Below are 823953 nucleotides of genomic sequence, written 5' to 3'. Positions count from 1 at the left end.
ATGTTGTCTGCAGAATTGCCTTGCGGCACGCGCCCTCGATGAACGCTATCTGCAGCCGGACATTGACTAGAAAGACCAGCTTGCTTCGTAAGATCGTTCCGATAGCGAGGCGGTCAAGCTTCGCTAAAAGGATCATTTTACAACTCACAGCCAACCTTGCGGTCGGACGCGAGCGCCGAAAATGATCCGGAGATAATGAAGGCTCGCGCAACAATTTGCTGCACGACCCAACTCGGATCGATCTCCTCTTTACGATGTCAGAAAACACGCACGTTACTGTCTATCCAGACTAGTAGGTGCGAAGTGATGTTTCGCGGACGATTCAGGTGCACGATCAGTCGATGATCAAACCATCTGGTGGAGCCAGACGGGATCGAACCGACGACCTCATGCTTGCAAAGCACGCGCTCTCCCAGCTGAGCTATGGCCCCGTAACCAGAAGACGAATGCTCACTCGATGAAAGTGGTGGGCCTGGGAAGACTTGAACTTCCGACCTCACGCTTATCAAGCGCGCGCTCTAACCAACTGAGCTACAAGCCCCTAACGCATATCCCGTCAAGGACCATGGGATTCTGCTCATGCAGACCCAGCGCGTGTTCGTCCGCGAAGAAAGAGAAACGAAGACGGCGAAATCCCGCCAATGCAGCTCAACGATCTGGCGATCTGTTGGCCACTGATGTTTCTAAAACGGTTCGATAGAAGCAAGCTTCTGAAGAACCATCCTTAGAAAGGAGGTGATCCAGCCGCAGGTTCCCCTACGGCTACCTTGTTACGACTTCACCCCAGTCGCTGACCCTACCGTGGCCGGCTGCCTCCCTTGCGGGTTAGCGCACCGTCTTCAGGTAAAACCAACTCCCATGGTGTGACGGGCGGTGTGTACAAGGCCCGGGAACGTATTCACCGTGGCGTGCTGATCCACGATTACTAGCGATTCCAACTTCATGGGCTCGAGTTGCAGAGCCCAATCCGAACTGAGACGGCTTTTTGAGATTTGCGAAGGGTCACCCCTTAGCATCCCATTGTCACCGCCATTGTAGCACGTGTGTAGCCCAGCCCGTAAGGGCCATGAGGACTTGACGTCATCCCCACCTTCCTCGCGGCTTATCACCGGCAGTCTCCTTAGAGTGCTCAACTAAATGGTAGCAACTAAGGACGGGGGTTGCGCTCGTTGCGGGACTTAACCCAACATCTCACGACACGAGCTGACGACAGCCATGCAGCACCTGTGTTCCAGGCTCCGAAGAGAGGGTCACATCTCTGCGACCGGTCCTGGACATGTCAAGGGCTGGTAAGGTTCTGCGCGTTGCGTCGAATTAAACCACATGCTCCACCGCTTGTGCGGGCCCCCGTCAATTCCTTTGAGTTTTAATCTTGCGACCGTACTCCCCAGGCGGAATGCTTAAAGCGTTAGCTGCGCCACTAGTGAGTAAACCCACTAACGGCTGGCATTCATCGTTTACGGCGTGGACTACCAGGGTATCTAATCCTGTTTGCTCCCCACGCTTTCGTGCCTCAGCGTCAGTATCGGGCCAGTGAGCCGCCTTCGCCACTGGTGTTCTTGCGAATATCTACGAATTTCACCTCTACACTCGCAGTTCCACTCACCTCTCCCGAACTCAAGATCTTCAGTATCAAAGGCAGTTCTGGAGTTGAGCTCCAGGATTTCACCCCTGACTTAAAGACCCGCCTACGCACCCTTTACGCCCAGTGATTCCGAGCAACGCTAGCCCCCTTCGTATTACCGCGGCTGCTGGCACGAAGTTAGCCGGGGCTTATTCTTGCGGTACCGTCATTATCTTCCCGCACAAAAGAGCTTTACAACCCTAGGGCCTTCATCACTCACGCGGCATGGCTGGATCAGGGTTGCCCCCATTGTCCAATATTCCCCACTGCTGCCTCCCGTAGGAGTTTGGGCCGTGTCTCAGTCCCAATGTGGCTGATCATCCTCTCAGACCAGCTACTGATCGTCGCCTTGGTGAGCCATTACCTCACCAACTAGCTAATCAGACGCGGGCCGATCTTTCGGCGATAAATCTTTCCCCGTAAGGGCTTATCCGGTATTAGCACAAGTTTCCCTGTGTTGTTCCGAACCAAAAGGTACGTTCCCACGCGTTACTCACCCGTCTGCCGCTGACGTATTGCTACGCCCGCTCGACTTGCATGTGTTAAGCCTGCCGCCAGCGTTCGCTCTGAGCCAGGATCAAACTCTCAAGTTGGACTTGAACTTTGAACCGGCTGATCACAACGTTTGACGAGGTCCCACCATTTTTCATCGACCGAAGTCGACGAGCTGCCCGCGATTCACATCGCTGGCAACGATGGTGTAACCTTTAAAACGTGTACCGCCGAAGTCTTTCGTCCGGTCTCGATCAGAAAAGCCGAAGCTTCTCAGAAGCGAGACCCGCAAGGACTCCGCCGTCCACGTTTCTCTTTCTTCATCTTCACTTGTCAAACAGCCCGGGACCGTGGAGGCCCCAACCTTCCTGAGAGGAAGGGTTCCGACACCCTTACCGACGATGGATGAACTCCAACCGACTTGTGTCGGCTGTTGTGTCACTCAACAAGGTGAGGAGCATCAGTGGCGCGTTCGCTCGCCTCGGTCAGTGACCCGGCGGCGCCGCGCTCAGTGGTTGGGGTTATAGGCCCCGCCTTCCGGGCTGTCAACGCCAATCGTCAACAAATCGTCGCACAGTGGATCGTCGCAAAAATTCACGCGATTCCAGTCGGTTAGGGAGGCGCAGGGCGCGCGATCGGAGGCTGGGCGGAGAAAAAGCTCAAAAAAAGTTTGCGCCCCGGCGGGCTCCGGAGTGGACTTGGGAGGGAGCCTGGAAGAGGGGACCTGGGAGGGCGCCTGGGCGGAGGCTTTGGAGCTGGCTTGGGATTGCCCCTTCCGGTGCGGCTTTGGGATTGCCCCTTCCGGTGCGACTTGGGGATACCCTCAGGGCAGCCTAGCGTGCCCCCTCCTCCGGGAGCAGCTCGGGGTGTCCCTCAGGGGGAGCCTCCTGCGCCTGCCCGTTCAGGAAACTTTTCCATATTAGGCGCCGTACTTGAGCCACAATCCCGCGGCGTTCTGATAAGAGACAAGCTTGAATCGCGGGATGCCAGTGGGGGCTGCCAGCGATTTTCATGAGGTCAGAGGAAGGCGATCTTGCAGATGACGCGGCCTTCTTCCGACAATCGAGAGACATCGAGAGACCTTCACCCGCCTTGCTGTTCGTAATTTCGGTCGGCCCCAACCTGGGGCTCTCTGAGCGCGATTGCCTGTGCGGCTTGCCTTTTCCGGCGATCCCCGTTCAAGAGGGCGACCGGAGACGGGTTCGAAAATGGGCATCTTGGGTCGTTGAATTGGGGGACTTGGGTTGAGCCACAGGACGTCACGCGGCGCTTACGGGCGTGAGACCGGGATCATCGATCTCGGCCACGAGCCGCCGCTGTCCGTCGATGGTTCTGAGGCCGCCGTCATCGATCGCCGCCGCGTCTCGGTGCAATGGTTCAGCGGCACCATTCTGACCGGACTCTGCGGCGCAGCTCTGATCGGCGGCGCCGTTTTTGCGTCGCTCGACGGCGAGATGACCTTCGCCAAGGTGCCTGAGCGGGTCGAAGGTGCGCTGCGCGGTGCCTTCGGCGGCGCCGATCGCGTCGCCACGCTGCACAAGAGCGACCGCCTGCCGCCGCCGAGTGAGTCCACGGCTTCGCGCAACATCATGCGCGTCTCGACGGTGGCCCGCGTCGGCAACCGCGACGTGATGCGGGTGCGGCCCTTCGTCCGCATCGCCGGCAATCTGTCGATGACGACGAGCGATCTGTCGGCAAAAATCCCGCCGTTCAACGCCCAGCGCCTGCTCACCGATGTCGGCTCCGATCCGAAGACCGCGTCGGAAGACCCGAACAATCCCGAGGCCGTCGAGCCCGACGCCGAAGTTTCCTTCGTCACCAAGGACCTGTCGCAGGTGCTGCCGAAGGCCAAGATTACCGCCGTGGTGGCGCTCGACGACATCCTGATGCGGGTGCGCGATGCCGCCAATTGGCGCGGCAATGGCGGGGTGCGGTATGCCTCGCTCTCCAATGCCACCGCCGACGTTTCCGGCGCCACCGGCCCCTCCGACATCAAGATGGCCTACGCCACCGAAGCGTCATCGTCCGATCCCTATGCCGGCTTCGAGACGCGCGTGGTGCCGGAAAACGTCACGCTGCTGCCCAAGACCAAGGAGCAGATCACCGGGGGCAATCCCAACGGCGAACGCGTCCACATGGTGAAGAAAGGCGACAGCGTCGCCTCCGTGCTGCGCGATCTCGGCGCCAACCCCGACGAGATCAAGGCGATCACCGCGACGCTCGGTCCGCGCGGCCGCGACGGCGGCCTGAAGGAAGGCGAAAAACTCCGCATCCTGATGGCGCCCGCAAGCCCCGGCGCCCGCCTGCAGCCCTACCGCGTCGTCGTCGCCAACGACACCATGGTCGAGGCGATCGCGGCGCTGTCCGACCTCGGCAAATATGTCGCGGTCGACGTCTCCAGCATGAATACCGTCGCGGACGCTGCGGCCAACGCCAGCAGCGACGAGGATGACGACGATGACGGCTCCGGCGTGCGGCTCTATCAGAGCATCTACGAGACCGCGATGCGCAACAAGGTGCCGATGCCGGTCATCGAGGACATGATCAAGATCTATTCCTACGACGTCGATTTCCAGCGCAAGGTGCAGCCGGGCGATTCATTCGACGTGTTCTATGCCGGCGAAGAAGAGGGTACGACGTCGAGCGAAAAGAAGGACGTGCTGTTCGCTTCGCTCACGGTCGGCGGCGAGACCAAGAAATACTACCGCTACCAGAGCCCCGACGACGGCGTCGTCGACTACTACGACGAGACCGGCAAGAGCGCGAAGAAGTTCCTGGTCAGGAAGCCCGTCAACAACGCGATCATGCGCTCCGGCTTCGGCGGTCGCCGCCACCCGATCCTGGGCTATGTGAAGATGCATACCGGTGTCGACTGGGCTACCACCTACGGCACGCCGATCTTTTCCGCCGGCAATGGCGTGATCGAGAAAGCCCAACTCGAGGGCGGTTACGGAAAATATATCCGTATCAAGCACAACAACGGCTACGAGACCGCCTACGGCCACATGTCGGCGTTCGCCAAGGGCATGGAGCCGGGCAAGAAGGTGCGCCAGGGTCAGGTCATCGGCTTCGTCGGCTCGACCGGCCAGTCGACGGGCCCGCACGTCCACTACGAGATCCTGGTCAACGGCCGCTTCGTCGATCCGCTGCGGGTGAAACTGCCGCGCGGCCGTTCACTGGAAGGCCCGATGCTCGCCAGCTTCGAGAAAGAGCGCGACCGGCTCGACGGCATGATGAGCGGCCGCGGCGGCGCCATCGCCCGCATGTCGGACGCAACCGGCGGTCCGTTGCAGGTCAGCAACCGCTAATTGCAGCCGTCCGACATCGGTCGGACATTTTCAAACACGAAACGCTACGTAGCGACGCAGCCTTGCGGCGTCACAACGTCAAGTTTCGTTTGCCAAAGCCGATTGACGGGCGAATACTTTCCGAAAAATGGGAGGTCTCGCCATGAAGAACAGGCTCGCCTGCGCAGCCCTGGTTGCTGCGGTTTTCTCCATCACCAGTGCATCCGCCGAGACCTCGCCGGCAACCTGGCAGGTCACCAAGCTCGTCCCGGGCTCGGCATTCCATGGCGTGCACGGGCTCGCCGTCGACAAGGCGGGCCACCTGTTTGCCGGCAGTGTCGCGGGCGCCGCGCTCTACGAGGTCGACATCGCAGGCGGTACCGCCAAGGTTGCAGTCCCCGCTCCGGTCGGAATGGCCGACGATATCGCATTCGCGCCCGACGGCACCATGGCATGGACCGGCTTCCTCGCCGGCGATCTCTATGCGCGCAAGGGCGACGGCCCGATCAAGAAGCTCGCTAGCGGCCTTCCCGGCATCAACTCGCTCGCCTTCCGCAAGGACGGCAGGCTCTACGCCACCACCGTCTTCCTCGGCGACGCGCTGTTTGAGATCGACGTCGAAGGCGTCAAACCGCCGCGCCAGATCATGGAGAAGATGGGCGGCCTCAACGGCTTCGAGTTCGGTCCCGACGACAAGCTCTACGGTCCGCTCTGGTTCAAGGGACAGGCCGCAAAGGTCGACGTCGACAAGGCCGAGCTGACCGTCGTCGCCGACGGCTTCAAGGTCCCGGCAGCGGTGAACTTCGATTCCAAGGGCAACCTCTTTGTGGTCGACACTGCGCTCGGCCAGCTCGTCCGGGTCGACACCAAGTCGGGCACCAAGACCATGGTCGCGCAGCTAAAGCCGTCGCTGGACAATCTCGCGATCGACGACAAGGACCGCATCTACGTCTCCAACATGGCCGACAACGGCATCCAGGAGGTCGACCCGGCGACCGGCCAGGCGAAGCAGATCATCAGCGGCAAGCTCGCGCTGCCCGGCGGCATCGGCGTCACCTCGGACAACGGCAAGGACACGATCCACGTCGCCGACGTGTTCGCTTATCGCACCGTGGACGGGGTGACCGGCGAGGTCACCGAGAAGGCGCGCATGCACGCCGCCGGCGTCACGCTCGAATATCCGATGAGTGCGACGGCACGGGGCAACGACGTGATCCTGTCGAGCTGGTTCACCGGCACGGTCCAGGTGATCGACGGCAAGACCGGCGCAACGCGCGACATGCTGCACGGCTTCAAGGCGCCGCATGACGCGATCATGCTCGCGGACGGCAGCATTCTGGTGGCCGAGCTCGGCACCAAGTCGCTGGTCAAGGTCAGCGGTGAGCACGGCAAGGATCGCACCACGTTGGTCGGTGGCCTCGAAGGCCCAGTGGGCCTCGTCCGTGGCGCAGGCGACGAGGTCTACGTCACCGAAGCCTTTGCCGGCACCGTCTCCCGGATCGACGGCAATGGCGAGAGGTCCGTGCTCGCCAAGGAGCTGAACATGCCGGAAGGCATCGCGCGCACGAGCGACGGGCGGCTGGTCGTGGCCGAGGTTGGCGCCAAGCGGCTCATCGAAATCGACTCGAAGAGCGGCAAGGTGACCGAGATCGCAGCCAATCTCCCGATCGGCCTGACGGGTGCGCCGGGCGGTCTGCCGACGCATATCCCGACCGGCGTGGGTGTCGGTGCGACGGATGCGGTCTACTTCACGTCGGATGTGGAGAACGCGATCTACAAGGTGGCGAAGAAGTAGCTGGCTCTCTCACCTGTCCCGTTTGCGCGATGGGCCACCGCGTTTGATCATTTGGAAGAGGTCGTCATGCCCGGGCTTGTCCCGGGCATCCACGTTCTTGGCACTGCGGGGAGAGGCGTGGATGGCCGGGACGAGCCCGGCCATGACGCTGCGGAAGCTGCACGCGCCTAAGACAATTCGCCCCGGAGAGACAAATCTCTCCGGGGCGATTTGTTGTGTCAGACGTCCGTGGCAATCAGTTCAACTTCCGCTTCGACACCGGCGCCTCGAACTGGGCGATCTCCGCGGTCTGCGGCGCCTTGCCGTTGAAGGTGAGCACGTTGCCTTCGGACGAGATCGCGACGCTGTCGCCATCCCTGATGTCGCCGGCGAGGATCATCTCGGCGAGCGGGTCCTGGAGGTAGCGCTGGATCACCCGTTTCAGCGGCCTTGCGCCATAGGCGGGGTCCCAGCCCTTGGCAGCGAGCCAATCGCGGCCTGCGGCATCGAGCGTCAGCACAATCTTGCGATCGGTCAGGAGCTTCTGGAGCCGCGCGAACTGGATCTCGACGATCCGGCCCATCTCGCTCCTCTGCAGGCGGTGGAACAGGATGATCTCGTCGACGCGGTTGAGGAATTCGGGGCGGAAATGCGCCCGCACCATTCCCATCACCTGCTCACGCACGGCAGACGTGTCTTCGCCCTCGGGTTGATTCACCAGATACTCCGAACCTAGGTTCGAGGTCATGATGATCAGCGTATTGCGGAAATCGACGGTACGTCCCTGGCCATCGGTCAGGCGGCCGTCGTCGAGCACCTGCAACAGGACGTTGAAGACGTCAGGATGCGCCTTCTCGATCTCGTCGAACAGCACGACCTGATACGGCCGGCGCCGCACCGCTTCGGTGAGCGCGCCGCCCTCGTCATAGCCGACATAGCCGGGGGGCGCGCCGATCAGGCGCGAGACCGAGTGCTTCTCCATGTATTCGGACATGTCGAGGCGGACCATCGCGGTCTCGTCGTTGAAGAGATACTCGGCGAGCGCCTTGGTCAGCTCGGTCTTGCCGACGCCGGTGGGCCCCAGGAACATGAACGAGCCGGTCGGCCGGTTCGGGTCCTGCAGGCCTGCGCGCGAGCGGCGCACGGCGGTCGCGACCGCACGCACGGCCTCGGCCTGGCCGACGACGCGCCTGCTGAGCTGCTCCTCCATCTTCAGGAGCTTCTCCTTCTCGCCTTCCAGCATCTTGTCGACGGGCACGCCGGTCCAGCGCGAGACCACCTGTGCGATGTGGTTGGCGGTAACAGCCTCCTCCATCATCTCGCCGGAGTTCTCTTTGGCCTCGATGTCCGCGAGCTTCTTCTCCAGCTCCGGGATCCGGCCATAGGCCAGCTCGCCGGCCTTCTGGAATTCGCCGCGCCGCTGGGCGTTGGCCAGTTCGACACGCAGGCCGTCGAGCTCGGCCTTCAGCTTCTGGGCGTCGGAGAGTTTGTTCTTCTCCGCGCTCCAGCGCGAGGTCAGTGCCGCAGACTTCTCCTCGAGCTCGGCCAGGTCCTTCTCCAGCGTCTGGAGCCGGGACTTGGAGCCGACATCGCTTTCTTTCTTGAGCGCCTCCTGCTCGATCTTGAGCCGGATGATCTCGCGGTCGAGGGAGTCCAGCTCTTCCGGCTTGGAATCGACCTGCATCTTCAGCCGCGCCGCGGCCTCGTCCATGAGGTCGATCGCCTTGTCGGGCAGGAAGCGGTCGGTGATGTAGCGGTTGGACAGCGTCGTCGCGGCCACGAGCGCGGAATCGGTGATCCGCACGCCATGGTGCTGCTCGTACTTGTCCTTCAGCCCGCGCAGGATCGAGATGGTGTCCTCGACCGAGGGCTCGCTGACAAAGATCGGCTGAAAGCGCCGCGCCAGCGCGGCGTCCTTCTCGACGTGCTTCTGATACTCGTCGAGCGTGGTCGCGCCGATACAGTGCAGCTCGCCGCGGGCAAGCGCAGGCTTGAGCAGGTTGGACGCATCCATCGCGCCGTCGCCCTTGCCGGCGCCGATCAGCGTGTGCATCTCGTCGATGAACAGGATGTAGGCGCCTTCGCTCGCGGTGACCTCCTGGAGCACGGCCTTCAGCCGCTCCTCGAACTCACCGCGGTATTTCGCGCCGGCGATCAGCGCGCCCAAATCGAGCGACAGCAGCTTCTTGTCCTTGAGGCTCTCCGGCACGTCGCCATTGACGATGCGCAGCGCCAACCCTTCCGCGATGGCGGTCTTGCCGACACCGGGCTCGCCGATCAGCACGGGATTGTTCTTGGTCCGGCGCGAGAGCACCTGAATGGTGCGGCGGATCTCCTCGTCGCGGCCGATGACCGGATCGAGCTTGCCGTCGCGCGCCGCCTGGGTCAGGTCGCGGGCATATTTCTTCAGCGCGTCGTACGCGTTCTCGGCGGTGGCCGAGTCCGCAGTGCGGCCCTTGCGCAGGGCTTCGATCGCCGCATTGAGATTTTGCGCGGTGACGCCACCCTTGGCGAGGATGGTGCCGGCCTCGCTGGTCTTCTCCAGCGTCAGCCCGAGCAGCAACCGCTCGACGGTGACGAAGCTGTCGCCGGCCTTCTCGCCGGCCTTTTCGGCGGCGTCGAAGGTGCGGGCGAGCTCGGGTGCCAGATAGATCTGCCCGGCGCCGCCGCCGGAGACCTTCGGCACCTTGTTGAGGGCGTCCTCGGTCGCCTTGAGAATTGCACGGGAATTGCCGCCGGCGCGGTCGATCAGACCGGAAGCCAGCCCCTCATTGTCGTCCAGCAGCACTTTCAGGACGTGCAGGGTGGAAAACTGCTGGTGCCCCTCGCGCATCGCAAGCGATTGCGCGGACTGGACGAAGCCCCTGGAGCGTTCGGTATATTTGTCGATATTCATGTCTTTTCTGTCCCTCGGCCTGCCCCTGGGGCCCTCTAAGGCACCCCAAACGGCATCTTCATTGGGTTTCCGGTGCCTGCGTTGACGTTCCTCAACCGGGCATCGGTCGTTATTAGCCAGCGCTGGCGCCGACCTGACCCAGATGTGGGAAGCGTGCCCTCGGATCGGTAGAGGCGAGTTCACAATTTCGTGCGCGCATTGGCCCGCTTGGCGCGAGCAGGTCGAATCCCCTAAGTAGCGGCATGACAGCCAGCCAGACTGCCGAGATCACCGGCCTTTACCGCTACCCGATCAAGGGCCTGACGCCCGAGAGCTTGCCCCGGGTCCCCCTGCGAACCGGCCAAACGCTGCCCGCCGACCGCCGCTACGCCATCGAGAACGGCCCAAGCGGGTTCGATCCCGAAGCGCCGTCATGGAAGCCGAAAATCCAGTTTCTGATGCTTGCGCGCAATGAGAGGCTGGCGTCTCTCGACAGCCGGTTCGACGACGCGACCAACCATCTGACCATCCGCAAGGACGGCCAGATCGTCGCCAGCGGCGATCTCGAGACCCCGGCCGGGCGCGCCGCCATCGAGCGCTATTTCAGCGAGAACTTTCAACCGGAGCTGAAGGGACCGCCCAAGCTCCTGTCCGGCCGCGACCACAGCTTCTCCGACGTCGCCCGCAAGGTCGTCTCGATCATCAATCTCGACAGCGTCCGCGCCATCGAGGCGATGCTGGGCGGCGTCGCGGTGCATCCCCTGCGCTTTCGCGCCAATCTCTACGTGAAGGGCTGGCCAGCCTGGTCGGAGCTCGACCTCCTCGGCCAGACGCTTGCGATCGGGCAAGCCCGACTGAAAGTGGTCAAGCGCATCGTCCGTTGCCCGGCTACCAATGTCGACCCTGTCACCGCGAAGCGCGATCTCGAAATACCGCCGACGCTCTCGCGCCATCTCGGCCATATGGACTGCGGTATCTATGCCGAGGTCATCGCCGACGGCGACATCGGCGTCGGCGATGCGGTCGCGGTCGAAGAGCCGAAGCTGGTGTGAGCTTCGTAGGGTGGGTTAGCCGCAGGCGTAACCCACCACTGTCTGTCTCCGCAGAAACCAAAGAGGTGGGTTACGCCAGCGGACCGCGCTTCGCGCGACCGCTAGCTAACCCACCCTACGCACCTCTCCGTCAATTCGGCATCACATAGGCATAGATGTGACCGCGCGAGACGGGCGCTTCGCGGACGCGGCTGCCGTTGTTGCCGGAGATCATGATCGGATTCCCCTTCGCATCGATGCCGGTGATGATGCCGACATGACCGCCCCGGCGGCCGCGCGACATCACCGCGATGGCGCCGACCTGCGGCCCGGAGACACGCGTGCCGTAGCGCGCGAACGAGCTCGCCATGTCGGAGCCGGTGCCCTGATGCCCGGTGTGCTGCAGCACCATGTTCATGAAGCGCGCGCACCACAGGCTGCCGCGCCCGGTCGGATTGCCGCCGATGTAGCGGCGCGCCTCGGACACGAGGCCCGATCCGCCGCCGAAACCGCCGCTGCTCATCGCGTTATTGGCCACTCCGTTGTTGGCCGCGCCGCCGGCATTGGCGTTCGGATCATAGCTCGCCTGGGTGTTGGCGAATCCGCTCGCCTGCAACTGCGCCGCGCTGCGCTCGAAGCGCGAGCTGCGGGCATGGTGCCGATAGTGACGGTGGTGATGATGTCTGGCGTGGTGCACGTAACCGTGCCGCTCTGCGCTATGACGATGATGCGGCCGCGCTGAGGCCGGAGAAACGAATACGGCGACCGCCGCGAAGAAGATCGCCATCGCGATAAGACAACGCGACAGGCGAGACGCAAACAACTCCAACATTCTTCATCCTTCGTTGACACCCCCACTTTCCCCAATCGGCCCGTGTGGTGGCCGACGTCCGTCAGGGCGTAAAGCCGTCCCATGTGGCGAGAAAAAGACGCCACGCGTTGGCGAATGGCTGCGATGATTTTGCGCCGGTGCTGGTTTGATGCTGCCGCATTGCGGACAACAGCGTTAACTGCAATCCTCGAAATGCGGCTTGAAGAGAGGGAAACAGTTAATGCCCCACGCCACGACCAGGGACGACGTCCGCATCTATTTCGAGGAGGCGGGCCAGGGATCGCCGATCATTTTTCTGCACGAGTTCGCGGCCGACCACACCAATTGGGAGCCGCAGATGCGCTACTTCTCGCGCGGCCACCGCTGCATCACCTATTCGGCGCGCGGCTATTCACCGTCGGACGTACCCGATGGCGAGGTCTACACCTACACGCATTTCTACACCGATGCGCTTGCCGTGCTCGATCACCTCAAGATCGAGCGCGCGCATCTCGTCGGGCTCTCGATGGGCGCCTATTCGTCGCTCCAGATCGGGCTCAACGCGCCGCAGCGCGCATTGTCGATGACGCTGGCCGGCGTCGGCTCGGGCTCGGAGATCGAGCATCTCGATGCCTGGCGCCAGCAGTGCCGCGCCAATGCCGAGCAATTCGAGACGCTGGGCTCCGTCGAAGTCGCGAAGGTCACGCGCGAGGCACCGAGCCGGATTCCCTTTCTGGTGAAGGACCCGCGCGGCCACGCCGATTTCTACGCTGCCCTTGCGCGCCATGACGCCAAGGGATCGGCACGCACGATGCGTGGCTTCCAGGGCGGGCGCCCCTCGATCTACACGATGACGGATTCGATCAAAGGCGTTGCAACGCCGGCGCTGATCATCTGCGGCGACGAGGACGATCCGTGCGTCGGGCCGAGCCTGTTCCTGAAGAAGCATCTTCCAGCGGCCGGGCTCGCGATGTTTCCGAAGTCGGGCCACGTGCTCAACCTCGAAGAGCCCGCGCTGTTCAACGAGAGCGTCGAGCGGTTCGTGACGCTGGTGGAAGCGGGACGATGGCCGGTGCGCGATCGAAGGTCGCTGGCGGCACATTAGGGCAAGGGCGGCACCGCACACTCCGTAGCCGTAGCCCGGATGGCGCGAAGCGAAATCCGGGATTCGCAATCGCGGCACGAGCTGCCCCGGATTGCGCTGCGAGGCTGGGCAAGTATTTGTTTGGGCGCGGCTTACGCGGCATATCGGAAAATTGGACGGATTTGGGCTCGGATTGGCGCTGGAGCGGGCCGTATCCGGGTGATGATGTCGGTGATGTCGGTGATGGCGTTGAGCAGCAAGAGTGCCAAATGCGGAAGCCGGCTTGCCAGATAGGCCATGAAGGCGTCGAGGCCGAGAATGCTGAGGACTCGGGAGAAATTGTAGCAAAGCGCCATCAGGCTCCATTCGCCACAGACTTTGTCGAAGCCGCGGACGAGGAAGTGGCGGTAGCCGGCCCGGCATTTGATGGTGCCGAAGGGGTGTTCGGCGAGTTCGGCGCGGCGGCGCATCTGGGCCTCGGCGCCCTGCATCCGCGCGCGATGCCGATCCAGCACCGCTTCATGCTCCCAGCGCTGGACGGTGCGCGTCGGGATCTTGACGGTGACACAGCGCGCGCGCAGCGGGCAGGCGTCGCAATCTGACTTGCGGCTGACATACCTGATCTCGATCCGGTTGCCGTTGGTCTTGCGACCGTCCGTGGGACGCAGCTGCTTGCCGGCGGGACAGCGATAGACATCCGCTTCGGCGTCGTAGGCGAACGCCTCATGGCTGATGCGATCCTGCGCTTCGAGCCGCGTGGTTCGCTTGGCCAGCGGAACGTAGGCGGCAATGCCGTTCTCCTCGCAGTCCTTGAGCGTATGGCCGTTGTAGTAGCCGGTATCGGCGAGAACCGTCAGCGTCTCGACGCCAAGCTCGTCCTTTGCGGCCTTGGCCATGTCGTAAAGCTGGCCGCTATCGTTGCCGTCGTTGACGACCTCGCTCGCCGCGATCAGAGCGTGCTTGTCGTCGACGCCGATCTGAACGTTATAGCCTGCCACCACCTGGCCGTTCTTCGACAACAGGCGGGCATCCGGATCGGTTCGCGACAGCTGCGTCTGCCCGCTCTCCTCCAGTCGTGCCAGATCGGCCTGCAAGCTGGCGCGCTTGGCCATCAACGCCGCCACCTCTTGTGCGAGGTCTCCGCCGCGACTGCCATCGCCTCCGCCATCCCGCCCCGCGGGTGGACGTTCCACCTCGGCGCTGTCGTTGGCCTCGAGCGTGGCACCATAGGCTTCAATATCCTGCTCGATCTCCGCCAGCCGCTTGGCGAGCTTGCGCTGCGTTTTGATGCTCGCCTTGCTGGCGTTGCCATCAAAAAACGCACCGTCGATCGCCACAACCTCTCCGCCAATCAGACCGAGTTCGCGCAGCATCAGCACAAACTCCCGGTTCACCGCCTTGAGCGTCTTCCAGTTCTCCTGGCGGAACTTGGCGATGGTGCGATAGCCCGGCACCAGGCGCTTCATCAGCCAGATCAGTTCCAGATTGCGCCGGGCTTCGCGCTCCAGGTTGCGCGACGACCGGATCCGGTTCAGGTAGCCATAAAGATAAAGCTTCAGCAGGTCGGCCGGGTCATAAGGTGGCTGTCCAGCCCCGCCGCTCGATCCGGCATGGCGGAAGCCAAGCTTCCCGAGGTCAAGCGCTGCAACAAAAGCCTCGATCACCCGAACCGGATTGTCGCCGGCCACATAATCTTCCACCCGCGCCGGCAGAAGGCTCGGCTGATCCCGCCTGACGCCGGTTTTGAAGGTACGATTCGTCATGCCGAATCCTACCTTCACTCGATGTTAGAATCTTGCCCAGTCTCTGCGCTCCATCCGGGCTACAAGGGCATTAGAGCGACGACGACGCCACGTACTCCTCATTGCGAGCCAACGGGTCCGCGCGAAGCGCGGCCCGATGACAGGCTCCGCGAAGCAATCCAGAATCCCTCCGCGGAGACAGCCTGGATTGCTTCGTCGCAAGAGCTCCTCGCAATGACGAGGAACTACTTTCCGCCGCCCCTGCTCAGCAGAAACACCCCCTGCTCACCGAACATATTCCACACCCACCAGGGCAGGTTCAGCGGCACCGGGCGGCCGTAGAGGTCGAGCGCCACCGAACGCTCCATCTTGACATTGATCTCGTCGCAGAGCTCGACGAAATCCTTGATGGTGCAGAAATGGATGTTCGCGGTGTCGTACCAGGTCGCCGGCAAATTCTCGGTGCGCGGCATGTGGCCGCCGATCAGGAGCTGGAGCCGCATCTTCCAGAAGCCGAAATTCGGGAAGGAGACGATGGCGCGGCGGCCGATGCGCAGGAGATTTTCCAGCACCACACGCGGCTGCCGCGTCGCTTGCAGCGTCTGCGACAAGATCACGTAGTCGAAGGCGTCATCGGGATAGTTCACGAGGTCGGTGTCAGCATCGCCCTGCACCACCGCAAGCCCCTTGGCGACGCAGCGGTTGACGCCCTCGCGCGACAATTCGATGCCGCGGCCGTCGATGCCGCGGGTCTCCAGCAGCTGGAGCAGATCGCCCTCGCCGCAGCCGACATCGAGCACCTTCGATCCCGGCTTCACCATTTCGGCCACCAGCCGATGATCGGCGCGAAAATCGCCGGGCTGCCCGGTGGCGACGCCGCCAAGCGGCAAGACTTCCTGCACGGACATCTTAGCTATCCTTCAGTCCGCGGGCCTTGCCTGCCGATTGCAGGAAGGCGCGGGAGATGTCGAAGAATTCGGGCACGTCGAGCAGGAAGGCGTCGTGGCCGCGATCGGTCTCGATCTCGGCGAACGACACCCGCGCGCTCGAGGCGTTCAGTGCGTGCACCAGTGCGCGCGATTCCGAGGTCGGAAACAGCCAGTCGCTGGTGAAGGAGACCACGCAGAAGCGCGTCTTGATTCCGGCGAACGCCTTCGCCAGCACGCCGCCATGATCGGCGGCGATGTCGAAATAGTCCATCGCGCGTGTCAAATAGAGATAGGAATTGGCGTCGAAGCGCTCGACGAAGGACGAACCCTGGTAGCGCAGATAGGACTCGACCTGGAAGTCGGCGTCGAACGAGAAGGTCGGCAGCTCACGGTCCTGCATGCGGCGGCCGAACTTGCGATGCAGCGCGGCGTCCGAGAGATAGGTGATGTGCGCGGCCATGCGTGCCACGGCGAGGCCGCGATGCGGATGAATGCCGTGATCGGCATAGCCGCCACCGTGCCAGTCGGGATCGGCCATCACGGCCTGGCGGCCGAGCTCATGGAAGGCGATATTCTGCGCCGAGTGGCGTGTCGAACAGGCGATGGCCAGCGCGGAGTACACGCGGGTCGGATAGGCCGCGGTCCATTGCAGCACCTGCATGCCACCCATCGAGCCGCCGACCACCGCAAACAGCGTGTCGATGCCGAGCCGGTCAATCAGCATCGCCTGCGCACGCACCATGTCGGGAATGGTGATGACGGGGAAATCCAGGCCCCACACCTTGCCGGTGGCGGGATTGATCGAAGCCGGTCCGGTCGACCCCATGCAGCCGCCGATTACGTTGGAGCAGATGATGAAGTAGTGCTTGGGATCGAGGGGTCGGCCGGGACCGACCAGCGTGTCCCACCAGCCGGACTTGCCGGTGACGGGGTGCACGTTGGCGACGTGCTGATCGCCGGTCAGCGCATGGCAGATCAGGACCGCGTTGGAACGATCGGCGTTGAGCTCGCCATAGGTCTGGTAGGCGATCTGGAACGGGGAGAGATCGACGCCGCAATCGAGCCGCAGCGGCTGCTCAGTACCGAAACGCGCGACCTGCGAGCTCGGATGATCCACCTCGTGCGACCGTTCGTCGGCATTGATCGCGGGACTTGGAATCGACTTGACGCCAACCATCTCTGACCATCGACCTCGTTTGCGATCAGACGTGAGACCGCATTGATATCAGGCCATGAAAAACCCGGCCTGAACGATAGGTTCGGCCGGGATCGGAAGCGTCCCCGGCCTGTTTAGCGAGTTTTTTAACGTGGCTGCAAGCCGGCCGGCTCAAATGACCACGGAACGGGCAAAAAGTACTGGCTTAGGCGGTTTTCGTCAAGTCGCGACCCGGGTTAACCAGATTCGCCTCCATGCCGCAGGCGGAAAAGGCCTAATTTCCCTTTGCATTTCTCTTTGCTTTCGCCGCCCTGACTGCCTAATCAGGACATCGACCGCAGCGGCGACGGCCTTGCCAATCGACTTGGCCGACCCGCATTGGAACGCCCTCAACAGCCCCAGTCAGACATGTCCCAACGTCCGCCCGCGCCACCATCGCTTCAGGAATTGCGCAAGGAGATCGACGCGATCGACGAGGGCATGCATCGCCTGTTGATGCAGCGCGGCGACATCATCGACCGGCTGATCCAGGTCAAGCAGACCCAGGAGGTCGGCTCGGCGTTCCGCCCGGCACGCGAGGCTTCCATGATGCGCGAGATTGTCCAGCGTCATCGTGGCATCCTGCCGCTCGACACGGTCGAGAGCATCTGGCGCGTCATCATCTCGACCTTCACCTATGTCCAGGCGCCGTTCTCCGTGCATGCCGACATCTCGGTGAGCGAGCCGGCGATGCGCGATTCCGTGCGCTTCCATTTTGGTTTCACGGTGCCTTACGTCGCGCATTTCAGCGCGCAGGCCGCGGTCGAGGCGGTGGCGAAATCCAAGGGTGATCTGGCGCTGGTCTCGGCCACCTCGAGCCGCACGCCCTGGTGGCTGGAGCTGGAAGCGGACGGCGCGCCGAAGATCATCGCGCGGATGCCCTTCGTCGAGCGCGCCGACCATCCGGCGGCGCTGCCCGTGTTCGCGGTCTCGCGTGTCGCCGACAGCGCCGTGGTGACGGAGGTCGAGACCTTCAGCGTGCGCGTGTCGGGGTGGAACGCCGAGGTCGCGCGAGCGCTGTCGCCGCTCGCCGAGATCGTGGCGGTGCCCGATACCGCCTTCGACGGCGCAGCGCTGCTGGTCTCGGTCACCAGCGCCACCAGCATCGACAAAATCAGGGCTGCCTTGATCGAAGCGGGGGCCTCGGTACGCTCCACAGCCCTCGTCGGCAGCCACGCAACGCGCTATACGGTGCCCCCGACCGGGGCGAAATCGTAAATCGCGAGCCGTCCCGCCAATCCGGAGTTCAAGATGTCCCGCCCCGTGCCGAATCCCGGCATTCTCGATATTGCGCCCTACACGCCCGGCAAAAGCCCGGTCGCAGAGCCGGGCCGCAAGGTGTTCAAGCTCTCGGCCAACGAGACGCCGTTCGGGCCCTCGCCGAAGGCGATCGAGGCGTTCAAGCATGTGGCGGATCATCTGGAGGACTATCCGGAAGGCACCTCGCGCGTGCTCCGCGAAGCGATCGGCCGTTCCTTCGGTCTCGACCCCAACCGCATCATCTGCGGCGCCGGCTCGGACGAGATCCTCAACCTGCTCGCGCACACCTATCTCGGCCAGGGTGACGAGGCGATCTCGACCACCCACGGCTTCCTGGTCTACCCGATCGCGACCATGGCGGTCGGCGCCAAGAACGTGGTCGCGCGGGAGGCCAACCTCACCTGCGATGTCGACGCCATCCTCAAGGCGGTGACGCCGCGCACGAAACTGGTCTGGCTCGCCAATCCCAACAATCCGACCGGGACCTATGTGCCGTTCGACGAGGTCAAGCGGCTGCGCGCCGGCCTGCCTTCGCACGTGCTGCTGGTGCTGGATGCCGCCTATTGCGACTACGTCTCGCGCAACGATTACGAGATGGGGATCGAGCTGGTCGCCACCACCGAGAACACCGTGGTGACGCACACCTTCTCCAAGATCCATGGCCTTGCCGCGCTGCGCATCGGCTGGATGTTCGGGCCCGAGCACATCATCGACGCGGTCAATCGCATCCGCGGGCCCTTCAATGTGTCGACGCCGGCGATGTATGCCGCGGTCGCCGCGATCGAGGACACCGCGCACCAGGCGATGTCCAAGCAGTTCACCGAGACCTGGCGCAACTGGCTCACCGAGGAGATCGGCAAGCTCGGGCTGAAGGTGACGCCCAGCGTCGCCAATTTCGTGCTGATCCACTTCCCGACCGAGGGCAAGACCGCGGATGCGGCCGACGCTTACCTGACCAAGCGCGGCCTCGTGCTGCGCGCGCTGAAGAACTACGGCCTGCCGCATTCGCTGCGCATGACCATCGGCACCGAGGAGGCCAACCGCCTCGTGGTCGAGGCCTTGCGCGACTTCATGGCCGGCAAATGAGCGCGCAGGCGCACTTCCAGCGCGTCGCGCTGATCGGCTTCGGCCTGATCGGCGGCTCGATCGCGCGCGCTGCGAAGCTCCAAGGCCTGGCCGGCGAGATCGTCACCACCGCGCGCTCGGAAAAGACGCGTGCGCGCGTCGCCGAGCTCGGCATCGTCGACCATGTCGTGGCGACCAATGCGGAAGCGGTGAAGGATGCCGATCTCGTCATCCTCTGCATTCCCGTCGGCGCTTGCGGCGAGGTCGCGCAGGAGATCGCCGCCCATCTCAAGCCGGGCGCGATCATCTCCGACGTCGGCTCGGTCAAGGGCGCGGTGGTCCGGGACATGGCCCCGCATCTGCCGCAGGGCGTCCATTTCGTGCCGGCGCATCCGGTCGCGGGCACCGAGCATTCGGGCCCGGATTCGGGCTTCGCCGAGCTCTTCATCAACCGCTGGTGCATCCTCACGCCGCCTGACGGCACCGATGCCGCGGCCACGGAGCATTTGCGCGCCTTCTGGGCGGCGATGGGCGCCAAGGTCGAGGTCATGACGCCGGATCATCATGATCTCGTGCTCGCGATCACCAGCCATCTGCCGCATCTGATCGCCTACACCATCGTCGGCACCGCCGACGAGCTGGCGCAGGTGACGGAATCCGAGGTGATCAAATTCTCCGCCGGCGGTTTTCGCGATTTCACCCGTATCGCGGCCTCCGATCCGACGATGTGGCGCGACGTCTTCCTCGCCAACAAGGAGGCGGTGCTGGAAATGCTCGGCACCTTCACCGAGGACCTCGCCAAGCTCACCCGCGCGATCCGCCGCGGCGACGGCGATGCGCTGTTCGACCACTTCACCCGCACCCGCGCCATCCGCCGCGGCATCGTCGAGATCGGCCAGGATTCGGCGGCGGCGGATTTCGGCCGGCCGCATGCCGCGCTGAAGAAGCCTTAGACCACCCGTCTCCCCTCCGTCATTGCGAGGAGCGAAGCGACGAAGCAATCCAGACCGTTTCCTCGGAGAAAGTCTGGATTGCTTCGCTTCGCTCGCAATGACGGCGGATCAATACAGCGGCGGGATCTGACCGACCTTGACCGGGCCGAGCAGGACGGCACCGTCGACGAATTTCAGCGGGAAGCTTCTTGCCTTCTTGCCTTCCAGCGTGCTCTCGGTGCCGATCGAATTGATGCCGGCGGCAACGCCGGCATTGGCGTTCTGCTTGATGACCTTGCCGAGGCCCGGAACGGCGCGGTCGAGCGCGCCGAAGAGATTGTTGAGATCCTGCGATTTCACGCCGGGCGCGACGCGATCGAGCGTTGCCTGCGGCACTCCCTCCTCCAGCATCTTCTCGATGCCGAGCGCCGGGATCACGCGCTCGAGGCCGGTGACCGTCATCTGCAACTCGCCGTCGAGCCGGCCATTGGCGGAGAGGCCGAGGGTGCCGGCCGCAACCGCGATCATCTCGCCCTGCTGAATCCGCGACTGCACGATCTCGATATGGCCGCCGGCGGCCTGGATCTCGCGGAAACGCTGCGGCCAGGGCTTTGGCGTGAGGTCGGAAAGGCCGGTAATCTTCGCGCGCGTGTCCGCCTCGAACGGCTCGGCGAGCAGGGGATGCACACCCTGGATGCTGCCCTGCGCGACCTGAAGCACGGTCTCGATCACCGGGTGATCGGACGGCGATCCGTCCGCGAGGCGGCCGTGCAGCTCGACCTGCTTGGCGCGCGCGAGCGGCACCTGCACGCTGCCGTCGAGACGGTTGAGGCTGGGATCGTCGAACACGATGGAGGCGCGGTCCGGTACGGCCGGCAGGCCGGCTACGCTGGCGCGGCCTTTGCTCCAGTTCACCACGAAGGTGTTTTGCGTGACGCCGTCGGTCAGCGTCGCCGGCGCGGAGAACTCGGCGATGACGCGCTTGGGGTCATAGACCTGGGCGACGACCAGGATGTTGTCGAGCTTCGCCGTGAACGGCGTCTTGCTCGCGTTCTGCGAGACCAGGGCGACGCTGGCGCCGGAGCACTGGACCTCGAAACGGAACGGGAAGCCCGCGATCGAGCGCTTGGCGCAATCATAGATGCGGCCGGCCTTGGCCTCCTGCGCGCGCCAGGCGTCGGCGGCGATTTCGGCCTGCGACGCCGCATAGAACCAGAAGCAGCTCCACGCCACGGCGAGGACGAGGACGAAAACGGGTGCGATGAAAAGGCCCCAACGGGAGCGGCGGCGGCCTGCGGCAACGGTCATATTGGACATGCGGCGACCCTTTGATCCCAGATTCAGGCAAATGTAAGCGAGGCCCGCCTGCGACGAAAGGCGGAGAAATCGCTTCGCTTGGGGGCGCGGTTCTGGTAGCCGTGCCCGAAATGTCGGAAATAACCCTCCCCTCCGTCACCACAGCCAAGGGCGACCTCTGGGTGTTCGGCTACGGCTCGCTGATGTGGCGGCCGGGCTTCGCATTTAGGGAACGCGTCCCGGCGCGGCTGGTCGGCGAGCACCGCGCGCTCTGCGTCTATTCCTTCGTGCACCGCGGCACGCCGGAGAAGCCGGGCCTGGTGCTCGGGCTCGACCGCGGCGGCGCCTGCCGCGGCATCGCCTTCCGCGTCGCCGAGAAGGACCGCGCCGACGTGGTCGCGAATTTGCGGGCGCGCGAGCAGGTGACATCGGTCTATCGCGAAGTGATGCGCTCGGTGTGGCTGGAGAACGATGCACGGCAGCGCGTCTCGGCGCTCGCCTATGTCGTCGACCGCGGCCATGTCCAATATGCCGGCCGGCTGTCGCTCACCGAGCAGCACCGCCATGTCGTCCAGGGCCACGGCCAGTCCGGCGCCAATCGCGACTACGTGACCGCGACGGTGAAGGCAATCGAGGCCGAAGGTTTTCGCGACACGCAGCTGCACCAGCTTGCGACGATGCTGCATGGTGATGCGCATTCCCTGCACGCGCCGGCGCCCGCCGAAGACCGCGAAAGCCGCTAGCCGCCAGTCGGCGCATAGCTCGGCGCGGAGCCGATCAACTGTTCCTGCTCTTTCCGGCCTGCTTCGACGAGGCGGCCGGTCGCGTCCTCGATGGCGGTCTGCACACGGGAGAGAAACTCATCCTTCGGCAGACCCGGCGGCAGCGGATCGAGGAATTCCACCACCAGCGTGCCGGGATAACGCATGAAGGTGCGGCGCGGCCAGAACAGGCCGGAATTAAGCGCGATCGGCAGGCACTGCACGCCGCAGGACGAATAGATCTGCGCAAAGCCGGTCTTGTAGTCCGGCGGCGCGCCCGGCGCGCGGCGCGTGCCTTCCGGAAAGATCACGAGCTGCCTTCCGCTGCGTACCGCTTCTCGCGCCCGCCGCGTCATGTCGAGCAGCGCCTTCACACCGGCGTTGCGGTCGATCGCAATCATGCCGGTCTTGACCAGGAACTGACCGAACACCGGGATCTGCATCAGCTGACGCTTGAGGATGAAGATCGGCCGGTTGAAGAAACCCGGCAGCACGAACGTCTCCCAGAACGACTGGTGCTTTGCGACGATCAGCAAAGGCCCCTGCGGGATGTTCTCGACACCGCGGAATTCCACCTTGATGTTGCAGACCAGGCGCATCAGGATCAGCGTCGCCTTCGCCCACCATTGCGCAACCGTCAGCATGGCGCGCGGCGGCAACGCGAAGGTCGGCAGCGCCACTATCGCCAGGCACACCAGCACGGCGTAGAACAGCACGTTGAACACGAGCGAGCGCAGGAAAATCAGGAACATCGACGATCCGATCAATTGCCGGTCAATTGGCCTGGGCGGTGGCGGGCCGTTTCGGCTGCACGCCCGAAGGCTGCTCCGACACTTCCGGGGAAAGGTCAATCCCGAAATTCTCCAGCCGCACCCTGACCTCGGCCGCGACGTACTTGACATATTCCGACAGCAGCAGCCGCAAGGTCGACGCCGACGTCCACCACGGCTCCTCGCGCCATTTGTCGCCGACCACCGCGAACGGGATCAGCGTCGTCTGCGGCATCGCATGCGAGAACTCCACCAGCGCGCGCGGCATGTGATAGTTCGAAGTGACCACGATCAGCGATCTGAACCGGCGCCCCTCGGCCCAGCGCCGCGCCTCCGCCGCATTGCCGCGGGTCGAGAGCGCGGTGCGGTCGAGATCGACGCAACAGGTCATGAAGGACTGGTTCTCCGGCAGGGTCCGGGAGATGTCGTTCGCCGTCGAGGTCGGATGCACACCCGAGATCAGAAGCCGCCTGCCGTAGCCGGCAGCCAACAACTCCATCGCGTCCGACACCCGCGAGGAGCCGCCGGTCAGCACCACGATGCCGTCGGCCTTGCGGTCCGGCACCATCTCGGCGCCGCGCAATTGCGCCAGGAAAGCAACGAAACCTGCTGCCGCGCCGACGAAGGCGAGCGCGATCGTCGACACGATTGTCGCGCGCAGCCAGCCGCGCGGCAGTTTCGGCGATCGATCGTCGGTCGGCGAGGTCATGCGATGTCGGTGATCCCTTCCCTGAAGTGAGTTTAAGAGGTTTTTAGGCGAAGTGGAGTCTGGTTTGTTGGGCTCTGCGAACGGAAGGGACAACTACTCTCGCCGCGTCGGCAGTGCGCTCCCTCGCCCCGCTTGCGGGGAGAGGGTTGGGGTGAGGGGGAGTCTCCGCAAGAACGGTGACAGATGGACTCGCGGAGAGTCCCCTCACCCGGAATCCGCGCTTCGAGCGCGAATTCCGGCCTCTCCCCGCAAACGGGGAGAGGCGAAGAAGCGGCAATCACACAACACTCAATCAACATCGTTCAGCGTCGCGAACAAGGTTTGGCGCGAGGCGACGGCGGTGATGGCGCCGATCAGCACGGCCTGGATCGCGAGCACGATGTAGCCGGACGCCCGCAGCGAGAAGGTGCCGAGCAAAGCAGCGAACTGGTCGCCGACGGGAGTGCCGGAAAACCAGCCGGCGATCGACTCGGAGAAGCCGAACACCAGCATGGCGATGCCGCCGCCGATGACGCCGCCCTCCAGGCCCAGCCTGAGGAAATGGCGCAGGAAACGGTTGGCTATGTAGCGGTCGCCGGCGCCGACGAAATGCAGGACCTCGACGATCGGCCGGTTCGCCGCCATGGCGCCGCGGGTCGCAAACGACACCGAGATGATGGTGGCGATGATGACCAGCGCGAGGATGCCGAGCCCCGCAAGGACGGTGGCGTTGGTCATCGAGCGCATGCGCTCGATCCAGGCACGGTGATCATCGACACTTGCGCTCGGCGCCACCTGGGTGACACGCGCACGCAAGGCGCCGAGATCGAGCGACGTGCCCGGTTGCACGCGGGCGATGATCATGCGCGGCACCGGCAAATCGTCCAACGACAACCCGGTGCCGAGCCAGGGCTCGAGCAGCTTGCCACTCTCGTCCTTGCTGAACGGCTTGACTTCGACGATGCCGGCCTGCGCGCGCATGGCCTCCGTCACCGCTGCGGTGTCGCGCTCGAGATCGCGACCGGCCTGCGGGCGGACCTGGATGGTGATCTCGCTCGCAACGTCCGACTGCCATTCGGCGGCGGAGGCGCTGACCAGCAGCACCGTGCCCGTGGTCATCGAAGCGAGGAAGGTCATGATGGCGACGACGGCGACCAGCGCGCGGCCGTGGATCGAGGCACGCGGCACGATCGGCGACATGTTGCGGGCCTTGGCCGGAAGCTGCGGACGCTCCTGACCGAGGTCGACCAGAACGCCGCGCTCGTCGGTCCTACTCATAGACGTGCAGCCGTCCCTGATGCAGCACCAGGCGCCGCGCCTCGTACTGGTCCATCAGGCCGATGTCGTGGGTCGCGATGATGACGGCCGTGCCCGATTTGTTGAGCTCGATGAAGAGCCGCAGCAGGCGGCGGCCTAGCGTCGGGTCGACGCTGCCGGTCGGCTCGTCCGCAAGCAGCAGCTGCGGGCGCGAGATCACGGCGCGTGCGATCGCGGCGCGCTGCTTCTCGCCGCCGGACAGGATCGGCGGCAGCGCATCCATGCGATCGCCGAGGCCGACCCAGCGCAGGAGATCGATCACCTCCTTGCGATAGCTCGACTCGCTGCGGCCCATGACACGGAACGGCAACGCGACGTTCTCATAGGTCGTCATGTGGTCGAGCAGGCGGAAATCCTGGAGCACGATACCGATGCGTTTGCGCAAATCGGCGATCTCGTCCTTGCCGAGCTGCGAGATGTCGTGGCCGAACAGATTGACCAGGCCGCGCGTCGGCCGATGCGACAGGAACAACAGGCGCAACAGCGAGGTCTTGCCGGCGCCGGAGGGTCCGGTGAGAAACTGAAAGGAATGCGCCGGGATCTGGAAACTGAGGTCGCGCAGAATCTCCGGCCCCAGACCGTAACGCAATCCGACATTTTCGAACCGAACCAAGCTCAGCTCCGTTCGAGAGGGGGCGCGGGCTGCACGGCTGCGTCCCGCCATACGCGATGAACCGGTTTTGCGGCCGTTATGGTTTCCGGTTCGTTAACGCTCGCCGGGTAGCATAAGGGCCGCCCGGTTCTCCGCGACCGTGGCATCGTCAAGACCAGTCCAAGTCCTCGTTCATGCCTCAAGGCTCGTCCATGCATATCGTCTGCCCCCATTGTACGACATCCTACGCCATCAAGCTTGCGAGCCTTGGCGCGAATGGCCGGACGGTGCGCTGCTCCCGTTGCAAGGAGACCTGGGTCGCCCATGCCGAGGATGCCATCGAAGAGGCGTCCGTCCCGGCCATGGCCGCGGCCAGCCAGGCCGAGGACCAGTCCGACCTCGCCGAGCAGTGGAACTCCTACGCCAGGGACGACGGCGCCGCCGACACGCCGGTTGTCGAAAGCCCCTCGATCGCCAGCGACTGGCCGACCGAGGAGGCCAAGGAGATCGAGGACGAGTGGTCAGCGGCGGCCCGGGCCGCCGAGGAGGACGTCGCCGGCGCCCAGCACCAGTCCTGGTTCCGCGACCTGTTCCGCCGCCGCGGCGCGCGGGTCAGCCGCCCCGCCGCCGCCGCGGCGCCGCGAAAATCTCATTTCGGCCTGCCGACCGCCTGCGCGGCCATGGGCGCGCTGGTCCTGGCGCTGGTGATCTGGCGCGGCGACATGGTGCGGCTGCTGCCGCAAACGGCGGCGTTCTACAAGATGGTCGGGCTCGAGGTTAATCTGAGGGGACTGGCTTTCAAGGACGTCAAGCTGTCCAGCGAGACCGTGGACGGTAAGCAGGTGCTGGTGATCGAGGGCGTGATCGTCGGCGGGGGCAAGAAGCCGCTCGACATCCCCCGCCTGCGCTTCGCCGTGCGCGACGCGCAGGGCGCCGAAATCTACGCCTGGAACACGGTGCTGGAGCAGACCGTGCTGCGGCCCGGCGAGCGCGCTTTCTTCCGCTCGCGCCTGGCCTCGCCGCCGCTGGAGGGCCGCAATATCGACGTTCGCTTCTTCAACCGGCGCGACATTGCCGGCGGCAGCGTATAATCAGCCTCGCAAAGGTCCGCGCAGGAGTTGATCCCAAGGTTTGTCTCATGCCGAAGATCCTGATCGCCGACGACGAGGATTCGATGCGCACGCTGGTTGCGCGCGCCATCGCCATGGACGGCCACGAGACCGTCACTGCGCAGGACGGCGCCGAGGCGCTGGAGATCCTGACCCGCGAGAACGGCGCGTTCGATCTCTTGCTCACCGATATCCAGATGCCTGTCATGGACGGCATCGCGCTGGCCCTCTCCGCCGCGCGCGATTTCCCCGACCTGACCATCCTGTTGATGACCGGCTTTGCCGACCAGCGCGAGCGCGCCTCGAACCTCAATGCACTGGTGCATGACGTCGTGACAAAACCATTCTCGGTCGCCGACATCCGCACGGCGGTGGCGGATGCGCTGGCGGCGAAGAAGGGCTAGCGGGCTGCAGTTACGCTGCCGCTGCGATTCACCGCTCGCCCCACACCCACGGTGTCGTCCTGGCGAAGGCCAGGACCCACCGCGAGGTCTATCGGTCAAGAAACGCTGGCAGTACCGAGCGACGAGTCTTCGCCAAACTCCTCCCTGGGGTAATGGGTCCTGGCCTTCGCCAGGACGACATCCGGAGAAAGTCGCCTCAAAAATCCTTCAGCAGGCGCTCGATATAGTCGAGCTCGATCTGCGGGCGCGAGCTATCGCCTAAGCGGCGGCGGAGCTCTTCGAGGATGCGACGGACGCGCTGGGCATCGATCTCGCCGGGAATCTTGACGGTGTAGTCGTCGCTCAGATCGCGGCCGTGAAGCGGGCGACCGAGCGGATCGGTCTGATTGCCGCCGCTCTGCTGACGGCCGGCCCGATTGCCGGGACCGTCGCCCTGCCCGTCACCATCGCCCTGCTGCATGGCCTCGGCCATCTTCTGCGCGCCCTTGCGCAAAGCATCGAGGGCCTTGCCCTGCGAATCCACGGCGCCGTCGGCGTTGCCCTCGCCGAGCTTCGATCCGGCATCGCCCATGGCACCGTCGGCGTCATCAAGACTGCCGTCGTCATCGCCCTGGTCGCCGTCCTGATCGCCATTCTGGCCGGACTGGCCCTGCTCGCCCTGCTGCCCCTTCTGTCCCTGTTGCCCCTGCTGCCCTTTCTGGCCCTTTTGTCCCTTCTGCGCGAGGCCGCGCTTGGCGAGCTGGTCCTGCAGCTTCTTCAAGCGGTCGCGCAGCGCCTCCTGGTCCTGCTGCAGGTCGGACATCGACTGGTCGCCCTGCTGCTTGCCGCGCGAGCGGTCGCGCCGGGAGTCCTGGCCCTGCTTGAAGGTCTTGTCGCGCAATTGCTGCTGCTTGCGGATCATGTCGCTGAGCTCGTTGAGCGCCTGCTCCATGTCGCTCTCGCCGGATTGCCCGCGCTGCGCCATCTGGAGATTTTCCATGATCTGCGCCAGCTGCTCGAGCATGCGCTGGGCCGCCTCGCGATTGCCTTCGCGCGCCGCCTTCTCGATCTGCTTCAGCAGATCGTCGAGATCGCGCTGCGTGATGACATTGCGATCACGGCTGGAGGACTGGCTGCGCTCCGTCGCGCGTTTGTATTCCTCGAGCTTCTGAATGGCGTCCGTTTGGTTGTTCAGGCTCTTCCCGGACTCCTTCTGCCGAAGGCTGTCGCCGGAATCCTGCATCGCCTTTTCCGCGCTGTCGAGCAGCGCATCAGGATCCTGATCCTGCTGCGCAGCCACGGGCGACAAGCCCCCCAACAGGAAGGCGAGGCAGGCGATCGAGATCGCCTTCAAGACTGGCACGCGTGCTAGCTTCCGCATTTCCGGTCCCGCGTAAACTGGTTGGCCCCGTCATTCCCCGCCTTCGCCCGGCTGTTCGCCGATTGCCGATAGGCCTGAAGCTGCTGACGCAAGGCATCCTGCTGCTGCGCCAGCTCCTCGAGCTGCTCGGGCGTCGCACGCTGGGTCTTCTGTCGAAGCTCGACGGCCTTGTCGAGGATGAGCTGGACCTCCGCGGGGAACGGCTGCCGGGGTCCGAGCGGATTTTGCTCGGCGCGCCGGGCGAGGTCGCGCACCTTGCCGGCCATGGCCTCGCGGAGCTTTTGCGTCAGGACCCTGATCTCGTCCTCACTGGCACCACGCTCCAGCGCCGCCTTGAGTGCGTCCTGGGCCGAGCGCAGCGCCGCGTTGACGCTGCCGGCGACGCCGTCATCCTCGATGGTCACCGCGAACGCCCACATGCTCGCCACCACCTCGCGCAATGCGTCGTCGTTGCGGGCCGCCTCGAGCTGGGACGCCAGGCTGCGGAGGCCGAGATAGCAGCCTGCGTCCGGCGTGAACAATTCGGGCGCGATCATCAGCGCGTCGAGCGCGGTGTAGACGTCGGAATTCCTGTTGGCGTCGAGCGCGAGGATGCGGCGCTGCTCGATCAGCGCGCGCGCGAGCGAGTTGGTGAAGAGCCGCTCGGGCAGGCGCATGTTGAAGGGCTCGCTTCGCGCCTCATTGCCGGCCTCGTCCTTGGCGGTGAGCGTCAGCGTGACGTCGGCGCCGGCATAGGGATCCTCACTGAGGTCCTTCACCGTCTGGCCGACGCCATTACGGGTGCGCGCGTTCGGCAGCACGAGCGGGAATTTTGGCGGCTGGAACAGCGGCCGCGCCGCGCCCTTGGCGTCGGCATCCTTGCTGTTGTCCTTCGCGTTATCCTTGCCGGCGTCCTTGCCTTCGGCGGGGCGCAGGGCAATTTGCGCTTCGGCGCCGGTGACGCCGTAATCGTCCTCGATCTTGTAGGAGAGCTGGAGTGCGCCGCGCGCCTGGCGCTCGGGATCCTTGGCGAGCGTGATCGTCGGCGCATGGTCCGGCGTTGCCGCAAACGCCCATTGCGGCTGGCCGGAGGGCGCGCGGACATGCGCGGTGCCGTCGGCGGCGATGGCAAAGTGCTTCTCGTTGGTGCCCTTGGGCGCGGCTTCAGTGGGGGCGACCTCCTTGAGGCCGCCGGAGACCGCGACATCCAGGGTGCCGCCGGAGGAGCGCACGATCAAGGTCGAGCCGGCGGGAACGGCGAGCGGGCCGCTGGCGGGCAATGCCGCGGCCTCCTTGTTGGCGGCCGACAGGATGATCGGCGGCTTGCCGGTGTAGAGCGGCGGCGTCACCCAGGCGTCGACGCGGACATTGGTCGGGGCCAGCACGCCGTTCCAGTCGAAGGCTGCCCCGAGCCGCATCGCACGCTCGTCACCGGCGGCGAAGAAGGTCGCAACCAGCATCACCATGACGAGGGCACGCAGAGCCCAGGGATCGTGGAGAGCGAGCCGCGGGCGGGGCAGGCCGGCGCGGATACGCTTGATCGAGGCCAACGTACGCTCGCGCTGCGCCTGCCATAGCACCTTGGCAACCGGGTCCTGCGAGGTCAGCGTGTCCGTGAGGGTCGTGGCCGGACGGTGACGAATGCCGGAGCCACGATCGAGCCGGCTCAGAGCCTCCTCGCGGCTCGGCCAGCGAAAGCGGATCAACGGGAACAGGGCGGCAATCGCGATACCGGCGAAAATGACGAGACCGATGGCGCGAACGACAAACGGCAAAGCCAGCCACAGGCCGGCCCAGGACACCACCAGGAACAGGCCGACGACGGTCAGAAGCCGCGCCAGATTCGGCCAGGCACGCTCCCACGCGATGGCATAAGTGGCCCGGTCGAGGGCCTGCGCCAGCTTCAGCCGCGACAGAGCGTCATCATCGCGGATCGGATCTGACGGGTCGGGGGTGACGCCGTTCAATCAGCTCTCCAGGTTGCCCGGTAGAGAGAAGCCTATCACAACGGCAGCACTGAGGCATCCGTTCCTGCACGGGAGAGGCCCCTTTTCCCGCATAACACGAGGACGTGACTGGCCCGCCCAGACCCCGTAATTTCCGCGACGCCATCCTAAGGGAAGCGAAGGAAACGTCATGGACAAGAAGATGCACGACAAGGGCCTGGAAGTCCGCAAAGCGGTGCTGGGCGAGGCCTATGTCAACAATGCCCTGAAGAACGTCGACGACTTCAACCGTCCGTTCCAGGAGATGCTCAACGAATATTGCTGGGGCACGGTGTGGGGCCGCGAGGAGCTGCCGCGCAAGACCCGCAGCATGCTCAACATCGCGATGATTGCGATCCTCAACCGCCAGCACGAATTCCGCGCGCACCTGAAGGGCGCGCTCACCAACGGCGTCACCCGCGAAGAAATCCGCGAGATCCTGATGCAGGTCGCGATCTATGGCGGCATGCCGGCCGCCGTCGACAGTTTTCGCATCGCGCGCGAGGTGTTCGCGGAGATCGATGGGAAGGCGTGAGGGCTTCTTCCCTCCACCGTCGTCCCGGCGAAGGCCGGGACCCATAACCCCGGGGAGGAGTCGCTGCGCGAAAGCGGCAACTCCGAATCCCCATAACCACAGCTGCCTGTGGTTATGGGTCCCGGCCTTCGCCGGGACGACAACGGAATGTGCGGCGCGCGTCTGCGCTCCCAACAACGAATAAGCAAGACAAAGGAAACACCATGGATATCGGATTCATCGGGCTCGGAAACATGGGTTTCCCGATGGCGCGGCGGCTGATCGAGGCTGGGCACAAGCTCGTCGTGTTCGACACGCGCAAGGAGGTCGTCGACAGGCTGGTGGCGCGCGGTGCCACCGCGGCGACATCGCCGAAGGATGTCGCCGACCGGGTCGAGACGGTGATGGCCAGCCTGCCCTCGCTCCAGGCCTCGCTCGCGGTCGCGACCGGGGCGAACGGCGTGATCGAGGGGAGCCGCGTCAAACGCTTCGTCGATCTGTCGACGGTCGGCTCGACGATGGCTTCGAAGATTCACGGGCTGCTCGCCAAACGAACCATCGTGCAGATCGACTGCCCCGTGTCCGGCGGGGTCGGCGGCGCCGAGAAAGGCACGCTGGCGGTGATGGTGTCGGGCCCGAAGGCAGAGTTCGAGCTTCTCAAGCCTGCGCTCGACGTGATCGGAAAAGTGTTCTTCATCGGCGAGAAGCCGGGCGCAGCACAGACCATGAAGCTCGCCAACAATTTCCTCTCGGCCACCGCGATCGTGGCGACGTCGGAAGCGGTGGTGATGGGCGTGAAAGCCGGGCTCGATCCCGCCGTGATGATCGACGTCATCAATGCGGGCTCCGGCATGAACACCGCGAGCCGCGACAAGTTTCCGCGCTCCGTGCTGCCGCGCACGTTCGATTTCGGCTTCGCCACGGGATTGATGGTGAAGGACGTGCGGCTGGCACTGGAGGAGATGAAGCAGCTCGGCCTGTCGATGGAGGTCGCGGACGCGGTGGGGCGGCTGTGGGAGACCGTGATCAGCGCGGAAGGCGCCGAGTCGGATTTCACGGCGGCGATCAAGCCGATCGAGAAGAAGGCGGGTGTTGTAGTGGGCGGGAAGGCGGGCGGATTGGCGGGGAAATAGCGGCCCATCCTCCGATGTCGTCCTGGACAAGCGAAGCGCAGATCCAGGACCCATTACCACCGCGCGAAGTTTGGCGAAGATCGGGGCGAGCAGCTTCACGCCACACGGCCCCCGGGGGTAATGGGTCCTGGCTGTCGCCAGGACGACACTGAATGTGTGGCGCCGCCGTCACGCCTCTCACAACCACGGCGCCGGCGTATCCATCGCGATCAGCTGCTCGACCTCGATGCGCGGGCGCACCACGGCGTATTGGTCGCCCTTCACCAGCACCTCCGCTACCAGCGGCCGCGTGTTGTAGGTGCCGGCCTGCACCGCGCCGTAGGCGCCTGCGGTCATGATAGCGAGCAAATCGCCCGCCTTCGGTGTTGGAAGCGTGCGATCGAGCGCGAGATAGTCGCCGGTCTCGCAGACCGGGCCGACGACGTCGGCGATGATGGTGGCCGCGCCCTTGGCAGGCTGGTTCACCGGCAGGATGTCGTGATGGGCCTCGTACAGCGTCGGGCGGATCAGATCGTTCATGGCGGCGTCGATGATGACGAAATTCTTGCCGTCGCCGTGCTTCACGTAAATGACCTTGGCGACGAGAATGCCGGCATTGCCGACGATCATGCGGCCCGGCTCGAACATCAGCGTGCAGCCGAGATTGTGGCTGACGCGCTTGACCATGGCGGCGTAGGCGTCGGGTGCCGGCGGTGCCTCGCGGTCCATGTAATAGGGAATACCGAGGCCGCCGCCGAAATCGACATGCGAGATGTTGTGACCGTCGGCGCGCAGCGTCTGCACGAATTCGGAGAGGATGCGGAACGCGGTCTCCATCTTGGAGAGATCGGTGATCTGGCTGCCGATATGCACGTCGGTGCCGGTCACCTCGATGCCCGGCAGCTTCGCGGCGCGAGCATAGACCTCGCGGGCATAGGCGATAGGAATGCCGAACTTGTTCTCGGACTTGCCGGTCGAGATCTTGGCGTGCGTGCCGGCATCGACGTCGGGATTGACGCGCACGGAGATGCGCGCGGTCTTGCCCATCTCGGTCGCGAGCCGCGACAGCAGCTCGAGCTCGGGCTCGGATTCGACGTTGAGGCAGAGGATGTCCGCGGCGAGCGCGGCGCGCAGCTCGGCTTCCGTCTTGCCGACGCCGGAGAACAGGATCTTGCTGGCGGGAATGCCGGCGGCGAGCGCCCGCTTCAACTCGCCGCCCGAGACGACGTCCGCGCCGGCCCCAAGCTTGGCGAGCGTGCGCAGCACCGACTGGTTGGAGTTCGCCTTCATGGCGTAGCAGACCAGCACCTTCTCGCCGGCGAAGGCCTCCGCGAAGACGCGGTAGTGCCGCTCCAGCGTCGCGGTCGAATAGCAATAGAACGGCGTGCCGACGGTCGCGGCCAGCTCGGACAGGTTCACCGCCTCGGCGTGCAGCACGCCGTTGCGATAGTCGAAATGGTTCATGGCGCAGGCTCGGTTGCCCCGGCTCAGTTCCTGCCGGGAGGTTCGTCCAGGAGCGGGTCGAGAATAAACGGTTTCTTCCGGCCCCTGGCCGCCGCGGGCGCGGCATCCGCACCACCGTAGGTGGGATTGAACGCGCTCGGCGTCCTCTGGGTCTCGGTGTCGGCCGGCGCGGCACCGTTGGTCGCGGGCGCGTTGGAGGCGGTCGGCGGCAAATCCAGCGGGCCCTTGCGGCCGCAACCGGCGAGCGCCAGCGCCGTCAGGCTAAGGACAATGATGGCCCACCCCGAGCCGGCCGGGCGAAACTTTGACGTCACGACGAAATCCCCACTACGCGGCGCGCACCATACAGAGATTGGCGCGCTCTGGCGAGAGCCGGATGACCATGGAAAAACAAGCGAAATTCTGCCCTCAGCCCGATTTTCGCTCTTTTTCCAGCCGCTTCGCCCAGCTCTTTGCCTGCGACGCCACGTTCTTCGGCGCAGTTCCGCCAAAGCTGGTCCGGCTCTTCACCGACGATTCGACCGAGAGCACGCCGAGCACGTCTTTCGTGATCTTCGGCTCGATCGCCTGCATCTCCTTCAGCGGCAGCTCGTGCAGTGCCACGCCGCCCTCGGCGGCCTTGGCGACGATGCGGCCGGTGACGTGGTGGGCCTCGCGGAACGGCATCTTCAGCGTCCGCACCAGCCAGTCGGCGAGATCGGTCGCGGTCGCGTAGCCCTCGCCCGCGGCCGCCTTCATCTTCGCCTCATCGGGCACGAGGTCGCGGACCATGCCGGTCATGGCGCGGATCGCCAGCGACAGCGCGGCAAAGCCCTCCATCGCGCCCTGCTTGTCCTCCTGCATGTCCTTCTGGTAGGCGAGCGGCAGGCCCTTCATGACGATCAGGAGACCGTTGAGCGCGCCGATGACGCGGCCGGTCTTGGCGCGCACCAGCTCGGCGGCGTCAGGATTGCGCTTCTGCGGCATGATCGAGGATCCCGTGGTGAACTTGTCGCTGAGCCTGACAAGGCCAACCAGCGGCGAGGTCCAGATCACGATCTCTTCGGCGAAGCGCGACATGTGCACGGCGCAGATCGCGGCCGCCGACAGCGTCTCCAGCACGAAGTCGCGGTCGGACACCGCATCGAGCGAGTTCGCCATCGGGCGGTCGAACAGCAGCGCCTTGGCGGTGGCATGACGGTCGATCGGGAACGAGGTGCCGGCGAGCGCAGCCGCGCCCAGCGGGGATTCGTTCAGCCGCTTGCGCGCGTCCTGGAAGCGGCCGCGGTCGCGCGCGGCCATCTCGACATAGGCGAGCAGGTGATGGCCGAAGGTGACGGGCTGCGCAGTCTGCAGATGCGTGAAGCCGGGCATGACGGTTGCGGCATGCTCCAGCGCGCGCTCCACCAGCGCCTGCTGGAACGAGCCAAGCGCCGCATCGGTCTCGTCGATGACGTCGCGGACGAACAGGCGGAAATCGGTCGCGACCTGGTCGTTGCGCGAGCGCGCCGTGTGCAGCCTTCCGGCGGCGGGGCCGATCAGCTCGGACAGGCGGCTCTCGACGTTCATATGGATATCCTCGAGAGCGCGCTTGAACGTGAAGCCGCCCTTGCCGATCTCTGACAAAATCGTGTCTAGACCCTTGCCGATATTTTTCGCATCAGAGGCCGTGATGATGCCTTGGCTGGCCAGCATCGCGGCGTGGGCCTTGGACGCCGCAATGTCCTGGGCGAAGAGATGACGATCTACGTCGATGGAGACGTTGATCTCTTCCATGATCTCATCGGGACGCTCCGAGAACCGGCCGCCCCACATCTTGTTGCTCATAGTCCCCTGCTCACGCCTTGCCTGTCGCTGGCCTGTTTGCTGGCCGACGCCAGCCGTATTAAGAGGCCCCTGATAGCCATATCTGCGACCGGATGACAAACGATATGCTCGACAAGACGTCCTCCCCCACGCGCCGCATCCCCCTCGTCATCGCCACCGTGGCGGTCGTGGGCCTGGCCGGCTTCGCCGCGCTGTACGGGCTGGGCCTGAGCCGGTCGCCTAGCGGCGATCCGGTCTGCCGGTCGGCAGTGGCGACGGCGCAAAAAATCGCCCCGCTCGCCCATGGCGAGGTGGCGGCGCTGACCATGGCAAGCGCCCCGTTGAAGCTGCCGGACCTCGCCTTCGAGGATGCCGACGGCAAGCCGAAAAGACTGTCCGATTTCCGCGGCAAGACGCTGCTGGTGAACCTCTGGGCCACCTGGTGCGTGCCCTGCCGCAAGGAGATGCCGGCGCTGGACGAGCTCCAGGGCAAGCTCTCGGGCCCGAATTTCGAGGTGGTGGCGATCAACATCGACACCCGCGACCCCGAGAAGCCCAAGACCTTCCTGAAGGACGCCAATCTTGTCAGGCTCGGCTATTTTAGCGATCAGAAAGCCAAGATTTTCCAGGATCTTAAGGCGATAGGCCGAGCGCTGGGCATGCCGACTTCGGTGCTGGTCGACCCACAGGGCTGCGAGATCGCGACAATCGCGGGGCCGGCGGAATGGGCGAGCGAGGACGCGCTCAAGCTGATCCGGGCGGCGACGGGCAAGGCCGCCGCGTCGCTTTAGATATGTTCAGGCGGTGACGTTGAGATTGCCGCCGACGCCGGGGCCGACATTGGCGAGGGAGGGCTGACCGGCGCCCATCAGTGTCAGGACGGTGGATTTCTCCATGTCCATGTTCTGCTTGGTCAGTGTCGCCGCGATGTTCGATTGCAGCGCGCCTTGCTGAGCGGCCAGCATGGTGCTGACCATCGCCATCATGTCCATTACGCGAACCCTCTTACCGGCCGTAACCTAGGCGCGAGGGGTTAACGCGACATGAATTGTCACAGATGCCGTAGGGTGGGCAAAGCGAAGCGTGCCCACCAAATCCATCGCATCATCGGAGAGATGGTGGCACGGCGCTTTGCGCCTTTTGCCCACCCTACGGCACCGGGAAATGGGTCAGCGCGTCGGAACCGGCTTGGCGCCGCGGTAGTCGTAGAAGCCACGCTGGGTCTTGCGGCCGAGCCAGCCGGCCTCGACGTATTTCACCAGCAGCGGGCACGGACGGTACTTGGAGTCGGCCAGCCCCTCATGCAGCACCTGCATGATCGAGAGGCAGGTGTCGAGGCCGATGAAATCGGCGAGTTCCAGCGGGCCCATCGGATGGTGCGCCCCGAGCTTCATCGCGGCGTCGATCGCCTCGACATTGCCGACGCCTTCGTACAGCGTGTAGATCGCCTCGTTGATCATCGGCAGCAGGATGCGGTTGACGATGAAGGCCGGGAAATCCTCGGAGACAGCGACCTGCTTGCCGAGCTTGGCGACGAATTCCTTGGATGCCTCGAAGGTCGCATCGTCGGTGGCGATGCCGCGGATCAGCTCCACCAGCTCCATCAGCGGCACCGGATTCATGAAGTGGATGCCGATGAAGCGCTCAGGCCGGTCGGTGGCGGCGGCAAGGCGCGTGATCGAGATCGAGGACGTATCGGAGGCGACGATCGCCTCCGGCTTCAACACGGCGCAGAGCTCGTGGAAGATCTTGCGCTTGACCTCTTCCTTCTCGACCGCGGTCTCGATCACGAGGTCGCAGTCGGCGAGGTCGTCCAGCCTCTCGCCAAGCTTGATACGCGCCATCGCCTTGGCCTTGTCGTCCTCGGTGACGGCCTTCTTGGAGACCTGGCGCGCCAGATTGCCGTTGATGGTGGCCATGCCCGATTTGAGTCGGTCGGCCGAGACGTCGTTGAGCACCACGTCGAAGCCGGCCAGCGCCGCAACATGAGCGATGCCATTGCCCATCTGACCCGCGCCGATCACGCCGACCTTCTTGATCACTGCCGCCATAATGTCATCCACCGGAACGGCGCGCATGTCGCGCCTGCCTATCCCCAAGCCGGGAGGTCCGATTTAATCAGAACCTTGGCTCGAAACCTAGATTGGATCGCTTCGAAGGCGTGCCCCACGCCAAAGAAAACGCCTCAAAAAGCAACACCGGCCGGAGTTTATACCTCCGGCCGGTGTTTTTAGCTCGTTTTACTTGCCGAGCTTGCCGAGTTCGGCCGTCAGCTCCGGAACCGCCTGGTAGAGGTCGGCGACCAGACCGTAATCGGCGACCTGGAAGATCGGCGCGTCCTCGTCCTTGTTGATCGCGACGATCACCTTGGAGTCCTTCATACCGGCCAGATGCTGGATCGCGCCGGAAATGCCGACGGCGACGTAGAGCTCGGGCGCCACGACCTTACCGGTCTGGCCGACCTGCCAGTCGTTCGGCGCATAGCCGGCGTCGACCGCCGCGCGCGAGGCACCGACGCCGGCGCCCAGCTTGTCGGCGAGCGGCTCGATGTACTTGGCAAAATTCTCGCGGCTCTGCATGGCGCGGCCACCGGAGACGATGATCTTCGCCGAGGTCAGCTCGGGACGATCACTCTTGGCGACTTCCTCACCGACGAACGTCGACAGACCCGGATCGGCCGCCGCCGCGACGTTCTCCACCGCGGCGCTGCCGCCTTCGCCCGCTGCGGCGAAGGTTGAGGTCCGCACCGTGATGACCTTCTTGGCATCCTTCGACTTCACCGTCTGGATGGCGTTGCCGGCATAGATCGGACGCTCGAAAGTATCGGGGGCGACCACCTTGATGATCTCCGAGACCTGCATGACGTCGAGCAGGGCGGCGACACGCGGCATCACGTTCTTGAAGCGCGAGGTCGCCGGCGCGACGATCGCGTCATAGCCGGAAGCCAGCGACACGACCAGCGCGGCCAGCGGCTCGGCGAGATCGTGCGCGTAGAGGTCGCCATCGGCGAGCAGCACCTTCTTGACGCCGGCAAGCTTGGCGGCGGCATCCGCCGCGGTCTTGGCGTTCTGGCCGGCCACCAGCACCTCGACGTCCGCGCCGAGCGCGGCAGCCGCGGTGAGGGCCTTGTTGGTCGCATCCTTCAACGACGCATTGTCGTGTTCGGCAATCAGAAGCGTCGTCATCAGAGCACCCCGGCTTCGTTCTTGAGTTTGGACACCAGCTCGGCGACGTCCTTGACCTTGACGCCCGCCTTGCGGCCCGCCGGCTCCGTCGTCTTGAGAACCTCGAGGCGCGCGGCGACGTCGACGCCGTAATCGGCGACGGTCTTCTCCGCGATCGGCTTCTTCTTGGCCTTCATGATGTTGGGCAGCGAGGCATAGCGCGGCTCGTTGAGACGCAGATCGGTGGTGACGATCGCCGGTCCTTTCAGCTTCACGGTCTGCAGACCGCCGTCGACTTCGCGGGTGACCTTGAAGTCAGAACCTTCGACCTCGAGCTTCGAGGCGAACGTCGCCTGCGACCAGCCGAGCAGCGCGGCAAGCATCTGGCCGGTCTGGTTCGAGTCGTCGTCGATCGCCTGCTTGCCGAGGATGATCAGGCCCGGCTGCTCTTCTTCCGCGACCTTCTTCAGGATCTTGGCGACCGCGAGCGGCTCGACATTCCCCTCGGCCTTCACCAGGATGCCGCGGTCGGCGCCCATGGCGAGGCCAGTGCGGATCGTCTCCGATGCCTGCGCCGGTCCGATCGAGACCACCACGACCTCGGTGGCCTTGCCACCTTCCTTCAGGCGAAGCGCTTCCTCGACCGCGATCTCGTCGAACGGGTTCATGGACATTTTGACGTTGGCGAGTTCAACGCCCGATCCATCGCTCTTGACGCGAACCTTGACGTTGTAATCGACCACCCGCTTTACCGGCACCAAGACCTTCATCGATCCTCTTTCACTCAATTTGGGAGGGGGGTTATCAACTGGCGCGGAACCTAAAGGCCTGATCAGGCCCGGTCAACGCGCGAAGCAGCCAAATTTTAGACCTTAGAAATGTCCCGCCCAAACGGGTCAGCGGTTCTGGCCGGGAACCCAGAGCACGTCGCCCGCGCCATTGCCGTTCGCGGCTCGGCTCGCCACGAACAGGAAGTCCGACAGGCGGTTCATATATTGGATGCCAGCCGCGCCGACCGGCTCGCCGGGCCGAGCCGCCAGTTCCACGATCACCCGTTCCGCCCTGCGGCATATTGTGCGCGCGACGTGCAGATGAGCCGCGGCCGGCGTGCCGCCCGGCAGCACGAAGGAGGTTAGCGGCGCGAGCTTGTCGTTGAGCGCGTCGATGTCGCGCTCGAGCCGCTCGACCTGGCTCGCCACCACCCGCAGCCGCTCCGCTTTGCCTTCACGCTCGGGCACCGCGAGATCAGCGCCGAGATCGAACAGATCGTTCTGGATGCGACCAAGCATCGCGTCGAACTCGGGCAGGTCATGCGTGTAGAGCCTGACCACGCCGATCGCGGCATTGGTCTCGTCGACGGTGCCATAGGCCTCGATGCGCAGGTCGTATTTCGGACGGCGCTCGCCCGAGCCAAGCGCCGTCGTGCCGTCGTCACCGGTCTTCGTATAGATGCGGTTGAGCACGACCATATTCAACGCCCCATCGCCCAGACCGCGAGCATCGCGATGATGATCGCCAGGAACTGAAGCAGCACACGCCAGCGCATCAGCTTCTGCGAGGTGTTGGGCGAGCCGCCGCGCATCATGTTGACGAGACCGAGCAGCAACACCAGCGCCACGGCGCCGGCCGCCACCGGCAGGATGAAAGTACTCAGGACAGATGCCATTTGGGGTAGATAACACCGTGTGCGCCGGTCCGCTACGGCGTTCCCAATCTGGCTTTTAAGCCAATAATATCCGAAGCTCTTAAGATGATTTCCGATCTGCGACCATCGCCGGCCTTCTTCGCCTCTCCCCGCTTGCGGGGAGAGGCCGATGTGCGGAACGCACGGCGGGTGAGGGGGGCCCTCCGCGAGGATGGTGACAGTGGGATTCGCGGAGGCTCACCCGGAATCCGCGCTACGCGCGCATTCCGGCCTCTCCCCGCAAGCGGGGAGAGGCGAAGCTGGGGCAAGCCGTGAAAGCGATCCGTTACATCTACATGGTCGTGGAGGACGCGTTCTACACGTTCCTCGCCGACGACGGCTGGGCGATCGCGAGCCACATCGCGCTGTCGACCCTGATGGCGCTGTTCCCGTTCCTGATCGTGCTGACCTCGCTTGCCGGCGTCTTCGGCTCCAAGGAGCTCGCCGACCAGGCCGCCAGCCTGATGCTCCAGATCTGGCCCAAGCAGGTCGCCGATTCGATCTCCGGCGAGGTCCACGACGTGCTGACCACCACCCGAACCGGCATTCTGACCATCGGCGCGGCGCTGTCGGTCTATTTCGCCTCCAACGGCGTCGAGGCGCTCAGGGTTGCGCTCAACCGCGCCTATGCGGTGGTGGAGATGCGGCGCTGGTATTGGCTCCGGCTGGAATCGATTGCCTACACGCTGATTGCAGCGTTCACGGCGCTCGCCATGGCGTTTTTGATCGTGCTCGGTCCGCTCTTCATCGAGGCGGCGCGGCGCCATATCCCGCTATTCGTCGAATCCAACGAAAGCATCCTGACCTGGCTACGCTACGGCATCACCGTTGGCGCGCTGGTGGTGGCGCTGCTCATCCTACACGCCTGGCTGCCGGCGGGACGGCGCGGCTTCCTCCAGATCCTGCCCGGCATCGTCTTCACGATCGTGGCGTCGCTGATCTCCGGCATCGTGTTCGGGCAGTATTTGGCGCGCTTCGCCAACAATTACGTGACGATGTATGCGGGGCTCGCCTCGGTAATCATCGCACTGGTGTTTCTGTATTTCATCGCCGCGATCTTCGTTTACGGCGGCGAGCTCAACGCCGCGATCATCAAGTCGCGGCTGCCTCACGGCGTGTCGCTTCAAGCAGCGCAGTCGCTAGCGCCCGCGGAGACACAGGCTTGACCAGGAAGGCGTCGGCACCGGCCTCGCGCGAGGCCGCCTCGTCTTCGCCGCGGCCGGAGACACCGATGATGGGGATCTGAGCCAGCGGCGTCGGCAGGCTACGGATCAGCCTGATCGCCTCGACGCCGTCAATGCCCGGCAGCACCATGTCCATCAGCACCGCGTCGAACGCCCCCTGGGCGAGACGATCGACGGCGTCCTCGCCGCGCCCGATGAACTCGGCATGATGGCCGAGCTCGGTCAGGATGGTGTTGAGCACGACGCGACCGAACGGATTGTCCTCGACGCTGAGCACGCGGAGGGCCGCCGCCGCCTCGGGCTCGCTACCGTTCCTCGCCTTGCGCGATTTGCCCGAACCGGTTGCGTCGAGCGACACCGTCAGCGTGAAAGTGGCGCCGCCGCAACGGCGCGGAGCGACCGTGATATCGCCGCCCATCGCACGCGCCAATTGCTTCACCGAGGATAGCCCCAGGCCGGCGCCGCCGAAGCGCGACGCGATGGTGACATTGGCCTGCGTAAACGGGCGGAACAGCCGCTTGATTTCGGCCATGGTGAGGCCGATGCCGCTGTCGGACACCGCGAACGCGATGCCGACCCTGCCTTTGCCCTTTGCTTTGCCTTTGCCCGCACGCCAGGGCGCCACGGCAAGCGCCACGCCGCCCTGGTCGGTGAATTTCACGGCATTGTCGATCAGGTTCTCGAGCGCGGCGCGCAGGCGGACGGGATCGCCGACCACCAGCCCCGGCAGCTTCTCGGAGATGTCGATCTCGGCCTGGAGACCCTTGGCCGCGGCACGCCCGGCGAGCGAATCGCCGGCGCTGCGGGCAAGCGCGCGCAGGTCGAACAGGTCCTGCCGGAGCGTACCTCCTCCCTTCCCGGCCCCCTTTCCCGTCCTGGCAGCGTCCACGAACAGCGTGGCAAGGCTCGCCAGATGCTCGGCACCGGCCTTGATGGTGTCGGCCCAGCGCCGCTCCCGCTCGCCGAGATCGGAGGTCGCGAGCAGGTCGCTGATCGCCAGAATGCCGGTCAGGGGGGTGCGGACCTCATGCGCAAAGGCCGCGAGCGCGGCCTGGACCACGTCCGGCGCAGCCGCCTTGGCGCTGTTCTTGCGCAACCGGCCGGCCGTCCCGGATCGTTTCCGACCCACTCGTTTGGACGTCCGCATGGTGCGCGCTGGGCGCTTTTTCGCCGCCATAGCTCCCCTTCGAAGTATCCTCTTCGAACCCCGGGCTGTTCACTGAGCATGGCACGGCGGAACACCTGGAGTCACGGCGGCGTTTGGCTAACCCCCAGAGAAACTTAACCTAATCCCACCAGCTGGCGGATCGCGGCCGGCGTGACGCCGGCCGCGCGCAATTCGCGCAGACCTGTCGACTGGCTCGATTTGGACAGCTTCCGCCCCTCACCGTCGCGAATCAGGGGGTGGTGGCGATAGGCGGGTTCCAGCAGGCCGAGCAGAACCTGCAGCAGGCGATGCACCGCGGTGGCGTGAAACAGGTCCTGCCCCCGCACGATCTCGCCGATGCCCTGGAGTGCATCGTCGACCACCACGGACAGGTGGTAGCTGGTCGGCGTCTCCTTACGGGCCAGGATGACGTCGCCCCAGGCCTCCGGCTCTGCGGGGACGGTGCCATGCTCACCATCGGGCCCCTCGCCCAGTTCGTTCCAGGTCAGGCCGGCGGCGCGGCGGCAGGCTGCTGCCATGTCGAGCCTCAGCGCGTAAGGTGCGCCTGATGCGATCAGCCGCGACCGCGCGTCAGCCGACAGTGATTTGGCATCGCCGGGATAGAGCGGCGCACCGTCGGGATCGCGCGGCCACGACCCGCCGACCTCACGCGCTGCGACGAGCCTTGCTATCTCGGCGCGGCTTTCGAAGGCGGGATAGACGAGGCCGAGTGCAGAGAGATTTTCCAGCGCGGCGCAATAATCGGCCAGATGCTCCGACTGCCGCCGCACCGGCATCTCCCAGGAGATCCCGAGCCAGGCGAGATCCTCGTAGATCGCCGTCTCATAGTCCGGCCGGCAACGCGCCGCGTCGATGTCCTCGATCCGCAGCAGCAGCCGCCCGCCGGTCTCGCGTGCACGCTCGAAGTTGAGCAGCGCCGAATAGGCGTGGCCGAGATGCAGGAAGCCATTTGGGCTGGGGGCAAATCGGAAAACGGGTGGCATGGATTCTCACGAGACTTGTCATTGCCGGGCTTGACCCGGCAATCCATCTTCCAGGACTCTGTTACGATAGGAGATGGATGCGCGGGTCAAGCCCGCGCATGACGAGCAGGGCCACAATGACCATCCACCTCGAAACCCAATCTGATCTCGAAGAGGCCGTCCAGGCGCTGATCAAACGCGATCCGCGCCTCAAGCCCGTGCTGGAGATCGCCGGTATGCCCGCCTTGCGACGGCGTGAGCCGGGCTTTGCCGGGCTCGCGCACATCGTCTGCGGGCAACAGCTTTCCACCGCGAGCGCCGCAGCGATCTGGGGACGGCTGTCCGCCGCCTTCGATCCGTTCGACCATGACGCGGTGGGCCGCGCGCGCGCCGACCGGCTGGGACGGCTCGGCCTGTCCGCCGCCAAGATCAAGACGCTGAAACATCTCTCGCGCGAGATCACCGCGCAGCGGCTGAACCTCGACGTGCTCGCGGAGGAGGACGCCGACGCGGCGCATCACACGTTGATCTCGCTGCCCGGCATCGGCCCTTGGACCGCCGACGTCTACCTGCTGTTCTGCCTCGGCCATGGCGATGCCTGGCCGGCCGGCGACCTCGCCGTGCAGGAAGGCATCCGCATCGGGCTCGGCCTGAAGGCGCGGCCGACGGAGAAGCAGATGGCGCCGCTCGCCGAACCCTGGCGTCCCCTGCGCGGTGCAGCGGCACATCTGTGGTGGAGCTATTATCGCGCAGTCAAGAAACGCGAAGGCGTCATCGCCGGCGAGGCGAACACCGTTTTAAACAATGTTGCTGTTGCAAAGCGCGCAGTGGTGAAAGACAAGATGCCGGCACGGAAAAAGCCGGGACCCTCACCATGACATCGACCGATTTCGTCGTCGCGCGCGACGATCTCGAGCAGTGCAAACTGATCGAGACCGCAATTCCAGACGCCGCCGCGCTGCCGGCGGATGCGCTTCTGGTGAAGGTCGAGCGCTTCGCCTTCACCGCCAACAACGTCACCTATGCGGTGATGGGCGAGGCGCTGAAATACTGGCAGATCTTTCCGGCACCACAGGGCTTCGGCAACATCCCGGTGTGGGGTTTTGGCGACGTGATTGCCTCCAGACATCCCGGCGTCGCCGTCGGCGAGCGGCTGTTCGGCTATTTCCCGATGGCGACGCATCTCGTCATCGAGGCCACCGACGTCAGCAAGCGCGCGCTTCGCGACGGCGCCGCGCATCGTCACCAAGTCTCGCCGGTCTACAATCTCTATTCCCGCGTCACCGGCGACCCCGCTTTCGCCGGACATCAGGGTGATCTTCAGGCGTTGCTGCGTCCGCTGTTCATGCTGTCGTTCCTGGTCGACGACTTCCTCGCCGAGAACGACGATTTTGGCGCGCGCAGCGTGCTGCTATCGAGCGCCTCGAGCAAGACTGCGTTCGGGCTCGCCCATCTCCTGCACACGCGTGGCCGCAAGGTGATCGGGCTGACCTCGGCGGGCAACAGCGGCTTCGTCGCGTCGCTCGGCTGCTATGACGAGGTCGTCAGCTATGATCGGGTGACGTCGCTGCCCTCCGACGCGCCGGTCGCGTTCGTCGATATGGCCGGCAACAGCGCGTTGCGGGCCGAGCTGCATCACCATTTTCGCGACCAGATGACCTGCTCGGTGCGTGTCGGATTGACGCATCGTGCCACCGACGCCGACGAAGGCGTATTGCCCGGCGCGAAGCCGCGCTGGTTCTTCGCGCCCGACCATATCCGCAAGCGCGCCAAGGAGTGGGGCCCGGGCGGCATCGAGCAGCGCTTTGGCGCGGCATGGACCGGCTTTGCGCCGCTGCTGGAAAGATGCCTGACGGTGGTCGAGAGCCGCGGGCCGGAAGCGGTGCAGCGCATTTATCTCGATACGCTGAAGGGGCGTATTCCGCCTGAGCAGGGCCACATGCTCTCGCTGCTCGGGTAAAGCGCTTTCGACGAGTGCTCATCCAGTATAGCGTTCGATCTCTACATTGGGGCATGACGGGTTCGGAGAACCGCTACGCGCTTTGCGCTACACGGCCCTCCGGGTCCGGATCATGCTCGTGAGGAAACACCGCGAAGACGGCCACGAGGTCGCGCATGCTGGATCGTACGACGGATATTGCTGCCTCCGCGCAAGCCTGGCTCGATGAATTCGAGCGCGCACTGGGCAAACCCGAGCCGGCTGCGCTCGATCGCCTCTTCCTTGCCGACAGCTTTTGGCGCGATGTGCTGGCGCTGAGCTGGAACCTGCAGACGCTTGCGGGACGCGATACGGTCGCGCGGGCACTGACCGCGCTCGCGCCCAAGGCGGCGCCGACCAGCTTCAAGATCGCGCCGAACCGCGCAGCACCGCGCCGGGTGACGCGCGCCGGGACCAACAACATCGAGGCGATCTTCACCTTCGAGACCGCGCTCGGGCGCGGCAGCGGTATCGTGCGGCTGGTGCCCGATACCACCGACGGCGACCGGTTGAAGGCGTGGACGCTGCTCACCACGCTCGACGAGCTCAAGGGGTTCGAGGAGCAGCTCGGCACATCGCGGCCGCGCGGTCAGGCCTATTCGCGCGATTTCCGTGGGCCGAACTGGCTCGACCTGCGCAATGTTTCACGCGACTACAGCGATCGCGACCCCGCCGTGCTGGTGGTCGGCGGCGGTCAGGCCGGACTTGCGATCGCGGCGCGGCTGAAGCAATTGCAGATCGACACGCTGATCGTCGATCGCGAGTCCCGGATCGGCGACAATTGGCGCAGGCGCTACCACGCGCTGACCCTGCACAACCAGGTGCAGGTCAATCACATGCCCTACATGCCGTTCCCGCCGAACTGGCCGACCTACATCCCCAAGGACAAGCTCGCCAACTGGTTCGAAGCCTATGTCGACGCCATGGAGCTGAACTTCTGGACCGGCACCGAGTTCGAGGGCGGCGCATACGACGAGGCGAAGGGGCAGTGGACGGTGACGCTGCGGCGCGCCGACGGCAGCACGCGGACCATGCACCCGCGCCACGTTGTGATGGGGACCGGCGTCAGCGGCATCGCGAATGTGCCTGATATTCCGACGCTCGGCAATTTCAGCGGCACGCTGGTCCATTCCAGCCGCTACGAGGACGGCGAGAACTGGACAGGCAAGCGCGCGATCGTGATCGGCACCGGCAACAGCGGTCACGACATCGCGCAGGACCTCCATTCCAGCGGCGCCGAGGTGACGCTGGTCCAGCGCTCGCCGACGCTCGTCACCAACATCGAACCATCGGCCCAGCTCGCCTATGCGACCTACAATGAAGGCACGCTCGAGGACAACGACCTGATCGCCGCCTCGATGCCGACGCCGCTTGCGAGGAAGACGCATGTGATGCTGACCGAGCAGTCGAAGCAGCTCGACAAGGAACTGCTCGACGGGCTCTCTCGCGTCGGCTTCAAGCTCGATTTCGGCGAAGCCGGCACTGGCTGGCAGTTCAAATATCTGACCCGCGGCGGCGGCTATTATTTCAACGTCGGCTGCTCGAATTTCATCGTCGAAGGCGCGATCAAGCTCAGGCAGTTCTCCGACATCGAGAGCTTCACGACCGAGGGCGCGCAGATGAAGGACGGCACGACGATCACCGCCGATCTCATCGTGCTCTCCACCGGCTACAAGCCGCAGGAATATCTTGTTCGGAAGTTGTTCGGCGATGCCATGGCCGACCGCGTCGGCCCGGTCTGGGGTTTCGGCGACGGTTTTGAGCTGCGCAACATGTATGCGCGCACCAAGCAACCCGGACTCTGGTTCATCGCCGGCAGCCTCGCGCAATGCCGGATCAACTCGAAATACCTCGCCCTGCAGATCAAGGCCATCGAGGAAGGGATCCTGGGACGGACGTAAACACACAATCGTCATTCCGGGGCGCGCGCAGCGCGAGCCCGGAATCCATGGAAACTCCGGGACACGCGGCCCAATGGATTCCGGGCTCGCGACTACGTCGCGCCCCGGAATGACAAGAGGAGAGACTGATGCCAGCCATTCTCGGCACCGGCGAACACCGCTACCGCGTCGTCGAAAACTTCGCCAAGCTGCCGGACGGCTGGCAACTCACCGACGTCGCCTCCGTCGCGGTCGACAGCAAGGACCAGGTCTACGTCTTCAACCGCGGTGCCCATCCGATGGTGGTGCTCGACCGCCACGGCAATTTCCTGCGGAGTTTTGGCGAAGGCCTGTTCTCGCGCGCGCATGGCCTGCACATCGACGCGGACGACAATCTCTACTGCACCGATGACGGCGACCACACCGTGCGCAAATGCACCACCGACGGCAAGGTGCTGCTGACGATCGGCATTCCCGAGAAGCCGTCCCCGTTCATGAGCGGTGATCCCTTTCACCGCTGCACCCATACCGCGCTGTCGCCGAAGGACGAGATCTACGTGTCCGACGGCTATGGCAATGCGCGCGTGCACAAGTTCACGCCCGACGGCAAGCTGCTCAAGAGCTGGGGCGAGCCCGGCACCGATCCCGGTCAGTTCAACATCGTGCACAATATTGCCACCGATGCCGATGGCTGGGTCTACGTTGCCGACCGCGAGAACCACCGCGTGCAGGTGTTCAATGGCGAGGGCAAATATGAGACGCAGTGGAACAACCTTCACCGCCCCTGCGCGCTGTGCTGCTGCGGTGGGGCTAAGAGCCCGACCTTCGTGATCGGCGAGCTCGGCCCCGGCATGGCCGTCAACCGCAAGGTGCCTAATCTCGGACCGCGGCTGTCCATCGTCGACGCGAAGGGCAAACGCATCGCGCGGCTTGGCGGCGAGGAAGGGCCCGGCGTTTCCAGCGGAAAGTTCCTGGCGCCGCACGGCATCGCCCTGGATTCGAAGGGCGACATCTATGTCGGCGAGGTCGGTGTCACCGACTGGAAGACGAGCTTTCCCGACGAGGAGATGCCGGCCGCGGTGCGCGCGACGCGGTGCTTGCAGAAGCTGGAGCGGGTGCGGGAGTAGCCAAGGCAGAGGCGCAACGCACCGCGGAAGGCGGTTCCGGCCAGCTGCATGGCCCTGCCCGGAATCGCGGCTTTTTGAGTGCCTTTGCCACCTCGCCGCCGCATTGCTTGCACCTGAATAAGTCGCTCAACGGGCTTCACAATCCCGTCACGCTGCATGTAGTATGTCAGTACATGCTGCTTCGCAGCGTATATTGGAGGCCGGGAGCGTTACTTGAACGCACATGTCTCGCAAGGCAGTTGGCCGGTGTTGGTGCTGAATGCGGACTTCCGGCCGCTGAGTTACTACCCACTGTCTCTGTGGTCGTGGCAGGACGCGATCAAGGCGGTGTTTCTCGACCGCGTCAACATCGTCGCGCATTACGACCAGGCCGTTCGAAGTCCGACGTTAGAGATGCAATTGCCGAGCGTCGTCTCGCTCAAATCCTTCGTCAAGCCGACCACCCATCCCGCCTTCACCCGTTTCAACGTCTTCCTCCGCGACCGCTTCAATTGCCAATATTGCGGCTCGCCCGAAGACCTCACCTTCGATCACATCATCCCGCGCAGCAAAGGCGGCCAGACCACTTGGGAGAACGTGGTCGCGGCGTGCTCGCCGTGTAATTTGCGCAAGGGCAATCTCACGCCGGCGCAAGCCAAGATGTTTCCGCGCCAGCACGCCTTCGCCCCAACCGTGCACCAGCTCCACCGCAACGGCCGCCTGTTTCCGCCGAACTATCTCCACGACAGCTGGCTGGACTATCTGTACTGGGATACGGAACTCGATCCGTAGGGGCATTTCGAGGGGCGCCTGTGCGTTCCCTCCGGCTCGTCCAATGGGCCAGCGCAACTGGGCCGTTTTGAGGGCCCTGAGCGGCGCATCGCGGGCCTCAGGAGACCGCGCGTCCTTTGCCCCAAATCCTGCCGCAGCCGTTACCCTCCCTTAAGCCTCTGGTGGCAGTTTGGCCGGACTCCGCGGACCTGCCGCACCAGGCCGTGGACTATCGGGTTCGGGGTCGTCGCTGATGTTTGCCGAAACGCTGGAAGCGGTCCAATTCTCGCCGTCGAGGCGGACGATCTACGTCCGCTTCGTGCTCGCGGCGCTCGCAGTGATGGTCCTGTTAAAAACCTTCAGGTTCGGCCGCTGGAGTGCCTGGCAAGTCCACGAACTCTCGGATTTCGATGCCTTCTACATCGTCGCGCGGCAGATCTGGCACGGTCAGCTTGATTTCGTCTACCGGTTCGAGACACTGGTCAAGCTTCAGCAGGCATTCACCGGTTCGACCAGCTTCATGCCTTGGACCTATCCTCCGCAATACGACCTGCTGGTGGCCCCGCTTGCGCTCGTGCCCGTTGGCGTCGCCTATCTGCTGTTCATAACCACAACGCTGGCTGCCTATCTTCTGACGCTTCGGGCCATCGCCGGCCAGAATTTCGCGCTAGTCCTGGTCGTGCTGTTTCCCGCACTCGCGATCACGGTCGGCTGCGGCCAGAACGGTTTCCTGACCGCCACCCTGATCGGCATCGTCTGCCTCAACGTGCAGCGGCGTCAGATCATCGCTGGTCTTGCGCTGGGCGCAATGGTGATCAAGCCGCATCTGGCCATCGCCGTCGGAGTCTACATGCTGGTGACGCGCCGTTGGACGGCGCTCGCGACCGCCGCGGCAGTCGTGCTCGCAAGCTCGCTTGTCTGCACGCTCCTGTTCGGCTGGCAGATCTGGACAGCCTGGCTTGGCGCGATCAGGGAATCGGCGATATTCCTGGAGCGTGGCTTCTATCCACTGTTCCGCATGGTCTCGACTTACGCTGCGCTCGGCCGGGCTGGCCTACCCTCGAGCGTTGCCTTCTGGATGCAGGCGGCTGCCGCGAGCCTCGCCTTGTTCGCGGTCGCGCTTGCGGTCTGGCTCGGAACCACGCGCAGGGTGTCGCCCGCATTCGCGCTCGGCGTCGCCTCCATGGTCTCGGTGATGATCAGCCCTTACGCCTATGATTACGACCTGCCGATCATCGGGATCGGCCTTGCGTTGATGCTTCCTGACCTCGCACAAGTGGCGAACTTGCGCGAGCGCAGTTTCGTCTACGGACTGATCCTGCTTGCCGGCGCCTACGGAATGCTACAATCGGCGCGGCTCGCAGCGCAGTTCGGCGATGAAGCGGATCTGACCGGGATGGACGACAAGTTCGCACCTTCCATCGGCGGCTTCGCGATGATGGCGCTGCTGGCTCTGTTGCTGCGGCTGCTGTGGCGAACAACGCAGCCTGCGCCCATCGTGCGGCAGGCCGCGGAATAACCTACGCCCGCTGCAACGCCAGCGTGACGCCACCGAGCGTGAGCGCCATCGCCGCCCATTCGCGATAGCCCAGCGGCTCACCCAGGATGATCGCGGCGGAGACCACGCCGATCACGGGGACGATCAGCATGCCGGTCGAAGCCGAGGTCGGCGGCAGGCGGCGCAGCGTCTCGAACCAGGTGACATAGCAGAGGCCCATCGGCACCAGCGTCATGTAGATGAAGCAGCCGAGCCCCAATGGCGTGATCGCCGTGTAGTGCGGATGCTCGAACAGCACGCCGAGGATCAGCATCGTGGCGCAGCCGAGCCCGACCTGCCATGCCATGCCACGACGACCAGCGGCGGCATCGGCAGCGGCTTGCGGTTGAGCACGTTGCCCAGCGCGAACAGGATCGCGCAAAGCAGCGCCAGGACAACGCCGAGCAGCTTGTCCGCGCCGAAAGCAAGACCGTTTCCGCTCAGGAGCAGCGCGACACCGGCGACGCCGAGGACGAGCCCGAAGACATCCCGCAGGGTCGGCCGCGTCTGCAGCACGGGCCAGGCGAACAACATGGCCCAGATCGGCATGGTGTAGGCAAGCAAGGCCCCCTCGCTCACGGTCACGTATTTCATCGCGACCGTGCCGAGGCCCATCCAGGCCAGGACGTTGGTGAGGGTCGCAAACAGCAGCCGCGGGATCGCCTCACGTGGAACGGCGAACGATTCTCCCCGACTCAACGCCAGCGCGCCGAGAATGAGCGAGGCGCAGACGCCGGCAAGCCCGCGCGCGAACAGAGGCGGCCATTGCTGGAGCAACAGCTTCATCAGCGGCCAGTTCAGCGCCCAGCCGAACGCCGTCACGCAGAGGCACAGAGAGCCGATCGTCCTGTCGCGCCGCGCGGAATCCATGGACAGCGCTTAGCAGGCTGGTGCTGCGCGCTCCACCTCCGCTGGCGCATGCAGGCCATCGCGCAGAACGGAACCGGAGCGGCCGGCGCTCGTTCAGATGGGGGCACAGGCAGCGACGCGTGCCGCAGCGCAACCGAGGGAGGCTCTTCATGCCCACAACCGAGACGGATCACGTCTACAAGATCCTGGAACTGGTCGGATCATCCGAGACCTCGATCGAGGATGCGATCAAGAACGCGGTCAGCCGTGCCGCCAAAACCGTTCGCGAGATGAAATGGTTCGAGGTGGTTCAGACGCGCGGCCACATCGAGAACGGCACCGTCCGTCACTATCAGGTGACGCTGCGCGTCGGCTTCACGCTGGAGGGATGACGCAGCGGACGCCGGGTGAAGTTGCCCCCTACGCCGGCGTGTTAACAACTACCCGGGAAAGTTGATCAAGATAGCGTCAACTTCCTCCGGTCGAATATGGACGCAAAAAATCGTCACAGAAGTTGCAACAGGCCGTTAAGGCCAAGGTGAGAGGTTTGCACCGATTTGGAGCAAACCCATGGTGACGAGCCGCGAACTCGGCAAGACGCGCCTTCCGCTCTGGGCGGCGGGTTTCGTCGTGCTGATTTGCGTCGCGATCCTCGGCTTGAGCGCCTGGCGCGAATGGGAAGCGCGCAACGCCGATCTCAGAAACGCCGAGGTCGACGTTGCAAACCTGGCGCATTCGCTGGTCCAGCACGCGGATGATACGTTCGAGCTCGCCGATACGATCCTGGTCGGGCTGGTCCATCGGCTCGAAATCGACGGAACGGGGCCGGACACGATTGCAAGGCTCCAGGTCTATCTGCCGACGCGCAAATCATCGGACCGCATCCGCGGCATCTTCGTCTATGACGCGACCGGCCGGTGGCTTGCGACGACCGAGCGTCTCGACTTCTCCAAGCTCAACAACAGCGACCGCGGCTATTTCCAGCGCCATCGCGACTCGCCGGAAACGGGCACGCTGATCGGACCGCCGGTCAAGAGCCGTGCCGGGGGCCAATGGATCATCACCGCGTCCCGCCGGATCAACGATCCCGACGGCGGCTTCGCGGGGGTTGCCCTGCTCACGATCGACGTCAGCTATTTCGTCAAGTTCTACGAACGGTTCGACATCGGACCGAACGGCTCGACATCGCTGCTCAGCGATAGCGGCATCATGCTGGCCCGCAGCCGCGACGAGAGCGGCGCCTTCGTCGGACGCGACCTGTCCAATGCGCCGTTGTTCAAGGGGTGGGAAAGCCGTCCCGCCGCGGCGGTCTACTATTTCAAATCGCCGCTCGATGGCGTGCAGCGGCTGAGCTACTACCAGCGCAGCAGCCGATATCCCCTGATGGTGCTGGCGAGCAAGTCGCAGGACGACGTTCTCGCGCCCTGGCGACGCGCGGCGGCCACGCGCATGATTTTCGTCCTCGGCCTCGTCCTGCTGATCGCGGTGATCGGCTTCTACCTCGTTCGCCAGTTGCTGCAGCGGCAACGCACGGCACAGGCCCTCGTCGCCAAGGAAGCCAATTTCCGTCTGCTGGCCGAGCAATCCAGCGACATGGTGACCCGCATCGGGCTGGATGACACCCTGCTCTACGTCTCTCCCGCCTGCGCGCGCATCACCGGCTGGTCCGCCGCGGAGCTGCTGGGCACGTCGGCCCTGGCCGGCATTCACCCCGACGACATGGAACGGGTCGGGCAGGCCATCGTCGCGTTGAAGCAGGGCGAAGCCGAGGAGGCACGGTTCGTCTATCGCCAACGTCATCGCGACAAGGGCGAGATCTGGGCCGAGGTGGCGCTGCACGTGACCGTGGCGCCGGATAGCGGTGCGATCGACGGCGTCGTCGCGGTCGTGCGCGACATGACCGAGCAGAAGGATCTTCAGGACAAGCTCGCTTCGCTGGCGACCACCGACGGCCTCACCGGCCTTGCCAACCGGCGCGCCTTCGACGAGCGCCTTGCCGACGAATGGGCGCGTGCTCGGCGCGACGGCACGCAACTCTCGCTGCTGCTGATCGATGTTGATCATTTCAAGAAATTCAACGACCACTACGGACATCTGGCGGGCGACGCCTGCCTGCGCGCGCTGGGCCGGATTCTATCCGCTCAGGCCAAGCGCCCGGCCGACCTCGCCGCGCGCTATGGCGGCGAGGAATTCGCCGTATTGTTGCCGAACACCGACGCGGATGGCTGCGCCGACGTCGGCGAGGGAATTCGCCAGGCGCTGCACGATCTCGCCATGCTGCATACGCAAAATCCGCCTTCCCGGCTGGTGACTGCGAGCGTCGGCGGCGCGGCGGCTCTTCCGTCCGAGACCACGATGGACTGTAGCACGCTGGTTGCCGCCGCCGATCGCGCGCTCTATGCCGCGAAGGACGGCGGCCGTGACCGGCTGGTGATGTCGGGACAGGTCATATCATGGCCCGCGAAGAGCGCGTGACGAGATCGACCGTTCATCAAGCGTCGCGCACGCTGCCTTAGCGGACATGATTGCAAGCGACATTCCAAATTCGCGCCCTTGCGGAGCACGGCCTGCTTCGCGGGTAAGTCGGCACTCCGCCGTCCTCGAGGTCAGGCGAGATGGCATGCCACGAAGTGCCCGCCCGCCCCTTCCCGCAACTCGGGCGCGCTCTCCGCGCAGCGCGGCTGGGCGATCGGGCAGCGGGTATGGAAGTGGCAGCCGGATGGCGGCTTCATCGGGCTCGGCACGTCGCCCTTGAGGCGGATGCGTTCGCGCTTGAGCTTGGGATCTGGCACCGGCACCGCCGACAGCAGCGCCCTGGTGTAGGGATGCTGCGGGTTGCGGTAGAGATCGCTCGCTTTCGCCAGCTCGACGATGCGGCCGAGATACATCACCGCAACGCGGTCGGAGATGTGCTCGACGACCGAGAGGTCGTGCGCGACGAACAGATAGGTGAGATTCAGCTCGGCCTGGAGATCTTCCAACAGGTTGATCACCTGCGCCTGGATCGACACGTCGAGCGCGGAGACCGGCTCGTCGCAGACGATCAGTTTCGGCTCGACCGCAAGCGCGCGCGCGATCACGATACGCTGACGCTGGCCGCCGGAGAATTCGTGCGGATAGCGCCGCATATGCTCGGCCTTGAGTCCGACCTTGACCAGGAGGCCCGCGACGCGCTCCTCGCGCTCCTTCGCGGAGGAGGCGAGATTGTGGATGGTGAAGGCCTCGCCGAGGATCGCACCGACCGTCATGCGCGGATTGAGCGAAGCGAACGGATCCTGGAACACCAGCTGCATGTTCCGCCGCATCGCCCGCAGATCGTTGCCGCCGAGCTTGCGCACGTCCTGGCCGTCAAAGCTGACCTCGCCGTCGGTCGGCTCGATCAGCCGCAGCACGCAGCGTCCCGTCGTCGACTTGCCGCAGCCGGATTCACCGACGAGGCCGAGGGTCTCGCCGCGATTGACCGAGAACGACACGCCGTCGACCGCATAGACGGTCCCGACCTGGCGCGACAGCAGGCCGCCGAGCACGGGGAAATGTTTCTTCAGGCCGCTGACGCGCAGCAACGGTTCACTCATGCCACGCCTCCCAGACTAGCATCTCCCAAGTGACAGGCCATGCGATGGCCGGGTGCGATCTCGCGCAGCAGTGGCTCCTTCTCGGCGCAGACGTTCATGGCAAACTTGCAGCGCGGCGCAAAGCGGCAGCCGACCGGCGGATTGATCAGGATCGGGACCGAGCCACCGATCGCCTCGAGCCGCGTCTTGTGCTCGCTGTCGAGGTCGATGCGCGGGATCGACCGGATCAACCCTTGCGTATAGGGATGGCGGGGATCGCCAAAGAGGTCGTCGACGAGCGCCTCCTCCACCACCTTGCCGGCATACATCACGACGACGCGTTGCGCGGTCTCGGCGACGACGCCCATCGCATGGGTGATCAGCATCACCGCCATGCCGAAGCGGTCCTTCATGTCCTGCAAGAGGTCGAGGATCTGCGCCTGGATGGTGACGTCGAGCGCGGTTGTCGGCTCGTCGGCGATGATCAGCTTGGGCTTGCAGGCGAGCGCCATCGCGATCATCACGCGCTGACGCATGCCGCCGGAGAACTGGTGCGGGTAGTTGTGCACGCGGCCTTCCGCATTCGGGATCTGCACCAGCTTCAGCATCTCGATGGTGCGATCGAGCGCCTGCTTCCTGGTCAAACCCTCGTGCCGGCGCAAGCTCTCGGCGATCTGCTCGCCGATGGTGAGCACCGGATTGAGCGAGGTCATCGGCTCCTGGAAGATGAAGCCGATCTCCTTGGCACGGATCTCGTCGAGCTGATTGCTCGCCAGCGGCACGAGATCGCGTCCCTCGAAGAAGATCTGGCCCGCCGCGATCCGGCCCGGCGGCATCGCGATCAGCTTCAGGATCGACATTGCGGTGACGGTCTTGCCGCAGCCGGACTCGCCGACGACGCAGAGTGTCTCGCCCTTGTTGATGGAGATGTCGACGCCGTCGACGGCCTGGAGGATGCCGTCGTCGGTGGAGAAGTGGGTTTTCAGGCCCTTGATCTCGAGCAGCGGCGCCATCAGATCACCCGTCGCGCATCGAGCGCGTCACGCAGACCATCGCCGATGAAGTTGATGGCGACCACCGCGATGAAGATCGCGCCGCCCGGAAACAGCGCCCAGTGCGGGCCGATGTCGAGAAAGTCCTTGGCGTCATAGAGCAGCCGGCCCCAGGTCGGGGTATCCGGCGGGAAGCCGAGGCCGAGGAAGGACAGCGTCGATTCCGCGATGATGGCCGCGGCGACGTCGATGGTGCCGGCAATGATCACCGGACCGACCGCATTGGGCAGAATGTGCCGCACCACCTGCCGCACCGGGCTCGCGCCGAGCGCGCGCGCGGCTTCGACGAACTCCTTTTCACGGATCGACAGGAACTGCGCACGCACAAGGCGCGCGACCGGCATCCAGCGCAGGCCCCCGATCACGAGCACGATCAGGATGAAGATGCCGCCCTCGGGTCCGAACATCTGCTTCAGCCCGTCGCGGAAGAGATAGATGAGCAGCAGCAGCAGCGGCAGTTGCGGCAGCGACAGGAAGAGGTCGGTGAGCCACATCAGGCCGTGGCCGAGCGCGCCGCGCGACATGCCGGCGAGCGCGCCGATCAGCGTTCCGATGAAGACCGAAACCAGCATGGCGGCGAGCCCGACCGCCAGCGAGATCCGTCCGCCGTAGATCATGCGCGCCAGGATGTCCTGGCCGAGATCGTCGGTGCCGAAGGGATGGTCGAGCGAGGGACCCTGCATGCCTGCGACGATGTCGATGTCATTGATCTTGATGCGCCAGACGAAGGGGCCGATCACCACCGCCAGCACCAGGATAAGCAGCAGGAAGGCGCTGACAACGGCGAGCTTGTGGCGGCTGTAGCGCCGCCACGTCTCGCGCCAGGGCGAGTAGACGCCCCGCTCAGCGGAGGGAGATGCGAGGGTCAAGCCAGCCATAAAGCACGTCCGCGATGAGATTGAACAGCACGACGAGGCACGCGAAGACGAAGGTGACGGCCATCACCACCGGCGTGTCGTTGGAAAGGATGGAGGAGATCAGCAGCGAGCCGATGCCGGGAATGCGGAAGATCTGCTCGGTGACGATGGCGCCGCCGAACACCGCGGGCATCTGCAACGCAATCAGCGTCACGACCGGGATCATGGCGTTGCGCATCACGTGCTTGATGATGACCTTGGCCTGGCCGAGGCCCTTGGCACGCGCCGTCGTGACGTAGTCGAGCCGGATCACGTCGAGCATCGCCGAGCGCACGAAGCGCGTCATCGACGCCGCCTGGAACAGGCCGAGCACCGCCACCGGCATGATGGCCTGCCTGATCATCTCCAGCACCCAGCGGATGCCGGTCGCCTTGATGTCGGTGGTATAGACGAAAGGCAGCCAGTCCAGCGTGACCGAGAAGATCAGGATGAACAGGATGCCGGTGAAGAAGGTCGGCAGCGAGAAACCGACGAAGGCAAGCGTATTCGCGATCTGGTCGAACAACGAATAGGGCTTGGTCGCGGCATAGACGCCGACGGGGATCGCGATCAGGAGCGCCAGGATCTGCGCCGAGCCGATCACGTAGAGCGTGGCCGGCAGGCGCTGGAGGATGAGCGTGTCGACGTCCATCCGGCTGACGAAGGAGAAGCCCCAGTCCCCGTGCAGCATGGCGTTGAGCCAGTGCAGGTAGCGGAGATAGATCGGATCGTCGAGGCCGAACTTGGCCCGAAGCGCGAGTGCGACTTCGGGCGGCACGTTCGGATTGGTCGCCAGTTCGCCAAACGGATCGCCGGGCGCGAGCGCGAGCACGACGAACAGCACCAGAGAGATTCCGAGCAGGCTCGGAATCGCGATCAGCAGGCGACGCAGGACGTATTGGCTCATGAGGGAAGGCCCCGTCTAGAGTTGGGGGATCATTCCTCGCGGTACCAGTCGAACAGATTGTCGGTTTCGTTGGCCCAGCCGGAAACGACCGGGCGCAGATTGTTGGCGGCCGCCTCGACCTTCAGACGATGCTGTACCGGAATGAATACCGTGTCCTGGTACATGAGATCGTTGGCCTTGATGTAGAGCGCAGCGCGCTTGACCGGATCCATCTCGCCGTCCGCGGCCTGGATGGTCGCGTCGTACTCCTTGTTGACCCAGCGCGGGAAGTTGGTCCCCTGCCACTTGTTCTCCTTGGTGGCCACGAGGGTCGAGAGATAGCGGCGCATATGCTGCGACGGATCGGGCTGGCTCAGCGGGATCTGGAACATCTCCATGTCGGCGTAGAACTTCGAATAGGTGTCGGGATTGCCGACGTCGGAGGAAAAGAACACGGAGGCGACGACCGATTTCAGTTCGACGTCGATGCCCGCCTTCTGGCAGGCCTGCTTGACGATCGCCTGCGTCTTCTGGCGCGGGCCGTTGATGGCGGTCTGGTAGAGCAGCTTCAGCTTCTTGCCGTCCTTCTCGCGGATGCCGTCCGCGCCCGGCTTCCAGCCGGCATCGTCGAGGATCTTCGAGGCCTTCTCGATGCTGAACTCCCACGAGGTGTTCTTGGAGACGAACTTTTCGGGGCCGTTGAGGAAGTTTGCGGTGGTGCGGCCGGCGCGGCCATAGATCGCCTTCTTGACCGACTCGCGATCGATCAGCAGCGAGAGCGCCTTGCGTACCGCCGGATCTGAAAACAGCGGGTGCTTGGTCTTCATCGAAGAACGTTCACCATCGACCTCAGTGTTGGGATCGGTGAAGTTCAGCGCGATGAACTCGGTGTCTCCACCGACGGCATAGACGGTCTTGCCCTTGCCGCCCTTCTCCAGACGCAACAGCACGTCGTCCTCGACCTGAATGTTCCAGCCGAAATCGTACTCGCCGGTCTGGATCACCGCGCGCGCGGCCGAGACCGCGTCGCCGCCGCCCTTCATCTCGACGGAGTCGAAATAGGGACGGTTCGGCATGTGATAATCGGGGTTGAGCACACCGCGGACGAGATCGCCCGGCTTGAACTCGACGAACTTGTAGGGGCCGGTGCCGACCGGAGAGAGGTTGGTCGGCGCCTCCCGCGATTTGGACCCTTTGTAGTCCTGAAACAGATGTTTCGGGATGATGGTGTTGGGCGCACCGACGAAGGCATCGGCCCAGAATGGCGTCGGCTTGTTGAAGAGGATGCGGACCGTGAGGTCATCCACTTTCTCGACCGTGATTTCGCGCAGCGTCGCGATCGTCAGTGCGGAGGTCGCCGGATCCTTTGAGTATTCCCAGTTGAACACGACGTCGTCAGCTGTGAACGGCGTGCCATCATGCCATTTGACGCCGGGCTTGAGCTTCCAAGTCACCGACTTGCCGTCGGCGGCCAAGCCGCCGTTCTGGATCGAGGGAATTTCTGCGGCGAGAACCAGCTTCATGTTGCCGTCAGGATCCCAGCAGGCAAGCGGCTCGTAGAACAGGCGCGCACCGTCCTGGTCCTTGGTGCCGGTGGCGAAATGCGGATTGAGCAAGGTCGGGCCCTGCCACCACAACAGCTTCAGCGCACCACCGCCGCCACGCTTGGTCGGCTTATAGGTCGAGGCGCCCTGGGCCATGGCGACGCCTCCCAGCGCGAGGATCTGGTTGGCCAGCGGCGCGGTCAGGCCCACGGCAGCCATGCGCTGGATGAAGGCGCGGCGATCCATACGCCCGTCCTTCACCTGGCCGATCATCGAACGCAGTTCTTTATCCAGCATGGTTGTCCCCCGTCTGGTTTCCCATAGTGATGAAGGCGGCAGTCAAATGCGGCCGCCCATTTTGGCTGGCGGTAGATGGCACACCGAATGGGGTGCACGTCAACTGGGACCGTGTGTGTGCAAACGGTCTTCTGGCTGTCCGATGGACAGAACCGCGTTCCGTTAGCCCATCCGCTCGGCAATCCAGCATCAAACATGCTGGATTGCGCGCTGCACTGCGGAAAATTTGTTCGCCGGATCAGACGAAGTATCGAGGCGAAATTCTACGCCACGGACATATCGAGCGGCGGCGCCACGTGGTCCGGCAACGGACAAACGTAAGGCGTCTTGGCCGTCCGCTTCTGAAGATCGGCCTTGGCAGACTTGATCAGCTCCGGTTCCGTGAGCGCCTTGATGCCTAGCCCGGCCATGGCCTTGGCCGCCTGCACCATGGCCTTGTGGGCATGGGCGCTCTTGCCCTGCGCCACCACCTGCCAGGTGTGGAAGGGCGTGCCGATTGCAACCGTCGGTGCGTGGACCTGCGCGGTCGGCACCACCCAGCTCACGTCGCCAACATCGGTGGAGCCCACCAGCGGGTTGCGCTTGGCATCCAGCGGCACCAGGAAGTCGGCCAACGGCCGATCGGTCGGCTCCATGCCGATTGCGTAGTAGACTGAGGCGATATCCTTGTCGCTCAGCGTGGCGCGGATCTGGCTGGCAAAGCTCTTGTCAGCGTCGTCGAAATGCGGCGGTCCGAGTTCTTCCATCACCCGGTGCAGCGCCTGTTCCAGCGGCGCGTTCGGCAGGATGTTGGAAACCGCGGAGATGATCTTCATCTCCACCTTGGTCTCGGTCATCAGCGCTGCGCCCTGCGCAATCTTGGACACACGCTCGACCAGCTCGTTCATGCCGGGAAGATCGCGCGCGCGGATCGAATAGCGCACGCGCGCATGGGCCTGCACCACATTGGGAGCGATGCCGCCGGTGTCGAGCAAAGCGTAGTGCACGCGCGCATCGCTCGGCATGTGCTCGCGCATGTAGTTCACGCCCACGTTCATCAGCTCGACCGCATCGAGCGCGGAACGGCCGAGATGCGGCGAGGCCGCCGCATGCGAGGTGCGGCCGGTGAAGATGAAATCAGCGCGCGTATTGGCGAGCGAGGGCGTCACCGCGACTTCCCAGAAGCTGTGCGGATGCCAGGTGATGGCGATGTCGGCATCTTCGAATGCGCCGGAGCGCACCATGAAGGCCTTTGCCGCGCCGCCTTCTTCCGCAGGGCAGCCGTAATAGCGCACGCGACCGGGCACCTTGGTCTCGGCAAGCCAGTCCTTCACTGCAGTCGCGGCGAGCAGCGCGGCGGAACCGAGCAGATTATGACCGCAGCCATGACCATGGCCGCCGGTCTCGATCGGACGGTGTTCGGCGATGCCCGCCTCCTGGCTCAATCCCGGCAGCGCGTCATATTCACCCATGAAGGCGATGACCGGACCGCCCTCGCCCCACTCGCCCATCAGCGCGGTCGGGATGCCGGCGACGTTCTCGGTGATGCGGAAGCCTTGATGGCGCAGTTCGGCGAGATGCTCGGCGGCGGACCGCGCCTCGGTGTAGCACACCTCGGGAATGCCCCAGACCTTGTCGCTGAGGTCGATGAAACGCGCCTTGATGGTGTCGATGCCACGCCAGATGTCGCTGCGGTTATCCATGCTTCGGTCCGTGATCCCAAGGTCAAACGAAGCGGCAATGGTTAGCAGCTTCATGGCACGGCGCCTAGCACCTCGCCGGACACCAGCCATGCGGCGGCTGCCGGAGCGGCGGCTGCCACCCGCGCACGAACCGCCGCGATGCCTTTCGAAGATTTCACGCGGCGTTCTCTCGAATAGTTGGGAACGAGGCTTTCAAGACGGCGTCCCCCAGCCTAAATTATGCGTGCTTCGCGCGTCGTTCCGCCGGCCACGGCGGAGCGATGCTCTCAGCCAGGAGAACTCCATGCCCGCACTGACCGAATGGAGAGTGCCACCGGCCAATCAGCCGCGTGCGAGCGATTATGGTTTCGATCTCGACCGCGCGCTCGCCTCCGTCGTCGGCCTGCACGCCATCATTCCGCCGGACGCCTTCAGCGCCGAGACGCTGGGCACCGAACGTGCCGGCAACGGCGTCGTGATCGACCACGGGCTGGTGCTCACCATCGGCTACCTCATCACCGAGGCTGAATCGGTATGGCTGCACCTCGCCGACGGGCGTGTGGTCGAAGGGCATGCGCTCGGTTTCGATTCCGTCACCGGCTTCGGTCTCGTGCAGGCGCTTGGCGAGCTCGACGTCGAACCCCTGACGCTTGGGACATCGGCGGAAACGCGGATCGGCGACCGCGTCGTGGTCGGCGGCGCCGGCGGCCGCACGCGATCGGTTGCGAGCCAGATCGTGGCCAAGCAGGAATTCGCCGGCTACTGGGAATATCTGCTGGATGAGGCCGTCTTCACCTATCCCGCACATCCGAACTGGGGCGGCACGGCGCTCCTCAACGAACGCGGCGAGTTGATCGGGATCGGCTCGCTCCAGCTCGAGCGCGAACGCGACGGCAACGCCGAGCACGTCAACATGATCGTGCCGATCGACCTCTTGAAGCCGATCCTGGAGGACTTGCGCAAATTCGGCCGCGTCAACAAGCCGGCACGGCCCTGGCTCGGGCTTTTCTCGACCGAGATCGACAACCGCGTGGTGGTGATCGGGATCTCCGCCAACGGCCCAGCCGCCCGCGCCGAGCTCAAGACCGGCGATGTCATCCTCGCCGTGAACGGCGACAAGGTTACGAGTCAGACCGCCTTCTACAAGAAGATGTGGGCGCTCGGCGCCGCCGGCGTCGACGTGCCGCTCACCGTACATCACGAAGGCGTCACATTCGACGTCACGGTGACCTCGACCGACCGCTTCAAGCTTCTGAAGGCGCCGAAGCTGCACTGACCCGGGCTAGAGGAAGCGGCGATGACCGAGGCCGTCGTGGACGACATCGTGGCCGTGTTGCCGCCGCTACTCGATGCGCTGGAAGCGCTCGGCTTCTTCCAGCGGCACCTGCACCCGCCGGCCTTCGCTTCCATGATGAACGCGATCGGCGCGCCGGACGAGGCGCTGCAAACGGCCCGCGCGGCGATCGGCGACTGGCCGGAGCAGTTCGCCGGGCTGCGCGGCCGGCTCGATCAAGCCTGCAACGAGACGCTCACCGCCTTTGCCGGCATTCGCGAGGTCGAGCGCGGCAATGGCGATCTCGTCGCGTTGTTCCGCGCGCTGCGCCACGTGCCACGCGCGCAGGAGGCACTCTATCCGCTGGCGGTGCAGTTTCCCCCGGTGAGCAGCTTCTTCCTCAACGCCGCCAATCGCGAGAATGTCGACCTGTTATCGCGACTCGAAGCCGGCGCAAGCGAGCACACCGGTATCTCCCACGATCACAATGAGCCCGGCAGCCGCGGCGGCTTCTCGGTCTATGTGCCCGAATATTACACGCCCGAGCGGGCCATGCCGCTGGTGATGGCGCTGCATGGCGGCAGCGGCAACGGACGCGGTTTCCTGTGGAGCTGGCTGCGCGACGCGCGCAGCCTCGGCGCGATCCTGGTCGCACCGACCGCGACCGGCCCGACCTGGGCGCTGATGGGCGACGACAGCGACACGCCGAACCTCCTGCGCATCCTCGAGACCGTGCGCAGCCGCTGGAGCATCGACGCCTCGCGCCTGCTGCTGACCGGCATGAGCGACGGCGGCACCTTCTGCTACGTCACCGGCCTCGGCGGCGCCTCGCCGTTCACCCATCTTGCGCCGGTGTCGGCAACCTTCCATCCCTTGATGGCGGAAATGGCGGACGCCGCGCGCATGCAGGGCCTGCCTGTCTTCATCACCCACGGCAAGCTCGACTGGATGTTTCCGGTGCAGACTGCGCGACAGACCCAGGCGGCGCTGTCAGCCGCCGGCGCCGACGTCACCTATCGGGAGATCGACGACCTCAGCCACACCTATCCGCGCGAGATCAATGCGGAGCTGCTGGAGTGGCTGAATGAGACATGAACGATCCGTCCTTACCTGCGCCTTACTGCCGCGGAACCATCACTCCGGGCCGACGTTATCCGCCCGTCACCGGAGGTTTCGCAAATGCAGACTTTTTTCGGAATGATCCTGGGCGCGCTGCTGCTTGCGGGCGGCGTCTACGTCTATGATTCCATGCAGACGTCGTCGGTCGCCAATGGCGAGGTCGCGACCACCAACCGCACAATCGTGAACTGGGATGTCGCCAAGGCCGATTGGGACGCGCTGCGCGACCGCGCGCACAAGGACTGGGTCCGGATCTCGTCGAAGTAACAACGCCACATGATGAAAAAGGCGCCGTCGCGAGTCCGCGGCGGCGCCTTTGCGTTGCGCGATGAATATCGCTCGGCTCAGTTCATCTTGGCCTTGCGTGCGTCGGCAATGACCTGCTCGAACTCGGTCATGCTGAGCACGCCCGGGACGCGGTACTTGCCGACGATGAAGGACGGCGTGCCGCGGAAGCCAAAGGCTTCGGCCTGATCATTGTTGCGCTTGAGGAGGGCATCAATGTCCGAGCCACGGTCGGTGAGATCACGCTTCAGCCGATCCATGTCGACACCGGCTGCCGCCAGCAGCTCGTTGATGCGCGGTTCGGTCAGGCGCGAGCTGACACCCATCATGGCGTCATGGGCCTTGTGATACTTGTCCTGGTATTTCGCCGCGAGCGCGATCCGCGCCGCCGTGACCGAGACCGGCCCGAGGATCGGCCAGTCCTTCATCACCAGCCTCACCTTGCCGTCGTCCTGGACGACCTGGCGCAGCTCGGGCTCGAGCTTGCGGCAATAGGGACAATTGTAGTCGGACCATTCAACGATGGTGATGTTGCCGTCGGGGTTGCCGGCAACCGGCGTGTCGGGATCGCGCAGCACCTTGGTTTCGGTCAGCACCTCGTCATCATCGGCGGCCGCGCGCACGGAAGTGATCCCCCCCGCCGCCAAGGCGCCAGCCCCGATCAGCGTCAGCGCGGTACGCCGGGTCGGCACGAGGTCCTTATTTCTGAATCCAGCCATATCTCGTCCCGTTTCGGTCCCATCTGCGCAAATACGGCTCAGGACCGGAAATGTTACGCGTCATATAGAGCGTTGCGGGTGCGATGTCATCGCCATGCTATGCCCGGGTCGCGGCCGGCGCTTGCGAAGCCGCGGCGCGCGGCAGCATCGCCATCAGCGTCCCCGTCATGGTCGCAACTAACGTCGTCTTGCCCTCGTGCTCGGCAAAGGCCCTGGCCTCGCAGAAGGTCAGCGTGCGGCCGGGTTTGACCACCTCGGCCTTGAAGACCAAGCGCTCGCCGCGGGCGGGCGCAAGCAGCGTGGTCTTGAACTCGACCGTGAGGATGTCGGCCTCGCGTGGCATCAGGGTGAAGGCGGCGACCCCGCAGGCATTGTCGAGGCCTGCCGTGATGATACCGGCATGAACAAAGCCGTTCTGCTGCGTGAAGGCCGGCGAATGCAGCATGGCCAATTCGACCTCGCCCGGTGCAAGGCGGACGATCACAATGCCCAGCGTGTGCATCGCCGGCTGGCCGTCGAACATGGCAATGGCAGCCGCGCGATAGCCGGGGTTTTTGGGCTCGAATGCAGCCATGGCTTAGACCTCGACCGGCTCGGCAAGATGCCGCAACGCAGTCTCGCGGATAGCGTCGGCGAACGGCGTTGACTTGCGCTGGCTGCGATCCATGTGCACGCCCGTGATCTCGCACGTCGCGGCAATCTCGCCGGTCTCGGCGTTCCTCATCTCGTGCCGGAACCGAATCGACTTGTCGCTGATCTCGAGCAGGTGACTGCGGATCTCGACGATGTCGCCGGCGAGCAGCTCGCGCTTGTAGGCGATGTTCTGCTGCACCGCGGCCATGCCGCGGCCGGAGCTGCGCAGATAACTCGGCGTCAGCCCGAGCCGGGCGAACAGATTCCAGTTGGCTTCGTCGAACTTGCCGACGTACCACATGATGTTCATGTGGCCGACGTGATCGCATTGCCACGGATAAACCGTCCCGCGATAGGTCGCCTCCTGCTCCATCGCAATTTCTCCCTGTCGTCTTGGGCCTTTGATCGTTGATACGGTAGCGTATCAGAGGTCCGGCGCGCTAGCAATACGGCACCGTATCAAGAATCGGCGAGGCTTCCTTCATGAGCGACGGCAAGGGCGATGTCTGGGTCGAGGCAGGGTTTACCGAGCTCGCTCGCTCGGGGGTCGAGGGCGTGCGGGTCGAGGTGCTCGCCAAGAACCTCGGGGTCACCAAGGGCGGTTTCTATCGTCGCTTCGCCGACCGGGCCGCACTGCTCGAAGCCATTCTGCAGCGCTGGCGGCAGGGACGCGCCGCGGCGATCGCGCAGCAGACGAGTCTCGAGGGACAAGAGCCCCGCGAGCGGTTGAAGGCGCTGATCCAGCTCTATTCCGAGCGGCTTAACCCGGAGGGCATGGCGATCGAGCTTGCGATCCGGCAATGGGCTCGCTCGGATGAGGGCGCGGCGGCAGCGGTGGCGAGCGTGGACGCAGCGCGGCTGAAGCACGTTGCCGAGCTCTATCGCGCGACCGGCCTTGCGGCCGAGGAGGCCGAGGCGCAAGCCTTCCTGTTCTACTGCTTCATTTTCGGCCAGAGCCTGTTGTTCGTCGAGCGCGGCCCGCGCAAGCGGTCGCAGCTCGTGGCGAAATCGGCCGAGAAGTTGTTGAATTAGATGACTGGACCAAGCGAAATGGCCGGAGCTTGACTCCGGCCATCGCGTTGTCGCGTCATGTCGAAGCTCAGGCGGCGCCCTTCAGCTTCTTGGTGCATTCGCTGTAATAGCCGCCGCCCTTCTGGATCCACTTCAAACCGCCATTGCCATTGCTCGTCTTGTTGGCATTGTACTGGTCGACACAGGTATGCAGACGTGCCTTGCCGGGGGTCTCCTTGGCATATTTCGGATCGACCGCGTTCGGATAGATCGCCGGTCCGGCCGGCAGCGTCGGCAAAGCGGCCGGCGCGGCCTCCTTCTTTGCCTGCTTCGGCTCGGCAGGGGCGGCGGGTGCGGCCGGCGCAGCCGCGGAGGGCGCAGCGGCAGGCGTTGCGTCCGCACCGCACTGGGCCTTGCGGAAGTCATTCCACTTCATGGTGCCGAGCGAGCCGTCCTTCTTGGCCGCCTGATATTTTGCGCTGCACTCCTGCGACGTCAGTGCCTGCGCCGGCGCGCTCACCACCAATGCCGCGACACCCGACGCTGCAATCGCACACAACAATTTTGTCTGAATGGTCATCCCTGGGTCTCCTCTTGGTCTTCCCTGACGGAAGTGAAACGAGGATTGCTATCCTAGCGTGCCGGCCGCTTGCGACAAGGATGCGATGAGTTGCGCCGGCAAAATATAGTGATCCCGCCGCTCGACTCATTCATGTCGCGTTCAGCAACGCAGGCCGACGGTCGCAGCCCTTCGCAATTCTCGCAAGAGTGCAACACATGACCTTCACGTCCCGCCTCGCCGCCATCGCGCTCGCCTCCGTGCTCGTCACCGGCACCGCCTTCGCACAGACCGCCGCGCCGGCAGCCAAGACCGATGCAAAGACCGACGCTGCCGCCGCCACCGCCGACAAGAAGGCGTCGAAGGAGCGTTCGGCGGAATCGCTCGAATGCTCCAAGCAGGCGGACGCCAAGGGATTGAAGGGCAAGGAGCGCAAGAAATTCCGCCGCGAGTGCAAGAAGGAAGCGAAGGCCGGCACCGCCGCCCCCGCCGCCGACAAGAAGTAAATCCGTCACGATCCTCCGCGAGCATTAGTGAAAGGCGTGCGCATTGCGGCATGACGAGCCTGCAATTGTGCGCCTTTGGCTGATTTGCGATAAGGTGGCGTGAAACAAATCGTCGCCTCCCTGCCGTTCGAATGGCCGAGCCGTGCCAACGTCTTGAGCACGATGGAGACGCTTGTCATCGGCACCGTCGGCGGCCTCGCGTTTCTGCTCGCCGGCCTTCCCGGCGGGCTGATCTCGGGCTCGATGATCGCGGTCGGGATCGCCGCAATCGCCGGCCGCCAGCTGGCGCTGCCGCCGATCCTGACCCAGACCGTGCTGGTGCTGCTCGGCATTTCGCTGGGCTCGGTCGTCTCGCGTCATTTGATCCAGCAGGTCAGCGCCTATCCCGTCACCATCGGACTGCTTGCGCTCGCGACCTTCTGCTCGACCTTCGGCTCGAGCTATTACCTCCAGCGCGTCCATGGCTGGGACCGCACCTCGGCCTTCCTTGCCGGCAGCCCCGGCGCGCTGTCGCAGATCACGATCCTGGCGGTCGAGCGCGGCGCCGACCTGCCGGGCATCGCGGTGGTGCAGACCATGCGCGTCATCATCCTCACCGCGGCGCTGCCGATGGTGCTGGCGATTGCAGGCGTCGCGCCCTCTGCCGCACCGTCGCTGACGACGACCATCGCCTCGCCGCTCGACCTCGTGGTGCTGGTCGCGGCTTCGCTCGCTGCGGCGCTCTTCCTGCGGCTGATCAAGTTTCCGGCCAGCTGGATGTTCGGCGCGATGATCGCCTCCAGCGCGCTGCATGGCGCCGACTGGGTCGAGGGCGGTCTGCCGAACTGGGTACGCGGCGTCGCGCTGGTCGGGATCGGCGCCCTGATCGGCAGCCGTTTTGCGCGGATGCGGATCAAGACGCTTGCAGGTCACATCAATGCGGCGCTGGGGTCGTTCACTGTGGCCATCGCGGTCTCCGCCATCTTCGTCGGCATCGTCGCGCTCACCACGCAAGTGAAGTTTTCCGACGTCGTCGTCGCCTTCGCGCCGGGCGCGATGGATGCGATGCTGGCGCTGGCCCTGACGCTGCACATCGATCCGATCTTCGTCGGCGCCCATCACCTGTCGCGCTTCGTCTTCGTGACGATCGCAACCCCCGGTATCGTACACCTGTTCGGGCGCACGCAGGATGACGTGGATGATTGACGGGGGCCCAGCTCCCGTAGGGTGGGCAAAGCGAAGCGTGCCCACCAGCGACTGGCGCGAATGTTGATGAGTGGTGGGCACGGCGCGAAGAGCGCGCCTTTGCCCACCCTACGGCAGCATACCTAGCGCTTCGCCGTCCGCACGAATCCCCACGCGGCGATCGCGGCCATCAACAGCGAGATCAGCACGTTATAGCCGGCCAGCGAGAGGCCGAGGAAGCGCCACTGCACCTCGTCGCAGCGGACCACCTTCACCGTGTCGAGCCGCGAGAAAAGGTCGCCAGCGTTGCCGAGATTGACGACGGGACCGGAGCAGTCGGTCGGCCCCTGCCAAAATCCCCATTCGACACCGGAGTGGTAGGCGCCGAGACCGGCATTGGCGAGCGTCGCCAGGATGAGGATCGCAAGGCCCGCGAGCAGCAGCGGCCGCGGCGCGCCGCTCCTGGCCGCAAGCGCCGTGAGGGCGCCGAGCGGGATCGCGAGATAATAGGCGTAACGCTGCTCCAGGCAGAGCGGACAGGGCAGGATCTCCAGCACCAGTTGGAAGAACCAGGCGCCCGCGATGGTTGCTGCGGCAATCAGCGTGACGAGCAGCGACGCCGTCAGCGCGGGACCGGCGCTGTCCGGCTTGAACGCTGGTATTGCGGCACTCTGGGTCGTCACGGCAGCCTCTTTTCGATCGGTCGCGCGTCTAAGCCTCTAACTCCGGCCCATGCGGCTGTCGAGAACGGCGGGGATCACTTTGGCGCGGGTTGACCCCGCTTTGTCCATGGCTATAGTCCGCCGGCTTCGCGACGCCCGCTTTGAGGGCTGACCGAGGGCCCCTGTGGCGGAACTGGTAGACGCGCTCGACTCAAAATCGAGTTCCGCAAGGAGTGCTGGTTCGATTCCGGCCAGGGGCACCAGCCTTCGCTGCTTCGCAGCTACGGCTTGGCAAGCCAGGCGCAATTCTATCGATGCGAAGCAGCGAAGGCTGTCCCGCCGAAGCCTTGGCGCAGGCGGACTGGCTCAACGAAGTTTGATCCTCCCCTCTTCTAGCAATCGTCATATCCCCCCTGTATAAACCGGTAGCTTCTTCTGTAACTCGAAGGAGCTCATATGAACGACCTGCACACGTGGCTTTCCCAACAGCACCACGGCCTGCGGACCTTCCGGACATTCCAGCAAAAGCTCGAGACGCTCGGCCGGGACGATCCCGCCCAGCTCGGTCTTTGCCGCCTGCTCAGCGGCCTCGTCGGCGACTATGTCGAAGCCTTTGACGAGGCCCCGCTGCCAGTCGAGATCGCCGACGGCGCCTATCGGCGCTTGCTGACGCTGGTTGAGAGCATCGACCTCAACGCCGACGCCGACCGTCGGCTCTCCGACATCAACCGCGTGGCGGAGAGCGAGCTCTGGCAGTGACGGCCATTGCGGCCGCTCGGCGCCGGCTCTCGCGGCAAGCTTCCCTAATCACCGCAAGCCGTTCGACTTCGCTCAGGCATTCCCTATATCGTGCGGCAAGGATTGCTGAAGCAGCGAGCAGCTTTGATGGCGAGGAGACGCACGACGGGGGCTGATGCCGACGACCTGCCCCGCTATTTCGTCTGGGTCCGGGGCCTCGATGGTCCCGAACCGCAGAAATGGGGGACGATGGATTTCGGCGTCGGCGACTGGAAGCGGCCGCTCGTGCTGGCCTATCTGGAGCTGCCGGACGACGAGCGGCCACTGTCGCTGTCGGCGCTGGCGCGGCGCTATCCGCCACCGCGCGTCGATCTTTCGTAGACCGCTAGAGCATTGGCGGCGAAGCGGCGCGATCTCCCTTGCTACCTCAACGGGATTATGTACAGAATGCACCTGCATTTTCATGACGCGAGCATTGATTGAATCCGGGGAGTGCTGCCCGGCCCGGGCCTAAAGCGTCCCTGTCGAATTGTCGGAGGGGGCCATGCCGCACCTTGATGGCGCATCGAACGGCGATTCTGCCGGACCGGAGCGCGTGCCCAGCGATACGAATGCCGGCGGGACCGCGGCCACAGCTCCATCGCGACGCAAACTGGTGCTGTTCGCCGACGGCACGGGCAACGCCTTCACCACCCAGGAATCCAGCGTCTGGCGACTCTATGAGGCGCTCGACCATACCCGGCCGGACCAGATCGCCTACTACATCAAGGGCGTCGGCACCGCCGGCTGGGCCCCGCTCGCCGCGCTCGACGGCGCCACCGGCATCGGCGTGCCCTCCAACGTCCGAAAGCTCTACCGCTTCCTGTGCTGGAATTGGCGGGAGGGCGACGAGATCTACATCTTCGGCTTCAGCCGCGGCGCATTCACGGCGCGCACGCTGGCGGCGCTGATCGCGAGCCAGGGCCTCGTGCCTGCGGTGATTGACAAGGTTGCGGTGTCGCATGCGGAAATGCAGCGCAACACGATGTCTGCTTGGCGTGAGTACCGCAAGGCGTCGGTGGGCTATCGCAGCCTGCCGACAATCTGGATCGTCCGCTGGATCCGCGACGTCCTGATCTATCTCTATCACCTCATCCTTGGACATCGCTCCTATGCCAAGGTCCGCGAGGCGATGGACGGCCGCAAGCAGATCGAGATTGAATTCCTCGGATTGTTCGACACGGTCGAAGCGTTCGGCGTACCGATCGAGGAGCTCCGCCTGGCGATCGACTGGGCAATCTGGCCGGTTTCCTTCCGCAATCACCGGCTGTCACGAGCGGCCAAGCACGCCTGCCATGCGCTCGCGCTCGACGACGAGCGCACCACCTTCCATCCACTGCGGATCGACCAGAGCCGCCTTCCGGACGGCCAGGTCGTCAAGGAGGTGTGGTTCGCAGGCGTTCATTCCGACATCGGCGGCGGCTATCCGGAATCCACGCTGTCCTTCGTGCCTCTGGTCTGGATGACCGAGCAGATCGGCAACCGGCTTCGCTTCCAGGCCGGCACGATCGAGCATTTCCGCGCGTACCAGTCGGCGATCGGCCCGATGCATGATTCACGCAGCGGCGCTGCGGTGCTGTATCGCTACGGCCCGCGGCCGATCTCGGACCGCAAGGAGGATGGCGGATCGCCCGTGGTGCATTTCGCCGTCGTCGAACGCATGCTGCACGGATGCGACAATTACGCACCGCTGATGCTTCCGGCCAATGCCAGGGTGCTGCTGCCGGATGGGGAGGTGTTGCCGCTCACCAAAGACGAGACCCGCAAGGCCATGAGGTCGGCCTATGGGGCGAGAACGGGGAATGCGCAGAAGGCGGCAGAGGCCGATGCCTTCCTGGCGATGAGCCCACCGGACGCCGAGATGGCCAGGCAGGTGCTCGACACCGTGTGGTGGCGCCGCGTGGCCTATTTCTCGCTGGTCATTGCGCTTGCCATATTGGCCGCATGGCCCTGGATCGCACGCGCGGTGGTAGGATCGTCCAAAGAGCACGTTCTCGAAGACACTGTCCTGCTGAAATGGATTACGGCGTTCGACAATGGCACGGGCACGGTCGTCAAACCATTCGCCAATCTCCTCGCCAGCGTCCTGCCATCCTATGCGGGGCCTTGGCTTGCCATCGCACTCTACTATCCCTTCCTCACCACGGTCCTTGTCGCCATCATATTTGTCGCCTGGAACAGGAACGCGGCGCTGCGCGACAGCATTCAAGAGCGCGCGCGACTGGCCTGGTACAGGCCCGACCGGAAGGCCTCCAGAGGCCGAGTGAGCAAATCGGGCTGGCTGCTCGCGATCGGCCGCTGGATGCGTCTGCACGCGTGGCCGGTGCGCATGGCATTCACCAACGTCCTGCTGCCGGGCATTTTCCTCGTCGCCATTTTTGGCTCCGGACTGCTGCTGATCTCTCGCGGCTATCTCGACTGGCTCGACGGCGTCGGCGGCATTTGCGTCAGCAGCGCATCTACGCGCGCGGTCGGCGACGTGCCGACAACGGCCCGTGACGGCGAGTTGTTCAGCGTCGGCGACTTTTGCTGGCCGAGCCGCCTCGCAGTCGAGAAGGGCCGCAAATACCGCGTCTGGATTCAAATGGCCGACCCGTGGTTCGACCGCACCATCATGACTGGCCCGAACGGCTTCAAGACCCCGCCGGATCCGACCCATCGCTCGGCCGTGCCGATCCTGCGGCTCTACGGCGCCGACTGGTTTCAGCCGATCGTGCGTATCGGCGCCAGAGGATCGAACAATCTGCCGCTGCTGGCCGTCAACAATGTCCCGGCCGACGAGTTGCCGCGGCGGGTCAATGCGACGGTGCCGGCATATGAGGACGACACGGGGGACAAATACCCCATCCGGGTCGAGGACTCCGCGGAGTTCAAGCAGCCGGACAGCGAACTGAGACGTGTCTGGCGTCCGTTCGGAGATTTCGAACCGATCCCGCCCAAGGCGCTGCCGGCGGCACGCGCGCTATGGCGCCGCCAGGGATTGTCCGATCTGCTCGTCGCGGAGTTCGTGGCTCCCGAGTCCGGCGAGTTGTTCTTCTATGTCAATGACGCGGTCCAGCTCTTCCCACGGATCATTCCCTTGCGGTTTGCGCCGCGATGGCTCGTCCCACTCCAGGGCCCCCGCGCCCAGTTCTATGCCAACAACAGCGGCACCGCGACGATCCGGGTCCAGCGGCTTCCGGCTCCGCCACCGGCCAACTAGCGACGTCATGGGCGCAGGTTGGAGCGCATCGCCACCCCCATGATCATGGGCGTCACGGCGTCCGCGCTACGGCTAAGCTTGTTTCGCGCCACAGGGGACGATCATGAATGCCTGCCTGCGCCAGAACAATGCCAAGCTCTCCGACTCCTGCCGCAAGGTTGTGGAGTCTCACGGAGGGTGAGCCGGCCTTCAGTCCGGGGCCACTCCCGCGGAGCGAACCCGGACTCCGCTTCGCCGATGGCGTCGGGGTTAGTCGTCGTCAGGCCCAAACAGCCTGATCTGCGGGAAACCGCTGCGCGGACGGCTTGCGACATCGTGAGCGTCGGAATCTTCGCGAATATTGCGCGCGACGTCGTCCCAATCGGTGCGGTCGCGCATACCACGCGGCTCACGAGACTCGTAGTAATGACGGCGCTCGGCCCAGCGCTCGCGGCGTTCGATCCGGCGCCGTTCTGACGCGGCGCGCTTCACGTCGGCATCCCTGGCCTTGGCATAGGCGTTGTCAGCCGAAGCGGCCGGGTCGGCCGATGCCTGCTGCTCGGCAGGATTTGCGACTTTCGGCGACGATGCGATGGTCGGCCTGGACTGTTCCTTCAACTGTTCTTTGGCCGGCTCGACCGCTGCCGCCTGCGAAGGCGGCGGTGCCGGCGGCGCAGCGTTCGCCTGAGCCGGTTGAGGGTCAGGCTTTGCTTCGGCCTGCGCCGGCGTGGCAATCGTCGCGCCAAAAGCCTGCGAACCGGTGAGATAATTCACGCGCTCGGACGGTGCGTTCGTAGCCGACACGCCGGCGGTTTCGGCGTGTTGCGCGACCTTGCTGGTATCCGGCCCCTGCTTGGTCGGATTCATTATGTTGCCGGCAACGATGCCGCCGCCGAGTCCAATGGCGATGGCCGCGATAATGGTTCCAGCACCAACGAAATAGGCTGTCGAGGCGCGCATTGATCCACTCCCTCTTTGGGGCGAGCAACGCACGTTGATTGCCGGATGTTCCTGGTGTGGGGAGCAGTTCCCGAAGGAACTTCCACGTCAGATCTGCTGCGCGACCTTCTCCAGCCCGATGATGCGGGCGAGCTTGCGCACTTCCTCTTTCTGGTCGTCACGCAGCTGGAACAGCAGCGGCATCGCCGCCGACTTCAACTGTTGGACTTCGTCGCAATTCGGATCGATCGGCACGCCCTGCGCGTTCGGATTGGAGAGCTTGTTGGCAGAGATCTTGCGGACGACATTGCGGAGCGCCGTCTCGACCGACGGCCAGTAATATTCCTGCGACGACGAGAGTTTCAGGCGATCCCTGATGCCCGCGATCTGTGCGTCGGATAGCAGCGTATAGTGCTTCTGCGGCTGCGGCTTGGCCACGACCTTCGGCTTGGCCGGGACTTCGACGGCGGGAACCTCCGCCGCGGCGGGCGCGTCGTGCCCGCTTGCCTTAGGCATCGGGAAATCGGAAGGCGTGGCGGCGGCGAAGGCCTGGCGCAGCGGCTCGGTCAGCAAGGGGGCTTGGGCGAGCCTGTCGGCGGGCACCTGGACCGGCTCGATCGCGGCCGAGGCCAGCGCCAGCGTCGGAATCAGACGGTCGGCCTTGGCGGCGCGGTTGGTGGCGAGAGGCTTGGCCGGAGGCGCCTGCGTGATCATCTCCGCGCTCACGCTGGGCACGCTGTCACGGCCGAGGATGGCGGTCGTCGCGGCACCGAGGACGAGAAAGCAGGTCAGCACGATGATGGTGATGGCTTTGGACAAACGTCCCTCCGCGCCCAGCTTCAAGTCCACGTGATCAGTGCCCGAGAACTGGGCGATAAATAAGGCTTAACCGTGCCGTTGCGGCGGCAATCGCTCGGACTGCGGCGACATCGCCTGGAAAATCAGGCAGCTGCCGCCAGGTCGTAGGCGTCCTGGATGTCGGCGACGATCTCGGAGGCTTCCCAGACCGCGCGCGGCTCGACCGATTGCAGCGTCACCGTCCAGTTGCCGCCCCGGCGGGTGCGGGGGACGCTGACGATGTCGAAACGGACGTTGCGGCACAGCGGGTGGCGGGCCAGCGCGTGGGCCACGCGGACGCGGATTTCATCCAGCGTCGCGGCTGTCTTGCTGTTGAGAAAATCAAAATCCATCGCCTGTCCCTCTCGGCCCTGCTTGGCGGCCTTGAGGGGGATTCTTGGCGGGCGATGGTTAATCTGCCGTTAAGTACGGGCCTGCGGAAGTGCGCTCGATTAACTGTGATCGGGTGCGATCCCTGCCCTCTGCCTCCGCATATTTACGGGAAGAGCGAGGGCTTCCGGAGCCTAGCGCCCGCCTGCTTCGCGATATTCCGCGATCGTCCGCGCAACGAGATCGTTGACGGCGGGCACGTCCGTGACACCCGAGGTCGAATGCCCGCCACTCCAGATATCGCGCCAGCGCTTCGGCCGCTTTTCGCGCGCCGCGACGTCGATGTCCTCTGCGATGTCGATCGCCCCATGCGCCGGCAGGTCGTCAGGATCGAGACCTGCGGCCTCGATCGACGGCCGCAGCATGCTGGTCTGAAGCCCCGTGAACGCGGTCGTGAGCAGGACATCGTCGGCGCTGCTCTCGACCAGCATCCGCTTGTAGCGGTCATCCGCCATGCTTTCCCGCGTCGCGATGAACTTCGTGCCCATATAGGCGAGATCGCAGCCGAGCACCTCTGCGGCATGCAGCGCGCGGCCGTCGCTGATGCCGCCGGCGAGCACGATGATGCCGTCGTAGAATGCCCGGATTGCGCGGACGAACGCGAATGGGTTGATCCAGCCGGTCTGGCCGCCGGCGCCAGCGGTCAGCAGCACCAACCCGTCGGCACCTGCTTCCGCCGCGCGTTCAGCGTGGCGGATCGAAGCGACATCCGCCAGCACCAAGGCGCCGGTGTCTTGCAACGGCTTCAGTACGGGCGCGGGCGAGCCGACCGACGTGATGACGATCTCCGGCCGGTGCCGCAGCAGCACTGCGAGATCCTGCTCAAGCCGGGCATTGGAGCTGTGCACGATCAGGTTCGGGCAGAGCGGAGCGGCCCTGCGCCCGGTTTGCTCCTCGTGCTGCCGGAGCCGCGCTTCGATCGCAGTGAGCCATTTGCCCAGCTGTTCGGCGCTACGGCAATTCGCGCTGGGAAAGCTGCCGATCACGCCGTTGCGGCAGGCTCCGACCATCAGCTCGACGCCCGACACCAGGAACATCGGCGCCGCGATCAGCGGCAGACTGAGGCGATCGCGGAAGCGTTGCAGTCGATCCGATGGCACGCAAATCTCCTTGTCACTCTTTACATCCCTGCGCGGGCTTCGTCGTTCCATCTCGCCTTCGCTGTGCTAGCGTCATCAGCAACATTGGCACGCCAGAAGCCGGTGACAAAGCAACGAGGAAACATATGCCCGATCCGCTCCACGCATCGTCTCCAGCTTGCGCCCAGACGCTACAGGCGCTGTCGCGCTATCCCGACCGCACCGCTTTCGCCTGGCCTGAGGGATCGCTGAGCTATCGGGGCACCATCGACCTGATCGGACGCATCCAGGGCGTATTCATGCGGCTTGGATTGCAGCCCGGCGCGCGCGTCGCCCTGCTCACCGCGAACCGCGCCGACAGCTGGTGCGCCGGTGTCGCGGCGCAATTGGCCCGGCTCTGCATCACCTGGCTGCATCCGCTGGGATCGCAGACAGACCAGCTGTTCCAGCTCGAGGATTCCGAAGCGGAAATGTTGGTCGTCGATGCCGCCGCCTTCCACGACCGCGGCGGCGAACTCGCCGCGAAGGCAACCCGGCTGAAGGCGGTCTTCACCATGGGGCCGGCCGGCTACGGGGTCGATCTGCTGGCGGCGACCGAGGGTGCGGGACACGCCAGCGCGCAGTGCCTCGCCGGCCCCAACGATCTCGCCACGCTGAACTACACCGGCGGCACGACCGGCAAATCCAAGGGAGCGCTGCGCCATCACCGCGAAAACAGCGGCGCCGCCGGCGCGATTCTCGCCGATTTCGAGATCCCCGAGGCCGCGCGCTATCTCGCGGTCGCGCCGATGAGCCACGTCGCAGGGACGAAGGTGCTGCCGACCTTGATGCGCGGCGGCACCGTGCACATGCTGAAGGGTTTCGACCCCGAAGCCGTGCTGGCCACGATCGCGCGCGAGCGCATCAACTTCACGCTGCTCGTGCCGACCATGATCTATGTGCTGCTCGATCAGCCCGCGCTCGGCAGGACCGACTTGTCCTCGCTCGAGCTCGTGCTCTATGGCGCTTCCGCGATGTCGCCGAGCCGGCTGGTCGAAGGCATCGAACGCATCGGGCCGGTGTTCTCGCAGCTTTACGGGCAGACCGAATGCTATCCTGTCTCGGTGCTGCGCAAGAAAGATCACGATCCCAGGACACCGGAGCTATTCCTGTCCTGCGGCTTTCCGATCTCGGCCTGCGAGGTGAAGATCCTCGACGACGACGATCAGGAGGTGAAGACGGGCGAAGCCGGCGAGATCTGCGTACGCGCTCCGCACGTGATGGCGGAGTACTGGAAACGGCCCGACGTCACCGCCGAGACGCTGAAGAACGGCTGGGTCCACACCGGCGATATCGCGCGCAAGGACGAGCGCGGCTACCTGTTCATCCTCGACCGTAAGAAGGACATGATCGTCTCCGGCGGCTTCAACATCTTCCCGCGCGAGGTCGAGGACGTGCTGTCGCAGCACGCCGACGTCGCAATGGTGGCTGTCGTCGGCATTCCCGACGAGAAATGGGGCGAGGCCGTCACCGCCATCGTCGTGCCGCGCGAGGGCGCAAGGCCCGATCCGGAGGAGCTGATCAATTTGGTGAAGACTCGGAAGGGCTCGGCGCATGCCCCCAAGCAGATCCAGTTCGTCAGGCAGCTGCCGATGACCGGCGTCGGCAAGGTCGACAAGAAGGTATTGCGTGCGGGCTTCTGGAGCGGGCGGGACCGGATGGTGGGGTAGCTACCCCGGAATTCTACGGTGTCGTTGTGGCCGCGGCACCACAGCGAGCAACGGAGTGTACGTCGGTGGTGCCGGCCCGATTGCGGGCGAATCAGGGAATCAACTAGACCCGCTGATGGGGCTGGGAAGCGGAGAGTAAGATGAGAGTCGCTTCCCTGGAAAGTGCAGTCGCCGCGGTCACGTTGATCACGGCTATCATCGTGGTGCTGTGGGAGATCAAGATCTTCTACGGAATGTGAACTGGCAGGATGCCGGCGTCCAGCACGACCAAGCATCCCTTCCGCGGCGGCGGAAGCCTGCCGTTCAATCGGCCCATGGAGCGATCACGGCACCAGCCGTCACGCTCACCGCTTCTCGATCACCAGACTCTGCACCGCGCGGCCGAAATAGCCCTGCCTGTCCGCAAGCCGCGACATCGCAAGGCCCGCGCCGTCGGGGCCGATCCAGGAGTCGCCATCGAGCAGGATCCACTCGCCGACCGGCTGGCGCGCGAAGCTCACGGTGAGGTCGGCGTTGATGTAGGTCCAGGCGCGAAAGTCGAGCGTGGAGGCGGTGCCGTTGGAGAAGTCGGCGGCGACCACGGCGCGCATCGCCTGCGAAACCTCTTCGCCTGCGATCAGCGGATGGTCGACGCGAAACCAGATCGCGCCGGCGCCGGCCTGGCCGAAGCGGCCGCGCGCGGCGCGCATCGAGACCGATCGCACGAACGGGCTGGAGGCGGCGTGGCCGTCCTCGACCAGCGAGTCCTCGGGCCACGGCAGCGTGACCGGCAGCTCCTTGACGTCGTCGGGCAGCGTCAGCGCCTGGCGCCTGATCTTGAGCACGGTGGCGCCGACCACCTGCACACCGTCGGCCAGCAGCTTGATGGCGCAGAGCTGGATCTTGCGGCCCTCACGCAATACCTCGGTCGCGATCGTGAGCGGCGCGACCGGCACCGGGCGCATCAGATCGATCGTGACCCGTGCGATGTCCATCGCAACAGGCGTCGGAATGCGTTCGGCCGCCCACGTCACCAGCGAAGCGGGCGCTGAGCCGTGCTGCATGCGCCGGTCCCAGGGACCGGCGGCGTCCGGGCTGGTGACGACATTGTTGCCATCGACGCGGTAGATGGGGGGCATACTTTCACCGTGGCGAACGTTCGCAGTTCAGAAGCCGGTGTCGTCCCGGCAAAGGCCGGGCGACGTTAGTCACAGCGGCGGATCGATCGCTTCGTCGTATTCCTTCTTGAACCGCGCGATCAGCTCGGCGGCGGGCACGACGCCATCGACACTGCCGATGCCCTGACCCGAGCCCCAGATCTCCTTCCAGGCCTTCGGCTTGGCGCGTTCGCCGGAGGCGTCGGTGCCGAAGTTCATCTTGGAGGGATCGGAGGTCGGCAGGTTTTCCGGATCCATGCCGGCGGCTTGGATCGAAGGCTTCAGGTAGTTGCCGTGCACGCCGGTGAAGAGGTTGGAATAGACGATGTCGTCGGCGCTCGAGCCGGCGATCATCTCCTTGTAGCGCTCGACCGCGTTGGCTTCCTTGGTCGCGATGAAGGCCGAGCCGATATAGGCGAAGTCTGCACCGAGGACGCGCGCGGCGCGGATTGCCTTGCCGTTGCCGATCGCGCCCGACAGCGCGATCGGGCCGTCGAACCACTTTCGCGTCTCGGCCACGAAAGCGAGTGGCGAGATGGTGCCGGCATGACCGCCGGCGCCGGCCGCAACCAGGATCAGGCCGTCGGCGCCTTTCTCGATCGCCTTGTGCGCGAATTTCTGGTTGATCACATCGTGGAAGACGATGCCGCCCCAGCCGTGCACGGCCTGGTTCAGCTCCTCGCGTGCACCGAGCGAGGAGATGATCATCGGCACCTTGTACTTGGCGCAGAGCTGCATGTCGTGGTCGAGACGGTTGTTCGACTTGTGCACGATCTGGTTGACCGCGAACGGCGCCGACGGCTTGTCCGGATGCGCGCGGTCATAGGCCGCGAGCTCCTCGGTGGTCCGCGCCAGCCATTCGTCGAGCAACTCCGGCGGCCGCGCGTTCAGCGCCGGAAACGAGCCGACCACACCCGCCTTGCACTGCGCGATCACGAGATCGGGCACCGAGATGATGAAGAGCGGCGAACCGATCACAGGGATCGACAGTCGTCCCTTGAACAAGGCAGGCATGGACATTGCGGAACGATCCTCTCTAGGCGGTCAAAGCGAAGGCTGGGGTGATACCAACAAGGCAATCTTTCCACTGTCAAGTATTGCGTTGTGACGCCGTGGCGGATGCCGCTACCGCAATTCCAACCCACGGAATTCCGACGGCGGACCAACCCACTCCGTCTTCTCCGTCATTGCGAGCGAAGCGAAGCAATCCAGACTGTCTCCGCGGAGGGACACTGGATTGCTTCGTCGCATCAGCGCAAAATTGCTACGCAATTTTGTCGCGAGCTCCTCGCAATGACGAGGCGAGAGTGGAGGATAGCCAACATCTACCCAACCAAATCCGGATTGATCAGCCGCTCGAACGAGAACATCTCGTCCCACTTGTCCTGCGTCAACAGCTTGCGCTCGACCACCACGATCTGGTGCAACGACTTGCCGCTCTTGTAACCCTCGCGCGCGATCTCCGCGCACTGCTTGTAGCCGAGCAGCGGCTTCAGCACGGTGACGATACCGAGAGAGTTCAGCACCATGTTGCGGGTGTGCTCCTCGTTGGCGGTGATGCCGACGACGCAATTCTCGCGCAGGCTGTTGACCGCACGCTCCATGGTGCGGATCGAGAAGAACAGCGCGAACGAGATCACCGGCTCCATCACGTTGAGCTGGAGCTGGCCGGCTGAGGCCGCCAGCGTCACCGTGGTGTCGAGGCCGATGACCAGGAAGCTGGTCTGGTTGACCACCTCGGGGATGACAGGGTTGACCTTGCCGGGCATGATCGAAGAGCCCGGCTGAAGCTGCGGCAGGTTGATCTCGTTGAAGCCGGCGCGCGGGCCGGAGGCGAGCAAGCGGATGTCGTTGCAGATCTTCGTCAGCTTGCTCGCCGTGCGCTTGAGGACACCCGAGAGCTGCACATAGGCGCCGGTGTCCGAGGTCGCCTCGACGAGATCGCCGGCGAGGATGAAGTCGACGCCGGTCAGCGCGCTCAGATGCCGGACCGCGAGCTTGGGATAGCCGACGGCCGCGGTCACGGAGGTGCCGATCGCGGTGGCGCCGAGATTGATCTCGCGCAGCAGTGCGCGCGCCTCGGAGATGCGATCGACCTCCTCGCCGATCGTGGTGCCCCATCCCCGGAATTCCGCGCCGAGCGACATCGGCACGGCGTCCTGGAGATGCGTGCGTCCCATCTTCAGCACGCGGTCGAACTCGCGACCCTTGGCGAAGAAGGCCTCCTGAAGCTGGCGCAGCGCCGTCATGTAGCTCTCGAGCCGCAGGATCAGCGCCAGACGAAAGGCCGTCGGATAGGTGTCGTTGGTGGACTGGCCGTAATTGACGTGATCGTTGGGGCTGACATGCTGGTAGTCGCCCTTGCCAAAACCGAGCGATTCCAGCGCGAGGTTGGCGATCACCTCGTTGGCGTTCATGTTGGTCGACGTGCCGGCGCCGCCCTGGATGAAGTCGGTGACGAACTGGTCCATCATGTCGCCGGCGATGACGCGGTCGCAGCCCAGGATGATCGCATCCGCGACCTTGGCGTCGATCGCGCCGAGATCGCGATTGGCCATGGCGGCGGCCTTCTTGACGTAACCAAGCGCCTTCACGAAGTAAGGCTCCTGGTTCATCGGAATGCCGGTGATGTGGAAGTTCTCCTTCCCGCGGATGGTCTGGACGCCGTAATAGATGTCGTCGGCGATCTCACGCTGTCCGAGGAAATCCTGCTCCGTACGGCTCATGGGCGCTCCCTGTTGCATGCGCGCGAGGCCATTGCGTCAGTTTTGGCACAGCGCGCTGGTCACGAAAGTATCGGTGCGGCAGTCGTCCGGCTTGCGTTGCCGGCCCGGAATCAGGACCTTGGCCGAGCATTTCTCGGCGGAGTCTGCATTCAGGCTCTTGCCTTCGCGATAGCCCTTGCTCTGGCAGAGCTGGTCGGCGGCCTGCTTGCAGTCGGGCGCGCCGTTCGACGAGGCCGGACAGGCCACACGTCCCGAGACCATGGTGGACGGCCTCGTCAGTCGCGACAAATCGTTCATGGTCTCGCTCGGGCTTTTGATCGGCGGCAGGATCGAGGGCAGCTTGTCGAACAGCTTGCCCATTTCGTTGATCAGCCCGGGATTTTCCTCATGCGCCGGCGGCGTCGATGGAGCGGGTGTCGACGGCGGCGGCGCTGCCTGCGTCCCCTGCTCCTGGAGACCGAGCGTCGGCGGCGCAGATTGCGCCCACCCGATCCCGCCGCCACTGAGCAGGAGCAACAGCACTGCTGACATCAGCGTCCCGAGCCGCATGGCCAGATTGCCGGATCGAACCATCATGCAGCAACCGTAGCCGAAGCGGGCGCGGCGGCAAAGCCGCCGCGGCCCTAATGGGTGGACATGATCTTTTCGGAAAACCGCTTCACACTTTTCCTGATCATGCCCTAGATCAACTTCACCGCCACCACGAAGCCGAGCACCAGCACGACGGCACCGAGCGTGACCCACAGGCCGAGATGCTCCTCGAGCTTGTGCCGAATCCAGTCGCCATAGCGGTTGAGCAGGATCGCGACGACGAAGAAGCGACCGCCGCGCGCAACGATCGAGCACAGGATGAACAACAGGATGTTGTAGCCGGCAAAGCCCGAGGTGATGGTGACGAGCTTGTAGGGGATCGGCGTCAGCCCCTTGAGCAGGATGATGACCGCCCCCCATTCCGCATAGGAGGCGCGGAAGGCATCGACCTTGTCGCCGAGGCCGTAGACCTGGATCAGCCAGTGGCCGACCGAGTCGAACAGCAGCGCGCCGATGGCATAGCCAACGATGCCGCCCAGCACCGAGGTCGCGGTGCAGACCGCCGCATAGACCCAGGCGCGCTGGGGGCGCGCCAGTGACATCGGAATCAGCATCACATCCGGCGGGACCGGAAAGAAGGAGCTTTCGGCGAAAGACACGGCTCCCATGATCCAGAGCGCGTAGGGCTTGTGGGCGGCGTCGATGCACCAATCGTAGATACGTTTCAGCATGGCGCCGCGATGAAGCACCATGGGACGGATTTGTCCATCGTGAGTTTTGTGACGTCTCCGGCGTGTTCCGGAACAGGGTGCGGCGGTTTTCGGAAAGGATGACGCTCAAACAACGAGCTAAAGCGCGATGACGCTTCGTTCCGATTTCATCGCGCTTTAGTGGCGCTTGCGCGCGGCGCGGCCCTCGAGCGCGACAATTGGCCGCCTGACGGCAACGCGCGGTGACGCGACTTTGGGCAGTTTCATCGGTGATTTCGGCAGCTTCTCGGCAATACCGAGCATGTCTTCACGTCGCGCCATCTCCCGCCAGACGTCCTCGGGACGTACCCCGGCCGATGCCCATAGCACGGTGAGATTGTAGAGCAGGTCGGCGCTTTCCCGGATCACGGCCTCGCTGTCGCCATTGACCGCATCGATCACGACTTCGATGGCCTCTTCGGCCAGCTTCTTCGCCATTTTGGAGGGGCCGCGCTGAAACAGCCGGGCCGTGCGCGATGTTGCCGGATCAAGATCTCTGGCCGCGAGCACAGCCAGGTATAGCCGCTCAAGCGAATCACTCATGTACGCAAAACTACTCTAAAGAAATGGCGAGCGCGTTAACGTTCGACAATATAAGCGAAAAACGAGCCGCCGCGGCAAGCGCGACGGCCTGTTCGTCGAAGACGATTGCCGATCGGTTAATAGCAGCCGTAACCGGACCAGCCGTGGGAGCAGACCCTGGTGTAGCCGCCATAGCGCTCTTGGTGGCCCGAGCCGTAATAATAGGGACCATAGCCGGGGCCGCTGTAGTAGACCGGGCCGCTCTCGTAATAGTAACCCGGGCCCGGACCATAGGCGTAGGCATCGCGGGTGGCTGCGATCGCGAGGCCGGTCGCGGCCAGACCGAACATCGCGGCGGCAGCGGCGCCACCGCCACCACCATGCCAGTGACGACCGCCTGCGTAAGAGGCGGTAGGTGCAACGGCAGTCAGCGCCAGCACCGCGGCGGTGGCAAGAACGGCCTTGCGGCCGGCAAATTTCGAAAAGCTGTCGAACATGTCCTGGACCCTCCTTGGGACCTCGAATGGTGCCTGTAGACAGGCTCATGTCTCTCAAACACGCGCATCCCATGTTGGGTTCCCCAACCCGAACACAAGCTGAACGGGGTTGCGTGATCATGACGCAACTGCCGCTCATCCTCTGTTCATGTTGGCGCGGACAGACTTCCGGCAGCCGGCGCTGCGAGCGTCACGAAACCACAACAATGCGGGACCGGCGCACCTGATGTCGGGATTCAAGACGATCGCGCTTCGTTGCCTGCTGGCCCTCTCGATCTCGCTTGCGATCCCGATTGCACGCGATGTCGGCGCGGCCGAAACCGCCGCGCCCCCGGTTGCCATTCACTTCACCTTCGACCGCCCGTTGGACGCGAGCATGGCGCCGTTCTTCCTCGCCGCAAAGGACGGCAGGTTCGGCGCCGAACATCTCGGCGTGACCTTCAACACCGCAGCCGGATCGCCAGAAGCGCTCACGCGCCTCGCCAGGGGCGACAGCGAGCTTGCGCTCGTCGACATCAACGAGCTGATCCGCTTTCGCGACAAGGACAACGCGGCGCCGATCAAGGCGGTGTTCGTGCTGTTCAACCGCGCGCCCTACGCGATCGTCGCGCGCAGGAGCCGCGGCATCCATTTGTTGCCCGATCTCGACGGCAAGACCGTCGGCGTTGCCGACAGCGATCTGTCGATGCGGCTATGGCCGGCACTGGCGCAGCAGAACGGCATCAATGCATCGCGCGTCAAATTCCACAGGATCAGCGCGGCGGTGCGCGAGCCGATCCTCTCCGCGGGCCAGGTCGATGCGGTCGCCGGCTTCAGCTATCTCTCGGCGGTGAACCTGCGTGACCGCGGCGTGCCCGAAGCCGATCTCGTCGTGTTGCGCTATGCGGATTACGGCTGCGAAGCCTATGGCTTTGCCGTGGTGGCCAATCCCGCCTTCGCCGCCGCAAAGCCGGACGCCGTGAAGGGCTTCGTCCGCGCCTTGATCGCGGGCATCAACGCGACGGTCAGCGAGCCCGAGCGTGCGGCGGAGGAGGCCGCGAGCCGCATCGACGACGGCGACCGCAATTTGGAGCTGGAGCGCCTGCGCACCGCCCTCGCCGACAACATCCTGACCGACGAGGTCAGGCGCAACGGCCTCGGCGGCGTTGATCCGGCGCGCCTCGATCGCTCGATCGGCCAGATCGCGCAGGAGTTCAAATTCCGGAAACAACCGACGGCGGGCGATATCTTCGACGACCGCTTCCTGCCGCCGGTGACGGGGCGGCTGATCAACTGAGCAAAACCGAAAGCTTCCGCTGTATCTAGCGGGCGATCCCTGCTTAGAATACGGGCTCCGTCGTCGCCGAGTTCCCAAGCCCGCATGTCCATCCTCCGTCTCTACACCCGCGTTCTCGAGCTGCTTGGCAGGGAGGCGCGGCTCGGCTGGCTGCTCGCGGTCGCCAATCTCCTGCTCGCAGCCTCGCAGTTTGCGGAACCCGTGCTGTTCGGCCGGATCGTCGACGTGCTCTCGGGCAAGACCGTGGCCGGCTCGAATTCGGCCTGGCCATTCCTGGCTGCCTGGGTCGCGTTCGGGCTGTTCACCATCGTCTGCAGCGCGCTGGTGGCCTTGCAGGCCGACCGGCTCTCGCACCGCCAGCGCCAGGCGGTTCTGACGGACTATTTCGAGCACATTTTGCAACTGCCGCTGACCTTCCACTCCGGCACCCATTCCGGCCGGCTGATGAAGGTGATGCTCAACGGCACCGACGCGCTGTGGCGGCTGTGGCTTGGCTTCTTCCGCGAGCATTTTGCCGCGATCCTCTCGGTCGTGGTTCTGCTGCCGCTGTCGCTCTATCTGAACTGGCGGCTCGCGATCCTGCTATTCGTGCTCTGCATCGTCTTCACCGCGCTGACGACTTTCGTGGTGCGCAAGACCTTCGGCATGCAGATGGAGGTCGAAGAGCACTACAGCGAGCTCTCCGCGCGCGCCTCGGATGCACTCGGCAATGTCGCGCTGGTGCAGAGCTTCGTCCGCGTCGAATCCGAGGTGAAGGGTCTGCGCTCCGTCGCCGACGAACTGCTGGCCGCGCAGATGCCGGTGCTGTCGTGGTGGGCGCTCGTCACCGTCATCACGCGTGCCTCCACCACCATCACGGTACTCGCGATCTTCACCCTGGGTATCGCGCTGCACGACCAAGGACTGACATCCGTCGGCGAGATCGTGATGTTCGTGAGCTTCGCGACGATGCTGATCCAGAAGCTCGAGCAGGTCGTGGGCTTCATCAACAATGTGTTCATGGAAGCCCCGCGCCTGCGCGAGTTCTTCAACGTGCTCGATGCCGTGCCCGCGGTGCACGACAGGCCCGACGCGATCGATGCGGGGCGGCTCTCCGGCCTCGTCGAGTTCAACGACGTCACCTTCTCCTATGACGGCAAACGACCGGCGATCGAGGACCTCACCTTCACGGCGTTGCCCGGCCAGACCATCGCGCTGGTCGGCCCGACCGGCGCCGGCAAGTCAACCGCGATCGCGCTGCTGCATCGCGCCTTCGACCCGCAATCCGGCTTCATCAAGATCGACGGCATGGACGTGCGCGGCGTCACGCTGACCTCGCTGCGGCGGAACATCGGCGTGGTGTTCCAGGAGGCGCTGCTGTTCAACCGCTCGATCGCGGAGAACTTGCGCGTCGGCAAGCCGGATGCGACCGAGGCCGAGATGCGCAAGGCGGCCGAGCGCGCGCAGGCGCTCGAATTCATCGAGCGCAGTGGCGGCTTCGAGACCAATGCCGGCGAACGCGGCCGCATGCTCTCCGGTGGCGAGCGGCAGCGGCTGTCGATCGCCCGCGCGCTGCTGAAGGATCCTCCGATCCTGATCCTGGACGAGGCGACCAGCGCGCTCGACGCCGTCACCGAGGCCAAGGTGAATGCCGCTCTCGACGAAGTGATGAAGGGCCGCACCACCTTCGTGATCGCCCACCGCCTCTCCACCATCCGCAACGCCACGCGGATCCTGGTGTTCGAGAACGGCCGGGTGAGCGAAAGCGGAACTTTCGATGAACTCGTGGCCAAAGGCGGCCATTTCGCCGAACTCGCCAGGGCCCAGTTCATGGTTCAGGACAGCGCACGGGCCAGCGTGACGGCGGCCGAGACTGCTGCGACTGCGGTCAAATCGCCCTAAAGCGCGATGAGATCAGGATGAACCGTCATCGCGCTTTAGGTTATTGTTTGAGCATGATCTTTTCGGAAAACCGCAGCACACTTTTCCGGATCATGCTCGCGCAAGTCCCCAGAGCACCGTCGAAATTCGGCCTATTTCATCGCGGAATACCGCACCGGTCCCCCTATTCTCGACGCATCAGCCGGTATAGGTTTGCGACGCCGCAAGCGGCGGCGCTGGATTTCAAAACCGACCATCAGATCACGAGAACCGTCTGGAACCGGCGGGTCTCCAAGGACCGGAATCGGATAGTGCACGCCCTTCGCCCGCTGCTTCGCAAATCCCTGTTCAATCTGTTCGCTGCGAGCCTCGCATGCGCCGCATTGCTTGCGCCGCGCGCGGCGAGCGCCGAAGCGCTGCTTCTGATCGAAGCCGACAGCGGCAAGGTGTTGCAGGCGGATAACGCGACCATTCCCTGGTATCCGGCCTCCGTCACCAAGATCATGACCGCCTATGTGACGCTGAAGGCGGTCAAGGACGGCAGGCTCACACTCGACTCGCTGCTTACGGTATCTCCGACGGCAGCCTCGCAATCGCCATCGAAGATGGGTTTCCGCCCGGGAACACAGCTCACCGTCGACAACGCCCTGAAGATGATGATGGTCAAGTCGGCGAACGACATGGCCGTGGTGCTCGCCGAAGGCGTCGGCGGTTCGATCGACGGCTTCTCCGCGATGATGAACGACACCGCGAAGAAGCTCGGCATGACGCAGACGAGCTACGTCAATCCGAACGGCCTGCCCGCCGACGGCCAGATCACGTCGGCGCGTGATCTCGGAATCCTGGCGCGCGCGTTCCTGCGTGACCTGCCGGAATACGAGTCCTTCGTGCACATTCCGGCGATCCGCTTCGGCAAGCGCATCACCGGCAATTTCAACAAGCTGATCGGCCGCTATCCCGGCGCCGATGGCTTCAAGACCGGCTTCATCTGCGCCTCCGGCTACAACCTCGTCGCATCGGCCACGCGCAACGGCCGCCGGCTGATCGCGGTGGTGCTGGGCGCCAATTCCGGAACCGCGCGCGCGGTGAAGGCGGCGCAGCTGCTCGAGCGCGGCTTCGCTCAAGACACTCTCACCTGGCTGCGTCCCTCGCTCGGCACCGTCGACAACCTCGTGCCGGTCGACGCCTCGCCGCCGAACCTGCGCGACGAGATGTGCGGGCCCCACCGCAAGCGGCCGGCCAGCGACGACGACGATGCGCTGATCGCGACCAATGGCGGCACGCCTGGATCCGCCACCGGCGGCGAAGCTCAGGTCACCTTCTTCACGGCCGGCCTCCAGCCGCCCATGATGAAGGCCTCCGAGCTGATGGCCGCCGCTCCGGCCGCCGCCGAGCCTGTGCTTGTCTACACCGGCCCAACCCGCACCGGCACCGCCTTGATCGCCGCGGTCGCGGCCGATGCCGACCAACAGACGGTGGCAAAGCCGCGTGGCAAGAAGTCGCGCGTCGCCAAGAGGCACGACGCGGCCGACAAGCCCAAGGACGCCAACAAGGACGGCATTAAGGACGCAGGCACCAAGACGGCGGCGGCGAAGCCGGACACCAAGCAGGGTGCTGCCAAGAGCGACGGCAAGACTGCGACCAAGCCAGCCGCAGCCAAGCATGCCACGGCCAAGTCCGATGCGTCGGCAAAATCCGCGGCTACCGGCGATCAAGCTCCCAAGCCCGCCAAGCCGAAGGCCGCAACTAACCCCGCCGCGACCAAGCCCGCCGCCACCAAGCCGGCCAACAACAGTTAGCAGCCCCTCGGAGCTGGACCGCGCCCGCACTTCGCACCTGCGGCAGCGGTCTACGAGGATTCCAGTAGCTACTCCCCGACCTTTGCCCTAAGCCTCGACGGCTTGCCACCCGGTGCGGCAGGCTCGATACTGGCGGCAATGAGGCAAACCCGCGACACAACGGGCTCAGTTACATGAGGGGAGTTTCCATGGAGCGCATCTGGCTCAAGCAATATCCGCCCGGCGTGCCCGCCGATATCGAGCCGACGCAATACGCATCGCTGGTCGACCTGTTGGAGGAGAGCTTCACCAAGTTCGCCGACCGCAAGGCGTTCATTTGCATGGACAAGTCGATCAGCTATCGCGACCTCGATCAGATGTCGGTCGCGCTCGCCGCCTATTTGCAGGGGCGCGGCCTGCAGCGCGGCGCCCGCGTCGCCATCATGATGCCGAACGTGCTGCAATATCCGGTCGCGACCGCCGCCGTGCTGCGCGCCGGCTTCGCGGTGGTCAACGTCAATCCGCTGTATACCCCGCGCGAGCTCGAGCACCAGCTCAAGGATTCCGGCGCCGAAGCCATCATCGTGCTGGAGAACTTTGCCCACACCGTTGAACAGGTGATCGCGAAGACCGCGGTGAAGCATGTCATCGTCGCCAGCATGGGCGACCTGCTCGGCTTCAAGGGCGTGATCGTCAATCTCGTCGTCCGCCGCGTCAAGAAGATGGTACCGGCCTGGTCGCTGCCGGGTGCGGTGTCTTTCAACGACGCGCTGTCGGCCGGCCGCGGCATGACCTTCAACAAGCCAAAACTATCGCCCGGCGACGTCGCCTTCCTGCAATATACCGGTGGCACCACCGGCGTCTCCAAGGGCGCCGCCCTGCTCCACCGCAACATCGTCGCCAACGTCCTGCAGAACGACGCCTGGCTCCAGCCGGCGCTCGCCGCGCCGCCGCATGTCGATCAGCTCATGATCGTCTGCGCGCTGCCGCTCTATCATATCTTCGCGCTGACGGCCTGCTACCTGCTCGCGGTGCGCGCCGGCGGCTGCAATCTCCTGATCCCCAATCCGCGCGACATCGCCGGCTTCGTCAAGGAGCTGGCGAAGTACCAGGTCAACAGCTTCCCGGCCGTGAACACGCTCTATAACGGGCTGATGCATCATCCTGATTTCAAGAAGCTCGACTTCTCCAAGCTGAAGATCTCCAACGGCGGCGGGATGGCGGTGCAGCGCCCCGTGGCCGAGCAGTGGAAGGCAGTGACCGGCTGCTTCATCGCCGAAGGCTACGGTCTGTCGGAGACTTCGCCGACACTGACCTGCAATCCCGCGACCACGACCGAGTTCTCGGGATCGATCGGCATTCCCGTGCCCTCGACCTGGATTTCGATCCGCGACGACGACGGCAACGAAGTGCCGCTTGGCCAGCCCGGCGAGATCTGCGCCAAGGGCCCGCAGGTGATGTCGGGCTACTGGAATAGGCCGGAAGAGACCGCGAAGGTGATGACCGCTGACGGATATTTCCGCACCGGCGACATCGGCGTGATGGACGAGAAGGGCTACACCAAGATCGTCGACCGCAAGAAGGACATGATCCTAGTCTCCGGCTTCAACGTCTATCCCAACGAGATCGAGGAAGTGATCGCGAGCCATCCGGGCGTGCTCGAATGCGCCGTGATCGGCATCCCCGATTCCAAATCGGGCGAGGCGGTGAAGGCCTTCGTGGTCAAGAAGGATCCGAACCTCACGGCGGAAGCCGTGATCAAGTTCTGCCAGGAGCAGCTCACCGGCTACAAGGTGCCCAAGCACATCGAATTCCGCAACGATTTGCCGAAGACCAATGTCGGCAAGATCCTGCGCCGGCAGCTTCGCGACGAGAAGGCGGAGGCGGCGTAAGCCGCCCCATGGTTCATGACTGACATCGGCGACATCACGCCATCAGGCATTCTCGCCTTCTGGCGCGAGGCCGGCGGCGAGCGCTGGTACAAGCGCGACGACGCTTTCGATGCAGAGGTCAGGCGCCGCTTTCTCGCCGTGTGGCAGAAGGCGGCCGCCGGCGAGTTCGCATCATGGGAGGCGAGCGACGACGGCGCGCTCGCGCTCGTCATCGTGCTCGACCAGTTTCCCCGCAACATGTTCCGCGGTACGCCGCAGGCTTTTGCCAGCGACGCGCAGGCGCGCGACGTCGCCCGCCGCGCCATCGTGCGGGGCGTCGATCGCAGGGTCGATCCCATCCTGCTCGAATTCCTCTATCTGCCCTTCATGCATTCCGAGCACCTTGCCGACCAGCTGCGTTGCGTTGCGCTGTTTCAAAACACCGACAATGCCGAGAACCTGAAATACGCGCGCGAGCATGCCGACATCATCCAGCGGTTCGGCCGCTTCCCCCACCGCAACCGTCTGCTCGGCCGCGACACCACCGAGGAGGAGCAGGCCTTCCTCGACGGCGGCGGGTTTGCCGGCTGATGACATCACGGTGAACGGCGGCAGCCCCCTCCGCTTCCGCTCCCGGCAATATTGTGCAGGCCCGCGCCACGGTCTAAAAAGCGGGACCGAAATTCAGGGAGACTGACGATGGCGATCCAGACTGGCGACAAGCTGCCCGAGGCGAAATTCCGCGTGATGACAGCGGAAGGCCCGCAGGTGAAGACCACCGACGATATTTTCAAGGGCAAGAAGGTGGCGCTGTTCGCGGTGCCCGGCGCCTACACCGGCACCTGCCACAAGATGCACCTGCCGAGCATCTTCCTCAACGCCTATGCCATGAAGGACAAGGGCGTCGACACCATCGCCATCGTCTCCGTCAACGACGCTTTCGTCATGAACGCCTGGAAGCGCGACACCGACCAGCGCGACGAGGCCATCTTCCTCGCCGACGGCAACGCCGAGTTCGCCAAGGCGATCGGCATGGAGCTGGACGCCTCCGCCAACGGCCTCGGCATCCGCTCCAAGCGCTATTCGATGCTGGTCGAGGACGGCGTGGTGAAGAAGCTGAACCTCGAGGCGATGCCCGGCAAGGTCGAGGTCTCCGGCGGCGACACGCTGCTCGGGCAGCTGTAAGTTTTACGCGCTGCTCTATCCAAGGATGACGTCATGCCCGGGCTTGACCCGGGCATCCACGTTCTTGGCTCCGTGCGGGAAGACGTGGATGGCCGGGTCAAGCCCGGCCATGACGAACGGAAAGAGCGAGCAATTGCCCTACTCCCTCACCCGCTGCTGCAACCTCGCCTTCACGATCCCGTCCCGTGCCAATTGATCGGCACGCTCGTTCTCGGGGTGCCCGGCGTGGCCCTTGACCCAGTGCCAGCGGACCTCGTGCTGCTTCAGCGCGGCATCGAGGCGCTGCCACAGCTCGACATTCTTCACCGGCTTCTTGTCGGCGGTGCGCCAGCCGTTGCGTTTCCAGCCGAAGATCCATCCGGTGATGCCCTGCCGGACATACTGACTGTCGGTGTAGAGATCGACCGTGCACGGCTTCTTCAGCGCTTCGAGTGCCGAGATCGCCGCCATCAGCTCCATCTGGTTGTTGGTGGTGTGCGGCTGGCCGCCGTTCAGCTCCTTCTCCTTGTCGCCGAACTTCAGGATCGCGCCCCAGCCGCCGGGCCCGGGATTTCCCGAGCAGGCGCCGTCGGTATAGATCGTGACATTGGGAAGCTCGCTCACGCGACCAGTCCTGACGGCATCAGCCCGTAATCGCGTACGCTCGACACGCTCTGGTGGAAACGCAGCTTGCGGAAATATTCCAGGGGATCCTTCGGCTTCACCAGCGCGCCCTCCGGCACGTTGAGCCAGTCGACCAGCCGCGTCAGCAGGAAACGGATCGCGGCGCCGCGCGCGAGCAGCGGGAGCGCGGCCTCTTCCGCTGTGGTGAGCTTTCGCACCCGGCCATAGGCATTGAGGAAGGCGCGCGCCTTGGTGACGTTGAAGGAATGGTCCGGCTCGAAGCACCAGGCGTTGAGGCAGATCGCGACGTCATAGGCCAGCATGTCGTTGCAGGCGAAGGTGAAGTCGATGATCCCCGAGAGCCGGTCGCCGAGAAAGAAGACGTTGTCGTTGAAGAGATCGGCGTGGATCACGCCCTCCGGCAGGCTGGTGGGCCAGACCCCGCTCGAGAGATGATCAAGCTCGGCGGAAAGAAAACCGCGCAGGCCCGGCTGCACCTCGTCGGCACGGCTTGAGGCTGCATCGAACAGCGGCCGCCAGCCGGAGACGGAGAGCGCGTTGGCGCGCCGAACCGCGAAATTGGCGCCGGCCAGATGCATCCTCGCCAGCCCCTCGCCGACGCCGGCGCAATGGGCTGCGTTCGGCTTGCGCGGCCAGACGCCTTCGAGAAAGGTGATGATCGCGGCCGGCCGGCCCGACAGCTCGCGCAGCGCCTCGCCGTCTCTTCCCTTCACCGGCAACGGGCAGGTGACGCCATGCTCGGCGAGATGCGTCATCAGCGCGAGGAAGAACGGCAGATCGTTCTTCGCCACGCGCTTCTCATAGAGCGTGAGGATGAACGATCCCTGGCTGGTGTGCAGCAGGAAGTTGGTATTTTCGACGCCCTCGGCGATGCCCTTGTAGGAGAGCAATTCGCCGAGATCGTATTGCTTCAGGAAATCCGCAAGCTCGTCGGCGGCGACGTCGGTGTAGACCGCCATGCAGATTTACTCGGCGGCGGCTTCGGGGCGCACCTGACGCGGCAGCGGGAAGAACTCGTTCTCTTCCGCGGCCGAGACCGTCTCCACGTGCAGCGTGTAGCGCTCGGCGAAGGCGTCCATGATCTCCTCGACGATCACTTCCGGCGCGGATGCGCCCGCAGTGATGCCGAGGCTCTTGATGTTGCCGAACTTGTCCCAGTCGATGTCGGTGGCGCGCTGCGCCAGCACCGCGATCCCACAGCCCTCGCGCTCGGCAACCTCGCGCAGGCGCTGCGAGTTCGACGAATTGGGAGCACCGACAACGATGAGCGCGTCCACCACCGGTGCCACCTTCTTCACCGCGAGCTGACGGTTGGTGGTGGCGTAGCAGATGTCTTCCTTGTGCGGACCGTTGATGTTCGGGAAGCGCTCCTTGAGCAGCGCCACGATTTCCGCGGTGTCGTCGATCGACAGCGTGGTCTGGGTCACGAAGGCCAGGTTGTCAGGGTTCTTCGGTGTGATGGTCTTGGCGTCCTCGGCGGTCTCGATCAGGGTCACGGCGCCGACCGGAAGCTGGCCGAGGGTGCCGACCACTTCGGGATGATGCGAATGGCCGATCAGGAAAATCTCGCGGCCCCGCTTGAAGTGGATCGCGGCCTCGCGGTGCACCTTGGTGACCAGCGGGCAGGTCGCATCCAGCGAGAACAGGTTGCGCGACGTGGCATCGGCCGGAACCGATTTCGGCACGCCATGGGCCGAGAACACCACCGGCGCGGTGGTGTTTTCCGGGATCTCGGCGAGCTCCTCGACGAAGATGGCGCCCTTTTTCTTCAACCCGTCGACGACATATTTGTTGTGCACAATCTCGTGGCGAACATAGACGGGGGCGCCGTACTTATCGAGCGCCCGTTCCACGGTGTCGATCGCCCGGACCACCCCGGCACAAAAACCACGGGGAGAACAAAGCACGATCTTGAGGTCTGGTTTGGCTGACATTGAGCGATCTCGGGACCGAATCACCCGTTTCGCCTTCTGGCGGGGGCGGTCGATGGATGGAATAGGTTTTAAAGGGTCGGCTTGAACCTTACGGCGGTTCAAGGGAATTGGGGCCCCCTTTCGGGCGCTGTCAAGGCACTATCTATAGCAGAACCATTGCGTGTCCACCCCCTCCGGGCTTATATAGCGCGAATTCCCTGTCATCGCTGATGACCACCGGTTTCGCCTCCAGAGGGGTGGGCGAAGCACAAAGGAGATTTGCCATGAGCAACGCACCTCTGATGCCCAAGGCGACCGCCGTTTGGCTGCTCGACAACACCGCGCTGACCTTCGATCAGGTCGCCGATTTCACCAAGATGCATCCCCTCGAGGTGCGCGCGATCGCCGACGGCGACGCCGCCCAGGGCATCAAGGGCATGGACCCCCTCTCCAACGGCCAGTTGACCCGCGAGGAGATCGAGAAGGGCGAGAAGAACCCGGATTACCGGCTCCGCCTCCAGGAGAGCAAGGTGGTGCTGCCGCCCCAGCCCAAGCGCAAGGGCCCGCGCTACACCCCGGTCTCGCGCCGCCACGAGCGCCCGAGCGCCATCCTCTGGCTGCTGCGCAACCATGCCGAGCTCAAGGATGCGCAGATCATGCGGCTGGTCGGCACGACCAAGAGCACGATCGCGAGCGTGCGCGACCGCACCCACTGGAACACGTCGTCCCTGACCCCGATCGACCCCGTCACCCTCGGCCTCTGCTCGCAGATCGAGCTGGATTTCGAGGTGCAGCGCGCAGCGAAGGAAAAGCCGATCGATGCAGCCTATGGCGGCGCCACCCTGCTGCCGGCCTCCGAGACCACCCGCAAGGACGAGTACGAGCCCGCGGAGAAATCCAGCGACGACCTCAATGTCGATGCCGTGTTCGCCAAGCTGAAGACGCTCGGCGGCAAGAAGCAGGAGGAAGAGGAAGAGTAGGCTTCCTTTTCTGCAGCGTCTCCGGTTCGAACGCGGCGGAGCGATCCGCCGCGTTTTCGTTTGCGAGCAGGAACTTTCGCGACGCCGCTGCCGGGAACGATGCGGCCGACCTCGCATTGTTTCCAGCGCGGAGGATCAGCGATGCGGGACGACGAAGACCATCTTGCGTTGATGTTGGGACGCGCTGTCCTGGCAACGTGGGGCGACATGCCCCGGGATATCCAGGAAGCCTTGTTCGAACTCGCCGTCAGCGACCGTCCTGGCGAACGCGACGCCCTGGCGAAGCTGTTGCATGAGCGGCACCCGCGGACGGTGCACGCGGGATAGCCGCCTTCGAGCTAGCGGCGAGGCATGGTCATTCCGCGCCGGCGTTCACGGTCGTTCGGGATGGTTCAGCATGTATTCGCCGAGATCGCGCTGACGGCGGTCGGCGCGGGCGGTGGCCGCATTGCGCTGGACATCGCGATCCTTGCGGCAGGACACATATTCCGGCGAGCCCTGCGCATAGCCGCGGCTCTGGCATACCGCGTCGTCATCGTCGCCGCCCATCGCCACCGGCGTCTGGTAGCGCGCGGAGCAGGCGGAGAGAACGATGGCGAGCAGAACCGCCGTGAGCAGGCGCGACGCGGTGGCGAGTGGCATACGGGGTCCCCTGTTGGCCGACCCTGTTTAGCGCGGAATGCGGAGATTGTAAGTCGGCAACACCGTCATTCCGGGATGGTGCGTAAGCACCAGGAACCTCGAGATTCTTCGATGCTTCGCATCGCCCCGGAATGACAGGCCCAGACCTCACACCCTCCCCTTCAGCGCCTCGCCGATCTCGTCGAGCACCTTCGGATCCTCGATCGTCGCCGGCATGATCCAGGCCTCGCCGTCGGCGATCTTCTTGATGGTGCCGCGCAGGATCTTTCCGGAGCGCGTCTTGGGCAGGCGGCCGACGGTGATCGCAAGCTTGAAGGCGGCGACCGGGCCGAGCCGGTCGCGCACCAGCGCGACGATCTCCTTCTCGATCTCGGCGGGGTCGCGCTTCACGCCCGCTTTCAGCACCAGGAAGCCGCAGGGCACCTCGCCCTTGATCGCATCCTTGACACCGAGCACGGCGCATTCGGCGACGTCAGGGTGCGAGGCCAGAATCTCCTCCATGCCGCCGGTGGAGAGGCGATGGCCAGCGACGTTGATGATGTCGTCGGTTCGGCCCATGACGAAGACATAGCCGTCGTCGTCCTTGTAGCCGGCGTCCGACGTTTTGTAGTAGCCAGGAAATTCGCTCAAATATGCTTCCTTGAAGCGCGCGTCCTGATTCCACAGCGTCGGCAGGCAGCCCGGCGGCATCGGCAGCTTGATGACGATCGAGCCCATGGTGTTGGGGCCGACCGGCTTTGCGGCTTCGTCGACGACGTCGACCTGGTAACCCGGCATCGGCACCGTCGGCGAGCCGTGCTTCACCGGCAGCATGCCGAGCCCGACCGGATTGCCGGCGATGCACCAGCCGGTCTCGGTCTGCCACCAATGGTCGATCACCGGCACCTTGAGCTGCTGCTCCGCCCATTCCACCGTCGGCGGATCGGCGCGCTCGCCGGCGAGGAACAGTGTGCGGAACGTGGCGAGGTCGTATTGCCGGATGAATTTTCCCTCCGGATCCTCCTTGCGGATCGCGCGGAACGCGGTCGGGGCGGTGAAGAAGGCGACCGCCTTGTGCTCGGAGATCACGCGCCAGAACGCACCGGCATCGGGCGTGCCGACCGGCTTGCCCTCGTACATGATCGAGGTCGCGCCGTGCAGCAGCGGGCCGTAGACGATGTAGCTGTGACCAACCACCCAGCCGATGTCCGAGCCGCACCACCAGACCTCGCCCGGCTTGACGCCATAGAGGTTGAACATCGACCATTTCACCGCGACGAGGTGCCCGCCATTGTCGCGCACCACGCCCTTGGGAATGCCTGTGGTGCCCGACGTATAGAGGATATAGAGCGGATCGGTGGCGGCGACAGGCACGCAGGGCGCCTTCTTGCCGTCATTCAGCGCCTTGCGGCGCAGGCTCGCCCAATCGTAGTCGCGCCCCGGGGTCAGGTCGCAGGTGTGCTGCGGACGTTGCAACACGATGCAGGCCTTCGGCTTCGTGCTCGCGAGCTTGATCGCCTCGTCGAGCAGCGGCTTGTACTGCACGATGCGGCCGGGCTCGATGCCGCAGCTCGCGGAGAGAATGAGCTTCGGCTGGGCGTCGTCGATGCGGGTGGCGAGCTCTTTCGCGGCAAAGCCGCCGAACACCACGGAATGCACCGCGCCGATGCGCGCGCAGGCGAGCATCGCGACCACGGCCTCGGGCACCATCGGCATATAGAGGATGACGCGTTCGCCCTTGGCAACGCCAAAATCCTGCATGATGGCGGCGAGCGCCTGCACCTCCTTCAAGAGTTCGGCGTAAGTGAACTTCGTGACGCTGCTCGTCAGCGGGGAATCGTGGATCAGCGCGACCTGGTCGGCGCGACCGCGTTCGACATGGCGGTCGAGCGCATTGTAGCAGGTGTTGACCACACCGCCGACGAACCAGCGGCCGTAGGCTCCTTGCCTGGCATCGAAGATGGTTTTCGGCGTCTCGATCCAGTCGATCTCAGTAGCCGCCTCGGCCCAGAACCCTTGCGGATCCGCCAGCGAGCGCGCGTGGACGTCGTGATAGCTGCTTTTGCCCTGGATGCTCATTCCCGCGCTCCCGTTCCCTTTGTTCGCCCGGCCTGACCTGGCGACATGACGAGCGTCCCGCCATGACCAGGATCAATTGCCGGCCGTGTTTGAAGGGTATTTTCCCGGGAACGGGCCGCGGTTCAAGCTGAAAAGAATGGGCCTTTTGGAGGAGGGCGCCCTCTCGCCGCAGGCGGGGAGAGGTGAAGATCCGACTCTCAGCTTTCCATCGCGTTCAGCCGCAGCAAGCGGTCCTGCATGACCTTCTTCAGATCGTAGCCGGGGCGACGGAAGCTCGCATCGCGCGTGACGAGGAAATCGCGCTGGGACTTGCGCAGGTCGCCCGCGAAACGTCCTTTCGAAGCCCTCAGCACGCGCTCGTAGGCCTCGGCGATCTGGCGGTCGAGCACGCCGAGCTGCGGATCGGCACAGATCACCTTCTCGACCTCGCGCTTGGCGGAGGCGCAGTCGAACGACGGGTCGCTGGCAGCGGCGTTCAGCACTCGGGCCGGCTCGCCGCCAAATTTTGCGATCTCGGCGATCATCGCGCGGCGGCCGTTGAGCGCGTTCTCATTGGCGGGATCGAGCCGCAACGTCGCCTCGTAGTCGGCCAGCGCCTTCTTGCGCTCGCCCATCTTCTTGTAGAGCACGGCACGGTTGTTGTAGGTCTTGGCAAAATTCGGATCGAGTTTCAGCGCGTCATTGTAGTCCGACAGCGCAGCACCGAGTTCGCCCTTGAACTGGTAGGAGTCGCCGCGGTTGGTCAGGAAGTTCACCCGCTGCTCGAGACGGATCGCCTGATCGTAATCGGCGATCGCCTTGTCGTACTCCTTCATGGCGGCATAGGTGAGACCGCGGTTGTCGAAATACTCCGGCACCTTTGGATCGAGCCGGATCGCGTCGCTGTCGTCTGCGATCGCCTTGTCGAGCTCGCCGAGCTTCTTGTAGGCGGCGCCGCGGTTGGTGTAACTGCGTGCCCGGTTCGGATCGAGCCGCAGCGCCTCGCTGAGGTCAGCGACGGCCTTGTCGTAGTCGCCGCGCAGATAGAAGGTCGCGCCGCGGTCGGACCAGGCCTGGGCGAAATCCGCCTTCAGCTTGATGGCCTGGTCGTAGTCTGCAATGGCACGGTCTAGCCGGCGCTGATTGGTGTAGACGACACCGCGCAGCTCGTAAGACTCTGCATCCTGTGGATCGAGCTCGATCGCCTTGGTCAGATCGGCCGCGGCACGATTGAGATCACCGCCGGCCTCGCGCAAGAGGTCGCCGCGCACGCGCCAGGCCTTTGCATTCTTGCCGTCGAGCGAGATGGCGCGGTCGAGATCGCGCAGCGCCTGCGACAGGCCGCCGGAGGTCCGCGCATTGGCTTCGGCGCGAGCGACGAGCGCCGCGGAGCGGTCAGACCCCGGATTTGCGCTCTGGTCGATGATGGCGCTGCACGCCGAGATCAGTTCCGCGGGAGCAGCCTTGCTGCCCAGCACGCAATCGGCGCCGGCCGAGGCGGAGGCGACGAGGGCAAGGCTCATTGCCGCGCCGAGCAGGAAGGCGCGAGGCGAGATCTTCGCAAACGAGGGCATCTGCGCGGAAGAATGCGTGCCGCACATGGCATAGGGCTCCGTGACATCGGGTTCTCACCGTTGTCGCCGCGGCCAAGGGATGGGTTCAATTCGGTGGCTGTCGGCGCCGTCATGGCCGGGCTTGTCCCGGCCATCCACGCCTTGGCCGCGGACCAAAGAACGTGGATGCCCGGGACAAGCCCGGGCATGACGACCTCTCACGAGGCGAAGACCGCCTCAATTCCCATCCACCCCGTTAATCCTCTGCAGGCGCTCCTGCATCGCCTTCTTTAGATCGTATCCCGGCCGGCCGTAACCGGCATTGCGGCGGGCGATGAACTCGTCCTGCTCGCGCTGGAGCGCTTTCGCCTCGGCAGGATTGCGCGCCTCCCGGATCGCGCGCGCGTTCGACCCAAAAATCTCCCGGTCGAGATCGGCGAGCTCGCGATTGCCGCAGATCACCCTTTCCACCGCACGGCGCGCTCGCACGCAATTGAAGCTGGGCTTGCCGGCGACCGCCATCTGCGCGCCGATCCGCTCAAGCTCGCGCGCCATCGCCTTGTGATTGGCCTTGGCTTTCGCGTGGTTCGGATCGATTCTGAGCGCCGCGCCGAAATCCTGCACCGCCTTGGGCTTGTCGCCCTTCTTCAGCCAGAGTTCGCCGCGCGCGTTGAAGAGGTCCGCGAGGCCGGGATCGAGCAGAAGCGCGCGGCTGTCGTCGGCGATCGCTCGGTCGATTTGGTCACGCCGCGCATAAAGTGCGCCGCGGGCGATCAGCGCCTTGATCAGATCTTCCTTCGCCGTCTTCTCGTTGTCGATCACGTCCGCGCAGGCTGCGACGGCCTTGTCCATGTCGTCGGCCGCGGCCGCCGCAAGGCATGGCGCGACGTCGACCTGCGCCACCGAGACCGGCTCGGTGCCCGTCGCGGCATGGGCCGCGGCGAGCAAGAGCACGCAAAGCAGTCCGCCGCCTGACAGTTGAATGAGAAAAGAACGCATGCTCGTGTCGGGAAGTCTTGCCTTCAGCCTTATCGTCAGCCTTGTCCTCAGCCTTGCCTTCAATCTTGCCTTGTCGCCGCAGGATCGATCATTTACGGCCGGATTGGTGCTACGTTGTGGCGTCGCTCAAATCGGTTTTCGGGGATCATCGTGTCGACATTCGAATGGATCATCGCCCTCCTGCTCGGCGCCGTTGCATTATCGGCGCTGGCGCGGCGGATCAAGGTCCCCTACCCGACCTTTCTCGCCATCGGCGGTGCCCTGATCGCCTTCGTGCCCAACAGCCCGTCCTGGACGCTCGAACCCGACCTGGCATTGGCGCTTTTTGTCGCACCGGTGCTGATGGATGCCGCTTTCGACACCTCGCTGCGCGACTTGCGCAACAACTGGGTTCCGGTGTCAACCCTGGTGGTGGCCGCGGTCGGCCTGACCACGGTGGGCGTGGCCTTCGTCGCGCACCGGCTGATGCCTGACATGCCCTGGGCCGCCGCGATTGCGCTCGGCGCCATCGTGGCGCCGCCCGATGCTGCGGCAGCTGTCGCCATCCTGAGCCAGGTCAAGCTGCCCTACCGCATGGTCAAGGTGCTGGAGGGCGAAAGCCTGCTCAACGACGCCAGCGCGCTGCTGATCTATCGCATCGCGGTCGGCGCGGTCGTGATGGAGCACCTGAAATGGAGCGAGGTCGCGCCGACGATTGCGCTCGGGCTGGTCGGCAGCGTCCTCGCCGGTCTTCTCGCCGGGCGCATCATCCCGCTGTTCCTGGAGCGCGTGAAGGAAGCGCCAAGCGCGATCATCGTGCAGTTCGCCACCACCTTCATGGTCTGGATTGCCGCCGAGCATCTCGGTCTCTCCGGCATCCTCACCATCGTCGTCTACGCCATCACCGTCGCGCGCACGGCCGGGGCGCGCATGCCGGCACGGCTGCGGGTGCCCTCCTATGCGGTGTGGGAGACGATCGTATTCGTCCTCAATGTGCTTGCCTTCATGCTGATCGGCATGCAGATGCGCCCGATCTGGACGCGCCTCGATGCGGAAGTGCGCTGGGAATATTGCGTGGCCGCGGCCTGGATCCTGCTCACGGTCGTGCTGGTGCGGCTGCTCTGGATCACGTTCTATCGCACCACGCTGCGCGTGCTGATCGCGCGCGGAATCTATCACCCGAAAGACCCGAAAGCCGTCGCCTCGCCGAAAGGCGGCCTCATCATCTCCTGGTGCGGCATGCGCGGCCTCGTCACGCTCGCCACCGCCTTTGCACTGCCGGAGAACTTTCCCTATCGCGACTTCATCGTCTTCATCGCCTTTGCGGTGGTGCTGGGATCGCTGATCATCCAGGGCCTGACCTTGCGGCCGCTGATCCTGGCCTTCGGCCTTAGGGACGACGATCCGGTCGGTATCGAGGTCGCCCGGGCACGCGCGGTGGCCTATCGCGCCGCGCTCGATACGATCGAGGACGATCCGTCGGAGGAAGCGGAAATCCTGCGGCTCGAATATCGCGCCATCCTGATGCAGGCGGACGACGATCCGAACGGCGGCATCGCCCATGGCCGCTTGCCCGCCGATGCGCTGCGCCTGCGCGCAATCGAGGCCGCGCGCAAATCGATCCTCGGCCTGCGCGACACCGAAGTGATCGGCGACGACGCGTTTCACAGAGTCGAGGAGGAACTCGATCGCGCAGAATTGAGCGCGGGGGGATAATCAACCCGGTGTTACAAACCAGATGTCGTCCCGGACAAGCGCGCAAAAAGCGCGCGCTGATCCGGGACCCGTAGCCACGAAATCGTGTTTGGCGAAGACTCGGAGTTGCGAGCTTCGCGCTACGACCCCTTCCTGTGGCTATGGGTCCCGGATCTCCGCTCCGCTTCGCTGCGCTTGTCCGGGACGACAGTGGGGGCTTGAACCAAACCCTTCGTCCCCAGACTCATTCCAGATGACGACTCTGATCGACGACCGTCGTGTCCGCGCGCGAGATGCGTCGCCTGCACGATATTTTTATCTCCACATGTCACTGGCCTGCGCCGCCACTGCGTTTCTCGGCTTCGCACCGACTTATTGGATCCCGCTTGCGCAGCGGACGTTCTCCGCAAGTCCCGTGATCCATTTTCACGGACTCTTGTTCTTCACCTGGTCGCTCTATTTCGTGCTGCAGACCTGGCTCGCCGCCTCCGGGCGCGTGGTCAACCATCGTTCGCTCGGCATCGCCGGCGTGTCGCTGGCGACCGCGATGCCGATCTTCGGCTTCCTCGCCTCCGTCCATGTGATGCAGCACGCCGCCGCGCTCGGGCAGAAGGAGGCCGGCATCGGCTTCTCGATCGTGCCGATGAGCGGGATCGCGTTCTTCGCCGTGGTGTTCCTGCTCGCAATCATGAACACGCGCAAACCGGAGATTCACAAGCGCCTGATGCTGCTCGCTGCAGTGTCGATCCTCGACGCCGCGATCGCGCGCTGGTTCCTCACCTTCCTCGCGCCTCCTGGACCACCGGGCCCGCCGCCGGTGCCGGTCACCATCGCGCCGGCTGTGGTCGCATCTCTTTTGCTCGTCGTCGCCATGGTGCGCGACTGGCGCACCGAAGGCCGCGTGCATCCCGTCTACATCTACGGCACGCTCGCGCTGCTGGCGGTAAAGGTGCTGAACTGGCCGATCAGCGAGACGGCGGCCTGGCACGCGTTCGCCGGTGGGATATTGGCGCTGGCGCAGTGAACAATCTGCAGCCGAAACACAAATGCAAAATCCGTCACCCTGAGGTGGCCGCTTCTTCAGCGGCCCTCGAAGGGCGGCGGCCCGGCTGTAGCGGGCCGTTCATCCTTCGAGGATCGCAGCGCAGTGCATGAGCACTGCGCTACTCGCACCTCAGGATGACGGTTCTTGCAGTATTGCCTCAAGCCCCAGCCTTGCACGTGATCCCGCCGTCGACGACGAGCTCGATCCCCGTGACATATTTCGACTCGTCCGACGCCAAAAACAGCGCGGCGTTGGCGACGTCGAAGGCATCGCCCATGTGACCCATCGGCACCTGGGCATCGCGCGCGCGCCACATCGCCTCAACGTCGCCCTTGGCGTAGCTGGCGGCAAGGCCGGCAGAATGTTCGACCATCGGCGTCTTCATCAGGCCGGGCAGGATCGCGTTGACACGGACATGGTGCTTGGCGAACTCGATCGCGGTGGAGCGCGTCAGCTGGTTCATCGCCGCCTTGCTGGCGTTGTAGCTGACATAGGAAATCCCGACATGGCGGATCGAGGCAATCGACGAGATGTTGATGATCGAGCCGCCGCCCTGCTTCACCATCACGGGGATGACATGCTTCATGGCGAGGTAGGCGCTCTTGAGATTGACGGTGAAGACGCGATCCCAGCTCTCCTCATCGACCTCGACTACGCTGCCCATCTCGGCAATGCCGACGTTGTTGTCGAGTACGTCGATGCGGCCATAGGCCTTGAGGCACGCCGCCACCATCGCCTCAATCTCGGCATGTCGCGCGACGTCGGCCGTGAACGCGGTCGCCTTGCCACCTTCGCCAGTGATGATCTTCGCGGTCTCCTCGGCCGCCGCGCCGTTGCGATCGACGCAAAACACCTGCGCGCCCTCGCGCGCAAAGGTCACCGCGGTCGCCTTGCCGTTGCCCCAGCCGGGACCGATCGAGCCGGCCCCCACCACCATCGCAACCTTGCCCTTGAGCCGATCCATCGCGTGTCTCCCCTATTTCTGCTGTTGGTCGCAGATGCTCATCGTGGTGACGTTAGCACCGACTTGATGGCCGACAATCTCCGAAAGCGTCTGGCAGCTTCCCTCATGGCACAGCCGCCATTCTCCGGCCGCGCCCGAATTGCCGAGCACCACCTCCGACATCGGCGCGCGGTTCGGCTGCCATTGAAACCAGCCGTCGACCAGCCGCGCCTCGGGCGGCGGCTCCATGCCGGGGCCGGTACCTTTGACGCGGGCCTGCACCAGTTCGAGCCCGGCGGGCGTGACGCGCCAATCCTCCTGCCATTCGACCTTCGCGATCGAATGCGTCCAGGCCAGCGTGAAGGCGGACAGCGTAAGCGCCTTCACGCCGCCCATTGTTGCGAAGCAGAGGCTCACGCCGCCTCGACCGTTACAGGCGGACGCTGCCGCCATTGCCACAGCACGAGCGCTGCGGCGAGCACGAAGCCCGCAGTGTCGCTGAACTGGAATTCGCCGAGCAGGCAGAGCGCGGCGCCGAGCGCGACCAGACGCTCGATCAGCGTCAGCCGCGTGAACAGGAAGCCGATCGCGACCATGCCGAACAGCGCGATCGCCACCAGCGCCTTGAAGCTCGCCAGCGCCACCGCGCCATAAAAGCCGAGCTTGGCCGCCATGGGATCGCCGGCCTGCAGCATCAGGGCGGGCGAATAGACGAAGATGAAGGGAATGACGTAACCGGCGAGCGCGATGCGCATCGCTTCCCAGCCGATCTTGTCCGGGTTCTCCTTGGCGATCGGCGCGGCCGCGAGCGCGGCCAGCGCCACCGGCGGCGAGAGGTCGGCCATGATGCCGTAATAGAATGCGAACATGTGGCTCGCGATCAAGGGCACGCCGAGCTTCGCCAGCGCTGGCGCGGCGAGCGCAGCGGTGATGATGTAGGTCGGGATGGTCGGAATGCCGGTGCCGAGCAGGATCGACAGCAGCATGGTCATGATCAGCGCCAGGAACAGGCTCTTCTCGCCGAGCCCGATCACCCAGCCGCCGAAGATGGTGCCGACGCCGGTCTGCGACATCATGCCGATGATGACGCCGACGATAGCGCAGGCCATGCCGACGGTGATGGCGGATTTCGCGCTTTCAGCGAGCGCATCGCGGCAGGCGCGCAACGCCGCAAAGCCGCCGCGCACGAACGCCGTGATCACGATCAGACCGACCACAACGGTCGTCACCGGCACGATCTGCAGGCCGTCACGCGACAGCGCCGCGACGACGAGCGCAAGTCCGATCCAGAAAATGTAACGGATCACGTTCGAGGAGGCGCCGGTCGTGATGGCGGTGCCGAGGATCAGCGTCACCGTCAGCGCAAGGCCCATGCTGCCGGCATAGAGCGGCGTAAAGCCTTCGAACAACATGTAGACGAGGGCTGCGAGCGGCAGCACGAGGTACCAACGCGTCACCAGCGCCTTCCAGGCGCTCGGGATCTCGGAGCGCTTCATGCCGACGAGACCGTGCTTGCCGGCTTCCAGGTGCACCATCCAGAACGCGGAGGCGAAATAGAGGATCGCAGGGATCGCAGCCGCCTTGACGATCTCCGAATACTGGACGCCGAGCGTCTCCGCCATGATGAAGGCGACCGCGCCCATCACCGGCGGCATGATCTGGCCGCCCATCGAGGCCGTCGCCTCGACGCCCGCGGCGAACGCGCGGCGGTAGCCGAACCTGATCATCAGGGGAATGGTGAACTGGCCGACGGTGACGACGTTGGCAACGCCGGAGCCCGAGATCGTGCCCATCATGCCCGAGGCGAACACCGCGACCTTGGCGGGTCCCCCGCGGGTGCGGCCGAACAGGCCGAGCGAGACGTCGGTGAAGAGCTGGATCATGCCGGCGCGCTCCAGGAACGAGCCGAACAGGATGAACAGGAAGATGTAGGTCGCCGAGACATAGATCGGCACGCCGTAAAAGCCTTCGGTGCCGAACGACAGATGGGTGACGATCTGGTCGAAGTCATAGCCGCGATGGTTGAGCGGCGACGGCAGGTACTGCCCGAAGAACCAGTAGACGAGGCACGCGCCGCACATCAGCGGCAGCGCGGCGCCCATCAGTCGCCGCGTGCCCTCGAAGATCAGCACCGCGAGCAGCGTGCCGACCACGAGATCAAGCCGCGTCGGATCGCCGTCGCGGGCGATCAGGTCCGCGTAGAAAATCCACTGATAGAGACCGCAGAAGAAGCCGGCACCGCCGATCACCCAGCCCAGCGCGCGGCCGACATCGCTCTTCGCCGTGAAGTTCGCGATCAGGCCGAAGGTGAGAAGGACGAGGAAGCCGACATGGACGCCGCGCACCACCTGGCTCGGCAGATAGTTGAAGGCGGCGACATAGAGCTGGAAGGTCGCAAAGGCGATGCCGATCCAGTAGGCGAGCGTACCCCACCAGCCCGGACCGAAGCCTTCCGGAAAGCCGTGCTCGAAATTGTCAAACTCGACCTTGACGGGCGCCGCAGTACCCTCTGCCTTTTCCAGCATTATTCGTCCTCAACCATCCAGCGCTTGTAGCTTGGCACGGTCCCCCCGCGCCGTCATGCCCGGGCTTGTCCCGGGCATCCACGGTCTTTCTCGCCTACCCATAGAACGTGGATGGCCGGGACAAGCCCGGCCATGACGCTCTACTGCGAGAGCCGACCTTACTTGATCAGCCCTTTTTCCTTGTAATAGCGGATCGCGCCGGGGTGCAGCGGAACCGGGCTGCCATTGGCCGCCGTCTCGAGCTTGATCTCCTTGCCGGCCGCATGCGCATTGGCGAGTTCCGGCAGCGATTCGTAGACCAGCTTCGTCATCTGGTAGGCGAGATCGTCCGACACGGCCGAGCTGGTCACGAGGTAGTTCACGACGGCAGCCGTCGGCACGTCCTTGTCCTGACCCGTATAGGTGTTGGCCGGAATGATCGCGGAGATGAAGGGCGGGCCGATCTTGTCGACGGTCTCCTTCGGCACCGACACCACCGTGATCGGACTCGAGGTCGACAGGTCCTTCAGCGAGGCGACGCCGAGGCCGGCCGATTGCAGGGTCGCGGCGAGCTGCCGGTTCTTCATGAGATCGACGGATTCGGCGAACGGCAAATATTCGACCTTGCCGAGGTCCTTATAGCTCATGCCGGCGGCGCTCAGGATCGCGCGGGAATTCAGCTCGGTGCCCGATTTCGGCGCGCCGACCGACAGGCTCTTGCCCTTGAGGTCGGCCAGCGTCTTGATGCCGGATTCCGCAGTCGCGACGATCTGGATGTAGTTCGGATAGATCGCGCCGATCGTGCGCAGCTTGTCGAGCTTGCTCTTGAAGCCTGCCTCCTCCTCGCCGTCCCAGGCCGCCTTCAGCGAGTCACCCAGCGTGAACGCCAGCTCGCCGCGGCCCTGTTGCAGCAGGATGAGGTTCTCGACCGACGCCTTGGTGGCCTGCACCTGCGTCTTCACGTTCGGAATCTTGTCGCCGTAGATTTTCCCGATCGCGACCCCGAGCGGATAGTAGACGCCGGAGGTGCCGCCGGTCAGCACGTTGATGAAGGATTGCGCATGTGCGCAAGGCGCCGTCGCCGCCAGAGCAAGAGCCGCGGCCACGCCGAAGAACGTCCGTTTCATGGTTGTTGTACTCCCCAAACCGGCGGGGAAATTGGCCGGATGAGGGGAGCGGGTCAACCCATCCAAAAGGCAAAACAGGACTGCGGTAAATGGCCGTTCCGGCTCGGCTTTTGGGGAACCCGCGGGTGCGGCGAGGTGGCGCAGCCGAGCGGGCTCACGTGAGGGACTGTTGCTCGTGCCACGGACTCGGTACAGCCTCTCCCGCTTGCGGGAGAGGTCGGCGCGTAGCGCCGGGTGAGGGTTCTCTCCTCCACGGGATTGTCCCATTGCGGAGAGACCCTCTCCCCAGCTCTCCCCCGCAAGCGGGGGAGGGAGCGCACGGTCTATGTGGCGGCGATCGAGCGCTCAATCACCGGCGCATCCTCACTGGAAGGTCATGTCCAGGCATTTGGAGATGTCGGAGCCGAGGCCCGAGGAGATGGTGATGCAGCCGCGCACCTTCTGCGCGCCGACATCGGCGGCCCAGATCGAATAGCCGCCGGGGCCGAAGAACGAGTTGGTGTTCGGCGGCTCGGTCTCGGTGGCGTCGAAATCGTACTTGCCGTCGGTCTCGAAGATGCGCGGTTTCTTGGTGCAGCCGCCATCGGTCTGGACGTTGATGACCTCCTTGTTGTCGCGGGTCAGCGCCAGCGAGACCTGGCAGCGGAAATATTCCGAGGTCTTGGTGTTGAAGAGGTAGGTGTAGGACTTGCAGGTCGCGGTGTTCAACTTGCCGGGGGCAAGGCCGCGGCTGCACGAAATGCGTTGGTTGTGGGTGAGCTGGTAATCATCGGCCCGGGCGGCCGGCGCCATCGCCGTCAGCGACAAGGCAGCAACCCCGCAAAGTTTAATGACATGGCGCATTCGAATCATCCCCACCAATAATTTTGTCGAGTTGCGTTCTAGACGGAAAGCGGAACATAGTCGCGAAGGGACGAAGGGAAAATCACAAACTGCTGGGCGAGACGTGATGCGCTGCGGCGCTTTCGCGAATTGACCCTGAAATACCGTTCGTGATTTGTTCAAACCCGGAATGTCCCGACCGTGGGAGGATGGGAATGACGGCATTTTCAATCAAGCCATTTGCAATCACAGTCGCGCTCGGCGCCTTTGCCGCTCCGGCACTGGGCCAGACTGCAGCGACGCCGTGGGAGCTCAAGTCCGACATGGGCTACGCCTATGACAAGGAGGGCAAGACCTATTCCTACAAGATGGGCACCAGCAATGCCGGCGAGCTGCTCAAGGGCGCCAAGAAAGTGCCGAAGGGCACGCTGTTCTTCATCGGCCACAACGGCCAGCTCTACATGCGCACCGGCCCGTACCTCGAGGGCGACGGCAAGTTCAAGTTCGGGTCGGATCAGTAGATGCCGCAGTGACGGTGCGCTCCCTCGCCCCGTTCTTACGGGGAGAGGGTTGGGGTGAGGGGCCTCTCTCCGCGCATGAGATTGTCGAGGGACCTGTACCCCCTCACCCGGATTGCATCTTCGATGCAATCCGACCTCTCCCCGCAAGCGGGGCGAGGTGAAGCAAGCAGTGTCTCAAAACGCTCCCGCCAGCTCCCTTGCGCCGGGCTTGCTGCTGTTCGAGTCCATGCGCTCATCTGTCACGGCGAGCAACTTCGCCACCGTGTTGTGGCGGATCGCGACCGGGTTGCGCTCGTAGCCGCCACGCTGGAAGAAATTGGAGGTCGGCACCTGCCCGCGCATCGCCTGCGGCATCGTCACCATGTCGAGGCCGGTGCCGTCGCCGGTGAGGTTCATCATCTCGAGCTCGGCCGCGCTGAGCGGACGGGCGTAGCCCTTGGCGCGCGCGAACAGCACCGAGGTCAGGAGCTTGTGGGTCTGGAGCATCGGGCCGACGTCGACGTCGAGCACCATGGCGTGCATGGCCCAGCCCTGCGCGGTGTTGCCGATCTTCTCGTGCTCCGACCAGGTGTCGGGCACCGACTTCGCATGCCCCACCATCTTCTTGAGCACAACGAGCTTGTGCTCGAGTGCCTGGCGCGGCGGGCCTGAGGTCCGCGCCACCTTCTCCGAAAGCGCACGGATCAATTCATGCCCCTGCTCGGCGAGCAGCTCGACGCTGTTGGTGGTCAGGAGCTGATTGTAGCCCATCGCGGTCGAGATCGCGCGCCTGCCGCCATGCTCGATCCCCGCCTGCACGTCGTAACTGCCGGTGCCGCCGGTCTCGAACGAATAGACCCGCACCGCCTGCTCGCGCGTCAGCCCGGAGGCGAGCGCGTAGCGGGCATAGGCACGCTTGAACTCGACCTCGCTGGTCGGGCGCTGCGGCGTGAACTGGTAGAGCTCCTGCGCCGCGCGCAGGAAATCGGCGACGACAGGGATGGGCTTTCGGGGCGGACGCTCCGGCGTTTCCTCCGGCTCCGGGTTCACCGGCCGTTTCGGCCCGTTATAGAGCGGCGGATGCTCCAGCACGTAATCCTCTAAGGTGACCTGTTGTCCGCTGCGCCGCTTGGCGTTGCGGCCGCGCCGCTTCTCCGAGATCTGGCTCCAATAGGCGCCGGCCTCGGCGTCAAAGGCGGCGCGGGCGGCCTGATATTCCGCGAGCTTGCGGCGATATTCGAGCACGGCCGCCGACGCCCCACCTTGCGCAAAAAACTGCGACAGCAGCTGGGCCTTAGCATCGCGAACGGCGGGCGGCAGCGCATCGGCCTCGCCGCCGCGCGCAGCGGGCGCGAGCAGGAGAAGCGCAAATGGAACCAGCGTCAGGGCACGTCGAATCGGTGTGTGGTGCATGCTGCCCTCTTAGCAGGCATCCGGTAACCGTCACGTTAACGCGGCGTTTACCATGTCATTTCCAGGCGAAAACCGGCTGTTCCAGCTCGGTCACGCGGGTGTGTCGGCCCGCCAGCACTTCGCGGAACTGGTAGATCAGCGCCGCCGTCGGCGCGTGGATCAGGCTCATCTGATGATGGAAGCGGATCACGCGTCGCGCACTCTCGGGAATCGCGACGAAGTCGAAAGCGTCCTCGCGCTCGATCGTGGTGAGCGCGATGCGATGGACGGAGGCGACCTCGTCCGGGTTCAGTCTGATCGCTGCACTATCGGAGGCCCAGAGCACGACCGGCGTGATCAGGTAGCCGGAGCGGGTCGGATAGTCGTCGAGCGTGCCGAGCACATCCGCGCGCGTGAGGCGAAGACCAAGCTCCTCGTCGAGTTCGCGCAGCGCCGCCTCGACCGGCGTCTCGCCGGCGTCGCAGCGTCCGCCCGGCAAGGCCCATTGGCCGCGATGCGCGCGTAAGTGAGATGCGCGCAGCGTGAGCAGCAGCGCAGTCTCGTCACCCGCGCCTGCGGCCGTCAGCGCAACCGCCACCGCAGCGCGCTTCAATGCCGCCGGCGTGTCTTCGTCCGGCAGGCGCGCGAAGGCGGCGCAGGCAGCCGCGATATTCCGCCGTGTGGCATCGTCGAACGGTCTCATCATGCTTGACTACACCACGTCCGGCCTCGATGAAATGAGAACGCAAGCACGGGAATGGACGACGACATGACGAGCAAGGCCGCCGCAAGGCTCAAATCAGAAGGCTGGAGCATCCTGGAGACCACGGGCTTCATGCACCTGATCGGCCCGCTGTGGGAGCGCAAGGTCGACGGTCATTACGAGTTCGCGCTCGCGACCGAAGACAAGCACCACAACCGCCGCGGCATGGTCCAGGGCGGCGTGATGATGACCTTCGCCGACCGCACCTGCGGCATGACCGCCCGCTACGTCTCCGGCAAGGAGTTCATGGCGACGGTGCAGCTCGACACCCATTTCGTCGAGGCCGGCCAGATCGGCGACATCCTGATCTCCCGCCCGCGCGTGGTCCGCTCGACGCGCAGCCTGATCTTCATGAGCACCGAGGTGACGGTGGATGATCGCTGCATCGTGATGGCGAATGGCGTGTTCAAGATCTTGAAGGGGCCGGGGTAGGCGCACTCACCACTGTCATTCCCCGCGAAGGCGGGGAATCCGGTACGCCGCGGCCTCTCGGCTCAATCACTGACGTCTCGGCGTACCGGATCGCTCGGTCAAGCCGCGCGTTGACACCGAATGTGTGGGGCACAGCGTGCGCTCCACCCTCGTCATTGCGAGCGCAGCGAAGCAATCCAGAACCTCTCCGCGGACGCATCTCTGGATTGCTTCGCTGCGCTCGCAATGACGGAGTGAGGCGGCTATGCTGCTGCTCACCAAATCGCTTGAGGAAACAGCCCATGCAATACCGCCAGCTCGGCCGCAGCGGCCTGAAAGTGTCGCCGATCTGTCTGGGCACGATGATGTTCGGCGGGCCGACCGATGAAGCCACGTCAAAACGGATCATCGCCAAGGCGCTTGATGCCGGGATCAACTTCATCGACACGGCGGACGCCTATTCGAAGGGCGGCTCCGAAGAGGTCGTGGGACGCGCCATCGCCGGTAACCGCCACGCCTGGGTGCTCGCGACGAAACTCGCAAACCCCATGAACAACGGAACGCACGATGATCCCAATCGCGGCGGGCTGTCGCGGCGCTGGGTGTTGCAGGCCGCCGACGAGAGCCTGAAGCGGCTCGGCACCGACCACATCGATATCTACTATCTGCACAAGGAAGACCATGCGACGCCGCTGGAGGAGACGGTGCGCGCGATGGGCGACCTGATCCGCGCCGGCAAGGTGCGCTATTTCGGCATCTCCAACTACCGTGCCTGGCGCGTCGCGGAGATCTGTAACATCTGCGACCGGCTCGGCATCGACCGGCCCGCAGTGAGCCAGCCCTATTACAACGCCATGAACCGCATGCCGGAGGTCGAGCACTTCCCGGCTTGCTCTTACTACGGCCTCGGCATCGTGCCCTACAGCCCGCTCGCGCGCGGCGTCCTCACCGGCAAGTACAAGCCCGATGCCGCGCCGGACAAGGAGACGCGCGCGGGCCGCAACGACACCCGCATGATGCAGACCGAATGGCGGCCGGAATCGCTCCAGCTGGCGCAGGAGATCAAGTCCCACGCCGAGAAGAAAGGCATCACCGCTGGCCAGTTCGCGGTCGCCTGGGTGCTGAACTCCGCATTCGTGACCTCCATCATCGCCGGCCCCCGCACGGAAGAGCAATGGGACGACTACCTCAGCGCGCTCGACTATCGCTTCACTGCGGATGACGAAGCCCTGATCGATCGCCTGGTGACGCCGGGCCATCCCTCGACGCCGGGCTACAACGACCCCGCCTATCCGATCGAGGGACGCCGCGCACGGACGGCTTGAGAACGGGGAGACGGCCATGACGCCCGAAGATCGTTACGGACTTCCGCTCTCCACCTCTTCGCACGAAGCAGCATCCGCCTATCGCGAGGGCGTCGACCTCATGCTCGCGGGATGGACCGGCACGGCGGAAGCGCTGGAGCGCGCGATCGCGACCGATCCGGAATTCGCGCTAGCCCATATCGCCCGTGCCCGCGTGCACGCCTTCTATCAGCAGGGCGACCTCGCACGCAGCAAAGCGGCGATCGCGCGCGAGCTCGTCGCCAAGGGCGGCACGGAGCGCGAGCGCTCCCATGTCGAGGCGCTGGCGCTCGCGATCGAGGGACGACTGCCCGAGGCGATTGCGGCGATGCGCCAGCACGTCGAGACATGGCCGCGCGATGCATTGGTGCTGTCGCTGCCGCTCGGTGCGTTCGGCCTGTTCGCCTTCTCCGGCATGGCCGATCACGATCGCGCGCGACATGAGCTGTGCGAGCGCGTCGCGCAGCACTATGGCGAGGACTGGTGGTTCCTCACCATGTCTGGCTGGGCGATGACGGAGAACGGCGATGTCGCGCGCGGCCGCGGCGTCACCGAGCGCGGCTTCAATTTGCGCCGCGCCAACGCTCACGCCGCGCATGCCGTGCTGCATGCGATGTTCGAGGACGGCTCGATCGAGGAGGCCGATCGTCTCGTCGACGACTGGATCCCCTCTTACGACCGCGCCGGGATTCTGCATGGCCACATCCGCTGGCACCAGGCGCTCGGCGCACTCGAGCACGGCGATGCGGCGCGGGCGCTGTCGATCTATGCCGACGTGCTCCAGCCGTCCGTCACGCAGGCGCCGCCGCTCAACGTCGTCACCGACAGCGCCTCGCTGCTCTGGCGCCTGTCGGCCTACGGCCACACCGTGCCCGAGGCGCTCTGGCGTGATGCCGACGCCGCCGCGCAAAAACTCTTCCCGAAATCCGGCCTGCCGTTCGCCGATGTCCACATGGCGCTGTTCGCCGCCGCAACGCAGAATCACGAGGCACTTGCCGCGCGTCTGGCCATGATCGAGCAGCGGCTCGCAGACGGCAAGCTGACGGCCGGCCCGGTGGTGCCCGCGATCTGCCGCGCGCTTCTGGCCTTTTCGGACGAGGATTACGCAGCCTGCGTGCAAACGCTCGCGCCGGTTCTTGCCGACGTCGTGCGCATCGGCGGCAGCCACGCCCAGCGCGAATTGATCGAGGACACCTACATCGTCGCGCTCATGCGCAACGGCGAACTGCCCCGCGCCCGCGCCCTGCTCGAGGCCCGCCTGCATCGCCGCCCGTCCCTGCGCGATACGCGCTGGCAGGCGGCGGCGGGCTAGATCTGCCACGAAAAAAACACCAGCCTGACGCCAAGTGCCGGGTGGGATAGGCTGGCGATCTCGATGAATCGCCGTTGAGGTGGCGCGGTGGTATTCCAGTCGGGTTCGACAAGACAAACGGGATCGCAACCAATTTGCGGTTCGATGGTTATCGAACGGAACTTTTCCATGGTTCCCTGGCATGTGAGCCTTCCGATGCGCCTCCGCCGACCGGTCCTCGGTGTCGCCCTCATCGCCTTGGCAAGCCCTTGTTTTGCCGAGCCTTCTGCTCCCATCCCCGTCAACAATCCGCCGGCGCAGCAGAACGACTTTATTGACTTGCTGGCGCTGATGTCCGGCCGTTGCAAGACGCTGAAGATCGCCGGTCGCACCTTGGCGTGTAAGACGGTGGCCTATGCCCATGGCGACAAGGGCCGGGTCAATTTTGCGGTCGCGGTCGACGATCCCGCCGACGAAAATCACGTCGTGTCGTTCTCCGGCGAGAACGGCAAGCGCGCCGACGACAATTCCTACGAGCTGCCGATCGACCGCATGCTGCTCAACTCCAAGGACCGGCCGAAGGTCGACGGCCTGCCGGTGCCGGCGGCGCAAACCTCCACCGGTGTCTGCCGCCAGACCGGCAATTTCGCCGCCAAGAGGGTGAACGACGTCACCTGTTCGGCCACCGACAGCGAGGGCCGCAAGTACGAGCTTTTGTTCGTCTCCGACGGCACGCCGGTCAGTGTGCGCCGCATCCGGCAGTCGGCGCCGTCGATCCAGGATCCGTTCAAGTAGCCGCCCTCCGGGCGCCCCGTCCTCAGCGGAGCGACCCCGCATCCTTCCGTTGAAACCCCAGGTCAGCCCTGTATGCTCTCCCGTGCGTCCTCCTTGAGGAGCCCGATTGCAAGCGGAGGCGGGGTCCGGAAGCAATGCGTATCCTCAGCGGCCTCGCGCGCATCCTGATCGTCTGCCTCTTCACCAACCTGTCGCATGAATGCATAGCGGCCGACGGCCCGCAGCAGCGCTCTATTCTCGTTCTCGAAGAAGCCGATTTTCGCTCGCCCTTCTATCTGGAGATCTTTACCGGCATCCGCGCTGCAGCGAAGCAGAACGGCAAGATCCAGCCCGTGATCTACGGCGAGAGCCTCGATCTCGCCCGCTTCCCTGGGCCGGACTACGAGGAGAGCCTCGTCGGTCACCTCAAGTCCAAATATGCGCAGCGCTCGATCGACGTCATCGTTTCGATCGGCGTCGCATCGGCGAAATTCCTTCAGACGCGGAAGCAGGAGATCTGGCCCGCCGCACCTGTCGTATACGGCTTCGTGCCCGATCTGCCCGAGACGCGCGCGCTGTTCCTGCCGGACACGACGGCGGTCTTCGCCCACGTGAGGCCGGCACATCTCCTGACTGCAGCGCGCGCAATCGTTCCCGACTTGACCCGCGTCGTCCTCGTCGGCGGCGCTTGGAAGAATCCGCTGGTGTACGGCCAATGGAAACAGGATTTTGCGGCCGCAATGCCCGATCTCGAGGTCACCGATCTGTCCGACACAACGTTGCGTGAGGTCCGCAAGCAAGTCGCCGCCCAGCCCGCCCGCTCTGCGATCCTGACCTCGGCAATGTATTCCGACGGTGAAGGCACCTATTATTCCCCCGCTGCAGCGCTCGCACGCGTCGCGGAGAGCGCGAACCGCCCGATCGTCATCACATCCGATACGTTCCTCGGACGGTCGGGAGTGGGCGGCTTCTTGCTACTATCCGACAGCATCGGACGGGAAGCCGGCGAAGTGGCGATGCGGATACTCGACGGCGAAGCGCCGTCGAGTATCCCGCCCTTCAGCGGGGATAACGTGAAGCCGATCTTCGACTGGCGGGAGCTGAAACGCTGGAACGTCGACGAAGCCAATCTGCCCACAGGCAGCGAGGTGCGGTTCCGCGAGCCCAGCTTCTGGGAGCGGTATTACTGGCACTCCACGATCGTCGCGAGCGTGGTGCTGGTGCAGGCGTTGATGATCGCCACTCTGTTACGCGAGCGCAGGCTGCGCTTCCTGGCCGAGGTCGAGGCGCGCCAGCGCATGTCGGAGCTCGCCCACTTGAACCGCCGTGCGACCGTCGGAGAGATGTCCGCCTCGATCGCCCACGAGCTGAACCAGCCGCTCGCCGCGATTCTGATCAACGCCGAGGCGGCCCAGCAGGTGTTGCGGCATCCGGCTCCCGACCTCGGCGAGATCAGCGAGATATTGGACCACATCCGCCGCGACGATCAGCGGGCAGCCGAAGTCATCCACCGGCTGCGCTCGTTTCTGAAGCGAGACCCGGCCGAACGGCGCGAGCTCGACCTCAATGCGACAGTCGGCGAGGTGTTTCGATTCCTCTCCGTGCAGGCCCTGACCCATGATATCGAACTCGCGACGGAGCCGTCGTCCGCGAACATTCGCGTGAAGGCCGACAAGATTCAATTGCAGCAAGCCATCCTGAATCTGGTCGTGAACGCCATGGATGCGGTGGCGCATCTTCCGGACGATCGGCGCCGTGTCGTCGGTCGAACCAGTCTCGCCGACGGCAATCAGGCCCTGGTCTCCATCGCCGATACAGGCGACGGCGTCCTCGTCGAAAAGGTGACCGAGATCTTCAAGCCGTTTTTCACGACCAAGGCGCAAGGCATGGGCATCGGCCTCTCGATCGCGCATACCATCGTCGAGGCACATGGCGGGCGCATCTGGGCCGAAAACGCACCGTCTGGCGGCGCCGTCTTTCACGTCAGCCTGCCGCTGGCAACGTCGCAATAGCTGCATCGCTTATCCCGGCTACAGGTCGTGAAACGAGGGAAGATTGACATTGCGCGTTGTCCTCTTCGCCTCGCATAGTTGGCGCAGCAAGCAAGTTAGAAAGTCGCGCTCCATGACCAGCCCCCTCTCCGCCCTCATCGTGGTCGACGTCCAGCGCGCGTTCGACGAATGGGAGGCGGCGGGCAAGCGGCGCAACAATCCGGATGCGGTGGCGCGCATCGCCGATCTCCTGAAGACGTTCAGGGCCAGCCGCGCGCCGATCTTCCACATCCGACATGAAGGCACCAAGCCGAATTCATCGTTTCTTCCGTCCCGTCCCGGCTACACCGTCAAGGACGAGGCGCAGGAGCAGCCGGGCGAACCCGTGATCGTCAAGCGCGTCAACAGCGCCTTCATCGGCACCGACCTCGAGACGCGCCTGCGCGCGGCTGGCATCGGCACGCTCGTCATCTGCGGCGCCACGACCAACCATTGCGTGGAGACGACGACACGGATGGCCGGCAATCTCGGTTTCGACGCGCAGCTCGTGCGCGATGCGACATGGACATTCGAGCGTATCGGGCCCGACGGTGATGCGCACTCGGCCGAGGAGATCCATGCGATGACGCTGTCGAATCTCGACGGCGAATTCGCGCGCATCGTCACCACTGCCGACGTGGTCGCCTCATTCGCGGCGGAGTGATGGCAGCAATGCGAATCGCGCCGGTGATGCGGCATTAAGACTCACGACGCACACGCATCCGTGCAAATCGGGCGTCGCACACTGCGTCGTTTCGACGCCCGTACTAGCCGGAACGCGCCGGATGCTCATCTGTTGTCACACGACATTCAACTGGAGTGATGACATGAAATATCTCTTTGTCGCGATGGCCCTCGGCGCTGCGGCGATTGCCGGCGGATCGACGGCAAACGCGGCCAATGATTCAAGCGCGAAGCAGAACGCGCAAGGAAGCGGATCGACCGACATCAGCGCGCAGCACAGGCACCGCCATCACGGTCATCGGCACCATCACCACTGGCGCCATCACCACCACGGCCATTATCGCCCCTATTACCGCAGCTACGGCTATTACCCGCGGCACCACGGCTATTATGGCGGCGGACCGTATGGGTATTACGGCGGTGGTCCCGGCGTGACCTTCAGCTTCGGCGGCGGACGCTGGTGAGACAAGAGGCCCGCAGAGATGCGGGCCTTCTTCCTTATCGCCGCAGGATCATCCTCGCCGTCTCCAGCCCGCTCGCCAGCGCCGCCTCGACCGTACCCATGTCGCGGCCGCGATAGAGCGCTTCGCCGGAAAACAGCACGACGCCGTCGGAGCGCGCGAGAATCGCCTGCGCCGCGCGCGTCCGTGGCGTCGCCCAGGAATAGGCGCCGCGGGCGAAAGAATCGTGCGCCCAATTGATCGCAGCCGACGCCACGAGATCGCGCGCGATATCTTCGCGTGACCGCTTGAAGATGCCAGCGAGCGAGTCGAGCCCGGCCTCGATCAGCCCTTGCGGTTCGAGATGCGACAACTCCGCCGTCCGCGGGCCGCCGAACCAACCGGTGAGCAGGGGATGCTGGTCCGGGTATCGCGTCCACCACACCGGTATCGCCTCGTCCGACAGCAGGAAGGTCATATCCCCCAGATCTTCGCCGTGGTCGCGCCACCATGGCCGCGCAAAGCGGAGCAGGACCTTGATGACGTTGCCGAAGCCGATGTCGTCGGCGGCAGCGGCCCTCGCGCTTGCGCTCGCCGGCAGCGCAATCTCGCGCAGCAGCGGCAGCGGCACGGTGAGGATGACGCGGTCGCAGGCAAGCCCATCGCCACCGGCGCAACGCACCGCCACGGCGCCGCCTTCTTGCTCGATCGCCGACACGGCGCAACCGAGCCGGATCGCAACGCCGTAACCGCGGCACTCGGTCACCAGAAAGTCGATCAGCGCGCCATAGCCACCATTGATCCGCGCCTGCAGAGCGTGACCGCCATCCATCCACTCCTCCCGCAGCGCCAGCGTCGAGGCACGCTCGGGGTCTGCCGCATCATAGCCCTCGACCATCCGCTCGATCGAATGGCGCAGCCGCTCATATTCCACCCCAGCAAAATGACGGCGTAGGAAATCGGCCGCAGTGAGATCGTCCTTCAAGTCCCGGAGCACAGCTTGCAGCTCCGCCTCATGCGGATCATGGCGGCCCTCACGCGAGAGGCCTGCGCCGTCAAAGCTCCACTGCGTGCCCTCAATCTCCTGAAGGGACAGCCCCGCCTCGCGCAGCAAGGCCCGCGTGACCGGCGCCTCGCCATGGACGAACTCGGCACCACCATCGGCGGAGTAGCCGAACTGCGACGCCGGCAGCGGACGGATGCGCCCGCCGCAGCGTTCGCGCGCCTCCAGGATGGTCACGCGTCTGCCCGCACGGGCCAGCTCCCGCGCCGCCATCAGGCCGGCGGCGCCGGCACCGACGATGACGATGTGCTCGGATGGTTCGGACATAGCCGTGCTTTACTTGGTCACGGCCTGCGGATCGTTCTGGATCAGATACCGCAGCAGCAGGACGCCGCCGCCAAGCTCCCGCGTGCTCTCCAGCGTCATCGCGGTCAGTGGTGCGCGCTTGTCGCCGTCCGCCTCCGTTGAATCGAACACGAAGGGTGCGCCCTTCGCGCCGTCGATCGCGGGGCTGAGGATCAGATCGAATTCGTCGATGAGGCCAGCGCGCAGGAACGCGCCATTGGCAACGCCGCCGCCCTCCACCAGCAGACGCTTCACGCCGAGCTCGCGATTGAGGATGTCGACCGTCAGCGCCAGGTCGATCTCGGTCTTGCCGGCAAAGATATAGGATACGCCCTCGCTGCGGAGCCCGGCCAGATGCGCATCTGAGACGCTCTCGGTCAGCACTACGACAATCGGATCCCCGCCGATGTCGGAGCGGCCCCAGCCGATCTTGCCCTGCGCGTCGAGCACGACGCCATAGGTTTTCGCATCGCGCCGTGCGAACCAGCTTTCGCGCGGAAATGTCTCGCGCGTCTCGGCCGGGTACGGCTTGCCTTTGGCGAATTCCGAGCCGGTGACGCGGCCGATCACCCAGGCATCGCCGCCGAGCTCGTCATGGATCCTCTCGAACCAGTCCGTGCCCGCACCCTTCGGGCGCCAGCGGCTGGCATGCGTGCGGCCATCCAGGCTGGAGTGCATGAGACAGACGACATAAGGCTTCATGTGCTTCTCCGCATCTCAGGCCGCCGATCCGCCGGCCTTGGCGCGATCGTTCACGATCGCCGCAAGCGGATTGAGCTTTGGCGGCGCGATGAGCTTGAGCGTGTTGGTGTCGTGGTGATTGAACGGCGCGCCGCGCACAAACAACTCGGTCTGGATCAGATATGTCCAGCTGCCGTCGTCGTTGAAGCTGATGTCGCAGCGATAGGAGTCGGTGCGGAAGGCCTGCTCCAGGAAGTCGGTCGAGCAGATCCCGTAGGCGGTGTCGCCGCGCTTCGCGGTGACGGAGATCTTCCTGTCGTCCGGCCCGGCCTTACCCGCGGCGAGCAGCACCTGCCCACGCGGGATCGCCAGCGTCTGCATGATCAGCCCGGTCGCCGGCTCCCACAGCCAATAGCCGACCTGGTCGTGGAAGGTGATGTCCTCCTCGGGCGTGTTGATGTGGATGTGATAGCGCAGCCCGTAGAACAGCTGTGGCCCGTTGGCCTGCGGATCGATCGGGTCCATGCGGATGCGCTCGATGAAGGTGCGCCGCTCCGGTCCCTCCGCCTTCGGATTGATGTCGATGCCCTTGTCGGCCTGCCAGCTGCCGGCGAGACGGCGGAGCGGACCGAGATTGGCAAGGCCGTCGGGCGAGACGTCCTCGGGCTCGGTGAAGATGTCGGCAGGAAAGGGAAGCATGGATGTCCTCGCGCGGATTGCGAGGAGCAGCAATAGCACGGCGGCGGGACCGCGACTCGTGCTCAAGTCTCACAATTGCGAATGGGCGCCGGAAGCAGGAACGATCATCCCACGCCTTGCTTCAGCGAAGTCAGCGGAGGACGTTCAGACGATCGTATACGAAGAATTTTGCCGATGGTTTGCCCCGGTCAACGATCCCCCTTTCTCTTGTGGGCTACGTCCAATCATCCAAGCGTATCGCTACCAAGCGATCGGGCTAAATTTCACCCCTCGGCGAAGAAGTTCTTCGCTCAGGCGTTCAGCTCGCTCCTTGGCAGCAAGCCCCACCAGACGATATTTATCGCCGAGTGCTTTGTCGGCATCGACTTGGCGACGAATGCTTTCGTAGAGGCGGAGAACGCTTTCGTCAGTCAAGTGCTCAAATTTCCCAGAGGGATGCACTTCGGGTGAGCTTCCTCCAACCGTCCGCAAGCTGGACAGGATGTTCTCGATAGCTTTCTTGTTGGGCATATTCCGACTTAGCTTACCTGGCCGCCCCGAGCGAAGCTCGGACAGGACCCGGTCATTGGCAATCTGAGATTGGACCGCAAGACGGCGAGAAGATTGCATTTTTTTCCCGGTCCGGCAGCGCTAGATTTAGCCACCGTGCCATGCGCAGCCGCGTGGCTGAACGTGCTGTTTTGGACTGTCCGCGCTCGAAAATGACGACATAATTCATCGATGCGGGCCGCACCGCAGGCGTTCGCGGTTCTCTATCTGGAACCTTCTCATCACAGCCGCTATTGTACTGTCGATCGTTGAAGGCTCAGCTGGAGGTCGCATAGATGGACCAGCATCGGACAGCCTTGGTCTTGTTTGCAATCGCGTTGGCTGCCGTCATCGTGGTTGCGTCTACAATCACGATGGAACGCGTCAACACTCGTACAGTGAGCAATGACGCACCACCCGGTACGACGGGGCTCGCGAAGCCGCACCCACCGCTGGACCGTGCGCCCGCCGAACCGCTACCGAGACGGTAGGCGCCTGCGTGACGCGCCGCTCTAGATCCGCATTGGCAAAGTTCGGCTCAACAGAAGCGCCGGAATAGCCCAGCGGACGGCGGGTGTTTTTGTGACTTGCGTCGTGTGGCGAGGCGCACCGAGGCTTTGATCGCGAGGTTCATTAGCCCCAATTGGCCCCCTGAGGGACAACGCTCCCTTAGATGCAACCATGGCACATCTCCCTATATGAGCAGGGACGCGGAAGCTGTCTGACTCAGCCGCGGCCGGGCGTGCATAGCAAATGCATGCGGCGGAGCCGCCGGCTGTTGGGGTCGTCCGAGGTCAGGGGAATGGTGCCCAGGGGCGGAATCGAACCACCGACACTGCGATTTTCAGTCGCATGCTCTACCAACTGAGCTACCTGGGCGTGCTCCAAGAGAGGGGCCAAAGCCCATCGAGCGGGCGGTTTATAGTGGGCTGGAAGCGGCCTGTCCACCCACGCTTCGCCTTTGGCTTCGCGGGGCGCGTCCCTTCTGTGCACAAGGTCGGGCAGGGTCGTCGCGGCTGGCCGGCTTCCCAATCAAGTATTTGATAATATTTATTTATTCGACGTCGTCGGTCCCGTCGTCGCGGCCGGGGATGACGTAGGAGCCTTTCAGCCAGCGGTTCAGGTCGATGTCGCGGCAGCGCGAGGAGCAGAACGGGCGGGTCGCCTGCGACTGCGGCTTGCCGCAGATCGGGCAGGTTTTGAGTGGGGTGGCGGGCGTTTTGACGTGGTCGTTCATGATCGGGGCAGCTTTACACGAGGTGAGGCAGTTCAAGCGCCTGTCGGCAAACGGGTTCCTCGGACGGCGGCGTAGGTGTCCCCACCGGGATGCGGCGGGGCCATTCTACTGTGCATGGGGGTGTTTTCGCGATTTTTGCAGGAGCCGCTGTTCGGCTCACACCGCGGTGGCGTTGAGCCAGCCGAAGCGGATCGGAAAGCCCTCGCCGCCGAGCAGCGTGGTGGTCTCGTAGAGCGGCAGGCCGACCACGTTGGTGTAGGACCCCACCATCTTGACCACGAAGGACCCGGCGATGCCCTGCACGGCATAGCCGCCGGCTTTGCCGCGCCATTCGCCGGAGCCGATATAGGCCTGGATGTCGTCCTCGGAGAGGCGCTTGAAGCGGACGCGGGTCTCGACCAGCCGCTGGCGGAAGGCCTCGCGCGGCGTGACGAGGCAGATCGCGGTGTAGACGCGGTGGTTGCGGCCCGAGAGCAGGCGCAGGCACTGTGCGGCCTCGTCGACCAGATTGGCCTTGGGCAGGATGCGGCGGCCGACCGCCACAACCGTATCGGCGGAGAGGATGAAGGCGCCGCGCAGCTCGTCGTCCAGCTGCACCGATTTGAGCGCCGCATCGGCCTTGCCCCGGGCGAGGCGGTTGGCGCAGGCGCGCGGCAGCTCGCCCCGCCTCGGCGTCTCGTCGACGTCGGCGGGCCGGAGCGCGTCCGGCTCGATGCCGGCCTGGTTGAGCAGCGACAGGCGCCGCGGCGAACCGGAGGCAAGTACGAATTTGGGGCGGCCGAGCATCAGGTGATTTGGGGGATGAAGCGGAGTGAATTGCGCGCGGAACCTATCGGAAGGGGGCTGATTTCACAACCCGGGAACCGGAGGTTTGGTGATTCGAGGTTGCCAACACGCGTGTGCCTGCGCTCTGTGACGCAGGTGTTACGGACGCCGCTTGCTACCCGCTCGCCGCGCCCACCTTCGCGAACCGCCGGCGGATGCGCATCAACAGCTGGTCGCAGACCTCGCGATAGGCGGCCAGCTTCTGGTCGCGGCTGCCCTCGATGGTGGTGGGGTCCTGCGTCGGCCAGTATTCGACGTCGGCTGCGAGCGTGCGGGTCAGCTCCAGCGCCTTGTGGTGCGCCTCAGGCGACAACGTGATGATGAGGTCGAAGTTCAGCCCCTCCCAGTCCTCCAGCTCCTCGAAGGTCTGCGGCTTGTGGGCGGAGATATTCTGGCCGAGCTCGGCCATCACGGACACCGCAAACGGATCGAGCTCGCCCTTCCTGGCGCCGGCCGACTTCACGTAGAGGCCTTGCGGAAACATGTGCTGCAACAGGCTCTCGGCCATCGGCGAGCGCACACTATTCATCGCGCAGGCGAACAGCACCGATTGCGGATCGCGTGCGCGTGGGGGCGCAGCCATCCGCGTTTAACCCTTCCAATGAAGGACAGTAATGAGCGTGAACAGCCGGCGCGAGGTCTCGAAATCGACCCGCACCTTGCCCTTCAGCCGCTCCTGGAGCGTGCGTGAGCCCTCGTCATGGATGCCGCGGCGGCCCATGTCGATGGCCTCGATCTTGTCCGGCGTCGCGGTCCGGATCGCCTGGTAGTAGCTGTCGCAGATCATGAAATAGTCCTTCACGATCCGCCGGAACGGCGTCAGCGACAACAGATGCGCGACCACAGGCGTGCCGTCCTCGCGGCGGATGTCGAACATCAGCCGGCTGCCGGTGATGCCGATATGCAGCGTGAACGGCCCCTTCCCGTCGGCACCGTCAGGCGCGAAAAGGTTCTGCTCGATCAGGTCGTAGATCGCGATTGCGCGCTCATGCTCGATGTCGGGCCCGGAACGACCGATCGAGTCCTCGTCGAGCGTGACGCCGACGATGCGATTGGTCGAGTCGTCCTGTTCGGGCGGCTTTGTCATGACAGATTGAGGCGCAATCCAATCGAGCGCGAATGAGCGTCCAGCCCCTCCGCTTGTCCAAGCGTCATCGCGGCCGGGCCCAGCGCACGCAGCTGGTCCGGGCCGCATTTCAGGATCGAGGTACGCTTCATGAAGTCGTGCACCGACAGCCCCGAGGAGAATCGCGCCGAGCGCGCGGTCGGCAGCACGTGGTTGGAGCCCCCGACATAGTCGCCGATCGCCTCCGGCGTGTGGGACCCAAGGAACACCGCGCCGGCGTTGCGGATCTTTGCGGCGAGCGCATCGGGATCACTAGTCATGATCTCGAGATGCTCGGCGGCGATCGCGTCCGCGAGCGGGATGGCATCGGTGAGATATCTCACCATGATGACGGCGCCGAAATCATTCCACGACGCGCCCGCGATCGCGGCGCGCGGCAACGTTTTCAGCTGCGTTGCGACCGCCTTTTCGACATCGGCGGCAAGGCGCGCGGAATCGGTGATCAGGATCGATTGCGCGCTGGCATCGTGCTCGGCCTGCGCGAGCAGGTCCGCGGCGATCCAGTCGGCATTGCCGGTGTCGTCGGCAATCACCAGCACCTCGGAGGGGCCGGCGATCATGTCGATGCCGACCTTGCCGAACACCAGCCGTTTTGCCGCGGCGACATAGGCGTTGCCGGGGCCGACGATTTTTGCGACCGGCGCGATCGTCGCCGTGCCATGCGCGAGCGCGGCCACGGCCTGGGCACCGCCGACGCGGTAGATCTCGGTGACGCCGCCGAGATGGGCTGCCGCCAGCACCAGCGGATTGAGCTTGCCGTCCGGCGAGGGCACCACCATGACGAGGCGCGCGACGCCGGCGACCTTGGCCGGCACCGCGTTCATCAGCACCGAGGACGGATAGGCGGCGGTGCCGCCGGGCACGTAGAGGCCCGCGGATTCGATCGCGGTGTAGCGCCAGCCGAGCTCGACGCCGAGGGAATCGGTGAAGCGTTCGTCCGTCGGGAGCTGACGGCGATGATAGGTCTCGATGCGGTCGCGCGCGAGCTTGAGCGCGTCCAGCGTCGCGACATCGCAGACCTTTGCCGCGGCTTCGATCTCGGCGGCGGTGACGCGCAAGGAGGCGGCATCCAGCGCCAGCCGGTCGAATTTCTGCGTGGCCTCGAGCAGGGCGGCATCGCCCCGCCTGGCGACGTCGTCGACGATCGCGCGCGCGGCGGCCTCGACGTCGGCCGAGACCTCGCGCTTGGCGGCGAGGAAGGCCGCGAATCGCTGGTCAAAATCGGCGCTGCTGCGGTCGAGACGAAGGGGCATTTTGCGATGGTCTTTAGGCTGGTCTTTTGGGGCGGATTGGCTCACCCGACCCCCTGCTCAATGGCGCGGCGGGGAAGCGGCGTCAACCCTTGGGAGTTGTGGTCATCTTCCGTCGTCATCCTGCTTCGGTGTCGTCCTGGCGAAAGCCAGGACCCATTACCCCAACTTGTTGTAATTGAAGCAGGATGTGGCCCCCATCCCCTCTATCACGACCACCGGTGGTAATGGGTCCTGGCCCTCGCCAGGACAACGGCAAGGAAGGGGTACGAATTTCCGTCCCTCACCCCTCCCCCTCGATCCCCAGTCCCGTTCCCAGCGCGTCCGCCCCGAGGTCGGTCAGCTCGCATTCCAGGCATTCGACATCGAGGCGGATGGCGCCGCCCTCGGCGAACAACAGCAGGGCACTGCCGCCAGGCTCCTCGTTGCGGCCGTCCTGGGGGTGAAACTCGATGCCGACCAGGTCCAGAACCTTGTCCAGAGCGCCGAGGTCGATGTTGCGCGACTTGCAGGCGAGCACGCGGTCGAAGCGGAGCGCGGCGACCAGCCGGCGCGGCTCGGCCTCGCCTTCCAGCGTCTGCTCCCAGTCCAGCCGGCTCATGCCGACGACAAGCCGCTTCTCGTTCTGCCGCCAGATGATGTCGGAGGGCTGGACACGGGCGTCCTGGACATGGGTCGAGATGACAGCGAGATCATCGGCGTCGAGTGCAATCAATTTGAGCTGGGGAGACATCGCCGACGCTTCTCCTTCAGGGCGGACGGGGCTCAACGCGCGCGGGCCCCGAAATTTCCGCGGCAAGCTAACGGGCCAGCGAACTAGGGTCTGTACTCAATAGAGATTCCTCTTGAGGCGGGATTGTGATTCAAGCTTTCCAACGGAGGGAGGCTTGGATGGCAAAGCAAGTCTATTGGTTGAGCGATGCAGAGTGGCAGCGAATAGAGCCGTTGTTGCCGCGAGGCCGCCGCGGAGCGCACCGGGTGGATGATCGCCGGGTGATCAGCGGGATCGTCCATATGCTGCGATGTGGGGCGCGTTGGCGCGACTGCCCGGAGGTCTACGGCCCGTATACGACGGTTTACAATCGCTTCAATCGCTGGAGCCGTCAGGGGATTTGGACCGATATTTTCTATGCCCTGACGGGGTCGACTGGCATGTACGGGGCGGCATCTGTTGATTCCACCTACATCAAAGCCCACCGCTCGGCAGCCGGCGCAAAAGGGGGGCCTTCAACAATGCCATCGGCCGCTCGCGTGGCGGGCAAACGACCAAAATCCACGCGCTGACCGATGAGATCGGGCGTCCATATGCCTTGTTGATCACGGCTGGAAACGTCCACGACCTCGACGGAGCCCGCCGTCTGCTCACTTTGGGGCATCGACCGAAGAGTGTCATTGCCGACCGAGCCTATGACGCCAGAAGCTTGCGCGAGGAACTCGCACAGCGGCGGATCAAGGCGGTCATCCCCCCAAATCCGACCCGTAAGCACCCGCATCGCTACGACAAACGCGCCTACAAAGGCCGCAACGTCATCGAGCGCATGTTTTGTCGCCTGAAGGACTTCCGCCGCATCGCCACCCGATATGACAAGCGCGCAGATATCTTCCTCTCAGCAATCCTTCTGACCGCCGCCTTGCTCTGGTGGCTCAATTGAGTCCAGACCCTAGAGGCTATTGATATCCTCCATCTCCAGCACCTTCCGCGGATACCCTTCCCGGGCGACCCGGATCATGGCCCGCCCGATCTGCTCGGTCGAGGTGACGAGCGACGGTGAGATCCGGCGCAGCACCGACCAGAGCGGCCAGGTTGCGGTATACACGGCCTGCACCCAGGCGGTCTTGGAGCGGGCGCCGTGCAGGGGTTGGATCGCACCGGGCCGGAACATGTAGGCGGCCTTGAACGGCAGCTTGAAGAGATCGTTCTCGGTCTTGCCCTTGATCCGTGCCCACATCCGCGAACCCTGCTCGCTGGAATCGGTGCCGGCGCCGGTGACGTAGATGAATATCATCTGCGGGTTGATTTTCGCCAGCGTCGTCGCCGCGGCGAGCGTGAGGTCGTAAGTCAGATGACGGTAGCGCTCTTCGTTCATGCCGATCGAGGAGACCCCGAGGCAGAAAAGGCAGGCATCGAAGCCCGTGAGCTGCGCCTCGATCGCCGAATAATCCATGAAATCGTCGTGGATGATCTCGACGAGCTTGGCGTTGCGCACGCCGGTTGGGCTGCGTCCGACCACGAGCACGCGGTCGATGCCGGGATCGATCAGGCATTCGCGCAAAGCACCCTGCCCGACCATGCCGGTCGCACCGAAGACGATGACTTTCATCGGAACGTCCCCAACGGGCTCGCAGCTCTCACTGCGAACCCCATCTTTTTCGAAGCTCTACGCCTTGAAGAACGCCAGCAAGTCCGCGTTGATGGTCTCGGCATGGGTGGTCGGCATGCCGTGCGGAAAGCCCTTGTAGGTCTTCAGCGTGCCGTTCTTCAGCAGCTTGGCCGACAGCGGCCCGGAATCGGCATAAGGCACGATCTGGTCGTCGTCGCCGTGCATCACCAGCACGGGCACGTTGATCTTCTTCAGATCCTCGGTGAAATCGGTCTGCGAGAACGCGACGATACCGTCGTAATGCGCCTTCGCGCCGCCCATCATGCCCTGGCGCCACCAGTTCTGGATCACGGCTTCCGACGGCTTTGCGCTGGGACGGTTGTAGCCGTAGAACGGGCCCGAAGCGAGGTCGCGATAGAATTGCGTGCGGCTCGCCGCAAGCTGCTTCTGGAGATCGTCGAACACGCTCTTCGGCAGGCCGCCGGGATTGGCAGCCGTCTGCACCATCAGCGGTGGCACCGCGGAGAGGATCGCCGCCTTCGCCACCCGGCTCTCGCCATGACGCGCGATGTAGTGCACGACCTCGCCGCCGCCGGTGGAGTGACCGACATGGATGGCGTTCTTGAGATCGAGATGCGCCGTCACCGCCGCGAGGTCGTCGGCATAATGGTCCATGTCGTGGCCGTCCGCGACCTGCGACGAGCGGCCGTGGCCGCGGCGGTCATGGGCGACGACGCGGTAGCCCTTGGCGACGAAGAAAAGCATCTGCGTGTCCCAGTCGTCCGACGACAGTGGCCAGCCATGGCTGAACACGATCGGCTGGCCCGAACCCCAATCCTTGTAAAAAATCTCGACGCCGTCTTTGGTGGTGATGGTGGGCATGGACTGCATCCTTTCGGTGAAAATCATTGCGTGATGGCCCGCGCGCAGGCGCGAGCCGATGATCCGCAAGATGGGTGTGCGATATCCGGTGTGCGATGCCCTGCATCAGCTCGGAATGACGACAATCGTGTGATCAGGCAAACGTCATCGGCCTGAAGCGGCGCCACGCGCCGATGGTGAGCACCACGAAGAACACCAGCACGATGCCCTGCACCACCGCGAACACCGGCCCCGACGGCGGCGCCGGCGGCACCGCGGGCGCGAGCGCGGCGAGCGCCGGCACCTTCAGGAACGACTGGATCACCAGCACGAAGACATTGAAATAGAGCGAGACCATCGCGGTCACGATGTAAACCGGGCGCCAGGCGCCGGCGAGCTTCATGCCGTAGAGCGCGAAGCAGGCGATCGCGAGCAGCACCAGCGAGATGATGCCGATGATGTGCGAGGGCAGCAGCTCCTTGAACGGAAACAGGAAGCCGGTGGCACTGGTGAGGATCGTGAACAGCAGGAAGACCGCGGTGAGGCCCGGCATCGGCTTAGAGGCGAGCAGGCCGAACATCACGATGATGCCGGCGGCGATAGCGATCAGGCTGATGATGACATGGATCAGCGTAAGGGCGGGCAGGGTCAACCCAAGCACCATGGCATCTCTCCTACTCGTCCAGCATTGAGATCGGAAAGATTAGTATTACGGTCCTCATCGGATTGCCACATGCGTTGGCGCCGCACATCCGCGCGCAGCCATGCCGGTCGTGCGAATTGACAAATGCATGGCTGAATTTTTTGCAGCGCTGCTGCAAACGACAGCGGGCTTTCGACGAAAGTTGAACCGATCGTCGCAACATCGGCCCGCGAGCGGCGGGCCGATGTGACGAAGACTTAGACGTCCTTGGTGTCGAAGATCAGCAGGTCGGCGCCGCCGCTGGCGAATTTCGGCACGTCAGCGCCGGTCGCCTTGCCCTCGGGGCTTCCGAATGCCGCCTGGATGTCGGCAACGCTGTCGAAGGTGAGAATGGCGACGAGGTGGATTCCGGAGGGCCCGGCGGGGGAGGCGACCGGCCCCTTGCTGACGGCGTATTTCTTCAGACCGGGAAGTTTCTTGGCGAGCGGAATGTGCGTCTCGGCGTAGTACTTGTCGAAGGCCTCCGCATCCTTGGGCGTTTTGTAGAGTACGACGATTTCGGCCATTTAGTCCTCCCATGTGAATCTTTGTTCTTCGACGCGCAATCGGCCTCGCGACGAGGCGATAGTCCGAGGGACGCAGCAAGATGGCAAGTGGCATTCCACTTGCCATCTGCTTGTCTTCTCCTTGGCTAAAGCGCCGGTTTTGCGGCGTCACCGAGATAGCCGTGCAGGGAGGCCACGACCTGCGCGCCTTCGCCGATGGCGCCGCCGACGCGCTTGACCGAGCCGGCGCGGACATCGCCGACGGCGTAGACGCCGGGTACGGAGGTTTCCAGCGGCGCCACCAGCCGCCCCTGGTTCTGCTCGGATTGCGCGCCTGTCACGACGAAGCCGCCGCGATCGAGCGTGACACCGCAGCCGTCGAGCCAGCCGGTGGCGGGATCGGCGCCGACGAACAGAAAGAGATTGCGAATGTCGGCAGAATCCTCATCGCTCGACAAGCGGCTTCTCCAGCGGATCCGTCGCAGCAGAGCGGCCTCGTCGCCTTCGAGCGCGGTGATCTCGGTGTTGAACATCAATTCGATGTTCGGCGTCGCTTCGATGCGCTCGATGAGATAGCGCGACATGCTGACCCCCAGGCCGCCGCCGCGGATGATCATCAGCACTTTCTTCGCGTGGCCCGACAGGAACACGGCGGCCTGGCCGGCGGAATTGCCTGCGCCGACCAGCGCCACTTCCTCGCCGGCGCAGAGTCGCGCCTCCACAGGCGAGGCCCAGTACCAGACGCCGCGGCCCTCGAACTTGTCGAGATTCTCGATCTCCGGTCGGCGATAACGCGCGCCACTCGCGACCACCACCGCGCGCGAGCGCAAGGTGTCGCCGCAATCCAGCGCCAACGCGAAGCTGCCGTTGGCCCGCGAGCAATCCAGCGAGCTCACCGACATCGGAATCATGACGTCGGCGCCGAACTTCTGCGCCTGGGTGAAGGCGCGGCCGGCGAGCGCCTGGCCGGAAATGCCGGTCGGGAAACCCAGATAATTCTCGATGCGCGCGCTGGCGCCGGCCTGGCCGCCAAAGGCTCGGGTGTCGAGCACGGCGACCGAGAGGCCTTCGGAGGCCGCATAGACCGCGGTCGCAAGCCCTGCCGGCCCGCAGCCGACGATCGCGACGTCGTAGATGCGGTTGTCTTTGGCGCCGCCGATCATGCCGATGGCGCGGCCGAGCTCGGTCTCGCTGGGATTGCGCAGCACCGTGCCGCCAGCCGTGACGACGAGCGGCCAATCCTCCGGCTTCGGCGAATAGCGCGCGATCAGTTCGGCAGCGTCATGCTCGCTGTTGGGATCGAGCAGATGATGCGGCTGGCCGTTGCGGGTGAGAAAGCCCTGCAGGCGCACCACACCGGCGGAGTTCGACGGCCCGATCAGCACGGGGCCACCGATGCCGCCCTGGATCAGATTGACCCGGCGCAGGATCAGCGCGCGCATGATGCGCTCGCCAAGCTCGGCTTCGGCCACCAGCAGCGCGCGCAGCCGGTCCGGCGGGACGAGCAGGACCTCGACATCGCCCTCGGCGCGGCCGTCGACCAGCGCCGGCCGGCCCGAGAGCTGGCCGAGCTCGGCCAGAAACTGCCCCGGCCCCTGATCGATCACAGGGGTGACGTGACCGAGGCCGTCGCGCTGGGTGATGTCGACCTGGCCCGCCAGCACCACGAACATGCCGGGCCCGGGCTTGCCGGTCTCGAACAGGAACTCGCCGTCCTTGTATTGCCTGAGCTCGCCGAAATGGCGCAGGCGCTCGATCTCGGCGGGTGTCAGCGTCGGAAAGGTCTGCTCGGGACGGGTGAACTGCGTCATCAGCGCCTCCCTGTCGGTTCGTCGCACCTCGTCCTGCGCCATCGTCATTCCCGCTCATTCCAAAAATCTAGCTGCCGGTCTTGCCGGCGGTCCCCTCATTTAGGGAACCATCGTCGTTCTGCGAGGGCTCAACGATTGCGGCGCGCTCGCGCGCCTGCACCTTCCGCCGCTTCAGGTTTTCGCGCAGCGCCGATTTCAGCCGGTCCTGCCGCCCGTCCTGGCCGCGTCCCGCGGCTTTATCGGTCTCGTCGGTCATCGTTCGGGCTCGTCAGGAAAGGGGGTGCCAGCATGCCCAAGGAATACGACATCTCAAGAGGCCTCGCGCGATCCGATCGTGCGAACTTCAAAATGGGCCGAATCCGGCAGCACGGCCAACTGGCCAGATGGTCGGGGACACAACTGGCACCAAAATCGTCCGAAATCGGTCATTTCGGGGCACGAAGACCATCTCTGCCGGGTGACGGAGGCCGATTTTCTCGATTTGGCGGAGCCGGCAAGCTTGCACATGAGGGGGGCTTGTGGCATCCATCGCCCGCTTGGCGGGCCCAGTGGCGGCCCGATTCTGTGCCAGCATTTGCTGCCGTAGCTCAGTGGTAGAGCACTCCCTTGGTAAGGGAGAGGTCGACAGTTCAATCCTGTCCGGCAGCACCAGTGTCCCACACATGACTCAGTGTTCTCGCGGCTCGATGCACCCGAGTTTTGCTTGTTTCCGTGCCCCTCTTCCGTGAAGAGGGCGCAGGGAAGGCCGGGTGCCGGCTGGCACCCATGGTCCGCTGCGCCAAGAATTTGCACACGCAAATGCACAGGCGGACAACAGGTGGGCCGGAAAACACCCGGCCTTCCCTGCGCGATGGGTTGACGGCTTATGCGCGCTCTCCCCGGAGCCGAGTTCCTTCTGGCCTCCGTCGCCTCGCGAATTGACGATGCCTAAAGACCCGGTCGAGCCAAAAGCATCTCCGCGAGGCTTGACCGTAGCAACGACGGTCAGGACCACACGTTTTCGCCGTACGCAGCTCATCCGGCTTCGCTTGAGTAGCTCCACCGGACTTCGGAGTCGTCCGTCTGCACACTGGCCACGACCTCACGAGGTTCATCTCGCCCTGGTCCACCACGCCTGCCCGACGCTGCCGCGTCCACCGCCCCCCGACCCACGTTTCGTTACGACGTACGATCGTCCCTCTCCCCGGGGCCAGGATGCGGGAAGAATGCCGCAATTCCGAATTTCGGTAAAGTGGAATATTTTTGCGATAAGGGATTGACGGGATTTTGCGGGAGGTGGGTGTTTTGCCCGACGGGTCAAATCGGCGCAGAGATGACGGCACTTGACCCAACACGGACCTTTGAACCCAGGCACTCGACGTGTCGCGTATGGTCCCTCGATGTGAGGTGCTCGATGAGCCGCCGTCCGACAGCATGGATCATCTTTTTGGGGTTCCTCGCTCTGATTGGAGTGGCCGCCGCTTTAGGAGTTGGAAACCGCGCACTCCAATACGGCGTCTGGGGTTTTTGGCTGGTCTTATCGGCGATCTTCATCTGGGTATACGCGCGCACTGGATCACCTGCCGACCGGTCACGCCTCATCGATACGCGTGGCATCTATCTCCTCCCGCGGCCTGTGCGGCGTTGGCTGTTCGATGAGTAACAACAACTAAGCGTTCTCATCCGACTTCATCTATTGGCGCGCAGTGGCGTAGCCCGGATGGAGCGCAAGCATAATCCGGGATCGTTCGCCGCGGAGACAACCGGCCCGGATTGCGCTTCGCTCCATCACAAGCGCATCAGCTTTTGTCCCTTGGTCGACATCACACGCGCCGCTCACGCCGGGTTCCATCGGGTCATGCTGCTGACGCAATCTCTGTCTTAGTCGGTGAGAACACAAAACACTGTGTGAGGACCACTCCGGTTCCCACCACGGTTCCGTAGCCAGGGGTTGGCTCGAATCCGCAAAAAGATTGGCGCAAGTTCATGAACGCTTCTGCGTTCGCTTGACCACGTTTGCGGTTCGGGAATCGGACAATCTAAAAAATCACAGGACTTATGATGCTATTCCGCTCGAGCGCCGCAATTTGCGGCGCCCTGGTTACGCTTGCCGTTTCTGTTACCGTTGCTCGAAGTGAAACGCGTGGGGATCACTCAAGTGCCATCGTCGATGCCGCCTCTGGCGATGCGATCGTTGGCAAGGCGTCCACGTACAATCCGTTCAAGCCCGGCAAGGAGGAGGGCGGTCCGAAGACAGCCTCCGGCGAGCGTTATGATCCCTCTGCCTGGACGGCTGCCATCAAGACGAGCTTGCGTCGGAAATTTGGTGGGGTCCAATTTGGCGCGAGGCCGAAATACGCCCTCGTCGAGGCCGTAGGCAAGAAGGTCATCGTCAAGATAAATGACGTGGGGCCACTAAGGCCTGGCCGCATCATTGACCTCAATGAGCGGACGATGCGCCATTTCGATCCAAGCATGGACCTTGGAGTCATTCCTGATGTGAGAGTTAGTCCGCTTGCAGGGGACAATTGGACCCCGGGACCGGTGGGCTGAACATCCCACGCGAAAGAGGCGAAGCACGAGCCATCGAGGCCTTACGAAGACGAAGCAGGATGGGTTTCGCAAGTGCTCTACCCATCCTGCGCGCGATCAATTGTCGTCACCTACCTGATGTCCGGCAAAGCGATCGTCGGCGCGTCGCAGCCGTCGACAGAGTTCGCGATTGATGTTCTGCAGGACGATCACATAGGCGTGGATGTCGGCCTTGAAGCAGGCGTAGAGATTTCCGGCCGTCAGCTCGAACAGCACGGTCGGCGCCTCCGCGACAACAGTGGCGGAGCGATTTTGCATTTCGATCAGCGTCATTTCGCCGAAGAAATCGCCGGGCTCCAGACGGGAAATTGGGACGACGCTCCCCGAACTCGCCCGTTTGCTCACCGCCAGCCGGCCGGATTTGACGATGAACATCGAGCGCCCCGGCTCGCCTTCGACCACAACGGTTGCGCCGGCATCAAAGCGGCACTCGACCAGCATCGAAATCAGGAGATCGAGACTGGGATCCGAAAGGCCGCCGAAGAACGGCGTCGCAAGCAGGAAGGCTTTCAGGTCAGGGGCACTGACAACCATCGCGCGAGAATACGCCTCGTTCCCATCTGCGGCAAGCAGAGCACTGGCGACGCCCAGCCTCCGCGCCGCAAGCTATTTGGGCCGACGCCCCCTTATCGCGTGTGCGCGCGCACTGTAGGTGATGCGACCATCGGCATCCGCCGGCAGGCGCGCGCGGACCTGCGCGATGAGCATCTCGACGTCTCCAGGCTTCATCGCTGCGACGGCAGGCCGAAGCGCGGGAGACTTCAGACTGGTTGCCCAGAAGTCGTCGAAACTCGAAAAAGTCCGTTGCACTGTAATCTCTCGCGTTTGCACGTCCTCGAGACCTGCCCCAAGCCACAGCTCTCGCAACGCTTCCATGCGAGACGCGTCCATTCGTGGTGGGCGGGTTGCCGGAATGCCCATTGCCTTGATCTCGTCGTAGATCGGATCAAGCGGAAAGCCGCCCCCCAACATGTCCCACATGTAGGTCGCGACTGCACCGCCGGGGACAACGACTCGCACCATTTCGCTGATGCCCTTGGCGGGGTCCGGAACGAACACGAGAACCAGTGCCATCACAGCCGCATCGAAGCTGCCGTCGGCGAAAGGGAGCGCCATGGCGTCGCCTTGCCGAAACTGTGCGACGCGCGCCGCGGGTCGTGTCCTCGCAAAAGCGAGCTGCTCTGCCGAGGGATCGATGCCCTGGACCTCGACGGGGCTGCATCGCTCGACCAACAGTTCAGTGAACGCACCGTTGCCGCAACCGATGTCGATCCACCGCAAGCCTGCGGGAGGTGCCAGCCAATCGAGGAATATCTCGCCGGCGAAGCGGCTCCAAACTCCCATCATCTGCTCGTAGGCGGCGCCGTCGTCGAAGTGAATTGTCTGCTCTGCCATTTCGAGAGCCTCCCGGCCCGATGACGATCCTTCGCGCTCGTCATTCTGCCCACAAAGGATGGGATCGGGAAAGGCTCGGATGTGACCCGGTCTCTCAGGCTCACTGCCGCGCGACGTCTTCGCCGCGCAGCGCCCTTCGCTTGCGCCACACCTGCAGGTCGATCATGGCCTTCACGGTTGCCGCGAGGACGAGTGCGCACAATGCCGCCTTCGAGATTGTCTCCATCGTCCCCTCGATCAGGAGGCAATGGGCCACGCTGCCTGCGACGATGACGATCGCGAGGGGAATATGGACGATGCGCCAGGTTCGCAGGCGCAGCCCCAACCGCCGACGCAGCAGAGCCAAAAGCGCAACGATGAAGATGGCCCACATGGCGGTTACGCCGAAGGGGGAGAACGGCGTCGGCGACGAGAAGGTCAGGGCATCGATCATATCGGGCGGACTGGTGATCCAGAGGCCGGCGACGTGAATCACCACCGCGAAGACCAGCGTGCCGCCGATCCAGTGATGGGCCCGCCGGCCGCGATAGGCCGACAGGCCCGGCAAATATCCGCCGATCAGCAGGGGCTGAACGAGCACGAGACCGAGGGCAATGATTCCGGCGAAGCCGGCGAGGATGTAGACCGGGCCCCGCCATGCGAGCTGCTCGCTTGCCGCAGCGGCGGCGACCGGCACGCCAATGGCCAGCGCAAGGGCGCCCCAGATCAGCAACGCCCGGGCCGATCTCCACCCCGTCATCCCTAGGCCCGGTCAGACCGGCTGAAGCACGAAGTGCGCCTCGAGGCTGGTTTCCTTTGCACTCCGCATCACCGGCCGCAGGAAGACGGTCTTGAATTCACCGCTGTCATAAGCGAGGTGGCCATGCGGCTGGCCGAAGATCGGAATGATCTGCGGCATCTCGAGCCGGAACTTGCCGTCCTTGTCGGTGAGCGTGGCGCCATGACTCTGGGGCTCGTGCTCCTGGCCTTCGACCGTGTGCGCCCAGATCTGGATGCGCTGTCCGGCGAGCGGAGCTCCGTCGCCGGCGCGGCGCACGGTGCCGCTCATCCAGAAGCCGCCCTTGCCGATCCGATCCATGATCGCCGCGCCCTTGCGGTAATTATTCGCCCCGCCCGACATCGACTCGGTCGGTGCGAGGCCGCTGGCGCGGGCGGGCAACAGCAGCCCGGACACTCCTGTTGCCAAAACCCCAGTTGCGAGGACGGAGCCGCCAGCGGCGAGCAGGCTCCTGCGGTTGAAGACGACCGTGGTCATGTCAGTTCCTCCTGGCAGCCGTGCAGCTGTTTCGCCAAGGGTACAACAACAGGCGCAAAACGCCCAGTTCAGACGAAGGGTGCCATAGGCCGCAATAACACTGTTGTGAACGGAGGGTGCAGGCCGCTCAAACAGCGTCGTTGCCTTTCGGAGCGGCGCAATCATCCAACAAAGCCGGCAGATCCGTCATTCGATGAAAGACGTCGTCGCAAATGGCTGCGAGCTCCGGCTCAACTCCCGGATCACCCCCGGTAAAGCCAAAGACTCTCATTCCTGCGGCCTTTGCCGCGCGAACTCCGGACAACGAATCCTCGACAACGACGCAACGTGAGGGGTGCGCGCCCAACGTTTGAGCGGCATGCAGAAACAGGCCGGGGTCCGGCTTCCACGAGCCAACCTCGTATGCGCTAAAGATGCGTCCTTCGAAACGCTCCAGCAGTTTCGTCAACCCGAGTGCATGCGTGAGCTTCGACATGGGTCCGTTGGACGCCACGCAAACCGGAGCGGTAATCTCAGCCAACGCTGCATGAATTCCTTCGACGGGCTTCAGTTCGGCATCAAAAGCCCGAGCGGTTGCTCGTCGTACGTCGGCGACGAAAGTGTCGCGGACGCCGCGGCCTAATCGACGCTCGATTTCGCGTACGCAATCCGCCATCTTTACCCCTCGGAAAGAGCATATGGCCTCCTCCACGCTGATCGCCGCACCTTCCTCCGCTGCAATTCGGGAAAGGACGGTCAGCGCAATGACCTCGCTATCAACCAGAACCCCATCCGAGTCAAAGATAATGAGCTCGGGACTTGCACACGTCATCCTTGCGATGCTCCAAGCGGGCAGGTGATCAGAACGTCCCGCTATATCCGGGACTGCGGATGGAATCCATACTCGGCTGCCTGGCGTTTCCAGCGCTGGCATTTTTGACAGCAGGCACTACGTATCGGTCTGAATCTCCCGCGCCTCCAGCCGGTATACCCACATGATCCCCTTCTCCGTGCTCGACCTTGCTCCCATCCGAAGGGGTGGCGACGCGTCGCAGGCATTCCGCAATTCGCTCGATCTCGCCCAGCATGTCGAACGCTGGGGCTACAAACGGTTCTGGCTGGCCGAGCATCACAACATGACGGGGATCGCGAGCGCCGCGACATCGGTGGTGATCGGGCATGTCGCGGGCGGGACGAAGACGATCCGCGTCGGCTCCGGCGGGATCATGCTGCCGAACCATTCGCCGCTGGTCATCGCCGAGCAGTTCGGCACGCTGGAGTCGCTCTATCCCGGGCGGATCGATCTCGGGCTCGGCCGCGCGCCGGGCACCGACCAGTTCACCGCACGGGCGCTGCGGCGCGATCTCGCCACGACTTCCGAAAACTTTCCGCATGACGTGCTGGAATTGCAGGCGCTGCTCGGCGACGTGCAGCCCAATCAGGCGATCCGCGCAGTGCCCGGCATGGGGACGAAGGTGCCGCTGTGGATCCTGGGATCGAGCACCTTTGGCGCGCAGCTCGCCGCGATGCTCGGCCTGCCCTTCGCGTTCGCCTCGCATTTCGCGCCGCAGATGATGATGCCGGCGCTGCGCGAATATCGCGCGCGGTTCGAGCCCTCGGCACAGCTCGACAAGCCCTATGCGATGGTCGGCGTCAACGTGTTCGCGGCGGACAGCGACGCGGAGGCGCAGCGGATGTTCTCATCGCTGCAGCAGCAGTTCATCAATCTGCGCCGCGGCACGCCCGGCCCGCTGCCGCCACCAGTCGAGGACGTGGACGCGCTGTGGTCGCCGGCCGAGAAGGCCATGGTCGGCCAGTCCCTGTCGTGCTCCGCGGTCGGCTCGCCTGAGGTGGTTGAAGCGAAGCTGAAGACGCTGATCCTTGAGACCGGCGCGGACGAGCTGATGACGACGGGGCAGATCTACGACCATTCCGCGCGGCTGCGCTCGTTCGAGATCGCGGCGGCGGTGCGGGATCGGCTGGCGGCGCAGCCGGCGGCGTGATCATTGCGCATCGTGAATGTCACGTTGGCGGACGTTCATGGGGCCGCGCAGGTGAAGCTCTCGGCCTTCTCGATGCTGCCCTGCCCGAGATAGCGAGCCTGGCGCGGATAAGGACACAGGGGCCGGCTGCGCCCGGGCCAGGGCGTCTTCGCACCCGCGCTAGCTTCGATGCGCTCCGGCGCGCGGCCCTGCTCGACCCAAGCGACCAGCGGGGTCAGCACGTCAAAGCTGTCAGTGGAAGGACCTCCCGAACAGTGATTCATGCCGGGCACGAAGAAGAGCCGCGCAAATTCGGCCGTCTCCTTCTCTCCGCCCGCCGCGTCCGTGAGCCGTTTGTACCAGTCCAGCGTATCGAGCGCCGAAAACGTGGGATCGCTGACGCCGTGATAGAGCAGCAGCTTGCCCCGCCGCTGACGGAAACCGGACAGATCGACTGAGTTCGCGGAGATCGTCTGCACGGACGATTCCGGCATCGCCGCGCTCGTGCCGAAGATTCGCGCGTGGGCGGCCGTCACATCCACAGTGCGGTAGAAGTCGTAAACGGCTTCCGCCTCATTCGCTAACGGCGCCTGCGGAGGGGTCATATAGAGATATGCCAGCGTCGCGCCAAAGGACACGTTGAACGCGTTGACTCGGCTGTCAGGCGCCGTCCCGAGAATCCAGCGCCGCCATCCGTCCGTGGCAATTCCGGAATCATAGGGATATGGCGCATAGATCCGGCGACCCTCTAACCCGGTTGGCCCCTCGAAATAGTTTTCGAGAGCGGCAATCTGAGCAGTAGAGAGGCAGTTGGCCGTCTTCTCGGCGGTACACTGCAGCACGCGCGGCGAAAAACGACAGGCGGGCACATTGTCGATGATGCCGTCAGCAAGGCCATCGGCTTCATCGCAGGACCGAACGATCGCCCTGGACAGTAATTCCATATCCGCCTGAGACAAGGCCTGCGCCAGGATAGGGCGGCCGTCCGAGGCTTTCGGTGCGATCGCCGCAAAGCCTTGCGTCGAGGCGGCCCCTGCAAGACCCTTCTCGGGCATTCGAAAGGCCGGTGCGCCGGCCGCCACCCCATCGAAGTGCTCCGGGAAGCGCTGTGTGATCGCCATGCCGTGCCGCCCACCGTTGGAGCAGCCCAGGAAATACGAGTATCTGGGCAAGCGGCCGTAATAGGCCTGGATAAACTGCTTGGCCTGCCGTGTCACGACGTCGTCGGCGCGATAGCCGAAGTCGATGCGCGCTTGCGGATCGAGACCGAAGCTGGCGCCGCCGAGGAGACCCGGCGCGTTGCTGTGCCCGGCATCCGTCGTGACGGTCGCGTATCCCTGATTGAGCGCGCTTGGCTGTCCGCCGCCGGGCTGCGCATCGCCGCTGCCGAGGACGCCGTCAGTACCCCCCTGCCCCTGGAATACGAAGCGACCATTCCACGCGTCCGGCAATCTGAGATGCAGGCCGATCGCGAACTTCTGACCGTCGGGGCCGGTTCGCTCGTCCAGATAAGCGATCACTTCGCAATGAGCGGCCAGACCTCCGGCCGCCGGACGCGGCTGGGCCTCGCTCACGCGCATCGTCGGAGCGGCCTCCTGGTGGAGCCGATCGCATGCGGTCACGGGCGAGACGGTGTCGCTGCCCGCGGCCTCGGTTGCGATGGACACGGCGCACCCCACGAATGCAAGCGCCGCACTCAGCCAAAACGGGCGATGCAGCCTTCGCCTTGCCGAGACAATCAACATGCGACACCCCCGATCGTGAAAGCCCCGGCTAGTCCACAAACCCGAACAGCTTCGCCGGATTGTGCACCAGGATCTTTTCAAGCTCCGCCTGGTCCGGCGCGTAGCGGTACATCAGTTCGAGCAGATCGGCATCGTTCGGCGGCTGCTTCACCGAGACCGGATGCGGCCAGTCGCTGGCCCAAACGCAGCGGTCGACCGCTGCCTCGATGTAGGCGCGCGCGATCGGGATCACGTCGTCGTAGGGCGGGCCAGCCTTCGAGGTCTTCTCGCCGAGCGACAGCATCACCCAGAAATTGCCCCTGCCGAGGAGCTCCAGCATCTTGCGCAGGTTCGGATCGTTCTTGCCGCCTTCGGGGGCCGGGCGCGCCATGTGGTCGATCAGCACGGGCACGTCGAGATTCTCGTACTTGGCAACGCTGGAGACGATGCCATCTTTCTCCGGCTGGATCTTGACGTACCAGCCGAGCTCGCGGATGCGCGCAATCGCGCGGGCAAAATCGGCATCCGACAGCACCGCGCCGAGCTCCTGGCGGAAACTGAAGCGCGCGCCGCGCACGCCAGCGTCATGCAGCCTGGCAAGATAGGAATCGCTCGCCTCCGCGAACACCAGCGCGTTGGCGCAGCCGCGATAGTTCGGGCCCATCGCGGCGAGACCGTCGAGCACCACGGCATGGTCCGCGCCATAGGTCGTGGTCTGCACGATGATGCCGCGCTCGATGCCGAGCGCCTTGTGCATGCGCAGCGCGGCTTCCCAGGTCGCGGTCGGCATCCGATAGGCGGCGCCGGGACGCTCCGGATATTTGTCCACGGGCCCGAGCACGTGAAACTGGCTGTCGACCGTGTTCGGCGGCGCCGCCTTGATCGGTCGGCGCGGATTGGGATCGAACGGCAGATAGGTCGGCATGCGCAAAACTCCTTCAGTCGATCACGGCGGTGAAGTCGCACTGCACCAGCGCGCCGCCGTCCATGTTGTCCATCGGCAGCGCGTGGCGCGCCGGGCGCGAATGCTCGTCCGGAAACATTTTCAGCCACTCGACATTGACGGGACCGCGCTGCGTGCGGTCCTTCAGCCATACCGTCATCTTGATGATGTCGTCGGTGATGCCGCCGGCGGCCTCCACCGTCGCCTTCATGTGCGCGAACATGTTGGCGCATTGCGCGTCGAGGCTCTCGGGCATCGCATTGGTCGCGGGATCGCGGCCGAGGATCACGCCCGACATCACGAGATTGCCGATGCGGCAGGCGTTCGGAATGGGATTGGCGTGCTTGAAGCCGCCGATGTGAATGCTCTTGCGCCGCGTATGACCCGCCATGGTGCGCTCCCTCTCTGTTGTTGATTCAGACGAACTGGCACGACACCGAGCCAAACGCGCCATAGTCGGCATGGAACGTGTCCCCGCGGCGGATGTCGACCGGGCGCGTGAACGATCCCGCCAGCACCACCTCGCCGGCCGCGAGATGTTCGTCGTGCGGCGCCAGGCGATTGGCGAGCCAGGCGATGCCGTTCGCGGGGTGATTGAGCACGCCGGCGGCAAGCCCGGTCTCCTCGACCTCGCCATTGCGGAACAAGAGCGCGCCGATCCAGCGCAGGTCCGCGTCCATCGGGCGGAACGGGCGGCCGCCAAGCACCAGCGCGGCATTCGCCGCATTGTCAGAGATCGTGTCCACGACCTTCCGCGCCTTGCCGGTCTCGGGATCGACGCGATGCATGCGCGTCTCCAGGATTTCCAGCGCGGGCGTCACGTAGTCGGTGGCGTTGAGCACGTCGAAGATGGTGCAGTCGGGTCCACGCAGCGGCGCCTTCAGCACGAAGGCGAGCTCGACCTCGATGCGAGGCGCGTGGAAGCGGTCGAATGGGATCGGCGTGGCGTCGGCATAGAACATGTCGGCGAACAGCACGCCATAATCGGGCTCGGAGATGCCGACTGCGTTCTGCATCGCCTTCGAGGTCAGGCCGATCTTGTGGCCCTTGATGACGCGGCCGCGACCAAGCTGGAGCCTGGTCCAGGCGCGCTGGACGGCGTAGGCATCCTCGATGCTGAAGTCCGGATACTCCTTCGAGAACATCGGGATCAGCGTCTTGGTGCGCTCGGCTTCATCGAGGCGCGCGGCGAGGCGTTCGATCGTGGCGGCATCCAGCATGATCTACTGCTCCGCGGCGACAGTGTTGCGCAGCACGCCGATGCGGCTGGATTCGACCTCGACAACGTCGCCCACCTTGAGCCAGCGCGGCGGGTCGAAGCGGGCACCTGCCCCGGTCGGCGTGCCCGTCACGATCATGTCGCCGGGCTTGAGCGTCGCGAAGGTGGAGAGATAGGAGATCAGGAAATCGAACGGGAACATCAGTCGCTCGGTCGTGTCCTGCTGCCGCACCTCGCCGTTCACGCGCGTGATGATGTCATGGGGGCCCCGCGGGTCGAGCTCGTCTGCGGTGACGATCCACGGGCCGATGCTGCCGGAACGGTCGAAATTCTTGCCCTGCGTGACGTTGAACTTGCCGTGGCGCAGCCAGTCGCGGATCGTGCCTTCGTTGCACAGCGTCATGCCGAAAATATGCGCGAAGGCCCTCTCGCGCGGGATGTGGCGGCCGCCTTGGCCGATCACGATGACGAGCTCGCCTTCATAATCGAGCTGGTCCGAGACCCTGGGCTTCTCGAGCGGCTGGCCCGAGCCCGTCATCGAGGACATGCTGCGCACGAACAGGCTCGGATACTTTGGCAGGTCCGAATTGTCCTTATACTCGGCATTGCGCTCGGCGTAGTTGACGCCGATGCACCAGAGCTTTTCGGGCGCGAGCACCGGGGGCAGCAGAACGAGCTTTTCCAGCGCGTAGTCTGGCTGCTGCCCAGCAATCGCCTCCTGCGCGTCGGCAAGCGCATTGGCCGCGATCAGCGCCTTCACATCCGAATAGTCGCGACCGATGCGCCGGGTCAGATCGACGACACCGCCTTCGATTGCCGCGCCGTAACGCGGCTCTCCGTCCAAGAGATAACTGACCAGTCGCATCGTCGGTCTCCAATGGTGTCGCGGCGCGTCCGGGGGCGCGCGCTCAGTCTTTCGATTTGGGAGTCTGGAACACGGTGTTCAGCGTCACGATCTCGCCGAGGCGGGCGTAGCGGGGACCGCCGATGCGCGCGATCGGGTCGAGCGCGGAGGTCTCGACCTTGCCGTCATTCACGAGCCCGTCGCGGATGTGGAACATCACGACCTCGCCGACGATGAGCCGGCTCCTGGCCTCGCCGAATTCGAGGCACTGCCGGAAACGGCATTCCATCGCGACGGGTGCCGCGGCCAGCCGCGGCACCTTGATGCGTTCGCCGGCAATCGTCTCAAGGCCGAGCTCCGCGACCTCGCTGATCTCGGGCGGATGCTCGATCGAGCTGTCGTGCACCGCCGACATCAGCGGGGTGTCGGCGATGTGGATCACATACTCCTCGGTATCGAGGATGTTGTGCGCGGTGTCCTTGTAGTCGGCACCCTTGCGGCCGACGCTGATGGCGAGCATTGGCGGCTTCTGCGAGACAAAGGTGAAGGCGCTGAACGGCGCGAGGTTGAGTACGCCGGAACGTGACAGGCTGGTGACCCACGCGATGGGGCGCGGCACCACGATGCCGGTCATCAGGCGATAGATACGCTCCGCGCCGAGCTCGGTGGGATCGATCCGCATCGATCAATCAGCCCTGATGTTGGCCTTGCGCACGACCGGAATCCATTTGGCATCCTCGCGCGCGAGATAGGCCTTGAACTCGTCAGGCGTCATCGCCGTCGCTTCCCCGCCTAGCTTCTCGAACTTGTCGATCACGGCGGGGTCCTTCAGGATCGCCACCAGCGTCTCGTGCAGCTTGTCGACGATGGGCGCCGGTGTGCCCGCGGGCGCGAACAGGCCGGTAAAAGTCTGGCCGTCGAAATCCTTGTAGCCGAGTTCAGTGAAAGTCGGCACGTCAGGCAGCGACTTCAGGCGGTGGGGGCTCGTGACCGCGAGCGCGCGGAACAGGCCGGCCTTGATGTGCTGGAGGCTGACCGTGAGCTGGTCGAACGCGAACTGCACCTGGCCGCCGAGCAGGTCGTTGATCGCAGGCGCGTTGCCGCGGTAATGCGCGGTGACCCATTGCAGGTCGAGGTTCGACTGCATCAGTTCGCTGAGGAGGTGGTTGGTGGTGCCGGGACCGGGCGAGGCCATCGTCAGCTTGCCGGGCTCGCGCTTGGCGAGATCGATGAATTCCTTGAAATTCGTCGCCTGCACCGAGGGATGCACCTCGAGCACCAGCGGCGTCATCGAGATCGTCGAGATCGGCAGAAAGTCCTTCTTCCAGCTATAGGCGTCGCGCTTGTTGATCTCGGTCGCGAACAGGACCGGGCCGTTCGCGCCAACGAACAGCGTGTAGCCGTCGGACGCCGATTTCGCGAAGGCTTCGCCCGCGATCATGCCGCCGGCGCCGGCCTTGTTCTCGATGATGAAGGGCTGGCCGAGCTTTTCCTGGAGCTTGTCGGCAATGATGCGCGCGGCGCTGTCGACGTTGCCGCCGGCCGGATAGGGCACGATCAGCTTGACGTTGCGCGCCGGCCATTGCTGGCCGGATGCAGGCCCCGCCAGCATCGCCGTGACGGCTGCGATGGCAATCCAGATTAATCTCATATCAACCTCCCGGCGGCGCTTCCAATTCATTTCGAATGCCCTGGCGTGCGCCTGGCATCTCGAATTGGTCGCAATCTCCAAATGCCCGCTTGTCCTGTCGAGTGAATTGTGGCGTTGTTGTCCATATTATGGACAAGCCGGAGCTCGCTCGCAACGCAACGGGACCGCGCCAGGGCGCGCAGGCGATCCGGCGCGCGCTTGCGGTGCTGCGCATTCTTGCCGCAGGGCGTGAAGACGGCGTGCCGCTGGCCGAGGTGGTGCGGACCACCGGCCTCACCCGACCGACCGTGCATCGCATCGTCCACGTGCTGATCGAGGAAGGCATCGTCGAGCGGCACGAGCGGACCGGGCGCTATGCGATCGGCAACCAGGTGCCGGAGCTCGCGCTCGCACGGCCACGGCCGTCGCGGCTGCTGGTCGCCGCCAATCCGTCGCTACGGCGCGCCTCCACCGAGATCGGCGACACGCTGTTCCTCACGGTGCGCACCGGTAACGATACGCTGTGCGTCGATCGCAGGATCGGCGTTTATCCGATCCAGGTGCTGTCGATCGAGGTCGGCGCGCGGCGACCGCTCGGCGTCTCCAGCGCCGGCGTCGCCATCCTCGCCGCGATGCCGGCGCAGGACGCGCGAAAAATCGTCGCGGCCAACGAGAAGAGGTTCGAGGCTTACCGGACCGACGTCGCAACCGTGATGGGCGAGATCACTGCGGCGAGGCGGTTGGGATACGGCATGAGGGAGATCGGCCTCGTCCAGGGCACGAAATCGATCTCGACCTGGATCAAGACCCCGGACGGGCGGCCGGCGGCGGCGATGACGGTCTCCGCCGTTCGGACGAGGCTCGGCCCGCGCCGCGAGCAGGAGGTCGTGGAGATTTTGCTGCAGGAGGCCCGGATCATCGAGCAGGCCATTCGCGGTTAAGCGCGGACGGCGCGTTCCTTCGCCGCTCCCCGCCTGCGGGCCCCGTGAGAACGGGGCGAGGGAGCGCACCACCGATGCGGCTAGAGCTCACTCTCCTCATCACCGCTCAGCGCTGCACGCCGTCGCGCGGCCCTGTCAATGGGCTGACGCCGCATGCCATTTTATGGCACAAGAACCGCCCTACGACCGACCAACGAGGCCACGCATGCCCGCGCCCAAACCGCCCGCCTTCGAGACCCTGAGCCTGCATGCGGGCCAGCACCCGGATCCCGCGACCGGCGCCCGCGCGGTGCCGATCTACCAGACCACGTCCTACGTGTTCCAGGATTCCGACCACGCCGCTGCGCTGTTCAACCTGGAGCGCGCCGGCCACATCTATACGCGCATCTCCAATCCGACCACAGGTGTGCTGGAGGAGCGGCTTGCGGCGCTGGAGGGCGGCGTCGGCGCAATCTGCACCGCCAGCGGCATGGCCGCGCTGCATCTGGCCATCGCGACGCTGCTCAACGCCGGCGACCACATCGTGGCATCGAGCTCGCTCTATGGCGGCACCATCAATTTGCTGGCGCATACGCTGCCGCGCTTCGGCATCACCACCACCTTCGTCAAGCCGCGCGATCTCGACGCCTTCCGCGCGGCGATCAAGCCGAACACGAAGCTCGTGATCGGCGAGACCATCGGCAATCCCGGGCTGGAGGTGCTTGATATTCCCAAGGTTGCGGCGATCGCGCATGAGGCAAAAATTCCGCTGCTGATCGACAACACCTTTGCCACGCCCTATCTTAGCCGGCCGATCGAGCTTGGCGCCGACATCGTGATGCATTCGGCAACCAAATGGATCGGCGGCCATGGCATCGCGATCGGCGGCGCCATCGTCGACGGCGGCCGCTTCGACTGGCGCGCATCGGAAAAATTCGCCGTGCTGACCGAGCCCTATGGCGGCTATCACGGCATCGTCTTCGACGAGCAGTTCGGCACGGCCGCCTTCATCATGCGCGCGCGCACCGAAGGGCTGCGCGATTTCGGCGCCTGCCTGTCCCCGACCAATGCGTTCCAGCTGCTCCAGGGCGTCGAAACGCTCGGCGTACGCATGGACCGGCACATGCAGAACACGCATCTCGTGCTGGAAGCCTTGAAGGCGAACAAGGCCGTCGACTGGGTGCTGCATCCCTCGCTGGAGGATCACACCGACTATCAGCTCGCCAAGCAATTGCTGCCGCGCGGCGCGGGCTCGATCGTCTCGTTCGGCATCAAGGGCGGGCGGCCCGCGGGAAAAAAATTCATCGAATCGCTGCGCATGATCAGCCATCTCGCCAATGTCGGCGACGCCAAGACGCTGGTGATCCATCCCGCCTCGACCACGCATCAGCAGATGGATGCCGAACAGCTCAGGACCGCCGGCATCGGCGAGGAGCTGGTGCGGCTGTCGGTCGGCATCGAGACGGCAAGCGACATCATCGACGATCTCGCCCAAGCGCTGCGCATCTCGCAAAAGGTCTGACACCATGAAGCTCTCCGTCAACGGCACCGAGGTGTTCGTCGCAACCGGCGGCCGCGAATTCGACAAGTCGCTACCCGCGGTCGTCTTCATCCACGGCGCCGGCTTCGATCATTCGACCTGGGCGCTGCACACGCGCTGGTTCGCTCATCACGGCTTTGGCGTGCTGGCGCCGGATATGCCCGGCCATGGCCGCTCGGCGGGACCATCGCTCTCTGGTATCGCAGAGATGGCCGACTGGACCGCGGCGCTGCTCGACGCCGCAGGAGCTGCGAAGGCGCATCTGATCGGCCATTCCATGGGATCGCTGATCTCGCTGGAGACGGCGGCACGGCACCCCGACAAGGTCTCCGCGCTGAGCCTGATCGGCACCGCTGCGACCATGTCGGTTGGCCCGGATTTGCTCAAGGCCGCCGAGGCCAACTCGCAGGATGCAAACGACATGGTCTCGATCTGGGGCCTCGGCTTCAACGCCGAGCTCGGCGGCAGCCTCGCGCCGGGCCTGTGGATGCATGGCGGCGCACAGGCCGTGCTTCGGGCCTGCGAGCCGGGTGTCCTGTTCAGGGATTTGTCGGCCTGCAATTCCTATGCGAATGCGCTTCAAGCCGCCGCGAGCGTGAAGGTGCCGACGACGTTGATTCTCGGCGAACGCGATATGATGACGCCGGCGAAAGCGGGCAAGGCACTCGCGGCCGCAATTCCGCATGCCAAGACCGTGGTCGTGCGAGGCGCAGGTCACATGATCATGGCTGAGCGCCCGGACGAGCTGCTGGCGGCGTTGAAGGGTTGATAGGATCAATCTTCGCGCCAGCGCGTTGCGGTCGGACATCCCTGCGACTCCAAAGGGGAACTCGACCCATGCCAAGATAGGAAATCATTCGTAAAGCCAAGCAGGACAAGCGCGCCGGAAAATCCGCGAGCACGCAGGCCGGCGAGTTCGTCAAGGACGAGATCGACAAGATCCGGAAAGGCAAACACGGCGCGCGCTCGACGAAGCAGGCGATTGCCATCGGCCTTTCCGAGGCGCGCCGCGCCGGTGTCGACCTGCCGCCTCCGCGCAAAGGCCGAACCAAGAAGTCGACGCGCCGCAGCGCCAAATATGCCTATGAAGTCGGCCAGGGCAAACGCACACCCAATCGGCGGCCGCGCGTGTCACGTGCCGTGGAGAGCGTCCTGAAGAAGGAGCCGCGCTCGACGGCGTCCCGCAGCGCGCTGTCGAAGCAAGGTAAGCGCGCCGCGAGCCGCCGAACCGCGGCGTCCCGGTCTGCCGCCGCGCGGAAAGCCAGCCACACCAAGGGCGCCAAGGCCCGCTCCACCGCCGCGAAGAAGGCTGCACGTACCAGGGCGCGCCGACGCTGATCAGCTCAGACGCCGGCTCCGCTCGGAGAGCACTGCGCGTGCCGCGCGCTCGGCTTCGCGCGCCGAACGGAACTGGCGGCCTTCGAGGCTGTCGAACAGGCGCTCGGAGGAGAAGAAGCGAAAGCCACGCTGCTCTCGCGTGACGATGCCGGCGGCACGATCGTGGATCTCGATGATGTAGGCGTTCGATTGAATTTGAGACATGGCTGCTCGTTCGCCGAACTCTCGGCGTTCCTGTCGTGGGATTTGCGGAGTGGGATGCTGCTAGAAGGCGATCAGCAACAACAACAGGCGCCGGTTGCCGCCGAGAAACAGCGCCGCGTCATGCACGCATGCATGTCGTTCTGATTGCGCTGGTGATCGGTTCTCATATCGCGGCATCAAGCTCGAGGAGCAGTTTCGTAGCTTGCGACTATCGAGCGATTGGCGCGGTTGGTCAATGAAATGGCTATCCATATTTGCCGTGAGCGCGCTGGAGCACTTCTCCCGCAGGAAGCACTGACAGGCGGATTCATCTCGCGATGAGTTCAACACGCTCGCACGGCCGGCATGGTACGCTTTGGCGGCCAATCGCGCTGAGCGGCGGGATGGCGTTCAATTGAGTACCTTCTTCACCTCGCCCCGCTTGCGCGGAGAGGTCGGATTGCATCGAAGATGCAATCCGGGTGAGGGGGTACAGATCTACCGACGACCCCATACGTGGAGAGAGCCCCTCACCCCGCCCTCTCCCCGCAAGAGCGGGGCGAGGGAGACGAGAGAGCGCGGACGTTCACCACATCGTCGCCGCGGCGCGCTCGGGCCAGATGCGATCGTACTCCTCGCCGCCGACCTTGTTCTCGCTCATCTCGGCGAGGATCTGGCCGGGTGTCGGCAGCGTCTTCGGATCGACGCGCTTGTCGGGATTCCAGAGGTCGGAGCGGACGATGGCGCGGGCGCACTGGAAGTAGATTTCATCCACGTGCATCACCATGACGCTGCGCGGCGCCTTGCCCTCGACCTTGAACGAGGCCAGCAACTCGGGATCGATCGAGAGATGCGCCCGGCCGTTGACGCGCGTCGCATTGCCGGAGCCGGGAATCAGGAACATCAGCGCAACCCTGGGATCGCGGACGATGTTGCGCAGGGAATCGACCCGGTTGTTGCCGCGGCGATCCGGCAGCATCAGCGTCTTGGGATCGTGGATGCGGACGAAGCCGGGGAGATCGCCGCGCGGCGAGCAATCGATCCCCTCCGGTCCGATGGTCGCGAGCGCGGCAAATGGCGCCTTCTCGATGAAGATCCGGTAGAGCGGCGTGACGTGGTCGGCGACTTTCACGGTCGAGGCGTCACCAACGGCACCGTAGATGGCCTCTAATTGTTCGACCGTATTGATCACCGTCATTCCACTCTCTCCGTGTTGCGCCGGCCGTTACTCGTGCCAGCTTTCGTTCCTGATCACGCGCAGAAGGTGGCGGCCGTGATACTCCGCGCTGCCCGCGTTGAGAATGGTGACATCGGCAATGGCCGATGCGTCGTCGACGCTGCGCGCGAGGCGATCGACGATATTGCCGTCGCTGTGCCGGGCACGGGCGGCAAGCCGCTGCGCCAGCACATCCGGCGGCGCGGTGATCGCGACCACCACGACGTTTGCATAAGCCTGGCGCAGCGTGCCAATCACCGTGCGCGAGACATTGACGACGACCGTACGCCCGGCGCGGATGTCATCGTTGATCTCGAGCGGCAGCGCGTAGGAATGCCCGTGCGCCTCCCAATGCACGGCGAAGTCGCCATGCTCACGCGCGCGGCGGAAGTCGTCCTGGCTCACCGCGATGTTGTCCTCGTCGGCGGTGGAGGCACGCGTCACGACACGGCGCGGAAAGACAACCTCGTGATCGTCGGCGCAGGCCGCCTGCGCGAGGCGCAGCAGCGTGTCCTTGCCGGCGCCGCTGGGACCGACCACGAGCACGAGCCGGCCGGGCCCGATCGCCCCCGCCTCGCCCTCGGCCATGGTCGCGGTCTCGCTCATGCGACGCGGTTTCCTTCGCGCCAGACGCTGCGGACGACGGGAACGTGGCCGGCGACGTGCACGCGGATCAGGTCGGCGCGCTTGCCGGCCGCGATCTCGCCGCGATCGGTGAGCCCGACGGCATCGGCAGGCGCCTTGGTCACGGTGCGGATCGCCGCGGGCAGGCTGATCGCGGGCACATGCTCGGGCAGCTGCAATGCCCCCATCAGCAGGCTCGACGGGATGTAATCGGACGAGAGGATATCGAGCAGGCCTTCGCGGGCGAGATCGACTGCGGCGATGTTGCCGGAGTGCGAGCCGCCGCGCACGACGTTGGGCGCGCCCATCAGGATGTCGATGCCGGCCTGATGCAGACCGCGCGCGGCTTCCAGCGTGGTGGGGAATTCCGCGACGGCGACACCGTCGCGCACGGCGTCCGCGACGTTCTCCTCGGTGGTGTCGTCGTGGCTGGCGAGCGGGATCTTGTACGCTTGCGCCAGCGCCACGATCTCGCGCATGTTGGTCGCGGCATATTGCTTCTGGTACTCGAAGCGCTTTGCAAACAGCTCGTCGAGCTCGGCATCGGTCTTGCCGCCGCCCTTGCCGCGGTAATAGTCGCGCAGCTTGACCTCGTCGCGGAACTGGCGCTGGCCCGGGGTGTGATCCATCAGCGACATCAGCTTGACGTCGGGACGGTCGATCAGCTCCTTGGCCTCCTCGACCACGCTCGGCATCGGGATCTCGCAGCGCAGATGCAGGAAATGGTCGGCGCGCAGCAGGCTGGCATCGCGCGCGGTCGTGATTGCGGCAGCAAGCACGCCGGAACGGCCATCGACCTCCTCGGCGCCGTCCTCGCGCCAGACCCGGAGCGAGTCGAACACGGTGGTGATGCCTGAGGTCGCGAGCTGGCCGTCATAGGAGATGACGGCCGCGACCGGGTTCCAGAACACTTTTGGCCTCGGCACGTAATGCGCCTCGAGATGATCGGTGTGGAGCTCGATCAGGCCGGGCATGACCAGGTCGCCGCCGGCATCCTCCGCGCCCGCGGGCGCCCTGCCCTCGCCGATCTCGGCAATGCGTCCATCGGCAAGAGCGAGCCAGCCCTGCTCGATCACCCGGTCGGCCAGCACGATTCTGGCGTTGGCGATCACGGATTCCTTCGGCTTGGCGTTCATGTCCCTCTTCCTTTAGGCCGCGGCGGCAAAGCTGGTGACGTCGACGATGCGGTCGGCAATCAGATGCCGGATTTCGTCGTCATGGACAATGGCGACCATGGCGACGCCGCGGCGCTTTTTCTCGGCGATCAGCTCGACCACGACGGCGCGGTTGGCGGCATCGAGCGAAGCGGTCGGCTCGTCCAGCAGCAGGATGGGCAGGTCCGAGATGAAGCCGCGCGCGATGTTGACGCGCTGCTGCTCGCCGCCGGAGAAGGTCGCGGGCGGCAGCTGCCAGAGCCGCTCGGGGATATTGAGGCGATGCAGCAATTCGCCGGCGCGCGTCTGTGCCTCCGTGCGGGCGATGCCGTTCACGATCAGCGGCTCGGCCACGACGTCGATGGTCGCGACCCGCGGCACCGCACGCAGGAACTGGCTGACATAGCCGATGGTGGAGCGGCGGACGTTGAGGATTTGGCGCGGCTCGGCGCTGGCGAGATCGATCAGCGCGCCGCGATGGCGAATGCCGATACGGCCGGAATCGCAGCGGTAGTTGCCGAAGATCATCTTCAGGATCGACGATTTCCCGGCGCCCGATGGCCCCGACAGCACGACGCACTCGCCGGGATCGACGTGGAAGGTCACGCCGCTGACGACGGGCAGTTCGATGCCGCCTTGCAGGTGCATCGTAAAGGTCTTCCTGGCGTCGGTGATGTCGATCATGGCGGTCATCGGCTGGCTCATCTTGGAAGGTTCATGGCGGCAGGATCGAGGAGACGAGGAGTTGCGTATAGGGCTCGCGGGGATCGTCGAGCACCTGGTCGGTGAGGCCGGTCTCGATGACGCGGCCGCCCTTCATCACCATCACACGGTGCGACAGCAGCCGCGCGACCGCGAGATCGTGGGTGACGATGATGACCGCGAGATGCAGCTCGGCGACCAGGCTGCGCAGGAGATCGAGCAGGCGCGCCTGCACCGAGACGTCAAGGCCGCCGGTCGGCTCGTCCATGAACACCAGCCGCGGCTCGGTCACGAGATTGCGGGCAATCTGGAGGCGCTGGCGCATGCCGCCGGAATAGGTGCGCGGCGCGTCGTCGATGCGCGCGATGTCGATCTCGACGCGGGTCAGCCAGTCGGACGCGGTATCGCGAATGCGGCCGTAGTGGTTCCACCCCACCGCCATCAGCCGCTCGCCGACATTGGCGCCGGCCGAGACCGCCATGCGCAGGCCCTGCGCGGGATCCTGATGCACATAGCCCCAATCGGTGCGGAACAGGAAACGCCGCTCGGCTTCGCCCAGCGTCGTGAGATCGCGGGTGATTCCGTCGCGCATGCGATACGACACATGACCGGCGCTCGGCGCGAGCTGGCCCGACAGCATCTGCAGCAGCGTCGACTTGCCAGAGCCGGATTCGCCGACGATCGCCAGCACCTCGCCGGAATAGAGCGAGAACGACACGTCGCGGCACGCCGCGATGCGACCGAAGGACTTGCTGAGCGACTCCGCGATCAGCAGTGGCTGGTCGTTTTCGAGCATGTCGAGATCAACCAAGTCTTGATCAACCATGTGAGCCCGCCTTCTCCTTGTACGGCGCGGCGCTGAGGCTGCCGTGATGGCCGGCGGCCTGGCGGCCCTCGCAATAATCGGTATCGGAGCACACGAACATGCGGCCGCCCTTGTCGTCGGTGACGATTTCGTCGAGATAGGAATTTTCGGCACCGCACAGCGCGCAGGGCGCGTTGAAGCGATAGGGCTCGAACGGATGATCCTCGAAATCGAGCGACACCACCTGCGTGTAGGGCGGGATCGCATAGATGCGCTTCTCGCGGCCGGCGCCGAACAATTGCAGCGCCGGACAATCGTCCATCTTTGGATTGTCGAATTTCGGCGTCGGAGAAGGATCCATCACATAGCGCGCATTGACCTTCACCGGATAAGCGTAGGCGGTCGCGATATGGCCGAAGCGCGCGATATCCTCATAGAGCTTGACGTGCATCAGGCCGTATTCGGCGAGCGCGTGCATGCGCCGCGTCTCGGTCTCGCGCGGCTCGAGGAAACGCAGCGGCTCGGGGATCGGCACCTGATAGACCAGCACCTGATTCTCGTGCAGCGACGTTTCAGGAATGCGGTGACGGGTCTGGATCACGGTCGCCTCAATGGTCGACGTCGTCGTGGCAACGCCGGCGGTCTTGGCGAAGAATTTTCGGATCGAGATCGCGTTGGTGGTGTCGTCGGACCCCTGGTCGATCACCTTCAGCACGTCCTGGGGACCGAGGATCGCCGCCGTGACCTGCACGCCGCCGGTGCCCCAGCCATAGGGCATCGGCATCTCGCGGCTGGCGAACGGCACCTGATAGCCGGGGATCGCGATCGCCTTGAGGATCGCGCGGCGGATCATCCGCTTGGTCTGCTCGTCGAGATAGGCGAAATTGTAGGCGGGCGCGTTCATTCCGCGGCCTCCTTCATGGCGTCGGGCGCATTGGCGTCGGCAAATTCCTGACGCAATTTGCGCAGCAGACCGAGCTCGGACTGGAAGTCGACATAGTGCGGCAGCTTCAGATGCTCGACAAAGCCGGTGGCCTGGACGTTGTCCGAATGGGACATCACGAACTCTTCATCTTGCGCGGGAGCGAGCGCCTCTTCGCCGAGCTCGCGCGCGCGCAGCGCGCGGTCGACCAGTGCCATCGACATGGTCTTACGCTCGCTCTGGCCGAAGGCGAGGCCATAGCCGCGGGTGAAGCACGGCGCTTCCGTCGCCGATCCCTTGAACTGGTTCACCATCTGGCACTCGGTCAGCTCGATGGAGCCGAGCGGCACGGCGAAGCCGACATCTTCCGCGAAGAATTCAACCTCGACCTCGCCGAAGCGGATCTCGCCGGCAAAGGGATGGTTGCGGCCATAGCCGCGCTGGGTGGAATAGCCCATCGCCAGCAGGAAGCCCTCGTCACCGCGCGCAAGATTCTGCAGCCGCAGATCGCGATCCGCCGGGAAGTTCAGGGGTTCGCGGGTGAGGTCGCCGACGCTGGCGCCCTCCTCGGCCTGCGGCGAGGATTCGATCAGCCCGTCGCGACCGAGAATATCAGTCACGCGTGGCGTGGCCGCGGTCGAGGCTTCGGCTGTCGCCGGCGCCCCCGGCACAAAACCTTCCGCGAGCGAGGGATCGAGCAGCCGGTGGGTATAGTCGAAGGTCGGACCGAGGATCTGGCCGCCCGGAATATCCTTGAAGGTCGAGGACACCCGCCGCTGCACCCGCATCGCGCCGGTGTCGACCGGCTCGCTGGCGCCGAAGCGCGGCAGCGTGGCGCGGAAGGCGCGGACCAGGAAGATCGCCTCGATCAGGTCGCCCCGCGCCTGCTTGATCGCGAGCGCCGCGAGCTCGCGATCATAGAGCGAGCCCTCGCTCATGACGCGGTCGACGGCCAGCCCAAGCTGCTCCGAGATCTGGTCGAGCGTGACTTCCGGAACACCGGGGTCACCGCGCCGCGCGTTTGCGAGCAGGCGATGGGCGTTCTCGATGGCGCGTTCGCCGCCTTTGACTGCGACATACATGCTTCAGCTTCCCTTGTTCGCGACACGCGTGGTGCGGGGGATCGCGACCACGGCATCATCGGCGACCAGCACTACATCGATGCCGCGCGGAAACAGCGGCTCGTTCATGCGCAGGCGCTCGAACAGATCGAACGGCTTGATCGACGCGTGGAGCGTCGCGGCGCCGTCGATGCCGGGACCGCGCAGCTCGAAGCTGCGTCCCGAGCCCAGACCATCGACCTGGAGGATCAGCGTGGTCGAGCGATCCGGATATTCGTTGGTGCCGAGTGCGAAACGCTCGAGCGGCGGAAGCGCGGAGCCGTCGCTGATCAGCGCGAAGCTTGCAATCGACGTGTCCTGCACCACCGGCGCACCGGTGTGGAACTTGAGCCATTTCACCACATCGGAGCTTTCCGACATGCGCGCGTCGAGCCAGAGCGGCGTGTCGTGATCGAACAGCGTCAGCGCGATCGCGGCGGTGCCTCGCATCACCGTATCAGGCGTTCCCGCCATCGGCACGATGCGCTGGACCGATCCCGGCCGCGCCATCGCATCCATCACCGAGCGAAAGGTCGATTGCGCCGACAACACCTTGTCGGCGAATCCCGGCGGCAGTTCCGCAATCGTGGTCATGATCTCACCCCTCACCGCGCACCATGGTGTAGAAATCAACCTTCGTCGCGGCGGTCTCGGCCGCCGCCTGCTGCCTGCGAATCATAAGCTGCTCGCGCAACGGCGCGATAACGTTGCGCTCGACGGCCGCACCGAAATCGCCGGACTGCACCAGCGCGTCGCACAGCGCGATCAGCCGCGCCTTCTCACCGTCGCGCCCGAGCGTGTAACCGAAACCGACCTCGCCACTCGCAAGCTTGACCGCGGCGCGCGACACCGTGGCCTCGCCGAGGTTGAACGGCGCACCATCGCCGCCGACCCGGCCGCGCAGCATGACGAGCCCGTTTTCGCCTTCGCGCAGGTCCTGGTGACTGGGCAGGGGAATTGTGCGGAGGCGAGCGGCGATCTCGCCCGCCTCCGCGTGCGCCAGCACGGCCATCGCGGCCTTGCGCTGGGCTTGCTGGTTGTCGTGCTGCGTCACCTGATCCACCGAACTTTTCTACAGAACTTGCCGAATCCAAGTTGTCTATGATACTAGACAACTTCATACGGACGCGCCATGACTGTTTCGTGACAAAGATGTGATTTTCGGGCTAGGCTGACCGCGACATGAGCATGCAGGACACAGCCTCTTCGGGCGTCGCTTTGTGGCGCCTCGTTGCCGACGGCATCGAGCGTGGCATTGCCGACGGCCGCTTTGCCGCGGGCGACAAGCTGCCGGGCGAGATGGAGATCGCCGAAACCTATCGCGTGAACCGCCACACCGTGCGGCGCGCGCTGGCCGCCCTTGCCGAGCGCGGCCTCGTGCGCGCCGAACGCGGCAGCGGAACCTACGTCGAGGCGCAGAAGCTCGCCTATCCGCTGCGCTCGCGCACGCGTTTCTCCGAGATCGTCGGCGCCGGCGGCCGCGAGCCGCGCGGCCAGTTGATCGAGGCGTCCGAGGACGTTGCGACCCGCGAGCTGGCGCGCGAGCTGGGCTTGAAGGCCGGCGCGCCGCTGGTGCGAATCGAAGCGATCCGCCTCGCCGATCACACGCCGATCTGCGTCTCCACGACCTGGCTGTCAGCGGAATTGTTTCCGGGCGCGGGCGAGGTCTTTGCCGCGACGCGCTCGATGACGAAGCTGCTGGAGCATTACGGCATTCGCGACTACCGCCGCGGTGCGACCCGGATCACGGCAGGCATCGTCGACGCGACCGACGCCGCACGGCTCGATCTCGCATTGGGGCGTCCGATCCTGGTGGTCGATGCGACCGACCAAGATCTCGACGGCAAGCCGCTGGTGACCAAGCACTCGCGGTTCGCGGCGGAGCGGGTGGAGTTTCTGGTGGAGTCGTGACGGTCGGCTGCTTCCGCCACCCTCCCTCCACGAATCCGGAATCGTAGGGTGGGCAAAGGCGCACTTGCGCCGTGCCCACGATCATTCCAAGATTTCGGCAAAAATGGTGGGCACGCTTCGCTTTGCCCACCCTACGGCAGCCGGGACTAGGCCACTGCCCTTTGTCCGATGATCGCAAACCGCAGCTTGCCCGAGATGAAATCGATCGCGGCCACCGCGACCAGGATCATCAGGATCAGGAACGATACCCTCTGCCATTCCAGCACACGGATCTGCTCGGCGAGCTGGAGGCCGATGCCGCCGGCACCGACGATACCGATGATGGTGGCCGAGCGCGTGTTGGATTCGATGAAGTAGAGCACCTGGCCGGCGATGACAGGCAGGACCTGCGGCAACAGGCCGAACCGGATTTCGTGCAGCGAGTTGCCGCCGGCGGCGCGGATGCCTTCGACCTGCTTCTGGTCGGCGCCCTCGATCGCCTCCGAGAACAGCTTTCCGAAGGCGCCGAAATCCGACACCGCGATGGCGAGCACGCCGGCGAACGGGCCGAGCCCGACCACGTTGATCCACACCAGCGCCCAGATCAGCGTGTCGACGCCGCGGATCGAATCCAGGAATCGGCGCACCGGGAAGCGCAGGATGCTCGACGGCACGATGTTGCGCGCGGCCAGCAGACTGATCGGGAGCGCGAACACGGCGGCGAGCGTGGTGCCGAGCAGCGCGATCGACAGCGTCTCGCCCAGCGCCTTCAGATAGACCGGCAGCGAGGAGCCGGGATCTGGCGGGATCATCATCAGGCTGATCCAGCCGAGCTGGCTGAGGCCGGCGAAGAACCGCGACGGCGAGAAGTCGAGATCGACCAGGCCATAGGCCAGGATCGCGAGCGCCGCGACGATCATCGCCGGCATGGCGAGCCGCGCCGAAGCCGGCCGGTCGAACACATCAGGGTAGCGCGCGCGAAGCGCGGCGGTGTCGACCTCCTGCGGCGTCACGACCGCGCCTCCTTGCCGAACAGGCGGCCGCGCAGCCAGCCGGTGGTGATGTCGATGATGAAGACCGTGACGATGATGGTGATCAGGATGGCGCTGACGTCCGAATAATAGAACTTGCGGATGGCGACGACCAGCTCCTGGCCGATGCCGCCGGCACCGACAAAGCCCATCACGGAGGCCTCGCGCACGTTGATCTCGAAGCGCAGCAGCGCGTAGCTGGCATAGCCCGCGGTCACCTGCGGCACGATCGCAAAGCGCATGCAGGAGAGCCAGCTCGCACCGGTCGAGCGGATGCCTTCGACCGGCTTCATGTCGGCGTTCTCGACAATCTCCGAGAACAGTTTTCCGAGCGCACCGGTGGAATGGATCGCGATCGCGAGCACGCCGGCCATCGGCCCTAACCCAAAGGCGATGACGAAGACCAGCGCGAACACGATGCCGGGAACGGTGCGGGCAAATTCGAGCAGGCGCCGCACCACGAAGCGCAGCCAGGGCGCGGGCGAGGTGTTTTCGGCCGCGAGGAAGTTGAGGGCGAAGGCGAAGGTCGCGCCGATCAACGTGCCGACATAAGAGATCAGCAGCGTCTCGCCGAGCATCTTCAGCCATTTGCGCCAGCCCCAAAACCACTCGCCGAGATCGGTCCAGACGCGCTGGCCGCTGTCGAGCGTGAAGATGCGATCGAAATAGCTGATGAAATTGCCGAAGTAGGTGAACAGCGTGCGCAGATTCACTTCGGCGCCGACCGCGGCCAGAAGCAGCGCCGCGGCGAAGACCACGGCTCCCAACAGGAGACGCCACCGGCGGCGCGCGACCGCCTGGCGATAGGCGGCGTCGAGCACGGCAAGCTGTTGCTCGGGAAGGATCGAAACCGCGACTGTCATCTTGTCAGGGAACGTGGCCGATCAAAGAGAAGGAGCCGGGCCCATCGACCCGGCTCCAGTTGCGTCGCCCTGGGATCAGGACGCCTTCTTCTTACGCAGCGCGTCGACGAACTTGATCAGCTCGATCGTGCCATCCCAGTCCTTGGTGGTGGCGTGATGAAAACCCTTCTTCTGGCCGTCCTGGAGGCGATCGAACGCCGCCTTGTCCTTCGCCGGCGCGTCGAAGAAGGCCTTCTCGATGGCCGCCTTGGCGTCATCAGGCAGGTCGGAGTTGTAGGCGTAGGGACCGTTGATGATCGGTGCCGACTTGTGGATGATGCGGAAGTCGTCTTTCTTCATCGCCGAGCCGTCGGCATTCTTCAGCATGCCCTTGGTCAGCATCTGCGCCAGCGTCGAATCGTCGTCGGTGGTCCACTGGTTGGCCGCGACGTCGACCGTGCCCTGCGCCAGCGCCAGCATCGCGTTCTCGTGGCTGCCGGTGAAGACGACCTTGCTGAAATAGGTGTCGGCATCCGGGATGCCCATCTTGTCGAGCTCGAAGCGCGGCACGTTGTTGCCCGACGTCGAGTTCGGATCGACGAGGCCGAGGTTCTTGCCCTTGAGGTCGTCGACCTTCTTGTAGGCACTGCTCGCCTTGACGAAGAACACCGAATAGTAGCCGGTCGAGCCGTCGGCGTTGATGTCGTTGGCGAAAGCGTCGGTCTTGACGCCGGTCAGGCGGGCGCGGGCGAACGAAGCCGAGCCGTAGCTGGCGATATGGATGTTGCCGGCGCGCTGGCCTTCGATCACGGCGGCGTAGTCGTTGGCAATGCGCAGCGTGACCTTCACGCCCAATTCCTTGGAGAGATAGCTCATGAACGGCGCCCAGCGCTCGGTGACGCCCGAGGCGTTCTCGGCCGGGACGACCGCGAAGGTCAGCTCGGGATATTTGGCTTTCCAGTCTTCGGCAGAAGCGGAAGCGGTGAACGCGAGCGCGGCGGCGCCGGCAAGAACGAGTCTGCGAGTGATCATAATACCCTCTTCGTCGGTTGGGGTCGGTTGACGCAAAACTGGCAGTTAAACGTGCGGCTCAGGCCGCCGCGGCGGTTCCGAGCGCCGGAACGCCCTCGGGCGCCGGGACTGGCACACCGCCCATGACGTCGGCGGCTTCGAGATCATAGAGCTCGCGCGCAACGTGGTCGGTCAGCTCGGACGGCACGCCGTCGAACACCACGCGGCCGGCGGCCATGCCGATCAGGCGGTCGCAATAGGTGCGGGCGAGATCGAGCGAATGCAGGTTGCAGAGCACCGTGATGCCGAAATGCTTGTTGATGCGCAGCAGCGCGTCCATGACGATCTTGGTGTTGCGCGGGTCGAGCGAAGCGATCGGCTCGTCGGCGAGGATGATGTCGGGCTGCTGCACCAGGGCGCGGGCGATCGCGACGCGCTGCTGCTGGCCGCCGGAGAGCTGGTCGGCACGCTGCGCGGCGAGCGCGGCAATGTCGAACTGCTCGAGGGCCGACATCGCCAGCGCCTTGTCCTGCTCCGGCCAGATTTGCGACAGCGAGCGCCAGGCGGGCATCGTTGCCAGACGGCCCATCAGGACGTTGGTGAGGACATCGAGCCGGCCGACCAGGTTGAACTGCTGAAAGATCATCGCAGAGCGCGCCCGCCACTGCCGCAGTTCCTTGCCGCGCAGCGCGGTGACGTCGATACCGTCGAACTGGATGCGCCCCTCAGTCGGCGTCACCAGGCGGTTGATGGTCCGCAGCAGCGTCGACTTGCCGGCGCCGGATCGTCCGATCACGCCGACGAAGCCGCCGGGTGAAATTTGAAACGAGGCGTCGTCCACCGCGGCTTTCGCGCCGAAGCGACACGTCAGACCTTCCACCACCAGCATGCAGGACTCCAGAGTAGCTGGAGCCCACCGCTAACGCCGGCGCTTAACACTTGTGTGACATCCGCATTGCGGTGCGGCGATCCAACACACGTCATCCCCTGTCATCGCCACGTCATGACATCGTCATCAAGCCACTTGAAGAGGAACGCCCGCCCCCCGTGCTTCGGATGCAACATGGCCGCCAAAGCTCTTTCGGTGCAACCGACGATCGACCCTTCCGCCAAGCTGCACGACACCAGGCTCGGTGCCTACACCGAGGTCGGGGCACGCACGATCCTGCATGAAGTGACGATGGGCGACTATTCTTATGTCGTGAACGACGCCCAGATCACCTACACGACCGTCGGAAAGTTCTGCTCGATCGCCGCGATGACGCGCATCAATCCCGGCAATCATCCGATGCATCGCGCGACCCAGGCGCATTTCACCTACCGCTCCAGCGCCTATTTCGAAGGCGAGAGCGACGACGTTGAGTTCTTCGACTGGCGGCGCCAGCATCACATCCATATCGGCCATGACGTCTGGATCGGCCATGGGGCCATTGTGCTGCCGGGACGCAGCATCGGCACCGGCGCGGTGATCGCGGCCGGCGCCATCGTCACCAAGGACGTGCCGGCCTACACCATCGTCGCCGGCAATCCGGCGCGCATCGTGAGGCGGCGATTCTCCGAGGAGATCGCCGGACGGCTCGCCAGGCTCGCCTGGTGGGACTGGGATCACGACAAATTGCGTGAAGCGCTGCCCAATTTCCGCAAGCTCGGGATTGAAGATTTCCTCTCGGCATACGAAGCACGGGCAAGCTCCACAACCAGCAAACGAAGCGCGGTCGCGTGACAGACATATTCCTTGAAGGCGGCCGGGCCCTGATCGGCGCCGAGCTCGTCGAAACTTCGCTAGGCGTGTCCGGAACGGACATTGCGCATGTCGATGCCTCGCGCGGCCGTGCCCGGCTGGCGATCGATGCACGAGGCCTTCTGGTGCTGCCCGGCATCGTCGACCTGCATGGCGATGCCTTCGAGCGGCAGATGATGCCGCGCGCCGGCGTCGATTTTCCGATCGACGTCGCGCTTGCCGACAGTGATCGTCAGGCGATCAGCAACGGCATCACCACCGTCTTTCACGCCACGACCTGTTCATGGGAGCCGGGCCTGCGCAGCGCCGACAATGCGCGCGGCCTGATGGAGGCGATCGAGCGGCAGCGCCCGCAATTCGCCGCCGATACCCGCGTTCATCTGCGCCACGAGACCTACAATCTCGATGCCGAGCCTGAAATCAGCCAGTGGCTCGCCGAGGGCCGCGTCGACCTGTTCGCCTTCAACGACCACATGGACGGCACCGTGGCCGACATGGCCAAGCCCCGCAAGCGCAACCGCATGGTCGAGCGCACCGGCCTTTCGAGCGAGGATTTTGATCGGCTGGTCGAACGCATCGTCGCGCGCGCCGCCGACGTGCCGGCCTCAGTGTCGCGGCTCGCCGCGATGGCCCGCGGCGCTGAGGTGAGGATGCTCTCGCACGACGATGCGACGCCGGTGATGCGTCAGGAGTTTCGCGAGCTCGGCGCCACGATCGCCGAGTTTCCGATCAACGAGGAGACGGCGCGGGCGGCGGCAAGCCATGGCGATGCCATCGTCTACGGCGCGCCGAACGTCGTTCGCGGCGGCAGCCACACCGGCTGGACCAGGGCGTCGGACATGATCGCCAAGGGTCTCTGCTCGGTGCTGGCGTCCGATTATTACTATCCCGCACAGCTGCTCGCCGCATTTCGGCTTGCCGCCGACGGCGTGCTGCCGCTGACGGAAGCCTGGAACCTGGTCTCCGCCGGGCCTGCGCACGCAACCGGCCTTACCGATCGCGGCGTGCTCGCGGAAGGACGCCGTGCCGACATCCTTCTGGTCGATGACAGCGTGAAGCTGCGGCCGCGGCTCATCGCGGTGATATCAGGCGGCAAGCTCGTGCACCTCACCGATGCGACGCGGCTGCTCGCAGCAATGACGACACCGCGCGAGGCTGTCGTCGCGGCCTAAATTGGTTATGCTTAGGCGATGACAGGTTTTCCCCGCTACGCGATCTATTTTGCCGCAGGCAGCGACAGCGCCCTCTCCCGATTCGGCGCCGAGCTGCTCGGCTACGATGCCTATACCGGTGACGAGCTGCCGTTTCCGCGCGAGACAGTGGATGTGGCGCCGGACTGGCGCGATATCAGCGCGGATCCCCGCAAATACGGCTTTCACGGCACGCTGAAGGCGCCGATGGCGCTCGCGCCCGGCAGGACGGAAGCCGAGCTCGCGGCGGCCTGCGTGGCTTTCGCCTGCAAGGCTCGATCGATCCCGATGATCCGTCCGGTCGTCGATTCCATCAGCGGTTTCATTGCCGTCATTCCGGCCGAGCCGGTCGATGCGCTCGAAGAGCTCGCCGCCGATTGCGTCCGCGATTTCGATTCTTTTCGTGCTGCACTGACGGCGGAAGACCGTGCACGGCGCAGACCTGAGAAGCTGAGCGAGCGGCAGCGGGATTATCTCGACCGCTGGGGCTATCCCTATGTGATGGAAGAATTCCGCTTCCACATGACCCTCACCGGCCGGCTGGATTCAGAGCGCCGCGGACCGATCCTTCAGATGCTGCGGACCCGGTTTGCGCCGCTTCGTCTCGACACGCTGGCGATCGACCGCCTCACGCTATTCAAGCAGGACGACGCGAAGGCTCGCTTCCGCATCATCGGTGAGTGGGCGTTAGCAAGTTAGTCCACTTCCACCGTCATTGCGAGGAGCGAAGCGACGAAGCAATCCAGACTGTTTCCAGAGGGAAAGTCTGGATTGCTTCGCTTCGCTCGCAATGACGTTGGGGAGACATTCTCAGCCCCGCGTCAGCTCGCAAGATTGAAGGCGAGCGCCACCGCGCCAACCAGAACGAGGCTGGTCGCCCAGACTGCATCCAGATTGAACCAGCTTCGCGAGACGAACTTCAATCCCAGATAGCGGTAGACCAGCCACGCCAGACATCCGCCGGCGCCGACCATGGCGACAACGTGCACCAGGGACACCAGCGCCGCCATCCCGAGATTTGCCTTCATCAGCGCGCCCGCCGCCTCATGGCCGGGATCGAGCTCGAAGGCCCGGCAGAGCCCGAGATAGATCGGCACGAGCATCAAGGCAGCGCCGTGGGCAATGGCGACGGCAAACGACCAGAGCGCCAATTGCGTCGGCGGAATTCGCGCCAGCGCGCGGGGGTGGCGCCGCGCGATCAACCGATAGACGCCGAAGCCGATGACGAGAAGGCTTGCACTGATCTGGATTGGACGCTGCCACTCGGCCAGCACGAACAGAAATGCGAAGGGCAGCAGCACGAGAAGCGTTGCCAGGAGATGCCCCGCCGACAGCGCCCACAACGCGCGGAAGAGCGCGCGTGGGCTCTTGTCCATGAGCCCGGCCGAAACGGCGAGCGGCCATCCCATCCCCGGATTGATCCCGTGGTAGAGACCGCTCGCAACAAGAGCGAGCCAGAGCCACCCCATCGCCGGGCTCGCGTGCCCCCAATCTAGGCTGACGGATAGCAAAAAGAGTCCGTCGAACAATCGCCGCCCTCGAGCCTGATCTGGTGCGCACGATATCCGTCGGGGAAGCTCACGAAATAATCCTTGTCGAGCTCGAGACCGCCGTCGCGACCGGCATTGGCCATGACCTCCACGCCCGGAACCCCGTCGGGATAGAACTGATCGTCCCAGGTGGAATAGAGCGAATTGGTCCAGTACACGCGTCTGCCGTCGCGGCTGATCTCGACCATCTGCGGCCCTGCCGCAAAGGCCTTGCCATTTGGATGCGGGGTGCGGCGCGCGATGCCGCCGATGTGGACCGAACCCGCAAGCTTCGGCTTTCTGGGATCGCTGACGTCGTACTGGCGCATTTCACCCGTACCCCAGCACGAGACATAGAGAAACCGGTCATCCATCGACAGGTCGATGTCGGTCACCAGGGGCGGCACCGCGCCAAACCCCTGCAGCAGCGGCGGGAGCTTCTCCTTTGGCGCGGGCTCGGGCGGGATCGTCGCCGTCTTCTCGGCATGGAATTTTCCGCCTTCGCGCCACCAGGTCCAGATCGATGCTTCGAGGTTCGTGGTGTCGACCACGACGCCGACGAAGCCGTATTCGCGAACCGGATCGTGCGCCGGTCGTACCTCCAGCGCCATTTGATGATTGGCGCCGAGGTCGATGGTTTGCACATTGCGCCGGGCGCGGAGATCCCAGAAGTGGAGAGAATGGCCATATTTGTTCGACAGCAGATCTTCCGGAACGATCCCGTTCTCGAACTGCGGCGGCAGCGCCCATTCGCTCGTCACCATGTAGTCGCGCGGCAAGTTCCACCAGAAATCATAGTGCCGCGTCTGCGGGCCACGATCGATCTCCCAGCGTCCGAGGACCTCGAACGTCTCGCAATCCATGATGAAAACGCCCGGAGGTCCGTTGGTGCCGTCCTTGCCGCCGCCGCCCAACGTGCTCACATAAATGCCGTCCGGCCCGCAATGGATCGTGTGCGGCCGCGAGTAGCCGGTCTTCTTGAAGACTTCCTCGGGTTCGATGATCTTGTGGATCTTGGCTTTGGTCGGATCGGGCTTGGTATCGATGATGTAGATGCGCGACGAGCGCAGCCCGGGGATGATGAGATAGCGCCGCTCGATGAAGGCGTGGCCGGCGAGCGGCGACAGAGCGGAGGAGCAGGCATTCCAGCCGAAGTGATGAAACTCGTCACCCTTGTTGGGCATCGTCACGGTGTGGACGATCTGGCTATAGGTCGGCGATCCGGGCTTGACGTCGATGACCGCAAGAGCATCCGGCTTTGAGAAATCCGGACTGAGCAGCAACGTGTAGGCGAAGTTCTCCGCAGGTGCTTCCATCGCAAGCCTGGGCGATGCGTGAAAGGTGGGATCCGGCCTCATCGTCATGGCACTGCCTCCCTGTTCTGTCGGTTCGCGCCAACCTGGCTCGGGATAACGGCATAATGAAGAGGTGTTAGGCGGTGTCTTGAGACTGCTCCGCAGGGTCTGGTTGGCCGGGATACGATACTTGATCGCCGGCTCGGGGGAAACTGGCGGAAACGCGCCAATTCGACGCCTTCAGCCGAAAATGGGCTTTTGCGATGAGGCCAGCGCGCCGCCTCTTCTCCGATGTCGTCCTGGCGAAAGCCAGGACCCATTACCCCAGGGAGTAGTTGGCGCGAACTGCTAACGGCGAATCTTCGTCAAACCACCAGCTGGGGGAATGGGTCCTGGATCGGCGCTCACGACGTTCGCTTGTCCAGGACGACAGCTGAGATAATTCAGGCAACCCAGCAAGTGGCTCCGCTACTTCCCCCAGCGCAGCGCGAGCGCGTCGCGCTCCTGTGCGAGCTCGAGCAACCCTGCCCGCGTTGCCGGATGCAACGGCTGAAGCGGATGGCGAACAGCGTCCGATTTGATCACGCCGCCGGCCTGCATCATCACCTTGCAGGCGCTCAAGCCGCACTGACGGTTCTCGTAGTTGATCAGCGGCAGCCAGCGCTCATAGGCGGCCTTCGCTTCCTCGCGCTTGCCGGCGAAATAGGGATCGATGATCTGGCGGATGCCGTCGGGATAGCCGCCGCCGGTCATCGCGCCGGTGGCGCCGGCATCGAGATCGGCCAACAGCGTGATCGCCTCCTCGCCGTCCCAGGGTCCCTCGATGTCTTTGCCGCCCGCCTCGATCAGGCTGCGCAGCTTGGCGGCGGCGAAGGGCACCTCGATCTTGAAATAGCGGATGTTGGAGAAGTCGCGCGCCAGTCGCGCGAGCAGCTCGACCGAGAGCGGCGTGCCGGCAACCGGCGCATCCTGGATCATGATCGGGATGTTGATTTCGCCCGACAGCACCTTGAAGAACTCGACGATGCCCTTTTCGGGCACGCGGAAGGTCGCGCCGTGATAGGGCGGCATCACCATCACCATGGCGGCACCTGCCGCCTCGGCCTGCTGGCTTCGCGCGGCGCACACGGCCGAGCTGAAATGCGTGGTGGTGACGATCACGGGAACCCGGCCGGCCACATGGTCCAGCACCGCATGCATCACGGTCTCGCGCTCGGCGTCGGTGAGCACGAACTGCTCGGAGAAATTGGCGAGAATGCAGAGACCGTTCGAGCCGGCATCGATCATGAAATCGATGCAGCGGCGCTGACCCTCGAGGTCGAGCTCGCCGCGCTCGTCGAAGATGGTGGGCGCAACCGGGAACACGCCGCGATAGGGGCGCTGGGCGTTGTATTGTGGTGTGACCGGCATCGAACTCTCCATCCCTGATGCATCTTACGTCTGTCTCGGCGCTCGCGGAGCGAGGCGCCACAGATGTACCCGCCGCACGGACCGGCGGCAATGCCCGCGCGACGTGGGATGAAGAACTGAGGGAGACGACGCGGGGCTATCGCATATGAAGCAAAGACGTGGCGCGAAGCTCGCCTGCGGCCATCCTTCGAGACGCCTGCCTGCGGCGGGCCCTCAGGATGAGGTCTCGTTTCGTGGCAAAATAGAGGACCCTCATGGTGAGGAGCCCGCCAAAGCGGGCGTCTCGAACCATGCAGGCCAAGCTCGTCCGGCAACTTCTCAGCTGCCATATGCGATGACCCTTGGAGACTAAGCGGTCTTCACCGCTCCCAAGAAGCCCTCGACCGCGACGCGGAGACGATCGGCGTCGGTCGACATCTTCTTGACGGAGTCCGACAGCACCGTACCGGCGTTGCCGGTCTCCTGGTTGAGCCTGGCGACGCTGCCGATGGTGTCGGTGACCTCGCGGGTGCCCTGCGCGGCCTGCTGGAAGTTGCGCGAGATCTCGGTGGTGGCCGCGCGCTGCTCCTCGACGGCGGCGGCAATCGCGGTCATCTTCTCGTCGATGCCGCTGATGGCGCCACCGATCGCGCGGATGGCGGTAACGGCCTGGCCGGTGGCACCCTGGATTTCCGCGACCTGGCGCGAGATCTCTTCCGTCGCCGTCGCCGTCTGTGCCGCGAGACTCTTGACCTCGCCGGCGACCACGGCAAAGCCGCGGCCGGCCTCGCCCGCGCGTGCGGCCTCGATCGTGGCGTTCAATGCCAAGAGGTTGGTCTGGCCGGCGATGGCGTTGATCATCTTGACGACCTCGCCGATCCGACTTGCGGTCTGGTCAAGGATCTCCACAGTCGCGTTGGTCTGCTCGGCCTGCGCTACGGCCTCGCGGGCCTCGCGCGCGCTCGACTGCACCTGCGCGGAGATCTCGCCGACGGATGCGGAGAGCTCCTCGGTCGCCGCCGCAATGGTCTCGAGATTGTTGGTGGCCTGCTCGGCCGCGGAGGACACCGCCGCGGTCTGGCTGCTCGATTCCGAAACCAGCGAGCGCACGTCGGTCGCGGTGGCATCGAGCTCCCTCGTCGAGGTCGCCACGCTGTGAATGACGGCCTGCACGGCATCGTCGAAGCTGCGGCAGGCGGCATCGACGGTGCCGGAGCGGGCGAGCTGAAGCGCCTGCTGCGATTCGCGCTCCTGGCCCAGCCGTTCCGCGGTCGCCGCGCTCTCGCGCAGGCTTTCGAGCGCGGCGGCCATGGTGCCGAACTCGTCGGGATGGCGCGATTGCGGAACCGGCGTCGCATAGTCGCGCGCGCCGATGCGGGCGATGGCGTCGAGAATGGCACGCACCGGGCGCATGAGGCGATTGCGCACCACGAACACACCGGCCAGGGTCACGGCCAGCGCGAGCAGGAACGCGAGCGACTGCACGATGAGATTGGTGAGGGCTTTCTCCTGAACCGTCTCCGCGCGCGCGATCGACTGGTCGAGGGCCTTGTTCGCGACGGCGACGATGGACGCGAACGGCGACTGGCACAGTGCGTTCCATTCCGAGGCGGGCATCGCCGGACGGCCGCTGCCGTCGAAGTTCTTGGTGAGATCGCCGATCTGCTTGAGGACGCCGTCGGTCTTGGCGCGCGCCTCCTTGGCCGTGTTGACGAGGTCTGCCGTCACATCAGGCGCAGCCAGCAACTCCTCCATGCCGGTCCAGCCGGCGGTGACGATGCCGTTCCAGCCGGCCACGGTCTGCTTCTGGGCCTCGTCGAGCGGCTTGGAGCTGTTGACGTTCGGGCGCAGGGTCGAGCACTGGATGCCGTAGCGGTCGCGCACCTGCCAGGCGAGGCGGCGGGTCTGAATCATGCGGGCGATGAAGGGATCGTTCATCCAGGCACGGTTCGACACCGCGGTGGACGCGAGATTGGCGCTTTCGATCACCTTGGTGACGGCATCGTACCAGGGCGCAGTGCGCTCCATCTTGCGTTCGGCACGCGGGTGCTTGGCTTCGTCGTAGAACAGCTGGAACTTCGGCGCGGCCTCGCTCCAGCGCTGCTTCAGCGTGCTTGCGAGCTCGTCGCGCCGGGCGAATTCGACGGTGGCGAGTGCTGCGATGATGGCGTCAAAGCCGGCCTGCTCTGCCTTCTCGGCGACGCCGAGCTTGGCGCGCGGATCGTCCTCGCCGAGCAGCGCGCTCTGGGCATCGCCGCGATTGTTGCGCAGCGCGAGCACGCCCTGGAAGATCGCCTTGTCGGCATTCGCGAGCCGTTCGGTCTCCAGACTGTCGCTGTAGCGGCCGAAGGCCCCGAACATCTGGATCGCCGTGCTGGTCAACGCCCCCACCGCCAACAGGGCCATCAAGGCCAGGAGAAGCGTGCTTACCGATTTCTTAAAAATGGACATGGGTCGGAAGGCCTACTCGTCACAAGGTGGCCACCTTGCCTCGCCACATGCCAATGTTTGGTTAAAACTTTAATCAAACACCTGCGGTTGTGCCCGCGGCGCTGCGGGCGGCCGCGTCTCCTCACGCGACCTTGGTGAAATCCGGCGGCCGACGCTCGGCAAAGGCGGTGAACGCCTCGCGCGCCTCGGCGGTGCGCAGGCGCTGCGCGAACTGCTCGCCTTCGGCCTGCATCTGCTGAACCAGCGCCTCGCCATTGCGCATCAGCTTCTTGGTGGCCGTGAGCGCCCCGGCTGGCTGGCGGGCGAGACGCTGGGCGAGCGCGAGCGCCTCGGCGTCGAGCTTGTCGAGCGACACGACGCGGTTGGCAAGGCCCCATTGCAGCGCGGCCTGCGCCGGCACGGTCTCGCCGAGCGCGAACATCTCGTAGGCGCGGGCGTAACCGATACGCGCCGGCATCAACAGGCTGGAGGCGGCTTCCGGTACCAGCGCGAGGCTGACGAAGGGCGTCGACAGTTGCGCGTCGTCGGCGAGCACGACGAGATCGCAATGCAGCAGCATCGTGGTGCCGACGCCGACGGCGCGGCCCTGCACGGCCGCGACCAGCGGCCGGGTGCAGCGCGCCAGCGACTGGATGAAGCGCACGACGTTGCGGCTGCCCTCCGACTTGCCCGCGGCGACGGCGGCGAATTCGCCGACGTCGTTACCGGCGGTGAACATGTCGCCCTCGCCTCGGATCAGGATCACGCGGGTCGACGGATCGAACTCGGCGGATTCGATTGCGTCGGCGAGCTTGCCGTACATCGCATCCGTGAGCGCGTTCTTCTTGTCGGGGCGCGCCAGTGTCAGCGTGAGAATTCCGCCGTTGCTCTCGATCCGGACGTGCTCGGTCATTCGTCTGCTCCTCTTGGAAACTTGTCCTGTATGCTCATCAGCCAGCGCGCGACGATGTCGATCTCCGCACTGGTGAAACCTTCCGTCAGCGCCGCGTTGACGTCCGCAGCATTGGCTTTCGCCTGCGCCAGCGCGGTGCGTCCCTTCGACGTCAGCCAGATCCGCCAGACGCGTCCGTCGTCACGGTCGGCCCGCCGCTCGATCAGTTTTGCGGCTGCGGTGCGGTCGACGAGGCCGGAAATGCCGGCCGGGCCCAGATCGAGCGCCGCGCCCGCCTCGCCCATCAGCACGCCGTCCTTTCGGCCGAGGATGAACAATAGCCCGGCCTGCGCCGGCGTCACCTCGCTCTCGGGCCGGGCCGCCATCCAGCGCTGCAACCGGCGCTGCGCAACGCTCAGCAGATAGACCAGCCGGTGGTGCCGCGCTGCGGCGTCGTTATTTCGCATGCGAAGTATTTAGTTGGGGCGAGGAACATTGTCAACAAGGCCGCTACTCCCGTGCTACGCGGCAGCCGTGCAGGAACAGGGCCGCGCAGGTATGCACGCGGCGCTCGATCTGCTTGCCCGACGGCAGCGGCATTCCGCCATAGATCGCGGCCCGCTGCGGCGCCGACGCGACCATGCCGATCAGCATGCCGGCGGCCTCGTCCGCGTCCTCGATTGCGATAAGGCTCTTCTTCACCTGGACGCGGAGCCAGCGCGCGAGCGTGGTGGCGGTGCGCGAGATGCCGTTCTTGTAGAAGTTTGCAGCAAGATAGGGGAACGCGGCCGATTCCTGGAGCACCATGCGCTGCAACGCCACGACCTCCGGATCGAGCGCGAGCTCGGCACAGGCGAGCAGCGCGGCACGGAGGCCCGTCTCGATATCGACATCGCCGCTTGCCTGAAGATCGACGGCAGAGAGCAACCGTTCGAGCCTGTCGACGCACATTGCCTCGAACAGCGCCGCTTTGCCCGGAAACAGACGATACAGCGTCTTGGTCGAGATTCCGGCGCTGCGCGCCAGCGCTTCCGTGCTGGTCGCGGCATAACCCTCGACTGCGAAGGCGTGGCGCGCGGCGTCGAAGACTAGTCTCTTCGTCTCCTCGTCGCTGCGGACCGGTGGCCGGCCGCGCGGACGGGTTTCACCTGATGGTTTTGCCTGAGCCATGTCTTTAAATGATGCCTGTCATTCCATTGACAATTCCAAAGCTAATCTCATTTTGGAAATCGTCAAGTTTCCTAATTCAGGGAGCCGGCCATGACCGTGCACACCGACCCGTCCAAGACCGAAGCCATCGCGGTTCCTTCCCATGCGTTGGAGGGCGCTCTGCCCGCCCCGCCGGCTCTGGCCCGCACCAAAAAGCTCAACTTCCGCAAGCTGCTGCTGGTAGGCGTCGCGGCCGCCGCGCTAGCCGGTGCGAGCTGGTACGGCTACGACTACTGGACCGTGGGCCGCTTCCTCGTCTCCACCGATGACGCCTATGTGAAGGCCGACAACACCACCATCGCGCCAAAGGTCAGCGGCTACCTCGACCGGGTCCTGGTCGGCGATAACGAGCATGTGAAGGCCGGCCAGATCCTCGCCAGGATCGACGATCGCGACTTCCGCGTCGCGCTGGACCAGACCAGAGCTGATGTCGCCGCCGCGAACGCGACGGTGACGAGCAAGGAAGCACAGCTCGACGTTCAGGAAGCCGTGATCGCCGCGGCGAGAGCGACCATCGATGTCGACAATGCCGCGAAGGTCTTCGCCCAGCAGGAGAACAAGCGCTACACCGACCTCGCCAAGACCGGCTATGGCAGCGTCCAGAACGCACAACAGGCGCAGGCGCGCGACGCCGGTGCGGACGCGGCGATCCAGCGCGACACCGCCAATCTCGCCTCCGCCCTGAAGCAGGTCGAACTGCTGAAGGCCGAGATATTGCAAGCCAAAGCCGCCGCCGCGCGCGCGGCCGCGCTCCAGCGTCAGGCCGAGCTCAATCTCGGCTACACCACGATCGTCTCGCCGATCGACGGCGTGGTCGGCAACCGCACGCTGCGCATCGGCCAGTACGTGCAGGCGGGCACGCAGCTGATGTCGATCGTGCCGACCGATGGCGCCTATGTCGTCGCCAATTTCAAGGAGACGCAGCTCACCCATGTGCGCGCCGGGCAAGAGGTCGAGCTCGAGGTTGACACCTTCCCGGGCCAAATCGTGCACGGCCACGTCGATTCCATCGCGCCGGCCAGCGGCCAGGAGTTCGCCCTGCTGCCTCCGGACAATGCCACCGGCAACTTTACCAAGATCGTGCAGCGCATCCCCGTGAAGATCGCGCTGGACGCCGAGACCGCGCCCGCGATCGCGCTGCGGCCCGGCATGTCCGTGATCCCGACGATCGCAACCCGTTCAGCGCCGGCCGCGCATGCGGCAACGACGCCCCGAGCAACTTCAAGGGCAAAGCTGGTTTACGGAGGGTCGTGCCATGTCAAACAGCCTCTCACTTTCGACGTCCGCGACATCGGCCGCGACGCCTGAGCGCACCGCAGCCGATCCCAACCGCGCCAGCGCCACGATCTGGATCGCCGTGTTTGCGGCGATGATCGGCGCCTTCATGGCCATCCTGAACATCCAGATCACCAACGCCTCGCTGCTCAACATCGAGGGCGGCATCGGCACCGGCGCCGACAACGGATCCTGGATCTCGACCTCCTACCTGATCGGCGAGATCATCGTGATCCCGCTGACGGACTATTTGTCGCGCGTATTTTCGTTCCGCAACATCATGCTGAGCTTCGCGACGCTGTTTGCGGCATTTTCCGTCGCCTGCGCCTTCACGCATGATCTGCCCTCGATGATCGCGATGCGTGGCTTCCAGGGCTTCTTCGGCGGCGTGCTGATCCCGATGGCTTTCACGCTGGTCTTCACCAAGCTGCCCAGGGGCCAGCAACCGATCGGCCTTGCGATGTTCTCGCTTGCCGTGACGGTCGCGCCGGCGATCGGGCCGACCATCGGCGGCTATCTCACCGAGAACTACGGCTGGCAGACCATCTTCTTCGTCAACGTCCTGCCCACGGCGATCATGGTGGCCATCCTGTTCCTCACCCTGGAGCGCGCCCCGATGAACCTCGGGCTGCTGCGCGAAGGGGATTGGTTCGGCATCGCAACCATGGCGGTGGGCCTTGCCTCGCTCCAGGCCGTGCTCGAGGAGGGCAACAAGGACGACTGGCTCGGCTCGCCCTTCATCGTACGGCTCGCCATTATCGCGGCCGTCAGCCTGTCGCTGTTCATCTATAACGAGCTCACAGTCGAGAAGCCGCTGCTGCGCCTGCGACTGCTGACGCAGTGGAACTTCGGCGTCGGCACGATCGCCGCGGTTTTTCTCGGCTTCGCACTGTTCGGCTCGGTCTATCTGCTGCCCGCCTATCTCGGCCAGGTGCAGGGCTACAACGCCGAGCAGATCGGCAATGTGCTGGCCTGGACCGGCCTGCCGCAGCTTCTGCTGATCCCGCTGGTGCCGAAGCTGATGCAGCGGTTCGATGCCCGCTACATCGCGACGATCGGCCTGCTGCTGTTCGCCGCCAGCTCGTTCATGAACATCCAAATGTCGCTCGACTATTCCGGCGACCAGTTCTTCGTCCCGAACGTTGTGCGCGCGATCGGCCAGGCACTGACGCTGGCGCCGCTGTCAGCGCTCAGCCTCGGCAGCGTCGCGCCGCAGGATGCGCCGGCCGCCTCCGGCATCTCCAACATGATGCGCAACCTCGGCGGTGCCATAGGCACTGCGGTGCTCGCAACCATCGTGACCAAGCGCGAGCAATTCCACTCCAACATCATCGGCCATTCGGTCACGCTCGGCCGCGAGGAGGTCCGCGCCCGCATTGCGCAGATGACCGATTACTTCATGGCCCACGGCGTGCCCGATCCCAACGCCGCACGCGAGCAAGCCATCATCGCGCTCGGCAAGACAGTCAAGCGCCAGGCGCTGGTGATGGGCTATTCCGACACCTTTGCCGTGATCGGCGTGGTGTTGGTGCTCGCAGCGATCGCGGTGCTGCTGACGCGAAGGGTGAAGGCAGCGGGCGGCGGGGGTGGTGCGCATTAGGCTATTCTCCCTCTCCCCGTTCTTACGGGGAGAGGGCTGGGGTGAGGGGCCTCTCTCCGCGGGTGAGATGCATCGAAAGACCTGTACCCCCTCACCCGGATTGCATCTTCGATGCAATCCGGCCTCTCCCCGCAAGCGGGGAGAGGCAAAGGGTCACGGTGCGCAGGTAAAGCTCGACGCCTCCGTCACCGCACCCGCCTTGTAGTGCGGCCAGGCCGGCCAGCGGCACAGCGGCAGCGCGCGCAGCGTCGCGAACGAGGGCGCCTCGACCTTCTGCTCGGTGACTTCGAGATCTCCGGGCGCCTTGCTCTTCTCGACCCAGTCGACCAGCACGCTCAGCATGTCGACATTGGCCGGCGCGCCGGAGCCGACATGGTCGACACCGGGCGCGGTGTAGAGCCGTGCGAACTCGGCGGTCTCGGCCTTGCCGAGCTTGCGCTCGACGCTCTCGAAATAACGGATGCCGGCATAGGGGCTCTGCGCGTAATCCGCCATGTGCTCGAGCATGATCAGCCGGCCTCCACGGCCGCGGAAGCGGCTGAGATCGGGATCGGTCGAATCCATCAGCTTCGAGACCTCGAGCAGCCGCGCCTTGTGCTCCTCCACCTTGTAGGTGGTGACGTCGAGCTTTGGATCGCGCGCAAACACGTATTGAATGCCGCCGGCGCCGTAGATCCAGGCGATGCCGTTGTTGGGCGCGGGCGGCTGCGCCGGCGGCGCGGTGCCGAGCCACCAGGCAACCCAGCCGCCGGTCGGCCCGATCGCCGGCGTGTCCTCGCCGGAGATGCCCCAACCCGGATAGTCGTCGAGACCATTGGCGAGCGCGAACGGGAATTTGTAGGTCCCGTGCAGCGTGTTGATTGCCTTGATCTGCGCGTCGGTGAGGCATCGATCGCCGCTCTGGCCCGCCGCGCAGCGCAGCGTCTCGACCTTGAACGCCGCCTTGCAGGCCACAGGATCCTGCACCAGCGCATCATCGGAGCCGTCGGCCTTGTCGCATGCCGCGCGCACCGCGTCGCCCACGAGCTTGACCTGCGCCGGATTGATCCAGCCCTCGCCCATGGTCACGAGCCCCGAGCGCGTACCGGCATGCTGCAGGCCGACCCAGTTGATCACGGGCACGCGGGCGAAGATGCCGTCGAAATCGTCGGGATAGCGCTGCGCCATGGTGAGACCTTCACGGCCGCCCTCGGACGAGCCCATGAAGTACATCTTGTCCGGCTTCTTGCCGTAGGCGCGCTCCATCAGCGCGACGGCGGCGTCGCGTACCTTCTTGTAGGCGCGATGAGCAAAGTTCTCGAACGCCTCGTCGTTGAGCGCGAACACCTGCGGCGGTTCGCCCTGCTTGGTCTCGTGACCGGAATCGGTGCCATAGGTCACGAAGCCGCGCGCCAGCGGCGACGGCTTGTCGAAGGGATAGGCCGGCGGCAGCGCAAGGCCGGTGATCAGCACGCCGTTGAAACCGCCGCCGCCATATTGCAGCGAGCGGCCGTTCCATTCGACGGGGAGATTGACCTGAAATTTGATCGGCGGCGCCTTGGGATCGGCGGCGTCGATGTGTCCGAGCACCTTGCAGAACGCGGGATTGGCCGGCGTGACGCGCCCTGATGGCGTCGGCCCGCGCTCCGCAACGGCAAGCTGCGACGGCGCCTGCAAGGTCGCGGAATCAATCTTCACGGCGTCAGTGCCGCCAACCAGCCCCTTGCAGACGGTGTCCGCATCCTCCGCCAGCGTCGCCGCGGAGGCGGCGCTCACGCCCGTGGCTGTCATTGCACCCACGAGCCATCCACAGACTTTCGCTCTCATTCGCGTCATCGTTTCCCCCCGGTGTCCGCAGCTTTGTTGGATTTGGTCAGTTGGCCGCATTGAACGCAACCTTCGCCACCCCGTCAATCGCTTACGATCGTATTCGGCCTAGAACGAGCCGAACGCGCTGCCCAATGCGATCACGGCCACCAGCGCAAGGAGCGAGGTCACGATGCCCACCATCACGATGTCGAGATAGCTGTCGCGATGCGTCAGGCCGCAGATCGCGAGCAGGCTGACCACCGCACCATTGTGCGGCAGGATGTCCAGCGTTCCCGATCCGATCACCGCCACGCGATGCATCAGCGCAAGGTCGGTGCCGGTGCGCGTTGCAAGCTCGACATAGGTCTGGCCGAGCGCATCGAGGGCGATGGTCAGGCCGCCTGACGCCGACCCGGTCAGCGCAGCCAGGATGTTGGTCGCAACCGCGAGCGAGACCAGCGGGCCGCCTTCGATGGCGAGAACCCAATCGCGCACGATGGTGAATGCCGGCAGCGAGGCGACGACCGCGCCGAACCCGACCAGGCTGGCGACGCTGAACGCCGGCAGGACCGACGCATTGGCCCCGGCATCCATGGTCTGCCGCAACGCCGGCAGGCGCCTCCAGTTCAACACGATGGTCGTGGCGATAGCCGCTGCCAGCGCGACCGCAACCGACCACACGCCCGCGACTGCGGCAAGCGAGGTGCCGCCAAAACGTTGCTCGGCAAGATAGGAGACATCGAGCCTCGGCAGCACCGCGAGCGACATCACGAGATTGACGACGACGACGACGAGCAGCGGCAGGATCGCGCTCGCCACCGGCGACGGTGCGCTGCTACGGTGTCCGCGTCCCAATTCCGCCGGATCGAACTCTCGCGCCGTCGTCGCGCGCTCGCGCACGAACTCGTCGGCCGCCGCACGCTCGGTCGCATCCTCGACGTCATCGCCATAGCCCTCCCCGACGCGCCTGGCTGCAGCTTCGGCGCGACGCAGCCACCACAATCCTGCGCCGAGCATGATGAGCGAGGCGATGATGCCCAGACCCGGCGCGGCAAACGGCGTCGTGCCGAAGAACGGCATCGGGATCGCATTCTGGATCGACGGCGTGCCCGGCAGCGCCGACATGGTGAAGGTCGACGTCCCCAGCACGATGGCCGCCGGGATCAGCCGGCGCGGAATCGCAGCCGCACGAAACAGCGAACGCGCCATGGGGACGATGACGAAGAAGGCGACGAACAGGCTGACGCCGCCATAGGTGACCATTGCGCCGGCGAGCACGACCGCCAGGATCACGCGGCGCTCGCCAAGGCGCTCCGCCATGAAGGCGGCAACCGACGTAACCGCGCCGCTGTCGTCCATCAGCTTTCCGAACACGGCGCCAAGCAGGAAGATCGGGAAGAACTGCGCCAGAAACCCGGCGGCATTCACCATGAAGACCTGCGTGAGGTTGGCAAGCAGCGGCTCGCCACCGAACAGCGCGGCCACCAGCGCGGCAAACGGCGCGAGCAGGAGCACGCTCCAGCCGCGAAAGGCGAACAGGACGAGCAGACCGAGCCCGACGAGGAGGCCGAGAAGACCCATTCTCAGCACTCCGACAGGAGCACGTCGAGATCGGCGGTCGATTGCCTGCCGATATCGGCACCATGCTCGCCGAGAAACGCCTCGGCCGCCATGCGTCCCTCCGCGCGCAGCATCGAAACGAACTCCCACTCCGCGTTGAGCTTGGACGAGGCGCCGAACTTCGCCAACATGTCGCTCTTGACCCGGTGCGTCCGCATCTTCGCCCAGCGCGCCCCTTCGCCGCTGCCGGGATCGGCGGCCTGCCGCAGCAACGCGATCATGCGCAGCTCTTTCATCAGGGGCGAGTTGAAGGAGATCTCATTGAGGCGGTTGAGGATCTCCGCAGCCGTCCGCGGTTCCTCCGGTCGCTCGGTCGGATTGATCTGGACGAGAATGGTGTCGTGCGCGTCGCTCTCGCGGACCAGCGGCGTGATCGTCGGGTTGCCGGCGAAGCCGCCGTCCCAATAAGGCTCGCCGTCGATCTCGATTGCGCGGAACATGGTCGGCAGGCAAGCCGATGCCAGCAACACATCCGCCGTAATCTCGGCGTTACGGAAAATGCGGCCTCGGCCGGTGCGGACTCGCGTCGCAGTGATGAACAACTGGATCGGCGAGCGCGCCAGCCGTTCGAAATCGATGCTCTCGGCCAGCACTGCGCGCAGCGGATTATAGCCCATCGGATTGAGATCGTAAGGCGACAGCACGCGCGACATCAAATCGGTGAGGATGTAGAAGGGCGACGTATCGAGCGTCCAGCGTCCCATCAGCCGGTCGAGCGGCGAGCGCTGGAGCGGGCTGAAGGCCGCGGCCTTCGAGACGCGGCGCCAGTATTGTTCAAGCGCATCGCGCGCACCCTCGGCGCCGCCACCCGTCCAGCCATCGGCCAGCACCGCCGCATTCATCGCGCCTGCCGACGTTCCGGAGATCGCGGCGATCGTGAGCCATTTCTCTTCGAGCAGGCGATCGAGCACGCCCCAGGAAAAGGCGCCGTGCGAACCGCCGCCCTGAAGCGCGAGATCGATGAGTACGGCGTCTCGTTCCATGGCGCCACCCACGCAACTGAAACTCAAATTCGACGCGATTTGTAGCACGCCGAGTATGACAGCAGTGTAGAGAGCCGCGGCCGCGGATTGCAACCGGAACGTGGAGCGGGCTAGTGCTCGAATACCAGCCTTGCGCCAACGGTACCTTCGAGGGTGCGGATCTGCTCAAGCAGCGCGCCTGAATCCTGGCCTGCGAGATCGGCATCGAGCACGACATAGCCGAGGTCGCCCGCGGTCTCCAGATATTGCGCGGCGATGTTGATGTCGCGCTGGAGGAAGACCTCGTTTAGGCGCCGCAGCATGCCGGGCACATTGCGATGGACATGACTGAAGCGCGCGCCGGAGGGGCGAAGATGCAGCTGCACCTCCGGAAAATTCACCGCGCCCATGGTCGATCCCGTGATGAAGTAGTCGACCAGCTTGCGCGCCACCTCGCCGCCGATGCGCTCCTGCGCCTCCTCGGTCGAGCCGCCGATATGCGGGGTGAGGATGACGTTCTCGAGGCCCTGCACCGGGCTGTTGAAGCGATCCGCGTTCGAGGACGGCTCGACCGGGAACACGTCGACGGCCGCGCCGGCGAGATGGCCGTCGCGCAAGGCACGCGCGAGCGCATCGAGATCGACCACGGTGCCGCGGCTGTTGTTGATCAGGAACGAGCCCGGCTTCATCGCCCGCAGCTCCTTCTCACCGATCATGCCTGATGTCTCCGGCGTCTCCGGCACGTGCAGGCTGACGACGTCGCTCTGCGCCAGCAGCTCCTCCAGTTTCTCGACTGGCTCGGTGTTTCCGTGGCGAAGCTTGTCGGTGCGGTCGAAATAGATCACGCGCATGCCCATGGCTTCGGCGAGCGTCGAGAGCTGCGAGCCGATATTGCCGTAGCCGACGATGCCGAGCGTGCGGCCGCGCACCTCGCGGCTGCCGGTCGCCGACTTGTCCCAGCCGCCCTCATGCGCCGACACCGAGCGCGGAAAGATCCGCCGCAGCAGCATCACGATCTCGCCGATCACGAGCTCGGCAACGCTGCGGGTGTTGGAGAACGGCGCGTTGAACACGGGAACGCCGCGCTTGCGCGCCGCCAACAGATCGACCTGGTTGGTACCGACGCTGAAGCACCCGACCGCAAGAAGCTGATCGGCGGCTCCAAGCACCTCATCGGTAATCTGGGTGCGCGAGCGGATGCCGAGTAGGGAGACGCCCTTGAGCGCCCGCCGCAGCGCCTCGCCGTCCAGCGCCTTGGTCAACCGCTCGACATTGGTGAAGCCCGCGCTTTTGAACAGGTCGACAGCGCTGTCATTGACGCCTTCGAGCAGCAGTGCCTTCGCATTGCGCTCGGGGCTTTGGCCTGGGGCTGGCATAGTGTCTCCGTAAATAGCAGCTTTGCCCGAGCACATAGACCGCGGACGGTACGCGGCACAATAGGGCCTGGATACGGGGAGAAGATGGCGAGATAAGACAGGGACGCACCCTGCTCGATGTCGTCCTGGCGAAGGCCAGGACCCATTACCCCAGGGAGTGGTTGTGGTGCGAGCTGGTGGTTGCCAGTCTTCGCTAAGCTTCTCCCTGGGGTAATGGGTCCTGGATCAGCGCTCGCTACGCTCGCTTGTCCAGGACGACGGGCTGAGGGGTGACCTCAAATCACGTAGAACCCGTGCGTGCCGTCGCGGCGGAGCTGGTCGACCAGACCATACTCCCAGTCGAGATAGGCCTGCATCGCGCCTTCAGTGACGTCGGTGCCTTCATAGGGCCGGCGGTAGCGGTGTGCCGGGTCGGGCTTCGGCAAGGCGCGCGGCGGGCCGATTTCGAGCGGGCCGTCATAGCCGCCTTCGAGCACATAGACCTCCCAGCCCATCTGGGCGAGCCATGATGCGGTCATGTCGGCCCGCACGCCTTTGTCGTCCGTCAGAAGGATGCGTGCCCCGCGCACCGGCGCGGCCATGTCGGTTTCCTGAACGAGCTGGCCGCCGGGATAATGGCGGAAGCCTGAGAGATGGACGGCCGCGTATTCCTCGGGCTCGCGCACGTCGAAGCGATAGAGCGTGCGATCGGTCTGCGCGGCGAGCGCCGCCATCTCGCTCGCGCCGATATGACGAACACCGGCGCGATAGGCGACGTCGCGGGCATTGGCCGGGCCGCCCTCGAACGGCCCGATTGCGCCGCGCCGGTCCGCGCCATGGCTGAGCGTGTGCCGCGCCAGCGTCCAGCCGATGGTACCGTTGCGTAGCGCGCGCACCTTGTTGGGCACGCCGGCATTGATCAGAGACTGGGTGCCGATGATCGAACGGGTGCGGCCGGCGCAGTTGACGATGATGGTGGTGTCGGGATCGGGCGCGGCATCCCCGGCCCGCAGCACCAGTTCCGCACCGGGCACGCTGACCGAGCCCGGAATGTTCATGGTCGTGTATTCGTCGAAGCGGCGGACGTCGAGGATGGCGATGTTGGCCTTGTCCGCGATCAGTTTTGCCACTTCGTCGGCACTGAACGAGGGCGTGTGCCGCCGTGCCTCGACCAGTTCGCCGAAGGCCTTGGAATAGGAATTGACGTCCTCGAACACCTGATAGCCCGCCGTACGCCAGGCCTTCAGCCCGCCTTCGAGCACGCTGATATTGGTGTAGCCGAGCGCAGACAGCCGTTCGGCACCGGTCGAGACCAGCCCGTCACCCCCATCGTAGAGCACGATCGGCACATTTTTGCGCGGCAGCCTCACTTCCGCTTCGACCGCGATCCGGTCGGCCGCCATGTTGGCGGCGAACAGCGGATGTCCGGTCGCGAACGCCGCCTCGTATCTGAGATCGAGCAGCGCAATCTCCTCGCGCAGCAGCAGGGCGCGGCGGATCTCGGCGGGCGTGACGGAAGAAAGCTTCATGGCGCGGACCTTGAGAGGAGGGCCAGAAGCTTTTGAACCATTGCGGCGGTATTGGCTAGCCATATCGAAGAACAGGACAACCGCAAGTTCAGCGCGCAGTGATCGGGCTAGTCGCATTCGTATGTGGCGACGGCTTGCGAAAAGTCTCGCCGGGCAAGAGCGTCCCGATTGATCCAAAAATGCAGCACACCGCCGACATTGGAGTGCCAATCGAAAAACGCAAGATCACCTTGCATCTGGAGCAACAACATGTCCTCCAAATGCACCTCGGTCGCATCTTGCGGGCCGCTGCCATATCCCAGCATCTGATGAAGCGCCGTGCGGAAACGGCGACGCTTCCCATCTTCCGCCGCCGGCGTCTTCCAGTGATTCTGCCGCACGAGATTCGCAACGTAGCCGGCAGGGGCGTCGTCGCAAGCATCAGCATGTTGGGCCGCCATGCAACGGATCGTGTGGTTGATGGCATTGCCAAGGTCCGCTGCCAGTTCGCCCGTGTATGTGCGTACCTGCCCGTCCATCTTCTTATAGGCCTGCACGACGTCGACCCACCAGGATCTGAAGCTCGCCTTCGTGTCCGAATCGACGTCATCCATCGGGGTCAGCGCCCGACACCGCTCCAGCCATCCGACGGCACCAGCGCGAAGGCGCTTCAATTCCACAGTTGCTTCGTCGGTGAGCGGCTTGCCGTAGTATCCCCGCGTCAGATCGCGTTGGACGTGCCACAATACCGACCGAACCACGTAAGTGATCAGGAGCCAGTTGAAGGGCCAATCCTCGTCCTTCTCGTATTTGGCCGCGCCTCGAAATTGAAGCAGGTCATTGTCCTGCGGCTCCCCCGGACCCAGAGCCTTGCGCAATTCCTCGATCATGCGCTCCCCTCCGACGGCATCGTCGCGGAAATAAAAGTCGCGGAACAGCCGGAAAGAAAGCGGATACTTGAACTCGACCTTGGAATGAAAATCGAGCGCCGGATCGAGCCACTTGACCTGGGCATCGCCGTCGGTGCCTGCCAACGGCATCAAATTTGACGGCGGCGCACGCTCAGGATAGGCGCCGCCCTCGGTCGGACTATAGAGCACACGGCAAGGTGGATGCCCTTCGCCGACGAACACCGAACTGCAAAAGAAATAGAGCGTGCCTCGTTTTGGAAACGGCGACCAACCTGAACCAGGCAATTCGGCCAGGTCAATTTGAGCCACGAACGTAAGCGCAACCGTCTCTAATGTGTCGTTTGCCCTGACTTCCGCCGTCGGCCATTCGAATTGCGGGGGTAGCTTGGGAAGACCGCCGAAAAAGCTTCGCGCCGGGTGAGTAAGGGGCACGGGCAGATCGCTACGTCGGACGAGCACCGCAGGCAGCGCCGTTTCTTCAAGCTCGTCTCGTTCGGACCGCGCCATCAAGCTCCCCCACGACCTTCGCGTGTATCGAACCATTTCGCGAAACCGCAGACAAGTGCCTCTTGTTCACCGCGCGACACGCGGTCGTTGTGCCCCTGCAGTGGACTATTCGGGAGCCGCCGATGGTCGGCTCGGCGCGTCCGCTCACTCGCCCGGAACGAGCCGCCCGAGCGGTGGCTGCGCCGGGCGCCGCAGCTTGCGGCGCGACAGATAGAGCAGGATGCCGGTGACCGAGAACAACGGCATCAGCGCCGCCGCGATCATGAACGCGAGCTTGCCCGGCCAGCCCAGGACGGCGCCGCGGTGAATGTCGAGCACGCTTGCAATGATCTTCTCGCCAAGACTCTTGTCGGCATATCGTTCCGCGGAGACCACCTGCCCGGTGACCGCATCGATGCGGAATTCGTCGCGCGTGGTGTCGAGCGTCGTCTCCTTCCCCCACGACCGGATCCGGATCACCGTGCCGGGGCTCGCCGGCAGCGTCAGCAAGGCCTTCGCGAAGCGGCCGCCCTCCTCGCGCTGGAACGTCGTCCACGCCTGATCGAATCCGATCGGCTGGTCCGGTTCGGGGCGGCCGGCCGCGCGCGCCGGCTTTGCGGACGTCTTGGACTGCATCTTCGCCGCGGCGACATGCGGGCGCGACAGCAGCCAGACGACGCCATCCTTGTACCAGTCGAACGAGTACCAGAGCCCCGTGAGCGTCATCACCAGATAGATCGGCAGGACCCATGTGCCGATGACGGCGTGCAGCGACCGATGCAGGCCGCGGCCGCTGAGCGAAAGATTCGGCTTCAGCCACATCTTCGCGCTGCCGGCGCGACGCGGCCAGCGCAGCACGAGGCCGGAGACCAGCATGACGATCAGGCCGAGCGCGATGACTCCAGTGACCTGACGACCCCAGCCCTTGGCATCACCGGGGATGAGCAGCCAGCGATGCAGCCTGCGCACGGTCGCGAAGAACTCTTCGCCCCGCGGCGAGCCCAGCACGCGCGCGTCATAGGGATCGACATAGAGCGAGGTCGGCCGCGCCCCCTGCTCGTCGCGGCCGAAGCGGACACGCACCGCAGCGCTCGGATCACTCGACAACATGACGGCCGAGACCTTGCCGACATCCTGCGCCGCCTTGAGCCGGGCGACTAGTTCGTCCGGCATCAGCGCCGGTGCGGACCGCGGCGCGACGCGCATGATGCCGGCGTTGAGACGGTCGACGATCTCGTCCTCGAAACTCATGATCGCACCGGTCAGTGCGATCAGGGCAAGCAGCAGCGCGAGCACGAGCCCCGCAATGGAATGGACCTGAAGCAGGGCCGCCTTGATCGCGCGTCGCCCCTCACGCATCGGCGCCGGTCCTTCCGATCCGCGCGCCATGTTCATCGCTAGAACTTCACCGTGGCCGACATCGACACGCGCCGCGCATCGCCGATGGCGACGTTCAGATTGTTGACGGCGGAGGGGTAGTAGACGGTGTCGAACAGGTTCTTGACGTTCAACTGGTAGATCACCGGCGTGTTCTGGTGTTTCGTCTCGTAGGTCGCGAAGATATCGGCGACGATATAGGACGGCAAGAAGAAGGTGTTTATCGAGTCGCCGGGCCGGTCGCCGACATAGCGTGCGCCGCCGCCGAGGCGGAGCCGGCCCGGCAGAGTCGTTCCGAAATCATAGACCAGATAGAGCGAGGCCGTGTTCAGGGCGACGTTTTGCAGCTTCTTGCCGAGCAGCGTCAGATCCTCGGACGCCGTCACCCGCGCATCGGTGTAGCCGTAGCTTCCGATCAGGGCCCAATTGTCGGTGAGCCTGCCTGTGACATCCACTTCGACGCCGCGCGAACGTGCACGGCCGACGGTGTGGAGCTCGACGATGCCCGCGCTGTTGGTCTTCGTCGTCTGCACGTTCTTCTTGTCGAGGTCGTACAGCGCCACGGTGCCGGAAATGCGCTGGTTGACATCGAACTTGAGGCCGGTCTCGTACGACACGCCTTCTTCCGGCGCGACGTTGGAATCGATCACGACGCCGATCGGCGCGATGGTCGAGTTCGGCTTCAGCGATTCGGTGTAACTCGCATAGAGCGAGATCTGGTCGGTGAGCTTCAAGATGGCGCCGCCGAGCGGGAGCACCTTGTCCTGGGATACGTTGGTGTTGGTGACGAAGGGCTTGCCGCGTCCGGCGATCTGATCGTAGTCCATGTAGCGCACGCCGCCGACCAGCGCGAACCGCTCGGTCAGATGCAGCGTGTCCTGGAAGAACAGCGACCACTGGCCGAGCTTGTCGGTCTGCGCGCTGTCGCTGTTCGAGACGGTGGTGCCTGGACCGATCAAGCCGTAGACGGGATTGTAGATATTGATGGCAGGCGTTGCCTGCCGGATCAGATTGTCGCGGTAGATGGTGCGATACTGGCCGTCACCGCCGAACAGCACCTCGTTGCGCATCTCGCCGAGCCAGAAGCCGCCGGAAACGTAGGACGTTCCGTAGCTGGCATTGCTGAGCGAGCCCTGCGTACCGTCATTGCTGCGCGTCTCCGCGCCGGTCGTGAAGTTGATGCCGGTGATGCGGAGCTGGTTCGCGCTGAAGGTTTCGGTGTTGTAGCTGTAGCCAGCGTAGAGCTTCCAATCCTGGTTGAGGCGGTGCTCGACCGAAGCCTGGATCAGGTCGGACGTACCCCAGGTGTTGTTGAAGGGCTCATCCAGCCGCCGCGTGGCGGGCACGGCCAGCGGCGCCTTCGTCACCGGGTTGAACGCAGTGCCGCGGTCGAACGGATAGATGAATTCGCGATGCTCGTAGTTGAGCTGGACCGTGGTGTCCTGGCCGTACCAGGCCAGTGACGGCGCGACCAGCATCTCGCGGTGCCGGCCGAAATTGCGCCAATAGTCCTCGCTGACGCCGTAGCCGATGAAGCGATAGGCAAGCCCCTGATCGCCGATCGGGCCGGTGACGTCGAGCAGGCCGTCGGCGCCGGTTTTCGAGGCACTGAAGGCCGAGCCGAGCAGCGTGACGGAGCCGTGCTGGTAGAGCTCGGGACGTTTGCTGATGGTGTTGACGATGCCGCCTGGGTCCATGATGCCGTAGAGCAGCGATGCCGGTCCCTTCAGCACCTCGACGCTTTCGACGGCGGGATTGAGGCTGCGGCCCTGCACCAGCGGCATGCCGTTGCGCATGATCGAGCCGTCGCGATTGTCGCCGAAGCCGCGGCGGATCACGGCGTCCTGGCTGCCCGCCAGCGTGTTGGTCTGGGTGATGCCGGAGACGTTGATGAGCGCATCGTCGATGTTGCGCGGCAGCTGGTCCTTCAACACCTGCTCGGGCACGACGTTGACCGCCTGCGAGGTGTCGAGCGGCGAAGCCCCGCTGCGCAGCGTGGTCGCGCTCGGCATCGCGCGATAGCCAAGCTTCGCGGCCTGTTGCGCGGCAGCTTCCGCGGCGGCGCGCTCCGAGAGCGTCGGCGCAGCGGGCGCTGGATTGCGATTGCGCTGGCGCGCGGCGATTTGCGCGCGGCGTGGCGACTGGTCGGATGCGCGCGCCGGCCTCGGCCGCTGCACGGGGGCTTCCACCGTCACCGGCGGCAGTGCCGATTGCGCCTGCGCGGTCGTCGTGTTGGAGGGAGATTCGGCGAGCAGCACGGCCGCTCCGATGAGAAGACCTGCACGGCTCTTGCCGGCACGAGTTCGACGGCCGCTGACGCGTTGGCCGTCCAGATGGGCACGCACTTTCGATTCACTTTCAAGTCAGACGCAGCATTGAAGCCGGTGCGTCTAACAGCCACCGCGCGTGAAGAGAACCGCGGGCGGACTTGAATCGCTCCAGTGTTGAATCATTCTAGTCGTTGGTGGGCGCCAATCGGCAATCATCGATTGATTTTGTACCGAGCGCGACACGCAGCGCGCGAATTCACGGCAACGTGTCGCGATTTGGCGCAGCCTCACGCGATGGCGGGGGCCATCAGCTCGTCGAGCTTCCGCTTGAACGCGGCGCCGTCGGACAACGCACGGAGCGGCGGACGCACGCGCAGCCAGCCGGCATCGCCGGTCTGTGCCGCGAGAATCGCCTTCAGCGTCGCGAGGAACGACGGCGTCTTCAGCACAACGTCGACCGCGGCTTGCATGCGCGCCTCGACATCCCTGCCGTCGAGCATGCCCTTGACCAGCTCGGGCACGACATTGGCCATGCCGCAGATGGTGCCGGCGCCGCCGGCGGCGATCGCGCGGGCAATGTCGGCCTCGTTGCCGACGGTGATGGCGAGCTCGGGCGCGGCCTCGCGGAACGCCTGGAACTGCTTGAAGTCGCCGCTGGAGTCCTTGAGGCCCGCAACCAGCTTGCCGTAGCGCCTGCGCAGATTCGCGGCAGCGCTGGTCGGGATCGCAACGCCCGAGACCTGCGGGATGTGATAGAGCGAGGCGCGCAGGCGATCGTCGGCGACGCCATCGATGATCGCGGCAAAGGCATCCTCGATGCCTTCAGGCGTGACGCTGCGGTCGAAGTAGGGCGGCAGCAACAGGACGTGACGCAGGCCGAGGCCGAGAACGGCGCGCGAGAGCGCGATGCTGTCGGTGATGGCGGGGAAGCCGCCGCCGATGCCAATGCGCTCTGCGGGGACGCCGGCCTTGAGCACGGCTTCGATGGTCGCAATGCGCTCGGCGACATTGAACGAAGTGCCCTCGCCGGTGGTGCCGAACAGCACGACGCCGTCGACGCCCTTGCCGAAGAGGTGCTTGGCATGCGCTGCAAGCTTGGCGGAGTCCACACTGCCGCCCGCCGCCAGCGGTGTCGCTGACGCCACCCAGAACCCGCGAACTGCCTCCGTCATCACACCACCCTTTGCTGCGGCTTCGGACTAAGCCTCTGATCCCGAACGATCTTCGGGCCGCCTAGCGAAGCCTTGTTTTTGCTTTACTTTTCATCTTGTACCTTACATACAAGAGAGGCGCAAATCCTTTACACCGTCACGGCGCGCATGAGACGTAGCCGAATCCAGAGGAGGTCTCGCATGAACATGGTGACCCCCGTTGAGCATTCCGACCAGTTGCTCGACGCACTTCGCGACAGGCTCGGTGCGGCCGCCGTGCTGACAGGCAGCGAGGTGCCTGCACGCAATTGCAACGATTGGAGCGCGAGCCTGCCGCAGACGCCGCTGGCGGTGATCCGTCCGCTCGACGCTCAAGGCGTTGCCGATGCGATTACGACCTGCCGGCAGGCACATTTGCCGTTCGTGCCGCAGGGCGGATTGACCGGGCTGTGCCGCGGTGCCTCGCCCGAAGCAGGCTGGGTCGCGATCTCGCTGGAGCGCATGACCGGGATCGAGGAGATCGATCCCGCGTCGGCGACGATGACGGTGAAATCAGGCACGCCGCTGGAGACCATCCAGAAGGCCGCGGACGAAGCCGGCTTCTTCTTCCCGCTCGATCTCGGCTCGCGCGGCTCCTGTGCCATCGGCGGCAATCTCTCGACCAATGCCGGCGGCAATCGCGTGATCCGCTACGGCATGACGCGCGAGCTGGTGCTCGGCTTGGAGGTAGTCCTGCCGGACGGCACCATCATCACCAGCCTCAACAAGCTGATGAAGAACAATGCCGGCTATGATTTGAAGCATCTGTTCATCGGCTCGGAAGGCACGCTCGGCATCATCACCCGCGTGGTGCTGCGGCTGTTCCCGAAGCCGCGCTCGACCATGGCCGCGCTCTGCGCGCTGAAGGATTATGCCGCGGTAGTCGCGCTGCTCGGCGCGTCGCGCAGCGGGCTCGGCCCGCTGCTGTCGGCCTTCGAGGTGATGTGGCCGGACTATTGGGACGTGATCACGACGCGCGCCGGCGTGAAGCCGCCAGTCGCAGCGGGCCATGGCCTCTACGTGCTGGTCGAGGCGCAAGGCACCGACGAGAGCGTCGACGCGCCGCGCTTCCAGAACTGGCTCGAAGAGCTGATGGAGCGCGGGCTGCTGGCGGACGCCGCCGTGGCGCAATCGCTGGCGCAGACGCAGGCGTTCTGGCGCGTGCGCGACATCTGCGCCGAATTCGGCCAGGTGCTGGGGCCGCACATCTCCTACGACATCGGGCTTGCGGTCAAGCGCATGGACGAGTTCGCGACGCGCTGCAAGGCCGCGCTCGCAGGCGGCATCAAGGACTGCGAGAGCGTCTATTACGGCCATATCGGCGACGGCAATCTGCATCTCGTCTCCTGGGTCAGCGGCCTTCCCGTCGAGCAGCAGCCGAAGGAGGAGATGGACGCGATCATCTACGGGCTCGTGCGTGAGCTCGGCGGCAGCGTCTCCGCCGAGCACGGTATCGGCACGCTGAAGAAGAAGTGGCTTGGACACGCGCGCAGCGAACCCGAAATCGCGCTGATGCGGACGCTGAAGGCCGCACTCGATCCCGATCATCTGCTCAACCCCGGCAAGGTGATCTGAGCGCACCGATGCGATCGCTGAAGCTCGATACGCCGAAATCGCTGTCGCAGCGGGTGATGCAGCGGCTGCGGCAGGCGATCATCGACGGTGAGTTCGCGCTCGGCGCTGCCATTTCTGAGGAGATGGTGGCGAACTCCTTCGGCGTCAGCCGCACGCCGGTGCGCGAGGCGATGGGCCAGTTGCAGGCGCAAGGCCTCGTCGTGATCCGGCCGCAGGTCGGCAGCTTCGTGTTCACGCCAAGCGCCGAGGACATCCATGCGCTCTGCACGTTCAGGATCGCGCTGGAGCCCAAGGCCGCCGAACTCGCATTTCATCATGATCGCGACGGCGCGGTCGCGACGATGAGCGAGGCGATCGCAGCAATGGAACCGGCGATCGCGGACAGGGACAACATCGCCTATGGGCGCGCGGATGCCGCCTTTCACGAGGGGCTGTTCTCCCATTGCGGCAACCGCTACCTCGCCGAATCCTATCAGCTCGTCTCGGGCCGCGTCGCCGCGCTCCGTACCAATTTGACCTCGCCGATCGACGTGCGCACCCGTACGTCCTTCGACGAGCATCGCAAGCTGCTCGATTTGTTCGCGCGCGGCGAGCACGCGGCCTTCGAATCGCTGATGACCACGCACATCACCAATTCGGGCGTGGTCTATGCCAAAGCCTTGAAGGTGGAAACACTGGACGTGGAGTAAGGGCGCTTACCGCGCGTCCTTCGATCCCGGCCTATCCAGAAAATCCAGCGCGGTGTTGATCTGTTCGAGCTGGTGCTCGAGCTTGTCGCGGTCTTCGACCGACGGCGCCGTCTCGAGCTGTTCCACGAGCCTCTGCTTCCGCAACAGCAAGTTCTCTATGACCGTGCTCACAATTCCCCCAGCGCCAGAGGCGAAGTTTAAGGCCATGTCGGATCCGGACGCGAGCGCGCGCGACCTGGACCGCATCGACCCTTCATCAGAATGTTCGCGGTAGCCGATGGTTCCTAACGGTGAACCACCGCGCGTTCAGATGGAACTATCGGCGCAGGCTGGCCCAGACGCCCCCCAGGATCAGCAGGCCGCCGAAGAGATGGATCGGCTTCGGCGGCTCACTGAGGATCGCAAAGGACAACAGCGCACTTGCGATCGGCCCGAGATAGAGTACGAGCGAGGTCCGCACCGAACCGAACTTGCCGCCCAGCCAGGCAAAGCCGGCATAGGCGAGCAGGCCGGGAACGATCCCGGCGAAGACGTAGGCCGATAGCGCCTTGGTGCTGAAGACCTGGGCGGGCATCGTCCACATCTCCCAGGCCGCCAGCGGCAGCGAGAACAAGGCACCGGCGGCCGAGAACAGGCTGATGCGTGCAAGCAGCGACGCCTTCGGTGCGGCGCGCGATTGCAGCAGGGTATAGCCGGACCAGCCCAGCATCGCGATCACGACCAGGCCATCGCCCGACGCCGTCTCCAGTTCGAGCAACGTCGCCGGATGGCCACCGGAAATGATAAGCAACGCACCCGATAGCGCGAGTGCCGTACCGAGCCATTGCAGCGTGCCGACATGCTCGATTTCGAGCGCCGCAGAGATCATCAGCACCGTGATCGGCGAGAGCGCCATGATCAGCGCGATGTGGATTGCCGTCGTCGACACGCCCGCGGCATAGACCGGGCCGCCGCACAGGAACATTCCCATGAAGCCGGCGGCGAGGATCGGCCAGATGTTTTTGCCGAGCGGCACGCGGCCTTCCCAGATCTCTTTGAGCGCGATCGGCGCGAGCCCGATGGCGACAATGCTCCAACGGAAGAAGGCGAGCGCAAAGGACGGGACCGAGCCCGCAAGCCCGCGCGCGAGAATCTGATTGGAGGCCTGCGCGGTCGCCACCAGAATGAATCCGATCAGCGCGATCGCGCCGAGCCAGGCGCCTGCGGATGACGCTGTGCCCGCGACCGCACCGCTGCCGCCCTCTGATGTTCCCATGCCCATGGAGTGACCGAATACTCCATGGCCGCTGCGGTGAGAACCCGGATCGCCGCATGCGACGATTGCAGCGCTCAACGGGTCGAAACGAGACCTGCAATCTGCACCGGCCCGACATGGGTGGTTGTGACGGAGACCGAGAACGCCGCAAGCAGCGCGCAGAGCATGCAGAGCCGCATCCGCACCGTCCTGCGATCGGTGATCGGCAGGAGCAGGAAGAACAACATCGCCAGGATCAGCAGCACATCGACCAGAAGCATGGATCTCTCCCTCGAAACTGGCGGAAGCATGTCGCGACAGAGCTAGCTGGTATGTGGACAGCGTCACACACCTGATGACGCTGTCCTCATGCTGAGTGGGTGATATGGTCATGCGAAACAAGTGCCGCAGGTCGCGGCGGATGAGGAAGGCGCGCCATGCACAAGGTCTGGATCGAGGCAGCGTTGAATGGCCCCTGGAGCCGCGCGCTTCAACCCGGCATCCCTGACACGGTCGACGCGATCATCGCCGAAGGCATTGCCTGCGCCCGTGCCGGTGCTGCGATCGTTCACACCCATGCCTATGACGGCAGCGGACCGCAGACGTTTGACTGGCAGGTCTATGCCCGCATCATCGAGGGTATTCGCGCCAAGGCCGACGTCCCCGTTTATCCCTCGATCCCGGGCCTCGATGCGCGCGGCAATGTCGCCGACCCCAAAGCGCGCTTCGCCCATATCGAGGCGCTGGCCGAACGCGGTCTGCTCGAATTCGCAGTGGTCGATCCCGGCAGTGTCAACTTCACGCTGACCGCCACCGCCGCAGAGGCCAAGCCGGCGGAGACCTATCTCAATCCGGAGACCCATATCCGGCACGGGCTTGGCGTCGCCAAGCGCCACGGCATCCACCCTGCCTTCGCCATCTACGAACCGGGCTTCATCCGCGCCGGCGCAGCACTGGCGCGCGCACGCGGCGTGAAGACGCCGGTCTACCGCTTCATGTTCTCGCAGCAATTCGCGTTCTGCTTTCCGCCGAAGCCGTACGGCCTTGCCGCGCTCGTCACGCTGGCGGAGGAGGAAGCGCGTGGCGCGCCCTGGATGGTCTCCGGCCTCGGCGTCGACGTCACGCCGCTGATCGGCGAGGCGGTCGCCCGCGGCGGCCATATCCGCGTCGGCCTCGAGGACGCACTGCTGGGCTCGGCGGCGACCAATCTGCGCCTGGTCGAGGACGCCGTACGGATGGTGCGCGAGCATGGTGGCGAGCCTGCGACGGCTGTTGAGGTCCGGCAGGCGCTCGCGCGCGGTTAACGCGCGCACGACCTGAGATCAGGCGGAACCGCTATTTTCACGCGTCTGTCGGTTGTATTCGCGGGCCCGGAGTCCTATGGCTGTGCCCCATGGACACCCAGATCATCACCGCCGAAAAACCCCTGATGGCGCAGGCCCGCCCGCGCAAGCCGGCGCCGTTCCTGCCGATGAGCCGCGCCGAGATGGATGCGCTCGGCTGGGACGCCTGCGACATCGTGCTGGTGACCGGGGACGCCTATGTCGATCATCCCAGCTTCGGCATGGCCATCATCGGCCGGCTGCTGGAGGCGCAAGGCTTTCGCGTCGGCATCATCGCCCAGCCGGACTGGCATTCAGCCGAGCCGTTCAAGGCACTCGGCAAACCAAAGGTGTTCTTCGGCGTCACCGGCGGCAACATGGACTCCATGGTGAACCGCTACACCGCGGACCGCCGCCTGCGCCATGACGACGCCTACACGGCCGGCGGCGAAGGTGGCAAGCGGCCGGACCGCTGCACCATCGTTTATGCCCAGCGCTGCCGCGAGGCGTTCAAGGATGTGCCGATCGTGCTCGGCGGCATCGAGGCTTCGCTGCGCCGGATCGCGCATTACGACTACTGGTCCGACAAGGTGCGCCGCTCGGTGCTGGCCGACGCCAAGGCCGACTTGCTGCTCTACGGCAATGCCGAGCGCGCCGTCGTCGAGGTGGCGCAGCGGCTCGCTGCCGGCGAAGCGCCGCGCCAACTCGACGACATCAGGGGCGTCGCGCTGTTCCGCCGCGTGCCGGAGGACTATGCGGAGCTGCACGCCGACGATCTCGATTCCGCCGACGAGGGCGCCACGCGTCAAAAAGGCGCGACCGTGATCCGCCTGCCCGCGCTGGAGCAGGTCGAGCAGGACAAGGAAGCTTATGCCCGCGCGTCACGCGTGCTGCACCGGGAGAGCAATCCCGGCAATGCGCGGCCGCTGGTGCAGCGCCATGGCGACCGCGATCTCTGGCTCAACCCGCCGCCGATCCCGCTCACCAGCGACGAGATGGACGCGGTCTACGACCTCCCCTACGCGCGCGCGCCGCATCCGTCTTATGGCGAAGCAAAAATCCCCGCCTGGGACATGATCAAGTTCTCGGTGACGATCATGCGCGGCTGCTTCGGCGGCTGCACCTTCTGCTCGATCACCGAGCATGAAGGCCGCATCATCCAGAACCGTTCCGAGGGATCTATCCTGCGCGAGATCGAAAAAATCCGCGACAAGACGCCCGGCTTCACCGGCGTGATCTCCGACATCGGCGGCCCCACCGCCAACATGTACCGGATGGCGTGCAAGGACCCGAAGGTCGAGGCCGCGTGCCGACGGCCGTCCTGCGTGTTTCCCGAGATCTGCCCGAACCTCAACACCTCGCATGACGATTTGATCCGGCTCTATCGCAAGGTGCGCGAGACCAAGGGCATCAAGAAGGTGATGGTTGCCTCCGGCGTGCGCTACGACCTCGCGGTGGAGAGCCCCGAATACATCAAGGAGCTCGTTACCCATCACGTCGGCGGTTATCTGAAGATCGCCCCCGAGCATACCGAGCGCGGCCCGCTCGACAAGATGATGAAGCCTGGCATCGGCGCCTATGACCGCTTCAAGCGGATGTTCGATGCCGCCGCCGAGCAGGCCGGCAAGAAATACTATCTGATCCCCTATTTCATCGCGGCGCATCCGGGCACGACCGACGAGGACATGATGAACCTCGCGCTCTGGCTCAAGAAGAACCGCTACCGCGCCGACCAGGTGCAGACCTTCCTGCCCTCGCCGATGGCGACCGCGACCGCAATGTATCACACCGGCGTCAATCCCTTGCGCGGCGTACGCCACGGCGGCAGCGACAAGGTCGAGGCGATCAAGGGCCTGCGCCAGCGCCGCCTGCACAAGGCGTTTTTGCGCTATCACGACCCCGACAACTGGCCGGTGCTGCGCGAGGCCTTGATCGAGATGGGGCGCCGCGACCTGATCGGCTCGCGTCCCGACCAACTCGTCCCCGCGCACCAGCCACCCGGCACCGGCAAGGCCGCCGGCACGAGGCGACCGTTGCGCCCCGGCGGCAAGACGCAGCGGTTCACGACCAAGGGTCTGCGGGTGATGAAGTAGCGCGACGCTACTCGCGCTCTAGAGATCGAGCACGACCGCGCCTGACACGGCATCCGTCACGCCGCGTCCGTTGCCGTGGTCCTCGAGCACGGATCTGAAACTGTCGAGGGTCTTGATCATCGCGGGTCGCGCCGCGACCATCGCGTCCTGGCTGGACCAGGTGCCGATCAGGCAGAAGGTCTGCTCGCCGGTCTTGATGATGACGCCGTGCTCCAGACCCGGCCATTTGGCCTTGCCGTTCCGATGCGCATCGAGGAAGGCGGCATCCTCACCCGGCTTCACCCTGAACTTGACCACATTATAAACCTGCATGATGCGCCTCCAAGAAATGGACTGAAGAAAAAACGAGCGCCGCTCAACGTCTCCCACGACATTTCCCAACGGCCGGCCGATTGTTGCCCTCCCGCGCAGTGCCGTCACCGTGACAAATCATCATGGCAACGAGAACGGCGCACCGGCAAAACGCAGCGCTTCATGGCCGGGGCTTTCGGGTCACGGGGTCTCAGGACCCCACTCGTCCCGAGCTTCCCTGATCGCAATAATAAATATCGAAACAACCCCATGCACAGTAGCCGGCCCTAGCGAGATCAATGACTTAGGCGCATGGCCGAGACCTTGACCCGTCGGGCAGACAGACGTTGCACCGTCGGGCAACACAGGCGCATGATGGCATGCTCGAACGTGCTTGCCGTATTGCTGACATTCAAACTGAAGCAGTCTAACGGACTTCTCACGTTCTTCGGCTGCGCGGCGTTGCCGCCTTGGAATAAGCCGTGATGCGGTCGAGCAAGGTCCCGGCTTTGATCAGGTCCGAGCGCTCGCTCGCTGTGAGGCATGCATCCATGGCTTCTGTGAGCCAGCGCTCGCCACGGGCGCGGCTGTCATCGAGAAAACGCTGCCCTGCTGAACTCAGCCGGAGCCTGACCTTGCGCCGGTCCTTGGTGTCCGGCGAACGCACGATCAGCTTGCGCGCTTCGAGGAAGCGCAGCGCCGCAGCAAGATTTGAAGAGCGCATGCCTTCGTCGGCCGCGAGCACCGAAGGTGTGGCCGATCCGCCGTGGCGGTCGATCGCACCCAGCACCAGCAACCGTGCCCAGGATCGATCGTCCGCGGTGGCTTCATGGCGCAGCCGGCGGGAAGCGTCCATCAACTGCCGTCGCAATTGCGTGATGTCACGTTTCCGGCGTTGAATTCTCATATTGCTATTATCAGATAGCTATTGACGGATAGCAATAGAGGCCATGAGCAATCTGTTGAATGCTTCCGTGCAGAAGGACTGCTGCGCTGGCCACCTCCGGGCAATCGTGACGATCGCAGCCACCTCATCATCCAAAGTCAGTTGAGGAGATCACGATGACATCCAAAACCCTGAGAAAGTTGATCGAGGAAAAGCCGTTTGTAACGTGTCCCGGTGTCTTCGACCTGGTCTCCGCCAAGCTCGCCGATCGCACCAAGGCCGACGCGCTTTACATGACCGGCTATGGCGTCGCGGCGTCCTACCTCGGGCTGCCTGATGCCGGTCTAGCGACCTATTCGCAGATGCTGGATCGCGTGCAGATTATCGCCCAAACCGTGCGCAAGCCGCTGATCGCCGATGGCGATACCGGTTACGGCGGTCTGCTGAATGTCCATCATACGGTCCGCGGCTACGAGAAGGCTGGAGCCGCAGCGATCCAGCTTGAAGATCAGCAGAGCCCCAAGAAATGCGGGCACACGCCGAACCGGCACGTGATCTCTGTCAAGGAGATGGTCAACAAGTTGACCGTCGCGAACGATGCGCGCTCGTCGAAAGATTTCCTGATCATCGCGCGCACGGACGCTCGCACGCAACTCGGTCTCGATGAAGCGATCCGCCGTGGCGAAGCCTATGCCAAAGCCGGGGCCGACATCATCTTCATCGAGAGTCCGGAATCGGAAGCGGAGATGCGAAAGATCGGAACGGCCCTGGACGTGCCGCTGGTCTCGAACCAACTACACGGGGGCCGGACCCCCATTCTCAGCCAGGATAAACTTAGGGAAATCGGCTACCGGATGGCTATTTATCCGACGGCGGGCCTGCTCGCTACCGCTTATGCTCTGAACAACGTCTATAGCGCGCTGGCCGAAGACAAGCCGGTGCGGGAGCCGCTCTATGACTTCAACGAGTTCAGCTCGTTGATTGGGTTTCAGGAGGTGTGGGCTTTCGAGAAGAAGTACGCCTCCCTGGAAGCGGATTGAACCGCGGCGTGATCGACACATCTGGAAGTCAGCCGGAAGTCTATGACCGCACGACGATCACGCTGCACTGGGCCACCGCAATTCTGGTTGCGATCCAGTTTCTGATCGGCAAGACAACCAACCTTCTGCAGCGTGGCCCGCTTCGGGTCGATATCTGGTCCGTGCATGTCCTGCTTGGCTTTGCCTTCACGGGCGTTGTGATCTTGGGACTGTTTTGGCGCGCCGCGCGCGGCCGTAGATTGCCACCGATCAACCGCGGCGTCCTCAACGTGGCGGCAGTGGCAATGCACCGGCTACTCGACCTCCTGCTCGTGATCATGGTCGCACTGGGCATCACCAATGTGTTTGCGCATGGTTTCCCACTGTTCAACGTTCTGCACTTTCCTAAATTCGGCAGTGACGAATTCATGCGCAGCGTCAATGCGTGGCACGGATCGTTCGCAAATATCATCGTCGCTGTGGCACTGGTTCATTCCGTGGCCGCGCTTTTCCATCGCTATGTGATCAAGGACGGGGTTTTGCGCAGGATGTGGCCAAATCTGACCGAGCGGTGAGCGGCGCGGCAATGATGACCAAGCATCGAAGGTGAAAAACGCCGAGGCCCGGGGGCGGGGCTGGACAAAGTGTAACTTCAGGGTGGCAGAGATTGCGAACGTCGGACGGCACGGCTGTGTCTCGCGGCAAGCACACGTTCCGGCCATCAGTCTTCAGCGTGTTTCCATGACGACCGCTTGACCGGAAGGGCAAGGATGAGACGCACACGGTAGAACTTGGTCCGGCGTACAAATTTCAGCGCCGTCTCGCGCAGCGCCGATCTACTCAATGATCTCGTCGGCGACGATTGTCAGGGACGGAGGGATCGTCAAGCCAAGCGCCTTGGCAACCTTTTGATTGATCACCAGCTTGAAACGGGTCGGCTGTTCAACCGGCAGATCGCTCGGCTTGGCACCCTTTAGTATCCTATCGATCAATCCCACTGCCCGACGAAAGAAATCAGGAAAGTCCTGCCCGTAGGACAGCAGAAGACCGTGCGGGACCATTTCACCGATGAGCGACACAGTTGGCAACTTGTGCGCCAGGGCGGCAGCCCCGATCCGTCGCCGTTCATTGAACAACAGCGGTGCGGCCAGAGCGACGCCGTCAAATCCGCTTTGCGAAATCGCGGCGAATGCCGGCTCGATTTCGTCGGGCGTCGTTATTCCGAAGGGTTTGGTCGAAACCGACAGGGCTTGCGCCGCTCTCTCATAGCCGCCTTGAATACGCGGAGCCGCAGGGTCTCGCGGATCCACCATGATGGCCATCCGGGATAAGTTCGGCACCAGTTCCCTGAACAGTGCAACGCGCTTGCCAGATACGTCGTTGGACATCAGCGAAAGACCAGTCACGTTACCACCAGGGCGCGCCAAACTTTCGACGAGACCATGACCCACGGGATCGGCATCCAGAACGAACACAACAGGAATCGTATTCGTGGCTTGCTTCGCTTCCTTGGCGCCGAGCGAAGTCACTGCAAGGATTGCGTCCACTCTGCGTTCGGCCATGTCCCTCGCAAACGCACGAAATCGGTCGGGCTGTTCGGCCGGAAAATGGTGCTCAAGTTGAATAGATTTGCCGTCGACATATCCATGGTCACTGAATGCTTTCGTGACCACACTCAGATAGACATCTTCCTCCTCGGCGTTCGCCGCATGCCAAAGGACTCCGATGCGAGGTACTTTCTTCGCCTGTTGCGCCCAAGCGGCCAGCGGCCAAACGGTCACTGTGCTGCTGAGAAGCGCAATGAACTCGCGCCGTCTCATGTCAGCCTCGATCCAAGAACAGGATTTACTCAGACTAGCACGTTGGCGACTACCGGGATCAGCCGCTTCCGCGACCAAATGTCCGATTTGGGTCTTGGTTGCGTGGAAACGGATAGCTCAGAAGTGGTCGTGGTCGACAATCGTTGCAGGCGGCCGATGTTTTCGCGTCGGATCGTCCAAGTAGCCGGCTAAGGTGGTTATAGCGACGCGCGGTGTGGACGCACTTCCCCGCCTTCAAGTGGCGTACATGTAAAGCTTCAGAACGACTGCCGGATGATAGGAAGGCCGGCCCGTCTCCTTGGCGATCACACGCTCAAACCCCATTCCATGCAGGTCGAGCGCTTCGACGAACACATCGATCACATGGACCGCGTTGTCCTCGCTTACCCAATCCTCCAGGCATTCCGGCAAGAGCGTTAGCTGGGATCTGTCCGCACCTTCAACGAAGCGTCCCATCCGTATCCCCCATCAGGAAACGGAGGAACCGTAGCCGACTCGCGACTTTTCACACGCCAGGATCAAAAGCTGAAGGTCGGCAGGCTGGGCGCCAAGGTCAGCTAAGCGCCCAACAGGGGATATTGAGCCGTTCCCGACAATTCAAGCTGCTGCTATAATTCCCGCCGACCGGAAAGTCCCGGCAAGCGTGGGGGTCGTCAATGCAGCCAGACACCCGTTACGCCAAGAGCGGCGACGTTCACATCGCTTATCAAGTGTTCGGCGAGGGTCCGCTCAATGTTGTCTTCGCTCCGCCGGCATTTACCAATGTCGAGCACTGGTGGGACGAACCGGAGGTGAGTCGTTGGCTCATGCGCCTGGCGCGCTACGCCCGGGTGGTGATGTTCGACAAGCGCGGCACGGGCCTGTCGGATCGCGTCGCTGACTTGCCGGGCCTTGACCAGCGCATGGATGATCTGCGAGCGGTCATGGATGCTGCCGGCATGGAACAGGCAGCGCTTCTCGGCATTTCTGAAGGTGGCACGATGTCGGCGCTGTTCGCGGCGACGTATCCCAGTCGTTGCTGCGCGCTGGTGCTCTGCAACGCCTATCCGGCCTCGAAATTTACTCGGAGGACGCTGGAGCAAACTCTCGATTACATCGAACGTGACTGGGGCAGCGGCGATAGCGTGGCAAAGTTTGCGCCGTCCCGGGTGAACGACTCGGCGTTCAAACGCTGGTGGGGCAAGAACGAGCGAGTGTCCAATAGCCCGGCTGGTGCCGCCGTGTACGCGCGCATGAACCGTTTGAATGATATCAGCGGCATTGTTTCAACGATTCGGGTCCCAACCCTCGTCATCCACCGGACGGGCGACAGGAACGTCAGCATCGAGGGCGGCCGGTTTCTCGCAAAGCATATTCCAAGCTCTCGTTATCTCGAGCTCCCAGGGATCGACCACCTTCCCTTCGTCGGCGACAATGCCGATGATATAGCCGACGCTATCGAGGAATTTCTGACCGGCTCGCGTGCGCCCGTCACGGTCGACCGCGTGCTTGCCACGGTGCTCTTCACCGACATCGTCGGCTCGACCGAGAAGGCCGTCGCGCTCGGCGACCATCGCTGGCACGACCTCCTTGACATTCATCATACGGCGATACGGCGCACCCTCTCACGCTTCCGTGGCCACGAAATCAAGACCACCGGAGACGGCGTTCTTGCCACCTTCGACGGTCCTGCGCGCGGCGTGCGCTGCGCCTGTGCCATTGCAGACGAAATCAGGTCGCTGGGCATTGAAGTCCGCGCCGGGCTTCATACCGGCGAGTGCGAATTGATCGGCGATGATATTGGTGGCATTGCCGTTCACATCGGAGCGCGTGTTGCCGCGCTAGCCGGCGCGAACGAGGTGTTGGTGTCGAGCACGGTCAAGGACCTGGTGGCAGGTTCCGGCTTGCGTTTTGGTGACCGCGGCAATCATGCGCTTAAAGGTGTGCCCGGAGATTGGCGTATCTTTGCAGTCGAACGGTGAATGCGCCGCTTTAACGAGTTCGAGTTGACGCTCCTCGGCTTTCCTCTCTCTCGCCAAATGTCCCTCGCGGATCAAAGGGCTGCATTCGGCCTCTGCATGACGCCATTCTGCTCCCCTCTCGGAAGCGGACAGTGCGAGGCTCGGAGCGGAGGTCGGCTTCGGGTCCCAGAGCAGACATGCTCTGCCGCCCCTTCCGGGCGGCTTCGGGTCAAAAGTGGAATGCCGCTCAAGTTACTTGCGTACGGTTAAGTGCGCTCGCTAAAGTTGATCGCTATTTTTTGCATGGACGGGAGATGGGCTGGGAGTGGATGTCAAGGGTCAAGCTCTTGCCGAGGGCCACGCTAATTTTCGGACTACTTCTCCTTCTGCTCTCCGGAGGGGCGGCTTATTATAAATTCAAACTATTCTTGACGTACGGAAATGTGGGCAACTCCCCCAACTGGGTGCCGACCGTTCAACCAACAGGTCTAGACGCTCTTATTTGGCGAACGCCAATTTATGTATTTGCTCTTGCAGCAATTGTGCTGATCGCCGTTGGCGTAGCAAAGAGCCGTAACAAGACGTCAGACTGCGACGTTGCGTAGTGTATGCTTTCGCTATGTGAGGCGATTTTTCGGTCGGCTTGCCGTGTCGGATAGTCCGCAATGGGGTCAAAAGCGGCGCTCGGGGCCAGCACGCCCACGCGTCCGGTCCACCATCGATAGCCGACATCAAAATGCTTGGTCTTGTTCGGCTAAGGGCCCAGAAGATGACATGAGGGCTACTTGATTGCCCCTGTTGCAATTGGACCTTATCCAGCCGCTACATCCGAAAGCCCCAACCCGTACGAGTATGACATTCTAATTGAAACGTCATACTCTCACTGCTAGGTAGGAAAGCGGGATTGGGTAGCAGTCGCTTGCGGCTGTAGCAGGTGTCGGGGGTATGGCGGTGCGTAGGGTCCTGTTGCGACTTTTTTCCGCCACGGCTTCGTCTGTCGTCCTGATGCTGCCTGCAGAGGCGCAGGAACGCACGGCGCCTTCGACTGACCAGCTTCCTCCGGTCGCCGTCACCGCGCCCGAAGCCAAGCCACCCAAGCGCGCGCTCCGGCCAAAACCGACGCAGAATCGCGGTGAACGGAATAGGACCGTCGTTCGCCCTGATCAACTTCAACCGGCCCTTGCAGGCGACAGCGGCGCTAAGCCCGCGGCTTCATCCGACGTGGCGGGCGCCCTGCAACCAACCGCCGCCAGCGCGATCCGCTTCACAGGCGCCGAGGTCAATGCGGTGCCCTTCACGCGGCCGGGCGAGGCGTTGGAAATCGTGCCCGGTTTGATCGTCACCCAGCACTCAGGAGAGGGCAAAGCTAACCAGTATTTCCTCCGCGGCTTCAATCTCGACCACGGCACGGATCTCTCCATCAAAGTAGACGGCATGCCTGTCAACATGCCCACTCATGGCCACGGCCAAGGTTATGCCGACATCAATTTCCTCATTCCCGAATTGATCCGGTCGGTGGATGTCCGCAAGGGTCCGTACTACGCCGACGTTGGCGACTTCGGCTCGGCCGGTGCCGTCGGGATCGATTACATGACCAAGTTGCCGAAGAACATCGCGGAAACGACTTTCGGTAGTTTCGGATATCGCCGTGGCCTTGCAGCCGGATCGACCGCCGTCGGCGACGGCACGCTGCTCGCAGCGATCGAGGGCACCAAATATGACGGCCCGTGGGACGTGCCTGACGACGTCCGGAAGATAAACGGCGTGATGCGCTATAGCCAGGGTACTGCGACCGATGGCTTCACGCTCACCGGCATGGCTTATTCCAACGCCTGGAATTCGACCGACCAAGTCGCTCAGCGCGCGATCGATCAGGGAATTATCGGCCGCCTTGGTTCGCTTGATCCAACCGACGGTGGTGTCTCCAGCCGCTTCAGCGTGTCCGGCAATTTTGCGCATTCCAGCGAGTATGGCCAGACCAAGGTTAGTGCCTACGTCATTCGCTCCGACCTGCAGCTTTACAACAATTTCACCTACTTTCTGGACAACCCCGTCAATGGCGATCAGTTCAACCAGCTTGATCGCCGTACCATTGGTGGCTTCGACGCGCGACACACCTTCGATTGGCGATTTGCGGGGCTAGAAACGCAAACCCGCGTCGGCGTTCAGAGCCGATATGACGACATTCAGGTTGGACTGTTCAAGACCGAGCAACGCAACTGGCTTTCGACGGTGCGCGAGGACCGTGTGCAGGAAGGTAATGTCGGGATCTGGACCGACACGACCACCCGTTGGACCGACTGGCTGCGAACCACCCTTGGTATCCGCGAAGACTTCTTCAGCGGCCGTGTGCTGAGCGACACGCCGGAGAATTCCGGCAATGCGCAGGCGTCTATGGCGAGTCCGAAGGGCGGTATCGTGCTTGGGCCATGGTTCGAAACAGAATTTTACGGCAACGTTGGCTACGGTCTGCACAGCAACGACATCCGCGGCGCTACCATTAGCGTCGATCCCAATGACAAGGTGACCCCGCTCGATCGCGTGCCGCTGCTGGTGCGCTCGCGTGGTGCGGAAGTCGGTGTCCGCACCAGAGCGATCAGGGGGCTCACTAGCTCGGTTGCCGTTTTTGTCCTCGATTTCGATTCTGAGCTCTTGTTTGTCGGCGATGCCGGCACAACCGAGCCGAGCCGACCGAGCCGGCGTGTCGGCGTCGAATGGGTCAACCAGTACAAACCGGTGCCCTGGTTGTCGTTTGATCTCGACGTCGCCTACACGAAGGCGCGTTTTACCGATTTCGATCTCGTGGGCAACCGCATACCTGGCGCACCGGCTTGGGTGGGAAGCGCCTCCATTGTCGTCGGCAACGAAACCGGGTGGTTCGGCGCTCTGAAGGCGCGCTATTTCGGCCCGCGGCCTCTCATCGAGGACGACAGCGTTCGCTCGCTTTCCTCGCTTATTTTCAACGCACGCGCTGGCTATCGCTTCGACAACGGGTTGAGACTTCAGCTTGATGTGCTCAACCTCTTCAACGCTCAGACCAACCAGATCGAATACTACTATGTTTCGCGGTTGCCGGGGGAACCGATCGACGGGGTCGCCGACCGCCACGTGCACCCTGCCGAACCGCTCGCAGTGCGGTTGACGATCGCGGGGCGGTTCTGACTCGAGACCAGTAGATGTAGCAATCGTGCTTTCACCGAGAGCGTGCATGTCCGATATGGGTCCAGACTCGGACGTGTCTGGCCGCCCGAACTCTCGTCTGCTTCTCCTCAAGGAGCTGACCTAGCCGCCGCTTCGCAGATGGGCGGCTTCGGGCCAATTGCGGCTGTGAGCAGTCGCAGCAGACCCAGCCCTATTCGATCACCTCGTCGGCGCGCATCAGTACGAAGAATGTTCGGTCGACATTCGCAAGACACCGGTTAGCCTCCGTCGGAGATGCTACTAGTCTTGATCCAAAGGCCAAGCGAAGGTCGTCAGACACAGCATGGCGGAGCCGATCGCGATGCCAACCAAACGCTCTAGCCCAGGAGTAATATCTGTGATCGGAGCTGGTCCCTGAACAAGAGTGATGAGAAGCCCGAGCGTGAACTGCGTTCCGAGATAGTTGATCTCCCGTCCTGTCTGGATTTGGTAGCCGATCCAGACGCCGGCAGCGAGGGTGAGCACGGTTACCGGCAATCCCGTGCCGAACAGGCCAATAGAGACAAGAGCGGCCGCGCTACCAAGCAGGCATCCGACCGCCCTGTGGGCTATCCTCTCGTAGATCGTAGCATATCGGCGGTTCCCCATCGCGGCCGATGGGACGATCATGATGACGTACGATGTGACCGCAGTTTGTGAGAACTCCTCAATGCCGAACCACCGCCAGATGAGGGGAAGCAAGGCGACGGCCAGCGCAGCGCGCGTACAGTGCTCGAGCAGCGGCCAATTCTCCCGCAGCCAGCTCTCATTCAACACATCACGCAGGCGTCCACACCAGAGCATGTCGTAAGCATGTTGTTCCCTGCGGCTCGGCGTATCCGGGAACAGGCTTGCAACAACAAGGCATGCGCACGTTCCGACCGTAATCTCCGCCACACGCGTGGCGGCGAAATGCACGACAGAGTCCGGCGAGGCGAGCGCCTCGGTAGTTACCATCCCGGCCGTAAGGCCAAAGAATAGCCATGCGTAGCTGTAGTTGGTCGCCAGCGACTGAAAGGTGCCGATCCATGACACAAGGAAGAGGAAAACGATCAACAGCAAAGGGTCGTCCGCTGCGCCGGGCGCAAGCAGAAGTCCCAGCAGTGCCCCACCGGCAGTGCCCACGATTCGCATGAGTCCCCGCTGGAATGTCTCGGCGAGGCTGCCACGTATCACCATGTAGCCGCTGAACGCTGCCCAGGAGAGATCATCAAGGTTGAGAATGGTTGCCGCCGCGACGGCGACCAGCACCGAGATCACGAGTTTTGCTGCGTCTCTGGCGCGCGGGCCGCGAAGCTCGAGCGATTTGAGCTCACGCACCAGGGCTGCCGGTATGGGTCGCAGGGCCGATATCAGAAGCGGCATCGTCAAGATTCTCCCAATCAGTAGATGACCAGGACGCGGGCGTCGACGCCCATGAAGAGTTGGTCGCTCCCAGGAGATTCGAGCAGCGTGAACCGAACTGGAATCCGTCGTTGCAGGCGAATCCAGTTCACCGTTGGAGATACGTAAGGGACCAGTGTCTCGCTTCCTTGCTGGCGACTGATGCCGTGCGCCAGACCTTGGATGCGCGCGCGATAAAGATGCCAGGGATGGCTATCGAGCCAGATCCAGGCGAGGCCGCCGGGATGGAGGTGTCGTAGATAATATTCCTTGTAGTTGGCAACGACGCGCCAGGCGTTTCCATCGACGATCGCAACCGCTGCCTGGCTCGTGGAAACCATGTCGCCGGTTTGAATGGCAAGATGCGTCACGAAACCATCAACGGGCGCCACGACCTTGGTGCGGCCCAAGCGCCATTCGGCGAGAAGACGGGCAGCGTGAGCCGATGAGACGGCGGCCTTGTCCAGGCTGAGAGTCTCGTTCTCCTTCTGCAAGGCAGCTTCGGCAGCATGTTGCTGGGCCGCGCTTTGCTCCTCGGTGGTACGAGTCGTGTCGAGGGCCTGCGCGGAGATCGTACCGGACTGGGCGAGCGGCGTATCACGGCGCAGGTTTGCCGCGGCGAGCCTCTCGGCAGCACCCGCCGCTTCCTTCTGCGCCTGCAGAACCTGCATCTGCGCCCGGTCGACCGGCAGCTGAGCCTCGGTTCGCGCCTCCTCCGCGCGCGCTTGCTCTACGGCCAATCTGAACGGAACCGGATCGATGGTAAAGAGCAGCGTTCCCCGCTTCACCCATTCGTTGTCTTTCACGTGAACCGCTTCGATCGGACCCGTTACCTCCGGCGTGATCGACAGCACATCGGACGTGACGTATGCGTCGTCGGTGTAGGCGAACAGATAGCCCGATAGCCACCAAGCGAGAAAAGCTGCCGCAACGGCGAGGAGGAACAGCAAGGCGCGCCGGCGGTGCGAAAAGCCCCGTGATCGATCGAGTTCAGGTGTCGCGGACAGCGAAGGTGCAGCAACCGGCAGACGGAGTTCCTTGTTCCCAATCGCCGGCTCGGGGATGGACTTGCCTTTCAGCCTGACATTCAGATTCTGGTCCAATTTCGATCGTCCAAGTCAATCGTCGCCCCCGATAGGAGATATTTGATTTCGAGTATCGCGCAGTCAAATATATAGGAAGCACGATCTCGATAGCTTTTGGCACTGACATGGAACTGCGCCACATCCGCTATTTCCTCGCGGTTGCCGAGGAGAAAAACTTCACACGCGCCGCTGCGCGCGTTGGAATCGGGCAGCCGCCGCTGAGCCAACAGATCAAGGATCTTGAGGCCGAAGTCGGGGCTGCGCTCTTCCATCGCATTCCCCAGGGTGCCGAACTGACCGAGGCAGGGCGCGCGTTTCTAGAGAACGTGCGGGTCATTCCTGTGCAGGCGGAGCGCTCCATCCGCGCCGCGCAAAGGGCTGCGCGGGGTCAAATCGGTTCGCTGCGCGTGGGCTTTACCAACTCGGCACCATTTAATCCGGTTGTTACCTCGACAATCCGATCGTTTCGCCGAGCTTATCCCGATGTGGATCTGACGCTGGAGGAAGCAAGCACATCCCGCCTGCTTGCGGGCCTTCGGGAAGGAGAGCTGGACGCGGTGTTCCTGCGCCCCGATGAGGGCGAGGACGATCTGCAGTTTCGGCGTCTCTCCAACGAGCCGATGCTCGTCGTATTGCCCGCAAGCCATCCGGTGGCGAAGTCGACTGAAATCGATCTCATCAGGCTGAAGGGGGACCCGCTCATTCTGACGCCGCGCGGATCGGCCTGGGTTGACACCGTCATCGCGGCCTGTCGGCGGGCGGGCTTCGAGCCGACCCTCGGGCAGTCCGCGCCGCAGATCAGCTCTGTCGTCAGCCTGGTGGCAGCCGAGCTTGGCTTTTCGCTCGTGCCGGCGTCAATGCGCCAGCTTCATGTAACCGGCGTCACCTATCGTGAGGTCAAAGGGGACGCTCCAATCGTGCGCTTGGCTCTGGCGTTCCGGCGTGGCGAGACCTCGAAGATCGTCCGCAACTTCATTGCCCAGGCGGTGGCGTGACAAGAGGAGCTGAAAAGCCTGCTTCGGGTCAAAGGCTCCCTCGGCAGCCGGCGTGACCTTGTCGCCTCATCCTCTGGAAACAGACGTCACTGCCCTGTGCTCAGGTCAGCCCGGGGCCAGGAAGCAGTCATTATTCAATTACCTTGTCGGCTCGGCCGATGACCTCGGCCGGAATTCTCAATCCAAGTGCCGCGGCCGTCTTGAGGTTCAGGGCAAGTTCGAAGGCGACCGGTTGCTCGACCGGAAGCTCCGCTGGTTTGGCTCCCTGAAATATCCTGGCTGTATACTTTGCCGTCTGCTTGCCCATCACTGCGAGGCTTGCCCCATAGCTTGCGAGGCCACCCAAATCCACGAAGGCGCTGATTTGGTAAACCGCTGGAATCTTCTTGCGGGCAGCCAGTAAAACAATTTCCGGCTCTATCGGAGCAGCAAGTACGAAAAGTGCATCGCACTTTTCCTGCACCATTCTTTCGAAAGCCTGGCCGAGATCATCCCGGGAGGAAGCAAAGATGGGGATCGTCACCAGACCCAATATCTTTGCAGCGGCCTCCGTCTCCTCGAATTGTCGCTTGCGGGTCGGAATGGGCGAACCCAGCACGGCCACTCGCGTTGCTGCGGGCAGGATACTGTGCAGTAGTTCGAGAGACTTACCGGTTGTGTCGGAGAACATCGTGGCTACACCGGTAAGATTTCCCCCCGGATGCGCCAAGCTCTTGATAAGGCCCAAAGCCACCGCATCGCCGGCTCCCCACATCACAATAGGAATGGTTGTGGTTGCCCGTTGCGCGGCGGCTATGGCAGGTGTCGCAACTGCGACCATTACGTCTGGCTTTACGGCGATCAACTCGTTCGCAAGCTGATCGAGGCGCTCGATATTCCCCTCCGCCGCTCTACGCTCGATGACAAGGTTTTTGCCATCCGCATAGCCGAGCTTCTGCAGTTCGTTCCTGAAAACATCGAACAAGGCACGCTGGACTTCACTTTCCCATGAGTCGGTGTTCAGGAAAGCCAGACGCCAGATTTTACGAGAGGACTGCTGCGCACGTGCATTTGGCAGTCCCGCCAAAATCGCGCCGATCGCCAGCGTGATCACGTCCCGCCGTCTCATTGCCCGACCTCTCCTGACGCGCATAAGAGGACAAAGGATACCACATTGGGCAATGTCCGTCGGGGGTCCAAAAGCAGCGATCAAGGATGAGCGCTCAGGACGGAGGACTGAGTTACTGGGCCTCGGCGATCTTCGGTCCAGATGAAAGCATCTGCGCGTTGGCTGCCGAGGGCCGGTTCGACGGCGATGCCGGGTCCTGCGATCGGAAAGCGGCGTCGGGCGGCGTTCCCTGGGATGGTCGACGGGCAGCACTTGCCGGAAGCACGATCACCTTCGCTCCGACTTTCACCCGCTCATAGAGGTCCACGACGTCCTCATTGGTCAGCCGGATACAGCCGGACGAAACCCGCTTCCCGATCGTATCTGGCTTGTTGGTGCCGTGAATTCGATATTCGGTCTCGCCGAGATACATCGCCCGAGCGCCGAGAGGATTGCCGGGGCCGCCTGCCATAAACCGCGGCAGATAGGGCTGACGCGAAACCATCTCCGCAGGCGGATGCCAATCCGGCCATTCTGCTTTACGGGCCACAGTCTGCTCACCGGACCATGTGAAACCTTCGCGGCCGACACCGATGCCGTAGCGCATCGCTTGCCTGTCGTTCAGAACGTAATAAAGGAACGTGTTTCCGGTATCGATGATCACGGTGCCCGGCGTCTGGCGGCTGGCGTAGTCGACCACCTGCCGGACAAATGCTCCGGGACCGTCAGCGGCTTTTGGTGGTTCGACCAGAGGCGCCGGGGCCGGAATCGGAGCTGCAGCCGGGGCCGGAGCTGGCGCTGATGCATGAACCGGAGTTGCCACGTAAACCGGAGTTGACGATGCCATGGCTTGGTGCGCGGACGGCTTCCCTGTCGGCTGAACGCTCGCCGGACGGGACAGCAAGCCGTACCCCACGACGGCGACGGCCACGGCACCAATTGCAACTCTCGCGACCATGGGTAGCGCGAGCGTCTCTGCCTTTCTACGTTTGGCCCGCTTACTCATGTCTTCTCCCAGGTCACCATGCCCGGAAGAGGTACCCAGCAAAATTTAAGAAACTTCGAAGCGATGTCGCCCAGACTGGAACCGTTGGCGGTGGTTAACGCCGGCTCTTGAGTGAGCACCTTCCCGAGCGGCGGCATCTCGGTACGTGTGGGAACATCACCGGCGTTAACCCTGTGGGCAAATGATTCCTCGTCGGTCGGCCGCCCGCCGACAAGTTGCCTTATTGAAACGGAGAATTCTCAGCGGCACTAACTTCAAGGTTAGAGGCGCATATGCTGAGGATGGCGTTGTTGGGCCTCCTTATCCTGTTGAGCGTAGGAATGCTGTCAGCAATGGAGCTGAGAGCTCCACCGCGTCGCGCAGTCGCGACCGTCCAGCCGCCTGCCGAGGCAAACGAAGGCAATTCTGCTTCACAGGGCGCGCTGGCGAAGGCCGATCGCCTCGAAGTTGTCGCTGTGCGCAGCGAGATGCCGACACAGGCTGCTTTGGTCGAAGACCGCGTTGCTCCGCCGGAAGACATTCAGACTGGTTCGTCCGAGCCGAAGCCGATCGCCCGTCATCGGCACAGTTCGAAGAAGATCGCGACCGCTGAACGTCCCAAGCCGAAGCCAAGGGCAACCGTTGTCAAGCGGACTGCCAAAGTCCAGCGTTCAAAGGCCGCCAGCACTACCGAGCCCTGTCGGCTCGACGCGTTTGGTGGCTTGCGCAAGGCATTGAATTTGACCGGTTGCGACATCTGAGGACGGCTGCAGTTGTCGTTGCTATTCGATCACCTCGTCGGCGCGGACCAGTAACGAGGACGGCACGGTGAGGCCGAGCGCCTTGGCTGTCTTCATGTTGATGAGCAGCTCGAATTTGGTTGGCCTCTCTACCGGCAACTCGGAAGGCTTGGTGCCTTTGAGTATCTTGTCCACGTAGCCGCCCGCGCGGCGCATCAGATCGCCCGCGTCGGCCCCGTAGACCGACAATCCGCCATTGGCGTAATGTCGGAACAAGTAGATTGCCGGCAGATGATATTTCGCCGCCAGCGCGATGATTCGAGGAGCTTCGACATAGGTGAGAGGATCACCAAAATCGATTATCGCATCGGCGTGCTGATCGGCGGCCGAGGCAAAGGCGGCGTCGAGTTCTTCGGCCCTGGTCGCCTCAACTATCAGCAGAACTATACCAAGCCTACGAGCCATGCTGGGTACCTCTCCCGCCAAGTAATGCCTTTGCATTGGGTTGTTGGGATTGACCAAAAGCGCGATCTTCGAGGCGCCGGGTACGAGTTCCCGAAGGATTTCGAGACGTTTAGCGAGGAAGTCATCTGGTACCATGGTCGAAAGACCCGTTATGTTGCCACCGGGGCGTGATAGGCCTTGGACGAGGCCGAGCTGCACGGGATCGGCTACCCCCACGAATACAATCGGAATGGTGGCAGTCGCCGATTTCAGGGCCATGGCTGCTTGTGGTCCCGGAGCAACGAGGACATCCGGATTGAGTGCAACTAGGTCGGCGACGGAGGCTGGCAGTCGATCCGGGGGTTGGGAAAAGCGATACTCGATCACCAGATTTTTCCCCTCCACCCAGCCGAGACTTCGCAGCGTATCAACGAACACACGCTCGACTTGGTTTAAGGCCTGTCCGCTCCCGTCACCAATCGCAAGAAAGCCAAGTCGACGGCGAACGCCCTGAGCCCCCGCATGCCTCGGCTGAACGAGCAGCGCCGCAGTAGCCGCTATGAACTCCCGCCGCTTCATTCGATCCTCATCGCATTTTGAGGACGAGGAGCGCAGAGTATCACGTCTCGATAGTTGTTGCACCCGCAGCGGGTATATAGGGCGTATGGGACCGCTATGGGTCCAACAGCGGATGCCGCGTGGCGGCGCGCAATCTCAATTTCCGTTCGCCGTCTCAATGCGTTCCCGGATCGCCGAGAAAATCTGCACAGCCAACGGAGCCCTTTTGGCAAAATCGAGTTGGACGCTAAGGACAGCCTTCGCGCTTGGTACAGCCAAAATTTGCAATCTTGGTCCTGTTTTCATGACCACGCGCAACGCATCTAGTCGCTAGTACCACGACCGGAGCGATCCCGATGGTCAGTCTCGGTGGGATCCCCGGTCAATGCAGACAACGCAGATAGCAGACACTTCCACACCGTCTGGCAGTTGGTGGACAGCCGGCGCGTTCACGCTCCCTGCGACGGTTGCACCAAAGAGACAAAGACCGAGGAGATAATCCCATGAAGGCGATCATTGTAACGGAACAGACCGCGGGAACGGCCGGGATGAAGCTGGTGGATCGGCCCGAGCCGCAGGCATCGATCAACGACGTCGTTGTTCAGGTTCATGCTTCGGGATTTGTCCCGACCGAGCTGGCGTGGCCCTCGACATGGACCGATCGCCTCGAGCGTGACCGAACACCGTCGATCCCTGGGCACGAGCTGGCTGGAGTGGTCACCTCTCTCGGATATGGCACTACGGGGGTGTCGGTGGGACAGCGGGTGTTCGGCCTCGCGGACTGGTATCGCGACGGCACGCTGGCCGAGTATGTGGCAATCGAGGCACGCAACCTCGCGCCGCTGCCGGGTGACGTCGACTTCACGGTGGGTGCGAGCCTGCCGGTCTCGGGCCTGACCGCATGGCAAGGGCTGTTCCTGCACGGCCGTCTTCAGGCGGGGCAGAGCGTCCTCGCGCACGGCGCGGCCGGCGCAGTCGGTTCGATGGTGACGCAACTCGCACGAGAAGCCGGCGCCCACGTGATCGGCTCCGGACGCGCTGCCGACCGTCAGCGGGTGCTCGACTTCGGCGCGAAGGAGTTCGTCGACCTCGACAACGACGCCCTGGAAGACGTCGGCAAAGTCGACCTGGTGTTCGATGTCATCGGCGGTGACATCCAGAAGCGGTCCGCGGGACTGATTCGAGCCGGAGGAACACTGGTCACCATCGTCGGGCCGCCCGAGGCGCGACCCTCAGACGGCTTGGCGCTCGACTTTGTCGTCGAGGCCGATCGTGCCCAACTGAATGAGATCGTCCAGCGGGTGCGGGACGGACGACTGCGGACGAACATCGGCAATGTCTCGACCTTCGACAAGGCGGTCGCCGCCTTGAATCCGACCGGGCGACGCAAGGGGAATACGATCATCCGCGTTCGTCCCTGAGCATTGCATGCCCATTGATGCACGCGGCCGCACGGTTTCTCACAGCACCTTCGTCGCGCCCGGGATCTGCCGCAACGCTCGCGTCAGCGCCCAGCTCGCCGCGACTGTCAGTACAAACCCGATCGTGGCCTTGACGATCGCCGGCAGGTCATAGTCGAACAGCCAGTATTGCAGCCACAATGCGAACAGATAGTGCACCAGGAACATGCCGTATGCGTCGCTTTGCATTGGATCGAGCAGCCTGGCTGAGCCTGATTGCCTGAACCTCTGGAAAAAGGCCAGGATCAGAAACATGATGGCCACGCTGAAGACAGTGAAGCAGATGGCATAGAGCGCTTCATACCAGTCCGGCAACGGCGACGGGTTACCCAGTATTTCGCGCTTGATGTAAATCAGCACCCACAAGAGGCAATACGGAACGATCGCCAGCACCATCCAGTCCCAGCTGACCTTTGCCATGCGGCCGTCTGCGGCGAGCAGCCCGCGATCCATTTGCGCAACGCCGATGCCGGCACCGAAAAAGAAGTAGGTCGCGTAGAGCATCACGCGCCCCTTCTGGACACAGAACGGCCCGAACTCGAACCAGCTGGTATGCCCGTAGTGAACCAGCCCGGGAACGTAGAACGCAGCGGTGACGGCAAGCATGACCGCGAAGAACACCGCGGGCCGGCGGCGGCCGTGAAGCGAGAGGCGATTGATCGGATCGAGCAGATTGGGCGACAGCCGGTACAGCAGGCAGGCAATCAGGTCGAAGCCAAGCAAGACCCAGAGAAACCAGATCGGCCCGCTCGGCCACGGGCCCTTCGTGATCATATTCCAATAGTATTCCGAAAAGCCGACCTCGGGGTGGTGCCGCAGTGAGATGGCGTAATAAGCGAGCGGAATGACCGTGAAGGCGCAGATCACAAATGGCAGCCCGAGCCGAATTAGGCGATCCTGCAAATAGTTCAGTGGTCCCTTCCGGGCGATACCAGACCAGGCGAACAATCCCGACAGGAAGAAGAACATCGCCATGAAGAAACTGTCGGTGGCGAGCACGATCATGTCGAAGCCGAAGAAGGACGTCGGATCGGTATGACCGAAGTAAGTATAGGGGATCACCGCATGATGCAGCAGCACCACAAGCGTCAGGAAGGTGCGGGCGCGATCAAGTGAAAGGTTTCGCGTTTTGACCTTGGGCACCGCCCGCGTGTCCACGATTCCTGAATGAGAAATGGATGTCATCTATGCCCGCCCCGGGTTGCAAGCAGTCGGAGCAAACGTTCTGCGTACTTCTCGATAATTTGCGTCGAGTCTCCGTTGAGCGCGGCGGTCTTGTGCCAGCGGCGTCTTTGCCCGAGTTCGGCTTCTCATCGGAGATCTCATGGTCTGACGGTGGGGGTGAATTAAAAGGGACCCTTGATCCAAATCAACAGACGCCCCCTCATCACGTGGGGTGGAAAGCGCCCCCGGCCGGACATTTTGGGAAAACCTCGTGACTTATTAGGGGCGGACGGAGGTCCGTTCTGGTCAAGTCCTGCTTCCCCAGGGAGCGCACTTACGGGTGCACGCCTTCCATGTTGCCATCTTTCCCCCCGCCGACGTATCGCAAACTCTTCCGATCATCCCTATGTTGCCCTCATGAAAAAAATCGGATTCCTCTCCTTCGGACACTGGACTCCCTCGCCGCAATCGCAGACGCGCTCGGCGGCGGACACGCTGCTGCAATCGATCGAGCTTGCCGTCGCGGCGGAACAGCTCGGCGCCGACGGCGCCTATTTCCGCGTGCATCATTTCGCGCGGCAGCTCGCCTCGCCCTTTCCGCTGCTCGCGACCGTCGGCGCCAAGACCAGCGCGATCGAGATCGGCACGGCCGTGATCGACATGCGCTATGAGAACCCGCTCTACATGGTGGAGGACGCCGGCGCCGCCGATCTCATCGCCGGCGGGCGGCTGCAGCTCGGCATCAGCCGCGGCTCGCCCGAGCAGGTGATCGACGGCTGGCGCTATTTTGGTTATCGCCCGGCCGACGGCCAGAGCGACGCCGACATGGGCCGGCGCCATGCGGAAGTTTTCCTGGACCTGCTGCGCGGCGAAGGCTTTGCCGAACCCAATCCGCAGCCGATGTTTCCGAATCCGCCCGGGCTGCTGCGCCTCGAGCCCCATTCCGCAGGCCTGCGCGAACGGATCTGGTGGGGCGCCGGCTCGAACGCCACCGCGGTGTGGGCGGCCAAGCTCGGCATGAACCTGCAGAGCTCGACGCTCAAGAACGACGAGACCGGTGAGGCCTTTCACGTGCAACAGGCCGCGCAAATCCGTAGCTATCGCGCGGCATGGAAGGACGCCGGCCACACCCGTGCACCCCGTGTCTCCGTCAGCCGCAGCATTTTCGCGCTGATGAACGATCGCGACCGCGCCTATTTCGGCGGGGAGCGCGGCGGCGAGGACCAGATCGGCTTCATCGACCCGCGCACCCGCGCGATCTTCGGTCGGAGCTATGCGGCTGAGCCGGATGTGCTCGTCGAGCAGCTTCGGCAGGACGAGGCGATTGCCGAGGCCGATACCTTGCTGCTGACCATCCCGAACCAGCTGGGTGTCGACTATTGTGCGCATGCGATCGAGGCGATCCTGACGCATGTTGCGCCGGCGCTGGGGTGGCGGTGAGGCAAACGCGGGGCCGCTTCCGTTCGTACGATTCTCAATCGCGGCCAGGGTCTCGTCGCCCTGCTCGCCGACGAGCCGCGAGGAATGCACCGGCTCCGGCAGTGTGGCGACCGCAGCTTCCAGCGCGGCGGTCATCAGTTCGATCACCTCGGGAGAAAATTCGGCGTTGGAAAAGTTCTTCATCATGCGGACCCGCTCCTTGTGCGAGCCACCTGCTCAACGTCGGGAAAAATGGCAGTTCCTGACAGGCGCGCCTCCTGCAGCTTCGAGGCTGCGGCGAAACACGGCATGCGCGGAACTGATCCTGGCTGGGTCAATTCCCTTGTTGAGGACGTGCGTGCGCAAGGAACCATGTCATGCCGACCAAACCGACCATCGCCCGCATCTGGCGCGGCCGTACCCGCCGCGATGTCGCCGATATCTACCAGGCCTATCTGCAAGCCGAGGGCATTCCGCCGCTATTGAAGACCGCGCTCGGTGTGCAGCAATTGCGCGAGGACCGTGATGAGGAGACGTGGTTCACGACCATTTCCTACTGGGCGGACATCGAGGCCATGACGGCTTTCACTAAGGGCGAGCCGACCAAGGTCCATCATCTCACGCGCGACGCGGAATTCCTGATCGAGTTGCCGGAGCGCATCGAGATCCACCGCATTCTGGTCGACGAACAGGGCCTGCGGTGAAGGCCTGAGCCACAGAATTGAAGCTCACATCGCCGTCGGGCGACCACGGGCAGCAACCTCGCGCAAAGCAGAAGAGCGTGCCGCAGCGGTCACGATGATGTCGCCGTCCTTCCGCCGGCGGGACGGCGAGGACGCATAGCCGCGGGCGCCTCTTGGTATGGAAATCCCGCGTGCTACCGCGACGTTCAGCGTGCGGTGGTTCGGCTACTATCCTTACGAATAGTTCATTTTCTGCGACCCTCTGACGCTCGCCCGACGTTGACGGAACCCAGCGGGGCAACCCGCCGTTGCTCCGACATCCTCAATGGCATGGAGCCCGACATGACACTGCGTAGAACTTTCGTCGTCCTCACCGCTGGAGCGATGCTCTCAGCGGCCGCTTCACCCGTGCTCGCGGCTCCTCTGCCGATAGCGAACCCCGGTCCTGACCAAGGCGTGCAACAGGTGCAGTACCGACATTGGCACGGACATGGGCCTGGTCATTACCATTACAGGCATCATCACGGTCACTACGGTAACGGCGCAGCCGTACTTGGTGGCTTAGCAGCGGGCGCAATCATCGGAGGCGCGATCGCCAGTAGCCAGGCTCGCGCCAACGCCGAGTCCTACTGCGTGCAGCGTTATCGATCCTACGACCCCGGCTCAGGGACCTATTTGGGCAACGATGGTCTACGTCACCAATGCCCGTGACGCGCGCATGAGCTTGCGGCAGCCTCGTCGCGCTACGAGAGAGGCTGCCGAGCCGCGCAAATCCGGGCCTATCGCGCGGCATGGAAGAACGCCGGCCACATCCGTGCGCCCCGTGTCTCCGTCAGCCGCAGCATTTTCGCGCTGATGAACGATCGCGACCGCGCCTATTTCGGCGGGGAGCGCGGCGGCGAGGACCAGATCGGCTTCATCGACCCGCGCACCCGCGCGATCTTCGGTCGGAGCTATGCGGCTGAGCCGGATGTGCTCGTCGAGCAGCTTCGGCAGGACGAGGCGATTGCCGAGGCCGATACCTTGCTGCTGACCATCCCGAACCAGCTGGGTGTCGACTATTGTGCGCATGCGATCGAGGCGATCCTGACGCATGTTGCGCCGGCGCTGGGGTGGCGGTGAGAACGATCGACAGCTGCGCTCGTACGACCGGCTGTCCGAACTGCGCGGGCAGTTCTTTGTCTCGTGACCTGGTCAGCCGCCACTCAGGCTGTGGCTGATCCGCGTCACCACGTGGTCCCATTGCCGCTTCTCGGCGGTGGGATAGTTGATCAGCACGCAATGCACGTAGCGCCGTGAGAAATTGCAGCGGTCATACCAGATCTTGTCGCGCTTGATGCTGGAGACCACGAAGAAGCTGGGCGCAATCCGCTGATAGATGATCCCGGCCGGAGGATTCTTCCGGCTAAGGAATTCAGCCGGCGAGAGATCTTCTTGGTTCGCAACGGCCTGGACGGTGAGATCGGCGCTGCCGTCGGACGTGCGAAATTGCTGGCCGTATCCGTCGGGCTTCCCGGCAAGCTCCGTAAAGATCGATGTGGGAATCTCGACCGATGTTCCGGACTCGGGAATTCGATAGGTCGTCCAGCTGTCGGCCCGGGCAATGGACAAGGTCGCAGACAGCGCAATGACGACGGCAGCTGTGGTCTTCATGTCGGCCTCATCAGTTGCGCGGCGCCAGTTGCAGCTCCATCAGAGCGATCCTCTGCAAGTTCGCCACATCGCGCTCGCCCGCACTGGCGGTACGCAGGATGGATTCGGCGAGCGCGTTGACATGCGAGGACTGCACGGGCTCCGGCAGGGTTGCAACCGCAGCTTCGAGGGCGGCGGTCATGAGTTCGATCACCTCGGGGGAGAATTCGACGTTGGAAAAGTTCTTCATCGCGCGGACCGGCCGCCTTGTGCGAGCCGCGGATTCAACGCCGGGAAAAAGTGGAAGTTCCTGTAGGGACGGACCGGGCGATACGCGCGGACCGAGCGCATGCGTAAGACGATAAATTCGTCGTCGGCATTCCATTGAGGCATCGACGCCACCCCACCAAGAGGCCGGACGTGGAAGATGGTGGTCGACGGCGTCGAGCTGACCCGCGTTCCGTAGCGGGACAGCTCCGATCCGATCGAGGCAACGGCGGCGCCATTCAGAACAAAGCCACATACATAATTGAAACTACTTGCGATTTCTCAGGACGGCCCGATGGCACGATGGTTGTTGTCTCCGGTTTGTCCCCCAGGCTTCGCCTTACAACTCCGCGCGCCATGACGGCTCCGGAATGCTAATATGATCGCAGCCGCACGACTGCAGATTTCACCTACGCAATTGAAATCTCGGTCAGGGAACAATGCGCACAAAGAGGCGCACGCCAAGAGCAACGCCCGACCGTAACTGCGGCTCGTCGGCTGGGACATGGAGGACGCTATGGCATGGCGTGACGACAAGGCCCGGGCAACTCTGATCCGCGAGGCAGCAGGAAGCGTGCAGCCGGGCAAGGCCCCCCGAAGCTTTGCCGAGCTTCTGTTCGCCTTCACCAATGTCGAGGATCTCTCCAGTCACGATGCTTCCTCGCTTGCCTTCCTGGCGGAGCAAGCCTGGGAGCATGTGCAGCGGCGCACGGCGGAGCGTGCCGATATCCGCGTCGTCAATCCGCTGATGCCGGATGGGCGCGAGATCTCCGTGCTCGAAATCCTCAACGACAACATGCCCTTCCTGTTCGATTCCACCATGGCGGAGCTCACCGAGCAGGGCATCGAAGTCACCCTCGTCGCTCACCCCATCATCGCGGTGGAGCGCGATGACCAGGGCAAGCTCCTGCGCTTCTACGGCGAGGCACTGCCGGAAGGGGCAAAGGGCGTGCGAGAGAGCCTGATTCACCTCCACATTACTCGCCTGGACGCCGACGCGGACCGCGAGAGGCTGATTGACGGCCTCACCAGGGCGTTGAGCGACGTGCGCGCCTGCGTCGCGGACTGGCGCGCCATGCGCGACCGCGTCGAGGATGCGGTCAAGACGTTCTCGTCCAATCCGCCGCCGCTGCCGATCGACGAGGTCGCCGAGGCCAACCAGTTCCTGCAATGGCTGTGCGCGGACAATTTCACCTTTCTCGGCGTGCGCGAATATCGCTTCTCGCCCAGCCGCGATGCGTCGGACGACATCACGACCGCCGAGGGCCTCGGTATCCTCCGCGATCCCGATGTGAAGGTCCTGCGCCGCGGCAGCGAAATGGTGGTGATGACGTCGGAGATTCGCGAGTTCATGCGCGAGCCGACCCTGCTCATCGTCATCAAGGCCAATGTGAGCAGCCGCGTTCATCGTCGCATCCGGATCGATTATGTCGGCATCAAGCTCTATACGCCCGACGGCCGGCTCGAGGGTGAATTGCGAGTCGTCGGCCTGTTCACCTCGGGTGCCTATACGCGCTCGGCACGACAGATCCCCTATGTTCGCCTCAAGGTATCGCGGGTGCTCCAGCGGGCCGGCTTCGACCCGAATAGCCATTCAGGCAAGGCTCTCCAGCATATTCTCGAGGAATATCCGCGCGACGAACTATTCCAGATCGACGTCGATACCCTCTTCGATTTCGTCATGGAGATCCTGATCCTCTATGAGCGCCCCCGCGTCCGGGCGCTGGCGCGGGTCGACAAGTTCGATCGCTTCGTTTCCATCCTCGTTTTCATTCCGCGCGACAAATACGACACCGACGTGCGCACGCGCGTCGGCGCCTTCCTGTCGCAGACCTACAAGGGGACACTGTCGGCCTCCTACGTGTCCTTCCCCGAAGGGGCATTGGCGCGCGTCCACTACATCGTCGGACGCTATGAAGGTAAGACTCCCGCCGTCGAGCGCGCCACGCTGGAAGCCGGGATCAGCGCCATTGCCGCGACCTGGGCCGACAAGCTGAAGGCCGCGCTGGCTACGTCGACCGACGGCATGCGGGCGCGCATGCTCGCAAATCGTTACGCTCAGGCCTTCAGCGGCGGCTATACCGAGGCTTCCACGGCAGAACAGGCCATCGTCGATATCGCCACCGTCGAGAAGCTCACGCCAGCCCGCCCTGTGATGATCTCGGTTCACCGCTTCGAGGAGGATGATCCCAGGCGTTTCGGCCTGAAGGTGTTTTCGGATGCCGCGCCGCTGTCGCTGTCCTACCGCGTGCCGGTGATCGAAAATCACGGCCTGCGCGTGGTCAACGAACGCACCTATCAGATCGTGCCCGGCAACAGGCCTGAGCCGGTCTGGCTGCACGACATGACGATCGAGACCAGCGACGGCCAGCCGATCGAGATCAGCCGGGACTTCAGCCATCGCCTGGAGGCCTCGATCATGGCGGTGGTCACCGATCGCGCCGAATCCGACGGGTACAATGCCTTGATCCTGCGCACGGCCCTGGGCTGGCGGGAAGTCTCGACCATCCGGGCGCTGTCGCGCTATCTGCACCAGATCCGCGCACCGTTCACCCAGGACTATATGTGGGAGACCTTGCGCAAGAACGCCGCGATCACAGCCAGCCTCGTCGCGCTGTTCCAGGCCCGCCGCGATCCGCGCCTCGTCCTGACCGATCGCGAGCGTTCGGCGCGCGAGATAGCTCTCCTTGCCGAGATCGAGGAGCAGCTCAAATCCGTCGCCTCGCTCGATGAAGACCGCATCCTGCGCCGCTTCACCAATCTGGTGCAGTCGACCATCCGCACCAATTTGTGGCAGGTCGGCCCGGACGGACATCCGCGCCCGGTGATCTCCTTCAAGTTCGACGCGCGCCAGATCGAGGATCTGCCCCCTCCCCGACCGCTCTACGAGATTTTCGTCTATTCACCACGTATCGAAGGCATTCACCTGCGCTTCGGCAAGGTTGCGCGCGGTGGCTTGCGCTGGTCCGACCGGCCGCAGGATTTCCGCACCGAGATCCTCGGCCTCGTGAAAGCGCAGCAAGTCAAGAACGCGGTGATCGTGCCGGTCGGCGCCAAGGGCGGCTTCGTGCCCAAGCGCCTGCCGCCGCCCTCCGATCGCGAGGCGTGGCTCGCGGAGGGCACCGAAGCCTATCGCATCTTCGTGCGCTCGCTGCTCGAACTCACCGACAATCTCGACGGCGACATCGTGGTGCCGCCCGACTTGACCGTGCGGCATGACGGCGACGATCCCTATCTGGTCGTTGCCGCCGACAAGGGCACCGCCACCTTCTCCGACGTCGCCAACGCGATCTCGGCCGAGAAGAACCATTGGCTCGGCGATGCCTTCGCCTCCGGCGGCAGCCAGGGCTACGACCACAAGAAGATGGGGATCACGGCGCGCGGTGCCTGGGAGGCGGTCAAGCGCCACTTCCGCGAGCTCGGCACCGACATTCAGACCATGCCTTTCACCGTGGTCGGCGTCGGCGACATGTCCGGCGACGTCTTCGGCAACGGCATGCTGCTCTCGCCGGCGACGAAGCTCGTTGCGGCGTTCGATCACCGCGACATCTTCATCGATCCCTCTCCCGACCCGGCGATCAGCTTCACTGAGCGCAAGCGCCTGTTCGACCTGCCGCGATCGAGCTGGCAGGACTACAACAAATCGCTGATCTCGCAGGGCGGCGGCGTGTTCTCGCGCTCGCTCAAGGCGATCCCGCTCGCGCCGGAAGTGCGCACCCTGCTCGATCTCGACAAGCCGCAGGCAACACCCTTCGAGGTGATGACGGCGATCCTGAAGGCGCGCGCGGACCTCTTGTGGTTCGGCGGCATCGGTACCTATGTCCGATCGTCGGCGGAGAGCGACGATCAGGCCGGCGATCGCGCCAATGATCCGATCCGCATCGCGGGTGGCGACGTACGCGCCAGGGTGATCGGCGAAGGCGCCAATCTCGGCGTCACCCAACGCGGCCGCATCGAAGCGGCGCAGAAGGGCGTCAAGCTCAACACCGACGCCATCGACAATTCGGCCGGCGTGAATACTTCCGACGTCGAGGTCAACATCAAGATCGCATTGGCGCGCCCCGAGCGCGAGGGACGCCTCAGCCCGGCTGACCGCAACACCCTGCTTGCCGCGATGACCGACGAAGTCGGTGCGCTGGTCCTGCGCAACAACTATCTGCAGACGCTGGCGCTCTCGCTCGCCGAACGCAAGGGCATGGCCGAGACCGGCTTCCTCATGCGCCTGATGCAGTCGCTCGAGCAGCGCAGCCTGCTCAGCCGCGCCGTCGAATTCCTGCCTGACGACGCCGCGATCGCCGAACGGACCAGGCGCGGGCAGACCCTGACACGGCCCGAGCTTGCCGTGCTGCTCGCCTACGCCAAGCTGACGCTCTACGCCGATCTGCTCGAAACCGGCATGCCGGACGATCCCTATCTTGCCCGAGAACTGTCCCAGTATTTTCCGAGCGACGTTCGGGAGAAATTCCCGATGGCAGTCGAATTTCATCGCCTCCGACGCGAGATCATCGCGACCAGCCTCGTCAATGCGGTCATCAACCGCGGCGGCCCGGCGTGTATCGTGCGCCTGATCGACGAGACCGATGCCGATATCCCCACCATCGTCATGGCCTATGTGGCGGTGGATGAATCCTACGGGCTCAAGCTGCTGAACGATGCGATCGATGCGCTCGACGCCTGCATCGACGGGCAGCTGCAGTTGTCCCTCTACGCGGCGGTCCAAGTCCTTCTACTGTCCCGCATGGTCTGGTACGTGCGCAATATTGATTTCAAGGACGGCCTCGAGGCGGTGATCGCACGTTTCGGCCCGGGTATCCGCGAGATCAGGGCCTCTCTCGACAACGCCCTGCCAGCGGACTTGCAGGCCGCGCGCAGCAAGCGCCGGCAGGACCTGACCGATGCCGGCGTCCCGTCCGGCCTCGCCGGCGAACTGGCCGATCTCGACGCCCTCGTCTCGGCGCCCGACATCGTGACGGTCGCCGAGCGCACCAGCCGCAGCATCGGTGATGCCGCCGCGACGTTCTTTGCCGCCGAGGCCAGTTTCCGTCTCGACCGCATCACCGCCGCCGCGCGCAGCGTGCCGGCCAGCGATCGTTTCGAACGCCTCGCCATCGACCGCGCCATCGACCTGATCGCGGCTGCCGAAAGACGCCTGGCCGCAGATATGCTGACGATCGGCCAATCCGGTCAGCAAGCTGCGGAGACCTGGCTTGCTGCTCATCCCGAGGCGACGCGCATCCGCCGTGCGGTCGAGGAGATTGCCGCCGGCGGCCTGACGCTCGCCAAGCTGATGGTGGCGGCGAACCTGCTGGGGGACCTGGTCAAAACCTGAGGGCATGCGAGGCAGCGATGCGAGACGTGCAATGCTAGCGCAGGACGGAGGAATCCAATGATCCACGCCACTTGCCATACCGCCGATAATGTCCGCTGCATCGAGTTCGATGCCACGCCGTGGTTCAGCGAGGCTGATGCTCCGAGCATCATCGATTTGGCCCAACGAGGATGGACCAGCACGGCGATTGCAGAGTCCCTCGAGCACCGACGAGGATACGAAGGCTTGCACGACCTCGTCGAATATGCGGCGAAGCGGCTGCAATCGGAATCCCTGGAGGACCCGGCCTGGGAAACCTTCGAGTGCGTCGTCGATGGACCTGAGGCCGTCGCCTGGCTCAAGCAGAACCGGCCCAACGTCGTGGCGAGAATCTCTTAAGACGCGGGAAGCGCAGCAAAGACCACAATCGACCCCAAAGCGGACATGGCAACTACGGCACTGACGGCCTTCAACGGGTGTCGTCCGCTACAGACCGATGGGCGGAAAGTTGGCAAGTCGAGCCTTTCACGGATCAGTTTGGTCGAAACGGCCGCGCTTAATCATGCGCCGCTCGCTTTTCCTACCCCTTTGCGTGAAGTTCGCCACCGTCCAATCTCGCTTTGGCTCTCACTAGATCGGGCGTGCCAAAGCCTTCGACGAAAAACCGATAGATCTCGTTGAGCCGTGAGCGACACTTGTCGGCCTCTGATCTCAACTCGTACAGGTCACACAAGCTCAGACAAGTTCTGAGCTCAAAGGATTTGGCCTTCTGAGCGCGCGCGATTTCAAGACTTTTGCAAAGATAATGCTCCGACTGATTCAGGTCCTGGCCCGATCGAAGATACGTTTCGCCAAGCAGACGATATATTTCCGCTGCATAGAATTGCTCGCAGTTCTCTTCATCGAGCCTCGATTGCACCTGTCTCAAAGCGTCGAACGCTTGCCCGTAACGTTTGTTCTTGATGCATGAATCCGCCATCAATCCCAAGGAATACGACTCCAACAATATGGCCCCGGTATGCCGCTTTTTTTCCAGGCCTTCTTGAATCTCGGCGATACCTTTCTCAAACTCGCCTTGATCGGCACTTGCCCACCCGCGCAAAATCAATGCCATGGCCAGGTAGTGCGCAAATTCATGCTGCTCACAGAATGCGATAGCAGCATCAGCCTCACTCGCAACAACGGCAGAATCGCCGCGAAGCTGATGAACGCGAAGACCTATCGTTCGTGCAATTGCCTCGCTGAACGGATGTTGAGACGCATCGGCGTATCGGCGAGCCTCATCACAAAGTCGCAACGCTTGATCTGGATAACCAAGGACCCAATGTGCCATGCCGTCGTATGACCTCACATGAACTCGAGGATCTTGCCCGGAAAATTCAAGATATGCAGCGACCTTGCAGTCCTCGCAGCTGCTCATGCAGCGTTCCAGCTCCGCGCGGGCAGCGGTGAACCTCCCTTGCGCAAACAAGGTAAAGCCGAAAGCCTGGTGGGCAAGAACATCGTAAACCGGGTCGACTACGTTCTCGGCGTACTTCAGCAGATGTTCGGCAAGGGCTTGAGCTTCGCCCAGCGACGCACGAACGAAATTCCAGGTCCACAGACCAAAGACGGCAGAAAAGACGTGTTCGTCAAGCCCGCTTTCTTTGCACAAGTGGAATGCTCGCGTGTACGCATGCTTCACACTGTCGATGCTCCAGCCGTTAATCGCCCGGAGGGAGTTGCCGAGCAAAATTTGGAGCAGCAACTCCAATCTATTGCGCTGCATCGGCCCGTCGATATTGGCAATCAATTTCAATCCTTGTTTCAGATGGCCGATCGCTTCGTTGTGCGCCGAGCGAGCCGCGGACTGTTTACCTGCTTCGTACCAGTAGTGTATGGCCCGATCGTAATCTCGCGCTTGCGTACAGTGATAGGCAATAATCTCTGGTTGAGCTTGCACGACCTCGGGGAATTTCTGCTCAAGCCCCTTCGCCATCGCGGCATGCAGATGCGCGCGGCGACTCTTTAGGAGCCCGGCATATGCCGCATCCCGCACCAACGCGTGCTTGAAGGTGTATACCGCGTTTGGAATTTCTCCGCGGCAGAACACCAGTTCCGAGCGCACCAACTTGTCGAGCGCCTCATCCAAACTGTCCTTCGGCAGCCCGGCGACAGCATTTACAAGTTCGTAATGAAACTCGCGACCTGCGACGGCACCTATCTGGGCCACATCCCGCACTGTTGACAGGCGATCAAGGCGTGCCATCAGCGAAGCCTGCAGGGTGGTTGGGATCGCGAATGAAGGCAAGGGACCGTCAAGAACGTATTGGCCGCTCCCCTCTCGTAACAACCCGCCCTCTATCACCATCTTCGTTAGTTCCTCGATGAAAAGAGGCACCCCATCGGTGTGTGCGAGAATGTGCTTCATGACCTCTTTGGGAAGTGTCCTACCGCCTGTCACGCGCAGGACCAATGCCGTGCCGTCGCGCCGGCCAAGGCGCGTGAGGGAGATGGTTGTGGTGTGCGCATAACTCGGCCATGGGGGCGTGAATTCGGGCCGAGCCGTAATCAGCATCAGTACCCTGAGCCGCGGGACTTGCTCCACGGCTCTTGCAAGGAGCTCGAGCGAGGTTGGGTCGATCCAGTGCACGTCCTCGAAAACTAGAAAGATCGGCTGCTGTACCGCTAATCCATCGAGCTGAGCGAGCAACGCCGCGAAGATTTTCTCCTTGCGTTTTTGTGGGGTGACGTCTCGCAGTCGGTAGTGATCCTCGACCTGCAACGACAATAAATCGGCCAGAACTGCAAGGTCCTCGGGATTGTGATGGGTGGATTGTGCGAGCAGCGCGTCGAGCTTGGATCGCCTCTCCTGAGATGAGTCGCCGCGCTCGAACCCGGAAACACGTTCGAGCTGACTTATGAATGGAAACAATGCGCTGTGGGTATGATGCTCAGAGCAAGAATACCGCAACGTGATGTGTGATTCACTCGAGAGCCGCTCGTTAAGCGCCAGCGCGATGTGTGACTTGCCGATACCCGGCTCTCCTGTAAGGGTGACCACTCGTCCCCCCTCCAGGGTAGCTTGTCGCCAGCGGCGTAACAGCAGCTCTATTTCCTCCTCACGCCCGAACAGAGGCGGCAGCTTGGCAGCGTGCATTGCCTCGATGCGGCTCTCTATGCCACTCGTTCCTAGCACCTGATAAATCCGGAACGGTCTTTCCCAGCCTTTCAGCAAAACGGGGTCCAGATCACGGTAATAAAATGTTCCCCCAGTGAGCCGGCGGGTACTCGCGCAGATCAACACGGTCCCCGGCTCCGCCATCGCTTGCAGGCGCGAGGCGAGGTTAGGTGTCTCACCGACAACTTCCTGCTCTGCCAACGTCTTCTCAATCAGAAGCTCGGCGACAACCATGGTGCCGGTCGCAATGCCGATGCGAATCTGCAGCGTCTCGGCGACGTCCCGGATACTCGCGATGTTGTCAATGAGCGCGAGTGCGGCGCGTACAGCCAGTTCGGCGTCATCCTCGTGCGCTCGTGGGAAACCGAAATAGATTAATGCACCGTCGCTTGTATAGCGGGCAACCGTTCCGTTGTAGTGACCTATGACTTCCGCAATGCGGCCGTGATACACGCCAATCAGATGTCGCAGGTCCTCGGGGTCCAACCGTGCTGCGACGGCTGTGGAGTGAACCAACTCGCAAAACATCACTGTAAGGTGGCGGCGCTCGCCTTCGCTCGCTTGCTGCGATCCGGTAGCCGTTCTCGCGGGCTCAGGTCCAGCTGCGTTCTCGAGCTCCGCAATGGCGCGCCGCAGCTTACGTCGATGACCTAAAAGGACGCCCAGGTCCTTGAGGTCGTCCTCCGACAGATCGCGGAGAACTGAGAGATCAATGCCGTTTTCGCCGAAGCGTTGGGCGTACTCCGACAAACCGATTGACTTGAGCCACTCGGTGACGCCTTTCATGGCGTTCCCCGCTCAGTTCTCGGTCCCCGCAGAGTTTGATGCTACACAACGTATCACACACGGAGAAGAAGTGAATGCAGCAAGACGCATTGAAAGCGCCGCGCGAGCGCGGTCGGCAACCAAAGCTTGATCTCCTGTAGCTTTGAAGATTGGACGCGCTTTGACAACGTGACCAATTCTTCGCCCAGCACTTCTGAGTCCCGGTCTTCGCTACTCGGGTACCCATTGATTTCAGTTCGACCAGCCGACGTCAGCGCGGTAAGCGAGCTCCTCGCTGCGAATGCATGAACAGCGAGTCGAACATGCGACTTCCGCTGGTGTTTGGCACACCCGGAGCGATCCGAACCCCGACCCGATTGCAGCATCCGAGCGCAAGGCCTATGCTGAAGCCCGGCAATCACGCGGCCGCCCATCGTGGGGCGGGGGCAGCCTCACGGTGGATGGCTCGCATATCCATCCGGAGGCCACGCCATGTCCATTGCCCCCACGCTGCACCGCTATCTGGCTGCCGAGAACATCCAGTATGCCGAGATCCCGCACGATCTCACCATGTCGTCCACGCGCACAGCACAGGCCTGCCACGTCTCGGGCGATCGTCTCGCCAAGGCCGTCGTGCTCAGGCATGACGGCGGCTATATGCTCGCGGTCGTCCCGGCATCGCACCATCTCAACCTGCCGGACTTGAAGGAGAGGCTTGGCGAGGATCTCGCCATGGCCAACGAATCCGAGATCAACCGGCTGTTCGCGGATTGCGTGCACGGAGCGGTTCCGGCGGTCGGCCGATGCTATGGGCTCGATCTCATCGTCGACGACAGCATCCGGGCACAGCCCGAGATCTACATCGAAGCCGGCGACCACGAAACGCTGCTCCAACTGACGCATGCGCAGTTCGAGCGGTTGACGGCCAATGCGCCGCATGGACGCTTCAGCATGCACGACTGACGCAACATGGCGGCGGGATGATCCCCGTACGCCTTCATCGCGGCGCGCCTGCGGTCGCGCCCGGTTCGTAGTATAATCGCGTGACGGGGGCTGCGTTCGCAACGGAGGTCCTCCATGAAGGTCAAGGACGTGATGCACAAGGGTGTTGATTGGGTCAGCCCCGACACCCCAATCACCGAAATCGCGAAGCTGATGCAAGGGCACGACGTCGGCTGCATTCCGATCGGCGAAGACGATCATCTGATCGGAATGGTGACCGATCGCGACATCGTCTGCAAAGGCCTTGCGAGCAAGAGCTTCAACGCCGCACGCATGACGGCGCGGGACGTGATGACGGAAGGCATCCATTGCTGCCGGGAAGACGACGATCTGGCGAAAGCCGTGCATCACATGGAGACGCTGAAAATCCGCAGGCTGCCCGTGATCAACAAGAGCAAGCGGATGGTCGGCATGATCAGCCTGGGTGACATCGGCCAATTCGCCACCATTGATCTGTTGACCCAATGCGTCAGGGGCGTGACGGCCCATCATTGATGGCAACCGCCACCCCGGCGCCGGAACTTCGTCGGATCGCTCGCACACCCCGCTGCCAACGACGCGGACACCATGACCACGCGACCTGCCACTGGCCGTCATCGCGCGGCTCGGTGTGCCGTGATCGATGCCGCCCGGGAAGGCTGGGCATCATCAACCACGATCTGTTTCCTTCGAATGCGGAAGTGCAGCGGGTGATCCGCCGCTCGATCGACGGCACGAGCGCGTGCGCACTCGAGCGACTAAAGCGCGACGAGATCAGGATGAATCGTCATCGCGCTTTAGGTTATTGTTTGAGCATGATCTTTTCGGAAAACCGCCTCACACTTTTCCGGATCATGCTCTAATTCTTGGCGTTCCGGATCTTGCTCGCTCCCCTGAGCGGGGTCGCCGGTGCGGGATTCGGATTCGCCCAGCCTGTCATCTGCAGACAGGTGAGCAGATCGACATAGCTTTGTATTCCCGCTGCCGCAGCCTCGCCTTCGCAACTTTCGCGCGCGGGACCCGGCACGGTCAGCCAAGCCGAGCTCAGCTGTTGCCGCGCAAGTCCCTCGTCACGCTCGCATTCGCTGGCGTCCTGCGCCAAAGCGAGCCCTGACGCCTTGTCGTCAGCGGAAACGTCCCTGCACATGGCTTCCACGTTGAAGACGGGCACACGATCTGAAACCGGTATCGCGGGCTGGCCAAGAAGCGACAGGACAAAAAGCGCTGCTTTCATGAGATCCTCCCTTAAAATCGGGTTGGACGGGAAAGCTTAGGAGACGTTAGGCCTGATTTGTTTCCGGCCGGCTTCGCCCGGCCTGCAAAGGGTTTCGTCCTGGCCCGATTGTTGGCCTCCCGAAGCTTACCCGGGTCTTCGCACGTAGAGCGAGATAAAGCGGTCGATCATCGGGTTGATCTGCTCCGGCACTTCCAGCGACAGGAAATGCCCGGAGCCGACGGCCTTGGCCGTGACCAGTTGCGGGCACAGCTCCGCCAAACGATCGAGATCCGCGAGCCGATGGGCCGCTTCGATGTAGAGCACCGGGACCCGGCACGCCTGGGCGCACTCACGCGCCCGATGCACATCCCAGGGAAATAGACTTGTAAACGTGGACACCAGCACGTGCTGTGGCGTCGCCAGAAAGGTCTGTTCGACATGGGCGCGGCATCTGTCGGTCGGCAGACAGGAGTCCGCCACGATTTTCCGCGCCTCGTCCGCAAAATTCGCGCCCTTTAGGCCCTCCAGATAACCGGCGAACACCGTCCCTGCCGAGGCAGGGAAGAGCACCCCTGAATCGAGCAGCACCAGGCCCGCTGGAAAGTCCGGATAGCGGGCGGCGATTTCGAGCGCCATGTTGCCACCCATGCTTTGACCCACGATAACAGGCTTTGTGATCTGCTGTTGGTTGCACAGAAAGACGAGATCATCGGCGAAGCCTTCGATCGAATACGCCTGTTGCGGCTTGTCGCTCTCACCGTGCCCCCGCAGCTCGGCGTTCAACGCTCGACCTTGACGGGCGAAATACTCCATCTGCGGCGCAAAATGCGTGCGATCCCCGCCGAGGCCATGGACGAACAGGAATTGCAGCGGTCCCGCCCCGGCGATGTCGAAGGACAGCTGGATTCCGTCATGCGCGAGCTTCATGGGTCATCTCCATATCCACCGACATGTCGAGGCGTCTTTGGCGAGTTTTCAATCTAACTGGCGCGCCACGGCTGATAAAGATGAACACGACTGAAATGCCCTGCGAGTTTTCGCTACGCCTCGTGGACGAAGTGGCGTGTGCCGAGACTCGCCAGGAAGGCGTCCGTTACCGGCTCTCGGCTTACGCGGTGACGAGTAGCGAGCAGCCGTGCGACGATGTCGTCCGACGCAAAAACGGCAGGTTTTGGAGTGCCCAGTCTTGTACCGAAATGGCGCGCCCGGAACGATTCGAACGTCCGACCCTCAGATTCGTAGTCTGATGCTCTATCCAGCTGAGCTACGGGCGCGTTTTTCGCGAACAGTGCGGGCGAGGCCCGCAGGCAGCCTCCGACAGCGCCGGAGGGGTGCGAAAGAGCGCTCTGACTAACCGCTCTTGTCCCGATTGGCAAGGTCCGGGTTGGGGAGATTTTGCAGGGAGATGACGCTTCAATCGGTCATTCCGGGGCTCGCGAAGCGAGAAGCGCTCAATCTCGCGCCCAAAATCTCTGGATTCCGGGTTCGGTGCTTCGCACCGCCCCGGAATGACGAAGTATAGTGTGCAAGGCCCTCGGAAATGACGGGCTTTACTCGGCCTCCGGCCGACTACGCCCGCGCCCGCTCGTTGCGGATGGAGAGGAGTTCCACGGGGCGATCGGGGATGACGATGCGGAAGGTGGCCCCGATGGTGCCTTCGACCAGGTGGATGTCGCCGCCATGGGCGCGGACGAGCTCGGCGGCGATGGCAAGGCCCAGCCCGCTGCCACCGGGGCGGCCGGAAGTCTGGAACGCCTCGAACAGGTGCTCCCGGGTCTTTTGGGGCACGCCGGGCCCGGTGTCGGAGACCTCCAGGATGGCGACCGCGCCCTCGCGTTTTCCGGTGATCCGGATCTGCTGCACGCCGCCATCGCCGGACGAGGCATGGGTTTCCAGTGCCTGGGCGGCGTTGCGGACGAGGTTGAGCAGCACACGGAACAGCTGGTCGGGATCGGCATCGATGGCGAGCCCGCGCTCGATCGCGGCGACCCAGGCGATCGAGGCGTCGCTGGCGAGGCCCGCGGTCTCGCGCACCTCCAGCACCACAGGCTCGATCAGGATCATGCGGCGGTCCGGCGCGGCCTCCTGGGCGCGGCCATAGGACAGCGTCGACTGGCAGAAGGCGATGGCGCGCTCGAGCGAGCGCACCAGCTTCGGCGCGAAGCGCTGCACGCGCGGATCCGGCACGCTGGCGAGCTGGTCCGACAGAAGCTGGGCTGAAGCGAGCAGATTGCGCAAATCGTGGTTGATCTTGGACACCGCGAGGCCGAGGGCGGCGAGCCGGCTCTTCTGGTTCAGCATCGACATCAGATCGCGCTGCATGTCCGATAATTCGCGCTCGGCCACCCCGATCTCGTCGCTGCGCTGGCTTGGCACGATGATGCCGGCCGAGCTCTCGGGATTCTCGTGGAAGCCGACCAGGCTCGCGGTCAGCCGCCGCATCGGGCGCACGAAGAGATAATGGAGCGCGAGATAGACCAGGCCCGCGGTCAGCGCCGCGATGATCAGCGCGACCACCACGACGTTGCGGGAGAAACGGTACATCTGCTGCCGCAGCGGCAGCTCGTCGGTCACGATCTCGATGAACTGGGCATTGCCGACGCCGGGCCCGACGATGCGGATCGCCTGGTTGCCGGTCTCCAGCATCATCCGGAACGAGCCGGTGATCGCCTCCCAGGCAGTCATGTCGCGCAGGTCGATGTCGTGCTCGATGGCGGCCGGAAGATTGTCGCTGGCAAGCAGCCGGCGCTGCTGGCCCATCTTGATGGCGACGGCGCGGGCATTGATGCTCTTCAGGATCTGCCGCGACAGCGAATCGGGGACCATGCCGAGCGGCGCCGCATCCAGCACCAGCGCCGCCGTGTTGGCCGCGGCCACCCGGTCGTTCAGCCGGTTGACCCAGAAATTGGCGATGGCGGGCACGTAGAGCAGGCTGGCCGCGATCATCACCAGGGGAATCGTGAGCAGCAGCAGCTTGCCGGACAGCCCGAGCCCGCGCGACCCGCGCGGCCGCGTCGCCGGCTGATCCGGCTGATCCGTCGTCTGGATCGGCTGGAGGTCTGTCGCTGCCACGAAATTCGCCCTTACTGCCCTTTGCGAAGGATCGGCGGATGCAAGGATGCGGTCCGCCTCCCGCCCGGTCAAATTACGGTTCGCTAATCTGCCAAGGTGGGATGTAAGCGCTGATTGGGCGAGTCGCTACCTCAAGGGTTAAAAACCCCACACAAACAGCGATATTGACCGTCATCGCGCGCTTGTGCGGCGTTGACGAAAACAAGGCGCTCCCTTATAAGCCGCGCAAATTGTCCGCGATGACCCGGTGCGACACCGGGAGCGGCTCTCTTGGGGCCGGAAAGGGCCCATTTTGGGCCGCATCTTCCGGACTTTACCATCAATTCTACAGGCAAATTGCCCGGTCAGCGGAGAAAAACCCGTGAAGCGGACTTATCAACCCAGCAAACTGGTGCGCAAGCGCCGTCACGGCTTCCGTGCCCGTCTCGCCACTGCCGGCGGCCGCAAGGTTCTCGCCGCCCGCCGTGCCCGCGGCCGCAAGCGTCTGAGCGCCTGAGCCGGACCCCCTTTTCCGGGATTTCATCATGGATCGGCTGAGGCAGCGGGCGGATTTCCTCGCCGTTGCCAATGGCGCGCGGATGAATAGTCCCGCGTTCGTCCTGCAAAGCCGCCGCCGGGACGACGGCGGTCCGATCCGGATCGGCTTCACCGTTACCAAAAAGAACGGCAACGCCCCCGAGCGCAATCGTATCCGGCGCCGGCTTCGCGAATTGGTGAAGCGGCTCGATCCGGTGTCGATGCAACCCCATCATGATTATGTGCTGGTCGGTCGAAGGGACGCGCTCTCGCGCGACTTCGCGACCATGCTCGACGATCTGCGCATAGCGTTCACGAGGCCGGCGCGGCATACGGCCAAAGCGCGCGGCCAAAGGGCAGGTCACGCCACAGCGACCAGCCGCAAACCGGATTGATGACGAGACAATAGTGATGACCGACAATCGCAATACCATCCTCGCCGTCATTCTGTCGGGCCTGGTGCTGATCGCCTGGCAGTATTTCTACAACGTGCCGCAGATGGAGAAGCAGCGCGCCCAGCAGCAGGCGCAGGCCGAGCTCCAGAAATCCACGCCGCAGCCGACCGCGTCGGCGACGCCGGGCACCGCGCCGCAAGCCGGCGGCCCCGCTCAGCCGTCGACGCCGGCCGCGACCCAGCAGGCCCAGCCGGTCGTTACCCGCGACGCCGCGATCGCAGCCAGCCCACGCGTGAAGATCGAGACGCCGCGGATTGCCGGCAGCATCTCGCTGAAGGGCGGCCGAATCGACGACATCGCACTGGTGCAATTCCGCGAAACGGTCGACCCGAAGTCGCCGCCGATCATCCTCTATTCGCCCTCGGGCACCGCAGAGCCCTATTACGCCGAATTCGGCTGGGTGGCGGCGACGGGCGTGACGGCGAAGATGCCGGATGCCCAGACCGTCTGGCAGCAGGACGGCAGCGGCAGCCTGACGCCGACCACGCCGGTGGTGCTGAAATGGGACAATGGCGAGGGCCTCACCTTCCGCCGCACCATTGCGGTCGACGACCACTATCTCTTCACCATCAAGGACGAGGTGAGCAATGTCGGCAACGCGCCGGTCACGCTCTATCCGTTCGCGCTGATCTCGCGCCACGGCACGCCGCAGGTCTCCGGCTACTATATCCTGCATGAAGGCCTGATCGGTTATCTCGATGGCTTGCAGGAATACGCCTACAAGAAGATCGACGAAGCCAAGGCGGTGAACTTCAAGACCACCAATGGCTGGCTCGGCATCACCGACAAGTACTGGGCCTCGGCGCTGCTGCCCGACACCAACGCCCAGCTTCAGGCGCGCTTCTCGTCGAACCCGGTCGGCAACGTCCACACCTACCAGACCGACTATCTGCTCGACCCCGTGACCGTCGCGATCGGCGGCACCGCCACCGCGAATGCGCGGCTGTTCGCAGGCGCCAAGGAAGCCGGCGTCGTCGGCGTGTTCCCGTTCGCCGGCCTCGGCGGCTACAACAAGGAGCTCGGCCTCAACCATTTCGACCTCTTGATCGACTGGGGCTGGTTCTACTTCATCACCAAGCCGATGTTCCTCGGCCTCGACTTCTTCTACCGCTTCTTCGGCAATTTCGGCATCTCGATCCTGCTCGTCACCGTGATCGTGAAGCTGCTGTTCTTCCCGCTGGCGAACAAGTCCTACGCCTCGATGGCGAAGATGAAGTCGATCCAGCCACAGCTTCAGGCGCTGAAGGAGCGCTTTCCCGACGACAAGGTGAAGCAGCAGCAGGAGATGATGGAGATCTACCGCAAGGAGAAGATCAATCCGGTCGCCGGCTGTCTTCCCGTGGTGATCCAGATCCCCGTGTTCTTCTCGCTCTACAAGGTGCTGTTCGTCACCATCGAGATGCGGCACGCGCCGTTCTACGGCTGGATCAAGGACCTCTCCGCGCACGATCCGACCAACCTGTTCAACCTGTTCGGATTGATCCCGTTCGATCCGACCACGATTCCCGTGTTCGGCCACTATCTCGCGCTCGGCATCTGGCCGATCATCATGGGCATCACGATGTGGTTCCAGATGAAGCTGAATCCGACGCCGCCGGATCCGACGCAGCAGCTCATCTTCAACTGGATGCCGCTGATCTTCACCTTCATGCTGGCGGGCTTCCCGGCGGGCCTCGTGATCTACTGGGCCTGGAACAACCTGCTCTCGGTGCTCCAGCAGAGCTTCATCATGCGCCGCAACGGCGTGAAGGTGGAGCTGTTCGACAATCTCAAGGCAACGTTCGCGAAGAAGGCGACGTAGCCGTCATTGCGAGGAGCGAAGCGACGAAGCAATCCAGGAAGCCTCCGCGGATGCATTTCTGGATTGCTTCGCTTCGCTCGCAATGACGCGGGGAAACAGCGAGCCTTCGCATGACCGACGACAAAGATGCGAAGCTGATCGAGGCCGGGCGAAAGCTGTTCGCCCGTGACTGGCAGTTCATCTGGGCCTCGCCCTCGATTGCCACGCTGCCGCCGATGGCAGGGCTGGAGATCGCCTTTGCCGGCCGCTCCAATGTCGGCAAGTCGAGCCTGATCAACGCGCTGACGGGGCGCAACGCGCTCGCGCGCACCTCGCATACGCCGGGCCGCACCCAGGAGCTGATCTTCTTCGAGGTCCCCGGAAAAGGTGACCTGCGCCTCGTCGACATGCCCGGCTACGGCTACGCCAAGGCGCCGAAGAGCCAGGTCGCGTCCTGGACCGAGCTGATTCACAAATTCCTGCTGGGACGCGCCTCACTCGCGCGCGTCTATGTGCTGATCGACGCGCGGCATGGGATCAAGGACGTCGATCTCGAAGTCCTGAAGACGCTCGATCGCTCCGCCGTCAGCTATCAGATCGTGCTGACCAAGGCCGACCAGGTGAAGGCCTCCGAGCTGCAGACGCGCATCGCCGAGACCGAGGCTGCGCTCGCCAAGCATCCCGCCGCGTTCCCGAACGTGCTCGCGACCTCGTCGCGCAGCACGACCGGCATGGCCGAGCTTCGCGCCGCCATGGCGAAGCTCCTGGAAGAGAGGGCCTCGTGATGGCGGCGCAACGCCTGCTGATCGGGCTTGCCGGCTTGATGGGCGCCGCCGGCGTCGCGCTGGCGGCCGCCTCCGCGCATGGCGGCGATGCGAGCCGGCTGGCTTCGGCCAGCGTCATGCTGCTGTTTCATGCAACTGCCATACTTGCGACCGTCGCCCTGCTCGCGCGCGGCCTTCTGCATGGCGGAATTGGACTTGCCGCCGCGCTCGGCTTCGTGATCGGCGCCGCGCTGTTCGCGGGCGACCTCACCTTGCGGCAATATGCCGGGCACTCGCTGTTTCCATACGCGGCGCCGTCGGGCGGAACGGTGATGATTGCGAGCTGGTTGGCGGTGACGCTGGCAGCGGTGGTGGCGAAGTGATGCTTTTTCTTACCCTTCCCTGGGAGGGGGAGGGTCGCTACGCATGCAGCGAAGCGAAATGCGTAGCGGGGTGGGGTGACAGTCTCTCGACAGAAGCGGTGCCCGTGTGGAGAGATCACCCCACCCCGCTCGCGCTGCGCGCGATCGACCCTCCCCCTCCAGGGGAGGGTAAGAGAGCGAACACCGCACTTTGCGCCCCGCCCGCCAATCGGATAGAACGCAGGCCGCGTTAGTCCCGCCAGCGAGATCCGCCTCATGACCGAAATCTCCCCGCTCGACCAGGCCCGCATCCTGTCCGAAGCGCTGCCGCACATGCAGCAGTATGACGAAGAGACCATCGTCATCAAATATGGCGGCCATGCCATGGGCGACGAGGAGACCGCCAAGAACTTTGCCCGCGACATCGTGCTGCTCGAGCAGACCGCGATCAATCCTGTCGTCGTGCATGGCGGCGGACCGCAGATCGCGACCATGCTCAAGCGCCTCGGCATCGTCTCGGAATTCGCGGCAGGCCTGCGCATCACCGATGCCGCGACCATCGAGATCGTCGAGATGGTGCTGGCCGGCTCCGTCAACAAGCAGATCGTCGGCTACATCAACGAAGCCGGCGGCAAGGCCGTGGGCCTGTCGGGCAAGGACGGCAACATGGTGAAGGCGTCGAAGACGACGCGGACCATCATCGATCCGGACTCGCATATCGAGAAGGCGGTGGATCTCGGCTTCGTCGGCGATCCCGAGAAGGTCGACCTCACGCTGCTCAACCAGCTGATCGGCTATGAGCTGATCCCGGTACTGGCGCCGCTCGCAACCTCCAAGGAAGGCCAGACGCTGAACGTCAACGCCGACACCTTTGCCGGTGCGGTGGCCGGCGCGCTGAAGGCCAAGCGCCTCCTGCTGCTCACCGACGTGCCGGGTGTGCTCGACAAGTCGAAGAAGCTGATTCCGCAATTGTCCGTCAAGGACGCGCGCAAGCTGATCGCCGACGGCACCATTTCCGGCGGCATGATCCCGAAGGTCGAGACCTGCATCTACGCGCTCGAACAGGGCGTCGAGGGCGTCGTCATCATCGACGGCAAGATGCAGCACGCGGTGCTGCTGGAGCTCTTCACCAACCAGGGCACGGGCACGCTGATCCACAAGTGAGGGACGAGCGGCGAAGAAAAGAGGGCGTCATGCCCGGGCTTGACCCGGGCATCCACGTACTTTCCTTGCCGAAACAAGGCGTGGATGGCCGGGTCAAGCCCGGCCATGACGAGCGGAGAGAGCCGAGGCACGGCCGCTCTCCCCTGACACGTTTCCTGATGACGCTGCCGGCAGCCGTCGTCTCGCTCTTCTTCTCCTCTGCGCCTGCGCACGCCGACCTCAAGATCTGCAACCGCATGTCCTATGTCGTCGAGGCCGCGATCGGCATCGATGACAAGGCGGCGACCGCGACGCGGGGCTGGTTCAGGATTGATCCTGCCACCTGCCGCGTGGTGGTGCAGGGCACGCTGACGGCCGACCGCATCCTGCTCAACGCCCGCGCCCTCGGCGTCTATGGCGCTTCCCCGATCCCGCAGAACGGCCGCGACATGCTGTGCGTGGCGCAGGAAAATTTCGTCATCGCGGCAGCACGGCAGTGCCGCAGCGGCCAGACCCAGGCCGCCTTCACGCAGGTGACGCCGACTCAAGGCGCGGACGGCAACCTCATTGCCTATCTCGCCGAGGATTCCGAATATGACGACGAGCAGGCGCGCCTCGCCGGCATCCAGCGGCTGCTGGTGATCGCGGGTTACGACGTCGGCGCGATCGACGGCGTCGACGGGCCGAAGACGCAAGGCGCGTTGGCCGCCTTTCTGAAGAGCCGCGGATTGTCGTCCGACGCCGCGTCGTCGCAGACCTTCTTCAAGACCATGGTCGATGCGGTGCAGACGCCGTCCGCGACCGGCCTCACCTGGTGCAACGACACCCCGCACAAGGTGATGGCGGCGGTCGCGACCGACGACGGCAAGTCGGTGACGAGCCGCGGCTGGTATCGCATCGATCCGAAGACTTGCCTGCATCCTGACGTGAGCGGCCAGCCCCGGCAGATCTTCAGCTTCGCGGAAGCGGTCGATGCCGACAATCGCGTGATCAAGCTGAAGGACCGACCGCTGAACTGGGGCGGCGACAGGCAGCTCTGCACGCGCGAGACCAAGTTTGAGACCAATGAGCAGGCCGATTGCGGCGCGCGCGGATTTGCCGCGACGGGGTTTGGCGCGGTGGATATGTCGAGCGGCGGCAAGACGCTGCGGTTTGCGATGCCGTGATGGTGACGGTGGCGGCGCTCCACACACCGCCGTCGTCCTGGCGAAAGCCAGGACCCATTACCCCAGGGTTGGGTTGGCGAAGAACGACGACCAGAGTTCCCCATTGATCGGCCACGGAGTATGGGTCCTGGCTTTCGCCAGGACGACGATTGAAGGCAGCGCCACAGCCAAGCTCAACGGATAGAGAATCCTGATGCCCCCACACCGCACCTTCGCCCATGTCGACACCTGGGTGTTCGATCTCGACAACACGCTCTATCCGCATCACGTCAATCTTTGGCAGCAGGTCGATGCGCGGATCGGGGAGTTCGTCTGCAACTGGCTGAACGTCACGCCCGAGGAAGCGCGCAAGATCCAGAAGGATTATTACCAGCGCTTCGGCACCACCATGCGCGGCATGATGACCCTGCACGGCGTCTCCGCCGACGACTACCTCGCCTACGTCCACAAGATCGACCATTCGCCGCTGGAGCCGAACCCGGCGCTCGGCGCAGCCATCGCCAGGCTGCCGGGACGCAAGCTGATCCTGACCAATGGCTCGGTCGATCATGTCGATGCGGTGCTGGCGCGGCTCGGCCTCGTCTCGCATTTCGACGGCGTGTTCGACATCATCGCCGCCGGGTTCGAGCCCAAGCCGGCACCGCAGACCTACCGGAAATTCCTGGGCGACCATGCGGTCGATCCGACCCGGGCCGCCATGTTCGAGGATCTCGCCCGCAACCTCACCGTCCCGCACGAGCTCGGCATGACCACAGTGCTGGTGGTGCCTGATGGCACGAAAGAGGTGGTGCGGGAGGATTGGGAACTCGAGGGCCGCGACGCCGTCCATGTCGACCACGTCACGGACGATCTGACCGGGTTTTTGGCGGGGCTCAGCACGCTCTCTCCACGTCGTCCCGGCGAAGGCCGGGACCCATAACCACGGAACGTGGTTGGGGCGAGGTGGCAACGCCGAGTTTCGCCAAACGCCTCCCTGTGGGTATAGGTCCCGGCCTTCGCCGGGACGACGCCGGAGTCTTGACTCCGTCCGCCCAAATCCCGAAAAAGCGCTCCAATTCTCCACAAATTCCTGTCTGTCCCTGAGGAAATCCCGATGTCCCTTGCAGCCCTCGAATCCACCATCAACAGCGCCTTCGACGCGCGTGACGGCATCTCGACGTCGACCAAGGGCGAGGTGCGCGAGGCCGTGGACCAAGCGCTGGAGACCTTGGACAAGGGCGAGGCGCGCGTCGCCGAGCGCGGCGCTGACGGCAAGTGGAAGGTCAATCAATGGCTGAAGAAGGCGGTGCTGCTGTCCTTCCGCCTCAACGACATGGACGTCATTCCCGGCGGCCCCGGCAAGGCGAGCTGGTGGGACAAGGTGCCGTCGAAGTTCGAAGGCTGGGGCCCGAACCGCTTTCGCGATGCCGGTTTTCGCGCCGTGCCGGGCGCGGTGGTGCGCCGCTCGGCCTTCATCGCCAAGAACGTCGTGCTGATGCCGTCCTTCGTCAATCTCGGCGCTTACGTCGATGAGAGCACCATGGTCGATACCTGGGCCACCGTCGGCTCCTGTGCCCAGATCGGCAAGCGCGTGCACATCTCCGGCGGTGCCGGCATCGGCGGCGTGCTGGAGCCGCTCCAGGCCGAGCCCGTCATCATCGAGGATGATTGCTTCATCGGCGCGCGCAGCGAAGTCGCCGAAGGCGTGATCGTGCGCAAGGGCGCGGTGCTGTCGATGGGCGTGTTCCTGGGCGCCTCGACCAAGATCGTCGACCGCGAGACCGGCGAGATCTTCATGGGCGAAGTGCCCGAATATTCGGTGGTGGTGCCCGGCGCGCTGCCCGGCAAGCCGATGAAGAACGGTCAGATCGGCCCGAGCACGGCCTGCGCCGTGATCGTCAAGCGCGTCGACGAGCGCACCCGGTCCAAGACCAGCATCAACGAGCTGCTGCGGGATTGATGCGCGCCGAGAGCGCCACTCCCTCACCGTCACCCTGAGGTGGCCGCCCTTTGGGCGGCCCTCGAAGGGCGACAGCACGGCTTTCTCCACGCGGCACTAGCGTGGCCGTTCACCCTTCGAGGCTCCCCCTGCGGTGCTTTGCACCGCAGGCCTCGCACCTCAGGATGACGGGTATCGAACCCAGCCTCCCTCCATCGCGACCAATTTCCGGGCGGTCCTTCCGCCCGGAGCCCTTCGCATGGACTGGACCTGGTACCTCTTCCGCTTCGACGGCCGCATCAACCGCGCTCTGCTGTGGCAGGCGCTGCTGATCGTCGCGCTGGCGGCGGGCTTGCTGGAGATCGCAGCTCAGTTCATCGGGATCCTCGCAGGGACCAGATCCACCCTGAAGCTCGGCATCGAGCTCAATTTCGACTTCGGTCTTGACGATCTCTTCAAACTGGTTGACCCTCGCACCTCCCACTCGCTGGCCGCCGATCTCGCGACCTCGATCCTCAAGGCGTCCGGCATGGCGTTGTTCTTCTGGATCTATCTCGCGACTGCGATCAAACGACTGCACGATCGCGACAGCAGCGGCTGGTGGATCGTTCCGTTCTTCTTCGTCCCCGGCCTCTACAGCCAGTTTTCAGACTTGCTGCCCAACTCCACCTGGATGCTTCCGTTCAGCCTCACCGTATTGGTCCTGTGGCTGTGGGGCCTCGTCGAAATGTTCTGCCGGCCCGGCACCTCGGGCCACAACCGGTTCGGTCCTGATCCGCTCCTCGACATCGAGGACAGTTCGGCATCCGCCACGTCCCCTGCGCAGAGCTGGGACCAGCAGCGCGAGATCGAATTTGTCCCGCCCAGTGCTAGCCCACCCGGCGGCATGCATGTTAAGCGGGGCGCATGACCGATGCTCTCTCGATTGCCCGCGATCTCATCCGCTGCCCCTCGGTAACCCCGGCCGACGCCGGTGCGCTCGGGGTGCTCGAAAAGATCCTCACCGCTGCCGGCTTCGTTTGCCATCGCGTGACGTTCGGCGAGGAAGGCACCGCCGACGTCGACAATCTCTATGCACGGATCGGCAGCGAGGGGCCGCACATCACCTTTGCCGGCCATACCGACGTGGTGCCGCCCGGTGACGAGAGCGCCTGGAGCGTCGGCGCGTTCTCCGGCGAGGTGAAGGACGGTGTCCTGCACGGCCGCGGCGCGGTCGACATGAAGGGCGGCATCGCCTGCTCGGTGGCAGCAGTGCTCGAGCATCTCGCCGCCAACGACGGCAAGCCCCGCGCGGACGGCAGCGGCTCGATTTCGTTCCTGATCACCGGGGACGAGGAAGACGTCTCCATCAACGGCACCATCAAGCTTCTGAAATGGGCCGCCGAGCGCGGCGAAAAGTTCGATCACTGCGTGCTCGGCGAGCCCTCCAACGTCGAGACGCTCGGCGACACCATCAAGGTCGGCCGCCGCGGCTCGCAATCCGGCACGCTGTATGTCGACGGCGTGCAGGGCCATGTCGCCTATCCGCATCGCGCCTCCAACCCGGTGCCGGATATTTCGCGGCTGATCGTGGCGATCAGCGACGAGCCGCTCGATCATGGCAGCGCGCAATTCCAGGCCTCCAATCTCGAATTCACCTCGGTCGACGTCGGCAACAAGGCCAGCAACGTCATCCCCGGCGAGGCCCGCGCAAAGTTCAACATCCGCTACAACGACAACCACACGCAAGCGTCCTTGCGCGAGCTGGTGGAGGCGCGCCTGGCAAAAGCCTGCGGCAATCGCATCAAGGCCCGCATCGTCTGGGAGCCCTCGAACTCGAACGTGTTCGTGACCAAGCCCGGCCCGTTCACCGATCTCGCGGTGTCCGCGATCGAGGAGGTGACGGGCCGCAAGCCGGAGCTGTCGACATCGGGCGGCACCTCGGATGCGCGCTTCATCTCCAGCTATTGCCCGGTGATCGAGTTCGGCCTGGTCGGCCAGACCATGCACCAGGTCGACGAGCGCGTGCCGGTGACGGATATGGAGAAGCTGACCAAGGTGTATCGCGGGATTTTAGCGCGGTATTTCGCTTGAGCCACTACTGCCGCTTTATTCTCCGCCGTCATGCCCGGGCTTGTCCCGGGCATCCACGTTCTTCGGCGCGTCTGGCAGATCGTGGATGGCCGGGACAAGCCCGGCCATGACGATGTGGCGAAAACTCGGCACGTCTTACTGGACGATCGTGTCATAGAGATCCTTCCATTCGGGATTGTCCCTGAGGATCAGCCTGACCTTCCATGTCCGTGACCAGTGCTTGATGTTGTGCTCGCGCTGGATCGCGGTTTGGATGTCTTCATAGCGCTCGAAATAGACGAGCAGCTTGACGCCGTACTTCTTGGTGAAGCCGGGCACGAGCCCATTTCGATGCTCGTAGATGCGGCGAATAATGTCACTCGTCACACCGACATACAAAATGCCGTTGGGCGCACTCGCAAGGATGTAGACCCATCCACCATGCATGATCGCATGTTGGCGCACGTGGATGGCCGGGACAAGCCCGGCCATGACGCCAGGGAGCGGCATCAGTTTCTAATAATTCACCTTCACCAGATAGAGCCCCTCCGGCGGGGCGACGATACCGCAGGCGGCGCGGTTGCGCGCGGCGAGTGCCGCGGAGAGATCGTCGGCGCTCCAGCGTCCCTCGCCGACCCAGACCAGCGAGCCCACCATCGAGCGCACCTGGCTGTGCAGGAACGAGCGCGCCGAGGTGAGGATCGTGATCTCGCGGCCGTCGCGCACGACGTCGAGCTGGTCGAGCGTCTTCTCCGGCGATTTGGCCTGGCACTCGGTATCGCGGAACGTCGTGAAATCGTGCTTGCCGAGCAGGCGTTGTGCCGCCGCATGCATCGCGTCGCTATCGAGCCGGCGCGGCACGCGCCAGGCGTGGCCGACGTCGAGGGCGAGATTGGCGCGGGTGTTGACGATGCGGTAGCGGTAATGGCGCTTGATGGCCGAGAAACGCGCCTCGAAGGTGTCAGGGACGATCTCGGCCTCGAGCACCGCGACCGGATGCGGCCGCAAATGCGCGTTCAGCCCGTCGCGAAAACGGTCCGGCGCAAACTGCTTGCCGATGTCGACATGCGCGACCTGGCCGAGCGCGTGCACGCCTGCGTCGGTGCGGCCGGCGCCATGCACCCGCGCATCCGCGCCGGTCATCGCCTTCACGGCCGTCTCCAGCGCGCCCTGCACCGAGGGCAGCGTCTCCTGCACCTGCCAGCCGCAGAAGGGCGCGCCGTCATATTCGATGGTGAGCTTGTAGCGGGGCATCGCTTCCGATTTTGTCCGGTGTCATTGCCGGGCTTGCCCCGGCAATCCATCGCCTGGGAAAGAGTTTTGTTTGAAGATGGATACGCGGGTCAAGCCCGTGCATGACGAGTTGGCTAGTTGAACCTCGCGCCCGCCTTCAGCGGCACGCCGCGCAGGAAGTCCGCAACCTGCATCCTGGCTTTGCCTTCGCGCTGGAGCTCCAGGATGCGGATCGCGCCGTCGCCGCAGGCGATGGTGAGGAGATCGTCGAGCACCTCGCCCGGCGCGCCGGTGCCCTTCGCCAGCTCGCAGCGCAGGATTTTCACACGCGCATTCTCGCTGACGCTTGCAAGCTCCGCCCAGGCGCCGGGGAACGGCGACAGGCCGTGGACGTGACGCAGCACCGCACGCGCGGGCTTGCTCCAATCGATCCGCGCCTCGGCCTTGTCGATCTTGGCCGCGTAAGTGACGCCGTCCTCGCCCTGCTTCCTGAGCTGGAGCCCGCCGCGATCGAGCGCGGCCATGGCGCGGACCATGAGATCGGCACCCAACCGGGAGAGACGGTCGTGCAGGTCGAGCGCGGTCATGCTGTCAGTGATCGCCAGACGTTCGGCCACGGCGACGTCGCCGGTGTCGAGGCCGACATCCATCTTCATCACCATCACGCCGCTCTCGGCATCACCGGCCATGATGGCGCGGTTGATCGGCGCGGCGCCGCGCCAGCGCGGCAACAGCGAAGCATGCAGATTGTAGCAACCGAGCCTGGGCGCATCGAGGATCGCCTGCGGCAGGATCATGCCATAGGCGACGACGACGGCGGCATCGGCATCGAAGGCGCGAAATTCGTCGAGCGCGTCCTGCGTCTTCAACGTCTTCGGCGTCAGCACGGGAACGCCGAGTTTTCGCGCCGCTTCCTCGACCGGGGTCGGCTGCAACTGCAGCCCGCGCCGCCCACCCGGCTTCGGCGCGCGGGTGTAGACGGCCACGATCTCGTGGCCGTGCGCGACCAGTTCGAGCAGCGTCGGCACGGAGAAATCGGGCGTGCCCATGAAGATCAGGCGGAGGGGCATGTGGCTGCGTTCGGTGAGAGTTCTGGTTCTCCGTCATGCCCGGGCTTGTCCCGGGCATCCACGGTCTTGGCGACAAAGCAAGCAAGGCGTGGATGGCCGGGTCAAGCCCGGCCATGACGACGTGAGAGAGCCGGGCCCTACTCGCCCGCGCGCTTGGCGGCCTTCTCGAACTTCTTCAACACGCGGTCGCGCTTGAGTTTTGACAGATAGTCGACGAACAGGACGCCGTTGAGATGGTCGATTTCGTGCTGGATGCAGGTGGCGTAGAGGCCTTCGGCGTCCTCCTCGTGCACCTTGCCGTCGAGGTCGGTGAAGCGCACGCGCACCTTCGCGGGACGCTCGACCTCCTCGTAATATTCGGGGATCGACAGGCAGCCCTCCTCGTAAACCGACAGTTCCTCGGACGAGGCGATGATCTCCGGGTTGATGAAGACGCGCGGAAGCGGCTTGGTCTCGCCGTCCTCGTCGCGTTTGGCGAGATCCATGGTGATCAGCCGCAGCGGCTGCGCGATCTGGATCGCAGCGAGGCCAATGCCGGGCGCGTCGTACATGGTCTCGAACATGTCGTCGGCAAGCTTGCGGATCTCCGGCGTGACCTTCTCGATCGGCTTGGAGACCAGACGCAGCTGCTTGTCGGGCAGGATGATGATTTCTCGTAGGGCCATGGCGGCGATTTAAGCCGCGCGCCGGATGCGGTCAATGCGGCCGGGAACCCCGTTAACCATTCGCTAACCATAAAACTTAGGGTTTCGTTAACCATAAAAATTAACGGGGCATTTACCATAAATGTTCGCTATTCGTTCGTGCGGCATGGCGAATCGGCTAGAAGGACAGGCATGAACGAGATCATCTTCATGGCTGGCGACTGGCCGGTGCGCACCATCGACGCGCTGATCGGCTTCGGCGCCCTCGTCCTCATCCTGCTGGTGGTGATCGCCGTCGTCATCGCCCGATCGGGACGGCGCGGCGCGGAACTCGCGATGGCGAATGCCATCCGCGCCGACGAGCTCGAGGAGCGGCTGAGCCAGGTGCTGCACGCCCAGAGCGAGGCCTCGGGCCGCGCCGATGCCATGACCCAGGCGCTGGCGGGACGCCAGGCCGAGATGGCGCGGGCGGTCAACGAGCGGCTGGATTCGGTGACGCACCGCGTCGGCCAGTCCATGGAACACTCGACCCGCAACACCATGGAGAGCCTGCGCGCGCTGCACGAGCGTCTCGGCATCATCGACAGCGCGCACAAGAACCTCACCGACCTCACCACGCAGGTCACCACCTTGCGCGACGTGCTCGCCAACAAGCAGTCGCGCGGCGCCTTCGGCCAGGCGCGGATGGAGGCGATCGTCCAGGACGGACTACCGAAAGGCTCGTACGAGTTCCAGTTCACGCTCTCGACTGGAAAACGGCCGGACTGCGTCGTGTTCCTACCCGACCAGCGCCCGCTCTGCATCGACGCGAAATTTCCACTCGAAGCGATGACCGCGCTGCACGACGCCCGCACCGACGAGGAGCGGCGCGTGGCCACCCAGCGGCTGCGCGGCGACGTGATGAAGCATGTCAGTGACATCGCCGAAAAATATCTCGTTACCGGCGAGACCCAGGAGATGGCGCTGATGTTCGTGCCGTCGGAATCGGTCTATGCCGAGATCCATGACGGTTTCGACGACGTGATCCAGAAGGCCTATCGCGCGCGCGTCGTGCTGGTGTCGCCCTCGCTGCTGATGCTCGCGATCCAGGTGATGCAGCAGATCATGAAGGACGCGCGCATGCGCGATGCCGCCGACCAGATCCAGACTGAAGTGATCAAGCTCGGCGACGACCTCGGCCGCCTGCGCGACCGCGTGTTGAAATTGCAGAAGCACTTTGCCGACGCGAACGAGGACGTCCGCCAGATCCTGATCTCCGCCGACAAGATCGAGAAGCGCGCGGGGCGGATCGAGGAGCTCGATTTCAGCAAGAGCGATGCGGCGGAAGCCCCACGGCTGGTGGCGACTGCAGCGCCGGAGCTGTTCCCAAGGAAGCTCCAGGCGGGGGAGTGACTTGCTTACCTCTCCCCGCTTGCGGGGAGAGGTCGGATCGCTCTTGCGATCCGGGTGAGGGGGCACAAGTCTCACGACCACCTCCCGTGTGGAGAGAGGCCCCTCACCCCACCCTCTCCCCGTAAGAACGGGGAGAGGGAGACGAGGCATCACGGCCAGAATCTGCTAACACCTCCCCATGACCGCACCCGACGCGACCTCCTCCGCCGCGACTTCCTCTCCTGCGCCCTCCTGGCGCGACAGCCTTGCCGTTTACCTGCAACCGCGGGTGCTGATCGTGCTGTTCCTCGGCTTCTCTTCCGGGCTGCCGCTGGCGCTGTCGGGCTCGACGCTGCTGGTGTGGATGCGGGAGGCCGGGGTCGACCTCAAGACCATCGGACTGTTTGCGCTGGTGGGTACGCCCTACACGCTGAAATTCCTGTGGGCGCCGCTGGTGGATGCGATGCATGTGCCGCTGTTCACCCGCGCCTTCGGGCGGCGGCGCGGCTGGCTGTTGTTCTCCCAGCTGTTGCTGATCATCGCGATCCTGCTGCTGGCCCTTACCGACCCCGCGCGCTCGCCGTTCTATGTCGCGCTCGGCGCGCTCCTGGTCGCCACGACGTCCTCGACCCAGGACATCGTGGTCGATGCCTTCCGCGTCGAGAGCCTGCCCGAGAGCGAGCAGGCCGCCGGCATGGCGGCTTACGTCGCGGCCTATCGCATCGGCATGCTGGTCTCGACCGCGGGCGCGCTGTTCATCGTCTCGGGTTTCGAGGACACCGGCATTGCGCGCCAATCGGCGTGGATGTGGGGCTATGTCGTGATGGCGGCGATGGTGCTGATCGGGACGATCACGGCACTCGTCGCAACCGAGCCCGAGCAATCGGTGCGGGCGGAAGCCGCGACGCAAACCGAGACCGCGTTCACGCGCGTGCTGCATGCGGCGATCGGCGCCTTCTCGGAATTCCTGTCGCGCAAGGATGCGCTGGCGGCGCTTGCCTTCGTGGTGCTGTTCAAGTTCACCGATGCTTTCTCCGGCACGATGACGGCGCCGTTCGTGATCGACCTCGGCTTCTCCCGCAACGACTATGCGGCGATCGTGAAGGGCGTCGGCCTCGCCGCGACGCTGATCGGCGGATTTGCCGGTGGCTTCGTCGCTCGGCGCTATCCGCTCGCGACCAGCCTCTGGATCGGCGGCGTGGTGCAGGCTCTCGCCAACCTGTCGTTCTCGTGGCTGGCGTTCGTCGGCACCAGCCAATGGGCGCTCGCCTTCGCCATCACGGCCGAGAACTTCACCAGCGCCATCGGCACCGTGATCTTCGTCGCCTATCTCTCCGCCCTGTGCCAGAATCCGCTGCACACGGCGACGCAATACGCGCTGCTCACCGCGCTTGCGGCGGTGGGGCGGACATATCTCTCGTCGGGTGCGGGCTTCGTGGCAGATACGACCGGCTGGGCGCTGTTCTTCGTGATATGTGTGCTGGTGGCGATCCCGAGCCTGATGCTGCTGGCCTGGTTGCAGAAGCGCGGGCACTTCGAGGCGCTGGGGCCGGTGCGGGTTTAGTCGACGCTCTCTCCTTCGTCATTGCGAGGAGCTCTTGCGACGAAGCAATCCAGATTGTTTCCGCGGCGACAGTCTGGATTGCTTCGCTTCGCTCGCAATGACGGCCGAGAGAGCGTCGCCCCCTACTGCTTCTTGATCAAGCTCCACTTGGTGATCACGGCCTCGCTCATCTGGCCGGCATCGCTGGCGCAGGCGATCTCGTCGACCTTGACCGAGATCTCCTTGCCGACGAACGATTTCAGCTGCGTGGCCTGCGCGTCGCTGGAGGTGACGAGCTGGAAGGTTTCGGGGCCGGTCTCGAGATTGCACAGCCCGTTCGGCGGCGGCAGGCGGCGCGGCTCGGACGTGATCTGGTAGGTCGCGACGCGCTTGCCGTTCTTGACGTCGCGCACCTTCATCGCGTTCAACTCGCCCGACAGCACGTCGCCGGTGTTGATCGGCTTGCCGGGCTTGGACGGCGGCGGCGTCTCGTCGCCCTGCTGCGCGGAGATGGCCGGTGTCCCCAGCAGCAGCAGCATGGTCGCGACCAAAGCCAAGCGTGTGGCGAAAAGTTTCGTCATGTCGTCCGTTCCGTAAAGTCTGGATGGCTAGAACAGGGTGCGCTGCCGCATCGCAGCCGATAGCGTACCTTCATCGAGATAATCAAGCTCGCCGCCGACGGGAACCCCATGGGCAAGCCGCGTCACTTTCACATTGGCGTCCTGAAGCAGGTCAGTGATGTAATGTGCCGTGGTCTGGCCGTCCACCGTCGCATTGAGCGCCAGGATGATCTCGTGCACCTGCGCATCATGCGCGCGCGCCACCAGCGCGTCGATGGTGAGGTCCTGCGGGCCGACGCCGTCGAGCGGCGACAATGTCGCGCCCAGCACATGATAACGCCCCTGGGTGGCATTGGCCCGCTCCAACGCCCAGAGGTCGGCGACGTCGGCGACGACGACGATGATGGACGGATCGCGCTTCGGATCGGTGCAGACGGTGCAGGGATTTTGCGTGTCGATGTTGCCGCAGGTCTTGCAGACCTCGACCTTGTCGAGCGCGACCTGGAGCGCCGAAGATAGCGGCATCATCAGCGCTTCGCGCTTCTTGATCAGATGCAGCGCCGCGCGTCGCGCCGAACGCGGACCGAGGCCCGGCAGCCGCGCGAGAAGCTGGACCAGCCGCTCGATCTCAGGACCTGCAACGGCGCCCATATTACTGGCCGAACAGCCCCGGCGGCAGGCCGAGCCCGCCCGTGAGCGACTGCATCTTCTCCTGCATCGCCGCTTCCGCCTTGCGCCGGGCGTCACCGAGTGCGGTGACGAGCAGGTCCTCGAGCACCTCACGCTCCTCCGCCTTCATCAGCGAGGGATCGATCTTGATGCCTTTGACGTCCATCTTCGCGGTCATGCGCACGGCGACGAGGCCGCCGCCGGCGATGCCCTCGACCTCCACATTGCCGAGCGCGTCCTGCATCTCCTGCATCTTGGATTGCAGCTGCGCCGCCTGCTTCATCATGCCGAGAAAATCAGCCATGGGTTGCGTGTCCTTGGATAGAATGGCTAGGACGCCATGAACCATCATCGCGCCCTAGCATTTTGTTTGCGCATGATCTCATCGGAAAACCGCTTCGCACTTTTCCGGATCATGCTCTAGAGATCGTCGTCGCCGTCGGAACCGTCGGGCGGATCGTCACTGCCATAGTCGCCATTAATATTGGTTTCCGGCGTCTCGGGGGCAAGCCTGCGGACCTCGACGACCTTGGCGCCGGGGAAACGCGACAGCACCTCCTGCACGCGCGGATCGGCCTCGGCGGTGCGCGCATGTTCCTGCTTCGCCGCATGGTTCACCGAACGCAGCGTCGGCTGGCCCTGTTCGTTCGATACGATCACGGTCCAGCGGCGGCCGGTCCACAGCTCGAACTTCTTCGCGAGCTCGGAGATCATGGTCTTGGAGGCGTTGGGCTCGAGCGCGACTTCGAGCCGGCCCTCCTCGAAACGGACGAGGCGCATGTCGCCTTCGAGCGCGGCCTTGGTCATGAGATCGCGCCTCTGGCCCGCGAGCGCGACGAGCTGGGTGAAGCTCGTGATGCGTAGCTGGGGCGCGGCGCCTTGCGGGGCTGGCGCGGGGGCGGCCATCTGCGGCCGCGCGCCGCCACCGAACGAAGACGGCGATGATGTCGGCATGCGAACTGGCGCTGCGGAAGCAACGGGCGCAGCAGAAGCAACCGGCGCACCCGGCACACTGCGCGCGGCACTGCCGCCGCTTGCGACCGGCGAGCCGCCGCCGTTCTGCTCCAGCATCCTGATCGCTTCGTCCGGCGTCGGAAGGTCGGCGACATAGGCGATGCGCACCAGCACCATTTCGGCCGCCGCAGCGGGACGAGTCGCGGCCTGCACTTCGGTGATGCCCTTGAGCAGCATCTGCCACATCCGCGACAGCACGCGCATGGAAATCTTGGACGCGAAGTCCCGTGCGCGAACCCGCTCGGTCTCGCCATAGGCGACATTGTCGGCGGTCGCCGGCACGATCTTCACGCGCGTGACGAAATTGACGAACTCGGCGAGGTCCGAGAGCACGACGATGGGATCGGCGCCGACGTCGTACTGGTCGCGGAACTCCCTGAAGGCGGCAGCGATGTCGCCGCGCACCAGCGAATCGAAGAGGTCGATGACGCGGGTGCGGTCGGCGAGCCCCAGCATCTGCCTGACCGCATCGGCCTTCACCTGGCCTGCCGCATGCGCGATCGCCTGGTCGAGCAGCGACAGAGAGTCGCGCACCGAGCCCTCCGCGGCGCGCGCGATGATGCCGAGCGCCTCCGGCTCGATCTCGACGCTTTCCTTCGCGGCGATGTTGGCGAGGTGCTTCATCAGCACGTCGGCCTCGACGCGGCGCAGGTCGAAGCGCTGGCAGCGCGACAGCACCGTCACCGGAACCTTGCGGATCTCGGTGGTCGCGAACACGAACTTGGCGTGCTCCGGCGGCTCCTCCAGCGTCTTCAGGAAGGCGTTGAACGCCGCCGTCGACAGCATGTGGACTTCGTCGATGATGTAGACTTTGTAGCGCGCGCTGGCGGGGGCATAGCGCACGCTGTCATTGATCTGGCGGACGTCGTCGACGCCGGTATGCGAGGCCGCATCCATCTCCAGCACGTCCATGTGCCGGCTTTCCATGATCGCCTGGCAATGCACGCCGAGTGTCGGCATGTGGATGGTCGGACCCTTCACCGAGCCGTCCGGCATCTCGTAGTTGAGCGCACGGGCCAGGATGCGCGCAGTGGTGGTCTTGCCGACCCCGCGGACGCCGGTGAGGATCCAGGCCTGCGGGATGCGCCCGGTCTCGAACGCATTGGAGACGGTGCGGACGACGGCCTCCTGGCCGATCAGATCGTCGAAAGAGGAAGGGCGGTATTTGCGCGCCAGCACCCGATAGGGCGTTCCCGGCTCGGCGCCGAGCGCGAAGCCAGCCTGGCTGGCGCTGTCGGGATTGGGAGGGGCGCCGGCGTCGGTCATCGGTCGATCCGCAATGAAATCTCTCTCGGCCGGCTTTTGCGGAAAGGAGCGCGCTGGCGGGAGACCCGCCGGCGCAATTCGCTCGGAAAAACAGGTAGGAGACTGACGAGCGACCCGATCCGGACCTCGTTAGGGCTGCTTCCTTCCGGACCTGACCCGGTTGGCGAGTGGCTCGTCCACCGCCAATCTCCCGGTCCCTATTTGGGGCCAAAGGGAACGGAAAGCAAGCGGGTATCCTGAGGTCCCGGACACCCGGCGGGTGGCCCGCCAGCCCGCTCGGACCTCAGCGTCGGCGGTCTGGAACCTCCGTGATTCGCGCAAACCGCTTGCGGTATTCGGCGGGCGTCACGCCGACGTGACGATGGAAGGCGCGGCGCAGCGTATCGGCATCGGCGAACCCACAATGCAGCGCCACCTGCTTCGGTGGCTCGTTGCCGAACTCGAGCAGCCTCCTTGCCGCATTGACCCGGGCTTCTTCGACCCAGGTCGCAGGCGTGACCCCGACCTCGGCACGGAACAGCCGGGCAAAGTGCCTCGGGCTGATCTCCATGCGCTCCGCGAGGTTTGCAACGCTGTGATCGAACGAGGGGTTGGCGGCGACCCAGCGCTGCAGCTCCTGCAGCGCGGCGCGGCCGGCGGGAACGACCTCGCCCTTGCGGGAGAACTGCATCTGCCCGCCCGGACGCTTGAAGAACATCACGAGCTGGCTTGCGACCTTCATGGCCGTATCGCGCCCGAGATCTTCCTCAACCAGCGCCAGTGCCAGATCCAGCCCGGCGGTGACGCCGGCGGCCGTGCGGAGCTTGCCGTCGGTGACGTAGATGGCATCCTTGTCCACCGTGACCGACGGGAATTTCCTGGCCAGCATGTCCGCGACCGCCCAATGCGTCGTGACCCGCCTGCCATCGAGCAGACCGGCGGCGGCAAGGAAGAACGCCCCGCTGCACACCGAGCCGAACCTGCGGGTCCGCGAAGCCCGCCGCCGCAGCCAGTCGACGACACCTCCATCCGCCGGGACTTCCGCTGCGTTCGGGCATCCCGCGACCAGCAGGGTGTCGATCGGTTCCTGGAAGTCGCGGTCGACGATCCGGTCGGGCATCAGCCGGACGCCCGAGGAGCTGCGGATCGGCCCCGGCTCCGCACCCGCCACGAACAAGGCATAGGCGGAATAGCCGGCCTGCACGTTGGCCTCGGCAAACACGTCGAGCGGTCCGGCAACGTCGAGCAGCTGCACGCCCGGCAGCGCCACGATCACAACTGTCCTCGGTTTCGGCTTCGCGCCCATGGCCGCCTCGATCCGGATTTGTCCGTTTTAGACGTATTACGTCGATTCAAGACAATCTAGCCCGGAACTACTATGCAAGCGACCTAAATTTCAAGGAGCTGACCATGTCAGACATCACCAAGGCCGCTGTCATTCCCGACAGCAAGCTCGCTCGCGCCATCACCGAATATATCCGCGATACCGAAACCGACCTGCTCTTCAATCATTCCAGCCGCGTCTACCAGTTCGGCACGATGGCCGGAGTTCGCCGCGGGCTGACATTCGACCGCGAACTGCTCTACGCCGGCGCCATGTTTCACGACATCGGCCTGATGCCGGGCCACGGCAGCAAGCACGAGCGGTTCGAGGTCGACGGCGCGCATGCCGCGCGCGACTTCCTGCGCAGCCACGGAATATCCGAGGCGGACGCCTACACGGTCTGGACCGCGATCGCCCTGCACACGACGCCGGGCATCCCTCAGCACATGCACCCGGTCGTCGCGCTGGTGACCGCGGGCGTCGAGATGGATGTTCTCGGACTGAGCTACGAAGAATATTCCGACACGGAGCGCGAAGCGGTCGTGAAGGCGTTTCCGCGCACGCCGCATTTCAAGGAAGACATCATCCAGGCCTTCTATGACGGCATCAAGCATCGGCCGGACACGACGTTCGGCAACGTCAAGGCCGATGTCATCGCCGACAAGGAACCGCATTTCCATCGCGGCAATTTCTGCAGCGTCATCCGCAATTCCCATTGGCACGGCTGACCGCGCGGCGCCGATAGCCACCTCAATCATCGACCAGGACTTACGCCATGAGCGACAAACGCCCCCATCTCACGCACGCCACGGGAGCCCCCGTCAGCGACAATCTCAACATCATGACCGCCGGCCGCCGCGGCCCCGCATTGCTGCAGGACGTCTGGCTGATCGAGAAGCTCGCCCATTTCGATCGCGAGGTGATTCCCGAGCGGCGCATGCACGCCAAGGGATCCGGCGCCTTCGGAACCTTCACGGTCACCCATGACATCTCAGGCTACACCAAGGCGAAGATCTTCTCGGAGATCGGCAAGGTGACGCCGATGTTCGCGCGCTTCTCGACGGTGGCCGGCGAGCACGGCGCAGCCGACGCCGAACGCGACATTCGCGGCTTTGCACTGAAGTTCTACACCGAGGAAGGCAATTGGGACATGGTGGGCAACAATACGCCCGTGTTCTTCTTCCGCGATCCCTTACGCTTTCCCGACCTCAATCATGCGATCAAGCGCGATCCCCGCACCGGAATGCGCAGCGCCAACAACAATTGGGACTTCTGGACACTGTTGCCGGAGGCGCTGCACCAGGTCACCATCGTGATGAGCGAACGTGGCATTCCCAAGAGCTTCCGGCACATGCACGGGTTCGGCAGCCACACCTACAGCTTCATCAACGCCGCCAATGAGCGCACCTGGGTGAAGTTTCACTTCCGGACCCAGCAGGGCATCGAAAACCTGACGGACGCCGAGGCTGAAGCCCTCATCGGCAAGGACCGCGAGACTCACCAGCGCGACCTGTTCGAGAGCATCGAACGCGGCGATTTCCCGCGCTGGACGATGTTCGTGCAGGTCATGACCGACGATCAGGCCAAAGCGTTCGCCTTCAACCCGTTCGACCTGACCAAGATCTGGCCGAAGGCGGACTTCCCGCTTATCGAGGTCGGCTATTTCGAGCTGAACCGCAACCCGGAAAACGTCTTCGCCGAAGTCGAGCAGGCCTCCTTCTCGCCGGCCCATGTCGTCCCCGGCATCGGTTTCTCACCCGACAAGATGCTGCAGGCACGGCTGTTCTCCTATGGTGACGCGGCGCGCTATCGCCTCGGCGTCAACCATCATCTGATCCCGGTCAACGCGCCGAAATGCCCGTATCACAGCTACCATCGCGATGGCGCGATGCGAACCGACGGCAATCTCGGGCGCACGCCGACCTATTTCCCGAACAGCCGCGGCGAGTGGACGGACCAGCCCGACCTCAACGAACCGCCGCTCGAGATCGACGGCGCCGCCGCGCACTGGGATCACCGCATCGACGACGATCACTACCGGCAACCCGGCGACCTCTTCCGCAAGATGAACGCTGCCCAGCGGCAAGTCTTGTTCGACAACACGGCGCGTGCCGTCGGGGCGGCGGCCGTGCCGATCCAGGAGCGGCACATCGCCAACTGCACCAAGGCCGATCCCGCCTACGGTGCAGGCGTCCGCGACGCACTGGCGCGGCTCGTGACTGTTCGCACCGAGGCCGCCGAATAGGATCAGTCGATCCATACCAACCTCTCGCCGTCTTCGGCGAACGGCACCGACAGGGTGCTGTTCGCCTGACGCGCCGGCGTCAGCCGCTTCCCTCGGACAAGCGCCCGCATTCTTAAAGCGAGCCACTGGATATTCTCAATTTATTCGCGAAAATGCCGCGCGTCGCCGCCCTCCGAGCCTCGTCCGGCGACGCGCCTGCCGCAACACGCGGACGCGCTTACGCGCCTCTGAAAGCATCATGGCCGATAGGCGCCATGTCTATCTTCGAGGCCGCGCACATCCCTGAGGCAATCCAGTCTTGACAGGGCCCGCCCGCCAGCGCCTTTCTATGAAATCCTGCCTGAACCAAAACAAAGGGTGCGCGAGAATTCCATCCGGAGCATTTTTCAGCCGGCTGACGCCGATTGAGGGGTGAATTTTTCGCGCGAGAGCCATCACACCTTCATCCAACCAGAAAAGCGATTCCTCAAAATGGTTACACGTCGTGATGTTGCATCGATTGTCGGACTTGGTGTCGGACTTGGCGCGGTGACCGCGGCCGCGCTGGCCGCTCCGGCGGTGGCGCAGACGGCCGATCCGAACGAATCGACCTTCGCCCGCATCCGCCGCACCAAGAAGATGCGGATCGGCGCGGTCGGCGGCGGCGCGCCCTACTACATGAAGGACCTCGCCTCCGGCCAGTGGAAGGGCTTTTACATCGATATCGCCAAGGGGCTTGCCGACGACATGGAGGCCGAGCTCGATATCACCGAGACCACTTGGGGCAATTCGGTGCTCGATCTGCAGGCCAACAAGATCGACATCTTCTTTGGCCTCAACCCGACCCCGAAGCGCGCGCTGGTGGTCGACTTCTCGGTGCCGGTCTTCAACAACGCCTTCGCCATCCTCTGCAAGAAGGATTTCAAGCCGAAGAGCTGGGCCGAGCTGAACTCGCCCGACATCAAGATCGCGGTCGACCAGGGCTCCTCGCACGACCAGGTCGTCAGCCGCCTGACGCCGAAGGCGCAGATCACGCGGCTGAAGACCGCCGACGACGCCACCGCCGCGCTGCAGACCGGCCGCGTCGACGCCCAGTGCCTGATCACCATGCTGTCGCTGACCGTGCTGAAGAAGAACCCCTCGCTCGGCCAGCTCGTGGTGCCGACGCCGATCTTCGCCACCACGTCGAATGCCGGCTTCCGCCGCGAGGCCGACAAGACCTGGCGCGACTACGTCAATACCTGGATCGACTTCAACAAGGGCCTCGGCTTCATCCGCAACGCGATCATCACCAACATGGAGCTGGTGGGCGTGACGGAGGCGGACATTCCGCCCGGCGTTTCGTTGTAAAGTATCGTAAACGTGGGGCAGTCTCGATCCGCGCGCGCCGCTCCACTCCCTCTCCCGCTTGCGGGAGAGGGTCGGGGTGAGGGTGTCTCCGCTGAAGAGACTTCCCGAGAGGAAAGAGCCCTCACCCGTATCGCATCTTCGATGCGATACGACCTCTCCCGCAAGCGGGAGAGGTGAAGCAAGAAAGCACGCATGTATCAGTGGGACTTCGGCATTCTCTGGAGCTATCGCTGGCTCTTTCTCAACGGGCTCGGCGTCACCGTCGGCTTCACCGTGGTCATCGTGGTGTGCGGGCTGCTGTTCGGCCTGCTTGGCGCGTTCGGCAGCCTGTCGCGCTTTCGGGCGCTGCGCCTCGCAGCACTCGCCTTCATCGAGGCGTTCCGCTGCACGCCGATCCTGGTGCAGCTGATCTGGTTCTATTACGCGCTGCCGATCCTCGCCGGCGTCGAGATGACGCCGATCACGGCCTCGGCGCTCGCGCTCTCGCTCTATGGCGGCTCGTTCTATTCGGAGATCATCCGCGGCGGCATCGTCTCGATCGACCGCGGCCAGTCCGAAGCCGGCGCCGCGCTCGGCATGACCCCTGGCCAGACCATGCGCCGCATCGTGCTGCCGCAGGCGATCAAGCGCATGATCCCGGCGCTGATGAACCAGTCGATCATCCAGTTCAAGAATACCTCGCTGGTCTCGGTGCTGGCGGTGCCCGACCTCGTCTACCAGAGCCAGGTCGCCGCCCATGACAGCTACCGGCCGCTGGAGACCTACACCGCCGTCGCGGTCGCCTATGCGGCGATCCTGATTCCGCTCACCATCCTCGTCCGCCGCGGCGAGAAACGAATGGCGGTCAGCGAATGAGCGAGACGTCCAACAACACCTCGAAGATCGAGATCCATGGGCTGCGCAAGAGCTTTGGCAGCAACGAGGTCCTCAAGAACATCAATCTCGACGTCGCCAAGGGCGGTGTCGTGGCGCTGATCGGGCCGTCAGGCTCGGGCAAGTCGACGCTGCTCCGCTGCATCAATCTCCTTGTCGTGCCCGACGGCGGCAGTGTCCGCGTCGGCGACACCCGCTTTTCGTTCGGCGACGGTTCGAAGCTGCCCGATGTGAAGTCGCTGGCCAGATTCCGCGCCACCACCGGCATGGTGTTCCAGCACTTCAATCTGTTCCCGCACATGACGACGCTCCAAAACGTCATGGAAGGACCGGTCACGGTGCGGCGCATGGCGAAGGCGGATGCGGAGAAACTCGCGCGCGCGCAGCTTGCCAAGGTGGGGCTGGCGGAGAAGGCCGACCAATATCCGGCGACGCTGTCCGGCGGGCAGAAGCAGCGCGTCGCGATCGCGCGTGCGCTCGCGATGGAGCCTGATGTCATGCTGTTCGACGAGGCGACCTCGGCGCTCGATCCGGAGCTCGTCGGCGAGGTCTTGAACGTGATACAGCGGCTGGCCTCCGAGGGCATGACCATGGTCATCGTGACCCATGAGATCGCTTTTGCCCGCGAGGTCGCCGACCGTCTCATCTTCATGCGCGACGGTGTCGTGGTCGAGGAAGGCCCGGCGCGGCAGGTCATCGACAGTCCTAAGGAGGCCGCAACGCGCGCCTTCCTCAGCCATTTCCATCGCACCGGCGCGCTCCCGCCGGCCACACCAGCACCGTGATGCCTGATATCGAACGCGTCTATCTCGTCACCGGTGCCGCCAGTGGCATCGGCCGGGCCACCGCAAGACTGCTCGCCGCGCCCGGCGTCGGGCTGCTGCTCCACACGCGCGCGAACGCAGAAGGTCTCGACGCCACCGCAGCGGACGCCGCAGCGAAAGGCGCCGTGGTGACAAATTGCCTTGGCGATCTTGCCGAGGAGACCGCGGCCGCCGACGCCATCGCCGCGGCGAAAGCCGCCTTCGGCCGGCTCGACGGATTGATCCTGGTCGGCGGCCACGCCCGCCGCGGCAGCGCGATTGGTACGTCGGCGGATCAGTTCCGGCAGGCGATGGACGAATCCGCGCTTGCCTTCACGCGAATGGTCGAGGCCGCCCTGCCGCTGCTGCGCGCCGGACGCGATGGCCGGATCGTCGCCGTGTCGTCCTTCGTGGCACACGCGATCCGGCCCGACTTCGCGCCCTTCGCGGCGACGGCGGCGAGCCGTTCCGCGCTGGAAACGCTGGTGCGGCTGACCGCGGTCGAGCTCGCCAAGAATAGCATCACCGTCAATGCGGTGGCGCCGGGCCTCATCATCAAGGACAAGCCGAGCGAGAGCCGGCTGTCGCCGGAGCAGATCGCGGCGACCGAAGCGCTGATCCCGATGCGCCGCCGCGGGCGGCCGGAGGAGGTCGCCGAGATCATCACCTTCCTGGCATCGCCGAAGGCGTCCTACGTCACCGGCCAGATCTGGCACGTCAATGGAGGCCTGACATGACCGAAGCGACCATCGAACGCCTCAGGCTGTTCCTGATCGAGAGCCCGATCAAGATGGCGCGCCTGCAAGGCGTCGGCAACGTCAAGGGCACCGTCAAGCGCGTGCTGCTCGAGCTGACATCGAGCGACGGCATGATCGGCTGGGGCGAGGCGGCGCCGTGGGAGGTCTTTACGGGGACGCCGGAGGCCGCATTCTCCGCACTCGACATCTATTTGCGTCCCATCGTGCTCGGCAAGCCGGTGCGCCGCATTCGCGCGCTGATGGCGGAGCTCGACCGCGCGCTCGTCGGCCACGCTGAAGCAAAAGTCGCGATCGAGATGGCGCTGCTTGACATCGTCGGCAGGTCGTCCGGGCTTTCGGTCGCCGACCTCCTCGGCGGCCGTGTGCGCGACACCATCCCCCTCTCCTTCTCGATCGCCGATCCCGATTTCGCCGCCGATCTCGACCGCATGCGCAAGATGGTTCCGGACGGCAACGTCATCTACAAGGTCAAGACCGGCGTGAAGCCGCATCGCGAGGACCTCGAGCATCTCGAAGCGATCCGCAAGGAGTTCGGCGACAAGGTCGATCTGCGCGTCGACTACAACCAGGCCTTGGCGCCGTTCGGCGCCATCAAGATTTTGCGCGACGTCGAAGAGTTCGCGCCGACCTTCATCGAGCAGCCGGTGCCGCGCAAGTTCCTCGACGTGATGGCGCAGCTCACGGCGGCGCTGGAGACACCCGTGCTCGCCGACGAAAGCTGCTTCGATCGCCGCGACATGATGGAGGTGGTGCGCCGCGAGGCGGCCGACGCGGTCTCGATCAAGCTGATGAAGGCCGGTGGCCTGTTCGAGGCGCAGGCGATCATGGCGATTGCTGATATCGCCGGCCTGCCCGGTTATGGCGGCACGCTCTGGGAGGGCGGCATTGGCCTCGCCGCCGGCACGCAGCTGATCGCGGCCACGCCGGGCATCTCGCTCGGCTGCGAATTCTACATGCCGCATCATGTGCTCACCGAGGACGTGCTGGAGGAGCGTGTTGCGAACCGCGCGGGTCACGTTGTCGTGCCCGATGGTCCCGGCCTCGGCATCCGCGTTAGCGAAGCCTCGGTCCGCGCCAATGCGCGGGTGATTGGGGAGGGGTAGTTTCGCTCCGGAGGTGAAGCCACACTCCCGCCGTCGTCCTGGCGAAAGCCAGGACCCATTACCCCAGGGAGCAGTTGTGGCGCGAAGCTGGTCACCACGAGTCTTCGCCCAACTACTCCCTGGGGTAATGGGTCCTGGATCTGCGCTTCGCTTGTCCAGGACGACGAGCGCGTATGCGGTCCCCATGCTTCCCCAATCAGACTCCCTATCGTATTGTTCGCCCCAACGCGCCCGCCCCCATCGGGCCATCCGGAAACATCTATGCCCGAACCCGCCTGGTCGCTGCATTCCCGCCTGAAAGAGGACACCATCGACATCGGCGATCTGCCGCTGTCGAAAGTGCTGGTCATCAAGGACGCGCATTATCCGTGGCTGCTGCTGGTGCCGCGGCGGCCGGATGCGGTCGAGATCATCGATCTCGACGAGGTGCAGCAGGCGCAGCTGATGACCGAGATCTCCCGCGTCTCGCGCGCGCTTAAGGAGATCACCAAATGCGACAAGCTCAACGTCGCCGCGCTCGGCAATCTCGTGCCGCAGCTTCATGTTCACATCATCGCGCGCCGAACCAGCGACGCGGCCTGGCCGCGGCCGGTGTGGGGCGTGATGCCGCCGCTGGCGCATGACGCCACTGAGGTTCAGAATTTCATCAGCGCGCTTCGCTGCAAGATCTGGTTGGGTTGAAGGAATAGCAATGTCAGCATTCGACGCGTTTCCGCTGGGGCAACCGGCCTTCGTCACCAACGTCCTCGACCGCGCCGCGCATCTGCGCCGCGAGGACGAAAAGCTGTTCGCGATGGAGCAGAAGCAGTCATCGCGCGCCTATGTGGTCTATCGCGACTCGCTCCTGGTGAAGCGCGAGGGCGAGCAGGTACGCGCGCTGCTCTCGATCGACGAGGCGCTGAAATGCGGCGCCAATCCCGGCACGGTGTTCCTCGGGCTTCGTGATGGCGCGGCGGTGTTCGGCATGGGCCTGTCGCAGGCGGCCGCCGAGAAGCTGGTCGGCGGCGGCGACTACACCGTGACCGAGTTGCGCGGCATGGCGATGCAGGGCGCGGTGCCCCCGCAGGAGCTGTCGGCGATCGCGATGGCGAAGTCGATGGTGGGCTGGCATCAGCGCCACGGTTATTGCGCCAATTGCGGCACACGCACCGCGATGAAGGAAGGCGGCTGGAAGCGCGACTGCCCGGCCTGCAAGGCAGAGCACTTTCCGCGCACCGATCCGGTCGTGATCATGCTGGTCGCCTCCGGCGACAAATGCCTGCTCGGCCGCCAGAAGCATTTTCCGCCGGGCATGTATTCCTGCCTCGCAGGCTTCGTCGAGGCCGCCGAGACCATCGAGGACGCGGTGCGCCGCGAGATCCTCGAAGAGTCCGGGATCCGCTGCACCGACGTGAACTATTACATGACCCAGCCCTGGCCCTATCCGTCGTCGCTGATGATCGGCTGCAGCGCGCGGGCGCTGAACGAGGACGTCGTGGTCGATCACACCGAGCTGGAGGATGCGCGCTGGTTCACGCGCGAGGAGGCGGCGCAGATGCTGACGCGGACCCATCCCGACGGGCTCGCCGGCCCGCATCCCTTCGCCATCGCCCATCATCTGCTCGGCCGCTGGGTGCACGACGAGAGCGGCGCTTGAGCTGAGGCCACCGATGGCCGGGATCGCGCCGCGCATCGTCTGCATCGGCATTCCCGTGCGCGACCTCACCTTTCGTGTCGCGGCCATGCCCGAACGCGGCAGCAAGGCGAACGCGAGTCATCTTGCGGAGATCTGCGGCGGCAACGCGCTCAATGCGGCGATCGCCATCGCTCGGCTCGGCGGCCGCGTCACGTTCGCGGGACCGATGGGCGATGCGCGGGAGACGTCGAGCGGCTTCATTCTCGAACGGATGGTGCAGGAGGGCATCGACACCACGCACATCGTGCGCATGCCTGATGTGACCACGCCGGTCTCGGCCATCATGATCGAGGCCTCCGGCGAGCGGACGCTCACCATCTATCGCGATCCCGGCCTGTGGCGCGTGAATCTGCCCGATGCTGACGAATTGCTCGCCGATTGCGGCGCGGTCCTCGTCGAAAGCCGCTGCGGCGCGTTCGCGATCTCTCTCTGCACCGAAGCGCGCCGGCGCGGCATTCCCGTCATCGTCGGCGTCGACCGCGCGATGGCTTTGCAGGACGGCCTGCTCACGACGGCCTCGCATCTGCTGTTCGCCAGCGAACAGGTGCAGGAGACCGCGGGCATCGCCGACGACGGCGAAGCCTTGAAGCGCTTGGCCGGGCTGACGCCGGCCTTCCTTGCCGCCACCCGCGGCCCGCGCGGCACGATCTGGCTGAACGAGAGCGGCAAGCTGGAAGAGATCCGGGCGTTCCCGGTTCAGGCGGTCGATACGCTCGGCGCCGGCGACGTCTTCCATGGCGCCTTCACGCTTCGGCTCGCCGAGGGCGAGGACGTGCGGGAGGCGCTGCGATTCGCCGCGGCGGCCGCAGCGCTGAAATGCACCCGCCATGGCGGCGGTCTGGCTGCGCCGCAACGCGTTGAAATTGAAGAGCTTTTGCGAAACAATCCCTAGAGACATTCCATTGTGGCGCCGAGATTATGGGCTTGATGGGGAATGATTTTCTCTATATCAGGGAAATCAGCCCCTGAAATGGAACAAAGTTCTTCAAATGACCGACCTTGCCGTCCAGATCCCCGAGACCAGCCGCCGCCTCGATGCCATCGACCGCAAGATTCTGATGGTGCTCCAGGAAGATGCCTCCCTCTCCGTCGCCGAGATCGGCGACCGCGTCGGCCTGTCCTCCACCCCCTGCTGGAAGCGCATCCAGCGGCTGGAGGCCGATGGCGTGATCATCAAGCGCGTGGCTCTCGTCGACCAGAACAAGATCGGACTCGGCATCTCCGTGTTCGTCTCGGTCGAAAGCTCCGACCATTCCGACGCCTGGCTGAAGCGGTTCGCCGAAGCTGTCAGCGCCATGCCCGAGGTGATGGAATTCTACCGCATGGCCGGCGACGTCGACTACATGCTGCGCGTCGTGGTCGCGGACATGCAGGCCTATGACGTGTTCTACAAGAAGCTGATCAGCGCCGTGCCGCTGAAGAACGTCACCTCGCGCTTCGCGATGGAGAAGATCAAGTCGGTCACCGCACTGCCGATCCCGGCGGTGGTGGCAGCTTAGCTTTCACCTCTCCCCGCCTGCGGGGAGAGGTCGGATTGCATCGGCAGATGCAATCCGGGTGAGGGGGTACAGATCTCGCGACGATCTCACGTGCGAAGAGAGGCCCCTCACCCCAACCCTCTCCCCGTAAGAACGGGGCGAGGGAGTGCACCGCCGTCGCGGCAGGCAGTCATCAATCAAATCGTCTGGTTATACTCGCCGACTTCCGGATGCGTGCGCAGCACGCTGTTCACCATCTCGAACATGTCGTGCATGCGCTGTTCGGAGACCGGGCTCTCGACCACGACGACGAGCTCGGGCTTGTTGGAGGAGGCGCGGACCAGGCCCCAGCTGCCGTCCTCGACCGTGACGCGTACGCCGTTGACGGTGACGAGATCACGGATCGCCTGGTCGCCAATCTTCGCGCCCTTCGCCTGCAAGCCTTCGAAGTGCTTCACCACGGCGTCGATGACGCCGTATTTGGTTTCGTCGGCGCAGTGCGGCGACATGGTCGGCGACGACCAGGTCTTTGGCAGCGCGTTCTTCAGGTCGGCCATCGACTTGCCCGGAGCGCGGTCGAGCATGTCGCAGATCGCGATCGCCGAGACCAGGCCGTCGTCATAGCCGCGGCCATAGGGCTTGTTGAAGAAGAAGTGGCCGGACTTCTCGAAGCCCGCCAGCGCGCCCGTCTCGTTGGTGCGGCGCTTCATGTAGGAATGTCCGGTCTTCCAATAGGCGGTCTTGGCGCCCTGCTTTTGCAGCACGGGATCGGTGACGAACAGGCCGGTCGACTTCACGTCGACGACGAAATGCGCATCCTTGTGGATCGCCGACATGTCGCGCGCCAGCATCACGCCGACCTTGTCGGCAAAGATCTCCTCGCCGGTGTTGTCGACGACGCCGCAGCGATCGCCGTCGCCGTCGAAACCGAGGCCGACGTCGGCCTTGTGATGCAGCACCGCATCGCGGATCGCGTGCAGCATCTCCATGTCCTCGGGGTTCGGATTGTATTTCGGGAAGGTGTGGTCGAGCTCGGTGTCGAGCGGAATCACCTCACAGCCGATCGCCTCCAGCACCTGCGGCGCGAACGCGCCGGCGGTGCCGTTGCCGCAGGCGGCGACCACCTTGAGCTTGCGCGTCAGCTTCGGACGAGAGGTGAGGTCGGAGATGTAGCGCGCCGGATAATTCTCGTGGAATTGATAGGAGCCGCCGACCTTGTTCTTGAACTCCGCGTTCAGAACGATCTCTTTCAGCCGCGTCATCTCATCGGGGCCGAAGGTCAGCGGGCGGTTGGCGCCCATCTTCACGCCGGTCCAGCCATTGTCGTTGTGCGAGGCCGTGACCATGGCGACGCAGGGCACGTCGAGATCGAACTGCGCGAAATAGGCCATCGGCGTCACCGCGAGCCCGATGTCGTGCACCTTGCATCCCGCCGCCATCAGGCCGGAGATCAGCGCGTATTTGATCGAGGCGGAATAGCCGCGGAAATCGTGGCCGGTGACGATTTCTTGCTTGACGCCGAGCTCGGCGATCAGCGCGCCCAGCCCCATGCCGAGCGCCTGCACACCCATCAGGTTGATTTCCTTCTGGAACAACCAGCGCGCGTCGTATTCGCGAAAGCCCGTCGGCTTCACCATCGGCTCGGATTCGAAGGCATAGGTGTTGGGCAACAATACGGATTTCGGCTTCGGGAACATTGAGACGATCTCGTGAAAAGGGGGGCAGGATTTGATGCAGCCTTAGCGAATGCCGGGCCGCAACGAAAGGCGGGAATGAAGGCTTATGGCCGATAATTGCGGCAGTTTGGTAACGAAGAAACGTTACCGCGAGGGCGGTGAAAGCAAAGATATCTACTTGAAAAGGACGGCCGCGCGATCGCGCGGATTAACGCCTACTGCTCGAGCACCATCTGGCCGTTGGCGTATTCGAAGCGCTTGAGGCGAGACAGGAAGGAGAGGCCGAGCAGGTTCTCCGACAGCGCTTCGTCCGGCAGCACCATGGCGTCGACGTCGCGCACGACGAGGCCGCCGACATCGAGCATGGCGATGCGGGTGCGCGCCGCCTTGATGGTGCCGTTGGCGGTGGAGACGGTCGCCGTGTACTCGCTGCGCGAGGGACGCAGGCCAAACCGTGCGGCCGAGGTCTCGTTCAGCGCAACGACGGACGCGCCGGTATCGACCATGAAGCCGATGCGCTGCCCGTCGATCCGGCCCTCGGCCTGGAAATGACCGCGGCCATCGCGGGAAATGGCCAGGCTGCGGCTGCCGGCCGGCGCGGTGGAGGCGACGGCCACCGTCGTGCGCGGCACCGAGGTCGCGGATGCGGAGCTCATCTTGTCCGCCATCTCAGCCATGAAGGTGCCGAGGCCGATCATCACGGCCGCGAAGATCACTATGTTACGCATCAAACCACTTCCGAGCCGAAAGCTCGATTTCACCACGCGGCGCACCCTTCCGCGAGTGAAGCTACGGCTGGGCCATTGCCATTTTGACGAAAAGGATGAGCGGACGGTTAATGTCGATCGCGACTTGTCACGTGCCCCGCGGCTTCGCCCGCCGGGTTGGCAGCGCATTGGCCGGATCGTCCGGCCAGGGATGGCGCGGATAGCGGCCGCGCAGGTCGGAGCGGACGGCCGCGTAGCTGCCGCGCCAGAAGCCGGGGAGATCGCGCGTCACCTGCACCGGGCGCTGGGCCGGCGACAGCAATTCCAGCACCAGCGGCACCTTGCCGGCGGCGATCGAGGGATGGGTGTTGAGACCGAACAATTCCTGGAGCCGCACCGCGATGGTCGGCCCCTGCTCGGCCTCGTAATCGATCGCGAGCACGCTTCCGGTCGGCGCCTCGAAATGCGTCGGCGCCTCGCGGTCGAGCCGCGCGCGCATCTCCCACGGCAGCAGCGCCATCAGCGCATCGGAGAGATCGCCGGCGGAGACGTCCTTGAGCGCGATCTTGTCGTAGAGCGCAGGCACCAGCCAGTCGTCGCGGCGTGCGATCAACCCGTCGTCCGACAGATCGGGCCAGCTGTCGCCCTCGGCCTTGCGCAGGAACATCACGCGGTCGCGCCATTGTTTTGCGGCCTTCGACCAGGGCAGCCGGTCGAGGCCGGCTGCGATCAGCCCATCTGCGAAGACGCGCGCGGTGTCCTCCGAGGGCGACACGGCAAGTGTCGCCTCGGAGAGCGTGATGGCGTGCAGCACGCGCTTGCGCCGCGCCCGCAGCGCCATCGCACCGCGATCGAACGAGATCTCGTCGGCGCTCTCGATATGTTCGGCGAAATGCCGCTCGATCTCGTCCTGCGTGATCTGCGCGGCGAGCAGGATGCGTCCGCTCGCCGCCGTTCCCGTCATCTCGCCGATCGCGATGTAAGGCGCGCGGGCGAGCGAGGAGGCCTGCTCGACGGACGCGCCGCGGCCGTTGGCGAGCACGAAGCTGCCATTGCCACGGTTGCGCGCGACGCGGTCCGGGAAGGCATAGGCGAGCATCAGGCCGGTCGAGAGATCCTCCTGCGGCCCCGCCTTCTCGGATGCCGCCACCTGCGAAGCCCAGCGTCGCGCCAGATCGCGCGCGCTCGACGCACGCGGCGAGCGATCGCGGCGGAACTGGTCGCGGCGGTGCTCGAGATCGACGCTGTCACCGCCAAGCCCGCGCTCGGTGATGATGGCCGCAATCTCGGCGGCGGCCTCGCCCTCGCCGGCACGATGCGAATCCACGATCATGCGCGCCAGCCGCGGCGGCAGCGCCAGCGCGCGCAGGCTCTTGCCCTCCGCGGTGATGCGGCCGTCGCCATCGAGCGCGTTGAGTTCGGAGAGTAGGCTTTTTGCTTCCTTCCAGGCCGGCTGCGGCGGCGGATCGAGAAACGACAGCGCTGCGGGGTCAGTGACGCCCCATTGCGCGAGATCGAGCACCAGCGACGACAGGTCGGCGCTGAGGATTTCCGGCTGGGTGTAAGGCGCAAGCGAAGCGGTCTGCGGCTCGTCCCAGAGCCGATAGCAGACGCCAGGCTCGGTGCGCCCGGCGCGGCCGCGGCGCTGGTCCACCGCCGCGCGCGCGGCGCGCACGGTCTCGAGCCGGGTCAGCCCGATGTCGGGCTCATAACGCGGCACACGGGCGAGACCGGAATCGACCACGATGCGCACGCCTTCGATGGTGAGCGAGGTCTCGGCGATCGAGGTCGCCAGAACCACCTTGCGCGTGCCCTTTGGCGCCGGGGCGATGGCGCGGTCCTGCACGGCGGCATCGAGCGCGCCGAACAGCGGCACGATCTCGATGGAGGCATCCTGCACGCGCTCGGTCAGAAAATTCTGGGTACGGCGTATCTCGGCGGCGCCCGGCAGAAACGCCAGCACCGAGCCGCTGTCGGCGCGAAGCGCGGATGCGATCGCATCGGCCATCTGCCGCTCCACCGGCGCATCGGCCTTGCGGCCGAGATAACGCGTCTCGACCGGAAAGGCGCGGCCCTCGCTTTCGACGACGGGCGCCTCGCCGAGCAGTCTTGCCACGCGCGCGCCGTCGAGCGTCGCCGACATCACGAGGATGCGTAAGTCTTCGCGCAGGCCGGTTTGCGCGTCACGTGCCAGTGCCAGACCCATGTCGGCATCGAGCGAGCGCTCGTGGAATTCGTCGAACAGGATGGCGGCGACGCCCGAAAGCTCGGGATCGTCGAGGATCTGGCGGGTGAAGATCCCCTCTGTCACCACTTCAATGCGCGTGGCGCGCGAGATCTTGGAGCCGAAGCGGACGCGATAGCCGACGGTGTCTCCAGCGCGCTCCCCAAGCGATTTGGCCATGCGATCGGCGCTGGCGCGCGCGGCGATGCGGCGCGGCTCCAGCACGATGATCTTCTTGCCCTTGGCCCAGGGCGCATCGAGGAGCGCCAGCGGCACGCGCGTGGTCTTGCCGGCGCCGGGAGGGGCCACCAGCACGGCCGCGTTGTGCGCCTCCAGCGTGCGCGAGAGATCGTCGAGCACGGCATCGATCGGAAGGGGCGTGTCGAAGCTGCGGGGCAAGGCCTATCCATTCGTCATGCTCGGCCTTGTGCCGGGCATCCACGTCTTGGACTAGAAAACAGACGTGGATGGCCGGGACAAGCCCGGCCATGACGGTTTTCGGTCGAGAATAATAGTGTAGCGATCAGCCCTGCACCGGCGGCCGACCGACGCTCTCATAGACGAAGCCGGCGGCTTCCATGTCCTCCGGGCGGTAGATGTTGCGGAGATCCACGACGACGGGCTTTGCCATGGCCGCCTTCAGCCGGCCGAGATCGAGCGCGCGGAACTGTACCCATTCGGTGACGATGACCAGTGCATCGGCATCTTGTGCGCAGGCATAGGCATCCTCGCAATAGGTAATGGTCGGCAGCTCGCTCTTGGCCTGCTCCATACCGACGGGATCGAACGCCTTGACCTTTGCACCCATGTCGATCAGCCCCGTCACCAGCGGGATCGACGGCGCATCGCGCATGTCGTCGGTGTCGGGCTTGAAGGTGAGGCCGAGCACGGCAATGGTCTTGCCGCGCAGCGAGCCGCCGAGCGCCTGGCTCACTTTCCGCGCCATCGCGCGCTTGCGGTTCTCGTTGACTGCCAGCACGGATTCGACGATGCGCAGAGACACGTCGTAGTCCTGCGCGATCTTGATCAGCGCCTTGGTGTCCTTCGGAAAGCACGAGCCGCCGAAGCCCGGACCCGCATGCAGGAATTTGGTGCCGATGCGGTTGTCGAGGCCGATGCCGCGCGCGACCTCCTGGACATTGGCGCCGACCTTTTCGGAGAGGTCCGCGATCTCGTTGATGAAGGTGATCTTGGTCGCCAGGAACGCGTTCGCGGCGTATTTGATCATTTCGGCGGTGCGACGCTCCGTGAACATCAGGGGTGCCTGGTTCAGCGACAGCGGGCGATAGATGTCGCCCATCACCTTGCGGCCACGCTCGTCGGAGGTGCCGACCACGACGCGGTCGGGGAATTTGAAGTCGCGGATCGCGGCGCCCTCGCGCAGGAACTCGGGGTTGGACGCGACGACGACATCGGCCTTGGGATTGGTCTCGCGGATGATGCGCTCGACCTCGTCGCCGGTGCCCACCGGCACGGTCGACTTCGTCACGACGACGGTGAAGCCGGACAACGACTGCGCGATCTCGCGCGCGGCGGCATAGACATAGGTGAGATCGGCGTGGCCATCGCCGCGACGCGACGGCGTGCCGACCGCGATGAACACGGCATCGGCATCGGCAACCGGCCCGGACAGGTCGGTGGTGAAGTCGAGCCGCTTGGCCTTCACATTGGTCGCAACGAGGTCCTCGAGCCCGGGCTCGTAGATCGGGATCTCGCCGCGATGGAGCGCCGCGATCTTCTTCTCGTCCTTGTCGACGCAGGTGACGTCGTGACCGAAATCCGCAAAGCAGGCCCCGGACACCAGCCCGACATAGCCCGTGCCGATCATCGCAATTCGCATGAAAAATCCCGTTCCAGCTTGGTTAACGAAAGCCCAATTCGGGGCGGTTTAGCATTTTCCCGAGGTCAGGGAACAGTCCGCATGCAAAAACCGGCCCGTTATTTGAACCGGTAAAGAAGTCGGAAACCACTGGGCTCCAAACTGCCCCGCACCCAGACAGGGGACGGGCGGAAGGCGCCTCGAAGAGGGACACCATGGCACGATCAGGCACAGCTGCGGGCGGACTTTCCAGGGCCCCTTCTGCCGCGCGTGTCGACTGGGTCGACTACGCCAAGGGCATCTGCATCGTCATGGTGGTGATGATGCATTCGGTGCTGGGGGTCGAGCTCGCCGCCGGGCAGACCGGTTTCATGCATGTTGCCGTGGCCTTCGCAAAGCCGTTCCGGATGCCGGATTTCTTCCTGATTTCGGGCCTGTTCTTGTCACTGGTGATCGATCGGGACTGGCGAACCTATCTCGACCGCAAGGTGGTGCATTTCGCCTATTTCTATGTCGTCTGGGTGACAATCCAATTCGGCTTCAAGGCGCCGGCCTTCGCGGCGGAGACGAGCTGGAGCCACGTTGGTCTCTTGTATCTCGAATCCTTCATCGAGCCGTTCGGCACGCTGTGGTTCATCTATCTGCTGCCGATCTTCTTCGTCGTCACAAAACTGACACGCAACGCCCCGCCGCTCGCGATCTGGCTCGTCGCCGCTGCGCTGGAGACCGCACGCATCACGACCGGCTGGACCGTCATCGACGAGTTCTGCGCGCGCTTCGTCTATTTCTACTCGGGCTACCTGTTCGCACCTTACGTGTTCGCGCTGTCGGATCGCGCCCGCAGCCGTCCGGCCCTGGCGCTTGCAGCGCTCGCGACCTGGGCGCTGGTCAATACCGGCCTCGTCGCATGGGGTGCCAGCGAATGGGGAATCGTCTCGCTGGTGCTCGGCTTCGCCGGCGCCTGTGCCATCATCACGATCGGCACGCTGCTCGCGCGCGCACAGTGGCTGAATTTCCTCCGCTTCTGCGGCGAGCATTCGATCGTGATCTATCTCGCCTTCTTCTTGCCTATGGCGGCGACGCGGACGCTGCTGCTGCGCACGGGCGTCATTGCCGACATCGGCACGGTGTCGCTGGTCGTCACAATCGTCGGCGTGCTCGGAGCGTTGGCGATCTGGCAGATGGCGTTGCGTCTCAATGCGCGCTTCCTGTTCGAGCGGCCTGATGCATTCTGGATCGCGCCGAAGAAGCCGGGCGCCGTGTTGCAGGCGGCGGAGTAGCGCCATTCTCAGTGTCGTCGCCCGGCTTGACCGGGCGACCCAGTACGCCGAGGCGCCAGTGATTGAACCGAGAAGCCGCGACCTACTGGATTCCCCGCTTTCGCGGGGAATGACAGTGGGGATAGTGGCTCCGCCGACCCAAAAATCCGCCTCCCAAGGCTGTCAAAGCCCGCAAAAATTCATACATTGCGGCCATGCCCAAGACATCCCCGAAGACCTCCGCCAAAGCTGACACCAAGTCCGCGCCAAAGGCTGCCGCCGACACCAAGCCCGCTGCTGCCAAGTCCGCTGCTGCCAAGTCCGCTGCTGCGACAGCTGCTGCCAAACCGGTCGCGGCGAAGGCGGCCGGCAAGGGCGACCACGTCTTCCTGGTAGACGGTTCCGGCTACATCTTCCGCGCCTATCACGCGCTGCCGCCACTGAACCGCAAGTCCGACGGTCTTCAGGTCAACGCCGTGCTCGGCTTCTGCAACATGCTGTGGAAGCTCTTGCGTGACATGCCCGAGGACAACCGGCCGACGCATCTGGCGATCATCTTCGACAAGTCGGAGATCACCTTCCGCAACAAGATCTATCCCGACTACAAGGCGCACCGGCCGCCGGCGCCTGACGATCTCATTCCGCAGTTCGCGCTGATCCGCGAGGCCGTGCGCGCCTTCGACCTGCCCTGCCTGGAACAAGTCGGCTTCGAAGCCGACGATCTGATCGCGACCTATGTGCGGCAGGCCTGCGAGCGCGGCGCAAGCGCGACCATCGTGTCCTCCGACAAGGATCTGATGCAGCTCGTGACCGATTGCGTCACGATGTACGACACCATGAAGGATCGCCGCATCGGCATTGCCGAGGTGATCGAGAAGTTCGGCGTGCCGCCGGAGAAGGTGGTCGAGGTGCAGGCGCTGGCCGGCGATTCCACCGATAACGTGCCCGGCGTGCCCGGGATCGGCATCAAGACCGCGGCACAGCTGATCGTCGAATATGGCGATCTCGAGCAATTGCTGTTCCGCGCCGGCGAAATCAAGCAGCCGAAGCGGCGCGAGGCGCTGCTGGAGAATGCGGAAAAGGCGCGGATCTCGCGGCAGCTTGTGCTGCTCGACGACAAGGTCGACCTCGAGGTCCCGCTGGACGACCTCGCCGTCCACGAGCCCAACGCGCGCAAGCTGATCGCCTTCCTGAAGGCAATGGAGTTCACGACGCTGACGCGGCGCGTCGCCGATTATTCGCAAATCGATCCCGCCAACGTCGATGCCGACCCCGGCTATGCCAGCGGCGCCAGCGTGTTCTCGCCGCTGCCGCCGTCGGACGTGGTGCCCGCGCCGGGCGCCGGCGCGCCGGCGCAAGCTCGGCCGAACGAGCCCAACAAGTCCGCAAGCAAGGAAGACAAGGCGGCGAGCCCGAAGGGCGCGCCGATCTCGCTGGCCGCAGCGCGCGAAGAGGCGCTGCGCAAGCTTCCGGTCGATCGCAGCAAATACCAGGCGATCAAGACGCTCAAAGAGCTCGACGCCTTCATCGCGCGCATCCATGACGTCGGCCATGTCGCGATCGAGACAAGAGCGAACTCGATCGATCCGATGCAGGCCGACCTTTGCGGCATCGCACTGGCGCTGGCGCCGAACGAGGCCTGCTATGTGCCGCTGGCGCACAAGCAGTCCGGCGGCGGTGCCGGCCTGTTCGACGAGGGCCTTGCCCCCGACCAGGTCAAGCACGAAGACGCGCTTCAGGCGCTTCGGCCGGTGCTGGAATCATCAGGCATCCTCAAGATCGGCTTCGACGTCAAATTCACCGCCGTGATGCTGGCGCAGCACGGCATCACCTTGCGCAACACCGACGATGCGCTGCTGATCTCCTACGTGCTCGACGCCGGTCGGGGCTCGCATGGGCTCGAATCGCTCGCCGAGCGCTGGTTCGGCCACGCCATGCTGAAGGAAGGCGAGCTGCTCGGCAGCGGCAAGGGCAAGATCACCTTCGACCAGGTGCCGATCGAGAAGGCCGCGCCGTTGTCGGCGGAAGGCACCGACATGGCCCTGCGCGTGTGGCGCGTGCTGAAGCCTCGCCTCGTCGCCGAGCACATGACCGCGGTGTACGAGACGCTGGAGCGGCCGCTGGTCGCGGTGCTCGCGCGGATGGAACGACGCGGCATCTCGATCGACCGTCAGGTGCTGTCGCGGCTCTCCGGCGACTTTGCCCAGACCGCGGCGCGCGTCGAGGCCGAGATCCAGCAGATCGCGGGCGAGCCCGTCAATGTCGGCAGCCCCAAGCAGATCGGCGACATCCTGTTCGGCAAGATGGGACTGCCAGGGGGCTCCAAGACCAAAACCGGCGCATGGTCGACCACCGCCCAGGTGCTCGATGATCTCGCCGAGCAAGGCCACGACTTCCCGAAGAAAATCCTGGAGTGGCGGCAAGTCTCGAAACTGAAATCGACCTACACCGACGCCTTGCCGACCTACGTCAATCCGCAGACGCATCGCGTCCACACCACCTACGCGCTGGCCGCAACCACCACCGGCCGGCTGTCGTCGAACGAGCCGAATTTGCAGAACATCCCGGTGCGCACCGAGGATGGCCGCAAGATCCGGCGCGCCTTCATCGCCACGCCCGGGCACAGGCTGGTGTCAGCCGACTATTCTCAGATCGAGCTGCGTCTGCTCGCGGAGATCGCCGACATTCCGGTGTTGAAGCAGGCGTTCCGCGACGGGCTCGACATTCACGCCATGACGGCATCGGAAATGTTTGGCGTGCCGATCGAGGGCATGCCGAGCGAAATCCGCCGCCGCGCGAAGGCGATCAATTTCGGCATCATCTATGGCATCTCCGCGTTCGGCCTCGCCAACCAGCTCGGCATCGCGCGTGAGGAAGCCTCCGCCTACATCAAGAAGTATTTCGAGCGCTTCCCCGGCATCCGCGCCTACATGGACGAGACGCGCGACTTCTGCCGCAGCCACGGCTACGTCACCACGCTGTTCGGCCGCAAATGCCACTATCCCGATATCAAGGCGTCCAACGCCTCGGTGCGCGCCTTCAACGAGCGCGCCGCGATCAATGCCCGGCTCCAGGGCACCGCCGCCGACATCATCCGTCGCGCCATGACCCGCGTCGAGGATGCGCTCGCTGAAAAGAAGCTGTCGGCGCAGATGCTGCTCCAGGTGCACGACGAGCTGATCTTCGAGGTGCCCGACGCCGAGGTCGAGGCAACGCTCCCCGTCGTGCAGCACGTGATGCAGGACGCGCCGTTCCCGGCCGTGCTGCTGTCAGTGCCGCTGCATGTGGACGCGCGTGCGGCGAACAATTGGGACGAGGCGCACTGATTTCTTCTTTACCTCTCCCCGCAAGCGGGGAGAGGTCGGAATTCGCGCGTAGCGCGGATTCCGGGGTGAGGGGATACAGGTCTCACAGCGATCTCACCTGCGGAGAGAGGCCCCTCACCCCAACCCTCTCCCCGTAAGAACGGGGCGAGGGAGCGCGCCTGCGCAAGACCGCACCACCGCGTACGCAACATGCGAACTCAATTGTCCTCCGTGCAATTGCGCGATGGCCCTGCAAGGCCCCGCAGATTAGAACTGTAGCGTCTCCCGCACCGGTTCATCCATGCCCCACACCTCCGCCCTGCTCGGCTTCGCTCTCGTCTGCCTTGGTCTTGTGCTGACGCCCGGGCCGAACATGATCTACCTGATCTCGCGCTCGATCACGCAGGGGCCCGCGGCGGGTATCGTCTCGCTCGGCGGCGTGGCGCTCGGCTTCGTGTTCTACATGCTGTGCGCCGCGTTCGGCATCACAGCGCTGCTGCTCGCCATTCCCTTTGCCTATGACGCGCTGCGCTTTGCCGGCGCGTTCTATCTGCTCTGACTCGCCTGGCAGGCGGTGAAGCCGGGCGGGCGCTCGCCGTTCCAGGTGAGAAAGCTCGCGGTCGACAGCCCGCGCAAATTGTTCGCCATGGGCTTCGTCACCAATCTGCTCAACCCGAAGATCGCGATGCTGTATCTGGCGCTGCTGCCGCAGTTCATCGATCCCACGGCCGGCAGCGTGCTGACGCAGTCGGTGGTGCTGGGGGGGATCCAGATCGCGATCAGCGTCAGCGTCAATGCGATGATCGCGCTCGCCGCAGGCTCGATCGCGCTGTTCCTGACGCGCCGGCCAAGCTGGATGCTGGTGCAGCGCTGGCTGATGGGCACGGTGCTGGCCGGGCTCGCGGTCAGGATGGCGGTCGAGGCGAAGAAGGTGTGAGGGTCTTTCTTACCCTCCCCTGGAGGGGGAGGGTCGGCGCGCGATCGAGCAAAGCGAGATTGCGTGACGGGGTGGGGTGACGGTCCCTCCGCGAAGAGCGCTGCCTGCGTGGAGAGATCACCCCATCCCGCTCGCGCTTTGCGCGATCGACCCTCCCCCTCCAGGGAAGGGTAAGAGCGAAGATCAATCCAGCTTGGCCTCCATGCCCCGTTTCACCGCCGGACGCGCCATCAGCGCCTCGTACCAACGCTTGACGTTGGGAAAATCAGCCAGCTCAACCTTGTGGCGGGGGTGGCGCCAGGCCCAGCCCAGGATGGCAAAATCGGCAACCGAGAGGTCGCCGGCGACGAAGTCGCGCCCCTCGAGCCGGCGGTCGAGCACGCCGTAGAGCCGGCGCGTCTCGGCCATGTAGCGCTTCAGGCCATAGGCGCGGTCCTGCTCGTTTTCGAGCGCGATGAAATGGTGCACCTGGCCGGGCATCGGGCCGAAGCCGCCCATCTGCCACATCAGCCATTCGTAGGCGGGGATGCGCCCGGAAAGCGATTTCGGCAGGAATTTACCGGTCTTTTCACCGAGATAGAGCAGGATCGCGCCTGACTCGAAGATGCTGACCGGCTTGCCATCGGGTCCCTCGGGGTCGACGATCGCGGGGATCTTGTTGTTGGGGGAGAGCTTGAGGAACCCGGGGGCCATCTGCTCCCCCTTGCTGATGTTCACCGGGATCACCCTGTAGGGCAGCCCCATCTCCTCCAGCGCGACCGAGATCTTGCGGCCATTCGGCGTGTTCCAGGTATGCAGTTCGATGGTCATGCCTTGCTTTCCTTCCCCCTGACAGGTTCGGCCTTCACCTACTCCAGAAAGTTGCACCCCCACAACCGGCGGACCGGGATGGCCGATCCCTGTTGACGGGAGATGCACCCTCTGGAATGTCGCCGCCGTCGCGGATAAATTCCGCCTCCTCCAAGAACGCTCCCGAGGGACCGCCGTGTCGAAATCTGCTTCCCGCGCCCGCCTGTTCGAAATCATCCGCCGGCGCTCTTTCGGCCGCGGCGAGGTGACGCTCGCGTCGGGCCGCAAGAGCGATTTCTACTTCAACCTCAAGCCGACCATGCTCGACCCCGAGGGCGCGACCCTGCTCGCCGAGCTCACTTACGAAGCGCTGAAGGACGACCAGCTCGATTTCATCGGCGGGCTCGAGATGGGCGCGGTGCCGCTGGCCGGCGCGCTGGCGCAGATCTCCTGGATCAAGGGCCATCCGATCGCGGCCTTCTTCGTCCGCAAGAAGCCGAAGGAGCACGGTGCCAAGCTCGCGATCGAAGGCCTGCCCAAGGGCGAGACGCTCGAAGGCAAGCGCGTCGTGATCGTCGAGGATGTCACCACCACCGGCGGCTCGGCGATGAAGGCGGTGGAATCCGTCCGCGAGACCGGCGCCGAAGTCGTGCTGGTGCTGACCATGGTCGACCGCGAGGAAGGCGCCACCGACACGTTCGGTGCGGCCGGCCTGCCATTCCGCTCGCTGTACAAGGCGTCGGAATTCCTGAAGGCTTGAGGTGGCGAAACCCTCTCCGCCGTCCTGCCCGGGTGTAGCCCGAATGCAACCATCCGTCGGAAGCTGTGCCCGGCCTTAATGAGGTCACCGCCTCGACTTGAAACCGCCTCCGCTCAACGGCTCATTTACCATCCCGCTTTATGGTGAATCATGTGCTGAGACCTGAGCGTCCCAGCCGGTTCAGTAGCGTCGGGTGGAGTTGAGCGTTGCGTACAATCTCGTCCCATGCGCGGCGGCGTCGCGCGATGCTTGTGGCCGCCTCCCTTGCAGCTCCGCTGCTTGCGGCGCCGGCCCCGGTTTCGGCTGAAGGCCTGTTCGACTTCTTCTTCGGCGGGCTGCAGCAACAGCGCCCACAGCGCGAGGTGCCGCAGCAGGGCAACTCCTACGTCGATCCCTTCACCGGCCAGCAGAGTGCCGCACCTCCGCCGAGCCGTTCGGCCGGCGGCTCCGGCCCGGCCTTCTGCGTGCGCAGCTGCGACGGCAAATATTTTCCGCTGATGCGCGGGCTCGTCTCACCGGCGCAGATGTGTCAGGCGTTCTGTCCTGCCACCGCAACGAAGGTTTATTTCGGCTCCTCGATCGATGGCGCTGCGTCGCAGACCGGCGAGCGCTACGCCGACAGCGAGAACGCGTTCGCCTATCGCAAGGCGCTGCGCGCCGACTGCACCTGCAACGGCCGCGACCCGGTTGGCCTCGCCCCGGTCGACCTGGCGCTGGATGCCTCACTGAAGGCCGGCGACGTGATCGCCACCAGCGACGGCCTCGTCGCCTACACCGGCATCCGCGTCGGCAACGACCAGGCTGCGGACTTCACCCCGGTCGCCTCCTATCCCGGCCTCACCGCACAGGTCCGCGCACGGCTCGGTGAGATGAAGGTGGCTCCGGTGCGCGCCGAGACGGTGGCTACCGATGCGCCGGCATCGGCCGAGATCGTCCGCGAGGCGCTGCCTGACGTGACGGTGCCGAAGACGCAGAAGCCGGCCAAGCGCGCGGGGCTGAATTAGCCTCCACCTGCATCCAAGTCGTCATTGCGAGCGAAGCGAAGCAATCCAGCCTGTCGCCGCGGAGGCACTCTGGATTGCTTCGTCGCTTCGCTCCTCGCAATGACGGAGGTTGCTACGCTACCGCCCGATGATCACCCCGATCACGTTCGGTGCAGCCAGATATTTCTCCTCGATCGCCGCGCGCGCAGCGGTGCGGTTTTCCGGCGTCAGGAGGCCGCGCTTCTCGGCCAAGATCATCCAGCAGAAGCCCCACCAGTCGGTCAGCATGCCCTGATCGTCGACGAGGTCATAGCCCTGCTCGGCCGCGAAGATGCGCGCATGCGCTTCGTCCAGCGTGTCGAGGAATTGATGGTCGTCGGTCGAAAACAGCCCGTCGCTGATGTCGTCGATGGTGTAGCCCCAGATCGACTGGCACACCGCATTGAACTCGCGGTCGAACTGGTCGTCATCGATCCTCTGACGCCGCGCCGCCCGATGCAGCCGCGACAGCGACCGCGCGAAATCGGCGATCCGGGTGAGGGCAAACTGATCGAAGGCAATGGTGGACATGTAGTCCTCGCAAAGTCTGACGGACGCTAGATATTGTGCCGGCAACGCGCCGAATCACAATGATATATCAAAGACTTGCTAAAGTGTTCTTAATTCGTTCTGATGTCTAATGGCCGATTATGAGATCGTCGTCCTGGCGAAAGCCAGGACCCATTACCCCGGTCGGCGTTACTTTGCGAGCTGATGCCATGAGCGCGAGCAGCTACTTCGTCTACATCCTGGCGAGCCGCCATCATGGGACGATCTATATCGGCGTCACCAATGATCTCCGCATGCGGCTTGCATTGCATCGCTCGGGTCGCGGTTCGAAGTTCGTCGCGAAATACAGCGTGACGCGACTTGTCTACGTTGAGACCTACACCTCGCCGTCCGAAGCGATCGCACGGGAGAAAGCGCTCAAGGAATGGCGCCGCGACTGGAAGATTCGCTTGATCGAGCAGGAAAATCCGGACTGGCGCGATCTATCGCATCTCATCTGACAGCGGTGGTTATGGGTCCCGGCCTTCGCCGGGACGACACCGTGGGAGCTGCTTGCCCTCCCCTCACCGCACCGCCGACATCAACTTATCCCCGCACGCGCTCGCGTAGAACTTGCCGCCGCATTGGCGCTTGATGGCGGCGCAGCGGGTGGCGGGTGAGGCATTTTGCGGGACCGCAAAGCCGCAGCTGAGGCCATCGGCGCTGCGGCCGGTCTTGCCCGCGGCCAGAGCGGCGGTGGAGGCGCCGATGCAGACGACGAGCAGGGTCGCAGCGGCGATTTCGATCAGCAGTCGCCTCAGAGGTCTCATGGGTCTCCTCCACAGTGATGGCTGAATTGGCCGCCAATCTAGCAGCAAATCCGCGTTTCTCCGTGCTCGTCCGGGTTCCCAAACCGGCCCGTTCCTTGCATAAATTTACGCCAGCGCAGTGCACGGCCGCACCAGTGGCGGTTCCGGTGCAGGAGCAAGACGCGTAGGGTGAGTGTTCAGTCGACCAGGAAGTGACGGCCTTGCAAGATCAATCGTTCCAGCCAAATTTTCCCGCCACCGACCAGCCCGTCGACGAACTCGCGCTGGCTGAGATCAAGGGCGCGATCCTGGCGAAGCTGCGCCTTGCCATCGGCAAGGACGCGGGCATGGCAACCAGGCACGACTGGTATCAGGCCGCGGCGCTCGCGCTGCGCGACCGCATCGTGCACCGCTGGCTCAGCGCAGAGAAGCGCAGCTACGACGCCGGGTGCAAGCGCGTCTATTATCTCTCGCTCGAATTCCTGATCGGCCGCCTCTTCACCGACGCGCTCAACAACATGGGGCTGCTGAAGATCTTCGAGGTCGCACTCGGCGATCTCGGCGTCTCCCTGCCCGAGCTGCGCAAATGCGAGCCGGACGCCGCGCTCGGCAATGGCGGCCTCGGCCGGCTCGCCGCCTGCTTCATGGAGAGCATGGCGACGCTGTCGATCCCCGCGATCGGCTACGGCATCCGCTACGATTACGGCCTGTTCCGCCAGATCATCAATCAGGGCTGGCAGCAGGAATATCCCGACGAATGGCTCAGCTTCGGCAATCCCTGGGAATTACAGCGGCCGGAGGTGATCTATCACGTCCATTTCGGCGGCGGCGTCGAGCATGTCGACGACAAGGGCCGCGACCGCGCCATCTGGCATCCGGGCGAGACCGTGCAGGCGATCGCCTACGATACGCCGATCGTCGGCTGGCGCGGCCAGCACGTCAATGCGCTCCGCCTGTGGTCGGCGCGCTCGCCCGATCCGCTCAGGCTCGATGCCTTCAACAAGGGCGACTATGTCAGCGCCAGTGCCGAGCAGGCGCGCGCGGAAGCGATCTGCAAATTCCTCTATCCGAACGACGAGAGCCCGGCGGGCCGCGAGCTGCGGCTGCGCCAGGAATATTTCTTCGTCTCCGCCTCGCTCCAGGATCTCGTCAATCGCCACCTCACCTCCGACGGGCAGCTCCGCAGCCTTGCGATGAAGGTCGCGGTGCAGCTCAACGACACCCATCCGAGCCTTGCCGTCACCGAGCTGATGCGCATCCTCGTCGACCTCCACAATTTCCGCTGGGACGAGGCCTGGAAGATCACGGTCGCCACGCTCTCCTACACCAACCATACGCTGCTGCCCGAGGCGCTGGAGACCTGGCCGGTCGAACTGTTCGAGCGGCTGTTGCCGCGGCACCTCGAAATCATCTACCGCATCAACGTGCAGCATCTGGCGCTCGCGGAGGCGCGTTGCCCCGGCGACATCGACTTCCGCGCCTCGGTCTCGCTGATCGACGAGAAGAGCGGCCGCCGCGTGCGCATGGGCCAGCTCGCCTTCGTCGGCTCGCACCGTATCAACGGCGTCTCGGCAATGCATTCCGACCTGATGCGCGAGACCGTCTTCCACGATCTCAACCATCTCTATCCCGGCCGCATCACCAACAAGACCAACGGCATCACCTTCCGCCGCTGGCTGATGCTGGCGAACCCGAAGCTGACCGATCTGCTGCGCGAGACCTGCGGCGAGGCCGTGCTCGACGATCCTTCGCAGCTCAGCCTGATCGAAGCCCGCGCCAGCGACGTCGAATTCCAGAAGAAATTCCGTGCCGTCAAGCACGCCAACAAGGCAGCGCTGGCGCGGCTGATCGGCGAGCGGCTCGGCATCAAGGTCGATCCGGGTGCGCTGTTCGACGTCCAGATCAAGCGCATCCACGAGTACAAGCGCCAGCTCCTCAACGTCATCGAGACCGTCGCGCTGTATCAGGCGATCAAGGACGATCCCAACGGCAATTGGGTGCCGCGGGTGAAGATTTTTGCGGGCAAAGCGGCGGCGAGCTATCGCTACGCCAAGCTGATCATCAAGCTGATCAACGACGTCGCGGAAGTCGTCAACAACGATCCCACGATCGGCGGCAAGCTGAAGGTCGCCTTCCTGCCCGACTACAATGTCAGCCTCGCCGAAGTGATCATCCCTGCGGCCGACCTGTCCGAGCAGATCTCGACCGCCGGCATGGAAGCGTCCGGCACCGGCAACATGAAGCTGGCGCTGAACGGCGCCATCACCATCGGCACGCTCGACGGCGCCAATATCGAGATCCGCGACCATGTCGGCGCTGAGAACATCGCGATCTTCGGCCTCGAGGCCGGCGACGTGATGATCCGGCGCAAGCAGGGGCTGGATGCCTCCGACATCATCCGCAATTCGCCAAAGCTCCAGCGCGCCATCAATGCGATGGCGACCGGCGAGTTCTCGCCCGGCGACCCCGGCCGCTTCGAATCCATCGCGCATGCGCTGCGCCATCTCGACCATTACATGGTCAGCGCCGATTTCGATTCCTATTACGAGGCGCAGCGCGCGGTCGATGCCCGCTGGCAGGTGGCGCCGGCCTGGACGCGCGCCTCCATCCTCAACGTCGCGCGCATGGCGTGGTTCTCCTCCGACCGCACCATCCGCGAATACGCCGAGGAAATCTGGAACGTGCCGGTGAATCCGACCACGCCGCTGCTGCCGAATCTGCGCGACGTCGCAGGTTGATTTTCCGCAGCGTGAAATAGGCGTTACCTGCGAGGTCATTGCATCTCGCGAACTGGATGATGATATGATCGTCATCATCCCCAAGGCGGCGCCCGAGGTGTGGACGCCGTAACCTCAAACACCGTCATTGCGAGCGCAGCGAAGCAATCCAGAGTCCCTCCGCAGAGACAGTCTGGATTGCTCCGCTGCGCTCGCAATGACGGCCGGGAAGGCATCGAGGACCAACAATGCACGCCAAGCTCCCGCATCCCTTCGACGACGCAACCCGTGTCACCGCCGGTGACAGCAGTTGGCAGGGGCATACCAGCGACGATTACTGGGCCTTTGTCGGCCCATTCGGCGGCGCCACCGCCGCGACCATTTTGCGTGCGCTGATCGACCATCCCGAGCGCGCCGGCGATCCGCTGGCCCTCACCGTCAATTACTGCGCGCCGATCGCGAAGGGTCTGTTCGATCTCGACGTGCGGCTGGTGAAGGCCAACCGCTCCAGCCAGCATTGGAGCGTCGAGCTGTCACAGGGCGGCGGCGAGGTCGCAACGCTCGCCACCGCCGTGTTCGCCGAGCGCCGGCCGTCCTGGGAGCACAGGGTGGCGACGTGCCCGGACGCCAAGCCGTTCGAGGAGACGCTGCCGTTCCCGAAGATTTCTGCATCCTGGGCCAACCAGTATGAATTCCGCTTCGTCGAGGGCGAGATGCGGATCGGCCCGCCGCAGGCCGAGCTCGCCAGCACCTTTTCCAAGATCTGGATCAGCGACCGCACGCCGCGCAAGCTCGACATGCTGTCGCTGATGTCGATGTCGGATGCCTTCTTCGGCCGCATCTTCCATGCAAGGCGCGAGCTGGTGCCGTTCGGCACGGTGTCGCTGACGACGTATTTCCACACCGGCAGCGACGAACTCGCAGCCGAGGACATCACGCGCGTGCTCGCGACAGCGGACTCGAAGATCATGCACAAGAGCTACGCCGACCAGAACGGCGAGCTCTGGTCCCCGAACGGACGGCTGCTCGCGACGACGACGCAGATTGCGTATTTCAAGGCGTAGCTGCTTCCGCGTCATTGCGAGGAGCCCTTGCGACGAAGCAATCCAGACTGCCTCTGCAGAGGGATTCTGGATTGCTTCGCTGCGCTCGCAATGACGAGTGGAGAGAGCTCGCGAGAAACAAAAAGGGCGGCCTTTCGGCCGCCCTTTTGCATTTCAAGCGAAGCGCGAAGATTACTCCGCCGCGAGTTTCACGTCCGGCGCGGCTGCGCGCACCTCAGCGTCGACCTGGGCTTCGAACTTGGCAAAATTCTTCTGGAACATGCCGACGAGCGCGCGGGCGGTCTTGTCGAACTCGTCCTTGTCCTTCCAGGTGTTGACCGGGTTGAGGATCTCGGCCGGCACGCCCGGCAGCGCGGTCGGGACCGCGAAGCCGAAATATTTGTCGGTGCGGAATTCGACGTTGCGAAGCGATCCGTCGAGCGCAGCGGTGAGCAGCGCGCGCGTCACCTTGATCGGCATGCGCGAGCCGACACCGTACTTGCCGCCGGTCCATCCCGTATTGACCAGCCAGCAATCGACATTGTGCTGGGCGATCAGGTCGCGCAGCATGTTGCCATAGACGCTGGGGTCGAGCGGCAGGAAGGGCGAGCCGAAGCAGGTCGAGAACTCCGGCTGCGGCTCGTTGCCGAGGCCGCGCTCGGTGCCGGCAACCTTGGCGGTGTAGCCGGACAGGAAGTGGTACATCGCCTGCGCTGGCGAGAGCTTGGCGATCGGCGGCAGCACGCCGAAGGCGTCGGCGGCGAGCATCACCACGTTCTTCGGCTGCGGCGCGCGGCCGGTGCGCGAGGCGTTCGGGATGAAGTCGAGCGGGTATGCCGAACGCGTGTTCTCGGTCTTGGAGCCATCGTCGAAATCCACCACGCGGGTGTCTTCGTCGAGCACGCAGTTCTCGAGGACCGCGCCGAAGCGCGTCGAGGCCGCGTAGATCTCGGGCTCGGCTTCCTTCGACAGCTTAATGCACTTGGCGTAGCAACCGCCTTCGAAATTGAAGATGCCGTTCGGGCCCCAGCCGTGCTCGTCGTCGCCGATCAGCGTGCGGTTGGGATCGGCCGACAGCGTGGTCTTGCCGGTACCCGACAGGCCGAAGAAGATCGCGGCATCGCCCTTGGCGCCGACATTGGCCGAGCAGTGCATCGGCATCACGCCGCGCTCGGGCAGATAGTAGTTCAGCGTGGTGAAGACCGACTTCTTCATCTCGCCGGCATAATAAGACCCGCCGATCAGGACGATCTTGCGGGCGAAGTCGATGGCGACGACGTTCTCCGAGCGGCAGCCGTGACGTTTGGGATCAGCCCGGAAGCTCGGCATGTCGATGATGGTGAGCTCTGGCGTGAAGGCCGACAGCTCGATCGCCTCGGGGCGGATCAGCAGCGTACGGATGAACAGCGAGTGCCAGGCGAGCTCAGTGAAGACGCGCGTCTTGATCCGGTAGGCCGGGTCGGCACCGCCATAGAGGTCCTGCGCGAACAGTGTCTTGCCTTCGGCGTGCTTGAGGAAATCCTGATAGAGCGTCTCGAACTGCTCCGCGGTGATCGACTGATTGCCGGCCCACCACATCGTCTTGTCGGTGGTGGCATCACGCACCGTGAACTTGTCCTTCGGGCTGCGACCGGTGAACTCGCCCGTGTCGGCGCAGAGTGCACCGTCGGCGGACAGCACCGCCTCACCTGCCGAGAGCGAGTATTGATAGAGTTGCGGCGCACCGAGGTTCCAGTGAACCTGCTTGAGATTCTTTAAGCCGAATTTATCGGCGCCGAAGGCACCGTTGCGCACGCCCGTCTCTTGCACGAAAACATCCTCCTAGAACCCGCGACACTCAGCGCGACCAAGCTTTGGCACCATCGCGGTCACCGTGAATAATAGGCCATCCGGCCTCGGTTTGGCGACCTAATACTGATGAACGCTGGCGTTGCCAAGCCGATCCCGCAGGATTTGGTTTATTCAAGGACCGCGCCAATCGTCGCGCATGTCAGCTCTGAGGAGCGGCATCAAAAAACTACGAATGATCGCGCAACCAAATGCATGTTTGCGCGTTACTCGGGGTTATTGCGACGCACAATCCTTGAGGCGGCTTCCTATCGTACCTCACCTTCGCCGATGAGCGCGAACGGTCCCCACATCGCGGGATAGGCATTGCGCGGTGACGAGGCGTCGTCGAGATAAGTTAGCATCGCGCGGCGCAAGGCTTCGGCGCGACCGATCTTCGGTTCGTTCTTGAGCAGCTCGAACGTCGACGTGGTCAAGCGCGTGGCAGCTTCCGAATCCACCGCCCAATGCGAGACCAGGAGCGCGCGGGCGCCGGCATAGAAGAACGAACGCGCCAATCCCGACAGGGCTTCGGCGCCGGGCTTGTCGCCCGCGATGGTGTTGCAGGCCGACAGGACCACCCAATCCGCATTGAGCTTGAGCTGGGCGACTTCGCTCGCAGTGAGCAGGCCGTCGTCGAGCTCCGATGGCTGATCGGGAATGGAGAGCGCAAGCGAGGGCTCCCCCAGTCCCTTGATGTCGCCTGCGACAAGGCCGTGGGTGGCAAAGTAGATGATGCCGTATTGAGCAAGCGCTGCACGCTTGAGCGTCGTTTCGCTGGCATCGCGGCCGAGATGGATATCGGCCGCAGTCGCACCGACATCCCTCGCCACCGCGTTCAGCTCGTCGGCGGTATCCGGCAGTTGCGGCAACGCCTGCGCCAGGCGCGCGCGATCGACACCGGCGCCGCGCCAGAAGTCGGTATAGGCGATGGTCGCGATGCTGCGCGCCGCGACCTTGCCGCTTGCAGCGCGACGGTCGGCAGGCCCTTCCAGCGCAGGATTGAAGACGGGATCGCCAAAGCCGGTCATCGGCTTTGCGCCTTGATCCCTGCGCGCAAAGGCGCGCAGGGATTTCAGGCTGACCACCGACGGCAGCACCGAGACGGCCTGACGCCGCAACAGCCAGGCGGCGCTGCGGTAGCCTTCGAGCCTGTCCGGAATCGCCGCTTGCGGCTTCTCCGTGACCAGCAAATGAAACGGCAACGCGGTCAGCGCCGCCGACGGCACCACCAGCAGGTTTCGCTTGTCTTTCGTCAATGCCTCGACCGGGCCGAGCAACGCGACATAGAGCTCGTTGGCGAGCGCAAGGTCGAACAACCCGGATTTGCCGGAGGCATCGTGCGCCTTGCCGACGTCCAATCCCTTACGGAAAGCGGACACTTTCTGCGCCAGCGCATCGGCGCCGAGCGGGATCTCCTTCCAGTCGACGCCCTCGCGCGTGATCGCGATGACGTAGCTCTGCTTGTCGACGACGGAGTAGAGCACCATCGCCTCGTCGGCCGACAGCAATGCCTTGATGTCCTTGACCGCCAGCGGCATCGGATTGGACAGCGAGGAATAGTCGGGAAACTCGACGGCGAAGGTCTTCTGCAATCCACCGCGTTCGCTTGCGATCGCCGCGATCCGCACGCGGCTGCGCTGCTCGGCCGCGACGTCGCGCTGGGCGGATGGCTTCGACACCGCGGCGATGATCGCCTTGTCGAGTGCTTCGGACTCGGCCGCGAGATCCTGATCCCTGCGCACGAGCTCGGCGAGCCGGTCGCTGCCGGCGGCGAGCCGCACCGCGAGCTTGTTCACGGCGGAGGCAGCGGAGGATTGCGTGCCGCGCTGAATCGCCGCAAGCGCCTCGTCCAATGCCTTGTCATCCGGCAGGAGATGCTGCTGCCGCGCGGAAAACAGGATCGGCAGCACGACGCGCAATTGCCCACGATTGTTGGCAAGCGTCCTTTCCGCCAGCGGCAAGGCATCGGCGGTCCGCCCGGACAGCTGGAGGAAGGAGGCAAAATTGCTGGTCGAGATCGCGACGTCGGGATGATCGGAGCCGAATGCGCGCTCGCGGATCGCCAGCGCGCGGCGATACAACGGCTCGGCCTCGGCATAGCGCTGTTGGTTCTGATAGAGCCCCGCAAGGTTGTTCAGCGAGCGGGCCACGTCCGGATGATCCGGCCCCAGCACCTTCTCGCGGATCGCGAGCGAGCGCTTGATCGGTGCCTCGGCCTCGGCATCGCGATTGAGGTCGCGATCGACCTGACCGATGTTGTTCAGGACGGTCGCAACCGCGGGATGCTCCGGCCCGGCGGCTTTCTGATAGATCGCAAGCGCCCGCTGAAACAGCGGCTTGGCGTCGGCAAAATGCTCCTGCTTGACGTAGAGCGTGGCCAGATTGTTGAGGGCCTGGCCGACATCGGGATGCTCACGCGGCAGGCTCTTTTCGCGTACGGCGAGCGCGCGCTTGAACAGCGGCTCGGCCTCGGCGAAACGGTCCTGCCGCTGATACAGCGCGGCGAGATTGGTCAGTTCGGCCGCGACCAAAGGAGTTTCGAGGCCGAGCGCCTTTTCCATCAGTGCGATCGAGCGCTTGTAGAGCGGCTCGGCCAGATCGTCGCGGCCCTGGCCGGCGTAGACCTGACCGAGATTGTTCAAGGCGGCAGCGAGTTCGCGACCGTTGTCGCTCTTCTCGAGGCTTGCGACCATCGCCTGCGCCAAAGGCAACGCTTCGGAATATCTGCCGGCCTTGCTGAGTTCGTTGATCCTGGCGCTCTGCGCCGCGAGATTGCCCTTCTGGGCAAGGGCAGCCGTAGGCAGGGAGGCACCCGCCGCGAGCGCGAGACCCGCGATCAGCGCCAGTCGATTCCATCTTGCCATGAACACCCTCGCTGCCCCCGCCAGACCGATTACGGTCTTGGGTCGCGGCGATGGGCGGCAGCGTTCAAAGTGTTGCGCTCGGGTCCACCTTCTTGCGCGCCTCACCAGCAAGGCGGACCAGCATCTTGCGCAGCGCCGTGCCGTCCGTCACCCGCTCCGGGAAGTCCAGACGCAGCGCGGTTTGATCCAGCTGCATGTCGAGGCCTTCCGGATCGCAGCCCGTGCAGCGCCAGTCACCCTCGGCCGCGCCAAGGAGCTTTGTCGCATAGAGGCCCATCGCGTCGCGATGGTCGGCGTTCATGTGCTCGACCGCCCCCTCCTCCGCCGCCAGCAGATCTTCGGCGCCGGTGAGGTCCGTGAGGAACTGCTCGGGCTTGAGGTCGACGATCTGGCCGAAACCGGCCACCAGATGGGTTCCCGTGGGCCGGATCCGGAAGAAGGAGAAATCCTTAAACGAAACAAAGCCCTCTGCCGACGGATGGGCATAGAGATACCGTCGCTGAAGCAGCTCCTTGTCGGCGTCGGCCTGTTCGGCCCGGCCGGACAGCATGATCCGGGCCCCTTCCAGGGGATCGCCGGGCGCGCGCTCGTCCAGCATCAGGGAGACCCGGCTGTCCGCCAGGATGTTCTTGGTATGCACGGCGAGGCGCGAAATCAGCAGGATCGGCGAGCCATCGGGGTGGCTCGCCAGATTGACCAGGGAACAATAGGGATCGCCGCTCCCGGCCATCAGGGTCGCCAGCGCCCCCTGCCGCGACCGTCGCAGCAGCGATTTGGCGAGTTTTCCGGGGTCGAAATCGGGGGTCGGCTGCATCGGGTTTCTCGGGTCAGGAGGTTGCAAGGGGGGCCTTTTTTCGGGTAAACGGGGGTCTGGTTATGGGTCGAGATGCGGCGAATCTGCCGTGTTTCGTGGAACTTGGTCACACTTCAGCCCAGCTTGCATTGCTCGGTGACAAGGTTCGAACGCCAAATTCGGCACCCATGTATGCGGCGCATCAGTGGATTGCTCGCCGTTTTAAGCCCCGACCCAAACGGAAAGCAGAAAGCAGAGGCTCATGCCCACAATCGCTTTGGTCGACGACGACCGCAACATTCTCACATCCGTCTCGATCGCGCTGGAAGCCGAAGGCTACCGCATCATGACCTATACCGACGGCGCCTCCGCACTTGACGGTTTCCGCACCACCCAGCCCGACCTCGCGATCCTCGACATCAAGATGCCGCGCATGGACGGCATGGAGACGCTGCGCCGTCTCAGGCAGAAATCCGACCTGCCGGTGATCTTCCTGACCTCCAAGGACGAAGAGATCGACGAACTGTTCGGCCTCAAGATGGGCGCCGACGACTTCATCCGCAAACCGTTCTCGCAGCGTCTCTTGGTCGAACGCGTCAAGGCGGTATTGCGCCGCTCGGCGCCGAAGGACCCGACCGTCGCGCCGAAGGAGAACGACGCCAAGGCGCTGGACCGCGGCCTTTTGCGCATGGACCCCGAACGGCATACCTGCACCTGGAAGAACGAGCCAGTGACGCTGACCGTCACCGAATTCCTGATCCTCCAGGCGCTCGCAACCCGGCCCGGCGTGGTGAAGAGCCGCAACGCGCTGATGGACGCCGCCTATGACGACCAGGTCTATGTCGACGACCGTACCATCGACAGCCACATCAAGCGGCTGCGCAAGAAGTTCAAGGTGGTCGACAATGAGTTCGAGATGATCGAGACGCTCTACGGCGTCGGCTACCGTTTCAAGGAAGCCTGAGGCTCACGCAGCTTCATGAAGGACAAGAGCATTGCCGGTTCTGATTTCCATCGGGACCGGGATCAATCTAGGATGCGGGGACCTTCTCAACGAGCTGTCCTAACGCGGGCGTAAGCATTGCTTGACCGAACGCAGCCTGATCCAAACCAGAGCGCCGGGGATGTCGCGTCCGACGGCGTTCAGGAGCACGTTGCGGAAGACAAGCCGAAGGGTTGGCGACCGCTGAACTGGCTGAAGCGCGCCGGGCAGTTCTTCTTCGCGCTGTCCTTCTCGAGCCTGACCCGCCGCATCGTCTCGCTCAACCTCGCCGGCCTCGTCGCGCTGGTCGCCAGCATCCTGTACCTGTCGCAATTCCGCGCCGGCCTGATCGACGCGCGGGCGCAGAGCCTGCTGGTGCAGGCCGAGATCATCGCTGGCGCGATCGCGGCTTCCGCAACGGTCCAGACCAACGCCATCACCATCGACCCCGACCGGCTGCTCGACCTCAAGCCGGGCGAGACCTATGGCGGCCCGGACGAATATTCGCCGCTGGACTTCCCGATCAATCCGGAGCGCGTGGCACCGGTGCTGCGCACGCTGATCTCGCCGACCAAGACGCGCGCGCGCATCTACGATCCGAACGGCAGCCTGCTGGTCGACAGCCGCAACCTCGAAAACGTGCTGCGCTACAACCTGCCGCCACCGGCCGAGAAGCCGGGCATCGTCGAGCGCGGCATGGTCGCGGTGCGGACCTGGCTGAACCGCGGCGACCTGCCGCTCTATCGCGAGCTCGGGCCCGAGAACGGCAATGGCTATGCGGAGGTGGCCGACGCGCTCCAGGGCCAGAAGCGCTCGATGGTACGGGTCAATTCGCGCGGCGAGGTGATCGTCTCGGTCGCGGTCCCCGTGCTGCGCTCACGCGCCATCCACGGCGCCTTGATGCTGTCGACCCAGGGCGACGACATCGACCAGATGGTCACCGCCGAGCGCCTCGCCATCTTGAAGGTCGGCGGCGTCGCGGCCGCCGTCATGATCATGCTGTCGCTGCTGCTTGCGAGCACGATCGCAGGTCCCGTGCGCCGGCTCGCCGACAGTGCCGAGCGCGTCCGCCGCCGCATCAAGGCCCGCATCGAGATCCCCGATTTCACCCGCCGCCGCGACGAGATCGGGCACCTCTCGGGCGCGCTGCGCGACATGACCAGCGCCCTCTATAGCCGCATCGAGGCGATCGAGATGTTCGCCGCCGACGTCGCCCATGAACTGAAGAACCCGCTGACCTCGCTGCGCTCCGCGGTCGAGACGCTGCCGCTGGCGCGCAACGAGAACAGCCGCGCACGCCTGCTCGAGGTGATCGAGCACGACGTCAAGCGGCTCGATCGTCTCATCTCCGATATCTCCGATGCCAGCCGTCTCGATGCCGAATTGCAGCGCCAGGATGCTATTCCGGTCGATGTGCGCCGCCTGCTGACGACGCTGGTGTCCGTTGCCAATGAGACCAAGCTCGGCCACGACGTCGCGGTCGAGACGCGCTTCGAGGGCCGCAGCCCGGCCGACACCTTCGCCGTGACCGGCCACGATTCACGGCTCGGACAAGTCGTCTCCAACCTGCTCTCCAACGCGCAATCCTTCTCGGAAGCCGGCAGCAAGGTGCGCCTCACCTGCCGCCGCGTGCGCGGCGAGATCGAGATCGTGGTCGACGACGACGGCCCCGGCATCCGCGACGACGCGCTGGAGCGCATCTTCGAGCGCTTCTACACCGACCGTCCGCATCAGGGCTTTGGCCAGAACTCCGGCCTCGGGCTGTCGATCTCCAAGCAGATCGTCGACGCCCATGGCGGACGCATCTGGGCCGAGAACCGCGCGGGCCCGCCGGACGCCGACGGTGCGCCGACGGCCGCGGGCGCGCGCTTCGTGGTGAGGCTGCCGGCGCTATGAGCGACGGCGGCCCCAGCGTGCACGCCTCCGCCGTCAAGGTCGGGACTTTTGCGGTGTTGATCCGCGGTCCCTCGGGCTCCGGCAAGTCGCGCCTTGCCTTCGATTTGATCATGGCGGGACGCGCCGGCGTGGTCGAACGAGCCGTTCTGGTCGGTGACGACCGTGTCCATCTGGCGACAGTCGGCGATGAAATTGAGGTCCGGCCCGCTCCTGTGCTGGCCGGACTGATCGAGATCCGGGGCCTCGGAATCCGCCGCTGCGACTTCGTGGAGCATGCGACGGTCGGTCTCGTGGTTGATCTGGACGCGGCGGATGCCGAGCGCCTGCCTGCGGCAGATTCGCTGAAAACCAGCATTTCTGGTGTCGAAATACCGCGAATCCCGGTCGGGCCCGGCTATTCGCCCCTCCCCTTGGTTGTTGCGGCCTTGACCACTACCAAGAGTTCATCTTCCGTTAACCCCTCAGGCGATTGTTTGAAGGGAAATGGTAACCATATGAACCCCACTATCGCGACCGAATAGACCGGCGAAGCTCCCCTCATCCATCCGTCTAGATTCAGGGAGATGCGCAACATCCCCTCTTGCGCGGGGGCTCTGGATGGTCAAAGTGGCGCGTTCGTGCGGCGCACCAAAAGCGCCCGCGAGGAGTTTTCCGATGATTGGTCTAGTACTTGTGACCCACGGGCGCCTTGCCGACGAATTCAAGGCGGCGCTTGAGCATGTCATGGGCCCACAAAAGCAAATCGAAGCGATCACGATCGGCGCCGAAGATGATTCCGATCTTTGCCGAAGCGACATCATCGAAGCGGTTAACCGCGTCGATTCCGGCGACGGCGTTGCTATCCTCACCGACATGTTCGGCGGCACGCCGTCGAACCTCGCAATATCCTGCATGAGCCGGCCCAAGGTCGAAGTGCTCGCGGGCATCAACCTGCCCATGCTGGTGAAGCTCGCCAAGGTGCGCGAGGAGCGTCCGCTGCCCGACGCAATCGCGATGGCGCAGGAAGCGGGCCGCAAATACGTCACCATCGCCAGCCGCGTGCTCGCCGGCAAATGAGCGACGACGCGCCGCAAGCCGGAACGGGCGTGCCCGCGGGTGCGATCTCCAAGGAGCTCCTGATCATCAACAAGCGCGGCCTGCACGCCCGCGCCTCGGCGAAATTCGTCCAGGCGGTCGAGCGCTTCAACGCGCAGGTGTGGGTGACGCGCGGCGGCGAGACCGTCGGCGGCACCTCGATCATGGGCCTGATGATGCTCGCCGCCGGTCCCGGCACGACGATCACGGTGGCGGCGGCCGGTGCTGACGCCGAAGCCGCGCTCGCGGCGATCACCGAGCTCGTCGAAAGCAAGTTCAACGAGGAAGGGGTTTAACCCCCTCTCGCAGCGCGCTCAGCTGCGCTCCCTCGCCCCGTTCTTACGGGGAGAGGGTTGGGGTGAGGGGCCTCTCTCCACACGCGAGACCCCGGCGGTACCTGTACCCCCTCACCCGGATCGCAAGCGCGATCCGACCTCTCCCAGCAAGCGGGGAGAGGTGAAACAGGAAGCGTCACTGCGCCGGCGGCGCGATGTAGATGTTCCAGCTCATCGCCGGGCCGGCCTTGCCGTGGGTGAAGCGGCGCGTCGTCATCACCATGCGCTCGGCGTTCGGCGCGACCTCCGACACCCATTTCTCGAACGCGGGCAGGCGGCCGTCGTTCGGATCGAACACGCCGATGAAGCCGTATTTCTTGACGTCGTCGAGTGACGTCAGACCCGAGCTCCACGGCTCGTTCGGCGTGAACGCGGCGGGATGATCCGGGCTGTAGAACACCATCGGCTGGATCGACTCCATGGTGCCGGCGACCACCGCCCAGCGCGAGGCAAAGCGCGTGTGCCACGCCTGGGTCAGTTCGCGCGCCAGCTCCGAGCGCCCGCCATAGGTCGCGGTGTTGCCGGCATTGGCCGCCATCTCGCGTGCGGCGATCCAGGGCGAGGCGGCAAGCGTCGCAACGCTGAGCATGAGCCAGATCGCGGCGACGTTGAACAGCGCCGAGCTCTGTACCCGTAGCGCCGGGATTGCGACCACCGCCAAGGGCACCAGGAAGAACAGCGAGATGCCCCAATCGGTCTTCATGTAGACGCTGAACGCCAGCGCGCCGAGCGGCGGACCGAACGCGACGATGATCTGGACGATCCAGACGTTCAGCGCCTGCGAGAGGTTGACACCCGGATTGGTCCCGCGCGCCCAGGCCCGCGTGACGACGCGCGAGGGCGCGCGCACCAGCAGCGTGAGCCACGGCGGCACCAGCGCCATGGCGAGCGCGGCCAGCGCCACCGGCAGCGCCAGCAGCGCGACATTGTGCAAGACGTAGCCGGCGACGAGCTGGTGCAGCAGGCTGGCGTTCTCGATGCTGTAGGTGTCGCCAGCATAGGTCAGCGGCACGAAATGCGCATCCGCCAGCCAGACGAGGTGCGGGATCATCGCCACCACCATCGTCGCGATCGCGACCCATGGCGCCGGCGACGACAGGAATGCCAACCGCTCGGGATGGATCAGCGCCGCAAGGCCGATGGCGCCGATCATGGTCAGCACCCAATATTTGGTCATCAGCGCCAGCGCACCGGCAAGCCCAAGCAGAACTCCGGATTGCCAGCTCCGCTTCTCGAACGCGTTGAGATAAGCGAGCACCAGCAGCGGCAAGGTGACGAGCTGGAGCAGATCCGGATTGTACTTGAAGCCCTTGAAATTGAAGATCGGGTAGAGCGCGATCATCACCACGACCAGGAACGCGCGTCGCGCGTCGACGACGCGCAAGCTCACCAGCCAGCAGATCACCATGCCGACGCTCACCGTCGCCATCGCCAGCGCATAGGTCGCCCAATCCGCGGCCGGGAACGCCTTGAACCAGAGGCCGGCGACCCAGCCCGACAGCGGCGGGTGCTTGCCGTAGCCCCACAGGAATTTCTGGCCCCAGCCATAGGCTTCTGCGACGTCCATGTGAACGTCCTGCGCTGCCTTGAGATTGATCAGGATGAAGGTCCAGAGCACCCCATGCAGGATGGCGAGCTGGATCACCAGCCAGAGGCGCGCCTCGGGGCGGGTCGCGCAGGCAACCAGCCAGGCCCGGAAGCGGTTGTAACTGAGCCGGGTCTTGGTGCGCGCCCTGGCGGCGGGAAGAGAGGTGGTCGACATGGCCGTTGCGTAGCGCGTTTTGACCCGCCATGGAATCAGCTTGGCGTGAACAAAGACCCTGAAATTACAGCAATATGGTTGCCGCACGGGGATGTGAGTGGTATCCCGCGCCCATGACGACCGTCCCCATTTCCAACATCCGCAATTTCTCCATCGTCGCCCATATCGACCATGGCAAATCGACGCTGGCCGACCGTCTGATCCAGATGACCGGCGGCCTCTCCGACCGCGAGATGGCGGGCAAGGAGCAGGTGCTCGATTCCATGGACATCGAGCGCGAGCGCGGCATCACCATCAAGGCGCAGACGGTGCGCCTCGCCTACCGCGCCAAGGACGGCAAGGACTACATCTTCAACCTGATGGACACGCCCGGCCATGTCGACTTCGCCTACGAGGTCTCGCGGTCGCTGGCGGCCTGCGAGGGTTCCCTGCTGGTGGTCGACGCCAGCCAGGGCGTCGAAGCGCAGACGCTCGCCAACGTCTACCAGGCGCTCGACAACAATCACGAGATCGTCCCGGTCCTGAACAAGGTCGACCTTCCCGCCGCCGAGCCCGAGAAGATCAAGCAGCAGATCGAGGACGTCATCGGCATCGACGCCTCGGACGCGGTGATGATCTCGGCAAAGACCGGCCTTGGCGTACCCGACGTGCTGGAAGCCATCGTCACCCGCCTGCCGCCGCCGAAGGGCGATCGCGAGGCGACGCTGAAGGCGCTGCTGGTCGACAGCTGGTACGACGTCTATCTCGGCGTCGTCGTCCTCATTCGCGTCGTCGACGGCGTCATGAAGAAGGGCAGCCGCGTGCGCATGATGGGCACGGGCGCGGCCTATGACGTCGAGCGCGTCGGCTTCTTCACGCCGAAGATGCAGCAGGTCGACGAGCTCGGCCCCGGCGAGATCGGCTTCATCACCGCCGCAATCAAGGAAGTCGCCGACACCCGCGTCGGCGACACCATCACCGACGACAGGAAGCCGGTCGCCGACATGCTGCCGGGCTTCAAGCCGGCGATCCCCGTGGTGTTCTGCGGCCTATTCCCGGTCGATGCCGACGATTTCGAGACGCTGCGCGGCGCGATGGGCAAGCTGCGCCTGAACGACGCCAGCTTCTCCTTCGAGATGGAGACCTCCGCGGCACTCGGCTTCGGCTTCCGCTGCGGCTTCCTCGGCCTGCTCCACCTCGAGATCATCCAGGAACGGCTGTCGCGCGAATTCGATCTCAACCTGATCGCGACCGCGCCGAGCGTCATCTACAAGATGAAGCTCACCGACGGCACCGAGCTCGAGATACACAACCCCGTCGACATGCCCGACGTGGTCAAGATCGCCGAGATCGACGAGCCCTGGATCGAGGCGACGATCCTCACCCCCGACGAATATCTCGGCAGCGTGCTGAAGCTGTGCCAGGATCGTCGCGGCTCGCAGAAGGAGCTCACCTACGTCGGCTCCCGCGCCATGGTGAAATACGACCTGCCGCTCAACGAGGTCGTGTTCGATTTCTACGACCGCCTGAAGTCGGTCTCCAAGGGCTACGCCTCGTTCGACTATCACCTCACCGACTACAAGGCGGCCGATCTCGTCAAGATGCAGATCCTGGTCAATGCCGAGCCGGTCGACGCGCTCTCGATGCTGGTCCATCGCACCCGCGCGGAGGGGCGCGGCCGCGCCATGGTCGAGAAGATGAAGGAGCTGATCCCGCCACACATGTTCCAGATCCCGATCCAGGCGGCGATCGGCGGCAAGGTGATTGCGCGCGAGACGGTGCGCGCGCTGCGCAAGGACGTCACCGCAAAGTGCTACGGCGGCGACATCACCCGTAAGCGCAAGCTTCTGGAGAAGCAGAAGGAAGGCAAGAAGAAGATGCGGCAGTTCGGCAAGGTCGACATTCCGCAGGAAGCCTTTATTGCCGCGCTGAAGGTGGATAGCTGAGCGCGTCCGCGACCGGGCAACCGGAACCGACAAAAGACGTAAAAACAACCCCATGCACAGTAGCCAACTGCCTGTCAACGCTGCATTTTCTGATTTATCGAAATCCGTTTGACCCGTCGGGCAAAACAGGGGCATAATGCCATCATGGCAGCGGGTGCGATCGAATTTGACGACAGCCTGCCCGGGTTTCGCTTCGCTCATTCCTCCCTACGAACTGTGTCTCCGACGAGTGACTCGATTGGATCGGAGGCGAGGACGTGGAATCTCGCCATGAGCGCGCGTTGACGAAGCTGCGCTCGCACCGCTAAATGGTCATGTCGGAAAAGGCAGACTTGGTCTGGTAAGCCCAAGTCCTTTCGGTAACGAAAGCTCTGGTCTTTGGCCTCGTGCCGGGGATCCCCGCGACGAACAACGGCCGCCATTCAGGCGGGCCGTGGTTCGTCCGTGAGGTCCTCAGGTTCGAGAAACGCTCCGGTCGAACATCGACAGTCGAAGATCGACAACGGAGTGCTTCATGCAAAGTCCCGACACTATCCTCTATGACGTCATCATTGCCGGCGCCGGTCCAGTGGGCTTGTTCCTGTCCTGCGAGCTCAGGCTTGCGGGCTGTTCGGTGCTGGTGCTGGAAAAGGCGACCGATCCGCATTCGCCGCTCAAGGACCTGCCTTTCGGGCTTCGCGGACTTTCAGTGCCGACCATCGAGAGCCTGGATCGCCGCGACTTGCTGAACGAACTCACGCGCCTTGCGGCCGGCCGCGACACACCGGCGGCCGCCCATTGGCTGCAGCAGCGCCGCCCGGGCGGTCATTTCGCCGGCATCCAGTTCTTCCAGGATCGGATCGACAGTACGCAATGGCCCTACCGCCTGCCCGAGCCGATTGGCAGCGTTGCGGCCGACATGGCGAGCATCGAAGCCGTCCTTGCCAACCGCGCCGGGACGCTGGGCGTCGAGATCCAGCGCGGCTGTGGCGTCGAGGCTCTCACGCAATCAGACGACAGTGTCACCGTTGAAACAGCCGGCGGACCGGCCCGCGGGCGCTGGCTGGTCGGCTGCGACGGCGGACGCAGCACTGTGCGAAAGGCGGCCGGCATCGGTTTCGCCGGCACCGATCCGGAATTCACGGGCTATTCGGTGCAAGTCGAGTTGGCCGATCCAGCCACGCTCACGCCGGGGCGCCATTACACGGCCTCAGGCATGTACACCTACGCAGCGCCCGGCACCATCGCGATGGTCGATTTCGACGGCGGCATGGCTCATCGCAGCGAGCCGAACCGCGATCAGATCGAGGTGGTGCTTCGCAAAGTCTCGGGCCTGGATGTGACATTGACGAGGCTTGCACTCGCCACCACCTGGACCGACCGCGCCTGTCAGTCGACCAGCTATCGCAAGGGTCGTGTGCTGTTGGCGGGCGATGCCGCGCACATCCATTCACCGCTGGGAGGCCAGGGCCTGAACCTCGGGCTGGGCGATGCGATGAACCTCGGTTGGAAGCTCGCGGCGTCCATTCACGGCAACGCGCCCACCGGCCTAATCGATACTTATTCCGCCGAGCGGCATCCTGTGGGAGCACAGATCCTCGACTGGTCACGCGCCCAGGTTGGGCTCATGCGTCCCAGCAGGAGCTCGCGCGCGCTCGAGGCGATTATCCGCGATCTCATCGACACGCGCGACGGCGCGACCTATTTCGCCGAGCGCGCTTGGGGCCTCTCGCTCCGCTACGATCTCGACGATCCACATCCGCTTGTCGGCCGCAGCGTACCCGATTTCGCGTTCGCCGACGGACGACGTCCCGCCGAGTTGCTCAGGTCAGGACGAGGGCTGTTGCTCGACTTTGACAACCGGGCATCGCTCAAGGCGCTTGCGCACCGCTGGACAAGCCGGATCAATCATGTCGCAAGCGATGCGAGGGATCGATCAGGCCTGACCGCCTTGCTCGTGCGGCCGGACGGCATCGTGGCGTGGGTCAGCGAGGAGGCACCTCACCATGAGGGAGCGGCTCGAGCCGCGATGCGGTGGTTCGGTGATCCCGATGCGAGCGCGTAGGATGGTGGCGGCCCAGACCTACCTGAGCATCGCTGCGGCTTCTGGAGGTGTCGATGTATCGGGTCGCACGAACACGAAACGGGATGTCGCGGATATCTGCGCGTCCTCACGGCCATCCTGGCCGATCAGGATAAGGCCTGCTCCGCCATTCGCCACCGTTAGGACGACCGGCTCGCCCGCCCACGTCACGATAGGTTCCATCCCAATGATGAGAAACTCACCGATCGGCTGGTTGACGCAGATCGGCGCGAACTGCATCGCGGGACTGATGTCGTTTCGATGAGACTGTTTTTGGCTCGCAAGTGTTGAAGCGTGTTATGGTCCGGCCATCGCACGGCAGCTTCGAGCGAGGTCAGATGAGACGGCGCGCATTCATCGGGCTGATGACAGGAGCAATCGGCTGGCCACTCATCGCACGCGCTCAGCCGTCCTCTGCAACGCCGCGCGTCGTTCACCTGGGACCCGTCGAAATTCCCGCACAGATCGCTGCAACCAGAAGGCTGCTTGCCGAGCTTGGTTACGTCGAAGGGCGGATTAGACTCGAGTTTCGTCACGCGGCGGGAGATGCGGACGCGCTGCCGGCACTCGCACAAGAGATCGTACGGGATGGCCGGGTGGACGTGATCATCGCAATCAGCACACCTGCCGCTCTCGCGGCCTACAAGGCAACACGAACAATTCCGATCGTGACCCTTGCTGCCGTTGACCCAGTCGCCTCCGGACTGGCCGACAGCCTCGCCCGTCCCGGCCGCAACGTGACCGGCATCGCGGTCTTTTCGGAAGAGACCACCGTGAAGCGGGTCGAGCTCATGCGCGAGATTCTGCCCCAGGCCGTCCGCCTCGGGACTGTCACGACAAAGGTGACGAGCGGTGCACAGAGTCTCACGCCCGTCCTGGAGAGCGGTCGCAAGCTCGGCTTCGAGGTTGAAGCAATCAACATCGATGATCCCGCCAATATCGGCAAAATCCTGAGCCCGGACAACCTCGCCCGATTTGACGGACTTGTTTTCGTTCCGGACGTCGTGCTCAGCGCCCACGTGGCCGAAGTCGTAAGGCTGGTGAATCTGAGCAAGAAACCTGCGATCTTTGCTTCACCAGACTGGGTCGCCAACGGCGCCTTAATGTCATTTGGCCCCGACTTTGCTGATGCAGCGCGTCGCTTGATTGCACAGGTGGATCGCGTCCTGCGGGGCGCAAAGCCAGGCGACCTGCCTTTCGAACGACCGACCAAGTTCGACCTCAGGATCAATCTCCGCCTCGCCAAGGGCTTAGGTCTCGACTTGCCTGCAACCGTCGTCGCCCGCGCCGACGAAGTGATTGAATAGTCCCGAGGATTTTACGCGTGTAACACCCAGCCTTGCCCTCTCCCGGCAGATAGGCCACCATCCGCAGCGCGCACCATCAACAAGAGCAAAAGCGCGAGGAAACGCATGAGCAAGCCGTCAAGCTTCGACTATGGCTGGGTCGTGGTTGCCGCGGGTGCGCTGATGACCTGCGTCGGGTTCGGCACGATGCTGTCGCTGGCGGTGTTCCTGCAGCCGATCTCGGAAGCAATGGGCTGGTCGCGCGCCGGCGTGTCTGCGGCGGCGACGCTGGACTTCCTCTGCATGGGCGTTGCCGCGTTCCTCTGGGGTGCCCTGTCGGACCGGTTCGGCACCCGCATCGTGGTGCTCTCAGGAAGCCTGCTGCTGGGGCTCGGCCTCGTCACCGCGAGTCAGGCGGCAAGCCTGTGGCAGTTCCAGCTTTGCTTCGGCGTGCTGATCGGCATTGCCGCCGGCAGCTTCTACGCGCCGATGATGGCGCTCGCGAGCGCCTGGATCGAGAAGAACCGTAGCCTCGCGGTGGCGCTGGTCTCCGCCGGCATGGGCGTGGCGCCGGTGACGATCGCGCCGACCGCGAGCTGGCTGATCACGGCCTATGACTGGCGCACCGCGATGCTGGTGATCGGTATCGCGGCCTGGGCGCTACTGATCCCCGCCTGCTTCCTGGTACGCCCGGCGCCGGCAGCTCCTGGCCCCGCAACGGCGGACGCTGTGCCGGACGTCGAGCTGACCGCGACCCAGGCGCTGCGCACGCCGCAATTCATCGCGCTCGCAGCGGCGCATTTCGCCTGCTGCGCCGCGCATTCCGGCCCGATCTTCCACATGGTGTCCTATGCGATGGTCTGCGGCATCGCCCCGCTCACGGCGGTGACGGTCTACAGCGTCGCCGGCGTCTCAGGCCTCGGCGGCCGCCTGCTGCTGGGCGCGCTCGCCGATCGCATCGGCGCAAAACCCGTGCTGGTCGGCGGCCTCCTCGTGCAGGCGATGTGCATCGCGACCTATCTCGCGGTGGCGCAGCTCGGCGAGTTCTACGCGCTCTCGGTCGTGTTCGGCCTCGCCTATGGCGGGGTTATGCCGCTCTATGCGGTGCTGGTCCGCGAATTCTTCGGCGCGCGCATCATGGGCACGGTGTTCGGCGCGGTATCGGCCTTTGCCAGCCTCGGCATGGCGCTCGGGCCGTGGGCCGGCGGCCTCGTCTTCGACAATTTCCAGCGCTACACATGGCTGCACGTCGGCTCCTTCGCGATCGGGCTTGCGGCGGTCGCGGTGGCGCTGAGTTTTCCGACGAGACGCAGGCAAGCGCTCGACCTTGGTCGCGCCGCGGCCTGACGAGGCAGAGCCCTGCGTCAGCGCGCTTCGCGATGCGACGCAAAGCCTCAGCCGTGGAGACCAGACTGATGCTAGGATCGGCCGGGTTGCGACCGATGAATTTTTCTAAGCCGCGATGAGATTGAACTGAATCATCACCATCTTCAGGTTTTCGATTTCGCACGATTTTTTTCGAAAGCCCGCTTCGCACTTTTCCGGATCATGCCTTAGCTTCTCTTTTTGCGCGTCATCAAGACGCCAGCACATTGCCGGCACGCTTTAACGCGAGGCAACGCGTTCGCCCGAGTGCCGCAAGTGGAAAGTGAGGGGGATCATGCATGGTGGGCAGACAACAGGGGCCATCAACCCTCCGAAGATGCAAGGCGGGACGAAGCAAGTCCCGATGCGCGCGCCGCTTGCGCTTCTCCTGATATCGCTGAGCGTCATCGCCTCGGTATGGATCTGGCTGGGAACGCCTGTCCATCTGGTGCGCGCGCCGATCGATCTCAATGACAAGCTGCAATGCATTTCGTACGCCCCATTCCGCAGCCATCAGACGTCGCTTTCATCGACGACGCAAGTGACACGGGAACAGATCGCGGAAGACCTCGCCCAGCTCGCGAAAGTTTCCGATTGCATCCGGACCTATGCGACCGATCTCGGTCTGGACCAGATCCCCGGCCTTGCGGCCGAGGCGGGACTGAAGGTCATCCAGGGCATCTTTCTCGACAAGGACCAGGAGAAGAACCGGACGCAGATCGCGACCGCGATTCGCCTCTCCCGGGAATATCCCAAAACCATCATCGCGCTCGTGGTCGGCAACGAGACGCTGCTGCGGAAAGACATCACGGTCCCCGACCTCATCGCCACGCTTCGCGCGGTCAAGGCGCAGACCGCCGTCCCCGTCACCTATGCCGATGTCTGGGAGTTCTGGCTGAGCAACCGCGAGCTTCGTGACGCCGTCGATTTCGTCACGATCCACATCCTGCCCTATTGGGAGAATGAGCCGGTCCGGGCGGAGCTTGCCGCCGCCCACGTCGGCGAGATTCGCCGCCGGGTGGCGGCGGTCTTTCCGGGCAAGGAAATCCTGATCGGGGAAATCGGCTGGCCGAGCGAGGGGCGGATGCGCGAGGCGGCTCTTCCCTCCCGCGTCAACCAGGCCCGCGTGGTCTCGGAGATCCTCGACCTTGCGCGGCGCGAGAAATTCCGCGTCAACGTGTTCGAAGCCTATGATGAATCGTGGAAGCGTGAAGTCGAGGGTACCGTCGGCGGATCATGGGGCCTGTTCGATTCCGTTCAGCGCACCCTGAAATATCCGGCCGGCATCCCGATCAGTAATTTCCCCTCGTGGAAGTTGCAGATGGTCTGCGGACTAGCGTTGGCGATCCTGGTCTTCGGCGCGGCCTGCCTCACCCTGCGCCGCAGGCCCAACGAGGCCGGGCTCGTCGCATGGATTGCGGTCGGACTCTCGGCCACCACGGCCGGGCTCCTGTTCGGGGTGACGGCCCAGAGAATGGTCGAGCAAAGTTACGGCGTGGGCCTCTGGCTTGTGTGGGGCTCATTGCTCGCGGCGGCGACGGCTTCGCCGGTCCTTGGCGCGATCGCCCTGATGTCGGGTCGTCCCTTGCCCAGTTTCCTGGAAGTGCTGGGTCCGGAGGGTTACCGGACCGTATCCCCGCTGACGACCCTGCACGGGCTGGTGTGGATCGTGATCGTCGTGATCGGCACGGCGACCGCGATTGGCCTCGTGTTCGACCCCCGCTTCATCGACTTTCCTTTCGCGCCTCTCACCATGGCGACGGTCCCCTTTGCAGCAACGGCGCTGCTCAATCCCACCAGCAAGGACATACACCCGCTCGCGGAATCGATATTTGCCGGCGTGTTTTCCGTGGCGGCCATTTACGTCGGAATCAACGAAGGCCCGGATAACTGGCAATCGCTGTGGACCTGTGCCGCCTATCTCCTGCTCGCACTCACATTGTGGCGCGTGCGCGTTTGAGACCGAGCCGAGCGGCAGTCGTCTTGCTCTCGATCGGGGGATGGACCACCATCGCGTCTCTCACCCCTCACGCTGGAGTGAACGAGGGACCGCAGATGACCGAGCCTCCCGGATTTGATCTCGCCGAACGCGCCCTGCTACTGTCCACTACGTTGGACTACGCGACTCTGAGCGAGTGGAACGACCATGGAATACACGATCCGATCCGCGCTTGAGAATGACGCCGACGAAATAAGTGCGGTCATTTTGCGTGCACTGCGCGAGACCAACGCGAAAGACTATACCGACGAGATCATCGAAAGGGTCGAACGCAGCTTCAGTCCGGACGCCGTGCGGGAGCTGATCGGGAAACGCACCGTTTTCGTCGCCACCGTGGGCGGCCGCGTCGTCGGAACGGCAAGCCTCGACGGAGGCGTGGTCCGTACCGTCTTCGTGGCTCCCGATGTTCAGACCCGAGGTATCGGCAAGCTGCTGATGGCAGAGATCGAGCGCACGGCGCGCGAGCGAAGCGTTCCCTCGCTGACCGTTCCTTCTTCGGTCACCGCTGAAGCCTTCTACGCGCGACTCGGATTCAATCTCGTGCGTGACAGCTATTACGGTGACGAACGCACGATCATCATGGAGCGAGTGTTCGATGACCCCAGCCGGTCCGCGCCCTAGTACCTAGATTGCGAGATTTTAGATTGATGTCGGCGGGCCGAGTGGCGTGATCTTGATCTTCCCGGCCATATGGACGACCATCACACTCCTTAACCGCTCACGGCAGAATGGGCGAGGACGCGCGCATGAACGCAGCTCCCAGGGTTGGTCTGGTCGAACTTGCCCGGGCGATCGCGCCGCTGATTGCGCGCGAGGCCGATGCGATCGAGCGGACGCGGCGGCTGACGCCTGATGTCGTCAATGCGTTGATCGAGAACGGGCTCTATCGGGCGCTATTGCCGCACGGCCTGGGCGGCGCAGAAGCCCCCATTGAAGTCTTCATGCAGATGCTGGAGGAGATCGCGAAGGCGGATGCCTCCACCGCCTGGTGCCTCGGCCAATGCAGCGTCTGCGCGATGATCGCGGCCTCGCTCGACCATGATACGGCGGACGAAATCTTCAACACGCCGCCCGGCATCCTCGCCTGGGGCGCGATCGCGCATGAGGCACGCGCCGTGGAAGGCGGCTATCGGGTCACGGCGCGCTGGGATTTCGCCTCGGGCTCGCGGCAGGCGAGCTGGCTCGGGGCACACGTGCGCATCGTCAATGGTGACGGCACGCCGCGGAAAAATGCCGACGGATCGCCGGAGGTACGTACCATACTGTTTCCGGCCGCGAGCGCCGTGCTGCACGACGTCTGGCAGGCGATCGGGCTCGCCGGCACCGGCACGGACTCTTATGAAGTGAGCGACATCTTCGTCCCCGAGCGCTTCACGGCGTTCCGCGACGTGCCGGCTGCGCTGCGCGAGACGGGACCGCTCTACAGGATCGGCACCGGCTCGACCTTCAGCCTCGGCTTTGCCGCGGTCTCGCTTGGCATCGCGCGCGCCACGCTCGATGCCGCCATCGCCTTGGCGCGCGGCAAGCACCAGTCGCTCGCCGCCAGCGCAATGCGCGACAACGGGGCGGTCCAGGGCCTGATCGGCCGCACCGAGGGCGACCTTCGCGCTGCACGCGCCTATCTCTATGCGACCGCGCATGCGATGTGGGACGATCTCTCCGTCACCGGCGCGTTCAGTGCGGCGCATCGCAGCGCGGTTCGCCTGGCCGCGACCTGGACCATTCATCAATCGGCCAAGGTGGTCGACGCCGCCTATCACATGGCGGGCGCGACCGCGGTGTTCCGCAGCAACCCGTTCGAGCGCCGATTTCGCGACATGCATGCGATCGCGCAGCAGATCCAGGCGCGCGACACGCATTACCAGGACGTGGGGAAGGCGATCCTGTCGACGCCCGAGCCGTAATCCGCTTGTCCGCTCAAGCCCAGCGCCGGCGCCTCGCGGCTGTAAAGACGCCGTGAGGCGGCACCCTCATAACAAGCCTCATTCTTAACCCTGACGCAGTGTTGGGTTATAACGAATCAGCATGAGTCCCCGCCGCCTCACCCCTCTCCTGCTTCTAGCGACATTCCTGACTGCCGGCGTCGCGCTGGCTCAGGACAAGGGCAGCGTCACGCCGAAGCCGCTGCCGCCGCTCGCCAATCCCGGCGATCCCGCGCTCGGCGCCAAGGAGCTGTTCGCGCGCAAGCTGCTGCCGTCGAAGGGGCCGGCGCATGTCATCGGCTCCTACGCCAAGGGCTGCATCGGAGGCGCCGCGCAGATGCCGGTGAACGGCGACAATTGGCAGGTGATGCGGCTGTCGCGCAACCGCAGCTACGGCCATCCCGACATGATCGCGCTGATCAAGCGGCTCGCGGCCAAGGCGCACAAGGACGCCGGCTGGCCCGGCATCCTGGTCGGCGACATCGGTCAGCCGCGCGGCGGACCGGCGCTGTCAGGCCATGCCAGCCATCAGATCGGTCTCGATGCCGACATCTGGTTGACGCCGATGCCGGACCGTCGCCTCTCGCGCGAGGAGCGCGAGGAGATGTCGGCGGTGATGATGGTGCGCCCCGACCGGCTCGACGTCGATCCGAAGGTGTTCACGCCAGGCCACGTGCTGGTGCTGCGCGATGCGGCGCGGGAGCCAGCCGTGCAGCGCATCTTCGTCAATGCCGCGATCAAGAAGGCGCTGTGCCGCGAGGCCAAGGGCGACCGCGCCTGGCTGTCGAAGATCCGCCCGTGGTGGGGCCACGACTACCACTTCCACATTCGCATGCGCTGCCCCGCGGGCGCGGGCGAATGCGAAGGCCAGCCGTCGCAATCCGACGACGAAGGCTGCAAGCCCGCCGATCTCGCCTACTGGTTCTCGGACGCCGTGCTGCACCCGAAGCCTCCGCCGGAGCCGCCGAAACCAAAGCCGCCGATGACGCTGGCGCAGATGCCAGCGGCGTGCAAGGCGGTGCTCCATGCAGGCGACGCGAAGCCGTAGCCTTAGGCTGCAGCCGCACCTTCAGCCGTCGTCCTGGCGAAAGCCAGGACCCATTACCCCAGCGAAAAATTGTTGGCGAGCTGGTAACCGCGAATCCTCGCCAAACTGCTCCCTGGGGTAATGGGTCCTGGATCGGCGCTCCGCTTGTCCAGGACGACGAGTGGAGAGATTGCGCCGTTTCGCTCATCCGGGATGACGGAGTCCTGACTGGTCCGCTTCCCCCCAAATGCGCTAGGATCGTCTCGCCGTGTGGCCGTAAGCCCGCGGCATCCCGGGATGCGCATCCCGTTCTCTGGCGAAGCCTGACTTCAAGCCCGCATCCCTCGCGTGGCCAACGATGAGATTTGACATGCGCGTCTTCACCTTCCTTGCCGCACTCTCGCTTGGTGCAACCTCCGCCCTGGCCGCCGAGGAGCCCTCAGGCTGCGATAAGTTCAAATGGCCAATAGAGCGCGAGCGCGCCGCGCTCACCGCGCCGGACCGGGCCAAGCTCGCATCGGGCAGCGAACAGGCGGCATTGCCGTCAGCGGCCATCACGCTGGGGCTGGTTGCTCCCGCGGACGCAAAACTCCCCTCGCCACCGGAGCGGGCGCCGAAGGATGGCACCTTTGCCGGCTTCACCAGCATCAAGGCGCCGAAGGCGGGGCTCTATACGGTCAGCCTGTCAGCCGGGGCCTGGATTGACGTGGTCCAGGACGGCCATTTCCTCAAGCCGGTGGCCTTCAGCGGCGCGACCGATTGCGAGGGCATCCGCAAGACCGTGAAATACGAGCTGTCGGCACAGCCTTTCGTGGTCCAGATCAGCGGTGCCAAGGACAATTCGCTGTCGATCGCGATCTTGCCAGCGCAATAGACCAAACGGTCGCCTTTGACCTGAGGCCCCAGCCTGCTATCTTCGCACGTGCGATATCCCTGCCGGCCGTAAGCCGCTGCGGGGCCCCGTGGAACAGCGCTTCCACCCGTCGCATCCGACCCACACAACGCCAGAATTGCGCACGCATTTGCGCGCGAGCTCGGACGGAGCGCTATCCCATGATTCGTATTGCCGGACTATTCACCGCCTTCGTGATCCTCGCGGGCGCGAGCCTTTCGCCTGCTGCCGCCGAGGACAAGACCCTCACCGTGTTCGCCGCGGCGTCGATGAAGAACGCGCTCGATGAGGTCGACGCCGCCTACACCGCCAAGACCGGTGTCAAGATCACCGCGAGCTACGCCGCGAGCTCAGCCCTCGCAAAGCAGATCGAGCAGGGCGCGCCGGCCGACGTGTTCGTCTCCGCCGACACCGACTGGATGGACTATGCGGTCTCCAAGAAGACCATCAACGAGTCGACCCGGGTCAACCTGCTCGGCAACAGCATCGTGCTGATCGCGCCGAAGGATTCCAAGATCGACAACGTCACCATCGCGCAGGGGTTTGACCTCGCAAAACTTGCCGGCGACGGCAGGATCGCGACGGGGGACGTCAAGTCCGTTCCGGTCGGCAAATACGCCAAGGCGGCGCTGGAGAAGCTCGGCGCTTGGCAGGTCGCCGAGCCGAAATTCGCCATGGCCGAGAGCGTGCGCGCGGCGCTGACGCTGGTGGCCCGCGGCGAGGCCAACCTCGGCATCGTCTATTCCACCGACGCCAAGGTCGAGCCCGGCGTCAAGGTCGTCGGCACCTTCCCGGCGGATTCGCATCCCGCGATCATCTATCCTGTTGCTGCGACCACGACCGCAAAGGGCGAGACAAAAGACTATCTCGCTTTCCTACGCTCCACGACGGCCAAGACCATTCTGGAGAAATACGGTTTCAAGTTTCTGGTGAGCCCGACCACCTGATACCACCGCGTTGATGTTCGACATCTCTCCCGCCGAATGGACGGCGATCCTGCTCTCGCTCAGGGTCGCCGTCGTTGCGACGCTGGTGGCAACCCCGTTCGGCATTGCGCTGGCGTGGCTGCTCGCCCGCAAGGATTTCTGGGGCAAGTCCGTTCTCGATGCCGTCGTGCATCTGCCGTTGGTCTTGCCGCCGGTTGTGACCGGTTATCTCTTGCTTCTGACTTTCGGCCGCCGCGGCCTCGTCGGCGGCTTCCTCGCCGATTATCTCGGCATCGTCTTCGCCTTCCGCTGGACCGGCGCGGCGCTCGCCTGCGGCCTGATGTCGTTTCCGCTGCTGGTGCGGCCGATGCGGCTGTCGATCGAGGCGATCGACCGCCGGCTCGAGCAGGCGGCGGAGACACTCGGCGCAGCGCCGTGGAAGGTGTTCTTCACGGTGACACTGCCGCTGGCGCTGCCCGGCGTGCTCGCCGGTATGGTGCTGGGCTTTGCCAAGGCGATCGGCGAGTTCGGCGCCACCATCACCTTCGTCTCCAACATTCCCGGCGAGACCCAGACGATTTCCTCCGCGATCTATTCGCTGATCCAGACGCCGGACGGCGACGCGGCCGCCGGACGGCTGGTCATCGTCTCGATCGTACTCGCGATCGGCGCGCTGATCGCCGCCGAATGGTTCGCGCGCCGCGCCACGCAACGCCTGCACGGAAACTGACGATGCTGCGCGTCGACATCGAAAAACAGCTCGGCGAATTCTCGCTCCAGGCAGCCTTCACCGGCGAAGGCCGCGTCATCGGCCTGTTCGGCGCGTCGGGCGCCGGCAAGAGCTCGCTGGTCAACATGATCGCGGGCCTCTTGCGGCCCGACCGCGGCACCATCGTGATCGATGGCGAGACCGTGGACGACACTGCGGCCGGCATCCACGTGCCGACCTGGCGCCGCCGCATCGGCTATGTGTTCCAGGATGCGCGGCTGTTTCCGCATCTCAACGTCGCGCAGAATCTCGACTACGGCCGGCGGATGAACCGCTTGGCCGCCGACCCTGCCCAGCACAAGCGCATCATCGACCTGCTCGACATCGGCGCGCTGCTTGATCGTCGTCCCGGAAAGCTCTCCGGCGGCGAACGCCAACGCGTCGCGCTCGGCCGCGCGCTGCTGTCAAAGCCGCGCCTGCTGCTGCTCGACGAGCCGCTCGGCGCGCTCGACGAGGGCCGCAAGCTCGAGATCCTGCCCTATCTGGTACGGCTGCGGGATGAGGCTAACGTGCCGATGGTCTATGTCAGCCACGACGTCGCCGAACTGCGCCAGCTCGCCACGCAGATCGTGATGCTGAAGCAGGGAAGGGTGACGAGTTTTGGCGGGGTGAAGGTGCTGACGTAGAACGAGGCGGATCGCGTCTCCGACCTGCCTCGCTCTAACTTGCGACCGTGAGCTACCAGCCGCGATCGACGTTGCGCACTTCGCCGGTTCGGGCGTCGACGTCGACCTCCATCCAGCGGCCGGTGCGATCGCGGCCTTCGATCTGCCATTCGTCGCCGGCGAACTCGGTGTGCGAAATGGTCATGACGCCGATATCGGTCGCGACGTCGAGCGCGGCCTGCATCGAGATCTGATCGCCGGTGTCATACGCCATGGCCGGCGCCGCCGATCCCAAGCTGATTCCCAAGCCAATTGCGACGATGGCCGGAATGATGAATTTTTGCATGGACTGCTCCTGTCAGGTGCATTGACCGTTACGCGGAGAACGAGCGGCGTCGCAGAGCGTTCCGCATGCAGAGGTCACGAAGCCGCGCAAATCTTCGGCGGTTGCGGCGATTTGGTGGCGGCTATCGGGCGACCGATGTTCCCGCGGGCTGCGATGTCGCGGTTGAGGCAGGGCCCTTCAACAAACACCGTCATTGCGAGCGCAGCGAAGCAATCCAGATTCTCTCCGCGGGACAGATCCTGGATTGCTTCGTCGCAAGAGCTCCTCGCAATGACGCGTTCTTGGTTGGCTTCGTCCAACCAAACTACAGTCGGTGGCTATGGCTTTCGCCAGGACAACGGCCGAGCCTAAACCCCCGCAACCGAGCTCCACACGTCGGCCAGCTTACGCCGCAGCGCCTGCGCGCGGGTCAGCGGCAGGGGTGTTTCGTCGTCTTCCGGCAGGCGCAAGCCGACGACGTTGATGCGGCCGCCGGAGATCGAGCGTGCGACGAGCACGATCGTGTCCAGCGCGAGCTCGGCGCCCTCTTTCGGCGCGTGGTCGAGATGGACGTCGAAATAATCGGCCAAGGTCAGCTTGCCGTCGTCCTCGCCGACCTTCACGCCGTAGATCTCCGCGAGCTCGGCGAGCGTGTGCTCGCCGGAGACCATGAAGTCGCCGAGCAGATGCGGATCCGGCGCCGAGCTCGGCTGCATGTCGACGAAGAAGCGGTCGAGCGCCTCGGCCTTCTCCGGCGGCGCCAGCAGGTAGATATAATCGCCGGGCGCGATCGGATCGGCCTCCACCGGCGTCAAAATGTTCTCGTTGCGGATCACCAGCGTCGGCTTGGACCAGGACGGGATCAGGCCGCGGCGGAAATACAGGCTCTTCGGCCGCACCGGATAGCCGACCAGCTGCTGCTCGAGCTGGCCGGGCAGGTCGAGCTCGACGCGGCGCGGGCCGCGCTCGGCGCGCGGCAGCGCCACGTGCAGCTTGCGCGCAGCCGGCGCCAGCGTCCAGCCCTGCAGCAGCAGCGAGATGATGACGACGACGAAAGCGACGTCGAAGTAGAGATAGGCCTTCGACAGCCCTACTAGCATCGGGATCGATGCCAGGAAGATCGCGACCGCGCCGCGCAGGCCGGTCCAGGCGATGAATACCTTCTCGCGCCAGTTGAAGCGGAATGGCGCCAGGCACGCGAACACCGCGATCGGCCGCGCGACAAGCATCAGGACGAGCGCGACGCCGACCGCCGGCAGCACGCTGGCCCCTAACCGGCTCGGGGAGACCAGCAGGCCGAGCAGCACGAACATCACGATCTGCGCCAGCCAGGTCGCGGCGTCCAGGAAGGCCACCACGGAATTATGCGCGCGCGTCGGCCGGTTACCGATGATGATGCCGGCGAGATAGACGGCGAGGAAGCCCGAAGCGTGCATGATCTGCGAACCGCCGAAGATCACGAGGGCGCCCGTCGTCACGAACGGCGCATGCAGGCCCTGCGGCAGCGCCACCTGGTTGAGCGCGATGACGACGAGGCGTCCGCCGATGACGCCGACGATGGCGCCCAGCACCGCCTCCTGGACGAACTCCATCAGCACATGGCCGGGCGAGCTCGATCCCAGCGAGATGTATTCGACCAGCATGAGCGTCAGGAAGATCGCGAACGGGTCGTTGGTGCCGGATTCCGCCTCCAGCGTCGCGCCGACGCGCGGACGCAGGCGCAGGCCCTGGGTGTGCACCAGCAGGAACACGGCGGCCGCGTCGGTCGAGGCGACCACGGCCCCGACCAGCAGCGATTCCGACCAGTTGAGATCGAGCGCATATTTTGCAAACGGCGCCGTGATCAGTGCGGTCAGGAGCACGCCGACCGTCGCCAGCACCACGGAGGGCGCGAGCACGGTGCGGATGCTGGCAAAGCGTGTCCTGAGGCCGCCGTCGAACAGGATCAGCGCGAGCGCGACCGAGCCCACCAGATAGGTGGTGCGGACGTCGTCGAACTGGAGCTGGCCGGGGCCGGAATCGCCGGCGAGCATGCCGATGACAAGGAAGACGAGCAGCAGGGGCGCGCCGAAGCGCAGCGCAAGCAAGCTGGACAAGATGCCGGCCATGACGAGGACGGCGCCGAGCAATATGGCGAGGCTGACAGAGTCGAGGGAAGCCATCCACCTTCCGGGTATAATTCGCTGGAATTGCATCCTTATCGTCGGCACTCTCCCGCGCCAACCCATTTTCTCCCGCTCGCGGCAATCTGCCCGCATTTTGCGGCCTTAACGCGCTTCACTTGGCGGTGTATCGATGGTCCGGCCGCGCCCTTTGTGGGATTCTGCGGCTCCCTCGAATCAAATCCTCCCGCCCGCTTCCCGACGAGACCGACGGACATGGACCTCAAAGACTTCGTGGAGTTCGTGCAGACCACCGCGCGCAGCGTCGGGGCGGAAATCTCCTCACCCTGGTTCTACCTGCAATTCGGTCTCATCCTGGCTGCGGCCGGCATCGCCTATGCCGCGGAGGCCGCGATTCGCAGCCGCGTCGACATGACGTCGCTCGCCATGCGCTGGCCGCTGCCGCTCCGGCACTCCGCCCGGGTGATGGTCTCCAGCGCCTCGACGGCGGTATTCACCCTGCTCGTAATCATCGAGCGCGTGGTGATGTATCATGCGACCTGGCCGAGCCGCAGCTATCTGCTGATGGTCGCCGCCAAGCTGGGCCTCGCCTGGCTCGTGATCCGGCTGGTAACGTCGGTCTTGCAAAACGCCTTCATCGTCAAGCTGGTGTCGATCACGGCGTGGTTCGTCGCGGCGCTCTCCATCATCGGCCAGCTCGATGCGACGATCGAGCTGCTCGATTCCTTCGCCATCGTGCTCGGCGGCCTGCGGCTGACCCCGCTCCTGGTGATCAAGGCCGGCGCGCTGCTGCTGATTGCGCTCTGGCTGACCAATATCGCGAGCAATTTCGCCGAGAGCCGGATCAATTCGGCGACCGATTTGACGCCGTCGGTGCAGGTGCTGCTGGTCAAGATCATCCGCATCGGGCTTCTTGCCATCGCAATTGTCATTGCGCTCGGCGCGGTCGGCATCGACCTGTCGGCGCTCGCGGTATTCTCCGGCGCGGTCGGCGTCGGCATCGGTATCGGCCTGCAGAAGATCGTCGCCAATTTCATCTCCGGCATCATCCTGCTGGCCGACAAATCGGTGAAGCCCGGCGACCTCGTCACCATCGGCGACAATACCGGGCGGATCAGCGCAATGAAGACGCGCTATATTTCCGTCGCCGCCGGCGACGGCCGCGAGTTTCTGGTGCCGAACGAGGATCTGGTGACGCAGAAGGTCGTCAACTGGACCTACACCGACAAGAACACGCTGGTGAAGATCGCCTTCGGCACCAATTACGACGCCGATCCGAAGCTGGTCTGCAAGCTCGCCGCCGAGACCGCCGCCGCCCATCCCCGCGCGCAGAAAGGCAAGCCGCCGAACTGCATTCTGACCGAGTTTGCGGAAGCCGGGATGAAATTCTCGCTGACCCTGTGGCTCGCCGATCCCGACGGCATGGACACCGTCAAGAGCGACGTCATGCTGGCGCTGTGGGACGCCTTCAAGCGCGAGGGCATCCGGGTTCCCTACCCCGTCCGCGAAATCCGCGTGCGTGGCGGCGCCCTGCCGGTGGAAACCACCGTCGAAGTCCCGAATTAGGCCCACTTTCGGGCGCAGGGAGCAGGCTTGGCTTGCATGAAGGCCCGCAATCATTAAATTGGGGTGTGAAATCAAGCCTTTCCGCCCACATCGAAATCAGACCGAGCCCGGAAGACAGTTCCCGCATGAGCTACGTCGAAGCCACCGATACCTCCCTGCGCAAGACCGGACAGATCAAGCTGCATGGACCGGCCGCCTTCGCCGGCATGCGCAAGGCGGGCGCGCTGGTGGCGAAGTGCCTCGACGAGCTCACCGACATCGTCGGGCCGGGCGTGCCGACCTCGCACATCGACGAATTCGTCCGCGACTTCGCCTTCAGCAACGGCGCCTATCCGGCAACGCTGATGTATCGCGGCTACCGCTACTCGACCTGCACCTCGCTCAACCACGTCGTCTGCCACGGCATGCCCGGCGACCGCCCGCTGAAGGAAGGCGACATCGTCAACATCGATGTCACCTTCATCGTCGACGGCTGGTATGGCGATTCCAGCCGGATGTATGCAGTCGGCCCGATCGCCCGCAAGGCCGAGCGGCTGATCGAAGTCACCTATGAGGCGATGATGCGCGGCATCGCGGCCGTCAAACCCGGCGCCACCACGGGCGACATCGGCCACGCCATCCAGAGCTTCGTCGAGCCGCAGGGCATGAGCGTGGTGCGCGATTTCTGCGGCCATGGCCTGGGTCGCATGTTCCACGACGAGCCGAACATCATCCATATCGGCCGGCCCGGCGAGGGCGTGCAGCTCAAGCCCGGCATGTTCTTCACCATCGAGCCGATGATCAATCTCGGCAAGCCGCACGTAAAGATCCTCTCCGACGGCTGGACCGCCGTCACCCGCGACCGCTCGCTGTCGGCGCAGTTCGAGCACTCCGTCGGCGTCACAGCTGATGGCGTCGAGATTTTCACGCTGTCGGAGCGGCACCGCGAGAAGCCGCTCGGCTGATCACCGCACGGGCTCCGCCGCACCCTGTCGCGGGCGCCGGAATGACGAGGGCGGCCGTTTGTAGGTCGCAGCGAATGCGTCGTTGAAACGGCGGACGCTGCCGAAGCCTGCCGCGAAGGCAATCTCCGCGAAATTCATGCTGGTCTGGTCGATCAGTCGCTTGGCTTCCTGCACGCGCCGGGTCGCCGCGATCTCGCTCGGGCTCGCGCCGGCGTGGCGCATGAACAGGCGGAGCAGATGGCGCGGGCCGACCCCCAGGGCCTCCGCAAGCTCCGCCATCGATGCGCGATCCAGGAATCCGTCATTGATCAGCCGCATCCCGCGGGCGACGGTGGTCGCCGTTCCCATCCAGGCCGGAGACCCCGGCGCGGCCTCCGGCCGGCAGCGCAGACACGGGCGGAAGCCGGCCCGCTCGGCGGCGGCCGCGGTCGCATAGAAGGTGACGTTCTCGGAGCGAGCGGGACGAACGGGACAGACCGGCCGGCAATAGATCCGCGTCGAGCGAACGCCGGAGAAGAACAGACCGTCGAAAGCACGGGCACGCGCGAGGCGCGCCCGATCGCACGTCTCCCAATCGAGATGCGGTGGCAGCATCTGCCGATGCGTCGAGCCTGTCGCCATGGCCCGACAATAAGTCCGGCGCGGCCTCGCAGATAGCTGGAATCGGACTCGGTCGGGTGATGAGGTCCGAATTCGGCCAGCCTTCGCTGCTGGCAGGGACCATGGTGCCGGTCGATCCCCGGAGCAGATCATCGCATGAGCATGCAGGCACCACAGGCAAGATCAGGGCATACCTCCCTCGCATCCGAGATCACGCTGTTGCTGCTGCTCTCATTGATCTGGGGCGGCTCGTTCACGCTGATCAAGATCGCCGTCCCGACAATTCCGCCATTCACGATGGTTGCCGTACGGGTCGCGATCGCGGCAATTCTCCTGACATCGATCGCGGCTGCGCAAGGACACTCCCAGCCCCGGCAGCGCTCGGTCTGGGCGGCCTTTTTCGTGCAAGGGCTGCTGCAAAGTGCGCTGCCCTTCACCCTGATCAGTTGGGGCGAGATGCATATTTCGAGCGGGCTCGCCGGTGTCCTCAACGCAACGCCGCCGATGTTCGTGCTTGCGATCGCGATGATGAGCGGCCGTGGGCGGCGGACGATCAGCGGTCAGAAGATCGCCGGTATCGGACTTGGGCTTGCCGGGGTCGCCCTGACGATGGGCATCGATGCGCTCTCCGGCTTCGCCACGGCGGCGCCGTTGGCGCAGGTGGCCGTGCTCGGCGCGAGCCTGTGCTATGCGCTCGCGCCGATATGGGGGCAGCGGTTCGCCAAATTTCCCGCGATCGTGACGGCAGCGGGGGCGATGAGTTGCGCTGCAATTCTGATGCTCCCCGCGGCCGCAATCGTCGAGCGCCCCTGGACGCTGGCGCCGACGGCGCAGGCGATCGCGGCGGTCCTTGGCCTTGCGGTCATCTGCACGGCGCTCGCAATGGTGATCTATTTCCGCCTGATCCGCACGCTCGGCCCGCTCGGGACGACAAGCGGGAGCTACCTGCGCGCGGGCTTTGCGGTGGCGCTCGGCACCGGACTGCTCGGCGAGCGCTTGACCTGGTCGATCCTTGCCGGGATGGCGCTCATCGTCGCCGGAGTAATCGCGGTCACGGTTCCCTCAGGCGCCGGAAACGGCAAGACACGTCCGGGCTGATTGCCGCCATCATCGCAGCCCGATCTTGCCATCGTCCCTGCCGATCACGATCTCCCGGAAGACGGACAGGAGAAATGAAGTGGGTACGTCGACGCGTCGCGGATTCCTCGGTTTCGTATCGGCCAGTGCCGCCGGCCTGTTGCCGGGCCGCGCAGAAGCTGCGCCCGGCGCTGCGGATGGCGAGCCCGCCTGCATCCTGACGCCGCAGGCCGAGGAAGGGCCGTTCTATTCCGCCCCTGAACTCGTCAGGTCCGACATCGCCGAAGGCAAGCCCGGCGTGCCCCTGACCTTGCGGCTGCGCGTGATCGAGGCGGGGCCCTGCACCGCCATCCCCGGTGCGCGGGTCGACATCTGGCATTGCGACGCCAAGGGGCTTTATTCGGCGTTTCCCGGCCAGGGCGACGCGCACAACATCGATGCGACCAGCAAGACCTTTTTGCGCGGCACGCAAAGGACAGACGAGGCCGGCTGGGTCAACTTCAACACCATCTATCCCGGCTGGTATGACGGCCGCACCACGCACATCCATTTCAAGGTGTTTCTCGACGAGCGCACGGTGCTGACCGGGCAAACCTTCCTGCCCGACGCGCTCAACGAGTTCATCTACACCAACGTGCCCGATTATCGCGACCGTGCGCGGCAGCGCGTGGTGATCAACGCCAACGATCACGTCATCGAAAGGTCCGATCCCGAGCATCGCGCCTTCTGCGCGGTGAAGGAGGAGCGTGACCGCTATGTCGCGACACTGACACTCGGCGCCGACCGCCGGGCGCAGGCGACAGTGGGGCGCGCTGGCCCTCCACCACCCGGCATGCGCGGTGGACCGCCGCCGGGCCCGCCGCCCGCGGACATGGGCGCGCCGATGTTCGGCCGTCCGATCAGGGATCGGCTGGCTGCGCTGGTGCCCGGATTGAAGCCGAGCCGCTAGCATGCCGCCGCAATTGACGGTTGCAAAAGCGCAGGTCCCCGGCAATGCTGGCGGTTGATGCCCGCCAAACCAGACCACGACAAGAGCAAGCCTGAGGAAACGCCGCACTATCACGGCCATCGCGAGCGGCTGCGCGAGCGCTTCTATAGCGCGGGTGCGGACGCGCTCAGCGACTACGAGCTTTTGGAGATGGCGCTGTTTCCGGCGCTGCCGCGGCGCGACACCAAGCCGCTGGCGAAGACGCTGATCAAGATTTTCGGCTCGTTCGCCGAGGTCGTGCATGCGCCGGTCGCGCGCCTGCGCGAGGTCGACGGCATCGGCGAATCCGCGGTCCACCAGCTCAAGCTGATTGCCGCCGCGGCGCACCGCGTCGCCAAGGGCGAGGTCAACAGCCGCAATGCGCTGTCGTCGTGGAACGAGGTGATCGCCTATTGCCGCACCAGCATGGCCTTCGCGGACAAGGAGCAGTTTCGCCTGCTCTTCCTCGACAAGCGCAACCAGCTCATCGCCGACGAGGTGCAGCAGACCGGCACGGTCGACCACACGCCGGTCTATCCGCGCGAGGTGATCAAGCGCGCGCTGGAGCTGTCCGCGACCGCGCTGATCCTGGTGCACAACCATCCCTCGGGCGATCCCTCGCCCTCGCAGGCCGACATCCAGATGACCAAAGCCATCATCGAGATCGCGAAGCCGCTGGGAATTGCAGTGCATGACCACATCATCGTCGGCAAGAGCGGCCACGCCAGCCTGCGCGGGATGCGGTTGATCTAGAGCCTCAAATCAGATGACAAGGAAGCGATGAACAACTGGCTGCACAATCTGCCGGTGCCCTTGATGGCGCTGGTGATCTTCGGATTCACCTATCTTCTGGCCGCAGCGATCTTCGCAGGCATCGCGCTTGTCGCGACAGGAGAGCGCGCAAAATCGCTCAAAGCGATCTCGCCGGGCATGCTGCCCGTGCTCGGCATCATCTTCGGCCTGTTCGTCGCCTTCACCGCGGCGCAGGTCTGGGGCGACAGCGACCGCGCCAGCGCCGCGGTGAGCCGCGAGGCCAGCTCACTGCGGAGCGCCGTGCTGCTGGCCGCCGGCCTGCCGGCTGAGCAAGAGACAAAACTGCGCGCCCTTGTGCGCGACTATGTCGGGCAGGCCGTCAAGGTGGAATGGCCGATGATGGCGCATCGGGAGGTGTCCCTGAGGGCCACGCCGCCTGCGCTTGCCGAAGCCCTGCAATTCGTCGTCGCGATGACGCCACAAGGTCCGGGTCCGGCGACGGTGCAGCGCGAACTCATCGCCACGCTGGAGCAGGCGCTGGACGCGCGGCGGCAGCGGATCATCGTCAGCCTCGCCGCGGTCAATCCAGTCAAATGGTGGTGCCTCTACCTCCAGGCCACCTGCGCATTGCTGGTGATCGGCCTCGTTCATTGCGACAATCGGCTGGGATCGGCGATCGCGATGGGCCTGTTCGCAACGGGGGTGGCCACCTCGGTCCTGCTGATCGCCGCGCACGACCGGCCGTTCGCCGGTCAGATCTCGATCCAGCCAGAGCCGCTGCTCCAGATCATGCCGGAAGCAGCGGCGAAGACCTAGAGCGCGATGAGATCGGGATAAATCGCCATCGCGCTTTAGGTTGTTGTTTGAGCATGTTCTCCGCGCAAACGCGTTCCGCGCTTGTCGCGAGGGAAAACCGCTGCACCCTTTTCCGGATCATGCTCTGGAGCGCGGCCGCTCGCGTCAGCTCAGTAGCAATATCTGTGATCGACCCGGACATAGTAGCCGTCGGGGCGCTGCATGTAGCAGCCGCGCTGATAGGCGTAATAGCCGGAGCGGCGGCGCTCGCCCTCGGAGGCGATCGCGGCGCCCGTGCCGGCGCCGACCACGGCGCCGATTGCAGCTCCACGGCCTCCGCCGAGCGCGCCACCGAGGATCGCCCCACCGACGCCGCCAATGATCGCGCCGCCAAGAGCATCCTGGGCCGCAGCTTCACGGACCGGCATCGCCATCGCAACCGTCAGGCACGCCGCTACTCCCAAACTTCCAATGCGCAGACCTCGAAGCATGCTCGCCCTCCCTGTGGTGAGGCGAGTTCTAGCGCCGGAAGCGGATTCGGGCCAGATCAAATCGCCTTCCGTCCGTCCCAAAGCGGTGGGATGTCGCCGTGGTCCCCGCCCCGCGTGGGATGCCGGTCGCGTCGGCCTCACTTGGCGACCGCGAAGGCGAGCACGATCCTTTCGGGTGTCTGCTTGAAATCCTTGGTGACAGCGTCGCGAACGAGTCCCGCGAGTTCGTTCAGCGGCCTGTCTTCATAGGGACGCGGGAATTGAACCGTCACCGACACCAGCCTCCCATTGTGCCAATTGAAGCCGACCGCCGGCTTGACCCCGGTCGATTGTTCAAGGTCAGCCTCCACCGCCTTCGCCTGCTTGAATCCATCCGTCACCGTGCTTATGGCATCGCAGCCCGCAAGCGTCGCCACGCAGACGAGCAGCAAAACAAGTCTGAACATGAAGATTCCCACCCCTGATAACGCGTGCATGATTGCGCCACAAAACCGAAGGCGTCAACGGTTGGTTGCGCTGACGAACTGATGCACGCGATCTCGCGACAAGCGCGAGCGCGTCCTCTCAGGGATCGATCCAGCGCTGCACGGCCTCGGCGGTGTCGGCGGGCGTGGTGTTGAAGCAGATCGCGGCCTCCGGCGCGAGGCGGTGGACGAGGTTGAGCACCTTCTCGAACAGCAGCAGACGTTCCTTCGGCTCGCGCAGCCCTGCGCCGATCACGATGCAGTCGAAGCGCTCGTCGCGCAACGCCGCCGTCACGGCGGCCTCGGCGGCTGCATCGAGATCGATCAGGCAGCTCGTGACCTCAAAGCCGAGACCGCGCAGGCGCAGGAGCTGGGCCTCGATGTAGCTGCGGACATGATCGGGCGTGAGCTGCGGGAATGCGCTGTAATCCGCATTGCCGGGTTCGATGCCGATCGCGAGGACGCGCTTGGCCATGCCGGATCTCCCAACGGGATTGCCCCTTCCGTCAACGGGATGCCCTGTCGGCAGGTTCCGCATTCGCTTGCCGTCAACCGGCAGCGGTGGGCTGCCTACTGACGCAGCATGATCAGGGGATCGGCGGTGTCGGGGACACGCCGCCACTGCGCGTTGTCGTCGGCCTCGAACTGCCAGGCATCTCCTGATTTCGACATCAGGATGATCTGGCCGCGCTCGAGCCGCCATTGCGTCGGGTTGAACTGGGCGATTGCCGCGTCGCATCTCGGCTTGAGGAAGACCTGGAAATTGTCGGGACCCGCCTCGGTGTTGGTCAGCGTCAGCCCGCACACCGGCTGGCCATTGCCGCGCACCATCGACCAATCGCCGATCATCTGGTCCATCGACTTGGCCATCGAGCGGGCGGCGGCGAGATCCTGCAGGATGTAGACGCCCTCGCCCTGGCGCAGGCCCTCGAAGATGCCGGCCTCGACCTCGGTGAAGTCGATCACGGCTTCACCGGTTGCGTCCTGCAAGCGGACGATGTCGAGCCCCCTGACGCTCCAGGCGACGATGTCCTTGGTGAAGGGTAGCGCGGTCTTGCAGGCGGGTTCGAGCTCCAGCTTGAAGCCCTGGCCTGTGGCGTCGCCCTTGAGGGTGACGACGCAGGTCTTGCTGCGCTCGGTGGTCGAGAGCTCCCATTGCCCGGGCATCGACTTCTTCAGGGTCGTCGCATCCTGCGCATGCGCGATGCCGATCGCAGCCAAGCAGGCCGCGACGGCGAATGCAACGCCCCGAAGAGCTCTCATCAGCGCCCCCTGAACGGCGTTTCCACAACCGGCGTCAGCGGCGCCTTGCCTGAGAACCATGACTTGAGATTGTCGACCACGAGCTGGTCCATCGCGTTGCGCGTCACCACCGAGGCCGAGCCGATATGCGGCAGCAGCACGACGTTCTGCATGGTCTTGAGCTCGTCCGGCACGGTCGGTTCGGCCGCGAACACGTCGAGGCCGGCAGCGAGGATGGTGCCCGACTTCAGCGCCTGGATCAGCGCCGGCTCGTCCACCACCGAGCCGCGCGCCACGTTGACCAGCACGCCGCGCGGACCAAGCGCCTTGAGCACCTCGGCATTGATCATCTTGTTCGTGCTGGCGCCGCCGGGCACGATCACCATCAGCGTGTCCACCGCCTTCGCCATCTCGATCAGGTCGGGATAGTGCTTGTAGGAGACGTCCTTGGACGGATTACGCGAGTGATAGACCACCGGCACCAGCGAGGCATCGAGCCGGCGCGCGATGGCCTGGCCGATCCGGCCCATGCCGACGATGCCGACCTTGCGGTCGCGCAGCGAGCCGACGCTGAGCGGATAGTTCTGCGTCTGCCAGAGCCCGGAGCGGACGTAGCGGTCGGCCTTGATGAACTCGCGCAAGGTGGAGATCAACAGGCCCATGGCGACGTCGGCGACCTCCTCGGTCAGCACGTCGGGCGTGTTGGTGACGATGATGTTGTGCTCGGCCGCGTATTTGGCGTCGATGTGGTCGTAGCCGACGCCGAAGCTCGCCACCATCTCGATCTTGGGCAGCTGCGACAGCGAATCCTTGTCGGCCCGCACGGTGTGATAGGTCACCGCGACGCCGCGGATCCTCTCGCGGATCGCCGGCGTCAACCGCTCGAGGTCACCAAGCGTCTCGGCCTTGTGCACGACGAAATGATCGGAAAACCCGTTGTCGAGGATCGGCCGGACCGGTCCATAAATCAGAAGATCGATCTTTTCGGACGAAATCGAACCGGTAGACATCAGCTTTCCTTTCCAAGCGCGCTCTCATGCCAGCGCCGTAAAACGAGGTGGGAAACTAGCGCCAGCACCCCATAGATGACAATCCCGGCGAGCGACAACAAAAGCAGCGCCGCGAACATGCGGGGTATGTTCAATCGGTAGCCGGATTCGGCGATCCGATAGGCAAGCCCGGAGCCGGCGCCCGCCGTTCCCGCCGCAATCTCGGCCACGACCGCGCCGATCAGCGACAGGCCGCCGGCGATGCGCAGGCCGCCGAGGATGTAGGGCAGCGCCGCGGGCAGCTTCAGGAAACGCAGGGTTTGCGGCGGCGACGCACCATAGAGCTGGAACAGGCCTGAGAGGTTGCGGTCGACCGAATTGAGCCCGAGCGTGGTGTTGGAGAGCACCGGGAAGAAGGCGACGATGAAGGCGCAGACCACGACCGCGGTCTGCTGCTCCAGATAGATCAGCAGCAGCGGTGCAATCGCGATCACAGGCGTCACCTGGAGCACGACGGCATAGGGGAACAGCGAATATTCCACCCATTTCGACTGGTTGAACAGGAGCGCCAGCGCAATGCCGCCGATGCTGGCAGCGACGAAACCTTCCAGCGTGGTCAGCAGCGTGGTGGCCAGCGATTGTGACAGCACCGCCCAGTCCTTGATCAATGTCAGAAAGATGACGGAGGGCGCCGGCAGCACGTAAGGCGGGATGTCCTTGATGCGGACCACCAGCTCCCAGGCCAGGAGGCCGGCCGCGAACACGATGACGGGAAGCACGAAGCGCATCGCACGTTGCACACCTTGCGGTTTTGCGGGGACGGCGGCTTGCGCGTTCATAGCGTCGACTGCCCCGAATAGGACGGCGCCAGCGCGGCCGACACTCTTCGGCAATAATCGGAATAGGCGGCGGAGGTACGAAACTCCTCTCCGCGCGGCTCGACCGTCTCGATGCGGAGGTCGGCCTGGATGCGGCCGGGCCGCGCCGTCATCACCACCACGCGCTGCGACAGATAGACGGATTCGAACACCGAATGGGTGACGAAGATGACGGTCTTGCCAAGGCTGCGCCACAGCGTGAGCAGATCGTTGTTGAGGCGGAAGCGCGTGATCTCGTCGAGCGCCGCGAACGGCTCGTCCATCAGCAGGATATCGGGATCGGTGACGAGCGCGCGAGCCAGCGACACCCGCATCTTCATGCCGCCGGACAGCTCGCGCGGAAAGGCGTCGGCGAAATCGGCAAGGCCGACACTGGCCAGCGCCTCATCGGTACGCGCGCGCCCTTCCACCTTCGCGACGCCGCCAAGCTTGAGCGGCAGCCGCACGTTCTCGCGCACGCTGGTCCAGGGCATCAGGGTCGGCTCCTGGAACACGAAGCCGATGCCGTGGCCCGGCTGCGGAACGCCCTCGGGGCGCGCCACCCGCACGATTCCGGACGAGGGCGTGCTGAGCCCCGCGATCAGCCGCAGCGCGGTCGACTTGCCGCAACCGGACGGGCCCAGCAGCGAGATGAATTCGCCCTTGCGCACCGCGAGGTCGAGCGGGCCGAGTGCCATGACGCCGTTGTCATACACTTTCGTCACGTCGCGCAGGCTGACGGCGAGATGCGTCAGCCCGGCCTCGACCCCGGACGAGGTTTTGACAGCGGACATGGACCTTGCGTTACGGCTTGCTCGGGCGCAGCTCGACGCCGACGCCCTTGTTGACGAAGCGCAGCGTATAGGATTTGCGGAAGTCGAGATCGGGCTTGACCACGCCGGCCTTGACCATCTTGTTGAAGAAGGAGGCGTAGCGCTCGTCGCTCATCGCGCCGATGCCGTTCTTGAGGGAATCGCCGGAATCGACGATGCCGTGTTCCTTCATCTTGGCGACGGAATAGGCGAGCAGGTCGTCGGTCATTTCAGGATTGAGCTTCTTGATCATGGCATTGCCGGCGGAATTGTCGCGGTAGATGTAATTGTACCAGCCGACCATGGAGGCATCGACGAAGCGCTGGACGAGATCGGGCTTCTTCTCGACCACGTCGCGGCGGGTCTCGATCAGCGTCGAATAGGTGTTGAAGCCGTAGTCGGCGAGCAGCAGCACGTTGGGCTTGAAGCCGGCCGCCTTCTCGACCGCGAAGGGCTCCGACGTCACGTAGCCCTGCATCGCGCTCTTGGGGTTTGCGATGAAGGGCTGCGGATTGAAATTATAGGGGCGGACGTTCTTCTCGCTGAAGCCGTATTCGGATTTCAGCCACTGGAAGTAGCTGGTCATGCCCTCCTTGGAGACGAACAGGGTCAGCGGCTTGAGATCCTCGATCTTGGCGACCTTGGCGTCGGGATGCGTCAGCATCACCTGCGGATCCTTCTGGAAGATCGCGGCGATCGTGATCACGGGGACGTTGCTCGCGACCGCATCAAACGACATCAGCGTGTTGGCGGCCATGAAGAAATCGATCTTGCCGGCGATCAGGAGCATCCGGTTGTTCTCGTTGGGACCGCCGGGGACGATGGTGACGTCGAGGCCGTATTTCTTGTAGGTGCCATCGGCGACGGCCTGGAAGAAGCCGCCATGCTCGGCCTCGGCGACCCAGTTGGTGCCGAAGGTGACCTTGTCGAGCGTCTCGGCGCTTACAGCGGCGCTTCCGGCCAAAGCGGCCATCAAGCCCGCAATGAACGCTCGCCGCAGATGAGAGGGGGTCATGATGGCACTCCGTCGATCGCTTCCAGCCCAATCGCGTCTAGCTCATGTCGAACCAACGCGATAGAACCGCATGAAGTTCGGGGACGCGAGCCGGCCAGGCCCGCATCCCCTCAGGGACCCAAATTACGTGACAAATTCGGGCAAAGAAACCTCCAAAGAAAACTCAATGATGCCGTCCCGCGACTGGACCGAGATCCGCTGGGCCGATGCGGCCTCCGCAGACGTGTCGCGCTGGATTGCGGTGCTGCCGCTGGCGGCGACCGAGCAGCACGGGCCGCATCTGCCTGTTGCAACCGACGTGCTGATCGCGGACGCTTATCTGGCCCGTGCGCGCGAGCTGTTGTCCGGGAGCGTTCCGGCCAGCTTTCTGCCAGTTGAACCGGTCGGGATTTCCACCGAGCATATCGACTATCCGGGCACGCAGACGCTGCCGACCGAGGTCGCGCTGAAGAAATGGACCGCAATCGGCGAGGAGGTCGCGCGTCGCGGCGTGAAGAAGCTCGTCATCATCACCAGCCATGGCGGCAACAGCGCGGCCATGATGCTGGTGGCGCAGGATCTTCGCGCGCATCACAAGCTGTTCGTGGTGACGACGTCGTGGTCGCGGCTATCAGGCGCGGACACATTGTTCCCGGCCGATGAGGTGCGCCACGGTATTCATGGCGGTGCTGTCGAGACCTCGATCATGCTGGCGCGCTATCCGGATCAGGTGCGCAAGGATGCGATCGCAAATTTTCCGGCGAGCAGCATCGCGCTGGAGCAGCAATATCGCTGGCTGTCGACGCAGCGGCCCGCGCCGTTCGCCTGGCAGGCGCAGGATCTCAACGCCAGCGGCGCGGTCGGCAACGCGACATTGGCGCTCCCTGGGAAGGGCGAGCAGCTGCTCGATCAGGGCGCGGCGGCCTTCTGCGAGCTGCTGGCTGAGGTCGATAACTTCGACGTGAACAGGCTCGCCAAGGGCCCCCTCGGCTAGCTTGCATCCTACTGGAATTATTCAGGAAAAAGCTGAGCTCCCGTACCGGATCTGCCGCCTTCGAACCGGACGCGAAGAGCCTCCGTCCAATTGGGCACGCGGGCCACAACGGACCGCCTCAACCCGGATGGAGTTTCACATGTCGATCAAGACCAAGATTGCCGCCGCAGCTCTCGCTGCTCTCGCCGTCACCGGCACCATGGTGTCCACCACCTCGCAGGCCCAAGCCAAGCCGCCCGGCTGGGTCTGGGGTGTGGGTGCCGGCATCGCCACCGCCGCCGTCGTCGGCTCCGCGATCGCCGCCAGCAACGACCCCTATTATCACGGCTATCACCGCTGCGGCTGGGTCGCCCAGTACAACGCCTTCGGCCAGTACGTCGGCCGCGTTCGTACCTGCTACTGATTTGACTACCTGAGGCCGATCTTAAGTGGATCCCGCGTCCGACACGGGCGCCTCATCCACCCCGTGTCGTGCCCCCGACCCCGCCCGGCTGTCCCCCCGGGCGGGGTCATCTGTTTTGGGCCCCTGCGGATTTGTTGCAGTCCCGTCACACAGCGGTGCGAACTATCCTGGGCGGCAACGCGCGTCAGTTGCTACTGCGAATTACTCGCAATAAGGTTCGCAGCGGGCCCAGGCACTTGGGACGACATCGCATCGGATCGAGATCATCTCGCCCGACCGCGTGCCAACCAAGAACTGATGACAGGAGCGCTGCGAATCGGCAGGGATGCGAGTCGCGGCGGGTGGGACATAGTCGCGTTTGGGGGCGTGCGTTTTGACGTTGAGAGGTCACAGACACCGGTGCTTGCGAACGGCTGCGGCGATCGCCACGGGCGTACTTGCTTTTCCCGCCGCCGGCCTCGCGGCTGATCTGTCGCTGAAGGCGCCGTTGCTGAGGTCCGTCTACGACTGGACCGGCTTCTATGTCGGCGGTCATTTCGGCTATGGCGATGCCAGCTTCGGTCCCGGCACCAATTCACTGCCGCTGCAAGGTGTGATCCTGCCGCCCAGCGCCACCGGGTTCAACGGCGGCTATCAGCTCGGCTATAATCGCCAGCTCGCGAACCGTGTCGTGCTCGGGATCGAGGCGGACGCCACATTCACAGGCGCGCGCGACATCGTCGCGCATGAACGGTCACCGGTGCCGTTCAACACCACGCTCGACTATGTCGGCACCGTGCGCGGCCGCATCGGCTATGCTTTCGACCGCTTCATGCCTTTCGTCACAGGCGGTTTCGCCTGGGGCCACACCCATATCAACGTCAACGATGCCGACGGCGTCTCCGAGCTGTTTCCGGTCGGAAAATATCAGACCGGGTGGACCGCGGGACTCGGCCTGGAATTCGCCGTCAGCGGGAATTGGACCGCGAAGGCCGAATATGACTACGTCGCGCTGTCGCGGCGAACCTACGACCTCAGCGGGTTTGGCCTTGCCAATGTCGATGTCGAGCCGCGCGTTCACCTGTTCAAGCTCGGCCTCAACTACCAGTTCGGCGACACGCCCTGGATGGCGCCGATCAACGGCAAGACCAAGCTGCCGGAGTCCAGCGACTGGAACGTTCACGCGCAGACGACAGTGCTGCCACAGGGCTACGGGCCGATCCACTCGCCCTATGCCAGTCCGCAAAGCCTGCCCGGCAGCGGCCAGTTTCAGGCGACATGGACCACGACGGCTTTCCTGGGAGCGCGCCTGTGGGACGGCGGCGAGTTCTATTTCAATCCCGAGCTGGCGCAGGGTTTTGGCCTCAACGGCACGCTCGGACTGGCCGGCTTCTCCAACGGCGAGGCGCAGAAGGCCGGCGCGCCGTTCCCGAAAATCCGTGCGCAGCGCTACTACATCAAGCAGACTTTTGGTCTCGGCGGCGAACAGGAAGAGGTGCCCGACGCACCGAACCAGCTCACCGGCAAGCGCGATATCGACCGTGTCACCTTGATCGTCGGCCGCTTCGCCGTCGGCGACTTCTTCGACGGCAATTCCTACGCCAAGGATCCGCGCGCCGACTTCATGAACTGGGCGATGTGGGCCTCGGGCGCCTATGATTTCCCCGCCGACCTGCCCGGCTATACGCGCGGCGCCGTGGTCGAGCTCAATCGCAAGGACTGGGCCGTGCGCGGCGGACTGTTCCAGGTCCCCGATGCGCCCAACAGCGACACATTGGTCTACAAGACCGGCGGCGCCGTCGTCGAGTTCGAGGAGCGTCATTCGATCTTCGAGCAACCCGGCAAGCTGCGCGTCGGCGTCTTCGCCAACGAAGGCAATACCGCGAACTATCGCCAAGTCGTGGCACTGGCGGCCGCAAACCCCGGGGTCGACATCAACGACATCGCGATCGCGAACCAGCGCCAACGCTCCAAATACGGCTTCTACGTCAACCTCGAGCAGCAGCTCGTCACCGACGTCGGACTGTTCGCCCGGGCCAGCTGGAATGACGGCCAGAACCAGATCCTCTCCTTCACCGACATCGACCGCAGCATCTCCGGCGGCCTGTCGATCAAGGGCAGCCGCTGGGGACGCCCGGACGACACGATCGGCATCGGCGGCGCGATCAACGGCCTGTCGGCCGCGCACCGCGATTTCCTTGCCGCCGGCGGCATCGGCCTCCTGATCGGCGATGGCCGGCTCAACTACAACAACGAACGCATCCTCGAGGCCTACTACGCCTATTCGGTGCTCAAGGGCGTCACGCTGACCGCGGACTATCAATTGATCGCAAACCCGGCCTATAACGCCGACCGCGGGCCGGTCTCGATCTTCTCGGGCCGCCTGCACGCCGAGTTCTAAAGCGCGAGGACGAATCGTCATCGCGCTTTAGGTTATTGTTTGAGCATGATCTCGTCGGAAAACCGCTGCACACTTTTCCGGATCATGCTCTAGCCCCGAGGACGGGCCGCATGAAGCTGAGAGAAATCCGCACGGCCGCGATCGGCCGGGCGTTGCGACCCAATGTCTGGGATGTCGTGGCTCTGATCCTCGTGATCGGAACCATGGTGCTGATCGTCTACGGTGGCGAGCAGACCGTAGCACCACTGTCCGATCTGGAGCACACGCCAGTCTCGCTCGATCCGGCAAATCTGCCGCTCTACGCGCTCCGCACCGTCCTGCGGATGCTGCTGGCGATCGTTTGCTCGACGGTCTTCACTTTCATCTACGCGGCGATTGCCGCCAAGAGCCGGCGCGCGGAGATGGTGATGATCCCGATGCTGGACATCCTCCAGTCGGTGCCGATCCTCGGCTTTCTCACCTTCACCGTCGTCTTCTTCATGAACCTGTTTCCGGGGAAGGTGCTGGGCGCCGAGCTCGCCTCCGTGTTTGCGATCTTCACCAGCCAGGCCTGGAACATGACGTTCAGCATGTACCAGTCGATGCGCAATGTGCCGAAGGACCTGGAGGAGGCCACGCAGAGCTTCCATTTGTCCGGCTGGCAGCGCTTCTGGCGCCTCGACGTGCCGTTCGCGATGCCGGGACTGATCTGGAACGCGATGATGTCCATGTCGGGCGGCTGGTTCTTCGTGGTCGCCTCGGAAGCGATCACGGTCGGCAACACCACGGTGACCCTGCCGGGTGTCGGCTCCTATGTCGCGCTCGCTATCCAGCAGCAGGACTTGCCGGCGATCTTCTACGCCATGCTGGCCATGCTGCTCGTCATCATCGCCTATGATCAGTTGCTGTTCCGACCCATCATCGCCTGGGCCGACAAATTTCGCTTCGAACAGACGGCGTCCGGCGAAGTACCCACGTCGTGGATGCTCGATCTGTTTCGTCGAACCCGGGCTCTGCGTGCCATTACGCTTCCGTTCTCTGCCGTCAATCGGGCGATCTCGAATTTGCGCATCTCGCTGCCGAAATTACTCCCGCCAACGAAGAGCAAGAGCCAGCCGTCGCGACTGATCGACGGGGGGTGGGTTGCCTTCGTCCTTGCCGGCACAATCTATGCCGCCTGGCTAACGTATCGCTATTTGTCGGCCAGTCTCGGTCTGCCCGATGTCCTCATCGTGATGCGCGACGGGTTGATCACGCTACTGCGCGTCGCAGTTCTGATCAGCCTCGCCACCCTGATCTGGGTGCCAATCGGCGTGTGGATCGGGCTGCGGCCGAAGCTGGCCGAGCGCATCCAGCCGCTGGCACAGTTTCTCGCCGCCTTTCCCGCAAATCTTGCCTTTCCGGTCTTCGTCGTCGCTATCGTCAGCTTCAGGCTCGATCCGGATGTCTGGCTGAGCCCGCTGATGATCCTCGGCACTCAATGGTACATCCTGTTCAATGTCATCGCCGGCGCCAGCGCCTTTCCCAGCGATCTGCGCGAGGCGGCAAGCAGCTTCCATCTCAGCGGATGGCGATGGTGGTTCAAGGTCATCCTACCCGGCATCTTCCCCTACTACGTCACCGGCGCGATCACGGCATCCGGCGGCTCCTGGAACGCGTCGATCGTCGCCGAGGTCGCAAGCTGGGGCGACACACATTTGAACGCCACCGGGCTCGGCGCCTATATCGCGTCGGCGACGGAAGCCGGTGATTTCCCACGCGTCGTTCTCGGGATCGCCGCGATGTGCATTCTGGTAACGCTTTTCAATCGTCTGGTCTGGCGGCCACTCTATGCGTTTGGCGAACGTCGCTTGCGGCTCGGCTGACGAGGAGACAATGATGCTCGATCACCCCTCTGCGCTCATCGATATTCGCGGCGTCTGCCGGTCGTTTCCGAAGGGCAGCGGCGAGGAACTATTGGTTCTCGATAAGGTCGATCTGACGATCCGCTCGGGCGAAATCGTCGGCCTGCTCGGCCGCTCCGGTTCCGGAAAGTCGACGCTCTTGCGGATCATTGCCGGCCTTGTGACGCCTTCGTCGGGAAGCGCAACCTGCCGCGGCGAAACCATCGTCGGACCGCCGAACGGTGTTGCCATGGTGTTTCAATCATTCGCCCTGTTTCCCTGGCTGACGGTGCTGCAAAACGTCGAACTCGGCCTGGAAGCGCTAGGCGTCGATGCCGCCAAGCGCCGCAAGCGTGCGCTCGCGGCAATCGACCTGATCGGCCTCGACGGGTTCGAGTCAGCCTTTCCCAAGGAATTGTCGGGCGGCATGCGCCAGCGCGTCGGCTTTGCCCGCGCGCTGGTGGTGCATCCCGACCTCCTGCTGATGGACGAGCCGTTCTCGGCGCTCGACGTGCTTACCGCCGAAACGCTGCGCACCGATCTGATCGATCTCTGGATGGAGGGCCGGCTGCCGATCAAGTCCGTGCTGATGGTCACGCACAATATCGAGGAAGCGGTGCTGATGTGCGATCGCATCCTCGTGTTCTCGTCGAACCCGGGGCGTGTCGCCGCCGAAATTAAGGTCGAGCTGCCCCATCCACGCAACCGCCTCGATCCGCATTTCCGTCAGCTCGTCGACAACATCTATGCTCGCATGACCCAGCGCGCCGAGCCAAGAGCGCCTTCGATCGAGGGCATTTCCGGCACTGGCATCGGCATGACGCTGCATCATGTGTCCTCCAATGTGCTGTCGGGCCTGATCGAGACGCTGGCCGCGCCGCCCTATTACGGACATGCCGACCTGCCGGTGCTCGCAAGCCAGCTCCAGCTCGAGGCCGACGAGATCCTTCATCTCGGCGAGTCGCTTCAACTGTTGCGCTTCGCCCAGCTCAGCGAAGGCGATCTGATGCTCGCCGACGCCGGCAAGCGATTTGCCCATCTCGAAACCGACGCACGCAAGAAACTGTTCGCCGAACATCTCGTGACCTACGTGCCGGTGATGGGACTGATCCGTCGCGTGCTGGACGAGCGTCCCTCGCATACTGCGCCTGCGGCCAGGTTCCGCAACGAGCTCGAGGACTATATGTCCGAGGATTATGCCGACGAGACACTGAAGACGGTGGTGTCTTGGGGCCGCTATGCCGAGCTGTTCGCCTATGACGAGCAGTCCGAGACGTTCAGCCTGGAGAATCCCGGCGAGGGCGGCTGATGCTGGTCTGTGACTAGCCTAAGCGCGGATGCGCGCCTCGTCCTTCGAGACGCCCGCGGAGCCTGTCATCGGGCCGCGCTTTTCCTACGCGGCCCGGATCGCGTCCAGGAACTTTCCGACCTCGACCTTGAGACGGCTGCTCTCGCCCGACAGCGACCTCGCCGAGGCGAGCACGTTGGCAGAGGCCGATCCGGTCTGGCTGGCGCCGCGCTGCACGTCGACGATGCTGGCGGAGACCTGCTGGGTGCCGCGGGCCGCCTGCTGCACGTTGCGCGAAATCTCCCGCGTCGCGGCGCCCTGCTCCTCGACCGCCGCGGCGATCGCTGACGCAATCTCCGACATGCGGGAGATGGTATCGCCGATCGCCTTGATGGCACCGACCGAATCCTCCGTCGCGGTCTGGATCCCCGTGATCTGCTGACTGATCTCGCCGGTGGCCTTGGCGGTCTGCTCGGCCAGCGCCTTGACCTCGGAGGCAACGACGGCGAAGCCGCGGCCGGCCTCGCCGGCGCGGGCCGCCTCGATGGTGGCGTTGAGGGCCAGAAGGTTGGTCTGGCCCGCGATCTGGCTGATGAGCTCGACCACGTCCCCGATCCGCCCCGCCGCCTTGGCGAGCTCGCCGACATAGTCGTTGGTGCGCCCCGCCTGCTGCACCGCTTCACCGGCGATGCGCGCGGAATCTTGGACCTGCCGGCTGATCTCGTCGACCGACGAGGCCATCTCCTCCGCGGCCGCCGCAACAGTCTGCACGTTGGTCGAGGCCTGTTCGGAGGCGGCCGCAACGGTCGCGGTGACCTTTTCCGATTGATCGGCCGTGTTCGTCAGCGTTCCCGCCGATACTTCCAGCTCCGAGGATGCCGACGACACGGTGTTGATCACGTCGCCGATCATGGCTTCGAACTCGCGCGCGATCTGGTCCATGCGCTGGCTGCGCCGAAGCTTCGCCTCGGCTTCGACCGCGGCGGACTCGTCGGCGGTCTTCTTGGCGGCGAGCGAATCCTTGAAATGCCGGAGCGAGGCTGCGACCTGGCCGATCTCGTCGTTGCGGCCGGTCGCGGGGATCTCGACCTCATGCTGTCCGGCCGCGAGCATTCCGATCACGTCCGCGAGCTTCGCAAGCGGCGTCACCACGCGCCTGCGCAGCATGATGGTCACGCCGGCGAGCGTCCCGAGCAATGCCAGCACCGCAACGCCCGCAAGGGCGAGCATGGCCAGCGCGGCGTCACGCGCGGCCGAAGCGCGCTCGGCCGCTTCCGCCAGCGCGGCGTCGCGCACGCCATAGAACATCTGGATCGCGGGCACGATGACCTTCGCCAGCTCGTCGGCGTTGATACCGTACTTGCCGTCACCCCGGGCCGCGGGCATCTCCTTGTCTACTGCGGCCGCTGCCTTTCCGAAATACGATTCGGTTGCCGCCTTCAGCGCGGTGGCGATACGAGGAGGGTTTCCGAGCTGGTCGATGCCGGCCTCGATGCGCTCGCGGTCGGCCTCGACACGACCTTGCATGCGATCCATCAGCGCGAATTCGGCCGTCGTGAGCGGGCGGCGTGCGCTCAGTGCCGGTGACAGCGTGGCGGCACGGTTACCCGCGGAGACGCGCAGATCCTGCGCCGTTCGCGCCAGGCTCAGCAGCGCCGCAAGCGAGGAATCGGCACTGATGCCCTTCGCCTCGAGCCAGTTCATGACCGGTTCGATGTTGCCGATGACCTCGGCGACACCGGGCAGAAAGCCCTTGATCACAGCACTGTCGCGTGCCGCCAGGGGAACGCCCATCGCGCGATCGGCCGCCGTGTAGATTTCCTTCAGCCGCCGCGCCGCGCGATCGAGGTTCTCGGCCATCGCTGCGCCGTCATCGAGCACCATGATGGCGCGCCTTGCGCCTTCAAATGCGGCATCGGCGGCTTTCGCGGCCTTGGTGGCAGCGTCGATCTGTGCCTGTGTGGCAGCGGCTTCCTGGAAGATCGGTCCGATATAGGGAGCGCGAAGGCCTGCGACCTGCTGGCTGACCATCAGGGTCGCACCGAAGGCGTCGACCGTCTTGATCGCGTCGGAACGGTTCGTGAAGATGCGCGTCTGCGGTATGAGCACCTCGGCGCCGAGAATGACTGCAAAAACCGTCACCGTCAGCATCGACAGCGCGAAAAGCTTTCCGATCCGCATTCTGGTCCCCGAATACATTCTGCAAATGTCAGGAACCTAGCTCGCGGCCACTAAGAGCCCGTTAAGCAACAATCCGTAGTTCCGCGGGGCCACCTCGTCGCCGGCCTCGCCGAACCTCGTCCACTGCCAGCTTCCCCCGCGGCAGCGGAACGCGACACAATGACCGGCATTTTCTCACCGGGATACCTATATCAAGCCCCGTGCCGCGCCCGGCCACACTCGCTTATTCTCGGAACATCAATGCTCTCCGTCGAACTGATTATCGTCGTCGTCCTGATCGTCATCAACGGCTTGCTGTCCATGTCCGAGCTGGCCGTGGTGTCGTCTCGCCCGGCGCGGCTGTCGCTGCTCGCCGCCAAGGGCGTCCGCGGCGCCGATCGGGCGCTGACGCTGGCGGCCGATCCAGGCAAGTTCCTCTCGACGGTGCAGATCGGCATCACGCTGGTCGGCGTGCTCTCCGGCGCATTCTCGGGCGCGACGCTCGGGCAGCGGCTGACGCAATGGCTGCTCGAGCTTGGCATGTCCAAGGGCATTGCCGACATCGTCGGCGTCGGCATCGTCGTCACGCTCATCACCTACGCCACGCTGATCGTCGGCGAGCTGGTGCCGAAACAGGTGGCGTTGCGCGACCCCGAGAGCATCGCGGTGAGAGTCGCGCCAGCGATGCATCTGCTGGCGCGAATCTCGCTGCCGCTCGTGTTCCTGCTCGATCTCTCGGGCAGGCTGATCCTCACGCTGCTCGGCCGCGGCGGCAGGGCCGAGGAGAAGGTCTCGGAGGACGAGATCCATCACCTCGTCAGCGAGGCCGAGAACGCAGGCGTGCTCGAACCCGGCGAGAGGGAGATGATCGCCGGCGTGATGCGGCTCGGCGACCGGCCGGTCGGCGCGGTCATGACGCCGCGCACCGAGGTCGACGAGATCGACCTGAACGACGATTCGCGGACCATTCAGGAGATCATCGCGAAGAGCCCGCATTCGCGCTTTCCCGTCTCGGACGGCGACCGCGACAAGCCGATCGGCGTGCTCCAGGCCAAGGACCTGCTGGTCGCCTATATGAACGAGCGCACACCGGATCTGCGCGCGCTCGTGCGCGAGGCGCCCGGCATTCCGGCGTCGGCAGATGCCCGCGACGTGCTGGCCATCCTGAAGGCCGCCCCCGTTCACGTCGGTTTGGTCTACGACGAATACGGCGCCTTCGAAGGCATGGTGACCGCCGCTGACATCCTCGAGTCCATCGTCGGCGCCTTCCATTCCGAGGAAGGGCCTCCCGAGCCGGCCTATATCAGGCGCGACGACGACTCGCTCCTGATCTCCGGCTGGATGCCGGTCGACGAATTCGGCGAACTGCTCGGCGTCGAGCTGCCGCCGCATCGCTACAACACGGTGGCGGGCCTCGTGCTGCAACAGTTCAGCGTACTGCCCAACGTCGGCGACGCCTTCGTTTTCGCCGGCTGGCGCATCGAGGTGGTCGATCTGGATGGACGGAGGATCGACAAGATTTTGGCGAGCAGGCAGGGCGAGCAGGCGGCGGCGTGAGTGGCGACTTCGATCTCTCGACTCGTCGTCCCGGCGAAGGCCGGGACCCATAGCCACAGCATTGGGTTTGGCGAAGACTGGTAGTTGCCCGCTACTGCTACCTACGCTTGACCGATAAATCACGCGGTATGGATCCCGGCCCCCGTGCGCAATTGCGCACTAGGCCGGGACGACAGTTGAGTTTGCGGCGCGAACTCGCATCACACGCAGGGCAACCTCACCCGAACCTCACCCCGATCCGCTTATCCTTGCGCCAGACCACGGTGCAGGACAGATGCTTTCCGTCGGCCTGGACGAGCAGGGTGAAATGGTCGGGGATGCCGATCGGGCTGGTGACGTCGAGGGCGGCGCCGGTGTCGGACAGGTTGCGGACGGTGCAGTCGTCGCGCCGCCGCCGAACTCGATCGTTCCGGCCTTCAGCACGCGATGTCTGGCTTTGTCGCGTCGTTCGTCCATGGGCACAATCTATACCCAAAGTTGAACTAAACCTTAAGCACCAACCTCGCTCGCGATGAATTTACGCTGGACGCCGACCGCTGTCGCCACGGTCGGCGCCGCGTCTACAGCGCGGGCTGGAACGTCTCGGCGCGCGCCATCCGCCAGGCGTCGCGGAAGCGCGGATCTTCCGTACCCTCGAGCAGCTCGCCCGGGCGCAGCGCCGGATAGAGCTGCGCGAAGGATCTCACATCGGTGGTCGAGGTACGCTGGGTGAAATGAATCGGGCGCAGCTGCTGCGGATGTTCGAGGCCGGCGGCGGCGATCAGCTCGGTCAGCGAGTGCAGCGTCGCATGGTGGTAATTGTGCACGCGGTCGATCTTGAGCGGCACGTAGAGCGCGCGCGCACGCGTCGGGTCCTGCGTCGCGACGCCGGTCGGGCAACGGTCGGTGTGGCAGCTCAGCGACTGGATGCAGCCGAGCGAGAACATGAAGCCGCGCGCCGAGTTGCAATAGTCGGCGCCGATCGCCATCGCCCGCGCCATGTCGAAAGCGGTGGCGATCTTGCCGGAGGCGCCGATCTTGATGCGATCGCGCGCGTTGATGCCGACCAGCGCGTTGTGGACGAAGTTGACGCCCTCGCGCATCGGCACGCCCAGATGGTCCATGAATTCCAGGGGCGCGGCCCCGGTGCCGCCCTCATTGCCGTCGACGACGATGAAATCGGGATAGATGCCGGTCTCCAGCATGGCCTTGCAGATCGCCAGGAATTCCCAGGGATGGCCGATGCACAGCTTGAAACCGGCGGGCTTGCCGCCGGACAGGCGGCGCATCTCGGCGATGAACTGCATCATGCCTGTTGGCGTCGAGAAGGCGCGGTGCGATGCCGGCGAGATGCAATCCTCGCCCATCGAGACGCCGCGGATCTTGGAAATCTCTTCCGAGACCTTTGCGGCCGGCAGCACGCCGCCATGGCCCGGCTTGGCGCCCTGGCTGACCTTGAGCTCGACCATCTTGATCTGCTCTTCGCCGGCGACGCGTGCAAACGCCTCCGGATCGAAGGTGCCGTCGAGATGACGGCAGCCGAAATAGCCAGAACCGATCTCCCAGATGATGTCGCCGCCCATCTCGCGGTGATAGGGGCTGACGCCGCCCTCGCCGGTGTCGTGGGCGAACCCGCCCTTCTTCGCGCCGGCATTGAGCGCCCGCACGGCGTTGGGGCTGAGCGCGCCAAAGCTCATCGCGGAGATGTTGAACACGGAGGCCGAATAGGGTTTTGCGCAATCCGGCCCACCGATGACGACACGGAATTTTTCCGTGGCATGCGCCTTCGGCGAGACCGAGTGATGCATCCACTCGTAGCCTTCGCGATAGACATCCTCCTGGGTGCCGAACGGGCGCTTGTCGAGCTCCATCTTGGCGCGCTGATAGACCAACGAGCGGGTGTCGCGCGAAAACGGCATGCCGTCCTTCTCGCTCTCGAAGAAATATTGCCGCATCTCGGGGCGGATCTCTTCGAGCAGGAAGCGGATATGCGCCGAGATCGGATAGTTGCGCAGCACCGCGTGGCTCTTCTGGAGGAGATCGCGGACGCCGAGCAGCGTCAGCGCGCCGAAGATCAGGATCGGGATCAGCAGGATGTCGAAGATCTTGCGATCCGCGAGGCCGATGCCGATGAGGAGCGCAGTGACGACCGCGCAGATCGTCAGCACAATGAAGCGCGGCGAGAACGGAAGCAGCAGGGTTTCCATGATCCCCTCTTCCGCCAGCGGCAGGCGTTTGGGCGATTCCTGTGTTTTGTTGTTGTCGGCCACGATCCCATCCTCCCGCCAGCATGAGGCGGCACGATACGCCCTCGCCTGTCATACGGATATGACGCGGCGCTTGTTTCAGGCTAGCGAATTCGGGCGAGGCAAATCAATCAGCCCGGTAGACGGGTTTTGCGGTGCAGCAGAAGGGTGGGGAGGAAGGGACGGCGGGCCAGACCGCAACAGGCTGCCCACCAGTGGGGCGCCACGTCGGATTCCACGAGATTAGCTGTCATCCCGGGCAAGCGTAAGCGCAGACCCGGGATCCATAACCACGAAATTTTCTGGCTTGGAGGAGCTGTCACTCCGAGTCGTCGCGTAACCACGGACTGTGGCTATGGGTCCCGGATCTGCGCGCGCTTGTCCAGGACGACAGCTGAATTGGTGGCGGCGAGCGGCGCTTACCGCTCGACGAACGCCTTCTCGATCACGAAATGGCCGGGCTTGTTGCCGCTGCCCTCGACGAAGTCACGGCCTTCGAACATCAGCTTCAGCTCTTCGAGCATCGCCGGGCTGCCGCACATCATGATGCGGTCGGTGGCAATGTCGAGCGGGCCCTGACCGATGTCGTTGAAGATCTGCTCGGAGCTGATGAGGTCGGTGATGCGGCCGCGGTTCTTGAACGGCTCGCGGGTCACGGTCGGATAGTAGATGAGCTTGTCCGCGAGCAGCTCTCCGAACAGCTCGTCCTCGCGCAGGTTCGCGACGAGCTTCTCGCCATAGGCGAGCTCGGAGACTTGGCGGCAGCCATGCACCAGCACGATCGACTCGAACTGGTCGTAGACCTCGGGGTCCTTGATCAGGCTCGCGAACGGCGCAAGACCGGTGCCGGTCGAGAGCAGCATCAGCCGCTTGCCGGGGATGAGATTGTCGGTGATCAGCGTGCCGGTCGCCTTGCGGCCGACCAGGATGATGTCGCCTTCCTTGATCTTCTGGAGGCGCGAGGTCAGCGGACCGTCCTGAACCTTGATCGAGAAGAACTCGAGCTGTTCCTCGTGATTGGCGCTCGCCATGCTGTAGGCGCGCAGCAGGGGACGGCCGTCGACCTCGAGGCCGATCATGGCGAACTGGCCGTTCTGGAAGCGGAAGCCGGTGTCGCGCGTGGCGCGGAAGCTGAACAGCGTGTCGGTCCAGTGGTGGACGGAAAGAACCTTCTCTCGGTAAAACGCGCTCATGATTTTCGATATTCCGAATATTTGCGGTTTTCGGGCAAAAGCGTTACCCGGCCCCTGACGGTGGGGCGGACACCATTTGCCATGGCGGAGGATTTCGCGTGTGTGATCTACGCCATTGAGGCCAATAATCAACCTCGTTTCGGATGCAATTGACGCGGAGCAAACCTGCATTCGGACGGAATTGGGCGCATCATTAATGAATTTACTGCCGGGCGCGCGCGGCGGGCAATTTCTTTTCCCTTGAGGCCTCGATAGCAGCACTTAATTTCCGCCGCGCTCGCGAGAATTTCATTAAGAATAGTTCTGATCTTCACCCCGGTTTGGCGCGATTTCCCGCATTTTTGCGGCTTTTGGCGACAGGAACGACGGCAATCACATGGCAGGCGGCGAGCGGATCTTCGTCCAGGCGATCAGGCGCTATTGCGCGGACCATGGCATCACGGTCGATGTCCGCCCCGGCGGTTGGCTGATCGCGATGCACCGGGGCGAGAGGCGCCGCTTCGCCTTCGGCTACGACATCGGTCTCAACAGCGCCATCGCCCACCGCCTCGCCAACGATAAATCGGCGACCGCCGAGGCACTGGCGATGTCGGACGTGCCCTGCATTGCCCATCACCTCTTCCTCAACCCGAAGCTTGGCGCGAATGTCGTTGGCGCCGCCTGGCGAGAGGCGATGCGCGTGCTGCTTCACGACCATCCGCAAGGCCTGGTTGTGAAGCCGAACGAGGGGACATCGGGGCGATCTGTGTTCAGGGTGACCACGGAGGCGCAACTCGACCATGCGGTTGGCGAGGTCTTTTCGATGAGCACAGGGCTCGTGCTCTCGCCCTATGTCGCGATCGAGGAGGAGGTCCGCGTGGTGCTGCTCGATGATATGCCCCTCGTTGTCTACAGCAAGCAGCGTGGCTCGGATTGGCGGCACAATCTCGATGCCGGCGCAAAGCCGGTTTTGCTGGAGGATGGCGAGGACCGTGCGGCCTGCGTGCAGCTGTCCATCGATGCCGCGAATGCGATCGGCATCGTCTTCGCGTCGATCGACGTTGTGCGTGTGGACGGCGCGTGGCGCGTGCTCGAAATCAATTCCGGCGTGATGATGGAGGCGCTGGCGAAACTGCATCCGGAGCTGGTGCAGACAACGTATGACGCCGCGCTGGATCGGGTGTTCGACGAAGTTCGCCACGAGCGATGACCTATCGCCGTCATCCTGAGGTGGCCGCTTCTTCAGCGGCCCTCGAAGGACGACGGCCCGCCTGGCAGCTCGGCCGTTCATCCTTCGAGGCTTGCTCGGCGGTGCGCTTGCACCGCCGAGCGCGCACCTCAGGATGACGGGGAAAGAGGCGACCGCCGCTAATTATTCGCGCTCGCGGAATCGTCCATCGACTTGAACGCTTCCTCCAACTGCAGGGAGATCGGCACGTTCAGGCGTTCACCAGTCGGAAGCCGTGCGATGAACCATTTGTTGTAGAGTGGGATGAGATCCTGATTGGAGCCGAGCTTGCGGAAGGTGCGGTCGACCACGGCCGTCAGCTGCGGCTCGCCCTTGCGGAACATGATGCCGTAGGGATCGTAGGACAGGTAATCGCCGGTGACGCGGAACTTGTCCTGCGACTTGTGGCGCGCGATCAGGCCGGAGAGCAGGATGTCGTCGGTCGCGAACGCGTCAGCCTTGCCGTCGGCGAGCATCTGGTACGACTGCTCGTGGTCCGGAGACGTCACGATGTTCAAGCCGAGCGAGAACTTCTTGTCGGCCGCATGCATCGCCTGCTCGTTGGTGGTGCCCTTTGTCACCACCACGGTCTTGCCCTTGAGATCGGTGACCGCCCTGACGTTCGAGGCCTTCGGCACCATCAGCTTGGTACCGGCGACGAACATCAGCGGCGAGAACGCGACGCGCTTGCCGCGCTCGGCATTGGCCGTGGTCGAGCCGCATTCGAGATCGATCTTGTTCTGGAGCACGGCGTCGATGCGGTCGTCCGAGGTGACCTTGACGTAGTCGATCTTCAGATTGGGATCGTCGACCTCGATGCCGATCTCCTCGACGATGGCCTCGCAGAGCTCGAGGCTGTAGCCGATAGGGCGCCCCGACTGGTCGAGGAAGGAGAACGGCGGCGAGCTCTCGCGGTAGCCGAGCCGCACATTGTGCCTGCTCTTGATGGCCGATAGCGTCGGGCTAAGCCCTTCGCTGGCGGTCTGAGCGGAAGCGCCGGTTGCCAGCAGACACGCTGCCAGCAACAGGCCGCCCGATATCGCCGCAGAAAGGCGCATGATGCACCTCCGTCAATGGCCGGCCATCGCGGGCATCTCGCCCGGCACCATGTCCGGCGTCGGCGCTTCGCCGGGTCCGAGTTCGTGCTCGGGCCCAAGCTCGCCCTCCCACTTCGCAACCACGGCGGTCGCGAGCGAGTTGCCGATCACGTTGGTGGCGCTGCGTCCCATGTCGAGGAAGGTGTCGATGCCCATAATCATCAGCAGGCCCGCCTCGGGGATGCCGAACTGCGACAGCGTCGAGGCGATCACGACGAGAGAGGCGCGCGGCACGCCGGCGACGCCCTTGGAGGTGATCATCAGGGTCGCGAGCATCGCGAGCTGCGTCGCGAGCGACATCTCGATGTGATAGGTCTGCGCGATGAAGATGCTGGCGAAGGTGCAATACATCATCGTGCCGTCGAGGTTGAAGGAGTAGCCGAGCGGCAGCACGAAGCTCGAGATCCGCGACGAGGCGCCAAACTTCGTCAGCCCCTCCAGCGTCTTCGGATAGGCCGCCTCCGAGCTCGCCGTCGAGAACGCGATCATCAGCGGCTCCCGGATGAGCCGCAGGAGATGGCTGTAGCGCGGCCCGATCACGATGAAGCCGACGACCACCAGAATAACCCACAGGATCGCGAGCGCGAGGTAGAAGCCGCCCATGAAGACGACGAGCTTCCAGAGCACGCCGAGACCGTTCTTGGCGACGGTGGCGGTGATGGCAGCCCACACCGCGAGCGGCGCGAACAGCATCACATAGCTCGTCACCTTGAGCATGATGTGGGCGACGTCGTCGATCATGGCCAGGATCGGCTTGGAGCGCTCAGGCATCGAGCCCATCGCCACCGAGAAGAACACGGCGAAGATCACGATCTGCAGGATCTCGTTCTGCGCCATCGCGTCCGCGATCGAGGTCGGGATCAGATGGGTGAGGAATTTCTCGATCGAGAAGGCCGAGACCGGCAGGCCGGTCGATTGCCCCGCCGTGGGCAGCGTGCCCGGGAAGTTCGCGCCGGGCTGGAGCAGATTGACCATCACGAGCCCGAGCAGCAGCGACACGAAGGAGGCGCTGACGAACCAGCCCATGGTCTTGGCGAAGATGCGCCCGAGCCGCGAGCCGCTGCCCATATGCGCGATGCCGCCGACCAGGGTCGCGAACACCAGCGGCGCGATGATCATCTTGATCAGGCGCAGGAACATCATCGCGATCAGGTTGATGGACGAGGCCCACTCAGCGCGCGTGTCGGGCAGGAAGCTGTAGATCGCTGCCCCCATGACGATGCCCAGCACCATCGCGGCCAGAATGTATTGCGTGAACCTGTTGGACATCGCGAACCCCCACGTACACCGGCGCTTCATGATGTCGCAGATATCACAGCGACGCAACACGCTTTGCGTGTGATCGCGTTGGCCGGATGTTCCCGTTGTGAAATGGAGCGCGGCGATCTAGCCTTCATGCAGCGCACAACAAAGGCGGCCTGCACGTTTTCCTGGCTGCGGCTGCATCAATAATTGCCAAACAATCGAAGAGGGGAATGCCATGAGCGGCAGCATCAATCGCCAGATTCTTCTGGTGGAAAAGCCCAGCGGCAAGCTCGGCCCCGAGCATTTCAAGATGATGGAGAGCGCACTACCGGAGCCGAAGGACGGCGAAGCCTTGCTGCGCGTGCGATACATCTCGCTCGACGCCGCCAACCGCGCCTGGATGCATGGCGCGACCTATCGCTCGGCCGTCGAAGCCAACAGCGTGATGGCCGGCGGCGCCATCGCCGAGGTCGTCAGCTCGAAGGCGCCGGGCCTTGCGCCTGGTGACATCGTGTTTGGCGACACCGGCTGGCAGGAGTTTGCGGCGGTGCCGGCCAAGCATCTCACCAAAATGCCGAAGCTCGAGCCGATGACGCACCTGCTCAGCGTGTTCGGCATCGCCGGCCTCACCGCCTATTTCGGCCTGCTGGAGATCGGCAAGCCCAGAGAGGGCGAGACCGTCGTGGTCTCCGCGGCCGCAGGCTCGGTCGGCTCGATCGTCGGCCAGATCGCCAAGATCAAAGGATGCCGCGTGATCGGCATCGCCGGCGGCACTGATAAGTGCAACTGGCTGACCTCCGAGCTCGGCTTCGATGCGGCCGTGGACTACAAGGACGGCGCCGTGTTCAAGGCGTTGCGCGCGGCGGCCCCGAAGGGCATCGACGTCTATTTCGACAATGTCGGCGGCGACATTCTGGAAGCATGCCTGCCGCAAATGAACAATTACGGCCGTATCGCCTGCTGCGGCGCGATCTCGCAATATGACGGCGCGCCGTCAGCGCACGGCCCGCGCGGCGTGCCCGGCCTGATCGTGGTGAAGCGGCTCGTCATGCAGGGCTTCATCGTGATGGACTACATGAAAGAGAGCCCGCGCGCGCTCGCCGACCTCCAGGGCTGGGTCAAATCCGGCAAGTTGAAGGTGCAGGAGGACATCATTGATGGGCTCGAGAATACGCCGAAGGCACTGATCGGACTGCTCGCGGGCGAGAACCGCGGCAAGCGCATGGTCAAGCTCTGACGACGCAGTTGCGGCGCCGGCATAATTGACTTGCGGGTGACGTCAAAGCGGCGAATGATGCTGCCTGCGAGGCGTCACTCGCCACGATTGCGATTGCATCACATTTTAAGAATCGGCGCGTTGCCGATAGGGCAGGAAATCACTCAGATGTTCAACACGTTGAAACATGCTTCAACGCGCAAGGCGTTGCTCGCGGCAGCGTTATTCGCAACTGCAACAGGGGCGGTCGCGCAAGCGCCGACGGAGGCGCAGAAGAGCGCCATCCGCTCCGCATGCCGCTCAGATTTCATAGCACACTGCTCGAGCGTGACGCCAGGCGGCGTGGAAGCGGTTCAATGCCTGGCAAAGAACATGTCCAGCCTGTCACCGGGATGCCAGACCGCGGTTCGCGCCGTCGAACCCGCGAAGACCGAAGCGGCGCCCGCCGCGCCGAAGTCCGAGGCCGCCCCCAAGACTGAGGCAGCGCCTGCCGCGCCAAAGGCTGACTCCGCCCCCGCTGCAAAGCCGGCCGCCGCACCGGCGCCGAAGGCTGCTGCCGCCAAGCAACCGAGCAGCGCACAGGTTGCGGCCGTCAAGAGCGCGTGCCGCGCCGATTATCCAAAGGTGTGCGCCAGCGTGCCGCCGGGCGGCGCCCCCGCACTCGAATGCCTTGAGAAGAACAAGGCCAGGGTCTCGCCCGCTTGCGAGAAAGCCGTGACCGCCGCGGCCGGTGGTGGCGGCGCAGCGGCAACGGCAGCGCCCGCGGGCTCGGCTCCCGCGGCGGCCACGCCGGCGGCGGCACCAGCCGCAATCGTCTTGCGCCCACTGCGGCCGCGCGAAGAGCTGTTCATCGTGAGGTCGGCGTGCGGCGCCGACGTCCGCACGCTCTGCGCCGGCGTCGCACCCGGCGGCGGCCGCATCGTGCAGTGCATCTCCAGCAATGCCGCCTCGCTGTCGCCGGCGTGCAAGGAAGTGCTTGCCCCGTTCGCGGCGCGATGAAGTAGCGCGCGATCGGGCGCAAAGACGCGCAACAAGGCGCAGCGAGGCGAGACGATGATTGGCGGCGTGCCGGAATGAATTCCCACACGTCTGCGACGACAAATATTTGCAAAGATCCGATTTCGATCATGACAAGCCGGGAGAACTACATGCGTTCATTGCTGCTCGTCGCTTCTGCACTCCTCGCCTTTGCGGCGACCATGACCGTCGAGGCGACCGACGCCAATGCGGTGGTGTGCGCGCGCGGCGTGTATCGCGCCGGCTGCGCCGGGCCGAACGCCGCCGTCGTGGTCCGCAAGCCGGTTCCCGCCGTCCGCTGCACCAGGGTGCTGGTAAACGGGGTCTACGTGAAGCGCTGCGTCTGACGCGCGAATAGCCAAGCCGGCGCGGTTTGGCTATGATTCGGACCTGACGGTTTCGGATGCACGCAAAACGTGCGTCCGAAGATGAGCTTCGGCGCGCCCGCGCTTTGCCAATAATTCCGCTGGCGCCGGACGTCGGAGCACATTAGTCTAGCCCTAGATAGTAAGTATACTGTCAATTAGGGAGGCAGACGTTGCGGATCGCCGTGATTGGCGGGGGGCCCGGTGGGCTCTACTTCGCCTATCTCTGGAAGAAGCGCCACCCCGAGGATCAGGTCGACCTGTTCGAACAGAACCCGGCCGACGCGACCTGGGGCTTTGGCGTCGTGTTCTCGGACCAAGCCCTGGAATTCCTGCGCGCCGACGACCCTGAGACGGTCGACGCGATCGCGCCGCATATGGAGAGCTGGGAGAACATCACGCTGAACCTCGGCGGCGACAGCGTCGCCATCGACGGGGTCGGCTTCTCCTCGATCGGACGGCTCGAGCTCCTCAAGTTCCTGCAGCAGCGTGCGCTCGATGCCGGCGTCACCCCGCGCTTCGACACCCAGATCCACGCGATCGACCAGCTCAACGGCCACGATCTGATCGTCGCCGCCGACGGGCTGAACTCGCTGGTGCGACGCGCCTTCGAAGGCGATTTCGGCACCTCGCTGTCCTACTCCTCCAACAAGTTCGTCTGGTACGGCACCTCGAAGCGCTTCGACACGCTGTCGCAGACCTTCGTAAGAACCGACCGCGGCGCTTTCAACGCCCATCACTACCGCTACTCGCCGGCCATGAGCACCTTCCTGGTCGAATGCGATCACGCGACATGGCAGGCCTACGGCTTCGCCTACAAGGACGTCGAGCAGTCCAAAGGTGTCTGCGAGGAGGTCTTTGCGGACACACTCGGCGGCCACTGCCTTGTCTCCAACAAATCGGTCTGGCGCAACTTTCCCTGGGTCTGGAACGAGCACTGGTCGTTCAAGAACATGGTGCTGATCGGTGACGCCCTGCATTCGGCGCATTTCTCGATCGGCTCGGGCACGCGGCTCGCGATCGAGGACGCCATCGCGCTGGTCAGGGCGCTGGAGTCGGACGCACATCTTTCGACCGCGCTGCATCGCTACCAGGCCGCGCGCAAGCCGATCGTGCAAAAGCTCGTCAACGCCGCGCGCACCAGTGCGTTCTGGTACGAGCACTTCGCCGAGCACATGCAGCTTCCCGTGCTGGATTTCGCCTACAGCTACATCACCCGGTCCGGCCGCATCGACGATTCCCGGCTGCGGGCAATGTCCCCGGCCTTCATGACGCGCTACGAGGCCGCCAAGAACGGCGGAGATGCGGCATGAGCGAGGCGATTCGCGACCAGGTGCCGGCAGACAGCCCGGGCGCTCGCGAGATCGGCTTTGCCGTTCCGCAAACCTATAACGCCAGCCGCGTGCTGTTCGACAATCTCGACAAGGGCGGCGGCGACAAGGTCGCCCTCATCGGTCCGGCGGGGACGCGCAGTTATGCCGAGCTCTGCGCGGAGGCTTGCCGCTGGGGCAACGGTTTTGCCTCGCTCGGCCTCGAGCGCGGCGACCGCGTGCTGTTGTTCCTCGACGACACCCCGACCTACCCCGCCGCGTTCTTCGGCGCGGTGCGCGCCGGCTTCGTGCCGCTCCTGATCAACACGCTGACGCCGCCGGATCTCCTGCAATTCTATCTCGCCGATTCCGGCGCCAATGTTGCGGTCGCGGATGCCGAGTTCTGCACACGCTTCAATGCGGAGGCGTGCAAGGCGACCTGCCTGCGCGCGCTGATCGTCGTCAATGGCGAGGTCGGCGATCATGCCGCGCCTGCGGCATTCGCAGCGGCAAGCTGGCTTCAACAATTTCCAACGGAATTGGCGGAGACCCCGACGCATCGCGACGAGATGGCGTTCTGGATGTATTCCTCCGGCTCCACCGGCCGGCCCAAGGGCATCGTGCATCTCCAGCACGACATGGCCTATAGCGAGGCCGCCTTTGCGCAGAGCGTGTTGAAGCTGACGCCTGACGACATCTGCTTCTCGGTGCCGAAAATCTTCTTCGCCTACGGTTTCGGCAACTCCATCACCTTCCCGTTCTCGGCGGGCGCGGCAACGCTGCTGCTGCCGGGCCAGCCGAAGCCCGCAGCGATCTTTGCGGCGATCGAGCAGTACAAGCCGACGGTCTTCTTCGGCCTGCCGACGCTCTACACCTCGCTGACCAAGGCCGAGGGCGCGGAGAAGACGAACTTCTCGTCACTGCGCATGTCGCTCTCCGCGGCCGAGGTGCTCTCGGCTGAGGTCTTCAACGGCTGGAAGACCCTCACGGGCCTCGAAATCGTCGAAGGCCTCGGCTCGACCGAGGTGCTGCACATCTATCTCTCCAACCGCCCCGAGCAGAAGAAGCTCGGCGCCGCCGGCCTGCGCGTGCCCGGCTACGAGGTCGCACTGCGCGACAAGGACGGCCGCGACGTCGCCGATGGCGAGGAAGGCATTCTGTGGGTGCGGGGCGATTCCAACACGCCGCTGTACTGGAACCGGCCTGACAAGTCCGCCGAGACCATCCGCGAGGGCGGCTGGATCTACACCGGCGACCGCTTCGTGCGCGATGTCGATGGCTTCCACTTCTTCCGCGGCCGCGCCGACGATCTCATCAAAATCTCCGGCCAATGGGTCTATCCGCTCGAGGTCGAGCTATGCCTCGCCGATCACCCCGACATCCGCGAATGCGCCGTGTTCGCCGCCGAGCTGCCGGACCGGCGCATGACGCTGAAAGCGGTGGTGGTGATGAACAATCGCGCCGCCGACCAGAGCGAGACGACGCGGCGGCTCCAGGACTACGTCAAGGGCAAGCTGCTGCCGTACAAATATCCGCGCGAGGTGATTTTCATCGACGAGCTGCCGAAGACGGGAACGGGGAAGATCGACCGGCAGGCGTTGCTGCGGATGTGAGGCGCTACATATTAGGTGTCGTCCCGGCCTAGTGCGCAATTGCGCACGGGGGCTGGGACCCATACGCCGCAGCAGGTCTTGTTGTGCGAGGTGGTCATTGCCTGTCTTCGCCAAATTGCTGCTGCGGCGTATGGGTCCCGGATCGGCGCTTCGCTTGTCCGGGACGACGGCGGAGAATGAGGCGGCCGCATCGCCCCACACACCCCTGCCCTCACCCGCCCTTCCCCAGATGCTCCAGCGCGTCCTCAGCCCGCAGCGGCACGCGTGAAGCCTCGTTGTTGAGATCGACGAGCTGCACCAGCAGTCCCAGCAGCGCCTTGCGGTCAGCCGGCTTGAGCGGCTCCAGCATGCGCGACTGGGCCCGCTCGACGGCGGGGATGATCTCGCGCAGGATCGCGGCGCCGGATTTGGTCAAATGGAGCAGCTTGATCCGCTTGTCCTCGCGCGCCGGCTTGCGCTCGATATAGTCCTTGGCCTGGAGCCGTTCGATCACGCTACCGAGCGTGGAGCGATCGAAGGCGATCACGGCCGAGAGCCGCGTCGCGTCGATGCCGGGATGGGTGTGGATCGCGATCAGCGCCGCATATTGCACCGGCGTCAGATCGAACGCCTTGCACTCCTCCATGAAGATCGAGACAGCGATCTGCTGCATGCGCCGGAACAGATAGCCCGGCGCGGCATAGACCACGTCCATCGTGATCGGAGGCAGCGGCTTACTCGGCATCGGGCTGCTTCTCCGGCGCGGCATCGGCGAAAGCGGGCAGCGCCTTGGCGGCGGCCTCCGCCTGCAGGAGGCGCGGATAGGCCGAGACATCGACGCCGAAGCGGCGCGCGTTGGCGAGCTGCGGCACCAGACAGAGATCGGCGAGCGTCGGCGCATCGCCGAAGCAGAACGGCCCCGGCTCGTCCCTGATCAGCGTCTCGCAGGCTGACAGTCCCTCCCGGTTGACCCACGCCGCCCAGTCCTGGACCTTCTCTTCGGCAAGGCCGAGCTCGCGCAGCCGCGCCAGCACCTTCAGGTTCTGCACCGGATGGGTGTCACACGCGATCGCCAGCGCGAAGGCGCGCACCTTGGCGCGGCGCAGAGGGTCCTTCGGCAACAGCGGCGGATGGGGGTGGGTTTCGTCGAGCCATTCGATGATGGCGACCGATTGGGTCAGTACTATACCCCCATCGTTCTCCAGCGCCGGCACCAAGCCTTGCGGATTGATGGCGAGATAGGCGGGGGCGCATTGCTCACCCTTGCGTAGATGATGCGGCAAATGCTCGGCCCCGAGGCCCTTGAGATTCAGCGCGATCCGCACGCGATAGGCGGCACTGGAACGGAAATAGCCGTGCAGCTTCATCGAGACCTCCCTCTCGGTTTTTCCCGTCATGCCGGGCGATGCGTCAGCATCGAACCCGGAATCTCGAAATTCTCAGGTGCGCAAGTGCGCACCATAGTTCGGCTCTTCGAGCCGCCCCGGAATGACGTTCCCTCTGCGTTGACGCTACCTAGATCGTCAGTATACTGTCAATCTACAAAACGATCGGGAGCAGCAACCATGGAAGCCGTGACCAAGACGCCGGAACGCGAGGCGTTCTACCGGAAGATCGACGGTGAAAATCTCACCGCGCTGTGGACGGTGATGAGCGATCTGATCACGCCGGAGCCGAGAAGCGCCTGCCGCCCGCATTTGTGGAGGTTCGACGTCATCCGCGACTACATGACGGAAGCCGGCAAGCTGATTACTGCCAAGGAAGCCGAGCGGCGCGTGCTGGTGCTGGAGAATCCCGGCCTGCGCGGCCAGTCCAAGATCACGACCTCGCTCTATGCCGGCGTGCAGATGGTGGTGCCCGGCGACGTCGCGCCTGCGCACCGCCACAGCCAGTCGGCGCTGCGTTTCGTGCTCGAAGGCAAGGGCGCCCACACCGCCGTCGACGGCGAGCGCACCGCGATGGAGCCCGGCGACTTCATCATCACGCCGTCGATGACCTGGCACGACCATTCCAATGAGACCGATGAGCCGATGTTCTGGCTCGACGGCCTCGATATCCCACTGGTGCAGTTCTTCGACTGCTCCTTTGCGGAAGGCTCGAAAGAGGACCAGCAGAAGATCACCAAACCCGCCGGCGACAGCTTTGCCCGCTACGGCCACAATCTGCTCCCGGTCGATGTGAAGCGATCGTCGAAGACCTCGCCGATCTTCAGCTATCCCTATGCCTACACCCGCGAAGCCCTGGAGAAGGCCCGCACGAGCCAGGAGTGGGACGCCTGCCATGGCCTGAAGCTGAAGTTCAGCAACCCCGAGACCGGCGATTTCGCAATGCCGACCATCGGCACGTTCATCCAGCTGCTGCCGAAGGGATTTAAGACCGCGCGTTATCGCGCGACGGACGCGACGGTGTTTTGTCCGATCGAAGGCAAAGGGCGCAGCCGCATCGGCGACACCGTGTTCGAATGGGGCCCGCGCGATTTGTTCGTGGTGCCGAGCTGGCACTGGGTGACCCACGAGGCGGACGATGACGCGGTGCTGTTCAGCTTCTCGGATCGCCCGGTGCAGCAGAAGCTGGATTTGTTTCGCGAGGATCGCGGCAACGTGTGACGGTCTCGTAGGGTGGATTAGCCGAAGGCGTAATCCACCAACTTCGTTCGGCACACGCGGAAAAAGAAGAGGTGGGTTACGCCGAGCAGATGCGCTTCGCGCATCTGCAGGGCTAACCCACCCTACGGCAGCGGAGAAATGCCTCACCGCCAGTGCAGCAACCTCGTCTCCAGCCAGCCGATCACCTTCCCGACCGCCAGCCCGAACACCGACAGGATCACCACGCCTGCGAGCAGTTGATCCGTCTGCATCAGATTGCCGGCCTGGAGCACGAAGGCGCCGATGCCGTATTGTGCGCCGATCATCTCGGCGCTGACGACGAGGAGCAGCGCAACTGAGGCGGTGATGCGGAAGCCGGCGAGGATGGCGGGCAGCGCGCCCGGCCAGATCACTTTGCGCACGATGGTGGCAAAGGGAACGTTGAAACTCTGCGCCATCCGGATCAGGTTGCGCGGCACCGCATCGACGCCGCTATAGACCGAGATCGCGGTCGAGAAGAACACGCCTAACGCAATCGTCGCGATCTTCGGCTCTTCGCCGATGCCGAGCCAGAGGATGAGCAGCGGCAACAGCGCGATCTTCGGGATCGGGAACAGCGCCGAGATGAAGGTGATGCCGACGCTGCGCGCGAGCCTGGACAGGCCGATGGCGAAGCCGACGGCGATACCAGCGGCGGTGCCGAGCAACCAGCCGACGCCGATGCGCAGCAGCGACGCCGACAGATGCTGCCAGAGCGCACCTGAGATCGCCAGCTGGTAGATCGCGCGCGCGATCGCCGACGGTGCCGGCAGGAAAAGGGGATTGACGAGGCCGGCACTGCCGGCGGCCTGCCAGATCGCGATGACGAGGGCGAGCGCGATCCAGCCGCCGAACCGGCTGCTCGCGGGAACGAAGCCGGCGCCGCGGAAGCGGACCCGCCGCGTCGCCCGGTCCTTCGAGGTCATTTCCGCCGGCGCACGATCAAGCATGCTGGACCTCGCGCTCGGCATCGATCGCCTCGTTGCGGATCAGCGACCAGATCTGGTTCTGGAGCGCCAGCAGCTTTTCACGCGCCACCGCTTCGCCGCGCGCGGCGCGCGTCATCGGCACCGTCACGACCTCGCGGATGCGGCCGGGCCGCCGCGACAGCACCACGATGCGATCGGCCAGCCGTGCCGCCTCTTCGAGATTGTGGGTGACATAGACCGCGCCCATGCCGCCATCGGCGAGCAGGCGGACGAAATCCTCCATCAGGAGTTCGCGGGTCTGCGAATCCAACGCCGAGAGCGGCTCGTCCATCAGCAGGATGGCAGGCCTCACGGCCAACGCACGCGAAATGCCGACGCGCTGGCGCATGCCGCCGGAGAGCTGCTTTGGATAGGTCTTGGGAAAATCGGTCAGGCCGGTGCGGCGCAGGGCGTCTTCCACCAGCGCGCGCCGCTGCGTGGCTGACAGCTGGGTGTGCAGTAGCGGGAATTCGACGTTCTCTTCCACGGTGGCCCAGGGCAGCAGCGCAAAATCCTGGAACACGAAGGTCAGCGGGTTGAGACTGTCCGCCGGCGGCGCGCCGCGCAGCTCGGGCGCGCCGGAGGTCGGTTGCAGCAGCCCGCCCAGGATCGACAGCAGCGTGCTCTTGCCGCAGCCCGAGGGCCCCACGATCGCCACCACCTCGCCGGCGCCGACCGTGAACGAGACGTCGTCGAGCACGGCGAGGTCGCCGAAGCGATGAGTGATGTGGCTGGCGATCAGGTCCATGCGCTTCGCCTTACTCTCAATCCGTCATCCTGAGGTGCGAGCATTGCGATGCGAAGGCATCGCGATGGGAGTCTCGAAGGATGTACGGCCGAGCTGCATCCGGGCCGTGCACCCTTCGAGGCCCACCTTGCGGCACGCCGCAAGGTGGGCACCTCAGGATGACGGGTCTGGAATGGCACGCGCAGCATCAATCCGCCTTCACGTAATCCTTCGCGATGATCGCGTCGGCATCTAAGCCCTTGTCGGCAAAACCCTGCTCCTGCAGCCATTTGATCTGGTTGTCGACGTTCTTCACGTCGAGCTTGCCGTCGGGATCGATATAGGCGCAGTTGCCGACCACCTGCTCGACCGACAGGTTGGTGTACTTTGCGATGATCTCCAAGAGCGGCTTCGTCTTGTCGTTGATTGGCGCGACGCCGTCCTTCATGGCGGAGAGGATGACGTCGTGATACTCGCGATCCGCCTTGGCGAGCGCGCCGAGCAGTTTTGTCACCAGCACCTTGTTGGTCAGCGTCTTCGGCGAGGCGAACACCGCGCCCAATTGCCAGGGTGTCTCGTCCCCGACCCAGCCCAGGAACTTTGCGCCGCCCTCGTCCATCAGCTTTCGTGCGGTGGAGATGGGAAGCAGCGCCGCATCGACGGTCTCGCCCTTCAGCGCAGCCGCCGCATTCGACAGCGATTGCAGCGGCACGATCTTCACGTCGGCGAGCTTGAAGCCGTATTTGTCGGCAAGCAGGCCGAGCGAATAGTGAAAGCTCGAGCCGACCTGCGTCATCGCCACGCGTTTGCCCGCAAGGTCCTTCGGCGTCTTCAGACCGCTCGCATAGGCATTGTTGCTGGCGAAATAGCCGATCAGGGGATAGCCCGCCTTCTCGCGGCTCATGCCGCCGATCACCTTCAGCGTGCCCTTGCCGGCGAGGTTATAGAGACCGGCGGTGAAAGCGGTGATGCCGAAATCGACGTCGCCCGACGTGGTTGCTACCGCGATCGGCTGCGCCGCGTCGAAGAATTTCAGCTCGACCTCCAGACCGGCCTCGCGAAAATAGCCCTTGTCCTGCGCGATGAAGACGGGCGCGGATGACGACAGACGAAGCACGCCGATCTTGGCCTTCAGCGCGTCTTCGGCCTGCGCCGTGCTCGTCGCCATGATCGCCAAAAGGCCAGCTACCGCAAGGCGCGCAATTCCGATCATTCCGTTTTCTCCCTCGTCGTTCTCTCGTCGTTCTCTTGGCAGTCCGTTACAGGCCCTCCGGGACGGGTTGATCCCGCCCGATGAAGGCGCCCTGTTGTTTCAACGTTTCCTGCAACTTTTCAACGGGGATGTCACGCGGGATCCGGTTTCCGGACAGCGCCAAGGCGGCGGCGGAACCGGCGGCCTCGCCCATCACGAAACAGGCACCGGACACTCGTGCTGCCGACTGGCCTTCATGGGTCATCGAGGCGCAGCGGCCGGCGACCAGGAGATTGTCGACGCCTTCGGGCACCAGCATCCGGTAGGGCAGCTCGTTATAGCCGCGCGATTCCGGGATCGGCGGGAAGGTGAAGACGACGTCGCCGGGAACATGGGCCTCGATCGGCCAACCATTGACGCCGATGGAATCCGCGAACGACGCGCAGCCGAGCACGTCCTCGCCGCTGAGCTGGTAGCCGCCCCTGATGCGGCGGGTCTCGCGGATGCCAAGTTGTGGCGGAAGGTCGACGATGTAGGACTTTTCGAAGCCCGGCACGGTGCTGCGCAGGAATTCGTATGCGGCGAGCGCCTGCCTGCGGCCCTCGATCTCGCCGCGGGTGAGATCGTCGGGCTCGATGCCGTTGATGGCATGGCCGTCCTCGCGCGCGACCTGCGTAAAGTTCACCCGCCATTCGATGCCGGACTTTTGCGGCCGCACGATCGCGCTTTTCCGCGGAAACTTATGCGTACCGGCAGCGATGGCTTTCTCCATCAATTGTGGAATGGTACGCCAGGCATCGCCGGCCTTCGCGGGATCGATGCCATTGAGACGCAGCATCATCGAGGGGTACAGCGGATGGCCGTGCTCGTCGCCGATCTCGAACGGCGCGCCGGCCCAGACCGCGAGGTCGCCGTCGCCCGAGCAATCGATGAAGATCTCCGCGCGCACGGCCTGCCGCCCGGCCTTGGTCTCGACCATCAGCGCCTCGATGCGGCTGTCATCGCCCATCACGACGCCGGCGCCGAGGGCGTGGAAGAGGATGTTCACCTTGTGGCTTGCAAGCAGCTCGTCAGCCGCGATCTTGTAGGCGGCGGTGTCATACGCCTGCGCGAAGACCTTGCCGAGGATCAGATGCGGTGTGTTCAGGCCGTTCAAGCGATCGATCCGCGCCAGCAGCTCGGAGGCCATGCCCTGCACCAGCCGGTGCGCCTTGCCGTAGACATTGCCGTGCAGGCCGCAGAAATTGGTGACGCCGGCCGCCGTCCCCATGCCGCCGAGAAAACCGTAGCGCTCGATCAGCAGCGTCTTCCGCCCGGCGCGCGCGGCTGAGGCCGCAGCGACAATGCCGGCGGGGCCGCCGCCAAGCACGACGACTTCATAATCGCCGTAGAGCGGCACCTGACGCGCCGGTTCTTCGATCATCGTGGCCCGCATGGCGCGTCCCTTCCCAAGATTCCCTGCTTACAGGCGACTATGAATTAACGCGCAGCAAGCTACAATCTACCAAAATATGAGATCAGCTTTCGCGAATCGAGAAAGGTCGACATGGACATCCTGGTGAACCTTCAGGCCTTCCTCGCCACTGCCGATGCCGCGGGCTTCTCGGCTGCTGCGCGAAAACTCGACGTCTCGACCTCGGTCGTCGCCAAGCGCGTCACGCAGCTGGAGGCGCGGATCGGCACGCCGCTGTTTCACCGCTCGACCCGGCAGCTGCGGCTCACGGAAGCGGGGCAGCGCTATGTGCATCGCGCGCGCGGCGTCGTTGCTGATGCCACCGACCTGCTCTCGCGCATGGGCGAGAAGGGCCACGATCTCGTCGATCACTTGCGCATCAAGGCGCCGACCTCGCTGACGGTGGCGAGGCTCGCCGACGCCTTCAGCGCCTTCCAGACGCAAAATCCGCGACTGAAGCTGGAGATCGTGCTGATCGACCGCCCGGTCGATCCCGTCAGCGAGGGGTTTGACATCGCAATCGGCGCTTTCCCGCATTCCTTCGGCGGCGTGGTCGACGAGCCGCTGGTCCCGTTGAAGCGATTGCTCTGTGCCTCGCCGGCTTATTTGAAGAAGCACGGCACGCCAAAACATCCGCGTGACCTAGTCGAGCACCGCTGCCTCAGCTTCATGCCGACCGGCCCCGAATGGCTCTTTGACGGACCACGCGGCCGCATCAGCATCCAGGTCAGCCCGCTGCTCTCCTCCAACGAGGGACACGTGCTGGCGCGCAGCGCGATCGCCGGCAACGGCATCGTGCTGATGTCGCATTATCTCGTCGCCGACGCCTTGCGCGACGGCAGGCTCAAGCCGGTGCTGCGCGACTATCCGATTCCGGAACTATGGGTGAAGGCCGCCATCCCCGAGCGCCGGCGCAATGCGGCTGCGGTGCAGGCGCTGCTGACACTGCTAAAAACGTCACTTGCGCCCTCGCTGTGAAGGGCCGTAGCCCGCATGGAGCGAAGCGGAATGCGGGAACGCCGGCCCCGGATTGCGCTTCGCTCCATCCGGGCTACGCGCCTGGCACAAGACGGTTGCCCGGGAATGACGGACCTGACAGAACTGCCCGCATGGATTCGACACTTTTGAAATTCACTCTGCCCGCCCTGATCGGTCTCGCGATCTCCGCCACTCCCGCCGCAGCCGTGGAGCAGAACTGCCGCTTCATCCAGGCCAAGGCCGAGCGGGAAGCCTGCTACAAGCGGCAGGAGGAAGAGCTCGCGGCCAAGCGCAAGCCTGCACCTGTGACCGGCGAGAACAAGACGCTCGAATCGATGCGCCAGATGCGGCAGGACGACGACGCCGTCTACCGCAGCATCAACAACATCTGCCGCGGCTGCTGAGCACCAACACTCAGCCCTTACCACCGCCCCAATTCGCCGATCGCTTCTCCGCAAACGAGGCCAGCCCTTCCGCCGCCTCTGCACTCTGGCGCTTGAGCGAGTGCAGGTGCACGAGCCGCTTGTACGCGGCATCGTCCACGGCCATGCCGCCGAACGAGCTCTCCAGCGCCAGGCGCTTGGTCTCGGCCATCGCGTCCGGTCCGTTGGCAAGCAGTTGCTCGACCACCTTGCTACCTGCGGCTTCGAGATCGGCGAGCGGCACGACCTCGTGCACGAGGCCGATGCGGCGGGCGTCCTCGGCGCCAAAACGCTCGCCGGTGAGCGCGTAGCGACGGACCTGCCGTACACCGATGGCGTCACAGAGCTGCGGGATGATGATGGCCGCGGTCAGGCCCCAGCGCACCTCGGTGATCGAGAACAGCGCATTGTCCGCCGCGATCACGACATCGCAGGCCGCGATCACGCCGGTGCCGCCGCCAAAACAGCCGCCCTGCACCAGCGCGACGGTCGGGATTGGCAGCGTGTTGAGCCGCTGCACCGCCTCGAAGGTCGCGCGCGATGCCGCTTCGTTCGCCTCAGCCGATTGCGGCCGCACGCCATTGATCCATTTGAGGTCGGCGCCGGCCTGAAAATGCTTGCCGTTGCCCTTGAGCACGACGACGCGAAGGTTCGGCTTCTTAGCCAGCTCGTCCATGGCCGCGAGCACGCCCGCGATCAAGGCGCCGTCATAGGCATTGTTGACCTCCGGCCGGTTCAGCGTGACGGTCGCAACCCCACGTTCATCGAGGGTCCACAGGACGGGGCTGGCAGTCATCGGCGATCCTCCGATCGTTTGCTTGGCGCGCACTATGGCCGAGGCAACGCGTCCCGATCCATATCTTTCCGGCGTAGGGCGGCCGCGTCCATCGCATGGCGGCTTGTGTCATGCTGCCGCCGGGCGGCACCAAGCTATCAGGGACAGGACATCACATGCGCATCTGCATTTTCGGCGCGGGCGCCGTCGGCAGCCATCTTGCGGTTCGGCTGGCGCGCGCCGGCCATGAGGTCAGTTGCGTGATGCGGGGCCCGCATCTCGAGGCCGTCCGGGCCAATGGCCTCAAGCTGCGCGTCGGCGATTCCGAGGTCAGCGCCAAGGTGAACGCGTCGGGCGATCCGGCCCAGCTCGGCCCGCAGGACGTCGTGATCTCGACGCTGAAGGCCACCGCGCTCCAGGGACTGGTCTCCAGCATCAAGCCGCTGCTCCAGGACGACACCGCGATCGTGTTCGCGCAGAACGGCATTCCCTGGTGGTACGGGATCGGCCTGCCGCCGCGGCATCCGACGCCGCCGGACATTTCGTTCCTCGATCCCGGCGGACGCCTGCGCGCCTGCATCCCGAAGGAGCGGATCATCGGCGGCGTCGTCTTCTCCTCCAACGAAGTGACCGCGCCCGGCGTGGTGCAGAATCTGACGCCGGACCGCAACCGCCTCTTGATCGGCGAATGCGACGACCGCAATTGCGACCGCATCACCAAGCTCCGAGGCGTCTTCAACGATGCCCGGCTGGAGTCACCGCCTGTCGCCGAGATCCGCGAGGCGATCTGGTCAAAGTTGCTGACCAACATGTCGCTGTCGGTGCTGTGCCTGCTCACCGGCCAGACCGCGCGCGGCGTGCGCGACGACCCCGCCTTCACTGAAGTCATTCCGCGCATGCTGAACGAGGCCAACGATATCGCCCAGCACTTCATTCCCGAGGTCAAGCGCGTGACGCGGAGCGGCCCTGCCCCCAACCACAAGCCGTCGCTGCTGCAGGACTATGAGCTCGGTCGCGCCATGGAGATCGACGTGCTGGTGAGGGCGCCCGCCGCCTTCGCGCGCACCGCCGGCCTGTTGACGCCGACGCTCGACCTGATCGCCGCGCTGGCGATCCAGAAGGCGCGCGACAAGGGGCTCTATTCGGCGTGAACTTCAGGCAAGCTCGTCGATCCAGGCCGCGAGCGCATCGAGCACTTCTACAAGCGCCTCGTCATTGCTGCGGCCGGACTTCTTCAGCACCGCAAAGGAGTGGTCGCCGCCTTCGACCTCATGGAGCGTCGCCTTCGCCCCGAGCCGCGCGACGACGGGCTTGAGATGGCCGAGATCGGCAAGACCGTCGCGCGTGCCTTGCAGGAACAACATGGGGATGGCGATGCCGGCGAGATGCTCGGCCCGCTCGGTCGAAGGCTTCTTGTCGGCATGTAGGGGAAAGCCGAGGAAGGCGAGCCCTTTGACACCAGGCAGCGCCGCCTTGGATTGCGCCTGCGAGGTCATGCGTCCGCCGAAGGACTTTCCGCCGGCGACGAGCTTCAATCCGGGGCATAGCCGCGCCGCCTCCTCGACCGCCGCGCGGATGGCGGCGTGCGCGACCGCCGGCTGATCGGGCCGCCCGTGTTTCTTTTCCATGTAGAGAAAATTGAAGCGGAAAGTCGCGATACCGCGTGACGCGAGGCCCGCGGCGACCTCATTCATGAACGAATGCCGCATGTCGGCGCCCGCACCATGCGCCAGGACGTAGCAGGCGTGCGCGTTGTCCGGCTGCGTCAGGATGGCCGAGACCGTGCCGACGCGCTCGATGTCGAGCTTGAGCTCCTGCGTTTTGACAGCCAAAATCAGATATCCCGACAGACGCGTTTCCGGTCGCCTTGGTAGCGCCACCGGCGCAGCCTGAAAACACAATAATTGCCGCGGCCGACTAGCCTACCAAGCCGGAACGCCGCATCAACCGAGGTAACCATGTCCTACCGCTCCTCCTGGATGACCGAAGAGCTCGAAATCTTCCGCGACCAGTTCCGGAAGTATCTTGCCAAGGACCTGGCGCCGCATGCCGAAAAATGGCGCGAGCAGAAGATGGTCGACCGCTTCGCCTGGCGCGGGCTCGGCGAGATGGGCGCGCTGCTGGCGAGCGTGCCGGAGGAATATGGCGGGCTGGGCGCGACCTTCGCCTATGAAGCCGCCGTGCTCGACGACCTCGAAAGCACGGTGCCGGAACTGACGACCGGCGTTTCCGTGCACAGCTCCATCGTCGCGCACTACATCCTCAATTACGGCTCGGAGGAGCAGAAGAAGCGCTGGCTGCCGAAGATGGCGAGCGGCGAAATGGTCGGCGCCATCGCCATGACCGAGCCCGGCACCGGCTCGGACCTGCAGGCCGTGAAGACCACGGCGAAGAAGCAGGGCAATTCCTACGTCATCAACGGCCAGAAGACGTTCATCACCAACGGCCAGGCCGCCGATCTCGTCATCGTGGTCGCGCGCACCGGCGATGCTGGCGCCAAGGGCATCTCGCTGATCGTGGTCGAGACATCAGGCGCGGACGGCTATCGGCGCGGGCGCAACCTCGACAAGATCGGCCTGCATGCCTCCGACACGTCCGAATTGTTCTTCGACAATGTCACGGTCCCGCCGGAAAACCTGCTCGGCAAGGAGGAAGGCCAGGGCTTTGTCCAGCTGATGCAGCAATTGCCGCAGGAGCGCCTCGCGCTCGCGGTCGGCGCCGTCGCCTCGATGGAGCGCGCGGTCAAGCTCACCACCGAGTACACCAAGGAGCGGAAAGCGTTCGGCAAGCCGCTGATGGATTTCCAGAACACCGCCTTTACGCTCGCCGAGCGCAAGACCGAGGCGATGATCGCGCGCGTCTTCGTCGACTGGTGCATCGAACGCCTGATCACCGGGGATCTCGACACCGTCACGGCATCGATGGCGAAGTACTGGTGCTCGGACAAGCAGGTGCAGACCGCCGACGAATGCCTCCAGCTGTTCGGCGGCTACGGTTATATGCAGGAATATCCGATCTCGCGCATCTTCATCGATTCCCGCATCCAGAAGATCTATGGCGGCACCAACGAGATCATGAAGCTGCTGATCGCCAGGTCGCTGTAACTCCGCTCATCGCGCACGCCAGTCGCGTGGCCGGCAGCCGAAGCGCTGCTTGAAACGGCGGGTGAAGTGAGAGAGATCGCAGAAGCCCCAGTCGAAGGCGATTGAGCCGATCGCCTGGTCCACTTTCGCGGGATCGCTCAGATCCCGCGCCGCGCCGTCCAATCTGCGGTCCATGACGTAGTCCGAGAATGTGGTGCCCGCGCGCTCGAACAGCTTGTGCACGTAGCGCTCGCTGATGCCGATCGCGCTTGCAACATCCGCGACGGTGAGGCCCTGCTCGGAGAGCCGCTCATGCACGGCACGGCGGAGCGCGAGAGCGGTCGCATCGGCAAAGCTGGCCGCTTCCGCCGTCTGCGCGCGCGAGCGGCGAGACAAGCTCAGGGCGACGAGATCCAGGAGCACTCCGAAAAGCCTGACGGCTTCACTTTCCGTCATCCGCAGCGCGCCGGCATTCAGCGATCGCGCCGTTTCGACGATGAGGTGTCCGACAAAGGGATCGTCGGACACGCGCTCGATCCGAAAATCGAAGGAAGGCGGCAGCCGGTCGCGCAGTTCGCGCGAAGGTACCCAGAAGGATGCGACCTCAAGCCTCGGCCCACGATCATGCAACAGCGTCACTTCACGGTCGCTGTCGCAGATGCCGACCTGGCCGCGCGACAGGCTGACGTCGCGACCGCCTTGGAGCATGCGACAACGGCCGGCGAGCTTGATGTTCAGATAGAAGCAGCTTTCGGTCGAGGCTGCGATATCGGCGCGCGAGCGGTGCACGGTGTGTTCGGGAAAGACGACGCGGTTGATAGCGCCGTTGCCGATCTTGATCGCCTCGACCTTGGCCGGAAAGCGCGAGGTCGTCGCCGATTCCGGCGTCAGGTTCATGAATGCCTGGCAGATCGCCTCGCGATAGTAGGAGAACTGCTCCTCCGGCCGCGCTCCCCCGGTGTCCCAGACCAGATGCCGAGGCCGGCTTTCGGAATTGAGCTGCTCCATCAGTTCGCTCCGAGACCAATCCGGTTCAGCGTCAGGCAAGCGCGCGGCGCGGCCAGCGGTTCAATATGACGGCAACAGTACAAAGACCGGCGCCCAGTCGGCCAATCCCGGCAAGGCCGTCGCCGCGCCGATCTAAGCAGTCTTCCGAGGGAGCCACAACATGTCGACCTACGTTCTCGTTCACGGCGCCTGGCACACCGGTGCCGAATTCGAGCCCGTCGCCGCACCGATCCGCGCGGCTGGTCATCGAGTCTATACCCCCACCATCAAGGGCAACCGTCCGGGCGACGCCAAGACGACCGGGCTGAAGGAAGCAATCCAGTCGATCGCCGACTACCTTGCCGAGAACAATCTCACGGATGTCGTCCTGCTGGGCCATTCCTATGGCGGCATGGTCATCACCGGCGTTGCCGATCTCGCTCCCGAGCGCATCCGCCGCCTCGTCTACTGGAATGCCTTCGTGCCCAACAACGGCGAGTGCCTCAACGACATGGTGCCGCCGCACTATATCGGGCTGTTCGACGCGATCGCGGCCGAGCGCGGGGACGGCTCGGTGGTCTTGCCCTTCCCGGTCTGGCGCGAAGCCTTCATCAACGATGCCGACCTGGAGACCGCACAGCGCGCCTATGACGTCCTCAATCCGCATCCGCTGGCGACCTTCACCGACAAGATCACGCTCAAGACCAACCCGGCCGGGATGCCGCTGTCCAAATCCTACATCAACTGCACCGAAGACATCGCGCTGCCGCACAGCCATGGCTGGCATCCGCGTCTGTCGGAGAAGCTCGGCCTGTTCCGCCTGGTGCAGGTGCCGGGAAGCCATGAGCTGTGCTTCTCCGATCCGGCGCGGCTCGCCAAGGCGATCATGCACGCGGGACGCGACTGATCGTATCCCCGCTGTCGATCTCGCGGTCGCTGTAGCCGGTCACCTCATTCGCTTGTCGGCGACGATGAAGTCGATGAAGGTCCGCACCTTCGCGGAGAGGTATTTGCGGCTCGGATAGACCGCGAACAGCTTTCCCTCGAAGATGACCTGCCCCGGCATGAGGTGTTCGAGACGTCCGCTGGCGATGTCCTCGGCGACCAGCCATTTCGGCAGGAAGGCGAGCCCCATGCCTTCCAGCGCGGCCATGTGCAGCAGCGTTTCGTTGCCGCTGCGCAGCACCGGATCGAGCTTCACGGTCTCAGGTCCGTGCTCGCCCTGGAAGGAGAAGGTCTCGCCGGGATAAAGCGCATAGTGCAGCAACGCCTGGCCGGAGAGATCGGCGAAGGTCGCCGGGCGGCCCGCACGTTTGAGGTAGGCGGGAGCGGCAACAAGGTAGAACGGGACGTTGGTGATGGCCCGCGCGATCAACGCCTCGTCAGGCGCGCCGGTCGCGCGCAGAGCGAGATCAAAACCCTCCTCGACCAGATTGACGAGGCGCCCGCTGAGATCGACGTCGAGGCGCACTTCCGGATAGCGGGCCTGGTAGTCCGCCAGCACGCCCGCGAAGATCGTATTCGCCATCCACACCGGCGCGGTCAGCCGCAAACTGCCGCGCGGCACGACCGTCGCCTTGCTGACGGCGGCCTCGACCTCGTCGAGCGAGTCCAGCATCTGCCGCGCCTGCTCGAAATAGAGCGCGCCGCTTTCGCTGAGGCTGACGCGCCGGCTGGTGCGGTTGAGCAGTCGCGTGCCGAGCCGCTTCTCGAGTTGCATCACGTGCTTGCTCGCCATGGCGGGCGAGATGCGCAGGCGCTGCGCCGCGGCCGCAAAGCTCTTCAGCTCGGCGACCAGGCAAAACACCCGCATGCTGACCAAGGAATCCATGAGATCATCAACACCAAGGAAATGAATCTATCCCAGAACACATAATGATCAAAAATGGAGAAACCATCAAATGGTGACAACCTCAAGCGTTTGGAGAACCACCATGACAATGACCGCCCTCGAGACCGTCACGCCCGGCCGCGCTCTTCGCATTGGCCTCTGGACCGCTCAGGTCGTCCTCGCCTTCGTCTTCATCTCGGCGGGGCTGGTCAAGCTGACCACGCCCATTCCCGAGCTCGCCGCGATGATGCCCTGGGCCGGCCAGTATTCCGAAACCTTCGTTCGCTCCATCGCGCTGGTCGATCTCGCCGGCGGTATCGGTATTCTCTTGCCGGCCCTGACACGGATCTTGCCGCGGCTGACGGTGCTGGCCGCGCTCGGCTGCACGGTGCTGCAGCTGTTTGCGCTCGTCTTCCACCTCTCGCGCGGCGAGGCCGCGGTGACACCGCTCAACGTCGTCCTGCTCGCGCTCAGCCTGTTCGTGCTGTGGGGACGCAACAGCAAGGCGCCGATCGCGCCGCGTCAGTTCTGACCGGCCGGGCCACCACAGCCATGATCTCGGCCAGCGGATGGTCCCGCAGAAGCCTGCTCGCAGGCACCGCAATCCTCACGGCCGGCGGCGCCGCCGCGGCCAAGGACGATCGTCTCACCGAGGGCGTCGTGATCCTGATCGACAGCAACGAGCCCTATGTCATGGGCCACGCGATCAGCTATTCGGCCAACCTCTCCAAGCATTTTGCCGAGCGGGGCGCGCGATTGCTGATCGAGGTCGTCGCCAACGGCAAGGGCATCGACGTCTTCAGGGCCGACAAGACCCCGCTGGTCGAGCCGCTCGCGACGCTGCGGCAATCGCTACCGAACCTCACCTACAGCATGTGCGCCTCGTCCAAGGCGATCGCCGAAGCCAAGGAGCAGGTCTCGATTCCGCTGATATCAGGCGCGAGCCTCGTCCCCTTCGGCATCGGGCGCGTCGTCGATCTGCAACTCAAGGGCTGGGCCTATATCCATGCGTGATGTGAGGCTCGAAAGCGTTGCGGTGTTGTCGCGGCGATCGATCCTGATCGCCGCGCCGATGTTGGTCGCTTCTCTGCGCACAAGTCGCGCGCAGGAGAGCTGGCCGCCGGCCTTCGAGGCCGGCCGCAGCCAGTTCACAATGGTGCGGCCGCACGCGGCGATGCCGCAGCTCAGGCTTCAGGACATCGGCGGCAGGGACATCATCGTCACCGCGAAGCCGGGCCGCATCACGTTGGTGAATTTCTGGGCGACGTGGTGTGCGGCCTGCCGGCTCGACCTGCCTGCACTCGCAAGCCTTGCGGGATCGCGGCCCGACCGGCTCGACATCGTCGCGATCTGCACGGACACCAAGGACCTGCGCAAGATCCGCACCTATCTTGGCGGCCTCGCGGTGCACAGCCTCGCCTGCTACGTCGATTCCTACGGCGCGGCGGCGGCGGCTTCCAGCGCGATGTTCCCGCTCGTCGGCATGCCCATCACCTATCTGGTCGGAGCGGGGGCACGCGTCGAGGGCTACATCACCGGCGCCCCCGACTGGCTTTCCCCCGCGGGCGCGCGCCTGCTGCAATTCTATCGCGAGCAGGGCTAGCGACCATCAATTCGGATGCCACCAGCGGCCGCCGATGACGACGCCTTCGGAGACGATCTTGCGGTCACCGGTCAGGTGCTCGCCGACGACGTCTTCATAATCGAACTGACCTTGCTTCACCGAGATCAGCGTGGCGTCGCCGACGCTGCCGGGTTTGAGGCTGCCAAGCTCGGGGCGCCGCAGCGCCATCGCAGCGTTCACCGTCGATGCCGCGACCACGTCTGGGAGCTCCATGCCCATGCACAGGAATTTCGACATGGTCGTGACCTGGTCATAGGCGGGGCCGTCGATGCAGAGCTGATGGATGTCGGACGAGATCGTATCCGGATAGAAGCCGTTGGCGAGCATGGCGCGCGCGGTCTTGAAGGCGAACGAGCCCTTGCCGTGGCCGATGTCGAACAGCACGCCGCGCTCGCGCGCGTCCAGCACCGCCTTCTTCACCGTGCCCTGCGCAGTCGCCGGCGTGTTCGGGAAGGGGCGGAACGCATGGGTGAGCACGTCGCCGGGACGCAGGCGCGCCAGCACGTCCTCGTAACTCGGCGGCGGATGGTCGATATGCGCCATCAAGGGCATGCCGACCTCGTTCGCGACCTCGAGCGCAATGTCGAGCGGCACCGCCCCTGACGTACCCGAGGAATGCAGGCCGACGCGCACCTTGATGCCGACGATGAGATCGCGGTTGGCATCGGCCACCTTGGCCGCCTCGATCGGATTCATCAGCCGCAACTCCTCGCTCTCGCCGACCATGATCCGGTGCGAGAAGCCGAAAATGCCGGCATGCGAGACGTGCAGATAGGCGAGGATGCGGACCTGGCTCGGCTCGATCACGTGCTTGCGGAAGCCGGCAAAGTTGCCGGGACCGGCGCTGCCGGTGTCCACGGCCGTGGTGACGCCGGAGAGGCGGCAGAATTCCTCGGCGTCGATGCCGAGCGAGGTGCCGCCCCAATAGACATGGGTGTGGAGATCGATCAGCCCCGGCGTGACGATGTAGCGTGACACGTCGCGCACATCCGTGCCCGGATCGGCCTTGAGGGCGCTGCCGACCGCAGCGACCTTGCCGCCCGCAAAGGCGACATCCGTCACGGCGTCGAGCTTCTGGGACGGGTCGACCACACGGCCGCCGCGCAGGATCAAGTCGAAAGGCATCATCGTCTCCGGATTTGGCAGGGTGTGGCATGGCGGGCGCGGCCTGAGCCGCTTCCTGCCTCGATCAGATTGCCTATAGCAAATCTTGCACCAACCAAGCAAAGCACGGGGACAATGGAGATGGAGGCCGCTCGCGGATCAACCGTGCCTGCGCCACTGCTTGAAATCGTCTTCGACGAATGCGGCGGCGGCCTTCGCAGCGGCATGGAGCCAGTCGCTGTCGCGCTGGTCCAGATCTTCGATGATCTTCTTTGACGCGCCCGTCGCCGCGTGAATGGCGCCGATGTCGAAGCCCATGACGTTGAGCAGATTGAGCTCCAGGCGCATATTCGCGTGATCCCCGAGATTGATCTTGCGGGAATCGGGCGCAAGGCGCCGAATCACGAAGCCACTTTGAGATTCGAGCGCGAGGTGGGGATCGGGAGCTCGGTATGGACCTTTTGCGAGCTCAAGAAAGCGCAGCTTGCCCCTCTGGTCATGCGCCCAATCCCAGGCCGACGGCACCAGCGCCTTGGCCTCTCTGACGACCTTACCACCGCACCATTCGGCAACGGCGAGGAAGCGCGGCCGGCCCAGGCTGCCGACACCTGCCACGCGCGTCGCGAAGCGATCAAATGAGGCATCGGGCGGCAGCTTCTTGCGGAGCGTTACGGCGACGGGAGACGGAGGCTTCGCTCGCGTATATTTCTCCACCTCATCCCAGAACTCGTCGCGCTCGTCGTCGGTGCATGTCACGTAAGCGCGCATCCAGCTCGCCTGCTCATCCAGGAGCGAGGGCTGTGGACGTTTGAGGCCCTTCTTGTAACCATCGAGAATCGCCTTTGCGGCGTCGCCATTGCCGACGTGGGTCATGGCCCTCGCCTTCTTTTTCTTGGCCTTTGGCGCGAGCCTCGCACTTGTCGCAAGGCGCACGAGGTCGAACGGATAGGCGATGCTCGCGGCCTCGTCGAAATCGTTGACGCCCCAGACGAGCCGTCCCTCCGCGTCGCGCCAGGTCCCGAAATTTTCGGTATGAGTGTCGCCCACGGATAGCACGCGCGGTGCGTCCTTCAGTTCCGGGCAGAGCGCTTCGATACATGTCGCCCAGCGGAAGAAAGTTGCGCGTAGGAAGACGAACGGGTCGTCTTTCATCTTCTTGTGCTTTTCGTCGAGGTCTTCCTCGACGACCTTGCATTGGGCGCGCAGCCAGCGCTCGAAATCTGTGTTGTCGTCCAGGAATGAACGCGGCTCGGTCTCGTGGCGGCTCTTTGATTTTTGCTTGATCATGGCCAGAACTTCCTGAAAAAATGATGCCGGACGAGGCCCGCGGAAATGATTGCGGCGGGCCGCTTAGCGGCGAAAAAGGCGTCAAGACATTCAACCACAGAGCGAGCACAATACCCCTGGCGCTACTCTTCCGCTAGCCGGATGACAGGCGTTGTCATTGCCGCTCGCGCGACCGCGGCTGGCGTACACGAGGACGAAGGACTGGGACGATACTCCCGCGCCCGGCTGGGACCGGCGAGCAATAGGTGAAGTGTCTGAGAAAATGGCGATCCCGGGAAGACTCGAACTTCCGACCTACGGTTTAGGAAACCGTCGCTCTATCCGGCTGAGCTACGGGACCGCGGAACCCGCCGCTAAAGGCGGGTTGCCTGACGTGTACATATCAAAGCGGTGGCGGGATCGGAAGCCCTCGCCGCGACCAATACGTAAGGCTGCCGGCGGCCTTACGCCTTGATATTGTTGTCCTTCACCACCTTGCCCCAATAGGCGACCTGCTTGTCGAAGAAGGACTTGAAGGCGGCACCGTCCTCGAGCAGCAAGGTCATCTGCTGCGTCTCCTTGAGCTGGGCGGCGGTTGCGGGCTCGCTCAGGATCTCCTTGGACGCCGTCGCCATGGCGGCCATGACGTCGGGCGGCGTGCCCGTGGGCGCGAAGATGCCCCACCATGCCAGCGTCTCGAAGTCCGGAAAGCCGGCCTCGATCGCGGTCTGCGTCTCCGGCAGGGCCGGCAGCCGCGTGCGGCCGAGTTGCAGGATCGGCCGCAGCATGTTGGTGCCGAGCTGGGCGGCGACCAGCGCCGCCGATCCCGCGATGAGATCGACATGGCCGCCGAGCACGTCGTTCATGGCCGGGCCACCGCCGCGATAGGGCACATGCATGATTTCGACGCCGGCCTTGCTGCCGAGCACGGTCATGGCGAGATGGCCCAGCGTGCCGATGCCGACGGAGGCGTATTTCACCGCGCCGGGGGTCGCCTTGCAGGCCGCCACTACGTCCGCGAAGCTCTTGTAGGGGCGGCCGGCGCCCGCGGCGATCACGTAAGGCGCGGTACCAATCAGCAGGACCGGCATCAGCTCGCGCTCGACATCGACCGGCGGCTTGTCGAGGATGGACGGGATCACCGCATGGGAATCGAACGTCACCAGGAAGGTCGAGCCGTCCGCCGGGCTCTTGGCGACCTGTGCCGCACCGAGCGCGCCGGCGGCGCCTGATTTGTTCTCGACCACCACGATGCGGTTCAGCTTGGTTTGCAGATTGCTCTGGAGCAGCCGCGCCATGGCATCGGTCGATCCGCCCGGCGGAAACGGCACCACCAGCGTGATCTTGCCGGCCTGCGCCGTAGCCGGTGCCATCGCGAGGATGGCCGGCGCGGCCAGCAGCGTGCGTCGTGTGATCGTCATGGTCCCCTCCCTGATTTATTTTGCGCTTAGCTTTTTGCTTTCTAGCGCTAGGTCGTCCCGAAGCCCGACCCCGCTTTCTTATATTCCGGCCGCGGTGGACTGAAGATGTCCAGCACCCGTGCGCCATCGGGGCCGGCGCGCATAGTGTGCGGCACATTGCCGGGTGTGCGCCAGAAGTCGCCCTTCTTCACCGGGATTTCCTCGTCGCCCTGGACGCGGATGGCGGAGCCGTCGAGCAGCACGCCCCATTGCTCCTCGGGATGATGATGCAGCGTGCCCTGCGCATGCGGCGCCAGCGTCACCACCGACAGCATCGCCTGCTCGCCGGAGAAGATGCGCGTGGTCACCCCCGCCGCGAGCTCGCGAAACAGCCCGTCGCTGGCATCGTCGATGTTGTGAAATTCGTCCTTCTGGCTCACACCATTCTCCCTTCGTTTCTCTCGGATCAGGACTTGCCGTAGGCGCCCTGATAGCGACCCTCGCGGATCGCCTTCATGGTCTCCTCCTCGCGCGCGACCTGGGCGCGCACGGCGTCCAGCAGCGCCGCCCCGCCCGCGGCGGGGAACGACACCACGCCGTCCTCGTCGCCGACGACGATGTCGCCGGGCGAGATCACGCTGCCGCCGACAGAGACGGGCACGTTGATCTCGCCGGGGCCGTTCTTGTAGGGGCCGCGATGGATCACGGCGCGGGCATAGCAGGGAAAGTCGTCAGCCGCGAACGCCGCGACGTCGCGGATCGCGCCGTCGATCACGTAGCCTTCCGCTTTGCGCCATTGGGCGATGTTCTTCATGATCTCGCCGACCAGCGCCCGCGTCTCGTCGCCGCCACCGTCGACCACGATGACGTCGCCGGGACCGACCAGCTCCAGCGCGCGGTGAATGGCGAGATTGTCGCCGGGCCGCGTGCGCACCGTGAAAGCCGTCCCCACCAGCTTGCCGCCGCGATGATAGGGCTTCAGCCCCACCGCGCCGGGCAGGCGGGCGAGATTGTCGGAGATGACCGAGGTCGGCGCACCGCGAAAGCCTTGGATAATCTCAGCCGGCGGTTTCGGCACGCTGTTCGCTGCGATGGTGATGGTCATGTCAAAGAGTCCTTTCGAGCATTTTCTTATTCGGCGTGCGCCCGCGCCTTCGACGGCATGATCCGGAAAGCGCGCCCCTCCTTCATCCATGCTGCGCGCTCGTCGCGCAACAGGGTGCGGCGCACTTTTCCGGAATCATCGCGCGGCGGGGCGCCGACGATCTCGAAACTCTCGGGGTGCTTGTAGCGGCTGAGCCGGTCCTTCAAGAGGTCTGCCATGCCGTCGGCGATGGCCTGGCCATCCGCATCGGGCTCCGGCTCGATGATGGCGTGCACGCGCTGGCCCAATTCCGGATCGGGCAATCCGACCACGACGCAGGAGCGAACGCCGGGACAGGCGGAAACGGCGGCCTCGACTTCGGCCGGGTAGATGTTGGCGCCGCCGCGCAGCACCATGTCGGCGAGGCGGTCGCCGAGATAGAGATAGCCCTCGGCATCCAGCCGGCCGATATCGCCGAGCGATTCCCAGCCGTCGCCGCGGCGCTTCGGCTCGGCGCCGAGATAGTGGTAGGTCGCGTCCTTGCCGTCATTGTTGAGGAAATAGATCTCGCCGGTCTCGCCCGGTGCAACGTCGTTGCCGTCCTCGCCGATGATGCGCAGCTTGGCCATCTCGCCGATCTTGCCGACCGAGCCCTTGTGCGTCAGCCATTCCGTGCCTGATATGATGCAGGAGCCCTGCCGCTCGGTGCCGCCGTAAAGCTCCCAGATTCGCTCGGGTCCGAGCCAGGCGATCCAGTTCTCTTTGAGCCAGGGTGGCATCGGGGCCGCCATATGGAAGACCGTCTGAAGGCTCGACAAATCGTAGGCGTTGCGCACGTTCTCTGGCAGCGCCCAGATCCGGTGCATCATGGTCGGCACGAAATTGACCCATTGCACGCGCTCGCGTTCGATCTGCCGCAATGTCTCCTCGGCGTCGAACTTGATGAGGCCGGTGAGCTGGCCGCCGGTGAACAGCGCGTAATGCGATACGATGAACGGCGCATTGTGGTAGAGTGGACCGGGATTGAGCAGCGAGACGCCAAAGGGGATATTGAGCGGCGGCACGACGACCGTGTCGGTCACCGCCGGCTGGTGATCGAGGATCACCTTGGGACGACCGGTCGAGCCGCCTGAGGTCATGGCCTTCCAGTAGCGCGCCACCGGCGGATTGAGCGGCTCGTCCGAGAATCCGTCCGGCACGAAATCAGCCGGGAGACGGTTCGGCGCATTCCAGTCGGCCTCGCCGCCGACCACCAGCGCCGGCTTGAGAATGTCGAGCACGGCGGCGGCCTCGCCGCGCGGCAACCGCCATGACAGCGAGGTCGGCGTCGCCCCGCACTTCCACACTGCAAAGGATGTCTCGAAGAACGCATTGCCGTTGGGCAATCCGATCGCGACGAAGTCGCCGGGCTTGACGCCCTTGGCCATGAATGCCCGCGCCCGCCGGTTGGCGCCACGCTCGAGTTCGTCCCATGTCAGCTTATTCTGTCCATGCTGGATGGCGATCGTACCGTGCGGTTTGCGTTCAGCGTACCAGCGCGGCACGTCGGACAAGGGCAGCAGCATCAGGCGTTTCCACTTTTCTTGACGATCGTCCCGTCGTGGTGCGGGACCTTCACAAAGAGAACTGTAGCAGTGATACCCGCGCCTTCAAGACTTCGAAACCCCTATCTCCTGCGCGAGCAATGCTTGCATTGCGGATATTGATTGCGATATCAACCTGTAGCAGTATGTGACTTCACGGACGCGCGAATGGTGAGCTGTCATGTTGTTGACTGACTTGCTTCCGACGCTCTTCGATGGTGTCGTTCTGCGGTTGACGCGCCGGCCCCTCCTGCCGCTCGAACGCGACGGCATCCTCACGGCACTCGTGAACAGCGTTGGCGAATCTGTCATGCGCCGGGTGCGATCTAAATCGACGCGGGGCATCGTTTATTCGGGCGAGATCGGGGAAATCACCACAGAGGACCGATTTAGCGATGACTGGGTCTCGCGAACGGAAATCATCGAAGCGATGGCAAGGTCGAGCGGCCTCGACCGTGAGCTATCCGAGTTCGCTCTGTTTCTGATCGAGAACCGCGTGGAAAGACTTGGGCCCAACGGCGGCTCGATTGTCGAGATCGGAAAGATTCATCCTGCCGAAGCGCGATCTGAGCCGGAGGGCGATCCTTTTGCAAGGCTCCTGTATCAACTTTCTGACTGGGACGAGCGATCCTTTGAACTTGGCCGGGGTTGGTTCTCTTGGCGCGCTCCTCGGCACCGCCACCGGAACGTGGTCGAGATTTCCCAGATAGCCGCGGGCTTCCGCGTCCCACGTTCCTACAGCATCAAACTCTGCGACGGACTTGCGTTCAGGAAGAAAGTCCTTTCACGAACGGTCGTCATATTGAAACCGCCGGCGGCTAACGAAGAAGCATCTCCGTCCGTTTAGTATTTTGATCAACGCATTTGAGGGCCTCGCAATGCCCATCGGCAGGATCGCTCAACTGTCTGATTTTCACTTCGTCCCCCAGCTGACCCACGAAAAGCGGGCCTTCTACCAAGCGGGCCGCGCAAAGGGTCATTGCTTCAGCCGGCTGGTTGCGTTGGCTCGCCAGATGGATCGACTTGAGCGCCAGGATGGTCGCTTTGACGCCGTTCTGTGTACGGGCGATCTCGCGACCGACGGCTCGACCGCGGCGCTTGCCACCTGCCTGTCCTACGTCGAGAACGAAGAAGTTCGCGCCGGCGAGCCGTCGCAGGTCTACACCCTCGGCCTGAATGCGAGCGCGCAGCGACGATTGCTGCTGCCTGGCAATCACGATCGATGGACGCGCAAATATGCTGGCTTTCAGGTCCAGGGCGCGGCCTTCGAAAGGGCTCTCGGACTGCCGACCGAATATCCCTATGTCGTGGGCCTCCGCGAACAAGGTACAGCGAACGATCCGGACGAACACGCCATCCTTTTCTTCGTGTTCGACTCCACACCTGGCGTCTTCGTCAATTTCTGGTGGTGGGACCGGCTTGCGCGCGGCAGGCTGGAGCACGGCACGCTCGATTCGTTCATGCGCAAGGCACGCGCGATCCAGGGCGACGGAATTGTTCGCAATCTGGGGGGCGGCGCCGACCTTCGTGTCCGCTACTCCAATTGCGTAAGGGTGGTTCTCCTGCATCATCATCCGTTCGACCGCCGCGGTACCACGCTGATGGAGAACAGCGCCGAATTCAAGGAGTTCTGCATCAAGGCCGGAATCCATGTCGTCCTGTTCGGACACGAGCACAGGGAATATCGAGCTCATGATTTCGGCGCGTCCGAGCTGGCACCGGACCCTAACCATCAAACCGTCTACTTCTGCTGCCCGAGCGCATCTGAATATTCATCAGCGCACGGCTTCTATGAGTTCACGTTCGACAGCGACGGCTTCGATTTCACCTTTCACAAGTGGCGTAACATGCAATTCGAACCCGGCGGCATCGACGAAAATTCGTTCCTGCCCGGCGCGCCGCAACGCTATCTCTTTAGCCGCACGCTCCAGTAGCGATCGCCGAACGCACGAATGCCAGCGCCATCAGCGCTCCGCGCCGCAGCCCGGACTGTCGAACAGCGCAGCCAGCCCGCATGGCGAAGTCAGCATCTTGTCGCCGTCATGGCCGACACCTGAGACGTCCCAGACCCTGTGATTGGGCGTGCCATGGTCGCGCTTGGCCATCGCGTCCGCATAGGCGTGGCCGCGGGCGTAGCGCGTGGGGCCCTGCGCCCTGGCCATGCAGCTCTTGTCCAGCGCGGAATGCTCCGGATTGGTGTCGAGAGTGCCGAGCAGATAGACCACCTCGCGCTCGACATAGCGCTGCTCCAGCGCGGCCGGCGTGACGTTCGCAAGATAGGGCGGCCGCTCGTCCATGCCGTATTTCCAATTGTTGTAGCCCGGGCAGGCAGCGGCGATGGCGGGCACCGGCCGCTTGGCATTGAAATAGGCATAGGACGAAGGATTGGCGACGACATAGCGGACATCGATGTGCTGGCGCGACAGCGCCGCCTCGCCCTTGCCGGCGATGGCGTAGCGCTGCGCGACCTGGCCGCCGCCGGAATGGCCGGCGACCACGACCTGTTTCAGGTTCGGGAAGATCCGCCGGTCGGAGAGCTTTGCCAGGATCGCATCGAGCGCCTCGAACGATGAGACCGGATTGGGCGCCAGCGCGGCGTCGCCGCCCTCCCAGCCCTCCAGCGACCAGCGCAGCATATCTGCCGGCAGCTTGTGCGCCTCGACATCGATCTCCGCCAGGAACTGCGGCACGATCATGAGTGCGCGCTTGCCGTCGTCGCCCGCCGCCACCTGTGCGGTGTGGGCCGACAGATAATATTGGTCGGCATTGCGCAACCTTCCATGGAGCACGATGATCGCGCGCGAGATCGCCGGCAGCGGCATCGACCAGTCGCTGGAGAGGTACAGCGGCAGCATGCCCTGGCCGCCGACCGAAAGCCGCGCGTCGGCAATCGCCCTCACCGGCTTGTGGTTGGGTGCGACTTCGTCCGCCGCGAAGGAATGGTCGCAAATCAGCACCAGTGCGATGACGACGAGACTGGCCAGCGCTTTCATGACGGACATTCCCCTTCGAATTCAAATCGATAAAAGTGTACGCGCATCGCCTGCCGCGCGGCTGTGACTCCCGCGCCACGTCAAGCAAAAAATGTCAGCATCCCAGCCATGAAATTCCCAAGTTCCATGGGTGACAAGCCGGCGATAAACAGGCAAAAATCCGGCTCGACTCAGGGCGGGTTGAGTTGAGTTTTGCAAGGAATGCTCTCGTAGAATGTCGGTCGTAGTTGCATCGCGTCGCGCGGCGCCGTTTCTCGTTGCCGCAGCAGGATTTTTTCTGCTGACGCCGCCGCATGCCCAGGCGCAATGGTGGAAGCGTGCGCCTGTTGACTTCGAGGAGTGCGCCGACGCTGCCGAGAAGGCCGCGAGCAAGGCCGAGAAGACGGCCGCGCTTGCCGATTGCAACGCCAAGTTCGCCGGCCGCCGCAAGGCTGGTGGCGGCTATTCCTATTATGACTTCCTCCAGGATCGCACCTTCGACATCGCCGGGCCGAACCCAACCCCGGAGGAGCAGAAGAAGATCGACGAAGCCTACACCGCCTACCTCGCCAAGCAGCGCCGCAGCAACGAAGCCGCCCAAGCCACCGCGCGACAGCAGCGCGAGCAGCAGGAACAACAGGTCCAGCAGCTTCAGCAGATCGCATTGCGAACCGACGTCGAACGCGTGCCAGTCCCGGTCGAGCGGCCGAAGGTGCAGCAGGCTGCCGGCCCGCGGCCGAAGGGCGCGCCCTGCACCAAGGGCTCGTTCTCCTGCGAATGGCCGCGCCTGTCGGAAAGCCTGAACGATTTGAAGAAGCTGTTCAACCCGACGCCGAGCAAGCCGGCGAAGAAGGGCTGAGCTAGCCATCGCAAACTCCGCTGTCGTCCCGGACAAGCGTAAGCACTGATCCGGGACGACAGCGGAGAGTGGGCTTCAGTTCGGCTGCTTCTTCTTGCCACGCTTCGGTTTGACCACCGGCGCAGTCGCTGGCGCTGTTGGAGTGCCCAACTGCGACCTGCTCTCTTGCAAGCGCCTGTCATAGCCCGGAGAGCTCACGACCGTCGGCGGCCTTGCATACGCGAGCGTAGATGCGCCGCAGAGCGCGGCCAGCGCAAGCCCTATCATTAGACAACGCCTCATCGCGCGCCTCCTCGCACTCAGGCCGTCCCACGAATCTGCTGCGGCATCAGGCCGGGCGGACCGTTGCCCGCGACTTCGGCTTCCCTGATCAGCGCAACAATGCGGCGCATCAGCGGCACATCCACATTGTTTTGCTCGGCCAGCGCGATGACGGCGCCCTGGAGATAGTCGATCTCGGTCTTGCGGCCCTGCTTCAGATCCTGCCACATCGAGGAGCGCGCCTCGGGATCGATCTTCATCGTGCGCCCCAGGATCGCGTTGAAGATCATGTCCGGCAGCCTCAGCAGGGTCGGCGTCCACCCCATTGGAATCGGCGTTGCCGAGACCGGCGTGATGCCGGCAGCCTTCAGGGCGGCCAGCCCCTCCGCCATCTGGTCCGCGAACAGCCTTCGCCAGTCGCGGTTCGCCAGTTGCGCAGCAAGCGGCATGTCGGACAGCGCGCTGAGCGCATTGTTCAAATTGATGATCAGCTTGCCCCATTGCACGCCGGTGATGTCACGGCTCGCGCGCATCGCGAGGCCTGGCACCGACAGCGCGGGCGCCGTGTTCGCGTCGTCCTCGCCGATATGGATGTCGCCGGAGGTCGAGCGGTGGAAGCGGCCCTCACCCATCGCGATCACGTTGAACGGTACCATCCCGGCCAGCACGCGCCGCTCGCCGAGACGCTCGCGCAGCACCGCGACATTGCCGATGCCGTTTTGCAGGGACACGATGACGGCGTCCTCAGGCGCATGCTGTGCGATCTGATCGGCGACATCGGCGGTGTCCGCGCTCTTCACCGTCACCAGCACGATGCCGGCGCTGTGGAAGATCGAAGGATCCTCCGACAGCGCGAGCTGGCCCGCGCCGAGCCTCTTCTCGGAGCCATCGAAATCGGTCAGGCGCAGGCCGAACCGCTCGATCTCGGTCTTTACCCGCGGCCGCACCAGCAGCGCGACGCGGCGGCCTGCGGCCGCCAGCATGCCGCCGACGAAACAGCCGATGGCGCCGGCGCCGGCCACCACGATCGGTCGATCCGTAACCACTGACCTCGCTCCCTGAATGCGGGCCTTCGATAGCAGAGACGAGGCCGGCTGCCCATCGGTTGCGATGCATCCGCCTTGTAACCGTCATGAGAGCCCCATATGTTTTCGCCCGGGGGCTGTCACCGGCGAGCGCTCGCCGAACGAGACGCCAAAGGAGAGCACCATGGGTCTACTCGACGTCCTCAACGGCATGCAGAACGGCCCGCGCGGCCCCAGCACACCCAGCTCTGAGCAATCCTCCGGCGGCATGTCGCCGATGACCATGGCGCTGCTCGGCCTGCTCGCCTGGAAAGCCTTCAAGCACATGACCGCCGGCCAGCCCGGCGCGGCGCCTGCTCCGCAGCAGCGCTCGCCCCTGCCGCCTCCGACGCCGGTGAATACAGGCAGCAGCGCGCTTCCCGGTGGACCCGGCGGCAGCGGCGGTCTCAGCGATTTGCTCAAGGGTGGCCTCGGCGGCCTGCTCGCGGGCGGCGCGGCTGGCACCGTGCTCAGCGGCGGGCTGGGCGATCTCCTCAACCAGCTCCAGCAGGGTGGGCAAGGCGAGGCCGCGAATTCCTGGGTTGGCAAGGGCGAGAACAAGCAGGTCGCACCGGGCGATCTCGCCAGCGCGCTCGGCGCCGACCAGATCGAGAGCCTGTCCGCCCAGAGCGGCCTGTCGCGCGACGAGTTGCTGTCCGGCCTCAGCCAGTATCTGCCGCAGGTGATCGATCACCTGACGCCGGACGGACGGCTGCCGACCGAGAACGAGCTCTCGGATCGAATCTGATCGTCGTCAAAGGGAGGGGAACACTGTCATGAGCATGGGCGGCCTGTTGTGGATCATCGTCGTCGGCTTCATTGCCGGCCTCATCGCGCGCTGGCTCGCGCCGGGGCCGAACAATCCGAGCGGATTCATCCTCACCACCATCCTCGGGATCGCCGGCGCGTTTCTGGCGACCTTCGTCGGCCAGGCCATCGGCCATTACAGCCCCGACCAGGGCGCCGGCTTCATCATGGCCACCATCGGTGCGGTGGTGGTGCTGTTCATCTGGCACCGCCTGGTGGCGAGCGGTGTGATAAAAGGCTAGTGCCTAAAGCGCTAACGGATTGAGGCATACTGCCTCCTCGTCGTCATGCCCGGGCTTGACCCGGGCATCCACGTCTTTAAATCCCCGCGGCGACACGTGGATGGCCGGGTCAAGCCCGGCCATGACGTGGAGCGATCGCGGTATCAATCACGTAATCAAATGCATCCCCGCATCCATGCGCACGACCTCGCCGGTCATGTTGCTGGAGGCCGGCATCGCGAGGAAGCAGACGAGCTGCGCGATGTCTTCCGCGCTCGAGGCGACCTTGAGCGGCACCTTCGCCACCACGCTGTCGCGGACCTGCTTGGCGCCGGCCTCGCCACGGCCCTTGGTGAACCAGGGCGTGTCGATATAGCCGGGGCACACCGTGTTGACGCGGATCAGCGGCGCCAGCGCGCGTGACAGCGACAGCGTCATGGTGTTGAGCGCGCCCTTGCTTGCGGCGTAGGCGATCGACGAGCCGACGCCGCTGATGCCGGCGACCGAGGACACGTTGACCACGGCGGACGGCCGCTCCGACGCCTTGGCGCCGGCTTCGAGCAGGCTGCGCGCCGCGCGCACCATCTGGAACGGGCCGATGGTGTTGACGCCGTAGAGGCGCTGGAAATCTTCCGCCGACAATCCGTCGAGATCGGCATGGGCGACATGCTTGGTGGTGCCGGCATTGTTGACGAGTACGTCGAGCCGGCCCCATCCGCTGGCTGCCGCGACGATCTTGCGGCAATCGTCATCCTTTGAGACGTCGCCTTGCGCGACCAGGACTTCCGCAGCGCCGGCCTTGCGGCAGAGTTCTGCCGTCGCCTCGGCCTCCTTCTGGCTCGAGGAATAGTTGATGACGAGCCGGGCCCCGCTCCGCGCGAGAATTTCCGCGGTTGCAGCACCGAGGCCGGAAGCCGATCCCGTCACGATTGCGCACAGACTGTCCTTGGCCATCTCGTTTTCCTTCCCCTGTCTCTGATGCAAGCCTCAGCTCATTGGCCCTGTTTAGCGAGTTTGCTGCGCCCTGCAAATCAAGCAAACTCCGCTAAGCGGAATTAGCCTTCTATTGGCCCTTGCGCCCATGCCCGCGCCGCAGGTTGACCTGCGATCAACGCTTGTCAGGGCCATGGCTTTTTCCGATCATCGGGCGCAAGAAGACCTTGCGCGCCGTCCTACCGGGACGGACGCGCCAATGGCAAAACACGGGGAACGCTGTGGCGGAGAGTGACAATATCGTCGTCGAGACCGCGGAAAAAATCTTCGCCGATCTCGCCGACCCGCAGACCATCAACAACGACAAGAAGAATTCGTGGCAAGCGCCGCTGTGGCAGGCGCTGAGCGAAGCCGGCCTGCCGCTGTCCTGGGTGCCTGACGATCTCGGCGGCTCCGGCGCCAGCCTTGCCGACGGTTTTGCCCTGCTGAACGCTGCGGGCCGCTTTGCCGTCGCGGTTCCCCTGGCCGAGACCATGCTGGCAGGCTGGCTGCTGGCGCAGGCGAAGATCGCATCGCCCGAAGGCGAGATGACGGTGCTGCCGGCGTCCCCGAAGGATCGCATCCTGCTCGATGCCGACGGCGCGCTCTCCGGCCGCGCGCGCGGCGTGCCCTTTGCCAAGGCGGCGAAGCATTTTGCGGTGCTGGCGCACGGCAAGGATGGGGTTTCCGTCGCGCTGGTCGATGCAACCAAAGCGCGGATCGAGACCGGGCTCAATGTCGGCTACGACCACAGCGACACCGTCACGCTGAACAAGGTCCAGCCTACCGCGATCAAACCGGCGTCGAAGGGCTTTGACCAGACCACAATGATGCTGATGGGCGGCGTCGTCCGCAGCCTTCAGATCGCTGGCGCGCTGGAATCCATGCTCGACATCTCCGTGCGCTATTCCAACGAGCGTGTCGCCTTCGAGAAGAAGATCTCGAAATTCCAGGCCGTGCAGCACAATCTCGCGCGCCTTGCCGGCGAATCCGCCGCGGCGCTCGCGGCCGCCACGTCCGCGGCCGACGCTATCGCGAACGCAAAGTCGTTCGACGACGCGGTCTATCTCGAAGCCGCCGCGGCAAAGATCCGTTGCGCGGAAGCTGCGGAAAAAGGTGGCGCCATCGCGCATCAGGTGCACGGCGCGATCGGCTTCACCATGGAGCACATCCTGCACCGCTATTCGATGCGAGCGCTGGCCTGGCGCGACGATTTCGGTTCGGAGAGCCATTGGGCCGTCGAGCTCGGCAAGCTCGTGGCAAATCGCGGTGCCGATGAATTGTGGCCGCTCGTGGCTTCGCGCTGATCCGGGAGAGAAACAATGACCGCTGCCCTCCGTTTCGACCCGATCCGCCTGCCCGAGAAGTGCGAGCAGCTGCGCAAGGAAGTGCGCGCCTTCCTCGCCGAGGAAATCGCCGCCGGCACCTTCGATCCGCACAAGCCTAACCGCGAAGACACCGACGCGCCGGAATTTTCCCGCCGGGTCGGCGCCAAGGGCTGGCTGGGGATGACCTGGCCGAAAAAGTATGGCGGCCAGGAGCGCTCCTTCCTCGAGCGTTACGTGGTGACCGAGGAGATGCGCGTCGCCAACGCGCCGACGCGGCGCTTCTTCGTCGCCGACCGCCAGAGCGGCCCGGTGCTTTTGAAATACGCCCCTGAACACATCAAGATGGATATCCTGCCGCGCATCTGCCGCGGCGAGATCTGCTTTGCCATCGGCATGAGCGAGCCGAACTCCGGCTCCGACCTGTTCGCGGCAAAGACGCGCGCGACCAAGACCGACGGCGGCTACCTTATCAACGGCACCAAGATCTGGACCTCGTCGGCACATATCGCCGACTACATGATCGCGATCTTCCGGACATCACAACCGACCAAGGAAAACCGCCGCCACGGCCTGACGCAATTTTTGGTCAAGATGAAGCAGCCGGGCATCAAGGTGAACCCGATCGGCCAGATCACCGGCCAGTACGAGTTCAACGAGGTCGTCTTCACCGACTTCTTCGTCCCTGATGATCACGTGCTCGGCGAGGTCGACGGCGCCTGGAAGCAGGCGACGAGCGAACTCGCTTATGAGCGCTCCGGGCCCGAGCGCTTCCTCGAGACCTATTACGTGTTGACCGAGCTGGTCCGCGCGGTCGGCCCCGACCCTGACACGCGCAGCGCCGAAGGCATCGGGCGGCTGGTCGCACAGCTTCATACCATGCGACGCATGTCGGTCTCGGTTGCCGGCATGCTGCAGGCGGGTAAGGAGCCGGTGGTGGAGGCCTCCATCGTCAAGGATATCGGCACGGTCTGGGAGCAGCAGCTGCCGCATCGCGTGCGCGATCTCGCCGCCTTCGTCGAGGAGACCGCGACCAACCGCGAGACGCTGGAGCGGCAGCTCGACTTCGCCATCAAGACCGCGCCGAAACTCACCATCCAGGGCGGCACCACCGAGGTGCTGCGCGGCATCATCGCCCGCGGACTTGGTTTGCGATAACGCTCGTGGCAACGCGCCAGCCCCGCGCTCCGATCACCTCTCCCATAGGGAGAGGTCGATTTGCGTCAGCAAATCGGGTGAGGGGTTTTGCTCTCACGAGGGACCGCAGCCCCTCACCCGGCGCTACGCGCCGACCTCTCCCTATGGGAGAGGTGGTTCTTCGCTACGGACGTATCGAGATGTTTGGAGACAATCTATGAGCACCTATAAAGATATCGGCGTCGAGAAAGTTGGGCATGTCGGCACCATCGAGATCCGCCGCCCGCCGCTGAACTTCTTCGACATCTCGCTGATCAACCAGATCGCGGATGCGCTCGACGAGTTCGATCGTGACATCGAGATCCGCGCCTCGGTTCTCTCGGCACAAGGCAAGGCGTTCTGCGCCGGCGCCAATTTCGGCGATCCCGCGCGGCAGGCGCAGGAAGCGCAGGAGGCCGAGAGGAAGGCCAAGGGCGACCCGGCTGACAGCTTAGGGGCGATCAACCATCTCTACATCCAGGCCGTGCGCATCTTCCGCGCCAGGAAGCCGATCGTTGCCGCCGTGCAGGGCGCAGCCATCGGCGGCGGCCTTGGACTCGCGGTGTCGGCCGACTTCCGCGTCACCTGCCCCGAAGCCCGCTTCTCCGCGAACTTTACAAAACTCGGCTTCCATCCCGGCTTCGGCCTGACCGTGACGCTGCCCGAGCTGATCGGCAAGAACAACGCCGAGCTGATGTTCTACACCAGCCGCCGCGTCACCGGCGAAGAGGCGGTCAAATGGGGCCTCGCCAACGAGCTGGTGCCGCAGGACCAGGTCAAGGCAGCCACGATGAAGCTCGCCGGCGAGATCGCCGAATGCTCGCCGCTCGGCCTGCTCTCCACCCGCGCCACGATGCGCGCCGGCCTCGCCGACCGCGTGATGGCCGCGACCAATCACGAGCTCGCCGAGCAGACACGCCTGCGCGCGACGGAGGATTTCAAGGAAGGCGTGAAGGCGACGGAAGAGCGGCGCGTGGCGAATTTTAAGGGAAGATAGCTCTTCGAACGAAGGCACCTCCTTCTTCCTTCTCCCCTTGTGGGAGAAGGTGGCGCGAAGCGCCGGATGAGGGGTTGCCTCCGCGAGTTATTCTCTTGCGATCGCGCGCGCGGAGAGGGACTCACCCGTCTCGCCGCTATGCGGCGAGCCACCCTCTCCCGCAAGGGGAGAGGGTTTATCTTCGTCCCACCACCAGCGCATCGACGATCGTCACCCCCTGCCCCTCCGGATGCACCAGCACCGGATTGAGCTCGATCTCCGAGATCTCCCCGGCATGACGCGCGGCAAGCACAGAGAGGTCTGCGATCAATTGCGAGAGCGCCGCAACATCCGCCTTGGCTGCTCCGCGAAATCCGTTCAGCAGCGGCGCGGCCTTCAATCCCGCGAGCATCGCGCTGGCCTCCTCCACGCCGACCGGTGCCGGGCGATAGACGACGTCGCGGAACAGTTCTGTGGTGATGCCGCCGAGCCCGACCATCACCATCGGCCCAAATGTCGCGTCCGTCATCGTCCCCACGATGATCTCGACGCCGCGCTTCGCCATGGGGCCGACCAGCACGCCTTGAATGGTCGCTTCAGGCCGGTGCTTGCGCGCATTGTCCAGCAGCGCCTCGAACGCCAGGAACACCTCGCCCTTGGTGGTGATGTTGACGCGCACACCGCCGACCTCGCTCTTGTGCGCAATGTCAGGCGACTGGATCTTCATCACCAGCGGAAAGCCCGCGCGGGCAACCGCTTCATCCAGCCGGGACTTGTCCGTCACCAGCACTTCGTCCGGCAGCGTGACGCCGGCGACGCGGAGCCATGCCTTGCTATCGGTCTCGGACAACGTTCGCGATGGCAAATGCGCCGAGAGATCGCGCGCCGGCAGACGCGTCTCGTCCGCGGGTTTCGGCAGATTGAATTTCGCGTAGTCGACGAGCCGCCGCATCGCGACGCCGACATGGGTGAGACCCGAGAGCACCACGACACCCGATTTCGCGAGTTCGCGGCGCGCGAAGTCGGAGGGCACCGTGTAGGAATAGAACGCCACGGGCTTCCTTTGCGCCGCCAGCGCCGGCGTCAATTCGGTGTCCTTGAACGGCTTGCGCACCTCGCTCGACAGCGACAACACCACCAGGATCGCATCGACCTCGTCGGAGGCCGTGAGCAGATCGACGCTCTTCTGCAAGCCGCCGGAGGTGACGCCTTGGGCGGTGACGTCGATCGGGTTGCCCGCGGTGCCGTAAGACGGCATCAGCGTCCTGATCTCCGCCTGGATCTTCTCGGAGAGCTCCGGCACCTGCAGGCCTTGCAGCGCCACGGCATCGGCGCCCCAGATGCCGGCGCCGCCGGACACCGTGACGACGGCAACGCGATCGCCCTTCGGCAGCGGGTTGCTGGCGAGCAGCGCCGCGATCGTCAAGGCTTCGTCGAGATCGTTGGAGACGATGAAACCGTATTTCGCGAACACTGCGTCATAGGCCGCCGACCACCCGGCCATGCTCGCCGTGTGCGAGGCCGCCGCGCGCTGGCCCGCGCCGGAGCGGCCGACCTTTGTCACGATGACGGGTTTCCTGATCTCCGCAGCGCGCCGCGCGGCGGCAAGGAATTTTTCGACGTCGCGGATGCCTTCGATGAACAGCAGGATCACGTCGGTCGAGGCGTCCTGCACCAGATAGTCCAGGAACTCGCCGGCACCGAGATCGGATTCGTTTCCGGCGCTGACGACGTAGCTCACGTCGATGCCGATCGCCCGCGCGCGATGATAATAGGCAAAGCCGATGCCGCCGCTCTGCGCAACGATGCCGATGCGCTTGGTCGTCGCGATCAGCGGCACCACGCCCGGCTTGACGTCCACCGCGGGACTGAACGTCGCCGCCACGCGCTGCACCGAGCTGAAAAATCCCTCGGCGTTCGGCCCGGAAATCCGCATGCCCGTGCGCTTCGCCAGCGCTGCGATCGCGTCCTGCATTGCCGCACTGTCACCGCCCTCCTCCGCGAAACCGGAAGAAATGATGACGGCGTTCTTGACACCGGCGACGGCGCATTGCTCGAGCGCAGGCAACACCGCGCGGGCCGGAATGACGATGACGGCAAGGTCGATGGGCGCACCGATCTCGGCGACCGATTTGTAACAGGCGAGCCCGTCGAGGTCGGCGTAGTTCGGGTTCACCGGATAGATCTTGCCGGGATACTCATTCTTGCGCAGCATCGACAACAGCCGCCCCGGGATCTTCTCGTGATCGCGCGAGGCGCCGATCAGCGCGATGCTGGCTGGCGCAAAAAAGCTGTCGAGCGGGTGCGGCATGTTGGACGTTTCCTTATTGCTCTTCGTCAACCCGCCGCACTCTCCGCCCCGTCATCCTGAGGTGCGAGTAATGGGGCGCAGAGCGCCCCGTCGGGAGCCTCGAAGGATGAACGGCCCCGCTAGTGGCCGTCGCCCTTCGAGGCTCGCCAAAGAGGCGAGCACCTCAGGGTGACGGATAACAATGGAGGGATCAACTCACGCGGAACGTCACCCCGCCCAGCAGGAACTCATTCCCCGCCACCGCATGCCCCTTCGCCCGCGCCGCATGCAGCACGTGCGCCACGTCAGCCACGCGAAACTCCAGCGCGCTCATGATCTCGCTCGCACCCTTCACGAAGCGCAGGCTGGCATTGGGCAGCTTCAATTCGGCGTCATTGGACGCAATGCCGAGGAGCTTTCCCCAGTGCTCGGCCAGCCCCGCCGGATCCGGGCTCTGCATCTCTACCGCCGTCAGCGCCTGCGTCACGTCCTTGCGGATGAATTTTTGCCAGTCCGGTCCCGCCGGCGGATAGGCGCCTCGAATGTCGTCGCTGCCTTGGGTGTGGTTGAACTCGATGAAGGCGGCGCGGCAATCGCGGGGGTGAAGCTGGACGCCGTGATAGGGCGCGTGATCGATGACGTTGGCGGTGCGCACACCCATTGCATTGGCGTTGCGGCCGCGCTCGTCCGGATCGTTGCAGCAGAAGATCGCCATGTAGCCGCCGCGGCCACCGGTCTTCTCGATGAAGCGGCCGGCCGTGGTGCCGCCCTTGAACGGCGCCACCACCTCCAGCAGGATCGTATCGACCGGGAGCAGCGCATTCTCCAGGCCGTATTTCGCGACATTACCGTCGCGATAGCACACAGCGAGACCCATGATCTCAGCGATGTCGGAGATGACAGGCTCGAGCTGCGGCGCGACCAGGCAGATTTGGCGCAATCGCACATAGGACGCCATCGTCAAGCGCCCTTGAATGTGGGCTTGCGCTTCTCGACGAAAGCCTTGGCGGCCTCCTTGTGGTCCTCGGTGTCGCCGCAGCGGGTGTGATGGATCGCCTCGCCGTCGAAACAATCCTCCAGCGCCAGATGTTCGGCATTGTTGATGTTGCGCTTGATGAAGCCGAGCGCGATCGACGGGCCCTGCGCCAGCGACAGCGCGAGCTCGTGGGCGGCCGCGTCGATCTCGGCGTCGGGCACGACCTTCGTCACCATGCCGATCGCATGCGCTTCCTTGGCCGTGAGCACCGGCGACATCAGATAGAGCTCGCGCGCCCGCGCGCTGCCGAGCAGCTGGGTCAGGAAATAAGTGCCGCCGTAATCGCCGGAGAAGCCGACCTTGGCGAAGGCCGTCGTGATCTTGCAGGATTCGGAGGCGATGCGCAGGTCACAGGACAGCGCCATCGACAGGCCCGCACCGGCCGCCGCGCCATCGAGCTGCGCCACCACGGGTTTTGGCATCTGGTGCAGGATGCGCGAGACCTCCATGCCGCGGCGCAGGTTCGCAAGCTTCTGCTCGAACGGCAACGGCGCGCGGCCCTCTGCCATCGACTTGACGTCGCCGCCGACGCAGAAGGAGCCGCCGGCGCCCTTGAACAGCACCGCCCGCACCTCCGGATCGTCGGCCGCGCGCCGCGCCGCCTCGACCAGCCCGCGCACCATGTCGGGGTTGAGCGCGTTCTTGCGCTCGGGGCGGTTCATGGTGATCGTGAGCAGCCCGCCTTCGAGCTTTTGCAGGACCATGTCGTTCATGGGACCTCTCCCTTGTTGATTGTCTAGCCAGGCTGCCGCCACATCGTCATTGCGAGGAGTTCTTGCGACGAAGCAATCCAGACTGTCTCTGCAGAAACATCTCTGGATTGCTTCGCTTCGCTCGCAATGACGAGGCCTATTTCTTCACCAGCGGACAGCGCGACTGCTCCAGCGACTGGAATGCCTCGCTGCCGGGCACGGTGGCGAGCAGTTTGTAATCGTCCCAGCGGCCCTTGGACTCCGACGGCTTCTTCACCTCGAACAGGTACATGTCGTGGATCATGCGGCCATCTTCGCGGATCTTGCCGTTCTTCGCGAAGAAATCGTTGATCGGCGTTTCCTTCATCACCTTCATCACGGCGGCCGCATCGGTCGTGCCGGCTGCCTTCACGGCCTTCAGGTAATGCGTCACGGATGAATAGACGCCGGCCTGCGCCGAGGTCGGCGGCCGCTTCACCCGCTCCATGAAGCGCTTGGAGAAGGCGCGCGTCTCGTCGTTCATGTCCCAATAGAACGCTTCGGCCAGCAGCAGGCCCTGCGCAGTCTCCAGGCCGATCGAGTCGATATCGGTGACGAAGGCGAGCAGCGGCGAGACCTTCTGGCCGCCCTTGGTGATGCCGAACTCGGCCGCCTGCTTGATGGCGTTGACGGTGTCGCCGCCGGCGTTCGCGAGGCCAATCACCTTCGCCTTGGAAGCCTGGGCCTGAAGCAGGAACGACGAAAAGTCCGACGTGTTGAGCGGGTGGCGCACGCTGCCGAGCACCTTGCCGCCGGTCTTGGTCACAACGGCGCTGGTGTCCTTCTCCAGGTCCTGGCCGAAGGCGTAATCGGCAGTGAGGAAGAACCAGCTGTCGAGGCCCGACTTCACGGCCGCAAGGCCGGTCACATTGGCCTGGCCGTAAGTGTCGAACACGTAGTGGATGGTGTAGGGACCACAGGCCTCGTTGGAGAGACGGATCGAGCCCGGCCCGTTGAACATGATGATCTTGTTGCGCGCTTTCGCAATCTCGCCGGCGGCAAGCGCGGTCGCGGACGCGGCGACGTCGTAGATCATCTCGACGCCCTGGTTGTCGAGCATGTCGCGGGCAATGTTGCCTGACAGATCGGCCTTGTTGAGATGGTCGGCGGCCAGCACCTGGATCTTGCGTCCCAGCACCTCGCCGCCGAAGTCCTCGACGGCCATCTTCGCCGCGGTCTCGCTGCCGGGACCGGTGATGTCGGCATAGAGGCTCGACATGTCGAGGATGCCGCCAATCTTGAGCGGCGGCTTGTCCTGCGCCTGCAAGGCGCTCGCGCTGAGAGCAAGCGCCGCGGCGAAAATGCCGGACAAAATATGCTTCATGGAAAAAGACCTCCCTTATCGTGCCGTACTCTGATGGCGGCTTGGTTATTGCTCTTGGCTATCGCGATTGCCGCGATCATGCCGCATGCGCGAGGGGGCAGCAAGCGCGAGGTGCGATGCGCGACTTGCGATCGGTTCACGTTTTCCGCAAAGCGGAATGGTGAGATGCGGAGGAGGCTTCCGCGTCGTCATTGCTGTGCAAGTTCACTAATTCGCTGATCGAATCCGTTCCCAGCGTGGAGGATCCGATGCGCGACAACAGCTTCGACCGGACGATTGAGCGGAATTATCTTCAGAAGTGGCGGTTCCTGATCGCCGAGTATGAGGAGGTGAAGGCCGGGCGGTCGGCGACGTTCCGCCGGGTGGGAGACTTCTACAAGCACCACGGCACCTGCTCGCAGACCTTCCGGAAGTACTACAACCGCTACCTGCGGAGCGGCGCGGAGGCTGACCTGTTGCCGCAACGCCGCGGACCGAAGTGGCGCGAGCGCCGCGAGCCGCAAGGCATCGAGGCGGAGATCGTTGCTTGCCGAACGCGCGGCATGAACCGGTACGAGGTCCACGCTGCCTTGCGCGAACGGCGAGATACGGTACCGTCGCTCTCGACCATCTACCGGGTCTTCAAACGCAATCAGCTCAACCGCCGCACCCCGACGATGCGCGAGGAGAAACGTCGTATTATCAAGGACAAGATCGGCGAGCTCGGCCATGTCGACCTGCACCAGCTGTCCCGCGACATGTTCCTGGCGCCCCCCTCAAGCCCCGCCTTTATCGTCAGCCTGGTCGACAGTTGCTCGCGCCTGGCCTGGGCCGAGGTGCTGACTTCAAAAAAGGCCCTGCCGGTCATGTTTAAGACCTTGAAGATGATCAACACGCTCAACGTCACCTATGGGATCCAGTTTGCCGAGATCCTGTCCGACAACGGCGCGGAGTTCGCATCCCGCAACACGCCTGAAGAGCATCCCTTCGAGGCCATGCTGATCGAGCTCGGCATCAAGCATCGCTACACCAGACCCTACCGGCCGCAGACCAACGGCAAGGTCGAACGCTTCTGGCGAACCCTGGACGACGACGTCATCGAAGGCGCAACCTTCGATAACCTAGACCACTTCGCCAACGAGCTGTTCGAGTACGTGATCTACTACAATAACTTCAGGCCCCATCAGGCCCTCGGCGGCAAGACACCGAAGGAATTTGCCGAGGCCCAGACCTAAACCATTCGATCAGCGAATTAGTGAACTTGCACAATTGCGAGGAGCTCTTGCGACGAAGCAATCCAGAATCTTTCCGCGGAAATGGTCTGGATTGCTTCGCGGAGCCTGTCATCGGGCCGCGCTTCGCGCGGACCCGTTGGCTCGCAATGACGAAGTGTGACGAAGTCTCTTCGCGCCCAACTACGCATGGGTTAAGGTGAGGGCGCAACGCAACCTCTCCGGGTCACGTGACGCAACGGCTTCACCTCATCGTCGCATTTCTTCTCGTCGCGAGTGACGCCGCGTCTGCTGCGCCATGCCAGTTCGAGTCCCAAGGCGAAGGCCGCGTCGCAGGAATCGTCGATGCGCGCAGCGTCCGTCTCGATGACAGCCGCGAGATCCGGCTCACCGGCATCGAACCGACCGCGACGACGAAGCAGGCGCTGACCTCGCTGCTGGCCGGCCGCGAGGTGATGCTGCGGAGCCCCGACGACACGCCCGATCGTTACGGCCGCCAGGGCGCGCTGGTCTTCGTCGGCGAAAGCGATACCTCGGTGCAGGCGATGCTGCTCGCCCAGGGCGACGCCATCGCCTCGGCCGAGATCACCGACAAGGACTGCGCGGCCGCCCTGATGGCGTCGGAGGCCGAGGCACGGCGCCAAAAAAAGGGCAGTTGGGCTGACCCGTCGGCCATAAAAAACGCGGAAAGTCAGGACGATATTTTGGCGGAGATCGGGCGCTTTATGGTGGTCGAGGGCAAAGTCCTGTCGGTTCGGCAAGCTGGGGCAATGACTTACCTCAACTTCGGACGGAACTGGACACGCGGCTTTGCGGTGACTATCTCAAAGCGCACGTTACCGGCGTTCGAGGCCGCCGGGATAGTCCTTAAGTCCTTGGAGAATCGGCGTATTCGAGTTCGAGGCTGGATCGAGGGGACTACGGGGCCGCGTATTGACGTGCGTCTCTTAGGACAGGTTGAATTGCTGGGTGCAAACGAGCCTACTGGGGTTAGGCCTTAACGGCCAGGCACGGGTTAAGCGACGTGAATGGGGTGCTAGAACGGCACGGACGAGGTGATGGCCGCCGCCTGCGGGCTGCGCCGGCCGTGCTATGCCTTGTCCTGGGCACGGCGCTGGCGGGCTGCGGTGACATGGCCCGGTTCCAGACCGCTGCGCCCGCTCCGGCCGTAGCGATGCCCAAGCCCAAGCCCGCGGTCGCGCAAACCCCCGCCACCGAGAAGGAGCATGAGCGCATCCTGGCGAGCTATGGCGGGACCTATGACGATCCCAGGCTCGAGGCGCTCGTCAGCAAGACCGTCGACCGGCTGGTCGCGGCCTCCGACCGGCCCGACCAGGGCTACAAGGTCACCATCCTCAATTCCGGCGCGGTGAACGCATTCGCGCTGCCGAACGGCCAGCTCTACGTCACGCGCGGGCTTCTGGCGCTTGCGAGCGATACGTCGGAATTGTCCTCCGTGCTCAGCCACGAGATGGCGCATGTGCTGTCCAAGCACGCCGCGATGCGCGAGGATCAAGCACGCCAGGCCGCGATCGTCACCCGTGTCGTCACCGACATGAGCAACGACCCCGATCTCACCGCGCTTGCGCTCGCCAAGACCAAGCTCACCATGGCGAGCTTCTCGCGCAAGCAGGAGATCGAGGCCGACGGCATCGGCGTCGGCCTCTCCGCCAAGGCGCATTTCGATCCCTATGGTGCCGCACGCTTCCTCTCGGCGATGGAGCGCAATGCCGAGCTGAAGGCCGGCAAGAGCTCGCTCGACCCGCGCGCGCAGGATTTCACCTCATCGCATCCGGCAACCCCGGAGCGCGTGCAGAACGCGCAGACCATCGCGCGGCAATATGCTGCGCCTGAAGGCGCCGAGCGCGACCGCGAGAGCTATCTCGCCGCGATCGACAACATCGTCTATGGCGAGGACCCCAGCGAGGGTTTCGTTCGCGGCCGCCGCTTCCTGCATCCGAAGCTCGGCTTCACGTTCCAGGCCCCGGATAATTTCACGCTCGACAACACCGCGCAGGCCGTGATCGGCGTGCGCGACGGCGGCTCGCAGGCGATGCGCTTCGATGTCGTGCGGGTGCCGGCCGAGCAGTCGCTCGGCGATTACTTGAATTCGGGCTGGATGGAAGGGGTCGAGAAGGCCTCGACCGAGGACATCACCATCAACGGTTTTCCGGCCGCGTCCGCCACCGCCAAGGGCGACCAGTGGCAGTTCAAGGTCTATGCACTGCGCTTCGGCAGCGATGTCTATCGCTTCATCTTCGCGGCACGGCAGAAGTCGACCGAAAGCGAGCGCAACGCGCGCGAGACCGTCAATTCATTCCGCCGCCTGACGCTGGACGAGATCCAGGCCGCACGCCCGTTGCGGATCAAGGTCATCACCGTGCAGCCCGGTGACACCGCGGAATCGCTCTCCCACCGCATGGCCGGCGTCGATCACGCCGCCGAACGCTTCCGCGTACTGAACGGCCTCGATCGCAACGCGCAGGTGAAGGTACGCGACCGCGTGAAAATCGTGGCGGATTGACGCTGCGCTTAAGCGCACGTCATGCCGGGGGAGCGAACCCCGGGGACCGCGATCTACAAACTCCGCTGTCGTCCCGGACAAGCGCAAGCGCAGATCAGGGACCCATAGCCACAGGGCGCAGCTTGGCGAAGACTCGGAGTTACCTTTTTGCTCCACAACCCCTCCCTGGGGGTTATGGGTCCCGGCCCCCCGCGCGCAATTGCGCGCTAGGCCGGGACGACACCTGTTTTGGAGCGGCTACTTGAGCCCTAGCGCCCCGCATCCATGTCGCCGGCTTCGCGCTGGCCGCTGAGCCAGAGCGCGAGCAGGGTCCAGAACGCGCCTGACAGCAAATACGCACCCGAGGCGATGACACCGAGATTGGTGGCGAGCAGAAGCGCCACCAGCGGCGCGAAGCCGGCGCCGAACAGCCAGGCCATGTCGGAGGTCAGCGCCGAAGCGGTGTAGCGGTAAGCCTGCTTGAAGTTCGATGCGATCGCGCCGGAGGACTGGCCGAAGGACAGGCCGAGCAGGATGAAGCCGATCACCATGTAGATGGTCTCGCCGAACGCACCGGCGTCGAGCAGCTGCGGGGCAAAGCCGCTGTAGATCGCAATCGCGATCGCCGATCCCATCAGCAGCGATTTGCGGCCGACGCGGTCGGCGATGATGCCGGAGAGCACGATCGCGACGACCCCGAACACGGCGGCAACCATCTCGATGATCAGGAAGCGCACCGGGCTTTCGCGGGTGAACAGGAACACCCAGGACAGCGGAAACACCGTGACCATGTGGAATAGCGCGAAGCTCGCCAGGGGCGCGAATGCGCCGAGCATGATGTTCTGGCCTTCGCGGGCAACCGTCTCGGAGATGCGCGAGGGCTGCAATTCGCGCGTCTCGAACAGCGAGGCGTATTCTTCCGTGGTCACCATGCGCAGGCGGGCGAACAGGGCCACGACGTTGATGGCGAACGCGACGAAGAACGGATAGCGCCAGCCCCAGTCGAAGAAATCATCGGCCGAGAGGTTGCCGGCGAAATAGGCGAACAGCGCGCTCGCCACGATCAGCCCGAGCGGGGCGCCGAGCTGCGGCACCATCGCGTACCAGCCGCGCTTGGAGGGCGGCGCGTTCAGTGCCAGCAGCGAAGCCATGCCGTCCCAGGCGCCACCCCAGGCCAGACCCTGGGCGATGCGCGCCAGCGCCAGCAGCCAGATCGCGGCAACGCCGATCTCGTGGTAGCCGGGCAGGAATGCCAGCCCGACGGTGGCGGTGCCGAGCAGGAACAGCGCCGAGATCAGCTTGGCCGTTTTGCCGTAGGCACGGTCCACCGTCATGAAGATGACGGTGCCGACGGGCCGGGCCATGAAAGCCAGCGCGAAGATCATGAAGGAATAGAGCGTGCCGGTCAGTTCGCTCGTGAACGGGAACACCAGGCGCGGGAATACGATCACCGAGGCGATCGCGAAGACGAAGAAGTCGAAGAATTCCGAGGTACGGCCGATGATGACGCCGATGGCGATCTCGCCGGGACTGGCCTGGTCGTGGCCATGCTCGCCCGAGGGGAGGTCTGCCATTGCGGGGGTCTGTGCCGTCGCCATGCGTGCGCCCTTAACGTCCTGAAAACCAAAGCCGACCGCCCGGCGGACGCCAGGCAACCTGGCCTTGTCTGACCCAACATCCCGCACTGCAACATTGGACAAATTGTCCAATGTGCGGATTGTTGCGCCGCAGCTACCCCTTGGCCCCGCAAAGGAAACTCATTCTCAAAGGCTCGGCCCGTGTCTCGTCTCAAGATCCTGGCGCTACTACCTCTGGCTGCCGCACTCAGCGGTTGCGACTACGTCGTGCTGGCACCAGCCGGCGATATCGCAGCGCAACAGCGCGACCTCGTCATCATCTCCACCGTTTTGATGCTCCTGATTGTCGTGCCCGTGATGGCACTGACGGTGCTGTTCGCCTGGCGCTACCGCCAGTCCAACACGTCGGCCCGCTACGAGCCGGAATGGGACCACTCGACCAAGCTCGAGCTGGTGATCTGGTCGGCGCCGCTTCTGATCATCGTCTGCCTGGGCGCGCTGACCTGGATGGGCACCCATCTGCTCGATCCCTATCGCACGCTCGGCCGCATCCATGCGGAGCGCGCCGTGGACCAATCCAAGGCGCCGCTCGAGGTCGACGTCGTCGCGCTCGACTGGAAATGGCTCTTCATCTATCCGGACTACGGCATCGCCACCGTCAATGAGCTGGCAGCTCCGGTCGATCGTCCGATCACCTTCCGCATCACGGCGTCCTCGGTGATGAACTCGTTCTACATCCCCGCGCTCGCCGGCCAGATCTATGCGATGCCGGGCATGGAGACCAAGCTCCATGCCGTCGTCAACCACGCCGGCACCTATAAGGGCTTCTCGGCAAATTACAGCGGCGCCGGCTTCTCCGGCATGCACTTCAACTTCCGAGGCCTCGACGACAAGGGCTTTGACGCCTGGATCGCCAGCGCCAAGTCGACCGGCGGCTCGCTCGGCCGCGCCGAATATCTCCAGCTCGAAAAGCCCAGCCAGAACGAGCCGGTGCGCCGCTGGGGCACGATCGATTCCGATCTCTACCGCCTGATCCTCAACATGTGCGTCGAGACCGGCAAGATGTGCCAGAGCGAGATGATGGCGATCGACGCCAAGGGCGGCGCCGGCCATCAGGGCCTGAACAACACGCTGCCGCTGGCCTACGACAAGTACGCCCGCCGCGGCACCGCGCTGGGGCCGGAGCCGAGCTTCGTCGCCGGCACCTGCACGCCGGATGCGCCGCAGGGCAAAACCACCGCCTCCATCGCGGCACCCACCGACAGCGCACCGCTGCTCGGCGCCGGCCTGAAGCGGCCGTCGTTCACGCCGCTGAAGTCCTCGTCCTTCTTCCTCGGACAGCGTCCGAAATCAGACTCCTAACGAGATCCCGCATGTCTCCTGATCTTCTCAAGCTCATCTTCGGCCGGCTCGGCTTCGAATCGCTGCCGCTGCACGAGCCGATCGTCGTCGGCACCTTCGCGGTGGTCGCGCTCGGCGGCGCCGCACTGCTCGGCGGCCTCACCTATTTCCGTCTCTGGGGTTATCTCTGGCGCGAATGGTTCACCACCGTGGACCACAAGCGCATCGGCATCATGTATATGATCCTCGGCATCGTGATGCTGCTGCGCGGCTTCGCGGACGCGCTGATGATGCGCGGCCAGCAGATGCTCGCCTTCAACGGCTCCGAAGGCTACCTCAACGCCCATCATTACGACCAGGTCTTCACCGCGCACGGTGTGATCATGATCTTCTTCGTGGCAATGCCGCTGGTCACGGGCCTGATGAACTATGTCGTGCCGCTCCAGATCGGCGCGCGCGACGTGTCGTTCCCGTTCCTGAACAATTTCAGCTTCTGGATGACGGTCGGCGGCGCGGTGCTGGTGATGGCTTCGCTGTTCATCGGCGAATTCGCCCGCACCGGATGGCTGGCTTATCCGCCGCTGTCGAACATCGGCTACAGTCCCGATGTCGGCGTCGACTATTACATATGGGCGCTACAGGTCGCCGGCGTCGGCACGACGTTATCCGGCATCAACCTGATCTGCACCATCGTCAAGCTGCGGTGCCCCGGCATGACCATGATGAAGATGCCGGTGTTTACCTGGACCTCGCTCTGCACCAACGTCCTGATCGTCGCCTCCTTCCCCGTCCTGACCGTCGTGCTCGCGCTGCTGTCGCTCGATCGTTACGTCGGCACCAACTTCTTCACGAACGATTTCGGCGGCAGCCCGATGATGTACGTGAACCTGATCTGGATCTGGGGCCATCCTGAAGTCTACATCCTGGTTCTCCCTGCCTTCGGCATCTTCTCGGAAGTCACCTCGACCTTCTCCGGCAAGCGGCTGTTCGGCTATACCTCGATGGTCTACGCCACTGTCGTCATCACCATCCTGTCGTACCTGGTCTGGCTGCATCACTTCTTCACGATGGGCTCGGGCGCCAGCGTCAACTCGTTCTTCGGCATCACCACGATGATCATCTCGATTCCGACAGGGGCGAAGATGTTCAACTGGCTGTTCACGATGTATCGCGGCCGCATCCGCTACGAACTGCCGATGCTGTGGACGATCGCCTTCATGCTGACCTTCGTGCTCGGCGGCATGACCGGCGTGCTGCTCGCGGTGCCGCCGGCCGACTTCGTGCTGCATAACAGCCTGTTCCTGATCGCGCACTTCCACAACGTGATCATCGGCGGCGTGGTGTTCGGCGCCTTCGCCGGCATCAACTACTGGTTCCCGAAGGCCTTCGGCTTCAAGCTCGATCCGTTCTGGGGCAAGATGTCGTTCTGGTTCTGGGTCACCGGCTTCTACCTCGCCTTCATGCCGCTCTATGTGCTCGGCCTGATGGGCGTGACCCGCCGCCTGCGCGTGTTCGACGATCCGTCCTTGCAGATCTGGTTCATCATCGCCGCAATCGGAGCCGTCTTCGTCTTCATCGGCATCCTCTCGATGCTGATGCAGTTCGCGGTCAGCTTCCTCAGGCGCGAGCAGCTCAAGGACGTCACCGGCGATCCCTGGGATGCGCGCACCCTGGAATGGGCGACCTCCTCGCCCCCGCCGGACTACAACTTCGCCTTCACCCCCGTCGTGCACGACAATGACGCGTGGTGGGACATGAAGAAGCGCGGTTACCAGCGTCCGCTCACCGGGTTCAGGCCGATCCACATGCCCAGCAGCACCGGCACCGGCGTCATCCTCGCCGGCCTCGCCACCGCGATGGGTTTCGGCCTGATCTGGTACATCTGGTGGCTGGCCGCCGTGAGCTTCATTGCGATGCTCGCCGTCGGTATCGGCCACACCTTCAACTATCACCGCGACTTCGACATTCCGGCTGAAGACGTCATCCGGACCGAGGACGCGCGCACCAAGCTGCTCGCCGGAGCCAAGTAAATGACTGTTTCTGTCAATCCCTCGCAAACCGGCGAGCCGATGTTCTACCTCGCCGACGAACATCCGCATCCGGAAGGCTACAGCACCTCGCTCGGCTTCTGGATCTATCTGATGAGCGACTGCCTCATCTTCGCGATCCTGTTCGCCACCTTCGGCGTGCTCGGCGGCAATTACGCCGCCGGCCCCGCACCGAAGGACCTGTTCGACCTCAACCTGGTCGCGGTGAACACCTCGATGCTGCTGCTGTCGTCGATCACGTATGGTTTTGCCATGCTGACGATGCAGCAGAACAAGATCGCGCAGACGCAGATGTGGCTGGCGATCACTGGCCTGTTCGGCCTCGCCTTCATCGGCATCGAGCTCACCGAGTTCGCCCACATGATCCATGAGGGTGCCACGCCCCAGCGCAGCGCCTTCCTGTCCGCCTTCTTCACCCTGGTCGGCACCCACGGTCTGCACGTCTCCTGCGGCCTGATCTGGCTGGTGACCCTGATGGTGCAGGTCCAAAAATTCGGCCTGATCGAGGCCAATCGCCGCCGTCTGATGTGCCTGTCGATGTTCTGGCACTTCCTCGACGTGGTCTGGATCGGCGTCTTCACTTTCGTCTATCTCCTGGGAGTTCTGCGATGAACACCGATACTCACGCCGCCCACGCGGACGATCATCACCACGGCGACGGCCACGCCCATGGCACGTTCTCGACCTATATGCTTGGCTTCGTGCTCTCGGTCGTGCTCACCGCGATCCCGTTCTGGCTGGTGATGAGCGGGACGCTGCCGAGCAAGCAGATCACCGCGCTGGTCATCATGGCCTTCGCGGTCGTGCAGATCGTCGTGCACATGATCTACTTCCTGCACATGAACACGACGTCCGAGAACGGCTGGAGCATGATGGCGCTGATCTTCACCATCGTCATGGTGGTGATCGCGCTGTCCGGTTCGCTGTGGGTGATGAACCATCTCAACAGCAACATGATGCCGATGCATCAGATGAGCGGAATGAAGTGAGCGAACCCCGGACCGCGACAGGCAAGGCAGGCGGGACGCGCGGCAGGGCTGCGCGATCCCCTTCCCTGTGGCTCGCAGTCCTCTCACTCACGGCCTTCGTGACCCTGATCGCGCTCGGCGTCTGGCAGATCGAGCGCCGCGCCTGGAAGCTGGCGCTGATCGACCGCGTCGAGCAGCGCGTTCATGCCCCGGCGGTGCCGATCCCCTCGCCCGCCTCATGGCCCACGGTCTCCGCCGCGAACGACGAATACAGGCATGTCAGCGTCACCGGCCGCTTCCTGCACGACCGCGAGACGCTGGTTCAGGCCGTCACCGAGGAAGGTCCCGGCTATTGGGTGCTGACGCCGCTCGAGCGCGACGATGGCACAGAAGTCCTGGTCAACCGCGGCTTCGTGCCGTCCGAGCGGCGCGACGCATCGACGCGCCAGAGCGGCAATCGGGAAGGCCCGGTCGAGATCACCGGCCTCCTTCGCATTACGGAGCCCAAGGGCGGATTCCTCAGGAACAACGTGCCCCAGCACAACCGCTGGTACTCGCGGGATGTCGCCGCGATCGCGGCGGCACGTGGCCTCCATGAGGTCGCGCCGTTCTTCGTGGATGCCGACGCCGGATCACAAATTGCAGGCGGTCCGATCGGCGGATTGACCGTGGTGCGCTTTCCCAATAACCACCTGATCTACGCACTGACGTGGTTTGCCCTGGCTTTCATGCTGGCCGGTAAAGTTTTCGTCACATTCGGCGGCGGGCTGTTCCGCCGCAAGCGCTTCGTCCACGAACCGGCCGGCGACGCCGCTGCCCGCAGGACGGGATCAGATGCTGGAACGATCGTCGAGCCGACCTGACGACGGGAAGTCGCTTCCCCAAACGCTTGCCCGTAGCGGCGAGCGGGCCATGACTCTGCAATCGCAGGCGGACGCGCGCGGCGAGATGACCGGCAGCGCTCCGACCGACGACGAGACCAACCGCAAGAACATGGCGCTGCTGATCCAGCTGCGCTGGACCGCCGTGGTCGGCCAGATCGTGACCATCGGCGGCGTGCATTTCGGCCTCGGCATTCCCCTGCCGTTGGAACGGATGGGCGCGGTGATCGGCGCGCTGGTGCTGCTCAATGTGTCGAGCCTGGTCTGGGTGCGCCATCGCGCTGCGATCACCAACAATGAGCTTTTGGTCGCCTTGATGCTGGACGTCGCCGCGCTGACGGCGCAGCTCTACCTCTCTGGCGGCGCCACCAACCCCTTCACCTCGCTCTTCCTGCTTCAGGTGACGCTCGGGGCCGTGCTTCTCGATGCGCGCTCGACCTGGTCACTGGTCGCGCTGACCTGCGCGAGTTTCGTCTGGCTGACGCTCGCCTACCGGCCGCTCGAGCTGCCGCCAAATCCCATCAGCGAGACCTACAGCCTCACCGTGACAGGCATGCTCCTGGGCTTCGTCCTCAACGCCGTGCTGCTGGTGGTGTTCGTCACCCGCATCAACAGGAATTTGCGCGAGCGCGACGCGCATCTGGCGGCGCTGCGTCAGCATGCGGCCGAGCAGGATCACATCGTGCGCATGGGCCTGCTCGCCTCCGGCGCCGCGCACGAGCTTGGCACACCGCTCGCCTCGCTCTCGGTGATCCTCAGCGACTGGCGCCGGATGCCTGATCTCGCCGCCGATCAGGAGCTCGCCGAGGATCTCGCGGAGATGGAAACCTCGCTGCAGCGCTGCAAGTCGATCGTGACAGGGATCCTGGTGTCGGCGGGCGAAGCGCGCGGCGAAGGCTCCTCGCCGACGACGGTGACGGCCTTCGTCACCGCGCTGGTGGAGGAGTGGCGCGACGCGCGCTCGGCGCGCACGCTCTACCTCGTCAATACGTTTGGCGAGGACGTCGCGATCGTCTCAGACATCGCACTGAAGCAGGTGATCTTCAACGTGCTCGACAACGCCTATGAGGTCTCGCGCGACTGGGTCGAACTCGTCGCCGAGCGCGAGGGCGACAATCTCGTGCTGGCGATCAGCGACCGCGGCCCGGGCTTTGCGCCGGAGATGCTGGCGCAGCTCGGAAAGCCCTATCAGTCGAGCAAGGGCCGCACCGGCGGCGGGCTCGGCCTGTTCCTGGTGGTGAACGTGGTACGCAAGCTGGGCGGCACCGTCACGGCCGAGAACCACAGGAAGCGCGGCGCCACCGTTCGCCTCACGCTGCCGCTTGCAACGCTCGCGATCGGAGGTCAATTTGACGCCTGACCGTTCGCTCATCGTCGTCGAGGACGATGCCGGTTTCGCGCGCACGCTGAAGCGCTCGTTCGAACGCCGCGGCTACGAGGTCGTGCTGGCCGCTTCGATCGAGGAGGTGCGCAAAGTGCTGGAGGAGCGATCCTTCGGCCACGCCGTGGTCGACCTCAAGCTCGGCGGCGCCTCGGGGCTCGCCTGCGTCGAGCTCCTGCACACGCACGATCCTGATATGCTGATCGTGGTGCTCACCGGCTTTGCCAGCATCTCCACCGCCGTCGAAGCCATCAAGCTGGGCGCCTGCCATTATCTGGCAAAGCCGTCGAACACCGACGACATCGAGGCTGCCTTCAACAAGGCCGAGGGCAACGCCGAAGTCGCACTCGACACCCGGCCGACCTCGATCAAGACGCTGGAATGGGAACGCATCCACCAGACCCTGATCGAGACGGATTTCAATATTTCGGAGGCGGCGCGAAGGCTCGGGATGCACCGGCGGACACTGGCGCGAAAGCTCGAGAAGCGGCCGGTGAAGTAGGACGTGCTCGCCGGCCAGCCGGCTGGCGATCCCCGGTCCAACTGCGAAAGCGGAAGCGCGCCGCGTGCCATTCCCCCACGGGAGTTCAAGCCGCGACCTACGCATCCGCACTCGCTGTTCGAGCCGAAACGCTAACGAGACGACAACGGATGATGCTGGCGCACGCTATTGCGCCACCATGTTCCCGTTGGCGTCGCGATCGTTCTTTGGATTGTAGCCGGAATCGTGGAGGTTCTGGAGGTACAGGGCGTGATCGCTGCTATTCCCAGGCACCGTCCAACCCACTGGAGGCGGCGATGCGGGAGCAGCGGCGTTTGCGTTCAGGTGGTGGTGATGATGATGCGCTGCCGAGGCGGCAGAAGCCGAGAGAGTGAGGATCGCGAGAGCGACGAGCAGTTTTCCTGTCATGGGTAGCTCCTCCTAGGTTTTGCCCCATCTAGGTTTAGCCCCTGTAGCGTTACAGGCTATAGCACAACCTGAGCGTTCGCGGTACTCGCAGCGATCTCCGTCACCACAAAGTGAAATGCTCCTCGGCGCGCAACGACGACGTGACGCAAAGGCGCTTGCACCGTAAGGCCGAGGTGCAACGCCTACACCGCCCCCCAATATTCCCGTGCCGTCTGCACCACCAGCGCCAGCTTGGCGCGCTGGTCGGCTTCGGTGATCAGATTCCCTTCGACCACGCTGGCGAAGCCGCATTGCGGGCTGAGCGCCAACAAGGAAGGATCGATCAGCTTGGCAGCCTCGTCGAGCCGGCGCTTGAGAGCATCCTTGTTCTCGAGCTGGGCATGCTTGGTCGTGACCAGGCCCAGCACCACCTGCTTACCCCTAGGCATGAAGCGCAGCGGTGCGAATGATCCGCTGCGCTCGTCGTCATATTCGAGCAGGAAGCGGTCGACATTGAGCAGCGCAAAGCAGGTGTCGGCCAACCCTTCATAGGTTCCCTCCGCGAGCCAGGTGCTCCGCGCGTTGCCGCGGCAGATATGGATGCCGATTGTCGTCGCCGGAGACCGCTCGGAAATGCAGTCGTTGATCAGGCGGATGTAGCGCCGCAGCCGTATGTCGGGATCGTCGCCGTCGGCGACGACCTCGGCGCGCAGGTTGGGATCGAGGAAGTAGCTGAGCAGGGGATCGTCGATCTGGATGTAGCGGCAGCCGGCGGCTTCCAGCGCGGCGATCTCGCGGCGGTAGACCGCCGCAACATCGAAGAAAAAGGCCTCGATATCAGGATAGACCTCCGTCGAGACCGACTTGCGCCCGCCGTGGAAATGCAGCCGCGTCGGCGACGGCAGGGCGATCTTGGCGATGGCCTTGCCGTGTTGCTGAACGAAACGGAAGTCGTCGACCAGGATCGGCCCGGCTGCGCCGACCCGCCCCGCGACTCGCACCGATTTCGGGACATATCGCGGCGCCTCATTGGTCGCAAACGCCGTCCCGCCGCCGGCGACGATCTCGACACCCTTCAGCTTGCGGACGAAATCGATCCACCAGTTCTCGCGCCGGAACTCCCCGTCGGTGACGACGGGAAGCCCGAGCCCTTCCTGATAGGCGATGACATCGGCGATCGCGCGATCCTCGATCTCGTGCAGTGCAGTCGCATCGATCTCACCGAGCTCGAAACGGCGGCGCGCAGCATGGAGAACATCCGGGCGCAGCAGGCTGCCGACAGTGTCGGCCCGGATCGGCACGCTCAAGGAGACGTTCGTCATGAGGCCTCGGTCCATCATTTGGACTCCGGCGCGCCATGCGCCGGGTCTTTCACGTTCGGAAACGTCTCGAACTCCATGTTGTAGAGTTCGCCGTCGTGGCGCTCGACCTTCCGCATGTAGATATTCTGGATGATGTCGCGCGTCGCGGGATCGATTGAAATCGGCCCGCGCGGGCTGTTCCAGCTTTGCCCCTTCATCGCGGCGATGAGGGCATCGCCATTGGTCTCGCCCTTGGTCGCCTCCACGGCGCGATAGATGAGCTCGAGCGCATCCCATGCCCCGACGGCGACGACGTTGGGGCGCATGCCGGGATTGGTCGCCTTGAACTGCGCGACAAAGGCCTTGTTCTCGGGCGAGTCGTGGCTGGCCGAATAGGGACCGCCGGTGACGGCGCCGAGCGCCGCATCTCCCATATTGTTGAGAAGATCATCGTCGGTCAGGTCGGACATCGCGACCAGCTTCATCCCGGCTTTGTCCAGGCCGCGCTCGACGAACTGTTTCATGAAATTGCCGCCCGCGCCGGTTGGAACGAACACGAACAGCGCATCCGGCTTGGCGTCGGCGGCACGCTGGAGGAACGGCGCGAAGTCCGGGTTGGCGAGGGGAACCTTCAGCTTCTCGATCACGCGACCGCCATGGGCCTCGACGGTCTTGGCGAACCACTCCTCGGCGTCCAGACCCGGACCGTATTCGGAGACGATGCTCACGAAGGTCTTCGGGCCGGATTTCGGCGCCCATTGGCCGATGACGCTGGCGATCTGCGGAATCGATTGCGACGTCCGCACGATGTAGGGCGACTTCTCGACGATCGACGATGTCGCGGCGACCATGATGACCTGCGGCACCTTCGCCTTGGCCGCGAACGCCGCGGCCGACAGCGCCGCAGGCGTGTTGCCGAACCCGGTCAGGATCGAGACGCGGTCCTGCGCGATCAGCTCCTGCGCGAACCTGTTGGCATTGTCAGGCGCGCCGCGATCGTCGCGAAGGATGAATTCGATCTTGCGGCCGGCGACCGTATCGCCCTTCGCCTTGGTGTGGGCCTTGATCGCGGCCTCGATCTGCTTGCCGTTCGATTGGAAAGGTCCCGTCATCGGAATGATCACGCCGATCTTGATGGGATCCGCGGCATGGGCCGCCGCGACCATTCCCAGAGCAGCCAGGGCGGCGATGCTCCAGGTCTTCAATTGCTTTCTCACTCTTCCCTCCCTTGCAGTGTTGCTTTTTGGGGCGACAGAACGCGCATGCGCTGCGCTCAGCGCGCCTCCCTGGCCGACAGGCGATACATGATGCGGCGGGCCATCAGGCCTGGCTTGTCGGGCGCAAAGCTCAAGTCGAACTGCGCCTCGCCGTCGCTTCGCACCACCTCGTTGATCCATTCGAGCGCTTCGACATCCTCGCGATAGGCCTGCGAATGGGCCTCGAACATGAACCTGTCGATGTCGGGATCGCCGGGGCGATAGTCGCGCGAGTTGAACCACCAATAGTGGATGGAATTGTTGGTCTCCGGCGTGAAGACATGGGTGATGTTGTAGCGGTACAGCGATGGCTGGCCCGGATCGGGCGCGGGGTCGCGCACGCTGGCAAAGGCGGTGTGAAGCGCCGGAGAGACGAAGCGCGCCTCGGAGGCGCGGTCGACCCGCTTGTGCATGATGTTGGCAGGCTTGCCGTAGACACCGGGCGGCGGCGCATCCTTCAGCTCGCGTCGGATCACGACCTGGTTATTCTCCGTAGAGACGCTGAGTTTCGAGCGCGCATATTCCGGCGTGCCGACCGTGCCTGGATGCAAGAACGGGAAATGGGTCTGGTCGATGAGATTCTCATGCATCGCCACGTAATCGGACTTGATGTGAAAGCTGCCGGTCACCGTTCCCCAAGCTGGATCGCTGAGCCATGATGTGTCGGGGATCAGCGCCTCGTCCGCGAGGTCCGGTGCTCCCATCCAGATCCAGGTGAGCGGCCCGCGGTCCAGAACCGGAAAGGTCTGGACGGTCGCGGTCGATGGCGCTTGCGTGAGTGCCGGCATATGCGCGCAGATGCCGTCGGGTCCGAACTCCATGCCGTGATAGCCGCAGACCAGCCGGTCTCCGACCAACTTGCCGCGGGCAAGCGGAAAGGACCGATGCGGGCAGCGATTGCGCATCGCGACGGGCGCGCCGGCTTCGGTCCTGAACAGTACCACCTCGATGCCGAGCAGCTTGCGGGCCAGCGGGATGCGGCCGATCTCGCTTGCACACGCGCAGGCATACCAGCAGTTGCGGATCAGCGGCGTTGCATGGTTCGCAAAGTCGCCGGGCTCGCGGGGCTCCATCGCGGCGAAGACGGCCTCATCGGTCCCTCGGGACAGGTCGATCGTATTCATCGCTTTCAACTCTTCCTGTTGGCTAGACGTTGAGCGCGAGCGCGCGGCCGGTGATCCGCGAGCAGCAGATCGCGATCTGCCCGCCGGCGCGGTGTTCCGCATTGCTGAAGTAACGGTCGCGATGATCCAGCTGGCCATCGCAACCCGCGACGTCGGCGATGCAAAGACCGCACTCGCCGCGACGACAGCTCGACAAGGTATCGACGCCGGCAAGCTCGAGCGCTTCGAGGATGGTGGTTCCGGCTCCAACCTTGACGCGGCGGCCAGTCGAGAGCCGCACCTCGAAATCTCTGTCGTCGGGCCTGTGGGCCGCGTTGAACACTTCGAAGCGAATGCGCTCGTTGCGCCAACCGAGGGCCGCTGCGGCGTCGCGTACGGCTTCGATCATTACTGCCGGCCCGCAGACGTAGGCGATCGTTTCGGCGGGTTGACCGGAGAGGAGATCCACGAGATCGGGAATGCCGTCGCGCTTGCTTTGGTGGACGGTCAGGCGATCGCCGCACAGGCTTTCGAGTTCGTCGACATAGGCCATCGCGGGTCGATCCTGGCCCGCATAGAGCATCGAGAATTCCAGATTCCGCATCCGCAGCGACCGCGCCATTGCGAGCATCGGCGTTACACCGATGCCGCCGGCAACCAGCAAGGTGTTGGCCTGATGGCGAGCCAGCCGGAAGGCATTGACCGGCCGCGAGACGGTCAGCGCCGTGCCGGTGCGAAAAGTGTCGTGAATGAATGCGGAGCCGCGGGCGCGATCCTCTCGCTGCACGGCGATGCGCCAGAACGGCTCCGGATCATCGCGAAGCGTGAGGGGACCGACGATCGAATAGTGCCGGACGAAACGATACTCGCCACCGCCGAAATGCAGCTCGATATGGCTGCCGGATTCGGCCATCGGCAGCGGACGGCCGTCTGCGCGTCCGATGCAGAACTCGGCAATGCGCCCGGTCAAGGCGCGGCGTGCGAGCACGACGGCATCAAGGCACTTGCCGGACATGAGACCTCCCGGGCAACGCCTTCATTCGGCGTCACGGTGATTATCGTCTCTAGCTAGCAGGATCGTGCCCTGGTCAATTATGCAGGTTTTGAATTGGACCTTGCAAATAGTGAATATTAAACCGAGCATCCCAGGTCCCGATCTCAGGGCGCGTGCATGAAAAGAACACCGATCCTTACGATCAAGCAGGTGCGGGTCATCAGCGCCGTCGCGAGCTGCGCGAGTCTTGCGCGCGCGAGCGAGCAGCTGAATGCGAGCCAGAGCAGCCTGTCGCGCGGCATCGCGGAGGTCGAGGGCCGGCTGCGCCAGCAGTTGTTCGCGCGCGGGTGGACCGGCATGGAGCCGACGTCGCAGGGCGAGATCGTCATCGCGCGCTGCCGCCACATGATGTCAAGCATCCAGGCCGCACAGGAGGCGCTCAAGGCCTCCGGCGCTCGCATTGCCGATCTCGGTCATCACCTCGCCTGGGAGCTGCTCAGCGCGGTCAGCGCTGTCAGGGCGACCGGCAGCGTGTCGGCGGCCGCCGAATATCTCGAACGGTCCCAGCCCGACGTCAGCCGCGCGCTTGCCAAGATCGCGGCGGCCACCGGCCGGCCGCCATTCGAACGCACGCGCTCGGGCATGAAGGCAACCGGCGATGCCGTCATCATTGCCGACCTGCACACGAAGCTGCTGATGGACGTAATGACACTGCCGGAGCAGCTCGAGGCGCTGTCCGGCAAGGTGACGGGACGTGTCGCCGTCGGACTGCTGCCGTTCTCCGAGCAGGACGTCGTCGTAAAGGTGTTCGGCGAGATGCTGAGCCGGCACCGGCACGTGCGCCTCCAGGCCGTCACCGGCAGCTATTCCGCCCTGATCGACGGGCTGCGTCAGGGCGAGCTGGATTTTGTCATCGGCCCGCTGCGCGAACCGCCGCCCTACGACGTCCTCGAAGAGCGGCATCTCTACGACGAATTCTTCGCCGTGATTGCGCGTGCGGATCATCGATTGGCCAAGGGACGGCGCAAGCTCAGGGATCTCGTCGGCGAGAACTGGGTGGTCGCGCCGCACGGCACGCCGACGCGCCGCTATTTCGAGGAGCTCCTGATCGGACAGGGCCTCGTGCCGCCCGCGCAGACTTGCGAGATTGTCACCTTCGCGCTCGCCGAGCAGATGGTCATGAACAGCGACGTTGTCGCTCTGCTGACCTATTCGCCCGCAAGGCTGAAGACCATTGCGAAGGGACTCAAGGCACTCGCGGTCGAGCTGCCCGCCAATTCACGCGCGATCGGGCTGACCTATCGCAGGGACCAGCCGCTGACAGCGGCGCAACGGACTTTTCTGGAGATCCTTGGCCAGAGAGCGGCGAAGCTTGCGCGCACCAGGTGATATCGCTCAAAAACTCGCGCGCGACGCCGCATCCACCAAACAAAAAAGCCCGGCCGAACGGCCGGGCTTTTTGATCTGTTGCGATCGACGCGCGAGAGGCTTACGCGGCCTCGTCGGCGACGGTGGTGTCATCGCCATCGGTATCGTCGGTATCGCCCTCGGCATCCGTGTCGCCCTCGCCCTCGGCGGCTTCCGCCTTGGCGTTGCGGCGCGGGCTCTTGGCGAGCTGGGCCTCGATCTCCTTGACCGCTTCGGTCTCGGTCGAGTGCTGCACCACTGCGATCTCGCGGGAGAGACGATCGAGCGCCGCTTCATAGAGCTGGCGTTCAGAGTAAGATTGCTCCGGCTGCGACTCCGAGCGGTAGAGGTCGCGCACGACTTCCGCGATCGCGACGATGTCGCCCGAATTGATCTTCGCTTCGTATTCCTGGGCGCGGCGCGACCACATGGTGCGCTTGACGCGGGCGCGGCCCTTGAGCGTCTCCAGCGCCTTCTTGACCAGCGCCGGATCGGACAGCTTGCGCATGCCGACATTGGCGACCTTGGCGGTCGGAACGCGCAGCGTCATCTTGTCCTTGATGAAGTTGATGACGAACAGCTCGAGCTTGGCACCGGCGATCTCCTGCTCCTCGATGGCCAGGATCTGGCCGACACCGTGAGCGGGATAAACGACGAATTCGTTGGCCTTGAAGCCCTGACGCTGGGTCACGACCTTCTTTTCCTCGACCTTCGGCGCAGCAGCGGGCTTGGCGGCTGGCTTGGCAGCGACAGGAGCCTTGGCAGGAGCAGCAGCAACGGGAGCCTTCGGCGCGGCCGGCTTGACAGCGTGAGCCTTCGCAGAGTGAGCCTTGGCAGCAGCAGGCTTGGCAACGGTCGCTTTCGCGGCCGGTTTGGCAGTCTTGTTAGGCATTGCGCTTCTTTTGTTCTTCGAGGACTTTGCAGCCGGCGCCTTCGTCGCGGTCCGACCCTTGGATGCGCTACGGCTGGCCGCGGCGACTTTTTTGGCCTCCTTATGGGAAGCCCTCGCTGAAGTACTCTTTTTACGCGTTTTCTGTGACACAGCCTGCGCGCGGAAACTGCCACGCCCCTGTTCGACATTTGGTTTCACGGGAACCCAGCGGGGCCAACGGGCTGACGGGGTTCAGCTCAATGTGCTCAATATAGCACATTTCCCGCAAAAATCAATGATTTAGGGGTCTTGAGGGCTGGTTTTCGGCGCTGACGAAGGTATTAGGGTTAAGTTTGCGCCGGAATTTAGTCTCCGGAGCCGGGGTTCGGAGAAAAATATTTCTCGAACTTGCCGTCCATGCCGTCGAACTCCTTGGCGTCGGCTGGTGATTCTTTCTTCTGGGTGATGTTCGGCCAGCTCTTGGCGTAGTCGGCGTTGACCTGCAGCCACTTCTCCAGGCCCGGTTCCGTGTCCGGCTTGATGGCGTCGGCGGGGCATTCCGGCTCGCACACGCCGCAGTCGATGCACTCGTCGGGATGGATGACGAGCATGTTGTCACCCTCGTAGAAACAGTCGACCGGGCAGACCTCGACGCAGTCGGTGTACTTGCACTTGATGCAGTTTTCAGTGACGACGTAAGTCATCCAACGCTCCGAAAAGCTCTTTTAGAAGTCGCGGCCTGCGTAGCGCGGATGGCCCGGCGCCGCAAGGTCGGCAACACCCGATCATGACACTTGTGTGCGTATGATCGGCCAAGAAATGAATACAAAGCGCAATTAATTGCGCATCCCGAGCTCCTCATAGAGCACACGGGCCGAGGCGGCATCGCCGCGGCGTTCTTTGAAGGCGGTGACTTTCAGCACGCGCACAGTGCGATCGAGCGCGATGGTGAGGACGTCGCCGACCTTGATCGCGTGCCCCGGCGATGTCTCGCGCACGCCGTTGACGCGAACATGGCCGGTGACAACCAGCTCAGCGGCGGAGGTGCGCGCCTTCACCACCCGCGCGTGCCACAGCCATTTGTCGATGCGCTGCCGCTCGGTCGCCGTGGGATCACTCCTTCCGGCCGGACAGCTGCTCTTTCAGCGCGGCGAGCTTGGCGAAGGGCGAGTTCGGATCGATCGGACGATCGCGCTCGCGCGGATTCGCGGTCGAGGCGTAGGGGCGATGCGAGGGACCGGATTCGCGGTCGCGGCGGTCGCGGCCCTTGTCGCGGTCGCGGCCACGGTTGTCGCGACCCTTGTCGCGATCGCCGCCGAACTTGCCCTTGTCGCGATCCCGTCCCTTGTTGTCGCGGTCCTTGCCTTCGAAGCGACGATTCTTGTCGTCGCGCCCTTCGGGACGCGGCGCGCCTTCACCACCGCCTTCGCGCGGCTTGCGGAAGTCTCGGCCGCCATCGCGACGATGACCGCCGCCGTGGCGATGGCGCTCACCGCGCTTCTCGCCGTCGGCGGACTGCGCGGCCTCGCCCTCAGCGGGCGCGGCGCCAGCCTCAGCACCGGCCTGCGGACGCTGATTGTGGTGACGCTGGTGGCGATGGCGCTCGTGGCGCGGTTTGCGATCCTCATGGCGGCCGCCGGGACGCCAGACCTCGACGAGCTCGGGCTCTGCGGGCGCGGCCGCAGCCTCGGAGGCGGCAGCCTCGGGCGCGGCAGCGTCGGGTGATGCAGCGGCTTCCGTTGCCGCGGTCTCGGCGGCAGCGGCTTCGAGGCCCGCGGGCTCCGTGGGCGCGGCGGTCTCTTCCGCCGGCGGCGCGATGCCGGGGGCGTCTTCGGGCGTGACGGGGGCTTCGGGCGAGGCTTCCAGCGCCGGCTCGGCCTGCGCTGGCTCGTCCTGCTGCTCCAGGCCGGGGGCGTCTTCGACGGTGACCGGTTCAGCGGCGGCCTCCGCGGATGTTTCCTCCGGCAGGCCGGCGACGGCCTCGGCAGCCGTCTCGGTCGAGATCTCCGCACTGCCCTCAACGGGCGGCGTCTCTGTCGCGACGGTCTCGGTCACGACCGTCTCGGTCACGACAGGCTTCTGCGGCAGCGGCGGACGCTTCTCCATGCGATAGCCGAGCGCGCGCAGCACCGACGCAAAGTCTTCGCCGGCGGAACCGGTGAGCGAGGTCATCGCCTGTGTCACCACGAAGCTGCGACCGTCGAACGCGCCGGCGGGCTTTTCGCCGGGCGAGTTCTCGCGCCAGGCCAGCGCCGGGCGGATCAGATCGGCAAGCCGCTCCAAAATGTCGACGCGCACGGCGCGCTCGCCGGCCTGCTTGTAGCCGAGCACGCGATAGGCATCGCGCGGCAGCTGCTTGTCGACCGGGAACGAGGTGCGGCCCGACGATGCCAGATGCTGCGCGCCCGAAAGCGAGGAGAGATCGACATTGTCCTGCTTCAGCGCCCAGAGCAGCGCGGCGAGCGCGCGCGCGGCGGGCTTGAGCAGGCCGGGGAAATAGATGTGATAGGCGCCGAAGCGGACGCCGTACTTGCGCAAGACTGCGCGCGAGGGCTGGTCGAGATCCTTCAGCTCGTTCGCGATCTTGGGACGCTCGAGCACGCCGAGCGCCTCGACCAGCTGATAGGCGATGCCGCGGGCGATGCCGGTGACATCCTCGGCCTTGCTGAGCTCGAACATCGGCCCGAGCAGCTTTTCGATATGCGTCTTGAGCCAGAGGTCGAGCCGCGCCTGCACTTTTTCACGCGGCGCTCCGGTCAGCCTCTCATCCGAGATGATGCGGATGCGCGGATGCAGCGCCTCCTCTGCGGCGGACAGCCGCGCCACGGCATCGCCGGTCCAGCGGATGGTGCCTTCCGAGGTCAGCACGAACTGATCGTCCGGCGCATTGCCGAGCTTTTCGGCGCGCGCGTTGATCTCGCCGGCGAGCACCGCTTGCGCTGCAGCCTGCAAGGCTTTCGCATCGGAGCCGGCTTCCGCCGCGTCCGGTGCAAAGGTGAAGCCGTCGAGGCGGCCGATGACATGGCCTTCGACGATGACTTCGCCGGTCTTGCCGATTTCAGTATTCAAGCTCGTGTTCTCCCGCAGGCGGCGCATCAATACACTGGTACGGCGATCAACGAAACGCTCAGTCAAGCGTTCATGGAGCGCATCTGATAATTTATTTTCGACCTCCCGCGCGATCCCCTGCCAGCGTTCGGGGTCTTTCAGCCAGTCCGGGCGGTTGGCGACGAAGGTCCAGGTGCGAATCTGCGCGATCCGGGCCGACAGCGTGTCGATATCGCCGTCGATGCGGTCGGCCTGGTCGACCTGGGCGGCAAACCAGGAATCGGGAATGCATCCCTTCTGCATCAGGAAGCCGTAGAGCGTGGTGACGAGCTCGGCATGGGCGGCCGGCGACAGTTTTCGGTAATCGGGGACCTGACAGGCCTCCCACAGCCGTTCCACCGCCGCCTTGCCGTGCGCGACATCGCGCACCTCGCCGTCGCGGGCGGCGTGATCGAGCACGCGCATGTCCTCGGCAACAGGCGCGCGCGTCAGCGCCTCGTGGCCCGGGGCCAGGTTCAAGGACACCTGGAGCGCGCCGAGCGAGGAGAAATCCAGCTTCGTGTTGCGCCATTGCAGCACCTTCACGGGATCGAAGGTGTGGTTCTGCAGCGCGTTGACGAGCTCAGGCTCGAACGGCGCGCAGCGGCCCGTGGTGCCGAAGGTGCCGTTGCGCGTGGCGCGGCCCGCGCGGCCCGCGATCTGCGCGAATTCGGCCGGCGTGAGCCGGCGGAACTGGTAGCCGTCGAATTTGCGGTCGGAGGCGAAGGCGACGTGGTCGACGTCGAGATTGAGGCCCATGCCGACGGCGTCGGTGGCGACGAGATAATCGACGTCGCCGTTCTGGAACATCGCCACTTGTGCGTTTCTGGTGCGCGGCGACAGCGAGCCCAGAACAACAGCAGCGCCGCCGTGCTGGCGGCGGATCAGCTCGGCGATGGCGTAGACCTCGTCGGCGGAGAAGGCGACGATGGCGGTGCGGCGCGGCTGGCGCGTGATCTTGCGGTCGCCGGCAAATTCGAGCTGCGACAGGCGCGGCCGCGTGATCATGGACACGCCCGGCAAGAGGCGCTCGATGATCGGGCGCATGGTGGCGGCACCCAGCAGCAGCGTCTCGTCGCGGCCGCGGCGGTTGAGGATGCGGTCGGTGAAGACGTGGCCGCGCTCGAGGTCGGAGGCGATCTGGACCTCGTCGACGGCGAGGAAGGAGACGTCGAGGTCACGCGGCATCGCCTCGACGGTCGAAACCCAATAGCGCGGGTTCTTCGGCTTGATCTTCTCCTCGCCGGTCACAAGCGCGACGCTCTCTGGCCCCGCGCGATCGGCGATCTTGTTGTAGACCTCGCGCGCGAGCAGGCGCAGCGGCAGACCGATCATGCCGGAGGGATGCGCCAGCATCCGCTCGATGGCGAGATGGGTCTTGCCGGTGTTGGTCGGCCCGAGCACCGCGGTGACGCCAGCGCCGGGCGCGCGCTCGGAAGCGAAGGGGGAGGGAGAGAAGGCCATGTCTGGGGGATTAGGTAGTGGCGATTTGGGCGAATGTCAGTGCCGTTTTGGGGCGATGGCGCGAAGCGCTTGGAAGTCACCTCGCCCCGCTTGCGGGGAGAGGTCGGCGCGAAGCGCCGGGTGAGGGGGCTCTCCGCGGGCACAACCATCACCGAATTCGTGGAAGCAGCCCCTCACCCCACCCTCTCCCCGTAAGAACGGGGCGAGGGAGAAGAGAGAGCCCCCCAAACTTCGCGCAACTGTCTCACTTTGCGACGCTTTTTCCGTTGGTCTTAAGCTTCGGAACGACTCTAGAACGAATCGCGGCCGAATCGCTGACTCCCCCTGGAGTCCCGTTCCGTTCACGCAACATGTCGCGGGACTCGTCTTGGTTGCGCACTAGATGGAGTTTGGCGCGGCCGTACAAGCGACGATTTGAGGACGGGTTTCTTAAAGCTGGGGATGGCTTCGAGTCGAATCAGAATCGGGGAGGAGTCAAATGGATTCAGGGATGGCCGGCCCATCACAACAAAAAGTGCCAAAACAACCCCATGCACAGTAGGTAAGTTATTGAAATAATTTGACTTTTATTCAGCCGAATCGCCACCCGTCATTCCGGCGCGCGACACAACCCTTCCGTCATCCTGAGGTGCGAGCCATGCGACGCGCACGCGTCGCGTGGGGAGCCTCGAAGGATGGACGGCCCGGATGCGGCCGCGCGCAGAAATTCCCTGCGGGGACAGCCGGGCTGTCGCCCTTCGAGGGCCGCTGAAGAAGCGGCCGCCTCAGGGTGACGGTTAGGATGGGGCGCGCGCGGCAAAAGCCTACTGCGTCTTCGCCACCCTTGGCGGCTGGGCGGAGGTGATGAAGCTGGTCGCTTCCAGCATGGCCGGCCCCAAGGGCGTCGGCACTTTCAGCCAGAACGGGACCAGGATGCGGGTGCCCGCAACAGGCGCGAAGGCGATCTCGATGTTGCGCTGGGCGGCGAGGTATTTGATCACGGGGCGATCGGGGATGTAGCCGGCGACGGGGACGAAATAGAGCGAGCAGACCACGACCGGGCCGCGATAGCCCTTCTCGGCCTTGACGGTCTCCATGCGCTTGAAATCGAGCTTGAGGTCGTAGCGCATGCGGCCGTCGAACACCGGCGCCGAGCTGTGGCAGGCGTCGGGCGACACGGGGTCGCCGGTGCCTGGCACGCGCAGCAGCGAGGCCGTCATGGGGTCCCAGACGCCGCGGCGATGCGCGTCAGTGACGACGATGCGATCGGGATCGACCGGCGGCTCCGGCACGATGCCGAACTCCTTCACATTGCCCTTGTCGAGGGTGATGTGGATCTCTTCGGTCTTCTTCGAGGTGGTGGTGGTGGCCCGGTAGCCGGTCGCAACCAGCGCGCCGTTGACGATGCGCCCCTGGCTCGCGCCGGTGCCGGACCCGCCCGTGAACGACTTGAGGATGCCCGTGGTGCCGCCGGAGGCCGCGGCCGCGAACACGTCGTCCTGGATGTCGATGTTCCAGGCGCCGCGGCCGACGGGAATGCCCGCGAGCGAGGCCTCATATTGCGCCTCGAGCTTGCCCTGCGCCGCCACGGGATCCGCGCCCCACGCCACGACGAGCCCGCACAGGGCCGCGAAGGCCAGCTGGCCGGCAGAGCGCCGCCGGGGCGAAACGAGGGACGAGATGGGCACGAAGCTTTCCAATCGGGGCGCCAACATAAGTTACTTAAGCCGAAATCGGCGGCAGGCAATGCGTCGGAGCGCGCGTGCGCGGAACTCCACCGGATTCTTCCGGGGCGATTACGCCCTTTATGTGATGGTAAGGCGTTCCGATCATTGCCGTTTTCGTGATTGGGGCGAGCCCCGGGCTCCCATACCTCTCCCGCTTGCAGGAGAGGTCGCGCAAAGCGCGGGTGAGGGCTCTCTCCCCTAGGGGACTCCCCCTGGAAGCACCGCCGGTGATAATGACTGCCCCACTGCGGAGGCACCCTCTCCCCGACCCTCTCCCGCAAGCGGGAGAGGGTGCGCACCACCGCCGCGGCGGGCACGAAACTCGCCTCAAATCCTTGACTACCCGCCCCTTCCCCCCTATACGTCCGCCCGCTCCCTGCAAGGACAGAGAATTTGCCCCCGTGGCGCCCCGAATGGCGGCCGCAAATCGTTGGGGTCCAGGATAAGGATTTTTGCCATGTCTCGCCGCTGCGAACTGACGGCCAAGGGCCCCCTCGTCGGCCACAAGGTCAGCCACTCCAACATCAAGACCAAGCGTCGCTTCCTGCCGAACCTCGTCAACGTGACGTTCATCTCGGAAGCCCTGGAGCGCAACGTGCGCCTGCGCGTCTCCACCAACGCGGTGAAGAGCGTCGACCACAATGGCGGCCTCGATGCCTTCCTGCTCAAGGCCAGCGCCGACGTCCTGTCGCCGCGCGCCCTCGAGCTGAAGCGCGCCATCCAGAAGAAGGTCGGCCCGACGACCGCGCCGGCGAAGAAGGCGAGCTAAGAATTTTTCGGAATTGGGCGGGGGCTAGGTTGCGTCGCGTGGCGTAGGCTTAGCCAGTAGAGTTGCGTTTGCGGCCGGATCGGAAGATCCGGCCGTTTTTGTTTTTGCGACATTCTTTTCGCTCGTAGACGTCGGATGTTGACATTCTACTAAATAGTGTGATGCGGTTCAGTCGCCACTTTAGCTTGTAGATACTTAGAAGATTCACATGGGAGCTCTTTCAGCTAGCGGTGTTGAATTCGTTCAACACTATGCGCCGTTGCACTATTTGCCATTCATTGCTCGCTCGCGAGCGATTTTGAGCAAACCTTCGTTGGACGCTGCCGGCTTTAAGTCGACACATCTTCGATCCATGTCTCGCCGCCAAGACGTCGCGCGGGGCTTTGGGTCATACGTACACATGACTCTCGATCCGCAACCTCGCATTTTGAAGGCCAAGCTGGGTGCCGGATTCCCTCACATCGCGCTGCGCGTTCCAGTTGCGGCAATAGAAGCGAATGCCTTCAGCCTTTGCCGATTCAACGTCGCTATGACGAGAAATCTCAGACGCGGCAAAAAGCGAGGCGTCCTCGAATCGAAAACTAATGGGCGCTACTATTTAGGTCATCAAATCCCGGTCGCTCGAACCGATGAGGATAAGATGTCCATGCTCGCAAAGCATTTGCCGCTGTGCACAATGATAGAAGTTCTCATTCACGGCGATCTGAAACTTCCTGATAAGACAATTGCTCTGTGTTACTCGGACGATGACCTAAAGATCGCTCGTACCGTGCTCACTCAATTGCAGGTCCCCTGGACAATTGAGCGAGCGGCTCCTCCGGGAGAATACCCACGCAGCGCAATTCACGGCAGTTCAGTCGACGACTTCATCGCGAGCGCGATGCGAGACTCGCAGTGGCGCGGCAACGGACTTGAATTTGATCGATTGCGTTAGAGAGCCTTCCGCAAAGAGCAAGGATTGCAAGACAAAGAAACTATCTCTTTATCGCGCGACGCCACTTGACGCTTTGAGCGAACGTACATTGAAGCCATGAAGATCAAAGCGAACAACCAAGCCAACGTCGGCTAAGCAGATGGCGCGATAGTTTTTACGATGGCGGAAGCGCCTCTAATTCTTCCTTGCCGTGGTATCCTATCACTCGGTAGGAGACGACTTTCCCAGACGACCGCGAAATCACAACGTCCACAAAGTAAATCGCTTGGTAGGGGTTATCTTCATCTCCAATCATTTGCTTTTTAAGATGGCTCATCTCGTCGGTAAAGAAAACGGCGTGCGGCTTCTCGTCTATCTCCTCGATTAAAGCGCGATCCGGAGTCGTCTTTGCAGCAGACTTGACAGAATCCCGGTCCAGTCGCTTCCACACCATGGGGACGCGCTGCAAAACCTCCGCCTTGGGGTTCTGCAACAGAGCCTTTTCATGCGCTGCGGCTTCAAGAATCGACGAGGCCTCCTGCGCTGTGATCGTCAACAGTTGGACCGTCACCGGTCCATTGATCACATTGAAAGTCTGCGATCCGCCGTGGCTTGCGATGGGCTTAACGATGCTTGTTGCGTCGTCGCAATCTCTTACAGAGATATTATCGCCTGCCGTCGCTTCCCTTTTCTTTGAGAAGAGGTCGATCAGCGACTTTAGGTGTTTGCCGAACTTCTCGATCAGCTCAAGCTTGTCGATCAAAGGCGCCAATAGAGGGCCGGCCATCGCAACCGTGGAAACCAAATCGGGCACCAGGTTGATATCAATACTGCCCGGCTTCACGGCCGAGACCAGAAGCCGAGCCTCCGAATTCTTTGTGGCTAGCTCGTTCTCGACGGCATAGGCCTGATATTGGCGCGCAATAGCCGCCAGCGCTCCGGTAAGCTCTGAAATTTCAATTGGCTCGTCCGGCTCCAAATGGAGCTGAAGACTCGGCTCAGCAACCGCCATCTACCCACCCCCAACCCCTACGACCTCATTGAAGCGCGAGACCTGCTCTTTGGCTATCGGAAAGGTTGAATTAGCTTAATCACTCGCCGGATTTTTCTTAGCCTTCTTTGCGAGCCTCGCGGCCGGCTGATTCGGCTTCATCTTGAGATGCGCTTCAAGACATCGTCGCGGGACGCGCTGTCCTGATCTTGCTGCTTCTTGTCAAGATGCGACCAGCGCTTGGGGAAAAGCGGGATTGCCCACGGGACTCGTCGTCCCGGCGTGGACTCCGCCACCCGGGCACGCCACCATGCAGCCTGCGATTCGGCACCAATCGATTCGCAACGTGGAGGGGAGCCGGTCGACTTGGCGGAAGACCCGGCTCTCCCCACTGGCGATCCCTGACCTAGGGGACCATTTGAGCAGGGACCGTCCGGTTTCCACCCCGGGCGGTCTTTGTGCATTCAGCAGGCCCCGAATCGCGCCCGGTAGCCCTACCGAATTTCTTGTACACACTACGCACAGTAGGATTCTTCCTACAAGACACTTGAGGACACACAGTCATCAAACAACGGGGACAAAACCAACGCGCAGGCCTGTCACGCGATCCACAAGTACCGGGCAACAAATCCCGAGCCGAAGAACCCCGTCATCTGCCGTGACCGCATCCGTAAACAACCCCCCTCGCCCGTTAACCGTCCATTAACCAACGCAGCCTAGCCTGCGGTAATCGTCCAGCCATCATTAGCTCGAAATGCCGTCCCGGTTCGCTCCAGGAGAAGCGCCGATGTGCGTTGAGTTGTTGACGTATGCGGATCTCAGTGCCCGGCTAAAAATCTCGCGCGAGGCCGCGCGGGCGCTGGCGAGGCGTCGCGGTTTGCCGCGCTCGCGCTCGGCCGACGGCAAGGCCGTGGTGAGCATCGATCTCGCCGAGCTCCGCTACACGCCCCGCCCGCGACGCGCCCGCCGGGCAGACCCCATCGATGCCTCCCTGGCCAGGATCGAGGCCGTCAAGACCGACGTCTTCAAGGCGGAGATCGCGCGGCTCGAGGAAGTCGCGACCGCCTACAGGGCGGTGTTCGAGCGCGAGCGAGAGCGGGCCGATCGCCTGGCCGCCGAGCTGATGCAGGCGGCCGCCGAGGCGACGGCCGCCAATGCGTGGGCGGCACGACTGGAAGACGAAGTGACGGCGCTGCGGACCGATCGCCGCCCTGGCGGCTCGATCGCGGGACACGCCGCGCGTCGATTGGGACATCTGGCCGCTTCCATCGTGCAAGCAGACCGCGCGGCCCGCAGGTAGCACTCGAGACTTACTCCATCCCCGGCTTGCCGGACCAATCGCGAGGGAAAAATGGCAGGCAATACCGATATCCACGAAATGAAGGCCCGCATCGTCGTGTTCGGCGTCGGCGGCGCCGGCGGCAACGCGGTCAACAACATGATCACGGCCGGGCTGCAAGGGGTCGAGTTCGTCGTCGCCAACACCGACGCACAGGCGCTGGCGATGTCGAAGGCGACGCGCCTGATCCAGCTCGGCACCAAGGTGACCGCAGGCCTCGGCGCCGGCTCGCAGCCTGAACTCGGACGCGCCGCGGCCGAGGAAGCCATCGATACGATCCGCGAACATCTGACCGGCGCGCACATGGTGTTCGTGACGGCGGGCATGGGCGGCGGCACCGGCACCGGGGCGGCCCCCGTCGTCGCCCGGGCCGCGCGCGAGCTCGGCATCCTCACCATCGGCGTCGTCACCAAGCCGTTCTACTTCGAGGGCCAGCGCCGCATGCGCTTTGCCGAAGCCGGCATCGAGGAGCTGCTGAAGACGGTCGACACCCTCCTGATCATCCCGAACCAGAACCTGTTCCGGGTGGCCAGCGCGAAGACCACCTTTGCCGATGCCTTTGCCCTGGCCGACCAGGTGCTTTATTCGGGCGTTGCCTGCATCAGCGACCTCATCGTCAAGGAAGGCCTGATCAATCTCGATTTTGCCGACGTCCTCTCCGTCATGAAGGAGAAGGGCAAGGCCATGATGGGACGGGGCGAGGCGTCCGGCGAGAAGCGCGTGCTCGCGGCTGCCGTCGCCGCGATTTCCAATCCGTTGATCGAGAACCCCTCGATCAAGCGCGCCAGCGGCCTCATCATCTCCATCACCGGCGGCAAGGATCTCATGCTGTACGAGGTCGACGAAGCCGCGACCCGGATTCGCGACGAGGCCGATCCCGACGCCAACATCATCGTCGGCGCGTCGTTCGACGAAAGCCTCGAAGGCATCGTCCGCGTCTCCGTGGTGGCGACCGGGATCGACAATGTCGACCCGGCGCTTCAGGCCCAGCCGGTGGAAACCGCCCTCACGCAGCTCGCCGGCCGGCTGCGCAATGACAGCCGCCGCATCGCCGACCGCATCGAGCGCAGTGTGCCGCCGCCGCAAACGGAAAGCCCGCCGCTCCGCTCCGAGGCCCTCCAGCCCGCGGGGCAACCGGCAAGGCCGATCTATGCGCGGCCTGTGACCGATCGGCCGCTCGATCCCTACGGCCGCTCCGTTCCGCGCAACATGGCCGACGAAGACCTGCTCGATATCCCCGCCTTCCTGCGCCGCTCGGCGAGCTGAGCGGTCGCGAGCGTAACAACAGGTCGTCATCCCGGGGCGCGCGTGAGCGCGAACTATGATGCGCAATTGCGCATCTGAGGATCCATCGGGCCGCAGTGACTGTTGAGGAATGGATTCCGGGCTCGCGCCAAGAGGGCGCGCCCCGGAATGACGGAGCAAAAACAACAGCGTTCCAATGCCGGACATTGGACGGCCTGAGCGCGCGCCTCGTCCTTCGAGACGACCGCTTCCAGCGGTCTCCTCAGGATGAGGCTAATCGGCATCTGTGCCCGTTGAAACCAGTGCCACGCACTTCGTCCTCATCCTGAGGGCCCGCCATAGGCGGGCGTCTCGAAGGATGCGTCGCAAGGACGGCACCTGCCAGCTTCACGCGGCCGTGCTGCGCGGGCTCTCCGCTGCTTCCTTTTTCTCCGTCTCCTTGTCGCGAGACAGCCATGCGGGGAAGCGAAGCATGCGATCGTTGGCTTCTTTTGGCGGCTCGATCGGCGGTTCAAGGGCCGGGCTCGGAAGGTTCAGCACGGCGTGTCCGACCCGCACCGCATCCGCGCGCTGATCCAGTTCGCGCAACAGGGGACCGAGCACGGTATCGATCTCGGTCGCCACCGACACCAGGAAACTGTTGAGGTCGCGCGCCTCGGGCACGACGGCCGCAGCCGATTCGACCGCCTTGGAGAGACCATCGACGACAGGCGCAAACGCGCCGGCGGCTTGCCTGATTCGCGTCTTGATCGCTTCGATTTCGCTCAGGACACGATCGCGCTCCCGCCTGCTCTTCTCCTCCGAGAGGCGGGCTTCGATTTCGGCGATCTGCGCCGCCAGCGTCGTGGCTTCGGATGCGAGTGCATCGCGTCGTAGGCGTGCGCGATCGAGATCGCGGCTGAGATTGTCCACTAAATCGTCCTTCCCGAACATGGCTTTGCTCCGTAGGACAGCCGTGACGCTAACCGCCAGCCCGTTCAGCGAACGAAAGGCCGGATCGGCCGAAACAGGCATGAATTTCGGTCGCATCACATGGGCCGACATGGTGCCCCCCAGTCGTTCACATTAGGCGACGACATGGTTAACAGGTGGTTAATGTCAACAGATGATGCGCAAATGAGGCACCTTGCCGCCGAAGCCGACATCGTCTCCTCGCTGCCGTCGCGTTCCGCTATACTCGCCCCGGTAGCATCACCCGGAGGCGCACCCCGTGGAGCACGACGGCCAGCACGATCGCAAACCCGAGCCGAAAAACCTCGTCATCTGCTGTGACGGCACCGGCAACGAGATCTCGGAAAACATCTCCAACGTCCTCAAGCTGTATCGCTGCCTGCGCAAGACGGACAAGACACAGCCGCGGCAGATGGTGTTTTACGATCCCGGGGTCGGCACGGTGACGGAGCCGACGACGTGGCACCGAATCAAGGCCAATATCAACCTGGTGCTGGGGCTCGCCACCGGCTACGGGTTGGACGCCAACGTGCTCAGTGCCTATTGCTTCCTGGTCGAGCATTACGCGCCCGGCGACAAGATCTATCTGTTCGGTTTTTCGCGCGGTGCTTACACGGTTCGCGTGCTGGCGGGGCTGATCCATAAAATCGGCCTGATCTCGCCGGAGCAGGCGAACCTCGCAGGCTCGGGCCTCGTCGCCTACAAGCAATATTCCGGCACCGGGCGCGGCAACGATGTCGAGGACCTCAAGGACGTCGCCGTCGACGACCAGGGGCCACTGCCGAAGGACGAATTCGACCTTGCCGCGCAGTTCGCGCGCATCACCTCGACGCGATGGCCGACCATCCATTTCATCGGCGTGTGGGACACGGTGGCGAGCGTGATCGTGCCGCGGCGCGACAATTTCTTCTACCTGTTCAGCCTGGAGGAGCTCGCCTTCACGCTGCGCAACCCGAGCGTCAAGATTTTCCGGCAGGCGATCGCGATCGACGAGCGGCGCTGCATGTTCCGCCTCAAGCAGTACCGGGAGCCGCAGGATTATTGGAGCAACCGCTACGTGCCCGACGAGAAGAAGGTGCCGCAGGACATTTTGCAGGTGTGGTTCGCCGGCGTGCACAGCGACGTTGGCGGCGGCTATCCTGAAGCCGAGAGCGGGGAATCAAAATATCCGCTGATCTGGATGATCGCGGAGGCGGAGAAGGCCGGGCTGAACTTCAACCCGGCGACGGTGAAGCAGCTCGCCTGGGGCATCCAGCGCAAGAACTCGCCGTTTAGGTACGTCGAGCCGGCCTACACCGGCAAGACGGGCATGCTGCACGATTCCATGACGGCGGCCTGGCGCTTGCTGGAATATCTGCCGAAGCGCGCGAAGTACCGGGAGTGGCCGACGCGAAAAGTCTATTTCGGCTTCTACATTCCCGATTGCGAGCCGCGCGTCATTCCCGAAGGCGCGCATGTGCATGAGAGCGTGCTCAAGCGCATGGCGGTGGAGCCCGACTATCGGCCGGTGAACCTGCCGAAGGACTATGTGACGGTGCCGATGCCGGTAGGGCCGCAGCATGCGGAGGCGGCGGCGTGAGAGGAGCCGGGACGGCGGCTGAGGTTGCCGGCGCCTGCCGCGACAACATGTCCCGCCGAATCCCGCCGCTACCGCAGAGATTGTGAATTGGATCATGTGCATCCGCTTCACCCGCTCCTATCCTCTCTTGGGCGGGACCTCCATCAGCGAGGTCTCGATCAAGGAGATTTTTCAAATGTCTTCATTTCATGCTGCACATATTCGCGCTGCGCTGTTTGCCACCGCCGGCCTTGCGGCCGCCTCGCTGTGGCCTGCAACCGTCGAGGCCGCCAATGACAAGCACTACGGGGTGGTCTGCCTGAGGAACGACACCAGGGCCAACATCACCTACATGCGGAAGGTCGGCGAAGGCGACTGGCAAACCCGCTTCCTGGAGCCGGGCGGTGCATGGAAGATCGCGCATCGCTACGACCGTTCCAACGAGAACTCGTCGCCGAAGGTTCACGTCAAATACGACGCCGACGCCACGGGACGGAAGTTCACGCAGTTCAAGGGTCTCGAGCGCCGCGCCGCCGTCGGCGACACCTGCCGGGAGGCCAACGTCTATGCCTTCCAGTACGAGGCGAGCAATCGCAGCTTCATCTCGCTCGAACGCGTGCGATAGCGCATCGCGGGGGCAGCGAGCGTCATTGCGAGCGAAAGCGAGGCAATCCAGAAATGCATCCGGGGAGACCGTCTGGATTGCTTCGTCGCAAGAGCTCCTCGCAGTGACACGCCGCACCCCGCTACCGGCGCTTTCTTCATTCGCAGTGACTTTTCATTAAAATTCTCGGCCGCGCCTTAGCTGGATCGAATCATCTGCGTTCCATCATCGCCTTCGAGCTCACCGCGCCGTTCGCGGAATTGGAGGAGATGTGCCAATGTATCCGCGTAAATATGCCCGCGTAAAACCCGCAGGCCTGGTGTCGCGCCAGGCCAAGATCATCACCGACCCGCGCGCGCCCGTCATCAACTGCACGCTGATCGACTATTCGCCCGGCGGCGCCTGTGTCGATCTCGGCGGGCAGGTGAGCATTCCCGATCGGTTCGAGCTCCTGCACGTCAACACCAGGAAGCGCTGCCGCATCGCCTGGAAGCGCGGCACGCGAGTGGGCGTGGTGTTTTAGGGGGCTGCCGGCTCACCCCTCCAGTGGAGGGCAAGAGCCACCCTACTTCCGCATCCGCGCCTTCGCACCCGCGACGATCTGCATCGCAACGCCGGCGATCCAGCCGAGCAATGCCAGCCAGGTCCAGCCGACGTCCGGGTCGAGGCGGAGCACGATGACGGCAACCGAGGCGAGCGCGGCGAGCGTAGCGCAGAGCGTGCCGGCCGAGCTGAGGAATTCCGCGGCATCGATGTCGCTATGCGCCTCGTCGAAGGGCAGCTGCGGCGTGTCGATGCCGAGATAGAAGCCGATGCAGCCGAGCAGCATCATCGCCAGCAGGAACCCTTGCGTGGTGAGGTGCGATATCGCCGAGCCGACATAGGCGCCGACGAACAGCCCGCACGCCGCCCCCGCCATCGCAAGGCCCACGCGCTCGAACACGTGGGCGGTCTTCCGAACACCAAAACGCATGGCGGCCTCCGCGATGCCTTGAGGGACGGAGGTTAGGCCAGTTTTGCGAGGGGTGGAAGGTGAGGAGAGTTACGGATACGTGAGGGGCTGACTCCCTCTCCCCCCGCAAGCGGGGAGAGGCGACGAACTCACCGCGCGCCGAACGTGGTCTTGCCGAACAGCGCCTTCTGCGTCGAGGGCTGCGAGCGCCAATATTGCGGCGGCGCTTCGACTTCGCCGCCGAGTTCGGCGGCGGCGTGCCAGCCCCACCGGGGGTCGTAGAGCAAGCTGCGGCCGAGCGCGACCATGTCGGCCTTGCCGGATGCCACGATCTCTTCGGCGTGTTTTGCTTCGGTGATCAGGCCGACGGCGATGGTGGCAAGTCCGGTCTCGCGCTTGATGGCCTCCGCAAACTGCACCTGATAGCCGGGGCCGAGCGGAATCTTCTGCAACGGCGAGACGCCGCCGGAGGAAGCATCGATCCAGTCGACGCCGCGCGCCTTCAATGCTTTCGCGAATTCGACGGTCTGCGCGAGGTCCCAGCCGCCCTCGACCCAGTCGGTCGACGACACCCGGATGCCGACCGGCTTGTCGTGCGGGAAGACCGCGCGCACCGCGTCGTAGATCTCCAGCGGAAAGCGCATGCGGTTCTCGAGCGAACCGCCATATTCGTCGGTGCGCTTGTTGGAGATCGGCGAGAGGAACTGATGCATGAGATAACCGTGCGCGCCGTGCAGCTCGATGGCGTCGATGCCGAGGCGCGCGGCGCGCTTCGCGCTGTCGACGAAGGCCTCGCGGATGCGCTTGAGGCCAGCGGCATCGAGCGCCAGCGGCGCGGCCTCGCCCTCCTTGTGCGGCACCGCCGACGGTGCGACCGTCTGCCAGCCGCCGTGCTCGACCGGGATCAGCTGGCCACCGTCCCAGGGCCGCGCGCTCGAAGCCTTGCGCCCGGCGTGAGCAAGCTGCATCGCGATCGCGGTGGACGAATGCTTGCGCACCGAATGGAGGATCGGCTTCAAGGCGGCCTCGCAGGCATCGCTGTAGAGCCCGAGGCAGCCCGGCGTGATGCGGCCGATCGCCTCGACATGCGTCGCCTCGATGCAGAACATCGCCGCACCCGACAGGCTGAGATTGTTGATGTGGGTGAAGTGCCAGTCGGTGGCGACGCCGTCATCGGCCGAATACTGGCACATCGGCGACACGACGAGGCGGTTCTTCAATGTCAGGCCGCGCAGCTTGATCGGGGAAAACAGGGCGCTCATGCGAGGAGTTCCGGAGAATGGAGGGCGATGAAGGGAGTGTAGTGAGGGAAACGCGGATTGCTAGGCGCGCCCCGGGTATGGCGGGTAGCGGTGGTATGCATTGCGCTGCGGGTTTGGCGTCGCCCCCTACTCCACCAACGCAAATTGCAGCAGCAATGTCCGCTGCAGCATCGAGAAATTGTCGTCGGAGATGAGGGTCAGCACGGTCTCGCCCTCGGCCGTGACGTGGGCGTCGATGCCTTCCATGTTGTCGATCTCGTGGCCGAGATCGGCGGCGAACAGCGTGAGGCCATCGACCAGCGCGCCCGGCGCGATCGACTTGAGCGGAATCGCGCGGATGCGGATGTTCACGCCGGTGAACCAGGAGAATTTGCGTTCGAGGATGAGGAGATCGCCCGAGGGCAGCAGCACGGCGTCGCTGATGTCGTAGTTTTCGGAGCGGCGCACGCTGAACTGACCCGGCGTCGGGCCGCCGATCAGGAACGCAAGCAGGTTGCCGTCGGCATCGAGCCCGCGCTCGGAGAAGGCGATCAGCGTGCCCGCGAGCGCCTGAGCCTGACCCTGACCCTGGCTCTGACCTTGGCCCTGCCCCTGGCTTTTGGGCACGACCACCATCGCCTCCAGCCCCTTGTTGTAGGGCAGCTTGCGCACGGCAGGTGGGATGGCGATCACCTCGCCGCGGGCGCGGGTGCCGCCCTTGGCGAAATCATAGCGCAGGATCTGGTTGACGCGCTCGAGCCCGACATAGACGAAATTGCCGTCGCGCGCGAGCGACTCGCTGTCGTACCAGAGCCGCTTCTCCGTGATCGGCCGCCCGTCCGCGGCCAGCAGCGGCGCGGCCTCGACGTCAGCGAGCCCGGTCATCTCGCGGCCGGAATAGCGGATGGTGCCGGTGAACCAGCCGCCCTGGTCGGAGACCGCCAGGAAGCGCTCGCCCTTGCCGTCGAGAAAGCGGATGCCGGACAGGCCGCCAAAACCGCGATAGGGCGAGGTCAGCACTAGGCCGCTGCGAAAATCCAGCGAGCCGAAGCGCGTGCGCGAACGGTCGCGCGGCTCGAAGTTCGCAATCCTACGCGCGTTGACCTCGACGCTCACAGGCGCTGAGACGGCGTGCTCGAGCTGGAGCGGACGCGGCGGCGGCTCGGTCGCGGGCTGCAACTGTGCCTGCGCCTGCGCCAATCGAGGTATCGCGAGAGTAGAAAATCCCGCCGCGGCGTGGCCAAGAAAGCTGCCAACGAAGCTGCGGCGGGATTGATGCGTGCTCACGAATGCAATTTGCGTCGCGGGCGACCGGCCGGCTGGGTGGGCGCCGTGTTGGTCTCGCTGAACAACTCGGCGAGCTTCTCGGTGATGGCGCCCCCGAGTTCTTCGGCGTCCACGATCGTCACCGCGCGGCGGTAGTAGCGCGTCACGTCATGGCCGATGCCGATCGCGATCAGCTCGACCGGCGAGCGGGTCTCGATCTCCTCGATGATGTGGCGCAGGTGCCGCTCGAGATAGTTGCCGGGATTGACCGACAGCGTTGAATCGTCGACCGGCGCGCCGTCCGAGATCATCATCAGGATCTTGCGCTGCTCGGGCCGGCCGAGCAGGCGCTTGTGCGCCCAGTCCAGCGCCTCGCCGTCGATGTTCTCCTTCAGCAGACCCTCGCGCATCATCAGCCCGAGATTTTTCCGCGCACGGCGCCACGGGGCATCCGCCGATTTGTAGATGATGTGGCGGAGATCGTTGAGGCGGCCAGGATTGGCCGGCTTGCCGGCGGCAAGCCACGCCTCGCGCGATTGACCGCCCTTCCAGGCGCGCGTGGTGAAGCCGAGAATCTCGACCTTGACGCCGCAACGCTCCAGCGTGCGCGCGAGGATGTCGGCGCAGGTCGCGGCCACCGTGATCGGGCGGCCGCGCATCGAGCCGGAATTGTCGAGCAGCAGCGTCACCACGGTGTCGCGGAACGTCGCCTCCTTCTCGTGCATGAAGGACAACGGGTGATAGGGATCGGTGACGACGCGCGACAGCCGCGCGGGGTCGAGGATGCCCTCTTCGAGATCGAACTCCCAGGCGCGGTTCTGCTGCGCCATCAGGCGGCGCTGCAGCCGGTTGGCGAGGCGGGCAACGATGCCCTGCAGATGCGCGAGCTGCTTGTCGAGATAGGCCCGCAGGCGCTCCAGCTCGTCATGGTCGCAGAGATCCTCGGCGGAGATGACCTCGTCGAATTTCGGCGCAAACGCGTGGTATTCCGGACCGCGCGGCTCGTTCTTGCCGTGTGAATTCGGCCGCGTCGCCTCGCCCGGCGTCTCGTCGTCACCGAGCTCGCCGTCGTCGAAGCTGTCGGAGGTCGAGGCCTGCGCGCTTTCCATCGCGCTCTCGCTCATTTCTTCCGAGGAAGCCTGGGCCTGGTCGGCGCTCATCTCCTGGGCGGCATCGGAATCCGGCGAGCCCTCGGCGCCGGACTGATCGTTGTCGCCGTCCTGGTTCTCGTCGTTCTCGTCATTGTCCTCGGTGTCGGCGTTGCGCTCGTCACCGAGCTCGAGCGCGGTCAGGAGGTCGTGCACGGCGTCGCCAAACCTGGTCTGGTCCTCGACCACGCCGTCGAGCCGGTCGAGCCGCCGGCCGATCTTGTCTTCGAGAATGGGACGCCAGAGGTCGACCATCTTCTTCGCGGCCGCCGGCGGCGCCATGCCGGTCAGGCGCTCGCGCACCAGCATCGCCAGCGCGTCGGCCAGCGGCGCATCGGCGCGGTCGGTGATCTCGTCGAACTTGCCGCGATGGAAATGGTCGTCGAGCATCGCGGTGAGGTTCTTGGCAACGCCAGCCATGCGACGCGCGCCGATCGCCTCGACCCGCGCCTGCTCCACCGCCTCGAACACGCCGCGCGCCTGCGGATTGCCGGGCATCAGCTTGCGATGCACTTTCGGATCGTGACAGGCGAGCTTGAGCGCAATGGAATCGGCGTGGCCGCGAACGATCGCCGCGTCACGCTTGGTCATTTTTCGCGCGGGCTCGGGCAGCCGCGCCTTGCCGGGCGCAAGACCGGGTCGCTCGGCGGCGAAGGAAACCTCGAGCTCGGGTGTCTTGGCGATCGCCTTGAGACAGGAGGCCACCGAACGCTTGAACGGCTCGGTCGGCGCTTCCTTGGTGCTACGGAATTTGGAGTTGGATGATGATGTGCTCATAGCGACTTCGTAAACGAATGGCGCGTCACGCCGCCGGGATAACCCTTGAGGGTGCCGAATTCCTCGTACCCGCAGGAACGATAGAAGCCCGGCGCCTGGAAACTCATCGTGTCGACATGGACCTGGATCGCGCCCTGCCGCCTTGCCTCGTCCTCGATCGCCGCGATCAGCTTCGTGCCAAAACCCTTGCCGCGCTGCTTCTGGTCGATCCAGAAATACTGGATGAACAGAACAGTGGCCCAGAGATGCCCGACGATACCGCCGACGATCTTGCGGCCGTCCTTCAACGAGACCGCGACGCTCTTGACCCTCTGCTTCCCGAACTGCTCGTCGTTATAGGCGCCGAGCCCGGCGAGCACAGCCTTCTTGGTGGTCCCAATGGTGCGCTCGACGGTGATGGTTGGCATTGTCAGGTCATCTGGCCTAGCTGAGTGCCACGTTGACCGCCGATTCCGGCAGCTCCGCGTTGAAGCAGCGCTGATAGAACTCGGCGACCAGGGGACGCTCGAGCTCGTCGCATTTATTGAGGAAGGTGACGCGGAAAGCGAAGCCGATATCGCCGAAGATGTCGGAGTTTTCCGCCCAGGTGATCACCGTGCGCGGGCTCATCACGGTCGACAGATCGCCATTGGCGAAGGCATTGCGGGTGAGATCGGCAAGGCGCACCATCTTGTTGACGATGTCGCGGCCTTCCTGGGTGCGATAGTGCTTGGCCTTGGCCAGCACGATCTCCACTTCCTCGTCGTGGCTGAGATAGTTCAGCGTGGTGACGATCGACCAGCGGTCCATCTGGCCCTGGTTGATCTGCTGGGTGCCATGATAGAGGCCCGAGGTGTCGCCGAGGCCGACGGTGTTGGCGGTCGAGAACAGGCGGAACGCCGGGTGCGGCTTGATTACCTTGTTCTGGTCCAAGAGCGTCAGGCGTCCCGAGACTTCCAGCACGCGTTGGATCACGAACATCACGTCCGGGCGGCCGGCGTCGTATTCGTCGAACACCAGCGCGACGTTGTTCTGGAGCGCCCAGGGAAGGATGCCGTCGCGGAATTCGGTGACCTGCTTGCCGTCGCGGACCACGATCGAGTCCTTGCCGACGAGGTCGATACGGCTGATATGGCTGTCGAGGTTGACGCGCACGCAGGGCCAGTTCAGGCGCGCGGCGACCTGCTCGATATGGGTGGATTTGCCGGTGCCGTGATAGCCGGTCACCATCACGCGGCGGTTGCGGGCAAAGCCGGCGAGAATGGCGAGCGTGGTGGCGCGGTCGAAGCGGTAGTCGGAATCGACTTCGGGCACGTGAGGATCGACTTCGGAATAGGCGGGCACTTCGAGATCGCTGTCGATCCCGAACACCTGGCGCACCGACACCTTCATGTCGGGCAGACCGGAAACTTCCTCAACTTTGGACATCGCGGCGGTCGTCATCAATCCTCCGAGGTCCCGGGCGGTCCCGAAACCAGTTTATTCGCACGTTGGCTGCGGCTGGGTGCTGAAACTCAACCTATCAGAGACAAGTGGCCGGCAGAAGCCCGCGCCTCAATCAAAGTTCCCTTGTCTTTTCATTTAGATAGGCAAGGAGCGCAGTTTTTGGAGGGCTGCCTTGCGAATCACGCTCGATTTTCGGGCGAATGGCGCCTCTGCCTGCACGGATGGCACTGTTGCCGCATGTGCTTAACTATGTAGGGTCTGAACTCCAGTGCTCCAGCCCCGCCATAGAGACGACGTGACGTCTTTCCTCGATCCCCTCATCTCCTTCGTCGCGGCCCATGCGTGGCTGGCTTACCTCACCCTGTTCCTGGCGGCGCTGCTGGAAGCCGTTCCGGTGGTGGGGTCGGTGATCCCCGGCTCGACCATCATCCTGGCGCTGAGCGCGCTGGTTCCGGGCGGCGAGCTGAAGCTGCAATGGGTGCTGCTGGCGGCGGCAGCAGGCGCGGTGCTCGGTGACGGATCGGCCTATTGGATCGGGCATCGGCGGCAGCGCGAGATCCTCAACACCTGGCCACTGACCAGTTATCCGCGCGTGGTCGCCGAGAGCGAAACCTTCTTCAACCGCTTCGGCACCTGGGCCGTGTTCTTCGCCCGCTTCGTGCCGCCGATCCGCGCCTTCGTGCCTGTTACCGCCGGCGCGCTCGGCATGGCGCCACTGAAATTCTTCGCGGTGAACATCCCGGCGATCCTGGCCTGGGCGCCGGCGCATGTGTTGCCGGGCGTGCTGGCGGTGTCGGCCTTCCACCAATATTTCGGGCTGCCGCAGCATGGCCATCCGTTCAAACACATCTGGATTTTGACCGTGGTGGCTGTTGCGATCATCGGCGGCCTTGGCCTCTGGTACTATCGCCGGCGGCAGAACGGCGGCGCCGCGACGGCCAAGCCGCGGGCTTGATTAGTTCTGTCGCCTGACGCGATGGAGGTGCGCTCCCTCCCCCGCTTGCGGGGGAGGGTCGGGGAGAGGGTTCTTCCGCAATCGAGAACCCCAAGAGGAAAGAGCCCTCACCCGCGCCTTCGGCGCGACCTCTCCCGCAAGCGGGAGAGGTTAAGAACCGCCCACCCTCTTCCCCGGCGCCGGCCCGACATACCGCGCCCGCGGCCTGATCAGCTTGCCGAACTGCAATTGCTCGCTGGCATGCGCGATCCAGCCGACGCTGCGGGCCATCGCGAACAGGGCAAGCTCGCTGCCGGCGGGCAGGCGCAGGGCGTGCACGAGCACGGCCAGCGCGTAATCGATGTTGACGAACTCGCCGGTCGCCTCCGCGATCCGCTCCGGCACCTCGCGGGTGAACTTTCGCGGTGCGCCGGCACGCGACAAAGCATTCAGCAGCGATTGCGCGCGCGGATCGCCGCGCTTGTAGACGCCATGGCCGAAGCCGGCAAAACGCTCGCCGAGCGCGACGCGCTCGCGCACCATCGGCTCGACGTCGCGATCGATCAGCGTTTTCACGAGCTGCGAGGCCAGCACGCCAGCGCCGCCATGCTTGGGGCCTTTCAGCGCCGCGAGGCCGGCGATCACGGAGTCGTAGAGGTTGAGGCCGGTCGAGGCCGCGCAGCGCGCGGTGAAGGTCGACGCGTTCAGCTCATGGTCGGCGAGCAGCACCAGCGCGCGGCGGATCAGATCGGGCGCATGCTTGTTGTCCGCCGCCCACGCCCCGGCAACCTGCCGATGCAGCGGCTCGGCCGACGGCTCGGCATTGAGCATGGTCGCGACTAGCAGGCGGACGATGCGCGCGCCGACCATGGCGCGGCCATCGGGCGCGCGGGTGAAGGCACGCGGATCGGCGCTCGCGGCCAGCGCAAGCACGGCAATGGCGCGATCGATCGGTGCGGCCCGGCGCGCGGCCTCCGCAATTGTGCGCATTTCCCCGGAGAGAAGAGGCAGGTTGTCGTGATCGAACGGATCGACGCCGGACACATCCCACAACAGCGTCGCGGTGTGCTCCAGCGTGTCGTTTTCGGCGAGATCGACGCAATTGACGCCGCGATAGATCGCGCCCTCCTCGGTGATGGTCGAGATCTCCGTATCCATCACCGGCAGGTCGGCGTCGAAACTGCGCAGCCCCCGCGGCTCCGGCGACGGCACCCGCCGCTCCTTGAGCGCGCGGACGTCCTCGGCGCGGTAGCGGTTTTTCCGCGAGTCCTGCGTCGGCTCGGAGCGGATCAGGCCGCGGCTGACATAGGCGTAGAGCGTAGCCGGCGAGATCGCGAGCTCGGCAGCGGCCTCCCGGGCGGAGAGATAGAGCTCGCTGGAATTTTTCATATTGATTTATGTAATCAAGATTGATCAATCTGTCGAGAGGCCCGACCTTTCGCTGGTGCAGTACAAAGGAGATTTGGGCCATGAACATCCACCTCACCAAAAGCCAGATCGGGCTGGACGGCGTTCCCGCGGCGGAGACCGTGCTGAGCCATGTCGATGGCGAGCGCGGCGAGTTGATCATCGCCGGCGAGCATGTCGGCAGCCTCGCCGCCAAATCGAGCTTCGAGGGCGTCACCGCCCGACTCTGGAACGGCGCCAGCAAGACCGCTCTCACCGAAGCCAATGTGCGGGCGAGTCTGGGCGCGGCGCGCGAGCGCGCCTTCGCGCGGCTGCCGGAGCTTTTGCCGGCGACGCTCGGGATGGGGATCATCGACGGGTTTCGCGCGGCGGTCGCGGGCCTGCGCGCGGAGAACGGGCTGGAGCATGCGGCGACGATCGTCGGCGCGTTTCCGGTGATCGCAGGCGCACTGGTCCGGCACGCCACGGGGCTTGATCCGGTCGCGCCCGATCCGAACGTAAGCCATGCCGCCGATACGCTGCGCATGCTGCACGGGCGCTCGCCCGCATCGCGCGAGGTCACGGCGCTGGACGCCTATCTCGTCACCGCCAGCGACCACGGCATGAACGCCTCGACCTTCACCGCACGCGTGGTGGCTTCGACCCAAGCCGATCTGTTCGCGGCCGTCACCGCCGGCTATTGCGCGCTCACAGGTCCGCTGCATGGCGGCGCGCCGGAGCCGGTGCTCGAAATGCTCGACGCGATCGGCTCGCGCGAGCGCATAAAGCCCTGGGTGGATGCGGCGCTGGCGCGCGGCGAGCGGATGATGGGCTTTGGTCACCGCGTCTATCGCGTCCGCGACCCCCGCGCCGACGTGCTCAAGACCGCGGTCGAGGCGCTGGCGTCCAACGGCACCGACCTGCCCTTTGCCGGTGAGGTCGAAGCCTATATCCGCAGCGCGCTGCGCAAGAAGAACCCGGACCGGCCGCTGGAGACGAATGTCGAATTCTTCACCGCGATCCTGCTCGATGCCCTCGCGATTCCAAGGCAGGCCTTCACGCCGATCTTCGCGGTGGCCCGCGCCGCAGGCTGGACCGCGCATGCGCGCGAGCAGCAGCGGACGGGACGGCTGATTAGGCCGAGTTCGACGTATGTCGGGGCGATGCCGGAGGGGTGAAGCAGTAGCCCGGATGGAGCGGCGTGTTTTCCCTCTCCCCTTGCGGGAGAGGGTGGCTCGTCGCGCAGCGGCGAGACGGGTGAGGGGTCTCCATCCTCACTATCAGTCTAACGCGTGGAGAGAACCCCTCATCCGGCGCTTCGCGCCACCTTCTCCCGCAAGGGGAGAAGGAAGAGGAGAGCAGAAGGCCCTACGCCTCGCGCACCACTGTCTTCAGATAATTATAAGCCTTGATGATCTCGATCAGGCGGTCTTCGGTCGAGCGGTCGCCGCCATTGGCGTCGGGGTGGTGCTGCTTCACCAGCGCCTTGTACTTGCTCTTGACGTCGGCGAGCGTGGCGTCGGGGCCGAGGCCCATGACCTGGAGCGCCTTGCGCTCGGCATTCATCACCTTGCGGGTCTCGGCCTTCGGCTGGGCTTCGGGCCCGCGGCGCCAGTTGGCGCGGCCGTTGATCTCACTGAACATGCTGAACGGATCGGACGCCATATCGATCTCGGCTTCCGCGCCCTTCTTGCCGCCATTGGCGCCCATCTTCCAGGTCGGGCGGTGGCCGGTCAGCGCATCCTTCTGGTAGCGCGCGACCGCGTCGGCATTCATGCCGGAGAAGAAATTGTAGTTCTGGTTGTACTCGCGCACGTGGTCCAGGCAGAAGTGCCAGTACTCGCGCTGGTTCTCGCGACCCTTCGGCGCACGGTGCGCGCCCTTGTTCTGACACCCGGCCCACTCGCAAGCGACCACGGTATCGCGCGGCTTCACTTCCGGCTGCTTGCCCCGCGGCTTGACGCGGATGGAGTCGAAGAATTTTGATGAATCGATCGGCATGGCTGACTTTGACTACGCAATGCAAAAACCTTCAAGTCTTGACATTGCAATTAGCCGAGAACCCGGCAATTAACGGAGCTTGATCGCGCACCTTAATGGCACACACATGGCTATCAGAGACACTATCCGCAACAAGTTGCAGGAAGCTTTCACGCCGGAAAACCTGCAAGTCGTCGACGAGTCACATTTGCATGAGGGCCACGCCGGCCATCGGCCGAGCGGCGAGACGCACTTCCGTGTTTATATCGTGTCTGCCGCCTTCAAAGGGAAGAGCCGGGTCGACCGCCATCGCATGATAAATTCGGCGCTGGCCGCGGAACTCTCCGGCGGGGTGCACGCGCTCGCGATCCACGCGCAGGCGCCGGGGGAAGGTTGATCTCGCTTACCCTCCCCTGGAGGGTAAGAAAGAGATCAAAACGACGTCCCGGCCCTTCTCGGCTTCACCTCTTCCAGCTCCGCTTCGCGCGGCACCGGTGAAATACGGAGCGCGGTGATGCGATTGCGTTCGCGGCGGAGGACGCGGAAGCGGAAGCCGTGGAAGGTGAAACTCTGGCCGCGGTCGGGGATCGAGCGCGCCTCGTGAATGACGAGGCCCGCCACCGTGGTTGCCTCCTCGTCGGGCAGATGCCAGTCCAGGGCGCGGTTGAGATCGCGGATCGGCACCGAGCCGTCGACCACGACGGAGCCGTCCGGCTGGCGCCGCACGCCGGCGACCACGACGTCGTGCTCGTCGGAGATATCGCCGACGATCTCCTCCAAAATGTCTTCCAGCGTCACGAGGCCTTCGACTTCGCCATACTCATCCACGACCAGCGCGAAGTGGGTCTTGCGGCGGCGGAACGCCTTGAGCTGCTGGGATATCGGTCGCATTTCCGGCACGAACCAGGGCGGCAGCATGATGGTGGTGACGTCGATGCGCGAGGTATCGCCCTCCGAGGCGCGGATCGCCCGCAACAGATCCTTGGCGTGCAGAATGCCGATGATGTTCTCCGACTTGTCGCGCCACAGCGGAATGCGGGTGTATTCGGTGGCCAGCACCTCCCGCACCAGCTCCTCCGGCGGCAGGTCGGCGTTGATCATCACCATGGCGGTGCGGTGGACCATCACGTCAGACACGGTCAGCTCGCCGAGGCGGAAGACGTTGTGAATGTACTCGGCTTCGCCGCTCTCGATCTTGCCGTGTACAGCCGATTCCTCAACCAGGCCCTCGATCTCGGAATCCGTCAGGATGTCGTGCTGCGAGAACTCCTGCACCCCGATCAAACGCAGGATTGCGCCCGATGCCGTGTTGAGACACCAGCTCAGCGGGTAGAACACCAAATAGGAGGCGTGAAGCGGATACGCGATCCACTGCGATACCGGCATCGGCTCCCTGATCGCAAGCGTCTTCGGCACCTGCTCGCCGATGATGATGTGCAGCGAGGAGAAAACCAGAAAGCCCGCCACGAACGAGGTGAAGTGCAGCGTGGCCTCCGATAGTCCGAGCGGACGGAGGATCGGGCTGAGCAGCGCAGAAACGGTCGGCTCACCGATCCAGCCGAGACCGAGGGAGGCCATGGTGATGCCGAGCTGGCAGCAGGCGAGATAGGATTCGATGTTTCCCATCATGGTCTGCAGCAAGCGCGCGCCGAAGCGGTTCTGCTCGACCATTGCCTTGACCCGAAACCCGCGGCTCTTCACGAGCGCAAATTCCGCCGCCACGTAAAATGCATTGGCGGCGAGCAAGAGAACCGCGAGCAGCAGGTTGATCGAGATCGAACTCATATTTGCCTCGCGACCGCCTTGACCTTCCGCGCCTCTTCGCTTGCGCCACGTCCGGACAGTCCCGCCATCACTGCGATAATTTCGACTTCAGGAAGTCGCGCACCAAGGCCGGCTCGACATCCCCGGCGATCACCGCGCGCCCGACGGCCTCCAGCAGGATGAAGGTGAGCTTGCCGCGCTTGACCTTCTTGTCCTGCGCCATCAGGGCCATCAGCGCGTCGGCGTCGGCAAGGCCTTCCTGCGCAAAACCCGCAATGTCCTGCAAGCGCGTCGGAAGACCGGCCTCGACGAGGTGGCGCTCGACACGGGCCGCATCGGCCTCGGCGATCATGCCGAGCCTGGCCGAGAACTGCGCCGCCAGCGTCATGCCGATCGCAACGCCCTCGCCGTGGAACAGACGGTCGGAGAAGCCGGTCGCCGCTTCCAGCGCGTGACCGAAGGTATGGCCGAGATTGAGCAGCGCGCGCTCACCGGTCTCGCGCTCGTCGCGCGAGACGACGCCCGCCTTGGCACGGCAGGAGGTTGCGATCGCATGCTCGCGCGCCGAGCCACCCTTGAAGATGTCGGCGTGATTCTTCTCCAGCCAGGCGAAGAAAGCCTCGTCGCCGAGCACGCCATATTTGGCAACCTCGGCATAACCGGCGCGGAATTGCCGCGGCGACAGCGTGTCGAGCACGGCGGTGTCGGCGATGACCAGCACCGGCTGGTGGAAGGCGCCGAGCAGGTTCTTGCCCTGCGGCGAGTTGATGCCGGTCTTGCCGCCGACGGAGGAATCGACCTGCGCCAGCAGCGAGGTCGGCACCTGCACGAAATCGACGCCGCGGCGCAGGATCGCGGCCGCGAAGCCGGCGAGATCGCCGACCACGCCGCCGCCGAGCGCGATGACGAGATCGTTGCGCTCGATTTTTGCGGCGATCAGGGCCTCGCTGACCTTTTCGAGGCCCGCATAGGTTTTCGAGATCTCGCCTTCCTCGACGACGATGCGCGAGGTCGGGATGCCGCTGGCCGCAAGCGAAGCTTCGGTCGGCTCGAGCCAGTACTTTGCGACGGTACGGTCGGTGACGATGGCCGTGCGCACGCCGGGGCGCAAAGCCGCGACCCGTTCGCCGAGCGAGGCCAGCACGCCACGGCCGATGACGATGTCATAGGCGCGGTCGCCGAGCGCAACGTCGACCTTGACGGGATCGGAATGTTTCAACGGCGCAGTCATCGTGCGGCACTCGCAACGTCGGCAGGTGGATGGGACGCCTGCTCGCCGCAGAGATGGGCCCGCAGCGTCTCGATGCATTCCTCGACGATCTTGTCGTGCGGCACGTCGCGCGAGGCAATGGTGAGGTCGGCATGGCCATAGACCGGCTCGCGCTCGGTGAGCAGGCGCGTCACTGTTCCTTCGGGATCGGCGGTCTGGAGCAGCGGGCGATCGGCACGGCGCCGCACGCGGCGCATGATGACGTCGTGGTCGGCCTTGAGCCAGATCGAGACCGCTTTCGCGGCGATTCGCACGCGCGTCTCCTCGCGCATGAAGGCGCCGCCGCCGGTCGCAAGCACGATCGGCCCGCTGTCCAGCAGCCGCGCGATCACGCGGGCCTCGCCGTCGCGGAAATGCGGCTCGCCATGGCGCTCGAAGATCTCCGGTATGGTCATGCCGGCCGCCGCCTCGATCTCGGTGTCGGCATCGACGAAGGGCAGCTTGAGCCGCGCCGCCATGCGGCGACCGATGGTGGATTTGCCCACACCCATCATGCCGACGAGCACGATCGAGCGCGCTCCGAGCGCCGACAGGATGTCGGCCTCAGGCGAACCGGGTAGCGGCAACGCGGCGTCGGACATGGATCTCGCTCTGGATCTCGCTCGATCTGCCGCCAAAGGCGGCATGCTTTGGCCACCTATACGACCCCGCAAGGGCCCTCGCCAGAGGACTCTTGCCACGAAACGGCGAACATGTTGGATGATTTCATTGGTTAATTTGCCCGCCGACACCCTCGCCGAGACCCTTTGCAGATGCCCAGCCTGTTCCGCTTCCTGACGGTCGTCGCCGTGATCGCCGGCATGGTCTATGGCGTGCTCTTCGCACTGGCGAACTTCGTCAATCCGAAGCCGCGGGAAATGACAGTGACGATCCCGCCTGACAAGTTTCTCAAGAAATAGCAGCTAGGCTCCGGGGCATGCGCACCCAGCCCTCCGATACCAAGCTCACCGGCCTGTTCCTCGACATGCTCGCGGCGGAACAGGGCGCCGGGCCCAACACGCTCGATGCCTACCGCCGCGACCTCACCGATTTCTCCGAATTCCTGGACCGTGTCGGCCACAGTTTTGCGGATGCCGAGACGCAGACCTTGCGCGACTATCTCGCCGATCTCGACACGCGTGGTTTCAAGTCCACCAGTGTCGCGCGGCGGCTGTCGGCGATGCGACATCTGTTCCGCTTTCTTCTCAACGAGCGGATCAGAACCGAGGATCCCGCAGCGATCCTGTCGGGGCCCAAGCGCGGCCGCGGCCTGCCAAAAGTGCTGTCGATCGGAGATGTTGACCGCATGCTCCGCCGTGCCAAGGAATTGAGCGAGGCGGAGGATGCCTCGCCGTCGAAACGGCTGCGGAGCTTGCGGCTCTATTGCCTGCTCGAGGTGCTCTACGCCACGGGCCTGCGCGTCTCCGAGCTGGTGGCGCTGCCACGCTCGGCGGCCAAGCGCGATGCGCGCATGATCGTGGTGCGCGGCAAGGGCAACAAGGAACGCCTGGTGCCGCTCAACGATGCCTCGCGGCAGGCGATGGCCGACTATCTCGCCGCGACCGAGGCTGCAAAGGCCGACAAGAAGAACGGCGTGGCCACCTCGAAATGGCTGTTTCCCTCGTTCGGCGAGAGCGGACATCTGACGCGGCAGCATTTTGCCCGCGACCTGAAGGAGCTCGCGGTCGCCTCCGGCCTTCAGGCCCGCCTGGTCTCCCCGCACGTGCTGCGCCACGCCTTCGCCAGCCACCTGCTCCACAACGGCGCGGACTTACGCATCGTGCAGACCCTGCTCGGCCACACCGACATCTCGACGACCCAGATCTACACCCATGTCGTCGAGGAGCGGCTGAAGAGCCTGGTCCGCGACCTCCACCCGCTGGCGGAGAAGTAGGACCGCCGAAATAGCGGCCGTCGTCAGCGGAGGCCGAAACCGCCTTGACTTCGGCCACATCTCCGCAGAAAGAGCCGTGGCCTTACGCATGATTTGGCGGGCTCCCGGGAGCACACAAGCCAACTCATTGAAGAAGCTACACTTTTTTCCACCGAGCCAAATCTGCTTCGACGCCTTGCCCCGTCCCCCTATATTGAGTTGATGCCAGACCAGATGCGCAGCTATCTCGACTTCGAAAAGCCCGTCGCCGAGCTCGACTCCAAGGTCGACGAGTTGCGCACGCTTGCAGCCTCCGGCACCGACATCGCTGATGAGATCGGGCGGATCGAGGACAAGGCGGCGCAGGCGCTGGCCGACCTCTATCTGAATCTGACGCCGTGGCAGAAGACTCTGGTCGCGCGGCATCCGCAGCGGCCGCATTTCAACGACTTCATCAAGGGCCTGATCACCGAATTCACCCCGCTCGCGGGCGACCGCAAGTTCGGCGAAGACGAAGCGCTGGTCGCCGGCTTCGGCCGCTTCCGCGGCGAGCCGATCTGCGTGATGGGCCAGGAAAAGGGCGATTCCACCGAGAGCCGGATCCGGCACAATTTCGGCATGGCGCGGCCCGAAGGCTATCGCAAATGCGTGCGGCTGATGGAGATGGCCGAGCGGTTCGGCCTGCCGGTGCTGTCGCTCGCCGATTCCGCCGGCGCCTATCCCGGCATTGGCGCGGAAGAGCGGGGACAGGCCGAGGCGATCGCGCGCTCGACGGATGCCTGCCTGGCGCTGACCGTGCCGAACGTCGCCATCATCACCGGCGAGGGCATGTCGGGCGGCGCCATCGCCATCACCACCGCCAACAAGGTCCTGATGCTGGAGCACGCGATCTACAGCGTGATCTCGCCGGAGGCCGCCTCCTCCATCCTGTGGCGCGACGGCACCAAGGCGCAGGAAGCCGCCAACAACATGAAGATCACCGCCCAGGACATGCTCCGCTTCGGGGTGATCGATCAGATACTGAAGGAGCCGGTCGGCGGCGCCCATCGCGATCCCGCCGCCATGATCGCCACCACCGGCGATGCCATCGCCAAGGCCTTTGACGAGCTCCAGGGCCTCGACGGCGACGCCATCCGCAAGCAGCGGCGGCAGAAATTCCTCGATATCGGCCGGAAACTGGGCTGATTCGAGCGGGTTTGGCCCGCCGAACGCGTCGCCTCCGCCGTGTCCTATCGGAGGTCTCCCCCGGTAACGCCGTCTTAACCCTTTTTTTGCCCAAATCGGCGATCTCAGTGGCGGTTGGTCCGCAAGGTCCAAGTTGCGGCCAAGTTTAAGTCTCTGTTGACCACACCTTTGGGCCAACGGGCTCGTGATCCCCTCTCGGGTTGCGACCACATGACCCAGAGGTTAGAATTTTAATCAATGGCTTCAGGGCATAAGCGCTGGGGCGTGGTCTGAAAAAGCCCGTCACGACGGGTCCGGATGTCCGGTCAGGCCGTGCTCCATGGAAGTGGGGTTCGCGCTCGCTGCCCGGCACGGTGTGGGGTCCATCTTGATTTCTCGTTCGCTTGCTCGCGCGCTTTTGGCTTCGGTTGCGCTTGCCGCCAGCATCGTGCTGGCCGGCTGCGACACCGACCAGGTCTCGCTCGCGACCAACGCCAAGGCCAACCAGCCGGTGCCGCCAAAGCTTCTCGCCGCGATGGTCGAGAAGAACATGGATCTGCAATCGCCGATCCTGGTCCGCCTGTTCAAGCAGGAGGCCGAGCTCGAGGTCTGGAAGCAGACCCGCTCAGGCCAGTTCGCGTTGCTCAAGACCTATCCGATCTGCCGCTGGTCGGGTGATCTCGGCCCCAAGGTCCGCGAAGGCGATCGCCAGGCGCCGGAAGGATTCTACTCGATCAATCCGGGCCAGATGAATCCGCAATCGGCCTATTATCTCTCCTTCAACACCGGCTACCCGAACGCGTTCGACAAGGCGCTCGGCCGCTCCGGCTCGCAGCTGATGGTGCATGGCGACTGCTCCTCGCGCGGCTGCTACGCGATGACGGACGAGCAGATCGCCGAGATCTATTCGCTCGGCCGCGAGTCCTTCTTCGGCGGCCAGAAGGCGTTCCAGCTCCAAGCCTATCCGTTCAAGATGACGCCGGTGAACATGGCCAAGCACCGGAACAACCCGAACATGCCGTTCTGGAAGATGATCAAGGAAGGCTATGATCATTTCGAGGTGACGCGGCAGGAGCCGAAGGTCGATTTCTGCGAGAAGAAATACGTGTTCGATGCAGCGAAGCCGGCGGACGCCAAGCGCGACCTGGTGTTCGACGCCTCGGCCAAATGTCCGGCCTATGTGATCCCCGAGGACATCGCCAGCGCGGTGCGCGAGAAGGATGTGCGCGACCAGGCCGAGTACAACAAGCTCGTCGCCAAGGGCACGCCGGTGGCGCGGATGAACACCGGCATCGACGGTGGCATGAACAAGGTGTTCGCCGCCAAGATTCCGGAAGGCTCGACCGGCCTGTCGGAAGGCGCCGAAGGCACCACGCTGGAAATGCTGGCCATGGCGAAGGCGCCGGGCACGATCCCCGGCCACGTCAATCCGCCCAAGCCGAATCTCGATGCAGCAGCAAGCGGGCCGCCGCAAGAACCCGTTGTCGCCGTCAGCGCGCCGGCGACCAGCACCCGCGTTGCTGCAGCCGCGCCGACCGAGAAATCGCAAGAGAAATCTCAAGGCAGCGGCTTCTTCTCCAACCTCGGCCGCAAGATGGGCCTCGGCACCGCCGACACCACGGCCACCACGCCTCCGCCGCAAGCCACCGCGTCCGTGGCGCCGGCCCAGACCTCCACGACGCCGCCCACGGCTGCATCGAGGCTCAAGGCCGCAGTGACCCGCTTCGTGCCGGGGCATGACAAGTCCAAGGACGCAGCGAAGGAGGCGCCGAAGCCAGCGGTCGCCGCCAAGCCCGCCGAGCCGGCGAAACAGCCCGACACCCGCCTCGCCGCAACGCGCCCGGCGCTGAAGCCCTCGGTGTCGGACGGCGCGCATGATAGCGGCCAGATGGCCGGCGCCGCGCCGGTGGTGCAGTCGAACTCGTTCGACAGCCGGTTCGGGGCGGTGAAGTAGGGAGCGGAAGCGCTCGTCCTGATCTCTCATCATCGATAGTCTCTCACCGTCACCCTGAGGTGGCCGCTTCTTCAGCGGCCCTCGAAGGGCGACGGCCCGGCTGACTGCTGCGGCCGTTATCCTTCGAGGCTCCCGGCACGATGCTGCGCATCGCGCCACTCGCGCCTCAGGATGACGGACTGACAGGGTGCGCGTTGCGAGAGATTTGGAGGCGGCGGACGTGCTGCCCCTACGGCGCCAGATATCGCATCAGCTCCGGATTGCCCCGCACATCGCCCGCCTGCCCCTGCAGCGCGACGCGGCCGCGATCCAGCACGTAGGCGTAGTCTGCGACGCGGAGCGCGAGGTCGAGGTGCTGCTCGACGATGATGACGGCGATCGTCTTTGCAAGCTCGATCAGGCGCTCGGTGATCTCCTCGATGACGCCGATCCAGACGCCTTCGGTCGGCTCATCCAGCAGCAACAGTTTTGGATCGCCCAGCATGGCGCGGCCGATGGCGAGCATCTTGCGCTCGCCGCCGGAGAGCGTGCCGGCGGGCTGGTCGAGACGCTGGCCAAGTTTTGGGAAGATGGCCAACACGCGATCGACCGCGGAAGCATCCTTGCTCGCGAGCGAGCCGACCGCGAGATTGTCGCGCACCGACAGGCGCGCGAACACCGAATGCTCCTGCGGCACGTAACCGATGCCGGCACGCACGCGCTCCTGGGTGGCGCGGCGGCTGATGTCGCGGCCGTCGAAGGCGACCTCACCCTTCCACGCCGGCAATTCGCCGACGATGGTCTTCATCAGCGTGGTCTTGCCGGCGCCGTTGCGGCCGAGCACCGCGACGCCACCGCGCCAGGGAATGTCGAGGCTGACGTCGAACAGCACCTGGCTGCGGCCATAGCCGGCGTCGAGATGCCTAATGTTGAGAAACTCTTGCTCAGGCACGGCGCAGATAAATCTCCTGGACGGATTTGTTGGCCTGGATCTCCGACACCGTGCCTGACGCCAGCACCTTGCCCTGATCGAGCACGGTGAGGCGATCGCAGATGTCGCGGATGAAATCGAGATCGTGCTCGACGATGACGAGCGAACAGTGCTGCTTGATCGGCTGGAGCAGTTCGCCGGTGACGCGGCGCTCCTCGAGACTCATGCCGCCGGTCGGCTCGTCCAGCAGCAACAGTTTCGGCTTGCCCGCCAGCGCCATCGCGATCTCCAGCCATTGCTGCTGACCGTGCGACAGCGCTGCTGCCGCGTCGAAGGCGCGGTTCGCAAGACGGAACTGGGTCAGCATGGTCATGACCTGATCGTGCAGCGCGCCCCGCGTACGCGAGAATACGAGATCGAACAGCGAGCATTGCGCCTGCAGCGCGAGCAGGATGTTGTCATAGAGCGTCAGCGACGGCAGCACGGACGTGATCTGGAATTTCAGGCTCATGCCGGCCCGCGCGCGCTCGGTCGGGGTGAAGGCGGTGATGTCGGTGTTGACGAAGCTCACCTTGCCCTGCGTCGGCACCTCGGCGCCCGCGATGCACTTCATCAGCGTGCTCTTGCCGGAGCCGTTCGGACCGATCAGCCCGTGAAACTCGTTCTCGCCGACGGTAAGCGCTGCGCCATCGAGCGCGGTGAGCTTACCGAAGACCTTCCTGATGCCGGCGGCCTCAAGGAGCGGCATTGCGCTTCTCCTTTTCGGTCTCCCTGGGTTTGGCGCCGAAGCTGCCGACCCGCTCGCGCTCACCCAGCACGAAACTGATCAGGCCGAGCGGCCGGAACAGGATCACGAGCAATAGCAGCAGGCCCAAGATGATCGGCCAGACCTCGCGGTAATTGTCCGAGAGCCAGAAGCTGACGCCTTCGACGATGACGGCGCCGATGACGGCACCGATCAGCGTGCCGGAGCCGCCGAACAGCACGTAGAGCACCACCTGGGTCGAGACCACGACGCCGACCATGTTGGGCCAGACGAAACCCTCGTGGAAGGCATAGAGGCTGCCGGCAAGGCCAGCGATGGCCCCGCCGATGGTGAAGATGATGGCTTTGAGATGCTGGGCCTTGTAGCCGAAGAAGGCGATGCGCTGCTCGTTCTCGCGCAGGCCCGCCAGCGCGAGGCCGAATTGCGAGCGCACCAGGAAACGGCAAAGCAGGTAGACGACGACGAGGATGCCGAGCACGAGATAATAGAACGCCGGCCCTTCCGTGAACTCGTAGCCCCCGATCGACATCGGCGCGATCGAGGGAATACCGTTCTGGCCACCGAGATAATACCAGCCGCGCGCCAGGCGATCGGCGGCATAGGAGCCGGTCAGCGTGCCCAGCGAGACGAAGATCACGCTGGAGGGATGCCGCCCCAGCAGCAGGAAACCGCCGAGCAGCAGCGCGAAGGTCAGGCCGATCAGCGTGCCCGCAGGGAGCACCAGAAAGATGTTGGTGATGTCGAGGTCGCGCGCGAGCAGCGCGACGCCATAGCCGGCCGAGCCGAAGAACAGGGCTTGGCCGAAGCTCATGATGCCGGCATAGCCCCAGACGAGATCGAACGAGAGCGCGAACAGCGCGAGGATGATCACGCGTGTCGCGAACACGGTGAGGTAGTCCTGAAGCACCAGCGGCGCGAGCAGCGCCGCGACGAGCACGACGCCCTCCACGATCGGCAGGACTTTTCGCCTCGCCGCGGCTTGTCCCGCCGCTGTGCCTTCAGCCATCGCACCGTCCACGTCGTCGCCTGCGTCGGCGACGATGGCCTGTCTTACCACACTCATCGGCTTCAGCATTCCACCTCAGCATTCCACTCTAGCATTCCTTGGGATCGACCAGGCCGCTGCTGCGCGCGACAATCTCGTAGTTCCCGCCCTTGGCCACCGCCGTGTACATCTTCATCTTGCAGTGCCGCTTGCCCGGCACCATCTCGGCAGGTCCGCCCGGGCCTTCGGCGATCTTGGCGTGGTCGAGCGCAGCGGCAACGGACTCGCGGTCGATCTTGCCGGCCTCCTTGACGGCGGCCTCCCACAGCTTCAGGCCGCGATAGGTGCCGGTGGCGGCGCTGCCGGCGGCGAACAGGAAGTTGCCGGGGAAATCCTTCTCGTAAGCCGCCTGGATCTTGGCGTCGAACGGGTTCTCCTTGGTCAGCACCTTGAAATAGTCGAGGCAGCTTGCGAGCCCCTCGATCTCAGCGGCCTGATTGATGTTGAGCGTGTTCTCGTCATAGTAGACGCAAGCGAGGCGCCCGCCGTTCTTGAGGAAGCCCGCTTCATAGAGCTGCTTGAAGAACGGGCCGACGCCGGGCGGAATGACGGTGTTGAAGACGACGTCGACCTTGTTGGAGACGATGCGGTTGACGGTCGCGGAGAAGTCGACCTGGTCGAGCGGATAGTATTCCTCGAACACGACTTCGCCGCCATTCGCCTCGATCACCTTGCGGGCGTAGACGTTGAGCGTGTGCGGCCAGACGTAGTTGGCGCTCGGCAGCGCGAACTTCTTGCCGCCGTTCTTGATCAGCCAGGGGATGAACTCGTCGCATTGCTGCGCGGGCGTCGGGCCGGTGCAGAACAGATAGGGCGTGCACTCCTTGCCTTCGTAGAGCTGCGGATAGATGTAGAGCGTCTTGCCGCGCGCGACGATCGGGTCCTTGATCGCATTGCGCATCGAGGAGGTGATGCCTCCCAGCACCATGTCGACCTTGTCGCGCTGGATCAGCTTGCGCACGTTGCCGACGGCGACCGATTCGTTGGAGGCGGTGTCCTCGATATAGAGCTCGAGCGGACGGCCGAGCAGGCCGCCGGCTGCGTTGATCTCCTTGATCACCATCTTGGCGACGTTGGCATCGGCATTGCCGGCATAGGCGATCGGGCCGGTGAGGTCGGTGGCGATGCCGACCTTGATCGGGCCTTCAGCCGCATTGGCCCAGGGGGCCGGGATCACCCAGCTGCCGATGCCGGTTGCGACCGCACCGGAGGCAAAGGCGAAATTGGAGAGGAAGCGGCGCCGTGAAAGCTGTGTGCGATCGAACATGTGACTATACCCCTTTTCCAGCGATGAGGCCCTGCGGGCGGAATTTGATGAAGACAATGGCAAGGACGAAGACGAGCACGTCGGCGACGACGGGCGCCATCACCCAGGGCAACGCCGCGCTGAGCGTGCCGATGACGCCGGCGCCTGCGACCGGGCCGATGAAGGAGCCGACACCGCCGACCATGACCGCGACAAAGCCCTGGATCAGGAAGCGCAGGCCGAGATCGGCGTAGAGGCTGAACACCGGCACGATCAGCGCTCCCGCAAGGCCGGCGAGCGCGGAGCCGAATGCGAAGGTGGCGCCGTACATCAGGGGCGTTGAAATGCCCGAGGCGCGCGCCAGCGACGGGTTCTCCAGCGTGGCGCGCATGCGCAGACCAAAGCTCGTGCGCGACAGCAGCAGATAGCAGCCGCCCATTACCAGAAGCGTGATCACGATGATGGTGAAGCGCCAGGCCGAGATGTGCATGGCGCCGATGTCGATCGAGCCGCCGATCGGTTCGGGCACGGTGAGATAGAAGCCGCCGATCAGGCCGCGCACGGATTCGCGGATGATGAGGCCGAGCGCATAGGTGCCGAGCATGGCAACGATGGGCGCGGCGTAGAAGCGGCGGATGATCAGTGCCTCCAGCACGAAGCCGAGCGCGCCGACCGCGAAAGGTGCCGCGACCATGCCGGCCCAAATCGGCAGTCCCTTGGCATAGGCGAGATAGGTGATGTAGGCCCCGAGCAGGACGAACTCGCCCTGCGCGAAGTTGAAGATTCCCATCATGCTGGCGATGATCCCGAGCCCGAGCACGATCAGGACGATGATCGCACCAAAGCTCAGGATCTCGAACGTCGCGACGAACGCGTTAGCCATGCGTTGCGTTTCCGTCGGCCTGCATCGGAGCCTCGCTCACATCTTCTTCCAATCGCCGTTCTGCTCGAAGGCATGGGCAGCGCGGTAGATGGTGGATTCCTCGAACATGCGCCCCACCAGCATCAGGCCGACGGGCAGGCCATCGACCATGCCGCAGGGCAGCGACATCGCAGGATGATGGGTGATGTCGAACGGCGCGGTGTTGGAGATCATCTCGAGCGCGCGGGCAACGTAATCCTCGCGGCTGGCGTTGGACTCCGGCAGCTTCGTCGCCTTCATCGGCGTGGTCGGCATCAGCAGCAGATCGTAATCTCCGAACGCCTTGTCGTAGGCCGCGGTCAGCCGTCGCGAGATGTTGAGCGCCTTGCCGTAGAAGCGTGGGCCGAAATTGTTGTTGATGTAGGTGCCGAGCATCATGAACAATTTCGTGGTCTCGGACAGCGAGTCCGCCTGCCGGCGCCAGCCGCGATGGAAATCCATCAGCGAGGTCGAATAGAGGTCGCCGCGGCTGAGGCCGTAGCCGTCGCCGAACATCATGGTCTGGGTCAGACCTTCGGTGCCGATCGGGGTCCAGATCGCGCCGCCCATGAGATGCATCGGGATCGACACCGTTTCGACGCTGGCACCAAGGTCCTTGAAGCGTTTCGCCGCCTCGCGCACGCTTTCATTCACCGCGGCCTCTGCCGTCGGCTGCTCAAAGCCTTCCTTGACGATGCCGATCCTCATGCCCTTGACGCCCTGGCCGAGCGCCTTGGTGTATTCCTCGACCTTCGGCGCCTTGATGCGCGGATCGTAGCCGTCGTCGCCGGCGAGCACTTCGAGCAGCAGTGCGTTGTCGGCGACCGTTGCGGTCATCGGGCCGGTATGATCGACATAGATCTCGATCGGCATGATCCCGGTATAGGGCACGAGACCCCAGGTCGGCTTCATCCCGTAGATGCCGCAGAACGAGGACGGCATGCGGATCGAGCCGCCCTGATCGCCGCCGATCGCCATGTCGACCTCGCCGAGCGCGACCACGACGCCCGAGCCTGACGACGAGCCGCCGGCCGAGTAACCCATCTTGTGGGGATTATGCACCGGCCCATAGGAGCCGGTGTGGCTGCCGCCGGACAGGCAGAAGTGCTCGCAATGCACCTTGCCCTTGATCTCGGCGCCGGCATCCAGCATGCGCGTCACGATGGTGGCGTCGAAATCGGGCACATAGCCTTCCAGCGTCGACGAACCGTTGGTCATGGGAACGCCGGCCAACATGATGTTGTCCTTCAGCGCGACGGTCTTGCCCTTGAGCTTGCCGCTGGCGGCGCCCTTCACGGTCGACTTGCGATACCAGGCGTTGCGAGGGTTCTCTTCGGCTGTGGGCCGGTAGCCCGGCGTGCGCGGATACTTCACTTCCGGCAGTTCGTCCGGCATCGCGGCAACGAGATTGTAGGCCTCGATCGAGCCCTGCATCAGGCCGCGGAACGAGGCGACGTCGTCGTCGGTGAGCGAAAGGCCGCACTGCTCGGCAACACTGCGAAGTTGGGCTGGCGTGGGAAGGACAACTGTCACGGCGCTCTCCTGAAGTTTTCTTGGATCAGTCCTTGGGCGTGCGGCCGCGTTTTGCGCGACGAGCGCGTCGGCCCGGCCGAAACATTCAAAACGGAAATATTTTCCTTTTCAAGTATTATTTTGAAGCGGTGCGTGCACCGATTGCCGCGCCAAGGTCAGACCGGCTTGATCAGCCTGAAGTCGAGGCCATCGGCCTCGACGAGATACATCGGCATCCGGGCGTGACCGTTGCGAACGACGACTGGGCCGCGGGCGCCGCCATAGACGATGTTGCGGCCCGCCGCGAGCATCGGCGCGATCGACAATGAACCGGCATTGTTCACGACAGCTTCGAGGAAGCGCAGGCCTTCATAGCTGGACTGGCCGACCGAGCCGATCGGCGGAGCGTTCGGCCCGAACATCGCGCGATAGCGGATCTGGAAATCGTCGTTGGCGCGCGAGCCAATCCAGGAGAAATAGCCGGACGCGCAGAACATGTTCTCGCTGTTGTCGGCGCCGATGCCGAGCAGCACGGTCTCGTCCATGGCTCCGGCAAGCCGCAGCGTCGTGGCGCCGAGACCGCATTCGCCGAAGGCACGGTTGAAGGTGATGCTGTCGGTGCCGATCAGCGAGATCAGCACCACATCCGGCCTCGCGGCGCGGATGCGCGCCAGATGCGGCTCGTGATTGTCCTCGCCGAGCGGAACGAACTCCTCGCCGACGACGTGGCCGCCGGTCTCCTTGATGTAGTTCTTCACGGCACGGTGCGACTGCCAGGGCCAGACGTAATCGCTGCCGATCAGATACCAGCGCTGCGCCTTCTTGACGTCGGCGAGCCAGTGGATCGACGGCCGGCTCTGCCAGCGCGGCGTCTCGCCGATCGCCATCACGCCGGGCGTGCGCTCGCCACCCTCGTAGACGGGCGTGTAGATGTAGGGGATGCGATGACGCCTCGTGACGTCTCGGAGGCCAACGCGAACCGCGCTGGTGTGCAGGCCCACGATGAGATCGAGCTCGTCGAACGCGATGGCCTGCTCGGCGCGGGGCAAGACCTCATCCAGCGGCCCGCCGGCGTCGTAGATGGAAAGCTCAAGCTCGCGGCCGAGGATGCCGCCGCGCTTGTTGATCTCGGCGACGGCGAGCTTGGCACTATTGGTTGCACAGGGGCCCCAGACTCCTGGCGAGCCGGTGCAGCAGATGAAGCAGCCGATCCGCAGCTTGTTCGTGCCGCGCCGCCTGAAGACGGCGTTATCTCTGGACGACAAGACACCATCAGCCGCCGATGACGGCAGATTCCTGAACAGCAAGGACGGCGGCAACGCCGGGCCGCCGTGAGCCGGGAAGTTCACCGTCGCGTGCACGCCAACTCCTGTCTGACACCAGACTTGTAAGCACATTGATCAGGCGGCCGCGGCTTCCGCCCTTTTGTTGGGCAATGATCCTATTTTGAAAATATTGAACATTCAACAATTGAAGTGCATATAGATGCAGCATCGATTGCAAGACATTCACTCATTTGGGTCAAGACGAAGTCTTAGCCGTGGCAAAACCCTCGAAAGAAAACTCCCCGATCACCGATCACCTCGCCTACCTGCTCGCGCAAGCCAACCGCGAAATCAACCGGCAGCTCGAACTGCGGTTGAGCAAGGAGGGCGTGCCGGTCGAGCAATGGCGCATCCTAAAAGTGCTGTCGGATGGCAACGGCCATTCGATGGGCGAGCTTGCGGATGCCGTGCTGCTCAACCATCCGACGCTGACGAAGATGATCGACCGCATGGTCTCGGACACGCTGGTCTACCGCGTGCAGGACCCCAACGACCGCCGCAAGGTCTTGATGTTCATCTCCGACCGCGGCAAGGTGCTGAGCAAGAAGCTCAACTCGCTCGCAGTGGACCAGGAGGAGCACATCCTGGAGAGTTACGGCGACAAGTCAACGAGCGAATTGAAGCGGCTGTTGGAGAGTTTGATCGACAGCTCGAATTGAGAGGCGGGTTTTTCGATTCCAGCGTCGTCCTGGACAAGCGAAGCGCAGATCCAGGACCCATTGCCACCGCATTTGGTTTGGCGAAGACTCGCAGTTGGCGGCGTCGCGCCCCAACTTCTCCCTGGGGTAATGGGTCCTGGCTTTCGCCAGGACGACGATGTGGTGCGAGGCGCGCGCCACACACTCAACTGTCATCGCTCAATTCAATCGGGCGATCCAGTATTCCAGAGACTGATATGATTGAGCCGAGAGGCCTCGGCGTACCCGGTCGCCCGGTCGAGCCGGGCGACGACGGTGGAGAGTGAGGCGCTGACGTCGCGCCTCACAAACACATTCAGACCTTACGCATACCGCCCATGGCAGTGCTTGTACTTCTTGCCTGAGCCGCAGGGGCAGTCCTCGTTGCGGCCGATCTTGCCCCAGCTGGCCGGATTCTTGGGATCGCGTAGCGACGCATCCGTGGCCTGGGCGCCGAGCGAGACGCTGGCGATGGCCATTTCGTCTTCGCCGGTGTTCGGGTCGAACTTGTGCGCCTCCATCGCCGGCAGGACAGGAGCCTCCTGCTCCGGCGGAACGATCTCGACCCGCATCAGCTGCGCCGTGACGGCCTCGCGCAGATGCGCGCTCATCTCCTGGAAGAGGTTGAAGGCTTCGGTCTTGTACTCCTGCAACGGATCGCGCTGGCCGTAACCGCGCAGGCCGATGACCTGGCGCAGATGGTCGAGCATGATCAGGTGCTCGCGCCAGAGATGGTCGAGGGTCTGGAGCAGGATGGTCTTTTCGACGTAACGCATCACGTCGGGACCCCATTGCGCGACCTTGGCCGCCATGTGCTCGTCGGCCTTGGTCTCGATGCGGGTCAGCAGCTCCTCGTCGGCGATGCCTTCTTCCTTGGCCCATTCGTCGACCGGCAGGTCGAGATCGAGCACGCGCTTCAATTCGTCCTTGAGCCCGGCGACGTCCCACTGCTCGGCATAGACATGCTCGGGCACGTGCTTGGCGACGAGATCGTCGATGAAGGCGTGGCGCATGTCGGCGACGGTCTCGGCGACGCTCTCGTCCTTCATCAGATCGACGCGCTGGTCGAAGATCACCTTGCGCTGATCGTTCTGGACGTTGTCGAACTTGAGCAGGTTCTTGCGGATGTCGAAGTTGCGCGCCTCGACCTTCTGCTGCGCCTTCTCCAGCGCCTTGTTGATCCAGGGGTGAATGATGGCCTCGCCCTCTTGCAGGCCGAGACGCTGGAGCATGCTGTCGAGCCGATCCGAGCCGAAGATGCGCATCAAATCGTCTTCGAGCGACAGGAAGAATTTCGAGCGGCCGGGATCGCCCTGACGGCCGGACCGGCCGCGGAGCTGGTTGTCGATGCGGCGGGATTCATGTCGCTCGGAGCCGATGATGTAGAGGCCGCCCGGCTTCTTTACGGTCTTGGCGGCCTTGCTCCCCTTCGCCGGCTCGATCTCGACGGTCTCCTCGGCCTTCAGCACGATATCGCGGAAATGCGCGATGTCGGCCTTGATCTGCTCGATCTTCCTGGCCTTCTCGGCCTCGTCCTCGATGCCTGCCGTCTCTTGCTGGATACGCATCTCCAGCGAGCCGCCGAGCTTGATGTCGGTGCCGCGGCCGGCCATGTTGGTCGCGATCGTGATCGCGCCGGGGACGCCGGCTTCGGCGACGATATAGGCTTCCTGCTCGTGGAAGCGCGCGTTCAGCACCGCGAACAGTTTTGCCGGCTTGCCGGCGCGGGCCGCGGCATAGAGCTTGTCGAGCGCGTGCTCCTTGCCGAAGTCGATCTGCTTGTAGCCGTTCTTCTTGAGGAATTCGGCGAGCACTTCCGACTTCTCGATCGACGCCGTGCCGACCAGCACCGGCTGCAGCCGCGAATTGGCACGCTCGATCTCGGCGAGGATCGCCGAATATTTTTCCTGATGAGTGCGATAGACCTCGTCGTCCTCGTCCAGGCGGCCGACCGGCACGTTGGTCGGGATCTCGACAACTTCGAGCTTGTAGATGTCAAAGAGCTCGTCGGCTTCGGTCAACGCCGTACCGGTCATGCCGGCGAGCTTCTCGTACATGCGGAAGTAGTTCTGGAAGGTGATCGAGGCCAGCGTCTGGTTTTCCGGCTGAACCTGGACGTGCTCCTTGGCTTCCAACGCCTGATGCAGACCCTCGGAATAACGCCGACCGGCCATCATGCGGCCGGTGAACTCGTCGATGATCACGACCTCGTCGTCGCGGACGATGTAATCCTTGTCGCGGGTGAACAGCGTGTGGGCACGCAGCGCCTGGTTGATGTGATGCACGACGGAGACGTTCTCGACGTCGTAGAGCGACTCGCCCTTCAGCTGGCCGGCATCGCGCAGCAGGGTCTCGATCTTCTCCATGCCGCCTTCGGTCAGCGTCACCGTGCGCTGCTTCTCGTCGACCTCGTAGTCGGTCTTGTCGAGCTTGGGCAGGAAGCCGTCGATGGTGTTGTAGAAGTCGGAGCGGTCGTCGAGCGGGCCGGAGATGATCAGCGGCGTACGCGCTTCGTCGATCAGGATGGAGTCGACTTCGTCGACGATGGCGAAGAAGTGCGGCCGCTGGACCATGTCCTCGAGCCGGTACTTCATGTTGTCTCGGAGATAATCGAAGCCGTATTCGTTGTTGGTGCCGTAGGTGATGTCGCAGGCATAGGCCGCTTTGCGCTCGGCATCGTCGAGGCCGTGGACGATCACGCCCGTGGTCATGCCGAGGAAGCTGTAGATCTGGCCCATCCAGCCGGAGTCGCGGCGGGCGAGGTAGTCGTTGACGGTGACGACGTGGATGCCCTTGCCGGCGAGCGCGTTGAGGTAGACCGCGAGCGTTGCGACCAGCGTCTTGCCTTCGCCGGTCTTCATCTCGGCGATGTCGCCCTCGTGCAGCACCATGCCGCCGATCAGCTGGACGTCGAAATGGCGCTGGCCGAGCGTGCGCTTGGCGGCCTCGCGCACCGTGGCGAAGGCGGGGACCAGGAGGTCGTCGAGCGTCTTGCCCTCGGCAAGCTGCTTCCTGAACTCGGCGGTGCGGGCCTTGAGCGCCTCGTCGGAGAGCTTCGAGACCTCTGCCTCCAGCGCGTTGATCGCGTTGACGCGGGATTGATATCCCTTCACCCGCCGGTCGTTGGCGGAGCCGAAAAACTTGCGGGCGAGCGCGCCGATCATGCCTAATTCCTGTGTTCGCGATTCAACCGCGTTGCAGCCAAGAAGTTGTCACCCGCCTGCCTATTCAACTCACCGTGACGCAGATGGCGCCCTCGGCCCGCGCGGGTCGTCCGCCATATGGGTGGGAATTGAGCAAGTCTGGGTTCAACGGCCAAAAACGCAGCAAAATTAACGCCATCGCCATGGACGCGACCGGCCAGAGATATGGCCGGCCCCTAGCCTTGTCAACGGCGGCCGCGTTGCGGCTAATTCATCATTTTGACAGACTTTTCGCGTTGCCAAGCCCCCCTGATTGGGCGAGTGTCCGCCCCGCTCGAGCAGCCCCCTGCTTCAACATAAGGATTTTCCATGACCACCTCGTTCCCGGTAACCACCGGCCAGCGTTTCCGCCATGCGTCCGCCCTGGCTGGCTGCCTCGCTTTGGCGCTGTCCCTGGCGTTCGCCGGGCCGCTGCGGGCCGCCGACGATCCGGTGCTGGCGAAGGTCAATGGCGCGGAAATCAAGAAGAGCGACGTCACCATGGCCGAGGAAGAGCTCGGGCCGAGCCTCGCCCAGATGGATCCGGCGACCAAGGACGAGAACGTCCTGTCCTTCCTGATCGACATGAAGATCGTCAGCAAGGCTGCCGAAGACAAGAAGGTCGCCGACAGCGAGGAGTTCAAGAAGCGCCTGGCGTTTGCCCGCAACCGGCTTCTGATGGACAGCCTGCTCGCCAATGAGGGCAAGTCCGCCACCACCCCCGACGCCATGAAGAAGGTCTATGAGGAGGCCTCCAAGCAGATCACCGGCGAGCAGGAGGTGCGCGCCCGCCACATCCTGGTCGAGACCGAGGACGAGGCCAAGGCGGTGAAGGCCGAGCTCGACAAGGGTGCCGATTTCGCCGAGCTGGCCAAGAAGAAGTCCAAGGACCCGGGTTCGGCCGATGGCGGCGATCTCGGCTTCTTCACCAAGGAGCAGATGGTGCCGGAATTCTCGGCTGTGGCCTTCGCGCTCGAGCCGGGCAAGATCTCCGACCCCGTGAAGTCGCAGTTCGGCTGGCACATCATCAAGGTCGAGGAAAAGCGCAGCCGCAAGGCGCCGGACTTCGAGCAGGTCAAGGCCCAGATCGAGAACTACGTCACCCGCAAGGCCCAGGCCGACTATGTCGCCAAGCTGCGCGCGGAGGCCAAGGTCGAGCGGCTGGACCAGCCGGCGGCCGACGCGTCGAAGGACGCCAAGCCGGCCGATGCGGCCAAGCCTTCCGATGCAAAGCCGTCCGACAGCAAGATGGCGCCGCCTGCGAAGAAGTAAGAATTCGCTGTCACTTCGCTGACGCCAAGAGTATCTAAGCATCGCAATGGCCGGGCATCGCCCGGCCATCTGCATATTCAGACCCCATAAGGCGCGCCCAACGATGTCCTCAGCCGTCTCTCCTCTCGCCCCGAAAAACGTTCCCGACATGCCCACCATTGCGGGCATCCGTCTTGCGACCGCGGAGGCCGGCATCCGCTACAAGAACCGCACCGACGTGCTGCTCGCGGTGATGGACAAGGGCACCGCGGTCGCCGGCGTGTTCACGCGGTCGAAATGCCCCTCCGCACCGGTCGAATGGTGCCGTGCCAAGCTGAAGGGCGGCAAGGCGCGCGCCCTCGTCGTCAATTCCGGCAATGCTAACGCCTTCACCGGCAAGACCGGCCGGGCATCGACGGCCCTGACCGCCAAGATCGCGGCCAAGGCCGTCGGGTGCAGCGAGAGCGAGATCTTCCTCGCCTCGACCGGCGTGATCGGCGAGCCGCTGGACGCGACCAAGTTCGACGGCGTGCTCGGCCGCCTCGCCGAAACCGCCGAGCCCGGCGATTATCTCGCCGCCGCCAAGGCGATCATGACCACCGACACCTTCCCGAAGGTCGCGACCGCGACCGTCAAGCTCGGCAAGGCCAAGGTCACCATCAACGGAATGGCCAAGGGCGCCGGCATGATCGCCCCCGACATGGCGACGATGCTGTCCTTCATCTTCACCGATGCGCCGATCGCGCCCGCGGCCTTGCAGGCCCTGCTCAAGGCTGGCGTCGAGGACACGTTTAATGCGGTGACGATCGACGGCGACACCTCGACGTCGGACACGCTGCTGGCTTTTGCAACGGGCGCTGCCGCCGAGCACCGTGCGCCAAAAATCAGCCGCGCCAGCGACCCGCGCCTCAAGGCCTTCGTCAAGGCGTTCAACCAGGTGCTCGCCAATCTCGCCGAGCAGGTGGCCCGCGACGGCGAAGGTGCGCGCAAGCTGGTCGAAATCACCGTCGAGGGCGCCAAGACCAAGGCTTCCGCACGCAAGATCGCAATGTCGATCGCGAACTCGCCGCTGGTGAAGACCGCGATCGCCGGCGAGGATGCCAATTGGGGCCGCGTGGTGATGGCGGTCGGCAAGGCCGGCGAGCCGGCCGACCGCGACAAGCTCTCGATCTCCTTCAACGGCATCCGCGTCGCCAAGAGCGGCGCGCGCGATCCCGACTATGACGAAGCCCAGGTATCGGAAGCGATGAAGGCACCGGAGATCGCGATCAAGGTCTCGCTCGGCCTCGGCAAGGGCCGCGACCGCGTCATGACCTGCGACCTCACCAAGGAATATGTCGCGATCAACGGGGATTATAGGTCTTAAGCGGACGCCGATGGCCGATCTCAAACTGACCTTGGTGGTGGCCTGCGCGCTCGTCGATGCCGACAAGCGCGTCCTGATCGCGCAACGCCCGGAGGGCAAGACGCTGGCCGGGCTCTGGGAATTCCCCGGCGGCAAGCTCGAGCCTGGCGAGCGGCCGGAGCAGAGCCTGATCCGCGAGCTGCATGAAGAGCTCGGCATCACGGTGGCCGAGCCGTGCCTGGCGCCGCTGACCTTCGCGAGCTATGGCTACGAGACCTTTCACCTGTTGATGCCGCTCTACATCTGCCGGCGCTGGGAAGGGCAGGTCACGGCGCGCGAAGGCCAGGCCCTGGCCTGGGTCCGCGCCAACAAGCTGCGCGATTATCCGATGCCGCCCGCGGACATTCCGCTGATCCCGCATTTGATTGATCTGCTGATGTGAGTTGAATTGCGAGCCACTTGCTCGGCGTCATGCCCGGGCTTGTCCCGGGCATCCACGATCATTGTGCCGGGTTGAAAGGCGTGGATGGCCGGGTCAAGCCCGGCCATGACGAGGAGAGAGCTTACGTCTTCCCCGCCTTCTTCACCGCCTCCGCCAGGCTTGCCTTGGCCGACCCCGGCTTGAGCGGCTGCTGCTGGCTCGCATGCGGGGCCCAGCCGGACAGCCAGACGATGTCGAACGTCGCGCGGATGCGACCGTCGGCGTCGGCAAAGCGCTCAGTGTAGATTTCGGCCATGCGCAGCAGCGTCGTGCGACGCGTCGGCGCGCGCCGCCGCTCGATCAGCACATTCGCCGCCCCCATGCGGCGGAGATCTTGCATCAGCGCAAACGCATTGGCGTAGCGCACGACGACGCGGTCGACGTCGGTGACCGGCAATGCAAAGCCTGCTCGCTGCAACAACGCACCGATGTCGCGCAAGTCTGCGAACGGCGCGACGCGCGGCGAAGCGCCGCCCTCACATTCGGCCTCGGCCGCGGCAAAAGCCTGCCGCAACTCGGTCAGGCTGTCGCCCCCGATCATCGCGGCGAGCAGCAGCCCGTCCGGCTTCAGCGCGCGGCGGATTTGCGCGAGCACGCCCGGCAGATCGTTGACGAATTGCAGCGCCAGCGCCGAGACGACGAGATCGAGGCTTTCCGGCGCGAAAGGCAGCTTCTCCTCGCCGGCCGCGCCCGACGCGATGTGCTCGATGGAGGGAAGCCGCGTGCGCAGCCCGGCGAGCCCTTCACCCGGCGTCCAGAGATCAGCCGGTGCGTGAAACTCGCGCATCACGGCAGCCAGTCGATCGGACATGTCCTCGGCGACCCGGTGGAGCAGAAAGGTCACCGCCCCTTGCCTCTGCGCGCGCTGCTGCCGCGCATGCAGCAAGGCGCGATCGAACAAAGCGGGCGGAGTTTGCGGGGTCTGAGCCATGGCGCTGGTTACGCCGATCGTGCTGGCTATTGCAATCTCCTCTCTCGTGTCCCGGACGCGCCGCAGCGCTCTTGCGCTGCTGCGCAGAGCCGGGACCCAAAAGCAGCACAGCAGGATGCGGTGAGATGGGCCCCGGCGCTGCAGCGCACCGCAGAAGTGGCGCTGCGCTGCGTCGGGGGCACGAGAGTGCTGCTTGAGCAGATTGTCGCGGAACGCTAGCCTCCCCGCATGGAAGCCAAAACCGCTCCCACCCGCTCCATCGCCGCACCACTGCGTGCCGTGTGGACGGCTGGCCGCCAGGTGCTGACGCGCGCAGCGCGGCTCGCCCTCGACATCGCGCTGCCGACGCAGTGCGTGTCCTGCCGCGAGCCGGTCGATGGCGAGGGCGTTTGCGCCTCCTGCTGGGCGCGGCTGTCATTCATCGAGCGGCCCTATTGCCCGCGGCTCGGCATTCCCTTCGTTTATGATCCCGGCCCCGACATGCTGTCGATGGAGGCGATCGCGAGCCCGCCGGCTTACCAGCGGGCACGCGCGGCGGTGCGATATGACGACGTCGCGCGCACGCTGGTGCATGCGTTGAAATATCAGGACCGCACCGATCTAGCGCCGGCCATGGGCCGCTGGATGGCGCGCGCAGGCGACGAACTGCTGACCGGGGCCGACATGCTGGTGCCCGTTCCCCTGCATTGGCGGCGGGCCTGGCGCCGCCGCTACAACCAATCGGGTGCGCTGGCACGTGTCATCGAGCGGCAGAGCGGGGTCAAGGTGCGGGGCGAGCTGCTCCGCCGGATGCGCGCCACCGAGCAGCAGATCGGCCTGTCCAGGGCCCAGCGCGCCACCAATGTGCAGGGCGCCTTCCAGGTATCCCCCGACCGCCAGGCCGAGATTCAGGGCCGCCGCATCGTCCTGGTCGACGATGTCCTGACATCGGGGGCGACGTTGGACGCCTGTGCGCGGGCCCTGCTGCGCGCGAGGGCGGCCCAGGTCGACGTGCTGGTCTTTGCCCGGGTTGTCGAGAGCGGGCCCCGTCCCATATAATTCAATGAATTCATGATAAGAAAGCGCTGGACGCCATGACTGCTGCCGTCGAGATCTACACCAGGCCGGGCTGCGGCTATTGTTCCGCAGCGAGGTCGCTGTTGACCCGCAAGAAGGCGACCTTCACGGAGTTCGACATCGCCAAGAACCCGTCCTGGCGGCAGGAGATGTACGACCGCGCCGGCCAAGGCTCGACCTTCCCACAGATCTGGATCGGCGGAACCCACGTCGGCGGCTGCGACGAGCTCTATGCGCTCGACCGCGAAGGCAGGCTCGACGGCATGCTCGACAGCGTCAAGGCCGTGTCATGAGCGAGAATCGCACATTTACTGCCGCCATGGTGCAGATGCGCACCGGCCTGATGCCCGAGCCGAGCCTGGCGCAGGCCGCCAAGCTGATCCGGCAGGCTGCGGCGAACGGCGCCGACTACGTGCAGACCCCCGAGGTCAGCAACATGATGCAGTTGAACCGCAAGGCGCTGTTCGAGCATCTCCAGAGCGAAGAGGACGACACCTCGCTGAAGGCGTATCAGGCCCTTGCAGTGGAACTCGGAATCCACATCCATGTCGGCTCGCTGGCGCTGCGCTTCTCGGCCGAAAAGGCGGTCAACCGCTCCTTCCTGATCGGGCCCGAGGGTAACGTGCTCGCGAGCTACGACAAGATCCACATGTTCGACATCGAGCTGCCGGACGGCGAGAGCTATCGCGAATCCGCCAATTACCAGCCGGGCGAGATGGCCGTGATCTCCGACCTGCCCTGGGGCCGCGTCGGTCTGACGATCTGCTACGATGTCCGTTTCCCTGCGCTCTACCGCGCGCTGGCCGAGAGCGGCGCATACTTCATCACCGTGCCCTCGGCTTTCACCCGCAAGACCGGGGAAGCGCACTGGCATGTGCTGCTGCGTTCGCGCGCGATCGAGACCGGCTGCTTCATCTTCGCCGCGGCACAAGCCGGCCTGCACGAGAACAAGCGCGAGACCTATGGCCACTCGCTCATCATCGATCCCTGGGGCGAGATCCTCGCCGAGGGCGATGTCGAGCCCGGCATCATCATGGCCAAGATCGACCCGACCAAGGTCGAGACGGCGCGCCGCGCGATTCCCTCACTCCAGCACGGCCGCCGCTTCGGTGTCGCCGATGCCAAGGCCGGGCCGGACCATCTGCACCTCGTACGGGGATCGGCATGATCCGCTACGCACTGCACTGCGACCGGAACCACGAATTCGAAAGCTGGTTTCAGAGTTCGTCGGCCTATGATTCGCAGGTCAAGCGCAAGCTCGTCACCTGCCCGATCTGCGGTTCGGCCAAGGTCGACAAGGCGATCATGGCCCCGCGCATCGTCGGCAAGAAGGGCCGCGGCCGCGCTACGCCGCCGCCGGAGCCCACCACGACGACCGCCACGCCGGAAGCTGCTCCGTCGGGACCGACCTCGCTGATGATGGCGCAGGAGCGCGAGCTGCGCGTCAAGTTGAAGGAATTGCGCGACCACATCGTCAAGAACGCCGACAATGTCGGTGAGCGCTTCGCCAACGAAGCCCGCGCCATGCATTATGGCGACAAGGAGCACCGTCCGATCTATGGCGAGGCCTCGCCCGACGAAGCGAAGTCGCTGATTGACGAGGGCATCGACGTCTCACCGCTACCGACGTTGCCGGAAGACCGGAATTGACGCCGATCGGCCGCGAAAATGTCGGCACCTCGCTCGACTTCCAACTGACCTGAACGTTTCGCTTGCCTCACTCTTCGCGCTACAGTTGAATAGCCGCAACGGAGGGGGCTTTGCTGGTCGGTCTGAGCAGGAAATCGATCTATGCTATCGTTAGCGTCTGCGTGATTGGCGCCGCGGGCCATGCCCAGGCACCGTCGCAAGAATGGCTGTGGTGCTCCGGGAAGAAATCCACGACACTTGATCGACGCATCGAATCTTGTAACAGCCTTATAGATTCACCTGACGTAGCACCCGCGAATAAATCGCTCGCATATTGCAACCGGGCAGTTGCCTACCAGGAGCTAGGTGACATGCCTCGAGCAATATCCGATCTTGAGGAATCCGTTCGTCTAGATACAGAAAAATACCCTTCTTTGATTTGCCGCGCACACCACCACTACTTTATGGGCAATACTGAACGGGCGATCGCCGGCTATAGCGAAGCCATCGCCTCCAATCCAAGGCAGCCCGAGGCGTTCGTAGCTCGCGGCGTCGTGTACAGGTCAATCAAAGAGTTCGACAGGGCGATCGCAGACTACGATGAGGCTATCAGACTCGCGCCTGATGACGCCCTGGCCTACGCCAATCGCGCCGATGCGCATTTGCAGATACAGCGCTACGACCAATCAATGAGGGACTTCAACGACGCAATTCGGCTCGACCCGAACATGACGCCTGCCTATGCAGGTCGAGCTAAGGCGCGCGCCGCTCTGGGCAGTGAACCACCCTCCTTAGACGCCCACCAGTAGCGCCACGCCGACCACGATCAGCACGATACCAAGGATCTCGCGCGACGCGATCGGCTGCTTGAGCGAGTAGTACGCCACGCCTTGCGCGAACAGCACCTCGATCAGCGCCAATGTGCGGACATTGGCCGCGGCCGTCAGCGCGAACGCCAGGAACCAGAACTGCGAGGCAAAAGCGCCCATGAAGCCCGCGAGCAGCGACGGCTTCCACAGCCCGAGGATCGATTGCAGCACCTTTGGCGCGCGCCAGAGCAGATAGATCGTCAGCACCAGCGTCTGCACGAACAGGCCGAGCACCAGCGTGAACGATGCTGAGGTCACGAAAGATACGCCCGGCACATTGATGATGGCGCCGCGAAAACCGACCGCCGACAGCGCGAATGCCGCAGCCGCAACGAGGCCGGTGATGGTCGGCTTCAATTCCGCAAAGCTCTTCTCGCCGCCCGGCCGCAGCGCGGTGATGACGACGCCGATTGTCGCGATCACGATCGCCAGCACCCTCAGCCAGGTCAGACGATCGCCGAGGAAGACGAAGCCGAAGATCGCGGTCTGGATCGCCTCGGTCTTCAGGTACGCGGTCGTCACCACGAAGGAGCGGTCGTTCATGGCGAGCAGCATCAGTCCGGTCGCGACGATCTGGCTGAGCGCTCCAAGCAGCAGCCACGGCCAGAACGCCGACGGCGGCATGCCGAGATGATCACCGGTAGCAACCAGCACCGCGCCAAGAAACAGCAGCGAGAACGGGAAGCCGAACAGGAAGCGGATATTGGTCGCGCCCCAGGTCCCCAGCGGCTTCGTCAACGACCGCTGCATCGCATTGCGCGCGACCTGGCCCAGCGCGGCAATGACGGTGAAGGGAATCCAGAGGCTGGCGATGGTGAGCATGGGGGTGGGGATGGGTGGGACTAGCTAAGGATATTGTGGTGCAACCTGCCGAGGGTGCGGCAACAGGTCAATCCGGGCAATGTCATAGGAGCGATGCTCTCGCCACAATCTCCACTGTCGTCCCTGCGAACGCAGGGACCCATAACCCCAGGGAGGCGTTTTGCGAAAGCTGCCAACCCGCGCATCTGACACTATCCGCCTCCGATAGATTCCGCGGTATGGTCCCTGCGTTCGCAGGGACGACAGTGAGGGCTTGGTACGGACCGCCGCATCAGACCAAGAGATCACTCAGATCGCGCCATTCCAGGTTCTCGCGCTCGATCAGCTCGATCTTCCAGTCGCGCTTCCAGCGTTTGAGCTGCTTTTCGCGGGCAATCGCCTCATCCGCGCGCTCGAAAGCCTCGGTGTAGACGAGGCGTTGCACGCCATAGCGCTTGACGAATTTTGAGCCCTTGCCGCTCCGATGCTCTTCCAGGCGTTTCTGAAGCGAGTTGGTGATGCCGATATAAAGTGTTCCGTGACGACCGCTGGCGAGGATGTAAACGTAATACATGCTCGGAGTCCTTATCGCGGCTAACTACCGGACCCTGTGGTTATGGGTCCCTGCGTTCGCAGGGACGACACCGACCGAGGGGAACGAGCTCGCGCCTCACTCACGACTGCCTCACACCATCCCTTCCGCCACCACCATGTAGTTCACGTCCATGTCGGAGGAGAGCGTCCATTTGTCGGCGAAGGGTGAGTAGACGACGCCGGACTGCTCGGTGATGACGAGGCGGTTATCGAGCAGATATTTTGCGAGCTCGTCGGGGGTGACGAACTTGTTCCACTCGTGGGTGCCGCGCGGCAGCCAGCGCAGCACGTATTCGGCGCCGACGATGGCGAGTGCAAAGCTCTTCCAGTTCCGGTTCAGCGTCGACACCACCATCAGGCCGTTCGGCTTCAGCATCGAGGCGCAGCGCTTCAAGAAAACGCCGACGTCGACGACGTGCTCGACCACCTCCATCGCCAGCACGATGTCGAATCGCTCGCGCGGGTCGATCTCCTCCACCGTGGTGCAGCGGTAGTCGATCGCAAGATGGCTCCTGTCGGCATGCAGCTTCGCGGCGGCGATGTTGCTGGCCGACGGATCGACGCCGATGACCTGCGCGCCGAGACGCGACAGCGGCTCGCAGAGCAGGCCGGCGCCGCAGCCGATGTCGAGCACGCGCAGGCCGCCGAGGCAGTTGAGGCTGCGCACATTGCGCTCGAACTTGCGGCAGGCGGCGTCGCGGATGTAGCCGAGGCGCAGCGGATTGATCCGGTGCAGCGGCGCCATCTTGCCCTTGGGGTCCCACCACTCCGCCGAGAGTTTTGAGAATTTCGCGATCTCGGCGGCGTCAACGGTCGAGCCCGGCGGGACAGTGACGGAAGTGTTTTGCTGCATGCTCATGGTTAGGCGCGGTCCTACCGCGTGGTGATCGAACTACGGAAGGCGAGCGGAGAGGCGATGGTTCGAATGGTCTCGCGGCCTTCGCCGACGCCGTTGATGGTCACGTCGCCGTAGTTGAGAATACGTCCAAGAATCGTCTGATTGACATCCACACTTTCGACCTTGTCGAGCGCCATTTCAAAGGTGCGGCGCTTGATGAATCCGGTCTTGTGCACAACTCTGAGGTTGGTGACGTCGGTCTCGGTGGTGAAGCGATGGAACCAGCCCTTGAGGGTCCAATACAGGGCCGGCAGGGCCACGAGACCGGCGGCTCCAAGGCAAAGCAGGACGAGCCCGTCGGCGGTAACCTGCCGCGACAGGATGAACAGGGCCAGCGCCACGATCCAGGCCACGATGGCCGGAAAATAGAAGATCCAGTGCGCATTGGTCGAATACAGCACCCGCTCGCCCGGCTGCAGGATCTCGTCGATATAACGCGCCATGATCTCGGTTGACCCACTACCCCCGCACCCTGCCCCCGCAGGAACCCGCTTGCCCCCGGCCCCGTCGCTCTGTATACGCGCGATCGGTATCCGCGAGGCACCCGTCCGGTGCGGTCACCATACTGATCCTTATGAGGGAATGCACGCGTCGTCATGAGCCGCCTCGTGATGAAATTCGGCGGCACGTCCGTCGCCAACATCGAACGTATCCGCAACGTCGCGCGCCATGTGAAGCGTGAGGTCGACGCCGGCCATGAAGTGGCCGTGGTCGTCTCGGCGATGTCCGGCAAGACCAACGAGTTGGTGGCCTGGTGCACCGAGGCCTCGCCCATGCACGACGCGCGCGAATACGACGCCGTGGTCGCCTCCGGCGAGCAGGTGACATCAGGCCTGCTTGCGATCGTGCTCCAGGGCATGGGCATCCAGGCCCGCTCCTGGCAGGGTTGGCAGATTCCGATCAAGACCAGCGACGCCCATGCCTCGGCCCGGATCGAGGACATCGATGGCAGCGAGATCATCAAGCGCTTCAGGGAGCGCAAGGAGGTCGCGGTCATCGCTGGCTTCCAGGGCATCAATCCTGAGACAAACCGCATCACCACGCTCGGGCGTGGCGGCTCGGATACCTCGGCCGTGGCCGTCGCCGCCGCCGTCAAGGCGGACCGCTGCGACATCTACACCGATGTCGACGGTGTCTACACGACCGATCCGCGAATCGTGCCGAAGGCACGCCGGCTCGACAAGATTGCTTTCGAAGACATGCTGGAACTCGCGTCCCAGGGCGCAAAGGTGCTCCAGGTCCGCTCGGTGGAACTCGGCATGGTCCACAACATGCCTATCTTCGTCCGCTCGAGCTTCGACAAGCCCGAGGATATCGACCCGCATGCCAACCAGCCGCCCGGCACGCTGATCTGCAGCGAGGAGGAGATCATGGAAAGCCACGTCGTCACCGGTATCGCCTTCTCCAAGGACGAGGCCCAGATCTCGGTGCGCCAGATCGAGGACAAGCCGGGCGTGGCAGCCTCGATCTTCGGCCCGCTGGCGGAGGCCAACATTAACGTCGACATGATCGTTCAGAACGTTTCGGAAGACGGCAAGACCACCGACCTCACCTTCACGGTGCCCGCCGCCGACTACACCCGTGCCAAGGACACGATTACCGCCGCCAAGGCCAAGATCGGCTATATCAGGCTCGATACCGCCACCGACGTCGCCAAGATCTCGGTGATCGGTAGCGGCATGCGCAGCCATGCCGGCGTCGCCGCCCAGGCGTTCTCGGCTCTCGCCGGACGGAATATCAACATCCGGGCTATTACAACCTCCGAGATCAAATTCTCGGTTTTGATCGACACCGCCTATACCGAGCTTGCGGTGCGCACCCTGCACACGCTCTACGGCCTCGATCAGACCTGAATCGCGGCCCGTCGTCGCGCTTCAGGATTGTTGTTTGAGCATGGTCTTTCCGGAAAACCGCTTCGCACTTTTCCGGACCATGCTTGGACGAATATTCTCTTAGCGGTCGCAGCAAACACGAAGCTGTCCACACATTCGCGTTTGGCAGGCGTTTTGCTTGGCAAAACAAGCCCCAATTCGCTATAGGGCGGACAGGGTGGGCTGCCATAAACTGTGCCCCAGTTGAGGCGGTGCCGATTCGGCACAAGCGTCAAATCTGAAGAAGATTTGGGCTTGGGCCGGCGCCGGACGAGCAAGCTTGTTGTTTTTCTGGATTTCTGGGCGAGCCGCCGACGGCCCCTTTCGGGCCCGGCAGACGAAGGAGATTGACGGTTCATGCGGAGCGCGTCGGGAGGTCCCCGCGTCTTGTTGAGACGGCTCCGCGAAACCATGGCGGAGCAGGTCTCGGCCCAGGAGCGGCTGGACAAGATCGTGGTGCTGATCGCCGCCAACATGGTGGCCGAGGTGTGCTCGGTCTATGTGCTGCGCATCGACAACACGCTGGAACTCTACGCCACCGAGGGTCTCAACCGCGAGGCCGTGCACCACACCGTGCTCAGCGCCCATGAGGGCCTGGTCGGCCTCGTCGCCAGCGAGGCGACACCGCTCAATCTGAGCGACGCGCAGAGCCACCCGGCCTTCTCGTTCCGCCCCGAGACCGGCGAAGAAATCTACCACTCCTTCCTCGGCGTGCCGGTTCTGCGGGCCGGCAACACCCTCGGCGTGCTGGTGGTGCAGAACCGCGCCAAGCGCAACTATGTCGAGGAGGAGCTCGAGGCACTCCAGACCACCGCCATGGTGCTGGCGGAGCTGATCGCCTCCGGCGAACTGTCCGCGCTGGCCCAGCCGGGCCAGGAGCCTGCCGCGCGCCATTCCGCGCAGAAGGTCGGCGCCATCCTGTCGGAAGGTATCGCGCTCGGCCATGTCGTGCTGCACGAGCCGCGCGTCGTCATCAAGGACTACATCGCCGAGGACCTGCCGAAGGAAATCAAGCGGCTCGACACCGCGCTCGCCAAGCTGCGCGCCGATCTCGACCGCATGCTGGAGCGCGGCGACGTCGCCGAGGGCGGCGAACACCGCGAGGTGCTGGAAGCCTACCGCATGTTCGCCAACGACCAGGGCTGGTCGCACAAGCTGCACGAGGCTGTCGCCACCGGCCTCACGGCGGAAGCCGCCGTCGAGCGCGTGCAATCCGACACCCGCGCGCGCATGCTGCGCTCCACCGACCCCTATCTGCGCGACCGCCTGCATGACCTCGAGGACCTCGGCTACCGCCTGATGCGGCAGCTGGTCGGCCAGGACCACGCGCCCTCACGTGAACAGCTGCCCGACAACGCCATCGTCATCGCCCGCGCAATGGGCCCGGCGGCGCTGCTCGACTACGACCGCAAGCGCCTGCGCGGCATCGTGCTGGAGGAAGGCACGGCCAATTCCCACGTTTCGATCGTCGCACGCGCGCTCGGAATCCCTGCGGTGGGCGAGGTACCGAACGCGCCCGGTATCGCCGATCCCGGCGACGCCATCATCGTAGACGGCACCTCCGGCTCGATCTACGTGCGGCCCTCGCAGGAAATCGAGGCAGCCTTCGCCGAGCGCGTGCGCTTCCGCGCCCGCCGCCAGGCGCAATATCTGGCGCTGCGCGACCGCCCCTGCGTCACCAGGGACGGCCAGAAGGTCGAGCTGATGATCAACGCAGGTCTCGCCATCGACCTGCCGCATATCGAGGACACCGGCAGCGCCGGTATCGGCCTGTTCCGCACCGAGCTGCAATTCATGGTCGGCCAGAGCCTGCCGCGCACCAGTGATCAGCTCGCACTCTATCGCACCGTGCTGGACGCCGCGGGCACCAAGCCGGTCACCTTCCGCACGCTCGATATCGGCGGCGACAAGGCGCTGCCCTACATGGAAGCCGTAATCGAGGAAAATCCGGCGCTCGGCTGGCGCGCGATCCGGCTCGGGCTCGATCGTCCGGGCCTGCTGCGCGGTCAGATCCGCGCGCTGCTGCGCGCCGGCGGCGGCCGCGCGCTGCGTATCATGTTCCCGATGATCTCGGAGGTCGCCGAATTCGATTCGGCGAAGGCGCTGGTCGAGCGCGAGCTGACTTATCTGCGCCAGCACGGCCACACGCTGCCTGAAAGAATCGACATAGGCACCATGGTCGAGGTGCCGGCGCTGCTCTATCAGCTCGACGAACTCCTCAGGAAGGTCGACTTCATCTCGGTCGGCTCCAACGATCTGTTCCAGTTCCTGTTCGCGGTCGATCGCGGCAACGCGAAAGTCTCCGAGCGCTTCGACACGATGTCGGCGCCGATCCTGCGCGCGTTGCGCGACATCGCACGCAAGTCCCATACGGCGAAGAAGTCGCTCTCGCTGTGCGGCGAAATGGCCTCCAAGCCGATCGGCGCGCTGGCGCTGATCGCGCTGGGTTATCGCTCGCTGTCGCTCTCGGCGACCGCCCTCGGCCCGGTCAAGGCGATGGTGCTCGACCTCGACGCCAAGAAGGCCGAGGCGATGCTCGGCCCGTTGCTGGACGCGCCCGCGGGCAGCGTCGCGATCCGGCAGAAGCTGACGGAATTTGCCGAGGCCGAAGGCCTGGCGTTGTAGCGGGCCTGTCGCCGCTCCCGCCGCCTCGCCTCCTTCCGCCATTTGAGACTGAACCGATGTCGTCACTCCCCGAAGCCAAACTGGACGTCCTGCTCGCGCATCACGCCTCCCTCGAGGCCGAATCGCTCGGACAGCTCGCCTCCGAGCGTTACGTGCAGATCACGCGCGAGCTCGCCGAGATCACGCCGTTGATCGAGGCGGTGAAGACTTATCGTTCTGCGGTCAAAGAGCTTGCCGACACCGAGGCGCTGATCGCCGATCCCGCGACCGATGCCGAGATGCGCGGCATGGCGGAAGCCGAGCGCGACGAGCTCACGTCCAGGATCGAGGAACTGGTCCAGAAGATCCGCGTCGCGCTGCTGCCCAAGGACGCCATGGACGACCGCAACGTGATGCTGGAAATCCGCGCCGGCACCGGCGGCGACGAGGCCTCGCTGTTCGCCGGCGACCTGTTCCGGATGTATGAGCGCTTTGCGAGCCTTCAGGGCTGGAAGGTCGAGGTGATCTCGGCCAGCGAAGGCACCGTCGGCGGATACAAGGAAATCATCGCCGAGGTGCAGGGCCGCGGCGCATTCTCCAAGCTGAAGTTCGAGTCCGGCGTGCACCGCGTGCAGCGTGTGCCCGACACCGAGACGCAGGGGCGCATCCACACCTCGGCGGCCACGGTCGCCGTGCTGCCGGAGGTCGAGGACGTCGACGTCGACATCAAGAACGATGATCTGCGTATCGAGACCATGCGCGCGCAAGGAGCGGGCGGCCAGCACGTCAACAAGACGGAATCGGCGATCCGCATCACCCACATCCCGACCGGCATCGTGGTGATGATGCAGGACAGCCGCTCGCAGCACAAGAACCGCGCCTCCGCCATGAACATCCTGCGCTCGCGCATCTACGACGCCGAACGCCAGCGCGTCGATGCCGCCCGCTCGGCCGAGCGCAAGGAGAAGGTCGGCTCCGGCGACCGCAGCGAGCGCATCCGCACCTATAATTTCCCGCAAGGGCGCGTCACCGACCATCGCATCAATCTGACGCTCTACAAGCTGCCGCAGGTAATCGCAGGGGAAGCGCTCGGTGAATTGATCGACGCGCTGACCACCGAGCATCAGGCCGCACAGCTCGCCGCGCAGGGCGCGGCTGCCTAATCCGAGCGCCGCTCAGGCCCCGCCGGAGTGCCGGAACGACCTCAACAGGCGGCTCAAGGCCGGGCTTGCGGCGCGGCGGAGTTCTTCCAAATTCTTCTGCGACAGCGCACGGAGCTTCTTCTCGCCCTTCGTCGTCAGCTTCAGATGAACGCGTCTGGCATCCTCGGGGTCCGCGACCTTGATGATCAAGCCGAGCTTGGTCATGCGATTGAGCAACTCGACCGCCGAGTGATGCCGGATCAGGAGAAATCGCGCGATATCGCCCACTGTCGCCGGCTGCGGATGGACGAAGCCCTTGATGCCGAGCAGCGCCTGGTGTTGTTGCGCGGTCAATCCTTGCGCTTGCGCGGCCGCTTCGCTGAATGCCAGAAAGCTCCGGATCTGATAGCGGAATTGCGCAAGTGCCGCGTAGTCGGCCTCGCCCATCGCACCATCCCTTGCAGGCACAGCGCGCGCCGGACGCGTCGTCTTCCGCTTCGATTCAGCCATTTCCTGCCTTCGCCGTCGAACCCCGCCGGAGAAGCAGGCGAGTGCTTGCGGAGCCTAGCAAAAAAGGCCGGACGGAACCAACCGACGGCCGCCGCGGATGCACAAATATCGGCGCCTTGCGAGCGGCCTAGTCGAAGCTGGAGAGCAGGATCTTCACCAGAATGACCTGAAACGCGATCGGGATGCGGACGCTCTTGCGCCTGATCGAGCGCTGGAGCGCGCCGGCGATCTCGGCGCTGGTGAGGCTGCCGGTCGACGCGTTGGTGATCAGCTCCGCCCACATCTGCGACAGCGAGCCGCCAGGCGGGATCACCGGTTTGATGGTCACGCCGCAGCCTTGCGCCCAGTCGACGATCTCCCGCATGGTGTGCGGACCGCAATTGCGCGCGGTCGCGAGGCGCTCGGCCGTCAATACACGCAGTAGCTCGCGCGATGGCGACCAATTCCCTTTCGGCGGCTGCTCGCCGGTGAGGTCGACCGCGAGCTCCTTGAGGACATTCTGGGCGCGCACGCTGAGCCGCTTCATCGGGCCGGGGGCACGCTTCGCCTGAACGGAGCCGACGGCGGGTCCGCGCCGTCCGGCAGGCCGGGCCCGCGGATCGGGCATGCGGGTGGCTTCGCCGGACTGCGGCATGCCGCGCTGGTCGTTGCCCTCAGCCGCCGGCCGCGGCGCCTCCTGCCGCTCCGCCTCCTGCGGCCAGGATCGTCGCTTCCGGGCATCTGACACTCTCGTCCGCTGCGCCATGTCTCTTGCCGAACCCGCCAGCCTCGTACTCACAAAGACTAATATATATCGTGATGCGATATGTTTTCACGTGATAATTTTGGTCGTTCGACCAAAGGCGAAATTGACAGAAGGCGTTCACAAGCAATGCTTGCGTCCGAGAGCTACACGAGGATGTGACGTGCCCGGCGCGGGCAGGCCGCAAGGCCGGTTGCCGCCGGACAGGTCGTGCTTTGCCTGCAAGAAGAACGATGTTCGGAGGAAACGATCATGACTGACAATCTCATCCGCCGCGGCCTTTCGCGCCGTGGCCTGCTCCAGACCACCGCAGGTCTGATCGGCGGCTCGATGCTACCGGCGATGCCGGCATTCGCCGAGGACAAGCCGATCGGCTCCTATCCCGCTGGCGTCTCGGGTTCCACCGCCTTCATCGGCATCTCGGTGCCGCGCACCGGCACCTATGCTGTGCAGGGCGAAGACGAACTCAAGGGCTATCAGCTTGCGATCGAACACATCAACAGCGGCCACGACCTGATCAAGAAGATCTCGCCGAAGACCAGCAAGGGCGTGCTCGGCAAGGAGCTGAAGTTCGGCGTCGCGGATTCCGCGGCCAAACCCAACGAAGCGGTGCAGGCGCAGCAGCGCTTCATCAGCGAGAACAAGGCGATCATGATCACCGGCGGCACATCGAGCGCCGTTGCGGTCGCACTCAACAAGCTCGCCCAGCGCGAGCACGTGCTGTTCGTGTGCGGCATCTCAGGCTCGAACGACACCACCGGCAAGGATTGTGTCCGCTACGGCTTCCGCCAGAACTTCTTCGGCCAGACCGCCGCAGCTGCCATCGGACCTGTCATGGTGAAGGAGTTCGGCAAGAACAAGAAGGCCGCCTACCTCACGCCCGACTACACCTATGGCCACACCGTCACCAAGTCGATGCAGGACTTCCTGGCGACCGCGGGCTGGACCACCGTGACCAACCAGGTCGCGCCACTCGGCGCACCCGACTACTCGTCATATCTGCTCAACGTCGCCAATTCCGGCGCCGACGTGCTCATCAACGTCAACTGGGGCCACGACGCGGTGCTCTCGACCCAGCAGGCCAAGCAGTTCGGCGTGCTCGACAAGATGAAGCTGGTCGTCCCGTACCAGGTGCCTTTCATCGCGCGTGAGACCGGCGGCCTGATGCAGGGCGTCTACGCCGCCACCGATTACTGGTGGACGATCGAGGACAAGTTTCCGCTGGCCAAGATGTTCAACGAGGCGTTCGAGAAGAAGTATGGCTACAAGCCGGAATGGGGCGCGGAGAACGCCTATGTCAGCTTCGCGCACTGGGCCCGCATGTGCGAGCAGGCCGGCAGCTTCAATCCGCCCGACGTGATCAAGGCCTACGAGAAGGGGGAGACGATTCCCTCCCTGGTCGGCGACGTGCATTACCGCCCCGAGGACCATCAGTGCGTCCGCCCGGTGATCATCGTCAAGGGCAAGCAGCAGAAGGACATGAAGAACAAGGAAGACTGGTACGACGTCGTCGAGATCGTCCCGGGTGAAGGCCTGATGCAGAAGCCGGACGCGTTCGGATGCCGTCCCGGCGACTACAGCTGAGCCCGCGATAACCCCGTGACGCCGCAGGTCGCTGCCTGCTCCTGCGGCGTCACCATTTTTTGACGCGCCCGTCGCGCGTCACAACGGCGATCCTTTGCATGATTAGTTGGCCCAATCTCGTTTCGCAGCTTTTCAACGGGCTCGCGCTCGGCGCCCTGCTCGCGCTGATCAGCTCCGGCCTGACCATCATCTACGGTACGCTCGGCGTGCTCAATCTCGCGCATGGCGCGATGTTCATGATCGGCGGCTATGCCGGCTTCGTCACCTACCAGTACACGGAATCGTTCGTCCTCGCCGTGATCGCGGGCTCCCTGTTCGTGATGCTGCTCGGCGTCGCGATGGAACGCGTCATCATCCGTCATTTCTATCATCGCCCGCACGAGGATCAGCTGCTCGTGACCTTCGGGCTCGGCATCTGTTTCGTCGAGCTCGTGCGCCTGATCTTCTCGAGCCAGTCGCAGCTGGTACCGCCGCCGGCGCTGTTCCAGGGCATCACCAATCTCGGCTTCATGTTCTACCCGACCTACCGCCTCGCCGTGGTCGGCATCGTCGCGGTCGCCCTCGGTGCGCTGTTCATCATCCTCTACCGGACCCGGCTCGGCATGATCGTGCGCGCCGGCATCGAGGATTCGGTGATGGTCGATTCGCTCGGCATCAACGTCTACCGCGTCTTCATGATCGTGTTCGGCATCGGCGCAATGGCCGCGGGCTTTGCCGGCATCGTCAACGCGCCGGTGGTGTCGCTGACCCCCGGCATCGGCGACGACATCCTGGTCCAGACCTTCGTGGTGGTGGTGATCGGCGGCGTCGGCTCGTTCCCCGGCGCCATCCTGGGCGGCCTGATCGCCGGCGAGATCATCAGCGTCACCTCCATGTTCAACCCCGGCTACGCCTATGTGATGCTGTTTGCGGCAATGACGCTCGTGCTCGTGGTGCGACCGCATGGCCTGCTCGGCGTCCAGGGCCGCGAGTAAGTGATTTCCCGATGCTCAAGCAACGTCCGTTCCTGATCGAGACCCTGACCGCGATCGGCTTGATCGCTGCTCCCTTCGTGCTGCCGCATCTCGGCTTCGCGCCGAACACCGTGAACCGGATCCTGGTCTGGGGCTTGTTCGGGCTCGGCTTCGACATCCTGTTCGGCTTCACCGGCCTGTTGTCGTTCGGCCAATCCGCCTTCTACGGCACCGGTGGCTTCGTCGCCGCGTACCTCTTGACCCGTGCCGGCTTCGGCAACGTGCTGGGCGCGCTGATCATCGGCATGATCGCGGCGGCTGCGACCGGCTACCTCGTCGGCCTGATCGCGCTGCGCCGAACCGGCATCTACTTCGCCATGATCACCGTGGCGATCGCGCAGGTGTTCTTCTTCGTCGAGTTCAATCCGCTCTCGGATTTCACCGGCGGCGAGAACGGTCTGCCGGGCGTGCCGACGCCGAGCTTCAATCTCGGCTTCACCACCCTCCACTTCACCAATGGCTGGTCGCTCTATCAGTTCATCGCACTGTGCTACCTGGTCGGCGTCATCATCGCACTCAGAATCGTTCGCTCGCCGGTCGGCGCCATTTTCAGTGCGATCCGGGACAATCCGCTGCGCGCCACCGCGGTAGGCCACAACATCCACGGCTACAAGCTGACCGCCTTCGTGATCGCTGCGGCCTATGCGGGCTTCGCCGGCGGCCTGCTCGGCGTACTCCAGGCCTTCATGCCGCCCGATGCCTTCACCTTCGACACCTCCGGTCAGCTCGTGATGCAGACCGCCATCGGCGGCAGAGGCACCTTGTTCGGACCGCTGGTCGGCGCAGCGGTCTGGCTCTTCCTGCAGGACTTTCTGCAAGCCGCGCTCGGCTTGGGCGCGGCCTGGAAGCTCGTGCTCGGCATCGTATTCGTGCTGCTGGTCTGCTTCCTGCGCGGCGGCATCATCGGCGGTCTGGCGGACGTCTATCGCCTCGCCTCCGGCAAACGTCGGCGGATGGATGCGGAGACGGAGCAGGAGGCCGCAGACGCCGAGACCACGCAGCAACCCGCACCCGCGCCGATGCAGGCCAAGGAAGTCGAGCATCCCGCCTATTCCGGCCCGATCCTGAAAGCCACCGGCCTCACCAAGCGTTATGGCGGCCTCGCCGCCAACAGCGACATCGACTTCAGCGTCAATCAGGGTGAGCTGCGCGGCATCATCGGCCCCAACGGGGCCGGTAAATCGACCTTCTTCAAGATGCTGACCTGTGAGATCGCCCCGACCTCCGGCCAGATCGTGTTCGAGGGCCGCGACATCACGGGATTGAAGGTCACCGACGTCTGCCAGCTCGGGCTCACCAAGAGCTACCAGGTTAACCAACTCTTCACTGGCCTCACGGTGCGGCAGAACCTGACGATCGCGGCGCTCGCCGAGCTGCGCGGAAAGTTCCGGCTCGACCTGTTTCGCAAGCTCTCGAGCGTGAAGGGCCTCACCGAGCAGGTGGAGCATACGCTCGCTCTGGTCAACCTGACCCGCCGCGCCGACACGCCGGTCTCCGAGCTCGCCTATGGCGAGAAGCGCAGGCTGGAGATCGGGCTTGCACTGGCGACCTCGCCGCGCCTGCTGCTGCTCGACGAACCGCTCGCCGGCATGAGCCCACGCGAGCGCGTCGAGACCGTCAAGTTGCTCAAATCGATCGCGCGCGGACGCACCATGATCATCATCGACCACGACATGGATTCGCTGTTCGAGCTGGTAGAGCGCGTGACGGTGCTTCAGGAGGGCAAGGTGCTGCTCGACGGCACGCCGGAGGAAATCAGGACCAACGCCGCGGTGCAGGAAGCCTATCTCGGCGGCGTGCATGGGGAGATTGCCGCATGAGCCTGATCGAGGTCGACGGCCTGAACAGCTATTATGGCGACTCCCACATCCTGTTCGACATCGCCATGCGCGTCGAACGTCACGAGGTGGTGGCGCTGCTCGGCCGCAACGGCGCCGGCAAGAGCACGACGCTGAAGAGCCTGATGGGCGTCGTGGCGCCGCGCAGCGGCAGCGTGAAGTTCGACGGCATCGACATCGCCGGGCGCAGGAGCCACAAAATCGCGCAAGCGGGCATGCAGCTCGTGCACGAAGAGCGCCGCATCTTCGGCAGCCTGTCGGTGGAGGAGAACATCGTCCTCGCGGGCATCACCGCACCGAAGCGATGGCCGCTCGGCCGCGTCTACGAGATGTTTCCGCGGCTGAAGGAACGGCGCAACAACCGCGGCACCGAGCTCTCCGGCGGCGAGCAGCAGATGCTGGCGATCGCGCGGGCCCTGGTGCGCGATCCTAAGATCGTCCTGCTGGACGAGCCGTTCGAGGGGCTCGCGCCCGTGATCGTCCACGATCTCGTCAAGGCCTGCCGCGAGCTCGCGGCCGCAGGCCAGACCATTGTGCTGGTCGAACAGAATCTGGCGGCGACGCTGGCGCTGGCGACACGGATCTACATCATCAACAACGGCCACATCGTGCACGAGGGGCCGGCGCGGGAGCTCAAGGCCCAGCCGGAGCTGCTCCAGCGCTATCTCGGCGTCTAGTGCATCCTAGCCACCCAGCGCCGCGATCATCCGCTTGGCATGATCGGCGAGCACGGCCATGTCTTCCTTGCGCGTCTGCGCCGGCAAGAGCGCGATGCCGGCCCTGACCGGCATGACGTGCATGTGCAGGTGAAAGACCACCTGCCCGCTCGCGGGCTCGCTGAACTGCTGGAGGATGATGCCGTCCGCGTCAAACGCCTTCATGGCCGCAATTGCGATCCGCTTGGCGGTTCGGGCGACTGCGGCGAGATCGTCATCCGCGATGTCGAGAATGCCGCGCGCCGGCGCCCGGGGAATGACCAGCGTGTGCCCGGGCGAGCGCGGCATGATGTCGAGGAAGGCGAAGCTGCGGTCGTCCCTGAAAACCTCGAAACAGGGGATCTCGCCGCGCAGGATTTTTGCGAAGAGATTTTGATCGTCATAGGCCGCCATCGAGCCCTCCCTCGCTGCGAACTGCGATCAAACGCGCTCCTTTCCGTTGACGCAAGCAAGCCGGTCGATCTATCCACGATGCCAGGCAGGATGGTTCCTTTGGCGACAGATTTCGATTCCGGACATAGCATCGAAAGTGCGCGGCGTATGCTTGCGGCACTGTTGCAATCGGCCGGTATCGAGGAGCCCGGCCTCGATGCGCGCCTGCTCGTCGGGGCTGCGCTGAGGCTTGACCTGACCGGCATGATGACTCAGGCGGCGCGGCTCTTCACCCCCGAAGAGGCTGCGCGGCTCGAAGCCTATGCACAGCGCCGGCTCGCGCATGAGCCGATCGCCCGCATTCTCGGCGCGCGGGAGTTCTGGGGCCTGCCATTCCGCCTGTCCGAGGCAACGCTGGTGCCGCGTCCCGATACCGAGACCGTGGTCGAGCTTGCGCTCGAGATCCTTCGCGAACGGCAGGTCCCGCACCCGCCCCGCATCGCCGACATCGGCACGGGATCCGGCGCGATCCTGCTCGCGCTGCTGCATGAAATTCCTGATGCATTCGGCGTCGGTACCGACCTCAGCCTGACTGCGCTCGTCACCGCCAGGGACAATGCCACAGCTCTCGGCCTCGCCGGCCGCGCCGCCTTCGTCGCCTGCTCCTATGCGGCGGCGCTCTCGGGCCCTTTCGATCTCATCGTGTCGAACCCACCCTATATCCCCTCGGCCGAAATCCCGAAGCTGAGTATCGAGGTACGCGACCACGATCCGCACCTGGCGCTCGACGGCGGCAATGACGGATACGACGCCTATCGTGCCCTGATCCCGCAGGCGAGCGAGCGTCTCGCCCCCGGCGGTGCGCTGATCGTCGAGGCCGGACAGGGCCAGGCCCGAAATATTGAAACCTTGATGACGGCCGCAGCGTTATCGGTGGACAGGCCACCCAAGGCCGACCTGGCGGGTATTCCGAGGGCCGTATCGGCCCGAAAAATGCCCCCATAAAAGCCGGATTGGCCCGCAAAAAGCTCTTGGAATATCCCGTGGGAACGACTACGTTCCGGTCAACACATCGGTGCCGGCCCCGTAGACCTACGGGTGAAAGCCGGGCTCTCGGGCGAGAGCTTTACTGATTTAAAGGTTCCAAGCCGCAGGTCCTGTTGAGCGCGATGGCCAGTGGAGCTGCGCTGCTCTCCGACCGCAACGTGAACGAAAGCCAGATATTGCGCTTGAAGACTTACGCAAGAAAGCTGGGCTTGTTTCGGCAGGCGATATGAATGGGTTCGCTGGCAATGAATGCTGGCGGGTGGGGAACGCGTCTTTGTTGAACGCGACGGTCGACGAACATCGGCAGGGTTCAGGCCGCTCTTGCGCGCGGTGCGCGCGGGAGTTGTGAGCCGCTGTCATCAGGTCACTCCTAGCAATCAGTAATGCGTGTAACCTTTAGGGCTGGAATTAAAGGCAGGACATGAGAAACGGTCAGAACAAGCAGCGGATGCGCAACCGCAACAACAATAACAACAACAACAACCGGCGCGGCCAGAACCCGATGACCCGGGTCTACGAGTCCAACGGACCCGACATCAAGATCCGCGGCACGGCTTCGCACATCGCCGAAAAGTATCTCCAGCTCGCGCGCGATGCGCGGTCCTCCGGCGACCCCGTTGCAGCCGAGAATTACTACCAGCACGCCGAGCATTATTTCCGTCTGATCGCGGCGGCCCAGGAGCAGTTCCGCCAGAACCAGCAACCGCGCGGCGACGAGCCCGTCAGCAACACCAGCGGCGACGACGGCGAAGACGACGGCGAGAATTTCTCGGCCTTCGGCCAAGAGCCGGGCTTCGTTCCGCAGCCGCAGCAGCAGCCCTTCATGCGCGACCGCGACGGCCAGCGCGATCATCACCAGCGTGACCATCAGCAGCGCGACAATCAGCAGCAGCCCTATCAGCGCGAGCAGCAGCAGCCGCGCGAGCACCGCGAACGCGACCATCGTCCGCAGCCGCAATACCAGCCCCAGCCGCAACCGCAGAACCAGCCGCAGCCCGTCATCGCCGATGCCGGCAGCGTCGATCGCCTGCCCTCCTTCATCACCGGCGCGCAGCCGCAAGTGAATGTTGGCGCGAATGCCGGCCAGGCCGGATTCGAGGCCGGTGGTGGCGGCGGCGAGCGCTTTCCGCGGCGACGTCGCCGGCCGCATGGCCCGCGTCCCGAGCGTGAGGCCGCGCCGGCCGCCTCCAGCGACGAAGTCGCCCCCGGCGAGTAAGCCCCTTCTGATTTCAGACCTGAATCGTCCCGGCCTCGCCGGGACGATTTGTTTCTGACGACAATCGGTGGCCCTGTTGCACCTCTCCCGCAAGCGGGAGAAGGAACGGACCGTCTTCCCGGCAACGCTTGTGCCTCAGCTGCGCGTCACCGTCGTCGAGGACGGCACCAGCACGGGCTTCGCCAACGAGGGAATCAGCCGTGCCCGCTCGCGCTTGGCGGGGATCGCGCGGTAGACCTGCTTGGTGGCTTCAACGATATGCACGCCCGCAAAGGGCAATGACAGCGCCGCACCCGCACGCTCCCACATCTGCGCCGATCTCAGTACCCAGCCGCCGGCATAAGGCGGCATGAACAGCGCCTCGCCCCAGGCGGTCGGCGTGAACCAGGTCTGGCGCAGGAGCTCGGTGATCTGCGAGCGCGAATAGGGCCGGCCATGGCCGAACGGCGTGCTGTCGGTGCGGGTCCACACCCCACGCCGGTTTGGGATCACCGCCATGACGCGACCGGATGGCGACAGCACGCGCCATACTTCGCGCAGCAGCGCAGCCGGATCGTCCGACATCTCCAGCGCGTGGACCAGGAGAATGCGGTCGACCGCGGCGTCGGGAAGTGGCAGGGAGAATTCGTCGACCAGCGAGGCCAGCGCGGGCCGCCCCGTCGGCCATTTCAGGACGCCCTGGGCCGCCGGCATGAACGCGATGCAGCGCTCCGCGTCCTCCCGGAACAGCCCGAGATAGGGCGTGGGGTAGCCAATGCCGAGCACACGCTGGCCCTCGGCGCGCGGCCACCGCTCCCTGATGCCGCGGTTGATCATTTGTCGCGCCACGATCCCGAGGCGGCGGGAATAGAACTCGCGGAGGTCGACGACGTCGATGCTCATAACGACAGTGTAACATGCGCGAGGCCACCGCCGCGCGCGGAATATTGCATTGCCTGCGCGACGTTAACGCCATATTTGTCTGGCGGGCTGAGCGCGATGGAGATGTCATGGCCGCCGAAATTCGTACTTTCACCTGTTTAAGTGACAATTTCGGTTATCTGATCCACGATGTGGAAACCAAGGCGACGGCGTCGATCGACGCGCCGGAGGCCGGCCCCATCCTCAAGGCGCTGGACCACGAGGGCTGGCAGCTCACCGATATCCTGATCACCCATCATCATGGCGATCATGTCGGCGGGGTCGCCGAACTCAAGCAGAAATTCAATTGCCGCGTCGTCGCGCCACACGACAAGACGACGAAGATCGCCCACGTCGACTTGCGCGTCGTCAATGCCGACGTGGTCAAGATCGGTAATTTGCTGGCGCGCGTCGTGGAGACGCCCGGCCACACGCTCGATCACATCTCCTACGTGTTCGACACCGAGAAGACGGTGTTCGCCGCCGACACGCTGTTCTCGATCGGCTGCGGCCGCGTGTTCGAGGGCACCTACCCCATGATGTGGGATTCGCTTCTGAAGCTGCGCGCCCTGCCGGACGACTTCAAGCTCTATTGCGGCCACGAATATACCGCCTCCAACGTCAAGTTCGCGCTGACCGTCGATCCCGACAATGCGGCGCTGCAGGCGCGCGCGGCGGAAGTCGCCAAGCTGCGGGCCGAGAACAAGCCGACCATTCCCTCACTGCTTGGTGACGAAAAGCGAGCGAATGTGTTCCTGCGCGCCGATGACCCCTCGGTCGCGGCCAGGCTACACATGAAGGGCGCGGATGCCGCCGCGGTGTTCGGCGAACTGCGCGAACGCAAGAACAAGTCCTGAAGAGCAAGTCCTGACGGGGATCGATGCCGACCGCTGCCGAGATCATCGCGCGCCTCGAACTCCGTCCGCATCCCGAGGGCGGGCACTATCGCGAGACGTTTCGCGACCAGACCACTGATACCAACGGGCGGTCGCGCTCCACCTTGATCTATTTCCTGCTTGCGCGCGGCGAGCGCTCGCACTGGCATCGCGTCGATGCGGTCGAAACCTGGCACTACTACGCCGGCAGCCCGTTGACGCTTCGTATCGCGCACGAGGGCTGCACGCAGCACGTGGTGCGCCTCGGCACCGATCTTGCGAATGGCGACCGGCCGCAGGCGATCGTGCCGGCGCAGGCCTGGCAATCCGCCGAGACGACGGGCGAGTGGACGCTGGTCGGTTGCACCGTAGCTCCGGCGTTCGAGTTCGCAGGCTTCGAGCTCGCACCACAGGGCTGGGAGCCTTGAATCCGCGATCCGGAATCGGGTGGGTTCGATCCGCGGCACGCCTTAGGACAGCGCTTCCACTGAAGAAGAGCGCACGATGCACGGAACACTCGGTCCCGCCGCCGTCCAGATCGACCCGGCTATTTTGTATTTCGGAACACCCGTCGTCCTGATCGGATCGACCAATGACGACGGCTCTCACAATCTCGCGCCGATGTCTTCGGCATGGTGGGTGGGGTGGCGCTGCATGCTCGGGCTCGCGCGCAATTCCAAGACCACCGAGAACATGATTCGTACCGGCGAATTCGTGCTCAATCTGCCGTCGGCGGGTCTCGTCGCCACCGTCGACCGCCTCGCGCGCACCACTGGGTCGAACCCCGTGCCGCCGGGAAAACTCTATCGCGGCTACCGGCACGAGAAGGACAAGTTCGGCCTCTGCGGCTTAACCGCGCTCGGGAGCGACACGGTCAGCGCGCCGCGCGCTGCCGAATGCCCGGTGCAGATGGAAGCGAAGGTCGCCTATGTGCACGAGATGGCGCAGGACGACGCGGTCTGGCGCGGTCATCTCGCCGCGATCGAAGTCCGCATCACCCGCGTGCACGCACACCCCGACATCATGATGAGTGGGGCGCCCAACCGCATCGATCCCGACAAATGGCGGCCGCTGATCCTGAGCTTTCAGGAGTTCTACGGGCTGACGCCGCAACGCTTGCAGCGCTCCGAGCTCGGACAGATTCCGGAAGCGATGTATCGGCCACCAGGCTGGCAGCCGGCGCTTTAGTGTCGCGCTTACCGTTTCCGCAGCACCATGTCCTTTGCCGCGATCAGGCCGCCGCCGGCGATCAGGATTGCGGCGAGAGCGATGTTGGTGCTGGCTTGTGCAAAGCCGGCAGCGATGAGGAAGCCGGTCGAGAGCAGCGGCGTCGCGTAGGAGGCGGCGCCGAGCACGCGGATATCGCCGCGTTTCATGCCGATGTCCCAGGCGTAGAAGGCGGCACCGACGGGGCCGATGCCGAGCGCGATGACCGAAAGCCATTGCAGCGTCGTCTCCGGCCACACGGTGGTCTCCAGCGCGCCATGCATCAGCGCGGCCAGCAGAGAAGTGGCAAGGCAGAAGCCTGCTACCGCATCGGTCGGCACTGCCTTCAATCGGCGCGACAGCACCGAATAGGTGGCCCAGACGAAGGCGGCGATGAAGGCTGCAATCAATCCCGGAACCGCGCCCGGCTCGAAACCGCTGGTATTGCCGACGAACAGCAGGACGGTGCCGACGAGACCGAGCACGGCGCCCACGATGTGATGCAGGGCGAGCCGCTCGCCCGGCAGGAAGGACGAGAACAGCACGATCAGGAGCGGCCACATGTAGTTCAAGAGACCGGCTTCGGCCGGCGGCGCGAAGCGCAGCGCGAGGAAGTACAGCGCGTGATAGCCGAACAGGCCGCCGACGCCGACAAGCCACACGACCAGCGGCTGACGCAGGCTTTTTGCCGCATCACCGCGACCGATCCAGGTCAGCAGGCCGACGACACCGCCGATCGCGAACGTCATCGCCGCGAGCTGGAACGCCGGGATCTTTCCGGTCGCCACTGTCATCACCGACAGCAGCGACCACATCAAAATCGCGGTCAATCCGATCAGCGTCGCGGTGCGGGCGGTCATCGATCAATGGGCTCTGAGGACGTTTATGCCCGGCACGAGGCCGGGCATTTTCGTCTTCACTATCGCCTTGTCGCGCCTGAGGCTACAGGCTTTTGGCGCAAAGGCCTGCGGCCGGATCAGGCCTGATACTGGCCGCCATTGATGGTCATGGTCGATCCCGTGATGAAGCCGGCCTCGTCGGCGGCCAGGAACACGACCGCCCGCGCGATCTCCTCGGGCTCGCCGAGCCGGCTGACCGGGATCTGCGGGATCACGCTCTTCTCCAGGACGTCCTTCGGCACCGCCTGCACCATTTCGGTGTTGATGTAGCCGGGGCAAATTGCGTTCACGGTGATGCCGCCTTTGGCGTTCTCGAGCGCGAGCGCCTTGGTAAAGCCGATGTCGCCGGCCTTCGCCGCGGAGTAGTTGACCTGACCGAACTGCCCCTTCTGGCCATTGATCGACGAGATCGAGATGATGCGGCCGAACTTGCGCGAACGCATGCCCTCGATCACCTGACGCGTCATGTTGAACAGCGAGCCGAGATTGGTGTTGATGACGGCGTTCCACTGCTCGAGCGTCATCTTGTGGAAGGCAGTGTCGCGGGTGATGCCGGCATTGTTGACGAGCACCTCGACCGGACCGAGATCAGCCTCGACCTTTTTCACGCCCTCGGCGCAGGCGTCGAAATTGCTGACGTCCCATTTGTAGACGGCGATGCCGGTCTCGGCCTTGAACTTCTCCGCCGCAGCATCATTGCCGGCATAGCTCGCCGCCACCTTGTAGCCAGCCGCCTTCAGCGCCTTGCTGATCGCAGCACCGATGCCCCGCGTACCACCCGTGACCAATGCAACACGTGCCATATCGTATTCCTTCCCTTGGACTCTTCGGACGTTTCTGACGTGATCGTTTTTTAACTACGGATTATGCGGGACGTTTGACGGACATCAAGAACAAAACGCCCGGCATTGAGCCGGGCGTTTCTCTTTAGTCGAGGCGTGCGCAGTTGCGAAGAATATTTGATTTGCAACCGCCGCCTTTTTAATCGCGTGCAACGCACTCACTCATGTGTGCAGCGCACGCGCAAATGACGCGTAAGTTACGTGTCAGGTCCTTTCTCAGTCGCGCGCCAGACACATCGCGATACCCATGCCGCCGCCGATGCACAGCGTGGCAAGGCCTTTCTTGGAATCGCGCTTCTGCATCTCGTGCAGCAGCGTCACCAGCACGCGTGCACCGGATGCGCCAACCGGATGGCCGATCGCGATCGCGCCGCCATTGACGTTGACCTTGGAGGTATCCCAGCCGAGGTCCTTGTTGACGGCGCAGGCCTGCGCCGCGAAGGCTTCGTTGGCCTCGATCAGGTCGAGATCGCCGACGCTCCAGCCGGCCTTCTTCAGCGCGGCGCGCGAGGCCGGGATCGGGCCCGAGCCCATGATCTTCGGATCGACGCCGGCCTGCGCCCACGACACGATACGCGCGAGCGGCTTCTTGCCTTCCTTGGCGGCCTGCTTGGCGGTCATCAGCACCACGGCGGCAGCACCGTCATTGATGCCGGAAGCAGAGCCCGCGGTGACCGTGCCTTCCTTCTCGAAGGCGGGACGGAGCTTGGCCATCGCGTCGAGCGTGGCGCCATGGCGCGGATATTCGTCGGCGCTGACAACGACGTCGCCCTTGCGGGTCTTGATGGTGACGGGAACGATCTCGTCGTTGAACTTGCCGGCTTTCTGCGCGGCCTCCGCCTTCTGCTGCGAGGCGACCGCGAACTCGTCCTGCTGGGCGCGGGTGATCTGCCACTGCCGCGCGACGTTCTCGGCGGTGTTGCCCATGTGGTAGCCGTTGAAGGCGTCCCACAGGCCGTCCTTGATCATGGTGTCGACCAATTCGAGACCACCCATCTTGACGCCGCCGCGCAGATACTGGGCGTGCGGAGCCATGCTCATGGATTCCTGGCCGCCGGCGACCACGATCTCGGAATCGCCGTTGAGCAGCGCCTGGTAGCCAAGCGCAACCGTGCGCAGACCGGAGCCGCAAAGCTGGTTCACGCCCCAGGCCGGGCTCTCCACCGGAATGCCGGCGGCGATCGAGGCCTGCCGGGCCGGGTTCTGGCCCTGAGCGGCGGTCAGGATCTGGCCCATGATGACTTCCGAGACCCGGCCGGGCTCGATGCCACCGCGCTCCAGCGCGGCCTTGATGGCGACGGCGCCGAGATCATGGGCGGGAAGGGTCGCGAACGCTCCGTTGAAGCTTCCGACCGGGGTGCGGGCGGCGCTGACGATGACGACATCGTCTGACATGGGCATCTCCTGAGGCTTGAGGTTCTGAAGAAAGGGGCGGGCGGGCGCTTGAGAAATGGCCCGTCAGTCTCGTCCGGCATCCTGTTAACGTCATTGAACCATGTCAATGCCGCAGCGCATTCAAAATAGCGTTCTTGGCGCTTTCGCAAGCACGTTTTTGCTGTGCAATTAACCGTGGCGCACAAAACGGTAGCGTGAGCCCTTTGAAAATGCTTATTTTGTTGCGTTGCGTACTCTTCCCGCCCTGCGGCATAGCCCGCCGGGTTCCCGTTCTCAGCGTTTGCAAGTGAGAGCCCATGGCGAAATCAGACCAACCCACCACTATCAAGAAATACGCGAACCGCCGGCTCTATAACACCGGAACGAGCACTTACGTGACGCTGGAAGACCTCGCCGCCATGGTCAAGGACGGTGAAGATTTCCTGGTCTACGACGCCAAGTCCGGCGACGACATCACCCGCTCCGTGCTCGCCCAGATCATCTTCGAACAGGAGAACAAGGCCGGCCAGAATTTGCTCCCGACCACCTTCCTGCGCCAGCTCATCCGCTTCTACGGCGACAGCATGCAGATGGTGGTGCCGAAATATCTGGAACAGTCGATCGCGACCCTGACTCAGGAGCAGGAGAAGTTCCGCAAGCAGATCGCCAATACCCTGTCCGGCACTCCTTTTGCCCCGCTTGAGGAACAAGTCCGCCGCAACATGGAGTTATTCCAGCAGACCTTCTCGATGTTCAAGCCCTTTGCCCCATCGGCGCGCCCGACCACCAGCCCAGAGCCGGAGCCCAATGCGAACGCCGAGGCGCCGAAGGACAGCAACATCGACGATCTGCGCCAGCAGATGAAGGAAATGCAGGAACGCCTCGAGCGGATGTCGAAGAAAGACGAGTAGGTTCTAAGCCCCTCCTCAACATCGGCGCCCGCCTGCCGCGGGCGCACGATTGGTACCTTTTGCTCGACTGTCTCATCATCGTCATTGCGAGCGCAGCGAAGCAATCCAGAATCCCTCCGCGGAACGACTCTGGATTGCTTCGCTGCGCTCGCAATGACGGAATAAACGGCGGTACCTAAGCCGCCAGCTTCACCGCATGCGCAAAATCCCAATAGAGCTTGCGCGCCTTGGTATAGAACGGACCCGGCTTGAGCTCGCGCTCGTCGATGCGGATCACCGGTGCGACCTTTGCGAAATTGCCGGCGGAGAAGATCTCGTCTGCGGCGAGGAAGTCAGCGTAGCGCAATGTCTTCTCGACCACGGTGACGCCGTCGCCGCGAAGCAGGCTGATGATGCGCTGGCGCGTGATGCCGTTGAGGAACGTGCCGTTCGGCACCGGCGTATAGACCACGCCGTCCTTGGCCATGAACACGTTGGAATTGCCGAACTCGGCGACATTGCCGAGCATATCGAGCATCAGCGCGTTCTGGAAGCCGCGCGAGGCGGCCTCCGCCAGCGCGCGCGAATTGTTCGGATAGAGGCAGGCGGCCTTGGCCTCGACCGGCGCGCATTCGGCGGTGGGCCTGCGAAACGGCGACAACGTGATGGCGTTGCCGACGGGTTTTGGCATCGGCGCCTCGTAGATGCACAGGCACCAATTGGTGGTCTCGGGGTCGAACAGCACGCCACCGCCCGCCCCGTTCTGCGCCCAATACATCGGACGGACATAGAGCTCGGCATTGGCCGCAAAGCGCGCGATGCCCTCGCGCGCGAGCGTGAGCCAGGTGTCGGTATCGACCAACGGCTTCAGGCCGAAATTGACCGCGGATTGATTGGCTCGGGCAACGTGGCGGTCGAGATCGGGCGCCACTCCGTCGAAGGCGCGCGCGCCGTCGAACACGACCGAGCCGAGCCAGGCCCCATGCGTACGCGGGCCCATGATCGGCACATTGCCGTCGTGCCATTTGCCCTCGAAGAAGGTCCAGCTCGGTGAATATTCGATGGGCTTCTTGATCTCGGCCATGTCGGCCTCCCCTTGGCGTGATGCCGCATTATAGCGCCACTATTGGTCGCCATTTCTAAATGATTCCCTGCAGGAAGATGGTGGGTTACCTTCCCTCCCCGAGGAGAAGAAAGCAGCATGCCGCTCGATCCGCTCGCAAGGCGCTTGTTGACCATGATGACCGCGGCCGCGCCGCAGGCGCGGAGCCGGCCGAGCGTTGAGGCACGGCGGCAGTCGCTGGCGAAGCTGATGCAGTTTGCGCGCGCAGACGCCCCGGATGTAACGGCGTCCGACGGCACGCTGCCTGGTCCCGGAGGAGAGCTGGCCTATCGCCTCTATTCGCCCGCGAGCGCCGGCTCGCGCGCGCCCGGCTTCGTGTTCTTTCATGGCGGCGGCCTCGTCGCGGGCAGCATTGCCACGCACGACCGCATTGCGGCGGCGCTGGCGCATGCGACCGGCTGCCGCCTCGTCTCGATCGACTACCGCCTCGCGCCCGAACACAAATTTCCCGCCGCTGTCGACGACGCGACCGCCGCAACCGAATGGGTGGCGCGGGAGGCTGCATCGCTTGGCATCGATGCCGAACGTCTCGTGGTCGGCGGCGATTCCGCCGGTGCCACGCTGGCTGCGATCGTGTGCCAGGAGGCGGTCCAGAACGCAGGCCTCTCCATCGTCGCGCAATGCCTGATCTGCCCGGTGCTGGATTTCGAGGAGACCTCACCCTCGCGCGAGGAATTCGCCGAAGGCCATCTGATCGATCGCGCCACGATCGAAGCCGATCTCGCCGACTATCTGCCCAACGGCTTAGACGCCGCCGATCCTCGCATCTCGCCCCTGCGCGCGACGCGGCTCGCAGGCCTGCCGACGGCGATCATCCACACCGCCGAATTCGATCCGATGCGCGACGAGGGCAACGCTTATGCCCGCAAGCTGCTCGCCGCGGGGGTCGTGGTCGAGCACGTCTGCCACGACGGCATGGTCCACAATTTCCACGCCTTGGGCGCAATCCTGCCGCAAGCGCAGCTCGTGCTGTCGCAGATCGGCGAGCAGGTCAGGCGGGCGGTGGAGACATAAAAGGCGGGAGTTACGCGCGCGCGTCGAGCACGGCTCTGGCGGCCAAGACATACTCAGGCCAATGCGCGTCCGCATAGCGGCCAGCCTGGCGCGCGCAGGTGACGTCGGGCGCATGAGCGGCCGCGATCGTACGCGCGAAACGCTCTTCGGCGACCGTCACGTCGTCAGACGCAGCCGACGGTACGGCGGCGGTCACGACGGTCGGAGCGACGGCAAAGCCCGCCAGACCAGTGAGCAGGATTCGGCGTGACGTTCTCATGTCTATCGTCCTTCCAATTGTCCGGCCTGCACTCTGGCAGGCGGGTGTGTCAGCGCGATCACGGCAGGGTACCCGCACATATCTGTACAGTCCACCGCTTGCGGATTACGCTTGACCGCACATACGATCACGTTCCATCTAACAACGATCCCGTCATCAAGTTGCCACGCGCCGGATTGCCCCGTGTCTCCTCACCGCCCGTCGCATCTTCAGGCTTTGCGCGCGGCCGCGATGGGATTGCTTTGTCTCATGATGTCGGCAGGCGCAGCCTTCGCTGCCAACGATGATGAGGACGAGCCTACAAAGCCGGCTCTGCCAAACATCTACCTGGATCTCCGCACGATCTATGCGACGATTCCCTCTGGCACGCTCGGGCTCGGCTTCGGCAACACGTCCTTGTCGGCAGCGTTCGCGGCGCTCGCGGCACAACGAGGCGCAACGCTGCCGAACGGCTTGCCGGCTGCCAAATCCGTCGCCGTCGATCTGCCGCTGACCGTGGACGTCAACGATCGCGTATCGCTCTATGGCGGCGTGTCGGGCTCAACGACCGACATCGGTGGCGGCTGGTCCACCTTCGACATCACCAGCTGGAACATCGGCGTGCAGGCCGACATCTACCAGCAGAACGGCGGAAAGATACCGACCATTACGCTGCAATCGACACTCACGCAGTCGGTGCCGAACGAGCAAGGCATGACGACGTCGTTCAACCAAATCGTGGAATTCGACTATGCGCTCGACGAGGACGAGACGCGGGGCTGGCTTGCCGGCGTGCAGTACACTCACACCGACATCGCCAGCCAACTCGCCCGCATCCGGCCGAACACGATCCTCTATGCCGGCGGCTATTACCAATGGCCGAGCAACTGGAAATTCACGGGGCGCCTCGGCGTGCAGTCGTTCGGCGGCGCGCAGCTCGGTGGCCGGACGCTGGCGGAGTCCTTCACCCAGCCGGTCCTGCGGCTCGATCTCGACCGCATGGATGACAATGACAATCGCCTGTTCGGCATCACCGCCCAGATCGCCTGGACGCCGAAGCCGGCCTACCAGGTGATCTTGCGCACACCGCTTTACGCCGTGCGCAACTGACTGTGGTCGCGGGGATTTTCGATCAAGGCGCAGCCACCGTAATTGACCGGACGGAACCAGCGCCTTGTCGCATTTCGCATCAATCGCTTCGCACTGCGCGTCAACCTTTTGTTAATCCTCATCCCAAAACATCGATTGCGTTACATCGCTACAAGGAACCTTGAGCGAGACTGGGCTGGCTGTTTGTGTCGTGTCGCCTTGGAGGCTGCGAATGTCCCGCCTGGTCCCGGAACGGACGTACCTTGCTGGGAAGATCTTTTTCAATTTCGGTCAATCGTCGATCGACTGCGTCGTGCGCCGGCTCTCCGCGGAGGCCGCGACGCTCGAGATGGAGAGCGGCCTCGGCGTGCCCGAGCGTTTCCAGCTCCGGCTCGCGGGGCGCGAGATCCTGACCTGCCGCGTGGTCTGGCGGTCGGACCGCCAGGCCGGCGTCGCCTTCGAGCAGTCGGGCAGCTCCGAGCGCGCGGCCGGTGATGAGCGGGACCGTCCGTCCGACGCGCTGATGCGCGGCCAGATGCTGGCGCTGCGCGCCGCGCTCGACCATGTGCCGACCGGTATCGTGCTGCTCGACTCCGGCCTCAGGGCGCGTCTGATCAACCGGTCGTTTCGTCAGATGTGGCGCCTGCCAGACGAGGTTGCCGACAGCAATCCATCCATTCTCACGCTGCTTCATCACGGACGCGACATGGGCGCCTATGAGGTGCCGGACCCCGAGCTCGATGCCTTGGTGGCGGAACGCGTCCGCGTGATCGAGGCGGGTGACCCGACGCCGATCGATCTGCGCCGGACCAATGGCGACGTCGTGCGTGTCCAGGTCACGCCCTTGCCCGACGGCGGGCGCATGCTGACCTATACGCCCGTCACTGACATCGTGCGCGCCTCCGACGAGCTCAAGCTGCTGCGGGATGCGCTGGAGAACGTTCAGGATGGGATCCTCCTGCTCGATTCCGACATGGACGCCACCTTCATGAACCGCCGGATGCGGCGCTTTTGGGAGGTCAGCGACGACGAGGCGGCGAACCGGCCGGCCTATTCGTCGCTGGTGCGACGCTTGCATCGCGCCAGCGCGCCCAATCTTCCCGCGAACGAGCTCGCGAAGTTTCCGGCGCGGCGCGTCGAGGAGGTCAAGGCCGGTGATCATGTGCGCGACCTCCAGACGATGGACGGAAGACGCATCAGGGCTCATTGCACCACGATGTCGAACGGTGGCCGCATGTTGACCTATGTCGACATCACCGACCTGACTCAGAAAGCGGCGATGCTGGAGACGCTCGCCACCACCGATCCGCTCACCGGCCTCTACAACAGACGCCATTTCCTCGACAGCCTTGATGCGGAATGGAGCCGGTTTCAGCGTTACTATCGCTCCGTATCGGTGCTGATGCTCGACATCGACCACTTCAAGTCGGTCAACGATCGCTACGGCCACGCCCTGGGCGATGCCGCGATCAAGGCGGTTGCGGCCGCATGCCTCGACGGCAAGCGCAAGTCGGACATCGTCGGCCGCCTCGGCGGCGAGGAGTTTGCGATTCTCCTGCCCGAGACCAGTATGTCCCGGGCCAGAACCGTCGCCGATCGCATCCGCAAACGGGTGATGAGCGCGCAGATCCTCGCGGAAAGGATCCAGTTCGGCGTCACCGTGAGCATCGGCATCGCGGAAGCCACCGTCAGCATGTCCGGCATCGACGCGTTGATGGGCGCGGCCGATCATGCGCTCTACCAGGCCAAGGCCGAAGGCCGCAATCGCTGCATCGCCTTCGCGCCCCCGCCGCCTGAGAGCAAAGCGGCGGAGTGATCGAAGGACGCAGGCTTTACTCCGGCACCGGCACGTCGAACGTGTTCAGCGTGACCGAGACCATGCAGTAGACGCCGACGAGATAGGATAGCTCGGCCGCACCATGCTCGCCGAACTCCTTCACTGCGGCCCGATAGGTCAGCTCTGGCAGCACACCGCCACTCACAAGCGCCGAGGCCATGTCATAGGCGACCGCCTCCTGCTTGGTGAGATCCACCGGGCGCTGCCCGGCGACGATGGTCGCGAGCTTCTCGTCGGAGAGGCCGCGCTGCTCGGCGACCAGCACATGGGCATAGAGCTCGTAGCCGGAACGGAAATGCGAGCCGGTGACGAGGATCGCGACCTCGCGCACCGGCGCCGGCAGCAGCGGGTTCGAGGCGATCGCCTTGACCAGCTCCCACACCGGCTTGCCGAAACGCGGCTCACGAATCCAGGGATTCCAGGGCCCGAGCAGCGCGCCGTCGTCGCGCATGTTCACGAAACCCCTGAAGTGGTCCTTGATGCCCGCTCGCATGTCGTCAAAGAGCGGCTTCTGTTCGTCGGTCAGATCCTTGGGATCGAGAATGGGAAGGCGCATGGCGGGATCTCCTCGTTGAGAAGCCGCGAGGCTCGCCCGCGTAGGTGTGCAATGGCAAGTGAAGTTGCCGTGACGGCCGCTCAAAACTCCAGCGGCGCGTTGTCGACGACTTCCTTCATGACGAAGAAGGTGCGGGTCTGGCGCACGCCGGGCAGCGCGATGAGCTGCTCGCCGTGGATGCGGTTGAAATCCTCCATGTCGCCGACGCGGATTTTCAGGAAGTAGTCGAAGTCGCCGGCGACGAGGTGGCAGTCGAGCACGAATTTCAGTTTTGCGATGGCCTGCTCGAAGGTCGCAAAGCTCTCCGGCGTCGAGCGGTCGAGCACGACGCCGACCATCACCAGCGTGCCCTTTGAAACCTTCTTGGGCGCCACGATGGCGCGCACAGTGGCGATGAAACCGTCCTCGAACAGGCGCTGGGTGCGGCGGTGGCAGGTGGCGGGGCTGATCGCCACGTTTTCCGCCAGCTCGGCATTGCTGAGCCGGCCGTTATTTTGCAGCAATCTCAGCATCTTAAGGTCAGTGCGATCGAGCCGGGCGGACATGGAAAAGGCTTTCGGCATTTGTCCTATTTTCGGAAGAAAACTATCAATCTTGGCGGAAATCTGCAATACTTATGACAATGCTGCGCAATATTTGAGAGCACATTTTCCGGACGCGATGCTAGGCGCTGAAGTCAGCTCAACAGCAATCTGGATGCCTCATGATGCTGGAAAAATTCGCGCGCTATCCGCTGACCTTTGGCCCGACGCCGATCGAGAAGCTGGAGCGGCTGTCAAAGCATCTCGGCGGCCAGGTCGAGGTCTATGCCAAGCGCGAGGACTGCAATTCGGGCCTTGCCTATGGCGGCAACAAGCTGCGCAAGCTCGAATACATCATTCCCGACGCAATCGCCTCCAACGCCGACACGCTGGTGTCGATCGGCGGCGTGCAATCCAACCACACCCGCATGATCGCGGCGGTCGCCGCCAAGCTCGGCATGAAGTGCCGCCTGGTGCAGGAAGCCTGGGTGCCACACGAGGACGCGGTCTATGACCGCGTCGGCAACATCATGCTCTCGCGCATCATGGGCGCCGACGTCCGCCTGGTCGACGACGGCTTCGACATCGGCATCCGCAAGAGCTGGGAGCAGGCGATCGACGAGGTGAAGGCGGCGGGCGGCAAGCCCTATGCGATTCCTGCCGGCGCCTCCGTGCACAAATTCGGCGGCCTCGGCTATGTCGGCTTCGCCGAGGAAGTGCGCAAGCAGGAGAAAGAGCTCGGCTTCAAGTTCGACTACATCGTGGTCTGCACCGTCACCGGCTCGACCCATGCCGGCATGCTGGTCGGCTTCGCCGCCGACGGCCGCGCGCGAAAGGTGATCGGCATCGACGCCTCCTTCACGCCCGCGCAGACCAAGGCACAAGTGCTCGAGATCGCGCAAAACACGGCAAAGCTCGTCGAACTCGGCAAGGAGCTCGTCGCTGACGACGTTGTGTTGATCGAGGATTACGCCTATCCCGCCTATGGCGTGCCCTCGGAAGAGACCAAGGAAGCGATCCGCCTCACCGCGCGTCTGGAAGGCATGATCACCGACCCCGTCTACGAGGGCAAGTCGATGCAGGGCCTGATCGATCTTGCGAAGAAGGGCTATTTCGAGAAGGGTGCGAAGATCCTCTACGCCCATCTCGGCGGCGCGCCCGCGCTGAACGGGTATGCGTACGCGTTTAGGAACGGGTAGCCCACGAAGACTGTCGTCCCGGTTCGCGACGAAGTCGCGAACCCGGGAGCCATAGCCACAGGATCGTATTTGGCGAAGACTCGTGGTTGCCAGCTTGCCATAACCACATCGGTCGGTGGTTATGGATCCCGGATCCGCGCTCCGCTTGTCCGGGATGACGAGGTCGAGGGATTGGCGTGCCCTACCGCGTCCTGATGATCTGCAGCAGCTCGTCGCCGTAATGCTCGAGCTTCTTGTCCCCGATTCCCGGCACGTTGCGGAGCTCGTCGAGCGTGGTCGGCCATGCCCGGACGATGCCGTCAATCGTGGCGTCGTGAAGCACGACGTAGGCGGGCACGCCGCGTTCGCGGGCGATGTCCGAACGCCAGGAGCGCAGCCGCGCCCGCAGTTCGGGATCGACGTCGCCTTGCGGCGCGCTCGCCGCGGGCGCGAGGTCGCCGCGGCGCGATTTGGCCCGGCTCGAACGGATGCGGGTGCCGGGCGCCTCCTCGCGCAGCCACACGTCCGTTTCGCCGCGCAGAACGCCGCGCGAAGAGTCGGTCAGCTTCAGCGCGCCGAAGGCTTCGCTATCGCTCTGCAGATGCCCCATCGCCACCAATTGCCGCAGCACCGTGCGCCACTGCTTCTCGTTGAGCTCGCGGCCGATGCCGAACACCGACAGCTTGTCGTGACCGAACTGCGTGACCTTCTCGGTCAGGCGCCCGACCAGCACGTCGATCAGGTGCATGGCGCCAAAACGCTGGCCGGTGCGGTAGACGCAGGACAGGAGCTTTTGCGCCAGCACCTTTCCGTCGCGCATCTTTGGCGGCGTCAGGCAGTTGTCGCAATTGCTGCAAGTCTCGCCCATCACGATCTCGCCGAAATAGGCGAGCAGTCGCCGGCGCCGGCAGTGCGGCGTCTCGGCGAGGCCGACCAGCGCGTCGAGCTTGCCGATCGAGACCCGCTTGAAATCGTCGGAAGCAGTCGATTCGTCGATCATGCGGCGCTGCTGCACGATGTCGGAGAGGCCGTAAGCCATCCAGGCGGCCGACGGCTTGCCGTCGCGGCCGGCGCGTCCCGTTTCCTGGTAATAGGCTTCGATGCTCTTGGGCAGGTCGAGATGGGCGACGAAGCGCACATCGGGCTTGTCGATACCCATGCCGAACGCGATGGTCGCGACGATGACGATGCCGTCCTCGTTGAGGAAGCGGTCCTGGTTGCGTGAGCGCACACTGCTGTCGAGGCCGGCGTGATAGGGCAGTGCGGCGATACCGACCTCGTCGAGCGCGGCGGCGACCTCCTCGACACGGTTGCGCGAGAGGCAATAGACCACGCCGGCATCACCCATGTGGCGCTCGCGGATGAACTCCTTCAGCTGCGACACCGCATTGCGCTTGTCGACGATCTCGTAGCGGATGTTGGGCCGGTCGAAACTCGAGACGAACTGCGGCGCGCCTGTCAGCTGAAGCCGCTCGACGATCTCCTTGCGCGTCAGCTCGTCGGCGGTCGCGGTGAGCGCGATGCGCGGCACGTCGGGAAAGCGCTCGGCGACGATGGAGAGGCCGACATACTCAGGACGGAAGTCATGGCCCCATTGCGAGACGCAATGCGCTTCGTCGATCGCGAACAGCGCCACCTTCGCCTGCGCCAACATCGACAGGCAGCGCGGCGTCACCAGCCGTTCCGGCGCGACATAGAGCAGGTCGAGATCACCCGCAATCAGGCGGCGCTCCACCTCCGAGGCCTCCTGCGAAGACAGCGACGAGTTCAGCGCGGCGGCGTTGACGCCGGCCTCGATCAGGCCCGCAACCTGGTCGCGCATCAGCGCGATCAGCGGCGAGACCACGATGCCGCAGCCTTCGCGCAGCAATGAAGGAAGCTGGTAGCAGAGCGACTTGCCGCCGCCGGTCGGCATCAGCACCAGGCAATTGCCGCCATCCGTCACGTGCCTGACGATCTCACCCTGCGCGCCGCGGAACCCCGGCAGGCCGAACACCGAATGCAGCACCGACAGCGCATCGCGGCCGTTGGCCGGTGCTGGCAGTGGAGCGGTGGAGGAGGAGGACATGGGCGGGTCGAAGCGAGGCTGGGGGAATCGTCACAAGGCCAGTCGCATGGCGGGGTTGGCGTGGCAAGTCCGTTTGGGAGACAAAGCCGCACTCTTACCCTCTCCCCTTGCGGGAGAGGGTGGCTCGCCGCGTAGCGGCGAGACGGGTGAGGGGTTGTTTCCACGGGCTCGTTAGAGTTGGAGTTGACGAGCGAACCCCTCATCCGGCGCTTCGCGCCACCTTCTCCCGCAAGGGGAGAAGGGAAGAGGACCTCTTACGCTCCGATCCTTCGCAGCGCCTCTGCGACCGTCACGATCGGCATGCTGCGCTTCTCCGCCGCCTGCAGCGCATGGCGCATCAGGTGCGGCGTGCAGCCATAGGGGCTCGGCCGATCGGCAACGTCATGGCCGTAGAAGATCAGCCATCCGCCGCTCTCGACCGCCTCGTCGAAATAGCGGTCGATACCTTCCGCATCGATCTCGCAATCGATCAAAGGCGAAGCGCGCAGGAACTGGAGGTCGATGACGTCGCGATTGACGCCCGGGAGAATGCCGCGCGCCGAGCGGTAGGCCCTTGCAAGCTGCGGCTTGCGCCAGACCGAGGCGAGGCCATACGGATAGGCGAAATTCTCGAGCTCGATCGAGGAATCGATGCTGCGGAAATGGCTGCGGTTCCGTTCGATCTCGCGGGCCATGGCCGTCTCGTCGAGATCGACCGCGCACTGGTGCGAGAAGGTGTGGCAGGCAATCTCGTGGCCGGCCTGGTGCAGCCGCACGATCGCGTCATTCGACAAGCCATGCCAATGGTCCGACGGCTGATCGACCAGGCTGCCCGAGAGATAGAATGTGCCGCGACCGCCGTGTTTCTCCAGGAGTTCGGCACCCTCGCCTGCGGCGCTTTCCGGGGCATCGTCGAAGGTGAAGCTCACGATCGGCGCGCGCACAGGCAACCGGTGCGGCGCGGCACGGAAGTGCCGGGCCAGCCGATTGCTCACGCGTTTCTGGAATGCCGACCACACGCTGCGTTTCCCGTGATTCCGTATTTCTCTACTGAAACATTCGTGCGCTGGCTGAGGCAAGCCTAACGCTTGAATAATCCTAACGCGGAACCAATAACCCTCGGCTAGCGGGCAGGGACCGGCACGTCGGCGTGCGCGCCGAGATCCTGCAGCCAGTTCCGGAATAACGCCGCCGCCGCGCTCCCGGCGGCGATATCGGTGCACAAATTCAGCGCAGGCAATTCGTTGGTGAGCGCCGGATGACGCTGGTGCCTCGCCTGCTTCTCGAAGCGGGCAAGTTTCTCCTCCGTCGCTGCGTCAAAATAACTCACGGGCAGACGCGGATAAGTCTCGCGCTCACGCGCGAGATAGCGGCCGATGTCGCGCAGATATTCGCGCTGGAGCGACAGCGCGTCGTATTCCGGGTGGCCCTGGAAGAACACGAAACGGCTGGCATATTGGCGGACGAAGACATCGACGCCGGCCACTTCCGAGCGGGTCAGCACCTGGTATCCGGCTTGAACGAGATCGTTCTCGGCGATCTCGTTCAGGCGCGAATGCGAGACCTTGAGCGGCGCAGGCGCGGCACGCGTCAGGAGATCGTGTGTCACGGCTTCGCAATCGAAGATGCCGTGGCACTTGGCCGGCAGCCGCCGTCGTTCGATACGGTCGAGATGCAGCACCGCCGCATGCGCGGCGAGGCACGACCAGATCGTCGAACGGGTGTTGACCTTGGCCCAGTCGATCAGCTCGGTCAGCTCGCGCCAATAGGGCTCCTGATCGAGCTCGGGCGCGACCGGCTCGGCACCGGTCACGATCAGCCCATCGAACTTGTGGCGCCGGAGCTCGGCAAGTTCCGAATATTCACTTTCCACGTGCCATGTCGCTTCCGGCGAGCGCTTCACGCTAGGCAGCGAGAAGCAGTGGAAGCGGATGCGACGCAGGCCCGCGGCCGCCTGGAGCAGCTTCAAGAACTGCCGCTCGGTGGCCTTCAGCGCCGCATCCGGCATGTTGTTGATCAGCCCGATGGTCAGCTCGGCGCCACCATGATCGCGCGTGAGATCACACTCGGCCGGCACCAGTGCCGGGCTCGATATGACCTGATCCCTGGCGATCAAGATCGTCATCGGCGCCGCCGCCTACTCCGCGGCCTGCAGACGCGACGACGGACAGGCCTTTTCCAGCGCCTGGTCGATGTCCTCGATGATGTCTGAGGAATGCTCGATGCCGATCGACAGGCGGATCGTCTCCGGCAGCACGCCGGCAACGCGCTGCTGCTCTGGCGACATCTGCCGATGCGTGGTCGAGGCCGGATGGCAGGCAAGCGACTTGGCATCGCCGATATTGACGAGGCGCGTGATCAGCCTCAGTGCATCGTAGAACGTCTTGCCGGCTTCCATGCCGCCCTTGATACCGAAGGTGAACAGCGAGGAAGCGTTACCATCAAGATATTTCTGCACCAGCGGATAATAGGGGCTGTCCGGGAAGCCCGTGTAATTGACCCAGGCCACGCGCGGATCACCACGCAGGAATTCGGCGACCTTGCGGGCGTTCTCGACATGGCGCTCCATGCGCAGCGCCACGGTCTCGATGCCCTGCAGCAGCAGGAAGGCGTTGAACGGCGACAGCACCGAGCCCATGGTGCGCTGATAGACGCTGCGCGCGCGCTCGATATAGGCGGTGCGGCCGAAGCGCTCGGCATAGACGAGGCCGTGATAGGAGGCGTCGGGCTTGTTGTAGGCCGGGAAGCGGTCGGCATATTTGGCCCAGGGGAAGTTGCCGGAATCGACGATGGCGCCGCCGAGCGTGGTGCCATGACCGCCCAGGAACTTGGTCAGCGAATGCACGGCGATGTCGGCGCCGTAGTCGAACGGCTTGAGCAGGATCGGGGTGGCCACGGTGTTGTCGACGATCAGCGGCACGCCATGCGCATGCGCGACCTTGGCCAGCGCCTCGATATCGCAGACATTGCCGGCGGGATTGCCGATGGTCTCGGCAAACACAGCGCGGGTGTTCTCGTCGATCAGCTTTTCGATCGCATCGGGCCTGTCGCTCTCGGCGAACCGACCAGTGATGCCCTGCCGCGGCAGGATGTGGGAGAGCAGCGTGTGCGTGGTGCCGTAGAGCTGCGGCACGGAAACGATGTTGCCGCCGTGGTCGGCGACGTTGACGAAGGCGAAATGCAGTGCCGCCTGGCCGGTCGCGACCGCGAGCGCGCCGACGCCGCCTTCGAGCTGCGCGATGCGCTTCTCGAGCACCGCGCTGGTCGGATTGGCGATGCGGCTGTAGCGAAAACCTTCCGCCTCGAGATTGAAGAGCGCCGCGCCATGATCAGCGCTGTCGAACGCGTAGGCCGCGGTCTGGTAGATCGGCACGGCAACCGCGTGCGTGGTGGCTTCGGGTTCGTAGCCGGCGTGAATAGCGATCGTCTCGTTGCGCATCGTGCCACCTCCGCGTGGGGCGGGCCGCACTTATTGACCTCAGGGGCATGTGCGTTGTCCGCCGTCCCCGTGTTAGAGGCGGGTGGTAAAGCGGACAATAATTCGCTTAGAGATCGATGAAGTAACCCTAACGCTTGTTGGCGAATAGGCTAAAATTCGAGTTAAATTGCATTAATGAAGACGCTGCTCGCTGCAGCTTGCGGGTCACGACACTCATCGCGTGGCGGACGGCCGTGGATCGAGATCGCACTCCCGATACATCCCATGCAGCTCTTTGCCTTGAAGAAAAACCGTACGGGGAGTTAATCCTCCTCGACGATCGAGCCATTGCTGAATTGGCGAGGGATACATCGAATACAGCATCCGGGTCGCCCCGCGGTCGGTAAATGTGCGCCCATTCCTGCCGAAGTCCCACGCAGCATGAAAGGCAAGTCTTGCCTTTGAGGTGACGCAGATGTCGTCCGATGCAATCGTCGCAAGGACGATCGTGCAGGCGGAGGCGCAAAGGCCATCGATGACGACCGATTGACGCGCGGTGCGCAATTTCTCGTATCTCTCGATGTAGTAGGCAATCGATCCGCCCCGATCATTCGCAATGCGAACCACCGCATGGCTCGCCCCCGTGCCATTAAGTAAGAACAGTCCCGCGAGGACCCCTGCCGGAAATCTCATGCTGCTCGCCCGATCGATGTGATGCCGCAACTTGGCAAGTCTACTGCTGATGGTGGGCCACCTTGATGCTTTATGTCCTAGGAATCTGGACAAGCAGGTCGCGGCGAGGCTGAGCCGGGGAAATTCCGGCAGCCTTGACGGACGGCAGCGGAGCTGGCCGCTACCGTCCCGCCAACTTCATTATCGATACCCGTACGGATATTGTCCGGGGCAAACGTAATTGCCGTAAGCGTCATAGGTGCAGCTGTTGTAGCCACCGTAGTAGCCATAGGCGCCGGCTGCGGCGGCTCCTACTGCTGCCGCACCTAGACCATAGGCTGCGCCCCTATAAGCGCCGCGATAGGCTGCATTGCGATAGACCCCTCGCGCCACGGGGCGCCCGGCTATCGGGCGATAGCCATAACCACGGCCGGCGACGCCGTAGCGGCCTCCCGCAACCCGGTATCCGCCGCCCCGGACATTGGCGACGCGGGCGCCACCGCCATGGAAACCTCCGGCGCGCATACCACCACCATGGAAGCCGCCGCCGCCACGGCGGGCATATGCATCATCTGGAATGAGACTGACGGTGATCAGAACCATCGCCGCCAAGGCAGCGAGAAGGCATCGTAGCATGGCTTTCCTCCATTACTTGGGGTGCCGCGCACATGATAAGGCGATGCCGCTCACGGATCGGCACCCGGCGGAAACCTCTCCTCCTGCTCAGGATCGGATTTGACTTAAATCAAGGAGTCAAAGATTGAGGGACTTCTCGTGAAGAGATGCGAGCCGAACGCCGATTGTGGAACTTGGTGCAGCTTCCCTGCCCCACGAGAGCCTGACAACGGCGGCGACGCACCCTCGACATGATCGGCAACGCAGGGATATCCGCTTTCATGCCGCGATGAACCGTTGCGCAGGTTCCCCGCTGCTAACTTGGCGAATCTCGCGAGCACCAACAACAGCTGGTGCAACACCAACATCTCACCGTGGCGCTGCTTCAGAAGGCGATTGGGGCCATCTGATGAGCTGACCGCCCCGTGCGAGCTTCGCGCGGAATGCGCGAAGCCCTGAAGCGGTTGCTGGAACGGGCTCAGACCAACGTCTGCCAGAGGCGATGGGCGAGCACGCCGGCACGCTTCTCGATCGCTGCCGCCGCGTCGAGCGCGAGATCCTCGCGATAGCGCCCGGCAATGAGCTGCACCCCGATCGGCTTGCCGTCATGCAGCGCCACCGGCACCACCGCGCCAGGCAGGCCCAGCACGTTGATTGCGGAGATGAAGCGGATCTCGCCCCAGAAGATCTCGCGCACGCGCTCGGGACTGACCGTGTCCTCGCGCGGGCCCGGCGTCGGCTTCACCGTGGTCGGCGCCAGCACCACCGGATACTCCTCGAAGAACAATTGCCACGCGCGGATATGGCCGTTGCGTGCGGCCGTCGCCTGCATCCAGGCTTTGAGATCGAGCACATTGGCCTTGGTCTTCATGCCGCCCCAGGCCTTGTGGAAGTCCTCGGACGTGACCTTCAGCATGCCAGCCTCCTGCATCATCACGGTCTCGTTGGTGATGATGTCGCACCAGGTCTGCCAGACACCGTTGATGTCGGGCACATCGACCTCGCTGACGCGATAGCCGGACCGCTCGAGATGATCCGCGGCCTGGCGCAGCGCCGCTGTGACGGACGGATCGACCTCCATGTCATCGGGGATCTTGGCCAGCGCAACCTTGATCGGGCCCTTCGGCCTCTCGCCTGCCAGGGGTGCCGGCACCCACCAGGGATCGCGCGGATCGCGTTGGCTCATCACGTCCAGCGCGAGACGAACGTCGGCGACGTGGCGGGCGAGCGGCCCCTGCGCCGACATCAGATGCGCCAGCATCGGCCGCTCCGCCGTTGCGCTGGCGTTGAAGGCGGGGATGCGACCCTGCGTCGGCTTGATGGTGGCAATGCCGTTGCAATGCGCCGGCCAGCGCAACGAGCCGCCGATGTCGTTGCCGTGGGCGATGGTGCCGATGCCGGCCGCCACCGCCGAACCGGCTCCGCCCGAGGAGCCGCCGCAGGTGATATTGGGGTCCCAGGGGTTCAGCGTCAGCCCGTGCAGGGGATTGTCGGTGAAGCCCCGGAAGGAGAATTCCGGCGTGTTGGTGAGCCCGATGACGATCGCGCCAGCCTTTTTCAGATTGCGCACGACCGGCGCATCCGACGGCGCGATGAGATCCTTGTTGTCGGGAACGCCGTTGAAATTCGGCCGCCCCTCGTAGTCGACATTCTCCTTGATGGTGACAGGCACGCCATGCAGGAGGCCGAGCTCGCCGCCCTTCGCGCGCTGCCTGTCGGCCGCATGCGCCGCTTTCAACGCTTCCTCGCTGAGGTCGACGACGACCGCGTTCAGCCGCGGATTGATCGCCCGCATCCGTTCGAGATGAGCCTCGACGGTCTCGACCGCCGAGATGGCCCCATTGCGGATCGCGGCCGCGGTGTCGACCGCCGACCATTGCCAGGCCGGTCCCTTGGGGCGGCGCACCGTGGCCTTCTTGACCGATTTCTCGACTGCTTTTTTGGCTGGTTTCGCAGCAGCCCCCTTGCGGACGGCGGCCTTCTTGCTCGAGGTCTTCGCTACTGTTTTCTTTGAAGCGCTTTTCTTCTTGGTCGTCGTCTTCTTCGCCACGTCGCATCTCCTGAATTGCGGCGCGGAGGTTACGGACGGCAACGAGGCCTGTACAGCGGCGTTTCTGCATGGCGCATTGGCGGCAGCCGCCAATGCGGCGAATTGTCAGTGATCGATGGACTCACACAAGCGGCGGGTTCAGCCGCGCAAAGCCGTCCTGGATGCGATAGGGATAATAGGGATAAGGCGGCATCACTGCGCTGACTTCGTCGAGGCGCCTGATCTGATCCGCACTCAGCGACCAGCCGACCGCACCGAGATTGTCACGCAGCTGCGCTTCGTCGCGGGCACCAATGATCACGGAAGCGACGGTGGGACGCGAGAGCAGCCAGGTGATCGCGACCTGCGGCACGCTGCGGCCAGTCTCTGCGGCAATCGCGTCCAGCACGTCGACGACGGCGTACAGACGCTCCTCGTCCACGAGCGGACCGAACTGCGCGGTGGCATGCAGGCGGCTTGCTTCAGGCAGCGGTTGGCCGCGCCGGATCTTTCCGGTCAGCCGGCCCCAGCCGAGCGGGCTCCAGACCAGCGCGCCGACGCCCTGATCGCGCGCGAGCGGCATCAGCTCCCATTCATAGTCGCGCCCGAGCAGCGAGTAATAGACTTGATGCGCGACATAGCGCGGCCAGCCATGCCGGTCGGCGATGGCGAGCGACTTCATCAATTGCCAGCCCGCGAAATTCGAGACGCCGACATAGCGCAGCTTGCCGGCGCGCACGAGCGTGTCGAGTGTGGACAGCACCTCCTCGATCGGCGTGAACGCGTCGAAGGCATGAAGCTGAAGCAGGTCGATCGTGTCAGTGCCAAGCCGGCGCAGCGCCGCGTCGACCGAGACAAGCAGCCGCTGCCGCGACGATCCGGCATCGAGCGGGCCGTCGCCCGTCGGCAGGCTCATCTTGGTTGAGATCAGCACCTTGTCGCGGCGGCCCTTGATCGCAACACCGAGGATCTCCTCGGAGGCGCCATTCGAATAGACATCGGCACTATCGAACAGATTGACTCCGGCATCGAGGCAGATGTCGACCAGCCTTCGGGCCTCCTCCGTGCCGCTCCGGCCCCAAGCCGAGAACAGAGGACCCTGGCCGCCGAACGTGCCGGTGCCGAAGCTGAGGACAGAGACCTTGAGCCCGGAAGCGCCGAGATTGCGGTATTGCATGATCGCTCTCCTATTCCGCGGGGCACGCCGCGACCACCGCCTGCGTGCGGTCGAGCCAGAGGCTCCACAGCGCCAGCACCAGACCGACAGCGGTGATGCCGGCTGCAACCAGCGGCAGCGCCGAGAGGCCGAGCCCGCGATCGATGGTGACGCCGCCGGCCCAGGCACCGAGAGCGTTGCCGAGATTGAACGCGGCGATGTTGAGACTGGAAGCGAGCGTGCGCCCGCTAGGGCCAGCCGCTTCCAGCACGCGCAACTGGAGCGGGGCGACGGTCGCAAAAGCGGCGATGCCCAGCAGCAGGATCAGCCCGATCGCCGGGATCTTGACCGACAGCGCGGCGGCAAGCCCAAGAAGCACCATGGCGAGCGCGGCGAGCGTTCCGATCAAGGCGCCGGCGAGGCCACGGTCGGCAAGCTTGCCGCCGGCGACGTTACCGATCGCGAGTCCGACGCCGAATACCAGCAGGATCGGCGAGACCGCGTCTTCCGAAAAGCCGGCGAAGCGCGTCAGGATCGGCTGGATATAGGTGAAGACGACGAACAGGCCGGCAAAGCCGAACACGGTCATGGCAAGGCCGAGCAGCACCTGCGGGCGGCCGAGCACCGATATTTCCTCCGCAAGCGAGACCGGCTTGTCGCCGTTGCCGACATCGCCGGGCACGAGCGTCGCGACCACCGCAAAGGCGATCACGCCGATAACAGTCACGGCCCAAAACGCCGCGCGCCAGCCGAGCATCAGGCCGAACCAGGCGCCGAACGGCACGCCCAGCAGCGTCGCGACCGTGAGGCCGATGAACATGGTTGATATCGCGGAGGCGCGCTTGTCCTCGGCGACGAGGCTCGTCGCCACCACCGACCCGACACCGAAGAAGGTGCCGTGGGCGAGCGAAGTCAGCACGCGCGCGGCCATCAGCAACTCGTAGTTCGGTGCCAGCGCGCAGGCGGCATTACCCAATGTGAAGATCGCCATCAGCGCCAGCAGCACGGTTTTGCGCGGCATCCGCCGCGTCGCCAGCGTCAGGACCGGCGCGCCGACGAACACGCCGAGCGCATAGCCGGAGATGAGCAAGCCCGCGACCGGCACCGAGACATGCATGTCGGCGGCGACCTGGAGCAAGAGGCCCATGATGATGAATTCGGTGGTGCCGATGCCGAAGGCACCGGCGGTGAGCGCGAGGACGGCGGGAGGCATGCGTGGCTCCGATGGATGAGACGAGCCACGCAGATAGCTGCACGCGTGCAAAACCGTTAGTATGTCCCAAATCCAATGATTTGTGACATGAATTCAACATGGCCCGTTTCGACACCAACCGCTCCGCCGAGATGGAGGTCTTCGTCCGCGTCGTCGATCTCGGCGGCTTCACCCAGGCCGCGCGAAAACTGCGGCTGACGCCATCGGGCGTGAGCAAGCTGATGTCGCGGCTGGAGGCGCGGCTCGGCTCCCGCCTCGTCACCCGCACCACGCGCAAGCTGGCCCTGACCGAGGAAGGCCAGGCCTTCTACCAGCGGGCCGTGCGGATCCTCGCAGAGATGGAGGAGGCCGAGCGCGAGGCGGCCTCCGGCGCGGCGCCGCGCGGCCGCCTCACGGTGAACAGCAACATTCCCTTCGGCATGCTGCATCTGATGCCGCTGATCCCGCGCTTTCTGAAAGAGCATCCTGACGTCACGCTCGATCTCATGCTGACGGACACGACGATCGACCTGATGCAGGAGCGCGCCGACGTCGCGATCCGGGTCGGCCCATTGCGTGCGTCGCGTCTTGTCGCGCGCAAGCTCGGCACCAGCCGCATGGTGGTCGTCGGCGCGCCAGACTATCTGGCGCGCTTCGGCACGCCGAAGACGCCGGCGGATCTCGCTGCGCACCGCGGCATCGGCTGGACCTTTCCGCGCATCCGCGGCGGCTGGCCGTTCAAGCGCGGCGACCGCACCGAGGAAGCCATGCCGCCGCCGGTCGCGCGCGCCAGCGACGGTGAAGTCGCCCGCCGCCTAGCGCTGGGCGGCGTCGGCCTCGCGCGCCTCGCCCTCTTCCACATCGGCCCCGACATCGAGCAGGGTCGCCTCGTTCCGGTGCTGCAGAGCTACAATCCCGGCGACCGCGAAGACATCCACGCCGTCTATGTCGGCCACACCGCGCCGCTCCCTGCACGCGTCCGCGCGTTCATCGATTTCCTCGCCGAGCACGTGCGGGTGGGTGATTCCACGCTGAAGCGGTCGGGGGATGGGTGGAAGTTGGTCGGGTGAGGCAAATGGCGGAGAGAGCGTCAGTCAATCCAGATTGAAAGATCAAGAATTTTCCGGGAGAATCCCAGCTGCTTCAGAACTTGTCAGGGGAATTCCACACAAATGCAGTTTGATGACGTCATCCTCGGTCGCCGGAGTATCCGCGGCTACAAACCCGATCCGGTACCCAAGGAGCTGATTGCGGAAATCATCGGGTTGGCGATGCGCGCTCCGTCGTCGATGAACACCCAGCCCTGGAATTTCTATGTCGTCACCGGCGAACCGCTGGATCGGATCCGCGCCGGCAACACCGAACGGATGGTGGCGGGCGTTCCTCAGTCGCGCGAGTTCCGCACGGGCCAGGCCTTTGCAGGCAAGCACCGCGACAGGCAGGTCGGCGTCGCCAAGCAATTATTCTCCGCAATGGGAATCGAGCGCGACAACATGGAAAAACGCCAGGACTGGGTGCTGCGCGGCTTCCGCCAGTTCGACGCGCCCGTCTGCGTGATCATCACCTATGACCGCGTGCTTGACGGCAGCGACGATACGCCCTTCGACTGCGGCGCCGTGGCGACCGCCCTGGTCAATGCCGCGTGGTCCCGCGGGCTCGGCGCGGTTATCAACAGCCAGGGCATCATGCAATCCCCTGTGGTACGCGAGCACGCGGGCATAGCCGACGATCAGATCATCATGAAAAGCATCGCGCTGGGCTGGCCGGATCAAACCTTTCCGGCGAATGCGGTGGTGTCGGAGCGGAAGTCCGTCGAGGAAGCGACGGTTTTCGTCGGGTTCGAGACGTAGCGCGCGCGGTCGGCAGGGCTGGAGGCACAGCAGTGATCCGCGCCATGGTCCGAGTACTTGTGCTGGCGGCGGCTTTTGCCACGGCCTTGACGCCGGTCACGTGTCTTGGCGAAAGCAGCAAGCCGTTGCCGGCCAAGGCAACGAGGGAACTACCCGCTGAGCTGCTCTCGCTGCTCGAACAGAAGAAGATGCCGAAATATTCACCTATCGTCGTGCGTCTTTTCAAGGAGGAGGCCGAGCTCGAGGTCTGGAAACAGGACGCGACCGGCCTTTTCCAGATCCTCAAGACCTATCCGATCTGTCGGTGGTCGGGCGATCTCGGGCCGAAGTTGTACGAGGGCGACCGACAGGCTCCGGAAGGGTTCTATACAATTACACCTGAGTTGATGAATCCCAACTCCAACTTCTATCTCTCGATCAACCTCGGCTATCCCAACACGTTCGACAAGGCGCACAAGCGCAACGGCAGCTTCCTCATGATCCACGGCGACTGCTGGTCGAGTGGTTGCTATGCCATGACCGACGAACAGATAAGCGAAATCTATTCGCTGGCGCGCGACTCATTCCTCGGCGGCCGGCCGTCGTTCCAGGTCCAGGCCTATCCGTTCCGCCTGACGCCGGCCAATCTGGCGCGGCATCGAAATAGTCCCAACCTGCGCTTCTGGAACATGCTCAAGATCGGCAACGATCATTTCGAGACCACGCGGCTCGAACCGAGGGTGGATGTGTGCGATCGCCGCTATGTCTTCGATGCGCAACCTCCCCCGAGTTCGTCGTCGCCTCTAGTGTTCAACCCTGCCGAAAAATGTCCTCCCTTCGTCGTCAATCCAGAAATCGGGCGGCGGGCGCTGGAGAAGAGGCGCGCCGACGAGCTCGAATACGCGCGATTGCTTGAAGACAATTTGCCGGCTGCCCCGATATACAGCGGACTGGACGGCGGAATGAACAAGGCGTTCCTCACACGGTTTCCGGGCAGAGTGACGCTTGCGAAAGTCATGCCGTATGCATCCTACCTGCCGCAATTGCCACCGATCCCCTGGATCGACAATGATGGCTCGTTGACGAGTAGATGGTTTGGCAGCTCGTTGGACAAGCCGCCGGAGTGTAATCCGACTCGTGTCGGCTTCCCGTCAGGTCGGTGCTGAACGCTCATGCGGCGTCCGCGATGGATCTTGGCTGTGTGAAAACCCGAAGACGCTCAATCTCGATAGAAGAAGTTATTCGTCCAAGACCGTTTTAGTCGCTCAACGCGCAAGCGGATTCAACTTAGAGAACGAACTGAAAAATATCATTCTTCGTCGAGTTTCGATTCTTGAGTTTTCACACAGCCAGGATCATCAGCGGACTCGGCACCAGCCGCATGGTCGTGGTCGGCGCGCCGACTATCGCGCCCGTTGCGGTACGCCGAAGAACCCGGCCGAGCTCGCCGATCACCGCGGCATCGGCTGGACCTCTCCGCGCATCCGCGGCGGCTGGCCATTCAAGCGCGGCGACCGCACCGAGGAAGCCGTTCCGCCGCCCGTCGCGCGCGCCAGCGACGGCGAAATCGCCCGCCGCCTTGCGCTGGGCGGCGTCGGCCTCGCGCGCCTCGCCCTCTTCCACATCGGCCCCGACATCGAGGCCGGCCGCCTCGTTCCGGTGCTGCAAAGCTACAATCCCAGCGACCGTGAAGACATCCACGCCGTCTATGTCGGCCACACCGCGCCGCTCCCGGCACGCGTCCGCGCGTTCATCGATTTCCTCGCCGAGCACGTGCGGGCGGGGGATGGGTGGAAGTTGGTCGAAGACCGATAGATGGAGGAGCCGGTCGCGCGTTGGATCGCTGTTACATCCGGCCTAAAATTCTCGAAGTCCATCCGTGAGCCATCCCCACAGTTCTTCGGCGACCGGTCCATGGGGGCGGTCGATGCGCCGCATTGCCGCCAGCGTTTCCGTTCGTCCCGGAAGGTAGCGCCCCTGCAAGCTGATCAAAGCGCCGACGCGCAGCTCGTCCTCGATCATGAATTCAGGCAGGTGGCCCCAGGCCATCCGATGCAAGATCAATTCCTTCTTCATCGTGTGGTCGGGCACGGAGCAACGCGGCGCGCCGTCGATCAGAAAGTGATTTTCCGGGGTTGTATCGCGCGCCGTGTCCCGGATCACGCACTGGGTGAACGATTGCAATTGTTGAGGTGTCACCTCAGAGCCTGCTTCATGGGGCAGAAAACCCGGCGCCGCGACCGGCAGTAGCCGGATCTCGCAAAGCCTGATCTGCTCCAGATCGGTGCGCGAGGCGGCGGCACGGTGAAAGATCAGATCGGCGGAGCCATCGCGCAGACGCTCAAACGGACCGCTCACCGCCTCGTAATCGAGATGCAGCCGCGTGCGCGGCCGGTCGACGAAGAAGGTCGAGAGCGCACCGAGGATCGAGGGCCTGTTGCACAAATCGCCAAGCACGATTCGTAGTAAAGGCTCCTCCCCGATGGCCAGTTGCCGCGCGTAACTGTCGAGATTGTCGAGCTCGCGCAACGATATCCCAGCGCGGGCATGAAACATCCGACCGGCCTCGGTTAGCTCGACGCGATAGCCGCTCCGGTCGAGCAGCGTCAGGCCAAGACGTTCCTCCAGTCGGGTGACGGCCGCGAAGACGGAAGGGTGCGTGCGATGAAGCGCATTCGCCGCGGCCTGAAAGCTGCCCAAGCGCGCCACGGCATCGAAGCAGCGCAAATCGTGCAGCTTGAAGGAAGCAGGTTTGTTCATTTCTTCGACAGTCATTGCTCAAACATAGTAATTCTCCAGCGCCGACGCGAGCGCTAGATCGGATCGACACTCGCGCGCGGAGATACCGAATGAGCAACATCAGCCACTTCATCACCGGAGACGGTTGCCGGATCACCTATCGATTTGACGGCAAAGGCGACCACCCGGTGCTGGTCCTCTCGAACTCGATCGCAACCGACCACCGCATGTGGGACCGGCAGATCGCAGAGCTCTCAAAGTCCTTTCGCGTGCTCCGCTACGACACGCGCGGCCATGGCGGCTCGGACGCTCCGCCGGGCCCCTATTCGCTCGACCGCCTCGGCCGCGATATCATCGAGTTGATGGATGCGCTCAAAGTCGAGCGCGCGCACTTCTGCGGTCTTTCGCTCGGCGGCTTCATCGGCCAATGGCTGGGCCTGCGCGCTCCCGAGCGGATCGACCGGCTCATTCTCTCGAACACGTCAGCCTATCTCGGCCCCGCGCCGCAATGGGACGAGCTTATCAATCGGGTCCTGCGCGAGCGGAATATGACCGCCATGGCAGACATGTTCATCGGAAACTGGTTTCCGCCGCAAATGATCCGCGATGAACCGGAAACGGTCGAAGTCTTCCGAAGCATGATCCTTGCGACGGTGCCCGAGGGGCTCGCGGGATGCTTCGCCGTCGTGCGCGACGCCGACCTCCGGCGCACAACATTCTGGTGGCGGCACCGACGCTGGTGATCGGAGGCATCGACGACACCGTTACCCTCGCAAGCCATAGCGAGGAGATCGCCAGCGCCATTCCGGGAGCGCAGCTTGTCCTGCTGCCCGGCGTCCATATGCTCAATGTCGAGCGGCAGGCTTCCTTTCTCGAAGCCATATTGAAATTCCTGCGCGGGGATTAGGAGGTGCCTGCCCGGTGAAGTTTGCAGATCGGGCGGCGAATGGCGGAGGGAGAGAACTTAGAAAAAAACTTGCTCGACCGTTGCGCCTCAGGTGCTTTCGCTAGATCGGTTGCAGGTTAAATTGCGCCGCGGGGGGCTTCGGTCGCCTTTTGCCAAGGTCCAAACTGCACCGTTATCAACATTCAGCGACGGTGAATGGGTTGCCTCCGCTCTCATAGATTGTGCGTTGAAGGACGCTCGCGCTTGGAAGTGGCTCATCCTGGCCGCAATCCCTGGCTTACTTGCATCTGGTCTGCCGTGTGCTCTTGTCTATCCCCGGCACCCGTCAGGGTCGAACGGGCTGCCCGATTCCAAGAAGATTGCCTTCGCTGTCGCGGAACCATGCGCCTCGCTCACCGATACCCTTGCTGGCGTAATTCCCGGCTATCTCGGCGATCCCGTCAACGGTCCTAAGACCGGGCAAGTCATATTCCTCGAACTTGACGCCCCGCGCGCGAAGCTCATGCACAGTTGCCTCGATATCTTCAACCTCCCAGCCCATCTGCGTGTGCGTGCCGGATTGCACTCCGGCCGAGATGAATATCGCAAACTCACCAGCTGCGCAGATGTAGCGCAGTCCACCTTCGCGCTGTTCTACCGGGTCGAGACCGAACTTATCGGAATAGAACGCCTGCGCCCGATCCAGGTCCTTCCGGAAGACGGGTGGCCAGGCGTAGCGGGATACTCTTCCGAGGACGCCTTCCACAGTTGCTGCATGGCGCCCCATAAAAGGACTTGCAATCAACGGTACATCAAACCTAGGATTGTCTATCTAGGTCTGCGTGGGGGACGTAGGGCTATGTCAGATGTTCGCTGTCTGGGTACAGCTGTAACCGCATCTTTGCTCCTCACCAGTTGCGCGGCGCCGCCTGGCATGCCGCCCGATTTTATGTTGCCTGTTCAGCAAATTGTTTTGCACTCAGTTTGTGAACTTCGTTTCGCTCTTCGCGAACTCAGCATTTCGCATCCAAGCTTTCTAAGAACTTCCTGGGGGATATCGATCACTCTGACGCCCAAATTTGATACACAGGGAACGCTCAACGCGGGTCTCACTGGTAAGAGCACCTCGCTACCTTCGGCGAAGTTTTTCAATAATTGGACCATCGGGCCCGCACCAGGCGTGAGGTACGATACGAAGGGCCACACCGATGGTACAGCCGCGTATCTCCTTACGTCTGCGACACTGCTGGATGAGCGGAATCAATATCCGCTATTCTGTGATACTTCCTCAACGGGCTATCACGCGCTTGTACGCTATCTTGGAATACGGGACTGGTTAGCGCGCACTGCAGCGGCTGCGGAAGGCGACGTAGGGAGTTTGGCCAGACTAAACAATCCTACTTACAACAATCAAATAGTTATTACGTTTGATGGCAGTGGTACGTTCACCTACAATCAGCCTTTCGGCACAAACTTCGCAAGTGCTTCCGGCTCCTACAAGCTGGATGAGTCGGTTGCGATAGCCTTTACGGCACAAGAGGCGAAGAAGCCCGTTGTGGTTCGGACGCTCCCTAGCGGAGCACAATACTCGAGCGCCGCTCCGAGTCCGAACGCTGTAACGCCTGCAGCTGCTGCCACACTAGGAACATTAGGACTACAGCAACAGATCATCAATCTGCAGACAGCCATCCAGCAGCAGAGGTGACGGGAGGGGTTGATGCAATTCGTACTCGTGATCATGTTTTTCGTTACGCCGCCTACGCTAGGCAACAATCGCTTGTGGGCGTTGCAGTCAACGCAGTCGATCGAGTTTGAAGATCAGTCAGCCTGCGACGACGCCATAAAGAACGTCATTCTGCCTGCTGTTATGTCTACAGATACCATGGCCCTGACAGCTTGGTGTTTGCCGAAGTCGTTCCAGGGCAAGGCGAGGTTGGACTTTTTCCGTGATCAAAACGCCAAGGGAGGGATGAGGACCTTATCGGTCGAAGACCTAACTAAGAGGAAAGCCGAGTTCGGTAGCTGCTATGATTATGTACCTCCTCCCGCAGGTACGCGTAAGCAGGACCGGGTCGTCACAAGCGGAGTGCTGGGGGAGTGCCACAAGAAATGATCTCGAACGTTCATCACTCACTTGGCCATGAGTGAGTGTCGACCTCGGTGGCGGCTTAAGCCGATTAGGTTCGGACTCGGAACTTCCCGCTGCGGAGAGATCATTGGCGCGACGCAAGCAGATGATGGATTCCCGTAGCAGAAATCTCCGTCGTCGGCGCCAGGTCGGCTAGGGGTCACATGCAGGCCTCGTCGTGATCTTTGTCCTTGGTCCGCTCGAACCCCGCAAGCCGAATCCAGGGATATCCGTTTACGCCGTGACCATCCGACCGGCTAAGCTAGCCGCTCGACACGTGCCGACGGACGGACGAAATTCAGAATATATGAGATCTAGTCGATGAGCGACCCGGCTCCCCGATGATAGCCGCCAATTCGAATACCTTTCGCCTCAGGTCCTCCACCTTAGGAGCTAAAAGCAAATCCTGCCGATCCGCCATCGACAGAATGGCATTTAGTACCTGGTCTGAATGCTGAGCCAAAACCACGAGGTGTCGGCCGCAGGGCGCATATCGTCCTAAAATCCAATTTTTGACCGTACGCTCATTCGCACCCGTCCAGCCCGCCACCAACTTTGCGCGCGAGTTCCGATCCCTAAGTTCCGACGTCAATGCCGATGCGATTTTCATCGCGAATGCATGATCGTCAACGCTGAAATCCGAACCGCCGCCTCCGCCCTTTTTTGGAAAGGACTTACCGCCTTTTGGAAAGGACTTACCCTTTTTTGGAAACGACATTCCACCCTCCTTTCCCGTACGATCAGGCGGTAATTCATGAATGCCTTAGGGGAGGCCGACAGAACCGCATTGGAATTGGGTGCTGATTGACAGGGCGCATCAAAAGCATCGGCAAGGGCCAAAATCGAAGAGAAGGTCCTTCTCTAGCCGCCGCCTATGTCCGGATGTCGACAGATCTACAGAGATACTCCACTGAGAATCAACTCCACACGATACGTCGATATGCCGAGCAACGGGGCTTCACGATCGTGCGTGTCTTTGAAGATTCTGGCCGTAGCGGGTTAAGAATGGACGGTCGTGACGGATTGCAATCTCTCATGATGGAAGTGCAATCCGGCGCGGCCGGCTTTCAAGCCATATTAGTCTACGACGTCAGCCGCTGGGGACGATTTCAAGACGCGGATGAAGGTGCATATCATGAGCACGTATGCTCTCGGGCAGGGATACGTGTCCACTATTGCGGCGAACAGTTTGACAACGACGGGAGCATCGGCTCGATCCTCCTTAAGAACGTCAAACGGGTCATGGCCGGCGAATACAGCCGCGAACTATCGGTCAAGGTTTTTGCCGGGCAGTGCCGGCTCATCGAGCACGGCTTTCGCCAAGGCGGTCCGGCCGGATTTGGCTTGCGACGCCTTCTAATCGATGAGGGACGAAATCCTAAGGGGGAACTCGGACGCGGCGATCGAAAGAGCCTTCAAACCGATCGGGTTGTCCTTACGCCTGGCCCCCATGAAGAAATTGCACACGTTCACAGCATCTATTCGATGTTCGTTGAAGAGGGAAAGTCGGAACGAGAAATCGCGTTAGCGCTAAACCAACGCGGTGTCTTAAGCGATCTTGGCCGTCCGTGGACCCGTGCTTCGATCCATCAAATTCTGACTAACGAAAAATACATTGGCAACAACATCTTTAATCGCGTTTCGTACAAACTAAAGCAGCGCCGTGTGGTCAATCGGCCAGACACCTGGGTTCGAGCGGATGGCGCCTTCCCTTCGATTGTAGATCGAGCGCTTTTTGAGCGCGCGAGAGCCATCATCGACGTGCGGGGCAATCATTATTCTGACGAGGAGTTACTGTCCCTGCTCCAGACCGTCCTTGACGAAGAGGGATCGTTATCTGGTCTTATCATCGATGAGCGTGACGACATGCCTTCGTCGAGCCTATATCGACACCGCTTCGGAAGCCTTTTAAGGGCTTACAAGTTGATCGGCTACGCGCCAGACCGTGACTATCGGTACATCGAAATCAATCGGTATATACGCGAGGCCTTCCCTGGATTGTCAGCGGATATTGTTGCTGGCTTCGAAAGAGTGGGCGGAATAGTCGTCTGTGACCCGGTAACTCACCTCCTTCTGATCAACGAGGAATTTTCGCTATCCATCGTATTCGCGCGGTCCTTCGAGACGCAGGCCGGTACGCTTCGATGGCAAATTCGCTTTGACACTGGTCTTGCGCCGGACATCACGGTTGCCGTTCGCCTAGATCGCTCGAACGAACGCCCCCTCGACTATTACATTTTTCCAAGTATCGACATGAATACCGCTCAGATACGGATGGCGGAGGACAACGCACTTTCGCTCGACGCTTACCGGTTCCAATCGCTCGATTTTCTCTATTCGATGGCCGCCCGCACATCATTCCTGGAGGCAGCATGAGCAAATCCAATCCAAGAGGGTCGAAACATGTAAGTATCATCCCGATAGACCAAATTCGCTTTTTGAATCCGAGAGTCCGCGATCGTCGTAATTTTCAGGAGATCGTGCAGAGCATCGCCAAGGTTGGGCTTAAGCGTCCGGTCACGGTTAGCCCGCGAAAGAGCGATGCAGACACCGCAACCTATGATCTGGTGTGTGGCCAGGGCCGGGTGGAAGCGTTCATTCAGCTCGGTCAGACGGAAATTCCGGCCATCGTCATCGAGGCCGAGGAGAGCGATTGCCTAGTTATGAGCCTGGTCGAAAATTGCGCCAGGCGGCAGCATCGAGCTATCGACCTGTTGCAGGATATCAGCACGCTGCGCGGCCGTGGCTACAGCGACCACGAGATTGCACCCAAAATCGGCGTTAGCGTCGAATACATTCACATGATTGGCATACTGCTGGAAAAGGGGGAGGAACGGCTCGTGGCGGCCGTCGAAGCAGGCATCCTCCCCCTGAATATGGCGATCGAGATTGCAAAATCGAGTGATGAGGACGTTCAGCAGGCTCTGACGCAGGCTTACACGGAAAAGAAATTACGCGGAAAGAAGCTGGTCGCAGTGCGCAGGATTATCGAGCAGCGGCGGCGCAGTGGCAAACATATTCACGACAACCGGTCCCAACGGCGCGACAGCGTCAGGAGACCACTTACCGGCGAATCGATCATCCGCGTCTATCGCCAAGAGGCGGACCGCCAAAAGCTGCTCGTTAAGAAGGCCGAGGTCACACAAGGCCGTTTGCTGTTCATCGTCGAAGCTATGCGAGAGCTTCGAGACGATGAGAATTTCGTAAATCTGCTCAAGGCCGAGCGTCTCGATACCATGCCTGCTTTCCTCGAACAGCGGATCGCCGATGGGGTCGCGATATGAGCAAACCAGTCGATACCAGCTCCTCAAACAAGATCACCCAGGCTTTTGGCGCCGATTTCGTGATGGTGCAGATCGCTTCGATCTTGCCGGTCAAGGTGATCGAGAAAGCTACGAAATCCACTCAAAAATATCGTCAGATTGCGGCGTCTATTCGCGAGATCGGACTAGTCGAACCGCCCGTCGTCATTCAGGACAGAAGGAATCCCAACTCCTACCTGTTGCTTGATGGCCATTTGCGAATCGAAGCGCTTCGCGACCTGGGGGAGAGTGAGGTGGAATGCCTGATCTCGACTGATGATGAAGCGTTTACCTACAACAAACGCATTAGCCGGTTGTCTCCGATTCAGGAGCAGCGAATGATCGCCAAAGCGATCGAGCGCAATGTCCCTAAGGAAAAGATAGCGCGGGCCCTGGACATCAAGGTCCGCAGCATATCCCGTAAGGCGCAACTGCTTGACGGGATATGCGGGGAGGTCGTTGGCCTATTAAAGGACCGGATGTGTCCTCTAGCCGTCTTTGATGTTCTTCGTAAGATGAGCCCCCTGCGTCAGATAGAGGCCACCGAACTCCTCATCAATGCCAACAATTTTTCGGTTAGTTATGCGTCTGCTCTATTGGCCGGCACTCCCCAGGCCCAGCTGGTCACGCCACAGACGCCAAAGCGGTTGAAGGGCATGACCGCCGAAGCTATTGCCCGCATGGAACGCGAACTCTCACGATTGCAGGAAGCGATATCTTCGATCCAAGACTTGTACGGCCAAGATCACCTCCATCTGACGGTGGTCAAGGGGTATCTCCGCAAGTTGGTCACCAACGACCGCGTGGGGCGATATCTCGAGCAATATCAGCCTGAGCTATTTGTCGAGTTTCAGAAGATTGCCGAAATGACGTCGACGCTGCCGAGCGAGGCGGCTTAAGGCTTTCGGGGACCCGGACCCTTTAAGCGCGGGGACCGCAGGAGAAGCCGCACGCTGGGGCGGATCAATTGCGGCGATGGGGATGGCGGCGAACCCGTCCGGAGCCCATCAGGCCGGCCGAGCTTTCGCTGGCCGGATAGAGCGGTGACGTGTCAACGTGCGGTACCGGCGCGCGCTGACACGCTGCCGTGAGTTTGATATGATCAACGATATTGCAGAAACTCGGGGCTTCCCGCGCGACACGTGTCGCGAATTCATAAACCATCAGTTCCCGTCTGTTTTTGGTTTACCAGACCTCTTAAGCTTTCTCGTCCGCGAGCATGCAATGGTGGCTTCAGATCGGGGACAAATCCCGACAGGGACGCGTCAGGGTCAGACCGCATGGCGGCCTGGCCCGCCATCTCGGAAATGCAATGTCTGCAAAAACAACGCCACAAAGGCCAAAACGCGAGAAATCAAAAGCGAACTCGTTGCCGTCCTCCGCGGCATCGATGCTATCGGTGGCCACGCAAAACCTAATTAATATGGTCGCAGTATCCGCCGTCTCGGGCACAGTTCTGCTCGGGCTTCTTGCTGCCAAGCATTTTTGACGAGCAGCATTCGCGTATGCGTCGTTATGGAATATTGCACATGCCGCAGTGCAGTATGCGCTGACCACCTTCTTTGAAATCCCAACCACCCACTTCGACAATCCGCGTTTATGGTCTCGACGCCTCACAGCCTTGCAGCAGCCACGTCTACAGCGCGCATTGCATTGTCGTCGATCGCTTTCTAGGAGAATACCAAGCGGATCGGCAAAACGGACCTCTGGAGGCAAAATGGACTTTGAGGTGGGCGCGCAATATACACGGACGCAGATTCAGGACCTTCTTGGCGTGCCCGGAGATCGACGAGGCGGCGATTGGGCCACCGGCTATACGCGATTCGATAACGAACTCTTTGTATTCTGCAACGTCGACTCAGCTGGACGAACCGGCCACGATTACCCGAACCGCTGGGACGGCCAGCGACTCGTCTGGTCCGCCAAAAACCGCTCAAATCTCTCCCAACCCTTGATGCGCGCCATTTCGGAAGGCTCTTCGCCGACGCATATCTTCCATCGATCTGCGGACCGCTTGCCGTTTACTTATGCAGGCCGCGCGTGGGCCAGTCATATGGAAGATACCACGCCGGTCGTCGTGCACTGGTCTTTCGACCCGCCCCCCGCCCGCGCGATGGCCAATGAACTGAGCAGAGATCTGCTCTGTGAAGAGTTGATCACGGCTGGCTTCGACCTCGCTCCAACCGGCGTTAAGACGCGACGCGCAACCCGCGGCCTCACCACGCTCTACATTAAATTCGATAGCAACAGGTCCGTCCTGGTCGTCGACCCAGCTTACGAGGAAGGGGTCACGGCTCTAATGCAGATACCTGGCGTTCAACGAGAAAATCGAAGTTTATTTTATCACAACTCGACTATGCGAGCCTTCCCAAAGCGAATTTGGTCGGGCAAGGCACCGATTCCATATGGCGTCGATTTTGGCTTCGCATCCCAGCAGGCCTTCAGACGCTTCGTTGAGACACTTGAGGGCATGCCCATCACACCTTCAGTCGAGAGCGCGGATCAGATGGACATCGATCCACGGACCGAGACCGAAGCTATGCGCGCCGTGAGGTTGGGTCAGCAAAACTTTCGTCGCGACCTTTTGGACGTCTGGGGCGCCCGGTGCGCGCTGACCGGCCTAGCAATCCCGGAGCTTCTTCGCGCGTCGCATATCAAGCCTTGGTGTGAAGCGACTTCCACCGAACGTCTCGACCCCGACAATGGCCTCCTGCTTGCCGTCCACATCGATGGGCTGTTTGATCGTGGATTCATCTCGTTCGACGAGAACGGATCCATTCTGATTTCAAGCAGATTGACCGACCAAAGCCTTCGCTGTTTCGGAATAGGTCCACAGTTATCGATTGCAAAGCTGAGCTCTCGGCACCAACGCTACCTAGACCATCACCGCAAGCTTCACGGCTTTGCATCTTCTGGCAAATCATCTCACTCTTAGCCGATCGATGTGTTTGCGCGGATACTCAATTCACGGGTAACGCAAGATCGTAGGTGAGAAATTTGGTCCCGATCGGTCCAGCTCCTTAATAATACTACTCTCGGCAGGATCGTCTGTCTTTCGCTGCCGTTGAGGGACCACAACCCCATGCAACTGAGCTCGCAAATCATCCCATCGTTGCTGCAACACAGTCCAGTGATGCTCGTCATACGTCCCCTCGAAAATGACAGGCCGCACCTCGATCTGCGGCAAAGGCATGTCGCCGTCTTTCAGTGCTTGAGCAAGTTGCTTTGACCAGTGGCTACCAACGCGATCAATCCTCCCGATCTGCTGCTCGACGACTCCCGGGTTCCATTCGGCGTGCAGCAAGACAATCGATCGACAGGCCTGATGCAAATTGAGGCCTTCCCGGCCGACCATCGATTGGGCGACAAGCACGCGGCGATAGCTACTCGGCCGATTAAAAGCCAGTTGAAGCGTTCGCCTGGTTGTCAGCTTTGTTTCGCCATGCATCAAGCTTGCGAATGTCCCACTTTGAGCGCGGTACTCATCGTGGATTCTCGCTTCGATATCGCGCCACAAGGCATCGATCTCCTCCTCATCGAGAATTCCATCTCCATTGTGATCTCCCTCATCTCGGTCGCGGAGAGCCCTCAGGAATTCGATAAACGCTTCCGCGCATTGCCCTAGATCCGGCTCAGTGGATCCGTCGATAAGTTCGTCGACCGCCCTTGCGATAAGCGCCTTTGTTACATCGGGCGCGTTCTTCGCTCGCTCGAACAGCCGCGCTTCATCGTCTGTCATTGGAAAGCGGCTCTCGTCCACGGCTTGAAACAAAGAACCCCGCAGAAACTCTCGGCGTGTTTCCAGTTTTCGGTATTGAGCGTCGAGCATCATATCGACCTCGTCGACGCCGAACGCGCACGCCATCTGCGCATGCGCCACCCTTATCGCAGCCCATTCGTCACGCTCCGAGCCGCTCACCACCTTGGACTGGGGCCATAGCTTTCCAGTACTTAGACAGCGCAACATCTCTCTCGCATTCAACAGCTCGGTGAGAGCGCGCAGTGGTTTCGTGTATCGGCCAAAAACAAGCACTTTTTCGCCTGCGTCGGTGTAGGCTTCAATAGCAGAAACCGCCGCCAAAATGGCCGGATGCTGAAATAAGCCGCCTTCACCGCCTGGAGCAGCGGCTTTGAGCACATTGAGCCACCACTGCGCCCTATCTTCTGATACTCGCGTGTCTTGACCGTATTCGTTGAGGTGCTCCGTCGTGGCTTGATCTTCGGCATTCTGCGGCGAGTCAGTTTCGATTCGATGCAACGAATCCACGACGTTTCCAATGCCGTGACCAGTCCCTATCGTGAGGCGTAAGCGCTTCGAAAATGGCGTCGCGGCCCCGGTGGCAACGAAAGAAAGCGCCTCGGCTGCGCACACTACTTTCTTCCAACTGACATTGAGATCATCGACGCGCACTCTGATCTCCTTTTCGGATCGATAGAGATCAACTTCCCCCCCGGCAGCCTTCTTGAACGCCATTACTGCGGAGTCTTCTCGCTTATCCCGCCTAAGTAAGTATGGCTTCAGGGCCGTCTCAAATGTGCGAGCGGCCTTTTGGTAGGCAGCTCGCGCGTCTTCGCTCGTCTTCCAGACAAAGCGTACGCGCTTAACTGCATCTGCATATGACTTGATGCTGTTCTCAATCTGCTCCATCGCGGACGGTTCAACTGCGATTCGTTGTAATATTTGACACCATTGGCTCGTGTCGAGTTCGACTGGTGTCGCCGTCATCGCAAGAACTCTTGCTGTTCTGGACTTCTGGACGATACTGTTCAACTGCCTTGAGAGAACACTATCATCATGCCGGCTCTTATGGGCCTCATCGAGGATGACCAAATCGAACAGTCCAAGCCCAAGCCCAACCGCTTTTTCGAGAAGCGGTCTCAACGGCTCAGACCTGCCGTACCCTGCGCCTGACATGGCCTCGGGCCAAGGCATTACCGCGCATATTTCTTCAAGCAGCTGACGCGATTGGTCACTTTGAGCAGATGCGTTACTGCAAATGCTCTGCGCCGCTGCGCGAATCTGCGGACCGGGATAGTGCTCACTTTCATAATAGCCGCGCGGATATCTGCCGCGCGTTTGCTTTCTCCATTCGCAGTAAAGCGCAGGGAAAAGGGCCCACCTTTCCATTTTGCTCGTCTCGCGCAAACGCCAATTGGAGAATGCGTGAGAGATGAGCACTACGCTGCGATCGAACCAAGGTTTGACGGCAACTGGAACGTCCGAGCGCCATGCGGTCAAATAGGCATCGAAACTTCGAAGAAGCGATGGCGTGTCCTGGATCCCACCAGCGGATAGCTCATCACCCCACTGGAATCCCAGTCCTGGCGGGACGATGATGGCGACACGGCCGCCGGCCTCGGTGACAGCGCGAATGACCGCAACGGCGACACGCGTCTTTCCCATCCCGACCTCATCGGCAAGAATAAGTCCGTTCGCGGCGATGCGTTCGCTGATAGCATTGATGGTTGCCACCTGACCGTCATTAAAGCGAGCAGCGTCGCTTCTCGCGATCTCTCTCAGCTTGTGCGCGACAACATGCCAGCCCTCGAAGGTCGCATGCATTATCCCACTCCCAATCTGTCCAAGGTCGAGATCTTCCAAGCGTCTTCGATTCGACGAAGGGTGTCCTCATAGCGAGTTGCTTCTGCGCTACCCGGTCGGTTGCAGAACGTCGGCCGAAACGGTGCCGCCCATAGCGGCGAGAGAAGATTCAAACCAAGCGCTCGGCTCGCAACGACCACAGCGCTGTTGGCGGCCAATGTAAGAGATTGCTCCAGTCGATTACACCAAGCCGGCCAACTTTCGCGATCCATGGCTGTCTGCTTGCTCGCTATGTTTTCCATGAGCTCCATCAGCTGTCTGATGGGGTATTGAGCCGCTCCGACAGCTGCCGAAGAAGGCGCGTGGCCCTGCCCTGGATCCGGCTCTACAATAGGCAGATCATCGATTTCTGGCGACTCGGGGAATGACGACAGCATGGACCAGGCTTGATCGACATCAACCGGCTTGAGTTCTGCTCCGGCCAATCGGCCAAACTCATCCAAGACTGGAACATATGCCGCACCCGCCTGGTCGCCGAGTCCCCAGCGAATAAGCACTTGTGCGGGCTTAGCGCTGAGCCAAACGAAATGATTGCCGGGCTCCATGTGACACGCGACGTCGCCGTCGAAAACGGCAAACTCTTCAACGATATCGTCGGAAGTAAAGACAACACCTCCTGACTGATCCCGATTTGACCGCCAAATCAAGAATGCGACTGGTGCAGAGACGTAGGCGTCGCCACGCTCCTCCATCCCCAAGCCTTCAAGCAATGCATCAGATGTCGACTCGAACTTTTCGGACCATTGCAGCGGCAAAACGTCAGTCACGGCCAAGGATGATTTGTCGCCCTTCTTGCGCTCCCAGACTAGATTGCCTTCAGTTAACACCACGCCGACCTCAAAATTGCCGCCACGACGCGACGCTTTCTGCAGGAAGCCAGGACCCGTGAGATTTCCGGATCCGAGGTATAACCAAGCGTTGCCGCACAGGGTCGAATTGCGCCGATAGCTGGCTCCAAATATGAATTTGGCATGCAGCTCTCGGGGTTCCCTGAAGCAGCTCAGATGGGCCGGCCCTCGTATCGACCATCCTTCGGCTTCAAAGGCCGCCCCAGCATATGCCATCGCCTGGCAGCTACGTTGGTTGACATAGACATCAATTTCGGCGCGCCCGGTGAGCAGGCCGGCCTGACGCAAGATCCCGACCGCCTCCTTGATGACAGCGGGAACGCCCCCGTTGGTGCGACTGGCCGCCTCATAGAAACCGGATCCCATAGCGAGGTAATTTCGCGCAATAGGCTGATCGTTGTCGGGATGGATGAGGTGGGCCAATTGGTCGAGCAGGCCGCGCCGGCGATTGTCGAACACACGCGCCGGACCAAGCTGCCGTTTCGAAGCGACCAGAGCCATCCAAGCGTCGAGAGATTTACGTAAATCCAGCCGGTCTTCTGATCCGGCGTCGAGTGCACGCTGATCGAATTGCTGTCGTAGCCATAAGATGGCATCCCAACCCTGTTTGAAATCAGCGCATACTTGCCTTGAAGAATCACTGAGCTGGGTCGAGAGCTGATCGCTTGAAATTGTCACAGTCCAAGCGAGGTCTAAGCTTTGCTCAAGCGTTTCGCGAGTCCAGTTTCCCGTCGAAACGATGAGCCGTGCGATCCATCTGCGCGGGTCTACTTCATGGCGAAATCCAAGCACCGCGACTTTCGCGTGCAGCAGATTGAACGGCCGATCGGCAGAGCGCGTCAACGGCAGATGCAGCAACCCAGGCACGTCTGTGCAGGTAATTTGTGCATTGCCGGAGTCGAGCATCAAAGCAATCGCGATGCTCCCCTCGTAGGCTCTCTGCTGCGATACCTTTTGTGTGAACTTCTCCACGGCGTCGTTCAGGAAATGTGTATCGGCTGAAAACCCGCACAACCATCCGAACTGCGAACGAAAGCCGTCCGGTGGCTCGAATAGCTGCGTTAGCGACGGCGGCCTGTCCGCTTGACTGCTCCACATCGTCAATCACCTACGACGAAAGGACTTGATTTAGATTGCCCTTCAGATCTGCGTTCAGCAGATGAAGATTGGGCAGCCGGAAGGAAATGCCGTCGGGCCACCTGATCGACGCACCTAACGTCTCAATTGGCCCTTCGGACGTGGTCTCGTCCGTATCGTCGACCGTTCTAGCTGCGGCACGACCCACAAATGCCGGCCCCGGTACGATTTGGGTACCACGCAGGCGAAGCACACGATCATCTCGCTCGACAAGCGAAGCCACGACCGCGGCCTTCTTGACCGACCCGCTACATTGCGCGCAAAAGACGCTAGCCTGGCCTTCAGGTGAAGGATCGAAGCCTGAGCTAAGGAAAGCGTCCGCGCTGCGTTGCAACGTTTCGATAGCTGTCTCGGCTATCCGGGGTACATGATACGCAATGTCAAGCACTCGGTCGCTTAGCCCACCGATCGTCTCCTCAATTGTGTCTAGAACGGAGATTGCGTTAGTTCGCGCAACGAAGAACTCAGATCCGACCTTTAGATCGCGCCAATGCCCTTCATCGATCCATTCCGGTTTCTTATCCCATCGAATTGCGGTGCTCGGGCCACCGTCAGGGTGACTCAGCGTATTCATCCAAAGTAATAGATTTTGGCGTCGTCCGGACGAATCAGACGCAACGACGCGTTCTTTGATAATCTCTCGCGCGGCCGCATTTAGCGCTCCGTTTGAAGCCAGCGCGTTACGCGATTCAGTTGTGCTCACACAAGTTGCGTCGCCGTCGATCCATCGGAGCAAATTGCTCCGAACAGGACGTCGGTTTGGCGAAAACCCTTCAAATGCGACATCAAGCAGTCGCAGCGCCTCGTCCGTGCATTGATATGAGTTGAATCGTTCTTTGGAGGAGCGGACCAGGTCGAGCGCCAACAAGCATTGCCCGGTTGCCATCCTCATGGGTTGCGTGACGTAGGCGCCTGGACGAATGAGACTGCGAAATGAGACATCCGCCCGCCCCTGCAATTTGCGGCGACCTCGCACGCGCGGATCGACGGCCTCAGAGTTCTGCAATGCGGACCAGCATCCAAGTGCTTCAACGGCGTTGGCAACCTGAATATTACTGACCTTATGCCCTCGCGCTCTTGCTTCGGTCGCGAGATCAATGCCGAGCAGGGCGAGAACTATCTGTCTGCCGAACCAAACGCCTCCCATTCCAGGGACGGCTAGATCATTAAAGCTTCGAACGACCGAACCGAGACCTAGGGTGCGCGTCCGGCGGGTCGTCGACAACATGTCTGGCCCAAGAATGCCCCAACTTAACTCCATCCCACCTTCCGTATTTTCTGTTTATGGCATTTCCAGTCGGTTGACCGTCATTGCGCGAAACGAACGAACTCGCTCTCCGATTGATATCACGCCCATGCACCTAAGCCGCTACACTGATCGATTCACGACTAATCGGTCATGGACAATCGACCTACTCACATCTTCTCATCTTGTGAGAGCTCACCTGGCGGCTGGCTGCTATGACTCTGTCGTCGTATCTAACGCATCCTTGATGTAGCGCGACATCGCGTTCAACCACGCTTCTTCGTGAGCAGGAAGAAAGTCCATGAGCCGGGGCATTTTGCCAGCGGCTGTTCGCGCGGCCGACTCCGTCCCGTCTTTCATGTCGCGAACTAGACCGCCGATTTCTTTGGCGAGCGCCTCGTTATAACTGCGACCAAGCTTCGTACGGTCCCACCATGAAGCTGGGGAAGTTTCGACAAAGCCGTCCTTGTCGATCGTACCAAGATTTAAGGGATTCCCCTCCGGAAATGGATGCTTCAGGTTCAGAGCCCTTTGCCAGTCGGCTGTCACGCCAAGGCTCTCGGCCCTTGATAGAAACGACTTCAGGACAGCCGCGGATCCTGGATCTCTTCGATCCAAACGCTCAAAGAACTCATCTTCACCCATGCTGATCGATCGCGGCTTCTGAGTGAGCGGCGAAACCGGGCTGGGACTATTAATAATAATCTGCTGCCCTCCAGCCTGACCATCCAAGATCTGTACAACTCCCCGTTCGATGAGAGCCGTTTTGGCGAGAACGGACGGCACAACGATTCGAAGCGATTTGTCTGTTGATTCGAAGAGGCCCATTTCGACCAGCGCAAACGTAAATCTATCTCCTGCGTGCGTCTGGAGAAGCTCAGCCAATAATTCAAGATCTTCTCTGATACCATCACCAACGACAGCGATGATTGCTCGTCCCCTTCGAAGGTTTCGCGTTACTGCATCGATAAAGTCGGCCTCGCCGATCTCCCCCTTCTCGGCTTTTACTAGATCAAATAGAGAATCAACCTGGTTAGGTAAATTCTCGCGGGCCTGCATTACGGCGGCTTCAAACTCCAGGTAGTTCATCCGGAAGATCGCTGCTGCGTACTCAATTGCCTGTGCAACGACGGCCCGGCGCGCTTCGGGATTTCGCCAAAGCTTTGCCTCGACGAAAAACAGCCCACCTTCCGCAGTGACAAAGACATTGTCGAGTGCACCAGAACGATTTGGTCCGAAGGCAAGCGGAAGCTCTTGACAAATTGAAACGAGATCGCCGAAGCCCGGCTCAATTTGCTCAGTCGGGAGCAGCTTTGGATTTTGGAATAGGAGACGCTGAAGCCATGCTTCGTCATAGTCGCTCCCCGCTAGATCCATCCTGCTTAATGCAGATGCTTGGCCACTCATGACCATCAATGGCGTTCCGTCACGGCGACGCATCCCTCCCCCCTTAAGCTCGATAGGATCAATTTCACCGCATGTTAGGCGCGGATTTTATGCAAGGACTCCCGTCGGAGAGATAGCATTACTGGATCTAACCGACGCGTCGTCATTGCCAACTTCACGCGGCGACTTCAATTACTTGTCCCGTTGTCATCAAGACCACAAGCGCCCTCTTGGCTTTGGTTTGCCTGCGATAGTCTCGTATCTGTTGACGGTAATGATCGAGTGTTGCCATATCAGGTGCCACATCGCTTTTCCAATCGATCACAACGTCAATGGCGCCGGTCTTGTCGACTGCAACAGCGTCGACCAGACCTGAAATGAGCGTTTCACCGTCCCCGGTGCTCGAGCATCCAAACACCGGGAATTCTGGGACCAGCCGACCCCTCAGTTCTTTAATCTCCGACAGCGCGAGCGTCCTCATCACTGTGTTGGATAATTCGGCAGCCGAGATGCCGTCCTTAGGACCTTGCGCAGCCTCATAGCCTGCCTGCTTCAGGAGGTCGCAAGCCCGCGTTTCCAGCTGCTCAAACGTGCCGTTCGTCTCTCCCGTCAGTATTTCCTCGATAAGCTTATGCAGGATGACGCCTCGGGTTGAACTACCTACAACAACGGACGGTGGGACTTCGACAGCTTCGCTCGTCGCCGCGGCCTCAACAGCGCTGGATTCTTGGAGATCAAGCTCCGCGCGGCTTGGACGTCGCCATGTCACGGCTTTTCTGTTGGCTACAATCACCGCGGCCTCGGCGGCAAATATCTCGCGGGTTTGCAGGTTCTCCCCGGACGTCGCCGGCGCTCCACCGGGTGCTCCATAGCCAGACGCGTTCAAGGCAGGCAAATTCTCCAATCCTAAGTCAACAATGCGGATCCAGCTTTCATCCGATATTTTCGCAGAATGCCGCGGTAGGACCAGGAGATCGCGAGCTCGCGTCGTTGCGACGTACCAGAGCCGTACCCGCTCCCTCGTCGACTCGACGACGTTCTTCGATTTAATACGATCGTAATCGGGAGGATCGTTGCCTAGCACGGGGATAGAAAAAAGATTGCTCGATCTGTCGTGCGCCAAGCCACTCTCCGATTGCGGCCTGCCCGTCACGTTCAGAGAGATCACGACGGACCATTCCAGACCTTTGGCGGAATGCACCGTGATTAAGGAAACGGACTGCTCTTCAGCATCGGGCCGACCTTCAACCTGGCGAACGGTTTCCTCCCAGTTCGCCCTCATGTCCCTCGCGAAAGCACGCAGCCCGCGCACATCGTATGCTCGAGCTAATTCGAGAAACAGGTCCACGTTTGCCACTGCCCGCTCGGTACCCTCCCTGAACCGCTGACGTAGCTGGGGTCGAATGTGCAAAGCGGCGACTGCGTCGGAAAGGAGCGCATATGGGGTCGTCTTGCGCCCCTGGCTACGGAGGAACGCGAGGATGCGTATGGCGTTGCTAGCGGTCACGTTGGCTATGTGATCCGGATTGGTCCGGAGCGACAGCATCGGCAACCGCTCGGGCTGATCCGGATTGATCGGCAAGTGCTCGACGATGTCCAGAAGTTCGGTCTCAGTCAGACCGACGATCGGACCTCGTAGGAAAGCCCCCAGAGCCAAGCTGTCTCTCGGATCGGCCAAGGCGCAGGTAAGCGCGACGAGGTCTTGGATTTCCTGGCGCCCGAAGAAGCCTTTGCCTGCCTGGGTCGATACCGGGATGCCAAGATCCTCGAGAGCTTCCTCGAACCTCCACAACTCGGTGCCGACAGGTGCCAGTAGAGCGATGTCGCCGAAGCGACACTTCCTGAGTTCGTTCGTGTGGTGATCTCGCACCAGGAGATTTCCAGCCAAACGGCTGCAGAGGTTCGCCACCGCCAGCGCTTCTGCATCTCTGATCGCGTCGGCGCTCGGCTTCTCTTCATCCACCATGATGTCGAGCGCTACCACGGCTGGATCGGCGCCGGCGGGATCGACCGGAGACAATTCCGAAAAGCCGGGCTGGCCGGCGCTCTCGGACAGTACCTGTTGGAACTGCTTGTTCACGAAACCGAGGATGGGTTCGACAGAGCGGAAGTTTGCGGTGATCTTCAGAAGCGCATCCGGGGCGATCGCCGCTCGCGCGGCGATGTACGCATTCACGTCTGCTCCACGAAAGCGATAGATGGCTTGTTTCGGATCGCCGACGAGAAACAGGGCACCGGGACGCAGCGGACGAGACAGCGGCTCCCCGTCGCTGTCATCGCCGCACAGCAACCACAGTATCTCGGTCTGAAGTGGATCGGTGTCTTGAAACTCGTCGACCAGGACATGGCGGAAACGGTTGGAAAGAGCTTTTCGCACATCCGCGTTGTTGGCGAGAAGGTCTCTGGCCTTATAGAGAAGATCGTCGAAATCCAGCAACGCGGCCGCCCTCTTGTAGGCGCGCCAGTCCTCCCGCAACCGTGCAATATCGCTGCAAAGCCGCAGAAGAAGTTCTTGCGAAACCGCTCCCATTAGGGTCGAAATCGCCGCATGGCAGGCATCGTATCGAAGCACCAAAGCTTCCGATGCGATCTTCCCGGCTGTCTTCGGTCGGCCGGCCTTAGCTGCGGCCTCCTGCCACTTCGTGGAGGCGCGAAGCTGTCGTCGCTTTCCGTCCTGAGTGAAGCACGTCTCATGCCTGTGAAAACCGAGAGCAGCGACCAATGCTGCGTTGCTTGGATTCGGCACTGAGAGCCCATGCCCCTGAAGTGTCTTGACGATCTCTCCGAGCACCTTGCAGCATTCCGAAGTCTGCTGTTCCAGAAAGTCGTACCCGGCCAGATCCTGTTGAAACTGAGCCACGGCCGCCGTCAGGTCGGCCAATCCATGGTGCGACCAACCAATCTGCGCGCAAGTGGCATCACGGTTCTTCCGGAGAAATTGAGCGAGCTCGGCAACGAACTTCAATCCACGGTCTACATCGGAAAGCACGATTTGAGCGACTAGACCGTCGTCATGGTCACCCGACAGCTGCGACCGGAGCCAGGCATCGTAACGCTCCTGGAAAGCAAGCTCGGCTTCCGCGGGATCCACAATGTCGGCGCCTGGATCGATATTGGCCTCGGCGGGATAAGGTTTGATCAGCGCCTGTGCGAAACCGTGGATCGTGCCACACATCAATTGGTCAAATGCGCTAAGTGCCTTCGAGAGATTTCCCCTCTGGGCGGCATTCACACCTTCAGGAAATGCTTGAAGCAGATCCTTCGGCACTTCGCCAAGCGACAGTTCGGTGATGAACCGCTCTATACGTTGGCGAAGCTCGCTTGCGGCGAACTCTGTGAATGTAATGGCCGCGATATGCTTAGGCTCCGTGCCTCTCGACAAGAGCACCGCGACGCGTCCCGCCATCAGGGAAGTCTTACCGGAACCTGCTCCTGCCTCGACTAGCAGCGTGCGATCCACGGCGGTCAGCGCAGTTCTCCGCGCCTCAATATCGGGAAGCAAGATCATGGCTCGCTCCAGACGTTAGCGGCTTGTCCGAGGCGCACTTGGGCGAGCGGCATCTTTCGCGGCAGATATCCGGCGCTGGCAGGAAGCGCCAGAGCAAGATCGTTGTAGGCATCGTTCGCATCGGTGCCGAGCGCTGCGAAACCGGACATCACCATGTCATGCGCGAGCGCTGCGGCTGCGGCCACTTTCCTCAGAGCTGCATCGACATCATCCAGCGGGAATAGCCCCTCGCCCTCCGGCGCCTTCGGAAACAGAAGTGCCGCCTCGATGGATATGCCGCTTCCGATAAGCTCCTTCCCGGCAAAGGCGTAGAGGCACCTTTGCAACTCGCTGCCGCCTTTGATGATCGTCTCCGGCATCTTCTTGCTCGCCTTGCCGGTTTTGTAGTCGATCACGCGCGCTTTTGATCGGTCTTCGGAGAGATCGAGCCGATCTATCAGGCCCTCGATCTTGAGTTTAGTACCCGGAATTTTCACCGGCGTATCGCGCTTCCACGGGAGCTCCCGTGCGACGCCGTCATCAACATCGGATCTTCCGAACGGGATCTCTGTCCAAGTCTGCTGTCCGGGCAGTTGAGGAAGTGGGTAGGAAAGCGCCGCCAGCGAAACCGCGCGCGCTTTATCGATGGCATCCCGCCAGATCACGTTGGGGGGAATCGGCAACTCGCTTTCCCAGTCCGAGGCGGCGGCGACGAGCGCGGTATCAATCGCGGCGCTTAACGCCGCCCGGCCTGCGCCCGCCAATCCGCCAGAGGCTTCCAATTGATTGACGGCACCGCGGAGCGAAGCGTGCACGAGATTACCGAAATGAAGCGGGCTGAACGATGTAGGTTCTTCCGCATCTTCCGGAGCTTTCCAGCCAAGCGCGTACCGCCAGACGAAACGCATCGGATCGCGCAGGAGCAACTTCAAAGACGTGGCCGACAGTGGCCGTTCGAACAGTTTCCGCAACCGCTCGTGTCCTGCCGCGATCAAACCGTCATGTGGAGTGATGTCATCGCGGTACCAATCCCGCCAACAGCCGAGACCGGACACGGCGACCGGCATGGCGGCGAATTCTTGAGCCCGCGCAAGCAGACGGTCCGCCTCGCTGAAAGCATGCTCGGGGGTGCGGGCACGGTCGAGATGGAGGACTTTCGATGCGGAGATCAGCGGTGACCGTCCCAGCAATCGGCCTCCGGCGTCGCGTCGGCTGAACGACGTCATTACATTCGAGGCACTGGAGACGATCGTGTCAAAATCTCGCTTGTCACCGTCGGCGATAGGAAGCGGATCTAGTTCTTCGATCGACAGGACGTGATCGGGAATAAGCCGGTCTTCCGATATGCGGCGGGGCCAACTTCCGGCGTTCATACCCAGGAGCCAAACGTTCGGTCGTGGCGAAGACGCAAGGGCGATGGCCGAGGTCCACAGGACGCTCGATGCAGGTTCGACACCGTCGTCCACTCGCAACCGGCCCAATGTTACGGGAAGTGCTGCTGCGGGCCCATCCATAAGCGCCCTTCTCCACAGCGCACGCTGGGTGCCGGCGAGCAACGTCTCTCCTACGTCGTCGACCCGGTCCGCCCCGCCAACAAGCAGGCGCAGCGCGTCCACCAATTCCGCGGAACGATCCTGCCCATCGGGCCAGTCCGACGGATGGACGCGTTTGAATGCCCCTTCCCATCTCGCCAATGTTGTTAGCGGAGCATCGGAAGGAACGAGCCCAACCCACTTCCGAAACAGAGCGTGCAGCGCGGGCGCGCCCCCGGCCAGCGAAAGGTATCTTTTCAATCGTTCTTGGGAGATGCCCTTTAACAGAATCTCCGCGAGCGCGGCGACAGCCTGTCCATCGGACACCGTCACGGCTTTAACGCCATGTACGAAGTGAATCGGAAGAGCACTGTCGGCCGCTTGCGCGAGTACGTGATCATCGTACTCGCCCGGGCTGGAAGCTACGATGGCGATGTCCGAAGCAGGCGTTCCGCCTGCCAGCAACGAGCGTATCCACCGGAACGCCTCGATAACTTCGTGCTGCTGGTTCGCACAAGAACGCACAGCAAACGCGGTGCCCGATGCTTTGGTCGCTTCCACCACCACTTTTGTTACGACTAACCATGGCGGCGCGCGTCGCGCGCCCGCCATCCACTTCACCGAAACGACTTCAGCAAGCCGCGCAAGGAAGGGACGCCAACACGGGGACATCTCGCTATGGCCATGAATCTCCACAGGACCGATCAAGGTCTTCGCGAGCTCAAGGCGCAGCGACGCCAGTTCGACCAGCTCCGAGGGCCTCCTCATCGAGGCGGGCAGGCGGCCCACGATCTCCTCCTCCAGACGGGCCAATGCAGCTAGGCGGGGATGACCAGACTCGGCGAGCCGAACACCAGCGCGCCAGACTTTGTCGAGCGTGCCGGCGACCGCGCTCGGCATGCCCGGAAGGTCCTTGATTGGCTCGAGCTCTCCCATGTCGACCGCGGAAAGCGCCTCGCGCGCTGTCTGGACCAGGACATCCGAATCAACCGGCCGCAGCAAACCACCTGCCAAGCGGGCGACCAACTGTCCCATGGTCAGAACTTGCACGCCATTTTCGCTTCGTCGGGCGAATTGGACGCGCAACATGTGACCTGCCAAGTTCGTATGCACGACTACGCTTCGCCGCAACGCAGGCATTGTCTCGCCCCCCGACCGCAAGCCAAGACTTGCAGCATGTCCGAAGCCCACTGGCTCCGGTTAACCCCCCTTGTCTTTACAAAGGACGGCGCGAATCATCACTACCAATTCGTCTATTACCGTCGAGCGACGCTAGCTTGCTTAGATGCAGACCGAACACATCGGTCGGCCAACGCAGTGACTACGCACCGTTTCCAACCACCTTGTCCAAGCAGCGAGGCCCACGATTCGCAAATCAAACGTTATGGAAGAAATCGGCCATAGGCCGAGTTGACCTGATTCAAGCGCACATTGGAGCACAGCTGCTCCGCTCCAAGTCTGTTTATTGCCCAAGCCGGATGCGGATCTCTCGCCAGTGCCACGAGTTGCCGTGTGCCATTATGCCGGAGGCAAAGATGCAATGCGGTTACGAAAGTCACGCAGGTATTCCCTGGCGATCGCTGAATGGGGCGCAGTGGGCGCTGCAAGCGATTGCATCTGATCAAGTATTCGACGCTGGAGCCGGTCTAGACGATCCGCGGCGTCAGTGAGTTCCTGACGCGCAACTGTGACATTGACCGCCGCGAGGTCGCGCGAGACCTCGCTAACATCCAGAAGCACACTTTCGAGAAAGCGGAGCTGCTGCAGCAGCCGTGCACGCTCCTGAACGAGACGAAGCCGGTTAAGGCCATAGACCTGAATTGAAACTGCCCCGCGCACACTCACTCCGGCAGCAGAAGCATGGTTACCGATAGTCGCAGCATCTTCGACTACTGCTGGCAAAATCAAAGGTCCTGCCGCTGCGCCGCCTGATCGCGCTGGATAGACCAGCCCTGCAGCGCGGTCTCCCCCCAGCCAAAAGGAGAGATGTTCGTCGGGGTCATCGCGCGTGGGATCCAAGAGTAGCGCCCGCTCACTAGCGAGGTCATCCAGCTCTTCCGTGGCGCGCGTGCCCAGCACGGGGAAGCTGTCCTGTTTGCCAGTCAGCATCCCTGCGTGGAGTACCGATAGATCACCAGTGATGGTGGGGACAGCTTGCTTGCGTCTCCGATTGCAGTCCAGACAACTCGGAAGAAGATTGGTCCACTCGGACGCCAACCACCAGTAGCCTGGATGGGCATGTTCATCTTTGACCCGTCCTTTCGGCCGGTAGTGTTCCACATCAACTGGAGCTTGGGACGCATAGAGCGATTCGCAGTAGGCACATTTGCCGTGGAAGAGCTCTTCGAGACGCTTCTTCACACCTTCTGCTTTGTAGGCCTGGAATGGAAATGCCTTCCGCTTCATGCCCGGAGGAAGAACTTCCACCATGTGAGCGCGCACTCGCTCAAGCTCCGTGCCCTTTTTACTTCGTGCGGCGAGAGCGGCAGGCGGTGGTTTATTTCCCCTAAAGACCCCCCGCACGTCAGTACGCCTCCAGAGCTTTCACAATAAGCTCTCGTGTGTCGCCTCTGAGGGTCTCGAGCTGGAGGGCTCGTAGTCCGCGCCTTTTCTGGATGTAAGCGAACACAGCTTCCTCGATCAGACGCTGCACTTCTGAGGAACCCAGCGATAGTGCATCCACGACCTCTTTGCGAAGGTCACTGAGCGTCGTCTCTTCGGATACGTCCAGCACTTCCCCTCGAGCCTCCCGTGCGATTAGATCTCCTAGCTTTGCGAGATGGAATTCAGCTGCGGGAGAGTCCGTGCTGAACATCGAAAAGAAGTCTGATGTCAAAAGCTGTTCCACGGTCAAGTTCTCGACGTTTGGAAGCGCGAACACAGCTTCGACAAAGACGGGTAGATCGTCTTGACTTTCCTTGCCTGCCTTTATGGCGCGATTAAGTACGACGACCTCCTGGTCATGCATCCCACGCAGACAGAGCGGGTCATGGGTAGTCGCAATGATCGTGGCCTTAGGGAGCACTCTCCTCAACGCAGCCATTATTTGCATCTTCCACCGTGGGTGGAGATGGGCCTCAACTTCATCAATCAGTAGGACAGCCTCGAGTTCTCCGAAACTCTTGCGTTGCGACGCGGGCTGCAGTGCTATCAATCCCGCCAGTACGTCGCATACCATCGCCAAGACGGAACGAAAACCTGAGGAAACAACCCTAAGTGGTGTGTTAATCAACCGCTCCTCTGGTCCCTCTCCAACCTTGGTTACGATCAGGCATCGGCGATTGGCGGTGTCGCGGGTCACTACCTCAAGGTCCCCCTCGATCATCAAAATGCGCTGGAGCGCACGTACCACCATCGCGAAATGATCGTCGGGCAGTTTGAGGAGCCACTCTTCGGGGTTCGCAAGCAGCGTCTCTGACTTAAACAGCGTGGCGATGTGCCCTTTCGGCGGCCGGCTTGGTGATCGACCTGCGTATTGCCTGAACGCGCCGTAGGCGAAGACCGGCGGCAGATTGTCGGTGGCGCCTGCCTCGTCGAAACGTTCGGAGACAGTCAAGGTGAGCTCGCCACCCCCCTCAAAATTGAGACGTACGTTCGCCGCTGGTGGTGAAGGCAGATTGTCGGCTCCCATCAGAGTAGGATCGAGAACAAAACTTGCTGGCGAGCGCGCGACGATGTTCCGGGTACGCTCATCCGTGAGGGCAAGCGCTACGGCTTCTAAAATCGAGCTCTTGCCAGCGGCATTCTCGCCGAGAATAAGTAGGGCTGACGCCTCTGCTTCCCGCCCCACACGCGTGTCTGGCGATATTGCGGGCGGGAGTATCAGCTCAAGGTTCTCAAGAGCCTTGAAGTTGGTGACATGAACGCCGATCAGGCGCCGAGGCTCGCCTCGACTTTCCGGACGGGCGATAGTGGCTCGCTCCACTGGGTTGCGGACGTCCTCCAGCCCAGCCCGGATAGCTTGTTGTCCGATGGGAGTACTCCAGATACGGACGATGGTACTGGCTATTTGGTCTGCGCGGAAACGAAACGTCTGATCGAGTCGACGCCCTATTCTGTCGAGCAGCCGGCGGAGTAGAAGGCTCCAGCCTCCCCCATACTCGAGAGATTGGAAGTCGAAGACGTTCGGAGGAATCCCGCGCTCTAGTTCGCTCAAGAGCAATTGAACATGGGAATCGAATGCGGCTGCGCGGGAAGCGACAAGGTCTTGGCGATCGAGGTTGAATACGGCAATCGTTTGGGCACCTACCCTGGAAAAAGCTTGAATTCCACCAGAAAGATTAAAACTTAGGTGGCTGGCAATGCTGCGATCTTCGCAAGGATCCAGCAACTGCCGCCGGTCGCGATGGTGCCATCGCCACAAGCCATAGTTCTCGTTCGTAAACGCCTCCAGTTCCGCAGTAGTCGGCAGCGGGCCTCGGTCTAGTTTGTCCACGGGGAACTGGTTACCTGCCGCCTTCGCGCACGCGCTGCAAACCGCGTAGACGTTCCCCCAGTCTGTTCGGAGCCATGCGTAGTAGAGGTGCGCAAATTCCGATTTCGCCAACGGCTCAGCTTCCTCTGCTGGCCTGAAGAGACGGGCGTTTAGAGGCGCGCGGCTCTCGCAGAAGGCGCATTTGCCCTTGAAGAGTTTATCGAGCGCCAACAGGGTCTCGTCCTGGGCCAGCTCGAAGCGTCGGGAGGACGGCGTGGTCTGCGAGAGGCGCTCTGGGCTCTCTCGCATGTAGCGAAGGAAGTCACTTCGTTCAGCCTGCGCGGCGCTGCTCTGAAACGGCGCTGGCGGTGCGACTAATTCCCTGTTGACGTACTGCAATATCCCACCCCAACCAATAACTTCCGCGCGCAATTATCTGCGATGCCCGCTATACATGCAAGAATTTGGTGAGGGAATTTGAATGAAACGCCAGGTGGGAAAGCTGGATGCTGTACCGTCCAAGCGGCTCTTTCTTTCGATCATCGCCGACTATGATCTGAACAAGTCGATTTGCGAGCTGGTCGACAATGGTTTCGATGTCTGGACCCGAGCCGGCCGGAAAAGCGCTATCAATATCAAGCTAAGCCTCGACGAAGAGCAGGGTACAATCCGGGTAGAGGACGATGCCGGCGGTCTGGCTCGCGACGAGTTGCGCTTCATTGTTGGACCAGGTCAGTCCGGATCATCCTCGACGGACGAGACTATCGGCATCTTCGGGGTCGGAACAAAACGTGCAGTGGTGGCGCTCGCAGAAGACATCAAGATTCGAACGCGGTACGGCGACGGAGGGACGTACCAGGTAGAGTTTGATGAGACATGGCTCAACGATGACGACTGGGAGCTGCCGCTCTTTAGCGTCGACGCTATTCCACCACGCACAACCCACGTTGAGCTTCAGAAGCTGCGTGTGAAAATCTCCGATGATTCTCTTGAACTCCTTCGGAATCATCTCGGCGCGACCTACGCGAAGTATCTTACCCGCCCTGGGGTATCGCTTGAGCTTAATGGCACGCCGGTGATGCCGCGCTTCTTCGATGATTGGTCGTTCCCACCCGGTTACGAGCCGCGACACTATACGGGCAAGCTTGAAACTCCGAAGAACCGCATAGTTGAGGTCGAAGTCCTAGCTGGCCTCAGTAGCGAATCCAGCCCTACGGCCGGCGAGTACGGCGTCTATTTCTACTGCAACGACCGACTGGTGGCTCCCGCAATGAAGAGCTTCGATGTTGGGTTTACGCGCGGCCAAGCCGGCCTTCCGCACCCGAAGATTGCCCTAACAAAGGTAATTGTATCACTTCGTGGCGATGCCGGCGAAATGCCATGGAACAGCAGTAAGTCGGACGTCAGCACCAAACATCATGTCTTCGTTGCACTTCACGATTGGCTGGTTACAGTGGTGGCCGATTACGCCAGAATCTCGCGCACGTGGATGGGTGACTGGTCCGATAAGGTTTTCGCCTACAATGTTGGTAGGATCGTCGATGTGCCGATCGCCGACTTCATCACCGCGCGAAGGTCTTTCCTTCCTGATGCTCCGAAGTCGAGACCAAGGCTTGCAGAGCGCATGGCGGCCAAAAATCTTCGGTTGGTCAAGCGAAAGCCCTGGGTAAAGGGTCTCTACGAAGGGGTGGTCGCTGCAACGACGGTTGCTAAGCAGCCGCTAGAACAGGCGAACTGGTTTTCATTCAACCTGCTAGATCTGACTCTCACCTCGGCCTTGCGCGCATACTTGGTAAATGAATTAGACCCTGGCGTTGATGAGAAGGACCTAAAGTTGCTTTTGCGGCGCGCACCGCGGGTGCCGGCCGACCTAAAGACCTCTATCACTCTGCCAGACGACGTCTGGGTGCAGATCGAGAATATGGCCAGACGGCGCGAAGCTCTTACCTACGGACGTGCGGATCCTGTGATCACCGATACCGACCTCCATGAAGCTGAAGAGCTTGTCAAAGTGGTTCTGATGAAGCTCTACCATATTCATCTGGATGCGTAGCCTCTCGCCTCTGTCGTGGAGAGTCCAGCATCGGACCGCTGTGACGCTCGAAGTGCATACGACGCCCATCTTAGTTGCGGCCAATTTAGGCCGGTGGCTGCATAGCCACGTCGTTGCCGATTGCCCGGCGCTCGCTCTGGCTTTGAGACAGAAGCACCATCTCGAAAAGCATGCTTCAGTTCGTCGAATTAACACGCTTTGAATCGCCTTTTGAATTGGAGCATCCGCAATCGATGACATGGCCCGCACTATGGCGTCTTTGACGCGACCGAAAGGGTAAATGCTGGGATACAAATCCCGCCTCAAAGTCGCTGATCAAGTTCGGAGCGAAAGCGATTGAGCGCGACTACACAGCATGCGCGCCCAGGAGCGGGCGTTCGCAAATGAGATGTTATGGAAGAAGTCGGCCTACGGCCGACCGGCAACTAGTCGCACAACACTTTGCTGACGAAGGCGAGCGGCCCCTGGCGGCTGATGAGACGCTGCTGGCACGAATCGCAACAATCTGCCCTCTGCTGCCGCACTCCGCGATCCGCAAACACGAGTTCTAGGAGCCAAGTTGAAAAGCTCCTGCGTACAGCTCGCCTGGGTCCCGTGAAATATCCAACAAGAGCCTCCCGGAAGCATCCCTGGCACGTCGTTAGGCGTGCCATTCGATCGATCTGAGTGGCCTTGTGGTTTGACGCGGCTAAGGCCTCGGCAGGGGACAATTGGGCGTTCCCCACCGCCCGATCAGCCATAAACTGCAAAAGACCGATACCGCGCCGTGTATTGCTCCGATCGTGCAGCAGCACTGCAACAGAGGCTTTGCCATCTCGGCCGGCGCGTCCGAATTCTTGAAGATAGTCCTCAATGGAAGATGGATGCTGCCAATGGATGACCAAGCGAACGTTTTTGATGTCGAGGCCCATACCGAACGCGCTCGTACAGATGATTCGATCGACCTCCGGCCGACTTTCCCCGGAGAATCTCTTCAAGAGCTGCTCCCGCTTCCAGGCGTCACCGAGCTGCGAATGATAGAACGGCGTTCTTAAACCCTGTTCGCTAAGATGCTTTTGTAGCGCCTCCCCAATCTTCCGGGTTGGTACGAAAATCATCACCTTACCGCGACTTGGCATACGAACGCGACAAAGCTGCGCGATAACTCCAGGACGTTCGTCGACTGCCACGCTCCATCGACAAAGCGCAATGTTGGGTCGGTCAACTCCGCGCACGAATACTTGCGCGTCCGGGATACCGAGCGACTTCAGGATGCGTTCTTGCATGTCCTGTCCAGCCGTCGCCGTGAACGCCAAAACCGGCGGTGACCCCAGCGCTTCGCGAACCTCCTTGAGACGGCCATACTCCGGCCGAAAATCCACGCCCCACTGGTCAACGCAGTGAGCTTCGTCGATCACCAAAAACGCGGGCCGAAGTGACCGCAGCAGCTGTTGCTCATTGAGATTTCGAACAAAGAACCGTTCCGGCGCCGCATACAGCAACTTAATATGGTCGCTCGCCAACAGCCGGTAGCGAAGGCGCTTCTCATCCACGTCAATGTCACTGTTGATAAAGCTGGATGGAATCTTGCGCCTCAGCAACGCGGAGACCTGCTCGCCCATGAGCGCTTTCAAGGGAGACACGACCACGCTGACCTGCCGTCGCAAAACTGCCGGCAATTGAAAGCACAGCGTCTTGCCAAAACCCGTCGGGCTGACAACCAGAATCGATCGACCCGCAAGGGCTGCTTGGATGACCGCCAGCTGACCGTCCCGAAAGCGATCTAAGCCGAATAACCGGAGCGCCGGCCCGAAGTTCTGACCCTCCTCGGGGACCTCACCCCGGCGATCGAGCCATCGGGCCAGTCTCACGGCCCACCGTTCGATGGCGCGGCGACCTAGTCCGGCAGCAAGTTTGGGATGATGTGCCGCATGACAGCCGTCGCACAGCGTCACCAAGTTTGAAGGTTCATCGGTACCACCGGCCGATCGTGGAAGGAGATGATGAATGTCAGCGTCACCGCGGCTGCATGGCGTCTCGCATTCGACGCATTTAAATTTGTCGCGCCGAAGGATGCCCTCTCTAACCTTGCGCCAATCTCCCTCGACTGCTCCCGTCAAAGCCCGTCTCGCTTCTCGATATCAGAATGTCGAGCCCTGCCACGATGGCGTCGAGTGCTCCCGACGGACGCCTCCCGACATCAAGGCTGGATTACCGAACCGGCCCGAAAAAGGGAAGCGCTTGGCGAGGTACAGGCTTGCGGCGGCCTGGCGCACGGGTAGCGCGGCTTGGCCGGATTCGGAAAATAGAAGTTATGGAAGAAGTGAGCCGTCGACCGAGTGCCGAATGGGCTGCGCCCCGCAATCGACCAGGTAATCAGCTAGCCGGTCCATCTCCAACGGCGATCTGGTCGGGTCCGCCTCGTCTCCTAGAGGCACCCAAATCACCATTCCCTCACGTGCCCTGGTCAGAAGAACACGATACTTGTTGATCGTGTACTCACGCTCCCTCGGCCGCCTCACGTTGGTCCAGTTGGTGCCGCGGAACGTCCGCGGCAAGAGTTCACCCTCGCATAGGGTCAGGTCCCACCCCCAGCAAACGGCTACCCTGTCCAGCTCGAGGCCCTGGCACTCGAATTCCGTTGCCGCAGTCTCCAATGCGAACGACGATCGCAAATCACCTCGCGGCGCGGTGAACCATTCAGCGTAGTCCAATTCCTTCCTGAACCCCGCCGCAACTTCGACCCCATATGGTCTCAAGCGAGAACAGCCCGAACTCGCGACCAAGCCGAAACGCCTGGAGCCGAGGGTCGTCTTGCGTAGCCACGCTCTGGCATCATCGAGGCGCCTGACGAGGGCTATCGGAAAGCCGGTGTGATCTATGTGTTGGCGGGCATCTTTGGGACGTCCCGTCAGTACAGCATCCACCCAATCAGCATGCTCAGACGCACGATGACTGCGGATTGAGCTGGTCAGATGCATACTTGGCCACACCTCGGCATTCACGCCCGCGGCGTCCACACCCGCTCGCTCTATTGCAGAAGGGCTACAGATGAGCCGCCAATCGGCGTAGGACTGATTTCGAGCGGCGATCCATTCTCCAACACCAGCTTCCCCATCATGGATCTCCTGCCCGCTTCCGCAGAGGGCCACGACCATGACGCCCCCTGCATGGCGGTTCATTACTTCCAGGATCTGAGCCGGTTCCGAAGTTGCCGTAACGGGTGGAGACAATTCAGACACGGCACCAAAGCTACGCTGTCGCGCCGCCATCTTCTGCATCTTGGCTGCATCCCAGGCGCGCTGCGCTTCATCAAAAATCACAACGCTCTCTGACGGCGGCGATTCGGTCTTTTGGGCTTCGGCAAGGTACGCATGCACGCTATGGAGCAATGATTCGGCATGTCGCTGCGCGATAGCTTTGGTGCAGCCCTGATGATCCTTATAGTCTGCCGCCAAAGCAGCTTTCAGGACCTTCAACAGTGGACCGTTTCCCGACAGGAAGACGCTCCGCCAGCCGGCTTGCAGAAATTCCGGACTGTGCGCGATACGAAGTCCGGTTAGCGTCTTGCCCGCGCCGGGAACGCCCGTGAGAAGGCACAAAGTCTTTTGGCTCCGCTCGCGAGACTCTCGCGCGATACCCTCGATCGCCCTCATAGAGCGATCGATCGTATCGCGGTCGGCCAGCGCGGCGTTGATGTCGTCCGAGCCGTGCTTGTTGAACAAGCTCACCGTGGTTTCAATGACTCCAGGAATCGGTCGATAGGAACTCGCGCACCACCGCACGTGCGAAATATTATCAGAAGTCCCCTTCCTGTCGCTGTCCGCGATGCGGGTCAACAGTGCCGCGAAATCCGCCTCACCGACGCACTGCGTATCCTCGATCAACGTCGAATCGGATGTAGGCACCACCTGACTGGACTGCGCCTCCGTCGAGCACACGATGGGAACGATCTTCCTCCCTTGGCTCTCCGCGTGATAGTAGGCCAGATCGAGGCAATAGTCGGCGACTTGAGCCAAAGCATCACTCGTCGCTGTGGCGCTCCCTGCTTTAAACTCAACAACTGCGATAGTTTCGCGAAATAGGAAGGCAGCATCCAACCGCTTTTCTCGGCGGGGGATGCGGTATTCCAAAACGATGCCGACATCTGAGTATCGTACATCTGCGATGATGAGCTGTTCGCAAGCCGACTTCATCAGCCGGACGGCTTCACCCCACGACCATCCTTGTTTGTGAGAGAATTGGCTGAAGCCAGAAACTGCATCACTTCGAACCAGGCGGGCGAAAATCGCATCGTCCGACGTAGTGAGAAATTCCTGAGCCGTATAGCTCGCATATGCGACCATCTCGAAAACTTATCCCGTCTTATTTGCACAACCGTTCTAAACTACTGGCCGCGAAAAGCGCGAATGTCCACAGGGCGCTCAGATCTCTCCATCGTCCCCATCAAAGAGTGGTAGCTGATCTTGCGAAGGCAAGGATATCCGACTGCGACTTGCGGGCGTGAAACCGAACTCCGACGCGATCCGCATCATAATCTCCGCCTGTCGGTTGGCGATTGCTAGGTAGGGTGATTGTATCGGATATCCTGTCGGTGATTTGACCATCGTGCCGAACTTCTGGATTTGCTCCATCGCTTCCGCCCACATCGCATATGCGCCGCAGTAGGTAGCCAGCGCGCCGCGGTCTAGGTGAGTTATGAGACCAAGTTTGGAAAGCTCGCCGGTCAGCCGCATCCATTCGCGCTTGGCAACCGAATTGAGTTCCGGTGGGCATTCGGGTAGCGCGGGTTCGGGCCGCGGCTCGTGCAAATTGAGGGGACGCTTCCCCGGATTACCCGTCAAAGACTTGATCCTCGTTGGTTTTGGACGACGGCCCCGCATGTCCGTTCCGATCACGCCAGCCGATCACGAGCGCCGCCTGCGGACTGCGTCTCCTTCTCCAGGAGTTCAAAGCACGTGCCATCCCGTTCGCGAATTGCTTTTTCACCTGTAAAGGCTTGCCAACGGCGGATCGCGACATCGACGAAAAATGGATCGATCTCGGATGCCAAGCAGATGCGCCCACACGATTGCGCCGCGATCAGGGTCGTTCCGCTTCCAAGAAACGGTTCATATACCGCCTGTCCGGGACTGGAGTTGTTCAGCATCGGCCGGCGCATGCATTCGACCGGCTTTTGGGTCGAATGCTTGGTCTCGGCATCCTGCCCGCCGCTGCTGATATTCCAGACAGTCGTTTGCTTGCGATCGCCAGTCCAGTTACCCTTCTTCCGTACCGCATACCAGCAGGGCTCATGCTGCCAGTGATAGTCTCCCTGGCTCATGACTAAGCGCTCCTTAGCCCAGATGATCTGCGCGCGGATCGAAAAGCCGCTCTTGAGAAGGCTTTCGGCTACGATGGTCGACCGTAAAGCACCATGCCAGACATAAGCGATCTCGCCTGGGTATAAGCCCCAGGTAGGCGCCCAGTCGGCGATCTCGTCGTTGCGGATTTTGCCGGTCCGCTTGGAATTGTTGACGCCGCGACGATGACGCCATTCCGGGTCGTACTCGACGCCATAAGGCGGATCGGTGACCATCAATTGAGGCAAGACTCCAGCCAGCAGTGAACTGACGAGAGCTGCATCTCGACTGTCGCCGCACGCAACGCGATGGGGGCCGAGCTGCCAAATGTCTCCAGGTCGGGAGACTGCGGCCTCAACGACCGAGGGGGTGTCGTTCTCGTCGGTTAAGCCGCTCTCGACCCGCGAAAGCGCGGCCGCCAACTCCTTCTTGCTGAAGCCAATAGAGGCGAGATCGGCTCCCAAGCCGGATAGATCCGCCAATTCGAGGCTCAGCATCTTGCTGTCCCAACCGGAATTTAGCGCAATCCGGTTGTCGGCAAGCACCAACTGACGGCGTTGCACCTCGGTCAATCCTCGGAGGACCACGACCGGTGCCTCTGTCAGGCCAAGCTTGCGAGCAGCGGCCAGCCGGCCGTGTCCCGCGATGATATCTGCATCTTCACTGACGAGGATCGGATTCGAAAAGCCGAAGGCGCGAATGCTGCCGGCGATCTCGGCGATCTGAGCCTGACTATGAGTGCGCGCATTGCGCGCGTAGGGGATTAGCCGATCAAGCGGCCAGTATTCGATTTGAAGTCGCGCGTTCGCTTCTTCTGGGTACGTCGCGTGTGTCATGTCTTGTCTCGGCCTTTTGCACATTGCCATGTCATCGGACACCCCCCTCCCCCCTAGGGAATTTCGCGACATTTTTTCCAAACCACGGCCGTTGTTTTGATTCGTCTTTTTTTGCGCTGGTCTGCCGGTGTTCACCTTGCCGCGAAGGAAAATAATCGTCGATTTTGTTGGCTGCTTACGAAGTTGAGGCAGACAGCGAGGGAGGCATAACGAACTGCGCCGAAAAGACCCTGCACCTTCAGAGGGTTACAGTCTTTAGCTGCCCACGCAGATGGTTGGTTCGGTGATGGGCCCGAAATACATCCATCTACAGGCTCAAAAGTTTGCCTGCGCAGGAAAAAAATCCCTGAATGAGAGAGGCGCCGGTCCGTGCTTGCGCGCAGCCCTGAGATTTGACCCGCCCCCCCGGTCTGACTATTCACCACGATCTCCCATCTTCACGGGACTATCGCGGTAGCGCTGCAGGACAAGTCGCAGCCCAGCACCGCGACAGTTGAGTTCAGCTTCCGTGGCAGCACTACGAAGTGGCTCGTCAATGAAATCGACGATTGCTCCGTACACCGCTACCTTCGTCGACAGCTCACATCGGAGATTATCGCTCCATCGCCGTTCGGCAGCGATACGCGCTACGTTTGAGGAAGACATCGTCGTCACTCTAGAATTGGATGCTTTGAACTCCTTCCTCGGCAACTCCGTCGTCAAGCCTCTAGCTGGCGCTGCTCGCGCGGCCGAACCCTCAGGACGTTTGGCTGCTAAGGTTTTATATGGTGGATTCCTAGAATAGGTTTGGTGGCCATGCCCGTCACCCTCAGGATGCCGCGTCTGTCCCGTCGAAGGTGACACATCGAGCGACGCGAACTTCTGCTTCCGAAACTTGCGTCGAGCATTCCACCGATCTTCGGCTTCTCTAAACGAGGACCAGATTGGCTCGTAACTATTACGGTGGAACTTCCCACCGTGTCGCACCCTCCGAAAGAGGCTCAACCGTTCCAGACGAGCGACCGCACGCATAACCGTGCGACGGCTCATGCCAATAAGATCAGCGAGCGTATTGAGGCTCGGGTCGCACTGTCCGGTGCGACGGTTGAAATGATCAATTAGCGCCCCAGCCACCCGCTTTTCTGCTCCAGAGAGCTCGGCAGCCAGATTTATGACCTTATGAGCAAGGAGCGTCTCTAGTGGAGTGACTGACATGCGAATCCCGTCTTCATTACGGACGCAATCAGAGGCTCCTTTGTACCAGATGGAAATTGTGAAGATCGACTACTACTATGTAAAACGATTATTCTTGATCGCAGGCTCTCGAATATTATCGTGATGACGAATCATTGCGGGGGTTTCGAGCCATGGTAGTGCATCGAACGCGCTCAGCAGCTGACCCTAGACAGCGTCAGCTCGATAATTTGCAAATGGCGACTGATGCCGGCATCGAACTCGCGCCAGCAGCCGCGCTTTTCTTCTGCGATCGCCATAAGGTACCCGTTCCCGATTGGCTGGTGAGTCATGCTGCTCGCGGATACTGCCAGCAATTGGGGCCCAGTCGACCTAAGAACCGAGGCCGCTCGTCTGGCATCGTGGACCGTTGCCGTCAGGATATGATCGATCTGATGCGTTGCGACACTGTTCGAAACGCGCGCTTTCAGCAAAAAAGATTTAGCGAAACGCTCAAAACGGATGCGGACGCACCTCCTAATGTGCTCGAGCATCCAATGAAGATGTCAATCTGGTACGGACACGATTGGCTAAGGGCCTACGAATGCGCATCGATGATCCTCAAGAACACGCCTGCGTTCGGCGGACCAGATGCAATGAAGGCAAGCTACTGCCGCGTCGAGCGCAATATGGTGCACCCGAAAGAGTCTTGGCGATACTTCCTGTTCGAGCCCGAATTTCTCGAAGCCATTGGGCTCGATCATCCCAGCCGCTGGGGCCAGTCTAGTAAATGCGCGCCATTGTATCACCTGACGCTATAAGCGACGTCTGACAGCTTCCTTGGCACAAGACGAATCATAGTCGCCAAGGAGCATGAAGGTGCATCAAGAACAAAGCCGACGGCTGCGGGCCATTGAAGCAGCAAAGTACCTTCGCGTAAGCCGATCCACGCTCGCCAAGTGGCGCATGGCCAAGATCGGGCCGCCCCACCATCGCTGTGGGTCTCGCCTAGTTTACTATTTCGTGCATGAGATCGATGCCTGGTTAGCCACCTGCGACGCCGCAGTAAATGGTCAACCACGATGATTCAACAGGATCGTGCGGCTCCGAGGACAAACCTCGCAAGTGGTGATCGTTTCTCCGAAATTGCTGAGATTCTGGCGTGCGGTCTTGCACGCTTGATGAATCGAAAGTCCAGTCAAGTTTCGGAAGTGAACCGGGAAAACCCACTTTACTTCTCGTCTTTCCAGAGCGTTGGTCGACCCGTTCCGCTGAACGGAGAACGGCCGTGAAATCGTCCATGCTGGCGCAATTGGCCGCCCTTAGGGGCGCCCCCGCCCCCGTTCTAAAGGCCCGCTGGCGGGAGCTTTTCGACACCGAGCCGCCCGCCTACAACCGGCGCTTCCTGGAGAGCCGACTGGTCTACCGAATACAGGAATTAGCCTATGGCGGCCTCAGCCGGGAAACCACCGAGCGGCTCAAGGCCATGGCCAAGCAGTATTCCGACCAGAAGCCGGCCGACCGCAAGACCCGACCGCTTTTGCGCCCAGTCGCCGGGACCAAGCTGATCCGCGAATGGGAAGGCGTGGAGCACTGCGTCACCGTTCGTTATGACGATTTCGAGTATCTCGGCCGTCCCTACAAATCCCTGTCCTCGGTCGCTCGCCAGATCACGGGCACGAAGTGGAACGGCTGGATCTTCTTTGGCCTGAAAAATTCGCTCGGCAAATGACGTCCCGACAATCGCAAAAGCGCCGAGCCGTCCCATGCGCCAGTCCATTCGAGCGAGCAGCCTCGGGGCACTCCCCAATCCGCAAAGTCCGCTGTGCGGTGTATACCCGCAAGTCGAGCGAAGAAGGCCTCGACATGGACTTCAACTCTCTCGATGCCCAGAGAGAGTCATGTGAAGCTTACATCGTGAGCCAGCGAGCAGAAGGATGGATGGCGGTTTCCGACCGCTACGATGATGGTGGCTTCTCGGGCGGCACCCTCGATCGACCAGCTCTGAAGCGACTTCTTGCTGTTGTCCAGGCCGGCAAGATCGACGTCATCGTCGTCTATAAGATCGACCGGCTTTCGCGGTCGATGCTCGACTTCCTCAATCTTGTCGAGCTGTTTGAACGCCAAGGGGTGACGTTCGTGTCCGTTACTCAATCCTTCAACACCAAGGATGCCATGGGTCGGATGGCGCTGAATATCCTGGTGACGTTTGCACAGTTTGAGCGCGAGCTTATTGGGGAGCGCATCCGCGACAAGGTCGCGGCCTCTCGCAAGCGTGGCAAGTGGATGGGCGGCTGGACACCACTCGGCTATGAAGTCCGCGATCGCAAATTGCTGATTCACCAAGCTGATGCCGAACGGGTACGGTCGATCTTCCGGCGCTTCGTACAGCTCAAATCTGCAACCTTGCTGGCTCGAGAGCTTATCGCTGCTAATGAGCGCACTCGGTACGGCCATCTCATCGACAAGACGCTGCTGTATAGAATTCTTCGTAACCGTGTCTATCTCGGTGAAGCAGTTCATAAGGAACACTCTTACCCAGGCGAGCATGAGGCGATCATCGATCGCAAGCTCTGGGATCAGGCGCACGGTATTCTCAAGGAAAGCCCGCGCAAGCGCGCGAACAACAGCCGGGCTCAAACCCCCGCTTTGTTGAAAGGCTTGCTCTTCGGTCCTGACGGTGCCGCAATGTCGCCAACGCACACCCGAAAGTCGGGTCGCCTTTATCGTTACTACATCAGTCAGACTGCAATGAAGCAAGGCCGATCGGATTGCCCGGTCAAGCTGGTGCCCGCTGCCGAGCTAGAGCGCATCATCATTGATCAGGTTCGTATGCTCCTTCGGTGTCCTGAAATTATCGTCCAGACCTGGCGCGCGCTGCGCGAGCAGACCGTTGAGGTCAGCGAGAGTGACGTACGGAGCGCGTTGTTCGGCTTCGACGAGCTCTGGGACGAGCTGTTTCCAGCCGAACAGGCGCGCATCGTTCAGCTGCTCGTCGAACGCATCGACATGCATGCCGAGCGAATGGACATTACCTTGAAGATCCAGGGCCTGACCTCGCTCTCCGCGGAACTGCAGCCGCAACTCTTTCAGCAGGCCGCGGAATGAACCGACCGACCACCCTCACCCTCGGTCCCATTAGTCGACCGAAGCTCAGCCGTGACGGCCGAACGATGGTCGTGAGCATCCCAATTTCGTTCCGCCGGCAGGGTGGACGCAAGCGCGTGGTTACCCCGGCAACTGCCGAGGCCTGGCCCCCGTCCAAGCCTCAGCTCGACAACACGTTGATCAAGGCGGTGGTGCGCGCCCATCGCTGGCGCCACATGCTCGAATCGAACTTGTTTAGTTCGGTGCGAGAACTCGCCAGGGCCGAGAAGATCAACGAGTCCTATCTATGCCGGGTGCTTCGGCTCACCCTGCTCGCACCGAGGATCACGGAAGCCATCCTGAACGGACTGCAGCCGGACGGGCTTGAGCTGGCGCAGCTGTTGAAATCCATCCCAGCTGAGTGGGACCAGCAGGAGATGCTTCTCCCGCCAAAGGTGATCCGGCGAGCTTAGGTAGAGGGCAAAGAATTATTCCGAATGCGAACAATTCTTTGGACCGGCGGATTCCGCACATCGAATGTTATGGAACCTCGACCGCTCGCGTGACGGCATGGGACTGCGATTGGTACAAGGGACAGTAGCAAAATGGGTCGAAGATCGCGCGCTTTAACCTAGCCATACCGTGACGGGGTAGATGCCATGCCGAACAAGAAACTCTCACCCGAAGGCGAAGTCATCGCCGCGCAGGGCGCCGCAATGGTCGCGGCATTCCAAGTCCTTATCAACTGCTTAAAGGAAAGCGATGCGCTGTTGCCGGGGCAGTTTTCCGAAGCTCGGTGTCTACATGGAAATGGTGAAGGGCCGAACGGGTGGCGTGAACGATATGACGCTCGCAGTGCTCCACGACATTCGGGCGGCTACGTTAGACTAGACATCGATCTTTGGTCCCCCGGGCGGCTCGGGACCCTCTGGCGCCGCGCGGAAAAGATTCCGGTATTTCGGCTGCTGACGAAGGCTATTCCGTGGTTTCGCGTGGAACCTAAACGTGCTTTCTTATAGCGCTTCAATCAATAGGGGCGGCAAAATGAATTGGTCCTGGACTGTCTTCTTCATAGCGCTCGTTCTGTGCACCATCCTTTCGCAGTTTGCTCGGGGCGCCACGAATAGCTCGAACGTAGCGAAGTATGGCTCGCGCGCAGACTATCGCGCGGAGCCAAGCAAAGCGATACTCGGATCGATATTCGCCGGTGCCATTTACGCAGCAATCGCGACTGCGGTGGTTGGCTTTATCTTTTAGATCGTCGCGCCTCCTATACCGGAAGGGGAAATGATGCTCTACGGCGTCGCTATCGTCATCGCTGCAATCGGTCTCTATTGGCTGTGGGGCATGCGCAAGATGGTCCGGATGAACAATGATCCGGGGCAGTTGATGTTAGCCAACCTCCTGCTCAAGGCAGGCGCTGGAGACGACACAGCATTATTATCGTTCATTCGCGAGGAGCGATGGACTCAGGTCCAGATCGCCGACCGCATTGCGCATGCTCTCTCCTTAGCCCAAAGGATTTTCGCGCCGAGCGACTATTTCAGCGCAAAAGCCTATGCAAGTACATTGCAGGGTCGTTACGAGGCATTCCAAACGGGACAGCGTTTAAGGTCATTGGCGGCCGTTTCTCGTGAGGATGTCGCCTCAGGCACCGGCGGCCCGCCCCGACACGAAATAGAACTGCAGACGAATTCACCCGCGCCACCTCGAATCCGCGAGCGGCAGGGCTTTGAGGTCAACGAGTTTGTCGTCTACCCCGCTCACGGCGTCGGTCAAATCCTTGCAATAGAAGAGCAAGAAATCGCTGGAGCGAAACTGGAGTTGTTTGTCATCAACTTCATCAAGGATAAGATGACCCTCCGCGTTCCTACAGCAAAGGTCGCAAATGTCGGAATGCGCAAATTGTGCGATTCTGGAAGCATTCAAGACGCGTATCGCGCTTTGGATCAGCCGCCTCAGATGTCCGAAGCGACATGGGCCCAAAGGGCGCAGGAGTACGAAGCCAAGATCAATTCAGGAGCTATCGTTGCCATCGCGGAAGTGGTCCGTGATCTATACCGGCCAACCTCAGGCCGGGAACAGAGCTACAGTGAGCGTCAGTTGTATGGGGCGGCACTTGATCGCCTGTCCAGAGAAGTTGCCGTCGTCGAACAGCTGACAGAAGAGGAAGCTGTCAAGCGGTGTGAAAGCTTAGTGATTGCTAGCGCACTATTGAGGCGGCACGACTAGCAGCGCCCGATTCTTGTTTCCCCATGAGGGGCGAGATTGTTTGAGGCGTTCTGTGACTTCGGCACGCTAAGCTTTAGACAGGCTTTTCCTTCCTGCCGGCTTGAGTCCAGCGGTTATTGGCGCAACTAGAGCTTCATAAAGACCAAATAAATGCTCGACGCGCTCTCGATCTTCTGCGAAGGCCGCGGGTCGGTAGAGCCGATCAACCGCTAAATCCAACGCCTGGTGCGCTCTCCGAAGAGGCGACGGCATACTGTCTGGATCATATAAATCGGCAAGCGTTGCGCCGGCATGCGCGGCGCGCGCGTCTAAGATCGCCTGGGCTAGAGAGCGAAGCCTTAGTTTGACGTTTTCGTCAGCGATTGGCCATGGAAAGGAGTTGTATACGATACCTATCGAGTACCGATAATCGCTCTTTAAGCGGCCGCCGATGTTGCGCAGCCAAGACATATGCATTCTCGATGTGAGAATCGCAAACTCCCACAGATCTGCATTGAGAAGCGTCTGAACCAAGTTGCTCGGTATCGTTGGCGCCTGGAGAAATCCGATGGGAACATACTCTCGCCGCTCAGAACTCACCTCTGGAATGCAGAGAAAGTCCGAGGTCGGAACGGTCGTGACTTCGAAGGACGTAGGCAAGTCGGCCAGTGCCCTTGTTTTTGCTTTTTTACTCCCTGCGCGAAACCTCTTTACCGCGGCAATTCGTTTCAGGGCCTGTGGCATGCTGCGCAACGTCTGCGGACTAACCCCTTCCAGGCGAAGGATCCAGCGATTTCGCCCGTTTATGTATTCGACTGATCCGATGAAGGGCCGCATGTAAGGCGCCGCAGTCGGCTCAAGCTTCAAAAACTCGCTTCGTTGCTCGTCGTTGAAGATATAGTGGCCGCCGTCTACAATCTTTGATCCCATCCTCATCGGTCTTGGCGCAGACAGCGGAGTTCGCCGGTCGTCAACCACCAAGTGGCGGTTTCCTAACCGACTCGCATCGAACAAGTAGGGGGCTAGCGATGCATGGTGGCTCTCGACCGGATCGCCTTTCAGATCACTGTACGAAAATAGCCTCTTTTGCTGTGGCTCATCACTTCGCGGCGTAAGTCCCAGTATGACCACGTGAACGTGCGCGACGCCTCTTGCATCGGACCCCCACGCAAAAGTGCGATGTGCAAAAGCGATTTCGAGATGGTGTCGCTGAAACAAGATGGGCCATAGCTGAGCGACTTGCTCGCCTTGCGTAATCGAGTTCGTGGCGACGAAACCGATATGCGCTTTCGAGGACCTCACATATTCTCCAGCCTTGATAAACCAGCCACTCACATAATCCAGCGATCCGCCTCGCCCGCTGCCTACTAAACGTGCCATCTGTTGTCTTTGAACGGCACTTTGGAAGCTTTGGCCTATGAAGGGCGGATTGCCCAGAACGAATGAGCACTCGCTAGGCGACAATACCTGGGCCCAGTCTTTCTCTAAAGCGTCGGCGCAGTGAATATGCGGAGAGTTCTTAAGCGGGATACGCGTGAAGCCTTCACCAAATTCAAGGCTGAGCCGATTGTTCAGGATGTGATCCATCATCCAAAGCGCTGTCTCCGCAATGAGAGCCGGGAACTCACTGATCTCAATTCCATAGAACTGGTCTACGTCAATTCTAGACAATGCTTTTACATCTAGAACTCTTTGTCCTTTTGGATTGAGCAACTTTAGTAGTTCGATTTCGAGCATTCGCAGCTCGCGGTAAGCAATGACCAAGAAATTCCCGCAGCCGCAGGCGGGATCAAAGAATGTCAGTTTAGAGAGCCTGTCGTGAAATGCCCGAAGCTCGGCGTCCCGTCTCGTGCCTCGATGGATACGCAATCTCTCTAACTCAGCTCTTAAATCGTCGAGAAAGAGAGGTTGAATGACCTTCATTATGTTTTTTTCAGTAGTGTAGTGCGCTCCGCTTGCTCGGCGTTCCTTGGCATTCATAACAGATTGAAACAGCGATCCGAAGATTGCCGGCGAGACGGCCCCCCAGTTGAATTCGCAGGCTTCAATAAGAAGTGCGCGCATCTTCAGATCAAAGGCCGGAGTCGGAAGACGCTCAGCGAAAAGTTGTCCGTTTATATAGGGGAAGGCCGCTAAGTCTTCGTCCAATGTCTTCTGACGTTTTGATTCGAGCTGGTTCAGCACGTCGAACAGCTCAATCAATGTTCGTCCGGTGTCGCTGCCATCTTCCTGGGTTCGAAGCTGAATGAGGTCGAGAAAGATGCCCCGCGGCTCAAAGATGCCGGTATCGTCAGCGAAAAGGCAGAATACAAGTCGGACCAATAACCTTTCAAGATCGTGACCATCATATCCAGCCGCCTCCAAAGAATCATGCAAACGCCCCATGATTTCTGAGGCTTCGACATTGACAGGGTCCTGATCTTTAAAAGAGCGCTTTTGAACGCCGAGAATGAATCCAAATTGCTCGATGTTCGCAGGCAGATCAGAGAGGCGAAATGCAACCGCCGAATCCTCTTCGAGATCGAAAAGTTCGAACGTTTGGAAATCTGAAACTAGAATGAAACGCGGAAGCTCCGCATCTCTCAACCCAGGGAAATAGTCGAGCGCTTGGCTCTTCGCCCTGCTTAGGTCGAGCCCGGCACTTTTTTGCTCGACCAGGAGGACGCCTTTCCAGAATAAATCGATGAAGCCACGTTTAGTACCTAGTAGTTTTACAGGCTGTTCAAAGCTCGCGACCTTGCGCCGCTTGACTCCAAAGACTTCGAAGAAGTCATTATAGAAACTCTGGGTCTCGCCTTTTTCATAAGCCGCGTCGGCCCAGTCGTCAGCAAAACGAGCTGCGCGGGCTCGGATTTCATTCCAAGAAAGACGCATGCTTTAGCTAGACCCCTGTTCGTCGATGATATCGGGGGGTGGCTGGCTCGATGCGCTCCTTAGATGCGCAATCCGAGGTGCACACAAGAGCCGAGGAGGTGCGGACGGTTAAACTCTGCTCGGCGTGAGTATGACTAAGGCACGAGCGTGACGCTTGCCGTTTGATTTTCATCTGCACCATATATTGCCCCCGAATCAATTTCCCCGGCGCATTGTAACCGCAGGTAGCTTTCGGCCGAAATCGCGCAGAAGGCGCGAGCAGGGCTCAGTGCCGGCGCGACGAAGAAAATTCCGGAATTTGGGCTATTGCAGTTCTTCGCGGGCATACTTCCCAAGTGCCGACAGCAAACCCTCACGCTTTTCCATATACGGTTCGTATACCTCCGGCCACCCGTCGTTTAAGCCGGCGATGTCTTTGTTGAGCCGCTTATGCGCTCCCTTAGCAATCCAAACCTCCAACTGACTTGCGGCGACGTCCAACTCCGTGACCAACTTGGAGAAGCGCGGAAAATAGATGGAAGTAATGGATTGCACCTTGGCGAAGGGCGTCATTGCCGCCGGGATGGCTTCCCCGTACACTTTTCGATTTCGCTCGCATTCCAACCAATTGTTAAAATCATAAATGGCCGCAACCAGTTCTTCGAGCTTATCCGCGCGTCGTTTCTTCGCATCCCGCCGTTGTTGCGCGACATCGCGAATGATCGTCACCACCGAACCGGCAGTGGTGCCCGCTAGAGTCAAAAGCCCGCCGACCACCACGGGCCACAACGACGCGTCTGATGCAGCCATAGAATTGCAACCCAGCTCCGAGCGCTCGGCACCCATTATTGGGTGGTAAATCGTGGGGAACTGACTCGCAATCTCTTGAAACCGGGACCCTTCTCCCTGAGAGTCCCTAGGCGAGTCGGCAAAGCTCGATTCGCATCCGTGGCGGCAGAGCCGGTCAACTGCCAAGTACGATCCGGCTCCGCTCGCCCGTGGCGATCCGCGTCAGTAACCTGACGGGACCAGCAAACGGCTCGTTGGGGAAACCCTTCGGGCCGTTTGTTTTCGAATTAGGACGATTCGTCCCGAACATTCCCGTACACTAGGCGTACAGATCATTCTGTAAAGCACTCGTTGTAACCAACTCGGTTACATCCACTGTGCTCTCACAAACATTATCAAAATCATCACCAAAACCATCATCGCAACAATCACGCACACCGCACCAACAGGCACGAGCGTACCTTCACCGTACCTACTGACATGCGGCCGATTTGCGAGTTCGACGTAAGTACTTGAAAAGGCTGGTGCCGCAAGAGGGATTCGAACCCCCGACCCCGTCATTACAAATGAAGGGGCCTTTGGGTGAGCGAGAGGGATCCAAACCGCCGCGCAGCCAAGCCGTTGATTCTAGAGAAAATGCCGTACTAGACCGATTTTGCGGGTTCAAAGATTCGGAGAAAATTCGGTTCTCCAGATGCATTCAGGCCCTTCTTGGCGCACCCTTGGGAATTCTCCGTGCGCGGGAATGCAGGAAAACAGCCGAGTTTCTGGCCAGTCTGCGGCTCAAGGTACGAAACGCTTTTGATGGGGTGGCGGAGGGAGAGCACCTGGCTTCGAACCTTCTCCGTCTTCCAGCACATGTATACGCAATGAATCGTGCTGGGCGCAGCAAAGCGCAAATCCGGTCGACCATTCAGGTCGAGGCGTTCGACCGCCTCGCGGTCTTTGGAAGGCGTTCTCAGCTGACTAACCTAAGCCGCGGGAGCAAAAATAGTGGTCCAAGAGCCCAAAAAGTCCCGTAGTGGCTGAGAACGAGAATCACCAGGATGCGGGTGCCCCATCAACAGCCATTCTCGTTTGGAGCAAATATTCAAATTCCACATGGTTCCACCTACCATTCGAAGACGACATGCGAACGTCCCAGCCACCGGTTCTGCACGCCTTGTCGTTTTCTTCTGGAGCCGGTGCGGCCGCTGCCAGTTTGCGGCCTCAGTCGCCTGGTTTGAAATCCGCGAACTGAATGCAGGTCATTAACTTATGAAAATGCCAGGTCGTTTTCTCGCTACTTAAAGTCTGAAATCTAAAACCCAACGGTTAGGACCCGTAAGCTCCGAGGTTGTGCTATGCAGCGTCGTCGCCGATTTAAGCAAATCCTGTCACTCGAAGAACGACTTGCCCGAGAGGCCCAGCGCCTTCGCGTAGAAGCTCAATCGCTTCCACCTGGTTTCAGACGAGACCAATTGCTCCGCAAGGCCCGACAATGCGAGACCGGCTCGCACGTGAGCGAGTGGCTGCACTCGCCGGGCTTACGGCCGCCGACCTGATCCGCTTCATTCTCTGGATCGGCCTTTGCAGCCCATGGGACGCAAGCCTATTGGGCCATGCTCACGCGCGGGATAACGCTCCGCTGAGGACTTTCAGGAGAAACTCCGGCCTCCAGGATTTTCCAACGTTGACTGCATCGCGCAGTGCAGGCGCGGCTTGGACATCGGCCGCACTGTAACCGCTGGCCAGAATGAATGGCACAGACGCTGCTCGGAGGACTTCCGCCACAGGAGTGACCCATTGCCCTCCAAGGTTGACATCGAGGATGGCAGCGTCAGGCCGCTCTGCCCTCAGCATCGCCAGAGCATCATTTACGTCTCGGGCAGGACCGAGCACCTGATAGCCGGCAGCCCTTAGAACAGTGTCAAGCTCCAATGCGATGAGGTACTCATCTTCGACCACCAATATTCGGGGAGCGTCGTGCAAGATGTGTTGTCCCCGGGTTCAAGACTCCACAGGCGCAGTGATGTGAACCCTTAAACCGGTTGGCTCATACTTCAGTTCCACCGCGCCGCGTAAGCCCTGCACGGCGCTGAGGTCAATGAGCCTGGAGCCAAAGCCCGAGCGAGTTGGCGGCGTGACGGGCGGGCCGTTTTCCTCTCGCCAATCGATGTGAAGAAGGGATTTGCCCTCCTCCTCCGAAATGCGCCAGCTTAGGTGAACGAGCCCTCCGGGCTTGGAAAAAGCTCCGTATTTCCAGGCATTGGTGACGAGTTCATGCAGAATGAGGCTCATCGGCATGACCTGTCGTGACTTAAGATGGACTGCCGGCCCGGCGATCAGCCGGCATCGCTCCGGACCTGCGGCCTTCAACAATTGCTCAACAAGAGCGCTCAGGTCGGCTTCAGCGCTGCCGGCCAGCGCGAGGGTCTCGGCCTCGGCCACAGCTTGGAACCGTCCCAAGAAGGCGTCGCGGTACTCCTTGGCTGACCGGCCTTCCACAACGGTCTGGTTGGCAAGAGAGCGCACGATCCCGAGGAGGTTCTTCATCCGATGGCGCGTTTCAGCGAGGAGAATCTCCCTTTGGATCTCGCCGTGGCGTCTGTCGGTCACGTCCTCAAACAGGATCAGAATGCTCGTGCTGTTATTATCGGGGTGAACCAGGCGACGCGCGCTGACCAGCATCGTGCGCCGGCCGATGGTTGGGAACTCGGCGGCTACCTCATATCCAACGATGGCAGCAGACTTGGGAACGATCTCGCTCACGAGCTGCCTGAGTTCGGGGATGTCCCATTGACCGTCACCAAGGGCGAATAGGCTGCGTCCAACCGTGTCGTCGCGTCCCACCCTGAACGTCTCATAAAACCCGCGGTTGGCGCTAAGGACGCAACCCGTCTGGTCAAGCACCAGGAGAGGCTCCTCCAGGGTGTCAACGATCCCTTGCGCCTGAACGTGTTCGCTGCGCAGAAGCCGGTACAAGTCTTCGAGATTCATCTTGCCGCCCACCTCAGGATGTTCCCCCTAGGCTAATACGGCGCGTGATCGTCCACAAACCAAATTCGGCTACTTTGTAGGTACCTCGTGCTACTAAGGCTACCCACGTAGTTCCCTTAAGATTCGATGGATTGAAATTTCAGATGATCGCATGGGGGCGAGTGTCTTGGTTCAGGCTAGACAAGAAGTTTGGCTTCGTTGAGCTGGAGGGAGGCATCGGCGATGCGTTTCTCCATGTTTCGGTTCTGAAAGCCGGTGGCTATGTGACCATCCCTGCGGGGACAACCATCCGCGTCCGAGTGGAAACGCAAGCGGATCGACGGCGGGTTATCGAAGTGCTCTCGATAGACACCAGCACCGCGCTCGCAGGCGAGCCCGCTCCTGTGAGAAGCAAAAAGGCTGATTGAGGCCATCTCATTACCCCTGGCTGACCTCCGCTAAGCGACTCGCACTGTCGACTTCCCAGCAGGGCCTCGACGAGCGCCAGGCGCTTGATCTTGCGACGGAGCGATCTTGCCGTCCGTGCCAAAGCCGTCCTTCCCGATGTCCATGCGATCCAGGCCAGGGGCTGTGTGGTGGTGTCCATGGGCTGCTTCTCCGGTGCTGCGGGGTAGTATTTGCAGACTATCCCCCGCGGAGGAAGCAGCCGGTCCATCCCATTAGCGGACATTCAAAGCTGATGGAAAGCTGGTTTCGGTGGGCACATTCCGCAGGCCGATCGTTTTTCGGTAGTGGCGGCGTAACCCTAGGCATGTGGCTCGACTGTTTGGGAGACTTGGGGCCGCTCTGTCGTGGTTCATTCGCAACAGTTACGCCGCGGTTCGATGGAACCGAAAACGATTGATCGGCGTTTCAGTAGCTGTGTCCCAACCCACACTGGGGCTGGGATAAGATTCGAATGGAAACCTCAAACCGCTTCGAAGCCGCACAAACCACCGAGGGCCGCTACCGGCTTCTCGTCGAAGCGATCACTGATTACGCGATCTACATGTTGGATCGCGAGGGTCGCGTGACCAGTTGGAACCCCGGCGCTAGGCGCTTCAAGGGCTATGAGGCGGATGAGATTATCGGTCGACATTTCTCGACCTTTTACACCGACGTTGAGCGGTCGCAGAACGTCCCTGCCCAGGCGCTGGCAGAGGCTGAGCGCACCGGCCGCTTCGAGCGCGAAGGGTGGCGCGTCCGCAAGGACGGCACGCAGTTCTGGGCCCATGTTGTCATCGACGCGATCCGTTCCCCTCAGGGGGACCTTGTCGGCTTCGCCAAAATCACCCGCGACCTGACCGAACGAAGGGCCGCAGAAGCAAAACTGCGCGAAAGCGAAGAACAGTTCCGATTGCTGGTTCAAAGTGTTACCGACTACGCGATCTACATGCTGGATGCCGGCGGCCACGTGGCGAGTTGGAACGCAGGTGCGCAGCACATCAAAGGCTATGCCCCTGAAGAGATCATTGGTCGGCACTTCTCCGACTTCTACACGGAAGCCGATCGTGCCGCTGGGCTTCCGCGTATTGGTCTAGAGACGGCAACCCGAAACGGACGCTGGGAACACGAAGGTCAACGGGTCCGAAAGGACGGCACTGTATTCTGGGCAAACGTCGTGATCGACGCCATCCGTGACGACGCTGGCAAACTCCTCGGCTTCGCCAAGGTGACACGGGACATCACCGAACGCCGCGAGGCGGAAGCGGCACTCCAAGCCGCGCAGGCGACCATGATCCGTTCGCAGAAGCTGGAGGCGATCGGGCAACTCACCGGCGGCGTCGCTCACGACTTCAACAATTTGCTGCAGGTCATCAGTGGAAACCTGCAGCTGCTAAGCAAAGATATCGCTGGCAATGCTCGGGCCGAGATGCGGGTCCAAAGCGCCCTCGGAGGTGTGGCCCGCGGTTCGAAACTTGCCTCTCAATTGCTTGCCTTCGCGAGGCGACAGCCGCTAGAGCCCAGAGTGGTGAACGCCGGCCGTCTAATCAAGAACATGGACGAGATGCTTCGTCGCGCCCTCGGTGGGGAGATCGAAGTCGAGACGGTGGTCGCGGGTGGGCTGTGGAACAGCCTCGTCGACCCGGATCAACTGGAAAATGCGGTCTTGAACCTCGCGATCAACGCCCGCGACGCGATGAAAGGCGAAGGCCGGCTCACGATTGAAGCAAGCAATGCCTTCCTCGATGACGAATATGTCCGGCAGCATGACGAATTGTCTGCGGGACAATACGTGATGATCGCGGTGACCGATACCGGCACCGGCATTCCACCGGACATCCTGGAACGGGTCTATGAGCCATTCTTTACAACCAAGGCGGAGGACAAGGGTACGGGACTCGGCCTCGCTATGGTTTACGGCTTCCTCAAGCAGTCCGGCGGACACGTCAAGATCTACAGCGAGGTAGGCGCCGGAACCACGGTGAAGCTGTACTTCCCGCGAGAGGTTGCAAGCGAAGACACTATGGTCGGGACTCCGACTGGCGAGGTTCAAGGCGGAGAGGAAACCGTCCTTGTGGTTGAGGACGACGAAGAGGTTCGCGAGGTCGCGGTCTCGATGCTCACCGAGCTCGGTTACCGCGTGGTCAAGGCGCGAGATGCGGCGAGCGCGCTCGTCGTCATCGACAGCGGCATTCCGATAGACCTTATCTTCACCGACGTCATGATGCCTGGCAGCCTGCGTAGCCCGGACTTGGCGCGAAAAGCCAAGGAACGATTGCCGAATGTCGCCGTGCTTTTCACATCCGGCTATACTCAGAACGCCATCGTGCACGGCGGGCGGCTCGATCCCGGGGTGGAGCTCTTGGTCAAGCCTTACACGCGCGAGGCGCTCGCGCGAAAAATCAGACACGTGTTGGGCAATCAAGCTCAAAGGCGCGTCGCTCAGGGATCGCAACACTCGGCCAATGAAAAGACCTTCAAGGACGCGACCGTGTTGCTCGTCGAAGACGACGACCTCATCCGCCTTACGACGACGGAGATGCTGAGCGACATCGGATGCAAGGTAAAAGAGGCCAGCACGGCGCAAGAGGCCATGAATATCCTGGATGAGCAACCCGTGGACATTTTACTTACGGATGTCGGCCTCCCTGGAATTTCAGGTCTGCAACTCGCAAGGCACGCCAAAGCGTGCCGGCTCGATCTACGATTGATTCTCGCGACAGGTGACAGCGGAGTGAAAGCTGAAGCCGCGCGATTGGGCGCGATATTCATGGTGAAGCCTTATACCCCGGAGTCTCTTCGCCGGGGTTTGGAACACGTGATGAAGCAGCGTCGCTGAATAGATGGGATCTCGCTTAGTAGGTCGAGAAGGGTGCAGTGTGAAGAGCGGCGAAACTTGATTCCCCCGGATCACCTTCTAACATTAACGCCTGTGGCAGGCGGAAAATTGTTAGGAATGCTTCCGCGAGGTTTCCTTTTCGCCCACTTTCCGCCATGCATGGGCATGGCAAAAGTAAAAGTGAGCTTCAAACCAGTTCGTAAATCTGAGGGTAACTGGGCTATCATCGCCGAGTACCCAGGTGCAGAACTCCGAGAGATAACGGGCTTCACGAGCAAAGCCGATATTGACGATTGGATGAATGGAGAGCGTCGGATCGCTTGGCTCCGATCACAGGGCTACGCGAAGTGACTTGATAACTCCTTCCTCCGGCTATCGCGTCCGTCTGACGCTGCTGGCTCGCGCTGAAGGTCTGGCTATCACCTCTATTATTCAATCTGCCCTCAACCAAAGCCGCCATTCTCGCTGGCAGCCGGGGCTCTCTGCGGCAAGTGGGCGCTGAACGCTTTTGGCCCGTGGAGAACTCTCGCGGCCGGACGTCCGACGTGCAAGTTGGCAGCAGCTGTTAAGATGGCCATCAGAGCTATATGCGCAATGCGCTATGATCAATGGATGCAAGAATCTTACGCAAACGGCGGTACCTCGACCAGCGTTCCGATCAATCGCAACAATGCTTGCTGTTCGGGTCCCTTCCCGTCACGCAAGAACTCGCCCAACTCGACGTGAGACAGCCGGCCACCAGAGGGCGCATTGGGCTGGTGGATGATGAAAGCGTAACCGTTTGTCGGCTCGCGTGCGATGAACCAAGCATCGCCATTTGGGCTTCGATAGAGCTCCCGCCGGTCTGACATTTTTCCTCCTAGCTGCTGCCCTGGGGGAGGCCGATGACGCTTGAGGAACGGGAGATCACTGAAAATACGAAAGTTGATCTTCCGTAACGACGCGCTCGATGTTCTCGGACTTGCACTTGATACGGTACCTAACGCGTCCATCGGACTCGATGGGCATGTGCTGTACGATCGTGTAAATCATCGGCGGTTCAGTTGCGGCGCGTCCTTGTGGGCCTTGAGGATGGTGGCGAACGTCTTCATTCAGCTTATAGGCATATGACATGTCTTTTACCTCAACGTTTACGGCTCTATCTGACCCTTGTGCCGTAGGCGGAATCTAGTCCGCTAGAATGGATTTCGTAGCCTCGAATATCTGTTCCGCTGTGCCCTTGATCGTGCCCTTCGCCCAGGCTTGAAACACGGTGACGTAGGCATTCTTGTACGCCGCTTCGTCTGCAGAAAAGTAGACTTCGTCCGTGGCGACATCCAAGACAAGCGCTCCTGTATCGATGCAAATTTCCTCGATAAGTACCAGGCGTTCTTCTTGTTCGGCCAGATGACGTTTTACGATGCTCATTGAATCTCCTGCTTTGCACTGAACATACCACGTTCCGGATGCACCCACGCCTAATGAAATGCCGACCTGGTCGGCGGAGGGATACCCGTCGCCTCGAATTGGACCATCTTACCCGGGTAATCTGTAAACATCCCCCGGCCTAAGCTTTAGCTCTTCGAACAGCCTTTGCTGCTCTTGCGTCAGGGGTTGAACCACGACTTCAGCCGTCCAGCCTTCGGGGACGGCTGCGAGTACCAACGTCACCGCCTGACTTGGCTTGGCAAACGCAATCCAAAACTGCTTTACCGGCTCGTTCGCAGACAAATCGTCCGCTGTCACTTCGACGATAGTGAAGGAGTTGCCGAATGACTCTGCCATGAACGGCTAATCCAGCCATAGGCTACTGGTTCAATTTGCCAGCTGCAAATCATCCTTCAGAAGGGAATGCCGAACGCGCGCACCGACAGGATCGGTGATGAGAATCGAGCATCCCCGTTTATCCCGAAAGACAAGACAAGCCACTGCGAAATTCAATTTGGGCGATTGGGTTCCGAGCCCCGCTCGTCTGCCTTTTCAGTGTTTTTCTCTTCGCAGCTAGGTTGACCCCAGGTGGCGACTGTCGAAGTGAAGCGCCTAGGTCTACGGTCGCTTCATGGATTGAAGTAAAAAGACCGCTCCCGATGACTCAGGCGCGGGGCGTGACCACAAGCTCTGCCAGTACATCCGTGGCTAGAGCGACAGGTCTGTCGCGCTCTTAACTAAGCAGCACGAAGGTTTTCGGCAGCGGACTTGCCCGTGCGACGGTCTGCGACGACGTCATAAGACAGCGTCTGACCTTCACTGAGAGCCCCCATGCCGGCGCGCTCGACGGCGCTGATGTGAACGAAGCCGTCGTTGCTACCGTTTGATGGCTGGATAAAGCCGAAGCCCCTTTTGGCTGTTGAACCACTTCACTGTACCTGTATTCATCAGGTCTTCCTTTCGTATACGCGCAGGATTTGGCGCGCGGAGTTGCGGCCAACCGTCCAGTTAGTCGATGTTGGAGAATGTCCGAAACGTGCGCGCCGTCAGGATCTGAGGCGAAAGCGGAACAGTTGTTCGGCCAGTATCGATGCGACAGACGTTATACCAGCAGTTGAGAGACTTCAAGAAGAAAGCCAGCGGTGCGTCACATCACTGCCGGTGTGTTCGATCCTCATCAAGAGCACCTCAACCCGGCGATTGATCGCCGGCGAGGCCTTGAGTGGTGGGAGCCAGATAGGCATTTGTTGCCTGAAGTGACTTGGATCAGCATGCAGCTTCGCAGGGTTCCAAATGAAATTGCGAAAGCTTTCTCGGTAATCAACCCCAGAGATCCGCCTGGAGGCGCGACACTGTTGCTGCTCGAACCCGCTTCAACAATGCGGAGGAGGTGGCGTTACGAGAACCGGCCCATCGCCCAACGCGCGTCGGACAATGGGCCGTTCCGGGTGGATGACGCAAACCTAGAGGGGTCCAGGTATCGCGCCACAGACCAATATCTCAATCAACGGACCGGAGAGTCGTTCCTGTCAGACGCTCCAGACGCTACTCTACGCGCACGGCCAGTCTAGCGCTCTCGGCCTTGTTCGCCGCCGAGAGTTTGTCTCGGATGTAGCTGCGAACTTCACCGATCTCGGCCTGCAAGTCGGTTTCCGAGATGCCCTGCTCCTTCGCGGCCGCGACAAGGCGGCTGGTAAGCTCGGCCTCGTCCTGAGAGGCTCCAGGAGCCCGGAACTGCTCTGCGGGGTGAACGCTGTTTTCAACCCAGAAGTCGATGAATTCGCGTGCCTTGCTCACCTAGCTCTCTCCGTGCGAGTCGACTGCAGGGTAATCTCGAGAGACGTACTGAGCAAGGCGGCCTTGGATGGGCGGCTCGACTAGAGAGCACCCTCATTCCATCGGCTTCCGCACATCTCAGAGTCGTCGAAATCTCATGCTTAAAGGCTGCGACATCATTCGTGACGCATTGAAAAGGCCAACGCTGCTGCGGTGCTTTAACCTATCGCCTGAAATCAATGCCTCGCAGAACTATTCCCGGCGACGTACCTTCGAACTCTGTCGCGCGATATTTGCTCGCCGCGCAGGCTTCGATGCGATCACGCAGGCGGGTAAACTGAGCTTCCCGCTCCTCGGGACTAACTTGCGGGCCACTTTCCAGAGAGTCCATCGCAGAGGTCGATATGGCGCAAGGAATCTCCCTAGCTCCGTCATGCATAGAGAACCGAACGATCATCCGGTCGTATTCGTGGCCAATGAAACGGCCGCTGGTCAATGTCATGGCTTGCTCCGTCACGAGATCACTTCGCCACGATTGCGCTAGGCCAACGCTGCCGCTCCCAAGCAGTCCCGCAAGGCTCATGCTGGAAAGGCATGTTGGCCGCCGCTCTCAGTCCTCCCCCGACAGTCGGACGAAATCGTCGAACAACGCTGCCACCAGCGCGCGATGACGCGTGTCCGAAGGCGCAGGCGCGCCATTGCTCGAAACGCAATTGCATGGACACATGGAACGTCAGCGGCAAAAGCGTCTCTTTGAAGAGGAACCAGGCCGGTACGCAGAACTAGCAAATGGCTGCCGGAGCATGCGGTAAGGCCGCCTCTGGGATAGGACGGACGGCGTCTTCCACAAGTCATAAGCAGGCAAACTCCTTTCGAGAGAAAGGCATCCTACCGGGTCTGAAGCCAGTTGCTGCTGGCTAGTCGGCGTCGCCGGGCGCCGAACAACGCACTCCGCTAGTCCAAGTGTGAAAGATGCGCGCTCCTAGGAACACCCTTAGAAGGTGGCGATTGTTGGAGCATGGCTGATACACCACTCCCTACCCCGGCTGAGACGGCTACGGAGACCAATAAGCGGGTCTGCGACGAAATCGAGGCCGAATTGGAGACCAATCTCAAGCGTAAGGCGCCTCCACCAAGAGAGCCTAAATAGGCTTCCTCATCCAGCTCGGCATTCAGTCCTGTGACCCGTCGGCGGACTGTTGCAGCGGCGTTTGGCATTCGTTGCGCGTTGTCGCCAGCGGTGCGAAATTCGGCGCGAGCACTGCTGCGGATACCTAAGGTCGGCCGGGCTGGCCGCCTTGTACACCGCGCGCTCGAGCGTGCGACGTCCGCATTGGCCTCGGAAACAGACCTCAGCGCCGCCTATCGGAAGGTCCACGAGGGGCCATAACCGGAAGTCACCTTATTCGATTACCTCGTCGGCGCGAGCGAGCAGCGTCATTGGAATGTCGAGACCTAGCGCCTTAGCGGTTTTGAGATTGATACTCAGGGTCACATCTGTCGTCTGCTGGACGGGAAGCTCCGCCGCACGCGCTCCTTTCAGAATGCGATCAACATAGCCTGCGGCGCGTTGCCATAGTTTGAAAAGGTTGGCCGAGTACGACATCAGTCCTCCTCTCTGAGCCGAGTCGCGGAATGGAAAGATCGCCGGTAAACGCCGGTCTGCGGTGAGCGCGATCAGTCGGGGGACGAGGGGTATCAGCGATGGATCGTCGGTGACGACGAGGCCATCGAAGCTTCCCTCTCGCAGAGCGGCGAAGCTGTTATCGATTTCAGCGAGCCGCACCGAGAGGGCTGTCAACTCGAGACTGATCCCGGGTGCCGCTTTTTGCATGAGTTCGACTTGGTTGGCAGTCGTCGGATTGTCAGGATTCCACAACACGGCGATGCGACGTAATTTCGGTGCCACCTCCTTTAGTAGATCCAGCCACTTGACGCCGTAATCGCCGGAGAGCTGCGACAACCCGGTGATATTGCCGCCTGGCCGGGCAAGGCTTGCCACAAGGCCGGCTCTGACGGGATCTCCGCTCATACAGACGATCGGCACCGTGGATGTTGCACGTTGTGCAGCCTGCGAAGTGGGTGTGCCTGGAGTCACGAGAACATCGACGTTGAGCGTGAGGAGTTCAGCGATCAGCGCAGGAACGTGCTCCGGCTTTCCGTCGGCGTAGCGTTCCTCGAGTAGCAGGTTGCGCCCCACCACATATCCAAGGTCCGCAAGTCCCTGACGGAATCCGGTCTGGTAGTACACGTCCGTCCCGCGAACACCACTCCAGACGTAGCCGACTCGTGGCACCGCTGGATGCTGCGCGTAGGCTGCGAGGGGCAAGGCTACCACCGCTGCACCGACAAGAGTGACAAGATCGCGGCGTTTCATTGGGGCACCTCGCGCCACGCTATCGCTACAATATGCGCTGCAACTCGGAATTTTGAATAGGTTGAGCCGGTGAAGTAGCTGTCAGCTCGAAATGTATCCAAAGGCGGATCTCGATGACGTGTTCCTCACGTCAGGGACGGATTTCGCTGACGTGATCCTCCTGGGTAGAGGCAGTCCGCTTTGGGTCAAAAGGCGGCACCCAGTCAGCGTCATGGCTACGTCCGCTTTGCCCTCGAACTCGGCCATTGCTCGATGCGTCAGATGGCAGACGAAGGCGCCGCAGCAAACAGTACTTGTGCCGTTAGCGAGAGAAGGACGCGGTCGCCCGCCCTCACGTGATGCGGTAGACGGCGTATTCGATGCTGCCGGTCCCAAGTAAGCGGCCCTTGGCCACGAACAGCGACGTATTGAGCCAACGGTAGCGCTCGGCACCCGTATCGAAGCGCATCGTCAAACGCATATATTGGTCCTTCCAGTCCGTCGGTTGATTTGCTTCGGCTGCCTGCTTGAAAGCATCCGTTTGCTGCACGAGGCCGGTATATCGCATGAGCACGGTCTCGCCGTCGTCAGTCTGAAAAGGCACGCGCACCTCCGGCCGCCAGAAGCCATCGTCGGACACGCGCATCCAGTCACTGCCCGGTGCAGCAATGCGGGCCTTGATCCTCGTGCCTTCGATCTCGGCGTCGCTGACAATCCAATAGTTGCGCTCGCCATCCGGCGAGCCTTTCGTGGTTTTCAAGGGACCTGTCGTTTTCACGCGATAGAGCAATTCTTGGATCAGATCCGTCGGCGGACGCTCGAAAGTTTGTCGGACTAGATGACGGACTCTTTGCGGGCCATCGTCAATGGTTCAATCGGAACGCCCTTTGGAAAGTTCCGCAATTTCGCGTTGGGTCAACCGAGAAGAACTCAGTGCGAGCTTATGTTAGTCCGCTTTGCCCTCGAACTCGGACATTGCTCGATGCTTTCGGCATGTCTCAAAGGGGCCACTTCCGGACTCATGCAGCGCAGCAGAAGGGGTTCTATTCGATCACCTCGTCGGCACGCGCCAGGAGATTAGGCGGGATAGTAAGGCCGATGTTCTTTGCTGTTTTGAGATTGATCGCCAACTCGAATCTGGTTGGCTGCTCCACGGGAAGGTCAGCGGGTAGAGTGCCGGTCAAAATCTTCGCTGTATAGTTGGCAAGCTGACGCTGAACATCGGTAATGCGAGGCGAGTAACTCATCAGTCCGCCAGATTTGACAAAAAATGACCATTCATAGGTCGCGGGTATACGATACTGCTCGCACAACGCGGCGAGTTGCTCGCGGCGTGCAATGTAAAATGCATCTGGACTGACAAGAAGCGCTACATGCCTTCGGTTTCTGACTTCGTCGAAGGCAGTAGCAATTTGCTCGTCCGTGCTCGCCTTCAAGATGTGAAGTTCTCGGCCGAGCGACTTGGCCGCAGCTTCAGCATCCGACACTACAAAATTTGCGTTGGGATTCGTCGGATTTACGAGCATGGCGATTGTACCGCCTCCAGGCGTCAACTCAGCCAACAATTCAAGTCGCTTGGCGGTGAGTTGCGGAGTGTACATGCTCACGCCAGTCGCGTTACCTCCCGGCCTATTCAAACTGGACACCACGCCGAGATGCACCGGGTCCATGGCAATTGCAAACACGATTGGAATTGTCTTCGTCGCGGCCGTGGTCGCCATGACGCCGTTGGTACCGGTTGCGGCGACAATCAATCGAACGCGAGCTTGAATGAGACTTGCGATCAATTCTGGAAAGCGATCATATTTTCCATCAGCGAAACGGTATTCGATTGCGACGTTCTGGCCTTCTACAAAGCCCTTTGTGCGGAGAGCGTCGCGGAAGGCGATCAGCAAATCCTTACTTTTCTCGGCCGAGTCGAAGCCAAGATAGCCAATTACCGGTAAGGCGCGGCCCTCTGCGTAAGCCGCACAAGGCAAGAGAGTTGCCGCGACCATGAAAAGCGAAATGAACTCCCGCCGCCTCATTGGTGCCCTGGAGGTAATGAGAGGGGACGGGTCAGGATAGCAGGCGCCTTGGCTCTGGCGCTCGATGCAGATCGTCGCACCCGTCTCATCCAAGAACTGGATCGATCCACTCGACGCCGGGGCATCTCCCCATACGCAATCGCCTGTGGGAAGTTGAGGCTGCACGTCAGCCATTTGAAAGGCGCGAAAGCTCCCTCGAAATCATCCAGACGGTTCGCCTCTACCGGCGAATGTCTCAAATGGGTCACAAACTGACAATCGGCTGGCGGCCCCCAAACGTCGGCTAAGGGCCAAAACCCGACTCTCGATTATGAGACGTTAGTCCGCTACGGGCGGGTAGACCGTATAGGCAAGCTCAAGCCCGCTCCTAACCATCATTCCGAGTACTTCTAAGGAAATTGCGCCAGTTAGTTGCCCATGTTGGCTTCCGATTTGAAGCCCAATATCCGCTCTTCGATACTTTAGTCGGTCCCACGCACTCCGCGCATCGTAAGGCAGTGCTTGGATCAGTTCGGCAATAGCTTGCAAGGTGGCTTCAGCAGATGAGAACTGCTCAGCCAATTCCAGCGATGCATCCCCACCCTCGTGTCGCATAACGACAACGGATGGTGCGATGAAACTGATTACCTGTTCGATGTCAGCAGCACTTCCGTGCAAATCCAAGTCAACATTGAAAAATGTCCCTTCGATCTGGCTCATCTTGGATTTGTTCCCACCACACGCAACGCCGTTCGCAATTTACCATAGCCCAGAAGCGTTGAATTTTTCCGTTCACCTGCACGGTTAATGTCGGCTTTGGGTCACAAGCGGCGGTGGAGGCCACTGCTGCCTAGCGTCTGGTTTACCGCCCATAGCCGACATCTCGATAGCTTGGGCGCTGTTCGGCTTGGGGCCATAACCGGACCTTTGCTCGTTCACTCAATTATCTTATCGGCACCTGCGACGAGCGCGTGAGGTACGGAAAGCCCCAACTGCTTTGCTGTCTTGAGGTTAATGGACAACTCGAATCTGGTTACCTGGTAGATCGGGACGTCGCCGGGCTTAGCCCCTCGGAGAATTGCGTCGATGTTACTGGCGGCGCGCTTATGCAACTCGATCAGATCGAAGAAATAGGCCATTAAGCCCCCGGCCTCGACGGATTCGGTAAATGTGAAAATCGCCGGAAGTTTCGCGTCGCCGAGCAGCTTAGCGATCAAAGTGCTGTCTTGAAGAACCTGAGGCGAGTCAAGGACCATGACCGCATTTGCACCGCTGCGGGAGATGCTCTCGATCGCCGTCCGATAGTCTGCTTCGCTGGTACTAAATTCCAATAGAGACACCGAGAGAGGGAGGCCCGCCGCTTCGGCAGCTGCGCGGAAAGCGTCTGAGCCTGACCCATTCCATACTAATCGAAGCGCGAGACAGCCAAGTTTCGACATTGACGGAACCATCTCACGTAACAATGCAATTCGCTTTCCATGAATGGATAGACCGGCGTCGATGCTGGCTCCTGTGAAATTGCCGCCGGGGTGAGCCAGACTTTCGGCAAGCCCTTGCTTAACGGGGTCGCCAGTTATCACTACGATCGGAATGCGCGATGTTAGCTTTTTGAAAATGACTCCGCCAGGGCCGACGACGTGGATGACATCCGGGTTGCTCCGAACGATTTCCGTCGCCAGGACATCAGGGCCGGCCGCATTTTGCTCTCGGCCGTAACTTTCGACCTTGAGGTTTTGTCCTTCGATCCACCCTAACCGCCGAAGTTCCGCAAAAAAGGCTCGGTACTTCTTGCTTTCACTATGCCCTTGCAAGTCCGCGTTTGGCTCTGCTGGGCTGAAGATGGCAAGACGCTTGCGATTGGTGCTCTGCTGCGCCGCCCCAGCGAGCGGCCACGCGACCGCCACACCGCCAAGCAGACTGATGAAATGGCGCCGTCTCATGCAGCCCTCCAAGGAGGCTCAGGACCACGCTAAATCCAGGTCGAAATATATCACATCACGGCATGGGAGTCCGGGGTGGTGGCGGCGCAAGATGTCAGCGCGGCGATCCGCTATCTGCATTGCGACCATGACCGCTAAGGGTCTTGGCTGTGTGAAAACGCGAAGACGCTCAATCGCGATAGAAGAAGTTATTCGTCCAAGACCGTTTTAGTCGCTCAACGCGCAAGCGGATTCAACTTAGAGATCGAACAGAAAAATGTCATTCTTTGTCGAGTTTCGATCTTTGAGTTTTTACACAGCCAGGGTCACAAGCGGCAGTCCGAAGTGAGCGCGGCTCCGCGTCCGCTACACTGACAATACCCTACATCACAACAGGGGCAGCGTGGTTCGGCTAGGGGCCACAAGCTGACTCGGATGAGCCTCCGACTGCGTACCGGCCCCCGCTAACCTCCCGTTGGCGATGACGGCCGTCGTAGACATCAACGCGCCGCGACGATCGCCGGCGGCTTCCAGGTTCCCTCGCCCGCCGGCAGGATCGACGGTGGCTCGGTCTTTGGCCAGTACAGCCGCATCACGAGGTAGAGAGGTCCGTCCGGCGCGGGCAGCCAGTTGGATTCCTTATCCGCACCCGGCGACCTGTTCTGGATGTAGAGCGTGACCGAACCGTCGTCATTCTTCTTCATGTTCGGCAGCATCGGCGAATTGATCAGATAACGGTTGATCGGGTTCTCGATCAAAAGCTGCGTCTTGCCGTCGTACATTGTCACGGACCAGAACGAGTTCACCGGGGGTTGCTGGCCCGGCGGAAATGTCAGCGTGTAGTTGTGCTTGCTGCCGTCGAGCGATTGACCATCGCCGTCGATACGTGTTTGCGGATAGGTCGCTTCCACTGCATCGTTGCCGTAGATGCCAGCTTTGGCGGCGACAGCGCGTTTCAGCCAGTCGCCATTGTATTGTGCGTTGTCGCCGAAAGGCGCACTGACCTGCCAGCCGTTAATCCTCTTGCCGACCGTCGCGACCGCCTCCTCGACCTTCTTCTCGCCTTCCTTCATGCCGAGGCCGATTTCGAGCTTCTGCTCCAGCGGCAGGTCCTTGAAGTTGAAAGTCTTGCCGGGGCCGACGCCGATCTTCGCTAGTGCTGCGCGTATTTCCTTCTCGTTCTCTTGCGGGGGCGCAAACTGCAATACGAAGTCGAGGTATTCAAAGAAGTTGGTCTTCACGAGCTCCTTATCGATCTTGGGAAAATCGACCGCCGCCGATGCAGTCGTCGCCGGCTGTTTCAGATAGGCGGAAAGCGGCTGCATCTTGTAGCCGGCCTGGACCTTGACGACGTCGTCGAGATCCTCCGGATTGAACAATTGGGTGCGAATGATGGCGAGCGAGAACTGCGTGCCCGACTGGAACACCTTCTTGATCCCCGGCGGGGTTGCACCCTTCCAGTCCGGCCCGACCACCATGTAGTCGCCGGCATCGCTTCCCGTGGCGCGGCTCCCCAAGTAGCCGTAATTGTAGGTGTTGCCGTCCACGAGCTGGACCGAGTAGTAGCGTTTCGGGTCCACCGCCGGAACGGAAATGACGATGGGCTCCGCGCGCAGATCCATCCATCCCATTGAATAAGGCGTGTCGCTGTTCGGCGTGACAATCGCGGTGTCCTTGTAGGTGTAGACGCGGGCCTGGTTGTTGAGGTGGTTGAACGGTGCCTTGAACTGGCCGGAGTTGCGATCCACCGAGTATTCGTACATCACGCCGTAGTTCATCACGATCGGCAGACCGAAGATGAAGCCGGCTTCGGCGATATCCTTGGCTTTGAAGAAGCCCGGGCGGCCCGTCTGCGCTAGCGCAGCGACCGGACTTGCTGCAACTGCTACCGTCAGGACGGTCGAACGGAGAAGGTCACGTTTGGTCAACATGATGCGCTCCTGTCTTGCCGAGACTTGGCACAATTTACTGTCCTAGTGGGCGAAAACGCAACTCAGCATTGTTTGATCTAAATCATTGAGGCGCCGTTCGCGACCCGGGTGCGGAGGCGCTGATGCCCGTCTCGGATACGGTTGAGCTGGCTGCCGACCGACTGTCGGCGGTGATTGGCAAAAGGCGTACAGTTTGCGCTAACGGCAGAGGCTGAAGGACAACGAGGCCTCCAAGCGGCGGTGGACGCCCAGTGCGGCCCAGCGTCTCGTCTACCCCCTATACCCGACATCTCGATGGGTTAAGCGCTATTCGGCTTGGGGCCAATTCCGGACTCATGCACCGCAACAAGAGTGAGCCCTATTCAATCACCTGGTCGGCGCGGGCGAGCAACGTCGGCGGCACCGTGAGATCGAGCGCGTTGGCAGTATTCAGGTTAATCACCAACTCGAAGTGTGTCGGCTGCAAGACAGGCATTTCTGCCGGATTTGAGCCTTTCAGAATTTGGCCGACGTAGCCCCAGCTTGGCGGTACATCCAGCTGATGCTTGGACCATAGCTCAGGAGGCCGCCAGCCACGGCGATCTGTTGCACAAAGCCCATTGCCAGCACCTTATGCCTAAGCGCGAAAGAAGTAATTTGTTCGCGCCGATCTAGCAGGATCGGATCACTCGCGGTAATCAAAGCCTGTGCTTTGGCGCTCAGCAACTGCTCTAACGCGATTTCCATTTCGCTCGCGTTTCTAGCATTGACCGTGATCGTCTCGATACCCAGCTTCTTTGCCACTGTTTCCGCGTCCGCTTCTTCGATTTTGACGCTGGGATTGGTGGGATTCATCAGCAGTGCAATTCGGGAAATGTTTGGGGCCATTTCCTTAAGCAGTTCAACTCGTTTTGCGCCAAGCACATTCTGATTGAAAAGGATGCCCGTCACGTGCCCGCCGGGGCGATTAATGTTGCTGATCAGCCCATGGCGAACAGGGTCACCACCAATCGTGAACACAACTGATATCTTGTTGCTGGCGAGCTGCGCTGCCCGCGCAGAGGCAACATCTCCCGTGGCGGCAATTGCGACTACTCCCATCGCGACAAGTTCAGCCGCAAGGATAGGTAATGCACCGTAGTCCCCGCGAGCCCACCGTTCCTCAATACGAACATTGCGGCCCTCGACGAAACCGGCCTTCGCCAGGCCTTCTCGAAAAGAGTCAGCATTGAAGCGATAGGTATCGGGCGAGGCGCTGTTCAGAAAGCCAACCCGCGGCGTCTCTCGCTGCGCCAACACGGCAAGAGGCAAAGCCGCCGTAGACCTTAAGAGGAGTGGAAGACCGACTCTGACCAGAAGTTTGTTAGTCAGGCCAGCGAGGAGAGGCAGGTGACCGATCAATGCCGCGATCAGTTGCATACCTCAAGCTGACGGCCAGACATTAACCCGGTGTTGCGTCCGATTCGGTCCTCTTCCAGTCTGCATCCGCTTCTGACCGGCCGACATCCCGCCGGGCCGCAGAAAATCTGGCCGGCAGACTTGGCCTGTGAACCAGTGGGGACGGCTTCGCCCTTCTTCCTGTCACCGTCTCGCGGATTGGTATCCTCACGGGTCGCGACCGGCTTCTTGTCCTGCACCTTCTCGCACTCATTGTGATCGTTGACTCGATAGCCGGCGCGGCAGGCGATCTTCGCGCAAGTGTCGCCGTCGGCCTTGAAGCCATGATCGCACACCAGCGGGCAAACGCGGCCCGGCTTGGCCTTGATGGCGTCGAGCGCGTCGAGGCTAGCCAGCTTGCCGTCGAACTTCGTGCCCGCATATTTGTTGAATAGCGTCAGCGAGCGTTGTGATGACGCATTCCAGTCGCCATCGGCAGGGGCGGCCAGGCAGCCGACGCGGTGCAGTTCGGACTGAACCAATTTCGCAGTCTCTTGCGGCGAGAGACTGGGCGGCGATTGCGTTGGGGCGACTGCCGCGACCTTTTGCTCGCCATCTGCCGGCGTCTTGTCGGCTGGTTGTTTTGCAATCAGCTCGGCAGCCGCCTTGTCGTTCTCGACCTTGTCGACCAACGCCTTCCTGGCTACGGCGGCTTCGGCATCCTTCCTGCGCTGCTCGGCTGCGGCCGCCTTGGCCTCCTCGACCTGCTTGGCCTTCTCAGCCGCAATTCGTGCGTTCTCTGCAGCCCTGGCGGCGGCCGCCGCCTTCTCCTGTTCGGCCTTGTTCGCGCGCTCAGCCATGAGCCGCGACTTTTCGTCTTCGGCTTGGCGCGCCTTGGCGGCTGCAGCCGCTCTCGCCTCCTCAGCCGCGACGTTCTTCAATTGCGCGCGAGCCAGGCCTGCATAGAACCCGTCGGGATACGCTTGGAGGAATGCTTCCCATCCGTCCCGGTTTCCTGTCTGCAGGGCAAGCTCATAGTCCCTGCGGATCCCATCCTGCGAGTTCGCTTGCGGCCCTTGCGGCCCCGCTGCCACAGGCTTCGCAGGAATTAGCGCCAAGTCATCGCCGCCGAGCGAACCGTAGACATATGGCTCCTGCTTGTTGCCAGTTTTCTTCAGGACATCGTCGCGGACGAAGCGAAATGCCTTGCCCAGATCCAGCCCAGGCGTCGGGAGGCGCTCGACCAGGGCCGCCGCGAACGGACTGTTTTTGGAGTCGCCATCTGATGCCGTCGACCCCGCCTTCGCTGCGAACGCGATCATGGTATTTGGGCTCGTCGGCTCGATCTTGGCGAGGCCGCGCCCGATGGCGCGAGCCGCGACCGAGCGCTTCATCGTTTTGGCGAACGGATTGTCGCGGCAGGCATCGAGAATGACAAGGCGGAGCTGCTTCGCGGGTTCGACCGCAAACAGCGCGCGGTCCAGAGCAATTGTCTCGTCGAGGACGTCGCTATCCCTCTCCAGCGTTGCGTCCGTGGGGATCAGATAGTTGGTGCCATCAAGTTCGATGCCGTGACCAGCGTAATAGATCACGGCGACCTCGGCATCCCTGGTCTTGTCGCCGAAGTCACGCAGTGCCCTCCGCATCTCCGCGACATTGAGGTCAAGCTTGATGTCGACCGCGTCAAACCCGGCTTTCTTGAACATGCCGCCGACCAGGGTGGCATCGTTCGCCGGATTGGCGAGCCGGGCCACGTTCTTGTAGGCGGAATTGCCGATCACCAGCGCCACACGCCGTTCGGCGATCGCCGGCCCGCAAGCCAGCCAGACCAAACAAAAGGTCAAACCAAGCAGTCGAACCGCGCCCATTGCTGCCCCCCGATGCAATGTCATCCAAACTAGTCAGAGCATTCCGGAAGGCAAGCGGCCGATCTGTGACGTTGGTCACGCATAGGTCCGCATCGGGTCAACGGCTGTCTTGGGCGGCTCGCAGGGCTTGGTTCGGGTCACCTTCAGAAAGCAGACGTTGCGGTCTTCTGAGCTTAGGTCCGGCACGGGCCATATACCGGACTCGTGCACCTCAGCGAACGGCATCTCTATTCGATCACCTCGTCGGCACGAACAAGTAACGAGGGCGGCACGGTGAGCCCGAGCGCTTTGGCCGTCTTCATGTTGATGACTAGCTCGAATTTGGTCGGCTGCTCGACCGGCAGATCGGCAGGCTTGGTACCTTTGAGGATCTTATCGACGTAACCGCCTGCGCGGTGGAACAGATCGGCTATATCGGGGCCGTAGACGACCAATCCGCCATGGGCGAATTGTCGGAAGAAGTAAATCGCGGGCAAATGATGCTCCGCCGCGAGCCCGACAAGTCGCGGGGCGTGGCGAATGGTCAGAATGTCGCCAAAAACAATCATTGCATCGGCTCGCTGGGCGGCTGCCGAAGTAAAGGCGGTGTCGAGTTCCTCAGCCTTGGTCGCCTCGACTATAGACAGAGCCACGTTGTGCTTCCGGGCTGTGCTTGGTACCTCCTCAGCTAACAACAGCCTGTGCATTGGGTTGTCGCGATTGACTAAGAGCGCAATCCTCGCGGCACCGGGTATCAGTTCGCGCAGAATTTCGATTTGTTTTCCAAACCAGTCGCCCGGAACCCACGACGTAAGACCGGTGATGTTGCCGCCTGGGCGCGAGAGGCTTTGGACGAGGCCAAGCCCGACGGGATCAGCAACAACCACGAAGACGATCGGAATGGTGGCCGATTTCAGGGCTAAGGCTGCTTGCGGCCCGGCGGCAACTATCAGATCGGGAGCTAGAGCTACCAACTCCGCAGCGAAGATTGGCAAGCGATCCGGGGTTTCGGCATAACTACGATATTCGATGAGCAAGTTCTTGCCCTCGATCCAACCCCTTTCGCGCAAGCCAGTGCGCCACGCTTCGCGAGCAATCGGATCTAAGAAGCCGAAGAAACCGATTCGGCGAGGCATCCCTTGCGCCCGCAAACGCCCTGGCGAAACGAGCAGCGCCGCAGCAGTCGCCATGAACTCCCGCCGCTTCATTCGATCCTCATCGCAGCTCGGGGAGAAAGGTGCAGAGCATCAGGTCTCGATGGTCGTCGCACTCACTGCGGATGCAAATGCGACGTCGCAATTGCGGCGCGATGGCGCATGTCCGCTTCCGGGCCACAACCGGACGTTTGGTCGTTCACTCAATTATCTTATCGGCACTCGCGACGAGCGCTGGAGGTATGGAAAGTCCCAGCCGCTTGGCTGTCTTGAGGTTGATGGACAAATCGGATTTGGTTACTTGATAAATCGGGATGTCGCCGGGCTTTGCTCCTCGAAGAATTGCGTCGATAGTGTTGGCGGCGCGCGTATCGCCGCGATCTGCTATTTGCATTGCGACCATACCGCTAAGGTTTAACAGGCGAAGCAGAACAAGCACGTCCTGATGGCGTCCGGCGCAGCCAAGCCTGGAATGCCTCAGCGACAAGATTAGCGGAAAAGCCGCCGCCGGGTCGAGCGCGGCGACGGCTTCTCCTTTACGCGCTCAGACGGCCGCGACCAACCGCCGCGTCGCATGAAGGAAACGGGTTAGCGGGCGCTGCGACGCTATCAATTGGATGACGCTCCTGTTTGCGCAATTCATCGACTAGACGTTCTAGGTAGGGCGGCAGAGGGGAGGCTTCAAAAGATAAGTTCTGTTGCAATCTCCCACCCACCTCGTCACAGATCGACCGGGCAGTCTTATGATCGATGTGGTCCGATATTCGACTGGTCGGTTCCATATCGCGACCTTTCAGTTTTGGCCCCACGATTAACTTAAGTTACAGGGGTATGAAAATGTTTCGCGCACCTTCGAAGAATGCCGATGGTTTGATGGAACGAAGATTCAGCGCATCGACAACGCCGCCAACACCCTCGCCGAGGAAGCCGCGCTCGATCTCTCGGACGTGCTCGCGCGCCCACTGATCGTGATGCGCAACGACCATCAGGACTCGCTCGCGAACGGTCTTGCGGTCAGCGAATTCGTGCCGAACGGCAAGTCGGCGGACGAGATCCGCGGCCTCTGGCAGTGGATCAAGACCCGGCTCGAGCTCTCAGCCACGCCCCATCTGCTGATCGACCAGGTGATGGCGGCTGCCGACGGCATGCTGCATGCCGCCACCAGACTTTCGATGGACGAGACCACGACACGGGCGTCCTGAGCGGGGCATCGCTCTGACGGCAGGCGGCCCTTCACCATCCGGAAGGGCCCAGCGACGAAGCAATCCGGCCACCAGCCCGGCCGGATTGCTTCGCTTTGCGTTTTTTCGCCCCTATCCATCCGTCATGCCCGGGCTTGTCCCGGGTATCCACGCCTTGGCCGCAGAGAAGAACGTGGATGGCCGGGACAAGCCCGGCCATGACGGAGCCATCAGTCGCACTCACGTCCTGCCGCGCAGCCAGGCCTCACGCCGCACGATCCATTTCTCGGATTTCGTCTGCCCGCCGTGATGGGCAAGCTCGATGAAGCCGACGAATTCCGCGCCGGTCTTCTGCTTGACCCGGCGCGAGGCTTCGTTGGTGGCGGCGTTGCAGACGTAGAAATGATCGAGGCCGAGCGCAAGGAAGGCGAAATCGTTCACCGCGGCGATGGCTTCCGTCATCAATCCGCGCCGCCAGTAAGGCTCGGCGAGCCAGAAGCCGCGATTGCCCTTCAGACCTTCGGCACGGGGCCGCAGATGAATGTTTCCGATCGCCTCGCCGTCGCCGCCCTTCAGCACCAGCACCCAATGATGGATGTCGTCGCCGGCTGACATTTTGTCGAGCTGCATCCTCACGAACGTCGCCGCGCCGTCGGCGGGATATGGCCACGGCACGACGGTGGAGAGATGCCGGATGATGTTCCAGTTGTCGAAATGACGCTGGATCGCCGGCACGTCAGACAGCGCGAGCGGGCGCAGGATCAAACGTTCGGTTTCAAGCTGCGGCGTTTGCATGGCGAGCTATTTCTGACATTTCGGACACCAGAAGGTGGAGCGGCCGTTCTGGGTGAAGCGCTTGATCGTGCCGCCGCAGGCGGGCGTCGTGCATTTCTCGCCTTCGCGGTCATAGACCTTGAAGGAGTGCTGGAAATAGCCGAGCTCGCCCGAGGTCTGGCGATGGTCGCGCAAACTGGAGCCGCCGGCCTTGATCGCATCGTTCAGCACGGTGTGGATCGCGCCGACCAGCCGCTTGGCATGATCCGTCGGCTCGCCCTTCTTCGTTGACAGCGTTGCGGCGATCCGGCGCGGCGACAGATGCGAGCGGTGGAGGGCTTCGCAGACATAGATGTTGCCGAGCCCCGCGACCACGCGCTGGTCGAGCAGCGCCGCCTTCAGGCTCGTGGTCTTGCCGGCGCAGGACCGCGCCAGCATCGCGGCATCGAACTCGTTGCCGAGCGGCTCGGGACCGAGCCCGCGAAGCAGCGGCTCTTCATCGAGCGCATTGCGCGCGATCACTTTCATGTAACCGAAGCGGCGCGGGTCGTTGAAGACGATGTCGGCGCCGGAGGACATTCGAAACAGCACGTGGTCGTGCGCGGAATCCTTGCCCTTCGGATAGTGAAACTCGCCAGGCTGCGCGTCGTTGTCCGGCTTGATGACACGGAACGAGCCCGACATGCCCAGATGCATCAGGAGCACGTCGCCGGAGGCGAGATCGGCCATAAGATATTTTGCGCGGCGGCCGAGCCCGGTGACGACCTGCCCCTTCAGCCGCGCCACGAAGTCCGGCTGGAACGGAAAACGCAAATCCGGCCGGCGGGCCTCCGCAACCAGGATTTTCGCACCCTCCATGACGGGCTGAAGGCCGCGGCGGACGGTCTCGACTTCGGGCAATTCAGGCATGGTCGGGCATTCACCTTATGAAGGCGGTGTGATAGCGCCATTGCGGCGGGCGCGCTATGGTCCGCCTCGTGGAGTAGAGTAATGGATCGGCCGGGCGAAACCACGCATTTTGGCTTCAGGAACGTCCCCCTGGGCGACAAGCAGACGCTGGTGAACGATGTGTTTCACAGCGTAGCCTCGCGCTATGATCTGATGAACGACCTGATGTCCGGTGGCCTGCACCGGGTCTGGAAGGACATCATGATCAACGCGCTCGACCCGCCCAGGAGCGACCGGCCGTTCGCGCTGCTCGACGTCGCCGGCGGCACTGGCGACATCTCGTTCCGCGCCGCCAAGGCGGCCGGCCCCGGCTTCCATGCCACGGTCTGCGACATCAATTCCGACATGCTCGCCGTCGGCCGCGAACGCGCCGCCAAGCGCCATCTCGAGACCCAGGTCGATTTCGTCGAAGGCAATGCCGAATCGCTGGCCTTCGCCGACCGCAGCTTCGACGCCTATACGATCGCTTTCGGCATTCGCAACGTGCCGCAGATCGACCTTGCGCTGCGCGAGGCCTATCGTGTGCTGAGGCCCGGCAGCCGCTTCCTGTGCCTGGAATTCTCCACCGTCGAAATGCCCGGGCTCGACAAGCTCTATGATCTGTTCTCGTTCAAGGTGATTCCGCCGCTCGGCCGCATGGTCACGGGCGACGCCGAATCCTACCAATATCTTGTCGAATCAATCCGCAAGTTTCCAAAGCCAGTCGTCTTCGCCGACATGATCCGCGACGCCGGCTTTTCCCGCGTCAGCTGGCAAGCACTCTCCGGCGGCATCGTCGCACTGCATTCAGGCTGGCGTTTGTGATTTCTGGCATCACCCACATTACGCGCCTGATCCGCGCCGCGTTCGTCTTTGCGCGCGAAGGCGTGTTCGGCTCGGTCGATCCGAGCCTGGTGCCGCCGCCGGGACAACTCGCGCTGAAGCTGGCGCGCATCATTGAGCGCCGCGGTGTCAAGCACGGTCCACGGATATCGCGTGCGTTGACGCGGATGGGCCCGGCCTATCTCAAGCTCGGGCAATTCCTGGCGACGCGCCCCGACGTGGTCGGCGTCATCATGGCGCGCGACCTCGAAAGCCTCCAGGATCGCCTGCCGCCGTTTTCGCAAGCCGAAGCGGAAGCTGCGATCACGACCTCGCTGGAACGGCCGCTGACGGATGTGTTTGCGAGCTTCGGCCCGCCGGTCGCCGCCGCTTCGATCGCGCAGGTGCATCGCGGCGAGGTGTTCCGTGACGGCATCCGCAGGCCGGTCGCGATCAAGGTGCTCCGGCCCAACGTCGCCGCGCGCTTCCGGCGCGACCTCTCCGACTTCTTCTTCGTCGCGCACAAGGCCGAGGCTTACTCCTCCGAGGCGCGGCGCCTGCGCCTGATCGAGGTCATCAACACCATGTCGCGCTCGGTCGCGATGGAGATGGACCTGCGGCTGGAGGCTGCGGCGCTGTCGGAGATGGCGGAGAACACGCAGGGCGATCCTGATTTCCGCGTGCCTGCAGTCGACTGGGACCGCACCACGCACAACGTGCTGACGATGGAGTGGATCGACGGCATCGCGCTCAACGATCACAAGCGCCTGGAGGAGGCGCAGGTCGACCTGCCCGATCTCGGCCGCAAGGTGATCCAAAGTTTCCTGCGGCATGCACTGCGCGACGGCTTCTTCCACGCCGACATGCATCCGGGCAATCTGTTCCTGGACGACGCCGGCCGCCTGGTCGCGGTCGATTTCGGCATCATGGGCCGGCTCGGGATGAAGGAGCGGCGCTTCCTCGCCGAGATCCTGCTCGGCTTCATCACCCGCGACTATCGGCGTGTCGCCGAGGTGCATTTCGAGGCGGGCTATGTGCCCGCGCACCATTCGGTCGAGAATTTCGCGCAAGCGATCCGCGCCATCGGCGAGCCGATCCACAACCGCACCGCCGAGGAGATCTCGATGGCGCGGCTGCTGACGCTGCTGCTCGAGGTCACTGGCCTGTTCGACATGACGACGCGGCCCGAGTTGATCCTGCTGCAGAAGACCATGGTCGTGGTCGAAGGCGTTGCGCGCGCCTTCGATCCGAAGCTCGACATCTGGAAGGTCGCCGACCCCGTGGTGCGCGAATGGATCGAGCGCAATCTCGGCCCGATCGGCCGGGTACAGGGCGCGCTTGCCGGGACCGGGGACATCGCGCGGGTGCTGATGCGCCTGCCGGAGATCGCCGAGCGATCGGTGAATGTGCTCGAGCAGCTCGAGACCATGACCCGGGAGGGGATCAGACTGTCGCCGGAGAGCATCGCGGCGATGGGGCGCAGCGAGGGCCGCAAGAACCGCTGGCGCACCGTGGCGCTCTGGATCATCGCCGCGACCTTCATCGGCATCCTGATCGCCGTCCGGAATCTATGATTGCACTGCAATCATCGGGATGATAGCATCGCTATCATTCCGTGCTGGAGGGGCGTCATGGCAAGCCTGACCATCCGCAAGCTCGACGACGCCGTCAAAACCTATTTGCGGCTGCGCTCGGCCAAGAATCACAGGTCGGTCGAGGAAGAGGTCCGGGTCATCTTGCGGGAGCTGATCGAGGGCCGGGAGGAGCCGCTGACGCCGTTTGCAGTGCCAGCGGCAGCGTCCACCACGGCGACGCCCCAGCGCACCGGCGCCCTCCCCGAGGCCAGCGTCACCCTGATCATCGGCGGCGGGATCGCGGCCTATAAATCACTCGACCTGATCCGCCGGCTGAAGGAGCGGCGCGTCGAGGTCCGCTGCGTGCTGACCAAGGCGGCGCAGCAATTCGTCACGCCGCTGGCCGTGAGCGCGCTGTCGCATGAGCGCGTCTACACCGACCTGTTCGACCCCCAGAGCGAGTTCGACGCCGGCCACATCCGCCTCGCGCGCGACTGCGACCTGATCGTGGTGGCGCCGGCCACCGCCGACCTGATGGCCAAGATGGCCAACGGCCATGCCGACGATCTCGCCAGCGCCATCCTGCTCGCGACCAACCGCAAGGTGCTGCTGGCGCCGGCGATGAACCCCCTGATGTGGAACAACGCGGCGACGCGACGCAATGTCGGCGTGCTCCAGCGCGACGGCGTGGTGTTGATCGGCCCGAATTCCGGCGAGATGGCGGAGGCGGGTGAAGCCGGGACCGGCCGCATGTCCGAAGCCATCGAGATCGCCAATGCCGCCGAGCGGCTGCTGCGGCCACCGGTGCCGCGTCCACTCGCCGGCAAGCGTGTGCTGATTACCGCAGGTCCCACGCACGAACCGATCGATCCGGTGCGCTACATCGCCAACCGTTCCTCCGGCAAGCAGGGCTTTGCCATCGCCGCCGCTGCGCAGGCCGCGGGCGCCGAGGTGATTTTGGTCAGCGGTCCGGTCGACCTTAGCGATCCCCAGGGCGTGACCGTGAAGCATGTCGAATCGGCAAGGCAGATGCTGGAGCAGGTGCAGGCCGCACTTCCCGCCGACATCGCGATCTTCGCCGCCGCGGTCGCCGACTGGCGCGTCGCCAATGAAGGCGAACAGAAGTTGAAGAAGACGTCGGCCGGCATGCCGCCGCTACAGCTGGTCGAAAACCCCGACATCCTCGCCACGATCTCGAAGCTGACCGACAAGCGGCCGCCGCTGGTGATCGGCTTCGCCGCCGAGACCGAGCACCTCATCGACAACGCCAAGTCAAAACTCGCACGCAAGGGCTGCGACTGGATCGTCGCCAACGACGTTTCGCCGGCCACCGGCGTGATGGGCGGCGACCGCAACACCGTCCATCTCATCAGCCGCAAGAATGACGTGAAGGACGGCGAGATCGCAGTTGATTCCTGGCCGGTGATGACCAAGGAACAGGTCGCCATCGAACTGGTCGCGCATGTCGCCAAGAGCGTGACCGCCAAATCCCGGGAGCCGGCATCTTGAGCACGAAAGTCACGGTCGAACTGCAACCCCTCGCGCATGCCGAAGGTCTGCCGCTCCCGGCCTATCAGACCGCCGAGGCCGCCGGCCTCGACCTGATGGCCGCAGTGCCGGACAGCGACCCGATGACGCTCGCGCCCGGCCAATACGCGCTGGTGCCGACCGGCCTCGCGATCGCGCTGCCGCCCGGGCACGAGGCGCAGGTGCGGCCGCGTTCGGGGCTTGCGGCCAAGCACGGTGTCACCGTGCTGAACTCGCCGGGCACGATCGACGCGGACTATCGCGGCGAGATCAAGGTGATCCTGATCAACCACGGCGCGGCGCCGTTCGTGATCAAGCGCGGCGAGCGCATCGCCCAGATGGTGATTGCGCCTGTGGTGCAGGCCGCGCTGGTTCCCGTGGCCACCTTATCGGCAACCGATCGCGGCGCCGGCGGCTTCGGCTCGACCGGCCGCTAGCTGAGCTGCGAGTTGGCTTCACCTCTCCCGCTTGCGGGCGAGGTCGCGGAGCGAAGCGACGCGGGTGAGGGTTCTTTCCTCTGGGGGAATGTTCCGTTGCGGCGACACCCTCTCCCCCAACCCTCCCCCCAAGCGGGGGAGGGAGCGCACCGACATCGTGGCAAGCGATACGCATCACACGTTAAATCGCGGCAATTCCAGTCGAATCACCCGCAGAATTACGTGAGCCGGGAACAGCACCCCGCATTTTTGGGGGGCCGCCTTTGCGTTCACGATCTGGACTCTTACCGCCGGAGTCGCGGTGAGGGTATTGTCGTTTGATTCGCGCGCGACGGGGGTCGCCGCGCGCAAATCTGTGCGATCTTGGGGCAACTATGTCAGGCGTGATCGTGTCGATGCGTCGGACGCTGCTGTCGTGCACATCGTTGGCGCGCAACGGCTTGTTGGGAGGCGCTTTCGCGGCGCTGCTGCCGGCTGCGCCGGCCGAGGCCGCCGATCTCTTCGACACTCTCTCCATCATGCTGGATTTCAACCGGCAGGAACTCGCGGTGCTCGCCACCGCGCTGGCCCTGCTCGGCTTCTCGGTCGTGGCCGCGATCCTGTTGATGCGCACGCGCGTGCGCACGGCCAAGAACGAGGCACGGCTGCGTGCGCGAATCGGGGAACTGCAGCTCCAGGCCGATCGCTTCGGCGCGCTGCTGTTCGCCGAACCGCAGGTCCTGATCTCCTGGCCGGCCGGCGACAATCGCGCGCAGATTTCCGGCGACATCTCCATGGTGCTGCCGCGCGATTCCTCGCCGCAACGCGTGCTCGCGTTCGGAACCTGGCTGCCTCCGGAACCCGCGCTGCAGATGGACCACGCCGTCGATGCGCTGCGCGAGCATGGCGACGGGTTCCAGCTCACGCTGACCACCGCGCATGGCCACACGCTCGAGGCCATCGGCCGCGCCATCGGCGGCCAGGCCATTGTCAGGATTCGCGAGCTCTCCGGGCTCCGGCGCGATCTGGCCGAGACCCATCTGCGTTACAAGGCGCTCTCCGACGAGACCGAGATGCTACGTGGCTTCGCCGCCGCCGCACCCTGGCCGATCTGGGCCAAGGGGGAGAACGGCGCACTGACCTACGCCAACCCGGCCTATGTCCGTGCGACCGAGGCGGCCAGCATCACCGACGCCCAGCAGCGCAAGCTCGAGCTGCTCGACAGCGCCGACCGCACCGCGATGGAGCGGGGACTGAAGGACAGCGCCAACTTCAACTCGCGGCTGCCGATCGTGATCGACGGCGAGCGGCGCATCTACGACGTACGCGCCGTCAATGTCGGCAGCGGCAGCGTTGGCGTCGCCATCGATGCCAGCGAAGCGGCTGCGCTCAGCTCGGCCCTCATACGCATGGCGGAGGCGCATCGCCGCACGCTGGACCAGCTCTCCTCCGGCGTTGCCGTGTTCGACGGCCAGCGCCGCCTCGCCTTCTACAACGATTCCTATCGCCGGCTGTGGGACCTCGACCGCACCTTCCTCGACGCCAACCCCGATGATTCCAGCGTGCTCGACCAGCTTCGCGCCGCGCGCAAGCTGCCGGAGCAGCCGGACTTCCGCGCCTGGAAGGCCAAGCTTCACGAAGCCTATCGCGCGGTCGAGACCGCCAAGGACACCTGGTACCTGCCCGACGGCCGCGCGCTCTCCGTGGTCACCACGCCGAACCCGGAAGGCGGCGTCACCTATCTGTTCGACGACGTCACCGAGAGCCTCGAGCTGGCCCGCCGCTTCGACGGCATGATCCGGGTGCAGCGCGAGACGCTGGACAGTCTCGCCGAGGGCGTTGCGGTGTTCGGCAGCAACGGCAAGGCGCAGCTGTTCAACCCGGCCTTTGTCCGGATGTGGAAGCTGTCGAGCGATGCCATGCGCGACGAGCCGCACATCCAGACCGTCGAAGGCTGGTGCCATCAGCTGTTCGACGACCCCATGGTCTGGCGCCAGATCCGCGAGGCCATCACCTCGATCGAGAATCGCGCCGACGTGCCGCTGAAGCTGGAGCGCAAGGACGGCAGCGTGCTCGACGGCATGATCCGGCCGCTGCATGACGGCGCCACCATGCTGACGTTCCAGGACATCACCGACACCGAGAATGTCGAGCGCGCGCTGCGCGAGCGCAACGAGGCGCTGGAGGCCGCCGACCAGATGAAGGTGGATTTCGTCCACCACGTCTCCTACGAGCTGCGCTCGCCGCTCACCACCATCATCGGCTTCGCGCATTTCCTCAGCGATCCCTCGACCGGGCCGCTGACGCCGAAGCAGGCCGAGTATCTCGACTACGTCACCAAATCGACCAACGCGCTGTTGGCGCTGACCAACAACATCCTCGATCTCGCCACCATCGACGCCGGCGCGATGAAGCTGGAACTCGGGCCCGTCGACGTCAGCAAGACCATCGAGCTGGCCGCCGAGGGCATCCAGGACCGCCTTGCCACCGACCGTATCCGCCTCAAGGTCGAGATCGCGCCCGATGTCGGCAGCTTCGTCGGCGACGAGAAGCGCGTGGTGCAGGTGCTCTATAACCTCCTCGCCAACGCCGTCGGGTTTTCTCCACAGGATTCCACCGTCGGCATCAGCGCGCGCCGCACCGAACGCAGCGTGGTCTTCACTGTGACAGATTCCGGGCCTGGAATACCTGCCGACATGAAGGACAAGGTGTTCAACTGGTTCGAAAGCCGCTCGCAAGGCTCGCGTCACCGCGGTGCCGGGCTCGGACTGTCGCTGGTGCGCTCCTTCGTCGAGCTGCATGGCGGCAAGGTGCGGGTGGATTCGATCGTCGGCCGGGGCACGGTCGTGATCTGCGATTTCCCGACCGACCAGGCGGCGCATCGCGACGCCGCCGAATGACTGAACCCATCACATTCTCCGTCGCGCTCCGCAACGAGACGGCCACTGCGCAACTGATGGCCGATCTCGCGCTGCTGGTCGGTCCCGGCGACGTCATCACGCTCACCGGCGATCTCGGTGCCGGCAAGACCGCGGCGGCGCGCAGCCTGATCCGCTATCTCGCCGACGACGAGACGCTGGAGGTGCCGAGCCCGACCTTCACGCTGGTGCAGGGCTATGAGCTGCCGCCCTTCCCTGTGATGCACGCCGACCTCTACCGCGTCGAGAACGAGAGCGAGCTCGAGGAGATCGGGCTTTCGCCGCTGCCCGATGCCACGCTCGTGCTGATCGAGTGGCCGGAGCGCGCGCCGTCGGCGATGCCTGGGGATCGCATCGACATCGCACTGACGCACCGGCCCGCGCTGGGCTCGAATGCGCGCGCCGCTGACATCACCGGATACGGCAAGGCCGCCGCGATCGTCGCCCGGCTGAAGGCGCAGCGCGAATTCCTGGATGCGGCCGGCTACATGGATTCAACGCGCAGGCGCATGGCGGGCGATGCCTCGACGCGCTCCTATGCGCGGCTGCTGCGCGACGACGAGATCGTCATCCTCATGAACTTTCCGCAGCGGCCCGACGGCGCGGCGATGTACGATGGAAAATCCTACAGCGCCGCGGTGCATCTCGCCGAAAACGTCAAACCTTTCGTCGCCATCGATGAAGGCCTGCGCGCCCAGGGGATTTCGGCGCCCGCGATCCACCATTCCGATCTCGACCATGGCTTCCTGATCACCGAAGATTTCGGCAGCGAGGGCGTGATCGAAGGCGATCCGCCGCGCCCGATTCCCGAGCGCTACGAGGCCGCGACCGACGTGCTGGCCACACTGCACGGCAAGTCGCTGCCGGAAACGCTGCCACTGGGCGGGCAGAGCTACGACATTCCGGTCTTCGACGACGAGGCGCTGCTGATCGAGATCGGCCTGATGCCGGAATGGTATCTGCCCGATCGCAACGCGCCGCTGAGCGCGGAGGCACGCTCGGTGTTTTTCGCGATGTGGCGCGAGTTGCTCAGGAAGCCGTTGGCGGCGCCGCGGTCATGGATCATCCGCGACTATCACTCGCCCAACCTGATCTGGCTTGGGAAGCGCAGCGGCATCGAACGCGTCGGCGTGATCGATTTCCAAGATACCGTGCTGGGGCCGCGATCCTACGATGTCGTCTCGCTGCTTCAAGATGCCCGCATCGACGTGCCCGAGGCGCTCGAACTGACGCTGCTGTCGCGCTACATCAAGGCGCGCCGTGCGAACGATGCAGGCTTCGACGCGGCCGGTTTCGCCGAGCTCTACGCCATCATGTCGGCGCAGCGGAACACGCGCCTGCTCGGCACCTTCGCCCGACTCAATCGCCGCGACGGCAAGCCGCATTATCTGCGTCACCAGCCGCGGATCTGGACCTATCTCCAGCGCTCGCTGGCGCATCCCGCGCTGAACTCTTTGCGCGACTGGTATCTCGCTAACGTCCCGCCGCCGCAACCCTGATCCTGATACGATTTACCGGCCGTTAGCCAAGATGTCGCTATTCTGGCGGCGAGGGCGCCGGATGATTACGGGGCTGGAGCAAGGGCAGATGGCGGCGAAAGCGGATCAGCGCGGGAATAGCCGGGTTATTTTCGAGCGCGGGGTTCCGGCCCAGATGATGGGCATCGACGGCACCTGGCGGCGCGACTGCACCATGGAGGACGTCTCCGAGACCGGCGCCAAGCTGACCATCGACGGCTCGGTGGAAGGGCTCCATCTGAAGGAATTTTTTCTCCTGCTGTCTTCCACCGGACTTGCGTACCGGCGTTGCGAGCTGGCCTGGGTCAATGGCGACCAGATCGGAGTCAATTTCCTCAAGGTCGGCGACAAGAAGAAAAAGGCGCGCTCCACAGCCGTCGGGGCGTGACGGCAACACTCGTCGTACAACCGTCACGGCGGGCGATTAAGGCGGTTGGGATGCGGTGCGGCTGGACAAGGCTCATGCTAGGATTGCCGCGAAAGCGAAATCAAGGGATCTGAGAAAGCGACGAATGTCCGTCAAGCCGACCAAAGCCATGGTGCTCGCCGCAGGGTTCGGCCTACGCATGCGTCCGTTGACGGACAAGATGCCGAAGCCGATGGTGCCGGTGGCCGGCCAGCCGCTGCTCGACCACGTGCTCGACAAGCTCGGCCAGGCCGGCGTGACCGAGGCCGTGGTCAACGTGCATTACCTGCCGGACCAGATCATCAATCACACTGCATCACGCCAGCATCCGCGGGTGATCATCTCGGACGAACGCGACCAGGTGCTCGGCACCGGCGGCGGCGTGGTCAAGGCTCTGCCGCTGCTCGGCGATGCGCCGTTCTTCCACGTCAATTCCGACACGTTGTGGATCGATGGCGTGCGCTCCAATCTGACGCGGCTTGCGGAGAACTTCGACCCCGCGCGCATGGACATCCTGCTGCTGATGGCGCCGACCGCGACCAGCATCGGCTATGGCGGTCGCGGCGATTACGGCATGCTGCCCGACGGCGCCTTGCGCAAGCGCAAGGAGAAGGAAGTCGTTCCATTCGTCTATGCCGGCGCGGCGATCATGTCGCCTGCGATCTTCGCAGACGCGCCCAAGGGCGAGTTCTCACTGACCAAGATGTTCGACCGCGCCAACGAGCAGGAGCGGCTGTTCGGCCTGCGCCTCGACGGGGTCTGGATGCATGTCGGGACCCCCGACGCCGTGCATGCGGCAGAAGAGGCGTTTCTGGAGAGCGTGGCGTAGGGCCGCTCCAGACACGGTGCCGTAGGGTGGGCAAAGGCGCCCTCGCGCCGTGCCCACCATCTCTCTCGATCGCAAAAATGCGTGGGCACGCTTCGCTTTGCCCACCCTACGGCTGGGGCACGAGAGCCGTGAATGGCGAACAGCGGGGAAGACCGCACTGCTGCCCATGACCATTTGACCCTGTCTCCCTATATTGGCGCCTGATCCTCCGAATCAGGCAGCCCATGCGCGTTTTCAGCGTCCCCCTCTCAGTTCCGTTTCTGCGCACGGTCGTCACGGCCCTGCTCGACGGCCGGCTGGTCGATGGGTTCGAGGCGCGCAAGGAACCGGCGCGGCTCGCGGACGCGACGCTGTACCTGCCGACCCGGCGCGCGATGCGCGTCGTCCGCGAGATCTTCCTCGACGAGATGAAGGCGGATGCGGTCGTGCTGCCGCGCATCGTCGCGCTCGGCGACATCGACGAGGACGAGCTCGCTTTCGCCGATGAAGGCGAACAGTTTTCCGGCGCAACGCCGCTCGACATTCCGCCGCGGCTTGGCGAGCTCGAACGCCGCCTGACGCTGGCGCAGCTCGTCACCGCCTGGGCCAAGGGCCCGGTGCTGTCGCCACTGGTGGTCGGCGGTCCCGCCTCGACGCTGGCGCTTGCTTCCGACCTCGCCCGGTTGATCGACGACATGGTCACGCGCGGCGTCGACTGGAGCTCGCTCGACGGTCTCGTGCCTGATAATCTCGACCGCTACTGGCAGCACTCGCTCGAATTCTTGCGCATCGCACGCATCGCCTGGCCCGGCCATCTCGCCGAGATCAACCGGATCGAGCCGGCGGCACGGCGCGATCTCCTGATCGCCGCGGAAGCGAGGCGCCTGACCGCGCATCCCCATGGTCCCGTGATCGCGGCAGGTTCGACCGGCTCGATGCCGGCCACCGCAAAATTCCTCCATGCAGTCGCATCGCTACCGCACGGCGCGGTGGTGCTGCCGGGGCTCGACACCGATCTCGACGAGGAGGCCTGGCGCAGCATCGGCGGCGTGCGCGACTCGCTCGGCAAGTTCGCGGAGCATCCGGCCTCGAACCATCCGCAATATGCCATGCACGCGCTGCTGGATCGCTTCGGCATCAAGCGCAGCGACGTCGACATCCTGCAGCCGCCGGCCGCAGGCGGCCGCGATTTGCTGGCGTCCGAATCGATGCGGCCGTCCGCCAAGACGGAAGTCTGGCACGACCGTCTGAGGCAGCCTGATGTCGCCGCGAAGATCACCGGCAGCATGACGAACCTCGCGGTCGTCGAAGCCCCCAACCCCGAGATGGAAGCCCTCGCCATCGCAATCGCAATGCGCGAGGCGCGGCATCTCGACAAATCGGCGGCGCTGGTGACGCCAGATCGTGCGCTGGCGCGGCGGGTGATGGCTGCGCTGACCCGATGGGATCTCGCCTTCGACGATTCCGGCGGCGACGTGCTGATGGAAACGTCGGCCGGCGTTTTTGCCCGGCTCACCGCAGAAGCTGCGACCAAAGGCCTGGAGCCGCCAACGCTCTTGGCGATGCTGAAACATCCGCTCTGCCGGCTCGGCCGGCTGCCCGGCGCATGGAAGGCGGCGATCGAGGGCCTCGAGCTTGCGGTCTTGCGCGGCACGCGCCCACCCGCTGGCACGGCCGGCCTGTTGCGCGAATTCAACCGCTTTCGCGACGAGCTGGCAAAGCTGTGGCGCAACGAGGTGTCCGCGCTGCACCGCGCCGAGCCCCGTGCGCGTTTGAAGGCGGAGGAGCTCGATCGCATCCAGTTGCTGATCGATGCCTTGCAAAAGGCATTGGCGCCGATCGAGAGCCTCGCGACATCAAAGCCATTTGACTTCGCCGAGCTCGCGCACCGGCATCGCGAGATCATGATTGAGCTGTCGCGCGACGAGCAGGGGGGCCTTTCGCTCGCCTTCGAGGAGCGCGAAGGCCTGGCGCTCGCCGGCGCCTTCGACGATCTCCTGCGCGGCGGGACGACCAGCGGATTGATGGTAACGCTGCCCGACTACGCGGATGTCTTCCAGACCGCGTTCAGCGATCGCGCGGTGCGGCGTCGGGACAGACCGGGCGCGCGGCTGCAGATCTACGGCCCGCTGGAATCGCGCCTGATGCAGGCCGACCGCATCATTGTCGGCGGCCTGATCGAGGGCGTCTGGCCGCCGACGCCGCGGATCGATCCCTGGCTGAGCCGGCCGATGCGGCACGAGCTTGGTCTCGACCTGCCGGAGCGCCGCATTGGCCTCTCCGCCCACGACTTCGCGCAGCTGCTCGGCGGCGACGAGGTCATCCTCACCCATTCCGCCAAGGCCGGCGGCGCGCCGGCGGTCGCCTCGCGCTTCCTGCACCGGCTCGAGGCGGTTGCGGGCGACGATCTCTGGAAGGCGGCGATTCGCGCCGGCGAGAAATACGTGCAGTTCGCCGGCGCGCTGGACCAGCCCGCCGAAGTCAAACCGATCAAGCAGCCCGAGCCGCGCCCGCCGCGCGCGACGCGGCCGCTGAAAATGTCGGTCACCGCGATCGAGGACTGGCTGCGTGATCCCTACACGATCTACGCAAGACACATTTTGCGGCTGGATGCGCTCGATCCCGTCGATATGCCATTGTCCGCCGCCGACCGCGGCTCGGCGATCCACGATGCGCTCGGCGAATTCACCGAAACCTACGCCACTCGTCTGCCCGACGATCCCGCGCGCGTGCTGCGCGCGATCGGCGAAAAGTATTTCGCCCCGCTGATGGAGCGTCCCGAGGCGCGGGCGCTGTGGTGGCCGCGCTTCCAGCGCATCGCACGCTGGTTCGGCGAATGGGAGACGGCGCGTCGCGAGGCGATCGAGGCCATCACGGCAGAGACCCAAGGCGAGATCTCGATCACGCTCGATCCTCAGCGCAGCTTCCGCCTCTCCGCGCGCGCCGACCGCATCGAGCGGCGCCAGGGCGGCGGCTATGCTATCCTCGACTACAAGACCGGGCAGCCGCCGACCGGCAAACAGGTCCGCATGGGCCTGTCGCCGCAGCTGACGCTGGAAGCCGCGATCCTGCGCGAGGGCGGCTTTCCCGATATCGACGCCGGGGCGTCCGTGAGCCAGCTCGTCTATGTTCGCCTCAGCGGCAACAATCCGCCGGGCGAGGAGCGCATTCTCGAGCTCAAGTTCAAGCCGGGCGACGAGCCGCAGCTGCCGGATACCGCAGCCGCAGAAGCGCGGGCAAAATTGGAGGCGCTGATCCGCGCCTTCGAGGACGAGAATCAGCCCTATACCTCGTTGAACCTGCCGATGTGGACGAACCGCTACGGCACCTATGACGACCTCGCCCGCATCAAGGAATGGTCCGCGGCCGGCGGATTGGGGATCGAGGAATGGTGAAGGCGCCCCGCCCCATCCCCGACGAGGTACGCGCGCGGCAGGCGCGTGCGTCCGATCCGAGCGCCTCGGCTTTCGTGTCGGCCAATGCCGGCTCGGGCAAGACGCATGTGCTGGTGCAGCGCGTGATCCGCCTCTTGCTGTCGGGCGTGCCGCCGGAAAAGATCCTCTGTATCACCTTCACCAAGGCCGCCGCCGCCAACATGGCCGAGCGCGTGTTCACCACGCTCGGTCATTGGGTGACGCTTGACGATACCGGGCTTGACGCAGCCATCCGCGCCGTCGGCATTCCCCATCCGGACCGAAAACTGCGACGCGACGCACGAAAACTTTTCGCCTGTGCGCTGGAGACGCCGGGCGGCTTGAAGGTGCAGACGATCCACGCGCTATGCACCCGCCTGCTCCAGCAGTTTCCGTTCGAAGCCAACGTGCCGGCGCGCTTCGCTGTCATCGACGAGCGCGACCAGACCGACATGATGGAGCGCGCCAATCTGAAGGTGCTGCTGGAGGCCGCGCGTGATCCGGAAAGCGTCACCGGCCGTGCGTTGCTGACCGCGATGGCGAGCGCCGCCGACGTCACGTTCAAGGAGGTCGTGCGCGAAGCCTGTCTCAGCCGCGACCACTTCATGGCCTGGACCGACGAGGCCGGCAACGCCGGGGCGGCGGCCGAGCAGATGGGCGCAGTGCTGGGCGTCGATGCAAGCGACCGTATCGAGGATGTCGAGACGGAGATCCTCGACGGCCCGTTCCTGCCGCGATCGCGCTGGGACGACATCGCCTTTGCGCTGGAGGACGGCAGCAAGTCCGACAACGACCAGGCTGGCCGGCTCCGCGAGGCAAAGGTTTTTTCCGGCAGCGCGCAGGTTGATGCCTATCTCGGCGTCTTCCTCACCGACGAGAAGCTGCCGCGCAAGGCGGTGCTGACCAAGAAGTTTTGCGATCACAATCCATCCGTCGCCCGTCTGTTCGAGAACGAGGCGCAGCGTCTCAGTGGACTGATCGAGAAGCGCCGCGCGGTGACCATGCGCGACCGCACCGCGGCCCTGCTGCATATCGCGACCGCCGCCGCCGCAAACTATCGCCGCGAGAAGCAGGAGCGCGGGCTGCTCGATTATGACGATCTGATCGACAAGACGCTGGCGATGCTCGACCGCGTCTCCTCGGGCTGGGTGCACTACAAGCTCGACCGCGGCGTCGACCACGTCCTGATCGACGAGGCCCAGGACACCAGCCCGCGGCAATGGGACATCGTCGCGCACATCATCTCGGAATTCACGGCCGGAGAAGGCGCGCGCGAAGGGCTGAACCGCACCGTCTTCGCCGTCGGCGACGAGAAGCAGTCGATCTTCTCGTTCCAGGGCGCTGACCCGCACGAATTCGATACGCGTAAGCGGGAGCTGGGCCGCAAGTTCACCGCCGCTGGGCTGAAATTCGATCCGGTCGCCTTCACCTATTCGTTCCGCTCAGGCGCCGCGATCCTGCACTCGGTTGACCATGTCTTTCGCGAACCCGCGATCTACAAGAGTATCCATTCTGTCGACATCGGCCAACCCCTGCACAATGCGCTCGCCGATGCAGGCCCCAGCGTTATCGAGCTGTGGGACCTTGCGGAAGCCGACGACAGACAGGACATCGAAGGCTGGCGCGCCCCCTTCGACGGCGTTGCCGCGACCAGCCCCGAAGTGAAGCTCGCCCACCGGATCCAGGCCGAGATCAAGCGCCTGGTCGAGAGCGGCACGCTGACGGGACACGACGGCGAGCGTCGTCCCCTACGCTACGGCGACATGCTGATCCTGGTGCGCCGGCGTGGCAACGCATTCGACGCCGTGATCCAGGCGCTGAAGCACGCGGGCGTCCCGGTCGCCGGCGCCGACCGGCTGAAGCTGACCGAGCACATCGCCATCATCGACCTGATGAACCTTGCGGACGCGCTGCTGCTGCCGCAGGACGATCTCGCGCTCGCGGTCGCACTGAAAAGCCCGCTGTTCGGCCTCGATGACGACGATCTGTTTCAGCTGGCCCATGGCCGCAAGGGCTCGCTGCGCCGCGCGCTCGGCGAGCATGCGGGCACAAGCGAGAAGTTCACCACGGCATTGCGGCGCCTGGAAGCCTGCGAGACGCGGGCGCGCGAGGAGACGCCGTTCGCGTTCTACGCCTGGCTGCTCGGCGGCGACGGCGGTCGCGCACGCATGCTGCGCCGGCTCGGCTTTGAAGCCAACGACGCGCTCGACGAATTTCTGGAGCTGGCGCTGAACTACGAGCGCAAGGCTCCGGCCTCGCTGCAAGGCTTCATGGCCTGGCTCCGTTCGGCCGACACCGAGGTGAAGCGCGACATGGAGATCTCGCGCGACGAGGTGCGAGTGATGACCGTGCACGGCGCCAAGGGCCTGGAGGCCTCCGTCGTGTTCATGGTCGACACCACATCGTCGCCTGCGGATTCGCAGCGCCTGCGGCTGATCCACGTGCCGCGCGGCAATGGCGGCGAGGTCGTGGTCTGGGCCGGCCGCAAGGCGGACGATCCCAAGCCTGTTATCGAGGCGCGCAAGGCGATGCTCGAGGAGACCGAGGACGAATACCGCCGCCTGCTCTATGTCGCGATGACGCGCGCGGCCGACCGGCTGATCGTCGGCGGCTGCATGCCCGGCAACATGAAGACGGTCCGCAAGCTGAGCTGGTACGATCTGGTCGACACCGGGCTTGCCGGCTCGGGCCTCGACAAGCAGACGATCGAGACGCCCCTCGGCAAGGTGACCCGATTCGCCCGCCCTGGGGATGTCGCAGCGCTCGGCACGCCCGCAACCTCCGCGGACCAGACCGTCGCGTTGCCGGATTGGCTGCGCGCACCGGCACTGCGCGAGACCGTCGACGACGATCTGGTGCGTCCCTCCGGCCAGCCTGCCGAGGGGGGGCGCGCGGTACGATCAGGCGAATCGGTCCAGTCCCGCGCCCTCGCATTGCAACGCGGCACGCTGGTGCATCGGCTGCTGCAATCCCTGCCCGATCTCGCCATTGAGCGCCGTCGCGAGGCCGCGCTCGGCTTCATGGCACGCAACGCCTCCGACTGGCCGGAGGCCGACCGTACCGCGCTGGCCGACAAGGTGCTCGGTCTGATCGCTGAACCGCGTTTCGCCCCGGTGTTTGGCGCCGGCAGCCGGGCGGAGGTCGCCATCGTCGGCAAATTGGAGCGGCCGGGCCGCCAGCCAGCGCTGGTGTCGGGGCAGATCGACCGGCTGGTGGTTCGTCCCGACGAGGTCCTGATCGTCGACTTCAAGACCAACCAGGCCGCGCCCAGGAGTGCCAGCGAAGCACCCGCCGCCTATGTCCGGCAGCTCGCACTGTACCGGGCGGTGCTCTCGCGGCTTTATCCCCAAAAGCCGGTCAGGGCTGTCCTGCTCTGGACCGAGGCCCTTGAATATATGGAGATTTCAGCCCCCGCGCTGGACGCGGCGCTGGCATCCCTTGTTCGCGGCGTGAGCATCCTTGACCCGGCAAGGAGCCGTTCATAGGTTCACTTCATGATCCCGGGCGCGATTCCAGGTCGCGCCGATTCTTTCAACCGAGTGAGGTACTCCAATGGCCGTTAGCAAGGTTTCCGACGCCGATTTCGAAGCCGAAGTGCTCAAGGCGAACGGCCCCGTGGTCGTCGATTTCTGGGCGGAGTGGTGCGGCCCCTGCCGCATGATCGCGCCCGCCCTCGACGAGATCGCCGGCGCGATGGGCGACAAGGTCAAGATCGTGAAGCTCAACGTCGACGAGAGCCCGAAGACCGCGTCCAAGTACGGCGTGATGTCGATCCCGACGCTGATGATCTTCAAGGGCGGCGAGATGGCCTCCCGCCAGGTCGGCGCGGCGCCGAAGGCGAAGCTGCAGCAATGGATCACCTCCGCGGTCTGATTCGCGTCGCTCTCAATTTTTTCCGACAACGGCCGGCGAAATGCCGGCCGTTTGCGTTGATGGGACATGTCCTGCGTATGACGAGTCCCGCCCTTGCCAGCCCCACCCGCGAAGCGCGCCCGAAGATCGACCTCGCTCGTAGCGATGGAGGCGCGCTCGGTCGACGAGATCCCGCGCGGCAAGGAGTGGCAATATGAACCCAAGTGGGATGGCTTCCGCTGCCTGCTGTCGCGTGATGGCAGCCGCATCGACCTGCGCTCGAAATCCGGCGAGGACCTCGCGCGCTATTTCCCCGAGATCGTCGCCGCGGCGCTGAAGCTGAAGGCGGATCGCTTCACGCTCGACGGCGAGATCGTCGTGCCGCACGGCAAGAGTTTTTCCTTCGATGCACTCTTGCAGCGCATTCATCCGGCCGCGAGCCGCGTGAAGAAACTCTCGCAGGACACCCCGGCGCTCTACCTCGTCTTCGATCTGCTCGCGACGGCCAAGCAGAAAAATCTGACCGAGAAGACGCTGAGCGAGCGCCGGCCGGCGCTGGAAGCTTTTGCGAAGACCAATCTGAAAGGCAGCATCTTCCGCCTCTCGCCGTTCACGACGAGCTACGCCACGGCCAGAAAATGGCTGGCGCAATCCGGCGGCGGCTCGGACGGCGTCATCGCCAAGCGCGTCGACCTGCCCTATCAGGTAGGCAATCGCGACGGCATGCAGAAGATCAAGAAATTCCGCAGCGCCGATTGCGTCATTGGCGGCTTCCGCTACGCCACCAACAAGATCGCGGGCCGGAACGTCGTCGGCTCGCTGCTGCTCGGGCTCTATGACGACGAGGGCCTGCTGCACCATGTTGGCTTCACCTCGGCCATCAAGGCGGAGGAGAAGCCTGATCTGACCGACCGGCTCGAAGCATTGATTGCCGAGCCCGGCTTCACCGGCAATGCGCCGGGCGGGCCGAGCCGCTGGTCGACCGAACGTTCGGCGAAATGGTGTCCGCTGAAGCCAAGGCTGGTGATCGAAATCTGCTACGACCATTTCAGCGGCGAACGATTTCGCCACGGCACCTCGATCCTGCGCTGGCGCCCCGACAAGGCACCGCGGCAATGCAGCTTCGAGCAGCTGAAGCAGAAGGCGGCAGACCCGATGAAGCTGTTGACGCGCCCGTAGCCCAGGTGGCGAGCGGCGCACGAGACGCCTATTTGATCCATCCCGTCGCGAGCGCGTTCGCCAGTTCCGGCTGACCGTTGCGCCGCGCCAGCGCCGCCATGGCCTCATGATCGTACGCGACATGGCGGAACGTCACCTGCCACGCACCATCGAAGAGTTCGAGGATCGCATAGCGCGCGTGCGGCGTGCCGGCCTCGACCACATGCGGGAATGGATGCACGTCGCGATAGCCGGGGCTGCCGACACTGCCGGGATTGACGATTAGGCGGCCGTCGCGCAGCCGCACGGCGCGCGCGAGATGGGTGTGGGCGCAGAGGATCAGCGACTGTGTGATGCCTTGCGCGAACTGCTCGATGCGATCGAGCGGCGACAGCGCCACGGTGCCATCAGGGTGCACGGTATCGAGCCAATAGACCTCATCGTTGTCAGGCGTCGCGTGGCAGAGGAAAACCTGGTCGCTGAAGACGCGCGTCATCGGCTGTGCGCGCAGCCAGTCGAGGTGTGCGGCATCGAGCTGCGCATGCGCGGGACGATCCCACGAGCCCATCTTCTCCGGCGGACGGTCGAGCAGATAGCGGTCGTGATTGCCGAGCACGTGCACGGCGTCGAGCCTCATCAAGATCTCGATGGTGCGGCGCGCATCAAGCGGACCGCTCAGCATGTCGCCGAGATTGACGATGTCGGCGATCCCCAGCGCGCGGATGTCGGCGAGCACCGCTTCCAGGGCGAGGTAATTTCCGTGGACGTCGGCAATCGCGGCAAAACGCATTGGTATTCACTCCTGCCCCGGACGTAGCGCAGCGTGAAACAGTGCGCTGCTCAGCCGAGGCCCATGTTGCGACATTCTGGGTCCCGGCTCTGCGGCTCATCGTTTTACGCGATGCGCCTTGTCCGGGACACGAGACCGTCTATGCAGGAGGCGTGCCGTTGATCGCCAGCACGTGGCCAGCCAGGTACAGCGAGCCGGTGATCAGAATGCGCGGTGGCACCTCATAGGCAAGCTTCGCCAAGGCGCGCAGCGCGGCTTCGATGCCGGGCGCGGGCTCGACGCGCATGCCGAGGCTGCGCGCGGCGTCCGCGAGACGGTCGGCCGGCATCGCGTTCTCGGTATCGGGAATCGGCACCGCGATGATGTGGCGGGTGAGGCCGGCGAAATTGGCGAGAAAACCCTGCGCGTCCTTGTTGGCCATCATGCCGGCGATGACGACCAGCGGCCGCGATACCCGCTCTTCGAGATCGCCCAGCGCCGCCGCCGCGACGCGGCCGCCCTCGGCATTGTGGCCGCCGTCGAGCCAGATTTCCGAGCCCCGCGGCCCGAGAGCGAGCAGCTCGCCCGAGGTGATGCGCTGCATCCGTGCCGGCCATTCCGCACCGACGATGCCGGCCTCGAACGCGGCGTGACTGACCTTGAAGGCGGGGACCGCGCGCAGCGTCGCGATCGCGAGGCCGGCATTGTCGAACTGGTGGCGGCCGAACAGGCGCGGCGCGGCGAGATCCATCAGGCCGCGATCATCGGAATAGACCAGGCGCCCGCGCTCGACATTGACGTGCCAGCTTTCGTTCGCGGCAAACAGCGGCGCGCGCATGCGCTTGGCCTGCGCCTCGATCACGGCCATCGCTTCCGGCATCTGCTCGGCGCAAATCACGGGCACGCCGCGCTTGATGATCGCTGCCTTCTCGCCGGCAATCGAGGTCAGCGTGTCCCCAAGGAAATCCATGTGGTCCATGCTGACAGGCGTGATCACACAGGCCGCGGGCGTGTCGACCACATTGGTCGAATCGAGCCGGCCGCCGAGGCCGACTTCGAGCAGCACCACATCGGCCGGATTCTGCGCGAACAGGTGCAAGGCGGCGGCGGTCTTCAGCTCGAATACGGTCGCGGCCTCGCCGGCATTGACGCGCTCGACCTTTTCCAGAGCCGCGCGCAACTCGTCGTCGCCGACCAGCACCCCGCCGCCGACGCGGCCGAGCCGGAAGCATTCGTTGATGCGGACGAGATAAGGCGAGGTGTAGGCGTGGACGCGCAGGCCGGCGGCTTCCAGCGTCGCGCGCAGATAGGCCAGCGTCGAGCCCTTGCCGTTGGTGCCGGCGATGTGGATCACCGGCGGCAGCTTGCTTTCAGGGTGGTCGAGCCGCGCGAGCAGGCGGTGCATCCGCTCGAGCCCGAGATCGATGCGTTTCTGATGCAGGGCCGACAGCCGCTCGATCACTTCGCCGAGCGGCGTCTTTGTGCTGTCAGGGGACGCGTTCACGCGTGCGGCGCGGCCGGCGCCGTCTCGGCGGCCGATACGATCTGCGCCGGGCTCGCGACCGGCTGCACGGACTTCGATGCGCCTTCCTGAGCCGGCGCCTTGGTCAGCAGGCGGCAGAGCCGCGCCAAGGTCGGACGCAATTCGTGACGATGCACGACCATGTCGACCATGCCGTGCTCCTTCAGATACTCGGCGCGCTGAAAACCCTCGGGAAGCTTTTCGCGGATCGTCTGCTCGATCACGCGCGCGCCGGCGAAGCCGATCAGCGCGCCGGGCTCGGCGATCTGCACGTCGCCGAGCATCGCATAGGATGCGGTGACGCCGCCGGTGGTCGGGTTGGTCAGCACGACGATATAGGGCAGCTTGGCCTCGCGCAGCATCTGCACCGCAACGGTGGTGCGCGGCATCTGCATCAGCGACAGGATGCCTTCCTGCATGCGCGCACCGCCAGATGCGGCGAACACGATGAACGGCGAATTCTTCTCGACCGCAAGCTCGAGCCCGCGCACGATGGCCTCACCCGCGGCCATGCCGAGCGAGCCGCCCATGAAGTCGAAATCCTGTACGGCGACGACGACCGCAGCGCCCTCGAGCTTGCCGTAGCCGACCTTGATCGCGTCGTTGAGGTTGGTCCGTGCACGGGCATCCTTGACGCGATCGACGTATTTCTTCTCGTCGCGAAACTTGAGCGGGTCGGCCGTGACCTCGGGCAGCGCGACGTCGTACCAGGTCTCATTGTCGAAGATCGACTTCAACCGGGCCACCGCGCCCATGCGCATGTGGTAGTTCGAGCCAGGGATGACGAACTGGTTGGCCTCGACGTCCTTGTAGAACACGAGCTGTCCGGAATCCGGACACTTGATCCACAGATTCTCCGGCGTCTCTCGCCGCAGCATGTTGCGGATCTTCGGCCGGACCACATTGGTAAGCCAGTTCATGGTTTGCTCCGATGTGCGAACCCGCCCCCGGGAATCGCCTGAAGAGATATATGGCGGCCGGGCCGTTGCCCGGCAAGCCGCCGTGTCGACCGCCGCGGAAGCGGAATTATGGCCTATTCCGCCGCCTGTTGCGCGCCCTTGACGCCCTGGGCGAGGGCCGCCGTCAGCTCAGCCACGGCGTTAACAGTTTTGGCGGTCGCCCGTCCCTCGGCATCGAGGCTGTTCTTGAGCGCGTCGACCAGCGCGGTGCCGACCACCGAACCATCGGCCTTCTCGGCAATGGCGCGCGCCGCCTCCGGCGTGCGGATGCCAAAACCAACGCAGATTGGCAGCTTGGTATGCCGCTTGATGCGCGCGACAGCTTCACCAACGGCATTGGCGTCAGCCGCCGCTGCACCCGTGATGCCGGCGATAGAGACGTAATAGACAAAGCCTGATGTGTTCGCGAGCACCGCGGGCAGGCGCTTGTCGTCGGTGGTCGGGGTCGCGAGGCGAATGAAGTTCAGGCCCGCCTTCAGCGCGGGAATGCAGAGCTCGTCGTCTTCCTCCGGCGGTAAATCGACGATGATCAGGCCGTCAACGCCTGATGTCTTGGCATCAGCCAAAAACTTGTCGACGCCGTAAATGTAGATCGGATTGTAATAGCCCATCAGCACCAGCGGCGTGACGTTGTCGTCCTTGCGGAAGTCGCGCACCAGTTCCAGCGTCTTCTTCAAGGTCATGCCATTCTTGAGCGCGCGCAGACCTGCCGCCTGAATCGAGGGACCATCCGCCATCGGATCGGTGAAGGGAATGCCGAGTTCGATGACGTCGGCACCTGCCTTGGGCAGCGCCTTGACGATATTGAGTGACGTCGTGAGATCGGGATCGCCGGCCATCACATAGGTGACAAAAGCCGAGCGGCCTTGCTTCTTCAGCTCGGTAAAACGGGTGTCGATACGCGTGGTCACTTGCTCTTGCCCCTCAGGATGTCGCCGACCTGCGGGACGTCCTTGTCGCCGCGGCCGGAGAGGTTGACGACCATCAGGTGATCCCGAGGCCGCTTCGGCGCGAGCTCCATCACCTTGGCGATGGCGTGCGCCGGCTCCAGCGCCGGAATGATGCCTTCGAGCCGCGACAACAGCTGGAACGCGGCGAGTGCTTCGTCGTCGGTTGCGGAGAGATAGTTCACGCGGCCGATCTCGTGCAGCCAGGAATGCTCGGGGCCGATCCCGGGATAATCGAGGCCGGCCGAGATCGAATGCGCGTCCTGGATCTGGCCGTCGGCGTCCATCAGGAGATAGGTGCGGTTGCCATGGAGCACGCCGGGCCGCCCGCCCGCGATCGACGCCGCATGCAGCTGCGTGAGCCCATGGCCGGCGGCCTCGACGCCGAAGATCTCGACCGAGGGATCGTCGAGGAACGGATGGAACAGGCCCATCGCGTTGGAGCCACCGCCGATGCAGGCGACTAGCGAATCCGGCAGGCGTCCCTCGACCTCCTGCATCTGCGTCCTGGTCTCGTTGCCGATGATCGACTGGAAGTCGCGCACCAGCGTCGGATAGGGATGCGGACCCGCCACCGTGCCGATGCAATAGAAGGTGTTGTGCACGTTGGTGACCCAGTCGCGCAGTGCCTCGTTCATCGCGTCCTTCAGCGTGCGCGTGCCCGACTGCACCGGGACCACCTTGGCGCCCAGCATCTCCATGCGGATGACGTTGGGCTGCTGCCGCTCGACGTCGACGGCGCCCATATAGACCACGCATTCGAGGCCGAAGCGCGCGCACAGCGTCGCGGTGGCGACGCCATGCTGGCCGGCGCCGGTCTCGGCGATGATGCGCTTCTTGCCCATGCGCCGCGCCAGCATGATCTGGCCGAGCACGTTGTTCACCTTGTGCGAGCCGGTGTGGTTGAGCTCTTCGCGCTTGAGGTAGATCTTGGCGCCGCCGAGATGCTCGGTCAGGCGCTCGGCGAAATAGAGCGGCGAGGGCCGGCCGACATAGTTCTTGAGGTAGCCGTTCATCTCGGCCTGGAACGCCGGATCGGCCTTGGCCGCGGTGTAGGCCTTCTCCAGATCGAGGATCAGCGGCATCAGGGTTTCGGCGACGAAGCGGCCGCCGAAAATGCCGAAATGTCCGCGCTCGTCGGGGCCGCTGCGGTAGGAGTTTGGTTTGGCGACGTTCATCGAACACTCAACTCTTGGCTTGTATCTTGGCTGGCGCGCGCGGCGCGAATGAAGGCCTTGATCATCTCAGGATCTTTCACGCCGGGAGCGTTCTCGATTCCGGAGGAGACGTCGACACCACCGGCGCGGGTGACGCGAACGGCTTCCGCGACGTTGTCGGCGTCAAGCCCGCCCGAGACCATGTAGGGCAGTTTCAGATCGAGATTTTCGAGCAGATGCCAGTCGAAGGGGGCGCCGAGACCGCCGGGGCGGGTTGCTTCTTTCGGTGCGCGCGCGTCGAACAGGATGCGATCGGCGATCGCGGCGTAGCCGGGCAACACGGCGAGGTCGGCCGCGGTTGCGACCGGCACCGCCTTCATCACCGGACGGCCAAGCCGCTGCTTGATGTCGCGGAGCCGCGCGACGCTCTCCTGGCCATGGAGCTGGAGAATGTCCGGCGATAGCGCGTCCATGATGTTGTCGAGCGTGGCATCGTCGGCATCGACGGTGAGCGCGACCTTGAGCGCGCGCCGCTTCACCTGGCGGCCGAGTGCGCGTCCCGCATCCAGCGACAGGTGCCGGGGCGACGGCGGAAAGAACACGAACCCCACCATGTCGGCACCCGCCTCGAGCGCCGTTTCGAGCGTTTCGGGCGTGGACAGGCCGCAGATCTTGACGAGCAGGGACATGGTCTCAAAGCAAATGGAGGCCGCGGGCCTGCGGCCGGAAAACAGGGCTTTCGGTTGCGGCCGCTTCTACAACGTCGCGCGCTGCTTGTCTCGCCCGACGGACCCGTAAAGGCCGAGCCCCGAGGGGACGGGGAGGCGCTGGGACTCGGGCCGTGTGGCGGTCATTCGGGCCCGCAGATCGGCCAGTTCGCCCCTGGCCGCCCGTGCATCCGCATCATTCCGTCGCGCGGCGCGCCGCCAACGCCGCTGGCCGAACCAGACGGCGCATCCACCCGCAAGGACGCCAAGGGCGGCGACCAGGATCAAGAGCAGGAACAGCGGCAAGGTGACCGACAGCGAGGGGTCGGCCGACATGAAGGGATCGAAGGAGACGGTGACGAGGTGCCGGTTGGCGACGGCGAAGACCACCAGGATCAGGCCCAGCGGAAGCACGATCAGCGCGGTCAGGAACTTTCGCATCTCGCTTCGCTCGCCTTGAATCAAGCTTCCGGCCGCATCACGGGCGACCGCGGCAAATCCTGACGTCGGCCTTAGTCCGGCGCGCCGGGATCCGGATGGTCACGGTTCAACCGCTCGCGCATTTCCTTGCCGGTCTTGAAGAACGGAACGCTCTTCTGATCGACGGGCACATGGGCGCCGGTGCGTGGATTGCGCCCGGCACGTGCCGGGCGATGCTTGACCGAGAAGGCACCGAAGCCGCGCAGCTCGACGCGATCACCGCGTGCGAGGGCCGCTACGATCTCTTCGAGAATCGCATTCACAATGTTCTCGACATCCCGCTGGTACAGATGCGGGTTGTGCTCGGCGATACGCTGAACAAGTTCGGATTTGATCATCGAGAGATAGGACCCGGAAGCGTGCGGATGACCATTTCCGTGAAAATACCGTGATCTGTCAAGACGCTAAATCAAGGGTGGGCGTCGTGAAAATGCGTGACAAATGCCGAAAAAGCAGGCTGCCCCGGCACCCGCCACACGGGAAAACCCTCTAGCGCTCGCCCATATCCGTCAATTTGACGCGGCCGGCTGCCACAGGGCCAGCATTCCATCCATTCCGAACCGATCGACCGCCTGTGCGACGCCGGTCTGTCCGATTTGGTGCGCAATCGAGCCCAAACCAAGCACTTCCAGCGTCACGGCGGCGGCCGTCTTGAGGAACGTCAGGTCGCCAAACCGCGGCTGGAGCTTGTAATCGCGCACGCTGAGGCCCTTCTTGACGCCCTTCTGCTCGACCAGCCAGGTCACCGCCGTCTTCTCGTCGCCGATCTGGTCGATCAGCTTGAGATCGATCGCCTGGCGGCCGGTGAAGACGCGGCCGTCGGCCACTTTCTCGAGCTGCGTGTCATCCATGCCACGCCTCTCCTTCACCAGACCCTTGAACCAGGCGTAGGAATCCTTGACCAGCGCATCGAGCGCCGCGCGCGCCTCGGGGCTGGTGGGCTCGTAACCGTTGGGTGCGGCCTTCAGCGGCGACGACTTCACCTCCTCGACCTTGACGCCGATGGTCTTCAACAGCTCGGTGACGTTCGGATACTGGAACAGCACGCCGATCGAGCCGACCAGCGAGCTCTGCTGGGCGACGATATGGTCGCTGGCGATCGCGGTGATATAGCCGCCGGAAGCAGCAAGGCCCTCGACCACGACGACCAGCGGCTTCTTCGCCTTCAGCCGGGTGAGCGAGTCATAGAGCTGTTCGGAGCCGGCGGTGGTGCCGCCCGGCGAGTTGATGTGAACGATGACGGCGGCGGCCTGCGAATTCTCCAGCCGCTCCAGCGCCTGCGTGCGATCGGCGTCGCTGCGGATCAGGCCCTCGATCTGGACCCGGGCGATCGAGCCGGCAGATGCGAACGTGCCGCGCGCACCAGGTGTCGCGATCAGCGCAAAGCTCGCAATCGCCGCGATCGCGATCAGTGCGGCCGTCACGCGCCAGAACGTCAGCTTGCGGCGAATCCTGCGGCGATCGACGATGATGTCCGAATCGAGCGACATCGGAATATCTCCAAAATGAATGGCTGGGCGCGTTGTGCCGTCACGGCGTGACCAACAGCTTATCTGGATACATCAATTGCGGCGCATTTTGAAGAAAACAAGGCTGTGACCGGGTAGCAGCGTAGTCCGGATGGAGCGAAGAGGCTGGGCAAGTATTTGTTTGGGCGCGGCTTACGCGGCATATCGGAAAATTGGACGGATTTGGGCTCGGATTGGCGCTGGAGCGGGCCGTATCCGGGTGATGATGTCGGTGATGTCGGTGATGGCGTTGAGCAGCAAGAGTGCCAAATGCGGAAGCCGGCTTGCCAGATAGGCCATGAAGGCGTCGAGGCCGAGAATGCTGAGGACTCGGGAGAAATTGTAGCAAAGCGCCATCAGGCTCCATTCGCCACAGACTTTGTCGAAGCCGCGGACGAGGAAGTGGCGGTAGCCGGCCCGGCATTTGATGGTGCCGAAGGGGTGTTCGGCGAGTTCGGCGCGGCGGCGCATCTGGGCCTCGGCGCCCTGCATCCGCGCGCGATGCCGATCCAGCACCGCTTCATGCTCCCAGCGCTGGACGGTGCGCGTCGGGATCTTGACGGTGACACAGCGCGCGCGCAGCGGGCAGGCGTCGCAATCTGACTTGCGGCTGACATACCTGATCTCGATCCGGTTGCCGTTGGTCTTGCGACCGTCCGTGGGACGCAGCTGCTTGCCGGCGGGACAGCGATAGACATCCGCTTCGGCGTCGTAGGCGAACGCCTCATGGCTGATGCGATCCTGCGCTTCGAGCCGCGTGGTTCGCTTGGCCAGCGGAACGTAGGCGGCAATGCCGTTCTCCTCGCAGTCCTTGAGCGTATGGCCGTTGTAGTAGCCGGTATCGGCGAGAACCGTCAGCGTCTCGACGCCAAGCTCGTCCTTTGCGGCCTTGGCCATGTCGTAAAGCTGGCCGCTATCGTTGCCGTCGTTGACGACCTCGCTCGCCGCGATCAGAGCGTGCTTGTCGTCGACGCCGATCTGAACGTTATAGCCTGCCACCACCTGGCCGTTCTTCGACAACAGGCGGGCATCCGGATCGGTTCGCGACAGCTGCGTCTGCCCGCTCTCCTCCAGTCGTGCCAGATCGGCCTGCAAGCTGGCGCGCTTGGCCATCAACGCCGCCACCTCTTGTGCGAGGTCTCCGCCGCGACTGCCATCGCCTCCGCCATCCCGCCCCGCGGGTGGACGTTCCACCTCGGCGCTGTCGTTGGCCTCGAGCGTGGCACCATAGGCTTCAATATCCTGCTCGATCTCCGCCAGCCGCTTGGCGAGCTTGCGCTGCGTTTTGATGCTCGCCTTGCTGGCGTTGCCATCAAAAAACGCACCGTCGATCGCCACAACCTCTCCGCCAATCAGACCGAGTTCGCGCAGCATCAGCACAAACTCCCGGTTCACCGCCTTGAGCGTCTTCCAGTTCTCCTGGCGGAACTTGGCGATGGTGCGATAGCCCGGCACCAGGCGCTTCATCAGCCAGATCAGTTCCAGATTGCGCCGGGCTTCGCGCTCCAGGTTGCGCGACGACCGGATCCGGTTCAGGTAGCCATAAAGATAAAGCTTCAGCAGGTCGGCCGGGTCATAAGGTGGCTGTCCAGCCCCGCCGCTCGATCCGGCATGGCGGAAGCCAAGCTTCCCGAGGTCAAGCGCTGCAACAAAAGCCTCGATCACCCGAACCGGATTGTCGCCGGCCACATAATCTTCCACCCGCGCCGGCAGAAGGCTCGGCTGATCCCGCCTGACGCCGGTTTTGAAGGTACGATTCGTCATGCCGAATCCTACCTTCACTCGATGTTAGAATCTTGCCCAGTCTCGAAGCGCAATCCGGGAAAAGTCCCTCCGTTGCACGAATCCCGGATTTCGCTTCGCTCCATCCGGGCTACGGACGCAACAAAAAAGCCCCGGCTCGCGCCGGGGCTTCGATGCAGCGGAACAGACGTTTCGCTTACTTGCTGTCGCGGTTCTTGAGCGCGGTGCCCAGGATGTCGCCGAGCGTCGCACCCGAATCGGAGGAGCCGTACTGCGCGATGGCTTCCTTCTCTTCGGCGACTTCGAGCGCCTTGATCGACACCTGGACCTTGCGGGCCTTCTTGTCGAACTGGATCACGCGGGCATCGACCTTCTCGCCGACGGCGAAGCGTTCGGCGCGCTGGTCGTTGCGGTCACGCGCGAGCTCCGAGCGCTTGATGAAGGTGGAGAAGTCGGTACCGGCGATCTTCACCTCGATACCGCTCTCCTTCACTTCGAGCACTTCGCAGGTCACGACCGCGCCCTTCTTGACATCGCCCGGCTCGGCGAAGGGGTCGCCTTCGAGCTGCTTGATGCCGAGCGAGATACGCTCCTTCTCGACGTCCACATCGAGCACCACGGCTTTCACCACGTCGCCCTTCTTGTAGTTGTCGATCACCTGCTCGCCCGGAAGCTTCCAGTCGAGGTCGGAGAGATGGACCATGCCGTCGACGTCGCCCTCGAGACCCAGGAACAGGCCGAACTCGGTCTTGTTCTTGACCTCGCCCTCGACCACCGAACCGGTCGGATGGCCTTCGACGAAGACCTCCCAGGGGTTGCGCATGGTCTGCTTGAGGCCGAGCGAGATGCGGCGCTTGACGGAATCGACTTCCAGCACCTGCACATCGACTTCCTGCGAGGTCGATACGATCTTGCCGGGGTGCATGTTCTTCTTGGTCCACGACATCTCGGAGACGTGGATCAGGCCTTCGATGCCCGGCTCGAGCTCGACGAACGCGCCGTAGTCGGTGATGTTGGTGACGCGACCGGTGAAGCGAGCACCCAGCGGGTACTTGGCTTCGATGCCCTGCCAGGGATCGTCCAGCAGCTGCTTCATGCCCAGCGAGATGCGGTGCGTCTCGTGGTTGATCTTGATGATCTTGACCTTCACGGTCTGGCCGATCGAGAGCACCTCGGTCGGATGGTTGACGCGGCGCCACGCGATGTCGGTGACGTGCAGCAGGCCGTCGATGCCGCCGAGATCAACGAACGCACCGTAATCGGTGATGTTCTTGACCACGCCGTCGATGACCTGGCCCTCTTCGAGGTTCTGCACCAGCTCCTGACGCTGCTCGGCGCGGGTCTCTTCGAGAACCGTGCGGCGGGACACCACGATGTTGCCGCGGCGACGGTCCATCTTGAGGATCTGGAACGGCTGCGAGTTGTTCATCAGCGGCGCAACGTCGCGGATCGGACGAATGTCGACCTGCGAGCGCGGCAGGAAGGCCACGGCACCGTCGAGATCGACGGTGAAGCCGCCCTTGACCTGGTTGAAGATGACGCCGTTGACCTTTTCGTTGTTCTGGAACGCCTTCTCGAGCTTGCCCCAGCTCTCCTCGCGGCGCGCCTTGTCGCGCGACAGCACGGCTTCGCCGAGGGCATTCTCGATGCGATCGAGGAACACTTCCACCTCGTCGCCGACCTTCAGTTCACTGTCACGGCCGGGGCCGGAAAATTCGCGCAGGGCGACGCGGCCCTCGGTCTTCAGGCCGACGTCGATGACGGCCATGTCCTTTTCGATTGCAACCACCTTGCCCTTGACGACGGAGCTTTCCTGCAGGTTGCCGCCTGCGAAGGACTCGTCGAGCATCGCGGCGAAATCGTCGCGCGAGGGGCTATAGGTATCAGCAGAAGTCGAAGCCATTTGTTCTCCAGTTGCGGATGTCTTGCCGGCCGTTGGGTTCATGGGCGCATCGCACGCGCAGTGTCGGAAGGTCCGCAAGACCTTCGAGCGACCGCTCGCTGCTCCGGCTCGGCGCCGGAACAGCGGAGGCGGGCCGGCTGAGGCCCGCGCGTTCGATACGTGGAAATCGTTGTCCGGAGACTGGATCGCGCCGGCCCCAAAGGGGGACCTGACGTATCGACCTCAAAGAGCGGGAGCGGGCGCTTCCTCCAATGACGGCTGCGGCTTAACCCCGCGACCGGCCCGCTCGGACGGCCTCGATAATGTCGATGGCAGCCCGGACGCCGCCTTCTATATCCAGTTGGGAGTTATCTAGCAAGTAAGCATCTGCGGCCGGAATTAAAGGCGCAATCGGGCGGTTCTTGTCGCGCTCGTCACGCCGGATGATGTCGGCAAGCACCGCCGCCTCGTCGGCCTGCTCGCCCCTTGCCTTTGCTTCCATGGTTCGGCGGCGCGCGCGGACCCTGGGGTCGGCCACGACGAAGATCTTCACGTCGGCATGGGGGCAGATCACGGTTCCAATATCCCGGCCATCAAGCACGGCGCCAGGCGGATCGGCGGCGAATTGCCGCTGGAAATTGACCAGGACCTCGCGAACCCTGGGGATCGCCGAGACGATGGAAGCACCCTCGCCGGCCTCCTGGGTCTTCAGGGCGGGGTTGCCGAACTTTTCGGGATCGAGCTCCAGTGCAGCCTGCACCGCAGCCGCCTCGTCCCGGAGATCATGGCCCGACTGCATCAGTGCGTAGGCGACCGCGCGATAGATCACGCCGGTATCGAGGTGACGATAGCCGTAATGATGGGCGAGACGCTTGCCGAGCGTCCCCTTGCCCGAGGCCGCGGGCCCGTCGATGGCGATGATCATGAAAACTCGGCCCCCAGCGAACGCATCATCGGAATGAAATCCGGGAAACTGGTGGCGATGAAGGCGGTATCGTCGACCGTCACGGGCTGATCGGAGGCACAGCCCATCACCAGTGCCGACATCGCGATGCGGTGGTCCATGTGGGTGGCGACAGTGCCGCCGCCGGGGACGTGGCCGCGGCCTTCGACGATCAGATCGTCGCCGGAAATCTCAACCTTGACGCCGTTGACGCGCAGCATGTCGGCGGTGGCTTCCAGGCGGTCGGATTCCTTCACGCGCAGCTCCTGCAGGCCGCGCATGATGGTGGTGCCTTCGGCGAAGGACGCCGCCACTGCCAGCACCAGATATTCGTCGATCATCGAGGGCGCGCGCTCCGGCGGCACCTCGACGCCCCGCAGTTTCGATGCGCGCACGCGCAGCTGCGCCATCGGCTCGCCGGCATCGCGACGCACCTCGTTCTCCTCGATCGAGGCGCCCATTTCGCGCAGCGTGGTGAACAGTCCGGCGCGCAGCGGATTGGTCATCACGTCGGACAGAACGACGTCGGACCCCTCGGCGATCAGCGCAGCAACGACCGGGAAGGCCGCCGAGGAGGGATCGGCGGGCACGACGACCGTGGCGCCGTGCAGCTCGGGCTGGCCCACCAGCGTGATGCGGCGGCCATGCTGGCCTTCCCTCACCGACGTGATGTCGGCGCCGAAGTGCGTCAGCATCAGCTCGGTGTGATCGCGGCTGGCCTCGCTCTCGATCACCGTGGTGGTGCCAGGTGCAGCAAGGCCCGCCAGCAGCACGGCCGATTTGATCTGGGCCGAGGCGACCGGGGTCTTGTAGGTGATCGGCAGCGGATCGCGCGCGCCCTCGAGCGTCAGCGGCAGCCGGCCGCTCTCGCCGCCCGACACGATCCTGGCACCCATCTTTTCGAGCGGATCGAGGATCCGGCGCATCGGGCGGCTGCGCAGCGAGGCGTCGCCATCGAACACCGCCGAGATCGGGCAGCCCGCGACGGCGCCCATGACCAGCCGGCAGCCGGTGCCGGAGTTGCCGAAATCCAGCGCCGACCTGGGCTGGGCGAAGCCGCCGACCCCGACGCCATGCACCTTCCAGGCGAAATCACCGGTGCGCTCGACCTTGGCACCGAGCGCCTGCATCGATTTGGCGGTATTGAGGACGTCCTCGCCCTCCAGCAGGCCCGAAATCTTGGTCTCGCCGACCGCGAGTGCGCCGAGGATGAGGGCCCGATGGGAGATCGACTTGTCCCCGGGTACCCGTACTTTCCCGGTCAGTGGACCGCTGGCGCGAGACTGAAGCGGCCTCGGTTGGTCGGAATGAGTCAAGATTGTGTCCTTGGATGAGCCTTTGGGGCTGGGCGCAGGTACCACATGGTCTGCGCCCCGTCACGGGCATGTCGTTCTCCCGTAATGCGCTATTGACAGCGGGCCGCCAACTAGCCAAGTGAAGCACCGCTTTTCAGACATTCCCAGGATTCCTGCCGTGGCCAAGTCAGAACTCGGAACCAAACGTATTTGCCCGACCACGGGCAAGAAGTTCTACGACCTCAACAAGAATCCGGTGATCTCGCCCTATACCGGCGAAGTGGTGCCGATCGCCCCGGTGGCGCCCGCTCGCGCGCCCCGCGGTGCCGAAGCCCGGCACGCGGCGACAGCGGATGCCACGCCGGAGCCGGCAGAGGTCGAAGAGGTCTCGCTCGAGGAGGCCGACGCCGAGGAGAACACCGGCAAGGTCAAGGCCGCGGTGCCCGAATCCGAGGACGACATCGAAGTCGACGAGACCCTCGACGACGACGATGACGATGATTCGACCTTCATCGCCGACGAGGAAGAGGGCGATGAGGACGTGACCGACATCATTGGTGATGTCGGAGGTGATGAAGAGACTTGAGATCAGCCCTGATCTGTGAAAAAGGGTGCACCGCGCGAGTCGCCTAGGGCTCGCCGGCCGGGACGGATCCCCCAGGATTCTCCCAACTGGAAGACTTACGGGGCCATAGCTCAGCTGGGAGAGCGCTTGCATGGCATGCAAGAGGTCGGCGGTTCGATCCCGCCTGGCTCCACCAGCCTTCGCTCGCTTCGCGAGCTTCGGCTGGGCAAGCCCGGGAAGTCCCTCGTAGCGAAGTAAGCGAAGGCTGTCCCGCCATAGCCCGAAGGGCGGCGGCGGACTCCACCCGCGATCACGATAATGGCTCCAAGCTGCTATCCTTCCTTCCGGGGAGGAAGCAGGATGAAGTACGTCTATATCCTCGAAAGTCTCGATTCCGAGCATTTCTACGTCGGCATCACGGACGATCTACGCGCACGTCTGGCAAAGCATAACGCCGGCGAGGTGCCTCACACGTCGAAATATGGGCCTTGGCGAATAAGAACCTATTTCGCGTTCGATGACGCCGCACGCACTCTCGCGTTCGAGCGATACCTGAAATCCGGCTCGGGGCGCGCATTCGCGAAGAGGCACTTTTAACCTCCTGAGCTTCCCCTACTCCCCGATCACCGCATTGAGCCTATCGCGCAGCGCGACAATCTCGTCCTTCATCGCCACCAGTTCCGACACCGAGCAATCCGACGCCGCCAGGATCGATGGCGGCACGCTGCGCGCCTTGTCCTTCAGCGCGTGGCCCTGTGACGTCAGTGCGATCAGCACCTGACGCTCGTCTTCGCTCGAGCGGGTGCGCTTGACGAGATGGGCGGCCTCGAGCCGCTTGAGCAGCGGCGTCAGCGTGCCCGAATCCAGGAACAGTCTTTCGCCGATGTCCTTGACCGGCACGTTGTCGCGCTCCCACAGCACCAGCATCGCCAGATATTGCGGATAGGTCAGGCCGAGCCGGTCGAGCAGCGGCTTGTAGACGCGGTTGAAGGCATGCGCGGCCGAATAGACCGCGAAGCAGATCTGGTTGTCGAGCCGCAGCGGAGCGTCCGCTGCCGATAGTTTCCGGGCCATGGAGAATCTCACGGGATTTCCCGGTATTGTGGCCCCGGGCGGCTGCAGATTCAATTGCGAACAATTAAATGTGAGGCATCGTAATTTCAATTGTGCGCAATCTAATTGTCTGCGATACAGATCCCGCCCACCCGAACCCCAGGGAGATCAAAATGTCCGTGAACGTCCTCTACAAGACCAGTGCCAAGGCAACCGGCGGCCGCGACGGCCATGCTGCAACGCTCGACGGCGCGCTCGACGTCAAGCTGACCACGCCGAAGGAACTCGGCGGCGGCGGCGGCGCCGGCAACAATCCCGAGCAGCTGTTCGCGGCCGGCTACGCCGCCTGCTTCATCGGTGCGATGAAGTTCGTGTCCTCGCAGGGCGGCCCGAAGGTTCCGGCCGACGCCTCCGTGACCTCGACCGTCGGCATCGGCCCGCGCGCGGCGGGCGGCTTCGGTCTCGACATCGATCTCGCCGTCTCGCTGCCGGGCCTTGCCCGCGCCGAGGCCGAGGCGCTGGTCGAGAAGGCACACCAGGTGTGCCCGTACTCCAACGCCACGCGCGGCAATGTCGACGTTCGCCTGACGGTCGTCTGATCGAACGGCGGATTGGCTGGCCCGGGATCCCCCTCGGGCCGGCCGCTTCGATCTGATTTTCCCACTTCGCGGGGTTGCGCCGCATCGGCGCATACGCCCCTACGCGCGGCGCCATTGCTGGCGTGCACGAACCTCGCTAGGCCTGTGATCAAACGTCGACACAGGGGAAGCGAAGGCATGAGTTCCGAAGCCGCCACAGGTGCCATGAGCGGACTGCGCGTCATCGATCTCACGCGCGTGCTCGGCGGTCCCTATTGTACCCAGATCCTCGCCGACCACGGCGCCGACGTGATCAAGGTCGAGCCGCCCGCGGGCGACGAGGTGCGCGAATGGGGTCCTCCCTTCCACGAGGAGGACGCGGCGTATTTCATCGGCATCAACCGCAACAAGCGCTCGATCGGCCTCGACCTGGCGTCCGAGGGCGGCCGCGCCGTGCTGCTCAAGATGCTGGAGACGGCCGACGTCCTGATCGAGAATTTCAAGCCGGGCACGCTGGAGAAATGGGGCATCGGCAACGAGGTGCTGCGCGCCAAATTTCCGCGCCTCGTGCATTGCCGGATCTGCGGCTTCGGCGCCGACGGTCCGCGCGGCGGCAATCCCGGCTATGACGCCATCATCCAGGCCATGACCGGCATGATCGCGGCGACCGGCTCGCCCGAGAGCGGGCCGATGCGGATCGGCGTACCGCTGGTCGACATTACCACCGGCCTCTACGCGGCGATCGGCATCCTGATGGCGCTGTCGGAGCGGCAGCGCTCGGGCCAGGGCCAGTTCCTGGAGACGACGCTGTACGAGACCGGCCTTGCCATCATGCATCCGCACACCGCGAATTACTTCATGCATGGCAAGCCACCGTCGCTTACCGGCAACGAGCACCCCAACCTCGTGCCCTACGCGATCTTCCCGACCAAGACCGACAACATCTTCATCGGCGTCGGCAATGACGGCACCTTCCGCAAGCTCGCCAAGGAGATCGGCAAGGAGGAGCTCGGCACCGATCCGCGCTTTGCCCGCAACAAGGACCGCATCGCCAATCGCGAGGCGCTACGCGCCGAGCTCGCCGCCGTCTTCAGCCAGCACGAGGCCGAGCCGCTCTGCAACCGGCTGCTCGCCGCGGGCCTCCCCGCAGGCCCCGTGCAGAAGATCGACCAGGCCTTGACCAACCCGCACACGATCGCGCGCGGCGATATTATCGAGAAGGACTGGTACAAGGGCGTGGCCTCCCCGATCCGGCTCGATCGCAGCAAGCCGAGCCTGCGCCGCCTGCCGCCCAAATTCAGCCAGCACTCCGCGGAGGTGCTCGGCGAGTTCGGCTACTCCAAGGCCGAGATCGACACCATGGTCGAAAAGGGCACGGTCTGCGGTCCCGAGCGCAAGCGCTGAGATTAAGACAGATCGAGCATCGGCGCCGGTGCGCTCCCCCTCCCGCTTGCGGGAGAGGGCTGGGAGAGGGTCTGTCCACAACGGGACAATCCCCAAGCGGAGAAAGCCCTCACCCGCGCCTGCGGCGCGACCTCTCCCGCAAGCGGGAGAGGTTAAGGGAGCCCGGAGCGGCATTGCTCTGCTTCTCAGCGTTCCGCGCCGACGGCGCTCTCCTTCCCCTAACATCCAATGCCGCACTGCGGCGCGACCCACGCGCGTGCAGCGCGAACGACAACGGCTGCCAGGGCGCATTCGCCTAATTGCCGGCTTTCCTTTTCCAGCGCTTGCCGCTTTCGTTTCGGCCGCTTACACAGTCATGTGAACGTCATATGGCGCTGCTAGCGCAAGCGCTTCTTAAGTGACGGGCAAGGGAGGTTTTCTTGATGGTTCTTCGACATTTTGGTGCGGCTGCGGCTGTTGCAGTCACGATTGGCATGACGGCCTCGCCGGCCCTGGCCGTGACCGAGATCCAGTGGTGGCACGCGATGACCGGCGCGAACAACGACGTCATCGTCAAGCTCGCCACCGACTTCAACGCCTCGCAGAGCGACTACAAGGTGATCCCGACCTACAAGGGCAACTATCCCGATACGATGAACGCCGGCATCGCGGCGTTCCGCGCCGGCAACGCCCCGCACATCATGCAGGTGTTCGAGGTCGGCACCGCGACCATGATGGCCGCGACCGGTGCCGTAAAGCCGGTCTACAAGCTGATGGCCGAGACCGGCGAGAAGTTCGATCCGAAGGCCTACCTGCCTGCGATCACCGGCTACTACTCGACCTCGAAGGGCGAGATGCTGTCCTTCCCCTTCAACTCGTCGTCGACCGTCATGTGGGTCAACCTCGACGAGCTGAAGAAGGCGAATGTCGAGATCCCGAAGACCTGGCCTGAAGTGTTCAACGCGGCCAAGAAGCTGCACGACAACGGCCATCCGACCTGCGGCTTCTCCAACTCCTGGGTCACCTGGGTCAATCTCGAGCAGCTCTCCGCCTGGCACAACGTGCCGCTGTCGACCAAGGCCAACGGCCTCGACGGCTTCGACACCGTGCTCGAGTTCAACAGCCCTCTCCAGGTCAAGCACCTCGAAAAGCTGGTCGAGCTCCAGAAGGACAAGACCTACGACTATGCCGGCCGCACCAACACCGGCGAAGGCCGCTTCACGTCAGGCGAATGCCCGCTCTATCTGACCTCGTCGGCTTTCTTCGGCAACGTCAAGGCGCAGGCCAAGTTCGCCTTCACCGCCGTGCCGATGCCCTATTATCCCGATGTGAAGGGCGCACCGCAGAACTCGATCATCGGCGGTGCCTCGCTCTGGGTGATGGGCGGCAAGTCGGCCGACGAATACAAGGGCGTGGCGAAATTCCTCAGCTTCCTCTCGGACACCGATCGCCAGGTCTACATCCACAAGGCCTCGGGCTATCTGCCGATCACCAAGGCGGCTTACGAGAAGGCCAAGGCGGAAGGCTTCTACAAGGATCAGCCCTATCTCGAGACCCCGCTGCTCGAGCTGACCAACAAGGAGCCGACCGAGAACTCCCGCGGCCTGCGTCTCGGCAACATGGTTCAGCTCCGCGACGTCTGGTCGGAAGAGATCGAGCAGGCGCTGGCCGGCAAGAAGACCGCCAAGCAGGCGCTCGATGCCGCCGTCGAGCGCGGCAACACGATGCTGCGTCAGTTCGAAAAGACCGCCGTGAAGTGAGGCGATCAGCGGCAGGCCGGTCAACCGGCCTGCCGCTCCTGCGGGCATCATGCAAAAGCAAGCCATTTTCCAATCGAAGTTGTTGCCCTACGCGCTGGTTGCGCCGCAGCTCGCGATCGTCCTGATTTTCTTCTACTGGCCCGCCCTGCAGGCGGTGATCCAGTCCTTCCTGCTCCAGGATGCTTTCGGCCTGTCGACGAGCTTCGTCTGGTTCGACAATTATCTCGAGCTGCTCAAGGACCGCGCCTATTTCGAGGCGATCGTGCGAACCTTCTTCTTCTCGTTCGCCATCGCGGTCTCGTCGCTGTCGTTTGCGCTGCTGCTCGCCGTGATGGCGGACAAGCCGCTGCGCGGCTCGATGCTGTACCGGACGCTTCTTATCTGGCCCTACGCGGTGGCGCCGCCGGTCGTCGGCGTGCTCTGGATCTTCATGCTGCACCCCTCGCTGGGCGTGCTCTCGCGATACTTGCGCGCTCTGGGCATCGACTGGAATCCGCTGCTCGACGGCGACCAGGCCGCTGCGCTGATCATCCTCGCCGCCGCCTGGAAGCAGATCTCCTACAACTTCCTGTTCTTCCTCGCCGGCCTCCAGAGCATTCCCCGAAGCGTGCTCGAGGCCGCCGCGATCGACGGCGCGCGCCCGATGCGAAGGTTCTGGACCGTGACCTTCCCGCTGCTGTCGCCGACCATCTTCTTCCTCCTGGTCGTCAACATCGTCTACGCCTTCTTCGACACCTTCGGCATCATCGACACCATGACCCGCGGCGGTCCCGGCAAGTCGACCGAGACGCTGGTCTACAAGGTCTATTCCGACGGCCTGCTCGGCGGCAATCTCGGCAGCTCCGCGGCGCAATCGGTGATCCTGATGGTCATGGTCATCGTGTTGACGGGAATCCAGTTCCGCTTCGTCGAACGCAAGGTGACCTACTGATGGTCGAGGAAGAAGGCTTTCGACGCTACGTCGCCCACATCATCCTCTGGATCGGGATCGCGATCGTCGCATTCCCCGTCTACATCGCGATCGTCGCCTCGACCCAGGACAACGCGCTGATCGCGAACGGGCAGATGTCGCTGCTGCCCGGCGGTCACTTCTTCCAGACTTACTACCAGACGATCTTCGTCGGCACGAGCGGCTCGACCCGCGAGCCGGTCGGCAACATGATGCTGAACTCGCTGGTGATGGCGCTGCTGATCGCGGTCGGCAAGATCGCGATCTCGATCATCTCGGCCTATGCGATCGTGTATTTCCGTTTTCCGTTCCGGATGCCGATCTTCTGGATCATCTTCATCACGCTGATGCTGCCGGTCGAGGTGCGCATCTATCCGACCTACAAGATCGTCGCCGATCTGCACATGCTCGACAGCTATGCCGGCTTGTCATTGCCGCTGATCGCCTCGGCCACCGCAACGCTGCTGTTCCGCCAGTTCTTCATGACGGTGCCGGACGAGCTCCTGGAAGCCTCGCGCATCGACGGCGCTGGGCCCTTTCGCTTCTTCTGGGATACGCTGTTGCCGCTGTCGCGCACCAACATGGCGGCGCTGTTCGTGATCCTGTTCATCCTCGGCTGGAATCAATATCTCTGGCCGCTGCTGATCACCACGCGCGACGACATGCAGACCATCCAGATCGGCATCCGCAAGATGATCACCACCACCGACGCGTTGACCGAATGGCCGATCGTGATGGCGACCGCCGTGCTGGCCATGTTGCCGCCGGTGTTCGTCGTCGTCGCGATGCAGAAGCTGTTCGTGCGCGGCCTGGTCGAGACGGAAAAGTGAGAGGGCGAATGGCGAATAGCGAATGGCGAATGGCACGCCGGCGATTGAACGGCGCGCGCACGCCGCACGGATCCCCTATTCGCCACTCCCTACTCACCACTCGCCCGAGCGGAGCTCGCAATGGCTAACGTCACCCTGCGCAGCGTCCGCAAGACCTATCCCGGCGGCTTCGAAGCCATCAAGGGCGTCGACGTCGATGTCGGCGACGGCCAGTTCTGCGTGCTGGTCGGCCCCTCCGGCTGCGGCAAGTCGACCTTGCTGCGCATGGTCGCAGGCCTCGAAACGGTCACTGGCGGCGAGATCGACATCGGCGGCCGCATCGTCAACCAGGTCGAGCCGGCCGACCGCGACATCGCCATGGTGTTCCAGAACTACGCGCTCTATCCGCATATGAGCGTCTACAACAACATGGCCTATGGCCTGCGCAACCGCGGCATGGCGGAGGCCGAGATCAAGACCCGCGTCGAGGAAGCCGCGCGCGTGCTCGAACTGTCGCCAATGCTGGAGCGCAAGCCGCGCCAGCTCTCCGGCGGCCAGCGCCAGCGCGTCGCCATGGGCCGCGCCATCGTGCGCCAGCCGAAGGTGTTTCTGTTCGACGAGCCGCTGTCGAACCTCGACGCCAAGCTGCGCATCGCGATGCGCGTCGAGATCCGCAAATTGCAGCGCCGCCTCAACACGACGTCGATCTACGTCACCCATGACCAGCTGGAAGCGATGACGCTCGCCGACATCCTGGTCGTGATGAATGGTGGCGAGGTCGAGCAGGTCGGCAATCCCCTGGCCATCTACGAGAAGCCGGCGACGACCTTCGTCGCCTCCTTCATCGGCGCACCGCCGATGAACCTGATGTCGACGCGCACTGAGGAGATCAAATCGCAGCTCGACGGCAGCGCGGGCGAGGCCGGCATCCTCGGCATCCGCCCGGAAGACTTCGTCATCACCGACCAGACCCCGGCCGGCGGTGTCGCACTGCCTCTCACCGTGGAAGCGATCGAGCGCGTCGGCGCGGAAACCTTCGTCTACGGCTCGCGGGCGCAGGAAGACCAGCGCGTCGCCGCCACCCCCGGCGAGCTGCCACCGGGCGAGGTCATCGTCCGCATTCCCGGAACCGAGGCCCCCGCCATCGGCCAGAACATCCGCGTCGCGGCGGTGCGCCAAAAGCTGCATTTGTTCAGCGGCGACGGGCGGAAGCGGATCGAGGCCTGACCGGTTCCGGCGGGCCTTCCATCAAAAACCGCAAAAACAACCCCATGCACAGTAGAGGGGGCGTTGTTTTCGTTAGGAAAATCGCCACGCAATATTGTCATGTTGAGACTTCAGCCCGGACACATCACTGACGGGTGTTCGGAGACATAGCCGACATATCAAACGATGGCGGAATGGGTGGGCCGCCCAAATGGCCAATCCACAGGGCTCCTGCTACCTGCTTGAACCGACACGGGGATATGCCCATATTGCTGACCAAGGGGCGCCGGTTCCGGGCCCTGAAATGTCAAAGTCGCTTTGCGAGGACTTTGTAAACTATGTCTCGTGTTCCAACGCTCTCCAGTCCCTTCCTGCTGGGCTTCGACGAGATCGAGCGCGTGCTCGATCGGGTCGTCAAAGGCGCCGACGGCTACCCTCCCTACAATATCGAGAGGTGCGACCGCGCGGACAACCAGCCCGAGCGTTTGCGCATCACGCTGGCGGTCGCCGGATTCACCCGCGACCAACTCGATGTAACCATTGAGGAAAACCAGCTCGTGATCCGCGGGCGGCAGCAGGACGACAAGACCCGGCAATACATCCATCGCGGCATCGCCGCGCGCCACTTCCAGCGCACCTTCGTGCTGGCGGAGGGGATGCTGGTGCTGGGGGCGGATCTGAAGAACGGGCTGTTGTCGATCGATCTGGCCCGGCCTGAACCGGAGAGGATCGTTAAGACAATCGCTATCAATGAGCACGAATAATGGAACGAGTAGCGGACTCGACCGCTTAGTGTTCCAGAGGAGTCGAGACCATGAGTGAAGGTCACGTTGCGTTCGAATACGAAGCCAAAAATGTCTCTCCGGAGACGCTGGCAACCCTCGGCGAAGGTCATATCGCCTATGTGAAGCAGATCCGCTCCGAGGACGTACCGGGCCTGTTTCCCGAAGCGCCGAAAATCGCGCCGGGCCTCAAGCTCTTCGCGCTCCACGCCGCCGACGGCACGCCGATCATGCTGACCGACAGCCGCGAAGCCGCGATCGCCAACGCCTGGAGCAACGAGCTGCAAGCGGTGAGCGTGCACTGAGCGCGCACCTTCACGCGCGACTGACGAATTTCAAATGCGCGGGCATGCCTCGACCTGAGGCGGCCCGCGCATTTTTTTGGTCGTCCCACACAACGCCGCACCAAGCGACGCCACCCTTGCTTGGTGTTATGGCCTCTGGCCAACCCGATCAGCCGGATCGAGCTTCTGGAAGCGTGACCAAGCCGACATGACCGACGAGCCAATCGCGTACATTGGGAGTGCTCAGGCTCGATTCGTTGAGACTGTGTTGGCATTTCGTCGTTGGGCTGATCGCTATCCAATTTGCCAGAGATCTGGCGAATGGGAATGCGACTATGACCAATGGCCCGCAATCGCAACGGCCTTCGCTGCGTTCCTAGACTCTGGCGTTCCAGCATTGGAGCCCTCCGATCGTCGAGTCGCTGCTTTACATCCTTGGTCGCGACAATGAGGTGGAGATACTCAAGCGCGAGTTGACGGCCAGGCCTGCTCATCTGCTGGCTTTGGCGAGGGCAGCGCCGCACTCGCCGGAGCGAGATGCCCGATGGCAACTTGCTGATGCACTTGGGAGCGACGAATTTGCCGCCGATGAAGTCGAACCGCTGTTGGAGCAATTCTTTCACGACGCGGATGAGTACGTAAGCCGGCGAGCACTTCTGGCTCTCGCGCGCAGGCGGTCAAAAAGGGCGGAGGCGCTTGCGCTTCGCGCGTGGGGCACGGAGCATGAATATCAGCGGATGGCCGCGCTCGACGCACTCTCCGCGGTTAACTCGCCATTGCTGCCGTCCTATCTCGATCTCGCTCAGCGCGATGGACGGGAATACCTCGTTGATTTTGCAAATAGGCTCCGCGCGAGACCGGCTTCTGAAGATACGAGTAAGATTGGTTAGCCGTCTGACCGCGCCGCCAGCCGCGCACGGATATCCGGCTTCAGCACCTTGCCGACCTTGGAGCGCGGCAGATCGTCCCAGACTTCGATCTGCTTCGGTGTCTTGACGCTGCCGATCCGCTGCTTGACGAAGGCCGCCAGCGCCGTCGCATCGACGCTCTGGCCGGCGCGGGGCTGCACCACGGCGACGATCCGCTCACCCCATTTCTCGTCCGCCACCCCGATCACGGCGCAATCCTGTACCGCCTCATGCGCCCGCAGCGCGTTCTCGACCTCGATCGAGTAGACGTTGAACCCGCCGGTGATGATCATGTCCTTGGCGCGATCGACGATATAGAGGTAGCCGTCGTCGTCGATGTAGCCGATGTCTCCGGTGTGGTGCCAGCCATGCGCGGAGGCCTCAGCCGTGGCCTCGGGATTTTTGTAATAGCCTTCCATCACCAGCGAGCCGCGAACCACGATCTCGCCGCGTGAACCTGATGGCAGCAAATTGCCGTCGCCATCCATGATGCCGGCCTGCACCAACGGGCTGATCCGCCCCGCCGAGGCGAGGCGCTCCATCGCGATCGTGCCATCGGCATTGTAATGCTCGCTAGGCGCCATCATCGAGATCATCATCGGCGCTTCAGTCTGACCGAACAACTGCGCCATCGGCCCGATGCGCTGCAGCGCCTCCGCAAGCCGTGCGGCCGAGATCGGCGCCGCGCCGTACCAGAAGCATTGCAGCGACTCGAGCTTCGCGGAGTTCAGCTTGGGATGATCGAGCAGCATGTAGATCACGGTCGGCGGCAGGAAGGTGTGCGTGACATGGTAGCGCTCGATCAGATCGAGGAATTCGGCGATGTCGGGATGATGCATGATCACGATGCGACCGCCGAGCGCCATGATCGGGAAACACAGCACGCCGGCCGCGTGGGTCAACGGCGCGAGCGCGAGATAGACCGGACGACCCCTAAAGGGATAGCCCATCAGCGTCAGTGCCGTCATGGCCTCGATGTTGCGGCCCGACAGCATGACTCCCTTCGGCTTTCCGGTGGTGCCGCCGGTGCCGGGAATCATCACGAGATCGTCGACCGTCTCGCGTTGATATTGGTCGGCGGGGAGACCAGCGAGCCAGCTGTCGAACGAGGGCGCGAAGGGCAACTCGGCATCGAGGCAGACGAGGGCGCGCAGCTTCGGCAGCTCTGCACGCACCGCCTCGACCATCGGCGCGAAGCTTGAATGAAACAGCAGCAGGCTGCAGTCGAATTGGTCGAGGATGAGCCGGTTTTCGGCCGCCTCGTTGCGCGGATTGATTGGACACCAAACCGAGCCCGCGCGGGAAATGCCAAACACGCATGCAAACGCGACCGGATCGTTGCCGGAAAGGATTGCGACCTTCTCGCCGGCAGCAATCCCCGATCGGACGAGCCCGCGCGCGACGCGGTAGCTCAGCAACTGCACCTCGCAATAGCTGAAATCGCGCCCGTCCATGGTCAGGCACGGCGCGTCGGCGCCGAGCGAGGCACCTTTGTCGAGGTAATCGATAAAGCGCATGATCAATCCCCGAAGCATCGAGAGGTTGGTTAGACGCGAGTCGCGGCGAAGGTCCACCTCTCCCTTGGGAGAGACGTAGGCCGCCTTCGGCGGCCGTTCTCTAGGGACGCCGAAGCGAGCTTCGGCTACGGCGCAGCGCCGGGTGAGGGTTTACGGTCTCTCGTGAGCCGCGCCCCCTCACCCGATTTGCTGCGCAAATCGACCTCTCCCCGATGGGGAGAGGTGAAGAAGGATCGCCGTCGCAGCCGCGTGTCCTAATCATGCACAGTCAGGATCGGCTTGCTGACCAAGCCAAAGCTGCGCAGCTGGCCGAGCAGTTCGTGGTGACCGAACGCTTGGCAACCGGAGGCGAAGCCTACGCGCTTGGGTGGCTGCTGCAGCAGGTGCGCCGCGGCATAGGCCTGCAGCAAGCCGGTCTGCTTGTAATTGCTGTTGCCGTTGATGACGCAGTGCGCGCGCCCCAATGGGCCGGAGGCATGCACCGAATCCATCGACTTGTTGACGCGCGGGTTCTCGCGCGGCGGCATGGTGTTCATCACGCCGGCGGCAGTCTGCGCCAACGCGGCGTAGCGGTCGTCGGGGTTCATATCCTTGGTCGCCTCCAGCGCGGCCGCGACGATCTGCGGCACGCCCAGCATCAGCGCGCGGTTGAACACGCCGCCCAGCACCTTGACGTTGGCCACGCGCGGATCGCGCTTGAACCACACGGGGTGCGAGGTGCCGCCCCAGGGCAGCGCCAGCGCCAACTCATGCTGGCCGGGGATTGCGAGGTTATAGAGACCGGCATCGGGCTGATGCTCGACATACTTGTTCTGTTCCAAATAGTAGGCCTTTGCCATCGCGGCGTTGACCAGGATGGTCTGCGTCGATGCGATGGTCGGGCTGCCGCCCCAGAACACGGCGATATCAAGCGTGTCGAGGCCCGGTGTCTCCAGGCAAAGCTGCGCGGCGATCTCGCCGGTGGTGTACATCTGCGCGATGCCCGGAGCGAGCAGCAGGCCGGCGTTGGCGAACTTCGCGCCCCACTCCTGCTCGAGCGTGATCAGCCAGTCCTGCTCGCCGGTGGTGTCGGTGTAGTGGCATCGGGAAGCCCAACACGCCTGCACCACCTCACCGCCGAACTTGGCGAACGGGCCCACGGTGTTGAGCACCACCGAGGCACCGTTGAACAACTCCGTCAGTGCACTCACGGTGTGCGGCACTTCCACCACCTCGTAGTCGGCGGTCTCGATACCGGCCACGTTCGCCTTCATTGCGGCGTTGAGCTTCTCCGCGCTGCGGCCGGCGGCGATGAAGGGGATGTTGTACTCGCGTAAGTATTCGCAGACCAGCCGGCCGGTGTAGCCGGACGCGCCATAGACGATGACGGGCTTCTTCGCGCTCATTGCGTTCCTCCGAAATGTTCGTTGTCAGGTTCTTTGCTACATTCCCATGCCGCCATCGACCGGCAGTCCGATGCCGGTGATGAAGCGCGCCTCGTTCGAGCACAGGAACACCGCGGCGTCGGCGATGTCGCCGACCTCCGCGAGCTTGCCGAGAGGCGTCTGCTCCACCACCGAGCCGACCGCGGCGTTGACGTCGGGCGCGAGACCGATCTTCACGATGTCGTTGGCCAGCTGCAGGCCCATGTCGGTCGGGATCAGGCCGGGATAGATGCAGTTGACGCGCACGCCATAACCGAGCTTGCCGGCCTCCATCGCGGCGACCCGTGTCATGCGATCGACCGCAGATTTCGTGCCGGAATAGACCGCGATGCTCGGGAAGGCGATCGTCGCCGCGACAGAAGCGATGTTGACGACCGCGCCACCTTTGCCCGCCGGTCCGCCCGGCCGCATCGCGCGGAAGGCGTGCTTCATGCCGAGCACGGTGCCGACGATGTTGACGTCGCACATCCGCCGCGCATCCTCGGCGTTGATCTCGCTGACCAGCGACGTGATCTCAATGCCGGCATTGTTGATGAGGATGTCGTAGCCGCCGAGGGTGGCGACAGTCTCGGCCACCGCCCGCTCCCATTGCGCGTCGTCGGCGACGTCGAGCTGGACGAAGCCCGTCGCGACATCTTCCTTCGCGATCGCGGCTGCGCTGGCGCGGCCGGTCTCCTCCAGAATGTCGGCGATCATGATCGAGGCGCCGGCGCGCGCCAACGCCTGCGCGATGGCCGCGCCGATTCCCCGGGCACCGCCGGTGACCAGGGCTTTCCTGCCTGCAAGGCTCTTCCCACTCATGACGCACTCCTCCGTTGCTGGTGATTGATTCGTGCTGCGCCAATCGGCGCGCGCGCCAGGTCGATGGACGCAAGGCCTTTCGGCCGCATCCAGCGAAGCGTTCCTCCATGGTCGGACGTCTTGACGACTGTCCAAAATTATTGGCGCGAACCTCCGCCAGAATCTTGACACTTGTCAAGATCGAATTTGACAGTTGTCTAAGGAAGTGGTTGTGAGGGGGTGGGGCTATGCCGCGGTCAACGCGGCATAAGTCCTTGAAAGAACGGGACTGAGGAAGAGACGACATGGCGCGGCAGGTGACGGGGACGGCCCGGCGTGTGGCCGATGCGGCCGAGGCGCTGCGCGACGAGAAGTTCAACGCGCGACGCATCGAGCTTGCCGAGGCCGCGCTCGAAACGCTTGGAGAGCTTGGCTTCGCCCGGACCAGCCTGCGGGAGATCGCGCAGAACTCGGCGTTCACGCACGGCGTGTTTCACTATTATTTCAGCGACAAGCTCGACCTGATCTGCTGCTGCGTTCGCCACTACAAGGCGAAGTGCGTGACCCGCTATGACGAGGTCGTCGCGACAGCAACGAGCCGCGACGAATTGACGGAGGGCTTCCTCGCCAAGCTCGCAGCAACGCTGCAGAACGAAGCCCGCATGCACCGGCTTTGGTACGATTTGCGCTCGCAGGCGATGTTCGAGGCGGCGTTTCGCAAGGATGTACTCGAGATCGACAAGAGCCTGGAAGCGATGATCTGGCGCATTGCCTCTCGCTATGCCGAGCTCGGCGGCAAGCGGCCGGCGTCGTCGCCAGGCGCGCTCTATGCGCTGTTCGACGGTCTATTCCAGAGTGCGCTGCTCAAGCACCTCGCGGGTGACAAGACGGCGGTTCCCAAACTGCTCGACGAAGTCCGGCGCCTGCTGCCGACGGTCTGCTGAAGCGCACGAGTGGCGCCCGCAAAGGCGTCGCCAAAAATTTTTGTCCAGAAATGGCCGCGGTGAATGCGAGGCGTTACGCCGCCGTCGCCGGCGGCAACGCCAGCACCGAATAGATCGCCTGGGCGTCGCGCGAGGCGCGGAGTTTTTTCGCAATGTCCTGGTCGCGCAGGAGGCGGGCGATGCGGGCGAGGGCCTTGAGGTGGTCGGCGCCGGCGCCTTCGGGGGCGAGCAGCAGGAAGACGAGATCGACCGGCTGGCCGTCCATCGCCTCGAAATCGATCGGGCGATCGAGCCGCGCGAACAGGCCGAATATCTTTTCGAGCTTGGGCAGCTTGCCGTGCGGAATGGCGACGCCGTATCCGACCGCTGTTGTGCCGAGCTTTTCCCGTTGCAGCAGCACCTCGAACACGGCGCGCTCGTTCTGCCCGGTCAGCTCGGCGGCCTTGGCCGCGAGTTCCTGCAAGGCCTGCTTCTTGCTGTTGACTTTCAATGCCGGGAGAATCGCCTCGGGTGCGACCAGATCGGTAATCGGCATGGAAGCTTTCCGAGGTGAATTAAAACCGTCAGGTTCCGATTTGGCCATCTTGGAAGACCAAGCTGGGCCGGCGTCAATAACATGAAGCAGGAGGCGGACTTAGCCCCGATCCTGATGTGGGGCGCTTCTACTCCAACGCAATCCCGGTGCCAACTCCCGCGTACGGCTTTGCCCCCGTCATTGTTAAGACCTGCGGAGGATACGGGGCCATCAACCGCCCGCCTTGCCGTCGGCCTTGGTACCCGACTTGGCGTCGGACTTGGCATCGGTTTTGGCATCGGTTTTGGCGCCCGGGGGGTCGATCCAGCCCACATTGCCGTCGGCGCGGCGGTAAATGATGTTCACCCGGCCGCTGGAGCCGTGTTGGAAGACCAGGCAGGGGGCCCCGCTCAGGTCGAGTTCCATGACGGCCTCGCTGACCGACAGCGGCCTTAGCGAGGTGGTGGCCTCTGCGATGATCACGGGGCTGTAGCCGGCGACGTCGTCCTCGCCCTCCGGCGCCTCCAGCACGTAAGCCATGGCATCGAGCGCAGCCATCGCCTCGGAGGCGGCATAAGCCTTGCGGGCGGAACGGTCCTTGAGGCGATTCTTGTAGCGGCGCAGCCGCTTCTCGATCATCACCAGCGCCTGGTCGGCGCTGGCATAGGCATCAGGCGCGTTCGAATCGGCCTCGAGCGTAACCCCCGAATCGAGGTGCAGCGCACAGTCGGTGCGGAAGCCGAAGCCATCCTTGCTCAGCGTGATATGCCCGGAATAGCTGCCGTCGAAATATTTGCGCAGCACCTCGTCGGTGCGGTCGGCAACGCGGCCGCGCAGCGCCTCGCCGACGCTGATGCTCTTACCCGAAATCCGGAGGGTCATGTGATGCCTCGCTTGGTTTGATCCCAAGCTGCGACGACGCGTCATCGCAGCCGGGGTTATCCCTGCGCATGATCTCCCCGCAAACGCGTTCCACGCTTGTCGGGAGGGAAAACCGCTGCACACTTTTCCGGTTCATGCGCGTGCTTGGATCGGTCTCGATGGGGAAGTGAGAGTAGCGCGATTTCGCGCCAGCGCAATCAGGCCGGCTCGGTGTTGCGGGAGCGATCGGGCATTGCGGTGGAGAGGACGTTACCAAGAGCGCTCTGCTTGTCGCGGCGGCGTTGCACCGAGGAGGGTATGCGCATGGCTTCGCGGTACTTCGCGACCGTGCGGCGGGCAATATCAATTCCTGAAGCGCGCAAGCGTTCCACGATGGTGTCGTCCGACAGGATCGCCGCGGGCTCCTCCGAATCGATCAGCTGCTTGATGTGATGGCGAACGGCTTCGGCGGAATGCGCCTCGCCGCCGTCGGCCGAGGCGATCGACGCCGTGAAGAAATATTTCAACTCGAATGTGCCGCGATTTGTCGCCATGTATTTGTTGGCGGTGACGCGCGACACCGTGGATTCGTGCATCTGGATGGCGTCGGCGACGGCCTTCAGGTTGAGCGGCCGCAGATGCGCCACGCCATGGGTGAAGAAGCCGTCCTGCTGGCGCACGATCTCGGTTGCGACCTTCAGGATGGTACGGGCGCGCTGGTCGAGCGCGCGCACCAGCCAGGTCGCGTTCTGGAGCGCGTCGGTGAAATAGGATTTGTCACCATCCTTGCCGATCTTCTTCGACAGCTCGGAATAGTAGGTCTGGTTGACCAGCACACGCGGCAAGGTGTCGCTGTTGAGCTCGACATGCCAGCCGCCATCCGGGCCCGGGCGGACATAGACGTCGGGCACCATGGTCTGGAGCCGCGCCGAGCCGAATTTCATGCCGGGCTTGGGATTGAGGCGGCGGATCTCGCCGATCATGTCGGCGATGTCCTCGTCATCGACGCCGCAGAGCTTGCGCAGGCTCGCAATGTCGCGCTTGGCGAGAAGATCGAGATGCTCGACCAGCGCCTGCATGGCCGGATCGTAGCGGTCGAGCTCGCGGAGCTGGATCGCCAGGCATTCGCTCAAATTGCGCGCGCAGACGCCGGGCGGATCGAATTTTTGCAGCACGGCAAGGACGTCCTCGACGTCCCGTTGCGAGGCGCCAAGACGCTCGGCGGCCTGGCCGAGATCCGGCGGCAGATAGCCGGCTTCGTCGACGAGGTCGATCAGGTACTGACCGATCATGCGCTGCGCCGGCGCGGTGAAGGCGACCGAGAGCTGCTCGGCCAGATGGTCGGCGAGCGTCAGCTCGGCGGCGACGAAGGCTTCGAGATTGTAGTCCTCGTCGCCGGAGGCGCCGCCGCCCCATTCGGTGTAGACGCTCGGCGCGACGTCCTGGGCGTTGCGCGCGGCCGCCTCGGCCGGCTCCTCGGAGAAGACGTTGTCGAGGCCCGTGTCCAGGGTCTGCTCGATCTCGGCGCGGGTGCCGAGATCCTTGCTCATCCATTCTTCCTGGCCCGGCTCGAAGGCCTCGCCGCTGCCGCCAAAGCCGTCATCGGCACCCGAACTGCCTGAATCGTCGCCATCGTGATCGCTGAACTGGGCGGTCTCGGCCGGCGCGTCGCCGCCGGGGGCCTCTTCATTGGCCCGCTCGAGGAGGGGATTACGCTCGAGTTCCTCCTCCACGAAGGTCGTGAGATCGAGATTGGACAATTGCAGCAGCTTGATCGCCTGCATCAGCTGCGGCGTCATGACCAGCGACTGCGATTGCCGGAACTCTAATCTCTGCGTGAGCGCCATGAAGCAAGAACCGTTCCCAAAAATTGGTCCGATTTTTGCTTATATTAGTCCGAGCCCGATGTACACGTCTTGACGTCGCGCAAAAACGGGCTAGAGGCGGAATTCCTCGCCAAGGTAAAGCCGGCGCACGTCGGGATCGGCGACGATCTCATCCGGGGTGCCCTCGGTCAAGATTTCACCGGCATAGACGATGTAGGCGCGATCGGTGAGGCCGAGCGTCTCGCGCACATTGTGGTCGGTGATCAAGACGCCGATGCCGCGGTTGGTGAGATGGCGGACGAGGTCCTGGATGTCGCCGACCGCGATCGGATCGATGCCGGCAAAGGGCTCGTCGAGCAGCATGTAGTTCGGCCGCGTCGCGAGCGCGCGCGCGATCTCGACGCGGCGCCGTTCGCCGCCGGACAGCGCGATCGACGGCGATTTGCGCAGACGCGTGATGTTGAATTCGTCGAGCAGCGAGTCGAGCTGCTGCTCGCGCTTCTTGCGCGAGGGCTCGACCACTTCGAGCACGGCGCGGATGTTCTGCTCGACGGTGAGGCCACGGAAGATCGAGGCTTCCTGCGGCAGATAGCCGATGCCGAGCCGCGCGCGCTGATACATCGGCAGCTTGGTGACGTCGTGGCCATCGAGCTCGATCGCGCCGCGATCGGCCTTGATCAGGCCGGTGATCATGTAGAACACGGTGGTCTTGCCGGCGCCGTTCGGGCCGAGCAGGCCGACCGCTTCGCCGCGGCGCACATAGATGCTGACACCGCGCACCACCTGGCGGCTGCCGAAGGCCTTTTCCACGCTATGCACGGCCAGGAAGCCCGGCCGCTTCAGGAGCTGCGGCCCGCCGGCGCCGTTGGACTTATTGGCGGCGCTTCTGACGGGATGAACCGCTTGCGGACGCGGCTCGGCTTGATAGTCGGCCTGGTAGTCACCCGGGAACGGGTCGGGCGCGCGCATCGGCTGGTCCCGGGCGATCGGCGGCGCGTCCCTGACGGGACTTGGCACGAGGCCGCCGACGCCGTCACCGAGCGCGGTGATGTCCTGACGCGCAAATCCTGGCCGGCCGCGTTTGGCGGGGCGCCGACGGAACATGCTGAAGAGATCGACCATCCCCGCCTTCTAGTCCTGCACGGTTTTGCGCGATGCTCGCGCGATCTGCCGCCCCGGCGCGATTCGCCGGTGCAGCATGCGTGAAGGGATGTTTCATGCCCAGTGAAACACGCCCGAAAAGCGGCGACCCCGCTTCGAAAGCCCTTCGCGCTAGATACAGTCTTGCCGGGCAGGCTTCAACCTCGGATCGCCAGCATCCGCGACAAGTGATTGAATTTACTTTTGTTTACTTGCACCGGGCAATTGCAAAGGCGGTGCCGCGCCGGGTTTGGCCCCCTGGCCGCAGTCACTGCCGGCGCCCTGCGGCAGCAGGACCTGAACCCGGCCGGTGTCGGATTCCACGCGCGACACCCCCGTGGTCATGTCGACCGTCAGCCGGTCGCCGCGCATCACATTCTTGCACTGCGTCAGGACCACCGGGCCCCCTCCACCGAGCATGGTGATGAGATTGGTCTTGGTGTCGAACACGGCGGTCTCGCCCGTCACCACCTGGTCCTTCTGGGTGACCACGACGTTACCGCGCGCCTCCAGCCGCTTGATCGAGGAGCTGCCGCCCGGGCCCGGCGTAGCCGACTGCATCGGTGCGGATTTCGCGCCCTTCGCCGCAGGCTGCGCCGTGGCCGGCTTGTCGCCGCCGGAGTCGTAGAACACCACCAGCGTCTTCGAGGTCATGGTGGTGTCGCCCTGCACGACCTTCACGTTACCGGCGAAGGTCGCCTCCTTCTTCTTGTCGCGCATCTCGAGCGAGGCGGCCTCGATCTGGATCGGCTGATCGCGGTTTTGCGAGAAGCCCTGCATCGCGTTGGGCACGCCCTGCATCGTGTTCTGTGCAATGGCGGCGCCGCCAGCGACCAGTGCAACGGCGGTGGCGACAAGCGCGGCGGCGCCGACGATGGCGCTCCGCTTCTTGTCGTTGCGCGGAAAAAAACCGATCATGAAAATCACTTCGAATTGGCGGATTTGTTCTGAGGCGTACGCGTCTTCGCAGGCGGCGCAGGCTCGGCCGGAGGCGCAGGCTGAGCGGCCGCGGGGTCGTCCAACTTATCCAGGTGCATCACCACGTTGCCTTCGAAGCGGATGAGATCGCCGCCTTCCGTGATCCGCAGGCGATCGGCCGTCAGCGTGCCGTTGGTCAGCTTGACGTCGACGCGTTCATCGGAGCTGACCGTGCCCTTGTTCATGTCGACGAAGGCGGAGTTCAGCCGCGCCTCGTAGCCGGTGGAGGTGCGCAGGAAGATGTCCTTGTGCAGATCGAGCTGCTGCTGCTTGTTGTCGAAACGGCCGGTGCGGGCATCGAGGAACAGGGTGGATTGATCCTCCATCAGCACCTTCGCACGCAGGTCCGAGAGATCGACATGATCGGGATCGGTGATGTCCTGGGTCGCGGTCTTGGCCCAGAGCTCGTAGGGTCGCTGGTCCGGCGTGAAACCGGCCAGATGCGGCGATTCCATCGTGATCTTGGTGCCCGACACCACCAGGTTTCCGGAATCGAGTGGCAGCTTCGGCATCAACATGCGGAACGGATTGAAGACCGACACGCCGACGATGGCGGCCAGGGACAACAGCACCGCGGCCGGCACCGCGACGCGCAAAATCCGCACCAGCCGGCTGTGACGCGCCGCGCTGGCAAACTTCGCCGCGAGCGCGGCGTCGTAGGTCGGATTATGGGCCGAATTCACTGAGGTTCCTGAGTCACCTGGGCTCCTGAAATGTCGCTCGCCGTGTTCGGTCACAGACGTCCCATTGTAGCCGGCGCCGCCGAAATATGCAGCCGGCGACAGGCCGTTACGAAAGTGACCGAAACGGGGCGGCAGCCTGAGCCTAGCGAGCCCTGGAGGCGTCAGGAATGCGCGAAAATGTCCTCTTCCGCCCAGCCCTGGAGGTCGAGCAGGGCGCGGGTCGGCAGGAAGTCGAAACAGGCCTTCGCCAGCTGGGTGCGGCCCTCCCGCACCAGCATGGCATCGAGCCGCTCGCGCAAGCCGTGCAGATGCAGCACGTCGGAGGCGGCATAGGCGAGCTGCGGCTCGGTCAGGCTGTCGGAGCCCCAGTCGCTGGACTGCTGCTGCTTGGACAGGTCGATGTTGAGCACCTCGCGCACGAGGTCCTTGAGGCCATGGCGGTCGGTGTAGGTGCGGGTCAGGCGGGAGGCGATCTTGGTGCAGTAGATTGGCCCGGTCATGACGCCAAACGTCTGGTACAGCACCGCGACGTCGAACCGCGCAAAGTGGAAGATTTTTGTGATGGCGGGATCGGCCAGCAGGGCCTTCAGGTTCGGCGCGTCGGTGTGACCCTTGGGGATCTGCACCACGTCGGCGCCGCCGTCGCCGGGCGAGAGCTGCACCACGCAGAGCCGGTCGCGATGCGGGTTCAGCCCCATGGTCTCGGTGTCGATCGCCACCGCTCCGGTGTAGCGCGTGAGGTCGGGCAGGTCGCCGCGATGCAGGCGTACGGTCATGGCGTTTCAAAACCTCGGGTCGAATCGGTCTGTCGGCAGCATAGGCTCATCGGATGGGTTGCGATTTAGCCACTGCGGGCGGACCGCGCAAGCGCTGCGCACTCAGATCGCCGCCAGCATGATGCAGATCATCGCCGCGACCGCGATGCGGCTGGGGCCGTCACGGAACGCGTAGATGATGGGATCGTCGGGCATCTCGCGTCGGTGCGCCATCATCAGGGCGCGGCCGAACCAGTACAGCAGCAGCGGATTGAGCAGCCACAGCATCCAGGGGCGGCTGTAGAGCGGCATCACCGCGGAGGAGGAGACGTAGAGCGAGAACACGGTCACCGCGTTCATCGCACTGGCCGCCGCCATCGCGGCGATGATGTGCAGGTCGGTAATCCTGTAGTCGCGGTTGGAGGGATCGGCGAGGCCCGCGCTCTCGCGCATGCTGAGCTCGCTGAAGCGCTTGATCAGCGCCAGCGAGGTGAACACGAACAGCGAGAAGATCAACAGCCATTCCGACAGCACCACGCCGACGCCGACCGCGCCGGCGATGATGCGCAAGCTGTAGAGACCCGAGAGCGTCACGACGTCGACCAGCATCTTGCGCTTGAGCGCGAGCGAATAGGCGATCGTGGTGACGAGATAGGCGCCGAGCACGCCGAGGAACAGCGGCGAGATGCAGAGGCTGGCGGCGACCGCGAACAGCCACAGCGCAGGGATCGCAAGCAGTGCCGAGGAAATCGGCAAATCGCCGGCCGCGAGCGCGCGATGACGCTTGGTCGGATGCTGCCGGTCGGCCGCGAGATCCAGGAGATCGTTCATCAGATAGGCGCCCGACGCGCAGGCCGAGAACGCCATGAACGCCAGCAACGCATAGAAGAGCGTCGGCAGGTTCATCTGATGCGCGGTGATGAGAGGCACGAACACCAGCGTGTTCTTGGCGTATTGATAGACGCGCAGCGCCTTGGCCCAGATCCTGGCCCAGACCTTCCAGCTGACGCGGCTTCCGCTTCGGCTATCGATGCGATCGATCGCACCGTGATCGAACGGCAGCGCGTGGCCGGCAGCAAGATCGGCCGGCGTCACGACGCCATCAAAACCAAGATGCGCCGCGATCGCCGCGGCATGATCCGCGAAACGTCCGGCGAGGAGATAGACCTTCGCGCCCCGCGCCCGCGCCGCCAGCGCCCGGTTCAGCACGTCGGAATCATAGGGCAGATGGGCATAGTCGATCTCGGCCCGCGCCAGGATATCCGTGAGCGCCGCCATGCCCGGACGTCCGCCCGCGCCGAAGCGCGCCAGCATGCGGCCGGGCGCGCTGAACAGCGCTTCCATCAGCAGCTCGGAACGCAGCAGGGCGCCTTCGAGATCGATCACGAGCGTCCGCGCAGCCGCCGTTGCCGACGGTGCGGGGGCGCCAGAATCGTACCGCCAGGCAGGCTGCTCCATCCGAAAACGCTCTGATTTGCCGCAAGAATGACCGGCCCCAAGGGCTGGGGAGGCCGGGGAGCAGGGAAATGGACGGCCGCGAGCCTAGAGGGCATTCGCTAAAGGCGGCTTAATTCGCCCGGCGCGGGGCGGACGGCTCCTGCAGGAGGCCTGTTGCCCGGATCCCACAACCCGGCGCCAGCTTCCTGTTTCGGCAGAGCTTTTGCCTTGCGCCCCGTGGACATCGTCAAAGCCCACCCTATCTGCCAGTTTCCCGTTCCCCCCGCCGCAGACCTTGAATCAGGTGTCATGACCGAACAGACGTTAGCTGCGCCGATCGACGATCAACGGAAGAGCCGGCGCGGCTTCTCGCGCTATCAGATGCTCCTCATCGTGCTGCTCGCGTTCACGCAGTTCACGATCATCCTCGATTTCATCATCATGTCGCCGCTCGGCGCCATCCTGATGCCCGCACTCAACATCACGGCCGGGCAATTCGGCGTCGCGGTGTCCGCCTACGCGTTCAGTGCGGGCGTTTCGGGCATCCTCGCCGCCGGCTTCGCCGATCGCTTCGATCGCAAGCGCTTGCTGCTGTTCTTCTATGTCGGCTTCACGCTCGGCACCATGCTCTGCGCGGCGGCGCAGACTTACCATGTGCTGCTGCTCGGCCGGATCGTGACCGGATTGTTCGGCGGCGTGATCGGCGCAGTCGTGCTGGCCATCATCACCGACCTGTTCCCGCTGCAGCTGCGCGGCCGCGTGATGGGCTTCATCCAGACGGCGTTCGCCGCGAGCCAAGTGCTCGGCATTCCCGCCGGGCTGTTTCTCGCCAATCACTGGAATTGGCATGTCTGCTTCGCTGCGATCGTCGTGCTGTCGATCGCTGCGATCGCCATCATCGCCTTCGCCATGGAGCCGGTCGACGCGCATCTGAAACTGAAACAGGACACAAACCCGTTCCGCCATCTGGTCGCGACCATCGGCGAGCCGCGCTACACGCTGGCCTTCGCCGTCACGACGCTGCTGGCGACGGGCGGCTACATGCTGATGCCGTTCTCCAGCGCCTTCACCGTGCACAATCTCGGCATCGACATCACGCATCTGCCGACGATCTATCTCGTCTCCGGCCTGTTCAGCATCGTCACGGGGCCGCTGGTCGGCCGGGCCAGCGACGCGTTCGGCAAATACCCGACCTTCGTCTTCGGCTGCGTGATGACCGTCATCATGGTGCTGATCTACACCCATCTCGGCCACGTCTCGCTCGCGACCGCGATCACCGTCAACGTGCTGATGTTCGTCGGGATCTTCTCGCGCATGATCCCGTCGCAGGCGCTGATCTCGGCGATCCCCGACGCGAGCCAGCGCGGCTCGTTCAGCGCGGTCAGCGCCTCACTTCAGCAGCTCTCCGGCGGGCTCGGCTCGGTGCTCGCCGCGGCGATCATCGCGGAAGCACCTGATGGCTCGCTGCTCCATTTCGAGCGGATCGGCTACGTCGTCGTCACGACGACGATCGTCACGCTGGTCGCGATGTATTTTGTGCAGAAGGCGGTGGCGGAGCGGGCGGGGCGAAGCGTGGTGTGAGGGGGCGAGCCCAACGTGGCCCGACGAGGACCGTCCGTCCCGGCGTCCATACCAGGACCGCGGGCCCTACCATCTCTACCGATCGGCGGGATCTCTATTTTGGGTCCAAACCCCGCAAAATGGTGCCCAGGAAAGGACTCGAACCTTCACGGCCGTTAAGCCACTGGCACCTGAAGCCAGCGCGTCTACCAATTCCACCACCTGGGCATGCCGTTTGGGGCACGGAGGCGGTTACTACGGTTCGGTGACGCGGTTGTCAATTCATGCTTGAAGCCCAGTTCGGGATGCCGATTGCGCATCGCAAACCGGCCCGATACAAGCCTGACAACACGTTACCCCACCTGCAGGAACCGACCCCATGGCATCGAATCTGGACACGCTCGTCACGGTTTTCGGCGGATCGGGGTTTTTGGGCCGGAATGTCGTCCGCGCGCTGTGCAAGCGCGATTACCGCGTCCGGGTCACGGTGCGGCGGCCGGAACTGGCCGGCTATCTCCAGCCCTCCGGCAAGGTCGGGCAGGTCCACACCGTGCAGGCGAATTTGCGCTATCCGGCCTCGGTCGAGGCGGCGCTGCGTGATTCGCATGTCGTCATCAACCTCGTGGGCATCCTGACCGAGAGCGGCGCGCAGACCTTTGACGCGGTCCAGGCTAAGGGCGCCGAGACTGTCGCCAAGGCGGCGGCCGCGGCCGGCGCCAGCCTGGTGCACGTCTCCGCGATCGGCGCCGACGCCGAATCGCCCTCGCGCTATGCCAAGGCCAAGGCGGCCGGCGAGGCGGCGGTGAGGGCGGCGGTGCCGTCGGCGACGATCTTCCGCCCCTCCCTGATGTTCGGGCCTGAGGACCAGTTCACCAACCGCTTCGCCGCGCTCGCCCGGATGTCGCCGGTGCTGCCGCTGATCGGCGCCGAGACGAGGATGCAACCGGTCTATGTCGGCGACGTCGCCACAGGGATCGCCGATGCCGTCGACGGCAAGGCCAAGGCGGGCGCGACCTACGAGCTCGGCGGGCCGGAGGTGCTGACCATGCGCGAGATCATCGAGACCATTCTCGAGATCACCGACCGCAAGCGGATGCTGGTCCCGCTGTCGTTCGGCCTCGCCCGCTTCCAGGCGAACTTCCTGCAATTCGCGCCGGGCGACTTCAAGCTGACGCCGGACCAGGTCACGATGCTCGAGCGCGACAATGTCGTGTCGGATGCGGCGAAGGCGGCGAACCTGACGCTGGAAGGGCTCGGCATATCCGCCGATTCGCTGGAAGCGATCGCCCCGCAATATCTCTGGCGCTTCCGCGCGGCCGGTCAGTTCCAGCGTATGAGCGTGTGAGGCCTGTTTCACCTCTCCCGCTTGCGGGAGGTCGGCGCGCAGCGACGGGTGAGGGTTTCTCCCCATTAAGAGTCGCTCCGTGGAGACACCCTCTCCCCAGCCCTCTCCCGCAGGCGGGAGAGGGAGCGCACCTCCAGCGCGGCAGCGCCTCAAAACTTCAGCTTCTTGAACACCGCTTCCGGCAACGTCCTGATGATGAGCATCACGAGGCGCCATTTGCCGCTGACATAGACGACGTCGGTCTTCTTCTCGACCGCGCTGAGGATCGCATCGCCGACGACAGGCGCTTCGACCGTGAGCGGGCCGATCAGCTTCATGCCTTCCGTCATCTTGGTACGGACGAAGCCGGGCTTGACCGTGACGACATGCACGCCGCCGCGGCTGGCGCGGGCGCGCAGGCCCGACAGGAAGGCGGAGAAGCCTGCCTTGGCCGAGCCATAGACATAGTTCGAGGCGCGGCCGCGATCGCCCGCGACCGAGGACACGCCGACGAGCGTACCGTTGCCTCGCGCCAGAAATCGTTCCGCGAACAGGCCGAGGATCAGTGACGGGCCTTCGTAGTTGGAGCGCATGATCATGGTGGCATGCGCGAGATCGCTCTCGGCATTTTGCTGCACACCCAAAAGGCCGACGATCGAGACGACGACGTCAGGCAACGCTGGAAGGCTGTCGACAAAGGCCTCGAACGAGGCGGTGTCGAGCACATCGAATTTGTGCAGACCGACATCGACATTGTAGCGCGCGCGCAGATCGGCGGCATCAGGCTCCAGCGCGGCGACGTCGCGGCCTGCAAGGGCGACATCGTATCCCGCCTTGGCAAGGGCACGCGCGGCAGCACGTCCGATATCGGAGGAGCCACCGAGCACAATTGCGGATTTGCGTGACGTCACGGCCTAGACCTCATCGAACAGACGTTGCGACAGTTTTGAGCGGATGTTGCCGGCGGGATCGAGCGATTTGCGGATCGCGTTGAAGCGCTGCAAGGCGGGATAGCCGGCCGCGAACGTCGCGCGCGACTGGCGCGCGTCTTTCGCCAGATAGAGCCGGCCGCCGGCGGCGACGACCAGACGGTCGATCTCGTCGAGGAAATTCAGGATGTCGCCCTTCACCGGGAAATCCAGTGCCAGCGTGTAGCCCGGCAGCGGAAACGACAGGATGCCGTCGCCCTGGCCGAGCTTCTTGAGCACGGCGAGGAAGGATGCATCGCCGCGCCGTGCGACGCGCTCGAGGATGTCGCCGAGCACATCGCGCGCATTCGGTTGCGGAATCACGCATTGATGCTGGAGGAAGCCGCGCTTGCCGTAGATGCGATTCCAGTCTTTGAGGCTGTCGAGCGGAAAGAAATACGGATAGAGCGAGACCACCCGGCTGCCGCCGGCACGCCGTGCGCCCCTGCGGTAATACAGCTCGTTGAAGGCGCGGATGCTGTAGCGGTTCAGCGTCATCGAGGGTAAATCGATGGGGACGCTGAGGCCGGGATCTTTGCCGGCAGGAAATGCAGCGGCGCCTTCGGCGAGCTCGTCTGTCTGTGCGTGCTCGCCGAGATAGATCAGCGAGCGGCCGAGATCCCTGCCGCGTGCGACACAATCGATCCACGCCACCGAATAGGTCGCGGAATCGCTGGCCTCGAGCGCGCGCATCGCCGCGTCGAGGTCGGATGCGGAGATCACCCGCTCGCGAATCCATCCCGTTTCGGCCGGACGCAGCCGCATCGTCGCCTCGAGGATCACCCCAGTCAGGCCCATGCCGCCGATGGTCGCAAAGAACGCGTCGGAGTTCTGCTCGCGCGAGGCCTCGATCACCTCGCCCTGTCCGGTGCGCAGCAGGATACTGTCGACATAGCGGCCGAAGCCGCCCTCGCCATGATGGTTCTTGCCATGCACATCGGCGGCGATGGCGCCGCCGACCGACACGAAGCGCGTGCCGGGCACGACAAAGGGCAGGAAGCCGCGCGGACCGAATGTCTCGATCAGGTCCGAGAGCAGCGTGCCGGCCTCGAGACGGATGCGCCCGGTCGCCGGATCGAACGACCTGACCCGGTCGAACGCCGTCATCGCGACGGTCCTGACGGTTCCGATCGCGGCATCGCCATAGGCACGGCCATTGCCACGCGCGACGGTACCTCCAGAGACGGCCTCGCCGACCGCCGCGAAAGAGCGCGGACGCAGCACATCGCTATCGACGACCGGGAAGCGCCCCCAGCCGCTGACGAGGGTCATGGCTCAGCTCCTGTGCCGGGCGCGCGCCGCCCGGCGGTGGAAACTGACTACCGATCAAAAGCTTATATTGCGTTGAGAATACCGGTCCAACTGAACGGCGTAGCCCGGATGGAGCGCAGAGACTGGGCAAGATTCTAACATCGAGTGAAGGTAGGATTCGGCATGACGAATCGTACCTTCAAAACCGGCGTCAGGCGGGATCAGCCGAGCCTTCTGCCGGCGCGGGTGGAAGATTATGTGGCCGGCGACAATCCGGTTCGGGTGATCGAGGCTTTTGTTGCAGCGCTTGACCTCGGGAAGCTTGGCTTCCGCCATGCCGGATCGAGCGGCGGGGCTGGACAGCCACCTTATGACCCGGCCGACCTGCTGAAGCTTTATCTTTATGGCTACCTGAACCGGATCCGGTCGTCGCGCAACCTGGAGCGCGAAGCCCGGCGCAATCTGGAACTGATCTGGCTGATGAAGCGCCTGGTGCCGGGCTATCGCACCATCGCCAAGTTCCGCCAGGAGAACTGGAAGACGCTCAAGGCGGTGAACCGGGAGTTTGTGCTGATGCTGCGCGAACTCGGTCTGATTGGCGGAGAGGTTGTGGCGATCGACGGTGCGTTTTTTGATGGCAACGCCAGCAAGGCGAGCATCAAAACGCAGCGCAAGCTCGCCAAGCGGCTGGCGGAGATCGAGCAGGATATTGAAGCCTATGGTGCCACGCTCGAGGCCAACGACAGCGCCGAGGTGGAACGTCCACCCGCGGGGCGGGATGGCGGAGGCGATGGCAGTCGCGGCGGAGACCTCGCACAAGAGGTGGCGGCGTTGATGGCCAAGCGCGCCAGCTTGCAGGCCGATCTGGCACGACTGGAGGAGAGCGGGCAGACGCAGCTGTCGCGAACCGATCCGGATGCCCGCCTGTTGTCGAAGAACGGCCAGGTGGTGGCAGGCTATAACGTTCAGATCGGCGTCGACGACAAGCACGCTCTGATCGCGGCGAGCGAGGTCGTCAACGACGGCAACGATAGCGGCCAGCTTTACGACATGGCCAAGGCCGCAAAGGACGAGCTTGGCGTCGAGACGCTGACGGTTCTCGCCGATACCGGCTACTACAACGGCCATACGCTCAAGGACTGCGAGGAGAACGGCATTGCCGCCTACGTTCCGCTGGCCAAGCGAACCACGCGGCTCGAAGCGCAGGATCGCATCAGCCATGAGGCGTTCGCCTACGACGCCGAAGCGGATGTCTATCGCTGTCCCGCCGGCAAGCAGCTGCGTCCCACGGACGGTCGCAAGACCAACGGCAACCGGATCGAGATCAGGTATGTCAGCCGCAAGTCAGATTGCGACGCCTGCCCGCTGCGCGCGCGCTGTGTCACCGTCAAGATCCCGACGCGCACCGTCCAGCGCTGGGAGCATGAAGCGGTGCTGGATCGGCATCGCGCGCGGATGCAGGGCGCCGAGGCCCAGATGCGCCGCCGCGCCGAACTCGCCGAACACCCCTTCGGCACCATCAAATGCCGGGCCGGCTACCGCCACTTCCTCGTCCGCGGCTTCGACAAAGTCTGTGGCGAATGGAGCCTGATGGCGCTTTGCTACAATTTCTCCCGAGTCCTCAGCATTCTCGGCCTCGACGCCTTCATGGCCTATCTGGCAAGCCGGCTTCCGCATTTGGCACTCTTGCTGCTCAACGCCATCACCGACATCACCGACATCATCACCCGGATACGGCCCGCTCCAGCGCCAATCCGAGCCCAAATCCGTCCAATTTTCCGATATGCCGCGTAAGCCGCGCCCAAACAAATACTTGCCCAGCCTCGAAGCGTAATCCGGGGATCGTGCCACGAGTGACGCCGGCCCCGGATTGCGCTGCGCTCCATCCGGGCTACGGGACTCAACGGGTTTTCGAGACGTTAATGCCCCAGCGCCAGCGCGATCAGGCCGAGCGTGCCGACGATGACGCGCCACCAGGCGAACACCACGAAACCGTGCCGGGTGACGTAGGTCAGGAACGACTTGACCACGATGATGGCGGTGATGAACGACACCACGAAGCCGATCGCGACGATGTTCATGTGATCCATCGTCATCTCGGCGCGGCTCTTGTAGAAGTCGTAGGCGAAGGCGCCGATCATGGTGGGGATGGCGAGGAAGAAGGAGAACTCCGCGGCCGCGCGCTTGTCGGCCCCGAGCAGCATGGCAGCGACGATGCTGGCGCCAGAACGCGACACGCCCGGGATCATCGCCACGCACTGCGCGATGCCGATATAGAGGTACATCAGCAGCGGAAACTTGGTCGCGTCATGCTCGCGCGGCTTGAGATCGAGCTTGTCGACCCAGAGCAGGATGGCGCCGCCGACGATCAGCGTGAAGCAGACGACCCAGGGATTGAACAGCACGCTCTTGATGTACTTGCCGGCGACGAGGCCGACGATCACCGCCGGCAGGAACGCCACCAGCACGCCGATCACGAAGCGGCGCGCATAGGCATCGCCCGTGAAGAAGCCGATCACGACATCCCAGAGCTTCCTGAAGTAGAGCCCGACGATCGCCAGGATCGCGCCCAGCTGAATCAGAACCGTAAACGAATCCCAGAAGGCACCTTCGCCGAGGTGAAAGAAGCGTTCGGCAAGCAGGAGATGACCGGTCGAGGACACGGGAAGGAACTCGGTCACACCCTCGATGATGCCGAGGATCACTGCCCGTATTGCATCTGACATATTTACGGTCCATTTCGGCTGGAAAAGCGGGGGCTCTTCTCGCCTATTCCCCCCAATGCCGCAATCGCAAAATGCGACATCACGCCCTTGCTTCGCGGTTTTGAAGGACTAGTGTGGCGCCGCACAAACATTGATGGATTCTTAAGCACCATCAAATAGTCAAAGGCTTCATGTTTACGCTGTTTCATCATCCGTTCTGCCCGCATTCGCGCTTCATTCGTCTGATCGCGGGCGAATACGGGCTCGACCTGAAGCTGGTCGAGGAGCGCAGCTGGGAGCGGCGCGAGGCGTTTCTGCTGCTCAATGCGGCAGGCACGACGCCGGTCCTAGTGGACGACGAGCAGCCGCCGATACCGGGCGCGGCGATCATCGCCGAATATGTCGATGAGGCCTATGGCGCCGAGATGGGCCCCAAGCGCCTGATGCCGGAGACGCGTCCCGAGCGCGTCGAGGTGCGCCGGCTGATGGCCTGGTTCAACGAAAAATTCTTCGAGGAGGTCTCGCACCCTCTCGTCACCGAGCGCATCTACAAGCGGTTCATGAGCGAGGAAGACGGCGGCGGGCCGCCCTCAGCCGACGTGATGCGCGCCGCCAAGGCCAACGTGCGCTATCATCTGGCCTATATCGGCTGGCTGGCGCAGACGCGCAACTTCCTCGCCGGCGACCGGCTCACCTACGCGGATCTCGCCGCCGCGGCGCATCTCTCGGCGATCGACTATCTGGGCGACGTGCCATGGAGCGAGGACGACGCAGCAAAGGCGTGGTACGCGCGAGTGAAATCCCGCCCATCGTTCCGTCCGCTGCTGAGCGAATGGCTGGCGGGCGTGCCGGCGTCGCGGACCTATGTGGACCTGGATTTCTGAACGCCGATCCGACTGAACTGAAGACGGCGCTTGCGCGCGAGGCGCGTGCGCTCGGCTTCGACTGCATCGGCATCACCGCGCCGGGCACGATCGAGAACGCCGGCAAATACTTCCTCGAATTCATCGCCTCGGGCGGCCATGGCGACATGGACTGGCTCGCCGCCAACCCCGAGCGCCGCGTCGATCCGCGCGGGCTGTGGGGCGACGTGCGCTCGGTGATCATGCTCGGCGTCAATTACGGCCCCGACCAGGATCCGCTCGGGATCCTCAAGCAGCGCGCGCACGCGGCGATATCGGTCTATGCGCAGGGCGACGACTATCACGACCTCATCAAGAAGCGTCTGAAGGCGCTGGCGCGCTGGCTGGTGGCAACCGCGCCGTCGGACGTGAAGGTGTTCGTCGACACCGCGGCCGTGATGGAAAAGCCCTTGGCGCAAGCCGCGCATCTGGGCTGGCAGGGCAAGCACACCAATCTCGTCTCGCGCGAGTTCGGCTCCTGGCTGTTCCTCGGCGCGATCTACACCACGCTGGAGCTGCCGCGCGACGACGCCGAGATCGATCATTGCGGCTCGTGCCAGGCCTGTCTCGACATCTGCCCGACCGCGGCGTTTCCCGCGCCCTACAAGCTCGATGCGCGGCGCTGCATCTCGTATCTCACCATCGAGAACAAGGGGCCGATCCCGCACGAATTCCGCAAGAGCATCGGCAATCGCATCTATGGCTGCGACGATTGTCTTGCCGCGTGTCCCTGGAACAAGTTCGCGCAGGAGGGCCGCGAGGCCAAGCTCGCCGCACGCGCCGAATTGCGCGCGCCAGGTCTTGCAGAGCTGGCCCGGCTCGACGATGCGGCGTTTCGCGCGCTGTTCACGAAGTCGCCGGTGAAGCGCATCGGTCGCGACCGGTTTGTGCGCAACGTGCTGATCGCGATCGGCAACTCGGGCGAGGCAGCGCTGGCGGACGAGGTGCGGCGCTTGCTGGAGGATGCGAGCCCGCTGGTGCGAGGGGCCGCGGTGTGGGCGCTGGGGCAGCTGGTGGCGAGCGAAGAGTTCGCGGCGGTGAAGAACGCTACGTTGGGCAGAGAGTCCGACGAGAGCGTGCGTGAGGAGTGGGACCTCGTTTCCTAGCTCCCGGTGTCATGCCCCGGTCAAGTCGGGCGATGACAGCGGTGCTTGTGGCGACGACGCCCGCTCTCACCAACCTTGATTTTCCGGCGCGTTTCTTCAATCTCGCGCGTCATGACAACAAACATGCCTTTCTTCACCCGCGACGGCGATACATTCCATCCGACGGAAGTGGCCAATGGTCCCTGGGATCCGAAGTCGCTGCACGGTCGCGTCATCGTCGGCCTGCTCGGCTTTGCCATCGAGGAGCGCCATTCCGGCCCCGAATTCGTGCCGGCGCGGCTCACTGTCGACATGTTTCGGCTGCCGACCATCGACAAGCCGATCGAGGTGACGACGCGCCTGATGCGCGACGGAATGCGCATCCGTGTGGTGGAGGCGGAGTTCGTCTCCGGCGGCGTCAGCATGGCCCGCGCTTCGTGCCAGTTGCTGCGACGGACGCAAAATCCTGATGGCAATGTCTGGTCGCCGCCGAATTGGGACGCGCCGAAGCCGGCCGACATCCCGAAACCTACCGACCCAAGGCTCGGCATGAACGGCAAATGGACGACGCGCCCCATCGTCGGCCATATGGGCTCGCTCGGTCCGCGCCGGCTCTGGATGAGCGAGGTGCGCGAGCTCGTTGCGGGCGTGCGGATGACGCCGTTCGTCCATGTCGCCGTCGGTGCCGACTTCGCCAGCCCGTTTGCGAACGCCGGCGACAAGGGGCTCGGCTACATCAACAGCGACGTCACGATCTATCTGCACCGCCTGCCGGTCACGAACTGGATCGGGTTCGACGTGGTGAATCACCAGGCCACCGATGGCGTGGCGATCGGCGAATGCTGGCTCTATGACGAACAGGGCTCGATCGGCACCGCAACGGTCGCTGCATTGGCGCAGCGCAAGCCGATGGCGAAGCCACCGCCGCCGTAGGCTCCCCGGGGCACGCGAAGCGTTAGCCCGGAATCCATTTCGCCTCTCGCTCTGATGCCCGATGGATTCTCAGGTGCGCAATGGCGTACCATAGCTCGCGCCAAGTGCGCCCCGGAATGACTGGGGAAAGATCTAAGCCAGATGCCGCCGCATCTCCGGCCGCGCCTTGAGCTCGGCGCCCTGCTTGGCCACGATCTTTGCGATCCGCTCCGGCGCAAACTTCAGATCGACGAATGCCGGCGCGGTGTTGGCGACCTCGCGATAGTTGGCGATCCTGCCGTCCGTCAGCGTCATGATCGCGACGCCCTCGAACATCGCCCGCGCGCCGCCCGCTTCCGGCAAGGTCGAGCGATAGCTGAAGGTGTAGCGCGCATAGAGCGTGGTGCCGTCGGTGACGGGGTCGTGCATGTCCCAGCGGAAATCGGTCGCCGTGCGATAGAACCAGTCGTCGATCAATTCGGCGATCTTCGCGCGGCCAACGAAGGCGCCGTAGAAGACGTCGTGATAGACGCCGTCCTCGGTGAAGAGATCCGCGAACGCCTTGCCGTTGCGCTGCTCGACCGCGTCGCAGAAGCTGCGCAGCATGGCGGTGGTGTTTGCGCTCATAGTGCCTCCCGGTGTTTCTTGTTGTGCCCTCTCCCCTTGCGGGAGAGGGCAGCGCCGCTCGTTGACACGCATTCGCTTGGGTGAGGGGTCTGTCTCCACGAATCCAACTCTCATTGGAATGCACGGCGAGAACCCCTCATCCGGCGCTTCGCGCCACCTTCTCCCGCAAGGGGAGAAGGAAGAAAGACACTTCACCCGATCTCCGCCACGGCGGCAAGAATGCGCGCGATGTCCTGCGGGCGCGAGAGGCGGTGGTCGCCGTCCTGGATCATGGTCAGCACGACGTCGTCGGCCGGCAGACGATGCGTCAATGCGAAGGCGTGCTGCCACGGCACATCGGGATCTTTCGCGCCTTGCAGGATGCGGACGGGGCAACCGAGATCGATGGCGCTGCCGAGCACGAGGTGATTGCGGCCCTCCTCGATCAGGTTTCGCGTGATCGGATAGGGCGAGCCGTCACCATAATCCGACGGCCGCAGCCACATGCCCTTGGTTTCGATCTCCTGCTTCACCGCGGGCGGGAAATTCTTCCACATCAGCTCCTCGGTGAAGTCGGGCGCCGGCGCGATCAGGACGAGACCGGCCAGCGACGCCGTACTGGTCCGCTTCTTGATCTCGCGCGCGAGCAGCAGCGCCATCCAGCCGCCCATCGAGGAACCGATCAGAACCTGCGGGCCCTCGCAGAAGCGCTCGAACACCGCCACGCTCTCCTCCAGCCAGCGCCCGATGGTTCCATCGGCGAAATCGCCGCCGGATTCGCCGTGGCCGGAGTAGTCGAACCGGACCACGGCGCGGCCGTGCTCGCTGGCCCAGGCATCCAGCGCTAAGGCCTTGCCGCCCTGCATGTCCGATTTGAATCCGCCGAGCCAGACCAGCCCGGGGCCGTTTCCGGCGCGTCGGCGCACCGCGATCCTGCGCGCCGACGGACCCTCGCCCACAGTGATGAAGTCGATCACGATATCGGAAATTGCATTGGTCATGGAACGTTTACTCTAGCTGTGCGGTTTGAGCTGTCCGGACAGGTTCTACGGCGCCGCCGGACACCGGCATTGTCCCTTTGGGACGCTTGCGGAACAGAGGCAAGGTGTCTATGTCGTCTGCGTGCCAACGGCCGTGACCAAAATGCCTCGCATTTGAGGGTTTTTCGCGCCTTGCACGAGCGAGTTGCTTGCCGGCAAACGCATCTTCCTTCAAGATAGCCGCTTCTTTCACAACTTTGGAGAACCACCCATTCGCCGTCCCAATAAAGCCCCGCCCGTTGCCAGCAAAGACGGGCCGCGCATCAATGACGATATTCGCAATGCGCAGATCCAGCTCATCGATCAAGCCGGTGACAACAAAGGCACCGTCGAGACCGTTATGGCCATCCGCATGGCTCAGGAAGCCGGCATGGATTTGGTCGAGATCTCGCCGAACGTCAGCCCTCCCGTCTGCAAGATTATGGACTACGGGAAGTACAAATATTCCGCCCAGAAAAAAGCCGCCGAAGCCCGCAAGCGGCAGAAGATCGTCGAGATCAAGGAGATCAAGCTCCGCCCGATGATCGACGACCACGATTACGACGTGAAGATGCGCGCGATGCAGCGGTTCTTCGAAGAAGGCGACAAGGTCAAGATCACGCTGCGCTATCGCGGCCGCGAAATGGCGCACCAGGAGATCGGCACCAAGCTACTGGACAAGATCAAGACTGACGTCGCCGAGCTCGCCAAGGTCGAGCAGGACGCACGATTCGAAGGTCGCCAGGTCGTCATGGTGCTGGCGCCGCGCTGACGCCGGCTCTTTGGGACTGAGAGTTCAACGGCCCGTCTGGATCTCCGGCGGGCCGTTTTTGTTTTCACCTCTCCCGCTTGCGGGAGAGGTCGCGCCGAAGGCGCGGGTGAGGGCTCTCACCTCTCGGGGGTTCTCGCGTCAGGAAACACCCTCTCCCCAACCCTCCCCCGCACGCGGGGGAGGGAGCGCATCGAGCGCTTCGGGACTAGGTTCGCGTCGCCTGCCAGGTGCCGCTGCAGCGGTCGCCCGAAATGACGCCGTTCCACGAGCCGGCGCCGTTCACCCCCGCGAGCCGGCCGCCGCCACTGGCATGGGACGCGCCGACCGAGACCTGAACCGCGACCGCGCCGCCGCGATTGACCCTGCCGGACACCCGGCCACCGCCGGCGGACGATACCCGGCTGCCGGTGACGGCGAAGGGGATGCTGTAGCCGGAGCTGCAATTGCCCCTCTTTGTGGCAAAGGTGACGTTCCAGATGCCGTCATAGCCGCCGGCGCGGGCATCGGCAGCCGAAGGCACCATGGCGGCGGCAAGCACGGCGAGCAGCGCCAGGCGCCGCGGCCCGGCAAAGGCGGAGAACGAGGAAATCGAGTGCGGGAAAGAGGCCATTGGGTCCTGCTCCGGACATGAAGGCGTGGTCATTGGGGGTGGCGACCTCCAATAGTCGCCGGGCAGGTTTCGGCGGTTCATCGTTGCCAATTGGCTCCTGCTCTGTCATAAGCCCAGCCTTCATCGCCCGGCTGATTAAGGGCTGCCGTGGCGGTGTTTCGTGCGGGTTTCGCGCGTGTTCGCAAAAACCTGAGCACAATCAACGCTCTAACGAGCATTCTAGACGGCCAGCCGCCTTCGCGGGCGGGTTTCTGTTGTGGCCATAGGAGAGCCAAATGCCCAAGCTGAAGACCAAATCGGGCGCTAAAAAGCGCTTCAAGGTGACTGCCACCGGAAAAGTGATGCACGCCCAGCGCGGCAAGCGTCACGGCATGATCAAGCGGACGAAGAAGCAGATCCGTCAGCTTCGCGGCACCCGCGTGCTGTTCAAGACCGACGGCGACAACGTCAAGAAGTACTTCTTGCCGAACGCCTGATCGCGTCCACGATCACTGCCAACCGTGCCGTGCATCCCGCGGCAATCCGATAACCAAAGTCATCTCTGAAGGATTTTGTCATGTCTCGCGTCAAACGCGGTGTGACCGCCCACGCCAAGCACAAGAAAGTCTACAAGGCCGCCAAGGGCTTCTATGGCCGCCGCAAGAACACCATCCGCGCCGCCAAGCCGGCCGTGGAGAAGGCCCAGCAATACGCCTTCCGCGACCGCAAGCGTAAGAAGCGCACCTTCCGCGCGCTCTGGATCCAGCGCATCAACGCTGCCGTCCGTCCGTTCGGCCTGACCTACAGCAAGTTTATCGACGGCATGGCCAAGTCGGGCATCACCGTGGACCGCAAGGTGCTGTCGGATCTTGCGATCAACGAGCCTGCGTCGTTCCAGGCGATCGCCGAGAAGGCCAAGGCCGCGCTGGCGGCGTAAGCTGCCCCACTGCGCTCTGCGCAGCGTTCAGCTTCTGATGGCCTGGGCACAGGCGCGTGTCGCGCTTTCATCGCCCCGGCCGTCATCTCTCGCGCATACACTTCTCCGACGTGGATGCCCGGCAGAGCGCCGGGCGTGACGGGCTAGGATCATCGGCTCAGCATCCTGGCCAAAAGGGATTGCCATGACCGATCTTGCCCACCTCCAAGCCCAGATCATCACCGACATCGCCGCGGCTGCCGACGAGGCGGCGCTCGAGGCCGTGCGCGTCGCAGCCCTCGGCAAGAAAGGCTCGATCTCAGCCTTGCTCGCAACGCTCGGCAAGATGTCGCCGGACGAGCGCAAGACGCAGGGCGCCGCGATCAACCAGGCCAAGGACGAGGTCACCCAGGCGCTCGCCGCGCGGCGCGACATCTTGAAGTCGGCAGCGCTCGATGCGCGGCTTGCCGCCGAGACCATCGACGTCACCCTGCCGCTGCGCGATACCGCGACTGATGCCGGCCGCATCCATCCGCTGAGCCAGGTCTGGGACGAGCTGACCACGATCTTCGCCGACATGGGATTCTCGGTCGCCGAAGGCCCCGACATCGAGACCGACGACTACAATTTCACCAAGCTGAACTTCCCGGAAGGCCATCCCGCGCGCGAGATGCACGACACCTTCTTCTTCCATCCGAAGGAGGACGGCTCGCGCATGCTACTGCGAACCCACACCTCGCCGGTGCAGGTGCGCACCATGCTGAGCCAGAAGCCACCGATCCGCGTGATCTGCCCGGGCCGCACCTACCGCATCGATTCGGACGCGACCCATACGCCGCAATTCCACCAGGTCGAAGGCCTCGTCATCGACAAGACCTCGCATCTCGGTCACCTCAAATGGATCCTGCACGAGTTCTGCAAGGCGTTCTTCGAGGTCGACCACATCAACATGCGCTTCCGCCCGTCGTTCTTCCCGTTCACCGAGCCGTCGCTGGAAGTCGACATCCAGTGCCGCCGCGACAAGGGCGAGATCCGCTTCGGCGAGGGCGAGGACTGGCTGGAGATTCTCGGCTGCGGCATGGTGCACCCGAACGTGCTGCGGGCCTGCGGCATCGATCCCGACGAGTACCAGGGCTTCGCCTGGGGCATGGGCATCGATCGCATCGCCATGCTGAAATACGGCATCGCCGATCTGCGCCAGCTGTTCGACAGCGACGTCCGCTGGCTGTCCCATTACGGCTTCAAGCCGCTGGAGGTGCCGACGCTGGCTGGGGGGTTGAGCTCGTGATGCTGACGCCCGGACATGCGATGACTCTCTCCGTTCCCTTCGCGGAGAGAACCCTCTCCCTGCCCCTCCCCCGCAAGCGGGGGAGGGAAGGGATGGAGCGAGCGCGTATCCGCTATCTCATGGGTACGTATCCTCTGTCCGCTCGACGGGTCGGACTCCCTCCCCCGCTTGCGGGGGAGGGTTGGGGTGAGGGTTTCTCCGCAATGGGGCTGCCGATGGTCGATCCCAAGCATCCGGACTGGAAAGTACCGACCAAGCTGCGGGCCAATGCACGCGCGCTCAGGCGTAACGCGACCGATGCAGAGCGTATCCTGTGGTCGGAGCTGCGTGCCGGCCGGTTGAACGGTGCAATCTTCCGCCGCCAAGTACCGATCGAGAATTACATCGCCGATTTCATCTGCCACGCCGCCAAGCTCGTCATCGAGCTCGATGGCGGCCAGCACTTCTCTGATGAAGGCGAGCGTGCCGACGCACGCCGCTCTGCCGCCATCGAAGCAAAGGGCTTCAAGGTGCTCCGCTTCAGCAATCTCGATGTCATGATCAATCGTGGCGGCGTTCTCGAAACAATCGCGACTACCATCGCGGAGAGAGCCCCCACCCCAGCCCTCCCCCGCAAGCGGGAGAGGGAGCAGACCGTCTCCGTGGAGAAGAAGCAGCCATGAAATTCACCCTCTCCTGGCTGAAGGATCATCTCGACACCGACGAGCCACTGGAAAAGCTCGCCGACAAGCTCACCATGATCGGGCTCGAGGTCGAGAACATCGAGGACAAGGCGAAGGCGCTGAAACCCTTCACCATCGCGAAGGTGATCTCGGCCGAGCAGCATCCGAACGCGGATCGCTTACGGGTCTGCATGGTCGACACTGGTGACGGTGGCACGCCGGTGCAGGTCGTGTGCGGCGCGCCGAATGCGCGCGCGGGTCTCGTCAGCGTGTTCTCGCCGCCCGGGACCTACATTCCCGGCAAGGACATCACGCTCGGTGTCGGCACCATCCGCGGCGTCGAGAGCCGCGGCATGCTGTGCTCGGCAGCGGAGCTGCAGATCTCCAACGACCATGACGGCATCATGGAATTGCCGGCGGATGCACCCATCGGCGCCGGCTACGCCGAATGGGCCGCACTCGGTGATCCCGTGATCGAGATCAACCTGACGCCGAACCGGCAGGATTGCACCGGCGTGCACGGCATCGCGCGCGACCTCGCCGCCGCCGACATGGGCAAGTTCAAGGACCCCACGATCAAGCCGATCAAGGGCGAATTCCCCTGCCCGGTAAAGGTCACGATCGAGGACGCCACGCTGTGTCCGGGATTTGCGCTCCGCCTCGTGCGCGGCGTCAAGAACGGCCCGTCGCCGGAATGGCTGCAGAAGCGGCTGACCGCGATCGGGCTGCGCCCGATCAACGCGCTGGTCGACATCACCAATTTCATGACCTTCGATCGCGCGCGGCCGCTGCACGTGTTCGACGCTAAGAAGGTAAGGGGCAATCTCGTCGTGCGCCGCGCCCGCGAGGGCGAGACGCTGCTCGCGCTCGATGGCCGCACCTACAATCTCGATCCCGCGATCTGCGTGATCGCGGACGAGCACGGCGTCGAATCGCTCGCCGGCATCATGGGCGGCGAAGCCTCGGGCTGCGACGATGAAACCACTGACGTGCTGATCGAATCGGCGCTGTGGAACGAGATCAACATCGCCCAGACCGGCCGCAAGCTCGGCATCAATTCCGACGCGCGCTACCGCTTCGAGCGCGGCGTCGATCCCGCCTTCATGGTGCCAGGACTGGAGCTCGCGACCAGGCTGGTGATGGAGATGTGCGGCGGCACGCCGTCCGAGACCGTCGTGGTCGGCAAGGCCTTTGGCGATGACCGCGTGATCGATTTCCCTGTTACCGAGGTAAAGCGCCTCTCCGGCATCGAGGTGCCGCAGGTCGAGATGAAGCGTATCCTGACCCATCTCGGCTTCATGATGGCGGGCCCGGGCCCGGTGGTGAAAGTCGCGGTGCCGTCGTGGCGCACGGACGTGCACGGCAAGGCCGACATCGTCGAGGAGATCGTCCGCATCTTCGGCGTCGACAAGGTGCCGATGACGCCGTTCGAGCGAGGCGAGGACGCGCGCAAACCAGTGCTGACCCCGCTCCAGCTGCGCATCCGCCGCGCTAGGCGCGCGCTTGCGAGCCGCGGCATCATCGAAGCGGTGACATGGTCCTTCATCACGAAGTCTGCGGCCGAACTGTTCGGCGGCGGCCAGCGTGAGCTCGAAGTGGCCAACCCCATCGCGTCTGATCTCTCCGACATGCGCCCGACCCTTTTGGCGGGCCTGATCGCGGCGGCGCAGGCCAATGCTGATCGCGGCTTTGGCGATGTTGCGCTGTTCGAGGTCGGCCAGATCTTCAAAGGCGACCGCCCGCAGGATCAATTCATGGCAGCGAGCGGCATTCGCCGCGGCTTTGCTTCGTCGGAGGGGCTGGGACGGCACTGGTCAGGCTCGGCGCAGGCCGACGTGTTCGACGCCAAGGCCGACGCGCTTGCGGTGCTGGCAGCCGCCGGCGCGCCGATGCAGGCACTTCAGATCGTATCCGGTGGACCCGGCTGGCTGCACCCGGGACGTTCCGGCACGATCCAGATTGGCCCCCAGAATGTGCTCGGCACTTTCGGCGAGGTGCATCCGCGCGCGCTGGAAGCGCTCGGTGCCGACGGCCCGCTGATGGTGTTCGAGGTGATCCTCGACCGCATCCCCGAGGCAAAGAAGAAGCCGACCCGCGCCAAGCCCTTGATCGAGCTCTCGGCGTTCCAGCCTGTGACGCGCGATTTCGCCTTCATCGTCGACCGCACCGTGAAGGCCGGCGACATCGTGCGCGCGGCGCAAGGCGTCGACAAGAAGCTGATCACCGGCGTCAACGTGTTCGACGTCTACGAGGGCAAGGGCATCGATGACGGCAAGAAGTCGATCGCGATCGCGGTGACGATCCAGCCGCGCGAGAAAACGCTGACCGACCAGGAGATCGAGGCCGTCGGCGCCAAGATCGTGGCCGAGGTCGCGAAAAAGACCGGCGGCGTCTTGAGAGCATGATGCCGAAAAGTGTGAAGCGGTTTTCGGACAACATCATGCTCCAGACATAAAGCATGAGCCTTGCGGACTTTCTCCCGAAGGACGTCAGCCTCACCATTGCGATGGCGCTCTGCGCCGTCGCTTTCGTTTCTGGCACCGCGCGCGGCTTCTCCGGCTTCGGCTCGGCGCTGATCTTCATGCCGCTGGCAAGCAGCATCGCGGCGCCGCGGCTCGTTGCGGCCTTGCTGCTCGTGATCGATTTCGTCGCGGCCGCACCACTCCTGCCCAACGCCTGGCGCAAGGCCGATCGCAAGGCCACGGCGGTGATCGTGCTGGGCGCGCTGATCGGCGTGCCCCTCGGCACCTATTTCCTCAGCGTGCTCGAGCCGGTCACCACGCGCTGGATCATCTCCTGCTTCGTCGCCGCGCTGTTGCTTCTGCTGCTGTCGGGCTGGCGCTATCGCGGCAAGGACCATGCCTGGCTCTCGGTCGGCATCGGCGGCCTCTCGGGCTTCTGTAGCGGGCTGGCGCAGACCGGCGGGCCGCCGATCGTCGGCTACTGGCTCGGCCGCCCGATCGCCCCGATCGTTGCACGCGCCAACATCATGCTGTTCTTCGGCGCCTCCGATTTCTTCTCGATGGTCAGCTACGCGACCACTGGCCTGATCTCACGCGAATCGCTGCTGCTCTCGCTGATCGTCGGCCCGGTCTATGCGATCGGCGTCGCGTTCGGCGCATCTCTCTTCGGCCGCGCCAGCGAGAAGGTGTTTCGCGGCATCTGCTACGTGCTGATCGCGATGGCGGTGATCGCCGGGCTGCCGCTGCTGGATGGGATTTTGCGCTGAACCATCCCCGCGTCGTCCTGGCGAAAGCCAGGACCCATTACCCCGATCAACGCTAATAGCAACTGCTCGCAGCCACGATCTTCGTCAAACTCCTCCCTGGGGTAATGGGTCCTGGATCTACGCTCCGCTTCGCTTGTCCGGGACGACGGCGGAGTTTGGTGCGATCTGGTTGCCCTAATGCCTCGGCGCCCGCCGCTTCTTGGTCGATTGCGTCGGCACATCCGCCGGATCGTCCTTGAGCGCGCCGATCTTGCGCAAGGCCGCCTCCGCGGCGCGTTCGCCGCTTTCCCAGGCGCCGTCGACAGTGCCCCAGAGCGTCTCGTGCGTGGCTTCGCCGGCGAGGAACATGTTGCCGATCGGCTCCGCCAAAACCTTGCGCGAGAGCTGACCGCCGGGCGAAGACGCCGACATCGCGCCCATCACATAGGGCGAGGCGTTCCAGCGCGTCGCGCTGGTCTTCTGCACGCCGGCCGCCGCCTCGCTGCCGAACAGCTTCGTGATCCATTCCCGCGCAAAGGCCGTCATGGCCTTCTCGCCCTGCTCGGAGAGATCGCGGCCGAACGAGCCGCCGACATCGATCGAGCACAGCGAGGAGCCGCCGATATTGGCGAACATCAGCGCCGTGCGCGTCGAGTTGCTCTGCTCGATGAGAGTGTCGTCGCGCCCGAGCCCGAGTGGATTGCCCGGCAGCTGCAGCACGATGTGATCGTAGCTGCCGAGGGTGAGCTTCGACGCCGCATCGAGCGTGCGCTTGGGAATGTCGGGCGCGAACTTGATTGCCCCTGACATCAGCACGTTGGTCGAGACCGTGATGATAGCGGCGCGGGCGGTAATCTTGCCGCTCGGGGTCTCCACGCCGACGTCGCGATTGCTCCAGACGATCCGGCTCGCCGGCGTCGCCAGCGCCACCGGCGCCTGCTCGCCGAGTTTCGTGATCAGGGTCCCCAGACCCTGGCGGCAGGCGATCGCGCCATTGCGGTCCTGCGCGCGGGCCTTGTCGATGGCCGAAAGCTCCTTCAGATCCTTGCCGGCAAAGCTCGCACCCAGCATGAATTCGGCCGCGCCGGTCCAGTCGCCGAGATCCTTCGGCAGCACCGAGGCGCAGGAGGTATCGAGCTTGCCGCGCGCGGCCTCGTCGATGGCGCGGTTGGCGCGGACCAAAGCGGCCAGGAACTCCTCGGTCTCGCCGGCGCGCGCATTGCGGCGGCCGATGCGCATCTTCTGGCCCGAGGGCGCCGGCAGCACGTCGAGCCCCGCGCTGCGCGCCAGGCGGATCATCGGATTGGTCTCGGGATTGTGCATCCAGCGCGCGCCGCGGTCGAACGGCACGTCGAAGGTCCTGCTGTCAGTGATGCAGCGCCCGCCGATCTCGCCAGCAGCTTCCACCACCACGACCTTGCGATTGGCCGCCATGATGCGCCGCGCCGCGGCAATTCCCGCGGCCCCCGCGCCGATCACGACGATGTCGGCCTCCCGCGGCAGAGGTGCGGCGGTTGCGCGCAGGACCGGCATCGCAGCGAAGGCCGCCGACGCCGAAAGGAAACCGCGGCGCGTGATTGTCATGACATGGTTTCCGGGGACTTGCGGCGAACGGGAACAGCCCGCGAACCTTGCCGTATCTGATGTTGCGCAGCAACCATCATGGTGAATCAATCGTGCTTGATCTCACAGAGTGATGAACCGAATTGCAACACGTTTCGACCATGATAGAGAAGGGAAAAAGACGGCCGGAAAAGGCCGTGGGGGGAGTTTCGAAATGGGGACGGTCCTGGACTCAGTCGGCAAGCTGATTGCCGCGTACCTCTCGAAGGAGGTGCCGGGCTACGAGCCGTTCACGCCGAGCGACCCGGAGCACCTGCGCGGCGTCATCGAACCCGGCGACGTGCTGCTGGTCGAGGGCAACAACCGCATCTCCGGCATCATCAAATATCTGACGCAATCGACCTGGTCGCATGCGGCACTCTATGTCGGTCCGATCGAGGGTGCGGAAGAGGCGGACGGCGAGCCGCATGTCCTGATCGAGGCCAATATCGGCGAAGGCGTCACCTCTGCGCCGCTGTCGAAATACTTCCCCTATCACACTCGCCTCTGCCGCCCGGTCGGGCTGTCCTATGAGGACCGCACCACGGTCTGCCGCTATGCGATCAACCGCATCGGCTTCGGCTACGACACCAAGAACATCGTCGACCTCATGCGTTTCCTGTTCCCGCTGCCGGTGCCGCAGCGCTGGCGGCGGCGCATGATCGCGCTGGGCTCGGGCGATCCGACCAAGATCATCTGCTCGGCCCTGATCGCGCAGGCATTCGACGCCGTGCGCTATCCGATCCTGCCGAAAATCACCAAGGCCGGCAGCCGCGCCGCACGGCGCGAGATCCTGCACATCCGCGATTCCTCGCTCTACATGCCCCGCGACTTCGACATCTCGCCCTATTTCGAAGTCGTCAAACCCACCATCGTGCACGGTTTCGACTACACAGCCTTGCACTGGGCCGACAAGCAGAAGCCGCTCGAGGAGGTAGCGGGCACATTCAGTGTGTTTCCAGAAACGCTCCGTGCGCCGCCGCTCGTTCCTGAGGCGATTGACGAAGAAACGCCGGCAGAGATTCCGGTTGAAGAAGTAGGCGCGCAGCCCGCGGCGACTTCGGTCGCGTTCTCCGAGCATTTCGTGTTGCTGAGCGAGCTCGCAATATACCGCACGCGAGCGCGGGAGATGACGGTTTAGGTCAGCCGCCCCCAAACGTCGTCCTGGCGAAAGCCAGGACCCATACCGCGGAATCTATCCATCGCGGCCGGTCGCAGTACCGAACGACGAGTCTTCGCCAAACTCCTCCCTGGGGTTATGGGTCCCGGCCTTCGCCGGGACGACGGTTGGGGATGTGGCGCTATCGTCTCTCTCTACCGTCATTGCGAGGAGCGCAGCGACGAAGCAATCCAGACTGCCGCCGCGGTGACAGTCTGGATTGCTTCGCTGCGCTCGCAATGACGTAGATACCTACCGCTCCGCCCGTCCGATCACCGCCATCAGCTCCGCAATCTTCTCGCGCTGGTCGGCCTTGTCGCCGCTCGCGATCGCGTGCTCGACGCAATGGGCGACGTGGTCCTTCAAAACCTCTTCCTCGACCCGGCGCAGCGCGGCACGCACGGCCGAGATCTGCGTGACGATGTCGATGCAGTAGCGGTCTTCCTCCACCATTTTCGACAGGCCACGAACCTGGCCCTCGATCCGGCCGAGACGTTTTCCGACAGATGCCTTGATGTCCTTGCGCATGGGGTCTATATACCCCTACCGGGTATGGGTTGCAAGCCCGAGTATGAGACCGGAGCATGGGAATGAACGACGCGGACCACGAGCATCAGCACAACGGGGAAACCCATTCCGGATGCGGCTGCTCCGCGAAGGCGGCGCCGCCCGCCAGGCCCGCGGCCTCGTCCTGCTGCGGCGGACATGGCGATCATCCCGGCCACACCCATCATCCCGCGCATGACCACGCCGCAGCCGCGACCAAGGTCCTTGATCCCGTCTGCGGCATGACAGTCGATCCCGCGACCTCAAAACATCGCTTCGACCATCACGGCGAGACCTTCCATTTCTGCTCGGCCGGATGCCGCACCAAGTTCGCCGCCGATCCCGCAAAATATCTCGCCAAGGAGAAAGCGCCCGAGCCCGAGATGCCCGCGGGCACGATCTACACCTGCCCGATGCACCCCGAGATCCGCCAGGTCGGGCCCGGCAGCTGTCCGATCTGCGGCATGGCGCTGGAGCCGGAGGTGGCAAGCCTGGAGACCGGGCCCAACCCCGAGCTCGCCGACATGACGCGACGGTTCTGGATCGGTGGCGCGCTGGCGCTGCCGGCGGTGGTGTCGGAGATGGGCGGCCATCTCGCGGGCCCGCACAACTGGATCGACCCGACGCTATCGAACTGGATCCAGCTCGTTTTCGCCACACCCGTGGTGTTGTGGGCCGGCTGGCCGTTCTTCGTCCGCGGCTGGCAGTCGCTGGCAACGCGCAACCTCAACATGTTCACGCTGATCGCGATGGGCACAGGGGTGGCCTATCTCTACAGCATCATCGGCACCGTCGCGCCACAGTTCTTCCCCGCCAATTTCCGTGACCATGAGGGCGCGGTCGCCGTCTATTTCGAGGCGGCCGCCGTGATCACCGTGCTGGTGCTGCTCGGCCAGGTGCTGGAGCTGCGCGCGCGTGACGCGACGTCGGGCGCGATCAAGGCGTTGCTCCAGCTTGCGCCGAAGACGGCGCGCCGCGTCGATGCCGATGGCAACGAGCACGAAGTCGAGATCGATTCGCTTCATTCCGGCGATTCCTTGCGCGTCCGTCCCGGCGAGAAGGTGCCGGTCGACGGCGTGCTCCTCGAGGGCCGCGCCTCACTGGACGAGTCGCTCGTCACAGGCGAATCCATGCCGGTGACCAAGGAGAGCGGCGCCAAGGTGATCGCCGGCACGCTCAACCAGTCCGGCAGCTTCATCATGCGCGCCGACAAGGTCGGCCGCGAGACGCTGCTGTCGCAGATCGTGCAGATGGTCGCGGACGCGCAGCGCTCGCGCGCGCCGATCCAGCGCCTCGCCGACCAGGTCGCGGGCTGGTTCGTGCCGGCCGTCATCGTCGTCGCCATCACCGCGTTCGCGGCCTGGGCCTGGTTCGGGCCGGAGCCGCGGCTCGCCTTCGGCCTGGTCGCTGCGGTGAGCGTGCTGATCATCGCCTGTCCTTGTGCACTTGGCCTGGCGACCCCGATGTCGATCATGGTCGGCGTCGGCCGCGGCGCACAGGCAGGCGTGCTCATCAAGAACGCCGAGGCGCTGGAGCGGATGGAGAAGATCGACACGCTGGTGGTCGACAAGACGGGCACCCTGACCGAGGGCAAGCCGAAAGTGGTGTCGATCGTCCCGGCCACTGGTTTCGCGGAAGGCGACATCCTCCGCATGGCGGCCAGCGTCGAGCGCGCCAGCGAGCATCCCTTGGCGGACGCGATCGTGCGCGCGGCCAAGGAGAAGCAGCTCACCCTCAGTCAGGTCGAGCAATTCGATTCGCCGACCGGCAAGGGCGCGACCGGACAGGTCGAGGGCAAGACCATCGTGCTCGGCAATGCCAAATATCTGACGTCGATCGGCATCGATACCAAGCCGCTCGACGCGGAAGCCGAACGGCTGCGTGGCGACGGCGCGACCGTCATCAACATGGCCGTCGACAGCCGGCTTGCCGGACTGTTCGCCATCGCCGATCCGGTCAAGGCCTCGACTCCGGAGGCGCTGAAGGCGCTCGCGGCCGAGGGCATCAAGGTCATCATGCTGACCGGCGACAACCGCACGACGGCTGAGGCCGTGGCCCGCCGGCTCGGCATTGCCGAGGTCGAGGCCGAGGTGCTGCCGGACCAGAAGAGCGCGGTGGTGACCAGTCTGCAAAAGGCCGGCCGCAGCGTCGCGATGGCCGGGGACGGCGTAAACGACGCGCCGGCACTGGCCGCCGCCGAAGTCGGCATCGCCATGGGCACCGGCACGGATGTGGCGATGGAGAGTGCGGGCGTCACGCTGCTCAAGGGCGATCTCACCGGCATCGTGCGGGCGCGAAAGCTGTCCCAGGCGACAATGAGCAACGTCCGCCAGAACCTGTTCTTCGCCTTCATCTACAACGCCGCCGGCATTCCGATCGCGGCCGGCATCCTCTATCCGGCCTTCGGCGTGCTGCTGTCGCCGATCATCGCGGCGGCAGCGATGGCGTTGTCGTCGGTGAGTGTGGTCGGAAATGCGCTGCGCTTGCGCGCGACGCGGTTGTGAAGGAGCTGCGTAGCCCGGATGGAGCGAAGCGAAATCCGGGTTATGCCTACATATCGACACCGTCCCGGATTGCGCGTCGCTCCATCCGGGCTACGGTTCAACGGACATGAGCGGCACGCGCGGAGAGCACCTGATGCAGCGAATTACGATCACGATCGAGGACGATCTGTTGGCCGAGATCGACGCGGCGGCGGAGGCGCGTGGCTATCAAAACCGCTCCGAGATCATCCGCGATCTCGCCCGCGCCGGCCTGCAACAGAGCACCGAGGACACCGCGCAGACCGGCCAATGCGTCGCCGGCCTCGTCTATGTCTATGACCACGCCGCCCGCGATCTCTCAAAACGCCTGGTGCAGGAATTCCACGGCCATCACGACCTCGCGCTGGCGACCCTGCACGTCCATCTCGACGACAACAATTGCATGGAGATGACGGCGCTGCGCGGCAACGCCTCCGAGGTCCGGCATTTCGCCGACCACATCATCGCCGAACGCGGCGTGCGCTACGGCCGCGTGGTGATGATTCCGACGGGGGAAGGCAAGCAGGCGAAGACGCGCAAGCACGGGCATCGGCATGAATAAGCTGAGGGCTAGCCAGGTGTCGTTCGTCCCCCTCCCGCAAAGAAAATAGGCCGCAGGCTGGCCTCCCTTGCCGAAGCGGCCGGGGGTGTCTACCTCTCGCGGGTGGTTTCGTGAGAGGATACCCCTATGCTGGATGCCGCCGTGAAGGCGTTCTCGCAAATGATCTCGCCGCCGATGCGCTCGATCCTGTGGCGATCGATCGGGCTGGCGCTCGTGCTGATCACCGTGTTGGCGATCGGCTTGCAGCGGCTGCTCAGCTGGTTTGCGACCTCCGGTGAGGTCTGGCTGGAGGGGCTGCTCGGACCGGGCTGGCATTCATCGCTCGAGATCCTCTCCTGGATCGTCTCGATCGCGGCGGGCCTCGGCGTCGTGTTTGGGGGCATCTTCCTGATGCCCGCGATCACGTCGCTGGTGGCGAGCCTGTTCGTCGACGACGTCGCCGACATCGTCGAGCGCGAGCACTATCCGGCCGAGCGGCCCGGCGTGGCGCTGCCGTTCAGCCAGGCGATTTTCGAAGGCATCAAGACCGCGCTGCTGACGATCCTGGTCTATCTCATCGCGCTGCCGATGGTGCTGTTCGCCGGCGCCGGCTTCCTGATCTTCTTCCTCGCCGCAGCCTGGCTTCTGGGCCGCGAGTACTTCGAGCTCGCGGCGATGCGCTTCCGCCCGCCGGCGGAAGCCAAGGCGATGCGGCGTGACAATGCCGCGACCATCTTCACCGCCGGCCTGTTCATCGCCGCCTTCGTCTCGATCCCGATCGTGAATCTGGCGACGCCGATCTTCGGCATGGCCTTCATGGTGCACATGCACAAGCGACTTTCAGGTCCGCGGCCCGAGCTGATCGAGCCCGCGCGGCAGATGCGGTGACGGTGCGCTCCCTCTCCCGCTTGCGGGAGAGGGTCGGGGTGAGGGTGTTTCCGCAACGGGACAATCCCCAAGCGGAGCGAGCCCTCACCCGGCACTACGTGCCGACCTCTCCCGCAAGCGGGAGAGGTGACCGCCCCCCGCGGCATGATCGAACGACCCAAACGCCATCGCATTCAAGTCAACGTCACCCCGCATTTGCGCAAGAGCATCTTGGCGAAGCCGAACGGCGCCGGCGCGAACGGGCCCGTCGGCGCGCGGGTGACGAGCGCGAGGACGCCGAGCGCGGCCATTGCCAGCCAGAAGCACAGCCAGAAACCGTCGATATAGGCGAGCACATTGGCCTCGCGCTGCACGACGCCCGCGAGCGTGCCGACCGCACGCGCCTGCGCCGATCCTGTCCCATGGGCCGCGAAATGGTCGGCGAGCTGCTTCAGTCTGTGCATCAGATCGACATCGCCGACCGCAAGGTTCTGACCGAGATAGAAGGAATGGACCTGCTCGCGTACGCGCAGCCAGGTCCCCATCAGCGCCACGCCGATCTCGGCGCCGCCGAGCCGCATGACCTGGATATAGGCGGCAAAGGCGGTGGCACGGCTCGGATCGGCATTGGACAGCAGCGTGATGATCAGCGGCAGCAAGGTCAGCGACTGCCCGATCGCCTGCAGCAGAACGATGCCGGTGAAATCCTCGCGCGCCCAGGCGTGGGTGAGCTGCGTGCCCCAGAGATTGGCCGCGGCAAAGCAGGCAAATCCCACGACCAGCACCGTCCGCGTATCGAAATGCCTGAGCAGCCAGATCGAAAGCGGCACCAGCACGAACATCGGCAGCGCGCCATAGGTGAGCAACAGGAGGCCGCTCTGCTCGGGCCTGAGCAGGGCGATGGTGGCGAGGAAATTCGGCACCAGCGTTGAGTTGGACAGGCTGGTCAGCGTGTAGAGCAGGATCAGGATCAGCCCCAATCCGATGTTGCGCGAGAACAGCACGTTGACATGCGCCCAGGGCTGCCTGACCAGCGACTCGTTGACGAGGAAAGCCACAAACAGAATCCCGCCACTGGCGAGCAGCGCCATCACCGTGCCGGAGCTGAGCCAGTCCAGTCGGTTGCCCTGGTCAAGCCCGGCATAGATCATCGAGACCGCCGCGCCGAGCAGCAGCATGCCGCCCCAATCGGCCTCGCGCAGCAGCGCGCGGTTCACCGGCTCGCTCGGCGTGCCCAGATAAACCATCAGGCCCATCAGGGGCGCGATCACCACACTCTGCCAGTACACCCATTGCCAACCGAGATGATCGACATAGAAGCCGACCAGCGAGCTCGATGTATCGAACGCAAAGCCGACGCGGATCGAATAGAGCGCGATCGCCGGCAGCCACCAGCGCATCGGCAGATTGCGGAACACGATCATCAGCGTCGCCGGCACGAAGGTGCCGAGCAGGAGGCCATGCACGACGCTGAGCGCGAGCAGCGTCGGATAATCGTGCACGAAGGGGACGATCAGCGAGATCACGGCATAGATCAAACTCGGGATGCCGAGCACGCGGCGCAGGCCGAACACGGTCGCAAGCCACGGCACCGCGGGCGCGATCAAGATCTGCGATCCGATGCCGGCGGTGGAGAGCCAGGCGCCTTCGTCGAACGAGAGCGAGAACGCACCGCGCAGATCGGGCAGGCCGATTGTGGTCAGGCGGCTGTCGACATTGGTGAGGAACGAGCCGAGCAGCACCGCCGCCACGGCAAACAGCGGCTGGGGCGCGATGCCGCCGCGCGAGACCGGTCCGCGGCGGGCATCGTCATTTTCCGCCATTGCCGCTCTTCGTGTCGATGCTGGTGACGACCGACATGCCGGGCACCAGCCGCGTCAGCAATGGTTGATTGTCATCGAACTGGATGCGGACGGGAATGCGCTGCACTACCTTGGTGAAATTGCCGGTCGCATTATCCGGTGGTAGCAGCGCGACCTGAGCGCCCGTCGCCGGCGCAATGCGCTCGACCTGGCCGCGCAGCTTCTCGCGCGGAAAACTGTCGACGGTGATCTCGACCGGCTGGCCCGGCCGCACATGCGTGAGCTGGGTCTCCTTGTAGTTCGCGATCACATAGACTTTCGGCAGCGGCACCACGTTGATGAGATTGGTCCCGATATTGACATAGTCGCCGGGCTGGACCTGGCGCTCGCCGACGACGCCGTCGAACGGCGCTGATATCCTCGTGTAGCCGAGCTTGAGCTTCGCGCTCGCCAGCGTCGCCTTGGTCGCCTCGACATCCGCAGCGCGCTGCTTCTTGGTGCCTTGCAGGACTTCGAGCTGGTGCTGCTGGGCCGCGATCACGGCGCGGCTGGCACGCACGTCGGCCTGCGCCTTGGCGTAGCCAGCGACCGCCTGCTCGAAGCGCTGCCGCGTGCCGGACTCGGTCTGCGACAGCGACTGCTGGCGCTCCTGCTCTTGTTTTGCCTCGACCTCCAAGGCTTCGGCCGAGAGCCGCGCGGCCTGGGCCTGAGCGATCGTCGCATACTGCAGCTCGATCTGGTTGGCGAGATTGTCGAGTGTGGCCTGCGCGGCGGCAACGGCGGCTTCGGCCTGCGCGACTTGCGCCTCGTAATCGGCGGGGTCGATCTGAATCAGGAGATCGCCGGCCTTCACGCGCTGGAAGTCGGTCACCCCTACATTGAGTACTTCACCCGAGACGCGGCTCGACAGCCGCGTCAGCTCGGCGCGGACATAGGCGTCATTGGTGGTCTGGATTACGGCGTTGCCGACCCATTCGTCGAACCGCAACGTCGCCAGCGCGACGAAGCCGAGCGCAACGATCACGGCGAACAGCGGGATCGCCAGCCGGCTCCAGAGCGAAGTGGCCGGCCGCTGCGTCGGCTTGGGCGGTGGAGATGGTGTTGCGGTGGGAGGGGATGACGGAACTTGTTCTTGTGGACTCACGACATCACCCCAAAGCGGACTCGCCGCGATCTCAGACCGTCTTCTCCGGCCACCGACAGAGATCGTTGATCAGGCAGACTTCGCAGCGCGGCTTGCGCGCGAGGCAAGTATAGCGGCCATGCAGGATGAGCCAATGATGGGCATGCAGCATGAACTCGGCCGGGATCACCTTTTCGAGACCAAGCTCGACCTCAAGCGGCGTCTTGCCCGGCGCAAGCCCGGTGCGATTGCCGACGCGGAAGACATGCGTGTCGACCGCCATCGTGTGTTCGCCAAAGGCCATGTTGAGCACCACGTTCGCGGTCTTGCGTCCGGCACCGGGCAGCGACTCGATCTCGGCACGCGTGCGCGGCACCTCGCCGCCGAAATCGCTAAGCACCTTTGCCGACAGCGCAATTACGTTCTTGGCCTTGGTGCGGTAAAGGCCGATGGTCTTGATGTACTCGCGCAGGCGCTCCTCGCCGAGGTCGAGCATCTTCTGCGGGGTATCGGCCACCTCGAACAATGCGCGCGTCGCCTTGTTGACGCCGGCATCGGTCGCCTGCGCCGACAGCACCACGGCAACCAGCAGCGTGAACGGATTGACGTGCTCGAGCTCGCCCTTCGGCTCCGGATTGGCCTTGCGGAAACGGCTGAAGGCCTCGTGGATTTCGGCAGGAGTCCAGGGCCTTGTCGCCTGGAGCGCCTTCTTGGCGGGGACGTTCGGCTTCGCCACGGCCGCTTTTGCCTTTTTCTTCGGTATGGCCGCTTTGCGCGGGGCCGGCTTACGGGTGATTTTCGCCATGATCGGGATATACTGAGGGACGATGAGCACAGGCAACGAAATAGAGCGCAGCGATTCTGAAGATCCGCGCGACGTGCAAATCTTCTCCGCGCGGCTGACGCCACACCGCTCGCTGAACCGCACCGGCTTCCTCGCCGTGATGCTGTTCCTGAGCGTCGTCAGCTTCGTCACCGGCCTGGCGTTCCTGATGATGGGGGCGTGGCCGGTGTTCGGCTTCTTCGGCCTCGACGTCCTCGTGATCTGGTGGGCCTTCAAGGTCAATTTCCGCGCCGCGCGGGCCCGCGAGGAAATCGTTGTGACCCCTTCCGAATTGCGCGTGCGCCGCGTCAGCCATCGCGGGCAGGTCGCCGAATGGACGTTCAATCCGCTCTGGGTCCGGCTCGACATCGAGGTCGACGAGGATTTTGGCATCGAACATCTCTATTTGATCTCGCGCGGCCACCAGATCCAGATCGCGAGGTTCCTCGGACCGGAAGAAAAGGCAAGTTTTTACAAAGGCTTGGTGGAGGCGCTGAACGCCGCCAAGCGAGGCCCGACCTACAATCCGGTCACCTGATTTCGGATCAGGAATCGGGTGGTTTCGCCCTCGCCCCTCTCCTACATTTCCGATCATGATGACACTCGCCATACATGACCAGCGCCTGGCCAAGCCAGGCCCCCAGAACGCCGCGCTGCGCGACTATGATTCCGTGCGCCGGGCCATCGCGTTCATCTCGGAAAACTGGCGCGCCCAGCCTGCCATCGAAGCGATGGCGGATGCGGCCGGCGTCACGCCGGATGAGCTGCACCATCTGTTCCGCCGCTGGGCCTCGATCACGCCGAAGGCTTTCATGCAGGCGCTCACCCTCGACCACGCCAAGGGGCTGCTACGGGATTCCGCGAGCATCCTCGACGCCGCGCTCGACTCAGGGCTGTCGGGCCCCGGCCGCTTGCACGATCTCTTCGTCACCCATGAAGCGATGTCGCCAGGCGAATGGAAGAACGGCGGTGCGGGATTGACGCTGCGCTACGGCTTCCATCCCTCGCCGTTCGGCACCGCGATCGTGATCGCAACGGACCGCGGCCTGTCGGGACTGGCCTTCGCCGATCACGGTGAGGAGAAGATCGCACTCGCCGACATGACGCGGCGCTGGCCGAACGCGACCTATGTCGAAGATCACGAAGGCACCGCGCCGCTTGCGGCGCGCATCTTCGACACGAAACTGTGGCGACCGGACCAGCCGCTGCGCGTTGTCCTGATCGGCACCGATTTCGAGGTGCGGGTGTGGGAGACGCTGCTGAAGATCCCGATGGGCCGCGCGGTGTCCTATTCCGACATCGCCTGCAACATCAACAGCCCGAAAGCCTCGCGCGCCGTCGGTGCCGCGGTCGGCAAGAACCCGGTCTCGTTCGTGGTCCCCTGCCACCGCGCACTCGGCAAGAGCGGCACGCTGACAGGCTACCACTGGGGCATCACGCGCAAGCAGGCGATGCTGGGCTGGGAAGCCGGGCGGCTGGGGATGCAGTGATTTTTCTCCCTCGCCCCGCTTGCGGGAAGAGGGTCGGGGTGAGGGGGAGTCTCCGCAGGGACGGTGACAGTCGGACTCGCGGAGAGTCCCCCTCACCCGGATTGCATCTTCGATGCAATCCGGCCTCTCCCCGCATGCGGGGAGAGGCAAAGAAAGTCTACCCCGCCAGATCCAGCTTCGAGGCCACCGTCGAATCCGCGTTGAGACGGTAGATGATCGGCACGCCGGTCGCGAGTTCGCGCTTCAAGATGCCTTCGGGCGAGAGCTTTTCCAGCACCATGATCAGCGCGCGCAGCGAATTGCCGTGGGCGGCGACCAGCGTACGCCTGCCGTTGAGCACGCCGGGCAGGATCTCCTGCACGTAATATGGCAGCGCGCGCGCCAGCGTGTCCTTCAGGCTCTCGCCGCCGGGCGGCGGCACGTCGTAGGAGCGGCGCCAGATCAGCACCTGGTCCTCGCCCCATTTCCTGCGGGCGTCGTCCTTGTTGAGGCCGGAAAGATCGCCATAGTCGCGCTCGTTCAGCGCGAGGTCCTTCGAGGTCGGCAGGCCCTCCTGGCCGAGCTCGCCGAGGATGAGGTCGAGCGTATGCTGCGCGCGCGTCAGCACCGAAGTGTAGGCGACGTCGAACACGAGCCCCTGCGCCTTCAGCTTGCGGCCGGCTTCCGTGGCTTCCTTCACGCCGAGTTCGGTGAGGTCAGGGTCCTTCCAGCCCGTGAACAGGTTCTTCAGATTCCATTCGCTCTGGCCGTGGCGCACGAGCACGAGAAGACGTTCGCTCATCAACTGCTTTCCATCTAGTTTATTGTTTTGAGCATGACCTTGTCGGAAAACCGCTTCGCACTTTTCCGGATCATGCTCTCGTTCAGATGTCGGACAGGCCGAGCACGTCGGCCATGGAGTAGTGCCCCGGCTTCTTGCCATGCGCCCACAGCGCCGCCCTGAGCGCGCCGTGAGCGAACAGCATGCGGTCCTCAGCCTGATGCGACAGCGTCAGGCGCTCGAACGGGCCGAGGAAGCTGACACTGTGATCGCCGGCCGCAGTGCCGCCGCGCAAAGAGGCAAAGCCGATGTCGCCGGGACGCCGCGCGCCGGTGATGCCGTCGCGGCCGCGCGCGGCACGCTCATCGAGCGGGACGCCACGGCCGCTAGCTGCCGCCTGGCCCAGCATGAGCGCGGTGCCCGAGGGCGCGTCGACCTTCATACGATGATGGGTCTCGACGATCTCGATGTCGAAGGTTTCATCGAGCGCCTTGGCGACACGCTTGACCACCGCGGCGAGCAGGTTGACGCCGAGGCTCATATTGCCTGATTGCACCACGACCGCGCGATTGGTGACGCTCTTGATCACGGCGTTGTCGGAGCCCGAAAGCCCAGTCGTGCCGATGACATGCACGATGCCGCGCTCGGCGGCGATCGCGACATTGGCGATGGTTGCCGCCGGCACGGTGAAATCGAGGATGCCGTCGGCCTCCTTCGACATCGCCCAGAGGTCGGCGGAGAGCTTGATGCCGTTGGCCGGCAACCCTGCGAGCACACCGGCATCCTTGCCGAGCAGGTCCGAGCCCGGCGCCTCCAGCGCACCGGCCAGCACCGCGCCTTTGCTCTCGGCAATCGCCCGCGTCAGCGCCCGGCCCATCCGGCCGCCGGCTCCAGCAACAATCAAGCGCATATCGGACATGATGTGATCCTCTTCGAAGCCGTTTTAGCGGGGGGATGCAGTTCCGGCAACCGAGGGGGATCGGGCAGGATCGCCTGCGGCCATCCTTCGAGACGCCCGCCTATGGCGGGCTCTCAGGATGAGGGCGCGTTTCGCGGCGAGATGTCAGACCCTCATGGTGAGGAGCCCGCGCAAGCGGGCGTCTCGAACCATGCAGGACGAGCACGCTCGGCAGTTTCCCAGCTGTCAAACGCGAGGGCCCTGCCTGAAGGTCGGATGCCTATCCCGGCTGGGGCCCGTCATAGCCCTCGATGATGATGAGGTCGGCGACGGAGTGCGGTTGGCGGACCTTGATGTTGGCCTGGTATTCCGGCGAATTGTAGCAGGCGATCGCGGTCTCGTAATCCGGGAATTCGATCACGACGTTGCGGGTGCGGCTGGCGCCTTCGACGGTAGTGAGGCGGCCACCGCGAACAACATAGCGGCCGCCGAATTTCTTGAAGATCGCGAGATTGGCGACCGCATAGGGCTTGTAGCCCTCGTCATTGCTCACGTCGACGCGTCCGATCCAGTAGCCTTTTGCCATTGTTCTTCTCCCTGTTGTTGATCAGCCAAGCGCCGCTGCGATTTCTGCCTGGATGGCATCAGCCGTCGCCTTGGGGTCAGCGGCTTCCACAACCGGCCGACCGACGACGAGATAATCGGCGCCAGCGGCAATGGCGCGGCCTGGCGTCATGATGCGCTTCTGGTCGCCGCTTGCCGAACCCGCTGGCCGAATGCCGGGCGTAACGAGGCTCATCTGGTGGCCGACGATCTTGCGGAGGCTACCCACTTCCTCCGGCGACGACACCAGACCGTCGACGCCGAGCACCTGCGCCTGCTGCGCGCGCGCTTCGACCAGCTCGGAGACGCCGAGCCGATAGCCGGCCGCATGGAGATCGTCATCGTTGTAGGACGTCAGCACGGTGACGGCGAGGATCTTCAGGCTCGAACTGCCGCGGCCTTCGACGGCGCCCTTCATGGTCTGCGGAAAGGCGTGCACGGTGACGAACGTCGCGCCGAGCCTGGCTACGCTCTCAACGCCGCGCGTCACCGTGTTGCCGATGTCGTGCATCTTGAGATCGGCGAAAATTTTCTTGCCCTTGTCGGCAAACTTGCCGATCAGCGGAAGGCCGCCGGCATAGGCGAGCTGATAGCCGATCTTGTAGAACGTGACGCTGTCGCCGAGCCTGTTGATCAACGCTTCCGCGGCATCGACGCTCGGCACATCGAGCGCAACGATCAGGCGGTCTTTCGGGGCGATTTCGGCTGGCGTCATGTCACCTCACATCATGCGTTGGGAAATGTCGATCAATTGCGCTACCAGCTCCTTCAACGCGGCGATGTCAGCCTCGTTCTTCAGCCTGTCCATATCGTCATAGGCCTGGTCGGCAAAGGCGAGCGTGAGTTGGCTGGCAATCACATTGGCGTGGCAGGAGGTCAGGATCAGCCTGAGCGCCTGGAGCGCGCGGGCGGCCCCCAACCTGCTCTGCGAGGCGCCGGCGAGCGCGAACGCGCGGTTGCGGAACACCTCGCCGCGCGCCTCGTGCAGTTCGTGCACGCGGCTGACCCAGTCGATCGCGTTCTTCAGCAGCGGCGGCACCGAGGCATTGTATTCGGGCGAGACGAACAGCACGCCATGATGCGCGCCGATCATCCGCTTGAGATTGATGGCGTGCTTGGGCACGCCGGACTTGGCCTGGAGATCGCCGTCATAGATCGGCAGCGGAAAATCGGCGAGCGAGATGCGCGTAACGTCGACGCCGGCCTGGGCAAATTCATAGGCTGCGACCGCCGCCAGCTTCGTATTGTGCGAGCCGGTGCGCAGCGAGCCGGGAATGACCAGGATCTTGGGAGCTGACATCCAATCCAATGCGTTCGGCGAAACGGGTCCGCCGCGCAAGAAGAGCAGCCGGCGGAATTAGTCCCTGCGATACACCCAGACGCGGGCCGGCGGAAGGTTCATCCAGATCCGTTCCGAGGCCTCTGTGGACACGCCGGGCAGCGATTTCGGGATCGGCGGCACCACCGCATAGGTGAACTGGACGAACGGCGCGCCGGGAGCCAGCGCCGTGAAGGCGTCGCGGATGAGCCGCAGCCGCGTCAGCATCGGCTTTGTGACGAGCGGCAGGCCGGAGACGACCGCAGACGCCGGCGCGCTCAAGACGTTCCAGAGCGTGTCGCGCAGGCGGTAGGCATCGCCCTGCACCACCTTGGCTTGCGGATAGCGGTCACGCAGCAGCGCACAGAAACCGGGATTGTATTCGACGAGGACGAGACGCTTCTGATCGACGCCGCGCTCGATGAGCGCCGAGGTGATGGCGCCGGTGCCGGGTCCGAGCTCGACCACAGGTGCGTCCGAGTCGATATCGACGTAATGCGCCATGGTCCGGGCCAGCAGCTTGCCCGACGGCATCACCGCACCCATGTGCAGCGGCTTTTCGATCCACGACCGGAGAAAACGCACCTCGTCATCGAGACGAGGCTTCTTCAACGCACGCGCGGACGATGGCAATGGCATGTCGGGACCGGACGGGACCGCGGGACCGCGGCGTGTCAGAAAATGGTCATAAAGACGTATAGGCCGAAGGCGGCACGGTCAAGACGGGTCAACTTGCGCGATTACCGAAGAAATCCTTGACCTTGGCGAAGAATCCCTCCGATTCCGGCTGGGTATTGCCGGAGGAGAGCTTCTCGAACTCGGCCAGCAATTCCTGCTGCTTCTTGGTGAGGTTCTGCGGGGTCTCGACCACGACCTGAACATACATGTCGCCCATCTGGCGCGAGCGCAGCACCGGCATGCCCTTTGATGCAATGCGGAACCGACGACCGGACTGGGTTCCAGCTGGTACCTTCACCTTGGACTTGGCCTTCTCGATGGTCGGCACTTCGAATTCGCCGCCAAGTGCCGCCGTCACCATCGAGATCGGCACGCGGCAATGCAGATCGGCGCCGTCGCGCTGGAAGAACTGGTGCTGGGCCAGCGACAGGAAGATGTAGAGGTCGCCGGGCGGGCCGCCGCGGACCCCCGCCTCGCCTTCGCCGGCAAGCCTGATCCGCGTGCCGTCCTCGACGCCCGGGGGGATGTTGACCGATAGCGTCCGTTCGCGGGTGACGCGACCCTGGCCCGAGCAGGAGGGGCAGGCATCCTCGATCATCTGACCGCGGCCCTGGCACCCGGGGCAGGTGCGCTCTAGCGTGAAGAAGCCCTGCGACTGCCGCACGCGGCCGGCGCCGCCGCAGGTCGAGCAGGTCTTCGGCTTGGTCCCGGCCTTTGCGCCGATGCCCGAGCAGGCCTCGCAGGTGACCGAGACCGGGATCTCGATCTGCGCGGTCTTGCCGCCAAAGGCTTCCTCGAGCGTGATCTCCATGTTGTAGCGCAGGTCCGCGCCACGCTCGCGGCCGCCGCGGCCGCGCTGTCCGGCCATGCCGAACAAATCTTCGAAAATGTCGGAGAAAGAGGAGGCGAAGCCCGCGCCGAAGCCGGCGCCACCGCCGCCCTGCTCGAAGGCAGCGTGACCATAGCGGTCATAGGCCGCGCGCTTGTCCTTGTCTTTCAGGACTTCGTAGGCCTCGTTGATTTCCTTGAACTTGACTTCGCTGGTGTCGTCCCCGGGATTGCGGTCGGGGTGGAACTTCATCGCAAGCTTGCGGAAGGACGTTTTCAGCACCGAGTCGTCGGCCGTGCGTTCGACTTCGAGAGTTTCGTAATAGCAGCGCTTGGTGGACGTGGACATGGCGGGCTCGGTCTATCCAATCGCGATTCAAGTCGGAGCGAAACAACGTTGCCACGCAACCATATAGGCAGCCTTCTGCCGTACGGCAGAGGGCAGCGCAGCGGCGTTCAACATAACGGTTGGGAATTTATCGATCGTAACAGGCGCCTCGCCCGTCCGTCCCGACACGGCGGCCTCCCCCGCAAGGGGGGAGGGCGGTAGCGCGTGTGGGGTCCAAGCCGTCCGCATCATCACCCTCTTGGGGTTTAAGCGGACTTCTTGTTGTTCTTGTCGTCGTCGACCTCGGTGAATTCCGCGTCGACAACGTCGTCCTTGGCCGCATCCTTCTTGGCGTCGGCCTCGGCCTGCTGCTTGTACATGGCTTCGCCGAGCTTCATCGAAGCCTGGGCCAGCGTTTGGGTCTTGGCCTTGATCGCCTCGGCATCGTCGCCCTTCAGCGCTTCCTTGAGATCGCTGACGGCGTCCTCGATGGCGCGGCGCTCGTTCTCGGCGACCTTCGAACCGTGCTCGGCCAGGGCCTTCTCGGTCGAATGCACCAGTCCGTCCGCCTCGTTCTTGGCAGTCACGGCCTCGCGGCGCTTCTTGTCCGCCTCGGCATTGGCCTCCGCGTCCTTGACCATCTTCTCGATGTCGGCTTCCGACAGACCGCCGGAGGCCTGGATGCGGATCTGCTGCTCCTTGCCGGTGGCCTTGTCCTTGGCCGAGACGTTGACGATGCCGTTGGCGTCGATGTCGAAGGTCACCTCGATCTGCGGCATGCCGCGCGGAGCCGGCGGGATGCCCATCAGGTCGAACTGGCCGAGCATCTTGTTGTCGGCGGCCATTTCACGCTCGCCCTGGAAGACGCGGATGGTGACGGCATTCTGATTGTCTTCAGCCGTCGAGAATACCTGGCTCTTCTTGGTCGGGATCGTGGTGTTGCGGTCGATAATGCGGGTGAACACGCCGCCCAGCGTCTCGATGCCCAGCGACAGCGGGGTCACGTCGAGCAGCAGCACGTCCTTGACGTCGCCCTGGAGCACGCCGGCCTGGATCGCGGCGCCGATCGCCACGACTTCGTCCGGGTTAACGCCCTTGTGCGGCTCCTTGCCGAACAGCTGCTTGACGACTTCCTGGACCTTCGGCATGCGCGACATGCCGCCGACCAGCACGACTTCGCCGATCTCACCGGCGGTCACGCCGGCATCCTTCAGCGCCTTGCGGCAGGGCTCGACGGTCTTCTGGATGAGGTCGTCGACCAGCGCCTCGAACTTGGCGCGGGTGAGCTTCATCGTCAGATGCTTCGGGCCGGTCTGGTCCGCAGTGATGAAGGGCAGGTTGATCTCGGTCTGCGTCGTCGACGACAGCTCGATCTTGGCCTTTTCAGCGGCTTCCTTCAGGCGCTGCAACGCGAGCTTGTCGTTGCGCAGGTTGATGCCCTGCTCCTTCTGGAACTCGTCGGCCAGATAACCCACGAGGCGCATGTCGAAATCCTCGCCGCCGAGGAAGGTGTCGCCGTTGGTCGACTTCACCTCGAACACGCCGTCGCCGATTTCGAGAATGGAGATATCGAAGGTGCCGCCGCCGAGGTCGTACACGGCGATGGTGCCGGCCTTGGTCTTGTCCAGGCCATAGGCGAGCGCGGCCGCGGTCGGCTCGTTGATGATGCGCAGCACTTCGAGGCCTGCGATCTTGCCGGCGTCCTTGGTCGCCTGGCGCTGGGCGTCGTTGAAGTAGGCGGGAACGGTGATGACGGCCTGCTCGACCTTCTGGCCGAGATGGGCTTCCGCGGTCTCCTTCATCTTCTGCAAGATGAACGCCGAGACCTGCGAAGGCGAGTAGGTCTGGCCGTCGGCCTCGACCCAGGCGTCGCCGTTGGAAGCCTTCACGATCTTGTACGGGACGAGCTTCTTGTCCTTCTCGACCATCGGGTCGTCGTAGCGGCGGCCGATGAGGCGCTTCACTGCGAAGAAGGTGCGCTCGGGATTGGTGACGGCCTGGCGCTTGGCCGGCTGGCCGACGAGGCGTTCACCGTCGTCCGTGACGGCGACGATCGAAGGCGTCGTGCGCATGCCTTCGGAATTCTCGATGACTTTGGCGTTCTTGCCATCCATTACGGCCACGCACGAGTTCGTGGTGCCGAGGTCGATCCCAATGACCTTTCCCATGGTCCTGATATCCTTGTTTTTGCGGCAGGTTGGTTGGGCCCAGAAGGCACCCGATCCAAACCCCCTAAGATCAAACATCCGCGATATTGCGATGATTGGGGGTCATATAGGAGGGGGGGAGGGGCCTGCAAGGACCGAACGCAAGTTTCGGCCGTGAAAACATTGGGTTTTTGGAAGATCATATCCGGGCTCAACCGCCCTTGCGGGTGAGGAATTATTAACAGGTCCAGACCTCGGCAAGCCCGGCCACCGCAATCCGCCCCACCCTGTTGCGGCAAGGCCAAACCCGCTAAAAGCGGACCGGCCGGGCAGCGCCCTTGAGGCTGCTCAGCGCGACAAAGCGGCCCGGTGACCGACCATCGAACGGCCTCAATGTGAACCAATCAGAGTGCCCATGAAGCTGATCCGCCCCCTCGCCGCGCTCGCCCTCCTCGTGGGCTCCGCGCTGCCGGCCCTTGCCGCCGACGCCGTTTACCCGCCCGGCTTGCGCCTCGGCATGGTGCCGCTGGTGGGATTGAACACGGCAAAGACCTTTCCGGGCTTCGAGACCGAGGACGGCAGCGTCAAGGTGCTGATCACCGAGCTGCCGCCGGCGGCCTATGGCGAGGTCGTGAACGCCTTCAATTCCAATCCGGCCGGTACGGGCGGCGTCAAGCAGGACAAGATCGAGACACCTGCGGGCCTTGCCTACTTCACCACCGAAAGCGGCAAGGCCGGCGATACCCCGGTGAGGCGCTATTCGATGATCGTGCCGGGCGCCGGCTTCTCCGGCTATGTCGCGGTGCAGATCCCGGAGAATGCGACCAAGATCTACACGGATGAAGCGGTGCGACAGATGTTTGCGAGCGCTGTGACCCGCAAGCAGGTCTCGACCGAAGAGCAGATCGGGCTGATGCCGTTCAAGATCACCGATCTCGCCAACTTCAAGGACATCCGTACGCTGGCGCCGGGCTCGAGCATCATCCTGGCCGACGGCGACGAGAGCACGGGTTATGAGTCGAAGCCGTTCATGATCCTCGGCCTGATCGGCGCCACCCCGCAGCAGGCCGCCGACCGCGCCCGCTTCGCCCAGGAGGCGGCGCTCCAGATTCCTGGCCTGCGCGAGTCGCGCGTCACCATGTCCGAGCCGATCCGCATCAACGGCCAGCAGGGTTTCGAGACCCGGATCGACGGTGTCAGCGGCAAGGACAAGACCCCCGTGACCGTGGTGCAGTGGATCCGCTTCTCGAGCGGCGGTGCTTCGCTGCGCATCATCGCCAGCGCCCCGCGCGAGCAATGGCTGGCCGCCTTCACCCGCTTCCGCGCCGTGCGCGACGGCATCCAGCCGAAGGGGTAGGCGGCATCTGCAAAGGCGGCGGTGCGCTCCCTCCCCCGCTTGCGGGGGAGGGTTGGGGAGAGGGTGCTTCAACAACAAAGACTCCCCCAGAGGAGGGATTCCTCACCCGGCGCTATGCGCCGACCTCTCCCGCGAGCGGGAGAGGTGCACCGAGCCCGCGGCGATAGCCCAAGCGCTCACCATTTTCAGGCTTCTGTTCGTACACGAACGGAACTAGGCTCCCCCCTGTTGGATCATCCTAAGGGGAGGCGAACGATGTTGGATCGACGACAAATCCTTGCGGCGCTTGGGACCACGGCGCTCGCGGCGCTCACGCCAACCGCACTCCTTGCCGCGGCATCGATCAAGCCCGACGATGCAACCGTGCTGCTCGTGATCGACGTCCAGAACTGCTTCCTGCCCGGCGGCAGTCTCGCGGTGAAGGAAGGCGATCAGGTGGTGCCCGTCATCAACAAGATCTCGAAAGCGTTTTCGAACGTGGTGATGACGCAGGATTGGCACACGCAGGGCCATGTCTCGTTTGCGTCAACACACGCCGGCAAGAAACCGTTCGAGACCGTCGATCTCCCTTACGGCAAACAGGTGCTGTGGCCGGACCATTGCGTGCAGGGCACCGAAGGCGCGGCGCTGTCGAAGGACCTTGCGATCCCGCACGCCGAGCTCATCATCCGCAAGGGTTTTCACAAGAACGTCGACAGCTATTCGGCCTTCCTCGAAGCCGACGGCAAGACTTCGACGGGCCTTGCCGGCTACTTGAAGGGCCGCAAGATCAAGCGCGTCTTCGTTGCGGGTCTCGCGACCGATTTCTGCGTCGCCTGGACCGCGCTCGATGCGCGCAAGGCGGGCTTCGAGGTCTACGTGGTGGAAGACGCCTGCCGCGGCATCGACACGCAGGGCTCGCTGGCAAAGGCCTGGGCCGATATGGCCAAGGCCGGCGTGAAGCGGATTCAGTCGGGTGATATCGCGGTGAGCGCGTAGTCGGCGCGAAACACCTGCCAAACCCTCGTCCTGAGGAGCGCGCTTCTTCGCGCGCGTCTAGAAGGATGAAGGCCGAGCTGATGCTGCCGAGCCTGCATGGTTCGGCGCTACGGCGCCTCCTCACCATGAGGATCGATCAGTTCGCTGCGCCGCTCGACTCGTTGCTGTTCGCCGCAGGCGCGGCCTTCGCGCCGCCCTTGGCGACACCGACCAGCGCCGGGCGCAGCACGCGCTCGCCGATGGTGTAGCCGGCCTGCACGACCTGCACCACGGTGCCCGACGGCACCGACGCATCGGGCACTTCGAACATCGCCTGCTGGAAGTTCGGGTCGAACTTCTGGCCCTGGGGATCGAACTTCTTCACGCCGTGCTTTTCCAGCGCGTTGAGCAGCGAGCGCTCGGTGAGCTCGACGCCCTCGATCAGCGCGATCAGGCCGGGATCGGCGGCGGCACGCGCCTCGGCCGGAACGGCATCGAGCGCGCGCTGAAGGTTGTCGGCGATGTCGAGCACGTCGCGGGCAAAGCCGGTGACGCCGTAGAGCTTGGAGTCGGCGACCTCCTTGGCGGTGCGCTTGCGCAGATTCTCCATCTCGGCCAGCGTCCGCAGCATGCGGTCGCGCGCTTCAGCGGCTTCCTTCTGCAACGTTTCGACCGAGCCCGGCTCGGGATCGTCGGGCATGATGTAGGGCTTTGACACCACGGGCTCGGGCGTCGGCGCGGTCGTGTCTTCGGGTTGCCGGTCTCGATCGGTCATCGGCTCTAATCTCGAACTCGTTTCCAGGGATTGTTGGCCCGGATATCGTGCCTAAGCGTCCGAAAATCAAGCGCCCGTGATCGGCGGAAACGCCGGTCAGCCCCCCAGAAGGCGGCTGACGATGCGGGCGGCGTAGTCCACCGTGGGGATCACACGGGCATAATTCAGCCGCGTCGGACCGATCACGCCCAAAACGCCGACGATATGGCCGGCGGCATCCCGATAGGGCGAGATGATGGTGGAGGAGCCCGACAAGGAAAACAGCTTGTTCTCCGAACCGATGAAGATGCGCACGCCTTCCGCGGTTTCGGCGCGGCCGAGCAGGTCAATCACGCCGCGCTTGGTTTCGAGGTCCTCGAACAGCAGGCGCACCCGCTCCAGATCCTCCAGCGCGTGCAGATCCTCGAGCAGATTGGCGTGGCCGCGGACGATGAGCTGCCGGTCCTCGTTCTCGCCGCCGGACCAGCTTGCGATGCCGGCCGAGATCACCTTCTGCGTCAGCTGGTCGAGCTCGGCGCGGGCTTGCCCGAGCGCGGTCTCGAGCTCGAGCCGCGCCTCGGCCAGGGTGCGGCCGCGGATGCGCGCATTGAGGAAATTGCCGGCCTCGGTGATCGCCGAGGAGGGAACTCCGGGCGGCAGCGTCAACACGCGGTTTTCGACCTGGCCGTCCTCGCCGACCAGGATCACCAGCGCCTTCTCCGGTTCCAGCCGGACGAACTCGATGTGCTTCAGCCGCGCATTGGATTTCGGCGTCAGCACGACGGCGGCGGCGCGGGTCAGGCCCGACAGCCGCGTCAAGGCCTGGTCCAACGCCGCCTCGACCGACTGCGCCTGGCCGACGGACGCCAGCTGGCTCTGGATCGACTGCCGTTCGGCCTCGTTGAGGTCGCCGACCTGCATCAGGGCGTCGACGAAGAAGCGAAGGCCGAGTTCCGTCGGCAAACGGCCGGCCGAGGTGTGTGGGGCGTAGATCAGGCCCAATTGTTCCAGATCCGCCATGACGTTGCGGACCGAGGCCGGCGAAAGCGGCAAGGCGATCAGCCGCGAAATATTGCGTGAGCCTACAGGTTCACCGGTCGCCAGATAGCTTTCGACAATTTGACGAAAGATATCGCGGGAACGCTCGTTGAGCTGAGCAAGGCCTGCGCGTGGCGCGATCAGATGGATCGGATCGTGTTGGGCCACAGACGGTAACTCCTCTCAGACGCTCATAATTTGTCCATCCCGGGCGCTTCTGACAAGCGTGGCGTTTGCGCGCTCGGCATCAGGGGTGAAAAAACCTTGCCGCCCACCCTCACCCCACCTACAAGCACCGCGAACAGCCTTTTTCCGAGAGTTTTGGAGGATTTCCCATGCGGCCAAGCCGCCGTGCGCCCGACGAATTGCGCCCCGTGACGCTGGAGCGCGGCGTCGTCAAATATGCGGAAGGCTCCTGCCTGGTGAAATTCGGCGACACCCATGTCCTGGTTACCGCCACGCTGGAAGACCGCCTGCCGCCGTGGCTGAAGGGCCAGGGCCGCGGCTGGGTCACCGCCGAATACGGCATGCTGCCGCGCGCGACCTCGGAACGCACCCGCCGCGAGGCCTCCGCCGGCAAGCAAAGCGGCCGTACCGTCGAGATCCAGCGCCTGATCGGCCGCTCGCTTCGCACCATCGTCGATCTCGAAGCGCTCGGCGAGCGCCAGATCACGGTCGATTGCGACGTGCTCCAGGCTGACGGCGGCACCCGCACGGCCTCGATCACCGGTGCCTGGGTCGCGCTTGCCGACTGCATCGCCTGGATGAAGGCGCGCAACATGGTCAAGGCCAACGTGCTGCGCGACAACGTCGCCGCGATCTCCTGCGGCATCTACAACGGCACGCCCGTGCTCGATCTCGACTATGCCGAGGATTCGGAGGCCGAGACCGACGCCAATTTCGTCATGACGGGCGACGGCCGCATCATCGAGGTGCAGGGCACCGCGGAACGCGAGCCATTCACGGAAACCGAGTTCCTGGCGCTGATGGCGCTGGCGCGCAAGGGCGTCGCGCGTCTCGTGGACTTGCAGAAACTGGCGGTAGCGTAGTCTATAGGCCATGCACCGCCGAATCACGGACAAGCTCGTCATCGCCACCCACAATCCCGGCAAGCTCGCCGAGATGCGGGAGCTGCTTGCACCGTACGGCATCGCGGCGGTGTCGGCCGGCGAGCTTGGCCTTCCCGAGCCCGAAGAGACCGGCAGCGATTTCCGCAGCAATGCCGCGATCAAGGCGATCGCGGCGGCGCAGGCGACCAGGCTTGCTTCCTTCGCCGATGATTCCGGCATCGTGGTCGACGCGCTAGACGGCGCGCCCGGCATCTACAGCGCGCGCTGGGCCGGCCCGTCCAAGGACTTCAGCGCAGCGATGGCACAGATCGAGCGGCTGTTGCAGGAGCGCGGCGCCACCACGCCGGACAAGCGCGGGGCGCACTTCGTCTCCGCGCTCTGCGTCGCCTGGCCCGACGATCATCTCGAAGAGGTCGAGGCGCGCGTCGACGGCACGCTGGTCTGGCCGCCGCGCGGCAATGCCGGCTTCGGCTACGATCCGATGTTCCTGCCCGACGGCCACAACCGCACTTTCGGCGAGATGGACAGCATCGAGAAGCACGGCCTGCCGCCGCTCGGCCTTGGCCTATCGCACCGCGCCCGCGCCTTTGTGAAACTGGCGGAGATCTGCCTTGAGCCGCGCTAAGGAAGCCTTTGGCGTCTACGTGCACTGGCCGTTCTGCCTGTCGAAGTGCCCCTATTGCGACTTCAACAGCCACGTCCGCCACGCCGCGATCGACGAGGCGCGGTTTGCGTCAGCTTTTGCGCGCGAGATCGCCACGACCGCCGAGCGCGCGCCCGGGCGCGAGGTCACCTCGATCTTCCTCGGTGGCGGCACGCCGTCACTGATGCAGCCCGCGACCGTCGGCGCGGTGCTCGATGCGATCGGCAAGCATTGGCATGTTGCCGGCGACGTCGAAGTGACGCTGGAGGCAAATCCCACCAGCGTTGAGGCCACCCGCTTTGCCGGCTACCGCAGCGCCGGCGTCAACCGCGTCTCGCTCGGCGTGCAGGCGCTCGATGACGTCTCGCTGAAAGCACTCGGCCGGATGCACAGCGCCCGCGAGGCACTCGATGCGGTCGCGATCGCACGCCACTCGTTCAAGCGCTATTCGTTCGACCTGATCTACGCCCGTCCCGACCAGACGCCGGCGATGTGGGCCGATGAGCTGCGTCTCGCGATCGATGAAGCGGCCGAGCATCTGTCGCTCTATCAATTGACGATCGAAGAGGGCACGCCGTTCTTCGGCCTGCACCAGGCCGGCAAATTGAAGACACCGGACGAAGCCGCCGCGCGTGCGCTCTACGACGTCACGCAGGAGACCTGCGACAAGCTCGGGCTGCCCGCCTACGAAATCTCAAATCACGCGCGGCGCGGGGCCGAGTGCCGGCACAATCTGGTCTACTGGCGCGGCGACGAATATGCCGGCATCGGCCCCGGCGCGCACGGCCGCCTCGACATCGACGGTATCAGGCATGCCACCGCCACCGAGAAACGTCCCGAGGCCTGGCTGCTGCGCGTCGAGACCAACGGCCACGGCGTCGTCACCGACGATCTCCTCAACAGCGAGGAGCGCGCCGACGAATTCTTGCTGATGGGGTTGCGCCTCGCCGAAGGCATCGACCCCGAGCGCTACACCGCCCTCTCCGGCCGCCCGCTCGACCCCGGCCGCATCGCGCTGCTGCGCGAGGAAGGCGCGATCACGGTCGATGCGACGGGACGCTTGCGCGTGACGAGCAGCGGTTTTCCGGTGCTGGATGCGGTGGTCGCGGATTTGGCGGCGTAGCGAGCTGCTGTAGGGTGGGCAAAGCGAAGCGTGCCCACCGATTCCGTGCGATCTAGCTGAGAGTTGGTGGGATCTAGTAGCCCGGATGGAGCGCAGAGTAATCCGGGGCGGTCTTACCGCGCGGAGAGAACCCGGACTGCGCTTCGCTTCATCCAGGCTACGAAGCTACGAAGCCATCACGCGCCAAAACTCTTCGGCGAGCCCGCGACCGCAACGCCGCCGCCTTGCGTCACCTTCATCACCGCAAGGCCGCGTTCGTTGGTGCCATCGGGGCGGAAGCGGAACAGCCCGTCGATGCCGGCAAAGCCGGAGGGATTGGTGAGCACGTCAGGCGAGAAGCGCGTGGTGCCTTGCGTGCGCGCGAGTGCGGCGACGAGGGCGACCGCGTCATAGGCGAGCGTCGCGGTGCGGATCGGCTCGGCGCCGTATTTGGTGCGATAGCGGCCCGAGAACGCGCGGAAACCGGCCGGGTCCGGCGCGGCATAGAGACCGCCTTGCAACGCCGCGCTGGCATAGACGCGCGGATTGTCCCACAGCCCGGTGCCGAGCAGCTGGATGTTGCGCAAATTCGCGCCCGCCGCCGTCATCGCATCCGCCACTGACACGACGGCATCGCCGTCATCGGCAATGAACAGCGCGTCCGCGCTGCCGAGCTGCTGTGCCACGGTCCGCGCGGGGGTGGCACGATCGGCGCCGTATTTCTCGAACGCGACGATGCGACCGCCACGGCGCGGCACCGCCGCCTTCACGGCGGCCTCGACGACATTGCCATAGGCATTGTCGGGCACGAGCACGGCGACGGAGCGCTTTCCGATGCTGGCGGAATATTCGACGATGCGGTTGACGTCGGACTCCGGCAGGAACGAGAGAAGATAGACGCCGCGGCCGGCGATGCTGGAATCGGTCGAGAACGCGATCACCGAAATGCCGCGCGTGCGCGCGACCTGCGCCACCGCCGGCACTGACTGCGCGAACAGCGGCCCCAGGATGATCTCGGCGCCCTCGTCGACCGCCTGCTGCGCGCCCGCTTGCGCGCCTTGCGGGCTGCCATTGTCGTCCTTGATCAGGAGCTGGATGTTCGGATTCTGGAACTCGGCCAGCGCCATCTCGGCGGCGTTGCGCATAGATTGCGCCGCGAGGCCGGCATTGCCGGCGGCCGAGAGCGGCAGGATCACGGCGACCTTGACCCCGCCGGTGCCCGCAGTCGTGGCCTGTTGCGGCGGCCCGGCGGGCTGAGCCGGCGGCGAGGAACCACCGAAGGGGCTGGTGAACTGGCTGAGACTCTGCTGCACGCCGGTGCAGGCCGACAGCAGGGGCGTGCCGAGCAACAGGCCGAGCGCGCTCCGCCGGGTCGCTCCCGACGATCGGGACCCCGGAATGGGAGATTTTGGATGACGCCGGCCCACCATGACAGCTTCTCTTCCGACCGGCCTTCGCCAGCCGGCACACATTTTTTCTTTCCGCGACACAAACCGCGGATTCAGGCATATTGTCGGCAAATAGTTAACTAAAACAAAAGGATAATAACCGCTTAACGCGGCCGGCCCTCCGTTCTGGCCAGCTTCACCGACACTCACTCAGCATCAAGGCGGGGTTTCCGTCGCGAATATGGCCGAGGGCCCCACACGCCCTCACGATACAATCCCGGATCGATCACATTCCCGTCCGTTCGTCGCCCCTCACCTCGGCACGATCTTTTTCGAAGAGCCGGTTCCCAGCCCTGCGGATCATGCCTAAGTTCGCTTCATTATGCGCGCAAAGCCGGCCCCGATAAATACGCCTGAAGACCCAGACGCCGCCCCGCGTGGCTTCTCCATCGACGCCCACAGGCTTGCGGCGCCGAAGGCGGCGGCGGGCCTCCATCTGGTCGCGACTCCCATCGGCAATCTCGGCGACATTACGCTCCGGGCGCTTCAGACCCTCGCCGGCGTGGACGTCATCGCCTGCGAGGACACCCGGATCACACGCCGCCTGACCGAGCGCTACGCCATCGCGGCACAGCTCAAACAGTATCATGAGCACAACGCGGAAGCCGCGCGCCCAAGAATCCTGGAAGCGCTTGCGGCTGGCGGTTCGGTCGCGCTGGTCTCGGACGCCGGCACGCCGCTGATCTCCGATCCCGGCTTCAAGCTGGTGCGCGAGGTCTGCGCGGCTGGCCACGCCGTGTATGCGCTGCCCGGCCCGTCCTCGGTGCTGGCGGCGCTGTCGGTCGCGGCGCTGCCGACCGACCGTTTCTTCTTCGAGGGTTTTCTGCCGGCCAAATCCGCCGCGCGCCGCGCGCGCCTCGCCGAGCTCGCCCGCATCGACGCAACGCTGGTGATGTTCGAATCCGGCAACCGCGTGCAGGACACGCTCACTAAGCTCGCCGAGATCATGGGGACGCGCGAGGCCGCGATCTGCCGCGAGCTGACCAAACTGCACGAGGAGGTGTCGCGTGCGACGCTGCCCGAGCTGGCGCGCGAGGCCGACGCGCTGGAGACGCGCGGCGAATTCGTGCTGGTGATCGCCCCACCGGCTGCGGACGCCGAGGTGCTTACATCGGATGCGCTGGACGACCTCCTGCGCGAGCAGCTGGCCGCGCACAGCGTCAAGGATGCCGTGGCGCATGCGGTGGCCCTCTCAGGGCGGCCGCGCCGCGAGGTCTATGCCCGCGCACTCGAGCTCGCAAAAGACCTGCGGGGCGGCGATGGCGAAGACTGAAGTCCCGGCGGAACCGAAAGTCGCCTCGCCCGAGCGCGTCGCCGCGTTCCGCACCGGCATCTCGGCCGAGAGCCGCGCCGCCGCGTATCTCATGGCCAAGGGCTACCGCATCCTCGCCAAGCGTTATCGCACCCCGCATGGCGAGATCGACATCGTGGCGCGCCGCCGCAATTTGATCGCCTTCGTCGAGGTCAAGGCGCGCGCCACGCTGGATGACGCCGCCTTCGCGGTGACGCCGCGCCAGCAGCAACGCATCATCGACGCCGCGCAAGGCTGGCTCGTGGCGCATCCCGAGCATGCCGAATTCGAATTGCGATTCGACGCCATGCTGATTGCGCCGCGGTCACTTCCGCGCCATGTGTTGGCGGCATTCGACGCCTCGACCTGAAAGGCAGACCATGAAACTGAACGTCGCCGTCCAGATGGACCCCATCGCCCGCATCAACATCAAGGGCGATTCCACCTTTGCGCTGCTTCTGGAGGCGCAGAAGCGCGGCCACGGCCTGTCCTATTACACGCCCGACAAGCTCTCGATGGTCGGCGACGAGATCGTCGCTCCGGTGCAGCTCCTCACCGTCCGCGACGAGCCCGGCAATCATTTCACGCTCGGAGAGCCCAGGCGCGAGGCGCTCAACGGCTTCGACGTGGTGCTGCTCCGCCAGGACCCGCCCTTCGATCTCGCCTACATCACCTCGACGCATTTCCTGGAGCGCATCCATCCGAAGACGCTGGTCGTCAACGATCCGGCCTCGGTGCGCAATGCGCCGGAAAAGCTGTTCGTGATGAATTTTCCGCAGCTGATGCCGCCGACCCTGATCTCGCGCGACCTCGACGAGATCAACGCCTTTCGCGACAAGCATGGTGCCGTCGTCATGAAGCCGCTGCACGGCCATGGCGGCGCCGCGGTGTTCCGCGTGATGCCGCAGGACATGAACTTCGGCTCGCTGTTCGACATGTTCTCGGTAACCTTTAGGGAGCCCTGGGTGATCCAGCAGTTCATTCCCGAGGTGAAGCACGGCGACAAGCGCATCATCCTCGTCAACGGCGAGTTCGCCGGCGCCGTGAACCGCGTCCCCGCGGCGGATGACCTCCGCTCCAACATGGTGCGCGGCGGCGCGGCGCAGGAGACCGAGCTGACGGCGCGCGAGCGCGAGATCTGCGCCACTGTCGGGCCGGCGCTGCGCGAACGCGGCCTTCTGTTCGTCGGCATCGACGTCATCAACGGCAATCTCACCGAGATCAACGTGACCTCACCAACGGGCATCCGCGCCATCGCGCGGCTCGGCGGCCCCGATGTCGCGGCAAAGATCTGGGACGCGATCGAGCAGAAGAGAACGACGTAGCTTCGTAGCGCTGAAGGAGCCGACCGGCCGGCTCCTTCAGTCGCGGAATCCGCGCGCGCGGCGGACTGTATCGGACGGATACAGGCCAAATGCCGAACGGTACGACGCTGCTAACCGACCCATGTGGGTAAAACCCCACTTCAATGCGACTTCGCTGACCGGAAGCAGATTCTCCGGTCGCGACAGCTCGTCATGGATGGCTTCGAGCCGAATTCTCCTGAGATAGGCGACGGGCGTCGTCCCATGGATCCTGCGAAATCCCGATTGCAGCAACCGGCTGCTGATCCCGACATTCCCGGCAATATCCGCTATCGTCAGCGGCAGATGCAGATTGGCCCGCATGTACTCGACGGCTCGCCTGATGCGTCGAGGCGGCGCATCCATGGGATGGCGGTTCAAGCGGTCGATCAGCCGATGGGGAACATTTTCGAGGATCAACTGCATCGCCGCTTCCGAGAGCAGAGCGCTGGCTTTCGGAGAACGTGCCAGGATCCCGTCATGCAGGCCAGCCGCGCTGGCGCGAACGAGCTGGAAAAGGAGCTGGCCGGCACTGCTCGACAGATCGACCTTCGGTGTCAGATCGAGATCTTCCAGCGCTGCGCTTCCGAAGGTCGCAGACAGTGCCTTGGTCACCACGTCCGTATGCAGCGTCAGCGTGACACTCGAATATCTTCCATCCACCGCTTCGACGCTCTGCTGCTGCAACCTCGGCAGCGGTACGATGGCCACTTCAGAGGACGTTCGTTGGACGTTCTTTCCTGCAATGAGCATGTCGGCCTTGCCGGCGTTCAGCAGGCTGATCGCGAGCTCACCGCCTGAATCGCCGTATGAATAGCGCCAGTCCCAGCCTGCGGACAGCTCCGCCCGCACGACATCCATGCCGGCTCCGACGGCAACATCCGCCTGCCAGCGAAATGATCCATCGGGCTTCGGCGCGGACTGCGCGTTGATCCCGTGGGGTCGGAGCCATCTCAAGCAACGCCTGAAACGACGACCCTGATCGTGCGGGAGGTGCGGCGAGTATATCTTCGACCATGCGATATCCATCGTTCGGGGCGTCCGCTCGTGCGGTAGATGCATCACCACGCTAACACAATTTCGGTGAATTCAGGTCGAGCGCCCGCACTCGATATCCAATTGCCGCACCAAACATCCAGATCGCGCAATCGCGCCGCGGCAGGCAGGCCATAATCCGAACGTGTCCATCCCGAATGCGCGGGCGCAGATGGACTTGCGGCGCCGTTGGCCTAAATCCCCCCGACTGCCTCAAACAAGTAATGAAAGCATGCTGACAAGAACAATTTGCGCGGTCGCGGTGATAGCCCTTTCGTCGATGCCGGTGCGGGCCGAGAGCTGCGCAGACCATTACCAGAGCAGCGGCGTTCCGCTCGTGACGGGCACGACCCACAAGGTCTGGATGATCTTTCCGTCCGTCAGTGCCAGTGCCGCTCTCGATAGAGTCTCCCGCGCCGTTCTGGCGGAGGGCTTTGTCGATGTGAACGTGGACAAGGCGCTGGGCACGCTGACCACGCAGCAGGAGACCACCGGATCCGGGCGACCGCAGACGTTGCGCGTCGTGGTTCGCAAGGAGGGCAGGGGCAGCCGCGTCGATGCGGTCTTCATCATGCCACCGGGCCAGGTGGCGCCGGGCATCGGCAACAATCTCTGCCGGGTCGTGGATGCGGCCGGCCGCTAACGCCGTCCATCTGTTGCCGACAGAAATGAAACAGGAAATCCAATGCGCATCGATCACGTCTTGAGAGTTGTCTTGATGATCACCACCGCTGCCGTGATGCTTTCGAACCCCGCGATGTCGGCTCCGTTGCAGAGCGTCACGGGTGTCGCGGGCGAAGTCCCGACCCTGACCGAAAAGGTCTGGTGCCGATACGGACAATGCTATGACAACGGCGTCGGTGTTGGCGGACTGGTCGGCGGCCTCATCGGCGGCGCCATCGCGGCCGGCGCCGCCACCGCCGCAGCACAGCAGGAAGCGGCCGCCGCCCAGCAGCATGCGGCCTCATGCGCGCAGCGCTACCGCTCCTACGATCCGGCGTCGAATACCTTCGCGGCAAAGGACGGCCGGCGGTATCCCTGCCAGTAAGTCCTGGGCCCGCAGGCGACTGCCGCCTCTGGAATACTGGATCGCCCGCCCCAGTGCGCAATTGCGCACAAGGCGGGCGATGACTGCGTCACGCGGCCGCCTCGTTCCGATCCGGACGACGCAGGTTCGTCGTCGGGGCGACGGCCATGAATTGTCGCGCTGCTTTCGCGCCGGCACCCCCTCACTAACCACCCGTTCACCATGATGCCGCGCGCGACGTGCGAACGAACGAGCGCGCTTGCGTGAAACTACGGTGCCGCCGGCCGGCTGAATAACGCCGCGTTCACCATCAGCCGAGAACCAGGCCCGTCACAGGCCATCACACTCGGCCTCGCAACACCCCTTATACTTTTACTCCCTACTCATCGACACGGGGAACCCGCCAGGTGCGGTTCGAGTGCCCCGCGTAAGAGTAGAAGCGTATGAATACCGCACGCATTGTCGTTCTCGTCATCGCACTGGGCGCCGGCGGCGTCGCTGCGTATCTGGCGAGCGGCTATCAGAACGCGCCCGCGCCCGTTCTGCCCGTCGCCGAGAAGCTGCCGACGGTCGAAGTCCTCGTCGCGAAGAACGACATCGGGCTCGGCCAGGCCGTGAAGCCCGAGGACCTGCAATGGCAGGTCTGGCCGGCGGCGACCGCGAGCAACGCCTTCATCCGCCGCGACAGCAGGCCCGAAGCGCAGACCCAGATCGCCGGCTCGATCGCGCGCGTGCCGTTGATACAGGGCGAGCCGATCCGCGAGCAGAAGCTGGTCAGGGCGGAAGGTTCCGGCTTCATGGCTGCGATCCTGCCCTCCGGCATGCGTGCCGTCTCCACCGAAATTTCAGCCGAGACCGGCGCCGGCGGCTTCATCCTGCCGAACGATCGCGTCGACATCGTGTTGACCCGCCGCCTGAAGAATCCCGACACCAGCGGCGTGACCGGCGGCAACGACCTCATCCTGTCCGAGGTCATCCTGACCAACATCCGCGTGCTCGCGATCGACCAGGCGCCGAAGGAAAAGGACGGCCAGACCGCCGTGATCGGCAAGACCGTCACGCTAGAGCTCAAGCCCGACCAGGTCGCCACGCTGTCGGCCGCGCGCCAGGGCGGCACGCTCCAGCTCGCGCTGCGGAGCATCGCCGATGCCAAGGCTGTCGAGGACCCGATCGAGGATCGGGCGGCCAAGCGTTCCGACGGCGTCAACGTGATCCGCTTCGGGGTGCAGGCGCGGCAACTGACGTCACAGAAGTGATGATGGGGAAAGCATGAACTACGGGGATGATCGGACGGGCCAGCGCATTCGGGGGAAGCGCGCGCGCTCGTTCTGGACGGGGTCGATGCTGATGCTGGGGCTGCTCGCAGCCCCCGACCGACTCTGTGCCGCGGATGCGCCGGTCGGCGACCAGGCACCGATGCAGGCGCCTGATCTCGGCGTGTCGCCGGTCGCGACGATCGCGCCAGCGCGGACGCGTTTTCTCTCGCTTGGTGTGGGCAAGTCCGTCGTCATCGATCTGCCGCGCGAGGTCAAGGACGTGCTGGTGGCCGATCCCAAGATCGCCAATGCGGTGATCCGCTCGGCCCAACGCGCCTATATCATCGGTGGCCAGGTCGGCCAGACCAACGTCGTGTTCTTCACCGCCGACGGCCAGCAGGTGGCCTCCTACGACATCGCGGTCAAGCGCGACCTCAACGGCATGCGTGCGGCACTGCGCCAATCACTGCCGGGCGTGCAGATCGAAGGCGTCGGCGACAGCGTGATGCTGACCGGCTCGGTCTCGAGCCCGGTCGAGGCCCAGCAGGCCGGCGACGTCGCCGCCAAGCTCGTCGGCGGCTCGGACAAGGTCGTCAACAACATCGTCGTGCGCGGCCGCGACCAGGTCATGCTCAAGGTCGTCGTCGGCGAAGTGCGCCGTGACATCGTCAAGCAGCTCGGCGTCGATCTCAGCGCCAGCCTGAACGCAGGCACTGCGGTGGTGAATTTCAACAACTCCAATCCATTTTCAGTCTCGGGCGGGCCGATCGTCGCCAGCAACGGGCTTGACGTCGCCGGCCTCGCCAAGGGCGTCGCCACCGTCAGCGCCACCATGCGCGCGATGGAGAGCGCCGGCGTCATGCGCACGCTCGCCGAACCGAGCCTGACCGCGATCTCGGGCGAATCCGCCACCTTCATCGCCGGCGGCGAATTCCCGATTCCCGCGGGCTATTCCTGCGATCCCGTCACCCACGTCTGTACCACCCAGGTCACGTACAAGAAGTTCGGCATCTCCCTGAACTTCACCCCGGTCGTGCTCAGCGAAGGCCGCATCAGCCTGCGCGTGATGACCGAGGTCTCGGAGCTGTCGAATACGAACGCGATCACGCTGACGCAGGCGGTTTCCTCGACCGCGAGCAACTCGATCACCATCCCTTCGATCCAGACCCGCCGCGCCGAGACCACGCTTGAAATTCCCTCCGGCGGCTCGATGGCGATGGCCGGCCTGATCCAGCAGAAGACCAAACAGGCGATCAACGGCCTGCCCGGCGTCGACCAGGTGCCGATCATCGGCGCGTTGTTCCGCAGCCAGGACTTCGTCAACAACGAGACCGAGCTGATGGTGATCGTGACGCCCTATGTGGTGCGCGCGGTCGCCCAGAAGGATTTGTCGCGCCCAGACGACGGGTTCGCGCCGGCCTCCGACGCGCAGTCGGCGCTGCTCGGCCGCATGAACCGCCTTTATGGCATCTCGCGCCGGGTCGATCCGATCAACGGCACGCCCGGCGATTTCGGCTTCATCATCGATTGAGACGAACGGACGGCTGGGAACGGGCTTGGGGAACGGGCGGGATTCGGGGCAAGGGGATGAAGCGATGACGAACACGATGGCCGATCGACGTCGCAATCTGAGGGTCGCGCTAGCACTGACGGGACTCTGCGTCATGCTGGGCGCCTGCAACACCACCGGCGACATCGTCACCCAGACGGTGCCGACCGACTATCGCCAGCGCCACCCGATCGCAGTTCAGGAAGGCAAGCGCTCGATCGTGATCTTCGTCGGCAAGGCGCGCGGCGGCCTCTCGGCCGCGCAGCACGCGGATGTCACGGGCATTGCCCGGGACTGGATGCGCGAAGGCACCGGCTCGGTCGTCGTCGACGTTCCCGTCGACACCGCGAATTCGCGCGCCGCGGCGGCGACCTATCGGGAAATCCGGTCCGTGCTCGCGTCCGGCGGCGTGCCGTCGCGTGCCATTGTCCAGCATCCCTATCGTCCCGAGGATCCCGGCCTGCTGCCGACGATCCGACTGAGCTATTCCAAAATCAGCGCCGTGGCCGGTCCCTGCGGGCTGTGGCCGGAAGACGTTGGTCCGAACATCCTCGACCCCGGCTACAACGAGAACCGGCCATACTTCAATCTGGGCTGCGCCAGCCAGCGCAATCTCGCGGCGATGATCGACAACCCCGCCGACCTCGAACAGCCGCGCGCCGAGACGCCCGCCTACACCGCACGGCGCGACATCGCCTTCGACCGCTATCGCAAGGGCTCGACGACCGCGACCGCCTATCCCGAGGCCGACAAGGCCAAACTCAGCGACACCGGCAAATGACAGGCATCCACGACGAAGAAGCCGACGATCCGCGGCACCCCGACGAGCACATCGCGCCGGTTCCCCGCATCTCGGTGCAGGCCTTTTGCGAGACCGAGCAGACGCTCGCCGCGGTGACGGCGGCCGGCGAGGATCGCCGGCTCGCCAAGGCGCATCTCACCGCCAGGGATGGTGGTCTCGCTGCGGCGATCGAAGTCTACGAAACGATGCCGACGCCGAACGTGATCCTGATCGAGTCCGACGGCACGCGCGACATCCTGGAGGGGCTCGACGACCTCGCCGGCGTCTGCGACCCCGGCACCCGCGTCGTCGTGATCGGCAATCCCAACGACACCGCGCCCTATCGCGAGCTGGTCCGCCGCGGCGTCAACGACTACGTGATCGGACCTGTCCAAACGCTCGACGTGGTTCGCTCGATCTGTAGCCTGTTCTCGGCGTCCGAAGCCATCATCACCGGCCGCGTCATCGCGGTGGTCGGCGCCAAGGGCGGCGTCGGCGCGTCCACTGTCGCGCACAACGTCGCCTGGACCATCGCCCGCGACCTCGCGCTCGATTCCGTCGTGATCGATCTCGATCTCGCCTTCGGCACCGCGAGCCTCGACTACAATCAGGACCCGGTCCAGGGCATCGCCAACGCCGTGCTGTCGCAGGACAGGCCGGACACGGCGCTGATGGAGCGCCTGCTCGCCAAATGCACCGAGCGGCTCAGCCTGCTTGCCGCGCCCGCGACGCTCGACCGCGTCTACGATTTCGGCGCCGAAGCTTTTGACGCGGTGTTCGACACGCTGCGCATGACCACGCCCTGCATCGTGCTCGACGTGCCCCATCAATGGTCGGGCTGGACGCGGCGCGCGCTGGTCAACGCCGACGACATCGTGATCGTGGCCGAACCGGATCTCGCCAATTTGCGCAACACGAGGAACATGCTGAGCGTGCTCAAGGCGGCGCGGCCGAACGACCGGCCGCCGCTGTACTGCATCAACCAGGTCGGCATGCACAAGCGCGCGGAGATCGAGGTCAAGGCCTTCGCCAAGACGATGGAGAGCCAGCCGATCGCGGTGATCCCGTTCGATTCGAAACTGTTCTCGACCGCCGCCAACAACGGCCAGATGATCGCGGAGGTCTCCAAGAGCCACCGCACCACACTTCTGTTCCAGACCATGGCGAACCGCCTCGCCGGCCGCGGCGAGGTGAAGAAGCCGAAGCGCTCGCTGCTCGGACCGCTCCTGAAGAAGCTGAAGGGCCGGTCGGGTCGCGGCTCAGCTCCGCATCGCAAGGCGTCGTAAGGGCGGCTATTTGTCCGCCCGCTGCTGCTTCTTCGCCAGCAGCTGCCGCAGCGCCGCGACCTTTGCCGCAGCCTCATCCGGCGGCAGGTCGGCCTTGACGAGGATTTCAGCCTCGGCCTCGCGGCCTTGCAATCCCAGCACGAGCGCGAGATTGGCACGGATCCGCACATCGTTCTGATTGCGCTGATAGGCGCGGCCGAGCACCTGTTCGGCCCGCGGCAGATTGTTCTGGAGCATGTAGGACAGGCCGAGATTGGACAAAACCTGCGGCTCGTCGGGCACGATCTTCAAGGCGCTCGCATAATATTGCTGCGCCTCCTCGTTGCGGCCGAGCTGATCGAGCGCCGCACCCTGCGCCGACAGGATGCGCCAGTCCGGATCCTCAGGCGTATGGGCACGGCTGAGGACGTCGAAGGCCTGCTGGAAATTGCCGTTTTCGGCGAGCGCGCGGCCATAGCCGGCGAGCAGCGCCTTGTTGCTGGGATGATTGAGCACGGCCTGCTCCAGCACTGCGACTGCCTGCGCACGCTGGCCGCTCTCGCGCAGCGCTTTGCCATAGGCGATCGCAACGTTGGGATCTTCGGGCTTGGCGCGGTAACGCTCGCGCAGTGCGTTCATGTCCGGCTTGGCGTCGGCCCTGGCGGGGGCTTCGGATCTGACGCCAAGCGCGCCGGTCACATCCTCGATGCCATTGGTCTGGCAGCCACCGAGGACGAGCACCATGAACGCGGGAAGCAGGAATTTCGCCGGAGGAAAGGCGGGGGACGGACGCTTGGACATACTCTGATCACTCGGCGACTGATCAGAGATGCTTACCGATTAACCCTAAAGCCCCGTTAAGGACGCCCACGCTTCAGAACCTAGTCCGTGAATTCGGCACCGAATTCGCAGCCGATGCGCCAGCGCAGACGGCACTGGCGGGAGTAGTCGGGTGCGAAGATGATGGTGAATTGCGGCGGCACTTCCAGGAATTCCGCCACCACTTTCACGCCACCATCCGAGATATCCGTGATCGTGCAATCGCGCGGCAGCGAGCCTGCGCCAAAATGAATCTTGGCGAGCCGGCTGCACACCCGGCGTTCGCTTCTCCGGCGATTTGCAAGCATTTGAATTCTTCACCCGTTAGACCACGGCCCATCCCGCAAGTGTTAGGAGTAGCGGACATTCGTTGGAATGTGCTGAGGAGAGCCGCTCGCATTCGAGGCGTAGTGTCCGCTTCACGTTTACGATCGGTTAGGACCTGCTCTGGCCCCGGGGAGATGTTCCTGTATTGTTCTTGCGGAGAGTACATGCCTCTGCTACCCTCGATTGAGCAAGAGGGCAGGCTTGATCGAGCATGGTTCAGCGGGTTTCTACCGTCGCCTTTGAGGGGATCGAGGCCCGTGCGGTCGACGTGCAGGTGCAGGTCGCCCCGGGCCTGCCGGCCTTCGCCATCGTCGGCCTGCCCGACAAGGCGGTGTCGGAGGCGCGCGAGCGGGTCCGCTCGGCGCTGATTGCCTCGGGGCTGGCGCTGCCGGCGCGGCGGATCACCGTCAATCTGGCGCCGGCCGACCTGCCCAAGGAGGGCAGCCATTACGACCTGCCGATCGCGCTCGGGCTGATGGCGGCGATCGGCGCGATCCCGCCGGATGCGCTGACCGGCTTCACCGTGCTTGGCGAGCTCGGCCTCGACGGCTCGATCGCGCCGGTTGCAGGTGTCCTGCCCGCCGCGATCGGCGCCAATGCGCGTGAGGAGGGCCTGATCTGCCCCGCCGCCTGCGGCTCGGAGGCGGCCTGGGCGAGCCCGGACATCCAGATCATTGCCGCGAGTTCGCTGATCCAGATCGCCAACCATTTCAAGGGAACGCAGGTGCTGTCGCGGCCCTCTCCGAAGGTGCACGAGGCCGCCGCCTCGTCCCTCGACCTGCGCGACATCAAGGGCCAGGAGAGCGCGAAACGCGCGCTGGAGATCGCAGCCGCCGGCGGACATCACCTGCTGATGATCGGCGCGCCCGGTGCCGGCAAGTCGATGCTGGCGGCACGCCTGCCCTCGATCCTGCCGCCGCTGTCGCCCGGCGAGCTGCTCGGCATTAGGTAGCAAACTCACCTTAACCCGGCTGGCGGCAATGCTGCCGGTATCACTAGACTCCCGTGAAATTAATTTCACCGGGAGCAACCATGAACGAATTTGTCCTAGCCGGACTCGTGAAGCGTCGGGCGCAAGTGGCGGGCGATATCGAGGCCGCCCATGAGTCCCTTCGGAAGATGGTCCTAGACTTGGAGAGCCTAGACGCCACGATCCTCCAATTCGATCCGACTTACCGGGTGGAGTCGATCAAGGCGAAAGCCTTCCGGCCGCCCAAGGACTGGAGCAATCGCGGCGAGATGAGCCGGATCGTGCTTAGCATCCTCCGCCAAGCCGCAGAGCCGCTTACCAGCCGCGACGTGGCCTTACAGCTGCTAGTCGAGCGAGCCCTAGACAAGAACGATCAGCGGCTTTTGCGGATCATGTCAAAGCGGGTCGGGCTGGCGCTCCGGACCCAACGGGAAAACGGTCTCGTGCGGTGCGAGCAGGGGCCTGGGCAATATATGCTTTGGGAGGTTGCCCGTTGAACGGGAACCGTTAAAGTCATGCAATGCCTAATGCCGCATCACCTAAAGCGCCGCTTTTACATTTGTATTTGGACGAGACTGGCCCTCGCCACCCCGACCGTCAATCGACAGCCGCAAAGCACGGATTGGATTGGTTTGCGTTGGGTGGGTTTCTCATTCGGCAAGAGGATGAGGATACAGCGAAGGCCCGCCTAGATGCCTTTAAGAAGCAGTGGCCGCAAATCCAAGCGCCGTTGCACCTCACGGATATGCGGGCGGAAACAAAGAAGTTTTCTTGGATTGGAAGATTGCCCGGCGAGGAACGGGATCGATTTTGGTCCTCTTACCGAACATTTCTTTCTACGCTCCCGGTGGCGGGGACTGCCTGCGTGATTGACCGCCCAGGCTACCTCGCGCGGGGATATGGCAGTCGAGTTGGTGATGAAAAATGGATGTTGTGCCGCAGCGCCTTTGACATCGTCGTGGAGCGGGCGGCCAAGTTCGCCAAACATCAGGGTAGGCGTCTCAAGGTCTTCTACGAAATGGCCGACCCTGACACTAACGACATGGTGGAGGGCTATTTTTACAACATCCAAGAGAATGGGATGGGTTTTGACGCGGCAAACTCCGCCAAATACCTGCCGCTAACCAAAGAGGAATTTGGCTACTTGCTGCTCGATATCGAGGGCAAGGACAAATCCAATCGCCTGATGCAGATCGCGGACTCTTACGTGTACGCTATCGCGCGTGGCAGTTACGAAAGAAAATTCGCCATTTACCGCCGGATTTCAGAGAGCGGGAAGCTGGTAACGTCCCAGGTGCCTGCCGGCATGGGCGATATAATGGGCGTAAAAGCCTATTGTTTTGAACTGTTTAAGGCCCAGAAACAGCAAAGGCCGGGATGAACCCGACCTTTGAAGCGGCCCCCATACGGGTGGACCTGCAGGCATAGCCTGATTCTTGAATACACGAACCGTGTAAAAGTTCAAGGATTAATTTTCGATTCATACTTTGGCTCGCTGCCAATAGCCCTTCCACTGACGCGAAACCGGGTGCTGCAGGGCAGCGTCACAGGTCATCAAATACTGTTCTCCGTTGCTGACGCGGCTATTGTTCTCGCGCCAAGCCATTTCGCTGGCGTAAGCCGCCAAATACGGGCCGGCGATATGGTGATGAATGCCGATCTCGGCGCGGCGCAGACGGGAGAAAAACGACTCCGCCTGATTGGTGCAAGCTTCGCCATCAGAATAGGCCTCGCTGTGGTTGATCCGCTTTGTCAGGAAGCGCGCATGTAGCGCGTCCCAATGCGCTGCTTCGTCAGCGTGAACGGTGCTGCCGGGCTGCACGGTGCGGGCAATCGTCACAACCGATGCATCTTCCGACTTGAAGACGAACGGCAACGTCCGGCCGCCGCGCTCGCGCATGATGACCACCACGCGGCGCTTGCCGGTCTGGTTCTGCACCAAGCGGCGGTCGCGGCGGTTAGCTTTGTTGTTGGCCGGGCGGACGTGGCCCCCGAAGTAAGCGCCATCAACCTCAACCGTGCCACCAACTGTCGCGCCGTTGGCCTCTGAGGCCATGGCTTCGCGGATTTTGTGAGCCATCACGAAAGCCGTCTTGTACTGGCAATCCAGGTCGCGGCTCAGTTGAAGCGCGCTATGGCCCTTCGCGCCGTTGACGAAGATCGCGATGGCCAAGAGGTAGTCGCGGATCGGGAGTTTGCGGCTGGCGAAGATCGTGCCCGACGTGACGCTGAATTGGTGATTGCAGCCCTTGCACTTGAACAGCTTGCGGGTCTGGTAGGTGTAGACCGCAACGCAGCCGCACTTGGGGCAGAACGGTTCGCCGTTAGTGGCGGCCCAACGGATCAGCTGGAAGGTCTGATAGGCTTCCTCGTCCGACAAACGGGCGACTTTCGCTAAACTTAGCGACCTCGCCTTTGCCGTGAGAAGGAAGTGTTGAGCCATTTCTGCGCCAACGTTTTTCGTTGACGTCGTTGATAAGTGATGAAATAGCTGGCGTCAACGAAAATCGATGACCTTGACGAAATTCTTTTACGTCGCCATATTCAACGAATGAGCCCGGAGCAGTGTCGAGCCGCGAGAGCATGGCTAAATTGGCCTCAAGACGCGCTTGCAAAAGCCGCGAGCGTGGGCGTTTCGACTGTGAGGGATTTTGAGGCAAGACGACGGGAGCCGACGCGGAATAACCTAGCGGCAATGAAAGTTGCTTTGGAGTCCGGCGGTATTGGATTTGTTTTTGACGGTGAGGGGCGGGCATCGGGAATAACCTTCGCCGCACCTCTTGGAAACGGCGCTGTAGACGAGAATCAGGAAATTTGATAAGGATATGAATGCGCCGCGCCGGATCTCTCCGACGCGGCCTGGTTAGCCAGGATTTGGCTTGAGGGGCTCTACCCTCACCGGTCTATTCTGACGGCTTGCCACATGGGTTTACCTGGGTCCGGCGCGGCCGGAGTTTGGGTGGGCCTATGCCGAGAGGATTGGTCGGCAAAAACTCATTTCCTCTCTGCGGTGAAACCGGAGCCTCCGAAGGCTCCGGTTCTAACCTACCCGATTCTCAGAAATCTTCAAGAGCGCTTCCACACTCTTTCGGTAAGAGTCAGGTCTTGTTCGTCCCGCGCGCGCCATCCGTCATCTGAATATTGCTCGGAACGCCAGCTTTATCCGCCACAATTCGCCATTTTCGCCGAAATTCGGCGGCTGACCATGGCTTGTTTGAGTACTCGCAGATTACCATCGGCCCCGTGCGCTTCCATGGCGGGACACTGTTGATCTCCTCCATGATCATGGAAAGACGCTTGAGATCCCATTCAAATGGCTTGTCCCCGCCTTTTCGGCCTACCGGTAGTTCTCGCCGCAAGATCATGTGTTCGTCGATGTCAGACCACATCAGACCGCCGACCCATTTCTCGTGTTCGTTCTTGATGTCGTCTGGACCTGGCTCGTCCAGCGGCACCCATTGGCCAATAACATCTACCTGACGAAGCTTGGGAATTTCGAATTGCAGGGCCTGCGCCAAGGCGATTGAAGGCCAGTTGAAATGAGTGTGCGCCGTCGCCCTGATCGCCCTTGCATGGTCGTAAGTTAGAATCTCGGTCCTCGTGGGGGGCGGCTCAAACCGCATATTCCCAATGATCGTGCTGAGCCGGGTGCAGGCATCATCCTCCAACACGACCGAACCGAAGCTGCAAAGCAATCGTACCTTGCCGAGCAGAGAATGGCCCATTGAGGCCTTACCGCCTGCGGCCCAGCTATTGTCGTGCATGTATTGGACTCGACTGGCAGTCCAGTCAGCCACGCGCTCTGAGCCGATTTCCCGGTCTAAGCGGTTGATACCTTGATCGTAATTCTTCCGAACCGAATGCTTAAGCTTGTGATACGGCGACTTCTCATGGGTGCGGTAGGCCTTAATCAGACCGGAAAAGGTGCCGTCAAAAGCAGCTGGTTTCTTTGTCCCATCCGCAAAATCGAATTCGGACTTGATAGATGACCCGTGCCGTACCCCATTTGCAGAAGCTCGGTCCTCTTTCGGAGGCGGCTGATAAACGCCAACATCAGGCGTGATGCCCAGCTCGATAGCCAGCTCTTTGAACTTGGCGAGCTTGTCCAATCGCTCCCGAAGGCGCGCCATTTCGGCGTCAATCGCCGCCAAATAGCTCTGTTGGTCGCTCATGGAATCGATACCCAGGTCGGCAAGCACCGAACATATGTCATCTAACATAGGGGTCAATCCTTATTGAAACGATATCGCGAGGGCGTGTGGGCACGCATCCGCGCTCACGCCTCGTAAGTCTTTGAATTTATTGGGAGGTGAGTTTGCTACCTAATGCCGGAGCTGCTCGAGGTCTCGATGATCGCGTCCGTCGCCGGCGAGATCGAGGGTGGCGCGCTGACCGCGCGGCGGCCGTTCCGCTCGCCGCATCATTCCGCCAGCATGGCCGCGCTCACCGGCGGCGGCATGCGCGCCAAGCCCGGCGAGATCTCGCTTGCGCATCAGGGCGTGCTGTTCCTCGACGAGCTACCGGAGTTCGATCCCCGCGTGCTGGATTCGCTGCGCCAGCCCCTGGAAAACGGCGAGGTCGCGGTGTCGCGCGCCAATCACCGCGTCACCTACCCTGCCCGCTTCATGCTGGTCGCGGCGATGAATCCCTGCCGCTGCGGCAACGCGTTCGAGCCCGGCTATGCCTGCAAGCGCGGCCGTATCGACCGCTGCACCGGCGACTATCAGGCGCGCATCTCCGGTCCCCTGATGGATCGCATCGATCTGCGCATCGAGGTGCCGGCGGTGACCGCGGCCGACCTGATCCTGCCGCCGCCGACGGAGGGCTCGGCCGAGGTCGCCGCGCGCGTGGCGGCCGCGCGCGACATCCAGCTTGCGCGCTACGCGAATGCGGGGCTGCCCAATGTTCGCACCAATGCCGAGGCGCCGGCTTCCGTGCTGGAAGAGATCGCCAAGCCCGATGCGCAGGGTCAAAAACTGCTGCGCGACGCCGCCGAGACCATGCGGCTGTCGGCGCGCGGCTATCACCGCGTGCTGCGCGTGGCGCGCACCCTCGCCGATCTCGACAATGCCGACAGGATCGGCCGGCTGCACCTCGCCGAAGCGCTGTCCTACCGCGCACTCGCGGAGGATGTGCGGCAGTTGGCGTAACACGGACAGCGCGTCAACTCGGCGGTAACGAGTTTCCTTTACGCTCTGCAAACCATAAGGCCCATCAGTTCCCGTACAGGGCCCGGCGAGTAGAGTGTCATGTTGCGTTTCAAGATCCTGGCCTCGGTCGTTCCCCTGTTGGCAGCGGCGGTGTTCGCCCGCGCCGAGATCGGATCGGTCTCGCATCCCTGCATCGCCCTCGGCGAAACCTCGGTCGAGCTCACCTCCCTGTTCTGGACCGCCGGCGTGCATGTCACCTTCACCGAAGATCCCGCGAAGGCCACGGTGCGGGTTCAGGTCACCGACGATGCGGACGCTGCGGACTTCGCCGTGGTGGACGACGGCCTCGGTTCGGAATCGGAGTCCTGCCAGGCCAATCCGTCGACGCGCCTGGTCTCGATCGCCTCGCAGCCCGTCGATGGCGGTCAGGTGATCTATCTCTCCACCGAAGGGCCGGCCGATTACCGCATCTATGTGCGCTCGAAGACGTTCTCGCAGCGCGAGGCTGCGGCGCTGATCGTCGGCGCCCGCGGCGGCCACCGCCAGCTCCAGGCCGCCTCGCTCTGAGCCGTTAGCACCTCGTCAACCCTGTTTGGAGGCGGCGCCAAAGCCTCAAACTGTTTGCAAGGTCGACGCGACATCGTCGCACACGGCGAGCGGGGTTTCGGACAAGAGTCGGGGTCGGTGGCGATGGGTCGGACGTTCCGGATCAAGGTACGCATGCGCCGCTTCAGGCGACAGCATCCGCGGATCGCCTTCGCGATCCGTTCCTTCATGATCTTCTCGGCGACCTTCGGCGCCGCCTATGGGTTCGTCTCCGGCAGTCGGTCCGAGAATTCCGGCTACGATCCGAATGCATTTGCGATCGGCGCCAGCTTCCTGTTTGCGCTCGCCTGCCTCGGCCTTGCGACGTTGAGCATGCGGCTGCGCTTCGTCAACAAGCGGCTGCGGACGCTCGCCGCCCACAACGAGGCGCTGATCGACCGCAATTGGGAGCTGAAGGAAGCCGAGGAGCGCGCCCGCAGCCTGTTCGAACAGCAGGGCGACCTGATCGTGCTGCGCGACACAAACGGGCGCATCACCTTTGCCAATGACGCCTATTGCGCGCTGGCCGGACAGGCGCGGAGCGCGCTGGTCGGCACGCGCTTCGATTTCGACGTGCTGGAACAGGGCGACAGCGCGCGCGAGAGCAACGGCACACGCATTCACGACCAGAAGATCGCAACGCCGCTCGGCGCGCGCTGGGTCGCCTGGCGCGAGGGCTATGTCCGCCTCGATGCCGGACAGCCCGCCGAATTGCAGAGCGTGGGACGCGATGTCACCGACCGCACCGAGACCGAGCGCGCCTTGTCCGACGCGCGCGACCAGGCTGACGCCGCCAACCGGGCGAAATCGCGCTTCCTCGCGATGGCTTCCCACGAAATCCGCACGCCCCTCAACGGCATCATCGGAATGGGCGGCCTCTTGCTGGACACCACGTTGACGCCGGAACAGGCGACCTATGCCAAGGCGGTGAAAACCTCGGGCGAGGCACTGATGGCACTGATCGAGGAGCTCCTCGATTATTCCAAGATCGAAGCCGGCAAGCTCGATCTCGATCAACGCCCCTTCGCCTTGTCCACGCTGATCGAGGAAATCACCGAGCTTCTGGCCCCGCGCGCGCAGGCCAAGAATCTCGAGATCGCATCCTATATCGACGAGCGCCTGCCGCTCGAGGTCGTGGGTGACGCCGCGCGGCTGCGCCAGGTGTTGCTCAATCTCGCCGGCAACGCCATCAAGTTCACCGCGAACGGCGGCGTCGCGCTGATTGTCGAGCCCGGTATCTGGCCGAACGAGATCAGTTTCCTGGTCCGCGACACCGGCATCGGCATCGCGCCGGAAGCGCAGTCGCGCATCTTCCGCGAATTCGAGCAGGCGGACGCGCGCATCGCGCGCACCTATGGCGGCACCGGACTCGGCCTCGCCATCAGCGAGCGCATCGTCAAGCGCATGGGCGGCCGGATCACGCTCGAGAGCGAGCCGGGCAGGGGCTCGACTTTCGAGGTTGCGGTGTCGCTCGCCCTGTCGCAAGCAGGCAGCGGACAGACCGCATTCCCCAGCCCCGATCTCGCCGGCAAGTCGATCCTCCTCGTTGCCGACGGCATCGAGGCTTCGCTGATCGCGCGGCGCCTGGAACGCTGGGGCGGGCAGACCTGCATGGTTGCGGATGCGGCCGTCGCCGAAGCACTGCTGCCGGAACGCTCGTGGCACGCCATGCTGGTCGATCGTGCGATCGGTCCCGCAACTGCCGACCGTCTCGGCGAAGCGGCGCGAACGCATGCGATGCAGCGTCTGGTGCTGCTGACATCGAGCTCGCGCCACGAGAAAGTGTCGGCGGCCTTCACCGGCTTCCTGGTGAAGCCGCTGCGCGCAGCCTCACTCGCCGCACGCCTCGCACTGACGCCCGAGGTCGCCTCGCCCGACCTCGCGCCGGAGCCACTGGCGGAATCCACCAGCGCAACGCCCGCGAAGGGCTTCTCGATTCTCGTCGCCGAGGACAACGAGATCAACGCACTGCTGATGCGATCGCTCCTCACAAAACTCGGCCATCGCGTGGTTATCGCCGTCCATGGCGAGGCGGCGCTGGAATCCTGGCTCGCCGCATCGTCGGCCGGCACGCCCTATGACCTCGTGCTGATGGACATCCAGATGCCGCAGCTCGACGGCATCGAGACGACAAAACGCATCCGCGCATATGAGGCAGCCACGGGTCGCCAGCGCACGCCGATCCTGGCGCTTACCGCCAATACGCTGGTCGAGGATCGCTACGCCTGCTTCGAGGCAGGCATGAACGGATTCCTGATCAAGCCGCTGGACCGCGATAAGCTGGGCGAGGCGCTGGCGGGGCTGGCCGCGTCCCGGCACCTGACCGTCTGATCCGGATTTCGCAGGAACCTCGGCTCGGCCGGAGCGTCAGTTCGTCGACGCGCTCCCGAAAGCCCGGCACAATGCCTTCATGGTCACCCACAAGACGAATATCGCCTATGCCTTCGGCAAGGACGCCGGCGACGTGCAGGAGGGCGAAGCTTTCGTCTACAAGGGCCAGCGGCTCCGCGCCCCCTTTGGGGGGCCCATAAAGCTGGCCGACTGGAACGCGAAAGCGTCAAATGATCATTGGCCGGGCACGACTGAAAGGCTGGCGAACACGTGAGACCACCGGAAGACCGCTCATTCCTCATCTTGCTCGCCGCGATCTCCATTGCATTCGGTTGGGTGCTTTGGCCGTTCTCTGGCGCATTGTTGTGGGCCACGCTGCTGGCGATCATCTTCGCACCCCTCTATCGACGCGTACTGGAGACCCTCCCGGGAAAGCACAACCTTGTCGCATTTCTCACGGTGGTTGTCGTGGTCGTCATGGTCCTGATCCCAGTGGCGATCATCATCGCTTCGCTGGTCGACCAGGGCGGGGAGCTGTATCGGCGCGTTCAGACCGGGGAATTCAGCTTCGCTCATCCCCTGCAGCAGCTGAAATCCGCGCTGCCTGACTGGGCCGCGTCCATGTCGGATCGCCTGGCCGGCATCGATCTTTCGGCCCTGAAAGAACGCCTGTCGAGTCTGGTCGTCCCGGCCGGCCAACAGCTGGCCGGGCATGCGATCAACATCGGTCAGTTGACGGTGGAGTTCGTCGCAAGCTTGCTCGTGATGTTGTACCTGTTGTTTTTCCTGCTGCGCGACGGTGACGAGCTCAACGCGCGCATTCGCGATGCGCTCCCGCTGCGTGCGAGCCACACCACCGCGATACTGGATGCGTTCACCCTCACGGTTCGCGGAACGATCAAGGGGATCGTTCTCGTTGCCCTGATTCAGGGGGCGCTTGGCGGGCTGATCTTCTGGCTGCTCGGGCTGACTGCGCCGCTGCTGGCGGGCGCCGTCATGGCGCTGCTCTCGCTTCTGCCCGTGCTCGGCTCGGCCTTGGTTTGGGCGCCGGTCGGGGTCTACCTGCTTGTGGCAGGCGCAGTCACGAAGGGAATAATCCTGCTCGCTTTCGGTATCTTCGTGATCGGTCTTGCCGACAATTTTCTCCGCCCCGTCCTGGTTGGCCAGTCGATCCGCATGCCGAGCTATGTCGTGCTGCTTGCCACCTTGGGGGGCCTTGCGACTTTCGGGGCGAACGGTTTCGTCATCGGCCCACTCGTCGCCGCAATGTTTCTGGCGGCGTGGCACATTTTCGTCGGCTCGAAAGCGCGATCGGATCTGGCCGAGCCGGAATGACCAATGATCGGGGTCGGTTCGTCCGCAAGCAGTTCAGAGCGGCATCACTTCATCCCGACTGAGACGATCAACCATGGCGATCATAGCCGCCTGAGCGCCACGCTCTCCACCGTGTGGTCGGCGCCCTTCTTCAGGATCAGCGTCGCGCGGGGGCGGGTGGGTAAAATGTTGTCCTCGAGATTGGCGAGGTTGGTGCGTTCCCAGATCGCGGTGGCGGTGGCGGTGGCTTCCTCGTCGGACAAGAGCGCGTAGCGGTTGAAATAGGATTTTGGATTGGTGAACGCGGTGTCGCGCAGCGCCAGGAAGCGCTTGATGTACCATTGCCGCAGCGCCGCTTCGTCAGCGTCGATATAGACCGAGAAGTCGAAGAAGTCGGAGACCACGGGCACCGCCTTGCCGTCACGCGGCAGCTTGCCGGTTTGCAGCACGTTGACGCCTTCGACGATTAGGATGTCCGGCTGATCGACCTCGGCCCACTGGTTCGGCACGATGTCGTAGGTCAGATGCGAATAGACCGGCGCACGCACGTGGCGGCGGCCGGACTTGATGTCGGAGAGGAAGCTGAGCAGCAGCGGCAGGTCGTAGCTCTCCGGGAAACCCTTCTTCTGCATGATGCCCTGCCGCTCGAGCACCGCATTGGGGTAGAGAAATCCGTCGGTCGTGATCAGTTCGACCTTCGGCCGCGGCGACCAGCGCGCGAGCAGCGCCTGCAGCACGCGGGCCGTGGTGGATTTCCCGACGGCGACCGAACCGGCGACCCCGATGATGTAGGGCACCTTGCGGTCGCGGATGTTGAGGAACTGGCGCTCGGCGTAATACAGGCGCTGCATGGCGTCGACATAGATCGACAACAGACGCGACAGCGGCAGGTAGATGTCCTCGACCTCCTGAAAGTCCAGGCGATCATGCAGCGAGCGCAGCCGGTCGAACTCGCCCGGCTCCAGCGTCATCGGCGTGTCGTCGCGCAGCCGCGACCATTGCTCGCGCGTATAGACGCGATACGGATTATACTGCTGCTCGGGTGCGCGGATATCCATGACGCGACCTCTCCACCTCGGCTAGCTGCCGCTCTTGCGCGACGCCTTTTCTTCCAACCCTGACATCGACGTCCGCTTGTCCAGCGCGGCCTCGACCTCCTCCAGCTTTACGCCGCGGGCCTTGAGCAGCACAAGGAAATGGTAGAGCAGGTCGGCACTCTCGGCGATCAGATGCGCGCGATCGTTTTCGACTGCTGCGATTACGGTTTCGACTGCTTCCTCGCCGAACTTCTTGGCGCAATGTTCGGCGCCCTTGTCCAGGAGCTTGCGGGTATAGGAGGCCTCGCCACCGGAGGCCGCGCGGGCATCGATGGTTTCGACCAGATCATGGATCGTGAAACGCGGCATCGGAATTACTCAGAAACACACCCGGCACAGGAGGCCATTTCTCCTCGGCCTGTGTAGCATTTTTAGGGAGGGGAGTCGTCAGGCATCGAGGCGCATCGGCAGCCCGCGCCGGGCCATGTGCTCCTTGGCTTCGCGGATGGTGAATTCCCCGAAGTGGAAGATCGAGGCGGCCAGCACGGCAGTGGCGTGCCCGTCGCGGATACCGTCGACGAGGTGGTCGAGATTGCCGACACCGCCCGAGGCGATCACGGGGACGGGAACGCTGTCGGCGATCGCCCGGGTCAGCGGGATGTCAAAGCCCTGCCTAGTCCCGTCACGGTCCATCGAGGTGAGCAGGATTTCACCGGCGCCGAGCGAGACCACTTCCTGGGCGTATTCGATGGCATCGATGCCCGTCGAGTTGCGGCCGCCATGGGTAAAGATCTCCCAGCGGTCGCCGCCCGGACGCTTGACGCGCTTGGCATCGATCGCGACCACCACGCACTGCCCGCCGAACTTTTCGGCGGCTTCCTTGACGAACTCGCGCCGTGACACCGCGGCGCTGTTGATCGAGACCTTGTCGGCGCCGGCGCGCAGCAGCGTCTTGATGTCGTTGACCTCACGCACGCCGCCACCGACGGTCACAGGCATGAAGCAGGCTTCCGCGGTGCGCCGGACCACGTCCAGCATGATACCGCGGTTCTCATGGGTCGCGGTGATGTCGAGGAAGGTGAGCTCGTCGGCCCCGGCGGCATCATAGGCGATCGCGGCTTCGACGGGATCGCCGGCATCGCGCAGATCGACGAAGTTGACGCCCTTGACGACCCTTCCGTCCTTGACGTCGAGGCAGGGGATCACGCGCACCTTGAACATCCTGTGTGTCTCCTAGGCGGCGCGCGCGTTGCGGATCAGGGTGAGGGCGGCAGCGGGATCAAGCCGGCCGTCGTAAAGCGCGCGGCCGGCGATGGCGCCGGCGAGCTTGTTGGCGCGCGGCGTCAGCATCGCCTTGACGTCCTCGATCGAGGCGAGGCCGCCGGAGGCGATCACGGGGATCGAGATGGCGTCGGCGAGCGCAATGGTCGCGTCCAGGTTCAGGCCCTTGAGTAGACCGTCGCGCGCGATGTCGGTGAAGATGATGGCGGCAACGCCGGCATCTTCGAACCGCTGCGCGATCTCCAGCACGGTTACCTGCGAAGTCTCCGCCCAGCCTTCGACGGCGACCTTGCCATCGCGCGCATCGAGCCCGACCGCGACGCGGCCGGGGAATTTCTTCGCCGCCGCCTTCACCAATTCGGGATGGCGCACCGCGGCGGTACCGATGATGACGCGGGTGATGCCCTTGTCGAGCCAGGCCTCCACGGTCTTGAGATCGCGAATGCCGCCGCCGAGCTGCACCGGAAGCTTGATCGTCTTCAGCATCGCCTCGACGGCCTGCGCATTCACCGGCTTGCCGGCAAAGGCACCGTCGAGGTCGACGACGTGGAGATATTCAAAGCCCTGCTCGGCAAAGCTCTGCGCCTGCGCGGCGGGATCGAGATTGAACACCGTCGCGCGCGCCATGTCGCCTTGCTCAAGGCGTACGCACTGGCCGTTCTTGAGGTCGATGGCGGGAAAGAGGATCACGGTTTCCATCGCAAGAAGTTCGAGATCAGGGCCAAGCCAAAGCGCTGGCTCTTCTCGGGGTGAAATTGGGTGCCGATCGCAGTGTCCTTCGCGACAATCGCGGTAACAGGCCCGCCGTAATCGGCGCGCGCCAGCACGTCCGCCTCGTTGGCGGGGTTGAGGTGATAGGAGTGCACGAAATAGGCGTGCTGACCTCTAGGGCCGAGCGGCAGCTTGTTCAGCACCGGATGCTCGCGCAGCACCTCGAGCGTATTCCAGCCCATATGCGGGATCTTCAGGCTCTCGTCGCGCGGCGTGATCTTCTCGACGTCGCCGCCGATCCAGTTCAGGCCATCAGTCGTGACATGCTCCTTGCCGCGGCTCGCCATCAACTGCATGCCGACGCAGATGCCAAAGAAGGGCCGCGCCTTGACGCGCACAGCTTCGGTGATCGCTTCCACCATGCCGTTGACGGCGTCAAGTCCGCGCCGGCAATCGGCGAAGGCGCCGACGCCCGGCAGCACCAGACGGTCGGCGCTATAGGCCTGATCCGGATCGCTAGTGACAAAAATCTTTTGCGGATTTTCCAGGCTGCGCGCGGCGCGCTCAAACGCCTTGGCGGCGGAATGCAGATTGCCGGAACCGTAATCGATGATGGCGACGCTCATCTTGACCCTCCCGGTTCTGGAAACAATCCGATAATGCCGCCCGCCGGCAGCGGCGGCGGGTTCGAGAACGGCTGCCCCGGCGTGTTGCGGGTCGGCGGCGGGCCGCCGCGATCGATGGCCCATTGATCGTTGACGATGCCGTTCTGCTTCTGGCTCCAACGCTCGAAGAAGCGGTGTTCGGCAGCATCCTCCTTGTCGGCAATCACGACGTCGAGTTGCCGCCACTTGCCGCGCGACAGGGTCCAGCGGCGCAGGCTCGAGGCCTCAAGGCCCATCAGGAGCGCGACGACGATATTGGCGAGGAAGAGCGAGCTGCGTCCCACGCCCAGGCTGGACAGCCCCGCATTGAACGCAGCAACGAAGATCAGCCAGCCGATCAGCGCCAGCCAAAGCCGATTCCACAGCAGCCAGAGCGGGCCGAAGATCATCGCCCAGAAATGGAAGCCGTCGCGTACGAAGACGAACTGGTCGGTCGCGCGCAGATCGTCTCCGCCAGGGGAAGGAGCATGAACTGTGTAGACAGGCATGGTGATGCCCCGTTCTCTGAATTCAGTGATACCGCAAGCGACGTGTGCCGCCGGAGAGAGACGTCAGCCGCCAAGCGAGCCCTTCGTGGACGGGATTTCGCCCACAGCCTTCGGATCGATCGCGACGGCGGTGCGCAGCGCCCGCGCCAGACCCTTGAAGCAGGACTCGGCAATATGATGGCTGTTATCGCCATATAGGGTCTCGACGTGGAGAGTCACGCCGGCATTGATGGCGAAGGCCTGGAACCACTCGCGCACCAGCTCGGTGTCGAACTCACCGATCTTGTCGCGGGGAAAATCCGCCTTGAACACCAGGAACGGGCGGCCCGAGATGTCGATGACCACGCGCGACAGCGTCTCGTCCATGGGCATGTGCACGCCGGCATAGCGGGTGATGCCCGCCATGTTGCCGAGCGCCTGCTTGACCGCCTGGCCGAGCGCGATGCCGGTGTCTTCGGTGGTATGGTGATAATCAATGTGCAGGTCGCCCACCGCCTTGACCGTGAGGTCGATGCGGGAATGGCGGGCGAGGAGATCGAGCATATGGTCGAAAAAGCCGATGCCGGTCGCGATATTGGCCACGCCGGTGCCATCGAGGTTCACGGTGACCTCGATGTCGGTTTCCTTGGTCTTGCGCTTGATCGTCGCGGTGCGCATTGAAAGCTTTCGCTATGGTTTGGCCGAAAACGGCGGTCTTTTAACAGCCAAATGACGCCTTCGCTACTGCGGGAACGGCTGGCCGGGCCTCTACTTCTGCCTATGGTGAGCGAAATTCGGCCCGGAACGGCCCGTTGTGCCCCCGCCCCCGACCGCCTAAATCAGGCCGAACAACGAGGTACTTCATGCAGGACTCCCAGAACAGCTCGCCGGGCTGGCACGGCACCACGATTTTGACGGTCCGCAAGGGCGGCAAGGTGGTGGTGGGCGGCGACGGCCAGGTCTCGATCGGACAGACCGTGATCAAGTCGAACGCCAAGAAGGTCCGCAAGCTCGGCAAGGGCGACGTCATCGGTGGCTTCGCCGGCGCCACCGCCGACGCCTTCACGCTCTTTGAGCGGCTGGAATCCAAACTGGAGCAATATCCGGGGCAGCTGACCCGGGCCGCGGTCGAGCTGGCCAAGGACTGGCGCACCGACCGGTACCTGCGGCGGCTGGAGGCCATGATGATCGTGGCCGACAAGGACGTCTCCCTGGTCCTGACGGGCACTGGCGACGTGCTCGAGCCCGAGGCCGGGGTGATGGCGATCGGCTCCGGCGGCAATTATGCGCTGGCGGCGGCCCGGGCCCTGCTCGACACCGACAAGGATGCCGAGACCATCGTCCGCCGCTCGCTCGACATTGCCGCCGACATCTGCGTCTACACCAACCGGAATCTGACTATCGAGAGCCTGGCGACGGGATAGAGCTTGTGGCTGGACAGCGGAGCTCCGAACTGGCTGCAACCTCGCCCGCTTGCGGGAGAGGTCGCGCCAAAGGCGCGGGTGAGGGTTGTCTCCTCTGGGGGACTGTCCCATCGTGGAGACACCCTTTCCCCGACCCTCTCCCGCGAGCGGGAGAGGGGGCGAAGCACCGCCGTGACTGCTAGATGACCGCCACCTACACTTTCCGCCCGATCATGGCGGCCGACATGCCGCTGATCCGGCGCTGGCTGGGCGCGCCGCATGTCGCCGAATGGTGGCATGATCCGGAGACGCTTGAATTCGTCGGTGGTGACCTCGAGCATCCGGATTTGGCGCAATTCATCGTCAGCCTTGACGGCCGGTCTTTCGCCTATCTGCAGTGCTACCAGATCGGCGATTGGCATGTCAGCTTCGGCCCGCAGCCCGTGGGCACCCGCGGCCTCGATCAGTTCATCGGCGAGGCCGACATGCTTGGATGCGGCCACGGCTCGGCTTTCATCTGTACATTCATCGACGAGCTCTTTGCCCGCGGCGTGCCACGCATCGTGATCGACCCCAGCCCCGCCAATCCGCGCGCAATTCGTGCCTATGAGAAAGCTGGATTCGTGCCGCAGCACGAGATCGTCACACCCGATGGTCCCGCACTCCTGATGATCCGAGACCCATGACGCTCGCCGCGACCCCCACCGCCAAGACCGCATTTCCCCCGCTCGCCTGGGTCGGCATCGCATTATTGCTGCTGGCGCTGCAAGCCTCGATCCTGCTTGCGATGGGACGCGTGCCGATCTGCACCTGCGGCACCATCAAGCTCTGGCACGGCGTGGTGAACAGCTCGGAGAATTCGCAGCACATCGCCGACTGGTACACCTTCTCGCACGTCCTGCACGGCTTCCTGTTCTACGGACTGACCTGGCTGCTGTTTACGCGCCTGCCCTTGCTGTCGCTGTCGTGGCCGGCGCGGCTGATCATCGCCATGCTGATCGAAGGCGCCTGGGAGATTGTCGAGAATTCGCCATTCATCATCGAACGCTACCGCGCCGGCACGATCTCGCTGGACTATTACGGCGACAGCATTGTCAATTCAGTCTCTGACACATTGTTCATGATGCTGGGGTTCCTCGCCGCACGCGTGCTGCCCGTCACCGCGACCATCCTGCTCGGGCTCGCCTTCGAGATCATGCTGGCGCTTCACATTCGCGACAATCTGACGCTCAATATCCTGATGCTGATCCATCCGATCGAGACCGTGAAGCAATGGCAATCAGGTCCACCCATCATCTGACGGCCGAAAAAGCGGCTTGTCCTACCCCGCATCTGACCCTAGCTAAGGTCCCATGACAGACTTCTCCCCCCGCGAAATCGTTTCCGAACTCGATCGTTTCATCGTCGGCCAGGCCGATGCCAAGCGCGCCGTCTCGATCGCCTTGCGCAACCGCTGGCGGCGGCAGCAGCTCTCCGGCTCCTTGCGAGAGGAGGTGCTGCCGAAGAACATCTTGATGATCGGCCCGACCGGCGTCGGCAAGACGGAGATCGCGCGGCGGCTGGCCAAGCTGGCGAATGCGCCGTTCCTGAAGGTGGAAGCGACCAAGTTCACCGAGGTCGGCTATGTCGGCCGCGACGTCGAGCAGATCGTGCGCGATCTCGTCGAAGTCGCGATCGCCCAGGTGCGCGAGCGCAAGCGCAAGGACGTGCAGGCGCGGGCGCAGCTCGCGGCGGAAGAGCGCGTGCTCGATGCCCTGGTCGGCGCCAATGCCTCGTCCGCGACGCGGGAGTCCTTCCGCAAGAAGCTGCGCGCCGGCGAGCTCAACGACAAGGAAATCGAGATCGAGACGCAGTCGTCCGGCGGCGGCATGCCGATGTTCGAAATCCCGGGCATGCCGGGCGCGCAGATGGGTGCGATCTCGATCGGCGACATCTTCGGCAAGCTCGGCGGCCGCAGCAAGACGCGGCGGCTGACGGTCGAAGGCTCGCACGAGATCCTCGTCAACGAGGAATCCGACAAGCTCCTGGACGCCGAGCAGCTGACGCTGGAGGCGATCAGCGCGGTCGAGAACAACGGCATCGTGTTCCTGGACGAGATCGACAAGATCTGCGCCCGTGACGGCCGCGTCGGCGGCGACGTCTCGCGCGAGGGCGTGCAGCGCGATCTCCTGCCGCTGATCGAGGGCACCTCGGTCTCGACCAAGCACGGTGCGGTGAAGACCGATCACATCCTGTTCATCGCTTCCGGCGCCTTCCACGTCGCGAAGCCATCCGACCTGTTGCCGGAATTGCAGGGCCGCCTGCCGATCCGCGTCGAGTTGCAGGCGCTGACCCGCGACGACATGCGCCGCATCCTGACCGAGCCCGAGGCGTCGCTGATCAAGCAATATGTCGCCTTGATGCAGACCGAGGGCGTGACGCTCGACGTCACCGACAGCGCCATCGATGCGCTCGCCGACGTCGCGGTGGCCGTCAATTCCACCGTCGAGAACATCGGCGCGCGGCGGCTCCAGACCGTGATGGAGCGGGTGCTGGACGAGATCTCCTTCACCGCCCCCGACCGCAATGGCGAGACCGTCCGGGTCGATGCCGACTACGTGCAGAAGCATGTCGGCGATCTCGCCAAGAACGCCGATTTGAGCCGGTTCATTTTGTAATTTTCGGCCAGTCCGCTATCTATTCCGCCGTCGTTCCGGCCTGGTACGCAATTGCGCACGGGGCCGGGACCCATAGCCACAGGCGGTTTTTGTTGGAAATGATAGCGGCCCCGGCCTTGGCGCAAAACAGACAATGGTGGTTATGGGTCCCGGCGTTCGCCGGGACGACAGCAGTGGTTGGCGCGCGCCGAGTGCCACATGCTCGCTAACGTCCAGAAAAACCCCTGGCGCCTTCTGCTCGCGATCAACGCCGCCGTCCTGGTCGGGGTGTTCATCCATAAGATCCAGCTGCCGCCTTACGTCCCCTATATCCACCTCATCGTCGACTACCATTTCGGTTTCATCAAGCGCGCGCTGATTGGGGCAATCGTCGCGCTGTTCACGGACAAGGTGCCGGTATGGCTGGTGTTCGCGCTCGGCGGCGTGACCTGGCTCGCGACGCTGGGGCTCTACGCAAAACTGTTCCGGAAGACGTTCGGCTTCACCGCAACGACGCTGCCGCTGTTCGTCTTCACCGCGGGCTCGCCGTTCTTCCTGAAGAACTTCATGCACACGCTCGGCCATTTCGACATCTATGGCTGCGCGCTGGCGATCATCCTGCTGCTGATGCCGGCAGGCTCGCTGCTGTTCGTGGCAACGGCTGCGCTGTTCTCGATCATCCTCGTGCTGATCCATCACATCCATCTCTTGATGTATGTACCGACGATCATCACCATCGTCGTGATCAGGCATTACCTTGTTTGCGGCTGCAATCGCACCAACGTTGCGTTCGGCCTCGTCGCTTTCGCCGTCGTCTCCGCGTTGTTCTTCGCGGCGCAGTTTTTGGGGACAATGCCGATCCCCGAGGCGGACTTCGTCGCGTACCTCAAGAGCCGGATGGCCGATCCTGCGCGCACCGACCTGCTGCAATTCAGTTACATCTGGTATCAACCGCTGGCGAAGGAAGTTGCCGACACCTGGGGCCGGATGCCGCACAACATCCTCGGCGTGCCGGTCTTCGTATTGTTGATCTGGCTGCACATGCCGTTGTGGCGCTATTTTGCGGGCCTGATCGGCGCGCTCGCAAGCGAGGCGCACCGCCGTCTCGTGATCGCGGCCCTGATTGGCATCAGCTTCGCCTATCTCGTGATGTTCGCGATGGTGTTCGACTATTCGCGCTGGATCTCGAACTGGGCGGTCTGCATGTTCCTGATCCTGCATGCGGTGAAGATGCTGCCGGCAAAGCAGGAGTCGCCGCAAATCCCGGCGGAGGACCGGAAGACGAACACCTTCGGGCTGATCCTCACGCTGATCCCGCGCGTTGGAATCATCCGGCCGTTCTAAAACGACCCAGTCCAACCACGGAGACGGTGCGCTCCCTCTCCCGCTTGCGGGAGAGGGTTGGGGAGAGGGCTTTGTCCGCGATCGAGACCCCCCAAGAGGAGAGAGCCCTCACCCGCCGCGCTCCGCGCGACGACCTCTCCCGCAAGCGGGAGAGGTGAACCACCATCAGAATCTCGCCCGACGAATCCGCACATACAGCGCGCCCTCGCCGCCATGGCCGATATGGGCTTGCTCGAAGCCGACGACGAAGGCGCGGAATTCCGGCAGGCTGAGCCATTCCGGCACCTGGCGGCGCAGCACGCCGCTTTCGCCGCCGCTGCGTCCCTTGCCGGTGATGACAAGCACGAAGGTCAGGCCGTCATGATGGGCACGATGCAGGAAGCCAGTCAGCGCGCGATGGGCGCGCATCTGGGTCATGCCGTGCAGGTCGAGCCGCGCCTCGATCTCGCTGCGCCCACGCGACAGTTTTGCGCGTTCGCGCTTGCCGAGCGGCGCCAAGGGCGGCACGGACGGTTTGGCAACACGCGGCACCGGCGCAGCGGCAATGGGCCGGGGCGTTGGTGCAGGCCTCACCGCCGAGACAGCGGGCGAAGGCTCGCTGCGCGGCGCGGAAGGCGCCTTGGTCACGGCCTTGGCCACGCGATGCTTCCGCAGCGGCTTGACCTGTTTTGCAACCGTGTCCCACAGCGCACGCTCCTCCTCGCTCAGCGCGTGGCGGCGCGGCGAGGGGCGAGACTCCAGCACGGGCGGACGAGACGATCGCTTCATTGCTGGTTGGATGGACGATTGACACGCTTGCGCGGTTCGCGATCGGGCTTGATGTTGGGACGTGGCTCCGGCAGCGGCACCGGGCTCGCCACCGCAACGGCGGCATCCTTGGCTTGTGGCACGGCAGGCGAGGCCGCACCAGCCTTGCTTGATTCGACCGGCTTCGCCGCAGCCGCCGCGTTCGGATCCTTGTTAGAATCCTTGGCGGGATCGGATTGCGGAAACAGCTTTGCGATCATTTCCGAGGGCCGCGGATCCGGCACCGGCAGCCTCGCGCCACGCACGCTGGGATCGAGGCTCTTCGGAACCAGCATCACGAAGTGCATGGGATGGCGCAGCCGCCCGGAGACGCGGCCGGCATCCGCGCCCGCGCCGAAATAGAGATCGGCACGCGCAGGTCCGATGATGGCCGAGCCGGTGTCCTGCGCGATCATCAGCCGGTGGAACGGCGTCTTGGCGCGTTCGGACTCGATCGGCAGCTCGCCTTCGATGAAGAACGGGGTGCCGTAGACGTGCAGCGACTTGTCCACCGCGATCGAGCGGCCGGCCGTCAGCGGAATGCCCTGCGCACCCACCGCCTCGTCCTTGTCGGACAGATTGACCTCGCGGAAGAAGATGTAGGCGCGGTTCGCGCGGCGCAGCTCCTTGGCGCCGTCAGGGTTCTGCGCCATCCACTCCCTGATCTTCTGCATCGACATCTCTTCCTTCGGAATGATGCCGCGCTCGATCAGGATGCGACCGACGGCGGTGTAGGGATAGCCGTTATAGGCGTCATAGTTGAGCCGGAGCGTGCTGCCGTCGTCGAACTTGATCCGGGCCGAGCCCTGGATCTGTGCGAACAGCAGATCGGTCGGATCCTTCAGCCAGGCGATCTCGAGCCCCCGGCCGGCGATCTTGCCATCCTCGATCTCGCCGCGATCGTAGTAAGGCACCAGCTTGCGGCGGCCGATCTTGCGATAGACCGGGCCCTTGTTGGGCAGGCTGACCGAGTCCTGCTTGTAACCGCGCACGAACAGGTTGGAGGGGCGGCGATAGACCGGAACATTGTAGACGTCGGTCTGCGTGCGCGATCCCTCCAGCACCGGTTCGTAATAGCCGGTGACGAAACCATCGGGCTCGCCGAGGCGGGAGATGCGCAGCGGCGCAAAATTCTCCTCGAAGAAGGTTTTGGCCCTGGCGTCGTCGGCGAGCTCGAGCGATTTGGCGACCCGGCAGGGCTCGCTGAGCGACGCGCCCAGTGCTTTTGATTCGGCTTTCGTCTCGGACCCGCCGGTCTGCGCGTTGATCGACCGGCAGCTCGCGCGAAAGGTCTTGTAGGCGGCGAGATGAGCGTCGTCGCTCCAGCCCTTCACATCCGCCCAGGCCAGCGGCGAATATTGCGCGCCGGGAATCTCGAACGGCAGGGGAAGCTGCGGATAAGGCAAGGCCCGCGGCGGGCTGGCGGGTAATGCCGGCAGATGATGGTGGTGGCTGCGATAATGGCGCCGCGCCGCCTCGGCGCCGAGCGAAAACGACGACAGCGCGACGACACCTGCGCAGAGCGCCGTCGCGCTGGTCTTCAGGAAAACCTTAATTCGCGCTTCCGGTGCCAACCAACTTCCAGTTCGGATCGCGAGAGGAGATATCGCGGGCGAAAGTCCAGATGTCGGTGATGTCGGCGACCGTGTCGGCGCTGCCGTCGACGATATTGCCGGCCTTGTCTCGGGTGGCCGAGATCATCTGCGAGACGAAGCGTATGGTGAGCTGGGCAGTGCGGTCGCGCAGCTCGGCACCGACGAGCTCAGCCTTGTCGATCGAGACAAAACGCGTCTCGGTCTTCTGCTCGTTCTTCTCGCGCTCCTTGATCGCGGCGTCGAAGCTCTCATAGACCTCCGACGACAACAGGTCGCGCAGCGCACGGCGGTCACCATTGGCAAAGGCCAGCACGATCATCTCATAGGCGCCGCGGGCACCCGAGATGAAATGGCGCGGGTCGAAGGTGGAATCCTTGTCGACGATGGCGTCGAGACCCTGCGCGAGCGGGGTGCCCGGCTCGGTCAGGCCCTTCCAGCGATCGGCAGGCGGGGTCGGCTCAGCCGCCGGCGCCAGCGGGGCCTGGTCGATCACCTTGCCCGGCATGGTCACGACATTCTTGTCCTGAGCGCCCTGGAGCGCGTTGCGGTCGAACGGCGGCCGCTCGTTGCCGGTGCGCTGCCCCAGCACGCTGCGCAGCCTCAGAAAGATAAAGACCGCCAGCGCCAGGAAGATGATAGTGTAGATGTCCACGTCGTATTCGCTTTCTGGTCTTTGCTTTGAGTCTTCGCGTTGGGGTCGTCGCCGGGAAAATCAATCCGGCCAGTAGACCGTTCCATACGGGAACGGCAAGTCTACATCACCATTTTAGGTCCGCGCGTCTGGTCCGTGGGATGTAGGCACGAAATCTCGCCCGGCCAATGGCGCCTTTTGGCACAGTGCGGAGTGTAGCGCGTTTTATGCTCAAGGGGAAACCCGATCCTGGCCGGAAATCGCGCATCTTCAATCGTTTAAGGCGCGATTTCGCCAAAAGACGGGGTTGAGCGTCACAGTTGCACTCGCGGCCCGAAATGCCCCTCCGGACCGTTCGTCCTTGTGGAATGAGGCGGCCCTATGTTAGCCAACCGCCGCGAAATTCAGCCCTAATCGGGTAAGGAGAGACTATCATGACCAACGGTAACGGCACCCCTCCCGAGGCGGCCCAGGCTCCCCAGCTCAACGTGCTGGCACAATATACCAAGGACCTCTCGTTCGAAAATCCGAACGCGCCGAGCTCGCTCCAGCAGCAGAGCCAGCCGCCCCAGATCAACATCCAGATCAACGTCAGCGCCAATAATCTCAGCGAACAGGAGTTCGAGGTGACGTTGTCGGTCGAGGGCAAGGCCGAGGCCGCGGGCAAGGTGATGTTCTCGTTCGAGCTCGCCTATGCCGGCGTGTTCCGGATCGCCAATGTGCCGCAGGAGAATTTGCATCCGCTGGTCATGATCGAGTGCCCGCGACTGCTGTTCCCGTTCGCCCGCGAGATCATTGCGACGGCCGTGCGGGACGGCGGGTTCCCGCCGTTGATGCTGGACCCGGTCGACTTCGTCGGTCTCTATCGTCAGAACATGGAGCGGCAAATGGCCGCTCAGGGCCAAGCCGGTCAGGCCTAACCGGCCGCCACGGCAGCTGGAGCGGGCAGGTACTCGTTCCAGATTGCCTTGTCGCCGAGCGTCGCGATGAAGGCCCGATGGGCTTCGCGCTCGGCATCGGAAACCCGCGACGCAAGCGGCAGCAGGCGCTGCCGCCGCGGCGCTTCGCCGGTCGCACTGACGCGAATCTCCTCGGTTTCCGACGCCAGCAGCAGTTGCGACTGCCGCGCTCCGACCAGATCGACATAGACCTCGGCCAGAAGCTCGGCGTCGAGCAACGCGCCGTGCTTGGTGCGGTGTGAATTGTCGATCGCATAGCGCGAGCAGAGATCGTCGAGCCGGTTCGACACGCCGGGATGCTTGCGCCGGGCCAGCAGCAGCGTATCGACCAGCCGCTCGCGCGGGATCGCGGCACGCTTGATCCGGTCGAGCTCGGCATTGATGAAGCCGACGTCGAACGAGGCGTTGTGGATCACCAGCGGCGCATCGCCGATGAATTCCAGAAACTCGTCGACGACCTCGTGGAACAGCGGCTTGGTCGCCAGAAATTCGCTCGACAACCCATGCACGGCAAACGCTTCCGCCGGCATATCCCGCTCAGGGTTCATGTAGCGGTGAAAGGTCTGTCCCGTCGGCATGCGGTTGAAGATCTCGACACAGCCGATTTCGACCAGGCGATCGCCGCGGAGCGGATCGAGGCCGGTGGTTTCAGTATCGAGGACGATTTCGCGCATGATCGTAAGAAGCCGTGTGACGCGGCGAATCAGGCTCGCCGCTGCGGCATCTTAACGACCTCGGCCAGGATGTGCTTGATTTGCGCACGCACCGGCTCAAGTCCGTGTGACGTATCCACTACGAAATCGGCGCGCTTGCGCTTCTCGGCGTCGGGCGTCTGCTTGGCGATGATGGCGTCGAGCTTTGCCTCGTCCATCGTGCCACGCGCCAGCACCCGCTCGCGCTGCAGTTCCGGCGAGGTCGAGACCACGACCACGGCATCGACCCGTGTCTCGCCGCCGGTCTCGAACAGGAGCGGAATGTCCAGCACCACGACGGGGGCATTGGCCGCTTCCGCATCGGCAAAGAATTTCTTTCGGGAAGCGCCGAGCATCGGATGGACGATCTGCTCGAGCTGCTTGATCGCAGCGGGATCATGCACGACGCGCGCAGACAGTTTTGTTCGGTCGACCTTGCCGTTCGCGGTGGTGCCGGGAAACGCAGCCTCGATCGCCGGCGCCGCTTCGCCCTCATATAATTGATGAACGGAGGCATCGGCGTCGTAGACGGGAACACCAGCGTCCGCGAACAATTTCGCGGTGGTGGATTTGCCCATCCCGATCGAGCCGGTCAGTCCGAGGATCCGCATCAGCGCCCAGCCATATCTGTCGTTCACACCGCAACTAGCCGCTCGCGGCGCAGGAACGCAAGCAGCGGCAGCAGGGGCAGGCCGAGAATCGTGAAATGATCGCCCTCGATGCGCTCGAACAGATGAATGCCGAGACCCTCGAGCTGATAGGCGCCGACGCTGGTCGTGACCGCATCGCCGGCCGCATCGAGATAGGCTGAAAGCTCAGCCTCGGTCATTTGGCGCATCGTCATGCGCGCCACCGAGACATCTTCGAAAACGATCTGTCCGTTATGCGCCACGGCCATCGCCGAATTCAGCTCATGGCTGTTGCCGGCAAGATCCCGCAGCTGCGCCAGCGCCTGCGCACGGCCGGCTGGCTTGTTGAAGAGTCGGTCGCCCAGGGCCAGCGTCTGATCGGCACCAATCACATAGCTCTCCGGATGATTGGCCGAAACTGCCTTGGCTTTTTCGCGCGCCAGCAGCAGGCCGATCTCGCGCGGGTTCGAAAGCCTGGACGCAGCCTGGATGCCGCGCTCGTCGATATCAGCCGTAATCGTTTTGAATTCGAGCCCGGCATTGGCCAGCAGCATCTTTCGCGCGCTGCTCTGCGAGGCCAGGATCAACGGTGATTTGCCGCGCCACAAAGCCATTGCGAAAACTATTCCGAAGGCCGGTTACGCTGACGATCGCTGTAGAGCTTCATGATCGCCGCGGCGGTTTCCTCGATCGAACGCCGCGTGACGTCGAGCAGCGGCCAATCATGCTTGGCGCTCAGCTTGCGTGCGAACGCAACCTCCTCGGTGACCGACTGCCTATCGGTATAGGTGTCGCTGCCGGACTCGGCGCCCATGGAAAGCAGGCGATTCTGGCGGATCTGGATCAGGCGTTCTGGCGTCGCATGCAGGCTTACCACGAGCGGCCGCGTCAGCGTCTCCAGCTGCGAGGGCACCGGAATGCCCGGCACCAGCGGCACGTTGGCGGTGCGGATGCCGCGATTGGCGAGATAGATCGACGTCGGCGTCTTCGAGGTGCGGGACACACCCACCAGCACCACATCGGCATCGTCGAGGCCTTCGACATGCTGGCCGTCATCGTGAATCATCGTGTAGTTCAGCGCATCGATGCGTTTGAAATATTCCGCGTTGAGGACGTGCTGGGCACCGACGCGTCCCGTGGTCGCAGCGCCGAGATAGGCTTCGAACAGCTGCATCACCGGCCCGATGATCGACAGGCTGGGAACGTTGATCTCTTTGCACTTATCCTCGAGCCTGGCGACCAGATCCTTCTCCAGCAGCGTGAACAGCACGATCCCCGGCGCCTCCTCGATCTCGTCGAGCACGCGATCGAGCTGCTTCTGGCTCCGCACCAGCGGATAGACGTGCTCGACCGGCGTCACGTTGGCGTATTGGGCCGCGACCGCACGCGCCACGGTGATGAGTGTCTCACCGGTGGAGTCGGAGACGAGGTGCAGGTGGAAATAATTGTTCGAGGTCGGCACAAAAACTCTTTGGATGAGGGCGGGGCAGTTTGTGGATTTCTGTGGAGCTTAACGCCTCGGAAAGGGTTGTGCGACACCAGGGGCGGGACAAGTGCCAATTTTCTTCACACCGCTGCCCGTCAGAACAAGTCTGGCGCCCTGCGGACACGGGAACGGGATTGCGCGGACAACCCCCTTGATAAGCTGCCGACAGAAAGGCGCAAGCCTTTGAAGCGGACCGGCTTATCCGGGGTGGCTAGAGCTGTCAGGGATATGTGGATGGATGTGAACAAGCGCGTGTGAACTCGCGGATGGAATTGCGTGAGTCCAATCCACGGTCACAAAGACTCAAACCTTAAGAATCTAAGATTCTAGATTTGAGGAAGGCGCTACGGACGGATATGTGTGCAGGGTAGACCTTAACGAGTTCTTACTATCCCCAGTTCCTTTCGTTGGGCATGGATCGGTCGCAGGAAATGTTCGAGGACGTCTATCTCTGGATCAAGGCGCTGCACGTGATCGCCGTCATCTCCTGGATGGCGGGCATGCTCTATCTGCCGCGGCTGTTCGTCTATCATTGCGAGGCCGAAATCGGCTCGAAGCAGTCCGAAACGTTCAAGATCATGGAACGCCGGCTGCTCAAGGCCATCATCAACCCGGCCATGATCGTCACATGGCTCGCCGGGCTCTATCTCGCCTGGGCCGGCCATTGGTTCTCCTTCGGCTGGCTGCACGTAAAACTGGCACTGGTCCTGGCGCTGTCCGCGGTCCACGGCTTTTTTTCCCGCTGGATGAAGGATTTCGCCGCCGACCGGCGTCCGCGGAGCCAGAAATTCTTTCGGATTATCAACGAGGTGCCGACCGTCCTGATGATTTTCATCGTCATCATGGTGATCGTGAAGCCGTTCTAGGCAAGGCGCGCGACGATTAGCTCAGCGCTTCGGCTTGCGGAGCAGGAAGCGATTTTCTATATTATCGATATCCCACCCAACGCAGGCGGATGTGGTTTTGTCTGAGCTTTCCAGAGGCCGGACACCGCATCAGGTTTGAAGCCTCACCGGCACTCTCCTTGCCAGACCTGCGGACCTTACCTTCTCACGTCCGCATTTCAGAGCCTCCTCGCACCCCTTCCAAGGTTACCCCACAGGACCACCCCAATGCGGGAAATTAAACTCCAGGACCTCAAGTCGAAAACCCCGGCCGAGCTGGTCTCGTTCGCGGAAGAGAACGGGGTCGAGAATGCCAGCACCATGCGCAAGCAGGAGCTGCTGTTCGCCATCCTCAAGCAGCTCTCGCTCGCTGAGACCGATATCGTTGGCGAAGGCGTCGTCGAGGTGCTCTCCGACGGTTTCGGCTTCCTCCGCTCGCCCGATGCGAATTATCTGCCGGGCCCGGACGACATCTACGTTTCGCCCTCGCAGATCCGCCGTTTCGGCCTCCGCACCGGCGACACCATCGAAGGCCACATCCGCAGCCCGAAGGAGGGCGAGCGCTATTTCGCGCTGCTGAAGGTCAACACGCTCAATTTCGAGGACCCGGAAAAGGCCAAGCACAAGGTCAATTTCGACAACCTCACGCCGCTGTTTCCGAATCAGCGCTTCCGCATGGAGATCGACGATCCGACGCGGAAAGACCTCTCTGCACGCGTGATCGACATCGTCGCGCCGATCGGCAAGGGCCAGCGCGCCTTGATCGTCGCGCCGCCGCGCACCGGTAAAACCGTGCTGATGCAGAACATCGCGCATTCGATCACGCATAATCATCCCGAATGCTATTTGATCGTGCTGCTGATCGACGAGCGTCCGGAGGAAGTCACGGACATGCAGCGCTCGGTGAAGGGCGAGGTCGTGTCCTCGACCTTCGACGAGCCGGCGGTGCGCCACGTTCAGGTCGCCGAGATGGTGATCGAGAAGGCCAAGCGCCTGGTCGAGCATGGCCGCGACGTCGTGATCCTGCTCGATTCGATCACCCGCCTTGGCCGCGCCTACAACACCGTGGTGCCGTCATCCGGCAAGGTGCTGACCGGCGGTGTCGATGCCAACGCGCTGCAGCGCCCGAAGCGCTTCTTTGGTGCCGCCCGCAACATCGAGGAGGGCGGCTCACTGACCATTATCGCGACCGCGCTGGTCGATACCGGCAGCCGCATGGACGAAGTTATCTTCGAAGAGTTCAAGGGCACCGGTAACTCCGAACTGATCCTGGACCGCAAGGTCTCGGACAAGCGCACCTTCCCGGCGATCGACATCTCGCGCTCCGGCACCCGCAAGGAGGAGCTCATCACCGATCCGCAGGTGCTCAAGAAGATGTACGTGCTCCGCCGCATCCTCAACCCGATGGGCACCATGGACGCGATCGACTTCCTGCTCGACAAGCTGCGCTCGACCAAGAGCAATTCGGAGTTTTTCGACTCCATGAACACCTGATTGCGGTGCAGCAAAGACTTAGAGGGCGCCTTCGGGCGCCCTTTTTGTTTGTGCGGCTTTACTGCCGCTAGAGTGCAGCATGGCGGGCGGCTTCGATGCTCATACAAATTTTCTCGGAAGTTATTGATATATTTGAAGTATACTTGTTTTTTTTGCTGAATGGGCCTCAGCCAGGACCGGTTTGCAACAGGATGCTGCAACATTTGTTGCACCGCAATAATGCTGTTGCTGCGGGATAGAGCGCAGCAAGCGCGATGCGCTGGCGCGGCCCAAAAGGGGTCGTTTGCCTTTTCCCCACCACCCGGACAAATAGGCCATGCATCCGCGAGACCAAACCATCTTTGCGCTGTCGTCTGGCCGTACTCCGAGCGCGATCGCCGTGGTGCGCGTCTCGGGTCCGCAAGCCGGTCTGGTGCTGGCGACGCTGGCGGGCAAGTTGGCCGCGCCGCGCCAAGCCAGCCGGCGGCTGCTTCGTGATGGGGCGGGCCAGCCGATCGACGACGCGGTCGTGCTCTGGTTTCCGGGCCCGGGCAGCGCGACCGGCGAGGACATCGCCGAATTTCATGTCCATGGCGGTCGCGCGGTGCTGGCGGCGCTCCTCGCAGCGATTTCTGATATTCCTAATACGCGCGCGGCTGAGCCCGGCGAGTTCACGCGGCGCGCGTTCGAAAACGGCAAGCTCGATCTCACCGAAGCAGAGGGCCTCGACGATCTCATCCACGCCGATACCGATCGCCAGCGCCGCCAGGCGCTGCGCCAGCTGCAGGGTCTGCTCGGCGACCGCGCGCGCGACTGGCGCGAGCGGATCATCGAGGCGTCCGCGCTGATCGAGGCCGGCATCGATTTTTCCGATGAGGGCGACGTGCCGGCGGAGCTCATGGCGCCGGCGATGAAGGCGATCAAGGCGCTCCACGATGAAATCGCAAAAGTGCTTGCGGCACAGGGACAAGCTGAACGCCTGCGCGACGGCCTCGTGGTTGCGATCGCCGGCGAGCCAAATGTCGGCAAGTCGACGCTGATGAATCAACTGGCGCGCCGCGAGGTCGCGATCGTCTCGCCGCACGCCGGCACCACGCGCGATGTGATCGAAGTGCAGCTCGATCTCGATGGCTACCCGGTCACGGTGATCGACACCGCCGGCATCCGCGAGACCGACGATCCGGTCGAGCAGGAGGGGGTGCGCCGCGCGCGGGCGCGGGCCGTGGACGCCGATCTCGTGTTGTGGCTGGTGGAGGGCGAGCAGGCCGTCGATCTGACTTCAATGCGAGCGCTCGCGGCATCCGGCGGCGGCGGCTCGGTCTGGATCCTCCGCAACAAGATCGACCTCAGTGGGGTCGGCGGCGCCGCGCGGCAGGGCGAGTTCGGGATCTCGGCAAGCCGCGGCGACGGCATTCGCGAGCTGGTTGAGGCGCTGGTGAAATCCGCAGCCGAGTTCTTCGGGACCGGTGAGGGTGCTTTGGTGACGCGGGCACGGCAGCGCGATCTGCTGCGCCAGGCGTCGGACAGCTTGCGCCGGAGTCTGGAGCTTGTAGAGGAGGGCGAAGAACTGGCCGCCGAAGAGCTGCGTGCCGCCGCGTTTGCCTTGGGTCGGCTCCTGGGCCGGGTGGACGTCGAAGACGTCCTGGGAGCCATTTTCCAGAAATTCTGTGTCGGAAAGTAGCGCTAGTTCTTCATTGTAGAACTATCATTTATTCCATTCCTTGCTGTTTCACGTGACACACTGTCTCCGAGTTCCGACTGAAATGGTGGTCGGCAATCATCCTAGCAGATTGGGACTCTCGTCCTGCGAGCTGCCTGAGTCGTGATCGGCGCCTCAAGCCCGTCATTGCGAGGAGCTCTTGCGACGAAGCAATCCAGACTGCCTCCGCAAGGGAAGTCTGGATTGCTTCGCTTCGCTCGCAATGACGGGTGTGGGCGCAATCTCTCCTCCGTCGATACTTCCTGTGCGGAGGGAACCTGTGTCCCGCCACCGTTCCTTTCCGTATCGCTGAGCCCATCTTGTTTCACGTGAAACAGCAGCCCTTTCAAAGCCGTCCTACTGTGCATGGGGTTGTTTTCGCGAATTCGGTTGACTGGATCCAGCTCCGTTTCACGTGAAACAACTGCCTCACCCAGTTTCCACTTCCGGCTTTTCCGCCACTGAGCTAGAAGTCCGCCCATGCGAGCAGAGCGAGAGAACTTCGACGTCGTCGTGATTGGCGGCGGTCACGCCGGCTGTGAGGCCGCGGCTGCCGCTGCCCGGATGGGCGCGGCGACCGCTCTGGTGACGCACCGTTTCTCCACCGTCGGGGCTATGTCCTGCAATCCCGCGATCGGAGGGCTGGGCAAGGGCCATCTGGTTCGTGAAGTGGACGCGCTCGACGGTCTCATGGGCCGGGTCGGCGATGCCGGCGGCATCCAGTTTCGCGTCCTCAACCGCCGTAAGGGCCCCGCCGTCCGCGGTCCCCGGGCTCAGGCCGATCGGAAGCTCTATGCGGCGGCGATGCAGGCCGCGATCCAGGAGACCGAGGGTCTTTCGGTCATCGAAGGCGAGGCCGACGAGCTGGTCGTGGTCGAGGGGCGCGTCACCGGACTTCGTCTGGCAGATGGTCGGGAGCTTCGGGCAGGGGCCGTTGTCGTCACCACTGGCACCTTCCTGCGCGGGCTGATCCATCTCGGAGAGAAGAACTGGCCCGCCGGCCGGGTCGGCGAGGCGCCCGCGATGGGGCTTTCCAGGTCCTTTGAGCGTGCCGGATTCACTCTCGGACGGCTCAAGACCGGCACTCCGCCACGTCTGGACGGCACCACGATCGACTGGTCCGCAGTCGAGATGCAGCCGGGAGATGAGCCTCCAGAGCCGTTCTCGGTGATGACCGAGCGGATCACGACGCGGCAGATCCAGTGCGGGATCACCCGGACCACCTCCGCGACCCACGAGGTGATCCGCGCCAATGTCCATCGCTCTCCGATGTATTCCGGCCAGATCAAGAGCTCTGGCCCGCGCTATTGCCCGTCGATCGAGGACAAGATCGTCCGCTTCGGCGACCGCGACGGCCATCAGATCTTCCTGGAGCCGGAGGGTCTCGACGACAGCACGGTCTATCCCAACGGCATCTCCACTTCGTTGCCGGAGGAGGTCCAGCGCGCGATCCTCGCCAGCATTCCGGGCCTTGAGCGGGTGAAAATGGTCCGTCCAGGCTACGCCATCGAATACGATCACATCGATCCCCGCGAGCTCGATCCGACCCTCCAGACCAAGCGTTTGCGCGGCCTGTTCCTCGCCGGGCAGATCAACGGCACCACCGGATATGAGGAAGCCGCCGGGCAGGGTATCGTGGCCGGGTTGAACGCAGCGCTCTCCGCGAGCGGGGCCGCCCTGACGGTGTTCGACCGTGCCGACGGTTATCTCGGCGTGATGATCGACGATCTCGTCACCCGCGGCATCAGCGAGCCCTATCGGATGTTCACCTCCCGGGCTGAGTACCGTCTGACGCTCCGGGCCGACAATGCGGACCAGCGTCTGACCGAGAAGGGCATCGCCCTGGGGTGCGTCGGCCGCTCCCGGACGCTGCACCATCGCGACAAGATGGACGCCTTGAATGGTGCCCGGACACTCTCAAGGTCGCTGACGATCACACCAAACGAGGCGATCAAGCACGGACTGGCCCTGAACCGCGATGGCCAGCGCCGGTCTGCCTTCGAGCTGATGGCGTATCCGGATATCGGCTGGAGCCAGGTCCGCACAATCTGGCCGGAGCTGTCTGCCATCGACCCCGTGATCGCGACCCATCTCGAGATCGACGCCAAGTACGATGTCTATCTCGAGCGCCAGAGCGCCGACGTCGAGGCCTTCCGGCGCGATGAGGGAATGGTGCTCTCCGGGGTCGACTACAGCCTCGTCCCGGGTCTTTCCAACGAGGTGCGAGCCAAGCTGGAGAAGGCCCGCCCGTTCACGGTTGGCCAGGCCGGCCGAATCGACGGTATGACGCCGGCAGCGCTCGGCATTCTCGCGGCCTACCTGAGGCGCGAGGCACGGAAGACCTCCAAGGCAATCGCATAGGCGTTTCACGTGAAACAGCGCGGACCGGGCGGGGACAGACCGCTATCGCGACGACCCGGCGCGGGTGAGGGCGCGGGTCATCGATCGGTCGCGGCACAGGCCCGACCGAAGATCGACAAGGCAAGTGTCAATGATCACTCGCTGGACGCCGCGATCGCCGCTGACAAGATCTCAGCTCTGAAGCTCGCGGCCGTTTCACGTGAAACCGAGGACCGGCTTGATCGCTACCTCGCGCTGCTCCGCGAGTGGCAGGCCAAGACCAACTTGGTCGCGCCCTCGACCCTGCCAAACCTCTGGACCCGGCACATCGCCGACTCGCTTCAGCTCGCGGACCTCGCGCCATCGGCAAAACGATGGGCCGACCTTGGCAGCGGCGGCGGCTTCCCTGGCATCGTTCTGGCCTGCGTCATGGCCGGGACACCCGATGCCCGCGTCCATCTCGTCGAGCGAATCGGCAAGAAGGCCGCCTTCCTGCGCGAGGCAATTCGCGTCACCGCATCGCCAGGGGTCGTACATCTCGCTGAGATCGGGGATAATGTGGATAGAATCACCGGCCCCGTCGATTGCGTCACCGCGCGTGCATTGGCTCCGCTACATCAACTCATCGGCTTTGCGGAGCCGCTGATGCGCCAAGGCGCAAAAGCGTTATTTCCAAAGGGTCAAGATGTAGAGGCTGAATTGACCGAAGCCGCTAAATATTGGAATATTGAGCCTCAGCTCCATCGCAGCCGCACGGGTGACGGCTGGATCGTGGAACTGACGTCCGTCGACCGGCGCGGGTGAGGCCTTCAGGGGTTGAGTGGGGATTTGGGATGACCGTGATTGACGAACCGCAGGGAGAACAGCCCGCCCAAGAACAGTCCGCGGAGGTCCCGCATGGCCATCCGCGCATCCTGGCGCTGGCGAATCAGAAGGGCGGTGTGGGAAAAACAACCACAGCGATTAATCTCGGCACGGCGCTCGCGGCAATCGGCGAGCGCGTCCTGATTGTCGATCTCGACCCGCAGGGCAACGCCTCGACCGGCCTCGGCATCGATCGCCGCAACCGCTCCTGCTCGACCTATGACGTCCTGATTGGTGAAGCTCCGCTGCGTGAAGCGGTGGTTTCGACGGCAGTGCCGCGGCTGCACATCGCGCCCTCCACCATGGACCTCTCCGGCCTCGAGCTCGAGCTCGGCACCACGCCCGGCCGCGCCTTCAAGCTGCGCGATGCCATCGGCGCGCTCAACAACAACGTCTCGCCTGACGCCGACTACACCTATGTGCTGATCGACTGCCCGCCCTCGCTCAACCTGCTCACGGTGAACGCGATGGCGGCGTCCGATGCGATCCTGGTGCCGCTGCAATGCGAGTTCTTCGCGCTCGAAGGTCTGTCGCAATTGCTTCAGACGGTGGAGCAGGTGCGCTCGACGCTCAATCCGAACCTGTCGATCCACGGCATCGTGCTGACCATGTTCGACTCGCGCAACAACCTCTCGAACCAGGTCGTTGCCGACGTGCGTCAGTTCATGGGCGAGAAGGTCTACAAGACCATGATCCCGCGCAACGTGCGCATCTCCGAGGCGCCGTCCTACGGCAAGCCGGTGCTGGTCTACGATCTCAAATGCGTCGGCAGCGAAGCCTATCTGCGGCTCGCCACCGAAGTGATCCAGCGCGAGCGCGAGCTGCGTACGACGCATTGATCCGATACCGGTGCGTAGGGTGGGTTAGCCGAAGGCGTAACCCACCACATCTGCCACCTCGAACGAAGCAATGGTGGGTTACGCGGCGCTAACCCACCCTACGATGTACAATTCGAAATTCAGTTCTGGAGTGCGCTCAAGTGAATCCAAGGGAGCTGGCGATGGCCGATGAAGCGCGTTCGCGACTGGGCCGGGGTCTTGCGAGTCTGATCGGTGATGTCGGCGGCGAGGCTCAGCACGTCGATCGTCCGCGTGCGCAACGCAAGGTGCCGATCGAATTCATCAAGGCCAATCCGCGCAACCCGCGCCGCACGTTTTCGGACACTGAGCTCAAGGAGCTCTCCGAGTCCATCAAGCAGCACGGCGTCATTCAGCCGATCGTCGTGCGTCCGGTGAAGGGCGCGCAGGACCGCTACGAGATCATCGCCGGCGAACGGCGCTGGCGCGCCTCGCAGATGGCTGGGCTGCATGAAGTGCCGATCGTGCCGGTCGACATCAGCGACAGCGATGCGCTGGAGTTCGCGATCGTCGAGAACGTGCAGCGCGAAGATCTCAACCCGATGGAAGAGGCGCTGGGCTATCACGCGCTCGCCAACGAGTTTAAACGCAGCCAGGACGACATCGCAAAGGTCGTCGGCAAGAGCCGCAGCCACATCGCCAACATGATGCGGCTGACCAAACTGCCGGCGGAGGTACAGGCCCTGATCACGAGCGGCGACCTGACCGCCGGTCACGCCCGCGCGCTGATCGGCGTGCCCGATCCGCTCGCAGCCGCCAGGCGCATCGTCGCCGAGGGCCTTAACGTCCGCCAGGCCGAGGCGCTGGCGCATGAAGAGGGCGTGCCGGAGCGCAAGCCGCAGAAGGCGCGCTCTAGCGGGGGGAAGGACAAGGACCCGGATACGATCGATCTCGAGAAGCGCGTCAGCGATGCGCTTGGCCTCAAGGTCACCGTCAATCACCGCGACCCCGGCGGCTCGGTGCAGATCAACTACCGCAACCTCGATCAGCTCGACGAGGTCATGAAGCGGCTCGCCAAGGGCGGGCTGTAATTCTCGGTGTCGTCCTGGCGAAAGCCAGGACCCATACCGCGTGATCCGTCGATTGCGGGGACTGCTAATCCCGAACGACCAGTCTCTGCCAAATTTCTCCCTGGGGTAATGGGTCCTGGCTTTCGCCAGGACGACATTGGGTGGCGGGTTGCCTTCACATCGTCATTGCGAGCGTAGCGAAGCAATCCAGAATTTATCCGCGGAGGCAGTCTGGATTGCTTCGTCGCAAGTGCTCCTCGCAATGACGTGCGGAGAGAGTTGAGCGTCGCAATGACGAGGAGAGAGCGGAGGCTAGCCCCGCCGCTTCGCATTCGCGGCGATCGCCATCAGCGTGCGCTGGGCGATGGCGGCGGCGAGGGTGGATTGCTTGCGGGTGTCGAGCGCGGCGGTCGCGAGCTGCTCGATGATCCCAGCGAGCCGGGCCGGGCTGAAATTGCGCAGCGCGGTCTCGACCGCGGGCTTTCGCGAAAAATGCAGGCGCGGAAAACCGCCGTCGAGCACGGCGGAGGCCGGCGTGCCGTCGGCAATCGCGAGCGCCGATTTGTGCAGCCACGCCGCCTGGCGCTGCGCCGCGGAGATGATCACGCCGGGATAAGTGCCGGCGATCATGGCTTTTGCAAATTCTGTCTCGACGATATCGGGCCGGCCGGCGAAGGCGCCGTCGACGATCGGATCGAGCTTCAACTCGGACGCGTCGGCGACCACGGACATCACGTCGTCCAGCGTGATCTCACCCTTGCCATGCGCATAGAGAGTGAGCTTGCGCAGCTCGTTGCGCGAGGCTTGGCGGTCGCCGCCGAGGAACGACATCAGCGCCGCGCGGGCATCCTGCGCGATGCGCAAATTCGCGATGCGGAGCTCGTCGTCCATCAGCTTGGCGAGGTCGCGCTCGGTGTCGGGATAGCAGCCGATCGCAACCGCCGTCTTGGCGCGTTCGCACGCCTTGCGCAGCGGGGATTCCGGGCGCAGCTCGCCGGCCTCGATCACGATGCGGCAATCCTTCACGCTCATCTCGGCCAGGGTGTCTACGCCGCTGGCAAAGCTGCGCGAGCCGGCGCGGATGCGGATGGCGCGGCGGCCGCCGAACAGCGGCACGGTCATGGCTTCGTCGACGAGCCGCGACGGCTCGGCGGAGAGCTCGTCGCCGTCGAGTTTGACAAGTGAGAAGGGATCGTTGGGGTCGTCGACGGCTGAGGCAATCAATGCATCGGCGCGCTCGCGTACCAGACCGGCATCGGGGCCGTAGAGCAGGATGATCGGACGGCCCGCATCGGGACGTGCGAGGAAGGCGTCGATCTCTTTTCCGCGCAGCGCGACCATCGGCCCTAACTGTCATTCCGGGGCGCGCGTAGCGCGAACCCGGAATCTCGATCAGCAATCTCTGGATTCCGGGCTCGCCCTGCGGACGCCCCGGAACAGTGCGAATGAACTATGTGCCCGCGGTGAAGAACGAGGCGAGCCGGGTCGAGATGTTTTCGGCGATCTCGTTGGCGGCACGATCCTCGGCATCGCGATAGGCCCGGTTGCGGGCGAAGCGCTGATAGGAGCCGGGCATGTCATAGGACACGCGCGAGAACGTGGTGCCGGTCATCACCGACTTGCCGCTGACGACCTCGATCAGATTGTACTGGCAGTCGATGCCGTAGTTTTCGCTGGTCGGCAGGCCGGTATTGGCGTCGACGATCAGGGACGAACGGGTGGAGGTGAAGCGGATGTCCAGGCGGTGGGTCGGCGGCATGCCCGTTGCCGTACCGTAGAGCTTGAAGGCCAGGGCATTGCGGACCTCGACACCAACGCGAGCGTCGCGGGAGGCATTGGCCTTGTCGATGGGCGGGAGTTCGACCCCCATCAGCTTCTCGCGCAGGCCGGGGGTGCCGTCGTTACGCTCGGCATACATCGGCTGGAAGCAGCCGGCCGTCAGCGCCGCCAGGGCGGCGACCGCCAGCAAGCGGGCTGCGATGCGGATCCTAGCCGACAACATTCACGATCCTCTTGGGGACGATGATCACCTTGCGGACGGGCTTGCCGTCCAGGGCCAGCTTTACCGCATCGAGGGCCAAAACGGCAGCCTCGATTTCCGGATTCTGGGCCACTGTTGCAACTGTGACCTCACCCCGTTTCTTGCCATTGACCTGAACCACCAAGGTCACGCTGTCTTCAACCAGCAAATCGCGTTCGATTTGCGGCCAATTGGCCTCCGAAACCAGCCCGCTCTGGCCCAAAGCCTGCCAGCACTCCTCGGCCAGATGCGGCATCATCGGGGAGAACAGCTGGACCAGGATCTGGCCGGCCTCCCGGATCGCCCAAGCCAAATCTGGAGCTGGCTGGCCGGGCCGCTGGAGCACCTCGGAGAGGGCATTGGCGAATTCGCGGATATGGGCGAGGCAGACGTTGAAGTGCAGCCGTTCGATGCCGGTGGTGACCTTGTCCAGAGCGCCATGGGCGGCCTTGCGCAAGGCGGTCGCATCTGCCCCGAACGTGGCCGGCCGGGCCGCCGGCGCGGCCTTGCCGAGTTCCACGGAGTCGTTCACCAGCCGCCATAGCCGTTGCACGAAACGCGAGGCGCCCTGGACGCGCTCGTCGCTCCAGATCACGTCGCGGTCGGGCGGAGAGTCCGACAGCATGAACCAGCGGGCGACGTCGGCACCGTAGGTCTCGATGATGTCATCAGGATCGACCGTGTTCTTCTTCGACTTCGACATCTTCTCGATCGGGCCGATCTGGATGTCCTCGCCAGTCGCGAGCAGCGAGGCGCGGCGCCCGTTGCCGCCAACCTCGACCTTCACCTCGGCCGGCTGCACGTAGGTGCCGTCGGCCTTCTGATAGGTCTCGTGCACTACCATGCCCTGCGTGAACATGCCGGCGAACGGCTCGTCCAGCGCAATGTGTCCGGTCGCCTTCATCGCGCGGGTGAAGAAGCGGCTGTAGAGCAGATGCAGAATCGCGTGCTCGACGCCGCCGATATATTGGTCGACCGGCAGCATCCGGTTGGCGACCGCAGGCGTCGTCGGTGCGGCTTCGTTCCAGGGATCGGTGAAGCGCGCAAAGTACCAGGACGAATCCACGAAGGTGTCCATGGTGTCGGTTTCGCGGCTAGCGCTGCCGCCGCATTTCGGGCAGCTGACGTGCTTCCAGGTCGGGTGATGATCGAGCGCGTTGCCCGGCCTGTCGAAGGTCGCATCGTCAGGCAGCTTCACCGGCAAATCGGCATCCGGCACCGGCACCACATCGCATTTCGGGCAATGGATGACGGGGATCGGGCAGCCCCAATAGCGCTGGCGCGAAATGCCCCAGTCGCGCAGGCGGAAATTCACCTGCCGCTCGCCGACCGGCGCGTTGCCGCGCAGCTCGTTTTCCAGGCGTTTTGCGACCTCTTCCTTTGCTGCATCGATGGTCATGCCATCGAGGAAGCGTGAATTGATCATGCGGCCGTCACCATCATAGGCGGTGTCGGTAATGACGAAACTCTTCGGATCCTGCCCTTCAGGGCAGACCACCGGCGTGTTGCCGAGATTGTATTTGTTGACGAAGTCGAGGTCGCGCTGGTCATGCGCCGGACAGCCGAAGATCGCGCCGGTGCCGTATTCCATCAGCACGAAATTGGCGACATAGACCGGCAGCTTCCAGGAGTGATCGAACGGGTGGACCGCGCGGATGCCGGTGTCGAAACCCTGCTTCTCGGCGGTGTCGATGATCTCCTGCGCGGTGCCGATCTTCTTGATGTCGGCAATGAACTTCGCAAGCTCAGGGTTCTTCGCGGCTGCAGCCTGCGCCAGCGGATGATCCGACGAGATCGCCATGAACTTTGCACCGAACAGCGTGTCGGGGCGCGTCGTGAAAATCTTCAGCTCGCTCTCGCCGGCGGGCGTCGTTGCCTGATCCAGCGCGAAGCGGATCAGCAGGCCCTCGGAGCGACCGATCCAGTTGCGCTGCATCAGCCGCACCTTGTCGGGCCAGCGGTCGAGTCCATCCAGCGCGGACAGCAGTTCCTGCGAGTACTTCGTGATCTTGAAGACCCACTGGCTCATTTCCCGTTGTTCGACGACGGCGCCGGAACGCCAGCCGCGGCCGTCGATCACCTGCTCGTTGGCGAGCACGGTCATGTCGACCGGATCCCAGTTGAGCTTGCGCTTCTCACGCTCGGCGAGGCCGGCGGCGAGCATGTCCAAAAACATCTTCTGCTGATGCTTGTAGTAGCTGGGGTCGCAGGTCGCGAATTCGCGCGACCAGTCCAGCGACAGCCCGATCGAGCGGAGCTGCTTCTTCATCGCGGCGATGTTGTCGTAGGTCCAGGCCTTCGGGGCGACCTTGCGCTCGATGGCGGCGTTCTCGGCGGGCAGGCCGAACGCGTCCCAGCCCATCGGGTGCAGCACGTTGAACCCCTTGGCGCGCATGAAGCGGGCCAGCACGTCGCCGAGCGTGTAGTTGCGGACATGGCCGATATGGATGCGCCCGGAGGGGTAGGGGAACATCTCGAGGACGTAGTATTTCGGCCGCGCATCGTCGTTTCGGGAGACGAAGATCGCCTGTTCGTCCCAGAGGCGTTGCCAGCGCGGTTCGGCGTCGCGGGCGTTATAGCGTTCGGAGGTCATGGAATCGTTGGTTTTTCGTGGTTTCGGCCGGCTAAAGACGGCGGACTAGGCCATAGAAGTCCTTAAGGGGTCAATGGGTTGCCGCTGGTGGCGGCACTCCGCAATGCTGCTCCGCAAAAGTACGGAGGGCCCTATTCGGATCGGATTAAGGGGTCGGTGCGAGGTTGGCCGCCGACAGCACCCGCGCCAAGCAATGGATTCCAGCTTCGACGATACCGATTACGACTATGCCGCGTCCGTCGCCCGACGGGCGATGCGGAGCATGGCCGAGCAGCGGATTGCGCCGACCCCGGCCAATTTTGCCGTCTGGTTCCAATATTGCGCAGGGGGCAACGACGATCTGCGCAATGCGATCGATCTCCTGATCGACCACAACCGTCCGTTCGACAGCAGAACCAATCAGGATCTGTTCGAGACCTACATCGCGCCTCAGGTCGGTGCCGTCGTCGTCCGCACCTCCGAGCGGCTGCATGCCCTCATGGGTGCGGCGAAGGAGTTTCTGACGACGGCCATCGCCGACAACCATTCGCAGATGCAGGCGATCAGCGAGGTCGCCGACCAAAGCAAGGCCGGTGTCGACCCGAAGGCGCTGGTCGCCCAGCTCATGAACGAGCTGGCGCGGGCCGCCACACGGACGACGCGGCTCGAGGCCGGCTTTGCGGAAAAGACCCGCGAGCTCGACGTGATCCGCGACTCGCTGTCCAAATCCGAGGAGCGCGCCCGGACCGATACGCTGACGAGTCTCGCAAACCGGCGGGCGCTCGACGAATTCCTGCGCAAGGCGCAGGCGACCGCAGAATGGGGCGAGCCGCTCAGCGTGCTCTTGCTCGACATCGATCACTTCAAGTCGTTCAACGACAATTTCGGCCACGGCGTCGGCGACCAGGTGCTGCGCCTGATGGCCAAGGTGCTGCGCGAAAAGGTTCGCGAGCAGGATCTGCCGGCCCGCTATGGCGGGGAGGAGCTGATCGCGGTGCTGCCGGATGCCGACATCTCCGTCGCTGCCGAGATCGCCGAGCGCATCAGGCGCGCAATCGCCGACGCTAGGATCACCCGCCGCTCGACCGGCGAGACGCTGCCCAATATCAGCGTTTCGATCGGCGTGGCGCAGTACCGGACCGGCGAAGCGATCACCGATCTCATCGAGCGCTGCGACCGCGCGCTCTATCTCGCCAAGGGCGGCGGCCGCAATCGCGTGGTGACGGAGGTCGAGCTCGAACGCGCGGGAGCCGCCGGCTAGCGAATTTCCCCGCGGCCCATCCTTCGAGACGCCCGCTTTGGCGGGCTCTCAGGATGAGGACGGAGTAAGCGGCAGTCGTTTCAACGGGCTCGATGCCGCTTAGCCTCATCCTTGTAGGGGACCGCTGGAAGCGGGCGTCTCGAAGGACGGGGCGCTTGCTCAGACCGCCGCCAGCGTCATGTCAGCCGCGCCGTGCTCGATCGCCTGCACGCCATGCTCGACGACGTTGTTGCGGCCGCGGTGTTTTGCGGCGTAGAGCGCGGCGTCGGCGGCTTCGATCAAATCGCCCGGACGCAAGCTCTCGTTGGGCTTCGTTGCGGCAACGCCGATCGAGACGGTGACGATCATGTGGTTCGACGTGATGTGCGGCAGGCAGAGTTTCAGCACGGCCGCGCGCACGTGCTCGCCGATTTCGACGGCACGCGTCACGTCGGTGTTCGGCAGCAGCAGGCAGAATTCCTCGCCACCATAGCGCGCCGCGAAGCCCATCGTGTCGGCGGCAATGCCGGACAGCGACTCGCCGAGCCTGGTCAGGCAGGAATCGCCTTCGAGATGACCATAGGTGTCGTTGAACAGCTTGAAGTGATCGACGTCGATCATCAGAAGCGCGAGGTCGCTGCCATATTGCTGCGCGCGCATCCATTCGAAATCGAGCCGGCTTTGGAAGCCGCGGCGGTTGGCGAGCCCGGACAGCATGTCGATCGAGGCCATCACCGTCAGGCGGTCGTTGCTCGCGATCAGCTCGCGCTCGCGCTGGCTCAATTGCGCGGCCATCGCATTGAACGCGCGGGCCAGCGGCACGAATTCGGCGGGCAGGCGGCTGCGCGCCGCCCGCGCCGACAGATCGCCTTCGCCGAGGCGCTTGGCCATGTCGGCAAGCATCTCGATCGGCTTGATCACTAGTTTCTCGGCGGCGATCAGCGCGCCGAGCAGGACGAACACAACGACGAAAGCGAGCTGGAGATAGGCGGTGCGGATGTCGCGGTTGACCGCCGCGGACACCTTGTCCTCGTCGATGCTCGCGATCAGGCGGGCGTTGGTGCCGGCGATGCGGATGTAGCTGACCGCACGGCGAGAGCCGTCGGCTGCAAGAAAGGACAGCGAGCCTTCGTCCTGGTCCGACCGCAGCGCCCTGTCGGCGATCGCCGACATCAGCGGCATGTTGTCGAGGGGGCGGCCGACCGCGCTGTGCTGGTCGGCGGGTGCGGCCAGCACGGTGCCGGCGCTGTCGACCAGCACGGCCGTGATGCCGGCGCGACCGCCGAGATTGCTCATGACCTTCGACATCCAGTCGAGGTTGACGGTGGCGAGCACGACGGCATCCGGGACGCCGCTGAAGGCGGACACCGGATAAACCGCCATGACTGTCGGCGTCGACGCGGGCCGGGACAGGATGAAGTCGCTTAGCACGAAGCGGCCGGTTTCCTGTGCTTGCTGGAAGTAAGGCCGGTCACTGAGATCGAGACCGACATACATATTGTTTGTGGCGCACTGGATGCGTCCGTCCTGGCCCGCGATCAGAAGCGTGCGGATCCAGGGCAGGCTCGACGGCAGGCTCGCGCGCAGCACGTCGCAGCTCTTGCTGATGCCGCCGGCGGATGCCCGGATGAAGGCCTCCGATTTCAGGATGGTCTCGACCGACGAGATGACCTCGCGCTGCGCATCGGCGCTGTGCCTTGCGACGGTATTGAATTCGGCCGCGGCCTGCGCGATCTGCCGCGTGCGCGTGTCTTCGAGCGAACGGATGCGCTCGAGCATCAAGGGGGCCACCAGAATCACCGCGAGCAACGCGAGCCGCGCCCGGATCCCGAGAAGCTGCTTGAGTTTCGCGCGTTTGCGGTTGAGACTGACGCTTGCCATCTTCGCTACCCACCCCATGGCCAAGGTAAAGCGAAGGGTTCAAAAACTCTTTCTTGAACTCGGTAAAATTGGACTTACCTCGGTTACGACCAAGCCAAATCGACGTCATGACAGAAGCCAATGCTGCGCCGGTAACCGGCCATTCACCAAACGCCCTAGCTGCAGTCGAAGCCGAAATTGCACGCGCCTGCAAGGATGCGCGGCGCGATCGCGCCTCCGTGACGCTGATCGCGGTGTCGAAGACTTTCGCCGCCGATGCAATTACCCCGGTCATCGAGGCCGGACAGCGCGTATTTGGCGAAAATCGGGTGCAGGAGGCCAAAGGCAAGTGGCCTGCGTTAACGTCTGTTTACTCCGACATCGCGCTGCATCTGATCGGGCCGCTGCAATCCAACAAGGCGAAAGAGGCGGTCGCGCTGTTCGATGCCATCCATTCGGTCGACCGTCCGAGCATTTGCCAAGCATTAGCCAAGGAAATCGAATCCCAGAGCAAGCACCCGCAGCTCTTCGTCCAGATCAACACCGGCGAGGAGCCGCAGAAGGCCGGCGTCGCGCCCGGCGAGGCCGATGCCTTCCTCGCGAGCTGCCGCGACACCTATGGGCTGACGATCTCAGGCCTGATGTGCATCCCGCCGGTCGACGAACCGCCGGCGGCGCACTTTGCTCTCACCGCCAAGATCGCCGCGCGCAATGGATTGAAGAACCTGTCGATGGGCATGAGCGCGGATTTCGCGACCGCGATCATGTTGGGTGCCACCCATGTGCGCGTCGGCAGTGCGATCTTCGGGCACAGGTGACAACCGTTAGCGAGGAACGCGCCTAGCAACCGCCATCGATTTTGTCATTGCGAGCGAAGCGAAGCAATCCAGAATATTTCCGCGGAGGGATTCTGGATTGCTTCGTCGCAAGGGCTCCTCGCAATGACGGCGGAGCGGGTCGAGCTACGCAAATCCCACCGACACCTTCCCCAGTACGCCGAAATCCGCCGCGAATTCATCGCCGGCCTGGATCGGCAGCGGCGGATGGCACGTGCCCGTGGTCACCACCTCCCCTGCCCGCAAGGCGATGCCGAGGCCGCGAAGCTCGTTGGCAAGCCAGGCGAGTGCAGCGCGGGGATCGCCGAGCACGTTCTTGCCGTGACCGAGATAGCGCTGGCCGCGCAGCGTGATCTGCGGCCGCTCCTCGACCAGATCCAGCCCACGCCAATCCGCGATTGTCGGCGCACCCATCACGAATTGATGCGCGCAGGCATTGTCGGCGATGAGCTGCGCCTCGCCGACGCCAGCGAAATCGACAAAGCGCGAATCGGGGATCTCTATCGCGGGATGCAGGGTGACGACGGCTGCGAGCACTTCATCGACAGAGTATGGTGTCGTGCGCGGCGGCAGGTCACGTCCCATGCGGAAGGCGAACTCCGGTTCGCCAACGCGCATCTCATTGCCCTTCATCGACGCGGTGCCGCCATCGGCAATCACGGTATCGCTCATGATGCGGCCGGCCAGGGGCCCCGCGACATTGATGTGCTTCTGCCCGGCCTCGCTCGTCGCAGCGATCTTCCAGCCGAACAGTTTTCCAGGCGACTTCGTCTCGAGCGCAGCCTGGACGGCGTAGCCCTCGGCGCGGTTCTGCGGCCGCAGGCGCGCGTCCAGCGCGTCAAGCTTGGTACCGTCGCGCCAATGCGTCACCAGGATTTGCGAAGCGGCGGCGATCTGATCCTTGTCGAGCATGCGTCCTCACCCGATGATGATTCTTGTTCTTGGTCCCACTCGTCGCAACAATTGCAGCATCGCAGATTTCGTCATGGACACGCAGCCTGCGGTCGGGCCGAAATTGTCGCGGGCCAGATGCAAGAACACCGCGCTGCCGCGTCCGGCAATGCGCGGCCGCGTATTGTGATCGATCTCGATGATGAAGTCATAGAGATGGTCGGCCCGCTTGAGCCGGTCGCCGCCCTGCCCCTCACCGAGCCGGATGCCCTGGTTGTAATGGCGGTCTTTGGGGTCCTCGCACCAGGCGTCCGCGCCGGTGATGATCCGGGCCGGCAAGAACGTCTGCGGGCGGCTGTGCCGATCGCCGCGCCACCACAATCGCTGGGGACGGAAGCTGCCTCGCGGGGTGCCGCCATCGCCCTCGCGCTTGTTGGCGAGAATGCCGCCGCGCCCCAGCGCCACCGGTATCGTCAGTGCTCCGGCCGTGAGCCAGCCCCGGCGCGGATTACCGGCAGCAGGCTTAACGCGGATCGCAGACAGCGGTCCGGCACTTCGATTCATGGTGTAACTAACTGACATAGCTTTGTTTTTCATGTGAACGTGCGATGTCGAATTCATTACAGGACATTCATCGAAACGCCCTGCTATTCTGGGTTAGAGTGCTTCTGGCTTGTGAATCGGTAACAGCCCACTACTTCAACACGAACAACAATAATAACGGCGACCCCAAAACTTCCCCTCGCGGCTGGGTGCGGCATGGATGCGCGCCAAGCCGGACCCAAAAGGATGACCCCCTATGGCCAATGCCCGCAAGATCCTGATCGTGGATGACGATACCGATCTGCGCGATACGTTGGTGGAGCAATTGTCGCTGCACGAAGAATTTGAAGCGTCCGCCGTCGATACCGGCGCCAAGGGCGCGAGCGCTGCAAAGGCCAATGCCCCCGATCTCGTTCTGATGGATGTCGGCCTGCCCGACACCGACGGCCGCGAGGTGGTCCGCTCCTTGCGCAAGGGCGGCTTCAAGGCCCCGATCATCATGCTGACCGGCCACGACACCGATTCCGACACGATTTTGGGGCTGGAATCCGGTGCCAACGATTATGTCGCAAAGCCCTTCCGCTTCGCCGTGCTGCTCGCCCGCATCCGCGCCCAGCTCCGCCAGCACGAGGCCAGCGAGGACGCCGTGTTCTCGGTCGGCCCCTACTCCTTCCGCCCGGGCTCGAAGATGCTGACCGCGGCCAATGCGCGCAAGGTGCGGCTGACGGAGAAGGAAACTGCAATCCTCCGTTTCCTCTACCGGGCCGGCCAGATGCCGGTCTCGCGCGAGACGCTGCTCCAGGAGGTCTGGGGCTACAATTCCGGCGTCACCACTCACACGCTGGAAACCCACATCTACCGTCTCCGCCAGAAGATCGAGAAGGACGCCGCCAACCCGGAAATCCTGGTCACGGAAGCCGGTGGCTACAAGCTGGTGCCGTGATACGCTTCGGGGGCCGTGCGAATCGTTCTAGATCGCCTGCCTCTGAGCCTCGGACCTGAATGTCAATCGACGACGATGTAGCGCTTCTCGAGCGTGTCCCGACATTGCGCCTGTTGGGAGATGCCTCGTTGCGTATGCTGGCGATCGGCTCCGAGCAGCGCAACTTCGTTCGCGGCGACGTCCTGTTCAATCTCGGCGATGATGCCGACGCTGGCTTCGTGGTCCAGCGCGGCGCCTTTCGGGTCGAAGACGGTGCCGGCGCCGAAATGATCGCCGGTCCCGGCGCCTTGATCGGCGAGCTCGCGCTGGTGGTGCCGATGAAACGGCCCTCGAGCGCGGTCGCGCTGGAGCACGCCTCCGTCATCCGCGTTGCGCGCAGCCTGTTCCAGCGCGTGCTCGAAAGCGACCCCGCCGCCGCGCTGCGTCTGCGCGACGAATTCGCGGTGCGCTCCAGCCAGATCGCCAGCGATATCCTGATGGCGGGCGCGAAGCTGACGTCTTGAGCGGTCGAAGCCGGTAGCCCGGATGGAGCGAAGAGACTGGGCAAGATTCTAACATCGAGTGAAGGTAGGATTCGGCATGACGAATCGTACCTTCAAAACCGGCGTCAGGCGGGATCAGCCGAGCCTTCTGCCGGCGCGGGTGGAAGATTATGTGGCCGGCGACAATCCGGTTCGGGTGATCGAGGCTTTTGTTGCAGCGCTTGACCTCGGGAAGCTTGGCTTCCGCCATGCCGGATCGAGCGGCGGGGCTGGACAGCCACCTTATGACCCGGCCGACCTGCTGAAGCTTTATCTTTATGGCTACCTGAACCGGATCCGGTCGTCGCGCAACCTGGAGCGCGAAGCCCGGCGCAATCTGGAACTGATCTGGCTGATGAAGCGCCTGGTGCCGGGCTATCGCACCATCGCCAAGTTCCGCCAGGAGAACTGGAAGACGCTCAAGGCGGTGAACCGGGAGTTTGTGCTGATGCTGCGCGAACTCGGTCTGATTGGCGGAGAGGTTGTGGCGATCGACGGTGCGTTTTTTGATGGCAACGCCAGCAAGGCGAGCATCAAAACGCAGCGCAAGCTCGCCAAGCGGCTGGCGGAGATCGAGCAGGATATTGAAGCCTATGGTGCCACGCTCGAGGCCAACGACAGCGCCGAGGTGGAACGTCCACCCGCGGGGCGGGATGGCGGAGGCGATGGCAGTCGCGGCGGAGACCTCGCACAAGAGGTGGCGGCGTTGATGGCCAAGCGCGCCAGCTTGCAGGCCGATCTGGCACGACTGGAGGAGAGCGGGCAGACGCAGCTGTCGCGAACCGATCCGGATGCCCGCCTGTTGTCGAAGAACGGCCAGGTGGTGGCAGGCTATAACGTTCAGATCGGCGTCGACGACAAGCACGCTCTGATCGCGGCGAGCGAGGTCGTCAACGACGGCAACGATAGCGGCCAGCTTTACGACATGGCCAAGGCCGCAAAGGACGAGCTTGGCGTCGAGACGCTGACGGTTCTCGCCGATACCGGCTACTACAACGGCCATACGCTCAAGGACTGCGAGGAGAACGGCATTGCCGCCTACGTTCCGCTGGCCAAGCGAACCACGCGGCTCGAAGCGCAGGATCGCATCAGCCATGAGGCGTTCGCCTACGACGCCGAAGCGGATGTCTATCGCTGTCCCGCCGGCAAGCAGCTGCGTCCCACGGACGGTCGCAAGACCAACGGCAACCGGATCGAGATCAGGTATGTCAGCCGCAAGTCAGATTGCGACGCCTGCCCGCTGCGCGCGCGCTGTGTCACCGTCAAGATCCCGACGCGCACCGTCCAGCGCTGGGAGCATGAAGCGGTGCTGGATCGGCATCGCGCGCGGATGCAGGGCGCCGAGGCCCAGATGCGCCGCCGCGCCGAACTCGCCGAACACCCCTTCGGCACCATCAAATGCCGGGCCGGCTACCGCCACTTCCTCGTCCGCGGCTTCGACAAAGTCTGTGGCGAATGGAGCCTGATGGCGCTTTGCTACAATTTCTCCCGAGTCCTCAGCATTCTCGGCCTCGACGCCTTCATGGCCTATCTGGCAAGCCGGCTTCCGCATTTGGCACTCTTGCTGCTCAACGCCATCACCGACATCACCGACATCATCACCCGGATACGGCCCGCTCCAGCGCCAATCCGAGCCCAAATCCGTCCAATTTTCCGATATGCCGCGTAAGCCGCGCCCAAACAAATACTTGCCCAGCCTCGAAGCGCAATCCGGGAATCGCGCCTACGGAAAGATTGTCCCGGATTTCGCTGCGCCCCATCAGGGCTACGAACTTTCCGAGATTAGACGTCCAATGTCACCGTCACCGGGACATGATCCGACGGCCGCTCCCAACTCCGCGCATCGCGCAAGATCTTGAAATCCTCGACCGCATCCTTCAGCGCGCGCGAGACCCAGATGTGGTCGAGCCGACGGCCGCGATCGCCGACGGTCCAGTCGGCGGAGCGGTAGCTCCACCACGTATAGACCTTCTCCGACATCGGAATGCGCTCGCGCGCGACATCGACCCACTCGCCGGCCGTCAGCGCCGCCTTCAGCTTCTCGGTTTCGACAGGTGTGTGCGAGACCACCTTCAGGAGCTGCTTATGCGACCACACGTCGTTCTCGTGCGGCGCGACGTTGAGATCGCCGACCAGGATATGGCGGTCATCTCCGCGCGGATGTAGCGGCTCGCACGCCTTCATCTCGTCGAGGAAGCGAAGCTTGTGGTCGAACTTCTCGTTGAGCGCGGGATCGGGAATGTCGCCGCCGGCGGGCACATAGAAATTATGCAGCACCAGCGGCTTTGCGATACTCGCCTTCTCGCCGAACGACACCGAGATATGACGCGAATCCACCTTGTCGCAGAAGGTTCGGATGTCCGTCGACTCGAACGGAATCTTCGAGACGATGGCGACGCCGTGATAGCCCTTCTGTCCGTTCAGTGCGACATGCTCATAGCCGAGCCGCTTGAAGCGCTTCAGCGGAAAGGCATCGTCGATGCACTTGGTTTCCTGGAGGCACAACACGTCCGGCCGCGCGCTCTTGAGGAATTTCGCGACCAGATCGATGCGGAGCCGCACCGAATTGATGTTCCAGGTTGTCAGGGAAAGACGCATGGGAACGATCTAACAAACTCCATCCGTCATGGCCGGGCTTGAACCGGCCATCCACGCCTTTTTCTGGGGCCCAAAAACGTGGATGCCCGGGACAAGCCCGGGCATGTCGATCATCGGCGCAGCCATCGGGTCTCAACCCGGTGACGGCACGCTGTAATTTGTGAAGTCGATCTTGAACATGCTGGGATCGAGCTTCTTGCTCGTGTCCAGATTATAGACCGCGAAGGTGGTGTCGTAGCCTTGCGGATCGGTCACCGTCCACTGCTTCAACTGGCCGTCCTTGGCGCCGAGCATCAGCAACAGGCGGCTGGTGCCGACCAGCGCCTGTTTCTCCTCGATGGTGACGCTGATGAAGAGGTCGTCCGCGGTCACACTGACGACGTTGGTGTCCTTCATCAGATCGATGCGATCCGACAACAGGAAGCGCAGCGGCGTCTGCGACAGCGGATAGACGTCCTGCGTCGCGAGCTTGCGGTCGCGCACGACCACCGAAGAGCCGTCGGCGACGATGTCGATCGGGCTCGGGGCGTCATATTCGACGCGCATCTTGCCGGGCTTCTGGATATAGAAATCGCCCTGCGTCTTGCTGCCGTCGGGGCCGACCTGGACGAAATTCCCGACCAGCGTCGACAGCGAGGACAGATAGGCGCTGACCTTGGCGGCTTGCGCCTTCTGGTTGGCATCGAAGGTCTGGAAGATGCTGCTCGGCACGTTGCGGCGCGGATCCGGAATGATCGGATTCGGCGGCGTCTGCGTCGCGCCGGTGATCGCAGGCCCGCCAGCGGCCGGGCCGCCATCGCGGCCCTTCGGCGCGGGTTTTGGCACGGGCACGGTCTGCGCGAACGACGATGCGGTCACCATCGCGGCGGTGACGAGAAGCACGCCGGCCACGCGCGCGCTTCGCGCAGCGATGGAGGCAGCGAATCGAATGTCCGGATGTCTGATCAACGCGTCGTCCTAACGTGGCTGGGCGCCTTTTTAGCGTGATTTCGGGCAAAAGCAGATATCGATTTTGCGTGAAATGATGTGTTGAGGCCCCTCGCCTCACATATGGCTGTCTTCTTCCTCGACCAGAATCTCGCGCTTGCCGGCGTGGTTGGCGGGGCCGACGATGCCTTCCAGTTCCATTCGTTCCATCAGCGATGCGGCGCGGTTATAGCCGATTTGCAGGCGGCGCTGGATGTAGCTGGTCGAGGCCTTGCGGTCGCGTTTGACGATGGCAACGGCCTGCTGGAAGAGATCGCCGCCGCCATCCCCGCCCATGCCGGTGGCGTCGAACACCGCGCCATCCTCGTCCTCGGTCGGCTCTTCGGCGGTAACAGCTTCGAGATATTCGGGCTGACCCTGCGTCTTCAGGTGGCGCACCACCTTCTCGACCTCCTCGTCGGAGGCAAAAGGTCCGTGCACGCGGCTGATACGGCCGCCGCCGGCCATGTAGAGCATGTCGCCCTGCCCGAGCAGCTGCTCGGCACCCATTTCGCCGAGGATGGTGCGGCTGTCGATCTTCGAGGTGACCTGGAAGGCGATGCGGGTCGGGAAGTTCGCCTTGATGGTGCCGGTGATGACGTCGACTGACGGACGCTGCGTCGCCAGGATCACGTGCAGGCCGGCGGCACGCGCCATCTGCGCCAGCCGCTGTACCGCGCCTTCGATGTCCTTGCCGGCGACCATCATCAGGTCGGCCATTTCGTCGACGATGATGACGATGTAGGGCAGCGGATCCAGCGAGAGCTTCTCTTCCTCGTAGATCGCCTTGCCGGTTTCCTTATCGAAGCCGGTGTGCACCGTGCGTGTCGGTTCCTCGCCCTTGGCTTTCAATTCGAGCAGGCGCGTATTGTAGCCGTCGATGTTGCGCACACCGAGCTTGGCCATGTTCTTGTAGCGCTCTTCCATCTCGCGCACGGCCCATTTCAGCGCGACCACCGCCTTCTTAGGATCGGTTACGACGGGCGTGAGCAGATGGGGAATGCCGTCATAGACGGAGAGTTCGAGCATCTTCGGATCGACCATGATCAGCCGGCACTGGTCCGGACGCAGCCGATAGACCAGGCTGAGGATCATGGTGTTGATGGCGACCGACTTGCCCGAGCCGGTGGTACCGGCAATCAGCATGTGCGGCGTGCGCGCGAGGTCGATGATGACGGGGTCGCCGCCGATGGTCTTGCCGAGGCAGAGCGGCAGCTTGGCAACCGTGTCGGTCGCTTCCTTTGCGATCAGCAACTCGCGCAGGTAGACCTTCTCGCGGTGTGCGTTCGGCAATTCGATGCCGATGGCGTTGCGCCCGGGCACGACCGCGACGCGGGCAGACAGCGCGCTCATCGAGCGGGCGATATCGTCGGAAAGTCCGATCACGCGCGAGGACTTGATGCCGGGCGCCGGCTCCAGCTCGTACAGCGTGACGACGGGACCCGGATTGGCCTTCACGATCTCGCCGCGCACGCCGAAATCCTGCAGCACGCCTTCGAGCGAGCGCGAATTGGCTTCCAGCTCGGCCTTGCTGAGCGGCTGGCGATCGCCGGCCTTGGGCGCGGCCAGCACGGAGACGGACGGAAGCTCGAACCTGTCGGAGGATTTCTTGGAAGCGGCCTTCGGTGCGGCCTTCTTGCGCGGGGCGCGCGCGGCCGGCTCCTCCTCTTCCTCCTCCTCGTCTTCCCCTTCTTCTTCCTCGTGCTCGTCCTCGTGGTCCTCGTCTTCGGACTGCGGCGAGATCGAGGGGGCGGCGCGGCCAGCGCCGAGATTCGGCTCCTGGCGGCTGAATGCGGTGGCCTTGGTCTTCGGTCCGCTCGAGACCAGCGAACGGTAAGCGGCACTGAAGAGCCAGATCAGTCGCGCCTTGGTGCTCATCAAGGCGTGGAACAGCCAGCCCAGCGACACCGAACCGCGATCGTTCTCTTCGTCTTCGTCGAGCGGCTTGTCGCTGTCCTCGATCTCCGCGAGCTCTTCGTCGTGCTCGCGCGCGCCGAGACCGCAGGCGATCAGGAAGGTCGCGGCCATCGCGGCGAACAGGATCGTCCCCAGCACGATGCGATAGATCGTGCCAGCCGGCCCGAAGATCACAGCGGGCGCGCGCACCAGGGCGTCGCCGACCACGCCGCCGAGGCCGGTCGGCAGCGGCCAGGTACCGCCATGCGGCCAGCAGCTGACGAAGCCCGCCGCGATCACCGTGCAGAGAATCCAGGCGCCGAGCCGCAACGCTTCGCGGTCGAACGGGCGATGCGTCATCATGCGCCAGCCCCAGACCGCGACCGTCAGGACCAGCATGATCGCGCCAAGCCCGAGGATCTGCATCGCAAGATCGGCGCCGATCGCGCCGGCATAGCCGAGAATGTTGCGGATCGGCCGCGAGGTCGCGTGGCTGAGGCTGGGATCCTGCACCGACCAGGTCATCAGAGCGGCCGAGGCGACGCCGGCCAGCGCGACCAAGCCGAGGCCGGTCAGCTCGCGCAGGCGCCGCGCCAGACCCTCGCGGATCGAGGGCGGCAGATGGCCGACCAGTGGAATGACACGTTCGATTGCCGACATGCTCATGGGCCCCGCCTAACCCAGAGTTTCGACCAGGCGGTGCAGCGCCTGCGCCGTGGTCTCGCCATCCTGCACCAGCGCCAGGCGAATGTAGCCTGCACCGGGATTGAATCCGTCAGGCTGCTGTCGCGCCAAAAAGCTGCCGGGCACCACGCGCACGCCTGCTTCCTTGAAAAGTTTCAGACACACCGACACGTCGTCGCCGATCTCGGACGTGTTGAGCCAGACGCAGAAGCCGGCGTCGGGCCGGCGATAGCCGTAGCGGTTGCCGATGATCTGGTCGGCGAGATCGAACTTGATCCGGTAGAGCCTGCGGTTCTCCTCGACATGCGCTTCGTCGCCGTAAGCGACGGTCGCGACATGCTGAAGCGGCACCGGCACCTGCGGCGCCGCGATGTTGCGCAGCTCCAGGAACATGCCGATGAATTTTTTGTCGCCGGCGGCGAAGCCGACGCGCAGGCCCGGAAGGTTGGAGCGCTTCGACAGCGACTGGAACGCAACCACGCGGGTGAAATCAGGACCGGCGCATTCGAGCGCACTGCCTGGGGCCTCGCGGGTGTAAATCTCCGAATAGCACTCGTCGCTGAGGATCACGAAGCCATAGCGGTCGGCGAGCTGCTTCAACCGGCTGAAATAGTCAGGCGTGGCGACCGAGCCCTGCGGATTGGCGGGTGAGGCCAGATAGAACGCCACCGTGCGCGCCAGCGTTGCTTCGTCGATGGCCTCGAGATCCGGCAGGAAGCCATTGTCGACGGTGGTGCGCAGATAGACCGGCTCGCAAGCCGCTGCGCGCGCGCCGGCGCCATAGACGGGATAGAACGGGTTCGGCATCAGGATTGCGGGCTTGCCGGGGCGCGGGCCGACATAGCGTGCCGCCGTGATCGCGGCGAGGAACAGCCCCTCGCGGCTGCCATTGAGGACGAGAATCTCGCTCGCGGGGTCGAGCGACCGCGGCAGGTTGAAGCGCAACGACAACCAGGCGCTCGCGGCTTTCCGGAACGGGTCGGTGCCCTGATTCATGGGGTAGCGGCCGAAGTCGGCGATGTGCTTGGCCAGCACCGGGCCGACGAAGTCGGGCACGGGATGCTGTGGCTCGCCGACCGCCAGCGAAATCAAGGGCTTGCCGGGTTGATGCGGCGCCAGCAACTCGTTCAGCCGGACGAAGGGCGAGCGTTCGGTGTCGGAGCTTCCACCGGTCTGCGGCGCACGGGATGAAGCGGTCATAGCCATTCTGGGCGCCAGCACTCTTGGAACTGCCGGTCGCTACCAAAGGCGCCGGCGGGAAGCGGTTCAGTTCACCATAGATAGGGCGAGGTTAAGACGCGATTAACCATCGGCCGCCGGCTCCGTCCAGAGCGGGAATAATGAGGTCGGATAACAACGGGATGCATGGCGTTTCATGCCAGGCCGGCATTGGCGCGGGCCGGCAAACGCAACGCATCCCGGTTGCGGCGGGGGCCTAGCGCCCCGGCAGCTTCTCGAATGCCGCCATGCCCGCGGGAATCGCGTGAAACGCCTGCTTGTCGCAGGTGTAGATCGCCATCTGCGGCTGGAACTGCGCCGGTTCGTCCAGCGTGCCCACCTTCACGATCGCGGCGGGCAGGCCTGGAACCCGGGTCAACAGATGCGTACCGCACTCGGCGCAGAATTCGCGCGTAACGGCGCGCTCGAGGTCCTTGCGCGTGAACTGTTTGGGTTGGCCGGTGATGTAGGAAAAGCCGGTCGCCGGCATCGCGATGAAGGTGTTGGGCGCCCCGCCGGAGATGTATTGGCACTCGCGGCAATGGCACTGGGCCTGCATCATCGGATCGCCCTCGGCCACGTAGCGCACTTCGCCGCAATAGCATCCGCCTTCTAAACGCATGACGACCTCCCGATTGTTGTTCTTGAGGTCGATATTTCTGCGCCGGCAATCTGGAATGGCAATCCTTTTCTTCGGCACGCCGGCAAAAAGAAAGGGGCTCCAACTTGCGCTGGAGCCCCTCAACGGTCAGGGCATTGCCGGGTATGTGCCCGAACCGTAGGTGTGGACGTGGTCCCCGGAGAGACCGCGGCCGGGAGGAGAGTTACATGTTGTAGGCGCGCTCGGTGTGCTCGGTGATGTCGAGGCCTTCACGCTCGCTCTCGACATTGGTGCGAAGACCAACGATCACATCGACGACCTTGTAGAGGATCGCCGAACCGACGCCCGACCACACCAGCGTGGTGCAGACGGCCTTGAGCTGAGCGAGCACCTGGACGGTGAAGTCGTAATCAGCGACCTTCGGCGGGATCGCGGTGTAGTCGATGATGCCGGCGCCGCCGAGGGCGGGGTTGACGAGGATGCCGGTGCCGATGGCGCCGACGATGCCGCCGACGCAGTGGACGCCGAACACGTCGAGGGAGTCATCGTAGCCGAGCGCGTTCTTCACGACGGTGCAGAAGAACAGGCAGACCACGCCGACCACGAGGCCGAGGACGATCGCACCCATCACGCCGGAGAAGCCGGCGGCAGGCGTGACTGCGACGAGGCCCGCGACCGCGCCGGAGATGACGCCGAGCACCGAGGGATGACCCTTGATGATCCACTCCGCGAACATCCACGACAGCGCAGCGGCTGCGGTGGCGACGAAGGAGTTGGTCATGGCAAGCGCAGCGCCGCCATTGGCTTCCAGGTTGGAGCCGGCGTTGAAGCCGAACCAGCCGACCCAGAGCAGCGAGGCGCCGATCATCGACATGGTCAGCGAGTGCGGGGCCATCAGCTCCTTGCCGTAGCCGACGCGCTTGCCGATCAGGAGAGCGCCGACGAGACCTGCGATGCCGGCGTTGATGTGCACCACGGTGCCGCCCGCGAAGTCGATCGCGCCCATCTTGAAGATCCAGCCGGCGTCGGCGTTGATCTCGTCGAGCTTGGCCTGCGCCGCGGTCTTGGCCGCCGCATCACCCGCCGCAGCAAGCGCCTTGGCCGCGTCCTGGATCGTGTCCGGGCCCGGCCAGTACCAGACCATGTGCGCGATCGGGAAGTAGATCAGCGTGACCCAGAGCGGGATGAACAGCGCGATCGCCGAGAACTTCATGCGCTCGGCGAAGGCGCCGACGATGAGGGCGGGCGTGATCGCCGCGAAGGTCATCTGGAAGCACATGTAGATGAGCTCCGAGATGTTGGCGTCGACCGAGAAGGTCGCAGCCTTCGAGTCGGTGGTGACGCCCATCATGAAGGCCTTGGAGAAGCCGCCGATGAAGTCGGAGCCGCCGGTGAAGGCGAGGCTGTAGCCGTACACGGCCCAGATCACGGTGACGACACAGACGGTGTAGAACACCTGCATCAGAACCGAGAGCATGTTCTTGGAGCGGACGAGGCCGCCATAGAACAGCGCGAGGCCGGGGATCGTCATCAACAGCACCAGCACTGTCGATGTCAGCATCCAGGCGTTGTCTCCCTTGTTGACCGTTGGCTCGGCGTAGGCTGCGGTCGCAGCGAACAGGCCGACTGCGAGAGCCGCCAGTCCCGCGCCATAGGGACGCTTAAACGTCATTGTATTCACTCCTGATTGGATAAGGTTGAGCGCGAAATCAGAGGGCCGCGGCGTCGGCCTCGCCGGTGCGGATGCGCACCGCATGGTCGAGGTTGATGACGAAGATCTTGCCGTCGCCGATCTGCCCGGTTTTCGCGGCGGACGTGATGGCGTCGATGGTCTTGTCGACCTGGTCGGAGGCGACAGCGACCTCGATCTTGATCTTGGGCAGGAAGCTCACGGCATATTCGGCGCCGCGGTAGATTTCCGTATGGCCCTTCTGGCGGCCATATCCCTTGACTTCCGTCACCGTGAGACCGTGAACGCCGATGGCGGTCAGGGCGTCTCGGACTTCTTCCAGCTTGAATGGCTTGATAATCGCCATAACAATTTTCATGGGTCCTATCCCCGCTTGGGCCCGGTCCGGACATGGCCGGGCGTTCTCGACTGGTTCGCCACGAGGGAGAAGTTCACTACGCGGGCACAGCCGGGACCCATAGAATCAAATGCCGTGCCAGATCGGGCGCGTTTGCCTAACGGATTATGAATACAGGTGTTTTCGCGTTTGAGGGGGACCGCGGTGCAGTGCGCTATTACGTCGCGCTCAAAACGTGGTCACGGCTGCTCAAAACGCAGGCATGACAGGCTGTCGACACAATGTTGCTCATGCGCCGGGCAGTTAGAGGTATCTAACTACGGTGGGATGCCCCGTTACGGGGCTGGCGTCAGGCCGCTTCGCGCTCGGCAAAAACCCGATCGACCAGCCCCCACTCGACTCCCTGCTGCGCAGTCATGAAGCGGTCGCGGTCCAGGGTCCGTTCGACCTCTTCTTCGGTCCGTCCGCAATGGTGCGCATAGAGCCGGATGATGCGCCGCTTGGTTTCCTGCATTTCGTTGGCATGGATCAGGATGTCGGAGGCCTGGCCCTGAAAGCCGCCGAGCGGCTGATGCACGTGAAGGCTTGCGTTGGGCAAAGCGGCGCGGTGGCCGGGCTCGCCGGCCATCAGCAGGAACGAGCCCATCGAGCGCGCGGTGCCCATGCACAGCGTGTGAACCGGCGCCTTGATGAACTGCATGGTGTCGTACATGGCGAGCCCGCTGGTGACCACGCCGCCATAGGAATTAATGTAGAGATTGATCGGCTTGTTTGGGTTCTCCGCCTCCAGGAACAAGAGTTGCGCGCAGACGAGGCCCGACATCGCGTCATTGACCTCGCCGTTGAGGAAGATGATGCGCTCGCGCAGCAGCCGCGAGTAGATGTCGAAGGACCGTTCGCCGCGCGCGGATTGTTCGACGACCATAGGGACGAGCTGAAGCATGTCGCGCATCGGCGACCTCCATGTCTGCAGGTGATGAAGTCGTTTGCTAGGCCGCTATCATCATGCAGCAATTGGTGTTGGCCGGCTGCGGCAGCTTGATCTGATCGTCGCAGGCTTGCTGGATGATGCGAAAGCGCGTGCCACCGTCCTCGTTCGGTTCGATCCGGAAGATGACGTGGCTCTCGCGAAACGGCGGTTCGGAATCGCGAAGCCGGTAGCGCACCTCTTCGCCCGGGATCGATGATTCCGGCTCGGCGCCCGCAAGGTCGCAATTCGGCAGCCAGCGCTCGCGCAATTCAGGAATGGTCACGGCGCGCCAGACTTTTGTCGGCGGTGCATCGAAATCGAATTCGAGCACCAGCTTTGCGTCGGGACGGTCAGGCTTCTCGGCATCGCTCATTGATCCATATCCTTCAAGAGGTCGGCGAGTGCACCCATGCGCTTCGGCCAGTAGGCGCGATAACGCGCAAGCCATGCCCCGATGGCGACGATTCCGTCCGGGTCGACTTCGTAATTCACAAAGCGGCCCTGCCGCTGTTCGCGCACGAGGCCTGCCGCGCGCAGCACGGCGAGATGTTGCGACATCGCCGGCTGGCTGATCTCCAATCCGTCGCGCAAGGCGCTGGCGTTCAGGCTGCCGCCAGCGAGCTTCTCAAAGACCTTGCGGCGCGTCGGGTCGGCAAGCGCCTTGAAGATATCTGCCTCGATCATGAAAACACATAAGCATACGCTTATGTGTTGCGCAAGCCCTTACTGTAAAGCCTCGCCGTGCTGCGAGATATCGAGCCCCTCGAGCTCGTGCTCGCGCGAAACACGCAACGGCACGAACAAGCCGACCAGTTTGAGCAGAACAAAACTCACACCTGCCGACCAGACGAAGGTGACGGCGACCCCATAGAGCTGGATCAACAGTTGCTGCGGATGGCCCTCGATCAGGCCCGCGGTGCCGCCGATGGCGCTGGTTGCGAACACCCCGGCGAGCAGGGTGCCGGTCAGGCCTCCGATGCCATGGACGCCGAACACGTCGAGGGAGTCGTCATACTTGAAGCGGTGCTTCAGCCAGGTGCAGGCCCAATAGCAAACCGCGCCGGCGACGATGCCGATGACGATGCCGTGCCAGGGCGCCACGAATCCGGAGGCCGGCGTGATGGTGCCGAGGCCCGCGACAGCACCCGAGATCATGCCGAGCACGGAAGGCTTGCGTCGGGTCGACCATTCGATCGCGCCCCAGGTCAGCGCGCCGGAGCAGGCGGCGAGATGGGTGGCGATGATCGCCATCACCGCGCGCGAATTGGCCGCGCCGGCCGAGCCGCCATTGAAGCCGAACCAGCCCACCCACAATAGGCCGGTGCCCATCACCGCGAGCGACAGATCGAAGGGCGACAGATTGTCGGTGCCATAGCCGTGACGGCGCCCCATCACCTTGGCGGCGACGAGGCCCGCGGTGCCCGCCGACAGATGCACGACGAGGCCGCCGGCGAAATCCAGCACGCCCATGCTGGCGAGGAAGCCGCCGCCCCACACCCAATGCGCCAATGGAATGTAGACGAAGATGAACCAGCCAACGGAAAACAACAGATAGGCGGAGAACCGCATGCGGTCGGCGACCGAGCCCGCGACCAGCGCCACCGTGATGATCGCAAACGTCATCTGGTACAGCATGAACAGCGATTCCGGGATGGTCTTGGCCGCCGGGTTGACGCTGTCCATGGTCATGCCCGCGAGGAACCAGCGGTCGAGCGTGCCGATCCACGGGCCATCGCCGACGAAGCACAGCGAATAGCCGAACGCAACCCAGAGAATCGAGATCATCGTCACCGCGGCGAGGCTCTGCGCCATGGTAGCGAGCACGTTCTTCTTGCGCACCATGCCGGAGTAGAACAGCGCAAGTCCCGGGATCGTCATCATCAGCACCAGCGCGGTGGCGACGATCATCCAAGCGGTGTCGGCGGTGTTGATCTCGCTGGCCGCGGCGTGCGCGGGTGATGCCACAACCGACGCAAATCCGATCGGCGCAGCCATAGTAGCTGCGCGGCGCAAATATCCCGCCATGTCGTCTCCCCCAGCAGTGATGACGTCGCACGCTGTGGCGCCGTTGCCCGGTGCGATCGAAGAAGATGCATCAGAGCGTTTTCGAGCGAAGCAGATGCCGGTTCGCACAAAGAAAACGCGTCAAACAAAAAGCTAGAGCGCGTCGCTGTCGGTTTCGCCGGTGCGGATGCGCAGCGCGTGGTCGATCGGCGTGACGAAGATCTTGCCGTCACCGATCTGTCCGGTGCGCGCGGTCGCGGTGATCACGCTGACCGCCTTGTCGGCGACGTCGGACGCAACGGCGATCTCGATGCGCAGCTTCGGCAGGAAGTTCACGACATATTCGGCGCCGCGATAGATCTCGGTGTGGCCCTTCTGACGGCCATAGCCCTTCACCTCGGTCACGGTCATGCCGTGGACGCCGATCGCTGTCAGGGCTTGGCGGACCTCATCGAGCTTGAAGGGTTTGATGATCGCGACGACGAGTTTCATGGTCAGACCTATTCCCCGGGATGCGCCGCGCCGTATGTCCCCGGCGCTGCGTCAATCTGGCATCTTTCCGGGCAAATGGCACAAAAAACTTGCAGATTGAAGCGGAAAAACGTTTGGCCAAGGGAGGCCATGTGAACGACCGCCTCTGTACAGGGCAGCTGTTCATCCTTCACAATGCATTTTTGGCATGGATGCGGTGAACCCAAACATCCCGGCCGGTACATAAGTATGTTTGAGGGGGCGCGACATGGCGAGTTGGTTCTACGCATCCGAGGGCAAGCAGCAGGGGCCCTTTCCGGAGGGACAATTTCGCGACCTCGTCGCCCAAGGCGTCGTGCGCCCGGACACCCTGGTCTGGACCGAGGGCATGGCCGGCTGGCAGAAGGCCGCCGAAATTCCCGGCCTGATCGGCGGCGGCGCGCCGCCGATGGTCCCGACCGGCGGTCCGCCGATGATGGGCGGGAGCGGCTACGGCGGCGCTGACGGCTACGCTGCGACCGGCAGCGGAGGATCGCTCTCGGTCGATTTCGGCATCCTCGAGTTCACCTGGCGCAGCATCGTCCTGCTGATCGGCATGATCCTCGTCATCCCGGCGCCGTGGGTGTTCGTCTGGTACACGAAATGGATCGTGTCCTGCGTGAGGGTTCCGGGGCGGCCGAACCTCAGCTTCACCGGCAATGCGATGACGCTGCTGCCGTGGTATTTCGGCTTCATCGTTCTGGCGATCGTGATCGCCTTCATCGGTAGCCAGATCTTGAGCAACCTGCTGTTCATCGTGCAGATCGTCCTCTACTGGCTCCTGATCAAATGGATGGTCGCGAACCTCGCCTCCAACGATCAGCCGCTGGGCTTGGCCTTCACGGGCTCGATCTGGGCCTATGTCGGCTGGAACCTGCTGTTCGCGATCTCGATCATCACCATCATCGGCTGGGCCTGGGTCGCCGCGGCGCAGATGCGCTGGTTCTGCCGCAGCATCGAAGGCACACGGCGCGAGATCATCTTCAAGGGCAGTGGTCTCGGGATCCTCTGGCGGGGCATCGTGGCTGCAATCCTGTGCAGCCTCATCATCCCGATCCCGTGGGTGTATCGCTGGATCATGAACTGGTTCGCGTCGCAGACCGAGCTCGCGCCGCGCGGGTCGGCGTGATCGAGAAATCTCAAGCGCGACGAGCGCCGGGCCTGAGATGATCAGCAGATAATCAGCTCCTGCGCTCGCGCACCGAGCCTTCCTGCGCGACGGAGGCGATCAGCGTGCCATCCGGCTTGAAGATCGAGCCGCGGGTCAGGCCGCGGCCGCCTCGCGCGCTCGGCGAATCCTGCGCGTAGAGCAGCCATTCGTCGGCGCGGAACGGGCGGTGAAACCACATCGCGTGGTCGAGGCTCGCCGGCATCATGCGCTTGTCGAACAGCGTGCGGCCATAGCGCGCCATGATCGCATCCAGCAGCGAGAAGTCCGAGGCGTAGGCGAGCGCGCACATGTGCAGCGCCGGATCGTCCGGCAGCGTCGCCGCGGTCTTGATCCAGACATGGATGCGGCCATCGTCGATCTTCTGGCCGAAATAGCGCCCGAGCTCGACCGGTCGCAGCTCGATCGGACGGTCGGATTCGTAATAGCGGCGGATGAACTCCGGCATCTCCTTGAACATCGGCTGCTTGGCCACCTCCTCCGCCGTGAGCTTTTCCGGCGGCGGCACGTCGGGCATCTTGTCCTGATGGTCGAACGCGCTCTCTTCCTCGGCGTGGAACGACACCATGATCGAGAAGATCGCATTGCCGTGCTGGATCGCGGTGACGCGGCGCGTCGAATAGCTCTTGCCGTCGCGCAAACGCTCGACCTGGTAGATGATCGGGATCTGCGGGTCGCCCGGCAGGATGAAATAGCAATGCAGCGAATGCGGCAGCCGTCCCTCGACCGTGCGACAGGCGGCCACCATCGCCTGCCCGATCACCTGGCCTCCAAAGACCCGCTGCCAGCTCGTCTTCGGGCTGTTGCCGCGAAACAAATTCACCTCGAGTTGCTCGAGGTCGAGGATCGAAATGAGGTCGATCAGGCTTTTGGACATGATGGTGCTTTCAAAGAATTTCGTCATTCCGGGGCATCGCGCCAGCGATGAGCCCGGAATCTCGGGCTGAAAACCTCTGGAGTCCGGCTCGCGCTTGCGCGCGCCCCGGAATGACGGAACGGACCCGTTCCGCCCTTGTTTCACCGCACTGTTTCGCCCACCTCAAGTCTGCTAGCAAGACCAGGAATTTGGCCGGGAACGCTGGGTATGTCGGTACAGGGTAGCATTGTCATTGGTGGCGGCGCGTTTGCAGGCTTGGCGCTGGCCCTGGCGCTGCGCCAGGGGCTCGGGCCCGAGATTCCCGTCATCGTCGCCGATCCCGCGCTCAGCATGCGTCCGAGCCGGGACCCGCGCGCCACCGCGATCGTGGCGGCCTGCCGCCGCCTGTTCGAGGCCGTCGGGGCCTGGGACGACGTTCGCGGCGAAGCGCAGCCGATCCTCGACATGGTCGTCACTGATTCCAGGCTGGAAGACGCCACCCGCCCGGTGTTCCTGAACTTCGCCGGCGATGTCGCGCCGGGCGAGCCCTTCGCGCATATGATCGAGAACCGCCGCTTGATCGACGCTCTGGTGGTGCGTGCGGAAGCCGAGGGCGTCGATCTGCGCGCCACCACGGTGTCGTCTTACGATGCGCGCCCCGAAGGCATCGAGGTGACGCTTGGCGATGGCAGCGTGGTCGCGGCGAGCCTCCTGGTCGCTGCCGATGGCGCCAGATCAAAGCTGCGCGAGCGCGCCGGGATTGTCACTCACGGCTGGGAGTATGACCAGTCCGGCATTGTCGTCACCGTCGGTCACGAGCGCGATCACGAGGGCCGCGCCGAAGAGCATTTTCTGCCCGCGGGCCCATTCGCGATCCTGCCGCTCTCGGGAAAACGCTCCTCGCTGGTATGGACCGAGCGCCGAGCTGAGGCCGCGCGCATCATCGCGCTGAGCGAAGCGGAATTTCACGGCGAGCTCGAGCAGCGCTTCGGTCTGCATCTCGGCGAGGTCAAGGCGCTCGACAAGCCGCGCGCGTTTCCGCTGTCCTATTTCGTCGCGCGCTCCTTCATCGCCGAGCGCCTCGCGCTGGTCGGCGATGCCGCCCATGTCATCCACCCGATCGCCGGCCAGGGCCTCAACATGGGGCTGAAGGACGTCGCGGCGCTGGCCGAGGTGGTCGTCGATTCGGCGCGGCTCGGCATGGACATCGGCGGCGCCGACGTGCTCGAACGCTACCAGCGCTGGCGCCGGTTCGACACCATGGCGATGGGCGTTGCCACCAACTCGCTGAACTTCCTGTTCTCCAACCAGTCGACCTTGCTGCGCACCGTCCGCGACATCGGTCTCGGCCTCGTCGATCGCGCCCCGCCGTTGAAGAATCTCTTCATCCGCCAGGCGGCCGGCCTCACTGGCGAGGTGCCGCGGCTGCTGAAGGGCGAGGCGTTGTAGGCCCTCTTCTCTCGCCGTCCCGGACAAGCGCAGCGGAGCGGAGCTCAGATCGGACTCCATGATCCCAGGGAGAATGCTCTGTGCTCAACGGAACTTTTTCTGCTATGCTTTCGAAGCTCTAGAGCGTTTCACATTTTGACTGAAGCGTAACCGGCGTTGGCGAAGTAGTTGGCGCATTCGCGAGGCTGGATGTCGTGGACGAGGTGACCGATGTGGCGCCAAGTGTCCTCGATGGTGCGCTTCTGAGCTTGCCGCATCCAGTGTTTGATCTTGGAGAAGGCCTGTTCGATCGGGTTGAGGTCGGGCGAGTATGGCGGCAGGTACCAGAGCCTGGCGCCAGCAGCCTGGATCATCTGCCTGACAGCTTTGGACTTGTGGCTTCCGAGATTGTCGAGAATGACGATGTCGCCTTCGCGCAGGGTTGGCAGGAGAAGGTGCTTCACATAAGCGCGGAAGCATTCGCCGTTGATCGGGCCGTCGAAGACGCAGGGTGCCGTGAGTTGGTCATGGCGGAGCGCGCCGAGGAATGTGAGGGTACGCCAGTGACCGTGTGGGGCGAAGCCGCGCAGGCGTGCCCCTTTGGGGCCCCAGCCCCGCAAAGGGGCCATGTTGGTCTTGATCCAGGTCTCATCGATGAAGACGAGCCGGCCCGGATCAAGTCCGGCCTGCCAGGATCGCCAACGCTGGCGCCTACGCGAGACGTCGGCGCGAGCCTGTTCGAGGGCGAACAGTGTTTTTTTTGAACCGCAGCCCTTCCCGGCGCAGGAACAGCCAGACCGCGTTGTGTGAGACCTTGACCCCACGGGCTGCCAGTTCCGCCTTCAGACCATGCAGCGTCAGGTGCGGCGTTTGAGTGATCCGCTCGACGATGAAGGCGCGGTGCGGATCGAGCACAGGCTTGCGGTGACCGCCCATCTTGCCAGGCACAACCGAGCCGGTCGCCCGCTGCCGCTGTGACCACTTCACAACCGACGAGACCGCAACACCAAACCGTTCCGCCACAGACCGGCAGCTCTCGCCCGCCAAAACCGCAGCCACCACACGCTCGCGAAGATCCAGGGAAAGAGGTCGGGTCATGCGATGCTGGCCTCCAATCCAGTCAGCATCTTGAATCACAATCCGCCAAAAACCGGAATCCCCTCCGATTCAATTAAGCAATGAAAGGCTCTAGGGAATCGGAATGCAACAAATTGCCAAACTTGCCGCGATCTTTTTTGTGGCGTCGGTCATTCCTGCATTTGCGGCAGATGTGCCTGCCAAGACGCCTTCATCGATTGCTGCTCCGGTCGCCAGCTGGACCGGTTTTTACGCCGGGCTGAACGCCGGGTATGGCTGGAGCGATGCCACGAGTTCGAACGTGGCAGTCGATCCCGCATCGGCGCTTCTCTTCGCGGTGGTCCTCCCGCCCGGATCCTTCGATACCAGGTTCGCGCAGGAAGGCGCGATGGCGGGCGGACAAGCAGGCGTCAATTGGCAGTTGTCGGATCGCTTCGTTGCCGGCATCGAAGCCGACATCCAATGGTCTGACATACACGGCTCCGACATCCGCTCGGCAGCTACAGCCATTCCCAACCTTCAGTTTACCTCGAACACGACCCGGAATCTTGAGTGGTTCGGAACGGTGCGCGCCCGGCTGGGCTTTCTGGCCACACCCGACTTGCTTCTCTACGGCACGGGAGGCCTGGCCTATGGACAGACGAACACAAGCGCTTCAATCGGCTTGACCCCACCCCCGGGTATTAACGTGGCGACCGGTTTTTCTGATCCCAGCGGCAATTTCACCTTTGCCTGCTCCAACGCTCCTGGATCGCCGCCGAACTGTTATTCGGGAAGCAGCCGGCAGACATCGGTCGGCTGGTCAGCCGGCCTGGGTGGGGAGTGGCGGTTCGCCGACCGATGGACCGCAAAACTAGAGTGGCTCCACATCGACCTTCCCGGAAACTCCGTTACGCTCGTCAGTCCATCTCCCCCGAGCAGCCCGGGGGTCATGACGAAGTACAACTTCGTGCATCAGGGTTATGACTTCGTTCGGGTTGGGCTGAACTATCAGTTCAGCGGCGGAGCCGTTGCGAAGCACTGAGTACTCAGAATACTCCGGTTAGAACAGGATCACCTTAACGGTAGACGGCCCGGTACGCTTTCCATCAATCGATCTTGCGCGCCTCTTCCGGCAGCATGATCGGGATGCCGTCGCGGATCGGATAAGCGAGCTTGGCGCTGCGCGAGATCAGCTCCTGCTTTGCAGCATCGAACTCCAGCGGGCCCTTGGTCAGCGGGCACACCAGAATCTCCAGCAATTTGGGATCGACGCTGGCTTCGGGGCGTTCGGTGGGCGTGTTCATTCTCAACTCTCCGGCAGTCGCCAAGGCCTCTAGCACAGATGTCCCGGCGGTGTCGCTATCCGGCGGGGGCCGAAACCATGGACGAGATCTCGTCGAGCAGTGTCTCCAACCGCGCCGTGGGCCGCGCCGTTCCCGAAAGCGCGAAGCCGAGGAAAGTCCAGTACAGGATTTGCGCACGCGCCTGCGAAGCGGCCGGCGCAAGGCCGCGCCGGCCGAGCATGTCCTCGATATAGTCGAGTCTTCGGCGATCGATGGCGCGCACCGCGGCCTGCGCCGACGGCTCGAACGCGGCCCAGTTGCGCACGGCTCGCTCGAGGTCGAGCTTTGCGCTGAAGGTCCGGCGCAGCAATGCCTGCAGCGGATCGCCCCGCTCGGCTTCGACATCGGCGATGATCTGCTCGGCTGCGATCTCGCGCCAGCGTTGCAGCAAGGCCGCGTGGAAGGCGCCGAGATCGGCAAAATGCCAGTAGAAGCTGCCGCGCGACACGCCCATGCGCTTGGCTAGCGGATCGGCCTTCAACGCCGTGAAGCCGCTTCTGGCGAGCGCCTTCAGCCCCTCCTTGATCCAGTCCTCGGCGGATAGCTGTTCGGTCATGTTCGGTTCCCCAAGTTCGACCATACACTAGTGTATTGACAGGCAGCGAGCCAGCGCCTATCTCTCCATACATAGGTGTATGGACTGAGCTTCAGGGAAGTTGGCGATGCGCGATCTCTTGCTCCAGTGTGCCGGCGTGCTGACCATCGCCGTGGCCCTCGTCCATGGCATTCTCGGCGAGACCAAGGTTTTTGCCCGCGCCCGTATCGAGCCGGAACGGCTCCGGACCCTGATCCGCCTGGTCTGGCAGGCTTCGACCGTGGCCTGGATCGGCGGCGGTGTGCTCCTGATCGGGGTGCCCTGGATGGGATCGGAGCCGGCGCGCCACTGGATCGTCGTCACCATGGCCTGTGTGTTCGGCTTCTCCGCCTTCGCCAATGCATGGGCCACGCGCGGCCGCCACTTCGGCTGGATGGCGCTGAGTGCCGTCGTCGTCATGACGGTCGCCGGTTACTGAATGTCACAACGACGAGCCACCCATCCAATCGGAGCGGTGTCATGGAAAATCGCGTATCGCTGACCATCGAGGAAGGTGCGGCTCATCTCCGGCTCAATCGTCCGGACAAGATGAATGCGCTCGACCCCGCGATGTTCGAGGCGATCATCGAGGCCGGCACGCAGCTTGGTGCGCGCAAGGACGTCCGCGCCGTGGTCCTATCCGGCGAAGGGCGCGCGTTTTGCGCGGGCCTCGACCTGGACCGCCTGCTCGCCACCGCGAATGGCGAGCCGCTGATCCCGCCGATCGACCTGACGCGCCGGACCCACGGCATCGCCAATTATGCCCAGCACCTCGTCTGGCTGTGGCGCGAGCTGCCGGTGCCGGTGATCGCCGCGGTCCACGGCGTGGCCTTCGGCGGCGGCTTCCAGCTCGCGCTGGGGGCTGACCTGCGCTATCTCGCGCCCGGGACAAAGCTTGCGATCATCGAGACCAAATGGGGCCTCGTGCCCGACATGTGCGGGACGCAGCTGATGCGCAACCTCGCCCGCGAGGACGTCGTGCGTGAGCTGACCTATACCGGGCGCGTCTTTTCGGCCGAGGAAGCGCTTGCCTACGGCTTCGCCACCCGGCTTGCCGATGACCCAGTGGTGGCAGCGCTCGCGATGGCGCGCGAAATTGCGGGCCGTAGCCCCGATGCCATCCGTGCAGCCAAGCGCCTGCTGAACCTGTCCGCGACCTCAGGCGTGGCGAGGGGACTTGCCGCGGAGACTGCCGAACAGGCCGCGCTGCTTGGTACGCCCAACCATATCGAGGCCGTCAGATGCAACCTCGAGGACTGCACGCCGCGATGGAGCCACGCATGAGCGAGCCACCCGGCTTCGACCTGCAAGCACTCGACGCGGTCAACGAATCCGCGGCGTTCAATCGCCTTGCAGGCATCGAAGTCGTCGCAGCCGGCGACGGCGGGGTGACCATCCGCATGAACTGGCGCAACGACTTCACCCAATATTCCGGACATCTTCACGCCGGCCTGATCGCGGCCCTGCTCGATACCGCCTGTGGCTTCGCTGCAGCGACGCTCGTGGGCGCCGTCACCGCGTCGCATTTCTCGATGAACTGCCTGAAGCCGGCCATTGGCCGTTACTTCGTCGCCAAGGGAATGACGCTCCGCGCCGGGCGCAGGCAGGTGTTCGCCCGCGCCGAGCTCTTTGCGGCTGATGAGCAGGACGATCTGGCGCTCGTCGCGACCGGCGAGACCGTGCTCGTCCCCACCGGCGAGCTGCCGCGCAGGAACGGCGGGAGTTGAAGCATGGCTCTGACACTCGTCACCGGAGGTACAGGTCATCTCGGCCGCGATATCGTCGATCGCATGTCGCGAGCCGGGCATCGCGTCCGGGTGTTTGCGCGATCGTCCGGCGCTCGGACCGACGTCGAATGGGCAATCGGTGATCTCGCCACAGGCACCGGACTGCGGGAAGCGCTACGTGGCGTCGACATGGTCATCAATGCAGCGACCTATTCGCCGATCGCGCGGCGTGGCGGTATCCGCCCAATCGACTTCTTCAGGTCGCCTTCTGCCGTCGATGTCGAAGGCACGGCGCGGCTGCTGTCGCTCAGTGAGGAGGCCGGGCTGCGGCACTTCCTGCACATCTCGATCGTTGGCCTCGACGAAGCAACGTTGCCCTACGCGCGGGTCAAGCTCGCCGGCGAAAGGCTGGTGCGAGCATCCGCCTTGTCCTGGTCCGTCGTTCGCGCGATGCCGTTCTATTATCTGCTCGACAAGCTGCTTTCGGGCCTCGGCTGGCTTCCGGTGTGGCCGGTGCCGACGACGCGGTTCAATCCCGTCGATACCTCTGATGTCGCCGACCACATCATGAATTGCGCGTTCGACGGGCAGCGCGGCGAGCGCGCGGAGATCGGCGGCCCCGAAGATCTCGATCTCGTCGCCCTTGCCCGCGCGTATCAGAATGCAAGGAGACTGCACCGGAAAATCCTGCCGGTCGATCTTTCGGAGGCGAAGGCACGTGGCATGGGCTTTGTCGTCAGCGAGGGAGTACGGGGAGATCTGACCTGGGCAGATTGGCTGCGGCGCCATTATCCGGAGGCGCGGGGTACCGCCTAGGGGCAATCGGCGAGGCTGATGGGCCATATTCCAACCGTGAGGCGTAAGGCCGCAGAGGCGTTTCAGAATCCGTGCGGATCACGGAGCGCGCTGATGTTTTGGCCGCCGTTAGAACGAATCTAAAATCGGTCACCCCCGAACCGGATTGACTTCACGTTCGCCTTTGCTTCCTTCGGCTGCGCTTCGCGCTGAACACACAGCGCACACGACAGAGGAGGAGACGTTCGTGAAGGTCATTCGTGTTGTTGCCATTGCACTGACGGTCGGGATTGGCATGGGATCGTCGGCCATGGCCGACGGGTTCAAGGACTGCACCAAGCTCGACAAGGCGTCGTGGAAGCCGGCCAGCGAAGCCGAAGCCAAGGCCAAGGCGGCCGGCTACGAGGTGCGACGCTCCAAGATCGAAGGCTCCTGCTACGAGGTCTACGGCGTTAAGGAAGGCAAGCTCTTCGAGCTGTTCTACAGCCCCGAAGACCTCAGCCTGAAGCACACGATCGCAAAGTAGTCTGCGTCAAGTAAGCTGCGTCAAGTAAACCTGGGCCAAGAACTGCGCGTGAGCCCCAAGGCGAAACGGGCTTGATGGAAGAAGCGGTGCGACAAACGCGCGGGGCGTCCGACGGGACCCCCGCGCATCGAATTGTTTCGCGGACGGTCGCGGTCTGGGACCTTCCGCTGCGCCTCTGGCACTGGCTGCTCGCGATCTCGGTTCTGATCGCGTGGTTCACGCCGCCCGTCTATGACGACCTGCACCGCATCGTCGGCTATACAGTCATCGGCCTTCTCGCCTTCCGCCTGGTCTGGGGCTTCACGGGCAGCCGCTATTCCCGCTTCCGGATGGTCGGCGTCAGGCTACGCGCCGCGCCTGGCTATCTCCGGAATCTGCGCCGCGGCATCACCGGCCGCTATATCGGGCTCAACCCCGCCGGCACCTTGATGCTGGTGGCGCTGCTGGTCTCGCTCGCGGTGTCAACGATCACGGGCGCGATGTCGGTGACCGTCACCTTCTTCGGCGTCTGGTGGGTCGAGGACACCCACCATTATTCGTCGGATGCTGTCATCGTCCTGGTCGTGCTGCACGTGTTCGGCGTGGTGCTGATGGGGATCCTCCAGCGCGAGAACTTGATCCGCGCGATGCTCACCGGCCGCAAGCACATCCGCAATCGCCCCTAGACGTGGTTGATCACTGCAGACGTTGTGCGTTCCACTTGCCGTCGGTGGGGCTACCTCAACCACAAATGTTCCGGAAATCGAATTGCGCGGGCAGCGTTAACGTGCCGCTAAGCATGCAACCGGGCATTGCACGAAATTAACACGAACAACGCTTAGCCCGTCCACCATCGACCACATTGGCGATGGAGCGATATTGGATGTTCCGCGTTTTTTCCTGCCTCACTGTCGAGCACGATTGGCGGCTCGTCCTGCTCGCTGGCGTGGTCTGCTTCGTCGCGAGCATCGTCGCGGTTAGCATCTTCCATCGCGCGATCGCGGCGCGCGCAAGGACACGGTTGATCTGGATCGCGATTGCCGGCGCCGCCATCGGATATGGAATCTGGGCGACGCATTTCGTCGCCATGCTGGCCTACGAGCCCGGCGTTACGACTGGCTACGGCATCACGCTGACCGCGCTTTCGCTTGCGACCGCAATGCTTCTGACGTCGGGGGGCTTTGGCGTCGCCGTCGGGGCTTCCGGCCGGTGGCGTGCTGCGGCAGGCGGCGTCATCATCGGCGGCGGCATTGCCAGCATGCACTATCTCGGAATGTGGGCACTTGAAGTGCCGGGCCACGTCGCCTGGTCGCTGGACCTCGTGATCGTCTCGGTCATTCTAGGCATGTTCCTCGGCTATGCCGCCCTCGCCGTCGCGATCAGGTACCAGGACTCCTGGGGCACCCTGACGGCGGCCGTCCTGCTGACACTCGCTATCGTGTCGCATCACTTCACGGCCATGGGCGCCGTGCAGATCGTTCCAGATCCGACGCATTCGACTGATGCCCTGTCGCTTTCGCCGGCTTTCCTGGCCCTTGCCATTGCTGGCGTGGCGCTATCCATCCTCGGGATGAGCCTGATCGGCGTCATGGCCGACCGCCGCCTGGCAAGCCGAACCAGCAAATTCGAGGAGATCATCAACCAGCTTTCGATCGCCCGGCGGCAGCTTGAAGGTTCGCAAAGAGAATTGCAGGAACAGAAGTTCAGGCTGGACACCGCGATCAACAACATGGTCGAGGGCCTTTGCATGTTTGATGGCGAGAAGCGGCTCGTCGTCTGCAACGAGCGCTATGCCCGACTCTATCAGCTGCCGCCGGAACTGCTGACGACGGGGACATCGCACGCCGACATCATCAGGCACCGCATCGTTACGGGAATCCTCAAGGGCGACTCGAGCGAGGGAGCTGCCGAGCGATTCAGCTCGAAACTGGCCGCGTTGCCGTTCGATGCAGTCTCCAGCAGGATCGATGAGTTTGCGGATGGTCGGTTGATTTGCGTGACGCGACAGCCAATGGCCGGCGGCGGATGGGTGGCCACGCATCTCGATGTCACCGAGCAACGCCGCTCCGAGGCCAAGATCACTCATATGGCGCAGCACGATGCGCTGACCGATCTGCCAAATCGCGTGCTGCTCAGGGAGCGGATGGAGCATGCCATTGCCGTTACGCGCAACGGCGGCGTCGATCTCGCCGTGCTCATGCTCGACCTCGATCGCTTCAAGGAAGTCAACGACACACTTGGACATCCGGCGGGCGATTCCCTGCTGCGCGCCGTCGCTGCCCGCCTGCGCGAATGCACCACCGAAACCGCGCTGATCGCTCGACTGGGCGGCGACGAGTTCGCGGTGATCGATTACGTGACCAACCCGGCGGTGGAGGCCGCCGCCCTTGCCGAGAACATCAGAAAGGCGCTTTGCGAACCCTTCGATCTCGGCGACCATCAGGTCACCGTCGGCACCAGCATCGGCATCGCCATCGCACCGCGCGATGGCAACGATTCCGACGTGATCATGAAGAGCGCCGATCTCGCCCTCTACTCGGCCAAGAGCGGTGGGCGCGGTGCATTCCGTTTCTTCGAGCCGGAGTTGGACGAGTTCATGCATGCGCGACGCAACCTGGAGCGCGACATGCGTGATGCGCTTGCCGGCCGTCAGTTCGAGCTCCACTACCAGCCGTTCGTCAGCGCTGCGACGGGCAAGACCGAGGGGTTCGAGGCCCTGCTGCGCTGGCATCACCCGCAGCGAGGCCTGGTCATGCCGGACGAGTTCATCCCGCTTGCGGAGGAGACCGGCCTGATCGTGCCGCTCGGAGAATGGGTCTTGAAGACAGCCTGTGCGGAAGCCGCCAAATGGCCTGCGCATGTCAGGATCGCGGTCAACCTGTCTCCCGCTCAATTCAGGAGCAAGGAGCTCGTTCCAGTCGTTATCGGCGCGCTCGCGAGTTCGGGAGTTGCGGCGCACAGGCTCGAGCTCGAGGTCACCGAGACGGTGATCATGCACGATAGCGAAGCTGTTTTCGCAGTCCTCGCTGAGCTGCGCGAGCTCGGTGTGCGAATCGCCCTGGACGATTTCGGCACGGGCTATTCATCGCTGAGCTTTCTGCAGAGATTCCCGTTCGACAAGATCAAGATCGACCGAAGTTTCGTCAACGATCTATCCGGCGCGAGAGCAGAGGCGCGCCATCTCGCGCAAGCGGTGGTTCGTTTCGCGGTCAGCCTCGGCAAGACGACGACCGCCGAAGGCGTCGAAACGAAGGAGCAGCTGGACATCCTCCGTGAAGAGGGCTGCGTCGAAACCCAAGGCTACTATTTCAGCCGGCCGATGCCTGCATCCGACATCGACAGAATGCTGCGGCGGGATGCCGGAGTAGTCGTCTGCGCTGCTTGAGCATCCAGGCCGTCACTGTAGCGGCGGATCGCCGCTGGTGCGTTTCTTGGCGAGGTCCATCTCGGTGACCGCGATCAGGATCTCGGCGCGGGTCTTCAAGTCGGGCGCTTCCAGCATGGCCTGCTTTTCCGCGGGGCCATAGGGCGACATCATCGCGAGCGCGTTGACCAGCGCCTCATTGGGCGCGCTTTCGACGCCTTCCCAGTCGACCTTGAGGTTGTTGGCCTTCAGGAAGTCCGCCAGCACCGCCAGCAGCGCTTCGCGATCGACCTCGTCCTCGCCCATGCGCGCGGTGAAATCGTCGACGAAGGTGAAGAAATCCACCTTGCATTGCCGGTAGGCGGTGAGCACGTCGAGCTCCTCGACCACCTTGAAGCGCGAGACGCCGGTGAGCTCGAGGATGTAGCGGCCGTCACCGGACTCGGCGAGCTGGGTGATGCGGCCGACGCAGCCGACACGAAACAGCGCCGGCTTGTCGGAATTCTTCGGCGAGTGCGCCACATCGGGCTGGATCATGCCGATCAGGCGATGGCCGTCGCGGAAGGAATCGTCGACCATCGAAAGGTAACGCGGCTCGAAGATGTTGAGCGGCATCTGGCCGCGGGGCAGCAGCAGCGCGCCCGGCAGCGGAAAGACCGGAATGATCTCCGGGAGGCTGGCGGGGCCGCGATATTCGATGTTGATCGGCATCTGCCCGGTCCCCTGGCCTTGCTAGCGCATGATCCGGATCCGAAGGACCGCTTTGGCGAAAAGTGTGGAGCGGTTTTCCGAACAGATCATGCTCAAAAAGGGCCCTTACGAAAACAGGATGGTCGACAAGCGCTTGCGTCCCTCGACGGTCGCATCATCCGTGCCGCCCCAGGCCTCGAAGAACTGCACCAGCTGCTTGCGGGCGCCGTCGTCGTTCCATTTGCGGTCGCGCTTGACGATCGCGAGCAGCTGCTCGGTCGCGGCCGCCCGGTTGCCCTGGGCATTGAGCGCGGTCGCAAGGTCGAAACGGGCCTGATGATCGAGCGGGTTTGCGGCGACTTTCTGTTCGAGCTCAGTCACCGGCCCCAATGATTCCGCCTGCTCGGCGAGATCGATCGCGGTCTGCACGGCCTTCACCGCGGGATCGTTGCGCTTGGATTCCGGCACCATGGCGAGCGTCTGCTTGGCCTGCTCCATCGCGCCGGACACGGCGTAGCACTTCGCAAGGCCGGCAAGCGCCGCGATGTTGGTCGAATCATGCTGGAGCGCCTCGGCGTAGATCTGGGCCGCGGCAGCCGCGTCGCCCTCGGCGAGCACGGCGTCGGCCTCCTGCACGATCTCGGCGACATTGACCTCGCCCGGGGCGGTCATGCCCTTGGTCAGCTTTTCGATGAAGGCGTTGAGCTGGCTCTCCGGCACCGCGCCCATGAAGCCGTCGGCCGGCTGGCCGTTGACGAAGGCGATCACGGCCGGGATCGACTGGATGCCCATCTGGCCCGGGATCGCCGGGTGCTGGTCGATGTTCATCTTGACCAGCTTGACCTTGCCCTTGGCGGCCCTGACCGCCTTCTCCAGCACGGGGGTGAGCTGCTTGCAGGGGCCGCACCACTCCGCCCAGAAGTCGATCAGCACCGGCTGGCGCTTCGATTCCTCGATGACGTCCTTCACGAAGGTCTGGGTGGTGGTGTCCTTGATCAGATCGGCCGCAGCCGGGCCCGCTCCATTACCCTGGTCGATGATCGTCACGGGATCCCCTCGTCTGATGTCTGGAATGGCGGCTCTTTAGCACGTCGCCAATACATATGCTGCGCTGTCGGCTCCTAAATTGGGCCGGGACGGCCGAATTTCAATCCATCGCGGCTGATTCGCCGGTTCCGGGGTGTTTTCGGGCGATTTGGTCGCATCCGGGCTCCATCTGGGGCCTCGGATTGCGAATCTATGCCGCCGGTAGCTGTTGCATTCCCCTCCCGCTTTTGGCATACGACAGCCGTTGTCGGCGCGTCACGCGACCGACACAGGATGCGGGTGTAGCTCAGTGGTAGAGCACGACCTTGCCAAGGTCGGGGTCGAGGGTTCGAGCCCCTTCGCCCGCTCCAATTTTTCCCAGAGCATCCAGCCAAACCGGGTCAGGCCGTGGTTCTCCACGCTGCTGGCGGCTGTCTTGGGTTTACTGTCTTGGGCCATGCAATGACGATACTGGTCACCGGCAGTGCCGGCCATCTCGGCGAAGCCATTCTCCGCACCCTGCGTGGGCGCGGCTCGCCCGTGCGCGGGGTCGATCTGAAGGAATCGCCCTTCACCGATGCCGCCGGCTCGATCGTCGACCCAGGCTTCGTGCGGCGCCAGATGGATGGCGTCTCCGCCGTCATCCACGCCGCGACGTTGCACAAGCCGCATGTGGCGACCCATACCAAGCAGGACTTCGTCGACACCAACGTATCAGGCACGCTCAACCTGCTCGAGGCTGCCGTGGCGGCCGGTGTGCGCAGCTTCGTTTTCACCAGCACCACCAGCGCGTTCGGCTCGCAGCTCCGCCCCGAGGCGGGACAGGCGGCCGTGTGGGTCACCGAGGACCTGCCGCCGGTGCCGAAGAACATCTACGGCACGACCAAGCTGATGGCCGAGAACCTCTGCGAGCTGTTCTTTCGCGAGCGCGGTCTGCCGATCGTCGTCTTGCGGACCTCGCGCTTCTTTCCGGAGGACGATGACGATCCGGCGATGCGGTCGGCCTACACGCTGGACAACGCGCAGGCCAACGAGCTGCTGTATCGCCGGCTGGATATCGCGGACGCGGTGAGCGCCCATCTGCTCGCCGCCGAGCGTGCGCCCAGAATCGGGTTTGGCCGCTACATCGTCTCGGCCACGAGCCCGTTCGAGCAACGCCATCTCCCAGCGCTCGCGCGCGATGCCGCCGGGGTCGTGCGCGAGCTCTATCCGGATTGTGCGCAGCTCTTTGCGGCGCACACCTGGCGCCTCTTCCCCGCGATCGACCGCGTCTATGTCAACGAGCGCGCGCGGCGCGAGCTGGGCTGGCGGCCCGAATTCGACTTCGCGCATGTGCTGCGCAGCCTGCAGGGCGACCGCGATTTTCGCAGCACGCTGGCACGCGAGATCGGGGCGAAAGGCTATCACGACACGGTGTTCGACGATGGGCCCTACCCCGTCACCTCGTAAGCGCCGCGATCGCAATTTTGCTCGACGCTTCAAATGTCTGTCTGGTGTCGCCGGGAGCGCGCTGGCCTGAGCCGTTCTACTGTGCATGGGGTTGTTTTCGCATTTTTGTTTGCCCCGCCCCTCGTGCCGCCACAAACGATCCACTGGCCATTTGATTCCGCGCTGCAGCGAGAGCGTTGTCGTCGCGGCGTTCGCCCTCATTGACACTCCGTCTCAATTTTTATTGAGCGCGACCGCGGTGCATGCGGCGCGCTTCTCACCGTTCGCAGATGTGCTAACCTTTTTGGGTCTGTCGCCCTGACAGACGTCCAACTTCGCCTCTCGACTAGAAAACAAAATAACGTGCAGCCCTGACGGCTGCCTTAGGGGAGTGACGCGATGAAATTCCATCGATCCGTCTTTCAATCCGTCCTGGCGCTTGCAGCGGTTGCCCTTCTCGCGGGGACAAGCGCTGGCCATGCGCAACAGCAGGACAAGAACCGGGCGCTGAAGAAATACGAATCCGGCACCAAGGAGTTCTGGACGCATCCGCCGGATGACTGGTTCCTTGGCGACGAGACCGAGGCGCAAAAGGGCCTGGCGCCGCCCTCGGGTCCGCCGACCGGCGCGTCCGAGGCCGAGCTCGCGGCGATGATGAAGAAGATCAAGCTGCCGCCGGGCTTCAAGATCGAGGTCTATGCGCCCGGCGTTCTTGCCGCGCGACAGATGGCCTGGGGTGACAAGGGTACGCTGTTCGTCGGCTCGTTCGGCCTCGGCAACGTCTATGCCATCAAGGACAACAACGGAAAGAAAGAGGTCAAGACCATCCTCAAGGGGCTGAACATGCCCACGGGTCTGGCCGTCAAGGATGGCGCGCTCTACGTCATCGCGGTCGACAAGCTGATCCGCTACGACGACATCGAAAACAAGCTCGACAATCCCGGCGAGGGCAAGGTCGTCTATGACGACATGCCGTCCTATGCCGCGCATGGCTGGAAGTATATCGCGGTCGACAAGGAAGGCTGGTTCTTCCTGCCGTTCGGACCGCCCTTCAACATCGGCATCCCGCCGACCAGCGTGTCGCAGATCCGGCGTGTCGATCCCAAGACCGGCAACGCCGAAGTCTGGGCGCTCGGCGTCCGCAACTCGGTCGGCGGCGACGTCGATCCGCGCACCGGCAAATTCTGGTTCACCGAGAACGCCCGCGACTGGATCAGCGACGATCTGCCGAGCGACAAGCTCAACATGATCTCAAAGATCGGCGAGCATTTCGGCTATCCCTATTGCCACCAGGGCAATCTGCCCGACGACAAGTTCGCGATGGGCCACAAGTGCTCGGAGTTCACGCCGCCGGTGTTCAATCTCGGCGCTCACGTGGCGCCGCTCGGCATGAAGTTCTATACCGGCAACCAATTCCCGGCCGAGTACAAGAACAGCATCCTGATCGCCGAGCACGGCTCCTGGAACCGGCATAAGTACCAGGGCGGCCGCATCGTGCGCATCACCGCCGGGCCCGACGGCAAGAACGCCAAGCAGGAGGTGTTCGCCTCCGGCTGGATCGAGGGCGACCAGGGCTATCTCGGCCGTCCCAACGACATCCTGCTCGACAAGGACGGCTCGATCCTCGTCGCCGACGATTGGGCCGGCGCGATCTATCGCATCAGCTACAGCAAGAAGTAGCGCGACAAGAGAAAGGAGGCTGCGACCGGGTGACGGTCGCAGCCTCTCTCGTTTTCAAAGCCAATGCCGCCGTTCCGGATTGCGCGCCAGCGCAAGTCCGGAACCCATAACCCCGAGTCGCGGTTATGGATTCTCGGATGCGCAATTGAGCATCATAGCTCGTGCTCGGCGCGCCCCCGGAATGACGCAGTCGATAGATCGGAATCCCAATCATGCGCCGGCAGTTCATCTCGCACGCAATCAGCGCGGTTGCGCTCGTCACGCTCGGCGCACTCTCCGCAAGCGCCGCCGACAATGCCGCGGTCAAGGAAAAGGTTGCCGTCTGCGCCGGTTGTCACGGCGAGAACGGCATCTCGCAGACCGAGAACATTCCCTCGCTCGCCGGTCAGCCCGATCAGTTCATCCAGTGGCAGCTGGTGTTCTTCCGCGCCGGCTCGCGCAAGAACGACCAGATGCAGCCAATCGTCGAGGAGATCACCAACGAGGACATCCGCAATCTCGGTGCTTACTTCGCCGCGCTGACGCCGCCGAAGGCGGCAGAGGACAAGGACCCGGATTTGTCGAAGAAAGGCGCGCAGGTTGCCGTCGGCCGCCGCTGCGCCTCATGCCACACGGATAGCTTTGCCGGCACCAAGGCCGTCGCGCGGCTCGCGGGTCAACGCGAGGAATATCTCGTCAAGGCGCTGCGCGACTACAAGAGCAGCCAGCGCGTCGGCGGCGGTGGCGCTGCGATGGCCGACGTCGCCTATCACATGAGCGACGAGGAGATCACCGCCGTCTCGCACTATCTCGCGCATTTCAAGTAGCGCGGAGCTGCTGCCACAAGCTCCGCTGTCGTCCCGGGTTCGCGCTGTGCGCGCCCCGGGACGACACCGAATGTGTGGCTGCCGCTACCCGGCCCGCTGCTTCTCATACGCCTTCAAATGCGTGTACGCGATGCGCAGCTTCGGCACGGGCACCTTGGCAGCGTCGGCGCGTACGATGAGATCGCCGATGACGTGATCGGCTTCGACCGGCAGGCCCGCCTTGATGTCGCGGAACATCGACGCCGTCATCGGCGAGCCCTCGGCGGTCAAATTGCCCTTCACCCGCTCGAAGAATGGCCCGCCCGGCGCATAGCCCGAGGCAGTGGCTATCGCGCTGGTCTCATCGAGCATGCCGAGCAGGAAATCCCGACCGCCGGGCGCGGCGAGGATGTTGCCGACGGAAGTGCGCATCAGGCTGGTCGATGCTGCAAGCGAAGACAGGAACACCCACTTCTCCCACATGTCCTGCATGATGTTCTGGCTGGCGGTGGCACCATTGATGCCGCTCTTGAAGGCTTCGTCGATGGCCTTGACGCGGTCCGACAGCTTGCCGTCGCGTTCGCCGTAATTGATCGACTGCATCGGCTGCAGCTGCACCACTTCGCGCTGCTCGTTGAGCGTCGCGGCGATCGCGCAGAGGCCGCCGAGCACGCGTTGGGCGCCGAATGTCTGATCGAGAACGTCGAGATGCTTCATACCGTTCAGCATCGGAATGATCGCCGTATCAGGCCCGACTGCGGCCGCGAACGACTTGATGGCGTCGTTGAGGTCGAACGCCTTGCAGCTCAAGAGCACGACGTCGAACTTGTCCTTGAGCGCGTCGGCCTGCACGGTCGGCGGATTCGTCAAGGTCACATCGCCGTTCGGACTCTTGATGACGAGACCGGCGCTGGCGAGCTCGCTGGCGCGGCGCGGCCGGACCAGGAAGGTGACGTCGCGGCCGGCCTGCAACAGCCTGCCACCAAAATAGCCGCCGATGGCGCCGGCGCCGACCACGAGGATACGCATGGGACAAACTCCGTTATTGTTGTTTTTCGGACAAAGGCGAATGGCGCATAGGGAGTAGCGAATAGAATAGCAAGCGGTGAAATGCGAGTAACGTTTCTACTACTCGCCATTCGCCATCCACTACTGGCCCCTCTCCAAAACCATCTCCTCGACCTCGCGCAGCTGCTCCTTGCCGAAGAACATCTCGTCACCGACGAAGAAGGTCGGCGAGCCGAAGGCGCCGCGCGTCACGGCGTCTTCTGTGTTCTTGATCAGCTTCCCCTTCACGTCCGGCTCCTGCGCTCGGGTAAACAGCCTTTGTGCATCGAGGCCGGAGGAGGCCAGCGCCTTTGCGGCGATTTCCGGATCGTCCATCTTCTTCGGCTCGCGCCACATGTGGTGGAAGGCGGCCTCGACGTATTCATCGAACACGCCCTCGAGCTGCGCCGCGATCGCCGTGCGCATCAAATTCAGCGTGTTGACGGGGAAGTGCGGATTCCAGACATAGGGCTGGACCTTGAAGCGCTTGACGAAGCGCTCGGTCTCAACCTGCTGGAACTCGCGCTTGTTCTTGATGCCGGCGAGCGTCTCGGCCGGCGACTTGTTGTTGGTCGATTTGAAGATGCCGCCGAGCAGGATCGGAACATACTCGAACTTGACGCCGATGCGCTGCTCGATCGCCGGGATCGCAAGATGGCTGAGATAGGCGTTCGGGCTGCCGAAATCGAACAGGAATTGCGGGGCGGTGCGGGTCAACTTCGTTCTCCCTGGCGGCGCTTTTCATCCATTGTGGCGCAGGCCGTGCCGCAGGTCCACTTTTTAATGATGGTCATAATACCTTGATGATCCCGTCAGATCAGACGCCGGATCGCCTGCTTGCGCCACACCAGGAGGTAATAGGCCATCTGCAAAACGAACATGGCGCAGAACACGATCGGATAGGCGGCCCAAACGCCCTCGAGGCCGATCGTGCGGCTGAGGATCACCGCCGCCGGTAGCTCGATCGCGACGATGGCAAAGATCGACAGCAGCATCGGCGTCAAGGCGACGCCGGCGGCGCGCATGGCACCGGAAAACACGGTGGCGAGGCCGAACGGCACCGAGCTCCACAGGGCGACGTAAAGGAGATTCTTCGCCAGATCGAGCACGGCGCCGTCGGTGATGAAGATGCCAAGCACCGCGCGCGGCACGAGGTAAATCAGCGCCACCAGCCCGCCGGTCAGGACGAGGTTGAACGCAACGCCGGCGCGAACGATGCCGTCGAGCCGCGCCCTGTCGCCAGCGCCGATCGCCTGCGCGCCGAGGATCGAGACTGCGATCGAAATCGACATCGCCGTGAACTGCGTGTAGCCCATCACCTGATTGACGGCGCCGTACGCGGCCGTGGCGTGTGAGCCGAAGCCGTTGACGAGCTCGAGCAGCACCAGCTCGGCAATCGCCATCACCACCATGCCAATTGCGCTCGGCAGTCCGATGCCAAGGATCCTTCCGAGCACGGCGCCGTTGAGCCTGAGATGACGCAGCAGTGCCGCGTCCGGTGCCAGTGCATGCTTCTTCCGGAGCAGATAGATGGTCAGCACGATCAGCGTTAGCGCGTTGGCAATCGCAGCTGCCCATGCCGGACTGGTGATGCCCGCCGCTGGCAATCCGAAGGCGCCGCGGATCAGCAACGGTGTCAGGATCAGGCCGACCGCGGTCGACAACGCCAGTGCCAGCAGTGGCGTCACGGTGTCACCGACGCCGCGGATCATCGCCGTCATCAGCAGGAAGACGAAGCCGAGCGGCATCGTCAGCAGCATGATGCGCGCATAAGCGCCGGCCTGGTCGAGGATGTCCGGAGGGGTAGCGAGCATGATCATCAATGGCCGGCTGAAGATCCCGCCAACCAGTGCAACCGTTGTCGAGAGCGTCAGGCCGATCGCGAGCGTCGTGCCGACGACGAGCTTGATCCTGCCGTGCTCGCCCGCGCCAAAGGCCTGCCCGATCAGCACGGTGGCGCCGGTGCTCAGGCCCATGACGAAGGCAAACAGGAAGAACATCACCGGGAAGAAGGCCGAGACCGCCGCGAGCGCGTCGATGCCGATCATCTGGCCGAGAAAGACGTTGCTGACGGTGCCGAACAGCGATTGCAGAGCGTTGCTCAGCATCAGCGGCGCAAGGAAGCGAAGGAATGTCGTCGAGAGAGGTGCGGACATGGACTTGCCTTTCATCAGGGCGTGCGAAGCCGTTGCCGCGCAATGCGCGGCTCGGCCGTTGATGGGGTTTTGAGAAGACGCGCCTAAGCGCGGTCGCTGTAGGCGAGCTTGACGATGTGGTCGCGAATGTCAGTCGGCCAATCGGCGATCAATCCGGTGAAGCGCCGCCGGTCGTCCGCGAACAGCGCGCGCGAGGCTTCCTCGAACTGCGGCAGATTGCCGGCCATGGTCGACATGAAGTGATAGGCCGCATCGCGCGCCTGCCGCTCGCGGTCCTTGTCGCCGCTGGCACGCCTCGCCTCGTCGACGAGCTTTCGCAGTGCGACCGAGGCGCCGCCCGGTTGCGCGTTGAGCCACTCCCAGTGCCGCGGTAGCAAGGTCACCTCGCGTGAGACGACGCCGAGCTTCGGCCGGCCCCGGCCGCGCGGCTCGGCGGGTGGTGCGGCCTCTTCAGCCGACGGCGGGATAAGCTTCGCCAAACGCGCCAGCACCTCGCGATCCCCGCCGCGCAGATCGAAGTCGATCGATCGGCCCGTGCCGTCCTCGAAGATGATGATGGGCTCGTCCGGCTGTGTTGCCATCCGCTTGACGACCAGTGCGACCTCTCCTGCCGGCCCGGAGACTAGGCGGCGCTGCCCTTGGAAAGCGGTGAAAGACTTTTGCATTGAAATCATTGCCGTATTGGTGACGTTGGGTTCTTTAATACCCGGGTAAATTACTAAGGTCAATATACCCGGGTGAAAATATCCGTCCGGATGGCTCGACATTGCGGTCCCGGGCTGGCAGGTACGCCAAGCCAAGTGACGAAGCTGGGGACCGCGCGATGCTGACTGTTCACCACCTCAACAATTCCCGCTCGCAGCGCCTGCTGTGGCTGCTCGAGGAGTTGGGCGTGCCCTACGAGATCGTACGCTATCAGCGCCAGCCGGACATGCGCGCGCCAAAGGAGCTGCGCGCCATCCACCCGCTCGGCAAGTCGCCTGTCATCACCGACAACGGCAACACCATCGCTGAATCGGGCGCGATCATCGAATATCTCCTCGTCACCTATGGCAACGGCCGGCTGATCCCGGCGCCGAACACGCCGGAGCGGCTGCGCTACACCTATTGGCTGCATTATGCGGAAGGCTCCGCGATGCAGCCGCTGCTGCTCAAGCTGCTGTTCACGTTGATGCCGAAGCGCGCGCCCGCGCTGCTGCGTCCGCTGGTGCGCAAGGTCTCGAACCAGGCGCTCACGGCGCTGGTCAATCCGCAGCTCAAGCAGCACATGGATTATTGGGAAGGCGAGCTCGGCAAGAGCGAGTGGTTCGCCGGCAACGAGTTCACCGCCGCCGACATCCAGATGAGCTTCCCGCTCGAAGCCGCGCAGGCGCGCGGCGGGCTGGAGCAGGGCCATCCCAAGGCGATGGCATTCTTGGAGCGAATTCATGCGCGGCCGGCGTATGCGCGCGCGCTGGAAAAGGGCGGGCCGTATCAGGTGGGGCGGTAAGTGTTTCCTTTCGTCATTCCGGGGCGGTGCGGAGCACCGAACCCGGAATCTCGAGGTTCTCAGGTGCGCACCATAGTTCGGTGCTGCGCGTGCCCCGGAACGACACCTCTCGGTCAATCCGCGTGCAGCACGCGTCCGCGCGTCTCCGGCAGCGCAAAGGCGGCGATGAAGAACACGACATAGGCGACCACCGCGAAGATCGCGATGGCGTTCGCAAGCGACGTCGTTGCCGAGAGCGCGCCGACCAGGAACGGAAACAGCGCGCCGATGCCGCGGCCGAAATTGTAGCAAAAGCCCTGGCCGGAACCGCGCAGCCGCGTCGGATAGAGCTCGGTCAGGAACGCGCCGATCCCCGAGAAATAGCCCGAGGCGAAGAACCCGAGCGGGAAGCCGAGTACCCACAGGATCTCGTTGTTGAGCGGCAGCTGCGTGTAGAGCAGCACCACCGCCATGGCACCGATGGAGAAGATCAGGAACAGATTGCGTCGCCCGATGCGGTCGGCAAGCCAAGCACCGGTGAGATAGCCGATGAAGGAGCCGATGATCAGCGTCGAGAGATAGCCGGTCGAGCCGACGATCGACAGATGCCGCTCCTTGGTCAAGAACTGCGGCACCCAGAAGGTGATGGCGTAGTAGCCGCCCTGGCACCCCGTCGCCATCAGCGACGCCAGGAGCGTGGTTTTCAGGATCGGGCCGGAGAAGATCTCCCAGAGCGCCGGACGATCACCGCTCGCCGCCTGCCTCGCGCGGGCCTCGGCCGCGATCTCCGGCTCCGTGACCGAGCGTCGGATGTAGAACACGAGAAGCGCCGGCAATGCGCCGATCACGAACATCCAGCGCCACGCCGTCTCCGCCGGCAGGACCGAAAACAGGATCGCCTGCGACAGCACGGCAAGACCCCAGCCGACCGCCCAGCCCGATTGCACCGAGCCGACGGCGCGGCCGCGATATTGCGGCCGGATCGCCTCGCCCATCAGCACGGCGCCCGCCGCCCATTCGCCGCCGAAGCCGAGCCCCAGCACGGCACGTGCGATCAGGAGCTGGTCGAAATTCTGCACGACGGCGCAGACCAGCGAGAAGAACGAGAACCAGATGATGGTGATCTGGAGCGTCCTGACCCGGCCGATATGGTCGGAGAGATAGCCGCCGAGCCAGCCGCCGATTGCGGAGGCGAGCAGCGTCACGGTGCCGGCAAGTCCGGCCGACGCCGCATCGACCTTCCACAGCGCGATGATGGTACCGATCACCAGCGGATAGATCATGAAGTCCATGCCGTCGAGCGCCCAGCCCGCCGCGCAGGCCCAGAACGTCCGGCGCTCCGGCGCGTTCATGTCGCGGTAGAACGCAAGAAGGCTGGTGTCCTCGATCTCGGCGCGTTCGATGCGCTCAGTCGGGTCGGTCGTGGTCATGTGCATTTCCCGGCGATTTTCTTCGGCCGGGCGGTGGTAGCACGCGCGTCTGGCTGCGCAAGTTGCGGCGGGCCTTCGTGCCATGCAGTTACAGAGCTACTGCCCCGCTGCTTCTGCGCCTCGCGTGCGGGGATCCGGCGCGCCGAGCGGCCCGTTCGGCGTCACGAGAATCGAATTGGCCGACGTCTGCCCCATCGGCTCGACGACGGAGTGGCCCATCGCCTTCAGCGCGAGCAGAACATCGCCGGGAAAGCCGCTTTCGACGCGCACCTCGTCCGGCAGCCATTGGTGATGCAGCCGCGGTGCGGCGACGGCGGCGGCCACGTCCATCTTGTAGTCGAGGACGTTCACGATCACCTGCAGCACGGTCGAGATGATGCGGCTGCCACCGGGCGAACCCGTCACCAGCACCGGCTTGCCGTCCTTCAACACGATGGTCGGTGACATCGACGACAGCGGCCTCTTGCCCGGTCCGGGCAGATTGGCCTCGAAGCCGACGAGGCCGTAGGCATTGGAGGCGCCGACGGCTGCGGTGAAGTCGTCGAGCTCGTTGTTGAGCAGCACGCCGGTGCCGTCAGCAACGAGGCCGACGCCATAGCTGAAGTTCAGCGTATAGGTATTGCTGACGGCGTTGCCGCGGCCGTCGACGACGGAGAAATGCGTGGTGTTGCTGCCCTCGCGCGGTGAGGTGGCGGCAGAAAGGAGCTCTTTCGACGGCGTGGCGCGATCGGTGGAGATGCCGGCGCGCAGCTTGTCGGCGTAGTCCTTTGCGGTCAGTGTCTGGATCGGTGCGTTGACGAAGGCGGGATCGCCGAGATAACGCGCGCGGTCCGCATAGGCGCGCTTCATGGCTTCGATCAAGAGATGCGACGCCGGCGAACCCTGCTTCAAATCGGCGAGCTGAAAACCTTCGAGGATGTTGAGCGTCTCCACCAGCACCACGCCGCCGGACGAGGGCAGCGGCATCGATACGATGTCGTAGCCGCGATAGGTGCCGCGCACCGGCGTGCGGATCACCGCCTGGTAGGACTTCAGGTCGGCCGGCGTCATGATGCCGCCGGCGTCGGTTACGGACTTGGCGAGCCTTTCCGCAACGAGCCCCTCGTAAAAACCGCGCGGCCCCTGTGCGGCGACGGCCGACAGCGTCTCGGCTAGATCGCCCTGCACCAGCCTGTCGCCTTCGCGGAGCGGCGTCCCATCCGCGCGCGAGAAGATTTTGGCCGAGGAAGGCCAGCGTGCCAGCCGCCGGTGCCAGCCCGGCAGCGTATCGGCCATGTCGTCGGTGAGGACAAAACCGTCTCGTGCGAGCGCGATCGCAGGCTCGATCAGTTGCGCCAGCGTGAATTGACCCGAACCGTATTTCTCCAGCGCCAGGGAGAAACCGGCAACCGTGCCGGGCACACCGACGCCGAGTGCGGAATCGCGCGACTTCGCCGGATCAGGCTTGCCGTCGGGTCCGAGGAATATCTGCGGCGTGGTCGCAGCAGGCGCGGTTTCGCGATAGTCGATCGCGATGTCTTCATTGCGATCGGCGGAATGGATCACCATGAAGCCGCCGCCGCCGATATTGCCGGCGCGCGGATAGGTCACGGCCATCGCGAAGCCGGTGGCGATCGCGGCATCAACGGCATTGCCGCCGCGCCGCAGGATGTCGGCACCGACCTGTGCAGATATCTTCTCCTGCGCCACTACCATGCCGTGTATGGCAGCGACGGCGCGCACCGTGTCGCGCGCGGGCGGGACATAGCCCGGCCGCGCATCCTGCGCGGTTGCAGGCGCAAGACCGAACGCCAGAGTTGCTACGAAGGCGAAAAATGTCCGCCGTGTCGAAAAAGACGACATCATCAAACTTCCCGCCGTGGCCTGGAGCCGGTTCACACGCGTCGCCGTAATGCTATACCGTCTGCGCCAAGAGCGGCAAATCTGTTCGTGATGGGGACTGGACGATGACGACGATCGCTTCGGATGCGCGCGTGGGCGCGCAGCGGATCTATCCGCCGCGCGCCGCCGTCATCAGCTGGATCTTCTTCGATTGGGCCGCGCAGCCTTATTTCACGCTGATCACGACTTTCGTGTTCGCGCCCTATTTCGCAACCGCCATCGCGCCAAATCCTGCCACCGGCCAATCATTGTGGGGCTTTGCGATGGCGGCCGCGGGCCTTGCGATCGCGTTGTTGTCACCGGTGCTCGGAGCCATCGCGGATGCTTCGGGCCGCAGGAAGCCATGGATCGCAGGTTTCGGCGCGGTGCTGGTGCTGGCGTCCTGCACGCTGTGGATCGGCAAGCCCGGCGATGCCGCCATCATTCCGCCGCTGCTCACCGCGGTTGCACTCGCCAGCGTCGGAGCGGAATTCGCCACCGTCTTCAACAACGCGATGATGCCGACCCTGGTGCCGCCGGAGCGGATCGGCCGGCTCTCCGGCACCGGCTGGGCGACGGGTTACATCGGCGGCATTGTCAGCCTGGTCATCGTGCTCGGCCTGCTCGCCGCCAATCCCGAGACCGGCCGCACGCTGCTCGGCCTCACGCCGCTGTTCGGGCTCGATCCCGTCACGCATCAGGGCGACCGTGCCGCGGGGCCATTGACCGCGCTGTGGTTCATCATCTTCGTGACGCCAATGTTCCTGTTCACGCCGGACTATCCGGCGAAGCGCCCGATGCGCGAAGCGCTGCGCGAAGGGCTGTCGGAGCTGAAGCGGTCGATCAAGGGATTGCCGCAGCGGAAATCTCTCGCGGCATTCCTGCTCGCCAACATGATCTACACCGACGGTCTGGTGTCGCTGTTCGCCTTCGGCGGCATCTATGCCGCAGGCACCTTCGGCTGGCATACGATCCAGATCGGCACGTTCGGCATCATGCTCGCGATCGCCGGCGCGTTCGGCGCCTGGCTTGGCGGCAAGCTCGACGATCGTCTCGGACCGAGGCGCGTGATCGCCGGCAGCTTGCTGGTCCTGCTGCTGTCGGTGGCGGCGATCCTGCTGGTCGACAAGGATAGTGTGTTGTTCGTCAAGGTCGCGCCGCCCCAGCCGGGCGCGGCCCTGTTCTCGAGCGCGGCGGAGCGCGCCTATCTGGTGCTGGGTTGCCTGATCGGTGCCGCCGGTGGCCCGCTGCAGGCCGCGTCACGCACGCTGCTGATCCGCCTCGCGCCGAAGGACCGCATCGCGCAGTATTTCGGCCTGTTCGCCTTGACCGGGAAGGTGACGTCCTTCATCGGCCCGCTGATGATCGGCATGATCACCGCGGTGACGGCGAGCCAGAAGGCCGGCATGGCGGTGCTGGTGGTGTTCTTCGTCGCGGGACTGGGGTTGTTGATGCGTGTGCGGGATTAGCCGCACCACGTAACCCTATCCTCGTCATTGCGAGGAGCGCAGCGACGAAGCAATCCAGACTTTCTCTGCGGAAACAGACTGGATTGCTTCGCTGCGCTCGCAATGACGAGTCGATAGGCTTAATGCCTGAAGTGCCGCGTTCCCGTGAACACCATGGCGATGCCGTGCTCGTCGGCGGCCTTGATCACTTCGTCGTCGCGCATCGAGCCGCCGGGCTGCACCACGGCGGTGGCGCCGGCCTCGATGCAGGCGAGCATGCCGTCGGCGAACGGGAAGAATGCATCCGAGGCCACCACCGAGCCCTTGGTGAGCGGCTCGGCGAGCTTCAGCTCACCCGCGGCATCCTGCGCCTTGCGCGCGGCGATCCGCGCTGAGTCCACGCGGCTCATCTGGCCTGCGCCGATGCCGACGGTGGCGAGACCCTTGGCGTAGATGATGGTGTTGGACTTGACGTGCTTCGCCACCCGGAACGCGAACTTGAGGTCGCGCATCTCGGCATCCGTGGGCGCACGCTTGGTTACGACCTTGAAGGTCATGTCGTCGACCACGGCATTGTCGCGGCTCTGCACGAGAAGGCCGCCGGCGACCGTCTTCGCTGTGAGGCCCGGCGCGCGCGGGTCGGGCAAGCTGCCGGCGAGCAGCAGGCGGAGGTTCTTGCGCGCGCCGATGATGGCGATCGCCTCCTCGCTGGCGTCGGGCGCGATGATCACCTCGGTGAAGATCTTCGTGATCTCGCGCGCGGTGTCGGCGTCGAGCGGACGGTTCATCGCGATGATGCCGCCGAAGGCGGAGGTGGAATCGCAGGCGAGTGCCTTGCGATAGGCGTCGACGAGGTTCGCGCCTTCGGCGACGCCGCAGGGGTTGGCGTGCTTGACGATGACGCAGGCCGCGGTGCGCCTGGCATCGAACTCGCCGATGCATTCATAGGCCGCGTCGGTGTCGTTGATGTTGTTGTAGGAGAGCTCCTTGCCCTGCAGCTGCCGCGCGGTCGAGACGCCCGGGCGCTTGTCCGGTGTCGCATAGAACGCCGCGGTCTGGTGCGGGTTCTCGCCGTAGCGCAGCGACTGGATCAGCCGGCCGCCGAAGGCGCGGAAGTCGGGCGCATCGATTTCGAGCTGGCGGTTGAACCAGTTCGAGATCGCAGCGTCATAGGCGCCCGTGCGCGCATAGGCCTTTGCCGCAAGCCGCCGGCGCAGTTTCAGCGTGGTCGCGCCCTTGTTGGCGGCGAGCTCGTCGAGCACGGCCTGATAGTCCTGCGCCTCGACCACGACCGCGACATCGTCATGGTTCTTGGCGGCGGCGCGGATCATCGCGGGGCCGCCGATGTCGATGTTCTCGATGCAATCCTCGAAGCCGGCGCCTTTGTCGACGGTCGCCTCGAACGGATAGAGATTGACGACCAGAAGGTCGATCGGCGCGATGCCGTGCGCCTTCATCGCCTCCGCATGCTCCTTGTTGTCGCGGATCGCGAGCAGGCCGCCATGCACTTTCGGATGCAGCGTCTTGACGCGGCCGTCCATCATCTCGGGGAAGCCAGTGAGGTCGGAGACGTCCTTCACCTTGAGGCCGGCCGCGGCGATCGCCTTGGCGGTGCCGCCGGTCGAGATCAGCTCGACGTCATGCGCGGCGAGCGCCTTTGCGAACTCGATCAGGCCGGTCTTGTCGGAAACGGAGAGCAGGGCGCGGGTGACGCGGCGGGGATGGTCAGTCATGAGCAAGATCCTCTGTCTTAAGGAGTGTCTATGCCCAGGCGCGCGGCGGATATGTATCGCGCTTCCCGATGGTGCTCCATCCAAGGTCGCCAGTCGCGCGAACGAGCGCTCGATAGCAGCTTTCGGTCGGTTTCACAACGCCAGACAGGACTGGCAGACACGCGTCTACAGCGGTAGTTCCGGCTCCCGCCGTGCGTTGCGCCGGGCATTGGTGACCGCGGGCGAGGCCGTGGAACGCACAAAACTCCAGCGGATCGAGGGTGCCTGCCGCGCATCCTGCCGGATCACGATCTGCGCGGTGCGCCGCGGCCCGTCATTGCCGGCCAGGAACACGCTGTCCTCGAGGTCGACCTTGTCGTCCAATGCTTCAAAGGTCCAGACGTCGCGGTTCGGCAGCACCAGCATGACGCCGCGGGCATCCGACAACCGGCTCGCCTTCACCGCCGGATGCAGATGGAAGCGCAGCGCGAAATCGGCATCCGCGCCCTTGAAGCGCCCGCCCTGCGGCGGCGACAGCGTGTCCTCGCCGTCGATGCGTGCGCCGTCATTGGCTATCATCAGGACGCGGCGATGGATCGCGCCGAATTTAGAGAGATAGCCGTCATGCGAGGTCGTCAGCAGCGTGCCGTTCTGCACCACCTCGCGATAGCTCTCGACTTCGACGGGACCGCTGGTGACTGGCGCGCCGTGCAATAGCCGCTTCATCGCCGACATCTCCACGAACTGGCATGAGGACGTCTCGTGATAGGCAAGCGTCGAATGCGCCACGGTGCCGCGCGCGAACGGCCGCCAATTGTCGCGGCCGGTGGTCGGCATGCCGCAATTGGTGACGATGCGGCTGATGCCGGAGGACAGTTCGAACGACAGGCAGCCGGCATGAGCGTCCTGGCTGACGCCAGCAGGCGGCGGCGGGCCGGTGTCGATGATCACAGTGGTCTGGCCGGCATCGAGGCGCTGGAAGCCGGTATGCGGCATGTTCGCCATCGGCGCGCCATGGGTGTCGTCATAGGCGAGCAGCGTCGCGAGCAGGTCGGACGGCGTCGCGCTCATGCCGTTGAACAGCGCGAAATTGCCGTCGCCGTGGCGGAAGAAGCGCAGCATCGGCATCATGCGGTCGATCGCGTTGAGTAGCGCTGGCGGCGGCGCGATGTTGCGCGCGGCAAACGTCTGCCGCAACGGCAACAGGTCGATCAGGAGGTCGATCAGGGCGCCCGGGTTGCGGGAGACGTGGCCGCCGTCGGGCAGGATCTGCCGCTGCAATTCGTCGGATAGCTTCTTCGAGGCGCTGCGGATCTGGCCCGCCTGGTTGGCGAGGCACAGCGCCGCGTAGCACAGCGCGATCAGCACCTGGAGCTTCGGCACGCCGTCGGGAATGTCGAGCATGGTGTAGCGCAGGAAGCGGATCTCGCGTGCGAGGGCGCGCAAATAGCGGCGGTAGAATTTGTTGTCGGTGTCGTTCAGCACCAGCGGCGCCTGCGACAGCAGCGAGATCACGCGCCGTGCCAGCACGTCGGCGCGGCGCGCGACCGGACGGCGCTTGTTGGCGGGGTTCGAGATCCAATCCTCGACCAGCGCACGCGCATTCGCCCGCGTCAGCGCGGTGTCGGCGGCGCGCAGATGCCGCAGCCAGCCGAAGCCGAGCAGCGCGACCTCCCAATCCTCCGATGGCGGTTCGAGATCGAAGATCGAGCGGCCGTGGCAATTGACGATCTTGCCGGCGAAGACGAAGCGGCCGGCATAGATCTCGGCGGCGCGGGTCGCATCGGCGGTGCGCAGGTCATGCGGTGCGATGATCAGCCGGTCGGTGCGGCTGGGCCAGACCCGCGACACCGCGACGGGTCCGCCGCTCGCGCGCGCCAGCATGTTCCGCGCGAAGCGGTTCATGACCAGCGTCGAGATACGTCTGCGTTGAGCGACCGACACGCCTTGCCTTGAAGGGGAGAGGAGGATTCCGACGAATCCTTATTAATCCCAAAATCGGACGGCTGACACCACCTTGAACGGCGCGAATCAGCGTCGATGTTGCAAAATCCAGTGCAAAATCAGGATTTAACGAGTCGGGCCGCGTAGAACCCGTCGAGCCCGCCGAGCTTGGGATCGGCGTTCGGCAGATGGCTGGGCAGGGTGCGCAGATCGCCGTCCCGGTTGAGGATTTCGTCGAGACCCGCGACCTCCGAGGCCTCGATCGGGACGCGCCGAAGCGCGGGCTCTGCCGCCAGCAGCGCGGTGATCGCCTGCTCTCCCTCTTCGGGTTCCAGCGAACAGGTGCAGTAGATCAGCGTCCCGCCCGGTCTCAGCAGCGACAGCGATTTGCGTAGCAGCCGCTGCTGGAGCGCGGTCAGGGCGGCAATATCTGATTCCTGCCGAAGCCACGCCACGTCGGGATGACGGCGGATCGTGCCGGTCGAGGTGCAGGGCGCATCGATCAAAATACCGTCGAAGGCTTCGGCAGGGCCGGCCCATTCCACGGCGTCGGCCACGACAGTCTCGGCCTGCAGCGACAACCTGCCCAGATTTTCGCGCAGCCGCGCCACCCGGGCGGGCGAGCGGTCGATGGCCGTGACATGCGCGCCTGATAACGCCAGCTGCGCAGTCTTGCCTCCGGGAGCGGCGCAGAGATCGGCGATGGCCTTGCCCTTGATGTCGCCGAACAGCCGGGCGGGCAGCGCGGCGGCGGCATCTTGCACCCACCATTGTCCCTCAGTGAAGCCCGGCAGCATGGTCACCGAGCCGTGCAGCAGCATCCGCACCGTCCCGGTCGGCAGCGTCTCGCCATGCAGCCGGCTTGCCCATTGCGCGGCGTCCGATTTCACGGTCAGGTCGAGCGACGGTTCGTGGCCGAGCGCGAGCGCCATGTCTCTTGCGGTCGCCTCGCCGTAATGCGCGCTCCAGCGCGCCAGCAGCCAGGGCGGCAGGTCCAGCGATTGCGTGGCGACTTCCTCGACCAGCGCCTTGCCCTCGCGCGCGCAGCGGCGCAGCACGGCATTGACGAGGCCGGCGTAGCGCGCCGCGCGCCGGTCGGATTGCACGAGGCGGACGGAGAGGTCGACGGCGGCGTGATCGGGCACGTCCATCCAGAGGATCTGCGCGGCGCCGATCAGAAGCGCGCTCTGCGCACGCGGCGCGTCGGAGGGAATGCCCTTGTCGAGCAGGCGGGACAGCACATGGCCGAGCGTGCCGAGCCGGCGCAGCACCGTGGCGACCAGGCGCCGCATCAGCGCGCGGTCGCGGTCAGCCAGCGTCTTCAGTCCGGGATGGGCGCCGCCGCCGTCGAGCTGGTCGTCAAGCGTGCGGTGCTTGTGCAGCACGCCGTCGACGATGTCGGCGGCAATCCGCCGCGCCGCAAGACCGGGCACTTCGGACGGAGGAGCGAAACGTTGAGATGGCATGCGGAAGCAAGGTTCTGAGCGAGCGGCAGTTCCGCCGCGATGGGCGCATGCCTTAACCAGCTCATCTGTGGCACGCGAATATGCCAAATGTAAGAATGGCCTCTCGCGTTTGCAGCCCTCGATGACCATTTCAGCAATGCGTTATTGGACCTCGCGCGCCCCGTGATCCTGCGCTAGGAACCGCCGAGATGAGTGACCAGCCCTCCGTTCCCAATCGCAAGCCGCTGCCGCCGGCAGCCCAGCGCGCGTTGGCCGAAGCCGAAGCTCGCCGGCAGGCGGCAACCGCCGCGCATGCTGAAGCTGCGCCGAAGGAGTTACAGGGACCGAAGGGACCCGAGCCAACCCGCTACGGCGATTGGGAGCGCAAAGGCATCGCTTCGGACTTTTGAGACGCCGCTTTACGCGCGCTCGTCTCAGGCCACCTTGCCGGCCCAGCCGACTCAGCCGTAGCGTGCGCGGATGTCGCGCTTCGATCCCAGCCATCCGTATCGGCCTTCGTACAGCGGCTCGCCATTCGGCCGCCGCTTGTCGGGGCTGGTGCCGTGGATGTTCGTGGTCGGCGTTGTGACGGCCGTCGTGCTCGGCTTCCGCCAGGGAACCATCTGGCCCATTCCGCATGTGGATGACGAACAATCGCGAGACGCCGCCGGGATCATCCTGAAGCAGTCCGGCAATCCTGATGTGAGGCAACCGGTCGAGGTCATCCGCACGATCGACGGTGATACCTTTCTCGCGCGCGTGCATCAGCGCGACGGGCGCGATCTCGTCGCGCGCGTCCGTCTGCGAGGCATCGATGCGCCCGAGATGAAAGCATCTTGCCGGGACGAGTTCGACAAGGCCGAGGCCGCAAGCGATGCGCTACGCAATCTGCTCGGTCAGGGCGGCGTGATGATCTATAATCTTGATCAGGACAAGTATGGCCGCCTGCTCGCTGATGTCGCGACCCGGCGCATCGCCAACGTCTCGGCCACGCTGCTCGCAGGCGGTTACGTGCGCAGCTACAATGGCGGCCATCGCGACGGCTGGTGCGCGCGCGGTTGGCGTTTCTGGTAACAAAAAAGCCGCGTCGCAAGACGCGGCTTTCGCAATCCTCTCGATCTCTCGGATCAGCGCGTCACGACCACCGTCGTGCCGACGGAGACGCGGCCATAGAGATCGGTGATGTCGTCGTTGAGCATGCGGATGCAGCCATAGGAGACGAAGCCGCCGATCGAGCCCGGCACGTTGGTGCCGTGGATCGCATATTCGCCGCCGGCCAGCGTCATCGCCGCAACGCCCATCGGGTTGCGCGGCGAGCCGCCCGGAATGACGTCGGGAATGTTCGGCTTGTCGCGCTTCACCTCGGCAGGCGGTGCCCAGGCCGGATTGAGGTATTTGCCATCGATCTTCGTCGTGCCGGCCCATTGCTTGCCGGCCTTGCCGACACCGACCGGATAGCGCACGGCATGTCCGTTATCGAGGATGAGATAGAGCCGCCGCTCGCCGGTTTTGACCACGATGGTGCCCGGCGAATAGTCGGCCAGGTGCGCCCCCACCATTTCCGGCCGCGCCTCTGCCGCCGTCGACATCAAGACAATCGTGGCGGCCAGCGCCACAGCAATCCTCATCGCCATCAATCTACCTCTGCCCCGAACGGATCGTCCAAAATTCACGCAAAACCGGCAATTGCCGCTTGCCCAGACAATCTTAACCGCGCCCGTTAACCGGATGGTTTCCACGCACGGCCGCCAAGGGCCCGCCAGCAGGCGGAACAAAGGAAATGTTCGAAATAAAGTAAATGACTTGAAAACAACACTCGGCCGGAAAGATACGGCCGCGACCGGGCGCACCCTGACAAGCGCGTGAGGATGTGAACGGCTGTTGTTTGAGAGGCGTGCGAACTGGATGGCACGCGTGCCCCGGACGCGCCGCGGCACGACGTGCCGCGAGGCAGAGCCGATATCCAGTTCTGTGCATTTGGAGGCATGGGCCCCGGCTCAGCAGCGGACCGCGAGTGCGCGCTGCGCTGCGTCCGGGGCACGAGAGCGTGCCCTACGCCGACTTCTTGTTCTGCCGGTTCTTGACGAGGTCGTCGACCACGGCGGGATCGGCCAGCGTCGAGGTGTCGCCCAGGCTGCCCGGCTCATCCTCGGCGATCTTACGCAAAATGCGGCGCATGATCTTGCCGGAGCGGGTCTTGGGCAGGCCCGGCGAGAACTGGATCTGGTCGGGCGCGGCGATCGGGCCGATCTCCTTGCGCACCCAGGTGACCAGTTCCTTGCGCAGGTCGTCGCTCGGCTCGACGCCGGCCATCAGGGTGACATAGGCGTAGATGCCCTGGCCCTTGATGTCGTGCGGGTAACCGACCACAGCGGCTTCCGACACCTTCTCGTGCGCGACCAGCGCGCTCTCGACTTCTGCGGTGCCCATGCGGTGACCGGAGACGTTGATGACGTCGTCGACGCGGCCGGTGATCCAGTAATAGCCGTCGGCGTCGCGCCGGCAGCCGTCGCCGGTGAAGTACTTGCCCTTGTAGGTCGAGAAATAGGTCTGCTCGAAGCGGGCGTGGTCGCCGTAGACCGTGCGCATCTGGCCCGGCCATGAGCGGGTGAGGCAGAGATTGCCTGATGTCTCGCCGTCCAGCACCTTGCCGTCGGCGTCGACGATTTCAGGGACGACGCCGAAGAACGGCTGCGTTGCCGAGCCTGGTTTCAGCTTGGTCGCGCCCGGTAGCGGCGTGATCAAAATGCCACCGGTCTCGGTCTGCCACCAGGTGTCGACGATCGGGCAGCGGTCGTCGCCGACGACGCGGTGATACCACTCCCACGCCTCGGGATTGATGGGTTCGCCGACCGAGCCGAGCAGGCGCAAGCTTGCGCGCGAGGTCTTCTTCACCGGCTCGTCGCCGCTCTGCATCAGCGCGCGGATCGCGGTCGGCGCGGTGTAGAAGATGTTGACCTTGTGCTTGTCGATGACGTTCCAGAACCTGGAATTATCGGGGTAATTCGGCACGCCTTCGAACATCAGCGTGGTCGCGCCATTGGCGAGCGGGCCATAGAGAATATAGCTGTGGCCGGTGACCCAGCCGACGTCGGCGGTGCACCAGTAGATGTCGCCGTCGTGATAGTCGAAGACGTAGTGATGCGTCATCGAGGCGAATACGAGATAGCCGCCGGAGGTGTGCAGCACGCCCTTGGGCTGGCCGGTCGAACCCGAGGTGTAGAGGATGAACAGCGGATCCTCGGCGTGCATGTGCTCGACCGGGCATTCGGTCGTCACCATCTTGGCGGCGTCGTGATACCAGAGGTCGCGTGACGGATTCATATCGACCGTGCCGCCGGTGCGCTTGACCACGACGACCCAGTCGACGCCGTCCGCCTTGGCGAGCGCCGCGTCGACATTGGCCTTCAGCGGCACCTTCTTGCCGCCGCGCAGGCCTTCGTCCGCGGTGATGATCACCTTGGATTGGCAGTCGTTGATGCGCTGGGCGAGGCTGTCGGGCGAGAAGCCGGCGAACACCACGGAGTGGATCGCGCCGATCCGCGCGCAGGCCAGCATCGCGTAAGCCGCTTCCGGAATCATCGGCAGGTAGATCGTGACTCGGTCACCCTTCTTGACGTTGCGGGTGCGCAGGATGTTGGCCATCCGGCAGACTTCGTCGTGCAACTCCTTGTAGGTGATGTGCTTCGACTGCGAGGGATCGTCGCCTTCCCAGATGATCGCGGTCTGGTTGGCGCGCTTGGCCAGATGCCGGTCGATGCAATTATGGGCGACGTTGAGGACGCCGTCCTCGAACCATTTGATCGAAATGTTGCCGGGTGCGAACGAGACGTTCTCGATCTTGTGGGGCGCCTTCATCCAGTCGATGCGCTTGGCCTGCTCGGCCCAGAAACCGTTCGGGTCCGAGATCGAGCGCGCGTACATGTCCTTGTACTTGGCCTGGTCGACCCAGGCGCGCTTCGCCCACTCTGCGGGTACGTCGTAGATCTTCTCGGACATGTTTCCCTCCACATACGGCAAGCCAAGCACAGACTTTCTGGCAAACCGACTTGATCGTCGAACGATTATGCGTCGGGCTAACCGTGCCCGACAAGGAGCACAAGCTGGACCTTCGGCGGGCCGCCGGCCATGCGGAGGGTCAAGGCCCACTCGTGTGACTGTCGCAGATGTGAAACAGGCCGGAGGCAGTTTTGACGTCTTTACCCAATCCACCGGAATAGGCCCGCGCAGGGCGTCCATGCGCCGCAGGCGGTATTTAGGAACCGTTCCTCACTGATTCGGGACTCGCAATGCGGTTCGGAACACCCTAAATGGCCAACCCGGGTCCAACGAGACCCCTTGGAACAATAATCAGAACAGCGGCATTGACCGATAACAGACAGGGCTAAGGCATAAGACTATGATGGATCAGCAGAATCTCGGGACGATGCGGCCCGCTTCAGCCGATCCTGCGGCCATTGCCCTCGCCAAAGCCCTCGGACAATGGCCGAAACCGACCGGTTTCAGGCGCCCGAGCCCCAAAAAGGCCTTCGACACGACGCCGGCGGCAACGGTGGAGGCCCTCGCCAAGGAACTCGGCCTGCGGCTCGGCGACCAGAACGAGCTGACCATCCGGCGCATCAAGCGCGGCAAGGGCTATTCCTTCGTCCGCCCCAACGGCGCCCATATCCGCGACGCCCGCACCATCCGCCGGCTGCACGCCATGGCGGTGCCGCCGGCCTACCGCGAGGTACGCTACTCGGCCGATCCGAGCTCGCATCTCCAGGCCGTGGGACGCGATGCCGCGGGCCGGCTGCAGTACCGCTATCACGCCGATTGGGAGAAGGTCCGCGAGCATCGCAAGGCGCATCGCCTGGAAAAGCTCGTCGGCGCGCTGCCAAAGATCCGGCGCAAGGTCTCGGCGTTCCTGTCGGGCGACGAGCCGACGCGCGAATTCGCGCTCTCGGCGGTCATCGAGCTGATCGCGCGCACCGCGATCCGTCCGGGCAACGAATCCTACGCCCGCCTCAACGGCACCCGCGGCGCCACCACGCTGCTCAAGTCCAACGTCACGCTGGAAGACGACTGCTTCGTGCTGACCTTCAAGGCGAAAGGCGGCAAGGCCGTGCGCAAGGAGTGCGACGCCGCCAAGCTCGTGCGCGCCATCGGCATTTTGCAGGGCGTTCCGGGCAAGCGCATGTTCCAGTATCGCGACGCCTACGGCATCGTGCGCGCGGTCAATACCACGCAGGTAAACGCGTTTTTGCGCGAGATCGCCGGCATCAAGATTTCGCTGAAGGATTTTCGTACGCTGATGGCGTCTGCCGTCGTCGTGGAATCGCTGTCGCGGATCACGCCGGCGACCAGCCAGCGCGGCCGCAAGAAGCAGGTGCTGGACGCGATCCGCGCCGCGGCCGATCAGCTCTCCAACACGCCGGCAATCTGCCGCAAGAGCTACGTTCACGACACCATCGTCACCGCGTTCGAGGACGGCATCCTCGAACGCTTCGCCGCGACCATGAAGGGCCAGCGCTCGCAGGCCAGGCGCGAGCAGCTTCTGGCGCAAGTGGTGGCGACCGCGGCGGTTTGACCTGCCGTTGCCACGTCTATCCTGAAACGCCCCGGTCTGGACCGGGATCGCCGCCCGCAGCTACCGTAGTGAGCCGTTCCAGATAATGAGCCCATCCCTTTGCGTGCGCAGCCGCCTGCTCTTCCGTCGGCAGCCCGCTATGGGTCATCCGCAACAACGTGCCGCCGTCGTGCTCGATCAGGTCGATCTCGATCAGGCTCGAGCCGGGCGGCACCTCCTGACCGCCCTCCCAGCCGAACGTGTAGGCCAGACGATGCACCGGCACGACCTCGCGGAAGGCGCCGCGGGCATCTCCGCCGCGCGGGCCGACGCCTTTGAGCAGATAAAGCCCGCCGGGATGCGGCTCCGTCGTCGCGTCGGAACCCATCCAGCCCAAAATCTTCTCAGGGTCGGTCAGATAGGCGAAAACGGTCGCGCGCGGGGCGGCAATCTGGGTCTCGCGTCGCACTATGAACGGTTCGGCGGTCATCGGCGATCATCCCTGGGCTGACACTCGGAGATGGCGGCGCCAGCGCGGCCCGTCAAGGATTGCCCGTGACAAAGGCGGCGTGCCTTCGTCATGATCGAGCCATGCAGCTCTCCCCGACCCTCGCCTGGCTTGTCGACGCCGCCTCGGACAGTTCCGGGGCGGACCGCCTGCTGGCGGAACTCGGCGCACATCTGGTCGCCGACGGCGTGCCGCTTGCGGCGGGCGCCCTGACGCTGGAGGTGCCGCATCCGCTGATCGCGAAGCGGACATGGTTGTGGCGTGCCGACAGCGGCCGGGTGATCGAAGCGCTTGGCTTTGCGCCGGGTGGCCTCGCGCCCGATCCGCCCAACGATGCCGGCCGCCGTTGGCTGCACGACATCGCGGGCGGAGAGGTGCACGAAGACATCGCCGGCCGGCGCGATGGACCGTTGCTCGGGTGGATCGGGCCGCGTCCGTTCACTGAGGATGAAATCGAGCAGTTGCGCCAGGCGGCGCGCTTTGCCGCGACGCCGCTCGCGGTGCTCGCCGGGCGTGCCACGTTGCGGGCGACGCTGGACGCCTATCTCGGCAGGCGCAGTGCGGAGCGGGTGCTCGCGGCGCCCTTGCGGCGCGATCTCGGCGAGACCATTCAGGCGGCGCTGCTCTATGCCGATTTGCGTAACTTCACGCTCTTGTCGGAAACCAATCCGCCGGCCGATGTCATCGCGGCGCTCGATGCCTGGTTCGATCGCATCGCCGGCGCCGTCCACGCCTTCGGCGGCGAGGTGCTGAAATTCATCGGCGACGGCGTGCTGGCGATCTTTCCCGTGATCGAGGCATCGCCCCGTCGTGCCTGCGATGCCGCTCTGCGCGCGGCGGGCGCGGCCGAAGCCGGGATGGCGTATCTCAACGGGGAGCGCCGTGCGCAGGGGCTACCGCTGCTCGCCTTCGGGGCCGCCCTTCATCTCGGCGAGATGCTCTGGGGCAATATCGGCGCGGCCAACCGGCTCGATTTCACGGCGATCGGTCCCGCCGTCAATCTCGCCAGCAGGCTCGAAGGGTTATGCAAGCCGTTGGGGCGGACCGTGCTCGTGTCTGGCGCGCTCGCCGCAGAGACGGATACGCCCCTCATCGCGCTCGGATCGCACTCGCTGCGCGGCATTGCCGCGCCATGCGAGGTTTTTGCGCTGCCGGAGACGTGAAGCCGGATATTGCAGGTCGTCGGGCGACGGCCGTGCCAAATTCTCGGTGTCGTCCCGGCGAAGGCCGGGACCCATAGCCACCGAATTATGTTGCAGCACGTGCTGGTAATCTTGAGTCCTCGCAAAACGAATGCTGCGGAGTATGGGTCCCGGATCTGCGCGCGCCTAAGAGCGCGCTTGTCCGGGACGACGGCGGAGAGTTAAGTCAACAACGCCTACATCCCACCCATCTTGCAGACCAGCTTCCACTCTTCCGCCGTCACCGGCTGCACCGACAGGCGCGAATATTTCACCAGCGCCATGTCGGCGAGCTTCTTCTCGGCCTTGATTGCGGCCATGGTCACCGGCGTCTTCAAGGGCTTGTCGGCCTTGATGTCGACGCAGACGAATTTTTCGGTCTTGTCGGTCGGATCCGGATAGGCCTCCTTGATGATCTCGGCGATGCCGACGATCTCCTTGCCCTCGTTGGAATGATAGAAGAACGCCTTGTCGCCTTTCTTCATGGCGACGAGGTTCTGGCGCGCGGTGTAATTGCGCACGCCGGTCCAGGCCTCGCCCTTGGCGCCCTTCGCGACCTGCTGGTCCCAGGACCACACCGACGGTTCGGATTTCACCAGCCAGTAGTTCATAACGCGCCCTATCCATTCGTCATGGCCGGGCTTGTCCCGGCCATCCACGTCTCTGCTATCAGTTCAATATCAAGACGTGGATGCCCGCGACAAGCGCGAGCATGACGGGAAGACGTCATTCCTCTGCCTTGAAGGGGCGCGTCAGCAGCCCAGAGATCGCCGCGTCAATCGTCAGCCTGCTATCCAGGATGGCGGCCACCGCTTGCGAGACCGGCATGTCGACATTCCGCGCGGCCGCGAGCTCGACCAGCACCGGCGCAGTGAATGCACCTTCCGCAAGCTTGCCCGCCGGCGCCGTCTCGCCGCGACCGAGCGCGATACCGAGTGCGAAGTTGCGCGATTGCGCGGTCGAGCAGCTCAGGAGCAGGTCGCCGAGGCCGGAGAGGCCAGAGAGCGTCTCGCTACGCGCGCCGCAGGCCCGGCCGAGTCGGGCCAGCTCGCTGAAGCCGCGCGTGGTCAGCGCGGCGAGCGCCGAGGCCCCGAGGTTGCGGCCGACCACGATGCCGGCGGCGATCGCCAGCACGTTCTTGGCCGCGCCGCCGATCTCGACGCCAACGATATCTGTCGTGTGATAGGGCCTGAAGGTCGCTGAGCCCAGTGCCTGCACCAGGCCGCTGGCCAGCGCTTCTTCCTTCGCCGCCAGCGTGACCGCGGTCGGCAGGCCGCGCGCGACGTCGTCGGCAAAGCTCGGGCCCGACAGGATCGCCGGCTGCGCGGCCGGTGCGGCTTCGGCGATGATTTCGGTCATGAATTTGTGGGTGCCGTGCTCGATGCCCTTGGCGCAGGCGACGACGGGTACCGGCGTCGCCAGATGCGAGGCGAGCAGGTTGACCGCGCCGCGCAGGTGCTGCGCCGGTGTTGCGATGAGCAGCATGTCGGCGCGCGCCGCGACCGCCAGATCGCTCGTCACGACGATCTCCGGAGCGATCCGCACGCCAGGCAGCCGTGGATTGTCGCGCGTCGAGGCAATCCGCGTCGCATGCTCGGCATTGCGCGCCCACAGCGTCACGGTCCGGCCTGCCCGCGCCGCCACGGCTGCCAGCGCCGTGCCCCAGGCGCCTGCCCCGATCACCGCGACGGATTTGAACGATGTCATCGCTCGATTCCTCCGCCCCCTCTCCCCGCCTGCGGGGAGAGGGTTGGGGTGAGGGGGAGTCTCCGCAAGGACGGTGACAAAGAGAGCCGCGGAGAGTCCCCCTCACCCGGATTGCATCTGCGATGCAATCCGACCTCTCCCCGCGAGCGGGGCGAGGTGAAGCGGATCGCGTGGCGATACCACAGCATTAGAATCCCGCCCGCGTGTTGCCGTAACCCGCCGGTGCGGTCGCATTGGCATCGAGCAGCCAGCGTGCACGCGGCTGCGCTTCCATCGTGTCGGTCATGCCGAGCGCGAGGCGCTCGGCGCCGGCCCAGGCGATCATCGCGCCGTTGTCGGTGCAGAGCGCAGGCGGCGGCATGATCAGCTGGGTCCCGGCCTGCTGCGCGACATCATGCAGGGCGCCGCGGATCGCCTGATTGGCGGCGACGCCGCCGGCGGCAACGAGCGCACGCGGTGCGCCGAACTGCTCGCGGAAAAGTCTCAAGCCGACGCTCAACCGGTCCGCCGTCGAATCCAGCACGGCGGCCTGGAAGCTGGCGCAGAGGTCGCTGATGTCCTTCGGCGTGAGCTCAGTGATCCGGCTCGCTTCGTTGCGGACCGCCGTCTTCAAGCCCGACAGCGAGAAATTGGCATCGGGGCGACCCTGCATCGGGCGCGGGAACGCGAAGCGCGCGGCATCGCCGCTTGTGGCCGCGCGCTCGACCTGTGGACCGCCGGGATAGGGCAGGCCCAGCATCTTCGCGACCTTGTCGAAGGCTTCGCCAATGGCGTCGTCGACCGTGGTACCGAGCCGCACATATTGGCCGACGCCGGTGACCGCGACGATCTGGGTGTGCCCGCCCGAGGCAAGGAACAAGCAATAGGGGAATTCGATCCCGTCGGTGAGACGCGGCGTCAGCGCATGTGCCTCGAGATGGTTCACCGCGACCAGCGGGGTGTCGTGCACCATCGCGATCGCCTTGGCGGTGGTGAGCCCGACGATGACGCCGCCGATCAGCCCCGGCCCCGCGGCTGCCGCGACACCGCCCAGCCGGGCGAAGCCGATGCCGGCCTCGCGCATCGCGCGGTCGATGATGCCGTCGAGCAGATCGACATGGGCGCGGGCGGCGATCTCCGGCACGACGCCGCCGAAGCGGGCGTGCTCCTCGACCTGCGACCGCACGATGTTGGACAGGATCTTGCCGCTGCCGTCAGGCGCGCGCTCGATCACGGCTGCGGCGGTTTCGTCGCAGGTGGTTTCGATGCCCAATACCAGCATTGGCGAATTGTTATCCAATTTGCGGCCTTGCGCTCATCCGGAAAGCAGAGTTCTGGTACGTCCGGTAGCATTCCGGGGATGGCTTGCGCAATCGTCGTCCTCGTCCATGCGCCGCCGCCACGTGGTTCGGGAACACCAGCGATGTCCATTCTTGTCACACGACCGCATCCCGACAATGAGGCGACGGCGGACAATTTGCGCGCGCGCGGCCATGTGGCGTTGCTTGCGCCGGTGCTCAAGTTCGAGCCGGTCGCCTTTCATGACGAGAGCGAGACGAATTACAACGGCATCATTGTCACGTCGGCCAACGCGATCCGCGGCGTCGCGCCGCAATTGCGGGACCTTGGTCTGTTGGAGCTGCCGCTGTTTGCGGTCGGCGAGCACACCGCTATCGCGGCACGCGACGCCGGCTTTGCCGACGTGATCGTCGCCGGTGGCGATGCGGCGGCCTTGCGTGACAAGGTGGTGCAGGGCGCGCGCGACAAGTTGCTGAAGAAAAAGAGCACGCTGCTTTATCTCGCGGGTGCGGATCTGTCGCGTGATCTCGGCGGCGAGCTCGGCGCCGAAGGATTCAACGTGGTCACGCAGACCACTTATCGCATGGCGCCTGTCAAGTTGCTGCCGCGCGAAGTTTGCGACGGCTTTGCCGCCCATGGGATCGAGGCGGTGTTGCACTACTCCCGGCGTAGCGCACGGGCGTTCCTGGACGCGGCGCGGGACGAAGGCGTCGAAATCTCGGCGCTGGCGATTCCGCAATGCTGCCTGTCCGAGGCGATTGCCGGCGTGCTGCGCGAGGCCGGCGCGTCGCAGGTTCTGGTGGCGGCGACGCCGGACGAAAATGCCTTATTTGACACCTTGGAGCGTGCTTTGCGCAACCGTTTGGCGTAAGAGGTCAGGCCGAATCCGACGCAATCGGGTCCGCCCAAGGGTCTGCGCAACGATCTGCGCAAGTATGGAAGTGTGAGGAACCGTCACGATGGCCGACGACAAGCCTGAAGACGCAGGATTGGCCCCCGACACCGGACGTGCCAAGCGCACACCGCCCACTATCGACCTCGAGGCGACCGAAGTCTCGACCCAGCCGCAGGAGGTGGCGGCCGAGCCCGAGGCTCAACCGACGTCGGAGCATGCCGAGACCGAGCCGGCACAATCCGAACCGGCCAAGTCCGCGCCAGAGTCCGAACCTGCTGGTGCTGAGCCGGCGCGTGATGAGGCGGAAGCCACTGTTGCGTCCGCTCCCGTGTCGCCGCCGATTTCGCCCTGGATCGTTGCGCCGTTTTCCGGTGCTGTCGCAGCGGCAGTCGTGATCGCGGTCGGCTGGATGCTGGGCTGGCCCACGGTGCAGGCGCCGCCTGCCGCACCGCAAGTCACGAGCGCGACGGTCGATGCGCTGAGCGGGCGTGTCAGCGCGGTCGAAGCCAAGGCCAGCAAGCCCGCGGCAGACCTGGCGATGGCGGCGCGGATCGACGCACTGGAGAAGTCCGTCGGCAGCCTGCGCAGCGACATCGCCAATCTGCGCACACAATCCGACAAGACTGCGAGTGCTCTGAACGACGCGAAGTCGGCTCCAAGCGCCGCCGCGCCCGATCTTGCCGCTCTCAACGACCGCATCGCGCAGCTCGAACGTGCCAGCAGGACCGAACGCGCCGAGCTTGCGCAGCAGAGCGAGAAGATCGCCGACGTCAAGACTATGGACGACAAGCCGCTGCGACACGTGGTGGCGGCCGCCCTGCTCGACGTCGCCGTTCGCCATGGCGATCCCTATCAACAGCAATTGGTCGTGGCGCGGTCGCTGGCAGCCAAGCCCGACACGCTGAAGCCGCTCGACACCTTTGCATCGTCAGGCATTCCGACGCCGGTCGCGCTGAGCCGCGAGCTCCTCAACATCGTGCCGAAACTGTCGCCACCGACGGAAGGCCCGGCGGGCGGCAGCGGTATCGTCGAGCGTCTGCAGGCGGGCGCCTCGAAGCTCGTCCGCATCGAGCGCACCGACGGCGTCGGCAATGACCGCGGCGCGATCGTGTCGCGCGTCACGGCGTCGGCGCTGCGCAACGATTTCGTGGAAGCACGTCGCGAGCTGAAGACGCTGCCCGAAGCCGATCGCGCGCCGGCACAGGCCTGGCTCGACAAGGCCGATGCTCGCGACGCCGCGCTCGCCGCGTCCCGCAAATTCGCCGACGATGCCATGGCGGATCTCGCCAAATCTGATCCCGTCAAGCCCGCTCAATAAGGTTCGCGCAACAATCGGCGCGTATAGGGACCGTCATGCTTCGCATCGTCCTCTTCCTCATTCTGATCGCATTGGCGGCGGCCGGCGGAGCCTGGGTTGCCGATCAGCCCGGCGATCTGGTCCTGACCTGGGGCGGCCTGCGTGCCACAACGACCTTTTCCGGGTTCGTGCTTGGGCTCGGCATCTTCGCAGCCGCGACCGTGCTGGTCTGGAGCATCCTGACCATGATCTGGCGCACGCCGGGGCGCTTGCGTCGCCGTCGTCATGAGAAGCGCCACGCCCGCGGCCGCCACGCCATCACCCAAGGCCTGCTCGCGATCGGTCACGGCGACACTGCCCTCGCCCGTCGGCATTCGGATGCCGCGCGGCGGCATGCGTCGAACGATCCGCTCGCGCTGCTGCTGCACGCGCAGTCGGCGCAGCTCGAAGGCAATCGCGACGAGGCGCAGCGCGTCTTCCGCGTCATGGCCGAGCGCGAGGACACGCGCCTGCTCGGTCTGCGCGGCCTGTTCATCGAGGCGCAGCGCGCCGACGATGCGGTCGGCGCCGTGATGATCGCGGAGGAAGCCATCAAGCTGTCGCCGTCCTCGACCTGGGCCTCGCATGCGGTGCTCGGCTTCCGCTGCGCGCGCGGCGATTGGAGCGGCGCGCTTGCGATCCTCGATTCGAATCTGTCCGCCGGCCTGATCGACAAGCAGACCTATCGCCGGCAGCGCGGCGTCCTGCTCACGGCGCGCGCGCTGGAATCGGAAACCGTGGATCGCGACGTCGCGCGCGAAAACGTGATGGAGGCGGTCAAGCTCGCGCCGACCCTGGTGCCGGCCGCGGTGCTCGCCGCAAAGTTCGAGAGCGAGGCGCATCAGGTGCGCCGCGCCATGAAGCTGGTCGAGGCCGCCTGGCTCGCCAATCCGCATCCCGATCTCGCGGATGCCTACGCGCATGTGAAGCTCGGCGATTCCGCGCGGCAGCGCTTGCAGCGGGTCGAGACGCTTGCAGCCAAGATCTCTGCCGACAAGCCCGGTCATAACGAGGGCCAGTTCGCGATCGCCCGCGCGGCGATCGATGCCTCCGAGTTCGCCCGCGCGCGCGCGGCGCTCGCGCCTTATGTCAACGATCCAACCCAGCGCGTCGCGCTGCTGATGGCCGAGATCGAGCGCACCGAGCACGGCGACGGCGGCCGTGCCCGCGCCTGGACCTTGCGCGCGGTGCGCGCTCGCCACGATCCGGCCTGGACCGCCGACGGCTATGTCAGCGACCGCTGGCGTCCGGTCTCCCCCGTCACCGGCCGCCTCGATGCCTTCCAGTGGCAGACGCCGGTCGCGAGCCTTCCTTCCGACAGGGGCACCACGATCGAATCCTCGGCTTTCGAGGAAGCCATGCTGGCGGCCCCGCCGCCGAAACGGGTGATGGCGCCTCCAAGCGAAAGTCCGGTGGAACCGCCGGTGACGGCCCCGACCCCGGTGCCGGCCGCCCAGGACAATTCGCCCCCTGAGGCCAAGGAAGCTGCCAAGGAAGCTCCCGAGGAGGTTCCCAAAGAAACTCCCAAGGAAGTTGCCAAGGAAGAGCCGACGGTCACGCCCACTGAGCCGGCTGATCCGGCGCCCGCGCCCGCCGAATCATCGCCACCGGCGGCAACGCCGGTATTCCGGACCCGTGCCGACCTCGGCAAACCCGGGCCCGCCCCCATCCCCGCCGTGATCCCCATCGTCCGCGCGCCGGATGATCCCGGGATCGATGACGAGGGCCCGAGCGACGAATTTACGGAACAAATCGGCACGCCAAAGGCCCAGGCTGGCGGTTGGCGCGGATTCTGGTCCCGGTGGGGCGCGTGAGGCGCATTTCGAGCCGCGCTTGTCCTTGCCAATTCGGGCCATGCCCGATATCAGGGGCGCGCGTATCGGGGCCGGCATCGCCCGGGCTCCGGCAGGGTTCGCCGCAATAGCTCAGTTGGTAGAGCACGTCATTCGTAATGACGGGGTCGGGGGTTCGAATCCCTCTTGCGGCACCAGCACCTCCATTCACTGAAGCCGGCTTGCCTGCGCGTTGCGCTTCGCGCTTGTGCCACTACGATGCGCCGCCGAGAACTGCGCGTGACGGGGCAAGTGGTGGGTCAGGACAACGGGGCCGGGACAACAGATCGACGAGCATGGTTGCGGATCTCGGGTCTCGTCATCCTCGCCGCTGCCATCACCGCCATCGTCGCTTCGCGATCAATTGAATCCTCACAGCTGCACGGCCGGCTGTCCGTTCCTCCGCTCTATGACGACGTCGCCTATTTCCTCGACGCCGTGCGCTGGACGAATGCAGCGAAAAAGTCTGGAACGTCTGCTTGTGACTCTCAGCGGACGAGCTGGAAAGCACAAACCGTCGTTTCCCCTTGGTCCAATTTACTCCCACTGGTCTGCGGTAAATAGTCAATCGCACTGACAGCATATGGAGACGCGCAAATGAGCAAGCTCGTTTCAGTCGGATTGATCGCCGCCGCGGCCATGTACGCTAGTCCGGCCACGGCTGCGTGGTACGACAAAAGCGGCGCAGCCGTCCATTCCTCCCGCGTCGTTCACTGCATCCGGGCTCCAGACGTTGGCCAGTATGCCGGAGGTCCGTGGAATCAACCGCCTTGCGAACCGGCAACCCGGGGCTCAGGCGCCAGAGCGGCGTGGCGCGACAAGAACGGCGCAGTCGTCCCCTCCTCCCGCATCGTTCACTGCGTCCGGGCTCCAGACGTTGGCCAGTATGCCGGAGGTCCGTGGAATCAACCGCCTTGCGAACCGGCATCCTGGCGCTAAGGCGCCAGGTATGAGGGCGCAAGTCGCTGTGACAAACGCGTGACAGTGCGCGCGAAAAATCCCGAGTTCCGGAGAAAGGCCTCGGGATAAGCCGGTGAGTCCTATTGCCAAGTTGCAGAGTTCGCCTTCCCCTTCCCCTGTGGTCGGGCTGCGGGCTTCACTGCGATGCATAGGTCTACCGTTTGTCGATTGCTTATTCTTTGCGGTGTGCTGGCAAGCACTTGGGCCAATGCAGCATGTGTCGATCCCGCGCTGCTCGCACGCTCAACCGCCAGTATTGTGCAGAATTACGATGAGAGGGAGCGCGATGCGCATCCGGGCATCATCGGCGTCCAGGGAACCGGTTGGTTCCTCTCTCCAACCATTATGGTCACGGCCGAACACGTCGCGACAGCGATGAAACTCTCCACGACGGTGTGGAAGCCGCTCGAGATCGCAGCCGGAGATGGCAGCGAGCTAATCGGTGCACGCATCCAACGCCGGGTGGGAGGGACGCCAGAAAAACTGGCCGTAATCGAACTCCAACGCGCCGCTTCCGACGCGCGGAGCGTCGCTATTCGAAAGGAACCGCTCGTGCCAGAGGAGCAGGTCATGACGCTCGCCTATCCGGCTGGCAGCTCTCGTCCCGTGGGAGGACGCTTCGTTCGGTTCGGAGAGGAGGGGAAGCTCGCCGGCATGGTCCTGTTGGAAATGTACGAAGGGGAGAACCGCCTTGTCATTGATCACGGAGCCTCGGGGGCACCGGTGGTCGATTGCAACGGTCGCGTCGCGGCCGTCATTACGAATGTATTAAGCCAGAGTTTGAAATTGGCATCTCGCGAAATACGATTCTCGACGGCGTGGGGAATGCCCAACGTTGTTTCTGTGCCGGTCCAAGTGCTGGAAGAGGTAAAGTAGTCGCCCCGATTGCAGTGGAGTAGCAGGCAGCTCGCCGTTGCTCATCTAAAGCAGGATGCTGCGAACCGCGACCCGTCTTAGTTTTGAATGGCGCGCCCCGTTGCTGCTCCGATTGCTGCAAGCAGCGAGGTATCCTGCAGCGGCTTTGAGAGAAATGCCGCGGCACCTGCGGATTCACAGCGTTCGCGCGCCCCGGCTTCATTGTGGGCGGTGATCACGATGGTCGGAATTCGCAACCCGCTGCTGGTGAGATGCCGCTGAAGTTCGAGACCGGTCATGTCCGGCATTTGCAAATCGACAATCAGGCACTCCGGCAGGCCCTCATGGAGTGCACCGAGAAACTCGCGCGCGGACGTGTAGGTGCTGGCTTCGAACGCACGCGCCCTTAGCAGCCTCGCCAATGCCTTCAGCACCGATGGGTCGTCGTCCACAATTGCGATCCGTGGCAAAGCTTGCGCCATGCGCTGGACTATCGGCGTGGTCGCGGCGGATTGTCGAGTTGGCCATAGGGCCAACAAGACCGCGCATCCCCTTTTTACCTGCCGTGGCCGGAAATGCCGGCTTTTTCAGCCAGCCGGACGAGATCCGCGACGGAGCGCACGCCCATTTTCTCCATCACCCGCCCACGATGGACCTTGACCGTCTTCTCCACCGTTCCCAAGTCGCCGGCGATTTGCTTGTTGAGGCGTCCGGTGATGACGTGAGTCATTACTTCGCGTTCGCGCGGCGTCAGGAGTGCGAGCCGGGCGTTGATCGATTGCAGCTCGGCATTGCGGTTGCGAGTGCTGACGTCGTCCTTTTCGGCGCGCGCAATGGCCGCCAGCAGGTCCACGTCTCTAACAGGCTTGGTCAGAAAATCGATCGCGCCGGCGCGCATGGCACGGACACTCGTCGGGATATCCCCCCTCCCGGTGAGAAAAATAATGGGCCGCTGCGAACCTCCTGTAGTCAGCTCCTGTTGCAGTTCCAGGCCATCGAGATCTGGCATCGAAACGTCGAACACGGCGCAACCGGGTATCGACGCATCATGTTCTGCGAGAAAAGCATGCGGCGAGGCGAACGCCCGGACCTCGTAGCCGCGCGTGCGCAACAGCCGCGACAATGCCGTCAGCACGCTGGCATCGTCATCGACTAGGAAGACGGTGAACCTGGTGTTCGTCATTGCGCAGCCACCGACAGTTCCTGCACGGGCAGCGAAAATCCGGCAATAGCGCCGCCATCGGCGGGGTCGTTTGATAGCGCAATCCTGCCGCCATGCGCTTCAACAATGGTCGAGCAGATCGTCAACCCGAGACCGAGCCCGTGATCCTTGGTGGTGAAGAACGGTTCGAACAGTCGGCCTCCTTGCGCCGGTTTGATTCCGGGCCCATAGTCTTTCACCAACACCTCGATCGTTCCTGCCGGTGTCGCGCGGGTAGAGATGGTGATCAGCCGCAGCGCCAACGGCGTCGAAGCCATCGCATCCATCGCGTTCATCATCAGATTGAGCAGCACTTGCTGCAACTGTATGGAATCCCCCAACACCGCCGGTAGACCGCTCGCGAGCTTGGTCTCGACAGTGATGCGGCGGCTGACCAACTCGCTTCGAATCAGACTGGTGGTTAAATCTACCAAGTCGTTGACGTCGACCAACTCGGATCTGGTCTCGCCCTTCTTGAGCAGGTTACGGAGCCGATGCACAACTTCGCCGGCGCGATCGTCCTCACGCACGATATCCTGCAACGCGTCGCGAATCTCGGCGAGATTAGGCGTCTCCTGATCCAGCAAATAGAGCGCCGCCTGCGCGTTCGACAGAATTGCCGTCAATGGCTGATTGACTTCATGGGCGATAGCGCCGGAGAGTTCGCCGAGAACTGACACTCGCATCAGATGCGCTACTTCCTGTCGCTGCAACTCGGCTTCGGACTCGGCGGCTTTCTGTTCGGTGATATCGACGAAGATCCCGCTATACTGATTTGATGCCCCGTGATGGTTCGCGCGCGAGCGCGCCCGGATACTCACCCAGCGTACTCGGTTGTCGGGAAGGGCAATTCGAACATGGACCACAGAGGATTCACCGGCGTTCCTCATCTGCCGGATCGCGTCGACGGCCACGCCGCGATCGTCGGGGTGGATTGCATTCACAAACGTATCGCGCGTGAGAGGCACGTCGCTGGCGAGCCCGAACATCGCGCGACAATGTTCGGTAGCCCATAGCTCATTGGTCCCTCGATCGAACTGCCACAGCCCTACATTCGCGGAAGCGGCGGTGAAGGTCATTCGCTCCTCGCTTTCCTTGAGCGAGATTTCGGCTTGCCTGCGCCTGCGCCGTTGAAACAGCAGCGCACTGACGACCAATGACTGTATTCCGACGACGACCGCCGTCGCCAGCACCAGGTTGCGATGCTGATCCCAAACACTGGGTTCCTTGAACAGGACAACGCTGTTGGGCGGCAGGTTGGGCTCCTTCAACCCCCACCGGTCCAAGGCTCTCGCGTCGACACGGAACGTCGGCAAAGGATTGGCTCGCGGAGGAACCTTGCTAACGTCAGCGCCCGAAAGAATCTCGAGAGCCATGTCGGCGGCTGCAGCTCCAAGAGCTTCGTACGAATAAGTGTATGCTCCAACGATTCCCGCACCGAGATAGGTTTCAAAGAAGCCATAGACCGGCGCGGCGGAAGCTTTCGCAACGGCATTGGCGACATCCCTCGGAACGAAGCGCTTGCCGTCGCCGTCCGCAAAGAAGGTCAGAAGCATCACGATCGTATCGCTCGGTAGCCGAGATACGTCTGCCAGCAGCGCATCGTAGCTGAGATCAAACCAGTAAACCGTCTCAAGTTTCGAATTGCTAGCCTCAATGGCTTTGCGCGCCGCTTCCCGCCAGCGACGGTCAAGGCTGTCGCTCCCTCCGATCACCACAAGCCGACGCGCCTCGGGCTGAAGGCCTTCTGCGAGTGCTAGGGTCTTCTCCGGGTAGAACTCGCTGATCATCCCGGTGATATCGGGCGGCAATTTCATGCGTTCGTACGTGGAGCGCGTGATGTCTGAAAATACTATGGGGACGCCCGGCCCGGCCACGTCTCGATACTTTTGGATGAAAGGAATTCCTGAGAAGCCGATCACCACCGCCAAATCAATGTGCACATTGGCGTATTTCTCGCGGAGGAAATTGGCCATGCGCTGAGCGTGCGCCTCATCCGGGCGTCGTGCCAGGTCGAGATACTCGACTTCGATTTCGATGTACCGCGGAGATCGATCGAGCAGCCGCTGGCGGACAGCCTCCGAGATGATCGCGTTGGCTGGAAAAGTCTGGTTGAATGAGTGAAGGACCAGCACGCGCTGCGGCACATCATTGGCACGCAGTGCAGTGCTCTCCAGCAAAAATACGACGACGATCCATAGAAATGCGCCACGCACAACGCGCGCGTGTCTGGCATTCGGCCCACTAACGCGATCGTAAACTCTCACGAGGTTCGATCCGGTCCGAAGAACGCTAGACCCACGATAAAACATCAGGTTGGCGGCTGTCGAGTCTGCACGCAATGGCACTCGCCGCATATCCGCGCCAGGATCGATCTGCCACATTTTTCCGGCCGTCACCCTGCGATACCGATGCGGGATTTTGGACCAATCGATGTGCGACCTGGTTCAATTCAGCGGGGGTCGCTGACTCGCGTCCCGCCCCCAGAGCCCGCGGACCCAGGCGTATGGCGGAAGTGGGTACCGGCGGGCAACGCGCCGCACATGCAGCCGTCATGGCTCAAAGCGAACGAATACGACGTCGAACTTCTGCTTGGCAACCACTTGATCGAAGACGCCGGTCAGCCGGTCGTTGGCCGCGTCGTAATTGAGCACATAGGAGGAGCCATTGTAGCCGCCGGCGCGTAGTTCGAAGCGCAACTTGATCGCGTTACCGTCGCGGCTTGCCACGGCGACATGAAAGGGAAGAAGAGTCGGATTTGCGTAGCTCGCATCGAGTTTTCCGTCCGCGCCAACTGCCCGGATGGTGATCACGTAACCTCCCTGCAAACGGACCCAGCGGCCCGGCAACCTCTCGAATGCAGATTCAGCGGGTCCGACGACCGTCGCCGCAGGCGGTTGTTGCGCGCATGCCGGACCTGCAATCCAAAGGAGGAAAAACATCGCAAACAAGGGGGGAATCAACCGTCGCCCAAGCAGGTTTCGACAATTTGCTCGTTCGATCCGGTCCTCGGCGACGCTCATTCTCATGAGAGGCTCGCGTTGCTTTGTTGAAGGTGGGGATTGCCTCCGGGTCCTCGTTTAATATCAGAGCGACGCTCCACTTGATGTTGGACCACGGTCCAATAGAACGCGACATGGCTCCTGCGTAGCGTGCCCCGGCTAGATCGCATTTCCGCGGTCCACCGGAAGGCAATGCTTGCGATGAGCGCTCTTTTCCCCTCGACAACCTTCCTGCCGGACGCCGCTGCTCGTGAAGGGTTTCCGCAGATCGATGACCCGGTCTGGATACCCGGCGGCACTTTTCGCATGGGGTCGGACAAACATTATCCGGAGGAAGCACCTGCTCATTGCGTCACCGTGGACGGATTCTGGATGGATCGTCATCCCGTGACGAACCGGCAATTCAGGGAGTTCGTCGAGGCCACGGGTCACGTCACATTGGCCGAAATTGCACCCAACCCGAAGGACTATCCCGGGATCCTTCCGCACATGATCTATGCGGGCTCGCTGATGTTCTCGCCCCCCAAGCACGTGGTGAGTTTGCGCGACTTCAGTCAGTGGTGGACCTTTGCCAGGGGCGCGGATTGGCGGCATCCGTACGGACCGAGGAGCAACATCAGGGACCTCGACGATCATCCCGTCGTGCATGTGGCGTTCAACGACGTGCTCGCCTACGCCAAATGGGCTGGCAAAGATATTCCGACCGAGGCGGAGTGGGAATTTGCGGCGCGCGCCGGCCTCGAGGACACAGAGTTTGCCTGGGGCAATGAGTTCACTCCGAACGGCCGTCACATGGCGAACACCTGGCAGGGCGATTTTCCCCGCGAGAACACCAATGCCGATGGTTTCGAACGCACTTCCCCGGTGACCGCCTTTCCGCCAAACGGCTACGGGCTGCATGACATGATCGGCAACGTCTGGGAATGGACCGCCGACTGGTATGCGCCGAAGCATCAAGCCGATGCAACGAAGACGTGCTGCATTCCGCGCAACCCGCGGGGCGGCAGTGAAGCCGACAGCCACGATCCCAGAATAACCAATGTGAAAATTCCACGAAAGGTCATCAAGGGTGGCTCGCATTTGTGCGCACCGAACTACTGCCGACGCTACCGGCCGGCAGCCCGACACGCGGAGCCGGTTGACACCTCCACGAGCCATCTTGGCTTTCGATGCATCAGACGGTCGCGGCACTGACACATATCAACCATCAACAATGGGAGAGCGACGCCATGTCTAACCACGGATTGCACGACCATCCTTGCGATACTCCACCAGCATCACCAGCAACAGGAGGCGGGTACCGCCGGTATTGCGCTTCCCTGCTCGGCGCGACCATGTTGGTGACACTATCCGGGCCAGCCACCACTCCGGCTGCGGCGCAGCAACCACAGCAGAAGCCCAACATCCTCTTCATCATGGGCGACGACATCGGCTATATGCAGCCGAGCATCTACCATCGCGGCCTGATGGTTGGCGAGACGCCCAACATCGATCGCATCGGCAACGAAGGCGCGATATTCACGCACTATTATGCTGAGCAGAGCTGCACGGCCGGGCGCACCGCCTTCATCACCGGCATGCAGCCGGTTCGCGTCGGCATGACCTTGCCGGAAATCCCCGGCAGCCCATCCTACCTGCGGCCGGGTACACCGCACCTTGCCAGATTCCTGCTCGATCTCGGCTACAACACCGGCGAGTTCGGCAAGAACCATCTCGGCGACCACACCGACTCGCTGCCGACCGCGCATGGTTTCCAAGAGTACTGGGGCTACCTGTATCACCTCGATGCCATGCAGGGGGTGAGCTTCCCTGACATCAACAAGACCCCGAGCCAGCAGACCGTCGCGCCGCCATGCAGGAACACGCCGATCCCCGGCGTAGCCGAGATTCCCGGCGCGGTGGATGCCAAGACCACGGTTTGCCTGACGCCACCGCGTCCGATGCTCGCGTGCAAGTCCTCGGATGGAAGCGCCAAGAACATGACGTGCAAGGACGAGGGTCCTCTCACTCTCGAGCGATCCAAGGGTATCGACGAGGAAATCTCGGCCAAGGTCGTCGACTTCCTCGATCGCAACGACCCCCGCCGCACCAACAAGCCGTTCTTCGTCTGGTACAATCCGGCGCGCATGCACATCACGACCGTGCTGAATGACAAGTACCTGGGCATGTTGGGTGAATCCGGCGGCAAGGATTGGGGCATCAATGAAGCTGGCATGAAGCAGATGGACGACAACATTGGCGTGGTGCTCAAGAAGCTCGAAGACATGGGCCAGCTCAACAACACGATTGTCGTCTTCACCACCGACAACGGCGCCGAAACGATTACCTTCCCCGACGGCGGCGTCACGCCGTTCAAGGGCGGCAAGTTGAGCACCTGGGAGGGCGGCATGCGCGCCCCGATGGTGATCCGGTGGCCGAACGTCATCAAGCCCGGCACGGTGAAGAACGAAATGTTTGCCGCCCTCGACTGGCTTCCGACTCTCGTCGAGATCGCCGGCGGGCCCAAGGGCGACGCACTGAAGCAAAGGATCGAGGCCGGTGAGTATCCCGGCATCGTCAAGACCACGCTCGATGGCGTCAACCAGACCGACTATCTGAGCGGCAAGTCTGAGAAGTCGGCACGCGACCACTTCCTGTACTACTCCAGCACGACGCCGTCGGCGGTTCGCTACAAGAACTGGAAGATGTACTTCGCGATGGTGTCCGACGACCCGGCGGGCTTCGTTTCGGGAGTGCAGCCCTACTCCTGGACCCAGGTCGTCAACATCAAGCGCGACCCCTTCGAGACCTCGGTGGGTGCGCAACAGAAGACGCTGTTCGGTATGGGCGGGGCGATCGCCGCTCCGTCGACCGCCTATGTCTATGACTGGAACTTGCTGCCCATCGGCCAGCAGCTCTGGTTGATGCACCTCGAGTCCTACATCAAGTTCCCGCCGCTGCAGGATCCGGCCAGCTACAATCTGGAGCAAGTCATGCGGCAAGTTCAGAACATGAAGACGGCCGGTCGCAGCGACTGACGACCGAAGCGAACCCGGCGGGCGCTTCTTCTGCGCCCGCCGATCCATCTAACAGCGGCGCTCGATCACGCGTGACAAGCAGAACGCAGGCACCGTCGGAATATGCCGTCTGACACGATCAGCTTCCTCCGGGATCACCTCTTCACCCTGCCGGTGCTCGCAAAGTTCGCGTTAGGCATGGTGATGATTGTCATCATTCCCCATCTTTCCCGTCGCGTGCATCTTCCTGCACCTGTAGGTCTGCTGCTATGCGGAGTTTTGGTCGGGCCGTATGTGCTGGACATCTTTGGCAAGGTCCGGCCAATCGCGGATTTCCTGGCGGAATTGGGCCAACTGCTGTTGATGTTTTTTGCCGGCCTGGAAATCAATCTTGAGCAGTTCCGGCGTGCCCGCCACCGATCCATTGCCCTTGGCATCGCCACGACAGCGCTTCCTCTCCTGCTTGGCACCGTCGTTGGGCTCTCATTCGGCTACGCCGCGATTCCGGCAATCGTGATTGGATCGCTGCTGGCTTCCCATACCCTGCTGGGGCTGAGCACGGTGAACCGGCTCGGCCTTGGCACGCTGGAGCCAGTGACAGTAGCAGTCGGCGCCACGGTGATGTCAGACACTCTGTCGCTCGTGGTGTTCGCCATTTGCGTCTCGATTTACACGACCGGATTTTCGCCGTCGGGTCTGGCGCTTCTTCTGGCCGAGATCGCTGGCTTTATCCTCGTGGTTCTGTTCGGCCTAAGCCGACTCGGTGCCTATGTGCTCAAGCGGGTTGAAGACGAGGAGGACGCATACTTCGTTCTCCTGCTGAGCATCATCGCCATCGCGGGTGTGCTTGCGGATGCGATTCAGCTACCAGGCATCGTGGGTGCGTTCCTTGCGGGACTAGCCATCAACGCCTCGGCACAAAACGCGCCGGCCAGCATGAAGCTGGATTTTCTGGCCAAATCTTTGTTTATTCCGATCTTCTTCGTCGTCACCGGATTTCTGATCGACCCAGTTAGCTTTGTTTACGGGATTCTCAACAATTTCCTGCTCGTGGCCGGTATCATCGGTGCCTTGCTTCTCGGCAAGTGGATGGCAGCTTGGGGCGTTGGTCGCGCGTTCGGCTACAGCCCGAATGAACAACTCACGGTCTGGTCGCTCACCCTGCCGCAAGTCGCCGCTACGCTTGCCGCGACGCTGGTCGCGCACGAAACGCTCAGCGCGACCGGTCAACGATTGCTCGACGACCGAATGCTCAATGTCGTGCTTGTACTTGTGTTCGCAACATCGGTTCTTGGTCCGTTGTTGACTGAGCGGTTTGCGTCCCGTCTGACGACTGACGCCGCTTTCCCGAGATTGGATCGGCGGACTGGATAAACTACATCGGCATAATTGCTTAGTAACAAAATGTGATGCCCTCTTGCGGCACCAGCGCCTCCATTCACTGAAGCCGGCTTGCCAGCGCGTTGCGCTTCGCGCTCGTGCCACTACGATGCGCCGCCGAGAACTGCGCGTGACGGGGCAAGTGGTGGGTCAGGACAACGGGGCCGGGACGACAGATCGACGAGCATGGTTGCGGATCTCGGGTCTCGTTATCCTCGCCGCTGCCATCACTGCCATCGTCGCTTCGCGATCAATTGAATCTTCACAGCTGCACGGCCGGCTGTCCGTTCCTCCGCTCTATGACGACGTCGCCTATTTCCTCGACGCCGTGCGCTGGACGAATGCAGCGAAAGACGAGAGCATCTTTTCCAGCGTCTGGGATCTCTTGCATCACCATGCGCCGTTCTCGACGCTGGTGGCGGCCGCCGGGCTTTGGCTGTTTCCCGGAAGCTTTGTCGGTCCCTATCTCGTTCATGCCGTGGCCGTGTTCGGCTTCCTGCTTGGGATCATCTGGCTGGCTCGGCGGCGACCGGTCCTCGAAGTCGCAGCGTGTCTGGTCACCGCGGCTTGCGTGCCGGTGCTGTGGCACACGGTCACGGAAGCGCGTCCTGATTTGCCCTCGGGTCTTGCCATCGGTCTCGCCGCCGGGGCCATCGTTTATCGCAGCGTGCTCGGCCGCAGCGTGCGCTCGTTGGCCGGTCTGGGCGTCGCCTGCGCGCTGGTCGCCAGCATCAAGCCGACATCGTTTCCGGCTGCGCTCGCTCTGCTCGGCAGCGCGTTCGCAATCCGGCTGGTTGCGGATTGCGTCGAGGCGGGCGGATTTCGGCCATCGCTCAGCAAGGCATTCACTGCGTTCGCGTGGTTCGTGCTGCCGCTGATCGCGACCATTGCGGTGCTGCTCGGCCCGGCCTTGGTCGAGACGGTCACCTACATCTTCAATGTGTTCGTGGGTCAACGCGACCTCTGGACCACAGGCGAAAGCTTCTGGGCCGGCTTGTTGCGCTTCTCCATCGGCGGAGAGGGCCAGTTCGGCCTGCACTACTGGCTCGCCATTGGCCTCGCCTTGATGCTCCTGCGTCTCGTTCTCGCGGCCATTCAGGGCAAAACTGCACTGCTTGACGCCGTCGTTCTGCTTGCGGCAGTGCTGATCGCCTATGCGATTCCATCCGTCGCGGAGATCAAGACCTACTTCTTCGGCGCAATGTTCTATGGCGTGTTCATCATCGCCATGGTCCTCAATGGCTGCGCCAGCCTGGCGTCCATCGAAGCATTGCTTGCGTGCGCGGGTCTTGGTGCCGACATCCGCCGCTATCTGCTCACGGCGAGCCGGGTGCTTGTGCTCGCCTTCGTGCTTCAGCTCTTCGTCAGGCACGTCGTGGTCGGTCAGCTCAGCGTTGCAACGCCGCTGAGCGCGCAGCAGCAGGACAGCATCCGGGCGGCGACCGAGCGTCTCTGGTTGCTTTTGCGCGAGGTCAAGCCGTCGCCGTCCGGCCCGCTTTATGTCGGCTTCTCGAGTCCCTACCCGGTCACGCCGACGACCATTCAATTGTATGCAGCCCAGTCGCGGATGAACCTCGTCGTCCGCGGCGAGATGTTGCATCGAACGGCAGCGGCCACGGGAGATGCGCTCTTGCAGTCGAACGTTCTTGTCGTCTCGAGCTCGATCCATCACACGCTGGTCGGACCGCGCGTCGGTGATGAGCTCATCGCCCGCATGGACGCTGAGAAGGACGTCTGCCTGCTCGACAGCATGAGTTTTCCGGACGTGACGCTGCGGGTCTACAGGCGCGGGTGTTGATCGCAGCCGTCCGGTTCGAAATTGCGCAGCGGCCTTGTGTGACGCCAGTCACTTAACCTCGGGCATCTCTCCCGTAGTGTCCCGGCACGTAAACACGGGGAGATTTCACATGCGCAAGATCATTCTGGTTGCCGCCATGCTCCTGACCTCCGCATCGGCCCAGGCGGACGGCTCCCGCAGCCTGTCGCTGTCCGCGGCGAGTGCTCAGGCCGCCGCTCCGCAAACCACGACGATTTCGGCGACCACCGCGACGACGCAGGTCAGCGAAGTCGCGCCAGCCGCGGAGGCTCCGAAATATTCCGATCGTCCGCCGGCGGTGTCGCTCTCTGCGCCGGCGGCTGAGACTGCTCGGGCCGCGACCACGCCCGCGACGGCCCCGGCGCCGGTCACCGCGGCGAAGCCAGTCACCAAGACCACGGCACGCGCGGACAAGCCGAAGCACAAGCGCAACTGGACCGAGCGCCGCATCATCAGCGAGCTGCACCGCCACGGCATCTATTGGTGAGCCGCTCGCTCCAAAAGCAAATGGCCGGGACAAGCCCGGCCATCATGCGCGAGTTCTGGATCTGATCGACGGCGCTTACTGCGAGACGGTCTGTACCACGCTCGAGATCGGACGTGCGCTCGAGGTCGGTACCTTCAGGTCCTTCAGCAGCGCCTCGTCATATTCCGGCAGCGTCTGGAACGTGGTCTTGGCCTTCATCTGCACGACCTTGTAGCCGCCCGCCTTCAGCCGCGCGAGCAGCGCCGGCATGGCTTCGCCGGTGTGCTTCTGGAAGTCGTGCATCAGAATGATACCCTTGCCGAGCTTGTCGAGCCTGGTCATCACGGTCTCGACGATCTTCTCGGGCGTCGCGCCCTTCCTGAAATCGAAGGAGTCGATGTCGGTCGAGAACATCGCGACGTTGCGGGTGCCGAAATAGGTCACCATCGCCGGATTGTGCTGGAGCTGCGGGAAGCGGAAGAATGGCGCCGGGTTGGTGCCGAGCGCGAATCTCACCGCGCTAAAACCCTTCTCGACCTCGTCCTTGACCTGCTGCTCCGTCATCTTCTTGCTGTTGAGGTTGACGTGCGACCAGGTGTGCGTGCCGACCGTGTGGCCCTGGGCCAGCACCTGTTTCAGGATTTCCGGATGGTAGGTCGCGTGCTTGCCGACCGAGAAGAACAGGCCCTTGGTACATTCATCCGCGAGCGCCTTCAGCACTGCGGGCGTGTTCACCGGCCACGGACCGTCGTCGAAGGTCAGCACGACCTCCTTTTCGGTGAGGAAGTCGAACTGCTTGAAGTGCTCGAAGCCGAAGCCGGGACCGCCGGTGGTGTCGATCTCGACCACGCGGGACACACCCAGCGCGTTCGGATTGGCGCAGGCCTGTTTCTGCTGCACCGGCATAGCGGGGGCGGGCGCAGGCGCCGGAGCAGCAGCTGCCGGCTTGGCCGCGATCGCCGCGGTGGTCTCGACGTCATCCCTGGCCGTGAGCTTCGCCTGCGCCGGCAATTGATCGGCGGCACGGGCGGCAACTGTCTTGGGCGCGCCCTGGTCGGCGCGCGCGGAATAATAAAACCAACCGCCGGCGGCAATCACGACCGCCGCAACTACACTGGCCAGCATCAGGCCCAACGCATTACGCATCGCTATTCTTTCCAATTACGCAACCAAACCGGCGGAATTTCCCGCGCGACGAGCCATTAATGCGAAGGAACAGTTAACGTGACACCAACGCGACAGCGGTTGCCGAGGAATTTCAGCGCGGTGCGCCAAAGTGACCGACGTCACAAAGGCTGGGCCTCCCGTGACCGTCATCACAGTGGAAATTGTTTTGCCGGAGCATCGTAGCTCCCATCAACAACGGGCCCGCCAGTGGCGGTGCCAATGGGAGCTTCAAATGACCAAGTCTTTTTCTGGCAAGTCCCTTTCTGAGAAGTCCCTGACGAGCAAGATCCGCGACACCGGCCTGGCCCTGGGCTTTGCCGCCATCGTCTCGATCGCCTCGACGACCTCGAGCTTCGCCTTCTCATCCGAGGCGCAGCAGATGTGCACTGGCGACGCCTTCCGTCTCTGCTCGGCGGAGATCCCCAACATCCCGAAGATCACCGCGTGCATGATCAAGCATCGTTCGGATCTGAGCGCCGGCTGCCGCGCGGTGATGGACAAGGACCTCGCCAAGGGCGCGTCGCGCAAGGTCGCTGACGCCCAGGACAAGTAGCAAGAGACAAGCAGTAAGAGACAAGCAGTAAGCAATACGGCCCTCGTTGCGTCGGTCAGCTCCCCAGCAATGTGCCCCGGCGTCAAGCCGGGCCACGCGGTGGCGCGTTGCAGTCAGTCAACAAAGCCGTTGCGGCTCCGGGATCAGCGCACTAGCTTCGCCCGCACATTCGTCCGGGTAAGAGGCATTACGCGATGGCCAGATTTCTTTTCATTATTCCTTTGCTCCTGTGCGCATCGGGTGCGTTCGCTCAGCAGCAGCCCGGCCACGATGCCTGCGCGCGCGATGTCTCGCGTTTCTGCCGTCCCGTGATGAACAATGGCGATGGCGCCGTGCTCGCCTGCCTGAAGCAGAACCGCAGCCGGCTAAGCAAAGGCTGCGACAAGGTGCTGACGGATCACGGGCAGTAGTTCGTTGTGGTAGCCCGGATGGAGCGAAGCGAAATCCGGGAAATCTCGCCACGCGGACAGAACCCCGGATTGCGCTGCGCTCCATCCGGGCTACGAAGCAAGAATTACGTGCTGCTCCCTGCCGCGGTCGCAACCACCGGCAGCACCTCGCTGTTGGCGCGGTCCGGCGTCTCCTCCTTCCAGCGCACCGAGCCGAATGGACGCTCCAGCATGCGGCGGATCCGCACCGGGTCGGGGCCGATGTGGAAGGCGATTGCCTCCTGGTGCAGCGCGCGCTCGGACTGGGTCGAGCGGTTGCGCTGGCGCAGATAGTCGAACCAGGTCGGACAGTGATAACGCTCGGTCCACAACTCGGGATCGGCGATGTCGCGCGCGATCGACCAGCCATAGGCGCCGTTGCGCTGGCGCGAGAGCTGCACGTCCTGCATCACGTTGTGGAAAGCGCGGGCGTTCTCCTGGCTCACCCGGTATTCGATCTCGACCACCAGGGGCCCGCTGCGGCCGGTCAGCGAGAGCTTCACCTCGGGATCGGCCAGCACCTCAGCATCCTCGTTGCGCGCGCCGACGCGCGGCATCGTGAGCCAGATCCCGAGCAGCGGCGAGATCAGCATCAGGCCAGCCGCCGTCAGCAGCGCGATCTCGACCCCGGCATAGTCGGTGAGATGGCCCCAGCCCCAGGCGCCGATCGCGATGCCGCCCGAAATCGAGGCCTGGAACGCCGCGAGCGAACGGCCGGCAACCCAGCGCGGCGCCGACAGCTGCACGCCGATATTGAAGAGCGCCACCGCGGCCATCCAGACCGCGCCGGCCAGCACCAGCGCGGTTGCCGTCAGCACCGGCTCTGTGCTCACGGCGATCGCGGCCATCGCGAAGGCCATCGAGATGGTGCAGGCGCGGATCGCGGCCTCGCCGCTCATGCGCTTGCGCAATTCGTGGATGTTGAGCGCACCAACCACCGCGCCCATGCCGAAAGCGCCGAGCATGATGCCGTAGGTCTGCGCGCCGCCATGCAGCAGGTCGCGCGCGACCAGCGGCATCAGCGCCATGATGGCGCCGCCGATCAGGCCCATCACCAGCGTGCGCAACAGCACGATCTTGATCGGCGGCGAATTGGTGATGTAGCGGAAGCCAGAGACCATGGCGCGGTTGAGCTTCTCCCGCGGCAGGCGCGAGGGCTCGGTGCTGCGACGCCAGAGCAGCAGCACCACAAGCAGCGGCAGATAGAGGATCGCGTTGGCGGCGAACGCCGCCACCGCGCCGAGCGCAGCGACGATCACGCCGCCGACCGCAGGGCCGAAGCTGCGTGCGATGTTATAGCTGATGCCGTTCAGCGCCACCGCGGACGGCAGGGCGTCGGGCGGCACCTGTTCGCTGACCGAGGACTGCCAAGCCGGGCCGAACAGCGCATTGCCGCTGCCGACCACGAAGCAGAAGGCGAGCAGCAATTCGGGGGTGATCAGGTTAAAGCCGGCCAGCACGGTGAGCGCGCTCGCGCCGATCAAGGCGATCGAGAGCGAGACCAGGGTGACGATGCGGCGGTCATACATGTCGGCGATGGCGCCGGCCGGCATCGAGATCAGCATGATCGGCAGCATCAAGGCGGTCTGCACCAGCGCCACCTTGTCGGCCGAGGCCGCCATCTGCGTCATCGCCCAGGCGGCGCCCACGCCCTGGATCAGGAGGCCGAGATTGGAGAGCAGGCTGGCGAGCCAGATGCGCCGGAACAATGTGTACCGCAGGGGCGCGGTGATGCCGTCACCGGCAAATTTCTGGCGGTTCGTCTGCTCGGTCATATCCCCTTCCATATCGGGTGTCAGAAGTGGTCTTGGCGATTCCGGCAAATTCAGTGATGCCTGCGAAAGTCCTTCGCTGTCCAGTGGTTAGGCCGCTATAAGCGGTGCAAAGAGATGGTTTGCCAGGGGGAACACATGACGCTGTCGCGACGGACGATCCTGCAGGGGGCGGGCAGCTTGCCTTTCGCGGTTGCGAGCTTGCGGGCGGGCGCACTGGCCCAAACTGCCCCTGCCGCAGCGCCGAGCGCCGAGGTGCCGCCGATCCTGTTCGTTCACGGTAATGGCGACTACGATGCGCTCTGGATGACGACCTTGTGGCGGATGGAATCCAACGGCATCGCACGCGATCGCATGATGGCGATCAATTTCACCGATCCGCTGGCGCGGAGCGACGACAAGGTCGAGCAGGCGAACCGCTCCTCGACCGAGGACCAGCGCCGCGAGCTCGCCGCCGCCATTGCCGACCTGAAGCGCCGCACCGGCGCGTCCCGCGTGGCGCTGGTGGGCAGCTCCCGCGGCGGCTATGCGATCCGCAACGTCATCAAGAATGGCGGTGTCGGCGATGTCAGCCACGCCGTCCTGTGCGGCACGCCCAATCACGGCGTGTTCGCGATCGACGATACGCCCAACAACGAGTTCAACGGCCGCGGTACATTCCTGCGCAGCCTCAACGAGGGCGAGAGCGAGGTGACGCCGGGCACGGCTTTTCTCACGCTGCGCAGCGACGGCCTGGACAAATATGCGCAAGCCGACGGCCGCTTCATCGGCAAGCCCGGCGCGCCGACCGGCGTCACCAATGAGGGGCCTGAGCTGAAAGGCGCCACCAACCTTGTGCTCGGTGCGCTCGATCATCGCGAGGTAGCGTTTCATCCGCGCGCCTTCCGGGAAATCTACAAGTTCATCGCCGGGCGCGAGCCCACGCGCATCGCGATTGTTCCGGAGGCAAGTGTGAAATTGAGCGGTTTGGTCACGGGCACGCCGGCGGGCGTACCGACCAACCGCCCGGTCGCGGGCGCAACGGTCGATATCTTCCGCATTGACCCTGATACAGGAGAGCGCAAGGGCAGTGCGTTGCACAGCTCGAAGACCGGTGCCGACGGCCGCTGGGGACCGGCGCAGGTCGATCCCGCCTGGTCGCTTGAATTCGTCCTGGCGTCGCCCGATGCGCCGACGACGCACATCTATCGTTCGCCCTTCCCGCGCTCGTCCGAGGTCGTGCATCTGCGCGCCGCGCGTCCGCTCGGGCCCGCCGACAAGGACGCGGGGGCTGTCGTGATCATGTCACGGCCACGCGGCTATTTCGGCCTGCCGCGGGACGTGGTGCTGCTCGACGGCAAGGAGCCCGCCGACGTCAAGCCGGGCGTGCCTACGGATGCGGCAGCAACATTGCGGCTTTCGGCGGCTGAGGTCGGACGTAACATCGTGGCCGAGTTCGGCGAAGAACGGATTGTGGCACGCGCCTGGCCTGCCGCGGAGAACAGGATTGCGATTGCCGAACTGACTTACTAGCTATTTGCCTGCATCACATCTCTCGGGAGGGAGCCATGAACATCGCCAGCGTGCGTCGGCCCATCGTCCCTCCGACCCCGCCGCGTGCACCGGACGACATGTCGTTCCTTGGCAAGCTCGCGGTCATCAGGCAGAACATGATCGCGACCTGGGGGCAGCGCGCCTATGAGGAAGAGGTCATCCCGGGCCGCTTTTTCTTCCGCAACAGCTTCATTCTCAACCGGCCGGACGCGATCCGGCACGTCTTGCTCAACAATTACCAGAACTATACGCGCACGCCGGCGGGCATTCGGATGCTGCGCCCCGTGCTCGGTGACGGCCTCCTGATTGCGGAGGGTCATTCCTGGACGTTTCAGCGCCGCACGCTCGCCCCGGCCTTCACGCCGCGCGCCACCGCAAATCTCGTCCCGCATATGACTGCGGTGCTCGACGAGACCATCGCAAAGCTGAAGGCGCAATCCGGCGAGCCCCTCGACCTGCGCGAGGTTTTGCAGCGCATGACGCTCGAGATCGCCGGCCGCACGATGTTCTCGTTCGGCATGGACCGGCATGCCGCGACATTGCGCAACTTCATCATGGAATATGGCGCGCGACTCGGACGCCCCTATTTCCTCGACATGGTGCTACCCGTGTCCTGGCCGAGCCCGATGGATCTCGCGCGGGCGCGCTTCCGCAAGCGCTGGACCGAATTTGTCGCCATGCTGATCGCCGAGCGGCGCGCGGCGGGCAAGAAGGACGGTGCGCCGCCACGTGACCTGTTCGATCTCATGGACGAGGCGCGCGATCCTGAAACGGGGAAGGGCTTTTCCGACGAACAGCTCATCGACGAGGTCGCGACCATGATCCTGGCGGGTCACGAGACCACGGCGACGGCGCTGTTCTGGGCGCTCTATCTGCTCGCGCTCGATCTCGACACGCAGGAGGAAGTCGCCTCCGAGGCCCGTGGCGAGCATCTCGACAGCATGGCTGACATCGATCGCCAGAAATTCACGCGTGCGGTGATCGAGGAGACCATGCGGCTCTACCCGCCGGCGTTCCTGGTCGCGCGCGCCGCGCGCGAGAAGGACGATGCGGCCGGAATCGAGATCGGCAAGGGCGACATCATCATGATCGCGCCGTGGCTGCTGCATCGACACGAGAAGCTGTGGGATCAACCGAATGCGTTCATTCCAAAACGTTTCATGGCAAAAGAGGCGCCCGATCGTTTCGCCTATTTGCCGTTCGGCGCGGGCCCGCGCGTCTGCATCGGTGCGCCGTTCGCGCAGGCCGAGTCAGTGCTGGCGCTGGCCCGGCTCGTCGGCGCGTTCCGTGTCGAGCTCGCCGACACCGTTCCCGTGATCCCGTTCGGTGTCGTCACGACCCAGCCGAACCATTCACCCCTGTTCCGCATCACGCGTCGGTGACGGGCGTCCGTCTGGCCGATGGCGTGATCCACCCCAAATAGAGTCCCGCATGAGCGACATCCAGGCCCAGCTTTCCGTTCTGAAGCAGACCGCCGATGCGAAGGTGGTCGACGCGATTGCGCGGCTCATCGAGGACGGCGAGGATCACGAGCTCAACCGCGTCAATGTCCTCGACTTTGCCACGCAGCATGGTGTCGACGAAGAGCACGCAATCTCCGCATTCCTGCATTCGGCGCGGCTCGGGCTGTTCGATCTCGGCTGGAATGTGCTGTGTCCGGGCTGCGGCGGCGTGCTGGGCGCGCACACGACGCTGAAGGCGCTCAAGTCCGACGATTATCACTGTGCGCTCTGCGCCTGTGGCTACAAGGCCTCCGTCGACGATCAGGTCGAGGTCTCCTTCAGCGTGAATCCGCGCGTCCGGCGCATCGCGGCACACGATCCCGATACGCTTCCGGTGTGGGAGTATTTCAAGCAGATATTCTGGAGCTCCGGCGTCGACTTCAACAAGGAGTCGTTCGCGACGCTGGCCAACGAGGTGACGCTGGATACGATGGAGCTGCCGGCCGGCGAGAAGGCGACCATGTCGCTACAGCTGCCAGGCGATTTCGTCATCATCTTCGAGCCGGTGACGCACGCCGCTCATTTCATCGATGTCCAGGGCGAGCCGACCAAGGATCGCCAGCAGCTCGCCATCATGTACAACAAGGTGCAGGCCCCGACGGGAACCACGACCATGCGGCCGGGTCCGCTGCGGCTGTCGCTGGAGAACCAGGCCGGCGTGCGCGTGCTGCCGTCGGTGTTCATCGCGGCCGAGGCGCTTCATCATCTGATCGGCAAGCGCAAGCCTTTCCTCACCGCCAAGCGGATGCTGTCGAACCAGACCTTTCGCGACGTCTTCAAGGCGGACAATCTCAGTCTCGACCAGCGGCTCCAGATCACCTCGCTGACCTTCCTGTTCACAGATCTGAAGGGATCGACCGCGCTCTATGAGCGCGTCGGCGATCTCGCCGCCTTCGATCTCGTGCGCGCGCATTTCCACGCGCTGCTCGAGATCATCTCCTCCGAGAAGGGTGCGGTGGTGAAGACCATCGGCGACGCCGTGATGGCGACCTTCGTCCGTCCCGAGCACGCCATCGTCGCGGGCCTGCGGATGCGGGGGGCGATGGACGAGCTCAACAAGCGTCGCGGCACTGCCGACCTCATCGTCAAGATCGGCATCCATGAAGGTCCCTGTCTCGCGGTGATGCTGAACGAGCGGCAGGATTATTTCGGTCAGACCGTCAACATCGCCGCCCGTGTGCAGAGCCTGTCGACTGCGCAGGAGATCCACATCACCGGCCCGGTGCTCGATGCGCCCGCGGTCGCCGAGGTGCTCGAGCAGCGCGCGATCAAGCCGATCCAGAAGCAGGCGGCCTTGCGCGGCATCGCCGATAAGATGGTGGTGTACGAGATACCGTGAGGGTCGGGAGGCGACTGCTACACTCTCCGTCATTGCGAGCGCAGCGAAGCAATCCAGAATCTTTCCACGGAGAGACTCTGGATTGCTTCGTCGCAAGAACTCCTCGCAATGACAATGTGGAGGCGGATGCGCCACACTCTCCGTTGTCATGCCCGGGCTTGACCCGGGCATCCACGCCTTCGCTCGCGGATATACGTGGATGGCCGGGACGAGCCCGGCCATGACGGTGAATGAGGGCGGCCCAGATTGCCGAAACGTAATGCAGCGCGCGGAGCTGTCGCACGTTGCGCCGGTTGAGTTTGCTGCTCATATAGTGCTGGTACCGGCCGCCCCCTGCGGCTTCATCGATCTCGGTAGGATTTCATGCTCGACGGCTTGCGCCAATTCATTGCCGACATTGTTGCTCCCCATGACCAGGACCGCGCATTTGGCGACAGCGACTATCGGCTGGCGGCCACCGCGTTGCTGGTTCATGTGGTCTCGCTGGATGGCCAACCGACCGCGGCCGAGCAGCGTAAGCTGCACAGCCTGATTGAAAGCCACTTTGGGCTCGACCGGGGCAGCGCGGACCGGCTGATCGCCGACGCCACCCAGGTCGAAGGCGAGGCGGTCGATCTCTATCACTTTACCAGCGTCATCATGCGTTCGCTCGACGAAGAGGGCCGCAAGCGCATCGTGCAGATGATGTGGGAGCTGGTCTATGCCGATGGCCAGGTCAGCGAGTTCGAGGACAACGTCGTCTGGCGTGCTTCCGACCTGCTCGGGATATCCCAGCGCGACCGGATCGACCTGAAGCACGCGGTCGCGGACCGTGCCGTTGGTCAGGTGAAGGATAGTGCCGTCGGCGGCTGACGGCACTGGCCCCGGCTGATCGCGACCTGCGCGGACACATGACGAAACTTTAATTTATTTGCCGCCTGCGCCGAATTCGCCCCCAAATCAATGGCTTCTCAGCACGGCCTGTCGTTCGGCTCACACGGCGATGCCGGCAGCACAGCTTGCATGTCGCGCGTGGCTTATGCTCTCGTTCCGCCATTGCGAGGCCAAAAACTTGAATTCAAGAGACTTCGATCGTGACTGAGCGGGTGACGCTGATTACCGGTGCTTCGGCAGGCATCGGCGTGGAGCTGGCGCGGGTCTTTGCCGCTAATGGGCATCGCCTCGCATTGACCGCGAGACGGGCAGACCGGTTGGAAGCGCTCGCCACCGAGCTCGCCGCCCGCGGTGGCAAGAAGCCGATCGTGATCGCTTGCGATCTCGAGGAAGCGGATGCCGGCGAGAAGATCGCGGCAGCACTTGCTGCTGAAGGTGTCGAGCTCGATCACCTCGTCAACAATGCCGGCTTCGGCGTGTTCGGCGATGCAATCGAGCGGGATCGCGTCGAGCAGGTCGGCATCGTCGACGTCAACGTTCGGGCTCTGACGGATCTGTCGCTGCGCTTTGCCGATCAGCTGATCAGGAACAAGGGCGGACTTCTCAATGTCGGCTCCGTCGCCGGCTTTCTGCCCGGGCCCGGCATGGCCGTCTACTACGCGTCCAAGGCCTATGTGATCTCCTTTACCGAAGCGTTGCGGGCGGAGCTCGCGCCCCGCGGCGTCCGCGTCACCGTGCTTTGCCCGGGTCCGGTCCCTACCGAGTTTCAGGCGCGCGCCGGCGTTGGACCCCAACATGATACGGCCGCTCTGAACGTCTCTGCCGCCGAAGTTGCGCGGGAGGCGTATCGCGGCCTGATGGCCAACAAACGGGCAGTGCTGCCTGGTCTGGGCATCAAGATTGTGCCGTTCGCGCTGCGTTTCTTCCCACGCGGCTTCATCCTGGCGGCCACCAGCCGCTTCCAGCGGCGCAGGCACTAGAGAAATCCTGGAGCGCCCGTAGTGGCCCGGGGATTGCTTCATTGTCATGGCGTGTGTGCGCGAACTCACACGATGTTAACCACCGCTTAGCTATGCTGGCGGTCTGAACCGATAGCACTCGCAGAGGCCATGTCGTTCCGGACGGACAGGTTTGGTGGCGCAGAATTGGTGCCCTTCCCCAGAAGGACACCGGGCGCGACCGCCTCCGCTGCCGAAGGCTCGTTGCCGGTTCTGGTCGTCCTGCACCAGGAATCCTCGACGCCCGGCCGGGTCGGCAATGCGCTGCGCGCACGCGGCCATCGCCTCGACATTCGCCGTCCTCGCTTCGGCGATCCCCTGCCCGAGACACTCGACCGGCATGCCGGCGCCGTATTTTTCGGCGGTCCGATGAGCGCCAATGATCACGACGACTACATCCGCCGCGAGATCGACTGGATCGAAATTCCGCTCCGCGAGCAGCGTCCGTTTCTCGGCATCTGTCTCGGCGCGCAGATGCTCGCGGTGCAGCTTGGGGCCCGCGTCGCGCCGCATGCGGAGGCATTGAGCCAGATCGGCTACTACCCGATCAGGCCGACCGTCGCGGGCCGCACGCTCTGCCCGGATTGGCCTGCGCAGGTCTATCACTGGCATCGCGAAGGATTCGAGCTGCCGGTTGGTACTGAGCTGCTTGCGGAAGGTGATGATTTTCCGGTGCAGGCCTTCCGCGCCGGCGATGCCTTCGGTGTGCAGTTTCACCCTGATGTGACCTACGCGATGATGCATTGCTGGACCACGCGCGGCTATGACGGCTTCAGCGCGCCCGGTGCGCGGCAGCGGCATCATCATTTCGCGGATCGTGCCGTCTACGACGTCGCAGAACGCGCCTGGCTCGATCACTTCATCGGCGGCTGGCTGGCGCGACGACCGATGCTGGCGCAAGCCGCCGAGTGATCGCGCCTCCGCGCAAGCCCTCGCCTCTTCCCTTTATATGCTAGGCTCGCCCGCAACGCGCGCGCACGAAATCGCGCCGGCAAACAAAGGGAGAGCGCCATGGCCTATGAACACATTCTCTATGAGGTGAGCGACCGGATCGCGACCATCACGCTCAACCGCCCGGACCGCATGAACGCGTGGACGCCGATCATGGAGCGCGACGTGCGTCACGCGATGGAAGCATCAAGCGCCGACGACAATGTCCGCGTCATCGTGCTCACCGGTGCGGGCCGTGCCTTCTGCGCCGGCGCCGACATGGAGGTGCTGAAGGGGCTCGATCCCGACGATGTCAGGCGCGCCTCCAGTCTGCCGCCCTTTGACATGAACCGTCGCCCGGATTGGCAGACGCGCTACGGTTATTATCCTTCGATCAAGAAGCCTGTCATCGCCATGCTCAACGGCGCGACCGCCGGTATCGGCCTCGTCCATGCGCTCTATTGCGACCTGCGCTTTGCCGCTGACAACACCGTGTTCACCACGGCCTTCGCGCGGCGCGGCCTGATTGCCGAGCATGGTATCAGCTGGATGCTGCCGCGAATCGTCGGTCATGCCAATGCAATGGATCTGTTGCTCTCGGCAAGGCGCGTGCCGAGCGAGGAGGCGCTGCGGATCGGCTTGGTCAACCGGCTCTGTCCGCCCGAGAAGCTGCGCGAGGAGACCTATGCCTATGCGCGCGATCTCGCCGATTTCGTCTCGCCGAGCGCGATGGCCGTGATCAAGCGGCAGCTCTACGAGGTGCCGTTCCAGACGCTCGCG

757 protein-coding genes, 12 tRNA genes, 1 rRNA gene, 1 other RNA gene, 13 pseudogenes and 2 riboswitches (1 of these 786 cut by a window edge) are annotated in these 823953 nt (G+C 63.9%); of the genes and pseudogenes, 371 read left to right on the top strand and 413 right to left on the bottom strand.

What is annotated here, in order from left to right:
• Positions 1 to 355: 355 nt before the first annotated feature.
• The 3 genes from NLM27_RS37190 to NLM27_RS37180 form a co-directional block, all read right to left on the bottom strand.
• Positions 356 to 431: transfer RNA gene (locus NLM27_RS37190), tRNA-Ala, on the bottom strand.
• A gap of 33 nt (positions 432 to 464) precedes the next feature.
• Positions 465 to 541: transfer RNA gene (locus NLM27_RS37185), tRNA-Ile, on the bottom strand.
• A 187-nt stretch (positions 542 to 728) separates the two neighbouring features.
• Positions 729 to 2217 (bottom strand): 16S ribosomal RNA (locus NLM27_RS37180).
• 1143 nt (positions 2218 to 3360) lie between these two features.
• Between NLM27_RS37180 and NLM27_RS37175 the strand changes: the two genes are divergently transcribed.
• A complete protein-coding gene (locus NLM27_RS37175) occupies positions 3361 to 5424 on the top strand; it encodes a M23 family metallopeptidase (protein WP_254147987.1) in 2064 nt (687 codons plus the stop codon).
• Positions 5425 to 5566: 142 nt separating this feature from the next.
• Complete coding sequence (locus tag NLM27_RS37170; protein ID WP_254147986.1) at positions 5567 to 7198, top strand: hypothetical protein; 1632 nt, start codon at positions 5567 to 5569, stop codon at positions 7196 to 7198.
• A 235-nt stretch (positions 7199 to 7433) separates the two neighbouring features.
• Here the strand turns inward: NLM27_RS37170 and clpB are convergent, their stop codons facing one another.
• Positions 7434 to 10073: an ATP-dependent chaperone ClpB gene (clpB, locus tag NLM27_RS37165; RefSeq protein WP_254147985.1), complete on the bottom strand. Its 2640-nt coding sequence runs from the start codon at positions 10071 to 10073 to the stop codon at positions 7434 to 7436.
• A 242-nt stretch (positions 10074 to 10315) separates the two neighbouring features.
• Here clpB and NLM27_RS37160 point away from each other — a divergent pair, with 242 nt between their 5' ends.
• On the top strand, positions 10316 to 11104 hold the full coding sequence (locus tag NLM27_RS37160) for an MOSC domain-containing protein (protein WP_254147984.1): 789 nt from the start codon (positions 10316 to 10318) through the stop codon (positions 11102 to 11104).
• 130 nt (positions 11105 to 11234) lie between these two features.
• On the opposite strand, the gene NLM27_RS37155 is transcribed toward NLM27_RS37160, so the two are convergent.
• Positions 11235 to 11915 (bottom strand): TIGR02594 family protein, encoded by a 681-nt coding sequence (locus tag NLM27_RS37155; protein ID WP_254147983.1) that lies wholly within the window; start codon positions 11913 to 11915, stop codon positions 11235 to 11237.
• Positions 11916 to 12135: 220 nt separating this feature from the next.
• On the opposite strand from NLM27_RS37155, the gene NLM27_RS37150 reads away from it, so the two are divergent.
• Positions 12136 to 12999, top strand: coding sequence for an alpha/beta fold hydrolase (locus NLM27_RS37150; protein WP_254147982.1), 864 nt, complete (start codon positions 12136 to 12138; stop codon positions 12997 to 12999).
• Positions 13000 to 13130: 131 nt separating this feature from the next.
• On the opposite strand, the gene NLM27_RS37145 is transcribed toward NLM27_RS37150, so the two are convergent.
• The 3 genes from NLM27_RS37145 to NLM27_RS37135 all read right to left on the bottom strand — a co-directional run bounded on the left by NLM27_RS37145 (position 13131) and on the right by NLM27_RS37135 (position 16826).
• A complete protein-coding gene (locus NLM27_RS37145) occupies positions 13131 to 14741 on the bottom strand; it encodes an IS1182 family transposase (RefSeq protein WP_254142551.1) in 1611 nt (536 codons plus the stop codon).
• 224 nt (positions 14742 to 14965) lie between these two features.
• Positions 14966 to 15628, bottom strand: coding sequence for a methionine biosynthesis protein MetW (gene metW, locus NLM27_RS37140; RefSeq protein ID WP_254147981.1), 663 nt, complete (start codon positions 15626 to 15628; stop codon positions 14966 to 14968).
• 1 nt (position 15629) lies between these two features.
• The gene (locus NLM27_RS37135) at positions 15630 to 16826 is read right to left on the bottom strand and encodes a homoserine O-acetyltransferase (protein WP_254147980.1); all 1197 of its coding nucleotides are present in this window, start codon (positions 16824 to 16826) and stop codon (positions 15630 to 15632) included.
• Positions 16827 to 16918: 92 nt separating this feature from the next.
• Positions 16919 to 16998, bottom strand: a riboswitch (SAM riboswitch).
• A gap of 215 nt (positions 16999 to 17213) precedes the next feature.
• On the opposite strand from NLM27_RS37135, the gene NLM27_RS37130 reads away from it, so the two are divergent.
• From NLM27_RS37130 to NLM27_RS37120, 3 genes are read left to right on the top strand one after another with little or no spacing between them, the layout of a single operon-like run.
• Entirely contained in the window at positions 17214 to 18062 is an 849-nt protein-coding gene (locus NLM27_RS37130; protein WP_254147979.1) for a chorismate mutase, read from the top strand.
• Positions 18063 to 18095: 33 nt separating this feature from the next.
• Positions 18096 to 19190, top strand: a complete 1095-nt coding sequence (gene hisC / locus NLM27_RS37125) for a histidinol-phosphate transaminase (protein WP_254147978.1) — start codon at positions 18096 to 18098, stop codon at positions 19188 to 19190.
• Positions 19187 to 20122, top strand: a complete 936-nt coding sequence (locus NLM27_RS37120) for a prephenate/arogenate dehydrogenase family protein (RefSeq protein ID WP_254147977.1) — start codon at positions 19187 to 19189, stop codon at positions 20120 to 20122. The genes hisC and NLM27_RS37120 overlap by 4 nt, the downstream gene beginning before the upstream one ends.
• Positions 20123 to 20230: 108 nt before the next feature.
• Here the strand turns inward: NLM27_RS37120 and NLM27_RS37115 are convergent, their stop codons facing one another.
• Positions 20231 to 21418 carry a DUF2125 domain-containing protein gene (locus NLM27_RS37115; protein ID WP_254147976.1) on the bottom strand — a complete coding sequence of 396 codons (1188 nt, stop codon included), beginning with the start codon at positions 21416 to 21418 and terminating at the stop codon, positions 20231 to 20233.
• Positions 21419 to 21528: 110 nt separating this feature from the next.
• Between NLM27_RS37115 and NLM27_RS37110 the strand changes: the two genes are divergently transcribed.
• On the top strand, positions 21529 to 22140 hold the full coding sequence (locus tag NLM27_RS37110) for a gamma-glutamylcyclotransferase (protein WP_254147975.1): 612 nt from the start codon (positions 21529 to 21531) through the stop codon (positions 22138 to 22140).
• Here the strand turns inward: NLM27_RS37110 and NLM27_RS37105 are convergent.
• From NLM27_RS37105 to ftsE, 4 genes are all read right to left on the bottom strand, one after another.
• Positions 22137 to 22910 carry a 1-acyl-sn-glycerol-3-phosphate acyltransferase gene (locus NLM27_RS37105; protein ID WP_254147974.1) on the bottom strand — a complete coding sequence of 258 codons (774 nt, stop codon included), beginning with the start codon at positions 22908 to 22910 and terminating at the stop codon, positions 22137 to 22139. The two genes, NLM27_RS37110 and NLM27_RS37105, sit on opposite strands and share 4 nt — an antisense overlap.
• 22 nt (positions 22911 to 22932) lie before the next feature.
• The gene (locus NLM27_RS37100) at positions 22933 to 23637 is read right to left on the bottom strand and encodes a YdcF family protein (protein ID WP_254147973.1); all 705 of its coding nucleotides are present in this window, start codon (positions 23635 to 23637) and stop codon (positions 22933 to 22935) included.
• A 288-nt stretch (positions 23638 to 23925) separates the two neighbouring features.
• Positions 23926 to 24894: an ABC transporter permease gene (locus tag NLM27_RS37095; protein ID WP_254147972.1), complete on the bottom strand. Its 969-nt coding sequence runs from the start codon at positions 24892 to 24894 to the stop codon at positions 23926 to 23928.
• Positions 24887 to 25546, bottom strand: coding sequence for a cell division ATP-binding protein FtsE (gene ftsE / locus NLM27_RS37090; RefSeq protein ID WP_018646542.1), 660 nt, complete (start codon positions 25544 to 25546; stop codon positions 24887 to 24889). The genes NLM27_RS37095 and ftsE overlap by 8 nt, the downstream gene beginning before the upstream one ends.
• A 191-nt stretch (positions 25547 to 25737) precedes the next feature.
• Between ftsE and NLM27_RS37085 the strand changes: the two genes are divergently transcribed.
• Together NLM27_RS37085 and NLM27_RS37080 are read left to right on the top strand one after the other, a co-directional pair.
• Entirely contained in the window at positions 25738 to 26616 is an 879-nt protein-coding gene (locus NLM27_RS37085) for an MJ0042-type zinc finger domain-containing protein (RefSeq protein ID WP_254147971.1), read from the top strand.
• Between the two features lie 47 nt (positions 26617 to 26663).
• Complete coding sequence (locus NLM27_RS37080; protein ID WP_254147970.1) at positions 26664 to 27038, top strand: response regulator; 375 nt, start codon at positions 26664 to 26666, stop codon at positions 27036 to 27038.
• A gap of 196 nt (positions 27039 to 27234) precedes the next feature.
• Here NLM27_RS37080 and NLM27_RS37075 read toward each other — a convergent pair whose 3' ends face one another.
• Together NLM27_RS37075 and NLM27_RS37070 are read right to left on the bottom strand one after the other, a co-directional pair.
• A complete protein-coding gene (locus tag NLM27_RS37075) occupies positions 27235 to 28398 on the bottom strand; it encodes a DUF4175 family protein (RefSeq protein ID WP_254147969.1) in 1164 nt (387 codons plus the stop codon).
• A complete protein-coding gene (locus NLM27_RS37070; protein ID WP_254147968.1) occupies positions 28386 to 30344 on the bottom strand; it encodes a TIGR02302 family protein in 1959 nt (652 codons plus the stop codon). The genes NLM27_RS37075 and NLM27_RS37070 overlap by 13 nt, the downstream gene beginning before the upstream one ends.
• Before the next feature lie 169 nt (positions 30345 to 30513).
• Here NLM27_RS37070 and NLM27_RS37065 point away from each other — a divergent pair, with 169 nt between their 5' ends.
• Positions 30514 to 30897 carry a carboxymuconolactone decarboxylase family protein gene (locus NLM27_RS37065; RefSeq protein WP_028134137.1) on the top strand — a complete coding sequence of 128 codons (384 nt, stop codon included), beginning with the start codon at positions 30514 to 30516 and terminating at the stop codon, positions 30895 to 30897.
• Positions 30898 to 31100: 203 nt separating this feature from the next.
• Positions 31101 to 32009 carry an NAD(P)-dependent oxidoreductase gene (locus NLM27_RS37060; protein ID WP_254147967.1) on the top strand — a complete coding sequence of 303 codons (909 nt, stop codon included), beginning with the start codon at positions 31101 to 31103 and terminating at the stop codon, positions 32007 to 32009.
• A 177-nt stretch (positions 32010 to 32186) separates the two neighbouring features.
• On the opposite strand, the gene lysA is transcribed toward NLM27_RS37060, so the two are convergent.
• From lysA to argH, 3 genes are all read right to left on the bottom strand, one after another.
• The gene (lysA, locus tag NLM27_RS37055) at positions 32187 to 33452 is read right to left on the bottom strand and encodes a diaminopimelate decarboxylase (RefSeq protein ID WP_254147966.1); all 1266 of its coding nucleotides are present in this window, start codon (positions 33450 to 33452) and stop codon (positions 32187 to 32189) included.
• 23 nt (positions 33453 to 33475) lie between these two features.
• Complete coding sequence (locus NLM27_RS37050; RefSeq protein ID WP_254147965.1) at positions 33476 to 33766, bottom strand: lipoprotein; 291 nt, start codon at positions 33764 to 33766, stop codon at positions 33476 to 33478.
• A 94-nt stretch (positions 33767 to 33860) separates the two neighbouring features.
• Complete coding sequence (argH, locus tag NLM27_RS37045; protein WP_254147964.1) at positions 33861 to 35258, bottom strand: argininosuccinate lyase; 1398 nt, start codon at positions 35256 to 35258, stop codon at positions 33861 to 33863.
• A gap of 104 nt (positions 35259 to 35362) precedes the next feature.
• On the opposite strand from argH, the gene NLM27_RS37040 reads away from it, so the two are divergent.
• A complete protein-coding gene (locus NLM27_RS37040) occupies positions 35363 to 36028 on the top strand; it encodes a TlpA disulfide reductase family protein (RefSeq protein WP_254147963.1) in 666 nt (221 codons plus the stop codon).
• Between the two features lie 6 nt (positions 36029 to 36034).
• On the opposite strand, the gene NLM27_RS37035 is transcribed toward NLM27_RS37040, so the two are convergent.
• From NLM27_RS37035 to NLM27_RS37010, 6 genes are all read right to left on the bottom strand, one after another.
• A complete protein-coding gene (locus tag NLM27_RS37035) occupies positions 36035 to 36229 on the bottom strand; it encodes a hypothetical protein (RefSeq protein ID WP_028182113.1) in 195 nt (64 codons plus the stop codon).
• Between the two features lie 177 nt (positions 36230 to 36406).
• Positions 36407 to 37288, bottom strand: coding sequence for a 3-hydroxybutyryl-CoA dehydrogenase (locus NLM27_RS37030; RefSeq protein ID WP_254147962.1), 882 nt, complete (start codon positions 37286 to 37288; stop codon positions 36407 to 36409).
• 189 nt (positions 37289 to 37477) lie between these two features.
• Entirely contained in the window at positions 37478 to 38422 is a 945-nt protein-coding gene (locus tag NLM27_RS37025) for an electron transfer flavoprotein subunit alpha/FixB family protein (RefSeq protein WP_254147961.1), read from the bottom strand.
• Positions 38422 to 39171 (bottom strand): electron transfer flavoprotein subunit beta/FixA family protein, encoded by a 750-nt coding sequence (locus NLM27_RS37020; protein ID WP_254147960.1) that lies wholly within the window; start codon positions 39169 to 39171, stop codon positions 38422 to 38424. Before NLM27_RS37020 ends, NLM27_RS37025 begins: the two co-directional genes overlap by 1 nt.
• A gap of 126 nt (positions 39172 to 39297) precedes the next feature.
• A complete protein-coding gene (locus NLM27_RS37015; protein WP_254149022.1) occupies positions 39298 to 39870 on the bottom strand; it encodes a cob(I)yrinic acid a,c-diamide adenosyltransferase in 573 nt (190 codons plus the stop codon).
• Positions 39871 to 39872: 2 nt separating this feature from the next.
• Complete coding sequence (locus NLM27_RS37010; protein ID WP_254147959.1) at positions 39873 to 40067, bottom strand: twin transmembrane helix small protein; 195 nt, start codon at positions 40065 to 40067, stop codon at positions 39873 to 39875.
• A 290-nt stretch (positions 40068 to 40357) separates the two neighbouring features.
• On the opposite strand from NLM27_RS37010, the gene NLM27_RS37005 reads away from it, so the two are divergent.
• Complete coding sequence (locus NLM27_RS37005) at positions 40358 to 41251, top strand: YihY/virulence factor BrkB family protein (RefSeq protein ID WP_254147958.1); 894 nt, start codon at positions 40358 to 40360, stop codon at positions 41249 to 41251.
• Here the strand turns inward: NLM27_RS37005 and NLM27_RS37000 are convergent.
• The gene (locus NLM27_RS37000) at positions 41178 to 42446 is read right to left on the bottom strand and encodes an ATP-binding protein (RefSeq protein WP_254147957.1); all 1269 of its coding nucleotides are present in this window, start codon (positions 42444 to 42446) and stop codon (positions 41178 to 41180) included. The genes NLM27_RS37005 and NLM27_RS37000 overlap by 74 nt on opposite strands.
• 104 nt (positions 42447 to 42550) lie before the next feature.
• Positions 42551 to 43420, bottom strand: coding sequence for a tRNA glutamyl-Q(34) synthetase GluQRS (gene gluQRS / locus NLM27_RS36995; RefSeq protein ID WP_254147956.1), 870 nt, complete (start codon positions 43418 to 43420; stop codon positions 42551 to 42553).
• 116 nt (positions 43421 to 43536) lie between these two features.
• Here gluQRS and NLM27_RS36990 point away from each other — a divergent pair, with 116 nt between their 5' ends.
• The 6 genes from NLM27_RS36990 (at position 43537) to NLM27_RS36965 (ending at position 50653) form a co-directional block, all read left to right on the top strand.
• Positions 43537 to 44277 (top strand): DNA-3-methyladenine glycosylase, encoded by a 741-nt coding sequence (locus NLM27_RS36990; RefSeq protein WP_254147955.1) that lies wholly within the window; start codon positions 43537 to 43539, stop codon positions 44275 to 44277.
• The gene (locus tag NLM27_RS36985; protein ID WP_254147954.1) at positions 44274 to 45359 is read left to right on the top strand and encodes a DUF2855 family protein; all 1086 of its coding nucleotides are present in this window, start codon (positions 44274 to 44276) and stop codon (positions 45357 to 45359) included. The genes NLM27_RS36990 and NLM27_RS36985 overlap by 4 nt, the downstream gene beginning before the upstream one ends.
• Positions 45360 to 45514: 155 nt before the next feature.
• The gene (locus NLM27_RS36980) at positions 45515 to 47278 is read left to right on the top strand and encodes an NAD(P)/FAD-dependent oxidoreductase (protein ID WP_254147953.1); all 1764 of its coding nucleotides are present in this window, start codon (positions 45515 to 45517) and stop codon (positions 47276 to 47278) included.
• Positions 47279 to 47406: 128 nt separating this feature from the next.
• Positions 47407 to 48384, top strand: coding sequence for a peptidyl-alpha-hydroxyglycine alpha-amidating lyase family protein (locus tag NLM27_RS36975; RefSeq protein ID WP_254147952.1), 978 nt, complete (start codon positions 47407 to 47409; stop codon positions 48382 to 48384).
• A gap of 213 nt (positions 48385 to 48597) precedes the next feature.
• Positions 48598 to 49155, top strand: coding sequence for an HNH endonuclease (locus NLM27_RS36970; RefSeq protein ID WP_025576763.1), 558 nt, complete (start codon positions 48598 to 48600; stop codon positions 49153 to 49155).
• A gap of 232 nt (positions 49156 to 49387) precedes the next feature.
• A complete protein-coding gene (locus NLM27_RS36965; protein ID WP_254147951.1) occupies positions 49388 to 50653 on the top strand; it encodes a glycosyltransferase family 87 protein in 1266 nt (421 codons plus the stop codon).
• 1 nt (position 50654) lies between these two features.
• On the opposite strand, the pseudogene NLM27_RS36960 reads toward NLM27_RS36965, so the two are convergent.
• A pseudogene (locus tag NLM27_RS36960) lies at positions 50655 to 51541 on the bottom strand (DMT family transporter).
• Positions 51542 to 51690: 149 nt separating this feature from the next.
• On the opposite strand from NLM27_RS36960, the gene NLM27_RS36955 reads away from it, so the two are divergent.
• A complete protein-coding gene (locus NLM27_RS36955) occupies positions 51691 to 51912 on the top strand; it encodes a dodecin (protein WP_254147950.1) in 222 nt (73 codons plus the stop codon).
• Positions 51913 to 52090: 178 nt separating this feature from the next.
• Complete coding sequence (locus NLM27_RS36950; RefSeq protein WP_254147949.1) at positions 52091 to 53995, top strand: diguanylate cyclase domain-containing protein; 1905 nt, start codon at positions 52091 to 52093, stop codon at positions 53993 to 53995.
• 131 nt (positions 53996 to 54126) lie between these two features.
• Here the strand turns inward: NLM27_RS36950 and NLM27_RS36945 are convergent, their stop codons facing one another.
• The 6 genes from NLM27_RS36945 to NLM27_RS36920 all read right to left on the bottom strand — a co-directional run bounded on the left by NLM27_RS36945 (position 54127) and on the right by NLM27_RS36920 (position 61431).
• Positions 54127 to 55095, bottom strand: a complete 969-nt coding sequence (locus NLM27_RS36945; protein ID WP_254147948.1) for an ABC transporter ATP-binding protein — start codon at positions 55093 to 55095, stop codon at positions 54127 to 54129.
• Positions 55092 to 56087 carry an ABC transporter ATP-binding protein gene (locus NLM27_RS36940; RefSeq protein WP_254147947.1) on the bottom strand — a complete coding sequence of 332 codons (996 nt, stop codon included), beginning with the start codon at positions 56085 to 56087 and terminating at the stop codon, positions 55092 to 55094. Before NLM27_RS36940 ends, NLM27_RS36945 begins: the two co-directional genes overlap by 4 nt.
• The gene (locus tag NLM27_RS36935) at positions 56087 to 57004 is read right to left on the bottom strand and encodes an ABC transporter permease (RefSeq protein WP_254147946.1); all 918 of its coding nucleotides are present in this window, start codon (positions 57002 to 57004) and stop codon (positions 56087 to 56089) included. The genes NLM27_RS36940 and NLM27_RS36935 overlap by 1 nt, the downstream gene beginning before the upstream one ends.
• Positions 56970 to 57929 carry an ABC transporter permease gene (locus NLM27_RS36930; RefSeq protein ID WP_254147945.1) on the bottom strand — a complete coding sequence of 320 codons (960 nt, stop codon included), beginning with the start codon at positions 57927 to 57929 and terminating at the stop codon, positions 56970 to 56972. Before NLM27_RS36930 ends, NLM27_RS36935 begins: the two co-directional genes overlap by 35 nt.
• A 29-nt stretch (positions 57930 to 57958) precedes the next feature.
• Positions 57959 to 59749: a peptide ABC transporter substrate-binding protein gene (locus NLM27_RS36925; RefSeq protein WP_254147944.1), complete on the bottom strand. Its 1791-nt coding sequence runs from the start codon at positions 59747 to 59749 to the stop codon at positions 57959 to 57961.
• Positions 59750 to 60012: 263 nt separating this feature from the next.
• Positions 60013 to 61431, bottom strand: a complete 1419-nt coding sequence (locus NLM27_RS36920) for a M20 family metallopeptidase (RefSeq protein WP_254147943.1) — start codon at positions 61429 to 61431, stop codon at positions 60013 to 60015.
• Between the two features lie 283 nt (positions 61432 to 61714).
• Here NLM27_RS36920 and NLM27_RS36915 point away from each other — a divergent pair, with 283 nt between their 5' ends.
• From NLM27_RS36915 to NLM27_RS36905, 3 genes are all read left to right on the top strand, one after another.
• Positions 61715 to 62686, top strand: a complete 972-nt coding sequence (locus NLM27_RS36915) for a S1C family serine protease (protein WP_254147942.1) — start codon at positions 61715 to 61717, stop codon at positions 62684 to 62686.
• Between the two features lie 21 nt (positions 62687 to 62707).
• On the top strand, positions 62708 to 63778 hold the full coding sequence (locus NLM27_RS36910; RefSeq protein ID WP_254147941.1) for a phospholipase: 1071 nt from the start codon (positions 62708 to 62710) through the stop codon (positions 63776 to 63778).
• Positions 63779 to 63862: 84 nt separating this feature from the next.
• On the top strand, positions 63863 to 64069 hold the full coding sequence (locus NLM27_RS36905; RefSeq protein WP_018316294.1) for a hypothetical protein: 207 nt from the start codon (positions 63863 to 63865) through the stop codon (positions 64067 to 64069).
• A 77-nt stretch (positions 64070 to 64146) separates the two neighbouring features.
• Here the strand turns inward: NLM27_RS36905 and NLM27_RS36900 are convergent, their stop codons facing one another.
• The 3 genes from NLM27_RS36900 to NLM27_RS36890 form a co-directional block, all read right to left on the bottom strand.
• Positions 64147 to 64806, bottom strand: a complete 660-nt coding sequence (locus tag NLM27_RS36900; RefSeq protein ID WP_254147940.1) for a DsbA family protein — start codon at positions 64804 to 64806, stop codon at positions 64147 to 64149.
• A 97-nt stretch (positions 64807 to 64903) separates the two neighbouring features.
• On the bottom strand, positions 64904 to 65380 hold the full coding sequence (locus NLM27_RS36895; protein WP_254147939.1) for a PaaI family thioesterase: 477 nt from the start codon (positions 65378 to 65380) through the stop codon (positions 64904 to 64906).
• A 3-nt stretch (positions 65381 to 65383) separates the two neighbouring features.
• The gene (locus NLM27_RS36890) at positions 65384 to 65812 is read right to left on the bottom strand and encodes a thioesterase family protein (protein WP_254147938.1); all 429 of its coding nucleotides are present in this window, start codon (positions 65810 to 65812) and stop codon (positions 65384 to 65386) included.
• Between the two features lie 110 nt (positions 65813 to 65922).
• Here NLM27_RS36890 and NLM27_RS36885 point away from each other — a divergent pair, with 110 nt between their 5' ends.
• Positions 65923 to 66471 (top strand): TetR/AcrR family transcriptional regulator, encoded by a 549-nt coding sequence (locus tag NLM27_RS36885; protein WP_254147937.1) that lies wholly within the window; start codon positions 65923 to 65925, stop codon positions 66469 to 66471.
• Positions 66472 to 66538: 67 nt separating this feature from the next.
• On the opposite strand, the gene NLM27_RS36880 is transcribed toward NLM27_RS36885, so the two are convergent.
• On the bottom strand, positions 66539 to 67030 hold the full coding sequence (locus NLM27_RS36880) for a hypothetical protein (RefSeq protein WP_254147936.1): 492 nt from the start codon (positions 67028 to 67030) through the stop codon (positions 66539 to 66541).
• A gap of 197 nt (positions 67031 to 67227) precedes the next feature.
• On the opposite strand from NLM27_RS36880, the gene NLM27_RS36875 reads away from it, so the two are divergent.
• Positions 67228 to 67515: a PsiF family protein gene (locus NLM27_RS36875; protein WP_254147935.1), complete on the top strand. Its 288-nt coding sequence runs from the start codon at positions 67228 to 67230 to the stop codon at positions 67513 to 67515.
• Positions 67516 to 67614: 99 nt separating this feature from the next.
• Positions 67615 to 68700 carry an AbrB family transcriptional regulator gene (locus NLM27_RS36870; RefSeq protein WP_254147934.1) on the top strand — a complete coding sequence of 362 codons (1086 nt, stop codon included), beginning with the start codon at positions 67615 to 67617 and terminating at the stop codon, positions 68698 to 68700.
• 122 nt (positions 68701 to 68822) lie between these two features.
• Here NLM27_RS36870 and NLM27_RS36865 read toward each other — a convergent pair whose 3' ends face one another.
• On the bottom strand, positions 68823 to 69362 hold the full coding sequence (locus NLM27_RS36865) for a disulfide bond formation protein B (RefSeq protein ID WP_254147933.1): 540 nt from the start codon (positions 69360 to 69362) through the stop codon (positions 68823 to 68825).
• A gap of 157 nt (positions 69363 to 69519) precedes the next feature.
• Here NLM27_RS36865 and NLM27_RS36860 point away from each other — a divergent pair.
• From NLM27_RS36860 to NLM27_RS36845, 4 genes are all read left to right on the top strand, one after another.
• A tRNA-Leu gene (locus tag NLM27_RS36860) sits at positions 69520 to 69604 on the top strand.
• 193 nt (positions 69605 to 69797) lie between these two features.
• The gene (locus NLM27_RS36855; RefSeq protein ID WP_254147932.1) at positions 69798 to 70100 is read left to right on the top strand and encodes a hypothetical protein; all 303 of its coding nucleotides are present in this window, start codon (positions 69798 to 69800) and stop codon (positions 70098 to 70100) included.
• A gap of 126 nt (positions 70101 to 70226) precedes the next feature.
• On the top strand, positions 70227 to 70460 hold the full coding sequence (locus NLM27_RS36850) for a hypothetical protein (protein ID WP_254147931.1): 234 nt from the start codon (positions 70227 to 70229) through the stop codon (positions 70458 to 70460).
• A 163-nt stretch (positions 70461 to 70623) separates the two neighbouring features.
• On the top strand, positions 70624 to 73320 hold the full coding sequence (locus NLM27_RS36845) for a DUF2235 domain-containing protein (protein WP_254147930.1): 2697 nt from the start codon (positions 70624 to 70626) through the stop codon (positions 73318 to 73320).
• A gap of 249 nt (positions 73321 to 73569) precedes the next feature.
• On the opposite strand, the gene NLM27_RS36840 is transcribed toward NLM27_RS36845, so the two are convergent.
• The 4 genes from NLM27_RS36840 to NLM27_RS36825 form a co-directional block, all read right to left on the bottom strand.
• Entirely contained in the window at positions 73570 to 74259 is a 690-nt protein-coding gene (locus tag NLM27_RS36840; RefSeq protein WP_254147929.1) for a hypothetical protein, read from the bottom strand.
• A gap of 87 nt (positions 74260 to 74346) precedes the next feature.
• Positions 74347 to 75057, bottom strand: coding sequence for a hypothetical protein (locus tag NLM27_RS36835; protein ID WP_254147928.1), 711 nt, complete (start codon positions 75055 to 75057; stop codon positions 74347 to 74349).
• A 122-nt stretch (positions 75058 to 75179) separates the two neighbouring features.
• Positions 75180 to 75428, bottom strand: coding sequence for a hypothetical protein (locus tag NLM27_RS36830; RefSeq protein WP_194479426.1), 249 nt, complete (start codon positions 75426 to 75428; stop codon positions 75180 to 75182).
• A gap of 171 nt (positions 75429 to 75599) precedes the next feature.
• Complete coding sequence (locus tag NLM27_RS36825; protein ID WP_254147927.1) at positions 75600 to 76565, bottom strand: nitronate monooxygenase family protein; 966 nt, start codon at positions 76563 to 76565, stop codon at positions 75600 to 75602.
• Positions 76566 to 76690: 125 nt separating this feature from the next.
• On the opposite strand from NLM27_RS36825, the gene NLM27_RS36820 reads away from it, so the two are divergent.
• Entirely contained in the window at positions 76691 to 78253 is a 1563-nt protein-coding gene (locus NLM27_RS36820; protein ID WP_254147926.1) for an AMP-binding protein, read from the top strand.
• Positions 78254 to 78597: 344 nt separating this feature from the next.
• Here the strand turns inward: NLM27_RS36820 and NLM27_RS36815 are convergent, their stop codons facing one another.
• The 7 genes from NLM27_RS36815 to NLM27_RS36785 form a co-directional block, all read right to left on the bottom strand.
• Positions 78598 to 79371: a thioesterase family protein gene (locus tag NLM27_RS36815; protein ID WP_254147925.1), complete on the bottom strand. Its 774-nt coding sequence runs from the start codon at positions 79369 to 79371 to the stop codon at positions 78598 to 78600.
• Between the two features lie 69 nt (positions 79372 to 79440).
• A complete protein-coding gene (locus tag NLM27_RS36810; RefSeq protein ID WP_254147924.1) occupies positions 79441 to 80409 on the bottom strand; it encodes a nitronate monooxygenase family protein in 969 nt (322 codons plus the stop codon).
• Positions 80410 to 80714: 305 nt separating this feature from the next.
• Positions 80715 to 82115, bottom strand: coding sequence for an aspartate ammonia-lyase (locus NLM27_RS36805; RefSeq protein WP_254147923.1), 1401 nt, complete (start codon positions 82113 to 82115; stop codon positions 80715 to 80717).
• A gap of 36 nt (positions 82116 to 82151) precedes the next feature.
• A complete protein-coding gene (locus NLM27_RS36800; RefSeq protein WP_254147922.1) occupies positions 82152 to 82691 on the bottom strand; it encodes a hypothetical protein in 540 nt (179 codons plus the stop codon).
• A gap of 104 nt (positions 82692 to 82795) precedes the next feature.
• On the bottom strand, positions 82796 to 83398 hold the full coding sequence (locus tag NLM27_RS36795) for a YqaA family protein (protein ID WP_254147921.1): 603 nt from the start codon (positions 83396 to 83398) through the stop codon (positions 82796 to 82798).
• Between the two features lie 135 nt (positions 83399 to 83533).
• A complete protein-coding gene (hisE, locus tag NLM27_RS36790; RefSeq protein ID WP_254147920.1) occupies positions 83534 to 83938 on the bottom strand; it encodes a phosphoribosyl-ATP diphosphatase in 405 nt (134 codons plus the stop codon).
• 116 nt (positions 83939 to 84054) lie between these two features.
• On the bottom strand, positions 84055 to 84414 hold the full coding sequence (locus NLM27_RS36785) for a hypothetical protein (protein ID WP_254147919.1): 360 nt from the start codon (positions 84412 to 84414) through the stop codon (positions 84055 to 84057).
• Positions 84415 to 84640: 226 nt separating this feature from the next.
• Between NLM27_RS36785 and NLM27_RS36780 the strand changes: the two genes are divergently transcribed.
• The 6 genes from NLM27_RS36780 (at position 84641) to NLM27_RS36755 (ending at position 92384) form a co-directional block, all read left to right on the top strand.
• Complete coding sequence (locus NLM27_RS36780; RefSeq protein WP_254147918.1) at positions 84641 to 85690, top strand: ABC transporter substrate-binding protein; 1050 nt, start codon at positions 84641 to 84643, stop codon at positions 85688 to 85690.
• 84 nt (positions 85691 to 85774) lie between these two features.
• A complete protein-coding gene (locus NLM27_RS36775; RefSeq protein ID WP_254147917.1) occupies positions 85775 to 87571 on the top strand; it encodes a glucan ABC transporter ATP-binding protein/ permease in 1797 nt (598 codons plus the stop codon).
• Between the two features lie 290 nt (positions 87572 to 87861).
• A complete protein-coding gene (locus NLM27_RS36770; RefSeq protein ID WP_254147916.1) occupies positions 87862 to 89349 on the top strand; it encodes a D-alanyl-D-alanine carboxypeptidase family protein in 1488 nt (495 codons plus the stop codon).
• Positions 89350 to 89537: 188 nt separating this feature from the next.
• Positions 89538 to 91220 (top strand): long-chain fatty acid--CoA ligase, encoded by a 1683-nt coding sequence (locus tag NLM27_RS36765; RefSeq protein ID WP_254147915.1) that lies wholly within the window; start codon positions 89538 to 89540, stop codon positions 91218 to 91220.
• Positions 91221 to 91235: 15 nt separating this feature from the next.
• Complete coding sequence (locus NLM27_RS36760; RefSeq protein WP_254147914.1) at positions 91236 to 91790, top strand: DUF924 family protein; 555 nt, start codon at positions 91236 to 91238, stop codon at positions 91788 to 91790.
• A gap of 108 nt (positions 91791 to 91898) precedes the next feature.
• Positions 91899 to 92384: a peroxiredoxin gene (locus tag NLM27_RS36755; protein ID WP_008543132.1), complete on the top strand. Its 486-nt coding sequence runs from the start codon at positions 91899 to 91901 to the stop codon at positions 92382 to 92384.
• 138 nt (positions 92385 to 92522) lie between these two features.
• On the opposite strand, the gene rnhA is transcribed toward NLM27_RS36755, so the two are convergent.
• Genes rnhA through ispH form a run of 3 tightly spaced genes read right to left on the bottom strand, consistent with a single transcriptional unit; the run spans position 92523 to position 94942 of the window.
• Positions 92523 to 92987, bottom strand: coding sequence for a ribonuclease HI (gene rnhA, locus NLM27_RS36750; RefSeq protein WP_100232231.1), 465 nt, complete (start codon positions 92985 to 92987; stop codon positions 92523 to 92525).
• Positions 92984 to 93967 (bottom strand): homoserine kinase, encoded by a 984-nt coding sequence (locus NLM27_RS36745; RefSeq protein WP_254147913.1) that lies wholly within the window; start codon positions 93965 to 93967, stop codon positions 92984 to 92986. Before NLM27_RS36745 ends, rnhA begins: the two co-directional genes overlap by 4 nt.
• A 6-nt stretch (positions 93968 to 93973) precedes the next feature.
• Positions 93974 to 94942 (bottom strand): 4-hydroxy-3-methylbut-2-enyl diphosphate reductase, encoded by a 969-nt coding sequence (gene ispH / locus NLM27_RS36740; RefSeq protein WP_254147912.1) that lies wholly within the window; start codon positions 94940 to 94942, stop codon positions 93974 to 93976.
• A gap of 263 nt (positions 94943 to 95205) precedes the next feature.
• On the opposite strand from ispH, the gene NLM27_RS36735 reads away from it, so the two are divergent.
• Both NLM27_RS36735 and NLM27_RS36730 read left to right on the top strand, forming a co-directional pair.
• Positions 95206 to 95901 (top strand): DUF1013 domain-containing protein, encoded by a 696-nt coding sequence (locus NLM27_RS36735; RefSeq protein WP_254147911.1) that lies wholly within the window; start codon positions 95206 to 95208, stop codon positions 95899 to 95901.
• A 141-nt stretch (positions 95902 to 96042) separates the two neighbouring features.
• Positions 96043 to 96228, top strand: a complete 186-nt coding sequence (locus NLM27_RS36730) for a hypothetical protein (protein ID WP_254147910.1) — start codon at positions 96043 to 96045, stop codon at positions 96226 to 96228.
• 45 nt (positions 96229 to 96273) lie between these two features.
• Here the strand turns inward: NLM27_RS36730 and NLM27_RS36725 are convergent, their stop codons facing one another.
• From NLM27_RS36725 to NLM27_RS36710, 4 genes are all read right to left on the bottom strand, one after another.
• A complete protein-coding gene (locus tag NLM27_RS36725) occupies positions 96274 to 96543 on the bottom strand; it encodes a hypothetical protein (protein ID WP_254147909.1) in 270 nt (89 codons plus the stop codon).
• A gap of 147 nt (positions 96544 to 96690) precedes the next feature.
• The gene (locus NLM27_RS36720) at positions 96691 to 98601 is read right to left on the bottom strand and encodes a propionyl-CoA synthetase (RefSeq protein WP_254147908.1); all 1911 of its coding nucleotides are present in this window, start codon (positions 98599 to 98601) and stop codon (positions 96691 to 96693) included.
• 197 nt (positions 98602 to 98798) lie between these two features.
• Positions 98799 to 100181: a tetratricopeptide repeat protein gene (locus tag NLM27_RS36715; protein ID WP_254147907.1), complete on the bottom strand. Its 1383-nt coding sequence runs from the start codon at positions 100179 to 100181 to the stop codon at positions 98799 to 98801.
• A 189-nt stretch (positions 100182 to 100370) separates the two neighbouring features.
• Positions 100371 to 101132 carry a tetratricopeptide repeat protein gene (locus tag NLM27_RS36710; RefSeq protein ID WP_254147906.1) on the bottom strand — a complete coding sequence of 254 codons (762 nt, stop codon included), beginning with the start codon at positions 101130 to 101132 and terminating at the stop codon, positions 100371 to 100373.
• Between the two features lie 150 nt (positions 101133 to 101282).
• Here NLM27_RS36710 and NLM27_RS36705 point away from each other — a divergent pair, with 150 nt between their 5' ends.
• Together NLM27_RS36705 and NLM27_RS36700 are read left to right on the top strand one after the other, a co-directional pair.
• Complete coding sequence (locus NLM27_RS36705) at positions 101283 to 102827, top strand: sodium:proton antiporter (RefSeq protein ID WP_254147905.1); 1545 nt, start codon at positions 101283 to 101285, stop codon at positions 102825 to 102827.
• 232 nt (positions 102828 to 103059) lie between these two features.
• Positions 103060 to 103830 (top strand): hypothetical protein, encoded by a 771-nt coding sequence (locus NLM27_RS36700; RefSeq protein WP_254147904.1) that lies wholly within the window; start codon positions 103060 to 103062, stop codon positions 103828 to 103830.
• A gap of 178 nt (positions 103831 to 104008) precedes the next feature.
• Here NLM27_RS36700 and NLM27_RS36695 read toward each other — a convergent pair whose 3' ends face one another.
• The 5 genes from NLM27_RS36695 to NLM27_RS36675 form a co-directional block, all read right to left on the bottom strand.
• Entirely contained in the window at positions 104009 to 104815 is an 807-nt protein-coding gene (locus NLM27_RS36695) for an SDR family NAD(P)-dependent oxidoreductase (protein WP_254147903.1), read from the bottom strand.
• Positions 104816 to 104827: 12 nt separating this feature from the next.
• The gene (locus tag NLM27_RS36690) at positions 104828 to 105247 is read right to left on the bottom strand and encodes a DUF1850 domain-containing protein (RefSeq protein WP_254147902.1); all 420 of its coding nucleotides are present in this window, start codon (positions 105245 to 105247) and stop codon (positions 104828 to 104830) included.
• The gene (locus tag NLM27_RS36685) at positions 105208 to 107319 is read right to left on the bottom strand and encodes a TRAP transporter permease (protein ID WP_254147901.1); all 2112 of its coding nucleotides are present in this window, start codon (positions 107317 to 107319) and stop codon (positions 105208 to 105210) included. The genes NLM27_RS36690 and NLM27_RS36685 overlap by 40 nt, the downstream gene beginning before the upstream one ends.
• Before the next feature lie 158 nt (positions 107320 to 107477).
• A complete protein-coding gene (locus NLM27_RS36680) occupies positions 107478 to 108425 on the bottom strand; it encodes a TAXI family TRAP transporter solute-binding subunit (RefSeq protein WP_254147900.1) in 948 nt (315 codons plus the stop codon).
• Positions 108426 to 108788: 363 nt separating this feature from the next.
• On the bottom strand, positions 108789 to 109268 hold the full coding sequence (locus NLM27_RS36675; RefSeq protein ID WP_254147899.1) for a hypothetical protein: 480 nt from the start codon (positions 109266 to 109268) through the stop codon (positions 108789 to 108791).
• A gap of 194 nt (positions 109269 to 109462) precedes the next feature.
• On the opposite strand from NLM27_RS36675, the gene NLM27_RS36670 reads away from it, so the two are divergent.
• Complete coding sequence (locus NLM27_RS36670) at positions 109463 to 109768, top strand: hypothetical protein (RefSeq protein ID WP_254147898.1); 306 nt, start codon at positions 109463 to 109465, stop codon at positions 109766 to 109768.
• 174 nt (positions 109769 to 109942) lie between these two features.
• Here the strand turns inward: NLM27_RS36670 and NLM27_RS36665 are convergent, their stop codons facing one another.
• Together NLM27_RS36665 and NLM27_RS36660 are read right to left on the bottom strand one after the other, a co-directional pair.
• Positions 109943 to 111160, bottom strand: coding sequence for a hypothetical protein (locus NLM27_RS36665; protein WP_254147897.1), 1218 nt, complete (start codon positions 111158 to 111160; stop codon positions 109943 to 109945).
• Between the two features lie 55 nt (positions 111161 to 111215).
• Positions 111216 to 111845 carry a CoA pyrophosphatase gene (locus NLM27_RS36660; RefSeq protein ID WP_254147896.1) on the bottom strand — a complete coding sequence of 210 codons (630 nt, stop codon included), beginning with the start codon at positions 111843 to 111845 and terminating at the stop codon, positions 111216 to 111218.
• 63 nt (positions 111846 to 111908) lie between these two features.
• Between NLM27_RS36660 and NLM27_RS36655 the strand changes: the two genes are divergently transcribed.
• From NLM27_RS36655 to NLM27_RS36645, 3 genes are all read left to right on the top strand, one after another.
• On the top strand, positions 111909 to 112334 hold the full coding sequence (locus NLM27_RS36655; RefSeq protein WP_254147895.1) for a PaaI family thioesterase: 426 nt from the start codon (positions 111909 to 111911) through the stop codon (positions 112332 to 112334).
• Between the two features lie 281 nt (positions 112335 to 112615).
• Positions 112616 to 113638 (top strand): aldo/keto reductase, encoded by a 1023-nt coding sequence (locus NLM27_RS36650; RefSeq protein WP_254147894.1) that lies wholly within the window; start codon positions 112616 to 112618, stop codon positions 113636 to 113638.
• A gap of 16 nt (positions 113639 to 113654) precedes the next feature.
• Positions 113655 to 114968, top strand: a complete 1314-nt coding sequence (locus NLM27_RS36645) for a tetratricopeptide repeat protein (protein ID WP_254147893.1) — start codon at positions 113655 to 113657, stop codon at positions 114966 to 114968.
• Here NLM27_RS36645 and NLM27_RS36640 read toward each other — a convergent pair.
• The gene (locus tag NLM27_RS36640; RefSeq protein WP_254147892.1) at positions 114965 to 115138 is read right to left on the bottom strand and encodes a hypothetical protein; all 174 of its coding nucleotides are present in this window, start codon (positions 115136 to 115138) and stop codon (positions 114965 to 114967) included. The genes NLM27_RS36645 and NLM27_RS36640 overlap by 4 nt on opposite strands.
• A gap of 25 nt (positions 115139 to 115163) precedes the next feature.
• Between NLM27_RS36640 and NLM27_RS36635 the strand changes: the two genes are divergently transcribed.
• From NLM27_RS36635 to NLM27_RS36620, 4 genes are all read left to right on the top strand, one after another.
• Complete coding sequence (locus NLM27_RS36635) at positions 115164 to 115742, top strand: hypothetical protein (RefSeq protein ID WP_254147891.1); 579 nt, start codon at positions 115164 to 115166, stop codon at positions 115740 to 115742.
• A gap of 134 nt (positions 115743 to 115876) precedes the next feature.
• Positions 115877 to 117733: a sensor histidine kinase gene (locus tag NLM27_RS36630; RefSeq protein WP_254147890.1), complete on the top strand. Its 1857-nt coding sequence runs from the start codon at positions 115877 to 115879 to the stop codon at positions 117731 to 117733.
• A 112-nt stretch (positions 117734 to 117845) separates the two neighbouring features.
• The gene (locus tag NLM27_RS36625; RefSeq protein WP_254147889.1) at positions 117846 to 118415 is read left to right on the top strand and encodes a cysteine hydrolase family protein; all 570 of its coding nucleotides are present in this window, start codon (positions 117846 to 117848) and stop codon (positions 118413 to 118415) included.
• Between the two features lie 163 nt (positions 118416 to 118578).
• On the top strand, positions 118579 to 118899 hold the full coding sequence (locus tag NLM27_RS36620; RefSeq protein ID WP_254147888.1) for a hypothetical protein: 321 nt from the start codon (positions 118579 to 118581) through the stop codon (positions 118897 to 118899).
• Between the two features lie 34 nt (positions 118900 to 118933).
• On the opposite strand, the gene NLM27_RS36615 is transcribed toward NLM27_RS36620, so the two are convergent.
• From NLM27_RS36615 to NLM27_RS36565, 11 genes are all read right to left on the bottom strand, one after another.
• On the bottom strand, positions 118934 to 120205 hold the full coding sequence (locus tag NLM27_RS36615; RefSeq protein WP_254147887.1) for an NAD(P)/FAD-dependent oxidoreductase: 1272 nt from the start codon (positions 120203 to 120205) through the stop codon (positions 118934 to 118936).
• A 9-nt stretch (positions 120206 to 120214) separates the two neighbouring features.
• Entirely contained in the window at positions 120215 to 120925 is a 711-nt protein-coding gene (locus NLM27_RS36610; protein WP_254147886.1) for a dihydrofolate reductase family protein, read from the bottom strand.
• A 15-nt stretch (positions 120926 to 120940) separates the two neighbouring features.
• On the bottom strand, positions 120941 to 121603 hold the full coding sequence (locus NLM27_RS36605) for an FABP family protein (RefSeq protein WP_254147885.1): 663 nt from the start codon (positions 121601 to 121603) through the stop codon (positions 120941 to 120943).
• 240 nt (positions 121604 to 121843) lie between these two features.
• Entirely contained in the window at positions 121844 to 122113 is a 270-nt protein-coding gene (locus tag NLM27_RS36600) for a hypothetical protein (RefSeq protein ID WP_254147884.1), read from the bottom strand.
• Between the two features lie 821 nt (positions 122114 to 122934).
• Positions 122935 to 123010: transfer RNA gene (locus tag NLM27_RS36595), tRNA-Phe, on the bottom strand.
• Positions 123011 to 123185: 175 nt separating this feature from the next.
• The gene (gene yacG, locus NLM27_RS36590) at positions 123186 to 123368 is read right to left on the bottom strand and encodes a DNA gyrase inhibitor YacG (protein WP_254147883.1); all 183 of its coding nucleotides are present in this window, start codon (positions 123366 to 123368) and stop codon (positions 123186 to 123188) included.
• A gap of 156 nt (positions 123369 to 123524) precedes the next feature.
• Positions 123525 to 124154, bottom strand: coding sequence for a Maf-like protein (locus tag NLM27_RS36585; protein ID WP_254147882.1), 630 nt, complete (start codon positions 124152 to 124154; stop codon positions 123525 to 123527).
• A 154-nt stretch (positions 124155 to 124308) separates the two neighbouring features.
• The gene (locus tag NLM27_RS36580) at positions 124309 to 124776 is read right to left on the bottom strand and encodes a low molecular weight phosphatase family protein (protein ID WP_254147881.1); all 468 of its coding nucleotides are present in this window, start codon (positions 124774 to 124776) and stop codon (positions 124309 to 124311) included.
• Between the two features lie 6 nt (positions 124777 to 124782).
• Positions 124783 to 125280 (bottom strand): UPF0262 family protein, encoded by a 498-nt coding sequence (locus NLM27_RS36575; protein WP_254147880.1) that lies wholly within the window; start codon positions 125278 to 125280, stop codon positions 124783 to 124785.
• The gene (gene hisD, locus NLM27_RS36570; protein ID WP_254147879.1) at positions 125277 to 126572 is read right to left on the bottom strand and encodes a histidinol dehydrogenase; all 1296 of its coding nucleotides are present in this window, start codon (positions 126570 to 126572) and stop codon (positions 125277 to 125279) included. Before hisD ends, NLM27_RS36575 begins: the two co-directional genes overlap by 4 nt.
• Positions 126573 to 126852: 280 nt before the next feature.
• The gene (locus NLM27_RS36565; protein ID WP_254147878.1) at positions 126853 to 127302 is read right to left on the bottom strand and encodes a DUF2948 family protein; all 450 of its coding nucleotides are present in this window, start codon (positions 127300 to 127302) and stop codon (positions 126853 to 126855) included.
• Positions 127303 to 127460: 158 nt separating this feature from the next.
• Here NLM27_RS36565 and NLM27_RS36560 point away from each other — a divergent pair.
• Positions 127461 to 128221, top strand: a protein-coding gene (locus NLM27_RS36560) for an IS5 family transposase (RefSeq protein WP_375142247.1) whose coding sequence is annotated in 2 segments (ribosomal slippage) — positions 127461 to 127797 and positions 127797 to 128221 — 762 coding nt in all. Because the reading frame shifts where the segments join, the coding sequence is not laid out codon by codon here.
• 9 nt (positions 128222 to 128230) lie between these two features.
• Here NLM27_RS36560 and NLM27_RS36555 read toward each other — a convergent pair.
• The 6 genes from NLM27_RS36555 to NLM27_RS36530 all read right to left on the bottom strand — a co-directional run bounded on the left by NLM27_RS36555 (position 128231) and on the right by NLM27_RS36530 (position 133006).
• Positions 128231 to 128890 (bottom strand): NAD-dependent epimerase/dehydratase family protein, encoded by a 660-nt coding sequence (locus NLM27_RS36555; protein WP_254147877.1) that lies wholly within the window; start codon positions 128888 to 128890, stop codon positions 128231 to 128233.
• A 57-nt stretch (positions 128891 to 128947) separates the two neighbouring features.
• On the bottom strand, positions 128948 to 129772 hold the full coding sequence (locus NLM27_RS36550; protein WP_254147876.1) for an alpha/beta fold hydrolase: 825 nt from the start codon (positions 129770 to 129772) through the stop codon (positions 128948 to 128950).
• Positions 129773 to 129905: 133 nt separating this feature from the next.
• Positions 129906 to 130415, bottom strand: a complete 510-nt coding sequence (locus NLM27_RS36545) for a hypothetical protein (RefSeq protein ID WP_254147875.1) — start codon at positions 130413 to 130415, stop codon at positions 129906 to 129908.
• A 236-nt stretch (positions 130416 to 130651) separates the two neighbouring features.
• Positions 130652 to 130960 (bottom strand): EthD family reductase, encoded by a 309-nt coding sequence (locus tag NLM27_RS36540; protein ID WP_254147874.1) that lies wholly within the window; start codon positions 130958 to 130960, stop codon positions 130652 to 130654.
• 125 nt (positions 130961 to 131085) lie between these two features.
• The gene (locus tag NLM27_RS36535; protein WP_254149021.1) at positions 131086 to 132792 is read right to left on the bottom strand and encodes an FAD-dependent oxidoreductase; all 1707 of its coding nucleotides are present in this window, start codon (positions 132790 to 132792) and stop codon (positions 131086 to 131088) included.
• Between the two features lie 25 nt (positions 132793 to 132817).
• The gene (locus NLM27_RS36530; RefSeq protein ID WP_254147873.1) at positions 132818 to 133006 is read right to left on the bottom strand and encodes a hypothetical protein; all 189 of its coding nucleotides are present in this window, start codon (positions 133004 to 133006) and stop codon (positions 132818 to 132820) included.
• Positions 133007 to 133326: 320 nt separating this feature from the next.
• On the opposite strand from NLM27_RS36530, the gene NLM27_RS36525 reads away from it, so the two are divergent.
• Together NLM27_RS36525 and NLM27_RS36520 are read left to right on the top strand one after the other, a co-directional pair.
• Positions 133327 to 133401, top strand: a tRNA-Thr gene (locus NLM27_RS36525).
• Between the two features lie 1386 nt (positions 133402 to 134787).
• A complete protein-coding gene (locus tag NLM27_RS36520; RefSeq protein WP_309144776.1) occupies positions 134788 to 135282 on the top strand; it encodes a septal ring lytic transglycosylase RlpA family protein in 495 nt (164 codons plus the stop codon).
• Positions 135283 to 135378: 96 nt separating this feature from the next.
• Here NLM27_RS36520 and NLM27_RS36515 read toward each other — a convergent pair whose 3' ends face one another.
• From NLM27_RS36515 to NLM27_RS36495, 5 genes are all read right to left on the bottom strand, one after another.
• Positions 135379 to 135855, bottom strand: a complete 477-nt coding sequence (locus tag NLM27_RS36515; RefSeq protein WP_254147871.1) for a Crp/Fnr family transcriptional regulator — start codon at positions 135853 to 135855, stop codon at positions 135379 to 135381.
• A 72-nt stretch (positions 135856 to 135927) separates the two neighbouring features.
• Complete coding sequence (locus NLM27_RS36510; RefSeq protein WP_254147870.1) at positions 135928 to 136716, bottom strand: class I SAM-dependent methyltransferase; 789 nt, start codon at positions 136714 to 136716, stop codon at positions 135928 to 135930.
• Positions 136717 to 136816: 100 nt separating this feature from the next.
• Positions 136817 to 137455 (bottom strand): ferric reductase-like transmembrane domain-containing protein, encoded by a 639-nt coding sequence (locus NLM27_RS36505; RefSeq protein WP_254147869.1) that lies wholly within the window; start codon positions 137453 to 137455, stop codon positions 136817 to 136819.
• Positions 137456 to 137467: 12 nt separating this feature from the next.
• Positions 137468 to 137971, bottom strand: a complete 504-nt coding sequence (locus NLM27_RS36500) for a Twin-arginine translocation pathway signal (RefSeq protein ID WP_254147868.1) — start codon at positions 137969 to 137971, stop codon at positions 137468 to 137470.
• A gap of 127 nt (positions 137972 to 138098) precedes the next feature.
• Positions 138099 to 138782, bottom strand: coding sequence for an HAD family hydrolase (locus tag NLM27_RS36495; RefSeq protein WP_254147867.1), 684 nt, complete (start codon positions 138780 to 138782; stop codon positions 138099 to 138101).
• A gap of 163 nt (positions 138783 to 138945) precedes the next feature.
• On the opposite strand from NLM27_RS36495, the gene NLM27_RS36490 reads away from it, so the two are divergent.
• Complete coding sequence (locus NLM27_RS36490) at positions 138946 to 139953, top strand: LLM class flavin-dependent oxidoreductase (protein WP_254147866.1); 1008 nt, start codon at positions 138946 to 138948, stop codon at positions 139951 to 139953.
• 35 nt (positions 139954 to 139988) lie between these two features.
• Here the strand turns inward: NLM27_RS36490 and NLM27_RS36485 are convergent, their stop codons facing one another.
• The 7 genes from NLM27_RS36485 to NLM27_RS36455 all read right to left on the bottom strand — a co-directional run bounded on the left by NLM27_RS36485 (position 139989) and on the right by NLM27_RS36455 (position 146313).
• Entirely contained in the window at positions 139989 to 141512 is a 1524-nt protein-coding gene (locus NLM27_RS36485; protein ID WP_254149020.1) for a tannase/feruloyl esterase family alpha/beta hydrolase, read from the bottom strand.
• A 193-nt stretch (positions 141513 to 141705) separates the two neighbouring features.
• The gene (locus NLM27_RS36480) at positions 141706 to 142581 is read right to left on the bottom strand and encodes an amidohydrolase (RefSeq protein ID WP_254147865.1); all 876 of its coding nucleotides are present in this window, start codon (positions 142579 to 142581) and stop codon (positions 141706 to 141708) included.
• Between the two features lie 13 nt (positions 142582 to 142594).
• Positions 142595 to 142990, bottom strand: coding sequence for a RidA family protein (locus NLM27_RS36475; protein ID WP_254147864.1), 396 nt, complete (start codon positions 142988 to 142990; stop codon positions 142595 to 142597).
• A gap of 25 nt (positions 142991 to 143015) precedes the next feature.
• Positions 143016 to 143819 carry a 2-oxo-hept-4-ene-1,7-dioate hydratase gene (gene hpaH / locus NLM27_RS36470; RefSeq protein WP_254147863.1) on the bottom strand — a complete coding sequence of 268 codons (804 nt, stop codon included), beginning with the start codon at positions 143817 to 143819 and terminating at the stop codon, positions 143016 to 143018.
• A 3-nt stretch (positions 143820 to 143822) separates the two neighbouring features.
• Positions 143823 to 144683, bottom strand: coding sequence for a fumarylacetoacetate hydrolase family protein (locus NLM27_RS36465; RefSeq protein ID WP_254147862.1), 861 nt, complete (start codon positions 144681 to 144683; stop codon positions 143823 to 143825).
• A 43-nt stretch (positions 144684 to 144726) separates the two neighbouring features.
• Entirely contained in the window at positions 144727 to 145344 is a 618-nt protein-coding gene (locus tag NLM27_RS36460; protein WP_254147861.1) for a flavin reductase family protein, read from the bottom strand.
• 3 nt (positions 145345 to 145347) lie between these two features.
• Entirely contained in the window at positions 145348 to 146313 is a 966-nt protein-coding gene (locus NLM27_RS36455) for a tripartite tricarboxylate transporter substrate binding protein (protein WP_254147860.1), read from the bottom strand.
• Between the two features lie 128 nt (positions 146314 to 146441).
• On the opposite strand from NLM27_RS36455, the gene NLM27_RS36450 reads away from it, so the two are divergent.
• The 5 genes and pseudogenes from NLM27_RS36450 to NLM27_RS43890 all read left to right on the top strand — a co-directional run bounded on the left by NLM27_RS36450 (position 146442) and on the right by NLM27_RS43890 (position 150090).
• Entirely contained in the window at positions 146442 to 147233 is a 792-nt protein-coding gene (locus NLM27_RS36450) for an IclR family transcriptional regulator (protein WP_254147859.1), read from the top strand.
• Positions 147234 to 147438: 205 nt separating this feature from the next.
• Positions 147439 to 148734, top strand: a complete 1296-nt coding sequence (locus NLM27_RS36445; RefSeq protein ID WP_254147858.1) for an O-acetylhomoserine aminocarboxypropyltransferase — start codon at positions 147439 to 147441, stop codon at positions 148732 to 148734.
• Between the two features lie 4 nt (positions 148735 to 148738).
• A complete protein-coding gene (locus NLM27_RS36440; protein WP_254147857.1) occupies positions 148739 to 149521 on the top strand; it encodes an alpha/beta fold hydrolase in 783 nt (260 codons plus the stop codon).
• 83 nt (positions 149522 to 149604) lie between these two features.
• Positions 149605 to 149772, top strand: a pseudogene (locus tag NLM27_RS43895) (DUF6496 domain-containing protein); the annotation flags it as partial.
• Between the two features lie 108 nt (positions 149773 to 149880).
• A complete protein-coding gene (locus NLM27_RS43890; protein WP_254147856.1) occupies positions 149881 to 150090 on the top strand; it encodes a hypothetical protein in 210 nt (69 codons plus the stop codon).
• Here the strand turns inward: NLM27_RS43890 and NLM27_RS36430 are convergent, their stop codons facing one another.
• From NLM27_RS36430 to phnG, 10 genes are all read right to left on the bottom strand, one after another.
• The gene (locus NLM27_RS36430; RefSeq protein ID WP_254147855.1) at positions 150091 to 150294 is read right to left on the bottom strand and encodes a hypothetical protein; all 204 of its coding nucleotides are present in this window, start codon (positions 150292 to 150294) and stop codon (positions 150091 to 150093) included. It abuts the gene before it with no gap.
• Between the two features lie 565 nt (positions 150295 to 150859).
• Complete coding sequence (locus NLM27_RS36425) at positions 150860 to 151471, bottom strand: pyridoxamine 5'-phosphate oxidase family protein (protein WP_254147854.1); 612 nt, start codon at positions 151469 to 151471, stop codon at positions 150860 to 150862.
• Positions 151472 to 151498: 27 nt separating this feature from the next.
• Positions 151499 to 152095 (bottom strand): phosphonate metabolism protein/1,5-bisphosphokinase (PRPP-forming) PhnN, encoded by a 597-nt coding sequence (gene phnN / locus NLM27_RS36420; RefSeq protein WP_254147853.1) that lies wholly within the window; start codon positions 152093 to 152095, stop codon positions 151499 to 151501.
• Positions 152092 to 153249, bottom strand: coding sequence for an alpha-D-ribose 1-methylphosphonate 5-triphosphate diphosphatase (locus NLM27_RS36415; protein WP_254147852.1), 1158 nt, complete (start codon positions 153247 to 153249; stop codon positions 152092 to 152094). Before NLM27_RS36415 ends, phnN begins: the two co-directional genes overlap by 4 nt.
• Positions 153250 to 153261: 12 nt before the next feature.
• A complete protein-coding gene (gene phnL, locus NLM27_RS36410; RefSeq protein ID WP_254147851.1) occupies positions 153262 to 153960 on the bottom strand; it encodes a phosphonate C-P lyase system protein PhnL in 699 nt (232 codons plus the stop codon).
• Between the two features lie 22 nt (positions 153961 to 153982).
• Positions 153983 to 154795, bottom strand: a complete 813-nt coding sequence (gene phnK, locus NLM27_RS36405; protein ID WP_375142301.1) for a phosphonate C-P lyase system protein PhnK — start codon at positions 154793 to 154795, stop codon at positions 153983 to 153985.
• Positions 154788 to 155678 (bottom strand): alpha-D-ribose 1-methylphosphonate 5-phosphate C-P-lyase PhnJ, encoded by an 891-nt coding sequence (locus NLM27_RS36400; protein WP_254147850.1) that lies wholly within the window; start codon positions 155676 to 155678, stop codon positions 154788 to 154790. Before NLM27_RS36400 ends, phnK begins: the two co-directional genes overlap by 8 nt.
• Positions 155675 to 156778 carry a carbon-phosphorus lyase complex subunit PhnI gene (locus tag NLM27_RS36395; protein WP_254147849.1) on the bottom strand — a complete coding sequence of 368 codons (1104 nt, stop codon included), beginning with the start codon at positions 156776 to 156778 and terminating at the stop codon, positions 155675 to 155677. The genes NLM27_RS36400 and NLM27_RS36395 overlap by 4 nt, the downstream gene beginning before the upstream one ends.
• A gap of 3 nt (positions 156779 to 156781) precedes the next feature.
• Positions 156782 to 157390 carry a phosphonate C-P lyase system protein PhnH gene (gene phnH, locus NLM27_RS36390; RefSeq protein ID WP_254147848.1) on the bottom strand — a complete coding sequence of 203 codons (609 nt, stop codon included), beginning with the start codon at positions 157388 to 157390 and terminating at the stop codon, positions 156782 to 156784.
• 4 nt (positions 157391 to 157394) lie between these two features.
• Complete coding sequence (gene phnG / locus NLM27_RS36385; protein ID WP_254147847.1) at positions 157395 to 157859, bottom strand: phosphonate C-P lyase system protein PhnG; 465 nt, start codon at positions 157857 to 157859, stop codon at positions 157395 to 157397.
• A gap of 119 nt (positions 157860 to 157978) precedes the next feature.
• Between phnG and phnF the strand changes: the two genes are divergently transcribed.
• Positions 157979 to 158707 carry a phosphonate metabolism transcriptional regulator PhnF gene (gene phnF, locus NLM27_RS36380; RefSeq protein WP_254147846.1) on the top strand — a complete coding sequence of 243 codons (729 nt, stop codon included), beginning with the start codon at positions 157979 to 157981 and terminating at the stop codon, positions 158705 to 158707.
• Positions 158708 to 158853: 146 nt separating this feature from the next.
• Here phnF and phnE (NLM27_RS36375) read toward each other — a convergent pair whose 3' ends face one another.
• The 4 genes from phnE (NLM27_RS36375) to phnC form a co-directional block, all read right to left on the bottom strand.
• Positions 158854 to 159699, bottom strand: coding sequence for a phosphonate ABC transporter, permease protein PhnE (gene phnE / locus NLM27_RS36375; protein ID WP_254147845.1), 846 nt, complete (start codon positions 159697 to 159699; stop codon positions 158854 to 158856).
• Entirely contained in the window at positions 159696 to 160580 is an 885-nt protein-coding gene (phnE, locus tag NLM27_RS36370) for a phosphonate ABC transporter, permease protein PhnE (protein ID WP_254147844.1), read from the bottom strand. Before phnE (NLM27_RS36370) ends, phnE (NLM27_RS36375) begins: the two co-directional genes overlap by 4 nt.
• Positions 160581 to 160655: 75 nt before the next feature.
• A complete protein-coding gene (gene phnD / locus NLM27_RS36365) occupies positions 160656 to 161591 on the bottom strand; it encodes a phosphonate ABC transporter substrate-binding protein (protein WP_254147843.1) in 936 nt (311 codons plus the stop codon).
• 58 nt (positions 161592 to 161649) lie between these two features.
• Positions 161650 to 162459, bottom strand: a complete 810-nt coding sequence (gene phnC, locus NLM27_RS36360) for a phosphonate ABC transporter ATP-binding protein (RefSeq protein ID WP_254147842.1) — start codon at positions 162457 to 162459, stop codon at positions 161650 to 161652.
• A gap of 174 nt (positions 162460 to 162633) precedes the next feature.
• Between phnC and NLM27_RS36355 the strand changes: the two genes are divergently transcribed.
• Genes NLM27_RS36355 through NLM27_RS36345 form a run of 3 tightly spaced genes read left to right on the top strand, consistent with a single transcriptional unit; the run spans position 162634 to position 165200 of the window.
• Positions 162634 to 163293 carry a chloramphenicol acetyltransferase gene (locus NLM27_RS36355; protein WP_254147841.1) on the top strand — a complete coding sequence of 220 codons (660 nt, stop codon included), beginning with the start codon at positions 162634 to 162636 and terminating at the stop codon, positions 163291 to 163293.
• Positions 163290 to 164483 carry an alpha-D-ribose 1-methylphosphonate 5-triphosphate diphosphatase gene (locus tag NLM27_RS36350; protein WP_254147840.1) on the top strand — a complete coding sequence of 398 codons (1194 nt, stop codon included), beginning with the start codon at positions 163290 to 163292 and terminating at the stop codon, positions 164481 to 164483. The genes NLM27_RS36355 and NLM27_RS36350 overlap by 4 nt, the downstream gene beginning before the upstream one ends.
• An 18-nt stretch (positions 164484 to 164501) precedes the next feature.
• A complete protein-coding gene (locus NLM27_RS36345; protein ID WP_254147839.1) occupies positions 164502 to 165200 on the top strand; it encodes a DUF1045 domain-containing protein in 699 nt (232 codons plus the stop codon).
• 122 nt (positions 165201 to 165322) lie between these two features.
• Here NLM27_RS36345 and NLM27_RS36340 read toward each other — a convergent pair whose 3' ends face one another.
• From NLM27_RS36340 to NLM27_RS36310, 7 genes are all read right to left on the bottom strand, one after another.
• A complete protein-coding gene (locus NLM27_RS36340; protein WP_254147838.1) occupies positions 165323 to 165970 on the bottom strand; it encodes a hypothetical protein in 648 nt (215 codons plus the stop codon).
• A 23-nt stretch (positions 165971 to 165993) separates the two neighbouring features.
• Positions 165994 to 167394: a selenium-binding family protein gene (locus tag NLM27_RS36335; RefSeq protein WP_254147837.1), complete on the bottom strand. Its 1401-nt coding sequence runs from the start codon at positions 167392 to 167394 to the stop codon at positions 165994 to 165996.
• Between the two features lie 399 nt (positions 167395 to 167793).
• The gene (locus NLM27_RS36330; protein ID WP_254147836.1) at positions 167794 to 168735 is read right to left on the bottom strand and encodes a dihydrodipicolinate synthase family protein; all 942 of its coding nucleotides are present in this window, start codon (positions 168733 to 168735) and stop codon (positions 167794 to 167796) included.
• Between the two features lie 348 nt (positions 168736 to 169083).
• The gene (locus NLM27_RS36325) at positions 169084 to 171165 is read right to left on the bottom strand and encodes a methyl-accepting chemotaxis protein (protein ID WP_254147835.1); all 2082 of its coding nucleotides are present in this window, start codon (positions 171163 to 171165) and stop codon (positions 169084 to 169086) included.
• A 121-nt stretch (positions 171166 to 171286) separates the two neighbouring features.
• Positions 171287 to 172057: an enoyl-CoA hydratase gene (locus NLM27_RS36320; RefSeq protein ID WP_254147834.1), complete on the bottom strand. Its 771-nt coding sequence runs from the start codon at positions 172055 to 172057 to the stop codon at positions 171287 to 171289.
• Complete coding sequence (locus tag NLM27_RS36315; RefSeq protein ID WP_254147833.1) at positions 172054 to 172503, bottom strand: MarR family winged helix-turn-helix transcriptional regulator; 450 nt, start codon at positions 172501 to 172503, stop codon at positions 172054 to 172056. Before NLM27_RS36315 ends, NLM27_RS36320 begins: the two co-directional genes overlap by 4 nt.
• Before the next feature lie 43 nt (positions 172504 to 172546).
• Complete coding sequence (locus NLM27_RS36310; protein ID WP_254147832.1) at positions 172547 to 173206, bottom strand: TetR/AcrR family transcriptional regulator; 660 nt, start codon at positions 173204 to 173206, stop codon at positions 172547 to 172549.
• A gap of 90 nt (positions 173207 to 173296) precedes the next feature.
• On the opposite strand from NLM27_RS36310, the gene NLM27_RS36305 reads away from it, so the two are divergent.
• Positions 173297 to 174553 carry an HlyD family secretion protein gene (locus tag NLM27_RS36305; RefSeq protein ID WP_254147831.1) on the top strand — a complete coding sequence of 419 codons (1257 nt, stop codon included), beginning with the start codon at positions 173297 to 173299 and terminating at the stop codon, positions 174551 to 174553.
• A complete protein-coding gene (locus NLM27_RS36300; protein WP_256570061.1) occupies positions 174501 to 176120 on the top strand; it encodes an MDR family MFS transporter in 1620 nt (539 codons plus the stop codon). Before NLM27_RS36305 ends, NLM27_RS36300 begins: the two co-directional genes overlap by 53 nt.
• Positions 176121 to 176273: 153 nt before the next feature.
• Here NLM27_RS36300 and NLM27_RS36295 read toward each other — a convergent pair whose 3' ends face one another.
• The 9 genes from NLM27_RS36295 to NLM27_RS36255 all read right to left on the bottom strand — a co-directional run bounded on the left by NLM27_RS36295 (position 176274) and on the right by NLM27_RS36255 (position 189569).
• Entirely contained in the window at positions 176274 to 177890 is a 1617-nt protein-coding gene (locus tag NLM27_RS36295; RefSeq protein ID WP_375142300.1) for a tannase/feruloyl esterase family alpha/beta hydrolase, read from the bottom strand.
• A gap of 144 nt (positions 177891 to 178034) precedes the next feature.
• Positions 178035 to 179489: a GntP family permease gene (locus NLM27_RS36290; RefSeq protein WP_254147829.1), complete on the bottom strand. Its 1455-nt coding sequence runs from the start codon at positions 179487 to 179489 to the stop codon at positions 178035 to 178037.
• 2 nt (positions 179490 to 179491) lie between these two features.
• The gene (locus tag NLM27_RS36285; protein WP_254147828.1) at positions 179492 to 180511 is read right to left on the bottom strand and encodes a patatin-like phospholipase family protein; all 1020 of its coding nucleotides are present in this window, start codon (positions 180509 to 180511) and stop codon (positions 179492 to 179494) included.
• A gap of 110 nt (positions 180512 to 180621) precedes the next feature.
• Positions 180622 to 181866: a phosphoglycerate dehydrogenase gene (serA, locus tag NLM27_RS36280; RefSeq protein WP_254147827.1), complete on the bottom strand. Its 1245-nt coding sequence runs from the start codon at positions 181864 to 181866 to the stop codon at positions 180622 to 180624.
• Between the two features lie 275 nt (positions 181867 to 182141).
• Positions 182142 to 183374, bottom strand: coding sequence for a rhodanese-like domain-containing protein (locus NLM27_RS36275; protein WP_254147826.1), 1233 nt, complete (start codon positions 183372 to 183374; stop codon positions 182142 to 182144).
• 107 nt (positions 183375 to 183481) lie between these two features.
• A complete protein-coding gene (locus NLM27_RS36270) occupies positions 183482 to 184771 on the bottom strand; it encodes a DUF1963 domain-containing protein (protein ID WP_254147825.1) in 1290 nt (429 codons plus the stop codon).
• Positions 184772 to 184915: 144 nt separating this feature from the next.
• Positions 184916 to 186109 carry a PepSY domain-containing protein gene (locus NLM27_RS36265; protein ID WP_254149017.1) on the bottom strand — a complete coding sequence of 398 codons (1194 nt, stop codon included), beginning with the start codon at positions 186107 to 186109 and terminating at the stop codon, positions 184916 to 184918.
• Positions 186110 to 186147: 38 nt separating this feature from the next.
• A complete protein-coding gene (locus NLM27_RS36260) occupies positions 186148 to 188472 on the bottom strand; it encodes a TonB-dependent siderophore receptor (protein WP_254147824.1) in 2325 nt (774 codons plus the stop codon).
• 212 nt (positions 188473 to 188684) lie between these two features.
• Positions 188685 to 189569: a dihydrodipicolinate synthase family protein gene (locus tag NLM27_RS36255; protein WP_254147823.1), complete on the bottom strand. Its 885-nt coding sequence runs from the start codon at positions 189567 to 189569 to the stop codon at positions 188685 to 188687.
• A gap of 180 nt (positions 189570 to 189749) precedes the next feature.
• On the opposite strand from NLM27_RS36255, the gene NLM27_RS36250 reads away from it, so the two are divergent.
• The gene (locus NLM27_RS36250; RefSeq protein WP_254147822.1) at positions 189750 to 191162 is read left to right on the top strand and encodes an FAD-binding oxidoreductase; all 1413 of its coding nucleotides are present in this window, start codon (positions 189750 to 189752) and stop codon (positions 191160 to 191162) included.
• Between the two features lie 8 nt (positions 191163 to 191170).
• A complete protein-coding gene (locus NLM27_RS36245) occupies positions 191171 to 191851 on the top strand; it encodes a GntR family transcriptional regulator (RefSeq protein WP_254147821.1) in 681 nt (226 codons plus the stop codon).
• 316 nt (positions 191852 to 192167) lie between these two features.
• Here NLM27_RS36245 and NLM27_RS36240 read toward each other — a convergent pair whose 3' ends face one another.
• Positions 192168 to 193112 carry a DMT family transporter gene (locus NLM27_RS36240; RefSeq protein ID WP_254147820.1) on the bottom strand — a complete coding sequence of 315 codons (945 nt, stop codon included), beginning with the start codon at positions 193110 to 193112 and terminating at the stop codon, positions 192168 to 192170.
• Positions 193113 to 193180: 68 nt separating this feature from the next.
• On the bottom strand, positions 193181 to 193366 hold the full coding sequence (locus tag NLM27_RS36235; RefSeq protein WP_254147819.1) for a hypothetical protein: 186 nt from the start codon (positions 193364 to 193366) through the stop codon (positions 193181 to 193183).
• Positions 193367 to 193522: 156 nt separating this feature from the next.
• On the opposite strand from NLM27_RS36235, the gene NLM27_RS36230 reads away from it, so the two are divergent.
• Together NLM27_RS36230 and NLM27_RS36225 are read left to right on the top strand one after the other, a co-directional pair.
• Positions 193523 to 194389: a 3-keto-5-aminohexanoate cleavage protein gene (locus tag NLM27_RS36230; protein WP_254147818.1), complete on the top strand. Its 867-nt coding sequence runs from the start codon at positions 193523 to 193525 to the stop codon at positions 194387 to 194389.
• A gap of 89 nt (positions 194390 to 194478) precedes the next feature.
• Complete coding sequence (locus NLM27_RS36225; protein ID WP_254147817.1) at positions 194479 to 196500, top strand: YgiQ family radical SAM protein; 2022 nt, start codon at positions 194479 to 194481, stop codon at positions 196498 to 196500.
• An 18-nt stretch (positions 196501 to 196518) separates the two neighbouring features.
• Here the strand turns inward: NLM27_RS36225 and NLM27_RS36220 are convergent, their stop codons facing one another.
• Together NLM27_RS36220 and NLM27_RS36215 are read right to left on the bottom strand one after the other, a co-directional pair.
• Positions 196519 to 196812, bottom strand: coding sequence for a DUF718 domain-containing protein (locus tag NLM27_RS36220; protein WP_254147816.1), 294 nt, complete (start codon positions 196810 to 196812; stop codon positions 196519 to 196521).
• A 418-nt stretch (positions 196813 to 197230) separates the two neighbouring features.
• Positions 197231 to 197587: a MarR family winged helix-turn-helix transcriptional regulator gene (locus tag NLM27_RS36215; RefSeq protein ID WP_256570060.1), complete on the bottom strand. Its 357-nt coding sequence runs from the start codon at positions 197585 to 197587 to the stop codon at positions 197231 to 197233.
• Between the two features lie 266 nt (positions 197588 to 197853).
• Here NLM27_RS36215 and NLM27_RS36210 point away from each other — a divergent pair, with 266 nt between their 5' ends.
• Positions 197854 to 198717 carry an oxaloacetate decarboxylase gene (locus NLM27_RS36210; RefSeq protein WP_254147815.1) on the top strand — a complete coding sequence of 288 codons (864 nt, stop codon included), beginning with the start codon at positions 197854 to 197856 and terminating at the stop codon, positions 198715 to 198717.
• Positions 198714 to 199271 (top strand): cytochrome b, encoded by a 558-nt coding sequence (locus NLM27_RS36205; protein ID WP_254147814.1) that lies wholly within the window; start codon positions 198714 to 198716, stop codon positions 199269 to 199271. Before NLM27_RS36210 ends, NLM27_RS36205 begins: the two co-directional genes overlap by 4 nt.
• A 261-nt stretch (positions 199272 to 199532) precedes the next feature.
• Here the strand turns inward: NLM27_RS36205 and NLM27_RS36200 are convergent, their stop codons facing one another.
• Positions 199533 to 200516: an ABC transporter substrate-binding protein gene (locus tag NLM27_RS36200; protein WP_254147813.1), complete on the bottom strand. Its 984-nt coding sequence runs from the start codon at positions 200514 to 200516 to the stop codon at positions 199533 to 199535.
• 243 nt (positions 200517 to 200759) lie between these two features.
• Positions 200760 to 200972: pseudogene (locus NLM27_RS36195) on the bottom strand (IS5/IS1182 family transposase); the annotation flags it as partial.
• A 200-nt stretch (positions 200973 to 201172) separates the two neighbouring features.
• Here NLM27_RS36195 and NLM27_RS36190 point away from each other — a divergent pair.
• Positions 201173 to 202477 (top strand): adenylate/guanylate cyclase domain-containing protein, encoded by a 1305-nt coding sequence (locus tag NLM27_RS36190; RefSeq protein WP_254147812.1) that lies wholly within the window; start codon positions 201173 to 201175, stop codon positions 202475 to 202477.
• A 924-nt stretch (positions 202478 to 203401) separates the two neighbouring features.
• Positions 203402 to 205618 (top strand): TonB-dependent receptor, encoded by a 2217-nt coding sequence (locus tag NLM27_RS36185; RefSeq protein WP_375142299.1) that lies wholly within the window; start codon positions 203402 to 203404, stop codon positions 205616 to 205618.
• 279 nt (positions 205619 to 205897) lie between these two features.
• On the opposite strand, the gene NLM27_RS36180 is transcribed toward NLM27_RS36185, so the two are convergent.
• A complete protein-coding gene (locus NLM27_RS36180) occupies positions 205898 to 207001 on the bottom strand; it encodes an FUSC family protein (protein WP_254147811.1) in 1104 nt (367 codons plus the stop codon).
• A 17-nt stretch (positions 207002 to 207018) separates the two neighbouring features.
• Positions 207019 to 208122 (bottom strand): HlyD family secretion protein, encoded by a 1104-nt coding sequence (locus NLM27_RS36175; protein ID WP_254147810.1) that lies wholly within the window; start codon positions 208120 to 208122, stop codon positions 207019 to 207021.
• Between the two features lie 107 nt (positions 208123 to 208229).
• Here NLM27_RS36175 and NLM27_RS36170 point away from each other — a divergent pair, with 107 nt between their 5' ends.
• The gene (locus tag NLM27_RS36170; protein WP_254147809.1) at positions 208230 to 209099 is read left to right on the top strand and encodes a LysR family transcriptional regulator; all 870 of its coding nucleotides are present in this window, start codon (positions 208230 to 208232) and stop codon (positions 209097 to 209099) included.
• Positions 209100 to 209229: 130 nt separating this feature from the next.
• Here NLM27_RS36170 and NLM27_RS36165 read toward each other — a convergent pair whose 3' ends face one another.
• Both NLM27_RS36165 and NLM27_RS36160 read right to left on the bottom strand, forming a co-directional pair.
• Positions 209230 to 210207, bottom strand: coding sequence for an ABC transporter substrate-binding protein (locus NLM27_RS36165; protein WP_254147808.1), 978 nt, complete (start codon positions 210205 to 210207; stop codon positions 209230 to 209232).
• 112 nt (positions 210208 to 210319) lie between these two features.
• Positions 210320 to 211192 (bottom strand): L,D-transpeptidase, encoded by an 873-nt coding sequence (locus NLM27_RS36160; protein WP_254147807.1) that lies wholly within the window; start codon positions 211190 to 211192, stop codon positions 210320 to 210322.
• 272 nt (positions 211193 to 211464) lie between these two features.
• Here NLM27_RS36160 and NLM27_RS36155 point away from each other — a divergent pair, with 272 nt between their 5' ends.
• Positions 211465 to 211932 carry a hypothetical protein gene (locus NLM27_RS36155; protein WP_254147806.1) on the top strand — a complete coding sequence of 156 codons (468 nt, stop codon included), beginning with the start codon at positions 211465 to 211467 and terminating at the stop codon, positions 211930 to 211932.
• A 21-nt stretch (positions 211933 to 211953) separates the two neighbouring features.
• On the opposite strand, the gene NLM27_RS36150 is transcribed toward NLM27_RS36155, so the two are convergent.
• The gene (locus NLM27_RS36150) at positions 211954 to 212934 is read right to left on the bottom strand and encodes an ABC transporter substrate-binding protein (RefSeq protein ID WP_254147805.1); all 981 of its coding nucleotides are present in this window, start codon (positions 212932 to 212934) and stop codon (positions 211954 to 211956) included.
• 482 nt (positions 212935 to 213416) lie between these two features.
• Between NLM27_RS36150 and NLM27_RS36145 the strand changes: the two genes are divergently transcribed.
• The gene (locus NLM27_RS36145; protein WP_254147804.1) at positions 213417 to 214334 is read left to right on the top strand and encodes an NADP-dependent oxidoreductase; all 918 of its coding nucleotides are present in this window, start codon (positions 213417 to 213419) and stop codon (positions 214332 to 214334) included.
• A gap of 39 nt (positions 214335 to 214373) precedes the next feature.
• On the opposite strand, the gene NLM27_RS36140 is transcribed toward NLM27_RS36145, so the two are convergent.
• Positions 214374 to 215558, bottom strand: coding sequence for an acyltransferase (locus NLM27_RS36140; RefSeq protein WP_254147803.1), 1185 nt, complete (start codon positions 215556 to 215558; stop codon positions 214374 to 214376).
• Between the two features lie 396 nt (positions 215559 to 215954).
• Between NLM27_RS36140 and NLM27_RS36135 the strand changes: the two genes are divergently transcribed.
• The 4 genes and pseudogenes from NLM27_RS36135 to NLM27_RS36120 form a co-directional block, all read left to right on the top strand.
• Positions 215955 to 216977: an LLM class flavin-dependent oxidoreductase gene (locus NLM27_RS36135; RefSeq protein ID WP_254147802.1), complete on the top strand. Its 1023-nt coding sequence runs from the start codon at positions 215955 to 215957 to the stop codon at positions 216975 to 216977.
• 356 nt (positions 216978 to 217333) lie between these two features.
• On the top strand, positions 217334 to 217660 hold the full coding sequence (locus tag NLM27_RS36130) for a hypothetical protein (protein WP_254147801.1): 327 nt from the start codon (positions 217334 to 217336) through the stop codon (positions 217658 to 217660).
• Between the two features lie 309 nt (positions 217661 to 217969).
• Positions 217970 to 218350: a BA14K family protein gene (locus tag NLM27_RS36125; protein WP_375142298.1), complete on the top strand. Its 381-nt coding sequence runs from the start codon at positions 217970 to 217972 to the stop codon at positions 218348 to 218350.
• 48 nt (positions 218351 to 218398) lie between these two features.
• Positions 218399 to 218761: pseudogene (locus NLM27_RS36120) on the top strand (LLM class flavin-dependent oxidoreductase); the annotation flags it as partial.
• Positions 218762 to 218833: 72 nt separating this feature from the next.
• Here NLM27_RS36120 and NLM27_RS36115 read toward each other — a convergent pair.
• Both NLM27_RS36115 and NLM27_RS36110 read right to left on the bottom strand, forming a co-directional pair.
• Positions 218834 to 219292 carry a hypothetical protein gene (locus tag NLM27_RS36115; RefSeq protein WP_254147799.1) on the bottom strand — a complete coding sequence of 153 codons (459 nt, stop codon included), beginning with the start codon at positions 219290 to 219292 and terminating at the stop codon, positions 218834 to 218836.
• A gap of 10 nt (positions 219293 to 219302) precedes the next feature.
• Positions 219303 to 219521 (bottom strand): hypothetical protein, encoded by a 219-nt coding sequence (locus NLM27_RS36110; RefSeq protein WP_254147798.1) that lies wholly within the window; start codon positions 219519 to 219521, stop codon positions 219303 to 219305.
• Positions 219522 to 220043: 522 nt separating this feature from the next.
• Here NLM27_RS36110 and NLM27_RS36105 point away from each other — a divergent pair.
• Positions 220044 to 224867, top strand: coding sequence for an NAD-glutamate dehydrogenase (locus tag NLM27_RS36105; protein WP_254147797.1), 4824 nt, complete (start codon positions 220044 to 220046; stop codon positions 224865 to 224867).
• A 57-nt stretch (positions 224868 to 224924) separates the two neighbouring features.
• Positions 224925 to 225245: a hypothetical protein gene (locus NLM27_RS36100; RefSeq protein ID WP_254147796.1), complete on the top strand. Its 321-nt coding sequence runs from the start codon at positions 224925 to 224927 to the stop codon at positions 225243 to 225245.
• Between the two features lie 181 nt (positions 225246 to 225426).
• On the opposite strand, the gene NLM27_RS36095 is transcribed toward NLM27_RS36100, so the two are convergent.
• The gene (locus NLM27_RS36095) at positions 225427 to 228792 is read right to left on the bottom strand and encodes an adenylate/guanylate cyclase domain-containing protein (protein ID WP_254147795.1); all 3366 of its coding nucleotides are present in this window, start codon (positions 228790 to 228792) and stop codon (positions 225427 to 225429) included.
• Positions 228793 to 229263: 471 nt separating this feature from the next.
• Between NLM27_RS36095 and NLM27_RS36090 the strand changes: the two genes are divergently transcribed.
• The 3 genes from NLM27_RS36090 to NLM27_RS36080 all read left to right on the top strand — a co-directional run bounded on the left by NLM27_RS36090 (position 229264) and on the right by NLM27_RS36080 (position 230615).
• On the top strand, positions 229264 to 229734 hold the full coding sequence (locus NLM27_RS36090; protein WP_254147794.1) for an aminoacyl-tRNA deacylase: 471 nt from the start codon (positions 229264 to 229266) through the stop codon (positions 229732 to 229734).
• A 114-nt stretch (positions 229735 to 229848) separates the two neighbouring features.
• Positions 229849 to 230268, top strand: a complete 420-nt coding sequence (locus NLM27_RS36085; protein ID WP_254147793.1) for a CBS domain-containing protein — start codon at positions 229849 to 229851, stop codon at positions 230266 to 230268.
• Positions 230268 to 230615, top strand: a complete 348-nt coding sequence (locus NLM27_RS36080; RefSeq protein WP_254147792.1) for a hypothetical protein — start codon at positions 230268 to 230270, stop codon at positions 230613 to 230615. The genes NLM27_RS36085 and NLM27_RS36080 overlap by 1 nt, the downstream gene beginning before the upstream one ends.
• On the opposite strand, the gene NLM27_RS36075 is transcribed toward NLM27_RS36080, so the two are convergent.
• From NLM27_RS36075 to NLM27_RS36060, 4 genes are all read right to left on the bottom strand, one after another.
• Positions 230612 to 230986: a hypothetical protein gene (locus NLM27_RS36075; protein WP_254147791.1), complete on the bottom strand. Its 375-nt coding sequence runs from the start codon at positions 230984 to 230986 to the stop codon at positions 230612 to 230614. The genes NLM27_RS36080 and NLM27_RS36075 overlap by 4 nt on opposite strands.
• A gap of 126 nt (positions 230987 to 231112) precedes the next feature.
• Positions 231113 to 231895, bottom strand: coding sequence for an alpha/beta fold hydrolase (locus tag NLM27_RS36070; RefSeq protein ID WP_254147790.1), 783 nt, complete (start codon positions 231893 to 231895; stop codon positions 231113 to 231115).
• 270 nt (positions 231896 to 232165) lie between these two features.
• Positions 232166 to 232242: transfer RNA gene (locus NLM27_RS36065), tRNA-Arg, on the bottom strand.
• A gap of 295 nt (positions 232243 to 232537) precedes the next feature.
• Positions 232538 to 234040: a HAMP domain-containing sensor histidine kinase gene (locus NLM27_RS36060; protein WP_254147789.1), complete on the bottom strand. Its 1503-nt coding sequence runs from the start codon at positions 234038 to 234040 to the stop codon at positions 232538 to 232540.
• 361 nt (positions 234041 to 234401) lie between these two features.
• Between NLM27_RS36060 and rpmH the strand changes: the two genes are divergently transcribed.
• The 11 genes from rpmH (at position 234402) to dapE (ending at position 244217) form a co-directional block, all read left to right on the top strand.
• Positions 234402 to 234536 carry a 50S ribosomal protein L34 gene (gene rpmH / locus NLM27_RS36055; protein ID WP_008542748.1) on the top strand — a complete coding sequence of 45 codons (135 nt, stop codon included), beginning with the start codon at positions 234402 to 234404 and terminating at the stop codon, positions 234534 to 234536.
• A gap of 28 nt (positions 234537 to 234564) precedes the next feature.
• Positions 234565 to 234951 carry a ribonuclease P protein component gene (rnpA, locus tag NLM27_RS36050; RefSeq protein WP_254147788.1) on the top strand — a complete coding sequence of 129 codons (387 nt, stop codon included), beginning with the start codon at positions 234565 to 234567 and terminating at the stop codon, positions 234949 to 234951.
• Positions 234952 to 234967: 16 nt separating this feature from the next.
• Complete coding sequence (gene yidC, locus NLM27_RS36045) at positions 234968 to 236812, top strand: membrane protein insertase YidC (RefSeq protein WP_254147787.1); 1845 nt, start codon at positions 234968 to 234970, stop codon at positions 236810 to 236812.
• A gap of 110 nt (positions 236813 to 236922) precedes the next feature.
• Entirely contained in the window at positions 236923 to 237576 is a 654-nt protein-coding gene (yihA, locus tag NLM27_RS36040) for a ribosome biogenesis GTP-binding protein YihA/YsxC (protein ID WP_254147786.1), read from the top strand.
• A complete protein-coding gene (locus NLM27_RS36035) occupies positions 237576 to 237938 on the top strand; it encodes a DUF423 domain-containing protein (RefSeq protein ID WP_254147785.1) in 363 nt (120 codons plus the stop codon). Before yihA ends, NLM27_RS36035 begins: the two co-directional genes overlap by 1 nt.
• A gap of 255 nt (positions 237939 to 238193) precedes the next feature.
• The gene (argB, locus tag NLM27_RS36030) at positions 238194 to 239081 is read left to right on the top strand and encodes an acetylglutamate kinase (RefSeq protein ID WP_254147784.1); all 888 of its coding nucleotides are present in this window, start codon (positions 238194 to 238196) and stop codon (positions 239079 to 239081) included.
• Between the two features lie 158 nt (positions 239082 to 239239).
• Entirely contained in the window at positions 239240 to 240226 is a 987-nt protein-coding gene (locus NLM27_RS36025; protein WP_254149014.1) for a DUF1036 domain-containing protein, read from the top strand.
• Between the two features lie 193 nt (positions 240227 to 240419).
• Positions 240420 to 241145: a pyrimidine 5'-nucleotidase gene (locus NLM27_RS36020; protein WP_254147783.1), complete on the top strand. Its 726-nt coding sequence runs from the start codon at positions 240420 to 240422 to the stop codon at positions 241143 to 241145.
• 174 nt (positions 241146 to 241319) lie between these two features.
• Positions 241320 to 242165 carry a 2,3,4,5-tetrahydropyridine-2,6-dicarboxylate N-succinyltransferase gene (gene dapD, locus NLM27_RS36015; protein ID WP_254147782.1) on the top strand — a complete coding sequence of 282 codons (846 nt, stop codon included), beginning with the start codon at positions 241320 to 241322 and terminating at the stop codon, positions 242163 to 242165.
• Positions 242166 to 242403: 238 nt separating this feature from the next.
• Positions 242404 to 243054: a DUF805 domain-containing protein gene (locus tag NLM27_RS36010; RefSeq protein ID WP_254147781.1), complete on the top strand. Its 651-nt coding sequence runs from the start codon at positions 242404 to 242406 to the stop codon at positions 243052 to 243054.
• Complete coding sequence (dapE, locus tag NLM27_RS36005) at positions 243051 to 244217, top strand: succinyl-diaminopimelate desuccinylase (protein WP_254147780.1); 1167 nt, start codon at positions 243051 to 243053, stop codon at positions 244215 to 244217. The genes NLM27_RS36010 and dapE overlap by 4 nt, the downstream gene beginning before the upstream one ends.
• A 135-nt stretch (positions 244218 to 244352) precedes the next feature.
• Here dapE and NLM27_RS36000 read toward each other — a convergent pair whose 3' ends face one another.
• From NLM27_RS36000 to def, 4 genes are all read right to left on the bottom strand, one after another.
• Positions 244353 to 244688, bottom strand: coding sequence for a GIY-YIG nuclease family protein (locus NLM27_RS36000; protein WP_254149013.1), 336 nt, complete (start codon positions 244686 to 244688; stop codon positions 244353 to 244355).
• Positions 244689 to 244712: 24 nt separating this feature from the next.
• The gene (gene truA, locus NLM27_RS35995) at positions 244713 to 245450 is read right to left on the bottom strand and encodes a tRNA pseudouridine(38-40) synthase TruA (protein WP_254147779.1); all 738 of its coding nucleotides are present in this window, start codon (positions 245448 to 245450) and stop codon (positions 244713 to 244715) included.
• Positions 245451 to 245563: 113 nt separating this feature from the next.
• Positions 245564 to 246499, bottom strand: a complete 936-nt coding sequence (gene fmt / locus NLM27_RS35990; protein WP_254147778.1) for a methionyl-tRNA formyltransferase — start codon at positions 246497 to 246499, stop codon at positions 245564 to 245566.
• A gap of 137 nt (positions 246500 to 246636) precedes the next feature.
• Positions 246637 to 247164 (bottom strand): peptide deformylase, encoded by a 528-nt coding sequence (gene def, locus NLM27_RS35985; protein WP_254147777.1) that lies wholly within the window; start codon positions 247162 to 247164, stop codon positions 246637 to 246639.
• 171 nt (positions 247165 to 247335) lie between these two features.
• Between def and NLM27_RS35980 the strand changes: the two genes are divergently transcribed.
• Both NLM27_RS35980 and NLM27_RS35975 read left to right on the top strand, forming a co-directional pair.
• Positions 247336 to 248535: a DNA recombination protein RmuC gene (locus tag NLM27_RS35980; RefSeq protein ID WP_254147776.1), complete on the top strand. Its 1200-nt coding sequence runs from the start codon at positions 247336 to 247338 to the stop codon at positions 248533 to 248535.
• 178 nt (positions 248536 to 248713) lie between these two features.
• Complete coding sequence (locus NLM27_RS35975; RefSeq protein ID WP_254147775.1) at positions 248714 to 250078, top strand: MFS transporter; 1365 nt, start codon at positions 248714 to 248716, stop codon at positions 250076 to 250078.
• A 122-nt stretch (positions 250079 to 250200) separates the two neighbouring features.
• Here the strand turns inward: NLM27_RS35975 and NLM27_RS35970 are convergent, their stop codons facing one another.
• The 6 genes from NLM27_RS35970 to NLM27_RS35945 all read right to left on the bottom strand — a co-directional run bounded on the left by NLM27_RS35970 (position 250201) and on the right by NLM27_RS35945 (position 254851).
• Positions 250201 to 250638 (bottom strand): hypothetical protein, encoded by a 438-nt coding sequence (locus NLM27_RS35970; RefSeq protein WP_254147774.1) that lies wholly within the window; start codon positions 250636 to 250638, stop codon positions 250201 to 250203.
• A 27-nt stretch (positions 250639 to 250665) separates the two neighbouring features.
• Entirely contained in the window at positions 250666 to 251268 is a 603-nt protein-coding gene (recR, locus tag NLM27_RS35965) for a recombination mediator RecR (RefSeq protein WP_254147773.1), read from the bottom strand.
• A gap of 1 nt (position 251269) precedes the next feature.
• Positions 251270 to 251590: a YbaB/EbfC family nucleoid-associated protein gene (locus NLM27_RS35960; protein WP_254147772.1), complete on the bottom strand. Its 321-nt coding sequence runs from the start codon at positions 251588 to 251590 to the stop codon at positions 251270 to 251272.
• Between the two features lie 116 nt (positions 251591 to 251706).
• Positions 251707 to 253566 carry a DNA polymerase III subunit gamma/tau gene (locus tag NLM27_RS35955; protein WP_254147771.1) on the bottom strand — a complete coding sequence of 620 codons (1860 nt, stop codon included), beginning with the start codon at positions 253564 to 253566 and terminating at the stop codon, positions 251707 to 251709.
• 94 nt (positions 253567 to 253660) lie between these two features.
• An RNA gene (gene ffs / locus NLM27_RS35950) (signal recognition particle sRNA small type) lies at positions 253661 to 253757 on the bottom strand.
• A gap of 92 nt (positions 253758 to 253849) precedes the next feature.
• Positions 253850 to 254851, bottom strand: coding sequence for a GlxA family transcriptional regulator (locus tag NLM27_RS35945; RefSeq protein ID WP_254147770.1), 1002 nt, complete (start codon positions 254849 to 254851; stop codon positions 253850 to 253852).
• Positions 254852 to 254955: 104 nt separating this feature from the next.
• Between NLM27_RS35945 and NLM27_RS35940 the strand changes: the two genes are divergently transcribed.
• From NLM27_RS35940 to NLM27_RS35890, 11 genes are all read left to right on the top strand, one after another.
• Complete coding sequence (locus NLM27_RS35940; protein ID WP_254147769.1) at positions 254956 to 255597, top strand: HD domain-containing protein; 642 nt, start codon at positions 254956 to 254958, stop codon at positions 255595 to 255597.
• Positions 255598 to 255644: 47 nt separating this feature from the next.
• Positions 255645 to 257114: a catalase gene (locus NLM27_RS35935; protein ID WP_254147768.1), complete on the top strand. Its 1470-nt coding sequence runs from the start codon at positions 255645 to 255647 to the stop codon at positions 257112 to 257114.
• A 471-nt stretch (positions 257115 to 257585) separates the two neighbouring features.
• The gene (locus NLM27_RS35930; RefSeq protein ID WP_254147767.1) at positions 257586 to 258443 is read left to right on the top strand and encodes a transporter substrate-binding domain-containing protein; all 858 of its coding nucleotides are present in this window, start codon (positions 257586 to 257588) and stop codon (positions 258441 to 258443) included.
• Between the two features lie 192 nt (positions 258444 to 258635).
• Positions 258636 to 259298 carry an amino acid ABC transporter permease gene (locus NLM27_RS35925; protein ID WP_254147766.1) on the top strand — a complete coding sequence of 221 codons (663 nt, stop codon included), beginning with the start codon at positions 258636 to 258638 and terminating at the stop codon, positions 259296 to 259298.
• Entirely contained in the window at positions 259295 to 260101 is an 807-nt protein-coding gene (locus tag NLM27_RS35920) for an amino acid ABC transporter ATP-binding protein (RefSeq protein ID WP_254147765.1), read from the top strand. The genes NLM27_RS35925 and NLM27_RS35920 overlap by 4 nt, the downstream gene beginning before the upstream one ends.
• Positions 260101 to 260856: an SDR family NAD(P)-dependent oxidoreductase gene (locus tag NLM27_RS35915; protein WP_254147764.1), complete on the top strand. Its 756-nt coding sequence runs from the start codon at positions 260101 to 260103 to the stop codon at positions 260854 to 260856. The genes NLM27_RS35920 and NLM27_RS35915 overlap by 1 nt, the downstream gene beginning before the upstream one ends.
• Complete coding sequence (locus NLM27_RS35910) at positions 260853 to 261980, top strand: muconate cycloisomerase family protein (RefSeq protein WP_254147763.1); 1128 nt, start codon at positions 260853 to 260855, stop codon at positions 261978 to 261980. Before NLM27_RS35915 ends, NLM27_RS35910 begins: the two co-directional genes overlap by 4 nt.
• Before the next feature lie 261 nt (positions 261981 to 262241).
• The gene (locus tag NLM27_RS35905) at positions 262242 to 262661 is read left to right on the top strand and encodes an HIT domain-containing protein (RefSeq protein WP_254147762.1); all 420 of its coding nucleotides are present in this window, start codon (positions 262242 to 262244) and stop codon (positions 262659 to 262661) included.
• Between the two features lie 10 nt (positions 262662 to 262671).
• Positions 262672 to 263616 carry an NAD(+) diphosphatase gene (nudC, locus tag NLM27_RS35900; protein ID WP_254147761.1) on the top strand — a complete coding sequence of 315 codons (945 nt, stop codon included), beginning with the start codon at positions 262672 to 262674 and terminating at the stop codon, positions 263614 to 263616.
• A 13-nt stretch (positions 263617 to 263629) separates the two neighbouring features.
• Positions 263630 to 264547: a sugar kinase gene (locus NLM27_RS35895; RefSeq protein WP_254147760.1), complete on the top strand. Its 918-nt coding sequence runs from the start codon at positions 263630 to 263632 to the stop codon at positions 264545 to 264547.
• 97 nt (positions 264548 to 264644) lie between these two features.
• Entirely contained in the window at positions 264645 to 265154 is a 510-nt protein-coding gene (locus NLM27_RS35890; RefSeq protein WP_008542650.1) for an Lrp/AsnC family transcriptional regulator, read from the top strand.
• Between the two features lie 176 nt (positions 265155 to 265330).
• On the opposite strand, the gene NLM27_RS35885 is transcribed toward NLM27_RS35890, so the two are convergent.
• The 4 genes from NLM27_RS35885 to NLM27_RS35870 all read right to left on the bottom strand — a co-directional run bounded on the left by NLM27_RS35885 (position 265331) and on the right by NLM27_RS35870 (position 271580).
• Positions 265331 to 266830, bottom strand: a complete 1500-nt coding sequence (locus tag NLM27_RS35885) for a phosphomannomutase/phosphoglucomutase (protein WP_254147759.1) — start codon at positions 266828 to 266830, stop codon at positions 265331 to 265333.
• Between the two features lie 194 nt (positions 266831 to 267024).
• Entirely contained in the window at positions 267025 to 267537 is a 513-nt protein-coding gene (locus tag NLM27_RS35880; RefSeq protein WP_254147758.1) for a TIGR02281 family clan AA aspartic protease, read from the bottom strand.
• Positions 267538 to 267664: 127 nt separating this feature from the next.
• Positions 267665 to 270139, bottom strand: a complete 2475-nt coding sequence (gene hrpB, locus NLM27_RS35875; protein WP_254147757.1) for an ATP-dependent helicase HrpB — start codon at positions 270137 to 270139, stop codon at positions 267665 to 267667.
• A gap of 124 nt (positions 270140 to 270263) precedes the next feature.
• Positions 270264 to 271580, bottom strand: a complete 1317-nt coding sequence (locus tag NLM27_RS35870; RefSeq protein ID WP_254147756.1) for a UDP-glucose/GDP-mannose dehydrogenase family protein — start codon at positions 271578 to 271580, stop codon at positions 270264 to 270266.
• 194 nt (positions 271581 to 271774) lie between these two features.
• Between NLM27_RS35870 and NLM27_RS35865 the strand changes: the two genes are divergently transcribed.
• The 3 genes and pseudogenes from NLM27_RS35865 to NLM27_RS35855 all read left to right on the top strand — a co-directional run bounded on the left by NLM27_RS35865 (position 271775) and on the right by NLM27_RS35855 (position 277060).
• A complete protein-coding gene (locus tag NLM27_RS35865) occupies positions 271775 to 272839 on the top strand; it encodes an acyltransferase family protein (protein WP_254147755.1) in 1065 nt (354 codons plus the stop codon).
• A 194-nt stretch (positions 272840 to 273033) separates the two neighbouring features.
• On the top strand, positions 273034 to 276144 hold the full coding sequence (gene polA / locus NLM27_RS35860; protein WP_254147754.1) for a DNA polymerase I: 3111 nt from the start codon (positions 273034 to 273036) through the stop codon (positions 276142 to 276144).
• A gap of 280 nt (positions 276145 to 276424) precedes the next feature.
• Positions 276425 to 277060, top strand: a pseudogene (locus NLM27_RS35855) (LysE family translocator).
• A 183-nt stretch (positions 277061 to 277243) separates the two neighbouring features.
• Here NLM27_RS35855 and NLM27_RS35850 read toward each other — a convergent pair.
• Positions 277244 to 277870, bottom strand: coding sequence for a glutathione S-transferase family protein (locus NLM27_RS35850; RefSeq protein ID WP_254147753.1), 627 nt, complete (start codon positions 277868 to 277870; stop codon positions 277244 to 277246).
• Positions 277871 to 278045: 175 nt separating this feature from the next.
• Between NLM27_RS35850 and pyrE the strand changes: the two genes are divergently transcribed.
• Both pyrE and NLM27_RS35840 read left to right on the top strand, forming a co-directional pair.
• Positions 278046 to 278609 (top strand): orotate phosphoribosyltransferase, encoded by a 564-nt coding sequence (pyrE, locus tag NLM27_RS35845; protein WP_254123827.1) that lies wholly within the window; start codon positions 278046 to 278048, stop codon positions 278607 to 278609.
• Positions 278610 to 278854: 245 nt separating this feature from the next.
• The gene (locus NLM27_RS35840) at positions 278855 to 279613 is read left to right on the top strand and encodes a DUF2865 domain-containing protein (RefSeq protein WP_254147752.1); all 759 of its coding nucleotides are present in this window, start codon (positions 278855 to 278857) and stop codon (positions 279611 to 279613) included.
• A gap of 117 nt (positions 279614 to 279730) precedes the next feature.
• Here the strand turns inward: NLM27_RS35840 and NLM27_RS35835 are convergent, their stop codons facing one another.
• On the bottom strand, positions 279731 to 280162 hold the full coding sequence (locus NLM27_RS35835; RefSeq protein ID WP_254147751.1) for a hypothetical protein: 432 nt from the start codon (positions 280160 to 280162) through the stop codon (positions 279731 to 279733).
• Positions 280163 to 280350: 188 nt separating this feature from the next.
• Here NLM27_RS35835 and NLM27_RS35830 point away from each other — a divergent pair, with 188 nt between their 5' ends.
• Positions 280351 to 280641, top strand: coding sequence for a GIY-YIG nuclease family protein (locus NLM27_RS35830; RefSeq protein WP_254147750.1), 291 nt, complete (start codon positions 280351 to 280353; stop codon positions 280639 to 280641).
• 63 nt (positions 280642 to 280704) lie between these two features.
• On the opposite strand, the gene NLM27_RS35825 is transcribed toward NLM27_RS35830, so the two are convergent.
• Positions 280705 to 280950, bottom strand: a complete 246-nt coding sequence (locus tag NLM27_RS35825) for a hypothetical protein (protein ID WP_254147749.1) — start codon at positions 280948 to 280950, stop codon at positions 280705 to 280707.
• Positions 280951 to 281150: 200 nt separating this feature from the next.
• Between NLM27_RS35825 and NLM27_RS35820 the strand changes: the two genes are divergently transcribed.
• Both NLM27_RS35820 and NLM27_RS35815 read left to right on the top strand, forming a co-directional pair.
• Positions 281151 to 283667: a glycogen/starch/alpha-glucan phosphorylase gene (locus NLM27_RS35820; protein WP_254147748.1), complete on the top strand. Its 2517-nt coding sequence runs from the start codon at positions 281151 to 281153 to the stop codon at positions 283665 to 283667.
• Positions 283668 to 283894: 227 nt separating this feature from the next.
• Entirely contained in the window at positions 283895 to 284710 is an 816-nt protein-coding gene (locus NLM27_RS35815; protein WP_254147747.1) for an acyl-CoA thioesterase II, read from the top strand.
• A gap of 171 nt (positions 284711 to 284881) precedes the next feature.
• Here the strand turns inward: NLM27_RS35815 and NLM27_RS35810 are convergent, their stop codons facing one another.
• The 3 genes from NLM27_RS35810 to NLM27_RS35800 form a co-directional block, all read right to left on the bottom strand.
• Positions 284882 to 286498 (bottom strand): phosphoenolpyruvate carboxykinase, encoded by a 1617-nt coding sequence (locus NLM27_RS35810; protein ID WP_254147746.1) that lies wholly within the window; start codon positions 286496 to 286498, stop codon positions 284882 to 284884.
• A 287-nt stretch (positions 286499 to 286785) separates the two neighbouring features.
• A complete protein-coding gene (locus tag NLM27_RS35805; protein ID WP_254147745.1) occupies positions 286786 to 289383 on the bottom strand; it encodes a CHAT domain-containing tetratricopeptide repeat protein in 2598 nt (865 codons plus the stop codon).
• Between the two features lie 64 nt (positions 289384 to 289447).
• Positions 289448 to 290197 (bottom strand): HugZ family protein, encoded by a 750-nt coding sequence (locus NLM27_RS35800; protein ID WP_254147744.1) that lies wholly within the window; start codon positions 290195 to 290197, stop codon positions 289448 to 289450.
• Positions 290198 to 290438: 241 nt separating this feature from the next.
• Between NLM27_RS35800 and NLM27_RS35795 the strand changes: the two genes are divergently transcribed.
• The 5 genes from NLM27_RS35795 to NLM27_RS35775 all read left to right on the top strand — a co-directional run bounded on the left by NLM27_RS35795 (position 290439) and on the right by NLM27_RS35775 (position 294424).
• The gene (locus NLM27_RS35795; RefSeq protein WP_008542552.1) at positions 290439 to 291140 is read left to right on the top strand and encodes a response regulator transcription factor; all 702 of its coding nucleotides are present in this window, start codon (positions 290439 to 290441) and stop codon (positions 291138 to 291140) included.
• A gap of 117 nt (positions 291141 to 291257) precedes the next feature.
• Complete coding sequence (locus NLM27_RS35790) at positions 291258 to 293054, top strand: sensor histidine kinase (protein ID WP_254147743.1); 1797 nt, start codon at positions 291258 to 291260, stop codon at positions 293052 to 293054.
• Positions 293051 to 293575, top strand: a complete 525-nt coding sequence (locus NLM27_RS35785; RefSeq protein WP_254147742.1) for an HPr kinase/phosphorylase — start codon at positions 293051 to 293053, stop codon at positions 293573 to 293575. Before NLM27_RS35790 ends, NLM27_RS35785 begins: the two co-directional genes overlap by 4 nt.
• Before the next feature lie 133 nt (positions 293576 to 293708).
• Positions 293709 to 294110 carry a PTS sugar transporter subunit IIA gene (locus tag NLM27_RS35780; protein WP_007597752.1) on the top strand — a complete coding sequence of 134 codons (402 nt, stop codon included), beginning with the start codon at positions 293709 to 293711 and terminating at the stop codon, positions 294108 to 294110.
• On the top strand, positions 294107 to 294424 hold the full coding sequence (locus NLM27_RS35775; protein WP_254147741.1) for an HPr family phosphocarrier protein: 318 nt from the start codon (positions 294107 to 294109) through the stop codon (positions 294422 to 294424). Before NLM27_RS35780 ends, NLM27_RS35775 begins: the two co-directional genes overlap by 4 nt.
• Positions 294425 to 294599: 175 nt before the next feature.
• On the opposite strand, the gene NLM27_RS35770 is transcribed toward NLM27_RS35775, so the two are convergent.
• On the bottom strand, positions 294600 to 296225 hold the full coding sequence (locus NLM27_RS35770; protein ID WP_254147740.1) for a glycosyltransferase family 39 protein: 1626 nt from the start codon (positions 296223 to 296225) through the stop codon (positions 294600 to 294602).
• A gap of 113 nt (positions 296226 to 296338) precedes the next feature.
• Between NLM27_RS35770 and lepA the strand changes: the two genes are divergently transcribed.
• Entirely contained in the window at positions 296339 to 298150 is a 1812-nt protein-coding gene (gene lepA, locus NLM27_RS35765) for a translation elongation factor 4 (protein WP_254147739.1), read from the top strand.
• Between the two features lie 514 nt (positions 298151 to 298664).
• Positions 298665 to 300194: an FAD-dependent monooxygenase gene (locus tag NLM27_RS35760; protein ID WP_254147738.1), complete on the top strand. Its 1530-nt coding sequence runs from the start codon at positions 298665 to 298667 to the stop codon at positions 300192 to 300194.
• An 18-nt stretch (positions 300195 to 300212) separates the two neighbouring features.
• On the opposite strand, the pseudogene NLM27_RS35755 reads toward NLM27_RS35760, so the two are convergent.
• Positions 300213 to 300428, bottom strand: a pseudogene (locus NLM27_RS35755) (hypothetical protein); the annotation flags it as partial.
• Positions 300429 to 300550: 122 nt separating this feature from the next.
• Between NLM27_RS35755 and NLM27_RS35750 the strand changes: the two are divergent.
• The 10 genes from NLM27_RS35750 (at position 300551) to modC (ending at position 311024) form a co-directional block, all read left to right on the top strand.
• The gene (locus tag NLM27_RS35750; protein ID WP_254147737.1) at positions 300551 to 301519 is read left to right on the top strand and encodes an ABC transporter substrate-binding protein; all 969 of its coding nucleotides are present in this window, start codon (positions 300551 to 300553) and stop codon (positions 301517 to 301519) included.
• Between the two features lie 105 nt (positions 301520 to 301624).
• Complete coding sequence (locus NLM27_RS35745; protein WP_254147736.1) at positions 301625 to 302845, top strand: MFS transporter; 1221 nt, start codon at positions 301625 to 301627, stop codon at positions 302843 to 302845.
• A gap of 382 nt (positions 302846 to 303227) precedes the next feature.
• Complete coding sequence (locus NLM27_RS35740; protein WP_254147735.1) at positions 303228 to 304823, top strand: glycosyl hydrolase family 17 protein; 1596 nt, start codon at positions 303228 to 303230, stop codon at positions 304821 to 304823.
• A 186-nt stretch (positions 304824 to 305009) separates the two neighbouring features.
• Complete coding sequence (locus NLM27_RS35735; protein ID WP_254147734.1) at positions 305010 to 305483, top strand: GNAT family N-acetyltransferase; 474 nt, start codon at positions 305010 to 305012, stop codon at positions 305481 to 305483.
• Positions 305484 to 305608: 125 nt separating this feature from the next.
• A complete protein-coding gene (locus NLM27_RS35730) occupies positions 305609 to 306766 on the top strand; it encodes an acyl-CoA dehydrogenase family protein (protein WP_254147733.1) in 1158 nt (385 codons plus the stop codon).
• A 121-nt stretch (positions 306767 to 306887) separates the two neighbouring features.
• Positions 306888 to 307832 (top strand): penicillin-insensitive murein endopeptidase, encoded by a 945-nt coding sequence (gene mepA / locus NLM27_RS35725; protein ID WP_254147732.1) that lies wholly within the window; start codon positions 306888 to 306890, stop codon positions 307830 to 307832.
• Between the two features lie 349 nt (positions 307833 to 308181).
• The gene (locus NLM27_RS35720) at positions 308182 to 308685 is read left to right on the top strand and encodes a hypothetical protein (RefSeq protein ID WP_254147731.1); all 504 of its coding nucleotides are present in this window, start codon (positions 308182 to 308184) and stop codon (positions 308683 to 308685) included.
• A 179-nt stretch (positions 308686 to 308864) separates the two neighbouring features.
• Positions 308865 to 309650: a molybdate ABC transporter substrate-binding protein gene (modA, locus tag NLM27_RS35715; protein ID WP_254147730.1), complete on the top strand. Its 786-nt coding sequence runs from the start codon at positions 308865 to 308867 to the stop codon at positions 309648 to 309650.
• Between the two features lie 13 nt (positions 309651 to 309663).
• Positions 309664 to 310359 carry a molybdate ABC transporter permease subunit gene (gene modB, locus NLM27_RS35710; RefSeq protein ID WP_254147729.1) on the top strand — a complete coding sequence of 232 codons (696 nt, stop codon included), beginning with the start codon at positions 309664 to 309666 and terminating at the stop codon, positions 310357 to 310359.
• 2 nt (positions 310360 to 310361) lie between these two features.
• Complete coding sequence (modC, locus tag NLM27_RS35705) at positions 310362 to 311024, top strand: molybdenum ABC transporter ATP-binding protein (protein WP_254147728.1); 663 nt, start codon at positions 310362 to 310364, stop codon at positions 311022 to 311024.
• Between the two features lie 52 nt (positions 311025 to 311076).
• On the opposite strand, the gene NLM27_RS35700 is transcribed toward modC, so the two are convergent.
• Both NLM27_RS35700 and NLM27_RS35695 read right to left on the bottom strand, forming a co-directional pair.
• Positions 311077 to 311349 (bottom strand): PepSY domain-containing protein, encoded by a 273-nt coding sequence (locus tag NLM27_RS35700; RefSeq protein WP_254147727.1) that lies wholly within the window; start codon positions 311347 to 311349, stop codon positions 311077 to 311079.
• A gap of 347 nt (positions 311350 to 311696) precedes the next feature.
• Positions 311697 to 313490 carry a potassium/proton antiporter gene (locus tag NLM27_RS35695; RefSeq protein WP_254147726.1) on the bottom strand — a complete coding sequence of 598 codons (1794 nt, stop codon included), beginning with the start codon at positions 313488 to 313490 and terminating at the stop codon, positions 311697 to 311699.
• A 216-nt stretch (positions 313491 to 313706) separates the two neighbouring features.
• Here NLM27_RS35695 and NLM27_RS35690 point away from each other — a divergent pair, with 216 nt between their 5' ends.
• Both NLM27_RS35690 and map read left to right on the top strand, forming a co-directional pair.
• Positions 313707 to 315017, top strand: a complete 1311-nt coding sequence (locus NLM27_RS35690) for a mechanosensitive ion channel family protein (RefSeq protein ID WP_254147725.1) — start codon at positions 313707 to 313709, stop codon at positions 315015 to 315017.
• Positions 315018 to 315142: 125 nt separating this feature from the next.
• Positions 315143 to 315961: a type I methionyl aminopeptidase gene (gene map / locus NLM27_RS35685; RefSeq protein ID WP_254147724.1), complete on the top strand. Its 819-nt coding sequence runs from the start codon at positions 315143 to 315145 to the stop codon at positions 315959 to 315961.
• Here map and NLM27_RS35680 read toward each other — a convergent pair whose 3' ends face one another.
• Positions 315962 to 316582, bottom strand: a complete 621-nt coding sequence (locus NLM27_RS35680) for a bifunctional transcriptional activator/DNA repair enzyme AdaA (protein WP_254147723.1) — start codon at positions 316580 to 316582, stop codon at positions 315962 to 315964.
• Between the two features lie 135 nt (positions 316583 to 316717).
• On the opposite strand from NLM27_RS35680, the gene NLM27_RS35675 reads away from it, so the two are divergent.
• The 4 genes from NLM27_RS35675 (at position 316718) to NLM27_RS35660 (ending at position 320174) form a co-directional block, all read left to right on the top strand.
• Complete coding sequence (locus NLM27_RS35675) at positions 316718 to 317659, top strand: DMT family transporter (protein WP_254147722.1); 942 nt, start codon at positions 316718 to 316720, stop codon at positions 317657 to 317659.
• Positions 317660 to 317738: 79 nt separating this feature from the next.
• Positions 317739 to 318587, top strand: a complete 849-nt coding sequence (locus NLM27_RS35670) for an intradiol ring-cleavage dioxygenase (RefSeq protein ID WP_254147721.1) — start codon at positions 317739 to 317741, stop codon at positions 318585 to 318587.
• Positions 318588 to 318644: 57 nt separating this feature from the next.
• Positions 318645 to 319358 (top strand): DNA repair protein RadC, encoded by a 714-nt coding sequence (radC, locus tag NLM27_RS35665; protein ID WP_254147720.1) that lies wholly within the window; start codon positions 318645 to 318647, stop codon positions 319356 to 319358.
• A 27-nt stretch (positions 319359 to 319385) separates the two neighbouring features.
• Positions 319386 to 320174 (top strand): DUF4239 domain-containing protein, encoded by a 789-nt coding sequence (locus tag NLM27_RS35660; RefSeq protein ID WP_254147719.1) that lies wholly within the window; start codon positions 319386 to 319388, stop codon positions 320172 to 320174.
• A 149-nt stretch (positions 320175 to 320323) separates the two neighbouring features.
• Here NLM27_RS35660 and NLM27_RS35655 read toward each other — a convergent pair whose 3' ends face one another.
• The 8 genes from NLM27_RS35655 to NLM27_RS35620 form a co-directional block, all read right to left on the bottom strand.
• Positions 320324 to 320644 carry a hypothetical protein gene (locus tag NLM27_RS35655; RefSeq protein ID WP_254147718.1) on the bottom strand — a complete coding sequence of 107 codons (321 nt, stop codon included), beginning with the start codon at positions 320642 to 320644 and terminating at the stop codon, positions 320324 to 320326.
• Positions 320645 to 320781: 137 nt separating this feature from the next.
• Positions 320782 to 321090, bottom strand: coding sequence for a hypothetical protein (locus NLM27_RS35650; protein WP_254147717.1), 309 nt, complete (start codon positions 321088 to 321090; stop codon positions 320782 to 320784).
• 118 nt (positions 321091 to 321208) lie between these two features.
• Positions 321209 to 321583: a hypothetical protein gene (locus tag NLM27_RS35645; protein WP_254147716.1), complete on the bottom strand. Its 375-nt coding sequence runs from the start codon at positions 321581 to 321583 to the stop codon at positions 321209 to 321211.
• A 95-nt stretch (positions 321584 to 321678) separates the two neighbouring features.
• Positions 321679 to 322371, bottom strand: coding sequence for an AprI/Inh family metalloprotease inhibitor (locus NLM27_RS35640; protein ID WP_254147715.1), 693 nt, complete (start codon positions 322369 to 322371; stop codon positions 321679 to 321681).
• A complete protein-coding gene (locus NLM27_RS35635; RefSeq protein ID WP_254147714.1) occupies positions 322371 to 323360 on the bottom strand; it encodes a 2-hydroxyacid dehydrogenase in 990 nt (329 codons plus the stop codon). The genes NLM27_RS35640 and NLM27_RS35635 overlap by 1 nt, the downstream gene beginning before the upstream one ends.
• Positions 323360 to 324178, bottom strand: coding sequence for an ABC transporter permease (locus NLM27_RS35630; RefSeq protein WP_254147713.1), 819 nt, complete (start codon positions 324176 to 324178; stop codon positions 323360 to 323362). The genes NLM27_RS35635 and NLM27_RS35630 overlap by 1 nt, the downstream gene beginning before the upstream one ends.
• Positions 324175 to 324990 (bottom strand): ABC transporter ATP-binding protein, encoded by an 816-nt coding sequence (locus NLM27_RS35625; protein WP_254147712.1) that lies wholly within the window; start codon positions 324988 to 324990, stop codon positions 324175 to 324177. Before NLM27_RS35625 ends, NLM27_RS35630 begins: the two co-directional genes overlap by 4 nt.
• 10 nt (positions 324991 to 325000) lie before the next feature.
• Entirely contained in the window at positions 325001 to 326023 is a 1023-nt protein-coding gene (locus NLM27_RS35620; protein WP_254147711.1) for an ABC transporter substrate-binding protein, read from the bottom strand.
• A gap of 166 nt (positions 326024 to 326189) precedes the next feature.
• On the opposite strand from NLM27_RS35620, the gene NLM27_RS35615 reads away from it, so the two are divergent.
• The 5 genes from NLM27_RS35615 (at position 326190) to NLM27_RS35595 (ending at position 332950) form a co-directional block, all read left to right on the top strand.
• Positions 326190 to 326996 (top strand): creatininase family protein, encoded by an 807-nt coding sequence (locus tag NLM27_RS35615; protein ID WP_254147710.1) that lies wholly within the window; start codon positions 326190 to 326192, stop codon positions 326994 to 326996.
• A gap of 139 nt (positions 326997 to 327135) precedes the next feature.
• Positions 327136 to 327399 carry a hypothetical protein gene (locus NLM27_RS35610; protein ID WP_254147709.1) on the top strand — a complete coding sequence of 88 codons (264 nt, stop codon included), beginning with the start codon at positions 327136 to 327138 and terminating at the stop codon, positions 327397 to 327399.
• Between the two features lie 403 nt (positions 327400 to 327802).
• Entirely contained in the window at positions 327803 to 329779 is a 1977-nt protein-coding gene (locus tag NLM27_RS35605) for a carbohydrate porin (protein ID WP_254147708.1), read from the top strand.
• A gap of 110 nt (positions 329780 to 329889) precedes the next feature.
• Entirely contained in the window at positions 329890 to 331623 is a 1734-nt protein-coding gene (locus tag NLM27_RS35600) for an ABC transporter permease subunit (RefSeq protein ID WP_254147707.1), read from the top strand.
• A 10-nt stretch (positions 331624 to 331633) separates the two neighbouring features.
• A complete protein-coding gene (locus NLM27_RS35595; RefSeq protein ID WP_254147706.1) occupies positions 331634 to 332950 on the top strand; it encodes an AAA-associated domain-containing protein in 1317 nt (438 codons plus the stop codon).
• Positions 332951 to 333034: 84 nt separating this feature from the next.
• On the opposite strand, the gene NLM27_RS35590 is transcribed toward NLM27_RS35595, so the two are convergent.
• The gene (locus tag NLM27_RS35590; RefSeq protein WP_254147705.1) at positions 333035 to 335110 is read right to left on the bottom strand and encodes a methyl-accepting chemotaxis protein; all 2076 of its coding nucleotides are present in this window, start codon (positions 335108 to 335110) and stop codon (positions 333035 to 333037) included.
• 240 nt (positions 335111 to 335350) lie between these two features.
• Here NLM27_RS35590 and NLM27_RS35585 point away from each other — a divergent pair, with 240 nt between their 5' ends.
• Positions 335351 to 336646 (top strand): hemolysin family protein, encoded by a 1296-nt coding sequence (locus NLM27_RS35585; RefSeq protein ID WP_254147704.1) that lies wholly within the window; start codon positions 335351 to 335353, stop codon positions 336644 to 336646.
• Positions 336647 to 336863: 217 nt separating this feature from the next.
• On the opposite strand, the pseudogene NLM27_RS35580 reads toward NLM27_RS35585, so the two are convergent.
• The 3 genes and pseudogenes from NLM27_RS35580 to NLM27_RS35570 form a co-directional block, all read right to left on the bottom strand.
• A pseudogene (locus NLM27_RS35580) lies at positions 336864 to 337102 on the bottom strand (PilZ domain-containing protein).
• Between the two features lie 104 nt (positions 337103 to 337206).
• Positions 337207 to 338895 carry an FMN-binding glutamate synthase family protein gene (locus NLM27_RS35575; RefSeq protein WP_375142297.1) on the bottom strand — a complete coding sequence of 563 codons (1689 nt, stop codon included), beginning with the start codon at positions 338893 to 338895 and terminating at the stop codon, positions 337207 to 337209.
• 395 nt (positions 338896 to 339290) lie between these two features.
• Positions 339291 to 340064, bottom strand: a complete 774-nt coding sequence (locus tag NLM27_RS35570; RefSeq protein WP_254147703.1) for a ferredoxin--NADP reductase — start codon at positions 340062 to 340064, stop codon at positions 339291 to 339293.
• Positions 340065 to 340440: 376 nt separating this feature from the next.
• Here NLM27_RS35570 and NLM27_RS35565 point away from each other — a divergent pair, with 376 nt between their 5' ends.
• On the top strand, positions 340441 to 341253 hold the full coding sequence (locus tag NLM27_RS35565) for a RimK family alpha-L-glutamate ligase (RefSeq protein WP_254147702.1): 813 nt from the start codon (positions 340441 to 340443) through the stop codon (positions 341251 to 341253).
• A 158-nt stretch (positions 341254 to 341411) separates the two neighbouring features.
• On the opposite strand, the gene NLM27_RS35560 is transcribed toward NLM27_RS35565, so the two are convergent.
• Positions 341412 to 342329, bottom strand: a complete 918-nt coding sequence (locus NLM27_RS35560; RefSeq protein ID WP_254147701.1) for an amino acid ABC transporter substrate-binding protein — start codon at positions 342327 to 342329, stop codon at positions 341412 to 341414.
• A gap of 12 nt (positions 342330 to 342341) precedes the next feature.
• Positions 342342 to 343637, bottom strand: coding sequence for a dicarboxylate/amino acid:cation symporter (locus NLM27_RS35555; protein WP_254147700.1), 1296 nt, complete (start codon positions 343635 to 343637; stop codon positions 342342 to 342344).
• A gap of 211 nt (positions 343638 to 343848) precedes the next feature.
• On the opposite strand from NLM27_RS35555, the gene NLM27_RS35550 reads away from it, so the two are divergent.
• From NLM27_RS35550 to NLM27_RS35530, 5 genes are all read left to right on the top strand, one after another.
• Positions 343849 to 344850 (top strand): NADP-dependent oxidoreductase, encoded by a 1002-nt coding sequence (locus tag NLM27_RS35550; RefSeq protein ID WP_254147699.1) that lies wholly within the window; start codon positions 343849 to 343851, stop codon positions 344848 to 344850.
• A 147-nt stretch (positions 344851 to 344997) separates the two neighbouring features.
• On the top strand, positions 344998 to 345828 hold the full coding sequence (locus NLM27_RS35545) for a cysteine rich repeat-containing protein (RefSeq protein ID WP_254147698.1): 831 nt from the start codon (positions 344998 to 345000) through the stop codon (positions 345826 to 345828).
• A 149-nt stretch (positions 345829 to 345977) separates the two neighbouring features.
• Complete coding sequence (locus NLM27_RS35540) at positions 345978 to 346193, top strand: hypothetical protein (protein WP_254147697.1); 216 nt, start codon at positions 345978 to 345980, stop codon at positions 346191 to 346193.
• 191 nt (positions 346194 to 346384) lie between these two features.
• On the top strand, positions 346385 to 347524 hold the full coding sequence (locus NLM27_RS35535) for an FAD-dependent monooxygenase (RefSeq protein WP_254147696.1): 1140 nt from the start codon (positions 346385 to 346387) through the stop codon (positions 347522 to 347524).
• Complete coding sequence (locus NLM27_RS35530) at positions 347521 to 349134, top strand: benzoate-CoA ligase family protein (protein ID WP_254147695.1); 1614 nt, start codon at positions 347521 to 347523, stop codon at positions 349132 to 349134. The genes NLM27_RS35535 and NLM27_RS35530 overlap by 4 nt, the downstream gene beginning before the upstream one ends.
• 211 nt (positions 349135 to 349345) lie before the next feature.
• Here NLM27_RS35530 and NLM27_RS35525 read toward each other — a convergent pair whose 3' ends face one another.
• Positions 349346 to 349858: a MarR family winged helix-turn-helix transcriptional regulator gene (locus tag NLM27_RS35525; RefSeq protein WP_254147694.1), complete on the bottom strand. Its 513-nt coding sequence runs from the start codon at positions 349856 to 349858 to the stop codon at positions 349346 to 349348.
• Complete coding sequence (maiA, locus tag NLM27_RS35520) at positions 349848 to 350480, bottom strand: maleylacetoacetate isomerase (RefSeq protein ID WP_254147693.1); 633 nt, start codon at positions 350478 to 350480, stop codon at positions 349848 to 349850. The genes NLM27_RS35525 and maiA overlap by 11 nt, the downstream gene beginning before the upstream one ends.
• Positions 350481 to 350678: 198 nt before the next feature.
• Here maiA and gtdA point away from each other — a divergent pair, with 198 nt between their 5' ends.
• Positions 350679 to 351719, top strand: a complete 1041-nt coding sequence (gtdA, locus tag NLM27_RS35515) for a gentisate 1,2-dioxygenase (RefSeq protein WP_254147692.1) — start codon at positions 350679 to 350681, stop codon at positions 351717 to 351719.
• 143 nt (positions 351720 to 351862) lie between these two features.
• Here the strand turns inward: gtdA and NLM27_RS35510 are convergent, their stop codons facing one another.
• The 4 genes from NLM27_RS35510 to NLM27_RS35495 form a co-directional block, all read right to left on the bottom strand.
• Entirely contained in the window at positions 351863 to 352687 is an 825-nt protein-coding gene (locus NLM27_RS35510) for an ABC transporter permease (protein WP_254147691.1), read from the bottom strand.
• Positions 352680 to 353453, bottom strand: coding sequence for an ABC transporter ATP-binding protein (locus NLM27_RS35505; protein WP_254147690.1), 774 nt, complete (start codon positions 353451 to 353453; stop codon positions 352680 to 352682). The genes NLM27_RS35510 and NLM27_RS35505 overlap by 8 nt, the downstream gene beginning before the upstream one ends.
• 187 nt (positions 353454 to 353640) lie before the next feature.
• The gene (locus NLM27_RS35500) at positions 353641 to 354645 is read right to left on the bottom strand and encodes an ABC transporter substrate-binding protein (RefSeq protein WP_254147689.1); all 1005 of its coding nucleotides are present in this window, start codon (positions 354643 to 354645) and stop codon (positions 353641 to 353643) included.
• 46 nt (positions 354646 to 354691) lie between these two features.
• The gene (locus NLM27_RS35495) at positions 354692 to 356059 is read right to left on the bottom strand and encodes an FAD-dependent oxidoreductase (RefSeq protein ID WP_254147688.1); all 1368 of its coding nucleotides are present in this window, start codon (positions 356057 to 356059) and stop codon (positions 354692 to 354694) included.
• A 111-nt stretch (positions 356060 to 356170) separates the two neighbouring features.
• Here NLM27_RS35495 and NLM27_RS35490 point away from each other — a divergent pair, with 111 nt between their 5' ends.
• The gene (locus NLM27_RS35490) at positions 356171 to 357055 is read left to right on the top strand and encodes a LysR family transcriptional regulator (RefSeq protein WP_254147687.1); all 885 of its coding nucleotides are present in this window, start codon (positions 356171 to 356173) and stop codon (positions 357053 to 357055) included.
• 131 nt (positions 357056 to 357186) lie between these two features.
• Complete coding sequence (locus NLM27_RS35485) at positions 357187 to 357459, top strand: hypothetical protein (RefSeq protein ID WP_254147686.1); 273 nt, start codon at positions 357187 to 357189, stop codon at positions 357457 to 357459.
• Positions 357460 to 357469: 10 nt separating this feature from the next.
• Here NLM27_RS35485 and NLM27_RS35480 read toward each other — a convergent pair whose 3' ends face one another.
• Entirely contained in the window at positions 357470 to 358273 is an 804-nt protein-coding gene (locus NLM27_RS35480) for an enoyl-CoA hydratase-related protein (protein WP_254147685.1), read from the bottom strand.
• A gap of 155 nt (positions 358274 to 358428) precedes the next feature.
• Between NLM27_RS35480 and NLM27_RS35475 the strand changes: the two genes are divergently transcribed.
• Entirely contained in the window at positions 358429 to 359403 is a 975-nt protein-coding gene (locus NLM27_RS35475; RefSeq protein WP_254147684.1) for a ketopantoate reductase family protein, read from the top strand.
• 3 nt (positions 359404 to 359406) lie between these two features.
• Here NLM27_RS35475 and NLM27_RS35470 read toward each other — a convergent pair whose 3' ends face one another.
• Positions 359407 to 360084 carry an alpha/beta family hydrolase gene (locus NLM27_RS35470; protein ID WP_254147683.1) on the bottom strand — a complete coding sequence of 226 codons (678 nt, stop codon included), beginning with the start codon at positions 360082 to 360084 and terminating at the stop codon, positions 359407 to 359409.
• 126 nt (positions 360085 to 360210) lie between these two features.
• On the opposite strand from NLM27_RS35470, the gene NLM27_RS35465 reads away from it, so the two are divergent.
• Complete coding sequence (locus NLM27_RS35465; protein ID WP_254147682.1) at positions 360211 to 361356, top strand: acyl-CoA dehydrogenase family protein; 1146 nt, start codon at positions 360211 to 360213, stop codon at positions 361354 to 361356.
• A 6-nt stretch (positions 361357 to 361362) separates the two neighbouring features.
• On the opposite strand, the gene NLM27_RS35460 is transcribed toward NLM27_RS35465, so the two are convergent.
• Positions 361363 to 362343, bottom strand: coding sequence for a helix-turn-helix domain-containing protein (locus NLM27_RS35460; protein WP_254147681.1), 981 nt, complete (start codon positions 362341 to 362343; stop codon positions 361363 to 361365).
• 160 nt (positions 362344 to 362503) lie between these two features.
• On the opposite strand from NLM27_RS35460, the gene NLM27_RS35455 reads away from it, so the two are divergent.
• Positions 362504 to 363229 carry an alpha/beta fold hydrolase gene (locus NLM27_RS35455; protein WP_254147680.1) on the top strand — a complete coding sequence of 242 codons (726 nt, stop codon included), beginning with the start codon at positions 362504 to 362506 and terminating at the stop codon, positions 363227 to 363229.
• 39 nt (positions 363230 to 363268) lie between these two features.
• Here the strand turns inward: NLM27_RS35455 and NLM27_RS35450 are convergent, their stop codons facing one another.
• Entirely contained in the window at positions 363269 to 364153 is an 885-nt protein-coding gene (locus NLM27_RS35450) for a LysR family transcriptional regulator (protein WP_254147679.1), read from the bottom strand.
• Positions 364154 to 364256: 103 nt separating this feature from the next.
• Here NLM27_RS35450 and NLM27_RS35445 point away from each other — a divergent pair, with 103 nt between their 5' ends.
• The 3 genes from NLM27_RS35445 to NLM27_RS35435 are packed head-to-tail and all read left to right on the top strand — an operon-like array spanning position 364257 to position 365756.
• On the top strand, positions 364257 to 364685 hold the full coding sequence (locus tag NLM27_RS35445; protein WP_254147678.1) for a DoxX family protein: 429 nt from the start codon (positions 364257 to 364259) through the stop codon (positions 364683 to 364685).
• Between the two features lie 20 nt (positions 364686 to 364705).
• Positions 364706 to 365167: a DsrE family protein gene (locus NLM27_RS35440; protein ID WP_254147677.1), complete on the top strand. Its 462-nt coding sequence runs from the start codon at positions 364706 to 364708 to the stop codon at positions 365165 to 365167.
• Positions 365160 to 365756 carry a TlpA disulfide reductase family protein gene (locus NLM27_RS35435; RefSeq protein WP_254147676.1) on the top strand — a complete coding sequence of 199 codons (597 nt, stop codon included), beginning with the start codon at positions 365160 to 365162 and terminating at the stop codon, positions 365754 to 365756. Before NLM27_RS35440 ends, NLM27_RS35435 begins: the two co-directional genes overlap by 8 nt.
• A gap of 6 nt (positions 365757 to 365762) precedes the next feature.
• On the opposite strand, the gene NLM27_RS35430 is transcribed toward NLM27_RS35435, so the two are convergent.
• The 7 genes from NLM27_RS35430 to NLM27_RS35400 all read right to left on the bottom strand — a co-directional run bounded on the left by NLM27_RS35430 (position 365763) and on the right by NLM27_RS35400 (position 372196).
• Complete coding sequence (locus NLM27_RS35430; RefSeq protein ID WP_254147675.1) at positions 365763 to 366902, bottom strand: amidohydrolase/deacetylase family metallohydrolase; 1140 nt, start codon at positions 366900 to 366902, stop codon at positions 365763 to 365765.
• Positions 366903 to 367040: 138 nt separating this feature from the next.
• The gene (locus NLM27_RS35425) at positions 367041 to 368168 is read right to left on the bottom strand and encodes a DUF2252 family protein (RefSeq protein ID WP_254147674.1); all 1128 of its coding nucleotides are present in this window, start codon (positions 368166 to 368168) and stop codon (positions 367041 to 367043) included.
• A gap of 263 nt (positions 368169 to 368431) precedes the next feature.
• Positions 368432 to 368508: transfer RNA gene (locus NLM27_RS35420), tRNA-Arg, on the bottom strand.
• Between the two features lie 103 nt (positions 368509 to 368611).
• Positions 368612 to 369568, bottom strand: coding sequence for a tripartite tricarboxylate transporter substrate-binding protein (locus NLM27_RS35415; protein WP_254147673.1), 957 nt, complete (start codon positions 369566 to 369568; stop codon positions 368612 to 368614).
• A gap of 47 nt (positions 369569 to 369615) precedes the next feature.
• Complete coding sequence (locus NLM27_RS35410; RefSeq protein WP_035708285.1) at positions 369616 to 369987, bottom strand: dimethylsulfonioproprionate lyase family protein; 372 nt, start codon at positions 369985 to 369987, stop codon at positions 369616 to 369618.
• A gap of 26 nt (positions 369988 to 370013) precedes the next feature.
• Positions 370014 to 370652, bottom strand: coding sequence for an RraA family protein (locus NLM27_RS35405; RefSeq protein ID WP_254147672.1), 639 nt, complete (start codon positions 370650 to 370652; stop codon positions 370014 to 370016).
• Positions 370653 to 370678: 26 nt separating this feature from the next.
• Positions 370679 to 372196 carry an AMP-binding protein gene (locus NLM27_RS35400; protein ID WP_254147671.1) on the bottom strand — a complete coding sequence of 506 codons (1518 nt, stop codon included), beginning with the start codon at positions 372194 to 372196 and terminating at the stop codon, positions 370679 to 370681.
• A gap of 199 nt (positions 372197 to 372395) precedes the next feature.
• On the opposite strand from NLM27_RS35400, the gene NLM27_RS35395 reads away from it, so the two are divergent.
• Both NLM27_RS35395 and NLM27_RS35390 read left to right on the top strand, forming a co-directional pair.
• Positions 372396 to 373061: a hypothetical protein gene (locus NLM27_RS35395; protein WP_254147670.1), complete on the top strand. Its 666-nt coding sequence runs from the start codon at positions 372396 to 372398 to the stop codon at positions 373059 to 373061.
• Between the two features lie 31 nt (positions 373062 to 373092).
• Entirely contained in the window at positions 373093 to 374148 is a 1056-nt protein-coding gene (locus NLM27_RS35390) for a metallophosphoesterase (RefSeq protein ID WP_254147669.1), read from the top strand.
• A gap of 30 nt (positions 374149 to 374178) precedes the next feature.
• Here NLM27_RS35390 and NLM27_RS35385 read toward each other — a convergent pair whose 3' ends face one another.
• Positions 374179 to 375207, bottom strand: coding sequence for an alpha/beta hydrolase (locus tag NLM27_RS35385; protein WP_254149011.1), 1029 nt, complete (start codon positions 375205 to 375207; stop codon positions 374179 to 374181).
• Between the two features lie 214 nt (positions 375208 to 375421).
• Here NLM27_RS35385 and NLM27_RS35380 point away from each other — a divergent pair, with 214 nt between their 5' ends.
• On the top strand, positions 375422 to 376045 hold the full coding sequence (locus tag NLM27_RS35380) for a hypothetical protein (RefSeq protein WP_254147668.1): 624 nt from the start codon (positions 375422 to 375424) through the stop codon (positions 376043 to 376045).
• 299 nt (positions 376046 to 376344) lie between these two features.
• On the opposite strand, the gene NLM27_RS35370 is transcribed toward NLM27_RS35380, so the two are convergent.
• Positions 376345 to 377352 (bottom strand): 2-dehydropantoate 2-reductase, encoded by a 1008-nt coding sequence (locus tag NLM27_RS35370; protein ID WP_254147666.1) that lies wholly within the window; start codon positions 377350 to 377352, stop codon positions 376345 to 376347.
• A gap of 163 nt (positions 377353 to 377515) precedes the next feature.
• On the opposite strand from NLM27_RS35370, the gene NLM27_RS35365 reads away from it, so the two are divergent.
• Complete coding sequence (locus NLM27_RS35365) at positions 377516 to 378118, top strand: YidB family protein (RefSeq protein WP_254147665.1); 603 nt, start codon at positions 377516 to 377518, stop codon at positions 378116 to 378118.
• Between the two features lie 28 nt (positions 378119 to 378146).
• Positions 378147 to 378419, top strand: coding sequence for a GlsB/YeaQ/YmgE family stress response membrane protein (locus NLM27_RS35360; protein WP_083636342.1), 273 nt, complete (start codon positions 378147 to 378149; stop codon positions 378417 to 378419).
• Positions 378420 to 378566: 147 nt separating this feature from the next.
• On the opposite strand, the gene NLM27_RS35355 is transcribed toward NLM27_RS35360, so the two are convergent.
• Positions 378567 to 379352: an SDR family NAD(P)-dependent oxidoreductase gene (locus NLM27_RS35355; protein ID WP_254147664.1), complete on the bottom strand. Its 786-nt coding sequence runs from the start codon at positions 379350 to 379352 to the stop codon at positions 378567 to 378569.
• A gap of 260 nt (positions 379353 to 379612) precedes the next feature.
• Between NLM27_RS35355 and NLM27_RS35350 the strand changes: the two genes are divergently transcribed.
• From NLM27_RS35350 to NLM27_RS35340, 3 genes are all read left to right on the top strand, one after another.
• Positions 379613 to 380677, top strand: a complete 1065-nt coding sequence (locus NLM27_RS35350) for an acyl-CoA dehydrogenase family protein (RefSeq protein WP_254147663.1) — start codon at positions 379613 to 379615, stop codon at positions 380675 to 380677.
• 15 nt (positions 380678 to 380692) lie between these two features.
• Complete coding sequence (locus NLM27_RS35345; protein WP_254147662.1) at positions 380693 to 381853, top strand: acyl-CoA dehydrogenase family protein; 1161 nt, start codon at positions 380693 to 380695, stop codon at positions 381851 to 381853.
• Between the two features lie 196 nt (positions 381854 to 382049).
• Positions 382050 to 382868 (top strand): enoyl-CoA hydratase/isomerase family protein, encoded by an 819-nt coding sequence (locus NLM27_RS35340; RefSeq protein WP_254147661.1) that lies wholly within the window; start codon positions 382050 to 382052, stop codon positions 382866 to 382868.
• A gap of 175 nt (positions 382869 to 383043) precedes the next feature.
• On the opposite strand, the gene NLM27_RS35335 is transcribed toward NLM27_RS35340, so the two are convergent.
• The 4 genes from NLM27_RS35335 to NLM27_RS35320 form a co-directional block, all read right to left on the bottom strand.
• Positions 383044 to 385158 carry an acetate--CoA ligase family protein gene (locus NLM27_RS35335; RefSeq protein WP_254147660.1) on the bottom strand — a complete coding sequence of 705 codons (2115 nt, stop codon included), beginning with the start codon at positions 385156 to 385158 and terminating at the stop codon, positions 383044 to 383046.
• A 190-nt stretch (positions 385159 to 385348) separates the two neighbouring features.
• Complete coding sequence (locus NLM27_RS35330) at positions 385349 to 386095, bottom strand: hypothetical protein (RefSeq protein ID WP_254147659.1); 747 nt, start codon at positions 386093 to 386095, stop codon at positions 385349 to 385351.
• A 2-nt stretch (positions 386096 to 386097) separates the two neighbouring features.
• Positions 386098 to 386886 carry an enoyl-CoA hydratase gene (locus tag NLM27_RS35325; RefSeq protein ID WP_145639156.1) on the bottom strand — a complete coding sequence of 263 codons (789 nt, stop codon included), beginning with the start codon at positions 386884 to 386886 and terminating at the stop codon, positions 386098 to 386100.
• 136 nt (positions 386887 to 387022) lie between these two features.
• Positions 387023 to 388228: an ABC transporter substrate-binding protein gene (locus NLM27_RS35320; protein ID WP_254147658.1), complete on the bottom strand. Its 1206-nt coding sequence runs from the start codon at positions 388226 to 388228 to the stop codon at positions 387023 to 387025.
• 248 nt (positions 388229 to 388476) lie between these two features.
• Here NLM27_RS35320 and NLM27_RS35315 point away from each other — a divergent pair, with 248 nt between their 5' ends.
• The 3 genes from NLM27_RS35315 to NLM27_RS35305 all read left to right on the top strand — a co-directional run bounded on the left by NLM27_RS35315 (position 388477) and on the right by NLM27_RS35305 (position 391963).
• A complete protein-coding gene (locus NLM27_RS35315) occupies positions 388477 to 389442 on the top strand; it encodes an integrase core domain-containing protein (RefSeq protein ID WP_254142329.1) in 966 nt (321 codons plus the stop codon).
• A gap of 227 nt (positions 389443 to 389669) precedes the next feature.
• Positions 389670 to 390440, top strand: a complete 771-nt coding sequence (locus NLM27_RS35310) for a thermonuclease family protein (protein ID WP_375142296.1) — start codon at positions 389670 to 389672, stop codon at positions 390438 to 390440.
• Between the two features lie 131 nt (positions 390441 to 390571).
• Positions 390572 to 391963 carry a M48 family metalloprotease gene (locus NLM27_RS35305; protein WP_254147657.1) on the top strand — a complete coding sequence of 464 codons (1392 nt, stop codon included), beginning with the start codon at positions 390572 to 390574 and terminating at the stop codon, positions 391961 to 391963.
• 248 nt (positions 391964 to 392211) lie between these two features.
• Here the strand turns inward: NLM27_RS35305 and NLM27_RS35300 are convergent, their stop codons facing one another.
• Positions 392212 to 393540 carry an MFS transporter gene (locus NLM27_RS35300; protein WP_254147656.1) on the bottom strand — a complete coding sequence of 443 codons (1329 nt, stop codon included), beginning with the start codon at positions 393538 to 393540 and terminating at the stop codon, positions 392212 to 392214.
• 180 nt (positions 393541 to 393720) lie between these two features.
• Between NLM27_RS35300 and cyoA the strand changes: the two genes are divergently transcribed.
• From cyoA to NLM27_RS35265, 7 genes are read left to right on the top strand one after another with little or no spacing between them, the layout of a single operon-like run.
• On the top strand, positions 393721 to 394881 hold the full coding sequence (gene cyoA / locus NLM27_RS35295; protein WP_254147655.1) for a ubiquinol oxidase subunit II: 1161 nt from the start codon (positions 393721 to 393723) through the stop codon (positions 394879 to 394881).
• Positions 394882 to 394892: 11 nt separating this feature from the next.
• Complete coding sequence (cyoB, locus tag NLM27_RS35290) at positions 394893 to 396890, top strand: cytochrome o ubiquinol oxidase subunit I (protein ID WP_254147654.1); 1998 nt, start codon at positions 394893 to 394895, stop codon at positions 396888 to 396890.
• Entirely contained in the window at positions 396891 to 397520 is a 630-nt protein-coding gene (gene cyoC / locus NLM27_RS35285) for a cytochrome o ubiquinol oxidase subunit III (protein WP_254147653.1), read from the top strand. It abuts the gene before it with no gap.
• On the top strand, positions 397517 to 397897 hold the full coding sequence (cyoD, locus tag NLM27_RS35280; RefSeq protein ID WP_254147652.1) for a cytochrome o ubiquinol oxidase subunit IV: 381 nt from the start codon (positions 397517 to 397519) through the stop codon (positions 397895 to 397897). Before cyoC ends, cyoD begins: the two co-directional genes overlap by 4 nt.
• Complete coding sequence (locus NLM27_RS35275) at positions 397894 to 398739, top strand: SURF1 family protein (RefSeq protein ID WP_254147651.1); 846 nt, start codon at positions 397894 to 397896, stop codon at positions 398737 to 398739. Before cyoD ends, NLM27_RS35275 begins: the two co-directional genes overlap by 4 nt.
• A complete protein-coding gene (locus NLM27_RS35270) occupies positions 398711 to 400117 on the top strand; it encodes an ATP-binding protein (protein ID WP_254147650.1) in 1407 nt (468 codons plus the stop codon). Before NLM27_RS35275 ends, NLM27_RS35270 begins: the two co-directional genes overlap by 29 nt.
• On the top strand, positions 400107 to 400640 hold the full coding sequence (locus NLM27_RS35265; RefSeq protein ID WP_254147649.1) for a response regulator transcription factor: 534 nt from the start codon (positions 400107 to 400109) through the stop codon (positions 400638 to 400640). The genes NLM27_RS35270 and NLM27_RS35265 overlap by 11 nt, the downstream gene beginning before the upstream one ends.
• 165 nt (positions 400641 to 400805) lie before the next feature.
• Here NLM27_RS35265 and NLM27_RS35260 read toward each other — a convergent pair whose 3' ends face one another.
• From NLM27_RS35260 to NLM27_RS35240, 5 genes are all read right to left on the bottom strand, one after another.
• Entirely contained in the window at positions 400806 to 401048 is a 243-nt protein-coding gene (locus NLM27_RS35260) for a hypothetical protein (protein ID WP_254147648.1), read from the bottom strand.
• 182 nt (positions 401049 to 401230) lie between these two features.
• Positions 401231 to 402349: a 5-methyltetrahydropteroyltriglutamate--homocysteine S-methyltransferase gene (locus tag NLM27_RS35255; RefSeq protein ID WP_254147647.1), complete on the bottom strand. Its 1119-nt coding sequence runs from the start codon at positions 402347 to 402349 to the stop codon at positions 401231 to 401233.
• A 14-nt stretch (positions 402350 to 402363) separates the two neighbouring features.
• On the bottom strand, positions 402364 to 403494 hold the full coding sequence (locus NLM27_RS35250; protein WP_254149009.1) for an ABC transporter substrate-binding protein: 1131 nt from the start codon (positions 403492 to 403494) through the stop codon (positions 402364 to 402366).
• Positions 403495 to 403601: 107 nt separating this feature from the next.
• Entirely contained in the window at positions 403602 to 404708 is a 1107-nt protein-coding gene (locus NLM27_RS35245) for an aromatic ring-hydroxylating dioxygenase subunit alpha (RefSeq protein WP_254147646.1), read from the bottom strand.
• A 22-nt stretch (positions 404709 to 404730) separates the two neighbouring features.
• A complete protein-coding gene (locus NLM27_RS35240) occupies positions 404731 to 405702 on the bottom strand; it encodes a PDR/VanB family oxidoreductase (protein WP_254147645.1) in 972 nt (323 codons plus the stop codon).
• Positions 405703 to 405858: 156 nt separating this feature from the next.
• On the opposite strand from NLM27_RS35240, the gene NLM27_RS35235 reads away from it, so the two are divergent.
• The gene (locus NLM27_RS35235; protein ID WP_254147644.1) at positions 405859 to 407070 is read left to right on the top strand and encodes a LysR family transcriptional regulator; all 1212 of its coding nucleotides are present in this window, start codon (positions 405859 to 405861) and stop codon (positions 407068 to 407070) included.
• A 100-nt stretch (positions 407071 to 407170) separates the two neighbouring features.
• Here the strand turns inward: NLM27_RS35235 and NLM27_RS35230 are convergent, their stop codons facing one another.
• From NLM27_RS35230 to NLM27_RS35210, 5 genes are all read right to left on the bottom strand, one after another.
• Positions 407171 to 407980 (bottom strand): CarD family transcriptional regulator, encoded by an 810-nt coding sequence (locus NLM27_RS35230; protein ID WP_254147643.1) that lies wholly within the window; start codon positions 407978 to 407980, stop codon positions 407171 to 407173.
• A 344-nt stretch (positions 407981 to 408324) separates the two neighbouring features.
• Positions 408325 to 408663 carry a ferredoxin FdxA gene (fdxA, locus tag NLM27_RS35225; protein WP_025033361.1) on the bottom strand — a complete coding sequence of 113 codons (339 nt, stop codon included), beginning with the start codon at positions 408661 to 408663 and terminating at the stop codon, positions 408325 to 408327.
• A gap of 132 nt (positions 408664 to 408795) precedes the next feature.
• Positions 408796 to 409047 carry a S4 domain-containing protein gene (locus NLM27_RS35220; RefSeq protein ID WP_309144808.1) on the bottom strand — a complete coding sequence of 84 codons (252 nt, stop codon included), beginning with the start codon at positions 409045 to 409047 and terminating at the stop codon, positions 408796 to 408798.
• A 25-nt stretch (positions 409048 to 409072) separates the two neighbouring features.
• Positions 409073 to 412510 carry a helicase-related protein gene (locus NLM27_RS35215; protein WP_254147641.1) on the bottom strand — a complete coding sequence of 1146 codons (3438 nt, stop codon included), beginning with the start codon at positions 412508 to 412510 and terminating at the stop codon, positions 409073 to 409075.
• 803 nt (positions 412511 to 413313) lie between these two features.
• Entirely contained in the window at positions 413314 to 414204 is an 891-nt protein-coding gene (locus NLM27_RS35210; protein WP_256570059.1) for a DUF3108 domain-containing protein, read from the bottom strand.
• Positions 414205 to 414673: 469 nt separating this feature from the next.
• On the opposite strand from NLM27_RS35210, the gene rpmB reads away from it, so the two are divergent.
• Positions 414674 to 414985, top strand: coding sequence for a 50S ribosomal protein L28 (gene rpmB, locus NLM27_RS35205; RefSeq protein WP_254147639.1), 312 nt, complete (start codon positions 414674 to 414676; stop codon positions 414983 to 414985).
• Between the two features lie 208 nt (positions 414986 to 415193).
• The gene (locus NLM27_RS35200; protein WP_254147638.1) at positions 415194 to 415919 is read left to right on the top strand and encodes a hypothetical protein; all 726 of its coding nucleotides are present in this window, start codon (positions 415194 to 415196) and stop codon (positions 415917 to 415919) included.
• Between the two features lie 154 nt (positions 415920 to 416073).
• Here the strand turns inward: NLM27_RS35200 and NLM27_RS35195 are convergent, their stop codons facing one another.
• Positions 416074 to 416910: a hypothetical protein gene (locus NLM27_RS35195; protein ID WP_254147637.1), complete on the bottom strand. Its 837-nt coding sequence runs from the start codon at positions 416908 to 416910 to the stop codon at positions 416074 to 416076.
• A gap of 766 nt (positions 416911 to 417676) precedes the next feature.
• On the opposite strand from NLM27_RS35195, the gene NLM27_RS35190 reads away from it, so the two are divergent.
• Positions 417677 to 418189 (top strand): hypothetical protein, encoded by a 513-nt coding sequence (locus NLM27_RS35190; protein ID WP_254147636.1) that lies wholly within the window; start codon positions 417677 to 417679, stop codon positions 418187 to 418189.
• 51 nt (positions 418190 to 418240) lie between these two features.
• Positions 418241 to 419467 (top strand): annotated as a pseudogene (ftsZ, locus tag NLM27_RS35185) (cell division protein FtsZ); the annotation flags it as partial.
• Positions 419468 to 419860: 393 nt separating this feature from the next.
• Here the strand turns inward: ftsZ and NLM27_RS35180 are convergent.
• The gene (locus tag NLM27_RS35180) at positions 419861 to 420406 is read right to left on the bottom strand and encodes a hypothetical protein (RefSeq protein WP_254147635.1); all 546 of its coding nucleotides are present in this window, start codon (positions 420404 to 420406) and stop codon (positions 419861 to 419863) included.
• 277 nt (positions 420407 to 420683) lie between these two features.
• On the opposite strand from NLM27_RS35180, the gene NLM27_RS35175 reads away from it, so the two are divergent.
• From NLM27_RS35175 to NLM27_RS35165, 3 genes are all read left to right on the top strand, one after another.
• Complete coding sequence (locus NLM27_RS35175; RefSeq protein ID WP_254147634.1) at positions 420684 to 422003, top strand: DUF2235 domain-containing protein; 1320 nt, start codon at positions 420684 to 420686, stop codon at positions 422001 to 422003.
• A gap of 175 nt (positions 422004 to 422178) precedes the next feature.
• Complete coding sequence (locus NLM27_RS35170; protein WP_254147633.1) at positions 422179 to 422607, top strand: hypothetical protein; 429 nt, start codon at positions 422179 to 422181, stop codon at positions 422605 to 422607.
• Positions 422608 to 422863: 256 nt separating this feature from the next.
• A complete protein-coding gene (locus NLM27_RS35165; RefSeq protein ID WP_254147632.1) occupies positions 422864 to 423109 on the top strand; it encodes a PilZ domain-containing protein in 246 nt (81 codons plus the stop codon).
• A 42-nt stretch (positions 423110 to 423151) separates the two neighbouring features.
• Here NLM27_RS35165 and NLM27_RS35160 read toward each other — a convergent pair whose 3' ends face one another.
• From NLM27_RS35160 to cobS, 6 genes are all read right to left on the bottom strand, one after another.
• Positions 423152 to 423559 carry a hypothetical protein gene (locus NLM27_RS35160; RefSeq protein WP_254147631.1) on the bottom strand — a complete coding sequence of 136 codons (408 nt, stop codon included), beginning with the start codon at positions 423557 to 423559 and terminating at the stop codon, positions 423152 to 423154.
• A gap of 128 nt (positions 423560 to 423687) precedes the next feature.
• Complete coding sequence (locus tag NLM27_RS35155) at positions 423688 to 424800, bottom strand: NADH:flavin oxidoreductase/NADH oxidase (protein WP_254147630.1); 1113 nt, start codon at positions 424798 to 424800, stop codon at positions 423688 to 423690.
• A gap of 126 nt (positions 424801 to 424926) precedes the next feature.
• Entirely contained in the window at positions 424927 to 426066 is a 1140-nt protein-coding gene (locus NLM27_RS35150; protein ID WP_254147629.1) for an esterase-like activity of phytase family protein, read from the bottom strand.
• Positions 426063 to 427970: a cobaltochelatase subunit CobT gene (gene cobT / locus NLM27_RS35145; protein ID WP_254147628.1), complete on the bottom strand. Its 1908-nt coding sequence runs from the start codon at positions 427968 to 427970 to the stop codon at positions 426063 to 426065. Before cobT ends, NLM27_RS35150 begins: the two co-directional genes overlap by 4 nt.
• Positions 427967 to 428377: a GNAT family N-acetyltransferase gene (locus NLM27_RS35140; protein ID WP_254147627.1), complete on the bottom strand. Its 411-nt coding sequence runs from the start codon at positions 428375 to 428377 to the stop codon at positions 427967 to 427969. The genes cobT and NLM27_RS35140 overlap by 4 nt, the downstream gene beginning before the upstream one ends.
• 16 nt (positions 428378 to 428393) lie before the next feature.
• Positions 428394 to 429392 (bottom strand): cobaltochelatase subunit CobS, encoded by a 999-nt coding sequence (gene cobS / locus NLM27_RS35135; RefSeq protein WP_028159559.1) that lies wholly within the window; start codon positions 429390 to 429392, stop codon positions 428394 to 428396.
• Between the two features lie 298 nt (positions 429393 to 429690).
• Here cobS and NLM27_RS35130 point away from each other — a divergent pair, with 298 nt between their 5' ends.
• On the top strand, positions 429691 to 430350 hold the full coding sequence (locus tag NLM27_RS35130; RefSeq protein ID WP_254147626.1) for a VTT domain-containing protein: 660 nt from the start codon (positions 429691 to 429693) through the stop codon (positions 430348 to 430350).
• Positions 430351 to 430500: 150 nt separating this feature from the next.
• Here NLM27_RS35130 and NLM27_RS35125 read toward each other — a convergent pair whose 3' ends face one another.
• A complete protein-coding gene (locus tag NLM27_RS35125; RefSeq protein ID WP_254147625.1) occupies positions 430501 to 431718 on the bottom strand; it encodes a citrate synthase family protein in 1218 nt (405 codons plus the stop codon).
• A gap of 80 nt (positions 431719 to 431798) precedes the next feature.
• Between NLM27_RS35125 and NLM27_RS35120 the strand changes: the two genes are divergently transcribed.
• Positions 431799 to 432893 (top strand): citrate synthase/methylcitrate synthase, encoded by a 1095-nt coding sequence (locus tag NLM27_RS35120; protein ID WP_254147624.1) that lies wholly within the window; start codon positions 431799 to 431801, stop codon positions 432891 to 432893.
• Between the two features lie 190 nt (positions 432894 to 433083).
• Here NLM27_RS35120 and NLM27_RS35115 read toward each other — a convergent pair whose 3' ends face one another.
• Entirely contained in the window at positions 433084 to 433716 is a 633-nt protein-coding gene (locus NLM27_RS35115; protein WP_254147623.1) for a J domain-containing protein, read from the bottom strand.
• 106 nt (positions 433717 to 433822) lie between these two features.
• Between NLM27_RS35115 and NLM27_RS35110 the strand changes: the two genes are divergently transcribed.
• The gene (locus tag NLM27_RS35110; protein WP_254149008.1) at positions 433823 to 434092 is read left to right on the top strand and encodes a BolA family transcriptional regulator; all 270 of its coding nucleotides are present in this window, start codon (positions 433823 to 433825) and stop codon (positions 434090 to 434092) included.
• Positions 434093 to 434127: 35 nt separating this feature from the next.
• Here the strand turns inward: NLM27_RS35110 and NLM27_RS35105 are convergent, their stop codons facing one another.
• The 3 genes from NLM27_RS35105 to NLM27_RS35095 all read right to left on the bottom strand — a co-directional run bounded on the left by NLM27_RS35105 (position 434128) and on the right by NLM27_RS35095 (position 437310).
• Positions 434128 to 435480: a hemolysin family protein gene (locus NLM27_RS35105; protein WP_254147622.1), complete on the bottom strand. Its 1353-nt coding sequence runs from the start codon at positions 435478 to 435480 to the stop codon at positions 434128 to 434130.
• Positions 435481 to 435547: 67 nt separating this feature from the next.
• Positions 435548 to 436690, bottom strand: a complete 1143-nt coding sequence (gene aroB, locus NLM27_RS35100; RefSeq protein WP_254147621.1) for a 3-dehydroquinate synthase — start codon at positions 436688 to 436690, stop codon at positions 435548 to 435550.
• Positions 436687 to 437310, bottom strand: a complete 624-nt coding sequence (locus tag NLM27_RS35095; protein WP_254147620.1) for a shikimate kinase — start codon at positions 437308 to 437310, stop codon at positions 436687 to 436689. The genes aroB and NLM27_RS35095 overlap by 4 nt, the downstream gene beginning before the upstream one ends.
• A 171-nt stretch (positions 437311 to 437481) precedes the next feature.
• Between NLM27_RS35095 and NLM27_RS35090 the strand changes: the two genes are divergently transcribed.
• The 4 genes from NLM27_RS35090 (at position 437482) to NLM27_RS35075 (ending at position 441699) form a co-directional block, all read left to right on the top strand.
• The gene (locus tag NLM27_RS35090) at positions 437482 to 437628 is read left to right on the top strand and encodes a histidine kinase (protein WP_254147619.1); all 147 of its coding nucleotides are present in this window, start codon (positions 437482 to 437484) and stop codon (positions 437626 to 437628) included.
• Positions 437629 to 437645: 17 nt separating this feature from the next.
• The gene (gene xerD / locus NLM27_RS35085) at positions 437646 to 438602 is read left to right on the top strand and encodes a site-specific tyrosine recombinase XerD (RefSeq protein ID WP_254147618.1); all 957 of its coding nucleotides are present in this window, start codon (positions 437646 to 437648) and stop codon (positions 438600 to 438602) included.
• 201 nt (positions 438603 to 438803) lie between these two features.
• On the top strand, positions 438804 to 439766 hold the full coding sequence (locus NLM27_RS35080; protein WP_254147617.1) for an acetyl-CoA carboxylase carboxyltransferase subunit alpha: 963 nt from the start codon (positions 438804 to 438806) through the stop codon (positions 439764 to 439766).
• Between the two features lie 319 nt (positions 439767 to 440085).
• Entirely contained in the window at positions 440086 to 441699 is a 1614-nt protein-coding gene (locus tag NLM27_RS35075; RefSeq protein ID WP_375142295.1) for a L,D-transpeptidase family protein, read from the top strand.
• 229 nt (positions 441700 to 441928) lie between these two features.
• Here NLM27_RS35075 and NLM27_RS35070 read toward each other — a convergent pair whose 3' ends face one another.
• From NLM27_RS35070 to NLM27_RS35040, 7 genes are all read right to left on the bottom strand, one after another.
• Positions 441929 to 442630, bottom strand: coding sequence for an ABC transporter ATP-binding protein (locus NLM27_RS35070; RefSeq protein WP_254147615.1), 702 nt, complete (start codon positions 442628 to 442630; stop codon positions 441929 to 441931).
• Positions 442623 to 443357, bottom strand: a complete 735-nt coding sequence (locus NLM27_RS35065) for an ABC transporter ATP-binding protein (RefSeq protein WP_254147614.1) — start codon at positions 443355 to 443357, stop codon at positions 442623 to 442625. The genes NLM27_RS35070 and NLM27_RS35065 overlap by 8 nt, the downstream gene beginning before the upstream one ends.
• Positions 443344 to 444450, bottom strand: a complete 1107-nt coding sequence (locus NLM27_RS35060; RefSeq protein WP_254147613.1) for a branched-chain amino acid ABC transporter permease — start codon at positions 444448 to 444450, stop codon at positions 443344 to 443346. Before NLM27_RS35060 ends, NLM27_RS35065 begins: the two co-directional genes overlap by 14 nt.
• 19 nt (positions 444451 to 444469) lie before the next feature.
• Positions 444470 to 445687: a substrate-binding protein gene (locus NLM27_RS35055; RefSeq protein WP_254147612.1), complete on the bottom strand. Its 1218-nt coding sequence runs from the start codon at positions 445685 to 445687 to the stop codon at positions 444470 to 444472.
• A 4-nt stretch (positions 445688 to 445691) separates the two neighbouring features.
• Positions 445692 to 446549 carry a branched-chain amino acid ABC transporter permease gene (locus NLM27_RS35050; protein ID WP_254147611.1) on the bottom strand — a complete coding sequence of 286 codons (858 nt, stop codon included), beginning with the start codon at positions 446547 to 446549 and terminating at the stop codon, positions 445692 to 445694.
• A 36-nt stretch (positions 446550 to 446585) separates the two neighbouring features.
• On the bottom strand, positions 446586 to 448100 hold the full coding sequence (locus NLM27_RS35045; RefSeq protein WP_254147610.1) for an amidase: 1515 nt from the start codon (positions 448098 to 448100) through the stop codon (positions 446586 to 446588).
• 155 nt (positions 448101 to 448255) lie between these two features.
• Positions 448256 to 449440: a substrate-binding domain-containing protein gene (locus tag NLM27_RS35040; protein ID WP_254147609.1), complete on the bottom strand. Its 1185-nt coding sequence runs from the start codon at positions 449438 to 449440 to the stop codon at positions 448256 to 448258.
• A 179-nt stretch (positions 449441 to 449619) separates the two neighbouring features.
• On the opposite strand from NLM27_RS35040, the gene NLM27_RS35035 reads away from it, so the two are divergent.
• Positions 449620 to 450063, top strand: a complete 444-nt coding sequence (locus NLM27_RS35035; RefSeq protein ID WP_254147608.1) for a MarR family transcriptional regulator — start codon at positions 449620 to 449622, stop codon at positions 450061 to 450063.
• Positions 450064 to 450404: 341 nt separating this feature from the next.
• Here the strand turns inward: NLM27_RS35035 and secA are convergent, their stop codons facing one another.
• Positions 450405 to 453245 (bottom strand): preprotein translocase subunit SecA, encoded by a 2841-nt coding sequence (gene secA, locus NLM27_RS35030; RefSeq protein ID WP_254147607.1) that lies wholly within the window; start codon positions 453243 to 453245, stop codon positions 450405 to 450407.
• Between the two features lie 348 nt (positions 453246 to 453593).
• Between secA and NLM27_RS35025 the strand changes: the two genes are divergently transcribed.
• From NLM27_RS35025 to mutT, 3 genes are all read left to right on the top strand, one after another.
• Positions 453594 to 454535 carry a peptidylprolyl isomerase gene (locus tag NLM27_RS35025; RefSeq protein WP_254147606.1) on the top strand — a complete coding sequence of 314 codons (942 nt, stop codon included), beginning with the start codon at positions 453594 to 453596 and terminating at the stop codon, positions 454533 to 454535.
• A 103-nt stretch (positions 454536 to 454638) separates the two neighbouring features.
• Positions 454639 to 455880 carry a bifunctional glutamate N-acetyltransferase/amino-acid acetyltransferase ArgJ gene (argJ, locus tag NLM27_RS35020; RefSeq protein ID WP_254147605.1) on the top strand — a complete coding sequence of 414 codons (1242 nt, stop codon included), beginning with the start codon at positions 454639 to 454641 and terminating at the stop codon, positions 455878 to 455880.
• Positions 455881 to 455890: 10 nt separating this feature from the next.
• Positions 455891 to 456301, top strand: a complete 411-nt coding sequence (gene mutT / locus NLM27_RS35015; protein WP_254147604.1) for an 8-oxo-dGTP diphosphatase MutT — start codon at positions 455891 to 455893, stop codon at positions 456299 to 456301.
• 121 nt (positions 456302 to 456422) lie between these two features.
• On the opposite strand, the gene NLM27_RS35010 is transcribed toward mutT, so the two are convergent.
• Positions 456423 to 457271, bottom strand: a complete 849-nt coding sequence (locus NLM27_RS35010) for a methyltransferase domain-containing protein (RefSeq protein ID WP_254147603.1) — start codon at positions 457269 to 457271, stop codon at positions 456423 to 456425.
• A 228-nt stretch (positions 457272 to 457499) separates the two neighbouring features.
• Between NLM27_RS35010 and NLM27_RS35005 the strand changes: the two genes are divergently transcribed.
• The 5 genes from NLM27_RS35005 to NLM27_RS34985 all read left to right on the top strand — a co-directional run bounded on the left by NLM27_RS35005 (position 457500) and on the right by NLM27_RS34985 (position 460765).
• The gene (locus NLM27_RS35005; RefSeq protein ID WP_254147602.1) at positions 457500 to 458309 is read left to right on the top strand and encodes a ComF family protein; all 810 of its coding nucleotides are present in this window, start codon (positions 457500 to 457502) and stop codon (positions 458307 to 458309) included.
• A 35-nt stretch (positions 458310 to 458344) separates the two neighbouring features.
• Positions 458345 to 458620, top strand: a complete 276-nt coding sequence (gene grxC, locus NLM27_RS35000) for a glutaredoxin 3 (RefSeq protein WP_254147601.1) — start codon at positions 458345 to 458347, stop codon at positions 458618 to 458620.
• On the top strand, positions 458617 to 459495 hold the full coding sequence (locus NLM27_RS34995) for a carbon-nitrogen hydrolase family protein (protein ID WP_254147600.1): 879 nt from the start codon (positions 458617 to 458619) through the stop codon (positions 459493 to 459495). Before grxC ends, NLM27_RS34995 begins: the two co-directional genes overlap by 4 nt.
• Entirely contained in the window at positions 459492 to 459977 is a 486-nt protein-coding gene (locus NLM27_RS34990) for a DUF1178 family protein (protein WP_254147599.1), read from the top strand. The genes NLM27_RS34995 and NLM27_RS34990 overlap by 4 nt, the downstream gene beginning before the upstream one ends.
• 110 nt (positions 459978 to 460087) lie before the next feature.
• Complete coding sequence (locus NLM27_RS34985; RefSeq protein WP_254147598.1) at positions 460088 to 460765, top strand: tetratricopeptide repeat protein; 678 nt, start codon at positions 460088 to 460090, stop codon at positions 460763 to 460765.
• Here the strand turns inward: NLM27_RS34985 and NLM27_RS34980 are convergent.
• The 4 genes from NLM27_RS34980 to NLM27_RS34965 form a co-directional block, all read right to left on the bottom strand.
• Entirely contained in the window at positions 460748 to 461647 is a 900-nt protein-coding gene (locus NLM27_RS34980) for an EamA family transporter (RefSeq protein WP_254147597.1), read from the bottom strand. The genes NLM27_RS34985 and NLM27_RS34980 overlap by 18 nt on opposite strands.
• A gap of 271 nt (positions 461648 to 461918) precedes the next feature.
• Complete coding sequence (locus NLM27_RS34975; protein ID WP_254147596.1) at positions 461919 to 462200, bottom strand: GIY-YIG nuclease family protein; 282 nt, start codon at positions 462198 to 462200, stop codon at positions 461919 to 461921.
• A 111-nt stretch (positions 462201 to 462311) separates the two neighbouring features.
• On the bottom strand, positions 462312 to 463079 hold the full coding sequence (ubiG, locus tag NLM27_RS34970; protein ID WP_254147595.1) for a bifunctional 2-polyprenyl-6-hydroxyphenol methylase/3-demethylubiquinol 3-O-methyltransferase UbiG: 768 nt from the start codon (positions 463077 to 463079) through the stop codon (positions 462312 to 462314).
• Between the two features lie 14 nt (positions 463080 to 463093).
• Positions 463094 to 463561 carry a PH domain-containing protein gene (locus NLM27_RS34965; protein WP_254147594.1) on the bottom strand — a complete coding sequence of 156 codons (468 nt, stop codon included), beginning with the start codon at positions 463559 to 463561 and terminating at the stop codon, positions 463094 to 463096.
• A 153-nt stretch (positions 463562 to 463714) separates the two neighbouring features.
• On the opposite strand from NLM27_RS34965, the gene NLM27_RS34960 reads away from it, so the two are divergent.
• The 3 genes from NLM27_RS34960 to prfA all read left to right on the top strand — a co-directional run bounded on the left by NLM27_RS34960 (position 463715) and on the right by prfA (position 468756).
• Entirely contained in the window at positions 463715 to 464971 is a 1257-nt protein-coding gene (locus NLM27_RS34960) for an aspartate kinase (RefSeq protein ID WP_254147593.1), read from the top strand.
• 375 nt (positions 464972 to 465346) lie between these two features.
• Positions 465347 to 467614, top strand: a complete 2268-nt coding sequence (gene ptsP / locus NLM27_RS34955) for a phosphoenolpyruvate--protein phosphotransferase (protein ID WP_254147592.1) — start codon at positions 465347 to 465349, stop codon at positions 467612 to 467614.
• A gap of 56 nt (positions 467615 to 467670) precedes the next feature.
• Positions 467671 to 468756 (top strand): peptide chain release factor 1, encoded by a 1086-nt coding sequence (gene prfA, locus NLM27_RS34950; RefSeq protein ID WP_254147591.1) that lies wholly within the window; start codon positions 467671 to 467673, stop codon positions 468754 to 468756.
• Between the two features lie 12 nt (positions 468757 to 468768).
• Here the strand turns inward: prfA and NLM27_RS34945 are convergent, their stop codons facing one another.
• Positions 468769 to 469245, bottom strand: a complete 477-nt coding sequence (locus tag NLM27_RS34945) for a MarR family winged helix-turn-helix transcriptional regulator (protein WP_254147590.1) — start codon at positions 469243 to 469245, stop codon at positions 468769 to 468771.
• A gap of 127 nt (positions 469246 to 469372) precedes the next feature.
• A complete protein-coding gene (locus NLM27_RS34940; RefSeq protein WP_254147589.1) occupies positions 469373 to 469972 on the bottom strand; it encodes a hypothetical protein in 600 nt (199 codons plus the stop codon).
• Positions 469973 to 470239: 267 nt separating this feature from the next.
• On the opposite strand from NLM27_RS34940, the gene NLM27_RS34935 reads away from it, so the two are divergent.
• The 4 genes from NLM27_RS34935 to NLM27_RS34920 all read left to right on the top strand — a co-directional run bounded on the left by NLM27_RS34935 (position 470240) and on the right by NLM27_RS34920 (position 475099).
• Positions 470240 to 471571: a substrate-binding protein gene (locus NLM27_RS34935; RefSeq protein WP_254147588.1), complete on the top strand. Its 1332-nt coding sequence runs from the start codon at positions 470240 to 470242 to the stop codon at positions 471569 to 471571.
• A 98-nt stretch (positions 471572 to 471669) separates the two neighbouring features.
• Positions 471670 to 472545, top strand: a complete 876-nt coding sequence (locus tag NLM27_RS34930; protein WP_254147587.1) for a branched-chain amino acid ABC transporter permease — start codon at positions 471670 to 471672, stop codon at positions 472543 to 472545.
• 11 nt (positions 472546 to 472556) lie between these two features.
• A complete protein-coding gene (locus NLM27_RS34925; RefSeq protein ID WP_254147586.1) occupies positions 472557 to 474404 on the top strand; it encodes an ATP-binding cassette domain-containing protein in 1848 nt (615 codons plus the stop codon).
• Positions 474401 to 475099 carry an ABC transporter ATP-binding protein gene (locus NLM27_RS34920; protein WP_254147585.1) on the top strand — a complete coding sequence of 233 codons (699 nt, stop codon included), beginning with the start codon at positions 474401 to 474403 and terminating at the stop codon, positions 475097 to 475099. The genes NLM27_RS34925 and NLM27_RS34920 overlap by 4 nt, the downstream gene beginning before the upstream one ends.
• A 6-nt stretch (positions 475100 to 475105) precedes the next feature.
• Here NLM27_RS34920 and NLM27_RS34915 read toward each other — a convergent pair whose 3' ends face one another.
• On the bottom strand, positions 475106 to 475531 hold the full coding sequence (locus tag NLM27_RS34915; RefSeq protein WP_254147584.1) for an HIT family protein: 426 nt from the start codon (positions 475529 to 475531) through the stop codon (positions 475106 to 475108).
• A gap of 90 nt (positions 475532 to 475621) precedes the next feature.
• On the opposite strand from NLM27_RS34915, the gene prmC reads away from it, so the two are divergent.
• Positions 475622 to 476515 carry a peptide chain release factor N(5)-glutamine methyltransferase gene (gene prmC / locus NLM27_RS34910; RefSeq protein WP_254147583.1) on the top strand — a complete coding sequence of 298 codons (894 nt, stop codon included), beginning with the start codon at positions 475622 to 475624 and terminating at the stop codon, positions 476513 to 476515.
• A gap of 463 nt (positions 476516 to 476978) precedes the next feature.
• Positions 476979 to 477773, top strand: coding sequence for a DUF4167 domain-containing protein (locus NLM27_RS34905; protein WP_254147582.1), 795 nt, complete (start codon positions 476979 to 476981; stop codon positions 477771 to 477773).
• A gap of 135 nt (positions 477774 to 477908) precedes the next feature.
• On the opposite strand, the gene NLM27_RS34900 is transcribed toward NLM27_RS34905, so the two are convergent.
• Positions 477909 to 478655 (bottom strand): methyltransferase domain-containing protein, encoded by a 747-nt coding sequence (locus NLM27_RS34900; RefSeq protein ID WP_254147581.1) that lies wholly within the window; start codon positions 478653 to 478655, stop codon positions 477909 to 477911.
• Positions 478656 to 478762: 107 nt separating this feature from the next.
• Between NLM27_RS34900 and gloB the strand changes: the two genes are divergently transcribed.
• From gloB to NLM27_RS34885, 3 genes are all read left to right on the top strand, one after another.
• The gene (gene gloB / locus NLM27_RS34895; protein WP_254147580.1) at positions 478763 to 479530 is read left to right on the top strand and encodes a hydroxyacylglutathione hydrolase; all 768 of its coding nucleotides are present in this window, start codon (positions 478763 to 478765) and stop codon (positions 479528 to 479530) included.
• A 23-nt stretch (positions 479531 to 479553) separates the two neighbouring features.
• The gene (locus tag NLM27_RS34890) at positions 479554 to 479976 is read left to right on the top strand and encodes a cupin domain-containing protein (RefSeq protein ID WP_254147579.1); all 423 of its coding nucleotides are present in this window, start codon (positions 479554 to 479556) and stop codon (positions 479974 to 479976) included.
• 76 nt (positions 479977 to 480052) lie between these two features.
• Positions 480053 to 480736 carry a flavin reductase family protein gene (locus NLM27_RS34885; RefSeq protein ID WP_254147578.1) on the top strand — a complete coding sequence of 228 codons (684 nt, stop codon included), beginning with the start codon at positions 480053 to 480055 and terminating at the stop codon, positions 480734 to 480736.
• Positions 480737 to 480744: 8 nt separating this feature from the next.
• Here NLM27_RS34885 and NLM27_RS34880 read toward each other — a convergent pair whose 3' ends face one another.
• The 3 genes from NLM27_RS34880 to NLM27_RS34870 all read right to left on the bottom strand — a co-directional run bounded on the left by NLM27_RS34880 (position 480745) and on the right by NLM27_RS34870 (position 483890).
• On the bottom strand, positions 480745 to 481614 hold the full coding sequence (locus tag NLM27_RS34880) for a DMT family transporter (RefSeq protein ID WP_254147577.1): 870 nt from the start codon (positions 481612 to 481614) through the stop codon (positions 480745 to 480747).
• Between the two features lie 116 nt (positions 481615 to 481730).
• Positions 481731 to 482456: an acetoacetyl-CoA reductase gene (gene phbB, locus NLM27_RS34875; protein WP_254147576.1), complete on the bottom strand. Its 726-nt coding sequence runs from the start codon at positions 482454 to 482456 to the stop codon at positions 481731 to 481733.
• 255 nt (positions 482457 to 482711) lie between these two features.
• Positions 482712 to 483890 carry an acetyl-CoA C-acetyltransferase gene (locus tag NLM27_RS34870; RefSeq protein ID WP_254147575.1) on the bottom strand — a complete coding sequence of 393 codons (1179 nt, stop codon included), beginning with the start codon at positions 483888 to 483890 and terminating at the stop codon, positions 482712 to 482714.
• 296 nt (positions 483891 to 484186) lie between these two features.
• On the opposite strand from NLM27_RS34870, the gene phaR reads away from it, so the two are divergent.
• On the top strand, positions 484187 to 484780 hold the full coding sequence (gene phaR / locus NLM27_RS34865; RefSeq protein WP_254147574.1) for a polyhydroxyalkanoate synthesis repressor PhaR: 594 nt from the start codon (positions 484187 to 484189) through the stop codon (positions 484778 to 484780).
• A gap of 175 nt (positions 484781 to 484955) precedes the next feature.
• On the opposite strand, the gene NLM27_RS34860 is transcribed toward phaR, so the two are convergent.
• Entirely contained in the window at positions 484956 to 485843 is an 888-nt protein-coding gene (locus NLM27_RS34860; RefSeq protein WP_254147573.1) for a branched-chain amino acid aminotransferase, read from the bottom strand.
• Positions 485844 to 485960: 117 nt separating this feature from the next.
• On the opposite strand from NLM27_RS34860, the gene NLM27_RS34855 reads away from it, so the two are divergent.
• Positions 485961 to 486896, top strand: coding sequence for an alpha/beta hydrolase (locus NLM27_RS34855; protein WP_254147572.1), 936 nt, complete (start codon positions 485961 to 485963; stop codon positions 486894 to 486896).
• A 10-nt stretch (positions 486897 to 486906) separates the two neighbouring features.
• Here NLM27_RS34855 and NLM27_RS34850 read toward each other — a convergent pair whose 3' ends face one another.
• Complete coding sequence (locus NLM27_RS34850) at positions 486907 to 487155, bottom strand: hypothetical protein (RefSeq protein ID WP_254147571.1); 249 nt, start codon at positions 487153 to 487155, stop codon at positions 486907 to 486909.
• Between the two features lie 216 nt (positions 487156 to 487371).
• Between NLM27_RS34850 and NLM27_RS34845 the strand changes: the two genes are divergently transcribed.
• Both NLM27_RS34845 and NLM27_RS34840 read left to right on the top strand, forming a co-directional pair.
• The gene (locus tag NLM27_RS34845) at positions 487372 to 488244 is read left to right on the top strand and encodes a hypothetical protein (RefSeq protein WP_254149007.1); all 873 of its coding nucleotides are present in this window, start codon (positions 487372 to 487374) and stop codon (positions 488242 to 488244) included.
• Between the two features lie 211 nt (positions 488245 to 488455).
• Entirely contained in the window at positions 488456 to 490039 is a 1584-nt protein-coding gene (locus tag NLM27_RS34840; RefSeq protein ID WP_254147570.1) for a sensor domain-containing diguanylate cyclase, read from the top strand.
• A gap of 16 nt (positions 490040 to 490055) precedes the next feature.
• On the opposite strand, the gene NLM27_RS34835 is transcribed toward NLM27_RS34840, so the two are convergent.
• The 3 genes from NLM27_RS34835 to NLM27_RS34825 all read right to left on the bottom strand — a co-directional run bounded on the left by NLM27_RS34835 (position 490056) and on the right by NLM27_RS34825 (position 491161).
• Positions 490056 to 490391: a carboxymuconolactone decarboxylase family protein gene (locus NLM27_RS34835; RefSeq protein WP_254147569.1), complete on the bottom strand. Its 336-nt coding sequence runs from the start codon at positions 490389 to 490391 to the stop codon at positions 490056 to 490058.
• Positions 490361 to 490446, bottom strand: a tRNA-OTHER gene (locus NLM27_RS34830). Before NLM27_RS34830 ends, NLM27_RS34835 begins: the two co-directional genes overlap by 31 nt.
• A 250-nt stretch (positions 490447 to 490696) precedes the next feature.
• Positions 490697 to 491161 (bottom strand): Lrp/AsnC family transcriptional regulator, encoded by a 465-nt coding sequence (locus NLM27_RS34825; protein WP_254149006.1) that lies wholly within the window; start codon positions 491159 to 491161, stop codon positions 490697 to 490699.
• A gap of 161 nt (positions 491162 to 491322) precedes the next feature.
• Here NLM27_RS34825 and NLM27_RS34820 point away from each other — a divergent pair, with 161 nt between their 5' ends.
• The gene (locus NLM27_RS34820; RefSeq protein WP_254149005.1) at positions 491323 to 492336 is read left to right on the top strand and encodes a 1-aminocyclopropane-1-carboxylate deaminase; all 1014 of its coding nucleotides are present in this window, start codon (positions 491323 to 491325) and stop codon (positions 492334 to 492336) included.
• A 181-nt stretch (positions 492337 to 492517) separates the two neighbouring features.
• On the opposite strand, the gene recQ is transcribed toward NLM27_RS34820, so the two are convergent.
• From recQ to NLM27_RS34785, 7 genes are all read right to left on the bottom strand, one after another.
• Positions 492518 to 494383 (bottom strand): DNA helicase RecQ, encoded by a 1866-nt coding sequence (gene recQ / locus NLM27_RS34815; protein WP_254147568.1) that lies wholly within the window; start codon positions 494381 to 494383, stop codon positions 492518 to 492520.
• A gap of 254 nt (positions 494384 to 494637) precedes the next feature.
• On the bottom strand, positions 494638 to 495381 hold the full coding sequence (locus NLM27_RS34810) for a polysaccharide deacetylase family protein (protein ID WP_309144775.1): 744 nt from the start codon (positions 495379 to 495381) through the stop codon (positions 494638 to 494640).
• A 104-nt stretch (positions 495382 to 495485) separates the two neighbouring features.
• On the bottom strand, positions 495486 to 496487 hold the full coding sequence (locus tag NLM27_RS34805) for a homoserine O-succinyltransferase (protein ID WP_254147566.1): 1002 nt from the start codon (positions 496485 to 496487) through the stop codon (positions 495486 to 495488).
• A gap of 12 nt (positions 496488 to 496499) precedes the next feature.
• A complete protein-coding gene (locus NLM27_RS34800) occupies positions 496500 to 497801 on the bottom strand; it encodes an O-acetylhomoserine aminocarboxypropyltransferase/cysteine synthase family protein (RefSeq protein ID WP_254147565.1) in 1302 nt (433 codons plus the stop codon).
• A gap of 213 nt (positions 497802 to 498014) precedes the next feature.
• Entirely contained in the window at positions 498015 to 498473 is a 459-nt protein-coding gene (locus NLM27_RS34795) for a hypothetical protein (protein WP_254147564.1), read from the bottom strand.
• Between the two features lie 180 nt (positions 498474 to 498653).
• Complete coding sequence (locus tag NLM27_RS34790; RefSeq protein WP_254147563.1) at positions 498654 to 499088, bottom strand: hypothetical protein; 435 nt, start codon at positions 499086 to 499088, stop codon at positions 498654 to 498656.
• Between the two features lie 457 nt (positions 499089 to 499545).
• Complete coding sequence (locus NLM27_RS34785) at positions 499546 to 500973, bottom strand: amidase family protein (protein WP_254147562.1); 1428 nt, start codon at positions 500971 to 500973, stop codon at positions 499546 to 499548.
• A 1-nt stretch (position 500974) separates the two neighbouring features.
• Between NLM27_RS34785 and NLM27_RS43885 the strand changes: the two genes are divergently transcribed.
• Entirely contained in the window at positions 500975 to 501229 is a 255-nt protein-coding gene (locus NLM27_RS43885) for a hypothetical protein (protein WP_254147561.1), read from the top strand.
• 9 nt (positions 501230 to 501238) lie between these two features.
• Here the strand turns inward: NLM27_RS43885 and NLM27_RS34775 are convergent, their stop codons facing one another.
• On the bottom strand, positions 501239 to 502273 hold the full coding sequence (locus tag NLM27_RS34775) for an aldo/keto reductase (protein ID WP_254147560.1): 1035 nt from the start codon (positions 502271 to 502273) through the stop codon (positions 501239 to 501241).
• Positions 502274 to 502283: 10 nt separating this feature from the next.
• The gene (locus tag NLM27_RS34770) at positions 502284 to 503465 is read right to left on the bottom strand and encodes an MFS transporter (protein ID WP_254147559.1); all 1182 of its coding nucleotides are present in this window, start codon (positions 503463 to 503465) and stop codon (positions 502284 to 502286) included.
• A 98-nt stretch (positions 503466 to 503563) separates the two neighbouring features.
• On the opposite strand from NLM27_RS34770, the gene NLM27_RS34765 reads away from it, so the two are divergent.
• The 4 genes and pseudogenes from NLM27_RS34765 to NLM27_RS34750 all read left to right on the top strand — a co-directional run.
• Positions 503564 to 504514: a LysR family transcriptional regulator gene (locus tag NLM27_RS34765; RefSeq protein ID WP_254147558.1), complete on the top strand. Its 951-nt coding sequence runs from the start codon at positions 503564 to 503566 to the stop codon at positions 504512 to 504514.
• Between the two features lie 102 nt (positions 504515 to 504616).
• Complete coding sequence (locus NLM27_RS34760; protein ID WP_254147557.1) at positions 504617 to 505294, top strand: nitroreductase; 678 nt, start codon at positions 504617 to 504619, stop codon at positions 505292 to 505294.
• 32 nt (positions 505295 to 505326) lie between these two features.
• Positions 505327 to 506439: a L,D-transpeptidase family protein gene (locus NLM27_RS34755; protein WP_254147556.1), complete on the top strand. Its 1113-nt coding sequence runs from the start codon at positions 505327 to 505329 to the stop codon at positions 506437 to 506439.
• Positions 506440 to 506639: 200 nt separating this feature from the next.
• Positions 506640 to 507088, top strand: a pseudogene (locus NLM27_RS34750) (LysR substrate-binding domain-containing protein); the annotation flags it as partial.
• Between the two features lie 42 nt (positions 507089 to 507130).
• On the opposite strand, the gene NLM27_RS34745 reads toward NLM27_RS34750, so the two are convergent.
• Positions 507131 to 508048, bottom strand: coding sequence for a LysR family transcriptional regulator (locus tag NLM27_RS34745; RefSeq protein ID WP_254147555.1), 918 nt, complete (start codon positions 508046 to 508048; stop codon positions 507131 to 507133).
• A 74-nt stretch (positions 508049 to 508122) separates the two neighbouring features.
• On the opposite strand from NLM27_RS34745, the gene NLM27_RS34740 reads away from it, so the two are divergent.
• Together NLM27_RS34740 and NLM27_RS43880 are read left to right on the top strand one after the other, a co-directional pair.
• Positions 508123 to 508755, top strand: a complete 633-nt coding sequence (locus NLM27_RS34740) for an alpha/beta fold hydrolase (protein ID WP_309144774.1) — start codon at positions 508123 to 508125, stop codon at positions 508753 to 508755.
• Positions 508734 to 508919 (top strand): hypothetical protein, encoded by a 186-nt coding sequence (locus NLM27_RS43880; protein WP_309144773.1) that lies wholly within the window; start codon positions 508734 to 508736, stop codon positions 508917 to 508919. The genes NLM27_RS34740 and NLM27_RS43880 overlap by 22 nt, the downstream gene beginning before the upstream one ends.
• A 325-nt stretch (positions 508920 to 509244) precedes the next feature.
• Here the strand turns inward: NLM27_RS43880 and NLM27_RS34735 are convergent, their stop codons facing one another.
• Positions 509245 to 509703 carry a VOC family protein gene (locus tag NLM27_RS34735; RefSeq protein ID WP_254147554.1) on the bottom strand — a complete coding sequence of 153 codons (459 nt, stop codon included), beginning with the start codon at positions 509701 to 509703 and terminating at the stop codon, positions 509245 to 509247.
• A 129-nt stretch (positions 509704 to 509832) separates the two neighbouring features.
• Between NLM27_RS34735 and NLM27_RS34730 the strand changes: the two genes are divergently transcribed.
• Both NLM27_RS34730 and NLM27_RS34725 read left to right on the top strand, forming a co-directional pair.
• Positions 509833 to 510603 carry a hypothetical protein gene (locus NLM27_RS34730; RefSeq protein ID WP_254147553.1) on the top strand — a complete coding sequence of 257 codons (771 nt, stop codon included), beginning with the start codon at positions 509833 to 509835 and terminating at the stop codon, positions 510601 to 510603.
• Positions 510604 to 510615: 12 nt separating this feature from the next.
• Positions 510616 to 511011 (top strand): hypothetical protein, encoded by a 396-nt coding sequence (locus tag NLM27_RS34725; protein ID WP_254147552.1) that lies wholly within the window; start codon positions 510616 to 510618, stop codon positions 511009 to 511011.
• 313 nt (positions 511012 to 511324) lie between these two features.
• On the opposite strand, the gene NLM27_RS34720 is transcribed toward NLM27_RS34725, so the two are convergent.
• Positions 511325 to 511744: a hypothetical protein gene (locus NLM27_RS34720; protein ID WP_254147551.1), complete on the bottom strand. Its 420-nt coding sequence runs from the start codon at positions 511742 to 511744 to the stop codon at positions 511325 to 511327.
• A gap of 86 nt (positions 511745 to 511830) precedes the next feature.
• Between NLM27_RS34720 and NLM27_RS34715 the strand changes: the two genes are divergently transcribed.
• The 4 genes from NLM27_RS34715 to NLM27_RS34700 all read left to right on the top strand — a co-directional run bounded on the left by NLM27_RS34715 (position 511831) and on the right by NLM27_RS34700 (position 517263).
• Positions 511831 to 513402 (top strand): recombinase family protein, encoded by a 1572-nt coding sequence (locus NLM27_RS34715; protein WP_256570055.1) that lies wholly within the window; start codon positions 511831 to 511833, stop codon positions 513400 to 513402.
• Positions 513399 to 514310, top strand: a complete 912-nt coding sequence (locus NLM27_RS34710; protein WP_254147550.1) for a plasmid partitioning protein RepB C-terminal domain-containing protein — start codon at positions 513399 to 513401, stop codon at positions 514308 to 514310. The genes NLM27_RS34715 and NLM27_RS34710 overlap by 4 nt, the downstream gene beginning before the upstream one ends.
• Complete coding sequence (locus NLM27_RS34705; protein WP_254147549.1) at positions 514307 to 515227, top strand: plasmid partitioning protein RepB C-terminal domain-containing protein; 921 nt, start codon at positions 514307 to 514309, stop codon at positions 515225 to 515227. Before NLM27_RS34710 ends, NLM27_RS34705 begins: the two co-directional genes overlap by 4 nt.
• Before the next feature lie 818 nt (positions 515228 to 516045).
• Positions 516046 to 517263 (top strand): HNH endonuclease, encoded by a 1218-nt coding sequence (locus tag NLM27_RS34700; protein ID WP_254147548.1) that lies wholly within the window; start codon positions 516046 to 516048, stop codon positions 517261 to 517263.
• Positions 517264 to 517293: 30 nt separating this feature from the next.
• On the opposite strand, the gene NLM27_RS34695 is transcribed toward NLM27_RS34700, so the two are convergent.
• The 8 genes from NLM27_RS34695 to NLM27_RS34660 all read right to left on the bottom strand — a co-directional run bounded on the left by NLM27_RS34695 (position 517294) and on the right by NLM27_RS34660 (position 534211).
• Positions 517294 to 519891 (bottom strand): DEAD/DEAH box helicase, encoded by a 2598-nt coding sequence (locus tag NLM27_RS34695; protein ID WP_254147547.1) that lies wholly within the window; start codon positions 519889 to 519891, stop codon positions 517294 to 517296.
• A complete protein-coding gene (locus NLM27_RS34690) occupies positions 519891 to 521876 on the bottom strand; it encodes a hypothetical protein (RefSeq protein ID WP_254147546.1) in 1986 nt (661 codons plus the stop codon). Before NLM27_RS34690 ends, NLM27_RS34695 begins: the two co-directional genes overlap by 1 nt.
• Positions 521877 to 521886: 10 nt before the next feature.
• Complete coding sequence (locus NLM27_RS34685) at positions 521887 to 523176, bottom strand: hypothetical protein (protein WP_254147545.1); 1290 nt, start codon at positions 523174 to 523176, stop codon at positions 521887 to 521889.
• Between the two features lie 198 nt (positions 523177 to 523374).
• Positions 523375 to 524601: a hypothetical protein gene (locus NLM27_RS34680; protein ID WP_254147544.1), complete on the bottom strand. Its 1227-nt coding sequence runs from the start codon at positions 524599 to 524601 to the stop codon at positions 523375 to 523377.
• A gap of 121 nt (positions 524602 to 524722) precedes the next feature.
• Positions 524723 to 528055 (bottom strand): exodeoxyribonuclease V subunit beta, encoded by a 3333-nt coding sequence (locus tag NLM27_RS34675; protein WP_254147543.1) that lies wholly within the window; start codon positions 528053 to 528055, stop codon positions 524723 to 524725.
• A complete protein-coding gene (locus NLM27_RS34670) occupies positions 528052 to 530616 on the bottom strand; it encodes a PD-(D/E)XK nuclease family protein (RefSeq protein WP_254147542.1) in 2565 nt (854 codons plus the stop codon). Before NLM27_RS34670 ends, NLM27_RS34675 begins: the two co-directional genes overlap by 4 nt.
• A 468-nt stretch (positions 530617 to 531084) precedes the next feature.
• Positions 531085 to 531996 carry a hypothetical protein gene (locus tag NLM27_RS34665; RefSeq protein ID WP_254147541.1) on the bottom strand — a complete coding sequence of 304 codons (912 nt, stop codon included), beginning with the start codon at positions 531994 to 531996 and terminating at the stop codon, positions 531085 to 531087.
• 94 nt (positions 531997 to 532090) lie between these two features.
• Positions 532091 to 534211: an AAA family ATPase gene (locus NLM27_RS34660; RefSeq protein WP_254147540.1), complete on the bottom strand. Its 2121-nt coding sequence runs from the start codon at positions 534209 to 534211 to the stop codon at positions 532091 to 532093.
• Between the two features lie 250 nt (positions 534212 to 534461).
• Here NLM27_RS34660 and NLM27_RS34655 point away from each other — a divergent pair, with 250 nt between their 5' ends.
• Positions 534462 to 536033 (top strand): ATP-binding protein, encoded by a 1572-nt coding sequence (locus NLM27_RS34655; RefSeq protein WP_254147539.1) that lies wholly within the window; start codon positions 534462 to 534464, stop codon positions 536031 to 536033.
• 425 nt (positions 536034 to 536458) lie between these two features.
• Here the strand turns inward: NLM27_RS34655 and NLM27_RS34650 are convergent, their stop codons facing one another.
• The 5 genes from NLM27_RS34650 to NLM27_RS44205 form a co-directional block, all read right to left on the bottom strand.
• Positions 536459 to 538132 (bottom strand): RecQ family ATP-dependent DNA helicase, encoded by a 1674-nt coding sequence (locus NLM27_RS34650; RefSeq protein ID WP_254147538.1) that lies wholly within the window; start codon positions 538130 to 538132, stop codon positions 536459 to 536461.
• Positions 538133 to 538324: 192 nt separating this feature from the next.
• The gene (locus NLM27_RS34645; protein WP_254147537.1) at positions 538325 to 540358 is read right to left on the bottom strand and encodes a DNA/RNA helicase domain-containing protein; all 2034 of its coding nucleotides are present in this window, start codon (positions 540356 to 540358) and stop codon (positions 538325 to 538327) included.
• Between the two features lie 78 nt (positions 540359 to 540436).
• Positions 540437 to 540856, bottom strand: a complete 420-nt coding sequence (locus tag NLM27_RS34640; protein WP_254147536.1) for a phage terminase small subunit P27 family — start codon at positions 540854 to 540856, stop codon at positions 540437 to 540439.
• 50 nt (positions 540857 to 540906) lie between these two features.
• A complete protein-coding gene (locus NLM27_RS34635) occupies positions 540907 to 542190 on the bottom strand; it encodes a site-specific DNA-methyltransferase (protein ID WP_254147535.1) in 1284 nt (427 codons plus the stop codon).
• A 414-nt stretch (positions 542191 to 542604) separates the two neighbouring features.
• On the bottom strand, positions 542605 to 543384 hold the full coding sequence (locus tag NLM27_RS44205) for a helix-turn-helix domain-containing protein (protein WP_375142294.1): 780 nt from the start codon (positions 543382 to 543384) through the stop codon (positions 542605 to 542607).
• A gap of 215 nt (positions 543385 to 543599) precedes the next feature.
• On the opposite strand from NLM27_RS44205, the gene NLM27_RS34630 reads away from it, so the two are divergent.
• The 7 genes from NLM27_RS34630 to NLM27_RS34605 all read left to right on the top strand — a co-directional run bounded on the left by NLM27_RS34630 (position 543600) and on the right by NLM27_RS34605 (position 548661).
• On the top strand, positions 543600 to 544163 hold the full coding sequence (locus NLM27_RS34630) for a hypothetical protein (protein ID WP_254147534.1): 564 nt from the start codon (positions 543600 to 543602) through the stop codon (positions 544161 to 544163).
• A gap of 52 nt (positions 544164 to 544215) precedes the next feature.
• Positions 544216 to 544428 (top strand): helix-turn-helix transcriptional regulator, encoded by a 213-nt coding sequence (locus tag NLM27_RS44200; protein WP_375142293.1) that lies wholly within the window; start codon positions 544216 to 544218, stop codon positions 544426 to 544428.
• 214 nt (positions 544429 to 544642) lie between these two features.
• Positions 544643 to 545074: a DUF2924 domain-containing protein gene (locus tag NLM27_RS34625; RefSeq protein WP_254147533.1), complete on the top strand. Its 432-nt coding sequence runs from the start codon at positions 544643 to 544645 to the stop codon at positions 545072 to 545074.
• Positions 545071 to 546450 carry a recombinase family protein gene (locus tag NLM27_RS34620; RefSeq protein ID WP_256570403.1) on the top strand — a complete coding sequence of 460 codons (1380 nt, stop codon included), beginning with the start codon at positions 545071 to 545073 and terminating at the stop codon, positions 546448 to 546450. Before NLM27_RS34625 ends, NLM27_RS34620 begins: the two co-directional genes overlap by 4 nt.
• The gene (locus NLM27_RS34615) at positions 546447 to 546902 is read left to right on the top strand and encodes a hypothetical protein (protein WP_254147531.1); all 456 of its coding nucleotides are present in this window, start codon (positions 546447 to 546449) and stop codon (positions 546900 to 546902) included. Before NLM27_RS34620 ends, NLM27_RS34615 begins: the two co-directional genes overlap by 4 nt.
• Positions 546903 to 547088: 186 nt before the next feature.
• Positions 547089 to 547448, top strand: a complete 360-nt coding sequence (locus NLM27_RS34610) for a hypothetical protein (protein ID WP_254147530.1) — start codon at positions 547089 to 547091, stop codon at positions 547446 to 547448.
• Between the two features lie 268 nt (positions 547449 to 547716).
• The gene (locus tag NLM27_RS34605) at positions 547717 to 548661 is read left to right on the top strand and encodes a CarD family transcriptional regulator (protein ID WP_254147529.1); all 945 of its coding nucleotides are present in this window, start codon (positions 547717 to 547719) and stop codon (positions 548659 to 548661) included.
• Positions 548662 to 548727: 66 nt separating this feature from the next.
• On the opposite strand, the gene NLM27_RS34600 is transcribed toward NLM27_RS34605, so the two are convergent.
• Both NLM27_RS34600 and NLM27_RS34595 read right to left on the bottom strand, forming a co-directional pair.
• Positions 548728 to 551514 carry a DNA methyltransferase gene (locus tag NLM27_RS34600; RefSeq protein WP_254147528.1) on the bottom strand — a complete coding sequence of 929 codons (2787 nt, stop codon included), beginning with the start codon at positions 551512 to 551514 and terminating at the stop codon, positions 548728 to 548730.
• Between the two features lie 303 nt (positions 551515 to 551817).
• Positions 551818 to 552303: a hypothetical protein gene (locus NLM27_RS34595; protein WP_254147527.1), complete on the bottom strand. Its 486-nt coding sequence runs from the start codon at positions 552301 to 552303 to the stop codon at positions 551818 to 551820.
• A gap of 1322 nt (positions 552304 to 553625) precedes the next feature.
• Here NLM27_RS34595 and NLM27_RS34590 point away from each other — a divergent pair.
• Complete coding sequence (locus NLM27_RS34590; RefSeq protein ID WP_254147526.1) at positions 553626 to 553826, top strand: hypothetical protein; 201 nt, start codon at positions 553626 to 553628, stop codon at positions 553824 to 553826.
• Positions 553827 to 553887: 61 nt separating this feature from the next.
• On the opposite strand, the gene NLM27_RS34585 is transcribed toward NLM27_RS34590, so the two are convergent.
• Together NLM27_RS34585 and NLM27_RS34580 are read right to left on the bottom strand one after the other, a co-directional pair.
• Complete coding sequence (locus tag NLM27_RS34585; RefSeq protein WP_254149003.1) at positions 553888 to 554229, bottom strand: response regulator; 342 nt, start codon at positions 554227 to 554229, stop codon at positions 553888 to 553890.
• Between the two features lie 42 nt (positions 554230 to 554271).
• On the bottom strand, positions 554272 to 555261 hold the full coding sequence (locus tag NLM27_RS34580) for a sensor histidine kinase (protein WP_254147525.1): 990 nt from the start codon (positions 555259 to 555261) through the stop codon (positions 554272 to 554274).
• Positions 555262 to 555392: 131 nt separating this feature from the next.
• On the opposite strand from NLM27_RS34580, the gene NLM27_RS34575 reads away from it, so the two are divergent.
• Complete coding sequence (locus NLM27_RS34575) at positions 555393 to 555668, top strand: cold-shock protein (protein ID WP_254147524.1); 276 nt, start codon at positions 555393 to 555395, stop codon at positions 555666 to 555668.
• Between the two features lie 491 nt (positions 555669 to 556159).
• Entirely contained in the window at positions 556160 to 558523 is a 2364-nt protein-coding gene (locus NLM27_RS34570) for a PAS domain S-box protein (protein WP_254147523.1), read from the top strand.
• A 1167-nt stretch (positions 558524 to 559690) separates the two neighbouring features.
• On the opposite strand, the gene NLM27_RS34565 is transcribed toward NLM27_RS34570, so the two are convergent.
• The 16 genes and pseudogenes from NLM27_RS34565 to NLM27_RS34490 form a co-directional block, all read right to left on the bottom strand.
• Positions 559691 to 559930: a hypothetical protein gene (locus tag NLM27_RS34565; RefSeq protein WP_254147522.1), complete on the bottom strand. Its 240-nt coding sequence runs from the start codon at positions 559928 to 559930 to the stop codon at positions 559691 to 559693.
• 108 nt (positions 559931 to 560038) lie between these two features.
• Positions 560039 to 560287: a hypothetical protein gene (locus tag NLM27_RS34560; protein ID WP_254147521.1), complete on the bottom strand. Its 249-nt coding sequence runs from the start codon at positions 560285 to 560287 to the stop codon at positions 560039 to 560041.
• Positions 560288 to 560667: 380 nt separating this feature from the next.
• Positions 560668 to 560878: pseudogene (locus NLM27_RS34555) on the bottom strand (cold-shock protein).
• A gap of 597 nt (positions 560879 to 561475) precedes the next feature.
• Positions 561476 to 561727, bottom strand: a complete 252-nt coding sequence (locus NLM27_RS34550) for a hypothetical protein (protein ID WP_254147520.1) — start codon at positions 561725 to 561727, stop codon at positions 561476 to 561478.
• Between the two features lie 202 nt (positions 561728 to 561929).
• Positions 561930 to 562208, bottom strand: a complete 279-nt coding sequence (locus NLM27_RS34545; RefSeq protein WP_254147519.1) for a DUF1488 domain-containing protein — start codon at positions 562206 to 562208, stop codon at positions 561930 to 561932.
• Positions 562209 to 563108: 900 nt separating this feature from the next.
• On the bottom strand, positions 563109 to 564083 hold the full coding sequence (locus tag NLM27_RS34540; RefSeq protein WP_254147518.1) for an ABC transporter substrate-binding protein: 975 nt from the start codon (positions 564081 to 564083) through the stop codon (positions 563109 to 563111).
• Between the two features lie 331 nt (positions 564084 to 564414).
• Positions 564415 to 564840, bottom strand: coding sequence for a DUF3237 domain-containing protein (locus NLM27_RS34535; RefSeq protein WP_375142331.1), 426 nt, complete (start codon positions 564838 to 564840; stop codon positions 564415 to 564417).
• A gap of 265 nt (positions 564841 to 565105) precedes the next feature.
• Positions 565106 to 566263, bottom strand: coding sequence for an ABC transporter substrate-binding protein (locus tag NLM27_RS34530; protein ID WP_254147516.1), 1158 nt, complete (start codon positions 566261 to 566263; stop codon positions 565106 to 565108).
• A gap of 144 nt (positions 566264 to 566407) precedes the next feature.
• Positions 566408 to 566788, bottom strand: coding sequence for a hypothetical protein (locus NLM27_RS34525; RefSeq protein WP_254147515.1), 381 nt, complete (start codon positions 566786 to 566788; stop codon positions 566408 to 566410).
• A 215-nt stretch (positions 566789 to 567003) separates the two neighbouring features.
• Complete coding sequence (locus NLM27_RS34520) at positions 567004 to 568008, bottom strand: ABC transporter substrate-binding protein (RefSeq protein WP_254147514.1); 1005 nt, start codon at positions 568006 to 568008, stop codon at positions 567004 to 567006.
• A 479-nt stretch (positions 568009 to 568487) separates the two neighbouring features.
• Positions 568488 to 569918, bottom strand: a complete 1431-nt coding sequence (locus NLM27_RS34515; RefSeq protein WP_254147513.1) for a DUF1254 domain-containing protein — start codon at positions 569916 to 569918, stop codon at positions 568488 to 568490.
• A 358-nt stretch (positions 569919 to 570276) separates the two neighbouring features.
• On the bottom strand, positions 570277 to 570384 hold the full coding sequence (locus NLM27_RS34510; protein ID WP_254147512.1) for a hypothetical protein: 108 nt from the start codon (positions 570382 to 570384) through the stop codon (positions 570277 to 570279).
• A 29-nt stretch (positions 570385 to 570413) separates the two neighbouring features.
• Positions 570414 to 571316 carry an ABC transporter substrate-binding protein gene (locus NLM27_RS34505; protein WP_254147511.1) on the bottom strand — a complete coding sequence of 301 codons (903 nt, stop codon included), beginning with the start codon at positions 571314 to 571316 and terminating at the stop codon, positions 570414 to 570416.
• Positions 571307 to 573142 (bottom strand): caspase family protein, encoded by a 1836-nt coding sequence (locus NLM27_RS34500; protein WP_254147510.1) that lies wholly within the window; start codon positions 573140 to 573142, stop codon positions 571307 to 571309. The genes NLM27_RS34505 and NLM27_RS34500 overlap by 10 nt, the downstream gene beginning before the upstream one ends.
• 227 nt (positions 573143 to 573369) lie before the next feature.
• Positions 573370 to 574329 (bottom strand): ABC transporter substrate-binding protein, encoded by a 960-nt coding sequence (locus NLM27_RS34495; RefSeq protein ID WP_254147509.1) that lies wholly within the window; start codon positions 574327 to 574329, stop codon positions 573370 to 573372.
• A gap of 145 nt (positions 574330 to 574474) precedes the next feature.
• Positions 574475 to 574714 carry an ABC transporter substrate binding protein gene (locus NLM27_RS34490; RefSeq protein WP_254147508.1) on the bottom strand — a complete coding sequence of 80 codons (240 nt, stop codon included), beginning with the start codon at positions 574712 to 574714 and terminating at the stop codon, positions 574475 to 574477.
• A 448-nt stretch (positions 574715 to 575162) separates the two neighbouring features.
• Here NLM27_RS34490 and NLM27_RS34485 point away from each other — a divergent pair.
• Positions 575163 to 575477, top strand: a pseudogene (locus NLM27_RS34485) (ParA family protein); the annotation flags it as partial.
• A gap of 219 nt (positions 575478 to 575696) precedes the next feature.
• Here NLM27_RS34485 and NLM27_RS34480 read toward each other — a convergent pair.
• Both NLM27_RS34480 and mutM read right to left on the bottom strand, forming a co-directional pair.
• Positions 575697 to 576251, bottom strand: a complete 555-nt coding sequence (locus NLM27_RS34480) for a GNAT family N-acetyltransferase (protein ID WP_254147507.1) — start codon at positions 576249 to 576251, stop codon at positions 575697 to 575699.
• A gap of 6 nt (positions 576252 to 576257) precedes the next feature.
• The gene (gene mutM / locus NLM27_RS34475; protein ID WP_254147506.1) at positions 576258 to 577139 is read right to left on the bottom strand and encodes a bifunctional DNA-formamidopyrimidine glycosylase/DNA-(apurinic or apyrimidinic site) lyase; all 882 of its coding nucleotides are present in this window, start codon (positions 577137 to 577139) and stop codon (positions 576258 to 576260) included.
• Positions 577140 to 577220: 81 nt separating this feature from the next.
• On the opposite strand from mutM, the gene ubiE reads away from it, so the two are divergent.
• The 12 genes from ubiE to NLM27_RS34415 all read left to right on the top strand — a co-directional run bounded on the left by ubiE (position 577221) and on the right by NLM27_RS34415 (position 595589).
• Positions 577221 to 577982 carry a bifunctional demethylmenaquinone methyltransferase/2-methoxy-6-polyprenyl-1,4-benzoquinol methylase UbiE gene (gene ubiE, locus NLM27_RS34470; RefSeq protein ID WP_254147505.1) on the top strand — a complete coding sequence of 254 codons (762 nt, stop codon included), beginning with the start codon at positions 577221 to 577223 and terminating at the stop codon, positions 577980 to 577982.
• Positions 577979 to 579553, top strand: coding sequence for a 2-polyprenylphenol 6-hydroxylase (ubiB, locus tag NLM27_RS34465; protein ID WP_254147504.1), 1575 nt, complete (start codon positions 577979 to 577981; stop codon positions 579551 to 579553). The genes ubiE and ubiB overlap by 4 nt, the downstream gene beginning before the upstream one ends.
• A 57-nt stretch (positions 579554 to 579610) precedes the next feature.
• Positions 579611 to 581062, top strand: coding sequence for a bifunctional phosphopantothenoylcysteine decarboxylase/phosphopantothenate--cysteine ligase CoaBC (gene coaBC, locus NLM27_RS34460; protein ID WP_254147503.1), 1452 nt, complete (start codon positions 579611 to 579613; stop codon positions 581060 to 581062).
• Entirely contained in the window at positions 581059 to 581517 is a 459-nt protein-coding gene (dut, locus tag NLM27_RS34455; RefSeq protein WP_254147502.1) for a dUTP diphosphatase, read from the top strand. The genes coaBC and dut overlap by 4 nt, the downstream gene beginning before the upstream one ends.
• 374 nt (positions 581518 to 581891) lie before the next feature.
• The gene (locus tag NLM27_RS34450) at positions 581892 to 584396 is read left to right on the top strand and encodes a PAS domain-containing sensor histidine kinase (protein WP_254147501.1); all 2505 of its coding nucleotides are present in this window, start codon (positions 581892 to 581894) and stop codon (positions 584394 to 584396) included.
• Positions 584393 to 585913 (top strand): tRNA (adenosine(37)-N6)-threonylcarbamoyltransferase complex ATPase subunit type 1 TsaE, encoded by a 1521-nt coding sequence (tsaE, locus tag NLM27_RS34445; RefSeq protein WP_254147500.1) that lies wholly within the window; start codon positions 584393 to 584395, stop codon positions 585911 to 585913. The genes NLM27_RS34450 and tsaE overlap by 4 nt, the downstream gene beginning before the upstream one ends.
• An 88-nt stretch (positions 585914 to 586001) precedes the next feature.
• The gene (locus NLM27_RS34440) at positions 586002 to 586319 is read left to right on the top strand and encodes a PilZ domain-containing protein (protein WP_254147499.1); all 318 of its coding nucleotides are present in this window, start codon (positions 586002 to 586004) and stop codon (positions 586317 to 586319) included.
• A 124-nt stretch (positions 586320 to 586443) separates the two neighbouring features.
• A complete protein-coding gene (locus NLM27_RS34435) occupies positions 586444 to 587166 on the top strand; it encodes a nucleotidyltransferase family protein (protein WP_254147498.1) in 723 nt (240 codons plus the stop codon).
• A gap of 224 nt (positions 587167 to 587390) precedes the next feature.
• Positions 587391 to 590540, top strand: a complete 3150-nt coding sequence (addB, locus tag NLM27_RS34430) for a double-strand break repair protein AddB (protein ID WP_254147497.1) — start codon at positions 587391 to 587393, stop codon at positions 590538 to 590540.
• The gene (gene addA / locus NLM27_RS34425) at positions 590534 to 594043 is read left to right on the top strand and encodes a double-strand break repair helicase AddA (protein ID WP_254147496.1); all 3510 of its coding nucleotides are present in this window, start codon (positions 590534 to 590536) and stop codon (positions 594041 to 594043) included. The genes addB and addA overlap by 7 nt, the downstream gene beginning before the upstream one ends.
• Positions 594044 to 594110: 67 nt before the next feature.
• Positions 594111 to 594431 carry a thioredoxin gene (gene trxA, locus NLM27_RS34420; protein ID WP_008540017.1) on the top strand — a complete coding sequence of 107 codons (321 nt, stop codon included), beginning with the start codon at positions 594111 to 594113 and terminating at the stop codon, positions 594429 to 594431.
• Positions 594432 to 594575: 144 nt separating this feature from the next.
• Positions 594576 to 595589, top strand: coding sequence for an ATP-dependent DNA ligase (locus NLM27_RS34415; protein WP_254149002.1), 1014 nt, complete (start codon positions 594576 to 594578; stop codon positions 595587 to 595589).
• 28 nt (positions 595590 to 595617) lie between these two features.
• On the opposite strand, the gene NLM27_RS34410 is transcribed toward NLM27_RS34415, so the two are convergent.
• The 13 genes from NLM27_RS34410 to aroA form a co-directional block, all read right to left on the bottom strand.
• Entirely contained in the window at positions 595618 to 596358 is a 741-nt protein-coding gene (locus tag NLM27_RS34410) for a metallophosphoesterase (RefSeq protein ID WP_254147495.1), read from the bottom strand.
• A gap of 139 nt (positions 596359 to 596497) precedes the next feature.
• Positions 596498 to 597841 carry a glutamate ligase domain-containing protein gene (locus NLM27_RS34405; protein WP_254147494.1) on the bottom strand — a complete coding sequence of 448 codons (1344 nt, stop codon included), beginning with the start codon at positions 597839 to 597841 and terminating at the stop codon, positions 596498 to 596500.
• A complete protein-coding gene (gene accD, locus NLM27_RS34400; RefSeq protein WP_254147493.1) occupies positions 597838 to 598779 on the bottom strand; it encodes an acetyl-CoA carboxylase, carboxyltransferase subunit beta in 942 nt (313 codons plus the stop codon). The genes NLM27_RS34405 and accD overlap by 4 nt, the downstream gene beginning before the upstream one ends.
• A gap of 113 nt (positions 598780 to 598892) precedes the next feature.
• Positions 598893 to 599729, bottom strand: coding sequence for a tryptophan synthase subunit alpha (trpA, locus tag NLM27_RS34395; RefSeq protein ID WP_254147492.1), 837 nt, complete (start codon positions 599727 to 599729; stop codon positions 598893 to 598895).
• The gene (trpB, locus tag NLM27_RS34390) at positions 599726 to 600943 is read right to left on the bottom strand and encodes a tryptophan synthase subunit beta (RefSeq protein WP_254147491.1); all 1218 of its coding nucleotides are present in this window, start codon (positions 600941 to 600943) and stop codon (positions 599726 to 599728) included. The genes trpA and trpB overlap by 4 nt, the downstream gene beginning before the upstream one ends.
• Positions 600940 to 601611 carry a phosphoribosylanthranilate isomerase gene (locus NLM27_RS34385; RefSeq protein ID WP_254147490.1) on the bottom strand — a complete coding sequence of 224 codons (672 nt, stop codon included), beginning with the start codon at positions 601609 to 601611 and terminating at the stop codon, positions 600940 to 600942. Before NLM27_RS34385 ends, trpB begins: the two co-directional genes overlap by 4 nt.
• Positions 601612 to 601677: 66 nt before the next feature.
• The gene (locus NLM27_RS34380) at positions 601678 to 602070 is read right to left on the bottom strand and encodes a lipopolysaccharide assembly protein LapA domain-containing protein (protein ID WP_254147489.1); all 393 of its coding nucleotides are present in this window, start codon (positions 602068 to 602070) and stop codon (positions 601678 to 601680) included.
• A 71-nt stretch (positions 602071 to 602141) separates the two neighbouring features.
• Positions 602142 to 602447, bottom strand: a complete 306-nt coding sequence (locus NLM27_RS34375; RefSeq protein ID WP_007598410.1) for an integration host factor subunit beta — start codon at positions 602445 to 602447, stop codon at positions 602142 to 602144.
• A 171-nt stretch (positions 602448 to 602618) separates the two neighbouring features.
• The gene (gene sppA, locus NLM27_RS34370) at positions 602619 to 603599 is read right to left on the bottom strand and encodes a signal peptide peptidase SppA (protein ID WP_254147488.1); all 981 of its coding nucleotides are present in this window, start codon (positions 603597 to 603599) and stop codon (positions 602619 to 602621) included.
• Between the two features lie 171 nt (positions 603600 to 603770).
• Positions 603771 to 605381, bottom strand: a complete 1611-nt coding sequence (locus tag NLM27_RS34365) for an IS1182 family transposase (RefSeq protein WP_254142551.1) — start codon at positions 605379 to 605381, stop codon at positions 603771 to 603773.
• A gap of 175 nt (positions 605382 to 605556) precedes the next feature.
• A complete protein-coding gene (rpsA, locus tag NLM27_RS34360) occupies positions 605557 to 607263 on the bottom strand; it encodes a 30S ribosomal protein S1 (protein WP_254147487.1) in 1707 nt (568 codons plus the stop codon).
• 265 nt (positions 607264 to 607528) lie between these two features.
• On the bottom strand, positions 607529 to 608167 hold the full coding sequence (gene cmk / locus NLM27_RS34355; RefSeq protein WP_254147486.1) for a (d)CMP kinase: 639 nt from the start codon (positions 608165 to 608167) through the stop codon (positions 607529 to 607531).
• Positions 608164 to 609501 carry a 3-phosphoshikimate 1-carboxyvinyltransferase gene (gene aroA / locus NLM27_RS34350; protein ID WP_254147485.1) on the bottom strand — a complete coding sequence of 446 codons (1338 nt, stop codon included), beginning with the start codon at positions 609499 to 609501 and terminating at the stop codon, positions 608164 to 608166. Before aroA ends, cmk begins: the two co-directional genes overlap by 4 nt.
• 157 nt (positions 609502 to 609658) lie before the next feature.
• Here aroA and NLM27_RS34345 point away from each other — a divergent pair, with 157 nt between their 5' ends.
• The 3 genes from NLM27_RS34345 (at position 609659) to NLM27_RS34335 (ending at position 610642) form a co-directional block, all read left to right on the top strand.
• Positions 609659 to 610066 carry a TIGR02300 family protein gene (locus tag NLM27_RS34345; protein WP_254147484.1) on the top strand — a complete coding sequence of 136 codons (408 nt, stop codon included), beginning with the start codon at positions 609659 to 609661 and terminating at the stop codon, positions 610064 to 610066.
• Between the two features lie 99 nt (positions 610067 to 610165).
• A tRNA-Ala gene (locus NLM27_RS34340) sits at positions 610166 to 610241 on the top strand.
• A gap of 164 nt (positions 610242 to 610405) precedes the next feature.
• A complete protein-coding gene (locus NLM27_RS34335; RefSeq protein WP_254147483.1) occupies positions 610406 to 610642 on the top strand; it encodes a GIY-YIG nuclease family protein in 237 nt (78 codons plus the stop codon).
• Between the two features lie 15 nt (positions 610643 to 610657).
• Here NLM27_RS34335 and NLM27_RS34330 read toward each other — a convergent pair whose 3' ends face one another.
• Entirely contained in the window at positions 610658 to 611119 is a 462-nt protein-coding gene (locus tag NLM27_RS34330) for a MarR family winged helix-turn-helix transcriptional regulator (protein ID WP_254147482.1), read from the bottom strand.
• A 152-nt stretch (positions 611120 to 611271) separates the two neighbouring features.
• Between NLM27_RS34330 and NLM27_RS34325 the strand changes: the two genes are divergently transcribed.
• From NLM27_RS34325 to NLM27_RS34285, 9 genes are all read left to right on the top strand, one after another.
• Positions 611272 to 611697, top strand: coding sequence for an organic hydroperoxide resistance protein (locus NLM27_RS34325; protein WP_007598424.1), 426 nt, complete (start codon positions 611272 to 611274; stop codon positions 611695 to 611697).
• 177 nt (positions 611698 to 611874) lie between these two features.
• Positions 611875 to 613080 carry a CaiB/BaiF CoA-transferase family protein gene (locus NLM27_RS34320; RefSeq protein WP_254147481.1) on the top strand — a complete coding sequence of 402 codons (1206 nt, stop codon included), beginning with the start codon at positions 611875 to 611877 and terminating at the stop codon, positions 613078 to 613080.
• Positions 613081 to 613502: 422 nt separating this feature from the next.
• Complete coding sequence (gene ugpB, locus NLM27_RS34315) at positions 613503 to 614819, top strand: sn-glycerol-3-phosphate ABC transporter substrate-binding protein UgpB (RefSeq protein ID WP_254149001.1); 1317 nt, start codon at positions 613503 to 613505, stop codon at positions 614817 to 614819.
• A 49-nt stretch (positions 614820 to 614868) separates the two neighbouring features.
• Positions 614869 to 615750, top strand: coding sequence for a sn-glycerol-3-phosphate ABC transporter permease UgpA (gene ugpA / locus NLM27_RS34310; protein WP_254147480.1), 882 nt, complete (start codon positions 614869 to 614871; stop codon positions 615748 to 615750).
• On the top strand, positions 615750 to 616598 hold the full coding sequence (gene ugpE / locus NLM27_RS34305; protein WP_254147479.1) for a sn-glycerol-3-phosphate ABC transporter permease UgpE: 849 nt from the start codon (positions 615750 to 615752) through the stop codon (positions 616596 to 616598). The genes ugpA and ugpE overlap by 1 nt, the downstream gene beginning before the upstream one ends.
• Before the next feature lie 120 nt (positions 616599 to 616718).
• The gene (locus tag NLM27_RS34300; RefSeq protein ID WP_254147478.1) at positions 616719 to 617804 is read left to right on the top strand and encodes a sn-glycerol-3-phosphate import ATP-binding protein UgpC; all 1086 of its coding nucleotides are present in this window, start codon (positions 616719 to 616721) and stop codon (positions 617802 to 617804) included.
• A 317-nt stretch (positions 617805 to 618121) separates the two neighbouring features.
• On the top strand, positions 618122 to 618547 hold the full coding sequence (locus NLM27_RS34295; RefSeq protein ID WP_254147477.1) for an Hsp20 family protein: 426 nt from the start codon (positions 618122 to 618124) through the stop codon (positions 618545 to 618547).
• A gap of 50 nt (positions 618548 to 618597) precedes the next feature.
• Positions 618598 to 618870, top strand: coding sequence for a DUF1150 domain-containing protein (locus NLM27_RS34290; RefSeq protein WP_007598581.1), 273 nt, complete (start codon positions 618598 to 618600; stop codon positions 618868 to 618870).
• 431 nt (positions 618871 to 619301) lie between these two features.
• Positions 619302 to 619739 (top strand): HEAT repeat domain-containing protein, encoded by a 438-nt coding sequence (locus NLM27_RS34285; RefSeq protein WP_254147476.1) that lies wholly within the window; start codon positions 619302 to 619304, stop codon positions 619737 to 619739.
• Here the strand turns inward: NLM27_RS34285 and NLM27_RS34280 are convergent.
• The 3 genes from NLM27_RS34280 to NLM27_RS34270 form a co-directional block, all read right to left on the bottom strand.
• The gene (locus tag NLM27_RS34280; protein ID WP_254147475.1) at positions 619736 to 621274 is read right to left on the bottom strand and encodes an AMP-binding protein; all 1539 of its coding nucleotides are present in this window, start codon (positions 621272 to 621274) and stop codon (positions 619736 to 619738) included. The genes NLM27_RS34285 and NLM27_RS34280 overlap by 4 nt on opposite strands.
• A gap of 254 nt (positions 621275 to 621528) precedes the next feature.
• A complete protein-coding gene (locus tag NLM27_RS34275) occupies positions 621529 to 622659 on the bottom strand; it encodes a DUF5938 domain-containing protein (RefSeq protein WP_254147474.1) in 1131 nt (376 codons plus the stop codon).
• A gap of 36 nt (positions 622660 to 622695) precedes the next feature.
• Positions 622696 to 623499: an SDR family NAD(P)-dependent oxidoreductase gene (locus NLM27_RS34270; protein WP_254147473.1), complete on the bottom strand. Its 804-nt coding sequence runs from the start codon at positions 623497 to 623499 to the stop codon at positions 622696 to 622698.
• Between the two features lie 284 nt (positions 623500 to 623783).
• Between NLM27_RS34270 and NLM27_RS34265 the strand changes: the two genes are divergently transcribed.
• Positions 623784 to 624422 carry a TetR/AcrR family transcriptional regulator gene (locus NLM27_RS34265; protein WP_254147472.1) on the top strand — a complete coding sequence of 213 codons (639 nt, stop codon included), beginning with the start codon at positions 623784 to 623786 and terminating at the stop codon, positions 624420 to 624422.
• A gap of 73 nt (positions 624423 to 624495) precedes the next feature.
• Here NLM27_RS34265 and ptsN read toward each other — a convergent pair whose 3' ends face one another.
• The 8 genes from ptsN to NLM27_RS34225 all read right to left on the bottom strand — a co-directional run bounded on the left by ptsN (position 624496) and on the right by NLM27_RS34225 (position 632637).
• Entirely contained in the window at positions 624496 to 624957 is a 462-nt protein-coding gene (gene ptsN / locus NLM27_RS34260; RefSeq protein ID WP_063681444.1) for a PTS IIA-like nitrogen regulatory protein PtsN, read from the bottom strand.
• Between the two features lie 210 nt (positions 624958 to 625167).
• Positions 625168 to 625818, bottom strand: a complete 651-nt coding sequence (hpf, locus tag NLM27_RS34255) for a ribosome hibernation-promoting factor, HPF/YfiA family (protein WP_254147471.1) — start codon at positions 625816 to 625818, stop codon at positions 625168 to 625170.
• Positions 625819 to 626015: 197 nt separating this feature from the next.
• Positions 626016 to 627644 (bottom strand): RNA polymerase factor sigma-54, encoded by a 1629-nt coding sequence (gene rpoN, locus NLM27_RS34250; RefSeq protein ID WP_254147470.1) that lies wholly within the window; start codon positions 627642 to 627644, stop codon positions 626016 to 626018.
• A gap of 90 nt (positions 627645 to 627734) precedes the next feature.
• On the bottom strand, positions 627735 to 628745 hold the full coding sequence (gene lptB, locus NLM27_RS34245) for an LPS export ABC transporter ATP-binding protein (RefSeq protein ID WP_254147469.1): 1011 nt from the start codon (positions 628743 to 628745) through the stop codon (positions 627735 to 627737).
• 216 nt (positions 628746 to 628961) lie between these two features.
• A complete protein-coding gene (locus NLM27_RS34240) occupies positions 628962 to 629681 on the bottom strand; it encodes an LptA/OstA family protein (RefSeq protein WP_254147468.1) in 720 nt (239 codons plus the stop codon).
• 5 nt (positions 629682 to 629686) lie between these two features.
• Complete coding sequence (lptC, locus tag NLM27_RS34235) at positions 629687 to 630424, bottom strand: LPS export ABC transporter periplasmic protein LptC (RefSeq protein WP_254147467.1); 738 nt, start codon at positions 630422 to 630424, stop codon at positions 629687 to 629689.
• A gap of 161 nt (positions 630425 to 630585) precedes the next feature.
• On the bottom strand, positions 630586 to 631200 hold the full coding sequence (locus NLM27_RS34230) for a ribonuclease D (RefSeq protein ID WP_254147466.1): 615 nt from the start codon (positions 631198 to 631200) through the stop codon (positions 630586 to 630588).
• A gap of 102 nt (positions 631201 to 631302) precedes the next feature.
• A complete protein-coding gene (locus NLM27_RS34225) occupies positions 631303 to 632637 on the bottom strand; it encodes a UbiA family prenyltransferase (protein ID WP_254147465.1) in 1335 nt (444 codons plus the stop codon).
• 288 nt (positions 632638 to 632925) lie between these two features.
• On the opposite strand from NLM27_RS34225, the gene NLM27_RS34220 reads away from it, so the two are divergent.
• On the top strand, positions 632926 to 634197 hold the full coding sequence (locus NLM27_RS34220; RefSeq protein WP_254147464.1) for an MFS transporter: 1272 nt from the start codon (positions 632926 to 632928) through the stop codon (positions 634195 to 634197).
• A gap of 120 nt (positions 634198 to 634317) precedes the next feature.
• Here the strand turns inward: NLM27_RS34220 and NLM27_RS34215 are convergent.
• A tRNA-Leu gene (locus NLM27_RS34215) sits at positions 634318 to 634404 on the bottom strand.
• 151 nt (positions 634405 to 634555) lie between these two features.
• Between NLM27_RS34215 and NLM27_RS34210 the strand changes: the two genes are divergently transcribed.
• Positions 634556 to 635521 carry a complex I NDUFA9 subunit family protein gene (locus tag NLM27_RS34210; RefSeq protein WP_254147463.1) on the top strand — a complete coding sequence of 322 codons (966 nt, stop codon included), beginning with the start codon at positions 634556 to 634558 and terminating at the stop codon, positions 635519 to 635521.
• A gap of 149 nt (positions 635522 to 635670) precedes the next feature.
• Here the strand turns inward: NLM27_RS34210 and NLM27_RS34205 are convergent, their stop codons facing one another.
• On the bottom strand, positions 635671 to 636411 hold the full coding sequence (locus tag NLM27_RS34205) for an SDR family oxidoreductase (RefSeq protein WP_254147462.1): 741 nt from the start codon (positions 636409 to 636411) through the stop codon (positions 635671 to 635673).
• Positions 636412 to 636414: 3 nt separating this feature from the next.
• Positions 636415 to 637740 carry an FAD-binding oxidoreductase gene (locus NLM27_RS34200; protein ID WP_254147461.1) on the bottom strand — a complete coding sequence of 442 codons (1326 nt, stop codon included), beginning with the start codon at positions 637738 to 637740 and terminating at the stop codon, positions 636415 to 636417.
• Positions 637741 to 637902: 162 nt separating this feature from the next.
• Between NLM27_RS34200 and NLM27_RS34195 the strand changes: the two genes are divergently transcribed.
• Entirely contained in the window at positions 637903 to 639513 is a 1611-nt protein-coding gene (locus tag NLM27_RS34195) for an IS1182 family transposase (protein WP_254142551.1), read from the top strand.
• Between the two features lie 125 nt (positions 639514 to 639638).
• Here the strand turns inward: NLM27_RS34195 and NLM27_RS34190 are convergent, their stop codons facing one another.
• Positions 639639 to 640445 (bottom strand): undecaprenyl-diphosphate phosphatase, encoded by an 807-nt coding sequence (locus NLM27_RS34190; protein ID WP_254147460.1) that lies wholly within the window; start codon positions 640443 to 640445, stop codon positions 639639 to 639641.
• Between the two features lie 170 nt (positions 640446 to 640615).
• On the opposite strand from NLM27_RS34190, the gene NLM27_RS34185 reads away from it, so the two are divergent.
• The 3 genes from NLM27_RS34185 (at position 640616) to NLM27_RS34175 (ending at position 643344) form a co-directional block, all read left to right on the top strand.
• Complete coding sequence (locus NLM27_RS34185) at positions 640616 to 641308, top strand: glutathione S-transferase family protein (RefSeq protein ID WP_254147459.1); 693 nt, start codon at positions 640616 to 640618, stop codon at positions 641306 to 641308.
• On the top strand, positions 641257 to 642432 hold the full coding sequence (gene queG / locus NLM27_RS34180; protein WP_254147458.1) for a tRNA epoxyqueuosine(34) reductase QueG: 1176 nt from the start codon (positions 641257 to 641259) through the stop codon (positions 642430 to 642432). Before NLM27_RS34185 ends, queG begins: the two co-directional genes overlap by 52 nt.
• 123 nt (positions 642433 to 642555) lie before the next feature.
• Positions 642556 to 643344 carry an acyl-CoA thioesterase domain-containing protein gene (locus NLM27_RS34175; protein ID WP_254147457.1) on the top strand — a complete coding sequence of 263 codons (789 nt, stop codon included), beginning with the start codon at positions 642556 to 642558 and terminating at the stop codon, positions 643342 to 643344.
• A gap of 132 nt (positions 643345 to 643476) precedes the next feature.
• Here the strand turns inward: NLM27_RS34175 and NLM27_RS34170 are convergent, their stop codons facing one another.
• A complete protein-coding gene (locus tag NLM27_RS34170; protein ID WP_254147456.1) occupies positions 643477 to 643950 on the bottom strand; it encodes a nuclear transport factor 2 family protein in 474 nt (157 codons plus the stop codon).
• Positions 643951 to 644141: 191 nt separating this feature from the next.
• Positions 644142 to 644930, bottom strand: a complete 789-nt coding sequence (locus NLM27_RS34165; protein ID WP_254147455.1) for a carboxylesterase — start codon at positions 644928 to 644930, stop codon at positions 644142 to 644144.
• A gap of 250 nt (positions 644931 to 645180) precedes the next feature.
• Here NLM27_RS34165 and infC point away from each other — a divergent pair, with 250 nt between their 5' ends.
• Positions 645181 to 645720, top strand: coding sequence for a translation initiation factor IF-3 (infC, locus tag NLM27_RS34160; RefSeq protein ID WP_080670072.1), 540 nt, complete (start codon positions 645181 to 645183; stop codon positions 645718 to 645720).
• A gap of 205 nt (positions 645721 to 645925) precedes the next feature.
• Here infC and NLM27_RS34155 read toward each other — a convergent pair whose 3' ends face one another.
• Entirely contained in the window at positions 645926 to 646330 is a 405-nt protein-coding gene (locus NLM27_RS34155; protein WP_254147454.1) for a hypothetical protein, read from the bottom strand.
• A gap of 275 nt (positions 646331 to 646605) precedes the next feature.
• Here NLM27_RS34155 and rpmI point away from each other — a divergent pair, with 275 nt between their 5' ends.
• The 6 genes from rpmI (at position 646606) to NLM27_RS34125 (ending at position 652404) form a co-directional block, all read left to right on the top strand.
• On the top strand, positions 646606 to 646806 hold the full coding sequence (gene rpmI, locus NLM27_RS34150) for a 50S ribosomal protein L35 (protein ID WP_008539890.1): 201 nt from the start codon (positions 646606 to 646608) through the stop codon (positions 646804 to 646806).
• An 80-nt stretch (positions 646807 to 646886) separates the two neighbouring features.
• Positions 646887 to 647246 (top strand): 50S ribosomal protein L20, encoded by a 360-nt coding sequence (gene rplT / locus NLM27_RS34145; RefSeq protein ID WP_166811710.1) that lies wholly within the window; start codon positions 646887 to 646889, stop codon positions 647244 to 647246.
• A 184-nt stretch (positions 647247 to 647430) separates the two neighbouring features.
• Complete coding sequence (gene pheS, locus NLM27_RS34140; RefSeq protein ID WP_254147453.1) at positions 647431 to 648513, top strand: phenylalanine--tRNA ligase subunit alpha; 1083 nt, start codon at positions 647431 to 647433, stop codon at positions 648511 to 648513.
• A 215-nt stretch (positions 648514 to 648728) separates the two neighbouring features.
• Positions 648729 to 649175 carry an endonuclease domain-containing protein gene (locus NLM27_RS34135; protein WP_254147452.1) on the top strand — a complete coding sequence of 149 codons (447 nt, stop codon included), beginning with the start codon at positions 648729 to 648731 and terminating at the stop codon, positions 649173 to 649175.
• The gene (pheT, locus tag NLM27_RS34130) at positions 649172 to 651580 is read left to right on the top strand and encodes a phenylalanine--tRNA ligase subunit beta (protein WP_254147451.1); all 2409 of its coding nucleotides are present in this window, start codon (positions 649172 to 649174) and stop codon (positions 651578 to 651580) included. The genes NLM27_RS34135 and pheT overlap by 4 nt, the downstream gene beginning before the upstream one ends.
• A gap of 53 nt (positions 651581 to 651633) precedes the next feature.
• Positions 651634 to 652404, top strand: coding sequence for a sulfite exporter TauE/SafE family protein (locus tag NLM27_RS34125; RefSeq protein WP_254147450.1), 771 nt, complete (start codon positions 651634 to 651636; stop codon positions 652402 to 652404).
• Between the two features lie 174 nt (positions 652405 to 652578).
• Here the strand turns inward: NLM27_RS34125 and NLM27_RS34120 are convergent, their stop codons facing one another.
• The gene (locus NLM27_RS34120) at positions 652579 to 653967 is read right to left on the bottom strand and encodes an NAD(P)/FAD-dependent oxidoreductase (protein ID WP_254147449.1); all 1389 of its coding nucleotides are present in this window, start codon (positions 653965 to 653967) and stop codon (positions 652579 to 652581) included.
• A gap of 193 nt (positions 653968 to 654160) precedes the next feature.
• On the opposite strand from NLM27_RS34120, the gene NLM27_RS34115 reads away from it, so the two are divergent.
• The gene (locus tag NLM27_RS34115; RefSeq protein WP_254147448.1) at positions 654161 to 655126 is read left to right on the top strand and encodes a YiiX/YebB-like N1pC/P60 family cysteine hydrolase; all 966 of its coding nucleotides are present in this window, start codon (positions 654161 to 654163) and stop codon (positions 655124 to 655126) included.
• A 270-nt stretch (positions 655127 to 655396) separates the two neighbouring features.
• Here the strand turns inward: NLM27_RS34115 and NLM27_RS34110 are convergent, their stop codons facing one another.
• The gene (locus NLM27_RS34110) at positions 655397 to 655672 is read right to left on the bottom strand and encodes a metal-sensitive transcriptional regulator (RefSeq protein ID WP_007598521.1); all 276 of its coding nucleotides are present in this window, start codon (positions 655670 to 655672) and stop codon (positions 655397 to 655399) included.
• Between the two features lie 62 nt (positions 655673 to 655734).
• Between NLM27_RS34110 and NLM27_RS34105 the strand changes: the two genes are divergently transcribed.
• From NLM27_RS34105 to NLM27_RS34095, 3 genes are all read left to right on the top strand, one after another.
• Positions 655735 to 658194 carry a heavy metal translocating P-type ATPase gene (locus NLM27_RS34105; RefSeq protein WP_254147447.1) on the top strand — a complete coding sequence of 820 codons (2460 nt, stop codon included), beginning with the start codon at positions 655735 to 655737 and terminating at the stop codon, positions 658192 to 658194.
• 133 nt (positions 658195 to 658327) lie between these two features.
• A complete protein-coding gene (gene nikR, locus NLM27_RS34100; protein WP_254147446.1) occupies positions 658328 to 658774 on the top strand; it encodes a nickel-responsive transcriptional regulator NikR in 447 nt (148 codons plus the stop codon).
• A gap of 126 nt (positions 658775 to 658900) precedes the next feature.
• Positions 658901 to 659641 carry a sulfate transporter family protein gene (locus NLM27_RS34095; protein WP_254147445.1) on the top strand — a complete coding sequence of 247 codons (741 nt, stop codon included), beginning with the start codon at positions 658901 to 658903 and terminating at the stop codon, positions 659639 to 659641.
• Positions 659642 to 659814: 173 nt separating this feature from the next.
• Here NLM27_RS34095 and NLM27_RS34090 read toward each other — a convergent pair whose 3' ends face one another.
• Genes NLM27_RS34090 through nth form a run of 3 tightly spaced genes read right to left on the bottom strand, consistent with a single transcriptional unit; the run spans position 659815 to position 663350 of the window.
• Complete coding sequence (locus tag NLM27_RS34090; protein ID WP_254147444.1) at positions 659815 to 661443, bottom strand: MFS transporter; 1629 nt, start codon at positions 661441 to 661443, stop codon at positions 659815 to 659817.
• Positions 661430 to 662566, bottom strand: coding sequence for an HlyD family secretion protein (locus tag NLM27_RS34085; RefSeq protein ID WP_254147443.1), 1137 nt, complete (start codon positions 662564 to 662566; stop codon positions 661430 to 661432). The genes NLM27_RS34090 and NLM27_RS34085 overlap by 14 nt, the downstream gene beginning before the upstream one ends.
• Before the next feature lie 31 nt (positions 662567 to 662597).
• On the bottom strand, positions 662598 to 663350 hold the full coding sequence (nth, locus tag NLM27_RS34080; protein ID WP_254147442.1) for an endonuclease III: 753 nt from the start codon (positions 663348 to 663350) through the stop codon (positions 662598 to 662600).
• A 22-nt stretch (positions 663351 to 663372) separates the two neighbouring features.
• Between nth and NLM27_RS34075 the strand changes: the two genes are divergently transcribed.
• Together NLM27_RS34075 and NLM27_RS34070 are read left to right on the top strand one after the other, a co-directional pair.
• A complete protein-coding gene (locus tag NLM27_RS34075; RefSeq protein WP_254147441.1) occupies positions 663373 to 663906 on the top strand; it encodes a DUF2244 domain-containing protein in 534 nt (177 codons plus the stop codon).
• A gap of 55 nt (positions 663907 to 663961) precedes the next feature.
• Complete coding sequence (locus NLM27_RS34070) at positions 663962 to 664858, top strand: bifunctional helix-turn-helix domain-containing protein/methylated-DNA--[protein]-cysteine S-methyltransferase (protein WP_254147440.1); 897 nt, start codon at positions 663962 to 663964, stop codon at positions 664856 to 664858.
• A gap of 157 nt (positions 664859 to 665015) precedes the next feature.
• On the opposite strand, the gene NLM27_RS34065 is transcribed toward NLM27_RS34070, so the two are convergent.
• The 8 genes from NLM27_RS34065 to dnaK all read right to left on the bottom strand — a co-directional run bounded on the left by NLM27_RS34065 (position 665016) and on the right by dnaK (position 672439).
• Positions 665016 to 665639, bottom strand: a complete 624-nt coding sequence (locus NLM27_RS34065) for a 2,3-bisphosphoglycerate-dependent phosphoglycerate mutase (protein WP_254147439.1) — start codon at positions 665637 to 665639, stop codon at positions 665016 to 665018.
• 82 nt (positions 665640 to 665721) lie between these two features.
• Positions 665722 to 666537, bottom strand: a complete 816-nt coding sequence (gene dapB / locus NLM27_RS34060) for a 4-hydroxy-tetrahydrodipicolinate reductase (RefSeq protein ID WP_254147438.1) — start codon at positions 666535 to 666537, stop codon at positions 665722 to 665724.
• Between the two features lie 259 nt (positions 666538 to 666796).
• The gene (locus NLM27_RS34055; RefSeq protein ID WP_254147437.1) at positions 666797 to 667102 is read right to left on the bottom strand and encodes a DUF1330 domain-containing protein; all 306 of its coding nucleotides are present in this window, start codon (positions 667100 to 667102) and stop codon (positions 666797 to 666799) included.
• A gap of 21 nt (positions 667103 to 667123) precedes the next feature.
• The gene (pyrF, locus tag NLM27_RS34050) at positions 667124 to 667834 is read right to left on the bottom strand and encodes an orotidine-5'-phosphate decarboxylase (RefSeq protein WP_254147436.1); all 711 of its coding nucleotides are present in this window, start codon (positions 667832 to 667834) and stop codon (positions 667124 to 667126) included.
• A 6-nt stretch (positions 667835 to 667840) separates the two neighbouring features.
• A complete protein-coding gene (locus tag NLM27_RS34045) occupies positions 667841 to 668419 on the bottom strand; it encodes an NADPH-dependent FMN reductase (protein WP_254147435.1) in 579 nt (192 codons plus the stop codon).
• A 57-nt stretch (positions 668420 to 668476) separates the two neighbouring features.
• A complete protein-coding gene (locus NLM27_RS34040) occupies positions 668477 to 669076 on the bottom strand; it encodes a class I SAM-dependent methyltransferase (RefSeq protein ID WP_254147434.1) in 600 nt (199 codons plus the stop codon).
• Positions 669077 to 669164: 88 nt separating this feature from the next.
• The gene (dnaJ, locus tag NLM27_RS34035) at positions 669165 to 670292 is read right to left on the bottom strand and encodes a molecular chaperone DnaJ (RefSeq protein ID WP_254147433.1); all 1128 of its coding nucleotides are present in this window, start codon (positions 670290 to 670292) and stop codon (positions 669165 to 669167) included.
• A gap of 245 nt (positions 670293 to 670537) precedes the next feature.
• Entirely contained in the window at positions 670538 to 672439 is a 1902-nt protein-coding gene (dnaK, locus tag NLM27_RS34030) for a molecular chaperone DnaK (protein WP_254147432.1), read from the bottom strand.
• A gap of 394 nt (positions 672440 to 672833) precedes the next feature.
• Between dnaK and NLM27_RS34025 the strand changes: the two genes are divergently transcribed.
• Positions 672834 to 673775 (top strand): hypothetical protein, encoded by a 942-nt coding sequence (locus NLM27_RS34025; RefSeq protein WP_254147431.1) that lies wholly within the window; start codon positions 672834 to 672836, stop codon positions 673773 to 673775.
• A 255-nt stretch (positions 673776 to 674030) separates the two neighbouring features.
• A complete protein-coding gene (gene pncA / locus NLM27_RS34020) occupies positions 674031 to 674753 on the top strand; it encodes a bifunctional nicotinamidase/pyrazinamidase (protein WP_254147430.1) in 723 nt (240 codons plus the stop codon).
• A gap of 136 nt (positions 674754 to 674889) precedes the next feature.
• On the opposite strand, the gene grpE is transcribed toward pncA, so the two are convergent.
• Both grpE and hrcA read right to left on the bottom strand, forming a co-directional pair.
• On the bottom strand, positions 674890 to 675507 hold the full coding sequence (grpE, locus tag NLM27_RS34015; protein ID WP_254147429.1) for a nucleotide exchange factor GrpE: 618 nt from the start codon (positions 675505 to 675507) through the stop codon (positions 674890 to 674892).
• A gap of 96 nt (positions 675508 to 675603) precedes the next feature.
• Complete coding sequence (hrcA, locus tag NLM27_RS34010; protein ID WP_254147428.1) at positions 675604 to 676692, bottom strand: heat-inducible transcriptional repressor HrcA; 1089 nt, start codon at positions 676690 to 676692, stop codon at positions 675604 to 675606.
• A gap of 167 nt (positions 676693 to 676859) precedes the next feature.
• Between hrcA and rph the strand changes: the two genes are divergently transcribed.
• Genes rph through hemW form a run of 3 tightly spaced genes read left to right on the top strand, consistent with a single transcriptional unit; the run spans position 676860 to position 679360 of the window.
• The gene (gene rph, locus NLM27_RS34005) at positions 676860 to 677573 is read left to right on the top strand and encodes a ribonuclease PH (RefSeq protein WP_254147427.1); all 714 of its coding nucleotides are present in this window, start codon (positions 676860 to 676862) and stop codon (positions 677571 to 677573) included.
• 10 nt (positions 677574 to 677583) lie between these two features.
• On the top strand, positions 677584 to 678219 hold the full coding sequence (rdgB, locus tag NLM27_RS34000; protein WP_254147426.1) for an RdgB/HAM1 family non-canonical purine NTP pyrophosphatase: 636 nt from the start codon (positions 677584 to 677586) through the stop codon (positions 678217 to 678219).
• Positions 678206 to 679360 (top strand): radical SAM family heme chaperone HemW, encoded by a 1155-nt coding sequence (gene hemW, locus NLM27_RS33995; RefSeq protein WP_254147425.1) that lies wholly within the window; start codon positions 678206 to 678208, stop codon positions 679358 to 679360. Before rdgB ends, hemW begins: the two co-directional genes overlap by 14 nt.
• A 176-nt stretch (positions 679361 to 679536) precedes the next feature.
• On the opposite strand, the gene NLM27_RS33990 is transcribed toward hemW, so the two are convergent.
• On the bottom strand, positions 679537 to 680769 hold the full coding sequence (locus NLM27_RS33990; protein WP_254147424.1) for a penicillin-binding protein activator: 1233 nt from the start codon (positions 680767 to 680769) through the stop codon (positions 679537 to 679539).
• 340 nt (positions 680770 to 681109) lie between these two features.
• Between NLM27_RS33990 and rsmI the strand changes: the two genes are divergently transcribed.
• From rsmI to gshB, 3 genes are read left to right on the top strand one after another with little or no spacing between them, the layout of a single operon-like run.
• The gene (gene rsmI / locus NLM27_RS33985) at positions 681110 to 682060 is read left to right on the top strand and encodes a 16S rRNA (cytidine(1402)-2'-O)-methyltransferase (RefSeq protein WP_254147423.1); all 951 of its coding nucleotides are present in this window, start codon (positions 681110 to 681112) and stop codon (positions 682058 to 682060) included.
• Positions 682047 to 682448: a YraN family protein gene (locus NLM27_RS33980; RefSeq protein ID WP_254147422.1), complete on the top strand. Its 402-nt coding sequence runs from the start codon at positions 682047 to 682049 to the stop codon at positions 682446 to 682448. Before rsmI ends, NLM27_RS33980 begins: the two co-directional genes overlap by 14 nt.
• 10 nt (positions 682449 to 682458) lie before the next feature.
• Positions 682459 to 683403, top strand: a complete 945-nt coding sequence (gshB, locus tag NLM27_RS33975) for a glutathione synthase (RefSeq protein WP_254147421.1) — start codon at positions 682459 to 682461, stop codon at positions 683401 to 683403.
• A 36-nt stretch (positions 683404 to 683439) separates the two neighbouring features.
• On the opposite strand, the gene NLM27_RS33970 is transcribed toward gshB, so the two are convergent.
• On the bottom strand, positions 683440 to 684282 hold the full coding sequence (locus NLM27_RS33970; RefSeq protein ID WP_254147420.1) for an AraC family transcriptional regulator: 843 nt from the start codon (positions 684280 to 684282) through the stop codon (positions 683440 to 683442).
• Positions 684283 to 684688: 406 nt separating this feature from the next.
• Between NLM27_RS33970 and NLM27_RS33965 the strand changes: the two genes are divergently transcribed.
• The 6 genes from NLM27_RS33965 to NLM27_RS33940 all read left to right on the top strand — a co-directional run bounded on the left by NLM27_RS33965 (position 684689) and on the right by NLM27_RS33940 (position 690355).
• Positions 684689 to 685099 carry a hypothetical protein gene (locus tag NLM27_RS33965; protein ID WP_254147419.1) on the top strand — a complete coding sequence of 137 codons (411 nt, stop codon included), beginning with the start codon at positions 684689 to 684691 and terminating at the stop codon, positions 685097 to 685099.
• Between the two features lie 42 nt (positions 685100 to 685141).
• Positions 685142 to 685504 carry a BA14K family protein gene (locus NLM27_RS33960; RefSeq protein WP_254147418.1) on the top strand — a complete coding sequence of 121 codons (363 nt, stop codon included), beginning with the start codon at positions 685142 to 685144 and terminating at the stop codon, positions 685502 to 685504.
• Positions 685505 to 685926: 422 nt separating this feature from the next.
• Complete coding sequence (cpaB, locus tag NLM27_RS33955; RefSeq protein WP_254147417.1) at positions 685927 to 686739, top strand: Flp pilus assembly protein CpaB; 813 nt, start codon at positions 685927 to 685929, stop codon at positions 686737 to 686739.
• 13 nt (positions 686740 to 686752) lie between these two features.
• Complete coding sequence (locus NLM27_RS33950; protein WP_254147416.1) at positions 686753 to 688270, top strand: type II and III secretion system protein family protein; 1518 nt, start codon at positions 686753 to 686755, stop codon at positions 688268 to 688270.
• 64 nt (positions 688271 to 688334) lie between these two features.
• On the top strand, positions 688335 to 689069 hold the full coding sequence (locus NLM27_RS33945) for a CpaD family pilus assembly protein (RefSeq protein ID WP_254147415.1): 735 nt from the start codon (positions 688335 to 688337) through the stop codon (positions 689067 to 689069).
• A complete protein-coding gene (locus NLM27_RS33940) occupies positions 689066 to 690355 on the top strand; it encodes an AAA family ATPase (protein ID WP_254147414.1) in 1290 nt (429 codons plus the stop codon). Before NLM27_RS33945 ends, NLM27_RS33940 begins: the two co-directional genes overlap by 4 nt.
• A 6-nt stretch (positions 690356 to 690361) precedes the next feature.
• Here NLM27_RS33940 and NLM27_RS33935 read toward each other — a convergent pair whose 3' ends face one another.
• Both NLM27_RS33935 and NLM27_RS33930 read right to left on the bottom strand, forming a co-directional pair.
• On the bottom strand, positions 690362 to 691135 hold the full coding sequence (locus NLM27_RS33935; protein ID WP_254147413.1) for a tetratricopeptide repeat protein: 774 nt from the start codon (positions 691133 to 691135) through the stop codon (positions 690362 to 690364).
• Between the two features lie 80 nt (positions 691136 to 691215).
• A complete protein-coding gene (locus NLM27_RS33930) occupies positions 691216 to 691461 on the bottom strand; it encodes a PilZ domain-containing protein (RefSeq protein ID WP_011083489.1) in 246 nt (81 codons plus the stop codon).
• Positions 691462 to 691691: 230 nt separating this feature from the next.
• On the opposite strand from NLM27_RS33930, the pseudogene NLM27_RS33925 reads away from it, so the two are divergent.
• The 3 genes and pseudogenes from NLM27_RS33925 to NLM27_RS33915 all read left to right on the top strand — a co-directional run.
• Positions 691692 to 692426, top strand: a pseudogene (locus tag NLM27_RS33925) (magnesium chelatase domain-containing protein); the annotation flags it as partial.
• An 86-nt stretch (positions 692427 to 692512) separates the two neighbouring features.
• Positions 692513 to 692947 carry a hypothetical protein gene (locus tag NLM27_RS33920; protein ID WP_254147412.1) on the top strand — a complete coding sequence of 145 codons (435 nt, stop codon included), beginning with the start codon at positions 692513 to 692515 and terminating at the stop codon, positions 692945 to 692947.
• A 23-nt stretch (positions 692948 to 692970) separates the two neighbouring features.
• Positions 692971 to 693831 carry a DUF3800 domain-containing protein gene (locus NLM27_RS33915; protein WP_254147411.1) on the top strand — a complete coding sequence of 287 codons (861 nt, stop codon included), beginning with the start codon at positions 692971 to 692973 and terminating at the stop codon, positions 693829 to 693831.
• A gap of 99 nt (positions 693832 to 693930) precedes the next feature.
• Here the strand turns inward: NLM27_RS33915 and NLM27_RS33910 are convergent, their stop codons facing one another.
• Complete coding sequence (locus NLM27_RS33910) at positions 693931 to 694893, bottom strand: IS1595 family transposase (protein WP_254147410.1); 963 nt, start codon at positions 694891 to 694893, stop codon at positions 693931 to 693933.
• A 108-nt stretch (positions 694894 to 695001) separates the two neighbouring features.
• On the opposite strand from NLM27_RS33910, the gene NLM27_RS33905 reads away from it, so the two are divergent.
• Complete coding sequence (locus NLM27_RS33905) at positions 695002 to 695268, top strand: DNA-binding transcriptional regulator (RefSeq protein WP_254147409.1); 267 nt, start codon at positions 695002 to 695004, stop codon at positions 695266 to 695268.
• 280 nt (positions 695269 to 695548) lie between these two features.
• Here NLM27_RS33905 and NLM27_RS33900 read toward each other — a convergent pair whose 3' ends face one another.
• Positions 695549 to 696622: a hypothetical protein gene (locus NLM27_RS33900; protein WP_254147408.1), complete on the bottom strand. Its 1074-nt coding sequence runs from the start codon at positions 696620 to 696622 to the stop codon at positions 695549 to 695551.
• A 159-nt stretch (positions 696623 to 696781) separates the two neighbouring features.
• Between NLM27_RS33900 and NLM27_RS33895 the strand changes: the two are divergent.
• The 5 genes and pseudogenes from NLM27_RS33895 to NLM27_RS33875 form a co-directional block, all read left to right on the top strand.
• Positions 696782 to 697600, top strand: a pseudogene (locus NLM27_RS33895) (ATP-binding protein); the annotation flags it as partial.
• 99 nt (positions 697601 to 697699) lie between these two features.
• Positions 697700 to 698167 (top strand): hypothetical protein, encoded by a 468-nt coding sequence (locus NLM27_RS33890; protein WP_254147407.1) that lies wholly within the window; start codon positions 697700 to 697702, stop codon positions 698165 to 698167.
• Positions 698168 to 698290: 123 nt separating this feature from the next.
• Complete coding sequence (locus tag NLM27_RS33885; RefSeq protein ID WP_254147406.1) at positions 698291 to 700516, top strand: ATP-binding protein; 2226 nt, start codon at positions 698291 to 698293, stop codon at positions 700514 to 700516.
• Positions 700517 to 700595: 79 nt separating this feature from the next.
• Entirely contained in the window at positions 700596 to 700790 is a 195-nt protein-coding gene (locus NLM27_RS33880; RefSeq protein WP_254147405.1) for a hypothetical protein, read from the top strand.
• A 29-nt stretch (positions 700791 to 700819) separates the two neighbouring features.
• Positions 700820 to 701851, top strand: coding sequence for an AI-2E family transporter (locus NLM27_RS33875; RefSeq protein WP_256570053.1), 1032 nt, complete (start codon positions 700820 to 700822; stop codon positions 701849 to 701851).
• Positions 701852 to 701931: 80 nt separating this feature from the next.
• Here NLM27_RS33875 and coaA read toward each other — a convergent pair whose 3' ends face one another.
• The 7 genes from coaA to hisB all read right to left on the bottom strand — a co-directional run bounded on the left by coaA (position 701932) and on the right by hisB (position 706669).
• Positions 701932 to 702888, bottom strand: a complete 957-nt coding sequence (gene coaA, locus NLM27_RS33870) for a type I pantothenate kinase (RefSeq protein ID WP_254147403.1) — start codon at positions 702886 to 702888, stop codon at positions 701932 to 701934.
• Between the two features lie 21 nt (positions 702889 to 702909).
• On the bottom strand, positions 702910 to 703236 hold the full coding sequence (locus NLM27_RS33865; RefSeq protein ID WP_254147402.1) for a phosphoribosyl-ATP diphosphatase: 327 nt from the start codon (positions 703234 to 703236) through the stop codon (positions 702910 to 702912).
• Between the two features lie 78 nt (positions 703237 to 703314).
• Positions 703315 to 704088, bottom strand: a complete 774-nt coding sequence (gene hisF, locus NLM27_RS33860) for an imidazole glycerol phosphate synthase subunit HisF (protein ID WP_254147401.1) — start codon at positions 704086 to 704088, stop codon at positions 703315 to 703317.
• 12 nt (positions 704089 to 704100) lie between these two features.
• The gene (gene hisA, locus NLM27_RS33855) at positions 704101 to 704838 is read right to left on the bottom strand and encodes a 1-(5-phosphoribosyl)-5-[(5-phosphoribosylamino)methylideneamino]imidazole-4-carboxamide isomerase (RefSeq protein ID WP_254147400.1); all 738 of its coding nucleotides are present in this window, start codon (positions 704836 to 704838) and stop codon (positions 704101 to 704103) included.
• Positions 704835 to 705485 carry an imidazole glycerol phosphate synthase subunit HisH gene (gene hisH, locus NLM27_RS33850; protein ID WP_254147399.1) on the bottom strand — a complete coding sequence of 217 codons (651 nt, stop codon included), beginning with the start codon at positions 705483 to 705485 and terminating at the stop codon, positions 704835 to 704837. The genes hisA and hisH overlap by 4 nt, the downstream gene beginning before the upstream one ends.
• Positions 705482 to 706012 carry a DUF2628 domain-containing protein gene (locus NLM27_RS33845; RefSeq protein ID WP_254147398.1) on the bottom strand — a complete coding sequence of 177 codons (531 nt, stop codon included), beginning with the start codon at positions 706010 to 706012 and terminating at the stop codon, positions 705482 to 705484. Before NLM27_RS33845 ends, hisH begins: the two co-directional genes overlap by 4 nt.
• A 63-nt stretch (positions 706013 to 706075) precedes the next feature.
• Complete coding sequence (hisB, locus tag NLM27_RS33840; protein ID WP_254147397.1) at positions 706076 to 706669, bottom strand: imidazoleglycerol-phosphate dehydratase HisB; 594 nt, start codon at positions 706667 to 706669, stop codon at positions 706076 to 706078.
• A 185-nt stretch (positions 706670 to 706854) separates the two neighbouring features.
• On the opposite strand from hisB, the gene hslV reads away from it, so the two are divergent.
• The 5 genes from hslV (at position 706855) to NLM27_RS33815 (ending at position 711374) form a co-directional block, all read left to right on the top strand.
• Entirely contained in the window at positions 706855 to 707415 is a 561-nt protein-coding gene (gene hslV / locus NLM27_RS33835) for an ATP-dependent protease subunit HslV (RefSeq protein ID WP_225172049.1), read from the top strand.
• A gap of 182 nt (positions 707416 to 707597) precedes the next feature.
• On the top strand, positions 707598 to 708080 hold the full coding sequence (locus NLM27_RS33830) for a GNAT family N-acetyltransferase (RefSeq protein WP_254147396.1): 483 nt from the start codon (positions 707598 to 707600) through the stop codon (positions 708078 to 708080).
• Positions 708077 to 708694 carry a DUF2585 domain-containing protein gene (locus NLM27_RS33825; RefSeq protein WP_254147395.1) on the top strand — a complete coding sequence of 206 codons (618 nt, stop codon included), beginning with the start codon at positions 708077 to 708079 and terminating at the stop codon, positions 708692 to 708694. The genes NLM27_RS33830 and NLM27_RS33825 overlap by 4 nt, the downstream gene beginning before the upstream one ends.
• Positions 708695 to 708746: 52 nt before the next feature.
• The gene (gene hslU, locus NLM27_RS33820; protein WP_254147394.1) at positions 708747 to 710051 is read left to right on the top strand and encodes an ATP-dependent protease ATPase subunit HslU; all 1305 of its coding nucleotides are present in this window, start codon (positions 708747 to 708749) and stop codon (positions 710049 to 710051) included.
• 198 nt (positions 710052 to 710249) lie between these two features.
• A complete protein-coding gene (locus NLM27_RS33815) occupies positions 710250 to 711374 on the top strand; it encodes a hypothetical protein (RefSeq protein ID WP_254147393.1) in 1125 nt (374 codons plus the stop codon).
• A gap of 165 nt (positions 711375 to 711539) precedes the next feature.
• Here the strand turns inward: NLM27_RS33815 and NLM27_RS33810 are convergent, their stop codons facing one another.
• The 3 genes from NLM27_RS33810 to NLM27_RS33800 are packed head-to-tail and all read right to left on the bottom strand — an operon-like array spanning position 711540 to position 714407.
• On the bottom strand, positions 711540 to 712142 hold the full coding sequence (locus NLM27_RS33810) for a Smr/MutS family protein (protein ID WP_254147392.1): 603 nt from the start codon (positions 712140 to 712142) through the stop codon (positions 711540 to 711542).
• A complete protein-coding gene (locus tag NLM27_RS33805; RefSeq protein ID WP_254147391.1) occupies positions 712139 to 713734 on the bottom strand; it encodes a murein transglycosylase A in 1596 nt (531 codons plus the stop codon). Before NLM27_RS33805 ends, NLM27_RS33810 begins: the two co-directional genes overlap by 4 nt.
• On the bottom strand, positions 713712 to 714407 hold the full coding sequence (locus NLM27_RS33800) for a Tim44/TimA family putative adaptor protein (RefSeq protein WP_254147390.1): 696 nt from the start codon (positions 714405 to 714407) through the stop codon (positions 713712 to 713714). Before NLM27_RS33800 ends, NLM27_RS33805 begins: the two co-directional genes overlap by 23 nt.
• A 413-nt stretch (positions 714408 to 714820) precedes the next feature.
• On the opposite strand from NLM27_RS33800, the gene secB reads away from it, so the two are divergent.
• Complete coding sequence (secB, locus tag NLM27_RS33795; RefSeq protein ID WP_008539662.1) at positions 714821 to 715306, top strand: protein-export chaperone SecB; 486 nt, start codon at positions 714821 to 714823, stop codon at positions 715304 to 715306.
• Here secB and dnaQ read toward each other — a convergent pair.
• The 4 genes from dnaQ to NLM27_RS33775 are packed head-to-tail and all read right to left on the bottom strand — an operon-like array spanning position 715303 to position 718128.
• Entirely contained in the window at positions 715303 to 716022 is a 720-nt protein-coding gene (gene dnaQ / locus NLM27_RS33790) for a DNA polymerase III subunit epsilon (protein WP_309144807.1), read from the bottom strand. The genes secB and dnaQ overlap by 4 nt on opposite strands.
• Positions 716023 to 716048: 26 nt before the next feature.
• Positions 716049 to 716648 carry a dephospho-CoA kinase gene (coaE, locus tag NLM27_RS33785; protein WP_254149000.1) on the bottom strand — a complete coding sequence of 200 codons (600 nt, stop codon included), beginning with the start codon at positions 716646 to 716648 and terminating at the stop codon, positions 716049 to 716051.
• A gap of 23 nt (positions 716649 to 716671) precedes the next feature.
• Positions 716672 to 717280: a nucleoside triphosphate pyrophosphatase gene (locus NLM27_RS33780; protein WP_254147388.1), complete on the bottom strand. Its 609-nt coding sequence runs from the start codon at positions 717278 to 717280 to the stop codon at positions 716672 to 716674.
• Between the two features lie 8 nt (positions 717281 to 717288).
• A complete protein-coding gene (locus NLM27_RS33775) occupies positions 717289 to 718128 on the bottom strand; it encodes a pyruvate, water dikinase regulatory protein (RefSeq protein ID WP_254147387.1) in 840 nt (279 codons plus the stop codon).
• A gap of 455 nt (positions 718129 to 718583) precedes the next feature.
• Here NLM27_RS33775 and hemJ point away from each other — a divergent pair, with 455 nt between their 5' ends.
• The 7 genes from hemJ (at position 718584) to NLM27_RS33740 (ending at position 727300) form a co-directional block, all read left to right on the top strand.
• Positions 718584 to 719018: a protoporphyrinogen oxidase HemJ gene (gene hemJ / locus NLM27_RS33770; protein ID WP_254147386.1), complete on the top strand. Its 435-nt coding sequence runs from the start codon at positions 718584 to 718586 to the stop codon at positions 719016 to 719018.
• Positions 719019 to 719264: 246 nt separating this feature from the next.
• Positions 719265 to 720530, top strand: coding sequence for a transcription termination factor Rho (rho, locus tag NLM27_RS33765; protein ID WP_011083462.1), 1266 nt, complete (start codon positions 719265 to 719267; stop codon positions 720528 to 720530).
• A 316-nt stretch (positions 720531 to 720846) separates the two neighbouring features.
• Positions 720847 to 722190, top strand: a complete 1344-nt coding sequence (mnmE, locus tag NLM27_RS33760; RefSeq protein ID WP_254147385.1) for a tRNA uridine-5-carboxymethylaminomethyl(34) synthesis GTPase MnmE — start codon at positions 720847 to 720849, stop codon at positions 722188 to 722190.
• Positions 722191 to 722688: 498 nt separating this feature from the next.
• Positions 722689 to 724569, top strand: a complete 1881-nt coding sequence (gene mnmG, locus NLM27_RS33755; protein WP_254147384.1) for a tRNA uridine-5-carboxymethylaminomethyl(34) synthesis enzyme MnmG — start codon at positions 722689 to 722691, stop codon at positions 724567 to 724569.
• 9 nt (positions 724570 to 724578) lie between these two features.
• On the top strand, positions 724579 to 725352 hold the full coding sequence (gene rsmG, locus NLM27_RS33750) for a 16S rRNA (guanine(527)-N(7))-methyltransferase RsmG (protein WP_375142292.1): 774 nt from the start codon (positions 724579 to 724581) through the stop codon (positions 725350 to 725352).
• 29 nt (positions 725353 to 725381) lie between these two features.
• Positions 725382 to 726251: a ParA family protein gene (locus NLM27_RS33745; RefSeq protein WP_254147383.1), complete on the top strand. Its 870-nt coding sequence runs from the start codon at positions 725382 to 725384 to the stop codon at positions 726249 to 726251.
• A gap of 161 nt (positions 726252 to 726412) precedes the next feature.
• Positions 726413 to 727300 carry a ParB/RepB/Spo0J family partition protein gene (locus NLM27_RS33740; RefSeq protein WP_254147382.1) on the top strand — a complete coding sequence of 296 codons (888 nt, stop codon included), beginning with the start codon at positions 726413 to 726415 and terminating at the stop codon, positions 727298 to 727300.
• Positions 727301 to 727591: 291 nt separating this feature from the next.
• Here NLM27_RS33740 and holA read toward each other — a convergent pair whose 3' ends face one another.
• The 3 genes from holA to leuS all read right to left on the bottom strand — a co-directional run bounded on the left by holA (position 727592) and on the right by leuS (position 731892).
• Positions 727592 to 728620 carry a DNA polymerase III subunit delta gene (gene holA, locus NLM27_RS33735; protein WP_254147381.1) on the bottom strand — a complete coding sequence of 343 codons (1029 nt, stop codon included), beginning with the start codon at positions 728618 to 728620 and terminating at the stop codon, positions 727592 to 727594.
• A gap of 109 nt (positions 728621 to 728729) precedes the next feature.
• Entirely contained in the window at positions 728730 to 729281 is a 552-nt protein-coding gene (lptE, locus tag NLM27_RS33730) for an LPS assembly lipoprotein LptE (RefSeq protein ID WP_254147380.1), read from the bottom strand.
• Positions 729268 to 731892 (bottom strand): leucine--tRNA ligase, encoded by a 2625-nt coding sequence (gene leuS / locus NLM27_RS33725; protein WP_254147379.1) that lies wholly within the window; start codon positions 731890 to 731892, stop codon positions 729268 to 729270. Before leuS ends, lptE begins: the two co-directional genes overlap by 14 nt.
• Positions 731893 to 732085: 193 nt before the next feature.
• Between leuS and NLM27_RS33720 the strand changes: the two genes are divergently transcribed.
• On the top strand, positions 732086 to 733132 hold the full coding sequence (locus NLM27_RS33720; RefSeq protein WP_254147378.1) for a GGDEF domain-containing protein: 1047 nt from the start codon (positions 732086 to 732088) through the stop codon (positions 733130 to 733132).
• A 159-nt stretch (positions 733133 to 733291) separates the two neighbouring features.
• Here the strand turns inward: NLM27_RS33720 and NLM27_RS33715 are convergent, their stop codons facing one another.
• Positions 733292 to 734992 carry a diguanylate cyclase domain-containing protein gene (locus tag NLM27_RS33715; protein WP_254147377.1) on the bottom strand — a complete coding sequence of 567 codons (1701 nt, stop codon included), beginning with the start codon at positions 734990 to 734992 and terminating at the stop codon, positions 733292 to 733294.
• A gap of 107 nt (positions 734993 to 735099) precedes the next feature.
• Between NLM27_RS33715 and NLM27_RS33710 the strand changes: the two genes are divergently transcribed.
• A complete protein-coding gene (locus NLM27_RS33710; RefSeq protein ID WP_254148998.1) occupies positions 735100 to 735789 on the top strand; it encodes a YggS family pyridoxal phosphate-dependent enzyme in 690 nt (229 codons plus the stop codon).
• Positions 735790 to 735933: 144 nt separating this feature from the next.
• Here NLM27_RS33710 and NLM27_RS33705 read toward each other — a convergent pair whose 3' ends face one another.
• Together NLM27_RS33705 and NLM27_RS33700 are read right to left on the bottom strand one after the other, a co-directional pair.
• A complete protein-coding gene (locus NLM27_RS33705; RefSeq protein WP_254147376.1) occupies positions 735934 to 736719 on the bottom strand; it encodes a 2-keto-4-pentenoate hydratase in 786 nt (261 codons plus the stop codon).
• A gap of 6 nt (positions 736720 to 736725) precedes the next feature.
• Entirely contained in the window at positions 736726 to 737262 is a 537-nt protein-coding gene (locus NLM27_RS33700) for a L,D-transpeptidase (protein ID WP_375142330.1), read from the bottom strand.
• A gap of 235 nt (positions 737263 to 737497) precedes the next feature.
• On the opposite strand from NLM27_RS33700, the gene NLM27_RS33695 reads away from it, so the two are divergent.
• The 3 genes from NLM27_RS33695 (at position 737498) to NLM27_RS33685 (ending at position 740374) form a co-directional block, all read left to right on the top strand.
• The gene (locus NLM27_RS33695) at positions 737498 to 738184 is read left to right on the top strand and encodes a response regulator transcription factor (RefSeq protein WP_007598630.1); all 687 of its coding nucleotides are present in this window, start codon (positions 737498 to 737500) and stop codon (positions 738182 to 738184) included.
• A 59-nt stretch (positions 738185 to 738243) separates the two neighbouring features.
• A complete protein-coding gene (locus NLM27_RS33690; protein WP_254147375.1) occupies positions 738244 to 738687 on the top strand; it encodes a cyclic nucleotide-binding domain-containing protein in 444 nt (147 codons plus the stop codon).
• A gap of 76 nt (positions 738688 to 738763) precedes the next feature.
• Complete coding sequence (locus tag NLM27_RS33685) at positions 738764 to 740374, top strand: IS1182 family transposase (RefSeq protein ID WP_254142551.1); 1611 nt, start codon at positions 738764 to 738766, stop codon at positions 740372 to 740374.
• Positions 740375 to 740487: 113 nt separating this feature from the next.
• Here NLM27_RS33685 and xth read toward each other — a convergent pair whose 3' ends face one another.
• The 12 genes from xth to NLM27_RS33625 all read right to left on the bottom strand — a co-directional run bounded on the left by xth (position 740488) and on the right by NLM27_RS33625 (position 752161).
• Positions 740488 to 741303, bottom strand: coding sequence for an exodeoxyribonuclease III (xth, locus tag NLM27_RS33680; RefSeq protein ID WP_254147374.1), 816 nt, complete (start codon positions 741301 to 741303; stop codon positions 740488 to 740490).
• Positions 741304 to 741435: 132 nt separating this feature from the next.
• Positions 741436 to 742194 (bottom strand): outer-membrane lipoprotein carrier protein LolA, encoded by a 759-nt coding sequence (locus NLM27_RS33675; protein ID WP_254147373.1) that lies wholly within the window; start codon positions 742192 to 742194, stop codon positions 741436 to 741438.
• Between the two features lie 153 nt (positions 742195 to 742347).
• Complete coding sequence (locus tag NLM27_RS33670; RefSeq protein WP_254147372.1) at positions 742348 to 744831, bottom strand: DNA translocase FtsK; 2484 nt, start codon at positions 744829 to 744831, stop codon at positions 742348 to 742350.
• A gap of 9 nt (positions 744832 to 744840) precedes the next feature.
• The gene (locus tag NLM27_RS33665; protein ID WP_254147371.1) at positions 744841 to 746055 is read right to left on the bottom strand and encodes an aminotransferase class I/II-fold pyridoxal phosphate-dependent enzyme; all 1215 of its coding nucleotides are present in this window, start codon (positions 746053 to 746055) and stop codon (positions 744841 to 744843) included.
• A gap of 229 nt (positions 746056 to 746284) precedes the next feature.
• Entirely contained in the window at positions 746285 to 746689 is a 405-nt protein-coding gene (locus tag NLM27_RS33660) for a GFA family protein (protein ID WP_254147370.1), read from the bottom strand.
• Between the two features lie 202 nt (positions 746690 to 746891).
• On the bottom strand, positions 746892 to 748340 hold the full coding sequence (locus tag NLM27_RS33655) for an ammonium transporter (protein ID WP_254147368.1): 1449 nt from the start codon (positions 748338 to 748340) through the stop codon (positions 746892 to 746894).
• Positions 748341 to 748377: 37 nt separating this feature from the next.
• Positions 748378 to 748716 carry a P-II family nitrogen regulator gene (locus NLM27_RS33650; protein WP_008142813.1) on the bottom strand — a complete coding sequence of 113 codons (339 nt, stop codon included), beginning with the start codon at positions 748714 to 748716 and terminating at the stop codon, positions 748378 to 748380.
• A gap of 328 nt (positions 748717 to 749044) precedes the next feature.
• The gene (locus tag NLM27_RS33645; RefSeq protein ID WP_254147367.1) at positions 749045 to 749647 is read right to left on the bottom strand and encodes an ATP-dependent Clp protease proteolytic subunit; all 603 of its coding nucleotides are present in this window, start codon (positions 749645 to 749647) and stop codon (positions 749045 to 749047) included.
• Between the two features lie 37 nt (positions 749648 to 749684).
• Positions 749685 to 750038 (bottom strand): SRPBCC domain-containing protein, encoded by a 354-nt coding sequence (locus NLM27_RS33640; RefSeq protein WP_254147366.1) that lies wholly within the window; start codon positions 750036 to 750038, stop codon positions 749685 to 749687.
• Entirely contained in the window at positions 750035 to 750349 is a 315-nt protein-coding gene (locus NLM27_RS33635) for a helix-turn-helix transcriptional regulator (RefSeq protein WP_254147365.1), read from the bottom strand. Before NLM27_RS33635 ends, NLM27_RS33640 begins: the two co-directional genes overlap by 4 nt.
• 39 nt (positions 750350 to 750388) lie before the next feature.
• Positions 750389 to 751690, bottom strand: a complete 1302-nt coding sequence (locus NLM27_RS33630; protein WP_254147364.1) for an ammonium transporter — start codon at positions 751688 to 751690, stop codon at positions 750389 to 750391.
• A 132-nt stretch (positions 751691 to 751822) separates the two neighbouring features.
• A complete protein-coding gene (locus tag NLM27_RS33625) occupies positions 751823 to 752161 on the bottom strand; it encodes a P-II family nitrogen regulator (RefSeq protein ID WP_028176997.1) in 339 nt (112 codons plus the stop codon).
• Between the two features lie 247 nt (positions 752162 to 752408).
• Here NLM27_RS33625 and NLM27_RS33620 point away from each other — a divergent pair, with 247 nt between their 5' ends.
• A complete protein-coding gene (locus tag NLM27_RS33620) occupies positions 752409 to 753308 on the top strand; it encodes a DUF4339 domain-containing protein (protein WP_254147363.1) in 900 nt (299 codons plus the stop codon).
• A 52-nt stretch (positions 753309 to 753360) separates the two neighbouring features.
• On the opposite strand, the gene tesB is transcribed toward NLM27_RS33620, so the two are convergent.
• Positions 753361 to 754224: an acyl-CoA thioesterase II gene (tesB, locus tag NLM27_RS33615; RefSeq protein ID WP_254148996.1), complete on the bottom strand. Its 864-nt coding sequence runs from the start codon at positions 754222 to 754224 to the stop codon at positions 753361 to 753363.
• 207 nt (positions 754225 to 754431) lie between these two features.
• Here tesB and NLM27_RS33610 point away from each other — a divergent pair, with 207 nt between their 5' ends.
• The gene (locus NLM27_RS33610; protein WP_254147362.1) at positions 754432 to 755652 is read left to right on the top strand and encodes a ubiquinone biosynthesis hydroxylase; all 1221 of its coding nucleotides are present in this window, start codon (positions 754432 to 754434) and stop codon (positions 755650 to 755652) included.
• Between the two features lie 128 nt (positions 755653 to 755780).
• On the opposite strand, the gene NLM27_RS33605 is transcribed toward NLM27_RS33610, so the two are convergent.
• Positions 755781 to 756729 (bottom strand): IS630 family transposase gene (locus NLM27_RS33605; protein ID WP_254141712.1). Its coding sequence is split into 2 segments (ribosomal slippage): positions 755781 to 756392 and positions 756394 to 756729, totalling 948 coding nucleotides; the frame shifts between segments, so codons are not numbered across the junction.
• Positions 756730 to 756832: 103 nt separating this feature from the next.
• Between NLM27_RS33605 and NLM27_RS33600 the strand changes: the two genes are divergently transcribed.
• Positions 756833 to 757732: an outer membrane protein gene (locus tag NLM27_RS33600; protein ID WP_254147361.1), complete on the top strand. Its 900-nt coding sequence runs from the start codon at positions 756833 to 756835 to the stop codon at positions 757730 to 757732.
• Positions 757733 to 757796: 64 nt separating this feature from the next.
• Here the strand turns inward: NLM27_RS33600 and NLM27_RS33595 are convergent, their stop codons facing one another.
• Both NLM27_RS33595 and NLM27_RS33590 read right to left on the bottom strand, forming a co-directional pair.
• Entirely contained in the window at positions 757797 to 757994 is a 198-nt protein-coding gene (locus NLM27_RS33595) for a Trm112 family protein (protein WP_166811546.1), read from the bottom strand.
• Positions 757995 to 758049: 55 nt separating this feature from the next.
• Positions 758050 to 758589, bottom strand: coding sequence for a TetR/AcrR family transcriptional regulator (locus NLM27_RS33590; protein WP_254147360.1), 540 nt, complete (start codon positions 758587 to 758589; stop codon positions 758050 to 758052).
• Between the two features lie 106 nt (positions 758590 to 758695).
• Here NLM27_RS33590 and NLM27_RS33585 point away from each other — a divergent pair, with 106 nt between their 5' ends.
• The 7 genes from NLM27_RS33585 to NLM27_RS33555 all read left to right on the top strand — a co-directional run bounded on the left by NLM27_RS33585 (position 758696) and on the right by NLM27_RS33555 (position 765019).
• Positions 758696 to 759046, top strand: coding sequence for a hypothetical protein (locus NLM27_RS33585; protein WP_254147359.1), 351 nt, complete (start codon positions 758696 to 758698; stop codon positions 759044 to 759046).
• Positions 759047 to 759087: 41 nt separating this feature from the next.
• Positions 759088 to 759891 carry a crotonase/enoyl-CoA hydratase family protein gene (locus tag NLM27_RS33580; protein WP_254147358.1) on the top strand — a complete coding sequence of 268 codons (804 nt, stop codon included), beginning with the start codon at positions 759088 to 759090 and terminating at the stop codon, positions 759889 to 759891.
• The gene (locus tag NLM27_RS33575; RefSeq protein WP_254147357.1) at positions 759888 to 760334 is read left to right on the top strand and encodes a PaaI family thioesterase; all 447 of its coding nucleotides are present in this window, start codon (positions 759888 to 759890) and stop codon (positions 760332 to 760334) included. The genes NLM27_RS33580 and NLM27_RS33575 overlap by 4 nt, the downstream gene beginning before the upstream one ends.
• Positions 760335 to 760337: 3 nt before the next feature.
• Complete coding sequence (locus NLM27_RS33570; protein ID WP_254147356.1) at positions 760338 to 761150, top strand: SDR family oxidoreductase; 813 nt, start codon at positions 760338 to 760340, stop codon at positions 761148 to 761150.
• Between the two features lie 226 nt (positions 761151 to 761376).
• Positions 761377 to 761655, top strand: coding sequence for a PepSY domain-containing protein (locus NLM27_RS33565; protein ID WP_254147355.1), 279 nt, complete (start codon positions 761377 to 761379; stop codon positions 761653 to 761655).
• Between the two features lie 71 nt (positions 761656 to 761726).
• Positions 761727 to 762320 carry a cytochrome b/b6 domain-containing protein gene (locus NLM27_RS33560; protein ID WP_254147354.1) on the top strand — a complete coding sequence of 198 codons (594 nt, stop codon included), beginning with the start codon at positions 761727 to 761729 and terminating at the stop codon, positions 762318 to 762320.
• Positions 762321 to 762517: 197 nt separating this feature from the next.
• Positions 762518 to 765019 (top strand): EAL domain-containing protein, encoded by a 2502-nt coding sequence (locus tag NLM27_RS33555; RefSeq protein WP_254147353.1) that lies wholly within the window; start codon positions 762518 to 762520, stop codon positions 765017 to 765019.
• A 12-nt stretch (positions 765020 to 765031) separates the two neighbouring features.
• Here NLM27_RS33555 and NLM27_RS33550 read toward each other — a convergent pair whose 3' ends face one another.
• On the bottom strand, positions 765032 to 765709 hold the full coding sequence (locus NLM27_RS33550; RefSeq protein ID WP_254147352.1) for an LON peptidase substrate-binding domain-containing protein: 678 nt from the start codon (positions 765707 to 765709) through the stop codon (positions 765032 to 765034).
• Between the two features lie 105 nt (positions 765710 to 765814).
• Positions 765815 to 766735, bottom strand: coding sequence for a thioredoxin (gene trxA, locus NLM27_RS33545; protein ID WP_254147351.1), 921 nt, complete (start codon positions 766733 to 766735; stop codon positions 765815 to 765817).
• Positions 766736 to 767010: 275 nt separating this feature from the next.
• Between trxA (NLM27_RS33545) and NLM27_RS33540 the strand changes: the two genes are divergently transcribed.
• The 4 genes from NLM27_RS33540 to NLM27_RS33525 all read left to right on the top strand — a co-directional run bounded on the left by NLM27_RS33540 (position 767011) and on the right by NLM27_RS33525 (position 770628).
• A tRNA-Gly gene (locus NLM27_RS33540) sits at positions 767011 to 767085 on the top strand.
• 91 nt (positions 767086 to 767176) lie between these two features.
• Positions 767177 to 768163 carry an NAD(P)-dependent oxidoreductase gene (locus NLM27_RS33535; protein WP_254147350.1) on the top strand — a complete coding sequence of 329 codons (987 nt, stop codon included), beginning with the start codon at positions 767177 to 767179 and terminating at the stop codon, positions 768161 to 768163.
• Positions 768164 to 768541: 378 nt separating this feature from the next.
• The gene (locus NLM27_RS33530) at positions 768542 to 769822 is read left to right on the top strand and encodes a sorbosone dehydrogenase family protein (protein WP_254147349.1); all 1281 of its coding nucleotides are present in this window, start codon (positions 768542 to 768544) and stop codon (positions 769820 to 769822) included.
• A 212-nt stretch (positions 769823 to 770034) separates the two neighbouring features.
• A complete protein-coding gene (locus tag NLM27_RS33525; protein ID WP_254147348.1) occupies positions 770035 to 770628 on the top strand; it encodes a cytochrome c in 594 nt (197 codons plus the stop codon).
• An 84-nt stretch (positions 770629 to 770712) separates the two neighbouring features.
• On the opposite strand, the gene panE is transcribed toward NLM27_RS33525, so the two are convergent.
• The 4 genes from panE to NLM27_RS33505 all read right to left on the bottom strand — a co-directional run bounded on the left by panE (position 770713) and on the right by NLM27_RS33505 (position 774475).
• Positions 770713 to 771636: a 2-dehydropantoate 2-reductase gene (panE, locus tag NLM27_RS33520; protein ID WP_254147347.1), complete on the bottom strand. Its 924-nt coding sequence runs from the start codon at positions 771634 to 771636 to the stop codon at positions 770713 to 770715.
• A gap of 120 nt (positions 771637 to 771756) precedes the next feature.
• Positions 771757 to 772371: a 2-hydroxychromene-2-carboxylate isomerase gene (locus NLM27_RS33515; RefSeq protein WP_254147346.1), complete on the bottom strand. Its 615-nt coding sequence runs from the start codon at positions 772369 to 772371 to the stop codon at positions 771757 to 771759.
• Between the two features lie 95 nt (positions 772372 to 772466).
• The gene (locus NLM27_RS33510; protein WP_375142291.1) at positions 772467 to 773825 is read right to left on the bottom strand and encodes an MATE family efflux transporter; all 1359 of its coding nucleotides are present in this window, start codon (positions 773823 to 773825) and stop codon (positions 772467 to 772469) included.
• A 68-nt stretch (positions 773826 to 773893) separates the two neighbouring features.
• The gene (locus NLM27_RS33505; RefSeq protein ID WP_254147344.1) at positions 773894 to 774475 is read right to left on the bottom strand and encodes a DUF2239 family protein; all 582 of its coding nucleotides are present in this window, start codon (positions 774473 to 774475) and stop codon (positions 773894 to 773896) included.
• 158 nt (positions 774476 to 774633) lie between these two features.
• Between NLM27_RS33505 and NLM27_RS33500 the strand changes: the two genes are divergently transcribed.
• Positions 774634 to 775299 (top strand): glutathione S-transferase family protein, encoded by a 666-nt coding sequence (locus NLM27_RS33500; RefSeq protein WP_254147343.1) that lies wholly within the window; start codon positions 774634 to 774636, stop codon positions 775297 to 775299.
• A 113-nt stretch (positions 775300 to 775412) separates the two neighbouring features.
• Here NLM27_RS33500 and NLM27_RS33495 read toward each other — a convergent pair whose 3' ends face one another.
• Both NLM27_RS33495 and ggt read right to left on the bottom strand, forming a co-directional pair.
• Entirely contained in the window at positions 775413 to 776708 is a 1296-nt protein-coding gene (locus tag NLM27_RS33495) for an MFS transporter (RefSeq protein WP_254147342.1), read from the bottom strand.
• 96 nt (positions 776709 to 776804) lie between these two features.
• A complete protein-coding gene (ggt, locus tag NLM27_RS33490; protein WP_254147341.1) occupies positions 776805 to 778553 on the bottom strand; it encodes a gamma-glutamyltransferase in 1749 nt (582 codons plus the stop codon).
• 101 nt (positions 778554 to 778654) lie between these two features.
• Here ggt and NLM27_RS33485 point away from each other — a divergent pair, with 101 nt between their 5' ends.
• On the top strand, positions 778655 to 780037 hold the full coding sequence (locus NLM27_RS33485) for an MFS transporter (protein ID WP_254147340.1): 1383 nt from the start codon (positions 778655 to 778657) through the stop codon (positions 780035 to 780037).
• A 119-nt stretch (positions 780038 to 780156) separates the two neighbouring features.
• Here the strand turns inward: NLM27_RS33485 and purH are convergent, their stop codons facing one another.
• From purH to NLM27_RS33470, 3 genes are all read right to left on the bottom strand, one after another.
• Positions 780157 to 781749 (bottom strand): bifunctional phosphoribosylaminoimidazolecarboxamide formyltransferase/IMP cyclohydrolase, encoded by a 1593-nt coding sequence (purH, locus tag NLM27_RS33480; protein ID WP_254147339.1) that lies wholly within the window; start codon positions 781747 to 781749, stop codon positions 780157 to 780159.
• A gap of 25 nt (positions 781750 to 781774) precedes the next feature.
• A riboswitch (ZMP/ZTP riboswitch) is annotated at positions 781775 to 781856 on the bottom strand.
• A gap of 58 nt (positions 781857 to 781914) precedes the next feature.
• A complete protein-coding gene (locus NLM27_RS33475; RefSeq protein ID WP_254147338.1) occupies positions 781915 to 783633 on the bottom strand; it encodes a heparinase II/III family protein in 1719 nt (572 codons plus the stop codon).
• Positions 783634 to 783791: 158 nt separating this feature from the next.
• Positions 783792 to 785138: an RsmB/NOP family class I SAM-dependent RNA methyltransferase gene (locus tag NLM27_RS33470; protein ID WP_254147337.1), complete on the bottom strand. Its 1347-nt coding sequence runs from the start codon at positions 785136 to 785138 to the stop codon at positions 783792 to 783794.
• 188 nt (positions 785139 to 785326) lie between these two features.
• Here NLM27_RS33470 and NLM27_RS33465 point away from each other — a divergent pair, with 188 nt between their 5' ends.
• Both NLM27_RS33465 and NLM27_RS33460 read left to right on the top strand, forming a co-directional pair.
• On the top strand, positions 785327 to 785527 hold the full coding sequence (locus tag NLM27_RS33465; protein ID WP_254147336.1) for a DUF1674 domain-containing protein: 201 nt from the start codon (positions 785327 to 785329) through the stop codon (positions 785525 to 785527).
• A 70-nt stretch (positions 785528 to 785597) separates the two neighbouring features.
• Positions 785598 to 786191: a thermonuclease family protein gene (locus tag NLM27_RS33460; protein ID WP_254147335.1), complete on the top strand. Its 594-nt coding sequence runs from the start codon at positions 785598 to 785600 to the stop codon at positions 786189 to 786191.
• Between the two features lie 53 nt (positions 786192 to 786244).
• Here the strand turns inward: NLM27_RS33460 and NLM27_RS33455 are convergent, their stop codons facing one another.
• Together NLM27_RS33455 and acs are read right to left on the bottom strand one after the other, a co-directional pair.
• On the bottom strand, positions 786245 to 786751 hold the full coding sequence (locus NLM27_RS33455) for a L,D-transpeptidase (protein ID WP_254147334.1): 507 nt from the start codon (positions 786749 to 786751) through the stop codon (positions 786245 to 786247).
• A gap of 418 nt (positions 786752 to 787169) precedes the next feature.
• Positions 787170 to 789116: an acetate--CoA ligase gene (gene acs / locus NLM27_RS33450; RefSeq protein WP_254147333.1), complete on the bottom strand. Its 1947-nt coding sequence runs from the start codon at positions 789114 to 789116 to the stop codon at positions 787170 to 787172.
• Between the two features lie 400 nt (positions 789117 to 789516).
• On the opposite strand from acs, the gene NLM27_RS33445 reads away from it, so the two are divergent.
• Complete coding sequence (locus NLM27_RS33445; RefSeq protein WP_254147332.1) at positions 789517 to 790686, top strand: DNA topoisomerase IB; 1170 nt, start codon at positions 789517 to 789519, stop codon at positions 790684 to 790686.
• A gap of 16 nt (positions 790687 to 790702) precedes the next feature.
• On the opposite strand, the gene NLM27_RS33440 is transcribed toward NLM27_RS33445, so the two are convergent.
• Complete coding sequence (locus tag NLM27_RS33440) at positions 790703 to 791155, bottom strand: SRPBCC domain-containing protein (protein WP_254147331.1); 453 nt, start codon at positions 791153 to 791155, stop codon at positions 790703 to 790705.
• 101 nt (positions 791156 to 791256) lie between these two features.
• Between NLM27_RS33440 and NLM27_RS33435 the strand changes: the two genes are divergently transcribed.
• Positions 791257 to 792336 (top strand): adenylate/guanylate cyclase domain-containing protein, encoded by a 1080-nt coding sequence (locus NLM27_RS33435; protein ID WP_254147330.1) that lies wholly within the window; start codon positions 791257 to 791259, stop codon positions 792334 to 792336.
• 215 nt (positions 792337 to 792551) lie between these two features.
• Here the strand turns inward: NLM27_RS33435 and NLM27_RS33430 are convergent, their stop codons facing one another.
• From NLM27_RS33430 to tsaD, 3 genes are all read right to left on the bottom strand, one after another.
• Positions 792552 to 792965 carry an EVE domain-containing protein gene (locus NLM27_RS33430; RefSeq protein ID WP_254147329.1) on the bottom strand — a complete coding sequence of 138 codons (414 nt, stop codon included), beginning with the start codon at positions 792963 to 792965 and terminating at the stop codon, positions 792552 to 792554.
• A gap of 115 nt (positions 792966 to 793080) precedes the next feature.
• Positions 793081 to 794061 (bottom strand): NAD(P)H-dependent glycerol-3-phosphate dehydrogenase, encoded by a 981-nt coding sequence (locus tag NLM27_RS33425; RefSeq protein WP_254147328.1) that lies wholly within the window; start codon positions 794059 to 794061, stop codon positions 793081 to 793083.
• A 187-nt stretch (positions 794062 to 794248) separates the two neighbouring features.
• A complete protein-coding gene (tsaD, locus tag NLM27_RS33420; RefSeq protein WP_254147327.1) occupies positions 794249 to 795322 on the bottom strand; it encodes a tRNA (adenosine(37)-N6)-threonylcarbamoyltransferase complex transferase subunit TsaD in 1074 nt (357 codons plus the stop codon).
• A gap of 141 nt (positions 795323 to 795463) precedes the next feature.
• Here tsaD and NLM27_RS33415 point away from each other — a divergent pair, with 141 nt between their 5' ends.
• The 6 genes from NLM27_RS33415 (at position 795464) to NLM27_RS33390 (ending at position 801238) form a co-directional block, all read left to right on the top strand.
• Positions 795464 to 796210, top strand: coding sequence for a uroporphyrinogen-III synthase (locus NLM27_RS33415; RefSeq protein ID WP_254147326.1), 747 nt, complete (start codon positions 795464 to 795466; stop codon positions 796208 to 796210).
• Between the two features lie 88 nt (positions 796211 to 796298).
• Positions 796299 to 797552, top strand: coding sequence for a COG4223 family protein (locus tag NLM27_RS33410; RefSeq protein ID WP_254147325.1), 1254 nt, complete (start codon positions 796299 to 796301; stop codon positions 797550 to 797552).
• A gap of 35 nt (positions 797553 to 797587) precedes the next feature.
• Positions 797588 to 799384 (top strand): heme biosynthesis protein HemY, encoded by a 1797-nt coding sequence (locus tag NLM27_RS33405; protein WP_254147324.1) that lies wholly within the window; start codon positions 797588 to 797590, stop codon positions 799382 to 799384.
• 100 nt (positions 799385 to 799484) lie between these two features.
• Positions 799485 to 799560: transfer RNA gene (locus NLM27_RS33400), tRNA-Thr, on the top strand.
• An 82-nt stretch (positions 799561 to 799642) separates the two neighbouring features.
• Positions 799643 to 799966, top strand: coding sequence for a hypothetical protein (locus tag NLM27_RS33395; protein ID WP_254147323.1), 324 nt, complete (start codon positions 799643 to 799645; stop codon positions 799964 to 799966).
• 540 nt (positions 799967 to 800506) lie between these two features.
• Positions 800507 to 801238 carry a serine protease gene (locus NLM27_RS33390; protein ID WP_254147322.1) on the top strand — a complete coding sequence of 244 codons (732 nt, stop codon included), beginning with the start codon at positions 800507 to 800509 and terminating at the stop codon, positions 801236 to 801238.
• Positions 801239 to 801315: 77 nt separating this feature from the next.
• Here the strand turns inward: NLM27_RS33390 and NLM27_RS33385 are convergent, their stop codons facing one another.
• The 4 genes from NLM27_RS33385 to NLM27_RS33370 form a co-directional block, all read right to left on the bottom strand.
• Entirely contained in the window at positions 801316 to 801699 is a 384-nt protein-coding gene (locus tag NLM27_RS33385) for a response regulator (protein WP_254147321.1), read from the bottom strand.
• Between the two features lie 74 nt (positions 801700 to 801773).
• The gene (locus tag NLM27_RS33380) at positions 801774 to 802400 is read right to left on the bottom strand and encodes a response regulator transcription factor (RefSeq protein WP_254147320.1); all 627 of its coding nucleotides are present in this window, start codon (positions 802398 to 802400) and stop codon (positions 801774 to 801776) included.
• A complete protein-coding gene (locus tag NLM27_RS43875; protein WP_254147319.1) occupies positions 802397 to 804685 on the bottom strand; it encodes an ATP-binding protein in 2289 nt (762 codons plus the stop codon). The genes NLM27_RS33380 and NLM27_RS43875 overlap by 4 nt, the downstream gene beginning before the upstream one ends.
• A gap of 285 nt (positions 804686 to 804970) precedes the next feature.
• The gene (locus NLM27_RS33370; RefSeq protein ID WP_254147318.1) at positions 804971 to 805447 is read right to left on the bottom strand and encodes a hypothetical protein; all 477 of its coding nucleotides are present in this window, start codon (positions 805445 to 805447) and stop codon (positions 804971 to 804973) included.
• 174 nt (positions 805448 to 805621) lie between these two features.
• On the opposite strand from NLM27_RS33370, the gene NLM27_RS33365 reads away from it, so the two are divergent.
• The 5 genes from NLM27_RS33365 (at position 805622) to NLM27_RS33345 (ending at position 812099) form a co-directional block, all read left to right on the top strand.
• Positions 805622 to 806614, top strand: coding sequence for a formylglycine-generating enzyme family protein (locus NLM27_RS33365; protein WP_256570051.1), 993 nt, complete (start codon positions 805622 to 805624; stop codon positions 806612 to 806614).
• A gap of 140 nt (positions 806615 to 806754) precedes the next feature.
• Positions 806755 to 808437 carry an arylsulfatase gene (locus tag NLM27_RS33360; protein WP_254147317.1) on the top strand — a complete coding sequence of 561 codons (1683 nt, stop codon included), beginning with the start codon at positions 806755 to 806757 and terminating at the stop codon, positions 808435 to 808437.
• A 102-nt stretch (positions 808438 to 808539) separates the two neighbouring features.
• Positions 808540 to 809790, top strand: coding sequence for a cation:proton antiporter (locus NLM27_RS33355; protein ID WP_254147316.1), 1251 nt, complete (start codon positions 808540 to 808542; stop codon positions 809788 to 809790).
• A 196-nt stretch (positions 809791 to 809986) separates the two neighbouring features.
• Positions 809987 to 811594, top strand: a complete 1608-nt coding sequence (locus tag NLM27_RS33350) for a glycosyltransferase family 39 protein (RefSeq protein ID WP_254147315.1) — start codon at positions 809987 to 809989, stop codon at positions 811592 to 811594.
• Between the two features lie 109 nt (positions 811595 to 811703).
• Entirely contained in the window at positions 811704 to 812099 is a 396-nt protein-coding gene (locus NLM27_RS33345) for a hypothetical protein (RefSeq protein ID WP_254147314.1), read from the top strand.
• A 75-nt stretch (positions 812100 to 812174) separates the two neighbouring features.
• Here NLM27_RS33345 and NLM27_RS33340 read toward each other — a convergent pair whose 3' ends face one another.
• Positions 812175 to 813224: a polysaccharide deacetylase family protein gene (locus tag NLM27_RS33340; RefSeq protein WP_254147313.1), complete on the bottom strand. Its 1050-nt coding sequence runs from the start codon at positions 813222 to 813224 to the stop codon at positions 812175 to 812177.
• A 253-nt stretch (positions 813225 to 813477) separates the two neighbouring features.
• Between NLM27_RS33340 and NLM27_RS33335 the strand changes: the two genes are divergently transcribed.
• Both NLM27_RS33335 and NLM27_RS33330 read left to right on the top strand, forming a co-directional pair.
• Positions 813478 to 813798, top strand: coding sequence for a hypothetical protein (locus NLM27_RS33335; RefSeq protein WP_254147312.1), 321 nt, complete (start codon positions 813478 to 813480; stop codon positions 813796 to 813798).
• Between the two features lie 194 nt (positions 813799 to 813992).
• Positions 813993 to 814208, top strand: a complete 216-nt coding sequence (locus tag NLM27_RS33330; protein WP_254147311.1) for a cysteine rich repeat-containing protein — start codon at positions 813993 to 813995, stop codon at positions 814206 to 814208.
• Positions 814209 to 814312: 104 nt separating this feature from the next.
• Here the strand turns inward: NLM27_RS33330 and NLM27_RS33325 are convergent, their stop codons facing one another.
• A complete protein-coding gene (locus NLM27_RS33325; protein ID WP_254147310.1) occupies positions 814313 to 816001 on the bottom strand; it encodes an MFS transporter in 1689 nt (562 codons plus the stop codon).
• A 135-nt stretch (positions 816002 to 816136) separates the two neighbouring features.
• Between NLM27_RS33325 and NLM27_RS33320 the strand changes: the two genes are divergently transcribed.
• From NLM27_RS33320 to NLM27_RS33290, 7 genes are all read left to right on the top strand, one after another.
• Positions 816137 to 817510, top strand: a complete 1374-nt coding sequence (locus tag NLM27_RS33320) for a hydrolase (protein WP_254147309.1) — start codon at positions 816137 to 816139, stop codon at positions 817508 to 817510.
• Positions 817511 to 817545: 35 nt separating this feature from the next.
• The gene (locus tag NLM27_RS33315) at positions 817546 to 818913 is read left to right on the top strand and encodes a cytochrome P450 (RefSeq protein ID WP_254147308.1); all 1368 of its coding nucleotides are present in this window, start codon (positions 817546 to 817548) and stop codon (positions 818911 to 818913) included.
• 49 nt (positions 818914 to 818962) lie between these two features.
• Positions 818963 to 820372, top strand: a complete 1410-nt coding sequence (locus tag NLM27_RS33310; RefSeq protein WP_254147307.1) for an adenylate/guanylate cyclase domain-containing protein — start codon at positions 818963 to 818965, stop codon at positions 820370 to 820372.
• Positions 820373 to 820735: 363 nt separating this feature from the next.
• Positions 820736 to 821224 carry a TerB family tellurite resistance protein gene (locus NLM27_RS33305; RefSeq protein WP_254147306.1) on the top strand — a complete coding sequence of 163 codons (489 nt, stop codon included), beginning with the start codon at positions 820736 to 820738 and terminating at the stop codon, positions 821222 to 821224.
• 221 nt (positions 821225 to 821445) lie between these two features.
• The gene (locus tag NLM27_RS33300) at positions 821446 to 822225 is read left to right on the top strand and encodes an SDR family oxidoreductase (protein ID WP_254147305.1); all 780 of its coding nucleotides are present in this window, start codon (positions 821446 to 821448) and stop codon (positions 822223 to 822225) included.
• Positions 822226 to 822354: 129 nt separating this feature from the next.
• Positions 822355 to 823155 (top strand): glutamine amidotransferase, encoded by an 801-nt coding sequence (locus NLM27_RS33295; RefSeq protein ID WP_254147304.1) that lies wholly within the window; start codon positions 822355 to 822357, stop codon positions 823153 to 823155.
• Positions 823156 to 823254: 99 nt separating this feature from the next.
• On the top strand, positions 823255 to 823953 hold the 5' portion of the coding sequence (locus NLM27_RS33290) for an enoyl-CoA hydratase (protein WP_254147303.1). 114 nt of this gene lie beyond the right edge of the window; 699 of the gene's 813 nt are visible here — the first part of the coding sequence; the start codon lies at positions 823255 to 823257; the stop codon falls past the right edge of the window.

Source organism: Bradyrhizobium sp. CCGB12 (assembly GCF_024199845.1).
In the GTDB taxonomy this organism is placed as follows: Bacteria; Pseudomonadota; Alphaproteobacteria; order Rhizobiales; family Xanthobacteraceae; genus Bradyrhizobium.
Note: the sequence above shows the minus strand (reverse complement) of the source record. Positions and strands in the feature narration are given on the sequence as shown.

Coding starts and splice junctions, on each gene's coding strand:
- NLM27_RS35345 (WP_254147662.1), top strand. CDS start 380,693: ATGACCGCTGCCCTCCGTTTCGACCCGATCCGCCTGCCCGAGAAGTGC.
- NLM27_RS35270 (WP_254147650.1), top strand. CDS start 398,711: ATGCTGGAACGATCGTCGAGCCGACCTGACGACGGGAAGTCGCTTCCC.
- nth (WP_254147442.1), bottom strand. CDS start 663,350: ATGGCGAAAATCACCCGTAAGCCGGCCCCGCGCAAAGCGGCCATACCG.
- NLM27_RS34170 (WP_254147456.1), bottom strand. CDS start 643,950: ATGAGCGCAAACACCACCGCCATGCTGCGCAGCTTCTGCGACGCGGTC.
- NLM27_RS36320 (WP_254147834.1), bottom strand. CDS start 172,057: ATGACCGAGCACGTCCGGATCGAGAGCAACGGCGGAATTCTCACGCTG.
- NLM27_RS33635 (WP_254147365.1), bottom strand. CDS start 750,349: ATGATCGAGGCAGATATCTTCAAGGCGCTTGCCGACCCGACGCGCCGC.
- NLM27_RS35005 (WP_254147602.1), top strand. CDS start 457,500: ATGGAAGCCAAAACCGCTCCCACCCGCTCCATCGCCGCACCACTGCGT.
- NLM27_RS35340 (WP_254147661.1), top strand. CDS start 382,050: ATGAGCACCTATAAAGATATCGGCGTCGAGAAAGTTGGGCATGTCGGC.
- NLM27_RS34220 (WP_254147464.1), top strand. CDS start 632,926: ATGACCGAACAGACGTTAGCTGCGCCGATCGACGATCAACGGAAGAGC.
- mnmG (WP_254147384.1), top strand. CDS start 722,689: ATGCGAGCAGAGCGAGAGAACTTCGACGTCGTCGTGATTGGCGGCGGT.
- NLM27_RS33345 (WP_254147314.1), top strand. CDS start 811,704: ATGCGCAAGATCATTCTGGTTGCCGCCATGCTCCTGACCTCCGCATCG.
- NLM27_RS36535 (WP_254149021.1), bottom strand. CDS start 132,792: ATGGCGCAGGACGAGGTGCGACGAACCGACAGGGAGGCGCTGATGACG.
- rsmI (WP_254147423.1), top strand. CDS start 681,110: ATGCGCGCAAAGCCGGCCCCGATAAATACGCCTGAAGACCCAGACGCC.
- NLM27_RS33945 (WP_254147415.1), top strand. CDS start 688,335: ATGACGAACACGATGGCCGATCGACGTCGCAATCTGAGGGTCGCGCTA.
- NLM27_RS34135 (WP_254147452.1), top strand. CDS start 648,729: ATGGTCGATCCCAAGCATCCGGACTGGAAAGTACCGACCAAGCTGCGG.
- lepA (WP_254147739.1), top strand. CDS start 296,339: ATGACGACCGTCCCCATTTCCAACATCCGCAATTTCTCCATCGTCGCC.
- mutT (WP_254147604.1), top strand. CDS start 455,891: ATGGCCGATCTCAAACTGACCTTGGTGGTGGCCTGCGCGCTCGTCGAT.
- NLM27_RS33610 (WP_254147362.1), top strand. CDS start 754,432: ATGTCGGTACAGGGTAGCATTGTCATTGGTGGCGGCGCGTTTGCAGGC.
- NLM27_RS35615 (WP_254147710.1), top strand. CDS start 326,190: ATGATGCCGTCCCGCGACTGGACCGAGATCCGCTGGGCCGATGCGGCC.
- NLM27_RS37130 (WP_254147979.1), top strand. CDS start 17,214: ATGTCCCAACGTCCGCCCGCGCCACCATCGCTTCAGGAATTGCGCAAG.
- NLM27_RS35300 (WP_254147656.1), bottom strand. CDS start 393,540: ATGGCGACGGCACAGACCCCCGCAATGGCAGACCTCCCCTCGGGCGAG.
- NLM27_RS33585 (WP_254147359.1), top strand. CDS start 758,696: ATGCGCGATCTCTTGCTCCAGTGTGCCGGCGTGCTGACCATCGCCGTG.
- NLM27_RS35960 (WP_254147772.1), bottom strand. CDS start 251,590: ATGGCTGATTTTCTCGGCATGATGAAGCAGGCGGCGCAGCTGCAATCC.
- NLM27_RS35325 (WP_145639156.1), bottom strand. CDS start 386,886: ATGAACGACATGGTCCTGCAAAAGCTCGAAGGCGGGCTGCTCACGATC.
- ugpB (WP_254149001.1), top strand. CDS start 613,503: ATGGTTCTTCGACATTTTGGTGCGGCTGCGGCTGTTGCAGTCACGATT.
- NLM27_RS35335 (WP_254147660.1), bottom strand. CDS start 385,158: ATGCCGCACCCGCTCGACAGCTTTTTTGCGCCAGCCAGCATCGCGCTG.
- NLM27_RS34870 (WP_254147575.1), bottom strand. CDS start 483,890: ATGTCAGACGATGTCGTCATCGTCAGCGCCGCCCGCACCCCGGTCGGA.
- NLM27_RS37065 (WP_028134137.1), top strand. CDS start 30,514: ATGGACAAGAAGATGCACGACAAGGGCCTGGAAGTCCGCAAAGCGGTG.
- NLM27_RS34515 (WP_254147513.1), bottom strand. CDS start 569,918: ATGTTGACCAAACGTGACCTTCTCCGTTCGACCGTCCTGACGGTAGCA.
- NLM27_RS34560 (WP_254147521.1), bottom strand. CDS start 560,287: ATGGCAGAGTCATTCGGCAACTCCTTCACTATCGTCGAAGTGACAGCG.
- NLM27_RS36845 (WP_254147930.1), top strand. CDS start 70,624: ATGCCGCACCTTGATGGCGCATCGAACGGCGATTCTGCCGGACCGGAG.
- NLM27_RS35955 (WP_254147771.1), bottom strand. CDS start 253,566: ATGACCGACGCCGGCGCCCCTCCCAATCCCGACAGCGCCAGCCAGGCT.
- NLM27_RS33740 (WP_254147382.1), top strand. CDS start 726,413: ATGGCCGATGAAGCGCGTTCGCGACTGGGCCGGGGTCTTGCGAGTCTG.
- NLM27_RS34925 (WP_254147586.1), top strand. CDS start 472,557: ATGCTCAAGCAACGTCCGTTCCTGATCGAGACCCTGACCGCGATCGGC.
- cyoB (WP_254147654.1), top strand. CDS start 394,893: ATGTCTCCTGATCTTCTCAAGCTCATCTTCGGCCGGCTCGGCTTCGAA.
- NLM27_RS33720 (WP_254147378.1), top strand. CDS start 732,086: ATGGATTCCAGCTTCGACGATACCGATTACGACTATGCCGCGTCCGTC.
- NLM27_RS36020 (WP_254147783.1), top strand. CDS start 240,420: ATGCCCCCACACCGCACCTTCGCCCATGTCGACACCTGGGTGTTCGAT.
- NLM27_RS34155 (WP_254147454.1), bottom strand. CDS start 646,330: ATGGCCTCTTTCCCGCACTCGATTTCCTCGTTCTCCGCCTTTGCCGGG.
- NLM27_RS35245 (WP_254147646.1), bottom strand. CDS start 404,708: ATGAATACGATCGACCTGTCCCGAGGGACCGATGAGGCCGTCTTCGCC.
- NLM27_RS34090 (WP_254147444.1), bottom strand. CDS start 661,443: ATGGCGGAAAATGACGATGCCCGCCGCGGACCGGTCTCGCGCGGCGGC.
- NLM27_RS33640 (WP_254147366.1), bottom strand. CDS start 750,038: ATGAGCGATGCCGAGAAGCCTGACCGTCCCGACGCAAAGCTGGTGCTC.
- argJ (WP_254147605.1), top strand. CDS start 454,639: ATGTCCTCAGCCGTCTCTCCTCTCGCCCCGAAAAACGTTCCCGACATG.
- NLM27_RS33335 (WP_254147312.1), top strand. CDS start 813,478: ATGACCAAGTCTTTTTCTGGCAAGTCCCTTTCTGAGAAGTCCCTGACG.
- NLM27_RS34545 (WP_254147519.1), bottom strand. CDS start 562,208: ATGACATTGACCAGCGGCCGTTTCATTGGCCACGAATACGACCGGATG.
- NLM27_RS34125 (WP_254147450.1), top strand. CDS start 651,634: ATGAGCCTTGCGGACTTTCTCCCGAAGGACGTCAGCCTCACCATTGCG.
- coaA (WP_254147403.1), bottom strand. CDS start 702,888: ATGGATATCCGCGCACCCGAGCAGCAGTATAATCCGTATCGCGTCTAT.
- coaE (WP_254149000.1), bottom strand. CDS start 716,648: ATGCGGATCCTCGGACTGACCGGCTCGATCGGGATGGGCAAATCCACC.
- metW (WP_254147981.1), bottom strand. CDS start 15,628: ATGTCCGTGCAGGAAGTCTTGCCGCTTGGCGGCGTCGCCACCGGGCAG.
- dnaJ (WP_254147433.1), bottom strand. CDS start 670,292: ATGTCCACGTCCACCAAGCGCTGCTATTACGAAACTCTCGAAGTCGAA.
- NLM27_RS33780 (WP_254147388.1), bottom strand. CDS start 717,280: ATGGCTTTGTGGCGCGGCAAATCACCGTTGATCCTGGCCTCGCAGAGC.
- NLM27_RS36035 (WP_254147785.1), top strand. CDS start 237,576: ATGGCGGCGCAACGCCTGCTGATCGGGCTTGCCGGCTTGATGGGCGCC.
- NLM27_RS36285 (WP_254147828.1), bottom strand. CDS start 180,511: ATGGAACGAGACGCCGTACTCATCGATCTCGCGCTTCAGGGCGGCGGT.
- NLM27_RS33965 (WP_254147419.1), top strand. CDS start 684,689: ATGCTGACAAGAACAATTTGCGCGGTCGCGGTGATAGCCCTTTCGTCG.
- truA (WP_254147779.1), bottom strand. CDS start 245,450: ATGCCCCGCTACAAGCTCACCATCGAATATGACGGCGCGCCCTTCTGC.
- NLM27_RS35320 (WP_254147658.1), bottom strand. CDS start 388,228: ATGAAGCATATTTTGTCCGGCATTTTCGCCGCGGCGCTTGCTCTCAGC.
- NLM27_RS33390 (WP_254147322.1), top strand. CDS start 800,507: ATGCATAGGTCTACCGTTTGTCGATTGCTTATTCTTTGCGGTGTGCTG.
- NLM27_RS35870 (WP_254147756.1), bottom strand. CDS start 271,580: ATGCGAATTGCGATGATCGGCACGGGCTATGTCGGGCTGGTGTCCGGG.
- NLM27_RS33705 (WP_254147376.1), bottom strand. CDS start 736,719: ATGCTCGACAAGGATCAGATCGCCGCCGCTTCGCAAATCCTGGTGACG.
- NLM27_RS36815 (WP_254147925.1), bottom strand. CDS start 79,371: ATGCCCCCCATCTACCGCGTCGATGGCAACAATGTCGTCACCAGCCCG.
- NLM27_RS34380 (WP_254147489.1), bottom strand. CDS start 602,070: ATGCGAAAGTTCCTGACCGCGCTGATCGTGCTTCCGCTGGGCCTGATC.
- NLM27_RS34860 (WP_254147573.1), bottom strand. CDS start 485,843: ATGGCCGAGATCAAGAAGCCCATCGAATATTCACCGAGCTGGACCTTC.
- NLM27_RS33950 (WP_254147416.1), top strand. CDS start 686,753: ATGAACTACGGGGATGATCGGACGGGCCAGCGCATTCGGGGGAAGCGC.
- NLM27_RS33415 (WP_254147326.1), top strand. CDS start 795,464: ATGTCCATTCTTGTCACACGACCGCATCCCGACAATGAGGCGACGGCG.
- hisD (WP_254147879.1), bottom strand. CDS start 126,572: ATGCCCCTTCGTCTCGACCGCAGCAGCGCCGATTTTGACCAGCGATTC.
- NLM27_RS36775 (WP_254147917.1), top strand. CDS start 85,775: ATGTCCATCCTCCGTCTCTACACCCGCGTTCTCGAGCTGCTTGGCAGG.
- NLM27_RS33930 (WP_011083489.1), bottom strand. CDS start 691,461: ATGCTTGCAAATCGCCGGAGAAGCGAACGCCGGGTGTGCAGCCGGCTC.
- NLM27_RS34185 (WP_254147459.1), top strand. CDS start 640,616: ATGTTTACGCTGTTTCATCATCCGTTCTGCCCGCATTCGCGCTTCATT.
- phnC (WP_254147842.1), bottom strand. CDS start 162,459: ATGCTGGTGGTGGAAGGTCTGACGTGTCGCTTCGGCGCGAAAGCCGCG.
- NLM27_RS35625 (WP_254147712.1), bottom strand. CDS start 324,990: ATGTCCGCTGTCAAAACCTCGTCCGGGGTCGAGGCCGGGCTGACGCAT.
- xth (WP_254147374.1), bottom strand. CDS start 741,303: ATGCGTCTTTCCCTGACAACCTGGAACATCAATTCGGTGCGGCTCCGC.
- NLM27_RS35380 (WP_254147668.1), top strand. CDS start 375,422: ATGTCGGTCGTAGTTGCATCGCGTCGCGCGGCGCCGTTTCTCGTTGCC.
- NLM27_RS33460 (WP_254147335.1), top strand. CDS start 785,598: ATGTCGCGCTTCGATCCCAGCCATCCGTATCGGCCTTCGTACAGCGGC.
- cpaB (WP_254147417.1), top strand. CDS start 685,927: ATGAATACCGCACGCATTGTCGTTCTCGTCATCGCACTGGGCGCCGGC.
- NLM27_RS36095 (WP_254147795.1), bottom strand. CDS start 228,792: ATGAAAGGCGTCACCGAGTGGCTCAAGTCAATCGGTTTGTCGGAGTAC.
- recQ (WP_254147568.1), bottom strand. CDS start 494,383: ATGTCCTCCTCCTCCACCGCTCCACTGCCAGCACCGGCCAACGGCCGC.
- NLM27_RS35560 (WP_254147701.1), bottom strand. CDS start 342,329: ATGCGCCTTTCTGCGGCGATATCGGGCGGCCTGTTGCTGGCAGCGTGT.
- NLM27_RS36940 (WP_254147947.1), bottom strand. CDS start 56,087: ATGGCGCCGCTGCTCGAGATCAAGGGCCTGAAAACCCACTTCTCCACC.
- NLM27_RS35630 (WP_254147713.1), bottom strand. CDS start 324,178: ATGAACGCGCAAGCCGCCGTCCCCGCAAAACCGCAAGGTGTGCAACGT.
- grxC (WP_254147601.1), top strand. CDS start 458,345: ATGACTGCTGCCGTCGAGATCTACACCAGGCCGGGCTGCGGCTATTGT.
- ispH (WP_254147912.1), bottom strand. CDS start 94,942: ATGTCAGCCAAACCAGACCTCAAGATCGTGCTTTGTTCTCCCCGTGGT.
- NLM27_RS35540 (WP_254147697.1), top strand. CDS start 345,978: ATGCGTTCATTGCTGCTCGTCGCTTCTGCACTCCTCGCCTTTGCGGCG.
- NLM27_RS35395 (WP_254147670.1), top strand. CDS start 372,396: ATGTTGTTGACTGACTTGCTTCCGACGCTCTTCGATGGTGTCGTTCTG.
- NLM27_RS35055 (WP_254147612.1), bottom strand. CDS start 445,687: ATGTTCGATCGCACACAGCTTTCACGGCGCCGCTTCCTCTCCAATTTC.
- NLM27_RS35475 (WP_254147684.1), top strand. CDS start 358,429: ATGCGCATCTGCATTTTCGGCGCGGGCGCCGTCGGCAGCCATCTTGCG.
- NLM27_RS36480 (WP_254147865.1), bottom strand. CDS start 142,581: ATGCCGACCTATCTGCCGTTCGATCCCAATCCGCGCCGACCGATCAAG.
- NLM27_RS36715 (WP_254147907.1), bottom strand. CDS start 100,181: ATGTGCGGCACGCATTCTTCCGCGCAGATGCCCTCGTTTGCGAAGATC.
- NLM27_RS36885 (WP_254147937.1), top strand. CDS start 65,923: ATGAGCGACGGCAAGGGCGATGTCTGGGTCGAGGCAGGGTTTACCGAG.
- NLM27_RS36700 (WP_254147904.1), top strand. CDS start 103,060: ATGACGACTCTGATCGACGACCGTCGTGTCCGCGCGCGAGATGCGTCG.
- NLM27_RS35570 (WP_254147703.1), bottom strand. CDS start 340,064: ATGAGCGCGTTTTACCGAGAGAAGGTTCTTTCCGTCCACCACTGGACC.
- NLM27_RS34765 (WP_254147558.1), top strand. CDS start 503,564: ATGGCCCGTTTCGACACCAACCGCTCCGCCGAGATGGAGGTCTTCGTC.
- NLM27_RS35815 (WP_254147747.1), top strand. CDS start 283,895: ATGCACGCCAAGCTCCCGCATCCCTTCGACGACGCAACCCGTGTCACC.
- NLM27_RS36010 (WP_254147781.1), top strand. CDS start 242,404: ATGGACTGGACCTGGTACCTCTTCCGCTTCGACGGCCGCATCAACCGC.
- NLM27_RS33315 (WP_254147308.1), top strand. CDS start 817,546: ATGAACATCGCCAGCGTGCGTCGGCCCATCGTCCCTCCGACCCCGCCG.
- NLM27_RS35305 (WP_254147657.1), top strand. CDS start 390,572: ATGGCCCGGTTCCAGACCGCTGCGCCCGCTCCGGCCGTAGCGATGCCC.
- NLM27_RS36335 (WP_254147837.1), bottom strand. CDS start 167,394: ATGACGATGAGGCCGGATCCCACCTTTCACGCATCGCCCAGGCTTGCG.
- NLM27_RS37105 (WP_254147974.1), bottom strand. CDS start 22,910: ATGTTCCTGATTTTCCTGCGCTCGCTCGTGTTCAACGTGCTGTTCTAC.
- NLM27_RS37120 (WP_254147977.1), top strand. CDS start 19,187: ATGAGCGCGCAGGCGCACTTCCAGCGCGTCGCGCTGATCGGCTTCGGC.
- NLM27_RS34415 (WP_254149002.1), top strand. CDS start 594,576: ATGGAGGCGCGCTCGGTCGACGAGATCCCGCGCGGCAAGGAGTGGCAA.
- NLM27_RS35850 (WP_254147753.1), bottom strand. CDS start 277,870: ATGACCATCGAACTGCATACCTGGAACACGCCGAATGGCCGCAAGATC.
- NLM27_RS35440 (WP_254147677.1), top strand. CDS start 364,706: ATGATCTCGGCCAGCGGATGGTCCCGCAGAAGCCTGCTCGCAGGCACC.
- NLM27_RS37010 (WP_254147959.1), bottom strand. CDS start 40,067: ATGGCATCTGTCCTGAGTACTTTCATCCTGCCGGTGGCGGCCGGCGCC.
- NLM27_RS36145 (WP_254147804.1), top strand. CDS start 213,417: ATGAAGGCGATCATTGTAACGGAACAGACCGCGGGAACGGCCGGGATG.
- NLM27_RS33440 (WP_254147331.1), bottom strand. CDS start 791,155: ATGACCGCCGAACCGTTCATAGTGCGACGCGAGACCCAGATTGCCGCC.
- NLM27_RS35425 (WP_254147674.1), bottom strand. CDS start 368,168: ATGATCAAGCAAAAATCAAAGAGCCGCCACGAGACCGAGCCGCGTTCA.
- NLM27_RS35675 (WP_254147722.1), top strand. CDS start 316,718: ATGAGCATGCAGGCACCACAGGCAAGATCAGGGCATACCTCCCTCGCA.
- NLM27_RS34725 (WP_254147552.1), top strand. CDS start 510,616: ATGCAATTCGTACTCGTGATCATGTTTTTCGTTACGCCGCCTACGCTA.
- NLM27_RS34680 (WP_254147544.1), bottom strand. CDS start 524,601: ATGCGTCGCCGTGACGGAACGCCATTGATGGTCATGAGTGGCCAAGCA.
- accD (WP_254147493.1), bottom strand. CDS start 598,779: ATGAACTGGCTTACCAATGTGGTCCGGCCGAAGATCCGCAACATGCTG.
- NLM27_RS33470 (WP_254147337.1), bottom strand. CDS start 785,138: ATGCCATCTCAACGTTTCGCTCCTCCGTCCGAAGTGCCCGGTCTTGCG.
- NLM27_RS35970 (WP_254147774.1), bottom strand. CDS start 250,638: ATGACGAAACTTTTCGCCACACGCTTGGCTTTGGTCGCGACCATGCTG.
- NLM27_RS34975 (WP_254147596.1), bottom strand. CDS start 462,200: ATGTATTACGTTTACATCCTCGCCAGCGGTCGTCACGGAACACTTTAT.
- NLM27_RS35800 (WP_254147744.1), bottom strand. CDS start 290,197: ATGCAGCCGACCCCCGATTTCGACCCCGGAAAACTCGCCAAATCGCTG.
- NLM27_RS35255 (WP_254147647.1), bottom strand. CDS start 402,349: ATGACGAACGTCTCCTTGAGCGTGCCGATCCGGGCCGACACTGTCGGC.
- hisH (WP_254147399.1), bottom strand. CDS start 705,485: ATGAGCGTCGCCATCATCGATTACGGTTCCGGCAATCTGCATTCCGCC.
- NLM27_RS36670 (WP_254147898.1), top strand. CDS start 109,463: ATGACGGCATTTTCAATCAAGCCATTTGCAATCACAGTCGCGCTCGGC.
- NLM27_RS35885 (WP_254147759.1), bottom strand. CDS start 266,830: ATGTTCCCGAAGCCGAAATCCGTATTGTTGCCCAACACCTATGCCTTC.
- maiA (WP_254147693.1), bottom strand. CDS start 350,480: ATGAAGCTGCACGGCTATTTCCGTTCCAGTGCCGCCTATCGCGTGCGG.
- NLM27_RS35780 (WP_007597752.1), top strand. CDS start 293,709: ATGATTGGTCTAGTACTTGTGACCCACGGGCGCCTTGCCGACGAATTC.
- NLM27_RS34290 (WP_007598581.1), top strand. CDS start 618,598: ATGAGTGAAGGTCACGTTGCGTTCGAATACGAAGCCAAAAATGTCTCT.
- NLM27_RS33980 (WP_254147422.1), top strand. CDS start 682,047: ATGGCGAAGACTGAAGTCCCGGCGGAACCGAAAGTCGCCTCGCCCGAG.
- lptE (WP_254147380.1), bottom strand. CDS start 729,281: ATGTTGTCGGCTAGGATCCGCATCGCAGCCCGCTTGCTGGCGGTCGCC.
- NLM27_RS35590 (WP_254147705.1), bottom strand. CDS start 335,110: ATGCGGATCGGAAAGCTTTTCGCGCTGTCGATGCTGACGGTGACGGTT.
- NLM27_RS36155 (WP_254147806.1), top strand. CDS start 211,465: ATGCTGAGGATGGCGTTGTTGGGCCTCCTTATCCTGTTGAGCGTAGGA.
- NLM27_RS36475 (WP_254147864.1), bottom strand. CDS start 142,990: ATGGCGGGTCATACGCGGCGCAAGAGCATTCACATCGGCGGCTTCAAG.
- NLM27_RS35505 (WP_254147690.1), bottom strand. CDS start 353,453: ATGGACCTGATCGCCAGCCACATCACTCATCGCTTCGGCGACCTCGCC.
- NLM27_RS34740 (WP_309144774.1), top strand. CDS start 508,123: ATGAGCAACATCAGCCACTTCATCACCGGAGACGGTTGCCGGATCACC.
- NLM27_RS36580 (WP_254147881.1), bottom strand. CDS start 124,776: ATGGCTGCGCCCCCACGCGCACGCGATCCGCAATCGGTGCTGTTCGCC.
- NLM27_RS37015 (WP_254149022.1), bottom strand. CDS start 39,870: ATGGTCGTGCTCAACCGCATCTATACGAAGACCGGTGACGACGGCACG.
- NLM27_RS37035 (WP_028182113.1), bottom strand. CDS start 36,229: ATGGACATGATGGCGATGGTCAGCACCATGCTGGCCGCTCAGCAAGGC.
- NLM27_RS36275 (WP_254147826.1), bottom strand. CDS start 183,374: ATGAAGCTTTCTTCCGTCACGCCCGCCGAGATCCGCCGCGCCCTGCTG.
- NLM27_RS33960 (WP_254147418.1), top strand. CDS start 685,142: ATGCGCATCGATCACGTCTTGAGAGTTGTCTTGATGATCACCACCGCT.
- NLM27_RS36075 (WP_254147791.1), bottom strand. CDS start 230,986: ATGAAAGCAGCGCTTTTTGTCCTGTCGCTTCTTGGCCAGCCCGCGATA.
- NLM27_RS33655 (WP_254147368.1), bottom strand. CDS start 748,340: ATGACGTTTAAGCGTCCCTATGGCGCGGGACTGGCGGCTCTCGCAGTC.
- NLM27_RS35550 (WP_254147699.1), top strand. CDS start 343,849: ATGAGCGGCAGCATCAATCGCCAGATTCTTCTGGTGGAAAAGCCCAGC.
- dapE (WP_254147780.1), top strand. CDS start 243,051: ATGACCGATGCTCTCTCGATTGCCCGCGATCTCATCCGCTGCCCCTCG.
- NLM27_RS34685 (WP_254147545.1), bottom strand. CDS start 523,176: ATGGAGTTAAGTTGGGGCATTCTTGGGCCAGACATGTTGTCGACGACC.
- NLM27_RS36765 (WP_254147915.1), top strand. CDS start 89,538: ATGGAGCGCATCTGGCTCAAGCAATATCCGCCCGGCGTGCCCGCCGAT.
- NLM27_RS33865 (WP_254147402.1), bottom strand. CDS start 703,236: ATGCCGCGTTTCACGATCCATGATCTGGTCGAAACCATCGATGCCCGC.
- NLM27_RS33905 (WP_254147409.1), top strand. CDS start 695,002: ATGAGCCCGGAGCAGTGTCGAGCCGCGAGAGCATGGCTAAATTGGCCT.
- NLM27_RS34070 (WP_254147440.1), top strand. CDS start 663,962: ATGATGACACTCGCCATACATGACCAGCGCCTGGCCAAGCCAGGCCCC.
- NLM27_RS36805 (WP_254147923.1), bottom strand. CDS start 82,115: ATGAGCCGTACGGAGCAGGATTTCCTCGGACAGCGTGAGATCGCCGAC.
- NLM27_RS33510 (WP_375142291.1), bottom strand. CDS start 773,825: ATGAAAGGCAAGTCCATGTCCGCACCTCTCTCGACGACATTCCTTCGC.
- rnpA (WP_254147788.1), top strand. CDS start 234,565: ATGGATCGGCTGAGGCAGCGGGCGGATTTCCTCGCCGTTGCCAATGGC.
- NLM27_RS35825 (WP_254147749.1), bottom strand. CDS start 280,950: ATGAGACCTCTGAGGCGACTGCTGATCGAAATCGCCGCTGCGACCCTG.
- NLM27_RS34105 (WP_254147447.1), top strand. CDS start 655,735: ATGAACGACGCGGACCACGAGCATCAGCACAACGGGGAAACCCATTCC.
- NLM27_RS36210 (WP_254147815.1), top strand. CDS start 197,854: ATGACATCCAAAACCCTGAGAAAGTTGATCGAGGAAAAGCCGTTTGTA.
- NLM27_RS35730 (WP_254147733.1), top strand. CDS start 305,609: ATGAACGCAGCTCCCAGGGTTGGTCTGGTCGAACTTGCCCGGGCGATC.
- NLM27_RS33445 (WP_254147332.1), top strand. CDS start 789,517: ATGATGGATCAGCAGAATCTCGGGACGATGCGGCCCGCTTCAGCCGAT.
- NLM27_RS35610 (WP_254147709.1), top strand. CDS start 327,136: ATGTCGATCAAGACCAAGATTGCCGCCGCAGCTCTCGCTGCTCTCGCC.
- argB (WP_254147784.1), top strand. CDS start 238,194: ATGACCGAAATCTCCCCGCTCGACCAGGCCCGCATCCTGTCCGAAGCG.
- NLM27_RS33645 (WP_254147367.1), bottom strand. CDS start 749,647: ATGCGCGACATGCTTCAGCTCGTCCCTATGGTCGTCGAACAATCCGCG.
- hslU (WP_254147394.1), top strand. CDS start 708,747: ATGACAGACTTCTCCCCCCGCGAAATCGTTTCCGAACTCGATCGTTTC.
- NLM27_RS35115 (WP_254147623.1), bottom strand. CDS start 433,716: ATGCCGATCGATTCATCAAAATTCTTCGACTCCATCCGCGTCAAGCCG.
- NLM27_RS36955 (WP_254147950.1), top strand. CDS start 51,691: ATGCCCACAACCGAGACGGATCACGTCTACAAGATCCTGGAACTGGTC.
- NLM27_RS36440 (WP_254147857.1), top strand. CDS start 148,739: ATGAAGCTCTCCGTCAACGGCACCGAGGTGTTCGTCGCAACCGGCGGC.
- NLM27_RS36780 (WP_254147918.1), top strand. CDS start 84,641: ATGTCGGGATTCAAGACGATCGCGCTTCGTTGCCTGCTGGCCCTCTCG.
- NLM27_RS35455 (WP_254147680.1), top strand. CDS start 362,504: ATGTCGACCTACGTTCTCGTTCACGGCGCCTGGCACACCGGTGCCGAA.
- NLM27_RS35945 (WP_254147770.1), bottom strand. CDS start 254,851: ATGGGCGCGAAGCCGAAACCGAGGACAGTTGTGATCGTGGCGCTGCCG.
- NLM27_RS33320 (WP_254147309.1), top strand. CDS start 816,137: ATGACGCTGTCGCGACGGACGATCCTGCAGGGGGCGGGCAGCTTGCCT.
- lptB (WP_254147469.1), bottom strand. CDS start 628,745: ATGGTCGATCTCTTCAGCATGTTCCGTCGGCGCCCCGCCAAACGCGGC.
- NLM27_RS33825 (WP_254147395.1), top strand. CDS start 708,077: ATGACGCTCGCCGCGACCCCCACCGCCAAGACCGCATTTCCCCCGCTC.
- NLM27_RS33530 (WP_254147349.1), top strand. CDS start 768,542: ATGAAATTCCATCGATCCGTCTTTCAATCCGTCCTGGCGCTTGCAGCG.
- NLM27_RS33475 (WP_254147338.1), bottom strand. CDS start 783,633: ATGAACCGCTTCGCGCGGAACATGCTGGCGCGCGCGAGCGGCGGACCC.
- NLM27_RS34630 (WP_254147534.1), top strand. CDS start 543,600: ATGGCGACTGATGCCGGCATCGAACTCGCGCCAGCAGCCGCGCTTTTC.
- NLM27_RS34115 (WP_254147448.1), top strand. CDS start 654,161: ATGGGGACGGTCCTGGACTCAGTCGGCAAGCTGATTGCCGCGTACCTC.
- NLM27_RS34885 (WP_254147578.1), top strand. CDS start 480,053: ATGCACGGAACACTCGGTCCCGCCGCCGTCCAGATCGACCCGGCTATT.
- NLM27_RS44200 (WP_375142293.1), top strand. CDS start 544,216: ATGAAGGTGCATCAAGAACAAAGCCGACGGCTGCGGGCCATTGAAGCA.
- NLM27_RS37095 (WP_254147972.1), bottom strand. CDS start 24,894: ATGAGTAGGACCGACGAGCGCGGCGTTCTGGTCGACCTCGGTCAGGAG.
- NLM27_RS35865 (WP_254147755.1), top strand. CDS start 271,775: ATGGCACGATCAGGCACAGCTGCGGGCGGACTTTCCAGGGCCCCTTCT.
- NLM27_RS35635 (WP_254147714.1), bottom strand. CDS start 323,360: ATGTCTACCGGTTCGATTTCGTCCGAAAAGATCGATCTTCTGATTTAT.
- purH (WP_254147339.1), bottom strand. CDS start 781,749: ATGACTGACCATCCCCGCCGCGTCACCCGCGCCCTGCTCTCCGTTTCC.
- NLM27_RS36160 (WP_254147807.1), bottom strand. CDS start 211,192: ATGAGTAAGCGGGCCAAACGTAGAAAGGCAGAGACGCTCGCGCTACCC.
- NLM27_RS44205 (WP_375142294.1), bottom strand. CDS start 543,384: ATGTCAGTCACTCCACTAGAGACGCTCCTTGCTCATAAGGTCATAAAT.
- NLM27_RS36140 (WP_254147803.1), bottom strand. CDS start 215,558: ATGACATCCATTTCTCATTCAGGAATCGTGGACACGCGGGCGGTGCCC.
- ugpE (WP_254147479.1), top strand. CDS start 615,750: ATGGTCGAGGAAGAAGGCTTTCGACGCTACGTCGCCCACATCATCCTC.
- ubiE (WP_254147505.1), top strand. CDS start 577,221: ATGGATCGGCCGGGCGAAACCACGCATTTTGGCTTCAGGAACGTCCCC.
- fmt (WP_254147778.1), bottom strand. CDS start 246,499: ATGCCCCTCCGCCTGATCTTCATGGGCACGCCCGATTTCTCCGTGCCG.
- NLM27_RS34935 (WP_254147588.1), top strand. CDS start 470,240: ATGACTGACAATCTCATCCGCCGCGGCCTTTCGCGCCGTGGCCTGCTC.
- NLM27_RS35120 (WP_254147624.1), top strand. CDS start 431,799: ATGAACATCCACCTCACCAAAAGCCAGATCGGGCTGGACGGCGTTCCC.
- prfA (WP_254147591.1), top strand. CDS start 467,671: ATGTCGTCACTCCCCGAAGCCAAACTGGACGTCCTGCTCGCGCATCAC.
- NLM27_RS34890 (WP_254147579.1), top strand. CDS start 479,554: ATGCCGACCGCTGCCGAGATCATCGCGCGCCTCGAACTCCGTCCGCAT.
- NLM27_RS33550 (WP_254147352.1), bottom strand. CDS start 765,709: ATGCCGATCAACATCGAATATCGCGGCCCCGCCAGCCTCCCGGAGATC.
- addB (WP_254147497.1), top strand. CDS start 587,391: ATGCGCGTTTTCAGCGTCCCCCTCTCAGTTCCGTTTCTGCGCACGGTC.
- NLM27_RS36430 (WP_254147855.1), bottom strand. CDS start 150,294: ATGTCTCAAATTCAATCGAACGCCTACATCATCGAGATCCACGATCGT.
- NLM27_RS35805 (WP_254147745.1), bottom strand. CDS start 289,383: ATGGCAAGATGGAATCGACTGGCGCTGATCGCGGGTCTCGCGCTCGCG.
- NLM27_RS33695 (WP_007598630.1), top strand. CDS start 737,498: ATGGCCAATGCCCGCAAGATCCTGATCGTGGATGACGATACCGATCTG.
- NLM27_RS34905 (WP_254147582.1), top strand. CDS start 476,979: ATGAGAAACGGTCAGAACAAGCAGCGGATGCGCAACCGCAACAACAAT.
- NLM27_RS35750 (WP_254147737.1), top strand. CDS start 300,551: ATGAGACGGCGCGCATTCATCGGGCTGATGACAGGAGCAATCGGCTGG.
- NLM27_RS36665 (WP_254147897.1), bottom strand. CDS start 111,160: ATGCACCACACACCGATTCGACGTGCCCTGACGCTGGTTCCATTTGCG.
- NLM27_RS34930 (WP_254147587.1), top strand. CDS start 471,670: ATGATTAGTTGGCCCAATCTCGTTTCGCAGCTTTTCAACGGGCTCGCG.
- NLM27_RS36745 (WP_254147913.1), bottom strand. CDS start 93,967: ATGGCGGTCTACACCGACGTCGCCGCCGACGAGCTTGCGGATTTCCTG.
- NLM27_RS36115 (WP_254147799.1), bottom strand. CDS start 219,292: ATGAAGACCACAGCTGCCGTCGTCATTGCGCTGTCTGCGACCTTGTCC.
- NLM27_RS33380 (WP_254147320.1), bottom strand. CDS start 802,400: ATGACGAACACCAGGTTCACCGTCTTCCTAGTCGATGACGATGCCAGC.
- NLM27_RS34325 (WP_007598424.1), top strand. CDS start 611,272: ATGTCCGTGAACGTCCTCTACAAGACCAGTGCCAAGGCAACCGGCGGC.
- NLM27_RS36125 (WP_375142298.1), top strand. CDS start 217,970: ATGGAGCCCGACATGACACTGCGTAGAACTTTCGTCGTCCTCACCGCT.
- NLM27_RS33485 (WP_254147340.1), top strand. CDS start 778,655: ATGACGACGATCGCTTCGGATGCGCGCGTGGGCGCGCAGCGGATCTAT.
- NLM27_RS35525 (WP_254147694.1), bottom strand. CDS start 349,858: ATGCCGAGTAAGCCGCTGCCTCCGATCACGATGGACGTGGTCTATGCC.
- NLM27_RS34605 (WP_254147529.1), top strand. CDS start 547,717: ATGATGCTCTACGGCGTCGCTATCGTCATCGCTGCAATCGGTCTCTAT.
- NLM27_RS34850 (WP_254147571.1), bottom strand. CDS start 487,155: ATGAGAACGTCACGCCGAATCCTGCTCACTGGTCTGGCGGGCTTTGCC.
- NLM27_RS36785 (WP_254147919.1), bottom strand. CDS start 84,414: ATGTTCGACAGCTTTTCGAAATTTGCCGGCCGCAAGGCCGTTCTTGCC.
- NLM27_RS36810 (WP_254147924.1), bottom strand. CDS start 80,409: ATGTCCATGCCTGCCTTGTTCAAGGGACGACTGTCGATCCCTGTGATC.
- rdgB (WP_254147426.1), top strand. CDS start 677,584: ATGCACCGCCGAATCACGGACAAGCTCGTCATCGCCACCCACAATCCC.
- NLM27_RS36760 (WP_254147914.1), top strand. CDS start 91,236: ATGACTGACATCGGCGACATCACGCCATCAGGCATTCTCGCCTTCTGG.
- NLM27_RS34995 (WP_254147600.1), top strand. CDS start 458,617: ATGAGCGAGAATCGCACATTTACTGCCGCCATGGTGCAGATGCGCACC.
- NLM27_RS35480 (WP_254147685.1), bottom strand. CDS start 358,273: ATGACTGCCAGCCCCGTCCTGTGGACCCTCGATGAACGTGGGGTTGCG.
- phbB (WP_254147576.1), bottom strand. CDS start 482,456: ATGGCACGTGTTGCATTGGTCACGGGTGGTACGCGGGGCATCGGTGCT.
- hpf (WP_254147471.1), bottom strand. CDS start 625,818: ATGACCCTCCGGATTTCGGGTAAGAGCATCAGCGTCGGCGAGGCGCTG.
- NLM27_RS35910 (WP_254147763.1), top strand. CDS start 260,853: ATGACCGAAGCGACCATCGAACGCCTCAGGCTGTTCCTGATCGAGAGC.
- coaBC (WP_254147503.1), top strand. CDS start 579,611: ATGGCAAGCCTGACCATCCGCAAGCTCGACGACGCCGTCAAAACCTAT.
- NLM27_RS35075 (WP_375142295.1), top strand. CDS start 440,086: ATGGAAGTGGGGTTCGCGCTCGCTGCCCGGCACGGTGTGGGGTCCATC.
- NLM27_RS34990 (WP_254147599.1), top strand. CDS start 459,492: ATGATCCGCTACGCACTGCACTGCGACCGGAACCACGAATTCGAAAGC.
- NLM27_RS34330 (WP_254147482.1), bottom strand. CDS start 611,119: ATGGCCCGGAAACTATCGGCAGCGGACGCTCCGCTGCGGCTCGACAAC.
- NLM27_RS36105 (WP_254147797.1), top strand. CDS start 220,044: ATGGAGGACGCTATGGCATGGCGTGACGACAAGGCCCGGGCAACTCTG.
- NLM27_RS35795 (WP_008542552.1), top strand. CDS start 290,439: ATGCCCACAATCGCTTTGGTCGACGACGACCGCAACATTCTCACATCC.
- NLM27_RS34840 (WP_254147570.1), top strand. CDS start 488,456: ATGTCCCGCCTGGTCCCGGAACGGACGTACCTTGCTGGGAAGATCTTT.
- NLM27_RS35735 (WP_254147734.1), top strand. CDS start 305,010: ATGGAATACACGATCCGATCCGCGCTTGAGAATGACGCCGACGAAATA.
- NLM27_RS34230 (WP_254147466.1), bottom strand. CDS start 631,200: ATGACCGTACGCCTGCATCGCGGCGACCTGCCCGACCTCACGCGCTAC.
- gluQRS (WP_254147956.1), bottom strand. CDS start 43,420: ATGCCACCCGTTTTCCGATTTGCCCCCAGCCCAAATGGCTTCCTGCAT.
- hisF (WP_254147401.1), bottom strand. CDS start 704,088: ATGTTCAAGGTGCGCGTGATCCCCTGCCTCGACGTCAAGGACGGAAGG.
- NLM27_RS37160 (WP_254147984.1), top strand. CDS start 10,316: ATGACAGCCAGCCAGACTGCCGAGATCACCGGCCTTTACCGCTACCCG.
- NLM27_RS36635 (WP_254147891.1), top strand. CDS start 115,164: ATGCGCCTCCGCCGACCGGTCCTCGGTGTCGCCCTCATCGCCTTGGCA.
- NLM27_RS33620 (WP_254147363.1), top strand. CDS start 752,409: ATGGCGAGTTGGTTCTACGCATCCGAGGGCAAGCAGCAGGGGCCCTTT.
- NLM27_RS36080 (WP_254147792.1), top strand. CDS start 230,268: ATGGCAACCGCCACCCCGGCGCCGGAACTTCGTCGGATCGCTCGCACA.
- NLM27_RS35680 (WP_254147723.1), bottom strand. CDS start 316,582: ATGGCGACAGGCTCGACGCATCGGCAGATGCTGCCACCGCATCTCGAT.
- NLM27_RS35690 (WP_254147725.1), top strand. CDS start 313,707: ATGGACCTCAAAGACTTCGTGGAGTTCGTGCAGACCACCGCGCGCAGC.
- NLM27_RS36270 (WP_254147825.1), bottom strand. CDS start 184,771: ATGGCGCGGTCCGAACGAGACGAGCTTGAAGAAACGGCGCTGCCTGCG.
- NLM27_RS34280 (WP_254147475.1), bottom strand. CDS start 621,274: ATGCGCTTTATCGATTACCTCGACAAAGGTGCCTCGCTCGGCGCCGAC.
- NLM27_RS34625 (WP_254147533.1), top strand. CDS start 544,643: ATGCTGGCGCAATTGGCCGCCCTTAGGGGCGCCCCCGCCCCCGTTCTA.
- modC (WP_254147728.1), top strand. CDS start 310,362: ATGCTGCGCGTCGACATCGAAAAACAGCTCGGCGAATTCTCGCTCCAG.
- NLM27_RS36130 (WP_254147801.1), top strand. CDS start 217,334: ATGCCGACCAAACCGACCATCGCCCGCATCTGGCGCGGCCGTACCCGC.
- NLM27_RS36135 (WP_254147802.1), top strand. CDS start 215,955: ATGAAAAAAATCGGATTCCTCTCCTTCGGACACTGGACTCCCTCGCCG.
- NLM27_RS34655 (WP_254147539.1), top strand. CDS start 534,462: ATGAAACGCCAGGTGGGAAAGCTGGATGCTGTACCGTCCAAGCGGCTC.
- NLM27_RS35775 (WP_254147741.1), top strand. CDS start 294,107: ATGAGCGACGACGCGCCGCAAGCCGGAACGGGCGTGCCCGCGGGTGCG.
- NLM27_RS34805 (WP_254147566.1), bottom strand. CDS start 496,487: ATGACGATCTTGATCGCCAGGGATCAGGTCATATCGAGCCCGGCACTG.
- NLM27_RS35415 (WP_254147673.1), bottom strand. CDS start 369,568: ATGACGATCACACGACGCACGCTGCTGGCCGCGCCGGCCATCCTCGCG.
- NLM27_RS35645 (WP_254147716.1), bottom strand. CDS start 321,583: ATGGCCAAGCGCGTCCTCGCGATCGGCATCGAACCCGGCAATGCGGAT.
- NLM27_RS36950 (WP_254147949.1), top strand. CDS start 52,091: ATGGTGACGAGCCGCGAACTCGGCAAGACGCGCCTTCCGCTCTGGGCG.
- NLM27_RS36875 (WP_254147935.1), top strand. CDS start 67,228: ATGACCTTCACGTCCCGCCTCGCCGCCATCGCGCTCGCCTCCGTGCTC.
- NLM27_RS35170 (WP_254147633.1), top strand. CDS start 422,179: ATGTCTTCATTTCATGCTGCACATATTCGCGCTGCGCTGTTTGCCACC.
- NLM27_RS34620 (WP_256570403.1), top strand. CDS start 545,071: ATGACGTCCCGACAATCGCAAAAGCGCCGAGCCGTCCCATGCGCCAGT.
- NLM27_RS35195 (WP_254147637.1), bottom strand. CDS start 416,910: ATGGCGGTTGCTGAGCCGAGTCTTCAGCTCCATTTGGAGCCGGACGAG.
- NLM27_RS34790 (WP_254147563.1), bottom strand. CDS start 499,088: ATGCTACGATGCCTTCTCGCTGCCTTGGCGGCGATGGTTCTGATCACC.
- NLM27_RS35835 (WP_254147751.1), bottom strand. CDS start 280,162: ATGTCCACCATTGCCTTCGATCAGTTTGCCCTCACCCGGATCGCCGAT.
- NLM27_RS34900 (WP_254147581.1), bottom strand. CDS start 478,655: ATGAGCATCGACGTCGTCGACCTCCGCGAGTTCTATTCCCGCCGCCTC.
- NLM27_RS33505 (WP_254147344.1), bottom strand. CDS start 774,475: ATGCAAAAGTCTTTCACCGCTTTCCAAGGGCAGCGCCGCCTAGTCTCC.
- NLM27_RS34525 (WP_254147515.1), bottom strand. CDS start 566,788: ATGAGCCAGATCGAAGGGACATTTTTCAATGTTGACTTGGATTTGCAC.
- NLM27_RS35770 (WP_254147740.1), bottom strand. CDS start 296,225: ATGTCGACCACCTCTCTTCCCGCCGCCAGGGCGCGCACCAAGACCCGG.
- NLM27_RS35485 (WP_254147686.1), top strand. CDS start 357,187: ATGGATTCGACACTTTTGAAATTCACTCTGCCCGCCCTGATCGGTCTC.
- NLM27_RS36295 (WP_375142300.1), bottom strand. CDS start 177,890: ATGACAGCCACGGGCGTGAGCGCCGCCTCCGCGGCGACGCTGGCGGAG.
- NLM27_RS36510 (WP_254147870.1), bottom strand. CDS start 136,716: ATGGCAGAGCAGACAATTCACTTCGACGACGGCGCCGCCTACGAGCAG.
- NLM27_RS35700 (WP_254147727.1), bottom strand. CDS start 311,349: ATGCAAAAATTCATCATTCCGGCCATCGTCGCAATTGGCTTGGGAATC.
- NLM27_RS33890 (WP_254147407.1), top strand. CDS start 697,700: ATGTTGCGTTTCAAGATCCTGGCCTCGGTCGTTCCCCTGTTGGCAGCG.
- NLM27_RS35025 (WP_254147606.1), top strand. CDS start 453,594: ATGACCACCTCGTTCCCGGTAACCACCGGCCAGCGTTTCCGCCATGCG.
- dapB (WP_254147438.1), bottom strand. CDS start 666,537: ATGTCCGATATGCGCTTGATTGTTGCTGGAGCCGGCGGCCGGATGGGC.
- NLM27_RS33940 (WP_254147414.1), top strand. CDS start 689,066: ATGACAGGCATCCACGACGAAGAAGCCGACGATCCGCGGCACCCCGAC.
- NLM27_RS35620 (WP_254147711.1), bottom strand. CDS start 326,023: ATGACCCCCTCTCATCTGCGGCGAGCGTTCATTGCGGGCTTGATGGCC.
- phnF (WP_254147846.1), top strand. CDS start 157,979: ATGAGCATGCAGGACACAGCCTCTTCGGGCGTCGCTTTGTGGCGCCTC.
- recR (WP_254147773.1), bottom strand. CDS start 251,268: ATGGGCGCCGTTGCAGGTCCTGAGATCGAGCGGCTGGTCCAGCTTCTC.
- NLM27_RS36965 (WP_254147951.1), top strand. CDS start 49,388: ATGTTTGCCGAAACGCTGGAAGCGGTCCAATTCTCGCCGTCGAGGCGG.
- NLM27_RS36990 (WP_254147955.1), top strand. CDS start 43,537: ATGACCATCCACCTCGAAACCCAATCTGATCTCGAAGAGGCCGTCCAG.
- hisB (WP_254147397.1), bottom strand. CDS start 706,669: ATGCGCACCGCGACGATCAAGCGCAAGACCAAGGAAACCGACATCGAG.
- NLM27_RS36945 (WP_254147948.1), bottom strand. CDS start 55,095: ATGAGTGAACCGTTGCTGCGCGTCAGCGGCCTGAAGAAACATTTCCCC.
- trxA (WP_008540017.1), top strand. CDS start 594,111: ATGGCCGTTAGCAAGGTTTCCGACGCCGATTTCGAAGCCGAAGTGCTC.
- NLM27_RS33365 (WP_256570051.1), top strand. CDS start 805,622: ATGAGCGCTCTTTTCCCCTCGACAACCTTCCTGCCGGACGCCGCTGCT.
- aroB (WP_254147621.1), bottom strand. CDS start 436,690: ATGACTGCGCCGTTGAAACATTCCGATCCCGTCAAGGTCGACGTTGCG.
- NLM27_RS33990 (WP_254147424.1), bottom strand. CDS start 680,769: ATGGTGGGCCGGCGTCATCCAAAATCTCCCATTCCGGGGTCCCGATCG.
- cmk (WP_254147486.1), bottom strand. CDS start 608,167: ATGATCATCGCCATCGACGGGCCCGCGGCCTCGGGCAAGGGGACGCTC.
- NLM27_RS36445 (WP_254147858.1), top strand. CDS start 147,439: ATGCCCGCGCCCAAACCGCCCGCCTTCGAGACCCTGAGCCTGCATGCG.
- NLM27_RS36680 (WP_254147900.1), bottom strand. CDS start 108,425: ATGAAACGGACGTTCTTCGGCGTGGCCGCGGCTCTTGCTCTGGCGGCG.
- NLM27_RS34945 (WP_254147590.1), bottom strand. CDS start 469,245: ATGGCTGAATCGAAGCGGAAGACGACGCGTCCGGCGCGCGCTGTGCCT.
- NLM27_RS36555 (WP_254147877.1), bottom strand. CDS start 128,890: ATGAAAGTCATCGTCTTCGGTGCGACCGGCATGGTCGGGCAGGGTGCT.
- NLM27_RS36455 (WP_254147860.1), bottom strand. CDS start 146,313: ATGAGATTAATCTGGATTGCCATCGCAGCCGTCACGGCGATGCTGGCG.
- NLM27_RS35905 (WP_254147762.1), top strand. CDS start 262,242: ATGCCCGAACCCGCCTGGTCGCTGCATTCCCGCCTGAAAGAGGACACC.
- NLM27_RS36730 (WP_254147910.1), top strand. CDS start 96,043: ATGCGGGACGACGAAGACCATCTTGCGTTGATGTTGGGACGCGCTGTC.
- NLM27_RS36265 (WP_254149017.1), bottom strand. CDS start 186,109: ATGCGTGAGGGGCGACGCGCGATCAAGGCGGCCCTGCTTCAGGTCCAT.
- NLM27_RS33710 (WP_254148998.1), top strand. CDS start 735,100: ATGACAGAAGCCAATGCTGCGCCGGTAACCGGCCATTCACCAAACGCC.
- tsaE (WP_254147500.1), top strand. CDS start 584,393: ATGACTGAACCCATCACATTCTCCGTCGCGCTCCGCAACGAGACGGCC.
- NLM27_RS36545 (WP_254147875.1), bottom strand. CDS start 130,415: ATGGTGCTTGGGTTGACCCTGCCCGCCCTTACGCTGATCCATGTCATC.
- NLM27_RS35180 (WP_254147635.1), bottom strand. CDS start 420,406: ATGTTCGGGAAGGACGATTTAGTGGACAATCTCAGCCGCGATCTCGAT.
- NLM27_RS33665 (WP_254147371.1), bottom strand. CDS start 746,055: ATGGCTATGACCGCTTCATCCCGTGCGCCGCAGACCGGTGGAAGCTCC.
- NLM27_RS35140 (WP_254147627.1), bottom strand. CDS start 428,377: ATGCCAACCATCACCGTCGAGCGCACCATTGGGACCACCAAGAAGGCT.
- yihA (WP_254147786.1), top strand. CDS start 236,923: ATGACCGACGACAAAGATGCGAAGCTGATCGAGGCCGGGCGAAAGCTG.
- NLM27_RS34200 (WP_254147461.1), bottom strand. CDS start 637,740: ATGACCCTCGTCAGCGGCTGGGGGCGCTTCCCGGTCGTCGATAGCGAT.
- NLM27_RS36530 (WP_254147873.1), bottom strand. CDS start 133,006: ATGACCGACGAGACCGATAAAGCCGCGGGACGCGGCCAGGACGGGCGG.
- NLM27_RS36490 (WP_254147866.1), top strand. CDS start 138,946: ATGATCCCCTTCTCCGTGCTCGACCTTGCTCCCATCCGAAGGGGTGGC.
- NLM27_RS34365 (WP_254142551.1), bottom strand. CDS start 605,381: ATGACGAATCGTACCTTCAAAACCGGCGTCAGGCGGGATCAGCCGAGC.
- NLM27_RS33590 (WP_254147360.1), bottom strand. CDS start 758,589: ATGACCGAACAGCTATCCGCCGAGGACTGGATCAAGGAGGGGCTGAAG.
- NLM27_RS36300 (WP_256570061.1), top strand. CDS start 174,501: ATGTCAAACAGCCTCTCACTTTCGACGTCCGCGACATCGGCCGCGACG.
- NLM27_RS35495 (WP_254147688.1), bottom strand. CDS start 356,059: ATGCGGGCCACGATGATCGAAGAACCGGCGCGTCAGGTGCCGCTCTAC.
- NLM27_RS36615 (WP_254147887.1), bottom strand. CDS start 120,205: ATGTCCGAACCATCCGAGCACATCGTCATCGTCGGTGCCGGCGCCGCC.
- NLM27_RS35940 (WP_254147769.1), top strand. CDS start 254,956: ATGTCAGACATCACCAAGGCCGCTGTCATTCCCGACAGCAAGCTCGCT.
- hisC (WP_254147978.1), top strand. CDS start 18,096: ATGTCCCGCCCCGTGCCGAATCCCGGCATTCTCGATATTGCGCCCTAC.
- NLM27_RS33900 (WP_254147408.1), bottom strand. CDS start 696,622: ATGAGCGACCAACAGAGCTATTTGGCGGCGATTGACGCCGAAATGGCG.
- panE (WP_254147347.1), bottom strand. CDS start 771,636: ATGCGTATCCTCGTGGTCGGCGCCGGCGCCATCGGCGGCTATTTTGGT.
- NLM27_RS36465 (WP_254147862.1), bottom strand. CDS start 144,683: ATGCGACTGGTCAGTTATCTCTTGGACGGAGAGCCGCGTTACGGCGCG.
- NLM27_RS35650 (WP_254147717.1), bottom strand. CDS start 321,090: ATGTTCAGACTTGTTTTGCTGCTCGTCTGCGTGGCGACGCTTGCGGGC.
- NLM27_RS36900 (WP_254147940.1), bottom strand. CDS start 64,806: ATGGCTGGATTCAGAAATAAGGACCTCGTGCCGACCCGGCGTACCGCG.
- NLM27_RS34800 (WP_254147565.1), bottom strand. CDS start 497,801: ATGCGCAACGAGACGATCGCTATTCACGCCGGCTACGAACCCGAAGCC.
- NLM27_RS36345 (WP_254147839.1), top strand. CDS start 164,502: ATGACAGGTTTTCCCCGCTACGCGATCTATTTTGCCGCAGGCAGCGAC.
- NLM27_RS34025 (WP_254147431.1), top strand. CDS start 672,834: ATGAAGCTGATCCGCCCCCTCGCCGCGCTCGCCCTCCTCGTGGGCTCC.
- NLM27_RS33425 (WP_254147328.1), bottom strand. CDS start 794,061: ATGACATCGTTCAAATCCGTCGCGGTGATCGGGGCAGGCGCCTGGGGC.
- NLM27_RS35160 (WP_254147631.1), bottom strand. CDS start 423,559: ATGCGTTTTGGTGTTCGGAAGACCGCCCACGTGTTCGAGCGCGTGGGC.
- tsaD (WP_254147327.1), bottom strand. CDS start 795,322: ATGCTGGTATTGGGCATCGAAACCACCTGCGACGAAACCGCCGCAGCC.
- NLM27_RS34385 (WP_254147490.1), bottom strand. CDS start 601,611: ATGTCCCTGCTCGTCAAGATCTGCGGCCTGTCCACGCCCGAAACGCTC.
- argH (WP_254147964.1), bottom strand. CDS start 35,258: ATGAGCAACAAGATGTGGGGCGGCCGGTTCTCGGAGCGTCCCGATGAG.
- NLM27_RS35880 (WP_254147758.1), bottom strand. CDS start 267,537: ATGCGTAACATAGTGATCTTCGCGGCCGTGATGATCGGCCTCGGCACC.
- def (WP_254147777.1), bottom strand. CDS start 247,164: ATGGCCCTACGAGAAATCATCATCCTGCCCGACAAGCAGCTGCGTCTG.
- radC (WP_254147720.1), top strand. CDS start 318,645: ATGCCCGCCAAACCAGACCACGACAAGAGCAAGCCTGAGGAAACGCCG.
- NLM27_RS35165 (WP_254147632.1), top strand. CDS start 422,864: ATGTATCCGCGTAAATATGCCCGCGTAAAACCCGCAGGCCTGGTGTCG.
- NLM27_RS33310 (WP_254147307.1), top strand. CDS start 818,963: ATGAGCGACATCCAGGCCCAGCTTTCCGTTCTGAAGCAGACCGCCGAT.
- NLM27_RS36180 (WP_254147811.1), bottom strand. CDS start 207,001: ATGCCGCTTCTGATATCGGCCCTGCGACCCATACCGGCAGCCCTGGTG.
- NLM27_RS35640 (WP_254147715.1), bottom strand. CDS start 322,371: ATGAGAGCTCTTCGGGGCGTTGCATTCGCCGTCGCGGCCTGCTTGGCT.
- NLM27_RS36820 (WP_254147926.1), top strand. CDS start 76,691: ATGCCCGATCCGCTCCACGCATCGTCTCCAGCTTGCGCCCAGACGCTA.
- phnD (WP_254147843.1), bottom strand. CDS start 161,591: ATGATCACTCGCAGACTCGTTCTTGCCGGCGCCGCCGCGCTCGCGTTC.
- NLM27_RS36565 (WP_254147878.1), bottom strand. CDS start 127,302: ATGTCTCCCCAGCTCAAATTGATTGCACTCGACGCCGATGATCTCGCT.
- NLM27_RS33360 (WP_254147317.1), top strand. CDS start 806,755: ATGTTGGTGACACTATCCGGGCCAGCCACCACTCCGGCTGCGGCGCAG.
- NLM27_RS34570 (WP_254147523.1), top strand. CDS start 556,160: ATGGAAACCTCAAACCGCTTCGAAGCCGCACAAACCACCGAGGGCCGC.
- NLM27_RS36355 (WP_254147841.1), top strand. CDS start 162,634: ATGGCCGCCAAAGCTCTTTCGGTGCAACCGACGATCGACCCTTCCGCC.
- NLM27_RS34335 (WP_254147483.1), top strand. CDS start 610,406: ATGAAGTACGTCTATATCCTCGAAAGTCTCGATTCCGAGCATTTCTAC.
- NLM27_RS36610 (WP_254147886.1), bottom strand. CDS start 120,925: ATGAAGCCTTATGTCGTCTGTCTCATGCACTCCAGCCTGGATGGCCGC.
- NLM27_RS36625 (WP_254147889.1), top strand. CDS start 117,846: ATGACCAGCCCCCTCTCCGCCCTCATCGTGGTCGACGTCCAGCGCGCG.
- NLM27_RS33295 (WP_254147304.1), top strand. CDS start 822,355: ATGTCGTTCCGGACGGACAGGTTTGGTGGCGCAGAATTGGTGCCCTTC.
- NLM27_RS33670 (WP_254147372.1), bottom strand. CDS start 744,831: ATGAGCATGTCGGCAATCGAACGTGTCATTCCACTGGTCGGCCATCTG.
- NLM27_RS34980 (WP_254147597.1), bottom strand. CDS start 461,647: ATGCTCACCATCGCCAGCCTCTGGATTCCCTTCACCGTCATTGCCGCG.
- yacG (WP_254147883.1), bottom strand. CDS start 123,368: ATGAACGACCACGTCAAAACGCCCGCCACCCCACTCAAAACCTGCCCG.
- NLM27_RS34690 (WP_254147546.1), bottom strand. CDS start 521,876: ATGTGGAGCAGTCAAGCGGACAGGCCGCCGTCGCTAACGCAGCTATTC.
- NLM27_RS36240 (WP_254147820.1), bottom strand. CDS start 193,112: ATGGGCATGGGAACATCAGAGGGCGGCAGCGGTGCGGTCGCGGGCACA.
- NLM27_RS36315 (WP_254147833.1), bottom strand. CDS start 172,503: ATGCGAAATAACGACGCCGCAGCGCGGCACCACCGGCTGGTCTATCTG.
- phnL (WP_254147851.1), bottom strand. CDS start 153,960: ATGACCGCCATGATCGACATCACCGACGCCAGGAAGACCTTTACGATG.
- NLM27_RS33340 (WP_254147313.1), bottom strand. CDS start 813,224: ATGCGTAATGCGTTGGGCCTGATGCTGGCCAGTGTAGTTGCGGCGGTC.
- NLM27_RS36800 (WP_254147922.1), bottom strand. CDS start 82,691: ATGATGGTTCGATCCGGCAATCTGGCCATGCGGCTCGGGACGCTGATG.
- sppA (WP_254147488.1), bottom strand. CDS start 603,599: ATGTCGCTCGATTCGGACATCATCGTCGATCGCCGCAGGATTCGCCGC.
- NLM27_RS34075 (WP_254147441.1), top strand. CDS start 663,373: ATGAGCACAGGCAACGAAATAGAGCGCAGCGATTCTGAAGATCCGCGC.
- serA (WP_254147827.1), bottom strand. CDS start 181,866: ATGCCAGCCCCAGGCCAAAGCCCCGAGCGCAATGCGAAGGCACTGCTG.
- NLM27_RS37025 (WP_254147961.1), bottom strand. CDS start 38,422: ATGACGACGCTTCTGATTGCCGAACACGACAATGCGTCGTTGAAGGAT.
- modB (WP_254147729.1), top strand. CDS start 309,664: ATGTTCGACATCTCTCCCGCCGAATGGACGGCGATCCTGCTCTCGCTC.
- NLM27_RS34055 (WP_254147437.1), bottom strand. CDS start 667,102: ATGGCAAAAGGCTACTGGATCGGACGCGTCGACGTGAGCAATGACGAG.
- pheS (WP_254147453.1), top strand. CDS start 647,431: ATGACCGATCTTGCCCACCTCCAAGCCCAGATCATCACCGACATCGCC.
- phaR (WP_254147574.1), top strand. CDS start 484,187: ATGGCGAAATCAGACCAACCCACCACTATCAAGAAATACGCGAACCGC.
- NLM27_RS34820 (WP_254149005.1), top strand. CDS start 491,323: ATGCTGGAAAAATTCGCGCGCTATCCGCTGACCTTTGGCCCGACGCCG.
- NLM27_RS33535 (WP_254147350.1), top strand. CDS start 767,177: ATGACGATACTGGTCACCGGCAGTGCCGGCCATCTCGGCGAAGCCATT.
- NLM27_RS36150 (WP_254147805.1), bottom strand. CDS start 212,934: ATGAAGCGGCGGGAGTTCATAGCGGCTACTGCGGCGCTGCTCGTTCAG.
- rpmI (WP_008539890.1), top strand. CDS start 646,606: ATGCCCAAGCTGAAGACCAAATCGGGCGCTAAAAAGCGCTTCAAGGTG.
- NLM27_RS36460 (WP_254147861.1), bottom strand. CDS start 145,344: ATGCGGATCGATCCCACCGAGCTCGGCGCGGAGCGTATCTATCGCCTG.
- NLM27_RS35935 (WP_254147768.1), top strand. CDS start 255,645: ATGAGCGACAAACGCCCCCATCTCACGCACGCCACGGGAGCCCCCGTC.
- NLM27_RS35200 (WP_254147638.1), top strand. CDS start 415,194: ATGGGAGCTCTTTCAGCTAGCGGTGTTGAATTCGTTCAACACTATGCG.
- NLM27_RS36290 (WP_254147829.1), bottom strand. CDS start 179,489: ATGGGTCTTCTCGGCCTCCTCGTCGGGCTCGGTCTGCTCGTCCTGTTC.
- NLM27_RS33810 (WP_254147392.1), bottom strand. CDS start 712,142: ATGAAGCGATCGTCTCGTCCGCCCGTGCTGGAGTCTCGCCCCTCGCCG.
- NLM27_RS33555 (WP_254147353.1), top strand. CDS start 762,518: ATGTTCCGCGTTTTTTCCTGCCTCACTGTCGAGCACGATTGGCGGCTC.
- NLM27_RS36980 (WP_254147953.1), top strand. CDS start 45,515: ATGCTGGATCGTACGACGGATATTGCTGCCTCCGCGCAAGCCTGGCTC.
- hemJ (WP_254147386.1), top strand. CDS start 718,584: ATGTTCGAGGACGTCTATCTCTGGATCAAGGCGCTGCACGTGATCGCC.
- NLM27_RS35925 (WP_254147766.1), top strand. CDS start 258,636: ATGTATCAGTGGGACTTCGGCATTCTCTGGAGCTATCGCTGGCTCTTT.
- NLM27_RS34320 (WP_254147481.1), top strand. CDS start 611,875: ATGAGTTCCGAAGCCGCCACAGGTGCCATGAGCGGACTGCGCGTCATC.
- NLM27_RS33935 (WP_254147413.1), bottom strand. CDS start 691,135: ATGTCCAAGCGTCCGTCCCCCGCCTTTCCTCCGGCGAAATTCCTGCTT.
- NLM27_RS33920 (WP_254147412.1), top strand. CDS start 692,513: ATGAACGAATTTGTCCTAGCCGGACTCGTGAAGCGTCGGGCGCAAGTG.
- NLM27_RS36605 (WP_254147885.1), bottom strand. CDS start 121,603: ATGCTTCCCTTTCCTGCCGACATCTTCACCGAGCCCGAGGACGTCTCG.
- NLM27_RS37030 (WP_254147962.1), bottom strand. CDS start 37,288: ATGGCGGCAGTGATCAAGAAGGTCGGCGTGATCGGCGCGGGTCAGATG.
- NLM27_RS35155 (WP_254147630.1), bottom strand. CDS start 424,800: ATGAGCGCCCTGTTTTCCCCGATCAAGCTGCGCGGCCTGACATTGAAG.
- NLM27_RS34530 (WP_254147516.1), bottom strand. CDS start 566,263: ATGGCTGACGTGCAGCCTCAACTTCCCACAGGCGATTGCGTATGGGGA.
- NLM27_RS36685 (WP_254147901.1), bottom strand. CDS start 107,319: ATGCTGGAAAAGGCAGAGGGTACTGCGGCGCCCGTCAAGGTCGAGTTT.
- NLM27_RS37155 (WP_254147983.1), bottom strand. CDS start 11,915: ATGTTGGAGTTGTTTGCGTCTCGCCTGTCGCGTTGTCTTATCGCGATG.
- NLM27_RS34795 (WP_254147564.1), bottom strand. CDS start 498,473: ATGAGATTTCCGGCAGGGGTCCTCGCGGGACTGTTCTTACTTAATGGC.
- NLM27_RS36935 (WP_254147946.1), bottom strand. CDS start 57,004: ATGGCTGGCTTGACCCTCGCATCTCCCTCCGCTGAGCGGGGCGTCTAC.
- mutM (WP_254147506.1), bottom strand. CDS start 577,139: ATGCCTGAATTGCCCGAAGTCGAGACCGTCCGCCGCGGCCTTCAGCCC.
- addA (WP_254147496.1), top strand. CDS start 590,534: ATGGTGAAGGCGCCCCGCCCCATCCCCGACGAGGTACGCGCGCGGCAG.
- NLM27_RS36305 (WP_254147831.1), top strand. CDS start 173,297: ATGACCGTGCACACCGACCCGTCCAAGACCGAAGCCATCGCGGTTCCT.
- NLM27_RS34040 (WP_254147434.1), bottom strand. CDS start 669,076: ATGCCATTGCCATCGTCCGCGCGTGCGTTGAAGAAGCCTCGTCTCGAT.
- NLM27_RS36025 (WP_254149014.1), top strand. CDS start 239,240: ATGACGCTGCCGGCAGCCGTCGTCTCGCTCTTCTTCTCCTCTGCGCCT.
- NLM27_RS34210 (WP_254147463.1), top strand. CDS start 634,556: ATGGCATCGAATCTGGACACGCTCGTCACGGTTTTCGGCGGATCGGGG.
- NLM27_RS36090 (WP_254147794.1), top strand. CDS start 229,264: ATGTCCATTGCCCCCACGCTGCACCGCTATCTGGCTGCCGAGAACATC.
- ptsP (WP_254147592.1), top strand. CDS start 465,347: ATGCGGAGCGCGTCGGGAGGTCCCCGCGTCTTGTTGAGACGGCTCCGC.
- NLM27_RS36200 (WP_254147813.1), bottom strand. CDS start 200,516: ATGAGACGGCGCGAGTTCATTGCGCTTCTCAGCAGCACAGTGACCGTT.
- NLM27_RS36450 (WP_254147859.1), top strand. CDS start 146,442: ATGGACAAGCCGGAGCTCGCTCGCAACGCAACGGGACCGCGCCAGGGC.
- yidC (WP_254147787.1), top strand. CDS start 234,968: ATGACCGACAATCGCAATACCATCCTCGCCGTCATTCTGTCGGGCCTG.
- NLM27_RS37150 (WP_254147982.1), top strand. CDS start 12,136: ATGCCCCACGCCACGACCAGGGACGACGTCCGCATCTATTTCGAGGAG.
- NLM27_RS36515 (WP_254147871.1), bottom strand. CDS start 135,855: ATGGTTGTCAGTGCCCCTGACCTGAAAGCCTTCCTGCTTGCGACGCCG.
- NLM27_RS35065 (WP_254147614.1), bottom strand. CDS start 443,357: ATGCCGCTCCTTGAGGCCGCCGGCATCAGGAAGGTCTTCGGTAAGCTC.
- NLM27_RS35510 (WP_254147691.1), bottom strand. CDS start 352,687: ATGCTTGATCGTGCGCCGGCGGAAATGACCTCGAAGGACCGGGCGACG.
- mnmE (WP_254147385.1), top strand. CDS start 720,847: ATGCATCCGCGAGACCAAACCATCTTTGCGCTGTCGTCTGGCCGTACT.
- NLM27_RS36925 (WP_254147944.1), bottom strand. CDS start 59,749: ATGCTGGATAAAGAACTGCGTTCGATGATCGGCCAGGTGAAGGACGGG.
- NLM27_RS34760 (WP_254147557.1), top strand. CDS start 504,617: ATGCAGTTTGATGACGTCATCCTCGGTCGCCGGAGTATCCGCGGCTAC.
- NLM27_RS36725 (WP_254147909.1), bottom strand. CDS start 96,543: ATGCCACTCGCCACCGCGTCGCGCCTGCTCACGGCGGTTCTGCTCGCC.
- NLM27_RS34610 (WP_254147530.1), top strand. CDS start 547,089: ATGCCGAACAAGAAACTCTCACCCGAAGGCGAAGTCATCGCCGCGCAG.
- NLM27_RS34450 (WP_254147501.1), top strand. CDS start 581,892: ATGTCAGGCGTGATCGTGTCGATGCGTCGGACGCTGCTGTCGTGCACA.
- NLM27_RS35435 (WP_254147676.1), top strand. CDS start 365,160: ATGCGTGATGTGAGGCTCGAAAGCGTTGCGGTGTTGTCGCGGCGATCG.
- NLM27_RS35450 (WP_254147679.1), bottom strand. CDS start 364,153: ATGGATTCCTTGGTCAGCATGCGGGTGTTTTGCCTGGTCGCCGAGCTG.
- NLM27_RS36185 (WP_375142299.1), top strand. CDS start 203,402: ATGGCGGTGCGTAGGGTCCTGTTGCGACTTTTTTCCGCCACGGCTTCG.
- queG (WP_254147458.1), top strand. CDS start 641,257: ATGGCTGGCGGGCGTGCCGGCGTCGCGGACCTATGTGGACCTGGATTT.
- NLM27_RS36225 (WP_254147817.1), top strand. CDS start 194,479: ATGGACACCCAGATCATCACCGCCGAAAAACCCCTGATGGCGCAGGCC.
- NLM27_RS33435 (WP_254147330.1), top strand. CDS start 791,257: ATGCAGCTCTCCCCGACCCTCGCCTGGCTTGTCGACGCCGCCTCGGAC.
- NLM27_RS33600 (WP_254147361.1), top strand. CDS start 756,833: ATGCAACAAATTGCCAAACTTGCCGCGATCTTTTTTGTGGCGTCGGTC.
- NLM27_RS36245 (WP_254147821.1), top strand. CDS start 191,171: ATGCGATCGCTGAAGCTCGATACGCCGAAATCGCTGTCGCAGCGGGTG.
- NLM27_RS33570 (WP_254147356.1), top strand. CDS start 760,338: ATGGCTCTGACACTCGTCACCGGAGGTACAGGTCATCTCGGCCGCGAT.
- NLM27_RS34045 (WP_254147435.1), bottom strand. CDS start 668,419: ATGTCAGCTCCCAAGATCCTGGTCATTCCCGGCTCGCTGCGCACCGGC.
- NLM27_RS36575 (WP_254147880.1), bottom strand. CDS start 125,280: ATGACAAAGCCGCCCGAACAGGACGACTCGACCAATCGCATCGTCGGC.
- holA (WP_254147381.1), bottom strand. CDS start 728,620: ATGGTCGCGCTGCGCGGAAAAGAGATCGACGCCTTCCTCGCACGTCCC.
- NLM27_RS33575 (WP_254147357.1), top strand. CDS start 759,888: ATGAGCGAGCCACCCGGCTTCGACCTGCAAGCACTCGACGCGGTCAAC.
- NLM27_RS36645 (WP_254147893.1), top strand. CDS start 113,655: ATGACGCCCGAAGATCGTTACGGACTTCCGCTCTCCACCTCTTCGCAC.
- rph (WP_254147427.1), top strand. CDS start 676,860: ATGCGGCCAAGCCGCCGTGCGCCCGACGAATTGCGCCCCGTGACGCTG.
- NLM27_RS35930 (WP_254147767.1), top strand. CDS start 257,586: ATGGTTACACGTCGTGATGTTGCATCGATTGTCGGACTTGGTGTCGGA.
- NLM27_RS33305 (WP_254147306.1), top strand. CDS start 820,736: ATGCTCGACGGCTTGCGCCAATTCATTGCCGACATTGTTGCTCCCCAT.
- NLM27_RS36585 (WP_254147882.1), bottom strand. CDS start 124,154: ATGCTCGGCCGCCCCAAATTCGTACTTGCCTCCGGTTCGCCGCGGCGC.
- NLM27_RS35830 (WP_254147750.1), top strand. CDS start 280,351: ATGAGCGCGAGCAGCTACTTCGTCTACATCCTGGCGAGCCGCCATCAT.
- NLM27_RS35430 (WP_254147675.1), bottom strand. CDS start 366,902: ATGCCTTTCGACTTGATCCTGCGCGGCGGCCGTGTGGTCGACCCGTCC.
- NLM27_RS34700 (WP_254147548.1), top strand. CDS start 516,046: ATGGACTTTGAGGTGGGCGCGCAATATACACGGACGCAGATTCAGGAC.
- NLM27_RS33690 (WP_254147375.1), top strand. CDS start 738,244: ATGTCAATCGACGACGATGTAGCGCTTCTCGAGCGTGTCCCGACATTG.
- cyoC (WP_254147653.1), top strand. CDS start 396,891: ATGACTGTTTCTGTCAATCCCTCGCAAACCGGCGAGCCGATGTTCTAC.
- NLM27_RS33410 (WP_254147325.1), top strand. CDS start 796,299: ATGGCCGACGACAAGCCTGAAGACGCAGGATTGGCCCCCGACACCGGA.
- NLM27_RS34745 (WP_254147555.1), bottom strand. CDS start 508,048: ATGACTGTCGAAGAAATGAACAAACCTGCTTCCTTCAAGCTGCACGAT.
- NLM27_RS36310 (WP_254147832.1), bottom strand. CDS start 173,206: ATGGCTCAGGCAAAACCATCAGGTGAAACCCGTCCGCGCGGCCGGCCA.
- NLM27_RS36220 (WP_254147816.1), bottom strand. CDS start 196,812: ATGCAGGTTTATAATGTGGTCAAGTTCAGGGTGAAGCCGGGTGAGGAT.
- NLM27_RS37100 (WP_254147973.1), bottom strand. CDS start 23,637: ATGACCTCGCCGACCGACGATCGATCGCCGAAACTGCCGCGCGGCTGG.
- NLM27_RS34915 (WP_254147584.1), bottom strand. CDS start 475,531: ATGGCGGCCTATGACGATCAAAATCTCTTCGCAAAAATCCTGCGCGGC.
- NLM27_RS34600 (WP_254147528.1), bottom strand. CDS start 551,514: ATGCGTCTTTCTTGGAATGAAATCCGAGCCCGCGCAGCTCGTTTTGCT.
- NLM27_RS35010 (WP_254147603.1), bottom strand. CDS start 457,271: ATGGCTCAGACCCCGCAAACTCCGCCCGCTTTGTTCGATCGCGCCTTG.
- NLM27_RS35720 (WP_254147731.1), top strand. CDS start 308,182: ATGCGCGTCTTCACCTTCCTTGCCGCACTCTCGCTTGGTGCAACCTCC.
- gloB (WP_254147580.1), top strand. CDS start 478,763: ATGGCCGCCGAAATTCGTACTTTCACCTGTTTAAGTGACAATTTCGGT.
- gshB (WP_254147421.1), top strand. CDS start 682,459: ATGAAACTGAACGTCGCCGTCCAGATGGACCCCATCGCCCGCATCAAC.
- NLM27_RS35365 (WP_254147665.1), top strand. CDS start 377,516: ATGGGTCTACTCGACGTCCTCAACGGCATGCAGAACGGCCCGCGCGGC.
- NLM27_RS34480 (WP_254147507.1), bottom strand. CDS start 576,251: ATGCAAACGCCGCAGCTTGAAACCGAACGTTTGATCCTGCGCCCGCTC.
- rplT (WP_166811710.1), top strand. CDS start 646,887: ATGTCTCGCGTCAAACGCGGTGTGACCGCCCACGCCAAGCACAAGAAA.
- phnN (WP_254147853.1), bottom strand. CDS start 152,095: ATGAGCGAGACCGCGACCATGGCCGAGGGCGAGGCGGGGGCGATCGGG.
- NLM27_RS34375 (WP_007598410.1), bottom strand. CDS start 602,447: ATGATCAAATCCGAACTTGTTCAGCGTATCGCCGAGCACAACCCGCAT.
- NLM27_RS36630 (WP_254147890.1), top strand. CDS start 115,877: ATGCGTATCCTCAGCGGCCTCGCGCGCATCCTGATCGTCTGCCTCTTC.
- NLM27_RS33910 (WP_254147410.1), bottom strand. CDS start 694,893: ATGGCTCAACACTTCCTTCTCACGGCAAAGGCGAGGTCGCTAAGTTTA.
- NLM27_RS34540 (WP_254147518.1), bottom strand. CDS start 564,083: ATGAAACGCCGCGATCTTGTCACTCTTGTCGGTGCAGCGGTGGTAGCC.
- NLM27_RS36620 (WP_254147888.1), top strand. CDS start 118,579: ATGAAATATCTCTTTGTCGCGATGGCCCTCGGCGCTGCGGCGATTGCC.
- NLM27_RS33495 (WP_254147342.1), bottom strand. CDS start 776,708: ATGACCACGACCGACCCGACTGAGCGCATCGAACGCGCCGAGATCGAG.
- NLM27_RS36985 (WP_254147954.1), top strand. CDS start 44,274: ATGACATCGACCGATTTCGTCGTCGCGCGCGACGATCTCGAGCAGTGC.
- NLM27_RS34960 (WP_254147593.1), top strand. CDS start 463,715: ATGAGCCGCCTCGTGATGAAATTCGGCGGCACGTCCGTCGCCAACATC.
- NLM27_RS35595 (WP_254147706.1), top strand. CDS start 331,634: ATGATGCTCGATCACCCCTCTGCGCTCATCGATATTCGCGGCGTCTGC.
- NLM27_RS34580 (WP_254147525.1), bottom strand. CDS start 555,261: ATGAATCTCGAAGACTTGTACCGGCTTCTGCGCAGCGAACACGTTCAG.
- NLM27_RS34825 (WP_254149006.1), bottom strand. CDS start 491,161: ATGTCCGCCCGGCTCGATCGCACTGACCTTAAGATGCTGAGATTGCTG.
- NLM27_RS36495 (WP_254147867.1), bottom strand. CDS start 138,782: ATGACGTGTGCAAGTCCCGAGCTCATTATCTTTGACTCGGATGGGGTT.
- NLM27_RS35600 (WP_254147707.1), top strand. CDS start 329,890: ATGAAGCTGAGAGAAATCCGCACGGCCGCGATCGGCCGGGCGTTGCGA.
- NLM27_RS34275 (WP_254147474.1), bottom strand. CDS start 622,659: ATGAGCGCGAAGAAGCCCGTCATCGTCTATGGCGCGTCCGGCTACACC.
- NLM27_RS34730 (WP_254147553.1), top strand. CDS start 509,833: ATGCCGCCCGATTTTATGTTGCCTGTTCAGCAAATTGTTTTGCACTCA.
- NLM27_RS36720 (WP_254147908.1), bottom strand. CDS start 98,601: ATGAGCATCCAGGGCAAAAGCAGCTATCACGACGTCCACGCGCGCTCG.
- NLM27_RS37135 (WP_254147980.1), bottom strand. CDS start 16,826: ATGGTTGGCGTCAAGTCGATTCCAAGTCCCGCGATCAATGCCGACGAA.
- NLM27_RS34775 (WP_254147560.1), bottom strand. CDS start 502,273: ATGCAATACCGCAATCTCGGCGCTTCCGGGCTCAAGGTCTCTGTCCTC.
- NLM27_RS34095 (WP_254147445.1), top strand. CDS start 658,901: ATGCTGGATGCCGCCGTGAAGGCGTTCTCGCAAATGATCTCGCCGCCG.
- NLM27_RS34635 (WP_254147535.1), bottom strand. CDS start 542,190: ATGACACACGCGACGTACCCAGAAGAAGCGAACGCGCGACTTCAAATC.
- modA (WP_254147730.1), top strand. CDS start 308,865: ATGATTCGTATTGCCGGACTATTCACCGCCTTCGTGATCCTCGCGGGC.
- NLM27_RS33685 (WP_254142551.1), top strand. CDS start 738,764: ATGACGAATCGTACCTTCAAAACCGGCGTCAGGCGGGATCAGCCGAGC.
- phnE (WP_254147844.1), bottom strand. CDS start 160,580: ATGACAGTCGCGGTTTCGATCCTTCCCGAGCAACAGCTTGCCGTGCTC.
- NLM27_RS34410 (WP_254147495.1), bottom strand. CDS start 596,358: ATGCGTTTTGCCGCGATTGCCGACGTCCACGGAAATTACCTCGCCCTG.
- NLM27_RS33455 (WP_254147334.1), bottom strand. CDS start 786,751: ATGGCGATGAGGATTGCTGTGGCGCTGGCCGCCACGATTGTCTTGATG.
- NLM27_RS35400 (WP_254147671.1), bottom strand. CDS start 372,196: ATGCTGCTGCCCTTGTCCGACGTGCCGCGCTGGTACGCTGAACGCAAA.
- NLM27_RS34595 (WP_254147527.1), bottom strand. CDS start 552,303: ATGGCTGCATCAGACGCGTCGTTGTGGCCCGTGGTGGTCGGCGGGCTT.
- NLM27_RS37060 (WP_254147967.1), top strand. CDS start 31,101: ATGGATATCGGATTCATCGGGCTCGGAAACATGGGTTTCCCGATGGCG.
- NLM27_RS34965 (WP_254147594.1), bottom strand. CDS start 463,561: ATGGCGCGTTATATCGACGAGATCCTGCAGCCGGGCGAGCGGGTGCTG.
- rpmB (WP_254147639.1), top strand. CDS start 414,674: ATGTCTCGCCGCTGCGAACTGACGGCCAAGGGCCCCCTCGTCGGCCAC.
- NLM27_RS35500 (WP_254147689.1), bottom strand. CDS start 354,645: ATGATCGGAATTGCGCGCCTTGCGGTAGCTGGCCTTTTGGCGATCATG.
- NLM27_RS36755 (WP_008543132.1), top strand. CDS start 91,899: ATGGCGATCCAGACTGGCGACAAGCTGCCCGAGGCGAAATTCCGCGTG.
- NLM27_RS34505 (WP_254147511.1), bottom strand. CDS start 571,316: ATGCAACTGATCGCGGCATTGATCGGTCACCTGCCTCTCCTCGCTGGC.
- NLM27_RS36660 (WP_254147896.1), bottom strand. CDS start 111,845: ATGATGAGACCGTTCGACGATGCCACACGGCGGAATATCGCGGCTGCC.
- tesB (WP_254148996.1), bottom strand. CDS start 754,224: ATGTCCAAAAGCCTGATCGACCTCATTTCGATCCTCGACCTCGAGCAA.
- NLM27_RS37085 (WP_254147971.1), top strand. CDS start 25,738: ATGCATATCGTCTGCCCCCATTGTACGACATCCTACGCCATCAAGCTT.
- NLM27_RS33830 (WP_254147396.1), top strand. CDS start 707,598: ATGACCGCCACCTACACTTTCCGCCCGATCATGGCGGCCGACATGCCG.
- clpB (WP_254147985.1), bottom strand. CDS start 10,073: ATGAATATCGACAAATATACCGAACGCTCCAGGGGCTTCGTCCAGTCC.
- NLM27_RS36880 (WP_254147936.1), bottom strand. CDS start 67,030: ATGACCATTCAGACAAAATTGTTGTGTGCGATTGCAGCGTCGGGTGTC.
- NLM27_RS34295 (WP_254147477.1), top strand. CDS start 618,122: ATGTCTCGTGTTCCAACGCTCTCCAGTCCCTTCCTGCTGGGCTTCGAC.
- NLM27_RS35785 (WP_254147742.1), top strand. CDS start 293,051: ATGAGCGACGGCGGCCCCAGCGTGCACGCCTCCGCCGTCAAGGTCGGG.
- NLM27_RS36255 (WP_254147823.1), bottom strand. CDS start 189,569: ATGACGGAGGCAGTTCGCGGGTTCTGGGTGGCGTCAGCGACACCGCTG.
- NLM27_RS34120 (WP_254147449.1), bottom strand. CDS start 653,967: ATGACAATCACGCGCCGCGGTTTCCTTTCGGCGTCGGCGGCCTTCGCT.
- NLM27_RS34265 (WP_254147472.1), top strand. CDS start 623,784: ATGGCGCGGCAGGTGACGGGGACGGCCCGGCGTGTGGCCGATGCGGCC.
- NLM27_RS34705 (WP_254147549.1), top strand. CDS start 514,307: ATGAGCAAACCAGTCGATACCAGCTCCTCAAACAAGATCACCCAGGCT.
- NLM27_RS36975 (WP_254147952.1), top strand. CDS start 47,407: ATGCCAGCCATTCTCGGCACCGGCGAACACCGCTACCGCGTCGTCGAA.
- NLM27_RS37075 (WP_254147969.1), bottom strand. CDS start 28,398: ATGCGGAAGCTAGCACGCGTGCCAGTCTTGAAGGCGATCTCGATCGCC.
- NLM27_RS34665 (WP_254147541.1), bottom strand. CDS start 531,996: ATGGTGGAAGTTCTTCCTCCGGGCATGAAGCGGAAGGCATTTCCATTC.
- NLM27_RS33650 (WP_008142813.1), bottom strand. CDS start 748,716: ATGAAAATTGTTATGGCGATTATCAAGCCATTCAAGCTGGAAGAAGTC.
- NLM27_RS36190 (WP_254147812.1), top strand. CDS start 201,173: ATGCAGCCAGACACCCGTTACGCCAAGAGCGGCGACGTTCACATCGCT.
- NLM27_RS36695 (WP_254147903.1), bottom strand. CDS start 104,815: ATGGATCGGCTCAAGGGCAAGGTTGCGATGGTGGTGGGGGCCGGCTCG.
- NLM27_RS34855 (WP_254147572.1), top strand. CDS start 485,961: ATGCCGCTCGATCCGCTCGCAAGGCGCTTGTTGACCATGATGACCGCG.
- nikR (WP_254147446.1), top strand. CDS start 658,328: ATGCAGCGAATTACGATCACGATCGAGGACGATCTGTTGGCCGAGATC.
- ugpA (WP_254147480.1), top strand. CDS start 614,869: ATGCAAAAGCAAGCCATTTTCCAATCGAAGTTGTTGCCCTACGCGCTG.
- NLM27_RS35125 (WP_254147625.1), bottom strand. CDS start 431,718: ATGAAAAATTCCAGCGAGCTCTATCTCTCCGCCCGGGAGGCCGCTGCC.
- gtdA (WP_254147692.1), top strand. CDS start 350,679: ATGGAAGCCGTGACCAAGACGCCGGAACGCGAGGCGTTCTACCGGAAG.
- NLM27_RS35565 (WP_254147702.1), top strand. CDS start 340,441: ATGGCAGGCGGCGAGCGGATCTTCGTCCAGGCGATCAGGCGCTATTGC.
- NLM27_RS36735 (WP_254147911.1), top strand. CDS start 95,206: ATGAGCAACGCACCTCTGATGCCCAAGGCGACCGCCGTTTGGCTGCTC.
- NLM27_RS36905 (WP_018316294.1), top strand. CDS start 63,863: ATGCAGACTTTTTTCGGAATGATCCTGGGCGCGCTGCTGCTTGCGGGC.
- map (WP_254147724.1), top strand. CDS start 315,143: ATGAGCTACGTCGAAGCCACCGATACCTCCCTGCGCAAGACCGGACAG.
- NLM27_RS36655 (WP_254147895.1), top strand. CDS start 111,909: ATGACGAGCAAGGCCGCCGCAAGGCTCAAATCAGAAGGCTGGAGCATC.
- hslV (WP_225172049.1), top strand. CDS start 706,855: ATGCAGGACTCCCAGAACAGCTCGCCGGGCTGGCACGGCACCACGATT.
- NLM27_RS34190 (WP_254147460.1), bottom strand. CDS start 640,445: ATGTCAGATGCAATACGGGCAGTGATCCTCGGCATCATCGAGGGTGTG.
- dapD (WP_254147782.1), top strand. CDS start 241,320: ATGTCCCTTGCAGCCCTCGAATCCACCATCAACAGCGCCTTCGACGCG.
- NLM27_RS35655 (WP_254147718.1), bottom strand. CDS start 320,644: ATGCTTCGAGGTCTGCGCATTGGAAGTTTGGGAGTAGCGGCGTGCCTG.
- NLM27_RS36505 (WP_254147869.1), bottom strand. CDS start 137,455: ATGACGGGGTGGAGATCGGCCCGGGCGTTGCTGATCTGGGGCGCCCTT.
- NLM27_RS37080 (WP_254147970.1), top strand. CDS start 26,664: ATGCCGAAGATCCTGATCGCCGACGACGAGGATTCGATGCGCACGCTG.
- cobT (WP_254147628.1), bottom strand. CDS start 427,970: ATGAGCACATCATCATCCAACTCCAAATTCCGTAGCACCAAGGAAGCG.
- NLM27_RS36235 (WP_254147819.1), bottom strand. CDS start 193,366: ATGCTTCTGGTCGATGTGCTGCTGATCCTGGCGATGTTGTTCTTCCTG.
- NLM27_RS33845 (WP_254147398.1), bottom strand. CDS start 706,012: ATGCCTGTCTACACAGTTCATGCTCCTTCCCCTGGCGGAGACGATCTG.
- NLM27_RS35585 (WP_254147704.1), top strand. CDS start 335,351: ATGCTCTCCGTCGAACTGATTATCGTCGTCGTCCTGATCGTCATCAAC.
- NLM27_RS34645 (WP_254147537.1), bottom strand. CDS start 540,358: ATGGTCGCATATGCGAGCTATACGGCTCAGGAATTTCTCACTACGTCG.
- NLM27_RS33385 (WP_254147321.1), bottom strand. CDS start 801,699: ATGGCGCAAGCTTTGCCACGGATCGCAATTGTGGACGACGACCCATCG.
- NLM27_RS36710 (WP_254147906.1), bottom strand. CDS start 101,132: ATGCGTTCTTTTCTCATTCAACTGTCAGGCGGCGGACTGCTTTGCGTG.
- NLM27_RS36830 (WP_194479426.1), bottom strand. CDS start 75,428: ATGGATTTTGATTTTCTCAACAGCAAGACAGCCGCGACGCTGGATGAA.
- NLM27_RS36650 (WP_254147894.1), top strand. CDS start 112,616: ATGCAATACCGCCAGCTCGGCCGCAGCGGCCTGAAAGTGTCGCCGATC.
- NLM27_RS36850 (WP_254147931.1), top strand. CDS start 70,227: ATGGCGAGGAGACGCACGACGGGGGCTGATGCCGACGACCTGCCCCGC.
- NLM27_RS36550 (WP_254147876.1), bottom strand. CDS start 129,772: ATGCCCACCATCACCACCAAAGACGGCGTCGAGATTTTTTACAAGGAT.
- NLM27_RS36325 (WP_254147835.1), bottom strand. CDS start 171,165: ATGTCCATTTTTAAGAAATCGGTAAGCACGCTTCTCCTGGCCTTGATG.
- phnH (WP_254147848.1), bottom strand. CDS start 157,390: ATGACCACGATTGCGGAACTGCCGCCGGGATTCGCCGACAAGGTGTTG.
- NLM27_RS35095 (WP_254147620.1), bottom strand. CDS start 437,310: ATGTCCGACGCCGCGTTGCCGCTACCCGGTTCGCCTGAGGCCGACATC.
- NLM27_RS35745 (WP_254147736.1), top strand. CDS start 301,625: ATGAGCAAGCCGTCAAGCTTCGACTATGGCTGGGTCGTGGTTGCCGCG.
- NLM27_RS34435 (WP_254147498.1), top strand. CDS start 586,444: ATGTCCGTCAAGCCGACCAAAGCCATGGTGCTCGCCGCAGGGTTCGGC.
- NLM27_RS34565 (WP_254147522.1), bottom strand. CDS start 559,930: ATGAGCATCGTAAAACGTCATCTGGCCGAACAAGAAGAACGCCTGGTA.
- NLM27_RS36690 (WP_254147902.1), bottom strand. CDS start 105,247: ATGGCGGCAGCGTCCGCCTGTAACGGTCGAGGCGGCGTGAGCCTCTGC.
- NLM27_RS34880 (WP_254147577.1), bottom strand. CDS start 481,614: ATGACCGCCCGCACCGCGACGCTGATCGGATTGACCGCGATTTTGATG.
- NLM27_RS36165 (WP_254147808.1), bottom strand. CDS start 210,207: ATGAGACGGCGGGACGTGATCACGCTGGCGATCGGCGCGATTTTGGCG.
- NLM27_RS35895 (WP_254147760.1), top strand. CDS start 263,630: ATGGCCGGGATCGCGCCGCGCATCGTCTGCATCGGCATTCCCGTGCGC.
- NLM27_RS33465 (WP_254147336.1), top strand. CDS start 785,327: ATGAGTGACCAGCCCTCCGTTCCCAATCGCAAGCCGCTGCCGCCGGCA.
- NLM27_RS33500 (WP_254147343.1), top strand. CDS start 774,634: ATGCTGACTGTTCACCACCTCAACAATTCCCGCTCGCAGCGCCTGCTG.
- rho (WP_011083462.1), top strand. CDS start 719,265: ATGCGGGAAATTAAACTCCAGGACCTCAAGTCGAAAACCCCGGCCGAG.
- NLM27_RS35330 (WP_254147659.1), bottom strand. CDS start 386,095: ATGGCGTCCTATGTGCGATTGCGCCAAATCTGCCTGGTCGCGCCGCAG.
- NLM27_RS36330 (WP_254147836.1), bottom strand. CDS start 168,735: ATGCCGGTCACACCACAATACAACGCCCAGCGCCCCTATCGCGGCGTG.
- NLM27_RS36100 (WP_254147796.1), top strand. CDS start 224,925: ATGATCCACGCCACTTGCCATACCGCCGATAATGTCCGCTGCATCGAG.
- NLM27_RS36400 (WP_254147850.1), bottom strand. CDS start 155,678: ATGAACGCGCCCGCCTACAATTTCGCCTATCTCGACGAGCAGACCAAG.
- NLM27_RS35090 (WP_254147619.1), top strand. CDS start 437,482: ATGCCCAGCCTGTTCCGCTTCCTGACGGTCGTCGCCGTGATCGCCGGC.
- NLM27_RS36915 (WP_254147942.1), top strand. CDS start 61,715: ATGCCCGCACTGACCGAATGGAGAGTGCCACCGGCCAATCAGCCGCGT.
- NLM27_RS35460 (WP_254147681.1), bottom strand. CDS start 362,343: ATGGAGCAGCTCAATTCCGAAAGCCGGCCTCGGCATCTGGTCTGGGAC.
- NLM27_RS36895 (WP_254147939.1), bottom strand. CDS start 65,380: ATGGCTGCATTCGAGCCCAAAAACCCCGGCTATCGCGCGGCTGCCATT.
- NLM27_RS35060 (WP_254147613.1), bottom strand. CDS start 444,450: ATGCTGAAGCCGATGAGTGTGGTAAGACAGGCCATCGTCGCCGACGCA.
- NLM27_RS35080 (WP_254147617.1), top strand. CDS start 438,804: ATGCCAGACCAGATGCGCAGCTATCTCGACTTCGAAAAGCCCGTCGCC.
- NLM27_RS36485 (WP_254149020.1), bottom strand. CDS start 141,512: ATGCGCGTGAGCGAGGCCCAGCCGCGTCCGGCGGCCGGAGGTCTGGCC.
- NLM27_RS36395 (WP_254147849.1), bottom strand. CDS start 156,778: ATGTATGTCGCAGTCAAAGGCGGCGAACGCGCCATCGAGAACGCCCAT.
- NLM27_RS33625 (WP_028176997.1), bottom strand. CDS start 752,161: ATGAAACTCGTCGTCGCGATCATCAAACCCTTCAAGCTCGATGAGGTC.
- NLM27_RS35385 (WP_254149011.1), bottom strand. CDS start 375,207: ATGAAAGCGCTGGCCAGTCTCGTCGTCATCGCACTGGTGCTGATTTGC.
- NLM27_RS33660 (WP_254147370.1), bottom strand. CDS start 746,689: ATGCGTTTAGAAGGCGGATGCTATTGCGGCGAAGTGCGCTACGTGGCC.
- NLM27_RS35210 (WP_256570059.1), bottom strand. CDS start 414,204: ATGTTGGCGCCCCGATTGGAAAGCTTCGTGCCCATCTCGTCCCTCGTT.
- NLM27_RS34920 (WP_254147585.1), top strand. CDS start 474,401: ATGAGCCTGATCGAGGTCGACGGCCTGAACAGCTATTATGGCGACTCC.
- NLM27_RS36110 (WP_254147798.1), bottom strand. CDS start 219,521: ATGAAGAACTTTTCCAACGTCGAATTCTCCCCCGAGGTGATCGAACTC.
- NLM27_RS33525 (WP_254147348.1), top strand. CDS start 770,035: ATGCGCCGGCAGTTCATCTCGCACGCAATCAGCGCGGTTGCGCTCGTC.
- NLM27_RS35740 (WP_254147735.1), top strand. CDS start 303,228: ATGCGCGCGCCGCTTGCGCTTCTCCTGATATCGCTGAGCGTCATCGCC.
- NLM27_RS36855 (WP_254147932.1), top strand. CDS start 69,798: ATGAACGACCTGCACACGTGGCTTTCCCAACAGCACCACGGCCTGCGG.
- NLM27_RS37000 (WP_254147957.1), bottom strand. CDS start 42,446: ATGGCGGCGAAAAAGCGCCCAGCGCGCACCATGCGGACGTCCAAACGA.
- NLM27_RS34065 (WP_254147439.1), bottom strand. CDS start 665,639: ATGAGCGAACGTCTTCTCGTGCTCGTGCGCCACGGCCAGAGCGAATGG.
- NLM27_RS35355 (WP_254147664.1), bottom strand. CDS start 379,352: ATGGCCAAGGACAGTCTGTGCGCAATCGTGACGGGATCGGCTTCCGGC.
- NLM27_RS36540 (WP_254147874.1), bottom strand. CDS start 130,960: ATGGCCGAAATCGTCGTACTCTACAAAACGCCCAAGGATGCGGAGGCC.
- hpaH (WP_254147863.1), bottom strand. CDS start 143,819: ATGCTGGATGCCGCCACGATCGAACGCCTCGCCGCGCGCCTCGATGAA.
- NLM27_RS36070 (WP_254147790.1), bottom strand. CDS start 231,895: ATGAAGCTCGCGCATGACGGAATCCAGCTGTCCTTCGACATCGCCGGG.
- pyrF (WP_254147436.1), bottom strand. CDS start 667,834: ATGACGCCAGCCGAAATCGCCCCGAAAGACCGCCTGATCGTTGCGCTC.
- NLM27_RS34495 (WP_254147509.1), bottom strand. CDS start 574,329: ATGAAGCGGCGGGAGTTCATGGCGACTGCTGCGGCGCTGCTCGTTTCG.
- NLM27_RS33715 (WP_254147377.1), bottom strand. CDS start 734,992: ATGGCAAGCGTCAGTCTCAACCGCAAACGCGCGAAACTCAAGCAGCTT.
- rpsA (WP_254147487.1), bottom strand. CDS start 607,263: ATGGCTTCGACTTCTGCTGATACCTATAGCCCCTCGCGCGACGATTTC.
- NLM27_RS34615 (WP_254147531.1), top strand. CDS start 546,447: ATGAACCGACCGACCACCCTCACCCTCGGTCCCATTAGTCGACCGAAG.
- phnK (WP_375142301.1), bottom strand. CDS start 154,795: ATGGTTGATCAAGACTTGGTTGATCTCGACATGCTCGAAAACGACCAG.
- polA (WP_254147754.1), top strand. CDS start 273,034: ATGCCCAAGACATCCCCGAAGACCTCCGCCAAAGCTGACACCAAGTCC.
- NLM27_RS35190 (WP_254147636.1), top strand. CDS start 417,677: ATGTGCGTTGAGTTGTTGACGTATGCGGATCTCAGTGCCCGGCTAAAA.
- lysA (WP_254147966.1), bottom strand. CDS start 33,452: ATGAACCATTTCGACTATCGCAACGGCGTGCTGCACGCCGAGGCGGTG.
- NLM27_RS34710 (WP_254147550.1), top strand. CDS start 513,399: ATGAGCAAATCCAATCCAAGAGGGTCGAAACATGTAAGTATCATCCCG.
- NLM27_RS35695 (WP_254147726.1), bottom strand. CDS start 313,490: ATGGCTTCCCTCGACTCTGTCAGCCTCGCCATATTGCTCGGCGCCGTC.
- NLM27_RS35915 (WP_254147764.1), top strand. CDS start 260,101: ATGCCTGATATCGAACGCGTCTATCTCGTCACCGGTGCCGCCAGTGGC.
- NLM27_RS35840 (WP_254147752.1), top strand. CDS start 278,855: ATGCTTGTGGCCGCCTCCCTTGCAGCTCCGCTGCTTGCGGCGCCGGCC.
- NLM27_RS35980 (WP_254147776.1), top strand. CDS start 247,336: ATGAACGAGATCATCTTCATGGCTGGCGACTGGCCGGTGCGCACCATC.
- NLM27_RS34440 (WP_254147499.1), top strand. CDS start 586,002: ATGGCGGCGAAAGCGGATCAGCGCGGGAATAGCCGGGTTATTTTCGAG.
- NLM27_RS35260 (WP_254147648.1), bottom strand. CDS start 401,048: ATGACAGGAAAACTGCTCGTCGCTCTCGCGATCCTCACTCTCTCGGCT.
- NLM27_RS35230 (WP_254147643.1), bottom strand. CDS start 407,980: ATGCCTAACAAGACTGCCAAACCGGCCGCGAAAGCGACCGTTGCCAAG.
- NLM27_RS33915 (WP_254147411.1), top strand. CDS start 692,971: ATGCCTAATGCCGCATCACCTAAAGCGCCGCTTTTACATTTGTATTTG.
- NLM27_RS35360 (WP_083636342.1), top strand. CDS start 378,147: ATGAGCATGGGCGGCCTGTTGTGGATCATCGTCGTCGGCTTCATTGCC.
- pncA (WP_254147430.1), top strand. CDS start 674,031: ATGTTGGATCGACGACAAATCCTTGCGGCGCTTGGGACCACGGCGCTC.
- NLM27_RS33880 (WP_254147405.1), top strand. CDS start 700,596: ATGGTCACCCACAAGACGAATATCGCCTATGCCTTCGGCAAGGACGCC.
- NLM27_RS33745 (WP_254147383.1), top strand. CDS start 725,382: ATGACCGTGATTGACGAACCGCAGGGAGAACAGCCCGCCCAAGAACAG.
- NLM27_RS34695 (WP_254147547.1), bottom strand. CDS start 519,891: ATGCATGCGACCTTCGAGGGCTGGCATGTTGTCGCGCACAAGCTGAGA.
- secA (WP_254147607.1), bottom strand. CDS start 453,245: ATGATCGGCGCGCTCGCCCGCAAGTTTTTCGGCTCCGCCAACGACCGG.
- NLM27_RS33630 (WP_254147364.1), bottom strand. CDS start 751,690: ATGGCGGGATATTTGCGCCGCGCAGCTACTATGGCTGCGCCGATCGGA.
- NLM27_RS34770 (WP_254147559.1), bottom strand. CDS start 503,465: ATGCCTCCCGCCGTCCTCGCGCTCACCGCCGGTGCCTTCGGCATCGGC.
- NLM27_RS35050 (WP_254147611.1), bottom strand. CDS start 446,549: ATGGCTAACGCGTTCGTCGCGACGTTCGAGATCCTGAGCTTTGGTGCG.
- NLM27_RS33885 (WP_254147406.1), top strand. CDS start 698,291: ATGGGTCGGACGTTCCGGATCAAGGTACGCATGCGCCGCTTCAGGCGA.
- NLM27_RS37170 (WP_254147986.1), top strand. CDS start 5,567: ATGAAGAACAGGCTCGCCTGCGCAGCCCTGGTTGCTGCGGTTTTCTCC.
- NLM27_RS34500 (WP_254147510.1), bottom strand. CDS start 573,142: ATGGGCGCGGTTCGACTGCTTGGTTTGACCTTTTGTTTGGTCTGGCTG.
- NLM27_RS35215 (WP_254147641.1), bottom strand. CDS start 412,510: ATGGCCTTCTCTCCCTCCCCCTTCGCTTCCGAGCGCGCGCCCGGCGCT.
- NLM27_RS36250 (WP_254147822.1), top strand. CDS start 189,750: ATGAACATGGTGACCCCCGTTGAGCATTCCGACCAGTTGCTCGACGCA.
- NLM27_RS36640 (WP_254147892.1), bottom strand. CDS start 115,138: ATGGAAAAGTTCCGTTCGATAACCATCGAACCGCAAATTGGTTGCGAT.
- NLM27_RS34225 (WP_254147465.1), bottom strand. CDS start 632,637: ATGGAGCAGCCTGCCTGGCGGTACGATTCTGGCGCCCCCGCACCGTCG.
- NLM27_RS33430 (WP_254147329.1), bottom strand. CDS start 792,965: ATGAACTACTGGCTGGTGAAATCCGAACCGTCGGTGTGGTCCTGGGAC.
- xerD (WP_254147618.1), top strand. CDS start 437,646: ATGCGCACCCAGCCCTCCGATACCAAGCTCACCGGCCTGTTCCTCGAC.
- NLM27_RS36085 (WP_254147793.1), top strand. CDS start 229,849: ATGAAGGTCAAGGACGTGATGCACAAGGGTGTTGATTGGGTCAGCCCC.
- NLM27_RS35445 (WP_254147678.1), top strand. CDS start 364,257: ATGACAATGACCGCCCTCGAGACCGTCACGCCCGGCCGCGCTCTTCGC.
- NLM27_RS35405 (WP_254147672.1), bottom strand. CDS start 370,652: ATGACCATCACCATCGCAGCGAACAGCGTGCCGAAACCGCCGGCTGAG.
- grpE (WP_254147429.1), bottom strand. CDS start 675,507: ATGACCGATCGAGACCGGCAACCCGAAGACACGACCGCGCCGACGCCC.
- NLM27_RS33700 (WP_375142330.1), bottom strand. CDS start 737,262: ATGAATCGAAGTGCCGGACCGCTGTCTGCGATCCGCGTTAAGCCTGCT.
- NLM27_RS33355 (WP_254147316.1), top strand. CDS start 808,540: ATGCCGTCTGACACGATCAGCTTCCTCCGGGATCACCTCTTCACCCTG.
- NLM27_RS37115 (WP_254147976.1), bottom strand. CDS start 21,418: ATGTCCAATATGACCGTTGCCGCAGGCCGCCGCCGCTCCCGTTGGGGC.
- NLM27_RS35240 (WP_254147645.1), bottom strand. CDS start 405,702: ATGTCCGGCAAGTGCCTTGATGCCGTCGTGCTCGCACGCCGCGCCTTG.
- NLM27_RS34195 (WP_254142551.1), top strand. CDS start 637,903: ATGACGAATCGTACCTTCAAAACCGGCGTCAGGCGGGATCAGCCGAGC.
- NLM27_RS33370 (WP_254147318.1), bottom strand. CDS start 805,447: ATGAGAATGAGCGTCGCCGAGGACCGGATCGAACGAGCAAATTGTCGA.
- NLM27_RS37110 (WP_254147975.1), top strand. CDS start 21,529: ATGTCGGAAATAACCCTCCCCTCCGTCACCACAGCCAAGGGCGACCTC.
- prmC (WP_254147583.1), top strand. CDS start 475,622: ATGGTTCCTTTGGCGACAGATTTCGATTCCGGACATAGCATCGAAAGT.
- pheT (WP_254147451.1), top strand. CDS start 649,172: ATGAAATTCACCCTCTCCTGGCTGAAGGATCATCTCGACACCGACGAG.
- NLM27_RS35105 (WP_254147622.1), bottom strand. CDS start 435,480: ATGAGTTCGATCTCGATCAACCTGCTGCTCGCGGTTCTCTTGCTCGCC.
- NLM27_RS34520 (WP_254147514.1), bottom strand. CDS start 568,008: ATGAGACGGCGCCATTTCATCAGTCTGCTTGGCGGTGTGGCGGTCGCG.
- NLM27_RS34240 (WP_254147468.1), bottom strand. CDS start 629,681: ATGATCGGTTTTTTTCCGCGCAACGACAAGAAGCGGAGCGCCATCGTC.
- NLM27_RS35235 (WP_254147644.1), top strand. CDS start 405,859: ATGAAAAGAACACCGATCCTTACGATCAAGCAGGTGCGGGTCATCAGC.
- nudC (WP_254147761.1), top strand. CDS start 262,672: ATGTCAGCATTCGACGCGTTTCCGCTGGGGCAACCGGCCTTCGTCACC.
- NLM27_RS35975 (WP_254147775.1), top strand. CDS start 248,714: ATGACCGCACCCGACGCGACCTCCTCCGCCGCGACTTCCTCTCCTGCG.
- acs (WP_254147333.1), bottom strand. CDS start 789,116: ATGTCCGAGAAGATCTACGACGTACCCGCAGAGTGGGCGAAGCGCGCC.
- hisE (WP_254147920.1), bottom strand. CDS start 83,938: ATGAGTGATTCGCTTGAGCGGCTATACCTGGCTGTGCTCGCGGCCAGA.
- ubiG (WP_254147595.1), bottom strand. CDS start 463,079: ATGAGCATGCAGCAAAACACTTCCGTCACTGTCCCGCCGGGCTCGACC.
- NLM27_RS35250 (WP_254149009.1), bottom strand. CDS start 403,494: ATGGTCGCGGCGGCCCATGCCGCGGATCCCATCAAGATCGGCGTGATC.
- NLM27_RS36500 (WP_254147868.1), bottom strand. CDS start 137,971: ATGACCACGGTCGTCTTCAACCGCAGGAGCCTGCTCGCCGCTGGCGGC.
- rpoN (WP_254147470.1), bottom strand. CDS start 627,644: ATGGCGCTCACGCAGAGATTAGAGTTCCGGCAATCGCAGTCGCTGGTC.
- leuS (WP_254147379.1), bottom strand. CDS start 731,892: ATGACCTCCGAACGCTATAACGCCCGCGACGCCGAACCGCGCTGGCAA.
- NLM27_RS36840 (WP_254147929.1), bottom strand. CDS start 74,259: ATGCGCGCCTCGACAGCCTATTTCGTTGGTGCTGGAACCATTATCGCG.
- NLM27_RS36930 (WP_254147945.1), bottom strand. CDS start 57,929: ATGAGCCAATACGTCCTGCGTCGCCTGCTGATCGCGATTCCGAGCCTG.
- NLM27_RS37145 (WP_254142551.1), bottom strand. CDS start 14,741: ATGACGAATCGTACCTTCAAAACCGGCGTCAGGCGGGATCAGCCGAGC.
- NLM27_RS36340 (WP_254147838.1), bottom strand. CDS start 165,970: ATGGGGTGGCTCTGGCTCGCTCTTGTTGCGAGCGGTCTCTACCACGGG.
- NLM27_RS37020 (WP_254147960.1), bottom strand. CDS start 39,171: ATGAAGGTCTTGGTGCCGGTAAAGCGGGTGGTCGATTACAACGTCAAG.
- NLM27_RS34165 (WP_254147455.1), bottom strand. CDS start 644,930: ATGACCAATGCAATTTCCGATATCGTGATCGACTTCATCACTGTGGGC.
- NLM27_RS36920 (WP_254147943.1), bottom strand. CDS start 61,431: ATGGATAACCGCAGCGACATCTGGCGTGGCATCGACACCATCAAGGCG.
- NLM27_RS36795 (WP_254147921.1), bottom strand. CDS start 83,398: ATGGTGCTTCATCGCGGCGCCATGCTGAAACGTATCTACGATTGGTGC.
- NLM27_RS36910 (WP_254147941.1), top strand. CDS start 62,708: ATGACCGAGGCCGTCGTGGACGACATCGTGGCCGTGTTGCCGCCGCTA.
- NLM27_RS36000 (WP_254149013.1), bottom strand. CDS start 244,688: ATGGCCGGGCTTGTCCCGGCCATCCACGTGCGCCAACATGCGATCATG.
- NLM27_RS34175 (WP_254147457.1), top strand. CDS start 642,556: ATGCCTTTCTTCACCCGCGACGGCGATACATTCCATCCGACGGAAGTG.
- NLM27_RS34720 (WP_254147551.1), bottom strand. CDS start 511,744: ATGTCGTTTCCAAAAAAGGGTAAGTCCTTTCCAAAAGGCGGTAAGTCC.
- NLM27_RS34590 (WP_254147526.1), top strand. CDS start 553,626: ATGCAGCGTCGTCGCCGATTTAAGCAAATCCTGTCACTCGAAGAACGA.
- NLM27_RS33325 (WP_254147310.1), bottom strand. CDS start 816,001: ATGACCGAGCAGACGAACCGCCAGAAATTTGCCGGTGACGGCATCACC.
- cyoD (WP_254147652.1), top strand. CDS start 397,517: ATGAACACCGATACTCACGCCGCCCACGCGGACGATCATCACCACGGC.
- NLM27_RS37040 (WP_254147963.1), top strand. CDS start 35,363: ATGCTCGACAAGACGTCCTCCCCCACGCGCCGCATCCCCCTCGTCATC.
- NLM27_RS34675 (WP_254147543.1), bottom strand. CDS start 528,055: ATGATCTTGCTTCCCGATATTGAGGCGCGGAGAACTGCGCTGACCGCC.
- NLM27_RS35490 (WP_254147687.1), top strand. CDS start 356,171: ATGGACATCCTGGTGAACCTTCAGGCCTTCCTCGCCACTGCCGATGCC.
- NLM27_RS33970 (WP_254147420.1), bottom strand. CDS start 684,282: ATGGATGTCGTGCGGGCGGAGCTGTCCGCAGGCTGGGACTGGCGCTAT.
- ptsN (WP_063681444.1), bottom strand. CDS start 624,957: ATGCCGATTACCGATCTGGTCGCACCCGAGGCGATTCTCCCGGCATTG.
- NLM27_RS35660 (WP_254147719.1), top strand. CDS start 319,386: ATGAACAACTGGCTGCACAATCTGCCGGTGCCCTTGATGGCGCTGGTG.
- NLM27_RS35890 (WP_008542650.1), top strand. CDS start 264,645: ATGACCGACCTTGCCGTCCAGATCCCCGAGACCAGCCGCCGCCTCGAT.
- NLM27_RS35545 (WP_254147698.1), top strand. CDS start 344,998: ATGTTCAACACGTTGAAACATGCTTCAACGCGCAAGGCGTTGCTCGCG.
- mepA (WP_254147732.1), top strand. CDS start 306,888: ATGAGTCCCCGCCGCCTCACCCCTCTCCTGCTTCTAGCGACATTCCTG.
- NLM27_RS35315 (WP_254142329.1), top strand. CDS start 388,477: ATGCGCGACAACAGCTTCGACCGGACGATTGAGCGGAATTATCTTCAG.
- NLM27_RS35555 (WP_254147700.1), bottom strand. CDS start 343,637: ATGTCCAACAGGTTCACGCAATACATTCTGGCCGCGATGGTGCTGGGC.
- NLM27_RS36415 (WP_254147852.1), bottom strand. CDS start 153,249: ATGAACGCCAAGCCGAAGGAATCCGTGATCGCCAACGCCAGAATCGTG.
- NLM27_RS34300 (WP_254147478.1), top strand. CDS start 616,719: ATGGCTAACGTCACCCTGCGCAGCGTCCGCAAGACCTATCCCGGCGGC.
- NLM27_RS33405 (WP_254147324.1), top strand. CDS start 797,588: ATGCTTCGCATCGTCCTCTTCCTCATTCTGATCGCATTGGCGGCGGCC.
- NLM27_RS33330 (WP_254147311.1), top strand. CDS start 813,993: ATGGCCAGATTTCTTTTCATTATTCCTTTGCTCCTGTGCGCATCGGGT.
- dnaK (WP_254147432.1), bottom strand. CDS start 672,439: ATGGGAAAGGTCATTGGGATCGACCTCGGCACCACGAACTCGTGCGTG.
- NLM27_RS36425 (WP_254147854.1), bottom strand. CDS start 151,471: ATGACGGTGATCAATACGGTCGAACAATTAGAGGCCATCTACGGTGCC.
- NLM27_RS35465 (WP_254147682.1), top strand. CDS start 360,211: ATGTCCTACCGCTCCTCCTGGATGACCGAAGAGCTCGAAATCTTCCGC.
- NLM27_RS35530 (WP_254147695.1), top strand. CDS start 347,521: ATGAGCGAGGCGATTCGCGACCAGGTGCCGGCAGACAGCCCGGGCGCT.
- NLM27_RS36600 (WP_254147884.1), bottom strand. CDS start 122,113: ATGCCCAACAAGAAAGCTATCGAGAACATCCTGTCCAGCTTGCGGACG.
- NLM27_RS36230 (WP_254147818.1), top strand. CDS start 193,523: ATGCACAAGGTCTGGATCGAGGCAGCGTTGAATGGCCCCTGGAGCCGC.
- NLM27_RS33580 (WP_254147358.1), top strand. CDS start 759,088: ATGGAAAATCGCGTATCGCTGACCATCGAGGAAGGTGCGGCTCATCTC.
- NLM27_RS36170 (WP_254147809.1), top strand. CDS start 208,230: ATGGAACTGCGCCACATCCGCTATTTCCTCGCGGTTGCCGAGGAGAAA.
- secB (WP_008539662.1), top strand. CDS start 714,821: ATGACCAACGGTAACGGCACCCCTCCCGAGGCGGCCCAGGCTCCCCAG.
- NLM27_RS35760 (WP_254147738.1), top strand. CDS start 298,665: ATGCAAAGTCCCGACACTATCCTCTATGACGTCATCATTGCCGGCGCC.
- NLM27_RS34270 (WP_254147473.1), bottom strand. CDS start 623,499: ATGAGTGGGAAGAGCCTTGCAGGCAGGAAAGCCCTGGTCACCGGCGGT.
- trpB (WP_254147491.1), bottom strand. CDS start 600,943: ATGAACGTCGCCAAACCAAACTCCTACCGCAGCGGCCCCGACGAGCGC.
- NLM27_RS36520 (WP_309144776.1), top strand. CDS start 134,788: ATGATGCTATTCCGCTCGAGCGCCGCAATTTGCGGCGCCCTGGTTACG.
- NLM27_RS35110 (WP_254149008.1), top strand. CDS start 433,823: ATGGCTATCAGAGACACTATCCGCAACAAGTTGCAGGAAGCTTTCACG.
- NLM27_RS36675 (WP_254147899.1), bottom strand. CDS start 109,268: ATGCGCCATGTCATTAAACTTTGCGGGGTTGCTGCCTTGTCGCTGACG.
- NLM27_RS33595 (WP_166811546.1), bottom strand. CDS start 757,994: ATGAACACGCCCACCGAACGCCCCGAAGCCAGCGTCGATCCCAAATTG.
- NLM27_RS35920 (WP_254147765.1), top strand. CDS start 259,295: ATGAGCGAGACGTCCAACAACACCTCGAAGATCGAGATCCATGGGCTG.
- ggt (WP_254147341.1), bottom strand. CDS start 778,553: ATGATGTCGTCTTTTTCGACACGGCGGACATTTTTCGCCTTCGTAGCA.
- NLM27_RS36890 (WP_254147938.1), bottom strand. CDS start 65,812: ATGGAGCAGGAGGCGACCTATCGCGGGACGGTTTATCCGTGGCAATGC.
- fdxA (WP_025033361.1), bottom strand. CDS start 408,663: ATGACTTACGTCGTCACTGAAAACTGCATCAAGTGCAAGTACACCGAC.
- NLM27_RS33815 (WP_254147393.1), top strand. CDS start 710,250: ATGCTCGCTAACGTCCAGAAAAACCCCTGGCGCCTTCTGCTCGCGATC.
- NLM27_RS35390 (WP_254147669.1), top strand. CDS start 373,093: ATGCCCATCGGCAGGATCGCTCAACTGTCTGATTTTCACTTCGTCCCC.
- cobS (WP_028159559.1), bottom strand. CDS start 429,392: ATGACGACCGCCGCGATGTCCAAAGTTGAGGAAGTTTCCGGTCTGCCC.
- NLM27_RS34110 (WP_007598521.1), bottom strand. CDS start 655,672: ATGCGCAAGGACATCAAGGCATCTGTCGGAAAACGTCTCGGCCGGATC.